The sequence below is a fragment of the Leptolyngbya sp. CALU 1928 genome, from assembly GCF_056784215.1.
Map to the genome: position 1 here is coordinate 749,729 of NZ_JBXBCE010000001.1, position 922,746 is coordinate 1,672,474.

The window sequence follows — 922,746 nt, forward strand, 5'->3', positions numbered from 1 at the left end:
TAATCCTTCTGGCATCCGCGCTTGAGTAGATTGGCGATCGCGCATTGCCGCCACAGGCAGAACTTTAACGGTTGACGGCAAGGGCGCACTGAGCGGAATCACCTGAGTAAACTCCAGAGTGGGCGTTCCATTTTGGGAATGCAACACCCACTCAAGCTCAATGGGCGACCGCACTTCTGCCAACACCTGCTGCCCTAATTTGGCGAGATCCATGATCTGTGCTTCCTCTAAAGCAAAGTTTTCCTGCTGAGCAGCATTCAGAATCTGGATTTGCAGGGGTTGGGAATTGGAAGTCGGCGCGATCGCTCGATAGGCAATCGTTCTAAACCCTAACTTTTTTCTAGTAATAATTTTCTCTAGGGCTTGAACTTGATAGGTGTCAGGAATCACTTCTCCACGGGCGATCGCCATTCCCAACCCCAGGGTTGCCTGAATTTCCACCTGGTCATTCACTAAACGCAACGTTCCAGCCGCGATCGCTGCTGGTAGTGGCTGGATCAAAGTAGACAATTTCACCTGGTGCAGCGGAATCCCCAAGCGCTGCCAATAAAATAGGCTTTTAGCCCCAAAGAAATCTGCCCACAGGTGTTGGATTGCCTGTTCCAGCGCTGCGTTTTCTAATCCACAGATCTGACTGGTCAACAACCCAGAGGTTCTTAACAATGGCTCTAGTTCTGCTTTAGCTAGATGGGAACGCTGGATGCCTGCCACCCCTAAGGAAGGACGCACAATCAACATTGCCGGGTGCCAATCAGCCGTGATTTCTGCCAATGACTGCTTTACCTCAGTCGGCACTGGAGTCGCCAAAATTGCGCGGCGCAAATGTTGAGCGATCGCCTGCAACTGCTGCCAATCCTCGATATTCAACCGCAGCGACGAGTTCGGGATATCTTCAAACAGCGGATCAGACCAGTCTACCTGTGCCAAAAACGCCTGGAAAACGGTTGCAGGAATCACGACTCCCGGCACAACAGGATGCCCTTTTTGCAGGAGTTGCCCTAAATAAAACGCTTTTTGCCCCACAAGCACCATCTGATCCGGTTGAATTTGATCAAGCCGATACAGCGTATTCACAAGATAAAAAAGTTACACATCCTTTGATGGTATAGCAGGTGTCAGGGGTCAGAGAGTAGGTTTCAGGGGTCAGGGGTCAGGGAACAGGGGTTTCCATACTCGACCACGACCTAATTCCTGGAACCCGAAACCTAATTCCTGGAACCCGAAACCTGTTCTTTTTGCGTCTCCCACGGGCACTCTGAAGGCGGATGGTTCATTCAACGGAACGACATGAATCCAGCTTGGAAGTTGAATAAGCTATTGGGGCTATTTCTAGAGTCGCCTTGTCCTCTTTGTCAGCGATCGCAGGCTCAAGCCTTATGTGTTTCTTGCCAGCGACAAGTTCAGCGGTGTCGGTGTGAATCGATGGATGCGGGTCAAGTGGAACCATTGCCAGTTTTTGCTTGGGGTCAATATAATGGCGCATTGAAGCGGGCGATCGCGGCGCTGAAATATGAAGGAAACCCTCATCTGGCAGAGATTTTGGGAGCCTGGATGGCGGAATCATGGAGATCGGCGAATCCATCGTCAAATGTAATCATTGTGCCGATTCCCATGCATCCCAGCAAGAAACGACAGCGGGGGTTTAATCAGGCAGAATTGCTGGCACACCACTTTTGCCATATTACCCAGCTACCGATCGCGGTTAATGGATTGAACCGCGATCGCGCTACAGAAGCCCAGTTCAAACTATCCAGTGCAGAACGGGAGCAAAACTTATCGGAAGCGTTCAGTGTCGGCAAACCCTTTTTGCAAAAGCCGCCTTCTCGCCCGGTGTGGCTGCTGGATGACATTTACACAACCGGAGCAACCGCTGTCTCCGCAGCACAAACCTTGAGACGACACGGAATCCGGGTTCAAGGAATCATTGTCTTAGCGCGAACAGAGGCAGGGGGAAAAAGTGCGAAGCGTGAAGGGAAGTTTTGAGTTTTAAGTCTTGAGTTTTGAATTCATGCTTCGCTACTCGCTATATTTCCTAGGTCAATGCTAGGCAAACGTCATTCCCCATTTCCCCTTGTCATGGAGGTATTCAACCCGTTTTCTAGGGCAAAACGGACGAGTTCGGTGCGGCTGTTGGTGCCTGTTTTGACGAAGAGGCGGCTGACGTATTTTTCGACATTGCGGACGCTGGTTTCCAGACGACGAGCAATTTCTTTATTCATTAAGCCATCCACTACTAAGTCTAAGACGCTTTGTTCGCGGGGGGTGAAATCAAGCTTGACGGGGCTGGACGACTGGACGATCGCGCCCCGTTGAGTCAACATACTTTTAATATCAGCAATTTGCCGCGCCAAGTCAGCAATATTGTGACCTTCATCATCACTGGTTGCAACCCGTGCGGCGGATTGTTTCAGCAAATTAGTGACGATCGCCACCAACTCATCAGGATCAAACGGCTTTGGCAGATAGGCATCACAGCCTGCGGTATATCCTTGAATGCGATCGCTGGTCATTCCCCGTGCCGTCAAAAAAACCACAGGCAACCCCTTAAACTGAGGCTCTTCTCGCAACTGCTTTAGAAACTGATAGCCGTCTACTTGGGGCATCATGATATCGGTAATGACCAAATCGGGCAGCTTTTGCCGTGCTAGCTCCAGCCCCTCCCGCGCATTACTGGCAACATCCACCGTAAACCCACTATCTTCCAAGTACGCTTGCACCGCTTCGCGCAACCCTGGTTCATCATCCACCAACAACAGTTGACCTGCCATTCAATTCTGTTTCTCCTACCCGCGTTTGCTCTATTGTATCGGATGTATCGAACCTGTCTAAGTTACAAGTTCTGAGTTCTGAGTTCTGAGTTGGAAATAACCCTTCGTCATTCGTCATTCGTCATTCGTAAGTTGTTTGCTATTGACCATTCCCGTTGCTTTGAGCAAACTGGTTCTACAGGTGATGCACTCCAGTTTTTTCAAGGTTCAACTATGCTCCAAGTTACCCAAGCTCCAACAGGTCCGGTTTTGGCTCAACAGCGATTCTCGATTTTGGGAGTCGCGTCGGTCACAGATGCAGGCAGAACGCTTTCATTAGTGGTGGATGACCAATTTCGCACGGATGGTCCTGTAATCAAGCCTAATGGAACTTGGCAGGTCGATTTTTTGTTTCAAGCGGCTGGTAATCGCCGCCTAAGAATTGAATTGGGGACTGACAACACGACAATAGTGGTGCAGGTTGTAGCCACACTGCCCCAAGCCCAACAGCTTCGTTTTACGCAAATTCCCGCTCGGCTACCTGCATTGCAGTCTGCCACAGTAGAGGGTACGGCTACTAATTTTGCAGAGGGTACTCAACTAATCCTGCGATCGGATCGTAGGTTTGAATTGGCGCGCCCAACGGTATTGGCAGGCAAGTGGCGATCGACCATTGGGTTTAATCAAGCGGGTCGGCGAGTGATTGAAATTTTAAGTACAGATGGAACGATTCGGGCAGAGACGGAAATTGATGTGGTGGAAGCGAAGCCCCGTCCACCCCGCCTTAGCTTTACCAATCCGCCGCAGCGCGTGCAGGTAGAAACTGTGGTTACCCTGACTGGAACCGCAGAAAATTATAATGACGACGATCAACTGGTATTACGAATAGATCAAAAGTCAGAATTGGCGCGCCCAGAAGTGATGAATGGCAAATGGCAGGCACGAACTTTGTTTCGTCAAGCCGGAAATCGCTTGATTGAAATTATTGGGTCTGAGCAAGATCGGGCACAAATCATTATTGAAGTTCAAGCTCCGCCAGCCCCGACCTTTCGGGTGTTGTCGCGTAACACCTGGACGAGTAACCCAACACCCGCAGACTTGCCCAACCTCACGCCTAAACGGATTACGATGCATCACACGGCGCTCAGCGGACAAGCGGCAATCAGCGGCACCCAAGCTCAGGAGGTTGCCCGAATGCGGGTCATTTACAATGGGCACATCAATGGCAACGGCTGGGCAGATATGGGCTATCACTTCATCATCATGCCGAGTGGACGGGTCTATGAAGGGCGATCGGAACGGAAACGCGGCGCTCACGATTTGGTGAATGATGGGTTGGGCATTGCCTTTGATGGCGTTTATAGTTCTAATACCATTAGTCAGCAGCAGTATCAGGCGGCGGTGGCGCTTTGTACGGTACTCTGTAAACGGTATGGGTTTAAGAATACGGTTACTCCAGTTTCCACCCCAACGGCGGATTTTGGCACACGCAACCTGCCGCTCATCTGCGGACACCGCGATCGCGTTGCCACTGCATGCCCCGGCACCGAAGGCGGCAGAACGATTCGCTTGGCAGAGATTCGCACCGCCGTAAATGCTCAATTGTAGGCAGCGATCGTTGGTAGTTTGCGATCTCCCCTCCTTTACCCTGTTCACAAACGAACCAAAAACCTATTTCTTTCGGTAGTAGACTAAGAAATCAAACCAAGATAAGTAGTAAAAGCTATGTTTTCTTAATTTAGAAAACGATAATTGACGGGTGCAGCTTTCGCGCCCAAACTATTCCTTAATAAAGCAGGTGTTTTGTCGTGGTTAACAGCAACGAAAAAGATAACGTAAAGGATAACTTCCTCTATCCCACTGGACGCTATCGGGGCGAGTTTACGCCAGAGCAACTGGCTTTCAATGCCAATTTACAAGAATTTGCTCAGCGCGTTTCTCTCATTTGTGGATTAGAAACCGGCGGCAAGATTACCTCAAAGGAGGCTTATCACCAAATCAAAAATTTATGGGCTACCGTGAAGCGCTCTAAAAAAGAATTGCTCGATCAAGCGAAACCTCCTAAACCCGATCTGCCAGAGGATGGCGGGAATGACCCGCAGTAGAAAATTTCAATAGAAAAGGTAGTCTTAATTATTTTCATGAAACCAAAGATCATGAAACCCAAGGTCTACAGCCAATACATCCGCTCTAAAGAGTGGCTTGGTAAACATCCCAAATGGCTGAAGTCGTTTAATGCGTGTGCCGCCCTTCCCTTTCTTCCTCTGGGTAAATCACGCCGGGGCTATCATCGCTACAACATGCACCACACTCACTACAAAACGTTGGGTCATGAGCGGCTGTGGTGGGATGTGGTGCCCCTGAGTCTTTTTGCCCACAAACACATTGTTCATGGAGTGCTTTCGTTCTATAAACGCCCCAGCCAGCAGAAGGTCTACCCTAACCTATGCCAACGGCTATTCCATGCTTGGTGTCGATTGATGATTTTGCTGGTCTGGTTCTGGTGGTTTTTACTGCCCGCTGCGTTGTTTTTGATATGGAAAGTTAATCAATCTGGAGTTCTAGAATTCCTCAAATAATTGGGTTTGTTTGATGATATCGGCGATTGCGACTGGGCTGGATTTTCACCAGTCAAGCATCTGCAAAATAGTCTTTGACAATGGAGAGGATGCGATCGCTGGCATGTCCATCTCCAAAGGGATTCACTGCTTTTGCCATCGCGTCATAGGCTTCAGGATTGCTGAGTAGCTCTGATGCCGTTTGGAAAATTTTGGTTGGGTTCGTGCCTACCAGCTTCGCTGTTCCTGCCATTACCGCTTCCGGGCGCTCTGTGGTTTCTCGCAGCACCAGCACTGGTTTGCCAAGGCTGGGGGCTTCTTCCTGCAATCCGCCAGAATCGGTTAACACTAATGTTGATCGCTGAATCGCGCCCACCAATTCGGCATAGTCCAGCGGTTCGGTTAAAAAGACCCTGGGATGATTGCCCAGCTTTGCTTGCAGCGGTTCGCGAACGGTCGGGTTGCGGTGGAGCGGCAACAGCAGCGCCGTATCAGGGAACTTTTCTAGCACTTGCAAAAAGCCTGCGGCAATATCGAGCAACGGTGCGCCCCAATTTTCTCGGCGATGAACAGTTGCCAAGATCATCCGATATTGATTCCAGTCTAAGCCAGGGATCTGACATTCCGGTTGACGGCTTGCCACAGATAGGAGCGCGTCAATTACAGTATTTCCGGTTTGGTGGATGGCTCCCGGCACCCGCGATTGATGCAAATGATCCATTGCCAGGGAAGTCGGCGCAAAATGCAGGGAGGCAAGCTGAGAAATCAGGCGGCGGTTGGCTTCTTCGGGATAGGGATTGTAGAGATTGTCGGTGCGTAGTCCAGCTTCCACATGCCCGACGGGGATTTTTTGGTAGAACGCAGCCAGAGCCGCCGCAAAAGCCGTGGTTGTGTCTCCTTGCACCAGCACTAACTGGGGTTGTAACTGCTGAAACAAGTCCTGCAATCCTTGCAAACTCCAACAGGTGATATCAGTTAGGGTTTGTTTCGGCTGCATAATTGCCAAATCGCGATCGGCAGTTAGGTCAAACAGTTGCATCACCTGGTCTACCATTTCTCGATGCTGCCCGGTCAAAACAACCTGAGCCTCAAAGTCTGGAGAGGCGCGAAATTTTTGGATGACCGGAGCCATTTTAATTGCTTCGGGACGGGTGCCAACAATTAGGCTGACAGGAATAGGATGGGGCATTGCGATCGCGGGTTTAAGAAAACCCCAACAGGTTTAGATCACTCCCATCATACGCTTGGTCAGGTGCAGCAATCAGACGATCGCGACTGAAGAGAGATTATCAGCCCATAAAAAACCCGGGCATGCCGGGTTTTCAAGAGGAAACGTCATGTTAGTTCGCAGAGTCAGTTCGCAGAGTCGGCAGGGAATCAAATGAAAAAAGATTTAACTACGAGTGGCACAGGTCAAAGGGCAAGCAGCATACACCGAGCTATTTTTAGGATTTTCCTCGCCTTGCAGCCAGCGCAACCAAGTCACTTGATCAGGATGAACGCCCCGCAGCGTCAGCATGGCAGCACCGAACATGACCCCCAAAATATTGAGACCAATAATGCCACCTGCCACCAGCAATACAGAACTCATCGGCATCACAGACTGCAAAATGACTGCGAGCAATGAGCCAGCGACAACCATCAAAATAACCAGGGGAAAGCCTGCAATTAGCAAACAAACGGCTAATGTAAACGTCCAAATTAGAAAACTTTTGATCATTAACAATGCATAAAAATTACCCAAGCTTGGGCTTTGAGAGAGAGCCATGTCTTCCTCCTAAAAAATAAAGGGACTTGAATTTTTGGAATATTAAATGTTTTCCCCACACCGGGGGTCTAATGAAACTGAGTATAGGGAATTACCAAATAAAAGATAAGGGTTCGTTGGATATATTTACAATGTCGGGGGTTTGTTTACACTTCCAAAGTAATTTTGCTAACACTTCATCGGTTAGGAGTCAATCCTATCATTCTTATATTTGAGGCTGCAAAGTCTCTGTAGAAGTGCATAGTAGCGATATTGAAAGATTGGCAAATAGGTGTTTTTTTGAGATCTGAAGCGTTCTCTAAACTTTCCTCAAAGTTTTACTTAACATTTCTTTTGCTTTTGCCTGCTTCTTTCTCAGAAATAGAGTTTGATGGAGGTATTTTCCAGAGTTTCTCTATGGTAAGTGCGCTAGATAACTTGCCGTAGGTTTGTTCTAGCGTTGCTTGAAGGTTTCTAGACGGGCGAAACGCGATCGCGTTGTTTCCTTGAAGTGCGGCTTGAAACTCAGGCGTGGTGACAATTTCCGGATTATTGACTAACAGAAAGCTGACGGGTTTATTCAATCGGTAGCTCAGAGAAATCAGATCCCCTGTGTTTGTAAAGTCGTCTCCAATATCGCTAATAATCAGTGGGTTAGGCGTTTGATTAATCACATCAGCAGTTTTGTCATTGGCATAGCTCAAGTCTTTGTTCCACCAACTGGTGGAAAGAGCGCTAACCGTCAGCGAAAGGAGACAGCCCGTTAGCAAAACAGCTAGGGTGCCGCGCCACAGAAATGGGACAAGCGGCGTGGTTGGGGAGGTAGACTGCTGAGATCGCCCACTATAAAGCGTTTTCATCGACAGCTTGGTTGCCAAAAAGTAGGCAACTGCAAGCTGCACTCCTGGAAAGCTGGAAATGAGATAGCGACTGACCGCCGAGCGTTTATTGCCTAGCACCAAATCTGGGACTGCCAGCAGCAAAAACGGCACCAAGATAGAGGTCAACACAAACAGCCATGTGCTGGGACGCGTATTCCGGCAGAGGCTATAGAGCGAGACCAGAATCAAGAGCAGCACGGGCACCCTGAGCCAGTAAGTCCAGGGGTTGTCGAAGCCAAAATCTAGGTCGAAAAACAGGGCAGTAAAACTGAGTGTCCAGAGTTTTAGCAGGTAGTCAATTCCTGGAGAGAACTGTGTCCAGTCGGTGGTGGCAAAAGCACGCTGGGCATTAACAATCATCACTCCAAGCCATGGCAGATAGAGAATGACTGCCCCGGAGATCGCGCCTGCAAATCCTGTCAAAGTGTTTTTGAGTGGTATGGTGCCCTGAGTAACCCACGCATCCAGCCCTAGATAAGCCATATGTGCGGCTAAGGTTAAGGCGAAAAAGGGATGGGTGTATAGCCCAATCGTGGCAGAGAAGCTATAGAGTGCCCAACAATGCCAGAGCGGTGGCGGCTTACGGTAGTGATGAGAACGTTGAGGCGGTGGGGCATTCGTCAAACGCAATGCTCGTAATAATACATAGCTGCTAACCACGACCATGACTGTAAGCAAGCTATACTGGCGAGCCGTTTGGGCGAACAATACATCAAAGGGAGACAACGCTAATAAGGTTGTTGCCAGCAATGCCAGGTTGTGAGAAGCGAACAGTTCCCAGGCAAGGGCATACATGGCAGGCAGTGCCAGTAAACTAATCAATGCTGACAGCGATCGCGTCACGGTTAGCGGGCTGTGAAACATCCACTCTAGGGGCGCTCCCAAGGCTTGCATCCAAAACCGCGTCATCAAAAAATACAGCGGTGGATGTTGAGGATCTTCCACTGCTAGCGATCGCAGCGTATCCATCGGCGTACTTCCTGGTTTGATTCGCTGAAACTTCTGCAACTCGCTAGTCGCAATCACCCGATTTTGAAATAACTCCTCATCGATTTCGCCCCGGGTATAGCCTGCTGCCCTTAGGGATGTGTAAGTTTCATCATGCCAATAGACTTTGTGGTTCAAATTAACGAACCGAAACACTACTCCAAGCACTAGCAAGCCTATCAGCAGCCATTTTAGCCAGAGGGGAAAGCGAATTCGTTCAGAGTGCGATCGCAAAGGGTGCAGCACAAATCAATCCTAAAATAACGGCTAAATTATCCAATGTTGTTAGTAGCAGGATAAAGGACAACGAAGGTTTTATTGATGTGACTCTAAAATTCCACTAAAAATCAGCAATATTTGGCAAAAGTATAGAGATAAAAGCAGTGAGATGAAAAGGCTAGATTAAACTTCTGACGAAGACTGAGCTTCTGCCTGGGTTGAATTAGATGACGCACCTAAACCAAAAAGCTTTGGCAGAATTAATCCAGACTGCGCCTGATAGCTACCAAACTCTGGATACCGCGCCAGGGATTGATCTTTCTTTCGCATATTGGGCACAAAAACAACGCAGCCAAACGCTGCCAAAATTAGCCATGGCACCCAATGGCAGGCTAGCAACGCAAAGGAACTGTAAATCAAAATTTCGCCCAGGTAGTTGGTATTGCGGCAATTTGCAAAAAAGCCTTCCGTAATTAGTCCGGGATTATATTTCAGGGTGTAGTGTTTTTGGGCATCGCTGGTGTAATGCAAAAAGACTCCTACGATATTACAGGCGATCGCAGCAGCAACCAACGGCAAGGGCGGCACCACCCCGGAGCGAATCAATAGAAACGGGGCAACCCAATACAGTCCCAGCCCCAAAAAGGTGATCATTCCCATTCCCAGAGTTGTTTCCTGTTCCCACTGTCTGTCGGGATAAATTCGATCCTTGACTAGCCAAAGAATGCCATAAGTGCCATGCAGCGCTAGATAGACCCACGCACCCAACGTGAAATTTTGATACGCCACCATTAGCCCAAATACGAATGGGGTAGTCAAACCCTTATGCAAATTGATTGCGTGTTTTAGCTGCATCTCGATCGCTCCTTTATCTCTAACGGCTTAGTTAGTCTAGGGTTTGATCAACCCAATTTCTATGACTGTCGCCAATTTTCGGTCTGTAGCCTAGGGACGCGATCAAATTCTCGCGGGTTTGCCGTCACCATCAGCAGATGATATTGCAGGGCAGTTGCAGCAATTAAAACATCATAAGCACCGATTGGCTGTCCCTGAGTTTTGAGAATGGCACGAATTTGAGCCGCTTGTTCAGCTTCTGCGGTGCTGAAAGCAAGGATTGTTACAGAAGCCAGAAAACTGGCGATCGCAGGTTCAACTTGTTGAGCGCGTTGAGGATTGAGTGCCAAGCCGTAGCGTAACTCCATGACCGTGATTACCGAAATTGCAATATCGACAGGCAGAGTTTGCTTCAGTCTGGCTTGAGTTCCAGGTTCACCTTTGATGAAATCGCTGATGACGCAGGTGTCGAGTAGATAGCGCATCAGAATAAATCCGGCTCACAGGGTGGCAGAAGTTCATTACGATAGGATTCGATCGCGGGAAAGTCAGGATTTCCTTCATAGGACAGGATGACATCTGACCATTGGGAAATTGGACTAGAGGTGGTTTGGGTTCGCTGACGTAGAGTTTCGAGAATCAGAGTTTGGAGCGGAACATTCGATTGAGCAGCTTGACGGATCAGGTCTTGTTCCAGATCGGTCGGTAAGTCGATCGTGATTTGCATAGTTATGTTCTCCTCACATTTAACTACTGGCTTTTTGGCGTAGGTTGCGGCTCAACTTTAGAAGGAAAAATGTGGTTGAACCATTGCTTAAACTCTTCGTTAAATGCGCCGCTTACACTCATCGAGAGTGGGATAGCAATGATTGCCACAAGAATCCCAATCACAGCAAGCGAGTTTCCCCAATTAATTCCTTTCTTGGCATCGGAACTAGGAACGGTCACTTGGCTATTAGTTACGCCACTTGTGCCAATAGGGGCATTAATAGGTGAATTTGGCGAATTTGAAATGGTGATTTTATTTTCGATTTTTGGTTCGTCTTCCATTTTCTTTGTTCTCTGGTCTATCATGCCAAGCTGATTGGACAAGTCTAAGTTTGAGGGTTCGCGGCTAATTACAAGCTGAAGAATATCTTCTGGCGTTGGAGGTTGCCAGTTTTGACGGCGAGTTAAAGCCTTAGCCTCCAACAATCTCCACTGCAATTTATCTTTTAATTGTGGAAGCTCGTGAATTATCTTTTGCAGTGCATCACAAGCCTCTTGTGTACCACGTTCTTGAAGACGTTGCGGAATGTAATTTTTCCAAATATTGATACTCTTTTCTTCAGTAGTTTCATAATTTTTCAAATTGATCTCATTTGCATCAAAATCTTTATTTTTACTGGAATCTGAATCCTCATCTACTCGCTTTTCCGCATCAGTTTCGGGAAACTCTTTTGCAAGGAAGATGTAAAGATCTGCGATGTAGCTTTCTTGAAGTTTTAGCTCAAGATTTCCATCCCATTTCACCAAATAAGATATTTTCTTGAATATTTCTCGACCGAAGCTAGGATCTTGTTGAACCGCTTGCCATATCACTGTCCATCCTGCATCTTTTGTATGAAGCACGAGAGCGATCGCTGCAAAAACTGCTCTTGAGCGTTCTTGCCGATCAGAAGATAATGGCAGCGGAATAAATGATTTCGCAATATCTAATGTCTTCTCAAAACTATGAATTAGAAGAACTTCAAGCAAGCGTCCTAATGATTGAGGAGAGAGAGCTTGATCCGTAAGCTTTTCCGATAAAGCTGACAATGATTTGTCGTCCCAACACTCCTGAAAAGCATCAATAGTGTGTATATCACCATGTTGGCTATTATCTCTTTCTATTAATGCAATAAAAGCTTTGATTGCTTCTTGAGGTGCGTGATGGTATGCAATTTTCATTAGCATACGGTGACGCTCAACGTATTTACTATCACTCGTATAAGAATAAACTAGCAGAATAATCCTTGCAAATTGCTTCCAAACATCAGGAGAAACAAGTAAGAGATAGTCGGAGTTTTCAATTAATAACAATCGAAGTGCTTTATATGCTGCAACATCAATTTTATGGAGATCTAATCCACTGCTTTCTGATTTCCAGTTTTGTATAAATATCTCTGCTGCTTTGATAATTCTTATCCTAGTCAAAGCATCTGCATCCTTCCATCCCGGAAGCTCTGTAATATCGGGTTGCCTACAAATATCGTCGTAATATTGGCTAGTAGGTAACAAAGTCATTTCCAAATTGAGACTCCACCATGACTGAAAATTACCAGCCTCAAAACTGTCTAAGCAGTTAATGACTCGCTGAACTGGAGGTGGCTCCACAGAAGGAGTATCTTGATGGTTTTGCCATGCTTGTTCTTGCAGATAAGCTGTCCAAATCTTGATAGCTTCTGCTGAATCTAAATCTATTGTTTTAAGCCAGAATGAGAATTCGTTATGTAGGATTAAATTTTCTTGACTAACATCAAGGATTGCTTTTGCCTCTTCGGGCATTTGCTCTGGGTATCGGAAAGCTCTACGAATTAAACTAGACCAGACAGACATCTCTTGCTCAGTTTCACACTGTTGAATACTCTCAAGCATCCATAAAATGTCCTTCTGAAGGACAATTCCTGTTCTAGAGCCAAAAAGCCACAATGGTTTTTGATCCAATGAAGGCAATATAGAAACTATTGTTTTCAACAGTTTGTGACGTTTCTCATCATTCTGAATTAGAACATTTTCAAAAGGCGGGTCGTGCCTATCACTAATCAATGCTTCATAATTGCGCCATCGTGCTATCGCTATTTTTGCAAAAGTCTGTAGAATTTCCGGGGCATCAAGGCATTCCCACGCTTTAAATAAAATTGCATCAACTAGTTGTTGAAACGGATACTGCCATCCTCGATCAGGTTCCTGTTCGACCCACTTCAAAGCTACTAGCAAATCGGTCGGCTGGAGGTATTCTACAATTTCGCTTGCTATAAACCGCTGATACGTTCCACCCAAAAATTTTGCTTTAGGAGGCGTTATTGCATTCAATAACTCATGGATAGTGATGTGATTTGGATATACTGCCTTGAGTGCATAGCCTTTAATTTCGTCATCTGGATCATCTCCTGAATCTATGAGAGCTAAAGGTCTCAATCTCTCCTTTTCAAAAGCATCCCCAATACGGCATATTGCGCTTACTGCATTTCTCCGAATCGCAACCGATTCCGAAAAATTTAAAGCTATTTCTGCTAGTTCATTCTGAAGCGATCTCTGTTCACAAGCTTTAGCAATATCAATTGCCACATATCTGGCATTTAAACTTTTAGAAGCATCACAAATATATAGTCGAAGCTGTTCTGATAGCCCTTGATGACTTAATTTTTTGTAGTTTCTATAGTTGTTGAAAATATCGTATGCCAATTTTCCTTTGTCATATAGTCGTAGTAGGTTTTCTACTAAAACTAAACGATCCGAATCAGTAGTAGTTTCTATATCGCTCCGGAGCAGCACATCCGGATCTGTTTCCATGACTTTCTGAAATACTTCAGAATTCATACTTGCTAACCAAGCTACAGTTTCGTGTAACTGAGGAGCAATTCTGTTATCTGGATCATCAGCATGAACTATTAGTTTTAGAATTTGGGGCAGTTTGAGTTGATGTTGTTTCAAATACCAGGCAGCTAAAAACTCAGCATAGGTTTGGTGTGCCCATCCCATTCGCTGCAAACCACGAGACGAAAACAAACCAGTATCTTCTAAAACTTCTTTAATGACTTCTTTGTTAATCTCAAATTCTCTTCCGTTGGCATTTTCATAACCGTGGCACAACGTTTGACGAAGGACATCTTCGGTGGGTACATTCCCCTGATCAACTCCAGTCCAGACAGCAAAGCGGTTAGCAAAGATTGTGATAGCTGCAATTCGGGCAGCAACTATTAGACGTTGATCAACATCAAGATTGCCTCTTCGGTTTGAACCTTGGCGGCTTTCATTAATTTCCTCACAGAGATGCTTGCACCCCTCAAGATAGAGTTCATGAAGTCTTTGATTAGGAGGGAATTGACCATCATGACGGCGGTAAGTATTCAGCAGAAATTCTAGAGTGACTGGTTTTATCGCCAGCGGTACAATATTTTTCTGTCCAACTTCCCTTAGAAAATCAGCAGAAGAAAATCCTTGAGTTTTGGCAGCTTCGATAACGTCAACACGACGAAGCGGAGCTAGTTCATATACTCCTACAGAATTTTCACCCCAAATTTCTTTTAACCCTTCTTCCAGAACGGATTGCCATATAGCCGTTCGACAAGCAATACGCAAACATAAACGATGGACTGCATTCTGATAGCATTTAAATTCATCAACTAAGAGTGCTGCCAACGTATCTACTCGTAGCAAGCATTCATCAAAACTATCTAGAAAAATATGTAGCTGATGCGTGCCAGTCTGCCATGCAGTGAATTGTGGACTTTCAAAGAGTTTACGAACTAACCTGCTTTCATCTCCGTAAGAACGCAGATCTAGGAAGAGTACTTGATCACCTTGTTCTTGAATTTTGTTAAAAATTTCAGTTCGCTCAGCCTCTAGAGCCTGAGTTTTACCAATTCCCGGTTCACCCAAGAGTGCTAAGCACGGGAAGTGAGCAATCGCCTCAAAAGTTACCAAATCCGGATTATCATCTGGATCGCAAAGGTAGCCACCATCAGCCAAATTAATACTGCCTGACCGAGAACACCAAAAACGCTTCCATTTGTAATCCTGTTTCGACATATTGGGATAGTTTCGAGGTCAAAAACTCTCGTTTAAGGATAACTTTATTCGGAAGTCTGGGTGGCAAGGGCTATCACAACTGACAATGCTTTCGCTGTCAGCCAGATGTATGTCCTACCAGACTAGTCATCACTGCATCGCATCCTGAACGTAGCAGGTGATGGATTAGAGAAGCTAGGGTGTAGATAAACCAGGAATTTTCCTGAAACAGGCTGAAGTTCCCTGATTAGCTTGAAGAAGGCACACTGTGGGAGATGATATGGGAATTGCGCCAGTGATCGCGCCGCAAGCATCTTGGTATAACCCATTAGGGCGACGGTTAGCCTTGGTGATTGGTGCGCCCAGCATGGCTCAGTTGTTGGGCAGTGCCTTTAATATTTGGTACAACTTCACCTACATTCGACCGTTGTTGAGCGCCGAGCAATTGTCAGTGTTTTTAGGCACCGTGGTGGTGTTTAATGCGGTGGTTTACCCCGTGGGCGCAGCCTTGTGGATTTGGACAGTCCTGGTTCTGCATCGCCCTTGTCAAAAGCTGCTGCACAATCAACCGATCTCAGCCGATCGCCTGCTCAAAGCACGGCAGCGCGTGATCAATTTGCCGTGGTGGGGCATGGCGATCTCAGGTATTCTTTGGCTGTTCTGCATTCCCGTTTTTTTATTGACGCTTTCCTTGGCTCCGGGTACGCTCAACCCCCGCATCTGGTCTGATTTGCCCATCTCGTTCATCGTGGCAACCCTGATTGCCACCACTCACGGCTTTTTCTCCATTGAACTGTTGACTCAGCCGTTGCTCTATCCAATTTTGTTTCAAGATGCTCGTCCTGCCCAGACCCCCGGCACTTTTCCCCTCAATTTGCGCTGGCGTTGGGTATTTTTAGCATTTTGCGGCAGCATTTGCCCGATCGCATCACTGCTGTTGCTGGTGGTTGCTCCCCATACCTGTGAACAAAAAGATGCCTGGTTTGCGATCGCCGTTGGCACCTTGGGCATCCTTTTCAGCCTAACGAGCGCCTGGATGGTCAGCCAATTGGTGATTGAACCCATTAAAAAACTCCAGCGCGTGGCAACTGAAGTGGCGAACGGCAACCTTGATGCCCGAATTACGTCCTTACGTGCGGATGAATTTGGTCCGTTGATTGATGAGGTCAACTATCTAATTGAAGAACTCCAAGAAAAGCAACACCTGCGAGAAACCTTTGGGCAGCATGTGGGGGAACAAGCCGCCAGTCAACTGTTGCGCCGTGACCCCAACTTGGGCGGCATTGAACAAGAACTGACCGTCGTGTTTGCCGATTTGCGAAACTTTACCCGTCGCTGCTCCACTGAATCGCCGCAAAACATTGTGACGCTGCTTAACTTATTTCTCACCGAGATGGTGGAAATTGTGGAGCAACGCCACGGCGGCATGGTGAACAAGTTTTTAGGCGATGGCTTTATGGCGCTGTTTGGGGTTGGCGAAAATCTGCCTGATCATGCGGCGCAAGCCGTGACTGCTGCTCAAGAGATGTTAGTAAGTTTGAAAGGCATTAATCGTCATCTAGAACAGCAAGGATTGGCTCCTTTAGCGATGGGGGTTGGCATTCATACTGGAATTGCGGTAGTGGGCAGCATTGGCTCCAGTCGGCGGTTGGAATATACGGCGATCGGCAACACGATCAACATTGCCTCACGGGTGGAATCCCTGACGAAGGAAGTGGGAGAGCCGATCTTGCTGACAGATGCCACCCAACAAGCACTACCAGCAGGCTTTTTAACGGAAGCTCTGCCGCCTCATCCAGTCAAAGGACAGCCCAAACCACTAAATATTTATCGGGTGAAAGGATAATTTGTCCTGGCATTTCCGCATTGCCCTGAGGGATTCGCAATAACGATTTGCCAAATGGTAGGGTTAGAAGACATTGAAGCTCGTTGGTTGAAATGGAGAAAGCATGGAGTGGAATGAATCAAGCCGCATCGCAGCAGCTGAGCCGATTGTGCAGTTTCAGCAGGTTGAGGTCGTGGCAAATGAGCGAACCCTCCTGTCCGATTTAAGCTTCACGATTCAAACAGGCGAATTTCTGGTGCTTTTGGGGCGCAGCGGTTCTGGCAAAACCACCACCATGAAGCTGATTAATCGCTTAATCACGCCCACGTCAGGGCAAGTGCTGGTTCAAGGAAAAGCAACCACTGATTGGGATGAAATTCAACTGCGGCGGCAAATCGGCTATGTGATTCAAGAAACCGGGCTGTTTCCCCATTTTACGATTGAGCAAAATGTGGGAGTGGTGCCCACATTGCAAGGCGAGAAACCGCAGCGGGTGAAAGCCCGTGCCCATGAATTGCTGCACAAGGTGGGGCTTGATCCGGCGCAGTTTGCCAGTCGCTATCCCCATCAACTGTCGGGTGGGCAACGGCAACGGGTAGGCGTGGCGCGATCGCTGGCTGCTGATCCGCCGATTTTGCTGATGGATGAACCGTTTGGCGCGCTCGATCCGATCACTCGTATGGACTTGCAGCAGGAGTTTCGTCGCTTGCAGCAGGATCTTAATAAAACTGTCGTGTTTGTCACCCACGACATTCAAGAAGCCTTCATTTTGGCATCCCGGATCGGCTTGCTGGAAAACGGACGGTTGGTGGAACTAGCCACCCCCGAAGCCTTTGCGCGATCGCCCCATCCCGAAGCCCAAACTTTTCTCAACACGCTGCGATCAGTTCCTGAATTTGTAGGGGGAGCTTAACCCATGCAAGATTTCTTTTTGATTCGCTATGGTTCCGAGATTGTGCAGCGCACAGGCGAACATCTTTTACTGGTGGGCATTGCCGTCGCGATCGCCATTCTGATCAGCATTCCCCTGGGTGTGTTGATCACCCGCAAAAAATCATTGCGTCAGCCGGTACTGGCGATCGCCAACATTCTGCAAACCATTCCGAGCTTGGCGCTGTTCGGCTTGTTGATTCCCTTGGTTGGCATTGGAGCCGTTCCCGCCATCATTGCGCTGACGGTTTATTCCTTCCTGCCCATCATCCGCAACACCTATACGGGCATCATGAACGTCGATCCGTCCGTGCGAGAAGCCGGACGAGGCATGGGCATGACCGATTGGCAATTGCTGTCTCGTGTGGAACTGCCGCTGGCGTTGGGCGTGATTTTGGCAGGAGTGCGGGTTGCCGTCGTGATTGCCGTGGGCATTGCCACCATTGCAGCCGCGATCGGGGCAGGTGGTTTGGGCGTGTTTATTTTTCGCGGGATCGCTGTAGTCAACAACCAACTGATTTTGGCGGGAGCCGTTCCAGCCGCCGCGATCGCCCTAACCGCCGACTACGGCATTGGCTTCTTGGAACGACGGCTAACGATGAAACGGTAATTCGTCAAATGGTGCTTAGCCAGGAGGCCACGTCATTTGACGTCCACCCAAAATGTGCAGATGCAAGTGGTGAACCGTTTGTCCGCCATCATCGCCATTGTTAATCACCACCCGATAGCCATTGGCTAGCCCTTCCTGTTCGGCAACGCGCTTGACGGTCAGCAGCAAATGCCCCATCAGGGCATGATCCTTAGATTCGGCATCGGAAAGCTGGGCGATCGCCTCCTTCGGAATCACCAAAATATGGACGGGCGCTTGCGGATTCACATCCCGAAAAGCGATCGCCAAGTTATCCTCATACACAATATCCGCCGGGATTTCCTTGCGAATAATCTTGCTAAAAATCGTCTCAGGCGTTTCGCTACTCATACAGTCTTCTTCCCAAAAAGCCTACTAGCAGAAAGTTTATCGGTTTTCAGGACAACCTATTCTAGGTTAGGTGACGTTGGGCAGTAAATGCCAGAGTATCAGTCCAGTGGAGAACCAGTTCTTCAGTAGCGGCTTCCACCATCACGCGAATTAACGGTTCGGTTCCAGAAGCCCGCACCAACACCCGCCCTTGATCGCCCATTGCCAGTTCCGCAGCGGCGATCGCCTGCATCAATGGGTCGCACTCCTGCCAATTTACCCGCCGCACCCGATCTTCAACCCGGACATTTTCTAGCTTCTGGGGAAATGTTTGAAAACTCTGATCAATCAAATCGGCAAATGATGTTCCTGAGCGCTTAATCAACTGTGCCAAATGGAGAGCCGTTAACAGCCCATCACCACTCACCCCGTAATGACGACATAAAACATGCCCAGACTGTTCGCCGCCCAACATGGCACCATGGCTGAGCATTTCTGCATGAACATATTGATCCCCGACTGCCGCCCTCACTAGCCTGCCGCCTTGTTTTTCCCAGGCACGTTCAAAGCCCAGATTCGACATCACGGTTGCCACAATGGTACTTCCGGGCAATTGATGGTTCTGGTTTAGCGCAGTGCCCCATAGATACAAGATGTAGTCGCCATCCACCGGGCGACCCAGATTATCGACCGCCAACACGCGATCGGCATCGCCATCAAAGCCAACCCCCAAGTCTGCCCGATGCGCTTTGACCGCCGCTTGAAGCGTGCCCAAATGAGTAGAACCACACTGAACGTTAATTCGATCGCCATCAGGTCGGTCGTGCAAACAAATCACTTCCGCACCTAGCGCTTGGAAGGCGATCGGGGCGAGTTCCACGGCGGCACCCCACGCTAAATCCAGCACAACTCGCATCCCGCTTAAAGGTAAACCCTTAACATCAGAGTCCAACGTTTTCTGAATGGCAGTGCAATAGTCTTTGGCTAGTTCTGGACGGTGATAATGAGTTCCCCAGCCGCTGATGGCAGGTTGAATAAATTCTTGCAAATCACCCCTTAAGGCAGCTTCGATTTGATTTTGAAGAGCGATCGCCAGTTTGCTGCCGTTTGCGCCAAAAAACTTGATGCCGTTATCCGGTGGCGGATTGTGGCTAGCAGAGATCATCACCCCACCGATCGCCGCACTGTCATAAGTCACATGAGCGACTGCTGGCGTGGGACACAATCCCAAATCCCATACTTCTAGCCCCGCCGCCGTTAACCCCGCAGACAATGCCATTGCCAACATGCTGCTGGAATTACGAGAATCTTGTCCAATCACCACGGGTCCGATCTCAGCGGCATTTGCCAACAAGATCCGCCCTGCCCAAAACCCAACCTGCAATGCCAATGGCGCACTCAGCAACTCGCCGGCCCGCCCCCGAATCCCATCAGTCCCAAATAGGCGACTTTCTGGCAAAGGCAGCGTTCCAGCGGCAAAACCTAGACTGACCGTTTCCGGCTGCACCTTGCTAGTGTCTTTAGGCAATGGATGGGTCAAAGACTCCGCAGGAATGGTGATACTGCCCATTTTCTGCAATCTGACAGGGGACGAAACCATAGATTAACTCCGCACACTACACACAGAGGAAGATAACACTTTCTTTAGAAAAAGCTGCTTAAAAGATGATAGAGATCCAAAAAAATGTGATCCCGGTCAGGGAGCATAGCTAAGGATCACCCATCACCCTTCTATCTTCTGTCTCCAGTATTGCGCTCCGGACTAAACTCCTATCTGGATCAACAACGGCTCGATCGCCGCCCAAGTCAGCCCTTGCTGGAGGTACTGCGGCGCATCAGGATTGTAGGGACTGCGGAGGCGATCAATCTCAATAATGACGGCGGCATCTGGCAACACCGGCACATCTGGATCAAAAGCAGTGGAACGAGTTAAAGAACTGGAAAAGCCTTTAAAAATAGCCACTTCATCTAGTTCATCGCCAATACTTGCCTTCACGAGCAGCAGTTCTTGAGGGCGTTTCAGGGTGTATTGCTCTAAGCGCAGGAGTTTATTCACGGTCATTCACTTATACGCCCGTGGCAGAACGTCCTTGCTTACCCAACCGCACAAACACGAAATAACCCAAATATAGAATGTAGATGACCAGTGCCAACGTGGAAAGCAGCCCGATGGTATAAGGCTTCATACCGCCAATAAAATATTGTTTGAATATCCACGGGGGCTGGAGCCAAATGCTACAAAATGGCTGATCGATCAGTTGCTTTGAGGGCAAAAAGGCACATTGAAGGATGGGAATTGCCGCGATCGCGCCCAGCAAACTATAAAGCGACACGCCCCACCGCCATGAGCTAAACGCCAGCTTCAGTTGACTCTTGGGTTGTTCATTAATCTCATAGTTCAAATCCACCCAAAACCACAAAGACAGTGGGATCAGAATTTTGGCAATCCAACCCGTCAAAAAACCTAAAGGAATTGCGGCAATAAATAACCCCACCGTAATTGCTAACAGGCTAGCAACCCGCCAATAAATAATCATTAGGTGCTGAATTGACTCTGATTTTTGGACAAACGCCCAAATAAGCAACGCCAACGGGAACAAAACGGTGAACAAAACGGCCAGTCGATAATCAGTCCAAACGAGAGAAGGGAGCCAAGATGGGCTTTGCATAACAGTGTTAGAAAAAACGAGAAAATGATCGCAAAAAATAAAGTAGCCTGAACGCAGACTCGCATTCAAGCTACTTCATAAATCTTGGAGGCTAGAAATCAGCCAAGCCCAAAAACTGGTGCTACTCTTAATCGTCATAAATGCGACATTCAGCCGCTTCAGGATTATCATCACAATACTTTTCAAGGGAGTTTTTAGGCTTCACTTGTTTCTGATGAGAAGCTTCCGCTTGCAGTTCTTCCACGGCATCCCAAGCAGCAGCACACTCTGGTGAGCCGCCCCCTTTGATATCGCACACTTCGCGAGCCTCTTGTAGCTCTTCTTGAATTTTTTGCTTAATGTCGCTCATGATGGATATTTTCTAGACAACTTTTTAAGGAGATTAGGAGTGTGGTGAGCTACCTCAACCGTTAAAAGTAGGACTGCCCAATAACGAGCATAAATGATAAACAGATAAATGTGTCATGTACCCACTAGGATACAGAAAGCGATCGCTTCAAATGCGAACTAACGTTCAGTGTAACGCGAAGTCACCCTTCCTTGAGTAAAGGCTTTGTCAGAATCAGCGATTTGGCGGCGGTTTTTTCACCCTATTTTTTGCAAGAATATCTTCTACAACGGCGTTTGCAAGAATACTTTATTAGTTCAGCAAAAAATTCCTTCAGTAGAGGCACTTTGGCAATCCATCCTAAATTTTATGAGGGCAGTCCAATGCAGGAAACCACAATGGCAGAGCCGCAAAGAAAACAAATGAAGTGGGCAAGTTTTTTATCGACTCGTCCTTCGTTGGAGGCGGCGATCGCTGAGGTGGTGCAACAGACCCAAGCAGCGCTGCAAACATCACCTGATCTAGCATTGATTTTCATTTCGTCTGCCTTTGCGAGTGAATATTCTCGGTTAATGCCTTTGCTGCATGAGCATCTGCCGGGGGTGCCCCTCATTGGCTGTGGTGGGGCTGGCATTACCGGAATAAATGATCAAGGCAACCCCTGTGAATTGGAAGGAGAACCTGCCTTAACGTTAATGCTGGCATCCCTCCCAGAGGTTCACGTTCATACCTTTCATCTCATGCCTGAAGAATTACCTGATTTAGATAGCCCTCCAAGTGCTTGGATAGATGCGATCGGGGTTGCTCCAGATGAGCAACCTCAGTTTGTGCTGCTGGGTGATCCATCGTTTGGGCGGCTGAATGACTTGTTGCAAGGGCTAGATTTTGCCTATGCGGGGTCTACCAAAATTGGCGGCTTGATCAGCGGGAGTATTACCCACTCTGGCGGGATTTTTTGTGATGATCGGTTGCATCAAGAGGGCATGGTTGGCGTGGCACTCAGCGGCAATATTGTGTTAGATGCGATCGTGGCACAAGGGTGTCGTCCCATTGGGCAGCCTTACCTGGTGACTGAGGGTGAGCGCAATATCATGCTGGCGATCGCGCAGGCAGATGTCAGTTTTGCGCCTACGGGGGGTGGGTCGCGGGTGTCTCAGAAGGGTACGCCGCTGGAGGTGCTGCAAGAGTTGATCCAAACGCTGGATGAAGATGATCGCGAGTTGGCGCAACACTCGTTGTTTATTGGCGTTGCCCAAAGTGAATTTAAGCAAACGCTGGAACAGGGCGATTTTTTAATTCGCCAGTTGATTGGGGTTGATCCCAGAGTGGGGGCGATCGCGATTGGCGATCGGATTCGCCCTGGTCAACGGGTTCAGTTTCATTTGCGCGATGCCAAAGCCGCAGAAGAAGATCTAGAAACGCTGTTGCTCCGCTATACCTCCAGTCAGCCTGATCATACGTTGGCTGGCAGTGGAGCCTTAATGTTTTCTTGCACTGGAAGGGGTGAAGGGCTTTACGGCTCGCCTAGCTTCGATTCTCTCTTATTCAATCGCTACTTGCCCACTCTTCCTCTGGGCGGCTTTTTCTGCAACGGCGAAATCGGTCCCGTTGGCGGCAGCACCTTTTTGCATGGGTTTACCTCAGTGTTTGGAATTTTTAGACAGCCTGATTGAGGCTATGGAGTAATAGCGAGCAAGTCGGACATTGTTAACAGCTTAAGATAGGTCTTGCCTTTGTCCATCCGCTCTTTTGCTACTCACTTTTAACCGATGATTTACGCTCATTTCCCGCTGCCTGCCTATAATGGTTGCCTCAGGTTTTTGTGCAAGGGCACGCTCTGGGTCGCTAAAATCACAGCACATTGCTGCCATAACACGCTTGATCTATGACTTCTGATACTTCAGTTCCCTCTTCTGCCCTACCGATTTCTGATGTCACGCCAGAGATAGCTGAAATCGTTCTCGACTTGGATGGCAATGCTTCAACAGAGGTCAACCCTGATACACCCGCAGAGGGCTTGCAGGAGCGAGATCTTCAGGTGCGGCTCAAAAGTGAGGGGGGCAAGCTCTTGCTCATGTTGCCGCCAGAAATTGAATCAGAAGCGGAAAATCCTGCCAGTTCGTTATCCTGGTCGGAGATATTGCAGCAGCTTAAGCAGCGGTTGAATGCAGGGGAACGGCTCTGGCAGTCAGACACCTCGGTGCATCTAATTGCCCGCGATCGCTTGCTAGATGGTCGCCAACTTCAGGCGATCGCCGATGCCCTCACCGAAGCCCAACTCCGCCTCACCCGTGTCTATACCAGCCGTCGCCAAACTGCTGTTGCCGCTGCCACCACTGGCTATTCGGTGGAGCAACAATCCTCCATCGCCCAACTAAACCCCACTGGCGCTGAATCTGCCCAGGCAATGGAAGAACCGCTGTATTTGCAAACCACGCTGCGATCGGGCGGCGATGTTCGTCACAATGGCACGGTGATTATTTTGGGCGATCTGAACCCCGGCAGTTCTGTGGTTGCCACGGGCGATATTCTCGTTTGGGGTCGCCTGCGCGGCACTGCCCATGCCGGTGCCAAAGGCAATGCTCAATGCCTGATCATGGCGCTGCAAATGGAACCCAACCAGATCCGCATTGCCGACTTTGTTGCCAGAGCGCCCGAAAATCCTCCCGCCCAGTACTATCCTGAAGTTGCTTATGTTGCCCCTCAAGGCACTATCCGCATTGCCAGAGCTTTGGAGTTTTCTCGCAACCAAGCGGGTGGCGATCGCAAGTAGGACTAAGGATAAGCGCGATCGCCTAAATTTGTCATATTTTATTGAGACTTTGACCTAACCAAAGCCTCAAAAACTTTCTACAAACCACATTTTTCAGCACGTAATAAAAGCTTTTCAGTGGAAAGAATCTCTAGAAAAGGTAAATGACCTCTTGGTGACTTCAAATCATACGTGACATCTTTACTAGATATTAGAGAACCACTTTGAGTGAGCCATCCTATTTGGCTGGCAGTCTCTTTCCAAACATTACGACTACCTCGCAAACCCTGCCAAATAGATTTTTGAGTGCTAATTCCGAAATATCCGTTACTATATCTTGCCCACAAACTATCAATTGTTTGGAGATCCTTACAAGGAAATCTAACAACTTGCTCTGCTCTCAGTTTTCCATTGATTAATCCAAATGCCTGTAGCATAACTTTAGTAGTTTCTTGCTCCGCACTTTTCCAATCTTTTGCTGCCAAAAAATCTCTTAACAGTGAATAGTCTACCTTTACATCTGAATGTAAAGGCTCGATTGTAGGAGAAGCAGATGGAACTAAGGGAATAGCACTATTACTAGGCGGTTGCGGTTGCGGAGGCTCATTTGAGGGTGGAGCTTCTTGACGCATATTGACGATCATTGACACTATAAGTACACACGGAATAACATACCTAAAAAGTGACGCTTTGACAGATTTTTTTTGGCTAAAACCGCTGGAGAGGATCTCTACTTTTTGAGTTTGAAGAGGTTGTAGCAAATTTTTGAGTGAAGCTAATGCCTGTTGAGCATCCGGGCGTTCGTAATGATTTTGCCGCACCATCTTATCTAAGATGTCTGCAAAAGCTGGACTGACACTAACCTTAACTTTATCTCGCCACACAAGTTCACCCGTTTTTGAATCAATCGGTATTAATGATGGATTCAATCCTGTTAAAAATTGAATTCCAACTATGCCTAGTGAATAAATATCACTTTTGAACTGTGGGTTTCCTTGACTATGTTCTGGAGCAACATAACCTACTGTAAAACAGACTGTACTTCTATTGTCAGAAGTGCTATTTCGCTTAACGGCTCCAAAATCAATTAAAACGTACTTCCTATCACGTCTTCGCAAAATTAAATTTTCGGGTTTAATATCGCAATGGATTGCTTTTTGCTGATGGACAAAAAAAAGAATGTTGAGGATCTGATCTAATAAGGTAATTACCTGTTGTTCAGTCCAAGAAAATTTAAGTTGAATATATCTAGCGAGATTGTCTCCTTCAACATACTCTTGAACTAAATAAAAGAAGCTTCCTTCTTGAAAACTTGCAAACAATTCAGGGATACATTCGTGGTGTTTCCCTAATCTATTGAGAACCTCTGCTTCTTTCGTAAAGATTTTTATAATACGTAGATTGCCTATATGTCCTCTAAATTGTTTTACAACACGTAATGGACGATCTGGCAAAAGTAAGTCTCTAGCCAGATAGGTTTCACCAAAGCCACCACTTCCTAGAGTCTGTATAATCTGATAGCGGTTCTTACCTACTAAACGAGCCATAGTTACCGCAATTATTAATTACTGTTAACTAATGATTAATTATTTTGTTTCGGCAAAAGTAAAGTAAGGAGTAAATTCTTATACTTAATACACAAAAGCGAGGATTTTATCTCTTTGGTATATATTAACTAACTTGCACAAAACCTACTCAATACTTGATTTGTGCTCGCGCAGACTGTGTTAAAGCATAAAACACAACATACTGCGATATTTTCCAGTTTTTTGTAAATAAATGACTTTCCACAAAGTCCAGTCTCTTTACTCAACAATCTTGCACAACTGTTTGCCAGAGACAGATTTCATACAGAAATTTCGACCACTTGATCGGTTAATCCCCCTAGATTACGGCTGTTGGCTACTTCAAGCCATCCCGCGATCGCATCCTTTAAATTAGCCGTTACCTCTTCCATTGAGTCGCCTTCAGTAATGCAACCCGGCAGCGCAGGCACCTCTGCCCAATAACCACCTTCTTCTGCGGGATGAATAATTGCTTTAATTCTCATAGGTATATGGCGAATTTCTGAGGTTATGCTAACAATCATCCCTGATTGCGCTCAACGGTAGTCACCTAAATCGGCAGCGATCTATTTTCTAATTTTCAATCCCTACTTTTCATCATCTTGGCGCTTTTCGAGTATAAGGAAGGCAAGTTTGATATGGTTGTATAACTCAGGGCGTGCCTGTGGGTTATGACCAGCGTTTAGTTGTTTAGTGATGAACCTCATTCCATGAGTCGCGTTATTGTAGTCACCTCTGGCAAGGGTGGTGTAGGCAAAACCACTACCACCGCCAACTTGGGTATGGCATTGGCAAAGCGAGGTCGCAAGGTGATTGTGATCGATGCGGATTTTGGTCTACGCAATCTTGATTTGCTGTTGGGTCTAGAAAATCGGGTTGTCTATACCGCCGTGGATGTGTTGGCGGGACATTGCCGCTTGGAGCAGGCATTGGTTAAAGATAAGCGCTTTCCCACATTGATGCTGCTGCCAGCGGCGCAAAATCGGACAAAGGATGCGGTCAAGCCCGATCAGATGAAGCAGTTGGTGAATGCGCTGACGAAAGCGTTTAACTATGTGCTGGTGGATTGTCCGGCGGGAATTGAAATGGGGTTTCAGAATGCGATCGTGGCAGCAAAAGAAGCCCTAATCGTGACTACACCTGAGATTGCAGCGGTGAGGGATGCCGATCGCGTGATTGGGTTACTCGAAGCCAATAATATTAAAAAGGTACACCTGATCATTAACCGTCTGCGACCCGCTATGGTGCAGGCAAATGACATGATGAGCGTGGCAGATGTGCAGGAAATTTTGGCAGTTCCCTTAATTGGCGTGGTTCCTGATGACGAGCGCGTGATTGTGTCCACTAATAAAGGCGAACCGCTTGTCTTGTCGGAAATTCCCTCCTTAGCGGGAACCGCCTTCGACAATATTGCCCGCAGACTAGAAGGTGAAACTGTTGACTTTTTGGATCTGACGGTGCCCAACGATGGATTGCTCTCTCGTCTTCGCAAAATGTTCTCGACCAAGCTTTTCTAAAAGTCGTTCTCCACACTACCCCCGTGCTTCATGTTATTTGAACTGATCGAACGTCTCTTTGCTCGCCCAACTAACAGTCGTCATGATGTGAAGAACCGATTGAGATTGGTTTTGGCGCACGATCGCGCTGATTTACCGCCTCACCTGATCGAATCCATGCGAAAAGAGATTCTAGAAGTAGTTGCCCGCTACGTTGAGCTAGACACGGAAAGTATGGAATTTTCCCTAGAAAGCAATCAGCGATCAACGGCGCTAATCGCCAATTTGCCCATTCGTCGAGTGATCTCTTCTACCGAACTCGATCGCCCCGCCACCGCAGAGATTGCCATTCCAGAAGTGACCTTAACTGAATCAGGCGACCCGATCGCGGCACCCCTTCCCGAAACTGCACAAACTGAAGCCACGCTTGATCCTGCCATCCCATCCGAAGTGGCTTTAGAGGGTTCTGTAGAAGTGGCAGATCTTGAATTTTCTCCTGCACCTACAGAACCCGCCAAACCAGAATCGGTAGCTTAATTCCATTTCCTTTTTATATTCTGTGATTACTGGTCAAACAAAGCTACTTGGCGTAATTGGGCATCCAGTGTCCCATTCTTTATCGCCCGTGATGCACAATGCCGCGATCGCTCATCTGGGCGTAGATTTTGTTTATCTGCCGTTGCCTGTCAAACCCGATAATTTAGCGGCCGCGATCGCAGGGTTTGCAGCGATCGGGCTACAGGGTTTTAACATTACCATTCCACACAAGCAGGCAATCATGCCGTTTCTGACGGAAATTAGTCCTATTGCTGAGGAGATCGGCGCAGTGAACACCGTTTGGCGAACTGAACAAGGCTGGAGCGGCACCAATACGGACGCGATCGGGTTTCTGGCTCCACTCCAGCAGCTTGATCAACTTTGGAGCGAAACCGATGTAGTGATTTTGGGCAATGGCGGCGCGGCGCGTGCTGTAGTTGCCGGGTGTGCCGAGTTGGGCTGTCGCTCAATTCACGTAGTTGGACGCGATCGCGCCAAACTCGCTGCCTTTCAGCAAAGTTGGGCAAATTCAGCCGCGGCAACTTTAATTCAAGTCCATGAGTGGCATGACTTAGTAACGCTTTTACCCACAGCAGGCTTAGTCGTGAACACGACTCCAATGGGAATGCATCCTCAGGTCGATCAATCCCCTATCGAACGTTCCCTGCTGGAAATGCTGCAACCGGGCGCGATCGCCTATGACCTAATCTATGTGCCAAAACCAACGCTATTTTTACAGCAAGCAGCCCAACAAGGTGCGATCGCGATCGATGGTCTAGAAATGCTGGTGCAGCAAGGAGCCGCCGCCCTAGAAATCTGGCTCCAGCAGCCTGCCCCTGTGGATGTGATGCGGCGATCGCTTCAGCAATACTTGAACCTCCCATAATGGATAAGAATGGCTTTCACTTTTTTGGGGTGATTTGCTACGCGATCGCCATTGTCATTCGCCATTCATCACTCGTAATTCGCTATTCGCCACTCGCCACTTATGGATCTTTCACAAGAAACTCAAGTCCGCAAAGCAGATCATCTCCGAATTTGTTTAGAGGAAGATGTGCAATTTCGTCAAACGAGCAGCGGCTTAGAGCGCTATCACTTTCTCCACTGTTGCCTGCCCGAACTGGATATTCAGGATATTGATCAAACGACTACTTTTTTGGGTAAATCGTTGTCTAGTCCGCTGCTGATTTCCTCTATGACGGGCGGCACAGATTTAGCAAAGACCATTAACTTTCGCCTAGCTGCGGTTGCCCAGCGCTATGGATTGGCAATGGGAGTGGGTTCTCAGCGGGTGGCTGTGGAAAATCCAGACGTGGCATCCACGTTTACGGTGCGATCGCTGGCTCCTGATATTTTGCTGTTTGCAAACTTGGGCGCGGTGCAGTTGAACTATCGCTATGGTCTGGAGGAATGCCGCAAGGTAGTAGATCTATTGGAAGCAGATGCGCTGATATTGCACCTCAACCCGATTCAGGAATGCGTTCAGACTAAGGGCGATACGAACTTTCGGGGATTGCTCGACAAGATTGCAACCCTGTGTAAAAAGTTGCCTGTGCCAGTGATTGCCAAAGAGGTGGGCAACGGCATTTCAGCGCTGATGGCGGAGAAATTAATCGCGGCAGGCGTGAGCGCGATCGACGTGGCAGGCGCAGGCGGCACCTCTTGGGCAAAGGTGGAAAGCGAACGGGCGCAAGATGCTCGACAGCAGCGTTTGGGGGCAACCTTTGCAGATTGGGGCATTCCCACAGCGGATTGCATTACCTCGATTCGGGCAGTTGCGCCAACCGTGCCGCTGATTGCCTCTGGTGGATTGCGAAATGGGCTGGATGCGGCAAAAGCGATCGCCCTAGGTGCCGATCTGGTGGGGCTGGCAATGCCGTTTTTGCAGGCGGCAAACGAGTCTGAAGAAGCGACCAATCAACTGGTGGAAATTTTGCAGGCAGAGATTGCCATCACGATGCTGTGTACTGGAAATGCAACCCTAGCAGAGTTGAAACAATCTGCCTCATTGCAGAGGTCAAAGTGATGCTATTACGACAAAACTAGAAGGTATCCACACCAGATCTTTCAAATCAACTCTGGCAGGATTAATAGTGTAGTCAAAGGTTAAGCAAATGAATTTTTCAATTGAGTCTTTGTATAAATGGTATCGCGATGTGATTCGCAACCCAAAATATCGCTGGTGGGTCATCGGTGGTTCGTTGTTGTATTTGGTCAGCCCACTGGATATCTCACCCGATGTCTTTCCAATTATTGGCTGGATTGACGATGGCGTGATTGCAACTTTATTAGTAACAGAACTCTCTCAAGTCTTACTAAGCCGATTGAAGGGCAAGAAAGAGAGCAACCCCGTTGATCCGGTTGATGCAGAAGTTGCGGCAAATGCTACGGCGGCTGAAGGTACGTTTGTCGATGTGAATGCTGTGGCGATGAAGTAAATGCTAAGCGATGCGATCGCGGCTCAGTCCTTTTTTAATACGCTTGAATAAATGCCCTAGATATTAAACCGTCTAAGGCATTTGCTTTAAAAGCCAGAACTGCTGTAAAGCTTGAGATGAGCGCGATCGCTATGGGCTTGTCTAGCTTGAAACTTGGCTCTTCGCTCTCGAATTGCCTGAGCTTGGCGCATCAGCGGGGGAACATAGCCCTCTAGAAGCAACTCTGGCTCTGGCTTAGCATGAAGCCCCGTTGAAACATCGGTCATACAGGTGCGTAGGTTATCCCAGTCTGCCTCTAACTGCAATGCTTTCATGACATCGGTTGCCGAGTGATACCGTTCATGGGCAGAAATTTTCAGCATTCTGCTCAGCACTCGCGCCAAATGATCGCTCACATCTGCATAGTCTCGCCAGCGCACTTCGCCCGTCAGAAACTCATAATCAAAATCTAACGGTGATTTGCCAGACAATAAATATAAACAGGTAATTCCCACGGCATAAAGATCACTGGAATAGACCGGGCGGGATGCTAACTGCTCAGGGGGCGCAAACCCAACCGTCCCAACAAACTGAGTTGTGGAATGCCGAAGACTGGATTCTTCCGCTTGAGCGATGTGTTCTTTGACAGCACCAAAATCAATCAGCACCAGCCGACCGTCATCTTTACATCGAATCAGGTTGGGCGGCTTAATATCTCGGTGAATCACATTATTGTCGTGAATGTATTGCAGCAGCGGTAAAATCTCACGCAAAAACTGTTTAACAGCAGTTTCAGTAAACGTTCCCGATCGCCGCACTTCTTTGGCTAACGTATTACCGCAAATAAATTCTTGGACTAAATAAAACTCGCCTTCAGCCTCAAAATAATTCAGCAACAGCGGAATCTGGGCATGACTGCCAAGGTTAGCTAGGGTTTTGGCTTCTTGCTGAAATCGCTGACGGGCGCGCTGCAAGGCTGTTGGATCGCTCACTTTAGGGCAAAGCTGTTTGATCACACAAAGCGGTTCCCCCGGCAGCGCGACATCTCGGACTAAGAACGTGACTCCAAAGCCGCCGCGTCCTAAAATTTTCAAAATTTCATAGCGATCGCGAAACCGTTGCTTCGTGCCACATAATCTACCCAAGGGAGTCTGACGCAGCACGTTTGCCCGAAAATTGGTTACATCAGCCAGCGAAAATTCCATTGGATAGCCAAAACCCGATTTTTAAGAATTCTCCTTTCCAGTCTATGAATAAAACGGGGAGCTTGGGGTAAATCTTTACCAATCAAAGTTCCGTTTAATCCAAAAGTCAGTTTTTGAATGTTAACTTCAGAGATAAACGTACTAAGCGATTCTTGAGCGATTCTTGCACGACTCAACTGTTTAATCTCTGTTTAAGCCCATGGTCAAGCAGCCACATTTTAAGACGGTGAATGTTTCAGGCAATGCCATTTCCCAGTCATTTGATCATTCTTGGAAAAGCCGTTTTCAGCCATTATTCAGCGTGAGCGATCGCTTGAAGCAGCATCCAATCATTTTTTGGAGCCTGATCTGGATGTCCATCGCATTGCCGTCTGGATTTGCCATTAGCAGTTTAATGAACCCAAACACTGAGAGTTTGCCACCCAACGCGATCGCCCAGAATTCCAAGATGAAAGCTGGTGAGCCAATGCCTAAACCGGTTCCCGATGCCGGACAACTGCCGCTGTGGGTGTTTGGCGCGATCGCACTGAGCTGTACGGCAAGCTGCTTTATTCTTGCCCAGTACATCAAGCCCATTGAGATGGAAACCGCTGATATTGGTGTTGAAGGTGAGTTTGAGGAAACCATTGCAACGATGCAGCCAACCTTAGAGGCGCGATCGCAGCGCCACTTGGGGTATTCCCCACAGACTGCAAAGCGGCTTAAACCCTACGAACCGATGGAAGCATTGCCCTTTATGCAACTAGAGCGATCGCCGCAAGTTCAAGCATTCCCTATTGAAACATTGGCTGTTGAAACATTCCCTGTAGAATGGGTTGCGGCAACGCAGTATATTGACGTTCCCTTGCCTCCCAACGATCTAGCGGAGCCAGTTCCAGTCACCCTGATGCCGCTTGAAGACACGCCGCCGCTCGATTGGGGTGAGGCACGACTCGCCGATGCCATGGATTTACGCCGGCGATATCCGCTTCACTTCATGCCTAACAATAATTCCCAGTCTTGAATCGTTTTTTCAGACCACATCCAGGTGAGTCGCAGTGCGGCGGGAGTAAAGTTTATAGGGTCAGCGGCGAGAACTTGTTGTCGTAGTTTCATCGCAACGTTACGGGCGGCGGCTTGCTTTTCTGGGGGTTGATTGTCTGCTAGTTTAAGCGATGCCAATGCCAGTCCTGCATAGGATTGTAAAGTTTCTCGATTGGGGGCAAGATTTTCACGGGTAGACTGGGGGTTTTCTCTAGATAAAATCAGGGCTTGTGACCAGGCTTGCTCGGCGAGATCAAACCTACCCTCGGCATAATAAGCAAACCCTAGGGCGTTTTGGTAGCGAGGATTGGGTTGCGCTTTTAACCCAGCATCCCAAAAATCACGCGCTGTTTGAATGCTAGCTTTTTGAGCGCTATAAGCGCGATCGCCCGACAGCCAAAGTTCCCATGCCAATCTGCCCCTCAGAAAATTGATGCTGGGATTGGCATCTTTACTCGAAACGGCATTGAGAATGGCTTCTGCTTCTTTGCGCGACCCTCGATCTAAGAGTAATTCGATCGCAGGTTGCGCCTGGTCGATATTGCCTTGGCTGATCTGCTCGGTGGCTAAAGCAACTAAGGCAGTAGAACTCGTCTGGCTCAACTCATTTCCGCTCGATGGATTTGGACTTGGAGCCATGCCTGGAGGTAAGGGAATGCTGGGAATCGCCTCTAAAATTTGGGCATGAAACGCCCACCCGCTCAGCAAGGCAGACAGCGCAAAAATACTCGAGCCTAGCCAAAAGAGCGATCGCTGGGGTTTGCTTGCCGTCGCGGAGGATTTTGCAGTCGTGTCTGAATTGGAGCCAATCGGGGCAACTGGAGACGATTTAGCAGGTACTGTTGCTGGAAATGTTGCAGGTGACGAGAAAGATAAGCTGGGGCGATACAACAACGCCTTTAGATTCCTGCTGGCATCGGTATAGTGTGGATCTAGCTCAACTGCCTGGGTGTAGGCTTGCACTGCTTCTTGGAGGTTGCCTTGCTGATAGAGCGCCAACCCTAGCCGATTGTAGGCAACTGGCGAACTGGCGTTGAGGTGCAGCGCTTGGTGATAAGCCGCGATCGCTTCGGCTAAATAGCCCTGCTGATAGAGCGCCCAACCTAGATTAATATAGGCATCAGCACTGGTTGGGTTGGACTGCACGGCTCGGTTTCCAGCCGCGATCGCATCGGTCAAAGTGCCCATTTCTGCTAGCACAGTTTCCAGTTCAGAGTAGACTTTCACATCCACAGGCTGAGCGATCGTAGCGGTAGCCGTGTAATTAGAGTAGGACAAAGACGCACGATTAGAATAGCCACCGGATTGATCAGAAGGCGGCGAATCGGGGCGATCGGGCAGCGTCCAATAGTCGTCTAACTTCGTGTCTGCATCACCATCCGCCAGCAAATCCTCGCCAGGAATCGCCGGCAATAAGGGTTCCTCTGGCTCCAACACCGTTGGGCTATCAGAAACCTCATCCATCCAACGAGCGGAAATATCTTGCTCTTTGGCAAGCTCCAAGTCTTTGGCTTTTTCTAACGCATTGACCAGTTTGATTACATCGTCTTCTTCGACCGAAAACTCTAGATCTTCAAACTCCAAATCCTCAAACTCTAGGAAGTAATCGGCTTCACTGAGTTCAATCTGAGGCTGGAAAGAAGGATTTTCTACTGGCTTTTCTACGGACTGCGATCGCCCTGAAAGAGTCTGAGGCAAGGGCAAGGGCGGCATGGCTACCTCACCGCCATCATACAGTCCACCAGGGGAGGGGGCATCGAGAGACATGCCATGATTCACCGCACTAGAGGGAATGGGTTGCAGATAGCCATCAAATTTAGGATGCAAGTAGAGGATCGGTAGCGCCCAATAAAGCTGATCCGAGCTATAGGTAGAAATTAAGCCCTGACGCGATCGACTCAAGCTAAGATCGACCGGATACCCTTGTTTTAAATTGCGATAAAACAACCGACTCAGATTCAGCGCCACCTCATCAGGAATGCGCTCTGCCATCACCAAAACTGCCGGAATTCCTCGTTTGACCAGCGCCTCAGCCAGATTTCCCTCGGCTTCACGGCTCGATTCTACCGTAGCTGAATACCCGCCCCGACAGGAGTTAAACACCGCCATCCGAATGCCATTGTTGACCAACAGCCCTGCCAAATCGTCGCCACTCAACACCTCACTTAATCCAGTACGGCGATTGACCAGGTAAAGGTTGCCGCCCGCCGCGCTGAGGTTGCTATGTCCGGCGTAGTGTAAAACTTGGTAATGGTTGTGTTCTAAAGCTTGAGTCAGTTGCTCTCGTCCGGGCTGCTCCAAAATGGTCAGTTCAATAGTGGGATGACCAGCCCCCCTGGAGGAGACTTGCAGTTCTTGTTTTAGCTGTTCGGCTTCTTGCTTGAGCGCCAAGGCATCTTGATCGGCGGGAACGGCTAACACCATCAAAATTTTGAGGGTATGGGGCGATTCGCTCGTAAAGGCTTTGGGGTCAGATCGGTGTGATTTAACAATGGAAAAGCTGGAGTGATAGCGAGAGAAAACGACATCGGTTCCCGTTGCGAGGGGGCGATCGCCGGCATATAGCACTTCCCACGGCAACCGATGCAGCCGAGTTCCTTTCAAACCCAGCCGAAAGCGCAGCCGTTCCCGCCGATGTTGGGCAATGCCTTGAGCCGTCATCCAGCTATCTCGAATGGTGCCTTGAAACACCGCGCTGTAGAGCCGTTGCCCAAAGGTCGCTAGGTTAGTGGATAGAGTGCCATCGGTGGGCGATCGCAGGGATGCAGAATTAAAACTACCGGGCATTGTTGGATGTTGCAGCAAGCCGATCAGCGGGTCACCCATTAATCGACTGGCTTCAGTCAACCAATCTTCGACCGACCAAATGACCTGTTCTTCTGCCAACGGCACACCGGGCGCAACGTCTTCAGTTCGCACCAAATATTCATTTTCTCGAATTGGCGTGACAGAAAGGTGAAATTCCTGGGTCACAACTATCCTCCCAGAAGACTATAGGCGTTGGTGCTGCAAGGTATCGCGGCAATTAGGGCGATCGCGTCCACCTTTAGTAAACAACGACTGACCGCCTTAATCAGACAGAAACGCAATTTGAACCAACTTTTCATAGATTTTTCACACAAGCTATTTAGGTTCTAGGATGCTCGTTTAACACCCCAAATGACCGTTGCTTGCTAGAAAGCTTTAAACAACACTCTCTTGATTCTTCTACTGTGGCGCATAAAGATAATAATCTGCAAATATCCACAACTTATATGAAGCCTGCGTAAACTTCAATCGGGGCTGTGTCAGTTCGCTAAGTGTAATTTCTTAGAGGGGATCTCATGACCCATAGCCAAGAACCACGGCGATCGCGTTCAAATTTTTACCCATTTCCCATACTCTAAAAACTTTTTGAGAAACCATCCGGACTGTTCCTTTGTGGCAAGAAGTATGGAGTGGTAGATGCACCCTAATTTAGTACCCTGATCCCCCAAAGGATTGGGGTCTTTTTTTGCCAGCGCGATCAAAAACTTTCAAAAAACTTGTTCAATAGGGGTCTATCTTAGTTAGTCGTCCCTGAAGAACCTGGATTGAGCGATCGCCCTTCGGTCATTTCATGCTCCTGACTGTAATCGCTTGTAATAAACCATTTCCTGGCACCCACACTAATTTTTTACCGGGCTGTTCTGGAATAATCTGGAATGGGGCTTTTAGCAACAATGGCATACAGCACATCTGGATCAAGGTCAGCTCCATTTTGCCAAACGAGGGTGCCTAGCTCTGGATGAATCTCGACTTGGGCAAATGTTGCTCGGTCTTGCAAGGGGGCGAAGATGCCGGAGAACTGAATCAACTGGCTGACATCAACAACTCCCTCAACGCCGTCTTCAAAGCGCAGCCAGAGTTGATAGCCTGCTAACGGTTTAACCGCCACGATGTCTTTAAGCATAAACCTTACTTCACAGGTTGAATCGGTTCTACATAAGGTCGTAAATTTGACTGCGATGCCCCACTCGATCAATTGTGACGGTCTTTTCTATAGGGCTGAATTCATAAATAACCCGATAATCGCCAATTCTCAATTTGAAAAAGCCGAATAATTTATTCGACAAGGGTTGAGGTGTGATTTGCTCAAAGTTCTCAGCCAACCAATTAATTTTGTTGATAATGCGTTGACGAACATCTTGCGAGAGCTTTTCTAAATCAGCAAAAGCATCCGGTTCATAGATAACGGTATAACCCACCAGCCTTTAAGACCCAATCGACGGGCAACCTCTGCTGCGGGAATACCAACAGTTTCCGTTTCTCGACGGCTGCGAATTGCCAACAGACTTTGCTCAATCTCTGGTTTAACAGTTAGCCCTACATCAGGATCGGGCAGGAGTTCTTCTATCGCTTCCAATACAGTTTCGCGAATCAGTACTTTGAGTTCGTCAGTAGTGAGGTCTTTGACTTGCATGGGAATTTAGCGGAATTAGCGGTGTGAATTCTAGTGTAGTAGATGAGCTACTATCACTGCTCCTGCATCTGACGCAACAGGTCTTGCGTCAGCGGATGCTGCGATAGTTGCGCCGTTTGCCCCGCCTGCATCACCTGCTGCAAGAAACGTCGGAAGTTTTGCCGCCCCGTTTGGGTATTGGGATGGTCGTCTCCCAGTTTCTCAACCAGGATTGCCAATGCTCTTAGGTACAGCGGTTCTGCCTCCCCGTAGCGTCCCTGAGCACGGTAAAGTTCTGCCAGATTGTTCAGCCTAGTTGCCACGTTCGGATGGTTTACGCCTAACTGCTGTTCACTAATTGCCAATGCTCTGAGGAACAGCGGTTCTGCCTCTCCGGTGCGTCCCTGAGCACGGTAGAGTGATGCCAGATTGTTCAGCCAGATTGCCAAGGTAGGATGGTCTGCGCCCAACTGCTGTTCACTGATTGTCAATGCTCTCAGGTACAGCGGTTCTGCCTCCCCATAGCGCCCCTGCGATTTGTAGAGTAATGCCAGATTGTTCAGACTGGTTGCCACATCAGGATAGTCTGCGCCTAATTGCTGTTCACTGATTGCTAAGTCTCTCAGGTACAGCGGTTCTGCCTCCCCGTAGCGTCCCTGATCACAATAGAGATTTGCCAGATTGTTCAGATTAGTTGCCACATCAGGATGGTCTGCGCCTAGTTGGTGTTCGCTGATTGTCAATGCTCTCAGGTACAGCGGTTCTGCCTCCCCGTAGCGTCCCTGCGATGTGTAGAGTAATGCCAGATAACCGAGGCTGGAGGCTAAGGATATTTGGTCAGTGAGGGATTCACGGCGCGAGATCGCGGCTTGAAAGGCAGCGATCACCTTTGCCTCTTCCTGGGGGCGATCTACTGCAATGCCCTGCTGTAAACGGTTGTAATAGGTTGCACCCAAACTTTGATACAAACTGCCTAGCAGGGGTGAATCAGGGTCTTCGGCTTGCAGGGCAGCAATTTGCTGCTCTAGCTCGGTGGGGTCTGCCAGAGTTTCGGGGAAATAAGTGGTTTCGGGTTCATTCCCTTGCGGTTGATCGGACACCTGCCACGCCATGGGCTGGGCAAATTCAAATACGCCGCCGCGCCAACTCCAAAAATCGGGAGCCTGCTGCGCTAAACCCTGTGCCACTGCCTCTGTTACCCACAGCACAATCGGAAACTGAAAATCTCGTAAACCCTCCCGCGTCCACTGCACCGAAAAGAAGAATTTCTCCTGGGCAGATTTGGGTTGCTGCAAGCGGACTGATAGCAGTTCATCGCCGCCGCGCACTGTCACCAGCGTTGAGGCTTCCTGCCAATCGGGAGTGTGGGTTTGCCAGTCCAGCAGGCTTTGCTTGAGACTGGGCTGCTGGCGATCCAACCGTGCCTGATAACAGGCAATGCCGATTGCGGTCAGTTCTGCCTCATAGGTGCGAATTAGTTCATCCCGATACAGGGGATTATCACAGACGGCAATCAGCAGATTGAGTTTATGCAAACTTGCCTGCACCGATAGCACCAGTCGCCGCAAACTGCGCTGGTTGGCAGTGGCGAGTTCCGAGGAGTCAGTGGTGGCAGGCTGGGGCATGGCTTTTACTGAATCAGCGCCTTCTGTCGCAGCAAATCCACCACAATCGGGTGTACGTCATACCACAGAGCATCATTCTGATACTCCAGCACCATCAGTCCATGCAGCAATTTCACAAAGGCATCGCTGTCTGTCTCTTCGTTATTCAGCGTCTCGTAAACCTGCACCAGGGCGGGAAACAGTTTTGTGCCGATTTGGCGAGCAAAGTCATTGCGAAGATTCCGCAGCGCCACCGTCAAAATCTGATCATCGATTTTCAGATCGGTGCGATCGGGTTCTAGCTCCAGTTGCACCATACATTCGGTGCAGCATTCTCGCCCAATGCGTACCAGTTCGCGCATCACGCCGCCACTCTTCAGCACCATTTTGCGGGCGGTTTCGGGTTCAATCTGGTCTGCGGGAATGCGTTTAGCTAAGACCGCTAGAAAGAGTTCCACAGTTTGGGCGATCGCCTCTGCCTGGGGATTCCGACAGTCTGGCTTGGCATAAAACTTGGATACCGGAAACAACGAGGGGCGAACAATGCCTTCTGAAGTCAGCGCTCCCATCACTTTTGGCTCTTGGGTTGCCGAGATCGGAATCGTAAACACAATTCGGAATCCAGGTGAAAACAACACTTTAATGTTGTTGAGATAGAGTGACTCGACGAGATCCAAATCCAGCTTGTCGAGGTCATCAATCACTACAAGTACAGGCTTTTGGGTCGTAGTTTGAATCGCCGCCGCAATCCGATCCGCTTTGCCGACTAAATCTGCGACCCTCTTTTCATACACCCGCTCAATTTCATCCCGAAATGCCTGCTCTTGCTGAAACTTAAGGGTTGCCATCGGAAGCAATTTATCAAGCCCGAACCCGATTTCAGACTTGGTAGTTTTCTCCGATTTTTGCTTGTGAGTCGTAGTTATCCAGCCCAACAAGCTTTCTTTAATGTCCTCTGCAATCGGGATGTTCTGTTGAGTGGCGGCGCTCAGAAGTTGTAGGGCGATCGCATACAAAATATTTCGATGGGTGACTGCCGACGGCTCAATCAAATCGGCAATGGAGAAAAACACGACAAAGTGGTGGGGCTGCATTTCTATCGCAAACCGCTTCAGCAAGGTCGATTTACCACAGCCGCGATGTCCGGCAAATACAAATTTTTGATCCTTGACGGAAGCATTCACTTCCTGCCTCAGTCGCACCAACACCTCGCGTCCATAGTCCACCCGAAAGCTTTCAATCTCCTTTGGCTCGATCAGGGGGAACAGATCCAGATCTCGATAAGCTTGCTGAAAAATGGCAAGGCGGGCTTCGTTCATTGCACCAGGAAGACTGTGTTTACCTTCCATCATACTGACATAGAGAGTAAGCGCTGCACGGTGGGATTACAAACCTATGCCTCCACTCCTGCAACCTTTCGCCTGGTCTACGTTTTGATCAAATGGCTTGCTTTGCGGGCGATCGCTCCGGCGATCGCGCCACTTGCGACTCCAAAATTGCGCCATACAATGGGCTGGTTTGCATCAATTCTTCGTGGGTGCCCTGTGCCATCAAGCGTCCTTTGTCCATTAGAAAAATGCGATCGGCGTTTTGCACGGTGCTGATGCGTTGAGCGACGACAAAGGTAACGCAGGCGCGGCGGCGCATCAGGTCATCTAAGGCTGCCTGAATTTGGGATGCGGTCTGGGCATCCACCGCCGAGGTGCTGTCATCCAAAATCAAAATGCTGTAGTCGGTCAGCAGAGTTCGGGCGATCGCCACTCGCTGCTTTTGTCCCCCCGACAAGCCCACGCCTCGCTCTCCCACAATCGTTTCATAGCCATCGGGCAAGGCGGCAATAAAGTCATGGATTTGCGCTGTGGTTGCCGCTTCAATCACTTGCTCCAGGGTGGCGTTGGGTTTGGCGTAGGCAATGTTTTCCCGTAGGGTGCCAGAGAATAGCGTTGTTTCTTGAAAGACAATGCCAATGTGCGACCGCAAGCTTGCCAACGTAAAATCTCGCACATCCCGCCCATCAATCCGCACGGCTCCGGTTGTCACATCATAAAAGCGCGGAATCAGGTTCATAATCGTGCTTTTGCCCGAAGCCGTCATGCCCAACACGGCGATTAGTTCCTTGGGTTTCGTCTCAAACGACATGCCCTTCAGCGCTTCAGTCGTTGCTCCCGGATAGCGAAACGAGACGTTTTCAAAGGTGATTCTGCCGCCACAGGTTTCAAACGGCACCGCACCGGGGCGATCGCGAATTTCCACCTTGGCATCCACCACTTCATAGACCCGTTCCGCAGAAGCCGCCGCCTGGGCGATCGCCGGTGCTGCAAAGCCAATCAGCAAGATCGGCTGCAAAATCACCAGCAAATAGGAGTTAAACGCTACCAGTTCGCCAATCGAAAAGTTGCCACCAATCACCTGCGCCCCGCCATAGCCAAACACCACCAGGGTGACCAAATTACTCAGCAAAAAAATCACTGGAAACGTATTATGAATCGCCCGAATGGTTTTCATATTCGCCGTCACCAGCGCCTCATTCAACGCCGTGTAGCGCTGCGCTTCAGCAGACTCTCGCACAAACGCTTTCACCACTCGCACCCCCAGCAAGTTCTCCTGCAAGATGGCATTCAGGTCGCTCAATTGTTCCTGCACTTGGCGAAACAGGTTGCCGTTGCGCGTCAGAAATCGGGCTAACAGCCAACCCGCCATAGGCACGACCGTCAGCGTAATCAAGGCTAACTGCCAGTTCATCACTAGCAAAATCACGGCGATTGTCACCAGCGTCACCACGGAGCTAAGCACCTGAATCAGGCTAGTGCCTAAGAACGTGCGAATTTGCTCAATGTCGCTGGTCACACGGGTTAGCAGTTGTGACGTTTGCGCCTGATCGTGATAGCTAAAACTGAGGGTTTGAATTTTGCTAAAAATCCGGTTTCGCAAATCATAGGCAACTCCTTGAGATGCAGCTTCCGCCCAAAAGCTCTGTCCAAAGTTGAACACGCCCCGGGCGATCGCGGTGATCACCATTGCCCCAGCGCTGTACAGCACAATTTGCAAATCTTGTTTTGCAATCCCCTGGTCGATTCCCCAGCGAAACAGTTGCGGAGTCACCGCATTTGCTGCCGTCAACAGCAGCAGGCTAGACAACGCCCCCAGCGACAGCCAGCGGTATGCATTCAGACTCTTCAGTACTCGCTGAAGCGATTGCATTGAGGAATTTTGAGTATCTGCTTGACTATCTGACTGCTGCATGACGATCGCTGAGCCTCACATTTTATAAAGAGAATGCGGTGTACAACTAAAATTAGCCCTTATCCCCAATCCCTTCTCCCAAAGCGATAGCGGGGGGCAAGAATTAGTCAAAGTCCCTATCCCTCTCCCAGAGCGGGATTTAGGGTGAGGCAAATCGGGAAAGTTACACATGGGCTAAAGAGAAGCTCCTTTAATGTGCGAACGTACAACAACAAGAAATGGAGAGTAACGGAGTCGAACCGATGACCTCTGCGGTGCGATCGCAGCGCTCTACCAACTGAGCTAACTCCCCAAGCCTAAGCCCTAAGCTTAGCCATTTTATCACTGACTTGCAGGGAAGGGATTTAAGCCGCAACGCGATCGTAGGTTTGGCGAACTCGCTCTAATTCTAAATCAGAGAGGTAATCCACCGTCCAATTGGCGCAGCGTTGCAGCATATGAAACGGGTAAGTATTGGCAACGCCGACGACCGGAATGCCTGCTTTTTTGGCAGCTGTGATCCCAGCAAAAGTATCCTCGATCGCCAAGCAATTCGCAGGCAGTAGATTTAACTCTGGATAAAATTCATTCAGGCGCTTCACCGCCAATAAGTAACTATCGGGTTCTGGCTTGCTTGGAAACGGCTCATCACCGGAGACAATCACCGGAAACTCGTCTGTTAATTCAGCCCGTGCTAATACGGTGGTCACTTCCGATCGCAGCGCGCCAGTAACGATGGCAAGTTTGAGTTGGGCGGCATGGATATTAAACAAAATATCAGACAAGCCTGCATAGATCGGCAGTTTTTCTAAATTGGCAAGTTCTTGTTGATAGGCTGCGGATTTACGGCTGATGAGTCTATCTAGGTTTGCATCAGACAAAATTCTGCTGCGATTGGCAAATAAATCGCTAAGGCAAGCGCGATCGCTGCGCCCCAAGCAAATCTGGCGCAGTTCGCCGCGTTTGGGTCGCAGATTTTCTTCAATCAACAACTGATCGATTAGCTTGTCGTGAATCGCTTCATCGTTGATGATCACCCCATTGAAGTCAAACAGAACGGCTTTCAGCATCTTTAGCAACAGTACGACCCTTCCATGATGCAACCTATCACATTGCAGAGACGCAAATCTTTCATCCCCACTTCCTCGCACGCAGCACTTATCTACCGCTGCGTTTTGGTTTTAGCACTCTAGACTCGATCTCAAATGGTGGAATATCCTCCAGTTCTGTATCCACCAGGTTGTATTGCTCACAGACTAAGCTGAGCCGACTTCCAGGCGTTTTCACCGCATTCACCGAATGAGTCAAATCGCCTTGAAACCATAGTAATTTACCGACTTGCGGCTTAATCTGCCCCACTTGCTGCCGATGGTTTCGCAAAACCAATTCGCCGCCCTGAAGCGGGTCCGGCACCTGCACATACAACACACTGACGATCGCAGGGGGATCAATGGTTTTGCAATAGGAACGCAAGGAGCGATCGATGTGCGGATCAACGCGAGAACCTTCCTTTAACAAAAGCGGATTCAGGTAAAACGCATTACAGCTTGGTTCAAGGGCTAAATTTAGGTAGGCGCTAAAAAACGGAAATTGGCGTTCCACTTCGGCAAGCTGCGATCGCTGAAACGCGATCGAAAATCCTTTAGTGCCCACAAAATCGCGGTTGAGATTATTGACTGTAAAGTAAGGACACGCCAAAATTTTGCCATTCAAATCGTTCAGGTCATCGGCAGAAAACACATTCGACTGTTGACGGTAATAGCTCACGGGCGGCAGGGGTCAGGGGTCGGGTTTCAGGGGGCAGAGCAGGCTCATGCAAGCGCGCGAGGATACATCTTACAGCGATTTTAGGCGAGTAGACGACTGTGGGCGGTTGAGGGGGCGATTGAGGATTAGCGATTGACAACTGGCGATTAACGAAAGGGATTAAAACTCAAAATTCAAAACTTAAAACCCAAAACTCAAAAGGCTGGTTTTCCGGGTCATTTCGGGTAATCATTGATCCAGCATAGCCATTGACTCAGGAGCTTAGTGTCATGAACCTCTGGGATATTGGGGTTGGGGCGATTTCGTTGAATCCAGCAGCGTATCGGCACCTGGTGCAATCGCCTTCTGGTGGACTCATATCTTTCGGAGTGCTGCTGTTAGCTGGCTTGTCTGAGGCGATCGCCCAAGGGATTGTGCTGTTTGTCAATCGGGTCAAGCCACTGCGATTTGTGTTGAGCTTGGCGATCGCGGCGATTTTGTTCATCTTCGGTTTTTTGTTTTGGGCAGGTAGCACCTGGATTGTGCTCAGACTCTTTTTTGAAATCTCTACACCCTTCGCCCAACTCCTGATCACCCTAGCAATCTCTTTTGCGCCCAAAATTTTTGGCATCTTCATTGCCTTGCCCTATCTCGGTGTTCCCATTTCTATCCTCCTTTCCATTTGGAGCTTTCTCGCCTTTTTAGTTGGCATCCAAGCTACCCTCGGTTTAGATTTGTGGCAAGCATTTTGGTGCGGCGTGTTGGGCTGGGCAGTGCTGCAAGTGCTAGAACGAACCGTAGGGCGACCCGTAACCACCATTGGACGGTGGATTCGCAATTCTGCCGCCGGGGTGCCACTGGTGACTGATTTAAAAGATTTAGAACGCATCATTGAACAGGGGCGGCGATCGTGAGCAACCGTAGAATCTCTCGCTGGATTGGGCTAGGTTTATTTGCCCTAATCCTTACTTTAGTGATTGGATTCAGCACTGTGATTCAGGGCATTTGGCTGGCGATCGCCTTGGCAATCACGGGCTTAGTGGCAACCTGGAACTTTTCCCTCCAAGTGATTTTCATTCTGATCATCACCCTGATGTTTGCCGGATTGCTGGTGCCGTTGGAAGCATTGGGTTGGTGGGCAGGCTGGTACGACGATGACCTAGATACAACCAGCTATCCCGGCACGCTAGAAGAGCCGATTCCTGACTATACGGACATTCGTAAATATGTGATTTATCTAGATGGGATCTGCCAATCCCATTCCCAATATCTACCCGAAGTAGAGATTTTTTTGAATGAGTTAGCCACCGCTCTACCCGCTGACATTGCCCTGATTCGCGGTCTGATGCCCTACAGCGTCCTCAATAAGCCGTTGACTGAGGATCGCTGGCTATCGTTTCTTTGGCGCAAAGCGGATCATTATCAAATGACCGCTTCCGGGGGTATTTTGGGTCTCTTAATTGGAGTTACCATCAACATTCGCAACACGTTGATTGTGGGCGTAGCAGCCGATCAACGCTATGGACCGATCTACAACCAGGCAACGGCTCAAATGATGTACGACAGCCTGATTCATCATGGCTATCAGCGAGGGTGTGGCATCCCCATCGCGATCTTGGGCTATAGCGGTGGCGGACAAATGGCGGCGGGTGCGGCTCCCTATCTAAAGCGGGCACTAGAAGCCCCGATCGAGTTGGTGTCTTTGGCGGGGGTGATCAGCGGCAATCATAATCTGCTAGCAGTGGAGCATCTTTATCACCTTGTTGGCGACAAAGATTTAGTTGAGAAACAAGGTCCGGTTATCTTTCCACGCCGTTGGAAGCTGCTGTTTTTGTCGTACTGGAATCGGGCAAAGGCACGGGGCAAAATTAGTTTCATTTCACTGGGTCCCGTAGGACATAATGCCGCCGAGGGTCCCTATGGGGCAGAAGCGCGCTTACCCGATGGACGAACTCACTTGCAGCAAACGGTTGAAGTGATTTCTGGCATTCTTCAGGAAACTTCAGCGGTGGTGTCTGCGGCTCAGGCAATTACGCCTAGTCACTATGATTTGTATCAGCAAGCCGCCTTTAATCGACCAGAGTTTTATCCGCTGGATCAGACGGTTGACCCCAATTTATATCAGGCGATCGCGCCTTGGATCGGACGGCTGATTCTCCCTAGCCCACAAGAGCGCTACAGCCTACGAGGAGTTTGGTTTGAAGTGCATCACGCGCCAGCAGAATATCAGCACCTAGTCGGACAAGTCATTCCCCTAGGCTGGAGCAATGATCCAATCACTCAGCGCTTTGTGAAAACGACCACCAAAGCCGTGCATTTTAGCCAAGAAGCGGAAGACAGTCAGCGTCAAGGCGTAATTCATCCCAATCGCCTCAACCATTGGCAGCAGGTTAATCCCCTAGAATCTTTGGCAGGTGCAAGACCCAATGATGATGTGATCGTAGCGTTGCCTGACTTCGTAGAAGTCCAAGAAGTAGAAGTTTTCACTCCAGAGGAACGTCCTGTCTATCGGCTTTGCATTCGCCAGGAACCCGTGCAAATTACGGGACGCTACTATGCCTTAGTTAAAATTCTTCAGGTTGCCGAACTTCAAGCTCAGACAGCCGTAGAAACCTTAACGGTCACAAACGCCCCTGAAACACCGATCCTAGCGGCTCCGGCAATCCAAACCGCTCGACTATTTCGGGTGGCTCACTACGATCGCGCCACTCACCAATTTGACGGCGTTGAAGAAATCGTTGCCTTTCCCCAAGTCGTTTTGTCCAAATATGGCAGCTATCCTTCCACCACTCACGACATTGAAAAAATGCCGTTGAATCAGACAGGATGGTACATCTACGGCGCGAAAGATGCCAGCGGAATGTTTGTCGTGCAGGCGATCGCGCCCCGCGCCCTGTTCCGTCTTTCCCCAGATAAAATCATCATTGGCAAACAATCATCTTGGCGCTATCTCAAAAAACAAGCATGGCAAGTCAAAGGAAAAAAAGGACAGATTAAGTCGGTGATGTTGGTAGGAGAAGAGCAGGGAACAGGGAACAGGGAACAAGGAACAGGGAGCAGGAAACGGGGGGCAGAGGATTCCATACCTGACCATGACCTGAAACCTGTTCGCATAGCGTCTCCGCAGGAGTTAACCCGAAACCTGGAACCTGTGTCCCCTCTGAAACCTGAAACCCGAAACCTGAAACCTGAAACCCAAAACCTAGAATCTGATTTTTGGAAAGAAGGCGATCGCGCCCTTGTTTTGCACGTTTACGGGGGCATTGGCGGCAAAAAACGAGAACCTGCCGCCAGAACACCCATCTTCTTTGGACATTCTTCCTATGGGATGGCGACGGTGATCCGGGAGCCGCTAGCGAATGAACTCAAGTTTGACATTCAATACCATCAGGTTTACACCCATAACATTGATGGCATTGTCGCCGGACGATTTGCGTGGAATCGATTTATGGGCGATCGCCAGGTGGGTTGGTTAGGAAATCGTCCCGTTTGCGATGTGCTGATCAAACTAGAAGCCTTCACAGGTGCATTCGATGTGTATGGCAAGAAATATTCTGTGCTAAACGTGCTGCTTTATGAGCTTGAAGTGATGATCGCGCGATACCGAATTGGCGACGGCACGGGCGGCACCTATGTGGGACCCGCGCACAATTGCTGTCAGGATTCTAACCAGGCTTTGTATGCAGCGCTCAAGCGAGTTCGGAATGCGATCGCATCTGACCCTAAATTTGTGGAAGAACTGCAAGATGACCCTGGCGAAGCGGAGCGGTTTAAGCAACTGGTAAAACTGACGGAAGGAATTCGGCGAAAACTACTGCCATTTGGTGCTGCGCGGGCGGATTGGTCTAACAACGAATTCAATCTGGGGATTAGCCCAGAGGAAGACTTTTTTCAAGGCGTATCGATCGGGTTGCGAAGCTGGAGAACTCTATTACCCCGCGTTGCCAGTGAAGCGATCGCAAAACAGTTTCTCGACCAGGGTGCCACCCTCTGGGTATTGCGAACCAACCAAATCGGCGGCAATGATCCCGACATTGAACCGATCGCCCCAACCCCCTTTGGCTGGTAAAACATTTGGTAGTGCGACACAAGATAGAAAACAAATCGTGAGGAATGGGCAATTCGACTTGCTCACTACCTTATATTTCATACCAAGTCGTTTTCTAAAGCGTAATTATCAGAATTTATGAAAGTACCTAGCACTCAGCACTCAGCGCTTATCTCAAAGTTACGTATTTAGCTGCAACTTGGTATCAGCAATCCATATCTAGGGTTGCATCTTGCCAAGAACGCTATTTGGAGCGGCGCACCTATGCGAATCTGTTTCCTATAGATATGCATTGGAGGCAGTAAGCAAGTGGCAAAGCAAGAACGATATATTTTCAAAAGCCAAGAACTTTATAAAAGCGCTGAATCTGAGTATCAACGAACTTATTTCGATGAGCAAACAGGTGGGTTTGTTCTGACTCATGAGCAGCATGGCAAGCAGGATATTCAGTCTGAGCAATTTGTCGCCCAAGCGTTTGCTAAACAGGGAAAGCGAGTTCGGCTGCTGAAAGAAATTGGCTTACCTGAAGGAGTGAAGACTCCTGATGCTGAAATCGAGCGTGTGCTGTGGGATTTTAAGCGGTTAACTGAGGACGCAACAGCCCTAGCAAATCGAGTTCAGGCGGGAATTAAACAAGCGATGAAGCAAAGCGCTATGAATGTCGGATACCATAGTGACAGATCAGAATATGACCTTAGTGAAATTGAACGAGGAATTAAGAGAGACTTGGATTTAGATACGGCTGAGCAGATCGATAAGGTAGTTCTGATCTTTAGAGACGGTAGCATGGACGTTTACGATCGCACCCGCTTTGAATCATGAGCAAGCAACGATTTGAAGACTTTAAAGAAATTGTCGAACTAGCGCTGAAAAATGAAGCTCCTCGTGATGCCAGATTGATTTTGGTGGGGCGGATTTCCTATGCGCTAGAAGTAGGTGAACTCACCTTTACAGAAGCCCATATGCTAGAAGATTTGCTGGGCGGACGGACGGAGTGGCAAGATGCCTATGAAATTGCATTGTCGGGTGCAACCGATCACAGTTTGTATCATCTCCCTGCATAGCGCTCTTTATCATCGTTCCTGTTTGACAACGAGCAATGGGCTGAAATGATGAAGCAATTTCGGCAGGTGGTGAATCTTGACGCGCACCGCGATCGCAGTTGACCATTGCCCCTATTTATCCATGCCCTGACTGCCAAGGGGAGTTAGCAAGCCATCTAGGCTGACGATTGAGCAGACGCGCAAATCCCGATCTCATCACCCACCGTCTAATCTTTCATTCCGCTCCTACGACTTGTTAGCCAGGATCATTTTTATTTGGGTAATAAATCTGAACGCTCTCTTGCTCATTTGGGTCATTGCGAGACACGATTGCTATGGCAGATTCACTATCACTCAGGTTTCGGGGTTGATGAGGAACCCCTGCCGGGATAAAGATAAAATCGCCCTCCTCATTCACAGTTGACTTTGTTAGGTTTTCACCATACAAAGTCTCCACCTTGCCTTTCAACAGATATATTGCGGTCTCAAAACCTTTGTGGAAATGTGGTTCTGCTTTAGCACCGGGCGGGATGACTACCATGTTCATAGATATCCCTTTAGCACCCGCCGTCAATGCGGATATACCAACATAATTTGGTAGTTTCTGAAGCGTGTCTATTGTCATTTCCGGTCTTACGGTAACGATATCGCTGTCTGAATTCATGCTTCACTCCAATTTGACTTCGTAAGTAACTAGATTTCTGCTACGCACATATACTCGTAGAACACGATCGCGGTTACCCAGTCTTCTAACAGCGATCGCTTCATCTGAACTCCTTGCCACAAAAGATATAGCTTCCAGTCCTTGCCAAATTGACTTGAAAAGTTCAATTTCTGGTTGCCCATCGGAAGCGCAATGTTGGCATAGGATTCAGTTTAATTTATTCTAAATTAGCGTGGGTATGGCTATGCCTTTAGCCCAAGCTCTGTGTATTTCATCATCAGTTTTGCCAGAGCCTCTAGATCAAGCGGCTTAGAAATATAGTCATCGGCTCCAGATTCTAGGCAAACAGCGCGATCGCCCTTCATTGCCATTGCCGTTTGCACAATCACCGGAATCGTTTGATAGCGAGAATGTTGCTTTAATTGCCGCGTCAAAGCCAGCCCATCAGCATCCGGTAAATTCACATCCATCAAAATTACCGCAGGCAGCGATCGCTCCAGCGCCGCCCACATTTCCGTGCCATCTTTTGCCCAAGTGACCTCATAGCCCAACCGACTTAAATAGGTCAGCATCAATTTCGCGTTGGGAAAATTGTCTTCTACCACCACCACCCGATTAAATGCAATATCTTGTATGTCCCTCATCTCACTTGCAAACAATGCGGCTGGCATGGGGTCAGGATCATCTATCGCGATCGCTCTATCCTGTGCTTTTACGGTTTCTGACACTCCTTGTTTCGCTACAATTCCCTGATGAATGGGGTGCGGCTGGGCGATCGCGGGAGCAAATTGAGGCACATTATTTTGCGCCTCATCACCCTCAAAATCTTTGGTTAACTCAATCGGCTGGAACGGCAGCACCACTGTAAACCGAGATCCTTGATTTAGTTCCGAGCGAACCTCAACCCACCCACCGTGAAGCTCTGCAAGCTTTTGAGTCAGTAACAATCCTAGCCCGGTTCCTTCACTGCGCTCTACGGCAGCGTTAGCAATCTGGGAGTAAGGTTTGAACAGAAACGCCTGCTGTTCGGGTGAAATTCCAGTACCGCTATCCCACACCGTAAAGTGAACGTGCCCCTCCGTAGACCGCACTTGTAGCCCCACCGTGCCCCGCACCGTAAACTTAACCGCATTCGACAACAAGTTAAACAGCATTTGCTTCAGTCGTAAACCATCGGCTCCAACTGTTTTCAGGCTAGGCTGCAACTCTAACTGCACACTCAGTCCTTTGTCGCTGGCTTTTTCGCGGACTAAGGTCAAGCACACGTTACAGAGTTCCGCAATATCAACTGTTTCCCATTGCAAGGTCATCTGATTGGCTTCGATCTTAGACAAATCCAAAATGTCGTTAATCAACGCTAATAGGTGCCGACCACTACTCAAAATAATTCTGAGATATTCTTGGTGGCGCAGATTCAATGGATCAAAGCCCTGTTGCTGCAAGAGATGAGTAAACCCCAAAATAGAGCTTAAGGGCGTGCGAATTTCGTGGCTGGTGTTGGCAAGAAACTCATTTTTTAGCTGATTGGTCTGCTCCAATTCTTGATTCTTTGCCTGTAGCGCTTGGTAGCTCTGACGCTGGCTGGCAATCAGCCGAATCTGATGGAGTGCCGCCCCGCACTGTTGAGCAACTCGCTCCAAGGTCTGATAGTCACAGGGCAACGGAAGCGAATCATCCGAGGAATTACTGAGATCATCGATCGCATGCCCCATCAGCAGCCATGCTTCGCACTGCTCTCCACGAATTTCACAAACGCGATATGGGGGTTGCCCTGATGAATCAACCTGCTGCTGCAACTTGGCGATGTTTGCGCGGCTGATCGGTTGTCCTTGCTTTAGAGAAATCGGTTTGCCTTTAGGTAATTTCCACAGTAAGGACGATCGCTCACACCCGGCAACACAGGACACCACAAATTCGGTTTTAGAATATTGGGTCGCTGGCAGGGCGATCGCAACGGGTGTATCGTCTAACAAACGGCTCAACTCCGAGGTAATCCGTTGGAAAAGCGACAGTTCAGCTTGCTCAACACTATCGGGTGTGATTGCCTGTTCATCTTGCAAATAAGCAGTTACAGAGTCAGCGATCTGCTGCCCTAACAACGCCACACAGCGTTCATTCCAAAGCTGACGCTCCAATGACTGCGTAGAGTCGTTTAATTGCATAGAGACTTTGGTTTGAGAAAATTTAGACGAAGCACGAGCCATAAAAGAAGGGTGTTCTAATCGATTCGATCGCCACCAGCGTAAATCAACAGGCATCTTAAGCTTAAGGGTTTTATGAGTTCAAAAATAGAGACCCTGTGACACTTCAGGCACCGCAGCATCTAGCTCCCCACCCTATTTAGTCACCTCATAGTGCAGGGTGCAATGCAGAGCGAGGGAAAAACTGATGCGATCGCCTTATTATCTTACGTAAACTCCGTATATTTTCGTATACCAAACGCTTTGACCTTATTGAGGCTTCACATAAAGGATCAAGATATGAATGAAGTTTGAGACGGCAGGTTGCAGAGTCAGGTTCCAGGTTCCAGGGATTCGCTATATCATTAGCAATGCTTCACCCTCTGCCAGATTTGGCTTTTTTTGATGTCTCATCCTACTTCTGTTGCGATCGCGGTTCCTGCCACTACCGCCAATATTGGATCTGGTTTTGACTGTTTGGGGGCAGCGTTGTCTCTCTACAATTCCTTCACATTTTCGCGGTTGGACTCTAGCCCTACAACCGTTGTGATCACGGCAACCGGGGCAGAAGCGGCGCGGGTTTCAACCAATGCATCCAATTTGGCATATCAAGCCTTTGCCAAGCTCTATCACCAGATTGGTCAGCCAGTGCCCTCCGTCAACATTGACATTCAACTAGGAGTGCCCTTGGCGCGGGGGCTAGGCAGTTCGGCAACGGCGATCGCGGCGGGAGTCATGGGCGCAAATAGTTTGGCTGGTTCACCGCTGAGTTTAGAAGCTGTGGTGAAACTCGCGGTAGACATTGAAGGACATCCCGATAATGTGGTGCCGGCGCTGATGGGCGGCTGTCGGTTGGCGGCTACGGGCGTGAATGGGGAGTGGCAAATTTGCGAGATTCCCTGGCATTCCAGCATTGCCGCGATCGCTGCCATTCCCAACTTTGAGCTATCCACCGCCGAAGCGCGCCGTGTGCTTCCTGACAGCTACAGTCGAGCGGATGCCATCTTCAACGCTGCCCATTTAGGCTTATTGCTGCGCGGCTTAGAAACTGGTAACGCTGACTGGCTGCAAGCGGCTTTGCACGATCGCATCCATCAACCCTATCGGCAAGCGCTAATTCCGGGGTATGCAGCCGTGCATCAAGCGGCGATCGCCGCTGGTGCCTATGGATTAGTGATTAGCGGCGCAGGACCAACTCTATTGGCACTGGTAGAAGTAACCCAAGCTGAACCAGTCCGAGCCGCGATCGCCACTGCCTGGAAAAATCACAATATCGACGCGATCGTCCAGGTGCTGCAAATTGATCATCAAGGCGCGATCGCCCAGTCTTGAGGACGTATAGAGTATCCCAACAAAAAGCCCCCAGCTTGAGGCTGAGGGCGACAATCAGGGTGCATCTACCACTCCACTATTCCAAGTTCTTCTCTTCTATCCGGAAAACTCCGACAAGTTTCTAAAAACTCGTTGCCGTGAATGGATAGTGGCATTGCTGGTATGATGTGCGCGGTGTGATAGTGGGGAGATTTTAGCCGTGATTTCTTTGCAGACACTTCAGGCTCAAGTTCAAACGAACAGAAGTCAGACAGAATACGTTTGTAGCCAAGCTTTAGACTTATTCGATTCGCCAGCGTTGGAGCGGTTGGCAACTCAAGCAGCAATAGGCAGACATCTACGAACTTCCAGAGTGCTGGAACAATTGGAGGGTGACCGAAGTTCAGATGAGATTGCTGTTTGCCTCTGTGAAGATGACTATCCCGGATGGATTTCAGTCACCGATCTTGCCTATTTAGAAGCAGTAACTCAGCCCTATCAGCCGATCGCGCTGACTGCAACCGAGATTCAAGCAAAAATTCCAGACGCGATCGCCTTCACTCAGGCAGCCAAAAATCAGCCCAACTATTATCTTTGGGGCGGCACTGTGGCACCCAACTACGACTGCTCAGGTTTGGTGCAAGCCGCTTTTGCCTCCGTTGGCGTATGGTTGCCACGGGATGCCTATCAGCAAGAAGCCTTTACTCAGGCGATCGCAATTTCCGACTTGCAACTCGGCGATCTAATCTTTTTTGGCACCCCCCAAAAAGCCACCCACGTTGGACTTTACCTAGGCAACAACCACTACATTCACAGTTCCGGTAAAGATCAGGGGCACAATGGCATCGCGATCGATGTCTTATCGGATCAAGCAAGCCGCGTCAGTCAAACCTACTACGCTCAGTTGCGCGGAGCCGGACGAATTGTTGCCCCCTATCAACCTAGCCAACCCCTGTAAAATCAGATCGCATCCCTCGCCCTCCTTGCACATTCTTCCTATCGCCTCTTGCGTCTAGTAAGATTGCCTCTAGCTAAGATCAGATCGCAACCTTTTACCCTCATTGCACCCTACCTTCTCACTTTTGCATGACATCCTTCACTGTTGAAAGCAGCAAACTGTGGGCACCAGCCCTACCGCCACACGTTTCCGTCGTGGTTCCGATTCATAACGAATACGAAAATTTGCCTCGTTTATTAGACGCAATTTCTGCCGCGCTGATCACTGCCAACATCCGCTACGAAATTTTGTGTATCGATGATGGCTCTACCGATGGTTCTGGTGATCTGCTCAAACAAATTGCCAGCGATCGCACCGATCTTCGCAGTGTGATCTTGCGGCGCAACTATGGGCAAACCGCCGCCATGGCGGCAGGATTTAGCTATGCCAAAGGGCAAATCATCGTGACGATGGACGGCGATATGCAAAACGATCCGGCAGATATTCCCGTTCTGATTGATAAGCTAAATGAAGGCTATGACCTCGTGAGCGGCTGGCGGAAAAATCGGCAGGATGCCACAATTACTCGCCTAATCCCCTCCCAAATCGCCAATTGGCTAATCGCTCAAGTCACCGGAGTGAAGGTTCACGACTACGGCTGCTCGCTCAAAGCCTATCGCGCCGAACTGATCGCCGACATGAATCTCTATGGAGAGTTGCACCGCTTTTTGCCGGCATTGGCGTTTATTGAAGGGGCGCGGATTGCCGAAATCCCGGTACGCCATCATCCCCGGCAGTTTGGCAAAAGCAAATATGGACTCGATCGCACCATTCGCGTCGTCATGGATCTGATCACCGTCTTCTTTATGCGTAAATTTTTGACACGCCCGATGCACGTATTCGGCTCCATGGGCGTGTTATCCATCTTTTTAGGAACGGTAATTGGGTTATACCTCACAACCCTCAAGCTCAGCTTTGGGGAAAGCATTAACCGTCCCCTGCTGATTTTAGTTGTCGTCTTGATTTTGACCGGAGTGCAGTTGTTTTGCTTTGGGCTATTGGCAGAACTTCTAATGCGAACCTATCACGAATCCCAGGGACGACCAATTTATCGGGTACGCGAAGTGATTGAACCAAAACAAGTGAGTGGCGAATGACTAGTGTCGAGTGAGGGTTGAGGGTTGCCCTTCGCAAGTCGCAATTCTCTTAGTCTTCTGGCAAAATCCACTTGGGCGGCTCCGTCATTTTCTTCATGCGAGCGGACTCGGCAATTTCAAGCATTTTATCAAGTGATGTTTCGTTTACAAAACTCACGGCTTTCGCTTTGTACTCTAGGTTGGGGCACTTGTCGCCTAAGACACAACCATTGATACAAGCTTCAGCGCAGTTAATCGCAGCGTTCTCCATCTTAAATTCGGCTTGTTAAAAATTAGTGTCCAGATGCCATTTTACCGCTCTCGTTTCCAAATTTTGCCTAAGGTTGAAAAGATGGGCGATCGCGAAACGCCAACCAATACCAAATTAATCGCTCGTTAGATTCACTCAATACTTGTCGATACTCTTTACAGTGTCTTTATAAATAGCGAAAAATTAGAGAGAACTTGCCATGAATAGGTTGCTTATTTGCGTCGCTGGCATTGGGCTATCGGGAATGCTGACCTCAAAGGGAAATGCTCAGCCTTGCCTGCCTTTTAGCGATCGCATTCAGCCGAGCGTAACGGGCAAGGTAATCATTGTCGGACGAACGAAGGAAAACCCTCATGTCGTGGTGGTGCCTTCTACTAGCCCCATAACCTTGGATGCTGTGCGTCAATGCGTTCCAAATGCCTTTCTAACCAACTCTCGCTTAGGCAACTATGTTCATGCAGGCGCATTTGCTGACTATAACTGGGCTGCAAGCTTATCTGCAATGCTGCGATCGCGCGGCTTAGATGCTAGGGTCGTCTACTTTCCATAGGGATTCATATGCCAGTTCGCCAATGGGTCAAGCGCCTGAGCAGCTTAAAACCCAAAATTCGTCGCTACTTTTCGGTCATTCACCCTGTTTTTCCAGGGCTAGCAGCAGCAACTATCGTCCTAGCAATCTTTTTATTCAGTGGGTGGCAATCCTTTGAACGGTTTGCCTATACATTGCTGTTCAGAGCGCGTGAAGCACTGCCCCATGTCCCTTGGGATTCTAGGATTGCGGTGATTGCGATTGATGAAGCGAGCCTTAAACAATATGGTCGGTTTCCGTGGTCGCGTCGCTACTATACCCAACTACTGGAGACGCTTCAGCCTGCTCAACCCGCCGTCATCGGCTTCGATATTCTCTTTGCGGAAACCACCCAGCAGGATCAAGGATTGGCAGAGGCAATGGCAATGAGCGGCAACGTTGTGCTGGCGATCGCCGCAGATGACCAAGGGCGGCAAATTAGCTTGGTGCCTGCTTTTGCCCAAGTTGCCCAGCAGGGGCATGTTTACCATCGCCCCGATGCAGACGGCATTACACGCCAGAGCCAGCTTTATCTCAACCAATTTCCATCCTTGGGGTTGGTGATGCTCCAGGTTTATAACGACAGCATTCAAAATACCGTTGGCAGCGATCGCCCAAAGCCACCCAAAGCGATCTCATTGCCGCCTATGCTCGATTTGGCAGAACAGTCGATCTGGCTCAACTGGATAGAACCCGTTCAAAACATTCCCACCTATTCCTTTGCTGATGTGGTTCAGGGCAAGGTAAATGTCGCCCAGTTTACCAACAAGCTCGTGCTAGTGGGCACATCCGCCACTGGCATCGATCCACTGCGAACCCCGCTCAACTACAACCCGCCCACCGTCGGCATTTACAAACATGCGACCGTGATTGATAACCTGCTCAATCACCGCACCCTTCAGCCCTTACCCAAACCCATCATTATCGTCGTGCTGTTCGGCTTGGGCATCTTGACCAGTGGGCTACTCTTCAAGCGGGAACCGATTGGGCGAGTCGGCGTGGTGATGGGACTATCGACGGGTTGGGCGATCGCCGCTTTAACCCTATTCTGCCTTTATTATCAATGGCTCCCGATCGCTGCGCCCCTAGCCACCATTATGCTAACGGGGGTGGGCATGGAACTCCGAGAACAGCGCGAAAAACTGCGACTGATGGATTTATTTTCTAAATACGTTGCGCCCGAAACTGCCAAATTGCTGTGGAAACAGAAAGACGACATTTTAGAAGACGGTCAATTAAACGCCCACGAGCAGATTGCGACGGTTCTGTTCATGGATATTCGCGGGTTCACCTCGATTTCAGAAACGCTCACGCCCCGCGACTTGCTGAACTGGCTCAACCGTTATCTGGAAACGATGACTGATTGCATCATGAATCATGGCGGCGTGATTGATAAATACATCGGCGACGCAATCATGGCGGTGTTTGGGGTGCCCATTCCGCACACAACCCAGGCTGAAATTCAGCAGGATGCGGCTAACGCGATCGCGGCAAGTCTTGCCATGCATCATCAGTTACAACGCCTCAATCGCCAATTGACACTGGAAGGAAAACCGCTGATCCAATTTGGCATTGGCATTCACACGGGCATGGTGATTGCTGGCAGTGTGGGCGGCTCTCGCCGGATGAATTACTCCGTTTTGGGAGATGTGGTCAACATTGCTGCCCGGTTGGAAGCCTTGAATAAAAACGTGGTAGCAGACAATCCTTACTGCTTGTTGATCACGGAGGAAACCCTGTCTTGCTTGGGCGATCGCTATGCCGTCAACCCCGCAGGCACCATTCAATTAAGAGGGCGACAACAGCCCACCACTTTTTTTGCAATTGTGGGAGAGAAAACTAAGGCGCGATCGCCCGAAAAACTCTCTCATAATTAAGGTTTAGACATGCATTGGGGAACACTGGATATATTCACAGAAACATTGAAACCACTTCACACATCTTATGAAGATTCGATTAAAACTTCCTTATTTATTGCTAGGCGCTGGCTTGGGGATTAGTCTTTTCAGCCTGCTCAATCGCCCTGATGCCAGCGCTTTACAAGTTGGGGTCAACCGCTGGTTAGCAATCCGCCAAACTTCAGGCAAGGTGGTTTATCAGCCCAACCAGCAGGCTGCCCTGCCAGCAAAAGCTGGAATGCGCCTGCAAGCCATTGGAGATCGCGTTAAAACGGGCGATCGCTCCAGCATGGTGCTAGAAGTAAACACTGGGGCAGGCTTCGTTCATGTTGCCGAAAAAACTAATCTCGTCATCCAAAAAATGCAGAGAACTGACAACGGCGGGCAAATTACCCAATTGCAGGTAACTAGCGGACAGGTGCGCCTGCAAGTCCGCCCCTTCACCCATCAATCCTCTCGTTTGGAGATTCAAACCCCGGCAGGCATCAGCGGCGTTCGCGGCACCGAGTTTGGCATCAGCGTACAGCCCAACGGCAAAACAGGAGTCGCCACCCTAAAAGGAGGAGTTGCCACCGCAGCCCAAGGAAAAAGTGTTTTAGTCAAAGCTGGCTTTCAAAGTCTCGTTATTCCTGGAGAAGCGCCATCGCCTGCTGTGCCGCTCAAAGACGACCCTCGGTTAGATATTCGCCAGTTAAGCTCTGGAGGAAACCAGCAGGTACGAATTGTGGGGCAGGTTGACCCAGTTAATCTGCTAGCGATCTCCAACCTTCCCCAAACCACCGACCGACAGGGAAATTTCGATATTACAATTCCCGCATCTGCCCAAAATCGACGCATTACCGCCGTGGTGACGACACCCCTAGGAAAGCAGCAAACCTATGAACTCTCGCCCCCATAATTTAGCCGCACTATCACCAGACTTCATCGCAGATGACATAGTTTGCTCCCAGATTTCCTGAAATGCGGCAGGATCGAGTGTGAATAGTAGGCAGAGTTTGCTGTCAATTCACCATGCTTGATTCGCTCATACTTGCCTCCACTCAAATTCCTCCCGCTCAGGCGATCGCTTCAAAAGACGAACCCCGTACCCTTCATAGTCAAGCAGTGCAAGCGGAAAAGCAGCGGTTAAATCAACTCTTGCTCAAGCTAAGATCTCACCGTCCAGAGGCGATCGCAACTACAGAATTTTCTCCAGCGCCAACCGTACCCAGGTCGGGAAGCCAGCTATATTCACAGCGAGTCGCCGCCTTACGCACAGGGCATCTTCAGACCCGGTTGCCCAGTAATAGCTTTCAATCGACTTGGAGTCATGTTACCCAACAGCCCACCTACGAGCAATGGCGGACGTTGATGGCACGAGAAGCCGCGATCGCCGCCAAAGAACCAACTCAGCCGCTTGATGTGTTGCTGGGAGACTCATTGAGCCTGTGGTTTCCCAGCGATCGCCTGCCACAACCGCAAACCTGGCTGAACCAATCCATTTCCGGCGACACCACAGGTGGCATTCTGCGGCGCTTGTCTGATTTTGCGGCAACTCGTCCCCGCGTGATTTATCTGATGGCAGGCATCAACGACCTAAAACAGGGAGCCACCGACAACGAAATTTTGTGGAACATGCGCCAGATTATTACCCAACTGCACCAAACCCAGCCGCAAGCAACTGTGATTGTGCAATCGGTGTTGCCGACTCGCTCTGTCGTTGCCTCTCGCGATCGCATTACCCAACTGAATCGCCAACTCAGGGCACTTTCCACCCGCAATGGTGCCTATTTTCTCGATCTTTCCACTCAAATGGCAGATGCCACTGGCAGCTTGCGGCAGGATTTCACGACCGACGGTTTACACCTTAGTGCTAAAGGATACGCTGCTTGGCAATCGATATTGATGAAAGCCAATGGAGCGATCGCAACTCGATAAGGACGCGCTAAGATCCCTGCAATGCGTTTCTCTGCAACAGTTATGAATACGCTCCCCATCAAAGCGAGTTGGGCGATCGCCCTCGTCTATCTCCTCACTCCTAACATTGCAATCGCACAGCCAACAGTCAACACTTCCAGCACTTTGGCACAACAGGCAGAAGCAGTTGCGGTGATGCTGACAGGCAAAATGGACACCTCCGCCCAAGCGATCGCCAACCCCAAAGCGCCTAATGTGCAAATGACGACCTGCCGGATTGAGTTGCTTAATCCAGCCGATCCGCAGTCCATTTTTTTATATCAAGAACAGGCAATGTCCACGTCTCTTGATAAACCATACCGTCAGCGATTTTTGCAAATTTCGCCCAGTCCTCTCAGCCAAAGCGTGCGATCGCGCTCCTTTAAACCAGCCGACCCCACCCGCTGGTCTGGATTATGCGATTCCCCTAGGGATTCTCCTACCCTGCGGGAAGCAAGAGCTACGGAGACGCTGCGCGAACGTTCCACGAATCGCGCAGCCAGTTCACAGCAATCTGTTACTCTCAACGATTTAGGCACTCCGGTTTGTAACGTCTTTCTTAAACAGGTTGGCACTAGCTACATGGGTAACACTCCCGTCGATGGCTGCCCTGCTAACGTGCGCGGAGCCGTTCGCATCACCAACCACATTGAACTTACCCCTGCCAGCATGAACACCTGGGATCGGGGCTTCGATGCTCAAGGCAAACAAGTCTGGGGGGCAAAAACCGAATCCTACCAATTCCGTCGCCAACAGGTGAAAGGCGAGAGATAAAAGAATAGGGCAAGTTTTAAGCCTTATGTTTTGATTTCTGAATTCGCCATATCTCCTGCGGAGACGCTACGCGAACGTCATTCGCCATTCATCCCTAACTTGCCTGTTAGCTTGACTGTTATCTAGGGTATTTTGAGGTAGACGCGCAAGGGGCATAATGGCGGATGAGACTGCAATTTGCCATGGTGTACAAGGTTGGGGTATCGCATGGCTGAGGAAATCGATCGCAAGCTGAAATTAATGGTCGTGGATGACGAGCCAGATAACTTGGCGCTGTTGTATCGGACTTTTCGGCGCGATTTTGAAGTGGTTAAAGCAGAAAGCGCGATCGCCGCACTGAAAATTCTGGATGAACAGGGCGAGATGGCAATCATCATCTCCGACCAACGAATGCCAGAAATGCTAGGGACGGAGTTTCTGAGCAAAACCGTCGATCGCTATCCCGATACCATTCGGATTGTGTTAACTGGCTACACCGATGTGGAAGACTTGGTGGAAGCGATTAATGCGGGGAAGGTATTTAAGTACATCACTAAGCCGTGGATACCCGACCAGCTTAAGGTCGTGATTCAGCAGGCGGGCGAAACCTACCGCATCGTCAAACAGCGGACTAACGAACTGAGGCGCGCCCTCCGTCGTGAATCGTTGTTTAATGCGGTGACTACTGCCATTCGAGAATCGCTGAATTACGATAGTATGCTGCAAACGATCGCAGCCACCTTAGGGCAAACCTTCAACGCCAGTGAATGTATTTTGCAGCCCATCGAGGGCGATCGCCTAACGGCTGAGGTTTTTTATCACTCCGCGATCGCCGCCGACAGCAGTTCCGCAAAATCCCTGTCTACCGCTGATCCCCTGATTCAAAATGTCCTGAATACCCGCCAAATTCAAACCGACCCAACCCCCAACCCCCACCGATTAATTGTTCCGATTACCTATCAGCAGGATTTTCTCGCCATTTTTGCCATACACCGGGCAGTGGATGGCACACCTTGGTCTAGGGAAGACATTACCCTGATTCAAGAAGTTGCCGAACAAGCCGCCCTTGCCATTTCTCAAGCCAAGCTTTATCTGCAAACGCAAACGCAAGCCGAGCAAATGCGGGCAGAATTGGAAGTTGCTCGTCAAATTCAGGGCAACCTGCTCAGGCAAACGTTACCCGAATTAGAAGGGATGAAAGTCCAAGCGTGTTGCTATCCGGCGCGGGAGGTTGGCGGCGACTTTTTTGAAGTCTATGCCCATCCTCAAGGCAATGTCTGGCTAGCCGTAGGGGATGTGTCTGGAAAAGGTGTTCCGGCTGCCCTGTTTATGGCAAGCGCAATTTCCGTTTTGCGGCGAGAGCTTTCTCAAGAAATGCCGCCAGAACCCCATATTGTGATGCAGAACTTAAATCGCAGTCTGTCTGAAGATTTAGTCAGCACCAACTGTTTTATCACGATGGTTTTAGCTTGCTACACTCCCTCCACCCACACGCTGATTTATGCCAATGCCGGACACATTTACCCCATGGTCTGGTCTAGAGAAACCGTTTCAGCCCATCTCGCTCAAGGACAGCCCGTGACGATTGAACCCAATTATCTGAAAGTGCGGGGGGTGCCTCTTGGCATCTTGCCCCATTGGAAGGCTGCGTCTGGCAGGACGGATCTCAATTCTGGCGAAATCCTGTTGCTGACCAGTGACGGGATTACTGAGGCAACGATCCACAATGCGGAACCTGCTAACGGCAGCAATCAAGCCAACGCCATGCTGCAACAAACCGGGCTATGGCAATTATTGATTCAAGAGCAATCCTCTTTGGATCTAAACAACTTGCTTGCCCAGATTCGATCGCACAATGATATACAAGAAGACGACCAAACTATTCTCTCTTTGGAGGTTCTGTAACGAATGAGAACTGAACTTCACATTCCCAGCGATCTACAGTTTTTGAGCATTGTCGAAAACTGGCTGTTAGGCAGTTTAGAGGTTGAGCTAGGCGACCATGTAGATTGGCCCCGACAATCGAATCGACTTCGTTTAGTGCTAGTAGAAGCCTATTCCAACGTAGTCCGTCATGCTCATAAAGATCAGCCAAACCTCCCCGTTCTAATTCGTTTGGAGCTAAAAGATCGTGATATTGCTCTAGAAATTTGGGATCACGGACAAGGATTTGATCTATCCACCTATCTCCCGCCCACACCAGAAGCGAAACAGGAGAGCGGCTATGGTTGGCTAATTTTGAATCGACTAATGGACCGGGTGGAATATCGGTTACAGGTGAATGGGAAGAATTGTTTGAAGTTGGAAGCAAGCATTCCCGAAGCAAACCCCTCTCCCGTGGAAAAGGTTGAAGCAGCACCGACTTTTACAGGCAAGGAAGGGTGAATAAAGATTTAGCTTGGCGATCGCGGCGGCACAAGTAGTCTTAGTTCGTCAATCTTTAAATATCTTTGGAGTTCCCTACTTTTCACGAGGTGAGTGCTGTATGCTGCTTTAGCTGTAGTCCAGTTAAAGGAATTTTTTTGAGTTTTGTATCCGCCTCCACTCTGCCCTAGTTTGATGCTTGCTACTCTAGCAGTAGAGTCTTCAAGACATCTGAATGCTGTCTCTAGCGTTTTGTCCTATGGTAAGGTAGCTGACCACAAGCGGATGACTCGCAACGTTGGGAACCAACAAAAAGGATTTAAGCACCTTTTACCCATTCTTTTGAGACGCAGCTTTTCTATTTTCCCTACCGTCCGCTAAAACATGAGGTCAGTTGTGGAAGCCACGGCAATTGAAACTTTTTGGACAGAAGCCCTAGACCGTCTCCAGCTTTTGCTGAGCCGCCCAACCTTTGAGGCATGGATTAAAACGGCGATCGTAGAAGAGTTGACCGAGGAGAGACTTGTTCTGCGAACCCCTAATCCTTTTGCCCGAAAGTGGTTGCAGAAGTATTACATCAAAACCCTGACCGAGGTGGTTCAAGAAATTTTGCAGCGCCCGATCGAAATTCAAATGACGGTTGCCTGTGATGATGAGGGCAATCCAGTCGATTCTGATTTTTTCTGGGCGCTGCCGATGGAACCCAACCTTGCCGATTTGACTAGCCCGATGGAGGCTCCTGCTGTGCCTATTTCACCTGAGCCAACCGATCGCCCGCGATCGAGCGATCTCAATTCAAAGTATGTCTTCTCTCGCTTAGTCGTTGGCTCCAACAATCGCATGGCTCATGCCGCATCGCTGGCAGTGGCAGAATCGCCCGGTCGCGAGTTTAACCCTTTGTTTTTGTGTGGCGGCGTTGGATTGGGCAAAACCCATTTAATGCAGGCGATCGGGCATTGTCGCTTAGAAATTTGCCGCAACTCACGGGTTTTTTACGTGTCTACGGAGCAATTTACCAACGATTTGATCACTGCGATCCGGCGCGACAGCATGCAGAGCTTTCGGGAACACTATCGCGCGGCAGACGTGCTGCTCGTGGATGACATCCAGTTCATTGAAGGGAAAGAATATACTCAAGAAGAATTTTTTCACACGTTTAATACGTTGCATGAGGCAGGAAAACAGGTTGTGATAGCGTCCGATCGCCCCCCCAACCAGATTCCTCGACTGCAAGAGCGGCTTTGCTCCCGGTTTTCCATGGGTTTAATTGCCGACATTCAATCGCCCGACCTAGAAACCCGAATGGCGATTCTACAAAAGAAAGCTGAGTATGAAAACATGCGTCTGCCCCGCGATGTAATTGAATATATCGCTTCTAGCTACACTTCCAACATTCGAGAGTTGGAAGGCGCGTTGATTCGGGCAGTTGCCTATATTTCTATCTCCGGTCTTCCCATGACGGTCGCCAATATTTCGCCTGTGCTGAACCCACCGGTGGAACAAGTAGAAGCGTCCCCTGCGGAAGTCATGACCATCATTGCAGAGAACTTTAATGTACCCATTGAAGAGTTGAAGGGTCATTCTCGCCGCCGGGAGGTCAGTACAGCCCGACAGATTGGCATGTACCTGATGCGCCACCACACGGGGCTAAGTCTGCCCAAAATTGGCGAAGTGTTTGGCGGCAAAGACCATACGACCGTGATGTATAGCTGCGATAAGATTGCCCAACTCAAAGAAAATGATACTTCAATGGCGCAAACCCTGCGTCAGTTAAGCGATCGCATTAACCAAGCGAGTCAATCCCGCAACAAACCCTAAAAAATTGCTGCTTATTAAAACAGTCTGAGTCAAGCAGATTTCAGACTGTTTTATGCTGTGGATTATTCTGATTGATCAGGTTGACTTATCAACAAAGAATTGGAGTTTTCCCCAGAAAATTGGACTGATGGTGTTTAAATTATGTTTGGCTAATTTAGCTTTTCCCCACTTTAGGCAAATCAAGGTAGTAAATTTTTGCGTTTAAAGAATGTAAACTTCTGTAAAGTGAGCGATCGCCTGTGGAAAAGCCCCCTGATTTCTGTGGATAAACCTGTGGAAAATCGGTTGATAACGATCTAGCGATCGTGGAAAGACTTGCTAAGTATAAATACTCTGTGGAAATACCCCGTTTTTTTCCACAAGTTATCCACAGGTGAAAATGGATGTGATCCCTAGCACACTTTGATCTGACGATCTTTTCCACAGTTTCCACAGCCTCTACTACTACTGTTTAAATAAGTTTTTCTTAAGTCCGGATTAATCTTAGCAACGCCCAAAAATCGGGAAATAGGCTCAGGTGGATCGTTTCGAGCAACAGTGGTAGGATCTCCAGACAACGACTTCAGAGCGCCTTCAAATGAAACTGGTCTGCACCCAAAACAGCCTTAGCACAAGCCTTTCTCTGGTTAGCCGCGCTGTTTCTACCCGCCCCACGCATCCAGTTTTAGCCAACGTGCTGCTTGTTGCCAACGCCGAAACCCAGCAAGTCAGCCTCAGCGCCTTCGATTTGAGCTTGGGCATTCAAACCAGTTTTGCTGCAACTGTGGAAACCGAAGGAACCCTGACCCTACCTGCCAAACTGCTGACCGACATCGTGTCCCGCTTGCCCGAAGGAGACATCACCCTAGAAAATGACTCTGAGGACGACGCTAGCTTTCTGACGACCCTTACCTGTTCCTCCGGTCGCTATCAGGTGCGCGGCATGAGTGCCGAAGAGTTTCCTGAACTGCCTACCGTCACCGATGGCGAGAGCTTGCATCTTCCTTCTGAGGCAATGCTAGATGGGTTGAGAGGTGCCCTGTTTGCTGCCAGTGCCGATGAAACAAAGCAGGTTCTCACGGGGGTTCACCTGACTTTGGCAGCGGAAGAGTTGGAGTTTGCCGCCACGGATGGACATCGCTTGTCGGTCGTGCAAACGACAAATGTGGACGATGAAGGCAACCGAGCCAAAAATAGCACGGCTGACGATGCTGAAGCCTTGGATGTAACGATTCCGGCAAAGGCGCTACAAGAGCTTGCCAAGATGCTGGAGCGGCAAACGGGTAGTTCGGTTGCAGTGAAGCTCGATCGCAACCAGGTGATTTTTGAATGGGTGGATCAACGACTCACCAGTCGCTTACTGGAAGGGCAATATCCCAACTATCGCCAACTGATTCCCCGCCAGTTTACTCACCAAACCACCGTCGATCGCCGCCTATTTCTCAGTTCCCTAGAGCGCATTGCAGTCTTGGCAGACCAAAAAAACAACATCGTTAAACTGACCGTAGACACGGCTAATCAGGCAATGTCGCTGTCGGTAGATGCACCCGACGTAGGCAGCGGTAAAGAAACCATTCCGGCTCAGATTACCGGCGAAGATATGGCGATCGCCTTCAACGTCAAATACCTGCTCGACGGCTTAAAAGCCCTCAACACGAGCGAAATCCAGCTTCAGTTCAACACCCCCACCAGTCCCGCTATCCTGACTCCCCTGGGCGGCTTAAAGATGACCTACCTTGTCATGCCTGTCCAAGTAAGATCATAAGTTTGAATGGCTACAACCCCGTCGAAATTGAAACTAAGATCTATTCAAAGTTAAGTCACAAAATGCTCCTTCATAAGATTCAGCTTCATGCAGTTGTTTGTCTGTAAGTCCTTTTGTATTTGTTAAATTGACATTTCGTAAGGAAGCTTGGTAAAAGCTAGTTCCGTAGACTTTAGCGTCTGAAAGCACTGCTCCATTCAAGTTTGCACCTCCAAACTTAGCATTTTGTAAATTTGCTTTCATAAAGTCTGCTTCTTGTAAATCTGCTCCTCCTAAATCAGCCTCTTTCAAATTTGCTTCTATAAAGATCACCTTTTTTAAATTGGCATGGGAAAACCTCGCCTCTATCAAGTTTGCTCCGCCCAAATTTGCTTCTTGCAATTTAGCTTTAACAAAATTGGCATTACGTAAGTTAGCTCCAACAAAATTAGCTTGACGTAAATCGGCATCGCAAAAACGAGACTCTCTCATGTCTACAAATGCTAGATCAGCCCATTGGAGGTTAGAACTCAATAAATCAATTCCTGTTAATTGAGAATTAGCAGGAACTTCTAAACCTGGTAGGTCTATTCCGTTCAAGTTAAGGCGGAATGGTTCTAATGAATGTCCATAAAAATGCCTTCGTCTAGATAAAACAACCAATACGGTTTGAATATCTGTTTCTGGTGTACCAGAAATTTTCCAGACTCTCTGCCACTTGTCCGCATATTTTTCCAGAGTTGAACTTTTTGAAATTGCTCTTATTGCAGTAGGCGATTGCTCTCTTACATAGGCTGTCAAAGTTTCCATCACTTGCCAGTAGTATTTTTCTTCTGCATCCTTCGCAATTTGTTCCAATGCATAAATGCCGCCTAAGCGAGTGTGAATATTGTTATTACCCAATTGTTCAACGGCTTTGCTGAAGCGTTCAGCAACTTGTTTTTCTTGAGTCGCTTTCAGATTCCGCCATGCAATGTAAGCGGCAGCAGCGGCAAAAAGTCCTCCTGCCCCTTGAACTAAAACTGTTCGAGCAGCATTTTCTGCATCCAGCTTAGATTTTTCCAGGGCTGCAATTTCTTTTGGATCAACTGCTTGCTTGGATTTTTTGAGGACATCAATTTGCTTCTGAATGGGCTGTACCTGTAATTGTGGGATCTTCCAAATGCTAAGTACAACAAGAATTATCAAAAATCCAGCGGAGGTGATCAGGAACTTTTGAACTGTGAAGGATTTCAGCATTTAACAAAATAAGGTTTGGTTCAAACTGATAACCTTAAATACATCTGTATTATTCAATTTCCTAGAAGATAACAGACTCTTTGTGAGAGTTGCCCCTTTACCTAAAATTGAGGCAAGATAAAGCCGCGATCGCTCAACCCATGAAAGCACTCAAAGGTTCTCAAAGCTTCGAGTCGATGGAGGACGAACCATTTTCTGCTAATTCATCCTCGCCCCATTCCTCCAACCAATTACCGTCAATATCCTCGACATACAGATCCACGAAATTCACACCATGTTCCAGCCAGTCTTGCTGCATTTGCCTAGAAGCGGCGAGAGCTTCGGCAAAACTGGGAAGGTTCGATGATGATTGAGGTTTGTTGTTGGATGGCATGGATCTAGCCTTGAGAACGGCAGTAGATTTGAGTTCCTTTTCTTATGAAACTTTTTGGTAAGTGCCTGGTTCTAGAATATCGCTGTTTTCCAGCGCCAGAGTCGCCAGTTGCTGAATGTAATCTGGAACTCCAGGGTTATAGCTAACGAACAGCCCTCTCTCTATTCTCCAAGTTTGCAGCGTGGTTTTCCAGTCTTCATACTTTTGTTGAGAATATTCATCCGATAACATAGTGATTTGGGTGCAAAGCGATCGCTGCTGCCGATGACTCACAATCAAATCGGTTGCCATTGATAGATCGGCAATGTAACGGTGCAAGAATTCCCCCTCCTGTTGTTTTACGGCTTTGGCAATGGATTTAATGGTCGAATCATCTGCCTGACTAAATACTCCAGTCATCAGTTTTTGCCGCCAAACATAAAACTTGGGATCATTTTCTTCCAGCCATCGGGGAAATAATTCACCGAACCAATACTGCTCAGGAGAAGTCAGTTGAAGTAATGCAACCCGTTGATCGTCCCCTGAATGTTCAGTTTTGAGAGCTAACCAAAGCTTGGCATCCATAATCACTTCCAGCAAAAAAGCCATCACAACTCGTTTTGCTGTTAATGCTCCAGGTTTCAAATCTTTGATCCAGCGATCTATTTCTTCCAACCGTTTTGCCAATGCAGGATCGATATTTGTGGCTTCCTGAATTAACCGTTTGAGTTCTTCTTGAACATCCTTGCCTTGCAACGTGGACTCCTCAAAAGACAATAGACTCACACGCTATTTTGACAGGAAGAAGGGATGAACGCTTACTGTTGCTCTAAACCTTTTTGAACACTTTGTACTCCTTGCGGTAGAGATACGATCGCGTAGAGATGGGCACAGCAGTAAATAATCCTCCTGCCCCTTCACTTGAAATTGAAGTAAGCCAAAGTGGCGATCGGGAAAGGGCATAAACGAGAAAAAGGAACCATCTATTACGGTTACCGCAATATTTTCCAGTTCTGGCAGTCTAGAAATCACCTTGGGGATTGTAAAGTGGCTTAAAAGAAGAATATAGTGTGTTGAGAAATTGGCAATGGAAACCGAGCCACCTGCATATGAAGCCTGGAGGTCCTGTGAAATTTAAACTGCCCTCCAAGGGAATGCTATCGCCGAATAGATCAAACGATCCACTTAAGTACTACTATGCACTCCTAGTATCCGAGCTTTTTATCAGCAGAATTAACACTACTTGAAGCGAGCAAGTGAAAGGCAGATTTCCATAGACACACAGTTGAGTAAGACAAGTATCCAACTGTGGATGTATGATCATGACCAGAAAATGATTTGCTATCTGGCTGAGGCAAATTGTTAAGGCAAATTAGTGGTGGAGTGTTAGGAGTGATGAAGTTATCAGTTGTGATTCCTGCTCATAATGAAGAGGATTGTATATACGACACCGTATATAATATTGTAAGTAAACTTCAGACTGAAAGAATTCTCCATGAAGTTGTCATTGTTAACGACAACAGTACGGATAATACGAAGAAAATTTGTCAGCAATTAGCGCTAGAGTTTCCAACCGTTCGACATGTTGATAATCATCCTCCCAACGGTTTTGGATTTGCAGTACGGCGTGGGTTGGCAGAGTTTGAAGGGGATGCCGTTGCCATTGTCATGGCAGATGCTTCGGATGACCCGGAAGATCTTCTTGCAGGATATTACAAGCTAATCGAAGGATACGACTGTGTATTTGGCTCCCGCTTTATTAAAGGTGGAAAAGTAGTCGATTATCCTTTTCACAAGCTTTTCATTAATCGATTAGCCAACTTGTTTATTAAAGTGTTGTTTGGTTTGCGTTACAACGACACGACTAACGCTTTTAAGCTGTACCGACGGGAAGTGATTGAAGGGGTGCAGCCCATCTTAAGTCATCATTTTAACCTCACAGTAGAATTACCTTTAAAGGCATTAGTTCGAGGCTATTCCTACGCTGTAATTCCGATCCGTTGGTACAACCGACAAACGGGAATTTCTAAGTTGAAGATTAAGGAGATGGGTAGCCGTTATCTATTCATCGTCCTTTACGTTTGGCTAGAAAGACATTTATCCCGTGGAGATTATTACTGTAGTAAAAACTATGACAAGGCTCAAGTGAATGTCTGAGACTGTTCTGATACCGGGCGGAGCGGGATTTGTGGGTAGCTCTCTTGCTCTGGGTCTGAAGCGAATGTATCCTGACTGGAAAATTATTTGTCTAGACAATTTGCGAAGACGTGGCTCTGAGTTGAATTTATCTAGATTCAAGCAAGCGGATGTGCAGTTTGTCCATGGAGATGTGCGATCGCCCTCTGATCTTGATCCATCCACCTTTCCGGTCAGTACTATCATCGACTGTTCAGCGGAGCCGTCTGTTCTGGCAGGATTTAGTTCGCCTCAATATGTATTGCAAACGAACCTGCTGGGCACTATTAATCTGCTGGAACTGGCTCGGCAAACCCAAAGCCGTCTGCTGTTTCTGTCTACTAGTCGGGTTTACCCCATTCATGCTCTCAAGTCTCTAACGCTTAAGGAACTGCCCACCCGCTTTGAACTAGCGGACGATCAGGCACTACCAGGGGCTTCAGCTTTGGGAATCTCGGAGGAGTTTGGCTTGCAGGGAGCGCGATCGCTCTATGGCACTACCAAACTTGCATCTGAACTGCTGATTGAAGAATACCGGGACGCTTACCGCATTCAGGCAATCATCAATCGATGTGGTGTGCTGACGGGTCCTTGGCAAATGGGCAAAGTCGATCAGGGTGTATTTGTGCTTTGGGTTGCGGCTCACTATTTTCAAAAATCCCTCAGCTACATTGGCTTTAACGGCACGGGAAAGCAGGTTAGAGATTTACTCCATATCAGTGACTTGCTGGCGCTGGTTGATTATCAGCTAACTCACTTTGCTGATCTAGACGGCGAAATCTTTAACGTCGGCGGTGGCATCCACAACAGCCTATCCCTGCTAGAAACCACTCAACTGTGTCAAGAAATTACTGGGCAAACGATTCCTGTAGATCCTTTGCTAGAAGAGCGCCTCGGCGATGTGCCCGTTTTTGTGACCGATTCTTCCAAGGTCATTGCAAAGACCGGGTGGAAGCCTGCAATCGATCCAAAAGCGACGTTGCAAGATATTTATCGATGGATAGTTGATAATGAATCGCTTTTGAAGTCTGTGCTTTTCTGAAGACATTGGAACCTGCCATGCTGGCTCACAAGTTTTTGCATCGACCGCTAACATTACTTATTTCTTCGATTCTGCTAGTGGGTCTGCTAGTGGGCATCGTACTGACCCTTATTTGTGGATCAGACCAGGTTTTAGTTCCCGGCAGCACTGGTTATACCATCACCGGAGAGTTTGCTGTTCAGAGAACGCCCGCGATGAAACGAAGTTCTGTAAAAGCAGTTGAAGCAGAGAGCAAAGACATTATTTTGTGGGGGTCAGGAATTAATAATGAAGATAAAAGTACTGGAACACTCACTTCTCCCTCATTTCAAGCGCCAGCTATTCTGAGTCTTTTTGTTGCTGGTTGGACAAATGGTAATGGCAACAAGCTAGCTGCAAAACGGATTGATACGGGGGAGCAGTTTCAACTGAAAGCAGCAGATACGGGCGATCGCTGGGAAAAATTGCACTGGTTTTTGCCCGTATCCTGGTACGGACATCCGATGCAAATCATTGCTGTGGATGGCAATCAAAAATCTTATGGATGGATAGGAATTAGCTCACCATCGCAGGTAAGTTTTTTGAGTTTGTTAAAGAGCCAAATTTCAGCCATTTCCTTTGCACCCTTCTATATCTTTTATTTTGCTCTTTTCCTAACTCCAGGGTTACTCATAGGCGCATCTATCATTCAACGACAGAGCCTTCACCCTGCATTTACAGTTATTTTGGCAGTAGCTATCAGTTCATTGATCGGTTACGTAACTTTTTGGGTTTATTTCTTCAACTACATCGCAGGGTTTATTTTTAGTGTTCTTGTTCTTTTATTCACTGTGGCGGGGTTAGTGCGGCTGTTCACAAAAAAGCCTTTTGCTAAATCAATTGCCCAGCCGCTTGCGTCTGTAGATACAATCTTCCCGATTTTGATAATGCTGGCGGTTGGTTTAGCATACCTATCAGTGCTGTACCTGATTGACGCAGGAGATTCACCAATATCTAGTGCCCAGGTGCGTTTCTTCGCAGTATTTCCCCCCGACAATGGGCTGCCTAAAATGTTTGCCGATAGGCTTTATAGAGGGCAAGATCCGCGCTCTTTGTTTGGAGAATGGTTAAGCAGCGATCGCCCGCCGCTACAAACAGGCATTACCCTTGTTCAACGACCCATCGCTTTTCTCAGCGGCTCGGATGTCGGGCTGCACTATCAAATAATCGGCACAATTGCTCAATCTGCCTGGATAGCGGCTTTGTGGGCGGTGTGCCGCAACATCCGCCTTTCAGGATGGCAAATTGCGATCGCCCTTGCGTTTTCGACCTTTTCTGGATTCTTCTTATTCAACAGTGTGTACGTTTGGCCCAAGCTACTCGCCGGAGCCTTGATGGTGTTTGCCTTTGCTCTCCTGATGCCAGCGGTGTATGAGTCCCGCCGCCCAACTACGGTTGAGGCAGGCTTAGCGGCAGGATCGGCGGCATTAGGGCTGCTTGCTCACGGTGGAGTGATTTTCACCCTACCTGCGATCGCCTTGATGCTAGTTCGCCCCCGGTGCTTTCCGGGAGTCCGTCAAATTCTCATCGGTTGTCTCATATTTGGGTTAACGTTAGCTCCTTGGGTTGCCTATCAGAAATTTTATGAACCCCCAGGCGATCGCTTAATGAAATGGCATCTTGCTGGAGTGATTGATGTTGATTCTCGCTCCTTTTCTCAAGCCTTCAAAGACGGTTATCAGCAGTTAAGTTTTGCTCAAATGGCTAATAACAAATGGGAAAACTTCAAGATGCTTATAGGGAGTCCCATATCAGATGGCAAAAATGAATACGCAGCCAGAGAGAAAGATTTTTTTCACCTCTTCAGGGCGTTGGGTGTGCTTAACATCGGTTGGCTAATCTGGTTAGCATCCCCCTTTTTGAAACGGCTTAATTCCCAGGTAGATGTTAAACGGGTTCATTTAGTTTTGAGCGTTGGAGTATGGAGTGTAGTCGTTTGGATTTTGGCGATGTTTGGTCCTGGAACAACCAGCATTCACCAAGGTTCCTATGCGACAATGATTCTGCTATTTGTAGGATTAGCAACACTATTAACTAAACTTCCTCGTTGGGTATGCTACTTGCTGTTGGCGTTTCAAAGTGTTGTGTTCGTGACGAATTGGGTAATAACCAGTTCAGTTAGTACGAGCGATCGCCTGATTGTAGCGCCTAATATTTTTATGCTGGGTTTAATGGTTATTTCCACAGGAGGAATAATCTGGATATTCTATCAGTTGGCTAAACAACGGTTTGAAATTGAAATTGAAAACACCCCCATTATTCATCCCCTATTAACGGAATAATCATCCTATGCCCACAGTTTTAATTACTGGTTCTGCTGGACTGATTGGCTCTGAATCAGTTCGTTTTTTTGCTCAACTTGGCTTTAGTATCATTGGCATTGACAATGACTTGCGATCTTACTTTTTTGGTGAGTCTGCTTCAACTCAATGGAATCGAGATCTGCTCAAAGATAAATATGGAGAGCAATATCGCCACTATGATTTGGATATTCGCGATCGCGATGCCATTGAACGCATCTTTAACGATCATTCCACCGACATCAACTTGATCATTCACACCGCTGCCCAACCCTCTCATGACTGGGCAGCCAATGACCCACACACCGACTTCACCGTCAACGCCAACGGAACGCTCGTATTGCTAGAGGCAACCCGTAAACACTGCCCCGATGCAGTGTTTATTTTCACATCTACGAATAAGGTGTATGGCGATCTACCCAACTTCTTGCCCTTACAAGAACTGGAAACTCGCTGGGAAATTGCCCCCGATCACCCCTACTGGCTGGGAATTGACGAGTCCATGAGCATTGACCAGTCGAAACATTCTCTGTTTGGTGCTTCTAAAGTGGCTGCGGATGTATTGGTGCAGGAGTATGGCAGATATTTCAATATGAAAACCGCCAGCTTTCGGGGAGGCTGTTTGACCGGACCGGCTCACTCAGGCGCGAAACTCCATGGCTTTTTAGCCTATCTAATGAAATGCACAGTCACGGATGAGCCGTACACCATTTTTGGCTACAAGGGCAAGCAAGTGCGGGACAATATTCACAGCTATGACTTGGTGAATGCGTTCTATCACTTTTATCAAAAACCACGTTGCGGTGAGGTGTATAACATCGGTGGTTCTCGCCATAGCAACTGTTCCATGCTAGAAGCGATCGCCCAATGTGAAGCACTAACGGGCAAAGTATTGCAGCATACCTATGCCGAAGATAACCGCTCAGGCGATCACATCTGGTACATCTCTGATGTGAGAAAGTTTCAGTCCCATTACCCAACTTGGCAGTATCAATACGGCTTACAAGACATCCTGAAAGACATTTACACGGCACAGATCACCAGAGCCATTTGAAGCCCAATCAGGATGGAACTTAAGGAATCAGACAGATAGCTATTCCACTTTTAGCGTTGGTTCACCATTTAACTTGATGAACTGCTGGCTATTCGGTTCGTATGTCCAAGCTGTCAACACTCGCTCACCTGGAGGTAATAATTCTGGTGAAAACGACACTTCCCACCGCGATCGAGCGTAGCGATTTGTTCGCAGCGCTTTCGCTACATCAGGGCTGGGTAACCGGACATGAGCATTGGCAAAGAAAGCATCTGGCTCGTGTTCAGGATTTCTATGGTGGCTGAGTAACACTAATTGGGACGGCTGCACTTGCTTTGGTAAAACTGCCCAACCATTCACGGTCACTGCTTCACAATTAATACATTTTCTTTTCACAACGGCTGGAGTTTGGCTGGTCGGTGGATTATCAATATAGCCATGAACCTGATCAGGGATTTCCACAAACTCAATTGGCTTTTGGGGAAAATGTCTAAAACCAATTTGATTCAGTACTTTTGCCCGATCGCTGACGGTATTGGCATCTGGATACATTAATTGAAGACAGTTATCCGGCGATCGATCAATGTAATCTGCAACCTCTAAACACGCTTGACCATGGAGCAATCGCGATCGAAGTTTTGTTGCAGACGGAATTGAATTAATTGAAGTAATCAAGACCAAAAGCGTCAAAATACTTCCAATCAATGGCTTGATTGAAGCAAACCGTAACTTTAATATACTGCTCAATTGGATTGGCGAATCCAGCCAATTTTCAACCCCATCTTTAGTATTTATTAAAGCTAAGCGCCATAACTGCACCAAGGCAATGACTAACAAAATTCCCACTGTAAAATACCGACTTGCACTGGCTTGGTCAACCCCAAAACCCGATCTGCCAACCGTTGTCATTAAAGAAAACAAAACTGTGAAACATCCTAGTGAAAGCCAGGGTGCAGCATCTTTAGAAAACTGTGAGCCAAATCGTTTGAGATAGAAAATTACAAAAAAAATGAAATTAAGTAAAATCGCCAACCCTCCTTCAGCCGCAAAGCTGGAGCGATGAAGGAGAGGCGAACCCAGCAATGTAAGAAAATACTCTAACGATAGAAAAGGTTTTTCTAAAAAAGACAATACACTAGGATGACCAGAAGGCTTGTGATAATCAATCAGGTAAAGATAACAAGCCGTTATAAATAGGAGTGTCCATATTGAGCCAACTTTTCTTAGTTGGCGGTCGTCTTTACAGCAAATGATCAGTGATGGAATAACAGCCAGCCAGACTAATAACCCATGGGCAGATGAAAAAGTTGCAACCGTACACGCCAGAGCCGCTACAGTTAATCGAACCCATAGCGCCAAATTGAGACTCACGGAAAGGACTAAAATTGCGATCGCCAGACAAACATTCATGAAAAACCAGGCGATCTGAAAGCCCCACATCCAGTTTTCCCACTGACCCACTGAAAATACAATTAAGCAAGTTGAAATGTTGGCTAGATGAAAAGAGCGATTGTGCTGCACTGTTTGATCAAAGGAAATTTTGTAGAGTAATAAAAACGCGATCGCGGCAAGCACTACATTCAGATAGAGTTCCCATTGAATATTCCAGCTTGATATAAACGCGAGAACACTAATAATTAACTTTGGGAACAGAATTCGATGCTCATTATGTTGAGCAAAAAAATCTTGAAATGTTGCTTCTCCAGCAGCAATGCGTTGAAATAAACCGACTAATTCCCATTGATCCCAGTAGGGAACATTCACGCCAAAGGTTGCAACAAACCACAACAAAAAGGCAAATGGAAGCAGATAAATAACCAGTAAAAATGCAGAAGATCGAGCTGAAAAATTTACCTTGGAAAGAATCTGCATGCTGTGGGACGACGAAGTTTCAATGTAACTGCTCCAACCAATCTTTACCTGACAGGATAAGTAGCGATGTTGCCGATATTATAGCCGTACTGATCTAAAACCATGAGAGGATGTCTTAAAAGGTAGCCGAGAAGGCTGAAACCCGCATTCTTTCGTTAAGACACAACGCCTGAAATGCCGATTCTTTCATGAATGAAGCATCCTCCAGGGGACTTCTCAGACATCTGCCCAAGGGCGACGACAAGGAGAATTCCACCCGCGATCGTGATCCCTAACAGCGGAAGATCAAAAGACTGTGGCAAAATAAACGGGATGTATTCTGCTTCCTACCTAAGTGCCCCTCTAAAATTTTATGACTAAGTTTGTATTTGTTACCGGTGGTGTTGTCTCTAGTATCGGTAAAGGCATTGTGGCTGCAAGTTTGGGGCGGTTGCTCAAGTCACGCAACTACTCGGTTTCAATTCTCAAGCTAGACCCTTATATCAATGTCGATCCGGGCACAATGAGTCCGTTTCAGCATGGTGAAGTGTTTGTTACGGAGGATGGCGCAGAAACCGATTTAGATTTGGGGCACTATGAGCGCTTTACTGACACGTCGATGTCGCGCTTAAACAGCGTCACTACCGGGTCTATTTATCAGGCAGTGCTAAATCGGGAGCGGCGAGGAGATTACCAAGGCGGCACGGTGCAGGTGATTCCGCACATCACGAATGAGATTAAGGATCGAGTGCTGCGGGTGGCAAAAAATACGAATCCTGACGTGGTGATTACCGAGATTGGCGGCACGGTGGGCGATATTGAATCGTTGCCATTTTTGGAGGCGATTCGCCAGTTTCGTAAGGATGTGGGGCGGCAACATGCATTGTATATGCATGTAACGTTGGTGCCGTGGATTCCCGCAGCAGGCGAGATGAAAACCAAGCCGACTCAGCATTCGGTGAAGGAACTGCGATCGATTGGGATTCAGCCAGATATGCTGGTTTGTCGCAGCGATCGCCCGTTGCCAGAAGGCTTTAAGGAAAAAGTGTCGGGCTTTTGCGATGTGGCAGCGGAATGTGTGATTTCTTGCCCTGATGCCAACAGTATTTATGAAGTACCTTTGTTGCTGGAACGGGAAGGCTTAGCCCATCAAGCCCTAGAGCTATTGCAACTCGAACAACGGGAGCCTGATTTAACCCAGTGGGCACGATTGGTCGATCGCCTGTATCATCCAACCAAGCGCGTCGAAATTGCGATTGTGGGTAAATATGTGCGTTTGGGCGATGCCTACTTATCCGTGATGGAAGCATTGCGCCATGCGGCGATTGAGCTAGATAGCGACCTCAGTATTCGATGGGTCAATTCTGAAGATATTGAGGCTCAGGGTGCCGAACAATTTTTGCAAGGTGTGGACGGCATTATCGTTCCCGGCGGTTTTGGTGCCCGTGGGATTGATGGCAAAGTTGCGGCAGTCCACTATGCGCGATCGCACCAAATTCCCTTTTTAGGGTTGTGCCTAGGGATGCAATGTTCTGTGATTGAATGGGCACGCCACCTTGCTCACTTAGAGGATGCCAATAGTTCAGAATTTAACGCTGATGCTCAGAACCCAGTGATCAATTTATTGCCAGAACAGCAAGATGTTGTAGATTTGGGTGGCACTATGCGGCTAGGGCTATATCCCTGCCGGCTTGCACCCAATACCCTTGCGTTCAGTTTGTATCAAGAAGAAGTGATTTACGAGCGTCATCGTCATCGCTATGAGTTTAATAACGCCTATCGCAATCTACTCATAGAGTCGGGGTATGTGATCAGCGGCACCTCACCCGATGGGCGTTTAGTCGAAATTGTTGAGCTTTCCAATCATCCCTTCTTTATTGCTAGCCAATTTCATCCAGAGTTTCAGTCTCGCCCCAGCCTGCCCCATCCGTTGTTCAAGGGACTTATCCGAGCATCCCTTGCCCAACGAGAGCTAGCGTCAACTAAAAACTACGTTTCTGAGGCACCTAACATCGCCGTAAACCGACAAGATTCCTCTGCCTTTATTGCTCCGGCTGAAGTCTCTTAATCAATAGTCAATTGCCACGCCAGTTTTGCTGCACCTACCATGCCTGCTTGATTGCCCAATTCTGCCTTTAAGAGTTGCAATCCAGCGCGGGAGCAAGGAAGAACCCGTCGTTCTAGCTCAGCCTGAATTGACGGAAAAAATAGGTCGGCGCTGGCGCTAACCCCACCGCCAATGATGACGGCTTCGGGTGACAGGACGTAGAGCAAACTGGCTATTCCAGCGCCCAAATCATGCCCATAATGCTGCCAAAATTCCAAGGCTTTAGCATCCCCCGCGATCGCCATTGCGCCCAGGGTATCGGGTTCTAATCCAGTGCGGCGGCGAATTGCCTGCACCGAGGCGTATTGTTCCAAAGATCCTTGATTGCCGCTGTTGCAGGCAGGTCCATCAGGGTTGAGGGTGATCAGTCCTAGTTCGCCTGCGGTGCCGTGGTGCCCGACAAATAGTCTACCGTCTAGAATAATGGCTCCGCCTACGCCCGTGCCTAAAGTCAACAAAATCAGGTTGCGAAACCAGCGCCCTGCACCCAGCCAAGCTTCGCCCATTCCAGCACAGTTCGCATCGTTGGCGACGGTGGTGGGTAGCCCAGTCTTTGCTTCAATCCAATCCGCTAGCGGTATATCATGCCAGTCCTTTAAGTTAATGGCAACTCTGGCAATTCGCCCTGTAGCATCAGCGGGACCCGGAGTTCCAATCCCGATCGCCTGTGCTTGGTGCGTTGGGTCGAGTTGGGCGATCGCCGCCAGCATTGCTGTGACCACGGCTTCTGGGGTAGACGGTTGGGGCGTGGGCACCGTTAACGACTGCAAGCACGCTCCATCGTGACTAAATCGCCCTAGCTTAATCGCCGTTCCCCCTAAATCAATCCCCAAAACCTGCGGACACGGCTTCAGCGTTGCCTGCGACTCCTTTAACTCACTCTTCATCAATGGCACTCCATCATGCGCGGCTAGCTTGCCATTTTAAGCGAATGTATGACCGCTTTAAGAGGAGCAACCGCGATCGCGAATCTAAAGGTTGCTTGCATCCGTTGCCTGAGGAGCCAGCAAATCCCGAACATTCGGTTGAGTCGTTAGGCTTACGGGTCTCAAACTGCGAGACAACAGCCTAGGTTTACTTTTGAGCAGCATTGTCGTAATTTTGGCGGCATGAGCTATTTCAGGTTTCCATAGCTGCTGGGTCGTATGGTGAACCAATCCGGTAGAGATCCCGGCAAATGATGTCAAACTGGCTGCAAAGAATCCGGCAATCTGAAATTTCACTGAATACCTCTTTGCCCAAATGGATAAATAATGGCTAGGAAAAACTGCATTTATTCCTAACTATTGGTTGACGGGTGAATGTTCCTGTCTTTGCTTCCCCCATAGTTTTTAGGATGCGATATTTGTTGCTCAAGAAGCATCAGGAGTTTTACAGGACTTTATGCCAAAGTTTCCAAAACAACCGCGTTTCTACTGGGCGCGATCGCCCTTAAAATCAGGACATGCAAAATCAACCCACTTCACCCAAAATTCCTAACTGCACCTGGCAGCGCCCTATCGGTTTGGGCTGGGAAACTCCCTACACCGTTCGCTATCCCAGCAACCTAGATGATGGCCCTTGGCATGGGATGCCCCTGGGCGGATTTGGAGCCGGCTGCATCGGGCGATCGCATCGGGGCGACTTTAGCCTGTGGCATATCGACAGCGGCGAACACGTCTTTCAAACCATGCCAGCCTGCCAGTTCAGCCTTTTTGAGCAAGTTGGCGATCAATCCCAATCCTACGGATTATCCACAGAACCGCCAGAAGACGGAAGTTTAAGCACCTGGCAATGGTATCCAGCCAGTCAAGGAACAGGCAATAGGGAACAGGACACGGACGATGGGTCATCAACACCTCACCTGAAACCTGAAACCGGTCACCCGGCACCTTCTACAGGCACCTATCACGCCCTCTATCCCCGCAGTTGGTTTGTTTACGAGAATGTGTTTCAGGCAAGCTTAACCTGCGAACAGTTTTCGCCAATCTTGCCCGATAACTATCAGGAAACCAGCTATCCCGTTGCGATCTTCGAGTGGACGGCGCACAACCCCACCGATCAGCCCATCACCCTTAGTATTATGCTGACTTGGCAAAATATGGTGGGCTGGTTCACCAATGCTTCTAAGTCTCCAGAAGTGAAGCTGCGCGATGATGGTAGCCCCGTATACGAGTATCAGCCCCGGCTAGGAGAAAGCACCGGGAATGTAAATCGCTGGGTGAAAGAGGGAACGCAAGTTGGGATCGTGATGGGACGAGGGAATAATGGAGCGGCTTCACAGCCTGCTGAAGGCGATGGACAGTGGGCGATTCTCGTGGGAGATCCGCAAAGCGGAATCGCGGTTGAACCGATCGCTAACACCGAAGTTTTTTATCAGACCCGCTGGAATCCAGTAGGCGATGGTGCTGAAGTATGGCGCTCTTTTTCTCAAAATGGCTCATTGCCCAATCGAGAGGATGCAACTACCGCAAAATCGGGGGAACAGATTGCCGCCGCGATCGCGGTGCGGTTCACCTTGCAACCGGGGGAAACTCAGCAGATTCCTTTCACCCTAAGCTGGGATTTTCCGGTGATGGAGTTTGCCCAAGGCGTGGAGTATTTTAAGCGCTACACCGATTTTTTTGATCGCAGCGGCAAGAATGCTTGGGCGATCGCTCACACTGCCCTAGAACACTACCAAACCTGGCAACAGCAGATTCAAACCTGGCAACAGCCTATTTTAGAAAAGCCATTGCCCGACTGGTTCAAAATGGCGCTGTTTAATGAACTGTATATCCTGACGGATGGCGGCACCCTATGGAGTGCGGCAACCGAGCAAGATCCGGTCGGGCAATTCGCGGTGTTGGAATGCATCGACTACCGCTGGTATGAAAGCTTAGATGTCAGACTTTACGGTTCCTTTGGTCTGCTAATGCTGTTCCCGGAACTGGAAAAAGCAGTGATTCGCGCCTTTGCCCGTGCCATTCCTGCCAGCGACGATCGCACCCGTGTAATCGGCTACTACATGACCATTGGCGCAGATAGCCCCATGGCGGTTCGCAAAACTGCTGGAGCCACTCCCCATGATCTCGGCGCACCCAACGAACATGTCTGGGAGAAAACCAACTACACCAGCTATCAAGATTGCAATCTGTGGAAAGATTTGTCCTGCGATTTTGTCCTGCAAGTCTATCGCGCCTTTTTGCTGACTGACCCAAGCGATATCAGCTTTTTGCAAGAGTGCTGGGGGGCAATTTCCCAAACGATGCATTACCTCAAACGCTTCGATCAAAACTTCGATGGCATTCCCGAAAACTCCGGTGCCCCCGATCAAACCTTTGATGATTGGAAACTTCAGGGAATCAGCGCCTATTGTGGCGGTTTGTGGTTAGCCGCCTTGGAAGCCGCGATCGCGATCGGTCGCATCCTTGCTGAAAACACCGCCGACATCCGCCTACTCACCAACCTATCCAACGACATTGGTAACTTCCAACTTTGGCTAGAACAATCTTCTCCTCTGTACCAAGAAAAGCTGTGGAACGGGCAATATTACCGGATTGACAGCGACAGCGGTTCCGATATTGTCATGACCGATCAACTCTGTGGACAGTTCTACGCCCGGTTGTTGCACCTCCCCGACATCGTGCCCTGCGATCGTGCCCAAACCACCCTCCGCACAATCTACGATGCCTGTTTCATAAAATTCAACGATTATCTAAAATCTGGCAACCTGCAAGCCCAACAATTCACCACTGTCCAAGAAGCTCGCCTAGCAGAACAGCAAACGCTGAAAACAGCCGCTCAATTCGACACCCGACATTCACCCTTCAACACTTCTTTACTTCCCATTGGAGCCGCCAACGGAGTTCGACCCGACGGCACCCCAGAAAACCCCAACTCTACCCATCCCCTTGAAGTATGGATCGGCATCAACTTTGGGCTTGCCGCATTCATGGCACAAATGGAGATGAAAGATGAAGCACTGGCGATCGCCCACGCAGTTATCCAGCAAATTTACGACAACGGTTTACAGTTCCGCACACCTGAAGCGATTACTCCATCTGGCACCTTTCGCGCTAGTCATTACCTGCGGGCAATGGCAATTTGGGCAGTTTATGGCGTACTCGCTGGAGAATTATAGTTTTACACTTTCTAATGATCTGTTTGTACGTCACTCAAGATAGCTGATATGACAGGGATTTAGTATCAACAGCTAACCCTCCTGAATCTAGATTCTCGCTAGCAATAGGCAAAGGAACCCTAAACTTGATATATTGATTGTCTGGTACGGCGGCATGGCCAAGTGGTAAGGCAGAGGATTGCAAATCCTTTACCCCCAGTTCGAATCTGGGTGCCGCCTTTGGGGAGAACGTCGGTAGTAGAGAGATCTCAGAGATTCTTAAACCATGCCAAACCCTGGCAGATCTGGTCGAAAGGTGACAGGGTTTGGCGTAAAAGCGGTCACGGATCTGGTTACACAGACTCTAAATCCTGCTACTGACAGAGATGACTGATCGTTTGAGTCGGTTCAAGTTCGCCCAAGCGTTTCTCATTGACTGCTTTGAGATAACGATCTTTTTTAGCGTTGTTTTCCCTTGGCAGTGTTTGATAATTCCCTGGAAGCGCGATCGCCCCTCTCTTCCAGACAACAAGAAATGACAATATTACGCGATCGCAGTCTTCAATATTTATCCTAAAACCATCCGGATAGCGCCCCTTTTAATGCGATACCTGGAAAAGAGACTCTTCGTGTCAAAAAGGTTCCTCGCGATCGCGATTTTTGACGAGTGCTTCATCAAAAGGATGATTTAACTGCATGGTGACAATTTTCAGGAACACCTCTGATTCTTTCACTTCTTAGTAATCAGTTGCGTTAAAAATATTCACCATGTCTCACCCTATGAAACTTCAATCTTCACCTGCTTTGTTGCTTGCTTTGTCAATGGTGACCAGTTCCTTAGCCCCCTTTATTGCGATCGCCCCTAGCGTGGCACAATCCACCTTTTCAGACGTGCAGGGAAGCTGGGCGCAAGCCTGCATTGTAGAATTAACCCAACGAAATATTATTAGCGGTTATCCCGACGGCACCTTTCGCCCCAATAATCCCGTCACCCGCGCTGAATATGCTTCCATGGTTGGCAAAGCGTTTCCCAATGCGCCTCGCAATCGCGGTGCCGTTCGGTTTGTCGATGTGCCCTCCAATTATTGGGCTTATAACGCCATTAGCAATGCCTCTCAAACCGGGTTTCTCTCTGGCTACCCCGGCAATGTGTTTAATCCTAGCCAAAGCATTCCTCGCGCTCAAGCCTTAGTTTCCCTGGCAAGTGGGCTAAACTTTGCCCCCACTCAACCTGTTGCGAACACGTTAAGTGTATTTGCGGATGCTCCGGCTATCCCAGCCTATGCTCAAACAGGCATTGCAGCGGCAACTGAAAAACGGCTGGTAGTGAACTATCCTGATGTGAATTTCCTAAATCCTAATCAGCTTGCGAATCGGGCAGAAGTCTCTACATTTCTGTGCCAGTCTCTTGCAGGCGCAGGACAAATTTCCTCCGTAGTTCCCAGTCAGTATGTGGTGGGGGCGACGGTGGCGGTGCAGCGATCGCAAATTGTGGCAGGAACTCAAATTCCAGTCAGCTATGGGGCGGCTCCACAAATTGTGGTGGCACCCAATGAAACCGTTGATTTGACGGTGACAGTTGCTTCCGATGTGCGAAATACGGCAGGCGAGATCGCGATTCCTCAAGGAAGCCAAGTGGTTGGGCAACTGGTGCCCGTCAATGGCGGCTCCCAGTTTGTCTCTCGTACTGTAATCATTAGCGGTCAGCAATATTCGATCAATGCATCCTCTAATGTGGTGCAAACCAAGAAAAATCTGCGGGATGTTAGCCTGATCAAAACCTTAGGTGGTGCAGCCTTAGGGGCCGGAGCAGCAGCGATTATTGGCGAAGTGACTGGCGATGGGATGCAAGGGGCTGGAAACCTGATCTTGGCAAGCAGCATTGGGGCAGCTGTTGGGTCAAATCAAGGTCGCAATTTGGGATCGGCGATTCGGGATGCGGCGATCGGGGCGGTGTTGGGCGCAGGAGCAGCGGGTGTGACGGGCGATCGCACGATTACCCCCAAAAAGGTATTGACAGGTGCCGCCGCAGGAGCAGCAGTCGGGGGCGCTATTGATCGCGGCACTGTGGGCGAGGTGATTGTATTCAACACCAGTTCAGATTTGACCCTGACGCTCAACAGCAACGTCACAATTCCATAACGCTTGAATGCAATCGGCGATCGCGGTTTCGCACTTGCCTCTAATTTAATTCATTTAAAAACCGGGATTGCAAAGCTTTGTAATCCCGGTTTTTTTGCTTTGCAGTAGGTTACTGGAGTTTAGACTAAACGAGAAAAGAGCGATCGCCAACAATGCAGGCAATCGCTCAATAGTCGATGCTGAGATTAACCACAATTTCAGCCTTGACCATGAATCTGGAGTTTAGACTAAGAGCAAGACTGCTCAGTCAAACAGTTTGACCGAGGGCACCTACAATTGCTTGTCAAAAAGAGGTTTAAGCTGACTTGGATTGCAGTTTTTTTGGTTTTTTGAAGCCTTTTTTGACGGTGGGATAGCGGATGCGCCGAGTACGGATGCGATCGGGCAACTACCCGGTCGACTTTCCGCGAGGTTCGGGGACAGGTGCAGGAGAGCCAATTCGGACTAAAAGTGCAGCAAAGCTATCCGCAACTCGACCGGGTGAGGAGACAGGCAAGTGCTTTTGCCAAAGCAAAGGAGTCTGAAGTGCTAGGGGACGGGCTAACCAGAGTTGCCAACTGAGGACTGGCATCAGGTCACTCCACTTCTGGGATTGCTCTGGGGTGGCGAAGCAGGGTAAGAACCAGTGCAAGCGTTGCTTGATCAAGCGATACCAATGGTCAACGGTAAAGCGACGCAGATAGCGTTGCCATAGGTGGCTTAAATCGGGCAAGCTTTGTCCTACCCAGATCAACCACAAAGGACGGCGAGGCAGCCCATCGCCAATTGATTCGACTCGAATCAGATGCATCGGATGAGTGGATGAGTGATAGAAATGCAAATCTTGCCACAGTTGCAATCGCACGAGTCCAAGCGAGTTGGACTGGACTTCTAGAGTTTGCTGAGGCTGCCACCAAGTTTGGGCATCGTTGAGCTTAAATTTCGCGCTGTGCTTACGAGAAGCTTTTGCGATCGCTGTAACCGAATGCGCCTGTCTGCTGATGGTTGGCTGCGCCCCTGCCTGCTAAATGAAACGGGGCAAATTGACTTGAAAGGAGGCTTGCGATCGGGCGTTCCTCTCTCAGACCTGCGCCGCCAAGTCCGCGAACTGGTGTTCCTCAAACCCGAAATCAACTACAAAGAACGCGACTCTGGCACCACTGGACGCTACGTCCGTACCATGTCCCAAATTGGCGGATAGGCATGGGGTTGAGGTGCGATCGACTCACAGATCAGCAGACGGAGGATGTAATCCAGTTTTAATCCAAAATCGTCTTGTTTCTCGAATGGAATCATTGTCTGGATAGCGTCGATCATTCAAATCAAGACGAATGCAAGTTGCCCGACCAGTTGGTGTAATTCCTTCAATTACAACACCCTGATCTACCCAAACAAAATGCTCCTCCCACTTCTGCCGACGGGGATTGAAAATAGGAACAATCTCTTGAGTCTCTGGATCGACACCTGCAACAAAGTTGTAACGTCTCTCATTGCAACGACGGCAGGCAAGTGCAAGATTGCCAATGTCATCAGAACCACCCAAGGACTTTGGAATGACATGATCAACGGTAAATCGATTGGCACTCAAACGTTCTGAAGAATGGCAATACTCACATACATATTTGGCTCGTTCCCGAATAGCCTGCTTGACTTCATCACTAATTGGCATTTTGAGCAGCAAGCATTGCATTGATATGAGTAAAAATACGGTCTAGCTCACCGATGGTATCCAGTTCAATGATTTCATCCGAGCTTAGCTGATCAGCCTTCCTTTTTTCCAGAAGGTTCTCCATCTGGAGTTGAAGAGACTCACTGAACTTGAATAAATTCCAGTCCCCAACTTTTTGAAGCTGAATTTCATGAATCAGCGAAGACGGCTTATTGAGAGTTGTAACCATTTCTACTCCTGCTACGCGCTATAGAGAGACAGTTATTTTACACATAGCAAGATTATAACTTTGCCTTCAGTAGCAAGATAGACATCCCAACTACCACCAACATTTTAGCTGAAGCGATCGCGTGTCCTAATCGACTAAATTGACAACTCGATAGGGCTAGTAAAGTGCGCGAATCAAATGAATCTCAGTCACTCATATTGAAGGGCATTGGTTACAACTAGTTATAGGCAGCGGTGGGATTGCTCACTCGTCCTACACATTAGCCGCCTCCGACCATCCTCTGCAATGAGCGTTAGCCTGCGTTATGGATCTCTTTGTCCAAAAATGATTGCAATAGAGTTTACAAGCGAACGAGTAGCTTCCACGCAGAGAGCAGCCTCTCGAAAAGCTGCATTTCGTTTATGTTGCAAGGTGACAGCTAATTGATAAGCATCCTTAACATATTTCCGCAACGCTTCATTTGAGCTACCAGCTAACTCAACAGCAATATAATTCTCAAGCATTCTTTTTGCATCAGTTTCACTTGGAACTGTTCCATCCAAGGAGAGATGCCTCTCTGGTTCGTAGACTGCTTGCGCTAGAGATATGATTGCCTCTCGACACAGCAGTCCTGTCGCTTGGTAATCTTCTTCGTTATGAGCATTAGTTAATGTCTCTACTATTTTGTCTATGTTGCGGTCAACTCTAGCCCAGCCAGTTGGTTCTACTATCTGTTGAGGTTCTGCCTGTTGTAATGACACTATTAAATTATCAACAAGCTGTTGATATAAATCAGTAATATAGCCTCGACGAGAGCTGTAATTTGGCAGGCTGCCATCACTCCATTTGTTATACCAACTCCATAAATCTGAAAATGGATTTGGGTCTTCAAGACCCATTACCTTTAGTTTTGAAATGATTGAAATTCTTCTTTCTTTGTATTCCTCATTTACCTCTTGAATACGTGACCCTCCAGTGGCAACATCAATCATCCCAGTTTTTTGCTTGTCAATATTCTGCAAAAGATCTTTAACATCGGAATAAGTAAATGCTATTTTGCTAATGTTATTTGTGAAGGCAATTCCGAGATGAGATGCCAAATCTAGCAGGTGTTCATCGTCGCTCTCCTGAATCATCTCAATAATGTAGTCAGTTTCGTTTCCAGACCATTGGTCTTTCCAGGGAAGCCCGTATTGTCGAAGTGTCAAGTCTATTAGCGACCATTCAGAACATTGAAGACTACTCGCAATTTCTGAAATTATTCTTATTCTGTCTGAGGGCTTCATTTTCGATTTAGCCTACGAATATGGTTCAACCTCTTAACTTCCAAGATCATAACTATCCACTGAAATACTTGCCAATCCTGGCATAAAGTCATAAGTCTTGTGTAGTAATATCACTCAGTAATAGTTTTGAGACTGCCTGAACATTTACTTTGTGACTATTTCAATGCTGAATAGCAGCCGACTCGCACCCACCACATCCCCAATCAATCAGCGCGAACTTTGGGCAGTAAATCGCGGACAATCGCGCACATCAGTATCGATTAAGTAGGCTGCGGCAGGATTTGTGGGAGCATAATTTGGGTGCCACGTCTTCTTGCCTTCATGACAACAAACGATTCTGAACTGCAAATCCAGGCTCGGAGAATTCTGGATGCGATCGCCTTTACTCCCTTTGAACAGTGCCTACTCTTAAACCGCGAGTTTGATAATATTCCCGCACGTCCCGGCATTTATGCAATCAGGCACAAAACCGATGGATTGCTCTACATCGGAAAAACCAAGAGTCTGCGAGGTCGTTTTAGTGGTGGGCACAAAGCTTTTTTGTGGGCATGGCTCGACAAATACAATGATGACGATGTGCGGATTGCAATCCAGTTCATTTTTTACTGGGGAAACCCTACGCTACTATTGGAGCTAGAAGCGATCATTTTAAGAGTCACTGAACCTCCTTATAACGTCCAGATTCCAGCCGATAGGTGAAGCGATGCAAGCCAAACTTCAAGAGCAACTTTCTTCCACTGATGCCGAAGTTATTTTAGGACGCTTACCTAAGCGAATTCAAGCGGCTCTCACTGCTCGTGCCACTGAAATTGAATATCCAGTCGAAGCCGTGATTGAGATGGCGATCGCCAGTTTTCTGGATACAGAAGCATTAGGTTTTGCAGATTGCAAACCAGGGCGCGGACAATAAAATTTCTGAATTATTCTCGGAGCATCGCACCCAACACATTCCCAATCAATCAGCGCGAAGTTTGGGTAGCAAATCTCGGACGATCGCGATCGCGTTGGAGAACTGCAACGGTGAGACGACGGCATCTTCTCGCAGCACGGTTTCGCTTTGATATCCGTCCTGGCTGGGTTCTCGAAAGACGTGTAGTTTGCGTTCGGTTACGTCAAGTACCCAGTAATCTAAGATGTGCGATCGCGCATATGCCTTTGCCTTCAAACCGCAGTCTTTCTGCAAGCTAGAATCGGCTACTTCAATGACCAAGTAAACTTCCGATGCGGTGGGATGGTGGTCTGCATAATCCAACGGATCAATCTGCACCACAGCAATATCGGGTTCTGGTTCTGAATAGTTGTTGAGCCGAATCGGTTCTTGCACCCGTATCCATACCTGACCTGACAAGAGTTGCTCCATTAGTCTTGCTGTGCGGGTGTTTGCTGACGAATGGGCAGTTCCTTTTGCAGCCATTTTTAGAATGTATCCATCAATTAACTCGACTCGCTCATCGGAGTCCAGAATGCCAGCTTCTGCCATTTGGTGGTATTCCTGCACGGTGATCAGGCGAAGGTTTGCCAGCATGGATACTCTCCTACAACGATCGCGGTTCGTCCTGAATTTAGTGTATCGTTACCGATTTGATCGCACCGAGGAACTCAAGAAAATCGGATCTTAGTAATACATCCGTGCTAGATCATAGATAGGATAATTTTCGATCTGCTTGATCGATTCAGAATCCATATTTAGGGTTGCATCTTATCAAGAACGCTAGTCATAGCGACTCACTTCGAGTATTCTAAACTCGACCCTGCGATCGCCTGAGCCATTATGTCCTTTGTTGGTCTTCATATTCACAGTGATTACAGCCTGCTTGACGGTGCCAGTCAGCTACCGGCTTTAATCGACCGCGCCCTAGAACTAGGGATGCCCGCGATCGCTCTAACGGATCACGGGGTGATGTATGGGGCGATCGAACTGCTGAAGGTGTGCAAAGGAAAAAACATAAAGCCGATCATTGGCAATGAGATGTATGTGATCAACGGCGACATTACTAAGCAAGAGCGTCGCCCCAAGTATCACCAGGTGGTGCTGGCAAAAAACACTCAAGGCTACAAAAATCTGGTCAAGCTGACCACTATTTCTAACCTGCAAGGCTACCAGGGCAAGGGGATTTTTGCGCGTCCCTGCATCAACAAAGATGTGCTGGAGCAATATAAAGAAGGGCTAATTGTCACTTCAGCCTGCTTGGGCGGAGAAGTGCCCCAAGCGATTTTGCAACACAAGCCCGAAATTGCGCGGCGGGTTGCTCAGTGGTACAAGGATTTATTTGGCGAGGATTATTATCTAGAGCTTCAGGATCACGGTTCCCCTGAAGACCGGATTGTGAATGTGGAAGTGGTGAATATTGCCCGTGAGCTAGACATCAAAATCCTGTGTACCAATGATTCTCACTATATTTCCTGCAATGACGTAGAGGCGCACGATGCCCTGTTGTGCATTCAAACGGGCAAGCTGATTTCGGAAGATAAACGCCTGCGCTATAGCGGCACGGAATATTTGAAGTCGGCGGATGAGATGCGGCAGCTATTTCGTGATCATCTGACTGACGACGTGATTGAAGAGGCGATCGCCACGACAATAGAAGTCGCAAACAAGGTAGAGTCTTACGAAATTATGGGAATCCCACGCATTCCCAACTATGCCATCCCGGATGGCTATACCCACGATGAATATCTGGTCGAAATTTCCTGGGAAGGCTTGCTGTGGCGGCGTGAATGTACCTCTCGTGAGCAAATTACGGATGAGTATCGCGATCGCCTGGTCTACGAACTCCAGATCATGCAGCAAATGGGGTTTGCCACCTACTTTCTTGTGGTTTGGGACTACATCAAATATGCCCGTGACAATGCCATTCCCGTTGGTCCAGGGCGCGGTTCGGCAGCGGGTTCGCTGGTTGCCTACGCCCTGGGCATCACCAACATTGATCCAGTACATCACGGCTTGCTGTTTGAGCGCTTCCTCAATCCCGAACGCAAATCCATGCCGGATATTGACACCGATTTTTGTATTGATCGCCGGGAAGAAGTGATCGAATACGTCACCGAAAAATATGGCACCGATCGCGTTGCCCAAATCATCACCTACAACCGCATGACTTCTAAAGCGGTGCTAAAGGACGTGGCGCGGGTGCTGAACATTCCCTATGGCGAAAGCGATCGCATGACCAAAATGATTCCGGTTGTGCGGGGCAAACCCGTCAAGCTGAAGGTGATGATTTCTGACGAAACCCCCGCCCCAGAATTCAAAGAAAAATATCACAAAAACCTAACTGTTCCCGGCACCGATCCCGCCATTACTTTTCGCCGCTGGATCGACATGGCAATCCGAATTGAAGGCACCAACAAAAGCGTTGGCATTCACGCCGCTGGAGTCGTGATTTCCTCCGACCCGCTAGATGAAATTGTGCCGCTTCAACGCAATGCCGATGGAGCCGTATTCACCCAATACTACATGGAAGATATTGAAGCCCTGGGTTTGCTGAAAATGGACTTTTTGGGGCTGCGAAACCTGACCATGATTCAAAAGGCGATCGAACTAATCGCGCTGACGGGCAAACCCGCGATCGATTTGGATCATTTGCCGCTTGACGATCCCAACACCTACAAGCTGCTTGCCAAGGGCGATCTGGAAGGCATCTTTCAATTGGAATCATCGGGAATGCGACAAATCGTGCGCGACCTCAAACCCTCCAGCCTAGAAGATATTTCCTCAGTCCTAGCGCTCTATCGTCCCGGTCCATTGGATGCTGGCTTGATTCCCAAGTTTATCAACCGCAAACATGGGCGCGAAAAAATCGACTATCCTCACCAAATCCTGGAGCCAATCCTCAACGAAACCTACGGCATCATGGTCTATCAAGAGCAGATCATGAAAATTGCCCAGGATATGGGTGGTTACTCGTTGGGTCAAGCCGACTTGCTGCGGCGCGCCATGGGTAAAAAGAAAAAATCCGAGATGGAGAAGCACCAGGAACTCTTTGTGCAGGGTGCAGAAAAAAAAGACGTGAAAGCCAAGGTTGCCACGGATTTGTGGGAAACCATGGTGCAGTTTGCGGAATATTGCCTCAGCGCCGATACGCTGATCTTAACGGTAGAATATGGCGCGATCGCCATTAGCGAAATCGTCGAAAAACAACTCGCCTGCACGGTTTACAGCGTGGATGAAAACGGATTTGTTTATACTCAGGCGATCTCTCAATGGCACGATCGCGGCACCCAAGCCCTATTTGAATATCAGCTTGACGACGGCACCACTCTCCGCGCCACCCCCGATCACCAATTCATGACCACCGACGGCACCATGCAAACCATTGATACCATATTTGAACAAGGTTTAGATCTGCTCAAAGTCAACGCTAAAATTCCTGTTTATTCATGAAAGAAACTTACGGCTGAAGATGTTTTGTCGATCGTCTTGTCCAAAACAAACTAAACACAATAAATTTTTAGCTTTCTAAAACTCGGTTAGCGTACTCCACAATATCTTTATAAAACAAGATAAAAAGTACAAAGTTGGCAATTCCAAGAATGGATGTGAATCCAGGAACAAGTCCAATTATGTTGTAGCAAACAAAAACGACTGCGAATGCTATTCCTAACCCTGTTTTATTCTCAATTTCTTTTATTCCATTCCGACGACCATATTCGTAGAAGCCCTTTGCAAGTTCAGGAATGCTAGTAAATGCCCAATAAAAATTATAGAAAGGTATAAACATGAAGCCAATGGCTTTTCCTGGAGTCGTCTCACGATACCTCTCTGGCAAAGCTTTCCAGCATTCGTAATGCATGATCGCCCAAAATACTACAGCTAAAGCAATAATGGGTAAACTAATTAAAGCGCTACCTTCAGCCGCTGGCTTTTCTCTTCGCAACACAAATAAACCAAGGACTATTCCCAAAGCCAAAGCGATTGATTGAAAAACTAACGCAGGTATCCAGTTAATGCGTTTTTTTGATATTTCTTGCACTTTTGATGCCCTAATTTCTTATTTCACTTATTGCTATCCCAAAAGTTCCCCAATTTTCAACTTTGCTAACGCTTTAGAAAGGCTTAGATCTGCTCAAAGTCAACGCCAAAATTCCTGTTCCTGTTTAACTGGAGGCTGTTATGGTCAGCACTGCACCGGATACCCAACCCAACGCGATTCGTGAAACGATCCCTCAGGGAATCGCCCTTCAAGGGGAGGTAGTGCTTTTTCGTAAAGGGTGAGGGAAAATAGAGCCAACGGCTTAAGTAAACCGAGATCAACCATGAAACCATACTTAATCTGTCCGAATTGTGGATCGGATGACATCATGAAAAACGGGACAACTCGCCGGGGCAAGCAAAACCATAAATGCCGAGACTGTGGTCGTCAGTTTGTCGAAGATCCCCAGTGGAAGCCCAAGGATCAAGATACCAAGGCTCTAATTGATCGGTTATTGCTAGAGCGGATTCCTTTAGCGGGGATTGCTAGAGTCCTGAAGCTGTCGGAAAGTTGGTTGCAACAGTACGTCAATCAGACCTATGAGCAGGTGCGCCAACAAGCTGAGGTGCTGCCCAAAACAACCGCAAGGTTGACGGTTCAGATGGATGAGTTGTGGTCTTTGGTGGATGACAAAGGCAATAAACAATGGGTTTGGTTAGCAATGGATGTAGCGACCCGCGAAATCATTGGGTGTCATGTCGGTGATCGTTCTGCCGAGTCAGCGCAAGCCCTATGGGATAGCCTGCCGCGCCGCTATCGACAATATGCCCGGATCTACACCGACCACTGGGAAGCCTATGCCTGTGTGCTACCGAGCAAACGACATTTTGCAGTAGACAAGGATTCTGGGTTAACCAGCTATATTGAGCGGTTGAATAACACGTTACGACAACGCATTTCACGCTTAGTGCGCCAAACTTTATCGTTCTCGAAGAAGTTAGAGAATCACATTGGAGCGATTTGGAATTTCATTCATCACTACAATCAAAAGATTCGAGAGCAATTGCGACGGGAGCAGATGGTTTCTTTTTCTCCATCCTTTACATAATGACACTACCCAAGGGGAACAGCGTGTTGTGATTCATGGGGTGACTTCTTGGGAAGGGTATCTGCAAATTTTGGATGCGCTGCCCCAATCTCGCAGCACCCGTCTGATTTATGACGAAGGAACCCTCGAATTCACTATGCCAACCGAAGATCACGATTTTTCTGGGCGAATGATTGGCTTATTTATTCGGGTTTTAGTTCGAGGGTTTGGCAAGAAAATTAAAACGATGGGGTCAACCACGCTCAATTTTTCAGAATTGAAAAAAGGCGCAGAACCCGATGAAGCCTTTTATATTCAAAACCAGCCGCTTGTATCGGGTCGAAACGTTGACATGGAAGCCGATCCAGTCCCTGATTTGATTGTGGAAGTGGATATTACTAACACCGATATTGATAAAAATCGGCTTTGTGCCAGTATGAACGTGCCTGAATTTTGGCGATTTGATGGTCGCATCCTTCGCATTTATCAACTACAAAACCAAGCCTATGTCGAAGTAGAATCTAGCCCCACATTTCCCACCGTTCCTAAAGAATGGCTCTACGATTTTTTGGAGGAATGCCGACAGGATGAACTTGCGGCTGAAGATAATTTACGCGATCGCCTCCACCAACAGGTAGCCTAGCTTGCCACGCGATCGCTTTACCAACTCTCAACCCAACAGTAAAGTTGAGCGGTGTGAAACCAGTTGATAACGTCGCTTATTCTCCAGAGCATCGCTTAAGAATAAAAAAGAATGGTTGGGGCAAGTCTTTAAAGTCCATAATTCCTAACACAGTATTGTCGTCTACTTTTCTAAAAGAGTCATTGATCGGTAAGTAGTCATAGATCATTGTGGCACTGACTTTTCCTCGATATTCCATCATCCGCAGTCGGGCTTGACTCCTTTCTGTTTTCAATAGGGAATTAGTCAGCCTTAGCAAAGGTTTCATCAAATCATTTTTGATAACCGGAAATTTCAAAGCCCAGTTCATCGCCATGGGATGGGGCGCAACCTTAATGATTTTCCCCTGATTATCTAAAAACAATAAGGGATGGACAGTCTCAGGATTTATAAATTCTTTCCCGTACCAATTAGAAGCTTCTAATAAGCCATCCATGGGGTGTGACGTATGAAGCCCAGAGCCTTGCCAACGACCGAGCATAAAGTCTAGGCTTACCGATTCTAGAGCGTCAAACAATTGTAAAGCTTGTTCGGTTGTCGCTTTAGCAGTTTTAAGAATCGACTGGGAGCTTTCTAGTGTTTCCATTTTTTCTACCATTGATAAACACTTCTCGGCTGGGGATAACTTATCGTACCAAGCCGATCTTCTTTTTAGGAGTCCAGTACAGCAACGTGTTAGCCTGCGTTTGCGGCTCCAAAACAATGGAGAAAATTCAATAGACCAGTCAAGACTATTTAATCCGCGTGAGAGTGAGTAGTTTTATTGATTCACCCCCTCCAATGACTGATCTTTATTGCAGGCGATCGATGGTGCGGTACTGAATCGCTTCTGCGATGTGATGCGTTTGCAGAGCCTCATCGCCAGCGAGGTCGGCAATGGTGCGACCCACTTTAAGAATGCGATCGCTGGCTCTGACAGATAGCCCCAACTTACGAATCGCGGATTCTAGCAGGGTTTTGGTGGCATCATCCAATACACACCACTCCCGCAAATTTGCGGATTGCATTTCCGCATTGCATCGCAAAGCAGTTCCTTGAAATCGTTGTTGTGCCTGCGATCGCGCCGTTTCTACCCGCGATCGCACCGTGGCGGAGTCTTCGCCTGTAGGTTGTTGAGTAATCTCCTCTGGCTTCAGCCGATTCACCCCAACTTGTAAATCAATGCGATCCATGAGCGGACCTGATAGCCGCGACCAATATTGCTCTCGCGATCGCGGTGTGCAGGTGCAAGGCTGAATTGTATCGCCGTAAAACCCACAGGGACAGGGATTTGTGCTGGCAACCAAGGTAAACTGGGCAGGAAAAGTAACAGACTGGCGAGTTCTAGAAATATTGACATGCCCATCTTCCAAGGGCTGTCGCAAAAACTCCAGCACATCGCGCTTAAACTCTGTCAACTCATCCAAAAAGAGGATGCCTCGGTGCGCCAGAGAAATTTCTCCCGGTCGTGGAAAGCTGCCGCCGCCCACCAGAGAGGGGCCCGATGCCGAATGATGGGGGCTGCGGAACGGGCGTGTGGTTACGAGAGAACCCTTATTTTTCAGCAGTCCGGCGACCGAGTGAATTTGGGTGACTTCCAAGGCTTCTTCAAAGCTCAAGGGTGGCAAAATGGACGGCAAACGGCGCGCTAACATGGTTTTGCCACTACCAGGAGGTCCTACAAAAACGAGGTTATGCCCTCCTGCTGCTGCAATTTCTAGGGCGCGACGGGCATGGGCTTGTCCTTTCACGTCATGCAAATCGGCACCACAAAAGCGATCGCGCTCCAGTTCTGCCAACCCATCCACTTCCGCCGCCTGATAGCGATCGGGGTTATTGAGAAAATCGCCAATTTCCGACAGATGCTTAAAGCCAAACACCGATATACCTTTGACAACGGCGGCTTCACGCACATTATCTGCCGGAATGACTAAGCCTTTGATCCCCATGCGTTTTGCAGCGGCGGCGATCGCCAAGACTCCGCTAACCGCACGAATGCTACCATCTAAAGATAATTCGCCAATGAATAAATAATCGTCTAACAAGGTCGTTTTCACCTGTTCTGCCGCTGCCAAAATGCCCACACTAATCGGCAAATCAAAGCTAGGCCCTTCTTTCCGCAGATCTGCCGGAGTTAAGTTCACCACAATCTTTCGCATTGGAAACGCAAAGCCCGCATTCTTAACGGCGGTTCGCACTCGCTCCTTCGACTCCTGCACAGCAGTATCGGGTAAGCCAACCACCACAATTCCAGGCAGACCTCCCGCAATATCCACCTCAACTCCCACTTTGACGGCATCAACGCCAATGAGTGACGCACTCCAAACCCTTGCAAGCATGACATTTCTGACTAGTGCCAATAACCAACAGAGTACCCACAATTAACAGTGAGCGAACGCACCCATTAAATTGACAGTCTGTAAAGGATGACTGGTTCAGCCAACTGCCGACCAGAATGTAGGCTGCTCAAAAACGAGGATGACTATAAGCATCGGTAGCGATCGCGATTCCCTGAGCTTCCATGATCGCCGCCCACGATCGCCGCCAAGAATACACTTTTGGGTTTCGCAGACAACAGCACTGCGGCTGACCCAAAGAATAGGCACGGCTCCACTATTTTGAGCGTCGGTCTGGGCGGGATGCCTCCTCGTCCAGTGCCCACAAAACTACTCTGACTTTCGGCAATAGTTCCCCCCACCCCGCAGCCTTAGGAGATTCGGTTAGCAGGATCAACCAAGTTGATATTTCAGTTCATCTAAGCTGGATGAGGGATCGATCTCCAAGGAACTAATGAAATCTACCCATCGCAACTAGCATCAGAACTAGCGCTGATCTCACAGTTTGCTGAGTGCAGAAGTAAAACGGGTGTTTGGCAAGTGGTTAGCCTAAAGATATTTGGTTATAGAAGGGGCTTAAAATGGTTTTTGCAACGCATGATAAACAGAGCAGGGCTAACTTGGAGATCAAAAGGCTGATATGCAACGACGCAATCTTCTATTTTTGGGTGGGGCAGCAGCGGCTGTTGGGCTAGGGAAAGCTGCTTTCAGTTCGATCAATACGGTGCCCTCACCCAAACTGAGTGACTCTAGCGGGGCGATCGCGCCCGCCAATCGCAACCAGCTATGGCTCCGGTTTGTTGCCACCGCAGACAGCGGCAGCAGCAACGAAAATCAAGCCGCAGTTGCCACCGCAATGACCCGTTATTACCAGAAAAATCCTTACAAGCTAGTAGTTTTGGCAGGTGACAATATCTATGACAATGGCGAAATCAGCAAAGTCAACGGTGCTTTTGAGCGACCCTATCAAGCCTTGCTCAAAAATGGCGTGATTTTTCGTGCTTGTCTCGGCAACCACGATATTCGGAGCGCCAATGGCGATCCCCAAGTGCAATATCCCGGCTTTAATATGCCGGGGCGGTACTATACATTTCGGGATAAAGCCGTCCAGTTTTTTGTGCTGGATACCAACGTGAATGCTGATTGGAGCGCCCAGCAGCCCTGGCTCGCAAAAGAACTGAGCCGCAGCAATGCTCCCTGGAAAATTGTCTATGGGCATCACCCGATTTATTCCTCTGGGGTTTATGGCAACACTCAAGCATTCATTGAAACGCTGACTCCACTGTTTAAAAAATATGGTGTGCAGCTTTATATCAACGGGCATGAACACAGCTATGAACGCACCCGCCCCATCAATGGCACGACTTATCTGATTACTGGAAACGGGGGTGCCTACTTGCGTCCCGTTGAGCGATCGCCTTGGACAGAGTATTCCGTTTCTCGCTATGGATTCACCGCCTTTGAGGTGTTTAGAGATCGCATCAACATTCAAGCGATCGCCACCAACCATCAAGTGTTTGACCAGGGCATCATCCCCTTAAAATCTGCCTAACAATTAGTACTAGAGATACTCCATTCGCCCTTCGTCATTCGCAATTCATCTATGATTCCAGTCATTTATTCCGACGAGTTTTTGCTGCATGAAACTGGCTATTTCCACCCCGAAAAGCCAGAGCGTCTGACTGCGATCAAAAAAGCGCTGTTGGCGGCACCCTGGGCACATCAGTTAAATTGGCAAACTCCCACCGCGATCGCCCTCCGTCCGGTCATGGTAGATCTTGAACGAGTGCATACGCCGCACTACATCAACACCGTGCAGCAACTCGCCGATCGCGGGGGGGGCTATTTAGATGGCGATACCCCTGTTTCGGCGCGTAGCTATGAGGTTGCCCTGTTAGCCGTCAGCGCGTGGCGAGATGGCATCGATCAAGTGATCAAAACTGAAAATCCAGCGTTCGTATTAGCCCGTCCGCCCGGTCATCATGCCCTGAGCGATCGCGGCATGGGGTTCTGCCTGTTTTCCAATGCGGCGATCGCGGCATTTTATGCCCTTCAGCAACCCGCTATCGATCGCGTGGCGATTTTGGATTGGGATGTGCATCACGGCAATGGTACCCAAGCGATCGTCGAAACCAATCCCAACATTGCCTACTGCTCTTTGCATGAATCGCCCCAATACCCCGGCACTGGAGCCACTGAGGAACGGGGAGTCTATCAAAATGTGTTGAATATTCCGATGCGATCGGGGAGCGCGATCGCTCAATATCAAACCGCATTTGAGCAGCAGGTAATGCCGTTTCTCACCCAATTTCAGCCCGATCTGCTGATCATTAGCGCGGGTTATGATGCCACTCAAGCTGACCCCTTGGCGGGAATATGCCTCAAACCTGAAGATTACAGCATTTTGACTCAGCACTGTTTACACCTGACCCGCAAAATTCTCTTTGGCTTAGAAGGGGGCTATGACCTAGAGGCGATCGCCCAGTCAGTGGTTGCCACCCTCCAACCCTGTTTGAGCAAATGACTTAGAGTACAAGTCGTTGCCAGTGTTCTAACAAAATGGAAGTATTTGACTCGCCGACTCCGATCGCTGCTGAATGGTTAAACCGAGACTCGACTTTAGTGGCACCCGACCTGATTGGCTGCACACTCGTTCGCCAGATGCCCGATGGAACGCTCTTACGCGGGTTAATCGTTGAGGCAGAAGCCTATGGCTTAAATGATCCGGCAATGCACGCCTATCGTCGCGCCACCGCTCGAAATCAAGTCATGTTCGGTGAGCCTGGAATCACTTATGTGTATCTCATCTATGGTATTTACCATTGCTTTAATGTGGTGACAGATCGGGTCAATATTCCCAGTGCTGTTTTAATTCGGGCACTTCAGTTAGAAACCATGCCTGCTTGGATTGATCCTCAACAGCAACTTAAGCCTGATAAAGTGGCAGCCGGTCCAGGAAAGCTATGCCGCGCTTTCAAAATTGACCTGACGTTGACCGGAATGCCCCTCCTGCCGGGTCAAGCTTTATGGTTAGAACATCGTCATATTAAGTTTCAGCAACAGTTAGATCAGGGCAAGCTGTCTTTGGTTCAAACGACTCGTATTGGGTTAACCCAAGGAATTGATCTGCCTTGGCGCTGGTATTTAGCTGGCTGTTCAGCCGTTTCTCGCAAAGGGTAAGAATTCACCACTAACCCAGTCTTTTGCCCCCCAAATCCGCTGGTAGAGAGAATGGAGAGGACGGGAATCGAACCCGCATCGATCGCCGGTAACTTTTAGGAAACGCGCTTTCTTACTACCCGTAGGCAAATGGGAACTTCCCCCACCTCGGACTACTAATTCCTTTCAGTGCCTCTGCAACCCGTCACCAGAGTTTTATCTCCCGATCGTCCTTGTGAGAACCGTTCCATTACGTTTCTACGGTTGCCATTCCATTTAGGCGACCTCCCCAAAATTCCACTTGCGTGGAAGTCCACCAGGCAGGTACTGCCCCTGCTACGACTGCGTTATCAGCACAGCGCGTCACTATGTCCGCCTCTGGTGGAAACTTGATTTGGAGTGACTGACGAGACTCAAACTCGCTAACACTGGTTTCACAGACCAGCACCTCGATCTCTTCGGTTTCAGCCACAGTGGATCCGGTGGGATTTGAACCCACAGCCTCCTGTTTGCAAGACAGGCGCTCTCCCAGTTAGAGCTACGAACCCAGGTAAGAAAGTTTTGAGTTTTGAGTTTTAAGTTTTGAATTGAGGAACTAACTCAACACTCAAAATTCAACCTTCAGAACTCTTGAAAGTGGATCTGGTCGGAGTTGAACCGACACCTTCCCTGTGAGAGTTACACTCACTCCTCGTGCAAGTTGAAAAAGCTGTGGTAACACACGCGGGATTTGAACCCGCATCAGTCGCTTTACAGGCGGTGCTCATCCATTGAGCTAGTATGTAAGCTTTTTCCGTTTGGGCACGAGTGACATCCGGGCGCTCTACCCCTAGAGCTACAGACCCATAGTTAAAAGAGAAAAGAGAAAAAGGTTTTTGGGCGATCGCCGCGATCGTGCAAGTTTCTAGAGCAATGCGTTTTCTCAGCTACTACAGGGACTCCGCCGATGAGTTGTTACACACTCTTTAAAGGATGGCTACTTTCAAGCCTACCTATCGGGTTCTTTGCACTCCTAGTTCGCAAACGCCCACTGCATGGCAGTGTTACTGTTCCTCTCGTACTTGTATGTAGGCTCTTAGAGTTGGGGCACGCCGAGCGATCGCACAGTTAAAAACATCAATTAAACTCATTTATTAAGCTAGAAAATAGCCTCCTTGAAGGACCATCAATTACAACACCTCCACCAGGACTCGAACCTGGAACGAACACTTTAGAAGAGTGTGGCTCTTTCCATTGAGCTATGGAGGTACGTCACCCGGTAGGAGTTGTAGCTCGCTTCTGCGAAGCAGTACCTACATCCCTCTGTTTGTAAGACAGATGCTCCACCAGATTGAGCAACAGGGCGACAAAAGCGAATGATGGGATTTGAACCCATGCGCTGAGTGTGGCGCACTCAGATGCTAGCCATTACATCACATCCGCCTAAGCGATCGACGAGACTCGTTCGCAAAGCGTCTCCCTTGGAGACACTCGTGCCGTGAGTTTGGAAAACTCTGATGCTGCCATTACACCACGATCGCATTTTTCCTTCTTTTTTATAGTGGGGCTGGAGACAGGAATTGAACCTGCAACCATCTGATTACAAGTCAGACGCTCTACCAAATTGAGCTACACCAGCACAAGCAGATGATTTCAAGATATAAGCTTGCTTTCCATAGGGTCAGGTTTAGGACATACCAAATCCTGATGCTGAACCTACGACACCACATCTGCATTTGGTCACGGAGGGGGGAGTTGCACCCACCTGATGTGCAGCTTATGAGACTGCCGAGCCACTCTTGCTCCATCTCCGCATACCCCTAACAGGACTCGAACCTGCACCATGCTTGGTTTAAGCAAGCCACGTCTGCCAATTGCGTCATAGGGGCGTGAGGGGGATGAGAGGTGGGCTGTGTAGGGCTTGAACCTACGCACTTCCGCTTAAGAGGCGGCTGCTCTGCCAACTGAGCTAACAACCCAAGGGTTCAAATTGGTGGGTCGCCAGGGGGTTGAACCCTGATCTTTCCGCTTAAAAGGCGGCTGCATAACCGTTCTGCCAACGACCCGAAAAGAGTTTTAAGTTTTGAGTTTTAAGTTTTGAATTGTGAGTGAAACACTCAAAACTCATCATTCAAAATTCAGAACTGCCTCTCAGTACCCTCGATGGGAGTCGAACCCACAAAATCTGGTTTCTAAGACCAGCACGTATACCAGTTCCGTCACAAGGGCAAATGGTCGGGATGGTAGGATTTGAACCCACGACTCCTTGGTCCCAAACCAAGGCTTCTAGACCGCTGAATTACATCCCGAAACTTGGTACTCCCGGTGAGAATCGAACTCACACATAGACTGTTTTTGAGACAGCCGCCTCTGCCAGTTGGGCTACAGGAGTATGAAACGGGAGGATAGAGATCTCGACCCAGAGATATCTCACGCCTCCCGACTGGAAAGGAAGGAATCGAACCTTCAAACACTTGATTCAAAGTCAAGTCGCTTTGCCTATTTGCGTACTTTCCATCAAATCTTTTGCTGCTCGCTAGCGAGCAAGATTGGATGCCGAGGTAGGGCTTGAACCTACAAAACTCCTGTTTCAGAGACAGGTGACTTTACCAATTCGTCTACTCGGCAATGAATGGCTGCCTCGGTGGGGATCGAACCCACGACCTCTCGCTTAACAGGCGATCGCTACTACCGCTGAGCTACAAGGCAATAAGTGGGAAGTGACGGGATTGAACCGTCGTCTCGCCGTCTTCAGCGGCACGTGAGCACCAGCTTCACCAACTTCCCAAAAGGCGGAGGCTAAGAGAATCGAACTCTTGACGGTTTAACCCGCAGGCGTTTTCAAGACGCTTTCCTCGTCCATGCCGGACAACCTCCATAAGTGGCGAAAATCGAGTGGCTACTGGATGAGCTATTTATCCAGGTACACCACGTTTTCAAAGGCGGAGAGCAGTGGACTCGAACCACAAGCGCAAAACTCCATCTGTTTAGCAAACAGCGCCGATCGCCTAATCGGGCTACTCTCCAGAATTTGGTAGGTCGGGCTGGAATTGAACCAGCAACGCGATCGCGGCGGTTTTACAGACCGTTGCCCACACCAGTAGGCGAGCCGACCCAAGAGATAGAGTTTTGAATGATAAGTTTTGAATTGCCTACTCAAAACTCAAAACTCAGAACTCAAAACTGATTAGTCAGGCAGTGCCGACGGGAGTTGAACCCGCAAACACAAGATTGAAAGTCCTGTGGCTTTACCAATTTGCCTACGGCACCAAGGTTTGAAAGTATCTACAATGTGCAAGTTTAAGAAGCTGCTTTTAACCTGCGAACAGGGTATAGGACTCGAACCTATAAGACTGATGGGAAAATCAGTTTTTACCAGTTTGTAAGCTTCTTGGATTAGGTCACACCGTAGAACGCAGAGATCAGGATTTGTAGCTTGCTTCCGCGAAGCGGTATCCGAACCAAAGGCTTTGGAGACCCCGATGCTGCCGTTACACCATCTCTGCTTGGTTGCAGTGGCGAGAGTTGAACTCGCATAGCCTCGGATATGAGCCGAGTACCTTAGCCGTTAGGTGACACTGCAATAATTGGAGTCCGAGGTGGCAATCGAACCCACGCTGGTTGGTTTTGCAGACCAACGCCTTCCCACTTGGCAACTCGGACAGAGTGAGTAGCCGTGACAAGGATTGCTCTCGCTTCTCCACAGGGCTACACGGGGATGATGGGATTTGAACCCACGATCTTTCGCTCGACAGGCGATCGCTTTGAACCAGCTAAGCTACACCCCCAAAAAGAGAGGAAGGAAAGAGCTAGAGAATAGGACATCGGTAAAATGCCTGCTTCCCTCCTCTAGTTCTTGCTTCCTAGAAATCAAATGGCAATTCAGTTTTCAAGGTTCAGGGTGGCTTGATGTCAGCCAAAGTTAAAGAAATCTGGTAGAGAAATCTGTTAAAGAAATCTGCTAGAGAAATGTGCGCCGTTCCAGGTGATAGGTTTGCCTGAGGTGGCGAAGTGCCTGATTGTGGTTAGTTGTGTTCAGAAATTGGGTTTTCTGATTGGATGGATCATTGTCAAGTCGGGCAAAAGCCTTTGGTTTGGGAGTTTTTGGGAACTCTAAAGACTTCGGTAGATGACTGACTCGCTCGATTGACCGAGTACCCATTGGATTGGCTCCTTTGTGTTTCATCTCATGCTACAAATGTAGTATATGTATTACGGGGTGTCAAGGGGGTACTACAACTTTTTTTGGAGATGGAGAACTGAAGCTGGATGCCTAGGGTTCAACGCTGCTTTGTTGCTCTTTCCAGAACTGGTCTGCGAAGGCAACAGCCGGATGGATGGGTGCTTTTGGCTTGCTTTGTAGCACCATGCCAATTTCATGCAGCAGGCGATCGCCTTTCTTTGAGTTGCATTTTTCGCAAGCCGTGACCACGTTATCCCAACTGTGTGATCCATTTTTTGAACGAGGGATGACATGATCCAGCGTTAGATGCTTGGTGCTGCCGCAGTATTGGCAGGTATGGTTATCGCGGCGGAAGACCTCCCGACGGTTGACAGGTGGCACTTTCCAATGCCGTCCTGGGTTGCCACTGGTGAGGCGAATATGCTCGGTAACTTGTAGTACGATGCTGGGCGATCGCACTTCCCACTGTTGTGTACTGCTAAATTCCAGGGATTCTGCCTGACCCGTGACCAACAGCGCGATCGCCCGCTTAATGTTGATTCGTGCCAAGGGCAGATAGTTCTTAGAAAACACCACCACCTGGTTTTGTAGTATTCGTGGCTGATGAGTTTGCATAAAATTCACTCCTCAAAAAAGAACCCCCACCTCTGGTCACAGAAGCGGGGGATTGGGAAAGGGGATGATGCTTTGCCCTAGGTTGGTGACAGGATTGCCCTGCACCTGCCGCTCTGAATTTGTTGAAACCGATTGAGCCACTGGACAAACGCTGTCCCATTGCTTCCACTGATATATTTGTCGCCACTATATTGGTCGCCACAATCCATCTCAAATCTTGACAATAGGATTGCCTTACCTAAACCCAGATGGGGTCGGCATGGCATGGCATGATGTAAGGCTAGAGAGGATTGACGTATCATGAGAAGCTTGTAGTTTCTTGTATTACAAAGACTATTCACAGACTACACTTGTAGTATGAAATTGTCCACTGTTTCGTTGAATTCAGTGGTTCGGGTGTGGATACACTCCAACAAAACGCCATTACGGACGGATCTTCTTGCTATACCTGAATTAGATCAATGAGAAAAATGGCAAACCAAGGAAAGCCTGTGACAGAAGCAGATTTAATCAAGGAAGTATGTCGGAGAATCCGCGTTGCTCGCAGCTATTGGGATGCTCACAATAATGCTGCCTGCCGTGCAGAACGCGATCGCGCGTTGGAACTATACAACACGCTGACTAAAGAACAAAAAGATCAAATTCCTCAAGTGCTGCGCGTTTGGTTACGGTATCGCAGTGAAAAATATTTTGGGGCGCATCAAACGCCACCGGGTAAAAAATCAAAGCGACGCTCTAAGCGGCAATCTATATGACTACAACCCTGTCACTGTGCGATCGCCTGCCTGCTCCCATCTGTTCAGGGCTTGCCTTAACTGCGCTTGCCCCGATGCAAGATGTGACCGATTTGTTTTTCATGAATGTGATTGCCAGTTACGGTAGTCCCGATTACTTTTTTACGGAGTATTTTCGGGTTCACCCGACTTCCACCCTAGACAAAAAAATTCTGCGATCAATTACTGAAAACACTAGCGATCGCCCCATTTTTGCCCAGATGATTGGCGAGAGCATCCCCGACTTGGTGCGAATTGCCCAAACCCTCAGTCATTACCCGATCGCAGGCATCGACTTGAATATGGGCTGCCCTGCCCCCAGAATTTATCGTAAAAATGTGGGCGGCGGATTGTTGCGCGATCCTGAACAGGTGAACCGAATTTTGGGTGAGTTGAGACAGTCCGTTGATGGACGCTTGAGCGTCAAAATGCGAATCGGCTTTGATAATACCGACCACTTCGATCGCATCCTTGACCTGATCAATCGGCACCAGATTGATCTCCTCAGCTTGCATGGTCGGACGGTCAAAGAAATGTATCGGGGTGCCGTGCATTACGACCTGATTGCCCACGCGGTTCAACGGGTCAATTGCCCAGTTTTAGCCAATGGCAATGTCACCTCTGCTCAATCTGCCGCCGCCATCCTCGCTCAGACTAGAGCCGCCGGGGTGATGGTAGGTCGCGCTGCCATCCGCAATCCCTGGATTTTCAAGCAGATTCGCCAAATCCTCACGGCGGAACCTGTATCTATCGTCACGCTGGCTGAAGTTCACGATTACATTGAGCGATTGCGCCAAACGACGACTGCGTCCACAATCCCAGAGCGATCGCGGGTAAGCTATCTCAAGATGTACCTCAACTACATTGCTCAAAGTGTGGATGCAGCAGGTGCTTTCCTCCGCGACATGCGCCGGACACAAACCGACTCTGACCTGCGATCGGTGTGCGATCGCTATTTACTCAGCAATCCCGATCACGAGTTTGCCTTAGAACCCTATCCTGGACTGGTTGCTCGTCCGGTGAGTGAGAGATGAGTTTGGAGTTCGGAGTTCGGAGTTTGGAGTTCGGAGTTCGGAGTTTGGGGTGCTGTAGCGGTTTTACTCAAATGCCTCTCGCCCCTCTCCTCCCTAGCAATTATTCTCTCCCAAGAAGAACTTGAGTATGGTTGAATATCACCATGAAAAGTTCTCGACACTACTGGTTACTGACTGGCATTTTGCTGCTGGGGGCGGTGCTGCGGTTTTGGAATCTAGATTTTAAGCCGCTGTGGATGGATGAAGTGATCACAGCAGTGTTTAGCCTAGGGCATACTTATCAGGATGTGCCAGTGGGAGAAGCGCTGCCAGTATCAGCGTTTGAGCAGGTTTTCACCCTAAATTCCCAGGCAACCTGCGCGCAGATTAGCGAAACGGTATCCGTGCAATCGGTGCATCCGCCGCTGTTTTTTTGTGGGATGCACCAATGGCTGAGGTGGGTCAATGAGATTTCCATAAACTGGGTATGGAAACTGCGATCGCTGCCGGCGTTGTTTGGGGTTGGGGCGATCGCGGCTCTTTATCTACTTAATCGCATCGCCTTTTCTGCCAAAGCGGGACTCGTGGGCGCGGCTCTGATGGCAGTGTCGCCGTTTGCCGTCTATCTATCCCAAGAAGCTCGTCACTATACCTTGCCCATGCTGCTAGTGATTTTGGCGTTAACGGGGTTGTATGCCATGCTCGTCGATCTGCAAAGACAGCAGATTAGGCTCCCCATTTGGTTGGGTTGGATTGCCACCAATAGCATTGGGTTCTATGTTCACTACTTCTTTTTACTCGCCTTTTTTGCTCAAAGTGTGACGCTAGTTTTAGGCGCTCACAAAATCGCTCAGTCCCACAAAGCGGCAAGCCAGTTGGCAATGAATTCCGAGTCTGCAACCGCTAACTGGCAACAACCCCAGAATGCTCTGTCGTTTACAAGCGGCGATCGCAGAAAGATTATTAAGGATAGAGATTTCAGAGAAACAGAGAAAGGCGTACCGGGCTATTCCATTTTCCCCGATGTCTTCCCTCTCACCACCGCTAAATTGTCTGCCCTTTGCTTAATTCCTATCTTCGTGGTTTGCCTGACCTACTTGCCTTGGCTACCCACGTTTTTGAGCCATATGCGTCGTCCAGAAATCGATTGGATGAAGCCTTATGCTCCTGGCTGGCAGCATGTGATTGCACCTTTATATCAGCTTCCGCTCGGCTGGATCTTGATGGTGGTGGCATTTCCGGTGGAGCAACAACCACTGTGGATCGTCGGTTTTTGGGGGTTGCTGACGCTAATTTTTGTGGGCTGGCTCATTTGGCAAATCAGAGTAGGGTTGCGGCAACTGTGGCGATCGCCGCCGTCTCATTTGGGAGCTTGGATGCTTGTCACATTCATACTGGTAGTGGTGCTGGAGTTTTTGGCGATCGCCTATTTGATGGGCACCGATCTCACCCAAGTGCCGCGCTACAATTTCATCTACTTTCCAGCGGTATGTGCATTAATTGGAGCCTGTTTAAGCCAGCGATCGCCCATCCGTAATCAATCAAAAAAATTGACTTTTCTAGGATCTAAAAGTCCCCAAGCAATCGCGATCGTCTTATTGGTATCACTCTTAAGCAGCATCTTTGTCGTACAGGATTTGGTCTTTCAAAAACCCTACAATCCTAATCTAGTGGCACAGAACTTATCTGTTGAGCCAACCAAAAATCGCTTAGTAGTGAATGCCTATCAAGACTTTCAAGATATTGCCTTGGGACTCAGTTTTGCCCTGAACCTGCAACACCAAGAGCATTCAACCGAAAGTTCCTCACGCACGCACTTTGCACTCCTTGCCCAAACCAATGGATACGATCAAGTTTGGTCTGATCTTGCCCAATTAAAACAGCCGTTGACATTACCGCTGAATTTGTGGGTGATCAGTCCAGGATTGAAACGCCGTGACTTTAAACCGCAGCTTTCAATCCGCGATCGCGCAGGCACTCCCCATGCTTGCACCCTCGATCCAGCCCACTATCACCGTCTTGGCGTACCCTATCAGCTTTATCAGTGCCAAAAATAAGCCAAGCCGGAGACAGTTCTCCACCCGGCTATTCTTCCATTTGCCAGGGATCTTTGGTGTACTCGTTGTCCAACACCTTTTTGGGACGCATAATCAACACGATTTGCCCTAAAATGGCGGCTTCTGGCGCTTCAGTAAACCAACGAATGTGGAGTTGATTGGCTTCTTCGATTAAAAAGTAGCTGTTGGCATTCCAAGTGCGCTGAGCGCGATCGACGATGATTAACACTTCTTCGGCTCTACCCGGAAGCGTGGTAGGAAGGCGATCGCTGACTTCCAAAACAGCAACCGGGTCTTCTGCTAGTCGAATCACCTGCCAACCGGGCACCGCAACCCAAGCCCCTGTTCCGGAAAACTGCACCATGCCGAAGGAGTCGTTTTCTTCGACTAGAGGAACCGCTTGAAGATCGGTTTTGGTGAGGGGAAACTTGCCCACAACTGGAATGATTCGGGGCAGGAATTCGTCCTCTTCCAACCGATAAAGCGGCAACATCGGCTCTGACTTGGCTGACACCACGGCGAAATCGGTGAGAAGTTTTTCGATTTGCTGGCGGGCAGGTTCGCTATGGGCAAAGCGCAACCCTTTTGCAATCAATCGCGATCGCTCTTGTAAATCAGCTTTTTGGCGTGCCTGCTTCCAAGATTGATAGGCGACCACATCCCCTGGATGCTGGCTAAATCCTTCAGGAATTGCACCCAACCGAGAAAAATCTTTGACCGCTTTGACCACATCCTTCGCTTCATCAATATCCAAGCCCTTTTCTTGAACTAAATCCGCAGTTGCGGCTCGTTCAGACTGGGTTAAGATTCGTAGCTCATATAAAATGTCGCTGCCCTTGCGATCGAACAGCGCCTTGGTTTCCTCAGACACGCCCACCGCCATAATCGTGGCATACACCTGAGCGCCCACAATCACCTGGTTTTGTTGAATCGGTTCAAATCCCGTCTCTTCAAAAATGGTTTGACCGTCATAACCCGCTTTTTGCAGCGCTTGGCAGGCTTGCCCCCATTCGACCCAACTTCCCTGCTTGCGACGAAGATTGAGAAATAGTTCTGAGGCGTTGATCTCAGCTTTATCGGGAGTGGATGAAGCATCCTCGTGGGAATTGTCAGTCATAAGTTAAGGTCGGTGAAAAGTTTAGTGAAAAGTAAATTTAACAGGTTGACGTTTCTTCCCGTCTCAAGGCATTATAATTGATGCACAAGGGGCTATAGCACAGTTGGTAGCGCGTCTCAATGGCATTGAGAAGGTCAGCGGTTCGAATCCGCTTAGCTCCATTTCTTTTCAGGCAAATTCTTCTTAACAGCGATCGCGTGGCGACTTCTACTTTGAAAAGAGTAAAGTTGCCAGTGTAACCCGTCGTCAGGAGTGCTTTCACCATGTCTGATCGTGCCTATGATGTTGTCCTTTATGGTGCCAGTGGTTTTGTCGGTAAACAAACCGTGCAGTACTTTGCTAACCATACTTCCCCGGGGCAGGTGCGATGGGCGATCGCGGGGCGCAACCGTCAGAAACTAGAAGCCATTCGGGATGAAATTGGGGTTGCCGTGGATGTGCTGGTTGCGGATAGTCAGGATCAGCAGGCGATCGACGCGATCGCCTCTCAAACCCAAGTATTACTCACTACCGCCGGACCCTTTGCCCTTTATGGCAATGCCCTAGTTGATGCCTGCGTTCGCTTCAAAACTCATTACGTAGACATTACTGGAGAAACGCCTTGGGTCAGAACTTTAATCGATCTCTATCACACTCAAGCAGCCAACGACGGCACCCGCATCATTCCCTGCTGTGGTTTCGATTCGGTGCCCTCCGATTTAGGGACTTACCTGGTCGTTCGTCACCTACAACGGGAACTGGGTGTGGCTTGCAAACAGGTAAATGCCTATTTTCAGGCTATTGGCGGCTTTAACGGTGGCACGCTGGCATCGGCATTTAATCTCTACGATACGCCGGGGGGAACCCAGATGAATCAACCCTTTCTGCTAAATCCCTCTACATCTCAGCCTCACGCCGAAGGCGATCGCACCCGTGATCCGCAAGCCCCATTGTTTGATGCCGACCTCAACACTTGGGTTGCGCCCTTTTTTATGGGAGTTGTGAATACCCGCATCGTCCGCCGCAGCAGTGCCCTGTATCAGGAGTGGCAGGAACCCTATGGATCGGACTTCACCTATCAGGAATATCTCAAGTTTGACGAACCACTGGCATGGTTGAAGGCAACAGGTGCCACCACAGGACTTGCGCTATTTATGGGGATTCTACAACAGCCTCAGGGACGCGGACTGCTGCAACCCTTGCTGCCCCAACCCGGTAGCGGACCTTCTGAGCAAACCATGAACGAAGGCTGGTTTTCCTGTGAACTGGTGGGCACCGCTATTGACGGACGCAAAGTGCGGGGGCTTATTCGCGACCAAGGAGATCCCGGCAATCGAGCGACAGTCAAATTCTTGTGCGAGTCTGCCTTGGGTCTGGCACTTCAACCCGACGAACTACCGGGAGGGCAAGCGAGGGGAGGCATCCTTACTCCAGCAACCGGATTAGGCGATGTTTTGCTAGAACGATTACGTCAGGCTGGAATGACTGTCTCTGCCTTCTCAAAAAACTTGTAGTATGCTCTTAACATTCTGTCATTAGTCCCTACCTCCGTAACCATCATGACCAACGCCAAGAACGTATTAGGGGAACCGCTAGAACTTTGCTGTACCTCGCCTATGACGGGCTATTACCGCGATGGATACTGCACCACCGGCGACGGCGATGTGGGGGTGCATGTAGTATGCGCCCAAGTCACGGCAGAGTTTCTGACCTACACCAAAGCCCAAGGGAATGACCTATCAACGCCCATGCCTGCCTATGGCTTTCCTGGCTTGAAACCGGGCGATCGCTGGTGTTTGTGCGCCTCCCGCTGGAAAGAAGCCCTAGACGATGGAGTTGCACCGCCCATAATTTTGGCATCAACCCACGCCGCTGCATTGAAACACGTCAGCCTAGAGGAACTGAAGCAACATGCCAGTGGCGAATGATCAGTTCTAGATTTTGTATTCTCATGCGCACATCGCCCCTCGGCATTCACACATTCTTTATGCTGCCACTAGGATCATGGCTACTATTGCCAGCGCGATGCCGATTCCTTGCTGGAGGGTGATAGTTTCATGGAGGAAGGCGATCGCGAGAAAAATACTCACCGTGGGATATAAGGCGGAAATGGTGGCAACCAGAGTGACGGGACCGGTCAGCACGGCGCTGAGAAAGCAAAATGCACCAGCAAACCCTAGCATTCCGGTGGTCATGGCTAAGCCAATGCCAATCGGGTGAACTTGGGGCTGGAAGTTGAGGGAAATCAGCATCGCGATCGCCAACACAATCGCGCCAAGAACCTCATAAACAATGGCACTTCGAGGATTAAGATAGGTTGTTGTGATTTTTGGTAAAAACCCCCAGAACCCCCAAAAAATCATCGCTCCCAGCGTTGGCAACATCCAATCTTTCATAGATACCCCACTCTTTTAATACACACCCCAATCATGAACTACTAGCTATCTACCTTAGTTCGAGCGCTTTGCCAAATCCACCAGGCTGCTAGCATAACGGTCACATTTCCTAAAACGGTCATTGCCGCTTGCAGGGTAACTAGCCAAGTGAGCGATGGCGAATTATCAAAAAAGTGCCAAGTGCAGGCACACATCGCACTTACCAAAGCAGGCAACATCCCAAACGAAAGCGCTTTCCAAGCCGGATTATTAGTCACTTCGCCATACGTCCAAATCAACCAAATGGCAACAATCCACTCAACAACACTTGAAATATGAATAATCCAGGTGGGAATTGATAATGCGTTCATAGAAATGGATTCAGGGCAATGCGATCGCTGGGGGCTATCTTCAGGATAGTTTAAGTAGGGGATCTATTCCCTTCCAGAGAAGAAGGGAAATCTCACTCAAAACTTAAAATATTGTCTGCGGAAACGCTACGCGACCCCAACTTATTACTTACTTTTATGGGAATACAAGCGGTTTTATGTGGCTACTATGGCAAAGGCAACGGCGGGGATGAGGCGCTTCTAGCATCCTTGTTACAACGATTGCCCAAGACGGTCACGCCGCTGGTGCTGTCGGGTAATCCTAGCCAAACGCGCGATCGCTTTGGGGTCGAGGCGATTGATCGAAACAACGCGATCGCGGTTTTCAACGCTCTCCGTCAGTCTCAGGTATTCGTTTGGGGTGGCGGCAGTCTGATCCAAGATGCCACCAGCGCTCTCAGCCCGCTTTACTACACGGGGCTGATGCAGTTAGCCCAGCGCATGGGCTTGATCACGATCGCGTGGGCACAGGGGATTGGACCGCTCCACCGCCCTAGGACCCAATGGCTGGCGCAACAAACTTTTTCCCGCTGTACGGCAGTCAGTGTGCGCGATAGTCAGTCTGCTAGCTGGGTTTCTAAGTGGGGCATTCCCTTTACGCTGGCACCCGATCCCGTTTGGGCGATGACCGGTAGCCCCGTTCAAGGATTGTGGGATTTGCCTGCTCCCAGAGTGGCGGTCAATCTGCGCGTTCATCCTCAACTCACTCCAGAGCGTCTGGCAGCCCTGACCCAAGCCCTAATCTTGTTTCAGAAAGCAACCCAAGCCTGTATTTTATTGGTGCCGTTTCAGCGATCGCAGGATTTAGCGATCGCTGAAACCCTTCAGCCTCAAATTCCGGGTTCAAAAGTGCTGATGTTAGAAGATCCCCAGCAGCTAAAAGGCTTATTTCGCGGCGTAGAAATGGCGATCGCCATGCGGTTTCATGGGCTGATTATGGCGGCGGCTTCTGAGTGTCGCTGCTTTGCCCTCAGCTATGATCCGAAAGTCAGCCAATTAATGAAGGATCTCGATCTACCCGGATGGGAACTCGCTAACATTCCCACCGACCCTAACGCCATCTGCCAAACCTGGCTAGAACACTACGTTAATGGTGAACCGCTGTCGCTTGACCAAATTCAATTTCTCGTCGATCGCGCCCTGATTCATGCAGAAGTGCTAGAAAAAGCAATACTACAAGCCGGGGACAGCAAAGTAAGCAGATAGGGCAATCGCGCCTGCTGATTTAACTGCCCAGAAATTGCAGAACCAGTGCTGGCACAGTCCAAGATTTGCCTCTGCGATCGCGACTGTAATTGAGAGTGTTGCTGTATTTAGCGATTTATCCCTACATTCAGCAACGCCACTTATGCTTCTTCAGCTTTTTCGGGCTTGAGCAGGGGAAACGCAATCGCGTCGCGGATACTGGCGCAGTCGGTGAGGAGCATGACCAGGCGATCGATGCCGATGCCTAAGCCTCCTGTGGGCGGCATTCCATATTCCAGGGCGGTCACAAAATCTTCATCGACGCTGTGGGCTTCTAAATCACCCGCCTCTTTGCGATCGGCTTGGGCTTGCAAACGCTGTAATTGATCTACCGGATCGGTCAACTCCGAGAAGCTATTTGCCGTTTCGCGCCCCACCATAAACAGTTCAAACCGTTCTACCAGACTGGGCTTAGAGCGATGCGGTTTTGCCAGAGGCGAAATTTCCACCGGATAATCTATCACAAAGGTCGGCTGAATCAGAGTTTCTTCCACCGTTTGTTCAAATGCCTGATTCAGCAAAGCGCCAATAGATTCTGCCTTGTCTACACTGTGCAATTTTGCTTGAGTTACCGCAGCTTTAGCCTCTTCCAGGCTAGTAAACGCTGCAAAGTCAATCCCGGTTTTTTCCTTCACCGCCTCATGCATGGTTACCCTGCGCCAAGGCGGAGTTAGATCCACGGGTTCATCTTGATAGGTGATTTTCAAAGTGCCCAAGACATCCTGAGCAGCAGTCGTGACGATCGCCTCGGTCAGCGTCATCATGTCGTTGTAATCGGCGTATGCCTGATAGACCTCCAGCGTCGTGAATTCGGGATTGTGGCGGGTAGAAATGCCTTCATTCCGAAACACGCGCCCCAGTTCAAACACCTTCTCAAAGCCACCCACAATCAGCCGCTTCAGGTGTAGCTCCGTGGCGATCCGGAGGTACAGGCTCATATCCAGCGTGTTGTGATAGGTGATGAATGGACGCGCTTCTGCTCCCCCGGCTTCAGTTTGCAGCACAGGCGTTTCGATCTCAATGAAGCCCTGCTGATCGAGATAACGGCGCATGGAGGCAGTGATCAACGCCCGTCGCCGAAAGGTTTCCCGCACTTCAGGATTGACGATCAAATCCACATAGCGCTGACGGTAACGCTTAGCAACATCGGTTAAGCCGTGCCACTTATCCGGCAAGGGCAACAGGGATTTGGTCAGCATGGCGTATTCCCGCACATAGACTGACAGTTCGCCTTTTTCGGTGCGCTTGATGCTGCCCGTCACACCAATAATGTCGCCTGCATCGGTCAACTGCTTCAGATGGTCAAAAGCGCTTTCGTCCTTCGCCGCCATCGTCTCTTGAATCCGACTTTTTTCTAGATAAAGCTGAATCGTGCCCGTTTCGTCTTGCAACGTGAAAAACGCCAGTTTGCCAAAAACGCGCTTTGCCATAATCCGCCCTGCGATCGCTACTTCCACCTCTGCCTCTTCGCCATTGGGCAGGTCGGCATAGTTCGCTTGCAACTCTGCGGCATGGTGGGTCGATTCCCAGCGGTAGGCATAGGGCGTTAACCCTGCTTGCTGCAACTGTTCCACCTTTGCAAGGCGAGTAGCACGAATCTCTTCTAAGGTGGTTTGCGGGTCAGATGGGGCTTGGGCGCGATCGCGGGACATGGCGGCTGATTGTGAAGATTACAAGTCTTAATTATGTCGTAGTCAACGAGTGATTAAACCTGAAGTTAGAAAGCAGTGTGATTCGCCGCTAGCTTCAATTTAATTCGTAGCAGATTCTGTCATTTGTTTTTTCAACTCTGTATCGGACTCAAACAATATCAATCGCTACTTCTCAAATGAAATTAAAAGCTTACTCAACAAGTGAGTAAGTGCTTCACGTTCTGCTTCGTCTAAACCGCTAAGGAGGTTATGTTCATTGGCAACATGAGCCTCGACCGCTTTTTCAATCAGATTAAAACCTTTATCCGTCAACTGAATTAGGGTTCCTCGGCGATCTCTGGGATCAGGAATGCGTTTCACCAGGTCAGCGTGTTCTAGGCGATCAATCCGATGCGTCATCGTACCGGATGAAACCATCATCGTGTTAAATAGCTCGGTCGGCGAAAGTTGGTACGGCTGACCCGAACGGCGCAATGTTGCCAACACATCAAATTCCCCAACATTCAAGCCAAAGTCTGAAAAGGTTTTTTGAATCGCTCGTTCCAAATGCTTAGCGAGTCGCGTCATCCTACCTATGATGCCCATGGGTGAGATATCTAAGTCAGGGCGCACGCTCTGCCATTGCGCCAAAATTGCATCGACCGGATCGGCTTTCATTCAAATGCCACTTATCTTAAAAATCTTTATGTCAACCATCTTAACATCAAGATAAATGCTAGAATCTCGACGACGAGTATCTTAACATCAAGATAAAAGCTGTGAAAACTACTTCTGTTCGCCTGTCGGATATTTTGCTGACGGCTCTAGCGCCGATGATTTGGGGCACGACGTATTTTGTGGCAACTGAACTCTTGCCGCCGAATCATCCCCTATTAGTGGCTTCTTTGCGATCGCTGCCGATTGGTATTTTGCTAACAGCCTGGTTAAGACAACTGCCAAAAGGAGTTTGGTGGTGGCGGATTTTGCTCTTAGGCAGTCTTAATATCGGTCTCTTTCAAGCACTATTATTTATCGCTGCTTATCGCCTTCCGGGAGGTGTTGCAGCAACCGCAGGCTCAATCCAACCTTTATTAGTCGTCTGGTTTTCTTGGATCATCTTGCACGAAAAACCGTCCAAGCTATCGATTGTGGCAGCGATCGCAGGCTTGATTGGGGTTGGATTGCTGGTTTTGAGTCCGGCGGCGCGCCTTGATAGTGTTGGCATTGCTGCTGCGATCTCTGGAGCCGCAACAATGGGTCTAGGAACCGTGCTAGGCAAGCGGTGGAAACGCCCAGTTCCTCTACTGGTCTTTACAGCATGGCAGTTAGCAGTCGGCGGCATCGTTCTGCTGCCTATCGCCCTAACGTTTGAAGAACCCATCACGCAAATCTCAACGACTAACTTGTTGGGCTTTGTTTATCTAGGGATAGTTGGCACTGGACTGGCTTACGCGCTTTGGTTTCGAGGGATTGATAAACTTAAAGCTTCGGCTGTTTCGTCTCTAGGATTGATGAGTCCTGTCATCGCAACCCTGATTGGATTTATTTTCCTCCATCAAACCTTGACCCCAATTCAACTGCTTGGAATGGCGATCGTGTTGATGAGTGTTTTATTCGGACAACAAATGAATCAATCATCTCCCCACTGAATCTAATACTTTTACTTTCAAATCACGGCTTGAACACCAACTACAGGTTTGTGCGTTCGGCTTCATCGTCTCGAAAAGAACCGCTGCATCATCTGGCTAACTTATTATGGTGGTGAGTGACGGGCGAGATCGCGAGACATGGCGGCTGATTGTGAAGATTACAAGTCTTAATTATGTCGCCGTCAACGAACGATTAAACCTGAAGTTAGCAAGCATTGTGGTTAGCAGCTAGCTTCAATTTAATTCGTAGCAGATTTTGTTACTTGTTTTTTCAACTCTGTATTTGGACTTGAACAATACTCAATCGCTACTTCTCAAATGAAATTAAAAGCTTACTCAGCAATTGAGTAAGAGTTTTACGGTCTGCCTCGTCTAAAACGCTAAGAAGGGTATGTTCATTGGCAACATGAGCCTCGACCGCTTTTTCAATCAGATTAAAACCTTTATCCGTCAACTGAATCAGGGTTCCTCGGCGATCGCTGGGATCAGGAGTGCGTTTCACGAGGTCAGCGTGTTCCAAGCGATCGCGCTAGACTGCCATCAAGCCTTTCAATGCTTGTTGTATTCCTACCGGGTATTCTGATGATTGACCTTTATACGTTCACTACACCCAACGGTCGCAAAGCCTCCATCATGCTAGTGGGTCATTTGGCATGAGTATTGCCATATTTAGAGGGACGATTTCTAGAAATTGGGGAAGCCGTACAAGCACCTGAACCACCCAACTGATGCTGCCGTCGGATTCGTGCTCTCTGTCGTCGCGCAGACCGTTTGCCACTCCACTCAAAGGGAGTTGGATGCTGATTCCAAGCTTGAGCAACTGCTTCAAACCAATCCATAATTTGCTGAGGGGTTTGGGGATGTTGCCCAGATAAGGCTCGTCGTTTCAAAATCCGTTGGATGGATTCTGCCATATTGAGCCAACTTCCGCCCAAAGGAGTGTAAAGGGGTAAGATGCCATGAGCGCATAGCCAGAGGACAAACTCAGGTGTTTTATGTCCTGCCAGATTGTCGCAAATTAACAGCATTCTTAAGGGCGGCAGTGGTTGGGGCAATGTAAATTTGATGCTCAGATTTTCGCGCCATCGTTGCCATAATAAACGCGTATCCGTTGCACTCGTTGCAGCAATCGGGGCAGGTAGAGATTGGACAATCTCTGCTAATTCTTGTTTCAACCAAGGATGTAATACCTGATTGGTACAGCTTTGTACCCCTTTGACTCGGACTTTCCCGTCCCTGGGATGAAAGAGTGTTAACAGCTTGGCAGTCCCATCTTTGACATACTCATGCGAATAAGTTGCTGGATGTTCCTGGGGTTGCCAACTCTCGCCTGGGTAAGGAACCGTGGTAAACGGACCTGCTTCATCTTCACACCAAACGGCTAATCCCATTGCCTCTGCGACGGTATAGGCTTGCTCAATTAATGCTTTTTTGCTTCACCATCCGGGTCTACCACTGTCACCACTCCCGATTTTCGTTTTCGCACCACTTTCCCGGTTTCACACCAACTCCGGTTCTTCTGCCAACTCCATCCTGACTCTTTCAACACCTTGTGTAAGGTGTAGGTACTCACCCGCGATAACTCTGGTTCCTGCTCTCGAATGCTCCGCTGTAGAGTACTCAAGCTCCAGGTTGCCGTTCCATCGGTTAGTCGTTCCGGTTTGCGTTGCACTGCCTGAAGGATTTTGGAGCGTTGTTCACTCCCATACACAACTTCAGGGCCTCCTCCATGTCGGAAGTTCAGTGCTGTAATCCCTTCTTGGTTGAACCGTGCCACTAATTGGGCAACTGCATCTCCAGAGCGTCGTCCGACTCTTCGAGCTGCATCCGTGTAATCGCAACCCTCTGCTACCGCCAGTAATAGTTTGGCGCGGGTAACTCGACTGGCGCTTTCACTTTGCGACCGACTCACTTTTTCTAAATATTGCTGCTCTTCTGGAGTGAGACTCCGAAGGGGATGTTTTTGATGACGAGTCATAGCCTCACCTCACGCTAGAATGTCATCATTTTCGAGCCTTTAGAGAATGGCAGCAACCGTAGCAAATGACCCACTAGAAGAGGTAGAACTGCCCTACACCGTTCACAAAATCGATATAACCAAAGGCGACCAATTCACGCCGGAGTTTATTGCGATCAATCCCAATAGCAAAATTCCAGCGATCGCCGATCTCGAAACGGGCATCACAATGTTTGAATCGGGCGCGATCTTGATTTACCTTGCCGAAAAAACCGGAAAGCTGATGCCAACGGAGCCTAAAAAGCGCTATCAAGTTCTGGAATGGCTGATGTTTCAGATGGCAGGCGTGGGACCGATGTTTGGACAGTTAAACCACTTTAAGAAGTTTGCGCCAGAAAAAATTTCCTACGCGATCGATCGCTATGAAAAAGAAACCCTGCGGCTTTATGGCGTGTTAGATAAACAATTATCCACCCAAGAATTTATCTGTGGAGACTACTCCATCGTAGACATTGCCACCTATCCTTGGGTTGCCACCTATGACTTTCAAGGATTGACCTTAGACACTCATCCCCACTTAAAGCGCTGGTTTGAAGTCGTTCAGGCGCGTCCTGCTGTTGCAAAAGGAATGGCGGTTCCTACCTAAAGGAGCGATCGCCCTTAACCCGCAAATTCAAGCGATCGCGAAGCGAAGGTAATAAAATAAATTGGAACAGTGTTTCGTGGATTAAGCCCTAGCGAATGTCAGCACCTCGGCTTCTCCTGCTAGAAAATGATCCAAGCGACGTAGAGGCAATTCAAGCCATGCTGATGGATCGCAACATGGATTATGAATTGCTGCGGGTAGAGACTCGCGCTGATTTTGTGACGGCACTGGAAACCGATGCTTTTGACTTGATTTTGGCAAATTGTGCCCTGCCCGATTTCGACGGCAGTGCTGTATTAGAAAGGGCCTATGCCCTTTGTCCCGAAATCCCCCTAATTATTCTCGCCCCTAGTTTGGATGAAGAACGGGCGATCGCCCTGCTAAACCAAGGCGCAACCGATTATATCCTCAAGCCCCAGCTAGGGCGATTGGTGCTAGCGGTGAAACAGGCATTGCGAGAAACCGCAGAACGCCGCAAACAGCAAACTATGCTGCGCGATCGCAACCGCTCAGTACGAATGCTACGCGAGCAGAATCAACTACTGCAATTGGTCGCCTTAGGGCACCCACTGGATGAATGCCTTGCCGCCGTTTGTGCATCAGTAGCTCAGCTCAGTCCTTGCACTCGTGCTTGCTTTCTGCTGACCGATCCCCAGCGGCAAACGTTTCCCCGTGCCATCACCCCAGACTTTCCGCCATCCTTTGGGCAAGGACTCAAGGATGCGCCGATCAATGAACGGGCGATCAGCACCTGTGGCACGGCGGTTGATTGTGGCGAACCCGTTACCTGCGCTAACATTGCCCACGATAAGCATTGGTCAAAAGGTTGGCGGGATTTATGTATCGCCCACGGAATTTTGGCGTGTTATTCCACACCTATGATAGGGCTAGACACCCTGCCTGTGGGATCGCTAATGCTGTGCTTCGATGAGGCACGACTGCCCACCGAGTGGGAATACCAACTGGCAGAGTTTGGCGCTCAAGTTGCCAGCATTGTGTTTGAGCGCGATCGCACAACCCATGCCCTACGAGAAAGCGAGGAGCAAAGCCGAAATATTCTAGAGAGCATTACAGATGCTTTCTTTGGATTAGACGAGAACTGGCAATTCATCTATGTCAATCAATCTGCCGAAATCCTGCTTAATCGCGCTCCTGTTGACTTAATCGGCAAAAAAATCTGGGAAGAATATCCAGGCTTGACTAGCAGCAAGTTTGAGACAATTTATAGAGGCGTAATGCGCGATCGCATCCCTGGAGCACTCACAGAATATTATCCTGACCACGATCGCTGGTATGAAGTTCATGTCTATCCTGCCAAAAACGGCATCAGCGTTTATTTCAGAAATGCCACCGATCTCATCCAAGCAGCAGAGACATTGCGCCAAACCTCTGCTGCCCTTGAACAGCAAGTGCAAAAATTTGAGGCAGTGAAATCTTCTGTCCCAGACTTTATTTATACGTTTGATTTGGCAGGGCGGTTTATTGATGTCAATCAGCCATTACTTGATCTTTGGCAAAAAACCTTAGCTGAAGCCATCGGCAAAAACTTTTTTGAATTAGAGTATCCAGTAGATTTGGCTGCAAAACTGCAAAATCAGATTCAGGAAGTGATTCAGACGCGCCAATCCATTCGAGATGAAACGCCTTATACTAGCGCGATCGGCACAAGAGACTACGAATATATTTTCGTACCCATTTTTAATGCAGAAAATGCTGTGGAAATGGTAGCCGGGGTGACTCGCGATATTACCGATCGCAAAGCGACTGAAGCAGAACTGCGGGAGAGTGAAGTCCGCTTCCGCACTCTGGCAGATAATATGTCTCAGTTTGCCTGGATGGCTGACCCAAATGGCTGGATATTTTGGTATAACCACCGTTGGTTTGAATACACAGGCACCACGTTAGAAGAAATGCAGGGTTGGGGTTGGCAGCAAGTCCATCACCCCGATCACGTTGATCGCGTGGTTGAATATTTCCGCCACTGTATTGAAACCGGAGAGCCCTGGGAAGATACGTTTCCCCTGCGGAGCAAAGATGGCTCCTATCGCTGGTTTCTGTCTCGTGCCATTCCCATCAAAGATGAAGCGGACAGGATTGCGCATTGGTTCGGCACCAATACTGATATCAGCGATCGCAAGCAAATTGAAGCAGAACTGCGGCAAAAAAATGCCATTTTGGATGTAGTGAATGAATCCGTACCCACGCCAATTTTTGTTAAAGATCGCCAAGGGCGGATTATTTATGCCAACCCAGCCACGCTCGAAGTGCTGGGCAAATCGGCTGAGGAAGTAATTGGTTGTTACGATAGCGATCTCTACCCATCCCCTGAAGATGCCGCCAGGGTGATGGAGAACGATCAGCGAATTATGGAAACCGGGCAAACAGAAGTCGTCGAAGAATCTCCTGATGGCATTCGCACCTTTTTGGGCATGAAAGCCCCCTACCGCAACGAGGCGGGCGAGGTGATTGGCTTGGTCGGCATCTCTAACGACATTAGCGATCGCAAGCGAATCGAAGCGGAACGCGAACAACTGCTGCAACAGGAGCAAGCAGCACGAGAAGCAGCCGAACAAGCCAACCGGATAAAAGATGAATTTTTAGCCGTTGTGTCCCATGAACTAAGAACTCCGCTTAACCCGATTTTAGGCTGGTCGAAACTGCTGCGTAGCGGCAAACTCTCTCCCGAAAAAGCAGCGGCAGCCTTAGGAACGATCGAACGAAATGCTCAGCAACAAGCTCAACTCATTGACGACTTGCTGGATATTTCTCGGATTTTGCAAAACAAACTCACGCTGGAGATCGCTCCTGTTGATCTCGTGGCAACGGTGACAGATGCCTTTGAGACCGTGCGGCTGACGGCAGAGGCAAAATCGATTCAACTGCGATCGTCCCTCGCCGCCGATGTAGACCCCATCATGGGCGATGCCAGTCGGTTGCAGCAAATCGTTTGGAACTTACTCTCCAATGCCATCAAATTCACCCCCGAAAATGGACAAGTGGAAGTAAGACTGGAAAGGGTGCAGGGGGCAATGAACGATGCTGAAACCCGTTCGCGTAGCGTCTCCGTAGCTTCTGCTTCCCGCAGGGTAGGAGTTAACCTGAAACCTGAAACCTATTATCCCTATGCTCAAATCACCGTTCGCGATACTGGAAAAGGAATTTTGCCTGAATTTTTGCCTCACCTATTTGAAGCGTTTCGACAAGAAGATGCTACTACCACCCGTAAATTTGGTGGACTGGGACTGGGCTTATCAATCGTGCAGCAACTCACCATACTCCACCGAGGCACCATCACGGCTGCCAGTGACGGTGAGGGAAAAGGGGCAACTTTCACCGTGCAATTCCCGATCGCACCCCGCCAACCAACCAGTCCCGCGCGTTCCTCCAGCGATCGCCCACCGATGGATTTAAGCGGCATTCAAATTCTTGTCGTCGATGACATTATTGATTCACAAGAGTTTGTAGTGTTTGCCCTAGAACAAGCAGGCGCGATCGTGACCCCGGCAAGTTCGGCACAAATGGCGCTGGAACTGTTAGCCCATGTGCAACCTGATATAGTTATTAGCGATCTTGGAATGCCAGACTGCAATGGCTATGAACTGTTACAGCAGATTCGCTCAGACTTTATTCGGCTACAATCAATTCCAGCGATCGCGCTTAGTGCTTATGCCAGCAAAACTGACCAGGAACAAGCCTTAACAGCAGGATTTCAATGTCATCTAGCAAAACCGATCGACCCAGAATCCCTCATCAAAACAGTAGCAATGCTGATTCAACCACCTAAATAATGTGAAATGCCGAACGCGAGTCTCTTTGGGCTGAATAGTGGCTGGATGGGTAGTAGCGATCGCACAATTGTTTGAAGCCCAAGTAAGGAAGATTGCTGATTTGACGTAGCAACTGTGAAAGGTTATGAAAGATGGGCAAACTAAGTGTGCGTTGCTCAGTCAATATACTCATACTGGAGTCTAAAGCTGCCTAATCGGTGACTGAACACCCTCTACCTGATTGCCGAAAAGCCTACTTTTTTGGCTAACGTTCCCCAGTTTTGTTTGCTCAACAGCACACCTGTTTGCGAAAACACTAAAAGCCCAGGATTTACGAATGTCTGAAAGTCCTCTTGATAAACAGCCAGATGAACCCGTGGTTAAGCAGTCCCCCTCCTTGATGCAACGAGTCTTTAAAGGCTCAGTTTGGACTTTGGGAGGATATGGGCTTAGTCAAGTTATTCGTTTAGGGAACAACTTTCTATTAGCGCGGTTACTCTTTCCTAAAGCTTTTGGGTTAATGGCGTTGGTTTATACCTTCATCAATTCGCTTGAAATGCTTTCAGATCTTGGAATCAATGTCAGCATCATCCAAAATAAGCGCGGAGATGATCCTAAATTTCTGAATACAGCCTGGACTGTTCAATTTATTCGTGGAGTGATCCTGTGGATTTGTGCCTGCTTAATTGCAATGCCAGCCGCCTCTTTTTATAAAGAACCGCTATTGCAATACTTGCTAATCGCCATTGGCTTTACAACAGTGATCAACGGGTTGGTTTCAACAAAAATGGCAACGGCAAACCGTCAGTTGGCATTAAAACAGTTGACCATTCTGGATTTTGGGACTCAACTGATAGCAATGATTATCACAGTGACGGGGGCATGGGTTGCTCACGTAGCGAATGCGCCTGAAGACACTGCTGTTTGGTCGCTGGTTGTGGGTGTATTTGCCGCTTCGATTGTTAGAACCATCTTGAGTCACACAGTTTTAGAAGGAATACCCAATCGCTTTGATTGGGATCAAGAGGCTTTCAAGGAAATTTATCACTTTGGTAAATGGATATTCTTTAGCACTGCGTTAACCTTGTTCACGATTCAAGGCAACAACTTCATCATTGCAGGCTTATTAGGCGTAAGCTTTTTTGGAATTTTTACTCAAGCCCAAACCCTATCACGAGCGGCTAATGAGTTGATCTTGATTTTCGGACATCGGGTTCTTCTGCCGTCCTATTCTGAGTTAGTGCGCGATCGCCCCGAACGATTGCGCCCCGTTTTACGGCGATCGCGCCTTGTGCTAAATGGTGTCAATCTGCTTGCTTGCTCATTTTTTATCTTTCTGGGAAAGCCGTTAATTCATTTTTTGTATGACAGTCGCTATGCAGATGCAGGGTGGATGCTGCAAATTTTAGCGGTGGGGGCAATGGTGAATGTTTTGGGGTACACCTACATGGATGTTCTCATGGCTCAGGGTAAAACGGCTCTCCTGCCTCTGATGCAAAGCATTCAAGTCGGTATTCAGCTAACGACTGTTTTTACTGGCTATCACTTTGGCGGTCAATTTGGCGCGATCGTGGGCACTGCCGCCGTGGGCTGGTTTCTGTACCCCGTTCAGGCGATCATCTTTGCCCGCTTACATCTCTGGCAGCCCGAAGTAGATCTGCCAATCCTCAGTATTGCTTCCGTTTTGGCAGCGTTGGTGCTGATGCAAGTCATTTAGTTCAAAGCACTTTCTCCAGCTTCTTCGGAAATCCCTAATCAAACCGCTACTTTGTAACAGTCACGCAGGAATTACACACCATGAGGTTTTTTGGTTTTTACGTTCTGAATCTTGAGCCAACTATTCTTGCCTTCATCACAGGGAGTGGTAACCCAATGTACACCCCACCGGAATGGCTACAACCCGTCGCTGTCATTGAGCATATTCCTTGGTGGCACGGAAAGGTAAGAACCATGCTAGGGCGTAAAGTCAAACAATTAGCATTTTCATTGAATGGCATCGAACATCATCTAATGGTTCATGCAAAAGACGAAGAAAAACTACGTCGGGCTTGTCGTGTTCGGGGGGCTTTCATTAGTCAAAACATCTATCTTTCTGATGGCATCTTTAAGCCTCTAAACCTAGAAAAAATTTATGATGCTATCTACGTCGCACAATTACAGCGATTTAAGCGGCACCAGCTAGCCAAGCAAGTTGAACGTCTCTATGTTGCTTGTAGTGGAGATTTGAAGTCATTTTGTCCTGAGATTTCCCATGCAGAATTCAATAAAAAATACCTCGAAAAAACAGAGCTAAGCGAAATCATAAATCAATCCTTTTGTAGTTTGGCATTGTCAAAAGAGGAAGGAGGAATGTTGGCTAGCTTTGAGAGTCTATTATGTGGAGTGCCTGTAGTGACAACCCCCTCTAGGGGCGGACGAGATGAATTTTTTGATACTGATAATGCGATCGTCGTTCAACCCAATGCTGACGCAGTTGCAGCAGCAGTAAATCATTGGAAGTCTCATCCGCCCAACCCAAAAGTCATTCAGGCTAAAGCCTTAGACCAGCTTAAGGGGCATCGTCATCAGTTTTGTGAGTATGTTGCACTCTTGATTAAGCATCATGGTGGGGGAACCGTTAAACCTGAACGCCTATACGATCGCTATTTCAGTCATCCCTTGGGCATCAATAGTCGCTTTATTTGGGCAGATAAATTTGATGATCAAAGCCAGTTAGCGAGAGTCCAAAACGATTAAGTCTCTTGCAAGCCCAAAAGCCATTTTCGACAAAATAACGCATCTTTAAGGCGTATCAAAGAGAGTACTTCCCGACTAGAGGCAAAGAGCAAGCAGCCCAGTAATCAGCTAAACAGGTAGTGTTTTTTCACATCGCTGAGAATGTTCCAGGTGCAAGTCATGCCTGCCGGAAAAATGACCAAATCACTCTTGCCCATGGCGATAGGCTGCCGACCCCTTGGGGTAACAATCACTTCCCCTTCCAAGAAATAACAGGTTTCCGAATTACCGTAGTACCAAGGAAATTCAGAGATTTCCTTCGTCCAAATATCCCAAGTGAAAACGCCAAGCAGGTCTAAACGTTTTTGGCTGGGGTTATGTTCTACTTTGATGTTCATAAAGATGATGAGAAGTCAGATTCTAAATTGTAGCGGTGAAGCAGGGTGGCGATAAAGGATGCGGCGATCGCGCGGGTCGGTTGCGCGTTAACTGGCTGCTGCCACCCTTGAACGAGGTGGGGCGATCGCCAGAGTTCCAAATGCTCCACGGCTGGATCGGCATAAAAGCTCGACTCTCCGGCACCTAACAGCGCTGAACTCCAATGGGTAAAGTGGTCGTGGCTGAGCCGATGAATCGGAAAATCTCCCCACAAAGGCACACCCCAGCCGTCGAGAGCGATGAATCCTTGAATAGTGCCGCCCATCGCCTGCCAACCGTGTGCTGCGGCGATCGCGCCCACTACTCCGGCACTGAAGGCAATGATCGCGATCGGGGAGTTCAAATCGGGTTGAGTCAACTGTTCACGCAGCCAGTGCAGAATCTCTAGCCCAGAGTAAGCCGGATAGCGATCAGTGGGAAAGACCAACCATGAAAACGTGTTGATAGCTGTAACAGATGCCAACCCTTGGATAAAACATTCTGTTAGGTGCGGTTCATGCACTCCCGGACAGACAACAACCTGCATTTTCTCACTTTCGCCCCATTGTTTTAGTCAATCTGCTATTTATTCCGTTTGATGCTCGTCCCCCCCATAGGGATGTTAGCCTAGGGAAATCATTAAATCTTACTGGTCATCTTTTTAGACTGGCTACACAAAGAGCCTTCTAAGCTAAAGCATTTTTGTCCGATTTACCGAGGGATTTTACGTGGTCGCTACTTCTGATAAACTCCAAACTTTGCCAACTGCCACTGCCCAAAGCCGCGTTGCCGTCTTGCTGATGGGCTATGGCGAAGTGGAAAGCTACGAAGACTTTGCCAATTATAATGAGCAGGCATTAAACCTACTCACCGCAAAGTTCGCTCCCGTGCCGACCTGGATTTATCCGCCGTTGGCAAAGCTGTTGGCGATGTTTGATTTGCATGAGTGGGGGCATCAGCATGGCAACTTTATTTCTCCTCATAATGCCATTTTCGAGCGGCAGCGTCTGGGCATTGAGCAGAATTTGCAGGAGCGTTGGGGCGATCGCGTCAAAGTGTTCAAAGCGTTTAACTTCTGTGCACCCTTTTTGCCAGAGCAAGTTTTAACCCAGGTTAAGGAAGAAGGCTTTGATAAACTGCTGATCTATCCCTTGTTAGTCGTCGATTCGATTTTCACCAGTGGTATTGCCGTCGAACAGGTGAACCAAGCATTGCAAAATCTGACGGACGAGGGCGAACATTGGGTCAAAGGCACTCGCTACATTCCATCGTTTTACAATCAGCCTGCCTACATTGACCTGATGGCGCAACTGGTCGAAGACAAGATCCAGGCAGAATTGGCTCAGTCATACTTGCCTTCCCAAATTGGGATTGTGCTGATGAACCATGGCTGTCCTCATAAGGCGAAAGGCTTTACATCGGGAATTGATGAAAGTCAGGCAATGTATGAACTGGTACGCGATCGCCTGATCTATCGCTATCCGTTGATTTCTGTGGGCTGGCTGAATCACCAAACCCCGCTGATTGAATGGACACAGCCTAACGCTGATTTGGCAGCGCGAAATTTGATGGCAGTAGGCGCTAAAGCGCTGGTCTTCATGCCGATTGGATTTGCCACGGAAAACCATGAAACCCTGCTCGATGTTGCCCACATCATTGAGGGGCTTAGTCGTAAATACCTGAATGCTACCTACGTGCAAATGGATTGCGTTAACGATAATCCCAAATTTCTCGACATGATTGCGGATTGGGCACATCCTCAAATTGAGGCACTGTTTGAAGAGGACGCGATCGCGGTCAACCCCAGCCTAGCGCCTGCTCATATCCCTCATGATCATGGACACCACGGGCACAGCCACGGACACAGCCACGATCACGGACATCAGCATTAGGTTGAGAGCTAGGGTTAGAATTAGAATCTATCCTGCCTCAAGCCAATTGAAACTATGTTGATTCGCTTTGAAACTGATCGCCTATTGATTCGCGATTGGCTTGCTCAGGAAGACGCTGAGCAAGCTTTTGAAATCTATGGCGATCCAATTGTCATGCAGTTTATCGGCAGCGGCAAAACAGAGGAAAGCGTCGAAACTCAGCGCCTATCGTTGCAGCGAATGGTTAACCGCTATGCAGAGTTGAATAATGGCACTGGAGCTTGGGCGATCGCCGAAAAAATTAGTGGGCTAATAGTGGGAACCGTCATCTTAAAGCAACTGCCCGACGGTGACGGGCAACTCACCCACGACTACGAAATCGGCTGGAATTTGAGACAATCATCTTGGGGCAAAGGATACGCCACGGAATCGGCTCGTCCCGCGATCGCCTACGGTTTCCAAAGCTTAAATCTGCCAGCCATTTATGCAGTGACTAATCCCGCTAATCTCGCTTCTATTCGGGTCACACAGCGCTTAGGCATGACTCCCCTAGGACGAACGCAAAAGTATTACGGGGTTGAAACAGAACTCTTTAAACTTGAGAACCCTAGTCAAAAGAAAGGCTGCTAAAAATTAGCGTCATTCTCTCAATCGCTGAATCTCAAACTCTGCTATCACTCACAACCTTAAATCGCTATGTCGGATCTTCCCATATTAACAACTGCCACTGTCTGGGCAATTCTTAAAGACGAACTTGATGATGCGACGGCGAATCGTTTGGTGTGGCAATGTTTGGGCTATCAGCAAAATGAAACGACGGGTGAATGGGATACGAGTTCAGTTGCATTAGATTGGCAAGAACTTTATCCGGAGCCGCCAGATTTTATCGAAAATCGTCCGCCTACGGTGAAGTTGACGCGATCGATTCCCGCAGAAAATAAACAGCTACTGAAAGAAAAGTTGGGGTTTCAAGGCTATACCGTCAGTGAACTGGTTCCTCGCAAAACTCGCCGTGCCACGATCGCCAACTGGCTGCTCAGCTATATGCAAATCCACGCGATCGCCGATTAATCGATCTAAAATAATGTAGTAACTCTGATGAAACTCTTCTCTACTCCCCTTTTGCAAGCTGTTGTCCCGTAGTGAGCCGAGCAACAAGTGATTCATTGGCACTTATTGGAACTGGTTCGCGATCGCCGTTTGAGTCAACTCACCTTTGAAGACCACCTACTCTGTCTATGGCTTGTCCATGGCTTGTTTATGGCTGTTGCCTGGGCTTGCTTTTAACAACTACGATCGGCATTAGTTACCACCGTCTTTTGATAATCCTGGTTTTCCTTCGCGAAATTCACCCGTGTAGCGCTTGCCATTTGCATACACCAGAGTTCCACGTCCATTCGGGCGACCGTTAAACAGTTCACCTGTATAAGACTGGAACGTGCTTTCCCGTGGGAAGGTGCAGGTGCCTTTTCCGCTCAAGGTATTGTTGAAAAAAGTACCATTACAAACCGTGCCATCGGCATTGGTAACGACCCCTTTACCATTGATCACACCAAGATAAAATTGTCCATTGTAAGAGTAAGCAGCTTTGCCATCTTTAAAGAAGGAAAATTTGCCAATTCCATGAGGTTGTCCGCCGGCAAATTGACCAACATAGCGATCGCCATTGGCAAAACTATAAGTGCCGCGCCCATGAAATTCTCCATTCCTAAAAGTTCCTTCATAACGGCGATTGTCAGCGACGGCTAAAAACATCCCCTTCCCATTAGGTCGCCCATTTTTCATTTGCCCTTGATAGCGATCGTCATTGTCATAGACAAGCGTGCCATTCCCATCAAAGGTTCTATTCCGAATTTGCCCGCGATAGTATTTATATGGTGTACCAACCGCTTTTTCAGCTTGATTTACACAAATTCCTTGACCACTATTTCCCTGAAATTGTCCTTCACATCGCCAAATGTTTTCATCTGCATCTTTCAGTTCAAGATAGCCATACTTTGCGTAAACGGGCGAAATGCTACTCAATCCAATCAACGTACTGACTATTGCTAAAGCCATTCCCTGAGGAACAGAGTGAATATAGGGTTTCGAGCAATTTCTCATTTTGCCTCCTCAAAATTCTGTCAAGAACGATTTGCCCAAATCAACACAACTTTGCTGTTAAGCCGATGATGTTTCAACCATAAAGTGTCTATCTAATAAGAATACGAAACTGTCTTCTTAACTGCAATCATTCTTCCCAAGATGGCAAAATTTACCCACTTTAAAAGAGAAATTCGACTCTTATGAGCATTTATCCAAACCTCATGCAAGAAGACTACAATACTAGCAATCATTCTTTATATCAAAGATGTCTATCTTAGTTGATCACCTGTTTATGGGAGAGTCAACTTAAGCGGTGCTAAGAATGGAGAGTAACCTATTTGTGATTTATCTATCCATTCACTTATTGAGGTTTTCTATTTTATGAGGTAATTTTTTTAAATAAATGGTGGCTTGGTTTCTCAATAAACGATTCATAAAATATTAATCATGCGCTGATTGTTATTTCAAAAGCAAAAAATCTTACTCACAAAATTTACGATTTTCGACAGATGAATCTGATTAGAGTTATCTTGGAACTAAAGCAGTTGGAGGATTGAAATCATGGGTTCGCAAAGACTAGTTGCATTGATTGGGGCTGTCACTGTTGCGATCGCTGGTTGTAGCTCTGAAGACACCACCACCCCTACGGCTAGCGCTCCATCTCCCGATCCTGCGGCTACTACTCCCGTTCCAGCAGTTTCACCTGTCCCTGCTGCTAAACCCTTAGTTGTTCAAACAAAACAACCCACTCGCGTAGTTGCAGGACTCATTCAACCCACCAACGCTACGGAACGTGCAAAGCAGGTTGAATCCGAAATTAGAAATAGCGAAAATAGAAACCCATTTGTTGGGCTTCCCCCTGCCTTACCTAGACCCACCACTAACCCAGCAAAACCAGTGCCTACGGTTGCAGGGTTGCCCCAAGCAGGCGCAGGGACAGGCGGCGCACAGCCATCTAGAACAGGCGCACAGCCAACCAGCAATAAGACAAACAGCCCGATCGCCACTGGTCCACTAATCCCTCCCATTTCACTAGAAGCGGGTCCCACGCTGCCAACTGCTACAGGTGCGCCACTAGGGGTTAATGTTCCACCCGTTCTTCCTGCGGCTCCGGTGCCACCTTCAACCACCACCGCTACTGCGGTCGAAATTACTGGAGTGGTGTTTGTCGGCAATACTCCCCAAGCCATTGTGATCGCGCCGGGTGATCCAGGTAGCCGCTATGTGGGCGTTGGGCAGCGAGTTTCTGGTGGCAGAGTGTTGATCAAACGAATTGAAATGGGAGCAGGGTCTGTTCCAGTTGTTATTTTGGAAGAGAACGGGGTAGAAGTTGCTAGAAGCGTCGGTGAAGGAGCCGCACCTGCGAAGCAAGCAAGTCTTTAAACTCGCTAAATACAGAGATTTTACCCCATCCATTTCCCCATATCCAGGAATCACATTAGCATTGCTGAATGCCAATTTCTTCATGCCGTGCAACCCTATCAAAATCTGAGGCTACGAGCGGTCAATAGCCGATAGCCAACGGTGAGAGCGGTAAACGCCAGCACAAAATTCCATAGGCTCGTGGGCTTGAGGGATACACCACTTCTAAGAAACACCATCACAATTCCTGCAATCAGAAAAATCCAGCCAAAACTTCTAGTTTGTCGTGGAAACACAACTAGACAGATGATCCCAATCATTAAGGACAAAACAGAGCCAACTGCGGGTAGATTTCCCCAGAAAAATGGCGAGAAATAAGTCGAGAAAATCACGTTTTGACCCAAGACGTAAGTGCCTGCCAGTAGAAACAGAATGCCAATTAGCTTTTGCATAATGATTGATGCTTTGGATTGTGTTTAGTGTTCCCGGATCGGGCTAAACATTTCTGATTGGGGAATCTTTTAGGATTCGGTTGGCAGAGACAGGGCTAGCTGATAGATTTGGCGGCGGGGCAGGGCGGTTTGTTGAGCAAGCTGGCGGCTGGCTTCAGAACGAGAGAGTCCTTGATTGATGAGGGCTTGCAGTTCGGTTTTAAGGGCTTCGTCTGATAGGAGCAATGGGTTGAGTTCGGCTCCTGCGAGAACTAGGGTGAATTCTCCCATCGGCTCACGATCGCGGTAGTGATCAATCGCTTCAGCAATCGTGCCGCGCCAAAATTCTTCGTGCAGCTTGGTGAGTTCTCGTGCCAACACGATCGCGCGATCGCTACCCAATATCAGCAGATCTTGCAAAGTTTGCCGTAACCGATGGGGCGCTTCATAAAACACCAAGGTGCGGGATTCAGATTTAAGTCGTTCCAAATGGACGCGGCGATCTTTGGGCTTGGCGGGCAGAAAGCCTTCAAACACAAAGCGATCGCTGGGTAAGCCAGACGCAATTAAGGCTGCCACCACTGCACTACAACCGGGAATCGGCACAACGGTTAGCCCAACTTCTACACAGGCTTTGACCAACTCATAGCCCGGATCAGAAATTCCCGGCATTCCGGCATCGCTAACCAGGGCGATCGCTTGCCCTTGTTGCAGCCGCTCTACCAGTTCCCCGGTGCGAGTCATGCGATTGTGTTCGTGATAGCTGACTTGAGGCGTAGTGATTTGAAAGTGGTGCAGTAGTTTTCCCGTGTGGCGCGTATCTTCAGCCGCGATCGCGTCCACGGCTTGCAGAATTCGGACGGCTCGGAAAGTCATGTCTTCCAGATTCCCGATCGGCGTTCCCACAATATAAAGCGTTCCTGGTTTAGGATCAGATGGCACGATTTTCTTTCAATATAAATTGTTTGATTGGTGCGTTAGGCTGTCGCTAACGGCACCCTACGGTTAACCGCGTGATGCATGGACTGTTTGTCGGACTGACGACGCTGGATTTAATTTATCAGGTGATAGAACCACCGCAGCCAAATCAAAAGCTAGTGGCGTTGGATTATACTGTGACGGCTGGCGGTCCGGCGACGAATGCAGCAGTGGCGTTTGGGGCTTTAGGGGGGCGGGTAAGTCTGCTAAGCGTGGTGGGCTGTCATCCGATGACGCAGTTGATTAAGGCAGATTTGCAGCAGTGCGGTGTGTTGCTGTTGGATTTTGATTCAGCATGGTCTGAGTTCCCACCGGTCTCTTCTATTATCGTCACGAAAGCAACGGGCGATCGCGCGGTTATTTCAATCAATGCTGCCAAACTTCAGGCAACCCCGGCTCAAATTCCTGCCGATATTTTGTACGGTGTAAATATTGTGCTGTTGGATGGACATCAACTGGCAGTAGGAACAGCGATCGCCCAACAAGCCAAGGCGCTCAATATTCCCATTGTGCTAGACGGCGGCAGTTGGAAACCGGGTTTAGAAAGTCTGCTGCCACTGGTAAATTATGCCATTTGCTCGGCTAACTTTTATCCGCCCCACTGCAACACTCAAGCGGATGTAGTGGCATATCTAAAAAACCTAAGCGTTTCTCATATCGCTATCACGGGCGGAGAGCAACCCATTTGGTATGACGATCGCGCTCAGACAGGCACCATTGCCGTTCCTAAAATTCAACCTGTTGATACCCTGGGCGCAGGCGACATTTTTCACGGTGCGTTTTGCTATTTCATCCTGCAAACCCCCTTTGTAGACGCATTGGCACAATCAGCAGAAGTTGCCGCGCGATCGTGTTTATCTTTCGGCACCCGCCAGTGGATGAAAGAATGACATCTGACACCTGACACCTGATCCCCGACACCTCAGAGTGATAGGGTGATTGCAGCGATCAAGGAGAAGTTTAATGACAGACAAGAATTTGCAGGAGTTACTCGCGATCGCCCGTGCTGTTGGCTGGGGCGCGGGAGATATTTTGCTGGCGGCTCAGAAGACGGATCTTGAAGTACAAGATTTGGCAGATGGACCTGTCACCATTGCCGATGATGCTGCAAATGACTACATCTTGAACACGCTTCACGCTAATTTAGGCACCGAGGATTTTGGTTACTTAACGGAAGAAACCTATAAGCTGCAACCTGACAGCGATCGCTTAGCAAAATCGTTTGTCTGGATCATTGACCCGCTCGATGGCACTAACGAATATATTCAAAAAACCGGAGAGTTTGCGGTACATATTGCCCTAGTGCAGGATCATCGTCCGGTGGTGGCGGTGGTGGCTTGTCCCGCAGTCGGTCGGCTCTACTTTGCCGCGCTCGGCAGCGGCACGTTTGTAGAACAAAAGGATGGCACGATCGCCCCAGTGCAAGTATCTCAGCGTGACCAATTCGAGCAGATGATCGTAGTTACGAGCCGCAGCCATCGCAGCGATCGCTTTAACCAACTCATGCAGCAGTTCCCCTGCCAAACGCAAAAATCCATAGGCAGCTTAGGCGGTAAAATCGCCGCGATCGCCGATCAACACGCTGATATTTACCTTTCTCTCTCTGGCTCCTCGGCTCCCAAAGACTGGGATCTCGCCGCCCCAGAACTGATATTGACCGAAGCAGGCGGTAAATTCACCCATTTTGACGGCACCCCCCTGCTGTATAACCGCGAGGATGTCGCTCAATGGGGCGGTTTACTCGCCAGCAATGGCACCCGTCATGAAGCCCTTTGCCTTGAAGCAACGCGCATTTTGACGGCGATCGAGGGTTAAGCGATCGTGACCAACACGCTAATCGTCCTTTACGTTGCAACCTTTAAAGCTTGAGAAGCGTGAACAAGGGGCTTAGGCTCCTTGTCTAGGCAACTTAGACGCATATCAGCTTAGTATCGGAAATCAGAATAATCCTTGCCCTTGCCAAACATAATTCATGGGACTTTGTGGGTTAAAAATCCATCTTGAAGCATAATCCTTAAGTCCCTTTTTTCTCTACGACAGAGTGAGGTTGAAAAGATGCAGGTGTAAATGATTTTAAACAACCTGGATTAAGACCCTCGTGAGGAAGATATTTTCATCTTTCCAGCCTGTTTGCTCAAAAGCGCTTGTAGTTTATCGAACAGTTGCTTCCTTTGATTCCGCTGGTCGCAATCCCAAAGCAGACTTAGCTATGGAGTCCTCAATCTCGGATTGCTTTGTATTTGAGATGGCGCGAATTACCACCGTTCTCAAGCCGTCAAGGACTGTTTAGTGTCAGTTAACCACGGGCTAGAAGAGTCAAAGTGGGCGATCGCTTGCATTCGGCTTGCTCCCAACGACCCCAGTCAGAACCCGGTTGAGGATGTTTGGTTGCAGGCAAAGCAGCTTATTCGAGAGTTCTATGACTTGTGCAAGTCATCCACATCGGTGAAGGGTGCATGGCACGTTTTCATGAATCATCTACGATCGCCGCATAGAGTTCCCAAATCCGGAAGAGACTCACCATCCTAGATAAAAGATTCATCTAAATCCAGTGTTATGTTGCACTCTAGTAAGTATCGGTTGATACGATAGACACTTCTCAGTGGACAAAGCTAGGATGCCAATCATGAATGCATCACTGCAATAAAGTGCTTCTTAAGCTCGATTGGCACCCTTTCCCTTCATCCATTAGCGAGAATTCACCATGAACATCCAAAAACTTTCTATCGTTATCGCTCTAACAGTTTCTGCGATCGCTGGCATGAGCATGACTCAATCTGCCGCTGCGGGTGAACTAGTCAAAAACGGCAGCTTTGAAAGCACTCCTACCCCACTTAGCAATGGCGGTTGGTCTACCTATAGCGCGATCGAAGGCTGGAAAGCAACTGATGGCGGCAAAATCGAAATTCAACGGGGTGCTGCTGGTAAAGCCTTTGATGGCAGCAACCTGCTTGAGCTAGACAGCCACCACTACAACCAAAATGCATCCGTTTTAGGGGTATTCCAAGATTTGGCAACCGAAATCGGTAAAACCTACACCCTGTCCTTTGCTTACTCTGCTCGTCCTGGCACCGCTGCTGCTCAAAATAACTTCAGCGTTCTGTTTGGCGATAGCTTTAAGCAAACCATTCAAGGAAGCCAAGGTGGAAGCCAAACTCTCTGGAACATGTTCACCACCAATGTGACAGCGACCAGTTCTTTGACCCGCTTGCAGTTTAACTATGAAGGAACCCGTGACACGTTAGGTGCTTACATTGACAATGTTGGTGTTTCTTCTTCTTCCGCAGAAGCTGCTCCTGAACCAACCACCATGGTAGGGATGGCGCTAGCGGGGATGGCTGTGGCATGTCGTAAGAAGTTGGCTATGCGTAAACGCGAAGCATGATTGCTGGAAGACCTTTGCTAGTGCCATTGACAACTTCAGCTTAAAACATGTTTTTTGTGGGCAGTCTCAGGGCTGCCCACAAGCCTTTTTAAAGGTTTTATGACCACGGTGAAGTGTTAGAAGTGCTTTCTAAATCCTCAACAATTTTAGGCTTGAGCTTCTCAAATTCTTCTTGCAGCAAGTTTTTGGTCATGCTGGGCTGTCCAACGGATGGGGAAGATTGGCTGACGATCGCCCACTGCTTCAGCAAAGAACATTGAGCAGGATGAATGGTAATCGTAATTGCATGGGCAGATTGAGATGGATCTTCTAAGGCAAACAACAATATCTGGTATTGGCATCTTTCACCCATCAAACGGAGCATTTCTCGCCCAAACGGGGTCTTTATATCCAGGTAACAGCGGAGCCATCGAGGTCCTTGTTCTTGGCTATGAAATCGGTTATAAATTGCCGTTAGCCACAACACCATCGGATGAGGCGACATGGAACACAGAAAATTTTTGTAGATGCGGTTATAGATTCGATTCACTTGTAGGCTGTGAATTTCCTTTTGGGGCAACATCACCCAAATCGTGGGCAAAGTTTCCCTGCCAGTCGAAAAAATTTGTGGAAATACAATTTGAGCAACAGGCTTATCTTTAGGCCACGTTGCCTGAGAAACAATATCGCCGGATGGAGAGGGCGTAACGGATCGCGATCGCCCTTCAGTCAAAGTTTTCTTCGCTAGTGCCTCGCTAATCCGAGTTCCAATATGCTGATTTGCACTATAGCGTTGCTCCAGTGGTTCCAGCGCTTTCAAAACTTCAGCGATCGATTGAGGACGATTCGCTGACTTTTTCTCCAAACATCCCATCACCAAGTTTTCTAGGGCATTGGGCACCTTCAAGCTGGGATTCACTGATTTAAAGGTGCGAGGTGATTTGGAGTGATGCGCTTTGTACCAAGCACCAAACGTATGAGTTTCTGCTTGCAGTGGCATTTTGCCCGTCAGCATCTCAAACATCATGATACCAAGACTATAGACATCGGAGCGAGAATCTAGATCTTGCCCTTCCATTTGCTCTGGAGAAGAGTAAGGCAGAGTTCCCATAAACGAACTGGTTTGCCCACTATCTTCTTGAAGCAATTTGGCAATGCCAAAATCCAAAATTTTAACCAATTCGCCTAACAGGGCATTTTGGCTCACTAAGATATTACTGGGTTTAATATCCCGGTGAATGATCGGGCATAGTTGACCATCCATCAAAATACCTTGATGGGCACATTGCAACCCTAAGCAAATTTGACGAGCAAGGCTTAGAAACCGAGGCAGCAACAGGGTTTCTGTGCTGATGATTTCGCTCAGGCTTGACCCTTGAAGATACTCCATGACGTAAAACGGTACGTCGTCTTCGTTAATGCCGTAGTCGGTTACACGAACGATATGAATACTTTTTTGACCGAGTTGGGCGCAGGTACGAGCTTCAAATTTGAAGCGATCGCGCAACTTATCGTTGACTATCAATGCTTGAGATAAAAACTTAACGGCAATAACTCCGCCTAGCAAAACATCTTCAGCACGATATACCCTTCCCATAGCTCCTTTGCCTACCAGTTCAACCAGTTGGTAGCGGTTGGAAAGTAAGTGTCCGATGTGTGGGTCTGTTGTCATACGAGCAGCCAACGATGAAAGCCTCGCCCTATAAAAATGATCGATGTGAGCAAAGTAGCTTCAGTGTAGCCAAATTAGAAAAGTATCCTCTATCTATGATGGTGACTTAGCAACGACCTAGCTAAAAAAATAAAGCAATTAAGAATTGAAATGCGCTCTGTTTGCTAGTAATCCCGTAAAGCAATCTCAATGCTTCATTTTGACAGTTTTTTTAGCGATCGCCCGTTTTCTAAATGACTCCAAGTCTTTTACTCTAGCTGTTGTTCTAAGGTTACTTCCATCGTACTGGTTAAGTAATGCCCTGCCATGATGCCACTAGAGAGATAATATTTATTTTCTTCAACCCGATACATTGTTTCAAACCCGCTTCGTCGCTGGCGATCGCCCAATACCCAATAGCGCTGTACAATTGATTCTTGAGCAACCCATCCTTCTCCTTCCACCCGCCCCAACAAGCTATGTTGCAAAACAAAGGTGTACTGCCGCTCTCCTGCATCGAGTCGCCCTCGATATTGAAGTGAAATTTCTTCGCGTTCACTATTGGGAAAAGTCAGCTTGGTCACCATTGTGAACCAGTAGTCATCTCGACTCCAGCCCACTAAGGTCTTGCCAAGGACTGGAATTGGCATACCATTTCGCTCTAGCCAGTGCCCCCGCATTGTCCAGCGTCCTGGCTGTATTAAAAAGGTATGAGCCACAACGTTATCCTTCGACTCGACAGCAGATGCAGTACTGATCCAACAGGTACCCAATGCTATCACGCATCTACAACACTAACAGGTAGGGAAGGGGAAAGGGGAGAGAAGACTCAGAACTTGAAACTCTGATGAATTTCGCCCAGGAGGACGGGGCGGGTGGCTCCGGTGACGGCAGGGAGGTTGCCGGGGATTTGATGGAGTCGCCAGTATGCCAGAACTGCAAACGCGATCGCTTCTTTGAAATCAGCATTGACACCCACATCATCGGTGGTTAATACGGGAATGGGATTGAGTCGGGATCGGATTCGTTGTTTGAGGTATTGATTTTTGCTGCCGCCGCCACAGAGCAACACGCGATCGGGTAAGTGAGGTAAAAAAGTTTGGTAGCTGTGGGTAATGGAGGCAGCGGTTAATTCGGTTAAAGTTGCCAAAATATTTGCCGCTTCAGTCATGCTGTTCATGTCGCAGTCCGCTAAACATTGATGCAGATATTCCACTCCAAACAGTTCTCGCCCGGTTGATTTGGGCGGTTGCTGGTGGAAATAAGGATGCTGAAGCCAGCGATCGACTAAGGAGTAGCTGATTTGCCCAGTTGCTGCCCAGTTGCCATGATGGTCGTAGGTTTTGGCTCCCTGGCTGAGATGCTGCACTGCTAGGTCTAACAAGCTATTACCCGGTCCCGTATCCCAGCCCAAAATGCCTGCTTGCCAATCTTTTTGAGCGTCTATCGCAGGAAGATAAGCAAGGTTGCCAATGCCACCAATATTTTGCACACAGTTAGATTGGTGGGGCTGCCCAAACAGGCAAACATCAATTTTGGGAACCATGGGCGCACCGTGCCCGCCTACTGCAATATCGGCTGCCCGAAAGTTGCTGATGGTAGTGATGCCTGTGTGATGGGCGATCTCGTCTCCGCGTCCCAATTGTAAACTGTAGCCGAGGCGAGGCGAGGGGGTCTCTAACTCCGCACTCTGCACTTCGCCATTCGTAACCCGCCATTCGCCATTTTTTGCGGGTCGATGAAAGACGGTTTGCCCGTGGGAGCCAATCAGTTCGGCGGTGGGATGCCCGGTTTGAATCGTGAGGGCGGCTTGGGCAAACTGGTGAGCGATCGCGTCATCTAAGGCTGCAAGGTCGGCGATCGGTAAGGCTGCACCGGCACAGACCGCCAAAATTTGTTCACGCAAAGTCGGGGGATAGGCAAGCGTTTCTCCTGCTATCAACGTGACTTGTAAGTCTGTGGTGGAGCCAGAAATATCCACCAGTGCTGCGTCTATTCCATCGACTGAGGTGCCGCTGATTAAACCAATTACGAGCATATTAAAGACTAGAGATTAAGAGCTAGAGATTAAGAGCTAGGAATTAGACTACTGGGTGGAAATGTGACTGTAAAGGTTATTTGGTCTGAGTGGCTAGCTACTTTAAGATCAGCGCCAATATGAGCAACTAGTTTTTTGACTAATGCCAATCCCAAACCCACTCCACCATAGCGCCAGGGATCGCTGCTGGGAATGCGATAAAACTTGTCAAAAATCCGGGGTAATTCCTCAGCAGAAATGAGTCCAGTATTTCCAACTTCAATACACAGCCCCGCGATCGCCCGATAGACAGACACTTGGATGACCTCGCCGCTAGGAGTGTATTTACAAGCATTGTCGAGCAATTCGGACAGGATGCGTCCTAAGTGAGATAAATCGGTGACGAGGGCGGGTAAGTTTTCGGAGGTTTCTAGCTGTAGGATTTGCCCTTGAGCTTCTATTCTTTGGTGGAACGGCTCTAGGGCGTGATGAATCCAGATTTGCGGGGTAATGGTTGATAAAATCAACGGCTCTGTCTCCGCATCGAGGCGAGAGAGATTAAGCAGGTCGTCGATTAGAGTGATTTCTCGCTGACATTCAGTTTGCAAAATTTGAAAATAGCGGCTGGCGTTGTTGGTTTCATCATCCAGGATGCCCAATGGTTTAAGCGCAATTTTCATCATTTGAATCGCCATTTTGATGCTTGCCATGGGGGTTCGCAATTCATGGGAGATGGTGCTGAGAAAATCATCTTTCAGATAGTTGAGACGTTCTAGCTCATTCACCTGAGCTTGGGCAGCTTGATATAACCGAGATTGACGCAGGGCGATCGCGCAGTGATTTGCCACAAGCTGCACTAAGCGAATTTCTGCCTCATTGAACACTTTTTGGCTCGGTCGAAATAACCATAGATCTCCTAGCACGCCTTGATCATCAAACATCGGGCACGCCAAAATGCTCTGCTGCCCTGCATCGGGTCTTGATAAATTTCTAGTGCTAAAGCAAAACTGAACGCACTGGTGTTCAAAAAGCTGCTGGTAAAAACAGTGATCGTCCTGATCGTCTTTGTTTTTAACTACAAACGTTTGTCCTTTTGCTGGAGCTAGAGAAGCCAGATATTCATGAGTGATAGAGACGGTGGTGAGGGTTGAGTTATAGAGTCCAGCGCTACAGCATTCAACCCCTAATCCTTGACCCAATGCATCGACAGCCGTTTGCAAAATCTGGTTTTCATCCAAAGAGTCACGCACATGATCGGTGATGCGTTTGAGCAAGGCTTCAAAGCTTAAGGCGCGATGAAGGGCAGTAGTCCGCTCTGATACTTGACTCTCTAGCTCCGAGTTGAGCCGCTGCACTTCGGTATAGAGTTCTGATTGTTGAATGGCGATCGCCAGTTGGGCAGCAATGGTGCTAGTTAATTCAACCTGCCAATCTTGCCAAACGACTGTAGGGTCATGACTCACCAGCCCGATGTGCCCCCACAGGCGATCGCTAATTCGGATAGGGATGGCTAACCAGGCTCCTGAAAACGTTTCAGCGATCGTTTGGTTAAACGCAGTCTCCAATCGAGTGATGTTATCTAGCCGCACGATTTCAAACTGCTTTAGTGAAGCCATATGAAGATTGTCAATATCAGAAATTCTTGACCCAACATTAGGCTGCAAAAGATTGGGAACAAGACAGTAAGAGGCTAAATAGACCCAGCTATTTTGCAGAGGTAAATATTGCAGGATGTTTGCCTGATCGACCTGAATCAGTGTGCCGATTTCAGAGACTGCGGTATTGAAAGTGGTTTGGAGATCAAAAGAATCTCGAACGGCTTGAATTATTTTGCAAAACGCTTTTTCGCGTTGGGCTTGGAGTTGGGTTTGCTGATAAAGCTGACTTTGTTGAAGGGCGATCGACAAACTGGTGGCAAGGCGTTTGAGAAACTGCACCTCCCAATCTTGCCACTGCCGAGGGGCAGAACATTGCTGCGCTGAGAACAAGCCCCAAAGATCGTCTCCTTGAAGAATGGGAATCACTAAATTTGCTTGGATTTGAAATTGCTTCAGCAAGTCCATATAGCATGGCTCTAATCCAGCCGCATCAATATTTTCAATCACGCTGACCGAGCCACGAGTAAACGGCAGTAAACAGTTTTCGGAGGCAAGATGGGTATCTAAGATTTCAAGCCCTAGGAGGGAAACCCAGCCCGGTGTGAGGGCTTCAACGATGACAAAACCGCTCCTATTGGGTTCAAATCGATAAATGACTACTCGATCCGTTTGTAAAAGCTGATGAATTTCGTGGACGGCGGTATTGAGAATATCATCTAGGTTAAGGGATTGACGGATGCGTTCTGCGATCGCCCCTAACAACTGTTCTCGTTCTGCTTGCAGCCGCAGATTTTGTGATTCCTGGTGACGTTGGGTAATATCTTGAAACACCAACACTCCGCCCGTAATTTCGCCGTTGCTATTGCGAATGGGGGTTGCCGAATCTCCTACTCTGCGGTCTAATCCGTCTTTGGTTCGCAACAGGCATTGATCGGGTAAGTTTACCTGGGTTCCTGCTTGCATTGCTTGCATTACAGGATTTTCTATTTGCTCTTGAGTCTCTGCATGAACTAAGTCAAGAATTTGGTTGACTGATGTGCCCAAGGCATCCGCTATTTGCCAGCCTGTGAGATTTTCGGCAACCGGGTTCATGAAGGTGATTAAACCGTTCTGATCAATGGCGATCGCGCCATCTCCAAGGCTAGCAAGCGTCGTGGTTAGCCATTGTTTTGTTTGCTCCAGTCGATTTTCTAAGCTGTGTCGTTGTAACGCAACGTTAATCGCCGCCTGAAGCTGTAGCTGATTGAATGGCTTAACAAGATATCCAAAGGCAGCCGCCGCGATCGCGCGTTGTAAAATTTCAGGGTTAGTCGTTGCACTGATATAGATAATTGGAATTTGTAATTGCTGATAAATGCGATCGCCAGCAACAATTCCGTCTATGTCTCCGGATAGATGAATATCCATCACAATTAGGTCGGGGCGAATTCTAGAAGCGGCTTGGATCGATTGCAGCCCATCTTTCACCATCGCCGCGACTTCGTGGTTTAGCTGCACCAAAAAGTTGCAAATCATTTGAGCCGTAGCGGATTCATCTTCAACAACCAAGATTTTCGCCATAGGAAGTGCAGTGTCTCGCTGAACAAATTCAGCATTAAGAAGCTATCATTTTGTCAGAAATCTAAGGAATGACTAGAGAGAAAACTTGGATCTTTTGCGATTTTCTTGAGATTGGAAGGAATCGGCGATGGCGACAATAGTGTCGTGGATAACAGTTGCAATTAAGAATGGCTCATCGCAGCGGTCAGATGCGATCGTGGAATCAAAGCGCTATCATGAAAGCTGCTATTGATAAAACTTGTAACAAATTATCAATGATTGTTTCTTCCTCTGGTTTTGCCAAAATCAAAGCCTCAGTTACAGAGAAGGTCTTCTTTGGTCACGAGCCTACTCCCGAACTGATCGCGATCTTACTGGTCTACTTTGTGCAAGGCATTTTGGGCTTAGCGCGGTTGGCAGTCAGCTTTTTCCTTAAAGATGATTTGGGGTTGGGGCCAGTTGAAGTGTCTGCCTTGGTTGGGGTGGCTGCCCTACCCTGGATGATTAAACCGCTGTTTGGGTTTATCTCCGATGGACTGCCCATTTTTGGCTATCGTCGTCGCCCTTATCTAATCTTATCTGGGCTATTGGGAACCCTCGCCTGGGTGGCAATGGCAACGGTAGTAAATACGCCTCTGGCTGCAACACTGGCGATCGCGGCGAGTTCCCTTTCCGTCGCCTTTAGCGATGTGATTGTCGATTCTCTGGTGGTCGAACGGGCGCGCAAAGAATCCGTGGGCAAAGCTGGATCGTTGCAGTCCCTCTCTTGGGGTGCTTCTGCGGCTGGGGGCTTAATGACTGCCTACTTAAGCGGCTACCTGCTAGAGCATTTCACCACGCGCACCGTTTTTGCCATCACGGCAGTCTTTCCCTTAATCGTCTCCTGTGTCGCCTGGATCATCAGCGAAACTCCAGTCAGCGATCGCATGGATTGGGGAGCCGTCAAACATCAGCTTCAGCAATTGCGGCAAGCATTAAGCCAAAAATCGATTTGGATGCCCACGGCATTCCTGTTTGTGTGGCAAGCAATGCCCACCGCAGAATCGGCATTCTTTTTCTTTACGACCAACGAACTCAAATTCACACCAGAGTTTTTAGGGCGAGTCCGCTTGGTTACTAGCTTGGCATCACTGATTGGCGTGTGGGTCTTTCAGCGGTTCCTCAAAAATGTTCCCTTTCGGACTATTTTTGGCTGGTCAACCGTGATTTCAGCCGCATTGGGAATGACAACTCTCTTGCTCGTAACCCATACCAACCGCAGTTTGGGTATTAGTGACCAATGGTTTAGCTTGGGGGATAACTTGATTTTGACGGTCATGGGGCAAATTGCTTTCATGCCCGTTCTCGTTCTCGCCGCACGACTTTGTCCTCCGGGTGTGGAAGCAACCTTGTTTGCGTTGCTGATGTCGGTTGTGAATTTGGCAGGATTGGTGTCCTATGAATCGGGCGCATTTTTGATGCATCGGTTAGGGATTACGGAAAGCAACTTTACGAATTTGGCGCTCCTGATTGTGATCGCCAACCTCACGACTTTATTGCCATTGCCGCTTTTGGGATGGTTGCCATCTAGCGAAGATATGCCTGAAGACTCCTACGATCACCAACCTCCGGCAACCTTAGAGCTAGATTCAGGTGCCTCTAAGCATCTTGCTCAACCTTTTCTGCCTGACCTCGTGACGGAGTTAGTTGTACAGTCGCGCGAACCGGAACCTGTAGAGGAATAATATGACCAGCATTGAACTGAACCCGTCTGTTTTGGAAAAGTCTTATCAACGGGAAGATTGGCAGCGGGGCTACAATTCTCTGGCGCAAGAATTTGAGTATTGGATTGATGAGATTGAGGGGGAGATTCCCGCCGAACTTCAAGGAACGCTGTTTCGGAATGGACCTGGCTTGCTGGAGGTGAATGGGGAGCAAATTCATCATCCGTTTGATGGTGATGGCATGATTTGCGCGATCGCGTTTCAAAATGGACGCGCCCACTTCCGCAATCGCTTTGTCAAAACTGAAGGCTATCTGGCAGAACAAGCAGCCGGAAAAATCTTATATCGGGGTGTGTTTGGCACTGCTAAACCCGGTGGCTGGATGGCAAATTTGCTCGATTTTCGGCTAAAAAATATCGCGAATACCAACATTGTGTATTGGGGTGGCAAACTGCGGGCACTGTGGGAAGCGGCTGAACCCTATGGGCTTGATCCTCGCACGCTCAACACCGTAGGGTTAGATTATTTGGATGGCGTGTTGAAACCGGGTGACGCATTTGCTGCCCACCCTCGGATTGATCCGGCTGGCGGTAAAGAGGGCGATGCTTGCTTAGTCAACTTCTCGATCAAGCCCGGATTGTCTTCCACCATTACCCTGTATGAGTTTGCAACCGATGGCAAGCTGCTACAGAAGTATGCTCACTCCACTCCCGGTTTTGCATTTATTCATGATTTTGCAATTACGCCTCACTACTGCATCTTTTTCCAAAATCCTGTCACGTTCAATCCCCTAAATTTTTTGGCAGGAATCCGTTCTGCCGCTGAATGCATTCAGTTTCATCCTGATAAACCGACCAAGATTGTAGTAATTCCCCGGAAGGGGGCAGGAAACAGGGAATCCGCTCAACTGACCGCATCTCGCACGTTTGAAACGCTCTCTGGCTTTGTCTTCCATCATGCCAATGCCTTTGAAGAGGGCAACGACGTGGTGATTGATTCGGTCTGTTATGAAGATTTGCCTGCGGTGGAGCCAGGAGGTGATTTTCGTCAGACGGATTTTGACGCGATCGCACCGGGCCATTTGTGGCGTTTTCGAGTCAATTTGCAAACGGGAACGGTCGATCGCCAATTGCTAGAAGGGCGCTGCTGCGAGTTTCCAGTGGTGCATCCTGCCAAAGTTGGGCGATCGCACCGCTATGCCTATTTGGGTGCTGCCCATGCGTCAACCGGAAATGCACCGCTTCAAGCCATCATCAAAATAGACACGCACTCTGGCAATCGCGCTCTTTGGAGTGCGGCACCTTGGGGCTATGTGGGCGAACCGATCTTTGTTCCTCGCCCTGCATCTGACTCACACCTGAATGCTGAAGATGATGGCTGGGTGCTGGTGATGGCGTTTGATTCTACTCGCGATCGCTCTGATGTGGTGATTCTGGATGGTCATGACCTGAGCCAAATTGCCCGTCTACATTTGAAGCATCATGTTCCCTACGGACTCCACGGTAGTTTCACATCCGAGTGCTTTGCTTAAGAGCTTAGGGTGATTTTTTCTCAGTTGGGAACGCAACTGTTACCACGTTACCCGCCTTACCTAGTGCTTTTGCTTCACCCTGGTTGAAGGAAGCGACCACTGCCCCTGCGTTACCCGCCACAACTACAATCCTTTTCTTCGCCTTCCAGGTTCGCTGTTCACCTTTGTCCAAAGTCCCCTCATAGTCAACTTTGCCATCAACTGAAATTTCAACCCAAGAGCGATCGGTTAACTTTAGGTCTACTTGCACTGGTTCCCCTGCCGTTGGGCTTCCGTTTTTAGCACCCGGTACAGCAGATGCATTAGGAGCAGACGAGGAAGCCTTTTCAGGAGAAGATGACCCCGATACGCCTGTAGTAGGAGCGTTTGTTGCAGTTGGAGTCGTCACAGCGCTCTTTTGCGGCTGATTGAAAAAGCTAAACGCAAAGGCACCCAAGGCAAGGGCGGCAACCCCTCCGCCTAACCAAAGTAAAACGGATATACCGGATTGGGGCGATCTCTCTGGGCGAGGGGATCTGCGATCGCTAGGTCGTTCGGCTCGCGGTTCGGGCTGTGGCTCTACTGGCAGCGGCATAGGGCGTGGAGCCGATGCCACAAGCTCAGGTTGCATCTCAGGTGCAGTATGAGCCAATGAAGCAGGTTCAACATCAAAGGCATCAGCAATCATCATGCCATCCAAACTTAAGGCATCGGCATACCGACGAATGAAGCCTTTGATGTAAACCGGTTCTGGCAAAATGTCTAGCTGTGCGGATTCAATCGCCTGCAAAATACGTTGAGGAATGTAGGTTTGTTTAGCAATCTTTTCAAGAGAAATCTCTTGATATTGACGTTGCTGATACAAATACTCAGCAATCTCCTTCAACTGCTCTACCTGAGTGGAATCCAAACCCTTCATACTTCTGCGCTCCTGAGAAATCTGCAACAGCCTTGCTTGCGGCGTTAAAACTCTAAATGACTAGTAAACAGTAAGATAGCGCAATCTATGAAAGGAAATTTATGAAATCCTGCTTATCCACAATCAAGTAAAGAAATATATAGTAAATGGGTCAGAGGTAGAGAGGTAAAGAAGCATAAGTAACCGATAGAAATTTGGCATCCCTGTCCCCTGCTCTCTCACGCTAACTCTGCTGATTGCTCAGCGATGGTTTTCATCATAAAACCCACCAGCCATTCTTTAATGTGGTGGGTTGCAAGGCAGTCGTCTTCGTTATAGGTAAGGATGGCATTAAGGTGTGCGCGATCGCCCGTACTGAGCCACTGAGCATACCAACAGATGGACTGAGCGCCATTGGCAGCAGGATCGCGCCAATCAAACCCTAGCCACCGGGCAATTTGTTTTAGGGCGTAACTTTCTACGGGCAGCGTGACTAATCGAGTGATCCGTTCATGCACATCCACAAAGCGGGATAGAAGCGGTTTTATCTGAGAGTGGGGAGTGCCATACAGTTTGGCGAGGCGTTCTACAGTTTGTACTTCAAACGGACAAAAATGGAAAATGGGTGCTGTTGGGTAGCGCTTAAACAACTCCAACAACTGTTGCCAAACTACCACCTCGTCTTCAGGGCGCTCTGCTAACAGCGCATGAAAGGTTTGGGTATTGGCAGAGCGATCAACGACTAATACCCCATGCAAATAAATTAGATTTAAGGTTGGCTCGGCTTCTATATCAAAATAAAGTTCAATCGGAGCCGTCGGCAGCAACTCTGCTAAGACCGCGTAAGAGTTATGGATAGGCAGTTCTAAATACTGATTCGCTGAATCCTTGCCGCTGGGGTGAAGGATTCCCTCAATCAGCAGTGCGCGATCGTGCAGCACAGAAAACGCTTGACGCACTAATTTGTCAGCCGCTTCTTTACCAAATCCCGGCAGGGGTTCTAAATGGCTTGGGTTTGTTTCTGCTAGCGCTTTCACCGTCACCAGGTTTAAGGCTTGTAACTGCACATACCGAGTGGGGGTGACACCGGGCAACAGAGAGAGGTGATAATCGATTTTGGCGATCGCGTGGCAAGCACTTAACCAATGACACAAGCTACAGCGGCTCCGCGCAATGAACACTTCTGGCTCCTGCTGCATCATCATCATTTGCATATATTCAGCCAAAATTTCCTGCATTCGGGGCAGCACTTCCCATAGATCCACAGAGTAATTGCCGCGATCGCGCAGCATTAGCCATGCCGTCTCTGCCCACGCCCCCTGCACCTCTGCTAGCACCATGGTATGAAACGCCACTGCTACTTGATATTCCAGTTTAGGACGTTTACCTAATTTGATTTCCGTCGGCACATACAGCCAATCTCCAAAATCAGAAATACCCGGATGTTTCACCAATAGATCAGGATTGCTTTTTAGAGTAATTCCGTTCTCTTTTTTAGTGAGTAGAATGCCTTGATGAATGCGATCGACTCCCTGACGCATCAAATCTAAGGTTGCCGCCGCCGCCGCTTGCCAATCTCTAGGAGGGTGCTTCGGCTGCACAACTTCCTGATTGGATAATACTGTTTGCTGATTGACTTGGCTGTCTTGTACCAGTTTTAAGACGTATTCATTTGCAGAATCTCGTTGGTCAAGATCCCCATATACGTCCAAGTAAGCCCTTCGACGACAGCGTTGATAATTGATTAACTGCTCTGCGTCTATCAGCATGACTTCACGGTAACAGGAAACCGTGCGAATTGTTTGCACTACCGGAAACAGGATACGGATCAAATTAAAAAGCGCCTCCACTAGGGAAGCGCTTTTCCAGGATATTAAGCTAGCAGCTAACCGTTGATTGCAGGAGCCTGCATTGCAACAGGATCCGAATCGCCAGAAGCCAAGTCTAGAGGAAAGTTATGAGCGTTGCGCTCGTGCATCACTTCCATACCTAGGTTGGCGCGGTTCAGCACATCTGCCCAAGTGTTAATCACGCGACCTTGAGAATCTAATACAGACTGGTTAAAGTTAAAACCATTCAGATTAAACGCCATGGTGCTGATGCCCATCGCAGTAAGCCAGATTCCCACCACTGGCCACGCACCCAAGAAAAAGTGTAAAGCGCGTGAGTTATTAAAACTGGCATATTGGAAAATCAACCGACCGAAATAGCCGTGTGCCGCAACGATATTGTAGGTTTCTTCTTCTTGTCCAAATCTGTAGCCGTAGTTTTGCGACTCAGATTCAGTGGTTTCGCGAACCAAAGAAGACGTAACCAAGGAGCCGTGCATGGCAGAAAAGAGCGCACCACCAAAAACACCCGCCACACCGAGCATGTGGAAGGGATGCATCAAAATGTTGTGTTCAGCTTGGAATACAAACATGAAGTTGAAGGTGCCAGAGATGCCAAGAGGCATTCCATCCGAGAAAGAACCTTGTCCGATGGGATAGATCAACAACACAGAAGTTGCAGCCGCTAGAGGAGCGCTGTAAGCAACGCAAATCCAAGGGCGCATTCCTAAACGGTAAGAGAGTTCCCATTGGCGACCCATGTAGCACGCAATGCCAATCAAGAAGTGGCAAACAATTAGCTCGTAGGGACCGCCATTGTATAGCCATTCATCCAAGGAAGCAGCTTCCCAGATGGGGTAAAAGTGCAAACCGATCGCGTTACTAGAAGGAACAACGGCACCAGAAATGATGTTGTTGCCAAACATTAAAGAACCTGCAACAGGCTCACGGATGCCATCAATATCAACTGGAGGTGCAGCGATGAATGCAATGATGAAGCAAATAGTGGCAGTTAGCAGAGTTGGAATCATCAATACGCCAAACCAGCCCACATAAATCCGGTTGTTAACGCTAGTAACCCACTCGCAAAACTGATCCCACGCATTGCCGCTTTCGCGTCTTTGAAGGGTTGTTGTCATGATTTAATAATTGCTAAATGAACAAATTGACCTAAAAAGGTCGGAATAAATGTTGGATTTTGCTGACCCATGTTCATCATATTGAAAACTATTTTTAGTGTTTAACAATATCGGTAAACTTTTATAAATTAGCCATCGAGAATTACTTTACAAAGCAATGAAGCCAAAACCTTCTCACGGAGGAGTTTTTCCACAAAAGCGCCTTAATGAAGGATAGTTTTATTACAATTGTTAGAGCTTTATTACACCTACTTTTCTGCTGCTATAGGGCTTATTTCTAGACAAAAAGACGCGAACAAAAGGAGTTTCAGACTTGTTGTAGAGAAAAGCTATTTGTTACGGTGTGTTAAAAGTGATATGAATCTATACAACTAAAAACAAGTTGTTACTTTGAAATTTTTGGATGGTTTTTCAGATGAGTACGGGAAAACTTTCCAATCCTCAAATTCGCGTTGAACAGCAGTTTCGCCGTATTCAACAGCAGTTGATCGGAGGCGCACTGTCGCTTGTAGGCGTGTTTTTGTTGGGCAGCAGTTGGTATCACTTGGTGGAAGGGTGGCGCTGGCTAGATGCTGCTTATATGACGGTAATCACGCTGGCAACAGTGGGTTTTCTGGAGGTCAATCCTTTAGGCGATCGCGGTCGTATTTTCACCATCGTTTTGATTCTTCTAGGCGTAATCAGTATCGGTTACATCGTCAATCGATTTACCGATGCCTTAATCCAGGGTTATTTTCAAGAAGGATTGCGACTGCGGCGACTGCAAAAACAAATGGAAAAACTATCTGATCACTATATTATTTGCGGCTTTGGGCGTATGGGGCAGCAGATTGCCGCAGAGTTTCAAGCAGAGGGCATCAACTTTGTGATTGCTGATTTTGGGCATGATCCAGTGGTGATGGCAGAGCAGTTGGGCTATACCGCAATTCAAGGCGATGCCACCTTGGATGAAACCTTAATACGATTGCAAATTGAACAGGCGACTTGTTTGATCGCCGCGTTGCCATCCGATGCAGAAAATCTCTATACCGTTCTCTCTGCTAAAACGCTGAATCCCACGGTGCGAGCGATCGCCCGTGCCAGCACTGAAGAAGCCTTGGTTAAACTCCAACGCGCCGGAGCCGATTCGGTTGTCTCGCCCTACATCACCGGCGGTAAGCGGATGGCATCGGCAGCACTGCGCCCCCAAGTGATGGATTTTGTAGATGGCATTCTTTCCGGTGGCGATCGCACCTTTTATATGGAAGAGTTTGAGCTAACCACCCCGAACAATCCCTATGTGGGGCAAACTCTCAGGGAAGCTAAGTTGCGATCGCAATCTGGAGCATTAGTCCTTGCCATCCGTCGCTTAGATGGCACCCCCATCGTTGGACCCAACGCCGACACTATTCTCATGCAAGGAGATCACCTCATCTGCATGGGCACTGCCGACCAAATTCGCCTGCTCAACCAAATTCTATTCCCCATGAAAACCGCTTTTCCTCGCCCACCTAAACAGAGTTGACATTTGGTGATGACAATTCTGATTCTTTAGGGCTACAAACCTAAGCCGAAGGCAATTGGAACGCCAACTCGATTGAGCGATTATTATCAAAGCCTTTATCGCAACTTCACTGTTTTGGATTGCGTAGAGATGTTACGTTTAGTGGAGAGATCACTGATCGATCTAATCATCTAGATTGATTATTTTGCGGTTAAGAAAGGATTATCAGTCTGCAAAAATATTGCAGCACAAATGTTGTATTGCATAATTTTTTCTTAAACTTTAACCTTTAGCTAGCAGTTCCTATCTTTGACATGGGTATCCTTGAACTTCAAAAAAAATCAGATAGTTTAGTTGAAATTAATTTGGATATACAATCTCAAATTCAAGATCTCTATCTCCATGATTGTTCGATGGAAATTGAGCAACTAGGGATTGATATTTCAAATATTTTTAAGGAGAAATCAATTCTCCCTGGCGTTATTTTAGTGAATAGTGGTGTTTTTTTTGGGATGCTTTCTCGGCGGCATTTCTTAGAGCTATTGAGCCGACCCTACGGTCCTGAATTATTTTTAAAGCGCTCAATTAAAACGTTATATGAATCCGCTCAACATAATGTGCTAGTGCTACCGGGAAATACTCACATTGCTGAGGCTATCCGTCAGGCGTTGTTAAGATCACCTGCATTGTTATATGAGCCGCTTGTAGTTCAAATTTCTGCCGACTCCTATTTCTTATTAGAGATCCATCATCTTTTATGGGCACATTCTAAGATTCACGAACTAACGATTAAGCTGCTCAATGAACAAACTGAAGCTAAGTTGATTCAAACTGAGAAAATGGCAAGTTTAGGAGAGATGGTAGCAGGGATAGCTCATGAACTGCTAAATCCTGTAAACTTCGTATGGGGAAATATTTCATACTTGCAGAATTACATCAATGATATTTTACAGATCCTTTCAGCTTACGAGAAAGAGTCTCCTCAGTTGATCCCAGCGATCGCAGAATTAAAAGAAGAAGTTGAGTTTGATTTTTTGATTCAAGATCTGCCTCAAATTGTTGCCAGTATTAAAATTGGTGCAGGACGGCTGAAGAAGATTATTTCGGCTTTAAAAAACTTTTCTCATGTAGATGAAGCCATTCAGCGACCAGCCGATATTCATGAGTGTTTAGATAACACTTTGCTAATCTTAGGTAGCCGTATTAAAAATTTTGCTGAAGTTATTAAAAACTATGGAGATTTGCCCCTAATCAATTGCTATGCAGGTCAATTAAGTCAGGTTTTTACAAACTTAATTGGAAACGCTGTAGATGCTCTATCTGAGCAGGCTAATTTTCCACCTAAACCGAATTGGAAACCTTGTATTGAAATCTCGACTAGTCTTTTAGAACGAGAGATTCTAGGCGATCGCAGAACACAGTGGGTAGCCATCATTATTCACGACAATGGTTCTGGCATTTCAGTCGAACTACAATCTCGCATTTTTGAAACCTTTTTCACCACAAAGCCCATTGGGAAAGGAACAGGGCTAGGTTTAGCAATTAGCCGCGAAATTGTTGTAGAGAAACATGCTGGATACCTTAACCTTGCCTCCGATTCAAGCAGCGGCACAACTTTTGAGGTGTTGTTACCAATGACAAGTATCTAGTTAATTCCGCTGATTGCTCCACGATCGCAAGTAACTAAGATAGAATTATTAAGGCTTCTTTACCAAGATTCACTTGAATTTGTTAAAAATTTTCTTAAGAAGCCACTCTTTAGACTTCTCACTCTTAGTGGAACGGTTTTATGACTCTGCCAATTCGCAATGTTGCCATCATTGCTCACGTTGACCATGGCAAAACAACCCTCGTTGATGCCCTACTGAGACAGTCGGGCACATTCCGAGAAGGCGAAGATGTGCCAATTTGCGTTATGGATTCCAATGATTTGGAGCGTGAGCGCGGCATTACAATTTTGTCGAAAAATACGGCTGTTCGCTACAAGGATACTCTGGTCAACATTGTTGACACTCCTGGACACGCAGACTTCGGCGGTGAAGTCGAGCGGGTACTGGGTATGGTGGACGGCTGCATCCTGATTGTGGATGCCAACGAAGGTCCCATGCCTCAGACTCGTTTTGTGCTGAAGAAAGCGTTGGAGAAGGGATTGCGCCCCATTGTTCTCATCAATAAAATTGACCGTCCTCAGGCTGATCCCCATGGAGCCGTGGATAAAGTGTTGGATTTATTTTTAGAATTGGGTGCAGATGATGCCCAATGTGAATTTCCCTACTTGTTTGCATCAGGTATGTCGGGTTTTGCGATCGACCATCTAGATGATGAACCCGTTGATATGAAGCCTCTATTTGAAGCGTTCTTGCGGCATGTTCCCCCTCCAGTCGGCGATCCCACGGCTCCGCTTCAGCTTCAAGTAACCACGCTGGACTATTCCGAATATGTGGGTCGGATTATCATCGGCAAAATTCACAATGGTGTGATCCGAATGGGACAGCAGGCGGCATTGGTGACCGAAACAGGCGCGATCGTCAAGTCTAAAATCAGCAAGCTGATGGGGTTTGATGGCTTGAAGCGGATCGATATTGAGGAAGCGTCTGCTGGAAATATTGTGGCGATCGCTGGGTTCGCGGATGCCAACATTGGTGAAACGGTCACCTGCCCCAATGAACCACAAGCTTTACCACTGATTAAAGTGGATGAACCGACGCTACAAATGTCCTTCTCTGTAAATGATTCACCCTTTGCAGGGCAAGAGGGTCAGTTCGTTACCTCTCGCCAAGTGCGCGATCGGTTAATGCGTGAACTTGAAACCAACGTAGCCCTGCGGGTCGAAGAAACTGATTCCCCTGATAAACTCCTGGTTTCGGGTCGGGGTGAACTTCATCTCGGCATTTTGATTGAAACCATGCGGCGAGAAGGCTATGAATTTCAGGTTTCTCAGCCACAAGTCATCTATCGGGAAGTCAACGGTCGCCCTTGCGAACCCTTTGAAACCCTAGTCCTAGATGTGCCCGATAGCGCCTCAGGAAGTTGCATCGAACGGTTGGGGCAACGCAAAGCCGAGATGCAAGACATGCAAGTGGGCGGCAATGGACGCACCCAACTAGAGTTTATTGTGCCTGCCCGTGGACTCATCGGTTTTCGGGGAGAATTCATGCGGTTAACCCGTGGTGATGGCATCATGAACCATAGCTTTTTGGATTATCGCCCCTTGGGTGGAGATATTGAGTCTCGCCGCAATGGAGTTTTAATTTCCTTTGACGAAGGGGTTGCTACGTTCTACGCTATGAAGAACGCAGAAGATCGCGGCATCTTCTTTATTGCGCCCGGTGTCAAAGTCTACAAAGGCATGATTGTGGGTGAAAATAATCGCTCTCAAGATTTGGAAATCAACATTTGCAAGACTAAACAGTTGACTAACCACCGAGCCTCAGGCGGAGAGGAATTAGTACAACTACAAGCTCCTATGGACATGAGTCTAGAACGGGCTTTGGAGTACATTGGACCTGACGAACTGCTGGAAATTACTCCAGAATCAATTCGACTACGAAAAATGTCGAAAGAGAAGCGGTTAGCAAAGCGTTAATCTGCTTATATTCCAATCCTTATTAAACGGATCTGCACTTAAATGCAAAAATAAATGCAAAAAAAAGGGGCTTAAGCCCCTTTTTTATACAAAATTTCTGAATTTTGAGTGATCTATCAAAATATACAGTCGGAACAATCCTTCCTCTGTGACATGTCAAGTTGAAAGCACATCCGTTAGCGTGAGATAGAGTTGCTATCCTATTGCCGCCTATGTACCGCTTGTCATTTCTGCTCATTCTAGGGTGTATTCTTAATGCCTGTCGCACGGCTGATACCTCTCGTGCTACGCTACCCGCTACAAGTTCAGTTCAAGTTGAAGCAAGCAGCCCAACTAAAGTCGCGCAAGCGTCTGAAGCAAGCCTGATTAGAACCCAAACGCTGCTGCCCACCCCCATCAAAATCACCCCTGAGAGTTTGCCTCAGCCCAATGCCAGCAATAGCGCCTCTAAATCTCCCAACGTTCTACCAATTCCAGCAAATCCAACGTTGCAGGTGCCGGCGGGTTTTGTGGTCAACGTGTTTGCGGAAGGACTCGATCGCCCTCGTTGGTTAGCGCTCACACCATCGGGCGATGTGTTGGTCACTGAAACTCGCCAAAACCAAATTCAATTGCTGCGGGATGCGAATCAAGACGGAGTTGCAGAGGTCAAAAAAACATTTGCCACCTCCCAGAATGGTCTAAATATTCCTTTTGGCATGGCATTCAGCAACGATGCTTTCTTTTTAGGCAACAGTGCTGAAGTTTTGCGATTTCCTTATACAAAAGGACAAGAGCAGTTGACAGGACGCGGCACGAAAATTACAGACTTGCCGGGAGGTGGTTACAACCAGCACTGGACGCGCAATGTGATCGTTTCGCCAGATCAAACGAAGCTGTATGTGTCGATCGGGTCGCAGTCCAACTTGAGCGAAGAACCCTTACCGCGTGCATCAGTGCAGGTGATGGGGCTAGATGGCTCAGATCGCAAAACGTTTGCATCGGGTTTGCGAAACCCTGTGGGCATGGCGTTTCATCCGACAACAGGCGCGTTGTATACCACCGTGAATGAGCGCGATACCTTGGGCGATGACTTGGTGCCCGATTACTTCACCCAAATTCAGGCAGGGCAGTTTTATGGGTGGCCCTATGCCTATTTAACTCGCGATCGCCTTGATCCGAATCACGTTCAAAATGGAAAAAGCGTTCGTCCCGATCTGGTTGCTAAAACACAAACACCCGACGTACTGTTTCAAGCACACTCGGCTGCTCTAGGGCTTCAGTTTTATAACGGTTCAACCTTCCCCACAAAATATCGCAATGGCGCTTTCGTTGCCTTTCGGGGTTCCTGGAACCGAGATCAGGGCACTGGCTACAAAGTTGTGTTCATTCCATTTAACAGCGCTGGCAGCCCTCAAGGTTACTATGAAGACTTTCTCACAGGGTTTCTAACCAATCCCTCCGGTCCCGATGTGTGGGGCAGACCCATGGGTTTGCTGACTCTCCCCGATGGCAGCTTGCTGCTCACTGAAGAAGCAAACGGACGAATTTATCGAATTCAGTATCAGGGATAGAATCAGGGGTCAGGGGTCAGGCAAATCCTAGCTCAAAAAAACCAAAATCTGAAACCCGAAACCCGAAACCTGAAACCCGAAACCTCTCTAGTCTCCTCGCTATCGAGCACTACAACAGTTAATAAGAGGCTGGGCTGAGAGTTTTTCTAAGCCGCCATTTTGTAATAAAGTCTGCCAATCAGTTTTGATTGCCGCGTTGTTGGGTTGGGTGAGTTGAGTTTCTGCCAGGATGTTTACTGCGTCATACCAAAACCCATTTTCTCCGTAGAGGGCAGCTTTTTGTTGCGGGGTTGCTTGTTTGAGGCGATCGCTCAGGGTTGGGGGTAAAACAGCGCGTTCTATCCAACCATCCACATAAACCGAGGCAGTCATAGAGTCGGTTTTACCGAGAGAAGTACTGGTTGAAGTGCAAGCAGAGTCTTTTCCTTTGGCATTTAAATACCAGTGATAGAGTTTGCCCGGTTGCAGAGAGACGTTTGTGGGTACCTGCACGCCAATCATTCCAACGGCTTGCGGTAAGGAGATAGCACTTCGATAGATATCAGTGTCCTGGTCATCTTGCAGAACAAACTCAATAGACTCAATGGAATCTGGTTTGTAGGGATTGTAAAACCAAATTTTGGGATGTTCGGCGGTGGTACGTGCCCAAACGTGGGTAGTCGCTTTTTCTTGATAAGCCGGAACTAGCGCACCCAGGGTATCTAACGCGGCATCTTTAGTAATCTTTGCCAGCATCAGGCAGCTATGGGAACGGGAAGCGGCTCCTCGGTTAGTGCCGGGTGCGCCTTTACTAGGAGGGCGAGGGGGCATATAACGTGCCATCATAAGGGGCTGATTCAAACTAGAAGGTTGGCTGGCATGGCTGAGGGGAACGCCAAGGGCGATCGCGCTTGAGACAGAGATCAATAAGTAAATCAGGAATTTCATGGGGGCTGCTCCTAAAGTTCAGTAGTGATTGGGGCTTATCGGATAATCCAACGGCGGCTGATGAATACAATACTGGTGCTGCTAACGGTAGCGATAGCCGTGGGCACCAGCGGCAGCCACCAGCCAAACTGAACCAATAAAGCGAGGCAGAGACCAAACAGGGTGGCGATCGCTAAACCACTCGCCAAACTGAGAACCGAAAATTGCCGCAGATACAGTGCCAGCAATCCACCTATCAGCGACCAGGCTCCAATCCACAAAGTTTCTGCCCAAAGTTCGCTAGTCCATAGCAACGAGCGACCCTCTAGCGCAGCACTCAGCAATTGGCTGACCATCTGAGCGTGAAGCATGACTCCCGGAATATCTTGTCTACCCTGCTCATGGCGGTAGGGCGTGGTGAAGTAATCCTGAAAAGTGGCTGTGCGGGCAGTCGTGCCAATTAATACAATCCGATCTTTAAAGCTTTCCGGTGGCAGAGTTCCTGATAACGCGGCTCCTAAACTGATGCGATCCGCCACATCTGCCAAGGAGCTAAACGAACTGCCATTTTCGGGTGAGCGATAGTTCAGCAAAATTTGGTGTCCGCGCCCATCGAGATTGAAATAGCCGCCCGTGGGAAATCCAATCGGGCGAATTAAAGCTTTCCCCAGTTTCCAGGTGCCGTCTGGCTGAAACTCTAGGTTGATATTCTGCTGTGCCAGATAATGCAGTGCCAGTTGAGTACTGAAGGCGTAAGGAGCAGGACAGCCCTGGGTGCCATCCATGGAGAGTAGGTGACGACGGACAATGCCATCTTGATCGGTGAGTACATTGCTGAAGCCTAATCGAGCGATCGCCTGCTCAGTGGGGATTTCGGGCGGCGGAGCAACATCGGGTCTGTTGGAGTTGGGATCGGCGGCAAAGCATACGGCAACCAGGCGATCGCTGTTTTTCATCCGCTCTGCCAGTTGCGGAAACTCCTTGCCCACAGGATCACGATAGAGGTCTAACCCAATCACCCTAGGCTGAAGTGGCTCCAGCTTGGCTAACAATTGCTCCAGCGATCGCGAGGACAGCGACACCTCAGCAGGCTTACTGGGATCTTGCTTTGCCTGCGCTTGGATGTCTTTTTCCGTCACCTCCACCACCAAAATCCGCGCATCCCGTGGCTCCTTGGGGCGCATCTGCAATCCTTTATCCAACGCTTTTAGCTCCAATGGCTGCAATAAACCTGCCAGTCGTGCCCCTGTGACTAAGCCGGTGATCAAGAAGCTGCTGACCAATAGCCAAGGGAGCGATCGCCAGGAAAGGGGAAAGTTTTGAGTTTTGAGTTTTGCAGGTTCCCTATTCCCTCCTGCCGCTCGCCGCTCGCCGTTCGCCGCTCGCCCTCCCTTCAACTGTTGCCAGGTAGGCGGAATTTCGGCGGGATGCTGGCAAATCACTGGAAGCCAAGTAGCGCAGGGAAATTCTCCTTCTAAGCCTTGGAGCCGCGATCTCGCAGATCGGACTGCCAGATACAGCGGTTCTCCTTGGGCGTAAGCAGCGAGAAAGTACTTTAAAAACTCCTGGGCAACGCGATCGGGTACGGGTTCACGCATGACAATCAGTTGCGGAATTTGCAGATAGGCGAGTTCTCGCGCTAGACCCAGCCCATCGCAGGAGTTGAAAATTGCTAGCTTTAAGCCCCGCTCCATCGCTTTTCTCAGACCATGTTTTAGTTGGCTAATGGTCAAAGTTTCAGTTTGATTCAGATGAATCAGTCCTGAGTTGTCTTCACTCTGGCTAGTGCTATGTCCAGCAAAAAACAAAATTTCCCAAGATTGCTCCCACAGGCGATCGCTCAAATCCTGTCGGGCTGGCTCCACCAAAAACGTCACCTTGGCATCGGTTAGCTGCTCCAAAATGGCGCGATCTTTTTGAATGTCGATGTTTTGGCTGTTTCCCAAAATCGCCAAAATGCGAACGTGTGGACTCAAGGTCGGCGGTCGAGTCGAACGTTTACTAAACTCCAGCGGGCTAAGGGCAATTTCAGTCTGGGGATAGCGTTCCATCAAATCCCACAGGTGCCAAGGCAAGCGGCGCAGTTGGGCATCATCAGTTTGCACCACCAGCCGAATGATTTCGCTTGGATCAAGTTGTTCCAGCCACTTTTCGCGAACCTGTCGAAACGATCGCGCCTCTAGCCAGCCATTCAGGCGATCGCGTAATTGATCAGCCGCCGTTTCACAATCCGCGATCGTGGCAATGGGCGCGGCAATTTTCGGCAAACCAATCGGACGACCCGACAGATCTAATCGACGATAAATTTGCTGCCATTGGGCATAACAAACTGGAATTTCTGGGGCTGGAGGAAATTCACCAGTAATTTCGATCGCAGGCGGGCTACCTTCCTCCCCAATCTGAAGCGTCACAGGAAACCCCCGATCAAAGTCACCTTTTCCCAACTTCAAAACGACCAGCTTGCCCACTGCAACCGCTCCTACAACCGATCTGCGAAACTCTGTTTCTAAGCATCCGCTACTTGGCTATTACGACAAAATGCTTCTGTTTATGCAAGTCTATCCATGTATTGCAAGTATGCCAGTCATCCCTTTCATTTCCTACCTGCCCTTTTCCTACCTGCCCTTTTCCTACCTGCCCTTTTCCTACCTGCCCTACTTAGTTACATTGGATCTCTTGCATGAATCCAAAAATATCCCACCCTGCGGGAAGCAAGCTTGTATCTTGAAGCTAATCGAGTAAAACGGGACAAGCACTTATGTAAACAACCACAGTCTCACAAGTATTCACATCAAGCGCCAACCAGACCCACGGCTTGTTCCGCTTTTATAAATGACTTAAGACTGCTATAGCTGTTTGTGGTTGGTTATCACTATTGCTGATCCCTCAGGATGCCGATTTCCAGGTGCCGTGGAAGCCAATCGGCACGATCGCAGGCAGTGCTAATCGACACACGGGTTGATCATCTAGACGGGCTGCATCAAAAATCCATACTTCACTGGTGTTCATAGCACCGTCATACACAACCGTTAAAATCCAGCCCTGCCCAGAATTTTGAGCATCCGGCGCATAAATGGGTTCCATGGGATATCGCTGATTGCCTAAGTTTGCCTCAGTTAAGGTGCCCGTTTGGTGATCAAAGCAGGCGATCGCGTCATAGACTTCACTTCGCACCTCGGTTGTTTGACGATGAATCGAGAAATAGGTGTAGCGCGATGGCTGTCCCACCTCTTGGGGTTGACTCACCGGAAATTCACAGCTTCGGTCTAACACTTGCTGGTTTTCAAGCACCTTGCCTGTTGCAGGATCAAGTCGTAAGTGCCAGAAGGTTGCTACGGCAGCAGTTTGAACCGAACCCGTGGAGATTTCCTTTAAGCGCTGATTGGTTTGGAAATCTTTGTAGCGACAAATTTCAATGGTGATGGAACCATCAGGAAGTTCGTAACCATTGCCAAAGTGCCACTGATACCAGGGTTCTGTAGTCGTTCTGCTGACGACTTCTAGCGTTTCTTGATCCACCACCAGGATTTCGGTGCCTTTATCAGGCTGCCACAGAAGCGCATCGCTATAGCTTTTGATCCGGGCAATCAGTGGCAAAACATTGAGGCGGACGGGAGGAATGCAGAAGACCAGATATTTTCCAGCGATCGCGAAATCATGAATCATCGGTAGCCCACTCAGCGGAATCGCATTTTGTCGCTGAATCTTGCCGCTGGCATCACTGCGATAAACATTTAAGAAACTTTTTGCGCCCGTGCTGACCCCAAAGTTGAAAATCGCTCCTGTTTTTGGATCACGTTTGGGATGAGCCGAGTAAGGGTGCTGTTCTAAGCCGCCCAAATCATCCAGACCAATGGTTTCCAGAGTATCCAACGTCAGCGCATGGGGTTCTCCGCCTTCCCACAGTGCCAGCAGTTTATCGGGCAGTGCCAGCACAGAAGTATTTGCTGCATTTTTCACCTCTTTATTAAACCGCTGCCAGAGTGGACCCGATGGCACTGTGCCATAGCTAGCCAGGATGAGTCGTCCCGCCTTTTCTTCGAGTTGATACCCAGCGGTTTGCACATAGCGATACACTCCAGTTGCTCCGGCATCAGTAAAGTGAACGCCCAAAATGCCGCCATCTCCATCAAACCAGTGCCCCATGCGTTGACCGCCGCGTTCTAGTGTGGCGGGACCATTGCGGTACAGGGACCCCCGTAGCCCAATGGGAATGGCACCGGATAGAACGGTCAGAGACGTGGGAGCAAATTCTTGAGCAGGTTGAAGAACAACAGGTGCCCAAGCGGGAGTTTGAACGGGTCGAAGGGTGGTTGTCATGGTGAAGGCTCCTAAGTTAAGGGAAGAAAGAGTTTAAAGAGCAGGGCAGCTATCAGTGAGTATGGGCGATCGCGCTTGATAGATTGATTCAAGTCAGCGTAACCAATGGCGTTACAGCCCGTACAATATGCAATTAGTTGCTTTACCTGATCTGATAATATGCGATAACTTGCATATGTCAATAGTTGCATATCATTTTGTGATTGGCTAAAAACGATGGCACTGCCTCATGCAATTCTCGCGCTTTTACTGGACTGTCCCTTCACCGGGTATGACCTGACTAAAACCTTCGCTGGCTCCATTGGCAGCTTTTGGAAGGCGACGCACCAACAAATTTATCGAGAACTTGCCAAGCTAGAAGAACAAGCCTGGGTTACGGTTGAAACCATTCCCCAAGCAGGTCGTCCGGATAGAAAGCTGTATAGCATTACCGATTTGGGGCGGCAGGCGTTTGTGGCATGGGCAAACCAACCCTGTGATGTGAGCGCTGTGAAAGAAGAGATTTTGGTGAAAGTGTTTGCTGGAGCGATCGTGGGTGTGGAACCCATTTGTCAGGAAATTCAGCGCCATCGTCAACTTCATGCCGAAACCTTGGCAAATTACCGCCAAATTGAACAGCAGTTTTTTGCCGAACGCGATCGCCCGTCTAAAGACCAAATCTTTCCCTATCTCACCCTGCGGCGTGGCATCCGCTATGAAATTGACTGGATTGAATGGTGTGACGAAGCGCTGGGGTGTTTGAGGAAAGGCGAGGGGTAAGGGGCAAGAGGTGAGGGGCGAACTCCAAACTCCGAACTCAAAACTCAAAACTTAAAATTCAAAACTCAAAATTCAAAACTTAAAATTCAAAACTCAAAACTTAAAATTATGCCCAACCAGCCTTTTTACAGTGTGGATGTGTTTGCAGAAACGAAGTATGCCGGGAATCAATTGGCGGTTTTTCTGCCTGCGGGCGATCGCTCCACGGCAGAAATGCAACAGATCGCGCAGGAGATTAACTTTTCGGAAACGACGTTTATCATGTCGTTGCAGCCAGAAGCGGGGGGCTATCCGGTGCGAATTTTTACGCCTGTGCAGGAGTTGCCGTTTGCGGGGCATCCAACTCTGGGAACCGCGTTTGTTTTGCAGCAAAAAGTGATTCAACAAGCGATGGACACGGTGATTTTGAATCTAGCAGTGGGGCAAATTCCGGTGCGGATTCTCTATGAAAATGGCTTGCCGGATGTGCTGTGGATGAAACAAAATCCGCCTATTTTTGGTGAAAAGATTGCGCCGGACGCGATCGCGCCAGTTCTCGGTCTAGACATCAGCGACATCGATCTCCGCTTCCCGATTCAAGAAGTGTCAACGGGCGTTCCATTCATTATCGTGCCGCTCAAAACGTTGGAGGCATTGCAGCGGATTCAGGTTAACCGCGATCGCCTGCTTGCCTTGCTTGATCCACTCGAAGCCAAGATGATTTTTTGCTTTTGTCCAGAGGTTCGTGATCCGGCTAATCACTTCAGCGCCCGGATGTTTGCCCACGCTCTCGGCATTCCCGAAGATCCGGCAACAGGCAGCGCCAATGGCTGTTTTGCCGGATATCTCGCGCAGTATGAATATTTAGGAACGCCAATCGTTACGGCACGAGTGGAGCAAGGCTACGAAATGGGCAGACCCTCCTTAATTTTGCTCCAGGCAGCAAAAATAGAGGCTAGGATTGAGGTATCCGTAGGCGGCAGAGTGATTTTGGTTGCCCAGGGTGAATTTGTTTAAGGGCGAGTGTATGGTGGACAGGAATGATTTGCAAGATCGGCTGCGATCGCACTTGCTAGAAATTGTGCGAGAGCGTGATCCATACCTGGCAACGGCTGGGCATTTTTATGTACAGCAGTATATTCACGACCAGCTTCAGCAATGGGGCACCGTGGAAAACCACACCTTCAGCCATCGCGGACTGACCCACACCAATCTCGTTTTGAATCTGCCAGCGCAGCCAAAATTCGCCCATCAGCCGCCGATGATCCTGGGTGCCCACTACGACGCAGTGCCCGGAACCGTCGGGGCAGATGATAACGCCACGGGAGTTGCTGCTCTACTAGAACTGGCGCGCTTATTTTCTGCCAAGCCTGCTCGCTATCCGGTGCGCCTGATTGCCTTTGATTTGGAAGAATATGGCATGGTCGGCAGCAGTCAATATGCGGCAGAGATGCATCAGCAAGACCAACCCTTGCGGCTGATGTTGTCTCTAGAGATGCTAGGGTATTGCAGCAACGAACCTAATTCTCAAACCTATCCGCCCGGTTTGAAGCAGTTTTATCCCGATCGCGGCGATTTTATCGCGCTGATTGGCAACGCATCTACTATTCCCGATTTGATCCATCTACACCGCGCCATCTGTACTGTGGGAACTCCGGCTCAATGGCTTCCCGCAGGCGTGGCAGGGCAATTCATTCCCTCGACACGACTCAGTGATCATTCTCCCTTCTGGGATTGTGGCTACCGAGCGATTATGGTCACGGATACGGCATTTATGCGAAATCCTCACTATCATCAGCCCAGCGATCGCCTGGAAACATTGGATTTCGAGTTTCTTACAGGCGTTTGCTGGGGACTATTTCAAGGACTACAAATCCTGTAAGGCACAATTGAGAAACGGATAAATCGTTTTTTTAGCTCTAACCTCACCTATTCAAGGCAACCGCATGACAGAAATCAATGGTGTGATAATGCAGTACTTCCAGGCGCATAGTTCCAACGATGGAACCCACTGGGATACCCTGAAAAATCAGGTCAAAGATCTGGCAGATGCGGGGTTTACGGCACTTTGGCTGCCGCCCGCCCATAAGGGCAGCGAGGGGATTCAGGATATGGGCTACACTGCCTATGATTTGTTTGACTTGGGTGAGTTTGATCAAAAAGGCACTGTTCGCACTAAGTACGGCACTCGTGAGCAATACTTAGAAGCAATCCAATCAGCCCAACAGTATGGACTACAGGTATATGCGGATGCCGTTCTGAGTCATAAAACGGGGGGAGATGGAGCAGAAGTGGCAGAAGCGATCGCTGGGCGAGTGGACGATCAATGGGCTTTGCGCGAAGCAATTCCTGTCGGAATGACACCTAGCCAAACGATTCAAATTCTTAGCCAGTTTAACTTTCCAGGTCGGAACGGCAAATATTCCGACATGACCTGGCACAAACGACATTTTGATTGTGTGCATCACAATCTAGACAAACTGGGCGATTCCCAGAGGGATTCTCCTACCCTGCGGGAAACAAGAGCTACGGAGACGCTTCACGAACGTTTCACGAATCGCACCTTTTATCGGCTCAAAGATAAGGAATTTGAAACAGAGGTTGATCCGCGTTATCAATTGGAAGTTTTTTCAACATCCTGCGCGATCGACACCACCCATCCTAAAGTGCAAGTAGCCTTGAAGCACTGGGGCGAATGGGTTTTAGACACTACAGGCGTGAATGGATTTCGGCTAGACGCGATCGCTCACATTCGGGCTGCGTTCTGTTTGGAATGGCTCGCCCATATCCGCCGCTTTGCCAACCGTGAAGTGTTTGCCGTGGGAGACTACTGGGCGGATGATGTGGAATCGCTCCATGAATTTATTCATCAAACTGACGGGCAGCTTTCCCTATTTGATGTACCGCTACACTACAACTTTCACCGCGCCAGCCGTGCAAGCGGCAATTTTGATATGCGTCGCATTTTGAACGGTAGCTTAATGCGAGAGCAGCCCAGTTTGGCAGTCACCTTTGTAGAAAGCCACACCTCCCAACCCTTGCAACTACAGGAATCAGTGGTGGAACCCTGGTTTAAGCCTCTCGCCTATGCGTTGATCTTGCTACGCCGAGAAGGCTATCCCTGCGTGTTTTATGCCGATTACTACGGAGCGCACTATCACGACAAAGGGCAAGACGGCAAAGAACACGAGGTTTGGCTCAATTCCCATCGCTGGCTGATTGACAAGTTTCTCTACGCCCGTCACCATTTTGCTTACGGTGCCCAATATGACTATTTTGATCATCCCGATTGCATTGGCTGGACGCGCTTATGCAACCACGACTCTAAAGCAATGGCAGTGATCATGAGCGATGGTGCGGGGGGCAGCAAGTGGATGGAAGTGTGTCGATCCAATGCAGTTTTTCATGACATTACGGAGCATGTGGCTGAACCCGTCCGCACCAATGAACATGGCTGGGGCGATTTTTGCTGTAATGGCGGCTCAGTATCCGTTTGGGTGGAAAGAACATGATAGGATGCGGGGCAATAGTGGCGTGGTGGCTAAAATATTTGGCTAAATATTTTTGAAATCTAGAGTAGTTCAATAGCTACCTAATCTCCAGTCATGGCGATCGCGGACAGTGCCGCTTACCAAGAATGGGCAGGGTTAAAAGATATTCTTCAATCGATGGTGGACTTACTCTAAATCGCTCTGTCTGAAACTGTTAATATATAGTACGGACATCTGCAAGAACACAACAGCTTGCATATGCCTCTAAAGCGTCAAGAATCAGCCCATAAAGAGTTTGAGATCTAAGATCGCACCTATTTTTTCTAGCTAATCCTGTTGGATTGAAATTTATTGTCAAACATATGATGAAATACCTATCTGTTTTATTTGGTTTTACAGGGGCGATCGCAATGGCTGTTACGGCTACCGCTCAGGAAACCTATCCCACAACCCCATCTCAGGGACGCTCCATTGATTTTTTAACCCCTGAACCAATTTCTATCAAGCAGCCAAGTTCTGCTACCCCAAGTAAACCCTTGACTCAAACTAATAAGCTGAATGATGTAGTGAATTCAATTCAACCTAGGGTGAGGAAATCACCCCTAACTGGAATTGGGCTACCTGACAATCTGATTCGTACTCCGACTCAGCATTCTAGAGACGAAGATCCGCTTGGCTTTTTTCAGGTTTCTCCACCGGCTCCCAGTTTGGGCGTTAACTTGAGAGCAAATTAACAAAATATGGTTTTATCCGAGCGATTTAAGACTTGGGTAGTGCTAGACAAGTCAGGATTCATTGTGGTGGTGAACAAAGTACCAGATTGCCCCAATATGATTCTCTAAACTTCTGGGAAAGCGATCGCGTTTTCCTGAGCAAATGACACACCCGTTGGCGTAAGGTGCAACTAAATCGCTCAACATAACTGGTTTTGCCACTATCCTTGCCCACACTTTGATGCCGCTTGCTGGGGAACACCTCGGTGTAAGCTGACCCGAATCGGCGTAGGAGACTTGCAAAACTGGGATGCACCCTACATCCACGATCCGCATCACGGTTGATTGACTTCGGAGGTTTCTTTAAGACCGAATCAATTCGGTACGCGCTCATCTCCCCCCGGTTGAAACGCGGGATCTTTATGCATTGAGCTGGTAAAGAGATTTTGGCGATCGCGGTTGAGCCAAAGCATAACTCGTTACTCTATAGAAAGAGGCATCCGCAGCACCTACTTTTCATATATAAAAAAATTGTTTAGCCATGGTTTCTACTCCGTTAACTCCGCTCTCCATCAATACGTCCCGCATTCGTGTCGCCATTCAAACACTCCAACCCCAAATTGTAGAGTGGCGACGACGACTGCATCAAAAGCCAGAGTTGGGTTTCCAGGAATTTTTGACAGCGGAGTTCGTCGCACAAAAGCTGCAAGAATGGGGCATTGAACACGAAACCGGGATTGCCAAAACGGGAATTGTCGCAACGATTCACGGCACCCGTCCGGGAAAAGTGTTTGCCATTCGAGCCGATATGGATGCATTGCCGATTCAGGAACTCAATGCGGTGCCTTATAAATCGCAGCATGACGGCGTAATGCACGCCTGCGGTCATGATGGGCACACGGCGATCGCCTTAGGCACCGCCTATTACCTGTCGCACCATCGAGACGACTTTGCAGGCACGGTAAAAATTATCTTTCAACCCGCCGAAGAAGGCTTAGGTGGTGCGGAACCGATGGTGGAAGCAGGAGTGCTGAAAAATCCGGATGTGGATGCCATTATCGGATTGCATCTGTGGAACCAATTGCCCTTGGGTACGGTCGGGGTTCGCACTGGAGCGCTAATGGCGGCGGTGGAATGCTTTGACTGTGTAATTCAGGGCAAGGGCGGACATGGTGCCATTCCACAACAGACGATTGATTCTGTGGTGGTCGGGTCGCAGGTCGTGAATGCCCTGCAAGCGATCGTGGCACGTAATGTCAACCCGATCGATTCAGCCGTGGTGACCGTGGGCGAATTTCATGCAGGCACGGCGCATAACGTGATTGCCGACAGTGCCAAAATGGGCGGGACTGTGCGCTATTTTAATCCGCTCTACAAAGGCTATTTTAGTAAGCGAATGGAGCAGGTCATTAAGGGCGTGTGTGAGAGTCAGGGTGCTACTTACGACCTACATTACTGGGAACTATATCCCCCGGTGATCAATGATGGCGCGATCGCGGATCTCGTGCGCTCTGTTGCCGAGGATGTAGTGGAATCGGCGATCGGCGTGGTGCCCGAATGTCAAACCATGGGCGGCGAAGATATGTCTTTCTTCTTACAAGAAGTTCCTGGCTGTTACTTCTTCTTGGGTTCCGCCAACGCCGCCAAAGGACTCGCCTATCCCCACCATCACCCCCGCTTCGACTTTGACGAAACTGCTCTCAGCATGGGCGTAGAAATCTTCGTTCGCTGCGTCGAAAAGTTTTGCTCAGTCTAAATGGATCAAAACTCAGAACTCAGAACTCAAAACTTTGCGATCGCTGCTCCACTGGCTGCAATCAACGCCTGAAAAAGCCGCTGATGGGCTAAGTCTTCGGGCGAGAGTTCTGGATGCCACTGCACCCCGATCGCCCAAGGATGATGTAGACAGGCGATCGCTTCCGGTAATCCGTCAGCAGCGTTTGCCATACAGCACCACCCGTCGGGCACGGTTTTGATGGCTTGATGATGCCAGGACATGACATCGATCTGAGTTTCTTGCATGATTGTAGCTAGGCGACTGTTGATATCAATCTGCACGGGATGATGAATCGGGCGACGGGGATTATCGAGGCGATGGGCGATCGCGTCTCCGTATACCTCTGGCACATGGGGAACCAGCATCGCCCCACTTGCCACACTCAACATCTGCATTCCTCGACAAATTCCCAGGATGGGCACCTGACTCGCTAAAGCAGCTTGGGCTAAGGCGAATTCAAACCCATCCCGTTCGGCATCGACTAGATAAATTGTTGGATGATCGACTCCGCCATACAGCGCCGGATCGATATCGCCACCACCCGTGAGAATTAGCCCATCAATTTTTTCTAGAATTCGATCTACCGATGCTCGATGAGGCGGCAGCAAAATGGGAATGCCACCCGCAAGCTGCACGGCATCCAGATAAGCGCCAGGGAGAGACACTTCACCCGCTTCATTGCGGCTATAGGTGGTGATGCCGATGATGGGGGCGATCGCACTATTCTGGGGTAACATAGGCAGCCGTAATCCCTCCATCGACTAAGAATGTAGAGCCATTCACAAAAGCAGATTCATCGCTGGCAAGAAAAAGTGCCGCTTGAGCGATCTCGTGGGCTTGAGCAAACCGTCCAGGCGGAATATGAACCAATCGTCGCTGCCGTCGCGCTGGGTCTGCTAGTAACTCGTCGAGCAACGGCGTTTGCACCGGACCAGGACAGAGGGCATTGGCACGGATGTTTTGACGGGCAAATTCCACAGCAATTTCGCGGGTGAGGGATAATACGCCGCCTTTGCTAGCGGTGTAGGCAATTTGGGGCGTGGCTGCACCCATAACCGCGACAAAGGATGCCGTGTTGATAACGGAGCCACCCCCCGATCGCAGCAGGGCGGGAATGCCATACTTACAGCCCAAAAACACCCCTTTAAGGTTGACATTCATCGTCAAATCCCAAATGTCTTCATCGGTGTCCAAGACCGAGCCATCCCTGGCATGAAAGATTCCGGCGTTGTTGAACAACACATTGAGTTGTCCATAAGTGGTTTCTGCCGCCTCGATCATAGCCTTCACGTCGGCAGTTTTAGACACATCGGCTTTGACAAAAATTGCCTCGCCTCCCTGCGCCTGAATTTGCTGCACGGTGTCGGTTCCAGCAGTTTCATTCAGGTCGCAAACCACGACTTTTGCCCCTTCTTTGGCATAGAGTAGCGCCGATTCGCGCCCAATGCCACTGGCGGCTCCGGTAATTAGGGCGACTTTATTCTGTAAACGCATGATCATTGTCTCTTCAATAGTTGATATCTCGAAATAGGTGCGTTGAGCGAAGTCGAAACGCCTTTCTAAGCTCGCTCAAAGTAGCGCGATCGCTCCCAACTCGTCACCACTTCATCAAACTTGCGCTGCTCCGTCCGAAAAAAGTGCAAAAAGTGATTTACCACGTCGTCACCCAACACCTCTCTCGCCCAAGTGCTTTTCTCCAATTCAGCGATTGATTCATTCAGGCTAGAAGGAGCCTGGGGCAGATTCTGCGCCGCATAGACATCCCCTTCAAACATCGCGGGCGGTTCAATTTGGTTGCGAATGCCATCTAGCCCCGCTGCCAGAGCAACCGCAAACGCCAAGTAGGGATTGGCATCCGCACCAGGAGCACGACATTCTAGCCGCAGAGCGTCACCATGCCCCAGCACCCGGAAGCCAGCAGTACGGTTGTCATAAGACCAGGCAATGCTCGTGGGGGCAAAGGAACCCGCCACATAGCGCTTATAGGAACTGGGATAGGGTGCGAAAAAAGCAAAGATTTCGCGGATATGTGCCATCCAGCCGCCCAAAAACCAGCGGAACTGCGGCGAACTATGAACGGCTCCAAACGGTTCTTCGCCCGGAAAAATGGCTTTCCCAACGCTATCCCACAAGCTGGCGTGGATATGCATACTGGAGCCAGCATAGCGTTCATCCCATTTCGCCATGAAAGTGACTGCAACATTGTTTTGCCATGCAATTTCTTTTGCCAAATGTTTGTACAACACATGGCGATCGCACATTTCCAAAAAATTGGTGTAGCGCAGGTTAATTTCCTGCTGCCCTGGTCCCCATTCGCCCTTAGAAAACTCAACTGGAATGCCGGAGCGATCGAGATGTTTACGAATCGCCCCAATCACAAATTCTTCTTTTGTACCCTGAAAGATGTGGTAATCCTCGATGTAGTGACCAATGGGCTGTAAGTCGTGATAGTTTTTACGACGCGCCTCTTCATAGGAATCAGAGAAAACATAGAGTTCCAATTCGGAGGCACCCATGGCGGTATAGCCCAATGCTTGCGCCGCTTCCACTTGTTTTCGCAAAATATTGCGCGGAGCCATGCTCACGGGAATATCTTCCTCTTCATTCAGCACATCGCAGAGGACGATCGCGGTCTTCTCTAGCCAGGAAGCGCGTCGCAGTGTGGTCAAGTCAGGAATCAACCGAAAATCGCCGTAGCCGCTTGCCCAACTGGTGAACTGATAGCCCGGTACAGGGTCCATTTCCATGTCACACGCCAGTAGATAATCGCAGGCATGAACCCCAGCAGATAGGACATCGTGGATGAAATAATCGCCCGTAATCCGCTTACCGATCAGCCGTCCATACAGATCGGGAAACACCGTCAGCACGGTTTCAATTTCTTCCGTTTCGACCAGTTGCTTAAGGGTTTCGACAGTCAGCATCCCGCGAACCTTGGGTTGTGTCATAGGGGTTAGTTTGTGGTAGTTGGGTTTGTGGTGATGAAAGTCCCTCTCCCGCTCTAGGAGAGGGATTTAGGGTGAGGGCGATCAGGAAAGTTGTACATCGCGTGAAGAACTATTCCGCAATAAAAATGCTTTTGAATTCGCTGTAGTGGTCTAACACTGCCATGCCTAGCTCTCGTCCTAAGCCGCTGCGTTTGACTCCGCCAAAGGGGGCTTCCAAGTGGACGCTGTGCCCCGTGTTGATGGATAAAACGCCTGTTTCGATCGCCCGTGCCACTCGCAATGCCCGACCAATATCCCGCGTCCAGATGGAACCGGATAAGCCATAGAGACTATCGTTGGCGATCGCGATCGCCTCTGCTTCCGTATCAAAGGGCATGACACAGACTACCGGACCAAAAATCTCTTCTTGGGCAATCCGCATAGTGGGCTGAACATCCGCAAAAATAGCCGGGACTAAATAGGCTCCTTGGGCGAGATGAGGAGCCGTAGGAATTGTGCCGCCCCAGACCAATGTGGCACCCTCCGCTTTGCCAATAGAGATATAGTCAGCGACGCGATCGCGATGGGCAGCGGAAATCAGGCAACCAATTTCCGTCGATTCTTCCAGAGGCAAGCCAATTTTGAGGGATTGGAACTGTTGGGTGAGTTGGGTCAAAAACTGGTCATAGATCGGACGCTCCACTAAAATCCGCGATCGGGCGCAGCAATCTTGTCCCGCATTGCCGAGGACGCTCCACATGGATTTCGGCACTGCCAAGTCTAAATCGGCATCGGCGAAAATCAGGTTGGCAGACTTGCCGCCCAACTCCAGCGTCACACGCTTGATATCTTCCGCTGCCAGTTTCATCACCTGAACGCCCACCTCCGTGGAACCCGTGAAAGAAATTTTTCGCACTAAAGGATGACGCACTAAGGCATCGCCAGCGATCGCACCGCTACCCGTCACCACATTCAACACGCCCGGCGGAATTCCCGCTTCCAACGCCAGTTCACCCAACCGCAACGCCGTTAACGGAGTTTGAGAGGCAGGCTTGAGGACGATCGTGTTGCCCATTGCCAAGGCTGGAGCCAGTTTCCACGCCGCGATCGCGATCGGAAAGTTCCAGGGTGCAATTAGCCCGCACACCCCAATCGGTTCACGAAACGTCAGGCTGGTGCCCGCTGCCGCCACCGGAATTGTCTGTCCGCCGACTTTATTGATCGCGCCCGCGTAGTATTCAAAGCAATCCGCCGCCAAATTCACTTCATCGCGGGCATCTCGAATTGGTTTACCTGCATTGCGGCTTTCCAGTCGTGCCAGGGGTTCCAAGTTGACCCGAATTAAATCGGCGAGACGCAACAATAGACGAGTGCGATCGCGGGAGTTGACCTTGCGCCAGGGAGTCCGCGCCCGATCAGCAGACTGCACCGCCATATCCACATCAGCGGCATCCCCCGCCGAGATCGCTGCCCACACCTCCCCCGTTGCCGGATCAGTCAGATCAAACTGCTTGCCGGACACAGACGGACAGCGATCGCCCCCAATCAGTAAATGCTCCGTGATTGGCACCATTAAGCCCATAAAAACCAACCCTGTAACATCACGCTAAACTACTTGGACAGAACATCAGGCTGCTCAATTTCTTGCAGGGCGCGGGTTAACAACGCATTTTCTTCCTCCGGCGCTCTGGCAACCAGCTTATGCCGCGAATATAAGAAGAAATACACCACCATCACACCGACAAAGAGTGCCACCCCCCAGACTCCCGGACGGTATCCTGGATCAGCAAAACATGCCAGCAGCGCAATCAACGACAACACTGCACCCACTATCGCCCCTGTAATGCCTAGGGGACTTTGATAGGGGCGCGGCAAATCGGGACGGTTCAGCTTTAACTGGATGTAGCTCAACATATTCAAAAAGTAGGAAATCACCGCCGCAAACACCGCCATATTCAGCAATGCTGCCCCCACTTCTTTACCTGCAAACTGAATGGTTGCCGCGCAAGCAAGCCCAATCACTCCACCCGCAATTAACGCAAGGGCAGGTGTATTGAATCGCCCGGTAAGCGAGAGCCAACGGGGAATATAACCAGCGCGGGATAGGGAAAACAACACCCGTCCATAGCCATAAATAATGGTGTGAAAACTGGCAATCAAACCGCTAATCGCAATCAAAATCAGTGCATCGGTGAAAATGCCTGCACCAAACACCGTCCGCAAGCCATCTGCCAAGGGTGCGCCCGATTTGCCAATGCCCTCGGCTCCAGGGGCAACGCCAGAGTTGAGAAACAACACCAAAAACGCCAAAATCAACAACGTGAAAATCCCCCAGATCAAGGCTTTTGGCACATCGCGACCGGAATCATGGGCTTCTTCCGCCGCGAGGGGCAGTTGCTCAATGCCCAGAAAAAACCAAATGGCATAGGGCAAGGCGGCAAAAATCCCAGCAGTCCCTTTGGGCAACGTGGCAGTTTGTCCCGGATCGGGAGGAATGTTGGTGAGTAGGGCTGGATCAAACTTGCCGATCGCACCTGCATAAAAAATCACTAAAACACTGGCTGCCATCACCGTAATAAACAGTCCTAACTTTAAGGTGAGTTCAACACCAATAATGTTAATCCCCACAAAAAACACATAAAATAACACCCACCACACGGGGATTGGCACTCCTTTGAGTGGCTCCAATGTATTCAAGTAAGCACCAATGAAATATACGATTACAGCAGGTGTTAGCACAAACTCAATCGCATCAGTAATACCATTCACAAACCCGCCAAAGGGTCCAAACGCATTGCGAGTAAAGGAATACGATCCCCCCGCATGGGGCAATGCCGAAGACATTTCAGCGATGCTAAAGACCATGCAGACATACATGATTGCCATGAACACGGTGGCGATCGCCAACCCCCAAAAACCACCCGCCGCCAATCCCAAATTCCAGCCCGAAAACTCTCCCGAAATAACCGCACCGACTCCCAACGCCCATAACAAAATCCAACCCGCACTCCGCCGCAGTTGCCGCCGCTCCAGGTAAGCGTCATCAACATCCTCATAAGCAACGCCACGCGGCTTTTGATCCTTTGCCATCTGCTACCCTCCATGATGCGTGTATATCAATAACGTGGGACGCGATCGCCCCTACACTGCTAAAGTTTGAATCTTAAAGATTTAAGGTCTAATATTAAACCTTAAATCCTAGAATAATGTGGCTCACTATACTTTTTAAAGATTTAGGTCAACGTTCCACTAGAAAATCAGTTGAGCTTGTTTGACTCCAAACTATTTTTTCTCCAAACCATCCCCATGCCCCCCCCAAAAGCCCCCGATTCCTATTCTTTAGAGATCTTGAATGCAGCAGAAACGATCATTCAACGGGCTAAGACCAGTGTGAACGCCTATGAAGTGACCGTTGAGCGACTGAGTGCGGCGATAAAAATGGGGCTGTATCGCCCCGGTGAGCAACTGCCCACGGAAAGAGAACTCGCAGAAATTATGGGAGTCAGCCGAACGACTGTGCGAGAGGCGATTCGGGTCTTGGCAGCCCAAGGATTTTTGAGCGTCAAACGAGGACGCACGGGCGGCACATTTGTCTCTGACACCCTAACGCTGCCGAGCGTGGGTGAACTGAAGCAAAAGCTATTGCAGGTGGGGTTTACCCTAGGCGAGATTCTAGATTATCGATTAGTGGTAGAGCCAGGAGTTGCAGAACTCGCCGCCCAACGGGCAAATAGCCAGCAAATCACTGAGCTTCAAGCGTTAGTCAATCAGATGCGGCAAGCCGCAGGACAGTTTGGAGAACATCGACACCTAGATGCTAAATTTCATCTGTTGATTGCCAGGGCAACCCAATCGCAGCGGTTGACTGCCACGGTTGCAGGCATTCACGCCGAACTCTCTGATCTGCTGGCAATTATTCCCCATAGTCCCGCTGCCTGCCGCAGTTCTACTGCCCAACATCAACAGATTCTAGAGGCGATCCGTGATCAACAAGGCGACTTAGCCAGACGACTAATGACCGATCACATTGATCGCACCAAACGATTGCTAAACGGATTGCTAGGCTAAGGCTATTAGGCTAAGGGGCTTTCATAGCGTTGTTGTCGTAAATAGAGCAAGGCGATCAGGGCAATTCCAATTAGACCCAGTCCGGTGTAATTGACGATCGCCCAGCCCCACTCATTCAGCAGCCGACCCGACAAAAACGTGGTGAAGGCAACAAAGCTAGACATAAGAAAATCGTGAGTTGCCTGAGTCTTCGCCCGTTCAGCCGGGGTATAGGCTTCGGTGAGCAACGTGGTGGAGCCGATAAATATCAAGTTCCAACCAATGCCTAGCAGTAATAAGGCTGCAAAAAAGTGAGGTGCAGTGGTGCCCATGAGATTGATGGCAACACATAACCCGTTTAACCCAATGCCCGTCAAAATAATTGTCAACACACCGAACCGAGCAATCAAATATCCGGTGAACAGCGAGGGCGTAAACATGCCCAACACATGCCACTGAAGTACCGAAGCAGCCGTGGAAAAGGAATGGTGGCTGGCAACCATGGTCAACGGGGTTGCGGTCATCAGCAGGGTCATCACACCATAGCCGATCATGCTGCCCAACACTGCCACGATAAACACGGGCTGTTGGGCGATCGCGCCTAAACTGCGCCCCACGTCCTGCTGTTTTCGTTGCGATACGGGCGGCAGATCAATCTGGCTTAAGATCAACAGGGTCAACACTTGCAGTAGGGCGATCGCCACAAATCCGCCTGCAAACGTGACGGGCAACCAGTCTTTTGTCCAGATTGCCAAGGGAGAGCCGATCAGCGCCGCAATGATGCCCCCGGCGATTACCCAGGAAATGGCTCGACTGCGAAAGTCCTCCGTTGCCACATCTGCTGCCGTGAAACGGTAATAGCCGACAAAGCCATTGAAGATGCCATAGAGCAACGTTGCCCCACAAAACAAAACGAAACTGCCAGCAAAAATCGCGTAGATTGCCACACTTGCGCCCACTAGCCCAACCAATACCCCAACCATAAAGCCGAGCTTGCGTCCCCATTTCTGCAAGATGAATGCCGCTGGAATCGTGGTGAGCATGGTTGCCAATTGCAAAATCGCCAGGGGTAAAGTCGCGAGAGATTTATCGGTGGCGAGGGTTGCACCAATTAATGCCGCAGTGGTAAACAAGACGATGCTGCCCGTCATGGCGATCGCCTGACACAGGGCAAGGAGCAGAACAGTTTTTTTGGCTTGGTTCACAGATGACGCGATCGCGAGTTAGCACGATGGATAAGTAGATTGTCATCCTGCCGAATTTCATGCCATTTGTCCAGGTACAGTTGACGCTGATTTTGCTGAACGCAGCCGTCTTTACGGCAAACCGGGGAATATATTGATCGACCATCATACGACTACTACTGATTGAAGGCTTGAGACTCACCTTATAAGATGGATGAATTACACTCAGCAAATAGTCCTATGCAAGTCCAAGAATTAACGCTAGACGAACTTAAGCTACTGATTCAGGAGACTGTTGCCGAAACGATTCAATCGTTACTGATCGATTCTGATGACGATCAACCCATCAAGCTAGAGGTAAAGCAGCAACTCCTAAACTCTCTAGGAAAGACTCAATCGGGAGAGCGGGGTATTCCTGCTGAGGAGGTTGCAAGAAAGCTGGGATTGTCCTGGCAATGAGCTACGCTGTTGAGTTTAAAACAGAAGCAGCGATCGAGCTTCAGGCGTTTACTTCGATGATCCAAGAGCGCATTTTGCGTAAGATCTATTGGTTGTCTGAAAACTTTGAGAATGTGGCTCCTCAAGCCTTAAGTGCAGATTTGAGCGGGCTGTTCAAGCTTAGAATTGGGGACTATCGAGTGATTTATTCATTTGATACTGAAGCGCACCTAATCACAATTCACAAAGTTGGACATCGCCGAGATATCTACAATTAACGATTGCCCTTTCTCAGTCGATCTATACAATAGGCGATCGCGGTTTTTAACGGAGGGGCGATCGTTTCTACACTCTTCAATACCATTACCCGATACAAAGATTGAGCCAGATCTGGCAAATGAAGTTGTGGCTTGGGAAGCTGCCAGTGATGAGGATTGGCTAAAGATGGAAGCTTTACTCACTTGTCACGAAGCTTAAAATGGCGCAGGGCGAAAACCGGTTATCGGCGGCTAAAGCGGGTGTCTTGCAGGGCGTTGCCGATGCCTTTGATGATGCCGCGTCCAATTAAACCGATGCCGCGCCCGATGACTTCCGTGAGGACATAGACTACGCCACTGCCGACAAAGGAGACTGCCGATTGCAAACGAGGGGCGATCGCGTCTCGTGTTTCCAATGCCAGGGTCACCGCAAGCCGGACTCCAGTTAAATCTGCAAGCTCTTGATTTCGGGGCGCATAGATAGAGGTTTGAGTAATCCCCTGATCCTGTAATACCAACAGGATGTGGCGACTTTCAAAAATAGCGGTGGGTTCACCCACTAAGCGTTCTACACGATATTTCCAGGACAGGTTATTTCTAAATCGCTCAATTTCACGGAGGGAGAGCAGGCGGCGATCGTAAAAATTTTGCTTGATGGCGATCGCGTCTCCAAATCGATTGAGCAACGGCTGCATCACTGCATTCGCAACCTGAATCATGATATTTTGCAGCAAAGTTTCCAGCCGTGCCATCGCTTCCACAGAACCCACTACATAGGTCGTATTGTCAATCAGCAAGGGGGTTTGAAACAGCAGATGGGCTAAAAAATCATTGACGGCGGGAATCTTATCTAGCATATCAACCTGAACGATATCAACATCCAGCAGCAATACTTCTACTACATCGACAGTCGGCGATTGTAGTGGTTCAGTTGGGAAATTGCTCAAGGTTAATGTGGTGTATCGTCCAAAAAAATCACTCGTTACCGCTTGCCAAAGATTGCGGAGTATGGCGCTGCGCTTCTCTAACAGTTGTGCTAGCTCAAGATTAGAAAATCGCAGGTCGTTTAATATTTCTTCTAGCTGCCGCAGGACGATCGCCAGCAGTTCATGCTTTTTGTCATCGTTGAGAATATCAATCTCTAATGGATAAGCCGTCAGATTGTGTAAATTACCTTGCAATTTGGCAAACGTGTTGTCAAATAGGGATGCCTGAATGCTGCGTAGGTCATTGGCTGAAGCAGTGTCTACGCTGATTTTGGTGTAGGGTGTGAGCGTGATGGCTGGGGTTGCCAAAGTGGATTGTGGGGTCGGCTGCGATTCCCCTAGGGAGGGTTTCACAAATCGCGCACCTGCTGGCTGATTCAGTTGTGGCACTGATCCAGACAATGCTGTTAATCGGTCTACAAATCGCTCTGATTCTGAAGTGAGCAGCCGATTAACCACCCAACGAGCAGTTTGCAATTCCCGTCTGCGTCCGGTTAGAAATAGCTGATCTAGTACCGAAAGATTGGCACGGCTCAGTTGAGCGTTGAGTTGGGCGATCGCGGCATCAATTTGCTGAAGCCCAGACAGCCGCATCGTTCGTCGCATCACCTCTAGCGCGGTCAAGGGCGGCGGCACAAGAGGTGATGGGTTAGGATGCGGGACGGTAGACTGAGTCAGCGCTTGGGCAATGCTCCGCATTCCTTGAGTCCAGTTGGGATACCCGGCGGCGATTTGACGGATGATTAGAACAATTTCTCTCGTTGCGGTGTTTTTTTGACAGTAGCCCATTGCGGTTGTCTGCAATGCCGCCGCCAGCATTGCCGGATCAGGAAGGGTGCTGAGCAGCAGGATCGAAATCTGGGGATATCGTGCATTAAGTTGCTGACACAGCAGCAGCCCATTGTTTGCGCCATTTGCACCCCTGAGATCTAGGCTGAGCAAGATTATATCCAGCGCTCGCCCCTCCTCAAACCACTGAACAAGCCGTGCGATCGCCGCCTCACCTGAATCTGCCTCTAACGCAATCTGTAGATCCGGATAAGAATTGAGGCTAGTGGTTAGACCCTGGCGAAATATCGGGTCGTCTTCCACTAGCATTAAATTCAGCGTCGCGGTGGGCTGAGAAGTCATCAGGCAATAAATTGAAGAATTGAATCTACTCTCTAGCCTCTTTTACCACAAGTTGCAGGCTTCACATATTCATTTAACTCTCATGCAGTTTTTCTAACACGCTCCGATCTTCTAGGGTGGAGGTGTCGCCAGAAATCGCTGCCCTCAAGGATTAGCAAACTGCTTAAGGTTTTAGAGCAGAGGGGTTTTACTGCAATTGACTTATTGCCATCATTATTGCCTATGGAAGCATTCTAGAATAGGGGCAATCGTCTAAAGCATCCAGGTTCTTCAGAATGATTGCAATTCAAAATCTTCCCTACCTTCTTCCAGAAGAATACTTAGCCAAGGAAGAAAATAGCCCCATCAAGCATGAATATCAAGATGGGCAAACCTACGCAATGGCGGGAGGGACGGATACTCATAATGCGATCGCGGGAAACCTGTTTGCAGTCCTGAAAAATCACCTGCGCGGCAGCGGTTGCCGGATATTTATCTCATACATCAAAGCTCGAATTGAGACACTCAACTGTTTTTACTCCCCTGATGTGATGGTGACGTGCGATCAACGAGATCAGGTGACTTCCTTATATAAATGCCACCCCTGTTTAATTGTTGAAGTGTTATCCGATTCAACGGAAGGATTTGACCGGGGCGATAAGTTTGCCGATTATCAACAGTTAGACAGCTTACAAGAATATGTCCTCATCAGCCAAAAGCGTCAGCGAGTAGATTGCTTTCGTCGTAACGAAGCAGGGCATTGGGTTCTATTTTCTTTCAATTTGGGCGACATCCTTAATCTTGCCAGTGTAAATCTGCAAGTGAGTATGGATGTGCTGTATGAAGATGCTAATTTGACGAGTAAGAATTTAGGAACAAGCCGCGAACCTGAGTCAGCCAGTGAATAGAACTGACCGACTCTAAATTCTCACCCTTCGCGCAGCTTTTCTAACACGCTCCGATCTTCTAGGGTGGAGGTGTCGCCAGAAATCTCTTCGCCAGCCGCCAGCGATCGCAGTAACCGACGCATGATTTTCCCTGAGCGCGTTTTGGGCAGAGCATCGGCAAATTTGATTTCACCGGGGCGGGCGATCGCGCCAATCTCTTGAACGACGTGTTTTTTCAGTTCGTTTTTCAACTCATTACTGGCAATAACATTGTTTTCCAGAGTCACAAACGCCACAATTTCTTCCCCCTTCAGATCATCGGGTTTGCCAACTACAGCGGCTTCTGCTACTGACGGATGGGATACCAGCGCCGACTCAATCTCCATGGTGCCAAGGCGATGACCTGCCACGTTGATCACATCATCCACGCGCCCCATCACCCAAAAGTAGCCGTCCTCGTCCCGACGGGCACCGTCTCCCGCAAAGTAGAGATACGCACCATCTTTAGGCGGAATGTGTTCCCAGTAAGTGCGACGGAAGCGATCGGGGTCACCATACACCGTTCGCATCATCCCTGGCCACGGGTGACGCACGGCTAAATAACCGCCTTCGTTGGCAGGCACCGGATCGCCATCCAAATCCACAATATCCGCCAAAATGCCAGGGAATGGCAGCGTTGCCGAACCGGGTTTCGTGGGCACTGCGCCAGGAAGCGGCGTAATCATAATGCCGCCCGTTTCCGTTTGCCACCAGGTATCCACAATTGGGCAGCGCTCTTTGCCAATGATGCGGTGATACCACATCCAGGCTTCGGGGTTAATCGGTTCACCAACGGTGCCCAAAAGTCGCAAAGAGTCAAGATTACGAGCATTTGGCAAATGTTCACCCATTTTGATAAAGGCACGAATAGCGGTGGGCGCGGTGTAAAAAATATTCACGCCATACTTTTCAATCACATCCCACATGCAGCCCGGATTGGAGGCGCGGGGTGCCCCTTCATACATGACGCTGGTGGCACCATTGGAAAGGGGACCATAGACGATGTAGCTGTGTCCGGTAATCCAGCCAACATCGGCAGTACACCAGTAAACATCGGTGTCTTTCAGGTCAAAAATCCACTGAGTCGTCATGTGGGTATAGAGGTTGTAGCCGCCTGTGGTGTGGACGACTCCTTTGGGTTTGCCTGTGCTGCCAGAGGTATACAAGACAAACAGCATATCTTCGCTGTCCATCGGTTCGGCGGGGCAGTCGGCAGAGGCTCCGGCTTGCAAGTCATGCCACCAGTGGTCGCGACCGGGTTCCATGGCAATTGTTTGCTGAGTCCGCTGCACTACCAGCACGTTCTCAACATTGGGCGCACTGTTGTTTGCTAGGGCTTTGTCTACTTGTTCTTTGAGCGGGACGATCGCATCTTTTCGCCAGCCCCCATCTGCGGTCACCACCAGTTTTGCCTGCACATCCACCAAGCGATCGCGCAATGCCTCTGCGCTAAAGCCGCCAAATACAACGGAATGCACCGCCCCAATTCGGGCACAGGCAAGCATGGCGATCGCGGCTTCGGGGATCATCGGCATATAAATCCCCACGCGATCGCCCTTTTCCACACCCAATTGTTTCAACACATTGGCAAACTGACAAACTTCATGGTGCAGTTGCGCGTAAGTCAGTGTCCGCGAATCGCCCGGTTCCCCTTCCCAAATCAACGCGGCTTTATTGCGTCGCCAAGTCGTCAGGTGTCGATCTAAGCAATTATAGGAAATGTTGATCGTGCCATTCACAAACCACTTGGCAAACGGCGGCTGCCAATCCAACACGGTGTCCCACTTTTGAAACCAGTGCAGTTCGGTGGCTGCCAGTTCTGCCCAAAACGCTTGCGGGTCAGCTTTTGCCTTGTCATAAAGCTGTTGGTACTGTTCCAAGCTTTTGATCTGAGCTTGCTGGGAAAAGTCCGCAGTCGGGTGAAACAGGCGCTCTTCGTGCAGAATGGATTCGATCGTAGGCTGGGACATGGGGGTGATTGTAGAATGGCGATTCTAGATTCTAGATCGCAATGAGTGAGATTGTAGAAGGACAATTTTAGATTTTAGACTTGTCATCCAAAATCACCCAATTGGCTTTCAGTTGTTCTACAAGTAAAATTGCCTCTCGCTTTTGGCTTGAGAGAGAGATTTAGAGTGAGGGCAAAAGATTCGTGCAGGAGGTCTAGTTTGCAGGTGTTGTCCACTTCCTCACCCCAATGGGTATACTAAGCCCGACCCATTTGCTGGGACTAACATATTGTGCAGCGCAGACAGCAATCAACCCACTGCCCAATCAGAAAAACTCATTATGTCTAATTCTTCCCACTCGTCTATTAACCGTCGCAACCTAATTCGAGGCTTGCTAGCAACCGGAGCTTTTGCTGCATCATCCCGTTTTTGGACAGGCTGCACTGCTCCGTCACCACCGTCCTCTAGCCCCAGCCCCACTGAAAAAATCATCACTTTGGGCTTTGTTTATGTAGGACCTAAAGATGACTATGGCTACAACCAGGCTCATGCAGAAGGGGCGGCTACGCTGGCAAAGTTGCCCTGGATCAAGATTGTGGAAGAGGCTAGCATTCCTGAAACAACTGCCGCCGCTGAAACGATGCGGAAGATGATCGATGAGGATGGCGCGATCGCCCTGTTTCCCACGTCTTACGGCTACTTCAATCCCCACAGCCTCAAAATTGCCGCCGAATTCCCTCAAGTGCAACTGTTCCATGCCAATCAGCCCTACAAAGCAACCTATCCCAAAAATGTCGGTTCCTATTTCAGTGACTTAGCAGAACCCGCCTATCTTGCCGGAATTGTCGCAGCTTATGCCTCCAAAACTGGCAAAATTGGCTATGTTGTGCCCAAAGCGATTCCCGTAGTGCTGCGAGAACTCAACAGTTTTACCTTAGGTGCCCGCAGCGTCAACCCCAAGATTGTGGTTCAAACCGTGTTCACAGGTGACTGGTCGTTGCCTGTGAAAGAAGCAGAGGCAACCAACACGCTGATCGATCAAAATGCTGACGTAATGATCAGTCGGGTGGATAATTTGAAAGCGGTGATCACTACGGCAGAGAGTCGAGGGGTGTTTTCCATTGGTTATCACATTAATCAGGCAAGTTTGGCTCCCAAAGGCTACTTAACTGGGGTGGAATGGAACTGGGGCAAAATTTACACCACTTACGCTGAGATGCTCCGGGCTGGCAAAACCTTGATGGATAAGGGCATTCCCCCAGTTATCGCAGGCGGTTTAAAAGATGACTTCTGTAAACTATCGCCCTACGGCACGGCGGTTAGTCAGGAGGCAAAAACAGCGGTGGAAACGGCTAGAGCGAAGCTTTTGGATGGCAGCTTGATTATTTTCAAAGGGGAACTGAAAGATAACAAAGGTAAGGTAGTGATTCCGGCTGGCAAGCAATACACGCTGCAAGATCCCCAGCTACAGAGTCTGAATTGGCTGGTGGAAGGCGTGTTGGGCAATGCGGGAACGCAGTAGGGAAAATGGCGGGTGGCGGAGTTGTCGGTGAGTGGCGAGTGGATAGAGGAATGAGTATGTATGTGCGGCGGGTGGCGGAGTTGTCGGTGAGTGGGGCGCGGGTGGTGGTGCAGGGGGCGATCGCAAAAGCGGAGGCAATGGGGATTCCGCAATGCGTGGCAGTGGTGGATCGGGGCGGGAATTTGATGGTGTTTGAGCGGATGGATGGGGCAAAATTGCATAGCCAATTCACTGCGATTCAAAAGGCGTATACGGCAGTATCTACAAGTTTTCCTACTGGACACTTGCCCTTTGAGTTGGCAGTCGGGATTGCGCTGGCATCGGGCGATCGCTTTGCCACGATTGCCGGAGGCTTGCCAATTGTGGTGGATGGCGAAATCGTTGGCGCGATCGGGGTTGGCTCTGGCACCGATGAGGAAGATATTGAAGTGGCAGAAGCGGGAATTGCGGCATTGAAAGGGGCGATCGCAAAAATCTAGGACAGGTTTTGTGATTGCCCCTCCTGTAGACCTTTTATGCGAATCAGGTCTTCTAGACCTTTTATGCGAATCAGGTCTTCCTGATCTCTCAGTAAACCAGTGGGAAGTGTCTAAACTCTCTGCTTTAAAGGCATTGGGGGGATGCCCCCAAACCCCCATTGAGGGATTTTGCATGTCAGAGCAGACAAAGCTCGTCTCGTGTTCTGACATGCAAAAAAGGTTGCTTCCCTCAAACTCCCTCCAAACTGGAGTTCTACCGATTGAGCATAGAGCAGTTGCACTGGTCTGGGGTTATATCCCAGAACTCTTATGCGGGCAGGGTTGATCTATCGGTTGGAGAAAATAGAGAATAGAGAAGTCGTTGCCCTTGGGTCAAATGAGCTTGATTGAACATCTTCAACAGATTCGCGACTTCCGCACGCAACCTAACTATCCGTTGTGGGTGGTGTTGCTGCTAGTCCTGATGGGGACGATGAGTGGCTGCACAGGATACCGCCCACTCGCCGACTTTGTTTCCCGCCATCAATCGGAGTTGTTAACCGTGTTGGACTTGCCGAGGCAGCGACTACCGAGTTTATCGACTCTGCGTCGGATCATGGTGCGGGTGGACTTTGTGTCGTTTACTCAAGCCTTCAATGCTTGGGCACAAGAGCACTTTGCCCCTGCACCCCATGAACAACTAGCGACCGATGGCAAAAGCATCAAAGCCAGTGTGAGCGACTACGACCAGTCTTATCAGGATTTTGTCAGTGTCGTGTCGGCATTCAGTGTGGTTCAAGGAGTCGTAGTGGGCTTAGAGACGATGCGGAACCGTCAAACCAGTGAGATTAAGACGGTTGAGGTGTTGTTGGAGACGCTGCAACTCAAGGGAGTCTGCTTTAGCCTTGATGCCTTACACACCCAAAAAAACAGTCGAGCAAATTATCCACAGTGGCAATGACTATCTCCTTGCGGTCAAAGGCAATCAACCCAAGTTATTTGAGCAGGTGAAGACCCAGGTTGAGCAAGCTCTAACCCCTAACGTCAATATCCAAACCGAACAGACGCGTGACCGCCAGACGAAACGAACCGTGACGGTGGTGGATATGGTTACAGGGATTGACCCACAGTGGGTGGGCATACAGCGCTTAATTCGAGTCGAACGAGTGGGGACAAGAGCCAACAGACCCTTTAGCGAAACGCTGTTCTATATCAGTTCTCTAACCTCAGATGCCGCTGGATTTGCTCAACGCATTGGCCAACATTGGCACATTGAAAACCGCCTCCATTGGGTTAAAGATGTCGTCCTCCAAGAAGACTGCTCTCCCTTGTGCGATGGCAATGCCCCCCTCAACTTCGCCATCGTTCGCACAATGGCGCTCAATCTTTTTCGGCAGCATGGCTTTGACTCCATCACTCAAGGGTTACGTCGTCTCGCGCATGATATCCCTGCTCTCTTTTCCTTTCTTCAATAGATCAGCCCTGTCTTATGCGGGGGGGGTGGGGGAGTGAGTCCCCCAAGCAGCGGGGGCGCGGGGGGAAGTCCCCCGGCATTGGCTCTCAACGCAGCCGAAATCTGCGTATACAGGAGCTTGCCAAGGAAGATATCCGATTGTGTACAACTTCATACACCCGTTCCCGGTTCCCTATCCTCAACCGTCAACATCTGCTGCTCAATGGCTGCCCAAGTCTCCCGCGACACCCGCACGGCAGCTTCTTTGCACTGAAGCATCAGCAGATTGGCATAGAGATACTTTTCCAAAGACTTTGCTTCCTGCTGAGATAACTCCAGCCATTCGGGTTGCAAATGCAGCGCCCCGCACCAGATTTGAACCAGTTGGTTTACAAATTTTTGATAGATTTCCCCAGATAGCTTGCCTTCTGGAACTCGTGCTTGCAGCCCCTTCAAGCGAGCTATTAAGCCTGTAAAGTCTACCTGGTTAAAGATTTTTATTTTTTCAAATTTGAGGGCGCGGTTGAGGTAGTGGGGGTGGTCGAGGTCGAGGTCGAGGTCGAGGAAGCGGGAGAGTTCGAGGGATAGGAAGCGGTCGGGAGAGAGGGCGGGGGAGAGGAAGTGGGCAGGAGAGACGAAGAGGGAGAGGGAGAAGGCTGCGGCTCGTTTCGCAGCGGGTTTGTAGCCTTTTGGAGAGCCTGCGGTGGCAGTGTCTGCCCAATTGACTAAGGCTCTCAGCCTCTCTGTGGCAAGCAGAGTAGGGATGGTTGCCGCCATCAATTCCAGCAGATTATTGGCATTACTGAGAGAACCTGCCACCAGCAAAAACACTTCCCGCCAGCGGTCATCCGTCAGGTGTAGCTCCACCAACGATTGCATCAAGTCTGGCTCTTGAGCCACATGCTGGGCAGTCAAATATTCTTGAAAGGTGAGGTGGGAAAAGGAGTAGGTGTCTCTGGCACGTTCCACGAAAAGCCCCTGCTGCACCTCGATCGCATTCAAGACCGCTTCCCCATCCAGATGTTGGGGCGCATTCAGGTTATTGACTAGAAATTCTTTGATTTGGCGAGTGACTTCTCGTTTTGAGAAAAACAATTGATCGGCAACAAAGCTGGTGTAGGCAATTTCAGCCAGCAAAATTTGTTCCAACTCTGGGCTGAGTTCTCGATAAATCGGGTCGCGCTTCAGTCGCTTCTCGGCTGCCCACTTTTTCAGCAACACATCCAACGCTTCACCATAGACCGCTGCCCGATTCTTCGGAAAGTTCTGAGATTCGTCATACACCACGCACAGCAGCGTCAGCAACAGCGGCGTTTGCGCCAGTTCCTTCGTGGCGGCGTACTCAGGGTGTTTCAGCAAGTCCCAACATTGGCTGGCAATGTCTGGTTCTAAACGAAACCAATGGCGAATAAATTCCTCAATCTGACCGTCATCAAACGCCGCTATCACGATATCTTTGAAGCGCTGAAACCCACCTTTGTAGGCAGCAATCCGGCAGGAGGCAATAAATCGGTTGTTGCGGTGGCGATCGCCAAAGTTTTGAATCTGCGTGATGGCATGATCTAACTGGTCTGTGGCAACTTCATCTAATCCATCCAGCAAAATCAAGAGTTTGCCTTTCTGCAAAAAGCTTTGAGCCGTTTTTTCGGGTTCTGGAAAGCCGCAGGTGGCAAATTCATTGATGATCAATTGATCGAGCGTGATCTCGGTTGCATTGAAATCTTGAAGTTTGAGAAATACAGGCAGACACTCATGCTGGAAAGCTCCCTTTTTCTGTTTCAGTGCTTCCAGTCCCACTTTTCGCAGAAACGTCGATTTGCCCACCCCAGGACCACCCAACACCATCAGATATTGCTGCTGATTGGCAACCATAATTCCATCTTGGCGGGGGATTTTTTGAAACTCAAAGCCGCGCCCTTTTTCACGGAACAAGTCTTGCAGCGTTTCGGCAGACTCAAAATAGCCCACCTGCGATCGCTCCAGTACCTGAACTGCCGTATAAACTTCATCCAGTCTGATGGGCGCATCCATCCGCACACAGACTACTTTCAAATTGCCATGCCGCTCTTCGTAATTTTGAACGTACTGCCCTGATGCATTGAAAATAATTCGCTTGATTGGTTCATCAATGGGTTTATTGCCCACCTCCCAAGCCGTCTTCAGCACCAATCCGGCTAAACTTTTCGCCGCTTCGCCAAAAAACACGGATTCAAAACCAGTCATATTCCAAGGCTCATCAAACGGAGTTACAGTCTGGGTTAGCGCTAGCCTAACTCACTCATCCTGAAAGTGTTGAGTCAGGTGATTTGTTGTTTGATAGTTTTGATGACTCGAAACGCCTGCTCGATCTCCTGGCTATTCAATGGGAAAAACAGGGAATATAGCTTGGAAGCGCCATATTGAGGATTGGGGGTTTGTTTGACTTTGAGAAAAATGAACTCATCGCCGTTGCTGACCATGCCATACACGGGGCGATCGCGGTTGGGGTTAGCCATCATGTAGGCAAGCGCTTGAGGAACCGCGAGAGATGACATAATCGTGCGTTTGGCTTCAATCACTAATACCCACAGTTGGTTTCGCATAATCAACGTATCAATTCGCCCCCGCAGCAGTTCGTCTTCAGCTTCCAGCAGAAACTCCACCGATTCCTCCGTGCGAATGCTAAATTCGGGTTCATAAAAACCTGCAAGATCAAGCAGTGGAGAGATGATTAGCTTATCCACGGCTCCTTCGGCAACGATTCCTTGACGACGGTGAGCCGCAAATCGGGTTCGCAGACGTTCTAGGGTTATTTGCTCATTGCCCGTCAGGGCTGGTAAGTCGTGCAGCCATTCAGGGAAAAATTGCGGATCGAAATTGGGCGTGAGGTGAAAGCGATCTTCTACGTCCGCGATCGTCAGAATGGTTTTAGAAATCGGTCGGGTTGTAGTCACGATTCACCCTGCTCAAATGGGTTTGGAGGTTAATACTCACTGTAGCTTGGCATGAATCAGTTCGATGTTAGCGAGTCTTGTTCTACATCAGCGATCGCTTTATGGGTGATCTTCCGCCAGCGAGAGACAACGCGAGTCACCAAGGAATCTAGTTTGCGCCGGAGGTATTGGGGTAAGCCTTTCGAGACTTTTTCAAAACGGTAGAAAAACAGAATATCCACCACATCTTCCAAGCTAAGCGGACGCAGATAGGTGACGACTTTATCAACAATTTCGTCGCAGTCTTGCAGATATTTCTTCATGCCAAACTTTTCAGATAGGTTCCAGGTTTTGAGAAACACGTGATGCATTTCGGTTTGATAGTCCTGAAAACTATTCGTTTGGCGATCGAGGTAGGTTTGAATATGCTTACTGGCAATTTCTGCGCCCTGCATCCCGTGACGGATGCCCTCGCCCCCCAAAAAATTGACGGTAGAAACCGCATCACCGATCGCGATCGCGTTTTCCCGATAATAGACATCCTGCAAGCCCCGGCTATATTTCAGCGTCGAGCCATGCACCTCAATCAGTGTGTAATCAGAGACTTGCATATAGTCTTGCAAGATCAAGTGAATGTAGTGCTTCAGTGGCTCTGTTTGCTTCACAAATTCATGATCGGCGTTGATGATGCCTGCCCCTACCTTTAGCCGATTGGGTGCCATGGGAAAAATCCACGAATAGCCTTTGGGCATCCATTTGTAGCCCAAAAAGAAGGTGAGCGCGTCGCTATACCGCTGATAGACTTCATCTGAAACCTCAATCAAATATTCGATGCCCGTCCCGGAGAGGAATTCAGGTTTTGGCTGGTCTTTGCCATACATCACCGCTCGAAACGGACCCGTGGCATCCACCACCACACGAGCGCCAACGGTCACGGGTTCTCCGTCTCGCACCAATGACACTACGGTTTGCCCATTGTGTTTACTGCTTTGACTATGACTCACGTAGCGACAATTCATCCAGACCTCGCCGCCATTCGCCTTTACATCGCTTGCCAAAAATTCTCGCAGTTTGCCAAAATCCAACACCGCCCCAATCGCCCCAGGGGTTTTCCATTCGCCTTGCTGGTTGGAAGTGACCACCACAAACCGATTCCAATAGGTGCCCACCACGCTCTCCGGCAAGTCGTATTGACTTAACGTTTCCAGCGGTGTGCCTGCACTAGAAAAGCTGTTGATGGCAAAATCCTTGTGCCGTTCCACTAACAAAACGCTGCGTCCGGCTTTTGCCAGCGATCTCGCACATTGCCCCCCGGCTGGACCACCGCCCACCACTACTACATCAAATTCCTGCATTCCAAGCACTCGCCACAACACTCACCCTCTATTTTCCCCTATATTAAGACTGCCTTGCTCTTTACACTGCTAAACTCAGTAGCTTGGCGATCGCGGGTAAAATGCTGCTTTCTTTGTTGGGACGCTGGGGGTTGTGCCTAGTTCCGCGATCGCCTGCACCTGCTCCAGCCGATCTTGCTTGTCTTCCGTGGAAAGCTTCTGGGCATCGGCGATCGTCGTTTGCAGTTGGGTCAGCAGTTCCTTGATGCCGAGACGATCGAGTCGGGAGGAAGTAGGCAACTGATCGATTCTATGATGAGAGGCAAATCTGATAGTATTTGGAACTTCTCCTAATACTGCTTTAGCGAGAAAAATAGATTTTAGTGATTCTTGCCGCTTTTGTTCTTGCTGCTTTTGTGGGTAACTAGTAGCTTAAGTTAGTAGCTGAAAGTTAAAAGTAAGCAGTTTTGGATGATTTAATCTCTTTTTTATTGCTGCAAAAAAAGAGACTTTAGGGCGCAAAATGATACAGTCACAAAGTTTGATTCTATTGATGGTGGGTGCCACAAGTCAGGAAGTTTTTAGAACCTGTATTGCAGGTCTATTGCTAGTATTGAGCCTATCCGCGATCGCCTATTACGGATATGCGATTTACGCCGCTAGCCAGTTTTTCGCTCGTTCAGCCGCTGATGATCAGGGTTTTCATCCGCCTGTTAGCCTCTTGCGTCCCATTTGCGGCATCGACAGCAAAACCTACGAAAACTTAGCGTCTTTCTGCCAGCAAGAGTATCCAGAGTATCAAATTATTTTTGGCGTGCAAGATCCTCAAGATCCCAGCATGGAAGTGGTCAGGCAACTGATTAAAGACTTTCCCCATTTAGATATTCAAGTGACTGCAAGCCTTCATAGTTTGGGCGCGAATCGCAAAGTCAGCAATCTGGCTCATGCTGTAACGAAAGCAAAACATGACATTCTGCTGTTAGCGGATAGCGATGTTTATGTTCAGCCAGATTACTTATGCCGTGTGATTCAACCGTTGCGTGATCCGGCGGTGGGTGTGGTGACTTGTTTGTATCGCTCAATGACCCAAGGATGGGTCACAACCTTGGAAGCGCTGAGTACGCCCACAGAGTTTTTGCCAGGAGTCTTAGTCAGTACAGCGCTGGAGGGGATCAAGTTTGCCATGGGGCAAACGATTGTGATTCGGAGATCGGTGCTGGAAGAAATTGGCGGCTTTGCGGCGATCGCGGATTATTTAGCGGATGACTTTCAGCTAGGCTTTTTGCCATCTCAGGCAGGTTACACCGTGGTGCTGTCTGATTATTTAATTGACCATGTGATGCCACCCAGCACGATCGCAGAATCCATCCATCGCCAAACTCGTTGGCTGGTGGGCATTCGGGCTTCGCGTCCTTGGGGGTATGCTGGCTTGATCTTCACCCATGGAACGGTCACCAGTCTATTATTTTTGCTGGCGACAGGCGGCTCGGCGGTGGGTTGGAGTATTTTAAGCCTTACTTGGATCATGCGCCTGACCATGGCTTGGTTTGTGGGAATTCGCTGCCTGGGTGACCCGGTTGCTCAAAAGCTGTTTTGGCTGGTGCCCCTGCGCGATGTGGCAAGTTTCATGCTGTGGGGCTATAGCTTTTTTGGCAACACGGTAGAATGGCGCGATCGCCAGTTCCACTTGACTCGCGGCGGCAAACTGATTGCCTTGAATCCAAATCTGCCAGAGCGGGTGAAGACAATTGCTGGCTAGAGCGATACACTCAGTTGCATAGTTTTGGAATGAGAAATTTCTTCGTAAGATTATTTCTCAAAAGTAGTCCACTGATACGGGAATTTGCTAGTCAATAAACTCCCGTATCGCGAAATTGCACTGGTGGCGATCGTTAAAGTTAAAAATATGGAGTGACGCATGAAAGTTGGGTCTCAAGCTCACAAAGAGCTATTTTGTCAAAGCTTTATCGACAGCTATCAAGACTATGAGCCGGAAATTCTGCCTTGGCCTGAGCTTGATGACGCTGCTCTAGCGCGTCTGCGGGGGATTCCCTTTTGGCAAGAAGCCTTGCGAACGGAGCGGCAAGCAGGCGTGATGGTGAGTGCTTTTGCTGAAACAATTACCGATCCGATGATTCGTGAAGCGATCGCCCTGCAAGCCAAAGAGGAAGCCCGTCATGGTCGCTTGCTAGAGTTTTTGATTAAGCATTACGATGTGCCGATCAATGAGCCGCCTGCGCCCACAGTTCCCCCCAAGATTGAGCAAGAATTTATCGATTTTGGCTTTGGCGAATGTCTAGACTCCTACTTTGCTTTTGGCATGTTTGAATTAGCGCGCCAAACGAACTACTTCCCTGAAGCGCTGTTCACCATCTTCGACCCGATTTTGTATGAAGAAGCCCGCCATATCGTCTTTTTTGTCAACTGGGTTAGCTACATGCAAGTTCATCACGGGCGCGGATTTGCGCCACTACGAGGTGCCCATGCTGGGGTTCACTATGGTCGCGCGTTGCTGCATTTAGCCAAAGCATTTAGCAATGCAGGGGATGGCACAGGCGAAGGGTTCACGGCGACGGGGGCAGGCACCTTTGCCGACAACTTAACGCCAGCGCGAGTGTTTTCAGTTTGTTTGCAAGAAAACGAGAAGCGGATGAGTAGCTTTGACGATCGCCTCCTGCAACCCAACTTACTGCCAAAACTTTCTGCGATCGCCCTGAGCGTTCTCAATCTGCTACCCAAAAAACAACCCGCGAATCGTCCTGAAGTCAGCGTTTCAGAATCATAGGGAAGAGAGGGAATAGGGAATAGGGAATAGGGGACAGGGAACAGAGGAAATTCTTGTCTGGTTTTAGCATCACTCTGGTTTTGGCATCATTATTGATTGTGAGGAGTTTTTGATGAAGAAAACATTATTTTTGGGACCTCCATCCTTTGATGGGTTTGATGGGGGTGCGGGGGCGCGATACCAGGCAAAGCGGGAGATTACGTCTTTTTGGTATCCCACTTGGCTGGCGCAACCTGCGGCGATGGTGCCGGGAAGCAAGTTGGTGGATGCGCCGCCCCATGGACAGACGATCGCCGATGTATTGGCGATCGCCAAAGACTACGAACTGGTGATTATGCATACCAGTACGCCGTCTCTTGCCAATGATGTCAAATGTGCCGAGGCAATTAAGGCGCAAAATCCAGAGACCCAAATTGGCTTAATTGGTGCCCATGTAGCAGTGCTGCCAGAGCCAACCCTGCGCGAAAATCCAGTGATTGATTTCGTTTGCCGCCACGAGTTTGACTACACCTGTAAAGATCTAGCAGCAGGCATCCCCTGGGATCAAATTCGGGGATTGAGCTACCGCGACAAGTATGGAACTTTGCACCACACCGAAGATCGGGAATTGATTCATGATTGGGATGCGATGCCCAGCGTGTTGCCTGTCTACGCCCGTGATCTGGACATCACCAAGTATTTCATTGGCTATTTGCGCCATCCCTATGTCTCGTTTTACACGGGGCGGGGCTGTCCAGCAAAGTGTAGCTTTTGCCTGTGGCCTCAAACCATTGGCGGACATCAATATCGCACCAAAAGCCCGGATGTGGTGGGGCGCGAGATGGAGGAGGCGAAAGCGCTGTTCGGCGATCGCGTCCAGGAATATATGTTTGATGACGACACATTCACGATCGACAAGCCACGGGCGATCGCCATCAGCGAACATATGAAGCGCTTGAATATTACCTGGAGTTGCAACGCTCGTGCCAACCTAGATTACGACACCCTCAAACAACTGCGTGACAACGGCTTGCGCCTATTGCTGGTTGGTTTCGAGTCGGGCAACCAGGAAATTCTCAACAACATCAACAAAGGGGTGCGGCTAGAAGCAGCCCGACAGTTTATGAAGCACTGCCATGATTTAGGCATTACCGTCCACGGCACCTTCATTATTGGGTTGCCAATCGAAACCCGCGAAACCGTCGAAGAAACCATTCGCTTTGCCTGCGAAATCAGTCCTCACACCATTCAGGTTTCCATCGCTGCGCCCTATCCCGGCACCCAACTTTACCAAGAGGCGAAAGACAACGGCTGGTTTGCCGATCATGCCCTGGTTGCCAACTCTGGCATCCAAACTTCTACGCTGCACTATCCCACGTTGTCGAGCGAACAAATAGAAGAATCCGTCGAGCAAATGTATCGCCGTTTCTACTTCCGCCCCAAAGCGATTTTTCCCATCGTGCGGGAAATGCTCAGCGATCGCCAAATGCTGGTTCGTCGGTTACGAGAAGGCAAAGAGTTTTTTGCCTATCTGGGCGATCGCCGCACCCAGCAAGCCGCCCAAACCACCCCGCCTCGTCAACCCGTAGAAGTTTAGAACGGGTTCACCGAAATGCCGATTCGCTGATCCCTCAGCCAAAGATTTAACCCTATGCAAAAGCCAATACAGTACAACATCCTCTGGGGTTTGGCGTTCGTTAAATTAATGCTGCATTTTCTGACCAACGGGCAATATGGCTACGATGGCGATGAACTGTATTACATGGCTGCTGGTGACCGTCTAGCTTGGGGCTACACTGAATTTCCCCCATTGGTCGCGGTCGTGGCGCACGTGAGTCGATCGCTGACAGGGGATTCGTTGTTTTCAATTCGGTTTTTCCCCGCGATCTCCGGGGCACTACTGGTATTTCTAACCGGGTTAATGGCGCGTGAGTTAGGTGGTGGGCGATTTGCTCAATATCTAGCGGCGTTATTAGTGGTAATCGCGCCTTACTTTTTGGTGATCCATACCATTCTGACCGTGAATACGTTTGAGGCACTGATCTGGACTGTATGTGCTTATCTGATTCTGCTGTCGTTGAAATACCACAGACCCAAATTATGGCTACTGATTGGCGTTTTCATGGGCATTGGACTACTCAATAAGTTTTCCATGGTTTTCTTTGGCTTCAGTCTTGTAGTGGGACTCTGGGTGACCCAGCGCCAAGTGTTCTCAAAAAAATGGATCTGGTTAGGGGGAATGATTGCGATCGCCCTCGTGATGCCGACGCTGATCTGGCAGGCTCAGCATGGCTTGCCTTTTCTAGAGCAGCAACAAGCCGCCAATCTCTACAGCAAAAAGCCATTTCCTGAAGCAATCATTGCGCTACTGGTGCAATCCACCCTGATGATGCATCCACTAGCCGCCCCGATCTGGTTGGCTGGGCTTTTCTTTTATCTCAAGGCTAAAGATGGCAAGCCCTATCGTCTGTTTGGCTGGGTTTTTGTCATTACCTATGGGCTATTTCTCTTACTGCAAGGCAAGTCCTATTACGTGGGACCGCTGTACCCCATGCTGTTTGCCGGGGGTGCGGTCATGGTTGAACAGTGGGTCAGCGATCGGCGGCCACTCAAAACCGCGATTTCAGGAGTGTTACTAGTCACTGCGGTGGCAGTACTGATTCCCATGACGCTGCCCGTGTTGCCGATGGAGACCTTACTCCGCTTTGCAAGTTTCTACTCACAAGATTCTTTCCTGCCCCAGCGCGCCAATACCGTAGTAGCCACTCAAGAAGCCCCCTGGCAATTCAGAGCGATGCTGGGATGGGAAGAAACTGTGGCACAGGTCAGCCAGGTTTACTATCAGTTACCCGCCAGCCAACAAGCTCAAACGGCGATCCTTTCTTGGGATTATGCGGATGCTGCGGCGCTCGATTTCTATGGTTCCCGCTATGGGTTGCCCAAAGGAATCAGTGGTGCCCATACCTTCTATTTTTGGGGCTATCAGAATTATTCGGGTGACCAGGTCATTAGTCTGGGAGGCGATCGCACTTACCTCAAGCAACTGTTTAATCAGGTTGAACAAGTGGATACCGTGACCCATGCGGATGTGATTGGGATTAAAAGTAACATTCCCGTCTACCTTTGCAACGGTATAAAAGTTCCCTTCAGTCAGAGTTGGTCTGACTTTAAAGCCTACTTTGGTCATCCGTTTGAAAGAGACTTGTTGAGGAATCGCGTGGGCTAAAGGCTAGGATTCAAGGGGGTTAGAAATCGGGCGATCTTCAGGAGAAATCTCCTCTTGCACCTTCTTGTCAGGCAGCAATAATCGCACTGCTAAAATCGCAAAGCCTGCCGCCGCAACGATTTTGACCAGTCGAGCAGGCAAAAAGTGGGAAGTCCCTTCCCCAATAATCACCCCCAGAAAGCTTGCCAATAGCAACGCCGCCGCCGCGCCAAAAAACACTGGACGAGGAGATTTGGAGCCACTGCTGAGGGCGATCGCTGCCAATTGGCTTTTATCACCCAGTTCCGAGATAAACACCGTAATAAACGTCAATCCTAAAAGATGCCAGTCCATAAATTAATCAGTGTCGATTTACGATTGTCTACTCTTCCCTCTGCCCTCTTCCTTCTTCACTGCCTACATCTGCACCACATCCCACACCAGCCACGCTGAGATCAGCGCTAGCAGAATACCAGCCGCAACATCCAAGGTGCGGGGAGAAAGGCGGCTGGAGAGCCATTGCCCCACCCAAACCCCGATTAGGGTTGTCAGAACTAGAGCCGTTCCTGCCCCAGCAAAAATCACCCAGGGCTTGTGAAACTCAGCGCTCATCAGCAGCGTAGACATTTGAGTTTTGTCGCCCAGTTCTGCCAAAAAGATGGTGACAAAAGTGGAGGTGAAGATTTTCCAGGCAGAAACGGGAGGTTTAGCAGGGGGATTTTCTGTTGAATCAGCGATCGCGCTTGGCTGCTCTGCCTCCACCACAATTCCAACATCAGACCCAATGTCAGCTACAGCAACATCAGACAGAACGGGTTCACGGTCTAGAACCTGTATCTCTGGCGGCAATGCGTTTGAAATCGGCAGATTACTTTTCACAGAACTCTTCAATCAAAGTGCTTTCATTTTCTTTTCATGATCCAGTATGGTTCAACTCCGCCAAAAAGTGCAACGGGTTCGTGTGTAATCGAACGTTTCTATCAAGATTTTAAGGTAGTTTGTCTAGACCCATGACGGTGCGGTAGTGGGGTTCTATGGTGTGGATGGTGCGGAAATTGGTAGGAGATTGCCGATCTCGAGTATGGCGCAATGTTTGTCGCAGTTCCTCAATATCCAGGGTCAGTAATTTGCCATTAGCCACGATCGCCCGTCCCTTGACCCAAACGCTATCCACTACCTGATTGGGTCTGCCATAAATCAACAGTTGCACTGGATCAGTGCGGGGCAGCATAGAAAGGTTTTCCAGATCGTAGAGTACAAAATCGGCATCTTTTCCGACCGTTAGTGATCCGGTTTGGGCTGCGAGGTTTACGCCTGTCGCGCCGCCCATTGCCGCCATGGCGATCGCCTGTCGCGGGGTAATCCAGTGGGTATAGTCGCGATCGGTGACATTGTGCAACATCGTGCCCAGTTTGATCGCTTCCAGCAGATCTTGTCCATCGTTGCTAGCGGCTCCATCACAGCCAAACGCCACATTCACGCCTGCTGCGATGCATTTGAGAATGGGCGCAATGCCGCTGCCCAAACGCAAATTGCTGAGGGGATTATGCACCACGGTAGATTTCGTGGCTGCCAAAATTTCTAGGTCGGCATCTTCCAGCCAAACGCTATGAGCTAAGGTAGTGCGATGATCGAGAAAGCCCAGGTTTTGCAAGTGTTTGACCGCGCTGATGCCATAGCGTTCCTGTGCCAACATGAACTGGGCTTTGGTTTCCAATAAATGGGTGTGGCGACAGAGATCATGGCGAGCGCTTAACTCCGCACACCCCACCAGCAATTCATCGGAGCAACGATGAAACCCCGTGGGTCCCACGCCAATGTAAATGCCTGCCTCTGGTTCGTGAAACTGGGTCACGAGTTCCGCCATCCATGCCAAAATCTCTGGGGCAGTTTGGGGATAGGGTTTGTGGGTGAGCGATCGCGTCCCCTGGGGCAATCCTGCTACAAACGGTAGATCCATAATCAGTGGGGCAATCACCGCCCGAATGCCCACGGTTTTGTAGGCTCGAACTGCCGCCGCCATCGCCTCCATTTCGTGACCCATGGGCAGAAACAGATGATCCAAGACGCAGGTGCCCCCCGACAGCACCGTATCCACCGCCGTACTGACTGCGCCCCAATAAATCTGCTCGATTTCCGCTACGCCTGTGTCAAATCCATCGGCTAGCCACAATTCCAACGGCAAGGGGGGAATTAAGCCTCGCTGCCATGCTTGGGAAGAATGGGTGTGCCCATTCAAAAAACCGGGTAAAAGCAGCTTGTTGGCAGCGTTTACCTCAATGCCTGCTGCCGGCAAATTGGGGGCGGTCGCTGCAATTTTTCCAGCCGAAATCTGAATATCTGTCGTGGCATATCCATCCTCACTGGGAATTATCGCCCCTCGAATCAGAGTATCGGTCACAACGCTACTTCCACTCTACGCTGCTCCACTTCGCCATGCTCCTTGAGCAACGCGGCAAACCGATGGCGCATCAAAATTCCAGGTTTATCGGTCGCCATATGCTGTTCTTCTTGCAGACTCAGCGGCGCGTCATAATCGGTGGTTTCCAACACATCCCGGTCTTCCTGGGTCACTTGGCGATCGAAGCCAATCACATCTGCGGCTTTTGCGTCTGCCTCGGTATCGTTGCGAAAGCAGAACTGCACCAACTGAGAGGTGAGATCGTCAATCGGCGTTGCTGCCGAAAAAATCAGGTGAATCAAACCATTGGGATAGGTGATTTTGAGCGTCCGTGCAAAGGGCAGATACCAGCGGCGTTCATTGCTGCGAATGGTCTTGTCGTCTTCAATGCCCAGGTTTTTCTTTTGCAATTCAGGATTCAATACCCTCACCCAATTCTTCATCACGAAGCCATCATCGGTTTCAGTGATTTCGTCAATCGGCGGCGGCACGGGATTTTTAATATCTCCCCAGGATGACGCATGAACAAAATTGCCATGGGCACTGTCAAACGAGTTTTCCATTATCCGCAACCCGCTGACGTTCCAGGTTTCGTAAAATTCTTGAATCTGGCGAAAGCCAGAATCTGCCGCTTCAGGAATGGCAGGAATATCTTTCAGCGGATCGGCAAGACAGACCCATAGATAGCCGTAGCGTTCTTGGCAGCGATAGGCAGGAATTTGGTAGGTGCGGGGAATTGCTTGGTCTTCAGTCAATTGGGGCACGTTGACGCAGGTGCCGCAGGCATCATAAGACCAGCCGTGGTAGGGACAGCGAATGTTGCCATCGATCACCACGCCTTTGGAGAGTCGGGCAGAACGATGACAGCAGCGATCGCTGGCTGCCGCTGGGTTTCCATTGCCATCTCGCCATAAAACGATCGGTTGCCCCAACAAGGTAAAGGCGTGAGGACTATCGGTAAGAGCCGCGATCGGCAAAACGGGATACCAAAAGCGCTTCAAGATAGGCTGTTGAGTAATCAGCATGACAAGATTGATTCTGAATTATTTTTGAAATGTTGTCATCATCGGCGGTTTGAGAAAAGCTTTTTGTATCGATGTTTAGATTTTTGAAAAATAGAGCAAAGCTAACTAAATACTGATCGCTCGATCAAACCGCAGCATTTCCAGGCTGCGATCGCCATATACGCCCTCAATTTGCTGACGGCAGCAATCGATCGCAAAGTCATTCAACTCTTCCGGCTCAATTCCATATAAATCCTGAAACACCGTTGATTCCACCCGGCAAAAGCGGGGGCGATCGCTGTAAACCCGGCATTCCCGATTTTCCTGATCAAAGTTGATGCACCAGCCATCTTCTCCGACCAGATTAAAGTACACAGTCAATTCCTCGGTCGTCAGGTAGTCAGCGAGTTCCGGGCGATCGCTGGGATCGAGATTGCAACACGCCCCACACTGTTTCACACATTGCCAAGTCGCCATCATTCAGCCTTTTTATACTTTTGTTAACTTTCTGAGGGGTGCCGCAATCGCCAGAATAAGATAAATAACTGTTACAGCAACTTATACGATAACTTGGTGAGTCGGTAGTGGCTCAGCTTGGGAGGAATCATGGGGTTTGTTACTGATATTGTAGGCGGCGTTAATTGGGAAGCAATCATTCAGTTGGTGATGATTGCTGCAATTATGCTTTCTGGACCAATCGTTATTTTTCTGCTAGCCGCCCAGGGTGGCGACCTGTAACGAGCAAAGAGTTTTTACGAGTATGAGAGAGTAGCAAGGGGTTCGACTTACGTCGAACTCTTTTTTTTAAGCCCAGAGTCAGCGTGAAAAGCGTGAAAATTGTTTTCTTTGGAACGCCAGAATTTGCAGCGCCGAGTCTAGAACGCTTATTGGCGCATCCCGATTTCGATGTGATTGCGGTGGTGACGCAGCCGGATAAGCGGCGAGGTCGTGGTAATCAGCTAATCCCATCGCCTGTAAAAGCTGTGGCAGAGCAGCATAGTTTGTCAGTTTGGCAGCCGCGCAGCATTAAAAAAGATCCTGAAATCTTGGAAAAATTACGAGAATCACAGGCAGATGCGTTTGTGGTGGTTGCCTACGGGCAAATTTTGTCTCAAGCCATTTTGGATATGCCGCGTTTGGGCTGTGTGAATGCTCACGGCTCAATTTTGCCCCAGTATCGTGGGGCTGCGCCGATTCAGTGGAGCCTGTACCACGGAGAACCGGAAACGGGCATTACCACGATGCTGATGGATGCGGGGATGGATACGGGCGCGATGCTGAATATTGGTCGGATTGCGATCGCGCCCCTCGCCAATGCCCAAGATCTCGCCACCGAGCTATCGCTGATGTCTGCTGATTTGCTGATTGAAACTTTGTTGCAACTCAACCAAGGCACTGCTCAGCCGATTCCTCAAGATCCCGCCCAAGCAACCTATGCGCCCTTGATCAAAAAGGAAGATTATGAACTGGATTGGTCAAAATCCGCGATCGCCCTCCACAACCAAGTACGAGGCTTCTTCCCAAATTGCAGCACCCTCTTTCGCAATGAACCCCTCAAGGTGATCACTACTATTCCCTTGGATTCTGCTTACTGGAATGGATTGCCATTGGAGATGCAAGTAGGATTGAGCAAAGGGGTTTCTGACTTGCTGAGCGCAACCAGTGAACCTGGAACCATTGTGGCGATCGCCAAAGGACTCGGCGCGATCGTCCAAACGGGCAATGGATATCTTCTACTAAAAGAGATTCAGCTTCCTGGCAAGCGTCCCCAGTCGGGCGTAGATTTTGCCAACGGCACCCGATTGGCGAGCGGCGAAAAGTTGGGAAAGAGCGACATGGGGGGCTTTGAGTGTTGAGTTTCTTCTATCTTCTCACCCCGACACCCGATCTCTGATCCCCATCTTTTGAGAAACGATCCCCTGGATTGTGCTATACATATTAAAGTTTTGTTGCGCTTTTTTAAGCAAAACCTTGTGTTGGCTATTCTTTCTCAAGGGCGTGTTTGTGAGTATGGGCGATCGCTGCTTTAAGATGTCCATTGCTCGTTTTATCTAGGTCAAGTCCTGTATTGTTGCTGGCTATGATTTCGTAGCTAGTTTTTTTTGTCCAAATTGATATGTCACATTTTTTCGGGGTCTGTTCATGCTGCGGTTTGCATGGCAACCTATGTTTCATAGCTTCTTTGTCCAGGTTTCACTCGTGAGGAGACAGTATTCATTCATGATTGCTTCACCCGTTATCCAAACTTCCCAAAAAACGATTCAAGCTCCCCCTGATTTACGCTTGAAAGATATTTTGAAAACCTTGCCCAAGGAATGCTTTCAAAAAGATAAGCGAAAAGCCTGGATGTCTCTCTTCGTCAACGTTGCTATGGTGGCTTTGGGCTATGTCAGCATCGCGATCGCGCCCTGGTTTCTTCTGCCCATCGCCTGGATTTTTACAGGAACAGCGCTGACTGGCTTTTTTGTATTAGGTCATGATGGCGGACATCGCTCTTTTGCCAAACGACGCTGGGTCAACGATTTGGTCGGACATATTATGTTCTTACCATTGCTTTATCCCTTTCACTGCTGGCGGATTTTGCACAACAAACACCACGCCCATACCAACAAAATGGATGTGGATAACGCATGGCAGCCTGCCCGACCCGCAGATTACGACAACTATCCTTCTGTCTGGCTACGAGGCTATCAGGTGATGCGGGGTCGGATGTGGTGGCTAGCATCCATTATTCACTGGGGAGGCTTGCACTTCGATCGCTCCCAGTTTGCTCCCAAAGATCGCCAAAAAGCAACCTTTTCTATGCTGGTTGTGATTGGGTTTGCCGCGATCGCGTTTCCGCTGTTAATCGCAACTACTGGACTCTGGGGCTTGGTCAAGTTCTGGCTAGTTCCCTGGTTGGTCTACCATTTTTGGATGAGTACCTTCACCCTCGTTCACCACACAGCACCCAACATCGCCTTCCAAGAGCCAGCCGAATGGAACGCTGCCCAAGCTCAATTGGCTGGCACTGTGCATTGTGAATACCCCGCCTGGGTTGAGTTTTTGTGTCACCACATCAACGTCCATATCCCCCATCACCTTTCTACTGCTATTCCTTCCTACAACTTACGAATGGCACACGAGAGTCTTAAACAAAACTGGAGCAGCTATTTGCACGAAAGCAATTTTTCTTGGGAGTTGATGAAAGAAATTACCGATCGCTGCCATATCTACGACGAGAAAGATGGGTACATCTCCTTTCGGGACTATCATCGATAGAGTAGGTGGGCTTACAGAGTACAGGGTCCGAAGTTTAAGTTTTGAGTTTCTTCGTACCCCCAACTCCGTACTCCCAACTCCATACTCAAAACATTAATGCGCCACAATCAAAAAACGCGGCTATCCTTGGTTTAGTTTGAACTGAACGAAGGGAGTTGCCAGCGATGAAACGGCAATTGTGGCTTGGCATTATCGGAATCATTACTTTATCAACGGGTTGCTCTGGTCAGTCCAGCGATAACCAGGCTCAACCTGGAGTTATTCAAGCGCCTGCACCGACCACACAAACTTTTTCAACGCCGCTGGTTAACTCAGCAGCCAAGCCGATCTCGCGTTCTGTGCCAGGATTGTTGCAGCCTACTAATGCCGCAACGCGCATTCCCAGCCTTGTGACCGGTCGCCGCGATCCATTTGCGGTTGTGCCCGGTCTACAGCCGATAGTCATCTCTTCTCGTTCTGCTCCAGCTAGGCTGGCAGTCTCGCCTTTACCCCGTAGTGTCAACAAGATGCCACCTCAGCAAAGCTCCTCAGCAGGGCTTGTGCCATCGCTTCCATTGCCTGCGATCGCCGGGGGGTCATCTCCAAATTCCTTGCCCAATTTGTCACCCATGCCACCCGGCAGCTTCCCACCTGTTGCACCTCCGTCGCGGACTTCCATTGCCGATGCGATCGCGGTGAACGGTGTGGTTCAAGTCGGAGGTAAATGGACTGTGATTGTCAAAGAACCCAGTGCTATCTCTAGCCGCTATGTGGCGGTGGGCGAGTATTTAGAGAATGGCAGAGTACTGGTAAAGCGAATTGTGGCAGCAGAAAGCGCTGATCCAGTGGTGGTTCTACAACAGAATGGAGTTGAGATTCGGAAGTCCTTAGGGTAGGTTGTAGGGGTGTGCAACACAGCGTTTAGTGAAGTCACTAGCGTAATGAACCCACGAGGCATAGTTCAATGCAATCTGAAAGCACATCCAAAGACTTAAGAGCGCACCTAAGCAGAAGTGCTGATCGTCGTATCTTAGAAATGAGTGGCAGCTATATCTGTCCAGTCTGTCGCCATGGCACCCTTGAGGCGATCGTGTTGATGGATGCTTATTCTTGCCATTTTTGTCGTCACATTTTTACGGCAAATCTGCCAGAACAAACTGTGCGGGTTGAAGATAGCTCTCAACCTACAACGTGGCGCTGGATGGGCACAAAATGGCAAGCAACCAATAAGGTCGATGTAGATTTGACGATCGCCGTCTGGGTGCTAGGGGTTGTGATTAGCATCTTGCCACCTACGCTGATTTGGCTATCTTCCCACACATTTCCACCCCTAGAAGACAGTGGTTGGTCGTGGTTTCCCACCGTTTGGATTGCGCTTTCATTTTCCATTCACTTTTTGATGGTGGCATGGCTTTTAGTGGAACATTATCAACTACCCGCTTATGTTGCCCTTAAAGTACGGTTAGGAAACCTCTTCGGGATGAGATGATTTTTCCATAGAGGAGTTCTGCAAGGCTAATGTTTCCATCGCAGCCTGAAGATCGGCGGTAAGGCGCTTCGCATTTTGTTTATGAGAACCCTGGCAATAGTCGGGAACGTGGAGCGGGGTGCCAATGACTACACGAACATAACTGCGCCAAGGAACTAAGGGGCTACTGTAGTAAATGCTGATGGGAACCACTTGAATGCCAAGCTCCGTGCGGCTGGCTTCTGCTTGAACTGCCAGCCTTGCCAATCCTGGTTTGAGGGCTTGGACGTGAGTGTCGCGATAAATATTTCCTTCGGGAAAAATAACTAGGGTTTCGCCCGATTCTAGTAAATCTACGCCATGACGCAAACTTGCGATCGCCGGACGATCTGTGTTCACAGGGAACCCGCCCATACGCCGGATAAACCAGCCTTGTAACCCAGTCACTTCATTTGCCGAAACCATAAAGCGGAGATGCCGCCCCGTAATATCATGTCCTGCGGCATAGGGGAGCGTCATGGCATCCCATCTAGAGCGATGGGTTGGAGCCAAAATCACTGGGCCACTAGGGGGTAAATGCTCTCTGCCAATTACGTCAAGCCGTCTGAAGTAAATCGGTAGCACAACGTAGCGCCCTAATGGATAAAACAACGCCATCAGCCAATGTAAAACTCGTGAAGGAGCAGGATCAGCAGCTTTTTTGCTAGGCGGCAAATCAATTGGCTCTATAGGTTGAGATCCTGAACAGGTGCGCTCAAATAACTCAGATTTTTTTTCGTCATCAACAGAGAAAGTAGACTTAAAAAGCGAGTCAACCGAGAACAGGGAATTAAGCGATCGCATGATGCTAATTAAAAGCGGTTAGATAGATGCAGGAATAAAAGTAGATATTTATACCGTAGATGCCCTTAAATACCCTGTCTTCATCCTTGGGACAGTTTTAGGGATGTCATGTGACAGTTTTGCTTTACTGAGGACGACGATTCGCAAACCATGATTGCAACTGCTGACGACAGCAATCTTCCAAAATACCACCAATCACCGGAAGTCGATGATTGGAACCTGCGCTGTCTGGCAGATTCAACACGCTGCGAATGGCTCCCGCTTTAGGATCGTCTGCGCCGTAGACAAGCATCCCCAGTCGCGCACATATCAACGCACCTGCACACATCGGGCAAGGCTCCAACGTGACATATAGCGTGCAGCCATTCAAACGCCAAGTATTTAAAGCAGTACCAGCAGCCCGTAGGGCAAGCACTTCCGCATGGGCAGTCGGATCACGATCGCGCTCTCGACGATTTTCCGCCTCAGCGATCGCGTTTCCTTGGGAATCAACAATCACCGCCCCCACCGGAACATCGCCCGCTTTTCCGGCGGCATCAGCCAAGGCGATCGCCCGTTCCATCCAGTGGCAATGCCTTTGATACTCCGGGTCATCCAGCAAATATTTCACGCTAGTTATGCAGCTTGAAGCAACGGATCAAGCTGCCCTTGACTATCTAGCGCATAAATATCATCACAGCCGCCGATATGCTGACTGTTGATAAAAATCTGGGGCACACTGCGCCGACCTTGCGATCGCTCTGCCATCGCTGTCCGGGCGGTTTCATCACCGTCGATTTTGTACTCGGTGTAATTCACGCCCTTCCACCACAACAGCAGCTTGGCGCGAATGCAAAACGGGCAGGTTTGCCAAGTGTAGATCTCTACGTTGGCAAGGATCTTTTCTGGATGGCGACCCAGCAGAGAGTTAAGGAGTTTCATAGGGAATTACGAATGACGAGCTACGAATGACGAGTTTGCACTCTACATTCATTGTCTTACTGTTCTATCGCTATTTTGGCAGTGCTTTCAAGAAGTGCTGTAATTGGTAAAGGTTTGATTGCATACAGATCAACTGCACTTTTGTCTAACTTTTAGCAATTTACGATAGGTCTTTCTCAACAGAAAATTGAAACGCAATTTCATAGAGTTCTATCATGATTTAACTTGGCTTTCATTGCCGCTAAACTAATAGGCTGCTGCGATCGCCGCTTTGCAACAACTGCCAGATCATGGAGGTCTTTGAGCAGTTGCTCATAGTGTTGCTGTGCAGCTACGCGAGCAGTGGGCGACCTTTGGATGCTGGCATCGGTCGCTCTAGTTCTTTCGCAGTTTCAATCCACTCCTAGATGACGATTTCGGCATTTTGCACGGCTTCTTGATAGGTTGCACCAATGGGAGTGCTTAAAGATGTATGTCAATGGCATGGGATTTCGCGCCATTGAGCGGGTCAAAGGAGTCCATCACACGACTCTCATTACCTGGGTTAGGCAGGTGGGAAAACTCCTACCTAATGCCCACGCCCCGCAGACAACTCCAGAGGTAGGAGAACTTGATTAGCTTCAAGATACAAGCTTGCTTCCCGTAGGGCCTAGAAACCTTTGTTGGCTCCAAAAAAACAAAATCTGGCTCTGGACAGCCGTTGACCACTCAACCCAGGGATTTTAGACTGAGATGGTAGGTGACCATAGTGGCAAGACTTTTGCTTCATTATGGGCGTTCACAGAGACTTGGCAGTGTTATTTCTACGTCACTAATGGTTGGCTAGTCTATCGCTGCTTTATTTTCGATGGCTATCCCATTGTTAGCAAGACCTATATGACATGAGTGGAAGGTGAAAACACCCGACTACGCAATTATTTAGCGCGACTGGATCGGAAGACTCTGTGCTATTCCAAGTCAGTGGAGATGCTCAAACATTCAATTCGACTACTACTTCACTACCTAAAATTTGAAGATGTCCCCATCCCTGCTTAATTCATCCCTCGGTTCAGCAACGCCTCAAACTTTTTGTCCCGTACTGAGGAAAAGAACATAAAAGAATTGCAGCGATCGCCTGCTGTTAGACCGCGATCGCTGCAATTCGATTGAATAGATTATGTGTAAGCAATAGCTGGCTATTCGGGATTGGTATCTGGAAAGCGATTATTAGGAATTTGTTCCGCTTCAGGGCAATCCTCAGAAACCAAGGGTTCCACATCTCCCTTTGGCACCGATGCCAACTTTTGGGTAACAGCCCCAATGCTTTCTAGCCGTACCATTTCTTCCCATGAACAATTTTCATCTTCTTCATCAGTTTCATAGCGCAGAGTCACCAAATCCCCTTCAATATCTAGGATGCGGGCTCGTTCTATCCAGCGCTGCTGATCCCGCAAGAAAATCCAGACTTCTCGACCATCACAACAAAGCTGATAGATCTTGCGGTGTAGCATGATTGCTTCTCCTGAACACTTAGTTATCAATATTTCACAGACGAGCAGAAACTTTTTTAGCTGAAACCAACTTTTCCGACTGGCTGGTAGGGCGCAATAGGCGGCGATCGCGACCCGTATACATATTTAAGCAGTGATCATAGGCAACTCCTGCTTAAAATACGAGTATTAGAAAAACGCGTTTGATCCCAAAAAAACTGTCCAAAGTCTGAACACCAATCTGTAGCGTTCCTAGAGGCGTTGAGAATTGCCAGTCGCCTGCGAGAGAGCAGCAACATTGCAACTATTACTCGTGACAAAATGAATAAATCCGTGAAGCTGTTTTGTTTGGGAGTCAAGAGCAAACCTTTATCGAGAGGTAGTACGGCATTAAAGCCTTGGCTAAATATGCATTAGATAGATGAAGGATAAACGACCCAACACTTGATAGGTGCTGTTCCGATGATCCACTATCCAATCATTAAACCAACCTTGACAGCGTTTATAAATTTAATAGTCTTAAGCATCAGATCGTACTAACCATTCTAGCCTGTGTTAAGTGAACTCGTACGTCTCTAATTCGTTAGAAAAATCTGAGCTTGTTAAGTGGTTTAGCTTTACCTAACTCTTGGCAGCTAAGTTTAATCGGCAATTTCCGACTTCACTCATGCTATAAAAAGCAACATATAAGAATTAATAATCTGAGGATTGAAAAGTCATGTTGCTACATCTCAGTACATGGACAGAAGTTGAAGCTTATCTCAGTCAATCGGTAGGAATTATTATTCCAATTGGCTCAACCGAACAGCATGGACCCACTGGATTAATTGGGACTGATGCGATTTGTGCGGAAGCGATCGCCCGTGGTGTGGGAGATGCAACCCAGGCGATCGTAGCTCCGACTATGAATGTGGGCATGGCGCTCCATCACACGGCATTTCCAGGAAGTATCAGCCTCCGTCCAAGTACCCTAATCTTGGTTATTCGAGATACCATTACCAGCCTAGCGAAGGCAGGGTTTACTAAGTTTTTCTTTATTAATGGGCATGGTGGTAATATGGCAACCTTAAAGGCTGCTTTTGCGGAAGTGTATGCGACGTTGGCTGACGTAAATCTGTCAAACGCCGATCAAGTGCGCTGCCACGTTAGCAATTGGTATATGTGCGGTTCTGTGTATGGATTAGCAAAACGACTCTATGGCGACCAGGAAGGCTCCCATGCAACTCCTAGCGAAGTCGCTTTGACGCAATATATCTATCCTGAAGCAATTAAGCAGGCTGTGTTAAACCCAGAGGTATCTAAAGATTACCGGATTTATGGAGCCGCAGATTTTCGCCGCCGCTATCCTGATGGTCGTATGGGTTCCAATCCAGATTTGGCAACTCCCGACCATGGCAAACAATTTTATGATTTAGCAGTCAAAGAATTAAGTAACGGCTATCTAGAGTTCTTGGGGGCGGAATAAGGCGTAGGCGTTGTTGAGATTGGTTCAAGATCTCAGTTAACCTATTGAAGTTTGCTGCTTCAAACCGAAGCGATCGCGATATTAGTACCCTATGAAAGCAGAATTTTGTGATGACCAATATCAGCGTTCTTATCCAGATGGAGTGGAAAATCATTGGTGGCATTTAGCCCGAAACAGGTTGCTTGAGCAGCAAATTAGGCAGTTATCAAAGCAAGATGCCTCTGTGCTAGATGTGGGATGCGGTCGTGGCGTTACCGTGAAATATCTCAGAAATAAAGCGATCGATTGTATTGGAGTTGAGCCTGCGGAAGCTAAGCCTCTTAAAGGGATAGAACAATATATTTTTGCTGGGAAAAGAGCAGAAGATTTATCTGAAGCTGAACGCGATCGCTATAGTCTGATGCTCCTGTTAGATGTCGTGGAACATATTGCCAATCCTGATATTTTCTTAAAAGATTTAGCTGCACTGTTTCCAAATTTGACCCATGTCATTATTACGGTGCCTGCTTGTCCTGAGCTTTGGTCTAACTATGATGAGTTTTATGGGCACTACCGACGATACAGCCTCAAAATGACTGAGGATTTGTCTCACCAACTCAATTGGCGGCTGATGTGGAATTTTTACTTTTTTCAACTTCCCTATTTGCCCGCAAGGATTATCACAGAACTGGGTCAGAAAAGAGTCGTTGAAATGAAGGCTCCAACAGGAATCGGCAAAAAGATTCATCAATTCATTTCGTATGTGGCAATGATGGGAAATTATGGTCGCTTTCTAGGCTTACCTGGCACGTCAATCAGTCTGTGCTTTTGTATCCATAAAATTTAGTTAGTAAAAATACGATCGCGGCTTATTCATCATCCAACGAGATATCAAGAGCGTTCAACTGTTCAGGGGTGAGCGATCGCAGCTTTTCGAGGAGTTGCGATCGCTTCTGGCGCTTTTCCTCAAGCTGCTGTTGCGCTTGCTCTGCCCGTTGCGCTGCGTCGCTTTCGGGCAAAGGCACTAGCCGACCGTCTGGGGTAAAGAATCGTAGTATCCGATTATCTACCCCTAAATATAAGTCTAGCTGGGCACTCCACAGCCAACCTTGAGGAGTCAGTTCTAAGGGTTGATATTCACCTTCTACCAAGTGAAAGCCTTGAAACTCAAGGGTATCTGGATGAAACCAGAAATAGTCTGGGACGCGCCAAGTATCTTGATAAATGGATTTTTTTTCACCCCGATCTACTGAAGCAATAGAGTCTGAAAGGAGTTCGATGATAACGTTTGGATACTTGCCGTTTTCTTCCCACACTGCCCAACTTCTGCGATCTTTCTTCTCGGCTCCTAGCGCAACAAAGAAATCTGGACCACGGAAATCTTCTGATTTCTTTTGATTGGGGCTATAGTAGACAGTTAAATTTCCGGTGGCGTAGAAATCGTTTCGCTCCCGCCAGTACCATTTAATTAAGCGGATTAGCAGATCAATTTGGTCACGATGCAGATCACTTTCCAAGTTAGGTTCGTTGCTCCACAAATTACCAGGCGGGAAGACAATATCTGTAGTGGTAGGTGTGACTTCCGAGCGGGGGGGAGATGTGGGAGTGATGACAGGTTGAGCCATAGTGTTCTCCGTCCAATATAGTCACTTTAACAGACTGAATTAGCTCAGTTGGACGACAGGTTGATTGTCTACCAAAGTGCGAAGCGCCAGCAAATCTTCGACGGTGATTCGGAGGAAGCGCTGGTCATCAATGCGAAACTGAACTTTGATGCGATCGCGCCCTGGGTTTCCAGGTGGATCAAGTTGGGCAATACTACGGGCACTATCGCGATCGTTCAACGGCTGCACTTGGGTTTGGCTGCTATTAAGACGGCGGGTAATTAGGCGATCGCCATCAAAATAAATTTCCGTTTGAGCCGCGTCTGATCCTAGTTCTCCCACGACTAGCTCAATGCTGGGCTGGCTGTTGACCGATGCGCCTAAGATAATTTCCGCTGGGGTTTCCATGGGATAAGCTTGTCCGGCTTTGATAATCGGATGCCAGCTATGACAGTTGTTGCGCCGATCCCAAAAGCGAATGCCATAGCTGTGGTAGAGAAAATCCTTGATCTCCACGCCTTGGCTCAGTTGCAGTGCCCCTTGCGCGATCGCTTCAAACGGTTTTTCACACCGAATCTTACTGACATCAAAGTATTGCTGCACCCAGGTTTGCACTGCTGGAATTTGTGCTGTTCCGCCCACCAATAACACGGCATCAATATCCTTTCCCTCCAAGCCCTGCCGCCGTGCCTGCTGTAAAACCTGGGTCATGCAGTCATTTAAGCGATCGAAAAATTGATGCTGCGCCAAAATCTGTTCAAACTGCGATCGAGTTAGTTGCAGATCATAGCTATCAAAGGTTTCATCGTTAAAATGAACCTCTTGGGCTTGAGGCTGTAGAGAAAGCTGGATTTTCAAACGTTCTGCTAAGCGAGTAGTTAATGGACTAATTGCTAATCCTTGAGATTCTGCAAAATAATCGGCTACCCAATTGTCGATGTCGGAACCGCCTAAATTTTGTCCTGCTTTTGCCAACACTCTGGCAATTTTGGGTCGTTGCCCTGATTGTTCGGCAAACGATTTTTGTCCCCATTTCAAAATAAAGCCCAAAGGCTTTGCACTAGCCTGAGTACCGTCTAATTGGACAAGCGATAGATCCAGAGTGCCGCCGCCAAAATCGACCACTAGCAAGGTTTCGCGATCGCCCAACCCATAGCCTAGTGCTGCCGCCGTTGGTTCATCTATCATCCGCACCTGGTCAAGCTGCAATACTTCACCCACTTGACCTAACCACAGGCGATAGGCTTCAAAGCTATCCACTGGTACGGTAAAAACCACAGACTCAGCCACTTCAGGATCGCTGGCTTTAAGTTGTCGAATCACATCCACCAAAAACCATTGTCCTAATTGCTCAAACCGAATCGCTTGCCCATCCAGTTCTGGCAAGAAACCCTGAATTGGTGAGCCAATGCCGCGTTTAAAGTTGCGAAAAAAACGGCGATCGCTCACTAAGTCTAAGGCGCGATCGCGCACGGCCTGCCCAATCACCACCTTGCCCTGAATCGCATCTTCCACATAGACCAAGCTAGGAATTAAGGATGGGTTTTGCGCCGTTTTCCAAGAAATTCCTGGAAGAGTAATAGTTTCAGGCTGCTGAGTAGCTCGGTTCCACCTAGCAATCACTGTGTTGCTGGTCCCAAAGTCGATCGCGATTCCCATGAGTGTTCTAAAGCATTTAATTAGAGACTTCTGCCATTTCGATCACGTTGCCTTCGTAGTCTTTAATCAAAAAATTTAGGGGCTTCTCGTGCCGAATCTTATATTTCAAACCGCGCATTTGCACTCGCAGCAACACCTGCTCCAAACAATCGCGATCAAACGATACATGGCGCTGGCGATTTTTGTCTCCTAAACTCGCCCCAGAAACAATATGTAATTGAGTATTTTTTTTCAACTGATACCACAACCCATCCGTTAACCCTGTTGTTCCAACCGCCGATCGCCCCATTCCCGGCGCAGCATAAATAGGATCAATCATAGCGGTGCCTAAGGATTGCTCATAGTTGTAATAATAGTGTAATGGAACATCTGCCGCAGGCAACTCCAGCATTCCTTCATACAGTCGCCGAGCTAGCTCCAAGTCCGACACCATCACCGTATGAACCTTAGGGGCGCTCGTCAAAAACATCCACATTGCACCTGCATAGGCTGCAAGCAGACCGACCATAATGCCTTGAGTAGACAGCAGTGTATCTAAACCCGGTAAGACACTCATCAAAAAAGGATAGTGAGGAAAAAATAAGCCGCTGATCGCAAACGTCATAGGTTAATCAAAATAATCCAGCCTTAATTCTATCAATCTAGGTACTAGCATGACGCAACCCCTAGAGTTCTGCACTTGTCTTTTCTAGTTGCCAACATGCAACCAAGCAACGACTTGTAGAGTTGCTTGTGGTTTGCCAACAGGGTTCTAAGCAAGAGTCACATTTAGAATGTTTGCGATCTGGCTGAGATAAAGAATCTTGATCGGTAGGTATGAACGATCGGCTAGATTCATGATCTGCTTGCCCTTCCTCTGTCAACTGTTTGTGGTTGCTGTTGCTGAAGTAACAGCCATCTGATAGAGATAGCTGAGGAGTTTCGGAAAGATACATAATTTACTTAACAGATTTAACCTAACTTCAGATTAAAGCCGTATATATACGCACACTTCCATCTACTCGATAACCCGATTAGGTCACTAAAAACCATCCACTTAGAGGAATAATATCATCCATTACAAAGGTAACAAGCGCATAAAAGAAAAGCCCTGCTACTAAGCAGGGCTTGTTATTGTTAGGAATTCTGATTGCAGAATTCGCTAAACATAAGACGTGAGGAAAATGAAAGTAGCTTAGAACGTGAAGGTTGTTCTCACGGTTCCAATCAAGGTATCAGTGCCAGATCGGTTTTGACCTGGGTCAATCACCCAAATGACACCCGGTGTAACTGAGATATTGTCGGTCAAGCGAACGCGGTAAAACCCTTCAACGTGAATGGGGATATTGCCAATCCCACCTGCGTAAGGAGGCGTACCTGCCAACACGCCCAACAGGTTACCAGGCTTACCAAAGTCAGGGAACGAAAGACCCAAAGCATAGCTCCAAACCTCGCGCCCACTGCGACCATCACGCAATGCGTCAATGTCGAAGTAAGAACCCCAAGCGTTGATGGCAATCTTGTTGCTCAGCTTAAAGACTCCAGAAATACCGCCACCATTCACGACCCTGCCAGCTTCTCTACCCAAAATACCAGCATCCTGGAAGTTTGCAAGGCTCGTACCGTTCGCCGCCAAACCACCGCCACCATCAAACACATCCCCTTTGCGGAAAGCGTTGACATACGCTAAACCGATTGATAGTTTTTCATTGGGTGTGAAGTTAAGTTGCGCCATGGCACTATAACTACCATTAAACAAGCCATTACCAGCGGCTGGATTATTAGCACCAAGAGTACTACCACCGATTCCATTATCAGCCAAGTAGCCAGCACTGAGAGAGATTACTTTGCCAGCGCCAAGGGTAACACCAGCACCAGAACCGCCACCAACGCCATAGATAGGGTTGCGGGAAGCGAAGTAGGAAAGACCGCCGTTACCGCCGTCGTAGTCCTCAAAGTAGCCCGCATGGGTGGGCATGTAGTCATAGTGAAGACCGGCATACGCAGGTAAGTAAACCTGAATGTTTTCACCGATGGGGAAGTAATAAGCAATCCAATCAGCAACAACACGGTTGCCGCCAGTGCTGGCGAAGTTAAACTGCTGAAATCCTTCTAGAATGTTCCCTGTTGCATTGCCAGCTAGATCAAACGTTCTGAAAGGATCAGCGTTTCCGGCAGCCAGCCGAACCACTAACTTGTCTTTACCCGAAAAGCTGCTGGAAAGGAGTAAGCGAACCCGATTTTGGAAGACAGTTTCGTTTCTGCCGGGTTGAGCAAACTCATCACTGACTGCGAAAATGGCTTCGCCGGATAGTTTCGTGGTTGTGGAGAACTGCTGTTTCTCTAAAGTTGCGGTGCGAACCTCCAACGATTCAACGCGACCGCGTAGAGCAGCAAGCTCAACTGCAAATTCTTCTTGGAGACGCTTAACGACTTCCAAGTCTTCTTTTTTAACAAAGTCTGCTGTCGCAGCGGCAATCAACTCTTGAATTTTGTCTAGGCAGGCGTTCAAGCCAGCAGCAAATTCAAACCGAGTCGTTGCACGGTTACCTCGGAAGGTTTTGTCGGGATAGCCTACGATGCAGCCGTAGCGCTCAACAAGAGACTGTAAGGCTTGAAACGCCCAATCCGTAGGGCGAACATCAGTTAGTTGAGAAACTGAGGTGACCTGACCCAGTTGATTGGAACGACCTTCGCGCACGTAGCGATTGATTTGTTCAAGAGACGCTGTATCAGAAGCACTGGCGCTATTTGCAGCAGGCAGAGCTTGGGCGACCGTTGCAGTAGGCAATGCTTGAGCAATAGGTGCAGCAGGCAGAGCTTGAGCAATGTTTTGTTCCGTTAAACCCAATGCTGAGCTAGGTACTGTAGCTTCTTCGGAAGGAGCAACCTTTTCGGTGGCAACGGCGGGGGCTGCAACTGCGATGAAAGCACCTAGAAGTGCTGGAAAAACTAACAAGGTTTTCGACAAATTTTTTGACATTTTTTCTCCTCACACCAACATAGGGTGGCTAATGACTGACCTATGACTAATTAGATTAGCAGATGGAAACTCAAATTGCATTCCGTATTCGTTAGCCTAGTCTAGATTATGCTCTGATTTTTAGAGTTTTTGTAATCTACAGTACATTTTACTGAAAGTCTCATAATTAAAAATTTCTCTGGCAAGATGAGCAATGAGCTTATCAGAGGGGTTAAGGAGTTAAGTGGTGTCCTAGGACGGAAAATACACGGCGATGCTCGAATAATAAAACTAGCTCGGTATTGAGTTTGTGATGTTCGGCTTCTTGTTTCAAAATTTGGATGGCAGATGGAATGGCTAGGCTGCGTTTATAGGGACGATCGCCCGCCGTGAGTGCATCGTAAATGTCAGCGATCGCCATAATTTGAGACTGAACCGGAATTTTATCTTCATCTAAACCTCTGGGATAGCCTGATCCATCCAGTTTTTCGTGATGTCCGTATGCGATTAGAGGCACTCCTTGCAGTTCTTTAGTCCACGGAATGCGCCTGAGGAATTCGTAGGTATGGGTGACGTGAGATTCAATTGCCTCGCGCTCCAGTTCTGTGAGATTACCTCGACGCACCAAGAGTTGTTCCAGTTCTTCTGGAGTGACCAGTGGCTTTGCCAGTCCATCCACGTCTCGGTAGGTGTACTGAGCTAATTCCTTTAGTTGTAGCAGCGGTTCTTCTGCCAAAATGCGGGGTTCATTAGCTTCTAGAAGGATGTCCCAATAATGGTTTAGTCGAGCGATCTCATCCACCGATTGAGCATCTAGCCGCTCCAACTCCTGACAATGCACGCAATCAGAATCGGTCGGGTCGGAATGTCGGCTGAGATGACTAGGGTGTTCAATCAAATGGCGATATTTGGCTTGGGCACAATCCATTTCCAAGGTTCGTTGAGCCAACGCAAACCGATGTTTGACCACTTCTAGCTGCAAGGGGTAGAGCTTTTTTGCTTTGACCAAAATGGCTTCTGGCACGCCCACTTTGCCAAAATCATGCAGCAGGGCAGCATAGCGAACTTCTTGAATTTGGTGGCGATCGAACGCAATCGGTGCCAGCAGTCCAGACGATACCGCGCTCACTTCCTGACTAAGGCGAACAGTTAGATCTGCGACTCGTTCAGAGTGACCAGAGGTGCAGGGATCACGAGCTTCAATAACCTGAACGGACGCTTTGACAAACCCTTCAAATAAATTTTCGATGCTTTGATGTAGCTGATTGCGTTCCAGCGAAATAGCCGCTTGACTCGCCAAGGATTTTAAAACGCGCTCTTCCCACTTTGAGTAGGGCTGCGTCACGGTGAGCGCATTCTCAGGGGTTACTACTACATCTGCAGAGGTTTTGCGATTAATCAGTTGCAACACTCCAATAGTGTCGCCGCGCTGATTTTGCATGGGTAGAACCAATACCGATCGCGTTCGATAGTGAATGCTTTGGTCAAAACTGCGATCGAGTTGGTAAGGCGCGTCGAGTGGCGTTTCGTAAGCATCGAACAAATTTAAGGTATTTCCAGTGATAGCAACATAGCCAGCCAAACTCTTTTGAGTCATTGGCATAGCAAATTCTTGAAAAGAGGTATTGGGGCTAGAAAAGTTTTGAGCAACCTTAAAGAGTAAACTTGGAATACCAGCCGAATGATCGATTAGGTACACACTGCCTGCATCACTACAAGTAATTTCCCGACATTTCGTCAAGATTAAGCTGAGTACTTCGCCCAAATCGTCGGTACTGGAGAGCGCTGTTCCGATCTCAAGCAGCTTCTCAATCAACTCAGCGCGATCGCTTGCTTCTTGAAAGAAATCTTGACTATCCGACATCCTCAACCTCAAATTGGCGAGTGGTAGTTTCCCTGACATGGTGTGAGACGTAAAAATTCAAATAATAAAAAACTGATAAAAACGCTCCGACGCTGCTTGAACCACAGTCCTGCCAATATCAATAACCTAGTTAGTTTCTATTTCATTTCTTTTTCATCTCAAGCATATCTGAGCAATTTGGCATTCGGATCGTTTGGCTGGGTCAAAGCGATGTAGATATGAATAAGATTAGCGGGAGAGACGTTTTGGCTAGAGCGATCGCATTCCAGCCTAATCACAGAATTGAACAAACTATGACCATCCAGCCAGTAACCACTGTATCGGCATTCATCGCTAGTCTTTTCTTGCTATGGATTCCGGGCGATCGCGCGGATGCATTCCACTTAGAAGCCAGTTTGAAACCTGTAATTTATCGTTCCAATCAACAGGTTGAATCGGCGGCGAACGTTTTGCAAGATTTGGCTAAAGCCGAAGTCGTGTATTTGGCAGAAACCCACGATCGCCCAGAGGATCATCAAGCACAGCTTTACATTCTTCAGGAGTTGCATCGATTACGCCCCAATTTGGCGATCGCGTTGGAGATGTTTCAACGTCCTTATCAATCAGCTATCGATCGCTACTTAGCCGGAGATTTATCCGAAGCAGACCTGCAAATCCAAACCCAATATCAAAAACGTTGGGGCTACCCCTGGGAGTTTTATGCGCCGATTTTGAGATTTGCCAAGGAGAAAAACCTGCCCGTGGTGGCACTCAACACGCCCACGGAAATCACTCGAAAAGTGTCCCGCACTGGGCTAGATAGCTTAACCCTGGCAGAGAAACAGTGGATTCCACCGAAATCTGCCATTCGATTAGAACCCGCAGCCTACCGCGATCGTATTCGCCAAATCTATGACGAGATTCATGCAGGCAGCGGCAACAGCGCCAGCTTTGAGAAATTTTTCTTGGCGCAAGTGTTGTGGGATGAAACCATGGCAGATCGGATTGCCTCCACCCTACAAAAACGCCCAGACACGCTGATAGTGGTATTGGTAGGACAGGGACATGTGCTATATGGAGACGGCATTCCTAATCGAGTCGCCCGCCGCGCTGGCACTGAGGGCTTTTTGCGTCGCCCTTTGCAACAGCGCTCAGTCTTATTAAATCCAGCCCAAGAGATGCAGAAAGAAAAAAACAGCGCGGTCGCGGATTACTTTTGGAATACATTGATCAAGTGATCAGGAAAAGGGATCGCATCATCTTGTTTCCCCTCGCCATTCGCCATTTGCCACTCGCTCAATGAACTTGCCAACCTGGATTACTGTCTCTCGCCTCTTCGCCGTGCCCCCCATTTTGTATGGACTGGCGCAACCGACGAACACTTCACGCTGGATTGTGTTGGGCATTTTTTTGTTGGGGGCTGGCACCGATTGGGTCGATGGTTACGTGGCGCGCAAACTGAATCAGGTGACAGAGCTTGGAAAATTTCTTGATCCATTAGTAGACAAGCTCTTGGTTTTAGCGCCCCTGCTAGCTTTGGTAGAACTAGGACAAGTGCCTGCTTGGGGAGTGTTTTTGATTTTGGCACGGGAGTTGACGATCGCCGGATGGCGGGTCACGCCTGCTTTACAAAGGAGTACAGAAATTTCGGGTGCCAATAGTTGGGGCAAGCTGAAAACCGTCAGCCAAATTGGCGCGATCGCCCTACTGATTGCACCGCTTCCTTCAGAGTGGCAGACTTGGGCGCAGATTGCCTTTTGGCTCTCGGTAGCCCTGACGCTAATCTCCGGGTTGATTTATTTGGTGCCTTCAAAAGCAGCCCCAGATCTCTAAATCCTGATAGCGATGGGCGATCGCCTGGTTATTTTTGTCTGACCAATCGCCAGTGCTCATTCAAGGCAGCGATCGCGTGACCGTATTGCCCACCATTCCCCTAGACCTGACCGCCTCAGATATCTTTAGCTGGCTCAAAATGACGGTCTAACGTCTCGTGCCTCACTCCTCAACCAACGCCTGAAATCGAGCATCCTGGCGAATGCCATCAAAATCAGCATCCATCTTTGCCATCTCTCTATATTCTGGATTCAATTTAATCGCTCTTTGCAAAGTTTCAATAGCTTCCTCCAGCTTGCCCCAACCTGCGTAACAGCACGCCTTGTGGTAGAAGCCTTCGGGGTCGTCCGATTTAATCACGATCTCCTGGTCAAAGGCGCTGATTGCTTCCTCATAGCGCCCTAAAATCCTCAGGGTAGTGCCTTTGATAGCGAAGACTTTGGGGTCGTCCGGTTGAAGCGCTATCGCATGGTCGTAGGTGCTGATTGCCTCCTTATAGCGCCCTAAAGCTAACAGCGCCAAGCCTTTGTCGTAGAAGGCTTTGGGGTTGTCTGGTTGAAGCGAGATCGCGTGGTCGTAGGTGCTGATTGCCTCCTTATAGCGCCCTAAAGCTAACAGCGCCAAGCCTTTGTTGTAGAAGGCTTGGGGGTAGTCCGGTTGAAGCGCGATCGCGTGGTCATAGGCGATAATTGCCTCTTCATAGCGCCCTAAATACGACAACGCAATGCCTTTGAAAGCGAAGGGATCAGGGTCATTCGGTTGAAGCGCGATCGCGTGGTCGTAGGCGATGATTGCCTCCTGATAGCGCCCTAAATCCCGCAGCGTAATGCCTTTGATGGTGAAGACTTCGGGGTCGTCCGGTTGAAGCGCAATCTCGTGGTCAAAGGCGCTGATTGCCTCCTCATAGCGCCCTAAAGCTAACAGCGCCAAGCCCTTAAAGGCGAAGACATAGTAGAAGTCCAATTTAATCGCGATCACGTGGTCGTAGGCGATGATTGCCTCCTCATAGCGCCCTAAGGCATACAGCGCATTGCCGCACCTCAAAAACTCTTGGGCAAGTTGCTGAGTGGTGTAAACCCTGCCAAGCTTGCCTAAAAGGATTAATACTGAATCAGCATAGTGGTGGACATCAACAGGCTTTTGCCGTGTCTCAATTTGCCCATCTCTAGGGGATAGAATCTGCTCTGCATGAATCAAATAGTGGAGAGCTTGCCGCGTTTGCCATGCTTGCCAGAACCAGCCCAGCCTTTTTTGAGAAATGAACAGTCGAGCGGTTGCCTCAACCAAAGCAGGATGGAGTGAAAGATTGAGGGTGCGTAACAGGGCAATGGCATCATAAACATGAACCGCTGTGGGATAGCGTTTGATGGCATCCTTGTAGCGTTTGCGCCAGGTGCGATCCAAGGTTTCAGGTAAGGTTTCAGCACTCAGCACAATTCCTCGATTTCGAGCCGTCCGCAGGTTTTCGATGATATTGCGAAAGGTGCCGTCATTGCGCTGCGCTATCTTGTCAAAATCTGCTGTTTTTGCCTGCACTTGGGCAACGGGCACCCGGTCGGTCAGCAATCGAGTGATGGTGTCATCTTCTGGGGGTGTCAACTCGTAGCGATAGAACCGCTGCCAAAATTTTGGGTAGCGCTCAAACTGGAGCTTGGCAAGTTCGCTAGTCTGCGTCGGATCATTTTCGGCAATGACGGTTTCATTTCGCGCGGTGGCAATCACGCGCACTTCTGCCCGACATTCCCGTTCAAAAAATTCCAGGGTACGTGACAGGCGTTCTTGCACCGGAACGCGCAAAGGCTGGCTGGTGTCTTCTGCTTCTTTATGAATTTCTCTAAAATTGCCTCGGCAAAACCAAGGGTTAAGATCATCCAGGAAAAACAGCAGCTTATCATTCGGGCTAATTTTATCGGTGGGAAATTGCCGCAGTTCATCTAGCCATTCTCCAGCCTGTTCCTTTAGCTTCAGCACAGTCCAGCCTGCGCTATTCAGCAACTCTGCCAGGTGAGCCGCCTCCCGTGTTTTGCCTAGCCCGGTGCGCCCCAAAATAATTACCCAGGGCTGCTCATCAAACGCCAACTCCAGTTCTCGACGAACGCTTTTACCGGGCTGGCGATCAAGATAAGGAATGTTGTAATCTGCCAGCGGATCAGTGTCATTTACGCCTTGAGCAGGCATCAGGTGTTTCACGACTGCTGGACTGTGAGGCAAAATCACTTCAAAGGGAAAATCCCCGGAAGGGATTTGGCGCTGGCGCTGCTGCTGTTGCCGGGTTTTATGCCATTTCCACAAACTTCCCAAAATCCCAGTTGCCCCAACAACGAGGGCGATCGCGACTAAAAAGTCCCATCTTTCTATAAAGAATTTTTGAATATCTGCCAATGACACTATGGTTTCAACCGAGGAAAGAGCGACGAGCCAGTATTTTCCAGATTCTAATCTTCATAAACTACAAAATGGGAAAAGTTATTCCTGATCGACTTCCACGAGCTTGCTTTTGGAGGATGCCCCGGTTTTAATCCGAATTGCCGACTTGGGCACCCCAAAGGTTTTTGCCAATAGCTGAATCAGTTCCGCGTTGGCTTTACCATCCACGGGCGGCGATTTCAGATGCACCGTGAAACTGCCGTCTTCTGCCTGCATCACGCGCTGCTGCTTGGCATTGGGCTTGACTTTGACGCTGATAATTTTCACGGCTGCATGACTCTCGCTGGATTTGCTATAACCCTATCAAACCTGTTACTGCGATCGCCCCTATGTTAGCTACTCCATCATCCACTTGTGTTTTAGCCCAGGGAACCCTGCAACGAGTCCATCACATTGCGCTGAATGTCCGCGATATGCTTGCATCTCGACAATTTTATGGGACGTTGCTGGGACTGCACGAGTTGACGGGGGCAGAAGTGCCTGCGACGTTGAAAGAGTTGGTAGACCAGGGAAAAGTGGCAAACTTCATCACCCCCGATGGCACGGTGTTGGATTTGTTTTGGGAACCGGAGTTGCTGCCGCCCAACCCCGATCCTGAGCAGCAGTTTACCCGTGCCAATCATTTGGCGTTTGAGATTGAGCCGTCGTTGTTTGACCAGGCTGTGAACGTGCTGCGGCAAAATCAAGTGGCGATCGCCCATGGCCCCGTTAGCCGCCCTACAGGTCAAGGGGTGTACTTCTACGACCCCGATGGCTTTTTGGTCGAGATTCGCTGCGATCCGGCTTAGGTGAAGGGAGGGAGGCTTAGAGGGGCGGAGGAGTGGAGGAGTGGAGGGAAGAGTACACTGGAAGACAGTTGTCTTTCTAGAGATTGAGCATGACTGGGAATTCTTCTAACTCTGTACCCGATGCCTCGCCATCTGCTGCCAGTCAAGCTTCTGAAGTGACTTCAGCAATTCGGCTGCGAAATTTTGTGATCGCGTTGGTGGCGATCGCCCTGAGCGTGTCTATTTTTCTAGGCTTCAAAACCGAAACGGCACCGGGAATGCTAAGCGCCATGGCAGAAGAGGCGATTCCTTTAGAGGTTGCGTTAAGTAACGGCAAGCCCACGCTAATGGAGTTTTATGCGAATTGGTGTACCAGTTGTCAAGCCATGGCAGCGGATCTGCAAGCCCTCAAGCAAGAATATGGCGATCGCCTCAACTTTGTCATGCTCAATGTAGACAATACCAAATGGTTGCCAGAGGTGTTGCAATATCGCGTCGATGGCATTCCTCATTTTGTGTTTTTGAATGACGCAGGTGCAAAGATTGCAGAGGCGATCGGCGAACAGCCGCGCTCGGTAATGACCGCAAATTTGATTGCCCTCACCGAAAATAATCCGCTACCCTACGCTCAAGCTTCAGGACAAACCTCCGCCTATTCTGTGCCCGTTTCTCCTGCTCAGGCAAGCAAAACTGATCCTCGCAGCCACAGTAGCCAAGGGGTCAATTAAACTTCACCCGGCACTTTCTCTTTCTTTGCGTCAATCAACTCATCGGATGAAATGCGCGATTCTATGGTCGTGGATCGGTGGGTTATCTCACTGCTGAGCAGTGGGTCGCCCTTACGAGTTGCGCGAATCGATGCCAACGCCTCTTTAATCAAAACTGCCATCGGCACTGCCACCACGACCCCCAAAAATCCGCCGACCCGCGCACCCGTCAAAATCGAGACAAACACCCAAAAGGGATTTAGCCCGGTGACGCTCCCTAAGACCCTGGGTGCGATCCCATTTTCCACAATTTGCTGCACGATCAACGCCACTGACAGCACCTGAAACGCCATCCCGATATCTCGCAATCCCACCAGCAAGGTGACCAAAGCAATGCCAGCGGAACCCCCAAAGGGCACCAGCGCCATTAACCCAATCGTTAAGCCAAACAGCAGCCCAAAGGGCACTTTTAGCACCAGGAAACTGGAAATTAAGCCCACCGCCATGCAAGTCGAGGAAATGATTTGCCCCAAAAAATAGTTTTGAAAACTGAGCCGCAGGGTTTTAGAAAACGGCTGCTGAATACGGGCTGGCAGCCACCCAATAATGTTTTCCCAAACTTCATCACCATGCTGCAACAGATAAAACGTAGAGATAACGGTTAGCAAGACATCGATCAGCTTGGCAACGGTAAATACTGCCAGATCGAGGGTCAAGTTCAATGCACTGCCAGCGATGCCTTGAAGTTGACTTTTGAGGCGATCGTTCAACTGCAAAATTACCCCATCCAGGCTAACGGGCAAGCCCATGGTGCCTAGCTGATCATCCAGCATGACGAGTTGGCGCTGTCCTGAGTCAAACCATTCCGGTAAACGAGTGACCAGTTGTTGAGCTTGGGCGATCGCCAACGGTAATAGCGTTACACCCAACACAACCAACACGACGAGCGCCCCTAAAAACACCACGATCGCCGCTTGAGTTCGCTGCACGCCCTTTTCTTGCAGCCAATAAACGGGATAGTTCAAAATAAACGCTACCAGGGATGCCACAATCAGCACCACCATCAACGATTGAAAGTAGCTAAAAATAGACGAAAATGCCCAGGCATTTAACACAGCAAGCGGTGCAGCAAGGGTGATCGCCAACATTCGCGACATCGGTGTCAGCGAATCCCACCAGTTTAGTAGGCGACTTTTTGACTTCGGTAAACCAGAACTAACCATTCATTGGCTCTCAGAATTATCGAGTAGTGCTAATGGTTATTATGCGGAACTGTGCCCCCCAATTGCATCTAACTGAATAGTGTTTTAAGAAAAAGGGCAAGAAGTGAGTGCGGAGTGTAGAGAAGAGTTTGTGGAGAACTCAATCAGGTAAAAGACGCTTCTAATCAGATACTTTACCTCACATTTGTGAAGCTGAGGTCAAGAGCGCGGGCAATAGGGAACCTTATCAGTATGGAAAAAGTGTAAAGACTAGACGATTCGATCCATAACTTACAAGGAGACTGAAATTTGATGCTCTATTCACCTGCGTATTTGAGTAAGCGACTGCTGGCTGTATCCAGTCTCATTCTGCTTACAGGGATGCCCATAGCTGCAAATGCACTCACCCTAACGTCTCTAACCAGTAAATCGGACGGCTCTACCAGCAAGATCACCAGCACTCAGCGATCGCTGTTGGCAAAAAAAGAGGACAAGGATGATAAGAAAGGGCAGAAGTATGATCGCGATGACGATAGGCGGGAAGTTCGGATTGACTTGAGCCGAGCTAAAAATCTTGCTCGTCAAGCGGCAGAATCAGCCAATGGTGGTATCCGAGTTTATCGTGCCGAGGACTCAATGCATGGACCTGCCAACCGATCCCCCTATGTGGAGAATAATGATTCCTGGACGTTTACCTTCCTCGGTGGTCGCCCTGGATTAACGACCAAGACAATTGAAAGTGTGGTGACGGTTTACAAGATTAACCCCAGAGTTGTGGTTGCTTATAACGGTGCCATTCGCCGTGTTCGGCAAACGCAGGTACAAAGCTTTACCACCAGTCAGCGCACAGTGCTGGTTGATTTGATGCGGGGAAACTGTAGTAGCTGCAACTATTTGGTGAGCAATTCGCTGCGGACTCAAATTGTCAATCAAGGGCGATCGCTGCCCCCTGGAATTCAAAAGCAACTGCTGCGCGGGAAGGGTTTACCTCCCGGCATTGCTAAAAAACTGGTGCCCCTGCCTAAGCAAGTCAACACCTACATTAATCTACCGACCTATTACGACCTAGTGGTCGTCGGCTCTAATGTCGTGCTGATTGATCAAGTAAACACGGTCGTCGTAGATTACATCTCTTACGTTCTCTAAGGCAATAAGACTCCCTAGAAATTTGCAACTCTGGGGAGTGTGAAAACTAATGGGGTGCATCAGCTTGCCATCAGCTTTGCGATCGCCGGACGTTCGCTACAGCGCTGTAACCACCCCATAACATTGGGAAACGGGATCAGATCGACTTCCATTGAGCTAATCCAGCCAACAAAGCCTTGTAGATGTGTGTCTGCGAGGCTGTAGTCGCCGAGCAAGAACGATTTTCCCTCCAGTCCGCCGTCAAGAATTTTGAGGCATAGGGCGAGGTCTGCCTTTGCCTTTTCCGCTGCGATCGTGCTGCGCTGATCGGGGGGCACCCAGTCCAGCGAGTTGGCTTGAACTGCTCCTTCACTATTAGACGGCAGCGATGCAGACAATCGTCCACCTGCTTCGGCAAGCGAGACGTTGCTCCAGGTGATCCACTTCATCGCTTCGCCGCGTTTTGGTCCCGATTCGGGGTAAAGCTGGGCATCCACGCCGAAGATCTCGCCGAGATACATCGTGATGGCGGACGACTCCCAGATCGGGATTCCTTCATGGACGATCGCGGGAACCCTTCCATTCGGGTTGATCTTGAGGAACTCCGGCTTTTTAGTGTCGCCTGCGCTGATGTCTAGCTTCACGCGATCGCAGGGTGTACCAAGCTCTGCAAGAACGGCTTCAGTGACGCTCGATGTGGACATGGGGACGTAATAAAACGTTAGGCTCATCAATTTTCCTCCTAATGTTTGATCGCTAATATACTTGCCTCATAAAGACATAACCCCCACTCTCTGGGAAACACGCTATGTCCTGTCCCTTAGGGGAGAATAAAGTTCGATTCATCCTCTCCGAGCAGGAGAGAGTTTGGGGTGAGAGCAGCAGGTTTGGCAAGCCGGATTTAGTATATAAGTACTATCGTCTGACTGTCAACTGCGGCTTGAAAGCAGATGTTGATCTATTCACCTGTGCCGCATAGCCACTAACTTACCTCTCGAATTAAAGCTGCCATCCGATCAGCGCTATCGGGAACGGCAAGGCTGGCGGTTTGAGTCGCCATTTGGTTCAAGGCTTGGACACTGCTAGGAGTGGTATCTAGCAGATTCAGCACTTCGGCGGTCAGAGCCTGAGCAGTCAGGGCTTTTTGCTGAAATAATTTGGCGGCTCCAGCATTGGCGAACACGGTGGCATTGTAGGTTTGATGAGCGTCTGCGGCAAAGGGATAGGGAATTAGCAGAGAAGGGGTGTGGGCGATCGCCAGTTCTGTTAAGGTGCCAGCCCCAGACCGACTAATCACCAGGTTTGCCCGATGAAACAGCCCTGCCATGTTGCTATAAAACGGCAACGGGAAATAGTGGGGATGCTGCAAGCTTTGGGCATTGGGGTCATTGTCGCCCGTTTGATGCACAATCCAAATCCCGACTTCTAGCCAAGTAGGGGCGCAGTCTCGAATCAAGTTATTGACCGCAACGGCTCCCTGACTGCCGCCCACAATGACCAACAGCGGGGCTTCTGGCGGAATGATTAAGTCGGTTAAGAGAGGCGGTGGATTTTGCAAAAACTGAGCGCGGACGGGTGTACCGACATAAACACAGTGCTGAGCGCGGGGTAAATGGGTCTTAGCTGCCTCAAATCCGATCGCCACCACACTGCACCAAGGGCTAAGAAATCGGGTAACTTTTCCAGGCAGCGCATTCGACTCATGCAGCACCACGGGAATCCCCAAAGAACGGGCAGCAATCACGGCGGGAGCAGCAATGTATCCCCCGGTAGTAAACACGCCATCAAAGCGACCTTGTTGCAGCAGTTGGCGCACTTGCCACAGAGATCGCGCAAATTTCACCAATACCTTGACTGTTGCCAATCCTTTTGTTTGAAATCCTTCCACATCGACTAAATGCAACGGATATTTAGCCGGAACCAACTGCTTTTCCAGGCGATCGGGCACCCCCAACCATTCAATCTCATAGTCGGAAAGCTTCTCGGCAACGGCGATCGCGGGAAACACATGTCCACCTGTGCCGCTTGCCGCAATCAGCAGGCGTTGGGTTGATGGTTGAGGTAAAGGATGGGGCACAGCGTTCTTTAATAAAGCATTTAGAGTACAGGATTTCCGGTAAATCCATTTATTACAATAGCCCTAAGGTTAACTTAAGATAATGTTTGACCCTAATCTGCTGACTCTCAGTAGGCTAGTCCCTAAGATTTGTCACATTTAAAATTTTATGTACCCTCGTTTTCGCGATCGCCCCGCTTCTACTGTTGCCTTATCTGGATCTGATGTCGTGTCCTCTCAAGTTAAAAAGCGTGGGCGGGGTTTGATGATTACGGTTGGCTTAGCTACCTCATTGTTGAGTACGGTGCTGCCCTTAACTGCCCAAGCACAAAATCCTCCTAGCAGTGCGCCCGCTCAATTGACCACGCTCTTAACTCAAATGGATGCGGCGACTAACGCTCGTAATCTCAATACAGTGCTTGATTTGCATGGATCAAACTTTTCTAGCACTGATGGATTAAATCGCCAAACCTTACAGCAGTCGCTCAGTTCGCTCTGGAAGCGGTATCCAAAGCTGAGCTATCAGACTGAGTTGAAATCTTGGAAAAACGAGGGCAATGGCATTGTGGCGGATACGATCACCCGGATCACTGGCACTTTTCAAGAAGGCGATCGCGACTATACGCTTGACTCCACACTAGAGTCACGTCAACGGATTGAGAACCAGAAGGTAGTTCGTCAAGAAATTACCAATGAACGCAGCCAAATTACCAGCGGCAGCAATCCGCCCACGATCAAGATCAACTTGCCAAGCCAGGTCAAGCGTGGTCAAGAGTTTAGCTTCGACGCGATCGTTCAAGAGCCTTTGGGCGATGATTTGCTGCTCGGAAGCGCATTAGAAGAAACCATCAAGCCCGAAGGCTACCTGAATGCCACTACTATTAATCTAGAACCGCTGAACTCAGGCGGCATTTTCAAAGTGGGTAAAGCGCCCACTAACTCAGAGCAACACTGGCTATCGGCTGTGGTGGTTCGCCATGATGGCATTACCATGGTGACCCAACGCCTGCGGATTGTAGGCAATTAGCAATGATTGGGCGATCGCGGCATCCAAAAGCTTCAACGACATTTTGCGATCGCACCCATCACTGGATTTTTCTGATGTATCAACTTGCTTGACTATGTGCCAACTGCTGGGGATGAACTGCAATGTACCGACCGACATCTGCTTTTCATTTGAAGGATTTGCAGCACGGGGCGGCAAAACGGATGAACACCGCGATGGCTGGGGCATTGCCTTTTTTGAAGGGTTGGGCTGTCGGATCTTTTTGGATGAAAAACCTTCGATCGCATCGCCTGTTGCCGAGTTAGTCCAACACTACCCAATCAAATCCAAGCATGTGATCGCCCACATTCGCAAAGCAACCCACGGCGGCATTGCCCTAGAAAACTGCCATCCCTTTCAGCGAGAACTATGGGGTCGCTATTGGGCATTTGCTCACAACGGCAATTTGGATGATTTGGTATATCAGCCGGGAACTTACTACCGTCCTGTGGGGCAAACTGACAGTGAGCAGGCATTTTGCATGATCCTGGAGTCTTTGCGGCAACACTTCCCTATGGAAAAACCGCCCCTCGATCAGCTTTATCCCGTATTGAACAGCATCACTCAAGTTCTTGCCACCGCCGGAATTTTCAACTATTTGCTGTCGGATGGAGAACACTTTTTTGCCCATTGCACCACCAAGCTTTGCTACATTGTCCGGCGATCGCCCTTTGCCGCTGCCCACTTAATTGATGAAGATGTCACCGTAGATTTTCAAGAACTCACCCGTCCTAGCGATCGCGTTGCCATTATCGCCACCACCCCGCTGACCGACAATGAAATTTGGACGACTATTCCGCCGGGCGAATTGCTAGTCTTTCAAGATGGCATCCCCGTGATTCAGCACCTAAGATAAGTGAACGCGATCGTTGAAGAGGTTTCTGTTAAAAGCCTTCACCCTGCTAAAGTTAGTCTATGTATGACGAAGACGATGAATTGACTCTCCTAGCAGAGGATGAGCTAGAAAGCCCACTGGATAAGCTAGAGCCGCTGGATGCATCAGCGCCAGAGCTTGATCCAGAAGAAATGTTGCGCTTATTGGAATCGGCAGAACCCAATCAACGAATGCTAGCAGCCCGCGCATTTTGTGATCTTCAAGATGAACGAGCAGTTCCCCATCTCATTCGACTGCTCCAAGATAGCTGTCCGTTGGTGCGGGTGAGTGCTGCCTATGGGTTAGGACGCAATCCGAGTCACGATGCAGTGGAGCCGCTGCTGGCACAGTGCAATAGTGATTGGAATGGCTATGTGCGAAAGGGTGCAGTGTGGGCGTTAGGCAACTGTCGCGATCGCCGCGCTTTGCCAACTCTAATTGATGCCTTAAAGACCGATATTTCGGCAGTGCGGCTGTGGGCAGCGAGTTCGCTGGCACAAATGGCATCTGTGGATTATGAATCGGTGATTTCTGCTATTCCACCCTTGATTGAGGCGATGCGCCTTGATCCCGTTGCTGCGGTGCGAAGTAACTGCGCTTGGTCGGTGGGGTTACTGTGCCGCGAGTTGCCATCGAATGTGGTGTACGCAACGGCGATCGATGCCTTGCTCGAGACCATTGTGGAAGATGAAGATCTAGGCGTAAGGGAAGATGCCAGAGCCTCTTTGCTACGAGTTGGCGATCCGCGTGGGTTGCAGCTAATTGAAGATTTGGAACAGGAAGGGGTTTTGTAAGAGTTTGATGTTCGGAGTTGAAACCTGAAACCCGAAACCTGAAACCCGAAACCTGAAACTTGAAACCAGCTACTCGGTTAAATCGTCGTGGGCTGCAATCATCTTTTTGATCGTTTTTTGGTGTTCGCGGGCGATCGCAGGCGGCGCAAAGCCAGAGCGGGTGTTGACTACCGATTTACCAATAATGTCCTGAGATTGACGGTTGATCGACTCTAGCAGTTCATCCAGGCTGGTGAAGTTTTCCTCAGCGATCGCGTTGAGGGTTCGCAGTGGGTTACTTTCTTGGGCGATCGCTCTCAACGCCTCAAACTCATAGTTTAAAAGCTGCGCCCTGAAGTTCGTCCACGGGGCAGAGAGATCAGCCGCGTCGCTTTCTGGCGTTTGCAATGGATCTTTAGGCTGAGGAAGCGCAGCCGCTTTCCCAGGAATGGGACTATCAAGCTGCGGCGTTATCTTAGATCGATTTTTATTTTTGGCGGAGAGGGATTTGGGGGACTCAGCGACTTTTTGGGTATCAGGCGTTTGAATCATATCGGTGGTCGTATGGTCTTGCAGCCTGTCCTGAGCCTGTTGTTGCTGTTGCTGCTGCTGCTGTTGTCTAAGTGAAGCGATGGTCTGATCAAGCGTCTCTTTCTCATGCAGGCGATCGCTGACTTGAGTGTCTAGCTGCTGCAATTCAGTTTGTAGAGCAGTCACTTGAGTTTGTAGCTGCTTCAACGCTTTTTGCAGCGGATTCGCACCAGCCTCTAGCTCTTGTTTTTTCGTTTCCACATAGGAAATATAGTGATCTAGTTCAGTTCGGCACTGTTCTAAGTCGGTGATATCTGCCTGTAGTCGTTGAGTGTCGGCAACTAGGGTTTGTTTTTGCTGCGACAGGTGATTAATTTCTTGCACCAACTGATCACGAAATTGGCGATTCTCCGCTGTTTGGGCGTTTAGCTGGTTCAGTTCGGTCTGTAAATTATTCAAACTGGCAGTAATTTTTTGCTTGGTTGCAGTTGCTTCGGCTAAAAACTGCTGCAACTCGGTTTCTGCGGCTTTTATAGAACTGGAAACTGCCATTTCTTCCGGCGGATACAAGGGCGATTCAACCGCATTGGTTGGCATCAAATTCCAGCTAACCTCTCTGGCAAATGGCATTTCGGTTTGACGCGCTTCTAAGTTACCCTGCATGACGGCAAGCGATCGCGCCACCCGATCTTGTTCCGCTTCTAGTTCCAACAGAACTTGCTGTTCGGCGGCTCGATGGTGCTGTAATCCGCGGATTTGCTGTTTAAGCGCGGCAATGCGGCTGTCGATCGCATGATTACGATACCAATTGACGGTGGCGGCAGTTCCCCAGGAGATCGCTAGCCCCGTTGAACCTGCCACAATCGCACTGCTCCAATCGCGGCTCATCAGCAGGTTGATGCTAAAGCTTGCCGCAAAAGCGATCGATCCCAGCACTAACCAAGGATTCCACATAGGCGAAAGATCTGCCGTTATTTGCTCGGCAGCAAGAATAGTTTTATGGTAAGCCTCTTTTCGTAAAAGGCGATCGGATTAAGGGCAAATAGTGGGTCATCCTTTGCCGTTCCCACAACGATGCTAGGGTAGCGATAGCATCTGAGTATCGACATGAACTGTAAAGATATTTTACGCAAAGGACTCGTTTATTTGGGAGCGGGTGCTTTGGCGGGCAGCTTCGCCTTGGCGATCGCAGTCCTAACCCCGCGCAAATGGAGTTTTAACCAGCGGGAACCTTGCGAATTCACCGTTTACCTCTCTAGCGATGGATTTCACACCAACTTGTTTGTTCCCACTCAAACAGCGATATATGACTGGACAGGGCGCAATTCGGGCTTAGCGGGTGAATTCTCGATGGGCGATCGCTATGTACAATTCGGCTGGGGCGATCGCCGTTTTTATATGGAAACGCCCAATTGGGATCAAGTTAACCCGTTAGAAGCGTTGCGCGCCCTGTTTTTTTGGCAAAACTCCACGGCACTGTTTGTTAAAGGTCATGCCACCATTCCCCATCCGCCTAACGAAGAGTTGAAATGTGTACGCTTGAGCAGAACAGATTATTTAGCGATGATGTCCTTCATCGATCGCTCTTTTCAAAGCGATCGACACGGGCAAAAACAACGCCTGGGCAGTGGTCAAGATCAGCAAAGCAGTTTCTACGCTGCCACTGGCTATTACTCCATGCTCAACACCTGCAACTCTTGGACAGCAAACGCGCTTCGGACTGCTAACGTTAACACGCCGCTTTGGGGCGGACTTGCTCAACCCATCCTGATGCATCTTCAGAATGGATGTAGCTGCGATGGTCAGAAGCGATCGAGAGATGAAAAGATGAAGGAGTGAGAATCGTTCAACGTCAACTCTGAATGCTATTCCCTTTTCGACAAACGGCGTTGCTGAATCAGTCTATGAATTCTTAAATTGCCCACTCTCCGAGAAGCAAGCCATACCCTAGCCCTCTCTCAACGGGCGAGGTGACAAGAATTCTAGCTTCCTTCTGCCCAAGGAGAAGGGTTGGAAAGAAGGGCAAATCATATTTACATTCAGCAATGCCCGACAAACTTGATTGCCTACATCCTTTCAGCCTGTCTCCAGAACCGTCTATTCTACTGATTACGGAATCAACGACTATAAAAGATGCAATTTTCAAAAATTTTAATCGCGAATCGAGGTGAGATCGCTCTGCGAATTCTCCGCACCTGTGAGGAACTAGGGATTGCCACGGTTGCGGTTCATTCTACGATCGATCGCCATTCGCTGCATGTCCAATTGGCAGATGAGGCGGTTTGCATTGGCGAACCTGCCAGCATTAAAAGCTACTTGAATATTCCCAACATCATCGCCGCCGCGCTCACCCGCAACGCCACGGCAATTCATCCCGGTTATGGTTTTCTGGCAGAAAACGCCCGCTTTGCCGAAATCTGCGCCGATCATCAAATCGCCTTTATTGGTCCGTCTCCTGAGTCGATACGATCAATGGGCGATAAATCAACCGCCAAGAAAACAATGCAAGCGGTGGGAGTGCCCACGGTTCCGGGCAGCGAAGGGCTGGTGCTAGATGAAGCGGAAGCACGAGCGATCGCCCGCACAATGGGATACCCCGTGTTGATCAAAGCGACCGCCGGGGGCGGTGGACGCGGAATGCGGCTCGTGAAGGAAGATAGTGAACTGAGTGCCTTATTTGCGGCGGCTCAAGGGGAAGCAGAAGCCGCCTTTGGCAACTCTGGGGTTTATGTCGAAAAATTTGTCCAAAAGCCCCGCCATATTGAGTTTCAAATTTTGGCAGACACCTATGGCAACGTGATCCATCTGGGCGAACGGGAATGCTCCATTCAGCGCCGACACCAAAAGCTATTGGAAGAAGCGCCTAGCACGGCTCTAACCCCAGAACTGCGGCAAAAGATGGGCGATGCGGCTATTTTAGCGGCTAAGTCGATTAATTATGTGGGTGCGGGAACGGTGGAGTTTTTGCTCGATCAATCGGGTAACTTCTACTTTATGGAAATGAATACTCGCATTCAGGTAGAGCATCCGGTAACTGAGATGATCACTGGGTTAGATTTAATTGCGGAACAAATTCGCATTGCCCAAGGGGAACGCCTCAGTTTGACTCAAGATCAAGTCAGATTACACGGACACGCGATCGAATGTCGGATTAATGCGGAAGATCCCGATCAAAATTTTCGCCCTCATCCCGGACGAATCAGTGGCTACCTACCGCCGAGCGGTCCTGGCGTGCGAATGGATTCCCACGTTTACACCGATTATGAAATTCCGCCCTATTACGATTCACTGATTGGCAAAATCATTGTCTGGGGCAGCGATCGCCCGGCTGCTATTCGCCGGATGCGTCGTGCCCTACGAGAATGCGCCATCACTGGGCTGCCCACTACGATTAACTTCCATCAGCGCATTCTTGAAACCCCCGAATTTCAACAGGGTGATGTCTATACCAATTTTGTGGAGCAGGTGATGATGAGTAAACAATGACTAGCCAATCTGATTCATCATCGTCAATAGCCCTTGTTGTCCTAACAAGATTTCTCGAATTAGGCTAAAAATTCCCACCCAAAGGATGGGCGTAATATCTACGCCACCAATGGGAGAGACGATTTTGCGAGATGGTGCCAGTAGCGGTTCCGTTAGCGCATTAACCGCATTGAGTGGAAATCGATTTAAGTTTACTTGAGGATACCAAGTCAACACGATCCGAAAGATGAATAAGAATATCATCAGTGCCAGAATGGGACCCAAAATTAAGGAAGTCAGAGCAGCAGCCGTCATGAGATCAAATAGTTATGGATGGGAGTGAGATTATCTGATCTTAACGGGATTCCCGAGTATTCTGGTGTTTGAGGGTGAAAAAACGGCGGCTTGCGATCGCTCTAGCAATAAACAATTGATAAACCGCTTCTCAAGCGTGTAGCAGACCATTAAAATAAGCAATAAAGCGTTGTAATAATAAATCGAGGCATCCCATGACTTCTTCACTAACAAATTTTCTGTTGAGCTTACTGGCTGGCGCAGTGGTTATTCTGATTCCTGCAACTGTGGCACTGCTGTTTATTAGCCAAAAAGATAAGGTTCAGCGCTTCTAAATGGCGATTTTAATAGATGCGATCGCTCATTTAACTCCCGATTAAGCCTTGACTGATTACCGGAAAACTGTTTGATTCAGAGCCTTTGGCAATCATTTGAGGCTTATTCTCCCAGATTTTTTAATCCATTGAAGCCTTGATTCAAGCTGTATGTCTGTCAAGCATTTTTAAACTGAAGTGCTAAATTGAACTATTGAACTGAGAGTATGACAGACCGCCCCAGTTTATTGAAAATTTTGGGCGTAGATAGCTAACATAGGATGTACTTAGGAGAGGTTTTCGATGGTAAACGTAGGGCTGAATTGGAGCAGTGTTTTGGGGGTGACGCTGGCTGCATCAGGCTTAGCTCTGTACTTTCTGCGCTCCATGCGTCCCAAACTGGCTCGTGACCACGATATCTTTTTTGCGGCGGTTGCTCTACTTTGTGGCGGCATTCTCTTCTTTCAAGGGTGGCGACAAGATCCTATTCTGCAATTTGGACAGTTCTTGCTCACTGGGTCTGCTGTCTTTTTTGCCGTCGAAAGTGTACGACTCCGGGGTGTAGCCACAGAGCAAGCCCGCCGAACTGCACCCATTGTGGATGAAGAACGTTCGGTTAGTCGAACCTATCGGGCAGAATTGGACGATTTGGATACCTTAGATGATCGCTCAAGCACTCGCCGCATTCGGGGCACACGCGATGCCCAACCTAGCCGCGATGAGTATGAGGAAGGCGCTCGCCGTCGTCCCAATAGTCGTCCTAGTTCAGACCGGTCTAGCCCTGCAAACAGCGATCGCTCCCGCCGTCGTCCTTCGCGCCCTCCTAGTGAGCCTGTTGATGCGCCTGACTCATTTTATGGCAATGCTTACGGCGACAATTATGGCGATGAACCCATACCCGACTCCAGACGGCGCACTCGTAATAATAGCCCTTCCCGCTCTACTAATCCCTCCACGGATGTAGCTAAACCTAAACGTTCTCGTTCACCTGGGCAAGAATCACCTCGCCGTCCTCGCAACGAAGAATCGGTTTCTTCTGCTGAATATGTGGATTATCGCCCGATTGAAAATGATAATGAATCAGATAACTGGAGCGATGAGTAGACTAGGAAATCTAGTTTCACTCTAAGCTTGCTATTTGAGACATTTTGCCATGGTTAGCCGGTGTGCAGCGATTGCCCGTGAACATCAATCAAACCAGAGGAAACAACATCAGTGGCTGACATGTTTCCTGTGGGGTTCCTTGAGCATGATGACTGCCTGTTCCGTTGAAACAGCGGCAACTAGCCCTGGCGAACTGAACAGCCAATTTAATGATGAGCAGCCCGCCTTAAGCGGAGATGGTCGTTTTTTAGCGCTTGTTTCTAATCGAGAGGGTACACGCTCTATTCTGTTATATGACCTCCGAAATAAGCAGTATTTGAATTTACCTCGCCTTAACCGACGCGACGCGATCGCGGAATCTCCCAGCCTCAGCGCAACCGGTCGCTACATTACTTACATTGCCAGTGATAGCGCCAGACCCGAAATTGAGTTGTATGATCGAGCTACTCAACAAGTTCAAATTTTAACAATGGGCTATCGGGGGTGGTTTCGCAATCCAAAGATCACCCCCGATGGTCGCTATATTGCATTTGAAACAGGCACTCGTGGGCAATGGGATATTGAAGTGCTAGATCGCGGTGCTGGTGTTGAACTTGATATTCCCGACTATCGCCGATAACCTGTGCCCATCTTGCTTCTTACTTCTTGCCTCTCACCTCTTGCCTTTCTTCGTGAAACGTTTTGTCTGGTCAATCGGAATTTTGGCACTGTCGCTCAGCGGTTGTGCAACTGCTCGATCGCTCAATTTTCCGTTTGATCCAGGCGGGCGCAGTTTGAATAGCCCCTTTGCAGAAATACAACCTGCGATCGCCGGACGCTATATTGTGTTTGCCTCTGATCGCCGGGGTAGTCAAGATATTTATCTGTATGACACTCTGGGACGAAACCTAGTAGAAATTCCGGGACTCAATACTCTGGATGTGATTGAATCTAGTCCAGCCATTTCTGAAAATGGTCGCTACATTGCTTATATAGGGTCGCGGGGTGGAACTACGGACGTTTATTTGTACGATCGCGACACTCGCCAAACGCGAAACTTGACCGAAAACTTAAAAGCAGAAGTTCGTAACCCCAGCATCAGCGCCGATGGCAACGCAATCGCGTTTCAATCGAGCGTCAACGGACAGTGGGATATCGTGATTTACAATCGCTTTGGGCAAGCGATCGCTCAGCCGACCTCACCGTAATCCTAGCCACGTTAAAAAATCTTGTTTCGTCACAAATTCCACCAGCAGCAACGCCATAAACCCCAGCATGGCAAATCCGCCCATGATTTGCTCTGCCTAAGCCGTTCAACCAAAGGCAGGCTCCGGCTGATTCAAGGGTTCAAGTATTTTGGCATCGATGTTCACATCGCTCATGTTAGCCTCCTGTGGGTTCGGGGGTATCAGCTAGCGTCGTCACTTGTTGAGATTTGTCCAAACTTTTGACGGACTCAATCAGCGATCGCACATTTGCCGCTCCTGCCGAGGGTTCAAATCCTAAGGGGAATTTGCGCTTTGCGATCATTCTCAACCCCAAAGGCGCTAAGCTGATTAATCCCTGCAAATCTCGAAACGAATTGCCCACGACTTTCAAACCAAACTCCTGTTCATTAATCCATCCCCCCTTTTTCACCAGATCAATCAACACTTTGCGATGCCGAATTGAGCGACTAGATTGGGCATTGAATTGGGGGTCAGTTCGCTCCAAAATCTCTGATTTGATTTTGCTAATTTGCTCCATCGGCGCAACTTCCATCGGGCAAACAGCATTGCAATGATAACAGCGGGTACAGCCCCATACGCCGTCCGTGCTGTGATTATATTTCTCCAGCCGTGCTTCTGTCGTTTGGTCACGGGAATCTGCCACCATGCGATAGGCTTTTGCCAGCGCATGAGGTCCAACAAAACCGGGATTAACTTCACGGGCGTTGCATTCCGAATAGCAAGCTCCACACAGGATGCAGTTGCCGGTCTGGTTGAGCCGCGATCGCTCCTCTGGGGTTTGCAAAAACTCCCGTTCGGGCACCTGCCGCGCAGCCGTGCTGACATAGGGATCAACCGCCTTTAGGTTATCCCAAAACCCTTTCATATCCACCACTAAGTCTTTGATCACTGGCATATTTCCCAATGGTGCCAAGGTGATTGTTGAAATTGAAGCTGCGCTAGTGTTGGCTTGTTCTCCAAAAGGAATCGCTTGCTCTAGCCGTGCTAACTCACTGCCCACATTTTCCTTGCAGGCGAGTGCCGATCGCCCATTAATCCGCATAGTACAGCTACCACAAATTGTGTTTCGGCAATTTTTCCGAAAAGCTAGTGTGCCGTCTTGCTCCCATTTAATCCGGTTAATGCATTCCAAGATTGTATGGCTCGGCTCGGCTTCTAGGTGATAATCCTGAATTCGGGGAGCAGCACCTGGTTGTTGCCGGATTACTTTAAAGATGACGTGCATTTTCAGTTAAAAAGAATTTTTTGATGGGTTAGGAAAAACCTTAATACCTTCTAGCGTAACGATAAATGCACCTTCTTTCATAAACCTTAAGCCGAGTTTCTGCCTTGGTTCAAGCTGGTAGAACGGAAATGTTCAACAGGTTTGGGTGAAATAACTGCTTGTGTTCTTATAGAAACGTGATTTGTCATGCGCGATCGCAAGGGTCAGATCTGAGTTTTTAGAGATATTGAGCATCGACTTTCCAATAGAAAATTTCTTTGGAAGCTAGCGATCAGAAAAATTATGGAGAATGACTTCAATCTACATTGACTTTAATATCTAAGGCAGTTCAACGGTCTTTTTGACATCTCAAAAATTTATCGGACGGGCAGAAAAGCATTAACTTACTTAGTTAATTTTCCTGATAGTTCGCTTTAAGTCTGGCGATTTTTGATAAGATGCAAAAGTAATTGAAAAATATTATTATCAAAAATATTATGCAATTCCTGTCCATATGGATAGGTCTAAGGATATATTTTTTATAGTGTTGAATGTAGACTTAATGGGTCTATCCTCGCCTTAAAGATTTCAGGATATTTGGGAACAAATGGCAGATACACAAACCGCTCCACTAACTGGAAAAGCTTTACTTCAAAAGGTAAAAGAACTCTCTCATCTGCCGCGCCGAGAAACAGCAAAGCGATGTGGATACTATACCGTTACCAAAAATGACCAAACGCGGGTCAAGTTAACAGATTTTTATCATGCGTTGATTGCCGCACAAGGTCTATCGCTCGATCCAGCGGGAACAAAAGATGGGCGCGGACGCGAGCCAACCTATCGAGTCAGCGTACATAAAAATGGTCAAATTGTGATTGGGGCTGCTTACACTCAATCCATGGGATTAAAAACTGGGGATGAGTTTAAGATCAAGCTTGGGTATAAGCATATTCACCTTGTTCAGCTAGATTCTAATGACCTTAGCAGCACTGATGCTGATGAAGAAAGTTAGCATTGTTAAGTAATGTCTGGATTTTCTATCCAGACATTAGTGATTTTTCCATCTTCTCATTCAAAGTTTCAAGTGATTTTTATAAACAGGATATTGCTGCTTTAAAATTAGGTTTGTGATATTTTCTTGTGAGCATAGACCAAGTTTTTCTAAACTCTAAGCTAACGATCGCTGCTTTTTTTGGACTGTGGGTGATGCTCTGGTTGCCGATCGCGATCCCTTTAGCAATCGCTTTAAAGTGGCACCCATCCCAACTGCCTACAATGAAGCAAAAATTGCCATTAGTTGCCTCACTGTATGCGATCGCGCCTCTCCTTTTATGGGGATTTTCCCATTTTCAGCAGCAGCCATTCTCTGTTTATGGATTCGCTTGGAACTTTCACCTTTTAAGCTCCGTTTTAGGTGGGTTCGGCATCGCAGTTTTGGGGTTGGTTATCCTTTATGGACTCCTGAAAGCCTTAGGGTGGCTAGAGTGGAATTCTGAGCAAGTGCCTGCTTTACTGGCAGCATTGTTGCCAACCTTAGGCATTGCCTTATGGATCAGCACCACAGAAGAACTCGTTTTTCGCGGTTTTTTGCTAAACCAACTTCAGGGCGATTATTCATTAGCGATCGCAGCGATCATTTCTAGCCTCATTTTTGCCCTATTGCATCTCGTGTGGGATGGCAAGGAGGCATTGCCACAGATCGTAGGATTGTGGCTGCTGGGTACGGTTTTGGTACTGGCACGTTGGCTAGATGACGGCAGTTTAGGGCTGGCGATCGGACTTCATGCAGGCTGGGTTTGGGGAATTGCCAGCTTGGATACTGCCCAAATTCTGGAGTATCCCAATCGAAATTTAGGCTGGGTGACAGGAAACGGCAAGCCATTAGCAGGACTATTTGGGATCTTGCTGTTGTTTATGACTGGAGGAACTATGTGGGCGATCGCTGCTCAGTAGCCGGTGATTACAGTCACCCCAAAAAGTCAGCTTAAAGCAGGGGGAATCGTCCCACAGCCGAGATGAACGTACGATCAGCGGTTCACTACTTTTAGACCAGCACTGATAGTCCAGCACTGATCTTTAAAATTTAAAAGTTGCCCAATCCGCTTCCCGATAGTAGTGACTCATATCATCAAACTTACATAACTCTGCTTGATGCACTTTAAATACTTGAGGAGTTTCCGCAACCCACGGCTGATTTAAGTGAACCAAGCGATCGCCCAGTTGAATACGCTTTTCTAAAGAGGGCACAGACCCAAAATACCCCAACGTAATATGGGGCGTGAAATAGTACTGCTGCTCAATTCCTAACCCCATCAAAGGGTGATTTTGGTAAATTGCTCTACGAAATTTCAAAATGCGCTCATAGGAGACTTCATCGATCGGAGCGAGGCAAACACCGATTGAGCGGGGCATTAGCATCAAGCCTAACACTTGAAATGGAATAGGCTTGCCTTCACTAATGGGCTGACACGCTTGAAAAATATGAGCAATTTGAGCTTGCAATTGAAGTTCAAATGCTGGATCTTGCTTCGCATGACGATAAGCACTATCCCACAGCAAATCTGCGAGGGTCAAATGAAAGCTAGTAGGCGGAACAGGTGCAAAAACAGCGGCTCCAAACTCGTCAACCAAATCGGCTTGAGACTTTTCTAACAAGTCATACAGCGCTTGATTCTCTGGAGATTCATTCTCTTTTGAGGGCGTAATGATACTGTAGCCAGGGAAACTGGTCGGCGCAAACCCTTGATCAGGATGCGGCTCAAACTTAGGAGATTCCTGGATATTCTGCAACTGAGTACGATATGCGTCTGGCAGAGTCATACGCATCGCCCGATTCAGGTAGGTCTGAAAATTTTCGTCCAATTCCTAAATACCTCATTAAGGTAACTTAATTGATTTTACGGTTATGCGAAGGATAATTGCTTAGTCATCCCCATTGGTTGTCCACATTATCGCTGTTCACATCATCGCTGAAATATAGCATCCTGAATCAATAATTGAAGAGCTTAGGGTGTCATAAGATAGGGTTTATCAACTTATAAAACCTTTGCATCGCTAAGATAGAGTCTCTGCAAATCAGTGCTTTTGCGTCAGAGCGCTAGAGATGTCCAGCAAAGTAGGTAGCTCTAAAAATAATAGAGCTTAGTTTGCCAGGGTTATCTCCACAATATCAACTATCCGATGAATAGAGTTATCCGACGAATAGAGCGTGTCAATGCCAATTTACTTGTATTGGGGAGCCGATGAGTTTTCGATCGCCCAAGCCGCCAAAGCCCTTCGGGAAAAAGTGCTTGATCCAGCATGGGAAAGCTTTAACTACAACAAAATCTCGCCAGAGCTATCCGATGCTATTACCCAAGGGCTAAATCAAGCGATGACTCCGCCGTTTGGGGCAGGCAATCGGTTAACTTGGCTGGTAGATACTACGATGTGCCAGCGATGCTCAGATGAGCTTTTGGGGGAGTTAGAACGCACTTTCGCTTCACTACCTGGCACCAGCGTGCTTTTGCTAACTAGCCCAACCAAACCTGACAGTCGCTTGAAGGTGACGAAACTGCTGCAAAAGCACGCTGAAATTCGAGAGTTTTCGCCCATTCCTCCCTGGAAAGGGGATCTGCTGCTGAAGCAGGTGAAGCAGGTGGCGCAGGAAATGAACGTCAAGTTAACCACTGACGGGATGGAACTATTGGCGGAATCTGTGGGCAACGATACGCGCCAACTGTATAGTGCGTTGGAAAAACTACGGCTCTATGCGGGAGAGGCTGGGCGATCGCTGACTGAATTGGATGTTGCCACCCTCGTCGCTGCAACTCAGCAAAACACTTTGAAGCTGGCGGCTGCCATTCGCCAAGGGCAAGTAGCTGAAGCCTTGGAAATGGTGGCAGAACTGTTGCGCCAGAATGAACCAGCCCTGCGGATTGTAAGTTCTCTGATTGGAGAATTTCGGCGCTGGCTATGGATTAAACTGTTGGTGGAATCGGGCGAACGGGATGATGTGGCGATCGCCAAAGCGGCTGAAATTGCAAATCCCAAACGACTTTATTTCTTAAAGCAAGAAGTGCAGTCTCTTTCTTCCCCAGCATTGCTGCAAACCTTACCTTTGTTGCTAGAGCTAGAGTTTAGCCTGAAGGATGGAGCGGATGACTTAGCGGCAATGCAAACAAAAATCGTTGAGCTATGTCAACTGTGTGGGGCGAGATGAGAGTGTTGGAGGAGAGATTTAAGCCAAGGAAGTCAGAAATCATTTTCTTCGAGGAACTTATCGCCCTTAAAATAATTCAAACCATTTGAAGACCTTTGATGTGCTAGTTTTTGGCATTGAACACGCAGCTATGAAAATGAATTCCTCTATCGACTTCCAACCACGCTTTAGACATTCTTCTACGCTGAAAGCGATGGTGTTTGGCGTTGTATCAACCGTCGGGCTGCTTTTTATGGGTGTTGCCCAAGCTCAGTCTCCAGCAGACATCGCACAATACACCGAGGTAGCTCGGAAAATTGAGCTACAGCGAATGCAGGACTTTGCTGAGGTCAAGCAGTTGATGGGCGGCAAGGTTCCTGAAAATGTTTGTCAGCAGGGTAATATCCCTAAGAAAGTGCAGGATATTTGCGATCGCTTTGATAGCAACTCCCGGACAATCCTCCAGAAAAGTAAGATGCCTGTTTCTAAATTTAATGAGGTAGTTCGCTTTTGCCAGAAAAATCCAAAACCCAAAGAATGCCCTGCGCGCCCTCGCTAAACCGACTGTTAAGCCAACGTTGTGAGTGAGTCAAGACGTAATTTGATCTAGCTTACTCACAGCATATTTATCAAAGCCGGATATCTTTGAGGCGCGATCGCGGATCATACGTGCGATTGTCTCGAATTTTTTCGTAGTATTCTCGTTCAATCTCACTTAACTCTTTAGGCGGAGTAATCACTACGCGCACCATTTGGTCGCCCCGATCTCCTTTGGATTTTGTCCACCCTTTGCCCCGCAGCCGTAAAGATTGACCGGAGCGAATTCCAGCCGGAATGTTCATTGTCACTAAGCCATCAGGGGTTGGTATTGCGATCGCGGCACCCAAAACCGCTTCATCAGGAGTAATGGGCAATTCGCACACCAAATTATCCCCGTCAAACTGGAAAAATGGATGAGGCGCAATGTCAATCGTTAGATAGAGATCGCCGCGTTGAGTGGTGTAGTGAGGGCTATAGCTGCCTTTTCCTCGAACCCGAACGCGACTTCCAGGCTTTGCACCGGCTGGGATGCGAACATCAATCGCTTCTTTTCCCAAAGACAAACGTTTTTGCACCCCATTAAATGCCTCTGCCAGCGTGAGGGTTAGAATCGCTTCATTGTCTAGTCCCGCTGTGCTGCCCGGTGGGGCACCTGTCGTTCCGGATGAAGGACGATAGCGGTTAGAACTGCTAAAACCAGGATCAGATCCCATGCGTCCCAACAGTTCGTTGATAAATTCGTCAAAGCTGCCATAGCGACCAAATTCAACGCCATCGAAGTCTACATTGCTGCTGTTGCCTCCGTAGGGCGATCGCGGCTGTTCTCCCTGTTTCCAATACTGCCCAAACTGGTCATATTTTCGGCGCTTATCTGGATCGGACAGCACCTCATAGGCTTCGCTGACTTGTTTAAACTGGTTTTCTGCTTGGCGATCGCCAGGATTCATATCAGGATGATATTTACGTGCCAGCTTGCGGTATGCCTTTTTAATTTCATCCGCATCGACTGACTTACTCAGCCCCAATGCCGCATAGTAGTCTTTGTAATCGGCCGCTGCCATCAACCCCTACCTCTATTACGCACTTCTATTAGCGCCTAGTCACTCAATGGTAATCCCAGATTAACAAAAACTGGTAGCTCCCATCTCTGGCTTCCTAGCCTCACAAAGCTATCAAACCCTTCTAGCCTTGATGGTGGTGCGCTCCGCAAACGGCGACTCATGTGCTGAATAACGTCAGGCGGGACTTGGCGATCGCGCTGCTGATTCTGCTGCAAACAAAGCCATAGGGGTGTATTGAGCCAAATCCCGGTTACATGGGTAAAGCCAGATTGGCGGGCAAGGGCGATCGCCTCTCGTCGCTGCCTTCGCACTACGTTTGTTGCATCATAGATCGCCGCTGATCTCTGACCCTGATGAATTTGACTCGCCGCACCTGCCAGTCTTTGCCCTACCATTTGCCAAATTTGCAGCCAGTCTCCTTGGATTGATTCATCTCCATATAGATCTAGTCGAATCCTATCCGTTGAAATCAAGGCACAATTGGGACATTCATTCAGCAAGGCGGCTACCAGCGTGGATTTTCCACTGCCGGGAAGACCAATCAAAAAAAATAGGTGCGCCATCCTAAACTGCGATCGATATAAAATCGAAAAACACTCAATTCATGTTCAATTATTTGTTTTCCGCGAAGCAATAAGGTCATAACTAGTCCAAAAAAACTCCAAAAAAACGGGCTTCTCGCCGGAGAAACCCATTTTTCTAACCTATTGCTTTGTCAAATCCCTGTGTCTTGAGCAAACTACATCAAGCCCAAAAAGTGAAGAACACCTTGACTGGTCACCAATTCAGTGATTAAAGCAGATACGAATCCAATCATTGCAAAGCGACCGTTCCACAGCTCAGCTTGGGGGGTGAAACCGAATTTCCAACTGTTGCGATCTTCAGCAATGATGATTTTTTCAGTGGTCATGATTCAATACTCCAATTTCATTCCTACCTATGTGCCTATTGTAAACAGATGTTAACGAAAGTGTCAAATCGTAAACAAACAGAAGTGAGCAAATTTAGATTTTTCCTTGGATAGAATTCTGAATTAGGCTAAAAGTCGCCCATAATATGCACCACTAATTCGCGGCTGGAACCCTGCTGGCGATGCTCCCACAAGTAAATGCCCTGCCAAACCCCTAGTAATAGCCGATGATTGGCAACGGGAATTTGCTCAGATGTGTGGGTTAACACGGTGCGGATATGGGCAGGCATATCGTCAGCGCCTTCCGTGCTGTGAATATAGTTCTCCCACTCTGGCACCAGCTTGGCAAAAAAGTTTTCTAAATCTTTCAGCACATCCGGGTCGGCATTTTCTTGAATCACCAAACTGGCGGAGGTATGACGCAAAAACAAACTGCATAAGCCCACCCGCACACCGGACTGTGCCACCACAGCCTGCACCTGCGACGTGATTTTGCAAAAGGACTTACCTGTGGTAGAAATCCGCAGTGTTTGTTGGAACTGAGTCATAGGGGTTGTAAATGACGATGATTTATCCTATTCCTTTTCAAAAAAGTTGAGGATGGCTTGGGCAATTTCGTGATTGCCGTCAGTGATGATCTCATGGGATTGGAGGGGTGGTTGCAGCGGTTCTTGGAGAAACTTCCAGGTGCCTGTAAAAAACTCGGCGGGTTGCAGAATCCGGTGAGAGACGTAGTTTTGGGTGGCGCGGAGTAAAACAGGGGCTTCAGCAAAATCGTCGCGGGTGATGGAAATGATGGGTAGGTGTTGGCGGCACGCTTCGGAAAAGGTGCTGTAGCCCGGTTTGGAAATCATGCAGTAACAGAGGGGCATGACATCCACGGGGCGATATTCAGGGCTGCTGAGTTTGATTAGGTTGGGGAGATTTGGAGCGTTGCGATCGAAGGTGATGAACTGCCAATCGGCAAAGTATTCCAGGTTTTGGTAAGGGATTTGCTCTAAGCCCAAGCCGCCAAAGGTGAGCAGCACCGTGCGCTCTTTCGGGGCAGTCAGATTGAGATCGCGTTTTAGCTGCTCTGGACTATAGCGGGGGGTTCCGCCTGTAAATCCCACATCGGTAATGTGAGGGAAAGCCGTCATGGGTTCATGAAGGGGCAAACGAAACAGACGATCGCACTGACTAAAACAGCCCCGAATCCACTCTATAGTTTCGCCAAACTCCGGCAATTCATCTTGCCATGCCTGATAAATAAAATCCCAGCCAAAGTTGCTCATCATATAGCAGGGAATATTGGCGGCTTTAGCGATCGCGGCAGCCAAGGGCGGCAAATCTGCCAGAATCAGTCCCACCCGATTTTGTTTGATAAAGTTGACTTCGGACGCAACGATAGAAGCCTGACGCGCTTTCAACTCTTGGAGCTTTTTCAGCGTGGCAGCTTTATTCATCGTGATGCTGTCAGTTTGAAGCACGCCAATATCATAGGCACGGGGACGCAAAATGAAGTCGCCTGAAATATAGCCTTCCAATAACCATCGCGGAGCCGTGGTCACTAAAATGAGCAATATTTCAGGACACAAGCGCTGAATTTCAGCGGCAACGGAAGCCGCACGAGTGGCGTGTCCAAAGCCATGGTTGGTGATGGCGAGGTAGAGAATGGGGCGCATGAAACGGCGAATAATGAGAGGCTGTGTAGGAATCGTTTGGCGGGTTAATACTCCAAAGTCACGGTTTTGAAATTGTTTGATTGATATAGTGTGAAGCTTTTTCAGCAAGTGGATCGGTTATGGAGATAAAAGCGTTCGCAATTGATGGGCACTGTTTTCAAGCGTTTCCACTTGAGTATCTAAAATTTCGAGGCGTTGAACAATGCGATCGCGCTTCTGTTCTAGGGTTTCTAGCTCACGCTTTAGGAGAGTTTTTTCAGTGATCAACTCATAAATATCTAAGTAGGCAGCCGATTTTATCGGTGGGCAAAGCCTCGTACTGATTTTAAGAGAGTTGAGATCTTGAGAAAGTGGGGAACGCATAGATGATCCTGATAGAAGACGCACCCTAGTCTTCCCCTTTTGATTGAGGAACCCTACAGCCGACCTGAAGGACTTGTCTTAATATTTTGAATTACGTTTTCATTAAGCTGCATTACGGCAATTGTTAAACTCTATTTCAAATGGTGCGATATAACGTCGTCAGCGCCCTTTGGATGAAAAGTCCGTGATAGTATGCTTCTTAGCTTTTACAACGATTTAGGAGAAAAGCTTTGGCACTACGCGTTGCAGTTATCGGTGGTGGACCTGCTGGTTCATCCGCTGCGGAAGTTTTAACAAAAGCTGGAATCGAAACCTATTTAATTGAACGCAAATTAAACAATGTTAAGCCCTGCGGTGGTGCCATTCCCCTGTGTATGGTCAGCGAGTTTGATTTACCTCCAGAAATTATCGATCGCCGCGTGCGAAAGATGAAGATGATCTCGCCTTCCAATGTGGAAGTCAACATTGGCAGCACCTTGAAGGATGACGAGTATATTGGCATGTGCCGCCGTGAGGTGCTGGATGGATTTTTGCGCGATCGCGCTGAGAAGTTGGGTGCAAAAGTCATTAATGGTACTTTACACAAGCTAGAAATTCCCAGCAATGACACCGATCCCTACGTGTTGCACTACGCCGACCACTCCAACGGCACCTTGGAAGGGGAACACAAAAAACTGAAAGTGGATTTGGTGGTGGGCGCAGATGGGGCAAATTCCCGCGTTGCCAAAGCGATTGATGCAGGCGACTACAACTACGCGATCGCCTTCCAAGAGCGCATCCGCATCCCCGACGACAAAATGGCATATTACGAAGACCTGGCAGAAATGTATGTGGGTGATGATGTTTCCCCCGACTTCTACGCTTGGGTCTTCCCCAAGTATGACCACGTTGCGGTGGGCACCGGCACCATGAAGCCGAATCAATCCCGGATTAAAGAACTGCAAAAGGGCATTCGCAACCGGGCAGCAGCCAAATTGCGCGGTGGCAAAATCATTCGGGTGGAAGCACATCCTATTCCTGAACATCCCAGACCCCGGCGCGTCGTCGGTAGAGTCGCGCTGGTAGGCGATGCGGCTGGCACTGTGACCAAATCGTCCGGCGAAGGCATTTATTTCGCGGCAAAATCAGGGCGGATGTGCGCTGAGGCGATCGTCGAGTTCTCGGAACAGGGCACTCGTACCCCTACCGAGAAAGATCTCAAGGTCTATATTCAGCGGTGGGATAAGCAATATGGCATCACTTACCTAGTGCTAGATCTTCTACAGCGTGTCTTCTATCGCACCGATGCGACCCGTGAGGCATTTGTGGAAATGTGTGCCGATATGGATGTGCAAAAGCTCACCTTTGATAGCTACCTTTACAAAACCGTCGTTCCAGCGAATCCTTTGGTGCAGTTGAAAATTACGGCAAAAACCATTGGTAGCCTGATTCGCGGCAATGCCCTCGCGCCTTAAACGGGTTGGTTAGTTTCACGCGATCGCAAGGGCGTATTTCACAGCGCCCTTGCTGCCTTTTAAAGGTTGATTGAATTATCACAATGACCACTTCTCAAACCGATGTCCTGCCCCTAAGTACTTTAGAATTCGTCACCTACTTAGGTGTTAGTGGCTTAGTGCCCGACCAGTTTCAGGGCAAAGTTGGTGTTTATGCCATTTTTGATGCTGATAAAATCTTGCAATATATCGGCTATTCGCGAGACATTTACTTAAGCCTGAAGCAGCATCTCGTGCGACAACCGCAGTCTTGCTATTGGCTGAAAGTGCAGACCATCGATCGCCCCAGCCGCACCGTCCTAGAAGGCATTCGAGATGCGTGGATTGCTGAGAATAAGGTATTACCCATAGGCAATGGGGCGGATGTTGATGCGTGGAATCAGCCAATTGACGTGAAGCAAACCATGACGGCTGAGGAACAAGCAAGTTTTGCAAATGCCATCAATGAAGCGGCTCAAGTCAAAGTTTTGAAGCAGGTAGCGCGACGAGTAGAATCAGCGGTGCTGGAAACTTTGAAGACTCGCGGCGTGCAAGAGGACATTCGGTTTAACCCTAAGCTCAAAGAAGCAGGGCTGTTGGATCTCAAGTAACATCAATGTTCATGCCACGCTCAGACAAGATTCCCCCTGGAAAGACATTTTACGCGAATACTTTCAGGACGCAATTACCTTCTTCTTTCCCCTGACCGCAGCACGGATTGAGTGGAACTGCCCCCATGAGTTTCTGGATAAGGAGTTCCAGAAAATTGCCCCAGAAGCGGAAATTGGCAAACGATACGCGGCTCAACTGGTCAAAGTGTGGGTTAAACAGGGGCAGGAATTGTGGCTACTAATTCATAATGAGATTGTGCGACGTGAAAGTCGTGCATTGAGCGCAATCGGGCTACTAGGACTGAGGCTACGGAGCCTCCTGGGACTCCTTGCTCCCAGTTTCCACGTAACGGAGTCACTGACTCTGCCTACATCAGCAGTAAGTAAGAATGAGTGGAGATGACCAAGCGCAACTCTCGCTTACCCTCGGCTCGTTTGAGCCAAAACCAAGAAACGGTGAGCGGGTAGGAGATGCCTTTACCGATTTGCCCTCCCCGCTTGCTGTGGCGATCGCGCACCCAAGCGGTCTATCTCCAGTAAAGTTGTGCGACGATTCGACACGATCCAAAATTTTTTCTGTAACATAGGATACGAAACTGAATTCTTGCATCTGATTTTACTCACTTGTGTTTTGAGACTTGCAAATAATAGTCACAGTCAAAGTCGGCAAAACAAAGCAAGATACAGCGTGTTTTTGGAGATTAGTGATGGAACTTGAAAAGGAATTTCAAACTCATATCCATCGGCAGAAGATGAGTACTGCCCATCGAGTTTCGGCAGCCTTGCCCACTCAGCGATCGCTCTCTTCTATATCCAGTTCTTCCACTTGGGTAAAGCTACATAATTCCCCCGCAGAGATTTGTCAGGATGAGGCGCTATTGCTGTGTCAAGCCGCTAATCATCAATGGGTTGCTTGGATTCCTGACTATGGCAAAATCTTGCTGACAGCCGAAGATTTTTCTGTGGAATAAAATAGGTGCGGTGCGTAGGACTCAACACACCCTACGCGATCGCCTATTGTCCTTTTTGATATTTCTGAAAGTGCTGCCATGCTTGAATGATATTTCCCTGCATGAGAGAGGCAATGCTGCTGAGAGCGTGTATTTCTGGACTAGCGGGATCGAGCTTGAGCGCACTTTGCAAGGCGGTTTGAGCCGCACCGGGGCGGAAGTCGTATAGGTTGACAAAAGCAAGAAAGGCGTAGGAATAGGGATTTTGCGAATCTAGCTGAGTTGCTTTTTGCAGGGCTGCGATCGCAGGGTTTACTTGTCTCATCAAGGCATTTGCAAGAGCTAGGGTGTAGGCATATTGAACATTTTTTGAGTCTTGAAGCAAGCGGTAGTCTGTCGCCTGTTGCACCTGAATCAGGTAATCCTGCACTGGATCGTATTGATTAATCCGAGAAACTTCATTGGAAATTTTTTCTAGAGATTTAACCCCTTGCGGAAGAGTTGCCGCCAAGTTTCGCAGTTGGGTGAGCAAATCTAACTCTGGTGCAGGAGTGGCGGGAGCCGTCGGCTCGATTTTTAGGGTGAGGGGGGGCAGGGCGATCGCTTCGGTTTTTCCCGTTTGGCGATTTAGATACGTGGCTTCTAGAGTGTAAACGCCGGGTGCCGTATTTGCCGGGGGCAGCATTGCCATCCGCTCAGTCACTTGCCAGCGACTTGCTTGCTTCTCTAGTTTCAATATTGCGGGAAATAGTTCGCCCTTCCCAATGCCGTGGTCATGCAGCCAGCGAGTGTTGTCCTTTACTTTCAGCTCACCTTGTTTATGCCAGTTTAAAATCATCAATCCCGGCTGCAATTTGTCCCAGGTGCCCGACCATTGATAGGTTACTGGAATTGGCTTACCCGCAGGTGCAGTTTTTGGGATAGTGATCTGATCTAACCGCACTGCTGCCTTGTTCTTTGTTTGAGGATTGACGATTGTTTGCAGGGTGTCTGATTTTTCGACTTCTTGGCTGACCTTAGGAGTGATGACATCCGGCGTTTCGCTTTCGACTTCAGGCTTCTGCACTTCGGACTTTTGCACTTCGGACTTTTGCACTTCGGACTTTGAACTTTGGGCGATCGCGCTTCGCGCAACGAGGTCGTTCGCTTGTTTCACTTCCACCGCTGCCACTTTTCGGCGGTAGAGCTTTAAGCTACTTTGGTCTGGCAATGCCCAAGTTTGATGCAGTTGAAAATCTTTGCCTTGCTCCACTGCCTGCACTAAGGCAGTTTGGGCATCTTGTTTGCGAATGGCTCCTTGATCATCGGTTTTGCTCAGAAACCAGCTCAGCGATCGCTGATCTTTTTCGATGTTTTTTTGGCGATCGCCCACCTGCCGCCCAAACACTTGAGCGTTTTGCAATAGACCAAAGTAGTTGATATTGTGTTGATTCACCTCCGGCGTAGAAGGCAATACCCCAACCGTAGCGATTAAATGAGGATCAGCTTTCACAATTGCCGCAATCACTTGGGCATGGGGAAAGGGTTTGCCTTGGTATGGAAAGAAGCGCGAAGCGGGCGATCGCCCGGTAGATTGCCCCGCAAAAATCGGAAACAAACTACTCAGCATCATCACGATCGCCAGTGAAATCGTTGCCCAAGGTAAGACTCGCCACGATCGCGGAAACAGCGTCATGCCATAGGCAAGCACCACCGACATCGCCGGCAAGTAAGGCGCAATATATCGTGCGTCCTTATTGGGGTTTAGGGTAGACATCAGATATGCCCCTAAGATGAAAACCAGCAACCAGCCGAGCGATCGCTGCGTGGCTGCATAACATGTCTGGCGGCGATCTCGTAGGGCTGCCACGGTATTCAATGAAGTTCCGTCTTTGCCCATGCGCGATCGCCGCCAAAACAAGGCAATTCCCACCAGCGGCACTAGCAGCAACGGCAACGACACCATGCCGGGAAGCTCTGCCAGATAAAGCGTCAAGCCTGGGAAGGACCAGACTGGTGCTTGCCCCTCTGCGATCGCAGAATCAATCGTCGCCCGTTTGCTAGAAGTCAAAATTAGTAGCCAGTTTGTGCGATACCACGGAAACCATATTGGCAGCGATACCAGCAATCCCAAAGCAAATTGTCCTAACCGGTGCCACTCACGCCGCCGCAAAATCTCCCCCAACACCCACAGCATCGGCACCAGCATAAACAGAAGCGATGGTTGTTTAGTCATCAACGCTAGACCTAGCGTGATGCCAAACAGCACGGCAAGCAGCCAGGGAACGTAAGGGGCGAGGGGCGAGGGGGGCGGAGTTAGAGATTCGCGGATAGTGTCTGAGAGGGGTTGACTAGACGCAGCCACGGACGCAGCAGGGCTAGAGGGTGGGATTTCATCAAGGGCGACGAGGGTTACTTCGCCCTCTTTTTTTAGGTTTAACGGTTCGGCTAAGGGTTCTCTGGTTTTCTCTGTTTGATGCCGACTCACTCCTCTCCATAGAGTGAGGCAGGTAAAACACAGGGTCACCATGGCGGTAAGCGGATAGTCAAGCAGAAACTCTAGCCGCAATTGATAGAGAATCGGCATGAGGGTGCTAAGTGTTGCCGCCCATAGTCCTACTTTCCAGTCAAAGAGAAAGGTGCCTAGACTATAGACTGCTGCTAATAAAATAGCGCTGTAGAGCAGCATCACCAAAAAACTCTGATCGATGCCTGTGCCAAACACATTCAGAAACGGCGCGGTGGAAATGTAGACAAGGGGAGGAATCTTGCTGGATAGCAGCCATAAATCAGTCCACCAACTGCCAGAAAACCATTGCGGCGTGGCAAGAGCATTCCAGTAGATTAAAGCGCCTGTAAGGTAGTCTGCTTGATCCCAGGACGGAACGGAGTGGTCGAGTGCTAGCCAAGTGCGATCGACGATTGCCCCTGCTAGCCAAATGACAGCCAAAAAGGGTAGCCCTTTCAGCCAAGCAGGACGCGTTTTATCTGGAAGCTGCTCTGCGGAATCGTGACCCAACACCCGTTCTATCCGACTACCGCAACGACTTTTTCATCTTAATATGAGGAATTCCGGCTTCCTCAAATGGGGTTCCTTCTATTTGAAACCCTAGCCGTTCGTAAAATAATTGCACTGATTGTTGGGCATTCATGCAGACTTCTGTTGCCTGTTTTGCGATCGCGAAGCTAAAAGTATACTCCATCAACCGTTGACCAATGCCTTTTCCTCTGGCTTCAAGCAAGACGGCAACCCGTTCCACCTTGATGATCTGCGGCGTGAGCCAGCGAAGGCGGGTTGTGCCGACTGGTTTTTTATCTAAAAATGCTAACAAGTGAGTTGATCGCTCATCTTCGCCATCGAACTCCAGTGCCGCATCAACTCCCTGCTCAACCTGAAACACTAGGTATCGGATTTGAAACACTTGAGGTAACTCATCGGGCAGGGTTGCTACTCGAATAATCAAGTCATTCATGCAAATACTCCTTGCTCCATTGCGAATTTTCTATGTCCCAAGGGCACTCTAGCCTTAATTCCTCGATTGAGGAAATGCGATTTATTTAAGGCAGCGTTAGGCTGTAATTTCTGGGTGCCCATGATAGAAGAACGCGCTTTTTGGCTGGCAATGTCGGGGATCGATGGCATTGGTCCCATTTCACTCCGACGCTTACATAAACATTTTGGCTCCTTAGCCGCCGCATGGGAGGCGTATCCGGCTGATTTACTGGAAGTGGAGGGCGTTGGGCTGCAAACCGCAGATGCGATCGCCCAGGCGCGACGACAAATTCAACCCGCAGAATTATTGCAGCAGCATGAACAGGCAAACCCAACATTTTGGACTCCCGGCGATCGCGACTATCCCCGGCTGCTATTGGAAGTGCCCGATCCGCCCCCGATGCTTTACTATCGCGGCATTATGGAGCCACTGGAACTTGTCGGCGTGACCCCGATGATCGCGATCGTCGGCACCCGCAACCCCTCGGATTATGGTAGACGTTGGACGCGACGGATTACAAAAATGCTAGTCAATCATGGCTTTACGATTGTCTCAGGATTAGCAGAAGGGATTGATACCGAAGTGCATCAGAGTTGTGTTGAAGCAGGTGGGCGAACGATCGCCGTTTTAGGCTGTGGCTCCGATGTCGTCTATCCCTGGAGCAACCGAGGACTTTATCAACAAGTCATGCAGCAGGGATTGATCATCAGCGAACACGCTGCTGGCACTCAGCCTGATCGGATGTTTTTTCCGCGCCGAAATCGTGTGATTGCTGGATTATGTCGCGCCACTTTGGTCATGGAAGCACCTGAAAGATCTGGTGGTTTAATCACCGCGCGCTATGCCAATGAATACGGGCGTGATGTGTATGTGCTACCCGGCAGCTTGGATAATCCCAAGGCGATCGGCTGCCTCAATTTAGTTGAGCAAGGAGCGCAATTAATATTAGGCGAAGACAAACTAATTGAAAAACTAGGAATGCTGCCCCAACTCGATCGCCCTACTCCCACCGCCCAATCGAGCATTCCTCTTAACCTGCCGCCAGAACTACAGCAAATTCTGCTAGCCCTTGCGGAAACCCAACTCTCTAACCCAGAAGGTGTTCCTCTCGATCTGCTTGTCCAAAAGACTGGACTCGCCGCTGGCGCTGTTTTAAGCTCCCTGACCACTCTGGAAATGCAAGATCTAATTACAACCCAGCCCGGAATGCGCTACCAATCGAGATAAAAGGCAAGGAAAAACTTTAGAACTCACAACTCAAAGCATTTTCTGCGGCTAACGTTTAAGTTAAGCCGTACCTTCTTCTAACCATATAAAAACTTATAAGTAGCTATTTTCCATACTGAGAATTGCTGCTTCGGACATATAAATATGGCAGTTCAAAATCAATCATGAACATATCAATGATTTTCAAGTAATCGCAATTCTACTGCGACATAAGTTGTAGGTTAAGCACTCAACTTGAGAGATAAACATTGATCTTGCTTAGGGAGGATGAAACGCCATAAGCAGCTTGTTAGTCTTGTTTATGTTAAGAGTTCAAGTAAAACCTCACAACCAGGGATATAAAACAATGCCACTTCATAAAATTAAAGATTTTGATCCCGATTATCGTAAGCACTTCGATGACCAAGATATTGTTGGTTATGGTCTTTATGCAGGAAATGATAAGGTCGGTTCAGTTGATGATTTGTTAGTAGATGATACGGGTAAGATTCGGTATTTGATTATCAACACCGGCACTTGGATTTTGGGCAAGAAAGTATTGCTACCCATTGGGCGATCGCGCATTGATTACAAAGGTCATCGAATTACTGCTGAAGGGTTAACTCGTGCCCAAGCAGAATCATTACCTCAATATGACGGTTCTATGCCTGTGGATTATGATTATGAAGAGCAAGTCCGCAATGTCTATCGTCCAACTACTGCCTTAGAAAATTCTGCTCCTTTGGATCAGAACATGGCTACTGTTGGCTACGATCGCGACACTTATAACTACGATCATGATGCTTCTTTGTATAACTTAGATGACACCCATCATCAAAGCCTAAAGCTCTATGAAGAGCGATTAATTGCAAACAAAACCCGTGCAAAAACAGGTGAGGTTGCAGTTGGTAAGCGAGTAGAAACTGAAACTGCCAAGGTGTCTGTGCCAATTGAGAAAGAACGTGTAGTCATTGAGCGTACTTCAGGGGCTGGCACAGCCGTTACTTCTGGAGACATGGCGTTTCAAGACGGTGAAGTGGCACGGGTAGAGGTTTACGAAGAAACTCCTGATATTCGGAAGGAAGCCTTTGTTCGCGAAGAAGTCAGTGTTAGAAAAGAAGTTGATCGCGATGTAGTGAATGCTGAAGAAACACTACGCCGGGAAGAACTCAATGTGGATACCCAAGGGACTCCAATTGTGGATCAAGGAGTAGACTCTCGCCGTAACTCTGAACGCGTTTAAGTGTTGCTATCACTAGCACCTTAAAAACTCAGACTTAACTTAGTCCAGGCAGAGCGATAGACCGTTTTGCCTGGATATTATTGATGAATAATCATGCGTTGCCAACTGAAAATAAATTCCGTTTATATACTCATAAGTGCTAAAAGTTAGGAGAAATATAAAGTGTCAAAACAAGAGACTTCTGATTTTAAAAAACTACAAAATCAAGATAAAAAAATAAGAGTTAACCAAAATTTGCAGTCACAAGATTTAGCCTGTTATCAACCTGGAGGTAGTAAGTTTTTTGGAGCTTTAGAAAATTCAGCTTCTCTAGAAGAGCCTAAGTTTATTTACAAGCCAGTTCCAAATTTGTCTACTGTTTCAACAGGCTATTCTTCTCAATCGTCACCTCGGACTGATGATTCAGAACTTTTAGTTGCCGGATCAAGTCAATTGAATTCTCAACCCAATTCAGATATAGCTCCTCCTCACCTGGTGCCAGACGAAGTTGTTCAGGCTGTTTCTACGATTGCTCCACCGCGATTTGAAGAGACGATTTCTTTATTGGAAGAGCGTCTAGTCGTTGATATGCAGAAGCGCAAAGTTGGCGAAGTGATTGTTCGCAAGGAAATTGAGACGCGGATTGTTGAGGTGCCGATTCGCCGCGAGAAATTGATAGTCGAACAAATTAGCCCAACCTTTAAACAGTTAGCAGTGGTTGATTTAGGTCAGATTCATGAAACTGAATTTGATCGGGCTGCTTCCACTCAAACTTCAGCTTTTGATACGTCTGCATATAAGTTTGATGATACTAATGCTGCAATTCAATTTTTAGAAGCGATCGCGTCTGAATCATCTAGTTCGCGACAGACAGTACACATTAGCATTGCGCTGAAAGATAAAATCGACCAGTCTTTCAACTCATAGATCCCATTGCCTAACCTGCTAACCAGTCCGTTGTCCAAGCACTTTGGAAGTTGAAGCCCCCGTCACGCCGTCAATATCTAAGACTTCGCCTGCAAGGTAAAGTCCGGGACATTGGCGACTTTCCATGGTTCTGAAATCTACTTGATTCAGCTTAATGCCGCCACAGGTGACAAATTCTTCTTTGAATATGCCTTTACCGCTGATGATGTACTGTCCTTGAGTCAGTTCTTGGATCAGTTGATTTAGGGTTTTGTTTGATACATCTGCCCAGCGAGTTTCATCTTGATCAATGCCAACAGTCGCGATTAATCGTTCCCATAGACGACGTGGAATAGGCACTGGACAACTGGTGGCAACGAGTCGGCGGGCAAGTTGCGATCGCACTGCCATCATTTGTTCGCGGATGACCTCTGGGTTCATTTGAGGCAGTAAGTTAATCCGCAGGGTGGCGTGATATTGCTGCTCGTGTAGCGCTCTTGCTCCCCAATGAGACAGTTTTAGCACAGCAGGACCGCTCAAACCCCAATGGGTGATTAACAGCGCGCCTGTTTGCTTGAGTAATGACTACACCCGCCTTCTTTGCCGCCCACATCAAGCAGTCTACAATCGTCTCAGAATCGTCCGTGGTTGGAAACATGCGCCCATCAGCATAATCCTCAGTAAACTGCTAGTTTCAAGAGGTTAGCAGCGATCGCTCCAGAAGCTCGTTGAAGACTGCGATCGCGGGTTAGAGAAACGCTCACTCTAGATTATTGATAAGGGCGATCGCCGAAAATCCCATGGCTTCTGATGCTCTCCAGTGTAAAGTCTGTGCGTTCTATTTATTGGGGCGATCGCGAATGGCATCATAGCGAGTCAGCAATTCCTTGATCGCAATCACGCTGGTGGCAAGTCCAGTATTATCTTCCAAAACCCCTTTGTTAATCCCTATGACTTCACCAGCAGTATTAAGCAAGGGTCCCCCAGAGTTGCCAGGGCTAAGCAGACCTGAACTGAGTTGCAAACTGCCTTGCTCAGTGGTGCGAAGAAAGCTGCCAGTGGTCATCGTTCCTGCTTTGCCGCGAGGACTGCCAATCGCATAAACACGATCGCCCGGTTGCAATCGCAAGATGCTTGACAGGCTAACAGTTGGCAAAATGATGGGTGCAGTAGATTTTGTTTTCAATCGCACGATCGCCAAATCATAACGCAGATCAAAATCCACAGTTTCAGCATCATAAACTTCTCCCATAGCAGTTTTCACCGCTAGAGACATGGAATTTTCAACCACATGTTTATTTGTCAAAATTAGTCCATCTGTTCGGATAATCATTCCAGATCCCAACTCTTTCGCCCCATATACTGTCACGACTGCCTTATTTGCTTTTTGAAAAATGGCACTCTCTGCGCTTTTTTGGGATTCTAGAGGAACTAATGGTTTATGCGTTTCGGCCTGAATTGCACGAGCCTGATTCAAATAATTTTTTTCGGCATCTGCTGGAACCAAACTTTTTAGAAAGATGGCAGTGATAGACGTTAAACCTAACAATACGAAGCCACTCCCCAGCATCAAATAGCTCGTTTTCATGCCTCAATATCCATCAAAACTTATCCCTTCGCGATCGCTGTAATTAAGCAAAATTACTCAAATAGGTGATAAAAAATATCGGGTACTGCTTTAAGGAGGATGCAACGACTGATCCAAACGAACCAAGCTAATTAGTACTTGAGTAAAGTATTCTCCATCTGAGCGCATTCAATTAAAACCTTGCTGCTACCATTATTCTGCTCAGTTTCTAAAAATTAGAACAAGAACGTCAGTATTACGCATTGGTAATCTTCTTCAAAACAGTGATCCAGAAAATGATTGTGAATCTTAAAGATAGCTTTATGCCGCTTGTTAGTGGGCTGGCGATTATCCTCAGCCTGACAGGATGCAATACCGTCAAAACTCAAGATCAATCTGCCGCCAGTAGTGATTCATCGCCTAATTCTTCTGCCAAAATCAGTCAGATTTCTGAAGCGAACCCTAGCCCTGGGGCTTCAGCAGCCCCCACTAAAACGACACCCAAGCCTGTTCAACCGTCGGCTTCATTGAAGCTACCTCTAACAGTAGAAAAACTAAAAAATGCAGAATATTTCTTCTTAGCAAAAGGACCTATCAAGCTAGTTAATGGCAAATATGTAGATAAAAGCACGCAACGAACCATCACTCTAGATGACGTTGTAGCCTATGGCGATTTAAACAGAGATGGCATAAAAGATGCAGTTGCATCTCTCAGGGTTGCAATTCCTAACTCTGGCGATGTCACTTATTTAGTCACAGTGATCAATGAGCAGGGAAACCCTAAGAATATTTCTGCGGAATTTGTGGGATCTCAAGTCAGAATAAAAGCGATCGCAGTCAAACCGAACGCCACAATTGAAGCAAAAATTCAACAATTTCGACCTGGTGACCCAGCGTGTTGTCCTAGTTTAGAATTGCTCCGAACCTACAAAATTCGTGATTCAAAAGCAGCCGTTGAACCGAAGGCTGCACCTAAAAAATAGAAGTCAGTCGGCGCTGATTGAACGTAATAAAAAATTAACAATCAACTTTACCAATAAGCGTATGGTAGACTGAGTTATCATTTTCCACTAGGTAGAGTTTATCACTCCCAATGTTTTGATAAGTTTTGCGGATATGGATGAATGCGACTTTTGTACACTCAACACTGCAAAGTTTCAAAAGTATGTTGCATCACTTTATGGGTAGTGCGATCGCGATTTGAAAATCTGGGCAGGTGAAGATTAAGCGATCAAGGAGCTTATGGAATTACTAGCTTTTGTTTATACGGCTGCCAATCACGAAGATTCCACACCTGATCCAGAGGTGACATTGTTGAATCAATCCCATCTCAAGGCTTCGGGTTCTACCTTAATGACGTTGGCAGGTGCGGCTGTGGTAGCAGCATCCGTCAGCAGTGGAAATGCAATGGCAGCAACCGCGTCTTATAGTGCGGGTGCATCTGGCGATGAAGTCGCTCACATTCAAAAAGCCCTAGGCATTCAAGCCGATGGCGCATATGGTGCCAAAACCGAAGCCTCGGTCACGGATTTTCAAGTGCGTCAAGGCTTAAAGCAAGTCGATGGGATTGTGGGGAAAGAAACTGCAACAGCTTTAGGATTAGACGAAAAATATAAGCCTGTAGATTGGGGCAAGGTTAACACCAACAGCGGCATTGGCTTAAATGTCCGCAGTGGTCCAGGGCTGGACTACCGACGGATTGGAGGGTTGGAAGAAGGCGAATCCCTCTATACCTACGGTGAGGTCGTTTCCTATGATCACTATGATTACAGTTGGCAGCGCGAGGCTGAAGGCGGATGGGTCGCTACAGAGTATGTAGACAACTACTATGAACCCACCAGCTACGAAGAAGTAAGTTATCACGAAGAAGATTGTTACGATGACTACTACTACAGCCCGTCTTCTTACAGCCATGGCGGTGGTCATGTTTCAACCAATACCGGAATTGGCTTAAACATTCGCTCTGGTCCAGGGTTACATTACAGCATCGAAGATGGCGCTTACGAAGGTGAGCATTTAGAAACAGTCAATGGAACTGTTTATCAAGATGGGTATGCTTGGGAAGAGCTTTCTGATGGTAGCTGGGTTGCTGCGGAGTATTTAGAGTAAGTTTCAAACCTGTTTAGGTTCTAAATAGGCTGAATTAATTAACAGGGATGTAGGATTTACTTCTATGTCCCTTAATTTTTAGGCTCCCCTGAGGAACGATTTTGCTGGAGAAATTCTTGAACCGCGTTCATGCTGGTGGCAAAACTGTTGCGATCGCCACCACCCCTCTCAGACTGCTTGGCAACTCCTTTGTTCACACCAATCATCTCACCTTGAGTGTTGAGCAACGGTCCACCAGAACTGCCCGGTTTCAGCAAGACATTGGACTCCAAATCCCCATTGGAGCGAATTTTGAGTAACTGCCCTTCAGTGAGAACTCCCGCCTGACCCAAAGGGCTACCGATCGCGCACACAGACTGACCCACTTTAGCAATTCGATTAGAAGTCAGCCGCACAATGGGTAGCAGTGTCTGAGTTTCAAGTTGAACCAGCGCTAAATCATTGCGGCGATCGGTGGCAAGCACTCGTCCATCGTAGCGATTACCCTCTAAGGTTTCGACATAGAGCGATCGCTGTCGTAAGCGACTCACCACATGATGATTAGTCAACACCAACCCATCAGAGCTAATAATGCTACCAGAACCAATCTCTCGCCCTGCATAAACCGTGACCACTGCGACCCCTGCCGACTTGCAGCCGATAGCGACTGAGGACTCAGCCGACAGAGAAGCTAGCACCCTATTGGATTCAGCCTGAACTGGATTATGAATATCCGCATCCGGTGAAACCGGGAAAATAGCAGACGGCAAGGAACGATAGGGCTGATCCAATCCCGACTCAGCCCACAACATTTTGCCAAAATCAGACGCGTCCTGAGTTGGCACAAAGACTGTAAACATACGGGCTGCCGACATCAGAGCCGCCGCCCAAAGTAAGCCTTTAAACTCCATTCAGCCTCAACCCGCAAAGAATAGTGCCATTGTATTAGAACAGCAGCTTCAATCTAACAATTTTTCATCGATCGCCAGCGACTTAGCCACCTTATTCTTTTGTAGACTTGCGATCTGAATTCATCTCCGACTTATGAAAAAGCCAGCGACTGGAGCGCTTTGGAATGGCAAGCCCATGGGTTTGGTGAAAATCTTCTAACACTTTGCGAGTTAGCCGCGTGGAAACTTGATGAACAATTTGGCTCAACAGGCGATCGCCTGTATTTTGAATCAGCGCTTTTGGTAACGCATGAATAAATCGAGGAAACTGAATCATTACCGTCAAATCTAACTGCCATTGAACACAGGTAATCACCGGAGCGACTCCGCGATCGCAGCGAGCCTCACCCTCAAACGGCACTTCCACAAGCTCCATCGCTGCCTGAAAATCAACCTCGTATCCCTCCGCACTGTATCCGGGCACAGGCACGGTCACAATCCGATAAATGCCTGCTTGCGGAGGCAGCAAATCTAGCCCAATCTTGGGTTCTACCTCATAGCCAAACGAACCAAAGCGACCAATTAATAAGGCGTAGCTGTTAGTGCCGATTGGCTCAACTTTCATAGGATCGGCGCATCGACGAAACCATTCATGATGCTGATCCAAGTAGTGGGCAACCGTGGGCGCATCAGCGCACAGTTCCATCCGATCTTTAAACTGGCTATTAAAACGAATTGGCTCATTCACAAGCTGAGCAGCATCCTTTGTAACTGAAACTGAATAGTCCGTGTTTGGTTGAACTGACGCAGTGTGGATTACGCCATTGGGCACTTCAGCAGGTTGTTCGGTATAAGGATATGACTGCATTCGCTTTGAATTCCTAAGTACTGATGAACAACTTTTCTTAGAGTTCCCTCATAAGCAGGATTTCTATCGAGTCAATGAAACACTATCTTAAACATAGCTAGCAGAAATTGGTGAGGCGATTTAAACTTTCTTTGTGCCAGCAGATTCTTTTGGGGCACTTAGCTATAAACCCGATTACCAGTAGCATCAATACTTAAAAAGTAGTGTAAAAAGTAAAGCCAATCATTGCTGCAATAAATCAGTAACATATCACTTTAGTTGAGGGTCTATTTATGAAAGCGTTTGTGGCGGGGGCAACAGGTGAGACTGGGCGCAGAATTGTGTTAGAGCTTCTTGAGCGGCAAATTCCAGTCCGAGCGTTGGTGCGCGAATTAGAATCCGCCCGCTCAATTTTGCCTGCGGAAGTAGAACTAGTCGTGGGAGACGTGCTAAAGCCAGAAACACTCAGTAACGCGATCGCTGATTGTACCGTGGTGCTATCTGCAACAGGCGCTCGTCCTGGGTTCGATCCAACAGGTCCCTATCGCGTTGATTATGAAGGCACCAAAAACTTAGTGAATGCGGCTAAAGCCAAGGGCATTGACCAATTCGTCATGGTGTCTTCCCTCTGCACCTCTCAGTTTTTTCATCCTTTGAATTTATTTTTTCTGATTTTAGTTTGGAAAAAACAGGGAGAAGAGTACTTGCAAGCCAGTGGAATCCCTTACACAATCGTGCGACCGGGCGGCTTAAAAAATGAGGATAACGCAGATGGCGTAGTCATGTCTGGCGCAGATACTTTATTTGAAGGCAGTATCCCTCGAACAAAAGTTGCTCAGACCTGTGTAGAAGCCCTATTTTCCCCGTCATCTCGCAATAAAGTTGTTGAAATTGTGGCAAAACCTGAGGTTTCATCACAACCCTATGACCAACTATTTGCGGGGGTTAAATGAGCAATTTTTTCTGTAAGGGTTTTATTACAGCAAGAAGCGATCGAGGGCTGACTTTAACTCCTGAATTTCCGTTTCAATACTGCCGTCACGAGCGGCACGGGCGATACATTCGGTCAAATGATCGTCCAAAATAATCCGTGCTACTCGGTCTAAGGCTCCGCGAACCGCTGCCACCTGCACCAGCACATCAGGGCAGGGACGATTTTCTTGTACCATGGCTTTAATGCCGCGAATATGACCCTCAATTCGAGACAATCGATTGACCACTTTCCGCAGTGACTCTTCGGTATGAAAATGGGGATGGCTTTTAGATGGATGCCCTTGATGACCACTCTCTTCAATTTCTACGTCATGGGTGTGAGGAAGGTTGGAAGTGGTCATGTAGATTGGAAAAAATGAACGTTATCTGTCGATTTTAGCCTAGGTATTCGTGGAAATCGCGCAGAAAACCTCTATCAAACGCATAGACAACCTCCCTAGGTCGGTAACCCCTACTTAGCCGTATCTCCTTGAAATGGATAGAACCATTCTAAGCCTGTCAAAATGATGAAAAGGTTTGGCAGTATTTGCTTGCGCTCAATAGTGGGCTGCCGATTCTTAATTTGAGCAATGTCGAAGGTATGGGATATGCATGTTGTCAACCTTTTTGAGTTTCTGCGTCGTTTTGCCTATCCGGCGATCGCCTTTGGAATGTCGGTTCTACTAATTTTCCAAACCTTGCCTAGTGCCTCTGCGGCAAGCTTGGAACCCGCACCCCTTAAACCAGTACGGGCGGTTGTGTTACCCAAAGCAGAAGTCAGTCAGGGCAGCTTTGTGGCGGCGGCAGTTAAAGCGGTCGGTGACTCTGTGGTGCGAATTGATACGGAACGCACGGTAACGCGGCAACGCTCCACTGACCCGATGATGGATGATCCTCTGTTTCGCCAGTTTTTTGGAGGCGATTACTATTCACAAATTCCTCGCGAAGAGCGGATGAGAGGGCAAGGATCGGGGTTTATTGTGGATCAAACTGGGGTGATTTTGACCAATGCCCATGTGGTGGACAAAGCCGATCGCGTTACCGTGACCCTGAAGGATGGGCGGGTTTTTGATGGCACAGTCAAAGGGGTTGATGAGGTGACTGACTTAGCCGTCGTTAAAATTGACGGTAAAGCATTGCCAGTTGCGCCTTTAGGCAATTCGGATAGTATTCAGGTAGGCGATTGGGCGATCGCAGTTGGCAATCCTTTAGGGTTAGACAACACGGTTACGTTAGGAATTGTTAGCACCCTGAAGCGTTCTAGCGCTCAAGTAGGGATTCCTGATAAACGCTTAGATTTTATTCAAACGGATGCTGCCATCAACCCAGGCAACTCTGGTGGTCCGTTGCTGAATGATCAAGGCGAGGTAATTGGCATTAATACCGCAATTCGAGCGGATGCGATGGGGATTGGCTTTGCGATTCCAATCAACAAGGCGAAGGATATTGAAATCCGTTTGGCGAAGGGAGAACGGATTACCCATCCTTATTTAGGTGTGCAAATGACGACTCTCACGCCGGAATTGGCGAAGCAGAATAATACTGATCCCAATTCAGCCTTTTTGGTGCCCGAAGTCAAGGGCGTTGTTGTGGTGCGCGTGTTGCCAAATACTCCAGCCGAAAAAGCAGGATTGCGTCGAGGCGATGTGGTGACGAATATTGATGGAAACGCGATCGCAACGGCTGAACAGCTACAGCAACTAGTGGAAAATAGTCAAATTGGGCAAACACTTAAACTCCAGGTGCAACGCGGCAACTTGAGTAAACAGCTATCCGTGAAGACGGCTGAATTAGATAACGCTGCTTAGTTAAAATACTGTCAACTTACAGAAAGCACTTGATAAGCGGAACCTCAGTCACTTTAGTGATAAGAGGAGAGTGATTTCTCTTTTTTTTACTGCTGCGGAAGAGAAATAGTCAAAATCGAGATGCCGCCGATTGCGCCGACGGTGACCAGAGTAGAGCGCTATGGTGGTAGTCACCCTAAATGTGGAGCACACCAGATTTCAGCAGTTGCCCTAGGCATGGAACCAGGCGGCTCGTTTGGGCATCGCATCGCTGCGTTAGTGACGTTTGATTGGGGCAGAGATCTCTTTGCGGCGGTGCGTTCTGTGGTCAATCCGGGAAAACGACAGGGTTTATCTGCTTTTGAATCTATCCTGGCTGCCCTGAATCCCCTGGAATCTCTATTCCCTTTGAGTTGAGCGATTACCAATATTCTTCACGCACTACTCCTATGACTCCTATCGAATTAATGCCACCGCCACTGCAAACGACTGACACTGCGGCAAAATTAGCGGTACTGCGATCGCACTGTGCCGATCATGCGTTAGATGCCTACCTAATTCCTTCAGCAGACGAGCATTTGAACGAATACTTGCCAGAGATTAAGCAGCGGCGCAAGTGGGCAAGCGGCTTTACGGGATCATCCGGCGATTTTTTGGTAGGGCAAACTCAGGCGTGGGTGTTTGTCGATTCTCGCTACTATGAGCAAGCCGGGTTAGAAGTGGATACTGATCTAATTCAGGTGTCTAAAGTGGGATTGGATGACCACAAAACCTTAGAAGAAGTGGTGGAAGAGTGGGGGCGAGAGGCGACCAAAGCAGGGAAGGCACTGCGACTGGGTTATGACCCGTTTACGCTGTCTATCAGTCAGTTTCGCGAGTTTCACAAAAAGGTGGAATCTTGGGGTGTGGTGCTGGTGCCGATCGCCACGAATCTCGTGGATCAAGTGCGATCTCAAACTCCCTGGGCAAACGAAAGCCTTCCTGTCTACGCCGATTCGCCGCTATTTGCCTTGTCAGATGAGCAAACCGGGGAAGCGATCGCCCCAAAGCTGGCGCGCACCCGCGAAAAGATGGAAAAGGCAAACGCCCAGATTTTACCCCTGACGAAACTGGATCAAATTGCGTGGTTGTTTAACTTACGCGGTTGGGATGTGTCTTATAATCCGGTGTTCATTGCCTACGCGATCATTACGAGGGAGCAAGCGTTTCTGTTCACGAACGAACACCGGATTGAACCCGCTTTGCAGCAGCAGCTTACGCAATATCTGACGCTGCTGCCCTACGCCGACTATGTGCCCACTCTGCGATCGCTGCTCACACTCAATAGTCGTGTGTTAATTGCTCCCCAACACACCACCATGGGCACCTACCAAATTTTGAAACCCGCACCGGGACAACCCCGCTGCAAAATTGTGGAGATGGCAAACCCGATTGAGGAAATGAAGGCGCGTAAGAATGCGATCGAAATCGCCCAGATGCAGCAGGCAAACCTGAAAGCCAGTCGTGCCAAAACCCGGACGATGAAATGGTTGGTCGATCAGCTTGAAACCGGAAATCCCCTGACTGAGGCTGATGTTGCTGCCACGATTGAGGGCTTTTACAAGGAAGAAGCAGATTTTCAAGGGTTGAGCTTCAACACGATCGCCGGCAGTGGCAGCAATAGTTCCATCGTTCACTACGGCACTCCCAATCCCCAAAAGGTGTTGCAGTCAGGAGAACTGCTACTCCTAGACTCTGGCGCTCAATATGCCGCTGGCACCACAGATGATACTCGCACTTTCGCTATTGGCACTCCTACCCCAGAGCAAATCGAACGCTATACCGAAGTGCTGAAGGCACACATTAATTGCGCCATGCAGCAGTTTCCGAAAGGCACCACAGGCGCACAACTAGACGGGATTACGCGATCAACTTTGTGGCATGCTGGACTGGATTATGGACATGGCACCGGACACGGCGTTGGCGCATTCCTCAATGTGCATGAGGGCCCCAACGGCATCAGCAAGCGTGTTAGCCAAACTCTGGAACCGGGCATGATCACTAGCATTGAACCGGGCTTCTATCAACCCGGCTGGGGCGGCATTCGGATTGAAAATCTGTATGCGATCGTGGAAATCCCCCAGGAAAAGAAAGATGACTCCGATAAAGCTACAACGCCTTGGTATGGCTTCGAGTCCCTCACCTACATTCCCTTCGACAATCGCCTGATCGACTTGACCCGCCTCGATTCCCGCCAACGCGCTTGGCTAGATCGCTACTATCACGCCATTCTCGCCAAACTCGCCCCTACCCTTCGTCCCACTGATGCCGACTGGCTCAAGCAAACTTGCACCTTATAAAAAAGAAGCATTAGGCATTTTTCCTATCCTACAGATAAACTTCTGTGAATTTTGGTTTTGTTTATTTTTCTTTTGTGTGAATCATTCTAGATGGGGAATCCTATTTGTTAAGAGGCATAGCCCAAACCTAAAAAGATACTTTGATAACGAGATATTTTGATTAACTCAGCGTGCTTAGATTTCTTAGCGACCATTACTCCTGAAAGTAGCGAATCGGACATAGAACATAAGATTATTGTCCCTTTGCTGCATCTACTTGGATATTCCAATGAAGATTGGCAAACTCAAGTAGGAGTTGATAATTCAAAAATCGATTTTTTGATTAGCTTCAAGGCGGCTAAAGACTACAGTGCAGCCTATCTTGTGATTGAAACAAAATCACCCAAAAAAAATCTGGAGAATTCTGTTTGGCAAATTAACGAGTATATGCGTAAAACTGAAGCAGTTTTAGGACTTCTAACAAACGGATATACCTTCTACTTGCTATGTAATCACCAAGGCAAAATATCAAAGCTTGCTGAATATTCAAAGGTGGATTTATCTCTTAATCTAACTGTAGAAGACCATTTGTTTTACAAAATTTTGGGTAAAAAAACTCTTTTGATTTTCTCCAAAGAGATGAGAAGAAATCAACTGAGTATAAAAACAAAATTCCTATCAATTATTTCTAAAGCTTTGTTAGGAACAGATCAAGCTAAACTGCTCATAGGTAAAGAAAATTTTGATCCTGAAATAGGGCGAGATATAAGCAGGAGTCCTGTTCAATCTAAAGCGATCGCTAAGACAAAGATTATCACTGTCTTTAACAACAAGGGCGGAGTGGGTAAAACTACTACTACCATTAATGTTGCTGCTGCACTGAGCAAGTTAGGGAAAAAGGTTTTATTAATTGATGTTGATCCACAGGCAAACCTAACACTAGGGCTAGGAATTGATCCGCTTGACGATGTAGAGAAACGAGGAAGAAAAGATGTTTCCCATCTGTTGGTTGAGCCACGAGTCACTCTGGAACAGGTCATTATTAAAAAATATTGGGATGATATTAGTTTAGATATTGTTCCCTCTCATATTCGATTAAGTGATATGGAGGCAACTTTGATAATGACTCCAGATATTGATCAAGTTCTAGCTAAAAAAATAAACAGGTATGTTGACGAGTATGACTATATTCTGATTGATCCACCGCCCTCTTTTGGCAAGGCGAATAGTATTGCATTGATGGCATCTTCAGGCATTTTGATTCCAACTCAACTATCCTCATATCCCATTCGAGCTTTAGAATATGTTGTCGGTAGAGCGATCGCAATTAATCATTTGAGAGAAGAAGCACTTCCAATTTTGGGGATTACTGTCAGTATGTATAACAGGGCTTCTACTAAACTTTCCTTAGCAATGACCGCAGAAATTAAAAAGGTTTTACAGAAAATTCCGGGTGGTTCTAACGTTGAAGTTTTTCCAGAAAGTAGCTGGATTCCTAATCTTTCTATTATTTCTACCACTCCTAATAAAGGCTACCCAATCTGTTTTGCTGAATTTGATCACGAATTAGGGCATCGAGAGAAAGAAGCGGCGCAGGATGCTTTTAACTGCTACACAAATTTGGCAAACCATTTGATCAAAACAACAAATAGAGATGGCTGAGAATGGATGAGCTAGAACGGCAAAAGAAGATTGTTGAGTATCTACAGATTAAATCGACGAGTCATGGTCAGGTTTATACTTTTCAAATGGCAGTGCCGCCTTCTACATCCACAAAAATTGATCCTGAAAGGTTTGAGGCAATTAGCCACAGCTTAGCTCAGCAAGGAACAAACTTAGTTTCGCTGATTGTTCGCCGCACGAAAGCGTACAGCGAAGAAGAAGAATATGAGGTAGTTTATGGAGTAGATTGGTACTTAGTTGCCAAAGAAATTGGAATCGAAAAATTGTGGGTTTGGGTCTTTGATATGACCGATGAAGAAGCTCAAATTGCTCAACAAGAAATGGAGCTACTTGCAGGGAAAAGTGAGGCTTTTGTTCTTGTTTCAGTCAAACAAATTGAGCGATCGCTAAAACAATTTGAGGCATCCATTGAGAGTAAGTTAGAAAATAAACTAGACGAACTTTTTGCCAAAATTGACCAACTTCAATCAGCCATTACAAACCAACTTCAAGAAAAAACAGACTTGGCTATATCTGAACAGACAACATTAGTAGAACCGTCTTCCTACTCAAGAGAAGAGCTTAATCTAATGCCCATAAGTAAGCTCAAGCCTATTGCTAAACGAAAGGGTTTGAAGCGTTACTCAAACTGGAGAAAAGATAAGCTCATTGATGCAATTATCAATGCTGGCTAATAGGGCGATCGCCAATGCATTGGCTAGACCGCTACTATCACGCCATTCTCACCAAACTCAGCCCCACCGATGCGGAATGGTTAAGAGCATTTGTACGCTTTAACTCAAATTTTCTTACAAAAACCGCTAACTTACTTTACTAAACGGAAGATACAGAACATGAGGTTTGCGTTTGCTAACAGGCTCTTGCTTGCCGAGTTTCTCCTTCTGGTATTCCAGCCAATTTAGCGTGTCTATTTGATCAGAATAGTATTTTTGAACGAAATCAATAAAGTCATCAATCGTACAAGGCTTTTGGCATCCACCCATGTAATTGATGTGAAATTGATCATGGACTTCACACGCTAACGTAATTAGGTTGTCTTCCATATCCGCAAGGAGTGGATACTCATTTTGAGAATATAAATGATGAGCCGATAGCTTTAGCTGATTAACTCTATTATTTTTCTGTCTAGTTAGACGGCAAGTGCTTCTATCGCGTTTCTTTGCTCTTGTCATTGCAGAGGAAATTCTTTTTTCTCGGTTTTTAATCTGCTCAACAATATCCTCAATCTGAGGTTTGATTACTTCACCAACCTCTTTGCATTCTTCCTTACGATTTTTCTTTGTTTGGCATTCATGAAAAGCTTGAGCAAGCTTAGCAATTCCTTCTAGTGAGAAATAGAGTCCATCATCAATAAAGTTCTCAGAGTCTTGACCTTCGATAAGCGGAAACTTTGTCTTCTGAGTATGTTCAGCCATTTTTGTAAGGTAGTCAGACCGAGTTCCAAAAATTGCCACCGCGTCAGAGCGCGAAATCCAAAATCTATTGTTTCGCTTCACTAAAGACGATGAATTTTCTAGAATTTTACGTCTAATAAAGCTTTGACGGATCTTTGCTTTAGTGTGAAAAATCCACTCGCTGAGAAGATCCCAAAATCCTGGCTTTTTAGTTGCTTCTAGATAACGGGCAATGGCATAGGCTCCCGATTCCGTATATTCCCGCAGACCCGTGGATGCAATAACGACCTTATAGTCTTTTCCTTCAAGCAATTCCCACTCATCATCGGCATCGGCATCAAAGAATGTTTCAAGATCAATCAAATCTTGATCTGTGATGTTGAGTGTCTTAATTAGGTCTTTACTAGTGATATAAACTTTTGCCATGGCTAAAACTTTTGGGTGAGACTTTTATAAAAAACAGTCAAGCGATTGAATATTTCTGCATCCCCTGTAGATGAGTTATCTGGGTGATAAATCTTACTCAGTTGGTGATAGGCAGATTTGATATCTTCAGTGGTAGAAGTTTTTGGATCTAATCCAAAGGCTCGCCAAGGCATATCGTATTTAAAGATGTTGATTCCATTGATGCAGCCATGCCCTTCTTCATTAGCTTCATTGGGTAGAACATCAATAAACTTGCGGTACAGCATCTCCCAACCTGCATTCTTTCTTAAGTCAAGGTTTTCTATACTGGATGTAGCCAGTTGAAAGCCACTCGATTTTTTGAGTTCTTTTGCGTCTTTTACATCAAAGTGGTTAAAGACCGATTCTTTAAGTTGCTTGCCAGTGAGCGGCTTTATGGGCTTTAGCTTGGGGTCTTTCTTTTTGAAATTTTCAATAGTAAAACCTGCAAACTTCTCAAGTACATCCGCACTTATTCCATGCGTCTCTGCAAGTAAAGCAATTTCATCCTGTATTAATTTGTTCAGGATTGTCTGAGGCATACGCACTCCTATGTCGCTAATATTTTTCGCTGCCATCTAGGGTTATAAACGAAGTTAAGTGCTTAATCTTTTCAATCTCTACGTTAGAGTTCCCAAGTTTTCCGGCAATCAACAGAATCAAAGAACGTTTTTATAACTTAGGTTTAAACCTTAAAGAGGATGCATCCTCAAATTGGGTTGCATCCTCAAATTCAAAATATGTTTTTTGAGAAACAGAGCTAAGCCGAATTAACAGCCGCCTTCATCCATGCGGCTAATTAGGTCGCTGCGTACCCAGCCTTGAGCGCCAGAGGGAAACTGGACAAAGTGCCAAACGTAGCCGTCATTGGTATTTTTTTGGTTTAGCAGTTGCACCACATCGCCTTGCACTCCGTAGTGAGGAGAGGTAGCTGAAGTGGATGGATTAGCTCGAACATTGATGCGATCTCCCACGTTTCCTGCCAACACACCATACTCCGCCATGCCTTCGCTATATCGAACAAAATCGCCGCGCACCCAACCCTTAGCACCCGAAGAAAATTGCACATAGTTCCACATTGCGCGATCGCTTCCCAGCATGGAGCGTGTCACCTCGACGCGATCGCCTGCCAAACCATAATGAGCACGAGCAGACGCGATCGTAGGTGAAGAGCGTACATTAATCTGACTGCCAGACTCTTGAGCAACCAGCGTGGCAGGGCGCGCAAACGAAGGTGAAGCAATGCTAGTGGTTGCAATTGCAGCAAAGGCAGAAAACAGAAGGTGAAGTGCTTTCATAACGATTTTTTGGGATTGGTAATTGGGCTACTTTTTACTTCAACCACCCTCTAGATTTTTCCCAAAAAAATAGCCGCGGTTCTGAGAATTTCTAGATTCTCAGAACTTCTCAACCCTTGAATGAAGAAGCATCTGGCATACTGAAGGCATAAGCCTTTTGTTAAAATTTCTTATGTTTGGCACTTTTCAACACAGCAGCCTCCGCATCGAAATTCCTGCCAGCGAACAGGCGTTACGGCAAGGATTGTTGCACACGGCAAATCTGCAAAAATGGCTTTTTCCACAGCGGCTCTCTGTGGGTTTGCCAGAAGAACTCATTGAAGGATTAACGTTTACAAGTTGGTTGGGTCCCGTGGCAGTGCAGCATCAGGTTGCTCAATTGGAATCTAACAGCCTACGACTGCTGTTAAGCCAAGGCATTGATGGCTTTCATGAATGGCACTGGGGCGAAGGTTGGGTGCAGTCTCGGATTGAGGGAGTTTCTCTGCTGCCGCTCAACTTAGGACAAACCATTAGCCTGGTACGTCTAGGGCAATTCCTGGTTGCCACGCATCCGCAAGCGAACTGATTCAGCATGGGAATGTAGCCCTTCTGCCGTTGCCAACGCGTCGATCGCCCCGGCAACTTTTTCCAGCGCTGTTTGTGAATATTGCACTAGGCTGGAATGTTTCAGGAACGTTTCCACGCTCAAAGCAGAGGCATACCGAGCCGCCCCAGAAGTGGGCAGGGTATGATTCGGACCTGCTAGGTAATCCCCAACGGCTTCTGGAGTAGAAGATCCTAAGAAAATTGCGCCAGCGTGACGAATTTTATCAAGCAAGCCCCAGGGATCAACCACTTCCAGTTCTAAATGTTCTGGGGCAAACTCATTAGACAGTTCTGCCGCTACATCTAAGGATTCCACCACTACGACCAAGCCATAATGGGCGATCGCTTTTTCTGTCAAAAGACGACGCGGATGATCGACTAACTGCCGTTCCACTTCATCCACAACTTTTCGCGCCAGCACCGAATCATCAGTTAATAGAATAGAAGCTGCCATTTGGTCATGCTCAGCTTGCGCCAGCATATCTGCCGCCACATAGACCGGATTGGCGCTCTTATCGGCGATGATCAATACTTCGGATGGACCGGCGAGAGAATCGATCCCCACGGTGCCATAAACCAGTTTTTTCGCCAAGGTGACGTAAATATTACCGGGTCCAGTGATCACATCCACTTTTGGAATCGTTTCGGTTCCATAGGCAAGCGCCGCGATCGCCTGTGCCCCGCCTACACGATAAATTTCCTCAACTCCTGCTTCTTGGGCTGCAACTAAAACGGCTGGACTAATGCCAGTCTCTCCACCAGGAGGAGTCACCATGACAATACGAGGAACCTTCGCCACTTTTGCCGGAATCGCATTCATAATCACCGTGCTGGGGTAGGAAGCCTGCCCACCCGGAACATAAATACCTGCGAGATCGACCGGGGTGTACCGCTTTCCTAGCACCACTTCATTCTCACCAAAATGAACCCAGCTTTTTGGAATCCGCTGGCGATGAAATGCTTCAACTTGCCGACACGCAAGCTGAATGGCATCTAGCAATTCTTTAGAAACCTGTTGATAAGCAGCATCTAGTTCTGAGCCGCTAACCCGCAAGTCGTCAGATTTTAGATCCCGACGATCGAACTCTAAGGTGTAATGTAACAGGGCGCGATCGCCCTGACGTTTCACTGCTTGAAGCACTTCCCGCACCGTTGACTCTTTATGAGTAACTTGGTCATCGTGGGTGCGGTCACAGATACGCCGTAGTTCAGATCGTGCCTCGGTTCGCTGAGTAATAATTCGCAGCATGGAAGTCGGAATGCCATCTTAAAAAGTTGTCTGACGAGAACAGATTTCTGAAAGTTCTTACTCATTCAGTCAGAAAGTGGATGCGCCCATCCTCGTTACTCTAGCTTAACCTGGATTTTTAGGAGATTGGGCGGTTGAACACAGGAGATGTTATAGTTATTCTTCGAGTATTTGTCAGATTCTTCTGATAATGTTTCGATAGGTAGTAGAGTTTTTAGGATTTACTGTGGCTAACATCAAGTCTGCCATTAAGCGCGTAGAAATCGCTGAGCGCAATCGGCTTCGGAACAAAAGCTATAAGTCTTCTGTTAAGACATTCGTGAAAAAATGCTTTGCTGCTGTGAGTAGTCATGCTGCCAGCCCAACGCCTGCATCTGAGCAAGAAGTTCAGGCAAGTTTAGCCTCTGCCTACAGTCATATTGACAAGGCTGTCAAAAGAGGCGCATTGCACTCGAATACGGCAGCCCGTAAAAAATCTAGCTTGATGCGGGCAGTTAAAGGTCTTGAACCCAAGCAATCAACAGAGTCTTGAAATCAATAAAGTCTGGAAGTTTTACTTACTTGTAGCCAAAGCGAACTTGCAGGTTAACGCTACTTGAATTTCTGAACTATTTAATTGGTTCTCTCAGCTTAAACCTACATCGAAACTAGCGTCGATCCATTTGATTGTCTTCTAAATGCAACTTGTTGACACTCATGTTCATATTAATTTTGAGGCGTTTCAGCAAGATTTGGACGAGGTAGCCAAGCGTTGGCGAGAAGCCAACATTGTTCATCTTATCCACTCTTGCGTGGAACCGTCAGAGTTTAAGGGGATTCAAGCAATCGCAGATCGCTTTCCTGAAGTGTTTTTTGCAGTTGGCTTGCATCCTTTAGATGTAGAAGATAAGTGGACTGACCAGATAGCTAGCGAAATTTTTCAGTTAGCAAGCTCTGATAGACGAGTGGTGGCAATTGGCGAGACGGGTCTAGATTTTTTCAAGGCGCAGAATTCAGAGCGGCAACTCCAAGCGTTAGACCAACAGTTGGCGATCGCTCAGCGGCTAGATTTACCAGTTATCATTCACTGCCGCGATGCAGCAGTAGTGATGGCTGACCATCTCCGCAACTTTTGGGAGCAGCACGGTTCCGTTCGGGGCGTAATGCATTGCTGGGGAGGAACGCCAGAAGAAACTCAACGGTTTTTAGACTTAGGTTTCTTTATTAGCTTTAGCGGCACGGTCACCTTTAAAAAAGCGACTCAAATTCATGAGTCTGCTCAAATGGTGCCCAGCGATCGCTTACTCATTGAAACTGATTGTCCTTTCTTAGCACCTGTCCCTCACCGGGGCAAGCGGAATGAACCTGCAAACGTTCGGCATGTTGCTGAGAGAGTTGCTCTGTTACGCAATATTTCAGTTGATCAGCTTGCAACCCAAACAACTCACAACGCTCATCAACTATTTCGTCTACCCCCTTTAGTCGATTTGGCAAGCTAAATTCAAGCTTTTTACCGAATCCTGGCAATCTTCGCTTTACTCGGTTGACGACATTACATATTTTTGCTACTCAACTCCCATTTTTTGCAAAATCGAGGCATAATGAAAGGAAATATTAATATATCAACAGTGGGAAACCCTTGAAACAACCTCGACATTGGGTGGTCACGACCCATCGTCTCTTAAATATTCCCGTATTTGCATCACCTAGTTTTTAGATGAGCTTAGCCCTACAGCCGTATTCAGCTTCACAGACAGACAGTTTCTACAAGTCAGCGGTCTAATCACTATGAACTTTGTGGCAGCTTCAGAATTCCTTAGGCATTTGAGTATCTACATCTTTGGTTTTCCTAGCTCTGGTCGTTAAAGAGCTACTCGTTATGAGTAGCTCAATTCATATTGTTTATTGACTTTTTGGTGAGCAATCATCTATAATCCATCACTCGCGCTGGGCATACCCCTTCTGAAGACAACGCATGACTGAATACACCACACCCGCTTTCACCCTGCCTGATTTGGTTGAAATTCAGCGGGAAAGCTTCCGCTGGTTTCTTGAAGAAGGTTTAATTGAAGAATTAGACAGCTTCTCCCCCATTACAGATTACACCGGAAAGTTAGAGCTTCACTTTGTTGGTAAGGACTATAAGCTAAAACGACCCAAGTATGATGTTGATGAGGCGAAAAGACGGGACAGCACCTACGCCGTTCAAATGTATGTTCCTACTCGGTTAATCAATAAAGAAACTGGGGAAATTAAGGAACAAGAAGTATTTATTGGCGATTTGCCATTGATGACAGATCGCGGCACCTTCATCATCAACGGGGCAGAACGAGTTATTGTCAACCAGATTGTGCGTAGCCCTGGGGTTTACTATAAATCTGAAACAGACAAAAACGGACGACGCACCTACAACGCCAGTCTGATTCCTAACCGAGGTGCTTGGCTAAAGTTTGAAACAGACAAAAATGATTTGGTCTGGGTTCGCATCGATAAAACCCGTAAACTCTCTGCACAGGTACTTCTGAAAGCCCTGGGTTTGAGCGATGGTGAAATTTTTGATTCCTTACGCCATCCTGAATATTTTCAAAAAACGATCGACAAAGAAGGGCAATACGGCGAAGAAGAAGCCCTCATGGAATTGTATCGGAAGTTGCGTCCCGGTGAGCCTCCCACGGTTTCCGGCGGTCAGCAATTACTTGACTCTCGATTCTTCGATCCGAAGCGTTATGACTTGGGCAAAGTAGGGCGCTATAAGCTGAATCGCAAGCTGCGTTTGAATGTGCCTGAAGTGATGCGGGTATTAACACCACAGGATATTTTGTCGGCGATCGACTATCTGATCAATCTAGAATTTGACATCGGCAGTATTGACGATATTGATCACCTTGGCAATCGACGAGTTCGGTCAGTGGGCGAACTCCTACAGAACCAAGTGCGGGTTGGATTAAACCGCTTAGAGCGGATTATTCGGGAACGTATGACGGTTTCCGACGCAGATTCACTTACCCCGGCATCCCTAGTCAATCCGAAACCATTAGTGGCAGCAATTAAGGAATTTTTTGGTTCCTCTCAACTCTCACAGTTTATGGATCAAACCAACCCCTTAGCGGAATTGACTCATAAACGTCGTTTGAGTGCCCTTGGTCCAGGCGGCTTAACCCGTGAGCGTGCTGGATTTGCAGTTCGAGATATTCATCCGTCTCACTATGGGCGTATTTGCCCGATTGAAACGCCTGAAGGTCCCAATGCTGGCTTGATTGGTTCTTTGGCAACCCATGCGCGGGTCAATGCTTACGGGTTTATCGAAACGCCCTTTTGCAAAGTTGAGAACGGGCGAGTTTGCCAAGACATCGCAGCCGCATATATGACAGCGGACGAGGAAGATGATCTGCGCGTTGCAGCGGGCGATGTGCCAATGGATGAGACGGGTCTAATTCTAGGCGACGAAGTTCCGATTCGGTATCGTCAAGAGTTCACGACAGCCACGCCTGACGAAATTGATTATGTTGCGGTCTCTCCAGTACAAATCATCTCAGTTGCCACCTCATTAATTCCCTTTTTGGAACATGATGATGCTAACCGAGCGCTGATGGGATCAAACATGCAGCGGCAAGCAGTCCCCTTATTGCGTCCTGAGCGTCCGTTAGTCGGAACGGGTTTAGAAGCTCAAGCCGCTAGAGACTCTGGCATGGTGATTGTCAGTCGAACGGATGGAGAAGTGATCTTTGTCTCAGCCGATCGCATTCGGGTTCGCGATCCCCACGGTCGAGAGATTGAGTACCAAGTGCAGAAATATCAGCGGTCTAACCAAGATACTTGCTTGAACCAGCGACCCATCGTGTTTCTGGGCGATCGCGTGATTGCCGGACAAATTTTGGCAGACGGTTCCGCAACCGAATCAGGTGAATTGGCGCTGGGACAAAACATCCTCGTTGCCTATATGCCTTGGGAAGGCTACAACTACGAAGATGCGATCCTGATCAGTGAGCGCTTAGTCTTCAACGACATCTACACCTCGATCCATATTGAAAAGTATGAGATTGAAGCGCGTCAAACGAAGCTAGGACCCGAAGAAATCACCCGTGAAATTCCTAACGTGGGCGAAGACGCTCTGCGTCAATTAGATGAAACTGGCATTATTCGCATCGGTGCTTGGGTTCAGCAAAGCGACATTCTGGTGGGCAAAGTGACCCCTAAAGGGGAATCGGATCAGCCGCCGGAAGAAAAACTACTGCGGGCAATTTTCGGCGAAAAAGCCAGAGATGTGCGGGATAACTCTCTGCGGGTTCCTAACGGTGAAAAAGGTCGCGTTGTGGATGTACGGGTGTTTACACGGGAGCAAGGAGACGAACTGCCTCCGGGTGCAAACATGGTCGTTCGCGTCTATGTGGCTCAAAAACGTAAGATCCAAGTGGGCGATAAGATGGCGGGTCGGCATGGCAATAAAGGGATCATTTCCCGGATTCTGCCGATCGAAGATATGCCTTACCTCCCCGATGGCACGCCGATTGACATTGTGCTAAATCCTCTAGGTGTACCTTCGCGGATGAACGTTGGTCAAGTTTACGAATGCCTGCTCGGTTGGGCAGCAGAAAACTTGGGTGTCCGCTTCAAAGTGATTCCCTTCGATGAAATGCACGGGGAAGAAAAATCGCGTGAAACCGTACATTCCAAACTCCAAGAAGGGTCGGATTACAGAGGGGAAGACTGGGTATTTAATCCTGAAGATCCCGGTAAAATCCAAACCTATGATGGTCGCACTGGAGAACCCTTTGATCGGGCAGTCACAGTCGGCGTAGCGTATATGTTGAAACTGGTTCACCTAGTGGATGACAAGATTCACGCTCGTTCCACTGGACCTTACTCTCTGGTGACGCAGCAGCCTCTGGGGGGCAAAGCGCAACAGGGCGGTCAAAGGTTTGGAGAGATGGAAGTGTGGGCGTTGGAAGCGTTTGGAGCCGCTTACATTCTGCAAGAGTTGCTCACTGTCAAGTCCGACGATATGCAGGGACGCAATGAAGCGCTAAATGCGATCGTCAAAGGCAAAGCGATTCCTCGACCGGGTACTCCAGAGTCTTTCAAAGTACTGATGCGTGAACTTCAATCCCTTTGTTTAGATGTGGCGGTGCATAAGCTAGATACTCGCGAAGACGGCACCAGTCGTGATTCTGAGGTAGATCTGATGGCAGATGTAAGTACTCGACGAGCGCCCTCTCGACCCACTTATGAATCCATTTCTAGAGATGAAATGGACGAAAACGACTAATAGCATCAAGGGATGAGGGAAAAGCGCGATCGCATCTTCTTCTCATCCCACTCTCAATTTTTCTTGCCACAACCCGATCTTGATGAGGAATAACGCACGATGCCGAAGCTAGAGCAGCGGTTTGACTACGTAAAAATTGGTCTGGCATCTCCAGAACGAATTCGCCAATGGGGCGAACGAACTCTACCCAACGGTCAAGCCGTAGGTGAAGTCACGAAGCCAGAAACGATTAACTATCGAACACTCAAGCCAGAAATGGATGGGCTGTTTTGCGAACGGATTTTTGGACCCGCGAAAGACTGGGAATGTCATTGTGGCAAATACAAGCGTGTGCGGCATCGCGGCATTGTTTGTGAGCGCTGCGGTGTAGAAGTCACCGAGTCTCGCGTTCGCCGCCATCGCATGGGCTATATCAAACTAGCAGCTCCCGTTGCCCATGTTTGGTACTTGAAAGGGATTCCGAGCTACATGGCAATTTTGCTGGACATGCCCCTGCGCGATGTGGAGCAAATCGTTTATTTCAACGCCTATGTGGTGCTAGATGCTGGCAACGCAGAAAACCTGTCCTACAAGCAACTCCTGACGGAAGACCAATGGATCGAAATTGAGGATCAGCTTTACAGCGAAGACTCTCAGTTGACAGGAGTTGAGGTTGGCATTGGGGCAGAAGCTTTACAACGATTGTTGCAAGACATCAACTTAGAAGAAGAAGCTGAAAAGCTGCGGGAAGAAATTGCCGCTTCTAAAGGACAAAAGCGAGCAAAGCTAATCAAACGCCTACGGGTGATTGATAACTTTATCGCGACTGGTTCTCAAACTGATTGGATGGTCTTGACGGTGATTCCCGTGATTCCACCCGATTTACGTCCCATGGTGCAGCTAGATGGTGGGCGGTTTGCGACCTCTGACTTGAATGACCTCTATCGGCGGGTGATCAACCGTAACAATCGATTGGCGCGTCTGCAAGAGATTTTGGCACCTGAAATCATCGTCCGTAATGAAAAACGGATGTTGCAGGAAGCGGTAGACGCTTTGATCGATAACGGACGGCGCGGTCGTACAGTGGTGGGTGCAAATAATCGTCCCCTTAAATCTCTTTCAGACATTATTGAAGGGAAGCAGGGTCGTTTCCGGCAAAACCTCCTGGGCAAACGGGTAGACTACTCCGGTCGTTCGGTGATTGTAGTCGGTCCCAAGCTGAAGATTCATCAGTGCGGCTTGCCTAGAGAAATGGCGATCGAGTTGTTTCAGCCCTTCGTCATCCATCGGTTGATCCGGCAGGGGTTAGTCAATAACATCAAAGCTGCCAAAAAACTGATCCAGCGCAACGATCCGACGGTATGGGATGTTTTAGAAGATGTGATTGAAGGGCACCCCGTCATGTTGAACCGGGCACCCACGCTTCACCGCTTGGGGATTCAAGCCTTTGAACCCGTTTTGGTCGAGGGACGAGCGATCCAACTGCATCCATTGGTGTGTCCAGCATTTAACGCTGACTTTGATGGGGATCAAATGGCGGTTCATGTGCCTTTATCAATTGAGGCTCAAGCTGAAGCTCGATTATTGATGCTGGCATCCAATAACATCTTGTCGCCTGCAACAGGTCGCCCCATTATCACTCCTAGCCAAGATATGGTGTTGGGCTGCTATTACCTGACTGCGGAAAATCCCGATACTCAAGGGAACGGCGATCGCTACTTCTACAACTTGGAAGACGCGATCGTGGCGTATGACCAGAAACAAGTCGCGATTCACGCCTATGTTTGGGTTCGCTTTGATGGAGAAGTTGACAGTGATGAACCTGACAACGAGGTTTTGGAGGAAAGCACGTCTCCAGATGGTGTGGTAACTAAGCTCTACAAACACCGCCGTGTGCGAATTGATGCAGAAGGTAACTTACTTTCCCAATATGTTCGCACCACTCCGGGGCGCATTATCTTCAACAAGACTATTCATGATGCCTTAGCAGTCTAAACAGACTTTAGGGGTTGGCGATCGCGTCCAGCCCCACCCGTAATTTCCAAATTCAATATTTTGTTCATGGCACAGGCGGACTTAAACATGGCAGAGCGCAACGAACAACCCCTCTTTCGGAATTACGTCGTTAATAAGAAAGAGCTAACGAAGCTAATTTCTTGGGCATTTACGAATTACGGTACTGCACGCACCGCTCAAATGGCAGACATGGTCAAGGATATGGGCTTTAAGTTTGCCACTCGTGCAGGGGTGTCGATCAGTGTGGATGATTTGCAGGTTCCTCCCACTAAACGTAAACTGCTAGATGCAGCGCAAGAAACCATTCGGGCAACTGAAGAGAAATACACTCGCGGCGAAATCACCGAAGTGGAACGATTCCAAAAGGTGATTGATACTTGGAACGGCACCAACGAAGAATTGAAAGATGAAGTCGTTAAAAACTTTAAATCTAACAACCCTCTAAACTCCGTCTATATGATGGCGTTTTCCGGGGCACGGGGCAACATTTCCCAAGTTCGTCAGTTGGTGGGAATGCGGGGTCTCATGTCAAACCCGCAAGGTGAAATCATTGACTTGCCGATTAAAACCAACTTCCGGGAAGGGCTAACCGTAACAGAGTATATCATCTCATCCTACGGTGCCCGAAAAGGGCTAGTAGACACCGCTTTGCGAACCGCAGACTCTGGCTACCTGACTCGCCGTCTAGTCGATGTTTCTCAAGACGTAATCATTCGGGAATTGGACTGCGGTACTGAGCGCGGAATTCCGTTGACCAGTATGACGGATGGCGATCGCATCTTGATTCCCCTTAAAAATCGCCTTCTGGGTCGCGTTGCGGCTCGTGATATTGTTCATCCAGAAACAGGCGAAGTCATCATTGCTCGCAACCAAGCGATCTCAGATGAAGACGCGGAGAAGATTGCCCAAGCAGGCGTAGAAGAAGTCCTACTGCGATCGCCACTCACCTGCGACGCTACCCGGTCTGTTTGCCAGCTTTGCTATGGGTGGAGCCTCGCCCATGCCCACATGGTAGACATTGGCGAAGCTGTTGGCATTATCGCCGCCCAATCGATCGGAGAACCCGGAACTCAACTGACCATGAGAACCTTCCACACGGGCGGGGTGTTTACCGGTGAAATGGCACGCCAAGAACGGGCAAGCTTTGACGGTACGATCAAATTTCCCAAACGTTTTAGGACTCGCGCCTTCCGCACCCGTCATGGTGAAGATGCCCTCGTCGTAGAATCCGTCGATTCAAACACAAAAGTAGTCCTAGATGGCGGATCTGCCGGACAGCAAGCCTTCTCTATCTTGCAAGGCGCAACTTTACTCGTGAAAGACGGTCAAAAGGTAAAAGCTGGGCACATCCTGGCTGAAGTTCCATTGACTGGGCGATCGCGCAAAACGACTGAAAAAGCCGCAAAAGACGTAGCGTCTGACATGGCTGGAGAAGTTCAATTTGCAGATCTCGTTCCAGAAGAGAAAAAAGATCGCCAAGGTAACACCACGCGCATTGCTCAACGGGGCGGTTTGCTGTGGATTTTGTCAGGCGAAGTTTACAACCTGCCACCCGGCGCAGAACCCATCGTTAAAAATGGTGATGCTATCGAAGCAGCCGGAGTCATTGCCGAAACAAAACTCGTGACCGAACACGGTGGAATTGTTCGACTTCCGCAAGAGCCAGAAGGCAACAAAGGCGGACGAGAAGTTGAAATCATCACTGCCTCCGTACTGCTCGACCAAGCTCAAATTCGAGCAGAGAGTTTCCAAGGTCGCGATCACTACCTGATTGAAACCAACCACAATCAAACCTTCTCTCTCAAAGCTACTCCCGGAACCAAAGTCTTGAATGGTCAAGTGGTTGCCGAGTTGATCGACGATCGCTACCGCACCCAAACCGGTGGCATCATCAAATACTCTGGCGTAGAAGTGGGCAAGCGTGGTAAAGCCAAGCAAGGCTACGAAGTGATCAAAGGTGGCACCCTAATCTGGATTCCCGAAGAAGCCCACGAAGTCAACAAAGATATTTCCTTGTTGATGGTAGAAGATGGGCAATACGTTGAAGCGGGTACAGAGGTTGTTAAAGACATCTTCTGCCAAAGCAATGGCGTAATTGAAGTCACCCAAAAGAACGACATCCTCCGGGAAATTGTCGTCAAACCAGGTGACTTACATATGGTCGATAATCCTGACGACATCATCACCCGTGAAGCCGTTCTAGCAAATCCTGGTCAAGAAATTATGCCAGGGTTAACCATCGACGAACTTAAATATGTCGAGTATGTGGAGACTCCTGAAGGTCCCGCCATGCTGGTACGCCCCATTATGGAATTTACGGTTCCAGACGAACCCTCGGTTCCCAGTCAAGAATCTTCTAACGACGATTCGGGACGTTCTATTCGCTTGAGAGCCGTTCAACGGATGCCCTACAAGGATGGAGAGCGAGTCAAATCTGTGGAAGGACTGGAACTGCTCAAAATCCAACTGGTGTTAGAAATTGACCAAGATGCTCCACAACTCGCAGCCGATATAGAATTAGTTCCTGATGAAACCGATCCCGATCGGTTGCGCTTGCAGCTTGTGATTTTGGAATCCTTGGTGATTCGGCGCGATATTTCTGCCGATCCGACCCAAGGCAGCACTCAAACGCGAGTACTGGTGCAAGATGGCGATCAGATCGCACCGGGAGCCGTGGTTGCTCGGACTGAAATCCTATGCAAGGAAGCCGGAGAGGTTCGTGGTATTCGCGAAGGTGCAGAAGCCATTCGCCGAATTTTAGTGGTTCGAGATGCTGACTTGGTTACGATTAATACTAAAGGTCAGCCTACGGTCAGCCCCGGCGATTTAGTTGTCGCAGGAACCAAAGTGGCACCCGGTTTTTCCCTAGAGGAATCTGGCTTAGTGGTGCAGGTGAATGAATCCCAAATTACGATGCGGTTAGCCCGTCCCTATCGGGTCTCCCCCGGAGCCGTGCTGCACATTGACCACGGTGATCTGGTGCAGCGGGGTGACCATTTAGTTCTACTGGTCTTTGAGCGCTCTAAAACTGGAGATATCATTCAAGGTCTTCCCAGAATTGAAGAACTCCTAGAAGCGCGGAAGCCCAGAGAAGCCTGCATTCTGGCTGAACGAGATGGCACGGCTCAGGTTGTTTATGAAGACAACGAAACTACTGAAGTCAAAGTTATTGAATCGGATGGTAATTTGCGTGAGTACCCCATAGGCTCTGGGCAAAACGTGATTGTTTCCGATGGTCAACAGGTCACCGCAGGAGAGCGGTTGACCGATGGTCCTTCCAATCCCCATGAACTGCTGGAGGTGATGTATCGGGCGAGCCGTGAAACCATGGGAGTTCACGATTCGGCGCTGCGTAGCTTACGAGAAGTTCAAACTTTCTTGGTGAGCGAAGTTCAGTCTGTATATCAATCTCAAGGTGTTGATATTTCAGACAAACACATTGAAGTGGTAGTTCGCCAGATGACCTCTAAGGCGCGGGTGGATGATGGCGGAGATACCACAATGCTGCCGGGTGAGCTAGTGGAGCTTTACCAAGTAGAGCAGGTGAATGAGGCAATGTCGATTACGGGGGGTGCGCCAGCAGAATATACTCCTGTACTGTTGGGAATCACCAAAGCATCGCTGAATACCGACAGCTTTATCTCGGCGGCTAGTTTCCAAGAAACCACGCGGGTTTTGACAGAAGCTGCGATCGAGGGCAAATCTGACTGGCTACGCGGCTTGAAAGAAAACGTCATTATTGGGCGACTGATTCCTGCTGGAACTGGCTTTAATGCTTATGAGGAAGTGGGGAGTATTGATCCTGACTTGTCCTATGAAGGCATTGCTATGTTCGATGATGCTGCTGATCTGAAAGATGTCGTTCTCGACGATCGCACTGCTCGTACCTATGGTTTAGATATTGAAGATCGGGCACTCTTCGGTGGGCAAGAGTTTGGGATTACTGACCCCAAACTTGATTATGTTTCACCTATTCTGGATGACGGTGACGATGAATTCATTGGGGGTGGTAGCATCAGCAGCAAAGCTGTGGATGTCGTCGCAGATGATGATGACTTTGAAGATGTGGTGGATGACGATGATATGGAAGATTAATCCTTCTAGTTTCAAGTCGTCTCATTCTTGTCAATTATTATTTTGAACTTAAGTCATCTGCTGACAGATCAACTCAGCAGATGACTTTTTCAGTTGTAACCGAGTTGTGAACGATGGAGGGGATTTATGGCTGTTCCCAATGAACTTTGTTTGACGAATGCTTTTGCAAGCTGTACTGAGACCTTGAGCTTGAATCATATTCAACGGCACCTTTTCATTTGTGCTGATCAAACAAAACCAAAATGTTGCCCCAAAGATCTCAGTTTGGTCGCGTGGGATTATTTGAAAAATCGATTAAAAGAACTCCAGCTTGATCAGACTACAGAGACTCGCTCAAGCTGCATATTTCGCACAAAAGCCAATTGCCTGCGAGTTTGTATGCAGGGACCTATTCTAGTCATATATCCCGATGGAGTCTGGTATCACAGTGCCACACCGCCAGTGATTGAGCGAATTATTCAAGAACATCTGATTGGCAATCAAATTGTTCAGGACTATGCATTTTTGGTGCATCCGCTGCCGTGTGAAGACTTGAGTTAGGGAGTAACTTCACCCATGCGATTGAGTGGCCAAAACCGTACGATCGCCTGACCAATAATATTTTCACGGGGCACAAATCCCCAATAGTGACTATCGCAGCTATTGTTACGGTTATCGCCCAAAACCAAATATGAATTTTGAGGAACGACCCTAGGACCATATTGATATTCAGGGACGCTATCTAGATAGGTTTCTTTTATCGGACTATCGTTGATAAAGACTAGCCCTTGCTTCACTTCTATCTTTTCCCCAGGTAGACCGATGACTCGCTTGATGTAAGCATCTTTAGACCGTTGAGTCCGCGGTCCAGTACACACAACGGAGGCTTCATCGGGTGGCATAAAAACTACAATATCTCCCCGCTGAGGCTGCTTAAAGTGGTAGCTCACCTTATCTATAATCAGGCGATCGTCTACTTGAAGCGTTGGCACCATTGATTTAGAAGGGATATAGCGAGCTTCAGCCACAAACGTGCGAATGCCAAATGCCAGAATGGCGCTAAGCCCTAGGGTCTTAAGAATTTCGACCCAAATAATCTCCTTAGGAGGTTGGGGACTATTATTATTGTCACTGGATTCTTTACTGTTCACTTGAGCCATCGCAGAGATAAGGGTTATGCAGAGTTCAATACTAGTCTAAATCGGCTTATATCATGTCATCAGATTTACCGTTACTGATTCACAATGCCTTTATTGCCCAGCCGGATAGCCGCTTGGTTTTGGGAGATGTCTACGTTCAAAGTGGCATTATCCAAGCGATCGCCGCTGAACTGAATGCTGCTGAACTGAGTGCATCTGGGCAACCTATTAAGGAGATAGACGCAACTGGGCTAACTTTGTTGCCGGGAGTGATTGATCCACAGGTGCATTTCCGCGAACCGGGCTTGGAACATAAGGAAGATTTATTTACCGCCAGTTGTGCCTGTGCCAAAGGTGGCGTGACCTCGTTTCTGGAAATGCCAAACACCCGCCCACTCACAATCACTCAAGCCGCGCTGGATGACAAGCTGAAACGAGCCGCAGAAAAGTGTTTGGTCAACTATGGCTTTTTCATTGGCGCAACTGCCGAGATGCTCCCCGATTTGCTAGAGGCAACCCCGGTTTGTGGCATTAAGATTTTTATGGGTTCAATGCATGGAGATTTGCTAATCGATGAAGAGTCCCTGCTGGATCAAATTTTTTCTAAGGGCGATCGCTTGATTGCCGTTCATGCTGAAAACCAGGCTCGGATTCAAGCCCGCCGTCAACTGTTTGCAGGCAGCACCGATCCTGCCGTCCACTCTCAAATTCAGGACAATCAAGCTGCCCTAGAAGCGACGCAGCTTGCGCTTAAGCTTTCCAAAAAATATCAACGACGCTTACATATTTTGCACATGTCTACGGCGGAAGAGGCGGAACTATTGCGTCAGGAAAAACCCGCTTGGGTGACGGCAGAAGTTACTCCCCAGCATTTGCTGCTGAATACCAGCGCCTATGAAACGATCGGCAATCTAGCTCAGATGAATCCACCGCTGCGATCGCCCCATGATAATGAAGTCCTGTGGCAGGCGTTGAAAGATGGCGTAATTGACTTTATCGCGACGGATCATGCGCCCCATACCCTGGAAGAGAAAATGAAAGGCATTCCTAAATCTGTGCCTGCGTCAACCACAGAGGAACCATCCGCTGGTTCCCCAGTGATTTTGCTAGAGCCTGCCACCATTCCATCAGGGATGCCGGGAGTAGAAACCTCCCTAGCGCTAATGCTGACCCAGGCAATGGAAGGACGCTGCACCGTGGCACAGGTGGCAAACTGGATGTCTACCGCTGTGGCAAAGGCATACCGCATTCCCAACAAGGGGGCGATCGCACCGGGCTATGATGCCGATTTAGTACTGGTGGATTTGAACACCTATCGCACCGTGCGGCGCGAAGATCAGTTGACCAAGTGCGGCTGGAGTTCTTTTGAAGGGTGGAACCTGACGGGCTGGGCAGTGACGACGATCGTCGGTGGGCAGATTGTGTTTGACCACGGTAAGGTGAATACTTCTGTGCGCGGTCAAGCGTTGCGGTTTAGTTAAAACAGGGTTCGGGGTTCAGAGTTCAGGGTTCGGGGTTAAATAAATTCATACTCTGCATTTCGTATCGCGTACTCCGAACCTCGTAGTTTAGGCTTGCTAAGCGATCATGGGCATCCTAAAATTCCCCACTGATATTAAGGTAACTTGGCGTTGATCGTCGTTGCCATCCAATCGAATCAGCAAATAATCCGCAGATCTATAGGGAAGGCGTTCTGCCCATTCGATCGCCACGATGCCCGGTTCTACTTCCAGCCCATCCCAATATCTATCGGGGTAGAGTTGGGCAACTGCATCCGGTTGTAATCGGTATAAATCCATATGATAAAGCGGCAATCGCCCCCCAAAATACTCATTCACCAAGGTAAACGTGGGGCTATCGATTGGGTCTGGAATTTTTAGCCCTGACCCAATGGCTTGAACTAACGTGGTTTTGCCGCTACCTAGATCTCCTTCAAGCAGCAATATGCTCCCCGCTGCCAAGGTCTGCCCTAGCTGCTGACCTATCTCACGAGTTTCATGAATGTCTAAACAATTGAAAGTCATCGAATTGGGGTTGACCGGATCGATTGAGGGAAGCATGGTGATACCAATTTGAAATTGAAATGTGACAGAGGACTTTCTGAAAACAGCAATGCCTCCGTGTTTTAGAACTCAAAACTCAAAACGGTATGACGTACCCATAAATTAAAAATGGCAGTAATGCTTGATTTATTGCAACGGATAGATAGACTTTTTGCCATAAATGGATACACTTTGGAAGCTGTCTAACCAGAGCGATCGCAATTTTAATGAGCAACTGCGATCGTTGCTAGTGTATGAACTGTTTCTTCAGATTAAACGCATCAGTTCCAAGGTTGACAGTTCTGTGATTAATTTCCCAGCGGTGCGCTACTAGCAATTTTGATAACTAGGGAAAAACAGATGCAAAAAATCTATCAAAAAACCGCTGCGATCGCATTTAGTGCAATTGTTGGCGTTGGCACCATCACAACACCCGCTCAAGCAGCCATTCTCACCTGGGACATGAGCTTTTTCGATAATGCTGGCAACTCCGTTGGCATGGGTGAGTTTAGCTATGATGACGAAATTTCAACCTTTGTGCAAACGATCCCAATTGCGGCTCCGGTTGGCTTTGAGGTAAACAATGCCCTGATTGATTTTTCAGCAACAGTGTTAGGAAGCGAGTGGAGTCTAGGCGATCGCCCTGGTGTTACGTGGTGGCAGCCTGCAGACTCTAACAATCTTAGGCAACAGGTCATCAGCCGCTATGGTATTTCTATTGCTGATACCTGGTTTTTTGGGGATGGAGCCTTTGGCACTCGGCAGTTTTTGTTACAGAGCAACCAAAATTCGACTGGCTGGGGTGGTTCTTGGTTTCAGTCGATTGCAGGACTTGCACCCTCTTTCGGCTCGGGCTCTTGGAGCGCATCTTCCAGCAGTGCCGCTGTTCCTGAACCCAGTACCATTTTGGGTGTAACCCTAATTGGAGCGGGCGTTTGGCTCCGCCAAAGGATTAAAAAAGAATAGGTTACAAGCCTTGAACTTTGGTAAACCAACGAAATAGGACGCGAGCCAACGCTTCGGGATCATGGCGAACGACTCCGGTATGTTCCTCTTCGTCGATCACGTTTGCCAAAATAATTCGTCGCCCCAATCGAGCGACCACATCGCGATCGAGGGGCACCGGATTAGAATTTTCTTGGGCATAGCGAATCAGCGCTCTTGCGGTTGGCATCTGTTTGTGAACTAAGACGGCTTCAAACAATGGCTTGCCGCAGGCTCGATCAATCGCTTGAATATGATCCCCCACACTGTAGCCTTGGGTTTCACCTTCTTGGGTCATGATATTACAGACGTAAATACGCGGCGCTTTGGATCGGGCGATCGCGTCGGCAATGTCAGGCACCAGCAGATTTGGAATAATGCTGGTATACAAGCTGCCGGGACCGATAATAATAAAATCTGCGTCTTGAATGGCAACTAGCGCCCTAGGGAGCGCGGGTGGATTTTCAGGCGTGCAACCCACGCGCACGATCGCACCACCCGCTTCAGTAATACTCGATTCTCCCTCGATCCGCCGTCCATCGGTTAGGTCTGCCCACAGTCGCACATCGCTCAGAGTGGCGGGCAACACTTCTCCCCGCACGGCAAGCACGCGAGAACTCGCCGCGATCGCCTGCTCCAGATCCCCTGTAATTTCGTTCATCGCCGTCAAAAACAAGTTGCCAAAACTGTGCCCCGTCAGCCCATCTCCGGCTCGAAACCGATACTGAAATAGCTCGGTCATCAGTTTTTCTTCGTCTGCCAATGCCGCTAGACAGTTGCGAATATCACCGGGAGGCAGTACGCCAATTTCGCGCCGCAACCGTCCAGATGAGCCACCATCATCCGCTACCGTCACGATCGCAGTGATATTGGCACTGTATTGTTTTAGCCCTCGAAGCAAGGTCGAAAGCCCGGTGCCACCGCCCACCACTACAATTTTGGGTCCCCGATTTAAGCGGCGATGCGCCAGCAGCACATCAATCAAATCTTCATTACCATTGGGCATCAATACTTCTGTAATGGCACCCAAAGTCCGTGACTGCCCCCACCACACGAGCAACAATCCAGACCCCACGACCAAAGGACCACTCACGTAATTGGGAATCACTTCGGTAGTCTGCTGCAAAATCCAACCAAAGAACTGGGTCGTGCGAAAAACAGGAGTCCACTTCATCGAAATGGCAATTCCTAGCGTTGCCAGCGACACTCCGGCAGCACTCAGCAGTAGCCAGCGTTTGACGAACAGCCCCGGTGCCATCCACTTGAACCAGCGATTTACACGAACAGGAGTCCGGCTGATGGATTCGTGCCGCAGTGCATGAATTGCCTGTTTCAGAAAGCCAATGGTCATCGTGGGTTAGAAAAAATGGGGTGAAAAACAGATGTCGAGAATACTTTAATCGGTTTCGACTTTAACAGCACAGCGCCTTGAATACCTACACTATTTTTGACAAAAGCCAGATTATGAGGGCTATAAGTTGGGCGATCGCCTGTTTCGTATTGTGAATCACGCTTCCAGCTTTGTGTGTGAATTCTAGAAAAAGTTGAGAAAGGCGATTCATCCTAAAGAAGTCAAAAAAATGGGGAACAGGACTCAGCCCATTCCCCATCACTCATAACCAATCAACGAAACTCATCAACCTTTGAGCTTGCTCAAAGTCACTTGCTGTTTACAAAGTCGGCATCAATCACATCGTCAGTGTTCGCAGTTGAATCATTCGCTACGGTTTCACTGGTTGCATTTTCACTAGCCGCATTAGCATTGGCGTAGATCGCCTGACCCACCTGCATCAAAGCTTGCTGCAACTCATTGGTGAGCGCTTTCATTTGGTCGTAGTCTTCGCGAGTAACAGAGTCACGCAGATTGCTAATCAACTCTTCCACTCGGCTCTTGTCTGCCGCAGGTACTTGACCATTCAAGTCTTGCAGTTGCTTTTCAGCCTGGTAGACCAATGTTTCAGCGTTGTTTTTGGTGTCTACTTGTTCACGACGTTGGCGATCGCTGTCTGCGTTCCGCTTCGCGTCTTCCACCATGCGTTCCACTTCAGATTTATCCAAGGTAGACGCACCGCTGATTTGAATCGACTGCACCTTGCCCGTGCCTTTGTCTTTGGCAGAAACCGACAAAATACCGTTGGCATCCAAGTCAAACACGACTTCAATTTGAGGAACCCCACGAGGAGCAGAAGGAATGCCATCCAGTCGGAAGGTTCCTAGGCTCTTGTTATCGCTCGACATTTCTCGTTCGCCTTGCAGCACATGGATTTCCACATTAGACTGTCCATCCACGGCGGTGGAGAAGACCTCCGACTTTTTGGTAGGCACGGTCGTGTTGCGAGGAATAATGCGAGTCATCACGCCGCCCATGGTTTCCACGCCAAGGGATAGGGGCGTGACATCGAGCAGCAGCATGTCGGTGACCTCACCGGACAGTACGCCTGCTTGAACCGCGGCACCCACAGCCACCACTTCATCGGGGTTAACCGTCATGTTAGGGTCTTTGCCTGTGATTTTTTGCACCAAGGCTTGCACCGATGGAATCCGAGTCGAGCCGCCGACTAGCACTACTTCGTCGATGTCAGCCGCCGTCAGCTTGGCATCGCGAATTGCCTGTTCGACGGGCACTCGGCAGCGATCGAGTAGATCAGCAGCTAGTTTCTCAAACTCGGCGCGAGTCAGGGTCAAATCGATGTGCTTCGGTCCATCTTGCGTTGCTGTGATAAAAGGAAGATTAATCCCTGCTTGGGTGGCATTAGAAAGCTCAATCTTGGCTTTTTCTGCTGCTTCAGTCAGACGTTGCAATGCTTGCTTATCTTTCCGCAAGTCCACTCCTTCCAACGCTTGAAACTGGGTTGCGATCCAATCAACGATTTTTTTATCAAAGTCATCGCCGCCCAAGTGAGTATCGCCGCTGGTGGATTTTACTTCAACCACGCCGTCACCCACTTCCAGCAAAGACACGTCAAACGTACCGCCGCCTAAGTCAAACACGAGAATGGTTTCGTTTTCTTTCTTGTCTAAGCCATACGCCAATGCTGCTGCCGTGGGTTCGTTGACGATCCGCAGGACTTCAATTCCGGCGATTTTGCCAGCGTCTTTAGTCGCCTGCCGCTGAGAGTCATTAAAGTAAGCAGGGACGGTGATGACCGCTTGGGTGACTTTATCCCCTAAATATTTGCTGGCATCATCTACCAATTTCCGCAGGACTTGTGCTGAGATTTCTTCAGGCGCAAATTTCTTGTTTACAGCAGGAGACACAATCTTAACGCTACTGCCGTCTTGCTCTACTTTATAAGAAACCTGTTTAGATTCTTGGCTGACTTCATCATATTGCCGTCCGATAAACCGCTTAACAGAGTAAATCGTGTTTTCTGGATTCATCACCGCTTGACGTTTAGCGATTTGCCCGACTAAGCGATCGCCGTTTTTTGCATATGCCACCACCGATGGCGTGGTGCGTCCACCTTCTGCGTTTGCAATGACCACGGGCTGCCCACCCTCCATCACTGCCACACAGGAATTTGTCGTTCCTAAATCAATTCCAACTACCTTAGCCATGAGCGCTTAACCTCTTTTCCAATTTCCGCATGTATCCACAATATCGGGGAAGCACTGGACTAGGGGATCGGCAAGCCCTTCCATTCCTACGGGTGATTGCCGTACAAGCCAATCCCCTATCGGCTTCATAACCCAAGTCATCTAAGATGAAAGCAAGCTAAACTAAACATCTAAGGGGCGCGACCTAGCTGCTAGAGAAAGCTATTTAAAAGAAGACAGCTAACCTTAGACGAAGAACTCGGAGAACAGAAAGGCGATCTGTATGAAAGGATTCTGGACTAAAGCATTGGTAAAACCACTTCCGTTAGGGAATTCGGCTGCAAAAGGGTTGATTACTGCCCTCTGGGTTGTTGCCCAAGGATTGACATTAATCGTCCCGGCGATCGCCAGTGGTGGTTCAAACCGTGAACCCATGAGCTACAGCGACCTATTGGTGAACATCGATAACGGCAAAGTAACCAAGATTGAGATTGATCCAGTTCAGCAGGTTGCCAAAGTTAAGTTAGAAGGTCAAGACAAAAAGGATGAGACCCAAGAAGTCGCCCTGTTTGATAAATATCCTGAGCTAATTACACGGGCGCGAGACAATAAAGTGAATCTGGCGATCCAGCCCTCCGCCGATAATAGTGCCGTCATGGGCTTGCTTACCCACTTGCTGTTGTTTTTACTCCTTTTGGGAGGTTTGCTGTTAATCATTCGCCGGTCTGCCAATTCGCCCGGTGGTCCAGGGCAGGCACTCAACTTCGGCAAATCTCGCGCCCGATTCCAGATGGAAGCCAAAACGGGAGTCATGTTTGATGATGTGGCAGGGATCGAGGAAGCGAAGGAAGAACTGCAAGAAGTCGTCACGTTTTTGAAAAAGCCAGAAAAGTTTACGGCGGTTGGCGCAAAAATTCCCAAGGGTGTGCTGTTGATTGGTCCACCGGGAACAGGGAAAACCTTACTTGCCAAAGCGATCGCGGGAGAAGCGGGAGTTCCATTCTTCAGCATCTCCGGTTCTGAGTTTGTCGAAATGTTTGTGGGCGTAGGTGCTTCTCGTGTTCGAGATTTGTTTAAAAAAGCAAAAGAGAACGCGCCCTGCATTATTTTTATTGATGAAATTGATGCCGTTGGACGACAACGCGGAACGGGTATTGGTGGCGGCAATGACGAGCGAGAACAAACCCTGAACCAATTGCTCACTGAAATGGATGGCTTTGAAGGCAACACCGGCATTATTATTATTGCGGCAACCAACCGACCCGATGTACTTGATACCGCATTGCTGCGACCCGGACGTTTTGACCGCCAAATTTCCGTCGATTTGCCCACCTATGCCGGTCGGCTGGGTATTTTAGAAGTTCACGCCAGAGATAAAAAGCTAGAGCCGGATATCTCTTTGGAAGCGATCGCCCGTCGGACTCCCGGTTTTTCCGGCGCAGACCTTGCCAATTTGCTCAACGAAGCGGCAATTCTCACCGCCCGTCGCCACAAAGAAGCCGTTTCCATGCTGGAAGTGGACGACGCGATCGATCGGGTGACGATTGGGCTAACGCTGACTCCTTTACTGGACAGCAAGAAAAAACGCTTGATTGCCTATCACGAAGTCGGTCATGCTCTGCTGATGACGCTGCTCAAAAATTCTGATCCATTGAATAAAGTGACGATTATTCCGCGATCAGGTGGCGTGGGTGGTTTTGCTCAACAGTCGTTTAACGAAGAAATGATTGACAGTGGATTGTATACGCGATCCTGGTTGACCGATCGCATCACCATTGCCCTGGGTGGACGTGCCTCGGAAGAAGAGGTCTTTGGTTCATCAGAAGTAACGGCTGGAGCCAGCGGCGACATTAAAGCCGTGGCTGAGCTAGCCAGAGAAATGGTCACCCGCTACGGCATGTCTGATATGGGCTTGGTTGCGTTAGAAAGTCCTGGCGGCGAAGTCTTTCTAGGACGAAGCATGATGCCACGCCAAGAATATTCTGAGGAAGTTTCTACTCAAATCGATCGCCAAGTGCGCGCGATCGCCTTGGATTGCTATGAAGAAGCCCGTCGGATTATTCGAGACAATCGTTCCCTAGTGGATCGGTTAGTGGAGGTATTACTCGATAAAGAAACGATAGAAGGCGACGAGTTTCGGCAGATTGTCGCAGACTATCGAGAACTACCTGTTGCTACGCCAGCCCTTTAAGCTAAGCCTCGGTTTAGCTGAGATAGCGATCGCCCTTTGCCTCCATTTTTAAAATGCGAAGGGCGATCGCTTTTAGTTTTTAGCAAACACTCCGCAACACTCAAACTTAGAAATTTGGTAGTCTAGCTTAAATAGGTTTGGGCAAAAGAGCGTGGATATTCAAATTGGTAGGGGCAAGACTGCCCGCAGAGCATACGGTATTGATGAAATTGCCCTCGTTCCAGGATTGCGAACCCTCGATCCGGTTCTAGCAGACACCCACTGGACAATCGGCGGCATTGATCGAGAAATTCCCATTATTGCCAGCGCCATGGATGGGGTTGTAGACGTGGGTATGGCAGTGCATTTATCTCAGCTAGGTGCTTTAGGAGTACTAAATCTGGAAGGCATTCAAACTCGGTATGCTGATCCAAATCCTATTCTCGATCGCATTGCATCCGTCGGCAAGGACGGCTTTGTCACTCTGATGCAGGAGTTGTATGCAGAACCAGTCAAAGCGGAATTAATTACCCAACGGATTCAGGAGATTAAGCAGCAGGGTGGCATTGCGGCGGTGAGTGCGACTCCGATCGGAGCAACAAAATATGGCGAAACCGTTGCCAAAGCGGGAGCGGATCTGTTTTTTATTCAGGCGACTGTAGTTTCGACGGCCCATCTCTCGCCAGAGGCAGTGACACCCTTAGATCTGGCAAACTTCTGCCTAGAAATGCCAATTCCGGTAATTTTAGGCAACTGTGTGACCTACGAAGTGGCTCTAAATCTGATGAAAGCTGGAGCCGCCGCAGTATTGGTGGGAATTGGACCGGGTGCCGCCTGCACCTCGCGGGGAGTGCTAGGGGTGGGTGTGCCTCAAGCTACGGCGATCGCGGACTGTGCTGCGGCTCGTGATGATTATCACCGTGACACCGGCAACTATGTGCCAATTATTGCCGATGGTGGTTTGATTACCGGCGGAGACATTTGTAAGTGTATTGCCTGCGGTGCCGATGGTGTCATGATTGGGTCACCCTTTGCCAGAGCCAAAGAAGCACCGGGGCGCGGCTATCACTGGGGCATGGCAACTCCCAGCCCGATTCTGCCACGCGGCACCCGGATCAAAGTGGGCAGCACGGGCACTTTAGAACAGATCTTGCGGGGTCCTGCTCAGCTAGATGATGGCACTCATAATCTTCTCGGCGCACTGAAAACCAGCATGGGCACCCTAGGTGCAAAAAACGTAAAGGAAATGCAGCAAGTGGAAGTAGTGATTGCGCCTTCCCTGCTGACTGAAGGCAAGGTTTATCAAAAAGCACAGCAGTTAGGGATGGGAAAATAGAGCGCCAGAAAGGGGTTAAGTTAGGCTCTAGAATTTAATTCTTAAAACTTCATTCGGTCTTTTTCAGAACCTCTGGAAAAACGATTTAGGTCGCTTACAATAAAGAGAGCGGAGACGAAAGTTTCCGTTCACTCCTCACACCACACTCCGCCTGGACATTGTTCGGGCGGTTCCTTCTTTTAAAGAGCATAGAAAGAGCTAGCAGTCAAATATAGAGAGGGTTAGCAGTGAAGAGGTTTCCCTTAGTAATTAGTCGATATATTTAGAGAGCTTGCTTAACGGGGTGATCTTCCGGCTATGATAGGATGTTTGAAACATGTTTAGGCAAGGATTTTTGAGCATGTCATCCGCCGCACAAGTTACGGATTCTACGTTTAAACAAGAAGTTCTTGAAAGCGAAGTTCCAGTTTTGGTTGATTTTTGGGCTCCCTGGTGTGGTCCGTGCCGAATGGTGGCACCGATCGTAGATGAAATTTCTGTTCAATACGAGGGACAGGTGAAAGTTGTTAAGTTGAATACTGATGAGAACCCAACTGTCGCAAGCCAGTACGGTATTCGTAGCATTCCTACTCTAATGATTTTTAAGGGTGGACAGCGGGTAGATATGGTTGTGGGAGCAGTTCCTAAAACGACTCTTGCAACTACCTTAGAAAAATACCTGTAATGGTCTGCTACCTACTTTTCTCCTAAGGACAAGAGTAGATAACAGGTTAATAAAGGATTCAAGCAACGTATTTTCTATCCTCTAGAGCCTCCAGCGATCGCTGGAGGCTTTTTCATTGTTCAATTCATTCGTTCGGTATGCCCCGATTTAATCCAGCCTTCTACACTGCTGGTTTTCACTCGAACTCGCTGCCATTCTTGATCAGGAGTTTCTTCTATAACCGTTATTTCTTCATCAAAGTCAACGCCACCGATCCGTTCCGCATTCTTATCAGGGTTTGACCGCACATTTAAGCCTTCAGATAGGGTGATTCTCGCTTGATAACCTGCTTCGCTGGGCTTTGGTGAAGGCGTTGCACTTGGAGTCGGTAGGGGAGACGGTGGCTTAGGTTTAGGGGCGATCGCCGCTGGAGGCTTGGGCGACGTGTCATTAGCAAACATTGGCTTAGGGGGTGGAGTCGTAAATTGAGTAATCAAATATTGAGCAGCAAGAAGTCCACCACCCACAATAAGCGCGATCGCCACCAAACAACCACTGAATACTTTAAGCAGCCCTGACCCATTCATGCGGATGGACTCATCAACAACTTGGCAATTCTAAGCGATCGCTGCTGATAATGACCGAACTTTGCAGATTCCCGTTCGTCCCCAATCCTCAGGCATCATGTCAATACACCACACTGCCCCTGCTGGCGCAGCAAATGGTCACAGAGGACCAATGCCACCATCGCTTCCACCATGGGCACCGCACGGGGGAGAACACAGGGATCATGTCGCCCTTTGGCTGCCAGCGTCACCGCTTCTCCGGCTTTCGTCACAGTTTTTTGTTCTTTACGAATGGTGGCAGTGGGTTTAAAGGCAACCCGAACCAGGATAGTTTCACCATTGGAAATGCCGCCCTGCACCCCGCCAGATCGGTTTGTCACCGTGCGGATATTGCCGCGATCGTCGGTATAAAATTCGTCGTTGTGTTCGCTGCCAGCCATCAGCGTTCCGTCAAAACCCGAACCAATCTCAAAGCCTTTGGTTGCGGGTAAGGACATGACTGCCTTCGCTAAGTCAGCTTCCAACTTGTCAAACACGGGCATTCCCAGACCTTTGGGCACATGGCGCGCCACGCATTCAACGACACCGCCCAAAGAATCGCCCTGATCACGGAAATACTCAACCAGGGTAATCATGCGCTCTGCTGCTTCACCATCGGGACAGCGAACAATGTTGCTTTCTACTTGCTCTAAGGTGACGGCTTCTGGATCAATCGCCCCTTCTAAATCTTTAATCCGCTTCACGTAGCCAATAATCTCAACTCCGGCAGCTTGGCGCAGAATGGCTTTCGCGATCGCCCCAGCCGCCACGCGTCCAATTGTTTCCCGTGCAGAAGAGCGCCCGCCGCCTTCATAGTTGCGAATGCCATACTTGGCATCATAGGTAGCATCGGCATGGGAAGGACGATATTTCACCGCCATTTCGTCATAATCTTGCGATCGCTGGTCTTGATTTCGCACCAGAATCGAAATGGGGGTGCCCGTGGTTTTCCCTTCAAACATGCCAGACAAAATCTCGCAGCGATCGGCTTCTTTGCGGGGCGTGGTGATCTTGCTTTGACCCGGACGGCGGCGATCTAATTCAAACTGAATCTCTTCTATAGAAATCTCCAACCGTGGCGGACATCCATCAATTACAACGCCCACACCGCCGCCATGGGACTCGCCAAAGGTTGTAACTCGAAATAAATGACCGAAAGTGTTGCCCATGCTGACGATTTAATCACGCTTTAAAGGTCTTATCGTAGCGGAAAGGATGATCCATTTCTATGCTATTGATATTGATCTATCCCATGGAAAAGAGAGCATTGAGGGCGATCGCTTGAGCTTGGGGCATTTGCCCATGGCTAAACACATAAGGCACATTGGGCGGCAATGTGGGCACATATTGATCAAGAATATACGGGCTGCCATAGATGACTAAGGCTTGCAGTTGCTCGGAATCAATGAGAAATTGCAGCCACTCTTGGGCGATTTGGTTGAGTCCAGCGCTGCCGCGAAACGGATTGCCGCGAATAAACAGTTGCAGCAAGGTTGGCTGTTGGTGAGTGCTGGAGTGGTTCAGTGCATCCTTGGGAGTGTGGGAGTCGATTAGTTCTAGCCGATAACCTTGGTTGGCAGGAATGACCACTGCTGGCGTGTAGTTTCCGATAAAATCGCGCTCCAAAGCATCATCTAAAATGACTAAATTTCGATTGCCTTGTAAGGGGCGATTAGCCAAGCGCGATAAAACAGGCGCATACACTTGCTGAGAGTCTTGCAAAATTGAGTCAACCAAGGCGATCGCGCTGGGTTGTGCCAACTGCATCGCCAACTCTTTGGCATGTACACTGGGCTGAATCGACTCCCACGCATGGGACGTAGTTTCTTTTAAGGGAGGCGCACACGCCTTTTGTTTTGCCGTCCAAATTCGCTCTACAGACTCTCGAATTCGCTCAGGGGTAATTCGTCCCGACTCTACAGCGCTGCATACTGCCTGAATTGCGCCCACTGGATCAATAGGCATCAGCAAAATATCGGCTCCCGCTTCGACGGCAAGCACAGCGGCTTCGTTAGCACCATAGCCATTGGCGATCGCCCCCATCACTAAGGCATCCGTGACAATCAGTCCCTCAAATCCCAGTTTTTGACGTAACTCCTGAGTCAAAATTCGGTGAGAGAGCGTTGCAGGATAGGTGGAATCAAGCGCTGGAATTTTCAGATGAGCGCTCATCACCGAATCGACACCCGCCGCGATCGCGGCTTCAAAGGGTGGCAGTTCAATCTGCTGCAAGCGCTCTAAATCGTGGGAAATCACGGGAAGCTCTAAGTGAGAATCGACCGTCGTATCGCCGTGACCCGGAAAATGTTTAGCAGCCGTCAGCACTGGATAAGGGTTTGCGCCTTGAATAAATGCCGTTGCCAGTTGACTTACTGTTTCCACAGTTTCGCCAAATGCCCGCACGTTGATTACGGGATTATCAGGATTATTGTTGACATCCACCACAGGAGCCAGCACCCAATTTAACCCGATCGCCTGGGCTTCTTGAGCGGTAATAGCTGCCATTTGCTGAGCATATTGAATTGCCAGAGCCAGATTGTGCTGATAGATTGCCGCGATCGCCATCGGCGGCGGAAACCAAGTTGCTCCAGTAAACCGTTGTCCGACCCCTTCTTCCACATCTGCCGCAATCAACAAAGGCACGTGCGCCCAATCCTGCAACTGCTGAGTTCGCAGCGCCACTTCTGCGGCACTTCCGCCCAGCAAAATCACGCCGCCTACGCCGAGATCAGTAATCCAAGATTCCAGCGTTGTTGCAGGGGGTTCCCATGCGGGATAGCGAATTTGATGATCGAATAAGTATCCAGAAGCCCGCACCACAACCATTTGAGCAACTTGAGCAGCCAAGGAAAACGAGTCGAGATGAGGGAGAAAAGACTGCATACGAATAGAGGTGTCGGGTGCCGGGTGTCGGGTGTCAGATATTGGGGGTAAACGGGGCTGTTTCTAGGATTTTATCGGCGGTTGGCTGTCCTCAGTTTTGTCCTCGTCGAAATCGTCTTCAAAGTAATCATCTGAGTCACTTTGGGTCTGAGGGTCAGTCTCGACGGTGATATTCGTTGGAGGGCTTCCATCGCCTTCAATATCGTCGGGGAGCCGCTCTTGGCTAAGTTGGTTGAGCAAGGTGAGGACGCGATTGCCCCGTTCTATGCCATCATCTTCCAGAAAAGTGACTTCTGGAGTCCGACGGAGGCGGATACGCTGCCCTAATTCACTGCGAACGAAGCCTGTAGCCGCCCTTAGCCCTTCCATGGTTTCAGCTTTTGCGGCGGAATCCCCGTAAACGCTGATATAAATTTTCGCGTGTTGCAGATCTCCTGCAACGACGACATCGGTGACGCTAACCATGCCAGCACCCACGCGATCGTCTTTAATATCCGTCAGCAACATTTGGCTGACTTCCCGCCGAATCAGTTCTGAAACACGAGCAACGCGCCGATCTGTAGCCATAACTTAATTCTTCCTTCCAATGAACGCCAATGTGCCGAGATGCTGCCTTCTGAAGCTGCGTTCTCGCTGTTTATTCGTTAATCTAAAACTGTTGCAATCCCAGCATGGCGCGTAGGGTAAAGGTAATAAAAGCAAAACCACCCACGGCTACTCCTCCCAGCGCGATCGCGGTTACAGGATTTTTGAGGAAGGGTGCCAGTGGCTTCACAGCATTCAAAAATACACCCAGAATGGTTCCAGCCACAAAAACTGGGTATTTGGAAACGGTATTCCAGAAGTTTTCCATGATTCTGCTTTACAAAGTTCTCAATAAACAGTCAATGCAATTTATGCTCATTCTCTCTTAGATTTTAGGGCAATCAACCTGACAATCAACGGTTGTTATTGGAATCAATCCGAAACACCTGAGGATTGTCTTAAATTTGTACTGACTAAACTCTGTGGAATGGGACTGCGATTTCGATTGAATGTTATAAATGAGATTAAGCAATGTAAATCTGTATAAATGAGTTCTAATTCTCTTTTTGCAAAGTAATTTAAAATCTAAGGATTTCAACTGAATAAATTTTGGTTAGTCTAGATAGTTATCACAAAGGATTAAAGTCGTGGCGGTCGAAACTATTGCAAAGCCCTCAACAGTCCGTAAGATTGCCCCTCGTTACCGGGTCTTGCTTCATAACGATGATTTCAATTCTATGGAGCATGTTGTGAAAGTTTTAATCACTACCATTCCAAACCTGACGCAACCCCAAGCTGTTGATATTATGATGGAAGCTCATACCAATGGATTGGCGTTGGTCATTACTTGTGAGCAGGAACACGCTGAGTTTTACTGTGAAACCTTAAAAATGCATGGTTTAATCAGCACTATTGAGCCAGACGAATAAATTAGGATGTTGGATTGAAGGTTTCCCTATCTCAAATCAGCCGCTATCCTGCACCTGCAAGGGTGGGTATTTTCGTAGGAGTTTTATTACTTCTATGGGCACCTTTTGCGATCGCAGGGCGTTTGCTAATTGCGGATCAAAATTTGGCTAACATCCTGACGCTCATTGTTCTATACCTAGTGTTTATTGGGTTGGTCAGAATGTGGGGGCAGCGAGTTCATCGAGAACCGCGCATTTTTTGGCAATATGGGCTGGAGTTTAGCCGACGCATTGGCTTAGAGCTTGTGAGCGGTTTGGGCGTTGGCTTCTTCAGCTTGTGGCTATTGTTTGGGGTGGAAACACTGTTTGGTTTTGTCGAGTGGCAGTCGCCTACGGCTCTGTTTCCAAGGATTTTGCTGGAAGGGTTATTAATATCGCTGGCGATCGCGTTTGCCGAAGAACTGCTGTTTCGCGGCTGGCTATTTGACGAACTTCAACGCGACTATACGCCTTTGGGATGCCTTTGGTTTAACGCGATCGCGTTTGCAGCGATTCACTTCAACCTATTTGCCTTTCCATCGTTGGTGTGTTTGGGCATCGCTCTTGTTTGGGCAAAACGAGCAACCTATGAACCATCAGGAAAAGACTATCGGGGATTCAAAAGGCTGCGGGGCAGGCTCGGATTACCAATTGGGCTTCATGCAGGACTGGTCTGGGGCAACTATTTAATTGAAGTAGGTCAGCTTGCCAGATACACCGATCGCGTACCTGCTTGGGTTACAGGCATAAATCGCAATCCGTTAATCGGACTCATGGGGTTTCTGTTTTTGGTAGGATTGGCGATCGCGGCATGCTACTATGCCCAACGCCGACTGGCAGATTCAAAGTGGTAGTTAACCTGATGTGCAACTAATATGCCTTTATCCCAACCCTTCTCCTTGGGAAGAATAGCTTTCAGATGCTTTCAGTTCTCTCTCTTGTGGAAGCTAGGGTATAGATTGCTTCCCGCAGGGTGGGCAGGATTTGCGGTTACTTCAGGAACTCCGCACATTGCATATCCAAGGTGCGGAGTTCGAGGTTTAGAGTCACTGCCCGAATTTTTAACTCCGCACCCTGTACTCAATGCTTTGCACTTAAATATTTTCAAGCCAGTCATAAATACGGTCTAGCTGCTCTAAAGTAACTAAACCGTATTGCCACAAAATCATGGGTAACGGACCTGGATCTTGCTCTACGTGGCGAAGCGCGATCGAGATAGAGGAAGCAGAAACGGCTAGCTCTTCCTGCAAAAAGTGAATTAAACGTGCATAGGTAGCAGATACCATACAATTCTGTCTCCTAAAAAAGTCATTTGTTAAATGAGTGATTTGACAAACTTTTTAGTGATGTGTTTCACCTTAAAAATTACGATTTCAAATAATCCAATCTAGTTGCGTAGTTTATGGGGTCTAAGACAATTAGATCCACACCGCTTACTTAAGCAGTCAAATCGGGCAGTAGCATCTGCAAATATGCAGAGATTGAAAAATTCAAATTCAAAAAAAGCTATGTCCGCTTTTTCACGGAAGCTTTCTTTCATAAGAGAAAACCAGCTTTCTTCAAAAGCGTAGGATTATAACGCATCGCTACGATCGAATTATCACAATGAGCGACTGGTAGAACTCTTTGGATTGAACTGCACGAGCAGGCGATCACCCGGTTTAATGCCCAGTTCTGCTGCACGCCCTCCCCGCAATTCAATCACCTGATCAATCGTGTCTTTAGGGCCATAAGTAGGACAAGGTTCAGCCTTGCAGGGTGGCACATTGCTAGAAACTGACACAACCTGCCCGTCTCGCAAGAACACCATATCCAAATCAATCACCACATTTTTCATCCAGAAGCTAACTGGGCGCGGTGGCGAAAAGGGAAACAGCATTCCGTGATTCGCATCTAGTGCAGAGCGATACATCAAGCCCATAGACTGTTGCTCAGGCGTGCGGGCAACTTCTAGTTGAATCAATTGGTTGCCCACTTGAACTTGAGCAGAAACAGGTAACATTTGCCCTACCTTGGCTAGCTCTAGAGGAAACTCTGATGGCTGAGGACTCTTGGTTTCCGGCGGAACCGATGCCACTGGGGCAGAACAGCCGCTGATCAACAATCCCAAAACTAAAGCACTTCCTGAAATGATGCGTGTGTAGTGCCGCTGAGTGCGATCGCTCATTCTATTCCACTGCCTCATTTGTCTCTGAAAAATTAGCTTCCATACCTTACGCCTCACGTAAAACGTACCCTACACCGCGCACGGTTTGAATCAGCCGCTTTTCACCCTCATCTTCAATTTTCAGGCGTAGATAGCGGACATACACCTCAATCACATTGGATTCGCCTACAAAGTCATATCCCCAAACATTTTCCAAGATTTGTTCGCGGGTTAGCACTTCGCGGGGGTGTTCCATAAGGTATTTGAGCAGTTCAAATTCCTTCATGGTGAGATCAATCGTGCGGTTATTCCGAATAGCTCGACGAGTGGACAGATCCAAGCCCAAATCGCCAAACCGCAATTTTTCTGTAGTTTCTTCATCCGATTTCAAATAAAACCGCACCAGCTTTAAAAAATCATCTGAGCGATAAGGTTTGAGAAAATAATCATCGGCTCCGGCTTCTAAACACGCAACCCGATCCTCAACTGTATCTCTCGCCATCAACATTAAGATGGGCACGCGCACTCCTGTTGCCCGGAGACGATTGCAAAACCAGAGTCCTGATTCTCCTGCTAACATGCGATCGACTACAACTAGTAAAGGCTGGGCTTCTGAAATCTTTCGCAGTCCGCTGACGGCATCTAGTGCGATCGCAGTTTCATAACCCGATTCTTGCAAATCTACTCTGACACTTTGAGCCAGGGTTTCATCCGTTTCGATTAACAGAATTTGAGTACTATCGACAGTTGCAGGATTCATAAGCAGAGGATACGGATTCACAAAGGACAGTCAAAATAAATCGTTAGGTAGCTAAGTATTAATTCCTATTGTCACTCTGTTTTAACATAATCTTCTGACTAAGTTAGTTTTCTCGAACTAATTTTCTCCTTCAAGGTAGATTTCAATTCAAGAAATCCGACGCTGGAAATCCGACGCTGGTATTCTGGTGCTTGTTCCCTGGTTAGGGTAGTTCTACAGAAGTTGGCTTCGCAATGTGAGGCAATCCCCAGCCTAGCTTTTCGCGCAAAACATGAAAAAACTCTGGGGGTTGCAAGCGAATAAAGCGGGCATTATGGGGCGATCGCTCAATTCGGACGCGATCGTCTGGCAATACATAGCAGCCGCCATTGCCATCAACCACCATGACTAACCGAGTTGTGTTTACCGGAAAAATAGTTACGGGTTCACTATTCGCAAACACCAATGCCCGCGAGGCAAGAGAATGGGGGCAAATCGGCACCAATTGAAGAACCGGGACACCGGGCGTGATCACCGGTCCACCGGCGGAAAGAGAATAAGCGGTTGATCCAGTCGGGGTAGAAATAATTAGCCCATCTGCTGCAATATCTACGGGGGCATGATGACCAATTTGTACCTCAAAATGGCACATGCTCGTCAGAGGCTCTCGATGGATCACCATTTCGTTGAGCGAAAGCGCTTCCCACAAAAGATGTTTATCTCGAAAAAGTTGCACCCGCAGCGTTGAGCGCTCTTCAACATGGTACAGGTCGGATAGAACAGCGTCCAAAGCCTCTGGCAACTGGTTGACGTAGGTTTCAGTTAAAAACCCCATATGCCCAGTATTTACAGTCAGTAGCGGAATCCCATAGGGAGCCAATTGTCGGCAGGCAGATAGCACTGTGCCATCTCCGCCTAACACAACCGAGAAGGTCATATCGCGATCGAAGCCAGGAGGATTCAAGCTGTCGATCGGAGTGTTGCAAACGGGACCACTTGGGTTTGAGTAGCCCAAAATTCCACCGATGCCTGTCGCTAGGTGAACTTCCCAACCACGAGAAAATAGCTTGTCTTTGATTTCTTCGGCAATGCGACAAGCAGCGGGTTTGATATCGTTGTAAATGATGCCAGCTTTAGGCACGTCAAAGTTTGGCTAAGGACTATAAATCGGTATAAGGGACTATACCATTCTTGGTAATCGACGCGATCGCTTCTCAGCGAATCATCCACCAAAGAAAAGCGCGATCGCTAGAAACGGGGATAGTTCCGCTGCTTATCCACCTTGCCTACTTTTTTGCTTTGCTTTTTCTGTTTGTCATAATCCAACTCGCGCAGCTTCTTCATAATCCGTTCAAAATATTCTTGCAAATAGCTTTCTACCGTAGTCGTATCACTTGGATTAAGCCCAAAAACAGCATAAGTTTCCTCCATCGGTGCCGCTAAAGGCTTGCCCGTTGCAATCACTTCAGCAAAAGCCAACCGATCCGCAATATTCCAAGTCCATTGGAAAAACTGAGTCACTCGGCGCGTAAAGCGGACGACCCCAATAGGAACACGCGTAATTTTTGCCTCTCGTCCTGATAGCTTTTCGCAAAGCTGAATCAGTTCATCCGCACTCCACGCTCGCGACCCCACTACTGGAAAAGACTTATTCTCAGTTTCAGGCACCTTCAACGCTTGAATCACAAATTTTGCAATATCTTGAGTATCCATATATGCCGTTGGTGAAGCGGTTCCCATCACCCAGATAGATTGCCCTTCCAGCATCGGAATCGCATACTGCCCAATCAATCCCTGCAAAAAACCACAAGGGCGAAGAATCGTGTAATTCAAGCCTGACTCAGCCAGATATAGCTCGACGCATCGCTTAATTTCTAATAGTGGCACCTTAGGATATTTTTCCGCATCCAGAATCGATAGGTAAATGAACCGCTCCACATTTGCAGCTTTCGCCGCTTGAATGAGATTGACGCTGCCTTGCCAATCTACTTGTCGAATGCTCAAGGAATCGGTTGCTCTAGCCGTTGCCGCATCAATCACCGCTGAAATCCCCTCCAATGCTGGCGGCAATGTTTCAGGGTTACACAAATCTCCCCGCACAAGTTCAGCACCCCACTCCCTTAAAAATGCTGCTTTCTTCTGACTTCGCACTAAGCAGCGAACTTCATATCCCTCATCCAAAGCTCGTCGGGCAATCTGTCTTCCTAAAGTACCTGTAGCACCAACAATTAAGAGTTTCATGAGGGATTAAGTAACGAAATTTTAACTTTTAATAAGATACTATCAGAATTGATGGATACCCTAACGGAATTTGCTGAATAGCACTGAGTATTTAATTTTTTAAGCAGGTAAGAAAAGCCAGCACAATTGTTGTAGGGATGTAGGGATTCTTATGGAAAGGGTTGCTGACGCTTCACGGATTGCGATTTCCTCAGTAAACGTATTGATGAAGAAAATAAAAAGCCTATAAGGCTTTGTGGCAGTTGGATTGATAACACACAGCGGTCTTACGCTAGTGTAAGGATAAGTTGAGGCGCATTTTATATTAATATTTCACCAACAATGCCAAAGCTTAAGCCAGCAACGATGAATATTTCTTCAGAAGAACCCAAACAAAGCCTAATGAGTGTTCTGAATTGCACTGTCCAGCATCCCGTTGATCTCAATCAGGTTCGCCAAATTCATCAAGAGATTCTGAGTTTGGAGAAATCTCAGCGGATGGCAGAATTCTTTAGCTTATTGGGCGATGGAAATCGGTTGAGAATTCTATCTGCTTTGGCGCTTCAGGAATTATGTGTATGCGACCTTGCAGCAGCCGTAAAAATGACCGAGTCTGCTGTTTCTCATCAACTGCGAACCCTTCGGACTATGCGACTGGTTAGATATCGTCGTCAGGGGCGGAATGTGTTCTATTCTCTAAAAGATAGTCACGTTCTAAACCTATATCGTGAAGTGGCTGAGCATCTAGATGAACCTGAAGATTTGTAGAAGCTAGGTGTCGAAGGATGAAGCAATAGATTTAGAAAAGATTATTCATCCTTCAACTAAGCCGCTTACTCTTCGCCGCCTTGTACTTTTAGCATGACAAATCCTAGTCCTAACCCTACCAAAATTAGGCTAGATGCCAAAATAGCAGTGGTAAAAATTTCTCCCATGAACTGGTTGCTCCTTATGCGATCGCGTCAATTAAGTCGTGAAATATAAATATCACTCTTATCAAGAATTCTAAACCAGATTGCTCACACTTCCAGTAACAATGGATAAACCCCACGATTCTCCGTTTCGTCCTCGCTTAGCAATTCCTGTGGGTGACCCGGCAGGAATTGGTAGTGAAGTGGTGTTAAAAGCCCTAGCAGATCCGCAGATTCGACAAAGCTGTGAGATCACGGTAATTGGCAGTCGATCGCTGTTAGAAAAAACCTATTCCCAATTGCTAGCCTTGGGTACAGAAGAGCCATTGGCAAATCCAGATAACTTGGCTTTATTGGATGTGAGACTCGACCCAGAACTTGAGCAGCAGATTCATTTAGGGAGAGAGAACGCTGCCGCTGGTGCCGCTAGTTTTCAGTTCTTGGATCAAGCGATCGCCCAGACGCTCTTAGGTGATTTTCATGCCATTGTCACGGCACCAATCGCAAAATCTGCCTGGAAAGCGGCTGGGCACCACTATCCAGGACAAACTGAACTGCTGGCTAAGCGCGCTGGAGTCAACCGCTTTGGCATGTTGTTTGTAGCGCGATCGCCCTACACTGGCTGGACACTACGAACCCTGCTGGCAACCACCCACATTCCCTTACAGCAGGTTTCTGAAACCCTCACAGCGGATTTAATGACGCAGAAACTAGAGTTGTTGCTTAACTGCTTACAACAAGATTTCGGCTTAGAAACTCCTCGAATTGCGATCGCAGGACTCAATCCTCACAGTGGCGAACAAGGGCAACTGGGGCGGGAAGAACAGGATTGGTTGATCCCGTGGTTGAATCAAATGCGCGATCGCTTTCCCAAGATCGCTTTAGAAGGACCTGTACCACCTGACACCCTTTGGGTCAAACCTGGACAAGCTTGGTTTGGCACAGAGATATCACGCAGGAAAAGCATTGGGAAGGACATTCAAAACTCAAGACCCAAAACTCAAAACTATTCTGATGCCTATCTCGCTTTGTATCATGATCAAGGACTCATTCCAGTCAAACTGATGGCATTTGATCGCGCTGTCAATACCACGATTGGGCTACCGTTCGTCCGCACTTCCCCCGACCATGGAACCGCATTTGATATCGCCGGACAGGGGGTTGCAGATGCTACCAGCATGAGAGCAGCGATCGACTTGGCGGTGGAATTGAGCGATCGTCGTCAACAGTTGCTCACTTAAAAGCCTCCCCTGCGTGAAATTCAAGCCTGAGCGACGGAAACCACACAAACTATTCACTGATGATCGTGATCGCTCAGGCTCAACTCGACCCAGCTATTTGCCTAAATTCAAGTAGATCTTCGCCAGATATTAGTCAGGGTTTAGTGACTTTCGCAAGTTTTCTTAATATACTCAGAAGAGTATTGGCGTAAAAATACAAGTTATATGGTATATCAGGCTACAGATAGAGATTTTACCTGTTCCCGAATAATTTTCCTGCACTGTTAAAAACTTAAATTTTTATCTGCCCGCTTGATTCATTCAATAGCGCTACTTGTTGTTTTGATGTGCTAAGAAGCTTAGAAGGGTGATTATGCTTCAATCAATTCAGTATTCCTTACCTTTAATTCAAGATGAGGCTCGTCAACTCGTTCAAGAAGGTCTGGTGAGCCGCCATCAACCTATCTACATTTTGTGCCAGTACATCCCTGCTCGTGAATGGGCATGGATTGAATGTGAATTAGAACGCTGTAATTTCTTGCTGAGAGATCGCATTGGCGATCTGATGGGTTACGAAAAGTGGGAGAACGACTAAGTAAATAGCCTGTCTTCGGTTTACACATGGCTCTCAGCGCTTTGAGCCTCATCGAAAAATGTCGTCAACACATCCAAGATGTGGCAAGTACTATGCTTGCCACATCCTGAGTTAGAAGCAACTGTCTTTCTACTCTTGATTCCTTAGCTTTTCGAGTTCTGCCCGAATGGTGGCAATTTGAACAGTCAGTTCTTGCAGTTCAGTTTGGACACTAGGCGCGGTTGGAACAGACGTAGTAGGCGTTGATGGATAAGGGTTTTGGGCGCGGCGTTGACTCAGAACAGTGTCTACAAAGTTACGAGCATCTTGCTCAGTCGATTCTCCTTTAACTGCCCATTCTTCGGCAAGCTGACTCCACTCTTGGCGAAGTTTTGATAGGTTTTCACTCCGCTTTTGTGGATCTTGAACAACCTCAATCAGGGATGCCGTTGCACCTAATGTGACACGAAAACCATTTTGCAGTAGCTGAATCAGCGTCTCAGAATTCATCAGGTGTGTTTCCTTAAGGATCAAGGGAATGGTTTCTAAATGTTTATGGGATATATGCTGCGAGAAATCGCACTTTCAGCAGGAGCATAAAGGGTCTGAAAGAAAAACTGCAACGATTCTACTGTAATCTTGCCGATTCTTGCTTGAGAGATCGCGATTTTAACCAGTCGGCTCTAGATATTGGTTCACGTCATCTACCAGTCGGCTCAACTCGGCTTCAGTAGTCAGGCGAATGCGATCGTCTCTGAGGGTGATCAGCACTTTTGCCGCAAAGGGCGAAGACCAAATATTAGGGTTACAAAAAATTTCTAGAAAAACATCTCCCGTGTAGCGATACTCCATGGATTGCTGAGGCTTTGGTTTGGTAGCAGGCACACCTTTTGTCGCAACTGCTTTGAGGCTAGTCATGAGCGCAGCAATTTGGATTTTCAGAGTTTGGGCGGCTTCAGGCGTGAACTGAAAAGAAACCGACCCTTCAACTAAATTAAGCGTTAACGGGGGCGTAGGCATATACCGAAAAACCGAATGATTGGCACCCTCATGGTATTCGGGAAAGGGGACAGCCGCGATTGCTCTTATCATTAAGATTGACACTTCCAAAAACTGGTGTAGCAATTAAAGCGTAGGCAAAGTTAGGGCGATCTCGATCGCTATCAACCATAAACATCCTGAAGATAAGCGAAAAAATTCCTAATTGGAGACCCAAAGCAATTTTCAGTAGAATAAGTTGCTAGGCGGCTGTACCCGCAGATTGTTCTAGAAAAGAAGTATCCATCAGAAATTGATATCTATTTTAGGGACGCTTTTCGTCAAGCAAGAGCCGTTGCTCAGCAGGATTCCGAAGGCTTTCACGAACTTCTATTCGCCTTAGAAAGATTCGGTTCTCATCTCGCAAAGGCTACTCAGGATCTAAGAAAATATGAGGAAAAAGTCAAGCCTCTCGCAGAGAGATCATCTTTAGCAGTAGAAATTCCTGATAAGTGGCGCGAGTATCACCTGCCATTTTCAGTTCTATATGAACTGGTGCGCGAGGCAAGAAATGATGCTCGTCATCAAGGGGCATTTGCGCGACATCTAACAGATCACGCTGTACAACTTTCTCTTATTATCGAGGATGCTCTTATGGCGGACGGTAATCTTGTAAGCGACTACATGGTTCGTGGGGTAGCATGTGCCTCACTGTGGCAACCGGTGAGCTTTGCTCGTCAGCAGATGTTGGCTAATTCCTTTTCGTACTTGCCCCTATTGACTCAAAGCAACGGACAAGACGCTTGGTATATGCTCTCAGACATCAGTGTTGCGAGATATCTTCAAAGCGTCGACACAAAGATAAGGAAACAGCGTCTTGCCAGCACCATAGAAGAAGCCATCCAGGAAAAGCTACTCAACGTTGAACTTGCCCAAGAGTGCTCTGTAGATTGCACGATAGCTGATGCCTTGAATAAATTTGATGGACATCCTTTGCTAATCGTAGACAAGGATAAACCAAATGTATTGATCGGAATTGTTACGCCGTTTGACCTTCTGTAGCAAAAATAGGGTCGCCTTAGCAGTATTCGTGTCAGCCTGCAAATTGAGAGGTTGGTTAAGGCGTAAGCACGGTCAATAAAAGTTTTAAGGCAAGCCGTCAAACGGCTACCGTCCAATGGCGCTTCAACAACACTGACCTCCAAGCCATAATTGGCGATATTGTAGAAATGTTCTTGAGAGGTGAAATGTCGTATGACTACTCGGCTAGAAGTGGAATCGGCTATCAAGCAGTTACCAGAAGGTGAAGTTCGTAATCTGGCAAAGTGGCTTCAAGAATATCTCGCTGAAATGTGGGATGGGCAAATTGAAGCAGACTTAGCATCAGGAAAATTAGATCGCCTGATTGCTCAAGCAGAAGCAGATATTGCCACAAACAACGTGAGGGATCTTGATGAAGTCCTTTGCGACGGCTGATTTTTGGAAAGCGTATGCGGAATTGTCGCCTGAGATGAAAGAACAAGCGCAGAAAGCTTATCAACTCTGGCAGGAAAACTCACTTCATCCATCTTTGCATTTCAAAAAAGTTGGTAAGAACCTTTGGTCTGCGCGTGTCAGTGGTGGGTATCGAGCATTAGCTTTGAAAAAGGGCACCAATTACTATTGGATTTGGATCGGTGATCATGATGAATATGAGAGGTTTTTAAATTAGCTGGCTGTTATTTTGAGTCAAACAGTACGGCAACCCAGCACAGTAAAGAGGGGTTTTCTCAGACGAAAACCGAGTGATTGGTATTCTTATGGTATGGGGCAAGGGGAGAGACGCGGTCGCGCTAGGTAGAATTAGGGCGATGCTCTTGTTATCAAGATTGACACTTCCAAAAACTGGTGTATTAAATCTAATTTGCTTTGAAGATGGGAAAGAAAAAATCGCTTAATGCAAAACGGCTAACACAGAAGCAGGTTCAAGAACTCATAGAATCTGAGGGCAGGCTGCATCAAGAATTTACGGATTTTTTTGAGGAAACTTACAGCACTGGATATAAGAATCAACCTCAAGTCTATGAATTATCTGGTGATAGATTTCTGCTTGTTTTTGACCCCAAAGGAATTTCACTCCCCGGCAACGGCGATATTTACTCCAAAGAACATTTTTTACGATGGGTTCGCTGGCATCAGAGGGTTAGAGAAGACTATGTGAATGAGCGCGGCAATTCTGTAGGTCATTGGATATTTTATTCAAAGCATAAAGCACGGCTTGTTAACAAAATCGCTGAATTAATCGATGAGCTAATCGGCTGTCTAAACATTTCACGCGATCGGCTAGATTTTTCTTATAAAAGCTTAGATATTTTGTCGAATAAAGCTGAAGACTATGGGCTGGAAAAAGTTCAGGTGGAATTGTATGACAATCTAGTCGCCTATGTGGGCGAAGTTATCCGGCGTAGAGTAGAAGGGGATTGGGCTATTAGGAAAGACTATCCCGGCTGTGAATATCCTATTATTGGCGTGAATCAGGGTGTGCTAATGCCGATTAATGTAGTGTGGCAAGAGTTGTATGGGTCGGAGCCAATGAATCTACGCAAAGAAACTGCAAATGAAGTACGACGATTTTCACTCAGGTATCGGTAGAAGACATACCTCATTGGGCAACCCATTGCTTCGGAGAATCGTGGATAGTGGTCATTAAGTAGAGCGGGTGTAGGAATGACTTTTATCATTGATCCAGATGACGCGACGAAAATCGCCAAAATGCAGCAGCGGGTGCGCTGGCGCGATCGCCTAATAGCTGAGAAAAACATCGACCAAACATCACTAGTGCTAGATGACGGCGTGGCTGATAATCCTGATTTTTCCTTTATGGTGATTGGTGATACCGGTTCTGGCTATCATCGGGGACACAATCCCCAACGAAAAGTTGCCGAACAAATGCTATCTCATCGTCAAGACTGCCGTTTTGTGTTGCACACGGGCGATGTGATCTATCTGGTTGGGTCGAGCGAATACTATCCGAAGAATTTTATTCACCCTTATCGTGAGTTTTTAGTCGGCGGCGATCGCCCTAGCCGCATTGCTTACGACCAAATAACTTTCAATCAACCGTTTTTGCCGATTCCAGGAAACCACGATTATTATGATATGCCTTGGTGGTCAGGGGCGATCGCTCAAGCCGCATCCCCCTTTCGATATCTGGTTCGCAATCGCCTAGATTTGGATATCGGCTGGCATGGTTCTGGGCAGGGAAATGCCTATGCCCAAGCATTTTTAGATTATTTAAAGCGATTTGGCACCGATGCAGAGCTAGAACATCATCTTGATCAGCACTATACGGCTAAAACGAATGCGGGGCGTTGCTTACGCTATCAACCGGGAGAGTTCACTCGCCTACCTAACCGCTACTACACCTTTCAGGCTGGAGGAATTGATTTCTTTGCGTTAGATTCCAATACGTTTAATACGCCTCTACCTTTGCCAGGTGGATCGGATGGAAAAGAGGCACGGCAGACATTGCATCGAAAACAGGATGAACTGGAGCAAGAACAGCGATCTCTATTGGAAGAAGCCGATCGCTTAGACTGCACTCAGCCAGAACAGGAAGAGCAGTGGAATGACATTCAAGCAAAAGTGGAGCAACTGGCGGAAATTATTCGTGATATTGATCAACAACTCACCGTAGATGAAGCCAGCTTTAGCGATCGCGAACAGTTGGAATGGCTAGAACAACGCTTAATTGAATCCTGGAATACTGACTCAGTGCGGGGGCGCATTCTCTATTTTCATCATCCGCCCTATGTGACGGAGGCGACCAAGTGGCATCAAGCGCAAACCTTAGCGGTTCGGCATCGGTTGCGGCAAGTGTTAGATGCAGTTGCAAAAGCCATAGGCAAAGGAAGGGGCGATTCGTTTCACGCTGGCGAAGCCATCCGAAGGACTGCCAAAGGGAATCGCCCAATCGTTGATTTAGTAATTAATGGTCATGCTCATTGCCTAGAATATCTCCAGACAGCCAATACTGGACATGCAGATTCTGACACGAACTGGATTGTCTGCGGAGGAAGTGGTTTTAGCCTACGGCGGCAGCGACTTGAAGGTTCAAAGCTATTAGAAAATCTCGGAAATCAGCCTCATTCGGTTGCCCACTCACAATTATTTATTGGTCGTAGTGGACAAGGTTCTCAAAAGCGCCGCCCCTACTCTTTCATTCGGATTGACGTAAAAGACGGCTCCCCTCCTCAATTGACTGTTCGCCCTTATGTTTCCGAGTGGTATCAACGCCAGTGGAAAGAATACGCACTTGAGCCTTTCACCATTTGAAAACCCCTTGTAAAAAACGAGTATCAGGCTGTAGAAAATCAAGATACAATAAATGCTAAGCCCAGGGTTGGCCGAGCGGTTTAGGCAGCGAACTCATAATTCGCCCCAGGCAGGTTCAACTCCTGCACCCTGGATTGGTTTAACACTATCGATCTTCCTGTAGACAGACTGCCTGTAGACGAACTATTTGGTTACCTGATCAAAGCGGGTTCTAAACTCTGCTCAGTCTCCCTAGAACAGTTGCCCAGTGCCTAAAATTAGCTGCTGTGGCGGTTTTACCAAAGCCCTGGAACTGGACTTTGGGGAACCGGTCTCACTTCAGGTTGTGGCATTTGGGGAAAGAGCATTACTGGAGGGGGCGCGGTGTCATTGGGTAGAATGACAACTGAAGGGGGCAGATTACGCACAGAGTATTGGAAAGGGGTGGGTAAATCCACTGTGCGAATGATCGGACCTGCGTTGATTTGTTTATATAAGACTTCTTGATATAGTTTGTTGATTGCTTTCCCATCACGAGCGATATTGTTTTCGGAGAAGGGTCCAAAGAGAAATTTCAGTTGCCCGCCCAGAGCCTGGTTGCCATAAAAATTGCGACCGCTGCTGAAAAAAGCATCATCAAACTTTTGGGGGAGTTCTCCAAAGGGGACTCCTGAAACCAAGGGGAAATCTTGGGCGATCGCTGCTGCGGAAAACCCAACTCCAACGGTAGCAACTGCCAATGCTGCGATCGCAGAGCGACAGCCAATCGCTATAAAACGACTCTCAAAATTCATGCGATAACTCCTCAAGTTTCTCGATAGTTGCCTACGTTAGATGGGTAGACTTAAGACTGGCACTTTTGCACAAACAATCCCGACTCCTGGCTGCTTTTTTAAGCAAACCGACTAATATCTACTCACTAGCCTTTCAATTGTACTCATGAGTTTCTAAATTAATGACATCAATTTGGATCAATTTTGTAAGCTTATTTTGACGATTGTTCTAAACTATTGGGTCATCCGATGGACGGGATAGGAGACTGTTTTGCTTGTAAAAGCTTTTTCGCAATTTCAGTTGAATACCTTCGTTCCATATCGATTTATCTCCATCATTATTTTCAACTGTTTATGCCACTACCCTTATCATTTTCAACCCTCGAACTGCCTGCGCTTCGCCAGCAACTCCTAGATTTGTTTTGTCAAGTTGCCTATCAAGAAGGAAGTTTTGTTTTGTCGTCAGGTCAACCTAGTTCTTACTACATCAATGGCAAACAGGTGACGCTTCATCCTCAAGGGGGCGTAGCGGTTGGCAGGTTAATGCTGGCAATGGTGCCGCCGGAATCCATCGCGGTTGCCGGCCTGACGTTGGGAGCCGACCCGTTGGTGACAGCAACCAGTGTGGTAGCTGCTTATGAGGGGCGATCGCTGGCGGCTTTGATTGTTAGAAAAGAAGCCAAAGGGCACGGCACAATGGCTTATATTGAGGGACCTAATTTGCCAGAAAAAAGCTCAGTGACTGTTTTAGAAGACGTGGTCACGACGGGGCAGTCTGCATTGAAAGCCGTCGATCGCTTGCGTTCTGCGGGTTACCAGGTAAACGGCGTACTAGCTTTAGTCGATCGGCTTCAAGGGGGTGCGGAATGCTATCGGCAAGCAGGAATTCCCTTTAAAGCAATCTTTACAATTTCAGATTTGCAACAACGTTGGAGTAAATTACATTCGGCATAGAGTGACCTGCGGGATTGTACGGTCGCAAGAGCCTAAATAGTTGTTTAAACTACAGACTATTAGTTGTTTGAGTGGCGTTGAGAGTTTTAAGCAAGTCAGTAGGTTAAACCCTAAACCCACTAGGATTGTTTTAAGCGCTGAATTATACCAGTGCTGGAATCACCACAATCCAATTTCTTCAGCGATCGCCCTCACCAGTTGAAAGATAAACCGATGCCTCTTTCGTCAATGAATGCTGAGTTAACATCTTCCACACTATTAGCAAGCCCAGCCCTATCCTATCTTGATGACATTATTGGTGCAGCTATTTTTGATGTAAATGGACTGCCAAAGGAGTATTTCACTACTCTTGAAAGCACCAACATGAGCTGGGTTCAAACCATTTTCCAAGCGCTTGGCTTGCGATCGCTGCTGATGTCTTCTTTGCAGCTTGAAAATTTTCACCATGCCACCATTGAAGGGCAAGAATATCTCGCAGTCATCGTTAAACAGCGCACTCAATATACTGCACTGTTGCTCCGTCCTAGTGAAAACGAATGTTCAGATCAATTGCTAAAGTGGATTCAAAACTTTCAAACTGACACGCTCAAGCAACATTCCCGATTTCGAGCCGCTTAATTTAGAAAAGTAAAAAAGATACGGTTTTCCATTTGAAGTATTTAAACCTGATGTGCCACTAAAGCCAGCCCAGCCTGTGGGGAGCAAGCTACAGCACCCCGCTCCTGCTACGCACGACCTGCGGTCTACTCCCAAGTCGGGAGAAGGACAGAAATTCTCAAAATCCCTCTCCCAGGGCGGAAAAAGAATTGAGGGTGAGGGCAATTGGGAAAGTCGCCCATCGCGTGATTTAAACTATTTAATATTTCCTTGAGAACAGCATCGATCTTAGCGGTTTGCTACGCTAGGCTTGCGTGCTTTCTTGGTTTTTCCCGACATAGCAATGCTTCATCCTTCAATAACAGTTCTTTCCAACCTATGGATGGTATGACTTTGGAAACCATTGAAATCAGCGGACGACAGTTTGTTCGAGCCGACCAGCTTCCCCAACCTGAGTGGGCGTGTGTTTTGAGCGAACGGCCTCAAGCGCACTTGACTCTAAAAGATGATGATCTGTTTTTGTTGACTGATATTTTAGGTAATATTGGCGGCTGCACAAACGACGATCGCAGCAGCAGTATGGGTTTATATTGCGCTGACACTCGTTTTCTCAGCCGTTTAGAACTGCAAATTGAGGGGCGATCGCCTACGCTGCTGAGCAGTACTGCTGATAAGGGATTTGTGCTGTCGGTGCTGTGTACTAATCCGACCTTAGGCGATCGCATCAAAGCCGAATCTATTGGGATTAAGCGAGAGCTTGTGATTAATGGCGGACTCTTTGAGGAAATTGAAGTTTCTAACTACAGCACCAACCCGATTAGCTTTGAACTAAGCCTCAGCTTCGATGCAGATTTTGTAGACCTATTTGAAATTCGTGGCTTCAATCGAGAGCATCGAGGGCATCGACTGCGGCTTATGCCTCCCTTCCCTAAAAAACAACCCGATAACGAGTTGGAAACCGAGAGCCAAACCGAGGCAAACACGGAGCTAGAAAGCACCGCTTCATTTCCGACCTCTCTTCCTCTTCATTCTCATGACTCTGATAACTCTGAACTCATCCTTGCTTATCAGGGGCTTGATGGTGCCCTAGTAGAATCGCGGATTTCCTTTGTCGATCGCCAACCCGACCAACTCAAGGGTAATACTGCCATTTGGCAATTAGAACTCCAGTCTCACGAAACCCAACGTCTCGGCTATCGTCTGCAAGCTCTGGTTAATGGACGCTCTGCTTCTACCGTCAGCGCTCCAGTCACATTGATGCAGGCAAAAGCAGCAGAATTGATGGAAGAACAAACTTGGCACCAGCAAGTCACCTGCATCCGTTCCGACAAGAACACTTTTAATCAAATCATTGAGCAATCCGAACAGGATATTTACCTGCTGCGACAGTCTTTTAATAAGGGAAAAGCACTGTCTGCGGGAGTTCCCTGGTTCTCAACTCTGTTTGGGCGTGACTCCATTATCGCCGCCTCTCAAATCTTGATGCTAGATCCACAAGTTGCCCGTGAAACCTTGAAAATTCTGGCTTACTATCAAGGCAAGCAGGAAGACGAATGGCGAGATGAGCAGCCGGGCAAAATTTTGCATGAGATTCGTTTTGGTGAGATGGCACGTTGCCAGGAAATCCCCCATACGCCTTACTATGGCACCGTGGATGCGACTCCGCTGTGGCTGATGCTTTATTCTGAATATTTTGCTTGGACGGCAGACCACGAAACCCTCGATCAGTTGTGGGGGAATGCACTGGCGGCAATGGATTGGATTGATCGGGGACGCAAGCAGACTGGCTATCTTGTGTACGATCGCAAATCGAGTCGCGGGTTAGATAATCAAGGTTGGAAAGATTCTGATGACTGCATTGTCAACAAACAGGGGCAACTCGCTCAAGGGGCGATCGCCTTATGCGAAGTTCAAGGCTATGTGTATGCTGCCAAAATTCGGCTTGCCCAAATTGCTCGAATGAAAAAGCGCATCGATTTGGCAGATCAGTGGGAAGAGGAAGCTCGCGATCTGAAATTTCGATTTAACCGCGACTTTTGGATGGAAGACCAAGACTACTGCGCGATCGCCCTAGATGGAGATGGAAACCCCGTAGATAGCATTTCATCCAACCCTGGGCATTGCCTTAACTTAGGCATCTTCACCCCCGAAAAAGCCTACAGTGTTGCCGAACGGCTCCGCGCTCCGGATATGTTTAACGGCTGGGGCATTCGCACTCTCAGCAGCCTTTCCCCGGCATACAATCCCATGGGTTATCACATTGGTTCGGTGTGGCCCCATGACAACGCCCTGACTGCGATCGGGTTGCGTTCTTTAGGCTTGATCGATCAAGCGCTGGAATTGGCTCAAGGAATTTTGGATATGACCCACCGCCAACCTTACCAGCGTCCGCCAGAACTGTTTTGCGGCTTTGAACGCAATGACGGTAATGATCCGGTGCAGTACCCGGTTGCCTGTTCGCCCCAGGCTTGGGCAACGGGTAGTGTCTTTCAATTGCTGCAAATGATGGTTAACTTGGTGCCCGATGCGCCTAATAACACCCTGCGAATTATTGACCCGGCGTTGCCGCCTTCAATTAATCAACTATCGCTGCACAATCTGCGGGTGGGTTCGACCTTGTTGGATCTAGAATTCGAGCGCTCTAATGGCACCACCGCCTGCCGAGTCTCCAAAAAACGCGGCAATTTGCGTGTGGTGATTGAAGCGTAGGGCTTTTTGGATTGTAAGGCGTTTTTTGTAGGGTCAACGCTGAGGGCAACCCTCAGCGTTGCTTGGATTTAGCGTCGTCTACAATCCTACTACTTGAGCAAATCCTACTGCTTGAGCAGGAGATAATAAAGCTGCCCGCTGGAGTTAATCAATCCTGCGCGATCGCCTGCCAAAAGTCCCGTCCCCATAAACACATCCACCCGTCCTGCACCTTTAATTGCACTGCCTGTGTCTTGATCTAGCACATAGCGAGTCACCGGTTGCTGAGCTAGCTTGCCGCCCGTGGTTAGCTGCGGAATTCGCGTTTGGATCACTGCCAGAGCGCCGGGGGGGAACAAGGTTTTATCGGTGGCGATCGATCGATCGGGTAAGACAGGCACGCCAATACTGCCTATGGCAGGTGACCCTTGAGTTTCTTTAAAGAACACAAACCGCTGATTGCGCGGCAGATAAGTGTTCATCTCAGCCGGGTTATCTCGAAAATATTGAGTCAGGGCAGGCAGGGTTAGTTCCTCTAGTTTGAATTTGCCTGCTTTCACCAGTTCTCGCCCAACGCCGGTGTAAGGGTAATCCGTACTGCCGGCATAGCCCACCGTCATGGTGCTGCCATCGGTGAGGTTGAGTCGGGCAGAACCCTGCACCTGAATCAGAAAAGCTTCCAGGCGATCGCGCAACCAGGCAATTTCCGCTCCTTTCAGCGACCCTTTGGCAAACTGTAACCCGTTGGCTCCTTCTAAAGCAGCACGGGTTGGATGAGGCTTTGACCAGCTAGAAAAAGTGGAAGGCAGGCGAAAAATGGGATAGCGAAACTCGTTTGTAGGGGTGCGACTCGCCCTATGAACGGGTTCAAAATAGCCCGTAAAGCCAACGGTGCCTTTGCCATCTTTGCCCGTTGCTTGATAAAGGGCAAACTCGCGCTGAATTGCCGCTTGCAGTTCTGCCGTCGATCGGCTGGTGGTTAGTAGGGATCGAAATCGCTGCAAGCTTCGCCGCACTCGGTCGGGCGTGATGGTAGTAGACAGCTTGCCATAATCTGCGATCGCCTTCTGAGTTCCTAAGTAGCGCAAACTATGATCAATCGCTGCCACGAGAGTTTTGCGATCGCCCAGTTTACGCCCAGTGCCAAACAATTGCAGATCTAAACCCAAAGTCTTGGGAAAAGCAACTGGAATCAATGGTTTAGGCTTGACAACAGTTTTTGTATTAGGCGCAACGATGGGAGTTACCGCCACAAGCCTATGATCCATCCCCGACAGCCCTAAAACGCTGAAGGCACAGATCGCGATCGCCCAAGGTCGCATGATCAATTCCCTAAAACCGCTCCACACTAGAACTAAACACAGGCTCTACTCGAATTGCCAGCACCTTAGAAGGGCGCAACACCATATATTCACCTTGAATATTTTTGATGGGCACCGTAATAAAATCATTGGAAGCCGCCTTGGGCACCAATTCACCGCTATACCATTTTTGAAACTCTTGGATTGTCTGAAAGCGGACTTCTTCCCGATGTCCTCCATCAATCAAAAGATGCACCGCATACTCCGTCGGTGTGCGGGCATATTTGCTTTTCCGCTGTTCTCCAGCCGCTCCATCCGTTGCTTGCGTCATATCGCCTACTGTGTTTCGTGTATTGCCATTATCTAACAGGAATGCCAGATACAATCAATTTGCCCAGACTGAAGCAAAAAGTATCAAACAACAATCTGCCACCAAAAAAATTCTCAGGCAACAACTTCAATTACTTTTAGGAAAATAAGTTGAATCGCTGCAATTGAGTTTCCACCAGAGCGGGTAAGGTTTTGTGAAGTTGAGATTTATCTTTAAATGGCAATCGTTGCTGGCTAGGCAAATCAAGCGGAAACTGCCCTGGCAAGTCAGTTCGTTCCATTTGGGCAACTAAAATTTGCTCAGACCGTTTGCTGTGTAAGGCATATCCTACCTCCACGCACACAGTTGGACTGAGCAACACTTGATTGGGGATCGCTGGGTTAGCCGCGATCGCCGTGGTGTCAGCAACAAACAGCAAACTCTGGCGCAGCGATCGCATCAGAGTGCTATCCAACCGCACAGGACCATCCGTCAGCCGATGCGATTCCTTGAGTGCGATCGGCAAGCGAGATTTTCGATTTAGAGTCTCGATAACAGACTGCAACTCATCGCGCAGTAACTCGCTAGAGTCGGGAAACTCGGTTTGATAGCAAAAATAAATGATTGGCTCCAAATGAGCCATGACTTCCTGCTTATTAAAATAAATTTCGTGGCTACGAAGATCAATATTTGCGATCGTGTAGCCGCCGCTGCCTTCAATGTAAAACTCAATCGAGTCGCCTTGCAAATAGCGCTGAAACCATTCCGACTGGCTGACTTCTTCAATATCATCCAAAAAATCTGCCCTTAAGCCCGATTTCAACAAACTATTTCGGCTCAAGCGCAGGTCATGAGGGCGTTTTTCTAGCTCTTTAATTGGCTCATACTCCCGGAGATACCACGCTTTCAGAGCAATAATCGCCATGGTGCGCCCTTTCCTTTCGGTTTAAAACTACAGCAGCACCCAAATTTTACTCTTTGAGTGATTTTCTCTCGCTCATTTATTGTATCTAGCGCTCTAGACTTTATGCTGCGTTTGCCATTTCAAATTAGGCTTACTTGCCTAGATTTAAAGATAAAGCTGATTAAAACCAAGGCGTTTTGCTCTGATTGAAACACCCTGCTGGCTCACCAAAACGAGCCTGAGAAAACACCCTAGCAGATGAGTCGATGCCCTTAAACCCATAGCAGCCAATGCTAATTTTCAGCAGTAGGGAGAAATATCTTCGCCGCACTCATCAGCCAGGTAGCAAAGGGAGCGGAAACGCAGCCCAACTACTTGGTCATAAAACGGGTTGAGCTTACACAGGGGCGGAATGTGCAGAATCGTGCGATCAAATAATTTAATGGTGCGCTCAAATGGGCATTGCGCAGGAATCACTGAGCAAAGGATATGGGCAGTATCGCGATCGCAAATTTCGATGCCATCTAGCCACTGACGAATAGGCTTTAGTGGTGCAAATGCTGTCTTCAATGGGGGTTGAATTGCTTGAGGCTTCGCTGAAATTTCAGACGCAATCCAAATAAGACGCGGGGCTTGAAGCGATTCAGGTTCGTAGTGAGAGCGTTCCATTTGTATTTTCCTCACTTTTAGTGGGTTATTTTCCCGATGGTAGCTACACAGATTCAGCTAAAGATTACTGGACACGCTGAATTTAATTGTGAGCTTCTACAGTCTAGTAACAACAGCCGGCGATCGTGTTCAGGATATTTGCAACCAAAAAGTCGGGTTTCTTTACCTGACAATGTCATATTGCCCAGAACACTCAAGCTTTTGATGAGCAAAAATACTGAAATTTTGATAACCCTCCAGTTGCCCCCTTGAACCATACTGAATAAATGATGGAAGAGTATGTTCTTTGCAATACAGAAGTTCTGTAAATTAAAACGCTCTGCGCCCTTCAGCTTGACCTGATTCTGTAATGATCTGTGGCACTGCGATCGCCATCAGACGGTTATATTACAAGATAGCGCTACAGCACCTTGTTTACAGGCAATACCTAAAAGACGTATGCAATCCTATCAAGCACCCGCTTTAGAATCTGAAGCCCGCACTCGTATTCTCAAGTCCGCCTTAAAACTCTTTGCTCGAAATGGCTATGACGGCACGACCACAAAAGATTTGGCAGAAGCGGCGGGTGTGGCGGAAGGCACGTTGTTTCGCCACTTTAGCAACAAAAAAGCGATTTTGATTGAAGTAGCCACCCAGGGCTGGATCGATATTTTGACCGATTTATTGACGGAACTCAGCGGTATGGGCAGTTATAAAGCCGTGGCGCAGGTGATGCGGCGGCGAATGCTGCACTTGCATGAGAATGCCGATATGCTCAAAGTCTGCTTCATGGAAGCCCAGTTCCACCCCGATTTACGCGATCGCATTCAAACCGAAGTGATCGAAAAAATGACTGACGTGGCTGAAGCCTTTTTTCAGACGGCAATGGATCAAGGGGTGTATCGCCCAATGAATCCCAAAATGGTAGCGCGGGTGTTTTTAGGGATGTTCGCGGTGGCTGGATTTAGCCAAAGCACCGTCATGTCTCCCGGAGCCGCAGCCGCTGAAATGCAAGAACTGGCAGAAGCCTTGGCAGAAATCTTTTTGAATGGTGTGCTGGTCAAAAGTGGAGACTAGAGAGGTTTGGTCAAATGGCAACAGCACAAACTCCCTCAACCATGTCAACGCTTGCAGGCTCTTCTACTCTTGCCGCGGCGCTCAAAACCAGACGGGAAAAGCTGTCTCAATTGGTAGATTCTCCAGTTGTTTTATGGTCAGGGCGTAGCAGGGCGCGCAACTTTCCCGCGAATATCTATCCATTTCGGGCAAGCAGCCATTTTCTCTACTTTGCTGGGTTGCCCTTGGAGAATGCCGTAATTCGGTTGGAGCGAGGCAAGCTAACGCTGTTTATAGATGATGCCAGTCCAGCAAGTGTGCTGTGGCATGGAGAGTCACCTTCACGAACCGCGATCGCCCAACACATTGGGGCCGATGCCGCCTATCCATTGGCAGAGTTGGCAGCGAGGGTAAGTGATTGCGCTACTGTGCTGGTGCAAGATTCAGCGACTCGGCTAGAACAAGCTCAAGTGTTGAACCGGGAGATCGCTTCCCCTACTGAATCTGAAGGGATTGATTTAGCGCTGGTTAAGGCGATCGCAACTTTGCGAATGACTCACGACGCGGCGGCGATCGCAGAACTTCGGCAAGCGGCGGCTGTGAGTATTCAGGCGCACCAAGCGGGCATGGCAGCCACCCGCACCGCCAAAACCGAAGCTGAAGTGAGAGCAGCGATCGAGCAGGTGATCATGGCAAACAATATGACCCCTGCCTACAGCAGCATTGTTACGGTGCAGGGTGAAGTATTGCACAACAATCACTATCACCATGGATTGGAATCAGGGGATCTGTTGCTAGTAGATGCCGGAGCGGAAACTGCTACGGGTTGGGCGGCAGATATTACTCGTACGTGGGCAGTGTCGGGCAAGTTTTCGCCAACGCAACGCGCCATTTATGACATCGTGCTATTGGCGCATGATCGTTGCCTTGCCACGATGAAACCGGGTATTGAGTATCAAGAGATTCATCTAACGGCTGCCAGAGTCATTGCGGAAGGCTTGGTGGATCTGAGCATTTTGCGCGGCAACCCTACAGATTTGGTGGAAATGGATGCTCACGCACTATTTTTTCCTCACGGAGTCGGGCATCTGTTGGGGCTGGATGTGCATGATATGGAAGACTGTGGCGACTTGGCAGGGTATGCCGAGGGACGAACGAGAAGCGATCGCTTTGGTTTGGGCTATCTGCGCCTCAACCGCCCCTTGCAGGCGGGAATGCTGGTGACAATTGAACCGGGTTTCTATCAAGTGCCTGCGATTTTGAACGATCGCGATCGCCGAGAAAAGTACGGTGATGTCGTCAACTGGGATCGCTTGGCAGAATTCTCTGACGTGCGCGGCATTCGGATTGAAGATGATGTGTCGATCACAGCCACTGGAACGGAGGTGCTGACAGCGGCATTGCCAACGAGTATTGGGGCGATCGAGCAATTGATTAGCGGCAATTAATCAGGATCAATCCCCAGCGAACTCAAATCGATTCTGCTTTTTCAGTCAAACGCTCTAGGCTCAATCGCAGAATCGATAAACTCAAAATAATCAAAAACATGACTAGCCCGATCGTACAGGCATAGCTCATTTCCAGGTTTTGGAAGGCTTGCTCATAGAGATAGTAGACCAGGGTTTTAGAGCTATTGCGTGGTCCGCCCTGAGTCATGATGTAGAGTTCTTCAAAGGTTTTGGTGGCGGATATGGCAGAAATCACCGCTACTAACAGTAGATAAGGACGCATCAATGGCACGGTGATATCCCAATGTTTCTTGATGCCATCGGAGCCATCGATCGCCGCTGCCTCATACAAATCTTGGGGAATCGCCTGTAAGCCTGCCAGGTAAATCACCATGTAGTAGCCCAACCCTTTCCACACGGTCACCGCCATAACGCTAAAAATTGCCAAAGCCGGACTGGTGAGCCAGGGCACGGCTGGAATGGCAACCATTTTCAAAAACTGATTCAGCAAGCCATTGTCGGCATACAGCCACTTCCAAGCGATCCCTGCAACAACCATGGAAATGACCACAGGCACATAGAAGGCGGCTCGAAACCACTGAATGCCACGCAGCTTTTGATTCACCAAAATTGCCAGTGCTAGCGGGACTGTAACCAAGATTGGCACCACGCAGATCAGGTACAGAAAGGTATTACGGAAGGTTTGCCAAAAAACCGGATCAACCCAAAGTCGCTGAAAGTTCTTGAAGCCAATCCACACAGGTGGCTGGGTCAGGTCATATTCATAGCGGGTAAAGCTGAGGAAAAAGGCTTGCAGGGCAGGATAGAACACCGTCAAGCTGAGCACAACCAGGGCAGGCAGCAAAAACAGGTAGGGCGTGAGTTTAGGCTGAATCCGGTTCCAATTGTTTCGCTTCCAGGTGGGCATATCAAGTGCTTAAACGGTGTAGCTGAATTATACGGGGCGATCGCGCTCCACAACCACAGCTACTGTCTTTATGTCTGCTTCAAGCAGAAACGATTTTTGTGAACTAGAGAAAGGGTGATCGCCTTCTCCGGAGAGATATTAACAGGCGATCGCGTCTTGTTGGCAAGGGCGATCGCGTTTGGTGAGGATAGTGCGATCGTCTCTGTTCACTCATCAAGGCGATCACGTTTCTTGAGCAAAGGGCGATCGCGTTTTGTTTGGAGGAGCGATCGCGTTTGGGAGTCAAGAGACGATCGCGGATCAAGGTAGTAAGCACACTCAGGAATCACAATCGCTCTTGCTCACTGGAGCCGAACTTTCCACGCTTTCCCGGTTTGCTGAACCACCAGTTTTGTGCAGGTTTGAAGAAAAGTCGGATATTTTTTGTTGATATTTAACTGCTTTAAGACTGCTGTAATCGGTTGTTGATATTGTTGACGAAATTGGCTACCGATCGCCGATATATCTACAAAGCCGTCTGGATCTTTTTGGGGCAAAGCTTTGATGATTTTCGCGATCGCCATTTCCAAATCTTTTGCCGTCTTTAAAGGAAATTCAGCAGGTGGTCGATTGGGCTGAACCGATTTACCGTTGTTTGGGGACAGAGGGGCGGCTGATCCACCCTTTTTCTCTAACTCCACTGAATCCGGTGCCACTGCTTCGCCTGAAGGGGTTACAGTCGCAGCATCAAACAACGCGATATAGAGTGCCGCTTGTTCCGAAGCCTGATGCATGACAAATTCTTCGGGTCGATCAAGAAATAAATCTCTGGCTCGTTTTCCTGGCTGGTGAGCGGTTACCAGTTGATTAATTGAAAATCGATATTTTTCCCAAAATAATTGAGAAACTTTAGACAACTTGATCCAGGAGATTCCGCTTTTTTGTTGTTCAGCGCGAAGGATTTCTTTCAGATGGATGATACAGGTTTCCAGGGGTGGAATAGTGGGAACCACCACTTTCGGACAGGTAAACGTTTGTCCAGTATGGCTATTGACCACTGCGATCGCCCCATCCTGCTGTTTTCGCACCTGATATACCGTTAACCCTTGCTGGCTCAATTTCGTATGTAGGTTGGTCATGACCTTATCTGAGGAGCAAACCAACACTTCCTGAACCATCGGATAGTGGTCGTGGATGGAGGAACCCATGACAATCATCTTGCCGTCTGCCATATCATTTCCGGCAGGCACATGCATCAGATCGTATCCCCGTTGATGCAGTTCTTCATCATATTTGCCACAGGCTTTCCAATTGGCAAACGCAATTTTGACTTGCAATGGCAATGTACAGATATTTCTTAGAAAGCTTTCCTGGGGGATATCCAGTTTCAAGTTTTCAGCGTCCAATAACAGCAGAGCGATCGCCCGGTTCGATTCCACCGATTTCCCGTTCAAATTAGGTGGGTGATTTAGGATAGCCGCTGGCTCCGTCGAATCACTTTCCAGCAAATTTAGTTGCGCCTGCAATTCTTGAAAGGCGGAGGATTCAAAAAAGTCAGGCAAAAAGAATTGCTGGAGCAGTTGGCGAATTCTCTGAGTCTGCGCTTCGGCGGAGCCTTGATCCAGCAACCCCACTAATTTAGCGACGAATGCCTCTTGAACCCGTGGCTTTTGCCAATCATGATGACGAATTTTTTCGATTAACCAGTCTGGATGATGCTGGTGAATCGTCGCGATCGCCTGACAAACTACCTGAGCAGCTTGAAGTGGAATCACTGGACTATTCTCGCTGATCATCACCATGACAACCTTACCCGTTCAATGGACACTATTATTGCAGCTAGGATTCCCAAATGATTTTCCCAAGCTTGCACAGAAGAAACACAGGGAGTATAAGAGATTACGCAAGAAATAGTCTTAAAGTCGGGATAGCAAGCGTGGAAGTGAGGACGATGATACACCCAACCGCAGTGATTGAATCGGGGGTAGAGTTGGGGGAAGGGGTAACGGTGGGGGCGTTTGCCTACATTGGTCATAGCGTCAAATTGGGCGATCGCTGCACGATCAATCCTCACGTCACAATTTTGCCCTACACGACCTTAGGCGCAGGCTGTCAGGTGCATTCTGGCGCAGTGTTGGGCGATGTGCCGCAGGATTTGGCATTCAAAGATGAAGCATCCTATGTGCAAATTGGCGAAGACTGCGTGATTCGGGAAGGGGTGACGATCCATCGCGGCACCAAAGCAGGCACGGTCACGGAAATCGGCGATCGCTGCTTGTTTATGGCGCAAAGCCACGCGGCGCACAACGTTCAGGTGGGCAATGATGTGATTGTGGCAAATGGGGCACTGCTAGCAGGCTATGTGGAAGTGGGCGATCGCGCCTTCATTAGCGGCAACTGTTTGGTGCATCAGTTTACCCGTGTGGGCAGGTTGGCAATGATGGCAGGGGGTTCTGCGGTTCAAAAAGATGTGTTGCCCTTTTGCATTACCCGCAGCGTCAGCCCCAACACAATTATGGGACTGAACGTAGTCGGCTTGCGCCGCGCTGGGTTCACCGCCAGCGATCGCCACGACCTGAAACAAGCCCTCAAAGTGCTGTATGGCTCTGGACTCAATATTTCTCAAGCCACTGATGAACTAGAGCAGTTCGAGTCTGCTTTGGTGCAGGAATGGTGCCAATTCATTCGCGGCTCTAAACGGGGGATTTGCAAGTTTTTTAAGCGATCGGGTCAGAGTGAAGATGAGGCGATCGAGTAAAAGAGGGTACGGAGTACAGAGTTGGGAGTGCGGAGTTGGGAAATCAAGCCGCGATCGCAGTTCAAAAAATAGGCGTGTCCTACATCTTTGTGACAATTGCTTTATGCGACATCATCTTTGAAACCGCGCCATTTCCATAAGCAGCCAGAAATAAAGTTGGTGGTGATATGCGCCAAAATCGGCACCAGCAAATTATTAGTCATTAGGGCACTGACTCCCAGCACGCCCCCGATCGCCGTTGCCCACACGACATACGACCATTGCTTGAAACTGCTAAGGTGCAAAACTCCAAAACAGAGGCTTGAAAACAGAATGCCTGCGGCATCTAACCCAAAGGTGGGCAGCATCACCCCGCGAAACAGCAGTTCTTCACTCAGTCCCGGCAGCAAGCCCAACCAGAGGATGTCAGGAAACACCAGCGGCTTTAAGACCAGTTGCAGGTAGTAGTCGGCGCTCTGGCGATACTCTGCCCACAGCGCATAGACGACTGAACTAGCTAGCGTGATGCCAACGCCTAACCCGACTCCCAGCAGAGCGTGTTCGCTAGACCAGGCGATCGGCAGCATTAGCCCCGATCCAAACTTGACCCACAGCTTACTCACTACCAACAGCACGACCGCGGTTATTCCCATGGCAACCAGCACTTGGATGCGCGTCAATGGTACAAATTCAGGATCGTCAGAAAAGGGATCTGCCACAGGAAAAATCGGTAAAAAAAAGGCAACGGCTAAATACTAGCAAGCTTTGCTGATGAATTTAGACATTTCACTCATGCGATTCCCTCATGGAAGCTCGTCAGGTAATTGGATTTATTGTTCGTATTGAGCTATCGCGGCTTCGATTACTTCAGCGTCAACATCAGCGAGATCGGATTTGGCGTAGATCGTTGCCAGGATGATTCGATCAGCAGTTTTGACGTAATAGATGACTCGATAACCGCCACTTTTGCCTTTTTGGATATTGCTTTTTTGAGGCGAACTTTGAAAACGGTATAGTTTACTCCCGCCATGCGATCGCCCGGAAGTTCACCCGCTTGGAGTTGCTCAATTAGGGATTGGAGATCTGCACGAACCTGGCGATAGCGTTTAGCGAGATCGCGCAGGTCACGCTGGAAGCGGGGGGTGAGATCAATTTGGATCGGGGGTGGGTCAGTCGGCATCAACCCCGTCCCACAGTTGAGCTAGAGGAATGGTTTGTCCGGTGAAGGCTTCGTATAAGCCCTGGCGAATCCCTTCGAGAATAATTTCGTTGGGGGTTTCATCAGGGTCCGGTTCGTCGTCGGAATCGTTTGAGATCGCTGGGGGAATCGCAATATCGCGGCTGGTCAGGAGGTGCTGAAACTCAGGATGGGGCATTCCAGTAAGTTGGGCACCCTGGTCAAGCGTGATGTGATGCTGTTGGAACAGGGCGATCGCGATTTCCTGGATGATGGCAGCTTGGTCGAATTGGGCGAGGTCGTCGGGCAGGTCGAGGGTAATTTGCATAAGGCTACCTCCTAAACTTGTAAGCGCGCTATTTCACATCTTCGCTAACACCTTCTAGAAAAGCCATCAAGCCTTTACCCCAAGGATTTTGATCAGTAAAGTGTTCGCCTACTTTCACTGCCGCTTTTTTACCGCCATTCCAGAGCCGCTTAACATTCATCAAGTCTTGCCACTGGGGAAGCTGCTTAGCTTTGATTTCTTTGAATTCTGCATCAATGATGCTGAGTGCCTGTTGCTCGTCCTGTACAAAAGAATATTTCTGCTCCAATGCCCGAATAATCTCCACCACGGCATTAAGAGCAGTTTCAGGGGAAGCTTGTTGGGTATTTCGGACGTTTTGAATCACCTTTGAATTACTCCCTTCTGCGGCATAGCCGATACCAAATGTTCCTTGTTGATTGATGATGGGTTGTTTATTCGACATGAGTGTAAGTTCCTTGATAGATTCTATGTATACGGTACTAAAGCTATCAAACAAATGCCCACGGTCTTCTGGCACTGGGTCAGAGCCGAAAATCTCGTAGTTGTAGAACTGGCAGTTGGCTTGGATAGCGGCGATCGAGGAGGAAAAATGATCATTCAAAAGCTTGATCTTCCAATCAGAACTTAAAACTTGAGAGACTTGCGTTTGCATTGGTGAATTACTGAGTTTAATCAATGCTTCAATAGCACTAAAGCGAACCACAAATTCTGGGTCGGTCAAAAATTCCGTTAATACTTCAACTGATGATTGGTTAACCAGGTAACCAAATACTCGAATAGCAGCTTCTCGGATATCTGGATTTTGGATACTTGGGTTATTATTGGGCTTCAAAAATTCAACCAGCTTGAGCAACACTAAACGGCTTTCAAACTTACCCAATGCTTCTGCGGACATCATTCTGACAGTGGAGTTTTTATCCAATAAGGTAGTAAGCAAGCCATCAATAGCATCATCATCCGCTAAGTGACCTAATGCTTTAGCCGATTCCCAACGAACATTGGTATAAGTTGACTTAAGAGCTTGGATTAATCCAGAGACAACGGTCTTTCCACCGATTGCCTCTAATGCTTTGAGAGGTTTCCACCAATCATAAGGACCGATACCAAGAGTAAAGGCAACGTTTGGGTCTTCCAGAATTCTGAGCAATTCTGGAAGTACTTGCCCATCCCCTAGTGTTCCTAGCGCAATAACTAGCTTTCCACGAATTTCTTTACTCGGATTGGCTTGCAAGAGTTTACGTAACTCTGGAACTGCTGTCTGATCTCCCAGTTTTCCTAAAGCTTCAGCAGCTTTTGCAGTCAATCCGGGATACCAATTGAAGAGAACGCTGATCAGCCTTTCAGTTGCTCTATAGTTTCCTAATTCACCCAATGTCCATGCTGCACACTCGGCAACGCAAGGATGGTCATGCTTTAAGGCTTTGATCAGTTCTGGAATTGCCTGTTGAGCATTCAATTCTTTGATCGTGCGGGCAGCTTTCCAACGAATGTGTCCATCTTCAAAGCTTGCGACTAATGGCAGGATGGCTTTTTCACTGCCGACTTTACCCAGCGCTTCGGCTGCATTTTGGCGGGTTTCACGATTTGGATCTTTTAATGATTTGATAAGCTCGTTAGCAGCTTTATCACCATTGATTTGGGATAAGGCTCTGCCTGCAACCCAGCGTAGAGAGATTGATGATTCTTCTACCGCTATTTTTACTAGGGCTGAAATCGCTGAGTCACAAGCCAAATCACCCAAAGCCTCAGCCGCTTTAGTGCGAACTCGCTCACTCTCGTCTTTCAATGCTTCAAGCAAATCTGGGGCAACCGCTTGATTACCCAATTCACCTAATGCATCAGCGGCTTGCGCTCGGATACCATCATCCTCATGGCGGCTGAGAGTCTGTTGCAGCTTGGGGATGGCTTTATCATCTCCAATTCCACCCAATGAAAAAAGGGCAGCACAAACAGTCAGTTGGCTGTTATGAGTTAAGGCTTCGAGTAGCATCGGAACTGCTGACTTGCTACCAATCCGTCTCAGGGCAAAAGCAGATTGGAGAACTAAATCCCGATCCTCTTCATTACAAATGATTTTCGTTAGGTATGATATTGAAACCTCCGATCGCGTCTCCCCTAAAAGCTCCACCTTCAACCATTCCGGCAGTCTCTTCTCATCAATAAGTTTGTTGACTAATCCTACAGTTTGCTCCTGAAACTTCGGCTTCACCTCTCCTGCCAGTCGCGCTCCCAGCTTCCAATCCACCTCCAGTGCCAGCTTGACCACCTGCACTGCCTGTGTCTCATCGGGTATCAGTGCCGCCATCATTGCCAGGGGTTCAGTCCACTTCAACAAATTGAGATAATCCCGCTTCAGCTTGGCATCGCTGAGGGTTGATAATTGCAGCAGCAGGTATTCGGCGGCGTAGTATTCCTGAAACAACTGGTGGCGAAACTCAATTTGGTTCGGGTTGGCGGCAACTTGTAGCAAATGGTGATCGAGTAAATCCTGGAGCCAGTCTTTGGCTTGCTCGCCCGGTGCTGTGACTCGCCCTTGCAAAAATTGCTCCAGCAGTCGCTCTGCTTGGGCGCGATCGCACTGCAACCATTTCCCCGTTGGGCTGCCGTCTGCCTGCAACATGTCAAACGCCAACCGCCTTAGCAATTCCCCGTTCCACTGCCAAAACTTGGCGGAGGTTCTCACCCCTTCGCCGTTTTTCCAGGTGTTGTACTTGCGATCGACTGCCCGAAACAATTCCCCTTTGCTCTTGAGATCTCCGACTTTTTCAAAAAATTGGAGATCTGGATCGGCATACACCTCGCACAGCAACTTCAGCAGTAAGGGCGTTTCGGCAATTTCGCGCAGGCGGTCTTTCAGGCTCCGCAGCAACTCGTCCCCCCGCTCCCAGGGCTAGTTCATCAGTGGTAGAAAAATGATAATGGGTGATGCTCTTTCACCCCTAGCTAGCCATGAGCCTGATTGATGCTCTCAAACAAGTACGAGACTATCGAACCCAACCCCAGTATCCATTGTGGGTGATTTTGTTGCTGGTACTGATGGCAACGATGAGCGGGTGTGTGGGGTATCGAGCGATCGCGTGCTTTGTGGAGCGCCATCAAACCCAATTGTTAGGGGTACTCGAAGTGCCCTATGAGCGGTTACCCTGCTACTCGACGATTCGCCGCGCTTTGGTGCGAGTGGACTTTGAGGCGTTAACCGAGGTTTTCAATCAATGGGCACAGGAAACGGTTGAGCTGGAAGAGCAAGCCGCTTGTGCCGTTGACGGCAAGAGCATCCGAGTCAGTCTGAGAGATTACGACCAGGCGTATCAAGATTTTGTCAGTGTGGTGTCGGTGGTCAGCACTCGACTGGGACTGGTCGTTGGGGTGCAATCCATGCACAACAAAACGAGTAGTGAAATTGTAACGGTACAAACCTTGTTGGAGCACCTTCAGTTGCAAGGGGTGTGTTTTAGTTTTGATGCCCTGCACGCCAAAAAAAAAACAGTTCAGCAAATTATAGCCAGTCAGAACCACTACTTAATTGCCATCAAAGGGAATCAACCCAAATTATTAGCCCAAATCCAGCAGCAGTTTGAACACTCGTCTCCCCTCAGTTGTCACGTGGACTCAGAGCGGACGCGCAATCGCTCAACCCAACGCCGTGTGTGTGTATTGGAGCCAAGTGCCACCATTGACCCAAGTTGGGTCGCTCTTAAACGAGTGATTCGGGTCGAACGCACCGGACTAAGAGCAGGCATACCCGTTTCACAGACGGTGTTTTATATCAGTTCGCTGGCAACCGATGCCGCCGAGTTTGCCCGTCGTATCCGGCAGCATTGGCACATTGAGAATCGCCTCCACTGGTGTAAAGATGTGGTCTTTCAAGAAGATACGACTCCACTGTGTGAGGGTCACGCTTTGATTAATATGGCAATTGTGCGAACCTTTGCCCTTAATCTCTTCCGGCAGCATGGGTTTGACTCTTTGACTCAGGCGATTCGACAGGTTGCTCATGATATCCCTCGCCTATTTTCCTTCTGCCAATGAATCAGCCCTGCCCCGCTCCGGCAGATAGCGGGTTACAAAGTCGCGCATCTGCGGTTCTGTTAGCGGACACATTTCCAGCCTTTGCTCAATCCCTAGCCCCGTGCCTAACTGCCGCGAGGTAAAAATCATTGGCGTATCTTGGCGGTTATCCTCCCAGAACTGCCGTACCTGATGCTCTCGATTTTCTGAGGGAATTTCGTTCAGTCCATCCAGCAGTAAAAACAGTCGCCCATGCAGTAGCCACTCATCAATCTGCTCCAGACTCACCCGCAACTTCGCCTGCCGAAACTCCGCACCAATCGCCTCTATAATCGAGCGATCGCCCCGCAATGCCACCAGCACCGGAACCGGCTGCGCTTCATCTGCTAATGCCGACTGTGCCAACTCCCACCGCAACCGCTGCAATGCTGTCGATTTTCCCGATCCGGGCTTGCCCACCAATACTACCTGTCCCGCCTGTCCATTGTTGGGCATCCCATACTTTCGCAGCCCCGCCAGCACTTCCAGCCGCTCGATTTTCTTTTCTGGATTTCTGCCTGCTGCTGGCTCATTGGGCGATCGCTGCTCCTCTTCGCGATATTCCACCCGCAAATCCGTCAGCGTGTAGCGATCGGGCTGCTTTGTATAGTTGGCAATCAGAAAATTGAGATAGGAAGAGAAATCCACGGTATTTCTCAGCGTGCAACGGGTTTGTTCTAATCTACGCGATCGCTAGAGGAAATTCGGGAAGGGCTGCGGGAATGGGCGATCGCTCCACCTTCACTTCTTTCCTGGCTGGCGATTGTTCTGGTGGCGCTGGTTCGCTGTTCAGCCGGGTTTCATACCAGACATTTCAAGGACGTAATTGCTGGATTGAATAACTCTAGACTGATCCCTGCGCGCTCTGCCACCAGCACGCCCAACGCTTCCAGATATGAATTGACCTGGATTGCCGCAATGCCCAAGGCTTCCGGTGGCACTTGCATTCTGGTTTGATTCTCGCGCACTGCTACAATCTTCGTGTGGGGCTGCTGGCAGAGACTCAGCACCGCACTTCCCCCACAGGCGGTTGCAGGAATGACGATCGCATCCACTTGATTTGCCCACAGATCACCCGAAGCCGCATTACCAGACAAGACAAACTGCGGTGCCCGACTCAACCCCACCAAGACGCAAGGCAGGAAGGTATGTCCTAACTCCTCGGCAGCAGAACGGGGGGAAATAGTGGCATCAAGCGGTAACGGCAGTAGGGCAGGCGCATGGGCACAGGGAATCTGAAAAGTGCGGACGATCAGATGGCTAATCACGGCTTCGGCTCCCGCCAGCGGGTCTACGCCTTGACCGTGGCGATAATTGTGCAGAGCATCGCTATCCACGTCATCGGGAAACCGAGCGACGATCGCGATCGCCTCGGCTCCCGCTTTCGTAATCAACTGCTCTGCGGCTCTCAGCAGGCTATCGGGCTGGTCAATCGTGCCCCAAGTCGCCCCAGAATCTGCGGTCTTCAAATTCACACCCAAGGGCATATCGGTGATGACATAATCTGTCAAACTTAGTCCCAGCGTGGCGCGGGTAGCATCCGCAGCTTGCAAATGGCGAATTCGCAAATCGGGTTCAATGGCGCGATCGAGAATCAGCCCCACTCGATTGTGATGGACTGGACGCAAGCCCCAAGCCCCCGCTGCAAACTGATCCAATCCGTAGCCTTCCACATACAAAGCGTTGGGCAAATTCCAGTAAAGCTGCGCACCGTTCAATACATTGGGATGGGTGATCAGACAATCTGCCACTTCAGCGATCGCCCGTGCTACTGGCAATGCATCTCCCGCATAGCCGCCAATGGATGCCCCAATTCCAGTGGGCACAATCAGCACAACAGTGTAAGGGCGTTTCATGGGTCAGAGTGCGGAGTTGAGATAGAAGTTTTAAGTTTTAAGTTTTTAATTTCCTTCTCGTTTTCTGACTCTCGACTCTCACCTTTCATCAGAGTGCTGAGACCCGAAACCCGAAACCCGAAACCTAAAAGTTGCTAGTGAGTTGGTGCTTCAGTTTGAGTAGCTTGAGTCACGATCGCCTCGACCACAGCCTTTTGTCGCTCTAAATCAACTGCTGTCACTGCCCATCGCAGAGGTTCTCCCCGCTTTTGCAACTCTGCTTCTACTTCCCGTTGAAGTGCCAGGGGCGACTCCTGCAAATCAATTTCGGCAGTAATAAAATGAGTGGTCATGACGCAATCCAATAAAGATCTGAGACTAATAACACAAGCAAACTTATTTTTGAGGTTGCCCGAACTGAAGGTTATAAACCGTGTCTTCCTTTTCAGTTTCAACCTTTAGATTGGAACGAGGATGAGAGACACAGAGCAACGCATACCCTTGTTCCTGTAGCTCTGGGCTGATTCCCATGCCGTCTGCTTGGTCAACGGTTCCTTCTAAAAGCTGAGCCGCGCAAGTTGTGCAAACTCCCGCATGGCAAGAACTGGGCAAATCTAGCTGAAGCGCATCGGCAACTTCCAAAACGGTTTTGTCTTCGGGAACTTGAATGGTGTGAGTCGTACCCTGATGATGGATTTCAACAGTATAAGTATTGGACATTGCTGATAGCAGGTAGTAAGCGGCGGATGTGGATTGGCGTGGTAAAGGGTTTACTGCCTAGATTTCTACAGTACTCGATTTGGGAATCTAAATGAAGATTGCCACCTGAGTCAATTCAATGTTTTTGCAGCTTCCCAGGCTTTTTAGCACTGCTGAAACTCTGTTATTTTGGCTGGGAACAGTAAAGGTGACCGTTGCGAATTTGAACCACCGGATGGTTTGAGAGGCGAATCAGGCTTTCGTCGTGAGTGGTGACAATGATCGTAATGCCGATCGCGTGTAGCTTTTTGAGAATTTTGATCACCTGCCAGGAATTGTCGGCATCCAAGTTGCCAGTCGGTTCATCCGCAAGCACAAGCGGTGGTGTGTTGACGATCGCACGGGCAATGCTGGCGCGCTGCTGCTCCCCACCCGATAGCTCATCAGGAAAACTATCTGCTTTGTGCTGAAGTCCAACCATTTTTAGGGCAGGCGGCAGGCGGCGCTGAATCTCCTGACGACCATAACCCTGTGCCCACAGCACAAACGCCACATTTTCCGCGACTGTGCGCCGGGGAATCAGCTTGTAATCTTGAAAGACGATGCCAATCCGTCGCCGCAGTGCCGCCAAGCGATCGCCCTTCAACCCACCCACATTCAACCCATCCACCATCACCTCACCCGCTGTTGCCCGTTCCTCGCCATACAGCAGCTTGAGAAAAGTGGATTTGCCAGACCCAGAAGGACCCGTGACAAACAAAAAGTCGCCGCTTTGAATCTCCAGATTGATATCCGTGAGCGCCTTAAAGCCGTTGTCATACGCTTTGTGAACCTGCCGCAAACAGACGATCGCCTTCCGAGTCGCATCTAATGAGGGCGACACCGAGGGTTTTTCCTTAGAGGGCAGGCGGGTTGAACCTTGGGGCATAGGAATAAAAATGGAGCGATCGCAAATTTCCGTTCATTAGAACACAGAAGCCCCAAAATAGCTTCCTATTTTTTGGTTCCGATGCCCACTCGCCAGAGCAGCGATCGCCATGCAAAATGCGGCAACGCCAGCATTCGCTTCCAGCGCCACGGTTCTTGATAGAGACGATAGAACCACTCCAAATGGTTTTTGCGAAAGAACTCTGGAGCGCGGGTTTTCGTACCTGCCCAAATATCAAAACTGCCGCCTACGCCAATCCAGATTGAATTAGGACAGAGATAGCGATGTTCCGCGATCCAAAATTCCTGCCGAGGCACACCCAAACCCACCAGAATCAATCCAGGTTGTAAGTCCTTTAATCGCTGCTCAAACCCAAGCTGCTCCTCTGGTTTGAGATAGCCGTGTTGGGTGTCAATCACCAGCCCCGGACACTGCTGTTGCCACGAGATCGCAGCCTGATCCGTGACTCCCGGCTGTCCACCATAGAAAAACACCGTGCCCAAATCTCTCGATTTGCCAAAGGCTTGCAGCATTCCTTCTGCCAGTTCGATACCGGGGCGACGTTCGACCTGCTTGCCGTATAGCTTCAGGTACAGCACAATGCCAGAACCATCGGGAATCACCAGTTCTGCCTGCTGGATAATCTCGGCAAGCGGTGGATTTTGCCCTGCCTGCATCGTCATTTCTGCGTTCAACGTCACCACATGACAACCCCGCTGTTGGACTGCTTGAGACACCAGCCAGCCCAAATAGTCGCTCGTCAAATGAACGGGCACACCCAACACAGAAAACGGCTGTAATTCTTGAGGTAAAGCGGATTGAGGCACTATCTTTTCACCCTCGCGATCGCGGGGTATTTCATCGTTAAGCATCTCGATAAATCCGAATCAATTGGCTATCTAAACGGTCGAGTTGAGTCACTGCTTGGTGAATTTTCTCTGCTAGTCGTTCAAAATTCGGGTTTTCAGTACAAGCAATAATACCGGAATGATTGGGTGAAACTTTATGGAGCCGAATGAAATCGTGGCGGTTGAGCGTTAAAACAGCTCGACAATCCTTTGTGGCAAAGGCTAAAACATCAGGGTCAGGAATGCGCTGATTGGCATTGCCAGCTTCCTGGACAGTTAATACATTGTGTCCGAGCGATCGCGGGACGAGCGTGGCTTCTCCAGGAAATTGTTCATCAGCATAGAATCGCGCCATCAGCTATGCTTCATCCTGCTTGCGGATGGCAATCTCAATTTCGCTAGGATATATTGCAGCATACGCCCAAGCGTTTGCCAGATCAGTGGCTGACAGGTCAGGGTAGTTCTCTAGAAGTTTGGCTTCACTAAGTCCCAGCCGTCGATAGCTAATGAGCAGCCAAACTGGAATACGGGTGTCACGGATGCAGGCATCACCGCCCATCACATTGGGTGTTTTGCCAATTCCCTCCCAAGTGTTGGCTAAGTTGTTTGAGAGCAGTTGAATGATGGCAGCCTGCTCTGAGGGTTTGAGCAAGAGTAGCTGGGCTTCTAGCTGTTTAAGTGTCGTCATCATGACTCCTATAGGAGTGGAGAATAACCGGGAAACTTCTCAATACTGTAGATCACAACGACGATATCGATGTAGACCAAGCTTGATTCTGGTAGATTTAGTCGTCCCATGAAGCTCTCTCTTGCTGTAAATATTGGTCAACCTCTTCAGGGGTTTGAAAGAGCTGTTGACCGGGGGCTTCATTGAGAATATCGATGATGGATTGTTTGGATAACTCAGTGGCTAGATGGGGTAGGAGGTGCGATCGCACGAGGTTCTGCTCAGCGGGTGAGAGTGCATGAATGGCTTGGATCAGCGATTCAACCAGTTGAAAGTTAATAGTTGTACTGCTCATATTTCTTCTGGATATATTTTTATTTTTTATTTTTTAGTTCTTAGTTCTCTCCCACCCTAATGCTTTCAATGTTAATTTCTCGGCTTCAAAGCCTTTGGCTTCGGTGAATGTTGCTGTCGAGTGTTTGAACGCGATCGCTGCAATATCAACCCTACTTAACCATTACAGCGGTTTAGGCACCATGCCGAGGCGTTGCAGCAATGCTTCATCTTCAGATCCGATAGGATTGGGGGTAGTCAGCAGTTTGGGTCCGGTAAAGATAGAGTTGGCTCCTGCCAAAAAGCACAAAGCTTGCAGTTCATCGCTCATGGTCAGCCGTCCGGCAGAGAGGCGCACCATTGCAGTAGGAAACAGAATGCGAGTGGTGGCAATCATCCGCACAAGGTCGATTGGGTCAATCGGCGGTACGTCTTGCAGTGGGGTTCCAGCAACGGGCACAAGGCAGTTGATTGGGATGGATTCGGGAGCGGGAGACAGATTAGCAAGGGATTCCAGCAGATCGAGCCGATCGCCGACTGATTCGCCCATGCCCACAATGCCGCCACAGCACACTGAAATTCCGGCTTCGCTAACGACGCGGATGGTTTCCAGGCGATCGCGGTAGGTGCGGGTCGTGATGATCTGCTGGTAGTAATCGGGCGAGGTATCCAGGTTGTGGTTATAGGCAGTCAATCCGGCTGCTTTCAACTGCTGTGCCTGATGGGGTTTCAGCATTCCCAGGGTGCAGCAAACTTCCAGATCCAGCGCCGCTACCTGCCGCACCATGTCCAGGACGCGCTCAAACTGAGCACCGTCTTTCACTTCGCGCCATGCGGCTCCCATACAAAATCGGGTGGAACCACTAGCTTTGGCGATCGCTGCTTCTGATAGCACCGCAGCCACATCCATCAATGGTTCTGGCTGGAGATCGGTTGAATTATGCACACTTTGAGAGCAGTAGCCGCAGTCTTCCGGGCAGGCTCCAGTTTTGATGCTGCATAAGGTACACAACTGCACTGCATGGGGATCATGGTGTTGCCGATGGGTCGTCTGTGCGGCAAACAGCAGATCGGGCAGTGGTTGATGATAGACCTGAGCAATGTGGTCTTTGGTGGTCAACGGTGGGAAGGCAGCAGGGCTTAGTGAAACAGTATGCATGGGAAACAATCGCTTGATTTCTAGAAGCCTAGATTACAGCGTTTCTTGGATCTCTGGGTAGATAAACTTATATCCGGCATCCCGCAGCTTTTGGTTTGACACACGAGCGTTGTAAGAGCGGGTGCTGGATTGTGAACCGTCCCAAGTCGCTAAAGGCAGATTGTGCGCGGTGAAAACGCGATCGAGCAATTCCTGGGTGGTGAGTGGAACAGTGCCGACCAGATTGTAGATTCCGCTGAGGTGGTGCTGTTGGGCAAAAGCGATCGCGCCCACAATATCGTCGATGTGAATCCAGTTGGAGGCTTCTTCACCCGTTCCAGGACGAACGCTGCCTGCCGCCCTTCCAAAAATTTTTACCAATTCGCGTCCAGCACCATAAATGCCACCGAGCCTCAAAACACAGACTTTCAGCGAGTCATGAGCCGCACTCAGCAACACTTGCTCGGTTGCTGCCAAAATTTCAGCTTTTTGATTCAGTGGGACAACGGGTGTAGTCTCATAGACCCACTCGCCACCGCGATCGCCATACACTGCATAGCTGCTGGTATAAATCACCTGCTGCACTGAGGACTTTTTCAAAGCGGCGACCACTGTTTTTGCCGTGTTGAGGTAGGTTTCTTCGTAGGCGTTGGCATTAGGCGCACCGACGGATACCAGCAGCACTTGCTGATTGTGTAACAGCGATCGCACGGCTGCCTCATCATTTCCTTTTATAACCACAGCGCAATCTGCCAGAGTTTCTAATTCTGCAAGCCGTTCTGCCGTTGTCGTGGTGGCAGTCACCGCCATCGTTTGCCGCCAGAGAGGAGCCAGCGATCGCCCCACATAGCCACAGCCCAGAATCACGGCATTCGTCAACGCTTTTATCCTCCAACCGATTTACTATCTCGCGATAGGATCTTAGCCGACACGACCCCGCCTAAAAAGCCGAACAGGTGCCCTTCCCAAGAAATCCCATACTGCAACGGCAGCAATCCCCAAAGCAAGCTGCCGTACAGCACTAACACAAATAAGGACATCGCAATGGAAAGCGGTTTGCGTTCAAAATAGCCCCGCGACAGGAGATAGCCCAAATAGCCAAAGATTACGCCGCTGGCTCCAATGTGAACGCCTGGAGAGCCAAATAACCAGGTGCCCAAACCACCCACTAGGGCAGAAATAATGCTGACCACAAAAAAGTCACTAATTTCGCCCAACATAATCAGCCAGCCCAAAGTGATAAAGGGAATGGTGTTGCCGATTAAGTGTGCCAAGTTGGCGTGTAAAAAAGGTGCGAACAAGATGCCCCGCAGCCCGATCAAATTTCGAGGAATGATGCCAAATTGGTTTAACCCGCATTGTGCCAAGCCACCGCGCAAATCCGTTTGGCATTGACTAAACCCGCCATAGAGGGAACCGCCGCCCCGCAGGACAAATAGATCAAATAACTCCAAACCCCATGCCAACAGCACCAATCCACCCAAGATCACTACCTGGGTTTTGATTTCGTTAAAGACGCTTTGTTTATCTCCGTCTCTTGTCATGGGTTTTCCTTTCTCGTGAAGTCGGCTGGATGAATTCCTTTAATTGAGTTGTAGCGTTAAATTCGCCTCATTGACTACCCGATTCGTTCAACAAGTAGGTTTTGATGAATTGCACCGTGGAATAAAACTGAAAATCGGCGTTGGGTTTCTTGGCGAACCCGTGTCCTTCATCCTTTGCCATTAGATACCAGACGGGAGTGTTGTTTTTCCGAACCGTTGCCACAATTTGTTCGGCTTCGTTAAGCGGCACACGGGGATCATTTTTACCGTGGATCACAAATAAAGGCTTTTTGATTTTTTCAGCGTTGTTGAGCGGTGAAATGTTCAACAAGAATTCTCGCATTTTAGGATCGCGTTCGTCACCATATTCCACCCGACGCAAATCGCGCCGATAGCTTTCGGTGCGCTCTAGAAATGAGACAAAGTTGGAGATGCCCACAATGTCAATCGCTCCTTGGATACGATCACTGTAGGTCGTCGCCACTGCCAAGGACATATAGCCGCCATAGCTGCCACCTGTGACCATCACCCGGCTGGCATCCAAGTCCGGTTGCGTTGCAATCCAATCGAGCAGTGCCCCGATATCTTTCACGGAATCTTCTCGCAAAAAGCCATTATCTAGCTTCAAAAACGATTTTCCATAGCCTGTGGAGCCACGCACATTGGGAAACAGAACCGCTGCGCCCAGTTCGTTCAAGTAATAGTTCTGCCGTCCCAAAAATACCGGACGGAATTGGGCTTCTGGTCCCCCGTGAATATCAATGATGACGGGACGCTTGCCCGTAAATTTTTGAGCAGGACGGTATAGAAAGCCAGAGATTGTTTTGCCATCAAAGCTTTTCCAGCGAACCAGATCTGCTTCCGAAAAGGTGCGGGTGTTAATGCCGCCCGTTTCACTTTCTGTCCAGCGCTCTAGCTTATTTTTGGTGACATCAATGGAATAAATATCCGCAGTAGACCGAGCCGACACGAAAGTAAAGCCGAGATCGCGGTTATTGCGGTGCCACTGCAAGCCCACCATGACTCCATTCGGTAACTTAGGCAAAGCAGACTCTCGGCGAGTTTTGGTATCCAGCAGATGCAAGACGCTAACTCCATCTTCGTTGGTGACAAAGGCGAGGCGCTTGCCGTCTTCCGATAAGTCAAAGTCTTCCACATCCCACTTAATTTTGCTGGTGAGCGGTGTATAGCGCTGGTTGGCGAGATTGTAGTAGGCAAGCTGCTGAAATTCGGAGCCGCGATCGCTGACTACATATAAACCCTTACCATCTTTGCTAAACACTGCCGATTCATACAGCACCGTTTCTTTACCCTTGGGCGTGAGCAGAGTGCGATTCCCGGTCTGCGCATCAAATAACCACAAATAGCTTTCGTTGGCAGACAAATATTGCGATACCAACAACTGGCGATCGTTGGGTGACCAATCCAACGGACCCCAACCGCCGCCTTCCACGGTTGCCAACAGGCGATCGCTGCTGGGCTTCGTTGGGTCAATCACATATAAATCCGCATCTTTACCCGTGCGACGAGTCGAGGTATACGCCATGCGATCGCCCTTGGCAGACCACACACCCCGACTATTTTTTGACTTGCCATCCGTCAGCAGGGTCACGTCTCCGGTTGCCATATCGAAGCGATAGTTTTGGCTAAACTCATTGCCGCCAGTATCACGGCTAAAGACAAAATAGTTACCCTGAGTTGGCTGATAGGTCGCTCCAGAAGGAGTTTCCGTAAAAAACGTGAGTTGAGTCCGAGCCGCAAGCGGCGATCGCACCTGATGCACCTGAGCATTATTCGCAAATCGGGTGGAGATTAAAATATCGCGCCGCTGTGGATGCCAACTCGCTAAACTGGCTGAGCGAAACTCCGTGTAGCGTTTGACCCTTTCTACCAGCGTTAGCGGAATCTCTGGAATTCCTTCCACTACTAGATTTTCGTTGGGCGCAAAACTGGCTGCCAGTGCTGGAGAGATAGGAGTTAAACTAAACGCGATCGCAAACAACAGGGCAACAACCACTCGAATAGGCTGCATGGGCAAGATCCATCAAGAACTTAATTGCCCTCGACTTTAACGTGCAGACCCTACTGACAGCAACTAGTTTAATCCTGACGGACTCGGTTGAATTGCAAATAACTCGCCTTAGACTTAGCAAGAAGCTTAAGCCCTTTGATCATCGATGAAGTGTATGAGCTGATTGCCTGACAAAACTCCCAAACTCTTTTTGCCACGTTGCGATTATGTCGGCAATTAATTGCGGGCTAACAGCAGAAGTCTATGATGGAAAAAATCTAGAAAAGTAGTGTTACTAGTAAATACTGCAATTATTTTGTTACTCGTCATCCCAAGATTGAGACATCCAGTTAATATGGAGCTGGCGTTTGCGGGTGTTGTAAATGCTGTTATACCATGTGCAGCGTTTGCAAACTTCGGGAAAGTCTCCCCGCTCATGTCGTTCAATAATGTTGTTAATCTCTTTGCCTGCCCACAGTTCCGCGAGAGGGGTTTCGTTAACGTTACCAATAATCAGTTCGGCTTCCACATCTCGACAGGCACAGGCGTTTACCTTTCCGTTTGCTAGCACAATCGGCTTGGCAAACAGCAGTTCGCACGCTCCACGTTTGTAGGGGTGCAAGACTGGCTCCAACCCAACTTTCTCTAGTGCTTCCGGTTTTACTTTACCTGCCCAAGAGTCAAAGGTTTTTGCAAAATGTATGGACATCAGTCCTTCTTGCTCGTAACCTTTGCATTTTGCCCAAAAGTCTCCGTTCCAGTTGGCGGGTGGACACCGAAGAGCAAGGGTGAACATGGTGGATGATCCGGTGCGGCGTTTGGACTCGACGAAATTTTCGATGTTGCTACAGACTAGATCGAAGTAGTCTACTCCCATGATGATTTTATAGGTCTCCCGATCGAAACCACCAAAGGACACATAAACATGGAGTTTGTTGCCATACCCCAACAGCCGTTCGCTGACTTGGGGCTTCATAAGAATGCCGTTGGTATAGAAGTAAAAGCCTTTAATATCAGAGATTTGGTTGAGGATGTCGAGGCGCTCAAAAATGTGGCGATCGACGAAAGGATCGCCGACGATAGGGGTCAGAGAAACGCCCTTGCCGCCCATCGCAACGTATTCATCCACAACCCGATGAAAGGTTTCCATCGGCATTGTTTCTTTTGCCCGCTCCATTTGAGGATAGGCGCAAAACGTGCATTTAGCGTTGCAAACGTTGGTGCCTTCGACATGGAGATTCCTAGGAAACTTGCGGATTTGCTCCATCTCGGCGCGAATTGCAGAGCGGCGAAACCGAAATTCAAATTCGGTTTGCAAAGCATTGTAGAGACGCGCCAGATGCCGCTTCATCAGTTTTAGGCTGAGTATTTTTTGAGTGGGCGGGTAAGAAGGGGTAGGGCTATCTGGGAGAGTAACCATAGTATAAATGCCGTAAGTTGAAGCCGCATCCTATGCAAAAATTTTCTAAGCACTATAAAGGAACATATTGATACTTTTGCATACTCTTCCTTAAGTCTACGGATTGTCTTCTTCTATCTTTACCGTATCTTTACGATCGCTCCCCTCATCAAACACCCTTGCATCAGTCCTAACAAGTTAAGCAAAAGCCGTTTCGGTCAAGATGGATAGGAGGGTCGCCAAATCAGGGATGGAAGTTTTTTATGCATCGCTTTAATTAGGGGAAGATCGCCAATAATACAACCTCAACGCCAGTTGGCAATCACCCATGTTGCTTGTTGCTATAGCACCCGTTGAATTGCCCACCCTCAGACCCAGTTAATGCTGCGTAACCACTTCCACACGCCCGTATGCCTTCGCACAGTGATTCCTTCGCTTTGCTCCCGTGCTAGGGTCAGCAATTCATCCGTGGTAAAGCTGTACCCTAATTGCTCAGTAATTTTCAGAAACTCTTCTGGTCCCTGCATGTGATGAAACTGCTCTCGCAACGTTTCATCATAGGCAACGGCTTCCAGAAACCGACTTGCACTTTCTAAGGACATCGCCAAAATCTCCATAATCCTGCTGACAGATAAGCAGATTGCTATCTGCCTTATACCCCTAAAATCCGGTGCTGCTTAAACTAAAAACAGTCCAACACTATCTAGTGAGCAAAATCTCCTCCTTATGGAATGGTTGTTCTAAAATTCTAATTTTTTTGGCATTATAAAATAACGGCAGGGTTAGCAATCCCGCGTTCTCAGTCTGGGGTGGAAAATCCAGCTAGCGATTTTAACCGCCTAACTCTTATTTCGGCTCCCACATTGCTTCTTCAAAGAGGCTATTTTTAAGGTCCCGCAAAGATAGCAGCTTCGATATCGTGGCGGCTAAGAGAATATTTAAACGATCGCTGCACGGCGCGATCGCCATCGCCAAACTCAAAGTATCGTACACTCAACTGATCCACATCCAGCCACAGTTCTGCTTTCCAGCCTGCGCGCTCGATGTGCCAACAGTGCAAATCCTCACGGTCTTGCTGACAATCATGGGTTTTTAACCACTGCTCAATATCCGGCAGAGGATGGTTGTAAAGCGGCGTATCGGCGGAGGGAAGTGACATGGAAGAACTGTTTCTCACTGATCTTTGTTAGTAAAGGTTAAGGCTTTTTGAGGTGGGACGTAATCCGTCTCCCCTTTGACGGGGATAGCTTTGACGGGGATAGATAGCTGAGTGATGGTTTGCTGGGCAGGCGGCACAGGCTGGGCAGTCATCGGTTGCATGAGCGTGTCTCCACGGGTTAGCCCGATCGCGATCGCCAGACAAAGACACCCCACAAACGTCAACCCTAAGATAAACAGGGCAAACAGTTCACCCGGCGAAAGGGGGCGATCGGTGGCATCAATATAGGCAGAGGACGACACAGGCTGGTTTTGAGACGATGACTGGTGCAGGCTGGGCAAAGGGCGCACAACGGGGACAGAAGAATACCGAATCTTAAGATTGTAAGCAGTGCGTTGTTCTTCACTCGTTAGCGTGGCATAGGCTTCATTCAACTGTTGAAATTTAGCCGTGGCGATCGCGGTTGGCAATGTAGTCGTATCAGGATGATAGAGCTTACTTAACTCACGGTAAGCCTGCCGAATTTCCTTGACGGATGCTGATGGATGGATCTTTAGGAGGTCGTAATGAGTGGTAGCAACCCCCTTGCGGTATGAACTGCCAGTGCCATCTCTTGGATTTGCTCGATCCTGCGCCACAAACGCCCTACTCTCTAAAGGTTTAAGTGTGAAAAATAACCTCTGATCATTGTAACGGGCAAATAGGACTCTAAGCGAATGGCGAAGGACGAGTGGCAAACTCAAAACTCACCTCTTCTCACTCGACACTCGACATGCGGCACTCGACACTCCGATCTGCTCTCCCCCAAATGCCGATGAGTAACATCCAGCCCAAAATATTAACGCGGGCATCAAACAGGGTGACATCGAATAGGCTGAAGATGGCAATACTGCCAAAGGCGATCAAGAAGCTGAAGTAAATCAGGCGATCGCCCGTCTCCTGCCCAGATCCCTGCAATCTGCCTAAACTTCGCCAATATTGAATGCCTTCAGCTAAAATCCAACCGACTAAGCCTAAAAACAGCACAGTTGCCGGAATACCCACTTCCGCCAGCAGCATCAGCGGCAGGTTATGGGGATGACCTAAGACAAAGCCTGTTTGAGCTTGATAAAGTGGAGTGAAGTTGCGTAAGCCCCAGCCGAATACGGGTCGCTGCTGCATCAGTGACCAGGCAAACTCCCACTGAGTCGCGCGAAGGGTGGAAACGGGGCGATTGGGATAGAGATCATCAGTGACCCGTGCCCAGAAAAAAGCAGGAACGAGGGTTCGGAGCGGCTGCTGGATAGAAAGGGGTGCAAAAGCGGCGGCTAAGATTGCGCCAACGGCAAACCCGACGGCTGCAATCAGCCAGCGCCAACCGACATACACTGCAAACACAAAGCAGGCACCCGCCGCGATCGCCCAAGCATTGCGGGAATTTGTCAAAATCAGCGCCCCTCCACTCAGCAGCAATAGTCCAATCCATGCCACCGTTTCCCGGTTCCACACGCCGGAGCCAGTTTGCCGACTGCGCCCGATCGCCTCAATCCAAAAGCCCAAGCCTAAACTAAACGTGATTACCAAGTAGCTTGCCAGCACATTGGCATAGGTCAGCACCGCAGACATCCGACCGGGCGGAGTGCCTTTCAAGTCATACTGCCAGTCAATCACAATCCACAGGACTTGAATATGCAGGAATTGCTGATAGCCCAACCAACAGAACACCATTTGCAAATAGCCAATCAAGCACACCAGCACCGATGGCGCTACCATCACCCAGCCTAGGCGGCGGAGTTGAGCGGGCGTTTGGATTAGCGGACTCAGGCTCGCAAAGCAAAAGAAGTAGGGCAAAAAATTAAACAAACCCAAAAATGCAGCGCCACGGTGTTCGGCAACGGCTGCACTGCCAACCATTAATCCCGCAAGTAAGGCAAACCCTTGATTGATGCGGGATGCCATGATTTGACTGGATAGCTGCCGCCAAACCGCGATCGCCGCTACCATCATGCCCACGCAGCCAAACAGCGCACTGAACGGCAGCACCAGTAGCCCAGCTTGCACCAGTGTCCAGGCAAATTGCAGGGATGGATCGGGATGAATCTGAAAGAGAGGATTTTTTGGGAACCAGCGCCTAAGCAAACTCAAAACACTCTGCACGGGTTAAGCGAATTTGGGCGAGGGCATAAATCATCGGAATAATTCGCCCATAGTTTGTGGAGACCGATCGCCAGCCCAGATCGGCAAAAAAGTACATCCATAAAGCCGGACCTAAACAGGCAAATACACCGCGCACTGTGGCATATCGAGCAGCACTCAGCGCCATTCCTTGCCGTGCCGTTTGCACAGCCAAGGCATTATGCAGTTGAGTCGCGATCGCCCCACTTAAGGCAGCAGCTTGCGCCACCTGATATCGGGCGACATAGACCGCAAACTGTTTCGCGATCAACTGCATCAACATCGGGCGAACTACAGAGGTAACCGCGATCGCCGTACTGCCTTTAACCACCAAACTCATCGGATCTTGCTGGACAGCCAGTGGTAACTGGGGCAACAGTTGCGACTTTGTCAGCGAGTGTTTAAGCTGAATAGTAAACTCCCCTTTTTCTGCCGCTGGTAACTGCTTCCATGCCCGTTCTAACAATCCTAGAAACACTTCTGCTTCCAAATCCACCGTAGACATCGACATTTTGTAGGGCAACCGCAGATGGCGACAGACCTGAATTAAGATTTGGCGATAGCTCAATTGACTGGTTTTTTGACTAATCACCGTCAGCCCATCCGCCGCCAAATAGCGAAACCGATCCTCCAGCGCATCGAGCCAACCAGCGCGATCGCGGCTTTGAATATCTATCGGGTCTGCCTTCCTGAGATAATCCAAGGGGTTGAACTTGGGGCGAAAGAGAATTTCCGTTAAATCCTGCAATTCTTCATCCGTTGCCAACTCCAACGCCGTCCTAAGCTCATCCACTTCAATACCTCACCTTTGGCGGGAACAACCGTGCTTAAAATATTCTACTCAATGCCGCTTCAGTCTGTTTTGATAGTTTCCGCCAAACTTCCGCAAAAATAAACCTTTCCCGATAAAAATAAACTCCATGGCACGCGAACTCATTACCCTTTTATCTAGCCGAGAAATTGACAAAATGCGCCGAGCAGGGCATTTGGCAGGTCAACTCTTGCATCACCTCAGCGCCTTCGTTAAACCGGGCATTAGCACCCTAGAACTCAACGACGAAGCCGAACGCTGGACTCAGGCACATGGAGCTAAAAGCGCTCCCCTGGGCTATGGCGGCGACAAAGATCGCCCTGCTTTTCCAAAGTCGATCTGTACCAGCGTCAACGAAGTGGTCTGTCACGGGATTCCCAACGCCAAGCAGATTCTTAAAGACGGCGACATTATAAATATTGATGTGACGCTGATCGTGGATGGGTATCATGGCGACACCTCAAAAATGTTTTTGGTTGGCGAACCTTCTCCTGTTGCCAAAAAGCTGGTTGAAGTGACCAATGAATGCCGACGGCTGGGGATTGCAGCGGTGAAACCCAATGCCAGAGTGGGCGATATTGGTGCGGTGATTCAGGAATATGCCGAGGCACAGGGCTTTTCGGTGGTGCAAGATTTTGTGGGGCATGGAATTAGCAATGTGTTTCATACCGCTCCGCAAATTCCGCACTATGGCGATCGCGGGAAAGGTTTGCGGCTGCGTCCCGGTATGGTATTCACCATTGAACCGATGATCAATGAAGGGACGTGGGAAGTTGATCTCGACGAGGAAGACGGCTGGACTGCCTATACCCTCGATCGCAAGCTTTCTGCCCAAGCGGAACACACGATCGCAGTGGTAGAAGGCGGCGTAGAAATTCTTACGCCTTACCCTGGCGAAGATGAATGAACACCTTGCCTAGAACTAACACAGCGCGACTCGCCCAACAAATTCAGTTTGTGATCGAGCTAGACAAACTCAAAACCGTGTTGCGGCAAACCTGGCTCACTGATGCCTCTCGCCGCGAAAACAGCGCGGAACATTCCTGGCACATTGCCCTGATGGCGATCGTCTTGGCGGAATATTCCCCCGTGCCCGTGAATGTGCTGCGGGTGATCAAAATGCTGTTGGTGCATGATTTAGTAGAAATCGATGCAGGCGATACCTTTTGTTATGACATTCAGCACAACGCCAGCAAGAGCGATCGCGAAACTGAAGCCGCCGATCGCCTATTTGGGTTATTGCCAGCGGATCAAGCCGCAGATCTGCGATCGCTGTGGGAAGAATTTGAAGCTCAGCAAACCCCCGATGCGTTGTTCGCTTGCTCTCTCGATCGCCTGCAACCCTTGCTGAATAACCAGCAAACCCAAGGCGGCACTTGGAAGGCTAATGGCATTACCCGCGATCGCGTCCTCCAGCGGATGGCTCCGATCGCGGCAGGTGCGCCGGAATTATGGGAGTTTGTCCAGCAGCTTTTGGATGATTGCGTCACCGCAGGTCACTTGCAGCCCTAGCTAGCAGCCTTAGCTAGAGGTGACTAGATACGGCGGAACGCACACGGGCTTCTAGAAAATCGACTCTGCCCGTGGACAGGTTGTAATAGGCTGGCAAAATCAAAACATTGTCACTCTTGCTTTCATGGGAGAGAATCGGTTCCGCTTGCTGAATGGTTTGGACTGTTCGCTTCACATGCGCTTGAATGGCGTTGGTCAACAGATCGCCTGAGTGATACAGAACCGCGTTGATAGAGGGTTCAATGTAGCTCAGCAGCGAATTGATTTTGCCCTCTGATGCTTCATGGGCGATCGCCGCCGTAACGGCTCCACATTTTTCATGCCCCATCACCACCACTAATCGAGTTCCCAAATGCTCGATCGCATACTCAATGCTGGCAATCACCGCATCATCGGCAACGGCTCCAGCAATCCTCAGCACAAACAAATCTCCTACACCCTGATCAAAAATCAATTCGGGCACCACGCGAGAATCTCCACAGCCCAAAATCACTGCGAAGGGATGTTGCGCCGTAGACAAGTCCAGTCTGCGCTGTGCGCCTTCGTGGGGATGCTCCATGTGATCAAACATATAGCGCTCGTTGCCCTGTTGAAGCCGCTCCAGTGACTCCTCAGCCGTCAAATTTCCAGCCGCACAATAGGTATTATTTAGTTTCATCAGTTTGCTAGAGAATAATCAGCATTGTGCGATCGCATTGTGCCCTATCTCCGTCCTCAAGATCATCATCTAGGGCACAAAATAGTCATCTCCTACAAAGCCAGACCGAACCCCAAAGACTCGCTGATGGGGTGGATATACGTAGAATTTTTGGGGTGCCGTAATCATGGGCGATCGCCGTAAGGGAATGTTGTCGCGATCGCGCTTTATCGCTGGCAGCTTGATTTCTCTGCCTGAGATATAAAGCTGAGATAAAGTCAATGCGGCGAAAATCTGATTTTATCTTCAGATAAATAGCCTTCAATCAGTAAATCTGAACCGATTGCGCGCCAGCTTACTTGCTCTAAGGTGAGGGCTTCTGTCATTTTTTTAAGCCCCAAATCCCCTACAGGAGAGGGGGCTGTCACCCCACCGATGATTTTGGGGGCAATAAAGGCAAGGACTTTTTGCACAGCCCCTTCCGCGATCGCACGGGCGGCTAAAGTGCCACCACATTCCCATAGCACCGTTAAAAAGCCGCGATCGTAGAGGTGAGCCATGACTGTGCTAGGGGTGAGGGGTTCTAGTTCTACCACTTCTACACCCCGTTGTTTCAAGTGAGCTTGGAATGCTGGCTGAACGCCTACCTGGGTCAAGACTAGCGTAGCGGCAACGCCAGTATTCCACACATTGGCAGAGTCTGGGAGATCCAACGTGCGGCTCATAATCACTCGTAGCGGGGTTTGACCCGGTTGGCGACTGGTGAGCAAGGGGTCATCGGCGCGAACGGTATTGCCCCCGACAATTACAGCATCGCAAGTTGCCCGCAGTTGATGAACCTCGCCGCGCGCCGCTTCACTGGTCACCCAAGCGCTATGTCGAGTGACAGCGGCAATTTTGCCATCTAGGGTCATGGCATATTTCAAAATGCCAAAGGGTCGATGGTGCAAAATTCGATGCACAAAGGCTTCGTTTAAGATTTGACAAGCCGATTCTTCAATACCAATGGATACTTCGATACCAGCCTGTTTGAGGCGATCGCGCCCTGTTCCCGCCACCTGAGGATTGGGATCGATCATGCCAATCACAACCCGCCCAATTCCAGCCGCAATCACCGCCTCTGAGCAGGGAGGAGTGCGTCCATGGTGATTGCAGGGTTCTAGATTGACATAGAGCGTTGCGCCCTGGGCGCGATCGCCCGCCTGTTGTAACGCAAACACTTCTGCATGGGGTTCACCTGCTTTGGGATGAAAGCCCTCACCCACAATCTCACCCTCTTTCACAATCACGCAGCCCACCAGCGGATTGGGAGCGGTTTTTCCTGCGGCTTGCCGTGCCAACGCTAAGCAACGCTGCATCATGGCACGATCAATAGTTTCAGCCATTTACAAACCTAAGGGAACTGTTTTCAGATCCTAGACCGAATCTAGAGATCACTACATTCATCCAGCCAAGCTTGATAGGATTCGGTGAGGCTACTGTCATCCAATTCAATCTCAATGCGGATGCTTTTACACCGATGGCGTAGGGTTTGGGCGATCGCGTCTATCACCGCATTCGCGACTTTAGGAGACTTAAACGTACCGCTCACTATTGGTTTTTCTGAGACTGTGAGATCTGCTGCGGGATTATTCAAATTCAGTGATTCCTGAGCAGGAACATTGCTCATGTCTGAAATATCGGCATTGATATCTGTGCTATCTAAAGGAGCTATTTCCTCCGTCGGAAAGGGTGAGCGATCGTGTGATCCCGCGTCTGTCAATCCTGCTAATCCCGCTAAAATGCCGGATGCGGCTGCCATACCTGCTGCCGGATCGACAAAGCCCATTGTGGATGTGGAAAAATTGAACTCATCTGAGCCACTTTCTGGATTATCAACCGGATTATCAAACAAACTATCTAGGGCAAAATTCCCCGCTTCAAGCTCAGCGCCCAAATTCGTTAGACCCTCTAGTTCTCCTGCTTCCGCAAAAGATAAATCAGCAACACTACCAAAGGTGTCAGCGAGATCGCCTGTGGACAGGTCATCCGTAGGCAGATCGTTTGCAAACTCGATCGCGGTCAGGCTGTCAGAGGGTTCTGGTTCTGGTTCAACGCGGTCATCTTGAAGCGTGAATTCACTCAAGTCATTGGTTTCGGCGATCGCAAAGTCTGCCCCAAACTCATCTTCCAAAGATAAATCCACATCAAAGGCAGTATCAAGCTCTAAGTCCCCTAAGTTATCTGCACTCAGCGTATTTTCTGGCGATCCCCAGCCCAAGTCAGATAGGGGTTCTGGCTCTGACGTAATTTCTTCAGAGAAGCTAGGCGCGATCTCATCTACAGACACCTCCACAAACGAGGTCGGCATCTCACTCCCACTCAAATCCATGTCTGATAATGCCGGATCAACGATTGGCTGATCGACTATTGGCTGATCGACAAAACCGTCTGAAAAATTATCGTCCAGGGAAAAGTCTAGATTAGACAAGGACGCGATCGCGTTAGTTTCAAATCCTAAATCTGTAGAATCTGTATCAAACCCTGGATCTGTAGAGTCTAGGGACAAATCCAGATCGGCTAATTCATCTGCCAATCCCAACTCAAGGTCGCCCCCTGTTTCTGGTTGAAGCGGATCGAAAGAGTCATTAGGGTTGAGTTCAAATAACTCGTCTGATTCTGTTTCATCGACCCATGATAAGCCAGGGTCAGCGTTAATCAAGCTCTCACCAAGATTCAAATCCAAATCGGGTAACTCACTCACTGAATTATCAGCAGCAGTTGAGCTATCTGGAAACCCGAAATCATCTAAAGAGATCTCTTCTAAAGGTGCTTCAGCGTCAAATAGGCTTTCATCAAGATTCAGATCTAAACTAGGTAGCTCACTCGCTAAATCATCATCAGTTGAGCGATTTGGGAACCCAAAATCATCTAAAGAACCCTCTTCTAAAGGTTCTAAAGGGGTTAGTGCCGTATCTGGGAACCCAAAATCATCTAAAGATGCATCCTCAGAAGCAGCGTCTAGATCTGACAAGCGCTCAAGCGTAAGATCAGTGGTAGACCCAGCTTCGCCGAAATCTGCGGATAGTAGAAACTCGTCAGCATTTTCAGGAATAGTGTTCACTGAAAAGCTATCTGTAAAGGAACTACTAGCAGGCAAGTCCTCAAGCTCATTCTCAAGTCCCACATCAATTAATGAATCATCCGTGAATGAATCTTGAGATGCTTGTTCCCATAAAGCAAATGTGGGTTCTGGTGTTTCGTCTGTTTCTAGCGAGAATGCTGGAGTTTCTAACTCGTTGTTAGAAAAATCAGGCAGAGAGATGTCTTCGGAGGGAGTGCCATAGTCTAAACCAGGCTGATCTACGGGGCTGACTAACTCCGACCAATCATCATCTAGAGAATTATTGGTGATGAATCCGGCAGGAGATTCACCTTCTAAGGAAAAGTTTTCTAGCGGCGAAAGCTCTATTTCTGATAGTTCAGGAAGTTCTAGAGAAGCGGCTAGATCGTTTTGCTCGGTTGATAGATCGGTTGAAAGCCAATCATCATCAAGCGAGTCTAATGATTCCATTGATGATCCTTCGACTGAGGTAGCAAAATCATCAGCGGGTTCGGGCAGCAATGGATCGGATGCAAATAAGTCATCTTCTAGGGCAGCGAAATCATCCGTGGTTTCAGCGAACAGTGAATCGGATGTGAAGGAGTCATCTAGTGCAGCGAAATCATCCGTGGGTTCGGCGAACAGCGAATCGGATGTGAAGGAGTCGTCTAGTGCAGCGAAATCGTCAGCGGGTTCGGCGAACAGCGAATCGGATGTGAAGGAGTCGTCTTCTAGTGATAGGGTATCTTCTGGCGCAGGATGGGCGATCGCGCTTCCTCCCATTAACGCTGCCGCCGCCGCTGCACCATAGTCTACGGGCGCTTGAGTAGAGGTTGAAGCCGATGACTGGAATTCAGGGCGATCGCTCGATTCTGAGGGTATGCCGCTGGATTCTAAAGGCGTGTATTGAGGCAGAAAATCAACATCAGCTTTGACGATATCCACAAAGACGGCATGGGTCTGAACGCTCACCTTCTTGATCCGACGACCATTGAGTAAAACGGATGAATTGTTTTCGGTTGCGACCTTGGGCGCAATGACTAAATTAAGCTGATGCGTGTCATCCAAGATTAAGTCTTGAATTTCACCAATGGGTTGACCTAGCTCATCCATCACCGTGAAATGGTTTAGCTTACTTTTCAAATTATTGAGATTTTCCATCAAGGCGGTGATGCGAACGGCTTCGTCACGCTGATTGCGATCGCTTTCCAACATGTCTGAAGATTCCGATGAGTTGGGGAAAGATGGATGAGTCATTGTTCGGCTTTATTAAAGAGGGTAACGGTCAGTCCACCAGCGGCTGAAATTAAGATTATTTATTTGGATTATTTTAGGTATTTGTATCGGTAAGTTAGTGAGATCTCCAGGTTTCATTTGTGTAGCACCTGAGGGAACGACTCCTAAAGGTAGTTACTATGATATTAAAGATTTGCGATTCGGGCGTTTTCTTGCAGTAAGTCGGTCAAAAGGTTCGATTTCATTAAGTTTTATTGACTACTCCTTAAAAGTTGTTGAAGCAAGTTTTAGAAATCCTCTCGTTCTACTTTATTGACGATTTAGACAAGATTCCCCAAAAAATGGGAGATTTGTCATTTGAGAGAGGGTAAGTATGAATAGTCAACTTTGGTTGTCGTTGCTGCCGCAGCAACGGGTAATTGCAGTAGTCCGTAGCGGGCAATTTGAACAGGGCATTCAAATGGCAAAAGCAGTGGCGGCTGGCGGCATTCAGTTGATAGAAGTGACCTGGAACAGCGATCGCGCCCCAGAGTTAATTGCCCAATTGCGTGCCCAGTTGCCTCATTGCTGGATCGGCGCAGGCACGTTGCTCACGTTAGCTCAGCAACAGGCGGCGATCGCGGCAGGCGCACAGTTCCTTTTTACTCCACACGTCGATATCAGCATGATCAAAACTGCCGCTAAGCAAGAGATCCCGTTGGTTGCAGGTGCCCTTTCTCCTACCGAAATTGTGCAAGCATGGCAAGCGGGGGCGGCAAGTGTCAAAGTTTTTCCCGTAGAAGTCATGGGTGGAGTTGCCTATATTCAAGCATTACAAGCCCCTTTGAGCAATATTCCGCTGATTCCCACAGGAGGGATCACCCTCGAAAATACATCTGCGTTTTTACAGGCTGGCGCGATCGCGGTGGGGCTATCCAGCGATTTATTTCCCAAAGCCGCTCTATCGCAGGGAAACTGGGAGGCGATCGCGGTGAGAGCGCACACTCTAGTTCAAAAAATCCAGCAGAATAAGCAACATTTTCTCAAGCACTAACCTAAGAGCCTCGCTCAAAACGGCATTTGCAGTCCCTTGTTTAACAATCTTTAAGCTGGGCGATCGCCCCCTTTCATCTGCCTATTTTCTCAGCTTAGGATAGGGATGAAACTATGAATAAGCCTGTGAATAGTCAGTTTTTTCGTCGCGGCTGTGGAGTGTGGATTAGTGGACTGATTGCGATCGGCATAGCGCCTTTATCATCCAAACTCGTTTGGGCACAAGAGCCTTCTTTCCTACTTGCTCAGCAATCCTCACTCCCAGACCTTAAAAAGTTAAAGCAGTCTGGAGAACGCTGGATTGAGATTGATTTATCCAAGCAGCGCCTGATTGCTTGGGAAGGAAAACGCCCCGTTTATGCCGTGATCATCTCCACAGGTAAATCTTCTACCCCAACCCCAACCGGCATATTTTCAATCCAGACCCGCTATCGTACCACTCGAATGAGTGGCGCGGATTATGATGTTCCTAACGTGCCCTATGCTATGTTCTACCATCGCGGCTATGCCATCCATGGAGCAGATTGGCATAACAACTTTGGGACTCCCGTTAGCCATGGCTGCACGAACGTAGCAGTTAACCATGCCCGCTGGATTTACAATTGGGTAAGCGTAGGAACTCCAGTTGTAGTACGGGATTAATAAGTTAATAAGTTTCAACGGATCCTACAGGATTCGAACCTGTGACCGATCGCTTAGAAGGCGATTGCTCTATCCACTGAGCTAAGGATCCATAACGCATCGGTTGCTCTTAAAAGCTCCATCTCCATCCCTGAGATTATCAGCTTACAATATTGCTGTTTCGTTTGTATCTTTAGAGAGTACTCTACGCAACAATCAGCGGGATTTTGGGGAGATTAATCTAACGCATCCAACCTCAAGCCTGTTGTAAGTTTAGTATCTAAAAATGTGAAAGTCTTAAGGTAAGGTTTGGGATAAGCCTTAACCCAACCGATGTCTTTAAATAGTTACCTATCAATATGATAAGATTGCCCATCCCTCAAAACAAGCACATGAAGCCCTGACAGGAGTAATTGCTAGCGTCATGTTTATTCTGAAGCGGCAGGATGTTGAGATTTCTAGCGTTCAGCACCCCAAACGGGATCAGCAAGTTCCCATCCTGACCTATCAGGGGCAAACTTTCCGATTGATTAGCGTTTTTAATGCTGCTCAAGAAGAAGATGCAAAGGCTTTTTGGCGAGATCTAACGGATAACCAGGGCAAAGCCTGTGTTTTGCTGGAAGAACCCGATCGCTACAGCGTGTGGGGCAAAATTCGGCTAGAGCAGTTTGCCAATGAAGCAGACCAGGAAACATCTCTCAATCCTGCTTATGTCAAAGGTGCCCTGCTGATGCTGCAAGCGGTATTTATTGATATTGAAGACCTGTTAGGCAATCGACAAGCGGGTCTATTTCAAAAAGATATTACGGAAGTGTTTAAGCAGTGGCGCTTTCCCCAAGCAGTTACCCCCGAGGCCGTCAAGTATTTGCTCACGGTAGATCCCCTCAATGCGGCGAGCCTGCCAGCATGGCAAGAGCATCATCTTAATACTTTGTTGCAGGAACTCCATCGGGTTGGGAAGTCATATTTTGGAAACACTAGTTTCGCGCAGCGCTCAATTGATGCCTTGCAAGATTTACCCTCTAATGAGCAAAGTCAAGTTTCCACTTGGTTAAATCAATCGCCACTGGGCAAACTGTGGCGATAGAGTGGGGCAGTAGAGGGGAGGCAGTAGATTAAAGAATCTTTGATTAATGTGCTACAAACCTCTGACTTTATGCCACTCTTGCTGGATATGTTTTTATTTTTGCAAGCCGTCCTGTTTCTGACGCAGCTACCCCCAGGAATTAATCTATGAGCAGTGCAGATAAGTCTTCTGACAAACCATTTCTATCGGTTCAAACCATTGTCTTAGCTGAGATTGGCTGGGCAGTCTTAGCCTTATTATTTTTTCTATTATTTGGGGTAAAAGCTCCACAGGAAGAGCGATCGCTGTGGTATTCACTGGGAACTTCCATTTTTGAAGTAGGTGCTTTTCTAGCTGCCGCGTTGCTGTGTTTTCGGAACTGGCAAAGTTCGCAAATTGTTAGTGGGCGGGGGGTTTGGCTGGGTATTGGGCTAGGTACATTTTTTTACTTCCTAGGCAGTCTATTGTTTACCTATTGGGAGTTAGTTTTAGGGCTAGAGGCGGCGGTTTCTCCGGGAGACTTTTTCTTTGTCTTGGCTTATGTCTTTCTGGTGTGGGGGATGTTTCAGGCAGTATTTTCTAGGCGATTAAATTTGGAGCTTTGGCAGAAAGGGGTCATTGGTGCGATCGCCGTGGTTGGGATCGCGATCGCGATTGTGCTATCCACCGCAAAACCTGCGGAGCCGCCAGCCGCACGGCTAGAGTTTGGCTATATGGCTGAAGCCCCAAGACTCGAAGCCATTCCAGGCTTTCCGCTGGAAGGATCGGTTTTAACGTTTGTTTCAACCGCTCAACCTTTCGATTTTCCTGATTTCAATCTTTCTGCTGTGAGTGAAAACCTTTTAGCAGTAGTAGCGCAGGCTGCACCAGTGGTTCCGGCTGCACCAGCGGCTCCGGCTCAATCCCAGGCACCAGCGTGGGCAATCAGTTTAGAACAACAGCTTACACCTTTAGCACTGCCGCTTAACTGGTTGTATCTGCTTTGTGATGTGCTGCTGCTGGTTTTGGCGACCACCTTGCTATTAGCGTTTTGGGGTGGGCGATTTTCTCAATCCTGGCGGATGATTGCTGCTGCTGCTTTTTGTTTATACATTGCAGACATTTGGTTTAAATATGCCACAACTATCTTGACGGACTACAAAAGCGGGGGATTGCCAGAAGTCTTCTGGGTGTTTAGTGGCGTGCTGTTTGGGATTGGGGCTGCGCTAGAATATGACCTGTCCATTCGCTCTCGTCGTACTGGTTCTCGCCGCCGCGCCTAAATTTGATAGGATTCGCTTGTTCACCTCCTGCTAGATTGTAAATCCGGAATACAATAAAGCAGGCGATCGCCGCTTCTTCATAGCTTGCTTGAAATGATTGCTAAAAAACTTTCCGACTCTGAAAAAAACGAAGTCATTGAACTTTATCGGCAGTTGGGTGAAACGACCTCAACCTTAGCGGGTCGATATAGCGTCAGCACTTCTACCATTAGCCGTATTCTAAAAAGCACCTTACCAGCAGACGAGTATGAAGCGCTAATTCAACAAAAGCGCCAAGCTCTGCGCTCCAATGAATATCTGCCGTTACTGCAAGCACCCGTAGCAGAGCAACAGGAGCTTAGTGTTCAACCGTCTAATGTTGTAGAACCTGTAACTGTAGTGGCGACTGAGCCGCCAATGGAGCCATCAGCACCGCCTGTTTTGCCTGAAGTGGGGCAGAGGCAGTCTACCGATGTGCCGTCTACAGCAGACTCAGCCCTAGCAGACTCTGTAGACTCTATTGAACCGCCTAGAATCGAGTCTGTTGAGCCGTCTTTAGCGATTAAGCCAGCCGATTTAAGAAGTGGTCCTATTTTGAAGCGGCGATCGCAAGCCCCATTGCCTGACGAGGACGAAAGCGAACTTGATTCACCTGTCGCCAAAGTTTCTTTGCCCGATCTCACTCCTAAAGCCAGTGCAGGGAAACTATTTGAGTCTGAGTCTGAAGTGCTGAAAGAAATTTTGGCAGAAGAAATTCTAGGTTTAGACGAGGACGACGACCTTGATGATGATCTTGAGGACGAGGACGAGGACGACGAGGATGATTTTGAAGATGATTTGCCCAAGCCTTTGTTTGCAACGAGCAAGTTAGCCGATGGAGCCATCATCCAAATTTTGCCCTTAGCAGAGGCTTTGATTCCGCGCACGTGCTATCTGGTCATCGATCGCGCATCGGAACTGATTGCGCCGCTCCTGAAGGATTTCGGCGATTTGGGTCAAATTCCTGAAGAAGAAACCCAGAACAAAATCCTGCCAGTATTTGATAATCACCGAATTGCCAAACGGTATTCCAATCCTCGAACGCAGCGAGTGATCAAACTTCCAGATGGCAAAATCTTACAGAAAACCTATTCTCATCTCAAAGCCAAAGGCATTTCACGGTTATTGATTGATGGACGTGTTTATGACTTGACCGGGAGTGCAGACTAACCTTTAATCCTCTTCGTAAGGACGCTGGGGGGAAGACGTTAGCATCAGTTGGACGATCGCCATACCCACTAGACCAATGCCTACGCTAAACGCCAGCACCAGCCCCAGTGGAATCTCGACGGACTGAAACGCTAACAAGCTCAGGGTCACTGGAGTAAAATTTTGCACAGAAAGAATGGCGATCGCGCCTACCCACATAGCCGCAATCAGTGAAATCAATAAAATTGGCAGTGTTTTCATTAGTTTTCAATCTAAAAGCCTCGCGTTTCTAAGCTAGCGTGTTTCTAGTCGTTCAATCGGTAATAAGGCTGTTACGGTTCCTTAATTGAGCCACCACAAGAACTTCCTGCGCCAGCCGTGCAGCCGAAACAATGCCGTCCAGTCACGATCGATCGCTGCGTTAGCCACGCCAAATGAAAATCGCGAATGTGCATTCTTTTCCCAGTGGTTGGCTGACAGTCTAACTCCAGCATTTGATTGAAGTCACAGTCAAACAACCGACCATCCCAGGAAACAGAAAGCGTGTTGCGACACATGAGTCCGGCGATCGTGGTTGGATTAAAAGAGTTGACCAACAGTTCCATGTAGCGCTGTAGATTTCCCGATGACTCTAGCCATTCTAGATAGCGTGAAATCGGCATGTTGTTTAAGCTAATCAGGCGATCGAAGGTAATGCCGTGGTGCTTCAATAGTCCTGTTTTCCACTCCTGCTCCAAGCTTACCTGCGAACTAGAGAGAAATGCGCCCACTGGGTTACTCATCAGGGTCAAGCACCGGGTTGGGTCGCCTTGCCCATAGCCAGCCGCATTCAAAAGCTTTAAGGCTGCGATCGATTTTTCAAACGTGCCATCGCCTCTTTGAGCATCGGTGTTGCGCTGACGATAGTGGGGCAACGAGCAAACGATTTCAACCTGGCGCTCTGCCAACCACTGGGGCAAATCTGGCATCGTGGGTAGTAGCAGCACGGTAAGGTTACAGCGATCGATTACCTTTTTGCCCCGTCGAGCGCATTCATCGACCAAATACCGAAAATGAGGATTGAGTTCGGGGGCACCGCCGGTTAGGTCAATCGTGTGAACATTGGTTTGATCGATCGCAGCTAGGCAAGCGTTGACAGTTTCTCGATCCATCACCTCATGGCGATCAGGGGCGGCATCTACATGGCAATGGCGACAAGTCATATTGCAGAGTTTGCCAAGATTAATTTGAAAAATCTCTAGATCTGCGGGTTGTAAGGCTTGCCAATGGTGGGCAGCAAGGGCTGTGTCAAAGTTACCCTGATGGGGTGAGGTAGACAAAGGCAAATCATTTAAAAGGGTTTGTTGATAGGTAGCCGATGCCAGGGGCGATCGCCGTTGTTGGAGGGAAGTAGTCACCAAAATTCTTCTTAACAGTGCTGGAAATACTACGATAAACGATTGCTCAAAAAAGAATTTCTTTGATTAATCGAGTCATTGCCGGAGCATTCCTTGAGTTCCATCGCTTCACCCGTGGAAAAGATATTGATTTCCTAAAGTCTCGGTATTTCACGATGCCACTTTAGAAAAAAACTGTTAAAACATTGGGCAACTCCTCAACTTAGCTTTTTGTTGACTGACGACTGGGGCGGCATCCCCCCTAGTCTTGAGAAACGCTCAATGATAAATCGGTTCACTTCCTATCGATCTTGCGATGAATATTGCCTACCTTGTTAATCAATATCCCAAAACCAGCCACAGCTTCATTCGCCGAGAAATTGTGTCACTAGAAGCGGCTGGAGTGCCAATTAGCCGGTTTTCAATTCGATCGCTAGCGGCTGAAATCATTGACGAAGCCGACAAGCAAGAAGCTATCAAAACCCGATATGTGCTACGGGAAGGCTTTGCTGGCTTGCTTAGCAGCACAATTAATGTGGCGTTAACCCATCCGTTACGTTTTCTAAACGCTGTTAAATTAGCTTACGCAGTGGGGCATTCATCCGATCGCGGCTTAGTTTATCACCTCGCTTATCTAGCAGAAGCTTGTGTTCTACTCCGTTGGTTCACTAAAGCGAAAATTTCCCATGTTCATACCCACTTTGGCACCAACTCCGCTACCGTTGCCATGCTGTGCCACGAGTTGGGCGGTCCGACCTATAGCGTGACGGTGCATGGTCCCGAAGAATTTGATAAGCCCCAAGCTATTTCCTTAACAAAAAAGATTGAACGTGCTGCCTTTGTAGTCTCTGTCTGCTCCTTTGGTCGGAGTCAACTGTATCGCTGGTGCGGCTATCAACAATGGGCAAAAATTCAGGTTGTTCGTTGTGGAGTCGATGAAATGTTTTTAAAATACCCCTATACGCCGCTCCCCACACAGCCACGATTTGTTTGTGTGGGGCGATTGAGTGAGCAAAAAGGACATTTACTGTTGGTTGAAGCCGCTGGACAACTGGCAGCCGAAGGGCATGATTTCAAGCTGGTGTTGGTGGGTGATGGTTCTTTAAGACCGCAAATTGAATCAATGATTCACCAGTTTCACTTAGAGAATCATGTTGAAATTACAGGCTGGGCAACGAATGAACAAGTGCAGCAGCAAATTTTGGCAGCCCAAGTGATGCTCGTGCCTAGTTTTGCGGAAGGATTACCCGTTGTGATTATGGAATCGTTGGCGCTAGGTCGTCCGGTGATTAGCACTTACATTGCCGGGATTCCTGAACTGGTGCAACCGGGTAAATCTGGTTGGCTAGTGCCCTCTGGCTCAGTAAGCGCCTTAAAAGAGGCAATGCAAGTTGCTATTCATACTCCGCTCGATCAGCTAGAGCAAATGGGCAAAACGGGGGCGAAACTGGTCGCTCAAAACCACAATGTGGCGATCGAAGCCAAAAAACTCATAGCCCTATTTGGACATTAATGTATCCCACCTAGGCTGCCCTTGCTCTAAGGCTTAGCATCGCATCGCAGCCCCTTTGTGCTTGATGAATCAAACTGTGGGCGACGATGGGGCGATCTCTGACAACCATCCCCGTCCAATGAGCGGGAACGTTATCTCATCAACCTGAATCTAAGGGCGATCGCTAATCTCGTAGGTCGAGTAGAGTCTTGCGAAATCCAACACAAGCTCCGAAGCAAGCGATCGCTTGGTATCCTAAACACAATGGAATGGCTATTGCCCCAGAATTCCCATAGGTGCCAATATGACTGTTATCACACCTGATCGTCTCGTCGTGGAAGAAAGCCCTTCTCACACCGCGCAGGAACCAGATCGTACACTCTGGATTAGCGAAGCCGGGGGACTTACCCAGTTCGGCGCGTTTATCGAAGTCCTTCAACCAGGCTCTCGTTCATCGATTAAACATTGGCATAGTGCTGAAGATGAAATGGTCTACATCCTCGAAGGTGAGATCACGCTCATCGAAGGAGCTGAAGAGACTGTACTACGTCCTGGCGATGCTGCAACGTTTCAAGCAGGAATGCCCGTAGGTCACTGTCTTGAGAATCATAGCTCCCAGGCAACGCGATGTCTGATAGTCGGTACGCGAGCGGCAGTAGACACAATCACGTATCCTGATCTTGATCGGGTTTGTCACCGTGACCGATCGCTGCCAGACGACATCTGGACTAACGGCGCAGGAGAACCTGCCTTAAGTCCCTACTAGGAATGATTGCAGGATGCTTTTTGTAGAGATAACAGGTGGCTACGAGTAACACCTGACACGAGTAACACCCGACAATAGTTCTCCCTAGGTGCGCTACCAAAGCATCGCCTAGCATCGCGCTGCACCGCAACGTACCAAGCCTGTTGCTTGAGTTGCAAAGTTTATCTGCGCCCGGTGAGTGGGAAGTATATCGCATCAACCTAAATTTAGAGGCGATCGCCCCTACTGCGGATTAATTTCAAAAATCAGTTGCACAATTCTAGAATCTCACGCTATACTCAATAGGCTGACGCGGGGTAGAGCAGTCTGGTAGCTCGTCGGGCTCATAACCCGAAGGTCCATGGTTCAAATCCATGCCCCGCCACCAAGTAAAAGTAAAGCTCTAGCAAACACGTTTGCTAGAGCTTTACTTTTTGTATCTGTGGGCATAGATAGAGTTGCGCTGAAGCACCCCCCGGCTCGATAGAATGGGAGTGCTTTGACTAATGTGCTGCACTCCTGCTATGGCTGAGAAACTGCAACGTCCGCTTGTCATGGGTGGCATGACCCTAGCGATCGCTCTTTGGGTATTGGAATCCCTTCATCAAACTGTAGGCGAGTGGGGTGCTTATACCGTTGTAGCGCTGGGGATCAGTGGTGCGGTTTGGTGGGTGCAGCAGCGATCACAGCCCTTGGAGATCGAGCCAATTGCCCTCCGCACCGTCGATTCTACGGCTGTGAAACAGGCGCTCAGTGAAGCCAGTCAGGTGATCACTCGATTGCAAGTAGAGCTTAGCGATGCGGAAGCTGGATTGCAAACCGTCACGCCGCATCTTGGTTTTTTGCAAGCCCAAGCCACTCAGATTTCGACTGAAATGGAGCGTGAAGCTTTGCGCCTAATGGTGATGGGCAATAAAGGTAGTGGCAAAACGACCTTGATTCAGCAATTGCAACCTTGGGCGGCTCAATCTAGCCTGGTGACTTTATTTGAAGCACCGAGTTTTGCAGTGAGCGATGCTGGGGGACATGGGGAAGCGGTGGCGCTAAAGCAGGCGACAACCGCAGATTTGATTTTGTTTTTGGTGACGGGTGATCTCACTGAGTCAGAATTTCAGTTGCTGAAACAGCTAGCAGTTCGTAAACGTACAATATTGATCTTCAACAAGCAGGACTTGTATTTGCCGCAGGATAGTCAAGCGATTTTGGCGCGAATGCAAGATTGGGCGCGAAGTATTGCCTTGCCGGATGTGATGGCGATCTCGACCAATCCCAAACCCCTGAAAGTGCGGCAACATCAGCCCGACGGCACGATACGGGAATGGCTAGAGGATCAGGTGCCGAATCTGGATGGACTCACCCAGCAATTGACCAGCATTGTCCAGGCAGAAAGCCGTCAACTGGTGATGAGCAGTTCCTTAAGCGACGCGATCGCCCTTAAAGCCCAAGCGGTGAACACCTTAAATAGCGTTCGCAAAACTCGCGCCCTGCCGATTATTGAACAGTTTCAGTGGATTGCGGCAGCAACCGCCTTTGCCAGCCCGGTTCCAACCCTAGATGTGTTAGCCACGGCTGCCATTAACACCCAAATGATTTTAGATTTGGGCAAGTTGTATCAACAAAAATTTTCTTTGGATCAAGCACAGAAAAGCGTCACGGCATTGGGTGGGTTGATTCTCAAGTTGGGCTTAGTGGAACTTTCAACTCGCACCGTTTCTGGTCTGCTGAAAACCAATGCGGTCACTTATGTCGCTGGTGGTTGCATTCAGGCAGTCAGTGCTGCCTATCTGACTCGCATGGTGGGGTTGGCGTTGGTTGAATATTTCCACACTCAAGATCCTGCCTTGACCATGACTGAGGCAAAACCTCTGGAGATCGAGCAGTTTAGCCAAGCGCTGCAAACTGTTTTTCAGCAGAATCAGCAGTCTAAGTTTTTGCAAGCTTTGACAACTCAGGTCATGGATCGGCTAGTGCCGAAACCTGTTTCACCTAAAATACCGACCCCTATCACGACTATTCCGGCTCCAAGCACGACTCCAACGGCAACCCCAGTATTGCTACAGCCCCTTCCTCTCGCTCGGATGAAATTACCTCAGCCAGAAGCCCAACTTCTAGATCACAATGGATCTAGTGTTCCTGTTGCCCTTGCCAACCTTGACTCAATTCCCTCCGATCGCTAATTCTATTGCGTCACCCGCCGATCCTCAAGGCGTATATTTGCAGCGTGCCCGTGTCAGCCTGCGTCAAGCGCTGAATCGGTATACTGCCTATTTTCGCGCTGCCAAAACTCGTCCGGTTGAGGCATCTACTCAAGCGCGGATCAAAGAGGACATGGATCATCTGGCGATCGCCCTCAACAAGCTAGAAAATTGCATTGCCCGCGTTGCTGTCTTTGGCTTGGTCAGTAGGGGAAAGTCTGCGGTTCTGAATGCGCTCCTCGGCAAAAAAGTGTTGCCAACCGGACCACTTAACGGCGTGACTCAAGCCCCCCACGCAATCATCTGGTCACCCAGTCCTAAAGATTTAGCTTTCCTCGGTGCATCCCCTTATCCTTTAGACAATTTTCAGATCGAACTCATCGACACGCCTGGACTCGATGAAATTGATGGGCAAGGGCGGGCAGACATGGCACAAGCGATCGCCCGTCAAGCAGACTTGATTTTGTTCGTAGTTTCAGGCGACATTACCCGCACGGAATACGAGGCGTTATGTGACCTGCGCCAAGCCCAAAAGCCGATTCTGCTGGTGTTCAACAAAATTGATCTCTATCCCGATCAAAGTCGGCAAGCAATCTATCACAGCTTGCAGCAGTTTGCGGCAAAAAGTGCGACTAGGCATGGCAAAACTGAATCCTTGCATCAGCTTCTATCGGCAAATGAAATTGTTTTAGTGGCAGCGGAACCTGCCCCCCTACAAGTGCGAGTCGAGCAGCCGAATGGACGCATGACCTATGAATGGGAATCGCCCCCGGTGCAGATTGCCGCATTAAAGCAGAAGATTTTGTCAATCTTAAGCCAAGAAGGGCGATCGCTGATGGCACTGAATGCGTTATTGCAGGTGCGGCAAGCAGAATCTCGTTTGGCAGGTAATCTGATGGAACTGCACAACGCCGAAGCCGAAGCCTTGATCTGGAAATTTGTCCGATATAAAGCGATCGCTGTTGCCCTCAACCCGATCGCCGTATTGGATCTCGTGGGCGGTGCCATCTCTGATCTTGCCATGATTCGCGCCTTATCGGAACTCTACGGATTACCCATCACGCGGCATGAAGCAGGCAAACTCTGGAAGACAATCATCCTCAGTTCTGGGAGTGTGATGCTCACCGAAATTGGCAGTGGATTGGTGCTAGGAATCGGCAAAAGTGCTGCGGCTGTTGGTTCCGGCGTGGATAGTTCTAGTGGTGTTGCAGTGTATGCCGGAGCCGCGATCGCTCAAGCCAGCCTCGCCGGAGTGGGTGCCTATTCCGTGGGTCGTGCCGTCCAAGTTTACTTAGAACAGGGTTGTAGTTGGGGACCCCAAGGAGCCAATATTGTCATCCAAGATATTTTGAAGCAACTCGACACCCGCACCATCACCTACCGTATCCGCCAAGAATTGACAGATCAGCTTGGATTTCCGCCCCTCTAAACACTAATTTGTATTTTTCGCACTTGCTTTGGCAGATTTGCTCTCTGGCTCCGCCGGATTCAATGCCTGATCTAAAACAATTCGGGCTTGTTCTGCCTGAGTCCGAGCTTCCTTATAGCGCAAATTCGACTGAGCATAAGTCTTCAGCACTTTAAACCCTTCTTTCAGAGTGGCGATTTCCTCCTCGCTAACTGGCTCATCGCTAAATAGGACATCCAGTTGAGCGCGAATTTGTAATGCCTCCGATCGCGAATCTTGCAGTTTCAGCTTGAGAGTTGCTAGATTGCTCAAAATTTGCACGGCATGAGTCACCGTGTCTTCGTCGGATGTGGGGGAAAGCGGTGTTTCTTTCACTTCAATAAATTGTTGAGGACTAAAGCCCTCGGTTAGCTCAGTTGGCAATGTTCCCGCATCCATCAGTTCGATTAACTGATCCATCGCTTTTTCGCGGGCTTTGATGGAATCTTTGCCAGCCACAGTGAAAACGGTTTCTGGACTTTGCGCCAACGTGTATTGAACCATCGTTTTTACTATGATATTTTTGTACTATTTTACTATCTTTCATGACTGGATAGAAGTTTGCAATCAATTCATCTATCCAGCACATTCATCATAGGCAAACTGCGATCGCTGGCACCATTTTTTGCGGGGCTAAACCCTGATACTTGTATTGCACTAAAATATTGGCTACGCTACTTGATTCTCTAAAATGACTGTTGAAGAGCTAACTGCCATCGCCACTGCTCACCAAAGCGCCATCTCCCGCCACGAGCAAGAGATGGCAGAATTTCGAGCCGCCCTCAGGCAATCCAGTGACCAGCACAATCGAGAAATGGCACAGTTTCGGGAAAACCAGGAACAAGCCAGCGATCGCCATAATCGAGAAATGGCACAGTTTCGGGAAAACCAGGAACAAGCTAGTGATCGACATAATCGAGAAGTTGAAAATATTCGTAGACTTGCTGAACTGAATCAGGAGCAGTTAAATCTGCTGACGGCTGGGTTACTGGAACTGAGAACCCTGGTTTCTGACTATCTTCAAGGGCGATCGCAAATCTAATCCGAAATCTAATCCGATTGGTAGGATGAAAGCACCCTAGAACGCAATTGATCTATGCCTGACGCTGAGTCCTCCCATCCATTTACTTTGAACCCGCTGCTGACGCTCCACTACGACCCAGCCTTAGAGCGTTTGGGCGATGACTATTATGATATTGTCGCGGCTGCCGAGTTTCCTAAGCACGTCCTCCGGTTTCGCAACGACGATCTGCTAGGGATTCTAGGACTCGACCCGCAAGCCGTTAGCGACGAAGACTTCATTAATGCCTTTGGGAAATTTCAAACTCCACCCCGCCCCTTGCTGGCACTGCGCTATCACGGCTATCAGTTTGGTAGCTATAACCCTGGTTTAGGGGACGGCAGAGGGTTTCTGTATGGGCAGGTGCGAACTGTCGATCGCGAACTCTACGACTTCGGCACCAAAGGATCGGGCCCCACACCCTACTCTCGCGGGGGCGATGGGCGGCTCACCCTCAAAGGGGGCGTGCGGGAAGTGCTTGCCGCTGAGTCATTGCATCGCATGGGGGTCAGAACGTCCCGCTGTTTAAGCTTGATTGAAACCGGAGATCAACTATGGCGGGGAGATGAGCCATCGCCCACCAGAGCATCAGTCATGATCCGAATGCAGCGATCGCACATTCGGTTCGGCACCTTTGAGCGATTGCATCACTATAATCGCAAAGACCTGATTGCCATTTTGCTGGATCATGCGATCGAGCAATACTATCCCCACTTGGCAAACAACCCCGATTGCTACTCCTTGTTTTATGCCGAATTGGTGCTGCGCGTCGCCGAACTCGCCGCTCAATGGATGGCTGCGGGCTTTTGCCATGCTGTGCTTAATACTGACAATATGTCGATCACGGGCGAAAGCTTTGATTATGGACCCTTTGCTTTTATTCCTACCTTTGATCCCACGTTTACCGCCGCCTACTTTGACTACTACGGGCGCTACAGCTATGCCAATCAGCCCGAAATCTGTCGCTGGAATTTAGAAATGCTACAGGCTCCCTTGGGGCGCGTGATTTCTCAGACGGATTTAGACGCAGGACTTTCTCAATATGGTGACCATTATCGTCAAGCCTATCAACAGCGAATGCTGAATAAACTGGGCTTGCCCGGTGACATCACGCCAGCAACCACAGAACTATTAAAAACAACTCTGCAATTCCTCAAAGACTCTCAAATTAGCTATCCTGGCTTTTTTGCAGAAATAACTCAAGATTTTTCCTCGGCTTGGCGAGACGATGCAGCGGCAATCTTATCATCGGTACAAATAGAAGATGATGCATTCAAGACGCTATTCAGCCAGTGGAAGATGCAATATTTCAATGAGTTGTTAAGCTTGCCAGAGTCAGAGATGCCAACAATCAAAGCCCGACTTCAGCAAAGTAATCCTGCCACTGTCCCCATTCGTCCAGAAATTGAAGCAGTGTGGGAAAAAATCACGGAGGAAGATGATTGGAGCCATTTTTACAATCTGTGCGATCGCATCCGAGCCTAATGGGGGTATCTATGCTGTCTGAATGGCAAGCGATCGGCTATCTCAAATTGCCAATCCTTGAAACTGAGCGCCTAATTTTGCGGCTGGCAACCAACGAAGATATTTCTGCCATCCTCAAGTTTTACCTGGAAAATCGAGACTTTCTCACACCCTATGAACCAACCCGCTCTGAGGGCTTTTATACCTTTAGCTTTTGGCGCGATCAAGTAGAAAAAGCCCTCATCGAATTTAATTGCGATCAGGCAATCAAATTTTGCCTATTCAAAAAAACTGAGCCGACCATCTTAATTGGAAAAATCAACTTCCACCAGATCTTGCGGGGAGTATGCCAGTCTTGTGTTTTAGGCTATAGCTTGGCAGAAACAGAACAAGGCAACGGCTACATGACCGAAGCCCTAGAAACTGCCATCCACTTTATCTTTACCGAGATGAATTTTCATCGCATCACCGCCAATTATATGCCCCGCAACCAGCGAAGCGCCAATGTGCTGAAGCGATTAGGTTTCACGGTAGAAGGCTACGCCAGAGACTACCTACTGATCAACGGGCAGTGGGAAGATCACATTTTGACCAGTTTGACCCATCCAAGTTGAAGTCTTCAGGAATCTAAGCGAAAAAAGAGAAGTGTCTGCATTTTTGTTGATTTGCCGATGTGCTGCTTCAGCAAAAATTGATTAGGTAAGTTTTCTAAAGCCTAAGATTATGAATAGATGGTTTTATTCAAGGCTGAAAGAATGACGTTTCAGGAAAGCACGATCGCGGCGATCGCCACTGCGATCGTGCCAGAGCAGGGCAGTGTTGGGATTGTGCGGCTATCCGGCGATCAGGCAATGGAGATCGCTCGTGCTTTGTTCCATGCCCCCGGTCAGCAATCTTGGTCAAGCCATCACATTCTCTACGGCTATGTTCGCAATCCTGAAACCCAGCAAGTGGTGGATGAAGCGCTGTTGCTAATCATGCTGGCTCCCCGCTCTTATACCCGCGAAGATGTGGTCGAGTTTCACTGCCACGGCGGCATCATTGCGGTGCAGCAGGTGTTGCAGTTAGCGATCGCTCAAGGCGCACGATTGGCGCAACCCGGAGAATTTACTCTAAAGGCTTTTTTAAACGGCAGGCTAGATTTAACCCAGGCAGAAAGTATTTCTGATTTGGTGGGTGCGCGATCGCCTCAAGCCGCTCAGTTTGCTCTAGCTGGACTGCAAGGAAAACTTGCCGACCCGATCCGCCAACTTCGCACTACCTGCATTGATATTTTGGCAGACATTGAAGCGCGAGTGGATTTTGAAGAAGACTTGCCGCCGCTGAATGAAGTTGAAATTCAAACTCGCCTCCAGCAAGTGCAAGACGACGTGGATCAGATTTTGGCAACCGCTGATCGTGGAGAACTCATCCGCAGTGGTTTAAAAGTGGCGATCGTCGGTCGCCCAAACGTGGGCAAATCCAGTTTGCTGAATGCTTGGAGCCGCAGCGATCGTGCCATTGTCACCGATCTTCCCGGCACGACTCGCGATGTGGTGGAATCCAATCTCGTCGTGGGCGGCATTCCAATTCAAGTATTGGATACCGCAGGCATTCGCGACACCGATGATAAGGTAGAAAAAATTGGCGTAGAGCGATCGCGCATCGCTGCCCAATCTGCTGATTTAGTATTACTCACGATTGATGCAAAAGACGGCTGGACCGATGCCGACCAAGAAATTTATACCCAAGTCTGCGATCGTCCATTAATCCTAGTCATCAACAAGATTGATCTAGTAGAAAGAGATCCACAAGAACATTCCCAACTCAAAACTCAAAATATCTCCTACGGAGACGCTACGCGAACAAAACTCCTCACCGTCTCCACCGCCGCCGCCTTAAACCAGGGAATCGATGCCCTCGAAGCCGCAATTTTAACAATCGTTCAAACCGATACCCTACAAGCTGCCAACCTAGATCTAGCCATTAACCAACGCCAAGCAGCCACTCTGACGCAAACAAAGCAGTCATTGCAACAAGTGCAAAACACGATCGCTAATCAACTTCCCCTAGATTTTTGGACGATTGATCTCCGAAGCGCAATTTATACGCTGGGGCAAGTGTTGGGGGAAGAGGTCACAGAATCCGTACTCGACCAAGTGTTTAGCCGCTTTTGCATTGGCAAGTAGCGCTGATCTCAACACTCTCAGTGATTCTAAATTAGCTTGCAGTTTTATCAAGTAGTGGCTCTAACCAAGACTGAAACTGGTCGCGGCGAAAGATTTGAGCTTTCTGGCGATAATCAAACCGAATCAAACTAGGAATACCATGCTTGCGAATGCATTCTCGCAGCCACGACGCAACACCTTGACTATTCGCCACCATTTCTGCTTGGAACGGGTCATACATTAGCACCAGCGTATTGTTGCTTCTCAGGGGTGCATCTTGCTCAATTAAGCTGGCTAAAGGGCTATAAGTATAATCTGGACTCCGCCGTTCACCCCATTCACGGTTGCGCCGTTCTCGTGGTGGAGCCTCTTGTGTGGGTCTCGAAGTGGGGTGCTCTGTGGGTTGATTCAATCGTGAACTGGACTGCGATCGCCGACGAACGCGTTTCTGGGTCATACAACTCCTATGCTTAACAAATTTAACAAGCCGCACAATCTCCCTCTTGGCACACTCCCGACACGGGAGAGCGATCGCTGGCTTAACAATTTTGATAACTGATTGACAATTGAAACTTTTTCGACAAGTGAAGTTTCTAGCTAAATACTAACCATATTTCCTACTGCGAGACAAACTATTTACAAATAATGGTGTGCAAAACCAACATTTATGGAGTCAGACGTTTATGATGAAATCCTGTATGAGACAGTCAGTCTTAACAGAAAATATCTGAAACAAAAATCAAAGATAACTGGATTTCAAAGATACAGATTTCTTGATTGCGATCGGGTATTGTAATTGACATTCTTCAAGAGCAATTCTAGAACCATGACAGCGTGCGAATACCGGGCAGGGTTAGAAGGCATTCCCGTAACACAATCCAGTATTAGTTTTGTGGATGGGCAGCGAGGAATCCTGGAATATCGAGGGATTTCAATTGAAGAGTTAGCCCAAAAAAGCAATTTTGTAGAAACAGCTTACCTCTTAATTTGGGGCAAGCTGCCGACCAAAGCAGAGCTTGAAAATTTTGAACACGAAATTCGTCATCATCGTCGTTTGAAATATCGCATTCGAGACATGATGAAATGCTTCCCTGAAGGGGGGCATCCCATGGATGCACTGCAAGCTTGTGCAGCAGCGCTGGGGCTGTTCTATTCTCGTCGCGCTCTAGACGATCCTGCCTACATTCATGCAGCGGTGATTCGTTTGGTGGCAAAAATTCCAACCATGGTTGCAGCTTTTCAACTGATGCGAAAGGGCAACGATCCCGTCCAACCCCGCGATGATTTGGGCTATGCTGCAAACTTTCTCTACATGCTAAATGAGAAAGAACCCGATCCCCTCGCCGCTCAAATTCTGGATATCTGCCTCATTCTCCACGCTGAGCATACGATTAACGCGTCTACCTTTTCCGCAATGGTGACGGCTTCTACTCTGACTGATCCCTACGCAGTCGTGGCATCGGCTGTGGGCACCTTGGCGGGACCTCTCCATGGGGGGGCAAACGAGGAAGTCATTTTTATGCTAGAAGAAATCGGCTCTGTGGAAAATGTTCGCCCTTATGTCGAACATTGCATCGAAACGAAATCTAAAATTATGGGTTTTGGGCACCGAGTTTATAAGGTGAAAGATCCGCGTGCCACTATTCTGCAAGATTTAGCCGAACAACTATTTGAAAAATACGGGGTAGATCAGTTTTATGACGTGGCAGTGGAGCTTGAGCGGGTGGTCAATGAAAAAATGGGGCACAAAGGTATTCATGCCAATGTGGACTATTACTCTGGTTTGGTTTACCGCAAATTAGGAATCCCCACAGATTTGTTTACCCCAGTGTTTGCAATTTCGCGGATTGCAGGATGGCTCGCCCATTGGAAAGAGCAGCTTAACGAAAATCGGATCTTTCGTCCTACCCAGATTTATACAGGCACTCACGCTGTTCCCTATATTCCTATTAGTGAACGGTAGTAGAGAGATGGAGTCCGCGATCGCCTAGTGTTGGAGCCTCTCCATCAAGTCAATGATGGGTCACAGCCCTCTTCCCTTTCCTTGCTTCCCTTGCCAAACTATGCGAAGTGACGATTTTCAGGAACTCCAACCCCCCAGGTGCATCGCCTTGGGGGGTTTCTCTATGGGGCAAGGGGCGGGGGTTCTTACCCAAACACTTTCTGCAACCCGAAACCCGAAACCTTTCTCTCTCTCTCTCTCCAGCATTGAATTATTCCTATACTTTTCCGTTCTGATTCTAATCCTGTACGCTTTTACGAGAGTGTATACTAATAGCGCAAGAGTCCTGGTGAAGACATGGATCAAGGGATTGATTTACAGCAAACATTCATTCAGTCCTTGATGGACTTAGGACTGCCCGCTGGTGTGGCAAAAGCCGTTTGGATGCCATTGCCAATGTTGCTCATGATTATTGGGGCAACAGTCGGCGTTTTAGTATCGGTTTGGTTAGAGCGAAAAATTTCCGCTGCGGTTCAACAACGAGTGGGTCCAGAATTTATTGGTCCATTGGGTGTTCTTGCCCCGGTAGCAGACGGGCTTAAGCTGATTTTCAAAGAAGACACGGTGCCCGCCAAAGCAGATCCGCTGCTGTTTACTCTGGGTCCGGTTATTGTCGTGATTCCAGTATTCCTTTCCTATCTAATTGTCCCGTTTGGACAAAATCTGATTGTTACAAACGTCGGCATGGGCGTATTTGTTTGGATTGCACTCTCTAGTGTCGTGCCAATTGGATTGCTGATGTCGGGGTATGCTTCAAACAACAAATACTCTTTGTTAGGCGGACTGCGGGCGGCGGCTCAATCGATTAGCTATGAAATTCCGTTAGCGTTGGCGGTGATGGCGATCGTACTCATGTCCAACTCCCTCAGCACGATTGACATTGTGAATCAACAATCAGGCTACGGCATTTTAGGTTGGAACATTTGGCGACAGCCCATTGGGTTTGTCATCTTTTGGATTGCTGCCTTGGCAGAATGCGAACGGATTCCATTCGATTTACCAGAAGCAGAAGAAGAATTGGTTGCGGGATACCAAACTGAGTATTCAGGCATGAAATTTGCTTTATTCTATCTAGGTTCCTACGTGAACTTAGTACTTTCTGCCCTAATGGTTGCAATTCTCTATCTTGGCGGTTGGGAACTCCCCATTCCTACTTCCTTAATTGCAAACTGGCTTGGAATCAGCGAAACCAATGCTTGGCTAGAAATCATTGGCGCGTCCCTTGGCATCACAATGACGCTCCTAAAAGCTTACTTTTTAGTTTTTACAGCCATTTTGCTGCGTTGGACGGTGCCCCGTGTCCGGATTGATCAATTACTCGACTTAGGTTGGAAGTTTCTTCTACCCATTTCGTTGGTGAATCTATTGATTACTGCGGCGCTCAAAATCGCTTTTCCTGGGGCGTTTGGTGGCTAACAATGAGATTTGAGAGATTGCTAAGACCCTCTTGAAACTCACTGTTCAGCGTTCAATATCAACATTTGCAACTCCCTACTGGCAACGACCATGCTGAAATTTTTAAAGCAAGTTGGCGATTACGCAAAAGAGACTGTGCAAGCAGCGAAATATATTGGTCAGGGTTTAGCCGTTACGTTTGACCATATGCAGCGTCGCCCTGTCACTGTTCAATATCCCTATGAAAAGTTGATTCCCTCTGAGCGTTTTCGAGGGCGAATTCACTTTGAGTTTGATAAATGTATTTCTTGTGAGGTTTGCGTGCGAGTTTGCCCAATTAACCTCCCTGTGGTGGATTGGGAATTTAATTCGACTACCAAGAAAAAGCAACTCCGTCATTACAGTATTGATTTTGGGGTGTGCATTTTTTGCGGAAATTGCGTGGAGTATTGCCCCACTAATTGCCTTTCCATGACTGAAGAGTATGAGTTATCGACCTACGATCGCCATGAGCTAAATTACGACAACGTAGCACTGGGTCGCCTGCCTTATAAGGTGACGGACGATCCAATGGTGACCGCTCTACGGGAGTTTGCTTACTTACCTAAAGGCGTGATGAGTCCTCATGATTTGCCTGCAAATGCTCGTCGTGCGGGGCAGCGCCCAGAGGAGATTCTTGCACAAGACATAGCGCAAGAAGACACAGGGAACAAGGAATAGCTAAAAGCGAAATCTGAAGGAGATAGGGGCTGTGAATTTAGCGGAAGGGGTTCAGATTGTATCGTTTGGCTTGCTATCGGCAATGATGCTGGGGGCAGCTTTAGGTGTAGTTTTGCTGTCTAATGTAGTCTACTCAGCTTTTTTGCTGGCAGGAACTTTTATTAGTGCCGCAGGGCTTTACCTGTTGTTGAATGCAGACTTTGTGGCAATGGCGCAGGTCTTGGTTTATGTGGGCGCGGTGAATGTGTTAATTATTTTCGCCATTATGTTGGTGAATAAACGGGAAGACTTTACACCGATTCCTCAAGCTTGGATTCGCAAAGCCGCGACGGCGGTTGTCTGCATCGGGTTATTTGCGTTGTTAAGCACCATGGTGTTAGCAACTCCCTGGTCAATTTCTACGGCAGAGACGGTGCCGTCGGGTTCTATTGTGGTTATTGGCAAGCATTTCTTTACCGATTTCTTGCTGCCGTTTGAGTTGGCATCTGTGCTGCTGTTGATGGCGTTGATTGGCGCGATCGTTTTAGCACGCCGCGAGTTTCTCCCTGATCTTGAGGAGGCAGATTTGCAGCAAACGATGTTGACTTTGCCGGAACGTCCGCGCGAACTCACTCCTGCTGGCTCTAATCCTGGAAGTCAGTCCAAATAAGTAGACAAGGGATGAAAGGGACAGTGAGGAATTGTCCCAAAATTGTTTTTTGATTAACGAGGACTCATGCAACTTCAGTACTTTCTAATTGTTGCTGCTGCATTATTTTGCATTGGTATTTATGGGCTGATCAATAGCCGCAATGCAGTCCGGGTGTTGATGTCGGTTGAGCTAATGCTGAATGCAGTCAACCTTAATTTCATGGCATTCTCTGATTTCTTAGATCCGTTAGATGTCAAGGGACAGGTGTTTACGATATTTGTGATTGCGATCGCGGCGGCTGAGGCAGCTATTGGTTTGGCGATTGTGCTGGCAATTTATCGCAACCGCGACACCGTAGACATGGAACAGTTCAATCTGTTGAAGTGGTAGCGTTTTAATTTTTCAGGACAAGCAGTGTGGTGTGGTTCAATGTTGATTAGTCCTTGCCTGTAGACTGTCAACTAACCACTCACTGCTCTTAATTTTTGGAAACGTGCAACTCAAGCAGGTCATTATTGCCCATAAGTCTGGTGACCCAGTTAGTAAACGCTGGGCTGAAAAGTGCGCCCGTCAACTCGAAAACCGGGGTTGTCATGTGATGTTGGGTCCCACTGGGGCAAAAGATAACCCCTATCCCGTTTTTTTGGCATCTGCAACTCAGCCGATTGATTTAGCTGTGGTGTTGGGAGGCGATGGCGCTGCTCTAACGGCTGCACGCCATTTAGCAGCCGATCGCCTCCCAATTTTGGCAATTAATGCTGGCGGAAATTTAGGCTTTCTGACGGAGCCATTAGAAGACTTTGTAGAGTCTGAAGATGTATGGGATCGTTTATTGGGCGATCGCTATGCCGTTCAACAGCGCATGATGTTGCAAGCATCGGTGTTTGAAGGAAATCGCGTCGATCAAGAGGCAGTCAGCGATCGCTACCTCGCCCTCAACGAAATGTGCGTTAAACCTGCTTCCGCCGACCGAATGATTACCTCCATTTTGGAAATGGAAATCGATGGAGAAGTGGTGGATCAATATCAAGGGGATGGGCTGCTAATCGCCACCCCAACAGGTTCCACCTGCTACACTGTCGCTGCTAATGGACCAATTATTCATCCAGGTCTAGATTCCATTACGATCACGCCGATTTGTCCCCTGAGCCTTTCCAGTCGCCCCATCGTGATTCCGGCTGGCTGTGTTGTCAGCATTTGGCCCCTAGCCGACCTAGAGCTTTCCAACAAGCTTTGGATGGATGGTGTGTTAGCTACGTCTATTTGGCCGGGTCAGCGAGTTGATATTCGGATGGCAGACTTTCAAGCACGATTTATCGTCCTGCGCGAAAACTACTCCTATTACCAAACCCTGCAAGAAAAATTGCAATGGGCAGGGGCGCGAATTCGCTATAGCAACAATCACCGCAACTAATGGAAAGTAGTTCTAATGCAAATACGACAGGGTTTAACGGAAGCGCAAAAAGTAACTTTAAAAGCACTGGGTGCGATCAACGAAACGCAAACAATCCAATACTTTTCAAATACCACTGTATACAATTTTATTGTTTAAATTCTCTCAATTAAATAATCTAAATAGATGGTTCCGTGTAACAACCGTCGCCTACTTCTTGATGAAACAATCCATAAACTTCTTCAGCACAAGAGATTGGATCTTTGTAAATATCTGAACCTGTGAAACGAAAAACTCGATAGCCAACGGATTGTAAAACACGATCACGCTTTTTGTCTTTGGAAGCTTGTGCCTTTGTTTTCTCGTGAAAATCATGTCCATCACACTCAACTATAATGCTTGAGCGAAACTGAACACCTTTGTCGTTTCCTTGATCATCAGTCTCTATAATATCTTGTTCATATTCAATCAAGAAATCAACTCGATACTCTCCTATTTGCGATTGGGGCATAATCGTAACGGTTGGAGTATCTTCAATGTCAGGGTAATTCGCATCAGCACGGTAGAAATAATAGTGCGGGCGCTTGTTTTTATAGCCTGTCTTAATGTTAATTCCTTGCTCAACAGCAGATAAGACCAAGCCGTAATAGAACAAGGCTTCTATAGGACTCTCAGTCCATTCCGTTAGCGTGTAGACACTACATATTAAATCAGGATGGAGAAAAAGAAACCATCTGCTCCCGTCGCAATTGCTCTCGAATCTTTTGATTGTAGTGATGAATGAAATTCCAAATCGTTCCAATGTGATTCTCTAACTTCTTCGAGAACGATAAAGTTTGGCGCACTAAGCGTGAAATGCGTTGTCGTAACGTGTTATTCAACCGCTCAATATAGCTGGTTAACCCAGAATCCTTGTCTACTGCAAAATGTCGTTTGCTCGGTAGCACACAGGCATAGGCTTCCCAGTGGTCGGTGTAGATCCGGGCATATTGTCGATAGCGGCGCGGCAGGCTATCCCATAGGGCTTGCGCTGACTCGGCAGAACGATCACCGACATGACACCCAATGATTTCGCGGGTCGCTACATCCATTGCTAACCAAACCCATTGTTTATTGCCTTTGTCATCCACCAAAGACCACAACTCATCCATCTGAACCGTCAACCTTGCGGTTGTTTTGGGCAGCACCTCAGCTTGTTGGCGCACCTGCTCATAGGTCTGATTGACGTACTGTTGCAACCAACTTTCCGACAGCTTCAGGACTCTAGCAATCCCCGCTAAAGGAATCCGCTCTAGCAATAACCGATCAATTAGAGCCTTGGTATCTTGATCCTTGGGCTTCCACTGGGGATCTTCGACAAACTGACGACCACAGTCTCGGCATTTATGGTTTTGCTTGCCCCGGCGAGTTGTCCCGTTTTTCATGATGTCATCCGATCCACAATTCGGACAGATTAAGTATGGTTTCATGGTTGATCTCGGTTTACTTAAGCCGTTGGCTCTATTTTCCCTCACCCTTTACGAAAAAGCACTATCGCGGATAGGGCAAACAAGCCAAGAATGCCGTTATCCGCAAACTCTGCCAGAAAGCCCCCCACTGAAGTACCTAAGGCACCACTTATTCCGGCGATCGCTGCTACCACTGCAAAATAAAGTGGTTAATGACGTAGGGGCGCAACTCCCAACTGCAAATTATTGCACAGAGCGATCGCTGCCCAACTGCCGCCTGCCAGCAAGTGCAACAGTGGAAACCAGAGCCATAGCGAACCATCATTTGCGCCCGTGATCAGCCATGAAAACGGAAATAACGCGACCAGAATGCCATCGATCAGCAAAATTGGACGATCGCCAATCCGATCTGCCAATTTTCCCCATGCAATCAACATGATTACACGAGCGCCTGATTGCAAACTCGTGTAATTAGTCACCCAATGTAAGTCAAGTGCCAAAGTATCCAAGAGATCTGGGTACAGGACAAAAAAGTTAGGAGATGCAAAAGCTCATCTCCCAAGTTCTTGTAGGCAACCGCCGACGGTAATGTTTCAAACTTGTTGTTTTCGATAATAAAGATTACCTTGATAAAAGACTCAAAGATTGCGGAGACTCAAGCATGGTTTTAGAGCCGATTGACTGCCCTCAATGTGATGGAGTCGAAGTGATCAAACACGGCACCACTCCAGACGGCAAACAGCGCTATTTTTGTCAAAACACCCAGTGCCATCGGCGCCCCTTTATTTTGCGGTATGAGTATCAAGGATATGTGCCGGAAGTCAAGCAACAAATTAGCGATATGGCGATCAATGGTAGCGGCATCCGAGATACTGCCCGTGTGCTTCATATTAGTCCGACTACCGTGATTAAGGAGTTAAAAAAAGAGTGTCAACTCAAAGCGGTGAATGAAGCTAAACTCGCCCAACTAGAACCTACTCAAAGCATCGTCAAGCTCTGCTAGTGGGAGGATACAGAAGCAGAAGCCGATGAAATGTGGAGTTTTGTTGAGTCTAAAGCACAACAACGATGGCTGTGGCACGCCATTGACCATGCTAGTGGCACAGTATTGGCTTATGTCTTAGCATCGCATCAAGATGAGGCGTTTATCCAACTGAAAATCTTGTTAGAACCATTCGGGATTATGCAGTTTTACACCGATGGTTGGGGAGCTTATGAAAGACACCTCGATCCAAGTCTTCACACCGTTGGTAAACGTAATACTCAGAAGATTGAGCGCAAGCCTTTAACCTGACGGACTCGAATTAAAAGATTGGCTCGCAAAACCATTTGCTTTTCCAAGTCCGTTGTGATGCATGACATTGTGATTGGACTGTTCCTTAACCGTTATGAGTTTGGCTTCGACCGCTGCCACCTTAAATAGGGAAGGAAGGCACACCGATCCCCCATCGACGGGCTTACCATCCTTCAGCAGGCTAGACCCATGGCGATCGCCATCATTGACGAACACACCACCCCATCCCGCTGCCTAGTCACGGGCAACACTGGTGAGATGAGTCAGGGATAGCCACCGAAGCAATTGGATCATAAGCCCGATCGCCTTTGACTTGCCCGTACCCTTCCCACCATGTAGGGCAATAATCCCAGTCTTTGGAAGTTCCGCAGCCACTTCAACAAATTCGCGATCGCCAATATTCAGATCAGGTTTACGCCGTACCTCGGTCGCAAGTTGCCTAGCAACTGACCACTGAGCAAACGAAACGGCTTCAGAAAGAGCTTTCTCCCCTGCTTCAACGCCCTGATTGACGATCAAATCGTCTATACCTTTGCCTTGGGAAGAATCCCATTCTGCTACCGCAACTTGACAGCCCGCAGTCTGCAAAATCCAACCTAGGCGAGACAAAGCACGATTGACCTCAAGCACAGTCTTGGGCTTTAAGTCTTGGTCGAACGCTAATGTGATTTTTCGACCGGGAACGGCAAACCTTTTTAAGTCAGGGATTAATTCAGGTTTGAGCCTGCGAACTTTTTCGCCGCCGATTGTCTCGTTTTCTAATACCCCGCCACGAACACCGTAGAGCGCGATCGCAACGTAACCATGACTCAGCAAACACAGCGATTTTTGGCGTTGCTGATTTAAGAGATGAATTTCGTAGGGACGTTTTGCGAAGCGCCCCTACAGTAAGGGGCAACATTTTCAAATCATCCCCAGATTCAGCAACACCGGAAAAAGCAGCTAGCAAGGGCAAGTAAGGAGCGATCGCGATGGCAAACGAGATAAACCGGGCTATTCAAGCGCTGGCAGACATAACCTCGATGCAGGGAACGCAGATAAGTCAATTGCGGGAATCCATGCAGCAATCCAATCAGCAGTTGAGCGATCGCATTGACCAGATGGGAGAGCGCATCGAAAGGACAGTAGACAGGCTAGGCAACAAAATTGATGATTTAGCTGTACAGGTTGGAGCGCTAACCAGTGCGGTTGTTGATCAAAAGCGGTCTGTTGATGGCTTGATTGAAGAGAGCCGAAGTCATAATGAAGCGGCAAAAATTCAAGCTGAAAATGTCGCAAACCTGATTAAAGTTGTAGATCGACTGGCAATTAGAAACTAATAGAAATGCCCACTAGCAAAAGCACGTAAGGAGAAAGATCGCAATGGTACAAACAAAGCCACGATTCAGGAGTCTTGATGAGGCTTTTGAGAAGGTCAATGATCGAAGCAATGGCATTCCTGTGAATATCGCATTTGCATTGATTAAAATCCCTCATTGTGAAATGGCTGGGTGCGACGAAATCAAATTGGTGTTCGATCATCCAGAAACCCCGTATCACATCTATGTCGAAGATGGATACCCGGTTTTCCTGGAGGATGAGGATGAGGAAGATCGACCAAAATATCTTTCCTTTAATTTTTACTCTTGTGACTGGGAAGACCAAATTCTTACCTCAAGTTTTGAAGGGGAATATTTTTTTGCTACTGAAGAAGGGACGAGAAACTCTGAAGCGGAAATGGCTTTTTTGCTTCAGTTTTTGAATAAAGTCAGACGAACTCTTGGTTTCACCCCGATTCTTGAGATGAAGGAGCGATCTCGATGACAGATTTACTGTAAAAACTACAGCGACTCGCTAAGTAAAAACGTCCCAGAACTAAAACAAAAGTACTCTATTCCAACCCGCTAAGTGAAAACGTCCCCGAACTTTTTATCTACCGCAACGCACACCTACTGCCAGCTTCGAGAATCTATATATTTTACATTTTTCGAGCTATCCGATAAGATTTCGCTATCGTTGTTAGTAGCTTTTAAAAGCTAAAGGGCGACACCCCGCAAAAGGATCGCCCATCAGAAGACAAATTAATTTAATAACCACCTGACCTAATTACCTGATCAAGCTTTGGCGAGCCATCAAAAGTTAGGCAGATTTTGCAATGCAAGGACGAAGCCAGTGCACATTAAGATCTTAGCCCACAACAACGGCGATGACAACTTTTTTTCCGCCAAACCCTTACCTAGCCTAACTGATCTAGCAGATTGGATCTTCCTTTTTTTGAAGGTACAAGATTCTAAGGAGCAGGCAAAGCTACTAATCAGCCTGTGGCTTTCTACGAGGCTAAGCTGGCAAAATTTCCTAACTCTAATTACCCTCTCGCCCCAATCAGAGAGGGGAGGTAAAGCATGAGCTTGCCTCCCTTCTCACAACGATTTGAGCATGAATGCGTCTACGGCAGCGCGATCGCCCCTGAGTTGTTTAAAAGTGCGATCGCATTCATCCTTGATGAAGGGCGGTATGAGCCAAACTATTTTCTAGGGCAAACGGTATCTCACCAATGGCAAACCCAAAAAACCCATAGCTACGGCGCTCTAGCGGTTTTTATTCAAGAATTAGGTGAACCGTGGCAGGCGAAACCAGAGCTACCACGGTTCGATCAGGCAAAAAATAAACCCATTAAATACGAAGCGATCAAAGGAAATGGGTCGCGAGCTTTTCTTCCAGCAATCCCCCTTAAGACTTGGAAACGAATTTCACAGAAACATCAAATTCCACTGGAGGCACCGTGGCAAGAGGTTTTGGCAAGCCAAAAAACAGCGACCCGGCAAGCATCCGAAGAAAATTTGTCCATCGATGGCAGCGACTTCAACAGTACTTTGGAGAGCAGCGACCTTATAAGATCGAACTCTCAGGATGCCCTACCAGCAACCTTTAAGGGATTTGCACCCAACTCAAAGATAAATATCCGCTTTTCTGCTTTGAGGTCTTTGAGCGAATTGAAGGGGTTAAGCTCCGAGGAATTGAAGTCAGCACTCGAATCGGCTCCAGACTGGCTGAAAGTTCCTGATTTCTGGAAATTTATAGAAGCCCATCCAGAAATCCCAATTATCCCTACTGAGGGCGGTAAAAAATCGGGTGTTGCTGAATCTGGGGATGATTTGAAAATGTTGCCCCTTACTGTAGGGGCGCTTCGCAAAACGTCCCTACGAAATTCATCTCTTAAATCAGCAACGCCCTTTTTCCACCTTATCTAAATATTCATTCAGAGCCTTTTCAACTACCTCAGACATAGTTATCCCGTCGCGAACCGATTGAAGTTTCAGCCGTGTTTTTAGATCGTCGGGGATGTCTACTTGCAGTCTCATTGCTTCGTTTTTCGATTCTTCCATAAATACTATCTCACGTTCTAAGAATAGTGATCATTATCGTAGTAATACTAGCATTACTATTAAAAGTCATGTTAGTATCCATTGCAATGCATGACGGGGTAGTTTTATGAATGGAACAAAAAACAACGCAAAGGCTATAACCCTTGCAGCGCAAGGGTTATAGCCTTTGATTTTGACCATTTTACAAAGGTCTTAATGGTCGTAACCCTTGCCTACTCTGGTTTTCAGCAAGATTAAAGCGATATTTTCCATAGGGGTTGATATGCTCAAACCGAGCTGGAGACAAATGAGCAATATCTTCTTCATTGATCTCATAGCCCGCCTGCTTGAGATAATCCAATGCCGCAGCGATATAGATCGTATTCCAGATAATCACCGCATTAGTCATTAAGGTTAAACAGTCCGATTGATGATCGAGGTCTTCTGGTTGCCGCTTTCGCAGTTCACCCTGACGAGCAAACAGCAGAAAGCGTCGGAGTGCATGGATCGATTCGCCTCGATTCAACTGCCGGTTAATGCGCCTTCGATAATCTTCCTGGTTGAGATAGCGCAGAATGAAAAGCGTTTTGACTAACCGACCATATTCTTGCAGAGCTTGCAGTAACTGATTAGATTCTGGGAAAGATCGTAACTTGCCGATAAACAAGGAAGCTGTCACCCAACCCCGTTTGAGAGACCCTGCCACTCGCAGCATTTCATCCCAATAGTCAATGATAAGTTGACGATTAATCCGTCCCTTGAACAAGGGTTTGAGGGCAGCGTCAGGTAATTGTCGTTTGATGCGGTAGAGTTGCTGGGTGCCGACATCGCGAATGCGAGGAGAAAAGGATAACCCTAATAGATCAAACAAGGCAAAGATGAGTTCGGTGGGTAGTGGACTAGACCTGTGGAAATGAGAGAAACTAAAAAGGTCGTTTGCCTAAAGTTTCTGCCATGGGACTTGAACCCGTTGTTTGTCCAAGTTGTGGAAGTAGTGATGTCGTCAAGCATGGTCAATCGGGTGAAGGCAAGCAACGCTACAAATGTCGCAACTCCCAATGTTCTCGCTCTACTTTTATTCGCGACTATCGGTATCGTGGATACCTACCAGAGGTGAAACGGCAAATTGCAGATATGGCAGTCAACGGGAGTGGGATACGAGATACTGCGCGTGTTCTCAAGATTAGCCGCACGACGGTGATTATCAGACGACAATAAGCATGGCGGGTAAATGACAGGTACTTGGCGGGTGAGAACAGCATTTCAAACTGCCAATTGTTAGTCAAATTGATGCGTCAAATCAAGCAATGAAAAAGACACTGGAGGATCACCCATGCGGGAGCCTCTCCAATGCCTGTAATGAATTGAAATAAATCAAGTCAGAGTGTACATGAAATCACGAGCAGTTTGGCTTAACCCAAGCCGAGTCTGCTGCTGTGGCTGGCTTTTCAGAACGCAGTGGACAACGAATTGAAGGGGGCGACTACCAGCCGAATCGGGGCAAAGCGCGGGGATGGCGAACCTGTGCTGACCCATTAGCCGAAGTGTGGAGAGCGAACTGGAACCGATGCTCAGAGGAGCGCCCGCACTCAAGCCGATGACGTTGTATGAGTACTTGCAAGCGAAGTACCCTGGCAAATATGGGCAAGTCTTGCGACGCTCCAACGGCGAGTGGCAACCTGGAAAGCGTTGTACGGACCCGCGCCAGAGGTGATGTTCGAGTTACGGCATGAACCCGGAATGATGGGTTTTTCTGACTTCACCGAGTTAAAAGGAGTCGAGATCACCCTGAACGGAAAAGTGTTTGAACACTTGATCTATCACTATCGCTTAGGGTACAGCGGCTGGCAGTACGCCCAAATCATCCAGGGTGGCGAGAGCTTTATTGCCCTGTCCGAAGGGTTGCAAAATGCCCTGTTTGCTTGTGGGGGTACGCCGAAACAGCATCGGACTGATAGTTTGAGTGCGGCGTACCGGAACTTGGGCGGCGTTCGCAACAAGCCCTTAACCCGATTATATGACGACCTCTGCCATCACCACCGGATGCAACCGACCCGCAACAACACCAGCATTGCCCACGAAAACGGTTCGTACGCCTTCGGCGGAGCGAAGCTCTATGAGTCTCCACACGGACACTTGAAAAACCGGATTAAGCAAGCCCTGCTGCTGCGTGGCAGTTGTGAGTTCAGCAGCATTGCCGAATATCAAGGGTTGATCAATCAAGCGGTGGATGGACTCAATGCCCAGCACAGCGAGAAGATTACAGCGGAGAAACTCGATCCGCAACCACTCCCCAAAGGACGCGTCGCAGACTATGAAGTCCTGACGGCAAAGGTGAGTTGTCACAGCACGATTGATGTGCGCTGCGTGTTGTACACGGTGCCTGCCCGCTTGATCGGACGGCAACTGGAACTGCATCTGTATCACGACCGGATTGTGGGGTATCTGCACCAACAGCAGGCGGTTGAGCTACCCCGCCTCCGACCCGATGGCAAGGGCAAACGTCGTGCCCGCTGTATCAACTACCGCCATGTCGTTGAAGGACTGCGGCGCAAACCCCGCGCCTTCTTGTATTGCACCTGGCAGCAGGACTTACTCCCCGATGAGCAATGGCAAGGATTGTGGCACCAGATAAAAGCACAATTTGAGCTGAACCCGGCGGCACTTTTGATAGTTGAAAGCTTATACATTGCGGCGACCCAAAACCTGCAATCGCAGGTTGCAGACTATCTCCACACTCAATTGGCGCAAAAGACCCTGACCCTTGCTAGTCTCCAACAGCACTTTGGCTTACTCCCCCCGATGCAGGTGCCAGCGCTTGCTCCACCCCAACAGGATTCTTCTCCTATGACCAACTCTTGCCCCCCCCCCGCACCAGACCAGCCCTTACCAGAGCTTGAGCCTGCACCTCAAACGGTTACACCTCTCCCACATGCTGACCCATTGGGAAACCCTCGAAGCCAAAGCGATGCAGGAGGGCTGGTCTTACGCGCAGTTCTTGCTAGCTCTGTGCGAATTAGAGGCACAACGGCGTTGGAGTGCCAGACTTCAACGGGCATTGAGCGTTCGCGTAGCGTGTGCGTAGCGTGTGCGTAGCACTCAGCCCAATTGCCCAACGCCAAAACCCTTGCCAATTTTGACTTTGCTCATTGCCCCAAACTCAATGCTGCACCCTTAATGCAACTGGCAGACGATGCAACCTGGCTGGAACGGGCGGAAAACGTGTTGCTCTTCGGTGCCAGTGGTGTCGGCAAAACTCATCTAGCAGCAGCGGTTGCCCGACGCATTGTCGAGTGGGGTAAACGGTCTAAGTTCTACTCTGCCATTGCCCTGGTGCAGCAGTTACAGCAGGCAAAGTTGCAGTTGCAATTGCAGAGTGCGCTCAAAAAGCTTGACCGCTTTGATCTACTGATACTCGATGACTTGGGCTATGTCAAAAAGTCAGAAGCCGAAACGAGTGTGCTGTTTGAGTTAATCGCTCATCGTTACGAGCGCAGGAGTCTGCTGATTACTGCCAATCAGCCCTTTAGCCAATGGGATGCGATTTTTAGTGACTCGATGATGACCGTCGCAGCGGTTGACCGTTTAGTGCATCATGCTTTGATTGTGGACATTCAAGCCGACAGTTACCGCAAACAATCGGCAACCGCAAAGTCGGCAAAAGCTGCAACCGCAGCACTCCAGCCTCAGCCCGTCTCCTGATCCTAGTTGTCATTCTGATCTCAATTGTCACTTTGATCCTGATCGTCATTTCGATCCTGGTTATCACCCTACAGCGATTGTTTCTTTCTACGGGTCTCTGCATTGCTAACTTGATGCAGCTTTAGTCGAATGTTGGTTTTTATCTTTGCTTATTTGTAGTGCTCGATGAAGTTCTTGCGATCCTATGCACCCGTCAAGTAGTTGTCATTTCCTGGCAAGATGCTTGACATTTGATAGCAAAGCAACTAGGTATCGGACGATCAACGGTGTACCTGATTCTCAAAGAGTTTTAGCATACGTTTTCTCTCTCCCAAATATGTTGATCTAAATGTATGCCTGAAAAGCTTGTAGGGAAAGGCTTTCAAGCGAAACCGTAACTTTTGCTGTATTTTCAGGTTCCACTGAATTTCTACTAACTTCGGCACCCTATTCTCACCCAACTTCGGCAGGGTAATTTCATCAACTTCGGCAGGTGTGAATTTATCACCTTAATCGTGTGTGAGATCGCATCCAAGTAACCGTCAATGACACAAATCGAAATAAGATTTTTGCGTGAGATCGCATCAAGCACTCTCCAACTGAGGTGCAATTTTGCTGGTAAGCTTTCGCATTGATTCCCCCTTGAGCACCAGTCGCAGAGAGTCATGGACAATGCGGTCGAGAATCGCGTCCGCTAAGGTTGGGTCTTGAATCTGCTGATGCCATTGATTGACCGGAATCTGAGTGGCAAATAGAGATGATGCTTTGCGATACCGTAGATCGAGCAGGTCCAGCAAGTCACGGGCATCTTGAGGCAGGAGTGGGTCGCGCAGCCAATCATCAAAAATCAGCACACCCAAACTGGCGAGTTGACGTTGGAGTTTCGGGAATGAGCCATCGGCTTTAGCAAGTTTGAATTCCAGTAGCAGATCGGCACTCCGCAAATAGCGCACGGTATGCCCCAAGGTGCAACAACCGTTTGCTAAGACGCAAGAGAGGAAGGTTTTGCCCATGCCTGTCTTGCAGCCGACCACGACTAGGTTCAGATGCTCTTGCACCCATTGTCCCTGTGCAAGTTCGAGGAACTTGGATTTAACCAGACCACGCGGAACTGAAAAATCAATATCAGCAACTGAGGCGGTAGTGGAGAGTTGGGCTTGCTTGAGGCGGCGTTGGAGACGTTGTTGAAAGCGCCGATAATGTTCTCGCTCAACCAGCAATGAGAAGCGTTCATCAAAGCTCAGTTCGTGATACGTGGCGCTGGTGTGTTGTTCGCTCCAGGCCTCGAGCATCCCGCTCAGGCGGAGCGCTGTGAGTTGTTCAACGGTCGATGGATTCATGTGGGCGACCTTAGCAATAGTATTGGGAACCTCGGACATTGGCGTGTTGATTGACTTCAGACAGGGGTGCCGATTCTGGCAACGGGGCCGTTTCGAGTTGAGTTTCGAGGATGTTGCGAATCCGGCGCAACCCCACGAGTCCCAGAGTATTGGCTCGTCGGCACGCGGCTTCGAGTCGGGTTGAGTCAAAGCGTCCAACTAATCGTTGAATGCCTTTGAGGGCGCGAAAGGCTTGTTCAGGGTGAGCTTTGGACTCGAAGATGGCTTGCACTTGAACGAGCGTGGCAGGACCGATGCCCTCTGCCCAGGCGAGAAATCGCTCCTTTGACTGCCCTTTGTAAGCTAAATGCTCCGGTGGCATGTGCTCAGGCACCGTCGTATGCCGATAACGCACCCGAGAGCGCTCATGAGCGGCAACCCGTTGGTGTTGGTGAAAAACCTCAACCAACTGCTCACTCGTTTTGACTTGAACTGCCTGACCCACCAGCGTGTAGGGGACGGAGTAATAATGTCCCTCCACTTCAATGTGGTAATCCAGATCGACCTTGGCGCTTTTCCACTGTCCAAATACAAACGGTTGAGTCGGTAGGGGCTTGAGGGCGCTTTGGTCCACTTGCTCAAATAGTCCTCGCCGGGATACTCCATAGCCATGCATCACGCGCTCATTGAGTCGCTCCAATCGCTCTCGAATCGCCGCATTGAGCGCACTGAAACTGGTGAATTGTTCATGCCGCAGCGGGGCGAGGATTTGCCGTTCCACTTCCTGCACCGCCTTTTCCACCTTGCTTTTATCGCGTGGTTTCTTGGGATGCGCAGGCAGGATCGCCACGTCATAATGTTCGGCAAACTCTTGGTAACTGCGGCTCACTCTGGCTCGTAGCGACATGGGTCGGTGACTCCTGACTTGAGATTGTCCGGCACGATGCACTCTGGCACTCCGCCAAAGAAGGATAGGGCACGCTCATGCGCCCCTATCCAGTGCGTCAATTCCTGCGTTGGAGTCGCTTCCGCATACGTATAGTTGCTCGCTCCCAGACACCCCACAAAAATCTGAGCCTCAACCACTTCCCGGGTCTGGGGATGAGTCACCCGCACGCTCAACCCACAATAGTCCACAAATAGCTTCTCGCCCCCCTTGTACACCTGGCGCAAACTCAACTTCTGACGCAGCCGCCACTGGTTATAACGCCGACAAAAGGTGCCATAGCTCATTTGCCACTGTCCTTTGTCTAACCCTTCCTGCCACAGCAGGGCGAGCGTCACCCCTTTGCGTCCTAGTTCCACCGCAAGGGGGGCAAAGTCAATCGCCTCTCCCTCCCGACTCGCTTTACGTTTGCCTTTACCCAGCAGGTCTTTGACTTCGCTGTCACCCAAGTGTCTGAGTTGCTCGTAGCTCAGGTTTTTTGCCGTCGCTCGTCGAATGTAGTCTTGCACCGTAGAGCGAGCAACTGCACAGCTTTGGGCAATTGCACATTGGCTGTGACCCAACTCATGCAACCGCAAGATTTCTCGAAATTTTGCCATTCGCAGTAATCCTCCTTGTCCGTTTGTCTTGCCCATCTTCCACACTCCTGATTGACTGAACCAGTGCAGTGTAGTCATGGGTGCCGAAGTTGAGTGAGAATTACCTGCCGAAGTTAACTGAATTTTGGGTGCCGAAATTTGTGAGATTTGAGTGCCGAAGTTAACTGAGAATCACCTGCCGAAGTTTGTGAAAATTTGCAACTTTCTGTTCAAATGCGCACGCGGGTCCAAGGTGAACTCCACAGCGACGTTTGAACGCTCCCGGTTTAAGTTGGCTAAGTTGCTCGTAGGTCATAATTCCTCCTCTTTGACCTTGTTCTAGCTGCTTACCTACATTTACGCAAGAGGTCTAGTCTGCCATCAGTCCTTGGCGACTGGCCCTGATTTGTGTGCTGCAATTTCTAGAAGATTTAACGGATCGTCAGGCGGCAGAAGCGGTTCGCAGTCGGATTGATTGGAAGTATTTGTCTAGTCTGGATTTGGGTGATCGAGGGTTTGACTTTTCGGTATCCCTCATTAGTCACTTTAAGCAGAGGAAAAGATAAGTTGTAAATTTAGCCGATGCACCAGTGGACAGATAAACTCATTCATCTTCTGCGTGAGTTGTTCAAACCCTAACTGGAGTGATGCAATGGGAAAAACCGTCAACCACTGTTTAAGCCAGTTAAAACAAACTAAAGGTTGAATGACTAAACGTAGGTTGTTTAATAAATTCTTCCAACCGCTTTGGTTATCCCACCAAGGATGCCCTGTAAATCGTTGATGGGCGAGGGGGCATGAGTCATTGAACGGGTCGGCAAACAAACTGACCATGAGGAATGCACTCATCACTATCTCCCACCACTTCTCAATTTGCTCATAGCTTGTCATGCGAAAGTCTGCCCAACCGAGTGCGTCTTTGGCTTGTTTGAGTCCATACTCAATCCAGGTTCTAAAGCCGTAGTGGTCTCCAATTTCTTTGAGTTTGATGTCTGGGGCACAGACCATCACAAAGGAAGTGGAATTGTCTGGCAAGGTGTCACGGTCAGTGGTCAAAAGCCAATACTGCTTGCGGTGCCGTTTGCCGTAAATCACCTCTGCCATGTAGCGCACTTCGGTGGTGCCATTGCTAAAGGTGCGTTCAAACGGTTGCCACGGCTCCTGATACACCTCCTGCTCTTGCGGTAACCACAGAGCGTGGTTGCTACGAATCGCCAGAATGTAGGGCAGTTTCAACTCATCAAGCACATGGACAAAGTTCACCTTGCTTTCTCCGTACAAGCTATCGGCAAGCACCAACTCAAAGTGAAATCCCAGGGCTTGCAGGTCTCGAATCATCCTTGCGGCAATTTGCGGTTTACTGGAGTACTCCTCTCCTTCTTTTTGAGTCGTTCTCGGGGTTTATACACCTCAAAGCTTAACGGCAAAATCATGCCATCCACTAATCCATAAGCCGTGACAGCCACGATGCCATTTTCCTTTTTACCGACGTTGCCAATGTATTGCCGTTTGACGTAATCAGTGCTTTTTCCCTTCTTGCAATCTCCGGTTTCATCAATCAGTAATATCAATGAGCGACCACCCAGCACCTTGAGGGTTAACTCCAGTCGTTTCTGGCGTAGCTGCTGCACCTGCCAGGATAATTCCGTCAGCAAGTGATGCATGTTTTGTTGATTGTCTAAGCCCACTGCTTTGGCAATGGCGGGTAAGGATTTGCGTTTAATCTCGCTAACCATCCCCAAGTGCAACAGTTTGAAGGCTTCAGCTTTGCACTTCTGGGAATAATCCCTCATACAGTTGGCAGTATTCATCTACAAAGCGAATCGTCGGTCGAGCGGTTCTAGAGGCAGGCATGGATCATTTAATCTGGATAACCTTAACCCTATTCTAGATAATTTCTACTCAGAGTGACGGTCAGGGGTATAGCCCTAAACATTTATATTAGGACTTATACTAGAGGAAAGAAACCCATCAAGCAATATCAATGCCTGCCCCCTATAGTGAAGACCTACGCCAAAAAGCAACTGCTGCGGTTGAGCGTGGAGTCCGCAAAAGCGAAGTGAGCCGAATGCTGAACATCAGCCGCAACACGCTCGACCTGTGGTGGAAGCGACAGGAACAAACTGGACCTGCCAAGCTATTACCCATTATCAGCGGGGAAATAGACATAAAATCACGGACTGGCAACGGTTTCTTGTGAGTTTGCCCAAGCCCATGGAGGCAAGACTCAAGGGGAGATGGCGAAGTTATGGGGCGAAGGGGTCACGCAGACAACATCAGTCACGCGCTGCGAAAACTGGGTTTGAGTCGAAAAAAAAGACGTACGGCTACCGAGAGCGCGATGAGCAGAAGCGTCAAGCCTTTCAAGAGCAGTTGAAGACAAGGTCTGTCACTGGGTTGGTGTATGTGGATGAAGCAGGCATTGATAACCGAGAGGAGTATCCCTATGGCTACTGCGAGGTGGGTCAACGCTTTTGTGCCCTCAAGGCGGGCAAACGTACCGAACCAGTCAGTTGGATTGCCGCTTTGTGCGAGGGAAACCTGATTGCGCCTTTGACCTTTGAAGGGTCTTGCAACCGAGACTTGTTCGAGATGTGGTTAGAGCACTGCCTCCTGCCTCAATTGCAACCCGGGAATGCGATTGTGATTGACAATGCCAGTTTTCACCGCTCTCAATACATCAATGAAATTGTGGCAAAGGCAGGATGTGAACTCTGGTATCTTCCCGCCATTCTCCTGACTTGAACAAGATTGAGCGATGGTGGTTTGTGCTCAAAAATTGGATGCGGCAACGATGGGATGAGTTTGACACCTTTCGTGAGTGTGTCGATGCCGCGTTTAAGTGTTGTCCTAACGTATATGCGTAGTGCTATACTCTCTTGCAATGAACGAAACCCAATTTGCCGACGCTCTAAATCCTCTACCAGCGCAATCAAATCTTTGAGCGATCGCCCCAATCGATCAAGTCGCCATAAGACCAGAGTGTCTCCCGGTCTCACATAATTGAGTGCTTGCCGCAAACCAGGGCGATCGGCTTTCACCCCACTCATTCTGTCGGAAAAGATTTTGTCACACCCCGCCCCTTGCAACGCATCATTTTGCAGTGCCAGATTTTGGTCATCTGTCGAAACTCTCTCATACCCGATCAGCATGGTCAGAAGTTCTAATGTGCTGCAACTGTATCAGAACTCGTTGAACCTGCCCTGTTTTGATACATAGATTCATTGACAAGTTGTTTTACAGGGTATGGAGGCTGAAACGCACCTTTGCCCTGACAAACCCCAACCGTCAAACAAACGGTCGTTTGATTGACATATAATTTGTGCCGATGTCTAGAAGACTTTAAAAAGAAAACACAGTTCTTATGGTTCCGGTGATGATCGGACCATTGCTCCCCTGATTACCGGCATCTGTAATCACTTGAACTAACGGTGTGATACGAATATTATCATTGAGAGGAAGGTTGTAGAATGCTTCAAAATTCGTCTGAGTTGCGTTCCCAACATTACTCTCAATCAGTGGTTGACCCGCCGCAATTCCAGCTAATGCACCCGGCATAAACAAATCTCGAAATGCAATTCCTGCCATCCAATATTGGGGGTTAAGGTTTCCGACGGTGGTGTTCAGGTAAGTCCCGTTGCCGTAACGACCAAACAAAGCAACCTGTTTTGATAGCGATACCTCAACGTTTGCCCCAAACACATCAAACCGACTTTCCAAAAATTTTCCACCACTATATTGAAGCCGGAGCGTGAACGCCGTAGAGGGAGCGTACTCCAACTCAACAATTCCCAGATAGGGATCGCCAAACAAGCCACCACTGCCACCACGATTAGGGAATAGCAAGGCAGGGGCTTGAGGACCTTCAATATACCGCTGACCATTTGTGTTGAAACTGGCAGCGTTACCCGCTACGTAAACCGCTCGTAGTTTGAAAGCACTTCTCTCTGGATGCCAATCGAGCACTGCGCCTGCTCCAACCGAGCGGGGAAACAGCGGAAAGTTGTTGATTAAAGCTTGAGTTGAAAAGTCGAGAAAGCTGGTGTTCGCATACCTATTGCGATCAACATAATCCGTGGCAACAATTTGAGGACCCAACGTCACACTGACATCCTTAGTGGGAGTAAAAGTGTAGAACAAGCGACCAAGGGCGAACTGAGGACGACCCGGAACCGAAAAATCGAGCACACTTCCAAAGTTCGGCTCCAAGAACCCGGCGGCATTGTCGTTGGCACCCTCGCTGCCAGCAACCAAGCGCACCTGCAATTGGTCGGTGCCCTGAAAACTGGTGTTGAAGAGTATAGATGTTCGGTAAATGACAGTAGTATTAGGATCTTTCTCTGTAACGATCGCACCCGTAGGCGCAAGAATCCGATCGCCACTAAAACTACCGCCAGTCACAGCAGCAATCACTTGTCCAGTTAACTTCGTTGTGGTGGAGAACTGACGGGCTTCTAGTCCTGCTGTCCGCGTTTCCAACGTTCCAACTCGCCCTCGCAGCGTTGCCAATTCCGCCGCAAATTCCTCCTGCAATCGCTGGAATACAGCCAGATCTTCGCGGGAGACCAGGCTTTGAGTATTAGTTGCCAGCAACTCGCTAACGCGCTCTAAGCAAGTATTCAACCCAGCCGCGAACTCGTAGCGAGTCAGGGTTTGACTGCCGCGAAAAGTTTGTTCGCGAAGCGTGCCTGAAAGGCTTTCGGGATAGCCTGCAATGCAGCCGTAGCGTTCAACCAGGGACTGGAGCGCCAAAAATGCCCAATCGGTCGGCTGCACATCGACGAGTTGTGAAACTGAGATGACTTGGCTCAAGGCATCTGTTGATGGAGCTTCTAGCTGATCCAGCGGTTCACTTGCCCTAGAGGGTAGTGCAGCCAGCATGATGCTGATTTGTGTGAAGACGCTAATGCCAAAACTGCTGGCGATCGACCAACAGATATTTGAAGACAACAAGCTTGACCAGAAGTAAGTCATACGGCTACACCACTTGCAAAACAAACTTGCCGCGCCGACGCTGGTTTTGCAATGCATCATGTACCTCTGCGGCTTTTGCCAGCGGCAAGAGTTCTACTGTAGGCGGCTGAATCTGTCCTTGGTCGATCAGTTGTCCAATCTGTTGCAGTTGAGCCAAATCTTTCGGTTCAGCAAAAATTGGAACACCGCGAATTTCCGGATTGGGCGATTCAACGGGTTCTGCCGCTCCTTCCGTTGAAACTAGAATTCCACCCGATTTCAGCACTTGCCAGGAGCGTGTTCGTGTCTCTTTGCCGATCGTATCCAGCACCACATCAACGTTAGAAACTTTGTCTTCAAAGCGTTCTGTTTTGTAGTTGATTGCTTGATCAACTCCCAATTGTTGAATCAATTCAATGTGATTGGTTGGTGCTGTGCCGATCGTAGTGGCACCTTTCCATTTGGCAAACTGGATGGCAAAACTGCCCACTCCGCCAGATGCGCCATGAATCAAAATGGTTTGTCCTGCTTGCAGTTGTGCTAAATCAAACAACGCTTGCCAAACTGTGAGAGCAATACTGGCAATGCCAGCCGCCGTGACGAAATCGAGCGCGGCAGGTTTTGGGGCGACGATCGCGGCTTGAGCAACCACGTATTCTGCATAAGCGCCCAACTGATTTAAGGGCAGCATGGCAAACACTGGCTCTCCAGGTTTCAGAGTAGTGACATTTGCTCCGATCGCTTCAATCACACCTGCCACGTCATAGCCTAAGATCAGCGGCATGGGAAAGGGAAACTTGTCTTGCAAAAAGCCCTGACGAATTTTCCAATCGGCAGGATTTACGCCTGCGGCATGAACTCGAATCAAGACTTCATCGGCTTTGGGTTCTGGTCGCGCTGCATCTTCATAGACCAGGACATTAGGGTTGCCATACGTATGAATTTGAACTGCTTTCATTTCATTCGTCATTTTTGTTAGTTGAATAAGTTAATCAAAGCGATCGCTACATTTCATCGGTATTGATTGGCTGATTCTGCCTGATTCGCGAACCAGTAACCTGCTAGCGCGATCGCAATGGTAACTACACCTGCTATCACGTTCGGATAAATCGAGATACCGCCAACTTGAGGTGCAGTCACGTTGCCCAAAACCGGATCATTAAGAAACCCATAAGAGGTTCCGGGCAGCAGACCAGAGGCGATTAGCCCGATCCAAAATGCAGAGCCAAGAAACGCGGCAAGTCCCATAGAAAAGCGATCGCTTACAGGACGAACTTTTAGAATGGCTAACGCGGCAAGTCCCAGAGAAGCAGCCGCAAAAAATGACATCGCGCAATGCAGTTTTGCGTGAGGCAACCAGGCAGGATTATTCATGTGTGCATTCGCCAGAAAAACGGCATCGGTGATGATCGGAATGATCAAGGTTGAAAGGGCAGCCACAGCCAGCAACCCTTTAGCAAGTCGTTTCTTAGACATAGCGGCATTCTTCATTTCAGTGCTTAGATTCTGACATGCTACTAACGCAATTTCTAAGGAAACAGTAGCACTGGCATCTGATTAACAACCGGGATGCCTGCGCTACGTTTACCTTTGATTGAACCCAGTTACTTAGTTGTGCCAGTGGGCTGACTCTGCATCGACTTCCAGGTGTTTTGGGTAATTTCTAGCATTCCCCACTGTGGTAGATGCTGCTGGTAAATTTCGAGCAAACCTTTAGCGGTGCGTTCGATCGCCCAATCCTGTTGTAGTTCACAGGCGACGCTGAGCCAATTGGAAACCTTAACTCCAGCCTGCGTTAAGTTGGCGATCGAGGCGTGCAACACCATTTCGGAATAATTGCCCGACGCATCCATTACCAAGCGCACGTCGTAACCTTCGTCTGCCATTGTTTTAGCCGGAATCCCGATGCAAAAATCAGCCGTGATTCCGGCGGCGATGACTTTCTTGCGACCCGTTGCCTCGATCGCGCCCCGGATGCGATCGTCGTGCCATGAGTTAATTTTGGTGCGATAAATCGGCTCAACATCAGGAAAGAGTTCTCGAATTTCTGGGATGATTGGACCGATAGGACCCATTGGACCCATTGCTGCTGCTGTCAAAACAACCGGAATGTTGTGTAGCTTCAAAACCTTTGCCAGGGCAATGGAATTGTTTCTCAAATGTACCGGATCGATATCTCCGGTGAACAGCATCAATCCTGCCTGATGATCAACTAATAAAGCACAAGCGTTATCTGCCGAAAGCATTTCATAGGTCATCATTTCATCTCCCTGGATTGCTTATACTGATTTCTCGAAGGAGGATACACTGCCTTGGCAGAGGAGGGATAGACGTTTCTTGCTGAGCTTGAAGCGCGTTTAGGTGATTCTTGCTATTGCAATTTGTGAGAGTTACTTGCTTAAAAACATTCCTGGCGTGACTCCAACATATTTCTTGAAGTGTTTTGCGAAACGGCTTTGATCAGCACAGCCAACTTGCAGAGCAATCTCTGCGATCGTGTATTTCCTTTGTCGCAACAGATCTTTCGCTTTTTCCATCCGTTGCTGGAGCACATATTGATACGGTGCAACACCCAACCATTGCTTAAATAAGCGACAAAAGTGATATTGACTCATCCCCGCAACGCCTGCTAACTCAGCTAGCTGAAGCGGTCGATCCAAATAGCTGTGAATGTAGTCCAATACTTGGTGAAGCCGATGAGTTGTTAATTCACCGTTGGGCTGCATCTTCGGCTCAAGCGCACAATACTGTCGAAGCAGATGCACCATCAATACTTGCATCAGTGATTCCGTGTAAAGTTGCCCACCGATACCAGACGTATCAAGGTCTGCCTGAAACAACTGGGCGATCGCAGACATTTGTGGATCATCAGCACTGATTGTACTGAGCAACTCAACCTTGTTCGCGTCTAGTTCACCCATTTCCGCCGCTGTCTGCTTTAAAAGGAGTGGATCAATCACAAACATCAGCGACCGATCAGTGCTGTTCCATGCCCAAAGCCCTGACATCCCAGCCGGACAAATCCAAAAACTCCCCTTGGCTTGAAGCTTTTCAGAGGCTTGTTCACCGATCCGAGTCACTCTTTGTTGATTGCCATCAGTCAACAAAAGACATAATAGATGATGGTCGCATCCAGGAAACTCAAGCTCATTTGGGGCTGAAGTATGGCGATCGACCGTTAATCCAGGCAGTTGAATTGTGCGGCGCTCAGAAATCCAGGTTTTCTTCATATCAGTGCAATGGCTTCTGCTACATCGTATGTGTTCCATCAATCAACTTTCAGATGATTGGATTTGAGAAGGACAGCGTTGGAGATTTGCTAGAACACGGGATAATCGATGTGGCATTGGGTGTTTTTTCCGCTCCACCCCGACAAACCCAATGGGAACCCATCTTTGAAGAACGCTTTGTGGGAATTGCCCGTCAAGGACACCCGGCTGTGAAGCAGGAAACCATGAGTTTAAAACTCTTTGCCCAGCTTTCCCATGCCCTTGCAACCCTACGTCGAGATACCATCGGCGAAATCGACAAAGCATTGAGTGAGCAAAACTTAGAGCGTCGTATTGCACTCACAACCCCGCATATGACGGTTTTGCCGTTTGAGATCGCGTCTAGTGATCTAGTCGCAGCGCTTCCCCGTCGCATTGCGCTCCGGTTGGCAATGGTCTGCAATTTGACAATTTTTGAACTTCCAGTCAAAACAAAAACATGGATGGTTTCGATGCTATGGAGTGCTTTGAGCAATCAAGATGAAGCAAATCGTTGGTTACGCTGTTCAATCAAAGCAATTTCTCAAAAAATTGAGATACATTAAGCCGGGAATAAGCAAGCGATGGCACTCCCGCTAATTTGATGCTCACTGAACCCTGGAGGTTAGCACCCAGGATTTCCACTATGTATCCAAAAACTGAGCCGCAATGTTCTATAACCTCAATGCTTTTCGTGCCTCGTTCAACTGTGATTGCACGAGATCCGCTGTCTTAGCAGTCGCAGTATAGTTACTCCAAGCACCGTGATAGCTGCCCGTGTGTTCAGCCAATAAATCAGCAATATGAAACCCATTCTTGACCGTGTTGTTGGCAAGTTCAGCCAGTACTGGAATCCAGGTTGTTACCACCACACCCGCAGCCGACATTCGCATCATCGCAGCCTGTTGATTCAACTCATCAAAGGTTGAAGAAGCATCCATCACCGCGTAAACATCATAGCCTCGCTGGACACCGTAAATTGCAGCAAAAGCTAGACAAGTAGTGGTGTCTAGCGCAGCAATGATCAACTTCTTCTTGCGATTCATCTTTTCGACTGCTTCCGCAGAAGGGGCATGATCCCAGAATTTTACGGTGTCGCGTTCAATAATTTTGTGCTCAGGAAACAGTTCAACCAACTCTGGCATGGTTGGTCCGTTGGGACCTTGAGACCAACTAGTAGTCAGCAGCGTTGGCAAGTTAAACCGCTTAGCAACTTTTGCGAGCGCAATGATGTTGTTCTTCAGTTTCAGTGGCTCAACTGAGGGAAGAAATTGGAAAAGACCCACTTGATGGTCAATCAAGAGCATTGCAGCATTATCGGGTGTCAATGGCTCTGCGAAGGGATTATGACTTGTCATACTAATTGTCCTCTGTTTTGTCTGTTGACGGTTTGCGGAACCGCAATGGTTTAATGGCTAACCAAAGTGTATTGTTCTCGAAATTGTTCTCGAAATTGACTGCATCAATGCCTGTAAGACTGAATGCCATAGTGCCAACTTGGTAATCAATCAGCAAAATGGGAGCATCGCTTGATCCACAAAGATGATCGCGATCGCGCAATGTGGGAGTAACACTACCGATTGCGTTTGGCTGCCTCATAGCAATCACAAGTGCGTTTTCGTTGCTCTCATCCTATGAGGTCTAACTTAAGTTGCAAACTGCCTTAAATCCAGGCTTTAAACTAACCAAAAGGCAGTCTCAAATTTTGACTTTTTACTGAGGAATTTGCTTAACTTTTGGCTAGGCATGATTGCTACTCTAAGCGAGCTAGCCTCCCTTAGTGGCCAGCAATTCCAAATTCAAAAATTTAAGAGGAATCAGTGATAGGAGAGGGGTCTGCATCGGAGAGCATAAAGTCAATTAGATGCTGCCAACTATTGAATAGCAAATACTTAGTCAGGCTGAGGATGTCTTGAAAGAAACCCTTGCGAGTGCCCCGTTGGTGGCGAATTTTCTGATAAGACGTGTCCACTAGATGAAGCACTGTATGGAACAGGAAAGCCAGGAGATTGAGCGTGAGCAAAAAGTTGGCTAAATGCTGTTGCCCATGCCCAAAGTTGTGTTCGAGATGGTACCCCTTGGTTTTGAGGACATTGTGATTTTCGTTTTCGGTCTTCCACCGACTTCTACCAGCAGCGACCACTGAGGCAACGGTGGTATGACCCAAGCGATGGTGGGTGATGAAGGCATTGTGGTAGAGCACCTGAGCGTCGTGTTCCCGGGTAACGACCAGTTCGCACCAATTGACCAGCAAGGCGGGTTGAGTGTCCCGAATCGGCACGAGATTGGCATAGCGGTAGTGATAAATCGCTGGAGTGCGCTGGTGGCATTGCCGGATTTCTAGGGTCTCGAGCGCCCCCAAAACCTCAAGCACGTGCAAGCGCTCGTACAGGGCAGGGTGAGAGTCGGGTAGAGCGGTAAAAATGAAGTTTATGCCAAGCTCTATACACTGCTGAACCATCGGTTGACGACTATAGAGGTCATCCCCAAGCAGCGTTATTGGGTGTTGGGCAAATTGCCCCGCATGGGTCTGCATCCAGCGTTTAGCCGCCACCACTTCGCAGTCTTGTTTCACAGACCCATCTTGCGGACTGATAAATTCGGGGGCTAAGGCAATCACCTGCGACTGACCAGGAGCGACAATCACGGGTAGAATCGCGCTATGAAAATAGGTCACACGCCCATTTTTATGCGTTCGAGTTGAACACTGCTGACACTGAATTTTCTGCGAACTGAAATATTGCGTCCCGTCTAAGGTGACTAACAAATGCCCTCCCAAGCAGTGGTATGCCTGCAAGTATCCCCCTTGCCTCAAACCTCGATACACCTGCTCAAACACACCCGTTAGGACAGGTGCAGCCAGGTGATCCAAAATATTGCGGATTTGCGGTGTACTCGGAATTTGAGCTAACCCAAACAATGTTTGAGCGTTATCCTTGCCCTGCCGACTCTGCATTTGCCGTTGGTGCTCCAGGAAAGACTCGCACTGCATGAAAAACACGCTAAACGCTGCCAAGATTGCGTCACTCACGCTGTAGCGGGTGCCGTTACTCGCTTGCCTTGGGTCTTCAATCCGACTGATGGCTTGATGCAGATAGCCTAACAACACCCCAAAACTTAAAGGCAATGATTCCATCACCGTGCTCCCACGAGGTGTTTCCTTATCCTCCAGTCTGATTCAGCGAGTTGTCAAAGTTTTGAATTTGGAATTGCTGTCAAGAAGCCGGATGTCAGCTTTACATCATGCACCAATCTCTGGATGATCAGGCGACAATTCTGCTCTATGTCGTTTGGGAAAATCAGGCAGCCCTAAATTTTCATCAGCAAACCGACTATTTCAAGCAGTTTATCGCGAAGTCTGATACCTTTTTGGCGGAACCGATCGACGTGTCATTGTGGAGTGAGGTGAGCCGATGAGCAAGGTTTGTGCTTTGGTGGGGGCAGGAGCAGGGTTAGGATTAGCGATCGCCCAGCGGTTTGGTCGAGAAGGCTATCAACTTGCACTCTTAGCCCGTCGCCCAGAAGCATTGGCTGAGTATACAAAAACCTTGAACGATGTAGGAATTCAGGCAACTGGGTTTAGCGTTGATGCGGCTGATCCCAACTCGATCGCCACAGCCTTTGCAGCGATCAATCAAACGCTCGGTCATCCTGATGTCTTGGTTTACAATGCTGCCCTGCTCAAGCAAGACTCTGTGATGAGTCTGACCACCGAGACTTTAGTGCAAGACTTCAAAGTCAATGCGGTAGGAGCCATCACTGCGATTCAACAGGTGTTGCCTGAGATGCAGCAGCAACAAAGTGGAACCATTTTACTAACGGGTGGTGGGCTAGCGCTCTATCCTAGTCCACAACTGATTTCATTAGGAATCGGCAAAGCGGCACTCCGTTACCTTGCCTTGGGCTTGGCAGACGAACTGAAAGCAGACGGCGTTCATATTGCGACTGTGACCATTTGCGGAGCTATCGCACCAGGAACAAAATTTGATCCCGATGCGATCGCGGCTGTCTACTGGCAACTACACACCCAAGATCCTGAAACTTGGCAGGTTGAATATGTCTATCAATGAGGTCGATTGAATGCAATTTCTAGTCATCGGACGCATCACTGCTGGAACTAATATCGAACAAGTCTTACCCTTCGTGAAGCCAGAAGCCGCTAAGGCGTGGGAGCTTTACGCCAGCAATCATCTTCGTTCCATCCATTACATTGCCGACAAAAGTGGAGCCGTGCTGCTCTGTGAGGCAAACAATTCAGAAGAAATCAACGCAATGATTGCTCAGTTGCCAATGGCACAAGCAGGAGTCCTGCAATTTGAAGTCATTCCCTTACTGCCGTATACAGGCACCGAAGCACTTTTCGTTAAGTAGTCATCAGTTAAAACAATTCTATGAGCCATCATTTTGATTCGCCAGAATCTCGACAAGATAGCCGCATCAACATCTGCGATATCTATTTGTTCAATAGTGACACTCCCAAAACAATTGTCGCTATTATGACGCTCAGACCTCTCGCCGGACTGCCTTCGCCTTTTACTGGACAACCGCAGTGGGATACCTTTAGACCCGAAACAGCCTACGAATTTCGCTTTGATACCAATGGGGATGCAAAAGCTGATGCTATTTTCAGATTCATTTTTCAGGGAGATGCCTCACCTCAAGCCTGGATGCTCACCTACCTGAGCGGCGAAGCAGCACGTGATCCTCAGGCTACAGGTGAGGCATTAGGACTGGGAATCGTGAATGAAATTGCGACTGTTGCCAAGGTAGGACGTATTTGGGTCGGACTGGCAGGCGATCCATTCTTCTTAGATGCGGTTGCTGCCCGTGCTTGTCTCGATCAGGCCATTCAAAATAACGAATGGAATGCGGAGAGTTTTAGCACAGGAGCTAGCACAACGGGGGCAACTAATGTGCTAGCGATCGTTGCTGAACTACCCCTTAATCTCATTTCAACCGAGCCGTTTGGCTTCTATGCAACGGTTTCAGCCAACGATCATGGGCATTGGACGCAGGTGAATCGCTGTGGCAAGCCCAATTTTGCTGCAACGTTTAATGACAACCCCGCAGGATCATTACTCTACAACTCTACCGATCCAGATACCGACTACGACAACTTCGCTCAACCAGTAATGGATTTGGTGACTCAAATTTGTCGGGTTTCAGGCAGCACCGATCAGCCTGCAAAATATGGACAGATGGTCGCAAACTGGCTCTTCCCAGATGTGCTTCCCTTTGATCCGAGCCTTCCAGCCAGTTTTGGATTCGCGGGCATCAATGGGCGAAGACTAAAAGATGATTTTGGTACAGTTGTTTACACCTTGTTCTTCAACACCTTACTTCAGAACAAAGTGCCGCCACCCAGTGATCTGAGAGCCGAATTTCCCTACGTTGCTCCAGCTAGACCGCTAACGGCTGGTTGTGTCGGTAGCGTTCCTAGCCGACAAGAAGGATAGATGAATTGCTGCAAGTCCACTGCAACAGAGCAAATTTAACGCATTGTTAGGAACAAAAGTTAGAGGATTGCATTAATCCCTTACACCAAAATTAACACTCTGTTGGCGAGGTAAGTAAAGCCCAAATCGTCGTCTCTAGAATTTTCAACAAATGGAGTTAATCAATGAAAATTAGTGTGATCGGTTCAGGTGGCATCGGTGGAACAGTGGGAACGCTGTGGGCAAAAGCGGGACACGAGATTCTATTCAGTTCTCGCAATCCTGAAAAGCTCTCTTCGTTAGTAGCAGCAGCAGGAGCCAGCGCCAGAGCAGGCACGATCGCGGAGGCTGCCAGCTTCGCCGATATAATTTTCTTGGCGGTTTCTTACTGGGCAACCGACGAGGCTCTGGCAGCGGCTGGCTTACTCAATGGCAAAATTATTATTGATTCTACTAATCCTTACAGCCGAACCGATGCAGGCCAAATTCAACGAGTTCCAAACGTGAGTTCGGCTCTGGAACTCGCTCAGAAAGTGCCACAAGCAAAGGTAGTGAAAGCTTACAACACTCTGCCGACTGCGACGCTTGCCAATGATCATCATCGCGCTGATCCCTATGTACTGTTTTATTGCGGAGATAATACTGATGCAAAAGCGATCGTGGCTCAACTGATTAGGGACAGTGGATTTGCAGGCATAGATATTGGTGAATTAACCCAGGTCATTCATCAAGAACCAGATGGAAAATTCTATAACAAACCGATGACTCAGGATGAAGCTCAATTGCAGTTTTGAGAGTTGCCATACTCGAACTGGAGAGGGTGCCCCCTTCGCTTGGGTTAATCCGTAATAATGAAAATACCCCGTTTGTCCGGGGGCAAACTTGCAGAGGGGTTGAGTGGTAAAGGTTAAAAGGTAATGTCTTGTGTATAGGCATTGGTTTCCGTCAGCATATAAAAGTCTCAGAGATTGACAATGCCCCGCTTGAGCGCCACCAGAACGGCTTGGGTGCGATCGCTAACATTCAGTTTCCTTAAAATGCCATTGACGTGAAACTTAATTGTCCCTTCGCTGATGTGGAGTGCGTCAGCAACCTCCTGGTTTGATTTGCCTTCTGTCAGCAGCAGCAGCACTTGCCGTTCACGCTCGGTTAACTGAGGACTGTTCATGCGTTCTGCCAGTCTGGCACCCACATCAGGCGGAATGTATTGCTGTCCGGCATGAACGCGCCTAATCCCATCAACTAAAGTTTGATGGGTCACGTTCTTGAGCAGGTAACCTCTGGCTCCAGCACTCAGTCCTCGATAGATATCTTCATCGCCGTCGTAGGTAGTCAAGACAATGATGTGGGCATCAGAAAACTCTTGGCGAATGGCAGCGATCGCCTCCACACCGCCCATCTCTGGCATTTTCAAATCCATCAACACGACATCGGGTTGGTGTTGGCGAAAAAGTTCGACTGCTTCGACTCCTGTGCTGGCTTCGGCAACCGTTTCGATGCCTTCGCTATAACTAATAATCATCGCTAAGCCCGATCGCACCACGGGGTGGTCATCGGCAATTAAGACTCGAATGTTGGTATCACTCATGGCTAACTGGGGGGCGCTAGCAGGATAGCGGGCTGATAGAGAAAACGGAGTTCGAGCTTTGCGGTGTTTTGTTTGTGGTTGATCATTGCTTTTTTTCTGCTGCATATTCATTGCTTTGCTCCCTTTTCCTTTTCCCTAACTGAGCGGTGCTTCGACAAGAATTTGAGTACCTTGCCCTGGTTGACTAGATAAACTCAGTTGGGCACCAATGCGGTCACAGCGCTCATACATGCTGATCAGTCCAAAGCCGCCGTTGATGTTGTCGGGCGTGGTGGGTGGGATGAAGCCTCGCCCATCGTCGTAGATGGTGAGGCTAATACGATCGCTGTCATAGGCAAGTTCGATGGCAAGTGTATCAGCCTGAGCGTGTTTCAGGGCGTTGGTAACTGCCTCTTGTCCAATTCGCAGCAGGTTCATGCCGATGAAGGGTGGCAGGCTACAAGGGCTTCCCTGCACATTAACTTCAACAACGATCGAGGTGTTACGAGTCATTTGTTCCACGCTTTCGTAGAGCAGTTGCGCTAAGTCTGCATACTCAGCAGCAAGTGGATAAAGTGCCCAGACCGATCGCCGCGCTTCAGTCAGTCCGGCTTCGGCCAGTTGACTCATGTGTTTGAGAATCTGCTGGACGGTTTGGGATTCTTCGTGCACCAGAGATTTGACCACTTCGATCTGAAGGGAAATGCCCGTAAAGGCTTGAGCAAGGGTATCGTGGATCTCGCTTGCCATGCGATTACGTTCGTTAAGAATTGCCGCTTGTCTCGCTTCTTCTGCAAGTTGCGTCATTTGCATGGCTAATGTCGCCTGCTGCCCTAATGCTTGAAAAAACTCAAACTCAGAAGCCGTAAACTCGATTCGACCTCGCAGTGCTAGACCTAACATGCCTAATGGTTGATCGCCCATCATCAAGGCAGTACAGACTGAGCCAGAATGTCCCATGTTACGGTGCCAATCGAGCGTTCCAGGCCAATAGTCAGATGCATCTCGGTCAAGGTCAAAGTAAATGGGGCTGCGTTGATTCAGCATTCGTTCCCAAGCCTTTGTAACCGTGGCAGGGAAAGGCTCACTAATGGGCAAGTTACTCATCAAACCTGTCACGGGTAAAGCTTCTCCTTGCAAATCAACAGCAACAGAAGACACCAACGTATCGGATTCTGGGTCATACGTAAAAATCTGCGCGATCGCTCCATCTAACATTTGAAGGGCTTCCTGCAAAACGTGTCCTAAAAAAGAATCCAGATTGCGTTCGTTGGCAAGTCGATTCAGGCTGCGTCCTAGAGCCTCATTTGCCTTTGCCAGTTCCGCCGCCCGTTCTTGAGCCGCGATTTCTTGTTCACGGGCAAGAACTTCGTTCAGCTTCGCTAACGCTGCTTGCTTGTCAGATTCTCCTAAGATTGTTAGTTGAAGCACTAAGGCAATTTGTTGAGCCAGTGCCAGAACCAATTCTTCCTCGACTGAACTAAAAGCGACTGGCTGTGGAAACGCCATTGCCAAGAGTCCTAAGGGGCGATCGCCAACCATCAACACACATGTACTGGTGCCCCGATAACCACAGCTTTGAAACCATTCTGGGACATCTTGCCACAACTGTCCTTCAAAGTCTTCTTGATTAAGGACAGCTAACCTGGGCTGGTCGCAAAGTTGGGAAAAAATCAGGGTACGCTCAACCGAAATGGGGGCTTGAAATAGGATCGGTTCATCGTCAGCAGGGGTAGGAAAATGCTGCTCATCCTGGCAGCGAATAGTCAGGTTGAGGGTGTTCTGGTCGGCATCATAGCTGAAGATGTGCCCCACGGTCGCCCCCGAATAGTGAACGACTTCCACTAGCAAGTGCCCCAAAACATCGTTGAGATTGGGATTGGTAGATAGGTCGCTTAAGCTATTGCGTAGCAGAGTGTTGGCTCTAGCCAGTTCTGCGGCCTGATGCTGAGCTGCTTGTTCTTGCTCACGAGCGATCGCCGTTTGTTTGGCTTCTTCTGCTAATCGTGTGAGTTGAACTGCCAGCGTTACCTGTTGTGCCAAGGCGTGAGTGAGTTCGATTTGTTGCTCAGTGAAAGGACGGCTCTCTGGAAAAAAGACAATCAGTGCCCCGATTGTCTTGTCACCTAAAAGCAACGGCACATTGATGGCACTGCTAACCCCACGCGAGCCGTACCAAGCGCCAGCATCTAAGCCAGATTCATGGGCAATCTGGCTTAGATGCGGACTGGTTACCATATCTTCGGTGATGAAGTGGCTCCGGCGATGATGCAAGCTTTCTTGCTGAATCATTTCCGCTGGCACAGGGTAGCCAAACGAGCCAACATGCCCTGGCTGTTCATCTGGTTTGAGGATCTGCCCCTGCCAGTATGTGAGCCCTACATAAGCAAGATTAGCGGGTTCGGGATGGTACCAATACTCTGCTAGCGGCGCTTCCAGTTGATCCGCGATCACTCGGAGCACCTGTCCTAAAAAGCGATCAAGGTCTGTTTCCATTGCCAGCACATCGACCGTTCGCTTAAGCGCCTTATTCACTTTCTCTAGTTCCGCCGATTGCGCTTGTTCCGCTGCAAAGATCGCTTGCTGATTACGTTCTTGCTGAATGGCACTGCCAATACAATCAGCAGCAATCTTCAATACCGACAGTTCTGCTGGACTGCGACGTTTTGCTTCACGGCAGTCATCAAATCCAATGACTCCCCAATACTTATCCTCGACAAAAATGGGAACAGCGTAGAGCGCTTTCAATCCTAGTTCTGCTTGCCCACTTCGGAACGGTTCAGGCATTTCTTCCAGCAGACAGCTAATGCTTTGATTTTGACTCAAACGCTCGTACCACTCCTCAATGCCCTCCCAGGTTCCTTGTGCTAAGTCAGGATGAGAAATCTGTGGCGTGGCATAAGGAGAAGTCCATTCATACAACACTTTCCACCCTGTAGATGCAGGGTTAAAGGAAGGGGCAGAATTCTCGATCACCGCTACGCGATCAGTCTCCAAACTCTCGCCAATGATTTGTAGAGCTGTGTTGACGGCTTGGTCAAAAGGCGAAATCGTCAGTAAAGCACTAGCAACTTGGGCCGTAGCTTCTAAAAGGCGATGTTCTGAAGCATTGCTAACGCTGAGTTGCAGTGATTCCGGTTCGCACGACTGGAGCCGCGATCGCAGCAGTACATTCTCTTGTTCCAGCGCAGCGAGGCGATCGTGGAGTTGAGCCAGTGCTGTGTCCATAGCAACCTCTAAAGCAAGAACAGAGTTTTCCTGAAAGTTCACGATTGGGCGCAGTCCTACTATACAAGCTTCAGCTTGAACTGAACTCAACGAAAGTTGAGACAAAAGCCAATGCAAGTTAGGGTTGTATCCTTAACTTTTGTTCACCCAAAACCCAACTTCTTGAATAAGTATTCCAATCTCAGGACTAGCGACAGCTAGAGGGTTGCCGATTAAGCTGTTGTTCAAATGCAATTCCACAACCACTCGACTGCAAATTGGCTGGGTGAAATCCCTCAACCCATTTCTTCAACCCATTTAAGGAGGTGATAAAACTGGTATCGGCTCAATGTCATCTTGACCTACAGGGTTCAATTCGATTGCTCACCAAACTGTTTCTGAAGGAAATCAACCAGTAACCGCACCTTGGTTGATAGATGACGATTGACCGGATAGATCACCGAAATCGAAAGTTCAGGTGGATGATAGTTGGGCAACACAATTTGCAGTTAATGTTCAAGAACGCTTTCAACTGTCTTCATCACACTGCCCATTCTTTTCGATGCCCGGACAGCTTGTAGATTATCTGGCTCAAATCTAAGAGTGGAGTTAGTGAGTTATGAAGATTGGAATTCTAGGTGCGGGTAATGTTGGCACAACTCTTGGCAAAGCCTGGGCAAAGCAAGGACATGACGTAATTTTTGGCGTTCGTGATCCTCAGACGGCTAGTGTTAAAACACTACTGAATGAGACAAACAATAAAGTGCAGGCGGCAACGATCGCCGATACCGCGATCGCATCCGAGATAGTCGCATTGACGGTTCCTTGGGAAGCAGTTCCAGAAATTCTTCAGCAAGTAGGCGATCTGAACCATAAAATCTGCCTGGATTGCACCAATCCTTTAGTGGCTAACAAACTTGAGCAAGCCATTGCCCTGAAAACCTCTGGAGGAGAACAGGTTGCGGCATGGCTACCAAAAGCGCGAGTTGTGAAAATCTTTAATACCGTTGGATGGGAGATCATGGCACAGCCACAGTACGATACTGAAACTGCCACCATGTTCTATGCCGGAGATGACACCGAAGCAAAGGCTGTTGCAGCTCAACTTGCTCGTGAAGTTGGGTTCGATCCGATCGATGCTGGCGGTCTGTCTGCGGCTGGTCATCTCGAAAATTTGGCAGGCTTCTGGGGACAACTGGTCTATGGTCAAAAAATGGGACGAGTGATCGGGTGGCGATTACTCAAGTAAGCAGTCTACTCAATATCAATCACAATTGGAACATCAAGGAAAGCGAGTTATGGAAATTAGCAATGCGATCGCACTCGTCACAGGTGCAAATGGTGGAATCGGTTCTCATTTTGTTGAGCAACTCCTCCAGTTAAATGCCGCAAAGATTTACGTCTGCGCTCGTAATACCAGTAAGCTAAGTGATCTCGTTGCACTTGATTCGCAGCGGATTATCCCGATCTCGCTTGATGTCACTGATTCCCAGTCTGTGGCAGCCGCCGCCACTCAATGTGCCGATCTCACACTGCTGATTAATAACGCTGGGACTTCTTTGAATCAGGGCATGATTTCTGCGCCAGATCTAGAAAGTGCCAGAGCCGAAATGGAGGTCAACTACTTTGGCATGGCATCGATGTGTCGAGCCTTCGCGCCGATTTTGAAACAGCAGGGCGGGGGCGCGATCGTCAACATTCTATCTTTACTTGGCAAAGTCAACTTGCCTTTCAGCGGCTCCTACAGTGCTTCAAAAGCCGCTGCTATTTCGATGACCCAGAGTGTACGCGCAGAACTTGCCGCTCAGAATACGCAAGTTATTGCGGTCATGCCGGGAACTGTGGATACCGAGTTAGCGAAATCTTGGCCCAATCCTAAAGTCGCGCCTGCTGAGGTGGTTAGAGCCACGCTGCAAGCGGTGATGACGAACGTGGAAGATGTTTATCCGGGTGAGCAGGCAACCCAGGTTTCTGCCCAACTGTTGATTGATCCAAAGGGAGTAGAGAAATACATGGCAAGTTTTCTACCGGGAATGGAACTGGCAGGAAGTAATGCCTAATTGAGAAACTTTGGGTAGACTGACATGTCTCTCTTCTTGTAGAAAGTCATTTGTGCCAGAATTTTTTTTCACTCAACTTGTAGAGGAGCGATCGCAATGTCTGCACCAGCCGGATTGCCTGCTATTTTTGCCAACACTCCCGTTGAGATAGTTTCGAGTCGGCTGATTGCTGAAAGTCACTACCCGCGTACTGCGATGCATCCCCCTCCTACCTACCCGTCAAGGTCAAGCGGTTCCTGCTGCTTTTTCACCTCCCACTTGTTGTGCTTCACACCGTCTGGCATCTGTGGTCCAAAACGCCTTGTGGAAACGTGAGCAAATCTTGAATATCGGTTGCATCTGCTGGGTGTTTTAGGGTCGCGTCAAAGCAAGTTTTAAATCAGTACAGGATGGTTAACTAATGGACGAACGGATTGATATTCTGACAACGCTTTATACCGCAGAGCAAACGTTTGATTCTGGAGACTTGGAACAAAACATCCAGACCTGGAGCGATGAGGTGCTAATTGAAACACCCTTTGGTTCTGCGGATAGCCTGGAGTCCTACAAAGCTTGGTTTAACGGGTTTTACGCGCAGACATCTGCTAACGGTGGAACGCGCCACTATGTTCACGATCCTATCGTTCATGTAAATGGCGATCGCGCCGAAATTATTGCCTATCTTCACATCATCAACGCTAGCACGGGTGGTTTTCTTGGCTCTGCGAGAATCCGCGAAAAGTTGAAGAAAACAAGTGCCGGGTGGAAGTTTACCTACCGTAGCGTAGAGTCAGATCAAGACTTATCCAAACCCAACTCTTGAGACAAAGTGTGTGACATTGGCACAAACCCTTTATGCCGCTTCGGACAAGCCTCCTGCACTTTGAGATCAGAGCATATGCGAATGGGTGCTCGACTTACTGTAGAAAGCTAGAAACCCCAGACAGTAGTAGTTTTCAAGCATGAAAAAACGCGCCACTCATTTACTAATTGCGCCATGTTTGCTGCTCATTTACAGCAGGGGATGTAGGCGTACAACGAGCCATGCAATCCCAAATTACGCTCTAAACAGATTTGTTTGTAGAACGTTAAATCGGAGGCTTAGCGAGTGAATCCTCTCTCACAAACATACAGTCTTTGTCTCCGCTGATATGACAAAGAGCATGGCAGGGAAGCTAGCCTCTTATCCCTCATTCCATGTTGCAACAGACCATGAACCACTTTAATGAGGAAACTTCTAGGAGAGTTCAATGAAGAACAAGTTTACTGTCGCGAATGCGGCGATGCTGCTGATTGACCATCAGCAAGGCACCATCAAACTTGCCCGCAATTTGCCACGCGAGGAAATTGTTAAAAACACTCGCGCCCTGGCTCGTACAGCAGTTGAAAGTGGAATGCCATTGGTGTTGACCACCAGCATGGAGGAGCACTTTCAAGGGTTATTGCTGGATGACTTGCAAACTATAGCGCCCGAAGCCTACAACAACCGGGTTAAACGTCCCGGTGTGGTGGACTGCTGGGAATATGACGAGTATAAAAGTGCAGTGGTTGCCACAGGCAAGAAAAAGCTGATTATGGCAGGATTGACGAATGATGTGTGTATCGTCTATCCAGCCATCAGCGCGACCGAAGAGGGTTTTGAAGTTCAGGTGGTGGTGGATGCAGGCGGCTCCCCTACAACGCTGGCGGACGAAACGGCTTTGAGACGGATGGAGAAGCATGGGGTCACCCTGACTTCCACTAATCAAGTGATGGCAGAACTGGCGAACTCCTGGTCAGAAGGGGTTGGACAGACCATCCAGACCATCATGTATCAAGAAATTCTTGCCAAGTTAGTTGAGGTGTAGAGATGACCCACACCACAAAAATCCTGGTCGTTCATACCCCAACGCTGGAGATCCCTCAAAAAATGGCTGAGGCAGTTGTCGATGGTGCCCGATCGCTCTGCGGATGCACGGGTGAAACAATCTTTGATGTTGATCTTTACTAAACCCTATTCTTTCTATGACTCATCTTCTTCATCTTGATTCAAGTCCTCGCGGCGATCGCTCGATCTCCCGCACCCTCTCAAAAGAATTCATCGCCAACTGGCAAGCGGCTTATCCCAGTGATACCGTGACCTACCGCGATTTAGGGCATCATCCCGTTCCCCTAATTGATGAGCCTTGGATCGCTGCCGCTTACTCTGCACCTGACCAACACACACCCGAACAAGCTGCCGCCATTCGCCCCTCGAATGAACTTGTGGATGAGTTTTTGGCAGCCGATCGCTATGTGTTTGCCGTTCCCATGTACAACTTCAGTATTCCTGCCAATTTCAAAGCCTACCTCGACCAAATTGTGCGTCCGGGTCGCACATTCTCAGTCGATGAAACTGGCTACAAAGGACTGGTTCATAACAAGAAAATGACCATCATTACGGCTCAGGGTGGAACCTATCCAGAAGGCAGTCCCACGCACGCTTACGACCTCCAAACGCCCTACCTAAAACTCATTTTTGGTTTTATTGGGATTACAGATATCGACTTCGTTCACGCCGATAGTCTGGCTTTGGGAGATGACGCACGAAATCTGGCGATCGCCAATGCTCAAGCTGCTTTAAAGACTGCGGTTGCCCAAGGATAACCTCCTGTTGCTCAATCAGCCAATCATGGAGACACAAATTCGATGCTGGAACCGCGAACTATCGGAACCGATAAAGAGGCTCAAGTGACCGCGATCATTTCTCATGTGGTGCGTCCAGAGCGTGAGCAAGGATATGAAGCATGGTTTCATGGCATCGCCGCCGATGCCCGAAAGTTCAAAGGACACTTGGGTGTCAGCACGATTCGACCACAGGATCATACTCATCCTGAATATGTGGTGATTCTCAAGTTCGATTGCTATGACAACCTCAAAACCTGGCTAGAGTCCGACGTGCGGCACGAATGGATTGAACGATTACAACCCCTGATTGAACAGCCAGAGTCCATTCAAACACTCACCGGATTAGAAACCTGGTTTAGTCTACGCAATCAGCCGCTCAAAGCTCCGCCCCCTCGCTACAAGATGGCGATCGTGACCTGGATGGGAGTCTTCGTGACCCTGACTGTCGTCAGTCGATTACTCGCTCCAATTTTGTCCAACCTACCAATCTTGCTCAATCAACTGATCACCACTGGTCTGGTCGTCGCCCTGCTCACCTACCTGATCATGCCCCGCCTGACCAGGCTATTCAAGCGGTGGCTCTACCCAAAACTCTAAGTCGAAATTTGTTGCAAGCTCATCAACGGATGAAAGCTGGACAGGCAGTTGGAAAAGTAGTGTTGACGCGATCGTAGTCTATCAGTATTGAAATTTAAGAGAATTCTATGAATGACAAAAGCATCTACCTCATTGCGACCCTAATGGGCGGTGCAGTGTTGCCCGTTCAGGTTGCTCTCAATGCTCTGCTGAGGCGATATGTGGGGCAGCCGATGCAGGTGACATTTATCTCTTACCTGGCTGGTACACTCGCCTCTCTTGCCATCTGCTGGTTGGCTCGTTATCCCTTACCTCCTACAGCCGCAATAGCCCAAACATCCTGGTGGATGTGGTTCGGTGGCTGTCTCGGAACGCTGTATGTCTGGTCAACCATCTTCGCGGCAGCGAAGATCGGTACGGCGCTCACGCTAGCACTGACGATCGCGGGTCAGATGATTTGTGCGCTTTTTCTCGATCACTACGGTGTGATTGGACTAACTAAAGTTTCAGCCACCCCTTTACGCATTGCTGGAGTTGTATTGGTGGTAATTGGAGTTTCTTTTGTTGCCTATGCTAAAAAATAAACCACGAGTCGGACAGAATTACTTTTTAACGCCAGTCTTGACGATGGCGCTGAGTCTGTAGTTTCTACAAAAGAGGATACTCTGATGTCAATTCCTAAACTTGAACTGGTGAGTCATCACCTCTGTCCCTACGTGCAGCGGGCAGTGATCACATTGGTCGAAAAAGACATTCCTCACGATCGCATCTATATTGACCTGGCAAACAAACCCGATTGGTTTCGGCAACTTTCGCCTTTAGGCAAGGTGCCTGTGCTGCGTGTTGGTGATGATGTGTTGTTTGAATCAGCGGTGATCTGCGAATATCTCGATGAAATCACACCTGGTTCACTGCATCCGGCTGATCCACTTGAAAAAGCTAAACATCGATCATGGATTGAGTTTGGCTCTAGTATCCTCAATACGATCGCTGGGTTCTATAGTGCGCCCAATCCAGATGCCTTTGAACAGAAACGGCAGGAGTTAGTTGATAAATTTGTCTGGTTAGAACAAAACCTCACAGCGCATCCTTATTTTGCTGGAGAGAGGTTTTCACTCGTGGATGCCGTCTATGGACCCATCTTTCGCTATTTCGATGTATTTGAAACTATTTCAAACCTCAGCTTTTTTACAGATACGCCCCAGGTCAGCCATTGGCGGCGATCGCTACAAGCCCGCACCTCGATTCAAACGGCTGTTGCCGCTGACTATCCAGAACGACTGCTAACGTTCCTCAAAAACCGCAATTCTCATCTCTCCGCGTTAGTCCCTGCCTAACAAGGCGTTTCTGTAGCATTGGGTTACAAACAACGTTAAGGACTTTGTAGACTTCAAGACTGCATTGATGAGTGGGACAAATCAGTCAAAAAACATACTACATATCACTGCTGCTGTGCCTCAACTTGGCGCAAAAGCGACAAGCTCACGGTCTAGAAGTGGGGCTGGGAAGAGCGCTCAGGCGATGTGGTACTCCATGGCCAGGAACAGTGTCGTACCCCAACTTGATACAATTGTTGCTGACAGGGGGTTTCAACCAGTCTTACCTTGAGAGCACTACCCATATTTGTTGTTTGAGGAGAAGGACTCTACGGCTCTAACGAATCCTCGTAGTAAAACTGAGTAAAGATAACAACTAAGATCATCAAGGTCTCTAAGAGGAACCCTGGCAATGGAAACCACCAATATTGATAGAACGACTGAGCCAGTTGATCCAAGCGATCCCTATGTTCGTAGCGCTCAAACGTTTCCGGTGCTGACAGAAGAGCAGATTGAGCGCGCCAGATTGCTCGGACAGGAAGAAGCGTTGCCCAAAGGCACAATCCTGTTTGAACGTGGGCAGCGCAGCGTCGATTTCTTTATTGTGTTGCAGGGCAGTATCGAAATTTATGAGCATCGCCAGAAGGGGATGAATGTCGTCACCGTCCATGGAGAGTATCAATTCACTGGAGAACTCGATTTATTCAACAGCCGCCAAATTCTCGTTGGCGGTCGCATGGGCGAGGATGGCAGCGTTCTGCGCTTTGATCGCCACCAGTTTCGTAAACTCATTGCGGCTGAACCAGACATCGGCGAAACTGTCATGCGAGCGTTTATTCTGCGACGCATGGGCTTAATCTCGCATCAGCAAGCTGCTGTGACGCTGATCGTCACCAAAGAGTCTGCGGATAAGCTGCGGATTGAGCGGTTTCTGCGACGCAACGGCTATCCTCTAGAAGTGCTCAGCTATGAAGCCGCCTGCCGGGAAACTGCTTTTTTGCGGGACGTTGACCTCAAAGAGGAACAACTCCCGCTCGTGTATATCCACCTGGGCGAACAACTGCTGTACAACCCGTCTAACCTGGAATTGGCTCAATGGCTGGGACTGGTGGAGGTTCTCCCCCCAGACCAGGTTTATGATGTGGCGATCGTGGGTGGTGGTCCGGCGGGACTTTCGGCGGCGGTCTATGCTGCTTCAGAAGCGTTAGATACGGTGTTGATCGAAGCTGAAGCACCCGGCGGACAGGCGGGCACTAGCTCAAAAATTGAGAACTATCTTGGGTTTCCGACTGGCATCTCGGGACAGGCGTTGGCAGGCAGGGCGCAGGTGCAGGCACAAAAATTTGGGGCAACGATCGCACTGCCCTTTTTCGTGAACAAGATTGATTGCGAGCGCTCTCCCTTCACCCTGACACTAGATAATCAAACTCAAATTCACACCAGAGCAGTCGTCATCGCTTCGGGTGCGCGCTACCGCAGACTCAATTTTGAGCATCCGTTTGACAACGCGGGCGTATACTATGCGGCAACCGCAATGGAGGGTGGATTCTGCCAGAACGAGTCGGTAATTGTGGTAGGCGGCGGCAACTCAGCCGGACAGGCAGCAGTGTTTCTGTCCCGTCATGCCAGTCACGTGCATCTGCTGGTACGGGGTGACAATTTAAAAGCAACGATGTCGGATTACCTGATCAGCCGCATCACTGCCTCAGACCGGATCACACTGCACACCCAGACCAATATCACTGATTTGCATGGCGATCGCCACCTGGAACAAGTAACCTGGCATGATCGCCTTACCGACACTAGTGAAACGCATCCGATTCGCCATGTGTTTCTGATGATTGGCGCTGTTCCCAACACCGGGTGGCTGAAAGATTGCCTGAAGCTGGACGAAAAGGGCTTTATTTATACAGGTATCCAACTGATTGATCGCCAAGACTGGACATTAGAGCGACACCCAATGGTCTTAGAAACTAGTGTTCCGGGAATTTTTGCAGCAGGCGATGTGCGTTCCGGGTCTGTGAAGCGGGTTGCTTCAGCGGTGGGGGAGGGAGCCATCATCATCAGCCAGGTACATCAGTTTTTGAGTGAGCAGACGACAGAGTCTTTACTTCCATCCTAAAAGGTCGGGAGTGCTTGAGCGTGCTTTGCTATGAACAGTGAATCTTGCTGCTCAAGTTGGCTGATCGAGAGTTGTGTAGGATGAAGCGAGCTTGCCATGTCGTGTAGGTGCTACGAAAGCAGCTGCTAGCCGAACTGAATCAGGTCAGAACACGCTGTTGCAGGAGTGTCGGCGAGAAAATATGGTCGCAGATATAGCTCAGGTTGCATTACAAGCAGCGATCAACGGCATTGAAGAAGTGTACCCAGATGAACTGGCAACTCAAACGGTTGCCCAGCCAGTGATCCGAAAGCAGTGGAAAAGCAGTTTGCTCAAATGTTGCCTTCAACCTAGTCACTTGCAACACAACTAACTAAAAAAACATCATGAGTCAACCAAACTCCCATTCATTTCCCACCAAAGCGACTCTGTTGCTGGTAAGTACACTAACTGTGATGGCGGGGGCAACGATCGCGCCTTCCCTGCCTGCCATGCAAGAGCACTTTAAAGAAGTCCCCAATGCGGCTCTTTGGGTTCGACTGGTACTCACATTGCCAGCCCTATTTATCGTCGTTGGCTCACTGATTGCGGGAGTGGTGGTCGATCGCTTTGGGCGTAAACCGCTTCTGCTAGCAGCGGCTTCTGTGTATGGGTTGGCTGGCGCGTCCGGCTACGTGCTCAACTCGTTGTTCCACATCTTGATTGGGCGAGCGTTTCTAGGGTTTGCCGTCGCAGGCATTATGGTCACTGCCACCACCTTGATCGCAGATTACTACACTGGATCAACCCGCGCTGCCTTTCTCGGCTTGCAGGCTGCCTTTATGGGTTTAGGAGGCGTGGTCTTTCTGTCACTCGGCGGATTTCTGGCGGATCAAAACTGGCGCTCTCCGTTTTTGATCTATCTGTTTGCCTGGGTGCTGTTGCCACTGATCATTTGGGCCATCTCCGAGCCACAACGAATGACACCTTCCACTCAAGGGAATATTCCCGGTTCTGGCTCCAGTTTTCCGGTCAAACTGCTGGCGTTTCTCTACGGCGTGGCGCTGCTGACTCAAATTATCTTCTACCTGATTCCAGTGCAGTTGCCGTTTTACCTGAAAGAATTAGCGAACGCAAACGCGAGTCAAAGTGGACTGGCGATCGCCTTAGCAACCCTATTCAGCGCCATGTCGTCCTTCTTCTACGGTAAAATCAAACAGCACTTTGGCTTCTTTAGCGTTCTGGTGCTGGCGTTTGGATTGATGGGCGCAGGCTACAGCATCATCGGTCTAGTGAATAACTATGCGTTAGTGCTGGTTGGATTGGCGATCGCGGGGTCAGGGTTAGGGTTGCTCATGCCTAATCTAAATCTGTGGATTGCCTCTGAAGTTTCCGATGCGGCTCGAGGACGGGCGCTGGGAGGCTCGACAATGTTCTTTTTCCTAGGGCAATTTCTTTCACCGTTGGTTAGTCAGCCCGTCAGTCAAGCGATTGGTTTAGGCACAACCTACGCTTTAGCGGGAGGGCTAATGCTAGTTTGCGGATTGGCTCTTATGGCTCTACAGCGCCCTATTTGTAGGCTGATTTCCACAAAATCAGCGTGAGCTGCGAGTTCATTTTGTACTTTCATGCAAGGAAATAATCCTATAAGGTTTGAGTATGACGGAGTTTGTCCGTGGGACTGCGGTTGTCTCCATCAACGATTTGCTGCTGCGTCCGCTAAAGTTGGGGTGAGTCAGTGCTTCCAGTACATTTATCCAATGATCAAAGGAACCTCTGAGGTATGTACGAACAAGAGTTAGTGGCTACCGCCAAGGCAATGGTTGCTCCAGGCAAGGGCATTTTGGCGGCTGATGAAAGCTATAGCACCGCGAATAAGCGGTTTGAGAAACTGGGCATTCCTACAACCGAAGAAATGCGTCGAGCATACCGCGAAATGCTCTTTACCGCTCCTAGGATTGGTGAGTTTTTTAGTGGCGTGATTTTGTTTGATGAGACGATTCACCAATCCACGAAAGATGGCACTCCGTTTATCAAAGTCTTGTCGAATGCTGGCATTATTCCCGGCATCAAGCTAGATGCGGGTGCAAAATCGTTAGCCAAAGCGCCGGGTGAAACGGTGACTGAGGGGTTAGATGGCTTACGTGATCGCATTGCTGAGTACTACCAAATGGGTGCCCGCTTTGCTAAGTGGCGGGCTGTGATTACAATCGATGACGGAATTCCGTCCAATCGCTGCCTCAAAATCAATGCCCATGCCCTTGCCCGTTATGCCGCACTGTGTCAGGAAGGCGGATTGACCCCGATCGTTGAACCAGAAGTATTAATGGATGGTGACCATACGTTGGAGCGCAGTTATGCAGTGCATCAAGAAGTACTCAAAACGGTGTTTGACGAACTCTACAGTCAGGGTGTCGAACTCGATCAGATGATTCTCAAGCCCAGTATGGTGATTCCGGGTGAAAAAAATCCTCATCAGGCAAGTGTTGAAGACGTAGCACGATGGACAGTGAAATGTTTGCGAGAGTGCGTTCCTGCTGCCGTTCCCGGTTGCGCCTTTCTTTCTGGCGGCCAAAGTGATGAACTGGCGACTGCCCATCTCAATGCAATGAACACTCTATTTAAAGACCAACTGCCCTGGCAACTGACGTTTTCCTATGGTCGTGCGCTCCAGCAAGCCGCGATGCAAACCTGGAATGGACAGGATGCGAATGTGGCTGCGGCTCAGGAGGAACTGTATCGTCGTGCCAAATTGAATAGTGCCGCTGCGTTGGGAGAGTATCAGCCTGAAATGGAGAAAATAGCGGTGTGAAAAACAGGGGCAATACGCGCAAGTTCTCCGTGCGGTACTGGATGAAGACGCGACCCTGAGACAGCGGTTCGGGAAGCGGTGGATCGACAATTAGCTTGGCGGGTGGTTCGTTAGCGATCACAATCAACGGGGATGCACCGCGAATGGCGTTGGCGCTGAGGGTGTAGTCTGTCATGGTCAAGTATCCAAACAAGTGGATTAAGGCGCTGTTTAGAGAAGGGATTGATGGCTTAGTTTTAGCAACGGATGCTGTTGGCGAACGTACTACAGTCAGTTTGGCATTGCACTCGAGCGTGAATCATCTGCTAAAGCAGCAAAGCGAGAAAGGCGTGTGTGAGCATGAGGTATGCCTCTCAACCAAGCCACAATGCGGGTGATGTTCATGGCAATGCTCGTGAGAATGTGTTGAAGGTGGGTTTTGGCTAACCCAATATAGCGAGTGCGGCGTAAGCCAAAGCAGTGAATGCCCTGAGAGAGCGTTCCTTCAATTCCAGCACGTTGATTGTAGCGTTGTTGCCGGCTGACGTTTGTTGTTGCCGCACCCTCTGTAACACCTCATGCTCTGCTTGGGGCGAAAGCCTAATGCCCGTGCTTCCGTGGCTGAGCGCGTACACAAGGTTCGTACGGGACAATCTCGACAATCACGGTGTAAGAAGCGCACATGGATAAAGCGATTGCCTCCGGTATCCGTGGCCTCGATCCACTTACGACTCTTTTTCCCTTGAGGACAGGTCACTTGTTTTGTATTCCAGTTGATGCGAAACTGGCTCAAGTCATAAGATCCCTCCACTTTAGTTTGCCAACTGCCATTGGGTCGCATCGGTCCAATTAACGCAATCCCATAGTCTTTACGACTGTCAATCAACAAGCCACTATCGACATAACCCGCGTCGGCAAAGTGTTCCTGGGGCAGCAATTTCTTGGTTTTAAGCCTCTGATGAATGGATTTGGTCTGCTCGATATCGGGAATATTGGCAGTAGACGTTATGACATTGGTGACCAAATGCATTGTCTCTGCATCACAGGTTTCGGTTAAATGCACTTTGTAACCCGTCCAAGTACTCGATCGCTTATTGCCATAACGCTCTTGTGGGTCATAAGGCGAATCAGACCGCTTTCCCACGGGTGGCAAATCTTTGGCATCGCGTAGGCATAGCTTCCCGTTATCGATCCAGAATTGCTGCCCAGTGACAGACCTTGTCTTCAACTGCTCTTGAAAGGCTTGACGCTTCTGCTCATCGCGCTCTCGGTAGCCGTACGTCTTTTTTTTCGACTCAAACCCAGTTTTCGCAGCGCGTGACTGATGTTCTGCTGCGTGACCCCTTCGCCCCATAACTTCGCCATCTCCCCTTGAGTCTTGCCTCCATGGGCTTGGGCAAACTCACGAAACCGTTGCCAGTCCGTGATTTTATGTCTATTTCCCCGCTGATAATGGGTGATCGCTTGGCAGGTGCCAGTTTGTTCCTGTCGCTTCAGCCACAGGTCGAGCGTGTTGCGGCTGATGTTCAGCATTCGGCTCACTTCGCTTTTGCGGACTCCACGCTCAACCGCAGCAGTTGCTTTTTGGCGTAGGTCTTCACTATAGGGGGCAGGCATTGATATTGCTTGATGGGTTTCTTTCCTCTAGTATAAGTCCTAATATAAATGTTTAGGGCTATATTGATAAGAGCACTGGTTGACTTGGAGATGCCCCTTACCTGTCCCTAAGATGGATGTTGACACTAAAGCAGCTTGCTACCATTAATGCTGTGTTTTGCAGGAAACAAGGATGTCAAACTCCTGGCTCATTATCAGTGGCATCACGACTCTGGTTGCCTTTGGCAGTTTCTTTTTTAGACCGCGTGATATTCCCTGGGCTGCCAGACTTGATCGCCCCAAGTGGTTATTCTTTGAGCCTGCCATTCCGATCATATGGATGGCTGCATTCTTCTGCGGTGCTTGGTCGGCGGGGCTAGTTTGGCAAAATGAACCAGGCAGTCTCAAAACCTGTATCTTTATGGGGCTTTACCTGTTGGTGGAAGTAGTGACAGTCGCCTATATTCCCGCCACGTTAAGATCGCGGAGTTTGGCGATCGGGACGTTTTTAGGTGGGTTGGGAGTTGTTTTAGGTGCTGTGTTGGCGGTGATGGTAGGGCAACAATCCCTTGAAGCTGCCCTGTTATTACTGCCCTATCTGCTCTGGAGTCCGGTTGGAACCTACACGACTCGCCGTATGATTGACCTGAAACCAGAAGCAGTGTGATGGATCCAGATGAATGGTAATTAGTCCAGCCAATGGGCATCAGAGGTGTGGGAAGCTTTTCGGGGTTAAGTTAAACTCAGCGGAGCAGTCACCCACTCCGCACACCAAAGAGCGAGAATAGGAGTTTCAAATATGGCTTTAGACCAACTCGAGGCATTTTTAAAGAAAATGCAGTCTGAACCTGCACTTAAAAATGAGGTGCTTGCTTCATCAACAGCAGATGAAGTTGCACAAATAGCACTAAAGCTTGGTTTTGAATTTTCAGGTGATGAATTATTGAGAATGTCAGGTAAGAAAGTTGGCAGGGTTACTGTTAAAAGAAAGGATCTTCCTGGAGAGTACTGGGGGAATTGAGAGATCGCTCTACCTACTGATTGGACTAAATCCACTGCCTAAAACGGCTGAAACGCAATAAACTCGTAGACTAATTGCCATCTTTGCAATTAATCAACTCTCTAACGCCTGGTGGGTAATGCTTTTTGCCAACCCCTATTCCTGATAATCAATGTTATCAGGAATAGAAGGGGCGGTGAGATCAGGATGTAGCACCACAAGGTCGTCAGAAGCTGCTCACCAATCCCAACCAACCCAAGACGATCGCGGTCTGAGTGAGAAACAGGGCGTTTTCTGAACCATCTCCTGATGAATTTGAGTTTAACTTGACCCCATTTATGTCCCATGTAAAACGAGTTACACTGTGCGATCGCTGTTACACAAACACCCCCTGTGTAACAGCGATCGCACAGTGTATCGAAACTACTTCAGTCTATGGCTTTCAAAATTCCCCTAGAATTTACACTATGTCCATTGGGAAGGGACTAGACCTGTGGAGGATCTAGTCAGACCTCTAGACCGAACTCATAGCGGTTGATGAACAAACCAATGACCACATCATGCAAACAAGCTGATTTAGCAAAACAAATCGTTTAAACAACCAACCGTTTAATCCTTGTACGCAACGTTCAATACTTGCGCTCATACGCCTTCGCGGAGCGAAGCTCTACGTTTCGAGTATGACGTTTATCAACCGTCTGAAAAGCCGGATCGACCTGTCGGGCAGACGCTTTCCCTTTCCCGATTATCTATGTTTGACTACATCACTACTGCCACCACTGGGGCAAAGAATCGGTTCAAGTACTCTCTCACAAAAGCTAGGCAGACGACTCTTGCAATTTCTCTCATTTCCCCAGGTCTAATCCACGACCCCTTATCTGCAACTTTGAAAGTTTTCTAGTCAGTCAAGAACTCGGATGGCTATTTGCTTTAAATAGAACGAGCATACATTCAAACAATTTACCCCTATAAATTCACGGGATTTTAATTTTCTTTTGCTCAGAGGTTCCGCGTAGATGCCGTAGTAGTTAGCACATCACTCCTCTGAAAATATCTAAGAGGGACGAAATGCAAATTTTCTAGGCGCTGTAAATGCTGTGTAAAGCGTCTCTTCCCTAAAGTATCTCTTTCATAAAGCATCCTAAGAGTTTCGGATATCACTGAAAACTTACAGTTAAGGTATTCGATGGCACACGCGATCGCCCAACCCGTAGTTATCCCTGCTCGTAGCACCTGAAACCCGGGTCAATTCACCAAGTTCCCTACCCTTAATCCCCGGAGCGTCTATTCATGCCCATCGTCAACCTAACCGCAGGCAACAACCCCAACGAGGTTGGCACTCAGGGCACCTACATCCTGACCCTCGATACCCCTGCCCCGATCGGTGGCTTAACCGTCAACTACACTCTTACGGGCAGCACCGCCACCAACCCCGCCGATTACACCCTGGTAGCCGGCACCAACATCACCGCTTTTACAGGCAGCAGCTTCACCATTGCCGCCGGACAAACCAGCGCCACCCTACTGGTCAACGCCGTTAACGATGGCATTGCTGACCCCAACGAAACTGTGCAGCTCACCATGGCAGCCGGTAGCGGCTACACCACGGGCTACAATTCCACGCCCTCGTTTACGGCTGCCACGCCCGTCGCGGTCGGGACACTTCCGCAGTCCGTGGCGATCGGTGACTTTAATGGCGATGGTAAGGCAGATATTGCCGTTGCAAACGCTAACAGCTCCGGCACAGTTTCCATCCGCTTAGGCGATGGACTGGGTGGCTTCACGGGGACGACCAACGTCGCGGTCGGGGCATATCCCTATTCCGTGGCGATCGGCGACTTTAATGGCGATGGTAAGGCGGATTTTGCCGCTGCAAATACTAGCGCTAACAGTGTTTCGATCCGCTTGGGCAATGGGCTGGGCGGCTTCACGGGGACAACCACCGTCGCGGTCGGGTCAATTCCCTATTCCGTGGCGATCGGCGACTTTAATGGCGATGGCAAGGCGGATTTTGCCGCTGCAAACACTTTCTCCGACACGGTTTCGATCCGCTTGAGCGATGGGCTGGGCGGCTTCACGGGGACGACCAACGTCGCGGTCGGCTCGGCTCCCCAGTCCGTGGCGATCGGCGACTTTAATGGCGATGGCAAGGCGGATTTTGCCACTGCAAACGTTAACTCCAACAGTGTTTCCATCCGCTTAGGCGATGGACTGGGCGGCTTCACGGTTGCTCCCGATGTCGCGGTCGGGTCAATTCCCTATTCCGTGGTGATCGGCGACTTTAATGGCGATGGCAAGGCGGATTTTGCCGCTGCAAATCGTAACTCCAACAGTGTTTCGATCCGCTTGGGCGATGGACAGGGTGGCTTCACGGGGACAACCAACGTTGCGGTCGGCTCGGCTCCTTGGTCCGTGGCGATCGGCGACTTTAATGGCGATGGCAAGGTGGATTTTGCCACTGCAAACGCTGGCTCCAACAGTGTTTCCATCCGCTTAGGCGATGGATTGGGTGGCTTCACGGGGACGACCAACGTCGCAGTTGGGTTAAATCCTTGGTCCGTGGCGATCGGCGATTTTAATGGCGATGGCAAGGCGGATTTTGCCGCTGCAAACGGTAACTCCGGCAACGTCTCGGTGCTGTTGAACGATTCCCCCAGTGCCACCCTCACCATTGCCGACCCGCCCACCGTCAACCTTTCAGTCAACAGCACCACTGGCACGGAAGCAGGCACCACCGTTGTCACAGTCACCGCGACCGCAGCAGCAGCCGTTTTTGGCAACCAAACCGTCAGCCTCGGTGTTTCTGGTACAGGCATCACTGCTGACGACTATAGCCTCAGCAGCCCCACTATTACCATCCCCAACGGACAAACTACCGGTGCCGTCACCTTTACGGTCAAAGATGACCTCTTGATCGAGGGCACCGAAACCGCTACTCTCACGATGAGTAATCTCTCCTCTGGCATCACCCTCGGCAGCACCGCCAGCCAAGCCATCACCATTACAGATAACGACTTTCCTTCCATCGTCAATATTGCCGCAGGCACCAATCCTACCGAGGGCAGTACCCAGGGCACCTACACCGTTACTCTGGATATCCCTGCTCCCGTCGGTGGCTTAACCATTAACTACACCCTCACAGGTAGCACCGCCACCACCCCCGACGACTACAGCTTGACAGCCGGTAGTAACATCACCGCTGTCACCAGCAGCAGCTTTACCATTGCCGCCGGGCAAACCAGCGCTACCCTCCTGGTGAACGCTGCCAGCGATGCTATTGCCGACCCCGACGAAACCGTGCAACTCAACCTAGCAGAAGGTAGTGGCTACATTACGGGCTACAATTCCCCCCCCCCCTTTACTGCCACCACCCCGGTCGCGGTCGGGTCATATCCCTATTCTGTGGCGATCGGGGACTTTAATGGCGATGGACTAGCAGACATTGCCGCCGCAAACTTTTACTCCAACAGTGTTTCGATCCGCTTAAACGATGGACAGGGCGGCTTCATGGGTGGAACCGACATCGCGGTTGCGTCAGGTCCCGCTTCCGTGGCGATCGGGGACTTCAATGGCGATGGACTGGCAGATATTGCCACTGCAAACCTTTACTCCGACAGTGTTTCGATCCGCTTAAACGATGGACAGGGCGGCTTCATGGGTGGGACCGACATCGCGGTCGCATATCCCCAGTTCGTGGCGATCGGGGACTTCAATGGCGATGGACTGGCAGATATTGCCGCCGCAAACCTTTACTCCGACAGTGTTTCGATCCGCTTAAACGATGGACAGGGCGGCTTCATGGGTGGGAGCGACATCGCGGTCGGGTCATATCCCCAGTCCGTGGCGATCGGGGACTTTAATAGCGATGGACTGGCAGACATTGCCGCCGCAAACTTTTACTCCAACAGTGTTTCGATCCGCTGGGGCGATGGACAGGGCGGCTTCATGGATGGGAGCGACATCGCGGTCGGGTCATATCCCCAGTCCGTGGCGATCGGGGACTTCAATGGCGATGGACTGGCAGATGTTGCCACTGCAAACCTTTACTCCGACAGTGTTTCGATCCGCTGGGGCGATGGACAGGGCGGCTTCACGGGTGGGAGCGACATCACGGTTGCGTCAGGTCCCTATTCCGTGGCGATCGGGGACTTCAATGGCGATGGACTGGCAGATATTGCCACTGCAAACCTTTACTCCGACAGTGTTTCAATCCGCTGGGGCGATGGACAGGGCGGCTCCACGGATGGGAGCGACATCGCGGTCGGGTCAGGTCCCGCTTCCGTGGCGATCGGGGACTTTAATGGCGATGGACTGGCAGACATTGCCGCTGCAAACGCTGGCTCCGGCACCGTCTCAGTGCTGTTGAACACCCCCAGTGTCCCTCTCACCAGTGCCACCCTCACCATTGTCGATGTGCCTACCGTCAACCTCTCCGTCAGCAGCACCGCAGGCAGTGAAGCAGGCACCACTGTCATTACCGTCACCGCCACCGCCGCCAGTGCGGTTGTGGATGACCAGACCCTCAACTTAGGAGTGTCAGGCACCGGCATCACCGCCGACGACTATACCTTGAGCAGTCCCACCATCACCATTCTCAATGGGCAAACCACAGGCACCGCGACTTTCACCGTGGTAAATGATGCCATAGCGGAAGGAACCGAAACCGCAACGTTGACCCTGAGCAATCCCTCTGCTGGTATTACCCTCGGTGGCACCACTCAACCCATCACCATCACCGACAACGACATAGCAGGGGTGACCATTACTCAAAGTGGCGGCACCACTACGATTACCGAAGGTGGCGCAACTGATACCTATACCGTCGTCCTCACCTCCCAACCCACCGCTGATGTCACCATTACCCTACTAAACTCCGGTAATCAAACCAGCACCAACCCCAACACCCTCACCTTCAACGCCAGCAACTGGAACACCGCTCAAACCGTCACCGTCACCGCCGTTAATGATGCAATCGCCGAAGGGACTCACAATGGCATCATCACCCAGACTGTCAACAGCAGCGACCCGAACTACAACAACTTCACGCTTGCTCCTGTCACCGCTGTCATCACCGACAACGACAACCCACCCACCGACTTAATCCTCACCGCCAACACTGTCAACGAAAACGTTGCGGTCAACACCCTAATTGGCAACTTCACCACCCTCGACCCCGATGGCGGCACCTTCACCTACAGCTTTGTTCCTGGCACCGGCAGCACCCACAACAGCGCCTTTACTATCACAAACGACGACGAACTGCGGCTGAATGCCTCCCCCGATTTTGAAACCCAACCCAGCTACAGCATCCGGGTTCGCACCACCGACTTTAGTGGACTGAGCTACGACAAACAGCTTTCGATTATCGTCAAAGACCTCAATGATGCCCCGATTCTGACTGATACTGTCGTCACCCTCAACGGTGTGCGGAGCAATGCCCCGGCTCCCCTCGGTGCAGTCGGCATCAGCATCACCCAACTCGCCAACCTCACAGGCGGCAGTGGACAAAACAACGTGATTGACCCCGATGCGGGCGCAGTCACTGGCATCGCCATCACCGACACCGACACCACCAACGGGTCTTGGTTCTATAGCACCAACAACGGCACCAACTGGACGCCCCTTGACCCAGTTTCCAATACCAATGCGCTCCTACTTGCCGACAACACCAGCACCCGCTTATACTTCCGTCCCAACACAGGCTACACGGGCACCCTTGCCAACGCCATTACCTATCGTGCCTGGGATCAAACCAGTGGCACCAATGGGGCAATAGCAGACACCACGACCAACGGCAACCCCACCGCCTTCAGTGTGCAATTTGATACCGCATCGCTGCAAGTCAACCGCAACGCAACGACCGACTTCACGAATGATGGCAAAACCGATATTCTCTGGCGCAATGGGCTGAATGGGCAAAACCTCGTCTGGCATATGGATGGCACCACTTACAAAGCTGCCACTTTTCTTAATACCGTGGCGATAAATTCAGGTTGGAATGCCGTTGCCACGAGCGACTTCACCAAAGATGGCAAAACCGATATTCTCTGGCGCAATAGTGGCAGTGGGCAAAACCTGGTCTGGGAAATGGATGGCACCACTCGCACAAAATCTACTTTTCTCAATAATGTGGCGGCAGGTTCTGGGTGGGAAGTTGTTGGCTCAGGCGACTTCACGAATGATGGCAAAACCGATATTCTCTGGCGCAATAGTGGCAGTGGGCAAAACCTGGTCTGGGAAATGGATGGCATCACTCGCACAAAATCTACTTTTCTCAATAATGTGGCGGCAGGTTCAGGATGGGAAGTGGTCGGAACGGGTGACTTTACCAAAGACGGCAAAACTGACATTCTTTGGCGCAATGGTAGCAGTGGGCAAAATCTTGTGTGGGAAATGGATGGTACCACTCGCACAAAATCTACTTTTATTGAGAGTGTGCCGAGTAGCTCAGGGTGGAAGATTGCTGGGGTGGGTGACTTCACCAATGATGGCAATGCGGATGTGCTTTGGTACAGTAGCTCGAATGGCAGTGTGGCGATATGGGGCATGAATGGCACCGCGCGCAGTAGCTTTGTCAATGTTGGCAGTGTCTCAACTTCAAGCGGTTGGAACGTCGTTTAAGCAACGTTACCGCTCCTAAGCTAATCGTCAAACTTGCAGGGTTTGAAAAGTTCGATGCCCTGTTCGGTGAAAATCCCTGCCTTGCTATCCATAACGCCCGTTGATGTATGGGGTAAACCTGGTCTTCAATTTGCTGTGCTGTTTCTGCTACCTTTGCCCCATATTCCAGCATCGCCCTTGCCGATTATGCCGAACGATCGCACCTTACCAGCATTGGCAAAGCTCTACAGCATCCCAGGCTCTAGCAAGTGGGGTAATAGCCGCAAGCTCAGGAAGGCTGAAAGACAAGCCATGTTGAGGGCGATTTGTGAATCGATTCCTACGGTGATCGCTGCCTGTAGTGTCTGCTACCCCTGGCTATTGCTGAGGGCTTCCTATTGCATCTAGAGCGGTCGTTGCTTACCAATATATTTGGTTTTCAGCTTGCCGTTCTCTTTTGAAGAGCTTTACCAGTATGGACTATGCAAACTGCCTTTTGCAGATTTGCACGTCTTCTTACCGCACTTGATTTTTTCATGCTGCCAAGTAACGCCTTTCACCTTGCTCCCTTGAATGCCGTTAGCACCCAACTAACCGCTTAAGCATTGACGCGATCGCAAAAAAGCTTACGGCAATTAATCAGCAAAGCTGATTGGACTAAATCCACTACTCAAAACCGCTGAAAGTACTGGAAACTCGTAGACTAATTGCTTGTTGCACAATTAATCGATGGGCTGTAACTGCTGATAGATAAAGTTTTTAAAATTAGTCCGAAGGATTGGACTAAACTTGGACTAATGCCCCTTTTTTGACCGTCTCAGAATTGAAGCGTTTGAGGGGAAAAGGTTCACAAGTTAACCTGATGAATCAAAATGAAATTGGTTCACATCGGCACCAAAATTTTACCCGATTGGTACAAGAGAATTGAAACAATCAAGGAAAGCACCGGGCAATTTGAAAGCGAGGTGCTCAGAGAAGCGGTCGCCTTTCATCTGAAAAAGTCGAAGGTGGTGATGGTGCGATCAGGATGTACTCGACCTGAAACAGCGCAAGACGCATAAGTATCGCCCGGTGACGCTAAATGCTACAGCCGTCACGTCCATTGTCATCTGATACCTATCTAGGACATCGTAATATCCAGCATTACAGTTCGCTACACAGAACTAGCCCCAGGGCGTTTTAAGGGCTTGTGGGATGATCAGTGACTATGTTGAAACAGCGTAAGCACCGCAGGTAATTAGGGAAAAAGCGGTCGATTGGGCTGTTGTCTCAATGCTGTGACAAGTGCTCGATTCAGTTGAGAAGCCTATCAATTCGATCAGCAGTACAGTATTCTTCTGTTATTACTGTCAAATGGCAATTCAATGGGACAGGTTATTGCCGTCTTCAATCAATCTGGAGGCGTTGGGAAAAGCACGTTAACCATGAATTTGGGCTATCACTTGGCGCAACGCAAAAAGAAAGTGCTGTTGATTGACATGGACCCACAAGCGAGCCTAACTGTTTTTATGGGGCTGGAACCCTCTGATCTGGACAAAACGATCTATGAATCTGTGATGGCATCGGAGCCTCTACCCATTCATACCGACCTTCATGGTGTCGATCTTGTGCCTGCCAACATCAATTTAAGTGGGGCAGAGTTAGAACTGGTAGTGGCAGATATGAGAGACTATCGGCTGAAAGAAGCGTTAAGTGCTGTTGTAGACAAATACAATTTTATTTTTATTGATTGCCCTCCTAGTCTTGGCATCTTGAGCTATATCAGTCTTGTCGCAGCAACTCATGTACTGATTCCCATTCAAACGCAGTATAAAGCTCTCAAAGGAACAGAGCTTCTTCTAAGTACGATCGCTCGTGTGCGATCGCGTGCCAACAAAACGTTAAGTGTTGCAGGTGTAGTGCCTACAATGCACGAAGGTAGAACTGTCCAAGGTGTGATGTCTTTGCAGTCCATTCAGGAACAGCTAGCTAAAATTGGGACTGTCTTTCCGACCATCCCCCGCTCTGTAAGCTTTGCTGATGCGTCCCAGGAACACGTACCGTTAGCACTTTACAGCCCTAAGCATCCAGCCGTGCCTTTGTTCAATCAGATTGCTCGTAGTCTAGAAAAAATGTCATGAGTGTAAGAAAGCGCACTAACCAGCCTTATCAAATCAAAGGGGTTGATGCTCTCTTTGGTGAAACAGCCCAGGCAGAAACAGAGGATCGCCATCTGGCAACGGCTGACATGGTTCCATCAGAGCAACAGCCACGCAGGTACTTCGATCCAGAGAAATTGAACCAGCTTGTTGAGTCAATCAAACAGCATGGCATTTTAGAACCGCTATTGGTGCGTCCTCTGAAATATGGCAAATATGAGATAGTTGCCGGAGAACGCCGTTATCGAGCGGCAACGATGCTCGGACTGACTGAAGTTCCTGTAGTCATTCGGAATTTTAACGATCAAGAAGCTCTACAAGTTGCCTTGATCGAAAACCTCCAACGGGAAGACCTGAATCCAATTGAGGAAACTGAGGGTATTTTAGAGTTGGTCGCACTCCGCTTGCAAAAGGATGTTGAGCACGTTATTACCTTGCTTAATCAAGCAGCCCATCCAGAACGCAATTCTGTGGATAACATTATCCACAAAGGAGAATGGCAAGTGCTCCAGAAGATTTTTGATACGGTTGGACGCTTTACCCCTGAAAGCTTCCGTACTAATCGTCTGCCTCTGTTAAATTTGCCAACTGACATTTTGAACACTTTAAGAGAAGGGAAGATTGCTTATACCAAAGCTAGGGCAATTGCACGGGTCAAAGATGAGGCTCAACGGCATGAGTTGCTTACAATGGCTATCCAGGAGGGCTTGTCGCTGGTTCAGATAAAAGAACGTATAGTAACCAGTGAGTAACCAGTGCCAAGATTGATAGTGCTGAAGCACCAATTGCATCTCTCAAAACTCGCTTTGAATCAGCATACAAGCGTGTCAAGAAGTCAAAGGTTTGGGATAGTCCCAAGAAGCAGAAAGCTTTGGAGAAGCTTCTGGAAACGTTAGAACAGCTTGTGGAACAAGATTAATTCAGCTTTTGAAAAGCGAGCAGAGAAGACTATCCAGAGAACAGCTTGTGGAACAAGATTAATTCAGCTTTTAAAGAGCCAGCAGAGAAGACTATCCAGAAGCAATAGACATAAATACTTCTACAATAAAAAACTTAATAAGTGCAAAATTTGACCGTACTTTGCTCAGTCAATGTATCCAGGTTCATAACCGGGTATGTTTAGCAATAGAACAATAAACATCCCCGAACTTGACCCATTGCAATGGATGGAACGGCAATGACTAAAAAGTCCTATTCAATTCGACCAATGAATCGTAAAGAGCTTCAGATTGCGATCGCGTGGGCAGCCGCAGAGGGATGGAATCCGGGGTTGCACGATGCTGAGTGTTTTTATACAGCCGATCCAAAGGGCTTTTGGATGGGTTTATTGGGGGATGAACCGATCGCTACCATCTCAGCCGTTAAATATGGCGACTCTTTTGGATTTGTCGGATTCTATATTGTCAAACCAGAGTATCGGGGGCAAGGCTATGGGATTCAACTCTGGAAGGCAGCACTAGATACATTATCAGGTCGAAATATTGGTCTAGACGGTGTGCTAGCTCAACAGGACAATTATCAGAAATCTGGATTTCAACTCGCCTATCGTAATATTCGCTACGAGGGTGTGAGTGGTAGTCAGTCAACGAATCATTTAGGAGTCGTTGAGTTATCCACCATTCCGTTTGAAATGATTGCAGTTTATGATCGATCATTTTTCCCAGGCGATCGCGTTCAGTTTCTGCGAGGTTGGCTTGATCAACCTGATAGTACTGCTTTGGGTATTGTGCAAAACAACACGCTGGTAGGGTACGGAGTGATAAGGCTCTGCCACACAGGTTACAAGATCGGTCCGTTGTTTGCGGATCAGCCATCTTTGGCAGAAGCGTTGTTTGTTGCCCTCCAGTCAACGGTAGCGGCAAGTACTCCCATTTACCTGGATGTTCCTGAAATCAATGTAGTGGCTGTCAACCTGGCTGAGAAGTATGAGATGAAGAGGGTGTTTGAGACCGCTCGGATGTATACTCAAGCCTGTCCTGAGTTACCCTACGATCGCCTGTTTGGTGTGACAACCTTTGAACTTGGATGATGAATCGCTGTCGCCTTAAAGGGTATATCTAGCTACCAACTTCTGAGCAGACTGGCAATGCTTTTCAACTAGCTTCGGTGGTGCTAGAACCTGAGCATTTTCCAGATGACGAGCAACCCAGAAACTAAACTCATTGAGCGATCACATAGAAATCGAACTCTTGGGAACAAAGCCACAGTTCTGCGGTCAGCATTACCAATGGATCAGTCGCTTTGCCATCGGAACCGAGTCATTCGGTTGCACGCAAGCCACGGTTGCATCACCAAGTTTTTACTTGAGCCTGTAGACAGCGCTCAAAAGAGCAAGGATTGCTTGCTGTTGCTAAATACGTGTAATTCATTAGTACTGCTCAATTTACGGGGTTTTATGTCTAACATTCATCTGTGGTCTTCAACAAATGCAGTACTGCTGGCATTGGGTATGACCTCAACTACTATTGCACCGCTCGTGGTTTCGGCTCCAGCTTTTGCTGCCAACTTTGCGGATACGCGCTCTCACTGGGCGCGACCCTTCATCGAAACGCTGGCCGAAAGACAAATTATTGCGGGCTTTCCCGATGGTACGTTCAAGCCCGATGCCCCAGTGACTCGCGCTCAGTTTGCGTCAATCGTCAAAAATGCGTTCAGTAACAGTTCAGTGCGCGTCTCGCGTGGCTTTGGCGACGTTCCCAGTTCATATTGGGCTGCAACGGCGATCGGCAAAGCGTATGAAACTGGCTTCATGAGCGGCTATCCGGATGGTGCTTTCAAACCAGAGCAGCAAATTCCCAAAGTGCAGGTATTGGTCGCCCTTTCCAGCGGCTTGAACTTCACGCCCACTCGCGCCGCTGATACAACTCTGGCTGCGTTTAGAGATAGCAGCGAAATCCCTGCCTATGGAAAAACTGGCGTTGCAGCAGCGGCAGAGCGAAATGTGGTAGTCAACTATCCTAACGTCAGCTTCCTCAACCCTAATGAAACGGCGACTCGTGCGGATGTTGCTGCATACATCTATCAGACCTTGGTAAATCAAGGCAAACTCGCACCGATCGCGACCAGTGAAGGGGCAAACAACTACATTGCCCGACTCGACGGCGCGGCACCTCTGCCAAACACGGGCAGCAACCCAACTCCAAACAACCCAAACGCGTTGAATCCACGTTACTTAGTACCACAAGGTACATCGGTTAACATCCGCTATCTCGGCTCGCAAAAAATTGTAGTGACTCCCGGTGAGACCATCAATAACCTGGCTCTACGAGTGGTCGATGACCTTAAAAATGCTCAGGGACAAGTTGTTATTCCCAAAGACAGCGACATTATGGGTCAACTGATCCCGGTTAGCAGCAATGGTCAAATTTTGGGCACGCAGTTTATTGCTCAACGGGTGATGATTGGCAATCAGTCGTATCCTTTTAGTGCGCGATCGCAGGTGGTCAGCGGACAACCCGTAAACCAAAACACACCCCCCGGCACGCTTAGAGATGTTGCCACTTCTGCCGCAACAAACGCCATCTTGGCAACTATCCTGGGTCAAAAAGTTAATCTGGGTACTATCTTGGCAGGGGTAACTGGCGCACAGCCCACCAACCAAACACAAACTCCCCCAAACCTGATCGTGATTGACCCATCCGCTGATCTCCGCTTGACAGTCAGCAACGATTTCTACACCAATCCATAATTGGCATCCGTGATCACGGCTTTTATCGGTTGAATTGAATACTTGAAACCCAACATTCATAGACGGTGTTGGGTTTTTCTTGTTTATTCAGCTTGCGAGGAGCAATCACGTATAGCAACTCAATAGTCCTCCTGCACGAATAGCAAAACGGTGTGTCAGCACACAAACCTTGTCGCCTTCGGTTAGGCAATCGTAAAGCTGGCTGATTTGGGAGATTGCTGGGGCGTTCAACTAGCGATCGCACGCTCCAAAACCACTATCGGGATAAAGCTTTTCAACTCCTCCACCAATTCAGGGGTATTTGCTTCGGACCACATCGCCCTAATGTCTGCGAAGGACTCTGGATTCATCCATTTTTGGAGTTCAGGGTCAGTGTTTTTAGGGATCTCACCCCTCTGATTTAATCCCTGATCTCCGGGGGGTGCGATCGCAGTTTTCCGCCGTTCAATGATTGCTAAAATCGCCTGTAGGTGGGGCTTATCAACCTCATACCTAAGGTTGTTCTTATTCCCGGCGCGCTTGGTTTTGATGCCGTGACGCGAGAGGATTTCCCCGATAATTTGCTGATCGCTCATTTTGTCGATGCAGCGAAATCTAAAGGCGATTCTAAATTCTTTTTGGTGGGCACGAATGAAGCTAGCGATCGCTTCAACGGTCTTGGGATCAATCGAGAGGATTTCTCCTGCTACAATGCGCCGAATTGCTACTGCTGCTACTGCTTGCTCCAGGAGCCACGTTTTAACCGCTATCGGGTTCCAATCTTGCGGGGTAGTCGCATTCTTGTTAATGGTTTTCGAGGTTACTTCTTCGGCTAAGCCAGGAACTAGCAACGCTTCAAGCGCTTTGATCTCAGCCTTGGTACGACCCTTGCGATCGAACTTCACATCCAATGCTTTTACGTTTTCCAGTCGATAGAACTCACCCATGTAGAACTTTTCAAGGCTAAGAATTTGTTCAGGGGTCAGGGATTCTGTTGCATCTGCAAGCTTGTCGGCTTCTTCTTTGGTGATGGTTTCAGCATTTTCTACAGCTAAACAATACCGAGCGCTGACCGCTTCACTGGCTTCTTTAACTATCCCCGAAACGTTGGGAAGATTCTCAGTTGGGGCAATGACGCGGATCTTTTTCCCTTCCTTCTTCAGTAAAGCGATTAGTGTTTCCCGCAGGTTCACCATGCCCCGGTTGCGACGAACTTCGATCGCCGCCAACATTTTCAGGTTTTGACTTTGCCAGTCCAGCCGATCCACATCGACCTGTGTTTCTGGAGTCAGGGAATTTTTGACCAGCCGCGCCGCCGTCGTGTTCAGTTGCTTGAGTTCTTTCAGAAATGTTGCAACGCCTTGAGCTTTGCTCAGTTTGCTATAGGCACTCCCTCGATTAGCAATCCAAAAGAAGCGGGGTATATCACTGTCTCGGATGCGATCAGGGGCTTGGGCGATGGCATGAGCAGAGATTGAGCAGCCCTGATAGAATCCCCAGAAGCTATCAATTAAATCAGTGTGATGCTCGAAACTGAAGCCCTGGACTACTGACGGCGACGAGATGATATAGCGAATCCCTTGAAGAATCAGACTGGGCAGATCCTTGCCTTTGCTGCTCAATAGACTGGCTTGGGCTTCTCCACCGATGGTATCGCCATTAATCACCAAGCACTTATTCCGCCCTAGAATCTCTGCAAATGTTTCAGTGAGCGCTTTTGAGTCAGCATTAATGTAAAGAACCTTGCCTTCAGACGTTTGCATATCGCGGTCTAGCAGCATCGCGATCGCTGCATTCTTGGTCCCATCAATAATGAAGGCATCGTATGTCAATGCTTTACGCTCAGACCGAACTAGATAAGCCCTTTCGCCGCGAATCGACTCGATATACTCCAGCGCTTCTTCTGATAGGTCAGCGTCCGCAATCAGCACCAAATCGGCTTCTTTGATGCGACGGCTAAACTCAGCCAAAAGCAAAGACCGGATGCTGTCTTTGTTGCAGAGTTTTGAACTCAACAAAAACTCTAGCAGCGCCGAGATTTCATCGGTAATGTTTCAAACTTGTTGTTTTCGATAATAAAGATTACCTTGATAAAAGACTCAAAGATTGCGGAGACTCAAGCATGGTTTTAGAGCCGATTGACTGCCCTCAATGTGATGGAGTCGAAGTGATCAAACACGGCACCACTCCAGACGGCAAACAGCGCTATTTTTGTCAAAACACCCAGTGCCATCGGCGCACCTTTATTTTGCGGTATGAGTATCAAGGATATGTGCCGGAAGTCAAGCAACAAATTAGCGATATGGCGATCAATGGTAGCGGCATCCGAGATACTGCCCGTGTGCTTCATATTAGTCCGACTACCGTGATTAAGGAGTTAAAAAAAAGAGTGTCAACTCAAAGCGGTGAATGAAGCTAAACTCGCCCAACTAGAACCTACTCAAAGCATCGTCAAGCTCTGCTAGTGGGAGGATACAGAAGCAGAAGCCGATGAAATGTGGAGTTTTGTTGAGTCTAAAGCACAACAACGATGGCTGTGGCACGCCATTGACCATGCTAGTGGCACAGTATTGGCTTATGTCTTAGCATCGCATCAAGATGAGGCGTTTATCCAACTGAAAATCTTGTTAGAACCATTCGGGATTATGCAGTTTTACACCGATGGTTGGGGAGCTTATGAAAGACACCTCGATCCAAGTCTTCACACCGTTGGTAAACGTAATACTCAGAAGATTGAGCGCAAGCCTTTAACCTGACGGACTCGAATTAAACGCTTAGCTCGCAAAACCATTTGCTTTTCCAAGTCCGTTGTGATGCATGACATTGTGATTGGACTGTTCCTTAACCGTTATGAGTTTGCAGCAATTCCAAATTCAAAACTTTGACAACTCGCTGAATCAGACTGGAGGATAAGGAAACACCTCGTGGGAGCACGGTGATGGAATCATTGCCTTTAAGTTTTGGGGTGTTGTTAGGCTATCTGCATCAAGCCATCAGTCGGATTGAAGACCCAAGGCAAGCGAGTAACGGCACCCGCTACAGCGTGAGTGACGCAATCTTGGCAGCGTTTAGCGTGTTTTTCATGCAGTGCGAGTCTTTCCTGGAGCACCAACGGCAAATGCAGAGTCGGCAGGGCAAGGATAACGCTCAAACATTGTTTGGGTTAGCTCAAATTCCGAGTACACCGCAAATCCGCAATATTTTGGATCACCTGGCTGCACCTGTCCTAACGGGTGTGTTTGAGCAGGTGTATCGAGGTTTGAGGCAAGGGGGATACTTGCAGGCATACCACTGCTTGGGAGGGCATTTGTTAGTCACCTTAGACGGGACGCAATATTTCAGTTCGCAGAAAATTCAGTGTCAGCAGTGTTCAACTCGAACGCATAAAAATGGGCGTGTGACCTATTTTCATAGCGCGATTCTACCCGTGATTGTCGCTCCTGGTCAGTCGCAGGTGATTGCCTTAGCCCCCGAATTTATCAGTCCGCAAGATGGGTCTGTGAAACAAGACTGCGAAGTGGTGGCGGCTAAACGCTGGATGCAGACCCATGCGGGGCAATTTGCCCAACACCCAATAACGCTGCTTGGGGATGACCTCTATAGTCGTCAACCGATGGTTCAGCAGTGTATAGAGCTTGGCATAAACTTCATTTTTACCGCTCTACCCGACTCTCACCCTGCCCTGTACGAGCGCTTGCACGTGCTTGAGGTTTTGGGGGCGCTCGAGACCCTAGAAATCCGGCAATGCCACCAGCGCACTCCAGCGATTTATCACTACCGCTATGCCAATCTCGTGCCGATTCGGGACACTCAACCCGCCTTGCTGGTCAATTGGTGCGAACTGGTCGTTACCCGGGAACACGACGCTCAGGTGCTCTACCACAATGCCTTCATCACCCACCATCGCTTGGGTCATACCACCGTTGCCTCAGTGGTCGCTGCTGGTAGAAGTCGGTGGAAGACCGAAAACGAAAATCACAATGTCCTCAAAACCAAGGGGTACCATCTCGAACACAACTTTGGGCATGGGCAACAGCATTTAGCCAACTTTTTGCTCACGCTCAATCTCCTGGCTTTCCTGTTCCATACAGTGCTTCATCTAGTGGACACGTCTTATCAGAAAATTCGCCACCAACGGGGCACTCGCAAGGGTTTCTTTCAAGACATCCTCAGCCTGACTAAGTATTTGCTATTCAATAGTTGGCAGCATCTAATTGACTTTATGCTCTCCGATGCAGACCCCTCTCCTATCACTGATTCCTCTTAAATTTTTGAATTTGGAATTGCTGATGAGTTTGGCTTACCTATCTAACCTGAAACAACAACTCTAGAACACGACCATATCGTGATCGCGGCAAACATCAATGTTTTATGAAACTGTTTTGTCATCATTAGTTTTCACTACATCAATGAATGTTGCTTTTTGCAAACCTGCGAGACAGGCGATCGCCCCTCATCTTTTTCTTGTGAAGGGCGATTGTGCTATCGGCACTGGTTGAACGATTAACTATTAACGACAGCTAGAGGCGGCTGTGCGACCATCCATAACCTGTACTTTAGCGACAGGTTGCTTGCCTCCCCAACCGTAGTAACTATTGCTAAGCCCAGCGGCGGTCATATCACTATCGGTTACGCCTTGAGGTTTGCTAAACCTATAGTCACCGTCCCTATCTGGACCAGACGTTGCTCGAATATCTCGATACATCAGGCGATCCATGCAGTCTCCCATGCCATTGTTACTGCTGCTGTTATTGCCAGGAAGCACAATGATAGGAGAGGTTTGCTGGGGTTTATTGCCATAGCCAGCAGGCGAAGGAGGACACCCAAACGGAGTGCATGGACTTGCACCAGGATTTGGGCACCCAAACGGATTACAAGAACCCGCACCCGGTTGAGAACAGCCAAACGGATTACAAGATTGTGCAACGCTTGGTTGAATGTCTGCACCAAACGACAAGCCAGTACCGAGAATTCCCACCGTAAGTATCATTGCCATCTTAGATAGAGTCTTCATCGCCATATCCTGTGTAAATTAGTTGTTAATGACTGACACTGAATACAGTGCTACAAGTACAATTTTTTGAATTCAGCTATCTGGATGGCTTTAAAGACCCGCAGGCTTGAGGACCGTTAAAGAACACGCAATCATCGTAGGTTTCTCTCTCAGAATGATCCCCCATCATTTTGCCCATCGTTTCTAGAAGGTTGGGAAGTGCTTGCAGTGTCTCCCGTTGCAATTGACCTTGAGTTGCAGTGTCACAGTTTTGACCCCGGACAATCGTTTCACCGCTCCTAATGTCAGAATTGCCTTCATTGATTTTGATCCCTCCCAAAGTATTGCTACCAAGGGAAACATCATTACACTGGAGCGGAGAAGCGGATGGGGTTGCATTTGACTGTGCTAGTGCAGACTCAATGTGCAGACTGGGAAATAGCAAAACAGATGCCAGCATTGTGCTGAGGACATTGAACACTTTGAAAGTTTTTGGGCGATCGCATAGAGTTCTCATAGAGATTGACCTTAATAGAGTGCGGTTGAAGATGAGCTAAGTTTGAAAACAATAGGGACAAGCCGCGAACTGATTCTCTAAAAATCCTTGAAGAAGTTATCCATACTGTCTTGCCGTTTCTTGTCCTCTTCAGCGCGTACTCTCCGCTCTTCCAGTCGCTGGCGATTATTGTTCGCGTTGTCACAGTTTTTACCTCGAACAACTCTGGTTGCAGCTTTCTTGTCAATCTCCTGAGTGCTTCTGTCTGTTAGATTTGTTTGGGTTCCTGCGTCAGTTTTTTCTACCGAATCTCCAGTACCCGTGGATAGAAAGGTCGTTTGACTCCCATTTCCCGATCGCGAGTCGATGTTATTTTGATTCCTTGTCTTTTGGGCTTCGTTGGTATCCACACCAAGTGAAGTATCGTTGCACTCGAAATCATCGGCAAAGGCAGGTCGAGTATTAGCCTCAAAGAGGATCAATGAACCAAGGAGTGAGCTACCAAAGAGTAAACAAGCACTGAACAGAAAAGTTGGTGAATTGACGCACTTAGATTTCATATAGTAAGTTTTAACCTCAAATACCTGAACGCAATTGACCCAAATGCCCCTCAGAGAGGGTTGCACTTAGCATTTACCTTTCAAACAACCTAACTTTCTGAGATGAGGTTTGGCGGTCGGTAAAAAGTCAGGAAAAAGTCAGATTTTTCCTGAGAGAGACTGGTAAATGAAGGGTATGTTTATAGGACAGAATAGCGAGGACAGTAGCGATGCAGGTTGAGGAGGCATTGACGGCGGTTGAGCAGATGAGCGATCGCGGCTGCCTCAGCAAAATTGAGCAGATCGTGTTCCGGCACTGTTGGGAAGGGCGATCGTACCTACAAATAGCTCAAACCTCCGGCTATGATCCAGGCTATATCAAAGACACGGGCTATCGCCTCTGGCAAAGGCTTTCAGAAGTCTGTGGCGAGAAAGTGACTAAGCAGAATTTTAAGGGGGTGCTGCGACGAGCGGCACAATTAGGGGATAGGGCAGCGGGGGCAGCGGATAGAAAAGACCAAACTCGAACCTCCACCATTCCTCGGCACGACTGGGGAGACGCGATCGATGTGTCCATTTTTTATGGACGAGATCAGGAACTTATGACCCTGCAAACCTGGATCGTTCAAGATCGCTGCCGTTTGGTAACGCTGCTGGGCATGGGCGGCATGGGCAAAACATCGCTCTCGGTGAAAGTGGCAGAGCAGGTTTCAGGGGTCAGGGGTCAGGGGTCAGGAGAAAACAATCTGGCACCCGACACTGTTCGGCTGAGCGCTCACGTCGAAGCCCGACACCTGACACCTTTTAACTTTGTCATCTGGCGATCGCTCAGAGATGCGCCGCCGATTGATGAACTGTTGATTACATTGATTCAGTTTCTGGCTGAACAGCAAGATAGTGATTTGCCAGATAGTATTGGCGGCAAGCTTTCTCGCTTGATTGAGTTGCTGAAGCGATCTCGCTGTTTGATCATTCTCGATAACTTTGAAACGGTGCTGCAAGGTGGCAAACGGGCTGGAACTTACCGGAAAGGCTACGAGATGTATGGCGAATTGCTGAAGCGGGTGGGAGAGATTGCCCATCAGAGTTGTCTGGTTTTGACTAGCCGCGAGAAGCCCCAAGAAGTGGGCACGATGGAAGGCGATCGCTTGCCCGTCAGGACTTTGCCCTTGAGTGGGTTGGATGTGGCGGCGGGGAACTATATTCTGGATGCCAAAGGCTTGTACGGTGCATTAGACGATCTGGAACAGTTGGTTACTCACTATCGCGGTAATCCATTAGCGCTGAAAATGGCAGCGACTTCAATTCAGGATTTGTTTGCAGGCGATATTGCCCAGTTTCTAGATCAAGGAACCGCCGCCTTTAATGGCATTGGCAACTTGCTTCAGCAGCAGTGCGATCGCCTATCACCGCTAGAGCAAGCGATTATGAACTGGCTGGCGATTAACCGCGAACCCATGAAGATCGCCGACCTTCAGGCAGATTTAGTGACTAAACTCCCCCAGCCTAAGCTGATGGAAGTGTTGGAATCCTTGCGCTGGCGGAGTTTGATTGAAAGCAGCGCGATCGGTTTCACTCAGCAACCAGTAGTGATGGAATCGGTGACGGAATCATTGATTGAGCAAATGGCAAATGAGATTGTGGCAGAACAACCACAAGTATTTCTCAGCCATGCCCTGATCAAAGCTCAGGTAAAAGACTACATCCGCGACAGTCAAACTCGGGTGATTTTGCAACCGCTGTGCGATCGCTTGCTAACTCAGCTCGGCTCACCCAAACAACTGGAACATAAACTGAACCGCCTGCTGATACACCTGCGAGCCAATTTCCACCAACCTGGTGTCTATCAATCCAATTATGGCGCGGGCAACTTGGTCAATCTGTTCCGCCACCTCGAAACCGATCTAACGGGCTACGACTTCTCTGGCTTGAGCATTCGTCAAGCCTATCTGCAAGATGTCAATCTGCATCAAGTCAATTTTACCGAAGCTGAATTTGTTAATTGTGCCTTCGCCTCGACGTTTGGCGGAGTCACGTCGGTTGCTTTCAGCCCCAATGGACAACAACTGGCAACCAGTGATACCAACGGCGTGATTCAGATTAGTCGCGTCATCGATGGCACGCAGTTGGCAGTTTGCACAGGACACAACAGTTGGGTTTGGAGTGTAACCTACAGTCCTTCGCAGCCGATTCTCGCCAGTGGTGGTCAAGATCATCAGGTGCGGCTGTGGGATAGCCACACGGGGCAATGCCTCAAGCTGCTGGAAGGGCACACGGGGATCGTCACTTCTGTTGCCTTTAGTTCCGATGGTCAGTGGCTTGCCAGCACTAGCGGCGATCAAACTATTCGGCTGTGGAACATTGCTACTGGACAGTGTGTGCAAACGCTCCAAGGGCACGCCGCCTGCGTTTGGAGCGCGGTGTTTCATCCCGATGGTAAAACCCTATTCAGTGCCGGGGAAGATAATGTTATCCGGGTTTGGAATCTAGAAAATGGACAGTGTATGAAAACGCTGACAGGTCATCAGCATTGGGTCAGGGCGATCGCGATCAGCCCCAATGGACACCAACTCGTCAGCGGCAGTTTTGATCAAACGGTGAAACTTTGGGATGTGGCGACAGGCATCTGTTTAGCCACCCTGACCGGACACCATAAACCTGTGACCTCTGTTGCCTTTAGCGCCGATGGCAAAACCTTAGCCAGCAGCAGCTATGACTACACCGTTAAACTGTGGAGCCTCGACGATCAGCAGTGCTTGCAGACCCTCCAAAAACATACAAACTTTGTTTGGGCTGTGGCATTTCATCCCACCCAACCGCTGCTTGCCAGTGGAGGGGAAGACTATACCACCCGCCTGTGGGATCTGCGAACCGGACAATGCACCAAAACGTTGCAAGGGCACAGCAACTCGATTTATACGATTTGCTTGGCACCGGGCGGGAATGCTCTCAGTCCTAGCTATCAACTGCTTGCCAGTGGGCATGAAGACCAAACTATTAAGCTCTGGGATTGTAATCAGCAAACCCTGAGTGCAGAGTCGAACCCTCAGCCATTTCGGGTATTGCGCGGACATGCCGGACGGATTTTCTCGATCGCCTTTGCGCCTCAACCCGATGGAAATCATTCCGCCGAGCGGATGCTTGCTAGTGGCAGCGGCGATCGTACGATCAAACTTTGGAATTCTAATACAGGGCAGTGCTTGCGAACGCTGCATGGTCATACCAGTTGGGTTTGGGCGATCGCCTTTCATCCCGATGGCAACCAGCTTGCCAGTGCCAGTTATGACCACACCATCAAACTCTGGGATGTGGATACGGGCGACTGCTTAAACACCCTCAAAGACCACACCAGTTCTGTCCTATCCGTTGCCTTCAGCCCCAATGGACACTGGCTGCTCAGCGGCGGCTATGATCAAACCATTAAACTGTGGCATCTTAAAACGGGGCAATGCCTGCACACGCTACAGGCTCATCTAAATCGGGTTTGGGTGGTGGCGTTTAGCCCTGATAGTCATTACTTCGCAACGGGCGGGGATGATTGCACCGTTAAACTTTGGAATGTTGATACAGTCAAGTGTGTTCAAACCTTTTCAGGGCACACTGGTCAAATCCTCTCACTTCTTTTCAGTGCCGATGGTAAAACCTTGACTAGCAGCAGCGCGGATAAAACAATTCGCATCTGGAATATCGAAATGGGGGATTGTACGGCATTGCTTCAAGCACACCAAAACTGGGTCTGGTCACTCGTTCAAACTTCAAATAATGCAGTGCTCTTGAGTGGCAGCCAGGATGAGACCATTCAGGCTTGGAGCCTTGATGGAACTCACCTCAAGACTCTGCGCTGCCCCCGTCCCTATGAAAATATGATGATTGCCAATACGATCGGGCTGACCGAAGCGCAAAAAGTAATGTTGAAAGCGTTGGGTGCGATCGATGAAACAAAATACTGCTAGGATTTAGATACTAGTCTGGGTGACTAGCGCAATGGTAGCGCATCGGACTCTTAATCCGTTGGTTCTGGGTTCGAGTCCCAGGTCACCCATTGTTTGCATGAAAACAAATTTTCTAAAACGCCTATTCTTAGGGTTTTCCAGAACTGTTAATATTTATCTACATACCCCTAATTAGGACTAATAGGGACTAATACACCCCTATTTTTTAGGCTCATTTTAGGAGCAGATTGAGAAGAATGCTACCCCATACTCAAAGGTGCTTTTAACCGTGAGTGTTGGACAAAATTGGGAATACGAAAAAAGCCATCTGCTCTAGTTGAGGGCTTGTGTGGCTCTGGATATGATATTCCCATGAATTTCTTTCTACTTTTCATGCTGTTGTTTTTTGCAGTGGCAGCAGTTATGGTTCATCTGCTGATTCACGAAGTTTATTAGCCCGGCAACCGGAGAGGCTACAGGATTAGAGGCAAAATCGGTAGAATCAGGCTATGAACAAACCAGATGCCCACTGACTCAATCTCAGCAACCAAGACTACCTCCGCCAACAATCGATAGGTCTATGAGCAAGACTCTATGCGAGTGAAAGCTTTGGCTCAAGATTTTAGGGTTATCTGCCGCTGCTCAACTTAGCCGTTAAAAGAAATAATCGATCCCAATTAGTCAAGGGCAAGTATACTGAACTCGTTCAAGACTCAGAAGGGTACAAATCGGTGGCATACTCACAAAAGCAAGCACCTGTCCAAACCGATGAAGCAGACTTCGACGTTCTGCTTGATCCCGGATTGATCCGCTCTGCCCGCAGTATTTATACAACCTATTACGAAGTGCATCCCGAACTGATTCAGCGTCCTTTAGGGGTGGCGATCGATCGCTTTACCTATCGCGGCAAGCTCATATTTTCTGGCAAGCCAATTCTGCTTCCCCAAGAATGCTTCGTTCCTTTCAGCCAAATTGAATCTGATTTGTATTCATGAAAAGTTTGTATTCATGAAAAGTGAGCAACGTGCCTAGAATTAGACCTAAATTGAGCGTGTTACGCTTGTAGAAATAGGTGCGGTATAAGGTGTTCATAGTTCCTACGTCAGAACAGAAAACACAGTGCTTCAATCTATGTGTCTGGTTTGGCAAGCACTACCTGTCTATAAGTGTAGAAGTGTGGATGAGCGAACAGGTAATGTTTTCTTTCTGGCAGGCGAGAAAAATATCACCAAGATTTATCCCAACGGTAAATGGAGGGATGTAGGATGAGTAAGCCTGACTTTAAAGTGATGAGCCACAAGGATCTCCACGGCTATGTTCTGACTCATCGAGACGATCAAGAAGCTTTTTATGCCTTTGTAGACAAGCTTCACTGTAGACAAGCTTCACACAGAGGCTACTTGGATCGAAATGCCGCCATTGCAATCTGTGAAAGATCTGGAGAATTATCCAAAATTTATTGAGCATCTCCGCAAAAGTTCTGAGCCACACGACAAAGCGAGCTAATAATTCAGTGCCATCCGAGTGATACCTTTCCTATGGATTTTTTGGCTAGTCTGCTGATGTATGGTCTGGTGTTTTTTTGGGGAGCGGCGATCGGTAGTTTTTTGAGCGTTGTGATTCATCGGGTGCCTGCGGAGCAATCAATTTGGCTGCCGCCCTCCCATTGTCCTCAGTGTGGACATCGGCTTAAGCCTTGGGAAAATCTACCGATCGCAGGCTGGCTCAGCCTAAAAGGACGTTGTTCTAACTGTAAAACACCGATTCCAATTCGCTATCCTTTGCTAGAAGCGGTGTGCGGCACGGTTTTCTTACTGGTTTTTCTCGCGTTTGGGGTGACCTGGCAAACCTTGGGCTACTGGCTGTTTTTTAGCTGGCTGCTGGCGTTAGCGCTGATTGACATCGACACGATGACGTTGCCTAATCCTCTGACTCAATCTGGACTGATTGCCGGACTGTCATTCCGCGCTGTGGTTGGGTTCTCCACCGCCGGAGCCTTTGCAGAAGCAGCGCAAGCCTTGATGGAAGGAGTTGTGGGCGCAGTGTTGGGACTGTGGCTGCTAGATTTGATTGCGATCGCGGGTTCCTATGCCCTCGGTCAAGCCGCAATGGGCAGCGGCGATTCTAAGTTGGCTGCTTTGATGGGCGCTTGGCTCGGATGGCAAAATTTGCTGCTAGGCGGATTCTTAGCGTGTTTGGTCGGCGCGATCGCAGGTGGAATCGGCATGGCGCTGGGCCTGCTCAACCGCCGACAGCCCTTCCCTTTCGGTCCCTTTCTAGCGCTAGGTGGCTTTATTGCGGCAATTTGGGGCAAGGAGATCGTTTCCCTCTACCTACAACTCTTTTTGCCAACGCCATAGAAACTGTGGTGCGTCCATTAAGCCGCTCGTCAATCAAGTTGCAATTTGAATAGCAAATGGCTCATCCAGTTCCCTAACGTCAGGGTCTAGATTAACTACGCTGGCGATCGCGTCCCATATCGCGAATTACCTTGCTACCCCTCAACCACCGAGCTAGTCCTCTATTTTCAAAGCAGGTCTAATGACTCGCCTAACTCATACTCATGCAACGGCTTATGGAAGAAAACATCAGTCTTTCTTATGATTTATTCGCTAAGGTATTAGTATTTATTTATTTTGATAATAGGCTCAACCAATCGGGTCTATCTCTAGGGCGTAGCCAGAGGTTTATATAAGTTTTAAGGTTATTGGCAAGGCGTGAGTAATCGATCAGCTTAAACGAGGTATGTGAATGTCTGGTCCTTCGTCGAAGTATTCGGAGACTGTTGAAGTGCGAGAACATGAAAGTCCGCCTCCAACCTATGGGGCGCGATCGCCCTCCAGTTCAAAATCATCGACTAATCGGTGGTTGGCGATCGGTGGGCTTTTACTCTTACTGCTGGGCTTAGGATTTGGCTGGCGCTGGTGGCAGGCGAGCCAAGCCGCAGGGCAGCAGGGGGCAGGAGCAGGAGGTCCTCAAGGCATTCCGGTGAAGCTAGACACGACTCAAACGACCACTGTGAAGGAATCTTCTGAGTATGTTGGCTCCTTAGAATCTTTGCAGTCGGTGATGATTAAGCCGGAAATTACCGGGCGGGTCAGCGGAATTTTGGTGAAACCGGGCGATCGCGTCCAGGCGGGAACGCCCCTGATCCAACTGAAGCCCGATAAGCGAGAAGCTGAGGTTGCGGGTGGGTTAGCAGCCGTCAATTCTGCCCGTGCCATTCGATCGAGCGCGGTTTCTGAACTTCAGGCGACCCAGGCAGACCGGATTGCCAAGCAAGCAGAAGTAGACTTGCAAAATCAGAACTATCGGCGCATTGCGGCGCTCGTCAGAGAAGGCGCATTGGCAAAACAGCAGTTGGATATTGTGGGACGCGATCGCGCCAGAGCAATTTCAGAACTGAGGGCGATCGACCAGCGCATTCAATCTGCTAAAGCCAGCATTGCCGAGTCGGAATCGGGGCTGCAACAGGCACAGGCAAATGCCAATCTCACCACCGCCCAACTACAAGATGCGACCATTAACGCCCCATTTGCTGGCGTAGTGGGCGATATTCCCGTGCGTTTGGGACAAATTGTTGAGGTTCAAGACACACTGACAACCGTGACCAAAAACGAATCCCTGGATCTGAACTTGTCTATTCCTCTGGAACAATCCTATGAACTACGAACGGGGCTGCCAGTGGAGCTAACCGACGGCAAAGGAACGGCTCTCAGCAGAGGAAAAATTAGTTTTGTTTCACCCCAGTCTGATAGCCGTTCTCAAAGCGTTTTAGTCAAGGCAACCTTTGATAATTCCGCAGGCAAATTACGAGATGGGCAGTTTGCGCGTGCCAGAGTGGTATGGCGATCGATCCCCGGAATTCTGGTTCCCGCCTCCGCTATTTCTCGTTTGGGAGGAGAAAACTTCGTCTTTATCGCCCAACCCCCCGATGACACCTGCAAAGAAACTCTCAGCAAAGCGGCTCAAGCCGGCCCACCCGGCGCGCCTAAAGGCAACCTACCTGCCCTTGTTGCCCGTCAGCGGCTCGTCAAACTAGGCAGTATCCAAGGCAATAGCTACAACGTCCTAACCGGACTCAAACCGGGCGAAAACATCGTCGTCTCTGGCATTTTAAACCTGTCAGAATGTAGCGCGATCGCGGAAGCGCCGAAATAGGTTTCAGGTGCCATGGGGCAGAGGGCAGAGAACAAACCGAAACCTGCTTCCTAAAACCCAAAAACCGAAACCTGCTTCCTAAAACCCGAAACCTTGCCCTTCCCCTCTTGCCTGAAACCCGAAACCTGAAACCTAGCACCTACACCCATGGCAGACTTTTTTATTAAGCGACCGGTTTTCAGCATTGTCTGTGCGGTAATTATCTTGATGATTGGGGCAATCTCCATACCAGGATTAGCCGTCGATCAGTTTCCCGATATCAGCCCGATTCAAGTGCAGGTAAGTGCCAACTATCCCGGAGCCAGTGCCGAAGTGGTTGAAAGTGCGGTGACCACCATTTTGGAACGGCAAATCAACGGGGTGGAAGGGCTGCGCTACATGAGTTCCACCAGCAGTAATGATGGTTCCAGCACCATCACTGCGACGTTTGAATCGACTCGCGACAAAGACATTGCAGCGGTGGATGTGCAAAATCGCATCTCCTCAGTCCAGTCTCAATTACCTGACACGGTTCAGCAAACCGGGGTGAGGGTGAGTAAGCAGTCGAATAACATTTTGCTGGCGATCGGGCTTTACACCGATAACAATGAATACACCAACCTCTTTTTAAGTAACTATGCCGATCTGTATATTGGGGATGCCCTAAAGCGGATTGAGGGAGTCAGCGAAGCCAGAATTTTTGGCGAACGGCGCTATTCCATGCGGCTATGGCTCGATCCAGAACGATTGGCATCCCGTGGTTTGGTGGTGCAGGATGTGGTTGCGGCTTTACGGGAACAGAATTTGCAAGTAGGGGCAGGACGAGTTGGACAATCTCCCTCATCCAAGGAGCAGTTGTATCAAATTGATCTCCAGGCAGTGGGACGGTTGAAAGATGCTTCTGAATTTGAAGATGTTGTGATCAAGGCGGACGCAGATAGCCGAACCCTGATCAAGCTACGCGATGTGGGACGAGCAGAACTGGGGGCTGAAAACTACAGCAGCTTTTTGAGGTTTCGCGGCAAAGATGCGGTGGGGTTAGGCGTATTTCCATCTCCTGGCAGCAACGCGCTTGAGGTAGCGGAAGGAGTCAAGCAGGAAATTGAGAAACTGTCGAGGTCGTTTCCTCCTGGCATGAAGTATCAAGTGGCGTTTGACACGACGCTCTATGTGGAGGAATCGTTGGCAGAAGTCCAGAAAACGCTGCTGGAGGCAATCGTTCTGGTCGTGCTGGTGATCTTTGTCTTTTTGCAAGATTGGCGCACTACGCTGATTCCAACGATTACGATTCCACTGTCACTGATTGGCACCTTTGGATTTGTTAAAGCGTTTGGCTTTTCGATCAATAGCCTGACTCTGTTTGGTTTAACCTTGGCAACCGGGCTGGTGGTGGATGATGCGATCGTCGTTGTAGAAAATATTAGTCGTCTGATTCAAACGAAGGGGATGCACCCTAAGGAGGCAGCTTCTGAATCGATGCGCGAACTGTCGGGGGCAGTTGTGGCTACGTCGCTGGTGTTGATGGCGGTATTTGTGCCGGTCGCATTTTTTCCAGGGACTACGGGCGCACTCTATAAGCAGTTTGCCTTGACGATCGCGTTCTCTATTTTCATTTCCACCTTTCTGGCGCTTACCCTCACGCCTGCACTGGGGGCAATCCTCCTCCGTCCGGGGCAACGTCCGCCCCGATTTCTTGCCTGGTTTTTTAACTGGTTTAATCGGATGTTCGATCGCGTCCGGGAAGGCTACAGAGGGGTTTTGGACTGGTTAGTTCACTTCAAAATGGTGGTAATTGGGCTGTTTGTGGTGCTGCTGGGTGCCACTGCCTGGTTATATACGCAGGTTCCCCAAGCCTTTTTACCCGAAGAAGATCAGGGCTATTTCATCACGATTATCCAAGCACCAGAGGGCGTTTCACTCAACTACACCGATAAAGTAATTGCTCAGGTCGAAAAGATTTTGCTGGATCAGAAAGAGTTCCCTGAAGTAGTGGGCACTTTTGCGATCGGCGGGTTTAGTTTTAGCGGCAACACCGCCAACACTGGCGCAATTTTCACCACACTCAAACCGTGGAAGGAGCGTAAAAAACCAGACCAGTCCGCCCAAGCCATTATTGGCAAAGTGTTTGGGAAGGTAAGTACGATTACAGAGGCGCGGGTGTTGCCCGTCAATCCACCTCCCATTCGAGGGGTAGGTAGTTTTGGTGGCTTTCAATTTCAAGTACAGGATCGGCGCGGCAGTGCAGAGATCCAAGATTTGCTCAAGTCAGCCCAGCAGTTAATTGGACAAGCAAACGCGCCTGGAACAGGTCTACAGCAAGTATTTACCCAGTTTGCTGCCAGTACACCTCAGTTTCAAGTGGATGTGAACCGAGATTTGGCAAAAACCCTGGGAATTCCAGTGGACAACATTTTTAATACTTTGCAGACGGCGCTGGGTTCTCAGTATATCAATGACTTTAATTTGGGGCAGCGCAGCTACCGAGTGTATGTGCAGGCAGACGAAGCGTTTCGAGCGAATCCAGGGAATATTGGCAGTTTGTATGTGCGATCGGGGGCAGGCGACATGGTGCCCTTAAGCAATTTGGTGACAGTGACCCCGACGACTGGCGCACAAACGATTACCCATTTCAACCTGTTTCGGGCGATCGAAATCTCCGGCGGTTCTGCACCCGGTGTCAGTTCAGGGGATGGCATTAAAGCCATGGAAACCTTAGCGCAGCAAACGCTGCCCCCTGGTTTTGGCTACGAGTGGGCAGGAACCGCACTAGAAGAAGTGCAATCGGGCAGCTTGGCTCCGATTATCTTTGGCTTGGGACTGGTGTTTGTGTTTTTGGTTCTAGCCGCCCAGTATGAAAACTTTATCGATCCAATGATCATTATGTTGGCGGTGCCGCTGGCAATTTTAGGAGCGCTGTCTGCCCAATCCTTGCGGGGCTTGTCGAATGATGTGTATTGTCAGATAGGGTTGGTAATGCTGATTGGGATGGCAAGTAAAAACTCGATCTTGATTGTGGAGTTCGCCAACCAACTGCGAGAACAGGGATTGTCGGTGACCAAAGCCGTGATCGAAGCGTCTCAAGATCGCTTACGCCCGATTTTGATGACTTCCTTTGCGTCGTTGTTGGGCTTTTATCCCTTGACGGTGGCAACCGGGGCAGGGGCACCTAGCCGAGTTTCTTTGGGAACGGCGGTCTTTGGCGGTTTGTTTGTAGCAACCTTCCTCAGCCTGTTTGTGGTGCCCGTTCTCTATATTGTGATCACTGGATTCAGCGATCGCGTTACCAAACGCCCTCACCCACCTGACTCTGGAACTTTGATGCCAACCGAAAAGGAACCCGATGTGGTGCTTCATTAAAAGTGAATGGATTTTTGATCGCGGCTTTGACTTGAAATCGCGCATGGAGTTATGAGGGTGCAGGAAATGGTAGAGTAATCCACTGAGGCAAGCAGCGATTGGAGCGCTCTGGCTCTGATTTTAAGGTTGTTTGTGTTGTCGTGGAGAAAAACCATGTCTCAGGAATCCATCCCTGAACCAACCGATTCTGACTCTCAGGCGTTACCTGGGGAAGAGACAGACGTTAGTGGTTCAGAAGATATTGCTGAATCGGCAACCCGTGCCAATGAAGATCTTCCCTTAACAGAAGATGTTTGGGAAGAAGCTATATCGGAATTGGTAGAGATAGAAAACAATACTCAGCCGATCGCAAGTGCAGACATGCCGATTGAAAAAGTTGCCGAGAGTCTTTCTCCCAGGCGCTCATCCCGCGTTGCTTCGAGCACTTCCGTTACTGCCGCCCAAACTACAAGCTGGCAGAAGTTGCAGCAGTATTGGCAGGCAGAAATTCGACCCGCGTTGAAAGAGCAAACCATCAAAACGCTGAAAGCAACCATTAGATCGCTCGAATTTCTAGTTACTCGTTTAGAAGCAAAGCCCGTTTCATCATCAGACTTGCCCCAATCCGGCACACCTCAACGACAGCGGGGAGTTTGGGGATCTATCTTGGCTATGACGCGATCGCTGTTGCCTCGTTCACTTAGGCGATTATCTGATGTAATGCTGAGTGGAGCGATCGCAGGGGTGTTGCTGCTCACCCTCTGGATCAGTTCTTCCTTGATTTTTAGCAAACCACCCACTCAAGTTGCGACTGCACCCTCTGTCAAATCTACTCAAGACAAATCAACCAACGCACCCAAAAAAATAGTTTCAAAGGACAAGCCATCTGAAGTGAAACCAGATACCAACGCGATCGCCGATCAACCCCGTCCCAAACCAAGCCTGCTACCTGTACCGTCTGCCAAGGCGACCGACGCGATCGCGGATAGTCCCAACCCATCTCCAACCCTAACGCCCACACCCGCAATCAGTCCTACTCCCAAGCCTGCTCCTGCCCTCAAACTCACCCCAGAGCAAACCCTGATTGCTCAAATTCAAGATCAGGTTGCCGAGGTCAGCAATCACTATGTAAATGGGCTGATCCAATCCGTGCAGGCAAACTTTCGCAGCAGCCTTTTGACCATCAAAATCGGCGACGGTTGGTATACTCTGGAGCAAGCTCAGCAAAACAAACTAGCGAACGAAATGCTAAACCGTGCTCAGCAGCTTAATTTCGTCAAATTGGAACTCACCGATCCAGAAGGCAGCTTGTTATCCCGTAGCCCTGTCGTCGGCTCCGAAATGGTAATTTTAAAACGCACTTCTTCCCTTCAACAAACCACGTAGTCCAAACACTGTTTCCATTGATTTCCTCACCTGACACCCGACACCCGGCACCTAACACCTCTCTTGCCCTCCACACGAGCACCCCCGAATTAGGACTGGCGATCGCCCATTTTCCTGGAGAATGCCGCCATCAAGTGTGGGATTTAGGACGGGATACCTCAACCCTGCTCCATGCCTACCTCGTGGATTTTATGCCGCCCCAAACCTGGCAAGATCTGGCGTTTATCGCTGTGGCAAAAGGTCCCGGCGGTTTTACTGGAACCCGGATTGGAGTCGTCACTGCCCGTACCCTAGCGCAACAACTTGACATTCCCCTTTTTGGCATCTCAACCTTGGCAGCCGTAGCCTGGGAAGCGGCGAAAACCTTAGATGACTCAATGAATATTGCTGTGCAAATGCCAGCCCAGCGCAGTGAAGTGTTTGGTGCAATTTACCAGAGCGATCGCCAGCAAAATCGACTGATTGAACTCTTGCCCGATGCCGTCATGAGCCTAGAAGCTTGGTACGCTTTACTCAAGCAGCAAGACTCGCCTTACCATCTTGTGACTGCTGATGGTGGCTTGGGTCGCACTGTCACCAGTGTTTTAGAACTAGCTCAGATTGCCTGGAATAACGGCGATCGTCCCCACTGGTCAGAAACCCTCCCCTTCTACGGACAGCACCCAGTCAAACAGTAGAAGTTAATTTGTTGTTCTACTGAGAATATTGGCGGGAACACTGAATTACAGAATTGCCCATGACTCACGTTTAAATATAGTGGAAAGCAAAAAGTGATGCCGTTAGACACTTGGACGAACCAAACCGCAACACCCAGAGCGACCCAAATCGCGTGAGCAATACTGGGCGCGCCTATCTGCTCCCCTCATGGATCGAATTGATTTACAGGTGGGGGGGAATCGCCTCAAGCCAGAGGAAATCACCCAACAGCCAACGGGGGAAAGACTCCGCATCGGTCGCTCGCGGGTGGAAGCGGCGCGATCGCAGGCACAACAGCGATTTCAAGGAACCTCTTTGCGATGCAACGCCGAAATGCAGGCGCAAAATTTGCGGGAGTGGTGAGTGGTGTGCGCTAGATGATGCCACCAAAACCTTGCTGGAAGCCGCAATTCGCAAGTTAGGTCTATCCGTCAGAGCCAGCGATCGCATCCTCAAAGTGGGTCGCACCATTGCTGATTTGGCTGGAGATGACGCTCTCCAAACTCACCACATTGCTGAAGCGATTCAATACCGCACCATCGATCGCTTGCAATAAACTGATAGGATTAGCGATCTCAATAGCAGCAAGCGCATGGACATCAATTGCAAAACAAACCAGAAATATCACTGGTTACATCTGTATCTTGTCATCTCACCGTCTGAATCGCTTGCATGATTCAGCAACACTCAATAGCCCCCACCTTATGAGCTACTGTCTAAACCCAATTTGCTCAACTCCAGAAAATCTCAGCCACTCGGATATTTGTCAAACCTGTGGTTTTGCTTTACGTCTGAAAAATCGCTATCGAGCCATCCAGGTGATTGGGCGAGGCGGTTTTGGTCGTACCCTCTTAGCCGTGGATGAAGCGCAACCGCTAAAGCCCCGCTGTGTGATCAAACAATTTCTACCGCAATCAGAAAATCTGACTAATACAGAAAAAGCTTCCAACTTGTTTAAGGAAGAAGTTTTGCGGTTGAGAGAAGTGGGTAAGCACCCCAACATTCCCGATTTGTTCGGCTATTGTAGCCAGGATGGCTACCAGTATCTGATTCAAGAATTTATTGATGGACGCGACTTGGCGCAGGAATTAACCGAGGACGGGGCTTTCAGTGAACTTAAAATTCGACAATTGCTTGAAGAACTCCTGCCTGTGCTTCAGTTCATTCACGACTGCCACATTATTCACCGCGATATTAAACCAGCTAATATCATTCGTCGTCAGAGCGACCAAAGCCTATTTCTTGTAGATCTGGGCGCTGCCAAACAAACGACCGGAACTGCACTCGCCCAAACTGGCACCGTGATTGGGAGCGCAGAATATGTATCGCCAGAACAGGCTCGCGGTAAGGCAGTATTTGCCAGTGATATTTATAGCTTGGGGGCAACTTGCACTCATTTGCTGACTGGCATGTCACCGTTTGATTTGTATAACAGCCACGAAGGGCAATGGGTTTGGCAAGATTATTTGCCTCAACTAGTCAGTGGATCGTTGGCATCGGTACTAAACAAAATGCTACGCGATGCCACAAGTAAACGCTACGCTTCTGCAACCCAAGTTTTGGCTGGTATCAGTTTTTGGGAAAGCTACGATGTAACTGCCTCGTGGCTCTAATCATTGCTACATCGCGTGATTCTACAACTTCTGACCTTGATGCACTACCCGTTGATCGCTCGAAGGCTTCAGGACTCGTGATCACCATGGATCCAAGCGATCCTGAGGGTGAGAAAAATTTAGAGCAGCGAATTGGTCAGACAAGTCAAGAATGACCCTATCAGTTTTCTTCCATTTAGTAACTTCCCCAAATCCGCTTGGATGAGTTAGTAAACCGCTTTTAAGTTGGCACCAATTCGCCGGGGCGCAGGCGTGACCATTTGCCCATATCGGCGGTAAAACTTTCACAGCCCACTACATCCCATTCCATTTCAATCATCTCGCCATCGTTACGGATGTTGACGTTAATCGTTGGTTGAGTCGGCTCAAACGTGGGATTTTCGGTGAGGTGCGGCTGTTGATGCTGCCCTTCAACCGCGTGGTAGGTCGTGCAGCGATCGACATACTGGCAATTGATACAAACACACATACTTGAAACCTCCGTGTCTGTGGTCAGCAACTCGCAGAATTGAGATGCTTTTCTGTTAATGTAGCTCAGGCGACGTGATTCTTCATCACCCTAGCCATAGTTTTTACGACCATTGCAGCCTACTAATTCCCAAATTTTGCCGGAATGGTCTGCAAATGCCGTGCATTTCACAAATAGCATCGTTAGGATCAGACTATTGTTGGATTTAGAACCTTTAACGCTGAGTCAGGGATTGGATCTTCAAGCAACTGCCTCAATTAAATTTTTAGCCCTTTCTCCCCAAAATTGGCCCTTTGGATTGGAGTGGTTGCCTGCGTCTGCTTGCTTGGTGGGGGGAAGTGTGCGAGATGCCCTGTTAGGCAGACACAGCGATTATTTAGACCTAGATTTTGTGCTGACCGATCGCGTTGTTGAAACTGCCCAAGCGATCGCCCGTCACTACAAAGCAGGATTTGTGTTGCTAGATGCCGAGCGGCAGATTGCGCGGGTTGTATTTCCTCAAGGCACCGCAGATTTTGCTCAGCAGGTGGGTGCAACGTTGGAAGAAGATCTAAGGCGACGAGATTTTACGGTGAACGCGATCGCCTACGATCCTCGCCTGGATCGGTTTGTCGATCCGTTGCAGGGATACGGCGATTTACAACGGCGGTTGTTGCGGATGGTGTCAGCAGAAAACCTAGAAGAAGATCCCCTGCGATTGTTGCGGGCTTATCGCCAAGCTGCCCAACTAGGGTTTAGCCTAGAAGCCGAAACTCGCCTTGCTGTGAAGCAGTTTGCTCCTTTACTGCGCCAGATTGCAGCGGAACGGGTACAGTCTGAATTTAATTATTTGCTCAGTACTGCAAAGGGCACGCCCTGGCTGACTCAAGCATGGCAAGACGGTTTGTTGCAAGATTGGCTTCCCAATGCGACTGCCCAAAGTTTGAAGTGTGTGGCTGAAATCGATCGCGTCACGGTTTTGCTACAAGAGACAATGCCGAAGTTTGCCACGAAGATCTATGGTCAAGTTCGCCTAGTATCCAGCGGGCAAGCGCCCGTAGAAAATCCAATTAAAGCATCCGGTTCAGCACGCAACTGGTTAATTACTGCCAAGTTAGCTTGTTTGATGAGGGCTAAAGCAAGCGAAGCTGAAACTCAGATGCGCCGATTGAAATATAGCCGCACGGAGATTCAGGCAGTGAGTACCGTACTCAAATTTTTGCCCCAGCTTTTTCCGGCAAACTCAGTTGAGCCAAAACAAGCGCTGAAGACACCCGCTTCGCAACTTAATCTGTCGCGACGAGAGCAATACTTCTTTTTCCAAGGAGTCGGAACTACGTTTCCCGCGATCGCAGTATTGGCGATCGCGCAAGGGCTGGCAGTAGACGCGATCGCGCCATTAATCGAGCGATTTCTCAACCCCAATGATCCTGTCGCCCACAGCACCCCCGTTTTGACGGGACAAGATCTGATGACGGCGCTCAAACTGCCACCCGGACCACGCATTGGTCAGTTACTCGCCGCTATTCAATTGGCAAAAGCGGAAGGACTGCTTTCTACCGCCGCCGATGCCATCCGTCTGGCGGCAGATCTGATCGCTCGCAGTGAAACGGATATTTCTCACAATCCAAAGTCATAGAGCATCCAGTAGGTATGTTAAAGTTATCTTCTGACTATTTTTCCAAAAGCTGCTCGATTAGCCTCGGTTTAAGCTAAACCGGAGGTATTTCGTTTGCGGCGATTATAGCTGTTTTATAAGGGGTAAACATGGCTAAACGCCGAAACCAAAAAAAAGAAAAAGCTCTCAGAAACCAAGCATATGCCCGTAAGTTTCGCAAGCGAACAAACACAGGGCGGATGAACCGTGGCAGACGCAGCTTTGGAGGTCGTCCTGATGACGAGCAAGATTCTGACACGATGGAACAGAATGAATCTGGGGCTGGAACAGGAGCCGTTGATTTGTAACTAGCGACAATCTGAGTAAGAAAGTTTTACGCTTTCTTCTTAAACCCTCTAAGTGCAGATACTTAGGGGGTTTAATTTGCTGGAATGATACACTATAAGGCGTTATGAACAGTTGCCAACTGCCACCTCCCTTGAAACCCAATGATTTACTGCGGGTGATTGCTCCCAGTGGCGCACTGCGCGAATTGGATGCCTTTCACAAAGGGGTAAATCTATGGCGATCGCGGGGGTATCGCATTGAGCTAAGTCCCGGCTTTGATCAGCAATGGGGCTATCTGGCAGGCAGCGATGACCATCGCCGACAGCAGTTACAGGATGCGCTGAATGATCCCGATTGTCGGGGAATTCTGTGTGCGAGGGGCGGCTATGGGGGCGCACGGTTGCTCGAAGATCGGTCGTGGAAATCGACGGCACCTAAGTGGCTGATTGGCTTTTCAGATATTACCGCTCTGCTGATGAGCTTGGGCAAACAGGGAGTTTCGGGCTTGCATGGTGCGTTACTCACCACGATCGCCGCCGAACCTGACTGGTCACTCGATCGATTATTTAATTGGGTAGAAGGTCGCCCCATTCAGCCATTAACGGGCACAGGGTGGGGAAACGGCAAGACCACGGGAGTTCTGTTACCCGTGAATCTGACCGTTGCCACCCATTTATTAGGAACACCCGTTCAGCCTGATTTATCCAATGTGATTTTGGCGATCGAAGATGTCGGCGAAGCGCCCTATCGCATTGATCGAATGCTGACTCAATGGCGGCTTTGTGGAGCATTGCAACAACTCAAAGGAATAGCGATCGGTCGGTTTAGCCACTGCGATCCCCCTGCTCACATTCCTAGCTTTACGGTGGCGGAGGTCTTGCGCGATCGCCTGGGCGATTTGAATCTGCCGATTGTGTCTGATCTCCCCTTTGGTCACGATGGCGCGAATGCTGCTCTCCCGGTGGGGATCGCCGCAGAACTGGACAGCGATCGTGGCATATTAACAATCTGCGATCGCTGACTGATTCTTTTTAAACAAACTTTAAGGTTGAACTTTTTTAGCCTTGAAATAGGCTCTGTAAATCTGATGGGCAATGGGAACGGCTGATTCAGCCCCAAAACCACCGTTTTCCACAACGACCGCCACCGCAATTCTAGGATTGTTAAAAGGGGCAAAGCCCGCAAACAAAGCGTTATCCTTCTGCCCCAAAACTTCTGCCGTTCCAGTCTTGCCCGCCGTTGGAGGAATGGAGCCATCACTAAGTTGACGAGCCGTACCCTCAGCCACAACCGCTTTTAAGCCTGCTCGAATCACTGCCAAAGTGCTTGGATTGATCCCTATTTTTTGAGGGCGCATTGATGCAGTTTGGCTTTGGTCTGCCAGTAGATGGGGCTTTACCCGCCACCCTCCATTAGCGATCGCCGCATAAGTTACCGCCAATTCTAAGGGCGTTGCCTGAACTAACCCCTGTCCAATCGACATACTGACCGTATCTCCCCCATACCAAGGTTCTTTAAACAGCTTTTCTTTTTGGGCTGGCGTGGGGATCATGCCATAACCGCCCCCACTCAGCCCGACATTTTTTACATCACCAATGCCAAATTTGTGTCCCCATTTGGCGATCGCTTCAGGACCAGCGGTTAATCCCACCTGGTAAAAAAAAGTATTGCTGCTAAATGCCAACGCATCCCGAAAGCCGATCACTCCTTGGCTTTGCCCATGCTCATGAAATAAATGCCCACCCAAATTAATGGATGGGTAGGTCATTAGCGTAGAATCTGATGAAAATTTACCCGATTGTATTCCTGCAATTGCCGTAACCACCTTGAAGGTACTCCCCGGCGGATATCCTTGAAGTGCCCGATTCAAAAATGGATTTTCCTGACTCTGCAAATGCTGCCAGTCCTGTTTAGAAATACGTCGAGTAAATAGGTTGGGATCAAACGTGGGTCCGCTTGCCAAGGCTAGGACAGCCCCCGTTTTAACATCCAGCACCACTACGGCTCCCCGTCGATTTGCCAACGCCTTTTCAGCCGTTCTCTGTAAGTTCGAGTCTAAAGTCAGCCGAATGGATTGTCCAGAAACAGGAGGTTTTAATCCAAGGCTATTAATTTGTCGTCCTGTGGCATCAACTTCAACCAGTTCTCCACCCCACACCCCTTGAAGCTTGGAGTTTTCTAACCGTTCAATGCCCATTTGCCCCACCAGCATTCCCATGGAATAGTCTGGATGCGCTTTGAGATCTTTTTCGGTCGCCTCGCTGATGTAACCCAGCACATGGGCAGCCAATTGACCACTGGGATAATATCGAGTAGATTCTCCTCGAATTTCTAATCCAGGAAAATAGGTAGATTGTTCTGCAAGGGTAATGAAGGCGCTGAGCGACAAATCACGACTGATTCGCACTGGTAGCGCTGACCGAAATCCAGTTTGCCGCATCTTGTCGAGGATTTCCTCAGATGGGATTTTGAGAATTGGCGCGAGGCGCTTTGCGGTTTCTGCCCAGGCTTCTTTAGACTGCTCGCGTGGTCGGAGATACACAGAGCGTGCTAAACGATTGGCAGCTAACAATACCCCGCTCCGATCCAAGATGTTGCCTCGATCCGCAGGGATGGGCATCAAAGTGATTCGGTTCTGCTCAGCCCGTTCTCGATGTTCTGCCCCCTCAACCAACTGCAATTGAGCTAATCTCACCCCGCAGCCACCCATCACTAAGAAAGCTAAACCCATTAACCCGATCGCCCGATGCGATCGCTGAGTTAATGGCACGTTGATGAAACGGCTTTTCGTAACAAAGGACAATCCAGTAGCCATTACTGCTCTTTACCAAAAATCGCGAATTTATCAGTAGAGACGAGATAGTTTAAACAGCGGCAGCATCAAGCAATATGAAATGCGCCGAAATAGCTAGGCACCGTCTGATTATTCAGTAATCAAGAAATCTGAAAACTACTCACGTCCAGTATGCCCTAAGTAGAAATAGACAAGAGTCTGTCTGAATACGTTTAAGCAATCCTTATTCAATTTCTCCAATTAAAACAAGAATCAGGATATTCAATCCTTTTAGCGTTGCATTAATACTCTCGTTCATCTAACTCGCCTAACTCCATCGCCGAATTATTGATTTGGGTCAGATAAAGATAGGTTTTTGCGATCGCTAGTTGCAAATGTCTTCTGATCTGTTAGCTTGGGCAAAGCTTAGAACAATCTAAGTATTTTACGGAGGAACAAGTCTCGTGCGATATTCCTCCCAACCTTGACCAATCTATAGAGCCTGGAACCTCGACAATGCTCATAAATTCAGAAGTAAAGGTTTTTCAACCCTCTAACATTTTGGATAGTGCTTCAACTGCTAGTCTAAGTCAGGATATTGACAACGCTTTACAGGCTGGAGTCAAGCAAATGCTTATAGACTTACAGGGCGTAACATTTATCGATAGCTCTGGACTCGGTGGATTAGTAAGTTCATTTAAATCAGTTCGCTCATCGGGCGGCTCTCTCTCTCTCTGTTCAATTAATGAACAGCCAAGAATGCTGTTGGAAATTACTGGAATTGATCAAGTATTTGATATTTATGCCAGTCAACAAGAGTTTGCTCAAAGTTTTGCCCCATTAACTTAAGGCTTCAGCGAGTGCAGCTACTACTAAAATCGAGTGCATCCCATGTTTGTAGCCCTCACCCTAAATCCCCCTCCCAGAGCGAGAGAGGGACTTTGAATCTAATTCCCCTTCTCCACGGGGAGAAGGGGGCTAGGGGGCTAGGGCAACCTTGCAAAACTGGGATGCACTCCTAAAATCCAAATCTTTGTTCAAACTTTATGCAGGCTGCTAACCATAGCAGCTTTTTTGCAGTTGCTTTTTTTGCTTTCTATAAAAACATGCCACAGAAAAAAGCTGAGAGAATGGCTGAGAAGCATTAAGTTTTCATGCTGAACCAAGGGCGCTAGCGAAATTAAGCCAAAAATATTCTCAAAATTGATGAGCCAACTTAACAAGGGTATGCGCTTAAAGAAACTCCCCTCTGGAATAAATAAGATTTATCACAAGGGGGAAGTTTCAACAGTTGAATTTAACCTTTGATGCAAACAACCTGTTTTAGAGTTGCCACTACTTCAACTAAATCAGCTTGATTTGCCATGACCTGCTCAATTGGCTTATAGGCTGCTGGAATTTCATCCAAAACCCCTGAGTCCTTGCGGCATTCTACCCCTTCAGTCTGTTGAATCAAGTCATCCAGAGAGTAAACTCCTTTTGCCTTGGTGCGAGACATCAGCCGTCCGGCACCATGTGAACAAGAGCAATAGCTTTCAGCATTCCCCTTTCCTTGGACAATATAGGATTTAGCACCCATGGAGCCAGGAATAATCCCATAGTCTCCTGATTGAGCGCGAACTGCGCCTTTACGGGTGACATAGACTGCTTCGCCATAGTGGGTTTCTTTTTCGGCATAGTTGTGGTGGCAGTTGACTGAGATCAACGGCTTGGTTAGCTTTCCACCTGCCAAATGTTGTTCCACAATGCGCTGAACCCGTGCCATCATCACCTCTCGATTCACACGCGCATAATTTTGTGCCCATTGCAAATCGTGCCAGTAAGCAGCGAATTCAGAAGTTCCTGCTACAAAGTAAGCAAGGTCGGGATCGGGCAGTTTATTGCTGGCTAATTTTGCTAGCTGTTTACCGGTGCTGATATGGCACTGAGCTAACTTGTTGCCAATGTTGCGGGAACCAGAATGCAGCATAATCCAGACTTGATTTTCGGTGTCGAGGCAAATCTCAATAAAGTGATTGCCGCCACCAAGTGATCCCATCTGGCGCATTGCTTTTACTTGCAAATCTTGGATGCCGGAATGCAGTTGTTTGAAGTCTGCCCAATGTTGCCAATTTGAAACGGTTTTTTCAACTTCTTTGTTTTCGTTAAAACCTACTGGAACTACGGCTTCAATGTCCTGACGGATTTTCTTCAGCTTGCCTTCTAGCTGGGTGGCAGTGAAGGGAGTTTTGATGGCGCACATGCCACAGCCAATATCCACCCCCACAGCAGCAGGAATGATGGCATCTTTGGTGGCGATGACGGAGCCAACTAGCGCTCCTTTGCCTAAATGCACGTCGGGCATGAGTGCCACATGCTTAAAGACGAAGGGTAAGGAGGCAACGTTTTTCGCCATTTTGATTTCTTGGGAACCCAGTTCATGGTTTGCCCAAGACAGCACAGGGGCGGATGTGGAGAGTTTTAGGGTTTCGTAGGGCATGGCGATCGCGCCTCCTTGAGGCAAATAATTCTTAACCAGCAGTTCTGGCTATATTACACATACTACATTAATACTACAGAGTCGTCAATCAAGTTTTTAACTGGTTTTAGGGAATATTCCAGCGCCGTCGCCAACGGGAGGTAGATTCTAACTGGGACTGCTGTTGTTCTTGGGTCTGGCGTTGCAAAATGGTCGCCGCTGAGTCGCTGAGGGTGCGATCGCGGTAGGGAATGGCAGCGCGAGTTTGCAAATGCTCCTGTTCTAGCTGAGATAGGGGATGAAGCGGAGTTTGAAAGCTACCTACTGTGCCGTGAGACCAGTCGTTCGGCTGATGATTGAGTCCTAAGGGTATGGTGCCAATGTTCAAGCCTGCTTCTATCATTGCCGATCGCACGGAGGCAGAGCGGGAATAGGTTGCCAGTTTTCCCGTGGGAGCCAAACAGTGGGCGACTAGGGTGAAAAATTCTACCGTCCACAGTTGCGGACAACGACGGGGCGAGAAGGGGTCAAAGAAGATGGCATCGGCTTGAAAATTAATCGGGTGAAGTTGCTGAATGGTTTGGCGGGCATCGCCGATCAGCAAGGTGGCATTCAGCGCCGCAGTGGTGCAGTGATGCTGTTGGGCGATCGCGGTCAAGATTTCCTGTACTGGGGTTGACCAAGTATCGATCAGAGGGGGGGCGATCGCGGCTTGGGGCACTGTGATATCTAGCTCTAGGGCATAGAGTGTCACATGACACCTAGGGTTCACCGTCCAAATCACTTCTAACGCCGCAGCCGTGTTATATCCCAGCCCATAGCACACATCCAACAGGCAAATGGAGGAGTGTTCCGCTCTAGTTGCCAAATCCGTGGCTTGGGCAAATTTGAGAAATGCCTCCTGCTTCGCACCTAAATGACTGTGAAACGCTTCATTAAACGTTTTAGAGAAGAAGGTAAAAGAGCCATCTTCCGTCAGTTGAGGAATCCATTCACTCAAGGTTGCCCACTTTAAAGTCGCTTACTTCTCGGTCAACGTCCAAGAGCCATCCCAATCGTCCGGCAACGGATCTTGCAGGCATTTTTGGCATCGTTCCAAGTGCAAGCTGGCAGCCTTATTCTGCTTATCTAGGCTGAGAACTTGACCAAACTCCGCCATTGCCAGCGGAAAATCTCGATTCTTAAAGTAATCTCGACCTTTGTGATAGTGGTCAATCAAGCGCCGATGCTCGTCGGTGATGGGGTCGTCTTGGTAGCCAATTAGTTCGTACACTTCAACGGGCTGATCTTTTCCCTTTACCCGGATGTAGTCTAGCTCCCGTGCCCGGATGCGGCTGGCGCAGGGTTTGTAGGTATTACCGCTGATAATAATATCGGTGCCGTAGATTTTGCTGGCGCTTTCCAGGCGAGAGCCGAGGTTTACGCCGTCGCCGATCGCCGTAAACTCCATGCGTTTGCTAGAGCCAATATTGCCGCTAATCACGGTATCTGAGTTGATCCCGATGCCAATCCGAATGATGTCTTGTTTTTTTTCAGTGCGGTTAATGTTAAAGGCAATCAACCGCTGGCGCATTTCTAAGGCAGATTGCACTGCCATCCACTCGTGATCATCTAAAGGCAACGGCGATCCAAATACCGCCATGATGCAATCACCAATGTATTTATCCAGGGTGCCTTTGAAGTTGAAAACAGCCTCTACCATGGACTCAAAGTACTCGTTGAGCATTTCCACCACCTGTTCGGCTTTTAGGTTTTCGGTGAGGTTGGTGTAGCTACGAATGTCGGAAAACAAGACGGAAACCGCTTTGCGATCGCCGCCCATTTTGGCAATATCAGGATTGGCTATTAGCTGCTCAGCTAACTCCTGAGTCATATAGCGATACATGGTGCTTTTCATCCGCATTTCATCGCTAATGTCTTCCATCACCACCAAGATGCCAGAGGCTTTGGTGCTATCTTTGGCATCGGTGATCGTGTTGATGGATAAATTGATGCTATGTTCCTCCTGAGAATCGCCCATCGACTCTAGGGTTTGATCCGGATAATATTGCTCACGACTTTTTTCGTCTTTCGGTTCTAGGGCGTTGCCAATCCACTTGTCAAAGTCGCCTTTTTTAAGACGAATCAGGGATTGAACATGGTTGCCTTCTAGTAAGGTGCCTTCGTTTAAGCCTAATAGTTCTCTGGCGCTTTCGTTGGCGGTGATGATATTGCCGTTTTTGTCGGTGGAAATGACTCCATTGGAGAGCGATCGCAAAATGTCTTTTTGCATTTGCTCTTGTTGCTTCACCGTTTCAAACAGCTTGGCATTTTGTAATGCTACCCCTGCTTGAATATTAAAGGCTTGCATGAACTCTTGATCACTCTGGTTAAAGCTAGCCTTCCAGCGATCGGGTGCTTCGGGGTAATTCACCGGATCATACTCAGGGTAGTCGCCCTGCTTCAGTTTGTTGAGCAGTTGGGTCACGCCAATCAACGCACCATCGGCGTTAAAAACGGGCATACACAGCAAACTGCATGTGCGATAGTCAATTTTAAAATCAGTGTCTTTCGAGGTTTGAGAGTTGGGATGGTTGTACAAATCAAACGGGATCAGCACCGGCTCGCCGGTGGTGGCGACCTGACCCGCAAAACCGGCATCTCTAGGAATTCGTAGTTCCTTCAGTTCGCCGCCAATGGGCACCTTCGTCCATAACTGCTGGCGTTCTTCGTCAATCAGCCACAGAGTGCTGCGATCGGCTTGCATCAGTTCTTTTGCCTGATACATCACGTTTTTCAAGGTTTCTTCTAGATCCAAGCTGCCCTTGCTGAGGGATTTAACAGCATTCATCAGGGCGGAGGCGGCTCGTTGCCGTTGAGTCGCCCGGTAGAAGGAACGAGAGGCTTCAATAATTAGCCGAATGGATGGGGCAAATTCCTCAAAAACTTGCTCATCGTCATCGATAAACCCTTGGCGATCAATTTTTTCTTCTAGGGTGCCGTGCAGATCGAAGTCTGGCTTAAGCTTGTTGAGCAGTTGCACCACCGCGACCAATTTGCCATCTTCATTTAAGAGCGGCAACGCCAGCATTGTGTAAGTGCGGTAGTGATTCTTTTGATCAAATTTTTTGGCAGCTTCAGAGCGGGGATCATCGTAAAAATCGTAGTCAATTTTGACTTTTTCTTTGCTGGTTGCCACTTCTCCAGCGATCCCGACATTGGCAGGAATCCGCAATTCTAAATTGTTGCCCAATTCATCTTTGGCAACGATCGCCCAAAGCTCATGTTTCTCTTCGTCTAGCAAAAAAATGGTAGTGCGATCTGCGTTTAGCAACTCTCCAGTTTTGAGAGTGATAGAGCGCAGCATATCGTCCAAAATGGCATCAAAGCCCTGGGCATCCATCAAATTGTCTAGCAGCGAGAGCGTATTGCTCATCACTTCTAGCTTTTGATGCACGCCAGCCACGGCTTCTTTAAAGCCGTCTTTGGTCAAGGGCGCAAGGTAGGCTTCAAAGCCGCCTTGACGAGTCGCCAAAGCTCCTGCTTGAGGCTGAGCGGTCTGCCCATTTTGAGGAGGTTCTGAGCTAGTTGATGATTCAGCGATCGCGGCAACTGCAATCGTCTCACTGGTAGGCTCGGCACCTATTTGTAGATTTTCCCCAACGATATTTTCCGCTTCAATGGTTACAACCGTCGCTTCAATAGCCAAATCTTGAGCGCTATCCTGCTGGGTTTTCTTCGATAGATGCTTTGGTGAAGTGGTCATATGTTCAGCCGAAGAGGTTGAATATTAAAACAGAGTGATGCGTAGCCTATCGGCTGCGATCGCCAACGATTGCTTATGCCGATCTCGCTAATTTACTGTACCTATGTTTGCAGAATATCAGCTAATTAGCTTTGCTTAAAAATTTTGACATGCTACATCAAAAACAATGATTTTACTCATCATTCATCCTGTCTACCATTATTAAGTCTGATCAAGGGTTTCTTTGTCAGCATTCCCAAATACCAACGAAGCAACTCAGGGAATAGCAACTTTTTGCTTATCTTGCCAGAAATTTTTCTAACTGGAATCACACGAACAGGTGCTAAGAGTCAGGTTTCAGGCGCAGGGTTCAGGTTGCAGAGGACATCCTAGGCAAGTGAGGGGCAATGATTCGGACAGACTGCAACCAATTTTTTAAGCTATTCGAGCGGGTCAATCGGTTCTGGCGGGTTGCTGGCATTCGCAAATAGGTTCAATGTGAGAGCCAGTTCTTGAGTCAAGCTTTGAATCTCCAGACTAATTTGATCCCGCTGTTGCTTCAACATCACAACACTTTTCTCTAAATTTTTCCGTTCATTTCGTTCATTTTCTAACTCTGTTTTTAGAGAAATTACGCTCTCAATCTGCTGATCACGGATAAAGGCGACGAGATAGTCGTGAACGATTTGGTAGCGATCGGCGGGAGAATCAGGAATCAAAAAAATTAGACCAGAACCCACTAGCACCTCTAATACTAAGTCGAGATCAGCCAGATGAGTAATCATGCCCAGATCAATCAGATCGGCTTCTAAGTCGTCGCGGTTTTTGAGTAGGCGAGTCTCTCTTTCGTTGGTCAGCAAAAATAGGATAATCCGGGCGAGTTCTTCGTTTTCAGCGCCGCAATCCTTTACCACATCTTCGAGCGATCGCTGCACTAGCTTTTCCTTGGGTCCCTTCTGTCGATACTTCTCCAGCGTATTAATGTATTCCATTTGCAGTTGGGCACCCACCACCTGAAGTTCGATTGGGCGCACCTCCCCCACCTCTCCCGCCAAATCTTCGACTAACGCATCAATCAGGTCATCGGGTAGATGAAACTGGGCATTGCGAGTCAGATTTTTGATCACCGTTTTAGCATCCTCTGGGGTGAAGTCGCCCAAGGGATAGAGAATTTCTTTGGAAAGGATATCGTTGTCAATCACTTCTAGATTCGTCAGACGTTGGAACTCTAGCAAGTAATGCAGGTAATCTTCCCGCAAAGACAGGATCACTTTAACAAAAGGTAGATTGAGGCAGTCCCGTAGAAATCGGTAAAAGGGGAGACGAGACTGAACGGTTTCATAGGCAAAAAAGAATTCTTCAAACTGATCAAAGATCAAAACGGGTAGACGAAGATTTTTGCCCGTTAGGAAAGAGAGCCGCGAGAGCAGGTCGGGGGAGGAAGATAGATCGGCGGCGGCTGCCTGACTATCTACTGCCTGCTGATAGACCAAAATTTTTTCTAACGTGACCTGCCAGTCGGTGTAGATATCTAAGAAGATCGGGATTGTCACCCGTCCTTCGATCGCGTAGTCCATCAGCACAGGGATCAACCCCGCTTGAACGATGGAGCTTTTGCCCACCCCTGAATTGCCATGAATCACCACCAGCTTATTTCTGGCATAGTTGAGCCGATTAATAATCTGTTTCACATCCTGCTGACGACCTGACGCAGAAATTTCTTGAGCTAACAGCAATTTCTGATCAATTTGCGGCGGCAACGGAAAAGGGGCGATCGCTTGATATTGTTGGGGCTGCAACCGCAACGCTCCCACAAAGGCACGATAGCCATACTGATGTTCCATCAGTTGTCGGGCTTGGCGAGTCCGAAACGCCAACAGATAGTCTCCTTTCGCAAAATAGTAATAGCGCAGTTTTCGCAGAATTTGGATATAAAGCGGCGGGTTACTTTCGGGATGACTGCGATCGCGAGCCGTTTCCAGGTAATAAATAGCCGCCTCTAAATTGCCTAGTTCTTTTTCGGCTCTGGCAAGCAAAAACCAATACCAGCCTGAATGATAACGATGCGCTAAGGTCAGGCTTTGTTCCGAGTGAGGATCAGCAGGATGCCCATCTAGATGAAGCTCCACTTCTGCGGTTTCCAAAATTTCTAAAGCAGCGACTACTTGATCTTTAGCCGATTGCCAATCAGCCCGTTCCAGCGATACCTCTGCCAAAAAACCGTAGTCTCGCGCTAACCGGACGGGATCTTTATAAAGCTTGTGCAGAATCAGTCCTTGTTTTGCCACTTCTTCCAGCGCATCCCATCGCTTCAGCTTTTGCAGCGTTTCTGCTTGAGCGATGATAAATCGGGCGACCAAATCTTGGCGGTTCTCTTCCGCAAACAATAGCAGGCTACGGCGAAAGTAATCGTGTGCTTGCTCACAGGCATTGTAATAAACCGATCGCTGGAGGACGGCATAATAGCGCCACCACCACCCCAAATAGAAGAGAAGGCAAGCAGCCCGTTCGGGGTAGGGAATGGGCAGGAGAGATTGAGGCGAGGAAAGAGGCGGATTATGGACAGGAATGCGGGAGAGCCAAAAGTTGAGGCTGCGTGTGTAGAGACTGTGGGCAGTTTCCATTTCGCTACGGGCGTGGGCATCTTGCCCCAACAGAAAATCTAGGCTGGCTTGCAGGTCTGGCGGGATGGGAAAGTTACTGGAATCAAGATCGGCGATCGCCCATTTTAATTCGGTTTGGCGTAGCAGGTTGTTCGGCGGATCGAGCTTCCAATTGGCTAAAAAAGATTCGTCGCCCAGATCCAAAATGGAACTAAACAGGCGATCGGCATGAATTTTGAGCGATCGCACCAGTTCGGAAATCGGCATTTCAAACCCAATTTCTGCCATTCCTGCCCAACTGTAGAGATCCAAAGCGAGGGACTTTAACTTACGCAATACCTCATCATTCACCCACAGCACAATCGGAAACGAAAACTGCTTACTCAGTTCATTTCGCACCAAGTTCGTTGCCGTCAGCACTTCGTCAAGCTCAACGAGAGATTCCAACCCAAACAGCATGAGGCATTGAGGAATTTTGATTGAGTTTTCGCCCTCACTTTGGGCGATCGCTGCCTGGATCGTGGTGTACAAAGTTTTGGCGGTTTCGGGTAAGTGGAGCGTAGCAATAGAGAGATCAGATTGTTGCTGTAATTGATAAGCAACGCGATCGCGCAGTTGCGTGTAGTTGCAGCGCACCACAATTAGGGCAAATTGGTCTTTTGATAAAGAAATTGCCCGATTCAGCGTCTTCAACGCCTGCTCATTGTGTATCTCAATCTCTTGATCGTGTATCGGGTCAGGTTTCATCAACATCCCTACCGTGTTATGAATTCGCCGCTAGCCAATCTTGATACCGCTTTGTCTCCGTCAAAATTGGGTTGATGCCAAACCAGCCGCCTTGAGCATCGTAATACTCAAACACAAACATGCTGCGAAGCAAAGTCTGATATTCCACTTCGCCTTTAACGCTTTGATTTTTAACCACTTGAAAAATCAAGTTCCATTCATCATCATCGATCGCCCGTGCCAATCCATCTCGTCGTTCTCGGATCACTTGCTCAATGGTGTTTTGTGAAAAGGGCGGATCGCCTTGCTGAATGCAGTTCCAGACTAAGCCGAGCAGATTTCGCACATGACCACCGCTCACCAAGCACAGGCGATCGATCAGGTCTAAACTCTCGAAGATCTGGGGCAAATAATCCAGCCGCTGGGCGATCGCCACCGTGGGAAAAGCCCGCGCCAAAATCATATGCCTCAACAAGTTAACGCCCTTCTCATCTTGACTGCCATTGCGATTTTTTACGGGCACCATGGGCAGCACTTTGGGCGAAATGCCACCACCCATTCGTTGCTTGAGGGTTTCGTTTTCATTAGAAAACACGAGTCCTAAGGGAATGGTATATACGACATGACAGTTGAGCCGGGAGAGTTGGTCGCCGCGATCGATGAATAAATATTCGGGTTGGGTGCGTCCGGTTTGCAGTTGCCGAGCATCTACGCGATCGAGGTTATCAATAATCACCACCAGTCCTTTTTTGCCGCGCCGCTTTAATTCTGCGATCGCGTTGCCAAACAGTTCTTCGTTGATAGATTTCAAAATGCCGTTGGTGCGTGGCTCCATATATTGCCGCAGTTGGCTCCGCAGTTTGGGGCTATCTTTGGTTTTAGCCGTGACTTTGCTGATGCCAACGGAAAATTCCACTCCTGTAATATCGATCGGGGTTTGCAAAATCTCACCCACTTCCGCAAATAGATTAATAAAATAATTAGGCTTGATGCGAATTTGGTTGGCTTCTAGCTTTTCGCTGACCTGATGGGCGATCGCCAGCAAAATATCCGTCACATCCACATCCGACATATCCAAGTCTTCACTAGACTCGAAGTAGACCACAAAAAAATCTTGCGCTTCCAACTCTGCTTTCAGCCGCAATAATTCAGTCGATTTGCCACAGCCCACATGCCCGGTAAATAGCTGACAGGTGCGTTCTTGAGGGAGCAGGTCAATCGTCCGGCGGAGTTCTTGAATTAAGTTCGTGCCCCGCACATCTGAAAAATCAATGTAATATTTGCGATCGCTGGGGTTGGAGTAAGCCAAGGTATGGCTAGGGTTACACGCTTTGAAAAATTGGGCAACATCTAAAGACATGAGGAAACGGGGAGTAGGGACAGTAAGAAGAGTTTTGTTCGCGTAGCGTTGACCTAGGCAATATTCTAAGTTTTGAAGTGAAGCGGTTCTCCCCAAAATTTAGCATTGAGGACTTAAATTTTCCTCCCTCGCTGTGGATCTTGCTTCTTCGCCCTCTCAGTGGACTAGCTTGCCTAAATTTGCCGTAAAGTCGATCGCGTTCTGATGGGCAATTAGCGCAAAAATTGATAGGGTTGTAGCCGACATCTTGAAGGAAACTGAGCTAATGTCTGACGCGATCGCACAGTGGGTAACTGAGACAATGAGTTCAATGGGCTATTTGGGTATTGGGCTACTGATGTTTCTAGAAAATCTGTTTCCGCCCATTCCATCTGAACTGATTATGCCCCTCGCAGGGTTTACAGTCTCTCAAGGCAAAATGGAATTTATTCCAGCCGTTGCTGCTGGAGTGATTGGGACTGTTTTAGGTGCTTATCCCTGGTATTACGCTGGGCGATCGATTAGTGAGGCACGGCTTAAAGTACTGGCTGATCGGCATGGCAAATGGCTGACGCTTTCAGGAAAAGATATTGATAAAGCCAATGAGTGGTTCAATCGACATGGCAACATGGCAGTCTTTCTATGCCGATTAGTGCCCGGAGTGCGAACGCTAATTTCCATCCCGGCTGGTTTGAATGCGATGCCGTTGATTCCCTTCACAATCTACTCCACAATTGGCACGACTCTGTGGGTAACGCTGCTGACCTTTTTAGGTTTTTATCTAGGCAAAAACTACGAAAATGTTGATCAATGGCTGGCACCTGTATCAAAGCTTGTGCTGTTTGGCTTATTGGGTCTATTCGCATTTTGGATTTGGAAACGAAAAAAATCTCAGTCCTCTCGTAACCATTAATCTGGTGGAGAGAGCCATAAGCCGCACAGGTCAAATGCCCATCCTGACTATTCTCCTAATTGCAAACACGGTTATCTGTGCCGTTCTAAGAGATAATGTTGGCTAGCGACTGGGAACAAGTTTGGTCGTCGTTTGTCGTTATACTACTGGGATATTTTTGTGGAACAACTGATTTTCCCGATGTAGACAAGTGGTTATTGCCGATTGTTCTGGCGATCATCTCGATCGCTCCCTCCATTTTCCATTCTTATCAAGAAAGTAAATCTAGCAAACGTTGAACGCTCGCGATCGCTACTGGCAACTTCTTACTTACATTCGCCCCCAGAAAACACTCATCCTCCAAGCTTTGCTTTGCACGATAATGTTCACGGCAATGTGGCCCGTTCTAGCGTGGCTAGCGGGTGAGATGGCAAAACCGATCGCGCTGGGGCAAGTGTCAGCAATTGCAAAACTTGCTGGAATTGCGGCTCTGGCATTTGTGGTACAAAAAATTGCCCAGTATGGGCAAGATACCCTCATGGCGAAAGCTGCTCTGGCAATTGTCTTTCAACTTCGCACTCAAGTTTATTCCCATCTTCAGCGGCTCAGCCTGAGCTACTTTGAAGCGACTCAAAGTGGCGATCTTGCCTACCGGATGACTGAAGATATCGATCGCATCGGCGAAGTAGTGAACAAAGCTTTTCATCAATTTCTGCCGAGCGTCTTACAGTTCATTGTGGTGTTGGGATACATGATTTATCTCAACTGGCAACTGACCATCACAATCCTAATCATTGCGCCAGTTATGGCAATTTTGATTACCTGGTTTGGGGAGCGCATCCGCAAGCTGTCTTACCGGAGTCAAGGGAACGTTTCCAATCTTTCGGCGCTATTGGTGGAGGTGTTTAGCGGAATGCGCTTAGTGCAAGCCTTTGCCGCCGAAGATTATATGTTGGGGCGTTTTAGTCGGGAGGCGGAGCAGAATCGCACTGCCCGCTACAAAACCGAAAAACTAAAAGCAATTCAAGCGCCTATCGTGGGTTCTTTAGAAGCCTTTGCCCTGCTGTTTTTGCTCCTGTTTGGCGGCTGGCAAGTTTCGACTCAAAACATTACTGGCAGCAATTTTGTCAGCTATCTGGCAGCCGTGATTATGCTGATCGATCCGATCGCGCTAGTCACGGGCAACTACAACGAGTTTAAACAAGGCGAAGCTTCCATAGATCGCGTGTTTGAACTGCTCTCCATGCAGCCCACGGTAATCGAAAAGCCTGGTGCCGTCCTGTTGCCGCCCGTGACAGGCAAAGTGGAATATCGCAATGTCAGGTTTGCCTATCAGACTGAGCAGCCTGTTCTGAAACAGCTTAACTTGTTAGCTCTGCCGGGAGAAGCGATCGCATTAGTCGGTCATTCCGGTGCGGGTAAAACCACTTTGGCAAACCTGCTAATGCGCTTCTATGATCCGCAGGATGGGCAAATTTTAGTGGATGGGATCGATATTTGCGATGTTACCTTACGGAGTCTGCGCCGCCAGATTGGTATCGTCCCGCAGGAAACCATTCTGTTCTCTGGCACAATCGCCCAAAACATTGCGTTTGGTCAAAATGACTTAGATCTGGATGCGATTAAAACGGCGGCTAAAATTGCCAATGCCGATCAATTTATTGTGGAATTTCCAGAAGGCTACCAAACCTGGGTGGGGGAACGAGGGGTGAATTTGTCGGGTGGTCAACGCCAACGATTGGCGATCGCCCGTGCTGTGTTGCTTAATCCCCGCATTTTGATTCTGGATGAAGCTACGTCTTCCCTCGACTCAGAATCTGAGGCGCTAGTACAACAGGCTTTGGAACGGTTAATGGATAATCGCACCGTGTTTATTATTGCCCATCGTTTAGCAACCGTCCGCCGTGCCGATCGCATTTTGGTATTGGAACAGGGATGTGTTATGGAATCCGGCACCCACGCGGAGTTGCTCAGCCAAGAAGGACGCTATGCCCGGTTCTACGCCCAACAGTTTCAGGACTAGGTTCGGGCGGCGGCTTCTATCGAGTCGCGGGAGCTAGCTGAGGCTGTTGGGGCGATTGTGTTCCAACTCTTTGCTCCGGCTCATTGGGCAGTAAAAATTCTCGAATCAAACGAGTTAGCGTCCGTTGGGTCAATCCTTCAGCAATCTTCTGCCCCATTTGGCGAGTCTCCGGCTTCACCAAAAGCCGAGGAATCACTGGCAGTAGCATCAGTGGATCAAATCCAGATGTTTCTTGCAAAATGCCCCAAATCCGCTGGATGTGTTCAAAGGTTTTCTGATCCGTGGCGGAAACGGGGGGCGGCGTAACCGCAAACCCTAAGCGTTCACTGACCGTATAAGTGAAGTTGCGAAAAGCGTTGTTGCCTAGAGTATCTAATCCCCGGACAATCACATCTACTAACTGCGATCGAATTAACTCGCCCCGTGGAGAAAAGAGGTATTCAATGCTTTGATCCAGCACCTTGCCCAAATCATAATCACTGCTGTCACGGGCGTTTCTCAGCAGATTTTCTAGGCGATTCCAGCGGAAGCTCTCATCTTTGAATAGTAAATCCCGCAGGGAAGCCCTTAGTTCCGGGGCAGGGTCAGTCAGCAGTCGCTTAGCGACATAAGGATAAGCTTTGCTCAACACCTTGAACTCTGGATCGACGTTAATGGCAATCCCTTCAAGCGTCACGAGCGATCGAATGATCAACGCAAAAAACGCAGGCACCTGAAACGGATAGTCATACATCAAACCCGATAATTTATCCGTAATGGTCTTGATGTTGATTTCCGCGACCGTGGCACCCAACGCATCATTAAACACAAACGCCAAGGCTGGAATAATCGGCGTGAGATCAGTGTCAGCATCTAAAAATCCGAGATTGACATAGTCATTTGCCAACCCTTCAAAGTCGCGATTGACTAAGTGAACGACCGCCTCAATCAACCCATACCGTTGAGTTGGCGTAACTTCGCTCATCATGCCAAAGTCAAGGTAAGCCAACTTGCCATCGGGGGTCGCCAGCAGGTTTCCAGGGTGAGGATCGGCATGGAAAAAGCCATTTTCCAAAAGCTGCCGCAGAGAACACTGAACCCCCACAGAAATCAGGTAGCTGGCATCAATTCCCTGTTCACGAATGGCATCTAGCTGGGTTAGTTTGGTGCCCGTGATCCATTCCATCGTCAAGACCCGCCGTCCGGTGTATTGCCAGTAAATTCGAGGGACGTAGATTTCAGGAATTTTGCCATACAGGTCGGCAAACCGCTCGGCGTTGCGTCCTTCTTGGCTATAGTCCAATTCTTCAAAAATACGGGCGGCAAATTCATCAATAATGGCAACCAGATCGCTGCGGATTTGCTTGACGTTTTTCATTAGAAAGGCAGCAATCCGACGCAGAATATACATATCTAGCGCGATGCTTTCAGACAAGCCAGGACGCTGCACTTTAACGGCAACCTCTTCACCTGTTTTTAACTTGCCTTTATACACTTGACCCAAAGAAGCTGCTGCGATCGGGCTTTCGGTCAGTTCGGCATAAATTTCATGGGGTTGAAAGCCAAGCTCTTCTTGGATGAATTGGTAAGCAAGAGCATTATCAAACGGTGGGAGTTGGTCTTGCAGTTGGGTTAACTCATCTAAATAAATGGGCGGCACCAAATCAGGACGGGTCGAAAGCGCCTGCCCCACTTTAATAAAGGCGGGTCCGAGCTTGGTCAAAATTTCCCTTAGCCGAATTGCCTGTTTGCGCTGCTGAGCTTCGGATGGTGCTTTACGGTTCCACCACCAGGCAACCCCGTAGGTCAGGAATGGTAGAAAAATCTGAATGATTCGGTTGAAAACCTGAAATGGACGCTGAGAGTAGACTGCCGCGATCGCGTCTGCATCATACCGAAGCGCTTTAGCATCCGGCAAGGGCGGCTCAGCCGGTTTAAGCAGCATCCCCTCTGGCAATGGCTCCCCAGTGAAAAACGACGGCTCGGTCAAATTTTCAGATATTTGCAGCGGAGGAGAATAAGTCACGGGTCGTTATGGCTCATGGTGAAGGGGCAGGCAGTATCGCAGAGTAGAAGTTCGTCAACCTTAGAGTCAGAACACCAACCCGCATGTAACGCATTGTAACAAGCAGCCGCCAATAATGTGGAGAGAGTTTACCGTCCCTCACAGAGGAGTTTTCCACAAAGCTAAGGGCAGAGCCGCAAAAGATTTCCTGGATCTTCTACCTTTAACCTAATCGCGATTCCCCCCGAACCTGACACCCGACACCTGACACCTAATACTTACCCCTGTTATTCCATCGCCTCACCGCCCACAACCACATTCCGAATGCGCAAGCTAGGACCTCCGCAGCCCACAGGCAATCCGCTTTGTCCGCCTTTGCCGCAGCCACCCGACTCATCCCAAAAAAAGTCATTGCCGATCGCTTCAATATTTGCCAGGGTTTTGAAAGCATTTCCCGAAAGAGTGACATCGCGTACTGGCTCAGCAATTTTGCCATCCCGAATCATCCACGCTTCGCCAGCCGCAAACGTAAACATTTCGCCGTTCGTCATGCCGCCCAACCAGTTGCAGGCATATACGCCCTCTTGGATGCCGTCAAACAATTCTGCTACGGGAGTTTTGCCCGGTTCAATCCAGGTATTGGTCATGCGAACAATCGGCGGATAGTGATAGTTTAAGCAGCGGGCATTTCCGGTGGGGGCTTCCCCTAGCTTGCCTGCGGTTTCGCGGGAATGTAGCCGTCCGACGAGAACGCCGTTTTCGATTAACTGCGTGGTGGTGGCGGGAGTCCCTTCGTCATCGTAGGCATAGCTGCCACGATGCCCTTCTGGAGCGGCTCCATCAAAAATTTGCAACTCTTTTGGTCCAAACTGCCGACCCAAGCTCATGGTTTCCAGCAGATCGGGATTTTCGTATGCCATGTCTGCTTCGGAGAGGTGACCAAAGGCTTCATGGACAAACAACCCTGTCAAAATTGGGTCGATGACCACCGTATAGGTATTGCCCTTGACGGCGGGTAATGCCAGAGAATCGACTGCTCGTTGAGCGGCGCTGCGGACTTGGACATCCAAGCCGCTGAGATCTTCATAGGCTTTTCGAGATCCGGTGGTTTCGCGCCCAGTTTGCACGCGATCGCCCTTCCGAGCCGTTGCCGCATAGCGCATTTCCATATCCACCCATGATTGTTCCAGCATGGTGCCGTCGGACGTTGCCAAAATAGTGCGTTGAGCGCTGTCACCGTAGCGCACTGAAATAGTAGCAATTTGAGGGCTAACGCTCCGCAAGATTTCGCCATAGTGTTGACACAAAACTTTTTTTTCTGCCAGGGGAACGTGCCGGGGATCGCTGCCCGTTAACGGAAAGAGGCAAATATCTTGAATGGGATTGACCGATGCTAGCAGAGTTTCTTCATCGCCCACTAATCGAGCGGCAGCGATCGCGGTTTCCACTTGTTCTTCAAGGGTCGCCAGCCGATTGAAACTGGCAAAACCCCAGCCTCCCTTGTGGCACGCTCTTACATGTCCCCCAATCGAAATCCCTTCACTCAAGGTTTCAATCTTATTGCCCCGCAGCAAAATATCGGTTCCTTCAGCGGCTTCCAGGCGAATCGCCAAATAATCCACATGGGAACGATACCGAGCAATCAAATCAGCTAATAAATCTTTTGCGTTGGCAGGTAAGGTAGCCATAACGAAATTTGTCCCAAGTGACAGGCTGCATTCATTCTCTAATCAATTGAGACCCGTAGCCCGTCAATTTTAATCTCTGGGTTGGAACGGCTTTTGGATTTCAAAAGAAATGGGGCTGGGTCGCACTGAGGGCTTTTGAGGATTCGCAGGCGAAACTGCTTGATTGGTTTGAGCCGCAGTGACTGGTTTAGCTTGAGAATCGAGTGCTTGATAGTTTAAATGAAGTGGCAGCTTTGAGAGCTTGTCGTAGTTGGAGGCGATCGCCAACAGTGCCCCGCCCAGCACGAAAATCGGCATTGGCAAGGATGCCTGCTGCACCCACTGCCAAAACTCCACTGCCCCAAACAGCAAGATAAAACTGGTTAGCCAAAGCTGCATCGATTAATCCAGTCTAAGTTGTACATATTAACTACCCAGCAGGATAGCGGATCTTGGATGATTTGGGGCGATCGCTCGGAACAATTTGATTGCCGCTTGCTTGCGCCTCGCTAAACTAAGTGGGAGCAGATTTGATTTTTTGTGGATAGGACTTTAGCGATAGATGGATTCCATAGAGCAACCAACCTTACTTGAACCCGCTCCGGCAATTGAGCAGCGCCTTCAAGAACTGCGGCAACTGCTGCAAAATGCCAGCTATGCTTACTACGTGCTGGATGCTCCTGTGCTTGAAGATGCGGTTTACGACACGCTGTATCACGAACTGATCGCCCTAGAAACTCAGTATCCCGCTTTGATCACATCCGACAGCCCGACTCAGCGCGTTGGAGAGCGCCCAGCCAGCCAGTTTACCTCTGTTCGCCACAACATTCCCCTCTACAGCCTGGAAAATGCTTTTGGTAACGAGGATCTGGCAAAGTGGCAAGATCGCTGGCGACGAGTTGCACCCGATATCCCAGATTTTGAGTATGTCTGCGAACTTAAAATTGACGGCTCTTCCCTGGCTCTCACCTATGAAAATGGTGTGTTAGTACGAGGAGCCACTCGCGGCGATGGCATCGCAGGGGAAGAGATTACTCAAAATGTGAAGGCGATTCGCTCGATTCCGCTGAGGCTCAACATGGAAAATCCGCTGCCTATCGTGGAAGTGCGCGGTGAAGCCTTTTTGCCCCTGGAATCCTTTGCCCAAATCAATCAAGAGCGATCGCAGGCAGGAGAAGCCTTGTTTGCCAATCCTCGAAATGCCGCCGCTGGCACGTTACGCCAATTAGATTCTAAGATTGTGGCAAAGCGGAAGCTAGACTTTTTTGCCTATACGTTGCACTTAGAAAAGGGGAACATCCCAACTCCCTCCAGTCAATGGGATGTTCTGCAAACGTTGAAGCAATTAGGTTTCAGGGTGAATCCGGAGGGGGCGCTTTGCTCCAGTCTATCGGAGGTAATTGCGTTTTGCGATCGCTGGTCAATTGAGCGGCGCAACCTGCCCTATATGACCGATGGCGTGGTGGTGAAGCTGAACTCTCTGGCGCTGCAAGCTCAGTTGGGGTTTACTCAAAAGTTTCCCCGCTGGGCGATCGCGCTCAAGTATCCAGCAGAGGAAGCGCCGACGGTGGTGGAAGCCATTAGTGTGAATGTGGGGCGGACTGGAGCCGTCACGCCCCTGGCAGAAATGCGCCCGGTTCTATTGGCGGGAACCACCGTGGCACGGGCAACGTTGCACAATCGCGATCGCGTTGCCGAACTGGATATTCGCGTGGGGGATACGGTGATCATTCGCAAAGCCGGGGAAATTATCCCGGAAGTGGTGCGGGTGCTATATGAACTGCGCCCTGCTGGCACCGAACCGTTTCAAATGCCGACTCACTGCCCGGAATGCAGCCAATCTCTGGTTAAGCCAGAAACCGAAGCCGTGACCCGCTGCATCAATGCTTCCTGTCCAGCGATCGTCCGGGGAGCCGTGGAGCATTGGGCAAGCCGCGATGCCATGGATATTAATGGACTTGGTGAAAAGTGGGTGCTGCAATTTGTGGAGACAGGGTTGGTACACTCCGTCGCAGACTTATATGACATCACCGTTGAACAACTGATGACGTTGGAGCGCATGGGGCAAAAGTCCGCTGAAAAATTGGTCAGCGCGATCGCCGCTTCCAAACAGCAGCCCTGGTCGCGAGTGCTTTATGGCTTAGGCATTCGCCATGTGGGCAGCGTTAACGCCCAAGTGCTAACGCTGCAGTTCACTAGCGTAGAAACTTTGTCTCAAGCCACCACAGACGCGATCGCCTCCGTCTATGGCATTGGCACCGAAATCGCCCAATCCGTTCATCAATGGTTTCAAAACCCCGCCAACCAAGAACAGATTCAACGCCTGCAAACCGCTGGCTTAGAATTTCACTCCCAACTCTTCACTCCCAACTCCTCACTCCCAACTCCCTTCTCTGGCAAAACCTTCGTAATCACCGGCACCCTACCCACTCTCAAACGGGATGAAGCAAAAGCCTTGATTCAAAGCGCAGGCGGGAAAGTCACGGAATCGGTCAGCAAAAAAACGAGTTATGTTGTGGTAGGTGAAGAGGCAGGCTCGAAGCTGAAGAAAGCACAAACCCTCGGCATTACAGTACTCTCAGAAGCAGATCTGCTAGCGCTGCTCAACTGATCCGGCAGATGATGGGGCTGAAGATGGCAACTGCTTTTTAGCGAATGGACTGCGCCCGGATAAGCTTTGAAAGTAGAATCCGCCCACCGCAAACAGGAACAGGACATAGGCGCTCGCCTGCACCAAATAGAGACGCTGAGTATAGCCAAACAACGCGCTGAGAATTGCCCCAGGGAAGCGATCGTCTGGCAACACCAGTCCCAAATCCCACACTTTGGCACCCAAAATGCAAGAATGCACCTTGGTAAAACGCTCATAGTAAAAACACATCGATTCTGAAGATCGACTTTGGCTGGCAAGGGTATTGATCACCGTATCAAAGTGACCCAGCGCTGTCACCACCAGACCCGCCACCACCAGCAACAGCAAAATGCCCATTGCTTTAAAGAACAATCGCAAGTTCAGCTTAATGCCCCATTTGAACAGCAACACTCCAATTGCAGCGGCAGTCCCCAAGCCAGCTAATGCTCCCAGTGCTGGCAAAAATCCTTGTTCAAACTTTGCCAGGACAAAAACCACGGTCTCAAAGCCTTCCCGCAAAACTGCAATGAAGATCAACCAGAAGACTCCTAAAGCCCCCCCCCGCTTCAAGGCACTGGAAACCGAGCCTTCAACTTGGCTTTTCATCGATCGCGCTTGCTGCGTCATCCACACCAGCATCCAACTTAAGAAAACGACTGCGATCAGGCTGAATATGCCTTCTAGAAAAGGTTCTGCGATCGGGCTAGCGGCTCCAAGCACTTTAATCATCCAGCCAAACAGGAACCCAATCAGGGCACTCACTGCGATCCCAGCAATTACGCCCAGATAAACCCAGCGGTTGAGCCGAGTTTGCTTGGCTTTTTTCAGACAGGCAAGCACAATCCCAACCACCAGTGCCGCTTCAACGCCTTCCCGTAAGGTAATCACAAAGGTGGGTAAAACAGAACTAAAATCCATGGCATCCTTTTTTGGCGATAGATGCTTACAGCATCATTTGGCGATCGAAGCTTGCATCACAGGGGCGCTGGTCAGTTCAATTTGCTTTACTTTGGCAGCAACCTGATCCGCCGTTAACACTGGAGTTGCAGGGGGAATCGCAGAGGGCCACGCTTTCCGTAAGCCCGTGAAGGACGTGACGATTTGATCGTTTGCTTTTGAGTCGGCTTTTTCAACTTGATCGGCAATGCTTTCATAGACCGTATCTTGAGCGTAGGCAACAAAGCCACGGGAGTCTTGATATTCAATCGGGGCGCTAATTTTACCGTTGGAGATCGCCGCTGTATATTCAGCCGTTGCCGTTTCTAACAGCCCATTCACCACTTGCAGCGAGAAGTTAGCAGATTGACGTTGAGTTTCGGGCAAAGCCGCGATCGCCTGATCGATCGCCTTCATTGCCTGGTCATACTGAGGTTTGAGTTGAGGATCGTTGGGCTTTGACTTGACCAGATCTTGTAGTTGAGTTAGCACCCCTTTAAAGTCTTCAACCTTTCGCTCTTGAAACTGTTCCTCTAAATCCACATAAATCTCTTCAACCGGATGCCCAATGTGGGGTTCTGCCTGATCGGGTTTTTTCAACGCCAGCAACTCACCCGCCACGATCATGTGTCCCTTCATCAAGGCTAGCTTCGTCATATAGTCCACGTCTTTTGCTTCACCCGTCAACACCACTTCTTCAATGGTGACTTGGTTTTTGATCTGGTCAAACTGCGCTTGACTAATCACTTTCTTGCTAACCAAATCTTCGACGCTGCCATAGGGGCGACTTGCTTGAATTTTGTTGGAGAGGGCAGGCACGCCCAACGCTGCTTCTAACTTGTCGAGTTCTGACAAAATGGCAGTATTGATGTTGATTTTTGGTTTTCCCATCGCCATTGAATCACTCGGCGACATGGCAACGGGGGAAGAGGGAGCCGTTGGTTGATTGGCGGCTGGGGGACTGCACGCTTTAATTCCAATCACGAGTGCGCCAATTGATAGCGCTAAAAAAGCATATCGAATCAAGCGATGAAAAATTCCCATTGCCACGGCTCCTGATAAATTCATGGATGCTCTCGATCAAGCTAGCTTGGTAAAGTCACACAGCAGGCGACGCTCTAAGACAACTTGTCAAAGTAAGTAAATTCAATCGTCATACTTTTGACTACTTATGTCAATAAATTTGCAAGTAATTTTCAACTATTTTGGGGAATCACCTCAAACATTCCCATGCAGCCTGCTTCGGCGATCGCGTCTTGGTGGGGGTGAAACATATATTTGCCAGGGTACGGATAGGCAAACTCTAAAATATGACGCTCCGCCGTGCCCATGGTAATCACATCGGCTTCGTGAGTCGGTTTCAGCACCATCCCGGTTGGATAAACCCGAAAGAAGTTGGCATGAATATGAAAAGTCAGCGCCGGATCGAATTCAACCATATTCAGCAAATACAGGCGCACCAGTTGATTTTGATAGATGGGGATAGGGTGATGCATGTAGTAATGAGGTAAGCCATTAAAGGCATACAAGTCATTGCGCTGCTTGTCGTTGATATCGTAAGCATTCATCACCAACACAATCTCGTCGGCGGGTGGGCGACCTTCCTTTGGGTCAATGATCAACATGCCATGCAGCCCTTTGCCGATGTGGCGGGTCACGGGCGCAATATGACAGTGATAAAGATGCACACCGTAAGGCACTGCATCAAATTCGTAGATAAAAGCTTTGCCGTTGCTGACGGGGCGCACCCCATCCATATTGCTGGGATGGATGCCGTGGAAGTGCATGGTATGGGCATGACCACCCTGGTTGAGAAACAAGACACGAATGCGATCGCCTTCCGTCGCCCTTAATGTTGGACCGGGCACCCGTCCGTTATAGTTCCAAGTGATGTAGGAAACCGCGCTATTTAGCTGTAACGGAGTAGTACCCGCAACAATCCGAAACTCGCGAATCGTGCGCCCATTTTCTTGCTTAACGGTGCCATAGTCAAAGTCCCGTAGCGCCTGCATTGGGTTCACGCCATTGCCATAGGTGGGCGTGTCAGTCGGTAATGGGGGCACTCGAACCTGGTTGCGCGATCGCTGATTAAGCCAGTGATAGCTGCCAGCGACTCCCGCTACAGCCACACCGCCTAATCCCGCCTGTAAGAGCCGCCGTCGCCCCCAAAGCTTACTCCCGCCAAAATCTTTGAATGCAGGCATGGTAGATATTAACCGTCATCCTTGCATTTAGAGTTATACCATTCTCTAAAATTTTATTGCAAACTGTTCTCATATATTTAAGCCAATCTAGTTAAGTGGCGGTAGAAATCTCAAGCAGTTTGCCGAATAGATTGAATACCCCTAAAAGCAAGCTGATGATCTACCTCAACTGAACTGGCTAAATCTGGATGGAGAACTCGTAAATAGGCATAGAGGCGATCGCCATCCCCTCCCGTCAACACAACCGCGCTAGTGGGATAGATCTGTCGCCAATCGTGAATGAAGGAGTGCAGTCCGGCAATCACCGTATGCAAGATGCCGCTGGAGATCGCGGTTTCAGTGGTCAATGCCCAACGGGGGGGAAGGGAAGAGGGAAAAGGGAAAAGGGGAGAGGGAAGGGCGGCAGTGCCTTGGGCAAGGGATTGGAACTGTAGCGTTAAGCCGGAGAGGATGGCTCCGCCCATTAGGCGATTGCGATCGGCTCCGGTGAAGGTGAGGGCGGTTCCGGCATCAATCACGAGAACCGGACTACCTATAGTTTGGATGGCACCCCACAAAGCCAAGGCGCGATCGATGCCAAAGGTCGAGTACATCTCTTGAAGTGGCACCTGTTCTAGACTGAGCCAGTGAGCGTGAGGATGAGCTTGCCAAAATTGATTTTGAGAGGGCACAACGGAGGCGATCCAAAGTTCCTGTTGCAACTGAGTTTGATCCTGATTGACATGGGGAGTGTCCCAGGTTTTTTGCAGGCGATCGCCGCTAAACTCTGCCCAGTGCAGCCGAGAATTGCCAATCACTAGCGCTGTCCAAGAATCAGCCATGCTAAAGCAGCCTTAAAAACGATAAGCTAGACTAATCAATCGCTTTATCTAACAAAACTTTACAAAACTCAGATCCCCGTTCAAGATAAGAAACAGACAACTTTTTATTTTAAGTACTTACTAAGAGAGGTTGATCATGGTAGCACTTCGAGAAAAAGCAGCCACCCGGCTGACCATGCAAACCGTTGAGATTGCGGCTGATACGACGGCACTGCGATCGCTCGATTGGGATCGCGATCGGTTTGATATTGAATTTGCCCTAGAAAACGGCACGACTTATAACTCTTTTCTGATTCGTGGCGAAAAGGTGGCGCTGGTAGACACCTCCCACGCAAAATTCCGCGAAATTTATTTAGATACTTTAACGGGATTGATTGATCCGGCTGAGATCGACTATCTCGTGATTAGCCACACCGAACCTGACCACAGCGGCTTGGTCAAAGATATCTTGCAGCTTAACCCCAACATTATCGTGGTGGGTGCAAAGGTTGCCATGCAGTTTTTGGATAATCTGGTGCATTTTCCTTTCCAGCGAAAATTGGTTAAGAGTGGCGAACGGCTTGATTTGGGCAATGGGCACGAACTGGAATTTGTGGCTGCACCCAATCTGCATTGGCCGGATACTATCCTGACCTATGACCACAAAACCCAAACTCTCTTTACCTGTGACGTGTTTGGAATGCATTACTGCGATGACCAAACCTACGATGAAGAGTTGGAGCTACTCAACGCCGACTACAAAACCTATTACGACTGCCTCATGGGTCCCAATGCCCGTTCAGTTTTAGCGGCGCTGAAGCGGATGGGAGATCTGCCACCCATTGCCCAAATTGCGACTGGGCATGGTCCGTTGTTGCAATATCACGTTGAAGAGTTGGTCGGGCGCTATCGCACTTGGAGCCAAGAACAGGCAAAGGCTGCTACTACTGTCGCATTTTTCTATGTGTCTGAATATGGCTGTAGCGATCGCCTGGTTCATGCCATTGCCCAAGGGGTTGCCAAAACCGGTGTGGTGGTTGAACTGATCGATTTGTTAGAAACCGATCCTCAGGAAGTGCGGGAATTGGTGGGGATTGCCGCCGGAATTGTGATTGGCATGCCGCCGCAAACGGGAACTTACGCCCCTCAAACTCAGGCGTTGCTTAGCACAATTTTAGCGGCGACCCATGCCAAACAAGCCTTTGGTTTATTTGAATCGGGTGGTGGTGATGATGAATCGGTGTATCCATTGCGAAACAAGCTGCAAGAAATTGGCGTGGTTGAAGCATTTCCGCCTATTTTAATCAAGGAAACGCCGACGGAAGCCACCTATCAACTGTGTGAGGAAGCCGGAACGGACTTGGGGCAATGGTTGACGCGCGATCGCAGCATTAAGCAAATGAAATCTCTAGATAATGATCTGGATAAGGCTCTAGGAAGGCTCAGCGGCGGACTGTATATCATCACCGCCAAAAAGGGTGAAGCCTCTAGCGCCATGCTAGCCTCCTGGGTTGCTCAAGCCAGTTTGGAACCGATTGGCATCACCATTGCCGTCGCCAAAGATCGGGCGATCGAATCTTTTATGCATGTGGGCGATCGCTTTGTCCTCAACATTCTCGAAGAAGGCAACTATCAGCCCTTGATGAAGCATTTTTTGAAGCGCTTTCCGCCTGGTGGCGATCGCTTTGCTGGCATCAAAATCTACTCCGCCTCCAATGGTTGCCCAATCCTGGCAGATTCCTTGGCATACCTGGAATGTGAGGTGATTAGCCGGATGGAAGGCAGCGATCATTGGATTGTTTACAGCAGCGTAGAGATGGGGCGAGTTTCTAAAGCTGATGGGCTAACTGCTGTTCATCATCGCAAAGTGGGCAATCACTATTAAGTTTGGCAGTAGAGCGATCGCTGATGCTTAAGGGCTTGGCGATCGCTCCACTTTTACATCACCCCAACAACGATCGCAGCAGTCAAAGTGATCGCTGCGATCGTTGTTGTAAAGTAGTGGTCAGGCATTGAACGATGTTTATCTTAAACATATCAGCAGTAACGAGCGGCGATGCTCTTCAAGACATTGGCAATTCTCCGTTAAAGACGCTGTGCAAACGCGGCAAATGAGGCGTGTGATGACCACTGCAACAGAACCCCAATTAACGACGGATCAGCGTGTTGTGCTGTCGGGACGTTCCTGGGAGCAGTTCAAGCTGATTCAGCAAGGGTTTGAGGACTCCCCTGGTATTCGCCTGTTTTATTTTGATGGAACCATTGAGATTCTCATGTCGGGACGTGAACATGAAGTGTTCAAAGCCATCATTGCCATACTGCTGATCATCTACTTTGAGGAGAATGGCATTGAGTTTGAGCCAACCGGATCAATGACCCAAGAGCATGAAGGGGTAGCATCGGCTGAAGCAGATGAATCCTACTGTATTGGTATATCTAAGCCAGTTCCAGACTTGGCAATTGAAGTCATTTTCACCAGTGGTGGACCGAGCAAATTGCAGCGCTATCAAGCATTAGGAGTACCAGAAGTATGGTTCTGGCAGGATGGAGTATTTACGCTGTATCGCTTGCGTGGGAATGGGTATGAGCGGCGTGACCAGAGTGAGATTCCTGAACTGGCGAAGCTCGATATTGAGTTGCTGACTCGGTGTGTATTGATGGGCGAGACTTCCCGGTTGAAGGCAATGCGAGAGTTCCGCAAGGGGATTCAGGGAAAATAAACCTTCACCAGGCAGATGGTAAGCCGGGAGACGAAAAGGCGCGATCGCCATAAAGTTGCATGAGTGAGATCGCACTCTTTAAATCATTTTCTTCTGCCAACGGTCTCCGTTCTATTCAGCTTTGTCCTACCGCCCAACATCTCTAACCTGCCACCTCTGATAGACTCGAAATAGAAAGGCTTCAGGCTTAGCTTATGTCTAGCATTACTCAAAAGATGACGTTTGAGGAGTACCTTGCCTATGACGATGGTACAGATAATCGTTATGAGCTAGTGGATGGGGAATTGGTTGACATGCCGCCAGAAGACCGGATTAACTCAAAAATCGCCCTGTTTCTGCTGGCAAAGCTATTAGAGGTTTTTTCAGAAGATCGCTTGTGCTACAAGGATACCGAGATTGAGGTCAGTGGCTCCCTATCAAAAACTCGGTTGCCAGATTTGATGGTGCTGTCTGAAGAGTTAGCGGTGATATTAGGGGATGGGCGCGGCACTATTACCCGCGAGATGCCACCCCCGGAACTGATTATTGAAGTGGCTTCACCGGGTAAGAGCAATGAAGAGCGAGATTATCGCTATAAGCGCTCGGAGTATGCGGCAAGAGGGGTGTTTGAATATTGGGTGATTAATCCCACTCAGAGTACTATCACCATTTTTAGCTTAGAAGCAGGTTTCTACGAAGCAGCGGTTTACACAGGGCAAATGGTACTGCAATCTCGGTTGGAAGCATTGCGGCTGACGGCTGACGAAGTGCTTAAACGGGGACGGCTTTGACCTCTCAGCCTAGGGAGTATCAAGGATGACAGGGGGGGGGGCAGTCAACTCGTGAGCCTCGCCCATTGAAAAGGCACCCAACCCACTCACTGATACCTAACCCCTGGCACCTGAAACCTAACCCCTGCCGCAACCAAGGTGTACTGCATTGTTGCAACCTATCAATCAAAACCATAGGTTTTTCCAATAAAAGAGCTGTTCATATATAAGTTATTCTAGGGGCAGCTTTACTTATGCCTGTACCTGATTGAGGATCTGCTCATGCAAATACCCGTAAGCCCGCCAAAATCTGAGCAACCAACCTGGATTAATCGGGTTGTACACGTTCTAGAAATCATTCAGGACTTGATTATTATTTCTCTTTGCATCGGGTTGTTCTGTGTCATGGTGCTGGAACTGCAAAGTATGTTTTTGTCACTTTTGCCACCCTTAGATTTTCAAGAAGTGACGGCTGATATTCTGTTTCTGCTGATTCTGGTGGAATTGTTTCGCTTGCTGATTATTTATTTGCAAGAACAACGGGTCTCGATTGGGGTTGCCGTGGAAGTGGCGATCGTGTCTGTCTTGCGGGAAGTGATTGTGCGAGGCGTGTTAGAAGTGCCCTGGAATCAGGTGCTTTCTGCCTGTGCATTTTTGCTGGTGCTTGGAGCATTGCTAATCATTCGCGTCTGGCTGCCCCCCACCTTTGAAGGCGTTGATCCAGAAAAACGACTCTCCAGAAGAAGAAGCCTTTCGCGAGAGGTGGGAACTGGGGAAAGTCATAGAGGTTCTGAGCAACCAGACATTGCTTTTATGATGAAAGAAACTGCTGAATCTGGTAGTTTGGCGAACAATAATAGCAATATATAGATAGGTAAAGGCATGGAAGAGTAAAGGGGTGAAGGATTGAAGGAGCATTTACTTCTATGTTCTGTGCCTTAACGTCTTTACCTCTTAACGTCTCTACTACTCTTTAGATTGAAATCGATAAACTTACTCTCTTTTCTATTCGTTCCTTTGCTTCTTTTCTTGACCTATGGCTGATTTCAAACCGCGTGATGTTCAAATTGCTGAGATGGGTGCTGGTACGACTGTGCTGCGATCGCGCACCTGGGAACGGCTCAAATTTGAAATTGAATATGCTCGTCAAAAAGGCACAACGGCAAACTCTTATCTGATTCAGGCAGAGCAAACGGCGCTGATTGACCCACCGGGCGAGTCGTTTACCGATCTATTTTTGGAAGAACTGGGGCATCATCTCTACTATCAGCGGTTGAACTACATCATTTTGAGCCATGTCAATCCGAATCGATTAGCCACGCTGAAACGCTTGTTAGAGTTGGCTCCTTACGCGACGGTGATTTGTTCCAAACCCGGTGCCAATACGCTGCGATCGGTTTTGGCGACTCAGACTTTGACCCTGCCATCGCCGCGAGAGGATGAAGCGCAAGACTTGGGAATTGAGTTTGGCAATCAAACGCTGAAGGTGCATGTGGTTCGAGATGAAGAAGTACTAGATTTAGGAAACGGGCACGAGCTTCAGTTTCGCTTTGTGCCCACGCCCCGACATCCAGATGCGCTTTGCATTTACGATCCAGCGACTCGTGTGCTGTATACCGACAAATTATTTGGCGCTCATGTCTGTGATGATGCGGTGTTTGATGAACACTGGAAGATCTTAGATGACGATCGCCGCTATTATTTTGACTGTCTCCATGCCGCGCAGGCACCCCAAGTGGAGGCAATTTTAGACAAGCTGAAAACGTTTCCCGCCAAGCTGTATGCGCCAGGGCATGGCTCGATCGTGCGCCATAGCTTTAGCGTTTTCACGCTGGATTATCGCCGCTGGTGTCAACAGCAGCAGACGAAGGATTTGACTGTGGCGCTGCTGTATACCTCTGCTTATGGGAATACCGCAACTTTGGCAAGCGCGATCGCCAAGGGCGTGAACCAGTCTGGAGTTGCCGTTCAAACGATCAACTGTGAGTTTGCCGATCCAGCAGAAATCACAGCAGCCGTTAAAGACTGTGATGGCTTTATCATCGGTTCTCCAACGTTAGCAGGTCATCCGCCCACACAGATTCAGACAGCACTAGGCATTGTGCTATCCACTGCCACGCAAACAAAAGTTGCGGGGGTCTTCGGTTCCTATGGCTGGAGCGGAGAAGCGGTCGATCTGATTGAAAGCAAACTCCAAGATGCGGGCTATCCCTTGGGGTTTGAAACGATTCGGGTCAAGTTTGCGCCGACTGAGGAGACTATAGAGCAGTGTGAAAAAGCTGGAGCAGAGTTTGCCCGCACCCTTAACCGCGCCCGCAAAATTCGGGCACCCCGACAAGCCAGTGCCGATGTGATGAGCGATCGCACGGGTCAGGCAGTCGGGCGAGTCACGGGGTCTTTGTGTGTGGTCACAGCCCAATCCAGTGGGATTCCCGTAGGATTTCTGACTTCATGGATCGCGCAAGCTGGATTCAGTCCTCCCGCAATCACGGTGGTGATCGCCAAAGATCGCGAATTAGACTGCCTTGCTTATGCCGGCGAACAGTTTGTTCTAAATATTTTGAAAGAAGGTAGAAATCTGCGCCGCTTCTTTGTCAAACCTGCCACACCGGGCGAAAATCCTTTTGTTCATTTAGCAACCGAACCCGCCGCTAACGGATGTCTGATTTTGACTGAGGCTTTGTCTTACCTTGAATGCACCGTACAAAACCGAATGGATTGTGGCGATCACTGGCTGCTTTATGCCTTGGTGGATTACGGCAAAATCTTGGAATCAACCGGAGTCACCGCCGTCAATCACCGCAAGTCTGCCAGTCAATACTAATCGGGGCACCGCATCTGGCAACGACCTTAGATGAAATCTCAAGCGTTTTAACCAGATGCTACGCCCTCTTTATTTACAGACGTTTTTCCAGGTATTGACCAATCATTTGCTGTTCACCCGCACGAGAAATAATTGTTTGGCGAGTGCGATACAGTTGTCCAATCAGTTTCAACTCTTCTTCAAAGGACGAGCCTTTATAGTCCGTTTTGAGGCAAAGGGTTTGGGGATTGGTGAAGTGATAGGCAGCCGTGACTGGCTTGGTCGTCGCAAAGCCGCGATCGCGCAATAAATTCGTGCCCAATGCTCCAAACAGGGTAGAACCATTGGATTGCTGCTTTCCGGTCAGCGATTCTTGGCTATCCCAAGTGACCTCTGCTCCACAGGTCAACGCTGTTTTGTCTGCTAGCTCATGCAACCCTGCCAGATGGATTAATTCTGGAGAACCTTGGGACAAAAAGCGAATTTGAATGATGCTAACGACTTCTTTGGTTGCGCCATCCGGAAGCGTGTAATACCGTCGCTCGGAGTGCCAGCCGCCTTCGGATTGCCGAAAGAAATCGGCAATTAAATGATCTTCGATCGTTTGAGAGAGTTGTAGCAGAGAAGTCACGGAATGTTTCCTCACTATTGAACGTTAGACCAGAAAAGCTTAAAAGTCAGCTTCAACCAGAATTGTTGTCAATCTTAACATTATCCATTTTGAAGGACTTTTTGCTCTGGCGACACCCAGCTTTGGACGGAGAAAGTTTGCAACAAAAAACGAGGACTCTAATGGAGAAATCCTCGTTGAGATTATGCGTGAGTAATTTAGCTGAAATTGTGAATTCTGAACGATATTGGCAAAAGGGCGTGGTCTGATAAATTGAGTGATCGCCCCCTTTTGCCCATTTTCCTAAGCTTGAGTTGCCGCCTCACGAGCCGCCGTCGCCTCATCAGGATGGATGCCCAAGCGAGTTAGGTTAATCCGCCCACGGCTATCAATTTCTCTCACTTTGACAATTACCTCATCCCCCAGATTCACCTCATCTTCCACCTTGCCCACGCGATAGTCGGCAAGCTGAGAAATGTGAACCATACCTTCTTTGCCGGGAAGAAACTCCACAAACGCCCCAATCGGGATAATCCGGGTCACTTTTCCCGCATAAACATCGCCTGCATTCAGCTTGCGGGTCATGCCTTGAATAATGGAACGGGCACGCTTGGCTTTCTCACCATCGATCGCCGAAATCGTCACAATGCCCGTATCTTCAATGTCGATCTTGGCACCGGTTTCTTCGGTAATGCCCTTGATGGTTTTACCGCCGGGACCAATGATCATGCCGATAAATTCAGGGTCGATCTTAATGGTGAGCAGACGCGGCGCAAAGGGCGACATCTCTGTGCGCGGCGTGTTGATGGTTTGCATCATCTTGTCGAGAATGTGCAACCGCGCCGGTTTTGCTTGATTAATCGCTTGGGCAATCACATCCATCGGCAAGCCATGAATTTTCATGTCAAGCTGCAACGCGGTGATGCCCGTATCGGTGCCCGCCACTTTGAAATCCATGTCGCCCAAGAAATCTTCAATGCCTTGAATATCGGTAAGGATGCGAATTTCTTCGCCTTCTTTAATCAAGCCCATGGCAGCACCACTGACGGGTTTGAGGATGGGAACCCCTGCATCCATCAGCGCTAAGGTCGAACCGCAGACGGAACCCATGGAGGTGGAGCCATTGGACGATAGCACTTCGGACACAACCCGCAGCACATAAGGGAAATCTTCTTTCTTAGGCAGGATGGGAACTAAAGCCCGTTCTGCTAAAGCACCGTGACCCACTTCGCGCCGTCCGGGCGATCGCATGGGTTTGGTTTCACCCACGGAATAGGGCGGCATATTGTAGTGATGCAGGTAGCGCTTTTTCTCATCGGGATGCAGATCATCCATTTCCTGAGCATCGCCGGGAGTGCCTAAGGTGACGACCGACATGACCTGAGTCAGCCCCCGGTTAAACAAAGCGCTGCCATGAACGCGAGAAGGCAACACCCCCACTTGGCAAGAAATCGGACGGATTTCATCCAGTTTGCGACCATCAATTCGCACGTTATCTTCCACGATTTGGCGACGCATCAAAACTTTAGTCACATCTTTAAACACATTGCCCACCGCTTTTGAATTGGCAGCGGCGGCTAGTTTCACCGGATCTTCTGCGGGAAGTTCGGCGATCGCAGCAGTCAAGGATTTCTTCACCTCATCCAAAGCAGCATCCCGGACTTTTTTATCTTTTTCAAACCGTCCGATCACTTCTTGTACTGAAGTAGTGACGCGATCGCGAATGAAATCTTCTAAGGTTTTATCCACTTCCGGCGCTTCTGCGGTAGCAATTTCAATGCCTAACTCCTTGAGGATATCCCGCTGCGCCTGAATCAAATCCCGCACCGCTTCATAGCCAAAGTCGATCGCCTCAATCATGTCTTGTTCGGGCAATTGATTTGCGCCTGCCTCCACCATGATGATGCCTTCAGGGGAGCCAGCCACAATCAGATCTAGATCGCCGCTCTCAATTTCCTTATAGGTCGGGTTGATGATAAAGTCATCGCCAACCAATCCAACCCGCACCGCTGCCATCGGTCCGTTAAACGGAATTTGGGCGAGCAAGACTGCCAACGATGCACCCGTGACCGCCAACACGTCCGGGGGCACCAATTCATCGAGTGAAAGTGTCGTGGCAACCACTTGAATATCATCCCGCATCCAGCCCGGAAACAAGGGGCGCAGGGGGCGATCAATCAAACGGCTGATCAGGGTTGCTTTTTCGGGGGGGCGACCTTCACGGCGCAAAAAGCCTCCGGGAATGCGTCCGGCGGCATATAACCGTTCTTCGTAATCTACTAACAGGGGCAGGAAATCAATTCCTTCGCGTCCCGATGCGCGGGTGGCAGCCACTAATACTGCGGTGTCTCCCGACTGAACTAAGACTGCGCCGCCTGCTTGTGGAGCCAGCAGACCGATCTTCAGCCTAATATCCCTACCATCAAAGGATATTGACTTTTCAATTTCTTCCATGTAACGTGGTATCCTTTTCCATCTTTTATTCTCTGTCGCAATCCTAGCATTGATGGACAAAGAGAGAATTGTTTGGGCGATCGCAATCTCTTAGGCGTGAGGGTGCAGCTTGTGTCGCAGGGGTCAGGTTCGAGAGGTCAGGTTTCAGAAGTGAAGAGGTTCGGGTGTTTGGGTTTGCTTCCTATTGCTGGTTTTAACCATTCTGGGTACTGCTATACAATGGCAGTGTTGAATGTTCACCGCCGTTAGAGTATTAAATTTGCCCGGTAATTGCCATCAGTCAGGGCATAAAATAGCCTCTATAGCGATGAATTCATGCGATTAGCGATCGAAGGCTTTAAACAAGAATGGCAATCTTACACGGTAGCTGGCTACGGCTGTCGGAACTCGACGCAACTCAAGAGATGGCTGGGCAGGCGAGTTGCCTGATCGTTTGGGGAGAAATTTGGCGCAAGGTTACTCCACATCCAGTGATGCCAATCGACTCTCCAGAAACGGCTGAGCTTGCGGCTGTTCAACCCAATCCTTATGGGATGACGCGGCTAGAGTTGCTAGATTTTCTCAAAAGCTTGCAGAAGAGTCATGGCATTTACCTGCCAGCTTTAAACCACTTGGCAGCACCATTGGAGCCAGCGCCTAAACGAACTCGTAAAACTACGAAATCCGCCCAAGCGACTACTCCAGCTACCATAGATGCGATCGCGCCTGAGCCACAAAGCGCAACCTGGCTGATTCAAACCGTTGGCTTACCCACTTCGGTCTTAGAGGGAGATTTGGCAGTTCCCAGTAGCGCAGTTCTGTTGCCGCAACTGTCCGCCACGCCCCCAGGCGATCGCCCGTTGGTATTGCATCCCTGGAGCGTTGAAGGATTGTGCTTATCGGCAACTGAGGCACTCTTATTTCTCAATTCCTTGCCCTTGGGGTATCAGCCAGTCGAAGAAGCGTTCGTTAGTGGAGATCTGCGCTTTTGGAGCCATGCTGCCCGTTGGAGCCTGGATTTATTGGCGCGAGCGAAATTTTTGCCCGGCTTAGAGAAGCGCAACGAAGGGCAAGACAATTTCGCAGTTTTCGCCCAATGGGAGCCATTGCTGGATAGCGCCGTTGATCAGGCGCGCTTGGTGCAGTTTGGCGATCGGATGCCTGCCGCTTGTCGGATGTATGAGCAGGGGTCAGGGGGCAGGGGTCAGGGGTCAGGGAATGGGAATGAACAAATCTCGAAATCCGAAACCCGAAATCCAAAATCCGAATTCTTCCTCCCCCTTCCTGCTGATTCTCAAGTCTTGCTGCTCGATTTTTTGCAATCCACGCTGGATGCTCAGATTCGGCAGGCGGCACCGCAGTTTGGGCTAGGGGGGACTGAAAAAGCAGGATCTGCTCAAAAAGAAATCATGCAAACTGGCGCGATCGCGCCAGTGTTACAGGAGTGGTTAACGGCCTTAAATAGTTCTGATTCCCAACTGAAAACAACGGCTGTGGAAGCGTTGGAAACCTCGCTGCAGACTTGGACGACTCCCCTGCAACATCGCCGCTCAGACAATTTCCGTATCTGCCTATCGCTTTATCCTCCCAGCTATGGACAAAGCAACTGGCAGTTAGAGTACGGCTTACAGGCGGCAGATACGCCCAACTTCATTGTGGATGCTCCCACTATTTGGAATAATCCGGTGGAGCGGTTGAATGTGCAGGGACGAACGATCGCCCAGCCACAAGAATTGTTCTTAATGGGCTTGGGATTAGCGTCTCGCCTCTATGCGCCGATTGAGCCGAGCTTGCAAGCACCACGTCCCCAATTCTGTGCCTTGAGTCCCATGCAGGCGTATGAGTTTCTTAAAAGTACCGCTTGGAGACTACAAGATAGTGGAGTAGGCGTGGTGGTGCCGCCCAGTCTCGCCAGCCAAGGCGGGTGGGCAAATCGGTTAGGGCTAAAAATTCAGGCACAAACCGCCAAGCTGAGACAAGGACAGCGGCTGGGTTTGCAAAGTTTGCTCAACTTTCGCTGGGAACTGACGATTGGCGGACAAAGTATTTCTAAGGAAGAGTTCGATCGCCTAGTAGCGCTCAATATGCCTCTCGTCGAAATCAACGACGAATGGGTGGAACTGCGACCCCAAGATATTCGCTCCGCCCAAGCCTTTTTCGCCAGTCGTAAAGATCAGCCTGCCCTGTCCCTAGAAGATGCCCTTCGCATCAGCACTGGCGATACGCAAATGATTGAAAAGCTGCCCGTAGTCAGCTTTGAAGCATCCGGTGCCTTGGAAGATTTGATCAATACGCTCAGCGGCAATCAGACGATCGCAGAGATTGCCACGCCAGCCAGCTTTCGGGGTGAGTTGCGTCCCTATCAATCTCGTGGTGTGGGCTGGCTCTCATTTTTGGAGCAGTGGAGCTTGGGAGCGTGCCTTGCAGACGATATGGGTTTGGGGAAAACCATTCAACTGATTGCCTTCTTGCTGCATTTGCAGGAACAAGACTCCTTAGACGCGCCCACCCTGCTGATTTGCCCCACATCAGTCCTCGGCAACTGGGAGCGAGAAGTCCAGAAATTTGCCCCCAGTTTGAAAGTTCTGGTACATCATGGCGATGGTCGCCCCAAGGGAAGAGATTTTGCCAGAGCGGTTCAAGGCATTGACCTGGTACTGTCTAGCTACGCGCTCGTTCATCGAGATATCAAAGACTTGCAAACTGTCTCCTGGCGCGGCGTGGTGCTGGACGAAGCCCAAAACATCAAAAATCCAGAGGCAAAGCAATCGCAGGCAGTCCGGCAACTGTCAGCCGAGTTTCGGATTGCCATGACAGGCACGCCAGTAGAAAATCGCCTATCTGAACTCTGGTCGATTTTAGATTTCCTCAATCCGGGCTATCTGGGACCCAAGAACTTCTTTCAGCGCCGGTTTGCGGCACCGATCGAACGGTATGGCGATACGGCATCCCTGCAAACCCTGAGATCGCTGGTGCAGCCCTTCATCTTGCGACGACTCAAAAGCGATCGCACGATCATTCAAGATTTGCCCGATAAGCAAGAGATGACCGTCTTTTGTGGCTTATCTTCTGAGCAGGCATCGCTCTATCAGCATTGGGTCGATAAATCCCTGGCAGATATCGAAGCCGCTGAAGGCATTCAGCGTAAGGGCATTATCTTGGCGTTAATTACCAAACTGAAACAAATCTGCAATCATCCCGATTTATTTCTCAAAGGAGCCACTGCTCAGGAAAGTGAAACTCTAGAGGATCAAGGCAATCAAAACTCTGATCTCGCTTCGTTTCAATCTCGTTCTGGTAAATTGCAACGCCTAGACGCAATGCTAGAAGAAGTAGTGGCAGAAGGCGATCGCGCCCTTATCTTCACCCAATTTGCCGAATGGGGAAAACTGCTGAAAGCTCATCTAGAAAAACAGCTTGGCAGTGAAACTCTATTTTTGTATGGCGGCACTTCCAAAAAGCAGCGCGAAGAAATGGTTGATCGCTTCCAGCACGATCCGCAAGCACCCCGAATTTTTATTCTGTCGTTGAAAGCGGGCGGTGTTGGCTTAAACTTGACCCGCGCCAACCATGTGTTTCACTTCGATCGCTGGTGGAACCCGGCTGTGGAAAATCAGGCAACCGATCGCGTCTTCCGCATTGGACAAACTCGCAAGGTGCAAGTTCACAAATTTGTCTGTAGCGGCACCCTGGAAGAAAAAATTCACGCCATCATCGAAAGCAAAAAAGCCTTGGCAGAACAAGTGGTTGGCGCAGGCGAAAGCTGGCTGACTGATCTTAATACAGATCAATTGCGTGATCTGCTGCTACTCGATCGCAGCGCCATTATTGATGAATAGCAGTCGAAGTCTAATTAAAGTCTAAAAATTATCTCGACCCACGCTTTTGAACCGATGCCAGCAATAAAGGGCGAACTTGCTTGACCCATTGCTCAAAATTTAACTCAGCTTCGCTGCTATCAGATTTAGCAGAAGACGATCCTGGCTTGTTTTCAATTTGCATTTTCATATCGGTTTAATAAATCCCTCTATTTAGTTGAAACATAAACGCTCATCTTTTGCTATCCTCCCTTAGATATTTGATGGACATCTAATGCGAAAACCGCAACGAATAGATGCCGTTAGAGAATTAGCAGCTTGATTGCAAAAAAAATTGCCTCCATTATTCACTCAGAGTTCCCAAAAACAATCGAATTGAACAAGTGAATGAATCACTTGACAAAGATCTTTCTGACTGTGTTGACACTTATTCCACAGGACGCACGATCGCCGGAGTTATAGGTTTCTGCGGCTGAAAAATGGCTTTCAAAGCTTCTGCAAAACTATCTGCGATCGCAATCCGGTTTCCGTAAGCCACAATCACACTGACCAAGGTTGGTAGACTATTTTTCTCAGCTTCTAAATAGAGCGGCTCCACATAAAGCAATGACTGCTCGATCGGCACCACCAGCAAATTGCCCTGTAATGCGCGTGATCCTTCCCGATTCCACAGCGTAATTTTTTGTGAAATGGCTGGATCTTGATTGATCCGCGCCTCGATTTGTTCAATCCCAAAAACCAATTCGCCCTTGGGAAATACATAGAGCAATTGCTTGCCATAGTTGGCTCCATCCGATCGCGCCGCTAGCCATGCCGTCAGGTTAGTGCGTTGGCGAGGCTTGTAAGGCAGCAACAAAACAAACTCTTCTGACTTGTCAGTGGTTGGCAAATTGGTAATCAAAAAATATGGATCGACCGGCTGGGTTTCATTGCGATAAATTTCGTCAGGAATCTGCCACTGATCTTCCTGGTTATAAAACACCTTCGGATCGGTCATGTGATAGGTCATCAGCCGTTCAGATTGCACACTAAACAAATCAGCCGGATAGCGGAGATGGCTTTGCAGAGCAGCAGGCATGGCGCTCAGGGGCTTAAATAAGCCTGGGAAAATCGCTGCCCAGCTTTGAATCATCGGATCAGACGGATCAGCAACATAGAAATTGACAGAGCCGTTATAGGCATCAATCACCACTTTGACCGCATTCCGAATGTAGTTAAATGGATAATTTCCGACGATATTAGCCGCTGGGTTCGCAAGCGGTTGACTGGGTTGGGAGTAGGGGTAGTGGTCGCTGGTGGTGTAGGCATCCAGCATCCAATATAAATAGTTAGGCGGGGCGGCTGGGTTCGATTTTGAAGTCGGGGATTGATTTTCACAGTTCAGGTTTAAGCCTTGGCAGCCAATATCGGCGGTGACAAGATAGGGATCATGGTCGTAGTGCAAGAAAGGGGCGATCGCCCGCACCCGCTCCAGAATATTGCGGCGAAACAGCAATTTTGTTTCTGGCGTGAAATATTGAGTCAACACCATTTGCCAATCGTGCAGATATCGAGCAAACAGCAGGCGTTTCCAAAAAGGCGCGATCGTCACACCGCCCTCGCCAGAGTACGTGTTGTAAACGTTCTCGCTACCGCTGGGATAGTCCAGTTCTTGCAGTGTTCCGCCAGTCATGACGTAAGTATTGGCAATCTCGCCATAATAAATACGCGGCTGACCGATGGGGATATTATCCCGAATCGCAGGATTCGCCGTGTTGAGGGTTCCTGCTGAGGCTTGGGTGTTGGTGCCAATATCTTTGACAAAATAGTCGGGCAACCCACCCGGCGCGACCTCGTTAACCGGACTCATGGTGAAGCCATAGCCGTGGGTGTAGACCAGATGTTCATTTACCCAAGTTTGCGCCTCGGTGGGCACGGCGTGATAATCCAGTTCTCGTGCGGCAATGAGTACCTGCTGTTTGGCGGCAGATTCGTTAGGGCGACGAGCTAGGGTATAGCGATCGATATCAGCGTCTGCAAACCGATAGTAAGGGCGAATTTGTTGAAGTTGGCGGTTTGTTGCCAACAGGGGTCGCGTATCCCAAAGGCGAATATTCCGAATGGTTGGCTCGTTTTTTTCAATATCAGCGTAGGTCAGTTTCCCAGATGGATTAAATGTTTCCACCTGGACATTTTCTAGACCAAATGCCGCGCGGGTTAAGGAAATATTGCGGCTAATATAGGGTTGTTCACGGGCAAGCTCATTAGGCTGAACAATGACATTTTGAACAATCACGGGTAAAAGTGTCGTCATCGGCACCAGCAGAAAATAGCCGGCGAGGAGGAAAAAGGGGATAGGGAATAGGGAATAGGGAACAAGGGAAAGGGAAGGAGGGGCGAAGAGGCGGTTTTTGGGTAGGGCGTACCAGAAAAGGATGAGGGCGATCGCGATCGCTAAAACCGCCATGCCCAAGCAAACGGGTAAATTCACCCAAACATCGGTGTAGCTGGCACCAAACACCCCGCCCTGGGTTGAATACAGCGATTCATAGCGACTCAGCCAGTAGCCTAACCCCACAACCAGCAGCAAACAGCCGCCTAAAGCATAGAGATGACGCTGTTGCGGCTCAGAAATCCCGATAAGCCGTCCTTGGCTTAAACTATTGCCAGACAACAGATAGATTAAACTGACGGCAAGCAGGCTGTAGGCAGTCAAGCCCACGAGCCAAAACTCTAAAAGTTGCCACAGGGGCAGCGAAAAAATGTATAAACCAATATCTTTGGCAAATAGCGGATCGACACGCTCAAAAGGGCTGGCATGGAAGAACAGCAGAATTCGGCTCCAGTTGGCAGCCAGCACCCACCCACACCCCACACTGAGGGCGATCGCAAAGGTGTTGAGCAGAAACCGGGGAAAAATCAGCAGGGCGATGACCAAGGCAATCCATAGCCCCATTACCCCATAGAGCAGGGGAGCCTCAGATTCTAAAAGCGTTTTGCCCAGATGCCAAATAGACTCTAGTTGAAAGCGATCGGGCACAGGCAGCAACGTTTCCGCTTGAGTTCCCCTAGCTTGCCAGAGCGTCACGACCGTTTGGGCATAATGAAACACCAGTAGGGCGATCGCGCTGCTTAGACTCACCGCCAACAGGAGTAACCATCGAAAGAACCGCGAAACTCGCTTTTTTTGAGGCTGTGCCAGGGGATTTGGAATCGTGGAGGGTTGCGCCCTTTCCCAATCCGCAGGTTTCCAATTTTTGGGATGTTTGAATCGCTGGGCTACCCACAGGTTGCCTAACAGCCAAACGAGGCTGATCCCGGTGACCACACTCCACAAAACTACTTTTGTGCCTAGCCGTACCCAGAAAGTTTGGGAATAGCCGACCTCGTTGAACCATAGGCTCTCAGCCACAATCTGACAGCCAATGCCCAGTAGGAACCAAACCGCCATCAGCAGCAATAGCAGCCAGACCAATCGGCGCAGCAGTCGAGGCGATCGCAGCCCCTCTGCAATCCAGTTAGTTAAAGTGCTGAAATCCTTGTTCAAAGCTCAACCGCTCATCAGGATAGGTGTGACTCGAATCGACTAACCACACATCCGGCTGTGCGGTCGTAATTCCAATCATCGCACTCTGGTCTAATTGGTCAACCAATTTCACTGCTAAATCAGTGGGTAAACACAGCACTAGCTCAAAATCTTCCCCGCCATACAGTGCCCATTTCATCGCTTGCTCACTCCCAACCCAGTTAGATAGGGCGGCTGGAATGGGAATCTGGCGGCGATCGATTCGGGCACCTACGCCACTGGCGCGGCAAATTTGCAATACGGCATCGGCGAGTCCATCGCTGCTGTCCATGCCAGTAAGAGGTGTCGGGTGTCGGGCTTCGACGTGAGCGCTCAGCCGAACGGTGTCGGGTGTTGGGAAGAGCAAGGGCAGGACATCTAGGCGGGGGCGGGGGCGTTGATGGGCACGGACTAGGGCGGCGCGATCGCGAGGAGTTAAATCATGTCCCTGATCAGGATGAAGTAATAGTTCTAAGCCAGCGCGGGAGGCTCCATGGGTGCCAGTCACAACGATCGCTTGTCCGGGTTGGGCGGTTGCTCGACGAATGAGTTGATTGGGGTCGGCTTGCCCAAAGGCGGTGATGGCAACGGTGGTCACGGGCGATCGCACTACATCGCCCCCCACAATCACGGTGTTGTAGTGTCCTAAACACTCGGTTAACCCTTGATAGAGTCGTTCTACCCAGGCGATCGCCAAATCTCCCGGCACTCCCAAGCCCACGGTAATGCCGATCGGAGTTGCCCCCATTGCTGCTAGATCGGATAAATTTGCGGCGGCGGCTCGCCACCCTGCATCCTCTGGGCTAGTGGTGAGATCGCTAAAATGAACCCCATCCACCAGCATATCCGCCGTCACCACCAAGGATTTTCCGGGTTGAGTCGTTAAGACCGCTGCATCATCCCCTACCAACTCAGCAGGACAAAATGCTTGCAGCCACTTTAATAAACCCTGCTCTCCCAATTGCTGAATGCTGAGTTCAGCGTCTAAATCCTTCATTTGGCTCCCGCTGTGGCTAGGTCTGTAACAATTCAAGACTATCCCATCCGCTCCCCATGAACTTTGCTACATTGAATCATTCCAAAGGGTAAATCGCTCCCGAACTGATTTCTTCATCTATAATTTTGTCGAGCATTCATTTTTTACGAGCAGCCTATGTTTCAGGATGCCAGCACGAATCCAGCTTTGCCAAATTCCCCCGATACACTTGCCGAAGCTAAGTCGGAGGGGGTTAAGTCGGCGGAAGCTAAGTCAGAGGCGAATAGTTTTTCTTCAAATTCCTACGCCGATAGTCTGATGGATGATCTGTTCCAAGATGTGGAGCAGCTTTTGAATGGAGAATCGCAACGGTCTGATTCATCAACGCTGACGCGATCGCAGCCTGTTGATTTGCTATCTGATCCAGAAGGATCACCTTCAGATATGCCTTCTTCTAGCTCTGTGAGTGCCCCCACAGAAGAATCATCGGCGAGTTCGGCTCTGGCAACGCTGCTTAAGTCACTGGCTGTTAATCAACCTAATGAGCAAATTGCCCAAGTGCCTGAAATGACTATGGCACCAAGCGATGCTATTGTAGCGCCCCAGAATCGCACCTCTGGCGGTGTTTATGATCGCCTATTGCTAGCAGTGGGCTGTGTGTCGATCGTTCTATCATTGGCGCTGTGGTTGTTCTATCAAGAATCGCGCCGTTCGCAGGTTATGTCCTCGGTGCCTGCCGCAGAAGTCGCCGCAAATCCGGTGTCTTCAACCCAAAATCAGTTTTCGGATTATGCCCAAAAAGCGCTGCAATCGATTGACCAGCGATCGCAGCAAGGCATTACCCCTTCTGCAACGACCTCAGGGGCAACCACTCCTGCAATGCCGACTGTGACGGTGCCAAAAGCTATTACTCCCAGCGCTCTGCCTCCCAGCCGAACTGCTACGGGACTTGAACGAGTGTATGTTCCGGTCTATCAGTTCCCCTCAAACTTTAAGCCTCCTAATTCAGTGACTCCTTTGCCAGCGGGTGCGGCACCTTCAGCCGTGCCGCAATATGGCGCGCCTGCACGTAAGCCAGCGGCGGCAGCAACTAGCCCCATTACTCCCGGTGCGCCCCGAAGGTTGGCTGGGGTGTTGGAGTTGGGCGATCGCTCGGTTGCCTTGTTTGAAATTAATGGTGTGACCCAGCGCTATGGCATTGGTGAAAGTATTGGCTCCTCTGGTTGGTCGTTGGTGGAAGTGTCTAAAGAGCAAGCAATGATCCGACGCAATGGTGAGGTGCGATCGGTGTTTGTGGGACAAAAGTTCTAGGCGGTTTTGGAGATCAGTTGTTAGTTTTTAGTGGGATGGATACAGTGTGATGGGGGTTGGGTGGTGCCTATCGGCGATCGCTCCTAACAACTTGATCGCCCTCTTAAACTATCGCTGGAGCCTTGATTATGGGTTTATTTGATGATTTCAGTCAGTTCTTAGAATTGCGCCTAGAAGAGTTTTTGCGCGACAATCCTCATCTAGAACTGATGGTGCTGGAAGAAAAGCTGCGGGATCAGGAAGAAGAAACCCTCAAGCTAATGACCGACTTGAAGGTAAAGGAAAAAGCCTTGCAGGATGAAATATTGGCGATCGCCCAAGAAATTCAGCTTTGGCACGCCCGCATCGAAAAAGCTAAAGCCAAAGGTCGGCTCGATCTGGCTGAACCTGCCGAAGTGCGGGAAGCTGACCTATTGCGTCAGGGAAACCAAAAATGGGGACAACTGGAAATGTTGAAAGAACGCTTTCAGCAAACCCAAGAGTTGCAGAAAAAAGTGGAGCAACGCCGCAAAGAAGTTCAAAAAAAAGTAACCGAGGCACAAGTCAACCGCACAACCACTCAGTCTGGAGCCGAAAGCACCTCAAACTGGAGCAAAAACCCGACCTATATGAACAGCAGTGGGGGTAAAGATCCCTTAGACCAGCAATTTAATCGCTGGGAAGCTGAGGAAGAACTTGAACAGTTGAAGCGCAACATGGGTAAGTAATATCTTTATGCATATCAGCTTTGAAATAGCTTGGAGCTATTGATTTCTAGCTCAAGATAACAAAGTTCGTATTGTTGCAGAATTACTGGGATTTGACTCCCGCGAATATAATTTTTGCCTCGACAATATAGTTGACGTGAGCATTTACGTTTAGCCTTAAGTTGAGAACGAGCAATGGTAATTCGTGTAGCTGATCTGGAGATTAGTCAACATCTATTAGCAGGCGATATCGTGATTTTACTGGACGGAAACCAAGCGGGTAGTGCCTTTTCGTAAAGGATAGATAAAATAGGGAATGACTGTTATCTTCAACGCCTATGTCAAGCCTTCCTCCCTTTCTGCGTTGTCCCAACTGTTTGTCTGAAGACATCATGAAAAATGGCACCACTCGACGGGGCAAACAAAACTACAAATGCCGTGATTGTGGTCGTCAATTTGTGGAAAATCCCCAGTGGAAACCTCGGAAAAAAGACAGCACTGCGATGATTGACCATCTGCTGTTAGAGAAGATCCCCCTGGCGGGTATCGCCCGTGTGCTGAAGTTGTCAGAGTCTTGGCTACAAGGCTATGTCAACCAATGCTCCAAGGAGGTGCCGCGTCAGGTGCAGGTCACCCCCAAGACCAAGGGAGCACTAAAGGTGCAAATGGATGAATTGTGGTCGTTTGTGGATGACAAAGGCAACAAGCAGTGGGTGTGGCTAGCACTGGATGTCGAGACACGTGAGATTGTGGGTTGCCACATCGGTGATCGTTCCAAAGACTCGGCTTTAGCCTTATGGCAATCGATGCCAGGGGTGTATCGGCAATGCGCCGTGATTTACACCGATTACTGGGATGCTTATCGGGCAGTCCTACCGAGCCAACGGCATTGTGCCGTTGGAAAAGAAACAGGGTTGACGAGCTACATCGAACGATTCAACAACACCTTAAGGCAACGGGTGTCTCGATTAGTGCGAAAGACACTGTCATTTTCTAAGAAATTGGATAATCATATCGCTGCGATTTGGAACTTCATCCATCACTACAACGAACGGATTCGCCTGCAACTATCAAACTGTTGAGAAGGCACCCCTTTTCCCTCATCCTTTACCAAAAAAGACTACCGCTCTCTCAACGGTAGAACCCGTCAATCCAGTGCAAGATACAGCAATTACAGTTGAAATCAATAAATAGCAACGCCTATTACCTCAGCGACTCTAATAATCCGGCACAATGGAAACATGAATGCAATTGATTATCTTCGGATTAGCTTGGTCGATCGCTGCAACTTTCGCTGTCAGTACTGTATGCCGGAGGGTTCTGACCTCAGCTATGTGTTGCAGCAAGATTTGATCACGCAGGATGAGCTATTGACGCTGCTTCAAGACGTTTTTATTCCCATCGGGTTTACTCGATTTCGGCTTACGGGTGGCGAACCGCTGATTCGTCCTGATGTGGTGGAAATTGTGAAGGCGATCTCCACCCTGCCCGAAACCCAAGATCTGTCCATGACCACAAACGCATTTTACTTAGAGAAATTGGCAGAACCCCTCTATGACGCAGGCTTACGACGGATCAACATTAGCTTAGATTCGCTGAAACCAGAGGTATTTGATCAAATTATTGGCAATCGGGGACGCACTCGCTGGCAGTCAGTTTGGGATGGGATTCAAGCCGCTCATAAAGTCGGATTTAACCCGTTAAAGCTAAACGTGGTAGTGATTCCCGGTGTGAATGACTCAGAAATTCTAGACTTGGCGGCACTGAGCCTTGATCGCGAGTGGCACATTCGCTTTATTGAATTCATGCCAATCGGCAATGGCGACTTGTTTAGCGATCGCGGGTGGGTTGCTTCCGAAGAACTGCGCCGCCAAATTCGCGATCGCTGGGGCTTAACCGAAGGGCAGGTACGCGGCAATGGACCCGCCGATATCTTCCACATTCCCGGCGCAAAGGGTACTTTGGGCTTTATCAGCCAGATGTCAGAATGCTTTTGCGATCGCTGTAACCGAATGCGCCTGTCTGCCGATGGCTGGCTGCGTCCCTGCCTGCTGAATGAAACTGGGCAGATTGACTTGAAGGGAGGATTGCGATCGGGCATTCCCACATCAGACCTCCGCCGCCAAGTCCGCGAACTGGTGTTCCTCAAACCCGAAATTAACTACAAAGAACGCGACTCTGGCACCACCGGACGCTATGCCCGTACCATGTCCCAAATTGGCGGATAGGCTGGGTTTGAGGTGCGATCGCACGCTAGTCCTATTAACGACTGCCACTTCTTGCCGCTTCTAGATGTCGGCGAGTTACGGTCTGTACTTTCTCATTAAAGTCAGGATCGTTAGGACTTGCAATAATCTTCAGCGTCCGCTGATTAATTCTGTCTAGGTGCATTTAGGGATTGTCTGTCCGATAAACAGAGAAGACTATGCTGCTAACAAGAGAATTGTTGAGGGCGGTGTTAAAGGTTTAAGTGAATTTTACAGAGTTGAAAAACAGTACAAGCTCAAATCCCAAAATTGTCGTTTTGTCCAGCAAAGATTCATACCCAGAGTTTGAGTCAGAAATGGAGCGTAGTAATCAAGTTTTTGCCCTCAACATACAGTTAACACACTAGGGCTAATAAAACTGTTTTGGAGCGGACGTTACCGAGATCTAGATGGTGCAAAGGTTGTTAGCCGTCAAACAGAAACGTTCAGCGTTTAGCCCATTGCCCATTGTTTTCCGTTGACTGGCTCAAAATTGGGGGTGGAAAACTCAACGGACTGGGACGCGATCGCTTTTACGCCGTGGGTGACTTGATGCAATAGCCAAAAGTCTTGGGTTTGCACCTTGCCAAATCCGGCTGCGCCCATCCAAGCATCGGTGCTGCCCTGAGCGTATTCACGAATATAGGGTTCTTCAAAAATGTCGGTTAGCCATTCGGTTTGTCTCAATGATTTTTGGTTGCCATCCAAAATCAGCACTTCGCCGCCAACGGTAAGTAATCGATGGCACTCGCGCAAAGTCTCCTTGGCGATCGCGGGGGGCGTTTCATGAAACAGCAGCGAGGCAGTGACCAGGTCAAACGATGCATCAGCAAATCCGGTTTGCTCAGCTAAACCATGTTTCCATTGGATTTCCAGCCCTGCTTGATTGGCTTTGTGTTCTGCCACAACCAGCATATAGGGCGAGAGATCTAGCCCGATCACTTCTGCATCGGGAAATGCTTTTTTTAACAAGAGCGTGGTCGATCCCGTGCCACAGCCTAGATCTAAAATGCGGCGCGGCTTGCTCTGCACACTATCAATCAGGGCTTGGCGCACCCACTGTTCATTGGGCGGCAGGGCATATTGCGTAATCGGATCATAGGAGACAGCGGCACCAACAGTGAGATAGCCACCTTCAATACCGTGAAAATTTTGGCTGCTATAGTAAGCAGGATAATGGACGGTTGGGTTTGTTAGGCGCTCGCTGGCAGACTTCCAATCAATGCTGTCATGAAACCGTTTCAACTCGTCCTGATTGATCACGAGTTTGGCGATGGGAGCCAGAAAGCGCTCAAAAATGGTGTCTGTGCGAGTTGCCATAACGATAATTTAAGGATCAGTGATCGCAGAAGTGGTGAATCATTGGGCTATTTCCTCACAGTTTAATGAATCTTGAAGGATTCAGGCAGCGTTTGCTAGAAAAAATCTGATTTGCAACCGAACCTATTCACCCGGCTTCATTTGGATGAGCCAAAAAAACTTGGGTGCTATAAACCAAACTGATGTGCCCTTGCTCATCTGCCCAGCGATCGCACAATGCTTTCAATTCACTCACTAGCCGTTGGGTCGTATCGTCATCTTTCGGCATATAAGAGGTACTTTGGGCACGACCGATTAGACTCTCTAAACTTAACGACTGCTGATAGGGAAACTCGTGCTGTGAGATATTGCCAAAATAGGGGCTGGCAAATAGAGGTTGCGCTGAAACCATGCGACTTTCAGCCGGATGATGGTTAGATAACTGTTGAACAAGCTGAGTGTATTCTTGAGTCAATGGGTCTTGGCGATCGCGAGTATTCCACACCAGCGCCAGCCGCCCCGATGGTTTGAGAATCCGATGAAATTCTGGCAGACAGATCGCCGGATCGAACCAGTGAAATGCTTGAAAACAGGTGACTAAATCCACGGAATCATTCGGTAATTGAGTCTGCTCTGCTGCAACCGCTTGGAAGGTGACATTGGCATGAAAAACCGCCGCTTCTCGCATGGCAGCATTGGGTTCTATTGCCCAAACTCGTAATCCTTGCTCTGCCAATAGCCGAGACGCAATGCCTGTTCCGGCTCCAATATCGGCTGCAACTAGCTGATGCGGATTCCCCAGTCCAGCTAAAATCGCAGCGATCGCGGCGGCTGGATAACTGGGGCGATGGTTTGCATAATCGGTTGCCCGGTCTGAAAACCTTTCGAGCGGCTGCATTGTGTGAAGTGGAGTGTCATCTGAATGATTCATCAATTGAGTCATTGTTGCTTTTGCCTAAGTTGTCATGAGCAATTCATCCGCTTGTAATCAAGGATACATATTGTTGTGGATGTTACATAATCACTCCTGTTTGCTCTGGTAATATCCTGTATCTAAAGGATGATGGACATCCAAGCGATTTAATGTGGTTGTTCTTGAGGTGTGAGATTCGATGGTGTTCATTCAACTGTTTTATAAAGCAAAAACAAAGTTACCAGCCCTAGTTTGGACAGCTTTATTCGCTTCTGGTGCGGCTGTGGGTTTGATCAGTTCTAGCGCGATCGCGTCAGAACCTCAAACGGCTCAACCAGGTGTCTCTCCAATCTTGGTGGCAGACACGCCAACGGTTTCTTCTAAAATCGATCAAGTCATCTCTACTTCCAATAGTCTAGAGGGTGGAGAGCCAACCAGCGAAACGGAGCAAGATCAAGTCACGTCCGTATCACAGCTAACGGATGTCAGACCCACCGATTGGGCATTCCAAGCCCTTCAATCTTTAGTCGAGCGTTACGGTTGCATTGTCGGCTACCCCGATAAAACCTTTCGGGGCAATCGGGCACTAACGCGTTTTGAATTTGCCGCTGGCTTAAATGCCTGCCTAGACAAGATCCAAGAATTGATTGCTGCTGCCACCGCCGATTTTGTCAAAAAAGAAGATCTGGAAGTTGTTAAAAAGCTTCAGGAAGAGTTTGCGGCTGAACTTGCGGCTCTGCGCGGTCGAGTGGAATCGCTGGAAGTGCGGACTGCAACCCTGGAAAAACAACAGTTTTCTACCACCACTAAACTCAGCGGCAATGTCTGGTTTAACTACAGTGGCGCAACCAGCTTTGACAAGAATATCCGCTATGAAGGTCGTCCTGGTGACCCAGCCGAGGGGCGGTTTGCAGGCGCTAGAGATGCCAATGGGTCTCCCATTGTTTTAACCACAGACGAAGCTCAACCTACCGCTAGTTTTCTGACGTGGCTCAACTTTAATACCTCATTCACTGGACGCGATAATTTGCTGATTCAGTTGGCAGCAGGGAACGGCATCTCTCCTGCTAACCAGTTTGCCTCGGCAGGCTTCTTCAACTCCTTTGGTACTCCCTTTACCGATCAAACGGGTGGACCGAACAATGGCAGTGCCGAGGTCGTGATTCACGATTTGTTCTATAGTTTTCCTCTGGGCAATAACATCAAAATCACAGTCGGTCCCCGCGTGAACTGGTATCGCCATTTTGACTTCAATCGCTATACCTTCTTTATTACAGGTGCCAGTAGCTTTGATTCAATCGGTAATACGCTTTCCAACGCGATCGATCGCGGGTCGGGTGCAGTCGTCGAGTGGAACATCAGTCCGAAACTACGGTTTGCGGCTGCCTATCTGGGTGAGAACACGGAGTTCCTGCCTGCCTCGATTTACAATACCTCCAGCAATCCACAATTCGGCTTGTTTGGTGGCACCAATACTTCCACTGCCGAGTTAACCTTTTCTCCGACTCGCAACATCAATGTCCGCACCTTGTATACCTACACGCGTCAACAAGCTAACTTTGGACAGGTTGGTGGTGCAACTGGTGAACCTATCCCCTATGGTTATCTGGATGCAGGTCCCGGATCTACGGTTGGTCTTAAGTCCGCTACAGCGCACCACTTGGGGGTTAGTGCAGACTGGGCAATTACGCCAAAATTTGGCATCTTTGGGCGCTATGGGTTGGGTTGGACAACACTTCAGCCGATCGATAAGCTAGTTCGCACACAAGCCTTTCAAGCGGGACTTGGCTTCCCTGATTTGATTAAAAAAGGTTCCTTGGCTGTGGTTACGTTCTTAATGCCCATGGATATCCAACAGGGACGGCGTTATTTTGCGGCAGGTGGCGGCGATGGCGGCACGATGTATGAGCTAGAGGCATCCTACTACTACCCAATTACGGATAATATCTCGGTGGTGCCGGCGTTCTACGCAATTTTCAATGCCAACAACTTTGATAGCAACCCCAATATCTATGTGTTCAACTTGAGAACGCAGTTCAGTTTCTAACAAGTTTCATCCTCAACATCCATCGGAGCTTTGCAGTAATGCAAGGCTCTTTTTTTGTTTGATTCACAGGCAGTGCTAGATGAACCGATTGGGGGAGAGTGGGGCAAGGAGTGGGTCTTTTGTGGTGGCGATCGCGGCTTGGGCAAAACGACGGGCAAGGGGCGGCACGATCGCCAATGGATTGCTAAAGCCAGAAAACAGATGCACGTTCTCTGCATCTGCAATGCTGCCCACTAGTGGCAAAGAGTCGCGGCTAAAGGCAATCAGACAATGGTGCCAAGTACCAGGTAAATCTTGCAGCGCTGGCAAGATTTTTCCCACTTGGGTTCGCATTGCTTGTTCGCTGGAGATCGCATCGATAGCGGCATTCGGATCAGTTAAAGTACGGCTCACCTGCCCGATCCGGAGCGTCCCATCCATCAGTTGAATCGCGCCTGCATCGAGAATTGGAGGAATCGGTTCATGTCCTGGTTCATCCCAGAGGCTGTCAAATTCCACAGTGCTGGAAGTTGCCTCTAACTTAAACCGTTGACCATTCGCAGGCATGACCAGCGATCGCAGATTGATATCCACAGGCGGCGTTTCAATTAGCTCAGCGTGGGTAAAGTATTGCTGCACTGAAATTCCAGCCGATTTCAGCAATCCTCGACTCATCGCTCCCGCGCAAACGACTACATTTGCTCCTAAAAAGGATTTATCCCCACAGGTTACGCCAATCACTTTTCCGGACTGTTGCAATAATCCAGTTACCTGACCAATGTGAACCTGACCACCTAACCGGGTAAATGCTTGGGTGTAGGCATCAATGGTTTTTCCAAGGTGGAGGTGCCCATGCTTGACGGTCAACGCGCCGGAAATTGCCGCAGGATTCAGCAAGGGTTCCAAATCGCAGGCTTCTTCTACACTCACTAAGCGGGGTGGAACGGCAACACTAGCATAGGATTGGGCGATCGCCTGTGGGTCATCATTTAATGCGATCGTTAGCACCAAATCCAATTCGCGAAATTGGGTGCTTTCCCCTAATTCCTCAGACAAAAGCGGATGCATGGCGCGTGCTTCGGCACAGAGTTGGCGAGTCAGGTCTGTGGTGCCTGCCCAATAAGCAATGCCACCGTAGCCATAGCGCGAGGAGCCTTGCAGGGCTGCATGTTGCTCTAGTCGCAATACTGAGAATCCTTGATGGGCAAGTTCATAGGCGATCGCTGCGCCTGTAATTCCAGCACCCACCACAATCCAATCAACCGATTTCGTCATGTTAAAGGCTTTCGAGATAGCGAAGTAGATCAGCCATTTCTTGAGGAGACGGCTGAAACTGCGGCATTGGCGGAGTGCGACCACTAGTAACCTGGTGAATCATGCCCACTTCAGATTTGCGGGAAGAAACATCGCGAAGGCTAGGTCCTACAAGCCCATTGGCAAAAGTGCCATGACAGCCAGCACAATTCATCTGAAAGATCGCGTTTCCCTGAGCAATATCGCCAGGAAGCACTAAAACGCTTTGAATATAAGGGTCGGATGTGCGGAACTGATGGAACCCTAGAAGCCCCAAAAAGGCGATCGCGATCGCTGCCAAGGTGCCCAGTGCAGCTTGGTAAGGAAACCTTACTCTTCCAAGAACTTGATTATCCAAAAGTTTTTTAAGAAAATATTTTTGAAACGGTCAGCGGTCGGCTGCCCATAACCTTCTTCAGTTTAAAGCCTCTTCAGATAACTTCGCAAAGATATAAGCTTAAATTGTGAAATTTAATCTATGTATAAAAATTAGCGTATTCATTCATGTAGCTCTATTCATAGGCTCTAGCGCGAAATCAGTACTACTGTCTTTCAATTTTTGAGGCTGAACCCAGTACCATAGGAGAGAGGCTACTTTGTTAGATTGAATAAGGACTAGAGGGAGTTTTACCGTGATTGAACCGATTCTTTTGGGTATTGTGCTTGGTTTAATTCCAATCACCTTGGCAGGCTTGTTTGTTGCGGCTTACCTGCAATATCGTCGTGGCAATGAACTAGGTTTGTAAGTCGGGTGTCTGACTTGAACGTATTTGTAAACAGAAAGCCCAGTCACTGACTGGGCTTTCTGTTTGAGATCCTATGCGGATGGCGAGACTCGAACTCGCAAGGCAAAGCCACACGCACCTCAAGCGTGCGCGTATACCAATTCCGCCACACCCGCACAAGGAACACTCAGTCTATCACGCTCTGCTGTGTTGATGAGAACGTTTAACCCCAAGCTTTGTCAGCATACCAAAAAGGTGCGTACTCTGGATGGGGAGCGATCGCAGTACAACGATTTTCTTCAGCAATTAAGGACGATAAAGCCATAGCGGCATCCCATTGGTCGCTAGCTCAAATTCTAGCCATTGTGCCCCAGCCGCCAGACCCGGTAGGTTGTTGATTGAGCTAAGCTGAATAGACTCCCGCGACAGTAGCCGCCCCACGAAAGGCTTGCGTTCTTCTAACGTAAAGCAGCGGGTTTTTTCAGGATCTAGCCCGACGAGTTCTGCTGTCCACCGACGCGCGTCTTCCTCAGAGCCTAAGCGATCAACTACGCCGAGTTCTAGCGCTTGCTGCCCCGTAAACACTCGCCCATCTGCAAAGGTTTTGACGGTATCCACCGCAAGGTGACGAGCATCCGCGATCGTTTGGACAAACTGCTGATAGCTGATATCAATCAGTTCTTGCAAAATATGACGTTCTGGCTCAGTCATTTCGCGATCGAACGCCAAAATATCTTTGTAAGGTCCCGACTTGATCACCTTAAAAGAAACCCCAACCCGTTCTAATAACCGCTCTAGGTTGTTCCCGCGCAAAATCACCCCAATACTGCCGGTAATCGTGCCGGGGTTTGCCATGATGTGTTGGGCACCCATGCCGATATACACGCCACCGGATGCCGAGATATTGCCAAAACTGGCGACGATTTTGATCTTTTCCTGGAGACGTTTGAGGGCAGCATAGATTTCTTGAGAATCACCTACAGTGCCGCCAGGACTGTCAATTCGCAGCAGCAGTGCCGGAAATTTGCGTTCCTCAACGGTCTTCAATGCTTCTAAAACATGCTTGCGAGTGGCTCCGGCGATCGCGCCATTGATTTCAATCCGAGCAATTTGTTTTTTAAATCGAGGCTTAAACGGCCAAACCATAAGGCGTATTATTCACAGAAAGGATTCAATAGTGAACGGTTTGCTAAACACGTTCAGCACTTAACATAAGTATAGAATTAGTTAAGGTTAGATGAAGTGGCGTTGAGACGCACTCAGTCAATCGCCTCACAAAAACCAGAATTCATTGAGCAATGTCCTCTGTTTCTCGCTATCCAGTACATAAAGCCCATGAACACTGAGTCCGTCAAGTCTAAGCTCTCATTTTATCCATTGCTGTTGATTTCTCCTTTTTTCTTTTGGGGAACGGCGATGGTTGCCATGAAAGGAGTGATGCCAAATACGACTCCGCTATTTATGGCGGGAGTACGGCTGGTTCCGGCGGGACTGTTGGTGTTGGCAACGGCATTCATTAGCGGCAAGCCCCAGCCCAAAGGATGGCAAGCTTGGCTATGGATTGCGCTCTTTGCCTTAGTGGATGGGGCAATGTTTCAAGGTTTTTTGGCGGAGGGCTTAGTCAGAACGGGGGCGGGCTTAGGCTCGGTGATGATTGATTCCCAACCGCTAGCCGTGGCGCTGATGGCGTGGCTATTATTTGGTGAAACAATTGGGCTGTGGGGCTTGCTAGGCTTAGGTTTTGGCATTGTCGGAATTACCCTCTTAGCGTTGCCCGATGAGTGGATTGTGAGTCTGCTTCAGGGGCAAGTGTCCTTAGACAGCTTTCAGTGGGGCGATTTAGTCCATAATTTATTTCAGAATGGACAGTGGTTGATGCTGTTGGCATCCCTGTCGATGGCGGTGGGAACGGTGCTGATGCGATATGTCAGCCGCCATGCTGACCCGATCGCGGCAACGGGCTGGCACATGATTTTGGGTGGATTGCCGCTGTTTGCCCTGTCGGCTCGATTTGAAACAGAGCAATTTGTTCATCTAGATGCAGCAAACTGGTTATCAATCGGCTATTCCACAGTGTTTGGCAGCGCGATCGCCTATGGCATATTTTTCTACTTTGCCGCTAGCGGTAGCCTCACCAGCCTTAGTTCCTTGACCTTCCTCACGCCCGTGTTTGCGCTTTTCTTTGGTAATCTATTTCTGGGTGAAACGCTGAGCCAAGTTCAGTGGTTTGGCGTAGGGCTAACCCTCGTCAGCATTTATTTGATTAACCAGCGTGATGTGTTAGCTGAGAAATTTCAAACCATGCGGCAAGTTCCTATTTCGGAAGTATTGCAACTCGATCAACCGGAAACTGCCCCAATTCAAGAAGTTAAGCCCCTACCTGCACCAGTGGCGGAGCCAGACTAGATGAATTCTACTTCGCCGCTTAATTTACTGTTTCTCTCAACTTCAGTAGGACCGTTGGGTTCAGGGATGGGCGGCGGCGTGGAACTGACGTTGAAGAATATTGCCCAAGCCTTACGCGATCGCAGCCACAGCATTACCATTGTTGCTCCGGCAGGTTCGGTTCTAGAAGGCTTTCCGGTGGTTGAAATTCCCGGTCGGTTGCAAAGCACGGCGCAGAGTGAAGGGCGAGAGGCTTGGGTGGCGATGCCGCCGGAATCGGTGTTGGCGAATATGTGGGAGTACGCCCGACAGGTGCAGGCAGACTATGACCTGATTCTTAACTTTGCCTATGACTGGCTGCCCTTGTATCTGACTCCGTTTTTTCACACTCCGATCGCGCATCTAGTCAGCATGGGTTCATTAACCGATGTGATCGATCAAATCATTGAGCAGGTTGTGACCGATTTCCCCAATACGATCGCCCTTCACAGTCGCGCCCAAGCTGAAACCTTTGAGTTTGGCGATCGCTGCCGCGTGGTGGGTAATGGCTTTGATCTGTCTCAGTATCAATTTTGCGCTGAGCCTGAGAATACGCTGGCGTGGGTCGGTCGGCTGGCTCCTGAAAAAGGCTTGGAAGATGCGGTAGCTGCCGCTCAAGCCACCGGAATCCCCCTCAAGGTTTGGGGTGTGTTGCAGGATGTGCCCTACTGGCATGACATTTGCGACCAATATCCCGATGCGCCAGTGACCTATGAAGGCTTTTTGCCGACGGCAGACTTACAGCAAGAATTGGGCAACTGTCGGGCGTTATTGATGACTCCGCACTGGGTGGAAGCCTTTGGCAATGTGGCGATCGAAGCGCTTGCCTGCGGCGTTCCGGTGATTGCCTACGATCGCGGCGGTCCCGCAGAAATTGTCCAAAATGGCAAAACTGGCTGGCTGGTGCCCCCCGATTGCGTTAAAGGATTGGTGGACGCGATCGCGAAAATTGACCAGATCGATCGTCGTGCCTGCCGAGAACAGGCAGAACGAGATTATTCGTTAGCGGCAATGGGCGATCGCATGGAGCAGTGGTTTGCCGCCATCCTTCCAAAAGCAGCGCCTGAAAAATCACCACTCTAGGATGCAAAGATTTTTCGCCTCACGCTAAGAACGACAGCATTCCCTTGGGCTTGACGGTCAGCAGAGTGCGACCCTGCAAGCCTTCTTGCTCCAAAATGGCATTGCTGGCAAGTAAGCCGCTGCTGATGGCGCGTTCCATCAATCCGCAGGGAAAGGGCATTTTCACCCAGTCTCCCGCAAACAGGAGGTTAGCGGTGTCAGTTTGGGTAGAGGGGCGATCGCGGTAGCTACCCGGTGGAAACCCAGCAAAATTCTTTTGATTCACCAGTTCTCGATGCAGCATCGTGGCGTGTTTTAGATCGGGCACAATTTCGTATAGCTCCTGCTCAAACGTGCTGAGCAAGTCTGCTTGCGTGGGAAATTCTTTTTCCTTATAGCAGTAAGCATGGAGTTCCACCACGCTGCCGCCGGTCTTTTCTGCCCAAGCGATGTAGTCATCCTGAATCCGATGGTAAAGCGTGATGCTGTCGGTGAGGCGATAGCCAGAAAGCGACGTGAACCAGCTTTGCTCCCAGACAAAATCGCGATCGAACCAGAGACGGCAGACGGCAAACGGATCGGCAACGGCAAGCTGTTTTACCTGCTGTTTGACTGGAGCAGGCACCTCGCCTGTCATCCCAGAAAAGAGATTTTGCACGCCTGGAATATCTGCGGCAATCACGTAATAGTCAGCCTGCAAAGTTTCTGGCAGATTCGATTGGGGTGCGGCGATCGCCGCAAGCTGAACCGTGTCTTCTGCTGTGCCCGTTACTTTAAACTGCGGCAAGTCCCGCTGGGCTGGACCACTCACGACCTTGCCATTTTGATCAAACACGGCACCATGGCAAGGGCAATGAAATTCGCCGTTGTCTTGGGGATGAACCGTGCAGCCTTGATGGGTGCAGGTGAGTGAAATCGCTGCCTGGGTCTTTGGATTCACCGCATAGACGCGATCGCCGGCTCCATAAAATGCCAGTTTGCTTGGAGTTACGGCATCTAAAGCGGGATTTGCTTTCACCCAAAAAGGAATAGTCGCGGCTTCGCTGCCCTTTTGATAGGTCAATGATTCAATCTTGCCGTTGTTCCAATGAATATTGCTGACAGAAACCTCGGTTAAAATCTTGCCGCCCTGGTTCACAATCGACTGCGCGATCGGGTCTACCAAACTGCGTCCCATATCTTGCCGAGTGCCATTAAACGCCAAGCCCTCTGGATTTCCAAAAAAGTAAAAGTGGAAGAATTGCATTAACTCCCCAGCGCTCAGCACATCCGGCGAGTTGAGGCTGGATTTGGCAAAGGGCAGAAAATACAGGTCATATAAGCCACGGGGAATGCCCTTATTGACCCATTCGGTAACCGACATATCATCCAAGCGCGCGTAGCTGTGAGCCGGATTGAACCCCGTAATCTCGCGAAAAACTTGCCAATGTTGGGGGCTAGTCAGGTTTAAACCCCAGCGCAGTCGATTGGTGGAAGACACTGCCAGATCCACAATGTTCCAGGGAAAGGCAGAGTGGCTGGGGCGAAACACTTCTGGCTGATAGCGATCGCCTTTGTAAACCACCGAGTAATAGTTAAGCGACTTAAAATTATCGCGAATTTTGATCTCTTCTATCACACTCCAGAGATTGTAATATTGCGGAAAAAAGCCATGGAACCCATGTTCCATCCTCATCGATTCACCGTTGACGTTAATGTGCCAACTGGCAACTTTGCCGCCTAATTGGGGCGATCGCTCCAGCAACGTCACCTGAAATCCTCGTTTGCCTAATTCATAAGCCGCCGCCAGACCCGCCAAACCGCCGCCCACCACAATCACGCTTTTGGGTTTGCTGGCGTGATACGGCAAAGACAGAATCGCGGGTTGAAAAACACTCGGCTGAGGTTTAGAAAAACGAGAATAGCCAACAAACCCTCCAAAGGTGCCAACGCTAGCCAGTTTTAGCAAGGTTCGTCGAGAAATCTGACGCTGGAAAGAAGAATCAAACAATAACTTCATGTGAAATGTACAAAACCTGTCGAGGCAAACATTAAGGTTGAGGCAATAGCGTAAGGCGAATGAAACAAGTCGTACCGCATCTTACAGCCCTTTAGCAGAAATTCTCGCAATAATTTTTCTGCCGATAATCACGAGCATAAATCCCGCCGAAAATGATACGGTTCGTACTGCCTAGAGGTCACTCAGTTGCATATCGGTATCCGCCATTTAGTCTAATCACGGTTTTAAAGAATAGCTACATCGGAGAAACAGCAGTCATCTCAAGTATTGATAGTCTAAATTTATCGGAAACCCGGCAAACTTTGTAATTTCTTCGGAAACGCCAAATTCTAGCCACCTAAAATTTTTTGCTAATGCACAGATTCCCTTACCCAAGATTCTGTAGCGACTGGATTTATAAACCCAGATCTGCCGAAGATTTATAGACTGGCAGCAGCACATTAAATGCAGTGCCTTCCCCGACTCTACTTTTAACCGAAATCGATCCGCCACAGTGCAACAGTAGTTGCTGGACAATGGTTAGCCCTAAGCCAGCGCCGCTAGAATCATCGGCAGATTGGCGCACCCGGTAGAAACGATCGAAAATCTTCGGAATTTCGTTAGGGGCAATCCCCACACCAGTATCCCGAATTTCTAGCTGAACATAGTCTCCTTGCTGTTTGGCACGAACCCAAACATTGCCGCCCGAAGATGTGAACTTAATCGCATTGTGCAAAAGATTAATCACAATTTGCTTCAGCCAGTTACTCATGCAAGCTACTGGCAGCAAGTCTTCTGGCACGGTGTAGGTAAGCAGAATGCCTTTTTCCTCGGCAACAGGCTGATAGGTGGTGGCTACCCCCGGAACCACATCGCTTAACCGCAAGGCTGGTAGCGCCGATTGATCGACCACTTGATCGAGATGAACCAGATCGAGCAGGCTGGTGATTAAAGAACTTTGGCGATCGCACTCCTTCGCAATCAGTTCCAGATACCGCTGGCGCTGAGGCAGCTTAATGGTGGGCGACCCTAACAGCGACAGCGCCGTTTTAATCGTCGTTAATGGGGTTCGCAGTTCCTGCCCCACCGTATTCAAAAATTCATCCTTTAACTGCAAGGTATTCAACAATTCCTCATTTTGCAACCGCAGAGAATCCGCGCCTTCTGCCTGTTTTCGATAGGCACTATTGCGTTGCCAAAGGTCTTCTTGTTGCTGTAAAGCGTGAGCGAATAATTGCTCTACTAACTTCACATTGAATCCCTCATCAGCCAAGGCTAGCCGTTGATTCGTCCAATGGGTTACTAAGTCAGCCGCAAACGTTGGTATGGTTGCCAGTTTACTAGAAGGCATGGTCAGGTCATCACCCTGCATTAGACTAGTAAGCGTCTGTTCAAGCCGATGTAACGCCCGTTCAATTAATGTGGCATCGAAGGAACAGCGCGCCAAGAGCACCTGTTTGCGATCGAGAGAGCTATCTAGTAATTGAGAGATTTGCCCGTAGCTACTCATCGAATCCAAAGCGGCAAGAGAATCAGTCATCTTAGGAGGCTGAACAGACTGGGGGCGGCGGGCAAATAGCGCAATGGGTAACTGCGCTGACCAAATCATTAGAAAATACTCCCGCTGCAAAGCATTTCCTGGGGCAAGCTGTACTCTAAATATGGGAGTAGCGCTCACCTGCTCAGCCACTGTGGTTATTTCTGAAATAGCAGGCGACAAATTTGACTGAGCCGCGATCGCAATATCTGAAGGGGCGGTGCTAATCGCGGGATGATCCTCTTGCTGATGAGCAAACAGATAGATTGTTTTAGAAATTCCTTCTATATGGGCATACTGCTCAAGTGTTGTGTGCCAAGTTTCTCCTTTTGGCAGCTTTGCCCAGACTATGGCTGGAATTTTTTGCTTAATTAATAAATTGATCAGAGCATCACTAATCGATTTAAACGAAGTAGGGCTAATCTGAAGTTCAGGCGGTGCCTCATGTTGCAACGCCAACTCGTATAAAGACATTTCTGAAGCTGAATTCATGGATTCTAGGAAGAACTGGGGCTAAGTTCAATTAGACGCAACAGAATCTAAGGCATTAGGTCAAGACAGCTTATCTAGAACTTGCAGAGAGCAATACAAAGAATGCACCTGATGATTGCCTAAGCTTCGGGAGCACTAACCCAATGCATTAGGGCTAATCTTAGCAAGAAGTCCTTATAAAAAGGATAAAGCAGGAACGCGAGATTATCATGCGAGCAAAAATTCGAGATACAGAGATTTATTTTGATGTGGAAGGGGCAGGACTGGTGCCCCACGGCGATCGCATGAGGGAAAAGCCGATCGCGTTTGTGATCCATGGAGGACCCGGAGCCGACCACACCTCATTTAAGCCTGCTTTCATGCCGCTCAGCCAAAAGATGCAACTGGTGTATTTTGACCATCGCGGACAGGGGCGATCGCAGCGAGGCAACCCAGCCACCTACACCCTCGATAACAACGTGGAAGATATGGAAGCGCTCCGCCAGCACTTGGGTCTGGATAAAATCGTGGTAATTGGCTCATCCTATGGCGGCATGGTGGGGCTGACCTATGCCAGTCGATATCCAGAAAACGTATCGCATTTGATCGTGATCGTGACCGTAGCAGATTCACGGTTTTTGCAGCGGGCGCAGCAGATTCTAGCGGAACGGGGGACGGCGGAACAACAGGCGATCGCCCAGCATCTTTGGAACGGCACCTTTCGGGATGAAGCCCATTTGCAAGACTATTTCCGCATCATGGCACCTTTGTATTCCATCACCCATAACCCCACTGTTCCCCAACCCACCCTACACCGTGCCATTCTGTCTGCTGATGCGATCAATGTGGCGTTTGGCGGCTGGCTGCGAACCTACGATATCCGCGATCAACTGCATCGGATTACTGCGCCAACGTTGGTGATTGCGGGACGACATGACTGGATCTGTCCTCCTGAATTTTCAGAGGAGATTGCCCAGAGCATTTCCAAAGCGGATCTGCGAATTTTTGAAAACAGTGGACACAGCATTCGAGCCGATGAACCAGAGGCATTGCTAGACGCGATCGCGGGCTTCATTGTCTATCATCGATAATCTTGCAAACCTGCCAATCACCTGGGTACAACTCATTTTGTCTCTAAATCATGAACTAAAAAATGTTGTAGGGAACAATAGAGTATTCTCATTTGACACGTTTAAGTGTTCCTACTGATGACTAACGGTTCTAAGTTCCTGGATTTATCGTCCCTGCCTCGCCTATCTCGCAGCCTCAGCGCCTTGGAAACTTGGGGTTTTGGGCTGAGTGGCTTGCTGCTCTGGTTGGGAACTGCCCCCGCGATGCATGTTGACCTCAAAACTCAGGCAATTTGGGTGTGGGTGCCCGGTGCCATTGTCGGGATTCTGCTCAATCTGCAAGTCCGGCATTTGGGAACGCAGTGGCAGGATATGTCCGGTGGAACGCCTAATTACACCACCCGGTTGCTGAAAAATCAGTCGAGCTTGGCAACCTATGTGGCGATCGGCTATTGGCTGGGCTGGGTGTCGGTTCCTGCAATTAATGCCATCATTTTGACGGATCTGATTAAAGCGAATTTGGAACCATTAGGAATTGTCTGCCCAGAGCTATTACTCAAAATTGGGTTTACTGTCCTTCCCTTTATTGTGGCGTTCAGCGGCACCCGTGCCCTTGGCATTTTGCATCTGTTTTTTATTGTGCCGGCGATCGGTTTGTTGCTGGCGTTCTGTTTGCAAGGGCTAGGCTGGCTGGCGCTCTCGCCTCAAAGCCCCGGCTTTTTTCCGCCCCAGTCGGTCACCCCTCAGCCCCTGATTACGCTCTCCTTTGCTGACTGGGCGAAGTGGTTTTTTTTGGCGGTGTATGCCGTGTATGGCTGTGAAACCGCTTCTTCGTTTGTGGCAGATAGCCGTAAGCCTGCCGTCACCTTAAAAAGTCTTTCGTTTGCAGCGCTCCTGCTACCAATTGTTTATGTGGGTGGCTCTTGGGTTGTAGCGCGGTTGGCAAATACGTCTGACACGAATGCTTTTACCGAAATGGTGATTGCGGCAACGCCTTTTTGGGGTGGCTTAGCGCCTGTGTTGATCACCTTTTTAATTGCCTCTGGCTGTTTGTTGAGTTCTGCCACTGCCGTATCCAATGCACCTAGAGTGCTTTATCAACTGGCACTGGATGGCTATTTGGCTCCGGTTTTTGGCGTAGTGTCGCGGCGGGGCGTGTTGGGTCCGAGCCTTGCGGTGACGGGTTTGTTAAGCCTGATATGTTTGGCGTGGGGCGATGTGGCGCGGGTAGTGATGATTACGGGCACCGGCTATCTTGCCTCCATGATTGGCATTCATTGGGGCATGTGGGTTCGTCGTAATCGCCCAGAAGCGTTGTGGTCGCGTTGGTCGCTGGGGTTTTGTCTGGTAGAAATTACGGTGCTGGTTGTGGGTGGGTTGGCGTGGGGTTGGCAGGATTGGCTGATCGGGCTGCTGTTACCGATCGCCGTACTGGTGGGCAATGCCGCGATCGCCCGTAGCCGCATAATTTTCTGTCAGGCGGGTTGGTGGCTCCATCGCTATCAAGCGCCTCCGGTCAAAATTTCTGACTTAATGTTCGTTCAGGTCTGTGTCCTGATTTTTCTAGTGTGTGGAGCAACAATGATTGGCTGGGCAACCCGCGCCCTGCTGGATGGATTTGCTCTGAATAACCATGCCAATTTGTTTGTGGTGCTGCTGCTGGCGATCGCCTTTGTGGGGGTGGCGATCGCCTGTTGGACAAGTTTGCCTCAAGTTGCCGCTGTGGTGGAAGCGCGGGAAGCCGCTGAGCATTTGTTCAATGTGGTGCAAGATGCGATCGTGGTAGTCGATGAATCTGGCATCATTCAGCGCACCAATCCTGCCGTCAGAACCGTGTTTGGTAAAGAGGAATCACTCAAAGGGCAACGCCTGAACCACTATCTTTCAGAACTACCCGATCAACCCCAAGAGTGGCAGAACCGCAGCGAACAACCCCTCCAGCAAGGCGACATTCTCAAAATTCTAGACGTATCCATTTCTGACCATCTGATTCACGACTTCCGAGAATATGTCGTTATTTTGCGAGACATCACCGATCGCAAACAAGCAGAAATTCAGATGAAAGAATCTCAGCAGAAATTGTCGTTGCTGGTTCAACAGAGTCCAGTTGGGGTCGTTGAACGCAATCTCGCGTTTGAAGTCACTGCCTGGAACCCCGCTGCTACCAAGATTTTTGGCTACGAAGCGGACGAAATCATGGGTCACTTAACCGACGGCTTCATCGTCCCAGAGTCTCTGCAAGCGCGGGTTCACCAGACCCTAAAAACGCTCGTGAGTCAAAAGCACACCATTTACAACACCAATAGCAATCTCACCAAAGATAGTCGAACTATCATTTGCGAATGGCACAATACGCCCTTGGTTGATCCCTCTGGAGACGTGATCGGGATTGCGTCCTTGGTGATGGAAGTGACCGAGCGCGAACAGGCAGAAGCCCAATTGCGCCAGCAAAAACAGGAGTTGGAGCAGACCTTACAAACCCTGCGATCAACTCAGGCAAAACTGGTGCAAAGCGAAAAGATGTCTAGCTTAGGGCAACTGGTGGCAGGGGTCGCCCACGAAATCAACAATCCAGTGAATTTCATCTACGGCAACCTGAGTCATGCCAACGAATATTCCCAAGATTTGCTTAGTTTGCTTCAGCTTTATCAGCAAAATTATCCGAACCCCAGTGATGAGATTCACGCTTTAACAGATGACATTGATTTGGACTTTTTAAGAGAAGATTTACCCAAGCTGCTCCAGTCCATGAAAGTTGGAGCCGATCGCATCCGGCAAATAGTCATTTCATTGCGAAACTTCTCCCGTATGGATGAAGCCGACATGAAGACCGTGGATATTCATGAGGGCATCGACAGCACCTTGATGATTTTGCAAAACCGGCTCAAAGTGCGGGGTGATCATCCCGGCATTCAGGTGATCAAACACTATGGCGATTTGCCCCGGGTGGAATGCTACGCCGGACAGTTAAACCAGGTTTTTATGAATATTTTGAGCAATGGGATTGATGCCCTAGATGACGCGATCGCAAAAGCTTATCACGCACCAACTCAAGGCTCAGAGTTTGTTCCAACCATTTGCATCACCACTGAAACGAATTCAGCCGGACTAATCGTGATTCGCATTGTCAACAATGGACCTGCTATCCCTGAAACGACCCAACAGCGACTCTTTGAACCCTTTTTTACCACAAAACCCGTTGGTCAAGGCACTGGTTTAGGCCTTTCTATTAGTTACGACATCATCACCGATAAACACGGTGGGCAGTTGTATTGTCAGTCTTCCTTAGAAACTGGAACCGAGTTTGTCATTGAAATTCCAAAGCAGCAGGCAGGCTATAACGTAGTGTGAGCCGCATAAAATGGACAAAAGATAGATCTGAAATCGTGTAGAGCGGTTGCTGGTTTGATGAAAAATAGGTTAAATTTAGTTAACAATTCGAGTTAAATGGTAACAGATTAGTCTGTTGTTTATTGATCACGCGATCCTAACAATAGAGAGTGCAAACACTTCATAGCGCAAGTTCAAAGCATTGGGTGCGGTTGTGTTGGTGGATACATAGACATGCTGTTATGGGTACTGGTAGTTATGGCTGTAGATAAAGGGCGCGACTTATGAAATTTTCTTGGAGAACGGCTCTACTTTGGACATTGCCAGCGTTGGTAGTTGGCTTCTTCTTGTGGCAGAGTTCGTTTGCTACTCCTCCTGCAAACATGGCTAACAAGAATGCGGCAAGCACCCGGATGACCTACGGGCGTTTCTTGGAATACCTGGATGCGTCACGGGTTGTCAGTGTTGATTTGTATGATGAGGGTCGAACGGCGATCGTGGAAGCGGTCGATTCAGAACTGGATAACCGGGTTCAACGGCTACGGGTTGATTTGCCTGGAAACTCGCCTGAATTAATTTCTCGTTTGAGAAAAGAAAATATTAATTTGGATGTTCACCCGACTCGCAACGATGGCACCGCTGTTTGGAGCTTGTTGGGTAATCTGATTTTTCCCGTGCTGCTGATTGGGGGCTTGTTTTTCCTATTTCGGCGCTCCGGCAATGTGCCCGGCGGTCCCGGGCAGGCAATGAGCTTTGGCAAGTCGAAGGCTCGTTTCCAAATGGACGCTAAAACTGGCGTGATGTTTGATGATGTGGCGGGGATTGAAGAAGCGAAAGAAGAACTGCAAGAGGTCGTGACATTCCTCAAAAAGCCAGAACGGTTCACCGCAGTAGGCGCGAAGATTCCTAAAGGTGTGCTGCTAGTAGGTCCTCCTGGAACGGGTAAAACACTCTTGGCAAAAGCGATCGCGGGAGAAGCGGGGGTTCCATTCTTCAGTATCTCTGGATCGGAGTTTGTGGAAATGTTTGTGGGCGTTGGAGCGTCTCGCGTCCGCGACCTATTTAAGAAAGCGAAAGAAAATGCTCCCTGCATCGTGTTTATTGATGAAATTGACGCAGTGGGTCGGCAGCGGGGCGCAGGCATTGGCGGCGGCAACGATGAACGGGAGCAAACCCTAAACCAGTTGCTCACCGAAATGGATGGGTTTGAAGGCAACACGGGTGTAATCATCATCGCGGCAACCAACCGCCCAGATGTATTAGATTCTGCCTTGCTGCGTCCGGGTCGATTTGACCGCCAAATTGAAGTGGATGTGCCGGATATCAAGGGACGTTTGGAAGTCCTGCAAGTTCACGCTCGTGACAAAAAAATCGCAGATGAGGTTTCTTTGGATGCGATCGCTCGTCGCACTCCGGGGTTCTCTGGGGCTGATTTGGCGAACCTGTTGAATGAAGCCGCTATCCTCACCGCCCGTCGTCGCAAAGATGCCGTCACCATGTCGGAAATTGATGCTGCGGTGGATCGGGTGATCGCAGGTATGGAAGGCACCCCTTTAACCGATGGCAAGAGCAAGCGCTTGATTGGCTACCACGAAATTGGTCATGCCATCATTGGCACGCTGGTCAAAGGACACGATCCCGTCCAAAAAGTTACCCTGATTCCTCGGGGTCAGGCGCGGGGTTTGACCTGGTTCTCTCCCAGTGATGAGCAAAGCTTGATTTCGCGATCGCAAATCTTGGCGCGTATTACCGGAGCTTTGGGCGGTCGGGCAGCGGAAGAAGTGGTTTTCGGCGATTCGGAAATTACTACAGGTGCAGGCAGCGACTTGCAGCAAGTCAGTTCCATGGCGCGTCAAATGGTGACCCGGTACGGGATGTCTGATTTGGGTCCTCTTTCCCTAGAAAGCCAGTCTGGTGAAGTATTTTTAGGGCGCGATTTGATGACGCGATCGGAATATTCTGAAGAAATTTCGTCGCGGATTGATGCTCAGGTGCGATCGATTGTGGAACATTGCTACAACGATGCACGCCGGATTGTGCGGGAAAATCGAGTGGTCGTGGATCGCTTGGTGGATCTGCTAATCGAAAAAGAAACGATTGATGGTGATGAGTTCCGTCAAATCGTTGCTGAGTATACAGATATACCTGAGAAAGAGCAGTACATTCCAGTCATGTAATCTCGAAACTCTCAGTAAGTAGACAAACGGGGATGACGGCACATCATCCCCGTTTTTATTTGACTTTTATTTGATTTATAGAATTCTCTCCCTGCCTAACTGGAGCATATTAATATTCTCTGAAGAACTGTTTGCTAATTCAGCAAGATTTCTTGGCATTAAATCGATAGAAATTGGCAGATAACTAAATTTAATAGTCATTTTTGCCTAATCAATCCATCAGATGGACTAGATGGGTCTTTCGATCGGGTGAAAAGTGTCTTAAGATTATCGTAATGTTTGAGCTTTTCTAAGAAGCTGACCCCAACTAACCAGGAGGACTTTCTATGGCGCTCGTACCAATGCGGCTATTGCTGGATCACGCGGCTGAAAATGGCTACGGCATTCCTGCCTTTAACGTTAATAATATGGAGCAGATCCAGGCAATTATGCAGGCTGCTGCCGAAACCGACAGTCCTGTGATTCTGCAAGCCTCTCGCGGCGCTCGGAAGTATGCTGGCGAAAACTTCCTGCGGCACCTGATTTTGGCTGCGGTGGAAACCTACCCCCACATTCCCATCGTGATGCACCAAGACCACGGAAATGAACCTGCAACGTGCTACACCGCGATCAAAAATGGCTTCACTAGCGTCATGATGGATGGCTCTTTGGAAGCAGATGCCAAAACCCCCGCTAGCTATGAATATAACGTTGCTGTCACCAGTGAAGTGGTGAAAGTGGCTCACGCGATCGGGGCTTCTGTAGAAGGTGAACTAGGCTGCTTAGGTTCTTTGGAAACTGGCAAGGGCGAAGCAGAAGATGGTCACGGGTTTGAAGGTGAATTAGACCATTCCCAACTGCTGACTGATCCGGATGAAGCGGTTGATTTCGTTGAGCGGAGTCAAGTGGATGCGTTGGCAGTGGCGATCGGCACCAGCCATGGCGCATACAAATTTACCCGCAAACCGACTGGCGAAATTTTGGCAATTAGCCGCATCGAAGAAATTCATAGCCGTTTGCCCAATACTCACTTGGTCATGCATGGCTCTTCTTCCGTTCCCGAAGATTTGCTGGCGTTAATTAACCAAAATGGTGGCGCAATTCCTGAAACCTATGGTGTGCCTGTGGAAGAAATCCAAAAGGGCATCAAGAGCGGTGTGCGTAAGGTGAACATTGACACTGACAACCGCTTGGCAATCACGGCGGCGGTGCGTGAAGCGCTGTTTGCAAATCCCAAGGAATTTGATCCCCGTCACTTCCTAAAGCCATCGATTCAGTACATGCAAAAAGTGTGCGCCGATCGCTACCGTGAGTTTTGGGCAGCAGGTAACGCTAGCAAGATCAAACAGGTTGGCGTTGAAATCTATGCGGTTAAGTATGCGAAAGGTGAGCTAATCGCCAAAGCAAAGACAGCGGTTGGCGTATAGTTTAGTGATTTAAGCGTGTGATTCAAACCGAATACTCGCCAAAGTGCCGGGTGGTGTTAGCTACCCGGTTTTTGCATTCAAAGATGTCTAAAACACCGCATGGCTTCAATCAAAGTAAAAACTGTTACTGACAAATGCCTAGAGCCTGTTTTTACCTGGTTTGCGAAACAGGGCTGGGAGCCTTTAGCATTTCAGCAAGAAACCTGGCAGGCTTATTTGGATGGGCGCAGCGGCTTGATTCAAGTGCCCACCGGGTCTGGGAAAACCTACGCAGCGGTCATGGGCGCGATCGCTGATATGCTGACAAACCCAGAACCAGGGCTGCGGTTGCTTTACCTAACCCCGCTACGAGCATTGTCGCGAGATATTGAACAATCGATCGCCCGACCGATCACCGAAATGGGGTGGAACCTGCGGGTAGAATCTCGCACAGGTGACACCAGTTCTGCCAAAAAGACTCGCCAGTTAAAAAACTTACCCGACATCCTGATTACTACGCCCGAATCCTTAGCGCTGATGCTGTCCTATGCGGGGTCAAAGGAGTTTTTCAAATCCCTGCGCTGCGTCATTTTGGATGAGTGGCATGAGTTGCTCAGTTCCAAGCGCGGCACCCAGACTGAGCTATGTCTTTCTTACCTGCGGGGAGTGCGTCCGAACTTACAAACCTGGGCAATTTCGGCGACTTTGGGCAACGTGGAAGAAGCGGCACAGGTGGCGGTGGGCGTGGATGCCAAACCCGTGATTATCCGCACGGATCTTCAGCGCCAAACCGTGATCAAAAGCATTTTGCCGGAGTCGGTCGATACGTTTCCCTGGGCGGGACATTTGGGCTTACACCTATTTGAAGAATTGGTGAATGCGCTGGATATTCAGCGATCGACGCTGATCTTTACTAACACGCGATCGCAGGCTGAGCGCTGGTATCAGGCGATGTTATATGCATTACCTGACCACACTCACGAGATTGCATTGCACCACGGTTCCATTGCGATCAAAGAACGAGAGGCGATCGAGGCTGGCGTAAAAGCCGGAACCATTAAATGGGTCATCTGTACGTCTTCCCTCGATTTGGGCGTGGATTTCCAGCCTGTGGAACGGGTGGTGCAAATTGGCAGTGCCAAAAACCTGGCGCGGTTGTTGCAACGGGCTGGGCGATCGCAGCACGTCCCCCAAGGCACCTCCGAGATTTTCTTTTTGCCCACCAATGCCCTAGAACTGCTGGAGATTTCTGCCTTTCGCAATGGTTTAGCGGCAGGGGCGATCGAGTCTCGTCGTCCCCTGTCTAAGCCCTATGATGTCCTGATTCAACATCTCGTCACTCTCGCCTGCGGAGCCGGATTCAAGCCAGAAGCGGTTTTTAACGCGGTCAGAAAAACAGTCTCCTACGCCATGCTGACCTCAGCAGAATTTGACTGGATGCTGGAATTTATCGAGCAGGGCGGCAAATCATTGAGCGCCTATCCCCGCTATAAAAAAGTGGTTCAAACAGACGGCATTTACAAAGTTGCGGATGCTCAAATTGCGCGGATACATCGCATGGGCATTGGTACGATTACCTCGAATCAGGCGATCGCCATTCGATACTTAAATCAAAGCAAAATTGGCACGGTGGAGGAAAGTTTCGTTTCTAAACTGCAACCAGGCGATGTCTTTTTCTTTGCGGGAAAGCAACTGGAATTTTTTCAGCTAAAAGACATGGTGATGTATGTTAAATCAGCCAAGAAAAAATCCACCATTACGCCCACGTGGTCGGGTGGAAATCTGGCAATTTCTGATTCGCTCAGCTATCACTTGCGGCATGAAATTGAGCAAAGCCGGATAAATCCTACCGTGAATGCTGAGCTAACCTGTTTGCAACCAATTCTCTCTGCCCAAGCATGCCTTTCCCACCTGCCTGACTCAAATGAGCTACTGATTGAATGTTGTAAAACCCGCGAAGGACAGCACCTCTACGTGTTTCCGTTTGAAGGGCGTTTTGTCCATGAAGGACTAGGATTTTTGTGGGGCTATCGCTTTGCCCATCAGCACCCGGCAACCTTTACCATTTCGGTGAATGATTACGGCTTTGAGATTTTGGCTCCTAAAGATTACCCATTTCAGTCGTTATTTTCTGAGAAATTCTTTAGTCTAGATTCCCTGTATGAAGATATTAAAGCAGGGCTAAATCTTTCAGAATTAACCGGGCGCAAGTTTCGCGGCATTGCTCAAGTGTCAGGCTTGGTGTTTAAGGGCTATCCCTCTGCCAAAAAAACCTCTAGCCAACTGCAAGTCAGTTCATCCTTGCTCTACGAAGTGTTTACCAAATATGAGCCAGATAATTTGCTACTCAAGCAAGCTGAAAATGAAGTGTTGGCAGACCAGTTGGAAGTCCATCGATTAGCCAAAACCCTCGATCGCCTGTCCCATCTCACTATCGCGTGGTACAACCCCAAACGTCCGTCCCCGTTTGCCTTTCCGCTACTCGTCGAACGGCTCAATTCCCGCATGTCCAACGAAAGCTTGCTCGATCGCATTGAACGGATGAAACAGCAGTGGAATAACAAATGACCTTCAAGTCATATCTAAGGCTTGGCTCTGTTGTACTGGCTATGCTAATTCTAGATGAGTCACGGGAATCTGTTCATGTACTTCAGGTGCTTTCGCTCTGATAGCAGCAGCATGAACCTCATGAAGAATATCGGCTGAGTAGTAACGATTTCCGCAGGTATCAGAGACACAGATCGTCATATCTTCAAGAATGTCAGCGCCAAGGCTATGCAGCCAGCGATCGCATTGCTTCGACAACTTGACTGGAAACAAACGGCAAGATAGCTTCATTACCGCTGTGTTCTTTGCCCTCTGTAAACACAACAAGCAGGTAAGGAGAGCAGTTGGGCAGTTCAATGTAAGCGGCATCGTGACGAACGCGGCTCATTAACCCTGCTTTGGAATAAACACCAGTATTGATAGGTAAGCCATCCCCCAAAAATCCTGTCACCTGATTCTCTGGGTCGGCTAATAGATCGGCTGGGTTCAGCGATCGCCGGAGTAATGCCAACATCGCCTGCGATCGCGCAGAAGACACGGTTACTCCACCGACAATGCTGTGGAGTAACCGTGCTGTGGCGATCGTACTCAGCCAATTCCGGTTTTCCATGATCTCGCCATAAAAAGCGCGTTCTCGTCCATAGGGTCCATCGCACCAGGTTTTTTGGCAGACGTTAATGGTGTTCAACTCTTCCCAACCAAAGGATTGAAAGTAGCGATTGATCAGATATCGCTGCTGTTTCCAGGTTTCAAACGGGGCGGCAGACAGTTCAGGACCACTCGTTGTACCTGTGAGAGTATCCACAATTAAGCCTGTGGCATCATTGCTGGAATCGACAATCATGTCGCGGATGGCGCGATCTAGTTCGGCTGAAGGCTGCGTCATTCCCCGTTCTAGCCATTCATGGATTGCCACCAGATAAAACAACTTGACTACACTGGCAGGATAAATCGACTCCACGCCGCGATAGCTGTAGCCACGAGGGGAATATTTCCAAAATTCTGCTGGGGTGAGTGCGCCGCCTGTATTGACTGGGGCAGGTAGGTCGTACACCAGCCAAGTTAGGGCAATCTGGTTGCGTGCCAAAGTGGGAAAGGCTTCCCAGGTTGCGGCTAAGATGCGATCGCCGATTGCTTCCAGTGATTCATCTTGATAAAAAAATACAGTCATTAAAATCCCATGGCGGTTGCAACAGCTTCAATTTCTGGCGCAATGCATTGTCTTAAGGGATTGTTGCTGTGAGCGATCGCGGCATCGGGATCTTTCAAGCCATTGCCCGTCAGCACACAGACGACCGTGGCTCCCGTGGGCACCTGATCTTTCACCTTTAGCAGCCCCGCAACAGAAGCGGCACTTGCAGGTTCACAAAAAATGCCTTCCTGAGATGCCAACAGGCGGTAGGCTGCCAGAATTTCCTCATCGGTGACGGCATTAAAGGCACCCTGGCTGGCATCACGAACCGCGATCGCCTTTTCCCAGTTTGCCGGGTTGCCAATCCGAATCGCCGTCGCCAAAGTATCGGGATGCTCCACAGCTTGCCCAGAAATCAGCGGGGCGGCTCCAGCAGCTTGAAAACCCATCATTCGGGGTAGTTGGGTGCAGCGATCGTGCTGATGATATTGGCAAAAGCCCATCCAATACGCCGAAATATTGCCAGCGTTGCCGACTGGAATGCAAAGCCAGTCGGGTGCATCACCCAGCACATCCACAATCTCAAAGGCAGCGGTCTTTTGTCCTTCTAGCCGATAGGGATTGACCGAGTTCACCAGCGTTACAGGATAATGTTCAGACATTTCTCGAACAATTTTTAATGCCTGGTCAAAGTTTCCTTTGATGGATAGGACTTCAGCCCCATAAATTAGCGCTTGACCAAGCTTGCCCAATGCCACATAGCCATCGGGGATCACCACGAAAGCCCGCATTCCCCCTCGTCGAGCATAGGCAGCGGCGGCAGCAGAGGTATTTCCCGTACTGGCGCAAATCACCGCTTTTGCCCCGGCTTCTTTCGCCTTCGAGATTGCCATGGTCATGCCCCGGTCTTTGAAGCTGCCTGTGGGGTTTAAGCCGTCATATTTTACCCACACCTGCACCTGCCGACCAATTTCAGCCGCGATCGCCGGAACCGGAATCAACGGGGTGTTGCCCTCTCGCAAGGTGATGACCGGGGTTTGCTCAGTCACGGGCAAGTAGGGGCGATACATTTCAATCAGTCCGCGCCATCCTCCGGTGTGAATAGCGGTGTCAGATTGGGCGAGAGGATGGGAACCAACAGAAAAACTCAAAGTCACTACAGTAATGCGGCGATCGCAATATAAGGAACGATAAACCAATCTTAAAATAAATGACGAATACTCGGAAAAGCCGGGTGGCTACCTGAATATATCCGTTCGCCTGAAGAGTTATACCTCCCAAGCCCAAGAAACTGTTAGTTTCCTACAGTTTGTTTGAACCTTAGTTTACATCGATTACATTGTCACTGTTAGACAGTCCCGACAATCTTCCCATCCCAATTCCTACTAAAACGAAATTATTGGGCTGCTATCTTTTTGTAAAGTTTAGGTTAAGATGGTTTATGCGGTGTTGATGAGTACAAATAACTAGAGTAGTTATGATGTTGATGACTAATAATTCCGTTAATGAAAGTAATTCAGCGATCGCGGTTTGTGAGCCGCCCATCAGTCGTGAAATCGCTGATGTAGAGCATCAAGTTCGGCTCCTAAAAGTGATGAAAAGCCTGTATCAAGTTGATCAACAAGCTAAGTTTCTCCATCTTCAAGCAGAAACTGATTCTCTTTTAGAACAACTGCAAGCCTTGAAGGGACGACGAGATTCTTCTCGTTAGGGTGGTTTTCTAAAGTAGTTTGTGGTTTTTGATTGCCATTTAATACATCTATTTAGGCAAGGGACAGGCAGGTTCTATACTTGGGCATAAATCGATCTGTCCCTTGATAGCTATGCGCTCTTTTTGGTCTGACCCTTACCTTTGGATTCACCTGGCTGGTTTAGCCGCCTTACCGATTTGGCTAGAGCTATGTTTTTTAGGGCTGGCAGTGGGAGATCCGATTTTCCCAGTATGGCTAGAGTTGGCATTTGTTGCGATCGCAGGCATTGCGCCGATCCTGTGGATGCAGTGGCAGCGCCCGTTCTACATTTTTAGCCTGTTGGTGATCGCTCTCAAGCCAGAGAAATTAACCCTGCCGCAGCGGCAACTGTTGACCCGGTTCAAATCAACCCAAAATCGTTTATTGGCGGTGATTGTCGCAGTTCTGTTGGCGATCGTATTACGGCAGCTTTACGTGTTAGCGCCCATTGGAGCCACCGCAGTCCCGTTTTCAATCGAGTCCCGTGGGCTGGGGTTGGTGATAGCCGCGATCGCGTTTTTAGGCAGCAATTTGTTTCTTCAGGTGCCGGTGAGTGTTGCCAGCGTTATGCTGACCAGCGATGCTGCTTTTGGTAACACTGAACCCTATCCCCTAGAGAAAATTTCTCAAGACTTTACCAAACTGGGGCTACCAGTCAGCCAACTTTTGCCCGAAACTTTAGAGGCTCCGGCGATCGCGTCACCCGCGCGCCCCAGTCCTCCTAAATCTGAGTCAGCAGTGGAAGCAGTCGATCTTTGGGCAGGCGATCGAGTGACCCCGCCCGCAGAAGTCACCCCATCTTCACCTTTAGAATCGGCTTCACCTTTAGAATCGGGAGTAGCCGAAAGCGTCTTAGAAGAATCAACCGAGCTAACCAGTGAAGCGGAGGGTGGCGCACTGGAAGAACTGATTGTTGACAAGCAAGAAGTTGAAATCGAAGCTGAAACAGTCGAAGCTGAAACAGTCAATAGTAGTACTGAAGTTGCCGATCTGCCAGCGGTGAATGTGCCCACAGAATCAGATAATTCAGAGTCAGGCGATGAAGTGGAACATGAGCCAGCGGACGATTTGGACGAGATCGCTAGAATAGATCAGCAGTCCGCCACCGAAATCTCCTCAGCCGAAATCTCTACAATCGAAGAATCTGATACAACCGAGTCAGATCCTCTCGAATAAGTTCGCCTCTAGAGGCATTGAGTCGGCTGCTGTCTGGCTGTTGCTTCCACTGTGCCATTTGCGATCTATGACGTTTTCCTGTAGCCAAAATCACCTTAACGCAGCGGATAGCCGATTCTGTCGCATTTGTGGTGAGCTATTGCCCGTACCAGCCTCCCTGAAACCCCTGGCAGGCGAACTTTTAAGCTGGCGTTACAAAGTGCTGAGCGAACTGGGGCAGGGTGGATTTGGGCGCACTTACCTCGCGCAAGATTCCAATCGATTTAATGAACCGTGTGTCTTAAAAGAGTTTGCGCCCCAAGTGGAAGGCGAAGCCGCGTTGCAGAAGGCAGAAGAACTCTTTGCGCGGGAAGCGGGAACGCTATATCAGCTTCAGCATCCTCAAATTCCGCGATTTCGGGAATTGTTTCGGGCTGAGTGGCAGGGACGCGATCGCCTATTTCTCGTACAAGATTATGTGGAAGGGCAAACCTATCAGGAGCTTTTGCAAACTCGCCAACAGCAAGGACAGAGCTTTTCAGAGTCAGAAATCACCGATCTTTTACGTCAGCTTTTGCCCGTGCTGGATTACATTCACACCGCTGGCGTGATTCACCGCGACATTTCCCCCGACAACTTAATTTTGCGCCAGACGGATAGCCTACCTGTTTTGATTGATTATGGTGGAGTCAAACAGGTTGCTGCTAGAGTGGCATCGATCAGCCAGCGTGTGGCGGCTCCGGCGGTGCAGCCTGGAGCCATTACTCGATTGGGCAAACTTGGCTATGCTCCGGCAGAACAGTTAGACCACGGCGAGGTACATCCCCACAGCGACCTGTATGCATTGGCGGTCACCAGTTTAGTGTTGCTGACCGGACAAGACCCTCAGGCATTATTCACCGCCAAAGGCGATCGCTCTCGCTGGCAGCGATCGCTCAAGCTCAGCCCCCAGTTGACCAACGTGCTGACCAAAATGCTTGACCCTTACCCCAGTCGGCGCTATCAGTCCGCTCCCGAAGTGATGCAGGCATTGGGGAACGCGATCGAATTTAAACCGAGCGGTCAGCCGCACAATCCATCCATTCCCGCTTTCACGCCCGATCCCGCAACGAAGGTCGTGTCTCCTGCCCGCGCCCAGACGATCCCGGTGTTGCAACCTCAGCCCAAGACTCCCAAACCTGCTGTCAGGCAGCAGACTGGCTCTATCGGGCGATCGCTCGCTGGGCTAGGACTGTTACTCGGCATGATTGGGGTCGGTTGGTGGGCTGGAGTCAAATGGCTTGCCCCGGCGCTGAGGTCGAAACTGCCAGAGATTATCCGTTCTACCGGAAATCAAGTAAAGCCGCCTGTTAAAACGATCGCCCAAACTCGACAAGAGCCAGCTTTCTCTCAATCAGAGCAGTCCCGCAAACAGCAGATGCAAGACCGTCGGGATCAGTTGGGCATTGATAGTCCCTTTTTGGTTAACTTGGTAAATCAAGCGTTTTATGCCAAACATCCCGAATTAAACGGTCAAAAGCTGGGCACAGGAGCCGCAGATAGCGGGTTGCGAACAGAATGGGATCAGTTGGCGCTTGCATGTTTGGAGCAGTTGCAAGGGTTGAGTTCAGAGGCGCGATCGCGGTTGGGGCAATACACCGACGGAGACGTGCGCGATCGCCAAGCAGCAGCAGCCCAGTTAAACCTCAGCAGTCGCGCCTTGAATGACTTAACGGATGCTCAGTTTTTTCATTGGTTTCCGACGATATCGCGCCAAGGAAATCTATTGAATCAACCGATGGGGCAAGTGTGGCAGGCGATCGCGGTAGATAAATTGAAAGAGCTGCGATCGGGCGCTGCCTTAGAGCAAATCGAGTTTCCCGCAGAACAGTCTAGCCATCAAGTCAACGGCTCGTTGAAACCAGGGCAAAGCAAAGCCTATCTCGCCAGCTTCACCCAAAATCAAGCGCTGCAATTAAAGCTTCAGGCGGCAGGCTCCACCCGACTTTCGGTGTATCCGCCCACCCGCAAAGCCGCTGCCCTGTTAGAAGACTCTGCCAACACCCATTGGTCAGGCAAATTAACAGAAACCGGACTCTATGAAATTACGATCGCTTCAGACAGCCAAAATCCAGTCAGCTACACGCTAGATCTATCCGCCGCTGATGAGATGACTGTAAACCCAGTCGCAGTCCCAGAGAATTGAAGCGATCGCTACAAGAATTCTTATGGAAGGCTACGCTAACGTTTCATGAATCGCGCTCTTTCAACCTAATTCATCAACGATTTGCTGAAATGTACTGACACTTTAGTACATAAGTCCTATAATCTTGCTATTCATGGACAGTTGACCATGACTGACTCGGTTACTTATGCACGATCCATTGCCCCCTGGAAGCCTTTTGTTTAACCGCTACTGCATTGCAGGCTTAGCGGGACAAGGGCAGTTTGGTTTAACCTATCTCGCGCAAGATCAAAAGCGTTTTGAAGAACAGTGCATTGTCAAAGAGTTTGCGCCACTCGATCGCAATGCCGACTTGATAGAAATGCGGCGACAGTCGTTTCACCAATCCGCCGCGATGTTGTATGAATTGCAGCATCCTCAAATTCCTCGGTTTAACATTCTATTTGCTCAAGAAAATCGGCTTTACTTGGTGCGGGATTATATCGTCGGCAAAAGCTATGGGGCACTATTGACCGAGCGCCAAGCGGAAGGGCAGAGCTTTTCTCAGGCGGAAGTGATGCATTTGATGCTGCGATCGCTGCCCGTGTTGACCTATCTCCATCGTTCTGGGCTGATTCATCAAAATATTTCGCCTCATAGTCTAATCTTGCGGCATCAAGATCAATTACCCGTTTTGATTGATTTTGGGCTGGTTAAGCAACTCGTCATTCAGTTACAACTCCATGCCTTGCCGCCCGATATCACCATTGGCAACGGCTATGAAGCACCGGAACTGATGAACGGCGGTAAACCGTCTCCTAGCGCTGATCTCTATTCTTTAGCCGCAACCGCGATCGCTCTACTGACGGGTAAAGAGCCACAGGAGCTATACAATCGCCGGAAACATACCTTGGATTGGGAGGCTGAGCTAGATTTGCAGCCCGATTTTGCGCGAATCTTTAAGCAAATGCTGCACCCCAATCCGCAAAGGCGCTTTGGGTCAGCCGCCCAAGTGACTAGAGCCTTGGAACCGATCGCCACTGCAATTCTGCACTCCAGCCAATCCTCATCTGCCCCCGTGACCACTCCTGCACCGTTACACGGGAAAATGCAGGCTTCTCTACCCTTGCAGCGCTGGGATACCGCATCTCCTCAACGTCCCGCCCCTGTTTTAGCCGACTTGCCATCCGAGGGCAGGTCAGTAGCACAGCACCTTCGCCCTTTTCCTGAGTCGTCTCATCCTCTGCGAGTCCACAAAGCAGACCCCTCGCGGGACTCGCCAAATCCCTATCGCAAAGTCAAAAAAAGACAGCGGCGATCGCCAGGAGACTTGCGGGCTTCTGTTTTACTCATTAGCGGTGTGGCGCTGTTGGCGATCGCGGTTTCCTTTCGCACGCTTAACTGGACGCAAACCCAGCCCTTACCGCCAAAAACTGCCACCACCAATGCCAGTACCGCTGTTCCACAAGATGCCTCCAGTTCAACTCAGTCCACTCGTGAAGCCGTTTCCCCTGAAAAAGCCAGCTTAGATTCCCTTAAAGAGCGCCAAAAGCAATTGGGCATTGACTTTCAGTTCGTTAGTGATCTCACAGATGAGGTTTTCTACACTAAGCATCCTGATTTAAAGGGCAAACCCATCAGTGCAGCCAGCCAGCCTGATCTACAAAATGAATGGGCAGGCATGGGAACGGATTTGCTCGGCAAGCTAGAGTCTCTCATCCCAGAAACACGCGGCAAACTGGGCACCTATCGGCGATCGGATTACGACCAGTGGTTATCGCCCGGAAATGGTGCCAGCCTGAATGCACGAGAGTTGAATGTGCTGGTGAACAAACGGTTTGGCGATCTGTTTCCCGATCAGAAAGGCAAAACCTTGAGTCCCAAAACCTTTGGGCAAGTATGGTATGCGATCGCCCAAGAAGAACTGAAGAAGCTGAAACCTTAGCAGCAATTAACTCTGCCTATCCAACCTTGACGCGTTGCCCCACTGCGCCCACTGATTTTTTGACCGGGCGACGAGAGTGGGTGCGAAGGCGCGGCTGTTTTCCCCAACGCCAGAGATTGCTGGCTTCATCAAGCAGGGGGCGGTTCCCGGAAGGGATCTGACTGGCAGAATCGCTGAGGTGAATTTCTATTAGCGTTAAGCCAACGGCAACCAGCAGGCTAGAAATCCCAAGCACAAAAACTCCGAGGGCAACGGAGATCAGCCAGCTCCAGTCCAAGATACCCCGCAGAGCCAGGGCAAAACAACTTAAGCCAGAAAACAGTAAGGCGTAGTAGGCCGTTAAAATACTATAGCGACTGATGCTATAGCGCTGTTGCAAGCGGCGTAGCTGCCGTCTGGACATGGAATGATTTCGAGAGAGATCCAGATGAGTGTTTAGCTGATCAGCTTGATGACTTTCTTCTAGACGATCGCTGATTGCGGCATGACGCACCGTTAAACTACTCAACACCAGAGCGCAGGCAACACTCATCAATACCGAATTGAGAATTAACTGGATCAGTTGAGTGGTTTGCTCGACGCTCATAGCGCTTCCTAAATGTCAGGTGAAATAAGTTGAATGGCGTTATCCTACGCGATCGCGCTCAGAAAACAAAGACCTTGAATTAAATAAAACGATTAAAGATACAATACTCTAATTTAGTACTAAAGTCCTACTTTAAGCCCTATTTCTCGCTGATCTGCAACTGTCCCTCAATTCACGCTTAAATAGAGGATGCTCTTTCCTGATGTACTGGTGTGACCGATTCTAAAAAGCCCACTCGCTCGCTCGCAGGCATTGCCGGAATTGTGGCGATCGCGACAATCATTAGTAAAGTGGTGGGTTTGTTACGGCAGCAGGCGATCGCCGCCGCCTTTGGTGCGGGAGTGGTGGCGGGTGCTTACAACTTCGCTTATATTATTCCTGGCTTTCTGCTGATTTTGTTGGGCGGCATTAATGGTCCATTTCACAGCGCGATCGTCAGTGCCGTCTCCAAACGCAAACGGGAAGAAATCGCGCCGATCGTCGAGTCAATTACCACCCTTGTGGTTGGGTTGCTGCTGCTCGTCACGGTGGGGCTGATCGTTTTTGCCGATCCGCTGATGCACCTCGTAGCCCCCGGATTATTTGCCACCGCCGAACAAGCCGCTGCGAGAGGAGTCACCCCCGAAAGCTATCAAAATTTAGTCCAAACTCGCGAACTTGCCATCCAACAGTTCAAAATCATGGCTCCCATGGCGATGCTGGCAGGGCTGATTGGCATTGGCTTTGGCACACTCAACGCCGCTGATGTCTACTGGCTGCCCTCCATTAGCCCTTTGTTGTCCAGCATAACGGTGTTGATTGGACTGGGTGGACTTGCCTGGACGCTGGGAGCGCAGATTACGTCGCCTGAGTATGCCGTGATAGGCGCAGCCGTTCTCGCTTGGTCAACCGTGGCGGGGGCGTTGTTGCAGTGGTTGGTGCAGTTGCCAGTGCAGTGGAAAGAGGGGCTAGGTGGGTTTCGTCCCCGGTTTGATTTTCGCCGACCTGAGGTGCAGGATGTCCTCAAAATTATGGGTCCCGCCACTTTCTCCTCTGGGATGCTGCAAATCAACGTGTGGACGGATATGTTCTTTGCATCCTTTCTGCCCAATGCAGAGGCGGCGGTTTCCGCCATGGGCTACGCAGGTTTGCTGGCAATGACTCCCCTGGGAATTTTATCCAATATGATTTTGGTGCCCCTGATGCCAGTGTTTTCTCGGCTGGCAGATCCCGAAAACTGGATTGAGCTAAAACAACGGATTCGGCAGGGTTTGATGATGACCGCGATCGCCATGTTGCCCCTGAGCGCATTGATGATGGCGTTGGCATTGCCCATTGTGCGGGTAGTCTACGAGCGATATGCCTTTGATCTAGAAGCTTCTTATCTGACAGCATCGATTCTCGTCGCCTACTCAGTCGGGATGTTCGTATATCTAGGGCGAGATGTGCTGGTGCGAGTGTTCTACGGGCTAGGTGATGCCGATACGCCGTTTCGGATCAGCATTGTGAATATTTTTCTGAATGGAGTCTTGGACTTTTTTCTGATTAAACCCTTTGGCGCACCGGGTTTGATCTTGGCAACCGTCGGAGTTAACGTCGTGTCGATGGGTGCGATGCTGTGGATTCTGAATCGACGGCTAAATGGGTTGCCCCTGAGAGAGTGGATTCCCCCGATCGCCGGATTAGCAACAGCTAGCGCGATCGCAGGTTTCACCGCTTGGGGCACTCTCCAAGGTCTAGAATCCCTCTGGGGCAACTCTGGACTATTGATTTTGCTTGCCCAACTTTGCATCGCCGGAGCAGCCGGACTGATCATCTACATCGGACTTGCCTTGCAACTGCGCCTACCTGAAGTGGATGATTTTGGCGATCGCATTCGACAAAAATTGGGTCGGGGCAACGGTGAATAAATTGTTAACTGCTTCATGTATTGGTGGTTACGCGATCGAAGACCTATCTTTTGGTATCCAGTGTTTGTTTACCTTGAGGTTGTCGGTCGAGTAAGGATATTGAGATTGGTGTTGATGCATTCAGTTAGGGAACACTGGGACTATGGGCGCAAGATTGTCAGCAATTGCACAAAGTCCGAATCCATCATCGTCTTTAGGTTTCCAGTACCATGCAAACGGTTCAAGTTGGATACTCAGGTCAGATTCAAGTCAACACAGGCGATAATCCTAGAGAACTCTACGCACACCAAAATGAGGCAATCAAGGCACTGAATCAACAAAATAAGTCTTCATTTGAGGGCTTGTTGGTGTTGCCTACGGGTGGCGGAAAAACTCTGACAGCGGTTCATTGGTTACTACGCAACTTTATTGATAAGCGCAAGAAAGTTTTATGGATCGCTCATCGGCATGAGTTGCTTGATCAAGCATTTGAGACTGTAAAATTTAGTGCATATCCATCATTGCTGAATGATGTCGAAAAATTTAGGTATCGGGTGATTTCTGGTCATCCCAAGCACGATCGCCCGGTTAATATTCAACCCACTGATGACATCATTATTGCCAGTAAAGATAGCCTCAACGGTGGACTAAACTATCTTCTAGACAATTGGGTCGAACATTCTGATGAAATTCTTTTGGTAGTTGATGAGGCGCACCACGCAACAGCTAAAACCTACCGCAAATTAATCGACAATATTAAAGAACACCTTACAAAGAGAGGAAAGGCAAACGGGTTTAAGATGTTGGGCTTAACAGCAACCCCATTTAGAACAGATGAAGGTGAGAAAGGATTACTTAAGAAGGTTTTTCGCGATGACATCATCTTCTCAGAACACCTGAGAACGTTAATCACCAGAGGAATTCTTGCCGAGCCAGTTTTTGAAAGCTTAGAAACACAACTAGATTTTTCTAGGGAGTTGACTAACAAAGACATCAAAGCGATCGAGGCTTTTGATAAGCTACCAGAAAAAATCGCTAAGAAAATTGCCTTGTCTGGTCTTCGTAATAAGCGAATCGTCGATCACTACGTTGAAAATCGAGAGAGGTATAAACCACTTTTAGTTTTTGCAATTGATGTTGATCATGCGATCGCGTTAAATGCCGTGTTCCAAAGTAGGGGGATTAATTCTGATTTTGTGGTGGGAAAGCTTGTAGATTTGAATACAGGAGCTACAATTTCAACCAAGGAAAACTCAGAGAAAATTAAGCGATTCAGAGAAGGTAAACTCGAAGTACTTATTAATGTTGAGATATTAACTGAGGGAGTCGATTTACCCAACGTCCAGACTGTTTTTCTGACTCGCCCAACGACTTCTACAATTTTAATGACCCAGATGATCGGTAGAGCTTTGCGTGGACAGAAGGCAGGAGGCACTGAAAAAGCTTATGTCGTCAGCTTTATTGACAATTGGGAAGACAAGATTAACTGGGTAAATCCTGAAAAACTAACTGGAGATGAAATAGATTTTCCTCCTGACACAGAGACTAAAACAATGCAGACGGTTGCTCGGCTGATCTCAATTGAGATCATTGAAGAGTTTGCCCGCATGATGGACAATTCCATCGATACTACTGTTCTGGAAAAATTAGACTTTCTAAAGCGAATTCCGGTTGGAATCTATCGCTTCTCTATTCTTGAACCGTCTGAATCTGGTGAATCTGCTGCCAAAAACTATGATGTGCTTGTATATAGTGATCCAGAAGAAGCCTATGATAGCTTCGTCAATGACTTAGAGTCTGTGTTCTACGATGTTGATATTGAGAATCGAGAAATCTTGACCACAGAAGAACTTGATTATCTAGTACAACAAACAAAAGAACTCTACTTTCCTGATCATCCATTCCTGCTTGGTTATAGAGATGCGGATATCAAAAATATTCTACGCTTTTATGCTCAAAAAGAGATAGAGCCAGAATTTATTGCCTTTAGCGAACGTAGAAAGTGCGATCTATCAATTGTGGCAAGATACATCTACGAAAAGGATTTGACGCTTAGACAAGTAACTGAATATCTCGCTTCTTTATGGAACGACAGCAAAACTTTTTGGCAAGTTTTATTTGGTTATAACTACTTGTATTTTAAGAAGCAGCTAGACGTTGAAATCAATAAATTACTCGGAGTTTATCCGGATCTGAAAATCACTTCACCGATCGTAATTGATGACACAGTACCGCTAGAAAGTCTTTCACTTTTTGAAATTAGGGAGAGAGACCCAGCCGTGTATAGAGATATTAAGGATGATGTGTTCGCTAGAGCAACCGACAAACCAACTGGAATGATTCGCTGTGCCATAAGTGGTTTTGAAAGCCAAAGGCGGCTATATTTTCAAATTGACCACATTAAGCCAATGTCAGAAGGTGGTTTAACCACACTAGAGAATCTCCAAGTGTTGTCGCGTGAAGCTCATACAGAAAAGACTCGGTTAGAAAATCAAAAAAGGAGTGAGTTGAATACTTGAGCAGTCTCGCCGTGTAGCAATTGCGGTCAGAGCGGACTGCTTAACTTCGAGTAATGGCAAGCGATTAAAAGTGACTCAATCAGACAGTCACAATTCTTGTCTGAGCTTGAATGTCTGATTAAGGCTTGGGAATGACATGAATTTCCACATCGCTGTTCAACGCATTTAAGAATTGGAAGAGGCGTTTAGCTGAGAACCTAGAGAGTTTGCCATGCAAGAGCGCAGAGCGATCGCGCTACAGATTCCGCTGAAATTCTTCTAGCAAATCCATCAGGTTAACTTGGCACTGCATCGGTAGTAAATCAGCGAGGGGAACTTCCCGCTTGCCGCCGCCTAACTTTACTGAAATTCCTTGCAGCAGCTTCAGCACCTTATCTTCTGAAAGCTCATTATTTGCCAACAGTGGATAAAGTTGCTCTGCTAGCACGGTATGTAGATTGGCATTGGACAGATAAAGGTGCCACTTTGCCACATCGATATAAACTTTATCGCCAATCTCGGAAGCAAGGGCATCGATCGCTTGACTAGCCATAAGCAACTCCTTAAAAAGTAAAATCAACTATCAGTCACGACTTAGAACCAAAACCAGTTCCCGATTTTTTGGGTGGATTTGGGTCGGGATACCGAGCGATCGCAAAGATAAACACGCCATGCGCCAGTAACGCCAGCGCCCAGCCAGCGGTAATCCACGGAGTCCCCGGTATGCCCCCCGGAATCGCCAGTTCAGAGGTTTTTTCGCCAAAAATTCGGAAAAACCAGAGTCCTGAATTGATTGCGCCAAACGTTGCGACATGGGTCGCAAAGGTCATCCGGTCATCTAAGCGGCGAAATTCAGGATCTTGGCGATCGGGTTTACGAGACCAACGAGGAGGCATAAAGCTTAGTGATAAAAATTTAATTGAGTGCTTCTTCTAAAGTACCGAATAACGGGCGGCAGAAATAACAATCAATGGGTGGAAATTTTGAAAATTGATGTGAAACCCCCAAAACAGCGTAAATTAGTCGCCTTTATGAGCGTTTGGCATCGAGATTGACGTGAGATGCTAAGAGATCTTTAAATGACACGCATAGATATCCCAGCAGAGGAATAAGTGAGGTTAGAATGCAAGCAGGTCGCTTTAATTCACCCTCACACCACCTTATTTTTTGTGTCCATTTTACGACGATTTTTTCGGAAATCTGCGTTGGGGCACCGCTCCTCTCACTTAGTCATTGTGGTTTTTCCCGATGAAGGAATGGTGTTTCAAGCTTATCGATTGCTGCATTGTCACGGCATCTCCCCAGAAAATTTAGCAATTGTCGGTCAAGGCTATAGCAGTCCTGATCGAGTTGGATTGATTAATCCCTGGCAAATTGTAATCCGTAAGGCGATGATGACTGCGATCGCAGCGGCAGGGGTTGGAGTGCTGATTGGCTTAGCGATCGCCCTATTTAAGGGTTTGCATCATGATCTGCCCTTGATGTTGCCAGCCTTTGGGTTGCTCAGCGGTATATGTGGCGGCATGATCGGCACAATCTTCGGCATCGTGGGTGAAGGATCAACCGCTAGTGTCTATCGCCATCACCTCCGGCAAGGACGCTATTTGCTGATGATGGAAGGGTCTGAAAAACTTGTGCGCTGGGGACAGGAAGTATTGAGCTACTATTCAGCCCTCAGCCCTCACTAAGCTGGCGATCGCAACTAGCCAATTCCTAACTTTTGGCGAATCACTTCATCTTTATCTCGAAAACCCACCAACACGGCTGCATCCTCTTTGACAAACAGCGGACGCTTGAGCAGCATGGCATCCTTGGCAAAGGCTGCTACCCATTGATCCTCTGTCCAGTCATCTTTTTCAGCCCCCAGCGATCGATAGGATTGCCCCGACGTATTCCGCATCGGTTTAGAACCCAGCACCTCAACCCAAGCTTGAATCATTTCTTGATCGGGCGGCTGTTCTTTAGTGTCAATAAATTCGTATTCCACGCCATTATTTTTCAGCCATGCGATCGCTTTTTTGCAGGTGCCGCAGTTGGGAATTCCATAGACCTGAGTAGACATAAAAAATTCCTTTGGTTAAAAATATTATTTGGTATTCCACTGCCGTTTCATACGTTCAATGCGATCGCGCAAGCTTTCGTTGGATATGCGGGAATTGAGCCGAACGCCTCATTTTCATCGGCTTCTGCTTCTGTATCCTGCTACTGGCAGAGCTTGACGATACTTTGAGCGGGTTCTAGTTCAGCAAGTTTAGCTTCATTCACTGCTTTGAGATGACGCTCCTTTTTTTAACTCCTCAATCACGGTGGTCGGGCTAATGTGAAGCACACGGGCAGTATCTCGGGTGCCGCCACCATTCATCGCCAGATCATTGAGGACAGTGAATCGCCTCTAAAACCATACTTGAGTCTCCGCTATGGTTGGTTCCTCTACCACAGTAATCTTTGCTATCGAAAACAATAAGTTTGAAACATTACCCCGCGAATTGTCACACATTCACGCTGGTGCAGAAGTTGGTTAGTCGCAGGACAGAATTAAAGTTGAATTGTAGTCTCGACTCAAATTGGCTACAGGGTTTTTTCGAGTTCTGCTTTCATGCGTTCTAAGGTCAGGTTCATTTGGTCAAACATTTGTTGAGGAGTCATCCCAAATTGACCCAATTGAGTCCGCAGTTGTTCAACGGTCATTTGCGCCATGAAGTCTTCCGATAGCTCGAAGCGTTTCATAAAAATCTTGTAGCGATCCATCATGGCTTCCATCTGGTCGATGAACATTTTTTTGCCTTCGCGATCGAACTTCCCGTAGCTACCACCAAGCTGCATGAGGGATTGGTAATCCTCAAACAACAGCTTTGCCTCTTGTTGAACAATTTCAGAATCAAAAAATCCCATTACTTTCAACCAATTTTTAATAAATTCAGAAAAGCAATGTCTCTGAATGTGGCTATGGTCATTATTTTAGAGCGATCGCCGACCATTGGTTAAGTAGGGGTTTCACCACTCTGCTGGTTATTTACCCGATCGCAGAAAGCCAAATAATCCGCCGCGCTTTGGGTCGGAAGCAGCTTGCTTCACCTCAGCTTTCTTACCATTGGTTGGGACTGTCGGAGAAGCCGGAATCACAATGCCTGCTTGAGGGGCGTATTTAATCACTAAAGGATCATTAGGATCTAGCGCCAATGCCCGCTTTAAGTGCGCTCTGGCGTAGCCGTGATTCTTCTGTCGGAGGTAAGCCACCCCTAAGAGGGAGTGATATTCACTCTTATCGCCCTTAAGCCTGATGGCATCCCGGAGTTCATTAACCACTTCTGTCCAATTGCTATTGCTGGCATATTGTTTCGCCCGCCGATAGTGGCGTTGGTCATAGCTTTCAGTTGCCACCTCAGGCGTAACCGGGGTCGGTGTAATGTTAAACGGTTTTGCCTCAGCAGCGGCAATGATGCCAGAACGCTTTTCTCGAACGCCCATGTTGCCCAACTTAAGCTGAAGATAAACCAGATTTAGCTCACTCAGTTGATCGGTTGTCGCTTCAAATTGGTCGATGTCTTGATATTGAGCTTCTGCCAGTTTGGCGATCGCTTGCTCATAAAAAACATCCACTCCACTGACAGGATGATCCAGTAGCTGACGAGCGATACTACTTTGAGGCGCGATCGCTCCATTTCGCTTATTCGATAGACGCACTTTAATCCGAAGATTGGCAACGCTTTCATTACGTCCCTTTTCTAGCTTCAACTCTTTATAAGCAGGGTTTACTAAGCTTGCCAGCAGTTGGGTCGCCAGTTCCTTTGCGTCTCCCTCTAGCCCGAAGCGATCGGGATGCAGCAGTTTAGCAATATCTCGGTAGCGTTTAAGCACACGATTGTTGTCTGCTGTCACCGCAACGCCTAGGACAGCATAAGGATCAGTAAACTTTTTCGTCCAGTCAAGAATAAGCGAACTTTGCGACATCGAAAGACAGCCCTAGCAAGATTAGGTCAATTTTGAAAGTAATAAACTCTCAAAACAAACAACTCATATTAGAATAACGATCCTTGAGCAAATGCGACATCTTCATAAATCAGACTTAGTGGATCGCAACTATCAGCCAAGCAATCCCTGATATAAAAATAGTTAAGTTGTTCACAACTACGAATTGGCAACGCACAGATTGAAAACGAAACGGATGTAGATTGTGGATTAGTACAGATTTGGAAGTGGGCTAAGTAGATTTACCCCTAATCTAATGTACTGGACAGAAATTGTCTTAACCGGATGGGTTTTATGAATCCTTAGTATAGTCTTTGTCTGACTTTAATAAAGTCAGCGATAAAATAAATGCAGTTGCCTAGGTTAAGCAATAGAAGGAGTGATGTACGTGTGGCGATCGCCCCGCTGGAATGGCATTTTGAGTCAGCCAAGAGATCGAAAAGTTGCTTCTTTGCTGGCGTTAGCTGGCATGATTGCCCCCATTTCAGGGTTTCACAAGTTTTACCTAAAACAACCCCTCTGGGGAACGTTGTATTTAATGCTATCGTGGACTCCTATTCCTCGGATCGCGTGCGGCATTGAAGCGGTTTGGTATTTATTTCAAGATGCAAATGAATTCGATGTGCGGTTTAATGCTGAAGTTCCGTCATTCAATGCGGCAACGCGCCCGTCTTCAACTGTTGACCCCACTAAAATTAGCGCGATCGCTGATGCCATTCGTCAGCTTGATCAACTCCGTGCCGACGGCTTAATTTCAGAGTATGAATTTGAGCAGAAGCGACGAAAACTGTTAGACCATATTGAATAGCTCATTTTAGATCTGAAATTAAGCCTAGGAAGTGCTGAAGACACAAAGGCATCTCCACTCCTTTACTTTTCTACCTTTCTTATCCTGCTTCCCATGGCTTTGCGTGACTGGCTTGTGAATGTAACTCAATCTCAATCGATTCGTGCCCGGATTTTAAGCGATCCCTATTATCGATTTCAAACGTTTGAAGAATTGCAATTGGCTGCAAGCTTAGGCATCCAAATTGATGTGAATCAAGCTGGAGTCGATGATTGGTTGCGGTTACCCGGTTTATCAATTCATCAGGCGCGATCGCTGGCGGAGCTTACTCAGTCTGGGGTTCATCTCCATGCCTTAGAAGACATTGCAGCGGCATTGGGGCAACCCGTTCAACGGCTCAACCCTCTAAAACCAGTGCTATTGTTTTGCTATTACGATGAAGATAGTCTGCATACGATTCGACCGATTAATGTCAACACGGCATCGGTGGAAGCGTTGATGCGAATTCCCGGTGTAGATACTTACTTAGCACGGATTATCGTCCAAAATCGTTCTCCTCATCCCTATCGCAACCTAACTCACCTAAGACAGCGGCTTTCTCTGTCGAGTGATACAGTTGCTAAGCTTCTGCACTACCTGAAATTTTAAAGGGTTCGGGTTTCAGGTTTCGGGTTTCAGAGTTCGGGTTTCAGATTCATATCTAGACCCCTGACCCCTGACCCCTGACCCCTGACCCCTGACCCCTGACCCCTGACCCCTGACCCCTGACCCCTGACCCCTAGCCCTTCTAACATTTGTGTCTACTCCCCCCTCGCCATCTACTCTGCCCGATTTTCCTGACCTATGGCAAGAAACCTTAGGCTGGCAGCCTAGTGTTGCCCAAAACAGTTTATTTCAACGGCTTTATGAAGGGATTCTGGAAGGCAACCAGCAGCTTAATTTAACTCGAATTACCGACCCTATAGAGTTTTGGGAAAAGCACCTGTGGGATTCACTGAGCGGGATTAAGTCGTATCTCCAGGCACCTAGCGAACTTCTGACACCCGACACCGGACACCCGACACCTTACCGCGTCATCGACATTGGCACAGGCGCAGGTTTTCCCGGATTACCGATCGCGATCGCCCAACCCAACTGGCAGGTCACCTTACTGGACTCTACCCGCAAAAAGCTTGATTTTGTCAACCAGTTGCTAGAGCGTTTAGATATTACGAATGCCACGACCTTAGTAGAACGAGTGGAGCAGATTGGACGCGATCTCGCTCATCGAGAACAGTATGATTTGGTGGTAGTTCGAGCCGTAGGCGCAGCAGCCATTTGTGTGGAGTACGCTTTGCCATTGGTGAAAGTGGGTGGATTAGCGGTGTTGTATCGAGGGCAGTGGCTTGAGGAAGAAGAAAAAGAGCTTATCCCAGTGGTAAAGCTGTTGCTGGGCGGTGAGTTAGAGCGAGTCGAGGCGTTAAAAACACCGATTACTCAGGGCGATCGCCACTGTGTACATATTCGTAAGGTTGCCCCAACTCAAGCTCTCTATCCTCGCGCTGTAGGCATTCCCGCCCAAAAGCCATTAGTACTCACTTCAGCAATTTCTTCACCACGTCGATCAAATCTGGCGGATGATACGGCTTCGTAACATAGGCATCTGCCCCTTGCTTCATACCCCAATACACATCAAACTCTTCACTTTTACTAGTACACATGATTACAGGAATGTGCTTAGTGTTCGGCTCGCTTTTCAGCCAGCGGCATAGCTCGTAGCCATTTTTGCGCGGCATCACAATGTCTGTAACAACTAAATCCGGGAGATTTGCCTGAATTTTGGTGATTGCCTCTTCGCCATCGATCGCCTCCACTACGTCGAAGCCACTTTTTCGGAGTTGCTCTGAAACCATTTGCCGCACAGTGAGGCTATCATCCACGATTAAAACTGTATGCATAACTCCCAACTGGCTAGTAATTCAGGGCAGAGACGGTTTAGTTCAGTTTAGAGGAGGAACAGAGGTTCGTCTATGACAGATTGTGCCACCCAACAAACCCCGCTGCATCAAAACTGTAGTTCTGAGTTTTGAGTTCCAAGGTGATAGTCTCTCGCCGCACTCCATACTTTTCCATCAGGTACGAGTCAACCGATCCAATTGCTCTACCTCTTCTGGGGTTACGCTCCACCCGATCGCGCCGGCATTTTGCACCGCTTGGTCGGCATTCTTAGCACCGGGGATTGGCACGACGTTGCCTTGAGCAATTAGCCAATTCAGCGCAACTTGGGCGGGGGTGCGTTGATGAGCATCAGCGATCGCCTGTAAAGCATTGACCAAAGGGGCGATTTTTTCCAATCCACTCTGGTTGAATCGGGGATCAATTCGCCGTGCCCCTCGCAGCGTTGGCGCTGAGTCGGGGGTATATTTGCCTGTGAGTAAGCCTTGCGCCAGGGGACTGTAGGCAAGAATGGCAATGTCTAATTCCCGCGCTGCATCCATCACGCCATTGGTTTCAATCTGGCGGCTCAGCAGGGAATAGAGCACTTGGTTTACGGCGAGGGGAATGCCTCGTGCCGCCAAGAAGCTGTGAGCCTGCCGCATTTGCTCAGCGGAATAGTTGCTGACCCCGATTGCCCCAATTCTGCCTTTGTCCACTTCATCCGCCAGGGCGTTCATTAAGGTGCGCTGACTCATCAAAAAGTCGAGGGGCCAATGCACTTGGTACAACGCCACGCGCTCAACTTGAAGCCGTTGTAGGCTAGCGGTGAGGGTGTCTGCGATCGCCTGAGCGTTGAGCCGCCAAGGGAGGGGAAAGTATTTAGTAGCAATTTGAACGGGTTGGTCGGTTTGCTTCAGGAACTGCCCAATCAGCCGCTCCGATTCGCCCAAGCCATAAATCTCTGCCGTGTCGAAAAAGGTAATCCCCGATGCCACAGCCGCATGAAACGCTTCGCGCACTTGCTCGGCTCCGTAGTCTTTGCCATAGCTCCAAAACAGGCTATCGCCCCAAGACCAGGTTCCAATGCCGATCGCGGGTACGACCAATCCATCTTTGCCCAAAGTAACGGTTTGCAGAGTGGTTTCCATGGCGATCGCCCTCCAATATGTAACTTTTTCTTTACACTTCTAGTGTATTCCGTGGCTTCCTGGTTCGACCCTTCCAATTCCTTTTAATCTAGAAACTGGTGGCAATATCAAACCTGGTTTAGAAGAAGTATGGCAAGCAGCAATCTATCTAGTTCACAGCCGGATTCACCACTGTCGTTTAACGAGTCGGCTCCTGTTTCCACCATCACCCTGCTGACGATGTTTCGGTTGGGACTTTACCAAATGGGGCTGGGCATGATGTCGGTGTTGGCGTTGGGCGTGATGAATCGGGTGATGATTGGTAACTTGGCGATTCCTGCCACGATCGCAGCGGGGGCGATCGCCATGCACCAGTTTGTGGCTCCGGCGCGGGTTTGGTTTGGGCAGCGATCGGACAGTAAACCAATATTGGGGCACCATCGCACGGGTTACGTTTGGATTGGCACAGCGATCTTTGCGGTGGTTTCATTTCTGGCAGTGCAGGTGATGTGGCAACTGGGCGGTGCGGTTCCTGGCTCTGGCGCATTCTATGGCTGGACAGGAATTTTGGGCTTGACTTTTGCTTTCTATGGCTTGGCACTCAGCGCTGGATCGACTCCGTTTGCGGCGTTGCTGGTGGATGTGTCGGATGAGGGCAACCGCTCCAAACTGGTGGGGGTGGTGTGGTCGATGCTGATGGTCGGGATTGTGATTGGAGCGATTTTGATTAGTGTGCTGCTGAAATCGGTGACCAACGATACGGCCATCGCAGTGATGCAATCGTCAATTAATCGGGTGTTTGTGATTGTGCCCGCGATCGTCGTGGGGTTGGCAGTGGTCGCAACCGCAGGCATGGAAAAGAAATATTCGCTCTATCGGTTGCGGTCTACCGTCAGCGATCGCGAAGACAAAATCACCTTTGGTCGAGCCTTGCGCGTATTGACCGCTAGTCGCCAAACCGGAATTTTCTTTACCTTTCTGCTGGTCATGACCATTAGCCTGTTCATGCAGGATGCCATTTTGGAACCCTACGGCGCGAAGGTGTTCAATATGGAGTTCTCTAAAACCACGCTGCTCAATGCCTTTTGGGGAACAGGCACCCTAATCGGTATCAGCACTACAGGGTTTTTGATTGCGCCCCGACTTGGCAAAAAGAATACCGCTAAGCTCGGCTGCCTCTTAGTCGCAGGTTGCTTTATTTTGCTGATCTTGGCAGGGTTTACCGCAAACGAAACCGTGCTGAAAACAGGCGTATTTCTGTTTGGCTTGTGTTCTGGCGTAGTCACGACGGGCGCGCTTAGCCTAATGCTGGATCTGACGGCGGCAGAAACCGCTGGCACCTTTATTGGCGCGTGGGGGTTGTCTCAGGCAATGGCGCGGGCTTTGGCAACAGTGGCAGGCGGCACGGTGCTGGATTTGGGCAACAGACTGTTTAACGTGCCCATGTTTGCCTATGCTTTGGTATTTGCAGTCCAAGCCTGCGGCATGATCTTGGCGGTCTATTTGCTCAGTCGCGTGAATGTGGCGGAGTTTCAGGCAAATGCAAAACAGGCGATCGCCACCGTCATGCACGGCGAGTTGGATTAAATCTGATCACACCTACTTCCCCCCATAATGGAAGCAGGGCTGATTCATTGGCAGAAGGAAAATAGGCGAGGGATATCATGAGCAACCTGTCGAATCGCCTGAGTCAAAGAGTCAAACCCATGCTGCCGGAAGAGATTAAGGGCAAAGGTTCGCACAATTGCCATATTAATCAAAGCGTGACCCTCACACAGTGGAGTCGTATCTTCTTGAAAGACCACATCTTTACACCAGTGGAGGCGATTCTCAATGTGCCAATGCTGCCGGATACGACGGGCAAACTCGGCGGCATCGGTTGCCAGCGAACTGATATAAAACACCGTCTGTGAAACGGGTATGCCTGCTCTTAGTCCGGTGCGTTCGACCCGAATCACTCGTTTAAGAGCGACCCAACTTGGGTCAATGGTGGCACTTGGCTCCAATACACACACACGGCGTTGGGTTGAGCGATTGCGCGTCCGCTCTGAGTCCACGTGACAACTGAGGGGAGACGAGTGTTCAAACTGCTGCTGGATTTGGGCTAATAATTTGGGTTGATTCCCTTTGATGGCAATTAAGTAGTGGTTCTGACTGGCTATAATTTGCTGAACTGTTTTTTTTTTGGCGTGCAGGGCATCAAAACTAAAACACACCCCTTGCAACTGAAGGTGCTCCAACAAGGTTTGTACCGTTACAATTTCACTACTCGTTTTGTTGTGCATGGATTGCACCCCAACGACCAGTCCCAGTCGAGTGCTGACCACCGACACCACACTGACAAAATCTTGATACGCCTGGTCGTAATCTCTCAGACTGACTCGGATGCTCTTGCCGTCAACGGCACAAGCGGCTTGCTCTTCCAGCTCAACCGTTTCCTGTGCCCATTGATTGAAAACCTCGGTTAACGCCTCAAAGTCCACTCGCACCAAAGCGCGGCGAATCGTCGAGTAGCAGGGTAACCGCTCATAGGGCACTTCGAGTACCCCTAACAATTGGGTTTGATGGCGCTCCACAAAGCACGCGATCGCTCGATACCCCACACACCCGCTCATCGTTGCCATCAGTACCAGCAACAAAATCACCCACAATGGATACTGGGGTTGGGTTCGATAGTCTCGTACTTGTTTGAGAGCATCAATCAGGCTCATGGCTAGCTAGGGGTGAAAGAGCATCACCCATTATCATTTTTCTACCACTGATGAACTAGCCCTGCCTTGGGAGGGGCAGGGCTGATTCATTGGCAGAAGGAAAATAGGCGAGGGATATCATGAGCAACCTGTCGAATCGCCTGAGTCAAAGAGTCAAACCCATGCTGCCGGAAGAGATTAAGGGCAAAGGTTCGCACAATTGCCATATTAATCAAAGCGTGACCCTCACACAGTGGAGTCGTATCTTCTTGAAAGACCACATCTTTACACCAGTGGAGGCGATTCTCAATGTGCCAATGCTGCCGGATACGACGGGCAAACTCGGCGGCATCGGTTGCCAGCGAACTGATATAAAACACCGTCTGTGAAACGGGTATGCCTGCTCTTAGTCCGGTGCGTTCGACCCGAATCACTCGTTTAAGAGCGACCCAACTTGGGTCAATGGTGGCACTTGGCTCCAATACACACACACGGCGTTGGGTTGAGCGATTGCGCGTCCGCTCTGAGTCCACGTGACAACTGAGGGGAGACGAGTGTTCAAACTGCTGCTGGATTTGGGCTAATAATTTGGGTTGATTCCCTTTGATGGCAATTAAGTAGTGGTTCTGACTGGCTATAATTTGCTGAACTGTTTTTTTTTTGGCGTGCAGGGCATCAAAACTAAAACACACCCCTTGCAACTGAAGGTGCTCCAACAAGGTTTGTACCGTTACAATTTCACTACTCGTTTTGTTGTGCATGGATTGCACCCCAACGACCAGTCCCAGTCGAGTGCTGACCACCGACACCACACTGACAAAATCTTGATACGCCTGGTCGTAATCTCTCAGACTGACTCGGATGCTCTTGCCGTCAACGGCACAAGCGGCTTGCTCTTCCAGCTCAACCGTTTCCTGTGCCCATTGATTGAAAACCTCGGTTAACGCCTCAAAGTCCACTCGCACCAAAGCGCGGCGAATCGTCGAGTAGCAGGGTAACCGCTCATAGGGCACTTCGAGTACCCCTAACAATTGGGTTTGATGGCGCTCCACAAAGCACGCGATCGCTCGATACCCCACACACCCGCTCATCGTTGCCATCAGTACCAGCAACAAAATCACCCACAATGGATACTGGGGTTGGGTTCGATAGTCTCGTACTTGTTTGAGAGCATCAATCAGGCTCATGGCTAGCTAGGGGTGAAAGAGCATCACCCATTATCATTTTTCTACCACTGATGAACTAGCCCTGCATAATGGAAGGTAGGAGATTTTATTGAAAAATAAGATGACTGAACCCGCGACTCTTAAAGCTCCAGAGGTCTTGCAAGACTCATCCCATCGGGTTGTCTTGCAAGGAGTCAGTTGGCAAACTTATCAAGCACTGCTGAATGAATTGGGAGATCGTCGAGCATCCCGATTAGCCTATGGAGATGGGGTGCTAGAGATTACAATGCCGAGCGATCGCCACGAAACCAATACCAAACTGCTGGAACGCATGATTGAAACTCTCACCGAAGAGCTAGACTTGCCAATTAAAGGGTTTCGTTCCACCACGTTAAATCGAGCAGACTTGCAACAAGGTGCAGAACCCGACTCTTGTTACTACATTCAAAACGTCGATCTAATTCAAGGTCGAACTGTTGATTTATCCCATGATCCGGCTCCAGATTTGGTGTTGGAAGTAGATATCACCAGCCCATCCACCCGCAAATTGGGCATTTATCAACAGCTTGGTGTGCCCGAAGTGTGGCGATATGTGGGACAACAAGTCAACATCTTGCAGCTTCAATCAGGCGACTATGTTTCCTGCGACTTTAGCCCAACGTTTTCCTTTGTTTCTGCGGCTATCTTGAATCAATTTTTGCAGCAAGCACAAACCCAGGACGATACGGCTTTGGTGAAATCGTGGCGAAAATGGGTCAGAGAACACATTAAATCGGCAGGAAAAGACTTGAGCCAGATATGAGCGACGATTCAACCGATTATTGGACTCACATTCTCGATTTTGCTCAAACGACAACCCATCGGGTGGGCGATCGCTTGCTGCACGATTTCGGTCAGGTGCAGGCGCAAGAAAAAGCCGATGGCAGTTTAGTGACGCAAGCGGATCAGTGGGCGGATGAGGAACTGAGGAACGCGATCGCCCAGACTTTTCCTACTCATGGCGTAGTCAGTGAAGAAGCCAAACATATTTTTCCCGAAACCGAGTGGTGCTGGATTATCGATCCGTTGGATGGCACTACCAATTTTGCCAGAGGCTTACCGCTGTGGGGGGTTTCCCTGGGATTGCTTTATCAGGGAACCCCAGTTTTTGGCTATGTTCACTTTCCATCTTTGCGACAATCGTTTCACGGGTACTGGCAGGGAAATTCTGGATTGGAAATTCCCACGGGCGCTTTTATAAACGATCGCCCGATTCACACTAGCCCCGACGCACCCAGCCCCAATCACTTCTTCACCCTCTGTGCCCGTAGCATCGCCATCCTGCAAAATCCCGTCCCCTGCAAAATTCGGATGTTGGGGGTGTCAACCTACAATTTTTTGACCATCGCAGCCGGCTGGACTCTTGCTGGAGTGGAAGCGACACCGAAAATTTGGGATATTGCCGCAGTCTGGGCGATCGTCCAAGCCGCTGGTGCTACCTGGACACCCTTAGAACCAGACCCGATCTTTCCCCTAAAACCGGGCGATAATTATAGTAAGCGGGCTTATCCAACCTTGGTTGTCAGCCAAGCCGACTTAGTGGAGATATTTTTACCGCTGACGGCATCCATTGGAGTGAAGCGGTAGGGAATGGGATAATACTAAACGTTACTTATGGAGACTGTTTGTGGATCTTTCGCGTATTCCAGCCCAACCCAAACCCGGTTTACTAAATATCCTGATCGAGATTCCTGCGGGTAGCAAGAATAAATATGAGTTTGATAAGGATATCAACGCGTTTGCCCTCGATCGCGTCCTTTTTGCCTCAGTCCACTATCCCCTAGATTATGGCTTCATTCCCAATACCTTGGGTGATGACGGTGATCCCCTAGATGGCATGGTGATGATGGATCAACCCACCTTCCCCGGCTGTGTGATTGCTGCCCGCCCGATTGGCATGTTGGAAATGATTGATGGGGGCGATCGCGATGAAAAAATCTTGTGTGTTCCCGACAAAGATCCGCGCTATGCCCAAGTTAAAACTCTTGCAGATGTAGCTTCTCACCGCCTAGACGAAATTGCCGAATTCTTTAGAACTTACAAAAATCTAGAGAAAAAAGTAACTGAAATTTTAGGCTGGAAAGATGTGGATCAAGTGCTGCCTTTAGTAGAGAAATGTATTAAGGCATACCATTAACTAAATCCTGATCCTAAGTCAAAGAGTTGAGGCTTGGTTGTTCTAAGCCTCATCCTTGTAAAGATTCGTTGCTGGCACAGGGGGCTATCGCTGCGGTCTTCACTATTTCATAGGCAAAATGGGAAATATCCAGTGTTTAATGAAGTCAAGGCAGTTGAATACATCCGCTTTTTCACTTCTTCAAAAAGAAGAAGATTAGATATGCAGCGCACGTTTTTGGTATCGAAAATTCATCAGTGTGTTTTAACGGCTGCCAACTTGAACTATGTCGGCAGTATCAGTGTTGATGAGATTTTATTGAGTGCAGCGGGTATTCTACCTTATGAGCAGGTGCAAGTCGTCAACGTTTCCAATGGGGAACGGTTAATTACTTATGCCATCTCAGCGCCTGCGGGTTCTGGTGAGATTCAGTTAAATGGTGCAGCTGCTCGTCTCGGGGTTCCGGGCGATCGCTTAATTATCATGACCTATGCCCAACTCACGGTTGAGGAGTTAAAAACTTTTTCCCCGACTGTCGTTTTAGTAGATGAGCACAATCATTTGCGGCAAGTGCATCGGTACAAAGACCTTCTTGAAACCTTACCCGTAATCGATAATGTCAGAGCTTGAATCAGCTTCCACCTTGGAGAACACCCCCAACAGCCTTGAGGAAACCCACCCTGTAACCGATTTTGAGGTGCAGTTTTGGGGCGTGCGGGGCAGCATTCCTGCCCCCGGAAGTGAAACCGTCCGCTATGGCGGCAACACGTCTTGTGTAGAGATGCGGATTGGTGGAAAGCGCCTAATTTTTGATGGTGGCACAGGGATACGAGTGCTAGGCAAATCGTTGATGTCTGAGATGCCGCTCGAAGCGTATATGTTTTTCACCCATTCTCATTGGGATCATATTCAAGGATTTCCGTTTTTTGTGCCCGCATTTGCAAAAGGTAACTGCTTTCATATCTATGGGGCGATCGCGCCCAATGGAGACAGCATGGAAGAACGGCTTCACAAGCAAATGCTGCATCCCAACTTTCCAGTGCCCATGCAGGTGATGCAATCTGACCTAAAGTTTTATGATCTTGTTCCGGGCGAGACTATGCAGTTGGGCGACATCACCATCGAAACGGGTTCGTTGAATCACCCCAATAGCGCTATGGGCTATCGCCTGACCTGGCAAGGGCGCACGGCTGTCTACGCCACGGATACGGAACACTACGCCGATCGCCTAGACGAAAACTTGCTGCATCTCGCTCGCAATGCCGACGTGCTGATCTATGATGCCTGCTATACCGATGAAGAATATCACGATCCCAAAACCCCTAAAATTGGCTGGGGTCACTCCACTTGGCAAGAAGGGGTGAAGATGGCAAAAGCGGCAGGCGTGAAAAAGTTAGTTATCTTCCATCATGACCCCAGCCACTCCGATGACTTTTTAGACCAGGTTGCCTCTCAAGTACAAGCTGTTTTTCCCAATAGCGTGCTGGCACAGGAAGGCATGATTCTTCCAGTAGTTTAGCCATGCATCTCCTTGGCATTCATCATATTGCGATCATTTGCTCAAACTACGATCGCTCCAAGCATTTTTACGTGGAGCTACTCGGTTTTGCGATCGTCCAAGAAACCTATCGGACTGTACGAGATTCTTACAAGCTAGATTTGCAGGCTGGCAATGCCCAAATCGAACTTTTTTCCTTTCCTGACCCACCTGATCGCATCAATAGCCCCGAAGCCTGCGGGTTGCGCCATCTTTCTTTTGCGGTGGCAAATTTAGATGAGTCGATAGCTGATTTGCTGGCAAAAGGGATTCCAGTGGAACCGATTCGCTTAGACGAGCTAACCGGAAAGCGTTTTACGTTTTTCAAAGATCCAGATGATTTACCGCTGGAGCTTTATGAAGCGTGAGGCTAAGGTTAAGCCCAAAAATCTTCCTCTGAGAGTTCAATATCTGGGAAGGCAATGGGGGCGATCGCACCGCACTGGAGTTCTTGTCGAGATTGCTAGGTGCCTTGGTGAGGCGATCGTGATGAGTTCTATAAGATAAATCGAGTACTGTAAACCAGATTTCAAGCTAGCCTATAATCTAGGCTAACAACCGATACAGAGCGCAAAAGTAAGCTTGAAAGGAAACCCGGCAAACCATGGCACAGTCCATCACGATTGGCGTTCTAGCAGATCGGGGCAAGCAACATGCTTTGCAAACCTGGGAACCGACCGCAGCCTATCTCACTACTGAAATTGCGGATTACAAGTTTGTCATCGTTCCCCTCAACTTCGAGCAATTTGCGACCGCAGTCCAGCAAGATAGGGTCGAATTCATTCTCACTAGCCCTGGAATGTATGTAGAGTATGAAGCCCTGCATGGAGCCAATTGTCTTGTCACTCTAAAGCACCTGCGATTGGGTGAGGCTTACACTCTATTTGGGGGAGTGATTTTTTGTCGATCTGACCACGCAGAGATTCAGGACTTGACAGACCTGCGGGACAAACACATTATGGCTGTGGCTGAGAACTCCTTTGGGGGGTGGCGGATAGCATGGCGCGAAATTGTGGAAGCGGGGATCAATCCTTACCGAGATTTCCGCAGCCTCAGGTTTGGCAATAGCCACGATGCTGTGGTGCGATCGGTGCAGCAAGGAGACGTGGAGGCGGGAACAGTTTCAACCGATGTGTTAGAGCGCTTGTCTTTGGAGGGAAAAATTGACCTAAATACCTTCAGAATCATCAACCAGCAAACCCAATACCGTCAGATTTTCCCGTTTGCTCTCAGCACTCGACTCTATCCAGAATGGCCGTTTGCCGTCGCTCGGCACACCCCCGCAAACCTAGCAGAGCGAGTGGCGATCGCCCTGCTCAAGTTGTCCGCCGACAGCCCTGCTGCTGAAGCCGCCAACTCCAAAGGCTGGACTATTCCGCTCAACTATCAACCCGTCCACGAGTGCTTTCAAGTGCTGCAAGTCACACCCTACAAAGACTTTGGTAAAGTTGCTTCCAGCTTTGAACTCGCAGTCAAAGGCTCAAACGATGGTTTGTGGGACTGGAACCTGGAAACCAACGAAGTTTTTTTTTCGGTTCGTTGGAAAGCAATGCTAGGGTATGCCGAGTCGGAAATTTCCAATCAGTTTGATGAGTGGAAAAATCGTTTACATCCAGACGATCGCGATCGCGTACTCACGACATTTCAGCAATATTTTGACGGGCAAATTACGGCTTGTGAACTAGAGTATCGCATCCAGCATCGGCGGGGAGATTACTGCTGGATACTTTGTCGCGGCACGCTGCTCCGAGATGTCACAGGCAAGCCTTATCGCATGGCAGGTTCTCACACGGATATCACTAACCGTAAGCAATCAGAAGATGAACTGCGACAATCCGAGTTGCGCTTTCGGGAACAAGCCTTACGCCTTCAGCAAACCCTGAAAGAACTCCAGCAGACCCAACTGCAACTGATTCACAGCGAAAGAATGTCGGGATTGGGGCAGCTAGTCGCCGGAGTGGCTCACGAAATTAATAATCCCATCAACTTCGTTCACGGCAACCTGAAATATCTGGAAGACTATGTTTCCACATTGCTCAATCTGGCTGAACAAATTCAGCAGCAATTTTCTCACGTTCCGCTCGAACTACAAGCAGCGATCGCGGATGCAGAACTAGATTTTCTCAAATCCGACCTGCCAAATCTGATGAACTCGATGCGACTGGGGAGCGATCGAATTCGCCAAATTGTCCTGTCTCTGCGAAATTTTTGCCGACTGGATGAAGCCGAAATGAAGGCTGTTGATATCCATGAGGGCATTGATAATACCCTGCTGATCTTGCAGCACCGCCTGAAGCCGCAACCGAATCACCCAACCATTATGATGGTCAAGGATTATGGCGATCTGCCGCTGGTCGAGTGCTACCCTGGGCAGTTGAATCAAGTATTCATGAATATTCTCAGTAACGCGATCGACTCTCTAGAGACGCTTTGCCTAAACCGAAGCAAGGAGCAGTCGTCCGTTAATTCGCCCTTGTCCTTGGTCCATAGCCAAAAACAAAAAACAAGCAACTCCCTTCCACTACCCACTCCAAGTATTTGTATCCGAACTGAGGTTCTCGACTCAAACCATATTGTGATTCAAATATCTGACAATGGAACCGGAATGGCAGAGGAGGTCAGAAAGCGAATTTTCGATCCTTTTTTCACCACAAAACCCGTTGGGGAGGGAACGGGTTTAGGGCTGTCTATCAGCTATCAAATCCTTGTAGAGCTACATCGTGGGCAAATAATCTGCGAGTCTACTCCGGGTCAAGGAACCACATTTCGGCTTGAGATTCCGATTGTTCAAAAATCTAGTCATCCTTAACCTGTAAGAAAATTTGAATCGTCAAGCAGTCACCACAATATCGGAAAGGCAACCCCTTCATGCACGATGCCCAACGTCAAAATGTTGTACTAGTGGTTGCCGAATTTCCAGGTTGTCCGGTCTAACCTCAACACCCAGCCAGAGGGAATCTGAATTCCACTCACCACCAGGTTGGCAAGTGGGGTGTAATCGAGGTCAAACCCTCGAAAAAACGCTGCAACCACTTTATAGTTCGATTGGGGTAACGCCCTGCCACCAAAGCCTAAACACAGGTCGCTCAAGTTCACGGTTTTAACTTTGAGCAAGGCTAACAAGAACAATGCCAGAAATGAAATCCTCGCTCCATGCCAGTTCAATTGGGCTTGGAGGACTTGCTTTAATTCGCTATATTGAACCACAGGGTTTCTCATGAGTGTGGTAATTCTGATGAAACCCTACCCTGCTCATCTCTTCAAGCGTTTTGGTCCCGTACTGAGGTTCTTTTCAGTTGTTGAGTTTACTAGAACGGTGAGTGGGGAGCAAAATCTGGGCAATTAATTGCCTCTTCTGTTAACGCTTTAGACGGATGTACTGTACATTTAAGCTGATAATTTTTTGTAAAAAACCGACAGTTTGAGCAAGGAATTTGGTGCATTCTTTGCGTCAGCATCGCTGCATCTCTCACTGCAATCCATAGATTCCAACCCATTAGCAAAACAATCAACCAAGCCACCACAAAGCAAAATGGAACCAAAAATGGCTGAATTGTTTCAATAATTGGTTTGAGACTCTGAAGCACTGTAATTACCAGTTAATAAGAAACCAATAAGTATATGGACTACCTGCATGAATCCAGTAGCTTCTCATAGCAGGCGAACTCTGACTTATATTTCGACTGAGCAATGTTTGCCTGCCATAAATGATCCTCCCTAATCAGCGTGGGAAAAATTTATTCAACGAAGCATTAAGCCTCTGTAATAATTAATGCCCAATTCAGCACAATTTGGGTATGTCTAAAGAAAGATTGGCTACCCTAGTAGAGATACATCTCTAATATATTGCCCTTATATTCTCCCATGAAAGTATCTATTAACCCTGCATCATCTAACCCTGCATCATCTAACCCTGCATCATCTAACCCTGCTCAATCTCGGCAAGTTCGGCAACAACTAGCAAACCCAGATGAGTCTTTAACTTACGAGTTGGGCAAAGCGGTTCAGGAATTACCGCCGCTCTACACTCGCTTGCTAGCAGGCACTATTAGCGTGATGGTTTTTGGAACGATCGCTTGGGCGTACTTTAGCAGAGTTGATGAAGTGGCTGTGGCACAAGGTGAATTAATTCCTTCTGCCCAAGTGCGACCAGTGCGATCGCTGGGGGGTGGCACGATTCAGCAGGTGTATGTCAAAGAAGGCAAGAATGTTAAAAAAGGCGATGTTTTGCTAGACGTTGAGCCGGAAAAAACGAAGGTTATCGACGCGGATATTGCCCGTCTCGAAAAATCTTCTAAGCTGATTCAAGAGGATCTCAATCGCTTGGAAGCAGAGCGATCAGGGAATGGGCGTGCTGGAACTGCCATTCAAGATGAATTTTTGAACGCTCGCCTCAAAGCATTTGATGAACAAAAAGCCGGCGCGGAAGCGGAAGCAAATCAACAAACTGCTGCGATCGGGGAAGCTAGAACACGCCTTTCTAGGCTGGAAGAAAATTTGGTCAATGCTCAAGAAAATCTGCGAAACGCCGGGAAGAATTTAGAAAATGCGAAAGAGCAAGAAAGAGGATTACGAACCTTGCTGACAGACAAAGCAGTTCCTCGGCTGGAATACATTCGGGCGAAAGACAACGTTACCAATGCCGAAGATAAGGTTGTTTCAGCCCAAGATAAAGTTGTTTCAACCCAAAAAGAACTTGCAGGACAGCTAGACCGCATTCGCCAGTCAGAGCAAGGCTATCAAGCAGCAAAAAGTAAAGCAGATGGGCTTGCCTCTCAGCGCCAAAGCGAAATTCTAACCACGTTGACCAAACGAAAAGAAGAAATTGCCTCGACGAAAGGGCAGCTAGAACAATCTAGAAAGCAGCGTGAATTGTCGAAAATTACTGCACCGGTTGACGGCACGGTTTATTCGGTCAAAGCAACCAGAGGACCGGTGCAACAAGGGGAAGAACTGCTCTCAATTTTGCCGAAAGGAGAAGAAGTTGTTTTAGAAGTCAAAGTCTTGAATCGTGACATTGGCTTTATTCAAGCGGGGCAAAAAGCAAAAGTGAAAATGGCGACATTTCCTTTCCAAGAATTTGGCATTGTTGAAGGCACTGTAGTCAAGGTTAGCCCCAATGCGATCGTGGAAAAGGATCAAAATGGGCAATCTCAGGGACCTGTTTTTCCGACTCGTATTCAGTTAAAAAAACAGGCGATCGACGTTAACGGCAAGAAAGTGGAACTAACCCCAGGGATGTCAGCAACTGGAGAAATTGTCACGCGCGAAAAATCAATCCTAACGTTTTTAGTAGAGCCTGTGACCCGCCGATTTAGCGAGGCATTCCAAGTGCGCTAGCTATCTATTTTCTATAGCAAAATCTCGACGGTGCCTTGCTGTCCATCAATGCGAATCATTTGTCCATCTTGTAATTGTTGGGTGGCGTTTTGCACATCCATCACGGCAGGAATGCGATATTCTCGTGCCACGATCGCCCCGTGAGAGAGCCGCCCCCCAACCTCAGCAATGAGGCCGCCTGCCCTGGCTAATAAAGGTGCCCATCCCGAATCGGTGTAAGGAACAACGAGAATGGTATCTTTCCCAATGTCAGGCAGTGCTACTAACGTCCTGACAATTTTAACTCGCCCTTCTACAATGCCAGCACTCGCACCAATTCCTTGAAAATGCTGAACAGTCGGTCTTTGGCTCAATACGGGTGTGGGTGGCGAATTGCCGTAAACCAAAAAAGGAATATAGGGTAGAGCGCGATCACGCTCCAATTGCGATCGGCGCTGAGCAATGACATCATTTGCACTCGTCTTAAACGCTAACTCTTTCTGTTCAATCAACTGCCGGATTTCTTGAATTTCTAGATAAAAAATGTCTCCTGACTGCAATAACTGTTCCCTGTCTAGCCACTGCTGCTCCACCGCCACAAAACTCCAGCGTAGTTCAGCTAACAACCGACTATAAACTTCCGTGACTCGACCTTTAATAGTCATCCGACTCTGAACCGTATGCGCCAGCCCTGAAAGTTGAGTAGGTGGCAACGGTGCAGAAGGTGGGGTACTACAAAATTGAGCAAACAATTCACGGATAGGAGCGGGTGCTTCCTTCCAAGTAGGGACTGCAATATCGGTGCCTACTTCACTGAGGTAGCCATATTGTTCTAGTAACTGGTCAAATTTCGCCAGAATGATTTGCCCGTTAGAGGTTAAATTCAGCGCATCAAACAACTCTACAGATGAGAGTGGCGTATCTTCGGCTAGGAGTGGCAAGATTGATCGAGCAGAATTAGCCAATGCTTGCAGCGATCGCAAGGCGGCAATTTCTGGAGTCGCACTATTGTCTAAACTGGCATCATCTACTTTGAACACTGCTTTTCGCAGCGCTGCGCTCAGTGGAGCCAAAATACTGTAATACGTCGCTTGTTTGAGGAGGTCTAAAATAAAATCAATTCGGTTTAGTAACTCAAACTCGGTTAAGTCCTCCACAGGGTGCTGTGCAAATTGGGTTAAGGCTGGAGTCATTTGCAGACGATCGCACTGGGTAAAATCTTTCACCAAGCTTAATTCACGCCCTAGCAATCGGATTAATCCAACCGAATTTCGGAGCGTTGACACCAGTGGCGGCTTGCTAAATTTTGCACCTTTCGTTAAAAACTCTAAACTTTCCGGTGGCAGACCCATTTGCCGAAAAGTTTGCCCCAATAGAGACGCATTGAAATAAGCGCGGGAATAATGCAGCGTTGCGGTCTCATCAAAGTTTAGTCCCTGCGATCGCTTGCCCAAAACTAGGGTAAACAGATTGCCCCACACGCCACAGGTCAACGGACGATTAATCGACCAAGTAAGCGGACGAATGAATCCTGGAATCACCTCTGCAGCTATTTTTCGCGTCCAAATCGGCAATAGCGTTGTAATTGGACGACTTTGCAATAGCCAAAGGGTTTGCCCATCATAGCTCCACTCTAAATCTTGAGGAACGCCTTGATAATGAGCTTCCAACTTTCTTGACCAATAAGCGACCTGCTGAATAATTCGAGGCGGCACTTCCCCAACTCCGTCCACCTCTAAAATCAAATCGTCTGGCATAATCCAGGGTTGCGGCGGGTTGGGCGATCTCGCGATTCGTGAAACGCCCTCTACGGAAATCGATGACTTGTCAGTTCGCGACAGCACCTCATCTTCCACAAATACACGATAGGTTTCTGGTGTTAACCTACCAGAAACTACCTGACTTGCATTTCCAGGTAATGCCTCCACTACAACCATCTCCCCACTTTGAAGAATGGGATCACGACTAAAAGCAACGCCTGAGAATACCCCGCGAATCTGCTGCTGAATCAGAACCGCTATTGAGCTTTCCGGTACTCCTAAATCTCGGCGATATTGGGTGGCAGCAGATTGGTCATAGGACTTGAAACAACGATTAATCGCGGGCTGCAATTCTTCACGTTGTTTAATGTCAGAAATACTCTCATATTGCCCCGCCGCTGATGCCGCCTCGGAATCTTCTCCGATCGCCGACGATCTCACAATCAAAGGAAACTGAGGCGATGGATTTAATGCTGCAATTAAAGACTGAGGATCATCCCCCGCCGCCAACACCCAACCCATCGGCACGGGATAGCCCAATTTTTTGAGATGGGCAAGTGTTGCTGCTTTTTGTCCGTAAATATGAACATCCAACAAATCATCCAAAGAGCGGATCGCTTGATGCCGAAATGAATCCTTCAAGGAATCCCCCTGAAAAAACTTAAATGCACTACGAGAACTAGCCTGAACGGACTGAGAGTTCAAATTCAGATCATCAGGAATTTTGGTATAAATCCAGCCTAACAGGAATGCCAAAAACGCTGTTGCAACAATCAAATCTGGCTGTTCTGGATGGAGTAAAACGGTCACTAGAATCAACAATCCTAAGACACCAAACTGAGCCTGTTTGCGATCGCGCAACACTGTAAAGCCAACGGCACCTATTAAACAGACAAGACCTGCAACTACCGGATCATGAACACAATAACCCCAAACTACATTCGTTGTTCCTGCACTGCCGCCCACCCAATAGCGACCCATCACCAGCGCAATCAGTGCCACGACTTCCCACACTGCATCAGCCGGAAAAAAGAATCTTGCCAGCAAAACAGCCGCAATCCCCTTCAACGCTTCTGCACAAACTGCTAATATTCCTGCAAAACGCCCACCATGATAAAAAGCCGCAGACACACTGACATTGCCAGTACCCAGCGTTCTCAAATCTTTCGCGAAAAAAACCTTCGTAATCCAAAGGATCAGCGGCAGCCCACCCAACACAGGGCAAACAACAAAGATCACTAGAGCGCCCCAAACTTGAATCAGCGTCATCAGCTTGCTTTTTAATCAAGGCTTTCAATCTATATGCTATGTGACGATGTAAACAAGTAATCCTGTCACTCGGATAACCAACCTGCTCTTCTACTTTAAGCCCCTTAAATCGGCTATTCTCGACTTGCCATCAACTCAGGTCTATTTTGAGTTCCAGGTAAGACCTTTGCGTCTCCCGTTTCGATATAGCCGACATAACATGCACCCGCTTCAATGTCGAGAGAGTTCGCCACTACGTCACCTTCTAAACGAGCAGCCCGACTAAGCGTGAGCCGTCCTTGTGCAACCACTCGCGCTTTAATCACACCATGCACAACCAGATTACGAGCGCGCACCTCGGCTCCCTCCACAAGACCTGTTGCAGAAATCTCCATATCACCACTCACATCCACCGTGCCATGAACAATTCCATCTACTCGAAGATCTCCATCGACATGAAGATTTCCTTGGAACTCGCTATTTGCAGCTAGATAGGTCAGCGAGGATGTAATTTTACTTTTACCCTTATTGAACATAATCTTCTCCAAATAAACGCGAAAGCGTTGGCTGAGATCGGCAATTAAATTATTGGGTAGTGCCATTCCCCTCGTCTCAATCTCATCTATCACTTAATGACATCCTACTGATACAAAGAGATTTTCGCAGGGTTTAAAGAGACTTGTGAAAATCATTAGGATTCCGATCCGTTAGATGAATGCTACAAGGTTACGAGTGAATCTGGTAGCAAATTATTTATTCATTAAAAAGCCCTCCCCAGAGAGGGGAGGGCTTAGGTTCATTCATTCAACAGAGCGAGTCAGAAGACTAACCGTTGATGGCAGGTGCCACCAGTGCAACAGGTGTCGCTTCACCCGCAGCCAAATCCAAGGGGAAGTTGTGCGCATTGCGCTCGTGCATCACTTCCATTCCCAAGTTGGCACGGTTCAATACATCTGCCCATGTGTTCACCACTCGTCCTTGCGAGTCAATGATCGACTGGTTGAAGTTGAATCCGTTCAGGTTGAATGCCATGGTGCTGATGCCCATCGAGGTCAACCAGATGCCGATTACAGGCCATGCCCCCAAGAAGAAGTGCAAGGAACGTGAGTTGTTGAACGACGCATACTGGAAGATCAACCGTCCGAAGTAGCCGTGCGCTGCAACGATGTTGTAGGTCTCTTCTTCTTGCCCAAATTTGTAGCCGTAGTTCTGGCTTTCGGTTTCGGTCGTTTCACGCACTAACGAGGAGGTCACCAATGAACCGTGCATTGCACTGAACAAGCTGCCACCGAATACCCCTGCTACGCCCAACATGTGGAACGGGTGCATCAAGATGTTGTGTTCCGCTTGGAAGACGAACATGAAGTTGAAGGTGCCGGAGATGCCAAGGGGCATGCCATCTGAGAAGCTGCCTTGTCCGATGGGGTAGATCAAGAAGACTGCGGTTGCTGCTGCAACGGGGGCGGAGTATGCAACGCAGATCCAAGGACGCATTCCTAAACGGTAGGAGAGTTCCCATTCCCGTCCCATGTAGCAGAAGATGCCGATCAAGAAGTGGAGGACAACGAGTTGGTAAGGTCCACCGTTATACAACCATTCGTCTAAGGATGCGGCTTCCCAAATCGGGTAGAAGTGCAAGCCAATTGCATTGGAGGAAGGGACGACTGCACCAGAAATGATGTTGTTGCCAAACATCAAGCTGCCTGCAACAGGCTCACGGATGCCGTCGATGTCTACGGGAGGTGCAGCGATGAAGGCGATGATGAAGCAGATGGTGGCAGAAAGCAGGGTGGGAATCATCAATACGCCGAACCAGCCTACATACAGGCGGTTATTCGTGGAGGTGACCCATTCGCAGAAGCTCTGCCATACGGACTGGCGCTCGACGCGCTGTAATGTCGTAGTCATGGTTTTATAATTGCGGTAGGAACTGGGATAAATAATTTCGCTAATTGCTTAGCTATGAACACAATGTAACTGCTTTGTTAAGCATTGTAAATAGTATTAAGAAAGGATTTTCTTATACCTAACATAAGACAGCTTTATCAGAGCTTTTAGTAAAATCAAACATTTCCATATCATTGATTCAGCCTATCTAACGCGCTTCTTCAGACTGGTCGATTCACCAAGAACTCCTGATACGTTTGGAAGCTCTGTCTCCTTAGAGCAGGGAGGAAAAATGAACGAGCGGCTTTAGCCGCCTTTATTCTATTCACTTGTAGTGGAATTGTGAGATGAAACGAGCTCTGACCATTGTTTGTAAGCTTCAACCTACTCCAGAGCAAGCCGTTAAAGTGGATGCTTTGTTGAAGGCGATCGCAGCTACAGCACCCGGATCGCGCTGAACAAATCTCCTAGCAGATGTAAAAATACGCCCTACACGTTCAAATCTGGGTGGCTGTGTCCATGCAGCAATCGCACGCTGATCAGATTGGCAATCAACGCTAGGCTATGGCTCCAAACTCCGATCGCCACATCGGCAGTGGCAGTCAAAATGACAAGACTCCAAGCAATCATCAGCGATCGCAATTTTGGCAGCGGTTTTTGAGAGACTGAATCGGATACCAAAGCTTTTCCTATCGCCTAGTAGGCTTCCATCATACATAGATACAAAAGCCGCCCAAATGCTTCTTATCATACTCAAGCAGGGCGATCGCCCCTGGTTGCTAAACAATTTCTGCAAAATTTAGTCGTTGTAGAATGAATCGTTTATCTTCGTAGAGATTCTATCGAGCTTGGATTATCTATGGAACAACTGAGAATAGAAAGACGGTGGATTGGGGCAGCATGGTTGGGCGCGATCGCGGCTTTGAGCAGCAATTTTGCAGCGATCGCGATTAGTCCCCCATCATCGCCGATTCGTGTGGATGATATCAGGACGGGGCAATTGGGGCGATCTCCGATCGAGGGCAAACTGGCTCGACGAAACCAAAACTGCCGCCGAATCGTTGCAGATCGCTCCATCCCGTTTAATGACGTGGCGGAACCTGGAAACAGGTTAGGTAGCCTAACCAGAGGAGATAAGGTTGAGCTATCGAATGGAACTAATACAATTCTGGGGGTTGATGGGCGATCCTATATTGGGATACGGATTCCTTTCATCGCATCTTCCTACAATCGTCCTGCCCAACGAAGTGGCTATATTCCAGCCCGCTATCAGGACTACGATGGGGTCATGCGGACTACACTAGGAGCGTGCCCAATTCGGGCATTATGGTAACAAAGAAGCTGATATGAAAAGTCAAACAAACTGGCAGACCACCGTGCTGCTCTTTCTGGCGGCGATCGCCTTGCTGATTGGGCTAAATGCTTATGTAGTCATTAACCCAGGCGAAGCGGGAGTGCTGAGCATTTTAGGAAAGGCAAGAGACGGAGTTTTGCTAGAAGGCATTCATCTAAAACCGCCGCTAGTTTCACGGGTGGATATGTATGACTTAACGGTGCAAAAGTTTGAAGTTCCGGCTCAAAGCTCTACCAAAGATTTGCAGCAGTTGACCGCCAGTTTTGCCATCAACTTCCGCCTTGATCCGGTGCAGGTTGTTAACATTCGCCGCACCCAAGGGTCGCTGCAAAATATCGTCTCCAAAATCATTGCTCCTCAAACGCAAGAATCCTTTAAAGTCGCTGCTGCCCGACGCACAGTGGAAGAGGCAATTACCAAGCGAGACGAATTGAAGCAGGATTTTGATATTGCCTTGGGGGAACGGCTGCAAAAATACGGCATTATTGTGCTGGATACCAGCGTGGTTGATCTGACTTTTTCGACTGAGTTTTCTAAAGCAGTAGAGGAAAAGCAAATTGCGGAACAGCGTGCTCAACGGGCAGTTTACATTGCTCAAGAAGCGGAGCAGGAAGCAGAAGCGAATGTGAATCGGGCAAAAGGACAGGCAGAAGCTCAGCGATTGCTGCGAGAAACACTGACCCCAGAACTGCTGCAAAAGCAGGCGATCGACAAGTGGGATGGCAAATTTCCGCAGGTAATGGGTGGCAATGGCGCACTGCCGTTTATTAACCTGGAACCCGGAAAATCGACTTGATTACCCAGCAAAAAATCGCGCTGTCTCAGACCTTTAAAAAATAAGCGGTGATAGGTAAACAGAAGTCCGATACTGAAGAGCGTAGAATGTAATCTTTAGGAGTAAAAATCTTTCCAGTATGTCTTCTGTTGTCACTGAGATTGCTCTCATTTTTGCGTTGATAATCGCCAACGGTGTTTTTTCAGGGTCGGAACTGGCAATTCTTTCTGCCCGCAAAATCCGGTTGGAGCAGATGGTCAAACAAGGCGACAAAAGGGCGCGTATGGCGCTGAAGCTGGCAGGCTCTCCTAATAATTTTCTGTCCACCGTTCAAATCGGCATCACTTTAATTGGCATCCTCAGCGGGACTGTGGCTGGAGCAACTCTGGCGCAGCGGTTGGAAGATATCTTTAAGACTATTCCTCTGCTGTTGCCCTACAGTAAACCGCTCAGCATTCTGGTGGTGGTGAGCGCGATTACCTATTTGTCGTTGGTTATTGGCGAACTGGTGCCTAAACGAATCGCGCTCAACAACCCCGAAAAAATTGCTTGTAGCGTTGCGGGTCCTATGCGATCGCTCTCTATCTTGATGGCTCCAGTGGTGCACTTACTGAGTGTGTCAACGGAGGGGCTGCTAAAACTGCTCAATATTCAGGCATCGAATGAACCTGCTGTGACGGAAGAAGAAATCAAGGTGCTGATTGAACAAGGCACTGAGGCGGGAATGTTTGAGGAAGCGGAACAGGAGATTGTGTCGCGGGTGTTTCGCTTGGGCGATCGCGCGATTAAAACCTTGATGACTCCGCGCACGGCAATTTCATGGCTCGATATTGCAGCACCCTGGGAAGAGAATCAACAAGAAATCTTAGACAATACCTATTCTCGGTTTCCAGTGGCGCAGGGAAGTCTGGATAACTGTTTGGGCGTTGTCAGAGCGAGGGATATTTTATCTCTGCAATTGGCGCAGGCACCGATTGATCTGAATAACCTGCTGAGATCGCCGCTTTACATTCCCGAAAACAGCCGCGCCCTCAAAGTGCTGGAAACCTTTCAAGAATCAGGCACTCACATTGCCCTGATCACCGATGAATATGGCGGCATCGAAGGATTAGTGACGCTGAATGACTTAGTGGAGGCGATCGTCGGTGAATTGCCTTCCGTAGAAGACGATGAAGAACCCCAAATCATTCGGCGGGAAGATGGCTCCTGGTTGTTAGATGGTTTGTTGGCGATCGAGCTGTTAAAAGAATTATTGGAACAGGAAACTCTGCCGAAGGAAGAAGAGGAGCATTACCATACGCTGGGTGGCTTTATTATGGCGGTTTTAGGACGAGTCCCCACATCGGGAAACTTCTTTGAGGCGATCGGCTTCCGGTTTGAAGTGATGGATATGGACGGAACGCGAGTGGATAAAGTGCTGGTAATACCATTATCGTCGGAAATGCCCCCAGAAGTAGAGGTTTGATTTGGGTTGTAGGGTGTGTTGAGTCTGGCGAAACGCATCCATAGAAAATGATTTTGGGTGAGAATAGTCTGCCGGAAGTTAAAGCCTCTACCAAACCTGCGATAGATATTGGGTCAACGTGTAAGCATCCACGCCCAATTCTGTTCGTTTTTGCGCTGCCAAAATTCCGGCTTGAGCGTGCCACCAGGTTGCGGCTTGGACGAGGGAGATATGAGGTGAGGAAGAGGGGTCGGGTGTCAGGGGTCGGGTGTCAGAGGCGGAGTGCTGAGCTAAAAGTCCGCCGAGTAAGCCTGTGAAGACATCGCCACTGCCGCCACGAGCGAGGGCGGGGGTGCTGTCGGGGTTGATCCAGGTGGTGAGAGAGTCAGAAATAATGGTACGGGCACCTTTGAGCAAGACGATCGCCCCGGTTTGGGTGGCGGCTTGTTGAGTGACTGTAATCCGACAGGTTGGGTTTTCAGCAAGATCAGGAAACAGGCGTTTGAATTCTCCCCAGTGCGGCGTGAGAATGGTTGCCGCCGATCGCGGTTGCAATGTAGCCACCGGATTGCCACTGGCGAGATAATTGAGTCCATCCGCATCCAGCAGTAAGGGGCGATCGCTGTCCAATACGCACTGCACTACGCTACCTGCATCGCTGGTTAAACCGGGACCACAGGCGATCGCGCTATAGGTTTCTAGATTGTCTATGGGCAGGTGAGCGATCGCGCCTGATTCTGTTTCAGGACAGCCTATAATCAGCGCTTCCGGTAGCTGGGCAGTCAAAATTGGCTTCAGCGATTCTGGCACCGCAATCGATAACATTCCGACTCCGCTGGCACGTGCCCCTAATCCTGCCAAAATCGCCGCTCCAGCATACTGCCGAGAGCCACCGATCAACAATAGGTGCCCCATCGTGTATTTGTGTGCTGTGGCAGGACGATGTAAAGGGAGATGGGCGATCGCGCTTTCCCTCGTAATCCGGTACACCTTGGGCGATTCACCCACTACTGCCCAGACATCCGCCAAGGGCACATCAAAATCGATTAGTTCTGCGCTGCCCACAAACTTGAGCGCCTGATCTTGCAGCAACCCCTGTTTCCACAAGCCTAAACAGAGCGTATGGGTCGCTTGAATGGCGCTTCCTAACGCTTGCCCTGTATCGGTATGCAATCCCGACGGCAGGTCAATGCTGACCACGGGTTTGCTCCAAGTATTCACCTGATTAATGACGGCGACTAGATTCGTGGATAGCGATCGGTCTAACCCAATGCCAAAGAGCGCATCAACCAGAAAATCGCAGTCTCGCAATGCGGCAACCTGATCCACAAAGGAAATTCCTAAGCTTTGGCAGTAGTTGGCATGGTATCCAGTAAGTTCCTTGAACCGGGTTGCGGGGCAGTAAACCGAAACTAAGTAGCCGCGAAAGTGTAACTCCCGTGCAACGACTAGCCCATCTCCGCCGTTGTGCCCCGATCCAACTAACACCCCAACTCGCGATTTTTGATCGGGATACAAATCTATAATCCGCCGGACGATCGCGATCGCCACTTTTTCCATCAGGGCTGCTACGGGCATTCCCGCTGCAAAAATACGCGCTTCCACTTGGCGCATTTCCGCAGCCGTCACCACGATCTGCTGAATCTGTTGCTGCCGATCAGAAAGAACCTGCATTATCTCGAATAAAACACGCGTGCATCCATGCCGCCGCTGCGGAGATAGCTACTGACGCTTGCCGCTTCTGCTTGCTGGGTGAAGGGACCCACCGCCACATGAGGACCATTCGGCGATCGCCGAGTTTGAATGGCTTCTGGACGGACTCCCATCGTCATCATTTTGTTCGTGATAATCCCATAGTTTTCGGGCGGCGTGGGAACGACCACTTGATAAAAAGGAACCCTAGGCAAATCGGCATTCAGAGCATTTGGATTAATGCCCATTGCTGGATTGCCCATAGCTGAATTGGGAACATCAGGATACGTTGGGGGCATGATCTGGCTTTGGTAACCCACCGTTGCCGTGACTACTTGGGCACCAATTCCCTGCTGATTCAAAACGGTCACTCGCTGTTGGGCTTCTGCTGCCGTACTAAATACACCTGCCTGAACCACCCGTTTGCCTTGATACTCCCGCACGAATGACGCAGCATCGACGCGCTGAATTTGTTGCAGTAGATAAGGACTATCTCCATTCACCAACACTTGATAGCTGGCAGTGTTTCCTGGAAGAGCGCTGCCTGGAAATTGGGCAGGAGCCTGAAAAGTGGCTTCCTGTGGCGCATTTAGCATTCCCGGTATAGGCTGCATTCCCGGCATAGGCTGCATTCCCGGCATGGAGTTGATAGGCTGCAAAGAAGGCAAAGGTGATAGATTGGGCACCGATGGCGGCGGCGGCAATGCCTGCTGAGCAAGACTGATGGGAGCCACGAGCAATGATCCCGCGATCGCGCCTGCAAAGATTAAGCCAATCGTATTTCTTGTTTGTTGCGTTGTCATAACCATTGCCCCACATCATCAGCCTTTATGGAATGCCATGTTACACGCAGAATTTAGAATTGAGGCAACAAAAAAGCGAAAAGCTACAAGCAGTGCGAAGTGTGCGGCAATACTTCTTCATCATCTTAAACAGACAAAAAATAGTCGAAAAAAGAAGCTTAACTCGCCAAAGAAAGCAGTTCTAGCTTCAAGCAATGTCCTATAGGAAAAACTATTTTCTTTAGGAAAATTTTCTTTTTAAGATTGTCTTAAGGAAAAAAACCGTGTTTTCCGAATGGCATCCCTCAGAAATTCACGCAAACTTAAAGACTTAAAGTCTTAATCACAACTTTTCTGTGGCAATCTCACAGATCACCTTGGTCTAAGAAGTCGGTCTTAATAAAATTAGTCTGATCTATTTCATTCTTATTAAGTTTTCTAAACGCTAGGAGGTTTAGAACAGCGTGTTAATAGGCATTTAGGCATCTTAATTAATACCCAGAAAGAAGCAGATTTGATTAAGAGTTATTAAATAAATTATTAAATAAATGGATAGTAAAAATGCAATGGAAGCTCATACAACTGTCAACTTTTCTCCACTAAATCGATCGCCCTTAGCTGAACCTGACCCAATCACTCAACAAACTGTAGCGCAACAAGCAGCAGAGCTTTCTTATATAATGCGACAGTTTCAAGCCGTGAATTCAAAGCAAGAACAATTAAGTGAACAATTAGACTGGGTTCAGGAACGCGATCGCGTTCTCCATGAAATTACACGCCTCATTCATCAATCCACTGATATTAAAAAAACCTTTCAATTAACCGTTCAAAGTATTCAAACTTTTTTAGAAAGCGATCGCGTCTGCGTTTATCAGTTGCATAAAGATTGGAGCAGTTCTGCCGTCACAGAAAGTGTGGTGCCGCCCTATCCGTCTCAGTTGGGATACGTAATCTGCGATCAACTCACCTCTGACCAAGCGGCAATTCAAGCCAATCTTCAAGGACAAGCATCGCTGATTAACGATGTTAGAGCGGCGGGTCAAGGCAAAGTTTGCACTGTTGGCAGCTACCAAACGATCGCGATCGACAGCAGCACTCTCAAGCTACTAGAGTTTTTTCAAATTCAAGCTCGGCTGGCAGTTCCTATTTTTCGAGGTCAGGAGATTTGGGGCGTGCTGGCAGTCCATCAATGCTCTATCCCTCGCCAATGGCAGGAACGCGAGGTGCAATTTTTACACCAACTAGCAACTCTGTTGGGTATGACGGTAGAACGGGCGCGTCTACGAAAACAAGTGCGCCAATTGCAGGCAAATATGGACTATCAAGCACAAGAACACTCTCTCCGGCTGCAACAAGCTCTAGAGTTTGAGGCAAAGCTCAAGCGCATTACTGATCACGTTCGAGACAGTTTGGATGAAAATCAGATTTTGCAAACTGCGGTACAAGAACTAGCATCCGTTGCAGAAATTCAGTTTTGTCAGGCGGTGTTATGCAATTTAGAGCAGCCCTTTCAAGCCAACCGAGATCGCGAATACATGGCAATTTCTTTATCAGAGATGCCACCAACCGAAGTGTTTCATGGGTTTCCGGCACTGTCTGAACAGGTGCAACAGGGACAATTTTGTCAGTTTTGCCCAACCGAACCGTTTCTAAACCCAGGACAAAGCGCCATCTTTGCTTGTCCGATTTTTGATGATCAAGGCTATTTAGGCAGCCTGCGGCTCTATGCACGGCGAAGCCACATTTTCGATGAGCAAGAAGAGCACTTAGTGCAGCAGGTTGCCAGTCATTGCGCGATCGCCATTCGTCAAGCTCGTCTTTATCAAGCGGCTCAAACCCAAGTCAAAGAACTAGAGCGCTTGAATCAGCTTAAGGATGATTTTTTAAGCACCGTCTCCCATGAATTGAGAACACCCCTCTCCAGTATCAAAATGGTGACTAATCTGCTCAAACTAATCCTTGGTGAAGCTCCAGAAGATGCACTGCCATCCTTTTCCGAAGAGCGGGCTAATAAAGTGAAGCAGTATCTCAAGGTGCTAGAAGACGAATGCGATCGCGAAATTGTTTTGATCAACGATCTTTTGGCAACCCAGCACCTCAATGCAGGCGTACACCCCCTCAGCCTTGGAACCATTCGTCTAGAAGACTGGACATCGCATATTGTTGAAACCTTTCAGCATCGCGCTCAGACGAATCAACAAACTCTCACAATCAACCTAGCTGGTAATTTGCCACCGCTTGTTTCAGATTCATTTATCCTGACCCGAATCTTAGTAGAACTATTGAACAACGCTTGCAAATATACGCCCGCGAACGGAAGCATTAGCCTAGCCGTTAAAGTCGAATCGTCTCAGTTTGAATTAGTAGTGCAAAACTCTGGCACAACCATTCCAGCTAGTGAACTCAACCACGTTTTTGACCCTTTCTATCGGATTCCTAACAATGATCCTTGGAAACAAGGCGGCACGGGCTTAGGACTTTCCTTAACCAAAAAGCTGGTCGAGTATCTTGGCGGCACCATCACCCCCAAGAGCGCTTCAGATCAAGTCTGCTTCATCGTTGCATTGCCTTTTGTGAGCGGTTAGCTTTTGCTTTTGCGTCTTGCCTCTAATCAATAGAAATCGAGGTCGGACGTGCTCCACTTGAGGGCATTTCAGTTAAGGGTTTGCGATAGTCAGCATAGAGCTTATCTCGCCAGTCAAAAAATGGCTTAAAGGTGCCAATGTCAGCAATGCCAGTCACGCCTTTACCCTTAAGCGACTCAGGAATATTGAGATAGTGACCCTCAGGAAACTTGACGTACATGGTTAACCCTGCGACCGCAAAATCTGCCAGGGTGGGATGGTCGGTGACTAAATAGGGTTGCTCTAGCAAAATGAAGCATAGTGCGGCAAGATCACGCTTCATGGCATCGTGAGCCGATTTAATCGCATCGGGACCCAAACCCACGCCCAACCCGAAAAAGCTAAACAAATCGCTAGGAACTGAGCCTACCAAGTTTTTGAGGAAATCAGGCGTATTGGATGGAAGGACGGCTGTACGAAAGCTTTGATCTTGCCCTAAGGAACCAATTAGGCATTTGCGAGCGTTCAAACCAATCGATTCATCTGCCCATTGTTCCATCATTAGGCATAAGCCACGCAGCTTAGGATCGTGAGGAATAATCGGTTTATCAGGATACTGTTTGTCTAAATATTCTGCGATCGCTGTGGAGTCTGCGATAACTTCACTGCCGTCTTTCAATACGGGCACTTGTCGTTGTCCCGACATTTGCATCAGATCCAACTGACCCATGCCAGGGGTGACGTTAATTTTGCGATACTCCAATCCTTTGTAGTCCAAAATTAGGCGAATCTTTTCGACATAATGGGACATCTCAAATTGGTATAGCTCTAGCATTCACCTTTTCTCCAACACAGATAGCACTGATACTCTAGCGTCAAACCTTCTCAAAGGGTGAGTCGTCATCGTCACTCTTTAGATAGATTCTCAGAAAATTAAGTGTCTGGTTTTAGACCTATGCTCTTAACAGGTTTGGAAGTAATGTGATCCGATGCATTATTCCATAGCGATTAAAAATGTGTTAATGAACACTCGTTTCTTTAAATCAAGGATTTGCAGAATCAAAACTAATCGGAAGAAATTGCTAAATCTTACACATTAAGTTAGGCAAACTTACTACAGTGATAACTATTGCGAAGAAGCGATGCCTCATCGAAAATAACCTTTGGGTGAAGGATGAGCGATGACTCAGGATTATTTTAAGAAGCGCGTGATTTTTGGAATGAGGTTAAACGCTCATGGTTGACATTACCTTCTACCAGCGAATGGATGATAAACCTTCTCGCCCTCGCGAATGGATTAGTCGATTTGTGCTGGGAATGGCAGGGGAAACGCTGTTTCTGATGGCGTTGGGAAGTGCGACCCGTGTGATGAATGCAGGGCTAGCGTGTCCTGATTGGCCGCTTTGCTATGGTGTGCTGGTGCCTCAAAAGCAGATGAATCTACAGGTCTTTTTGGAGTGGTTTCATCGGCTGACGGCTTCTTCGATGGGGCTGTTTGCGATCGCATTGGTCGGCTTTTGTTGGTGGTATCGCCGAGATATGCCTAAATGGGCACCCTGGATGTCATTGTTAGCCCTGTTTTTAGTTGTCTTTCAAGGCATTCTAGGGGCGTTTACCGTCACTGAACTGCTGCGATTTGATATTGTGACGGCGCACTTGGGCACTGCCCTGCTGTTTTTCATTACGCTGCTGTCGATGGGAGTTGCGCTTCAGCCCTATCAAGGAACTGGAACTGCGGGCAAGCTGCATTTAGTGGCTGAGATCGCCGCAACTTGCGTGTATATTCAAAGCATTTTGGGGGCACTCGTTGGCTCCCAATGGGCGCTGCACCAATGCTTGAGCGATTCGACGTTGTGTGGTGTGATGCATACTCACTTGGCTGGAGTGGTTCCTGCGACCCTAACTACGCTGACCTTGACTGTTTGGGCATGGCGCACTCCTGCCCTGCACCCTAGCCTGAGACGGTTAGCCAATGTTGCCGGAAGTTTGCTGGTGCTGCAAATTGCTTTAGGAGTTGCGACCTTCAAGTTACGGTTACAGGTAGAACCCTTGACTATTGCCCATCAGGCGATCGGGGCAGGGTTGCTAGGCGTGCTGGTGACCTTTGCCGTGTTGGCGTTTCGAGATGTTGCCACCCCTGCTACGGTGATCCTGCCTACCGCTGATTCGCCGATTGACTCTGTGTCCATGAGTCCGGCGATCGCTAGCCCAGTCGATGGACAGCTTGCTTAAGTCCTAGTACAGTCAACGGCAGCAGTTGTGTTTATCTCATGTGCTACTTGTTAACTCTCTGAATAATTGACTGAATTCACTGACTTAAATCAATCCCCTGCATCACCGATGCACTGAATCGAACCCATGGCATCGGTGAATCATTTTGTGAGGAACACTCGAAAATGCAAGAAACTCTCTCTACAACGACTCGGCACCACGACAATCTCATTCAAATTATTCAAAGTTACTATCAACTTACGAAGCCTCGGATTATCCTACTGCTGCTGATTACTACCGCAGGCGGTATGTGGATTGCCGCAGAGGGACAGGTTGATCCGGTGCTGCTCTTAATTACGCTCGTTAGTGGTGCGTTTGCTTCTGGGGCGGCGAATACCGTCAATTGCCTCTACGATCGCGACATTGATTACATCATGGAACGCACTCGGCATCGCCCTCTCCCCTCAGGTCGAGTGCAGCCGCTTCATGCGCTGATCTTTGCGATCGTCCTTGCCGTAACTTCCTTTACGCTGCTCACGGTTTTTGCTAATTTGCTAGCCGCTTGTCTCGCCATGTCGGGGATTGTCTTTTATGTGCTGGTCTACACCCACTGGCTAAAGCGTCATAGCACCTGGAATATTGTGATCGGGGGGGCGGCTGGAGCGATTCCGCCGCTGGTTGGATGGGCAGCCGTCACCGGGGATCTAAGCTGGGCAGCCTGGGTGCTGTTTGCCATTATCTTTTTCTGGACTCCACCCCACTTTTGGGCGTTGGCGGTGCTAATTCGCGATGATTATGCCAAGGTAGGTGTGCCCATGCTACCCGTCGTCGAAGGAAATGAACCCACTGCTCGCCAAATTTTTTACTATACGCTGGCACTGATTCCCGTGACCTTGCTGCTGGTTTATCCGCTGCATGTGATGGGTGCTGTGTATGCCGCGATCGCCCTGTTGCTGGGCGGTATCTTTGTGAAAAAGGCATGGCAACTGATGGAGACTCCATCTGATTTGCAAGTCGCGCGATCGGTGTTTAAGTACTCCATCTTTTACTTGATGCTGCTCTGTGCTGGCATGGCATTAGATAGCTTGCCCGTAACCCATCAATTCACGGCTCTATTAAGTGAAAACTTGCAAAGCCTAGTGAATGCATTATCTTGACCCAACACCGGCACTCAACTTCACAAAAAAGGATTACGCAGGACGAAAATTAGGATTGAGCGATCGCTCAAGGTCGTAAGGGCAAGCTTCGGGGGTAGTGCTTTTTCGTAAAGGGTGAGGGAAAATAGAGCCAACGGCTTAAGTAAACCGAGATCAACCATGAAACCATACTTAATCTGTCCGAATTGTGGATCGGATGACATCATGAAAAACGGGACAACTCGCCGGGGCAAGCAAAACCATAAATGCCGAGACTGTGGTCGTCAGTTTGTCGAAGATCCCCAGTGGAAGCCCAAGGATCAAGATACCAAGGCTCTAATTGATCGGTTATTGCTAGAGCGGATTCCTTTAGCGGGGATTGCTAGAGTCCTGAAGCTGTCGGAAAGTTGGTTGCAACAGTACGTCAATCAGACCTATGAGCAGGTGCGCCAACAAGCTGAGGTGCTGCCCAAAACAACCGCAAGGTTGACGGTTCAGATGGATGAGTTGTGGTCTTTGGTGGATGACAAAGGCAATAAACAATGGGTTTGGTTAGCAATGGATGTAGCGACCCGCGAAATCATTGGGTGTCATGTCGGTGATCGTTCTGCCGAGTCAGCGCAAGCCCTATGGGATAGCCTGCCGCGCCGCTATCGACAATATGCCCGGATCTACACCGACCACTGGGAAGCCTATGCCTGTGTGCTACCGAGCAAACGACATTTTGCAGTAGACAAGGATTCTGGGTTAACCAGCTATATTGAGCGGTTGAATAACACGTTACGACAACGCATTTCACGCTTAGTGCGCCAAACTTTATCGTTCTCGAAGAAGTTAGAGAATCACATTGGAGCGATTTGGAATTTCATTCATCACTACAATCAAAAGATTCGAGAGCAATTGCGACGGGAGCAGATGGTTTCTTTTTCTCCATCCTTTACATAATGACACTACCGCTTCGGGAAAGGTATTTAAGGGTAAACCTGTTTCGTCAGCAGCTTGCTCACAAGCATTGGTGTAGCACTCAGCAAAGACTTCTTGTAGGTAAGGAAACAGGCTGGGCGAGTCTTTCAGGTCGTCGTTGATGCTGAACAGTTGCTTCGATCCATTGCACAAAATCAGTTTTGTAAAGACTTGTTTGGCTAGTTGAAGTTTCGATCATCATTGATCAGCCTCCTAATGTGAAGGTTGGCTCTATTGTAAAAGAAACTGCTTAAGACCGGAAAACTACCCTATTCACAGGCTGACAACTTCAACGAATAGCCTTTCTTTGACGTGATGGTCTGCGTTGAGCAAGCGGTCAAGCCGAGAGAGATTAGGCTCTCTGGTAGACTCAAGAAATGATACTGGTGAGTGATGCACATTATTAGCCGTAAACAGTTACGGGAGTTCTGCCGCATACACGCTAACTCTTGTGAGGCGCTTGATGACTGGTTCAGGACAACTAGAAAAGCTGAGTGGAGAAATTTAGCTGAGGCTCAAACGGTCTACGGCAAAGCTGAGGCGGTCGGAAATTTTACAGTTTTTAACATCAAAGGGAATACCTATCGCTTGATCACCAGTATTAACTATGAAAAGCAAATTATCTATATCAAGTACGTTTTAACTCACGCCGAGTACGACAAGGACACCTGGAAAAATGATCCCTACTATTAATTCAGAACGGTATGGCGAGTTGTTGTATCAGTATCAGCCTCGAATTATTAGAACAGAGGCAGAGAATGATACCTTTTTGGCGGTAGTAGAAGAGTTGATGGCGCACTCTCAGTTAACGCCAGAGGAGGATGCATTGTTGGAACTTTTAGTGAAATTGATTGAGGAGTTTGAGGAAAGCCACTATGCAATTAATCTGTCCACTCCTAGGTCAAGACTGACGCATCTAATGGACGCATGGAACTTGGAGCATTCTGACTTGGTGGAAGTGTTGGGTTCAATAGAGGTTGTGGCGAATCTTGTAGAGGGTCGCTCAGACATTAATCCATCACAAGCTAAAGCATTAGGCAAATTTTTCCATGTTGATCCAGAATTACTACTGTCAAAGTAATGAATTCTTTTTGTCCATAAATGATCGTCCTGCTCAACCGAAAATGTCTAACTGTTCGTCTGACTGGACGGCATATTTGCTAGCTTTTTCTTTCACAGATTGTTCGGACTGATTGCTTTTGCGTAACCCGATCGCGATTTTGCTGTGCTTTTCAATCTGGGTCATCACCTGTTTGGCGCGATCAATAACGGAGGAGGGTAATCCTGCCAAGCGTCCGGCTTCAATGCCATAGGAGCGATCGGCTCCACCGGGCTGCACTTTGTGTAAAAACACGATCTGATCGGGTAGCTCCTTTACCGTCACCTGATAGTTTGCCACGTTGGGCAGAATTGAGGCTAACTCATTGAGTTCGTGATAGTGAGTGGCGAAGATAGTTCTTGCCTGAATTTCTGTGGCTAAATATTCTGCCACTGCCCAGGCGATCGACAAGCCATCAAAGGTTGCCGTGCCGCGCCCAATTTCATCTAGCAACACCAGCGATCGCGGGGTAGCGTGGTTCAAAATATTTGCTGTTTCATTCATTTCCACCATAAACGTAGATTGTCCGGTTGCCAGATCGTCTACTGCGCCCACACGAGTAAAAATGCGATCGCAAATTCCCAACGTTGCCGCCTGCGCTGGCACATAACTACCCATTTGCGCCAATAGCTGAATCAATCCGACCTGTCGCAGATAGCAACTTTTACCGCTAGCGTTCGGTCCAGTCAAAATGACTAAATCAGGCGCAAGTATCGAGTGTCGAGTGCCGAGTGCCGAGTGCCGAGTGTCGGAGGTCGAATTTTTTTCTTCGTCATGAGTCCTTCGTAATTCGTCCTTCGCAATTCGCCCTTCGCCATTCCCTAATTCTGTGGAGTTGGGCACAAAAAATCCGGCGGGCAAGGATTGCTCGACAACAGGATGACGACCTTCAAGGATTTGGATTTCTCGTCCTTGGGTCATTTGAGGGCAGCAGTAGCCCTGGATAACCGCGAGTTCTGCTAAGCCGCATAGACTATCAGCGGCGGCGACTGACTTGGCAACGGTGCGAATTAGCTCGACGTGGGTGCCGACCTCTAAACGCAATTCGGCGAAGATCTCATATTCCAGGCGATTCAGTTCATCCCGTGCGGCAAAAATTCGGCTTTCCCGGTCTTTGAGTTCCACGGTAATGTAGCGTTCTTCATTGGTTAGGGTTTGTTTGCGCTGATAGTCGTCTGGGGTTTGGGTGGCTTTGGCGCGAGAAATGCTGATGTAATAGCCAAAGGTTTTGCTATAGCCGACTTTGAGGGTGGAAATTCCGGTGCGATCGCGCTCGGTCGCCTCCAGATCCCGAATCCAGGTTTGGTCGTCGTCCACTTGTTGCCGCAGTTCATCCAGTTTAGTATTCACGCTAGGGCGGATTAGGTTGCCTTCGGTGAGGGTGAGGGGGGGATTTTCGGTGAGGTGAGATCGCAAGTGTCGCCCTAAAGCTTCTAATTGGGGCGGCACGGATTGCAAATCTTTCAAGTAAGGAGATTCTGCCTGGGCGACCACCATTGCCAAATCGGGTAGCCTGCCGAAGGAGTCTGCCAGGGCAGTTAAATCTCGTGCGTTGGCGGTGCCCGATCCGGCGCGACCGGCTAATCGTTCTAAGTCGTAAATTTGCTTCAGCACTTTCTGAACGGTTTGGCGCAAAGCACTTTTATTAACCAGTTCTGCGATCGACTCTTGCCGCGCCTGAATTTCTGACAGCTTAAGTAAGGGTTGTAGCAGCCAGCGTCGCAGGGATCGGCTGCCCATTGCGGTCACTGTGCGATCGAGTGCCCAGAGTAATGATCCGTGAAAGGTAGAATCTCGTGCAGTTTGCGTAATTTCTAAGTTGCGTCGTGTTTGATAGTCGATCGTTAAAAATTCGGTCAGCGTGTAAGTACACAACGGCTGGAGCGGAACTTGTTGACGGGCGAAGTGCGGGGTGCGGGGTGCAGAGCGTTTTTCCGGCTCACCCACGCCTCGTTCTGACGTGGATTCGAGGTATTCTAGCAAACCGCCTGCGGCTCGAACCGCCAAGGGCAGATGATCACAGCCCACGCCTTCGAGCGATCGCAGCTTAAATCGCTGTAATAATCGATAGCGCGCTTCGGATAGCACAAATGAGGATTGCGATCGCAGCGTATAGCAAAACTGGGTGGGCAGACAATCGGGCAATTGCTCAGAGCGTTCACCGGGACGCAGCAAACTGACTAAATCGGGGGCATTGGTAGGCACGAGGACTTCGGCAGGCTGGAGTCTCAGCAATTCTTGAGTCAGTTGATCTAGACCTTCCGATTGCGTAGTCAAAAACTCGCCCGTGGAGACATCCGCATAGGCTAAGCCCCAATGATTTCCGGCGATGACGATGGCGACCAAAAAATTGTTGCGCCGTGCATTCAGCATTCCCTCTTCCAGCACAGTGCCCGGAGTAATCACCCGTGTCACTTCCCGCTGCACCAACCGCCCCTGAGCTTCGGCAGCATCTTCGGTTTGGTCGCAGACTGCCACCGAAAAGCCCTTTTCCACCAGTTGGGCACAGTAGCGATCGAGAGCATGGTGGGGAATGCCAGCCAGTGGCACTTGCCCAATTTCCTCACCCGCGTGTTTAGCGGTTAATACCAGTTCTAAGGCACGGGCGATCGCGATCGCGTCTTGAAAAAAGGTCTCATAAAAATCGCCAATCCGATACAGCAGCAGTGCGTGGGGATATTGGTCTTTGATCTCCACATAATGCCGCATCATCGGCGTAAGCGCCTCGCGATTCACATCCCGATGGTTGGCATATCGCACCTGATATTTCACCAACCGTTCGGGTAGCCCTTCTGTAAGCTGAGTTAAATCAGCAGCCGAATCCGTCATGGGTTACCCATAATGCACCAGTATTAATGACTTTAACGCAAGCTCTATTTAAGCGGGAATCTAGGTCGCTGTCTCTGATGCCTCAGCCTTCGCCTGTAGTGCATACACTCGAAATCGCTCCATGTCAGCATGGAGCGTTGATTCCACAATCCGTCCGACAAACAGGTTATCCATGAGTTGCAGCAAAAAACCAGGCGCAGAATAAGCAACGGTTAATTTGACAATACTGCCTTGCTCACCGCGATCGTAAAAGCGAATCGCCCCCCGATTGGGCAAGCCATCCACCGATTCCCACTGAATGATTTGGTGGTACTCTAACTTCGTAATCCGAGACAGCCAGGTAAAATCGAACCCGCCTGTTGCCAATTTCCAGCGGGATAGATCTTTATCGTCTTCTAAAATTTTCACCGAGTCGATCCATTTCATCCACTGAGGCATCTGCTCCAAATCAGACCACAGACTCCACACAAGATCAATCGATGCATCAACTTCAATTTGAACCGAATGTTCCAGCCAGTTGGACATATCAATACCTAAACAGCCCCTCTCCCTTTACCTTATAACCTGTTGGCTCCAAAATGGCTTGGGCGGCTTGCATTCCAGAAATAGTCGCGCCTTCCATGCTATCAATGTAGTCTTGGGCGGTGTAGCTGCCAGCCAGGAAAAAATTGGCGATCGGGGTTTTTTGGGAAGGACGGTAGGGGTCCATACCGGGTTGTTCGCGGTAGAGAGATTGCGCCAATTTGACCACTCCATACCAGGTCATGGTCAGGTCGCGGGAGGACGGGAACAGGTCGTGCAGTTGTTTGAGGGCATGTTGGGCGATCGCCTCATTGCTCATTTTAATAAAGGGATCGCCGGGAGTTAATACCACCTGCATCAAGGAACCCTGCCCTTCGCGATAATAATCTTTAGGGCTGGTCAGCGCCAGATCCGCAAAGCAAGAAAAGTCGGCATCGGCACTATAAAGCAGGTTATCTAATCCAGCCGCATGGTTGACTTGGTGGCGCTGTTCATCATCTTGCATCTCGGTAACCCAACCATCAAACCGCAGTTGCACGGTGACTACAGGCACGGCTTCAAGCTGATAAATATTGTCAAACTCCTGCCATTTGCGCCATTCTGGGGGCAGCAAGCGCTGAATGCCAGGAATATCACAGGCAGCCAGGTAAGCATCAGCAGTAATGGTTTCCTCATCCTCTCCGTTCGCCGTGACAATTCCGGTTACTAGCGTTTCGCCGCCCCCTTCTTCAAACAAAATGCGGCGGGTTTGGCGGCGAGTATGGAGTTTCGTGCCCCGTGTTTCTAGGTAGTCAATGATGGGCTGATGTAAATATTCAGCGGGGGAGCCTGCTAGCAGGTTCAGGCGGGAGGCTTCGGTTTTGGTTGCAAACATCAGAAAGATGGTAAGCATACAGCGGGCAGAGATGTTTTCGGTATCAATGAAGCCCAAGGCAAGGGCGATCGGATTCCACAAACGCTTGAGGCTGTTCTGAGAACCCCCGTGGCTGCGAAACCAGTCGGCAAAGCTGATGCTATCTAATGCTCGAATCCATTTCATGGCGGCATCGTAGCTCACTAATCCGGGAACGACGGGGCTGGTGCCCAGGGCGATCGCGTTTTGCACTTTATCCCGCGCTGTCAATTGACCAGTCGTGAAAAAAGCTTTTAGACCATGGAAGGGTGCTCCTAGCAAAAACCGAAAATCTAAGGTGTCAATTTGTCCACCGCGATTAATGAAAGTATGAACATGCTCTTTCGGCAACAGGTTGTCAAATGCCCCGACCCGTTTCATCAAATTAAACAGATTGGCATAGTTGTTGAAAAATACATGCAGCCCCATCTCAACGTGATTGCCGTCTGCATCGATCCAACTGCCAACCTTGCCACCGATAAACGATCGCGCTTCAAAAAGCTCAACCTCATGTCCCGCATCAGTGAGTTCTACGGCTGCTGCCAATCCGGCTAGTCCTGCACCTACGATCGCAACGCGCATGTTGTTCTTCTCAAATATCTATCAAATAAGGAGGCGGTGAAGGCAAGGTGAGCCGTCAAGGACTCTTTTCTTACTCCAACACTTTACATATTTTAATGGAATAACAGCCTGTTAAATCAATTTGATTAACTTTCGAGCCAATCAAAAATTTGGTCTAGCTCTTCTAAAGAAACCAGCCCATACTGCCACAGAATCATGGGCAAAGGTCCTGGATCTTGTTCACAATGACGCATGGCGATCGCGATCGCGTTTGTGGAAAGCTTCAACTTTTCCTGCAAAAAATGGATGAGTTGGGAGTTACCGCACGGGGATGGAATAATTGAACCTTGCACTGTTTTCTTAGACGCACTGAATAAGGTGAGCAGAAGTATACAGAATTGAATCTATGCTCTGAACATCGTTCAACATTGAGAGATAGGTGAACCAAATCGCGCTTATGGTAAGCGATCGCGCAGTAGCATACTTCATCCGATCGATTCATTCAACTGGATGACTCAACCCCGAGCATGGTCAGTTTATTCGTATACGTCTACTGTTAAACCACATTTATTTCAATCTGACTTTAAAGTTTGATTGCAAAATGCGCTTTTCTCAAGTGTTTTTGCCCATACCGTCATAATTGGCTGCAAATCCAGATCGCACTATTGGTAGACAGCAGGCGTAAAAATATCCACTCGCGTTAGCGTCCCTTTTTTCGGGGAACGCCACTGAGTTTTAAGACATCGGCAAAACTAGAGCAGTAGGGCGGCAAGCCGAAGGTTGAAGGATTAACTGGATTCTGGTGGACAAAATGACGGTATTTCATCGCAAACCGATCCCAAGCTGCCACTTCAACCCGAAAAAGACCAAAAATAATATCCAACAGTCGTTGGGTTAAGGGAATACGGAAATATAGCCGCTTGTTGAGATATTCGCAGGCTTCCGCGATCGCCTGATCTGCGGCGATCGCCGGATTACCCAACACCAAACTGTGACACTCTGTTTCTTCTAAAGGATTATCAATCAGGTGTCGCACAACTTGAGCCACATCTTTCGAGTGGATATAGTGAAAACTACCATCAATGCTAAAAAAGCGAATCAGGTTAATCCATTTTGCTTCTTTAGAAATCCCACCTGAAATATGGGACCATGGCTTTTGGGCTTCTCCACCCAATAGCAGTGTGGGAAACAACGTGATCACATTCGGGGCAATGGCTAACTTGGATAACTGCTGAAAACAATTGTACTTAGAACGAATATAGTCTGTGCCAATTTCGCCCGCCTCTTTCAAGGGCTGATTGTTGCGATCAAGAATACTGGCGGTAGAAAAATAAAAAACCTGACGACAAATCTCTGGGTTTAGCAGATTGAGCAACCGAATGGTTTTCACTACGTTGATATCAAATACTTCTTCTGCACCACCCCAGGCTGTAGCAATTAAAATCGCGCAGTCGATCGTTTTGAGCAAGTCACTAAACTGCTCAATTTCTCGCATATTCCCTTGCAGAACCGTGATGCCTGGACGAACGGTGTAGTCAATCTTCAGCTTGTCTGGATTGCGGACGAGCAAAAATAGATCGTGATTGGTTTCTTGAATTAAGGTTTCGACTACGTAGTGACCGATACAGCCACTTGCACCAGTCACAAAAATCCGTTTGGATGTCATCAGGGCTTTAGAGAGATAGGAGATTTGAGGCTCAGTTGTTGGGTCTTATGATTCTAGTCTGGATTGAGATATTGGACTACAACCACTGGTAGTATCCCGGTGTCATACATCAGACTGTTTTTCCACAATCCATCGTAGAAAGCGTCAAAGCAGCAAGAGTATATACATGGGTAATGTTTTAATTCAGCCTACTCTGACGGTTTAGGCAGACATTAGGCGCGCTTAGCTAAGAGTTGATCGGCTTGTTTTGCAGTTTCAAAGAAGAACGCAGCATTTTCTTCAGGGGTGTTTGGCAGAATACCATGTCCCAAGTTGAGAATATGCTTTGAACGACCTGCTTTTTGAATCGTGTCTAAGATGCGATCGCGAATGAAATCTTTTGACCCAAACAGCGCGCAGGGATCGATATTTCCTTGCACCCCCATCGCGGCACCCAACCGTTGACGCGCTTCAGCCATGTCTACCGTCCAGTCAACGCTGACAATATCTACACCCGTTTGCCCCATGCGTTCCAGCACTCCAGCACTGCCACTGATGTACAAAATCAATGGGGTATCGGGATGGGTTGCCTTAACCTGCTGCACAATACGCTGCTGATAAGGTAAGGCAAAAACATCATAGTCTTGAGGCGTTAACTGCCCTGCCCAAGAGTCAAACAACTGCACGATTTGAGCGCCTGAATCAATTTGATAGCGCACATAGGTGGCGATCGCATCAGACAATTTGCCCAGCAACTCGTGCAAAATCGCTGGCTCAGTAAATGCCATCCGTTTGATCGTGGAATAATCCTTGGAGCTTTTGCCTTCAATCGCATAGGCAGCAAGCGTCCATGGAGAACCCACAAACCCCAACACTGTGGCGCGATTGCCCACTTCTTGCCGTAAGGCTTTGAGAGTCTGCCCCACAAAGGGCAAGGATTCTTCGGGATGCAAGGGATGCAGTTGACGAATTTGTTCGAGCGTCCGAATCGGTGGATCAATCACCGGACCGCGACTTTCGATAATATCAAACGGTATGCCAATCCCTGGTAAAGGAGTCAGAATATCGGAAAACATAATCACGCCATCGGGCTGAAACGCTCGAAAGGGCTGGAGTGAAATCTCGATCGCTAATTCTGGCTTTTCAGAGCGATCGCGAAATGCAGGATAGCGATCGCGTAGATCCCGATAAACTTTCATATACCGTCCTGCTTGGCGCATCATCCAAACAGGAGGACGCTCCAAGATCTCACCGCGAGCGGCTCTCAACAAATAAGGCACCTGAGCAGACCCGGTCATTTAACTATTGTCCTACTGGTTTTTAAGTGCATTCGATAGCTTACCACTCCAAGAACACCGTTTTACGGCACTTTTTAGGAATTTGTGCAGAGACCTTGCTTTCAAGAGCCTTACTTAACGATGCAAATGCCGCCGATTGTCACCGTGCAGTTCACTGGCTTCGTTGCTGCATCTAAATTGCCTGTAGTCGGATTGTAGGTATATTCTCCAGCAGTCAGAAAGCGCGTAGGAATCGCGCAGTATTGATAAATCTGATTAGCATCTGGAAAACTGACCACTACATAAGAACTACGAGCCGCAGGGCAATTATCTAACACGGTTAATCCGTAGTCTCTCTGCAACTGTTGCCGTCTCATGTCAGTGGGCAGGGGAGTCGTAGGAGGCTGGGAGATAGGCGGTTGGGTCGTAGGCGGCAGAGTTGTGCCCGTAGAAGCAGTACTCAGGGGAGTTAAAGTATCGGTGATTGGGTTATAGCGGTAGTTGCCTGCTTGGACAAAACGGCTGGGCGTAGCGCAGTAGGTGTAGTCTCTGCCATCTTGTGGTTCAGCAATCGTAATTTGAGCAACAGGTATCCCCGCCGTTGGACACCGATCCAACACTGTAACCTGAAGTTGCCTGGCGATTAAATCGCGCCGAGCATCCACAATTTTGATGCTTTTAGTTGCGTCTTCATACAGATAAACACCTGGCTCAATGTCACGAGTGCAGCGTTCTTCTGCTCCAATCTTAATTTTGGCAACGTTGGGGATGCCACAGCCGATCGCCCGTAAGCGCAGCGTGTTTTGCATGACCTGATCAGCAAGAGGAACCTCAGCCGCCGCTGCACTAAGCCCATCGATCGCCACAGTGTAGCGTCCTAAAGACTGATTGCGCGCCAACACCAAGAGTTTGTAGGTGCCTGCTCGAACGATTTGATATTTAAAGAAACTAGGATTTTCGCTATAGCTGACCTGCCGCCCCATGGGATCAATCAGGGCGATCGCCGGACGTAGGGTGCTGCCATCCTCAGCGGCTACAGCCACTTCAAGACTGTCGCCCCGTTGAGCCGTAAACGTATATTCATCCCCCCGTGCAGTTTGAGTTGCCGCAGCAGGTCTAGCAAAGTTTCTAAATTGATAGGAGCGAGAGTTAGAGCGAATAAACCCATTAACAGTTTGTCCGTCTGTAATTGGAACACTGTATGCAAGATTTGCTATCGCCCCGCTCATCACCATTGCAACAGCACTCGATACTGCAAACTTGCCAAGCACCTGACGAATTATCATAAACGTTCCCATAATTTAAGGTGAAATCAAAGAACCAATCTGTTATTCAGATGTATGCAGATCAGTCTCTAAAACTATAAGCGAACCTGGGAACTCAGTGCCTATGAGTTTGTTCCTCAATTTACAGTGTCACATCAAACCAAACCAACCCAGCAACGTTTTAGAGACAGATGTATAAATGCCAGTCAGTAAGCGCCGTTGTCTTTAAGAAAAATCACAACCCCCACTGTTTTCACAATGATCCAAAGATCCATCAAAAAATGACGAGAATTGGCATAGTACAAATCAATCTGCACCCGGCGAGGATAGGGAATATTATTGCGCCCAGAGACTTGCCATAGCCCTGTAGCACCGGGGCGAATCGTTAGCACCCGGTCAATATATTCACCATAGCTAGGTAGCTCTTCAACTACTAAAGGACGCGGACCTACCACGCTCATATCGCCCTTTAGAATATTCCAGAACTGAGGGAACTCATCTAAGCTGGTAACTCGTAGAAATTTTCCAACTCTAGTAATGCGAGGATCTCTCTTAAGTTTGAACGTGTCTTGAAATTCTTGGCGCATACCGGGTGAGGTTTGCATCATCTCATGCAGTGCCTCATCGGCATTCTCAATCATCGTTCTAAATTTGTAGCAATTAAAAGGCTTGTAATTCTTACCGACCCGCTCTTGAACATAAAAGACAGGACCGGGAGAACTGAGCGCTACCAACAAAATAAGCAGCAGATAGAGCGGGGAAAAAGCGATTAGAAACGTTAACGAAAAACAAATATCAAAGATCCGCTTAGCAGTATCGCCATTCAAGGAATCCCAGAAAAACGGTAGAACGCCGCGTTTTAGAATTGCTCGAAGGGATCTGCGAGAAACGAGTTGACTTTCAGCAGTCATTTTACTCCTTGCATATCCACACCACACACACACTCCTGATTGTAAAGCCAGTGAACCCTTATTACGCTTTGTTTTGATGCAATTCAGTAAAAATCTTGCTCAACTCAAAAAAAATCATTGCTGGGCGACTTGGCTTGGATTTGGAAATTTTGATGACATTGCTCTACGAATTGCAAGTAACGCTGCTGGAAGAGTTTTGTGCTGAAGGAGAGCGCATGAGCACGCAGCACGTCTGGATTAAAGCGATCGCGGTGTTGCTCAAACGTTTGAACGGCTGCCATTAGATCTGTCTCCGTTTGGGTGGGAAAAAGAACACCAGTCCCATTCTCAGGATGGTGACGGATATCCCGGACTGTTTCTAAGGTTCCCCCCAAACCCAGCGCGATCACAGGGGTGCCGCAGGCTTGGGCTTCAACGGGGGCAATGCCAAAATCTTCATGGGCGGCATAGACAAAGGCAGTCGCCTCTGCCATATAGCGATCTACGACCTCATTGGGCTGCCAGCCTAAAATTTTGACATTCGGTTTGGCTAGTTGACGCAGAGACTCTAGTTCGGTTCCATCCCCAATTACAACCAGAGATCGCCCCAGTTGGTTAAATGCTTTGACAATCAGCGAGATTTTTTTGTAGCCCACCAACCGCGACACGGTTAGGTAAAAGTCTTGCTTTTGGGATTGAAATTGGAAGCGATCGGTATTTACAGGCGGATAAATAACCTTCGCCGAACGCCGATAGCACCGCCAAATCCGCCGCGCCGTAGTTTGAGAATTGGCTATAAAATAATCGACTCGGTTTGCCGAAACTATATCCCACTGCCGCAGCCGATGCAGCAGATAGCGTGTCAATCCACCCGGTAAGCCGTGCCCTAACCGACTGCTTTGCAGGTAATCAAGCGTTAAATCCCAGGCGTAACGCATTGGCGCATGGCAATAGCACACATGCAGTTGATGGGCACCCGTCAATACGCCCTTGGCAACGGCATGAGAGGAAGACAAAATGATGTCGTACTGGCGGACATCTAGCTGTTCGATCGCCAAGGGCAGCAAGGGCAAATATTTTTGGACACCGTTTCGCGCTAGCGGAAAATTTTGTAAAAACGTTGTGCCAATCGATCGCCCAAATAGGTAACTATCGGGATTCGTCGATTCAAAATCAATCAGCGCATAAAGATCAGCATCCAGCGATCGCAAAATTTCCTGAACCACCAACTCGGAGCCACCCGTCGCTTTTGGGGTCAGCCATTCATGCACCAACGCCACCTTCAAGTTTGCTAGAGCCGCATGATTGCCCAAAATAGTACTCAAAACGCGAACCCTTCCTACACACCTAAATCCCTCGACAGCCAACTTTTCGGATTAGCAGTATTGGAAAAAAACGGCAAAAATCGACTACTGACTGCTGAAAAGCACCACCGCGATGTTGAGCATGATAACGCGTTGGTTGAGGGGCGATCGCCAATCAATAGGCAGCTTGTGGAGTGGCACTTAAAGAAAAAAGACCAAACTTCCGCTGGTCTTTCAATCCTATGTACGTTGTTCTTCTCATCAAAGGAAGAAACTGCTCCGCGTTCCCAAACTTGCAGCAGGCTTCCAAAGTTATTAATCCCTTATAAAGAGGATTGTAACAACAAACACAAACATTTTTTTAACAAAAGTTCATAAATCTGCCTCTCTCTATCCTTGCTTCAAGCTTTGCTCAACACCTGCTGATATCCGCTCGGAGACACGCTGCGGTTGTCCCCATAAAACGCGCTCGTGTTTATAAACTGTCATTCCTGGTTTTGCCCCCTTCGGCTTGTAAACATGCTTTGGTTCGGTGTAAATCACAGGCACCTGTTCGCTTTGGCGAGCTTGGCTATAGTAAGCTGCCAAGTCGGCGGCTAATTCTAAGTCTTTTGTTTCTGGAGTGTCGCCTGGATTCAGCCTCAGCAACACATGACTGCCAGGAATTTCTTGAGTGTGAAACCAAAGATCATAATCGCTGGCAGTGCGAAAGGTAAGGATGTCATTTTGGCGATTATTGCGTCCCACCAAAATCTCTGAGCCGCCGGGAGTGGTGTAGCGGCGGGGCTGGCTTGCGGATTCATCCTGCGTTGGAGTCGTTGGATGGGCTGAACTGGGCAGATATCCTTGTTGAATTAACTCGTCGCGGATTTCTTCTAAAGCGCTCAAATCTTCTTGAGATTCATAGTGAGATAGCTCAATCAACGCGGATTCTACTTGCTCTAAATAATGAAGTTCTGTGTTAACTACGGTGAGCAAAGGGTCGATCGCGTTTCGTGCCCGTTTCAATTTTTGATGTTGTTTATATAATACCTGAGCGTTTTGAACCGCATTCCGTTCAGGATTGAGTGCAATGGTTATCGGCTTCTCAGTCACAAAGTCGGGCAGAGTCATCGCTTTCATTCCTGGTTGCCAGTCGTGGGAATGTGCCATGAGTAAGTCTGCCTGTTCTCGTTGGCGATCAGCCCCGTCAGATTGATCGAGGCGGGTTTGGAACGTTGCCGCTTTTACCCGCAGTTTTGCTAACAACTGACCGAGTTTTTGGGTGAGTTGATGGCGCAACTGAACAAATTCTTGCTGATTGAGTTGGTCACTGTAGTAGCGATCGATGAGTTTTTGGATGCTGTTTGCCTCGCGGGTCACTCCCCATCCCAATACCGTATAGCCTGTCTCTGTCCAGCCCGGTTGAAACTGCTGTTTTTCCAGCATCGTCAGCCAGGTTTGCCACTGTTGAAACAGCCGTTGCCAATCCGCAGTCGTTAGTTCAGCCGTCGATTGATCTGGATTTAACTCGGCAGTTTGGACAAGGCTAATGACCAGGGCAGAACTAAGTCCCCGATAGTTTTTTAGCAAGGTGCGTTTTAGACCGCCAGGAACCAGGCTGAGGCGCTCTTGCCAGCGCTCAAACGATTCACTTAGGGTTGGCATCGCTTCCGTTAGTATGGGTGGAATTTCGTAGGGTTGTCCGGTTTGAATCGGGCGGACGCTGGATTGCTGATCGCTAACCTGGTGAGCCGCCGCCACAATTTGGTTCTCTCCGGTTGCCAAAATAACATTGCTATATCTGCCCATCACTTCTACATAGAGATGCCACAGAGCGGGATCACCGGGACGACGAGCAAATTGCAAATCGATCGCCCGTTCCCACGGGGCGATCGCGTCAATTTTTACCAGCGCTAAATTGCCGATTTGGTGGCGCAACTGTTGGCTAAAGGTAAACGTATCGGGAATGCGAGGCGGGGGATCGCTCAAACAAAGGCGAGCGGCTTGAGGATGCCAGGAAACCATTAGCCACCGACGAGCGTCTAAGGTACGAAGCCCTAAAAATAACGTGTGGCGATCGCGTTGATAAATTTGTTCAACGCGAGCCGGAATCCAGTCCGTCCGGAGTTCCGAACAAATCGCGGTTAGGGTAGTAAAGTCAACAGGTTGCACAGCTATTCATTGCCTTGTGGCGCAATTTTTCAGTTCGATCACCCATCTAGCCTACTCATCTCACCCCGGATTCAGCCAATATGGATATCAAATTAATCAACATTGGCTTTGGCAATATTGTGTCGGCAAATCGGGTCATTGCCATTGTTAGCCCAGAATCGGCACCCATTAAACGCATCATTACGGATGCCAGAGAAACTCAGCACCTAATTGATGCAACCTATGGTCGGCGAACTCGTGCCGTGATTATCACTGACTCTGGGCATGTAATTCTTTCTGCGATTCAGCCTGAAACAGTCGCCAACCGATTTGTGATCAGCAAAGAGGCTACAGGGGAAGACTGACCCAATCTAGTCACTGTTAAGCGATTAAAAAATGATTGAAAAAATGAAGCAGCCTAGAAAAAACTAAATTGCTAGACTTAAAGCCTTCTGCTTACTCTATTCTTAAATAACTTCAGTTCTATCCGCAAGTCTTGGCGCTTCTGGTGCCACGAAGTTGCTCTTCTCCTCTGTATGATGGAGTATTAAGAAATATCAAATAGATAAATTTAGGCAAAGGGGGAACGCGCATGGGCACGGGCAAATTAATCGTTTTAACAGGACCCAGTGGAGTCGGGAAGGGAACTTTGCTGCGATCGCTGATGGAGCGTCACCCTGAATTATGTTTGTCTATTTCGGCAACGACGCGATCGCCTAGGGTGGGTGAGGTGGAAGGCAAAGATTATTACTTCCTTAGCCGTAGCGCGTTTGAGCGGATGATTGCCAATGGCGAGTTTTTAGAATGGGCAGAATTTGCTGGAAATCTCTATGGCACGCCTCGCACTGCTGTGGAAGAGAAAATTCGTCAAGGACAGTGGGTGATTGTAGAAATTGAGTTGGAAGGGGCGCGACTAGTTCGTAAAGCCTTTCCTGACGCGCTGCGGATCTTTATTTTGCCGCCCTCTTTGGTTGAGTTGGAATATCGCATCCGCAGCCGAGGCACGGAAACGGAGGAGGCGATCGCGCGGCGTTTAAACCGGGCAGAGACAGAGATTAACGCCGCCAGCGAATTCGACATCCAGATCGTCAATGATGATTTTGACAAGGCATTGGATCGGATCGAAACCACTTTGTTTGCCCCTGCACTGTGCTAAGCGATCGCGGCTAAAATAAACAGTCTCTCAGATTTTTAATCATTACTAAGTAATCAAATACATCATGACCTTTGCCGTTATTGGATTGCTGCTTGCTGGTCTGGTGCTCTTAGTCATTGGTGCAGAAGCCTTAGTGCGGGGTTCTTCTAAACTTGCCACTATTCTAGGAATTTCACCCTTGATTATTGGGCTAACCATTGTGGCATTTGGCACGAGTTCCCCAGAAATGGCGGTTAGCATTCAATCTAGCTTTGCGGGACAAGCAGACATCGCGTTGGGAAATGTGGTAGGCAGCAATATTTTCAATGTGCTGTTTATTCTGGGAATATCTGCCCTTGCCTCACCGTTGATCGTGGCACATCAACTCATCCGGTTGGATGTGCCGATCATGATTGGGGTTTCGTTTTTGCTGCTGCTATTTGGGCTAGATGGCAAGATTAATCAGTCCGATGGGGTGATTTTATTTATCGGTATTCTGGCTTATACCGGGTTCTTGCTTTATCAAGGTCGCAAAGAGGATCAGCCAGTCTTGCTAGCAGATGACTCGACTGCTCATACGCCTGCACCGACCGCCATGACTTGGATAGTCAACCTGGGGCTAATTGCCGTGGGGCTGTTTCTATTGGTGCAGGGGTCGCAGTGGTTGGTGGAAAGCGCGATCGCGATCGCCCGGGCAATTGGCGTGAGCGAGTTGGTGATTGGCTTAACGATCGTGGCAGCGGGCACATCTCTTCCCGAACTGGCAACCTCTCTAATCGCCAGCATTAAAGGCGAACGCGACATTGCGGTTGGCAATGTGGTGGGTAGCAATATTTTTAATATTCTGGCGGTGCTGGGATTGTCGGCAGCAATCTCTCCAACCGGAGGAGTAGCAGTTTCTGACGCAGCGCTACGGTTTGATATTCCGGTGATGATCGCGGTGGCGATCGCCTGTTTGCCGATTTTCTTTACAGGAAACCTAATTACCCGCTGGGAAGGCTTTGTCTTCATGGCTTATTACGGAGTCTATGCGACCTATCTCATTTTGGACTCTACCAAACACGATAGTTTGCCTATCTTCAGTAACGTTCTGATGCTTTTCATCCTACCCATTACGATATTGACGCTTATCGTGATCACAAGCCGAGAAATACGGCATCGGCGATCGCAGAAAATTTAGGGTTGAAAACAAGAGAGGGGGCGATCGCACTACTGCGATCGCCCCCTCTAGCAACTGAATAACCAGTCCCAACCCTATGGCAAAGGATGGAACAGCAAATCAGGGAAAAAACGATTGAACTCAATCAAAATGCCAGCAGTGATGACCATCCAAACGGTAGCAATCACAGGGGCCGTAGACAGGTACTTCAAAAAATACTTCATGAAGGATTCTCCTAGGAATAGATCAGGGTAAGAGATTTAGCGGGGTGAAACAGTAATTTCATTATCCTTGGCGGTTAATTCCCCGGTGGTGAATTCCTTCAAAGCCATCAGGGGCCATGCAAAACCAGAAAGCGCGAACTTAATGGCAAGAGGAACATCAATAATGATTTCCTTCTCTTCTGGAGAACCGCTTTTCTTCGCTGCTTGGATGTATGCCCGTCCAACCCAACCAATCCAGCCTGCAATATACAGGAACAGGATGCTAGGGATCAGGAATTCACCGGCGTGATCCAGGCTGCCATCCACAATCAGGTGAGGCAGACCATCTTCACCACACATTACTCCAGACTTCGCATAGGCATCGAAGCGGCGAGCGGCAGTGGGGCTAATCGAGTCTTTAGCACGCTGGGCGAAGGCAGCGCTTTCGCTGCAAGGAGTCAGATTAAAAGCATAAGCGGGCTGAGACGGAGTGAATCCGAACCAGAGGGTAACCGCAATCATGAGAGCAAACAATCGACGCATGGAATTGTTTCCCTTCGTTACAAAAATGAACGTTGTGTTTACAAAATGAGAATGGACGCTTATCAGGCTATGTTCGCTAGACTGTTTAACATTGAGCCTGTTTGAACATTAAGCGCATGGACTTATTCGTCCAAATTTAAGCTCAATAAATAGCCTATTTCTTCAAGAAATTACCAGCAAATGGCGACCATTTTGGCAATTGAAACAAGTTGTGACGAAACTGCCGTCGCGATCGTCAACGATCGCACCATTTTGAGCAGTATTGTGTCGTCTCAGATTGCGACTCATCAACCCTATGGGGGTGTGGTGCCAGAGGTTGCCTCGCGTCAACATGTGGAGTTGCTGAATCTGGCGATCGCCCAAGCGTTAGATTCTGCCCAGCTTATCTGGTCTGATATTGATGGAGTTGCTGCCACCTGTACGCCTGGATTAGTGGGTGCGCTGTTGGTGGGAGTGACTGCCGCAAAAACCTTGGCGATCGTCCATCAAAAGCCTTTTCTAGGAGTCCATCATCTGGAAGGACACATTTACGCCTCCTATCTCAGCAGTCCCGATTTACAGCCGCCTTTCGTTTGTCTGCTGGTTTCGGGAGGACACACCAGCCTAATTTTAGTGAAAGCCTGTGGAGACTACGAAACCGTAGGGCAAACTCGCGACGATGCGGCTGGGGAAGCGTTTGATAAAGTGGCACGGCTGATGAATCTCGGCTATCCCGGCGGTCCGATCCTTGATCGCCTAGCCAAAAAGGGAAATCCCAAAGCGTTTCCATTGCCAGAAGGTCAAATTTCTCTGCCTGAAGGCGGCTTTCATCGCTATGACTCCAGCTTTAGCGGACTGAAAACCGCCGTTCTACGTCTGACTCAAAAACTCCAGCAAGACTCGCCCAGTTTACCTGTGGAGGACTTAGCAGCAAGCTTTCAGGCAACGGTGGCAAAAGCGTTGACCAAGCGGGCGATCGCCTGTGCGTTGGACTACGGATTAGACACGATCGCTGTTGGCGGGGGCGTGGCGGCAAATAGCGGGCTGCGCCACCATCTTCAAGCTGCTGCTGCTCAACACAATCTGCGCGTCCTGTTTCCGCCGCTGGAGTTTTGCACTGACAATGCCGCCATGATTGCCTGTGCCGCTGCTGAACACTTTAACCAGGGAGAGCGATCACCGCTGACTTTAGGGGTGCTTTCGCGAATGCCGATCGCTAATGTCAATCAGCTTTACAACTCATTCAATTGATCTACCTTCTAAAATCGCCTGCCCAAAAGCCTCTGCCGTACCCCTTCGGCGATTTTTTGCCCTAAGTATTCTGGAATAATGCTTTCGTTGGGACCCAGCAGATACAGAATCAAGCGAGTTCGCCCTCGCCACACGAGCAAATTGGCATTGACCACCATCAAGTCTTCCTGCCAAATGGCATACATCACCTTATAAAACAATCCAGGTTGGTTATCCGCTTCAATCAGCAGAGCGGGTAAGTGAAACACCGGATCAACGTAAAATTCCGTTTCTACCTGTTCCAAACCAGCATCCAGGTTAAATTCAACCGCCAGCATTTCTTCCACCTCAAACCGACCCGCTAAAGCCTCTCGGACGGCTCTACAAACGTTCTCAGCGGTTTTTTCGGTTAAGGCTTTGCCACTCCGGGACACAATCAGCTTCACAAATACCAGCATTGGCGGATAAATCTGCCCGTACAGACTCAAACTATGAATGGTTAAGCCATAGGCAGCCAACACGCCAAAAATATCGCTGAGCAAAAAAGATTGATTTCGGTAAGCAAAATGCAAAGCGCTTTTGCTGCCTTCGGGTTTAAGTTCAATGACAGCTTGTTTTGTCTTGTAAAGCTGATACGCCAGCCGCAAGTTTTGCAGTTGAATTTCACTGCTGACAAACTGCTCATAAAACTGCGGAAACGCCCGATTAAAGCGTTTTAAAAGTTCTACCGTGGATGACTTTAATCCTAAAGCCATAATTAAACATCTATCTCGCTTACTTAAGCTAGAACCCTAAAATTGGTGCAACTGCTGCAATAGAGAGTCTTTGGGGGAGAAGCTATCACTCTAAACTAATTTAGAACCATTGGCTACGCCTTCACTTTATCTGTTTTGTGAAGTTGATTGGCTGACGGGTGACTTAAAAGCTGAAGAATCCATGATCAAAGGGGATGAAGGCTATACTATTCTGTACTGAGATCAATCTTTTATTACTTTACCTACGCTTACATGGGTTTTTGGAAAAGCCTATTCAGTACCGCTGACGCTCCTTCTGCTACTAAATCTATGTCGATCGCACCGGAATCTGTTGAAGGGACGAGCGATCGCGGCTATCAAGTTTACTTTAGTACCGATCGAGAAATTGACCTCTATGAATTAGAGGAGCTTTGTAGCGCTGTAGGGTGGTCTCGTCGCCCTCTGCGGAAAGTGAAGAAAGCGATTCAGCACAGCTTTTTAGTCGTGACGATGTGGGAGCAGCGGGGCACTCAACGTCGTCTGATTGGATTCTCGCGGGCAACGTCTGACCATGCCTTCAATGCCACGATTTGGGATGTGGTGGTTCATCCCGATTTTCAAAGCCAAGGGTTTGGCAAAGCCTTAATGAAGCACATCATCAAAAAATTGCGTAGCGAAGATATTAGCAACATCACGCTGTTTGCCGATCCACAGGTCGTTGATTTTTATCGCAGACTTGGCTTTATGTCTGATCCTGAGGGCATTAAAGGAATGTTTTGGTATCCAGACTGATTTTTGTCAGCAATTCTCAGCATGAGAATGGTTCTCACCTAACGGGCTAACTTCAATCATCCTGAATCGCTGGAACCCTCATTCCGTCGTTCAGAAAGTTGAGCAAGCAATCCTTTGGAGACCCTTAGTTTAGTACAAATGTTTCAAAATGAGAATTGCTGGATTTTTGTGCTGCGATCGCTCAGAGGCATTATGGATTGTTGAATGCTTTCTGCATCACTGTTGGCAAGGCATTTTTCAGAAGCCCATCTTGGACAAACTTGGTATAAATTTGGGACTCGATCGCTAGAATCTTTTCTTGATGCTGTTGCAGGCTAAAGGCTTGGAGTTCGGGATGTTGGTCTTGCAGATAGACAATATCCACCTGTAACTGTTGAAGTTGTTGAGTAACAAAGTCTAGATGAGTTTGATGCTGGACGGCGTTAATCGCTGACTGGAATTGGGTTTCAGTTAAGTGATCCGACACCTGCTGCAACGCTTCTTGGCGAGCAATCAATTGCAGAAATTGTTGCTGTAAGGAGGTATCGTCTAGCAAATTTAGTTTTTCTAACAAAAGCTTTGCGGTTAATCCTTGCACCAAGAGGGTGAACCAGACGACTCCAAAGGAATTGGCAATAATTTCTTCTCGCCCAGCCACTACAACTGGAATGCTTAAGGCAAGGGCGATCGCCACTGAACCGCGTAACCCAGTCCACCAAAGCACAGTTTGTTCTTGCCAGGAGATTTTTACGGTTCCCAGCCATGTAAGCAAGCCTGTAAATCCATAAATCACAACGGCGCGTGATACGACAATGGCAACAATGGCGATCGTTGTCGTTTGAATATTTTGAATCAGTTTGGGCAGATGCATTTGATCGCCCAACAGCAGAAATAAAATAGAGTTGACAAAAAATATAATGAATTCCCAAAACTCAATCATGCTAGAGCTTTTGATCGGTTCCATGCCCGATTGAATGCTAAAGTTGCCAATCACTAACCCCGCCGTCACTACTCCAATTACGCCCGATCCACCCAGTTCTTCGACTAAAAGATAGGTGCCATAGGCAGTGACAAGAGTCAAGCTTTGTTCAACCCAATTCAATTCATATTTTTGGCTCAGGATGGCAACGCAAATCCCAATTAAGCCACCGACTCCAATCCCAATACCCGTCACAATGAAAAATCGGAGAACGGTAGTAGAAAGTTGAAACGGCTGGGGATCAACCGCGAGTTCCACTAGCACTCCAAAGGCGACTACGGCTGCGCCATCGTTAAATAAACTTTCTCCTTCCAGCAGCGTGGTCAGGCGTTTTCCGGCTCCAACTTCACGAAACAAACCCAGCACCGCCGCAGAATCGGTTGCCGCTAAGCAGGCTCCCACCAAGAAGGCGGTCATCCAGGGAACATTCATGAATTGATGGAGCGCCCACCCGACCCCCGCGATCGACAGTAAAACGCCACCCACTGCATAAAACGTGCTGGGCAAGATCAGTTGCCGTAGCTCATGCCATTTCATCGTCCACCCAGCTTCAAACAGCAGCGGTGGCAGAAACACCATGAGAATGAAACCCGGTGACAGATCCAGCAGACGAACATCCACGATCGCCAATCCTAAGCCCACCATCACTAACAGCAGGGTGTAGGGGATTTGGCGGAGTGCCACAAAGATTTTGGGAAGAATTGCAGCGCCTAGAGCAATCAGAAGGATGATTAAAAACTGCTTGAGATCTTGTTCGATCGCAACATCCGTGGCGTTCGTCAAGGAACTCATAAGTTCTTCACGAGATGGATCAGATCTTGAGGCAAATGACTAATCTCAAACCACAGGCTCTTTGGACTAATGCCAAAAACATATTGCAGCAGCAAAACGATGGCAACGATGGTCAAAATTAGCCCCAATCCACCGTTCAAGAATCTAAAGATCAATTGAATGAGTAATAGGGAGACTGCGATCGCAGCAATCAACAATACTGCTTGTGAATCTACAGCATTTATCAAAGAATCCATTCAACAACCTCATCACTCACTAAACGATGCCTAAAGCTTCAGCCGTTTTAGGAAAACTTCAAGGGGCGGAGTGCGAAGTTACAAGAACTCCACACTCTAGGTCTTTCAAGTTTCCGAAATGAAACAACTTGGGAAAGTTTAATCGTCTTACTATTCCATTTTTTCCTGCATCATTTTCATTCCAGCATTGATTTTTTCACCAATTTCCTCTGGAGTGGGTCTGAACTGCTCAGCATTCTTCATTTTTGCGGTAATTTTCTCGCTAACTCCCTCTGGCAAAGTGGTTCCCTTCATTTTCATGCTGGCGTTAATCTTCTCGTTAATGCTTTCAGCAGTAGGCATAAACGCCTCTTTCTTTTTCATGAAAAATTGCTTCTTTTCTTCTGGCGTAAGTGCTGCCAAGGTATCTCTTTTAGGCAATGATTTTAGAACTGTTGCCAATTTGAATTTCTGATCAGAAGAGAGAGTAATCGCTTTGAAGGCTTTGCGTAAACTGGTTTCACCCTTCAACATGGCAGCTTCTAACTGATCGGTTTGCTGAGGGGTGAGGATATTTTCAATTTTTGGAAAAACTTGAGTTTTTAGTTGCTCAATGAAGGATAGGGTTGGTTTAGTTTGCTCAGCAATGGTGGAACTCAGCATCGCTTCTGCGGTTCCCACTCCCTCAGCATTGGCGGGACTAGACAGCATCAAATTCAGTCCCATTATCAAACCAGCGAATAATACGATAAACAGCCGTTTCATAGTCTATGGTCTCCTAAGTAAGTATGAATTAGCTCAATCTTTTAGAATGCTAGGCAGCGTCTAGCGATCGCCCATGCTGCACATAAGCCGCGATCGCCAGTGTGGTAATTGCCATCAACGGCAAAATTAAGCTCCACCAAGTTTCGGACATCAGAATGAAAACTGCCGCCGCCGCACCCCCCAGCGCAAATCCGGCAAGCACAGGAATAAATCGTCCCATACGCTCTAAAGCTTCGGCTTCTTCTTGGCGCAATGCTTCGCTCGGCGATCGAGATACTTTAGATCTCAAAAACTTTACTAGGTCGATGGTTAGCTGTGTTGTGTTGCCCGTCATGACAGTCGTTGGGATGTAGCTCTTAAACACCCCATGAGATTCTTTCATCAGGGCATTTTGAATTGCCATGGCAACCACTCCCGCCATACCGATGGGCAAAATGTATTCCTCTTGCACATCCAGTAACAAGGCGGGTGAGAGTGTGGTGCCAATAATTAAAAAAACCACCAGAGCGATCGCTTCAGCTGTTAGCAGCACTGCAAATACAGACCATTGCTTCTGTCGGGCATAGTGAGCCAAAAGTGAAGTTAACGCAACCGTCACCATAAATACCGGCAGCATTAACAATCTCGTCACTGTTGACCCTTCGTCAGAACCGACAAAAGACGCTCCTGCTAAAGCGATATTGCCTGTTACATGAGCGGTAAATATGCCAAACAGAATGATGAATGCGGAGGTATCGACGAACCCTGCAACCCAACTAAGGATGAAACCAGCAGGTCCGTCGCTGATTAAGAATTCGCTAAGGTGAAAATTTCCATTTCCACCTTTGTCTGAAACTACAGTCATCGCTCCCCCTTTCTCAGGTGCAATATGGTTGGTCAAAGGCTGGCGCAATTCGTGAAACGATCCCTACGGGAATCGCGCTGCTACTTAGAAAATAGCTACTCAGAAACAGCCTCGGTTACTTTTTCTACAGCCTCAGTTACTTTTTCTGCGGCGGCTTTTTCTGCGGCGGCTTTTTCTGCGGCGGCTTTCTTCACTGCCACTTTTGCCGCTTTCTCTTCTGCCTTCTTCGCTTCCTTCAGTTTCTTTGCCTCAGCCTTGGCTGTTTCCTTGGCTTTTTTCGCTTCTGCCTTTGCCGCTTTCTCTTCTGCTTTTTTGGCTTCCTTCAGTTTTTTCGCTTCAGCTTTAGCTAAATCTTTAGTCGCTTCCTCTGCATCTTCAATCGTCTCTTTGGCTGCCTCTATTGGAGCTTCCACAACTGGAGTTTCAGCAACAGCGGCTAGCAAGGAAGCAGCGCCAAAATTACCTGCCGAACCTATCCAATTGATTGACTTGATTGACGGGTTAACTAAATCTAAATTCGCGGCGTTGGCACCCACTGGATTACCGATCAAAACGCTGAAGCAGAAAGTGGCTGCCAAAACTAGAGCGCTGAACTTTGATAAAAACTTGACCATATCTACAAATTCCTCTAAATGGAGTATTTTAACCAGCCGTTCCCAGGCTAGGTAAGAACTGACTAGTTCCCTGCTCAGTAGTTTACGTCTAGACCCCAACGCCTCTTCTGTCTTACAAGATACGGAACGGCTTGAAATCACGGTATACCGTATACATAATTTTGTGGCACAGATAATCTTCCTATCAAATCCTTAAGTATCCTTAAGTGAAGTTGAGGCAGCTATAGTCTGAGGATTTCTAATGGGACAGACTGAAACCTATGCAGCTAGACGGATTGAAAAGGTAAAGAGAGATCCCCTTTGCTATAGGGTTTCAATCGCAGATAGTAAGGGGCGATCGCCGCTAAACACAATGTACATAGGAATATCGGTTTCGTTCCATTCGTCGATCGCAGATTGGAAAATTTCAAGTAGGGTTTTCCAATCTTTGGGATGAGCTTGAGCAAAAGTTTTGGGGTGACTGTAAAGCACTAGGTAGCCATTCCCAAGCAGCCACTCTAAGTCGGTGAGGCACTCCTCTAACGCATCCCAATTGTGCCCAAAATGGCTAGGAAATTTTAGGGCAGTGGCGCAAGCGGTTAGCAACTCTGCTTTGTTAGTAATAATGGTGCCATCCAGATACCCCAGTTGAAAATCTTGTTCCTGACAACTGTCGGCGAGTTCCTCTAGATCCAAGTCTGCTGCACTTTGGTAAAGTCCGGGAGCGCGATCGCCTTGTAGTGCTGAAATCAGTTCATCCATGCTGTCTGCCTTTGCTGCTTCTACAGTTTGACTTTTGAGAAACTGCGGTAGTGATTTTGAGTGTAGTAATATTCTTGCGGTTGCCCCGTCACAATCCGTCGAGCGCCGCGATCGCGAGAACCGGGCGTAGGCACAATATATTCCCGGTAGTAACCGCTGGGTGCTAAGGGCAACCGTTTTTCTCGATTGCCAAAAATGGTGCCATCCTTGCGATAAGGAAAAGGACCACCCCGTTGAATCAGGTCAATCGTTTGACGGGCTTCTAGTGGAAGTCGCCCAATCGAAACAGTCGGCATCGCGGATTGAAGCGCCAATTCCACGGGGCGAGAGTGAGCCAAGGCGACGGGTAAGGACTCAGGAGAACTGGCTAGGAAAGGACTACCTAACAAGAGCAAAAGGGCAGTGGTGCAGCCCAGACCCAAGTGAATCATTTTCATATCTCAATCAGGATGCTAAGTTTTGACGCTGGCATTGAAGTTGCCGATCGCTGCGATCCGCCTTTCAAATACTTTCAAAACGGCTTGCACAATGGTGTTTACTACGGTGCGATCGCATCGGCTCAAAAACTCTTCTCCCGACAGGTTTTGCTTAAAATAATCTTTCGCTTGCATCAGTAATCGCTGGGATTCAGAAAAACCTAAAGACTTAATGATGTAAGTGGCAACAGGAGAATTCTTTACATCATAGCTAGACGATTTGCTGCGTCCTTTCTCTAACAGTTCCAAAACCTCTTGCTCTAACGGAGTTGTGGGCGAAACGGGACAAGAAACCGTGGGTAAAAAATTCTCCAATTGCGCAGTAGACAAGCCACGACCCGGCAATTCACCCATCATGGTTGCCAGAGGAATATCTTGCCCAAGCCGTTGAGAAAGCGCTTCGATGACGGCAATAGACAGCAATTTGCTACCCAAATAGAGCCGCGCAATTTCCAAGTTTTTTTGAGTGCGGCTGATAGCCGTGGTGTAGGTCGGCAAACTAGGCTCATCCAAGTAACGCTGAAAGACAACCTCTGGTTTAAGAAAATACATAAAGCCTTCCATTTTTTGGAGCGATAGGCGATAGCCAGAAACGGTGTAAGAATTGGCGCTGATTAGATCATGATTCGTCTCTGGCATTAGGTTCCAGGTATTGTCAAGGAACTCGGCTGAAGAGGGATAGGCAAAGTTTTCAACATCTCGGTTTGCCAGTCGCACGGCTCGCCGCACAATAGTCTGCAAATCTGCTTCACTCCAGCCAAAGCCAAACTGTTCATTGGTGACTATCAGGCGATCGCCTAAGCGTTCTCCAGCAGTCTGTCCATTCTCAGATTTAGCCCGAAACGGAATCGTGGCTTCAATACACGCTACAACTTCAGCAATCACGCTCATGGGTAAAGCATGTTCTAAGCATTTCGCCCCAATCAAAGCGCTGAGAAATTCGTTTTGTCCGGCGGCTGGCTGAAGAGTTTGCTCGGGAACAAAGCTAAAGATTTGGGCAACCATATCAAACACGTGATCGGGCACAAGCTGGGCATGGCTCAAAATTACCAACTCTCCATCAATTTCTTTGACGAAGGGCGAAATCCGGCGACTAATGTTAACGCTGACTCCTTGGTCTACCTGAACGTAGACAAGATCATGAAACAAAGCCGCTAAAATTTCGATCGCATCGCCCGATCCGCCCACCTCAAAAATGTGTTCTGAAGTGTGAAAATAGCGCCAAGGTCCTGACATTGTTTGAATGATCAGTTCAGCCGTAATGGCAAGCTGTTCTGGATCTGTGCTGCCACCTAGTTGAGCGATCGCCCAGTCTAAACTTTTTAGGCACCGCTCATAGTCTCGTCCAAATATCTGATCCTGTCCGTGCCGCATGGCGTTTTCCCCACTCTAGTTGAGTGCGATGCACTGAGTTTTTTGAATGGTATCAGGAATGCTGGGGCATTGTGACATACCTCGATACCATTCCCGATAACCATAACTGAAATTGCTTGAACAGGTTCAGAGTGCCCAAATCGATCGCAACTTAAGCAACCCAGTTAATAAAACGACAAAGCTGCAAGTGCGTCTTCCCAATTTGTCCCTAAACAGACCTAATTAATACCCAAAAGCAGAACAAATATTTTGAAACGCAGAAAATGAAAAAGCCCTAAATCGCATGAACTCAGGGTCTTTGCTTGATTTTATCAAATGCCAGGAACCGGACTTGAACCGGTGACACGAGGATTTTCAGTCCTCTCTCACAGTCTGTTGTACAAGGGTTTGAGGCTTGCTACTCAAAAATTCCCCCAAAATTCCCCCAATGGCAAAAGTTTAGGTATTTTTAGGTCATGTTGGTTAAGTTTGAGGTCGTAAGATCTCTGAATATACTCTGAAGGAACTTTGATGTGGAATACTATTCTTGGACTCCGAACCCTGGAAGGAGCAGAGGCGGAATTTTATTTAGAAGCGATGCAATTAGCGGTTGATTACCTTGAGCAGTATGCCGAGGCTGGCGAGGAGGTAGACATCTTTACCTACGAGCGAATCTTTGACAGTGCCAGCTTTGAACAGAAAGTGGTGCTGTTGCATTGTTGTCTGACTGCCCTACTTGATCCAACTGTAGAAGCACCCACGCTCACCAATACACTTGAAGCCGCTGTCTACTTCTCCTTTGCCTATATTTTGCCTATATACGGATGAGGATTGCGGAAGAGATTGAATGTGAGGAGTTTGAAGTCGATGATGAAGCCGATAGTTTCACGTATTCTTACCGGCAGATGGTTTGGCAACCTTTTTCAGCCTACCTTCTGCCAGGATGGCAGAAGGTAGGCTGAGGATGAAGAAGAAAATTGTGAACCCATTGTTTATGACGTTTGCTCGAAAGATTTGGAAATGTGGAAACAGATTATGGATGGTCTCGCTAACCGTATCTTTTGGGATCGGGATTGGCAAACCACGGTTATCAATCCTCAGATTCTGGACGGTATCGACCCCAATTTAGGTGTATCGGTAGGTTTGACTGATGACTACATTACAAATCACTTACCAAAAGTTGCTCCTCAGCAAGCCAGCCAACTACTCATCGCAATTAAACGTTGGAGCCAAGCGTGACAAACACATCGTTTGATGTGAAATACTTTGCAGTGAGGTGTTCTGGGTTTCTGTTCAGAGATAGGGTGACCGCTTCAGGAGGTTTGCGCTTAAATGCACGAAAACTTGTTGGGAAAGTACCTGACTTTGCAGGAATTTTGCGCGTGTACACAGACGTACCGCAAGTACGTCGATCGCATTGACCCGTACCCGAAAAACTTGGAGGAAACGATTCCAGCACTAGAAGCGCTATGTCAGCATATCCTCGATCCGGTGATTGATCATTTCGGCAGAGAGCGGTTTCAGTTGACCTACGGGTTTTGCTCAAAGGATTTGAAGCGGTTTTTGAGCCAGAAAGACCCGGTGACGGGGATTAAAAACGGGCGGATTGATCCGAGTCGGGATCAGCACATGGCTCATGAGAAGAATCGGAATGGGAACTATTACTGCGATCGCTTAGGTGCTGCCTGCGATTTTCGGATTTTGGGATTAGAGAGAGATCGCCTTACAGACATGTTCAAAGAGAGCGATTGAAGTGAATCCTTGCTACCTCCGAGAATCGCTAACTGTTGAAGAGAGCAGTGATAAACTCTTGTCCATTCCTCCACAAATCGCCGTGTAGTGCAAACGCGATAGCCTGAACTCGAATGTCTCCCATTCTATAAACTGCATTTCTGCCAAAATCTTGTGGGTATATCAAAAATGCCTTGCTCACTTCTTTGGTCACAGCATAGGTAGTGATTTGATATAAGTCAGAATCATCAATTCTTCGTTTATATTTAGTATCCAAAACACAATATACTGAATCATTTCTTGTGTTGTATATTACTAAATCAATCTTGAGAAAGCGATTTTCTTCAGTTTCAATCAACATTCTTTCTTGCTTCTTTAGAGCGTAGCCTGCTGGTAAGTTCTGAGTTAGCCACTCAGCAACAAATGCTTCAAAAAGCTGAGCCATGTTCACCAGAAAGGCAAGCATAGTGTAATCTCCTAGATGATGACTAGCTCCAGTGCTTTCTATAAAGAATCTGCATAGTGCATGTAATGGACGGTAATCTTCATTCAGGCGGTTATAACTTCTGTTGTTGCAGTCATATGAGCTATATGGGGATATTGTGGCTATACCTCGTAGAGCCTGGTACGATTGGCGAATTAGCGGTAAGCTGTGAGAACACAAACCGCTATTAACAATTAGAAACAGTGACCAAGCTAAAATTCGGTTTTCTGGAACATCACCAGTAAGCTCTTGATAGCAACATTTCAAGTTTACTTCCCAGGGATTGTAGACTGCGTGTTTAATATCTATGTGTCCTCGAACACGAGGAAGACGTTCGGTTGATGAAACATACGTTTGATAAAAACCTTTTTGTGCTTTTCTTAGTACTTTCGATGCTAAAAGCTGAGCTAAACGCTCGTAAAAGCCTTCAATAGTAGCGCAATTAACTAAATTGTCTTGAAAGCTAATATTTAAGCCATAGGCGTACTCTAACATCTGAAATAAATTGCTAATCTCGACCTTCGGCACCAATCTCAATGTGATTTGCGAAGTTATAGGAATAAAGCCAACCCAGCCTCTAGAAATCAATTTCCAGTGATGATCTGTTCCAGCAGAAGGAAACTCCACGGAAATCTTGTTTCCATACCGACTTCTAATAAATTTCCCAATATGAAGAGGTAACAATTCCTGGTGCAGTTGAAGCGGAATATATTCATCTAACTCAATTATTTGTTTTTTCATGTCTCACAACCCTATTTGAGACATAATAGCGCCCCATCCAAATTGCTCTAACCTATGGCGTTGTGTGAAGAAATACTCCTCTAAATATGGCTCAATCTCTGTTTTCCATATGACCTCAATGTTTTCAGATAGGTCATCGCATAGGAAGAAGGATGAGCCTATTTCGTAATTCGGATCATCAATTTCTCGATTGAGAGATCCTAAAGTTTCGATAAGCTTTTCTATTGAAAAAGGCAATTCTTTTCCTGCATAGAATCTTCTCAACACATCATAATCCGGTTGTAAAGCAATAAATGCAAATCTGCGGCGCAGCGCATAGTCTATCAGAGCAATAGATCGGTCAGCCGTGTTCATTGTGCCAACAACGATCACATTTTGAGGAATTTCAAAAAGCTTACCGCTTGCTAAAGGAATTTTTTTATCACGGTATTCTAACAAGTACATTAATTCACCGAAAACTTGAGCAAGATTTGCACGGTTCATCTCATCTAAAATGAGGACGCATATCCCCTGATATTTTTTTGCCTTTTCGCAGAAGTCCAGAAATCTACCGTTCTTGTATGGATAAGTCAAAGTGCCAGATTTTGTGGAGACTGGACGAATCCCTTGAATAAAATCTTCATAGCTGTAGGCTGGATGAAACTGCACTATGTCGTAGAAGCCGATTTCACCAATGATGTGACGAACTAAATGCTCTGCAATGAAAGTCTTACCTGTACCAGGCGGACCGTACAATATAGCTTGCTTCTTACGTTTGATTACTTTGATCCACTGACCTAGTTTCTCCTCTGTCAGATACGTCGCGTTCGCACAGTCTTCTAGTGAATATGCGGGTTGATGCAATATCTGACCAGAATTAACTTCTTGTTCAGCAAATGAGACTGAGACTGTATCTCCTAGAGAATTTATAGCGCCTTGCTCGGAAACATTCGGAGTCAGGTAAGCATCTTCTAGTGAATCAGAAACTTCTATTTCAGCAGAAGTGTCAGTGCCTTGAATATTCTCAATTTGATCAAATAGCGAACCTTGAGTGTCAGACGGAGATAATCTCTCATTTATTTCTTCGCGAATTGTGTCCCGAACCGATTGGGATTGAAAGGAAGACCAGACTTCATCATTGATTTTTATATAAGGTACACCTCGCCTAACCGATGCTGGGTTAGCAGGGTTAATTGTCTCAATGTCAACACTTTCTGAAGGTTGAGGTATCCAAACCTGTAAAGGTTCTTGATCACTTCGGAGTCTGATATATGGGTTGGAGAACTGCCGCTCAAGAACTTGGTTGCTCGCTCGCTCTGGAATCAAAGTTTTGAAGAAATTAAAAAGTTCAGTGTACTCGAATTTATTGGGATGATCAGGTTGATTGTTCAAGAGTTCAAGTACAGATAAAATCAGTAAAGACTTGTATTCTTCTTTCCACTCTGGATTGAGCCTTGTCCGAATTCTCTTAATCCATTGAATAACTTGAAAGTCTGGACTTGGCATAATCCCCCCGCTTTAGATCGAAATAAATTAATTGCTTCATTCCTAACTTTTGTGTTCTGCTTGTTTTGCCCGAATCATCGAGCGCACTAGCTTCACGCGATACGGATCAGCATTTTTTTGCCATACCACCCGATGCCCCTTCAACTCAGCACAGCGGTCTTCCAAGCACTTTAGCCAACCTCGACGATCGCCGATCTGCTTCCAATCTTCCAAAAGCCCCCAATACTCCTCCTGCCGACTCAGCTTGGCAAACTTTTCGTAGCCAGGGTAGTCAGGCGCAACCAGCAAATCCTTTTGATGCAGTAGGGGTGGGTTCTCGCTCAAGTCATAGTCGCGGTAGTGAACGTGCAAATCCCGCAGGTCAATCTGCATACTAGTGTGCAAAGCTGGATGCGGGTTGGCATCAAAGTCTGGATAGACCAAATACGTAATTTTAGGCTTGCGGCAGTGGAACTTGATCACATTCGCCTCTTCAGGACGACCGATCGTCCGCGAGGCACAGCCTTCATAAAGGCGTAGCAGCGGGTCAAGGGTTTCGATCGCCGACACATGCACCCACAGCGAACCCGGCAGCTTCTTCCCAATCGGGCTGTTCTGACAGCGTTCTGCCACCACTGCCAAATTGCCCAAACTCATCAACATCAAATCGGCTGCTGTGCAAGCCTGCTGATAGCCGCCAAACAGACTCTTGATGTCAGTCTGAATTACAGGAGCGAGATCGCGCAGCTTCGGGCGATGACCAAAGTGACTCAGCGCTAGGTAAACCAACAAATCCCCACGACGGCGATCGCTGATGGCATCCCACTCTTGCGGGTTCGTCGCCTGCAAGACAATCTGAAACGCTCGCCGCAGATTACCAAACTCTGCGCTGAGTGTCTCCGTTTCAGGCAGTTCCTCTAACGTCGGCAACCGTCCCCGCTCCGTGTAAAACATCATTAGCGGAGCCAGCCGTTCCTTATAATCCTCAAAGCGCTTATTGCTGAGTTGCACCTTGGGAACGGAGACGCGCGATCGAAACCGAGCGGCACGGAAATTCTCTGCCTGCGCCTCATTCCGGAACACAAAATAAATGCCCAACGCCACCGGGACCGCATCGACTCCCAACACCTGATCGATGTAAAGCTTCAGTTCTTCCTGGTCGTAATATTTCTGGAACGTATTGCGGCTCGTGATCACCCCGTCGCCATAGGCGATCTGGCTATTTCCCTGAGCAATCAACACCTGTGCCGCCACAATTAAAACTTGCTGGGTTAACTCCCATGCTTTGATCAGCGCCTCTCGCCGCTCTGTCTGGGACTCAATGACGTTGATGACATAGCCCAGATTTACAATATCTGCTGCTGTCAAATCTGTATCAGGACGATAGTAGGGGTCCCAACCAGAACTGGTGTAACCCAACTTGGCAACCCGTTCCAAATCACCGCCCTGCCCACAGCCGTAATCGAAGAAGATCGTTTGTTTGCTAAACAATCCTGCCTCTAGTGCCAACCGCATCGGTTTAGAAAAATCATTACGGTTGATCGCAGCTTTGTGGCGATCGATCTTAACTTGAGCAGATTGAGAATTAAGAAGAGAACGGTGAACCAGTGTATGTTCCTGAAACGACACTTTGAACTGAGCCAGCCGTTCTTCCCAAGCTGAACGAGTGCCGATAGATCGCGGATTACTGAGCAATCCCAACGCTTCTTCTTGGCGAGTTAGGGCAGCAAACTGCTGATAGAGCGGATAATCAGTTGTAACGAAGGTCTCTTTGCGATGAAGGATAAACGGGTTGCCAGTGTCGCTGTAGTTTCGATAGTTGACTTCGCGGCTCCGAAGATCAACCTGAATACTGGTTTGTAGGGCGGGATGAGGCTCAGCATCGAAGTCGGGGTAAATCAGATAAGAAACGCTCGGCTTCTCAGTATTGAACTTAACTAGTGTGACGACTTCTGGCGGGGCGGCGATTTGGCGAGCTTCCTTCTCGTAGTCCTGCAAAATCGGATCTAAGGCTGGCAAGGCTGAGACGTGAACATAGAGAGCATCCGGCAGAAGTTTGCCCACCTTGCTACGCTGGCAGGTAGAAGCGATCGCGTCGAAATCGTCAAGGCTACAAAACATCAAAAAAAGACTTTATTCGCCTGAGTTGCAACTTGAACTCATTATCCTACTGCATTGCCAAAGGCTGAACATTGTGACCGCTTTTGATGCTTAATAGCACCACTAATTCAGGTCAATTAAATTTTAACCCCTATATATGGGGTAGCATAATGGTCGCTCCCCACGGTTAGGGGTTTTCAGCACGCCCTAAATCGTAGAGAATAGGTACATTAGTTCTAATAAAATTATGACCGTCGAGCAAGTAAGCCGCAGTGCAGATACCAATGACACTTCTAAAGTCATTGTCTTCGCTCGTCATGAAACTTTTCACCCCCGGTTTGGTTGGCTGAAGAAGGGATTCGATCGCGCTTCTATCGATTCAGAAATTTTTTTGCGAGAGGATGCCCCAGTCCGGCTAGGTGTGGGGAAAAACATGGTGAGATCGATTCGCTACTGGTGCTCTGCTTTCAAACTGCTGAGAGATGACCAGCCGACAGAATTTGGTGAACAGCTTTTGGGGCAGGACGGTTGGGACTCTTATCTAGAAGATCCTGCCTCCCTTTGGCTGCTGCACTGGAAACTTTTGGAAGCACCTAACTTAGCGTCCGCCTGGGATGTTGCCTTCAACTATTTCCGCCAGGTCGAGTTTACAACTGAAAATTTGTTCTACCAGCTTTGTGAGTACCGCGATCGGGTCGCCCCCCGTATTTCTGAGTCTTCACTCAGAAAGGACGTGAGTTGCATTTTGCGGATGTATGTCGTGCAACCCAGTGGTAAGGCTCAAGTCAGCGAAGATTCCTTGGATTGCCCATTTACAGAACTGGGGTTAATTCACACCGCAGGGGATTCTCGGCACTATATGTTTCGGGTTGGGCAGAAACCAAGCTTGCCGCCAGAAATCGTGGTCTACGCTTGCCTACAGCAACACGCTCGAAGAGGTAGCCCCGCCAAAACGATTCCGATTGCCAATTTGCTGTATGACCTTGGTAGCCCAGGACTCGTATTTAAGCTAACCGAGAGTGCCATCTGCGACGCGATCGAAGTCGTAGCCCGACGACGGGATCAGATTCAGCTCTCGGATGCAGCCGGAAAGCTTCAATTTTCCTTTGAAGGGGAGCCACTGAGCCTAGCAGCGGCTATCTTAGACGGGTACTATCGGTCGGGAAGGTGAGCAAGATGACCAATAAGGGCTTCGACGTGAGCGCTCAGCCGAACCTTCTATCAACCTATTTTGAGCTACACCGCCGCTACTACCGATCCGTCAATTTAGAGAGAGATTTAGATAAGCCTGATGCGGTTCAGGGCTATGTTCCGACTGAGCGATCCGCTGAAGCTTTGCGGCGCATTTTGTCTGCCATTGGAGATCCGAATGCCCACCGCGCCTGGACATTAACTGGTGTCTATGGAACAGGGAAGTCAGCATTTGCCCACTATTTAGCGGCTTTGTGTGCACCGGAAGGGCATCCGGTTGCCGAAGAAGCTTGGGCGATCGCTGAATATGCTTTTCCGGCTGAAAGCCCCGAAATGGCAGCCATCACAAATGTTCCTGAGCCTGGATTATTGAGAGCCGTAGCAACGGCTCAACGGGAGCCTTTAAGCTGGACGATCGTTCGTGCCTTATCGCGTGGGTTTGAGCTTTTTTGGAAGAAGAAGCGGAAGCCAAATTTCTGGATGGATCTTAATGAGTGGCGTTTCCAGGCAGAGGAAGGCAACTGCCAAGTCACGGACCAACAAGTGCTGAAATTGCTCCGAGAGGTCGTCCAAACAGTTGAAACGGATGTGCTGCTTATTATCGATGAGTTGGGCAAGAATCTGGAGTATGCGGCTCATCATCAGGGCATTCAAGATCTTTACCTGCTTCAGCAGATTGCTGAGCTAGAGCTTAAGGGAGACTATCAGGTTCACCTGTTGGGCATTCTCCATCAGTCGTTTGCAGGATACAGCGATCGCCTCTCGACAGTAGAACAAAGCGAATGGACAAAGATTCACGGACGATTTACAGACATCGTTCTTACTGAATCGCCGAGTCAGATGACTCGCTTGATTGGGCAAGCGATCGATCACTCTAAAGCTGATCCAGTCCGACCCAGTATTCACCTTCAAGCAGAAAGCTGGTCCGATGCATTGAAGGATGTACTCTCGGAGTACGAAATTTCAGCGAAGGTGTTAGCAGATGCTTACCCCCTGCACCCCCTGACGGCTTTGGTGCTGCCGATGCTCTGTGTGCGTTACGCCCAGAACGATCGCTCTCTGTTTACCTTTCTCACTAGCGACGAGCCTTACGCTTTCAGTCAGTTTCTTAAATCCACTGCAATTCAAAGTGATCAAATCCCGACATTGAAGCTGTACCAGCTTTATGACTACTTTGTTGAGGCAGTAACCGGGCTTGCGTCGCGGCTCAACTTACAACGCTGGGTTGAAGTGCAAGGCTTAATCCAGGATGCCAAAGACCAAAGCCAGGATGTTCTTAAGGTGTTGAAAACCATCGGAGTCCTCAATCTAGTCACCTCAAATGGAAAGTTTCGCGCAACCCCTGAATTAGTGGCGTTGGCATTGTGTGACTCCCCCACCGATGAGAAAGGACGTAGGCATTGGCAGAAGACGATCCAATATCTGAAGCAGAAAAAATTAATTACTCACCGCAGTCGAACCCAAGATGAATTGCGGATCTGGCAAGGCTCAGATTTCGATGTTGAAGCCGCAATTCAAGCGCAAATCGAGCAAGCCTACAATCCTTTAGCCGATTTGTTGACCACAACCTATCCCTTAAAACCGCTGGTCGCTCAACGCCATTACACCACAACGGGCAACCTTCGCTATTTTGAGCAACGGTACGTTGATAGCCGGGTTGACCTACAGGCTTTGACTTGTACTACGGCCGGGAGTGACGGCTTAATTGCTTACTGGTTAGATAACGCATCTTTTAAATCAGTTCCACCACGCACGGCAGATGGCAAGCCTCTGATTGTAATTAAGGTTGCCAATCTTGAACTACTACGAATGCGTAGTGAAGATTTTTTGGCATTGAAGAAGATTTGGAAAGATGCCCCCGAATTGCAAACGGATAGTGTGGCAAAGCGTGAGGTTAGACAACGCCTTGTAGAAGCAGAGCAACTACTGAATGAAACAGTCGCTCTAGCATTCAACTGGTCAGCACAGAAAAACATCTGCTGGATTGATGGGCAGCTTGCTGCCATTGAGTCTGGCCGGGGCTTCCAATCTGCGCTTTCAGACTTGTGCGATCTCATCTATGACAAAGGTGCAGTGCTAGATAATGAATTGATCAACCGCCGTGAACTAACATCCCAAGGAGCAAAAGCACGACGTGAACTGATCGAGGCAATGCTCAAAGATGCTGACAAGCAACGCTTAGGATTAGAAGGTTATGGTCCTGAAGTAGCCATGTATGGGTCAGTGCTGGAAGCTACAGGTATTCATCGTCAAGAGGCTGATGAATGGGGTTTCCATCCACCATTACCCTATATTCCTGGGACTTCCTTGAAAGGACGATTGCGGAGTGATCAGAGTAGCGAAACCTCTCTAGAGTCAGCAACCGTTGACGTGTCCTTCGTTTGGGATGCAATCGAACGGTTTTGCACAGAAGCAAAAGATAGCCAGAGATCACTCAATTTACTTTACCAACGGCTAGAGCAGCCTCCCTATGGTATTAAGTCTGGAGTAATTCCCGTCTTGCTAGCAGCTTTTCTGCTGGTTCATGTCGATGATGTTGGTATCTATAGGGATGGAGCCTTTGTTCCCATCTTAGGACCGGAACATTTTGAGCTATTGGTAAAAGACCCTTCGCGCTTCTCAGTGAAATATTTCGAGATGGTGGGGCTGCGATCGCAGGTTTTCAAGGAACTTGAAACTGCGCTGAAGTCTCCAAACGCGAAGGCTCCTACAGGAGTACGTAACGCATCATTGCTAGCGGTCGCTAAGCCATTGTTCGGTTTTGTCCGACAACTACCAGAATTTACACGATCGACAAAACGGTTGAGTCTAGAAGCCCTGAAAGTTTTACAGGCATTACAAAAGGCTCAGGAGCCAGATGAACTATTGTTTATTTCGCTTCCAGAGGCTTGCGGTTTTAGTCCGATGACAGCAGGTGGAGAAGAAAATGAACAGGCAGCAAAAGCGTTTCGGAAAAAGTTGGTGCAATGCATCCATGAGATTCAGACCGCTTATGACAATTTGCTGAGCGACTGTCAAAAGCATCTATATGAAGTGTTTGGTGTTCGTAGTAAAGAATCTAACTTAAGGGAGGATTTGCGGGTTCGTGCCAGTTACCTAGTAGGGCAGTGCATCGATCCTGTCCTACGGCATTTCGTCGCTAAAGCTGTGGAAGAGGATTCGTCTGACAGAGATTGGCTAGAGGCACTAGTCAGGATTGTGGCAGATAAACATCCAAAGGGTTGGGTTGATGAGGACTTTAGTCGATTTGAAATTGCTTTGAGTGATTTGGTTCGTCGGTTTCAAAATCTGGAAGCCCTGCGGACTGAAATTAGGCGGCAAGGTAAAGGATTTGATGCTCTCAGAATTACAGTGACCGAACCAAATGGTCAGGAAGTTCATGAAGTTGTTTGGATTGATGAAGAATATGCGGAGTTATTCGATCGCCTCACCGAAGAGGTGTTGAATACGCCAGCATTAAAAGACAATCCTCGGCTTCAGAAGGGCTTTTTAGCAAAGCTGAATGAAAAACTCTTAAGTCGCAAAGATGTTGATTCTCAAGGTGAATTGGGGAAACCTAAACGGAAGCGGGGTCAGTCAGCATGAGCAAAAAGAAGGTTCGGCACATATTAGGTCTCTCAGGTGGCAAGGACAGTACAGCCCTTGCTATCTTTATGCGTCAAAAATATCCCCATCTAGAGATTGAGTACTTCTTCTGCGATACCCATAAGGAACTCAAGGAAACTTACGAGTATCTAGGGCGAATTGAAGATTGGCTTGGCATTAAAATTCACTATCTCGAAGCCGAGCGAGGCTTTGACCACTGGCTGGATGTATACGGTGGAGTATTACCGTCTCCCAAAATGCGATGGTGTACCAAGCAGATGAAAATCATTCCCCTAGAGAAATGGGTAGGGGAAGACGAGGTGATTACCTACGTTGGCATTCGTGCCGATGAGAACCGTGATGGTTATATCTCGACCAAACCCACTATTACAGCTAAATTTCCCTTCAAAGAACACGGACTCGTTAAAGCTGACATCATCCGGTTACTTGAAGAAAGCGGAATTGGAATGCCTGATTATTACCGCTGGCGATCGCGATCGGGCTGCTATTTTTGCTTCTTTCAGCGCAAATATGAATGGGTCATGCTGGCACAAGAGCATCCTGACTTATTTCAGAAAGCGCTCGACTATGAACAGAATCACCGGGACGGCAGAACCTACACCTGGACGCAGGGCGAAACGTTGTTGGAGCTACTCGACCGCAAGGAAAAGATTATTGCGGATCACGAGAAATCTGTGGCACAGCAGGTAAAAGAAAAGCCTAATCAATCTTTAGCGAATGTGTTAGAAACAGTGCTAGATGAGGAAGATACTGAACTACCTTGTTTAATCTGCCACTTGTAGTCCATTAGATATCTGATAATAAATGAAGAAGCTTATGGACAGCAGTGCAGAACTTGAACAGGAAGCAAAATTCGATTTCTCTGATGAAGCTCTTAATGAAGATGCTGTTGTCTCCGACGAGATTCCTAAAGAGGAGCGTAATCTTCGTACTCAAGCTTACGACAAAAGCATAAGTGATGTTGTAGCGATGATGCGAGCAGAGGATATTGTTCTTAATCCTGATTATCAGCGTAATTACATTTGGGATAACAAGAAAGCTTCTCTATTGATTGAATCAATACTTCTAAATGTGCCAATTCCTATTATTTATGTATCTGAAGAAGAGGATAGTACATGGAGTGCCATTGATGGTTTGCAAAGATTGAACTCATTGCTTCGCTTCTTTAATGGGGAGTTTAAGCTGACTGGGCTAGAGGTATTACAAGAACTAAATGGCTGCGTTTACTCTAAGTTGAATCCAAAGGCATCTCGAATATTAAGAAATGGAATTCTCCGAATTATTTTAATATTCAAAGAATCCCATCCAGAGATTAAATATGAGATTTTCATGCGCCTTAATCGTGGTGCTATTCAACTAAATGAGCAGGAATTACGCAACTGCTTGTATAGAGGTGAGGTTAATAATCTGTTGAAGGAACTACGAGAGAACCCAAAATTTCTTCAGATGGTTGGCTTAAGCGAGCCGCATAAACGAATGATTGACGCGGAGATAATTCTCCGATATTTTACTATTTCAGAGAGCTATGACGCTCATGCTGGCGAACTTAAGAACTATACGGGTCAGGTCAAGAGATCGCTGAATAAGTATTTAGAATCGAAGAGGCATATATTGCCAAGTGAAGTCAATCACCTTAGGCAAAAATTTAGTGCGACGGTTGAAAAGGTCTATGAGGTTTTTGGGGCTGAAGCTTTTCAAAAAATCAATATAGATAACAGTATTGATCCTCGGTTAAACCGAGCCATCATGGATTTCGTAATGGTCAGTTTTGAGCACATTGATAGGCACATTCTAGTTCAACACAAAGACGAGATTAAAAATCTTCTTCGCGAACTTCCTGTGCGAGATGCCGCGTTCAACGATGCAATTTCAGTAGGAACTTCGGACAGGAAGAAACTAGAGTATCGGCTTAACAAGTGGAACGAGGAACTTACTCGCTTAATACGTCAATGACCCTAGAGGAGATTAAGCTTACTAATGCAGCAGAGTTCATTGGTACTCTGGAAGAAGTAGTGGTTCTTCTTGATGCTGCAGATTCCCATGAAGAAAATGAAATTGAATATGCAGCTTTTAATAAATCTGCTCTTTTACTACTGACTGGTAAATTTGAGAATTTTGCTGAATCGATTGCTGAAGACTACATTGCTTGCATTAACAATTTGCAGCCCTGCTGTACTTTAATTCCCCACAATCTTAGATTGCAACACACTTTTAAGATGCTAGCTAACCTTGAAACTTATAAGCAAAAAAATAAACAAGTGGAAGCCATAGATGCATTCCTTGAACTAGGAAGTCTTTGGATGTCAGATAGAAATTTTACCAATTTGAATGTTGATTGTAAGTTCTCATATGGGAAGCATGGTGAAAGCGAATTAAAAAAGCTTTTTTCAAGGATTGGGATTGATAATCTTTTTGAAGAAGTGCAAGTGTTCAAGTGCCAGGAAACTTTCTTTGGGAATGATAACAGTAAAGTCAGAGTTGATTTCAAAGGCACTTTTAACTCCATAACAGGCATGAGAAACAACATCCTCCATCAAAACGCTTCACCAAGCTTAACTACACCAATGGTTCGCAACTTTAAAGAAGAGTTTCAACTGTTTGCTCAAGAGCTAGAAACCCATCTAAACAACGAGCTATTACGTATCTCAAAAATTTGTTTGCCAGAAGAAAAGATTACTCACAATATTCCTGTTGAGGAGTAATCACGGCAGCAGAAAGCAAAATCTGCCTTTTGCTCTATTTAACCTGAACTAGGTTTGAGAAATAATCTGATAACCTTTATGACATCACCAGTAGCTACTCAGATTTTTTGCGGAACCTCAAAGTGGATCGACTTTCTTCGCCAGTACGGACCGATTCCTCGCAATGACAATATGTATGACGAGGTGATTCAGCGGACACTGCGGCGGAAGAAGCTCCAACCGATCTCTTTTGAAACCGAGTTTTTGAGCGAACTGCTTGACAACTTTCGGTCACCTTTGCCCAAGTCTATTATCTTGACTGGAACCGCAGGCGATGGCAAAACCTACTACTGTCGGCAAATTTGGGAAGCATTTGGCGGTTCTGTAGATGACTGGCAGCAAGATAATAAGATTCATCAGTTGACATTGGAAGGTCGCCAACTAATCGTCATTAAAGATCTGAGTGAACTAACTTTAGAAGAGAAGCGATCTCTCTTACCTCAAATTGCAGATGCCATTACAGGAGAAGACACTTCCACAGTCTATCTGATTGCTGCCAACGACGGTCAATTGGTCGAGGCATTGGCGGAAGCGGCTCAAACGAAGGTTGAACTTGAACCAGTGCGGCAAGCCATTGAAGATCTTCTTGTTGGGGATTTGCGCGAATTGGATGGCTTCCAGGTAAAACTCTACAACCTTAGCCGCCAGAGTGCTGCTGTCCTATTTCCCCGCATTCTGGATGCGATCTTAAATCATCCCGGCTGGGGAGACTGCAACCAGTGTGCTTATCAGAATCAGGGTTGCCCAATTTGGCAAAACAAACAGCGGCTAGAAGGGACAGAAGCTAACCGAACCACGCGAGAACGGCTAACTGATCTTCTCGAACTTTGTGAGTTAAACCAGATGCACCTCCCGGTTCGCCAGTTGCTTTTGTTGGTTACCAACACTCTTCTGGGTCATCCAGAGGCAAAAGATCGGCTATTGAACTGTCGGCAAATTCCAACCATTATTTCTGCTGGAACCACTTCGCTTGCTAGCCTCTATCGTAATATTTTTGGTGAAAACTTACCTGAGCGTCGCCGTGAATCGACTGAGGTTTTCAAAGTATTGCGAGGCTTCGGCATTGGTGCAGAAACGAGCAATCAGATTGATAACATCCTAATTTTTGGAGCAGATGATCCAGAGCTTCAGCCACTTTACACAGATTTAGTGCTAGCTGACTCTTTCTATGGAGCCGACCTTAAGTATCAAGCCCAGCAGCGCTCTTATTTGGAGGGCGATGCAGCCAAAGGACGGGAAGAATTCTTAGGCGTTCTGCAAGCTCAACGGCAGCGATTGTTTTTTACCATTCCCAACGATCGCACAGCAGACATGAAGCTTTGGGATCTTACTGTCTTTCACTACGCTGGAGAATACCTGAACGACCTTCATAGAGTTCTACAAGAGGGCAGGAAGATTCCTAAGCTAATTGCCTCACGTTTGGTAAGAGGACTGAATCGTATATTCACAGGTTTGTTGGTTAGCAATCAGGATGAACTGATCTTGGCAACTTCAGGAAGCCACTCTCAGGCAAGAATTAGCCGTGTTTATGAAGAGGCTATATCGGTTGCCCGAAAGCGTGGTGAGAGCGTTTCCCTGGAGATCAATGAGAGCAGCAAGAAACCGAGCTTAGTCGTTCATCTTGCTTCAGAAGTTGAACCAATCCGTTTTAACTTGACGCTGACCCGGTATGAATACTTGAGCAGAGTCGCCGAAGGTGTCCTTCCAAGTAGCTTTTCACAAGAGTGCTACGAGGATGTTCTTGCGCTTAAAACCCAAGTATTCAAGCAGCTTGCGATTCGCCAATCGTTAGAGGGCGAAAACGAGGATGCAGAAGCAGTCATGAATATTCGGCTTCTAGAAGTTAATAGTGCTGGCATTGCGAGTGAACGTACTCTTGAGGTCTACTTCTGATGATTGAAATTCTCCCACGCCCTCCACAGGTCGAACAATCTCAACTCAACATGTGGGTTGACGAATCCATTTGGGGACATCGCCTATATGATGAGCAAACTCCGTGGCTTTGTATTTTGGAGATGCTCTGCATCACCCAGTCAGAAGCAGGCAACGGTCGAGCGTTTGTAGAAAGTCAGATGAACGCTCTTAAGTATGAAATCTATCCGCGCCTCTACCTTCGTAACATTCTGTTTAATAACCCTCACATTGAAGCGGTTGCGACAGAGTATCTGGATGATAACGAGCGGTGGCAGATGTGGATGGATGCGATCGCCAGTAATGTGGGTGGTTTAACCTCACCAGACTTCAGCTATCTCAAATCTAGATTTGAATGCTTCAAAGATTTCGCGGAGATTGTCAAATTCTTACAATCTAGCGCTATTGAAGGCGACAGTAACAAGCGTTGGAGTTCAAAGTTTGTTTTTCCCTACGGTCCCGATTGCCTTTACGAAGACTTACGGGTGACTGGTGATAAAGTCACCAACGATCGTCGCTTCTTCGGAAGAACGGGTGAACTTCTCTATCTCATGCTTTGCCGCAGTGGTAGAGGTGAAGCCATCCTTTCTTGCCTGGAAAGTACAGGGATTGTTAGCCGCACCCAGTCCAGCAATCATCGAGGCTCAAAGTGGAATCAGTTAGTTCTTGCTCTTCAGCCTCCAAGCGAACGGGATGTACCTAGAACAAGCGGTAGCCCGCCGTATCTCCCTTATGAACACCTGCCTGACTACGAAAGTTTAGCCGATGACTGGCTTAGTATTTTAGACTGTGACTTGCCTGACTACGATGCCCTGCCTCATGTCGTCACCATCACCGGACTGCATCTGCTTATTTATCTACTGAATCGCGCGAAGGCAGCCTTGGGAGAAGCTACATCGCCAAGTTTTGTGTTGGAAATCGTCGCGCCCAAGAAGACTACAGTGCGTGAGTTGGCTTGTGACAAGTATCAGCAGAACAATAATCTCCCTCAGCGGGCGATCGAGCATTACATTCGCAGTACCGTTGATTTACCAGCATGGCAAGCTTGTCTCAACTCTTACAATCCCGTGGAGGATGCTATTGATTTGCTGCAAGAACGTTTCGCCTGGTCTGCCAAAGATGGAGAATCGGACGGCTCAGGTTCCCCAGAAGCACTCCTAGATTCTCTGCACAAAGAGGCGGTAAAGAGACACCAGCAGCACCTTGGTAAGTTTCACGGAAGCTGGTCACGCGAAATTGGCTTATCTTCTAGTCGAGGCAGTCGTCGCACTCGCTATGCACCTACTGATTCACTGCTTAAAACGCTAGTGCTTGCCTCTGTGTCAACACGGATGGAGTTTCAAGAGTTTTTGGCAAAACTGCACCAAAAATATGGCTTTATCATTGGCGATCGTCAGGCTGAAGACTTGATCAATTCCGGTGATGCTGATCGCGAAGACTTTGTAGCGAATGCGGAGCGGCTTGAACGTCGCCTTGCCAGTATTGGACTGCTCAAACGCCTCTCTGATGCTTGTGCTTACGTCCAAAATCCCTTTGCGGCAGAGGTGAAATAATGAAGACCATCGAACTGATTGGTCAGGTTGCGGCTGACTTCCTGAAGCGCTCAATTCAAACTGATGAAGCCAGTGAGGGTGTCGCCCGCTTTCTGCTCAATCGCCTTACAGCTCAACAGGTTGCAGCCATCTGCCAGACTATTCTCCAAGACTCCGAACTTTCCCCTCTAATCAAAATTCAAGTGCCCCGCGCTTTGGTGGGCAGCTATAACCTGCCCGACGAAATTCTTACGGATGAACGTACCGTTCACTTACGACACTCAGCTTGCGATCGCCCTGCACTTCTGCTTGCTAACATCAGCGATGACCAAGCTCAGTCTCTTAATGACATTACCTCGGTTGGTGCTCAGGAACTGAAGGGGCAGATTGAGTGCTGGATTAACCTGGCTGCAAAAGACCTGGCAATTCCGACTGAGCAGATTGACTACTGGCGCAAAGCCCTGAATGGTTTGCAGAAAGTTGGGACACCCAGCTTAGAAAACTTTGCTGAATACATTGTCCAAACGCGATCACGTATTCGTGAAGAAAGCCTTCCGGTCGTCGATGCTCTCGGATGGGCACTGCCTGCTTTGAGGCTTCCCCGTGACTCTGGCTACTTTCGCGCCATCCCTGAAACCCAATGGGGGCAGACTCAACGCTGGGAAAAGCTCTTTCAGCAAGCCTTTACTAAGCGTGCTTGCCTCCTGCTAAAGCAAACACCTAGCCGTAAACCAATCGATGAGCAGGATTTACAGACTGCTTTCGATAAGGTGAAAGAAGGTATCCCTGCTGTCGCCCATCCCACCATTCATTCTTTTATTGCTAGTGCCGCAGGCTGGACTCCTCAAACTGAAGTGCTTGCTCAGTTTGAATGGGAGTCCGATAACATCAATACCCTGTTTTCTGGTTTGCAGGCACAAAAAACAGATATTGCTTCCCTTACCCTGGATTTTTTTAATGATGAGTACCCAGATACTCTAACCGAATCGGAGTCTCAGTACATTAATGCCTTGAAAAAACGCAAAAAGAGCGAGGCGCTAGACGAAGACCGAGAATTTTACGATACCCACCGCCACGAACTTGAAGTTGATCGTAAACTCAAAGCCAAGTGGGATAAATTCGTCTATGGGCAGCCCGTTGAATGCACAGATTTTCTGATTGGCTTGCTGCAAGCCTTCGAGCGGCTTTTCGATCAGGCGGAGACTGTCGCTAGTGTTAAGTCGCTCAAAATTTCGACGCAGAAGGGTCCCGCCAAAAGCAAATGGCTAGAGATAAATGCTGATGTCGGTCGATATTTCTGTACTCGCTACCGAGGCATTGAACAACTGACAGCTCCTCACATTGAATGGGAAACGCATTGGCTGTTTAAGTACGAAACGTTACTGGAAGAGGCTCAGAAAAAGCAGAAAGCAAAATATCGCGAGAATACTTCTACAGCAAAAGCTGCGACCGAAATCAGATTCTACGTGGAGATGCGGGATAACGCTCAGGCTTTGATCGCAAAGACTCAACTGGTTTGGCGCTGTAATGCGAATGCCATTGGTATGGAGTTGGGTAGCGACTTTGCACGTCTGCTTAAAGATTCCCCCTTCCAACTTTCTCAAGTGTCGCGGGAGTTAGTCAGTAAAAAAGGGCGATTACAGGGCATTGCCCTATCTGATGTTGGCACTTTGATGGCAGCATACCGCCAAGATCGGGGTTCCCTTGTGAGTAAGTACGATCGCAAAAGCGACCTCGATAAAACTTTCCCCACAGAACTCAAACAAGCTGTTACAGAGGGTCGCCTCTCAAAAGAAGCGGCTGAAGCGATCACGACTGCTTGGAAAACTTTCACAGAGCGCTACAAAGCCGCAATCACTAGCTTTACCAGTGTGGCAGAACAGGGCATCGCTGATCCGGAACTTTTGTATCAGTGCGAAGCCTACGAGACCTTACTCAAGACCGTCTTAACTCACGTCAAAGGCGACCTTAATCGCATCAAGTTCTATCAGCCCCTCTTGCGCCTGGGATGTATCCGAGTTGAGCGTGGCAATCCGGCTGCGATCATTGCTCCTTGGCATCCACTCCGGTTAGCATCTCTGGCAGTCAAAGCCCGTCAATTGGCAGGCTTGCTGCGGTACATCATTGCCACTCCAGAAGTAAATTTCGGGGATTCTCGCTTATTCTTTGCAGATTTACGCAACGAACTCGACCATCCTTACTATCCCGAAGTTTGCGTTGGCTATCAGGGACAGCAACCCGAACTTTTATCCGTATCGGATACTGTCAACGACTACAGTCTGATGGAACGTCCAGTGCGGGATGAAAGCGATCGCACAACTAACGAAAACCCTGCCGAAGCGGCTGATCGTCTGCTGGGGATCATTCGCCGCTATGTGGAATTGTTGCCACACGAAAAGACCAATCTGAGCGTGGTGCTCTATCAAACCGACTCGATCACACTTCCCCAGGCGATCGTTACCAAGTTGAGCGAAGAACTGCAAGATGATCGGGAAGAAGTGCGCTGTCAGGTTATTTTGCGCCACAGAAATGGGCAAAAACTCGCCCAACTGTATGAGCAGATGTTGGAAAGTTCCGATGCTGATCCAGATGCCTTTATTGCCAGTGAAGTCTCTCAAGACTTTATGGCGAGACTGCGGCTTTCAGTGATGTCCAACGATATCCCTGCCACAAACCCCAGAGAAGGAAAATTTGCCGATATTGTCTTTTTGCAAGATGCCATCTCGCGGCAAGCAAAAGTGGTCTGGCAACCATCTCCTTTCGGCAACGCCACGCCTGACATTTTGACCCATTCACCTGCGCGTTGGGCACGTAAACGCCCGTCTGCGAAAGATGAACTTAAATCTACGGTTTACCTCACCTGCCCAATGCAGCCTACAGTCGGACAAGCCCACCTTGACATGGTTTACAGCCTTGCTACAGGCGAAGATTGCGCTTCCGACCAACACTTCCTACCTGCTCGTCAAATCTCCTTTCAAGACGAAACCACGAGAACGACGTTTGATGAGAGCCATCGACTAGGAGAGTGGGTGGTTAATTACGATGATTTGCTGGAGCGGCGGCAACTTGTTAACCAGGGTGTGAAAGTCATTCGCTACCAGCAGAACCGTACTGACGAACGTAATTTCTTAGTGTCTTCTGATGCGTCGTTGAATGTGCTTAAAGTCCTGGTGAGAAAGCGCTTAGAAGCTCTTAATCTGGGACTGGAGGATCAGAACGAGCGCATCAACAAACTTGTAGAACGCTTAATCAACGACGCTAATGCGGTTTCTGGGGATATCGTCCTGCGAGCCGCTAAATGCGGCAGATTTGCCAGCGAACTGATGGGCGTTGTCCTCAGCAAGGCGCTGATTACGTCAGAAATGGGGGCAAAAAAACCTATTGGCTGGTACTTTCTTGATGACTATGCTTCGTGGCTAGGACAGAAGGAAGGTCAGATTGCCGACATCATGGCAATTTCACCGCAATATGTTAACGATGAACCTATCCTCAAGGTCATCGTTTCAGAGGCGAAGTACGTTGATCTCGCTGGATTAGCTGATGCGCGCAAGACCTCTCAAAATCAACTCCGGCAAACAGTTGACCGTATTGCCGATGCCCTCTTTATTAGTCCGGGTCGTCTTGACCGTGACCTCTGGCTTTCTCGTCTTAGCGATCTTTTACTCGATGGCATTGAATTCAGTGCTGACAACAAGCTGAATATCGAGCAATGGCGGGAGCAAATTCGCTCAGGCAAACTTCGCATTGATTTGTCTGGCTATTCCCATGTCTTTGTGACGGGCAGTAATGACAGCGAGATGGAAGGGGAGCGATCGCCCATTCCTAAAGTTGAGCGCTGCTTCCAAGAAGTTTTTGATCGAGAATCGGTACGTAACCTTGTCAAGGCTTATGAATCGGGACAATCGCTGCTTCCAATGCGTGAGCAAATCGGCGATGACAAGCCTTGGCTTGAAACTCAAGCCTTGCAGCCTGCGGATCGAGTCACATGGGTGCTAGAGATCGGGAAAGTAGAGGCAAAAACTGTCCTTCCAGCAACCCCGATGCCAGAAGATCAGCTAGAACGCCCCGATCGCCCATTACAACTAACCATTCCTGATCAGCTAGCTGAGCCAATTGCACCTGAAAGTGTTGTGTCTTCGGTTGCACCAACCGTCGAGGATCTTGATACTTGGGCAAGTCCAGCGCTTGTCTCATGGTGGCAGCAAGGGCAAGCGCAGAACAGTCAGGGTGATGCAGCGGCAGAAAAATGGTTAGAAGAAGCGGCTGGAAAACTGCGGACAGCATTACTGGGATACAACCTTCAAGCTAAGGTTGAGGGTATGCGCTTAACTCCGAACGCGGCAATTGTCCGATTCAAAGGCTCTGATAAACTGAAGCTAGACGATATTGAGAAAAAACGATCGCAACTCCTGACTACTCATTCCTTAAACGTAATCAGCCTTTATGGGCAGCCTGGTGAAATCGTTGTCTCAGTTGCCCGCCCTCAGCGCCAAACGATTTCCCTACGTGAAGTATGGGCAAAACGTAAAATCAATCGATCGCCTTCTGGCGTTAACCTTAGTTTCGTTGTCGGGGTCAAAGAAATCGATGGTGAACTGCTTTATCTCAATCTAGGCAGCAGTTTCGAGAATTTAGAACAGCATGCTCCTCACACGCTGATTGCTGGAGCGACAGGTAGCGGTAAGTCCGTTCTACTGCAAAACCTCCTTCTCGATATTTGTGCTACTAACTCTCCCAAGCTGGCAAGCATCTATTTAATCGATCCCAAAATGGGCGTTGATTACGCCAACATCAGTGACCTACCCCATCTCAAAGAAGGCATCATTATTGATCAAGATCGCGCGATCGAGGTTTTGGAGTTTCTCGTTGAGGAGATGGACAACCGATACCGGAAGTTTCTGCCTCAGAAAGCCAAGTCTTTGCAGGACTACAACTGTAAGGTGCCTGAGCAGGACAGGCTTCCAGTACTATGGCTAGTGCACGATGAGTTTGCTGAATGGATGCTAATCGATGAATACAAAGCGGCTGTCTCCTCTGCCGTGCAGCGCTTAGGTGTGAAGGCAAGAGCAGCGGGTATTTACCTTATCTTTGCAGCACAGCGTCCTGATGCCAACGTCCTTCCAGTACAGCTTAGGGATAATTTAGGCAATCGCCTGATCCTCAGAGTCGAAAGCGTTGGCACCTCAGAAATCTCTCTTGGTCAGAAAGGGGCTGAGAACTTATTGGGAAAGGGACATCTAGCAGCAAGGCTAACTAATGAGTCAGGCATCATATACACGCAAGTTCCATTTTTGCAGGATGAGGATTTTCCTTTACTAGTAGAGTCAATTAAAGCTAATTTCAAATAAAAACTACTAAATCAATTCTGATTACTACTGCTTATGTGAGGGCAAATACCATGGTTCTTTGGACTAGCACACAACTGTCTATTGGTGATATTCGTGATTTCACCAATTCTCATCGCCTTGAGTTACGACCCGATTTTCAACGGCAGGAAGTATGGGCTGAAGCAGCAAAAATAATGCTTATCGATTCAATTCTCAAAAATATACCAATGCCGAAATTCTATTTGCTTAGGGATATTCGAGGAGAAGCTACGTTCCGCGCAGTAATTGACGGTCAGCAAAGGCTTAGAGCAATTCTTGGTTTTATGAACAATGAGTTTGCACTCAAAGCACCTCCGTGCGAAGAACACCTCTATAACAAGTATTTTAGAGATCTGGAACAGGCAGATCGAGATAGATTTATCAATTATCAAATTGATACGTATGAAGTTACAAATGTCACAGATGCTGAAGTGCGGCAGATGTACTCTCGCGTCAATAAATATGTGAAGGCACTTAATAAACAAGAATTAAGGCGGGCTGATTTTCCTGGAGACTTTCTTAATAGGGCAGAAGAGTTAGCCCTTCTAGATACTTTTGATGATTTCAAAATATTTACTCCTGCAAATCGCCGTCGAATGGCTGATGTTGAGTTTGTATCTGAACTTCTTGCACTAATAATTCGAGAAACTCCATTGGATAAGAAGGAGCAATTAGATTCAGTTTATGAAGATCATATGGAATGGGCAGAGCCTCAACGTGATGAAACTATAAATTGCTTCAAAGAGATACTTAATGATTGTCAACTTATATTTAGTGCCGACGCGTTAGAGACTCTTAGTGCCACTAGATTCCGTCAAAAAGCTGATTTTTATTCACTATTTGGAGCTATTCGCAATCTTCGTCACAGAGGTGGAAATTTAGTCGATCGTGACTTACAACATCTTCGTAGTGATCTATCTCTTCTGAACTATCATATTGAACCTTCATCTTATATAAATGTTTTAAAGGAGTACGCAATTCGTTGCGTATCAGATGCTAATTCTGCATCAAGTCGCCGTTGGAGAATCAATTTGCTAGAAAGCATTCTTCAAGGTACTTACTTAAGGGAAACATCAGGAGACACTGCGTATTTTTTCTCTGAAATTCTCTACGAAGCTATTAATGGTAGTGGTTTCTGTCCTTCAGGAACTGAGACTTGCTTACTATCTGATATAGAGTTTCAACCAACAAGAGAAAACTCTGTTTTAGCATGGCATAGGGAAAGTAACGTTTTTCAAATGAACAATGCTGGGTTTATCAAAAGGGAGGCTTTAGAAGAATTGGATTACAGCAGTTGGCTGATCATAGATCCATTATCTCAACAGTCAAATATTGGAGTAGCTCAGTTGGAGATCAATCTATGACTAGCATTCCGTTTAATAGACAGACGTATATCTTGCCTGACGAAGTTATAGGTATTGACAATTCTAGATATAGAATTTTGGAGATGTTAGGTAGAGGGGGAAATGGCTCTGTATTTGAGTGTGAGAATGCTGCTACTGGCGAAACATTTGCACTAAAAGTTCTTCTTAACTTAAAGACTCCTAGAGCTGAGAGATTTGAAAGAGAGATCCAAATAATTGGTCGTTTGAGCCATGAGCATATTGTTACTTACATAACTCATGGTAAAATGTCAATCACTTATAACTCGAGTCGTGAAGCACGCTCTAGAAATACAAATTGTTCAAGACAATTTGATGCTTCTTTCATAATTATGCGTAAAGCTGACTCAAACTTAAGAGAGTTTCTTACGAAGAGTTCTTCCTCCTTACGATTTGAGGATTATTACGGACAGTTTATTGGTCTTACTAAAGCACTTGAAAAGCTTCATGCTGTTGCTATGCATCGTGACATTAAGCCAGACAATATACTAATCAGTGCCGATGTATGGCAGATTTCTGACTTTGGATTGTGTGCACTAATAGAGAACACTGAAGAACAACAACTTACTAGAGCCGAAGAAGCTGTAGGACCAAGATATTGGATGTCGCCCGAAGCTGTTTCAAAAGCAATGGGACTTGGAGATGTGATTAATTGTTGTTCTGATCTCTTTCAACTTGCTTCAGTATTCTGGTTCGTTGTAACACGACGACCACCAATCGGTGTCCTAACAATGAACGATTGGTTAGATCTAGAGGGCAAGTCGTTAAGCCCACCATCTCTAGGTCAGCTTCTCTTAGACACTCTTCAACATAATCCATCGCGTAGACCTAAATCTACTACTGAATTTCTTCAAAAGTTAGAAGAAGTAAAGTTCAGTTAATGTATTAGCTTGTAGACGAATTTACAGTGTTTAAGCGATGGCTGGCTCCTTCAATTCAAAATCTATGTACTTGGATTATCACGCGACTACGCCCACAGATCCACGAGTCGCTAACCTGATGTTGCATTACATGACAGAGGAGTTTGGGAATGCCAGCAGCACAGATCACGAGTGGGGCGATCGCGCTGAAGATGCGGTCAAACAGGCTGCTAAACACTTCGCTGCTTTGATTGGAGCCTCATCGAGAGAAATCATTTGGACTTCTGGCGCGACTGAAAGCATCAATCTGGCAATTCAAGGCAGTCTTCCCTCCAACCCTGAAAAGCCGCGCAGAATCGCGCTGTTACCGCTTGAACACAAAGCTGTTCTTGACACCTGCCAAGCACTTGAAAAGCGAGGTTGGGCAGAACTGATCTACCTTCAAGTCGATTCCAAAGGCAGACTCGACCTTGAGCATTTAGAGCAGGTCTGTATGGAGGGGCTGTCCCTTCTCTGCGTCATGGCTGCCAACAATGAGATTGGCAATATCTACCCGATCCAAAAGATCGGGCAGATTGCTCAGCGATATGGCATTCCTTTCCTCTGTGATGGCTCTCAGGCAGTGGGCAAAATTCCAGTCCAGTTTGAGGAGTGGGGCATTACTTATCTAGCTATTTCCGCCCATAAGCTCTACGGACCTAAAGGGGTTGGAGCCTTAGTCGTTCGTAGGGGCTATCATCTCGAACCTTTGCTGTTTGGAGGCGGACATCAGAAAGGAATGCGATCAGGCACCCTCAACGTTCCAGGCATTGTGGGATTAGGAGAGGCTTGTCGGTTGCGATCGCTTGAGATGGAGGAGGATGAGCGGGCGATCGCTGCCAAACGTGACAAGCTTCAAAATTTACTTCTGGAAAAAATTCCTGGCTTGGTAATCAATGGAGATGTAGAGTATCGTCTAGCAGGCAATTTACACATTTCAGTTCCTGGTATTCCTAATAGTGCCATTATTGCTAGGGTTCGCCATCAACTGGCTATCTCAACTGGTTCAGCCTGTTCATCTGGGGTTGAGGCTCCATCCCATGTCTTGCAAGCTCTCAATTTATCTAAAGACATAATTGATGGGGCAGTGCGTATTGGTATTGGAAAATTTACAACTTATGAAGAGATAGAGCGTGCTGCGGTTATTATTTCTGATATTATGCAACAAGTTTGTCAACTTCTTTTTGCTACCTCCTAGATTGGTTTTGAAAGGTAAAATCATAATTACATATTTAATTCGAGTGTTTTGCTTAAACATAATAAACTGATCGCCACTAAGCTCAATGAAGTTAAACTAACTTAAAGCAATTTAACCTTTATGAATAAAGAGATCGAAGCTAAATTCAAGATTGATGATGTCGATAACATTAGAAGTCGTATTTTAGACTTGGGTGCTAAATTTATCAGCACCAAAGAACAGAAGGACATTTATTTTATTAACTGTGAAAACCAAAATCTGAGACAGGACTTTTATTTAAGAGTTCGACAAATGGATGGTAAATTTTATACTGCTTTACATCGTAAGTTAGATAGCTACGAATGGATAGAAATTGAGGTTGAAGTCAGCGATGGTGAAGACATGAAGAACGTTTATTTCAATTTGGGTTTTGAAATAGATGTGGAAGTTAAAAAAACTCGAGAAGTATACAAGCTATTAAATGCTGAAATAGTGCTTGATTGTGTAGTGGGACTAGGTTTCTTTCTCGAAGTGGAAGCTGCTTCTAAAGAAGCGCTGTTGAAGTATTGCAATGACTTAGGATTTTCATGTGGAGAAACTGATCAGTTAGAAGGAAAATCTTATGCCGATTTAGTCAAAGAAGCTAAAGATAATAATAAATTAACTGGAAATCGTTAGAACATCAGCTTTACAGATAGGCATTTGTAATTCAATAATCTTTTTTCAAATTGCAAGCTTTTCACCACTAAAAACTTTTTTAATCATTACAGCATTTATAGGAAATACTAAATTTTGCTGAATTAATTCTATAGCCTCTCTCTCATTTACCCAACGATGATCAGCAGCTTCTGCTGTATCGCATAGGCTTCCTGAAGCTATAACATTTAAAGCAATTCCAACAAGTCCATGTTCTATGTCAACAACACATATTATTGGTATTAAAGATTCAACATTTGACTTTACGAGAAAATCAATATGATAGTTATGGTTTTGCTTGACCTCTAGCAAACTAAGACCTGTCTCCTCTTTCAACTCTCGACTAGCAGCGTCTAAAATAGATTCTCCCTGTTGGATGGCACCCTGCGGAAGCTCCCAGAAACCAAAGTAATTTCTTTTTTTAAGCCTTTTTTGCAGTAATATCACTCTCATACCTTCACTGTTTGTAGACTCAACGAGAAGGCAAACTGCTAATCTAGGGTACTTGATATCCATATGCTTACCTCACTGAATGCATGTAGTAACACGAAAGGTTCATCTATCTTTAAGAGATCTTTTGTCAACAATTTATACTATATCTATTTAGGAAGCCGCGTCATAAGCCGATTTGCTAGATCTTGTAATCCAAAAGATACTTCTTCTAAAAATGGATAAATCATCCAATCGTCTTCTAATGACTGCTTCTCTACGAGGAAAAAAGGAAAAATTGGTTTTTGCTTTGCAATTGCATAACCTAGTTCAGCAGCACAATCTTTTCCAAAGTAATCTGCATATAAGATGATTGCCGAACTACAATCAATCATGCTGTAGCAAAGAGAAGCTACTGTTCTTGGAATATTTTCTTTTGGACAATCAGGAATTATTTCACATGGATTAAGAACATTAAAATTATAAATTTGCAATTCTTTAGCTATTGAGAAAGAATTTTGACAATGGCGAATTGCTGTACTTAAGTAAACCTTAGTCACAATGTCTCCCATTTCCTCTTAAGTAGATCTTTTCAGTTAAATAATTCTTAATTACGATAGAACAATCGATAATTGCATGACCGGATTTGAGGTTAGGAGTAATTTGCAAGAAGATATTCAGCCACTTTTCGTAAGGCTTTAATCCTGTAGGAATGTATTTGTCGATGATCTAATGCCATCTCTGCCAAAGTTAATTCTTCACCATCTGGGATAAAGAGCGATTCAAACAAGAAACCTTTTTTTATTTCTCCACGTATGGATGAAGAAATAGCGCCAGTTGATAAACCTTCTACTACAAACCTTCTGTCTTGATATGATAAGCAAACTAAAGCTTTGAAATAAGCACTTCTATCAAATTCACAAGGTAAAAGACGTAAAACTCCTTCATTGCTTATAGTTTCATAAATGAATTTAGTCATTACCCCTGGGAAATTGCTATAGCTTTTGAGATAAAGCCCACTATCATCAACGATAAATGGTTGGGAAATTGAATCTTTGATTTGATCAACCTTACTCTGTAGTATCGCTTCTTGAGATGTTGATTGTATTTCAATAAAGTCGTAATAATGAGAAGTAACATTAATTCCTAGAGGATTAAACACTAGCTCTGCTTCTTTTATCTTTGCTGGATTAGTTGTAAAAAATACAATCTCGTTAATCGACATGATTTTTCTCGGTTATTTTTACAAAAAAGTGGTCAATGCTTGAAGGGAAAACACCTCTAAAGGTTTTCTAATCGCAAAAAGTGCAGATTACGTAATCCATCTCCAACCAAAACTCGAGATTGCTTTCGATCAAAAGCACAACACATAAGCGCTCCATCGCTATACCATGCTGTGATAGGCTTTCCATGCTCTAGATCCCACACCCAAAGTGTACAGTCGTCTCCTACACTTACTCCTAATTTTCCTGTTTCGTTCAAGGTGCAATGACGTACATAAGCAGTATGCTTCTTTAAGACATGCTGGATTTCTCTTGCTTCTATGTCCCATAAGAGAACTGTGCCATCAATAGATGCACTCAATGCAATTTTGCCATTAGCGCTCAATGCACAGCTTCGAACATAGTCTGAATGACCAACTAGCTCACATAGCGTCTCTCCACTGCTTGTATGCCACAAACGTAAAGTTTTGTCATCAGAAGCACTCAAGACAAACTCACCATTTTCTGTAATAGCTAAGCCGCTAACACGATTAGTATGCCCCTTAAATACACGGATAGTCTTCCCATCATGAATACTCCAAAGCCTTAAAGTACTATCCCAAGATGCACTGAGTGCAAACTGACCATCAGGTGTAAAAGCACAATCTCGTACTGGACCTGTATGACCCTCTAAAATTCTCAACGTCTTTCCTGTATTGACATCCCATAAGCGTAAAGAGTGATCTTCAGATGTACTAAGAATTTGTTGTCCATCCGGGCTAAATGAACATCCTCGTACATAATCAGTATGTCCGTTTAAAGTATGTAGAACTTTTCTTTGTCCCACACTCCAAACATTGATTGTGTGATCCTCGTAAGCACTTAGAGCTAAATGACCGTTCGAATTAAATGCACAAGCACTTACTCGACCGCTATAGCCTTCAAATTTCTGTAAAATTTCGCCAGTGCTAATTCTCCATAATCGTAATGTACTATCCCAAGATGCGCTGAGAGCTAATTCTCCATCAAAGCTAGTTACGCAGTGGTTAATTCCAGCTTTATGGTCTAAAAATGTACGTAACAGCTTCTTAGCTTCAATATCCCATAACTTGAGTGTACGATCCCAAGAGGCACATACTATGGTTCTTCCATCCTGATTAAATGCTACGCTTAGGACTCCACTTGTATGAGTCTGAAAACATCTAATCTCCTCTCCAGTACTTATATCCCAGACTCTAACGCTTCCACAGTACCCCCCAGACACTAGAAGCGATCTACTAGGATTGAAAGACACGCTAGTCACTTCTCCTATATGCCCCTTCAGTACATGAATGGCACTTCCATTAGTGACTTCCCAAACTCTAACAGTCTTATCTGCAGAAGCACTAAATGCAAATCTACAATCTGGGTCTAGAGTACACCCTCTAACTACATCTTCATGGCCCTTGAAAATTACTAAAGTTTTACCAGTTTTTATATCCCAAAGTCTTAAAGTACAGTCACTAGATGCACTTAAAGCAAATAGTCCATCTGAACTAAATGTACAGCTATTGACTGCATCACCATGTCCTTCTAAAACTTGTACTGTCTGACCGGTATCCATTCTCCACACACGCAAAGTACCATCAGAAGATGCACTGAGTATATATTTACCATCAGAACTAAAAGAACAACAGTTAACTACTGCTTTATGTCCAATAAGAGACCTTATAGTTTTTCCTGTATTTACATCCCATACTCGCAATGTGCTATCAATAGAAGCACTAAGAACGTATCGCTTATCTAAGCTAAGAGCGCAACCTTTTATTCCTCCAACATGCCCAGATAATTTTTCTAAAGATGTGCCTCCTGGAGGGGTGAGAGTCTGTGATTCCATTCTCAAAAAGGCACTAGAATTTATTGGAATACTATGGAGGCAACCTATATCTCCCAATCTTCCATATAGTTGATTATATAGTTGACTCGGATCACGATCTAGAACATGCGCTCCCATCCTTAATGCATCCGCAATACTATTTAGAGGGTTCAAATCTCCTAGTTCAAAATCTACTAATAAGGTTGCCGTTCCTAATAATTTTATTTTTGTTTCTAAATAATTAAAATTAGTTAGTAGCGAAAATAATTGATCAGGTTTATCTGATAACGCTAAGTGATATGCTAAACGCCTCCAGCCATACGGTTCTTTGGATGTAAACAAATTTGTCCAGCTAGGAGAGTGCCCATATGTTTTTATTAGAACAGAATGAATTTGGCGCTTCTTCTCCAAACTTACTGCTGATTGCAAATAGTCAAACTGAAGATCATGTAAAACATTGCCTACTTGTAGTAAGCCTTTATCACGGAATTCAGCTAATAATTTTCGAGTATGACGAGGTTGAAGACTACCAGTTTGTTGCCACAACCTTCCTACTGAGACTTCATCCAGTACTTCATCTTCTGGAAATACTACTAGTTCAAAATAGCGTTCTTGTTGATCTAAGGGTAAATAGTTGACGCTAGCTGAGATAACCGACATGAGGCTGGTTTGCCCATAAGACACATAGTTCATGTCACCTTGATCTAAAGCTGAGACAATGTCGAGCCAAGAAATACCACTTGCTAACATAGAGCCTACAATCTTTAATGCTAGTGGTAAGTAACCTAGTCTTTCAGCTATTACGTCTAGCAAATCTTGGTCAAACACTTTGTAATTACTAGCCAAGGTTAATAAATGACGACTCTCTATAATACTCATTGGCGTTAATGGGACTAAAACTGCCCCATCCACTTGTGTTGCATCCCTTGTTGTAATGAGAGTTTTACATCTAGAACCTTCTACTTGAAAAAGCTTTAAATCCCTAAAATCCCAAACGTCATCCAATACTAAAAGCATTGCTTTATCATTCAATAATCGTCTTAGTTCAACTTTGCTGCTTTCAAGACTTGAAGCAGCAGAAATATCTCCACCAAGTTTTTTTATCCAAGCACGTTGGTGGATAATAGGTTCGGATTCTTGTCCAAGTGTTGCCCAAAGAATACCATCAGGAAAAGCTTGAATAATGTCAGTATCTTCACATATCGCACGAGCTAATACTGTTTTTCCAATTCCTCCTTGACCATGCAGAGCCATAGAACCAATAAGTCCTATTAATTTATTTTTACTAAGTAGTTCTTGCTTTAAAAGAGCCATTGCCTCTATGCGTTCCACATACTTGTTAGGTAGGTTATCAGGTAGAAAAAAAGTAGGATTTTCCTCTAGCAAACCTTCAGTTACCATTCCTACTTCGCTCGCATTTTGGGCAGATTGTAGCGAAACTTGATAGTTTGTTTGCTTAGAGGTGGTGTGGATAAGCCCTCTATCAGATGGCTTAAGCTTTGCTAATACCTCAAAAGCGAAAGCACTAGCATGACGTGCAGCAATCTCCTGATAGCCTTGGTTGTCTGCCTCAGTTTTGTTATAAATCAAGTCTGAAATGCCTCGAACGACCAGTGCAGACACCTGCTGATTGGCACGAGCCGCATCAAGGAACCCAAATCCTTCCATCTCAACCGCGATCGCATCTCCATAGTTTGATCGCAAAAACTTAAAAACCTCCGATTCGGTTGAAGCAACTACCTTTTCACCAGCTGCGATCGGGGCAACATAAACCTTGGGAGGAGAGGAAGGTAGTGCTGATAATCTCTGTAACCAATCCGTTTTTTTAGCTTCGGCTCTGGCTCGTTGTTCTAAGCCGTAGGCACTTAACCCCACTTCCGGTCTGGGTCTGAATGTTTCCCCTGCCTTGCCAGACTCGTATCCGTAAACTTTTGTTGAGGCGACGACATCACCCAGTGCCACATCTTTGATCCCTCCAGCTACCCCAACGAAGAGGATAACATCGGGATCGAAGTAGGCGATCGCCCTCTCCGCCTCTAACGCCGCGCTAGGATTACCTGCGCCAATCTCAACAAGTCCAACTTCCCAAGTTTGTGATCCAGCAGCAAACTGCCCCCGCTCGTAGACTGTCCCCTGAGGATGCGTTTCATCCTGGGGATTTGTAAGATGGGTGTGGACAGCGAGATATTCAACGGGCAGAGCAGTCAGTATCACTGCACGAGGCATGTGCTAATCCTTCAAGTAACCTAAATATCCACTATTTTGGCTAGTCCAACTCAAATTGCCTATAGTTTAGAGAATTTCTTTGGTTTGCTGAGGGATGGCTCCCCATCAGCCACAATAGAGGCAGCATTTGAGGAGCTGGGGATTGCCATGAGTGACAAGGATCAAATTCTTGAAATTTTCTTTAAGGAATATGACAAGCTGAAGTCTGAGCAGGCTCAGCGGATTGGTTTCCGGGATAATCTGCTGTACGTGACACTGGGCTTATTTGCCACCATCATCTCGTTTGCGGTTTCCAATGCATCCAATTACTATGCCTTGCTGGTGGTTCCCTGGGTTTGCCTAATTCTGGGTTGGACTTATGTGGTCAACGATGAGAAGATTTCGGCGATCGGCAAGTACATTCGCTACAAACTGGTTGACAAGGTAAAGGAGCATACGGGCTACGACGATCTAGAAACCCTGTTTGGCTGGGAGATTGCCCATCGGGACGACAAGCACCGCAAGCGCCGTAAGATTCAGCAGTTGATTGTGGATGAAATCACGTTTGTTGTTTCGGGGTTGATTGCTCTGGGGGCATTTTGGTTCCTAGTTCCCAAGCCGCCGATTGGAGTGACGATTCTATCCTGGATAGAGCTTGTGCTGCTGATTGCGCTGGGAGTTGAGACGTTTATTTATGCGGATCTGGGAAAAGGGCGTTGATGTTTATCAGGTGTACTATTTAGCAACGTATGGAAGCTCTTTAATGGCAGAGGTAGAATGAGATTCAGAGCTTGGAGAGTGCATCAAAATGGAGATTACGGAGATATATTTGCACCAGAAGAGTAGGCAATTAGCTTCTACTACTACTTGTAGAGCATTTCTATTTTCCCATCTGGCTCTGTGACTTATTTTGAACTTGCGTCCAAAATACCTGAATTGATGATATGGCTGAGGTCTTTTGATTCAAGTTTGCCTGCTTATCTGATGCAGATTGCTTTTGTGATCGCTCCATCATCCGTTCCAACTCCCTTGCCTGTTCTGCTTTCAATGGCATGGCAATTTCTCCTGTTTGCAAGTTGAAGCGGCAGATGGTTTGTTTACTCGTCTCCCACCTGTGCCCGAATCAGGCAGTCGCCATTGTCACGCACAAAAGCATCCCATTCACCAACACTGATTTTCCAGGGTTTGCCAGAGTTCAACTCATTTGGGAAACTAATTTTGTCAGCTTCATAGGCAGCATGAACCCCTTGAACCAGCTTGTCGATTAGCGGCACTGTTGGCGGTGCAATGGGATGGTCTGATGCTGGAATATTTATGGCAAGTGGGGAAACGATGCGATCGCCGTTGTGCCACAAACTAGCAACCTTTTCGACGCTGCCCTTGACCTTTACAGCCAACAACCCGATCAAGCTTGGAGCCATACCGATTATGCTTCCTTCTGTATCATGCACCAACAAAGCATTCAGGAGGCGCTTGCCTATGATATGAAATCGGGTTGATAACTTACTGCAAAGATGGGTTAAAACCCTTGCAGAGAAGTGATAAATCGATAACTAGTTAGCCGGATTTCATATGACCACCATTTTGAACAAGCCGGGTTTGTTGCTCTACTCCGTTAGCGCCCCAGCATCCAACAAAAAAGATAGAGGTTGGCTCATACTGGGAGCAAAGCCGAGAATTCCTCGATCTCGATGTTCATAAAGCAAATCACCGTCGCCATCAAACAGAAACGTTGCACCCCGCTGAGTCAAATGAGTTGCATCCGGCACGTAGGTTTTCCCATGTCCCAACACCTCTGCCATGTTCCGCAAACGCAGGGTTGCCAGTTCAAACGGACGCTGAAATCCCTTACCCCCAGCCAGGTTAAAGAATGAACCTTTGAAGGCAGGTAAAGGAGTTGCTTTCACCACCTCATCCTCAGCAATGAGTTGGGGAGCCTGGCGATCGCCCTTATAGCCGCGAAACACTTCTGCCAGGGTGCCCGGACTGCCGATCCCAGCACACATCAACATCAGATTCAACCAGGCGTTTTGCCCTGGAGATAGCAGAGGCACTTTAAGCGATAGACCTGGATAAAGACCCAGTTGCCGATGGAGTTCTGCGGTTGGATCGACGAATAACCAGCCAGAAATTCCTTCCGCCATGGCGATCGCCCGAGAAATCAAAGGGACCATTCAACAAGAAACCGGACTGACCGCCTCCGCCGGAGTGTCTATCAATAAGTTTCTGGCAAAGGTTGCCTCTGGGCTAGATAAACCGGATGGGCTATACCTGATTGCCCCCGAAACGGCAGCAGCCTTTGTGGCTAACCTGCCCATTGAAAAGTTCTACGGAGTGGGTGCCGCTACGGCACAAAAGATGCAAAACCTGGGAATTCAGACGGGAGCAGACTTGAAGCAATGGGCAGAGGCAGATTTGGTGACTCACTTTGGCAAAGCAGGTCGGTATTACTATCGAGTCGCGAGAGGCGTAGATGATCGCCCAGTCAACCCTAACCGAGTTCGCAAGTCGATTGGGGCAGAGCAGTCGTTTGCCACCGACTTGGAGACCATTGAACCGATGGTCGCTGCTTTGGAAAAGCTGGCAGCAGAAGTGGTAACTCGCATGGAAAAACACCAGCGGTATGGCTACACGTTGACTTTGAAGATTAAATACGCTGACTATCAGCAGATTACTCGTGCTCAAACCATGGATGTGCTGTTCAAGGATCAGCAGATGATTTGCAATTGGGCGATCGCGCTGTTGGAGGAACACTTGGATCGATCTCGTAGAGTTCGATTACTAGGACTCACTATTTCCAACCTGGCAGAGCCAATCCTTGCTCCACCACTTCAGCAACTCTGTTTAGAGCTACCCCCTTTTTTTCGGTGATGTTGAGTTGTTAGACTATGGAATGCGGCTGAATCCATTCATCCCAGAAGCCAGAGGTGGACATCGCAGAGACACGCCTGATGTGCTATTCCAATCGGATCGCACCGTTCAAAAACTGACTTGATTGCATCTCGGCTTACTATCACGTTTAACCGGGTTGATCGTCAGTATGTGCATTGGTCACGACTTCAGCAATTTGCTGCCGGATGGCTTCGCATTGGGCTGCAAAGTGTTCGTCGGTGTACCGCGCAATCGCAGTTTGAGAGGAGCATAACGCCGCTTCTAATTGTCCTAAATGACGCAGCGCCTCAATTTGGTAGTAGTGAAATCGAGTCAGACTAGAGCGATCGCGTCGTTCGGTCTTGCGAACCTGATTCAGGCATTGCAGCGCCGCTTCAAACCGTCCCAGATGACATAAGGCATAACCGCGATCAGTTAACACATGGGAACTGTCCGGGTTGTATCGCAAGTAGATGCCGAATGAAGCAATCGCGTTCTCATACCGCTCTAGTTGCAACAGGGTATCTCCCCTTTCGTGGGCAAGATCACCGTTGTTAGGGCACAAGCATAAGCCCGATTAAAGCTGTCCAATGCTGACTCAAATTGTTCATGACCAATCGATTCAAAGACGATCACTACAGCAAACCTGGAGGCGTTTCCCTGCCTTTTGCAACCAACCACAAAGGTAGACTTCTCCACTACACCTTACTTTGTGCTCAGGCATTGCACTAACCCGATTATGAATTCAAGAGTGCAGGGCGACTGATGCTTAACCTGTTTCTTGCTAAACCAAACCCAAACCCATCTGTTCCATCCATAAATTGCGAACGAGCAAGCTGATGAGCGCGATCGATGGATTGAATCATCAGTTTAGAGCTGGAACCCTACACTTTGGAGTCACTGTCATTGGGCAACCGTGGAAACTTAAAGCAACCCGTCTTTCAAGTCGTTACACTACCTAGTGGCAGGATATTCTTACGTAAAAAATTAGGGCATAGTGGCTCAATCGTCATACAGGTCAATCAAGCGGTTAGCGATTTGGAGAATAGCATTAATGATATGGGGTGATACTTCTCCCCGTTCCCTTGCTGCAAAAAACTGGTTGAGATAATTCTGAAGACTCTCCAGATCAACCGTCATTTCATCAAGCTCCTGTTGGGAAAAACTAACTGTCCAGTTTGTAGACATAATTCCAATCCTCAAAATTTTGTTAGGGGAAACTCAACGTGTCTCCCAAATGCACAGCCCCTATTTGGAAAAGAAATGAGTATTTTAGCCTTCTTGCATTTGCTACTCAAACTCAACCAGGTATTTCAGGTTGACCTGGGACGTTTGGTAAACCACACACTCATGATTGAGTACCCTGCAAGTTCCAGCATCTACCCAAGTCGAGTCGTGCCCTACTTTTGGAAAAGTTTGGCTGTTCGTTATTGGCTTGAAGATTTTGCCCAACGCCACCTCGCATAGAAACATAAACGTGCGCTGACCGGATGCACCACTCCCATTCCAAAAGTTCGTCGCATAGTTGAGTGATTTGGTGGACTGAAGCGAGAAATATAGCCCATCTCCAAACATGCGCCCTGTCACCTGCGGCGCAGAAGATTTAGGAATCATCAACCCAGACTTGAGAATGCTCAGAAGATTACTGGCACGAGTGCCATGCCATAGGTCAGTCCTGACATTTTGCATTTGAGCCGAAGTCCTTTCAAACGCCGAGCGCATGGAGGGAATCTCAACCTCATACACCCACTTTGGCTTTAATCCTGCCGTACTGTGGTGAACATTCAAAGTAGACTCGTACAACTGCTTGATATAGCGGAAGGTTGCTCGTCCCGCTTCCGTGTTGGCTGGCACTTTGGTTAACTGGCATTCAAACACCTTGCCCACTTCTACTGAACTGGACTGAAGAACCGCTTCCAGCGCATCTAAGATAGCCCATTCCTGCCCCATATCTCGACCCGTTGCTAATAGGGTATGTACTGGTGGAATCTTCATACCAAAGTCACGGGGAACTAATTGGAAATAAGCGCCCACCAAGCTGCCGTGATCGCCCCCACCCTTTGCGATCGCCGTCAGCAATGATCGAGCTTGAGCGATCGCACCCGGAGTCAGCACACCTAAAGGAGTGCGAAACGTTCCACTGCTAGCGCTGTAAGTAATGCTGGTTGCACTACAAATATTGTGAATGTTCACCTGCGCCAGATACTCAATCAAAGCGCGAGTCGTAGGGTCTTCACTTCCTCCAATTTGAGCCGTGGCAACCTCCTTCAAATTTACAGGAGCAGCCGTTACCACTGCACCATCATCCATCGTGGCAGTGTCCCGGTATCCCTTGCGGAGTTTTTCAACCCGTTTCTTTTCCAACTCGCTCAGGGCAGCAGAGGTCGATTTGAACTGCTTGTTGGATTGAGCAAGTTTCGTGCCCTCTCGCACCCGTCCATACTGAGCCTGATAGGTGCCATCATCAAACGCGCGTCCCATCCAGACCTTGTTTGAATTCTCAAGGGCATCAAAATAGTTGAGCTTGTATTCCTTCAATATCGTCGGCATCGTTTTCATTCCATTGCGAAGCGAACCCAACAGCGATGCGGTGAAGCTGCGGGTTGCAGATGACAAAACTGTTTGGAAAAGAAGGGAAGAACTAGGCAATCAATCATAGGATTGCCTAGTGAGAACGAGTTAGAACTCGTCAAGCCAAGCCGTTTCTTGTTGGAACTCTGCCAATTGCTGCTGTAGTTCCTCAAGCTTGCGACGGCAACCAGCAATGTAGGCTTGCAGGTAAGTGGTATAGAGGTGCTTAGGCTTCACTCCGTCATAGCCATCCATTTCACCATCAATGTAAATATCGCGTTCTAGGGAATACTCAGAATTTTGTGTGAGTGTCATCATGAAAGTGTCCTTTTTAAGTTTTTGGCATGGGGCTGAGGTGGTACTCAGTCCCTTTACTTTTTGAGCGAGGTCTTCGAGGTTAGTACAACCCCTTGAGGCAGTTCCAGGTTTTGAGCAAGTCAGCGATCGCGGCTTGTTCTTCTGCGGGTTCCTGTTTACGTCGTGCCTTGTAAAGCCTCTCTAGCTTTTCGTTTATCGTTTCAATGTCATCAAGAAACATCTCCATATCGTCGGGCGCGATCAAAGTTTGCAGCATGGTTGGCTGAGTCATGGGAAATCCTTTTAAGTTTTTGGTGGGTCAATCAAGAGGAGCCATTTTTCCGAGGCATCACACGCTTTGGAGTGGCAGCGTTACTCATTCCTCACCCTATCAATATACCCCGGATATAACTATAAGTCAATCCATCCAGGATAAAAAGAAATAAAAAAGTCCAGCTTTTGATCAGGCTGGACTTTAGGAAATATTGAAAGAGGAATTAACGGAAGTTAGCTGTCAGGTAGTTGTACCTGTAATTCTCCTCTGCCCAGCTTTTCCAATAAATCAGAGACACTTCTACACCCTGCTGCTTTGACTACAGGCTTAAGGGCTGTCCAAGCTTCTTCGGTCACAGTCACCTCATGCACCTTCTTGGTTTCACCATACATCGGAGTTCTAGGAGATAGATTCTGCCGGGAGTTGGGGTTGTTTCCCCGTCCAATTTTTTTTTCAGTCACAATGATCGCCACCATACTTTCTCCCTCTCAATTTACCCCGGACGAAACTTATTGAGAACGACTGTAGCACGAGAAATCCGGGATTGATTGAGAAAAAGACCATAATCCCTTGCCTTATCGTTATATCCAGGGTATATTGATAAGAGGGCTAGTGAATTTAATTGAACAAGCGAGTGGTTAGCTATTCAGAAGAGAAACATTTAGCCCAAAAGCTTAGAGGGTTAGAAAATTTAGCCTAAACGACCTGGGTAAGTCGTAAAACTGCTCTCTACTTTCTCCTGCAAGGGCGATCGCATGTCCAAATCGCCCTTCTTTCTCACACCAAAACCTTAAAAAACTTAAAAAGGACGCAACAGATATGGCATTGCAAGTATTTGGCACTCGTCCCAAAGAAGGGATTTTTCTGCCGCAAATTCCCTATGCGATTCGCAACGACTGTCAAAAAGGGGAATGGAAAATTGGCGACGACGATTACCGGGGCAACAGTCTCGAACTGTCCATCATCAAAGTCTCCCAACTGTTCGGCACCCTCGGCAAGACCAAAAACGCTCTCTGGATGCAAATCTGGTTTGTTCCCGCGCCTGTCAGTGCTGACATTCTGCCAGCCAATACGGTCTGCTGCACTCACATCAAAACTCGCTCGATCAGCCAGTTCAGCAGCAAAGTGACGGAGTTGATGGCGCATGGTGAACCGGCTGAAGGGATCTTTGTTGGCACGTTTGAAAAGCATTCTGGCGATATGGGCGTGTACTACTCGCTCAAGTGGGACTGGCGGAAGCGAGAAACACCGGAAGAATTGGGACAGCTTGCCCAGATTGTCGAGTTCATGGCGAATCATCCGCCTTTGGTGGATATGACGACCGGATTACTCTGCATAGACGGCATGAGTACAGAGGAAATTGAACTCTTGATGCGGACAGTGAAGGCGGAGGAGTTGGAAGCAGAAGACCCGCAACCGAAAACACTCGCCAGAAGCCGGAGACGCTGAGTCTGACATTGAAAGTGGGGGTGAGAGTCGCCTTTATCACCCCTTTTCTAGCTGGAGCGATCGCAATGTTAAAAACCAATTTGACTCAGGTGTGCAGTCGCGTTTCTCACACCTATCAGGTGTTGCAACGGGTTGATCAGGAGTTGCGACTAGAGATTTGGATACGCCGGGAACGCACGAAACACGCCTGTAAGAACTGCACCTTTTTCGACGACAACGACTACTTACCCTGTGCCCTACATCCTGACCTTGCTGCCCAAAACGTAGGAGGAATCAATGAGTGTCGGGATTGGGAATTGATTGAACTAAAGGATTAATTCATGACTTCATCTTTGCAATCTGCTATCCGTGCGATTGATACCGACAACGGCAGAATTTACGAAACTCCAATTGGCAACTTGCCAGGAGTCAACACAATTTTAGATGCGACTGAATCAGAAACAGACCGAGAAAAGCTCAGGCAGTGGCAACAGCGCCAAGTGAAGCAACTGGGTGAAACTGAGGCAGAACAAAGCGCGATCTCAAGTCGGGCACGAGGAACAGCGATTCACGCTTTCATTGCTGACTTTCTGACGAATGGGACTGAGCCGGACGAATTACCGCTAGAGCTACTGCCCTACTGGAAGTCGATTCGCTGCTGGCTGAGGAATGTGGGTAAAAGCGCCATCGTCAGTCATGAAGCCTACGGTGGTGATCGATTGGCAGTTGAGCTTCCCGTTTTTCATCTCCAGCTTGGCTATGCCGGGACGATCGATTGGGTAGGTGAGTGGGAAGCCGGAAACTGGTGGCTTGCCGATTTCAAGACGAGTAAACGAATCAAGCGGATGAGCTGGATGAGTCGGGCACGATTGCAGATTGCGGCTTACCGATTGGCGTTCACGGCAATGTTTGACCTGCCCATTCCCAAAGCAGTGATTCCAATCATCTTGCCAGATCGTCCGGCTCAAATCTTTGAACTGACACCTGAGCAGTTAGCCGCAGACGAAGCGGGATGGTTACAGCGGTTGGAACAGTACAAAGCACAACAGCCTAATTTTTTGAGTCGATGAAAGGGTCTCAACTCTGAACCTAAAAAAGACTTCTTGTTCGCGTCATCACAATGAACAAACTAACCCTCGGAGACCACACCTTTCCTACAACAGGTCTTCATCCTGAAGCCCTGCGACTGATGGAGTTCATCATCGAACATCTCACTGACCTATCGTCGAATCCCCGCACGGCTGGCTTTGACGATAAACATCTGGGCATTATGGCGGACATTTTGGGGCAATATGCCGCCATGCAAACCTTCATAAAAGATCAGAAATCCTCTATCTACATCGTTGAACCTGTGACTGATCAGTCACAGCTTTGAGAAGAACGGCGGTGATTACGCAAATCGAGAGTGATTAGCTTCTTGTTCCATCCTGATTAACTTCTTGCGGTTCAGAATTGGCTGTGGGCTGTTCCTTGGGCGCATATTTTTCAGCTAACGCATTATTCAGAGCAGTATCAGAGGCAGCCCTATATTTTTGCCCTACATTGTTCAGGGCTTCATTGTGTTTAGCCGTTAGATTAGACATTTTTTCTGCATCGATCGTAGTTCCTGGTTCCATCTTGCCATTTACTTCAGACACATAAGGATTTAGGTTTGGATTGCCACGATACCCGAAGGACGGTGAAGCTTGGTCTGATCTGTCAGTAGGCTGATCACTGTTTTCAGTATTGTCTAATGGCATTTGAGCCGCTTTTGAATCTGGGAGTCCATACCTAGCTCGTAGCTCTTCCAGTTTATTGCGGGATTCGGAAGGATCGGTTGATTCCTGCGGTTGTGACTGAGGCTGCTCTGAGGGATTAGCCAGCTTCCCATATTTACTTTCTAGATCTTCTCGACGTTCTGGTTTAAGGTTTCCCTTGCTCAACAGATCTCGCGCTCTTTCCTCTTGGGTTTTTGGTGCAGTGGAGGTATCGGACTGAGAAAACGGTTTGATAGTTATCCCTTCAGCATCAATAGCTTCTTCGGGTGTTTGAGGAATTTGTTCAGAGGAAAATGGCTTTTTGAATGTTTCCATTGACTTTATCTCTCCTGAAGGTAAGTTTTCTTTATTCAGAACATCTTGTTCTTGTGGATCTGGAGAGCCTGATGCTGTGCGCGATTTTTCTTGATCTGCTTGTAAAGCTGTTTCTAAGTCACGATCGCCCTGCTCTTTTTTCTTTATAGGATCTTCAGCCTCTTCTAGTTGATCAAACAAGCTCCGTCCATGAGTGAGTTTTGGGTAAAAAGATAGCTCCTTTACTGTTTGACTGTTGCTGACAATAGGCTCAACATCATGGCTATACTCCTCAATTGGCGATGCTTGTAATAGTCCTATGATGCCGTTGAAAGCACACAGACCCATAAAAATTTTTGCATTGATGTTGTTCTGCATTACTCATAGATTTTCATAGTAAATGATGTTTAAAAACTGATTGGACATCAGCGCACTCATTGAATAAAATGCTTCAAATCATCGGGGATGTTCTCTGTCATTTGGATCGCAAGGCAAGTGATTAAAGAATGCTTTAGAGGATCACTTAAAACGCCCATGACTACCGTAGTTGCTGCCCATTGCTGGAGAGCAGAGGCAGCGGTGTTATTCTGATCATGCAATAGCTGGCTAAAGACAGTGCGATCGCCCTCTAGCAAGATCCGATTTTCATACCGAAAGACTCCAGGCGCTTCACAGGCAGCATATTGAGGATGGGGTAAACCAAGCGCTAATAGGTGATCTGGTATCTGACAGAGATTGATCCATTGAGATAAAATGCTGGGATCGCTCTGGTGCAGGGCATTAACCAGTACTGTATGTGCCTGGTGTATCTGCTGCCCCAGCCAGCCATGCGTTTTGCCTTTTGCTTGCACTGCTTCCAATGCCAGTAAGGAAAGGGCGCTCTGGAAAATCCCCTGTACCTGTTCTGCGCTCAAATGGTTTGCGCCCCGCTCTAGCAACAGTCGCCCCAGGATTGGGTGTACAAAATCGATCGCTAGAGCGCCAAAGGGAGCCGCTAAGAGGTGCAGCAACACGGTTTGTTTCTGGAGTTTATAGTGGGGATGAGTGGCTAACATTTCTACCAGATCGGCTCCTTGTTCCAAGCAAGCAGACAGGTGAGGAGCCGTCGGACAGCCAGTGGGTAAGGCATACAGGTCAGGATGCTGAGCTTGAAAAGACCTCTGAAAGGCGTGTTGAAACTGCGTTTGAATAGCAGCATCGGTCAGTCGGGGGTTGAAGCCATTGTCTGCATCTTTGAAGTTTGGCACAGTGGTCAGGCTTGGTTCTGGGCTACCGCCAATGTAGTACAGCAGTTGTCCGGTGCTGAGGGAGGCGAGGCTTTTTTCTTGCTGGGGGGTGAGCAACATCGATCGCCCCAGGGCTTCCCGGTTTCGCGCTTCAACCAGACGATGCGCCAATTTGATATTGGTGTTGACCATGACATCGGGAACCAGCCCTTCAGGGTTTTGCTCGGCGATCGCAATGCCCTGCCCAAAGCCACGGACTTCTGCCAGCATATTGGCAAAATTGCGAACGGCTTTTCCTTTCGGGTTTGCCTGCTCTTGATTGGCGGATTCAGAGCCGTTTGCCAGCAGATTGTGGGCTTCTTCCACTAGGAGTAAATGCTTCAGTTCTCCAGTAGCCTCATGGCGACGTGCCATCCAGTATTGATAACAGCGGTTGAGCAATAAGCCCATCACAAACGCGCGATCGTCGGTGTTGGTCATCTGGCTCATTTCCAAAATCACCGGGCGCTGCATGAGTGCGTCAAAGGGAAAGGACTGGCGCGTGTTGAGCATTCGTCCCAGGGCACCCCGACAGAATTTATGGAGACGTACCGCGATCGCGGCTGTAATTTCATCCGTCGTTTCTTTTTTGTAGCCCAACTTGGGCACAATTTCGGGAATCAACGCCGCCAGATCAGCAAACGTTGGGGGTTGGAGTGAGGTGTTGTCGCCCAACAGGGTGAAGCCTTTCCGTTTATACGCCTCTGAAAGCAACTGTTCCACCACGTTGGGCAAGGGTCCCCACATACTCATCGAAACGGACAGTAAATCCAGCAATGCCCCCATGTGGCTATCTAAGCTGATGTCAGGTGGCAACTCAAACGGGTTGAACCGGAAGGGTGCAATCCGTTCATCACCGAGGGTGAAAATCAACAGATCGTCAGCAAGCGAAGCCACCGTCTGTAACCCACGATATTCCGTTTTAGCGGGTTCTAACACCATCCAGGGAATGTGATGCTCTCGCCAGAGTGTTTCCAACAGATAAAGGCTAGTGTTCGTTTTACCACTACCAGGAACGCCACTAATCAGGAGGTGTTGGGTAAGTTGTCGAGTCGTCAACCGCAACCCGCCCAGGCGCAGATCCGCCGTGCCCTCAACCATGCTTGGAGGACGACGGGCATCATTTGCGCCAATGGCTGAGGGCAAGCCCCACACCCCATTGCGATCGGCGATCGGTAACCGCCAAAGACTGTGGATTTCTGCGGCGCTAAAGAGCCAGGGCAAGCGATCGAGACTATGGGTATTTGCCCAACGGTGCAGAGTGAGATCGACCCAATTCTGGCGACTTGCCATCTTTTGGGCTTCGCTGCGGGCAGCAATGATCTCACCTCTACCCGGTGCCTGAGCATCGGTAGATGGTTTACCACTGACTGCCGCTTGCATGGCTGCGACAATCGATTGGGGCAGATCACTGTCTGCCATCAGGCTAATGGTCACTTCAAAGGGCGATCGCCAACTTGCCTGGAGTTGCGTCCACAGTTGGGAGGCTTGCTCTGCCTCTCCTCGTTTGTCTTGCACCGTGATGTTTGTGTTGAGGCTGCCGACCTGGGTGCTGTCGCTGCGGCTAATACTGGCAATATTGGCATAAAGCCGTGCCCATTCTGCCAGGGTGGTGGATTCCTGGGGGGTGAGTTGGGTGGGGCGCAAGGTGATGGAAAGGGCAGCAGGCGTGGAATGACAGGTAAACGCCCGAAAGAGTTCTTGGAAGGTGCCAGCCTGGGCATTCCAGGGATAAATCAACGTTGCCGCGCGATCGGGTAAGTCCGTGTGGCTGATGGTTTGCAGCGGGGTGAGGCTACGGCGAAATTCTGCCAGAGAACCTGCCGTCTGGGGTAGAAAGGGCAACCGCAAAAGCGCCAACGCTGCTTGATCGTGGCAGGGTTCTAATGGATAGCCATTGGGAACGGTATCGCGAATTTTATTGAAAAAGTTGCGTGCCGCGTTGATGGTTTCCGTTTCATCCTGCCCCTCGGTTTTGCCAACCAGTCCCAAAATTAGATTTTGCGCCGGATTGCCCGTTGTGATGAGCCGCAAGGATAGGGTAAAGCGACTCTCGCCATGCAACTGCTGCACCCACTGCTGTTGCGCCTGGAGCAACTGATGCAGCGCCGTCTCATAGCTCATGCCCGTGCGCGATTGTTCCAGCGAAACCAGGTCAGGAATGGCGGGAATGATTGCACCCCAATAGACCGCGATCGACTGAGCTTCGGTCGGTTCAATAGCGATTATGGGTGCGATCGACGTTTCCCAACGGGTGAGTGTTGCCTGCATAGATGTCAAATCTCAAAATAGGTTGATGTTGTATTGATAACATCCAGCTTGGTCAAGCTTCTAGAGACGTTCTTAGGGGCGAGAATCTGGAGAAAAGCAGAGCTTCTCGGCTAACTTCTAATTCCAGATTTCCCGCATCAATTGTCAAGGTGAAGCCGTAAGTTCTGCCTTATATGGCTATGACTATTAACGTAAAGATGAACTAGCCATCTCGATAAAATTTAGCCTGTTTCTAGAAAAATCCTTATTACCTATGCCCAAAATTCCATACAAACTATTGTGGTAAATCCATCGAATACTGTAAGTACAGCGCTGTTGGGAACAATCCTCAACTCTAAACCAGGCTTTCATTCCTTTCTTGAGAGAGACAGTTTCAAGTTGTTGGGGCTGAGCATTCCTCATTAGAGGGGCATTTAGATAGTTATCTAATGAACTTGGAGCAGTCTCTCCCCACCATTTAAGACCAATCTTTACGCTGCCCTGTTTACAAGCATTGTTGTTCTCTCCATACAACATTACATACTGTTCGGCGGAAGCAGAGAACGCCATGCAATTTGGCGTTTTTACGTAAGTATTGTCTACCGCTCCAACTGGTTCTAGAACTGAAATGCGTGTTCTTGAACGAAGCTCATCCCAAGGACGTACCCCTTGTCCAAAAACGTTATTACCAGCAAGCAGCAGAATACTGGCAACAGATAGACTTGAAAGCGAAGCAAGTAGAAGTGACTTTTTCATATTTTATTGCTCAGAAAGTACTCTTATCATTGGTTCCAAAAGAATTATTCTATAAACACATATTCCAAAATAGGAAAACAACCAAAATAGGGATTATTTTCAAGTAAATAATGCATCATGTTTTGACTGGTTGACTCAAGTTCATGCAGACCACTTACTCCTGCCTCAGCTAATAGCTGAATTAGTTTAAGGGCGAATAACCAGCAGGACAGGTGACTTCCCCATTTACTAGCCGTGGCTCAGAGGGCAGTTCAAGCGTTGGTCCATCGCTGACACAGAGCAATGCAAGTGTTGTAGTTTCACCCGTCGTTTGCATCTTCACTTTACTGACAATTCCTGTAACGGTTCTGAGTCCTGCTAACTTTGACAGTGCAATGTTTTGCACGGCATTTATGCCGGATAAAAGTCGGATCTGGTAAGAATAAGAGGCTGTTTCTGAACGAATTCCCAGCCCTAACGACGACAAATCCAAAGAAAATTGCTCCTTTTCCAGAAGAAATGCCTGTTGCGCTCTGTTCATTGAACCAATATAAGTTTTTGCTTCACGTTCTTTAGCTTGAATCTGCTCGGTAGACAGAGTGCTTTGAATCATATTTGAAATAATTTGCTGTTGAGGGGCAGCATTGGTAGTCGGTAGGGGAGTAACCTGTTGCAGTTTTGTTGGGGAATCTAAAGCTGTAACTTTGGCATCGGGTGTCACTAATTTAAACAGCCCAAAGCCTGCTAGAGACAAAATTAATGTTGTACCAGAGCCGATCAAAGCCCACTGCCAAGGCAGTATCCCTAAGCCTATTGAATCTTTCACAATTGACTCCTAAAAGACATCTACTCGAATTGTGTAACTAGAACCATTGATGGAAGAGATTTCTAGGGCATAATCGCCTGTGTTCGGCAACTGCTCTTGCCAAGAGGTTGTTGCCATGCCAAGCTCCTGTCCGTTTGGTGACACAATCCGTACCCTGACATCCCCTTGCTGCACCTGTACTGCCATCTTTTGACCGCTGCCACAATCCAACAAGTAGCGTCGCAGTTGCGTTGGGCTAATCTGATCGATCAACGTCGTGCCTGTAGAACCCGCCAAGAAATCAACTCGTTCAGTATTGATTGATTTAGGTTCTGTGGAAAGCTGCGGCATGGCAGGTGGAGGCGATACATTATTAGAGCGTTCCTGAGTGGGTGGTTTTGCCTGTGATGCAACTGAATCTGGTGATTTTTTCACTGCATCAGATGGATTAGCAGCGGATGAACTTCCTACAATCGATGCACTTGTTTCAGTGGATGAATTCCTTGTGGATAGATTTCCTGTAGAAGGTTGAGAGGCTACTGAAGGATCAACTTCTGAGCGAACCACAATCGGAGCAGTTGCGTCTGGTTTGGCGCTAACTAACTTCAAGACACCAAAGCTTGCCAATCCCATCAATATCACTGTGCCTGCCCCGATCGCGCCATACTTCCAGGGTAGGGAGGACTGGGTTGGTATCACAGAGTCTTGCACGGGCGGTGGCGCTACAAATTGAGTGCTATCTGAGGGGATAACGTTCAAGGCTTGCTGCATCTGGATGGCATTGGCAAACCGATCGGGCAAAGGCGAGGTCGCCCGTTCTAACACTGCTGCCAACTGATCGCTGACCAAACAATGTTCCTGCCAATTCCAGGAGCCATTGGGCTGATGCAATTCTGCTGGAGTGCGATTGGTTAGTAAAACCAATATCGTTACCCCCAGCGCATACACATCGCTGGTAGGAGTTGCTGGAGCATGGGGCAACTGTTCTGGGGGAGCGTAGCCAGGAACCACAAAGCCAGGGTGAGCCAAAAGTTTGGGAATCCCTGTGGCATCTTGAAGCAGCGTAGCGGGAGTGATCGCGCCGTGGCTAAGTCCCTGTTGATGGAAAGCGGCAAGTTGGGGCAACACCAAGCGCAACAATTCTGTCACGTCGGGTTCGGAAAACCCGCGTCCGGGGCGCTCTTGCAGCAACACCTGATAGGTCTTACCGGGCAAGGGGTTAATGGCAGCCGAGTTGGTATTACTTAACATAGGACGATGGATTCAAGCATAGTCAAAGTTTGCTGGAGTTAGTGGCGCACTGAAACTGACCCTTTTTAAGCTGAGGGGCGTTAGGTGGCTGTTGCGAGGGTTGATTGGATTGGCAAATCACCGTTGCTGAAGTGGCAGAGTTCGCCTGCGTGACGATCGCCACACTCCCGATATAGCTTTTCAACCCTTTCCGATTAGGGATTGCCGTCACTCTGGCGCGATCTTGCCCAATTAAGGTGAGGTCATAGGTGTATTCTTTGCCAGTCGGTGTGCCAATGCTCAAATCTGCCAGATTTGCCGTGAATTGGCTGCGAGCTTGGTAAAAGGCTTGCTGGGCGCGATTAATGCTGCCCAGAGTTGTTTTCGCAGTACTTTGAGCGGTCAACTGTTGGGGCGACAGGTCCTTTGCGTTTTGGGTCTGCCAGACCAATTTACCCGTACGATCAATGTAGCCGCTCTGAGCCTGCGAGACAAACGCCAAGCCATTGGTAAAATCTGAGGCACTGTCATATTGGGGATTGATCATAATTTTGCCTGCTTTATCGATATAGCCCCAGCGATTCCCAAACTGGCTGGCAGCCAGCCCCTCTGAGAATCCGCGCACCGCCTCAAATTGTGGCGCGATCGCAAGTTTGCCAGAGGTATCAATAAAGCCCCAATGTTTGCCCACTCGTACCGCTGTTAACCCCTCCGCAAAGCCCACCCAGCCATACGCTTCGGGCGTGATTTGGAGTTCATCAAACTGGGGAGAAATCACAGTCTTACCCGTCTTGTCAATAAAGCCCCACTTCTCATTGACACGAATTGGCGCGATGCCTTGAGAAAACTTCGATGCATCTTCAAATTGTGGTGTGATGATGATTTTTCCAGAGGAATCAATATAACCAACCTTGCCATTTAAAATAATCATTGCCAGCCCATCCGAAAAGACTCCAACGGCATCAAATTGAGGGTTAATCGCAAACTTGCCTGCCCGATCGATGTAGCCCCAGCGATCGCCCAATTTGACGGGGGCAACCCCTTCAGAAAAACGGCTGAAGCTACTGCCCTGTTCCGCAGGCAAGGTAAAAACGACGCGCCCTGTTGCGTCGATATAGCTAACTGTTTCCTTACTCACAACTGCCGCAATACCATCGGAAAATGGCGTGGCTAAATCGTACTGTGGCTGGATCACAAACTTTCCTGTTGCGTCGATATAGCCCCAGTGGTTTTTCACCTTCACGGCTGCTAAACCATCCGCAAAAGCGTGGGATTGCTCAGTGGTGTCAAATTGTGGTGAAATCACCATTTGCCCAGACTGATCCATATAACCCATCTTTTGCCCGCTATAAACCACAAAGCGGGATGGTTTGTTCAGTATCAATCCCGTCAATGAGGGCAGTTTCCCTGTTGCTGCAACCAATCCTAACCCCGCCAGAGCACAGACGCTCACAGCCCCGATCGCGATCGCAATGGCTTGATAGCGAGGCACCTTGAATTGAGGTAATGACATTTTCATAGCGGTGATTTGATGGATGTTTGATGGTTATTCGATGGTTGGATAATCATGAGATGAATGTGCTGAACTTGGAGGCAAACGCAAGCTTCAAGTTAAGGCGATTGTATGAGTTGTTGGATCGTGGCAAGGTGCGATCGTGCCCTGTCATGACCTGGTTTCAGCCGCAGCACCTCTCGCAACGCAATTGCCGCGCCGCGATAATCACTCACGTTGGCTTTGGCAATGCCCAAACCATACAACGCATCCACATTGTGGGGTTGCTGCTGCACCCATTGCTCCCAGTAGTAGGCGGATCTGGGATAATCACCGATTTCTTCAGCGAATTCTGCCCCCAACCGCACCACGTCAGCCTGCAACTGGAGATAGCGTGATTGGTAGCTGGGATCAGTCTGCACAACCGCATAGGCAAGTTGCAGCGACTGATTAAAGTGCCCCAATTGAAGCTGTAGTGCTGCCGCTTGCCATAGATCCTGATGGGTCAACGGCTGATCGATCGAATGCTGAAACGAGAGGATAGGAGACTTCATCACTCATCCCCTAACGCCGAAACACCTGTGTACCTGCCGAAGTTCGCGTCAAAATCTGCTGGATCTGGTCTTCTGTATAACTATCCGCCTGCAACAACGGTTTCAACGCCGCCTCTACCTGCTTAGATACCATCTCATCCAGTTTTTTCGCATCTGCTAAATCCAGTGGTGGAACGGTTCCAGCTCTCCCATCTCGCCGTGTCCAAAGAAAAAGCAACATCAACGGGATAAATATTGAACTCAAGGAACCGATCATTCCAGTTAAAAAATTCATCTGTTGTTATTCCTTACAATGTTTGTGTGAACTGGTCATCGATAGCTACTTACTGCCGCCGTAACTGCTAGCGCATATAGCGATTCACTGTCGCTGCTGCTGCAAACATACTTAACACCCAAAGCGTTGGTAGAACCATCAAACTCATAACCAGCAGAGCATTGGCTTTTTTCGGCAAAATGCCCAGTGCGCCTATAATTGTCGGAGTTGCCAGATAGACTTCTGCCCAAAGCAATAGTGGCATAATTACAAGAGCAAGATTGTTCGCCATCACATTAGTAAGGGCGAGTAGCAGCGAAACACTCAGCCAAAATACTAGCCCCACTTTTGGAGATGGCTCGAAGCGAGTGATCCAACCGATAAACAAATCAGTACCGTATTGCTCAATCAGCAAATAGGTTCTGACACGATGGTAGGAAGTCACGCAGAAATTTCGATAGTCGGCACTAGGGTTGTTGTTAGCCCGCTGTACAGCAAATAGTTCTACATCCCACAGCTTCTGATTGGTTGAATCATCAATGTGTGCATCGGTTAATTCTGCAATAAAACAATCAGTATCGTCATAGCGCTGCAATTGTCCAACTTTGTCTTGAATGGTTGCTGTTACGGTTTCAACTGATCCTTGAAAGTCAGGAATGATATATCCATCAAAGGAACTGAGTCCTCCTTCTATTGAGTTACGACGAATCCACGGCGTTTCACGGAAGCCAGTCAGCAAGCCAAAACGGGTTGCCAAGCCAGCCTGGGTTGAGGGCAATTTACTCAGCTGTTGATCCACAAATTCTTTCCAAGTCAAAACCGCCAGTCTACCTTGTCTAGAATTGCTGAGGCGTACTGTGGAAACTCGTGCTTGGGTAGGAAGTTCCTGGGTACTGTAATTATAGGTGCTACCGTTAGACAGTGGAGTGTAGAGCGGTGGACTGGCAGGCATTCCAGCCGCGACCGCTGCAAATTCTGGTGTGGCAACCAACACAAGATTGCTGGCAATGCTAATGCGAGTCTGTGCCGTAATCGCAGCCTGGATGATCGGCTGTCCATTAATCACGGTGCCGCTGCTGCCCAGGTCTTCTACAGACCACTGATTGGCTACCGGATTAAAGCTGAGTTTGAAGTGCTGAGGCGCAACGCCGATGGTTTGCGCCAGGGAGATATCGCAGCCTTCGCCACTGCCAATGATGTAAGCACGACTGGGCTTGAGCGTCCAGGTTTGCCCAGTTTGTTCTAAAAAGAGTTTTAGCTGCATGGCGATTGTAGTTCTCTAGAGAAGCTTAATGAGCAATTAACAAACTCTCGACCCATTGCCCGGGAGCCTACGGAAACTGCTCTCCCGTCATAGCATTTACTTAAAATGGCTTTGCACCGGGGGAGTACGGAAAAGCTTAGGAAAAATAAAAAGCAAAGCCCGTGAATTTAGGCAAGTGGGTTAAGGGATCAGGAGGCTAGGATGACAGCGTTTAGGAAATTGTTCTCATCCATTGTTCTGATTACAACTGAGCCATGCAATTTGCTTTTGACCCGACCGTGAAAGCCACAGCAACGATCCGCGATCGCTACGAGATTCAGCAAGTTATCTACGAAGATGCCTTCCGTGCCACCTACTTAGTCGAGGATGTCACGTCTAGCGAAGCTTGCCTAGTGCAAAAGCTGACAGCAGATTCTGTTGTACGGGCAGCATCCTGCTACCAGGATGCACAGCCTAAATTGCAGCGTTGGCAAGCTCTACGGCATCCGCAAGTGCAGCAAGTGAAAGAAATCTTCTGTGACGGAGCTTCCATCTTTGTTGTGCAGAGCTATGTGGATGGTCAATCGATCGGCGAGTGGCTGCGATCGCGATCTCCCTTGACGGAAGCAGAATTGCTGCAATGGCTCTCAGAAGTGCTGCCAATTGTGGCAGATCTGCACCAGCAAGGCATCACTCACGGCAATCTTTCCCCCCGTAGCATTTTCGTGCGCCAGGTGGATCAACGTCCTGTGTTCACTCAATGCAAACAATTGCGCGATCTAATGATACAGATGGGCATCACTCCCATCGAACCAGAGTTTCTCGATCGAGTCAAACCCTTGTTTATAGGTTCTTTGCCTAATGGCACTCAAGAGGATTTGTATGCGATCGCCCTTACTGCCATCCTGCTGCTTACCGGGAAAGAGTTGCCTGATTTATGGAATACCCAAACTCAAACCTGGGATTGGGAAACCTACAAACTGGTCAGCGATGGCTTGAATCAAGTCCTCGCTCGAATGCTCTCCCCCCGTCCTGAAGAACGGTTCCCCACCGCAGACGCAGCCTTGCAAGCCCTCAATCAGCCCACTTCGGCTCCATCGATCGCGCCGCCACCCCTCTATCCTGGCGCTACAAGCGTTGCGACCGCGCCAGCCACACAGCAACCCGTCTACACAGCATCCCAGCCTGTTTCCTCCCCATCGACCCCGGTGGTTAGACCGCAGACGACACCATTCCAGTCATCAGAATCGCCAGATCAAAATAAAGGTTGGATGATTGGCTTGGGTGTGGGAATTTTTCTCACGCTCCTCGGCATTTTGGGAGTCGTGCTGTCACGGGGCAATGGACAGCCTCAACCTGTCGTTAGCTTTCCTAGCAGTAATGATTCTCCCACTGGATCAACCAACTCCAGCAATTCTGTCATCAATCCACCCAATTCCGCCAGCACGATTCAATCAGCTTTACCCAGTCAATCAGCCTTGCCAAATCCAGGGCGGTCAATTGCACCTTCAACCCTTCAACCCAACCAGTCACCCTCCAGCACACTACCAAACGCAAGCACACCACCGTCTGGTCAAGCGCCCAATCAGATTCCTGCTGCCAAATTAACTGAAGATGAAGCACTGAGCTTGGTGAGAAACTGGCTACAAGCAAAACGCGCTGTGTTTGCATCGCCCTTTGATCGGCAAGTCGCCGAGAAATTGACCACTGGGGTGCTGTATTACGACATTACCAAGCCAGGTGGCTCGATCGATTGGCTACAGGAAAATAATGCTTACTATCAATTTGGGACTCAAACTGTTAGCTCGACTGGAAAGTTCTCAGCAACGGGCGATCGCGCATCCATTGAAGTCAATGTAGCGGAAGATCGCACATTCTATGTCAATGGAAAAGTCGATCAATCGCAATCTAATTTTAAGACCAGCAAAAAGGTCTATATGCTTCAACTTGAGAATGGCACTTGGAAAATCTCAAACTACAAATAGTCCCCATTCTTATGTTGCATAAGTTCTTTAAATCGCAGCGCTGGGATTGGTCTACAGCGTTGATACCGACGGTGTTGGTGATGGCAGGCGGCATTATCACGCTTACCTATTGGCAACATTTACCTGCACCATTGCCAGGAGCTTATTTACAGCCGAGGATTGCACCCAAACCCGCTTCCTCACCGCAACTAAGCACTCAATCAGGGCGATCAGATCAGGCTGGAAATGCTCAATCCACTTCGATTTCACCAACACTTCAGCAACCCATACAGCCAGTGGGCGATCGCAACTATCCGCCCCTGACCCTATCCTATAACGTCACCAGTCTGCCACCATTTCAGCCCAGCCCAAGCCTGCAACGAGTGCTTGATAAAGTAGTCACTAAAATTAGTGCAAAGGGTTTACCGACCAAGTCTTTATCAATTAGCCTCATCGATTTAAAGCACCGTTCCTGTTGTGAGTACGCAGCATATCAAGACCAGCAGCCCAGGTTTCCAGCGAGTGTCTCTAAACTATTTTGGCTCGTTGGTTACTATGCTCAAATGGAAGCTGGAATTCTCACAAAGCATCCGCTTCCCGATCAAGAACTCTACAAGATGGCACATAAGTCTGACAATGAATCCGCCAGTCGTGTCATTGATTTAACTTCGGGTGCCGCATCTGGTTCCGAGATGAATGAAGAGGAATTGGGGATTTGGGCAGCCAAACGCAAATGGTTCAATCGTTACTTTGAGGCAGCAGGCTATCATTCTGTCAACGTGAGCCAAAAAAACTTTCCCATTCCATTTCTTCAACTCCAGCGTCCAACAGGGCGAGAGTTGCAAATGCGAGGGGATGGTAATGCGCCGATCCGCAACGCAATCACAACCTATGACACAGCTCGGCTGCTCTATGAAATCACTACAGAACAAGCTGTTTCGGCATCAGCCAGTCGCAAGATGAAAGAATTACTGCGACAAGATTTAGCTTCCGGCGATTGGAGACATGAAGAGTACAACAGTATTGAAGGCTTTTTAGGAGAATCCTTACCTCCAGAGACTGAGTTTATCTCTAAGGTGGGTTGGACAGGAACATCTCGTCAGGAAGCCGCCCTAATCACAAGTTTTGATGGCAACGCAAAGTATATCTTGGTAATTTTTGGCAATGATAAAGGCTATGGAGATGATTGGAAAATTTTCCCAAGTATCTCCCGGTTGGTTTTTGATGAACTGCGATCGAGATAAAGCCTAGAGCATCTCATCAAATAGGTGTCAAATCAGTCTAGGATGAATAACTCAAGTGAGTTGAATTAATCAAGGAAGGCTTGATTATAGTAACGGAAAAACTCGGGGCGTTAAGGCTGACAAGATTAGAGGGTAGGGATCGTAGAAACCATCTCGATTTTTATTTTCCGATCACGGAAGAGGTCATGTTCTAGACTTGTGGATCGACCGTGAGTGAGCCTGAAAAACGGGTTGTTCTTTCTGGGACTATTGGATTTTATCAGGGTGCTGCAACCAGATTTCTAAGTCAATAAAAGTTGAAAAATCTAGTAAGGCTTCGCCCAGGTTCTCTAGTTGAGTAATGGATAGCTTATCAATCTGCAACCTTACCACATCGGGCAATTCTCCCACGCGCCGCGCAAGCAAACGCAGAATTAGAGCTTTTTCGCGCTGCAATCCCTGCTCAATGCCCTGCTCCATCCAACTGGTGACAATCTGCATAACGACCTCCTGTTCTCGTCCTTCTAATTTACCAATTTCTGCTTGAAACACCTGCTCTTCTTGAGCATTTAGTCGCAGATAACTGTCTACAAAGCCTGAAATCAATTCAGTTCGAGCCGGATCTAGCCGCAAAGTTGCTAATAACCGCAGGCATTCTGCTTTGACCTTGGGGCGATCTCCTTGAGCAATTCGCATCTTTGCCATGAGTGCCGCAGCGACCGGATTTGGCTGGGTCAAATAATCGCGCCAGTTGAGCCGATTCAATTGGATGGGGAGGAAGTTAAACTCTAATACTTTCAAGTCATCAAACCCTACGCTGTAGCGATGGGACTCCTCCCGATAGGGTTCATCGAAGGAAAAGACGACAATCGGATAGATGCGCTGAAGGTATTTCTGGTGGAGTCGGGCGAAGTAGAAAAAGATGCGGCGGGTGAAATTAGCCTCAGTAGATGCTTGGTTTTCCACATGTATCAAGAAACTAGCATCTTCGCCTGCCAGACGCACTTCTGCCAACAGGTCAATCACCTGCTTTTCGCCAACGGTCAGGTCAGCAAAATATTCTTGGGGCAAGAATGCCACGGAATTTCGGTCAATTGAGTCGGCAACGTGGGGCAGAAACAGTTCTAAGAACTCAATGAAGAACGTCGATAAAAGTTGTTTGAAAAGTTCATCGTGATTCATGCGATCTGTCCGTGCCACTGCTACTCATCGGATGCTCTAACGTATCATCAAGAGGATCTGATTGCTCAGTTTTTGAGTAGCGATCGCTAACAGAGCTTCATTAAACCAAATCGCCGAGCAAATCTTCATCGTCTGCAAAAATCATCTCATCGCTTGCTTCTGCTGAAGGGATAGACTCAAATGACGTAGGAGATGTAGAAGTAGGCGCAGGTGCTGTGGCTCCAACCGTGTGACCCAGACCAGTAAATTGTTGAATTCGACTGAGAAGTACAGTGATCAACGTTTCTACATCGATCATAGGTCGAGTCATGGGCGATGGAATGTTGAAGTCATCACAAATTGTTTGGATCTGACGCTGCAATGACCCAACTGACATTTGAGCCGCTTCCTGGACTGTTTGCGAATCTGCCTTTTGCGCTCTCAACGCATAGGGCTTCCAGAATGCCAACAGTGCGTCGGTTGCTCGTTGTTTTCCTTCCCGTTGTGAAAAGGTTTTGGACAAATTTCCGTTCAGGTAGGCAAAGATGGTCGCTAGAATCGTTCCAGACTCAACCTGGCAGATGAACTTGGAGCGTAATCGTCCAGTTTTGCTAGCTGCAGGCATAATTTTTGCTCCTTCCTAACCTCGACGAACTTTACCTGCAAGTGCTTGAGCCAAACCATAGGCATCAGCAAACCGCATTGGACGCGCCAGATCGCCGTGAGCGTTGCGGGTTTCTTCCGCTAACGTCAATAATCGTCCACCGTTCGCATCCGCAAAGTACAGGTTCTCCGCCAGTCCCAAATCTGCAAAGTAGTCGCGCAGTTCCGATCGCAGCACATGAGCAACCCCGCCTCCGATCACAATATCGGTTTGGTTCGTTCCAACCAGCAGATCGATCAGATTATCCCGACAAAATGCTTCTAATCGCTTCATCTCGCCCTGCCTGATTGCTGCAACGGCTACGCCAAAATCCTTCAATCCACCTTCCACTTTTGAAAGCTGTTGAGCATTATCAGTCGTCAGTGCTGCCAGCAGGGAGTTGTAATCGGTTTCTCGAATTCCTGTTGCCGATGCATCTGCCTTGAAGCAATTCCAGAAGCCGAGAGTATCACTGGTTTGCGACAGATTGGCGTTGAGCTTACCGCCCTCGTAGACCAATACCGACAGATTCCGGTGTCCCATCATTAGGACGACGACTCGCCGGGTGTAAGACATTGCGATCGCCCCTTCCCTTTCCTTCCGATGCAGCAGATAAAGTCCCGTTCCTTCCGGGTAAAACGAAGGAGCGATCGCAAACTGCTGTTGCCGACCACAGAACACAAACTCCTGACCGATTTCCCCAAGCTTGGTAGCTACGTCATTGCGATAGCGAAACTCGTTCAGTGGCAATGCCAGGGAGACGACTGCTTTGTAGTTCTTGACTCCCGCTTGAACCGCTGCTAAACCTAAAGCCGCCGCAACTTGATACGCCGCGATCCGCACTTTGTCTGCGGCAAAGCTGGAGCCATACCCGATCGCCGAGTTGCCGACTAAAACAGTGCAATCTCCTACCCTTAGCCAAGCAGCTTCTGCCAAGTCACCTGCCGCATCGAACTTACGCAGGGTTGTATCGCTGACTCCTTCCACCACATCGGAGCCGAGCCAGAGGGGTTGAAACTCTCGATCCTGCCACCAATAAAGAAACTTGCAGGCAGACTTGCCAAGGTCGCCTGCTAAATACAGAGTTGGTTTGCGATGCTCCAGAGATGGAGCCGAAGAAACGGTTGAAAAGCTGACCATTGCTTAATCCTGCGCTTGATGGAACTCGAATGGAACCCGAATGGAACTTGCTTGCAGGCAAAGGATAGACATGGGTAATCAATGGAACTCAATTGGAACCCAACAGGAGAATGAAACACCAGAAATATCTATGCCGTAGACCTTTGCCCAATCAACACTACCTACCTTAAAGAATTGACCTGACCAGGATATGACTGCGATCGCACCGTTACCTGACTACTAACAAGGGCAAATTGTGAGTCTTCAGTCAGATCATCGTCAGATGCGAGTCAGATCAGGTGTATATCGTGTGGGGCTACAAGATAACAGTTGCCCCTGGATGCAGTTGCACCTAGATGCAGTTGCTCGTCCTTTGCCCTCCACACCTAACGCCCTCAATTTTGAGATGCGGATGCTCCCAGGTGCTGCATCTCTGAGTAACTCGCAGCATCTCTCAATTGCTCATGGATGCTCGTAGCTACTTTCCTCAGATGCTCTCAGCTATTTTCAGATGCTCAGTTCTCAAACTCTATGTCCAATCAAGATTCCAAGAGATATTACATCACCCTTTCCAAGGAGGAGGTTGCTGAGGTGGAAGGGCAAGCAGAGCAACAACAAATCCCAGTTGCTCATGTTGTCAGAAATCGTTATCGGCAACAGGTGCAGTCGCAGAAGCATTCTGGTGCTGAGGCGAATTCTCATTCTGCTCAAAGCATCTCTGAGCAACCCTCTAGATCACCAGATAGCTCTCAAAAGCTACCCATAATGCCCGAAGCAACAATTGATCCTCTAATAATGGAGCAATTTTCCAACCAGATGACGCGGGTGGAAGCCCAATTGGATGAACTGAGACTGGAAGTGCGTCAACTGGTTGAAGAGGGCATTCCGACTCAACCCACGATCGAGCCTCAACTCCGCGCATCCCTCCAACCGCTCTATGCTCGACTCCAGCAAACAGAAACGCAAATGTCTGAAGTAGGCAAGCTACTCGTTCAAGTTGTCGAACGATTGGCAGAGATTAGCCAGGTAATGGGCAGCGATCGCGCTCAATCAGCGCTGCAATTTCAACGCCTGGAAGCCTTTCTGGAGGTTGTCCATCTCCTAAATGAACGCCAGCTTATTGCCCTGACTCCCGCAGAAATGAGAGTACAAGAGCAAGACTTTATGAACGAAGTTCACACTCAATTGCAACAATATCTGGAAGGTGATGGTCGTCTCAATCGTTAATGTCACCCCAAATCATGGGAGTCGCTACTACACCCAGGAAGGAAACCGCACCGACAAAGAGCAACAGCAAGCCTCCAATTGGTATGGCAAGTTGACAAAAGTGTTGGAAGTAGAGGGGCAGGTGAATTCTAATGCCCTGATTCACTTGCTACACGGGCGTACTCCAACAGGTGAACTACTGTTGAATAAAACTCGATTGCACAGTTGGCAGCAAAACGCTCGATCAAAAGGTGAAGAAATCCCTTTAGAACGGGCTGGGATTGATCTGACGACCAGTGCGCCTAAGTCAATCAGCATTCAAGCTTTGGTTTTCGGTGACAGTCGATTAGAGGAAGCCCACCGACAGGCAACCGAGCAAATGCTGTCGGTTTTGGAGGATCGCTATGCACTCACGCGATTAACGAAAGACAAGCAACGGCAGAAAATTCTCACCGGACAACTGGCGATCGCTCAGTTTCATCACGAAAGCAGGAGGGCACTTGACCCCCAACTCCATACCCACAACCTGATCCTCAACCTCCAGCAACGACCCGATGGCAGGTGGCAGAGCCTTGATAACGAGGCAATCTATCGAGCAAAAATGCTGTTGGGGAAAATTTACCGCAATGAATTGGCGCTCCAGATTCAAGCATTGGGGTATGGCATTCAAGTAACAAATTCCCGACATGGGCTGTGGGAGTTGGATGGGTTTTCTTCCAGTCAGATGGGTCAGTTCAGCAAACGTGCCCAGCAGATTGAGACGGTCGCCGGAGCGGATGCCAGTAGCCGCAAAAAAGCCTGGATCACCTTCACATCGGGTAGGCAGGAGAAGCAATCTGTTCCCTGGTCAACGCTAGTAAAACGATGGCAGCAGGAAGCTTTGCAATCAGAAATTGAACCAATTCAAACAGCACAGGCAATCCAACCAACCAGTCTCATGCCTCAAACTGCGGTACAAGCCGCGATCGACCAAATCACTGAGCCTGTTTTTCGACGAGAGGAGATCGAACATCTTGCCCTGCTGCCGCCGGGACAAACCAGCATCACCGCGATCGACGCTGCGATCGACCATCACCCCAGCCTAATTCTTTGCTCCAACACTCAGGGGCAACGTCGTTATACCAAAGGAGTTCACGATGTACTTCCAGAAATGCGGGAGAGAGCCAAGTACCAACCCCCAACCTTGCTGAAACAGCCCTCAGCTACAGCAGCACCCAATTCAGCCAATCCACCGACTCAACCTACAACCCCAACACCCTTATTCGTTTCCGCGACAAACTCCGGGCAACTGTCGCCGACTTCCAGCACCGAACCGCTGGAGGACATCTGGCAGGAATGGAAATCGGAGCAACTCAACTTAGCGACAGCATCTCAGATCGAGGAGTTGAACCGCTGGGTCAAGCCGATACCCAGAGCGATGTTTTTGCTTCGACGGAAACTGGAAGACCAGAGCCGGAGACTGGAAGCGATGGACGTTCACTTAATGACGGTGTTGCAGGAGATCGAAGCATCCACGGAAATTGTGCAACCGAACAGATCGAACCTTTTACAACAGAATCAAGCGCGATCGCAGCCGATGACGACTGGGAACTGGAACGCTCTCGGCATTAAGGCACTAGAAGTCTTTCTAACCGTTGGAGTCACGGTACTGCTCCTACAGATTAGTTTGCCGCTTTGGTTCAGAGTATCTAGCCCTCAACAGTTTCCAGTTGAGCAACAGAAAGGAGGTAAATAATGTCCAACTTGCAAGAACAAGGAGAAAGAGCCGCTCAAATTCGCCCGATTCTAGAGCGTACCTTTGCCCTAGCACAATCTTGGGGAATGGTGGAGCAGTCAGGTGATGAGTTGCACTACCAGGGGCAAGAACACACGCTGATTTACAACCCACAATCCGATCGATTTTTGATGGTCAATCAGGATGGCTCCTGGCAGCTATCTTGGCATGAGCAATTATTTCTCGCTAAAAGTAGCGAGGAGATCACAGACCAACAGTTTGAGGAATTTCAGGAATTGGGGCAGTGGCTCGATACGCAGGATGCTCCTCAGGCTGCCGCTTCTGGAGTTGAGGTTCCTGATAGCACCGCTCGACTGTTTGAACAATATGCCAGTCAGGGTGAAGCCACTTTCAAACTTGCCGTCGAGAGTACTGAAGATTTCTACCGGGTGCAGGTGGACAACATTGTTTACCTATTCAGCCAAGATTCTGCGACGGGAGACTACGACCTGAAACGCGAGGATGGGATGGGATTAACTACGGCTGATCTGAATGCTTGGGCATCGGTTGATCTGTGGCTGGACGAACTTGAAGCGCGATCGCCCATTCCTAACTCCTCAAAAACACCAGACTGGGAACTGCAAACGCAATTAGCAAGCCAATTACTTTCCAATGCGGAATTCATTCTGGCGTTTCGGCACGACTTTGAAGCGATCGAGTACGACCAGGCACAGCAAAGCTACATCATCGGTTTGGATGACTACAGTATTGGCTACAATCCGACAGAAGATACGCTTTGGGTGCAGCGAGGCACGGAGCAGTTAGCATCTACCAGTCCGCAGCACTTGGACGAAGATTCACAGACATTGACCCACTTATACGGTGTCGGAAGCATCACTCCAACAGACATTTATCGCTTTCAGGAGTGGACAACCTGGTTGCGGCTTAAACAGGATGAGTTGCTGCGACAGCAGGGTATGGAAGAATCTGACCCGCCAGAGCAAAATCGGTCGGATCACGATTTCGAGCGGTAGTCAGATCACCGTGCGATCTCTGCCATACGAGAGTCAGATTGATTGCATAAGGTGAAGCCGTTAACCACCATTTGCATTTGTTATCGCTATGACCCAACAACTTCCAATTGATAACTTACTCAACACCTTGCTGAGTGAAACTGTTTTTGGCAAAGACCTGAGTGAAAACGATAAAACGACGGTTAAAGAAATGGTGCAAGCTCTGACTAGAGAGATAAATGACGAATTGATCCAGCAGCCTGATATAGATAATTCCGAGTTTGTTACCAACGATGATGCGATTGCTCAACTTGACGCGATGTTAAGCGAGTTGGGTGTTGACCCCAAAGTACTTTCTCCAGATGTAACTTTGGATGACTTGTTTGACCAGCAGAGTGATTCCACACTGATTGACGCTCTCAGTGATCATGTAGATTCTGCTTATAGCCTGATTGAGGTATTGTCCACTCGTCCAAGTACACGGCAATCGCTAGATGAACTGCGACGGGTGGAGTTACATCTGACTGCGGCAGAAATCGGAGTTTCAGATTTGCAGCAAATTCTGGAAGGAAGCAGGCAAAGTCAGCCCACTCAGCATTCCTTGCGTCAGCGTGTAAAAGCGGTGTTGCTCAAAGAGTTCAACTTCATAAATAGACTGGTTCAATGGGTATGAAGTTACACTATGCGGTTTTATTTGGAACCATGTTGCTATTGCCGTTGGGAATAAAGTTGGGAGTTCCGGCTCTGCTAATGAAAGGAGAGCAAATGGGATTGCTGCAAGTGTTCACCAAGACCCAGGCTTCTTCTCCCTACACAGTGGAGGAGATCGCCTTCAAGTCCAACCTGACGCTTACGGTTCGCACTCCAGAAAAGTCTGTTATTAAAGTTCGACTGATCGGGCTTCAGGCAGCCAATCAGCGATGGCAGAGTCAGTCAGCGGGAGCGATCGCACTGCTGCTGAAAGCATCAAATGCACAAGTCGCTTTTCTCAACACTCAGCCGATTAAACCAGGAGAAATCGCGGCGATCGTCGCGTTACCAAACGGCACTTTGCTGCAAGAGATTCTACTGGCGGATGGGCTAGCAAAGCTAGATCCTACTCAACTCCCACACCTGCCTCAACAAACTACCCAAGGGCTACAACAAGCGCAAGCCAAAGCCAAAGCCCAACGCAAAAACGCTTGGGGAGAAAACCATACTCGTCTCGTCACTCAACCATGACTATCCTTCAACCTGCTCCTATCAACCGTCGTTCTAATCGTAATGAATGGTGGGAAGCGACCAAAACTGCTGTTTGTGGATTGTTGCTTGCTGCTGGAGTTCACACTTTTGTTGCTGAAGTCCGTTACATTCCCTCTGAGTCGATGGTTCCGACTTTGCAGGTGGGCGATCGCCTGATTGTGGAGAAGCTGAGCTACCGCCTGCATCCACCGAAACGGGGAGACATCGTGGTGTTCAAGGCTCCACCGGAATTGAAGGCAAGAAACCTCAATGATGACATGATCAAACGAGTAATTGGAGTTCCCGGTGATGTCGTTGCAATCAGTAGAGGAACGGTTTTCATCAACGGACAGGAAGTCACTCAACCATACGTGCAAAATTCTGCCGATTACAGCTATGGACCTGTTAAAGTTCCAGCAGACTCCTATTTCGTTTTAGGCGATAACCGCAATCACAGCTACGATTCGCACATATGGGGTTTTGTACCCCAACAAAATATTGTGGGACATGCTTTATTTCGGTTTTACCCTTTACGCAAGAGCGGAGTGGAATGATGGTTGGGGTATCGGTTCAAAGTTCTCAAGTATCAGATCGTCTCACTCCTCAAGAACAAAGTATGAGTTTTTAACCATATAGCAATTAAGGGCTGCCGTTAATGAGGGTTAGATTTGGAAGCGCCTACTTTGGCGGGTCATGCATCATTGAGTTGTTGAATACCCCAGAAATTGTAAAGAACGACTATGACAGAATACGTATGACAAATTGCAAGATGAGATTCAGTCTTCCTCACAAGAAGCGCTAAACCTCTAGCCTTGTCGCTATTTGGTTGTATCTTTTTTGTCTGTGTGATAGACAAAAGACAAGGTTATTGGAATACGTCCTATGTCAGATCATTGGTTGCAGTTTGTTCGCCGTGGTTTTCCCCCTACTGCAATGTTACTGATATTGATTGGACAAGCACTTCCAACTTGTGGGCAAGAGACAAAACCAATACCTGCCAATGAACCCCAAGCTAAGCCAAGCCCGGTGCCCAGCAACTCTCTATCGCCTAAGAAAGACGACGAGAAAGAAGAGGGAAAAGACGCGCGGGTACTCGTTGGTGAGGTGTTGATTAAGGGAGCCGATCAAGCCCTGCAAGACGAGGTGTATGGAGTCATTAAAACTCAACCTGGGCGTACCACAACCCGCTCCCAACTTCAAGAAGATATTAATGCCATCTTTGCAACTGGCTTTTTCTCAAACGTTAAGGCGGTGCCTGAAGACACGCCTTTAGGAGTGCGTGTTACGTTTGAAGTGCAGGTTAATCCAGTTTTGCAAGCCATTAAAGTTGAAGGCAACCGGGTTTTGCCAGAGAAAATTCTGACAGAAACCTTCAGTGACCAATATGGTCAAGTGTTGAACTTGAATCGCCTTCAAGACGGTATCAAAAAAGTCAACGAATGGTATCAAAAGAACGGTTATGTTCTGGCACAGGTTTTAGATTCTCCAGCAGTTTCCCCCGAAGGGATTGTTACCTTACAGGTAGCTGAGGGTGAAGTTGAAGGAATTAGAGTTCGCTTCATTAACAAAGACGGGGATGATAAAGATGCCAAAGGTAATCCGATTCGGGGACGCACTCGCGATTTTATTGTTACCCGCGAATTTCAAACAAAACCTGGAGACATACTCAACAGAGCAATTGTCGAGCAAGATTTGCAGCGTGCCTTTGGGCTAGGCTTTTTTGAAGACGTGCGCCTATCACTCCAGCCCAGCGAAACTGACCCTAGAAAAGTGGTGGTGGTTGCGAATGTGGCGGAGGCTGAAGATGAGGCAGAATGGCTGTTTAATACAGCGAACCGATTAAGTCAGAAAAATACAAATGATTCAAAACAGCAAGCGATCGCAAACTATCAAAAGCTATTGCAATTGCATCGAACGCGGAAAGACAAAAAGAATGAAGCGATTCTACTACACCGAATTGCGGCAGTTTACGCTGACTTAGGAAAGTATGACCAGGCACTCGATTTTTACAATCAATCTCTGAGTCTGGCTAGAGCCATCCCTCTACCTGGGCTAGAGGTCATGACATTGAGTGATATTGGCAACACCTATTACGAACAAGAAAATTACTCCCGGTCTTTTGATTGGTACGGTGAGGCACTTCAACTGGCGCAATCCTTAGAAAACATCTCTATAGAAGAGATAGATGGCAGTTTTGTATTTTCAAGCGGACAATCTTTGAGACGGGGTAGGTTTCTCAATATGTATTTTTCACCTGCAAGCGTTAAGAGGACGGCTAGTTCATTTGCTATTAGAGATACTTTAAAACCCTCGATCCAGTTTAAGTTAGGTGAGTTATATCAACGCCTGGGAGACTATCCCCAATCTCTGATTTTGTTTCAATCTGCGTTACCGAAATGGGAAATGCTGGCAGCAAAGGACAAGGAAAACGCCTTGGTTTATAAGTTGCCGGAAGTCTTTAACTTGGCTTATCTTGCCAGTGTGTATGGGGATCTTGGGGACGAAGGTCAAGCCTTGATTTACCGGAACGAAGCCACACAACGCTTTCTGAAATACTCGGACACATTGAAACAGCAGGGCGGTGGCGATCAGCTACTCGCTTTTTTTGGCACGATGTTAGACACTGCTTCTAGCATTGACGGGGTAGAGGAGAAAAAATTCGACAATTCAATGCAGAAATTCTTTAAATCTTTCTCTACGGTAGAAACATCAGCATTAATTTCAGTTGGCATTGGCGATCGCTATGCTGAGCGAGGTGAGGATGCCCAGGCGTTCAAGGTCTATGAGCAGGCGTTGGCTGAACTGAAAAACCTAAAGAATCCAACCGATAAGCCAATCGCATTGCAAGCTCAAGTTAAGGTGCTGAATGGAATGGGAAAGGTTTATGGCAAGAGTGCATCGCAGCAAACCGCGATCGAGTTTCATCAACAGGCGTTGAAGGTGTTGCAAACTTCAGATTCATCCGCTCAGATTCCTGTTCTGCAAGCAGAAACGCTCAATTTATTAGGAAAAGCTTATTTCAGAGCCAAACAATTTCCACAAGCGCGCAACGCTTACACACAGGCGATCGCAGTAAGCACTACAGCAAAAGACTTAGCCAAAATTGCAGAGTCGCTGTTGGGCATGGCAGAAATTGAACGGGCATTGAAAAACTTCGCCAAAGCGCAGACGCACATTGAAGCAGCCTTGACACAACTTGAAGTGGCAGCCCTAACACGCCTTAAACCTCAACCTCTGCAACCCGCAACACAACCTGGTTCTTCCGTTGATACGTCTACTGATCCAAAGGGACAACCGACGTTCAGCATCAGCGCAAAATCTCAGCCCAATACCCGCGTTACTGTGAGCGATGCTACAGGCAACTTCAACTCCTACAAAGACTCGACCGCCTTGCTGGCTGCTAATCGAAACTACTACGAGGTTTATATTGACCTATTGATGGAACGCTATCGCCAAACCGGAGTCAAGCAGTACGAAACTCAGGCATTTCTGGTAAGTGAACGTGCCAAAGCTCAAAGCCTGCGGGTAATGCTGGGACAGCGAGATCGCTCCAATGATTCAAGTTCTCGCGTCCTAGCAGCACCTGCTTCACTGCAAGAGATTCAGGCGACTTTAGATAATGATACGATTTTGCTGGAATTTTTCCTGGGTAAGCAGCGCAGCTATCTGTGGGCAGTTACGAAAAATGGCATTTCGAGCTATGTTCTGCCATCGCAAGCCCAGATTGATCTAGTATCTCGACAGTTCTATGAGTATCTGACCAATCCGAGCTTGCGGGTCAGACCGAACAGTACTGCCCAAACGGGGATGGAGCTTAGTCAATTAATTTTAGGCGGCGCGGCGGCACCGAAGCTAGCGGGTAAAAAGCGGATTTTAGTGGTAAGCGATGGGGGCTTGCAATACATTCCCTTTAGTGCGCTGCCGATGCGCCTGGCTGAAGTTGATAGCAATACGCCAAACTTGGCAAGCTTGGTAGACCCGCTATTGATTCGGCACGAAGTTGTGAATCTTCCCTCTGCTTCTACCTTGATTGCCATTCGCCAAAACCGAGCAAAGCGGACTGCACCCACTAAAACTCTGACAGTATTGGCAGACCCAATTTTTGGTCGAGAGGATGAGCGCATAGGGGTAGTCCCAACGAAACAACTGTTCATGGGGGCTGCTGATGTGGAGCAGTTTTATCCACGCTTGCCCGGAACCCAATTACAAGCCGAGCAAATTTTGGCATTGGTGCCTGAAGCGCAGCGATCGCAAAAATTCGGGTTTGATGCTAGTCGTCAGACTGCCCTCAGTCCAGACTTAGGACAGTATAAGATTATTCATTTTGCTACCCACGGCATTTTAGACAGCCAGCGCCCTGAGCGATCGGGAATGATTTTATCGATGGTGAATCAACAGGGTGAACTTCAACGCAGTTTGCTTTCCCCTCCCGATATATTCAACACGCTGAAGCTTTCAGCGGATTTGGTGGTTCTTAGCGGTTGTCGTACAGGTCTGGGAACAGGAACAAACAATGAATATCTTGACAGACAAAATACCTATGAAGTGGGCATTGGATTTACTATACCTATTTCAACAAATGTCAAAAAGAATCTGACATTTAACGGTGAAGGAGTGGTTGGACTGACAGGTAGTTTTCTCTATGCTGGAGCCGATCGCGTTGTAGCAAGCTTATGGAGCGTCGAAGAAAAGGCAACCAGTGATTTAATGGTGCGGTTTTACACCAACATGCTGAATGGACGCGATGGCAAAAACCTGACTCCTGCGGCAGCGCTGCGGGAAGCCCAACTATCGATGTGGAAAGCCCGTAGATGGGAGTCTCCCTATGACTGGGCTGGTTTTGTTTTACAAGGCGAATGGCGCTAGCAGAAAAAATAGATTTAGATCGGTCTTTAAATTGGTCTAATCGGTCCAAGACGAATGGGAGGTTGTTCATCTTGTGGGAGCAATAAAACATTAGGTTTTGTAATCGGTTCATCCCTTAATTCATTTAACCCAGCCGAGTTTAAAACGCTCAGCCAATCCTGAATGATCCGATCACTGGGATTGGTGAGACGTGCATTGGCTAAAGTTGTGAGTGCCTCATACCACACGCCACTTTGGGCATACAGGATAAACCGTTCACTAGGAAGCGTGGTTTGCTGCAACTGGTTTTGCATAGTAGCGCTCAAGGTAACCCGCTGAATCCAACCATTCACTGTGACATCGCCCGATCGATTACTGGGATCGCAGATTATAGAGAAGACCCAGCGATATTGTTTACCGACTTGCAGCGGAGGAATCTTTTCTGGAGCTTGAAAACCAATAATTCCCGGTGCTGCCGTGAGAGTAACCGTGGTTGAAAACATATTCGCTTCGTTCTGATCAATCAACACAAATTCTGCCAACCGTCGTGATTTAGCTGCATAGGGCACGTAGAACCAAAATGTAGGATGGTCACTCACTGTTACTCCCATGGGAATTTCCTCCACCGTTGAGCCATTCCGGTTGGCAGGCACTAAAGCGGTCAAAGGCTGCTTATCCACTGGAACTGGGGGACAAATTCCTTGAGTCGCACCCCCTTGCCTCCGTCCAGACGGTGCCCCACGATTGGCAGTCTTGGGTGGGAAGAACAACCACTTCAATCGATCCATCACGCTTTGCGCCATTAGGGTGTGATTACTCGCTGGTTGAGGTTGTGCTTGCAGCGGCGCAGCATTTCCTGGACCGTTAATCAGGAAGAAAAAGGTAGCGATAACGGTGATCCGTTGCTGGAGAGATTGCTTACGATGAGTCATGACAGCGGCGGTTCCATATCTCACACCTGAATACTTGCACAGAAAAGGCACTAGGATTTTTCTCCAGTGTATGTGATAATTCTAACCGCGATCGCACTCACTCCCAACGCCAGAACTGGGGGAACAAACGGCAACCACCCACTCAAAGACGTTAAGCTTACGAAGCAGACCAGACATAGGATGCTCAGTGCACCTCCTACCGCAAGACTCAAGGATTTAATGGTACGAAATCGCCAGACTAAGATGCCACCCACCATCGACCAACCCACAATCCAAGTTACCTCCATTAGTTGAGACCAGACCCAGAGCAACGGTCTTTCTCCTGACACCGCACTTAAAAGCTGACTGATCATTTGTGCGTGGACGAATACACCTGGGATTTCTTCCTGATAAGGAGTGAGCCAATCATCTCTCTGTTCTGGAGCTACCCCACCGATCAAGACGATCCGATTTTTGAGGGTCTGAAACGGCACATCGCGCTTGAGAAAGTTTTGCAGAGTAACTGTTTCGGCAATATTGCGGGGTGATCCTTGAACACTACGATAATTCAATAAAATCTGATGTCCCAGTGCATCGACTCCTTGGTATCCGCCGGTATAAGCTTCTACCGGGGTTAGCATAGTGCCTTTAAGCGAGGCGGTGGAGGCAATATCGGGTTCGGTCTCTAAATAGCTGGCGGCGAGTCGAAAGCTAAAAGCATAAGGTGTTAAACAGGTCGGTTGCCGTCCTTCTAAGTTCATTTCTAGGAGATGCCGACGAACCACTTTGTCAGGATCTGGCACAAAGTCGCTAAAGCCAACCCGCTGTTGCAGTTGCTTTTTGGGAATTTCTGGAGGTGCAGCCACTCCAGCGGGGTCGCCAGCTTTCGGATCAGGAACTTTGCAAACGGTTATTAGGCGTTGATCCGTTTGCAACCGTTTGCCTAACGTTTGTTGGTAAGGTGCTGAGACTGAACGTTTACGGTAAATATCTGTCCCGATGACTTTGGGTTGATAGACATCTAATGTCTCTAGCAATTTCAACCATGCTCCGTCTGATAAAGACACTTGGGCATCCAGATCTGTTTGATCCACTGCAATGATCAACAGGCGTTTATCCCGTTCTGGGCTATCTGGGCGCGATCGCATCAGTTGATCAAATGCCCATAATTCAATAGGCTGCAACCATCCCATGAAGCGAACGCCGATGACTAAAAAGACAATAATGCCGCTGGTGCGAAGGGCGGTGTGGAGGTTGCGATTCGCGAAATGATCTCTACGGGAATCGCCCAGTAGCAACCGATGCATTCGTTCCAACCACGGTTGCTTTGGCAGCAGTATTGGCACTCCCTGAAGGCTTTCCCTCAAGGCGATCGGCATATCTGTCCAAATGCGCTCTAATTCACGAATCGAAATCGCCTGCCCACGTTTCCCAGTTTCCATACTATGGGTTGCCACACCCAGAACAACCCCATTTTTGTCGATCACGGGAGAACCACTGCACCCTGGTTCGAGTTTGTCAGGTGCACCGACCTCGGTAATCTCCAGATCCCAGGTTTGGGCAAAATTGGCAGCTTTTCCCGCAATGCCTGTTTCTTTGCCTAAGCATCCCTGCAAAACACGATATTGCTTACTCTCCTGCTTCGTCGTACCAAAAGTCCGAAACCCTGCCGTTGTAAAGGGGCTACCTTCTTGCCCGATTGCACCCAGTTTGAGCGGTTGGGCGTTTAGCAAGCCATCCACCCGCAAAACGGCTAAATCAATATCGGAACGGTTACCCACCGCAACCACATTGGCATCCACGCCGCTTGCTTTAACGGCATCCACACCGCCCACATCTTCAACCACATGGGCACAAGTCAACAGATAGGTTGTCTGTTCCTCGCGATAAATCACAAAGCCAGTGCCAAATCCAGTTTCCTCGGGCTTTTTGCTGGAAATGACAACAATGGCATCACTTAACCTAGCATTCATTGAATTTGACTCTTGGGTTTCAGGACTAGCTTTACGGTTAAATTAGCACCTGCTTTTGATTTGGTGATGTAGAGATTCCCTTCGCCTTCAAAGCTCAGCCCAATCTGCACTTCCGCCTGTTCAATGTCCATCTCCTGATTAATTTCAGCCCAGGCGGCTGCGATCGGGCGGCAAGTTCTCACCAAAATTGGGTGGATCTTGTCAAAGGTTTCGTTCACCTTTTCAGCCAATCCGCCTGAAATCGGCTGCGCTTGTTCAGGTGACACTTCCACCTCAACCAAGGTGCCATCATCTAGCTGAATTAATTTCGTTGCCATTTTCTTTTTTTAGGAAAACATTGTTTTAAGGATATACCGAATAATTAACACATCTGGTAGTAGCAAAATTTCAATGCGTGGATTTAATGTGAAACGATTATTTGTGTACTTGATGCGAGATCTTTAAAAGTCAAAATGTAGTTTTTGTTCAATGCTGTTATTTCGTTCTAACTTCTCACTTCCTATCTGTCGAAATAAGAATAGAGAAAATTATGGAGTAAGAAGTTTGATAAAAAGAGCTTTAGAAACTGAGGAAAGCTAGAGATTTCAGGGATCGTAGCAATTACATACATAGTTGACTAGGGGATGGAGCTATTAAAGCTCCATCCCTTAAAGCAAGTCTCCTTGTTAAGGCTATTGATCAACTCTTGTTAGTTGTTTTATCTCGGTCTTACCACTCGTCACCGTACATTTCTCAGCTAGTGGTAATGAGAAGCGGAACGTGCTGCCCTGCCCTACTTGGCTCTCCACTTCGATCGCGCCTCCCATCACCTCCACCAATCGTTTTGTAATCGCCAGCCCAATGCCACTACCGTCGTGACGAAGATGGCGAGAGTCTTTGGAGCGCCAAAATCGTTCAAATACATGCGGAAGATCCGCTTTAGAGATACCGATTCCCGTATCTTTAACTGCAATCCATAGGTCATCGTCAACTACCTCCACCTGTACTGTCACCGCTCCTTCTGGTGTGTAGGTCAAAGCGTTATTGATCAAGTTATTCAAAATTCGCCTGAAGCGATCGGGGTCAGCAAAAACTTGAGGCAGTTCGGCAGGATAGTCTAGCTCTAAAGTGCAGTTGTTCTGCCACTTTCTTGCTTTAAAGATGCGAACCACCCGTCGAATCAGCGGGTAAGGGGAAACCGCCTGCAATCGCAGAGGCATTCCTCCCGATTCTATTTTGGACAAGGTTACCAGGTCTTCCAGTAGCCGACTCATCCTCGCAGTTTCCTCAAGCAACTCTTTCCAGATGTCTGAAGAAATCGGAATGACACCGGACTCCAGCATCTCAACATAGGCTTGGATGATGGTTAGCGGAGTGCCCAATTCGTGAGCCAGATCGCCAACAAGCTGTTGCCGCCGTTCTTCCAATCCTTGCAAGTGATTCGCTACACTGTTCAGGGTCAAACCCAATTGGTGAATCTCAGGAATGTTGCTGGGTGGAACACGGGCAGCCATATCGCCGGAATTAAACCGTTTGGCTGCCTGGTCAATCTGACGGAGAGGACGCAAGATGGAATGAGTCAGACCCAGACTTAACCCGCTGACTCCAATGAGAGTTGCACCGAGGGCAAATGCCGTCCCCTGATCGTTGATCCGATCAAACAGAGCGATCGCATCTAGGGAAAAGGTTTGAATATCGGGGTTGGGAACCTTTCCTTCACTACTCTCCTTGCTTTGGTAACGCGACTCTAGGCGAGAAACCTGCTTAGGAAACTGTTTTGATTTATAACCATGTCCGATCGTTGCTGCACCGACTAATCCAACTACTAGAACCAGCAGATTGGTCAGCCATAGTCGTAGATGTAGATTCATTTGTCCTCAAATTTGTAGCCTACGCTCGTTACTGTTTTGATGAAGCGATCGCGCTGCTGGTTAGGGCTGATTTTCATACGCAACCGCCCAATGTAAGTGTCGATCGCTCGATCTTCACCCGCGTAATCTATGCCCGATATCGTCTCTAGAAGCTCCGCCCGCTCCCAAACTCTTCCAGGACGGCTTGCCATCAAGAAAAGCAGTTCAAATTCGAGCGTGGTTAAATGCACCTCTTCAAGTTCCCCATCCTCCATTCTCTCCACCAAAACTTCCCGCTTTTCACGGTCAATCAAAAAGTGGGGAGTTTCGATATGACTTTGCTGAGGCTGCTGCCGCCGTGAAGCGCGTCGTGTCACCGCCCGGACTCGGACGGTTAATTCTTTAGTATTAAACGGCTTGGGAATATAGTCATCCGCCCCCGTAGAATAGCCAATGATGCGGTCAACCTCCGTTCCCCTCGCCGTCAGCATCACAATAAAGGGGTCTTTTTGAGTTTTAGACTGCCGAATTTGAGAGCAAACCTCCAATCCATCAATATTAGGCAACTCCAGATCCAGCACGACTACCTCAGGCTGATGCTGTTTGAACTGGCGCAACCCATCCTCACCGTCATAGGCAACAGTACAGTTAAATCCTTCAGCTTCTAAACTAGAGCGCACTGCAAAAGCGATTTTGCGCTCATCTTCAATCACTAGAACGTTCATGAATCAAACAAATGTGTCGAGAACTACAGTGGTAAATTGTGAAACGTATGTACCAGGTGAATTCAGATATCTATTCTGCTTACTCTTTTGAAGAATTGCCAAAAGAAAAAAGAGCTTATTGACATTAAGGCAACTTTTTTCCACAGTCAGATTTCTGTTCGATCGCAGTCATACGAGCGTCAGATCTGCTCTTTACTCTCTATTTCAGTTGAGTAGTTCAATTCCTACCTCAACTTTCACCAAACCACTTGAGAGTAATCCATGACGATTCATATAACTGAGCTTCTTGCTAACCCTGAGACCACATCCCAAATCGCCTTTGAGCAGGAATTTGCACGACGCGCTTTGGAGTTATCGCCGACCATTGCCGCTCCTCTAACGATCTCCCAACCTCAACGCCAAAAAGCGTCCAGTGTTCGTTCCTTGCTATCACGCTGGTTCTCCACAGAGTTCCGTACAAAGCTCCGCAAGCTTGCTCCCTGGCTGGTTTCTGGCGGTATTCTGGGACTGAACTTGGTACTCCATGCACCCACCTTTGTAGTCGGTTCTCTGATTGCAGGTTTAACTGTTCAGGTGGTTAAAACCATCATTCGCAGTAACGAACAGTGCCAACGCCTATGGAAGTGGCTGCTGAAGAAAGCAAATCTGAGCGAGAAAAAGATGCCCTGGCTAACGGCTGGGTTTGCTGGGGGAGCGTGGATGAGCGCCGCCCTGCCCTCTCAAGCGGCATTCTTCGTTCAGGCTGAACAATACCTCCAGCAAATTCTGGCTGTTGGAGCGGCTTCTGGTGCAACAGCCCTGGTTCCGTTGCTGTTTGGCGTTCTGCGCGTCATTTTTGTCATCTACATCGGGGTTGCCTTGGTGCGCGTTGTTAACGGCTTTCGCAACGATGAAGATTGGTCTACCGCTGCCCGTATTCCTCTCATCGTCGTGCTCTGCGTTGTGATTGGCGATGCGCTCAGCACACTGATTGTGCAAGGTGCAAACGGCGGCGGTGGCGCTGTCGCTCCCTAACCCTGATTGACAAAACTGTTTTGGGAAAGAGGGAGTTCCTCTTTCCCTTTCTCCCTCTTAATTTAGCTAACTTAAACGATGTCTACTGAACGCGATCAAACATCTGATGAATTTATTCCAGTCAACCAGATCCTTAATGCCAAACCGCAGTTAGGACCGATTCCAGGAGAGCAGGTTATTCCCTGGCTCATCATTGCCATTGTTGCGTATCTAGTTTGTCAGGGTGTTTTGGGACTGGACTGGTGGGCAACTGGACTAATAGCCGTCTGGGGTGCAGCAACGTGGTGGGTGCTGACGGGTAATGAAAGCTGGCGGTTCCTGACCAAGTTTCACGGCACACCTAACTGGACGCGCGGACACTTGCCCTACACCATGATGACCCAGGTACAGAAATTTGTAGACCAGGTTCCCAGACGTAAAAGACGCACCAAAAAATCTAGAAGGACAAAAGTAAGGCAATGAAATCAAAAGTTGGCAAGCAGCGCGTGACTGTGATTGACAAGGAGCGAAAGCAATCTGTCACCCTGAGTGCCTTTGAAGACTACAACTCCTTGGCAGGATTCGCTCAGATTGAGCTAAAGGGTAGAAGTGTCGGAGCAGCCTTACTTCAGAAAGGCAAAAACCGCTTTTGCTTCGTCTTTGGATTTGCCTGCAATGGCGTTCACGATACCCTCAGACCCGATCAAATTCCCCCAACCCTTCGTAGCTTTGAAGCCGCACTGAAAGAGCTACCAAGCGGAGAGCGCCTGACAGTTCACCTATCTAGCTTCACTACCGATCACGATCGCCAACAACAACTCGATCAATTACTGGAGCAAACCCCCTCTTCTGAACTGCGCCTGCTGCTCATGAGCGAGAAAGCCAGAGGTCAGGAGCTAAAGGAATCTGGCACCCGCAAACCAAAGACTCTGCATCTGTATTGCACCTACACGATTGAGCCAAACCAGAAGGTCAAAGGTGATGCGGACTGGATCGAGAAGGTATTGGCGAAGGGTGTAGAAGTCTGGGAAACCTTTAAAGGTAAGGGCGATCACGTTATCCAGCAACGTTATGAGGAGATGCTACAACGAGCTTTTTCTGAAGGCTACTTGCGCTGGGAGCAGTTGCTCAATATCAAGATGGGGCTAGATGTAAAGCCCATGAGTGTAGGTCAACTGTGGGAGCAAATCTGGTGTCGCCTCAACACGACATCACCTCCTCTAGTGCCCCAACATCTGATTCTGAATGACAAGGGATTGAGTGAAGTGGTGCAGAATGATGTTCACTCAACAACTGTTTTGATTCAAGGTGAACATGGGCAGGAATCGGTTCCCATTGCCGATCGCCAATGGGTGAAAGTGAAGGGCAAGTATGTAGGAGTGCTGGCGTTTAGCGCTAAACCGGGGGGATTTCTGAATCAGAAAGCTCAACTGCGATATTTATGGGAAGCGCTCTGTCGTCCTCACATTATTGATACGGAAGTCATCTGTCAAATCACGCCTCGCAACACTACCCTGCTGAGAACCAATATGCAGCGGATTCTCAAACAATCGAATGTGTCAGCGCACCTGGCAGAGCAGTCCCGATCAATTGATGTAGCCGCCCAAATTAAGGTGAGGCGTTCCGTCGATGCTCAGGCAAAACTGTACGAAGGGTACATTCCCGTCAACATTGCGACCGTGTTGCTGGTTCATCGGGACACGCGATCGCAACTGGAAGAAGCCTGCGATGCGATGTCTGAGTGTTTCCAACTGCCTGCTAAAGTTGTGCGAGAGACCGAAATCGCTTGGCGTATCTGGCTCCAGACCTTACCAACTTCTTGGGAAAAATTGCTTGGTGCGCCGTTCAAGCGTCAACTCACCTATCTGACCAACGAAGCGCCTGGACTTATCCCACTTACCCTGACCAATCCTGGCAACCGAACCGGGTTTGAACTGATTGCGGATGAAGGAGGGAGTCCAGTCAAGATTGACTTCACCAACGAGCATCGCAATATCGCGGTATTTGGCACTACTCGTTCTGGGAAGTCGGTGCTGGTGTCTGGCATGATGACTCAATTCCTCTCCGAAGGCTACCCAATCGTCTGTTTGGACTACCCCAAACCAGATGGCACCTCAACCTTCTCTGACTATGCTGAATTTCTCAATCCCCGTGCAGCTTACTTTGATATTGGGCGACAGAGCAACAACCTGATGGAAATGCCCGACTTACGACATTTGCCAGGTGAACAGCAGCGGGAGCGATTTGAGGATTACAAAGGCTTTCTCGAAGGAGCATTAGTAACGATGGTGCTGCCCACTGCTCAACAGGATGCGATGTTGGAGCAGACAGTGAGATCGCTCATCGGTCGAGCCTTGAACAACTTCTTTAAAGACCCTGGTATTCGTCATCGTTACGATCAAGCGTTAGAGGATGGATTTGGAAGTTCTGCATGGGCTAAAACTCCAACATTACAGGACTTTTTAGGATTCTGTACCACAGAGAGCTTAAACGTGGATGCTGACACCGGACAGATCCGCAATGCTCAATCCCAAATTCTGCTGCAACTGGAATACTGGCTCAACTCACGGGTGGGGCGGGCGATCGGTCGTCCGTCTTCATTCCCAACGGATGCTCAGTTAATCGTGTTCGCTTTGCGGAACCTGTCCAATGAAAATGAAGCCGCCATTCTCTCGCTCAGTGCCTACTCTGCGGCATTGCGTCGTGCGTTGGAATCGCCCAAATCGATTTTCTTTATCGATGAGTCTCCCATTCTGTTTGCTTACAACACGATCGCCCGGTTGATTGGTCGCTTGTGTGCCAACGGTGCAAAGGCGGGAATTCGCGTCTTCCTGTCTGCTCAAGACCCAGATACCATCATGAACTCAGTCGCAGGACAACAGATCATGCAAAACATAAACACGCGCTTGATTGGACGGATTCAACCGTTGGCGATCGAGGCGTTTATCAAATGGCTGTCCTACGAGCGCACCATTATCGCTCGAAATGCCAGCGAATTTTTCTTCCCAAAGCGGTCAGAACTTTACTCCAACTGGCTCCTGGATATTGACGGCACCTACACCTACTGTCGCTACTATCCTGGCGCAATTCAAATTGCCAGCGTTGCCAATAACCCGGATGAGCAATCAGCCCGTGCCCGTGTGCTGGCGCAATATCCAGACAACAAGCTGCTGGGCATGGCAAAGTTTTCTGAGCAGTATGTGGCAGCAATTCGCAACGGCTCCAGCCTCGACCAAATTGGTTATCAGGAAACTGTTTCAGACACCCTTTCTCCCGCGATGGTACTAGCCCATGTCAACTAAGCCTTTACAACCCAAACAACTCAAACCCGTCAACCAGGCAAAGTTGCGGGTGCTGATCTACACGCTTACTTTGGCAGCATTTGTAGGAACGCTGTTCCCCCAATATGCCAAAGCCGGGGTGTTAGACGGACTCTCAAATACGATTCAACAGACCGTGAATCAGGTGACAGGTCAAATCACAAATCCGATTCAACAGGTCGGAACCGTGATTGATGACGTGCAAGACAGCATCCTGGAGCCAATTAACGATGTCGTGGGCGGAATCAATCGTACTTTAGGCTCCTTCCTGGCTCCGTTCCAGCAACAGCTTCAGCAGTATCTTCAGGTGTTTACTCAAACCTTTCAAAAGATTATGGGAGACATTTTTGGCTCCGTTTTTGGTGGTGAACGGCAACCTTGGGATGAGCAGTGGGGCGGTGGAACGCCTGACGCTGGCTCTACAGACAATGCAGGCAATGGTGATGAATTGCCTACCGCTGATGCGCCCGGTGTCATTTATGGTCCGTTGCAAATTCCTGATTTCATCAAAAGTCACGAGGCGATCGATCAAAGCGTCACGGGTAGCGCAACGGCTGGAACTCCATCGGCTGATTCCCGGATGGTCGATCGCTTTAACATCAACCCCGTGCCTTTAGCTCAGTCCATGAAGTTCCAACAGGATAGGCTCCAGAATTACGGTATGGCAGCGACTGTTCTCAGCACCGAAGGACAGGCAGCGATGAAACAAGAAATGGAAGCCGCAGGCATGACGCTTCAATCCATTCAGACAAAGGCACAGGAAGCTCAAGGCTTTGATGTCACTCAAGACGTGATGAAGAATTTGACAGGGATTCAGGCAAATCAGTCTTCGTTGCAAGCAGGTAGTTACGCCCAACTGATGGCGCTTCGTGCTCAGGAAGCAGCAAATTCAGTTGTGACATCCAATATTTCTGAAGCCCTGGATGAAGCAAACCGTGCTAGCCACGCCGAGTCGATGGCAACCGCAGATCACGCTCTCAGAGCCTCCGCTGGCTTCTATTTGCCGGGTTTGGTTAAGTAGTCAGATGATTGCGCGATCGCAGTCATACATCAGTCAGATCGACTGTTTAGGGTAAGGCAATCCTAATCGAAACACATCATCATGTTCACTCCATCTTTGTTGGCAGTCGAGGGAGCCAGTCGGATTCTAGATGAAGGACTGCAAACCAGCACCAAGGTCGCAGAAGCCTGGAATCGGCACTGGCTCACCGCCTTTGATAGTCCACTATTCACCACGATCGTCTATTACTCTGGTTTGTTTGCAGCAGGTGCTTTAGTCTTATTCATGCTCCAATTCATCAAACGTATGGTGGATGAAGAGGACTATGCCGCAGCGCTCAAAAGTTTGGTACTGGCATTCATTCTGTGCGGATTGCTGGCAAATAACGGCTTCGTTCTAGCCGGAAGTGTCCGAACTTTACGCGGAGTTGTTCATAACCTTTCCAATCGAGTTTTGGAAGTGACACTACTAGACACTCGCATTCGCGATGCCATCACTGCATCTGCTACTCAAGGAGCAATTATCAGCGAGATTCGCGCTCAACTGAGCCAGTGCTACGGCATGGTGGGACAAAAACAAATTACCTGCCTGGAGGAAGCCAACAAACAGGTTGAGCAAACAATTGGGGCAGTTCAAACTGAGCTTCCAATCATTGCCAACCTGTTAGGTCCGATTCGAGCCGTACAACGCGGGATTCAAGGCGCGATCGAGGTGGGTGGTGCTCAGGTGCAGGGCGGCGATGTTGGGAGTGTAGTTACGGCTCCGGGCTTCGCAGTCGCAGGTTTTTTAGGCGGATTTGTTGGGTCAGCCGCGCAAGAGACGGTGCGAATTGTGCTGTGGGGATTTCAGTGGGGGTTCACCAACCTCCTGGAAATCTCAATGTTACTGACTGGACTAATTTCTCCTTTTGCGGTGGCAGGTGCATTTATGTTCGATGGCAAATCACTCTGGACATGGCTAACTGGCTTTTTTGCGATGGGATTAGCAAAGGTGTCCTACAACATCATCGTTGGATTAGCAGCCGTTGTCGTAGTCAACGCTGAAGCCACTGACACGATGGGTTTTCTAGTCATTATGGCAATTCTCGCTCCAGCTTTGGCATTAGCGCTGGCAGCCGGAGGCGGCATGGCAATCTTCCACGTAATCAACACAGGCATGGCACGAGCGATCGGAACTCTCAGCAACTTCTCTCCCGCGATCGGTGGTGCGAAAGCTGTCCGAGGACGGTAACTCCTCTCTCTTCTCATTTGGTAAACGACCATGCAAATTTTCAACCGCAACAAGAAGCCTTTCATTGATTCTTCCGATCTGATTCCGTTGTTTGTTCTTGGCACTCTAGGGCTACAACTCCTCAACCTACTAATCAACAGTGGTGGCGCAGTTAGCCTGTGGTCAATGGTTCGTAAACCAGCCCCAGCGATGGTGCAACTGCTGGACGGGCGATCAGTCGCAATGGAAGCTGTAGATACTGATCAACGTACTTCAACGGTCATTCGTCAGTTTGTCAAAAATTCACTTGGACTGATGTTTACCTGGAATGCCAGAATCCCTGTGAACAAAGATATGGCTACCGCCTCCACGGGCACTTCAGACACCGTAAAAGATCCAGGCGTTTCAATCGGCACAGGCGGACGAATTACTACGGCAAGCTGGCAAGCCGCCTTTGCCTTAAAAGAAGATTTTCGCAACCCATTTTTAGAGCAGGTTGCCAGGATGACTCCTTCAGAAGTGTTCACAGGCGGAGCGCAGAGTGTTCTCAGTTTTGAGTCAGTCTCTGTGCCCAAACCTGTGAAAGCAGGGCAGTGGCAGGTTGATATTGTCGCTAGCCTGCTGATTTTTGACTCCACTCATCCACAAGGGCTGGCAGTTCCCTTCAACAAAAGCATCTTCGTTGCCGCGATCGAACCCACCATTGATCCGCTTGCAGACAATTCCAGCCCTATCCAAAAAGCGGTTTACCGCATTCAGGAAAGCGGCTTACAGATTCGTGAAATTCGTGACCTCGATATTCAACAACTCAATCAATAGAGCTTCATCGATATGAGTAAGCATTCAACCTCAGAAATAACTCCTGATTCCCCTGAATTTAAGGAGAAATTCCCCAAGGAAGACGAGTGGGATGAACTGGCAGAACTTGCTGCCATGACCGGATACAAGCCTGATTTCAACAAGGCGGCTCGGACTGCAACAAAACCAGAGCCAACACAGCAGGACGGTGAAGAACCGCCCCTACTGGATGACGAAGACTTGGAAGAAGAACGGGAGACGAAGACGAAAACTCCGCTGTGGAGTAACCCGATGGCGAAGGGTGGAGTTGTATCTGTGTTGATGGCAGTCGCGATTGGGTCGGTCGGACTGTTTGTCTGGAGTCTAAACGGTAATTGGAACAGGAACTTGAATAACCCCAAACCCCTGTCTAATGTGCCAGAAACAACCTTAAAGGTTGACCCAGAACAGGCTGAGATTGGTCGTCTCAAAACTGTTACAGCATTGGGTAGTCAAGCACAAGTGCTTAAACAGGCTCCACGCATGGGAACCCGGCAGATGATTCCGGTGAAATCAGGCGAAAAGCCAAAGACGACCCCAATTAGATCTACTCCTGTTCGTCAGTTCACTTCTGTTTCACCTGCACCTGTCTACTCTGCTCCTTTTCGGACATTTTCGCCTCCGGCTCCAGTTTCGGTGCGAAGCAGCAATATTGGCGCGATCGCAGCCATCCCGACTCCACAAGTCAATCCACAAGAAGCATGGAATAAGGCATTGGCACTTGGTAGCTTTGGAATGGAGACGGGCACAACCTCAGCGTTTAATGAGATTCCTGAACCACCAATTGAAAAGCCTACAACTCAACTAGCAACTGATACTCGCTACGAGGCAGATGCAGCGGCTCTACTCTCAGGTGAACCTCGACGAGTTGTTGCGATCGTTCCCGGCACAACAGCGACAGGCACTTTAGTTACGCCGATCGTTTGGGCACAGGATTTGAAATCTGAACAGCAACCGCAACGGTTTGGCTTACAACTGACTCAGCCTATTTATGCAGCCGATGGCTCAGTTGCTCTACCTGCTGGCACACAGATGGTAGCAAAGGTGGACGCAGTTTCGGAAAGCGGCATGGTGCAATTATCGGTAATCGCTGTTGTTGCCCCTAGTGCTAAGGGAAATCAGGTTGTTGAACTTCCATTTGGGGCGATCCAGATTGTAGGCGAGGCAGGCAAACCATTGGTAGCAGAACGTCAGAATCCAGAACGAGGACGCTTGGCTGGAAAAGACATCACTGTTGCCCTATTAGGTGCATTGGGTCAGGTTGGCGGATTACTTAATCGTCCTGGCAATCAAACGACAACCACCAGTCCTTACCTATCCACAACATCCATTTCCAATGGTCAAACAAATATCTTGGGTGGATTGTTAGAAGGGGGCTTTGGCAAACTGGCAGATCGGGTTGCTCAAAGGCAGCAGCAGGAAATTGATCAAATCCTTAAACGCCCTAACTTGTGGTACGTCCCAGCTAACAGAGAGTTAACGATTTTTGTCAGTGCGCCAATGGAGGTTGCCCTATGAACTGCATCCTTCGTAATCTCATTGTTTTACCTCTGGCGATCTCGGTGGTGACTGAAATTACTCCAGTGGTTGCTGCTCCCATCGTGCGATCGCTCTCTCAATCTATTGCCCAAGGGTTAAGTGGAAATGGAGCCAGCGTCACGGTTTGGGCGGGTGCTGGTACGAATATTGACTTTACCCGCACTGGGGAAACTATCTCCCGCACTTGGTTAGACGATCCTCATGCTGTTGTTGTAGACTTCGATGCTCCACCTGGAAAAGGAGCCAGTATCGTCCATCTGAAACGAGTAAAGGGTATTCACTTTCCAAATCTACCTGAAACAAAAGCTACCCTGCTAACCGTTATCACTCGTTCCCGCTATGGGAAGAAGACCTACCTGTTTGAAGTTAGATATGGCTCTGGGTCTCCCCAGTACGCCACGCTTGCGATCGCTCCAGACTCCCAAGCATCGGGTGGATTGACTATTGGTGACGATCAAACTGCTAACTGGAGTGACGTGGATCGGGGATTACAAAGAGCGATCGCTAAACAACTAATCAGTGCCACAAGCCCAGTGGTTTTGCGAGTACAGAATTTTCTGGCATTGGCACGCAATGGAATGCCATTACAGCCAGCAGCAGAGCAGGCGCAGGTGTCTCTGGCAGTAGTATCCAAATTGGCAGAGATGGGAATGTCTGCTCCAACTGCACCCCCTCGATCACAATCCTTTCTACAGCAACCTTCTTTGAAATAACTATGTTGCCTTTCGTTTTATCAGCCGCACTACTGGAGATAGTTCCCTCCAGTAAAGTCCCCTCTTCAATCCCTACAGCCAGTTCAACTGCAACCATTCCAACTGTGATGATCACGCGAGGTCAAGAACAAACGGTTACTCCAGATTGGTCACGCTTATCATTCGCTAATCTACCTGCGATCGCGCAGTCCGGTTCCCTCAACGGGCAGAAATGGTCAGCAGGGCAACCCGTTGAGAAATTGCTGACTTTGGGTGATTTTCAGGATAGTTTCAAACTACAAGACCTCAATCTATACGCGATCGCGGTTGCTACTCAAACACCGATCAAGTTGGTGAAACTGAGTCAGTTCAAACTACTGGCAGGGCAGACTCTCGCGGATCTAGCGCTTGCTGTGCCTGAATTGGAACAGTTGCCAGTTAGCACAATCAAGCCCCTTTCGGATCTGCTTAAATCAGCCAAACCCAGTTACCGACTGACGGAAAAAACTCTGCCTCAGTTATTGGAGCAAGACCCAACGCTAGGCGCATTGAGTTTTCAGAACTTTGACTTGACAGTCTACACTCTAGATGACTTTCCTGGTCTCATTCACGCTCCTTTGCAAGCATTCAGGCGTTGGCAGGAAGCCAAGCTGACGGATATTCCTGGCTTACGAGAAATGCCCTGGCAACAATTTCCTAATCCGCCAAGCGATAGCAGCAGGAGTGGTGTGATCCAACTGCCTACTGCTCATATCAAAAAGCCGGGTAAAGATACCAGTCGCAGCATTTCTGGCAGCAGTGCGATCGGCTATCAAATACCTTGCACTGGTTGTACAAGCATCACTTTTTCTGACCCACCTGCATTACAAGAGAAACGCTGGATTTCTGGTTTAGCTCAATGGGTACAAGGAGGAACAAGTGATGTTGCTCAGTCTCCTACCCATTCAGAACCAACCGGACGCAATGTATTCGGTAAAGCGTTCAAAGTGGTTGTGACAGAGGTTTCGCCCAAACAGGCACAGACTGCCTTATACTTCCGCTTCTGCCAGTTTCAGCAGCAAACTTCCTGTAGTCCCTACGCGATTGGTCCCGTACCATTCCTGAGCTACCGCAATGGTGAGTTGATGCCTATTGGCAATCTGGAGTCAGGAACAGAACAATCCATAACTCCTCAAATGCTGCCATCCGTGGAGCAAATTCTCCCCACTATACCCGCTGAAATTCCCAGTACTGTAAGTCATTGGTCTGAGCTTATCAGTCAGATCCTTGAACAGATTAAAGCCCTCCTTCATCCTCCCGCAACTCCAACTGCCTAGCCATGCCTCCTGCTAATACCCAACAAACCGTTTCAACGCCCACTCAGATACCTGGCGGCATTAGCGATCAGTTTGGTGCTCTTGCCACAGCAATGAAAGGGGAGAACGGCGTAATGCTACTGATTACCTTAACTGGATGGTTGGTGCTTGCCTGGTTAGGGCGTGGCACTAACAGAAAGAATAGACTTGCTACTGCCCGGTTTGCCGGAACGAGAGAAAGGGCAGTAGCTAAACGCAAGGCGCTCAAGCAAATTGCCGCTCGGAAACACAATGTCGTCGCCTTTAAAATTTACAACTCGCTCTATTTGCCAGATGCTCAACGAGGAATAGCCGTTTCAGGTGGGGCAGGGTCTGGTAAGACTGCCAGTTTGATACTTCCGATTGCTCAATCTGCGATCGAGCAAAATATGCCAATTTACTGCTTTGACTTTAAATACACCGAACCAAACGACAGCTTGGTATCGGTGATTCTGCCAACGGCAGTCAAAGCAGGATACAAGATTCATGTTTTTGCTCCTGGAATGGACGAGTCTGAAATTTGCAATCCCCTGGACTTTTTAATTGACGACATGGACGGCATGGCAGCGCGGCAGCTTGCTTCGATTATGCACAAATGCATGAGATCGGAACATAGAGATGCATCTGACGATCCATTCTTTTCGATCGCGGGAGACTTGCTGATTCAGGCTGTCCTGCTACTAGCAAAGCAAACGAAATTCCCTGACATGATGATGTGCCAGGTTATTTTGACCATGACTGATCTGCCCAAACGCATTCAGGCATCAAAGTTGAGCAAACTAACCAAAAACACCTTTTCTCAGTACCTTTCTGTATCAGGTAGCGAGAAAACAGCAGACAGCATCCGAGGTACAGCCCAAAACCTGTTCGTCCCATTCACCACCCCAGGATTGGCAAATGCGTTTTGTGGTAAAACTACACTGCCATTGACCTTGGAGGGAAAAACGTTAGTGGTCGTTGGGATGGATAAATCGGTTAAAACGGCGCTGGCACCATTCTTGAGCGGAATTATGCAGATGGTGTTGGATCGGAATGTGGCGATCGCCCGCAAAGATCCGTTTGTGTTTCTGCTGGATGAAGCCCCTACCGTCGGAATTGACCTGGCAACAGCGTTTGCGACTCAGCGATCAGCAGGTGCAACTACAGTGATGGGCTATCAGGATTTTGGTCAACTGGAGCAACGCTACGGCGAATCACTCTCGCGTACCATCCTTTCCAACTGTGCTACGAAAGCTTGGTTTAACCCGCAGGAATTGAAATCGGCTCAGTGGTCAAGCGACTATATTGGCGAGGAGCAGCTAAGTCTCAAGCAAAAATCAAAGGGTCACAGTGGCGGCAAAGCCAGTACCAATGTTTCCGACAACGATCGAACTCGTAAACTCTACAGTCCCGATCAATTTCTCCGATTACCGCCCGGTAAGTGCATCTTGATTAATCCGGCAATTGCTGGACAAGACGAAGTAGGAATTCCGATGGCACAAAAGATCAAAATTCCCAAAGCAGTTGAGCAACAACAGGAGTGGGCAAAACGAATGTGGAACGAAAAAATTAAGCAACGGTTGAGCGATCGTAGTCCCCAACCCAAACTGACCCGCGAGGAGTTGCGGGTCTACACTGAGCGGATGATTGAGGAACGAGGAGCTGAAGCAGAGCGAATTTTGCCGTTACCAGGTAATGCACCGTCCTCTGGTTCTAGCAGCAAGAAACTCAAGGACACCCAAATGAAACAAACCTTACAAGCAGCATTTTGAGGTGAACTATGTTAGATATGACCTCGCACAACGCTGAAAAAGTTCAAGGCGACATTAATACGTTCCTGGAAGCTCTGACTCAGTTTCTCTCTAAAATCCAGTATCCAATTAATATTCCTACGCAAGAGGAAGCGCCACCTGTTCTGGAAATGGATGCATGGCTGGCGGAAGAAGAACCGTTCACCGACATTGAGATTATTCCGGAACGGAATATGCTTTCTGGAAGCAACCCACCCTTATTAGAAGGACGAGAGCCGCTACTGGTGTCTGGTAGTCCAACGCCTCCGCAACTTGAGGCGGGGGCAGAAGTACACTTGCAAATCGAGGGCACCTACATCATTGCCCTATTGCCTGACCTGAAATCACAATTGGAGCAATTATCACCAGAACAATTGGCTATGCTGACCCAAGCGATCGAACGTCCCGCTTTACCCTCTACCGAGCTAATTGAAGTGGTGGATGGTGAGTTGATTGATATTGAAATTAATGGCGTACAGTGCTTCCATCAAGAACAGGGACAAGTGACAGTCAACGCTATACTGCCTAATGCAAGTCAAGTGCAGAGTCTAGAAAGAATTGAGTCAGAAAACACTGATGTTCGACGAGTGCATGACATAACGTTGGTGACTCAGATTGGGGAAAAGGTGGAAGAGCCAGCGACCGTTGAGCTTCGTCCAGCCCATGAAGTTGAATCGTTGATCGGGCAGGCAATGGGCGACTCATCAACCTTGCATAAACAGGTACTTCAAGATGCTGCACCTGTGCAAGTCATGCGCGACCAGTATGGACACATTAAAGGCGGAGCAGCCGTGAGAGCCTCTGTAGAGGTGACTGAAGATACCGTTGAGGCGGAGGCTGAATATCAGGCAGAGCATCAACCGTTGACTTTTCAAGCAAAAGAAGTGGTTGAGGAAATTCATGGCTATTTTGATCGCACTGGAGAGCAAAAGTTACCTGGAAACAATGATTACCTCATTGAAAAGTTAGATAACGATCGCCTGCGATTCATTCCCTATAACTCTTCTGATGATGCAATTATAATCAACCGTGAACAAGTGGAATCAATGGTAGACATTACCCAATATCAACACTTGATGATTCGATTTACAGCAGCCTACGAAAGTATTCGGACTGCCGAACGGAGTCGCGATCGGGAACTAGAATTGACTTAAGAAAAAAGATTATGAACCAGAATCAGAATTCTAATCAAGTTTCTAAGGAACTGCGATCAAAACATTCGGAAAGTTCAACTGAAACTAATTATGACAATGCAGATACACCTCCCATAATGCGTGAGGAAGACCCGGATTTAGAAGCGAAGCTAGATGTGATATTTAAGCCTTCTCCTTGCTCCCCCGATGCCAAAGCAATGGATGATTTTTAGCCCTCACTATTTGACCCAGTAATAACCGTTCACGATGTTCAACGATCGCAAGGAAGCTCTGATCAGAGCCTTCCACAGTTCCCTATTGGAAGGAGAAAATTACGCCCGAATTAATCAGGCGCGAAAGCAAGCTGAGAATTTTTTGAATGTACCCATTCCTCCCGGCAGTCCGTTAACCAAGCTGGTAGATGAAGCAATGGAAGCTGCGATTGTCCGAGTTGCGCCACACCTGATCGCTCAGTCTTCATCAACTCACCAAGCGTATGACCAACTCGTAGACCTACTCAACCGTCAGCCAACATTGGGAGTTCGTTCCTCTACTTCCGTTCTCCAACAGGCTTACAGTACGCCAATCTCGATCGCTTACCTTGCCTCCACACTGGCAGGAATTACACCAGAAACTACCGTCTACGAACCGACTGCTGGAAATGGAGCCTTACTGATCGGAGCGAATCCAGCCAATGTGATTGCCAATGAATTAAACAGCGATCGCTTTGCCGAACTAAAACAGCGAGGCTACCAGCAACTAACTCAGCACGATGCCAGCACCTACCGACCAGACGGGAAAGTCGATGTAATCATCACCAATCCACCATTTGGCGTTGTGCATGGTGACGACGGAAAAGTAAAACGGTTTGAGATGCTTGGTAATCGTCGGGGGACACGCCAGATTGACCATGCGATCGCCCTTCATGCATTGGAAGCAATGAAGGATGATGGTCGAGCCGTCCTGATTCTGGGAGGCAAGTTGGGCAGCGACGAGAATCTGCGCTCTGACCGCTATAACTCAATCGAAAGTCGGGGATTTTTCTATGCTCTCTATCAGCATTACAACGTTACTCAGCACGCCTCGATTTGGGGTGATCTCTACCGCAAACAGGGAGCAGGCTTTCCCATTGATTTAATCGTCATTGAGGGACGAGGAAAATCCCAGCGAGGCTTACCTGCCGCTGATGTACCCATCATCTACAAATCATTCGATGCACTCAAGGAGTTACTGCCCAATGAGCCAGTTCATCAAGACGACCTATCAAAACTACAGCAACTTTCCGGCGATTTGGATACCCGACTCAGGCAATCAGTCATTGCTGATGGTCAAGCTATCAGGTGGGATAGCAGAGATACCAGAGCGGGACTATACCCAACTGATGAGCCTGCGAATTCAATGGATGATTCATCACTGGATGGAGCAGAGCGGCGAAGACCAGATGCAGACTCATTACCGACTCAGCCAAGCCCTCAAACTGTTGTACCTTCAGGAACCGCCGAACCTCTACGAGGATTATCAGACGAAGGAACTCGAACCCCTTTGGTGGTGGACTCTAGAGTGGGCGGAGACATTTCTGGAGCGCAACGAGACATTCATGGTTCGCTTTCGAGAAACGGGACTGGACTTTCCCCTCCCAATCCAATCGAACGAACTAGAGACCCCGCAGGCGTGGATAGCGAACCACGACAACTTCACGTTGGAGAACTGGCTTTCAGACCTGACCTACGGCATGGACAGGTAGCTTCCAACCAGACGGCACAAGCAAGGATTCAAACAATGGCAAACCCAGATATTGAGCGTCCAGAGACGGATGCGATCTTGAACGTTGCATATATTCCCCGTAGTCAGGGCAGATCACCCGGTACGCTTATCCCGGCGAACATGGCAACAGCGGCTCAGACTGCCCTCGATAAGCTGGAACAGGCAGTTGGCGATGTGGATGAGTTTGTGCAACAGCGCATGGGTTATCCGTCGAAAGCCGAACTGTGGAAGCACCTATACGCCGAGCAAATTGATGCAAATGCTCTGGCATTTTGGCAACGGGACAAAAGCAAAGTGTTTCTCAATGGCGACCAAACTGGGAACGGAAAGGGACGATTCTGTGCGAGTCAAATCATCGATGCGATCAATCAGGGGCACGTTCCGGTTTTTGTCACGCAAAAATCAACTCTGTATGTTTCGATGCTGGCTGACCTGCAAGACATTGGCAAGTCTGGAGTGAGAGTTTTTGCAACTGATAGCAACCTAAAGCTGGAATTACCGGATGGCAGCAAACTTAGAACAGGCAATCCTGTCGAGCAACAGGAAGAAATGCAGAGCTTAATGCAGCAGGGGATGGGCGGCTATCAAGCTATTTTTACTACCTACAGCCAGCTTCAAACAATCGACAATGGCAAAGAACCATTCCGACGGGACTTTTTGCGCGACCTTGCACCACGAGCAATTTTCATTTTTGATGAGGCACATGAAGCAGGCGGCAGCACTGGAGAGAAAGGCTGGGTCAGTAATAGTGCGGCTCCGAACCGGGCAGAATTCGCACGAGAACTGATTGATCGCAGTGCGGGAGCCGTGTTTGCCAGTGCGACTGCGATTAAAGATCCGGCAGTGATGGATCTCTACGCCCGTCGCTCCGATGCCTCTGATGCTGTAACTGATATTTCCTTCTTGCAGCGAACCCTGAAAGAGGGTGGTGTTCCCTTGCAACAGATGATGGCAGCCAAATTTGTTGCGTCTGGTCAGATGCTAAGGCGAGAGCGATCGTTTGAAGGCGTGTCATTCCAGTCAAAAGTGGTTCCAGCAGATCGGCAAGTTGCCGATGACATCTCCTCGATCATGCGATCGATTAGCCAATTTGACCTGACTAAAGAAAAAGCAGTTGCCAAACTTAGCAAGGAGATGAAAAAGGAGGCAAAAGCTGCTAGCGAAGACAACTCCATCGGTCAGTCAGGAGCGAAGTCTACCAACTTCACCTCGTTGATGAACAATGCGATCGATCAGGGGTTACTGTGCCAGAAAGCAGAAGCAACGGTACAAGAAGCGATCGCGGCAATCGGGCGGGGTCAGAAGCCTGTGATTGCTGTTGCTAACACGATGGATGCTTTCATCAAGCAGTACGCCGAAGACAACGGGATGCAACCGGGCGACGCGATCACCATTTCGTTTGGCGATGTTTTGAGCCGTTACCTGGAGCGATCGCGGGATGTCACGATCAAGGATCATGAAGGCAACGGCATTCGACGACGGATGACCGATGACGAGTTAGGGGATGATGCTTTAGCTGCTTATGACAACGCTAGAGAAATTATTGATGGCACTGATCTGTCTGCAATCCCGCTCAGTTCAATCGACTACATTAAATGGCGACTAACGCAGGCAGGTTTTCGCGTTGATGAGGTCACCGGACGGCAAAACATCATCGACTACAGTCCTAACGGGGAACAGGGCTATGCGCGTCGTTCTGCGAAAGAAACAACTCCTCAGGCAAAGGTAGAAATTGTCAACCGCTTTAATGCTGGAGAACTGGATATCCTGATTCTCAACCGTTCTGGCTCTACTGGCATTAACCTTCATGCCTCCGAAAAGTTCGCCGATCAGCAGCAGCGACACCTGATCATGGCGCAGGCAGAGCGAGACATAAACCAGGTGATGCAGATGTTGGGGCGGGTAAATCGGTTTGGGCAAGTGTCTGAACCCGAAATCACCTACTTGATGAGCGATATTCCAGCAGAGAAGCGTTTGGGTGCCCTTCTCTCTCACAAGATGGCAACCCTCAACGCCAACACAACCGCCGATCGCGATTCTGCTCTATCAGTTGCTAACGTGGTTGATTTCCTCACACCCTATGGGGAAGAGGTAATCAACGAGATTCTGGATGATCACCCGGAACTGGAAGCAAAGCTAGCCTTTCCTAGGGAAAGGCTACAGGGAGAGTCTGAGATTGAAGTTATCAGCCGCACCACTGGTCGAATTCCCTTGCTTTCAGTGAAGGAGCAGGAGGATCTGTATGCCTTGATCGAGTCTGAAACTTTGGATTTGGTTGCTCAAAAACAGGCAATGGGTGAAAGCGTTTTGGAGGCGCAGCAACTTGATCTGGATGCCCGGACAATTGGACGGATGGAAATTATTCCTGATAACTCTACTGTTCGTAACGAGTTCACTGGATCGGTCTACCTGGATGTGGTGGATGCCAAAGTTCCAGTCAAACCGTTCAGTCAGTTAGAAGTCATCAACCTGGTGCGCGAAAATCTAGATTTGGAGCCAATCAGAGAGGTCAATCAGCACGACTTTTATCAGGTAGAAAAACAGGCAAAGGAGCAAGCACAGCACACGGTTCACGAACTACGACGGGAGACGATGAAATATCGGGCTGAAATTTTATCTGCCAAACACGACAATTATGGCAAAGACAAAGCGGGAGAGCGAATTAAGAACCAATTTACCCACGTAGGTGGAATTATCCGTAACTTTCCATCGGGTCAGACAGTACGGGTTGTGTCGCCAGAAGGCAATATTACCTACGGAGTAGTGGCGAAGGTCTGGCAGAAAGGACAAAATGGTAGCCCAACTGCACCGACTAATTGGCGAGTTCAAATTCTCACAGACAATCATGCCCGGATGCTAAACATTCCGCTGACTCGCTTCAACCGAGGTAAGGAAGGCATGATGACGACTATCACTAAGCAGGACACCAATTGGGAAGGGCAAGACATCTACGAAGCCTTTGACCTAAAGCAACGAGCAGAGCGCACAGAGCGGCAGATTTTTCAGGGCAACCTACTGAAAGCCTACGAGAAGTACCCAACCGGGAAGTTTCTCAACTACACAGATCATCAGGGAAATGTGCGGCAGGGGTTGATTATGCCTGCCAGTTTCGATATTCAAGAATCTCTGCGGGAGCAACCTGTAGCCTTCAAAGAGCCTCGTCAGGTCAAAGTATTTTTAACAGAACTCACAAATTATCAGGGAGCAGTCAAAACCCTGGATGAAGTACTGACGATCAAAAGTCAGGCAGCAGCCCAATTTGCTAGTAATGCGGCTGGCTTTGTGCTGCAAACACCGCAGTCTGCAATCGGCGATCGCTTCTCGCTAGATCCAAACATTATTGCGGCAGCAGGCAGTGATTTCTACTCGGTGAGCGATCGCATGGAACTGATAGTTTCAGTAGACCGAATTGACGGGGTGTTGAACGTTTTGATGAAAGAACAGGGCATTTCTCTCGCTGCATTTGACTTCAAAGACAAAGCGCGGGAGTACCTGGGAGTCAAACTGCCTGAGTTAGAACCAATTACAGACTCTTTTGGATCAAAAGGGAAAAACCCTGGATTTAAGGTAGCTAAGAATGAGCAGGTTGAGCAAAGTTCGGAAGCTAATGTCCCGCTCATTCTGGTTGACCCGATTAAAGATGACTTTTCCAAGCAGCCGCAACTAATGCCAGAGCAACCAGTCGCAGCCAAAGTTCAACTGGATGGCAATCAGTCTGTTGTCTCAGATCTGACAAATACAACTCTTCAAATCTCATCAATTGCTGTCAAGCAAATAGCAGGGACAGCAGAGAAAAATATCGGTAGGTTTCTGAGTGAAGCCCAATTGTCCGAAGCCATTGTTCAGGCTGATGACTTTTATCTGCGAATTGAGAATGAGCCATATCTGCCTCTGGTGGTCGAACGTCATAATAACCAGCTTTATATGACTCACTACCGAAATTTAGACACCTTTGAATGTGTTCATGATGGCGAAATGGTGTTCAAAATTCTTCCTGGGGAAACAGACTCCCAACTACGGCTAACTGAGACAGCCGTACAAAACCCGTTTACTGGAGGAGAAAGCCGTAACTGCGATCGCGGATTTGCAGCAACCTTTTCACGCAATGTGTTGGATCAAGGGTTTGCCGTAACCGCACGGGAAGCCTGGGAAAAGCAACAGGCATTGAAGGAGACTTCAATTGGTACTTTGACAGTAGTTGAGCTTTCACCAAACGGCAGTGAAATGGAGACATCGCTTCAGACATCAACAGAGCAATTGCAATCCGTCCAACAAAATATTTCTGAAATACTGCATCTAGATAACAAACTGGATACTGCAACAGCAGTTCTAGAAGCAGGCATTCAACAAGAGCCTCTAGAAAAATTTGACTCGACGATCGCACTGCTTGATCAGGCAAATACTGAAGTCCATGTGGTTGAGCAAGAAAAGAATCAGGCAGTTGAAGAGAAACCAGAACCAGCAATCAGCGAAGTCCTTACCTCTCAGACACCAGCTTCTCAGGATGAACTGGGGATTGATCTGGTTAATACTCTTGACGCTTTGCAGCAGGTGGTTGACCGTTACCAAAGCACACCAGTATTGGCGATCGATACCAAAAAAACGGGACTTGATCCTCATTCCGATCAGGTGAGATTAATTCAACTGGCAGCAGCAGATTGTCCGGTAACCGTGATTGATTGTGCAGCATTTTCTCAAGCAGATTTGCAGCCTTTAAGCCATCTATTTCAGAGCGAGTCAGAAAAAGTCTTTCAAAATGCCAGCTTTGATCTTCAGATGCTCAAAGCAACAGGTTTAGAGGTCAAAGGGAACATCTTTGACACGATGATTGCGTCGCAATTGATTGATGCTGGGCTGAGTACATCTCACAAGTTGGAGGCGATCGCTCATCGTTACCTGGGAATTGAACTGGACAAATCTGAGCAGAAAAGTAACTGGAAGGGAGGACTTACCCAGAGCCAAATTGATTGTGCTGCCAGAGATACGGCTGTGCTGCTGCCGTTACGGGAATCGCTGACAGCCAAATTAGAGGAAAAAGGGCTAACTGATACAGCCTCGCTCGAATTTCGTACCATCCCTGCCGTTGCTGAGATGGAGTGGAACGGTATGAGCATCAACCGGGTGAAACTACAAGCGTTTGCAGGTGAACTGGGGCAGCAAAAAGTTGCCTTAGAGCAAGAGCTATGGGAGAGGTTGCCTAAGCCCGAAGCGGTTCAGAAATCGCTACTAAATCCAACCTCTTTCAAAGTTGACTTGGAGAGTCCCAAGCAATTACTTACTGCACTTCAAGAGATAGGGATTTCAGTCAAAAATACCCGGAAAGAAACTCTGATACCGCTTCAGGAACGGCACCCCGTTCTGAGCAAACTGCTGGAGTATCGCAGGGTAACAAAAGCTCTTTCCACCTACGCGGAGGGGTACGCAGCTCTAGTTCACCCCAAGACGGAACGACTACACCCAAATCTTAATCAGTGTGGAGCCGTCACCGGGCGCTTTAGCTGTGACAAACCCAACCTGCAAAACGTGCCTCGTGACCAACGGATCAAGGGCTGTTTTGAACCTGCTCCGGGCAATGTGCTGGTGAAAGCGGATTACAGCCAGATTGAACTTAGGATTGCCGCAAAGGTGAGTGGCGAACCTCGGATGAACGAGGCGTATCAAAACGGACAAGACTTACACGCCTTGACTGCCAGTTTCTTGCTGCACAAACCGATCTCCCAAATTACAGGTGATGAGCGACGGTTAGCTAAAGCGGTCAACTTCGGGCTGATTTACGGAATGCAAGCGCATGGTTTTCAAACCTATGCGCGCACCAATTATGGAGTGTCCTTATCCCTCCCAGAAGCCGAGAAGTATCGAGAGCAATTCTTCAAGACCTATCCCGGACTTCTAGATTGGCACGATCGCGTCAAGCAGGAACATGCTGACTCTTGCCAAACTCTCGGTGGGCGTTTGCGACACTGGAAAGGCGAAGCTCCCTTTACGGAAATTATCAATGCCCCGGTGCAGGGAACTTCTGCTGACATTACCAAACTGGCGATCGCAGCCTTTCGCGAAGCCAGAGATTCCTTACCCCAGAAGTTAGATGCCAGATTATTGATGCAGGTGCATGACGAAATTGTGATCGAAGTACCCCAAGCGCAAGCAGAACGAGCAGGGCAACTGTTAGTTCAATCCATGCTGGAGGCAGGGCAACACTTCTTAACCGATATACCTGTTGAAGTTGAAGCAGTCATTTGTGAGGACTGGTCGGGTAAAAACGCTCGTCCCATTCCTCTTTTGGAGACACCGATTGAACTTGTAGAAGTTTCTCCTCCAGAACAAACTACTGAACCTATCCCACAAAATCGTGTTGACGCAGAACTGACGAAGCTGGCGGATTCCGTCAGAAATTTAGACTTGCAAGTCGTTGCTGCGACTTTAGGATTAGAGCGCGATCGCACCGACAGATCCAAATGGAATGCTTGGGCTGAGGTCGATGGACATCGGGAAAAACAGCACGTTGTTAGCATTACCAACAACAAGTTCATGGATTGGAAGACCGAGCAGGGCGGAGTCGGAGCCATCAGCCTGACGATGGCAGTGCGAGGAGGGGATTTCAAAACGGCTATAGAGTGGCTGACTCAGCAGCAGGAACAGCAATCCATCCCCGCCCAGGCATTCCAAGAGTCTCAAGAGCCAAAATCCTTGAAGCTACCGTTTCCCAATGAGCCAAATTGGGATCAGGTTAGAAAATATCTCACCCAAACCCGTGGGCTACCGACGAATTGGGTAGACAAATTGCATCATCAAGGACTGGTGTACGCCGAAGATCGCTGTAATGCCGTATTCCTACGTCAAACCTTTGACCCTCGAACCTGGGAGCGATTAGAGACAACCGGAGCAACGTTGCGAGGCACAATCGGAGACTTCAAAGGACTGGCTCCTGGCTCTAGTAAAGACAACGGCTGGTTCTGGATGGGAGTGGGTAGAGGCGAAGTGCAGCGAGTGGTTGTGACGGAATCAGCGATCGACGCAGTTTCTCTGGCAGTTTTAGAGAAAGGGCAGCACAATCAAGGACGGACAATTTACCTCTCCAGTGATGGCAAAGGTTCCATGCCAACCGAGGCTTTACAGGCTGTTGTGGGTCGAGGCGGTAGCGTTATTGCCGCATTCGACAACGATGCTGATGGTCGGAGACTATCTGAAAAACTGAATACATCCGTTGCAAACGTGATTCACATGACTCCAACTCAGGGCAAAGATTGGAATGAGCAACTGCTGCGATTTCGTCAAGAATTGCGCGACTGGTACAAACAGGCACGAGACGTGGGACGTTCAGAAACCCATCTCAAAAGGATTGAAGGGATCGGCAAAGCGTTCACCCAAGATGGCACTCCTCCAAATGAGCAAGATCTGCGCGTCATGGCTCAAGATAAAACCAACTGGCAAGGGCAAACGCAAACGATAGCCGATTGCGCTCAACAGATTCTTGACACAGCAGGAGAGCCGCAGGCAGGAGGAACCTTGTTTGTGGGAAAGACCTATACCCTCTTCGCTCAGAATGATTCGCTTTATGCGCTGGCTTCAGAAAGAGGGAGCAAGCCTACCGAGTCAGACTGTCACATTCTGCCCGACTCAACCTTGGAACAGGATCGGGGGATTATTCTGAAGGTGCAAGAGGGAGTCATTTCAATTCGGGCAACAAGCGTTACCAATCTGGACGCTGAACGATTCGAATATCAGGCAAACCGGGTAATGCAACAAATGAAAGCACAAGAACAGGAGCATAGTCAGATCACTGCTTGATGGCAGTCATATCTCAGTCAGACGGAGTTCGTAGCCTTACAGCATCAGATTGTGTTCAACTCCCATGCGCTGGCTTTGTATTCTGACGCTATTGATTTTAATCGCTTTGCTGCTATGCCTTGCGCCACCACAGGTTAAGGCGGATGAGGCATGGCTGCCAACAGTAACTTATAACCGTGCGACTGTTCCAGACTTTGGTAGTGTGTCGTTTTCCAATTTGCCTGTTCTTCAGGAAGCAGGAGCAATTTCAATTCCAGAAGATATCACAAGTGAATTGGGTTGGAATCCATCTCGTGTATGGGAGGCAGGAACCCCACTGGCAAACGTGATGCAACTGGGCGATGTCTCTGAAACATTTGGACTGGAAGCTTTCAACCTGAACGCGATCGCTCAGTCTGCTGGGCTGGACTTGAGCAAACTGAGCCTAAGCAACCTACAACTGATGAAACAGCAGACGATCTCCAGTTTGGTCAAAGCTATTCCCGGTTTAGGAGAGTTGCCGCTAGGTCAGGTCAAACCACTGCTCGATCTAGTGAACCTAAAACTTCCAACAAGTATGAATCTGGGTTTAGCGAGTCAACCTTTATCGGCGATCGCTGCCGATGACTTGCTAGGGTCGCTGTCGCTGAACAATCTCAACCTTGACCAGTTCAGCTTCACCAGCATTCCTGGACTCGATCAAACAGCATTGGTCAATCTCAAGGACTGGCAAGGTTCTGCGATCGCTGGCATTCCCGGTCTAGACAAAATCCCGTTCGCTCAATTCCCGATCAACCCATTTCAATTTTTTGGAATGGTTGCCATTCACGATGTCACCTATGGCGGCAACCAAACGCATAAAGAATCACGCCAGAAACCAACTAAGTTCAGCATCACAGGCAGTGACAAAGTAGGCTTCAATTACAACTGCACTCAAGCCAAAGGCTGTGACTATATCGAACTCAATGCCCCTGGCTATTCTGGCTTTGGCGGCATGAGTGACCCCGGTGGGTTGCATGGAGCTAGATGGATTCGGGGTGGCAAAGATGATGGTGAGCAAATGGTGCCCGGTGGCAAAGGTATCCTGGGACAACTCAATAACGGCATGGAACCAACCGGACGACTATCCTTTGGCAAAGCTTTTAAGGTAGTTCTGATTGATACCGATGAATCTACTGGGACAGGCAGGTTTGGACTATACTTCCGTATCTGTATCAAGAAAGCCTTCGTTGACCTGGGTTGCACTCCCTACTTTATTGGTCCGGTTCCCTGGCTTTCCACAAAAGAAAAAGGACTGGTGTTTGTTGGTTTAGCAGATGGTGCTGGTGGGATGAATGACCTGCCCCCGGTCACTGAACTACCCTCTGAGATTCAAGACCAAATCGACCAAATTAACGGAACCTACAATCCAGATCAAACAGACGGCGAAATTGGCGGTGGAACCCTTTGTGGTAATGGTCCGGGTGGAGTTGATTGGAGGTCACTATCAGACGCGATTACCAGTATTGAGAGTGCCAGTTCTGGAACTTACAGCGCCGTCGGGCAGGTGAACTGCGATCGCCAGGGTTGCATGGTTCCCCTTGGACGCTATCAGTTCATGAGCTTTCGAGAAGACGTGCGTCCCGTTATTGCCCGAAAACCCGGAGGCAGGGAGTTCCTTCAAAAAATGGACGGAGGCTATAGACCCAGTTCCTCAGAACTGCTCCGTTATTTTCCACCTGCTGAGCAAGACGTACTATTCAAGCAAGCAATGACCAAAGACATCCAATACTATCAGCGCCTTGGAAAGAGTGGGGATGGTCTCTTAGTCTGTCTTGGCGAGAATTGGTACTCCGGTGGGTGCAGTCATAGTAATGAGCGCGATTACATTGGCGGTCCCACCGTTGCTCAATACGGACAGCGCACGGTTGAAGGCTATCAGCGCTCACTCAAGGGACGCGGCAAATCTACTTGTTCAACGGCTATTCCGCAGGGTAACGGGAAACCGACTGGAGCCTACACAAGACCCGTTGGAGGAACGGTGACAAGCTCCTATGGATGGCGCACTCATCCAGTGACCGGACAGGCAAGCCTCCACACTGGCGTTGACTACGGTGCCGCAAGAGGCACTCAGATTATTGCTGCCGATGGCGGAGTTGTCAAAGACATCATCAACACCTGTACTGAAGGCAACTTTAGCTGTGGGGGGGGCTACGGCAACCTGATCGAAATTGATCACGGGAACGGTCGCACGACCCTTTATGCCCACTTGCAGACTAACAGTGTGCCTTGGAAGAAAGGGCAAAAGGTAACGAAGGGGCAAGCCATTGGCAGGGTTGGCTCTACAGGACGCTCTACCGGGGCACACCTACATTTTGAAACATCTGTGAATGGGACAACCGTTGACCCTCGCAACTTTGGTTTGTATTAAAGGAAGTAAAAGCATGAAAGGGTTCAGAGGACGAAAGCGCCGTTGGGTTTGGGTACTGGGCAGTAGTTTAGCTGCGATCGTGTTACCTACCCTGCTTAATCTATTGCCAGTTGTGAGTCCAAGGGCGATCGCAACACCGCCTCAAATTCCAATAGAGTGCATTCCAATAGACTTTCCTAAAGTGAATAATCTCAGGCAGGAATTCGCTTTCAAGCTAGCCGCCAGAACACTCTATCAAGGTAGCGAGTACCGTCTGTATGAAGTTACTCACGCTCAGGGAATTATGCCCTTTCCGTATGTTGTGAAATTGCACGGCAAGACTTGCGAGGGTATTTACAGTAACCCAATGGGTGATCCTAACGATTATTTCCATCTAGCAATGCCACTATCTGTCGCGCGTCAGCTTACGTTGGGACGATTACAAAGAGCTATCCAAAAAGCTGGCGGACTGCAAGCATTTCGTTATGAGCTTAGGCGGACTCAGAAACAGTATGGGCAGATCATCGAGATGGCAGAGGAGGAGGTATGGGCTTACCAGCAAGTTGGGCTGCCACTTCCTCTCAATGTGAAAGTTATTCGAGCAAATTCCAGGTTATGAGCAAATTACTTAAGTTCTTCATTTTTGCGATCGTTCTGCTGGTGTGCAGTGGATTCTGGTTCATAAGCAATGGTGAAAATGCCAGTGGCAATGACTGGCGACCGATTAGTGAAGCTCCCGCAGCATTAATACAGCAATTTCAAAAGGATGTGCAACAAGGTGAACAAGTTCCAGACATTACTAAAAGCCAGTTTCTCAAAGTGCAGCAGAAAGGACAAATGGCTCCCTTCTACTTGATTGATACCAGTCTAACTATTCGCTCTGGGGAACATCTATCACTTTGTGGCAGAATAGGCTGTTTTTTTGCTGGATACATTCAACAGAAGCAGAGGCAAAACCACTATCGGCAGGTTACAAGTGGCTATTTGAGCCAATTTTTACCACTTGGAACGATCAAAATTGAGGTCATGACGGAGCTACAAAATGGCTTGCCTTGCCTCAAGTTTAATCAATTGAGTCAGAGCCGTTTTGACCCCCAATTAGTATCTACGACGTATTGTTTCGACGGCAACACGTATTACCCAAAGAATTAGGGTTCAGAACCTCCCATTTATCCAATAAAAATACATCAAATATTTGAGATAAGGAATTGGCTATGAACGCTACTACACAACAAAATACTAAGAAAATCAAAGCACAATCTGATTCCGTTAAAGAGCTTACAAAAGCCTTGGAGGAAATCATTCAAAAACTGGGGTTAGAAGTTCCGCAAAATATCTCAATTTTGTTTGATGGTGCCGAGGTCTATCGGTATCAAATAGAAGACAGAAATGTGTATTGGTGGGGTTCAGAGTCCAAAGAGATTAGCTAAGCCATTGAATTTGTTTACTTGGTTTCCTCATATTTGAGAATAAAAAATGGTTCAATTTGTTGACAAACAGCAAGCTAAAAAATCTCTCAGTCTTAGTGGCGAGACCTTAAAAAGGTATCGACTGCAAGGTGAGTGGATTGAGGGAATTCACTGGGTACGCATTAACAGTCGTTGTGTTCGCTACAATCTGGAGTTGATTCAAGACTGGTTTCACAATCGCCATGACCCGTCTGCTCACATGAGAGCGATCGAGTTTTACCAGGACAGCCTGCTCAGTAATCAGAAGAAATCCACACGCAAGAAAAGCTAATTGGACTACTTCTTGTTCGCTACTCGAAATCAATAGAAATAATGGTCCTAATTTCATAGGGATAAAAAATATGCAAGAAGAGATGAATAAATTCATTCGAGTAGAAGAGGGTTCGTACACCCTGCTACTTCAGCAAGAGATGTCAGAAACTTCGGGAGAAACAATTTATTTCAGCTTGCCTGATCAAGAGGGTTTTCTATATGAATATGAGGGAGAGCTTGATCAGGCATTGAGCGATTTGCCAGAAATTTATAATTCAGTTGAAACTGAAGCGATACAGGGGGAGCAAAACCCAGGCTTGAGTTCTCAAGCTGCTGTCGTGATTGAACAGCTATGGAATTACTTCGATCGCACTGGAGAACAAGAACTTGAGGGTGAACACGATTATGATTTCCAGGTTGAAGGCGATCAACTCCTAGTTCTACCAAAAGATACTTCTGGGGAAGTGGTTGCCATTAACCGAGAAGGAGTGGTTGAGTCTACGTTTGAATCAGAACGGTATGAGCATTTGATGGAGCGGTTTGCGATCGCTTACAGCCAAATGCAGGTGACGGAGTATCAACGGAATGAAGACCAAGATCGGGAACTGTGACAGTTGAGCCGTTGCTTATTAGGTGGAGAAGAACTAGAGAAGGTGATGCTGTCAAGCGATCGCCTGACGATGGGAATAAATCTCCTCAATCAGAAGGTCGCGTAGTTCGTTAGCAATGTCATCCGGTGGATTGCCAGCAAGTGCCCGTCCAATCAGACGTTCTGCTTCTCGTAGTTCGGTGCACTCTAATGCCAGGACAGCAGCACTGCGATGCAAAACAGAACGAGTTGGCTCCAGGTCAAGGTGGTTAGCCACCGCATCGGCTGCCTCACGTTCTTTCTGAAAAGCGGCTCTAGCAAACTTGGCAACTTGAGCAGCATTACCCTGTTGCCGAGCTAAAACAGCCCGGTCTACTAATTCCATTGCTTCTTGATGAAGGGTTTCTACGTTCTGCATGTTTGAACAACGCGAGATCTGGGAGTACCAAACTCGACAACGGCGACATAGCCGGGGGCTACAGTATCCGAGGGAGCAATTTGCTTTAGCTTCATCTTAACTCTTGATTGAATCGTACTTTCAGTTCCTTTACGAATGCCTGAAACTTCAAGTCGGGCTTTGCGTTGAAACAGAGCATTAGCGTCATTCGCGGAACCAAGCCAAAAATCAAAGCCGAACCCTTTACCTCTCACGGAACGCTCCATTACAGTAAGTCCAGTCAGGTATGGCATGAGTAGTGCGGCGATGGCATAAGCTCCGTACTCGGTTGCCACTTCTTCGTCAGCATTGAATCGACGAATGGTTTCATCTGTCGCGTCCCACAAAACTTCAATCTCCCCCTGCTGGATTCCGTCAACTTGAAGACTAACGCGATCGCGATGTCCCTGTTCTTCAAGACAAACAGCGGCAGCTTCAGCACAGGTTGCCCCAAACGTAGTTGACCAGCTTGAACGCTCAGGTTTGTTTTGGTACAGGTCACGAAGAAAAAGAGGGTCAAGTTGAAAGCTGTCAGGCATACACAAATTAAGATTAGCTCTACAGAACTGGTAGTACTTATGGCTCTCCTGCCTTACGTAAGGTCGGGCGGTCTTAGATTCGTGAAATTTGTCGCTCCATAATGTTTATCAATCATCTTGGCACTGGTGCCAGTCCACCGACCGATCGCCGTGCTATTAATGTGCGCCTCAACACAGAGGCTGATGAAGGTGTGTCTACACTGGTAGCTCTTGCGATAAGGAACGTTACATTTATCTAAAATCGATTGCCATGCCCGACTGGAGAAATTGTGTTGATCAATAAATTTTCCTCTAGGGCTACGAAATAAAAATCCTTCCAAGTCAGAAGACTCAGGGTTCAGATCCTTCAGGATTGCTTGAACTTCAGCCGTGATGGGGAAATCTCGCTTTCTCTGGGTTTTCAAGCCTTCCTTTAAGACTAATCCTCGCTCAGACACAACAACTGACTGTCTAAATTTGATCACACCGTCCCCAGCGTGCTTCCATCGCAATGCAATTACCTCCGACGGTCTAGCGCCCGTAAAAAAGAGAAACCTGACGTAATTTGTGTAGTGCTTGTAGTAGCGATCGCTGGCGAAGGTGCTAATAATCAGGTCTCGCTCTTCCTTTGTAAATGGATTGACATCTTCATCCTCAGATAATCCTTTTGGAACTCTAACCTTCATGGTCAGGAAAGGATTAGATTCAATCAGTCCATCTTCCAATGCCCAGCTACAGCAAGCTTTCAGTTGAGTTAAGCACCGTTTGGCAGCATCAGGAGTCAGATTTGCTAGCAAGTGATCCCGGATCAGGGCAGCATCTTCAAGTTCCCTACTCGGAAGTCTGCTGATATGGTTGCGGTGTTTTGTAAAGTCTTTGACGTAGGTGCTTGGGCTGACTTGAGGCTTTTTGAACTGTGAATACTTCTCCCACAACTCAGCCAGAGAAGGTTGCACTTTAGTGATTGAATTTGGGGAAATTGGGGGAATTGATGAAACAGTTGTCAGGGAAGCAGTGGGCTTGTACTTTCTCAGACTCAGGTCAAGTTCTCCGTAGTCAATATCCCGCTGAATCACTCTTACGGTGTCGCCTACCCGTTGCCGATTCAGGGGCGAGTCATCGTAGCCTGTGGAGATATAGAAACGTTTCCGCTTAATCTCGCCATTTTCCTCAACTGGGTAGGAAAAAACGATTTGTAGGCGACCTTTTGTGGTTTTGAACTGAACAGCTCCTTTGCTACTCTTGGTTTGCTTATCTTTGGAATACATCAGGAAAACACTCAGCAGTACAAACGCATCAACTTAAGTATAAATGTACTGCAAGCAATTTTCCCCCAATTTTCCCCCAATTCGTCCCCCAAACTGACCTAACAATACCCAAAAACAGAACGGATGTTTTGAAGCTCAGAAAATTAAAAAGCCCCGAATCGTTTGGACTCAGGGCTTTTTGCTTGATTTTATTGAATGCCAGGAACCGGACTTGAACCGGTGACACGAGGATTTTCAGTCCTCTGCTCTACCAACTGAGCTATCCCGGCGAGGGCGCACAATTTAACGCTTGATTAACTTAACAAATAACGGTCGCCAAGTGCAAGGAAATTAAATTGAAATCAGCAGATCTCATTTTACCGCAGCGCTATCTTGGGTGCGATTTCTCGTAAATAGGTGCCGGGATTCAAATCTTGGATGGCTCTAGTAGGCACTACAGGCTTGAAGTTGGGCGGTGCGGATGCTGGGGCTGAAGCGATCGCGGCGAGTTGTTCACGGGCTGAAGCGTAGGCAGGAGTGCCAATCGGGACTTTTTGCAGAAGCGCGATCGCGCTTGCTTTCCGTCCACTCGCCACTTCAGCATTGGCTTGTTGCACCCATTTGGCGGCTTGTTGATTGAGCTTTGCCGTATATTCAGTTAGTTTTTGCTCAATCACTTCGTCTACTAGTGAACTGCTGGGGATTTTGTCGAGCGTGGTCAGTGCGGCGATAAAGTTTTGCTGTTGAGCATAATCAGCCGCCGCTTTGAGCATTAACCGAGCGCGAATTTGGGCTTTACGAGAATATTCCACGACTTTTTTCTGGGCGATCGCATGAACAGGAGTGCCTTGAGGAATTTGCCCCAAATAAATCAATGCTTGGGTGAAATCTCGCAGAATGGCGCGATCGTAGGCTTTTTGCAGGTCTGCTTGGGCTTTGATGGCTTGTTTCGCCGTATATTCATCAACTTTGGTTTGGGCGAACGCCCCCGCAGTGGTTTCGGGCACAATTTGCTTCAGCGTGGTTAATGCCATCGTAAAGTCGTGGTCTTGAGCGCGATCGTAGGCAGTTTGCAGCAGATTTTTAGACTCAACTTCTGCTTTGGCGATCGCTTGCTTTTCTAGTGCAGTCCCTCGATTTTTCCAGTACGGGATATGGGTAGACATCGATTGCGTGATTTGCCGTGCTTCCGACCAATTTCCCCGATTCAAAGCTTGTTCAGCTTGCTGAAGGGTTTTGTTTGCTTGCGTCCAATCTTGCAGCCAAGCTCCGGCACCAGTTTGCACGCGCTCAGGCGTTGCTAGCCCCGCTTGCACCGAACGGGGAGATTTTTGCAGTTTTTTGCTGAACTTTCCCCAAATTGGGTTGGGCTGCGACCAATCCACTGAGTTTAATAAACTCCAGCTAATGGCAGCCGCGATCGCGGTTAGGGCAGTTCCCCCCACTCCAATTCGCACCGAAGGATGGGCGATCGCGCGAATCAACCATCGCGTTAGAACGAAGGGCTGATTCATCTGGGTATTGGCGACAGATTCACTGTTTGTTCCAGTTCCCGTTGAGTCGTTGATTTCTATAGCTGAGACGGTCACCACAATTGGAGTGCCAACTAGATGGCTTTCTGTAAGCGATTCGTAAAACGATTCCTTCGCGAATCGCGGTTCATTTTCAGGACATATCCTTTGCAACGCCTGAAGTGCTTCCCCAGCCGAGCCAAACCGTCGCGATAGATCCCACCGCACCATATGGTTGACAACGCCAATCAGTCCGCGATTGCGACCCTCAATCGCCTCTTCATAGTGAGGCAGCCACAGCACTTCCCCAGACTCCGGATCGATTTGAAACTGAGTAGGATGTTTGCCCGTTAGCGCTTGAGCCGCAATCATTCCGATCGCATACATATCGCTGGCTGCACAAGGCAATCCTTGAAGTTGTTCTAAAGGTCGATACCCTTGCTCCGAACCCTGTGTTGGCTTCTCCTCTAGACCATATGCCATCAGGCACTCTTGCTGAATCTGCGGCATACTGCCAAAGTCAATCAGAACTAACTGACCTGCTTGACCGCGCAGCAGGTTGTCTGGTTTGATGTTTCCGTGCAAACTACCGCGCTCATGAATAAATGCCAAGGGTTCTAGCACCTCTCGCAGTAAGGTTAAGACTTGGGCATCACTCCAAGGCTCAGCGGGGATCAATTCTTGACTCAGCGATCGCCCCTCTACAAACTCCTGCACCATGTAAAACCCTTCATCATCTTCAAAACAATCAAGCAACTGAGGAATTTGTGGATGGGTGCCAAACTCTTGCAACAGTGCCACCTCTTGAGCAAATAGGCTGCGGACTAACTCAGCATAATTCGGGATTTCTGGGATTGGTTTGAAGCGGTGAATGATGCATTCTGAGTAGCTTGGACGGCGTAAATCTTGGGCAAGGTAGGTGCGTGCCCAAAGACGAGCCGCTAAGATTTCATTGATTTGGTAGCGTCCATTGAGAGGCTGATTGAGTTCAGGATAGGGACTTGCTGCCGGGGAAACCACATTTGACATAGGAACACATCCACAGGTTTAGAGAGGGATCAGACCTCCTGCGCGAATCATTTGCCCTCACCCTAAATCCTTCTCCCAAGCTGGGGGAGGGACTTTGAAATCGGCTCCCTTTCTCCCAAATTTGAGAGGAGAGGTTGGGGGACATAGCTTGCTTCTCGCAGAATGGACTGACTTTAGTTGCACATCGGGCTTGCTAAGTTTTTCTGCTATTTCGATTGTTTTCCGGAACAACTTGATGAAGCTCAACGACTAAGGATGGGAAGTAAGGGTAGATCTCTCCCTTGCTCTCCAAAACATCGGCTCGAAACCTTCTCGGTGCAAACGGAGAGGGTTTCGGACTTTTTTGGATAGGGTGGCGGAATCGGAAGGATGGAGCGCATCTACACAGCGATCGCTAAATAGCTTGAGTATTGGGCGTAGGAGCAGGAGCAGGCGTAGGAGCAGGGCTTTTTTGCAATTGTTCAATTCGGCGGTTGACGGTATCAGTCATCCCAGTGTTACCCGCAGCTTTATACAGGTTGGCAGCCGCTCTCAGGTCATCGATCGCCGCTTGCCGATTTCCCTTCTGCTCAAAAGCGAATGCCCGATTAAACAAAGCATCCGCATAAGTGGCATCTAGTTGAATCGCTTGGCTATAAGCCGCGATCGCTTCATCCAATTTTTTCTGACCCGCGAAAACGTTGCCCTGGTTGTTGTGTGCCCTGGCTGCGATCAGATTGGATGGATTGAGTTGAAGCGTCTGACTAAACTTTTGGAAGGCACCATCCAAATTTCCCTGAGCAAATAAGGCATTGCCCAAATTCAAATGGGCAACCGCTAGTTTGGGTTGAAGCGCGATCGCCTGAGCCGCATCCTTCAGCGCCGCGTCCTGTTGTCTTTGGTCAAATCGGGCATGACTGCGGTTACTGAACGCTTCCGCCAATTGGTTATTGATAGCCAGCGCTTTAGTATAGTCATCCACTGCCGCATTCAGATTACCCACTCGATGCTGAGCAAAACCGCGATTGAGGAAGGCAGTTGCATCTTGCGCGTTAAACTGAATTGCTTGATCAAAATCCTTAATCGCGGCGGCATACTGTCCCTGCTGATTTTTTTGGGTGCCCGACTCAACAAACTGCCGAGCTAGTTGTGGATTAGCCGAAGTCGTACCGCCGCCTGAGTTGGAACGAAGTGCTAGCCAAATGCCGCCGATAAGCCCCAACAAAGACAAAAGAAATCCTAATGTAATAAACAGCGGACGGCGATCGCTCTTTGGAGCAATCTTTTCTGCATTCGCATCTTGGGCAGAGTTGACGGAAGATTTGGCAGGGGAAGCTGTGGTCTGATCAGCCGCGATCGCAGCCCTAGGAGACATCTCAGTTACTGGCTGGCTAACACTTTTTGGCGATGCCGATGGGTCAGCCGGAGTAGAATTGGCTGCTCCGCTGAAGCCTTCTATATCTGCCTTGCGCTTGACTACTTGCCCTTTCACCCCTGTTAAATTGGCTGAAGGGTTAACCTCGCCCGGAGATGGAACCGTAGTTTCCGCAGCAGGAATCTCTGCCGAGGGGATTTGGACAGAGGAAATTTGGGCAGCAGGGATTTCTGTAGACGGGATTTGTGCGGAGGGAATTTGGGCAGCAGGGATTTCTGTAGATGGAATTTCTGTAGATGGGATGGCAGTAGAAGGATGGAAGCTTGACGGTGAACTGGTTGGAGCGGCACTACTCTTTGACAAATCGCTGGGCAAAACGGTTGCAGCGGATTGATTCGTCAAGCGGTGTTCAATTTCCGCCACATCCTCGTTGGGCAGATTCAGCACTTGCTTGAGGGCTTGAAGTTCATGGCGATCGCTCTCTCGCAACCCAGACTGACGGGCGATCGCGTCTGCCATCATGCGCTCTAGCAACTGTTCATAGAATTTTAGGTCATTTTGGCGAGGCTTGGGTTGCAGGCGAGTTGCAGATGGCTCTGCGCTGATTAACCCCGTATTACTATCGGTTAAGCTCAGCGCTTTTTGCCACTGCCTGAGTTTTTGATAAACCTCTTCTCTTTCTTTAGGAGTCATTCTGCCCTCTCTGTCAGCTTAGAAAGAAGTTCTTGATACAACTGTACCCGCTGTTGCCGCTCTTGAAAGGGACGCAACACATCCTCTTCAATCTTGGCTCCATCCTGAGGCGACAATCCCAAATGTTGGCGGAACGTGTTAAGGGTATTACGCCCCGATAAAATCCGAAACTCGGTGGTGTCGATTTCGCTCGTTTGAGCCATTTTTTCTAAAAACTGGCGGTATTTTACGGTGGGAATTTGGCTGGGAACCTGTAAGACCAGTTGATTTGCGGTGTCTTCTGAGCCATAAAACTGGGGATGCTGATCGGGGGCGGCAATCTGAAGTTTGCGCTGAGCATAGTAATGGAGTTCTTTAACCGTGAGGCTACCGTCGCAGTCGGTGTCTGCCGCTCCTGTGACGGCTCCTTCTGCCCAATAGCGCGTGTAGCTCCAAGCATCTAGGCTATCGGGTTCGGGTAAATGCTGAGTGGCGGTGGTGGCAGACAAAATCACGCGGCGATCGCCAATCAAGTGGTTATAGGTATCTTCCATCAGAGTTTCGCCTTCTGTGGGAGAGCCACCCGTTTGTCTAAAGCAGCAGTCAAACATGACCACTTGTCGCCGAGCGGGGCTGGTATCCATAACATTATGCAAAAACCGGATGGGCATGGTGCGGGCGCGAATCAGATTGCCGCGATCGTCTAGCGCCGTATGCGGAGCCGCAAAGTAAAGTTGCCCGTCTACATCTTTGATGCCATAGCCAGAGAAAAAGAATAAAACTTGATCGGCTTCCTCGCAATGACGAAACAATTGCTCGATCGCTTCCATCATGTCGAGCAAACTGGGATCATTCAGTGTTTGCACCACAAACCCAGAGGCTGTGCTTTGCAACGCTCGTTTCAGCACTTCCACGTTGGTACGGGCTTTTCGTAAGGGAGGCAACCCCAGGTCACACACACTCACCCCCACTAGCAGCGCAATCTTTCCCACAACTTTCCCCTACGCGTCCTTAACTTTCGCCTGCTCAGATCTTGCGCCGTTAGCAGTGTAGGCTAGTCTTGCTAGGTTGACTCATTCTACAAAATTAAATTTTGCAGGGATAGGAAACGATCCCAAACAAAAGCTTTCTGCCGATCGCAGCATTAACAGTTTCCAGGGATCACTTCTGATTGATCCACACAACATCTATAGCGTTTCTTGCTCTGGTGAGTTACAGACAAGGGGTTTAAGCCCTTTGTTCGCAAGGACAAACCGTACCTCAGTTATTTGAGCATTGCCATATTACATAGAACGCCCTTGAGTCCTTTTGAAGTGCCAATCAAAATCATTGCTCTCTAAGGTCTACAAAAAAATATTGAGATTAATGCTGTGTGCAACGGCAAATGATTAGGAGAGTGTGTTAAATTTTCTCCAACAACTGAAGCCAGCTTAATTTGCTTTTGTCGATTGGTGTGATTGCCAAAGCAAAGCGGAGGAACCACTTTTTGGGGCGAACTGATAAAAGGTTTTGAGTTTTGAATGATGAGTTTTGAATTGAGATGGATAGGAATGTCTATCCAGTTCATCACTCAAGCTTAGAACTTTTCTAAGGGGGCATCTCTCAGCCCTAGCCCGTCAGCTAACTCCGTCAGCATTGAGAGAGGACTGAAGAGTCAGCATTTTTACAAAATGGTTTGGCTTGCCGGTGTCTCTTGCCCGTACTGCTCAGTTTTTGTACCCGCTCGTGATACTGAGGTGCCTAAATGTTGCTAATTATTTGGCGGCGATTTGTTGCGATCGCTCAGGGAAGTGAGCGGGGTTGATTCATCGTTTAACTATTTGCTGTAAACAGGGGAAGCGTTATGGAAAGCTGGCAAGCGATCGCAGCCTTAATGATTTTTGGCTGTGTGATTGGACTCGTGATGACCGAGTGGCTGCATCTCACTATCGCGGCGATGTTGGGGGCATTGCTGCTGGTATTTTTAAATATTTTGACGTTGGATGAGGCGATCGCGTATATCGCCAAAAGCCACTCCACGATCGTGCTCTTTTTTGGGGTGATGGTCATGGTTCGCGCTTTTCAGCCCACCAAAGTGTTTGAGTATCTAGCCACCCAAATGGTGCTGCTGGCAAAAGGAAAAGGCAGTCGATTGCTGTTGGGTATTGTGGCAATTACTACGCCCATTTGCGCGGTGCTGCCGAATGCCACGACGGTCATGTTGCTGGCACCCTTAATCCCGCCCCTTGCCGCAGAAATTGGGGTTGATTTTGTGCCGCTGCTGATTTTGATGGTGTTTGTGGCAAATAGTGCAGGACTGCTGACCCTAGTGGGCGATCCGGCAACCTTCATTGTTGGCACGTCTATCAATATGAGCTTTATGGATTATTTGCAAAAGCTGAGTTTGGGGGGCGCGATCGCAGTGTTAGTTGTCATCGCAACCCTGCCGTTTTTGTTCAAAAAAATCTGGCGTACCGAACTTGACAGCTTGGATAACCTGCCTCGTCCCGAAATCAACCACCCCCGAATGCTGCTAGTCGGGTCGTTTATCGTACTGCTGGTGCTGATTTTCTTTGTAGTGGGAGAAACGCTGCCTGTGCCCGTCTCTCCAGCAACGGTAGCGCTGTTGGGTGCGGTGCTGTGTCTCATGCTTGCCCACCAGAGCAAAATTGACTCCATCAATAATATTTTGCGGGATGTGGATTGGAGTACGCTGCTGTTTTTTATGAGTATTTTTGTTTTGATTGGCGGCTTACAGAAAACAGGCGTGGTTAGCAGCGCCTCAAGCACCCTAGCCTTTCTGCTCGGCAAAAACGTGGCGCTGGGGTCTATTGTCCTCCTGTTTACCGTCGGCTTGCTGTCTAGTGTGGTGCCCAATATTCCTCTAGTGGTGGCGATGGTGCCTCTGCTCAAGGAGTATATTGTCAACGCCGGATTTGTGGGCAAGGAAATTTTGGCTCCTGGTTTCGAGGGTCAGTTGCCAGCCGAAGTCTTGCCCCTGTTCTACGCCATGATGTTTGGGGCAACCCTGGGCGGCAACGGTACCCTAGTTGGTGCCTCTTCTAACATTGTCGCCGCCGGAATCTCCGAGCAGCACGGCAAGCCGATTTCGTTTCAGCGGTTTTTGTATTACGGACTGCCAACAATGGCGTTGCAACTGGTGGTGTTGGCGGGGTATGTCAGCGTTGCCTTTTTGCGGGGATAACGGTTGCAGATTTGAAGAACCTTAATAAACCGCGATCGCCCTAACCAACAATTGAAACTCACCGGGCTGAAAATTTGGGTTCAGCGCCCCGTTATATTCAAACTTGCTCAGCATTAACTGGAGCGATCGAATGCGTGCGGTGTTCAACGCTTTCGCATTGGCAACCGTTTTCGCCCGAAACACGGGAGTCATTAGGTTAAATGGAATCCGCACCTCGATCCATTGATTCGGCACCGTGTCAAAGGAGTAGGTGTAGGCGAGGCTGTCCCAAGAATCTTCATCCCGCACCAAAAACTTATAGCGTTGCCCGTCGCCCTTCAGCCGTAGCTCAATGCCAGAGTGTCCGGTTAAGTTCAGCGGCGGGTCAAAATTGCGGGTGCGAACGGAGGCAAATCCGCCGGAATTTTCCGTGGAAACGTTCCCTGTAAATAGGGCTGCGTCGGATTGCATCTGAAACGAACTGGCGCTAACCCCGCCCATAACCACATCATCCAGTGCTCCCCAAACTTGGTTTAGCGTAGATGACGGCTGGCTGAAATCAAAAATCAGCCCTGCTTGAGGTTGGGGTGGCGGCGGTGGAGTAGAGCCAAAAACCATATGCTGAAACCAACTAACGACAGGAATGGACTCGAAAAAAGAGAGGGTTTGCAGGAATCGCCCCGCATCCCAAGATTGGCGTTCGGGTTGAGCCATAAAGCAGATTCGAGTGAGGAAGTGAACAGAGCGATCGCCCTTTCCTGAAAATAACACTTCTGATTTTTAGCGATCGCGATCGGGTTCTGCAATGTGAATCTCCGTCAGTTTAAGACGCAACTTGCTCAAAACCCACAGCTTGAGCAGGTTGCAAATGATACCAACGCTCCTACGGATTGTGATTTGATCAAAATATAGTACATTTATACTTAATTGATGTCTAACTAAATCGAGTGTGCCCAATAGATGGAGACAAAAACGATGGATCGCCGTGATCGTAGTGGGGTGAAATATATGCTGGCTGGCGGTTCTATTCTCGCGGCGTTGGGGGTGTGGATAGACCCACAAGGACTTTTACCCAAAATGGCTGCTGCCAAAGATGTTTGTCAGCAAGTGATTCGCGAAACGGCGGTGCTGTCTCGCGAACAGCTAACTCAGGTGTTGAGTGTTCCAGAACGCGCTAATAAACAGGCGATTCGTCAAGTAATGCAGTTGCCCTATTGCCGTCTTTCAACGATTCAACCCCGCGCAGGCATCACGGCAGAGCGAGAAGCGTATCCCTTGGCTTTTGATCCTAAAACATGGTTGATTGTCTTGTATGAGGGAGATGAATATGCCGGATATTCCTTCAGTTTTCGTCACTAATTTTGTCATTGCGCGATCGCACATTGGGTTCGTACTCCAGGCAGGATTACTGCTAGCGCTTTTGATGTTAGGTGCCTGCGATCGCCCATCTGATCCAACCGAAACGATTAACTTGAAGCTCTATCAACAGTGGCAGTTACAACCAGGCGACAAAATCGCCGGATATCTGGTTATGGCTGGACTCGGCGATATTTCCATTGAGCTAAACGGTAAATCTGTTTATGCGCCATTTGATGGGCAAACTCAACAGGATCAGCGCCAATGCCTGATTTTTTCTAGCTCCAGTGTGCCTGCTTATTTGTTTCGACTGTGCGGCATTTCTAACCCAAGACTTGGTAGCTGCAATCAGGGCGATGCGCTAGGAACCGGAAACGTTCTGCATTTTGCGACCCTGCGAAAACAGCCCGATGGCACTTGGGCGATCGTTGAATCCAGCAAACCGATGATCGAGCGAATCTTAACGAAATGATGAAAAACAAATCCCTGGAAAAGAACCTATTCTCTCTTGCTCTGTCGTGGGTGGCGGCGATCGCAGGGTCGCAGGGCGCGATCGCCGCTGAAACGCAATCTCAAGAGCTATCCCTTGACCAAAATCCGGTTATCGTCGCGCAAGTGCCGAGAGATGCCATTACAGCCGAGGCAAGCACCCCGCCCATAGAAGTTTCCAGCACAATGCCTGTAGCAGAGTTACCAGCAGAATCGCAAACTGTGGCAGTGACAGAAGTGGCAGTCACCGGGGCTGAATCCTCTGGGGCGCTCAATTTTAATCCCCCCGCTGCAAACCCAGTCGCCGCCGGGAAAAAGTCGCCCGAAACTCTTCAAATAGAAAACTCTTCGCCCACAGAAATTGTCGAAACGGCTCCCTCTGAAACGACTCCACCCAATTCTCAAGGGGCTGCTAAAACCGCTGCGAGTCCCAGCGCAGACAAACTATTTCAGGGTGGGTCAGAATCGCTGGTTGCCCGAACGGTGGGAGCCGCAGAGGGAACCCGCACTGCCGATGGGGGAGAAACGAGCTTATATGAAGGGCACCGCGATCCGGGGAATGGCGTTTGGAACCGGGGCACTTTTTCCTATCAGTTTGGCAACGAAGAAAACTTGACGGCGGATGAAGCCGATCGCCGCCAACTGGCAAAAATTCAGCGAATTCATGACTCAGTACTGCTGCCCAAAGCCGCCGAAAAAGGCATCACTCCCCTCACCCTGGCTGAGGAAATCAACGGCATTGATTTAATCAATCAAGCTCCCCTCGCGGTGACGGAAGACGGGGGCTATGTGGAGCGATTAGCCGAAGCCAAAAAGAAAGGTTTGTCTGGAGATGAGGCAATTTTGGATGCGCGAGTTTGGGCATTTTGGGATGCGGGTAAAGGAGATTGGGATGCGCCCGGTCTTAGGGCTTACGACGACCTAGGAAAAGAAGCCAGCATTCGACATGATCAAAATCGGCGCATGGGCATGATCAACCAAGCATTGGAGGCTTATCAACAGCAGCAGGGCGCGATCGCCCAGACGATCCCCAGTGCCAAGCCGACCGATTTGAGCCATACCGCGATCGCTGAGGTAACGCCATCCTCTTAAATGCTTAGTCGGTTTTTTTGCTGACTTTCGCGTAAAACTACAGCTTTATTTACCGAGCAGTGAATAGGGGGTAGTGTTGTAGACCTGTGGATCGAAAGCTAGATAGGTAATCCAAACTCATACCGGTTGATAAAGAGTCCGATGACCACATCATGCAACCAGGTTGATTTGGAAAAGCAAATGGTTTTGTGAGCCAGTCGCTTCATTCTGGCGCGTAAGGTCAGATGTTTGCGCTCAATGGTTTGAGTATTGGCTTTACCAACGCTATGAAACACGGGTTCAAGATGGCGTAATGCCTCCGGCAGGCTACGCCAACATATTCTCTCTTACCTCCACCCGTCTAGAACATTACCAAGTTCTGGAGCGAGGACGGTTGAGACAGCAGAGAACATTGCAACGGATCTAGTGCGTGCAGGGATTCCCAAAGAAGACAGTGTGTTGGCATTTCACGAGCCTAAAATGAGGCAGTATGCAGACTTTGCAATAACCTCCTAGCGCGATCGCCCTATGAACATTCTTGAAGCCCTAAAAGCAGACTATCAACAGTTTCCCCACAACCAAACCTATAGCCTCTACGCCGAAGATGTTTTTTTTAAAGACCCCATGACCGAATTTCGCGGAGTCAAACGCTACCAGGCAATGATTCACTTCATCGAAACCTGGTTTCGCAACTGCGCCATGCGTGTCCATGATATTCAGCAAAACGGCGATCGCATCCGCACCGACTGGACCCTCACTTGGAACACCCCCCTGCCCTGGAACCCCGACATTTCCATCAGCGGCTGGAGCGACCTAACTGTGAACCAGCAAGGACTCATCATCTCCCACATCGACCATTGGCACTGCTCAAAACTCAACGTCATCAAACAACACCTCCCCTAGTCCCGAACTCCGAACCCCGAACTCCGAACTCCGCCCTACCATCCATCCGTTTCCGCTTCATCCCAAATCTCCAAATCCAGTTCCCGCAGATACGTCAGTGCACCTTGAATATTGACATGAGTTCCCCGTAACTCCAACGCAAACCAGCCATCCCCCCTTGCATTACCGCCCAATACCGCCGCCGTGATGTTAACCGTTAAGTGAAACTGCGACACCAAGCGAGAGATCACCGGATCTTGGTGATGATCTTTCGGGATTCGGACTCGAATTAACTGCTGAGTCAAGCGTTGATCTTCCACAATACCCATTGACATAAGACAACCTGCTTTTGATGACCGAGTAGCCTCTATCAAAACAACGGTTTGTCGATAGAGATTTTGTATTTAATCAGTTTAATCGCTGGAGTCTTGGTTTTGCAACCCCCTAGAAATCCTCAATTTGGCTGGAATTGACCTGCTCAAACCGTTTACCCTCAAGCTGCGGTGCTAAAGTAAAAGAATGTAAACAAATTCTCAGGAAAGGTCTGGCAGTCATGCGCGTAATTCTAATGACAGGCAAAGGTGGCGTTGGCAAAACCTCCGTTGCGGCTGCGACCGGGTTACGGTGTGCCGAAATGGGTCATAGAACCCTTGTTCTCAGTACTGATCCGGCGCATTCCCTGGCGGACAGTTTCGACTTGGAACTGGGACACGATCCCCGCTTGGTGCGTCCCAATCTATGGGGCGCGGAACTAGATGCCCTAAAAGAGCTAGAAGGCAACTGGGGGGCGGTGAAACGCTACATTACCCAGGTTTTGCAGGCACAGGGTTTAGACGGTGTGCAGGCTGAAGAGTTGGCGATTCTTCCCGGCATGGATGAAATTTTTGGCTTGGTGCGAATGAAGCGCCACTATGACGAAGGCGAATATGACGTGCTGATTATTGACTCGGCACCTACGGGAACTGCATTACGTCTGTTGAGTTTGCCGGAAGTGGGCGGTTGGTATATGCGCCGCTTCTACAAACCGTTTCAGGGAATTTCTGTGGCATTGCGACCCTTGGTAGAGCCGTTTTTTCGCCCGATCGCTGGCTTTTCCCTACCCAACAAAGAAGTGATGGATGCGCCCTACGAATTTTATGAACAAATCGAATCACTCGAAAAAATCCTCACCGATCCGACGCAAACATCAGTGCGGCTAATCATGAATCCAGAAAAAATGGTGATTAAGGAATCGTTGCGCGCCCATGCCTACTTAAGTTTGTATAACGTGGCAACCGATATGGTCGTGGCAAACCGAATCATTCCCGAGGAAGTCAGTGATCCGTTCTTTGCTCATTGGAAGGAAAATCAACAACAGTATCGCCAAGAAATCCACGATAATTTTGCACCCCTACCGATTAAAGAAGTGCCGCTTTATTCTGAGGAAATGTGTGGGTTAGAAGCCCTCGATCGCCTCAAGGAAACGCTCTATCCCGATGGCGAAGATCCGGCGCAGATCTACTACAAAGAAACCACCATGCGGATTGTGCAAGAGCAGCAGGAATATAGTCTGGAGGTTTATCTACCCGGCATTGAAAAGCGCCAAGTTGAACTAAGCAAAACGGGCGATGAACTGAATATTCGCATTGGCAACCATCGCCGCAACCTGGTTCTGCCTCAAGCCTTGGCAGCGCTTCAGCCCTCTGGTGCCAAAATGGAAGAAGACTACCTCAAAATTCGCTTTGCTGCGGTTTAAGGACTGGAAATCATCCCAACAACCAAGCAAATAAATCCTTTGAAGTAAGCTGGAACTCTGCAAAGGTTGGTGTAGGCAGAACCTCATCTGGCTGATCAAACACTTCCGTTTCTTGTTTTGGACGATAGACAAACACGGTTTTCTCGTCTGGATCGATCAGCCAACCTATTTGAGTGCCGTGCTTCAGGCAATGAAGAATGTTTTTCGTGACTTTTGTTTGACTTTGAGCCGGAGACAAAATTTCAATCGTCCAATCTGGCGCAACAGAAAAGGTATTGGCAACTTCTCCATTTTCATCGCAAGGAATCCGGCTCCACGCAAATACTGCGATGTCAGGAACAATGGAGCGATCGCCATAGACGCTACTGCGGCTTCCCGCAGGGTATGTGCAGCGCAACTCAGGAAACGCACGAGCAATACGCTGAGGCTTAACGACACCATTGATCGCGGGTACAAGTTCTGCTTGAATAGCACTATGTTTCCCTTGAGGCATCGGTTTCTGGATAATTTGACCATCCATATATTCACTGGCGGGTTTTGTTTCGGGTAACTGAAGAAAATCCACCAATGTCACTGCTTTCAATGGTGCTTGTACCATTTTGGGCTTACCTCACAATCTGCAGATTAGATACTGATTTCATTTTACGTAGAACCTGAATAAGCAGGGTACGATTGTCTCCGTTTCGGCTCGCAGTAGACTTCTTCAAGAATAAGGAGGATATGGCATATTAAACCCGAATGGCGACTTTCCCCACCACTTGCCTCTGTTCAAGGTGACGGATTGCTTCAGGGACTTCACTCAACGTGTAGTGCTGGTCAATCAAGGGGGCAATCTTACCTGCTACCATTAGCTTGCTCAAGGTCACGAGATCTTTTTGATTGGGTTTTACAACTAGGCATTTCACTCGGCGGCGACTGATTCTCGAAATCCACGAGCCGAAAATCATGACTTGGAATAATCGGGGGATCGATCCGCCCACCATGACGTAGGTTCCCTGGGTGGTCAAGGATGGCAAATAGTCGAACACGGAACGGTAGGCTGCCGCATCCAGCATCAGGTCATAACGCTGCCCATTTTGGGTAATGTCTGCTTGAGTATAGTCAAACACATGATCTGCACCGAGCGATCGCACCTTGTCCATTTTTTTCGTGCTGCATACAGCGATTACCTCAGCGCCAAATGCCTTGGCAATTTGTACGGCAAACGACCCCACGCCGCCAGACGCACCGTTGATCAACACCCGCTGCCCTGACTGAATTTGACCCACATCCCGGAGTGCCTGCAAAGCGGTAAGGGCGGCTCCAGGAACCGTTGCGGCATCTTCAAAGGTTGTGGCGATCGGTTTCAGCACCAATGCCGTTTCGGCTGCACAAACGTATTCAGCAAACGCCCCAAAACCACACTCCGACAAATCTCCAAAGACCTCATCACCGGGCTTAAACTGCGTGACATTTTTACCAATGGCTTCAACCCGTCCTGCGACATCAAAGCCGAGGGTCTTGATTTTTGGCTTAAGTAGCCCCCCAAACATGAGGCGGCTGAGGAATGGAGATCCTCGCATGAGATGCCAGTCACCCGCATTGACCGACGTGGCATAAACCCGAACCAGTACGCCATTGTCTGATACAACGGGCTTGTCAATTTCCTCCAGCCTTAGCACATCGGGCGAACCGTATTCGGTCTGGACAATCGCTCTCATTTTGTCGCTCTTGTTGCTATCTCCTTGAATAGCAGCGGGGATATTCGATGTTTTCATACCCTTCTCTCCAATTGGAACATTGACTCAAAAGTAGACAGTTTTCAGCCTATGGACTTACACTGTAAGTCTAACTTACGGCGTAAGTTTGTCAAGATGAAAAGCAACTTAATCCCCATGAATGACTTTCTTTGTACTTTAAGGATCAATAGCGAGATCGGTTAAATGGCTAAAACGAGCACCCCTGATATACCTCCTCCTGTCCCGTTGAGTCGGGAACGATTGCTGCGCGCGGCTCTCCGCATAGCTGACGAGGGTGGTATTGAGTCATTGTCCATGCGGAAGCTGGCTGAAGATCTGGGAGTCAAAGCAATGTCGCTTTATCACCACGTAGTCAATAAAGATGATGTGCTATGTGGCATTGTCGATCTAGTGATTAGCGAGATTGAGTTGCCTAGCCTTGAAACTGATTGGAAGACCGCAATGCGGCGGCGGGCGATCGCGGCTCATGAAGTGTTATTGCGTCATCCGTGGGCGACGATGGCGCTGATGTCACAGCTTAACATCGGCTCAGCAATGTTGCGCTATATCAATGCAACCCTAGGCTGTTTGCGCGAAGCAGGCTTTTCGGTGGAGATGGCAGATCATGCGTGGAATGCTATCGATAGCCACATCTATGGATTTACACTTCAAGAGATCAACTTTCCGATTGAGGCTACGGAATATTCCGTAGCAGCGGAGAACTACCTTTCACAGATCCCCGCTGACCAATACCCCTACTTCAATCAACTTGCCCATCATGTGATAGAGGGTGGCTATGACGGTATGCATGACTTTGAGTTTGGTCTCGAATTGATTCTCGATGGTCTTGATAAGTTTCGACACAGCGCTACCTAACCCTGTATTCACTAGCACTGTATTCACTAGCAAGTTCTGTTTATGGTAACTAGACGAACTCCGCCAATGCCAAGCGGGTGTCAGTACTGTATTCAATCTCCTACCGTTTTACGGGCTATTGGATTAATGTAGCTTTAAGTGCATTTATTTAATAAGCTTTAGGGTTTGATACCGCATGGAATCAGTTTTGCATTGTGAAAAGCTGTGAAAATATAGAAAACTTCTCTGACAATGATTTGGGGCTGAGCCACATCCCTAACCTGCGCCAATATTGTCGCGATGAGGCTGCATTTGATGAATTGCAGCGGATACTTTTGTCTGCGGAGACTGAACACTGTCATCTTCAAGCCCACTTAAAAAAAATTCAGCAGCAACAGCAAGCACAGTTTGATCAGCTTCGCTTTCAAGCCTCTCTGCTCAATCAAGTTTGCCATGCCATTATTGCGACCGATTTACACGGGTGCATTACCCATTGGAATTTTTATGCTGAAAAGCTTTACCAATGGCAGGCGGAGGAGGTTTTAGGCAAAGAGATTCTGGAAGTCCTCAAGCCCATGCAGAATCAGGCGAAGGGACAAGCGATCGCCCGCCAAGTGGTCAGTCAGGTGTTTAAGTCAGAGTTGTGGGAGGGGGAGCTAATTCTGTGTCGCAAAGATGGTTCTCAGTTTTGGGCTGAGGGAAAAAATACAGTGTTACGAGACGATCGCGATCGCCCGATTGGGTTTGTTGGCATTTCTGTCGATATTACTGAGCGTAAGCAAATTCAAGCAGCCCTTGCCCATCAAGCGGCTATTTTGGAATCTCAAGCAAAGTATCGCAGCATTTTTGAAAATGCCACGGAAGGAATTTTCCAAACTTCACCGGAAGGGCAGTACCTCAGCGCGAATCATTCCCTTGCTAATCTTTATGGATATGCATCACCAGAGGAATTGATTGCCGATCTAAAAACAATTGAGCATCAACTCTATGTCGATCCGGATCGGCGGGCTACCTTTCTAGAAATTATGCAGCAGCACGGATCGGTTTCTGGGTTTGAGTCCCAGGTCTATCGCCGTGAGTTCCATCAGAATCAGTTGACGAGTCGCAGCATTATTTGGATTTCAGAAAATGCCCACTGTGTCTATGGGGCAACCGGAGAAATTCTTTATTACGAAGGAACCGCTTCTGATATTACCCACCGCAAACACGCCGAGCAACAATTGCGGCAGCAAGCCGATCGCGATCGTTTGTTAGGGGCGATCGCCCTGCGAATTCGCCAATCCTTAGATCTAGAAGAAATTTTGCATCGCACTGTGGATGAAATTCGACAGTTTTTGCACACCGATCGCGTGTTAGTCTATCGCTTCGATGCCCATCATGGCGTTTTAGTTGCAGCTTCCGTAGATGACGAATGGATGCTGAGCAGTCAGCACCTCGCCCACCAAATCTGGTATCGAGATACCAATGCTGTGCATGAACAGGGGCAAACCTGTGTGGTTAACGACATCACTCAGCACAATTGCCCCCCAGAGTATCTAGCGTTTATGCAGCAGATTCAGGTAAAAGCCAAGCTGGTTGTTCCGCTTTGCCAGGGTGAAAAACTGTGGGGGGTTTTAGCAGTGCATCACTGTCGGGCAACCCGCCAGTGGCAATCGTTTGAAATCGATTTGGTGCAAAAACTAGCGGTGCAAGTGGCGATCGCCATTCAGCAGGCACAACTTTTTAGCCAGTTGCAGCACCAAGCCCAACGAGAACAAGTGCTTAACCAATTGGGGCAAGCGGTCAACTCTAGCCTAGACCCCGATCACATTTTGCAAGAAATTGTTAATCGCACAGGCGAAAGCTTCAAGGTCGATCGGGTGTTGATGTTCACCATTAACGACCTAATTCGAGTTCGCAATGAATGGCTTGCCAATCCAGCCATTTCTTCCCTGCTTCAGCACACCTCGGCTGTTTCAGATTGGACTGATTTAGCAGATCCCAACTCAGAGTTTAATCAAGGTCGCGCTTTCTATGTCTTCGACATGGCTCAATTGCCGGCAACGCCGGGGCGGCAAGTTGAGATCGACGACGGTCACACCCTATCGGTATTATGCGCGCCAATTTTCATTCGCGATAAACTTTTTGGGGCGCTTAGTTTAAACACTACAACCTGCTATCGCACCTTTACCCTAGAGGAAGTACAGTTTTTGCAACGCATTGCCGACCAAACCGCGATCGCTCTCTACAATGCCCAAAGCTACGAGTATCTGGAGCAACTCGTTCAGCAACGTACTCAAGAATTAGAACAAGAAAAACGAGTGTCCGAAGCGGCAAATCGCGCTAAAACTGATTTTTTGGCAACCATGAGCCACGAACTCCGCACTCCGCTTAATGCCATTTTAGGTTTATCTCAAGTGTTGCAGCGAGAAATTTTTGGCAGCCTCAGCGCCAAGCAGCTTGAATATATCAATCACATTCACAGTAGCGGCGAACATTTACTGACCTTAATCAACGACATTTTGGATTTGGCAAAAGTTGAAGCGGGGCGAGAAAGTCTCACACTAAAGGTTTTATCGGCGCATGATCTTTGTCACTATTGCCTAACCATGGTGCAAGAACAAGCAAGCCTACAAGGATTGCAATTAATCAGCCAGTTAGATGCTGACGCTCAATTTTGCACTGCTGATGAGCGACGACTCAAGCAAATGTTGCTCAATCTGCTGTCTAACGCGGTTAAGTTTACTCCGGCTGGCACGGTTTCTCTAAGGGTGCATAAAGAGCCGCAGGGAATTTCATTTACTGTTGCTGATACCGGAATTGGCATTCCTGCCGACAAAATCAATCTTTTATTCCAGCCTTTTAGCCAACTCGACAGCCAATTCACCCGACAATATGCTGGAACTGGTTTAGGACTCGCACTCACGCGCAAATTAGCACGGCTACACGGGGGCGACATCACTGTTTCATCGGTGGTAGGAGAGGGGAGTGAATTTACGTTATGGTTGCCCGATGGGGCGATCGCGTCTCCTGTGCGATCGCAACCTCTTATCCTCAATTCACCTCCTGCTCAGTTTCAACAGCCAACTGGACGGATTTTGCTCGTTGAAGATGACGGAGTGAGTGCAACCTTGCTGCAAGATTACCTGAAAGCGATCGGCTATCAGGTAGACGCGATATGCAATGGTGAAGACTTTCTGGCGCAAGTACGATGCCTTAGCCCAGACTTGATATTGATGGATGTGCAGCTATCGCGAACCCTTTCTGGACTTGATTTACTGAAACAACTTCGGAATGAATCAGATCTACACAATCTTCCCGTGATTGTTGTGACGGCTATGGCAATGGCGGGCGATCGCGAAAACTTTTTGGCTCAGGGTGCCACCGACTATCTCAGTAAACCGCTCGATATTGTTCAGCTTGAATTGATGCTGATCAAGTATCTATAGTTCTACTCAAACTCAAACCTCAACTTTTGATTTTAGGCAAAGACAAACTACTCGAAAAACTAGCTCGAAAAATTAGGAATGTTGCCCCAACGCGATCGCTCTACTTCCGGTTCTCAATCCACCATTCCCCTCAACCTACTGCCCGACACGCAGCAAATTCTGCTAGCGATCGCCGAGTCCCAATCCTCTAACCCAGAAGGCGTTCCCCTCGATTTACTCGTCACCCTTCTTGTTACGAATCTTTGGGCACCTGCTCAGAAGATTTCCGGGTGAGCAGATACAACAGCGGCGAGAACGAACCGACCAGGATAGTTGCCACGATCCACGGCACAGCGTTGCGTCCGGTGGCTTTGGCATCCTGCCACATCCAAACACTGACCAATACAAGGGCAATAACTAAGTCCACAAAAATCTGGGCAGACCCAAAACTACTCACAATCGATGAGAAGATTCCCAAAATTCCGTCCGTCCAAACCGCAACGGCAGTCAGTCCTCCAAACAGAATTAGCGTAATCACAATAAGAACACGATTCATCAAAAGACCCTCTAGCTACTGGAATGATTGGCGAACAAGATAAGCAGCGGTAGATGAACTGGGGCATCACTAAATTTCTCCTCTGTCCGCTTCATCGATTATGCGATCGCGCTACTCGGAAAGTAAGCCATCGATCCTTATGGTTACAGCGTATTGTTTTGATTTTGCAACCACAGACGTAGCTCATGGATTAGGCTGTTGTGATTCGTGGATTGTTTGCCGCGCTCCAGAAATTTTTCAAGGATCTCCACTGAAAGTAGTGGGAAGGTTGAGCTATATTCACACTCAACATATGTCCCCTGGCGCAACTGCAAAATTGCCAAACCCTGACGGTTATAGCGCCAGATTTCTGGTGCACCCATGACTTTGTAGATGTTTAAGCGCGATCGCGATGAACTGGTGATATCTACTTCAACAACTAAGTCAGGTGGAAAATCTTGTGGAGGAGCGTCATCTTCAGGATTCACTCGATCAGCATTCTGGATATAGAAGCAAGAATCTGGCTCAACTCCTTGTTCCATGGCTTCATAGTCAAACGTTGTTGATCCGAGAGACAGGACACTCATCCCTAGTTCTTCTGTCAATGTTGTGATAATGCGTTCTAATAGTCGATTAATCAGTTCATGTAATTTTGATGGCATCTTAATCTCTAGGGAGCCGCGATCGTAGGAGAGTCGAGCAGAGCGGTGTTCTCCCATATCGGACAGGAGAGCCTGATAGGTTTGCCAAGTAACATTTTGAAGAACCACAAAGGGAAGTTGTAGAACTCCTCCATCATCCGAAGGAAGACGATTAATAGTTTGTGCAGCTTTACTCATCAGGGATTACCTCGTAAGGCGATTGCTCGACTGCGCTCCGACTTTTTATTCACCTAGATAGTAAGTCTTTATCTCTTCCTCTGTAGTCCATCTATTTACTTTATCTTTCTTTGCAAATTTAGCGGCATCCTTGGGCTTGCATCGGGTAGGTTTAAGCAGAGCTAATTTTCCAATTTATGACTGACTCATCTACTGCTATTCGGTTAATCAATTCGTCTGCTACTAAGGTGCCTGACCAGCGCTGGCAAATTGCGGTGGCTGATGCTGACTTGGCGACGCAAATTGCCCAAGAAACTGATCTGTCGCCCTTGATGGCGCAAGTGCTGATTAACCGTCACCTGACCACGTTGGAGCAGGTGCAGGCTTTTCTGAGTCCCGAATCGCAATATCTGTCTTCGCCCCTTGCCGATTTTCCCGATTTGCCCCTCAGCCTGGAACTGCTGATTAACGCGATCAATACTCGCCAGCGGATTGCGATTTGTGGGGATTATGATGCCGATGGGATGACGAGTACGGCGCTGTTGCTGCGGGCACTGCGATCGCTCGGTGCCCAGGTAGACTACGCCATTCCGAGCCGCATGGCAGAAGGGTATGGCATTAATAAGCGGATTATTGACGAGTTCTATGAAGAAGGGGTGAGATTGCTGATCACGGTGGATAACGGCATTGCCGCCTATGACCCGATCGCCCACGCGCGGGAACTAGGCATTACCGTGATCATCACCGATCATCACGATTTGCCGCCGCTGTTGCCGCCTGCCCATGCCATTCTCAACCCTAAAATGATCGCCGAAACTTCGCCCTATCGCGGCGTGGCGGGGGTTGGGGTTGCCTATATTTTGGCAAAGGCTTTGGCGCAAAGCATGGGCAGTTCTAGCGATCTGATCGATTCATTGCTGGAGTTGTTTACTCTGGGCACGATCGCCGATCTGGCACCGCTGACGGGCGTGAATCGTCGCTGGGTGAAGCAGGGCTTGCAGGGATTGGCAAAATCACGGTTAGCGGGAGTGCAAGCGCTGATTCAGGTATCCGGGCTAAGCAACGAAAAGAACCTGAAACCAGAGGCGATCGGCTTTCGGTTGGGTCCCCGGATCAATGCCGTGGGGCGGATTGCCGATCCGCAGATGGTGATTGAACTGCTGATTACCGATGATGAGGGCGTGGCGCTGGAGCGGGCGATGCAGTGTGAGCAGATCAACCAACAGCGGCAGAAGCTCTGTGAGGAAATTGAGCAGGAGGCGATCGCCCTGTGTGAAAGCGGCAAGGGCGCGAATCAACCCTTTAATATTCAGGAAAACTGGGTATTTTTGGTGGTGCATCCCGATTGGCATCATGGGGTGATTGGCATTGTGGCTTCGCGTTTGGTGGAACGGTACGGCGTGCCTGTGTTCATCGGCACCTATGAAGACGAGACGCGGCAGCACATTCGCGGTTCAGCCCGCAGCATTCCAGAATTTAACGTGTTTGAAGCGCTGGAATTTTGTAAAGACCTGCTGGATAAACACGGCGGACATCGAGCAGCAGGCGGCTTTTCCTTTAAGGCGGAAAATCTGGAAGCCTTGCGATCGCGCCTGCGAACCTTTGCCCACCAAACCCTTGCACCAGAATATCTCAAGCCACTGGTGATTGTAGACGTGGAAGCGACCCTAGCACAGGTTGATTTTAGTCTGCACTCCCAGCTAGAGGCGCTCCATCCCTGCGGCATCGAGAATCCGGATCCGGTGTTTTGGTCGGCGAATGTGCGAATTCACGAGCAAAAAAAGATTGGCAAAGGACATCTCAAAGTTACCCTCAGCCAGGATGAAGGCTTGGGACAATCCGCCAAAAAAATCACCGCGATCGCATGGCGTTGGGGCAATTTTTATCCGCTGCCACCTCGGATGGATATCGCCTATCGCCTTCGTACCAATGAATGGAATGGCGAAGTGTCCCTAGAACTCGAATTGGTGGGAGGGCGTGCTGCCACTGCCGCTGGCGAACGAGCAGAGTTTGTCCAGGGCGATCGCTGCTATGCCTGCCGTTTGGTGGCGATCGATCAAGGCAAAGAACTCCGTATTCGCAATCCCGAAGGCAAGGTGCTAATTGTGCAGCAAGGGCAACGCATCGGGCACCTGACCCATCCCGCGACCGAACCCCTGGAAGTTGATGTCTGCCAGCCCCCCTACTTTGCCCTGATCAAAGCCGCCTTGGATGCATTAGGCATCGAAAAAGCACAGAATGAAAAGATGACAGGATAAGGAGCGCACTTTTGCCGATTCATAATCTTAAAGGAAGAGTTTGAATGGGCTGGAGCAGAATCAGATCGTTACGGATAAGAAAACCCATTAGGCGTATGCTGCAACTCTTCTTGCTGGTCTATCTGGCGCTGAATATCCTTGCCTTTTTCTATGCCGAGCGACTGATTTTCCTGCCGCGCCCTAGAAGCTATCAAGATAGTCCAGAAATTTTGAAGCTCACAACTCCCAGCGGCGAACAAATTTCGGCGCTGTATTTGTCCAATCCGATCGCCACTTACACCGTGCTTTACAGCCATGGGAATGCCGAAGATTTGGGACGGATTCGCCAACGATTGGAACATCTGAAAAACCTAGGCGTTTCCGTATTTGCCTACGACTATCGCGGCTATGGCACCAGTCAAGGCAAACCCTCGGAACAGAATGCCTATGAAGATATTGAAGCGGCGTATCGCTACCTGACCGACACGCTCGGCATTGCCCCGAATCAAATCATTCTCTACGGGCGATCGCTGGGCAGTGGCACCAGTGTAGAAATTGCCAGCCGCAAACCGATCGCGGGATTAATCCTGGAAAGCCCATTTACTAGCACCTTTCGCGTCGTCACCCGAATTGCGATCGTCCCCTTCGATCGCTTCGACAATCTTCGCAAAATCGACAAAGTGCGCTGTCCAGTGTTGTTTCTGCACGGCACCCAAGATGGTCTGATTCCCTTGCGCCACAGTGAAATCTTGTTCAGCCAGGTGCGATCGCCCAAGCAGCTAGTCCCTATTCCAGGAGCCGACCACAATGATTTACTCCAAGTCGCAGGCACTCAATATGATCAGGCGATTCAAACCTTCCTCCAGCAGTTAAACCAAACTTTAATCCCTCAGCCCTAGCTCCCGCTCCTTCATCTTGGAAGCCGCGATCGCACGGTGTTCATGCTTTCTAGCCACTGACTCAGTTCTGGTTCACTGACGCGACGATGACGGGCAGCCGTGCGGAGCAGAGCTTGCAATGGATCGGCGGGTTGCCCAGTTTGGTGTGTCCAAGCAGCGACCAGATCCTCAATGGATAAGGGAATGGTTCCTAAACCCAGGGCTTTTTGAATGTCTAATTGTTCCGCTTTACCTAGGGTTTCTAGGACAAATTCGCTGCCGCCTGCTTTGTGTAAAACGCTCGCAAGTGCCTGAATATATGCCTCGCTGTTGTCTAGGGTTGGAGCTTCCACCCGTTCTGGCAACCCTAATCGGCGATTTTGTCCCCAAATTAGCATGAGCAGAAACGCGATCGCTTGAATGGTCAGCAAGGAGAGCGGCGTTTTCATTAAATAACTCAACAGATTTTCTTCACCCGTCGCATTATCCTTTTGAGCGTCGGTATCTTTGTAGCCATGCAGATATTCATCGACCCAAATGGGATAGCCCGGTTCGGTCACCAGCTTGGCGAGAAGCTCGTAGTTCGCCGGAAAATCTTGATAGGCGTTGGCGGCAAGGTGAGTGGTGATGACTGAAATGAGGCGACCTTTGCCCAGGGTTTTCTGCCAAACGACGGTGCCAAAGGAATCTTTCAGAATGGGGGTGCTGCCGGATGATGGGCGGTAGCGGCGACTGGTGGCAATTCGCACCATTCCCGATGGGCTAGCCACGTCGGAAGTAAAGGGTGCCTGGGTCACGGAGGCATTGGCGATCTCTCCCACTAACACCAACACATTGCCCTGTTCAACCCACGTTTCACTGGCGGCGGATAGTTCTATATCTTTGTCAATCCGCAGTAAGGTGATTGGCGTTTTAGGGAGCGCAATTTTACGGTTCGGTGTGCGGTCAGCTTTATCGACTTCACGGTTAGGTTGAAATAAATCGTCTGTGGGCTGTTGCCACCGTTTCACAGGTCTACCTTGCTCTTGCATATAGGCATACCAAGCACCGTAGCCATCGGGGGATCGACCATAAGTAGAAGCACTCTGGCGATCGGTGCCCATAGGCGCAATCAGCACCGTCAATACAATGATTGCTCCAAGGGCGATCGACAAGATGGCAATTTGGCGGCGAGAGAGGCGCATCATGGCGTTTCTGTCTCCCGATAGGCTTGCTCACAGTTGATAAACTGCGCTTCGGAAATGTCTACCTCACCGAAGCACAACTGCTCATGGGTGCGAAACAGCACCTGGTAAGGGCGTGGATTCGGCTGAGTTTGCAAAAAACGTAGATATTCTCCATCCGTGCGGCTGCGATCGCTGGGTAAGATTTTGCGATCGTCTAGCTGCTGTAACACCGCCATATACAACGCTTGACAGGCGGCACGATAATTCTCCTGTTGGGCATAGGTACGCGATCGCACTACCCATCGGGCTTCAGGTACTAATTCCGTAGAATCTTTTCCAGTAGCATTTTTTGAGCGCTCTCGACCTGGAAATAGATTGGTCAATAAATAAGGACTGAGCAACCGATAGAGTCGCCAACCCACCCACACCGTAAACGCGATCGCGATCGTCCAAAATAACAGCCGAAACACCCAATCGGGCACCGACCAATCCGGCAACTTTCCAGATGGAGGCTGAGCAGAAGTCAACAGCCGTTCAAACCACTCACCCACCTGCTTCTGGAGAAGTTGAACTTGCCAACCAACGCTATTTTTTTCAAAAGTACCGGACATAAGCAAGCTGAAGAAGGTTTAGACGGTGGCAAAAGCACAAATCACTGTGTCCATCATTATGTGCGATTCGCTTACCATTCGTCTTGTTTACCGCAAACCCGCGAGCAGGCGTTGGGCTTCGGGGTTGGTGGGTTGCAGTTGCAGTGCGCGTTGCAGAGACGAGATCGCCTCTGTCCGTCTGCCCAAGGCATTCAAGCTTTTGCTTTGCAAGATCAGGGCAACCGTTAAGTTGGGGTTGAGTTGCAACGATTGGGCAAAGGCGGTAAGAGCTTCCGTGTGTTGACCCAGTTCAGCGAGGGCACGACCCTTACCCATCCAGGCATCGGCAAAGCTGGGATTGATCAACAAGGCGCGATCATAGGACGCGATCGCCTGGGGGTAATCTCGCAAATCTTTGTTGAGCAAATTGCCGCGCATATACCACAGCACATAATCATCGGGCTTGAGTTCCGTTGCCTTATCAAACGAGCCAAGGGCTGCGAGATACTGCTGCGTCGCCCCTAACAACACCGCGCGATCGCGCCATACGCCATACAAATCAGGCTTTAGCTGAATGGTGCGATCATAGGACTCCAGTGCCGCTGTTGCCCGATTCATCGCAAACAGCACATTGCCCCGTTCATACCAAGCAGCGTAAAAATCAGGCTGAAGCTGCACCGCCCGATCCAATGCTGTCAGTGCGGCTGCTAACTGACCCGTGCGATAAAGCTGATTGCCGCGATTCGTCCACTCGATCGCGCTACCACTATTCTCAAACGGGGTCGGTGTTGTAAACGGACGAATGGTTTGCCCTTGGTTTGCAGTGACGCGACTGGGGGGCGATGGATCAATTCGCAAGCCTAAATTCAGTCCCGATTGAGGCAATAGGCGCAAAAAAGTGGCGATCGGAATGCCGGAACTAAAGCCCCGCTTGACTCGTGCTATGCCGCGCTGTCCATCATTTACCGTTTCCCCTTCCGCCAGCCCATGAATGCCAATCACGCGCCCATCCGTATCCAATACAGCGCTGCCACTCATGCCCATTTGCGTAATGTTGCTATAAAACAAGTCATAGCCATCTGGGCGAATGCCTTGGGTTTGAGCAAGGGAAAAGGTGCGATCGCTCAAAAAACCTGCCGTAAACTGCCGCAATCTCGCCGCCGTGAACCCCGCGATAAACACCGTATTAAACCTATCCTCGGACCCATAGGTGGCTAGGGTTGCTGTGCGATAAGTCCGCCGACTGACAAACGGTACGATCGCCAGATCTGCCCCTGCCAACCGAATAATCCGCGAGTAATCAACAGGATGGCGATCGCCCGCCGGAGTCACAATCGTATATTCATCTGGTGTCGCCACCACATGCCGCGCCGTCAGCACATAATACGTCTCCCCCACGCGATCGATGATCACGCCCGAACCCGGATTCACCCCATCAAGCAGCACCGTAATGCCCTCTGCAATCTGCTGTACCTGATTGGCAGAAAGTGCTTGAGCAGGCTGAAGTTGAACTAGGGCGATCGCGCCCGTCAAAAAGACCGTTGAAAGTGAAGTAAAGCGGTTCATAGAGAGTACGAAGTAGTATATTTTGTCACCTGAAACCCGAAACCTGAAACCTGTCACCTTTTCCCATCAAGCCGACACGCCAAAACATTGGTTTTTACGATCGCCGGAGCAAGACAGAGAAACCTATCAATCGGCACCGCCCAGCTAGAACGCACAATCAGCGATCGCTCTGGGTTGGCAGGCTTGGAGCCATCTACAAACACATAGGGATCGCCCCACAACGGATAAGCGTGCAAGCTATTAATGCCGACCACTTCGCCTTTTACATTCAGCACAGGACCGCCGCTCATGCCTTGAAAAACGAGGTTGGTATAGCCCAGTTGGTAGCCGCCCACCAAGGGCTGCTTGGGAATCAGAGAAACCTTGCCCATGGATTGAAAAAATCTATTTTGGCTAGAAGACTCATCCAGCGGATATCCGGCTGAAAAAACTAGGTCGTTGGGAGAAAGGGCATCTGAACGCCCCAGGGTCGCGATCGCATAGTGATTGCCGCTGCGAAATTGCAGAAGCGCCAAATCATTTCCCTGAAAATTTACTTTTTTTTGCAAACTTGCCGGATGAGATCGCTGATCCGGTGTTTGAATCACATAGGGTGTCCCCGGCGTGACCACATGCCGATTTGTCAGCACTGTATATAACTGTCCCTGCTGTCGGATCAAGATTCCCGATCCCCCATTCCGTCCTGCCTTTACCTTCACCGTAATGGCGCGACTGATCGCCTCCAGCGCCTTAGCATCCTGATTAGGCACGAATGGGCTGGGAGCAACAGACCAAGGCAAAAATTGTCCAATGTTTAAGTTAGGACGGAACATTGCCAAAGCGACAAAGGGCGAAGTGGCAAAAGATAAGACAGAAAATTCCTGTCCTAAAACAAGCGCCAGCACGAGAACAGTTTTGATCACGGGGGGTCTCCTAACCTACCGAGCGATCTCTAAAGAGGAGTGAATCAGGGTTGAAGCATCACCATTTGCTGAATCAGATATCCACAGCAAAAAGCCAATTGAGAATTTTGCAAATCATTCAGAGTGTTACACCCTCATGGTTTGAAGCAGGTTTCCGCACTGGTATCACACCCCTAGTGCGGAAGGGCACGGGCAACTCAAAACAGTCTAACGGGGCTGGAACTGTTGCCCCGTGCTTCCTTTTCATTAGCGCAACGCTTGAGTGTAGGGTCTCATGTCAATATATTCACGAGATCCACTCTCAAACAGAGGTCCCGAAGCCCCCACTCGCACATCAAACAGTTGTTGAATAGTACGAGGCACATTTTGACCTGGTTTCAGTGTGAACAGAACCCCTTGGCACGGTCCCCCCATTTGGCTGGCAACACAGACAACGGGCTGATTGTTGACAACGCCAGTGGTGACAAAGTTCAAAATCCCCTGGTTGTAAAAGCGATTAAACCGTTGAGAAACTTCTTGGCAGCGAACCGTAGGATTATACCCAGAGTGGTTAAAGGTATGGGAAACCCACCGGATCAGAGGAATATTCCCAGTGGGAGTATTCACGAAAGTTGTGGGCGCTCCCTGGGAACTTTGTCCACAGAAAAAGTAGTCTCTATTAGAAATCTGGATCGCTGGCTGTGAAGAACCTTCACAAGGGAAGCCACCGGGCGTTGGAACCGCACCGCACTGTGCATTAGAAGCACCCGGAAAAGTCGTAGTAGTAGTAGTGGTGGTGGGAGCAATGGGAACAACGGTTGTCCCCGATGAGCTAGGAGAAGTGGTGACGGTAACCCTAGGGCGTTTGGCAAAGCTGGGTTGGCTGAGGGTTAGCGTCGTGCTAAACGCGATCGCCCCAATACCCATCAATTTCAGATACGAAGTTGACTTCATGGTGATTCTCCGCAAGTTAAACGTGTGATCAAAACCAGGTTCGAGGGGTCGCTAAGTAGGAAAATAAGCAATCACACCATGGCGCGGTGTGTGTTGCCCTATCTCCGACTGGCTAACCCTCGTTCCATTTATCTGAAAACCAAAACCATTTCCGGATAACTTGTGAAGGAAAAATAGAATTTCCGTTACTCAAACGCCTGAAAAAGCCAGAATACGCCGAGTATGGAGAAAAATTGGCTCCTGAAAATTACTGCGTTATGTAAAGAAGTAAAAACGCAAAAGATAAAAATACTTACCCCTCGACGACTGCGATCTCGCCTATCGGTGTCCGGTGACGATATAAGCCACGCGCTTCCCTATATTTGTGGCATGGTCTGCCATTCGTTCTAAATGCCGAATGGTTAGCACTAACAGAACAATCGGTTCGACAACGCCTTGAACATTTTTCTGCTGCGCTAAGGAGTGATAAAGAGTTTCGTAGTCTAGATCTACTGCATCGTCGCGCACTTTTACGGCTAATCCTGATTCTGCATCTAGGTCAGATAGGGCGGCTAAGCTGAGCGCTAACATTGCTCGACAGCGATCGCACATGTGCTTCACCTGCTCCATATCCTTGGGGACGGGATAGGGGAACAGTAAAATTGAAATCTCGCCCAAATCTTCTGCATAGTCGCCAATCCGTTCCAAATCGCGAACCAACTGCATCATGGCACTCAGCAAGCGCAGGTCTTGGGCAACGGGGGATTGCAATGCAATTAGCGTCACACAGTCTTGCTCAATCTGACGATAGAACTGGTCAATTTGCTCATCTTGAAGCGAAATTTGATTAGGAGCCTCTAAGCACCGCTCAAACAGCGCTTGCCGTGCTAGCCAAAATGAGTTTTCAACTAGCGCCCCCATCCGTAAAACATCCCGCTGAATGCGCTTAAGTTGCCGCTCAAACTGCACGCGGGTTGAGCTTGAAGTATCCAATAGTTTGTTTACCCCATGCACTTCAAAGGTCTTTACTGTAGCTCTTTTAAGCCTTTTTTGTAACTAACCGAAGATTTTTTAATAGCTACTCTGTCACTATATAGACCTGCTGTATCAATAGCCATATCGTAGATCACATTTGGGTTTTACCTCGCAGCTCAAACCATTACAAGAAAATTTATTAAGAAAACCAAAACCTGATTGCGTTGCTAATGTCAGGGTTAAATGTCAGGTTTTTATGACAAAAAGCTTGTTAGAGTCGCGGGATGATTGATGCATTGAAAGTGAGCTAGTACGCTACTCTATCTAGCAGCGGTTTTAGAATTTCAGTTATTGTTTGGGTTTTCGTTATGTCTCAGATTGGTGGCTCTCATGGATGGTTTACTCAGTTGCAAAAGCACTATCCTATGGGTGCCTTATTGACTGAGCTAGTGCAAATTCATCAAGAGCGGTTTGTTGTAAAGGCGATTGTGCAGATTGGTGGTGTGGCGATCGCGACTAGCATGGCAGAATCAGCCACTTTAGAAACGGCAGAAGATCAAGCAAGATTCAGGGTTCTAAATTTATTGGGCATTTTAGCGATCGCTCAACTGTCTGATCTTTCGCCAATTGCCTCTGATCCTGTGCCAGCACCGACCAATAGCGATCTATTACCAAAAATTCCATTACCAGAAATTCCATTACCAGAAATTTCGTCTACCTCGATTAGTCAGCCCATAGAGAACGGCTTGCCGATTAACGCGCACCCTAGCCTTGACTCAGAGGCAATTGGACTCCCGGCTCCACTCCCATTACCACAGATGCCATCTCAGATGGCATCTGTGGTGCCTCTGCCAATGCCATCTGTAGTACTGCCTACGGTGCCTATGCCTACACCAGCGGATTCAGATTTATCGATGCCATTTTCAACGTCGCTATTTTCAGAAGAGGCAATGCCGACAGAAGAAGACACTACGGATGATTTTGTGGAAGAGTACTTACCTATCGTGGAAGACGATGGGACTGGGTATGAAGAAGAACCCGAAGATATATTTTCTGAAGATCCCTTAATCCAGATTGAAACAGTTGCCGCGATCGCCCCTACTAATCCAATCAAAGAAAATGATCCCCTAGTTTCGCTGAATTCAAGTAAACCCACAACAGCGATCGCGCCAGAAAATTCAGTCGCCCCTAGTCCGGCTGAGGTGATTGAACCTGATGATCTCTCGACCCTAATTGCCCACACCGATGTCGAAATGGATCGGATTGGGTGGACAAAGCAAGAAGGTCGCGATTATTTGAAGCGCACCTATAAAAAATCAACCCGCCAACGCTTAGACGTGGACGAGTTGATGGATTTTTTGAATTATTTGAGAGCCTTGCCCTCAGTCAATGGAATTTGAGTCACCTAACAGCGATCGCTTAGTTATTAGCGATCGGATGAACCGCAGAAGGACGGCGATCAATCACTTGATCAATCAAGCCATAGTCTTTTGCTTCCTCCGCAGACATAAAAAAGTCGCGCTCGGTATCATCCTGAATTCGCTCTAAAGATTGCCCCGTATGGTCTGCCAGCAATTCATTCAAGCGCTGTTTGTGATACAGAATTTCCTTCGCTTGAATCTCAATATCGGTCGCTTGCCCCTGAGCGCCACCCAACGGTTGGTGAATCATAATCCGAGAGTTGGGTAAGCTCATGCGTTTGCCTTTTTCCCCAGCACTGAGCAAAAATGCGCCCATACTGGCGGCTAGCCCCATACATACCGTGGAAACAGCCGGACGAATTTGCTTAATCGTGTCATAAATGCCCATGCCAGCGGTGACCGACCCACCTGGAGAATTGATGTATAAGTAAATATCTTTTTCTGAATCCTCCGCTTCCAAAAACAGCAGTTGGGCAACAATCAGGTTTGCCAAGTCGGAGTCAACCTGTTGCCCCAAAAACACAATCCGCTCTCTTAGAAGGCGAGAGTAAATATCAAAGGCGCGTTCACCGCGACCAGACTGTTCAATAACGGTAGGAATCATAGCGCCTGCATATAGTGAGTTTCTCCCATTCTACCGATTTGCCGAAAGATGTGAGGCGGAAGGGCAGGTTTCAGGTTCCAGGTTCCGGGTTTCGGATCTGACCCCCGATTCCTGCCCCCTGACACCTGCTCTAACAAGATGCGGCATAGTGAACGAGTTGCCCTAAGCGGTGACGGAGGGTTTCTAAGCCGAGCCGTTCGCCAGCCGAAATAAAGAGTGCTTGGGGATGTTCTTCTTTTGCCAGCATCAGGGTATCGCCATCGATTTGGTCGATTTTGTTGAAGACTAGCAAACTGGGACCAGGAGCGATCGCCATGTCTGACAGAATTGTCATGACTGAGCGAATTTGGCTCTGCCATGCAGGATGGGATAAATCCACCAGATGGATCAGTGCTGTGGCTTCTGTGACTTCTTCGAGCGTGGCGCGAAAGGCATCGACTAGGGAAGGCGGCAACTCGTGAATAAAGCCTACGGTATCGGTGAGTAAAACCGACAATGGCTCTTGAGTGATCGCATCCGGCACAACCATCCGGCGCGTGGTGGGATCAAGGGTGGCAAAGAGTTGGTCAGCCGTATAAACCTCTGCATTGGTCAGCACGTTTAGCAGGGTGGATTTCCCGGCATTGGTGTAGCCCACGACGGCGATCGAGGGCACCTCTTCATGTTGCCGGCGTTGCCGCATTCGGGAGCGGTGGGCTTGCAGTTGGGTGACTTCTCGCTGTAGACGAGTGATCCGCTGTTGAATCGATCGCCGTTCTGTCTCTAGCTTGGTTTCACCGGGTCCGCGTGTGCCGATGCCGCCGCCTAAGCGTGACATTGCCTGTCCACGTCCGGTTAAGCGGGGCAGGCGATATTCTAATTGCGCCAGTTCAACTTGCAGTTTCCCGGCTCCCGATTGGGCACGTTGGGCAAAAATATCTAAAATTACTTCCGTGCGATCAACTACTCGCAGCCCAATTTCAGTTTCTAAATTTCGCACTTGGGCGGGTGACAAATCGCGATCGAAAACAACCAGATTTGCGCCCACGCTTTGCACCGATCGCGCAATTTCCTGGACTTTTCCTTCTCCTACCACCGTGCGAGGATGGGGACGAGGGCGTTTTTGGGTGAGGGTACGTAACACTTCTCCCCCGGCTGTTTCAATCAGTCGCTCCAGTTCTTTTAAGCCATCTTGAAATTGCTGAGCGTGAGTTTTTTCAGTATGCAGCCCCACAATCAACACGCGATCGTGGTCTGAATCAACCTGTTGGGAAACAAATTCACGGCGAAATTCTTCTTCCAGTCCTTCCACCAACTCAGAAAAGTCTTGGTCTGCAATAACCTCTACGCTCAAGGCGGGAGTTACCGTCCAATTGGCTTCTGGATGAGGCACCAAATGGGCAAGATAGGCTGCCGAAATGTAGCCTGTGGCACCGCCTCCACGCCGCTCAAAACCGCTGCCAGTCAAATTTAACACCACCAGCGCATCTAAACGCTGCATTGCCATGATGGTTAAAGTTGTTTCACTAGGAGGCTCTTCTTTTAATTGAGTGGCGATACAGCGAATCCCACACAGCCGCTCTGCACCATAGCGAGGGAGTTCTAAGGGTGGAATACGAGTCTGGCGTGGACTGCCAACCCCAACCCGAATCACCTGCCCACGACGATTGATATAGGCACAAACAGGCTGACCTAACTCGGTACTGACCGCAGCAAGCCGCTGAGCAAATTCAGCAGTAGTAATGCGATCGCTCGGTAATCGCTGCTGATAAAGCTGCTGCAACTGTTTCAGCAGACTGGTTTTGATGCCTTGAAGATTGCCGTGAATTACATCGATAAACTATCTAGCCAAATGCGTCTAGCTCTTATTCTATCGATAGGAGGTGAGCTAACGCGATCGTTACAGGATGTATCCATAAGTATTTCTGTGATTATTCATACAAAATTCAGATCAGTGCAAGTTAGAAGTGTTTCTTTCCCAAATCTTGCAGACCTAGAGCAGCCTGTAGAAGCTTTTACAGCATTTATACAAATCGCGATCGCTTGAGGAATACTTTAAACTGAGTAAGTAATTCTGCTTATCGACTCGTCATAGGTTTGCAAATATGGTTAGAATCAGTCTATAAAACAGAACACGTTTGAAGTTGCACGCCAAAGGGGTCAATCGCTTAGAAGGCGATGATTAGGGCTGACTGTCTTTGTAGATACTTTGTTTAGCAGTAAGCTCAGTTATCCTGATCTCTAATCGGTTTATCTAGAGTCGTAATTTGAACCGACGGCAAAGTATTAATTAGTTAAAGATCCGATAGTGTGCATTATCGTCTACAGTAAGTGTTCAATTCTTAAAAAAGTCTAAAGTATTCAGAAACTGGATGTGGTGATTGGAGGGCAGCCGTGTTTATAAGACTTGCAGAACAACATCGTCAATTCGTCCAAGATTTGGTCATGAATCTTCAAGCTTTGGCGATCGTGCTGGAGCGAAAGGGGTATCTAGCTTCTTGCTATACCTGCGGCGGACAGATGAATAGTGCTTCATTTATGGTGAGTTTGGCAGACAGCCATCTGATTCGCTTTTTGGTGTCTGATTATGGAATTACTTGGACAGAGATGCGCGACGATCGCGAATTAATGAAATTAGAAGGCGCAGAAGCCATTAGCCAACTTCAAGAACTGGCGAATTTGGTCAAGTATCAGATTAAACCTTCCCAATCTCGTTCAGCCATGCTGACTGAGACTGTAGGCTAGCGGGTTTGCCTGAATACTTGAGATCCTTTCCTAAAGCAGATTCTGAACTGGAAGTATTCTATTGAGCATTTGTGTGACAAAGCCATCGTTTTAACCGACTGTTTTTCTGCTTGCAACCTTCCGGCTATAAGATAAAGGATCGTTGCAGTGGATAGGGTGAAGCAATGCGGATTTTGATCATGGGTGGAACCCGCTTTGTCGGGGTTTATCTGGCGCGGTTGTTGTGTGAGCAGCATGAGGTCGTTTTATTCAACCGAGGCAATCAACCTGCCCCTGTGAAGGGTATACAGCAGATTCATGGCGATCGCACCGATGCTGCTCAACTCAAACGATTGCTTCAGGATCAAGAATTTGATGCCATTTTTGATAACAATGGGCGAGAGCTAACCGATACTCAGCCGCTAGCAGAAATCTTCAGAGATCGGGTTAAGCATTTTGTCTATCTGAGTTCAGCCGGGGTCTATCTTAAATCTGACCAAATGCCCCATGTGGAAGGCGATGCGGTTGATCCCCGCAGTCGGCATAAGGGCAAACAGGACACCGAAGCCTATTTGGCAGATCAGGGCTTACCCTTCACGTCTATTCGCCCTACTTATATCTATGGTCCTCAGAACTACAATGATCTGGAAGCCTGGTTTTTTGATCGCATTGTTCGCGATCGCCCGATTTTGATCCCCGGTCATGGAATGCATATGACTCAGCTTGGGCATGTAAAAGATCTGGCTCAAGCCATGGCAAACGTGTTGGATAATCCCCAAGCTATTGGGCAAATTTATAATGTATCGGGCGATCGCTTCACTACTTTTGATGGGCTGGCGCGGTCATGTGCGATCGCTGCCGGAAAATCACCCGCTGATCTTCAGATTATTCATTACGATCCTAAAAAGTTTGATTTCGGCAAACAAAAAGCGTTTCCGCTGCGAACTCAACATTTCTTTGCATCGATTCAAAAAGCCACTCGCGAGTTGCAGTGGATTCCTGAATTTGATCTCGTTTCTGGGCTGCAAGATTCTTTTCAACAGGACTATCTTCTATCCGGACGCGCCCAAGCTACGGTAAACTTTTCAGTCGATGACGAAATTTTGCAGGCTGTTAAACGCCTGCCCTAAACCTCTCCCAATGGAGAGGAAACCGGAAATATCCGATAGCCCTTTCACGCCGAGGTTTTTGTGCTTCTCCAAGTTCTTGGACTCATTCTAGTCACGAGTATCCTACTCATTGGGCTGTATCTGCTGGCATTAGAAATTCAGTATCGCGATCGCCCTGGCAATAAATTGGTGGCGACCGTTGGACAGTGGCACATTCAGGAGCAAGCACCGAACCATTATCAGCTTGTGGGCGAGATGGAACTAATTAATCGCACTGCCAAGCTCGAAATTATGGTGCCGCAAATATGGGCAGAGGTGAAACTCCTATCGGGAGGTAGTTTGCGGGATGTCACCACTCAAACCCATGTGGTTTTCCGTCACCCTGACGAAACGGCTCGTCCTGATGATTACTGTTTTGCTTACATTGTTAAGGTGGGTAAACGAACAACGATAGAGGTGCAAATTGATATTCACGGGACTGATTTGAGTCAACTGAAAACGGCGTGGGTGCAGGTGCATTACTTGACCTATGGTCCTCAAGGGCGAATTCCCAAAACGCGCCATGTGGTTGTGCCATTCCAGTTTCCCGATCCGGCTGAGTCTACAAATTGGCGATCGACCCCAACGGCTGACGTGTTGCCCATTCGGACTCATTTATTAACAGAACTAGATAGTCCGGTGGAAGTAGTCGGGCGCTATGTGAGTCCTCATGCTAAATCCGGCGATGTGGTGACGATCGGGGAAAGCCCGATCGCCATTATGCAAGGGCGCTTTCGTGATCCCCAAGAGATTAAGCCGGGATGGGCTGCCAAACGACTGTGCTACTTGTTTTTACCCACTTCCAGCTTGGCGACCGCCTGTGGATTGCAAGCCCTGATTGATCAATCGGGGGCGGTACGGGTGCTGGCGGCATTTTTGGTGGGCGCGATCGCCAAAGTCTTTGGCAAGCCGGGAGTATTTTACCAACTAGCGGGGGAACAAGCGCGCCTCATTGATGATGTAACGGGCACTCTGCCCCCCTATGACCAGTTCATTGTGTTGGGACCAGAGAATCCGCAGCAGGTTGTGGATTTGATTCAACAGGAAACAGGGTTGGCGGCGGCGATCGTGGATGTGAACGATTTGGGCGCAGTGAAAGTGCTGGCTGCAACTTCAGGTGTAGCAATTCCGATGTTGCAGCAAGCGCTGAAGAAAAATCCGGCAGGAAACGCTGACGAACAAACGCCTGTTGTGTTGATTCGTCCTCTCTAATCGAGGCTGCATCCACCACGATCTAGCTGTAATGAACAGCTAATAAACATCTGTCACAATGGCTAATCCGTTAAACTGGTTAGAATGCTAGTGTGTTCCTCAATTCCTTTTTGGCTGATTCAGCATTTTAATCAATGACTCAATCACTTCCTCAACCTACCGAAGTCTTAATTCGCCCTGTTCAGTATGGTGATATAGAAACTGCTGATCGGCTGTGTGATGAAGTCGAAGGAGAAGAACTACAGTTTTCTATCAATCCCGATCAGCCGCTGAAGCCGTTGCGCTGGTACGCTCCTTGGCGGTTTCTTAGTTTCTTGATCAACCGCACCCATTTGTTTGGTGCCTATGTGTTTGGGCAAGACAATAAGCTGAGAGGAATTGTAAAAATTTCTCCGTTTAATCGGACTCGCACGACTTGGCGAGTCGATCGGGTTGCGGTCGTAGATGAAGCGATGAGCTTGGACGATCGCCCCGTTGAAGATAAAGCAGTAGACGATAAGGCAGTGGGCGATAGCGCGATCGCAGGTGATGCGCCCCTGTTACCTCTCAGCGACATCGGCTCTCACTTATTGCGCCACTGCTTTGAAACGGTTTGGGAAGCGCGGACATGGCTGCTGGAAGTGAACATCAATGATAATCCGCTGCTGGCGCTCTATCGACAAAACGGCTTTCAACCCCTCGCCCACATTACCTATTGGGAAATTGATTCAGCGTTACTCCAAAGTCTTGCAGAACGAGAGCCAGACCTCCCCAATTTGTTGCCTGTGAGCAATGCAGATGCTCAGCTACTTTATCAACTGGACACGATGTTTATGCCGCCGTTGGTGCGGCAAGTGTTTGACCGCCACCTGTCTGACTTCAAAACTAGCTTGATCGACTCGGTGCTGAATGGGGTCAAAAACTGGATAAATCAGTTAGAGGTGGTAAGCGGCTATATTTTTGAACCACAGCGGAAAGCCGCGATCGGCTACTTTCAGATTCAGCTTTGTCGAGATGGTTCTCGTCCTCATCAAGCACAATTGACCGTCAACCCGTCTTACACTTGGCTTTATCCAGAGCTAATGTCTCAAATAGCGCGGATTACCCAAGAGTTACCCGACCAATCGCTTCAGCTTGCTTCCTATGATTATCAACCGGAACGAGAAGAGTATTTGAAACAACTGGGAGCTGATCGCATTGCTCATACGCTAATGATGTCGCGATCGGTGTGGCACAAAGTTCGAGAGTCTAGGCTGAGTGGCTTTGAAAATCTCCAGTTTCCAGAAGTGTTACAGGGGCTTCAACCTTCCCGTAAAATGCCAATTCCTAGCCGCATTACCCTGCCATCGATGAGCCAATCTCTTCAATCGTCTGAAGCGACTCCAAAGGCTCGTTCTAAAGGGGCTGCTAAATCGGTTCAACCTAGAAACGCCGTCCTAAATTTATCGCCTAAGCCCGATTTTTCAGATACTCCTCCCCAAGATCCATGTTGTTAGATTTATGTTGTTAAGCGGTGCTAGTGGATGCCAATCTCAGCTTTAGGATTGGATGTTGGCAGAAAACGAATCGGTGTTGCGGGCTGTGATGGCACTGGGTTAATTGCTTTTGGCATTGAAACCATTGAGCATCGTTCTTTTAAGGCTACTCTAGAGCAGTTGCAGTATTTAGTCGCCGATCGCCAGGTGAATGTTTTAGTGGTGGGGTTGCCCTATTCCATGGACGGCAGCTTAGGATCTCAGGCTCGTCAGGTGCAAAGATTTACAACCGCGATCGCATCTGAGCTAAACTTGCCAGTGGAATATGTGGATGAACGGCTGACTTCTTTTGAGGCAAAAGAGATGCTGAAAGCGGAAGGAATTCCAGCCACTAGACAAAAAGGATTGATTGATCGCAAAGCAGCGGCAATTATTCTGCAACAATGGCTAGATGAACGGCGATCGTCCAAGCATTCTGCCCCTGATTGTCATGAGAATTGAGAATTCTTTTGAAAAATCCAACCAAAATCGATCAAGGTGAAACAGACTTTGGCAGAATGCTTTTTGGGCGCTATGCATGAGGAGGAGTTTTTCAATGGATGAAAATGAGACTGAAATGGATGCAGAGACAGTAATTTTGACCGATGATGCTGGGCGAAAAATTGCCTGCACAGTTGAACGATTTATTGAAGTCGAAGAACAGGACTATGCCTTGCTAGTTCCGGTGGATGCACCTGTCGAAATTTTTGCTTGGCAGGGTGAAACGGATGATGACGAAGAGGCGATTCCGGTTGAGAGTGATGAAGAGATTGATGTTCTGTTTCCAATCGCAAAAGCCGTTTTAGAGGAGCAGAATTTAACCCTAAAGAGAACAGCGGTTGTATTAACGGTAGAAGGAGACTTGCCTGACCTAGAAGACGAAGACGAATTTATTGAAATTACTTCCGAAGCCGATGAAGCAGATGTTGAAGAATTGCAACTCTTAGCTCGGTTTTATCGAGATGAAAAAGAATTTGCGGTTTATGCGCCGCTTGATCCATTTTTCATCTTGGCGCGGATGGATGCCAACAATCAACCTCGCCTGCTTTTGCCAGAAGAACTGGAAAAGCTCCAACCTCTACTAGCTGATATCGAAGATCAACTTTTTGATGATTTCGACGCGAATTAGGAAAATTGCGATCGCGGCGACTTTTAGCTCAGACGCGATCGCTTTTTCTATCTCAAACTGCTGTAATGCAGCCCCGATGCCCCCCCTTTTATGGCTAAACGATTTCCCAAAGGCTTATTTTTCTGCGCGATCGCCCTAGTTTTGTTAGGAACAGCCACTTGGCAAACCTGGAACTGGTGGATAACAACAACCGCCCCCATTGCCTCTAGTTCGACCCAAGCGGATGCTAAGCCAATAAATCTGCGCGTTCCCCCTGGCACATCTGCCCAAGAAATTGGACAAGATTTAGCCGCTCTAGGACTCATTCGGTCAGACCTAGCTTGGAGCCTATGGACTCGGTGGACCACTTTTCAAGATGCCCAGGGAGGGTTTCAAGCAGGCACTTATCAACTTTCCAAAGCTCAATCTTTGCCAGAAATTGCCAGCACCATTTGGGCAGGAAAGGTAACGCAACGTAGCTTCACAATCCCAGAAGGGTGGTCTATTCGGGAGATGGCTCAATACTTTGAGCAACAAGGCTTTTTTCCCGCGAAAGATTTTTTGGCAGCAGCAGATCAGATTTCCTTAGCGCAGTATCCTTGGTTGCCAGCCACTAGCCCCACATCGGAGTTTCCCCGCTTGGAAGGCTACCTTTTTCCAGATACTTACCAAATTGCGTCGCCCGTTCAACCGGATGCCGTGATTAAACAAATGCTCGATCGCTTTGAACAAGTAGCGTTGCCTATTTATCAACAGCAACCCGAAAAAACTCTCACTTTGGCGCAATGGGTCAACTTGGCAAGCATTGTCGAAAAAGAAGCCGTGGTGCCAGAAGAGCGCAATCGAATTGCAGGCGTATTCACCAATCGATTACAGAAAGGAATGCCGCTTGCTTCTGATCCAACGGTGGAATATGCCTTTGGGATCAAACAAACCCCTGATCGTCCCTTGCTCTATCGAGAGGTGGAAACCCCACATCCGTATAACACTTACATCAATCCCGGCTTGCCCCCTGCTGCGATCGCTAGCCCCGGCAAAGCCAGCCTAGAGGCAACCCTCAACCCAGAAACCACCGATTATCTCTACTTTGTGGCACGTTACGATGGCACCCATGTCTTCAGTCGAACCTTAGCCGATCATCAAGCTGCCCAAACTGCCATTCACGATCAGCGAGATGCTACAAAATCTTCCAGCCCATAGGCTTTAGAGCAAGTTCTGTAATACTGGGCATATTAGGAGTACCTCTTAGAATGAATTTGGCAACCTAAGAGTCAATTATTGAGTGACCCTAATTTTTTAAAATAAACTCTATGTTTCGCAGCAACCTTTTACAACCCGATCTCGTGCTTCCGGGCACCATTCTTAAGATTACGCCTGAACTGCTGAATACCCATAAACTTAAGGGTTTGGTGCTAGATGTGGATGAAACCCTTGTGCCATTTCGAGCGGCTCAAGTGTCTGAGGAACTTTTACCTTGGGTGAAAGAGGTGAAGCAGGTGGCAACACTATGGCTAGTTAGTAATAACGTGAGTGAAGCAAGGATTCGACGAATTGGTGAATCCTTGGGCTTGCCCTATATTTCGAGCGCCGCTAAACCTTCTCGCCGTAAAGTGCGGAGAGCCGTTGAGTCGATGGGTTTGCCCTCAGAGCAAGTGGGCATGGTGGGCGATCGCCTGTTTACCGATGTTTTAGCCGGGAACCGCCTAGGCATGTTTACCATTCTGGTAGAGCCAATGATTCATCCCGACTTTGACCCTCGAAAATCGTCTTTTCACGCCTTTGAAGTGTGGATTTCTCAGGCGTTAGGTGCTTCATTAACTACTGAATCACTCCTTGAGAAGAAGCAATAGGGATTGGTTGTGAAAAATATAAAGAAAACATTAGAAAATCTTTCAATGTCAGGTTTTGCTGGCATCTTTATAAGAGATTAAATGAGGTCAGCTAAATAAAGACCTTAAACATATATTCTTATGAATACTTTACAGAGCGCTAGCGCCCATTTGATAGGGAGTTGGCGCTCTGTATTATGAAATCTTATTGCAAGCCATAATGATGTCAAGTAAAGCTAAGCAAAGATAAGCAAAGAGGCGATCGCTGTTTTTTGCTAGCGGCTGTCACTCTAAAATTAGCTTTTACACTGAGCAACATTTTTGAATTAGCTATTTTGACTTCAGAATTTTTAATAAAAAGACGGATCAAATCGTTCTACCGTACAAGTTAGGTGGCTTTTTAGTATTTTATAAAAATCTACACCTGAAAACTAACGATAGGCTTGACGATTTAACATGAGTAGTAATTTAGCAACTAAGCTGCGTGAAGGCACTAAAAAGTCGCATTCTATGGCAGAAAATACCGGATTTGTTGCCTGCTTTTTAAAAGGAACCGTCGAAAAAACGTCTTACCGTAAACTCGCTGCTAATCTCTACTTCGTTTACTCTGCCATGGAAGAAGAGCTTGAGCGCCATCAGCGTCACCCTGTCCTTTCTCAGATTTACTTTCCAGAGCTAAACCGCAAAGCACCCTTAGAAGAAGACCTCAACTTTTACTACGGAATGAACTGGCGCGAACAAGTAGCCCCTTCTGCGGCGGCTCAAGCTTATGTAGCTCGGATTCGGGAGATTTCTAATACCCAACCTGAGTTACTGGTTGCTCATTCCTACACCCGCTACTTGGGTGATTTGTCGGGTGGGCAAATTCTGAAAGGAGTTGCCCAACGGGGGATGAATCTAGTGGATGGGGAAGGCACTCACTTCTATGAATTTCCAACGATTTCGGATGAAAAAGCTTTTAAGACCCAGTATCGTCAGGCGATGAATGATTTGCCCGTAGATGATGCGACGGCAGATCAAATTGTGGATGAAGCGAATCATGCTTTCGGTCTGAACATGACGATGTTTAAAGAGTTGGAAGGTAGCTTAATTAAGGCGATCGGCATTATGCTGTTTAACTCTTTAACTCGCCGCCGAAATCGGGCTAGCACTGAACTCGCAACGGCTGAGTAAATTCAACCTACTTTTAATGAGTTAGTTTCCTGAATCCTGGGGAGTTGGTTTTGCGATCGCCGCTTTATCAACTCTTCAGGATTCATAGTATTGACCTAATTTATCAGCGCAGTCGTTGAAGTTTATGGGGAATTTATGAGTTTGTGGGCGATCGCCAAGCTTGCAGTTAGTAGTTTATCAAGTTAGTAGTTTATCAATGTAATTTAACTTTAGATTCAATGATTCTGTTGAGCATTAGTCATCCAGAAACTGCTCCGCACCGGGCGACTTCGGATTGTTGATTGAGCATTTCACGATCCAACTATTTCCCTGAGCCTATAAACCCAGGTCAACCCCGACTCGATGGGCACAAGCAAACCCAGAAAAAGCAACCGCGTTGAGTCCTTGCCCTGGGAAGGTGCTGTCTCCCACACAGTACAGCCCTGGAATTGCCGTGCGGTTAAATGGCATCCCTAATAATCCTGCTAGCTTGCGAACTGGAATTGGACCATAAGTGCCATCGTCTCGTCCTAAAAAGCGGCGGTGAGTCCGGGGTGTTCCCACTTCTTGATAGTCCAAATAGGCAGAAAGATTAGGGAAGATCGCTTCGAGCCGATCAATAATCCGAGCCGCCACTGCTTCCTTCTGCGCTTCATACTCAGTGGGTGAAAGTCCCTGCCATGTTTCTAGCCAACTGGGGGTAAACGCATGAATAATATGGCAGCCACTGGGAGCAAGGCTAGGATCGAGCAAGCTTGGCAGCGATACAAAAATAGTGCCTTCCTCTGACTCTATTTGATTCCAGTCTTCCAACAAAATATGGTGGCATTCTGTACCCACAGGTAGGGCTTCCGCTTTCACGCCTAGATGCAGGCTGAGAAAGCTAGGAGATTTGCGATAGCGCTGCTGCCATTTTTTCTCAGCCCTAGGCATATTTTCGGATGGCAGTAATTTTTCAAAGGTATCCCAGCGAGTGGCGTTAGAAACAATCCGCTTTGCTCGAACTGTTTCACCAGTCGCAAGTTTTACGCCGATCGCCCGACCGTTTTCTTCAATAATTTGGGTCACTCTAGCTTTATATTGAATCTGCCCACCGTATTTTTCTAAACCTTGTACGAGCGCTTGGGCAATTTTGCCAACGCCCCCTTTGGGATAGTTGATGCCGCCATAGTGGCGATCGCTAAACACCATGCCTGCATTAATCATCGGCGTGAGATCGGCTGGCACCACTGACCAGCAAAAGCACTCCATATCAATAAATTTCAGCAGTTCAGGATCTTGAATAAACCGTCGAGCATAGTCTCCGGCATTTTTTGGCAGATACTTGACCAATCCTAAACAAGCAAACGGATGCTGAAAAAACACTCGCATTAAATAGCGGGGTTCTTCTAAAGACAATAGCTCGATCGCATTTAAGCAATTAAAGACTTTCCAACACTCATCATAAAACTGTCGAATTCCCTTTTCTTCATGGGGAAAGCGGGCGATTAATTCTTGCAAAAATTTCTCATAGTCCCGATGGACTTTTATCTCTAATTCATTCGGCAAGTGGTAATGAATTTGTACGGGATCAGCAATTGTTTCAAGCCGCATATCCACGGCTGCCAAAGCGCGAGTTAAAAGATTAGTAGTGCCGCGATCGCCAAATCCAAACATCATAGAAGCGCCCACATCAAAGCGATAGCCCGATCGCTCAAAATATCCAGCACTGCCACCAGGGATCACATACCGTTCTAAAACCAACACCTTAGCGCCCTTGGCAGCCAACTGAGTCGCAGTGACCAATCCTCCAATGCCAGAACCAACGACAATCACATCGAATTCTGTCAGGGTCTTATTTTCAAAACGAGCGGAATTGGAAAACAACTCAGAGCTAGAAGACACAGGCAAATGAGGAGACACAATAATACGCTATGAAACATTGAGTCAGGCAAGGGATGCAATGACTATTTTTTAGTGTATCTGGAAGTGCCTCTTGACGGGTTAACTTTGAATCAACCTTGGGCTATTTCGCAAAAAAAATGGGATTAGCCGCAAACGCTGACCAATCCCACCTGCCGATCCTTCAGAGAGGAGAACACTTGAGAACCAATATAAACTTATTGATATTAAGTGTCAACTATATTGAGATACTTTCTCAATAAAATTAGACTAAGTTCGCGGTAGGAGATCGTCCCTTCCAATCTGCTGCTGCAAAAATCACCCCAGTGGAAGTATTATGGGCAATATCCACAGCCCAAATGCCAATCAGCGGTTATGACTCTTCAGTTACGGGTTTACGTTCCTCCTCATCCCTTGATTAAGCACTGGCTAGCGATCGCTCGAAATGCAGCGACTCCCTCCTCCCTGTTTCGCACCTCCATGACTGAACTGGGGCGTTGGCTCACCTATGAGGCAATTCGCGACTGGCTACCCACTAAAGATGTCACCCTAGAAACCCCGTTAGCCGATTGTCCTGGCACCTTTGTAGACCCAGAGGTGCCAATGGCAATGGTGCCTGTTCTTCGGGCAGGGTTGGCGTTGCTAGATGGCGCTCAAACCTTGCTGCCCCTCGCCGCGATTTATCACTTAGGCTTTGTTCGCAATGAAGCAACCTTAGAAGCCAGTTGCTATCTCAATAAGCTGCCCGATTCTTTCGATCCTCAAACCCGTATTCTGATTCCAGAGCCAATGTTGGCAACTGGGGGAACGATGATTTCAGTCATGGCAGAGCTTACGCAACGGGGAGTTGATCCGGCAATGGTGCGGATTATTTCGGTCGTGACGGCTCCCCCTGCCCTGCAAAAACTGAGTGCTGCCTATCCAACATTGCAGATTTACACTGCTGCTATCGATGAAAAGGTGAATGAACAGGGTTTTATCGTTCCGGGGCTTGGGGATGCAGGCGATCGCACCTTTGGTACGTGAAATGATACGCTAAGCACGGGATATTGTATATCAGCCTGACGCTACAGCCGCTAAGCTGAGAGAACAATGGTTGGTTGAAGTCCTCTAGAGCAAGTGGTTTGGTTTGTAATGAGTCAACAAGACGGATTTGCAGGTGGTTTTTTACTAGGTTCCTTAGTTGGTGGAGTTTTGGGCGGGGTTGTGGGTGCGCTTATTGCCACAAAGCAGTTGGAAAATGCATCAGAAACGGAAGATCCCATACTAGGCACAACTCCTTTAGAAGGAAAAACAACTCAGCGCAGAGGCTTGTTTAAGTCAGCGAGTGCCCAAACAGATATGGAAACAGCCCGTCGCAGTTTGGAAGATAAAATTGCCCAGCTAAATGACGCGATCGACGATGTGCGCCAACAATTAGGGGGTGTGAATGGCGAGTTAGTCAGTGATGCTAGTGAACAAGCAGGTTCTCAAAAAACTCATGGACAAGGCTAGTTCCATGAAAAAGTTCAGACAAAAAGTAGAATGTTAGACTATCTATAAAGACCATTGAGCTTAGGCTGTTTTGCACGCTAGCCAAAATGCTCTAGCACCCTACAAATCGCTACTACGAGTACTACTGCTTATGACTACTGCCTCTCCTGTTGCTCTGTTATTGTCTACCCTAGCGACCTTCGTTAGCATTTATCTGGCTTTGCTGCTCATCCGAATCTTGTTGAGTTGGTTTCCCAACGTAAATTGGTTCGATCCGCCATTCTCTATTTTGAGTCAGTTGACTGATCCTTACCTCAACATCTTCCGAAATATTATTCCGCCACTGGGGGGGCTAGACTTTTCTCCAATGCTGGCTTTTCTGCTGCTTAGCTTTATTCAGCAAGCTTTGAGTTCTTTCCGCCTTTCTTAAGAAGAGCTTGATTGTAGGTGTAGCCAAGCTGCTTGCTAAAAGTGTTTTGAATCGAGTTTGGTGTTTTTAGCCCCACGATGATCGTAAAAGCCTCGCTCATCCACTATGAAGTGAGGCTTTGTTATGCAGAACGGCAGACGAGAATTCATTAGCGTCTGACTTTGCCAGTAAATCCAGCCGCTTTGAACTGCTCTAGTTTCAAAGGCGGCGGCTGATTGGCAGCAACGGTAATTCTTAGCTCGAAATCGCTGATGCCAGGGGGTACTGTTTCGATGGAGCCGAGTCGAGTGCGGTTTTCCATGACGGAATTATCGTTTGCATCGTAAATTCGTCCAAATATATCGGCGTTAATCACGGGTTTGCCGGATGTGTTTTCTGCTTTGCCTGTGACAATGTAGCAGCTAGCAGCCGTTGCATTGCCGCTGGTTACAGTACCTTCTGCTACTTCAGCCGAACAGGGATGATAGGAAATCTCTGAGAGCTTGATTTGAACTAAGGCATGGGCTGGAGCCGTAAACCAAGGGCTGAAAACTAGGCTCAAGCTAGTAAATAGGACAATCGCCAGCGATCGCAGAGAGATAGGATGCATACGCTCAGAAAAAGTGTGGGAAGGCTAAGCAGCGAAATGGTGCTTCCTCAGCTTAGCCTGAATCTAGAACAAAACATGGCGTTGGCTTTATTAAACTGCTGTGCGATCAGTGAGGATTTCATACCCAGTTTCAGTCACTAAAACGGTGTGTTCAAATTGGGCAGAGAGTTTTTTATCCACGGTCACCGCAGTCCAGCGATCGCCTAAAATGCGGACATACTTGGAGCCTTGATTAACAATTGGCTCGATCGCTAGCGTCATTCCTGCCCGCAGCTTTTCATTGGGCATTTCTTTAGTCCGAAAGTTAAACACTGAAGGCTCTTCATGCAGGTTGCGACCTACCCCGTGCCCAGTAAAATCCTCTACAACCGTAAACCCATTTGCCTTCACACAATCTTCGATCGCCCCTGCCAAATCGAGCAAATAGGCTCCGGCTTTCACCTGCTCAATGCCTTGATAAAGTGCTTCTTCGGCAACCCGAATTAACCGTTGAGCTTCGGGGGTGACTGTGCCCACTGCGATCGTGATACAAGAATCTCCATGAAACCCTTCAAAATAGGCTCCTGTATCCACTTTTAGAACATCGCCAATCCGAATCACCTTACGCCGATTCGGAATTCCATGCACGACTTCATTGTTAATAGACGAACAAATTGATGCGGGAAAGCCGTGATAGCCCTTAAAACTAGGAGTTGCACCCATTTCACGAATCCGCTTCTCTGCATAGACATCCAGATCCAAGGTCGTCATCCCCGGTTCAACTCGCTCTGAAATTTCCTTCAGAACGGTTGCCACAATTTTTGCAGCCTGCCGCATGGTTTCAATTTCACGAGAAGACTTAATTTCAATCCCCCGACGCTGTCGTTTAGGAGAGGGAAGAGCAGGTTTATTTAACAACTGGCTGAAAATATTCATGAAAAATCGCGTGCTACAGAAAGGAGAAAATCAGGTCAAATCTTCTTTAAGGTAACTTAAAACTCCTGTCTGCCATCAGTCTAGTTCAATGCAAACTTACACCAGCTTAAACCATACCGTTTTGAGTTTTGAGTTCTAAAACATAGAGACATGGCTATTTTCAGAAAGCCACGTATCACATTTCAATTTCAAATTGGCCTCACTCTGCATCAAAATATCAGAAGAAAAGAAAAAATAAAGAAATCCTGAGTACCTCCGCTTCATCAAACTATCAAACGTTGCGCTATTGATGCGACCTGCTCTATCAGGGCATGACTCAATATTTAAAGGGGCGGGTTTGCTTGAGAAGAATTAGTGGAATTAGCCGTTTACTTCTCTTCAAAACCCGCCCCTTGTACTAGAAAAGCGATTTGTTATTTCACAAACAGCATTTCTTGATAGGTGGGTAGGGGCCAGAAATCATCTGCGACTTCCGCTTCTAGGGCATCAGCATACTCTCGCACCTTATCCATTAAAGGACGGAGGGTTTGGGCGGAATACTGCATATGCTCTTCTGGAGTGGCGAAATCATGCTTGTCCAGAGCGTCGGCGAGTTTGCTCACCATATCGGTCATGGATTTGATCAGGACAGCGACTTTTTCAGCGGTTTCCTGTTCCAAGGCAATGCCGATCGCCTTGGCGTTGGTAATCGTGGTAGACATTTCAGATAAATACCGCATTGCGGCAGGATAAATCATGGTTTTTGCCATGCTTATCACCAGTTTAGCTTCCACGTCGATCGCCAAAATGTACTGCTCAGCATAGACATCAAAGCGACTTTCTAGTTCAACCGGAGTCAGCACACCCACCCGATCAAACAACTCTTCAATGTAATCCGCTTTCAGCACGGGCAAAGCATCTGCTGTAGTCCGCAAGTTTGCCAAGCCCCGTTCTTCGGCGATTTTGTGCCATTCTTCCGAGTAGCCATTGCCGCCAAACACTACATTACTGTGCTTGTCCATCACCTCTTTTAGCACCGCATGAGCCGCAGTATTCAAGTCTGCGCCTGCCGCCATTTTGCTATCTAGCTCATCGGCAACCCAAGTGAGGGAATCTGCCAATACTGTGTTCATTGCCACCAAGGGTCCCGACACGGATTGGTTAGACCCGACTGCGCGGAACTCAAAGCGGTTGCCGGTGAATGCGAAGGGAGAAGTGCGGTTGCGATCGCCGGGATCTTTCGGAAAAATGGGCAACGTTGCCACACCCAAATCCATCACGCCAGCATTATCAGAGCTTTCGGGCTGACCCGCGCTAATTTGCTTAAATACGTTCTCAAGCTGCGATCCTAGGTAGACCGAGATGATGGCTGGAGGAGCCTCATTCGCGCCCAAACGATGGTCATTGCTGGCAGTGGCGACCACTGCACGGAGCAAGGGACCATATTTGTGAACGCCTCGGATCACCGCGCCACAGAACAGCAAAAATTGCATATTCGAGTGAGGAGTATCGCCCGGATCTAGCAAGTTGCCTTGAGTTGCATTGCCCACTGACCAATTAACGTGCTTCCCAGAACCATTAATGCCAGCAAAGGGTTTCTCATGTAGCAAGCAAACAAACCCATGTTTCTTTGCGGTCATTTTGAGAATCGTCATGATCAACTGCTGATGGTCACTCGCAACGTTTGCCGCCTCAAAAAAGGGCGCGAGTTCAAACTGACCAGGAGCCACTTCGTTGTGTCGGGTTTTTGCTGGAATGCCCAGTTTGTACATGCGCTCTTCCACATCTTGCATGAAGACTTGAACGCGCTCTGGAATAGCACCAAAGTAGTGATCATCAAATTGTTGACCTTTGGCAGCAGGTTTACCAAACAAGGTTCTGCCCGTCAACAGCAAATCGGGGCGGCTATGGGCAAAATGAGCATCTACCAAAAAGTATTCTTGCTCTGCACCGCAGCTAGAATTCACGGGAGCCACATCTGTGTATCCCAAAAGCTTTAGCACGCGGACTGCGGCTTTGCTCATGGCGGCAATAGAGCGAAGAAGTGGGGTTTTTTTATCGAGGGCTTCTCCAGTCCAGGAGATAAATACGGTAGGAATACAAAGCGTCACGCCATTGTCAGTTTCCATCACATAGGCAGGACTGGTCACATCCCATGCTGTGTAGCCCCGTGCCTCAAAGGTGGAGCGTAAGCCACCGTTGGGGAATGATGAGCCATCGGGTTCACCCTGGACTAAAACTTTTCCGGTGAATTCGGTAATGACGGAGCCATCACTCTGAACGGAGATAAATCCGTCGTGCTTTTCAGCGGTAGCATTGGTCATGGGGTAAAAGACGTGGGCATAGTAGAGCGCTCCTTTGGAGGTTGCCCAGTCTTTCATGGCGGCGGCAACGGCACCCGCGACCGAAACATCTAGTTTTCCACCGGTTTGTACGGTTTGTTTGACTGACTTAAATACGTCTTTCGGCAAGCTTGCCTGCATCTTACTGAGGGTGAAGACATCGGTTGCCCACAGCGCTTCTAACCGTTGAGGCATTTTAGGAGGCAGGGGCTTGCGATCAGTCACTTGAGAAACGGCTTGAACGCGCAATTCATGGGTCATCGTTAGTTTTCTCCGAGAGTGTTGTGCTTAGAGAGCATACTGGGTTAAATCTTTCTAAACTGTGTTGTAAGAACAGTTATGGTGACAAAATATGCCTTCAGGGAGATGGCGCACTAATAGATTGATGGAACAAAAAATTGTTCGTTACGCGGTGGACGCACATAGTCTTGCGGCGCAGCTTTGCGAGGGGGTAATTCCATCGGGTCAGGAGTCATGTCCACATAGGGGATTTTGCTGAGGAAATGGCTGATGCAGTTCAACCGCGCCCGCTTTTTGTCGTCTGCTTCCACGGTAAACCAAGGTGCTTCGGGAATATTGGTATGGGCAAGCATTGCGTCTTTGGCTTGGGAATATTCCACCCAGCGATCGCGAGATTCTAGATCCATGGGACTCAGTTTCCAACGCCGTGCTGGATCGGTCGTGCGAGATTGAAACCGACGTTCCTGTTCCTCATCGCTCACCGAAAACCAATATTTCAGCAGGATGATTCCAGATCGCACTAACATCTGCTCAAACTCTGGACAAGTTTGCATGAATTCTTGATATTGCGCGTCGGTGCAAAACCCCATTACATGCTCTACGCCAGCGCGGTTATACCAGCTGCGATCGAAACAGACAATTTCGCCTGCTGCCGGAAGATGGGGCACATAGCGCTGAAAATACCACTCGGTTTTTTCGCGATCGCTCGGCGTACCCAATGCCACCACCCGACAGCCGCGAGGGTTCAACTGTTCAGTAATTCGCTTAATCGTACCGCCCTTACCTGCCGCATCCCGTCCCTCAAACAAAAGGACAATGCGAGTGCCCGTATATTTTGCCCAATACTGCATTTTCACCAGTTCGATTTGCAGGCGTGCAAGTTCTTTCTCATAAAACTTGCTATCCAGCTTAGAACTTCCTTCTCCTTCCGAAGGATAGGAGAGTGCTTTCAGCTTTGGGTGCTTAAGGTCGAGTTTCTTTTTCTGATCTTTTTTCTTCTTTTTACCCTTCGGAACCTTTGATTCCACAACGGGCGGCTCTACCATCACTGTGTCTGAAGGAGTGCCATTTGAAGTTTCAGTTTCCATGATTATCCAGTGAAAAAATATTAGCCAATTGCCAGAGGCTGAGCATTAAAAAGCAGAGGCACAAGATTGAACGATGTCTGACAGGTGTATGATGAGTGCAATATTAAGCCAGATCAAGGCTTGGCGTATACCTGTTTGAGCTTTGCCGAATTTTTTGTTTGCAACCAATAGTACGAACAGGAAATTAGAATGTTTGTATCGCAAAACACGAAGCGCAGCAAACCTGAAGCTAAATCTAAGGATTTGCACACACTTTTTCTTTTATTACCTCTTCCTTAGACACTGCCCCCCTTTGCTACTGGGGCTGCATTTGAGGTCCCGTCCAGACGCTAGTGCTGACTTGCCCATAGGTAACTGGGCGATCGCCCTTTGCCAATAGGGTTTGCCCCGTGGTATCTACCGTCCACTGCGGCCAGTTTTGATCGCCCATCATGCCGGCTCTAAACAAAACTAGTTCAGGCTGATGATGGCTCCAGCCTAGCAAGATGGCGTTGGTGTACTCAATCTTAGTGGGAGCCACTGTATTCACCCGATTGCGAGTCTGATTCACAATTACCGCATAGTCGGATGCAATATCTGACCCAAAAAAGGATTCAAATTCTCGTGCCAATAGGCGATCGCCCGACTCCGACCAAGACACCGGAATCACCATCGAGATCCGCCCTTCCAATGCCGTCCCCGTGTTTAAAAACGGGTTGTCTGCTAGTGGCGATGCCGGGGTGATTGCTTGCAAATCGCCCGTCCGCAAGTTTTCCAGAAATAACACACTGGTAACATGACTGCGAAAATACTCTGGCTCGACCTGCATTTGAATCCGGCTATACGCCGCAAAATCTTGACCGGGCGAAATCAGCGATTGGCTGCGATAGCAATAAGTTCCCGATAAATTGCTTGAGCTACTGGCGTTCAGCGTTGCTAGCACCCATCCCCAAGGAACTGGATGTGGGCTATCCAAGGGATCAATTTGTATGGATTGCTGGGACATAGCTAACCAGGAAAAGATGAAGTTGAATAATGCCAAACGTTACCTCTGGTTTGACAACATCAACCAAAAGCTTTGTAAAACAAAACGAAGCGTTAATAATCCGATAAACTTCTGACGAATAATGCTATTCGGCTAAAATTCTTACCCTACATATAACAAGCATTTCTGATAACGATCTCTACTTTTTGTGAACCTTTCGACAAATTTAAGGTTTGCGAATAAAAAGTGGGCAAGTCCAAGTTAAAAAGTACGAGTAGAAAGTGTGAGGTGTGGCGTGGGCAATGTTGGATAATCATTAGCATCTGCCAGTTTTCTTAGTTTCGTCACTCGCCGTTTCGCATTCGCCTTTTTTATGCTCGACCTAAATGCCGCTTTCGATCGCCTCTCTGAAGCCCTCAGCCAAATTGTGGTGGGACAGCCTTCGTTGATTCAACAGCTAATGGTGGCGTTGCTGGCAGGAGGTCATGTGATTTTGGAAGGGGTGCCAGGAACTGGAAAAACGCTGACAGTGAAGGCGATTGCCCAATTAATTCAAGCAGAGTTTCGCCGGATTCAGCTTACTCCCGATGTTTTGCCCTCGGATATTTTGGGCACTAATATTTTTGACTTGAATACTCGTAGTTTCACCCTGCAAAAAGGTCCAGTGTTTACTCAAGTACTGTTGGCAGACGAAATTAATCGTACACCGCCAAAAACTCAGTCTGCTTTACTGGAGGCAATGGAAGAACAGCAGGTTACTTTAGATGGACAAAGCCTGTTGCTGCCAGACCTGTTCTGGGTGATTGCCACCCAAAACTCCCTGGAATTTGAAGGCACCTATCCTCTGCCCGAAGCCCAACTCGATCGCTTCCTGTTTAAGCTGGTGGTGGACTATCCCGAAACCAAGGCAGAACGGCAAATGCTGCTCAACAGTCAGACGGGACTGCAAACGAAGCGCCAAGATCTGGCAGCACTAAAGCCCATCCTGTCTGCCAACCACATTTTGGCAGCCCGTAGATCTCTGCGAGACGTAAAACTAACAGATGCCCTGGTGGATTATTTGCTGGCATTGGTGCAGCGATCGCGCCAACACCCTGATTTGTCATTAGGGGCTTCTCCTCGTGCAGCAGTGGCATGGTTACAGGCAAGCAAAGCGCAAGCATGGCTGAATCATCGTGATTATGTGACTCCTGATGACATGAAAGCGATCGCGGCTCCCATTCTGCGCCACCGCTTAATTTTGCGCCCCGAAGCTCAGTTAGATGGAATACAAGTCGATAGCGCGATCGCCTCTCTCCTCAGTCAAGTTCCCGTTCCAAGATAAACTTAGTCAGCAAGATGATAACTAAGAGGATGTCTAATTGCTAAGTTCCTACGGTTGACTAGCGACGCTTTTCAGAGATTCTAGGGTTTCTTGTAATTCTCTCGCGTGTCCCCAACCGACGAAGCCGCTATAGAGACAGGAGCCTTCTGGGCAGGCGACAAATACGTGGTCAATGCCCCAGGGATTGACCCAGGTGCGGAGAGTGGTGCCGTCTTCTAAAGTCAAAAAGAGAGACGATTGGTTAAAGCCTCGCTGGTGTCCGTCGGTCATGCCGTCGATCGCTTGCAGCCTGCGAATTAACAGGATGGCAAGATCAGGTTCCATCGGCTCACAGTCGCGATCTTTGGGCACATCCCAAAATTGGCGAATCGCTTCGGCAACAGCGGGATGGGCTTTCAGCGAGGCATGATCAACGTTGGGAATGCTGATAAATTCTGCACCAAACACTCTGGTTGCGGAGATCGGCACGGTGCCATCACTGCCATCATCAATATCGCCGGCAATCACCAGCATGGGAATTTGGGAAGCGATCGCTTCTGCCATCGGTCTGCGACTCGCGCCGAGATCACGGGCAATGCCCAGCCCCCACTTCATTGGGTCAAGCGCCCTCGCCAAATCAGCGCCGCCCACGGGTGAGCCAATCAACACAATCGATTCTACTTTTGACCACCATTCGGGATGGCGATCGAGGACTTCCAGCCAGATCAAGCCCCCCATGGAGTGACCCATAACCCGTATCGGCAGTTCGGGATACTGCAAGGTGGTGGTAATGACCAACTGTTCTATTGCCTGAATCAATGGCTCAATTCGCAGCCAGGTTTTCATATATCCTAGGCTAGGTGCAACGATCAGCGCTTCTGAGGTGGCTAGGGTTTGAGCCAGCGATCGCATTGCTCGACCACCATCTGCCCAACCATGCTGGGCGTAAAGTACAAATTCTGGAGCAGTTGCAGATACGGTTGCAGACATTGGTTTGTTGAAGTATCACAAGTTTGATTGTGTCGGCGATCTCGACCCATTATCAATTTACTGTGACACTCGCTTAAATGGATCTAAATGGCAAGTGACGATCACGTTTAGGGTGCGGGATTTAGGATGATCGCACATCGCGTAATAAACTTTTTAACAAGATGGAAGCACCAAGGCAAGTGAAGCGAGTGAAGTTAGCATTTGAAAATCTAGAATAATTTACATTGGACTTTCTAATTGCGGCTTCAGCATTCAGTCACCATTTCAGAATTCTTAGGTAGGAACACAAAAAGATGAACAAAATTCAGGAAACAGTTTTGTCAAGAATGCAAGCCCTACCCACCTCCGCGCAGGAAGCTGTGCTGTGGTTTGTTGAGCAGTTGCAGCAGAGCCATGTTCCTTCATCTAAAGAGCTATTGGATGCCATGCTGATTGCTGGGTTGGAGAGTGGAGACGCGATTGAGGTAACCGATGAGTGGTGGGCAGAACAGCGACTTGCCTTCGCTCAGAGAAATCAGCCACAATGAGCCGCACTATTTCGATTCGTCCTCAAGCGATCGCGGATCTCAACACCCATGCAGACTATCTATCCCAGCAGGATACATCCGTAGGATTTCGCTAGGATTTCGCTTTTTTGATGCCGCTCGACAAAGTTTTGCGGATTTAGCTCGGATGCGAGGAATCGGAAGCGCTTATGAGACAAATAACCCAAGTCTCCAGACCCTTCGCAAATGGCGCGTTAAAGGATTCGAGAAATTCCTTATCTTCTATCTAATGGAAGAAAATAGTATTGAAATTGTGAGAGTTCTGTATGCGGCTCAAGATATTCAAGGCATTTTGCAGCAAGAGGAATAGTTTTGAGAAAATTCCACCCGTAATTTCACCAACTGTATCTACCACGGGTTAATAACTCAATTTAGGCGCTGGACTTCTTGATGGACACTGATGCCAATTTGTAGGGCTTCGTTCAAAAATTGTCCATATTCATCCGCTTGATGCTTCACTTCCAGGCTTTTCACCAGGGATAGATTGGTTTCAATGCTGGCAAGTAAATCTTGCTGACGGGCAAGCAAGCCTCGATTTTCTCGCAGAATTTTTTCGGTTGTCAACCCGGCAATTAGGTTATCGCGGGTGAGGTGAATCGCTTCCAAGATCTCGGCTCGATTTTGCAAAGCGGAGTTCAAATTTCTGGCAATGTTGACTGTTTCTAGTCGATCTAATACCGCGATCGCGTTCAACATGTCCTCATATCGATCCACTTCGTCGAGCAAACGCATCAGACTTCGCAGATGTTTTCCTCGCCACTTCATATACAGATTCCAGGCAAGTAGAAGGGCGATCGCAATACCAAATGCTACGAACAAAAATCGTAAAATGCTGGAAGCATCAGCAATGCCATGTGCGCCACTGGTTAAAAACAAACTCAGCGGCAACGTGAATACAACAATCAGCAAAAATACAACTGCTTCCGTCAGGCAAAGTGCAATCAGTTTTTTGGGCTTTTGCAGCGCAGAAATGCGATAGGTGCCGCCAAATACGCCACCGATAAAAATATCGCCGACATCGCACCCGGTTAACCGCTCTAATTCGCGATCGCTAATCTTCAAGTCTGCTAAATCTGATCTCATACCCTTTCCCTAGTTCCTACTATTTAGCTCCTTCTCACTGCATTAAATCAACAGCATTAAGTCAATAGATTGATCAGTGCAGTCCACACGCCGCTGAAGAAGCTGCCTTCCCGTGGACGAAATAGCTCAAACTCACCAGGAGAGCCGAAGAAGGGGCGGAGAGTCCAACCAAGCTGAGTGCCCACAAACCCATATAAACATAGCCAAAATCGCAGGATACTGGTTCGCACTTTTGCCCCATCTCCATCGGCGATCGGTTTCATCACTTGGTATAAGAATGAAATTCCTAAAATTCCAGTTAAGGAAAAGATGATTACATTCATCAGCAGGAAGAAACTGTAGTCATTCACTGTGATTAAGAAGAATAATGTGACGGGTGCAAAGGCACACAGCAGCACTGCAATCACACAGACAGCCGTCAACAGATAAGTGAAGTGTTGGGCAATCGTTTTCTTAGAACCAAACAATGCGTTAAAGATATACAGTGTGGGCAAACAGACTAGCAGTGTAATTAAGTAAAGAGCCGGAAGCTTAATCGCCGAAGCTAATGCCTGAAGTGGGCTATGAAACATGCCAATGATGGCACCATAAATCGCAAAAAAACAAAAACTGGAAATCATTAAGGCGGAGATTTTGCTCTTAAGTTTGACTCCTTCATGAACTTCTTCTAAAAAAACTTGGCGATCGCGCAGTAGTGTAACAACCGTTGAGAAGTAATTCATTTGGACTCTCCTTCACAAAAATTAGTCAGTCAAGATAATTTGTAGAAACTGGCTTACAGGTGTCAGAAAATACAGCCCGACGTTGAATCATTTCGGAAGTTTACCCAAGCTTTATGACGGCGATTTTTATTCGGGAAACAGGCGATCGCGCTTCTCTTTCATAAGAAAATAACTCAAGCGTTTTTCCTATTCATTTCGACTCATGAACAAAAAATTAGTTTGGTATCTTAAAGCTCAAGCAGGCGTGTTGCTATTTCCCATGGGGCTTTGCTTATTGGGAGAAGCGGTGATTCACAAAGGCTCCGGTCAGCCCTGGTTTTGGCTGGGCACCCTTAGCTTGGTCGTTGTCAATACGGGCGTTGGTTTGATGATTGAAAGTGGCTTGATTAGCGGCTTTCCGAGAGATGTAGTTGATTCAAGTGCGACAAAACCCGATTTGAAGCCAGAGTAGCCATTTAATTGTCTTTTTCTGAATCGGGCGATCGCGTTCTGGCTGCCCACTGCATCTGGCTCAAAATCCCCCGCAGCATGGTCACCTCGTCACTGGATGGCATTGCCCGATTCAATAACCGCCGAAACTTTTTCATTCGACTGCTGGCAGTGTGGGTTTGCAGGTAGCCAATGTTGAGGAGAAGCGATTGGAGATGCTGGTAAAAGCCTTCCAGTTCGTTAATCGGAGCAGGCGATGGAAAGTTTTGTTCGCCCAGTGTTGACCCAGGAGATATTCTAAGTTCCGAGTTCGGGAGGTTTAACGCTGCTGACTGCGGATTGCGGACGGCTTCGTGTAGCTCATAGCAGCAAATTCCGACTGCCTGCGCCAAGTTGAGGGAGGGATAAACAGGATTGGCGGGAATGGTGATGAATCGGTGAGCATGGCTCAATTCGTCGTTGCTGAGTCCTCGGTCTTCGGGGCCAAAAATGAGAGCGGTGCTGTTGGGTTGTAGGTCAGTCTCCACAAGCCAAGGAAGAGCTTCGCGGGGATGTTCGGGGATGGTGGCGGCGTAGGGTCTACCTAGGGTGGCGATCGCTCGTTGGCAGCCCACTAATCCTTCTGGAATCGTTTGCACCACCTGCGCCGATTCCAATAATACTTTTGCGTGAACTGCCATATGTTGCGCTTCTTCCTCCAAGTGATCACATTGCGGATTCACCAACGTCAGATGGTGCAACCTCATATTCTTCATCACTCGCGCCACAGAGCCAATATTTCGTGCCCCAGCAGGCTCAACAAGAATAATCCGAACAGAGGCTAGAGAAGGAAGCATGAAAAAATGGCGAGTGGCGAATGGCAAATGACGAATGGGGAAACAACTTAATCAAATGAAATTGACAAACCTCTTAAAGAAGCAAAGTTGTTGAGAGGCAAAGTCGTTGAGGCAAGAGTATTACTTCAGTTTTACTGTACTAAACTGACGGTGAGCCTATTCATTCTCAATTTTAAGCATTTTCCTCAACTCAAAACTCACCATTCAAAGCTCTATATTTCCTTAACCATGCCACGCGGTGTTTCTAAATCAAATTTGCCCACAAAAATCTGTCCGGTATGCCAGCGTCCTTTTACTTGGCGTAAAAAATGGGAAGATTGCTGGGATGAAGTAAAGTATTGTTCCGATCGCTGTCGTAAGCGGCGATCGGAAGCAAGCACGAGTGACGACTAGGAGATTAAGGCATGTTGGCTGAGCGGGTGCAACCGAAAATTATTATTCATGGCGGCGCGGGCAGTTCCCTCAAAGGCAAAGGTGGAGTGGAGTCAGTCCGGCGATCGCTTCATGCCGTGCTGGAAGAGGTGTATCCAATGTTGGTGGCAGGGGCTTCTGCGGTGGATGCGGTGGTGCGGGGCTGCCAGCTATTGGAAGATGATGCTCGATTTAATGCGGGCACGGGATCGGTGCTGCAATCGGATGGGCAAATTCGCATGAGTGCAGCGCTAATGGATGGCACAGCACAGCGATTTAGTGGCGTGATCAATGTGTCGCGGGTGCAGCATCCGATTGATCTCGCGTTGAAATTGCAAGAATCGAGCGATCGCGTCCTGTCCGACTATGGCGCACTGGAGTTTCTGCGCGAACTGGGCTTGCCATCCTATGATCCGACGACCGAAATCCGCCTCCAGGAATGGATACAGGAACGGGCAGGCAACTTTTCGCGCGAGATGGCAGGGGTCGTTGCCGAAAAAGAATTGGTGGATAGCGAAGCCGGACGCGGCACGATTGGCGTAGTCATATTGGATGGAGAAGGGCGTGTGGTGGCAGGTACTTCCACAGGTGGCAAAGGGTTTGAACGGATTGGGCGGGTCAGCGATTCTGCCATGCCTGCGGGTAACTATGCCACGGCTCAAGCAGGAATTAGCTGCACGGGCATTGGCGAAGACATTATCAACCAGTGCTTGGCAGCCCGGATTGCGGTGCGGGTGGCAGATGGCATGACCCTACACCAAGCCTTCGATCGCTCCTTCACTGAAGCCCACAAAAATCAGTGCGATTTGGGTGCAATCGGTCTGGATGCAACGGGCGCGATCGCCTGGGGTAAAACCAGTGAAGTCCTACTGGCGGCATATCACACCGGGGACGCGATCGGCGATACCCTAGAATGGACGGGTGCTGATTTGGTTGGCAGCATTGGGATGGAATAGTTCTGGGCGATCGCTCTTCACTACGATCAGTCCAAGCAGTTAAAGCACTTGACCAAGGCAGTGAGTGAGTTCTAGTAATTTTATTTCTAGCTGACTAATTCGCTGCTCTTGTTGCGAGAAGAGTTGTTCAAGACTGGCTAACCGCTGCTCCGGCGATCGAGCATCTAAGTTGCCATTAAATATATCAACTAGTTTTTTCCAACTTCGATGCTTAACTTGAATATTGTGAACGTCGCGTAGATATTGATACGTAGCGTTAAAGCTGCCAAATCGAGCTTCGAGAAGTTTTTGCGTCCAACAGGTCGTTTGATTAAGTTGGTCAGCATCCAACATCTTTGGGTTTAGACCAAGCAACCGCTCTGTTTTTTCACCTGTCTTACCAGTTTCAGCCTTAGCGTAAGCATAGCCAGTACGCAAAGCAGCATCGGCAACTTCGAGCGTATTATCGGCTAAATCACGTCCCAACTGCTGCATTTCATGAATGCCGTGCTTAAGGTCACTCATCTTCTGAGTTGCGTCCTTAAGAGAATCTGTTAATTTACCCATGCCTACTGGTTATCTAATAAAGATCGATTGATATTCGCGGGTGTTTCATCAGTCCACTCTTCAGGTTTCGCAGAGCCTATCGGGTGAGCTTTTGGGACTATTGTACTGATATCGGTGTTGAGCAAGCGGTTTGCGGCAGTTAATAAACGTGTGAATCGCTGCCAAATCGTGAAAATGCCTCCTTCAGCCTTGACTTCCTCATAAGCAGACTCAAATGTTTCTAGGAGTTTTGTAGTTGCTTGCATCTGGTCAGTCAGGGCATCTACTTGACCTGCCAAATCGTTACCCCAATTTTCTACCTGACTTCGCATCTCTGAACTGTGAACTAAGGCGTTTTGGAGCCTTTGCTTTTCTTGTTGAACTACTTCAAGAGTACTGCCTAACATTTGCAGTTTTTGATTCATGCTGACCAGATTTTGCTTGGCTTCTGTTTGGCGACGAACAAGCTGACCACGGCTAATCGTTAAACTCTTATAGGAATCACGCAATTCTTTATAGGATGTTTCTAACTCTTCGCGCTGCAAATCGTCAGTATTCAATGGAAATTCAGTGACACTTTTGTAGTCCTTGTATCCTGCCATTATCTGCTTGCTCTACACATTATTTAGTTCCAAATTGGCACAGTTCCTTGTTTTGTAGCAACCTAAATTAAATCTCTTTACGAATGCTAAGCACGATAATGGTGAAAAAAGAACTGCCGGTAGTGCTTTTTCGTAAAGGGTGAGGGAAAATAGAGCCAACGGCTTAAGTAAACCGAGATCAACCATGAAACCATACTTAATCTGTCCGAATTGTGGATCGGATGACATCATGAAAAACGGGACAACTCGCCGGGGCAAGCAAAACCATAAATGCCGAGACTGTGGTCGTCAGTTTGTCGAAGATCCCCAGTGGAAGCCCAAGGATCAAGATACCAAGGCTCTAATTGATCGGTTATTGCTAGAGCGGATTCCTTTAGCGGGGATTGCTAGAGTCCTGAAGCTGTCGGAAAGTTGGTTGCAACAGTACGTCAATCAGACCTATGAGCAGGTGCGCCAACAAGCTGAGGTGCTGCCCAAAACAACCGCAAGGTTGACGGTTCAGATGGATGAGTTGTGGTCTTTGGTGGATGACAAAGGCAATAAACAATGGGTTTGGTTAGCAATGGATGTAGCGACCCGCGAAATCATTGGGTGTCATGTCGGTGATCGTTCTGCCGAGTCAGCGCAAGCCCTATGGGATAGCCTGCCGCGCCGCTATCGACAATATGCCCGGATCTACACCGACCACTGGGAAGCCTATGCCTGTGTGCTACCGAGCAAACGACATTTTGCAGTAGACAAGGATTCTGGGTTAACCAGCTACAGCGGTTTGCGTTCAGATAGGGGACACTAAAGTGGTGCAAAAGAAGGTAACGAATGAAGCCGTATTCCATCGACTTGCGAGAACGAGTTGTCAGTGCGATTGAACAAGGAGATAGCTCTTTCAGAAAAGTAGCGCAGCGCTTCTGTGTCAGCAAAAACTGTGTCGAGCGGTGGGTCACTCAGAAGCGGACAGAAGGTCATGTGGTGCCACGCAAGCAGGGTGGGTCGGTGAGTGCGGTGATGGAGCATCAAGATCAGTTGATGGCGATCTTCGAGCAACAGACCGATGCGACCTTGGCAGAATACTGTGAGTTATTGTTTGATGCGACTGGACTATGGGTAAGCCAAAGCACCATGTGTCGGACATTCCAGCGACTAGATTTACCACGCCAAAAAAAACACTCCGCGCCCACCAAGCGACGAGCGAACGCGTACAACGCTTAAGAGCGGAGTATTGGACCCAAGTCAAGGGGGTAGACCTCAAGGACTTAGTGTTTCTTGATGAGATGGGAGTTTTGCTGGGACTGATGCGAACGCATGCCCGTGCAAGGTCTGGAGCACGAGCTTACGACTTCAAACCCTTTTATCGCGGTAGTAAGGTGAGTGTCATTGGTGCGATCTCGGTCTCAAAAGTCCTGGCTGTAATGACAATGGATGCTTCGATGGACGCGGCTGCCTTTGAAGTCTATGTCTCCCAGTGTCTTGTGCCCCAACTCTGGCAAGGGGCTGTTGTGGTCATGGACAATCTGCCGACCCACAAAGTAGACGCGATAGCACCTCTAATTGAAGCGGTTGGCGCAAGGGTGCTGTACCTGTCTCCTTACTCCCCGGAATTTAACCCCATAGAACACTGGTGGTCGCAGTTAAAAGCCTTCTTAAGGCAGTTCTCGCCGACGACCTCGAAACGGGTCGATACGCTGATTGCAACGGCGATGGATTTAATGAATCCGAAGCATTTGCGAAACTGGTTTGCCCACTGCTGCTACTGTCCCTCATGAGTCTGCAAACCGCTGTATATTGAGCGGTTGAATAACACGTTACGACAACGCATTTCACGCTTAGTGCGCCAAACTTTATCGTTCTCGAAGAAGTTAGAGAATCACATTGGAGCGATTTGGAATTTCATTCATCACTACAATCAAAAGATTCGAGAGCAATTGCGACGGGAGCAGATGGTTTCTTTTTCTCCATCCTTTACATAATGACACTACCGAACTGCCCATAAAGCCTTGGGAATGAAAATGCCATGATTACTCAAATTGAGAAAAGAATCTATACCGCTGAAGAGTATCTGGAACTGGAACTTGCGGCTGAAACACGCAGCGAATATCGCGATGGAGACATCATTCCCATGACTGGCGGCACCCCTAACCACAACGATATTTCTGGAAATCTCTATATCCTGCTTAAATCTGCTCTTAAGGGAAAAGACTATCGGATTTTCTACGCAGACCAGCGGCTACGGATTCCAGCAGTCAATCTCTATACTTACCCGGATGTGATGGTGGTGCCCAAGCCGCTGGAGCTGCAAACGGGACGCAAAGATACGATCCTAAATCCTTGCTTCATGGCTGAAGTGCTATCCAAATCGACTCAAAACTATGACCGCAGCGAAAAATTTGCCGCCTATCGTACTATTCCAACTTTTCAGGAATATCTGTTGGTCGATCAACATCGTATTCACGTTGAACATCATGTGAAAACTGCCGTCAATCAATGGCTGTTCTCGGAATACGATGATCCAATGATTACGCTATCTTTTAGCGCTTTTGAGTGTTAGATTCAAGTCGCAGACCTGTACGAAGCGATCGACTTCACCAGCATTTAGGGTTCCATGGATAGCAGCGTCTAGTAGCAGGAAGGTATGCAGCGGTTTACGCAGTTGTTTCAGCAAGTGGATGCCACCACCTCAACGAACGAAAAAGTTCGGGCGTTGCAAGCCTACTTTCAAGCAGAAGAAGCTCAGAATGCAGTGTGGGCGCTGTATTTACTGTTGGGGAAAACTCGCAAGCGACTGATCACCTCTCGGATGCTGCGCGATATCTTTCTACAAATCTCCGACATTCCCGAATGGTTGTTTGAAGACTGCTACGCCCAAGTGGGCGACACTGCCGAAGTCATTGCCCTGTTGTTACCTTCTACGCTTCCTTCCCATTCCACGTCGCATTTTCCTTTGCACCAGTGGATGGAAGAAATTATTCCCCAGATCAAAACAGTGGAATCAGATCTAGCTCTCAAAGAACTCGTGATTTCCTGGTGGTTTTCGCTCAATTCTGTGGAAGTGTTTGTGTTGAATAAGGTGCTATCGGGAGCCTTTCGGGTGGGAGTTTCCACCAAGCTGGTGATTAAAGGATTGGCGGCAGCATCGGGTGTATCAGAAGCGGTGTTGGCGCATCGGTTGATGGGCGATTTTGTACCCTCGATCGCCGCTTACACCCAACTGATCCAACAGGAAGAATCGGCGCGTGCCCCCAGTCAGCCCTACCCATTTTTTCTAGCATCGTCGCTAGAAGAAGATAAGTTTGCATTAGAGTCTTTTGAGCGGTGGCAGGCTGAGTGGAAATGGGATGGTATTCGGGCGCAAATCATTCGCCGCAATGGAGAAGTTTTCATTTGGTCGCGGGGCGAAGATTTGATTACCGAGCAATTTCCCGAACTTGCCCAAGGCTTTTTAGCCTTACCTGATGGATTGGTGTTTGATGGCGAGATTGTCTGCTGGCAGGGCGATCGCCCCCTCAGTTTCAACCATCTGCAAAAGCGGTTAGGCAGAAAGCGGGTGACCCAAAAAATGATGCAGGAGAATCCAGCGCACTTGATTGCCTACGATTTGTTGGAATATGAAGGGCTGGATATTCGAGAAATGCCCTTGCGCGATCGCCGCTCCCGACTCGTAGAATCTCTGCAAACTGCCAATCAAGCCCTAGTGACTCTATCCGAAACAATGCCGATTGAATCGCTGAAAAACCTGCGATCGCTGAGAGAGCAAGCCCGTGATCAAGCAGCCGAAGGCTTGATGATCAAAGATCTGGATAGCCCCTATTTGGTGGGCAGAAAACGCGGTTACTGGTGGAAATATAAAGTTGAACCGATGTCATTGGATGCGGTGTTGATCTATGCCCAAGCAGGCAGCGGCAAACGGGCAAACCTGTTTACCGACTACACGTTTGCCCTGTGGCAAGGAGATGAACTGGTGCCCTTCGCCAAAGCCTACTCCGGTTTAGACAACAAAGAAATTGACGAGCTAGATAAGTGGATTCGCAACCATACGATTGAGAAATTTGGACCCGTGCGATCAGTGGAACCCATCCATGTGTTTGAAATTGGTTTTGAAGGAATTTCTCAATCTAAGCGCCATAAATCTAGCATTTCAGTCCGCTTTCCCCGCATCTTGCGTTGGCGAAAAGACAAACCCGCGCCAGAAGCCGACGCGATCGCCGCAGCCCTCCAGCTATTAGGGATGACGGAATGACTATTACGCCAACAGGTCCCCCGTTTCTTGTAGCGAGTGCAGCCGTTGATACATGCCGCCGTGATTGAGCAGTTCCTCATGGCTACCCACTTCCACAATCCGCCCCTGTTCCAACACCACAATTTTGTCTGCTTCCCGCACTGTGCTGAGGCGATGAGCAATGATAATTAGGGTTCGCGTGCCAAGGAGCGATCGCATTGCCAATTGAATCGATCGCTCCGACTCATAATCCAAACTAGAAGTCGCTTCATCAAACACCAGCACATCTGGATTCATAATTAAGGCACGGGCAATGCCCACTCGCTGCCGTTGCCCACCCGATAGGCGCACCCCTCGCTCCCCAACGGTGGTCGCGTAACCTTTGGGCATTTGACGAATAAAATCATCTGCCTGGGCAATTTGGCACGCATCCTGAACTTCCGCCAACGTCGCCTGGGGATTGCCATAGGTGAGGTTCTCCAGCAGCGTCCCGTTGAAAATATCAACTTCCTGATGGACGATCGCTAACCGCTTGCGATAAGCCGTAATATCCAACCGCTGCACCTCTTCGCCGTCGATCAAAATAGCACCGATCTCTGGTTCAAAATAGCGAAATAGCAGCTTCACTAGCGTGGATTTGCCAGACCCCGATCGCCCCACCAGCGCCACCGTTTGATATGGCTCCACCAGCAGATTGATATCTTGCAGCACTGGACGACCCGGATTATAGCTGAAGGTAAGATGGGAAAATTCCACCTTGCCCGTAAAGTCATACGTTGGAGCCGATGCTGGATCAATCACCAAATTGCCAGCATCCCTCCCTGCCGGAAGCTGCATAAATTCATGAAACCGAATCATCGAAGCATAGCGACGGGCAAATATTTCTGCCAGTTGGCTAATGGGTTCCACTTCTGCATATGCCATGCTGGAAACCGTCAAAACCGTAATGAAATGCCCGATCGAAATCTGATTTTGCACGGCTGCCCACAGCGTACACGCCAGCACCAAAAAGACACAGGTTTGAACGATGGTTCGTTCATAGGTGCCCAAAATCACGTAGCCTTTGTGAATCCGATAATTCAACACCTTAAATTCGCGATCGATTCTTTGCTGCTGTCGTTTTAGCTCTTCCGACTCAGTGGCAAACGCTTTCACGGTTTTGATGTTGGTAATAATTTCTGACGTGCGGCTTTCCGTATCCTCCATGTATTTATCTAGCTTCTCTTCTTGATCTGCCAGATTTTTTAAGCCAAACGCACTGAAACTAATAATTCCTACAAAAGAAACCAGTAGCAGCAACGAAATTTTCCAGTCGATCAGCCAAATCACGACAAAAATACCCGCCACGCGAAATAACTTAGGGATTAATTGCCCCGTGATCTCTGGATAAGTCCAAGTGTGATTTGCTAATCCCTTTGCTACCCGCGAAGCCACGCGCCCTGGGTTGTTTTCGTCATAAAATTCCAGGGGTAGCGTCAAGACTTTTTCCAAAGATTTTCGGGCATAATCTCGCCGCGCCCGAAACGCGGTATCCCAGTTAAACCAAGCACCTAGCCACGGCTGAATGGGTGCGCGACCCACCGACACAACCCCAATCAGCCCCACCAAAATAATTAACGACAACGCCTGATTCTGAGGTTGACCCGTCACATTTGCCGCGATCTCCACAATCCCTTGCACCGGGCGATCGACCGGCTGATTGGACAACACATTCAAAATTTGCCCGATCGCATAGGGCACAAACAAATCAATAATCTCAAAAATACTAATTGCCACAACACTAAAAAGCGAAATCAGCCAGTAGTTGCGGTAATAAAGAATGACATCTTTAAACTTCGCCATAACGCCTCTCTAACAAACCCTGACCCCATTTAGTCAGTTTTCCCCCATAGAATTGCCACTTCACACTGTTCAAGGGCGATCGCACCTCTGCCCCAAGCATCAGCACAGCAATGGCTCAACCAGCATCGTAAAATTGCTCGTTGAGTTGCCCGATTGACAGGCAAAACTACTTTTCAAAATACTGGGCAACCTTATGGTCAAGTTGCCAAACAAGTCGCACTACAGAAGTAGTATTGTAATACAAATAGATCGAGAAAAGGAAAGTTTCGGAAATGCATCCCTTAAATTTTAGAAAAGATAAAAACTCCTAAATTTTCTATGAACAAAGAGAAAATTCTTATGAAGTCTTAATAAAGTCCCAGTAGGATTACTGGTCACTCATCTTGTAGCTTAGCTAGGCTGCATGAGGAATTGCGTAGAAAAACAAATCATCACTAGAAACAAACTTGATGGGATGTACGTCTACTGCGTCTACTTTGGTAAGTTCAGCCTTTGTAACTTTGGTAAGTTCAGCCTTTAAAGCTTTGGGCGATTTGAAAGCTGCTTAAGGTTCTTACAAAGCTTTCAACTTTTCTCTCAACGTTAATCTCCCCCAAGGCGTTTATGTTAGAACCCGTAGCTATAGTTTTGAAAACCGTGCCCGCGATCACGGCAGGAGCCATTTCCCTTGGGTATTTGACCTCTAAACCCGTTCAAGCAGCCACATTAACCTATGAGATGACTGTCGATGTAACTCAAGGAAATTATCAGGGAACCTATCAAGGCAGCTTTAGCTACGATGCCTCGCAACCCCTACAACCTTGTCAAAATAGTTTCGTCTTCACTTGTGCGACTGTGGAGCAAAATAAATTATCGGTTCTATTCAATTTTCTGGGCAAGGTCTACTCAGAGAAGGACGATGTAGATTATGGGTTTGGTTTTCCGTCGGTTTACTTTCAAAACAACGCTCTTGTAGGTTTAAGTTTGGTTGTCATTCCCCCCACTTCAGATACCAGCTTCTCGGTTCTTGGCAAGAGCTTTTATGTAGGGTTTGAGACTTATCCAGATACTGTGACGAAGCAAGGATTGGTTGGCACAATATCCTACAAATTGAAGCAGTTGCCACCTGTCCCCGGTCCTGCCCCCGCTCCTGCTCCTCCAACTGATTCTGTCCCTCCACTTTGTCCTGGAAATTGCGAGAGCATACCAGAACCGTCCGAAATGGCGGGGAGTGCTTTAGCGATCGCGTTTCTAGGATTAGGGCTAAAACTACGACGAAAGGAGTAAAGCTATGACCGTTTGAAATAACTCGAATATGATGAAAATAGGTTGTTTAAGATTCATGGCTTCTGACGATGTACCGTCTGTCTAAACTTATTGGCGATATCGTAACAATCGGCATTGTGGGTCTAGTGCCGCTGCCTCAAGTCGCTTTTGCAGCCCTTGCCCCTGTTCAAACTGGTGAAGCCGCGATCGCCCTTCCCAGTGCTCCCCCTGATCCGCTGGCGGCACCTTTACAAAGTCCACTGCAAGATTTAGAGCTTGAGTTGCCACCTGCGAACCTAGAACTGAAGCCGCTATACAGTCCAGAGCCGTTTCAACCCCCCAAGCAAGAGCAACCCTTGCGCCTAGAGATCAAACTAAGTCGCCGACAGGTAACTTTATATCGAGGTAGCATCGCAGTCAAAAGCTACGCGATCGCGGTGGGGCGTGCTGGCTGGGAGACTCCTAGAGGCACCTTTCAAGTAAAACAAATGTTTCGCAATCCTACGTGGATTCATCCCCTCAAAAAAGGAATTGTTATACCGGGTGGCGATCCAGAAAATCCCTTAGGACGTTACTGGATAGGGTTTTGGAGCGATGGGAAAAACTGGATTGGCTTTCATGGCACAGACAATCCCAAGTCTGTCGGCAAAGCCGTATCCCATGGCTGCATCCGCATGTATAACGCAGACATCGAACAGCTTTTCAAGAAGGTCAGCTTGGGAACTGAGGTGAAAGTTGTGAAATGAGCGTTAGGCTGCATAGCCTCCAGGAAAAGTTCTGATTCTGCTATGCTTCCAGAAGCTTTTGATTAGAAGAAACATGGATATGTCGCGGACTCGTCCATACCAGCCTATTTTACTACGAATATTGCATGGTGGTGCTGCCGTATTGCTCGTTTTAGCCTTGATTTCAGGCTTTTTGATCTACAACACTTATGACAAGCGTTGGGGTAGTTTTACCTTACCCACGATAGGAGATATTCAAGGTATTCATGGCACGATTGCCCTAACGTTCCTATTATTTCTACCAGTTTTTGCTCTGTACAGCTTTCATATTGGCTATCGTCGTCTAGTCGAAGAGCAATCTTTCAGTCAGTTAAAACAGTTTGGCAAGCCGGTTTGGTGGATATCAGTACACCGATTTGCAAATACGTTGATGTTGCTTGCGGCAACATTTGCTGTGGTAACTGGTCGAATGATGAAAGAAGAATGGCTTCCTGCTGGAGAAATTTATCGTCAATGGTATCTAGCCCATTTGGCGGCGTGGGTATGTGTGCTCATTAGTCTTGCATTACATCTACTGATGGGCGCTAAGGTCGGCGGAGTGCCCTTACTACTATCAATGTTTAATTGGAAAACGCGAGGCGAGAATACTCCACGTTCCTGGTTTCAAGGGGTCAAAATAAAGCACTCTAGTTTGGTCTTGAAGGTTCTTGAGGGCATTGTAATTGGAGGTATTGTTATGGCATTTCTTCTGCCAGTCTTTAACTCCTGAAACGCAACGGTATAACAATGCCGTTGTACACCGACTCTCTAAAGTTGCTTGGTTGAGTCCGAGAAATAATATGCGACGGGTGAATCGGGTTCATAGATAGGTTTCGGGTTTCAGATAGCGGGTGTCGAAAACTCAAAACTCAAAACTCAGAACTAATTTCCCTTTTCCCCTGTCCAATCATTGATCCAGTTCAAGATTTCTTGATTAACGAGATCTGGGCATTCATCATGGGGGCAATGTCCCGCGTTTTCAATTTCTACCAGCTTTAAATTTGGGTTGTATTTCACAAACAGTTTTGCCAGTTGAGGCGGCACCATCACGTCTTTCAGTCCCCAAAACAACAACATGGGGATCGTTAAAGTCGGAAGTACTGCTTTTGCCGTATAGTCTCGCGTGGGTTTGGCGGTCGATCGCACCATTGCTCTTAAGGCTTTTACCGCATTGCGATCGTAGGCAGGAGTCGAAAACATATCCACCAATTCATCCGTCACGGCAGACTTTCCGGCATAAGCTTGGCGTGCCCAAAACAGGCGAATAGCCTGCGGATGACGTGCCAGCCAAAATACTCCGTCAAAGATGAGTGGAAAAGTCACAATCCACTTGGTTAAGGCAACGGCAGGACGGGAAAGCGGTTTGAGTGAGGCGATCGCCCGACTCACTGGCGCAGGCAGTTCCAACACCGATGCATCTGGCAAGTTCAACATCACGATTCCACTCACCATTTCTGGATGGGCGGCGGCGGCGGCTAACGCCACTAAAGAGCCAATTGAATTTCCGACTAAAATCACAGGCTGCTTCACAAACATGCGCCAGAAATCATACACTTGCTCCACCCATAGCTCAATGCCAAAGGAAGCAGTCACCTTTTCAGATGCACCAAACCCTAATAAATCTACGGCATAAACAGTATGCTGCTGTCCTAGTTCCGGTAAGTTATGCCGCCAGTGACCAATGGAACCACCAAACCCATGCAGTAAGAGCATCGGCGTTGAGCTAGAACCAGCAGAGCGCACACAGGTGTAGCGCGTTTGCCACCCTCGCCACATCCAATCTCGCTGATTCCCCAATTGCTGCTGCCAAAGCGGAGTTATCGCCATTACTTTTTACTGACTGTGTACATAAATCATAACAATCAGTGAATTTGTCTGCACCACAAAACCGTCTCTAGAGTGCAGAAAAACGCGCAAATGATGTTTCAGATAATCATCTGATTGAAAATTTTATAAACAATCCCCAGAAAACAAAGCGGAGTGGGTAGAATGTCAGATACAATCATGTGTTCAAGGATCTAAGGAATCACCTTGATTCTCTAATGAATCATTGTTGTCTTCGATCCCTGCTAAAAGCCAGGTTGCAACCATAATACGAATTCGTTTGTTGTTGCGATCGCCTATCCATTATCCTCTTTAAAACTGCCTGTGACTGGAAATAGACCGACACGCGACTTACCCACTATCAATGAACGAATTCGATTCCCTCAAATTCGAGTCATTGGTGCTGACAACTCTCAATTAGGGATTATGACCCCTCGTGAAGCCTTAGAGCTTGCCGAGGAAAAGGAAATGGATTTGGTTTTGGTGACTGATAAGGCAGAGCCTCCCGTTTGCCGAATCATTGACTATGGCAAATTTAAGTTTGAACAAGAGAAGAAAGCGAAAGAAGCGAAGAAGAAGCAGCACAACGTTGAAGTCAAAGAAGTGAAGATGCGTTACAAGATTGAGAAGCATGATTATGATGTGCGAATCAATCAGGCAAAGCGCTTTTTGCAAGATGGCGACAAGGTTAAGGCAACGGTGATGTTTCGGGGGCGTGAAATTCAGCACAGCGACATGGCAAGAGATTTGCTTTCTCGACTAGCCAACGATCTGCAAGAATTTGCTGAAGTTCAACAATTTCCGAAGCAGGAAGGGCGCAACATGATGATGCTATTGGCTCCTAAAAAGTAGCCAATGAATCCGGCGATCGCAGTTTAGCAACTAAAATTTCTGCAACGAAATAGGTTTGCATCTCTACAATGAAACCCATTCAGGGCACCCTAGTTAAAGTGATGCTCGACGGCTGGCAGAGTGAATGGGACTAATTGATCAATGGTTTTCTAAAGACGGCTGGAGGCAAACTCTGCTACAGGGGTTTAACCTTCGGGCGGAAGAGGCAGAGCGAACGTTTTTAATGTTTGCCTTTTATGCTACAACGTCAATCGGCTTAGTCTGGTTAGAGGCAATCACAGCCGATCTGTTTCTGAGCGAATATAAAGCAGAGGGGCTGCCTTGGATTTACATTGCCAGCGCAGGCATTGGCTCAGGGCTTAGTTTTGTCTATTCCCAGCTTCAAAAGACTTTGCCGCTGCGCCGAGTCATTGTAATTATCGCGCTGCTGATGGCGGCTCCGCTGCTGCTTTTTTGGGTGGGATTGAGTGCCCAAGCAATTTACCCCTTTGAGTTTTGGAAGGTGAGTACAGTCGGAATCACCATTTTTCTGATGCGGCTGTGGGTAGAGGCGCTGAATGTTCTCAATGATTTAAACACAGCAATTACAGCCAATCAGTTATTTAATATTCGGGAAATTAAGCGCACTTATCCCTTAATTAGCAGTGGGATCTTAGTGGCAGATGTCATTAGTGGCTTTTCCCTGGGTTTCATGATCAAGCTGGTGGGCAACCTGGAAAATATGGTGCTGCTGTCTTGCGGCATGATGGCGATCGGGGCAGGCATCCTTTTTTACCTGAGTAATGCCTATCAACAAGCATTTCCAGATTTTTTGCGCAGGCGATCGGGATCAGAGGAGCAAGCCTCGGAATTCTCAACGAATCGCTCTATGCAGGGTTCTTTGCGTCGCTACGTAATTTTGTTGTTTTTGTTTTTCATCTTGTCCCAAGTGCTGTTCTTGCTGATTGATTTCCGCTTCTTGGGAGCGTTGCAGGAGTTTTCGACCTCAGAAGGGCAAATCGCTGCATTCCTAGGTGTTTTTAACGGCATCTTGGGCATTTTTGAAGTGAGTATGCAGTGGTTGGCTTCCAGCCGCCTGATCGAACGGGTCGGCGTGTTTTTTGCTTCGCTGTTATTGCCCGGTGGAATCGGCATCTTAAGTGCTTTGGCGATTTCTAGTTTGGCATGGCAAACTCCATTGGTCAGCCAGTGGGAATGGACAGTACCGCTGTTTCTGATTCTGCTTGCTCTGAAATTTTATGATGAACTGCTGCACTATACGCTATTCGCCAGTGTGGGTCCGGTATTGTTTCAACCGGTTCCTGAAGGGGTTCGGAGCCATGTTCAGGCAATGGTGCGAGGGGTGGCGGAGCCGTGGTCTACAGGTGTGACGGGGATCGCGTTGCTGGCATTGGGTTGGTTCGGGGGCGATCGCCAGCTCGATATTTTGTTTCCAGTCATGCTGGTTCTGTCATTGGTTTGGGTTCTAGTGATTTTGTTGCTGCGGGCAAAGTATGTCAACCTTCTGGTGATTAGTGCAGACCGTGGACAACTGACGCGGGATGTGGATGAACTTGAACTGCGGCGAAAACTGCTGGAAACCCTTGAAAAGCCAGGACCCGAAAAACGGAAGGAATCCTGTATTGATTTTTTGAGTAAGGTATATCCTAAAAGTGCCTGCGAACTACTAGCCCCGCGCTTGATAAATTTTTCACCGACTCTCCAGCGAAAAAGTTTGGAGGCAATGCTGCTTTACCCCAGTGCGGCGGCTCTCAGCGAGGTAAAAGACCTGATCGATCAAACTCCTTCTGCTGATGTACTGGCTTTGGCGCTACGATTTGCTTGGATTACAGAAGAAGACCCAGACATTCGCCGCCTACGCGTTTATTTGAAGTCGGAAGTCGATCCGGTGGTACGAGGCACCGCTTCTTCACTTATGATGCGTCAGGGTGATTCCACTCAAAAGGCGGAGGCGACTAATACTTTGCGGCGAATGCTCACTCACAAATCTGAGAAAGAGCGGGTGATGGGCTGTCGGGCATTGGGGGAGGCGGTCTATTTGCAAGCACTCCGAATTTATATTCCTAATTTATTGCAGGATGAATCTCTGCGGGTCAGGTGGGCAATTCTGGATGCGATCGCGGCAACTCACTTAGAAGAATTTTATCCATCATTACTGCGGGGCTTGCAGTATAAATCTACGCGGGAGGCTGCGCTCAAGGCATTGGTACGATTGCATAACGAAGCATTGCCGATGTTAATTGATCTGGCAGAAGATGTGCAAAAGCCTGATATTGTGCGGCTTCATGCATGGCAAGCGATCGGGTTAATTGGCACCTCAGAGGCTCTCGATGCACTGATTTCTCACCTAGTAGTGGCATGGGGAAATAATCGCCGTAACATCCTCAGAATTTTGTTAGAAATACCGGGCGAAGCTGGCATTGAAAGTACCTTAAAGCAAATGGGGCGAAGTGGCGTGGAACAACTGATTGACCAAGAACTAATGTTTATGGGTCAGATATATGCAGCGTTGCTAGATTTATCGCCTCAAGCAATGTGGATGCGGGAGGCAGATTTACTAAAACGGGCACTGGAAGGGTTGCTGACAGATGCTCAGGAAAGACTATTTTTATTGATGCAATTTTTGTATCCCATTGGGGCAATTAAGGCAGCGGCGTTTAATCTCCAGTCTGCTTCTCGCAGCAATATGGCGCGCGGCTTAGAAATTTTGGATAACACCTTAGATATTCCAAATAAACGAGCGTTGTTGAGTCTTTTGGATCGCAATTCTGAGGAAGAAAAGCTGAGGAATTTATCAGAAATTTTTGAGGATCAGCGATCGCTACCCAGCGATCGCTTGCGCCAATTGCTAGACCTGCGGCATTTTTTATCAGATTGGGCGATCGCCTGTTGTTTTCATCTGGCAAAACAAGCTCACTGGAGCCTAACCAGCGAGCAAGCAGTCGCCTGTTTGCGTCATCCTAAAGGGTTTGTGCGAGAAGCGGTGATATCCTATCTATGGATGGCATCTCCAAGGGCAATGCAAACGTTGCTACCGCTCTTACAAAAAGACCCTGATCGCCTAGTGATCGCTCAAGTTAAGAAGATGCTGAGAGAGCTTGAGCTAAAGAAAGGAAATTCCGTTGAAGCTACTGGAACGGCTTCGATGAATTTATTAAATATTCCAAATCAGCCTGGATTTGAAACAATTTAGTAATGCACAGTCTGTGTTTTGGGAATTCTGTTAATAATGGCTCTATTGCATCGGTTATTTCTATTAAAACCAAGCAATTGCTCGCCTCATTTGCACTGCCGCTATGCTGTCTAGTTTTGAAAGAGTTTTATTTATTCGAGAAGTCCCAATCTTCAAAGAACTGCGGGAAGAGTTTTTAGTACGCTTAGCCTCGGTGATGGACGAGCTTGCCTTTCCGAGTAACCATACTATTTTTACCCAAGGGCAGGAAGGGCGATCGCTCTACATTGTGGTGTCGGGCAAAGTGCGCGTTCACATTGAAAGCCAAGAACTCGTGCTGCTTGAGCAAGGAGCGTGTTTTGGAGAAATGTCTTTATTTGATGCCGAACCTCGCTCCGCATCGGTTACAACGTTAGCTCCCTCGGAATGCCTCGTCCTCACGCAGCAGCAGTTATATGAGGCGATTGAAGAAACTCCAGGTATTGCGGTGAATATTATTCGCTTACTGTCTCGGCGGATTCGCGAACTCAATCAAAAAATGAATGCGATGCAAAGTTCGATTGGTGCCCCACCGCCCCCAACGCGACTATATAAGCCTGCTCAACTGCGTTAAGGCTCAACTACGTTAAGCCGTTTCCATCCAATCAAAAATTCGGTCTAAATCTTCCAGAGTAACCAAGCCGTATTGCCACAAAATCATGGGCAACAGGCTTGGGGTAAATTCTTGATGACGTTGCGCGATCGCAATCTCACTATCAGAAATTGCCAATTCTTCTTTCAAAAATTGGATCAATCGTGTATTCACAACGCCTCCCTTCTTTAGTTCCATTTTAATTAAAACACCGACTTTATAAAGTTATGTAACAGACTCTCAGATTTCTTTTTAGTTTAACTAGATTACTCGAAGGTTCCCCTTAAGAAAAGCAGAATTTTATGAAATTATTTGCAAACTTTAGAAACTACATCAATTCTTCTTTTTACTTTTACGCAATTCATTGATTATGCAGCCGGGGGATTGCCGTACTAGGATAGACGCAAACAACTAAAACGCCCCAAATTTTCATTGAGATGAGAATCGGGGGCGCAGTAGATGAGAATCTAGAGCATGAATTTAAAGGAAATCTGCTATCCGTTTGTCCGTCGAGCATGATCCATAATTTTTTGCTTACGCTCAGAGGTGTTGCCCGTGGATCTCTTGCTAAAGTCTCCCGTACTGCGAGATAGATGTTCCAAGATACGCCTTTTGCGATCGCTGTCACTTGCCATAAAAAAGAACTCTACCGATTGCTTAGGTGGTCTTCTTTATTTTAGAAATCTTTACATTGATCTACCAACGGCATCTAAAAAAGTTTTAACGCTCTGATTCCGCTTTGGGAGAAGAGACAGTCATCGCCGTCAAAATTGCCTGCTGGCTGACGCTTTGATAGATTTCCTTTAAGTGTTGCATTGCACTTTGAGCCGCCTTTGTAGCCACCGTCGCATCGCCATCGCTTATCTTCAACGGAATTGTGCCTAACACATCTAAAACCGTTTCACTACTGGGCGGCGGCGCAATCACCACTAAAGAGGGTTCTAATTCATCGGTATAATACCAAAATTTCTCTAGATTGAAAGCAGGGGAGGAGATGGGGGAAGGTAGAAATGAACTAGTTTCTTGAATGGTTGAATGTCCATCTCCACCTTGGCTACGAGTTTGGCGCAAGGCTTCGATAATTTGCTCCTTGCTGCGCCCCCGTAATTGAAAAAGAACGAAGGGATCTTCACCAAAGCGATCGCCCAACAGATAATAGACCGCGCCAATATGCTTACAAGGATTAGCGGGATCAGGGCAAGAACACCGACTGTGAATATCAAACTTAGTAAATGGAAACAGGCTCAAACCATTCCCTGTAAAGACTTCCTCAATCGTTTGCGGCATTTCTCCAGCGAGCAACTTAGCAGAAAAAATCGCCCGCTGCGACATGGACTCAATCACATAATTCCATTGCTCTTCAGTGAATGGGTCAAGCGATAATGTCACCTTATAGGGTTCTGGAGCCGTTCCCTGAACCAGGGCAGCCACTTTTTCGCCATTAAACTCAATGCTCAACACATTTCCTTCGCGTGCATAAATTCGCGCTCGGGCTAATCGTCGCGTCCAGCCGAACGATTCCAACACATCGATCCAGCGCTGTGCCCACCATTCGCGAATAGGCTGAGAATAGGCATCAGTCATAGCAAAAGTAGGAAAAGAGTAGGGCGAAACACCAAAGGAAAAGTACGAAGGGAATACTCAGAACGTCTCATTAAAATCTACCGTTTTTTGGCAGACATTTTCCGGCGAATGCTTATTTGACCGGAAAAATGGGATTCAAGCCCCGCTCTTTGAGAACGGTTTTTTCTTCGAGGGTTTTAGCTTGCGGACTACTTCTCTTACATACATCCGATTTTGTTCTATTTGCAGCAGAGCAGTATGCTTCAAGCCATGCAAACTCCTCATCACTTAGCCGAAAAAAACACGCAACCCTAAACAGGTTGAATCGCTATCCAAGTTATTTGGCTGCACTCGTGTAGTCTGGAATTCGGCGCTAGCGTTTTGCTAATCTAATTGGCGGGACGGGTTTAAATATGCGGGTTCTGGAGAGTGGAGGAAGACGTAAATCCAAGCCTAGTTTGGTTGCAACCTATGAAGCGTCAACTCATCTATTAGGAGAACAGCAATGTCTGAATTTCTAGATAGGGAATCCCCACGCCTTCAGGCTGGGGAGGATATCAATCTTCCAAATTTTAATGGGCTAACCTTTAGGGCATGGCAACCAGAACTATTGCTAGGTCAGCGATGGATTGTGCTGGGACTCTTGATCGCCTTAGCTAGTTGTGGGGGAAAAGCCGCTTCTGAAAGCAGTGGAGGTACTGGCACGGGTGAAATAGTCAGTCCAAAAACAATCCCAATCCAAGAGGTGCAAAAAACGATGGATCGGAATTCGGTGGTGACCGTGAAAGGCGTAGTGGGCGATCGCGTACCCATTTTGAATGGCACCGTGTATGAGCTTCAGGACTCTACGGGCAAGCTTTGGGTGCTCACCCAAAAACAGCCCCCTGAATCAGGTCAAGAAGTCGTGATTACAGGCAGTCTCCGCTTCAAAAGCATTCCCCTGAATGGGCAAGAGCAGGGATCGGTCTATGTGGAGCAATCGGGGGAATGACGAATGAGCAGCCTTCGCGCCATTACAGCCCATTGCCGATCAAGATAAAGGGTGCCCAATACAGTGGATGGCGATAATTGCCATCATTGATCAATTCGATTTGCGCCTGCCGCAGTGCTTCTGCCTTAGAATTTCCCTTTTGCAGCGCCGCATAAAATTTACTCATCAATACGGAGGTGCCGTCATCTTGGACTGCCCAAAGAGACGCGATCGCCGCCCGTGATCCAGTCCGCTGCATCTGGTAGCCAAACCCCAAAATCTCCAGCCCATTGCCCAACTTGCCGCCTACCCCGGTTTTACAGGCACTCAACACAAACAACGACACATTCGGCAGTTTCCAGGCTTCAATTTCCCGCAAGGTGACCGCATCGCCATCGCCCAACGACAGCTAACCCCACTTCCTCTGATTGCCCCAAGCTCAAAAGCCATATGACCACAACCGCAGACACGCTTGAGTCGTTTATTGATCGCTGGCAGCACTCTAGCGGAAATGAACGCGCGAACTATCAGATGTTCTTTTCGGAACTGTGTGATGCGTTGGGAGTTGCCCGCCCCGATGCGAAAGGTAGTGTGACGGATGATCCCTATTGCTTTGACAAAAACATCACCATCTATCATCCCAGTGGCAAGAAAACACCGGGCTATATTGACTTCTACAAAGCCGATCACTTTTTAATTGAGGCAAAGCAGGGCGGCGATCGCTCAGGCAAGGGTACGGCAAAACGGGGCACGAATACTTACCTGAAGGCAATGGAGGCGGCATTTGTGCAAGCGATCGCCTATACCCGCAACTTGAGTAGCAAACCGCCGTTTCTGTTGACCTGTGATATTGGCGATCACTTTGAGCTTTGGCTAGGCTTTAACGGGGATTATGGCGGCTATGGGGCACGGCGGGATATTGCGCTCACCGATCTGCGCCAGCCAGAGATTTTTGATCTATTTGTGGATATATTTACCGATCCGCAGAAGCGCAACCCCGAAAAAATTGCCGCGAAGGTGACGCGAGAAGTGGCGGCAGATTTAGCGGAGTTATCGAAGCGGTTGGAAGGTCTGCATGAACCGCAAGAAGTTGCCCACTTTTTGATGCGCTGCATTTTTACGATGTTTGCCGAGGATGTGGGATTGCTGAAGGAGCATTTGTTTACAGAGGCGTTGGAGACGCGCTGGTTGCTCAATCCCAAAAGTTTTAAGCCGGAGGTGGAAAGCCTTTGGCAAGCGATGAATGATGGCACCCCGTTTGGCTTTTATGGCAGGTTGTTGCAGTTTAATGGGGGCTTGTTTGCTGAATCGATCGCGTTTGATTTGACCACTGAGCAGCTTGAGGTTTTGCTACGGGCAGCCAAGCGGGAATGGAAGGATGTGGAGCCTGCGATTTTTGGCACGTTGCTGGAGCGGGCGCTGGATACTAAGGAGCGCAGCAAGCTGGGGGCACACTATACCCCTCGATCCTATGTGGAGCGGTTGGTGCGTCCGGTGGTGATGGAGCCGTTGCGAGAACAGTGGGATCTGGTGCAGGGCGAAGTGAAGCAGATCTTGGGGGATGTGGATATCGAGCCGACTGCTGCCCAAAAGAAGAAGGCTGTTGCAGGGCTGGAAGCTTTTATTACCCAACTGAGCGAGGTGAAAATTCTTGATCCGGCGTGTGGCACGGGCAACTTCTTGTATGTGACGCTGGACTTGATGCAGCAGCTAGAAACTGAAGTGTTGAAACGGCTGGAAGACATCACCGGACAAGCACAAATGCGACTTGCACTAAACCGTATTCAAATTACTCCCAAACAGTTTTTGGGGATTGAGCTAAACCCGCGTGCGGCAGCGATCGCGGATCTGGTGATCTGGATTGGCTATTTGCAGTGGCACTTCCGACGGTTTGGTAACCTTCCCCCGGTGGAACCTGTGCTGCGTGAGTACAACAACATCGAATGTCGAGATGCGGTGCTGGCATATGACGGCAAGGTGGAAGACGTTGACCCGAAGACGGGCAAGGTGAGAACGCGATGGGGCGGACGAACGATGAAACATCCGGTGACAGGCGAAAACGTGCCCGATCCGAGTGATCAGATTCCGATTTATCGATATATTAATGCGCGATCGGCGGAGTGGCAGGAAGCAGATTATGTAATCAGCAATCCGCCGTTTATTGGCAATGCCAGAATGCGCGATCGCTTGGGTGATGGATATGCAGAAACGCTGCGCCAAGTCTATCCAGATGTGCCGGAAACCGTTGATTTTGTCATGTATTGGTGGCACAAAGCCGCCGAACTCACCAGAGCAAACATCATTACTCGATTTGGCTTCATCACAACAAATAGCATTCATCAAGTTCGACAAAGAAAAGTGATTGAGTTTCACCAAAACCAAAAAGACCCGATTCGCTTGATCTTTGCGATCGCGGATCATCCTTGGGTAGAAGAGGAAGGCGCAGCCGTCAGAATTGCCATGACCAGCGGACAAGCTGATTCATCAAATATCGTTCGAGTCGCCCAGCTTGGAACCGTTGTTCAAGAAATTGATGCAGGAACACCGGAAGATTCAGCAGAAAAAGTTGAAGTTAAGTTTCAGCAAGTCACGAAAATATTTAGTGATCTTCACGCTGGGGCTGATGTTAGCAGCACAGTCAAGCTAAAAGCGAATCTAAGCCTATCTTGTCCTGGAATGAAGATGACAGGAGCAGGTTTTCTAGTTACTCCACAAGAAGCAACTCTCTTAGGATACGAGACTGATGACCAAATACGCTTTGTGGTTAAACCATATCTTCATGGAAGAGATATAACAGATCGACCAAGAGGACTATACACGATTGATTTATTTGGATTATCAATTTCGCAGGTACAGACGTTATACCCAACTGTGTATCAGTGGATCTATGAACGAGTTAAACCTGAACGTGATACTAACAACCGTAAAGCACTGCGAGACAATTGGTGGATATATGGTGAAGCAAGGGCTACTTTAAGACCAGCTTTGAAGGAGCTTGAAAGATACATTGTTACAGTAGAAACAGCAAAACATCGTGTATTTGTATTTCTGGATAAAGATGTAGTTCCTGATAATAGGCTAATTGCAATCGCCTTTGAAAATGCTTACTTCTTAGGAATTCTCTCTAGTAAAATTCATGTCACTTGGGCACTTGCAGCAGGCGGAACTTTAGAAGATAGACCTGTCTATACAAAAACCCGATGCTTCGATCCCTTCCCCTTCCCAGAACCCACACCAGAACAAAAACAAAAAATCCGTGAACTGGGCGAACGACTCGATTCCCACCGCAAGCGCGTTCAGGCACAGCATCCCGAAGTCACCATCACCGCCATGTATAACCTGCTGGAAAAGATCCGCGCAGGGCAACCACTCACCGAGAGCGATCGGGCATTCAACAACAAAGCCTTAGTTTCCACACTCAAACAAATCCACGACGAGCTAGATGCAGCCGTGTTTGAGGCTTATGGATGGGAGGATTTAAAAGCAGAAGGCAGAACCAAGAGTGAAGTCGATGAAACCATCCTAGAAAGGCTGGTAGCGTTGAATGCTGAACGAGCCGAGGAAGAACGCAATGGTTTGATTCGCTGGTTGCGTCCAGAGTATCAGGCACCGGGCGAAACTCAGACTCAGCGAGTAATTGAAGGCATTACCGAAATCGAAGTTGAAAGCGCGATCGCCCCTGTCGAACAACAGAAATTTCCCAAAGCTTTCAAAGACCAACTAGCAGCCGTTCGCGACTTGCTCCGCACCCAAAGCGGCGAATGGACAATCGACCAAATTGCTGCACAGTTCAAAGGTGCAACTCGCCAAAAAAATGTTATTCTCACCTGCCTCGAAAGCCTAGAAGCCTTGGGCATCGTGGCTCGATATTCAGAAGCAGATGACCGACTCCACTGGTACTTGCAAAACGTTTAGGAACTGCAAAACGCCTGTTCGTCTTTGGAGTAGTGGATGAAGATTTGTTGTTGCATTTGAGTTCACCTGCGATCGCTTAACTGGGTCGTTACGATGACTTCAGTGTACTAAAGAAGCACGAATCGCCCCGGCTAAAATGAAACCAAGATTTGCGATCACGCCCCATCACCATGAATGTTACTCTCAGTCCTATCCTTGCCCGTCTCAAACAGGAACTCACTGAGTTGTGTGGCGATCGCCTGCTTCACCTCACCTCACCCTCTTCGGCTCCCAAGCCTGTAGCGACGCTGAACCGGGGGAATCGCCCAATCCATCGCATGATCAGAAATTGTTTATAGTGAGGATTAGTGGTATTCAGGACAGGTACTTCTATGTCAGTCCAAGACATCCAGCAGTTGGTTCAGTATGTGACCGATAGCCAAGGAACACAGACCGGTGTAGTGGTACCGATCGCGCTTTGGGCGGAGATTTTAGAGGCGTTGGATAGTGGGGAAAGGGGACTTTCTGCGATCGATGAAGATGAACCGAAGGGGCTTATCCTATCAGATTTAGAGGATGCCGTGCGATCCGCCCGATCGGGCATGATGTTTCCGATCGAGCAGCTTTGGGATCAGGTCTATGAGTGAGTCGGACAAGGTTGAGATTTTATTTTCTGCACCGTTCCTCCGACGCTTAAAGGGATTAGCCAAGCGATATCGTCAGATTCAGACCGATCTTCAGCCTTTCCTGGTACGACTGGAATTGGGTGATTTTCAGGGCGATCGCATTGTGGGACTGGATATTGTTGTGCTGAAGGAACGAGTGCGAAATAGTGATATTCCTACGGGTAAAAGTGGTGGGTATCGGGTGATCTATCAAATCCTGTCTGAGCAATCGATCTTGTTGCTACTCATTTATGCGAAGTCGGATCAAGCGGATGTTTCCCTAGAGAAGATTCGTGAGTCAGTTCAGCGGGGAGTGGGCTGAAGCCTCCTGTCAATCTCGGTGAAGAAATCAAACGCACTGGCGAAGCGATCGCCGATTTTTCCCTACACTATGATGTGGTGATTAGCCTTCCCTATTTCCTCTTCCCTCCTTTTATGCTCGACCAAGTTGCTGCCGCCTTTGAGCGCCAAGATTATCAGACAGCGGCGCAGTTATTAAAGGAATTGCTCAAGCGATCGCCCCAAGATCCTTGGGTACAGCTATATGTGGCACGCTTGCAAGAAGTGTCTGGTAAAACCAAAGCAGCAGAAGGGATTTATCGGCAATTGTTGAAAAGCCAAACGAATGCCAAGCTGATTGCTCAAGCGCGTCAAGGGTTGCAGCGATTAGGCGGAGTGGGGGAACAGCCACAACCACAGGCGATCGCCCACACGACTCGACAAGCTGCCAGCGCCAATCCTGGATTTATGATTTTGGAGGCAGTTCCTAATGAAGTTCGGAACCAGCTTGGGAAGCGTTTCGCTACGGTGATGAATTTAGATGTCTATACTGCAAAGACATTGCTGCCCAGTCGCGGCTGGAAACTTTATCGAGCGGGCGCGTTTGCTGAATTGCAGTCAGTAGGAGAAGCTTTAAAAGCAGCCGGAATTCCGGTTTTTTGGGCAGCAGTTTTAGAGTTAGAGGCAATCCAAGTTTTTCACGTTAGTCACTTTTCCACGCTAGAGCCAAATCCTACCGTGGTTTGTAAAAACGATAGTGGGCAATTGGGTTCGTTGTCGTTCCCATGGTCGGAGGTGACGCAACGGGTAGAAGGGATTTTGCCACTCTTTTCCCAAGTGGTTGAGTTAGGCTATCGCGATCGCCCTGAATGGAAAGATAAGGTGGAAGACTACGCTCACTTTTGCGACTTGCATTTGCGATCGCGCCGCTGCATTTTGCGGATACACGATAGTCGTTATAACTTCAACCAGGGCGCGCTTGCATCTTTTGAAGCAGATACTATTCGCCAACGCTGGAATCACCTGCTCACCTGTTTAACGCAACAGATTCCCCAAGTTCCCATTTGGTCAGACTTCACAGCATTTTCTGAAACCGTCGATGACTTCACCGTTCCCTTAAGCCGTTTGAAGCCTCAGCTTTTTCTATCCCGTGCCCAAGATTGCTACTTAGATTCTGCTTTTCACCTCTACAGCACGCTGGCATTTCTCAAAAATTCAGCTTCATAAAACAACGATCTCTGGTAGTGTTCTAGACCTGTGGAAATGCGAGAATACAGGCAGATATTTACCCCTGAACTTACAGTATGGTTTTGGAACCTATTCTTTGTCCTGATTGTGGAAGCAATAACGTGGTTAAGCACGGTCGCTCTGAGGAGAGCAAACAACGCTACAAGTGTCGCAATTCGGAATGCGCTCGCAGCACCTTCATTCAAGACTATGCTTACCGAGGCTATTTGCCCGAGGTCAAACAGCAGATTGTAGCCATGGCAGTCAATGGTAGTGGCATCCGAGATACCGCACGAGTGTTGAAGATGAGTCCGAACTACCCAGCCTGATGCAACTCGGAAAATTACTGCCGGATTGATGCCCTGGCGCGCCTCCTCAACTCGACGATGAATAAGAGTAGGCATTCCAAATCCTAATTGCTTTAAACATTAATCTCAAAGCAAAGCCTCACTGACCACCACACTCCACTTAACCTTGAATATCAATTAGGTGTCGTAATAACGTGATCTGAGCGGCTTGGTAAATTTAGGAAGTCTTTTGTTGCTGTTTGCCTTTCAAATACTCCGCGATCGCTTCAGCCACATCCTCTTCAGGCTGATATATTCGTGAGGCTGGGTTCTCAGAATGCAATTTGTCAAGGTAGCCTTGTAAAGCAGCTTCATCGTCTCGATGGGTCAAGACATAAGCTCGAAGTTCAAGTGTCGTCATTGCAGCAAAGTTTGGTTTTACGCTCATACGAACCTCCATTTCCCACTCGGTTCAATTTCAATATTAATTTCTTCTTTCGCCAAAATAATCACATCTCCAGTTCGTTGCTCCAGCGTCACCAAGTCGATGGAGCAATATTTGCTGGTGAGATCGCAACAAAGCTGAAAGCATTTTAGCGCTTGTGCTGTAGAGTGCATTCTGCTCCAGTAGTACGCAGAGAATTACCAGACCACAGCATAGCTATAAAGCTGGTATTGAAGAACGCTTTCTATCCACACTTCTTCCTCTTTCTCACAAATTTTTAGCCTCTGTTCCCCTCTGCACAGAAAACTCGGTATGCTGTGTTTAGAAACGTTAACTTTTCTTTCTATTAGTCTCAGAATCCGTGCAAGAAGACCCTAGATTAATTATCGATTTAGTCACTGTGCTGGCGGCAGCGGCGGCAGGTGGACTTTTAGCAGCGTTGTTGCGACAGCCCATTTTGCTGGGTTATCTCATCGCTGGAATTGCGATCGGTCCCGCTGGATTAGGGTTAATCAAAGAATTGGTGCAGGTGGAAACGCTGGCGCAGTTTGGGGTTGCCTTTTTGCTGTTTGCCTTGGGCGTTGAGTTTTCATTTTCCGAACTGAATAAGGTGAAAGGCATCAGTTTGGGCGGCGGTGGTTTGCAACTCGTCTTGACGATCGCGGTCACAGCAGTCGTATCTTTAGCAACGGGTTGGGTCACTTCTCCTCCCCAAGGGGTGTTTTTGGGGGCAATTTTGTCGCTCTCCTCCACGGCAGTAGTGTTGAAATGCCTGATGGAGCGGAATGAGACTGGCACACCGCACGGACAGGTGATGCTGGGGATTTTAGTGGTACAAGACTTGGCACTGGGCTTGATGCTGGCGGTGTTGCCTGCCTTAGACAAGCCACCGGAAGAACTGGGAGTGGCGATCGGTTGGGCACTCTTGCAGACTGGTTTATTTGGCTTAGGCGCGATCGCCGCTGGCATTTGGGTAATTCCGCGATTGCTGCGAGTCATCGCCCGCACCGAAAGCAAGGAACTGTTTTTGCTTTGCATTGTGGTGCTGTGCCTGGGTATTGCCCTGCTGACAGAATATTTGGGACTGTCGATTGAGATGGGCGCGTTTGTGGCAGGGCTGATGATCTCTGAGGTGGAATACTCCGATCAAACCCTGACCTATGTGGAGCCGCTGCGAGATATTTTTGCATCTCTGTTTTTTGCGGCGATCGGGATGTTGATTGATCCCGTGTTTTTATGGAACAACCTGGAACTCATTCTCGGCTTGGTGGCGCTAGTTTTTGTCGGCAAGTTTTTGATGATCGCGCCGATCGTGCGGCTCTTTGGCTATCCGCTCAAAACTGCGCTGATTGCCGGATTAGGGCTAGCGCAAATTGGCGAATTTTCCTTTGTGCTGGCAAGCGAAGGGCAAACCTTGGGATTGATTACGCGGGAGGTTTACCTGCTGATCTTAGGAACCACTGCCGTCACACTGGTGCTGACTCCATTTGTGCTGCGCTTAGTGCCGCAGTTGTTCGTCTGGGCAGAAGCCGTCCCCTGGTTGAAGGCGTGGTTAGACGGCAGCGACTTGCCCCTAGAAGTGTCTGAAAATATTCCCATGCAGCCCCATGTGGTGGTCTGCGGCTACGGACGAATTGGTCGCAACATTGTGCGGTTGCTGCGGGATCACAGCTATCCGGTGGTGGTGATTGATCAGTCAGAACGGTGCGTGCAGGAGCTACGCGAGTTAAACATCCCCTACATCTACGGCAATGCTGCTAGTTTGCATGTGCTTGAAAAGGCTGGAGTGACGACGGCGACAGGCATGGCGATCGCCCTTCCTGATCCGATGAGTACTCGCCTTTGCCTCAAACGCGCCTTAGAACTCACTCCCGATCTGGATGTGGTGGTGCGCGCCAATCAAACCAAGGATATTGAATTGCTTTATCAGCTTGGGGCAAAGGAAGTGGTGCAGCCTGAATTTGAAACCAGTCTAGAGCTTTCTGCCCACTTGCTAACCGAGTTGGGTTTGCCGCTGCCCGTAATCCAGCGAGAAATGCAACTGATTCGGACGGCGCATTACCAAGGGTTGCGAACTGATCGCCCTGCCTATCAAGTGTCACGAGAGTTGATAGAAGCGACTCAAGACATGGGCAACCAGTGGTATCCTTTACCAACCGATTCGCCCTTGATTGGCATGACCCTTGAGGAAACAAACCTGCGGCGCTTAATCGGAATCAGCCTGATGGCAATTCAGCGCGAAAGTGGCGAAGAAGTCGATTATCCCGATGCGAAAACAATGCTGCAATCGGGCGATCGCCTGCTGGTGGTGGGCGAACCAGAAGAAATGGCTGCTTTCAATGAATTGGCACACGGGAAGGTGATGGTGCCAACCGAAAATGCTGCCTGTCAATGGCTGCTACTGCCTGATATCAGCCCTGTGGTCGGCAAAACTCTTGCAGACGTTCACATTCGCCGCCAGTTTGGTGTGTTGGTGCAGGCAATTCGCCGGGAAGGAAGATTCATCGGTTTTCCCGACGGCAACAGCGATTTGCAAGCGGGCGATCGCCTGTTGCTATGCGGCAGCTTATATTCACTCAACCAAGCAAGCCGCTGGATCGTTCCGCCCCAATCTGCTCAAGTTGTGCCCTTTCCATTGCCCATGGTCAGCGTTAATGATGCGATCGCTACCGTCCAAGATGAACTCGGCAGGTGATGATCTAGACCTGTGGATACCTCTAAATCAGCCAGCCAAATTCATAGCGATTGATGAACAGTTCAATGACTATATCGTGTAACCAGATGGACTTAGAAAAGCAAATCGTCTTGCGAGCGAGTCGCTTAATTCTGGTGCGTCAGGTGAGATGCTGCGCTCAATGGTTTAAGTGTTCAACGGTATGAACAGTATGAAACGCAGGAGCAAGATGGTCATCCGTGTAGAACTGCATAATCCCAAACGGCTCTAACAATGACTTGAGTTCGAGGAAAGCTGTGTCTTGATGGTTCGATAAGACATATGTCAATACTTCGCCCGTGGCATGATCAATTGCGTGCCATAACCAACGTTGCTGTTGCTTAGAGTGAATAAAACGACCCATCTCATCCGCTTTCGCCTCTACATCCTGCCATTGGCAAAGTTTGACACTGGTTTGAGTGGGTTCAAGCTGGGCTAGACGAGCTTCATTGACTGCTTTGAGATGGCGTTCTTTTTTTTAACTCCTCAATCACTGTAGTCGGACTCATCTTCAACAGCCGTGCAGTATCTCGGATGCTACTCCTGTTGACTGCCATATCAACAATCTGCTGTTTGACCTCGGGCAAATAGCCTGGGTAAGCATAGTCTCGAATGAAGGTGCTGCGAGCGCATTCCGAATTGCGACACTTGTAGCGTTATTGCGATACTTGTAGCGTTGTTTGCTCTCCTCAGAGCGACCGTGCTTAACCACGTTATTGCTTCCACAATTAGGACAAAGAACAGGTTCCAAAACCATACTGTAAGTTCAGGGGTAAATATCTGCCTGTATTCTCGCATTTCCACAGGTCTAGAACATTACCGATTCCGTATTAAACGCGATCGCTTAGGTGTGGCTCGACTTTATTGAGTAGTAATTTCAGAATTCTTGACGATCCGCCCTATAGCCCTGTATCACTTGCAAAACTCATGAGAATGAGATCGCCCCGTCACTCACATCGCGATGTGAGTGAAGTAAAGGAATATAAAAGCTTTAGCAAAATTTATAGTTTAAACCTAGTCGAATCAGACGATTTCAGTTAGATTGACGCAAAGACTATAATTAGTTTTTAAGCTTCACCTGATCTGCTAGCTGGACTTAATCGGATAAGACAATTGAAGAACTGTCATCTTTTGGATCAACTGCCAGCCCTTGACTTCGCTATTGTTGTACTGGGATTCAGTCGGTGCATAAGTTCCGGCAGATTTTCCGGTTAAAGTCAGTTTGCACCTGTAGAAGGTTTCATGTGTTTTAAGGCTGCTGGCTTTTCATAAACGCATGTAACCCGCCCGTACCCTAGACAATAAATCCATTAGCTCTCTGAGTTATCTCTAATGAACCGAACCTTGAAGCACGTTTCACTCTCAAAGTTGGCGCTTTGCGGAGGAGCAGTTGTGGCTACTGCCGCAGTATCCTTGTTTGGTCCTGGTCGTGTACGAGCAGCTTTACAGGACAGTCCTAAAGCCGTTCTGGACGAAGCATGGCAAATCGTCAATCGTGAATATGTAGACGATACGTTCAACCGAGTGGATTGGCAACAAGCTCGACAGCGCCTCTTGGATAAAAGCTATAGCTCTCGTGAGCAAGCCTATACAGCGCTTCGCAAGGAGTTAGAAAAACTGGATGATCCCTATACTCGCTTTATGAATCCAAAGCAGTATGAGGCACTCACGAACCAAACATCTGGAGAGCTTTCGGGGATTGGGATTCGCTTAGAGGTGGGTGAGAAAACAAAAGCATTGACCGTTGTAGAACCGATTGAAAATTCGCCTGCCCTCAAAGCGGGTATTCAGTCGGGCGATCGCATCGTGTCGATCAACGGCAAACAAACCCAGGGCATGACGGTAGAAAATGCTTCCAACCTAATTCGGGGTGATGTTGGTACAAAAGTTAGCCTAGAAATTCGCCGAGATCAAGGGCAGCCGTTTGTAGTGTCTATTACTCGCGCCCGGATTGAGTTGGCAACGGTACGATATTCTCTGAAACAAGAGGGTAAAAGTAAAATTGGGTATATTCGTTTGAACGAATTTAGTTCCCATGCTGCTGAGCAAATGGCGCGGGCGATTAAGAACTTACAGGGGCAAAAAGCAGATGGATTTGTGCTAGATCTGCGCGGTAATCCAGGCGGGCTATTGCAGTCAAGTATTGAAATTAGCCGGATGTGGATGGGAGACGGAGCGATTGTTCGCACGGTTGATCGCCGGGGCAAAAATGAAGAAGTTTCTGCCAATCAAACCGCGTTAACTAGTTTGCCCTTGGTGGTGTTAGTAGACGGTAATTCTGCAAGCTCTAGCGAAATTTTGACCGGGGCGTTGAAAGATAACGGTCGGGCAACCGTAGTGGGTAGCCAGACTTTTGGTAAGGCGTTGGTACAATCGGTGCATAACTTAGCGGATGGGTCAGGGTTAGCGGTAACGATTGCCCATTACTACACTCCCAAAGGTACCGACATTAGCCATAAAGGAATTGCCCCCGATGTCAAGATTGACTTGACAGAAGCCGATAAACAAACGCTTTCATCCAATCCAAAGCTGTTAGCAACCTTGCAAGACCCTCAATATTCAGGTGCTGTTTCGGTGCTAGAGAAGATTCTCTTGGCGCAACCCAATCGACCTACGACGGGTAAGCAAGCGAGTGTCCAGCAACCACGATAGTTGCACTCATCAAGTGATTTAACCTCAATACCTAAAAAGCCAAGCCTGTATATAGTGGGCTTGGCTTTTCTAAGTTGGCTGAAGCGATTCAGTATTTAGAGCGTTCCCGTTTTCAGTTGACTGATTAGATGTCGGATTTCGGGCAGAATCAGCTTTTGCATGGCTAACACAACAGCGTTGCTTGAACCTGGTAAAGAGAAAACTAATGTATCGTGAAAAACACCTGCGATCGCCCGTGATGCGATCGCCCGTGACCCAATCTCTGCATAGCTGAGCCAGCGGAATATCTCTCCAAATCCAGGCAGGCTTTTTTCTAGCAAACGCTCAACCACATCATAGGTAGTGTCTCGTGGGGCGATCCCCGTGCCTCCACTTAAAATGATCACATCTACATCAGATCGGTTTTCTAATCGGTGTAGTTGCGACTCAATTTGATCAGGCTCGTCTGGCAGAATCAAGTAAGCCGTCACCTGATGAGCGGACTCAACTAATAACTGCTGGATCAACTGACCACTGCGATCGGTTTCGGGGGTGCGTGTATCGCTTACAGTAATGACTGCGCAGTTGAGCGGAACCAGAGCACTATCAGGATGAGGAGTAAAACCCATAAAATCGCACAGCCAAGATCGCACAGATAGGGGAGGGGTGAGGCAATAGCAAAAGCGTTCATAGCTGATGCGATCGCCTCTGCTAGTTATTCAGATTCAGGTTTAGATTCAGATTGTGTCAAGCCCAATCCATTTTTCTCAGCAAATCGATCCATAAATCGCAGAAAGCGCTCCCATTCTTGCTCCGATTTGATCACATAAAGCGCTTCAATTGCGGCGGGTTGACCATTAATAAACTTCGCTTTGACTTCTCTGGTTGTGAGTTCGCCTTCTTCATCAATCAGATACATTCCTGTCACTGCTTCCGTATTTTGAGGGCTAAGAGCCTTAGGATTCTCAAAATAAAACGTTGCAGTCCCGTTGCTGCCATCGCGAGAGCGTGTCAAACGAACGTCAGGGATCACATCTTCGTCCATACCCTTAGCGAATTGAATTCGAGCCATAATCTTTAATCTTTTGAGTAATTTATTACTGAACGAAAAGCATATTTACATCATCTCACATGGACTTGACCGTCTTAGAAAACCAAGGCTTTAACGGGGATCATTTTGCCAATCTTGCTCTTTAAAGGCACCAGATGCAAAAAGTATCGGCTAAACTAATGGCGAGGTAAAACCACGAGTTTCAGGGCTTTTAAAGGTTGTGAAATACTTTTTTTTATCAGATGGTTGGACAATCGGTCGAGTTTGGGAACTAAGCGGGTTATGGAGCGAAAGCGCGTGGCGACGAAAACCCTACATTGAGCAATTGGAGCTTTTTATTTGGGAGAATGACGAGAAACTGTGTCTTTATCGGGTTGAAGAAGCAGTGTTGATGTTAGAGGTGAAGCCGGGTGAACGAATTCAACTGGAATCCGCAGGTAAAAATATTGGACAGGTGGTTCTTAAGCGCCTGATTACCGCAGATCAGGCGATCGAGCGACTTTGCGTGCAGGAAGAACCAGCGCTACAGATTCGCGGTTAAACTATCAAAGAATTTTCTCAAACCCATGCGGAGCGGCGATTAATGGAACATTTTCTCTGGCGATCGCACCTTGAAAACTTATCGACTTGTGGCAGCCGTAGACGGGAGTGAAACGCTGCGGCGCAGCAAAATCACGCGACGACTATCGACGAGAGTTGCCCAAAAACCGCGATCGCTCAACTGTTGCAGCGCTGTATTTGCAGCGTTTGAGTCAGCCGTGTAAACCGCTAATAGGTAGGGGCGTTGTCCATAGGAAACTAGTCCTACCTCTTTTCCAAGAGTTTGCCGAACTTTAATCGCCATTTCAGGTTGGTTTTGATAGTCAACTAGCACTGCATAGCCCGCACCTAGTGGCTTAGGGCTGTAGCTGGCTAAATCATTCGGCTTGGGTGTTGTAGCAGGGGGCGTAGCGGGCTTGTTAGGAGCGATCGCGGCTGGTGCCGCTGGTGCCGCAGATGAGCTTTGAGGACTTTCCGCAGGACGAGCCACAAACGCCGCTAAACCAGTCGTCTCCGTCATATATTTCGCCCAAGCATTGGCTCTATCAACAGTTCTAAACCCACCCACGCGAGTTACCGTGTCATCCAAGTAGTTGCAAGTATTGACAGAAGTATTGGGGGGCAAAAGCTGTTGTACTTGCGTTTGGCTATCGGGGGTACGAGTCACCACCAACAATAGATATTCACTCGGTGCAGGCGGTTGGCAGGTTGCATAACTAGCCGTCTGAGGGGCAGGAATTTCGGCAGGAGGCAACGCTTGAGCGTCAGCTTTTGTGCCGACTGTTAGCAGGATAGAGCCGGTCAATAGTGCAAAACTGCATCGATGGTGAAGCGTCGAAATCATGGGGTGCATAACCATTGAACGATGAGAGGTTAAAACGGAACGATACTCTCGTTACTAAAAACCTGCTGCGGATATAGAAAATCAGCGGATTGCCCTAGGATGCAGGGGTGAGAGAGGCGATCGCGTGGGGGATCGTTTCTGAAGGAGCTTGAAACTCTCCAGTAATGACAAATTCTAGTCGCAGTTTTAGCCAGTTAATAAATTGAGGATTCGTTGAAATGACTGCCGTGGAAGGCTGAGGACACTGACTTTTGAGAGCCGCCATCTCTGGAGCTTCCAAAAAGGCAGGTTGATGAACTAGCCAAAAATCTATTTCTTTTTCTTGCTCTTGATAATATCGATGACGTTCTTTTAACACTTCATCAAGGGCTTCTCCCTCAAGAAAGTTTTGACTCGCCAGTATGAAGTAATAAGTTTGCATAGTGAACCGTTTTGACCTAATAAGTTTTGAGTTTTGAACTGTAGGATTTGATCTTACCTAGGAGCCTGATGAATTTGATCGCTGAATGCCAAACCTACAGTAAAAAATCCATAATTTTTATGAATTGCCCTGAATCACATGCTTCATGTCACGCACGGCGCGCTCCATGCCAACCAGCGCTGCTCGACTGATGATCGTGTGCCCAATATTCAATTCTTCCATCCCAGGCAGGCAGGCAATCGGGTAGGCATTCCAATAGGTCAATCCGTGCCCAGCGTTGACTCTCAGCCCCGCAGCGATCGCCCGTTTGCAACCATCTTCTAGTATTTTGAGTTCTTTTTGCTGCGCGGCTTCTCCTTTCGCGTCGGCATAGCGCCCGGTATGCAGTTCAATAAATTTGGCTCCCGTTACGTTAGAAGCCTCAATTTGAGCGATATCTGCGTCAATGAATAAGCTAACCGGAATTCCGGCTGCTTGTAGTTCATTCACCACTTGAGCCATGCGTTCGGCTTGTCCGGCGATATCTAACCCGCCTTCGGTGGTCACCTCTTCCCGGCGTTCGGGAACCAAGGTCACATAATCGGGTTTGACTTCAAGGGCGATCGCTGCCATTTCATCGGTTGCTGCCATTTCTAGGTTCAAATGGGTTCGCACGGTTTGACGCAATAATTGCACATCCCGATCCTGAATGTGCCGCCGATCCTCCCGTAAATGTACCGTGATGCCATCTGCTCCGCCCAGTTCTGCCAATATCGCGGCGGCGATCGGGTCTGGTTCTACGGTTCGTCGCGCTTGCCGAATGGTGGCGATGTGGTCAATATTGACACCGAGAGTAACCACTCCAAAATTCCTTTGCTGTAAGCCTATGACCTCGATTGTACCGAATCATCACAAACTCTCATCAACGATTTTCTAGATCCAACCGCAGACAAGGTATTCCAGTTGTAGAATCTATAAACAAATGCTGGATTTTGTCTTGCAATACTCTTTGAACGGATTGGCACAGTGACAAAGGCTTCATCTCATGCAGCAAAGGATGTGTTTCGCTGGCAGTTTCTAGTCAGCGCGATTCAAGATTTACCGTTGGAAAAACTTAAGACTCAAACGTTTAAACGGTATTCCTCGCGCCATGGATTTGGTTCGGGAGGTTGGCTAGTGGTGACTACTGGCGCGATCGCCCTGCTGTATTGGAACAGTCGGCTAGTGTTTGCCACTGGAACTGGAGTGGTAGTGATGCTGCTGGTGTATCTGATGCATGATTGGAAGCCATCCATCAATGTTGTGGCAGTTCGTAAACTACTGCAAGGTTGGAACCAACCCTTTGTAGTCGCGGTGGGTGCTGGCGCGATTGCCACCTTTAGTACTTATCTCGCGGCGGCAATTTGGGCGGAGTCTGATAGCGCTTGGATCGCATCCGGGGCTATTTTACAGGGAATGGGGACGCTCACTGGGTTAGGGCTGCTGGTGTGGCAACTCTGCAACTGTCAAGAGCCTCATATTCCCTTACAAATTAATCAACTGCTGTTTGATTTGGCGCATGAAGATCCGTTGAAACGCTTATTGGCAGTCCGGCAACTAACTGATTCGATTTCTGTATTGGATGATGAGCATCGTTTGGAGCGGCGATCGCCCTCGATAAATCGTCACCAAACGCTCACTAAAACCCCTTCTCGCCGCCAAATTGCCGACTACTTTCGGGTGATGCTACAGCGTGAGAACGATCCGATTATTCGAGCAGCCGTTTTAGATGGGTTGCAAACGTTAGAAATTGTTCATCAATTAAAGCAAGCCACTGAGCCACTGGTTCGAGTGAGTCACTTGCGAGGAAGTCAACCGCGATCGCGCGTCAAGGAGCGCCGTTTAGCATCTGATCACTCAAGACGATAGTCTAATCAGCACCCTCTCCTAAGGTGAGATTGATTGAACACCAAGAAGCCAGGAAAAAATTCTTGGCTTCTTGGTTTATCGGCATTTATCGACTTAGAGATAGTTACAAAACGCCTACATTAGACAGTCCTAAGATCGCGCCTGCTCCCAAAATATGCCCCAGAGAAGCTGATCCGATTAAGGCAGCTAAACTCATGCCACCAAAGGTAGTTGGTGCAGGACCAACGTTTTTTCGACTGATGGTCGCTCGACCGATCGCGATCGCGAGGATATTGCAGACAATCATCACCACTGCCACGTTAGGACTCCAATTAACTGCTCTTTCAGCCACAGCAAACAACGGCATATTTAACATTAGGTCATCTCCAAAAAAATCTAAGTTGGCGATATTGTCTAATTGCCCCTTCCACTTTGATAGGAATTGCAGCAATAGTTTACATTCTGGGGCAATAGATTGGAGGAGTGAGTCCTTCTAAGGAGCGAACCGAATAGCGCAAGCAATCGTTTGATTTAGGGCAAAGTAACCATCCCAACGAAGGGTCAAAGCCCTCTGTTCAATCTAGCCAAGTATGGATATATTTAGACGCGATCGCTATAAAGCTACTGCCATAAAAACCATTGCTCACCCGTATTGGTGACCTGTGTCAAAAGTTGAGCGTAATGGCGGATAAGAAAGATGGTGAATCAAAGCCAGAATGTATATGCCAAACGATGCGTATCAGAGTGTGAAAGCGACATTGACCAATTTTAAGTCTTCGATCTTGTCAAGAAATCCCATGGGTCTATCTACTGTCTCATCCTCAACTTCTTGTCTTTTGTCCAAGCGCTATACTCAACAATCATCGCTTAAACCAAACACCTTCCTCACAACCAAAACGCTTCATCGTTTGTGGTGCAGCCGGGGTGCCGTTTTGACCAAGCAGGGTTATTACGAAGCAGCTCTTGCCAGTTTTGAAGCCGCCCTCCGCATTCAACCCAATCGGTCTAAAACCTGGGTGTTTCACGGAGTCGTATTAGTTCACTTGCATCACTACCAAGCGGCTCTTGCCAGTTTTAATCGAGCTATCGATTTGTCTGATACGAATCGTGAGGCGTGGCTGTTTCGGGGGGCAGTCTTAAAAGAGTTAAAGCAATATCAAGAGGCGCTGTTTAGCTACAGCCAAGCACTAACCCTACAAAAGCAAAACTCTGAGATTTGTCGAGACTATCCTATCTGGAACTCATCCAAAATCGATTGGACATTGGTAGAGTAGCGGAACGTGTCGCTTAATCTGCCCCCATGACTGACCCACGAATTTTAATTTGGTTTCGTAGCGATTTGCGATCGCACGACCACGAACCGCTGCATCGCGCCATTCAAGCAAACCCTGAATCCCTCCTGCCGCTTTATTGTTTCGAGCCGCGACAGTTTGGACAGACCTCCTTTGGCTTTCCTAAAACGGGTGCATTTCGGGCGCAGTTTTTGCTAGAAAGTGTGGCAGATTTGCGGCGATCGCTTCAAGCTTTGGGCAGTGACTTGATCATTCGCCAGGGCGCTCCAGAAACGGTGATTCCCGATTTGGCAAAACAGTTAGGCATTACAGCGGTTTACTACCATCAAGAGGTCACCTCAGAAGAAATCGCAGTTGAAGAGGCGATGACGCAGGCATTAGAGGCGATCGGGGTCAAGTGTCAGCGCTTTTGGGGGCACACGTTGTATCATCCCGATGATTTGCCGTTTGAAGTCAGCCCACTGCCAGAAGTGTTCACTAGCTTTCGCAAACAGGTTGAAAAAGAAAGCACGATCAATCCGACCTTTCCTACCCCGACAAAACTGCCGCCGTTACCCACGGTAGAACCGGGCGAGTTGCCCTCATTATCGACCTTTGGGCTAAACGCGCCTACGTTTGACGATCGCGCCGTGCTGAAATTTGAGGGTGGCGAAACCGCAGGTAAAGCTCGGCTGAATCACTATTTTTGGCAACAAGATTGCCTCAAGACTTATAAAGAAACTCGAAACGGGATGGTGGGTGCCGACTATTCCTCAAAATTCTCTGCGTGGCTGGCGTTGGGCTGTCTTTCGCCCCGCTATATTTTTGAGCAGGTTCAGGACTATGAAACGAAGCGTGTGCAGAACGATTCGACCTACTGGCTGATTTTTGAACTACTGTGGCGAGATTATTTCCGGTTTATCTGCGCCAAACACGGCGATCGCATTTTCCGATTGTCTGGGCTGCAAGGAATGTCTATTCCCTGGAAAGAAGATTGGCAACGATTTGACCTATGGCGCGACGGGCAAACGGGCTTTCCTCTAATAGATGCCAACATGCACGAAATTGCCGCCACTGGCTTCATGTCCAACCGTGGGCGACAAAATGTTGCGAGTTTTCTCACCAAAAATTTAGGCATTAACTGGCAGATGGGCGCAGAGTGGTTTGAGTCGCTGCTGGTCGATTACGACGTGTGCAGCAATTGGGGAAATTGGAACTATACGGCGGGTGTGGGGAATGATGCCCGTGGTTTCCGCTTTTTCAACATTCTCAAGCAATCTAAAGACTATGATCCCAATGGCAACTATGTAAAACACTGGTTGCCCGAATTGGCACAGGTTCCCGCAGGCAAAGTGCATGAACCGTGGCAGTTGCTTCCCGTGGAACAACAGCGCTTTAATGTGAAACTGGGCGTAGACTATCCCAACCCAGTGGTGGATTTGTTTCAATCGGCGGCGGCAAATGAAGCGATTTATAATGCGGCGATGCAAAAAGCTGGGGTAGGTGGCAAAAGGGACTCTGGAAACGGCGCGGCTTGGGAACGGGGCAAGAAGGGAAATAGACCGGGAACCCACGGAGTAAAAGAGAAGCCAATCAAACGGAAAGGGTGAATTGGGCGATCGCTTTCAGCCGCTACAATGGCGATCAATAGGGTGCTACTGATTTGTTTTAGGTCTGTGCTGCGAAGCTGTAAACTGCTCTGTTTTGCAAAGCTTCAAGTTGCCAAGAAGCCAACTATCCCAATACTTGGTTTGGTTTAATCCGGGCTTTTGAGTGGGTTCAGTGTAGAGTCAACCATACGGTGATGCCAGCCCCACAATGACACAGATTTTCTATTTGCCCGACCAGCAGCTAATCGAAACAGAAGACGCTAACACGTTGCTCACAGCGGCTTTGGAAGCGGGAATTCCCCATACTCATGTCTGTGGCGGCAATGCTCGGTGTTCTACTTGTCGCGTGTTGATTTTGGACGGGCAGGAATTTTGTGCGCCGCGTACCCCAGAAGAACAGATTTTAGCGGATCAGTTGGGCTTTGAACCCTGTGTGCGCTTGGCATGTCAAACGATGATTGCTCGTGAAGGCAAAATCACTCTGCGGCGGTTGTCTTTGGATGCAGAAGACGTAACGGTATTTTTTGATCAGGTATCCAAAAAAGTTGCGCCTTCCATGTTGGGGCAAGAAAAGCATGTGGCTATTCTATTTGCAGATATTCGAGGATTTACGTCCTTTTCCGAAGCGGTGCTGCCCTACGATGTGATTTATGTTCTGAACCGTTACTTTCAGCGGATGGCAGAGGTGATCAATCGATATGGTGGCACGATCAACGTTTACATGGGCGATGGGTTTATGGCGCTGTTTGGCGTAGATCATCCCGATCGCGCTGCTGAACGAGCCATTCGGGCAGGGGTGGGAATGCTGGCAGCGTTGGAAGAGTTAAACCCGTCGCTAGAAGGCTTATATCAACAGCGATTGCGCATTGGGATTGGAGTTCACTATGGCTGGGCAGTGATTGGCACCATTGGCGATCCGAAGAATCCTAAAATGACGGCGATCGGGGATGCGGTCAATTTGGCAAGTCGGATCGAAGCGGCTAACAAGCCTTTGGGAACCACCTTTCTGATTTCCAAAGAAGCCTATACCGAAGCGAAAGATCAGGTTTTAGTGGGGCGATCGTTTCAGGTAGAACTTCCGGGCAAAAGCGGAGAATATAGCCTTTACGAAGTAGGAGACGTTATTCCTACTACAATCAGCGATGAGTTTGGCGTGATGGCTGCTGCCAAACCAAAACGTCCTTGGTTCAGCCCGCTTAAACGCTTGATGATGGCTTTGGGATGTTGGGTGAAGCGGTTTATTAGGGGATGAGTTTTGGGTTCCGCTCCTTCACTTCTTCACTCCTTTCTGATTTTCTTTGGGGCAGGACTATTATAAATGTAGTCCCTTGTCCCAGCGTGCTATTAACGCTGATGCTGCCGCCTTGGAGTTCTACACATTGCTTGGCGATCGCCAACCCTAGTCCTGTTCCAGGAATTTGCCCCACATTACCCGCTCGATAGAAGGGTTCAAATAAGTGAGGCAGTGTTTGGGGAGGAATGCCAATGCCGTGATCAGAGATACACAAGCTAAAGCGATCGGGTTCGCCGAGCAACTGTAGGGCTATAGTTCCGCCTTCAGGAGAGTACTTAATGGCATTATTCAGTAAGTTGTTTAACAGATGCCATAGAAGCTTTTCATCTAAAAACGCATGATATTGCTCAACGTTGGTAGAAAAAGTCAGGGTGTGATGGTCGTCGCAGTTCACCTGTAGCACTTCTATTAGCTCTTCGCAAAAGCCGACTACATCTACCTCTAAGGGAGACCATTCCAAAGGATTTGTGTTTGAATGCTCTAGGGTAAGCACATCTTCTAAAAGCTTATTTAGGCTATTTGCTGCGGTTTGAATCCGCTGAATGTAGCGCATTTTTTTCTCATCGGGCAATTGCTCACTGTGGCTTTGTAACACTTCAGCGGAAAATTTGATGGCGGTCAATGGATTGCGAAGTTCATGGGCAAGCAGACAAAGATACTCAGATTTTTCATGCGCTAGTTCTTCGGCGGCATTTTTTCCAGCTTGAACGGTTTGCAAGGTGCGATACACTTCTAGCTCTGCCTGATGGCGAGCGATCGCAATTTCAATCGTCGTGGCAAGCGATCGCTCACTAAATGGCTTCATCACATAGCCAAAGGGTTGAGATTGCTTCACTCGCTCTAGGGTGGCGCGATCGGCGTTGGCAGTCAGATAAACCACCGGTAGCTGAAAATCTGTTTGGATAATGTGAGACGCTTCAATGCCATCCATTGCGCCTTCCAGCCGAATATCCATTAGCACCAGATGAGGCTGAGTAGTGACTACTTTGGCGATCGCTTCTTCGCCAGAAATTGCCAAACCAGCCACTTCATATCCTAATATTTCGAGAGTTTCTCTCAGATCATCCGCAACGAGTTGTTCGTCTTCCACAACCAAAATTCTGGTACGCGCCATGCCGAATTCCCCAGTAGTGCAATGATCCTGTTAATTGACATTGAGTTTAGTGTTAAAAATTAGTGTTAAGGAATTTTCGTTGTTAAAAAATATACTAGCAGCAGAAAGAACGTTCTGAAGAGCGATCGCCACAAATCTAAGAATACGCGATGTGCGACTTTCACGATTGCCCTCACCCTAAATTCTCTTCCCGTGACGGAAAAGGAACTTAGAGAAATCCTTGCTTCCCTTCTCCTGCCCTGGGAGTAGACCGTAGGGGCATGTGCTGGCGAAGCTGCTCGCTCAGAGCTAGCAGGGGCTGGGGGATGCAGCCTGCTGACTCCAAGGTGGGCTGACTTTAGTTTCACCTCAGGTAAGAACGCAACTATAGAACTTTTCAGACTGAGACGATAGCCTTGTTAATAAATGTAAATGCTGGTGATTGTACTGGATCTGTCATCAAAAAGGAACTCAACAAAAAACGGGGCTGACTTAGTTTTAAAGTATCTAAGTCAGCCCCATAACTAACAATCTACGGTCAAATTTCAGTAGCTAAATTTCAGCAACAGCACGCTCAATCAAGCGTCTTACTAAAGTTTGAATCCCTGTATGACGGTAGTACTTCACATTCATATCCAGCAACGCACCGACATAATCCGCTTTGTCATCAGTAAAGTCGATAAAGCCCTTGAGATTATGCATTAATCCGCTTTGAGTTGCCCCGGTGGAAGAGACGAAGTTTTTCATCCAGCCTGTTGTCGAATCAAAGCTTTTGGTAATGAAGCCCAGCTTATCGTTGGAGTTATCGCCAGGAATCAGATCTTTGACGCTCTTATAAGTTTGATTTCCTTCCAAGTCTGAAGCATTACTGCCTTGAACATTGCCCAGCGCTTTTTCAGCAAACTCAGGACCTAACGGAATCAGCCCATCAAAGCAAACCAATGCCGCCATTCTCATCAACGATTCACCGCTGTAATCGCCTAATGCTCCCAGAAAATCGCCAATGCTGTCGCCAGGGATGCCGTTAATTTGGCAAAAGGCAACTAGCTCGGTCACCAGTTTGACAGAGAGATCAATGCTTTGAGCTTTTTCGGGTTTGGGGCTAACGTGTTTGAGAAAGCCTAAAAACGTATCTTGCCCAATCCGATTTGCCAGGGCAGCCGCTCCGAGCAAGCCAGAACCGCTTTGCACGGTGTCATAGAGCCAGTAGGCGCGTTGATAGCCTTGGGATTTATCGTTATAAAGCGTTACTGCACGCTCACCAATTTGCTGAATGAGGGCTTCATCGGTTTCGCCCGTGACGGCGCGAATGGTGTTATCAAACCCAGTCAAATTTTGCCATTGCCCGGGAATGAGCGTATCTAGAGACTTCATCGCCATGACGGTGATGCCGCCAGTGGGGAGTTCGTCAACGAGTTCAAAAATCGATTTGCTCATAGGTAGGACTCCTTATTTCTTTTGAGATAGACCGTTTAGATTGAATTTTTGAATCCAATTGACGCGGTCTTGTTTGGTAAAGGATGGATCACGAGATTGGGCTTTAACTTGAAAGCGATCGCCCACCAGAACGCCCGTTCCGTTTTGCCCTTGGTCAACGGCAGGAAAACCCGCAATTTTGGTGGTACTTTGCTGGTATTTACTAGCAGACGCTGGCGTACTAATGGTGTCGCTAATAGACAACATCGCTACGTTTTTGCCGCCTTTATTGACCTTATGTTCTGCAAAACCTTTCTTTTCCTGAGCGGGAACGACCGAAAAGCCATTGGCGGATTTAGGAAAATATCGGTTAAGTTGACTGCCGTTGATCGCTTCTTTGGAAACCGCTGATTGACCTTGGGTTTCTGTTTGAACTTGGTCATAGCGGGAGGGTGGCTTTTCACCTCCACACGCCGCTACAACCAGTGACAGGCTGAATAAGGCAGGAACGAGAAATGTGCGGGGAGTAGCAATCATGGGAATCTTATAACGATGAAAAATGGGAAATTAACCGGCGGGTTGAGGCACCAAGGAGGGATTGGGCGCTCTTTGAGGCAGAGGCGGTAGTTTGGTTACTTGATTGACAGGTTTTTGAGTTGCGACTGGCGCGATAGCGGGTTTCATTTTTGCCAATGCTTTCAGATCAAACTTTTGGAGCCACTGAACGCGATCTGCTTTCGTAAACGAGGGATCGCGGGAAAGGATTTTTACCTGATAGCGATCGTTCACCAAAATTCCGGTTGAGTTTGCGCCTTGATCTACTGCTGGATAGCCCGCCACTTTCTCGGTTGCAGCTTGATACTTTGCGGCGGCAGAAGGAACGCTGGTCGTATCACTAATCGACAGCATTGCTACATTTTTGCCGTCTTTATTCACTTTATATTCAGCGAATCCTTTCTTTTCTTGGGCAGCGACTACTTCATAGCCCCGAATACCATCAGGAAAAATCTTGTTAAATTTCGCGCCTTGTTCAGCTTTTTTGGCAACGGCTGTAGGTGCGCCCCGTTGTGTTGTATCTTTTTGAACCTGAGAATAGCGAGATTCTTGAGTAGGAGAGCAGGCTGAAATAAACAGCACTAGGCTAATCAACAATGGGGCAAGAATTTTGCGCCAGCGAACAGAGTTCATAACGGTCTCCTTAAAAAATGGGACTACTGAAAATTTTGTCGTCATTTGGCTTCACCCGTAGCAAAATACTCAAAAATCTTAAGACAAACATTTAAGAAACACGGGTAGAGATCTACCGTAAAAAGTTTTGCGTATTGGGGTTACTAACCTCTAATTCAAACCTGATATCCATCATTGAAAATTTTTGCCCTGTTTGTCTTCATCCATAATGCATAAGTTAGCCAGTGCATACGTTCGTGGTGCTTGCATTTCTTAAAATTCCCATCAAAATCAACCTTGTTTCACAGGTAAGGGCTGCAAGGTTAGGATGCATTTTAAGATTTGGTTTTAAGCTAGACCTCGGAAAATTGTGTAAAGATTTGGGAAATATACTTTTTATTTGTAATTCATGTGCCGCTTACTCGGCTATTTTGGCGCTTCCGTGCCGCTCGATCGCTTGCTTTATAAACCTGAGCATTCCCTCATTGTGCAAAGTTATCAGCCCCGCGAGATGACGGCGGGGTTGATGAATGCCGATGGATTTGGAGTGGGCTGGTATCATCCGCAGCGTAGCGTTGAGCCGTTTTTCTACAAAAATACGCTGCCCATTTGGAATGATATTAATCTGCCCAGCCTGAGTCGCTATGTGGAATCGGGCTGTGTGCTGGCAAATATTCGGAGTGCCACGGCAGGTCTATCCATTGATTTGATCAACTGTCAGCCCTTTCAATCACAGCAAATTTTAGGGATTCATAATGGCTTTATTGATAATTTTCGCCAAACGCTTTATCGCCCGATTCGAGAGCGGTTGAGCGATCAGGTTTATCAATCAATCCAAGGCACCACTGATTCTGAACATATCTTTGCGCTCATCGTGAATGAATTGGTTGAAGATCCGCAGGCTTCATTAACCGATGCTCTGACGCGATCGCTGGATCTACTGTCTAACCTTGGCGAAAAATACCGGGCTGATTTCTCTGCCAATCTGATCATTAGTGATGGCCAACAGATGGTTGCCGCTCGGTATGCTAGCCGTGATCCGCTGCCTAGTCTCTATTGGCTGAGTGATGATCTACTGTTTCCCGATGCCGTTCTGATTGCTTCTGAGCCACTTTTTGACGGTAACTGGATATCCTTTCGCGATCGCAGCATTCTCACCATTAACCATGATCTCACCCTCAAAATCCACAATCTCTAGCAGATCCTTCCTAGATTCCGGTTGCCCCTCTGCTCGTTTGCTACGCCAAAGCATGATTGAATGCCGCGAATCTACGCTGTCGTTGTTTAACGAGATGGATGATGACACTCTCTGCCATCAAGCTCATCCCGATTTTAGTCCTGTAGGCTGGCATTTGGGGCATATTGCCTATACTGAATCTCTTTGGTTGCTAGAACGCTCTGCTGGATATTCCCCTCAGTTTCCTGAATATCATCGCCTGTTTGCGGCGGATGTTTTGCCCAAAGTCGATCGCGTCAAACTTCCTACCCTGGCAGAAATCAAAGACTATTTAAGCACTATTCGAGAGCAGGTTTTTGACTATCTGGCGATCGCGCCAATTGAGCAGCAAGAACGGCTATGGCAATGGTTATTGCAACACGAAAGTCAGCATTGTGAAACGATCGCGATCGTCTTGGCAATCAAAGCACGACAAGAAACACTCCCATTCTTACCTCTCGCCCCTTGCCCCTCATCCCTCACCGCTGATCCAATGATTCAAATTCCTGCGGGTGAGTTTGAGATGGGCAATGGGGCGATCGCGGCACTGGATAATGAACGCCCTAGTCATCAGGTCGATCTGGAAACATTCTGGATTGATCCGTATCCGGTTACCTGCGAGCAATATCGTTTGTTTATGCAGGCAGACGGCTATCAAACTGCCGCCTACTGGTCGGTTGAGGGTTGGCAATGGCTGCAACAGAATCCCGTGACTCAACCGTTTTATTGGTCAGATGACGCGGCTTGCGATCTCCATCCTGTTTGCGGCGTGAGTTGGTATGAAGCGGAAGCCTACGCCAACTTTGTTGGTAAACGATTGCCCACTGAAGCCGAATGGGAGAAAGCGGCCGGGTGGAAAAGTGATGCCCGACTGCCATTAATTTTTCCGTGGGGCGACAACGATCCATCCCCACGGCTTTGCAACTATGGGCACCTTGTTGGACAGACTACGCCAGTGAATGCTTACCCGTCAGGAGTTAGTCCCTATGGCTGCTACGACATGATAGGAAATGTGTGGGAATGGACTAGCTCTTGGTTTCAGGGCTATCCAGGCTTTGCTAGCTATCCTTACAAGGGGTACTCCCAAACCTATTTTGATGATCAGCATCGAGTATTGCGGGGAGGCAGTTGGGCAACGCGATCGTGGGCGTTACGCAACCCCTTTCGCAACTGGTACTATCCCCATGTGCGCGAGATTTTTGCTGGGTTTCGCTGTGCCCAAGATCTGCATTAAGAACCCAGAACTCAGAACTCAAAATTATTGTCCTACTGCATGAAACGACTGGCTAATCGCATGGCATCCCCTAAATCAACGTTGCCGTCGTTGTTGGAATCCAAAAAATTATTGAGGAGTGGATTCGAGTTGCCGTCATTGTTTCTGCCAGAACCGAGCAAATTGAGCAGGACTGGAATTAGCGAAGCTAGTAATCCTTGAATGGTGCCAGCCGGTAATCCTGTGCGCTGAGAGATTTCTGCGGCAATCTGAGCTTGTTGTTCTGGGGAGAACAGAGCAGACACCGCCGCAGGATTGGAGCCAATGCCACCAAATTGATTGACGATCGCCGCAACTTGAGAATCTCCCCCTTCAGTTTGTTGTTGCTGCAACGCCGATCGCACATATCCGCCTACCATGGACACCATCGTTTCGCCAGTTCCAGCATCTATATTATTGTTTCCAGCGATTTGCTGCACTGTCCCTAAAATATCGCTCATCTGGTCAGGATTCGCCTGCTGATTAGGGTTGGCGATCGCGCCCATAATTTGGTCAAAAAGTCCCATCGTTTCACACTGATAAACTGCCATCATCATACGCAAAAGGCTCAGCCATTTTGCGCTGAGCCTTCTTTTTTTTATCTTTTGAAAACCGGAGCAGCGAGTTTGTCTCGCTGTTAGCCAACTTCTACGCCGCTCGTGTCAACCGACGTTGCACCACTCACGCTAGAGGCTACAGATGTTGCCTTCGTTAAAAAGTCTTGACTAGGCACTTTACCTTTCAATACCACTGTGCCACCTGTTTGAGCAACCCAAAGTGTCTCAACGTCATCAATTTGTCCATCGTCATCAAAGGCTTTAGCAACCCGCTTTGCCAACCCACTCTGATCGTATTCTCCATTTAAACCTACACGCTCAGCCGGAATAGCGCTACCCGTAGGCGCATTTGCAGGAGCTGCCTCAACAGCAGGAGCCGCCTCAGCCTTCTTTCCGCCAAAAATTCTGTCTAAGAAACCCATAGGTTCAACAATCTCCCGATAATTCAATTCACAATGCAGCTTAGCTTAAACAAGCTCTTTAGCACATTACCAAAAGATAGAGAAAAACGACGTTATACCAATGACAGCATCCGATATCTTAAGGAAAATTTCCAATAGAGAAAATAGTCGTCGCAGACCTAACTAAGCTCTTGAGCTAACGGTTTTTCAGGCATCGCTTTTTTGGGCTGCGATGCTTTGGACTGCGATGCTTTGGACTGCGATGCTTTGGACAGCAACTTTCCTGCCTGTTTTAAATCCACATTGCCGCCACTAATAATCACTCCAACTCGCGCATTGGGAAACTGAAGCACTCCCTCTAGTAAAGCAGCGGCGGCAAGCGCGCCAGTTGGCTCCACCACAATTTTTAAGCGCTCCCACAAAAAGAACATGCTGCGAAGAATGGCGGCTTCGGAAACCGTGACCATATCGGCAACATAATGCAGCACTAAGGGAAAAGTGTAAGTGCCCAAGGAAGGAGTTCGTGCGCCATCGGCGATCGTGTCAGGATTATGCACCGTTTGCAGGGTTTTACTGTAGAACGATCGCGTGGCATCATCGGCTCGTTTTGGCTCCACTCCCACTACTTGACATCGGGGCGATAGGGTGTGAGCCGCGATCGCGCAGCCAGAGAGCAGACCGCCGCCCCCACAGCACACCAGCAGCATATCCAATTCGCCTACTTCGTCGATTAGTTCTTTGGCAGCAGTGCCTTGCCCAGCAATCACAGACGGATAATCATAAGGCGGAATTAAGGTTAAGCCGCGCTCCTCTGCTAGGGTTTTTCCTAGTTCTTCCCGGTTCGTTGTTTCGCGATCGTAGAGTAAGACTTCTGCGCCATATTCGCGGGTGGCAGCTTGTTTCACGGCTGGAGCATCGGCAGGCATGATAATGGTGGCAGGAATATTGAGTAAGCGACCTGCCAACGCGATCGCCTGCGCGTGATTACCCGATGAATAGGCAATGACTCCCCGCTGCCGTTGATCTGACGACAATTGTGCCAACGTATTATAGGCACCTCGAAATTTGAAGGAACCTGTTCGCTGAAAGTTTTCACACTTAAAAAAGACCTGACTGCCCACTCGGCGATCGACGATCGTTGAAGTGAGAACAGGAGTCCGGTGAGCATATCCCTGAAGTCGAATGGCTGCTGCTTCAATATCTGAATAAGCCACTGCCAGTAAAGAGGATGCTGTTGGTTGAGATACTTCAGAATCAGGCATTATGACGCGCAATCAAAGAAATTGACTTCATGATATCGCGTTACCAATCCTGATTTGGCGATCGCACAAAGAGTGGCGAAGTGTGGAGAGAGTGATAGGGAAGCAGGCTAGAATTGATCAGCAAGCCTGATTGATTGCATCAGGCGCGATCGCTGTTTTCATTTGTGATTAGGAGTCTTTTCTGCTGTGGTTATGCAAGCCCCTGTTAACGCTTACGAAGCAAAAACTCAAGATATTGCCCGTCAGCTTATCTCCGCCACCCGCGAAAATCGCTCTGTGTTTGCCCAAATGCGCGACCAAATGCGGTGGGATGATAAATTGCTGGGCTGGACAATGAGCAATCCGGGCTTGCGAGTGCAATTGTTTCGGTTTATCGACTGCTTGCCATCGCTTCGGAGCAAAACCGAGATTGCGCGTCACCTGCAAGAATATTTGGGCGAAGCATCGGTTGAGCTTCCAGGTACGCTGAAAGGAATGCTCAATTTTGCCAATCCTGACTCTATGCCGGGACAAATTGCTGCGACGACGGTTTCCACAGCCGTTGAAACCCTGGCACAAAAATATATTGCGGGTGAAACCATTCAGCAAGTACTGAAAAGCATTGAAAGACTCCGAAAAGAGCGGACAGCTTTCACAGTGGATTTACTCGGTGAGGCAGTGATCACTGAGCCAGAAGCGAAATCCTATCTCGATCGCTACCTCGAATTGATGAACCAGCTAACGGATGCGGCGACACGCTGGTCGAAGGTGGATCAAATCGATCGCGCGGATGGGGCAGAGTTACCCAAAGTTCAGGTATCGATCAAGCTAACGGCGCTTTATTCCCAGTTCGATCCCTTGGATGAAAAAGGTAGCCAGGAAAAGGTGAGCGATCGCGCCCGGACTTTACTACGCCACGCAAAAGAATTGGGGGCTGCCGTTCACTTTGATATGGAGCAATATCAGTACAAATCCAGCACCTTAGCCACGCTGAAACAACTGCTGTTGGAGCCTGAATTTCGCGATCGCGCTGATATTGGCATTACGTTACAAGCCTATCTGCGCGACAGTTTGGGCGACCTGAAAGACCTGGTTGAGTGGGCAAAAGAACGAGGAACACCCGTGACGGTGCGCTTGGTCAAAGGTGCCTATTGGGATCAGGAAACGATCAAAGCGGTGCAAAAAGACTGGGCGCAGCCGGTTTTTAATGATAAAGAATCAACGGATGCCAACTTTGAGGCAATGACGCGGTTACTGCTGGAAAATCACGAGTATCTGTATGCCGCGATCGGCAGTCACAATGTTCGCTCTCAGGCACACGCGATCGCGATCGCCGAAACCTTGCAAATTCCGCCCCGTCGCGTCGAGTTTCAAATGCTCTACGGCATGGCAGATAAATTGGCAAAAGCGATCGCCGACAAAGGCTATCGCGTCCGGGTTTACTGTCCCTACGGCGAACTGATTCCTGGCATGTCCTATCTTATTCGTCGCCTGCTCGAAAACACCGCCAACAGTTCCTTCCTGCGCCAAAATCTGGAAGAACGCCCCGTCGAAGAATTGCTGAAAGCCCCTGTGAGAAAAGAAGAAACTGATACTACCCAACACCCGACATCCGACACCGTTCGGCTGAGCGCTCCCGTCGAAGCCCAACCCCTTTTCCCTAACGCTCCCGATACGGATTATGCCGATATGACCCATCGACAAGAGATTCAGCAGGCATTGAAGCGAGTACGCCAACAGTTGGGTAAAACCTATTTGCCCGTGATCAACGGCGAGTCTGTCAACACTGAAACAACAGTAAAGTCATTGAACCCATCACAGTTTAATGAAGTGGTGGGCGAAATTGGGTTGATCAATATTGAGCAGGCAGATCAGGCGATCGCGGCGGCAAAAGCGGCGTTTCCTGCCTGGAAAAAAACTCCGGCACGCGATCGGGCAAATATTCTGCGTCGGGCTGGCGATTTGATGGCAGAACGGCGCGAAGACTTGATTGCCTGGATGGTGCTGGAAACCGGAAAAACCGTGCGAGAGGCTGATCCGGAAGTGTCGGAGGCGATCGACTTTTGCCACTACTATGCCAATGAAATGGAGCGCTTAGACAGCGGCGTTGCCTATGATTTTCCCGGTGAAACCAACCGCTATCATTACCAGCCACGGGGTATTTCTTTAATCATCTCGCCCTGGAATTTCCCCTTAGCGATTCCCGTGGGCATGACCGTCGCGTCTCTGGTGGCTGGCAACTGCACTCTGCTGAAACCCGCTGAGGTGTCCTCGATCATTGGTGCAAAGATTGCCGAGATTTTGCTGGAAGCAGGCTTTCCCTCAGGCGTATTTCAGTTCGTTCCCGGCAAAGGTTCCACCGTGGGCGCTCACATGGTCAAACACCCCGACGTTCACATGATTACCTTCACGGGATCGCAAGAAGTGGGCTGTCGGATTTATCGAGAAGCGGCAGAACTGCAACCGGGACAAAAGCACCTGAAGCGGGTGATCGCGGAGATGGGCGGCAAAAACGCCGTGATTGTCGATGAAAGTGCAGATCTAGATCAAGCGGTGCAGGGCGTGGTGCAGTCGGCGTTTGGCTACAGTGGTCAGAAGTGTTCTGCCTGCTCCCGTGTGATTGTGCTGGAGTCGATTTATGAGTTGTTTTTGGCGCGATTGGTGGAAGCGACGCGATCGCTCAACTTGGGTAATACCGAACTGCCGGGTACAAAAGTCGGTCCCGTAATTGATGCCAATGCTCAAACTCGCATCAAAGAATACATCGAAAAAGGGCGGTTACAATCTCCAGTTGCCCTAGAAATGGCTGCTCCAGAGGGCGGCTACTTCGTGGGTCCAGTCATCTTTCAAGACGTGTTACCTGACCACACGATCGCCCAAGAAGAAATTTTTGGTCCCGTGCTGGCAGTGATGCAAGCAAGCACCTTTGATCAAGCGATCGCGATCGCCAACGGCACCAACTACGCCCTGACGGGTGGCTTATATTCCCGCACGCCATCCCACATTCAGCAAGCAGAGCAAGAGTTTGAGGTGGGCAATCTGTATATTAATCGGGGGATTACCGGGGCGATCGTGGCGCGGCAACCCTTCGGCGGCTTCAAACTTTCTGGCGTTGGCTCCAAGGCAGGCGGCCCCGATTACCTGCTGCAATTCCTAGAGCCGAGAGTGATTACGGAAAACATTCAGCGTCAAGGCTTTGCCCCGATCGAAGGGGCGGATTAAAGGCTGGAAGGTCTACTGAGTTTAGAGACAAAGGTTTAGTCACTCATCTAGCCTAAACAGTTGCTCAACTCAAGGCGATTTCTAGCAAGCAAACTACCTGCCGCGCCCTAAGCTTGCCAAAGGAAAAAATTTCTTCTGGAAATCGCCCAAGTACAGGTTGCTGCATGATTACCTTTTCGCAGCAACTTAAACATCCATCTCAAAATCGCTTTTGCACAAGTTTTATAAAGATTCGATAAAGTTGTAAAATTCTCTGTTCACTTAAGAAAAGTTTAAGAGATTCTTAAATAGTTCATTAAGGCAGAAGAGTAACTTTAGGCATTCCAACAAGATTCACTCATACTTTCTAATTGAAGTGATTGCTAGAAACGTAAAAAGTTGGCGTTAAAATCCTTGACTCACCCGACCCAACGCCCTCTCCCGTGGGAAAGAGGACAAAATCAAGATTCGCTCTTCTCCATTATCCAGAAAGCTTGGGAGTACGGGCAGTAACGTTAGTGCATTAAATATGAGAGTACCAAAAGCTTCTCATCTTTCATAAAGAATACAGGGCAAAGTGTCTGAACGAACTGCCTCTCAGACAGTCTCTCAAAGTTTTTTCCAGCCTTTTCCATTATTCAAAACGCCTAGAAAAAGGTTAAAGATTAATTAACAGATGGTTATGAGGTACGCAAACCTATGACTCTAAACGCTAGCCGTAAGAAACCATAGATTTTCTACTTCAAAATTACAAAGCACTCTACCCTCTAAACAAATTTCTATGATCTCAATCTACTCACGAAAGATTCTCCGATTTCTGACCTTTTTGTTAGTGGGTCTTACTCTCGCCAATCTTATGGTTCAGATTGCTAGATTTAGCTTAGGGCGTAATAACCTTTTAGGGTTAACGAGATTATTTGATGTCAACAATGAGAACAACATCCCGACATGGTATGCATCCATTACCTTACTGCTATGCTCACTGCTTCTTTGGATAATCTCTAGTATTAAAAGCGATCGCAAAGATCAGTATGTCCGTTATTGGAAAGGTTTATCGCTCATTTTTCTGTTACTGTCGCTAGACGAAGCTGCTAGCTTTCACGAATTGTTGATTCCATTTGGTTCTGCGGTTAAAGCCAGTGGTTTTCTGTTTTTTATCTGGGTGATTCCTGGAATTATATTCGCTTTGAGTATCGCGCTGATTTACTTCAAGTTTTTGATGGCACTACCCGCTAAAACTCGGTATTTATTTGTTGCTGCTGGAGTTATATACATTTCTGGTTCTGTTGGTTTCGAGATGATTGGCGGGTATTATTTCGATGAGCATATTCTAAAAGATCCAGATTCATCTGCCTCTCAACTACCTGCCTTTTCCCTAACAATGATTCTAGCTATAGAAGAATTCCTTGAAATGCTAGGTATCCTTGTCTTTATCTATGCTCTGATGTCATATATCAATCTGAACTTAAAAGAGATTCAAGTTTCTTTTTCTAAAAGTAAAGTTGAGCAATTATTTGAAGAAGAGGCTGGTGTGACCAGCAGCAAATCATAAGCTTGATTGAGAATTAATCGCTGGTTGAATTACAGCCGCTCACGCAATTTCTAGAAGATTCTATTGCAAATGGTGAATTCAAGCGATGTTTCCCGTAAATTGGGCTGGAGCGCCTATTTTAATCACGCCACCCCATATACGGTTACAAATGGCAGTGTTGGGTAGGGTGGGAAAAATACCAATTTTCACCTTCATCGCTCCCGGTGACCAAGCAGGGCTGATTCATTGGCAGAAGGAAAATAGGCGAGGGATATCATGAGCAACCTGTCGAATCGCCTGAGTCAAAGAGTCAAACCCATGCTGCCGGAAGAGATTAAGGGCAAAGGTTCGCACAATTGCCATATTAATCAAAGCGTGACCCTCACACAGTGGAGTCGTATCTTCTTGAAAGACCACATCTTTACACCAGTGGAGGCGATTCTCAATGTGCCAATGCTGCCGGATACGACGGGCAAACTCGGCGGCATCGGTTGCCAGCGAACTGATATAAAACACCGTCTGTGAAACGGGTATGCCTGCTCTTAGTCCGGTGCGTTCGACCCGAATCACTCGTTTAAGAGCGACCCAACTTGGGTCAATGGTGGCACTTGGCTCCAATACACACACACGGCGTTGGGTTGAGCGATTGCGCGTCCGCTCTGAGTCCACGTGACAACTGAGGGGAGACGAGTGTTCAAACTGCTGCTGGATTTGGGCTAATAATTTGGGTTGATTCCCTTTGATGGCAATTAAGTAGTGGTTCTGACTGGCTATAATTTGCTGAACTGTTTTTTTTTTGGCGTGCAGGGCATCAAAACTAAAACACACCCCTTGCAACTGAAGGTGCTCCAACAAGGTTTGTACCGTTACAATTTCACTACTCGTTTTGTTGTGCATGGATTGCACCCCAACGACCAGTCCCAGTCGAGTGCTGACCACCGACACCACACTGACAAAATCTTGATACGCCTGGTCGTAATCTCTCAGACTGACTCGGATGCTCTTGCCGTCAACGGCACAAGCGGCTTGCTCTTCCAGCTCAACCGTTTCCTGTGCCCATTGATTGAAAACCTCGGTTAACGCCTCAAAGTCCACTCGCACCAAAGCGCGGCGAATCGTCGAGTAGCAGGGTAACCGCTCATAGGGCACTTCGAGTACCCCTAACAATTGGGTTTGATGGCGCTCCACAAAGCACGCGATCGCTCGATACCCCACACACCCGCTCATCGTTGCCATCAGTACCAGCAACAAAATCACCCACAATGGATACTGGGGTTGGGTTCGATAGTCTCGTACTTGTTTGAGAGCATCAATCAGGCTCATGGCTAGCTAGGGGTGAAAGAGCATCACCCATTATCATTTTTCTACCACTGATGAACTAGCCCTGCGGTGACCAAGGCTCAACAGTTACGGGAATGCAGGGCATGGGCGTTAGCACCCCCAGAGCGGCGGTTTCGGCAGCGGCAACCATAGGATTGGCGATCGAGAGGATGGTCGTCAAAGTCTTAAAGCCAAGGTTCTATTTGCTCGTTTGCAGCCTCATCAGCATCAGGTTTTGCGCCATCGCCGAAAACTATGAGGGCACTGGGTCTGTGTCGCAGCATTGCGCCTGGAAGACCAGTCTTTTTTGATTGTCGTAACTGCTCAATGTCCCCCCAGGGCGATCGCCGATTACGCCAAAAGATGGTCTATTGAAACCTTGTTTGGATGCCTGAAAACTCGCGGCTTCTGCTTGGAGTCAACCCATTTGAAAGACCCAGAACGCCTCAGTCGTCTGATCGCTCTGCTGACGATTGCTTTATGCTGGGCGTTGCGAACGGGTGAATGGTTAGCCGCTCACAAACCAATTACCATCAAAAAGCATGGACGCAAAGCCAAGAGCATTTTTCGGTATGGCGTTGATCATCTTCGTAGAACTCTGTTGAATCTGGAACAGCCTGTAGATGAGTTTTTGCATCTCCTAACTTTTTTGTCCTGTCCCTAGGTTGCCCGGTAGCCTACTCGAATACCTACTTCAAAGCCTTGCCCAGCAAAGTTAATGCAGCTTTTAAAAAAATATTTCCTGATTTGCAGTACTCAAAAACCAACTCGCAGGACGATCGCAATCGCGATCGCGGCAATGGCTCCAATCAAAGTATTCACCACATTTACTAACTCATTACTGAGCCACTTAACCTGAGTTTGCAAGGTTGCACCAATCACACTTTCCACGTTGGTAGCAATGAAGGCAGCAATAATGCAAATCACAACTCCACCCAGCGTAATCAAACCCACAGACCAACCCACTAGGGCGATCGCTACAGAAGCGATGATGCCTGCCACCGTTCCTTCTAAACTGATTGCGCCTTCAGTCCCACGAGGAACCGGCTGCAAAGTGGTAATTAAAAAGGTGCGTTGACCGTATGCCTTCCCAATTTCACTCGCGCACGTATCAGCAAGCTTGGTGCTAAAACTTGCTACATAGCCCAACGCTAGCAGTCCTATGAGCAGATCGGTAGAGGGGGGTGCAAAAACACTGCAAAACCAAATACCTAACGTACATACAGCCGCTGTAAAAGCTGAACCCCAGACGTTTTCGGGTCCGCGTGCGCCCGATCGTTTTTCGGCAATGCCTTCTGCCTCTTTTTGGGCAATGCCAACTTTTGTCACGGCTGATCCCATCAAAAAATAGAACATGACGACTGTGTAGCCTTGCCAACCCAAACAGCCCCAGACCACAATGCCCAATGCCCATGCATGAATTAAGCCTGAAGTTGTCAGTAGTTTTTTAGGCACAAACCACGCGATCGCTGCCAAAACCGTATTTAATGCAACTGCAATCATCCAGCCATTGAGGGACGGTGTAGCGTAGAGAAAATTAGGATTCGCATCAACCATGGCTTTGCATTTGCGAATAACAACATCCCTATCTTAAAGTGCAGGGTGTGGAGTACGGAGTTTAAAATTCAAGCAATACTAATCTTTCGACTATTGCATCTATCCTAGCCTTGGCATCAGTATTTCCTCCTCCGCCCTTCCACTCCACCCCTCCTCCTATGGCTCAATCCCTTTTCCATCTTGCCTTTCCAGTTGGCAATATCCCTGATACTAAGCGGTTTTATGCCGAAGGGTTGGGGTGTCAAGTTGGGCGAGAAAATGCAGCATCAATTATTTTGAATCTTCGTGGACATCAACTGGTTGCTCATGTGACGAAGGAACCGCTCATGCCACAAACGGGAATCTACCCCCGGCACTTTGGGCTAATTTTTACCGATGAAGCAGACTGGCGATCGCTCCTAGAACGCGCCGAGCAACAGAACCTCCAGTTCTACCAATCCGCTAAATGTCGTTTTACGGGAACCTCTCTAGAACACTCCACCTTTTTTCTAGAAGATCCATTTTCTAATTTGCTGGAGTTTAAGCATTATCGGAATTTTGAGGCGATTTTTGGAGAGACTGCATGGGTGCAAATTGGAGATGGAGCGTCATAAAATGCTATGGCAAACATCAGCGGCAGTTGGCTTGGAACCTATTGGCAAAATGCTAATCCTACTCGATTTGAGGTCACGTTTGTGCAGGCAGGAAATACGATTAGTGGCAGTATTTTGGATGACAGCCCACTTTTAGGAGAAGCAAAGGCGGTGGGTGAGGTGATTGGGCGAACTATTCACTTTACAAAGCAATATTTGACCACATCCCTCTATCCCATCACCTATTCGGGAATGATTGCTGAAGATGAAAATTCGATGCAGGGTAGTTGGACTATTCAAGGACTTGAATCGGGAACGTGGGAAGCTCACCGCAGTGGCGATGATTTAGTAGCTGAGCTATTAAATCGACGATTAGAAGCTATACCCTTGGGGAGATGGTGAATACGCCGCAGAGTTGCTTACTGTAATAGCAATAGCCTATTAAAACACTCTGGCAAATCGTTGAACGATGGCGCAGTGCGCTTTTGAGTCGTTGAAATTTGATAGTTCAAATGAATTTTGGTGAAGAAATGTAGATAAATCTTGCTTGTGGTTCTAATAAACTCTCATAATCGATCGCATAGTCATCTTGGCAGCGATCGCAACATTTACATTTAGGCAATCAACGGCTTTAAACAATCAGGGACAGTGCGGCTTTTACCCTACCCCAGTGGCATCTTAGACAAACAACTTCTAGACTCTGAGGGGTATGGATGAGTTTTTAGCTGAAATTACTAAGCAGACTTAACAGAAACTTTTGGCTAAGCTGGCGATCGCAACCAATCCCACAAGCTTTGTAATATCTTTACACGTTGCCTTAGAGCATTTAAGAACGTCAGGAGCAATTTTCATGAGCGGCATTATCAATTTCCTTAAAAACATAGTTGGCGGCATTTTTGGTTTTCTTAGCGGTATTTTCAGTAAGAAAACACCCGCTATGGAAGGGGCATCTAATCCACCTTCTAAGAAGAGTAAGTCAGGATACTTTTTAGAGTTTGATGACTCTAATTCGGCTGCGTCCGCAGTCGCAAGCGCAGTGATGGCACCCGTCACTCAAGTGGTTGACGCGATCGCATCGGGAGACGGAGCCGCACCGACCCAAGCCAAAAAATCGACCCGTAAGGAACAGCTAGCAGCAGCAAAAGCAGCTTCTAATGGCAATCCTGCTACGGTTACAAAAGCAGCTTCTGAACCAAAATCAGTTCCGGTAGAAACTGTGGTAACGGTTCCATCTGAAGTTGGGTTTGCATCAAAATACCCCATTCAAATTAGCGGCGGTCGCCGTCGTCCTGGCGCTAACATGAACTCCTATCTTGATATGGCACGTCAGATGAAATAAGTTTTTCCATGTGAACACACCCTTAAAAAGGCTTGGCAATGCCAAGCCTTTTTTGTGGAGAATGAAAGTAGTAACAAGGCTGGTAGTTTGACGGCTATCTCTCACAACCCGTCTGAAAAAAGATACTCGAAGGGCGATCGCTTCAATCTACACAATGTCCTGATACTGCTTAATCGCCGCTGCAATCTTATCCATCAAAGGTTGATCCCACTTTGGATCGAACGGAGATGCACTTTTCCAATCATAAAACCACACTGGCTTCTGTCTCTTCTCTTCTGGCTCGTTTGCATACCTCGGAAACACATGAGCATGGAGTGCCGCTTCACTGTTGCCCAAGATTTCGTAATTGATACGAGCCGCACCAGTCACCTCAAGCAAAGCATCACCCAAAACTGTCATGTCTTGTAAAAAGGTGATGCGCTGCTCGATTGTCAAGGCATTGAGATCGGGCACAACTGGATCGGGCAGCAAAAGGGAGTAACCCTGCAAAAACTGAACATCACCCAGCACTACCCAGCCTGATACAACCCGGCAAATTACGGTCGGATTGATGCCCTGACGCGCTTGCTCAACTCGACGATGAATGAGAGTAGGCATTCCAAATTCTAATGGCTCTAAACACTAATCTCAAAGTAACGCCCCACCGATGGTATAAAGCGGCATAACGTTCCGCTTCACCAGCCACAAATAGCCTCGAATGCTAACAACTAATCTTTCAATGGTCGGGTGCAAGCGGGTTGTTAGGGTGTTGGCTAGGATGACTACCCTTCCATCTCATCTTATAGTTGAGTGTTCTTGCCAGAATAAAGGGGACTGCGATTATCGTTGTGTTGCAACCACTTGTAATAGCCATCTATTTCCCGTCCACCCAGGTTTAACGCATACTCCACTCCAAACAAGGCAATAACAATATAAAACTCAGAAGAATCAGTAACTAAAATATCGTACTCATGCAGTACTTCAAATGTTTCATCTTTTTTTACAAAGAGAAAATCAGGTGGATAGATTGAACGGCAAGAATATGGCCAAACACGTCCAGGCGTACCGATTCTTACATATGAACGTAGTTCATCCAATTCTGGTTTATCTACAATTTCATCTAAACCACCCTCAATATCAATAAGACGAGATGCTAACGATTCCAGTCCAACTTTAGCTAGGAACCGTGAAGTAGCATAATCATCGGGTGGAGAAGCAGCAGGAATTATAAGCGTTCCATGTTCCTGTTCTGTTACAGATTTAATCCATTGCGATTCGTCTTGACCTAAAGCAGCACCTACACTAGTTCCATCTTCATCCGGTCGCTTCATTAATTCAATCAGTGTACGAGATTGAAGATGGATGCCACTAATTGTTGGAATTTTATTTCTTTTGCTTGGAACAGACATCTTGAAACGCTGTTCTTTGAAGTAAGGTGAGTCTAGCAAAGGCTTTTCTACTTTACGAGCGATGTAATTATTACACCTATCACACACAACGCCAGGTGGTAACGTGTGCTCCTTATTGCCAAATGATTCAGGAATGATATGTTCTCTTGAAGTAGATGAGGAGGACTGACACTTGCAGAAAATACAACGCATAACGCTATCTAGCAAAAAGCTCAATCTCAGGTACGTCTTAGCTCGATGCTATCTCAACAAATAATCTCACGGTTACAGTCCTACCGATAACTTAAGCACCCTCCTAAGAAATTAGATTTTCAACAAGTATCAGTACTCATCAAGCAAATCTAGTTTCTTTCACCCTGAAGGTGCGAAGCGCGTGGAATGCTAACTATTGAATATACGGAAAGTTTCTGTATATCTCCCTTATTTGGGCAGATACCCCGAAAGTTTTCGTATAAATCACCTTTTGGAATTATTACCCCGAAAGTTTCTGAGTATTTGCTTTCAGGGTGCTATCCCAAAAAATTTAGGGTAATTTCAACACGATCGCCCCCGGTATTACCTGCACCTTGATCGCTATCTCAATGTCTGAGGCGATGGGCGATCGCATCAATCTAACGTCCAAATATCTGCTGAAACCAGTTGGAACGACGCTTTTGTACTTTCTTAGGTTGAGGTTGTGTCACAGGGCGAGGCGCTTGCACAGACGGGACAGAGATGGGGGCAGTAGAAATAGGCGCAATCACTACATTATTGGAAGGAGGATTGGTGAAAACTGGACTACTAGGATAGCTGGGAGGCGTAGGCTTAGCGGCAACTGGGCGATTAACCACCGGACGAGCCGCGATCGCCGTTGCATTCAAACTGGCGATCGATTGATTATTCGTCAGATAGACATGCCCAACAGATGTCCCTTGATAGGAGCGTTCGGTCACTCGCCAGCCTGGTTCAAAGTAAAATTTGGCAAACCCAGCGGTATAGCCTCGCGTTCTGGCAATCAGCAGTTCTGGCGCGGTGCGATCAATGTTGGGTGCCGCGATCAGGTGCAAATCGCCTTCCCGCTTCACGACTCGAAAACTGTAGCGCCAGTTTTGATCCTCACCACCAACCCGCATTGAGTAGCCATTGCTATCGGTGCTGCGTCCACAAATATCCGTAAAATCAAACTCCACTAGCAGCGGGTTGATTACAGTCGGACTGGTGCCGCTTTCGCTCCAACATGAGCGAACATTGCTAAGCTGCTTTATGATCAGAAGCTGATGGGCATTTCCGCCATAGGGAGAGGCAACCGCAACAAAACGGCTTGGGTCAATTTCTTGTTGACCAAACATAGATTGGGCGATCGCGGGAGTCGCCTGACTAAAAGCAGCCATCGCAAGCGTCACCAACGTCGCTAAACGTAGGTTCAATGAAGTATGCATAGTATTCAAGTCAGAGTTAAAGAGTGGTTAATTGATTCGACGTATCCAAACTATTGCCCAACGCGCAACCCCAGATCCGGATAACATTTCCTTTCTGAGATATTCTTTTGTTTGGTGTCTGTTGCCCTTTTTGACGCAGTGACCCTGTAAATGTTTCCCGATCGCACCGACCTGTAGGAGTCAGCACTATGAATGTTTTTGGAATTGGCTTGCCAGAAATGGCACTCATTTTCACCTTAGCGCTGCTTGTTTTTGGACCTAAGAAGCTACCCGAAATTGGTCGCAGTATGGGTAAAGCCATTCGCGGCTTTCAAGATGCCTCAAAAGAGTTTGAAAGCGAGTTCAAGCGTGAAGCTGAGCAAATTGAGCGGATTGTTAAAGAACCCATGCAGGCAACTTTGGAAGAACCTGATCCGCCAGCCCTGTCTGCCGCGATCGACCCCCCTGAGCCAGCGATGCCCACCGCAAACGTTGAGTCTATAGAATCTGAGCATATAGAATCTGAGCCTGTCACGGCTAGCCCAGAACACCAACCAGAAGAGTCGTTGGGCTGACTAGCAATGACTGATATACCTCCGTCGCCCCTAGTGGTTCCCCAGGTGATTGTGGGATTGGGCAACCCCGGTGCCAAGTACGATCGCACTCGCCATAACATCGGGTTTGAAGTGGTGGATTTGCTAGCGAAGTGGTGGCAAATCAGCCTGTCTGAGCAAAAGAAATATCAAGGCTTCTTTGGGGAAGGGCTAGGGGCAGCCAATACTAAAGTGCGGCTGCTCAAGCCTCAAACCTACATGAACAACTCCGGGCAATCAGTTCGCGCGGTACTGGATTGGTACAAACTGCCACCCGAATCCGTGCTGATTATCTACGACGATATGGATTTGCCCGTGGGGAAACTGCGGATGCGCTTATCTGGGTCGGCGGGTGGACATAACGGCATGAAATCCGCGATCGCCCACCTAGGCACCCAAGCCTTTCCCCGATTGCGTCTTGGCATCGGCAGCGCCAAAAATGCAGACGTTGACAAAGATACTATTTCTCATGTGTTAGGTAAATTTGCTCCGAGTGAAGCCGCGATCGTTGCAGAAGTGATTAAACTCTCCGCCGAGATGGTGGAATATAGCCTCAAGCACGGCGTGGAAAAAGCAATGAGTCTGTACAACAATCGAACAGTAGGCGAATAGGAAAACGGGATAAGTAGGCAAATGCATCTATGCCCCCTGCATTGTTGTTCTAGCGTGGGTAATTTGGGGCAGTTGAATCTGTTCGGCAACGGGGGTATAGCCGAGCCAGTGAGTGGCTAACTGATTGAAGGTGTTGGGGCAACCGCTGACGCAGAAACGCGTGGGTTGGGGCGATCGCACATTTCGCAACCCCAACAGATCCAACTCATGGGCAGCGGCGGTGATCACATGCACTGCCGGATCAACCAGTTGTACCGAAGGCGGCAAAATCCGTTGCAGCACCGGAGCTAAGTAAGGGTAGTGAGTGCAGCCATAAATCAGCGTATCAATTTTTTCGGCAAGTAGTGGCTCTAGATAAGTTCGAGCAATTTTATAGGTGTAAGGGTCTTCAACCCGGTTTTGCTCCACCAAAGGCACAAACTCAGGGCAACTCACTTGCCAAACGTTTACAGTGGCATCCACTTCCAAAATGGCACGACGATAGGCATCACTGGCAGCCGTGGCAGGTGTGGCAATCACCCCAATCCGGCGACCACATTGAACGGCAGCACGGGCACCCGGCAAAATTAGCCCCAAAATGGGCACGGTAAACTCATCTCGCACGGCTTCCAATGCCAAGGCGGAACTGGTGTTACACGCCATCACCACCATTTTGACCCCGCACTGCTCCATCCAGGTGAGAATCTCGCGGAAATACTGCTGGATTTGAGCCTGAGATTTTGTGCCATAGGGCAATCGGGCAGTGTCGCCAAAATATAGCACCGACTCTTGCGGAATCTGACGATAGAGTTCTCGTAAAACAGTTAAGCCGCCTAACCCGCTGTCGAACAATCCAATTGGAGCCGCATTGAGTAATCTATTTCCTGGCAACCTGCTAATCGAATCTTGACTTCCTAACACTCCACACACCTCGTAACGGATAAAACACCACACCCAAAACGCCGCGATTCCTCTCTACAAGATTACAGCCGCGCCGTTCGTTGCAGGTATTGTAAAATACCACGGGCGATCGCGTCTGCCATCTGAGTTCGGTACGCCGCATTGGATAATCTTGCTGCATCATCCCGCCCGGTGACAAACCCCACTTCGACGAGAACGGACGGCATGGAGGTTTTTCGTATCACATAAAAGCGGGCTTTGCGAACGCCGCGATCTTTGGCTCCTGTGAATTGCAAAACATTCTGGTGAATGATTTGCGCCAGCCCTAACCCGGATTCGTAATAGTAGGTTTCGAGTCCATTGATATCTGGGCGACTGAGGCTAATCGCATTGGCATGAATGCTGACAAAAACGGTTGCGTTACTTTGTTCTGCCATCTGCACACGAGGTTCTAAGTCAAGATCGCGATCGTCTGCACGGGTGAGCAAGGCTTGAACCCCCTGCCGTTGCAACAAAGCGGCGACCTGATTACCAATATCTAACACAATTTTTTTCTCTTGAATCCCATTAATGCCGACTGCGCCCGGATCAGGTCCGCCATGCCCTGGATCAATCATTACCACCACCCGTCCATTGGGCGATCGCGGCATCGGTATATTCGCCACGGCTGGATTAAAAACAGGCATCACACGCGGCGCGATCGCGCTGGTAGATGGAACTAACCGAGGGCGTTGGACTTGCAAAGTGACCAATCGTTGACTGGGCTGATTCATTTGTCCCAGTTGAACTCCGCTTGCTGGTTGCACCAGAATCGCCACCGTTTGGGCGTTCTCTTGCCGCAGCTTAATCCGCGAAATGGGGCTGCCCGCTCCAAGTTCCGGTTCTTTCACCGAGTTTCCCAGTTGCGCCGGACTGATTTCAATCCGATATGCCGCTAATGAGCGATCCCATCGGGATGTATACCGGATAGGTTTATTTGCCTGGATCATCAGTTGATCGCTGCTGCCGTTTAGCTTCACCGACTCGATCGCGGCAAGCCCAGACTCATTAGCGCTCATGGGTGCCGACAAGCGGGGAACAGCCGCGATCGCAGGTCTGGAAGAGGTCGCGAGTTGGGGAGTCGGCAGTTTGATCAACCAACGGCGATCGCTGATGCCGCGAAACTTGATTTGGCTCGGTTCTAGCGTATAGCCCGGTGCCAATTCGATGACGATGCGAGTAGTGTCGCGATCAAATTGTCCAATCCGCATTGATCGCACTGTTCCATTCATAGATTCATTGATCACCGGGCGACCTAAGACAATGCCAGGAAGATCAATCACTAGCCGAGTCGGGTCAGAAACCAGTTGAGCTTTGGGCTGCACTCCCTCATCTGTAGTAATTTCAAGCTGGTTTTGGCTGGCATTAAATCGCCAAGATTCTAGCCGCGCCGCTTTTGCTGGAGCCGCTATCAATCCAGCCAGAAAGGTAAACAATAAGGGATAAACAACCCGATTTAACCGATGGGTAGATGGCTGAGAGGTAGACCAATGAATCAGCGAAGCGAAAAATTTCACAACCATGGGTTAAAAAACCTGTCACGTTGCCAGGGTGCAGGATTGAAAGAACGTTGGCAAACTGCGGTCAAATATACTCGATGTTTGCCAGAGCGATCGCCGTTTTTTATAAGTGGTAACTAACAGGAGTCAGGAGTCAGGGAAAGTCTGAAACCTGACTCCTGCAACCCGAAACCCGAAACCTTCCTACCTATTCGCCCTCCTCTATTCCCTCACCCATCTCAATCGGTTTGGCAAAAGAAAGTCTCAAAAGGGGAGGAGCGACAAAGGTTGTGAGAATCACCATAGCGATAATGGCAGCGTTGAGCGATTTGGAAAGCACACCGCTGGCTGACCCGACTGCTGCAAAAACCAAGCCCACCTCGCCACGAGGAACCATGCCAATCCCGATCGCCAATCGATTGATGCCGGGTTGTCCAAATACCGTCAGTCCAGTAATGACTTTGCCCAAAATGGCAACCACGACCAGAAAGCTAGCCACAATCAACCCTTCCCGATTCTCTGGCACAAATGGATTGAGGACACTCACATCAGTTCGGGCACCCACCACAATAAAAAAGATTGGCACAAACATATCCGCGATCGGAATAATTTGTTCCTCTAGTTCTCGTCGTTTTTGGCTCTCCGCCAAAATTAGCCCTGCGGCAAACGATCCTAAAATGGCTTCAAGCTGAATCACATTGGCGACATATGCCAGGGTAAACGCAAAGATTAACGCCGAAATTAGCAACTGTCCGCGTGTTTTCAGCCCGTCTACTACGGTTTCAAATACCGGAATCAGCAAGCGTCCCAACCAGATTGCACCTATCAAAAAAGTCGCGGCACTCACAATCAAATAAATGACATTGCCCACTTGAACCGTGCCCTCCCGCGCCAAACTCGCCACTACTGCCAGCACAATAATGCCCAAAACATCATCCAGCACGGCTGCCCCAATAATGATCTGCCCTTCTCTAGACGTTAGCTGCTGAATTTCTGCCAGCACTTTTGCCGTAATGCCAATACTGGTTGCTGTGAGAGCGGCTCCGGCAAAAATGGCAGGCACAACAGGGGTGTGAAATAGCAAAATCAAGCCAGCGGTGCCCAACGCAAAGGGAACCGTGACTCCCACTACAGCAACAACGGTGGCTTGAGGTCCCACCCGCAGCAGTTCCTTCAGATCTGACTCTAAGCCAATTTCAAACAGCAGGATAACTACGCCCAGTTCTGCCAAAACGGAGATCACCTCGCTCTGGGCTTCAAAGACTGAGGTGATGGACTCTGGACTGATGCTGGAAGTAAGTTTGAGCAGGGTCATAATCATTGAACCACTGCCATCTTCTCCGCCTCCTGGAAAGACGAGAATATCAAAGGCAGAAACGCCGACCACGACTCCTGCCACCAGTTCTCCTAAAACCGATGGCAGGTCAAGGCGCGCACACAGTTCGCCGCCTATTTTGCTACTCACGTAAATCACAACTAGGCTTAAAAGCACTCCTGCAAGCACAAGGGGCGTATCAGTTGCCGCCACGGTAGCCAATAACGGCTGTGTCAAACGGAAAGAGAACAGGTTAGAAGGGATAGAGACCCCTGAAGCAAGAGAGTTGACTAATAGTTCTGCGTGCATATCGTCTGTGGGTTGGGTTGCATAAACTTTGTTACATAGTAAGACCAGTTTGGGCGATCGCAATCAATCTGCTGCTCTAGAATGGCTAGCAACTGATCAGGGTTTAGGGGGCAAGAATTTAGGGTTTGGGGTCAGGGCAACCGTTTCGACCTATCTGAAACCCGAAACCTGAAACCTGAAACCGCTTCCCATCTCTAACATTTCACTCTTCAGCAGCACTGATCATGGTTTTACTTCTCACTGATGTTTTTTTGCTGCTCACCCAAGTTTTCCTGTGGATTTTTGTAGGGTTCATCATCTGGTATTTCCTTCAAAACATCCTCAAGAAAGAGTTTTTGGGGCTGTTGGTGCTGCTGCTGTTTTTAGCAGTGATTGCCCTGTCCTTCTTTCAGGGAGGAATTAGCGAACCCACTAGCATTTTGGCGATTGTGTGGCGGTTGCTCTCTTTTCCGCTGACTCCCTTTGGCTTGGGGATGATTCTGTTAACGGTCATTCTGCTGGGAGGCGTGAAAACAGTTTGGGCAAAACGACTGATTATGGCGGGTCTGATTTTGCTGGCGATCGGCAGCGTTCCACTCGTGTCTTATTGGCTTGCCCAAGAATTGGAAATGGAGGCAATTGAGTTCATTGCACCCCTGCGAACGTTAGATCCAGGAGCGCGTCCGGTGATTGTGCTATTGGGGCAAAATACAACCCGACTCCAGTTAAAGCCCCGCAGAGAAGCACTGCCTGTTGAGCCGCCGAAGGTCGAACGACCGATTACGCCGTTTCAGTTTGACCTGCTCAGTCAATTACCGATTCAACTGACTGAAGCAGGCGATCGCATTGTTTATGCTGCTCAGATTTATCGAGAAGAATCAGGTCGAGGAACACCACCGCTGATTGTGGTCAGTGCTGGCAGTAGACCCGATCGCACAAGGAAGGAAGGTGAAAATCGAGAAGAGGTTACTGAAGCGCAAGATATTCAAACCATGCTGACGCGCACCTTTAATATTCCAGAAAATGACATTCTGCTGGATCATAACAACGGCAACATTCACAGCAGCGCTGAAGAGGTGAAAAAACTACTGGAAACCCGACAAATTAACTATGGGCAGCAAGTTATTTTGGTGGGCAGTGCGTTGAATATGAACCGTGCTGTGCTCACCTTTCAGCGAGTGTTTGATGAAAGCTGTGTTGCGGCACGCCCCACCGACTTTTTTACAGTGCCCACACCCGATTCATTGCGGCAGGTTGCCACAGGACGCGATTTAGTTGAACGAGAGGTTCTAATCACCGATGTTCTGCCCACTGTGGATGCTTTTTGGCTGAGTTCTAAAGCATTTCAGGAATATCTCAATGCCCTGTATTACTTTTTGCGCGGCTGGATCAAACCTCTAACCAGCGTGAATCCGAACTGCCCCATTCCTCAAAGAGTTCCAATTAGTAGCTTTAGAACTCCTAGTGCACCTGGAACTTCTGGCGGCAATGGGACTTCTAGCGGCAATGGAACTTCTGACGTACCTGGGACTCCCGGCGGCAATGGAACTTCTAGCGTACCTGGAACTCCCGGCGGCAATGGAACTTCTGGTGGCAATGGTAAAGAGGGCATGTGGTAGCGCTTGAGTGCCTGAAGTTACGGGTGCTGTCCAGCGATTGCCTGATTCGTTTAGGATAGGAAAGCCTGTTTAGTGAATAGTGGCTGGAATCCTCATGGCTCAATCCCGATTGCAAAAGCTAGGGCAATATATGCGCCCTCATTGGCGGGGTGCGGCTCTAGGCGTGGGTTCGCTGTTCGTCGTGAATTTGTTGGGCACGTATATTCCCCTGTTGATTCGCGATACGATCGACAAGGTGCAGGTTGCTTTTAATATTAACCAGGTGATTCAATTTGTGGTGCTGGCGTTTGTGCTGGCATCGGTGATGTGGGTGTCGCGAATGGTGTCGCGGGTGGCGCTGTTTGGGGTGGGGCGACAGGTTGAGTTTGATTTAAAGCAAAAGCTATTTACTCATTTTCTGACGTTGGAACCTGCCTATTTTGCCGCCAATACGGTGGGAGATCTAATCAATCGGGCAACCAGTGATGTGGATAACATCCGACGATTGCTAGGGTTTGCGGTGCTGAGTTTGGCAAACCTGATTTTTGCCTACGCGTTAACCCTGCCAGTGATGCTAGCGATCGATTGGAAGCTGAGTTTGCTGGCGTTGGCGGTCTATCCGGTGATGTTTGTGGTGGTGATGATATCGGGCGATCGCCTGCGAACAGAGCAGCAGATCGTGCAAGAAGAACTCTCCAACATCAGCGAACTGATTCAGGAAGACATGAGCGGCATGGCGTTGGTCAAAATCTATGCCCAAGAAGAGAACGAACGCCAAGCGTTTGACGTTCTCAATCAAGACCTGCTGGAAGCAAACCTGACGCTGGCAAAAACGCGCACTGTCTTATTTTCAGCGCTCCGAGGTCTGGCGAGTGTGAGTTTGCTGGTGGTGCTGTGGTTTGGCGTGGGAGCTATTAGCAACGGCTCCATTTCGGTGGGCGATTTTGTGGCGCTGCTGCTGTTTGTGGAGCGGCTGGTGTTTCCAACGGCGTTGTTGGGCTTCACGATTACGGCGTATCAACGCGGCGAAGTCAGCATCGACCGGATTGAATCGATTTTGACTGTGGAGGCCAAAATTCAAGATGCTGTGGGTGCTTTGTCTCTAGAGCGATCGCAGGTGAAAGGAGAACTGATTGCCCGCCATCTCACGTTTACCTATCCTTCCTTGGGTGGCTCCTCCCAACCGACACTGGATAACGTCAGCTTTCGGGTGTCTCCCCAAGAAACCGTGGCGATCGTGGGTCCCATTGGGTCTGGCAAATCTACCCTGGCAAATACCTTACCTCGCCTGTTGGAAATTGCCCCCAATCAGCTATTTCTGGATGGCTATGACATTACCAAGTTGCGGATTCACGATTTGCGCGGCGCGATCGCCTACGTTCCCCAAGAAAGCTTTTTGTTTAGTACAAGCATCCGCAACAACATTCGCTATGGCGTTCCCTACGCGGAAGAATCAGCAGTGTTAGCGGCAGCGAAGCAAGCCCAAATTCATGATGAAGTCCTTAACTTTCCCCAGCAATATGACACAGTCGTGGGAGAGCGAGGAATCACCCTATCCGGTGGACAACGCCAGCGAACGGCTTTAGCCCGTGCCCTGGTTGTGGATGCGCCAATTTTGATTTTGGATGACTCGCTTTCCAGTGTGGATAATCAGACGGCAACCCAAATTCTAAAGAATCTTTCTGAAGGCAGCGATCGCAAAACTGTCATCTTCATTTCTCATCAACTGTCTGCGGCGGCGATGGCAGACCGGATCTTCGTGATGAATCAGGGTAAAATCGTGCAGTCGGGAACTCACGAAACTCTGATCGCTCAAACTGGACTGTACCAATCTTTATGGGATCAACAAAAGTTTGAAGAAGCGTTGCAATAAAAGACGCTCTTTGTGTGCTATTCCTCAGCCCGTTTCGGCAGTTTGCCACTTTCCCGCAAGATTTCAGGTAAGCGGTCTATATCTGCGATCGTGTAGCTTTTTGAAGGTCTACTCCGAATTCGATCCGCCAGTGCGTAAAATGCTTCTTGATCCTCATGGTGCTTCAAAACATACGCTCTCAGTTCCTTAAAATCCATTCCAAAGTAATCAGGCTTTTCCATTACGGATACCTCCATTGTCCATTGGGCGGAATCAAAATTTCGATCTCTTCGCCTGCAAGGATAAACACTTCGCCAAGCCGCTCATCGATTCGCACCACATAAATTGGTGCGTACATATTAGTCAAGTTAGCGCATAGCCTCAAACAGGCAGACTCTTGTTCACGAGTTGGGATTATCGGTGTACTCATTCTAAGGTAACTAACAAATCTTTTTTAGTACTTGGAGCGGACAAAAACGTCGTCGCTGAGGTGAGTTGAAGTATGGCTGAGATACTGTCGAGTGTGTCGTTTGGATTGCGATCGCAACAGCAATAACTCGCTATACAGTTTCTCAACTTGAGCGATATTGTCGCTTAAGGTATAGCGTTCTTCGGCGCGACGACGGGCATTGATGCCGAGGGTGTTTGTCCAAGCGGTATGATCCCGCAATTGCGGCAGTAAGATTTTAAGCTGGGTCGCTACGCCTTGGGTTTTAAGGATAACTCCCGCTTCTTTTTCTAATACTTCACCATCGGCACCAGCATCAGTCGCCACACAAGCAAGTCCACACGCCATGGCTTCTAGTAGGGAAAGCGACAGCCCTTCCACCAAAGACGGTAAGACAAAGACATCCGTGCCCCGCAAAATTTCGATGCGGCGCTGCTCATTCGCAATAAATCCCATCCAAACAATGCCGTGTTCCGCGCCATAAAACGGAGTCAGGGAGGCGGCAAGAGGGCCATGATTTCCCACAATCACCAGTTTGGCTCCCACGCCCATGTTGGACTGTTTCCAGGCTTTTAACAACGATTCCACATTCTTCTCGGGAGAAATGCGCCCTTGATAGAGAAACACGCGATTTGCCCCAACTTCTGCTTTGAAGTTGGAAGCACCAGGGCAATATTTTTGGGTATCTACGCCGTTGGGAATCACTGCAATCCGATGGGGTGCAACTCCTAGCTTGATCAAAATTGCCCGTTGAATGTTGGAGAAGACAATCACGCGATCGTATTTTGCCAAACAGGGCGCATAAAGCTGATAGGCAAGATGCTGAGTGCCAGAGGAGAAGTTCCGCAGTTTGCGATCAAAGGCAGGATGAAACGTTGCCACTAAGGGAATATCCAGGTCTTCACAAATTTCTGGAAGCAAAAAATCCAGCGGCGACAGGGTTAAAGAAGCATGGACGACATCGGGCTTCAGATCTTCCAGAGAATCGGTCAACACTTTTTTAGAGCGGAAATTGGGAATGGTATAAAGCTGGGATTTGTGAAGAAATGGGATTGAAACTTCTTCTAAGAAATCTGGCCAATTATCGGGGGGCGGTCCTTCTTGGGCGAAGTGAAAGAAGCTGACCTGATGTCCTAAATCTTGTAAGGCATTTGTCACCTCTCGGCTGTAAGTGACATTGCCACAGAAAGGAGCCTTTTTTCCAAGCCATGCAATATGCATTCGATTTTGTTGCTCTATGGGAAGGTTAGCGGGATCGTCAGCAGTATGAAACTGCCAAGCAGTCTAACCAATCATCAAGAACAATTTACGATTCTAACGGTTGGCTAGGCTGGTCGGAGCTAATATACCAGGTTAAGACCCCACCTGTGACCATTAAAGCCGCTAGAACTAAGAAAACAACTCGCAGCCCAAAGAATGTCTCAGCAATTCCGGCGAGGGCAAGCGGTAAGCTTAACGCAATATTGATGGCATTATTTTGTAGACCAAACACTTTGCCTCTCATCTCTTCGGGGGTTTGCTCTTGAATGGTGGTTTGCATGGGCACTCCAACGATCGCCGAACACAGCCCCAAAAATCCTAACAACAACAGCACAGGAATCAAATGATGGGAGAAAAACGCCAAACCTACTAGCGCGGCTGCCATGCCAAGAGAACCCCAGAGACTAAGGCGGTCATGGGGAAAACGTTGCCCAAAATAGCCAATAAAAGCGGCTCCGATCGCCATCCCCACTCCACCTGCGGCCAACAAAAAGCCAAACTGGGAAGATTTGATTTCAGGAATCACCTCAGCCAAACGCACTGCCAATACTGCCAATGCTGCAAATACGGAAAACAAAATCACCAGTTGAATTAATGCGCCCCGCACCTGTTTCTGCTGACCTAAATAGCGAATTCCATCTCGGATGTCTGCAAATACGTGAGGGGGTTCTTCCGGCTCCTCGGCTGGCTGCGTACCGGCTCCACTCGCTTTGCCGTTTGATGAAAACTGAAACAAGGGATAGCGATTTTTTTCTTTAATCTTGAGCAACATCAAAATTAGTCCGGCGATTACATAGCTGCCGCCAACGACTAACTCTTTGCCTAGCCCCACCGCAGTCCAGCCCAGATGAGTTGCAATGCCATCTGCGATCGCCAGCAGCGGTTCGCCCACTGCAAACCCAACAATCACCGATGCCATCATTGTGGTGGTGTAAAGCGAATTGGCAGAAAGGAGATGCTTCCGCTCTACAATCAACGGAATGGCAGACTGTTCAGCGGGGGCGAAAAATTGGGTGAGGGTCGAAACGAGAAAGGTGATGCCCAGCATCACATAGAAACCCACGGGCAAGCTATTCCAAGGTGCCCAGCTTTTGGTAAGCCACAGTAAAAACGGCAAGAAAATCACTAAACCGCCGCGAAGCAGGTTAGTGATCACTAAGACGGCTTTTTTAGACCAGCGATCGACATAAACACCGGCGATCGACCCAAACAACACCGCAGGTATGGTAGAGGCAATCATAATCGACGACACCCAACCGCTGATGGTCTGATCTTCTGCTTGAAAGCGACTGGCAATTAAGGCAATCATCAGCACCAGATAAACCTTATCTGCCAGTTGCGAAAAAACCTGTCCGCCCCACAGTGTCAAAAAACTACGATTTTTCAAGACTGGCAGGAACCCACGCTCAGACTCGCCTCTTTGTAGGGATTGAGGGCGGCTCACTGGGTCTGGTGGTGTTGACTTAATGATAGACTCAGCAGCGCGATCGCCCTCCGACTCGACGGACAGAGGATGCCTTAAAACCCGATCTTCTGATTCAAGTAATTCATCTTCTTCAGAACGAAACATTGCCGAAGCCCGCTTTTTGCTTTCATCGTGTAGAGCATTCGCCGACAGACTTCCATCATTCGCTAAAGAAGAATCTGTCTGTGAACCTGTATCGAATTGTAACAAAGTTTGATCATGCTTGGACTCTACCCAAGAAGTATCTTGATGCCGCTCTTGCTCCTGCTCATCATTCACGGATTCTACAGAGTGCATCATCATGGCTTCTAGATTGGGTTTGGGCAATTGCATCATGATTAGGACAGTTGGGGCAGAGGTGAGCTTGAAAAGCAGGTATCCATCAAGGTTGCAGAGCGAATAGAGCGATCGAAATGATACTGAGCATACTGACGTAAAAGTTGCTCTACCGCAATGCAAGCCGACATTGAAGCTGCAAGCTGGACAAAATCGGCAGGCGGCTGCCTGGAAAATGTCTCCGTTTGTATAGGATTGGGCTGAGCGATCGCCTGAAGGATTGTCAACTCTTGTATTCCAATTAGACTATGAAGCTGAGCATTTCGCTTAAACGAACTTTGAATCGGTTTAACCACACGGGCAACTTGCGGATTATGGGGCTGTTGCAGTTGCTCTAATGATTCTAAAGTAACGGTGCCACCCGCAGGAATACTAAAGCCAACGGGTTGGTCAGGAATCAGAGGTCTTTGAGTGACGCAACAGCGATGCACTTCAGGAGCCACTCCTGCCACTGTTAAGAGTTGATAGATCCCAGCGATCAGCGTTAGCAGAATGAGTGAGGAGGGCGATCGCTCTAATCGCTGCAATTGTTCGTTCAAAATGCAAAATAGCTCGTCTTGGGGCTGATCGCTCAACGCCTGATAGAGACACAACTCGGCTAAATATTGGCTAGCCGTTAATCGCTGCAAATCTTTCCCTAAGCCAGGATAAGAGACGACTGTTTCCGCTTGGGTAATTTTATCTAGCGATTTGCCCTTGGCAATGAGTAAATCGTTTACCACAAACATGCCGCTGCGACCGCCCATTTTAGAGTTGTGTTTTCGGGCACTCATTGCGATCGCCTTAATCAAACCATGCTCCCGCGTCAAAATTGTGAGTAATCGATCCGCTTCCCCTAGCGGCATACTCTTAAGATTAATTCCGATCGCTTTATAGGTACGAGACATAAGAAATGGCGAATGACGAAGGACGAGTGACGAATAATAAACTGATTACCATTGTCTGTTTTCTTCCATCCTCTCAAGAGCTTACAAATTTTTTTATCATCTCCCGCACTCAACACTCGGCATTCGCAATTCGACACTCTTCCTAAACTCTTTACTCCTTTTGCATATTCCGTTGACGGACTAGATCCACACCGCGCGAAGTGCCCAAGCGCGTCGCACCCGCGTTGATTAACTCTAACGCCTGTTCCACTGTTCGGATTCCTCCGGAAGCTTTAATCTCTAGTCGATCTTGAGTCAGTTCTTTTAATATCCTCACGTCCTCCAACGTTGCGCCCCCATTCAGCCCCGTGCTGGTTTTCAAAAAAGCGGCTCCAGCATCCATGCAAATCTCCGCCGCCAGTTTTTTCTCGGCTGGAGTTAATAGTGCCATTTCCAAAATTGCTTTGATAGTTTGTCCCGTTTGGTCGCAAATATCTGCAATTTCACGATGCACTTCATCCACTTTCCCTGCTTTAAGCCAGCCAATATTAATCACCACATCCAGTTCTGTAGCTCCATTTTCCGCCGCTTCACCCGCTTCATAAAGCTTGACCGTAGACGTATTTGCGCCATAAGGAAAGCCAATTACGGTACAAACCTTGGGTTTTTTACCATGTAGTAAACGAGTTGCCTGCTGCACATGAACCGGATGCAAACACACGGCAGCAAACCCAAAGCGATCGCATTCCTCACACCACTGCTCTACCTGCTCTGAAGTGGCGGTTGGAGTAAGCAAAGCATGATCAATAAATGCGGCTAGGTCAATATCTAGATTGGAGTTGCTGTTCATTGTACGGTTAGCCCCTAAATTCTTAAATGACTAGCAAAGCAAAGCCCCGGCAAGGCAATGGTTCCAAGGAACACAAGGCTAAATTAGCCCTAGATTTGGAATAAGAGCTTTAGTCAAGACCTATCGTCTCACCTATTTTTCAGTCTTTGAGTGATTTCCAAGAAATTTTAACCTTGCCTCTGCGGGGTCTGGGGTGATTGAATGCAAGCCAAGCACCCCAATAATCGACCAGATAAGGATGTCTTCATAGTTCATGTTTTTTCATTCGACTTTTTTCATTCGACTAACTTAACCCAAGTTGCGGGTTATCTAGAGATGGGAGATGACTGTGAAGCGCCCTCAGGTCAACGAGTCGAACTCGCAAAAGCAGTTCGTACCCGATTGTGCGATAAGTGAAGCACTAATCGATAAAAGCGGCTTTAAGGGTGAAAGCAACGATAAAAGTAGAAATTTTCAGCAAAAAGCCATCCATCGTCACCGCATGAACTGATTTAGGAAATTGAGCAGCTTTTGGAAAATATAATCGAGGTATCCATCCGATCAATACCGATCAATACCGCTATCGGGTTCTAGCGTTTTGCCCAAGCGCTCCTGCTGCCAAATCGGAGCGTTAGTTTAGCTGGATTGATCTCATTCGGGATGATGTACGCTTTGCGAATTAGCAACGAGGGGCGCATGATAGTAGAGCAGTTTGGCGGCGTAATACCAAACCTATATGCAACAAACAAAGCGGATAAACACCCTCATGTCTTGGCTCGCTGCTGGAGCGATCGCTCTTTCAGGTTTTGGGTCGGCAGATTTCGGGTTAGCGGCGACTCCTGCCCAACCGTCATCCACGCTCAACTACAAAAGGTTTGCAGAGTGGTGTACGAATCAATCATCTCTGCCAGCCGCCAGCCAGCAGACCGTTCGCGTATTGATGAGCATTGCAAACACAGCCGATTGTCAGATAGCCGATCAGCAGTTGTCTAATCAGACAGCGCTTTTTTTGGGAGGCAGCGAGCTTACTGACCTCAGCCCACTTGCCTCATTGGTTAATCTCAAAACGCTCATTCTCAGTAACAATAAAATTGCTGATCTCAAACCTTTGAGTCAGTTAACGAATCTCACTTGGCTTTCTTTAGATGCAAACCAAGTTTCTGATTTACGCCCCCTAGCACCGCTGATTAATTTAAAAACGCTGCTTTTAGATACTAACAAGATTGAAGATTTGCGTCCGCTTGACTCTTTAAAGGAGTTAACTAGCCTGTTAGCCTATGGCAATCAGATTACTGATATTAGCCCATTAACCTCTCTCTCTAAACTAGAGGCACTTGCACTATACAACAATCAAATCTCTGATTTGAGTCCTCTCGCTTCGCTGCAAAACTTACGGATTTTATCGCTGCATGATAATCAAATTGAGGATTTAAGTCCGCTCAAGCTACTCACTAATTTGAAAGCATTAGTTTTATTTGAAAATAAAATTTCTAATTTAAAGCCATTAGAAAACTTGACGAATCTTGAATCTTTGACGTTATTTGAAAATCGAATATCTGATATTAGTCCGCTTAGTTCATTAACTAATTTGCGTGATTTATTACTAGGAAATAATCCAATTTCGGATATTAGTTCTTTGAGTAAGTTAACAAAGTTAAAGTCTTTATCGTTATTCAATACGCGAGTTGCGGAGATGCAATCACTCAGGGCGATCGCAACCTTAACTCAGCTTGATCTTTACAACACACGAGTCACCGATGTCAGCGTTCTGAAGACATTGCCCAATTTGAAAGAATTGGATCTCCGCAAAACCCCATTGGTTAAGCGAGTTTGCCCTATCAAGCCAATATCTGGATGCCGCTTGTAGTGCGCGATCGCTGATAATCAGAAGGGTGAAGCAGACCCATTGGGAGAAATCTTGTGAGCGATCGTCGATTTAACTTCACTACGTTTCTATTTGCCTGTGTCATTTTACTGTCCACTCTGCTCACGGGATGCGACCTGCCCCAAGTAAGCGCAGAGCAACGGATATTTCTCGATTTATCGCTCGATTTTTTGAGCAGCTACCCGTTGCCCAAGCAGACATTTCAGGATACCCCCGTGGGCGGCTTATCGGCTCTCACCTACGATCGCCAGCGAAACTTGATATATGCCATTTCGGACGATCGCAGCGAATTTGCTCCGGCGCGGTTCTACACGCTGAAACTGAACTTGGATACTGCTGACCCTAAAACACCCAAAATTAAACAAGTTGATGTCACGGGTGTCACTTTTATTACGAATGAAGCGGGTCAGCCCTATGCCAAGGGAGAGGTTGATCCTGAAGGGATTGTGTTGTCTTCGTTGGGGACTCTGTTTATTTCGAGTGAAGGAGTTGCTAACAAGAGAATTGCTCCGTTTGTGCGGGAGTTTGACCTGAAAACTGGGCAATGGAAACGGAGTTTGCTGATTCCCGATCGCTACCTTCCTAAAACTGAAGACGGCAAGCAAATCCAAGGCATAGGCGACAACCTAGGGTTTGAATCTTTGACGTTAAATATGAGCGGCGGCGGCACCGTTGCGATCGAACCTTTTCGCCTATTTACTGCCACCGAGTCGGCGCTGATGCAAGATGCCAGTCCAGAGCATCCTCAACAAGGGGCAAGCCGCAACCGCATTTTGCATTATTCCCTTGACCCTACCTACTCTCTCTTGCTATCGGAACACCTCTATGAAATGGAGCCGCCGCCAGAGGGTGCCTCATTTCATGGGTTGACGGAGATGCTAGCGATCGACCAAGGGGGGCATTTTATCAGCATGGAGCGATCGTTTGGCACCAATGGATTTGGCGTGAAACTGTTTCAACTGGCAATGGGCAGCGCCAGTGATACTACGACTATTGAAAGCTTTCAAGGAGCGATTCCGGGAGTGCAGCCCATTCGTAAAAAGCTGCTGCTTGACCTCAACCAATTGGGCGTTCCCCTCGACAATTTAGAAGGGATTGCGTTTGGACCTCAACTGCCCGATGGCAGCCAAAGCCTACTACTCGTGAGCGACAACAACTTTAGTGATCAGCAAGCAACCTTATTTTTCTTATTTAGGATTAGGGGACTTCGCTGAAGAAAAAATAAAACAGCTTCATCATAAAATGTAAAGACAGAATACGGGCTGTTAAGGTTTAGAAACTTATATTGAGCAGTATGCACCGTACTAGCGTAATGTTTTCTTTATATTTGATAGGCTGTACTTTGAGGGATAACCCAGTCTGGTGAACGATTTAAAGCTGTTGAGGCGAGGCATCGAATGCAGGCAAATCCTGATCAGCACAATATTGCCGATTGTCCGCTACAACTCTTGCTGTTTATTGATAAACGACCGAGTTCTAGAGAGCAAGTTCAGCAGGTGCGTACTGCTCTGAAAGAGTTACGGAGAGAGTGCGAGTTTGAGCTTCAAATTATTGATGTGAGTGAACAGCCTTATTTGGCTGAGTATTTTCGCTTGATTGCCACCCCTGCCTTGATAAAAATCCATCCAGAACCTCGTCAAACTTTGGCAGGCAGCACTTTGGTGCAGCAGTTGCAGCATTGCTGGGGGCATTGGCAGCGCTCTGCGGCAGAGCATCTAGCAACTACTGCGGATTCTGGCGCAATGGAGGTGCGATCGCTCAAACAAACTCTAGCGCTTGAAATTGCCGCTGTTACGCCGCAAACCGGAGATGGTATCGCAGCAGCATCCCAAAATTTAGAATCGTACAGTCTATCGGCTGATGGTGAGCAGGCTTCTACTTTACGCAGTCTCAAGGATGCCTTTGACAGTTCAGCGTCGTTTAATTTGGTGACGCGATCAACGGAGTTCATTCGGCTATCAGATGAAGTCTTTCGGCTGAAGCGCGAAAAAGAGGATCTAGAACATCAGCTTCAGTTTAAAGATCAAATTCTGGCAATGTTGGCGCATGATTTACGTAACCCGCTGACGGCGACTTCGATCGCGTTAGAAACGTTAGAAAGGGACTGTAATCCTAAAGATGGTGCAGGGTCAAGCCTGACGCTTCAATTTAAAGCCCGGTTGCTCGATCATGCTCGAACTCAAACACGGATCATTGATCGGATGATTACTGATGTTTTGCAGGCGGCACGGGGCATCGGTTCGGATGCACGCATTCATCCCCATAAGCTTGATTTAGGCGCTTTGTGCGTGGATGTGCTGGATGATTTGCGCGATCGCTTTCAAGAAAAATCTCAGCAGGTTGAAAAAGACATCCCTTCAGATTTGCCAATGATCTGGGCAGATGAAGAACGGATTCGCCAGGTTTTGACCAATCTGCTCGACAATGCTGTGAAATATACCCCACCCGGCGGCATTATTCAGCTTGCCGCTCTGCATCGCACGACGCAAACAGTACAGGTTAGCGTGGGAGATAATGGACCAGGCATTCCTCCTGAAAATCAAGCGCGAATTTTTGAGGAGCGCTTTCGTCTGAAGCGAGATGAAGACAAAGCAGGGTATGGAATTGGGCTATCTCTATGCCAGCGGATTATTCGCGCTCACTATGGGCAAATTTGGGTAGACTCTACCTCCAATCAGGGCAGTTGCTTTCACTTCACGCTGCCCGTATTTCGCAAGTAGATCAAGTTAGGACGCGAGTACTTGATTGACAATCCCAATTTGCACCTGACCGTCCACTACTTGAACGGGATAGGTGACAACGCTGACGGTTCCGTCATCCAAACATTGCCCGGTGAGCAGGTTGAAGTTTTGCTTGTAAATGGGAGAAGCAACTTTAGGAATGCCGTTGCGATCGCCTAGGATTCCTCGTGACAAAACTTGTGCTTTGCTAAAGGGATCATAGTTGCTGAGGGCGTAGACTGTTTCGCTTTGCTCGATGCGAAATATGGCGATTTGCTCACCGTTAATCAGGGCGCAGATGCCAGTGTTGGGTAGGATGCGATCGAGGGAACATACAGAAACCCATTGTGCAATCTGCTGGTTAGAAAGAGATTGAGTCATCAGTTTTTACAGTTTTGAATTGTTTAGAATTTCAGCGTGAATGACGCTCACCTTGCCAGCCCAGCAGAAACAAAGGTGAGGCGATTGTACTATTTAGCCTTTAGCTCCTAACTCCATCAACTGGCGTTCGTGTTCGTAAGCTGGACGTTTTTGATCGCGTTCTTCGACGAAGAGTAGGGATGGATCGGGCTGATCGGAATTGACAAAGTGGGTGAAGCGCTGGCGTTTAGCAGGATCTTCGATGGTTTTCTTCCATTCACAGGCGTAGGTGGCAATCTGATAAGACATTTCGGCTTCTAGTTGGGCACAGATGCCGAGGGAATCCTCGATCACGACTTGCTTGAGGTATTCGATGCCGCCCTCTAGCTTGTTGAGCCAGGTAGCAGTGCGCTCTAAGCGATTGGCGGTACGGATGTAGAACATGAGAAAGCGATCGCAGTATTTAATCAGCGTTTCTTGATCAATGTCAGCGGCGAGTAATACCGCGTGTTGGGGTTTGATGCCGCCATTGCCGCACACATACAGATTCCAGCCTTTTTCCGTGGCAATCACGCCAAAGTCTTTGCCCTGAGCCTCAGCACATTCGCGGGTGCAACCCGACACCGCACCCTTGATTTTGTGGGGTGCCCGGAGTCCGCGATAGCGCAGCTCTAGGGCGATCGCCAAGCTAGTGGAATCCTGCACTCCAAACCGACACCAAGTGCTGCCCACACAGGATTTCACGGTTCTCAGTGCCTTACCGTAAGCATGACCCGACTCAAAGCCTGCTGCAATCAAACGCTCCCAGATTAGTGGCAGTTGATCCACCCGTGCGCCCAATAAATCGATCCGCTGTGCGCCTGTAATTTTGGTATACAGATTAAAGTCTCGTGCCACTTCGCCTAGCACAATCAGCTTTTCTGGCGTGATTTCGCCACCGGGAATGCGTGGAATGACGGAGTAGGTGCCGTCTCGCTGAATGTTTGCCAAAAACGCATCGTTAGTATCTTGCAAGCTTGCATGAGCCTCGTTCAGAATATGCTCGTTCCAAGTGGAGGCAAGGATAGACGCGATCGCGGGTTTACAAATCTCGCAGCCTTTGCCCTCGCCATAGAGTATCAGCAATTCTTCAAAGGTTTGAATGCCCTGAGTGCGAACCAGATGATAAAGCTCCTGACGCGAGTAGGCGAAGTGTTCACACAGGTGGTTTTTTACTTCTAGTCCGGCTTTTTTCATCTCCATTTTCAGCAGGTCTGTCACCAAGGGAACACAGCCACCACAACCCGTTCCCGCCGTGGTGCATTTTTTAACCGCGCCAATCTCTGTCAGGTTACCCGCTTGAATTGCCGCGCAAATGTCGCCCTTCGTGACGTTATTGCAGGAACAAATTTGAGCGCTGTCGGGCAGGCTGTCTACGCCCATGCTGACGATCGCCGCCCCTTCGCGGGGGGGAACCAGTAAATCTTCAGCGTAGGGCGGCACTGCCATATCGTTTTGCATCATTTGCAGCAGGGTGCCATAGGCAGACGCATCGCCAATCAGAATGCCACCTAAGACGCGATCGCCCGCTTCATTCAACACCAGTTTTTTGTAAGTGCCTTGGTGCGTGTCGATCAAGGTCAGGTCTTTTGCGCCGGGAGTTTTGCTAAAGCCATCGCCAAAGCTGGCAACATCCACTCCCAATAACTTCAGCTTGGTAGACATATCCGCTCCGGTGAAGCTGCTGCTGCCAAACTCACATAGGTTATCTGCCGCCACGCTTGCCATCGCGTAGCCGGGAGCGACTAAGCCATAAATCCGCTGGTTATAAAGGGCGCACTCGCCGATCGCGTAGACTGCCGGATCAGAGGTTTGGCAATAGTCATTAATTACAATACCGCCGCGATCGCCCACTTCCAGCCCCGATTCTCGCGCCAATTCATCGCGGGGGCGAATCCCTGCCGAAAACACAATCATGTCGGTTTGCAGTTCCGAGCCATCTGCAAACAGCATTTTGCAGACTCTGCCCTGCTCATCCATCACAATTTCGCTGGTGGATTTGTTGACATGAACGCCCACGCCCAGCGCCTCAATCTTATCCCGCAGCACTGCCCCGCCCAGTTCATCAATTTGCACGGGCATCAATCGCGGCGCAAACTCCACCACATGGGTCGCTAAACCCATACTCTTTAACGCATTGGCACATTCCAGCCCCAACAAGCCGCCGCCAATCACCACCCCTGTCTTGCACTGTTTGGCATAGGCAGCCATTCCTTCTAAATCTTCGATCGTGCGATAGACAAACGTGCCCTGCGCCTCCTTGCCTTGGATGGGTGGCACAAAGGGATAGGAGCCTGTTGCCAACACAAGACGGTCATAGGGGAGAACCATGCCGTTAGCTGAGGTAACGGTTTTGTGGGTTCGATCAATGCAGACAGCTTTATCACCGAGGTGTACCTGAATGGTGTTTTCTGGGTAGAAATCGGGCGCAACTAGAGACAAATCGTCTGCCGTTTTTCCGGTAAAAAACTCGCTGAGATGGACGCGATCGTAGGCAACGCGAGGCTCTTCGCAAAAGGTAATCAGGTTCCAAGTTTCCGTTGCTCCTTTCGCAACCATTCGCTCTAAAAACTTGTGACCCACCATTCCGTTGCCAATCACAATCAAGTTTTTCTCAGGCAAATTTTTCTCAGGCATGGCAGATTCTTAAGTGCGCGTATAAAGATCTCTGCCTAAGACTTTCTTCGAGTTATTCAGTTTCTTTTGTGAGTTTTGCTACAGATATTTTAAGTCGATGTAAAAAAAGCATCATAGCTATCAAGATATTGCATAGCCATTCTTTGCCAACGAGCATATTCACTCATGCAGTCTCTCTCCCGCCATCGATACCGCAAAACTACAGCTTTGCTCGTTTGGATGAGAGTCAGCCTGAAACCTGAACCCAACACCTGACACCCGAATAAACAGTGCAGGGTTACATTTAGAAATTAGGATTGAATATAATTTATGAGTGCAAAAAATAAAGCTAAATTGGGGAAGCTATCGCGAGAAGAGGAAAACCAATCTTGCCGATTATTTCCTTTTTGACGAATAAAGAAACAGACGGATTTATATCCACGCTGAACATTAGCCAATTCAAACTCTGACCAAGGCAACATTCGCTTACCATCTGATAATCCTTCCTGTGTGAGCGTGAGGCGTCCAAATTCAATGGCATTGCCCTGCTGATAGTTAGCGATCGCCGCTGGCAACTGGAGTTGTAAAAGTTGCTCTTCTAGCACGGTTCTCAGATGATCCACGTTGGCAACATGCTCATCGATTTTGATCTTCCGTCCATTCTTCGTTTCTAGAGTGATGACATAATTCGTTATTCTGCTCGTTGTGACAACAGATAGAAACAACGCCTTGATGTCTTCATAACGAATCACATCTGGTGTCCCTTTGTGATAGTCAATCAGCCCTCGTTGATAAAGCAAGATGGCTGGCTGAGTTCCTCTTAGCCGCTTGAGCGATCTATAAATGAAGTAGCTTGATAAGATCAGCCCAGGCAACCCAATCAAGATGAATGAAAGGGGCAGAGAAAACAAGAATATAATAATCCAGGCTCCCAGTAGAAATTTAGCCCTGCCTTTATTCCAGCCAAATTCTCCCACTATGGAGCCTAATGTTTCAGAAGCGTTGAAGGGATGAGTAGGATTCATAAATGGCTCTCTTTACTCAATTCAAAGAGTAGAGGGTGAGTTACCGGATGTCAACTGGCTCTGCCACTCTGCTCCAATCGGCAGAACCGCTGAGATGCATTCCAAGTCTCTGACTTGAAACGAGATTTGGCATTTGAAACCTGGAACCTGAATGAACTAGGACAATGAGCAAAACTCCTGAATGCCTTGCCAAACAATGTCATTGGAATCAGTTAAGCCGTGATCGCTGTCGAGTTCAACTAGGGTTACCCAAGGGCGCGTTTCGGCAAATTCTATGCTGGTTTGCAGCGGAATCACTTCGTCGTTTTTGCCATGAAACAATAAGGTTGGCACCGATCGCAGCAATTCTGTCTCGCGATATTGAGCAGCATCTTCGGCAAACTGATAGCTAATCGGCAGCATTTTCTCTTCGCCATAGTGATAGACGGGCAAAAAGCCTTCAGTTTTCCACTGTTGCAGTTGTTCAAAGCCCAAGCGGGGCAGCCAATGGGACAGGAACCCAAAAGCGGGTGCGAGTAGAACTAATCGTTCCACTTGAAGTTGGCGCTGCCCTAACCAGGCGGCAGTTAATCCGCCAAAGCTAGAGCCGATCAGCGTCACCGGGGCTGGTGGGGCAGGTAGTTCGGCTTCCACTTGTTGCAGTTGACGAGTTAGGGTGAGGTAGGTGAAATCACCTTGGTTGAGATCGGGAACAGTCAAAGGAATGTTGAGTTGGCTGAAGCGATCGCTGAGGTTTTTCGCTTTAACCGACTGGGGGCTGGAGGCAAACCCGTGGAGGTAAAAATATTGGTGCATTTGTTTTTTGTTTAAGGTTGTTCAAACCATAGCCAGTCGATTCACCGCTTGACTCTAGCAATCCTGACGGCGATTTTCAAACCAATTGGCGACAGTCAGCAAATCGAGCGATCGCGGCATCAGAGGAAATAAACAAGGGAACCTTTCTAGTTATCGATCTGGACAGTTTTCAAGGCTGCGTAACGAAATATTTTGATGTTAGCCAGATCGAGATCGCTAGACTACACTGATTGAGCTAAATACGTCATTTGTAAACTTTTGTAAAAAATATCTGCTTTTCGACTGCATCTAGTATGCTAAGCGTTCAATAGCGGTATTTTTTATTCGTAGAACACTAGGTGTAGTTTTTAGAGTCGCCAATCCAGCGGAGTAGTCCGTAAAAGGTAGATATGGAAGAGTGGAAGTTTCTCGTACAAAAAGATGGCGATCGCTCGTGGCTGCCGTTGGACTCTCCCGATGTTGAAATTTTAGAAGGGCGTTATCGCATCGTTGCGCGATTTGCCCAGGCAAACACAGACGTGCAAATTCGCATCTGCCATTTGGCGATCGCAGAAAATCCGCCTAAGCGACGGTTTCAAAAGCGCTCTAGTCGTACTAATGCCAATGGGCTAACGGTTGTGGTTCCCTACACCTACTTCAACCCTGGCATTTGGGAACTTTCCTGCTTCTCTCCCGACCCCTTATCCGATTTGATGGGTGACACCATACATCATTCGATTCGGTTACAGGTGTTTGCGTCCGTTGCTGAGGCAGACGAAGATTGGGATAGCGATGATTCAGACGATTTAACCCATGAACAGATTGAATTGGCTTCAGTGCCCGAACTGCGATCGCCCATAGTTGAAGACGAAACTGAGCAGCGCCACACTGAGAATAGCGAGATTGCAGACAGCAAGTTACTCGCTTCAGCAGTTCCCACCACGCCAGAGATTGCAGCCCTAAACGTGGAAATTGCTCAGGCATTGGGGCTATCTATGGATCGGTTAGTGAGCATGACCGAGCAACTTTCCCATCAATTGATTGAAGAAGTATTTTGCGAGTTTGGCGCAGTCTCAAGTGCTGACTATTTTGAACCATCGGTAGCGACCAGTGAACCTGTGCCGGAGTTGATGGAAAATTTAGAGCCATCAACGATTCTACTTAAAGTGGATGCGAGAGCCATACAGATTATTTTGGAGCAGGAAGTATTTCAAGCCAGCGCGGTGCAGACTGTGACTGTGGCGGGGCGCTTGATAGTACAGGATAACTGGAAAGCGCCCATGATTCCGGTGCAAATAGACGATAGTCTAAACCAATCTAATGAGCCGATTGATGAATCTGCTGATGTGGATGGAAATGTAGATGTACAGATCGCAGCATCAACAGGCTGGATTGCTCAAGAATTGCGGATTTCTCTTCGTAATCCGCAAACATCAGAAGTCGTTATTTGCGATCGCCAGTCTCTTTCTACTGAGCCGTTGCCCTACTCCTTTAATTTCACTGTAGAGTTACCTTCCAATTCAACAACCCATCTCTTAATTGGGGAAGTCGAAGTATGGGGAGCCGTATCCGACCAAGCTGAGCCTGTTTCACTGCAAGCTGCTACTGTCACGGTTACGGTCAACCCTGAAGAACTCATGGCAGAATTTCAGCGAGTCAGAACAGCGCTGGAGCAAGAGCCAGAGGGCAGTGATTTGTCTGATTTGGCAGTTGAGTTTAACGAACGGCTACATCGCTCCAAAACCAAGCCTGTTCTAGATCTCTCCTTTTTAGACTTAACTGCAAACAGCTTGGTTGTCGATCAAGATCTTGATTCTCTCAAAGGCAGCATCCCAGTTGTATCTGCTAACGCTGCAAAATCTAAAGGCTCAGAGATGCCTCCCCAGTTAAGTGATCCTCAAACTGATCCTGCTGGCACAAAGCGCCCACTCGATTTGCCTGCCTTTATTGTCACAAATCGAACAACTGCTAGTGCTACAGCGGTTCAGGAGGCGATAGCCCAAGAAGCAGTCGTCGAGAAGCTGAGCGACTCAGAGAACAGTGCGGAGTGTGGAGTGGAGAGCGCGGAAGAGGCTGAAGTTCTAGTCACGGACGCGATCGCGGCTGGCGAACTGAGCGGAAAACAGCAAGATGAAGATGTTGATTCCGAAATTTTGGCATTAATAGAGCAAGTGTCTACCGATGCTGCTTCAGCAGCCCCAATCGTTGCAGAGCAACCATCGCCTATTAAAACTGCGTTTCAAGCCTTGCGATTACAAGATCGCTTTCTAGACCGACTCACCGTTTTGGCAGCCGATGAAGAACTGTTAGTTGCTTTAAAGGAAAGTGTTCCACAAGAAGCTGTCGCTGAAACGCAAGCAGAAACTAAAGAAACACTGACCCAATCCCCCATAGAAGATTGGGTTACCCATGAAGTAGTTGTGGATGATGACCCCCTGTGGCAAGAGTGGATGCGGCGATCGCTCTCTCGTGCTAAGCGGGGCGAATCGTTGGAATTGCCCGTTGTCAATCCGTTAGTCATGCCGGAAGATGAAGCGATTCCAGTGCCAATGGTTGAGATTTTGACCGATGAAATTGTGGCAGGCAGACCCATGAATATACGGCTGAAACTGCCTAATTTGTTGCCCAAAATCTATATCAAACTGTGGGTAAATGATTGCCAAACGCGATCGCTGCTCGATGGTCCTCGTTGGATGGTAGATTTCTTCCCCAACGGACATGATGAACTAGAAGCCGTGACTCAACTCACCGTACCTTTTGGCACGCTGGCAATTCGCCTGGAAGCGATTGCGGTGGAAGTGCAAACTCAACGAGAAAGCCAAAAGATCAGCCTCGATTGCGAAGTTATCCCCCCCGACTTTCCAGAACTCGCGATCGAAGACTTTAACTTTTAAGCAAGAAATAAAGCTCAAACAAAATTGCATTTCCTAGGATGTGTGGAAACAAACAAGAGTGAAGCACTATCGTTTATTTTTTGTTTCAGTAAACTTGCCATTTTTCCAAACGCCCTCAAGCCGTGTGCCCGTTGCCAGCGTATAAACCCCTTTGCCACTTTGCTGCCCAGTGCGAAATTCCCCTTCATAGCGCGTTCCACTCGGAAAGCTACACACTGCGAAACTGTTCAGTAGATCATTTTGAAACTCTCCTTCGCAGCGGGTGCCATCTGCCAGCACTAACACGCCTCTTCCTTGTTTTTTGCTACTTTGAAAATTACCTTCATACCGATTGCCACTGGAATACGTACAAACTCCTAACCCGTTTAACAGATCTTCTCGAAAGATTCCTTGGCAGCGTGTCCCGTTTGCAAAAAAGAATTTGCCTGCTCCGGCTCGAATGCCCTTTTGAAACTCGCCTTCATAGCGATTTCCTCCTGGAAAGACGCATATGCCCTTGCCGTGCAGCAAATTATTCCGAAATTCTCCCTCACAGCGAGTGCCATTCACAAATGTGAAAACCCCCTTTCCATGGCGCTGACTATTTTTCAGTTCGCCTTGGTAGCGATTGCCACTTGGAAACGTGCAGGTTGCTTTCCCTTGTATCAACTCATCCCGCAGTTTTCCGTCACAGTAACTCAATGCCAGCAGGAGAGGCGTATCGGCTAAAACGGATGATGTAGTCCCCAAATGTGAAACACTGACAAAGGCGATCGCGCCTGTCAGCTTCATTGCCCAATGGGAGGGTAAACGCTTGTTTGATGCGATCGCTGCAAAAATGGGCACCCTAACAAGGGCTTTTATGCCGAACGTTACGCCGGAAGTAGATGAATGAAGAAATTGATGCATAAATCTGTAACGAGGGGAGGACTCTTAGTCTAAATAGTGCTTTCGCCAAACCGCATTGACAACTATCTAAAGTTTGAAGCAAAACCGACCAGCAAGGTTAAAAACGAAAAGCTGGCAGCCAACGAGCCAACGAGCCAACGAGCCAAGAGGAGAAAGTTTCAAGAATTGCACCATAGTAAGGTCAAAGCTTTATAGATTCGACAACTTAAAGAAAGTACAGTAAAACTAGCAAGGGGAATTTTACTAAACGGCACGGTTTTCATTGCCATAAAAAACAAAACCATAGATGATGATTGATCTGAAAGGACATCCTCGATTTATGATTTCAACCGGAGCATTTTTACTCACTGTTTTTTCAGATGGACTGATCTTTCTTTAAAAATTTGTTTTTCTCATGATTGGAAATTTATCAAACACCTAGAGTAACTAGGTATGACGGCTATTTAACCAATCTACTGTCGCTCTTAACCAAAGAAATTGCTAAATTCGCTCATGCCTTTTTTCCCTTTCGTCACTCTCGCTCAAATCACCCCCTCGCCATTTTTTATCCCAATTCAGCCGTCTAGGGCTGCGCCACAAGAATTAGTTTTACCCAGAGAATCTCTTCCTGCTCAGCCTACTCTTCAGACGCAGGAAGTTTTTCAACCCCAGGAAATTCGCCCTCTGCCCGGACAGTTAGACACTGTACCTGTTCTTAATAGCAACAGTCCAGAGGTCGTGCAAACCAGTGGCATCCTCACCTCAACGTTTCCCCCAGCGGGCAAAGATTTTCCTAACGCTCATTTGAACTATGCCTTTCAAGGGCGGTTTGATATTTTTGCTCACCATATTGCTAGAACTCGTAGCGGTACACCACGGACGTTATTTCAAGCAATCCTGTTAAACAATCCAACTTCTAAGCCGGTTGCGATCGACATTTTGCAGGGAGCGAGCTATCTCACGCGTCCAGATGCTTCTTTCATTCAGTTACCTGCCTATGTGGAAGATCCCTTAGGGACGGTTTATGCTGGACCGGGTAGCCGAGTGACGAATGACCTATTGCGAGGTCGCCGTCAAGGAGCCTTTCCACGCAGGTTTGTGATTCAACCCGGTGAAAACCATTTATTAATGAACTTACCGATTCCAGTGGGTGGCTCTCCGGGGTCGAATGGACGAACAACCCTGATGCGATTGCAAAGTAGTGGTTCTGTGTATGGGGCAAGTTTAGCGATGTTTGCCCCTTTAACGGAGGACGGACGAGAACGCAGTCCAACCTTAGAAGAATGGCAAACGTTGGTCGTCAAAGGGGGGCTGGCAGGACCGCGTGATGTGCCGCCTACACCCCTCAATGTGAATGTTGCTAAGGTTTTTTATGGGCGCGTGTCTGGGGTCGCGATCGGCTCTCAATGGCAGTCAATGGTGACGGATACACCAAAGAGCGATCGCTTAACGATTCCCAACAAAGGACGGGCATTTTCCTACGGCTTAAGTACGCTCTATCGAGGCACGCTGGGCACAGGGCAAATTCAGAGCGCCAAACTATTAGCGCGCTATCCTGATACGGCGTATCAAGCGCATGGCAACTACGGAATTCAATATAGTTTGACGATGCCACTCTATAATCCAACGAGGCAAAAGCAAGCGGTGACGTTGGCGATTCAAACACCTTTAAAGAATGACAAAAGTAAGGGAGGACTGTTGTTTTATCAGCCCCCTGAAAACCGTGTCTTTTTTCGGGGTACAGTACGGTTACGCTACAACGATGATGCGGGGGTAACCCAAACTCGCTTTATTCACATCACTCAACAGCGAGGAGAGGCAGGAGAACCCTTGCTGACGCTCAATTTACCAAGTGGTGATCGCCGCTTGGTTCAGGTTGATCTTCTCTACCCGCCCGACTCAACGCCCCCCCAAGTTCTCACCGTCAAAACCCTAGATGATGTTAGGGATGCTTTTCGGTAGCAGATCATTTGAGTCGCTCAATCGATTGGTTCGGCGGGGTTCTTTTTTGTTCTGCTGCTTAACTGTGGCGTAAAGGCTTGATCATCCCCAAAGATTGAACTTCGTATCCTAAGCGGTTATAGAGGAGGATGGCAGGCTGATTGGCTTGGAACACCTGAAGCCCAATTTTGCGATCGCCCCGTGCAATTGCCCACTGTTCAGCCTGATGCATCAACGCCGCACCAATGCCTTGACGACGATGGGCAGGCGCGACGTACAGTAAAAAGATATGGGCATGGCGATCGCCACTCACTTGATCGATCGCGGTACCAACCCAAAGGCAAGCAATGGGGTGATTCAAAAGGCTTTGCAACTCATCGTTGTGATTATGAGCGCGATCGCGGTTTGACTTCACCCACCAAAGCGGCGTTTCCTGAGAAAAATACTGGTCTACCGTACTCGCAAGATGAGAGTAAGTCCCAGTAGGCTCAATCTCAGCGTAGGTACACTGCATGAACTTTACTAGCAATGCTCGATCTAAACCGGAGCCTTGAAAAAGCTGGTAGCCGGCGGGGAAAGGAGCGATCGGCGAGGGGGCGCTCAATCCGTAAACCTACAAGGCAATAGACCAATCAAGTAGATTCGTCCGTCAGTCCTGTAATCAATGCAGACAATGATGGAGGAAGATTCGTAGGCTTATAAGAACTGCTAGGTTTATAGACTGCTGAGTTTTGAGCTTGAGGATCAGGGATTTCAATCGGGGCTGGAGCCGCCATATCCATCGGCATGAAAATGCGGGAACTGACCGCTACTAATGCAAACAGAAAGACAAAGACAATCAACAAGGGAGCCACATACTGCCGGAAAATCGCCATGGGAATTACAATATAAAATTTTGTTAAACAGCAAGAGCTTGTCTGAGACTTCACTCAAGATTTGTAAAGCTTACTCATCTCATCCTATCGCAATACACTTCTTCCCTACGAACAAATTTGCAGTTTTTCCAGCACTTTTCTTAAGCTTTCCTGTCAAAGACGATAAATTATTCTCAAGACGGATTTTCATCATCCATTGAAATTTGAGTGGGCACGACCGCCTTCCAAGGAGCCACAAAAGGGAGTAGAAATAATCCTGGAAGTGAGGCTAGTAGGGTGAGTACAAAGAAGACCGACCAGCCGGTTGCTTTTGCTAAATCACCTGCTGGAGCCGCTAGAATAATGCTGCTAGATGCCATCAGGCTAGAGAGCAGGGCATATTGAGTGGCGGTGAAGGCATGGTTGCATTGGCTCATCAGATAGGCAACAAAAGCCGCTGTTACGAGTCCTGCACAAAAGTTTTCCAAAACAATGGCAACTAATAGCCACTGGGTCGCTTGAGGCAAAAGGGTAAGGGAAAAATATCCCAGGTTGCTAAGGGCTTGAAAGCCGCCAAAGACCCATAGTGCCCGGTTGATGCCGAGGCGAGTGAGCAGAATCCCTCCGCCAACAACTCCAAGGGTGGTCGCTAGAAAGCCGAACGTTCCTTGAATTGCGCCAATCTCGGTTTTGCTGTAGCCAATATCCAGGAGAAACGGAATTGCCATGTTGCCCACCAAGGCATCGCCCAACTTGTAAAACAAGACGAATAAAAGGACTAAGGTGGCGGCGATTACACCGGATCGACTAAAAAATTCCTTAAAGGGAAGATAAATCGCATCTTGAAGCGTTTGGGGAGCAGAAACGCGATCGCTGGGTTCTGGTGCCCATAACGTTGCTAGGATACCGATCATCATCATCCCGGCAAGGAGCAAATAAATGAGTTGCCAGGAAATATAATCTGCCAAAATCAGCGCTAGGGAGCCAGATATTAAAATGGCGACTCGATAGCCTAAGACCCAAGTAGAGGCTCCAAGTCCAAGCTCGGCAGGTTTTAATACATCCGTTCGGTAAGCATCGCTGGCGATATCTTGAGTGGCACTTAAAAACGCAATAACTAGAGCATTGATTGCCAGCAGTTGCAGGGCTTCTTTGGGTTGCTGGAGCGACATGGCAGCGATCGCCCCTAGTAGCCCAACCTGAGTAATTAACAGCCAACCTCTTCGTCGCCCCAAAAAAGGCGGAACGAAGCGATCTAAAAAAGGTGCCCAGAGAAACTTGAGGGTATAAGGTAGCCCGATCAAGCTAAACCAGCCAATTACCCCTAAATCAACCTGGGAATCTTTCATCCAGGCTTGCAAGGTTCGACTGGTTAAGAACAAGGGCAACCCAGAGGAAAATCCTAGCAGCAAGAGTGCCGCCATTTTACGGCTGCGTAAAACTTTCAGAAGCGGTTGGACGGCATTCATGAATACAAGCTACTCACTAAGCTAAACAATCCGATGACGGATTTGATTCAGCCATCATGCCATAGTTAGCGCGATCGCCCTGCTTTTGCGCATAACCACAACTCGTACTACTGAAAGAAACCTTGCTTTTCGGCAACGTCCAGTGAAATATCTGGCAAATTGCAAAGCATCTCATTCCACGTAGTATGGCTTTGTAAAGCCTCTACAACCTCTGAAAGGGGTTTAGGAAAAATGGTTGGAAAGTCTGCCTCTTCAGAAAACTGGATAGTGAAAGCAAGCTGTTCAATGGGAGGCATAAACTGAGCATTAACGCCTGGGCGGTTGCCTCTCGGATCAACACGATACCAACCAATCTCTTCTAGATAAATGGCGTTGAATCCATGCAAACTATAGGGTGCGCCTTTATTATCAATGCTCAAACGCTGATAGCAAAATCCTGCTGGAACGCCGTTTGCACGCAGCAAAGCTGCTAATAAATGGCTTTTTGAAAAACAGTAGCCTGTTTCATAGCGCAGCACCTCTGAGGCTTTGCAAGTCACAGGATTCATCTGATAGTCGAAACTGTGGAAAATGCGATCGCGCACCCATTCAAAGCAACTCTGAGCGATCGCGGTTGAAGTCGTCTGCTCAAATGCAAGTTGCTTCGCCAGTTCCAAAACATTAGGATGATGCCAATCAATCACCTCATCCGATTCAAGATAATCTTGCAAGTTTCCGTTTCTAGTTATAATCACGCCAGACATGTGCTAGAGCGCCCTGAACATCCACTTGAGACGCAGGCACCTCAATCGACTCATAGTTTTTATTGGCAGGTAGCAAGGTCACCTTGCTACCTCGACGGTGAAAATACTTTAGAGTGGTTTGATCCTGAACTCTAGCGGCTACAATCGTGCCATTTTTAAGCGCTTTTGGATCAGTAACAGGCTTAAGAATGACAATATCTCCATTGTCAATCATGGCATCTACCATGCTGTCTCCCCGTACTCTCAGCGCAAAGTAGGTCGGCTTCAGCGAAATACCCGTCAAATCTAGATACTCAACCTCAGCGTCAGGAAATGCGTCAACGAGGCTACCCGCCGCGATCATGCCGCGAATTGGCACTCCTCGTAACACTTCATGCGTGGCTCGAATAGTCCGCGCTTTGCCTTCTGTCCATTCAATGTAGCCTTTTGTTCTCAAATGCTCTAAACGACTTTGAACGGGGGCTGGAGACTTCAAATCCATTGCCTTCATCATTTGACGAATTGAGGGCGGGTATTGGTTTTCGCGAATGTATTCTATTAGCCAATCGTATAGCTCTTGCTGGGCTGTGGTAAGGGCTTCCATGGTTTAAGACAGAATTGTAGTAGTTTGATACACTTGTACCATGCTTTTTGGGGTTCTGTCTAGCATTTTTAGAAAACTGGCAATAAAGCTACAGAAAAGCGGCAACCTAGATAAAAGCTATGTCATTCACCATCCTGAAACTGAGAGTTGGACGGCGCAGGAGGTGTTTTTAGTTTTTTGATAGGTGACTTGTCTACTGCAATGACCTCTGCATCTTTAATTTCAAGATTGGTAACTTCTGATGGGGCAGTTCGGTTGATGCTAATTTTCCGTTGGTTGGGTTTTCTAATATCTAATATTTCTGGCTGTAAAATTTCTGGCTCTGGGGCTTTGGGTGGTGGTGAGTCGGGAAATGTCTCTATATTGCTTGATTGTGGCAGTTCTGCACTATTAGACGCGATCGCCTCTGTAAAAATTGGCTCCTGCCAATCCGTTTCTGGGTGGCTATCCGAAGTTTGAACGATTGGGAGGGTGGGCAGTTCGGGTTGTGCTGCTTCTGATGCAAACTCTTTGGGTTGAATCTCTTCAGGCTGGATATCTTGGGGTTGAATCTCTTCGGGCTGGGTATCTTCGGGATTTTGAGACTGAAGCGGTTCTGGTTCCATACTCTCTACTGCTTCAGAAATCGGAACGGACTCGGATTCTGTCATCGCCTCAGGTTGTTGAAGTTCAGACTCCGAGGTGGGGGTTGCGATCGCAAGTTCTTCCACCTTCGGCGTTGCCCATTGAACAATCGCCGCTGTTAGCCCATCCAAGGTAAACTCGGCAGCTTCCACATCTACCCGCCCCAGCAAGCTCTGGCAACTTTCGCTAGTTTGAGGACCAATGGATGCAATGCAAACGTTTTCTAGATAGCTTTGCCAGTTGTCATCCGCTTGTTGGAACAGTTGGCAAAAATGCTGCACGGTTTTGGAACTGGCAAAAGTGATGATATCGACGGAGCGAGATCGCAACGCTTGCAAGGCTTCAGGCGCGATCGCGGCTGGACAGCGTGATTCATAGGCGGCAACTTCTCTCACCTTGGCACCCTGGTTGGCAAATTCCTTGACTAGCGCTTCTCGACCGCCGCTTTCCACACGGGGAAACAAAATCCGAAGTCCGCTTAATGGCTCAGGAAAGTTAGCAGCTAGGGAATCGGCAACAAACTTGGGTGGAACGAAATCGGCGGGAATTCCTAATTGCTGCAACCGTTGTGCTGTTTTTTCGCCGACCACCGCAATTTTGATGTTGCAGGAGAGCGAGTCGTCGCCGGTTTGAGTTTTAAGGCGTTTGAAAAAGGCATCTACGCCATTGGTTGAGGTGAGGATCAGCCAGTCAAATTCATCCAGACGGGCGATCGCGGTATCCAAATCTCGCCAGCTAGAGGGCGCGCCAATCTCCAGGGTTGGCATCTCAATCACCGCCGCTCCCTGATCCTCCAACAGTTGCGTAAACTGGCTAGACTGGCTGACAGCACGCGTCACTAAAATGGTTTTGTTCGTCAAGGGCAGCGGTTCTGTGGGAAGCGGCGGCAGGATTAAAAAATCGTCTTCTACAGGCGGCACTGCATCGAAAAATGGCTGTCGCTCATCGGGGATTTCTAATCTTGGGGTGGGACGGCGATCGCGCTCTGGTTGCCGAACGCTCAAATCAGCCGACATCTGAGATTCCCGCGTCCGTCGAGTTTGCGGTTGATCTCGCGGTGACTCTGAAGCGATATTGCGAACCACTTTCGGCTGAAGCAGCGATCGCAGTTTCACGACTTCACCAATTACAATCACGCAGGGAGCCAAAGACTGGTTGGCGGTTTCCACCAAAATATTGCCCAGGGTGCCTTCCCAAATCTGCTGTTCCGCCCGACCCGCCCACCGAATCACCGCGATCGGGGTTTTTGGCGATTTTCCATGTCCCCGCAGTCGCCGGACAATTTCGGGCAAGGTGCGTCCGCCCATCAAAATCACCAGGGTTTCTAGTTTTGTTAGGGAAACCCAGTTCAACGTATCGGGATTGTGGGCAGTGCAAACCGTAAACGAACTGCTCAGTTGCGGATCAGTGAGGGGAATGCCAGCCAGTAGGGGAGCGACCAGCGCCGAGGATAAGCCCGGTATCACTTCATACTCACATCGCGCCGCCACCAACGCTTCGATTTCTGCCTGCGCTCGACCAAACACAAACGGGTCACCACTTTTAAGCCGCACGACTTGCCTGCCGCGATCGCAATGCTGCACCAACAGGCGATTAATTTCAGGCTGCGCCATGCTGGGCTGTCCGCCGCGCTTACCCACATTCAGCTTTATGCAAGCTTCGGGCACAAGATCCAGCAGTTCGCTGTCCACCAATGCGTCATAAACCAGCACCTCAGCCGTGGCGAGTAAGGTTTGCGCTTGCGTGGTCAAGTAGTCGGCATCGCCTGGCCCCGATCCGACTAAATACACTTTGCCTGCTTGTTCAGCCATAACCCACATTGCCCATACTCTGCTGGATCTAGTTTAGGCGGTTGGCAGAATATTCAACCTAATCACGGGTCAGGATTTAATTTCCCATCCCAAAAAAACTGGCTACTGCCACTCCATCGTATGGATTGGTTATGTACAAAAACCCTCAATCAATGGCGACAATGGCGACAGATATCCTTTGCAGTAGCACCCAGATCTCCCGACCAGCCGCTGCATTTTGAATTGTTATGTATCATTATCGCTGTCCGCAACAGCAATATCGAAATGAAGTACATCTTCGCGTGCCCCAAGCTTTGTGTAAAGGGCGATCGCAGGGTCATCTCCAATGTCCGCCTGCACGAAAATCACATAGGCTGCTCGTGCTATAGCGATCTTCTTTAATTCTTGGATTAATGCGGTGGCAATCCCTTCGCGTCGATGGGCGGCGGCGACAGCCAAATCGTAAATATAAATTTCACTACGCTCTTGCTCGAACTTCTGGAGTTCGTAAGCGGTGAGACCTCCGACTACTGACCCATTTTTTAACGCTACAAGTGCGATGAAATACTCGCTGCTTAACAACCGCTTGAGATAGGCGTTGCTTGGGCGAGATGAGCAATAAGTATCCACTTCGTCGAAAGCCTCACCAAAAATATCCAATAAGCCGCCCATCAGCCCTAATTCGTTGGCGGAAAGCTGACGAATGCTAATTAGCTCAGAAGATGACATTTTCTACCTGTTAATTGGAGCAACACAGAAAGTTGCCGGGTAAGATACATCACTATAGTAGTGTGCAGAGTTTTGGCATGACGCTCTAAAACGGGTGAATAGGCACAATGGATATGGGAGTAAGAACGCGCCCGTCCGCCGCCTCACTGCACTGCGATCGATAATTTTTGGATCTAACTCTGGTTCAGCCAACCTTCACCCTAGTAGATCTAGGATTGAAATCTAGGCGATCGCCTACGCCAAAACGCGCCTATGCTAGCGTTGAAAGAACCAAACTTGGGAAAACCCCAATGACTGAAACCACCCAACTCAAATCTCCTTCTGGATATCACCAAGATTTTGTTGCCTGGTGCGAGGATACGGTTGCCAAGCTAAAAGATCGGGACATTGAGGGGCTAGATTTTGAGGCGCTGATTGAGGAGATTGAAAGCTTGGGACTGAGAGACAAAAGAGAATTGAAGAGTCGATTAGGAGTTTTGCTAGCTCACCTGCTGAAGCGTCTATACGTTCAAAGCCCTAATGATTATCGAGGCTGGCAAAATACGATCGCAGATCAGCGGCGAGAGATGGAGCTTTTGATAGAGCAATCTCCTAGTTTAAAGAACTACTTTGTAGAAGTATTTGAGGACTCATGGCGACACGCTCTCAAGCGAGTTAGGCAAGATTATTCAACAGTGCAATTTCCCAATGAGTGGGAGTTTAGCCAAGATTTAGAGGCGACTCTGACGGAAGATTTTTGGTTGACCGATGAAGATCATGAGGAACGTTGAATGCAAGTTGGTTTTATTGGTATTGGGTTAATGGGTCAGCCAATGGCACAGCGCCTTTTAGATGCGGGAGTATCACTGACAGTTTACAACCGGACACCTGGCAAACTGGAAGGGTTGAAAGAATTGGGAGCCGCGATCGCCCCAACTCCTAGCGCTTTGATCCACGATTGCGACTGCATTATTTTGATGTTGACCCATGCCGCTGCTGTCAAGGAAGTGCTTTTGTCGGATACGAAACGTGCCTATTTAATCGGCAAAACGGTGATCCAAATGAGTACGATCGCCCCTAGTGAAAGTCGGGCGATCTGTGACGAAGTGATTGCAGCAGGCGGCGAGTATCTGGAAGCCCCCGTTTTAGGCAGCATCCCCGAAGCGATCGCAGGTAAGCTAATGGTCATGGTCGGAGGCACCCCAGAACAATTTGAAACCTACCAGCCAATCCTCAGCCACTTTGGATCAACGGTGCGGTTAATCGGGGCTGTGGAAACTGCCTCTGCCCTCAAACTCGCGTTGAATCAACTGATTGGTTCCCTTACTGCCGCCTTTGCCACCAGCCTCAGTTTTGTTCAACAGGAAGGCGTAGACGTAGAGCAATTCATGGAAATTTTGCGGGGCAGTGCCCTGTATGCACCCACCTTCGACAAAAAATTGCAGCGAATGCTAGATCAAAACTACGCCGATCCCAACTTTCCTACCAAGCATTTGGCAAAAGATATGAAGCTGTTTCAGGCAGAAGCAGAGCCGCTGGGCTTAGATACTCACCTGCCAGCCGCAGTCAACCAAATTTTGTTAGAAGCCATCAATCGAGGGTTTGCCGAAGCAGATTACTGTGCGCTGTTTGCAGTGATGAATCAAATGCCTAAACAGGCAAGCGATTGATATCTTGGTTCGAGCCAATCACTACCATGGCGCTGCCTTTTTGCAGCCGCACGCCCGGATCGGGATTGATTTCAAACTTACCATCACGACTAACCGCCAACAGATTTAAGCCGTAGGAATTTCGCAGTTGTAAATCCGCAATGCTTTTGCCATTAAACTGATCGGGGATTAGCACTTCTACGATGCTGTTGTCGGGGTCAAGCTCAAACCGATCTAAAATGCCAGGGCGGGTCAGAGATTGTGCCAAGGCGCAGCCACACTCATGCTCTGGAAACACCACATGGTCTGCACCCACTTTTTTCAAGAGCTTCACATGCACTTCTGAAGAGGCTTTGGCGACCACATGGGGCACGCCGCCTTCTTTGACATTGAGGGTGGTGATGATGCTTTCCTGCACATAGTTCCCGATCGCCACAATCACCGTATCTTGCTCAAACACTCCCGCCTCTCTCAAGGCTGCGGGTTGAGTTGAATCAAGCTGTCGGGCATGGGTGGCAATATTGTCAGACAATACTTGGGCAACCCGGTTTTCATCGAAATCGACGCACAGCACATCGTAGCCTTGTCTGCTCAGGGTAGAAGCAACCGCTCGCCCGAATCGCCCCAATCCGATCACGGCAAATTGCTTGTTCCGACCCGAATCACGGCGCAGACTATGAAAAAAACTTAAGGATGATAGGTTGACCACTGCTTATATCGGTATGAGACTTTTCAGAGGTTGAAAGTCGCACCGTCTCCTTAATATGTGAGGGTTTGATGGTTGATTAAAGATCGAATGTCGCTGACTGTGAAACGAAATCACCGCTATCTAACTTAACAGAATGCTGAGCAAAAAATTTGTGAGAAGCAGAGTCAAGAGAGAGGGAACTGCTAAGAACTCCGCGCCCCGCACTCTACACCCCGCACTCTAAATAAACGTTTTCATCCAACCAATAGCGTTTCTTCTGGATAGCGGACAAAGCTCGGTTTTGGATCTCCCAACAGCGCCGCCATCAACAGCAGCACCCCAACCCGTCCGATGTACATCATCACGACCAGCATCAGCTTGGCAAACACCGAAAAGCCAGGATCTACAGTGATGCCAGTGGATAAGCCCACCGTGCCAAAGGCAGACACCACTTCAAACAAAATCTGGATGAAGTTATATTCTGGGTCTGAGAGGGAAATCAAAATGGTGATCACAATTACCGCTGCCATAGAGCCGACGGTCACCCCAACCGCTTTTAATACCAGCGTCATTGGAATTTGACGATCATACAACTGCGCCTCTTCTTTGCCTTGCAGTACTGCTTTCGTGCAACTGGTGAGGATTCGTAGGGTGGTGGTTTTGATGCCTCCTGCGGTGCCGCCAGGACTACCGCCAATAAACATCAGGGCAGTGGTAATAAATAGCCCTGCGGTGGTCATTTTACCCACATCGATTGTGTTGAAGCCTGCGGTTCTGGAGGTGGCTGATTGAAACCATGCCGCCATTAAACGGGTGGGCAGATCCACCACTCCCAAGGTTTTGGGATTTTGACTTTCTACTAAGAAGAAAGCGATCGCTCCTAGGGTCAGCAAAATCACCGTAGTACTCACCGCAACTTTAAAATTGAGCGAAAAGATCGTGCGTTTCCGCTGGTGGGTCAAGCGCCCCCGCAACCAAAGATACATCTCAAAAATTGCTTCGTAGCCAATCCCACCAAAAATAATTAGCCCTGGAATTACCAGATTAATCAACGGAGAAGCTTGATAGCCCGTAAGATTATCTGAAAAAACACTAAACCCCGCATTATTCCAAGCGCTAATGCTATGAAAGATAGCCAGCCACAAGCCCTTATCCAAGCCGTATTTAGGCACAAACACGAACAGCATCAGAAAGGCACCTGTTAGTTCAAACAACAGTGTGGTGGCGATGATCGAACGAATGAGTTGACTGGCTCCGTGAATTTCGGTGCGATCAAGGGCTTGCTGAACGGCAACTTTATTCCGTAGTCCAATGCGTCGCCCTATGAGCAACAGCAGAAAGGTGGTGGCGGTCATATAGCCCAAGCCGCCGATCTGAATCAGAGCCAAGATAAAGAAGTGCCCTACGGTGGAAAAATAGGTGCCCGTATCAACAATGATGTGCCCGGTGACGCACACTGCTGAGGTTGCTGTAAACAACCCTACGAGGACGTTGTTCCCATTCCAAACGCCACTAGTCGTAGAAACGGGCAAACTCAGAAGCAGCGTTCCTGCGCCAATCACCGCAAGAAAGCCTAAACAAATGGTGCGAGAAACCGTCATGAATTGATTACGCAATTATTCAAGGTATTTTATCTTCGCACCTTTAATTTTCCATTTTCCATTTTTTCCAGCATTTAGAAAAATGTTGATAGGGCACGGCGTAGGTTAGGGTGGTTTTGTGATTTTAGTCATAAAAATTTGTTTCAGACGATAGGTTTGAGGTTGACCGAGTTGCCTATGAATTTTTGGATTGCTCAATTTAGCGCTGTTGGACTGGTGCTGGTGGGGTTGGCGGGATGCACTGAGCCGCGATCGCCCATCAGTGCTGCGCCACCCGTACCCGCTTCATCGCCCGTGGCAGCGAGTCCCTTGGTTATGCCCACGGCAGCGGCGATCGCCCAAAAATCGACTGCCACCAAAGCCCTGGAGTATCGGCTGAAAGCAGAAGTGACCAAAAAATCGGGGATTCCGGTGCAATCTGTCGCCTGCCCTACGACTGCCAACCCGGAAGATGGAAAACCGTTCGACTGTCAGGCAACGGCAGCGAATCAAACGTTTTTGGTTGCCCTGCGCCCCAAAGCAACCGCGATTGTTTTACCTCCTCAGGGTGGCGCAAAACCAAAGATCGCGATCGCGCCAACGCCCCAACTTAGCCCTGCTCAAAAAAGCGAACTGCAATGGAGCACCAAAGGCTTACTGGTGCTGCCCAAACTGGAGCAAACGATTCAAAAAGGGATTAAAGCCCAGTTTCAGATTGAGGTGAAAACCAACTGTGGCGGCAAACTTCGAGTCGTGAAGCCGGGGGATACCTTCAAATGTCAAGTGACGGATCAAAAAGGCACGACTAAGCCGATTACAGTGCGGGTGGATGATGAAAAAGGAAATGTCACCTGGAAGTTGTAGAGTGTGCAGGGGATAGGGTGTAGGGTGTAGGGTATTGTTTGAAATCCACCATCGCCTTAGGTGGGCGATCGCCCTTTTTCTATGACTTCAACTCTATGACTTCGACGCTCAACCAACGCATTCAAGAGTTTTACGATGCCTCCTCCGGGCTGTGGGAACAGACCTGGGGAGAGCATATGCACCACGGATACTACGGGGCAGACGGCACTCAAAAGAAAGAGCGTCGCCAAGCTCAAATTGATTTAATTGAAGAATTGCTGCATTGGGCAGGAATTGAACAGGCAGACAATATTCTAGATGTGGGCTGCGGTATTGGTGGCAGTACGCTTTACCTCGCTGACAAATTTCAGGCAACCGCCACCGGCATTACCCTGAGTCCTGTGCAGGCAAACCGCGCAACCCAACGGGCAAAAGCCGCAGGACTTGCCCCGACTGCTGAAACTTCCCCATCGGCTCAATTTCTAGTGGCTGATGCATTAAATATGCCTTTTGCCGATAACTCGTTCGACTTCATTTGGTCGCTGGAAAGTGGGGAACATATGCCCACCAAGGAAAAGTTTTTGCAGGAATGCTACCGAGTGCTGAAGCCAGGAGGCACTTTTTTATTCGTCACTTGGTGTCACCGTCCCATCGATCAGCAACCGCTGACTACCGATGAGCAAAAGCACTTAGAAGATATTTATCGGGTTTACTGCTTGCCCTACGTGGTTTCGCTGCCAGAGTATGAGGCAATGGCGCGATCGCTCTCCTTCCAAAACATTCGCACCGCAGACTGGTCTACCGCCGTCGCCCCCTTTTGGGATGTGGTGATCGATTCTGCCATCACGCCCGCCTCTATTTTTGGGCTGCTGTTTTCTGGTTGGGGCACCATTCAAGCGGCTCTCTCCCTCGGACTAATGCAGCGTGGCTATCAACGCGGGCTAATTCGGTTTGGGCTATTGTGTGGCGAGAAATGAGGGAATAGGGAATAGTCCTGAAACCTGTCACCCGAAACCCGAAACCTCTAATGCAAAGAGTTAAGAGTAAGGAAGAGTATGAAACTAGAGATAGAATCCGGTGTGCCGCTCCAGTTCGCCAAAGAGCCGATCACCTGGTTAAAAGCGTTTTGGAAATTTTCGCGCCCCCACACCATCATCGGCACCAGCTTAAGTGTGTTGGCACTGTATCTGATCGCGATCGCCGAAAGCAGTCGTGCCCTCTTCCCTTTTCCTGCTTTCCTCTTCCCTGCCCTCCTCGCCTGCCTCTGCGGCAACGTCTACATTGTTGGGCTAAACCAGCTTGAAGATGTAGAGATTGATCGGATCAATAAACCGAGTTTACCGTTAGCATCGGGTGAATTTTCTCGGCAGCAGGGCGTTGCGATCGTGCTGACAATGGGGATTTTGGCGATCGCGATCGCTGCCCTGCAAAGCCCCTACCTCCTGGCGATGGTCGGCATTAGCCTCCTAATTGGCACCGCCTATTCCCTCCCCCCCATTCGGCTAAAGCGCTTTCCATTCTGGGCATCCCTCTGCATTTTTACCGTGCGCGGCATCATCGTAAACCTAGGGTTATTTCTTCACTTCAACTCTTTACTTTCCTCTTCTTTCTCCCCCGTTCTAAATTCGCCATTCGCTATTCCCCCCTCGGTTTGGGCGCTGACTGCTTTTGTTGTCGTGTTTACCTTCGCGATCGCCATTTTCAAAGATGTACCCGACATGGAGGGCGATCGCCAATACAACATCAGCACCTTCACCCTTAAATTGGGGCAGAAAAAGGTTTTTAACCTGGCGCGTTGGGTGATTACTGCCAGCTATGTCGGCATGATTCTGGCAGGATTGGCTCGTCTTCCAGGGGTCAACGGGTTCTTTTTAATTGCGACTCATTTGGTACTGCTAGGAGTTTTGTGGTTCCGTAGTGTTCAAGTCGATTTAAGCGACAAACTTTCCGTCAGTCGCTTTTACCAGTTCATCTGGAAGCTATTTTTTTTAGAATATCTGCTATTCCCGATCGCCTGTCTCATTGCGCCGACTGCCCTGTAGACGTTTGACTAACCGCGAGATCGCCTGCACCAGTTGATTAGCATCGACAGGTTTGGTTAGATATGCCTCAAATCCAACGGCGAGGGCTTGCTGCTGATCAATTTCTCCCGCATAGGCAGTCAGAGCGATCGCCGGAATTTGCCCCCCTTGAGCCGCTGGTAGGGTGCGAATCTCTTGAATCAAGCCATTGCCATCTCTTCTAGGCATTCCAATATCGCTAATCAGCAGATCTGGGTTTACGTGAGAGAAACACTCTAGAGCCGCGATCGCAGAATCTACGATAATCGCGATCGCCCCTGCGTCTTCTAGGATGAAAGCCACTAGATCGCGGGCATCAGCGTCGTCGTCCACGACCAAAACTCGGACTCCCTCTAGTGGAAGCCGAGCCGAGGCTGGAGCAGGACGTTTGTCTGCCTGCCTTATCAAGATTTCACTTTCCGAGAGCGGCAGATTGACGGTAAATGTTGCACCCTTACCTTCTCCTAAACTGTCTGCCTGCACGGTGCCGCCTTGTTGCTCCACAAGATGACGGACGATCGCCAACCCCAATCCTAACCCGCCAAATTTCCGAGTCGTCGTTGAATCGGCTTGACGAAAATATTCAAACACATGGGGCAAAAAATCTGGATGAATGCCTTTGCCCGTATCGATCACTTGGATCTGAGCCTGGAGATCGCTGGAGCTTAGCCGAATAGTGACCTGATCACCAGCTTCGGTAAACTTAATGGCATTGGTCAACAGATTCCAAATTATTTGCTGTAACCGCACTGAATCGCCTAAAACTATCAGTTGTGAAGGGTGAGCCGTCAAAGCTAAAGAGTGTTCTATAGGATCTCTGCTGATTTCTTCGATCTCGGTTCTGAGTTCGATTCCCTTTTCTTCTGCGGCTAATTGCACGGTTTCAAGCGCCGATCGCAGACTAAACACCAGATTCACAGGCGCAATGTTTAACTTGAGCTTGCCTTGCAAAATCCGAGAAACATCTAACAAATCTTCAATCAGCTGAGTTTGCAGTTTGGCATTACGCTCGATTGTTTCTAAGGCATGGGTTGTTTTTGCCGCATCTAATTTACCTGTGCGAAGCAGACCTGCCCAACCCAAGATCGGATTTAGGGGCGTTCGCAATTCATGGGACAACACCGCCAAGAACTCATCTTTGACTCGGTTGGCTTTGGCACTACGGGCGGCTTCACGAACGGCATCATTCCGGGCGATTCGTTCAGATTCATAGAGATGGGCACGGGCGATCGCTTGGGCACACTGTTGGGCAAGCGACAAAATAAAGGATTGCTGCTCTTCATCCAACAACTGCGGATTGTTGAATCCTAAGGATATACCGCCAACCGCCCGACCTTCGACCATGAGCGGGATAGAAATCCAGGCACCAAAATTTTGTTGGGCATACATTTCAGCTAGGTGGGGATAATGGACGGCTCGAACCTCTGCGGGTTCTGCCCAAATGGGCTGCCCCGTTCGTACTGCTTTTGCGAGCGGCACAGGAGCTTGGAGCGAAAACCGCTGCCACTTCTCATCTAGGGCACCACCACCCACTACCCGCACGACTTCTAGTTCGCTAGTGCTTTCATCAAGCAACGCAACCAGGGCAAAATTAGCGTTCAAAGCCGCAATTCCCTGATCGACGATTACCTCAGACACTTGGGCAGGAGTCACCGACTCAGAAAATGCCGCCGTGACAGATTGAAGCCGAGCAATGCGCTCTGTGGTTCTCTCGGCGGCTTGTTGAGCCTGCTGAGCGTCTCGATAAAGTCGGGCATTATCGATCGAAATGGCAGCGCGATGGGCAATATCGTCTGCCAACGCTAAATCCGCTTGACTATACCGACGATCAGATTCAGCCGTCACAAACGAAATGGTGCCCAAAATCTTTCCGCGAACAATTAACGGTGAGACAATACAAGACTTTAAGCCGAGTTCACGCAGAATGTGTAGATGCTCCACATCTTGGGCAATGACCGCGATCGCGCGATCTGGAATCTCAGCCGCGATTTTAGCCTGCCCTGTTCGCAGCACCTTGGAGATTCCTTGAGCATCATTCAACTGTTTGGGATATTTTCGATGGAGTTCCCAGCCTAACTTCACCTTCTCTGGATCACGGTGGGCAACTGCAACTCGCTCAATTGATTGATTTTGCAACAAATCGATCGCGCACCAATCTGCAAAATAGGGCACAACCACATCAGCCACGCTTGCCAAGGTCGATTCGTAGTCTAATGAAGCTGCCAGCACCGTACTGATAGCAACGAGAAACGCCGATCGCTGCTGATCGGCTTCCGCTTCCAAACGAGCAGCCTGTTCTTGAATCTGCTGCTGAATCAGTTGAGTCCGTTCTTCCGCCAGCCGCAAGCGTATCGCTTCTGCCAGTTTGCGCTCGGTAATGTCATGCATCACCACTACCGCGCCTTGTTTCGTGCCTTGGGCATCAGCAATCATCTGTCCACTAGCCAGCAGCGATCGCGCCCGACCCTGTTTTGGTGCAATCACCATTTCAACCTGGTTAACGACCTCCCCCTGCAATGCCCGAAACAGAGGAATGTCCTCTTTAGCCATCCGAGTTTTGCCATCTGGTAGGTATAAGTCATAATACTTTGCCCACTGTTCCGGCGGTAATGGCTGCTCTGGCAAGCCATGAAAATCTCGTGCTGCTTGGTTAAACAAGGTTAAAACACCCTCAGCATTACACGCGACAATCCCTGCCTGTACCCGATCTAGCAACACCTTCAGCACTTCCTGTTCTTGTTGCAGGTCGGCTTCTGCTTGCTGTCGATCAATCACTTCTAACGACAATAATTGATTCGCCTTGGATAGGGCAGCAGTTCGCTGAATTACCTGATGTTCTAAATTTCGCTGGGCTTGCTGCCGTGCTGTCTCTGTATGCTGGCGCTCTAGCTCAGTGACAACCCGCAGCGCAAAAATCGGCAACAGGGATTCTACAAGCTGCACATTTTCTAATGGTTTGCCATGCATGATGCCTAAGACTCCCAAGGGTAGACCAGCCGAGTCAAAGATCGGCATGGCTGCATAGCTCTCTACGCCGAGGGGAGTCAGCAGTAGCGCGTTGGGAAACAACGTTTGAACGCAACTGGGATAACAACATAATTTTTGGGACTGGATGACCGTTTCACAGGGGGTATCCCGCAGCAAATATTCAAAGTTGTCAATGATTTCTCCTTGGGCACAGACCGCGATCGTCCGAATGGTTTCCGGGTCGTCGTCTTTGACTAAACCAATATAGGCATAATCGACTCCCAGCACTTTGGTGAAGCGCTGCACCAAGGCATCGAAAAACGCTTCGCCCGTCACCACTGCAACGCTTTTAGTCACCTCCACTAATGCCGCATCAATCTGAGCCATTTTGTGGGTGGCTAAGCGTAGTTCTAGCTCATCCATCACTATCGCAGCAAGATCAGCCAAGGTTGACTGCTGCTCAGGGGTAAAGGCTGGGTGCGGTTTTGTATCCAATAAACAGAGAGTGCCTAGGTTGAAACCGTCGTGGGTAATCAAGGGCGCACCCGCATAAAAATGCAGACCCGGCTCGCTTTGCACAAATGGATTGCAGGTTAAGCGATCGTCCTGACGCGTATCGGGAATCACCAACACTTCATTAGATAGGAGCGCAAGGCTGCAAATGGTCGCATCTCGCTGTACTTCTTGTAGGTCAAAGCCATAGCCAGATTTAAACCATCCCCTCGATGAATCGATCAAGGAAACCAACGCGATCGGCACATCAAATAAACGCGCTGCCAAGGAAGTAATGCGATCAAATGCAGCTTCAGGCGGCGTATCTAGAATGTTGTATCGTTTGAGCGCTTCTAACCGGGCAGCTTCGTTGCTTGGAAGCGATGCCACCTCTAGGTTGTCTATTGCAGTGTCGCCTATCGAATTGGATGCATCATTCATCACAGTTGGTTTTGGCAAAGCTTCAGTCATGAAATTTGGAATAGGCAGCCTGCTGTAGAATCTCCTTAGAATCAATGCTCATTCAGGTCTGTAATATTCGGTTGCACCCTATCTTGCGAGTTCAACCAGCACTCTTCCCATCCGATTTTCTATCAAATATTCAGATATTGTGATCTATCTCTAGAGATATAATTTTTGGCATTGCTGAATGTAAGTAAGAACAGCCCACCCTTCGAGAAGCAAGCTTCTATCCTGTGCCCCTTGCTTGCCCTAGTTCAAAACTGGTAGTTGACGCTGAAGTAAAAGCCAGAATCTTGGGCATCATTGCCGCGATCGCGGAGCCGCAGAAACGATGCTGCATAATCTAAGCGGAGATTCAAACCAGGATAGGGTTGCCACAGAAAGCCCAGCCCAGCCCCTGCCAAAAATCGTTGATCGGCTTCGGGGTTAGGATTAGCGCTGTTGTTCCAGACTTTGCCTAGGTCGAGAAAAGGTGCAAACTGGGCGATCGGGCTACCCGCTTCATCGCGCAAAAAGGTGATCCGATCTTCAACCGAGAGCCGGAAGCCGTTGTCTCCCGACCGGGCATTTTGCCGAAAGCCGCGCACCGATTGCCCGCCGCCAATTACAAACTGCTGAGACGGCAATAAAGAATCGGGCGTAAGCTGCAAATCACCTTGAAAAATCACCAAGTGGTTGCTGCCGAAGCGCTGTACCCGCTGCACCTGTCCTAGCCAGCTAAAAAATCGCCCATCGGGAATTGGCGACTCATTGAGGGTGGCATTGAAGATATCTAAGCCGATGCTGAACTGCGATCGCAATGCCCACGCCCCCAACGGATCACGCTTCACATAATCTTGCCCCAGTTTCAGAACTCTCGTGCGGCTGTTGCCCTCCTGATCAGGACCAATCCCAAAGGGAAACGGAATGTCACTAAACAGAAAGGTTTGCCCATTTTGCGACGTAAACCCGATCGACAAGCCTAACTCTTGGCGCGGGTTGCGAATAATTGGATGCCGAAAACTGACTTCATACAACTGAGAACTGCCTTGAATATCCAAAGCTTTGAACGCCGGATCAATCACGCGGTTCCAGTTGGGCGCAAATCGAAACTGCACGGTGCTGTTTTGAGGGCTAACAGGAACGCGATAGGTCAAATCGAGCGTGTCGGCACCCCCCGCCGTTGTGCGATAGTACGTCAGCCCAATATCATCGCCGTAGCCCGTAATGTTGCGGTAGTTAAGAGAGCCGCCCAACCGCACCGAACCCACGCTGGGCGGTGAGTAGTTATCTACGCCAATCAAACCGCTGAGGGATTTTGCCTCCGTCACACGCACCAGCAACACACTTTGTCCCAAGTTGGTGTCGGGTCGCAAACTGGCTTCCACATTGGTAAACAAAGGATCGGCTTTGAGCAGGCGCAGTTGATCTTCCAGGCGCTCGCGATTCAAAGGCGTTTGTGCGCCTAAGCCAATGCGACTCCGAATATAGGCGGACTTGACCCGCTGATTGCCCTCCACGGTGATGGTTGCCACCGACCCTTCAATCACGCGAATTTGCACCCTGCCATCGGTCACCGCCTGCTCAACTAATATTGCTCTAGAGGTGATGTAGCCGCGATCGAGGTAAAGCTGCGTGATGGCATCCGCTGCCTGTTGCAACTCACTTAAGCTCACCGATCGCCCTTCCAAGGGCTGAATGATGGGATTCCAATCCTTAGGCTTTAAGACAGTGCTGCCGACCACCTCAATCGTTTTCACTGGAATTTGCACCGTTGGCTGAGCCGGGTCAGGCGGTGCAGTTGGCACAGAAGGTGTTGGAAGAGTGGGCTGAGTTTGAGGTGGGGGAAGCGGAGTGGGGGCGGGAAGCGGCTGGATCAGGCGATCGCGGTTCGGATCGGGAGTTGTGCGGCTGGGGTCAGGCAACTGAGTGACCACGAACGGTACAGCACTGTTAAAGTCAGCCTTTTGCTCTGCCAAGGCAATTTTTGGCAGCATTCCAACTGCAAAACCCGCTTGAGCTAGACAGCTAACCGCGATCGCACCAGCGCAACAAAAATCAGTTGCTCCAAGAAGTCGTTCCCACCCACATTGAAGATAGTTCATTAGAAACAGCCATGCCGCGCCAGTTTACTCCGAGAGAATTTTACTCTCCTTTTCAAATCCTCACGAGAATTGCAACAAACCCGGACAAATCAAGAGTGTGGAGTTCGGTGTGCAGAGTGCGGTGTGCAGAGTGCGGTGTCTCAGCAGATTATGATGATTAGGAATCCCGAAAACTAGCAATCAATTTCCTTTCTACTCGCCCTTCGTTCCCTTCGCCCCCTCGCCCCTCGCCAGTCCCTCTTCCCCATGTCTCTCCAAAAATATTCCTCGCCTAAATCGTTAAAACGTCGCAAAAATCTTTGGTTTGAGCGATTCATGGCGATCGCAACAGTCACTAATTTGGCACTTATCACCTTTGATATTACCTATGTGCCCTGGCGAAACTTTTGGCTGCAAGGGGCGATCGGCATACCCTTAACGGATTTCAAGCTCTATTTTCCTGTGCCTACCATGGAGTGCCGCGATCGCTCCGTCGAAACGGGGCAACCCGCGCGCACCATCCAGCAGCCGGTGATTACCTGCCTATATGACCCCCTCAAAGGAATTGAACCGCACCGAGACACCCAAGCGTATCTAGACACGGTTGCCCAGCTTGAAAGCCAGATTGCCCAAAAAGGAGTAACAGCCGGCTTGCAAGATGCCGCCGTTCAAGCCAATTTGGCGAAACTGCGAAAACTCAGCACCGAGATGATTGAGACCAACCCTTTTGGGGCATCGGGTAAAAGTGGTGCCCTCGAAAGAATCAAAAATAGAACCCGCAGCCGTGTGACGACTCGAACGACCACTAGGGTATCCGCAAGGGAATCCTTCGATATTTTTTGGAGTACCAATAATTCCAGCTATCCCAACTACCTCTCACCGACCACGTGGAACGCCGAGATCGATTGGTTTAATCAAACTATTCGACCCTTAATTCAGACAAATTACTATCGCAGCGTGGATGAAAACGGCAATCCGACAAACAATTTTTGGCTACTGGATGCCCCATTTATCGGATTGTTTTTGTTAGAGTTTCTAGCGCGAACTTACCATATCAGCCGCCGCTATTCCAGCTTGACTTGGCTAGATGCGATGATTTGGCGCTGGTATGACATTCCGCTCTTTATCCCGTTTAGCCTATTTGCGCCTACCTGGGCACTGTTACGAGCATTGCCAACTACTCTACGACTCCATCAAGCAGAGATGATTAACCTGGAAACCGTTCAGTCGCGGGCACGGCAAGGATTTGTAGCCGCGATCGCGGGTGAAATGGTGGAGGTGATCATCGTCCAAGTAATCAACCAGATCCAGGGTGCTATACAACGCGGAGAAGTGAGCAACCTACTACAGCGCACCACGTCTCGCCGCTATGTGGATGTGAACAACATTAACGAGATTGAGGCGATCGCAACCCACATGACGCACATGATGGTAAACGAAATTTTTCCAAAAATTCAGCCCGATCTCGAAGCGTTAGTGCGTCACAGCATTGAAACAGTGATGAACCAATCTCCGGCTTATCGAGGATTGCAAGCACTCCCCGGCATTGGCGCTGTGCCTGCTCAAATCACCGAAAGCCTAGTTCATGAGGTCACCCAACTAATCCACAACAGCTTAAAAACTGCCTTAGACGATCCCAAAACCACCGAATTAGTCGTTCGCTTCGTGCGAAATTTCAGCAGTACATTCATCCAACAAGCTCAAGAAAGTAACCTACAAGAGATGCAATCTCTACTCACTGATTTGCTTGAAGAAATCAAAATTAACTACGTTCAAAATTTATCTGAGGAAGATGTGACCTTGATTTTGGATGAAACCCGCCAGCTACATCGACAAACAACCCGAAATTAACGTTAGCCGTGCTTCGAGATGCCGCCGTTTGAGAGGATCTGTCGCTTACGGTTACAGCGCGGCAAAAGAGCAGAAAAGCTGTTCTAAAGGAACGTAGCTCTGTGACCTATTTTTCGGTCAAGTAGTAGAACATTTCTCGATTAGGTCTTGAGTTTATCTTCTTTGCTTAGCCCCTAAAATCCGAAACCCGAAAACTAGTACCTGAAACCTGTATTTCTCTAGAAACCGCTAGGATAATTGATGGGAAAGCATTTTTAGGAATTGACATGAGCAACGCGATCGCAGATATTTCGGTTAAGACCATCACCGGCACCGAGCAATCGTTGGGAGACTATGCCGGTAAGGTACTGTTGATTGTCAACTTAGCGTCATATTGCGGCTACACACCTCAATACACAGGGTTGGAAGCGCTATACCAAAAGTATCGCGCTCAAGGATTTGAGGTTTTGGGGTTTCCATGTAACGACTATGGCGCACAAGAACCAGACAGCACCGATAAAATCGCCCAATTTTGTGAAACCCGCTATGGCGTGACTTTTCCCCTGTTTGATAAGGTTCATGCCAAAGGTGCTGAACAGCATCCGCTGTATGCGCGTCTAACCCAAACCGCTCCGGCTGGAGAGGTCGCTTGGAACTTTGAAAAGTTTTTGGTGAATAAAAAAGGTGAAGTAGTGGGTCGCTATAAAAGCGCAGTGGCTCCTGGTTCCGCAGAACTAATGGGCGCGATCGAAAAAGAACTCGCTGCCTAGAAATATAAGAGCTATGGTAGGGATTCGGTGGTGGGTATCAGGCTTCGATAGGAGCGCTCAGCCGAACGGTTTTAGGGATGAATAAGGGTTGTGTCCTAGGCTTACAACCCTGTTTTGGGTGCAGGCATCTCTCTACTAATCTATCTGGCTAACCATGTATGATGAACCCATAACTTTTGATCAACGTGATGTGCAACTTTCCAGATTCTCCTCACCCTAAATCCCTCTCCCAGAGCGGGAGAGGGACTGTGAGAAACTCTTGTTCCCCTTCTCCTGGCTTGGGAGAGAGGGTTGATATGAGTGGCACATCAGGTTTTGATAAAGAATTGACATCAAAAATAATGCCAAATTTTTGATTTTATAATTGGCTAAAATTCATCGGCAGATTAGCATAGTGTCATTAAGATTCATCCGCTGATTGATTTCCTATGGTGTCTTCAAATGGCGATTCATTAGACCCTCACAATTCCCCAACTGATAAGCAAAGCGATACTGCTAGGCTCAAAGCAGATTGGATGTCTCAAGTGGATACTGAGCAAGCCTTTCGATTGGTTGATAGCATTTTGCCCTTTGAAGCTTGCCTATACCATCAAATTTTGCCGCTTTCTCTCGAAGGCAGTCGGCTAACGCTAGGCATGGTGGATACAGACGATACGACTGCGCTTGATTATGTGCGGCGGATCTTGGCGTACATGAACTGCTCCTTAGTGCCTCAATCGATCGCGTCCGACATTCACTACGCGGCGCTATCTGCCTATCTTCACTATGCAGATACTCAGAAAAAGGCAAGTGCAGCACCTCCGCCTGTGGCTAGACGAATTGCCAAAAAACTAGCAGAACAATCGGTTAAGCGCTTTGTAGAAGGAAAAACGGAGACTGAAGAGCCTTCTAGCTCTCAGGAACCCGCTTCTAAAGCTGCTTATGAATACCCTACTTTGGTGGTAGATAGCCCGACCACCTTACCGCCCTTTGCGATCGCACCTGATTTAGCAACTCAAACAGTCGCCATTACACAAATAGGGGTTCAACCTACGGAAACGTCAGTTCAAAAGAATTTTACGCCCTTATCCACCCAAACCCTGCCTCGATTGGAAATACATCCGGCTCATTTGTCTGATCCACCGGACGTGTTGGCGGCGCTTGCTCCAAAGGACTTGCTCCAAGAATTGCTGGCTCGAATCTTAGATTGGGGAATTGGACGGCTATATTTAGAGCGGCAATCTCAGCAGGGCAGAATTTTGTGGAGCCAGAATGGGGCTGTGCAAGCAGTTCTGGATGGTTTAGAGGTGAGTAAATTTGATGGGGTAATTCGCGAGTTAAAGGGGTTAACTGAGTCCTCAATGGATGTGGTTCACAAAACTAGACAGGTCGAAGTTGAACGACTCTATCAAAACCAGCGGCTGTTGTTACGCCTGCGACTGATTCCTGGCAAATATGGTGAAGAGGCAACGCTACAAGTTTTACGAGGAGCCGCACTCAAGTTTTATAAACAGCAACAGTTGGTCAGCATGGAGCAGGAAGCCATGAGTCTTTCTCATCAATTGCAGTGCAAAATTAATGAACTATATGTTCATAGCCATACGCAGGCAATCTTACTACCTGAAAACTTAAATACGCTACCAGACTTGATGCGATCGCTGAAGCGCATGGAATATCAACTGCACGAGTTGCAATCGCTCAAGTTTGATGAGTCGGCAGAAGAATAAGGCAAACGTTAGAAAAAGTCCCAGCAGAAGGGGGGCTTTGCCTGCCAAGCAGCATCAAGTTTTGATAGCAACGTAGCGTCGCCTTCGATTTCTATTGAACCTAACCAGTTCAATTCTGTGACCGATCGCATTCCACAAAATAGCTGAGTTAAATGTTCTATGGAAAGCGTGATGCTAGTAGTAGCAGGCTGTTGGATGCAATACATTCTCTGCTCAACAAATTCTACAGAAATCTGCTGATTGCCCAACACTGGATCGGTAATCTGAAAGGCGATCGCAAAGGGATCTCCAGGATGAATCGGGCGCAGTTCCAAGGCTTTCACCACATCTACCAAGCGCCACATAAACCCGCCCCCGATGGCTCCAAATCGATGGGTAAAACCAAATTCAAACGGTTGTGGAGGTAATGCTGGATCGCACCGTTGTTCGCTCAGGAGATGGGGGAACGGGTCTTGGGGATCAGTATTCCAAATAATTGTAGTGACTTGATCTCGTAAAGATGCCAAAAATCCAATTAGCCCCCGATAGGCAGCAGAAGTCAGCGCCACCCATTCTTGCACCGCGATTGTCCATTGAGTTTTCGTTGGCTCTAAATGGATAAACTCAATCACCACATAGCCAAACAGCACGCCCGCTTCAACGTAACCATAGATTTCTCGTCCACCTTCAGGCTTAAAGTAGCCTTTCCAACGATTTGGCACTCGCTGCAACCAGCCATTATGTTGCTGTGCGGCTTTTTTATAAACCGATTTAATGGATGCTTCCAAGTCATCTCGATAGGGCACTACATTCACCCGCTCAGCATAAAGCGGCAGGTGACGAGCAGCAACTCGATACTGGCGCGTTTCTCCGACCCAAGCCCAACCCAACTTGCGATAAAAGCCGTGCTGAAACGGGTAGAGCATCGATAAAGGGACTTGCTGCTGGTGAAAAAGCTGCAAGGCATGTTCGATCAGCCCCTGAGCAATTTTTTGCCCTCGCCGCTCTGGAGCAACCGCAACTCCCGCGACTCCTGCCATGGGAAACTCTACCCCTTGAAAAAATAAGGCTAGCTCTAAATGGCGATAGCGTCCTGCTAGATTACCAGCCTGATCTGCTAATACCCATCCTTGTCCGCTGGGTGGGTTGAGCGGCTCGTCTTGCATTTCTGTTTCTACATCAGCCTGCGATCGCGCTGGATCAAACGCCAGCCGCCCTAGGTTGATAAATTGGGTGCGATCGCGCTCTTCTGCGGCACGAATTGTGAACCCTGGCAGATTAGTCATGCTAAATCTCGCGTTGAGTGTCAGTTAGAGATATCTACAAAAATAGGGGCATTTCGCAAACGCCCCCATCCCAAATATCATCAAATTTTGGTCAGCGTCTAGACTGTCGCTAATGCAGGCTGTGCAATCCAGCGTCCCATCGCTTTACCAACAACCGAGAGATCTTGCATCAATTGGTCAAACCGTTCTGGGGTCAAAGATTGAGGGCCGTCAGACATGGCTTTTTGAGGATTGGGGTGAACTTCAATCATCAAAGAATCTGTGCCAGCAGCAATGGAAGCCGCTGCCATAGAAGGCACATATTCCCATTTGCCTGTGCCATGACTGGGATCAATCATGATCGGTAAATGGGTCAGCGATCGCAAGACTGGAATACAAGACAAATCTAAAGTATTGCGGGTGTACTGACTATCAAAAGTGCGAATCCCCCGCTCACAAAGAATCACATTAGGATTGCCTGCTGCCAAAATATATTCTGCCGCCATCAACCAATCTTCAATCGTCGCCGCCATGCCGCGCTTCAGTAAAATGGGTTTTTCCTGCGCGCCCACCTTTTTCAATAAAGAAAAGTTTTGCATATTGCGGGCACCAATCTGGATAATGTCCGCTACTTCTGCCAAAGGCTCTAAGTCTGCCGCATCCATCAGTTCAGTGATAATACCTAGTCCAGTCGCTTCTCTTGCCTGTGCCAACAGCCCCAGAGCGCTTTCTCCATGTCCTTGAAACGCATAAGGAGAGGTTCTTGGTTTGTAGGCTCCACCTCGGAGAAACTGAGCACCCGCCGCTTTTACACGTCGAGCCGTTTCCACAATCATTTCTTCATTCTCAACCGAACAAGGACCCGCTACCACAACCAGTGGATGCTGTTCCCCAAACGTCACGGCTCCATTGGGCGTAGAAACAACAACCTCGCTAGGATCTCCTTGGCGATACTCCCGGCTAGCGCGTTTGTAGGGTTTCTCAACGCGCAAGACTTCCTCGATCCAAGGGCTTGCTTCCTGAATTTGCCGAGGGTCTAAATCCACCGTTTCACCCACTAGCCCAATGACAACCTTGTGACTGCCAACAATTTTTTCTGGGCTAAGTCCCCAACTTGAAAATTCTTCAGTCAAGCGGTTAACTTCGATTTCTGGAGAACCAGTTTTCATGACCACAATCATGGTTTTTTATCCTTAGGTACGGTGTGAATGGTGTGCAAAGCAAAATCTTTAAAGTGGGGCGTGTGGAGGATTAGGATGTCTTCTGCCGTGCTTCCCGCCAAGATGCGATCGTACGTCCAAAATTGGTTCTAAATTCGCTCCAGCCAAACCAAGTTCCAACTCGATCTTCATCCCAAGAAGCAGAAAGGGCACCATAGCTAAGACCTAAAACGCCCAATCCAAAGAAGCCTAGACTCACCAGCAAAACCACCACAGATGGAAGTTTAAAGTAGTGCTGGCTCACCACAACGTAGCTAATTACAAACGTCAGCATTCCAAGGCTAGATGGAATGCCTGAAAAAAGCGCAATTCGTCTAACCATCCGCATGCTCACGACTTCAGGAATAGTAGACGAATTGCTGCGGGAAGAAGCTAGACTTTGCTTCGCCTGTTTTGTCGTTGACTTCGTCTCCTCTAGAGAATCTCTTTCGGAGTTTGCGCCAGACTTAGACTTTGAATCTTGTGAACCGTTTTGACGAGCTTTCTTACGGTTCGGAACAGGCTCAAACGGTAGTCGCGAAGTACTCACAAAATCGCTTTTCTGGAGCGATTCTGCAAGGTCTTCGCTTTTGTCTTTATTTTTCGACATACTCGCTTTCCTAGCTTAGCCACGAATGCCTAATTTAGTGATTAGTGCGCGGTATCGAGCATTATCTTCGGCTTGGATGTAAGCAAGCAAGCTCTTTCGTTGACCAATCATTTTTAACAGACCTCTACGAGAAGAGTGGTCTTTTTTGTTGGTTTTTAGGTGCCCACTAAGGCGGTTAATCCGTACAGTTAGCATTGCCACCTGTACATCAGCAGAGCCTGTATCAGTTTCGTGAACTTGATAGGAGGAAATGATTTCTTGTTTTTGCTGTTGCAGCAGAGCCATGGGTCATCCGAGTTTTGAGTTTACACAAGTCAGCAGTCTTCAATAATAGCATGGGGGTTTAATGATCATTCAAGAGTCAAAAAGCAGCACCCATAAAACTGTTGTTTTTCTGACTTACTAAGACGCTGTAAGATTTTTAGGGAAAAATGGAAGATGTAATCACAGGGCAGGCTGTGCCTACGTCGCCTGAAGGCGGAATTAAACCGACGACGTGAGGTACGGCACGGGGTTCATAGGCTACTAGGGACTTGCCTTTGAATGCTAAAGAGGTGCTGGCACCGGAATCTAACATGACCGCATCTCGAAAACCTGCTTTGGCAAGGGCAATACCTAAATCTACAGAGCCGATGGGTTCGGTGGAAACGCCGATTTGGGGTTGCCCTTGTTGATTGATGCCCCAAAAGGCGCGATGCCTTAATTCATTGACGCTGTATAACCGACCAAATCGTTCTATGGGCTGAGGTTTTCCCCTTTCAACTAGCCAGCCAGCGGCAACAAATGCATCGGTCAGGGTGGGCATCTCTGCCTGCATGGACTTTAGAGTGTTGTGTTTTTTGTGGTTGAAAGGAATAAATTGGACTGCTTCTGTTCCGATTAAAACGAGGGGTCGATTTTCTAAAAATGGAATTTCGCCTCGTTTGCCGGGGATAAATTGACCATGGCTTTGGCTATAGATTGGACCTAGCATCTCGTTTGATTCGAGCATTTCTAAGGAGAAGAATGTGCCATCTACAGCGGCGATGACGGGGGTGTTTGCAATGATCTGAGGGATTTGCCCACGGGTGTTGTAGTGAATGGTGACTGGCTTGCCGCCAGCAATAAAAATAAACGGATTTTGATTGATTGTCATATCAAGCCGACGGACAGGGGCTGTGAAGTTGAACCCCATACTGACGGATGGCGCTGGGGAACCGCCCCAAGCAATATCAACCATTTCTTGAATACGGGATTGCCCGATGCGCCCGATCGCCAATAAACTTTGTGACTGACCTGCTAGCTGCTCCTCAGCATCGTTCATGGTTAGGGCTGCTGCATAACCTGCTGCTTGCACAGACTCCATGGCGGCTTTGTCAAATTTGCCCTCTGGATAGGTGAAGTAGCGAATGGGTCTACTTAACTCTGCTTCTAGAATGCGTTTGGAATCTTGAGTTTCCAGCAGCAGTTGTGCCGGAGTCAAGCCTTCCATTACCTTGTGGTTGACGCTATGGGAGGCGATGGTCACAAGCGGATCTTTCGCCATTTCCCGCAGTTGCTCCCAGTTCAGGCTGGAGCGTCCCATTTGTTTGCCAACTTTCGCGGTATAAATCGAGAAGAGTGCGGGGTAATTATATTTTTTTAACAGGGGATATACATAGTCGTAATGCCCTTTGTAGCCATCATCAAAGGTGAGCAAGATTGGTTTGGCTGGTAATGGGCTGCCTGTGCGGAGATGGACGACCAGTTGATCCATGCTGATGGGAGTTAACCCTTTTTGTTTGATTAGCTGGAGGTGCTGCTCAAATTCTTGGGGTGTGACATCAAAAAATACGAGTTTTTCCGGCAAGATGTCGTGATACATCATGACGGGTACTTTGGCTTTCCGTGCGAGAGAGTTGATTTCGGGAAAAGGGCTAGGACTGAGATACGCCATGACCTGAGGCGCTATCTGACCGACGATCGCGTCCATCCCAAAGGCAGGTTGTTCGACCCAATTGGCGGTTTGAGAAATGTTTTTAACCAGTTGGAGCAGTCCATTGGTGGTTTGAGTCGCTTGGTTTGGCTGACAAGCGAGACTTTTGGCAGGGGGCAGCGGTTGCGCGATGGCGGGTTGTTCAGAGCTTGGTTGCTCTAAGGTGCTGTTGGAATCTAACGATCGCTCAATCGTTAGGGTTGCTGAAACAGGGTGCGATCGCTCAATTGCACAAAATAGAAGTGGAGTAAGCACGGCGATCGCCAGTCGCGATCTCTGATTCAAAGGACTCATCGGATTGAATTTGATAAAAAACCTACCCACGCTGCCCATAGTTCACCAAGCTTCATAAGTTCCCTAGACATATCTACCCCATAACGGTGGCTTTGTCAGTTTTTTTGACGTTTTCTCGCGGATATATTATGCCTTCTCTGCCTAAACCTATGCTTAGCAACCCCTGTGTTGAATCAAATCAGCATAGAAATCACCGGGGCGGATTTTACGGATTGTCACTATGGAAATTTTTCCTATGGTAGAGAAAAACTTTGGTTCATAGTATGCTCGATGGTCATCGACTTAACAACTTTTTATCATTCTCCACAGAGAGTATTTTTTGTATAAAAGATTACAGAATAACCGAGTCGAAAAAGATGCAATTCATTAAGGGTTATTTTTGTTATTTTCTTAGACATCCTCAAAAAGATGAGATAGCACCCAGAAAATTCATGCGTTAAGCGTTTGATTGTTTCGCTTCAAGATTTTTGAAGCAGTGAGATCGCTCAGGGTTCCGCTAATTTCAGTTTTCTCATCTTCCTACTAGTCATGTAGGATGCTACTCGTCAAAGTGCCGCTCATTAACTCAAACTCATTAACTTAAACTCAGTGAGGAATTCCTACTAATGACCATGAGACTTCCGGTTAAGCCGCCTTCAGCCCGAAGGAAGCAGCGTTTAATGCCAGCCCAAAAGAACCAGTGGCGATCGCTCGATTGGTACTCTAGAAAGCTATCCCCCAGCGCTCAAGCCTGCATTCCCCTTGCTCTGATCATTGTATTAATTTGGGGGTATGAAGCATTTGCTCAAGGCGCACCGACCCTCGCAGATGTAGCAAAAACCACTGAAACCCTCAAAGTGGGTCTCGATACCATGTGGGTATTGGTGGCTGGCATGTTGGTGTTTTTCATGAATGCTGGTTTTTGCATGTTGGAAACTGGTTTCTGCCGCCAGAAGAATGCTGTGAATGTTCTCGCTAAAAACCTGATTGTGTTTGCCCTTGCCACGATCGCATTCTGGGCGATCGGATTTGGGTTAATGTTCAGCAGCACAGGTGGCTTCATCGGCACCGGCGGTGGCTTCTTTTTAGCTGGTGCAGACAACAGCCCCGCCACAGGAGACGCTTATAAAGGCATCTTTAGTGCGCTCAGTTGGACAGGCGTCCCCCTGCTTGCAAAATTTTTCTTTCAGCTTGTCTTTGCTGGAACAGCCGCCACGATTGTATCTGGAGCCGTAGCAGAACGCATCAAGTTTGTTAGCTTTTTAATCTTCAGTGTCTTACTGGTTGGTATCGCTTATCCCATTACTGGACACTGGATCTGGGGTGGAGGCTGGCTAGCCACATTGGGCTTCTGGGATTTTGCAGGTTCAACCGTGGTTCACTCAGTGGGAGGTTGGGCTGCCTTGATGGCTGCCGCAATTCTGGGTCCTCGGCTAGGTAAATATAGTGCCAATGGGCATTCCAACGCCCTACCTGCCCATAACATGAGCATTGCAACTCTAGGTGCTCTGATCCTATGGTTAGGATGGTTCGGGTTCAACCCCGGCTCAACGATGGCAGTGGGGGATGGTTCGCTAATTTCTCATATTGCGATCACGACCAACACCGCAGGTGCATTTGGCGGACTTGCTGCAACTATTACGGCATGGCTCTATCTAGGCAAGCCGGATCTGTCCATGATCATCAACGGCATTCTGGCAGGATTAGTTGCCGTTACCGCAGGGTGCGCCTTTGTTACGATTCCAGCCGCCGCTGTGATTGGTACGATCGGTGGGATTTTAGTCGTGTTTGCAGTAGGGTTCTTTGACAAGCTTAAGATTGATGACCCGGTTGGGGCAACTTCAGTTCACCTAGTGTGTGGAGTCTGGGGAACTTTAGCTATCGGTCTATTTGCAGTGGGTCCAAGCGATGCGCCTGGTGCTCTGTATACAGCCGGTCCAGCCGCTGGACTGCTTTTGGGTGGTGGAATTGGGCAACTTTGGAATCAATTTGTCGGGGTGATGGCAGTGGGTGGTTTCACTGTCTTGGTTTCCACTATCTTCTGGTATGTCCTGAAGGCGACTTTAGGCATCCGCGTGACTGAAGAGGAAGAGCTTATTGGGCTAGATATTAGCGAGCATGGCATGGAAGCCTATGCAGGGTTCGTTAAAGACAGCACAGGTTTACCAACCGATTTATCCGGTAGTATTGATAGCTCTGGAGTGGCAAGCAAAAATTATTGAGCTAGCGATAAAGAACGGTTACACGCTTGAAAAAGCAGAAACATAGACCAAACTTTGAATGAAGACTACCTAAAATAGTGGAATCTTAATTTATTAAAAATTTAAGGTTCCACTTTTTTGTTGAACAGGATAAAGACAGGAAATATTTTCTGAGTACCGTCATAGGTAGGTGGTTCGATAGACTTTGCAGAATACCACCTCACGTATTTTGTCACTTGTAATACAACTTGCATTAACCGATAGGCTCACAATCAACTTCATCAGATTCTGCCTATAGGAAGATTTCAGTCTTCGTATACTGTGCTATCTAGGTGCAGTTTTCCTTTTATATATCTACTTTGGATTGATCCTATGGCTAGCAGGCAAGCAGTGGTGATAAACATCAAGCGATTGGGTGTTTTCTGCCTCTGTTGATGTACTGCTTTTTACATTGCTTCTGTGTTAGTTGCGAGGATTTTCGGGTAATAATGGCTAAACTCAAGCACCACAGAAAGATGATGGGCGATCGCCCATCATCTTCTAGATTTTCTAATTTGGTTTCTTCATTCAATCAGTTCTATCTACACTTCGCTGGCAGGAGCAGTAGAAGGGCTGGTCAAAAGTTATGGTTGAAATGGGCAGTCGCATTTTGTGTTCCATTAGCGTTTTTAGCTGGTTTAAGCTTACTGGGCGGTCCACTGGCTGATATGGCGATCGCCCAAGCTCCCGCAGCAGCGGCTGGAACGAATCCCTATGAAGCGATTGACACAGGCGATACCGCTTGGATGTTGACTTGCACAGCGCTCGTCCTGTTTATGACCCCCGGATTGGCATTTTTCTATGGTGGTTTGGTGCGATCGCGCAACGTCCTCAACACCATGATGATGAGCCTTGTTTCGATGGGAATTGTGGCAGTCACTTGGGTGTTTTGGGGATACAGCCTCAGCTTTGCCCATGTTGCCCTTGATAAAGACAATTGGGAAACCGGGATTGGTCAATTTATTGGGAGCTTGCAGTGGTTTGGCTTGAATGGAGTTGCGTTGACTCCAGAACCAATTTATGGGGCAACCATTCCCCATCAACTGTTCATGGCATACCAAATGATGTTTGCCATTATCACGGTAGCGCTGGTATCTGGTGCAGTTGCCGAGCGGATGAGCTTTAAAGCCTATGTATGGTTTTTGGTTCTGTGGTCTACGTTTATCTACTGCCCTCTTGCCCACATGGTTTGGGGACGAGGGTATCTGGGGCATCTAGGCGCTTTGGACTTTGCCGGAGGAACGGTGGTTCATATTAGCTCTGGAATTTCGGCAGTCGTTGCGGTTCACATGATTGGTAAACGCAAGGATTACACGATTAAACCGATCATTCCTCACAATGTGCCCTATGTGCTGTTAGGTGTGGGAATCCTCTGGTTTGGCTGGTTTGGCTTTAATGGCGGGAGTGCGATCGGCATTGGTAGAGACATCGGGGTCGGGCCTTCTGCCACAGTTTCATTTGTAGCAACCACCGTTGCAGCATCAGCTGCTGGGTTAACTTGGGCACTGGCAGAATGGTTTGGCAAAGGTAAGCCAACCGCTGTGGGAATTGGCACTGGCTTTGTGGCTGGGTTAGTGGGTATCACGCCGGCAGCCGGCTTTGTCACTCCGGTTTCGGCAATTCTCATTGGTGCCATCACTTCTATTGTCTGCTTTTTTGCAGTCAACTTTAAAGCAAAAATTCAGTTTGATGATGCCCTCGACACCTATCCCGTTCATGGCGTGGGTGGAACCGTTGGCGCACTCTTGACCGGGATTTTTGCAACCAAATCAGTCAATGGCTTGGGGGCAGATGGGTTGTTGTTTGGCAACTTTAATCAATTGTTGATTCAGATTTGGGCAGTCCTAATCGCCTATGTGATTGCCGGGGTTGGCACCTTTATCATTCTTAAGGTGATTGGGCAATTTATGCCTCTGCGGGTTAAGGACAATGTGGAAGACGAAGGCTTGGATGTACATGAGCATGGGGAAGAAGCTTACGGTGAGAGCATTGCAACCGAAATGAGTTTTGCTACTAAGGCTGCTGAATTATAACTTTGGCTTGACTAATTTCTTACTGCACTAAAATCTAGTCACGAATAAAGGCTATCTTGGTGGCTGCAAACAGTTTTTGAACTGATTTGTAACCGTTGCCAAGATAGCCTTTACAATCTGATTCAACGTGTTTTGATCTGAGCAAGTGTTTAGACGTTTTATCGCTGTGCCAACCTGGTTTATTTCTTTAAGCGTAGGGAGTGGGTTGCTACTCTCGATCGCGCTGCTTGGCGTTCATCGTGATAGTTTACGGAGTGCTTCTCAGGTGCGTGCGTCTACGGTTGACCAGCCCTCCCCCTATCCATCGCCTTACAATACACCCGCTAGTTCCAATGCTCCAAATGCCCAGGTTGGAGTGCGATGGCAGTTGAGTTATGACCAATGGGTGCAGTTGCTAAAACAAGAAGCAGCAGCGATCGCAGAGCGATCGCCTAGCCAACTCAAAGTCTTAGCGGGAGATTCATTAAGTCTTTGGTTTCCGAGCAATTTGCTGCCCACAGGAGCCACTTGGCTGAATCAAGGCATTTCTGGCGAAACATCCTATGGGCTGTTGAAACGGGTTAAATTTTTGGATCAAACCAAGCCTGAGACTATTTTTGTCATGATTGGCATCAATGACTTAATTAGAGGGGTGAGAGGCGAAACCTTGGTTGCCAATCAGCGAGAGATTGTGCGGCATCTTAAAGTCGCCCATCCGCAAGCGACGATTGTACTTCAATCGATTTTGCCTCATGGTGGCGATCGCGCGAGTCAGCGATATCTTGCCTCAGTTAAAGGAGATCCGGATGCAAAGGAGCGTCCTCTCTGGGTTGATCGATTGCCCACCATTTCAAGCCGCTGGATTCGCACGATTAACGAGAAATTAGAGCGGATCGCCCAAGATGAAGGCGTAGAGTATCTGGATTTACATAGCGCTTTTGCGGATGCAGACGGTTATATCAAAGAAGAATTGACCACCGATGGCTTACATTTAAGCGTGGCTGGGTATGCCCTGTGGCGATCGAAGCTAGATCAAGTGGGCAAATCCGCTTCAAAGCCTCCTATTTCCCGTTCCGCGACTTCTCCCTAAAGGAGTGGCACTTTTTCAGAAGAGAGTGTCAATATTGGGTTAGGAGATGAGCCAACGCTAAATTCCTCTATGCCTGAACCGACTATCTCGATCGCCCAGCATTATCACGAACGCACCAAATACGATCCCAGAACGATCAATGCCAAAAGTAAACCACCGGATTGGAACCAGCAACCGCTCCCATTCAAAGAATACAAAATTGGCAGTTCGTTTGACCTGAAGTCTTTCCTTACAGAGAATCCTGAAAAGTTTGCCAACGATCCTATCGGCAAGTGGTGGCAGCGGATTTCTCAGCTTTTGTTTTGCAGCTATGGCTTAACGGGCATGGTTCCCACGGTTGGCGACCCCCACTATTTAAGGGCGGCTCCCTCTGCGGGTGGGCTTTATCCTGCGGAACTCTATCTGATTTCGCGCGGCACTCCGTTATTACCTGCCGGATTGTTTAACTATCAAGCGCGTACCCACTCCCTCATGCATTTCTGGGAGAATGACCTGTGGACAAAACTTCAAGCTGCGTGCTTTTGGCATCCTGTTTTAGAAAATACTCAGTTGGCATTCATTGTCACTACGGTATTTTTGCGATCGCAATGGCGGTATCAAGATCGGGCTTATCGCCGTGTGTGCTTGGATAGTGGGCATTTGTTAGGCAACCTCGATTTGACCTGTGCCATGAACGACTATCGCCCTCATCTCATTGGTAGTTTTATGGATGAAGCCGTCAATCAGTTGTTGTATTTAGATTCTGCTCAAGAAGGGGCGATCGCAGTGCTTCCCCTTGCTGATTTACTGGAAGTTCGCCAAAATCTTCCCCTTGCCAAAACCATCACTCCAACTCGGACGCACACTGAGTATCCCGCCCTTGCCGACGGTGAATTACTAGCGTACCTTCATCAAGCAACCCAAATTGACCTGAATGAAACCACGAAGGTGAACTGGAAACTGTCACCCACAGAAGGGCAGCGCACGGATAAATATAATTTTCCATTTTGTACTAAGGTGTCTACTGCAACCGACGCGATCGCCTGGGGAGATCATCTGGAAGGTCTAGAAAACACGCTACTCAGACGGCGTTCCACTCGTGCCTATACTGGAGAGCCGCTCACCTTCAATGAACTGAAGCAGCTACTAGACTTCACCTACCATCCCCAGCACTACATGGAGCAAGGACTAGATGGAACTCCCGACTGTTTTGATCTCAGTTTGGTTGAAACCTTCATGGTCGTCTCTTCCGTTGATGGCTTAGAAGAAGGCTGCTACTATTACGCACCCAACTCTCAGGAGCTTCGCCAAATCCGCTTCAAAAACTTTCGCCAAGAGCTTCATTTTCTGTGTTTAGGGCAAGATCTAGGGCGAGATGCGGCAGTGGTTCTATTTCACACTGCGGATCTCAAAGCTGCCGTTGCCACCTACGGCGATCGCGTCTATCGCTATTTACACTTGGATGCTGGACGGCTAGGACAGCGCCTCAACTTGGCAGCCATTCATCTGGGTTTAGGCGTAAGCGGCATTGCTGGCTTTTTTGATGATCAGGTTAACGAAGTCTTGGGCATTCCAATTGACGAAGCGGTTTTATATATCACCACCCTCGGTCGCCCTCAAATTCTCTAACAATAACCTTACTGGTATTCGCCGTGTTGTTCTGCACAAAAGGCTCCAATCCGTTGCCAGACTTGCGCTTCTAAATCAGGGGCATCGGCATCGAACCATTCGATTTCAGGATAGGCGTGAAACCAAGTACGCTGACGTTTAGCAAATTGGCGTGTGTGGAGAATAGTGGCGGCGATCGCCGCTGTTTGAGACATTTCGCCTGTCAGAAATTGCTTGAACTCGGCATAGCCCAAGGTATTCAGTAATGGCAGATCAGCCCCGTATTTTTGACATAGAAACTCTACTTCTGCCACAAAGCCCTGATCAATCATCTGGTGGGTGCGCTGAGTAATCCGATTTTCTAATTGAACCCGATCGCCGCACTCTAGCCCAATCTGCAAAATCGGGTAAGCAGGCGGTTGCTCTCCCTGCTGGGCTGACATCGGTTGCCCGGTCACATAAAATACTTCCAGCGATCGCAGCGTTCGTATTTGATCATTCCCATGAATTTTGGTAGCCGCTTCTGGATCAACCTGTTGCAGCATGGCGTAACACTGGTGTTGTCCCAAAGTTTGGAGTTGAGATCGTAGGTCTAACTGGGGCGCTACCCTGGGAATTTTGAGTCCTCTGGTAATGGAGCGGATGTAAAGCCCTGTTCCACCCACCAGCAACGGCGCGATCGGTGTCTGAGCCTGTCCCCTGTTCTCTGTTCCCTGTTCCCTGTTCCCGTTCCCCTGATGAATAGTTTCAATTAACTGCTGCGCCTGCATTTGATACTCTGCTAAAGTCAACGTTTCCGTGGGTTCGCAAATATCAATCAGATAGTGAGGGATAGCTTGCTGCTCAGCGATCGCGGGTTTTGCTGTACCAATGTTAAATTCTCGATACACTTGGCGCGAATCCGCACTAAGAATGACACAATTCAAACGCTTTGCCAGCGCGATCGCCAAGCGCGATTTACCAGTCGCCGTCGCCCCACAAATCACAATCAGCGCTGGTACTAAGGTATTATTTTCTGTTAGATTTTCCATGAAAACGACTGGTGCATCCTCGAAAGCAGTTTAAATGATAGTTAAACCCCACCGTAAACGGTTCAGGATACCTATCTAAAAGCGCTTATAAGCCTTTTGTGTTATAATTTTAGATAGTTTTGGTCTTCTAAAGCTTAAATGCAGTTTTAGACCACGTTATTTCGGCTGGAGCGCTAATTGCATGTCAGATAACTACGGTGCGGAGCAAATTCAAGTCCTTGAAGGGATTGAACACGTTCGTAAACGTCCGGGGATGTATATCGGTAGTACGGGTCCTCGTGGGCTGCACCATATAGTGTATGAGGTTGTTGATAACTCTGTAGATGAAGCGCTGGCTGGACATTGCAAGAATATTGAAGTAACGCTCAACGCAGATGGCTCTGCCACTGTAACCGATGATGGGCGTGGTATTCCCACGGGTATTCATCCCCGGACGGGAAAATCTGCTGTAGAAACCGTGTTGACTGTTCTGGGGGCAGGTGGCAAGTTTGGAGGCGGCAGCTATAAGGTGAGTGGCGGGCTGCATGGAGTGGGTGTTTCAGTGGTCAACGCTCTATCCGAGTGGTTAGAGGTCACTGTTTGGCGGGATCAAGGCATCTATACCCAGCGGTTTGAGAAAGGCATTCCCATTGGTATCTTGGAATTTGAACCGGGAGCCGGCGATCGCACAGGCACCTCCATCACCTTTCTGCCCGACAACACTATTTTCACCACGGAGACAGCGTTTGACTATACAACCGTGGCGGGTCGCCTGCGGGAATTAGCGTTTCTGAATGGCGGAGTTCGGATCACCTTCACCGATAATCGCTTAGACCTACTGAAAGCCGACGAGCCGCACATCGAAGTCTATTTCTATGAGGGCGGCATTCGAGAATATGTCACCTACATGAATCGTGAGAAGCAGCCGCTTCATGATGAGGTGGTGTATGTGCAGGGTGAGCGCAACAATGTGCAGGTGGAAGTGGCGCTCCAGTGGTGTGCGGACGCTTACAACGACAACCTCCTGGGCTTTGCCAATAACATCCGTACCGTGGATGGCGGCACCCACTTAGAAGGACTGAAAACGGTTTTAACCCGCACGTTGAATTCGCTTGCCCGTAAACGCAACAAGATTAAAGAAAACGAGCCGAATCTAGCGGGGGAAAACATCCGTGAGGGCTTAACGGGCGTGATTTCGGTGAAGGTGCCCGATCCAGAGTTTGAGGGTCAAACCAAAACGAAACTGGGGAATACCGAAGTGCGCGGCATTGTGGATTCTTTGGTCGGCGAAGTGCTGATCGAATATCTAGAGTTTCGTCCTGGGGTGGCAGATGCCATTATTGAAAAGGCAGTGGAAGCCTTTAAAGCGGCGGAAGCGGCTCGGAAAGCCCGTGAACTGGTGCGGCGTAAGTCAGTTTTAGAATCCTCAACCTTACCCGGTAAACTCGCGGATTGCAGCAGCCGTGATCCTGCGGAATCAGAAATTTTTATTGTAGAAGGGGATTCTGCGGGCGGTAGCGCGAAGCAAGGACGCAATCGCCGCTTTCAGGCAATCTTGCCGCTCAGGGGCAAAATCCTCAATATTGAGAAGACGGACGACGCAAAGATCTACAAAAATACCGAAATTCAAGCGCTGATCACGGCTCTTGGCTTGGGTATTAAGGGTGAAGACTTTGATGTGTCGCAGTTGCGCTATCACCGCATCGTGATCATGACCGATGCCGATGTGGATGGTGCCCATATTCGTACCTTGATTCTCACCTTTTTCTACCGCTATCAAAGAGCGATGGTCGAGCAGGGGTACATTTATATTGCCTGTCCACCGCTTTACAAGGTGGAACGAGGACGCAGCCATAACTATTGCTATAGCGAACGCGATCGCGACCAAGTGATTGCCACCTTTCCCGCCAACGCAAAGTATGACATTCAGCGCTTTAAAGGGTTAGGTGAAATGATGCCGACTCAACTGTGGGATACAACGATGAACCCAGAGACGCGCACCCTCAAACGAATTGAGATTGAAGATGCCGTTGAAGCCGATCGCGTGTTTACCGTACTGATGGGCGATCGCGTTGCCCCCCGCCGCGAGTTTATTGAAACCTACGGCTCTAAGCTGAATCTGGCTGATCTAGACATTTAGGATGGGGCTGATTCGTTGCGGATCGCGTCATCTAAATCAGTTCTTCTAAGTTGGGCTGCAAGAGTTTCTTAATTTCAGTAGGGGTGCAGCAGATGCACGCAGGGGTAGCTGTTGGATGTAAATCGGAGATTGCCTCTCCTGCCCTTAGCAAGTGCAGACTGCGACGAATTAAAGGAAAGGCACTGCCACCAACGATGATGGCAACGACTAGGCTAGCGGCGGAGTCTGCCCAAGTCCAGTGCCAAAGCCAAACGGCGATCGCGGCTAGCAGCACCCCAATCGCGCTGAACAAATCCCCTAGCAGATGTAAAAATACGCCCTGCACGTTCAAATCTTGGTGGCTGTGTCCATGGAGTAAGCGCACGTTGATCAGATTGGCAATCAGGCTAATTCCTGCCATCAACACCATTGGCACACTCAAAATCTCTGGAGCCGATCCACCTAACCGATGCAGACCAGACCAGAGTAGCTCTGCTGAAATGCTCAGCAATCCCAAGCCATTAATTAAAGCCGCGATCGCTTCTAGGCGAGAGGTGCCTGTAGAGGGCTGTTTGCGACTCATCCACCATGCCGCAATTACCGACAGCCCAAAGGTAGCAGCATCGGCAAACAGATGACCAGAGTCAGCAATCAGGGCTAGGCTATGGCTCCAAGCCCCGATCGCGATATCGGCAGTGGCCGTCAAAACCACCAGGCTCCAAGCAATCATCAGCGATCGCAATTTTGGCAGCGGTTCTTGAGACGTTGAATCGGATACCAAAGCTTTTCCCATTCATTACAGACTTCAATCATAGATAGAAAAACCGCTCAAATGTTCCTACGGCTAGCGTGATTGGATTTTATGCGAATTCTACTTCTATGCAGATTGCTTAAACAACTTAGATACTGCGCCTCTTAAAAGGTGTGGCAATAACCTTGGACCTGGTAGGAATACAACTCCCAATTGCTGCATTAGCCCAAGTGCGTCGCCCTGCCCCCAATGCTCTATGATTTTTCCGTCCTCGACTCGATCAATGTGCATGATCGATAAACTGATTGGCTTGCCTGTAGGCGGAAGACCCTGAAATTCTCCCAGATGGGTTGCTGTGAAAGTTCCGCAGGTCACTACGCGATCGCCTGCAACGATGATCTCATCAAAAATGTGTTGTCCTTGGCTGAAGGCTGAATAAAAGGACATCCCAAACTGCTTAAACTCTTCCTCATTCAAGGGCTGTGGCATCCCTGCCTGATGAGCGACAAAGTTGGGAGCCAGAAGATCCAAGGCTTGTTCCATTTTGCGATCGTCAAAGGCTTGGTAGAACTGGAGAACGATCGCTTTGTTTTGTTCAGTCATCATACAGAATTTTGTTTTGAACTAAATTTTAACGTGGCAGTTGTGAGCACTTCCCAGCTAACTTCAATACAATGCCTCAGCGATCGCCCCTCGTTGTTAAACTATTTCTGCAATTTTTTAGTCACTGTAGGATCAATCGTTTATGTTCGCAAAGATTCTATCTAGCTTGGATTATCTATGGAAAGACTGAGAATAGAAAGACGGTGGATTGGGGCGGCATGGTTACCCTGCAATCCCCGTGTACAATAACCAGGAATCCTTTTACGCGATCGCGAGTGCCCTATGAACTCCGCTTGGCAAACCCTAACGCTTTCCACATTGCCACTCCAGCAATGGCTCAATGCTAGTTATGTCCACTATCTGGTTGGTCCGCTGAGGCAGTGGCGACGGGGAAGCCGGCTGATGCAGTGGGCAGACGCGATCGGTGGCGGGCTGGTGATGCTAGTGTTTGCACTCGCCCCATTTGTCAACAATGAGCTAGTGGCTGTGCTTTTAGCTGCCTGTGGAGCCTACTGGATTCTGTTGACGCTCTCAGAAGATGGACAAGAAAGTAGGCAATTGGGGGATGATTCATCTCTCGTCCCTCGTCGCCCTCCCCTTGCCACCCCGATTCACTTCCTCGTATTGCTTTACTGGTCAGCCGTATCGATCGCAACGGCAATGTCTCCCGTGAAAAAAGCGGCGTTTGTGGGTTGGCAAAAACTCACGCTTTACCTCCTGTTTTTTGCGCTGGCGGCACGAGTGTTGCGATCGCCCAAAATCCGTTCTTGGGTAATCACCGTTTATTTGTTAGCCGCCTTAGCCGTCAGTGTTTACGGGTTGCAGCAGTGGTTTTCGGGCACGGAAGCCTTAGCCACCTGGGTTGATCCTACTTCGCCGCTTTCCAAAACGACGCGAGTGTATAGCTATCTGGGCAACCCTAATTTGCTGGCAGGCTATTTAATTCCAGCGATTGTGTTTAGCATTGCAGCGATGTTTGTTTGGCAAAGCTGGATGCAAAAGGCACTCGCGGTAGTCATGGTAGTGGTTAATAGCCTGTGTTTAGCCCTGACTTTTAGTCGCGGCGGCTGGATTGGGATTGTGGCGGCTATTAGCGTATTGCTGCTGCTGCTGGCGCACTGGTGGAGTATTTATCTCCCTCGTTTTTGGCAGAAATGGGCGCTGCCCATTGTGCTGGGCACTGCCGCTGGAGTCGTAGTTTTGGCGATGATTGTGGTGGAACCGTTGCGCGATCGCGTGGGCAGCATGTTTGCCGGACGCGGGGATAGTAGTAATAACTTTCGGATCAATGTGTGGATGGCAGTGATTGAGATGATTAAAGACCATCCCATTTGGGGTATTGGTCCCGGCAATGTCGCTTTCAACAAAGTCTATCCACTCTACATGAAGGCTCGTTATTCCGCCCTGAGCGCATACTCGATTCTGCTAGAAGTGGTTTTAGAATCTGGAATTATTGGATTTATTTGCTTTGCTTGGCTGCTGTTGGTCACGGTGACTCAAGGTTGGAATGCCATCCAACGGCTGCGTCAGGTGGGGAATCGCGATGGGTTGTGGCTGATTGCCGCGATCGCGTCCCTCTTTGGCATGATCGCCCACGGCTTAGTCGATACGGTGCTGTATCGCCCTGAAGTCAATACCCTGTGGTGGCTGATGTTTGGCATGATCGCTAGCTACTATATGCCGAAACAGGTAGAAGCGAAAGTGGAGAGTTAAGATATCATAAATGTGATGAGTTTCATCTTTGACTACGGTCAAAAGTTCATCGGTAAATGTAGTGGTATGGATAAGAGCTTAGTTCCATTATGAATACCCTCGATCAAGTGATAGAAAAGGCTTTGCAACTATCTTACGAACAGCAAGAAATGCTGATCAAGATTTTGCAAAATCGTCACTCTGAAAGTCGTCGTGCAGAAATGGCATCAGATGCCCAACAGAGCTTAGCTGATTTTCGTGATGGCAAATTTCGACCTCAATCAGCGGAGAATGTGATTATAGAATTGCGTCGGTGCTTGGATGCGCCAGAAGTATGAGACTGCTGGTTCTAACACCAAAATTCAAACGGGCGTTCCGCAAGCTTGTAAAAGAAATCCTGACCTTCAACAACGGATTGAAGACACCCTACTGCAAATGGAAGCAGATGTCTTCGCCTCAAGTTTGGGAACCCATAAATTGAGCGGTAAGCTTGACGGTTTTCAGTCTTGTTCTTGTGGCTATGACTGCCGTATTGTCTTCTCTATTGAGCAGGATAAAGAAACAGCCAGCGAGGTCATTATGTTGCTCGATGTTGGAACACACGACGAAGTTTATTGACTGCGGTAATTCTGGGTTAGAAGTCCATAGCATTAAATGCTGTCTCTACTCAGGTGTTTGCAATCTCTTCGCAGAGTTTTTGCGGGAGTTGGTGGAGTATCCGCTGAAAGGGTTCTGGGTGGTTTTAGCCGTTGCGTCAAAATCAGTGCTTCTGAATTGTGATTACGCCACCTTCTTTTCAGTGAAGCGCGATCGCATTCTCCATTCCCACTTTTACACTCATTTTGAGCTAGACCTATTAGACTAATTAAGCTGGGCTATGAACTACAGTTGTGTTCATGAAAGATTTTAGTAAGCTGCTGACTGAGAAATCAAAAACGATTGAAGCGCAATGGATCGGGGCGGTTATGCGCGATCGCCAAATTGTCAGCACCGACAATCTTTCTCACAATGCCATTCGCGATCACATTCCCCATGTGCTGGAAGCCTTAGTAACGGTGCTAGCGCAAGACCAAATCAACGATGTTGCAACGATCTCCAAGGCGAGTTTTATCCATGGAGCCTTGAGAGCAGAGCAAGGGTTTGACCCGACAGAGATTGTGCGTGAATATCACTTACTGCGAACCACTATCTTGGCGAATTTACAAGATGAGTTGATCCAGGCAACCACCCCAGAAGTATTTCTGGCAATGTCGATGGTGTCTGCCGTGATTGATGCCGCGATCGCCCAGTGCTTCAAAAGCTATGTGCAAGAGCGATTACATGAATTGGAGCAGCTTCAAAGTCAACTAACATTAACGGTGCAAGAACTGAATCGGTTAGTTCGAGCCAATCAAGAACATCTGTCTGTCCTGGCTCATGAGTTGAAAACGCCGCTAAACTCTATTATTGGATACGCTGAATTATTTATACGGCAGCAGCGAGAAACCGAGGTAAGGGATACAGCGCCAAACATTAACCATATTGAGCGAGTGTTGCGAAACGGTCGTCAACTGCTGCGGCTGATTAATGATACACTTGAACTAGCAAGAGCGGATGCTAACAAAATTCAAGCTCACCCGGTCATGGTCTTTGTGGAAGAAATCATTCAAGCTGTGGTGGAAGTGGTTCATCCTTTGATTGAGGCTCGTGGCTTGAAGTTTATCCAGGACTGCGATCGCGCTCCTCAGCAGATTCTAACCGATGCATTTCGGCTAAAGCAGGTTCTAATTAACCTGCTCAGCAACGCGATTCGTTACACCGAAGCGGGTAGCATTACCTTAGCTGCTCGATTGATCGATAGTGACACTTGGGAAGTTGCCGTTACTGATACAGGCATCGGGATTCCTCTAGAAGAACACGCTCAAATCTTTGAGCCTTTCTATCGAGTAACGTCACTTGATCAATCCCCTTCACCGGATAGCACGGGGTTGGGACTAGCAATTGTGGCTCAGCTTGTGGAGCTATTGCAGGGAAAAATTCATCTCACGTCCCAAGTTGGCATTGGGTCTACTTTTGCAGTAGTTTTGCCACAAAAAATGGTTTTGATGGACACTGTAGATTCTCAAACTGCGTCTTTAAAGTAATAGGAAAGTAATAGGAGTTTCTCACTAATTCGATCGCGATCTAATCGCAAAATCATCAATTGAGTAATATCTGAATCCGATTTAATAGGCGATCAAAATCAATTGGTTTCTGAATAAAATTCTCAGGTTCTATACTGATTCCCCCTACAAGAGCAGGCTGATCATTCCCTGTAACCAGCACGATTGGCATAGATAATTTTAGATGATGGCGAATTTGCTGAACTACTTCATAGCCGTTCATCCCAGGCATCATCACATCCAATAACACGAGGTCTGGAGGATTTGCTGAAATTTTTTCTAGGGCGATCGCACCAGAGTTCGCTACATCAATTTGATAATTCTCTATCTCTAAAAATGCCTTCAGCAGATCAGAGTTATCAACAATATCATCAACAATTAAAATGGATTTCACAGGGATGTTATCCTACTTGGGCGATCGCGGGTAAAGAAATAGTAAATGCACTGCCTTTTCCTAGTTCAGAGTCAAGCTTGATGGTGCCGTGATGGGACTCGATAATCCGATGCGATAAATACAGCCCTAAACCACTGCCTGACCGTTTATGTTTTCCCTGACGAAAACGCTCAAATAATGTCTTCTGCTCTTCCACCGCAATTCCAGTGCCGCTATCACTCACCTCAATCACGACTGAGGCGGTATCCATTGCCAATGGCTCAACTAAACGAATCTTGACCCAGCCTGCATCAGTAAACTTAATGGCATTGCCAACCAGATTAGTTAACACTCGACGCAACTCCATGCGATCGCCCATCACGGTTGCCGCGTTCTGTTGCTGATGACTCTTTTCAAGCTCAGACCCTTTTTCCATTTCAGTAATCAGCGCTAAGCCGCGTTCTGTTGCTAGGGGCGACAACTCATGAATCACCTCATCCACAATTTCCTGCAAATTACACGGCACAAAAATAAGCGTTTTAGAACCCGCATCATGCCGATATACTTCTAGCAAGGTGTTAACCATTTGCAACAAGTTGTTGTTGCTTTTTATCATGCTGCCAACCGCTTCACCCATATCTTCTGACAACTTGCCGAGTGCCTCTTGTTTGAATAACCCCAGCATTCTATCTGCGGCAACGAGAGGAGTTCGCAAGTCATGGGTCAATCGCATGACAAAATCTTCTTGCTGACGCACCATCTGTTCTTGCTCATCAAGGCTGCGTTTCAATCGCAACAGCGATCGCACTCGTGCTAAAAGTTCATCGACATCCACAGGTTTACGGATAAAGTCATCTGCTCCTATATCCAACCCTTGCACCACGCTAGAGCGTTCATCCGCCGTAATTAGCAAAATTGGAATGTAAGGAAGAGCCTCATTTTGGCGAATCCGTTGGGTCACTTCATACCCATCCATTCCCGGCATCATTACGTCTAGCAAAATTAAATCTGGCAAAAGCTGATCGATCTTCTCCAAAGCTACTTTGCCGTTTTCTGCTAATTCAACTCCATACCCGCCATATTCCAATGTTGTTTGCACTAAAAATCGGTTATCAGCAGAATCGTCAACTACTAAGATAGTCCCTGTACAAACCTGATTTACAAACATATTTTCTCGAAAAGCTCGTTAAAAACCTTATAAACCCTATAAACCTTATTTTGCTAAAAATTTTCCTAGGCAAAAGCTAGCTTAGTCAGCTTAAATCGTTAATCTTATTAGTAAAATATTGTAAGCCCCATGAGGGTAACAATCTATAGCCACCCATAAACTTACTAACCAAGCCCCAATATTGACCGTTTCATAAAGAGCTTTGATAATCTGGGTCTGTCCAGCATTGGGGCAGACTTTCATTCGATGGAAACATCAAGCTATTTTTGTCAAATTCTTCTGGATCTTGCTCTTCTTCTCCATTTTGGATTCTCCCCGAAATAGTTGGCTGCATCGGATTAATTACAGCTTCATCATCCAAAACTTTGATCAGGGTGCCATCTTTTTTATTCTTTAAGAACATTTTTTTAGCCAATAGTAGTAAATTTAATAATTAATTCAGTGGTGAATAAATCATCACTGAGCAATTCACCACTGAGCATAGACGATTTGAGCGATTTATTTTTCTATCTTAAGTAGCAGTTATTCGACCCATCCCTCACTTTTGTTCTGTTTGAGGAAGCCCTACCCCGCTCAAGCCTTCTATTCTCAATAGATAGGTTGCTCCGGCTGCCAGCAAGCAGACTAGCATGAGGATGAATAGCAAGGTTGTCTCGCTTCCACTGTCTCTAATGAACGGCAGTGTAAAGGTGCCTAGAATGGCTCCAGATTTGGCGATCGCGCCTGCAAACCCCGCTCCACTAGCGCGAATAGAGGGAGGGAAGACTTCACCCGATAATAGAAAGGTTGTGGAATTGGGACCCATGTTCATCATTAGGTTGTAGATGAAAAATCCTAGGAAGATCATGGCTACATTCCATTCGGGCGGCAAAGAGAGTAGAGGTGCGATCGCTAAAATGGTTAACCCGATCGCCATTCCCAAAAAGCCGAGAATTTGTAGCTGAATGCGACCCAGGCGATCTATCAGCAGCACGGCTAGCAAGAACCCTGCAACTAAAAATAAATCCACGATCGCAGACCCTTGAGCAGCGGCGAATTCTTTCGCTAAAAGGGTGTCTTCGGTTGAATATGCCAAGGCTGCCAAAATGACGGGGGTGAAGATGCCAATGCCATAGGTGGCGATGTCTTGCAAAAACCATGGAACGGATGCCAGTAGGGTATTACGGCGATAAATAGATGAAAACAAATCACTAAAAGCAAGATTGGGGTTTTGATCGGGGGGATCGGTTTCTGGTGTGAGGGCGATCGCCTCTTCTAGCAAAATCGATGCGGCTTTGGATGCGGCATCATACTCACCTCGCGCCAAATGATAACTAGGACTTTCGAGCAAAAAACTAAACCGCAGAATGCCAACCGCGATCGCCAACACCAAACCGACTCCCAACATCCAGCGCCATGCATATTGAACGGCAGGCTGAACTGGAGCGGGATACACCGCTTGAAACCCGTAGATCACGACTAGTCCTGTTAATGCGCCCAATAGCGCCCCCACCGCCTGAAAGGTAAATGCACCAATCACCATGCGACCGCGCAATCGAGTCGGCACATTTTCAGTAATGTAGGCGACGCTAATGGGATAATCGGCACCGATCGCCATGCCCACCAAAAAACGGAAGATCACCAGAGATGTGACATTCCAGGCGATCACGGTTCCCAGAGTTGCCACCAAAAACAGGATCACATCCACAATCAGCATCCGCTGCCGTCCGACGCGATCGGTGATCGATCCTAAAATGAGTGATCCCACCAATGATCCCGCCAAAGCTGCCACAGCGATCGCGCCAATTTCGGCGGTTCCCAAGCCAAAATCTTGCTGCAAAAAGGGCAAGGCAACGCCAATGATAAAAAAATCGAAGCCATCTAGGAGAATTAAACCGGCGGATAATGCCCACAGCCACTTCATCGGACGGGTCAGATCGGAGGTATTCAGCCGTTGCTCAAAAGATGGGTTAGGCGCGATCGGGTCAAAATTTGGAACCATGAAACGTTTCTAAACAAGGTACAGACTTATAAAAGAACCAATTTTCGTTACAATCCTTTTCAAATGTCAGCGAAAGCTGATGTAAAATCAAGGTCTATGTGATTAAGATGCTTGTCAAATAGACGTTGCGGAGGCTTATCCATTTGATTTCGACTGAGATTTTCTCGACAGGGAATCAAAATCCGCTCTAGACTGAGTTTTAAGCATTAATGCAGCATTCGATACAAAAATCATCTGAAGACTGACGAGGACTCTCCTGTGCAACTTCAACGTGTCGCGGTTCAACGGGTAACAGGCGCTTACGCCTTAATGGATAGCTTAAAGCGCCATGGTGTAACTGACCTTTTTGGCTATCCTGGTGGTGCTATTCTGCCAATTTATGATGAACTCTATCGCTTTGAAGCCCGTGGAGAACTCCGGCACATTCTAGCGCGACACGAGCAGGGTGCTGCTCATGCTGCGGATGGATATGCCCGTGCCACAGGCAGAGTGGGCGTATGTTTCGCGACGTCCGGTCCGGGTGCCACGAATTTGGTCACTGGCATTGCCACGGCTCACATGGATTCGATTCCCATGGTGTTCATTACGGGGCAGGTTCCTCGCCACGCGATCGGCACGGATGCCTTTCAAGAAACCGACATCTACGGCATCACGCTGCCGATTGTGAAACACTCTTACGTGGTGCGCGATCCACGAGAAATGGCGCAGACGATCGCTGAAGCGTTTTATGTGGCTAGCACCGGTCGCCCAGGTCCCGTGTTGGTAGACATTCCCAAGGATGTGGGTGCCGAAGAATTTGACTATGTGCCAGTGGAGGCGGGTTCCGTTAAAATGCCGGGGTATCGCCCAACGGTGAAGGGGCACCCCAATCAGATTGCCAATGCGCTACGCCTGATTCGTCAGTCCAAGCAGCCTTTGCTGTATGTGGGTGGAGGCGCGATCGCTGCCAATGCCTATGCGGAAATACAGCAGTTAGCCGAATTGTTTAACTTGCCTGTAACAACCACGTTGATGGGCTTGGGTGCCTTTGATGAACATCACCCTCTGTCGGTGGGCATGTTGGGGATGCATGGCACCGCTTATGCCAACTTTGCTGTGATGGAATGTGATTTGCTGATTGCGGTGGGTGCCCGGTTTGATGACCGAGTAACGGGCAAGCTGGATGAATTTGCCGCGCGCGCCAAGGTGATTCACATTGACATTGACCCGGCAGAAGTGGGCAAAAATCGCGCGCCGGATGTGCCGATTGTGGGAGATGTCCGCAATGTCGTGATGGATATGCTGCGTCGGAGCAAAGAAGACGGCGATCAGTGCGAGAGCGATCGCAATCGAGCCTGGTTGAACCGCATTGATCGCTGGCGTGAAGATTATCCCCTGGTGGTGCCCCACTATGCCGACAGCCTCTCGCCTCAAGAAGTGATTGTGGAAGTGGCAACCCAGGCACCCCACGCCTACTACACCACCGATGTGGGGCAGCATCAAATGTGGGCGGCCCAGTTTCTTAAAAACGGTCCACGTCGCTGGATTTCTAGCGCCGGATTGGGCACCATGGGCTTTGGAATGCCTGCGGCGATGGGCGCTAAGGTGGCATTGCCTGATGAAGAAGTCATCTGTATCAGCGGCGATGCCAGCTTTCAGATGAACCTACAAGAACTGGGAACTCTGGCGCAGTATGGCATTGCCGCCAAAACGATCATCATTAACAACGGCTGGCAGGGCATGGTGCGCCAGTGGCAAGAGGCATTCTACGATGAGCGCTATTCTCAATCCAATATGCAGCCGAGTATGCCTGATTTTGTCAAACTGGCAGAAGCTTTTGGCATCAAGGGCATGATTGTGCGATCGCGAGATGAGTTGAAAGGCGCGATCGCGGAACTGTTGGCACACAAAGGTCCCGTGCTGATGGATGTGCGGGTGAAGCGAGATGAAAACTGCTATCCCATGGTGCCATCGGGGAAAAACAATGCCCAGATGGTCGGTTTGCCAGATCACAAACATCTCGAAAAAACTCCACAATTGGTTCATTGCGGCAGTTGCGGTACAAAGATCCTTTCCACGAACCGCTTCTGCCCCGAATGCGGCACTAAAGCATAAGAAAATAGATTGAGCGATTAAACAGGGGTGGGCACTGCTCACCCTTTTTGCTGAGCTTTAACCAGATTTCGCAAAAGGCAATGATTGAGGGCGATCGCCCCCATAGTCCATCAGTCAAGTTCTGACAGTGCTTACCGTTTTAGCCACCAGATGAGGAGCGCGATCGCCAACCCCACCCCAAACCACAGCCACCCGTTCTGCGTTTGGCGAGAAGAACTTGAAGCAGAGGGTTTTCTTTGGGTAGGCAAGCTCTTGGCATACCAATCATCATCGTTGTGTTTCTCTATGCCAATGTTAGGTGCCATGCGTAGCTGAGTCGTAGGAACCTGGTTAATTTGGGCAATAGCTTTCTTGCATTCTTCAACCACGTGATCGAGCTTTAACTCCTCATAAATGGCTAACGATTGCTGATAGCTCTGCAACGCCTCATAGCCCCGATTGAGTCGAGCTAGCGCACTGCCCATGTTAAATAGTGAGGACCCTTCACCCCAGCGGTTGCCAATCTCACAGGCGATTTCATAGTATTTCTGGTAAAAGTTGATTGCCTGCTGGTATTCCTCTAAAGAAGCGTGAGTATTTCCCAGACCGTTTAACGAATTGGCTTCGCTAAGTTGATCGCCGATTTCACGGGCAATCTTCAAGGATTGCTGCTGAAAGTCGATTGCCCGCTGGTGTTGCCTTAACGATTGATACGCATTCCCCAGACCGCTTAGTGACTTTGCTTCGCCACTCCGATCGCCAATTTCACGAGCAATCTCCAAGGATTGCTGGTAAAAATCGACTGCTTGTTGATGTTGCCCTGACGATTGGTACGCATTCCCCAGACCAATTAAAGAGTTTGCCTCGCTACTTCGATCGCCGATCTCGTGGGAAATTTTCAAGGATTGCTGTTGGAAGTTGATCGCCCGCTGGTACTGACCCAGAGCATCGTAGGTATTCCCCAGACCAGCTAATGATTTTGCCTCGCCATCCCGATCGCCGATCTCTCGCTTGATCTCTAAGGATTGCTGGTAAAAGTTGATCGCCCGCTGGTATTGCCCTAACGATTGGTACGCATTCCCTAAATTGCCTAATGACTTTGCTTCACCGCTACGATCACCTATCTCGTGGGCAATCTCCAAGGACTGCTGTTGGAAGTCAATCGCCTGCTGGTATTGCCCCATAGAGTCATAGGTAGCCCCTAGGTTACCTAACCACGTTGCTTCGCTACTCAGATCGCCGATCTCACGATTAATCTCCAAGGACTGCTGGTAGAAGTTGATCGCTTGCTGATATTGCCCTAAAGAATAGTAGACATTCCCTAAATTGCCTAACGAGGCTGCTTCGCCAACCCGATTTCCGATCTCGCGCTCGATCTCTAAAGACTGCTGGAGAAAGTCGATCGCCTACTGATATTGCCCTAACGACTGGTGTGCACTCCCCAAATTGCCTAATGACTTTGCTTCACCACTCTGATCGCTGATCTCATGCTTGATCTCCAAGGACTGCTGGTAAAAGTTGATCGCCCGCTGGTATTGCCCTAACGATTGGTGCGCATTCCCTAAATCGTTACAAACAGCCGCATAGGTTTGTCTCTGGTCTGGGATAGGTTGCCAATCGGTATGCAATTGGCTGTAAAGGTTAACCAGGAGTTGGTAATAGCCGCGCCGCCATAAAAATGCGCTGCAAGCCCATCCAGTTACAGATGCTTGTGGATATTGCCCCAATTTGCACTGATGATAAAAAGTTTCTTCGTAGTGGCTGACGGCATCCTGTGTATCATCTCTGGCAAATTCAGTCTGACGATGGTGCCAGAAATAATCGATCGCTCGTTCATGGGCTGTGGTCAGATCATGCGGCTGTTTTTGGACAAACTCGCGGATGCGGGGCTGAAGTTGAAACAATCTGGGGGCATCTTGACTGAGCTTGGGGAGTTCTTGCAGGAGCGATCGCCGCTCTAAATCATGCAAATCCGCATCACTGATGGGTGGCTCTAGCACCAAAGCCGTTGCCAGTTCTGCATCAAACGCCCCTCGCAAAACGCTTACCTGGGTTAGGAGATCCTGTTGTGCGGATGTCAGGCGGTCAAAGCTCCACTGCAAAACCCTGTCCACACTGATGTTTGCCTCCCCCCGATGTTTTCCTTCCAGTTGAAACAGATCGGTGTGCTGGCTCAGGTGGCAAACCAATCGTTCTTCGGGTTGGCGATATTCATCCCGCAGCCAACCGGCAATCAGCGATAGGGCGAGTGGGTTCCCCTGGACTTGCTCGGATACCGTGGCTCGGTTTGCGATCGTGTCTGCCACCTCTAAGCTTTCCAGCAGTGCGGCTCCTTCACTGGGCGTTAAGCCCTTATCTACCGTCAGCCAGCGAGAGTATCGCCAACCATGATACTTCTGAGGATATTCTCGTCCTGCCAGCAGCAGCACACTCTCGCTACCCAAGCTCTGAAAACCATCCAGAAAGGCTTCATAGCCCCCTTGCAACACTCCCTCTGCCGTCAGCACCGATTCCAGGTTATCGATCGCCAACAAATAGCGCCCCTGTTGCAACTGCCGTAATAGTCGGGGAATCAGATCCTTTTCTTCCAGCGATCGCATCTGTTCCGGCAATGCCCCAAACTCTTGCAGCGATCGTTCTGCCAACGCAGAGATCGACGTGCCCGTTCGCACATCAGCCCAAAACTTACCTGCAAATCCCAGGCTCTCAGCAAACACCTTTGCCATCAACGTCGATTTGCCGATGCCACCTTCGCCCCGAATGCCAATCATCGAGACATCTGGATCACCTAACCAAGTATTGAGTTTTGAGCGTTCATCGTCCCGTCCTTGAAACACCCGTAGATCAGGCACCGGGTCGCTGTAAATCAGCGCTACCTTTTGAGCTTCATTGATGGTGACGTTATTGGTCTGACCGTAGACCGTTCCCAGATTCGCCACCGCAATTTTATTCGCCAACGGTTCTGTCATGGTTCTATTTCTGTTCTACGGATATTGTTCGATCGCGATGAGTCGTTCACGCTCTTGCAGGCGATCGGGATGATTGAACTGAAAAATAAACGCTGTGACCCTGCCTTCTGCGGTTAGCGGCGCGATCGTGGCACCGTTCAGAGCAAAGTGTTCTTGCCAATTTTGGATTCTGGGGTTGAAGAAAGGTGTCAATTTATTGGTTTCTGGATCAATAGAGCCAAGATCCGTTCCTTTGGCGCGGTTGCAGTAGGGACAGGCTAAGGCAAGATTTTCTAGAGCGGTCATCCCTCCGTGCTTTTCAGAAATAATATGCTCCATTTCAAACGCGAGTAGAGTCACCCGTTGCGGAAAGCGACAATATTCACAGCGATCGCCCGCTCGTTCAATCACCTGTCGGCGCAGAGAAGCTGGCACATAGGTACTCATGGCTGCTACTGAAGTTGCGCTAGAGCGTGGGTTTTGGCTAGACGAACCAAATGTTCCAGGGTGAGATATCGCTCTAGCTCAGCTTCTTCCTTGACGGAAAGTATTCCGCTTTTACTTTGGGCTAATAGATCACTGACTCGTACCTGAAACTCCGGGGTAGGACGAATTGCTAGAATTTGCTCTGGGGTGGGCTGACTAGCGAGTAGGCTGATAATGTCTTGCTCATCCAGAAAATTGGAGTGCCGTTGCTGAGATTGAAACTCCTGCAAACCCAGTTCTAGCACTTGGGGCAGTTGGGTTTGAAACTGCTGAAGGCGTTGGGCAAGGTCATCAGGGATGTCGATCGTGATTTGTACCATATTGTTCTGTGAGGAGCGCGGTGTTATCTGGATGTTAAAACGAAAGGTTGTTGGTTTGATTCACAATCGTTCCCTGATTTACCACCCCGATCTTTTCTGCCAGTTTTGTTAAATTAACGATCGCACCGGGCTGCACTTGCACGGCGGTCTGAATCTCCTGCGCCACCATCCGAATCTCCGCATCTTCTTGAGCAACTGCCTCAACTTTGGCAACAAGAGCCGATGTGCTGTAGATTTCTGGTTGTTGTTCTGCTAGTTCTGGCTGCTGGGCTACAGTAGCAATGGCATCAGCCGTCTTGGGATCTTTACGCCGTAAAGCACCGAGGAACTTGGGGATCAAGCCTACAACCGCTTCACCAATTTTCTCGCCCGTCTTTTCAAAGGCTTTTGTTGCGATCATTGTGGCGATCGCTGCTGCCGTCAGGGTTGCTATAGGTTCTACCATCCGCCGCTCCAGAGTTTAATTACTTCAGCTACCTAATTATGGCAGCATTACGATGAGGCTGATTTGGAGCGAGATCGCCTCCAATAGCTACGGACGAAGTCCACTAATAGGGCTTCATGATCGCTCTACTAGGTTCTGTTGACATTTGAATTAATAGCAGCAGAACCTCCTCATGATATCAATGCTTGTGGCTTGGGATGATCGCAAGAAGATTGCTTCTTCTTTCAAATGGGAGAGGACAATTCACTAAAAATCGTTTAATTTAGTATTGTACGGCACAGAAAAAGATTCGGACACGCCCTGCGTCTTTGAGGATGCAATCGTGTGGTGACAGGTTTAGACGTGCCTCCTACGCTAGCAAATCTAGGAGGTTTTTATGAATTCTTTAAGCCACGGTTTAACCAACGATCTACAATGGCAGGCTTATCAGCAGTTAGAGCTAATTCCCGACTCTATCGTGAATCCCTCTACCACCAATCCTAAGTTTGTGTTTGGGCTGAATTCAGCCTGGAGAACCCTAATTTCCCTCCTGATTGATGAGTTAGTCGCAGAACAACGAGTTGAGTATCTGGAGCGATGCTGGCAATCAAGTCAATTTGAAGACACAGATAAACCTACGAGCGCCTGCTTACAGAAACTTTGGGTTCTGATGAATTAGATTTCTTTGATAAGTTGCTCGACACCGCAGATTTTAAAAGGCAACTCCTACAATCTATTCAGAATGTTTATTCAGTTTATCAGTTGACTTCGTTTGTCTAGTTAATTAATAATCTGCAACTGCGATCGCGATCGTCAACACAGCCCAAATAAATCAGCAAGTAAACTACAGTCCTCGAACAACAAGACTCGACGTTAAACTTAATCGGAAAGGAAAAGCCAGCGAGCAGGTCATTGTAATTGATCATCGAGTGCTTATCTATGAGAATCAGGGGTTATCTGTGACGGCTCAACTTAGTCGATAATAAGGTCTAGTTGATGGGTGTGCAGTGAGGAGATGCAACCGTTTATCACTGGCATCAAGGAAAAAGATTATGTTCGGGTGGCAAAACTGCAAACGGTTTCCGGCGCTCAGCGTTACGCACTTCCTCAATCGGTGAAACCAGGAAACTTCTCCAATGGGGCAGGGTGAGCTTACGCGAATTGATTCACCGCGCTCAGCCCAAATCCACGGCGCGCTATGCCTACTTTGAATCGGCAGATGGCTACTACGAAAGTTGGGATCTTGCGTCTACGCTGCATCCTCAGACGATCTTGGCATATCAAAAAAATGGTCAGCCGCTACCCATTGAAAACGGCGCACCGCTGCGACTGGCAGCCCCGATTAAGCTGGGTTATAAGCAATCTAAGTGGGTCACCCGGGTGACCCACATGAGCCAGTTACCACCGAAACTGGGCTACTGGGAAGATTTTGGCTATGAGTGGTTTGCAGGACTGTAGACCTGTAAGATTATCGGGTGGTTGATTGGAGCGATCGCCCTGTGCTGGCTGCATTACTGTATGGTAAAGAAGATTTGAGACTGGAGCAGGTTGTAGACCCCACCCCTGCTGCTGGAGAAGTTGTGATTCGGGTCAAAACAGCGACTACCTGTGGCACTGATTTGAAAGTCTGGCGTAGGGGTGGTCATGCCAAGATGCTGAAACCGCCGACCCCGTTTGGGCATGAGGCAGCGGGAGAAATTGTAGCGTTGGGTGCAGGCGTAGAAGGCTGGAAAATCGGAACTCGCGTGGCTGCCAATAACTCCGCTCCTTGTATGACCTGCTTTTTCTGTCAAAAGCGCGAATATTCCCTTTGCCAAAATCTACTCTTTAATAACGGCACCTTTGCGGAATATCTCAAAATTCCCGCGCCGATCGTGCAGCACAACCTGCTGCCCATTCCAGATGATTTGCCCTATGACTTGGCATCCATGACTGAGCCACTCGCCTGTGTGTTGCATGGAGCCGCCCGATCGCGGGTGAAACCCGGCGATCGCGTCGTAATTTTGGGGGATGGCGCGATCGGTCTGATGTTCGTCGCGGCGCTGGCATCCGGTAAAGGCGACTGGATTTTCCCCTCGCCCCTTGCCTCTTTCCCCTCGCCCTTCACCGAAGTTTTCCTATTTGGCGGCAGCGACTCCCGCTTGCAAGTTGGGGAAAAGCTGGGTGCAGCCAAAACCTTCAACTACAAACAGGTCGAAGATGTGCCGGCATTGGTCAAAGACCTGACCGATGGCTGGGGAGCCGATGTGGTGATTGAGGCAACGGGGGTGCCTGCGGTGTGGGAAAGGGCGATTGCCTGTGCCCGTCCGGGTGCCACCGTTAACCTATTTGGCGGTTGCCCCCGCGATACGACGATCACGGTGAATACAGACCAACTTCACTACAGCGAACTCACTCTCAAAGGTGTTTTTCACAACACACCTGAATATGTTCGCGCTGCCCTCAATCTCTTAGCCAGCCGTGCTGTCCCCTTTGAACTATTGCTCAGCGGTGAACAGCCCCTCAGTCACTTGGGGCAAGTGTTTGAAGATATGCGCGATCGCAAGGTGATTAAAGTCGCGATCGTGCCGGAATAAACACCACTCAACGCCTGTTTTCGGTCAGGCTTTATTTTTATTCGGGCAGAGTGATGATCTGCACTATTGGCTCGGTTGCTAAATCACTCATTCCCACTAGATTTAAAATCGCTGCCAGTCTTGTTCTGCGGTTGAGTTCTTGCTTAACCGACGAGTCGCCGTCATACTCAAAGCGTCATACCAAACTTCAGGAGACGCAAGCTGCACCTTGGCTGCCAATGCTTGAGTTGGGCTGAGTTTTAAAGTATTACCCTCTACCGTTTCATGGGCGGCTGCACCCGACTTTCGATTGGAATTCAGCCGGAGATACCAGTAATAAAGTTGATCAGTTTCTAGCTTAATTGAGGCTGGCAATCGCAGCCCGATAATGCCAGGGTGATGTTCTAGACATATTGTTCTCATGCCGTAGAAAGTCTACATATCAAGTTCCTATAAAATATCACCCACACATTTGGAGCAAAATCAACGACAGCGTATGCCAGCGAAGGGATAATTTTTAAGAGGCTGAGGCGCGGAGTTGTCCACAGGCGGCATCGGCTTCGAGTCCACGGGAATAGCGGACGCTGACGGCTATGTGACGTTTTTTCAGTTCCTCGACAAACGCCTGCACTCGCTGCGGGGTGGGCCGTTTGTAATCCACTTCTTGAATGGGATTGTAGGGAATCAAATTCACATGACTTTGGAATCCGCGTAAATGCGAGGCTAATTCTTGGGCATGTTCTGGGCGATCGTTCAGGTCTGCCAGCAAGATATATTCAAAACTAATCCGCCGACCCGTCAGCCGCACATAGTCCCGACATTCTGCCAGCAAGTCTTTGAGGGCATAGTGATGGGCGCTAGGAATTAGGGTTTCCCGTTGTCTTTGGTTAGAGGCGTGCAGGCTGACGGCTAAGGTGACTTGCAGTTGATGTTCAGCAAATCGCCGGACGTGACCGGGAATGCCCACGGTGGAAACGGTCATCAGCCGTTGCCCAATGCCGACATCTTGATTGAGGCTATGAATCGCGGCGACCACATTATCTGTGTTGAGCATCGGTTCGCCCATGCCCATAAACACAATATTGCTAACCCGCTGCCCAAAATCTTCTTGAACGGTCAACACTTGATCGACAATTTCGTGGGTTGCCAGGTTGCGAATAAAGCCCCCTTTTCCCGTGGCGCAAAAGTCGCATCCCATGGGGCAGCCCACTTGAGAGGAGACGCAAACGGTGAGGCGATCGAGATCTGGACTGTCCCCGTCTGTCTGCTTGCCTTTCCAGTCGAAGGTAGGAATGCCAAC

At 48.5% G+C, this 922,746-nt stretch carries 838 protein-coding genes, 31 tRNA genes, 29 pseudogenes and 1 riboswitch (2 of these 899 only partly in view); of the genes and pseudogenes, 450 read left to right on the forward strand and 448 right to left on the reverse strand.

The features are described 5' to 3' along the window. Positions 1-1,074, reverse strand: the beginning of a protein-coding gene (locus AC1S5B_RS03300; protein WP_482034299.1) for a putative PEP-binding protein. 1,311 nt of this gene lie to the left of the window's left edge; only the first 1,074 of its 2,385 coding nucleotides appear in the window; its start codon is at positions 1,072-1,074; the stop codon falls past the left edge of the window. Positions 1,075-1,287: 213 nt separating this feature from the next. Between AC1S5B_RS03300 and AC1S5B_RS03305 the strand changes: the two genes are divergently transcribed. Next, positions 1,288-1,983 (forward strand): ComF family protein, encoded by a 696-nt coding sequence (locus tag AC1S5B_RS03305; protein WP_482034300.1) that lies wholly within the window; start codon positions 1,288-1,290, stop codon positions 1,981-1,983. Positions 1,984-2,054: 71 nt separating this feature from the next. Here AC1S5B_RS03305 and AC1S5B_RS03310 read toward each other — a convergent pair whose 3' ends face one another. Next, entirely contained in the window at positions 2,055-2,768 is a 714-nt protein-coding gene (locus AC1S5B_RS03310; RefSeq protein WP_482034301.1) for a response regulator, read from the reverse strand. Positions 2,769-2,981: 213 nt separating this feature from the next. Here AC1S5B_RS03310 and AC1S5B_RS03315 point away from each other — a divergent pair, with 213 nt between their 5' ends. The 3 genes from AC1S5B_RS03315 to AC1S5B_RS03325 all read left to right on the forward strand — a co-directional run bounded on the left by AC1S5B_RS03315 (position 2,982) and on the right by AC1S5B_RS03325 (position 5,326). Next, entirely contained in the window at positions 2,982-4,355 is a 1,374-nt protein-coding gene (locus AC1S5B_RS03315; protein WP_482034302.1) for a peptidoglycan recognition protein family protein, read from the forward strand. A 200-nt stretch (positions 4,356-4,555) separates the two neighbouring features. Then, the gene (locus AC1S5B_RS03320; protein ID WP_482034303.1) at positions 4,556-4,852 is read left to right on the forward strand and encodes a DUF7219 family protein; all 297 of its coding nucleotides are present in this window, start codon (positions 4,556-4,558) and stop codon (positions 4,850-4,852) included. A gap of 36 nt (positions 4,853-4,888) precedes the next feature. Continuing rightward, positions 4,889-5,326: a hypothetical protein gene (locus tag AC1S5B_RS03325; RefSeq protein ID WP_482034304.1), complete on the forward strand. Its 438-nt coding sequence runs from the start codon at positions 4,889-4,891 to the stop codon at positions 5,324-5,326. A gap of 52 nt (positions 5,327-5,378) precedes the next feature. On the opposite strand, the gene wecB is transcribed toward AC1S5B_RS03325, so the two are convergent. From wecB to AC1S5B_RS03360, 7 genes are all read right to left on the reverse strand, one after another. After that, positions 5,379-6,494 (reverse strand): non-hydrolyzing UDP-N-acetylglucosamine 2-epimerase, encoded by a 1,116-nt coding sequence (gene wecB, locus AC1S5B_RS03330; RefSeq protein WP_482034305.1) that lies wholly within the window; start codon positions 6,492-6,494, stop codon positions 5,379-5,381. Positions 6,495-6,698: 204 nt separating this feature from the next. Beyond that, complete coding sequence (locus tag AC1S5B_RS03335; RefSeq protein WP_482034306.1) at positions 6,699-7,073, reverse strand: hypothetical protein; 375 nt, start codon at positions 7,071-7,073, stop codon at positions 6,699-6,701. 317 nt (positions 7,074-7,390) lie between these two features. After that, complete coding sequence (locus tag AC1S5B_RS03340) at positions 7,391-9,166, reverse strand: glycosyltransferase family 39 protein (protein WP_482034307.1); 1,776 nt, start codon at positions 9,164-9,166, stop codon at positions 7,391-7,393. 156 nt (positions 9,167-9,322) lie between these two features. Further along, positions 9,323-9,994 carry a DUF1295 domain-containing protein gene (locus AC1S5B_RS03345; protein WP_482034308.1) on the reverse strand — a complete coding sequence of 224 codons (672 nt, stop codon included), beginning with the start codon at positions 9,992-9,994 and terminating at the stop codon, positions 9,323-9,325. A 59-nt stretch (positions 9,995-10,053) separates the two neighbouring features. Next, positions 10,054-10,458 carry a PIN domain-containing protein gene (locus tag AC1S5B_RS03350; protein WP_482034309.1) on the reverse strand — a complete coding sequence of 135 codons (405 nt, stop codon included), beginning with the start codon at positions 10,456-10,458 and terminating at the stop codon, positions 10,054-10,056. After that, positions 10,458-10,700, reverse strand: coding sequence for a hypothetical protein (locus AC1S5B_RS03355; RefSeq protein ID WP_482034310.1), 243 nt, complete (start codon positions 10,698-10,700; stop codon positions 10,458-10,460). Before AC1S5B_RS03355 ends, AC1S5B_RS03350 begins: the two co-directional genes overlap by 1 nt. A gap of 23 nt (positions 10,701-10,723) precedes the next feature. After that, the gene (locus AC1S5B_RS03360; protein ID WP_482034311.1) at positions 10,724-14,746 is read right to left on the reverse strand and encodes an NACHT domain-containing protein; all 4,023 of its coding nucleotides are present in this window, start codon (positions 14,744-14,746) and stop codon (positions 10,724-10,726) included. A 259-nt stretch (positions 14,747-15,005) separates the two neighbouring features. On the opposite strand from AC1S5B_RS03360, the gene AC1S5B_RS03365 reads away from it, so the two are divergent. From AC1S5B_RS03365 to AC1S5B_RS03375, 3 genes are all read left to right on the forward strand, one after another. Further along, on the forward strand, positions 15,006-16,571 hold the full coding sequence (locus AC1S5B_RS03365; RefSeq protein WP_482034312.1) for an adenylate/guanylate cyclase domain-containing protein: 1,566 nt from the start codon (positions 15,006-15,008) through the stop codon (positions 16,569-16,571). A 103-nt stretch (positions 16,572-16,674) separates the two neighbouring features. Continuing rightward, the gene (locus AC1S5B_RS03370) at positions 16,675-17,463 is read left to right on the forward strand and encodes an ATP-binding cassette domain-containing protein (protein ID WP_482034313.1); all 789 of its coding nucleotides are present in this window, start codon (positions 16,675-16,677) and stop codon (positions 17,461-17,463) included. Positions 17,464-17,466: 3 nt separating this feature from the next. After that, entirely contained in the window at positions 17,467-18,090 is a 624-nt protein-coding gene (locus tag AC1S5B_RS03375; protein WP_482034314.1) for an ABC transporter permease, read from the forward strand. Positions 18,091-18,105: 15 nt separating this feature from the next. On the opposite strand, the gene AC1S5B_RS03380 is transcribed toward AC1S5B_RS03375, so the two are convergent. The 5 genes from AC1S5B_RS03380 to AC1S5B_RS03400 all read right to left on the reverse strand — a co-directional run bounded on the left by AC1S5B_RS03380 (position 18,106) and on the right by AC1S5B_RS03400 (position 21,456). Continuing rightward, positions 18,106-18,459 (reverse strand): histidine triad nucleotide-binding protein, encoded by a 354-nt coding sequence (locus AC1S5B_RS03380; RefSeq protein ID WP_482034315.1) that lies wholly within the window; start codon positions 18,457-18,459, stop codon positions 18,106-18,108. A 61-nt stretch (positions 18,460-18,520) separates the two neighbouring features. Next, complete coding sequence (gene glmM / locus AC1S5B_RS03385; protein WP_482034316.1) at positions 18,521-20,038, reverse strand: phosphoglucosamine mutase; 1,518 nt, start codon at positions 20,036-20,038, stop codon at positions 18,521-18,523. A gap of 162 nt (positions 20,039-20,200) precedes the next feature. Continuing rightward, the gene (locus AC1S5B_RS03390) at positions 20,201-20,500 is read right to left on the reverse strand and encodes a DUF7734 family protein (RefSeq protein ID WP_482034317.1); all 300 of its coding nucleotides are present in this window, start codon (positions 20,498-20,500) and stop codon (positions 20,201-20,203) included. A 4-nt stretch (positions 20,501-20,504) separates the two neighbouring features. After that, positions 20,505-21,107 carry a DUF3177 family protein gene (locus tag AC1S5B_RS03395; RefSeq protein ID WP_482034318.1) on the reverse strand — a complete coding sequence of 201 codons (603 nt, stop codon included), beginning with the start codon at positions 21,105-21,107 and terminating at the stop codon, positions 20,505-20,507. A 127-nt stretch (positions 21,108-21,234) separates the two neighbouring features. Beyond that, positions 21,235-21,456 (reverse strand): CP12 domain-containing protein, encoded by a 222-nt coding sequence (locus AC1S5B_RS03400; RefSeq protein WP_482034319.1) that lies wholly within the window; start codon positions 21,454-21,456, stop codon positions 21,235-21,237. A gap of 191 nt (positions 21,457-21,647) precedes the next feature. On the opposite strand from AC1S5B_RS03400, the gene AC1S5B_RS03405 reads away from it, so the two are divergent. Both AC1S5B_RS03405 and minC read left to right on the forward strand, forming a co-directional pair. Next, positions 21,648-23,108, forward strand: a complete 1,461-nt coding sequence (locus AC1S5B_RS03405; RefSeq protein ID WP_482034320.1) for an FIST signal transduction protein — start codon at positions 21,648-21,650, stop codon at positions 23,106-23,108. A 212-nt stretch (positions 23,109-23,320) separates the two neighbouring features. Then, entirely contained in the window at positions 23,321-24,208 is an 888-nt protein-coding gene (minC, locus tag AC1S5B_RS03410; RefSeq protein ID WP_482034321.1) for a septum site-determining protein MinC, read from the forward strand. A 77-nt stretch (positions 24,209-24,285) separates the two neighbouring features. Here minC and AC1S5B_RS03415 read toward each other — a convergent pair whose 3' ends face one another. Both AC1S5B_RS03415 and AC1S5B_RS03420 read right to left on the reverse strand, forming a co-directional pair. Next, positions 24,286-25,734 carry a protein kinase domain-containing protein gene (locus AC1S5B_RS03415; protein ID WP_482034322.1) on the reverse strand — a complete coding sequence of 483 codons (1,449 nt, stop codon included), beginning with the start codon at positions 25,732-25,734 and terminating at the stop codon, positions 24,286-24,288. A 299-nt stretch (positions 25,735-26,033) separates the two neighbouring features. Next, on the reverse strand, positions 26,034-26,237 hold the full coding sequence (locus AC1S5B_RS03420; RefSeq protein WP_482034323.1) for a type II toxin-antitoxin system HicB family antitoxin: 204 nt from the start codon (positions 26,235-26,237) through the stop codon (positions 26,034-26,036). Between the two features lie 225 nt (positions 26,238-26,462). Between AC1S5B_RS03420 and minD the strand changes: the two genes are divergently transcribed. From minD to AC1S5B_RS03445, 5 genes are all read left to right on the forward strand, one after another. Next, on the forward strand, positions 26,463-27,269 hold the full coding sequence (gene minD, locus AC1S5B_RS03425) for a septum site-determining protein MinD (protein ID WP_482034324.1): 807 nt from the start codon (positions 26,463-26,465) through the stop codon (positions 27,267-27,269). A 30-nt stretch (positions 27,270-27,299) separates the two neighbouring features. Beyond that, positions 27,300-27,785 carry a cell division topological specificity factor MinE gene (gene minE, locus AC1S5B_RS03430; protein WP_482034325.1) on the forward strand — a complete coding sequence of 162 codons (486 nt, stop codon included), beginning with the start codon at positions 27,300-27,302 and terminating at the stop codon, positions 27,783-27,785. A 22-nt stretch (positions 27,786-27,807) separates the two neighbouring features. Beyond that, positions 27,808-28,671 carry a shikimate dehydrogenase gene (locus AC1S5B_RS03435; protein WP_482034326.1) on the forward strand — a complete coding sequence of 288 codons (864 nt, stop codon included), beginning with the start codon at positions 27,808-27,810 and terminating at the stop codon, positions 28,669-28,671. Positions 28,672-28,773: 102 nt separating this feature from the next. Continuing rightward, positions 28,774-29,811 (forward strand): type 2 isopentenyl-diphosphate Delta-isomerase, encoded by a 1,038-nt coding sequence (gene fni, locus AC1S5B_RS03440; protein WP_482034327.1) that lies wholly within the window; start codon positions 28,774-28,776, stop codon positions 29,809-29,811. 88 nt (positions 29,812-29,899) lie between these two features. Beyond that, positions 29,900-30,223, forward strand: coding sequence for a YkvA family protein (locus tag AC1S5B_RS03445; RefSeq protein WP_482034328.1), 324 nt, complete (start codon positions 29,900-29,902; stop codon positions 30,221-30,223). 86 nt (positions 30,224-30,309) lie between these two features. On the opposite strand, the gene AC1S5B_RS03450 is transcribed toward AC1S5B_RS03445, so the two are convergent. Further along, the gene (locus tag AC1S5B_RS03450; RefSeq protein ID WP_482034329.1) at positions 30,310-31,407 is read right to left on the reverse strand and encodes a protein kinase domain-containing protein; all 1,098 of its coding nucleotides are present in this window, start codon (positions 31,405-31,407) and stop codon (positions 30,310-30,312) included. A 199-nt stretch (positions 31,408-31,606) separates the two neighbouring features. Here AC1S5B_RS03450 and AC1S5B_RS03455 point away from each other — a divergent pair, with 199 nt between their 5' ends. Beyond that, the gene (locus tag AC1S5B_RS03455; protein WP_482034330.1) at positions 31,607-32,410 is read left to right on the forward strand and encodes a hypothetical protein; all 804 of its coding nucleotides are present in this window, start codon (positions 31,607-31,609) and stop codon (positions 32,408-32,410) included. On the opposite strand, the gene AC1S5B_RS03460 is transcribed toward AC1S5B_RS03455, so the two are convergent. From AC1S5B_RS03460 to AC1S5B_RS03505, 10 genes are all read right to left on the reverse strand, one after another. Then, positions 32,377-35,403: a CHAT domain-containing protein gene (locus AC1S5B_RS03460; protein WP_482034331.1), complete on the reverse strand. Its 3,027-nt coding sequence runs from the start codon at positions 35,401-35,403 to the stop codon at positions 32,377-32,379. The genes AC1S5B_RS03455 and AC1S5B_RS03460 overlap by 34 nt on opposite strands. A 682-nt stretch (positions 35,404-36,085) precedes the next feature. After that, complete coding sequence (locus tag AC1S5B_RS03465; protein WP_482034332.1) at positions 36,086-36,361, reverse strand: DUF2442 domain-containing protein; 276 nt, start codon at positions 36,359-36,361, stop codon at positions 36,086-36,088. 28 nt (positions 36,362-36,389) lie between these two features. Next, entirely contained in the window at positions 36,390-36,656 is a 267-nt protein-coding gene (locus tag AC1S5B_RS03470) for a type II toxin-antitoxin system RelE family toxin (RefSeq protein ID WP_482034333.1), read from the reverse strand. Next, positions 36,611-36,871: a hypothetical protein gene (locus AC1S5B_RS03475; RefSeq protein WP_482034334.1), complete on the reverse strand. Its 261-nt coding sequence runs from the start codon at positions 36,869-36,871 to the stop codon at positions 36,611-36,613. The genes AC1S5B_RS03470 and AC1S5B_RS03475 overlap by 46 nt, the downstream gene beginning before the upstream one ends. Positions 36,872-36,924: 53 nt before the next feature. After that, complete coding sequence (locus tag AC1S5B_RS03480) at positions 36,925-38,475, reverse strand: tetratricopeptide repeat protein (RefSeq protein WP_482034335.1); 1,551 nt, start codon at positions 38,473-38,475, stop codon at positions 36,925-36,927. A 5-nt stretch (positions 38,476-38,480) separates the two neighbouring features. Continuing rightward, positions 38,481-39,773, reverse strand: coding sequence for a P-loop NTPase fold protein (locus tag AC1S5B_RS03485; protein ID WP_482034336.1), 1,293 nt, complete (start codon positions 39,771-39,773; stop codon positions 38,481-38,483). A 118-nt stretch (positions 39,774-39,891) separates the two neighbouring features. Beyond that, entirely contained in the window at positions 39,892-41,697 is a 1,806-nt protein-coding gene (locus tag AC1S5B_RS03490) for an ABC transporter ATP-binding protein (protein WP_482034337.1), read from the reverse strand. 219 nt (positions 41,698-41,916) lie between these two features. Continuing rightward, a tRNA-Ala gene (locus AC1S5B_RS03495) sits at positions 41,917-41,989 on the reverse strand. A 52-nt stretch (positions 41,990-42,041) separates the two neighbouring features. Beyond that, positions 42,042-42,746 (reverse strand): HAD family hydrolase, encoded by a 705-nt coding sequence (locus AC1S5B_RS03500; RefSeq protein ID WP_482034338.1) that lies wholly within the window; start codon positions 42,744-42,746, stop codon positions 42,042-42,044. An 88-nt stretch (positions 42,747-42,834) separates the two neighbouring features. Continuing rightward, positions 42,835-43,443: a 2OG-Fe(II) oxygenase gene (locus AC1S5B_RS03505; RefSeq protein WP_482034339.1), complete on the reverse strand. Its 609-nt coding sequence runs from the start codon at positions 43,441-43,443 to the stop codon at positions 42,835-42,837. A 269-nt stretch (positions 43,444-43,712) separates the two neighbouring features. Here AC1S5B_RS03505 and AC1S5B_RS03510 point away from each other — a divergent pair, with 269 nt between their 5' ends. From AC1S5B_RS03510 to AC1S5B_RS03525, 4 genes are all read left to right on the forward strand, one after another. Further along, positions 43,713-44,336 carry a hypothetical protein gene (locus AC1S5B_RS03510; RefSeq protein WP_482034340.1) on the forward strand — a complete coding sequence of 208 codons (624 nt, stop codon included), beginning with the start codon at positions 43,713-43,715 and terminating at the stop codon, positions 44,334-44,336. Then, a complete protein-coding gene (locus AC1S5B_RS03515) occupies positions 44,333-47,491 on the forward strand; it encodes a CAAX protease (protein WP_482034341.1) in 3,159 nt (1,052 codons plus the stop codon). Before AC1S5B_RS03510 ends, AC1S5B_RS03515 begins: the two co-directional genes overlap by 4 nt. 288 nt (positions 47,492-47,779) lie before the next feature. Beyond that, positions 47,780-48,292 carry a CdiA C-terminal domain-containing protein gene (locus AC1S5B_RS03520; protein ID WP_482034342.1) on the forward strand — a complete coding sequence of 171 codons (513 nt, stop codon included), beginning with the start codon at positions 47,780-47,782 and terminating at the stop codon, positions 48,290-48,292. Beyond that, complete coding sequence (locus tag AC1S5B_RS03525) at positions 48,289-48,534, forward strand: hypothetical protein (protein WP_482034343.1); 246 nt, start codon at positions 48,289-48,291, stop codon at positions 48,532-48,534. The genes AC1S5B_RS03520 and AC1S5B_RS03525 overlap by 4 nt, the downstream gene beginning before the upstream one ends. 235 nt (positions 48,535-48,769) lie before the next feature. Here AC1S5B_RS03525 and AC1S5B_RS03530 read toward each other — a convergent pair whose 3' ends face one another. Genes AC1S5B_RS03530 through AC1S5B_RS03540 form a run of 3 tightly spaced genes read right to left on the reverse strand, consistent with a single transcriptional unit; the run spans position 48,770 to position 51,435 of the window. Then, positions 48,770-49,177, reverse strand: a complete 408-nt coding sequence (locus tag AC1S5B_RS03530) for a cupin domain-containing protein (protein WP_482034344.1) — start codon at positions 49,175-49,177, stop codon at positions 48,770-48,772. Between the two features lie 29 nt (positions 49,178-49,206). Beyond that, positions 49,207-49,359 carry a hypothetical protein gene (locus AC1S5B_RS03535; protein ID WP_482034345.1) on the reverse strand — a complete coding sequence of 51 codons (153 nt, stop codon included), beginning with the start codon at positions 49,357-49,359 and terminating at the stop codon, positions 49,207-49,209. Between the two features lie 60 nt (positions 49,360-49,419). Next, complete coding sequence (locus AC1S5B_RS03540) at positions 49,420-51,435, reverse strand: ATP-binding protein (protein ID WP_482034346.1); 2,016 nt, start codon at positions 51,433-51,435, stop codon at positions 49,420-49,422. Positions 51,436-51,762: 327 nt separating this feature from the next. Here AC1S5B_RS03540 and thrB point away from each other — a divergent pair, with 327 nt between their 5' ends. The 12 genes from thrB to dnaN all read left to right on the forward strand — a co-directional run bounded on the left by thrB (position 51,763) and on the right by dnaN (position 66,092). Beyond that, complete coding sequence (gene thrB / locus AC1S5B_RS03545; RefSeq protein ID WP_482034347.1) at positions 51,763-52,689, forward strand: homoserine kinase; 927 nt, start codon at positions 51,763-51,765, stop codon at positions 52,687-52,689. 199 nt (positions 52,690-52,888) lie between these two features. After that, positions 52,889-53,626: a C40 family peptidase gene (locus AC1S5B_RS03550; RefSeq protein WP_482034348.1), complete on the forward strand. Its 738-nt coding sequence runs from the start codon at positions 52,889-52,891 to the stop codon at positions 53,624-53,626. Positions 53,627-53,754: 128 nt separating this feature from the next. Continuing rightward, positions 53,755-54,762, forward strand: a complete 1,008-nt coding sequence (locus AC1S5B_RS03555) for a glycosyltransferase family 2 protein (RefSeq protein ID WP_482034349.1) — start codon at positions 53,755-53,757, stop codon at positions 54,760-54,762. A 449-nt stretch (positions 54,763-55,211) separates the two neighbouring features. Next, positions 55,212-55,562: a hypothetical protein gene (locus tag AC1S5B_RS03560; RefSeq protein WP_482034350.1), complete on the forward strand. Its 351-nt coding sequence runs from the start codon at positions 55,212-55,214 to the stop codon at positions 55,560-55,562. Between the two features lie 8 nt (positions 55,563-55,570). Further along, complete coding sequence (locus AC1S5B_RS03565; RefSeq protein ID WP_482034351.1) at positions 55,571-57,457, forward strand: CHASE2 domain-containing protein; 1,887 nt, start codon at positions 55,571-55,573, stop codon at positions 57,455-57,457. A gap of 67 nt (positions 57,458-57,524) precedes the next feature. After that, a complete protein-coding gene (locus AC1S5B_RS03570; RefSeq protein ID WP_482034352.1) occupies positions 57,525-58,376 on the forward strand; it encodes a FecR family protein in 852 nt (283 codons plus the stop codon). A 113-nt stretch (positions 58,377-58,489) separates the two neighbouring features. Then, positions 58,490-59,395: a GDSL-type esterase/lipase family protein gene (locus tag AC1S5B_RS03575; protein WP_482034353.1), complete on the forward strand. Its 906-nt coding sequence runs from the start codon at positions 58,490-58,492 to the stop codon at positions 59,393-59,395. A 42-nt stretch (positions 59,396-59,437) separates the two neighbouring features. Then, positions 59,438-60,187: a chromophore lyase CpcT/CpeT gene (locus tag AC1S5B_RS03580; RefSeq protein WP_482034354.1), complete on the forward strand. Its 750-nt coding sequence runs from the start codon at positions 59,438-59,440 to the stop codon at positions 60,185-60,187. Positions 60,188-60,394: 207 nt separating this feature from the next. Further along, positions 60,395-62,071 carry a SpoIIE family protein phosphatase gene (locus AC1S5B_RS03585; RefSeq protein WP_482034355.1) on the forward strand — a complete coding sequence of 559 codons (1,677 nt, stop codon included), beginning with the start codon at positions 60,395-60,397 and terminating at the stop codon, positions 62,069-62,071. 3 nt (positions 62,072-62,074) lie between these two features. Further along, on the forward strand, positions 62,075-62,551 hold the full coding sequence (locus tag AC1S5B_RS03590; RefSeq protein WP_482034356.1) for an ATP-binding protein: 477 nt from the start codon (positions 62,075-62,077) through the stop codon (positions 62,549-62,551). 375 nt (positions 62,552-62,926) lie between these two features. After that, on the forward strand, positions 62,927-64,348 hold the full coding sequence (dnaA, locus tag AC1S5B_RS03595) for a chromosomal replication initiator protein DnaA (protein WP_482034357.1): 1,422 nt from the start codon (positions 62,927-62,929) through the stop codon (positions 64,346-64,348). Positions 64,349-64,925: 577 nt separating this feature from the next. Further along, on the forward strand, positions 64,926-66,092 hold the full coding sequence (gene dnaN, locus AC1S5B_RS03600; RefSeq protein WP_482034358.1) for a DNA polymerase III subunit beta: 1,167 nt from the start codon (positions 64,926-64,928) through the stop codon (positions 66,090-66,092). A gap of 33 nt (positions 66,093-66,125) precedes the next feature. On the opposite strand, the gene AC1S5B_RS03605 is transcribed toward dnaN, so the two are convergent. The 3 genes from AC1S5B_RS03605 to AC1S5B_RS03615 all read right to left on the reverse strand — a co-directional run bounded on the left by AC1S5B_RS03605 (position 66,126) and on the right by AC1S5B_RS03615 (position 68,448). Further along, positions 66,126-67,310: a pentapeptide repeat-containing protein gene (locus AC1S5B_RS03605; RefSeq protein WP_482034359.1), complete on the reverse strand. Its 1,185-nt coding sequence runs from the start codon at positions 67,308-67,310 to the stop codon at positions 66,126-66,128. A gap of 160 nt (positions 67,311-67,470) precedes the next feature. Beyond that, complete coding sequence (locus tag AC1S5B_RS03610; protein WP_482034360.1) at positions 67,471-67,683, reverse strand: hypothetical protein; 213 nt, start codon at positions 67,681-67,683, stop codon at positions 67,471-67,473. A 42-nt stretch (positions 67,684-67,725) separates the two neighbouring features. After that, a complete protein-coding gene (locus AC1S5B_RS03615) occupies positions 67,726-68,448 on the reverse strand; it encodes a hypothetical protein (RefSeq protein ID WP_482034361.1) in 723 nt (240 codons plus the stop codon). Between the two features lie 609 nt (positions 68,449-69,057). On the opposite strand from AC1S5B_RS03615, the gene AC1S5B_RS03620 reads away from it, so the two are divergent. From AC1S5B_RS03620 to AC1S5B_RS03635, 4 genes are read left to right on the forward strand one after another with little or no spacing between them, the layout of a single operon-like run. Beyond that, positions 69,058-69,819 carry a glycosyltransferase family 2 protein gene (locus AC1S5B_RS03620; protein WP_482034362.1) on the forward strand — a complete coding sequence of 254 codons (762 nt, stop codon included), beginning with the start codon at positions 69,058-69,060 and terminating at the stop codon, positions 69,817-69,819. Further along, positions 69,812-70,879, forward strand: coding sequence for an NAD-dependent epimerase/dehydratase family protein (locus AC1S5B_RS03625; protein ID WP_482034363.1), 1,068 nt, complete (start codon positions 69,812-69,814; stop codon positions 70,877-70,879). The genes AC1S5B_RS03620 and AC1S5B_RS03625 overlap by 8 nt, the downstream gene beginning before the upstream one ends. A 17-nt stretch (positions 70,880-70,896) precedes the next feature. After that, positions 70,897-73,179, forward strand: a complete 2,283-nt coding sequence (locus AC1S5B_RS03630; protein WP_482034364.1) for a hypothetical protein — start codon at positions 70,897-70,899, stop codon at positions 73,177-73,179. Positions 73,180-73,186: 7 nt separating this feature from the next. Beyond that, positions 73,187-74,251, forward strand: coding sequence for an NAD-dependent epimerase/dehydratase family protein (locus tag AC1S5B_RS03635; protein WP_482034365.1), 1,065 nt, complete (start codon positions 73,187-73,189; stop codon positions 74,249-74,251). Between the two features lie 39 nt (positions 74,252-74,290). On the opposite strand, the gene AC1S5B_RS03640 is transcribed toward AC1S5B_RS03635, so the two are convergent. Next, positions 74,291-76,102 carry a hypothetical protein gene (locus AC1S5B_RS03640; protein WP_482034366.1) on the reverse strand — a complete coding sequence of 604 codons (1,812 nt, stop codon included), beginning with the start codon at positions 76,100-76,102 and terminating at the stop codon, positions 74,291-74,293. A 352-nt stretch (positions 76,103-76,454) separates the two neighbouring features. On the opposite strand from AC1S5B_RS03640, the gene AC1S5B_RS03645 reads away from it, so the two are divergent. Beyond that, positions 76,455-78,149, forward strand: a complete 1,695-nt coding sequence (locus AC1S5B_RS03645) for a CTP synthase (protein WP_482034367.1) — start codon at positions 76,455-76,457, stop codon at positions 78,147-78,149. On the opposite strand, the gene AC1S5B_RS03650 is transcribed toward AC1S5B_RS03645, so the two are convergent. After that, positions 78,146-79,075 carry an ROK family protein gene (locus tag AC1S5B_RS03650; protein ID WP_482034368.1) on the reverse strand — a complete coding sequence of 310 codons (930 nt, stop codon included), beginning with the start codon at positions 79,073-79,075 and terminating at the stop codon, positions 78,146-78,148. The genes AC1S5B_RS03645 and AC1S5B_RS03650 overlap by 4 nt on opposite strands. An 84-nt stretch (positions 79,076-79,159) precedes the next feature. Beyond that, a complete protein-coding gene (locus AC1S5B_RS03655; RefSeq protein ID WP_482034369.1) occupies positions 79,160-79,411 on the reverse strand; it encodes a hypothetical protein in 252 nt (83 codons plus the stop codon). Between the two features lie 221 nt (positions 79,412-79,632). Here AC1S5B_RS03655 and AC1S5B_RS03660 point away from each other — a divergent pair, with 221 nt between their 5' ends. The 3 genes from AC1S5B_RS03660 to AC1S5B_RS03670 all read left to right on the forward strand — a co-directional run bounded on the left by AC1S5B_RS03660 (position 79,633) and on the right by AC1S5B_RS03670 (position 84,411). Next, positions 79,633-82,290, forward strand: coding sequence for a GH116 family glycosyl hydrolase (locus AC1S5B_RS03660; RefSeq protein ID WP_482034370.1), 2,658 nt, complete (start codon positions 79,633-79,635; stop codon positions 82,288-82,290). Between the two features lie 148 nt (positions 82,291-82,438). Beyond that, a tRNA-Cys gene (locus AC1S5B_RS03665) sits at positions 82,439-82,509 on the forward strand. A 540-nt stretch (positions 82,510-83,049) separates the two neighbouring features. After that, positions 83,050-84,411: an S-layer homology domain-containing protein gene (locus tag AC1S5B_RS03670; RefSeq protein ID WP_482034371.1), complete on the forward strand. Its 1,362-nt coding sequence runs from the start codon at positions 83,050-83,052 to the stop codon at positions 84,409-84,411. A 388-nt stretch (positions 84,412-84,799) separates the two neighbouring features. Here the strand turns inward: AC1S5B_RS03670 and AC1S5B_RS03675 are convergent, their stop codons facing one another. Further along, the gene (locus tag AC1S5B_RS03675) at positions 84,800-85,201 is read right to left on the reverse strand and encodes a hypothetical protein (protein ID WP_482034372.1); all 402 of its coding nucleotides are present in this window, start codon (positions 85,199-85,201) and stop codon (positions 84,800-84,802) included. Between the two features lie 138 nt (positions 85,202-85,339). Between AC1S5B_RS03675 and AC1S5B_RS03680 the strand changes: the two genes are divergently transcribed. After that, the gene (locus AC1S5B_RS03680) at positions 85,340-85,591 is read left to right on the forward strand and encodes a hypothetical protein (protein ID WP_482034373.1); all 252 of its coding nucleotides are present in this window, start codon (positions 85,340-85,342) and stop codon (positions 85,589-85,591) included. 24 nt (positions 85,592-85,615) lie between these two features. Here the strand turns inward: AC1S5B_RS03680 and AC1S5B_RS03685 are convergent, their stop codons facing one another. The 3 genes from AC1S5B_RS03685 to AC1S5B_RS03695 form a co-directional block, all read right to left on the reverse strand. Next, positions 85,616-86,059: an HNH endonuclease gene (locus AC1S5B_RS03685; protein ID WP_482034374.1), complete on the reverse strand. Its 444-nt coding sequence runs from the start codon at positions 86,057-86,059 to the stop codon at positions 85,616-85,618. Then, positions 86,049-86,288, reverse strand: coding sequence for a hypothetical protein (locus AC1S5B_RS03690; protein WP_482034375.1), 240 nt, complete (start codon positions 86,286-86,288; stop codon positions 86,049-86,051). Before AC1S5B_RS03690 ends, AC1S5B_RS03685 begins: the two co-directional genes overlap by 11 nt. 302 nt (positions 86,289-86,590) lie before the next feature. Beyond that, entirely contained in the window at positions 86,591-87,553 is a 963-nt protein-coding gene (locus AC1S5B_RS03695; RefSeq protein WP_482034376.1) for a hypothetical protein, read from the reverse strand. A gap of 300 nt (positions 87,554-87,853) precedes the next feature. Between AC1S5B_RS03695 and AC1S5B_RS03700 the strand changes: the two genes are divergently transcribed. Together AC1S5B_RS03700 and AC1S5B_RS03705 are read left to right on the forward strand one after the other, a co-directional pair. Further along, positions 87,854-88,252 carry a GIY-YIG nuclease family protein gene (locus AC1S5B_RS03700; protein ID WP_482034377.1) on the forward strand — a complete coding sequence of 133 codons (399 nt, stop codon included), beginning with the start codon at positions 87,854-87,856 and terminating at the stop codon, positions 88,250-88,252. Positions 88,253-88,256: 4 nt separating this feature from the next. Then, a complete protein-coding gene (locus AC1S5B_RS03705) occupies positions 88,257-88,463 on the forward strand; it encodes a hypothetical protein (RefSeq protein WP_482034378.1) in 207 nt (68 codons plus the stop codon). A 45-nt stretch (positions 88,464-88,508) separates the two neighbouring features. Here AC1S5B_RS03705 and AC1S5B_RS03710 read toward each other — a convergent pair whose 3' ends face one another. Next, a complete protein-coding gene (locus AC1S5B_RS03710) occupies positions 88,509-89,078 on the reverse strand; it encodes a Uma2 family endonuclease (RefSeq protein WP_482034379.1) in 570 nt (189 codons plus the stop codon). 246 nt (positions 89,079-89,324) lie between these two features. Between AC1S5B_RS03710 and AC1S5B_RS03715 the strand changes: the two genes are divergently transcribed. Next, positions 89,325-91,934 carry a DNA polymerase III subunit alpha gene (locus AC1S5B_RS03715; protein WP_482034380.1) on the forward strand — a complete coding sequence of 870 codons (2,610 nt, stop codon included), beginning with the start codon at positions 89,325-89,327 and terminating at the stop codon, positions 91,932-91,934. A gap of 67 nt (positions 91,935-92,001) precedes the next feature. Here AC1S5B_RS03715 and AC1S5B_RS03720 read toward each other — a convergent pair whose 3' ends face one another. Then, positions 92,002-92,523 carry a hypothetical protein gene (locus AC1S5B_RS03720; protein WP_482034381.1) on the reverse strand — a complete coding sequence of 174 codons (522 nt, stop codon included), beginning with the start codon at positions 92,521-92,523 and terminating at the stop codon, positions 92,002-92,004. Between the two features lie 283 nt (positions 92,524-92,806). Here AC1S5B_RS03720 and AC1S5B_RS03725 point away from each other — a divergent pair, with 283 nt between their 5' ends. Both AC1S5B_RS03725 and AC1S5B_RS03730 read left to right on the forward strand, forming a co-directional pair. Beyond that, positions 92,807-93,571 (forward strand): IS1 family transposase, encoded by a 765-nt coding sequence (locus AC1S5B_RS03725; protein ID WP_482034382.1) that lies wholly within the window; start codon positions 92,807-92,809, stop codon positions 93,569-93,571. A 28-nt stretch (positions 93,572-93,599) separates the two neighbouring features. Continuing rightward, complete coding sequence (locus tag AC1S5B_RS03730) at positions 93,600-94,193, forward strand: Uma2 family endonuclease (RefSeq protein ID WP_482034383.1); 594 nt, start codon at positions 93,600-93,602, stop codon at positions 94,191-94,193. 76 nt (positions 94,194-94,269) lie between these two features. Here AC1S5B_RS03730 and AC1S5B_RS03735 read toward each other — a convergent pair whose 3' ends face one another. The 3 genes from AC1S5B_RS03735 to AC1S5B_RS03745 form a co-directional block, all read right to left on the reverse strand. Continuing rightward, complete coding sequence (locus AC1S5B_RS03735; RefSeq protein WP_482034384.1) at positions 94,270-94,830, reverse strand: DUF4334 domain-containing protein; 561 nt, start codon at positions 94,828-94,830, stop codon at positions 94,270-94,272. A gap of 193 nt (positions 94,831-95,023) precedes the next feature. After that, positions 95,024-96,550 (reverse strand): YifB family Mg chelatase-like AAA ATPase, encoded by a 1,527-nt coding sequence (locus tag AC1S5B_RS03740; protein ID WP_482034385.1) that lies wholly within the window; start codon positions 96,548-96,550, stop codon positions 95,024-95,026. A 143-nt stretch (positions 96,551-96,693) separates the two neighbouring features. Then, positions 96,694-96,909 (reverse strand): hypothetical protein, encoded by a 216-nt coding sequence (locus AC1S5B_RS03745; protein WP_482034386.1) that lies wholly within the window; start codon positions 96,907-96,909, stop codon positions 96,694-96,696. A gap of 278 nt (positions 96,910-97,187) precedes the next feature. Between AC1S5B_RS03745 and AC1S5B_RS03750 the strand changes: the two genes are divergently transcribed. Genes AC1S5B_RS03750 through AC1S5B_RS03760 form a run of 3 tightly spaced genes read left to right on the forward strand, consistent with a single transcriptional unit; the run spans position 97,188 to position 99,727 of the window. Continuing rightward, positions 97,188-98,099, forward strand: a complete 912-nt coding sequence (locus AC1S5B_RS03750; RefSeq protein ID WP_482034387.1) for a metallophosphoesterase — start codon at positions 97,188-97,190, stop codon at positions 98,097-98,099. A gap of 51 nt (positions 98,100-98,150) precedes the next feature. Beyond that, entirely contained in the window at positions 98,151-99,071 is a 921-nt protein-coding gene (locus AC1S5B_RS03755; protein ID WP_482034388.1) for a histone deacetylase family protein, read from the forward strand. Between the two features lie 35 nt (positions 99,072-99,106). Further along, a complete protein-coding gene (locus tag AC1S5B_RS03760; protein WP_482034389.1) occupies positions 99,107-99,727 on the forward strand; it encodes a DNA-3-methyladenine glycosylase in 621 nt (206 codons plus the stop codon). Positions 99,728-100,101: 374 nt separating this feature from the next. Here AC1S5B_RS03760 and AC1S5B_RS03765 read toward each other — a convergent pair. The 24 genes from AC1S5B_RS03765 to AC1S5B_RS03880 form a co-directional block, all read right to left on the reverse strand. Then, positions 100,102-100,178, reverse strand: a tRNA-His gene (locus tag AC1S5B_RS03765). Between the two features lie 2 nt (positions 100,179-100,180). Further along, positions 100,181-100,254 (reverse strand) — tRNA-Ala (locus AC1S5B_RS03770). Between the two features lie 627 nt (positions 100,255-100,881). After that, a tRNA-Arg gene (locus AC1S5B_RS03775) sits at positions 100,882-100,954 on the reverse strand. 2 nt (positions 100,955-100,956) lie between these two features. After that, positions 100,957-101,052, reverse strand: a tRNA-Val gene (locus AC1S5B_RS03780). Positions 101,053-101,247: 195 nt separating this feature from the next. After that, positions 101,248-101,324, reverse strand: a tRNA-Thr gene (locus tag AC1S5B_RS03785). Between the two features lie 176 nt (positions 101,325-101,500). Next, positions 101,501-101,574 (reverse strand) — tRNA-Leu (locus AC1S5B_RS03790). 17 nt (positions 101,575-101,591) lie between these two features. Next, positions 101,592-101,664 (reverse strand) — tRNA-Lys (locus AC1S5B_RS03795). Between the two features lie 12 nt (positions 101,665-101,676). Next, positions 101,677-101,751 (reverse strand) — tRNA-Lys (locus AC1S5B_RS03800). Between the two features lie 89 nt (positions 101,752-101,840). Beyond that, positions 101,841-101,914, reverse strand: a tRNA-Leu gene (locus AC1S5B_RS03805). A gap of 3 nt (positions 101,915-101,917) precedes the next feature. Next, positions 101,918-101,994, reverse strand: a tRNA-Pro gene (locus AC1S5B_RS03810). Positions 101,995-101,999: 5 nt separating this feature from the next. Next, positions 102,000-102,077: transfer RNA gene (locus AC1S5B_RS03815), tRNA-Leu, on the reverse strand. A 51-nt stretch (positions 102,078-102,128) separates the two neighbouring features. Further along, positions 102,129-102,202: transfer RNA gene (locus tag AC1S5B_RS03820), tRNA-Gln, on the reverse strand. Between the two features lie 33 nt (positions 102,203-102,235). After that, a tRNA-Gln gene (locus AC1S5B_RS03825) sits at positions 102,236-102,313 on the reverse strand. Between the two features lie 5 nt (positions 102,314-102,318). Then, positions 102,319-102,394, reverse strand: a tRNA-Asn gene (locus tag AC1S5B_RS03830). A 5-nt stretch (positions 102,395-102,399) separates the two neighbouring features. Beyond that, a tRNA-Phe gene (locus tag AC1S5B_RS03835) sits at positions 102,400-102,472 on the reverse strand. 6 nt (positions 102,473-102,478) lie between these two features. Next, positions 102,479-102,562 (reverse strand) — tRNA-Ser (locus AC1S5B_RS03840). A gap of 66 nt (positions 102,563-102,628) precedes the next feature. After that, a tRNA-Ser gene (locus AC1S5B_RS03845) sits at positions 102,629-102,711 on the reverse strand. Positions 102,712-102,717: 6 nt separating this feature from the next. Next, a tRNA-Tyr gene (locus AC1S5B_RS03850) sits at positions 102,718-102,801 on the reverse strand. A gap of 80 nt (positions 102,802-102,881) precedes the next feature. After that, positions 102,882-102,955: transfer RNA gene (locus AC1S5B_RS03855), tRNA-Glu, on the reverse strand. Positions 102,956-103,192: 237 nt separating this feature from the next. Next, a tRNA-Met gene (locus tag AC1S5B_RS03860) sits at positions 103,193-103,268 on the reverse strand. A gap of 5 nt (positions 103,269-103,273) precedes the next feature. After that, a tRNA-Cys gene (locus AC1S5B_RS03865) sits at positions 103,274-103,348 on the reverse strand. Between the two features lie 50 nt (positions 103,349-103,398). Continuing rightward, positions 103,399-103,473, reverse strand: a tRNA-Asp gene (locus AC1S5B_RS03870). Positions 103,474-103,646: 173 nt separating this feature from the next. Then, positions 103,647-103,847, reverse strand: a complete 201-nt coding sequence (locus AC1S5B_RS03875; protein ID WP_482034390.1) for a hypothetical protein — start codon at positions 103,845-103,847, stop codon at positions 103,647-103,649. Positions 103,848-103,958: 111 nt separating this feature from the next. Further along, on the reverse strand, positions 103,959-104,483 hold the full coding sequence (locus AC1S5B_RS03880; protein ID WP_482034391.1) for an HNH endonuclease: 525 nt from the start codon (positions 104,481-104,483) through the stop codon (positions 103,959-103,961). 470 nt (positions 104,484-104,953) lie between these two features. On the opposite strand from AC1S5B_RS03880, the gene AC1S5B_RS03885 reads away from it, so the two are divergent. The 3 genes from AC1S5B_RS03885 (at position 104,954) to AC1S5B_RS03895 (ending at position 108,326) form a co-directional block, all read left to right on the forward strand. After that, the gene (locus tag AC1S5B_RS03885; RefSeq protein WP_482034392.1) at positions 104,954-105,238 is read left to right on the forward strand and encodes a Precorrin-3B methylase; all 285 of its coding nucleotides are present in this window, start codon (positions 104,954-104,956) and stop codon (positions 105,236-105,238) included. After that, complete coding sequence (locus AC1S5B_RS03890; protein WP_482034393.1) at positions 105,235-106,290, forward strand: tRNA dihydrouridine synthase; 1,056 nt, start codon at positions 105,235-105,237, stop codon at positions 106,288-106,290. Before AC1S5B_RS03885 ends, AC1S5B_RS03890 begins: the two co-directional genes overlap by 4 nt. Positions 106,291-106,433: 143 nt before the next feature. Further along, complete coding sequence (locus AC1S5B_RS03895) at positions 106,434-108,326, forward strand: glycosyltransferase family 39 protein (protein WP_482034394.1); 1,893 nt, start codon at positions 106,434-106,436, stop codon at positions 108,324-108,326. A 28-nt stretch (positions 108,327-108,354) separates the two neighbouring features. Here AC1S5B_RS03895 and AC1S5B_RS03900 read toward each other — a convergent pair whose 3' ends face one another. Continuing rightward, entirely contained in the window at positions 108,355-109,443 is a 1,089-nt protein-coding gene (locus AC1S5B_RS03900) for a RuBisCO accumulation factor 1 (protein ID WP_482034395.1), read from the reverse strand. A gap of 88 nt (positions 109,444-109,531) precedes the next feature. Here AC1S5B_RS03900 and AC1S5B_RS03905 point away from each other — a divergent pair. From AC1S5B_RS03905 to AC1S5B_RS03915, 3 genes are all read left to right on the forward strand, one after another. After that, positions 109,532-109,604: transfer RNA gene (locus AC1S5B_RS03905), tRNA-Ala, on the forward strand. Positions 109,605-109,706: 102 nt separating this feature from the next. Continuing rightward, positions 109,707-110,936, forward strand: coding sequence for a saccharopine dehydrogenase family protein (locus AC1S5B_RS03910; protein WP_482034396.1), 1,230 nt, complete (start codon positions 109,707-109,709; stop codon positions 110,934-110,936). A 45-nt stretch (positions 110,937-110,981) separates the two neighbouring features. Further along, the gene (locus AC1S5B_RS03915) at positions 110,982-111,350 is read left to right on the forward strand and encodes a DUF2237 family protein (RefSeq protein ID WP_482034397.1); all 369 of its coding nucleotides are present in this window, start codon (positions 110,982-110,984) and stop codon (positions 111,348-111,350) included. Positions 111,351-111,407: 57 nt separating this feature from the next. Here AC1S5B_RS03915 and AC1S5B_RS03920 read toward each other — a convergent pair whose 3' ends face one another. Both AC1S5B_RS03920 and AC1S5B_RS03925 read right to left on the reverse strand, forming a co-directional pair. After that, positions 111,408-111,818: an EamA family transporter gene (locus AC1S5B_RS03920; RefSeq protein ID WP_482034398.1), complete on the reverse strand. Its 411-nt coding sequence runs from the start codon at positions 111,816-111,818 to the stop codon at positions 111,408-111,410. Between the two features lie 41 nt (positions 111,819-111,859). Continuing rightward, positions 111,860-112,168: a DUF2499 domain-containing protein gene (locus tag AC1S5B_RS03925; protein ID WP_482034399.1), complete on the reverse strand. Its 309-nt coding sequence runs from the start codon at positions 112,166-112,168 to the stop codon at positions 111,860-111,862. 111 nt (positions 112,169-112,279) lie between these two features. On the opposite strand from AC1S5B_RS03925, the gene csaB reads away from it, so the two are divergent. Next, a complete protein-coding gene (gene csaB, locus AC1S5B_RS03930) occupies positions 112,280-113,392 on the forward strand; it encodes a polysaccharide pyruvyl transferase CsaB (protein WP_482034400.1) in 1,113 nt (370 codons plus the stop codon). A 140-nt stretch (positions 113,393-113,532) separates the two neighbouring features. Here the strand turns inward: csaB and lysS are convergent, their stop codons facing one another. Both lysS and AC1S5B_RS03940 read right to left on the reverse strand, forming a co-directional pair. Next, on the reverse strand, positions 113,533-115,083 hold the full coding sequence (lysS, locus tag AC1S5B_RS03935) for a lysine--tRNA ligase (RefSeq protein WP_482034401.1): 1,551 nt from the start codon (positions 115,081-115,083) through the stop codon (positions 113,533-113,535). Positions 115,084-115,248: 165 nt separating this feature from the next. Continuing rightward, entirely contained in the window at positions 115,249-115,740 is a 492-nt protein-coding gene (locus AC1S5B_RS03940) for a MarR family winged helix-turn-helix transcriptional regulator (RefSeq protein ID WP_482034402.1), read from the reverse strand. Positions 115,741-115,841: 101 nt separating this feature from the next. On the opposite strand from AC1S5B_RS03940, the gene AC1S5B_RS03945 reads away from it, so the two are divergent. Both AC1S5B_RS03945 and AC1S5B_RS03950 read left to right on the forward strand, forming a co-directional pair. Then, positions 115,842-116,711 (forward strand): EamA family transporter, encoded by an 870-nt coding sequence (locus tag AC1S5B_RS03945; protein WP_482034403.1) that lies wholly within the window; start codon positions 115,842-115,844, stop codon positions 116,709-116,711. A gap of 106 nt (positions 116,712-116,817) precedes the next feature. After that, the gene (locus AC1S5B_RS03950) at positions 116,818-116,943 is read left to right on the forward strand and encodes a hypothetical protein (protein WP_482034404.1); all 126 of its coding nucleotides are present in this window, start codon (positions 116,818-116,820) and stop codon (positions 116,941-116,943) included. 75 nt (positions 116,944-117,018) lie between these two features. Here the strand turns inward: AC1S5B_RS03950 and AC1S5B_RS03955 are convergent, their stop codons facing one another. The 3 genes from AC1S5B_RS03955 to AC1S5B_RS03965 all read right to left on the reverse strand — a co-directional run bounded on the left by AC1S5B_RS03955 (position 117,019) and on the right by AC1S5B_RS03965 (position 118,689). After that, the gene (locus AC1S5B_RS03955; protein WP_482034405.1) at positions 117,019-117,231 is read right to left on the reverse strand and encodes a MarR family winged helix-turn-helix transcriptional regulator; all 213 of its coding nucleotides are present in this window, start codon (positions 117,229-117,231) and stop codon (positions 117,019-117,021) included. A gap of 124 nt (positions 117,232-117,355) precedes the next feature. Then, positions 117,356-118,102: a transposase gene (locus AC1S5B_RS03960; protein ID WP_482033698.1), complete on the reverse strand. Its 747-nt coding sequence runs from the start codon at positions 118,100-118,102 to the stop codon at positions 117,356-117,358. A gap of 29 nt (positions 118,103-118,131) precedes the next feature. After that, a complete protein-coding gene (locus AC1S5B_RS03965) occupies positions 118,132-118,689 on the reverse strand; it encodes a helix-turn-helix domain-containing protein (RefSeq protein WP_482033699.1) in 558 nt (185 codons plus the stop codon). Between the two features lie 46 nt (positions 118,690-118,735). Here AC1S5B_RS03965 and AC1S5B_RS03970 point away from each other — a divergent pair, with 46 nt between their 5' ends. From AC1S5B_RS03970 to AC1S5B_RS03985, 4 genes are all read left to right on the forward strand, one after another. Next, positions 118,736-119,314 carry a glutathione S-transferase family protein gene (locus AC1S5B_RS03970; protein WP_482034406.1) on the forward strand — a complete coding sequence of 193 codons (579 nt, stop codon included), beginning with the start codon at positions 118,736-118,738 and terminating at the stop codon, positions 119,312-119,314. A gap of 95 nt (positions 119,315-119,409) precedes the next feature. Continuing rightward, the gene (locus tag AC1S5B_RS03975) at positions 119,410-123,102 is read left to right on the forward strand and encodes a PAS domain-containing protein (protein WP_482034407.1); all 3,693 of its coding nucleotides are present in this window, start codon (positions 119,410-119,412) and stop codon (positions 123,100-123,102) included. A 316-nt stretch (positions 123,103-123,418) separates the two neighbouring features. Continuing rightward, on the forward strand, positions 123,419-124,798 hold the full coding sequence (locus tag AC1S5B_RS03980) for an oligosaccharide flippase family protein (RefSeq protein ID WP_482034408.1): 1,380 nt from the start codon (positions 123,419-123,421) through the stop codon (positions 124,796-124,798). A gap of 155 nt (positions 124,799-124,953) precedes the next feature. After that, positions 124,954-125,817 (forward strand): glycosyltransferase, encoded by an 864-nt coding sequence (locus AC1S5B_RS03985; protein WP_482034409.1) that lies wholly within the window; start codon positions 124,954-124,956, stop codon positions 125,815-125,817. A gap of 104 nt (positions 125,818-125,921) precedes the next feature. Here the strand turns inward: AC1S5B_RS03985 and AC1S5B_RS03990 are convergent, their stop codons facing one another. Further along, on the reverse strand, positions 125,922-126,194 hold the full coding sequence (locus tag AC1S5B_RS03990) for a cupin domain-containing protein (RefSeq protein WP_482034410.1): 273 nt from the start codon (positions 126,192-126,194) through the stop codon (positions 125,922-125,924). Further along, a complete protein-coding gene (locus tag AC1S5B_RS03995; RefSeq protein WP_482034411.1) occupies positions 126,191-126,760 on the reverse strand; it encodes a hypothetical protein in 570 nt (189 codons plus the stop codon). The genes AC1S5B_RS03990 and AC1S5B_RS03995 overlap by 4 nt, the downstream gene beginning before the upstream one ends. A 181-nt stretch (positions 126,761-126,941) precedes the next feature. On the opposite strand from AC1S5B_RS03995, the gene AC1S5B_RS04000 reads away from it, so the two are divergent. The 4 genes from AC1S5B_RS04000 (at position 126,942) to AC1S5B_RS04015 (ending at position 129,371) form a co-directional block, all read left to right on the forward strand. Next, the gene (locus AC1S5B_RS04000) at positions 126,942-128,105 is read left to right on the forward strand and encodes a ferrochelatase (protein WP_482034412.1); all 1,164 of its coding nucleotides are present in this window, start codon (positions 126,942-126,944) and stop codon (positions 128,103-128,105) included. A 54-nt stretch (positions 128,106-128,159) separates the two neighbouring features. Further along, entirely contained in the window at positions 128,160-128,714 is a 555-nt protein-coding gene (locus tag AC1S5B_RS04005; protein WP_482034413.1) for a GNAT family N-acetyltransferase, read from the forward strand. 66 nt (positions 128,715-128,780) lie between these two features. Then, positions 128,781-129,155: a DUF1823 family protein gene (locus AC1S5B_RS04010; RefSeq protein WP_482034414.1), complete on the forward strand. Its 375-nt coding sequence runs from the start codon at positions 128,781-128,783 to the stop codon at positions 129,153-129,155. An 87-nt stretch (positions 129,156-129,242) separates the two neighbouring features. After that, positions 129,243-129,371 (forward strand): hypothetical protein, encoded by a 129-nt coding sequence (locus AC1S5B_RS04015; RefSeq protein WP_482034415.1) that lies wholly within the window; start codon positions 129,243-129,245, stop codon positions 129,369-129,371. Between the two features lie 15 nt (positions 129,372-129,386). Here AC1S5B_RS04015 and AC1S5B_RS04020 read toward each other — a convergent pair whose 3' ends face one another. After that, complete coding sequence (locus AC1S5B_RS04020; RefSeq protein WP_482034416.1) at positions 129,387-130,142, reverse strand: MORN repeat-containing protein; 756 nt, start codon at positions 130,140-130,142, stop codon at positions 129,387-129,389. A 588-nt stretch (positions 130,143-130,730) separates the two neighbouring features. Between AC1S5B_RS04020 and AC1S5B_RS04025 the strand changes: the two genes are divergently transcribed. Further along, positions 130,731-131,552 carry a hypothetical protein gene (locus tag AC1S5B_RS04025; RefSeq protein ID WP_482034417.1) on the forward strand — a complete coding sequence of 274 codons (822 nt, stop codon included), beginning with the start codon at positions 130,731-130,733 and terminating at the stop codon, positions 131,550-131,552. Positions 131,553-131,650: 98 nt separating this feature from the next. On the opposite strand, the gene AC1S5B_RS04030 is transcribed toward AC1S5B_RS04025, so the two are convergent. Both AC1S5B_RS04030 and rsmI read right to left on the reverse strand, forming a co-directional pair. Beyond that, positions 131,651-131,983, reverse strand: coding sequence for a hypothetical protein (locus AC1S5B_RS04030; RefSeq protein ID WP_482034418.1), 333 nt, complete (start codon positions 131,981-131,983; stop codon positions 131,651-131,653). Positions 131,984-132,052: 69 nt separating this feature from the next. Further along, positions 132,053-132,904 (reverse strand): 16S rRNA (cytidine(1402)-2'-O)-methyltransferase, encoded by an 852-nt coding sequence (rsmI, locus tag AC1S5B_RS04035; protein WP_482034419.1) that lies wholly within the window; start codon positions 132,902-132,904, stop codon positions 132,053-132,055. A gap of 74 nt (positions 132,905-132,978) precedes the next feature. On the opposite strand from rsmI, the gene AC1S5B_RS04040 reads away from it, so the two are divergent. The 4 genes from AC1S5B_RS04040 (at position 132,979) to AC1S5B_RS04055 (ending at position 136,325) form a co-directional block, all read left to right on the forward strand. Beyond that, a complete protein-coding gene (locus tag AC1S5B_RS04040) occupies positions 132,979-133,830 on the forward strand; it encodes a sugar kinase (RefSeq protein ID WP_482034420.1) in 852 nt (283 codons plus the stop codon). Positions 133,831-133,903: 73 nt separating this feature from the next. Next, on the forward strand, positions 133,904-134,755 hold the full coding sequence (locus tag AC1S5B_RS04045) for a 3'(2'),5'-bisphosphate nucleotidase CysQ family protein (protein WP_482034421.1): 852 nt from the start codon (positions 133,904-133,906) through the stop codon (positions 134,753-134,755). Between the two features lie 474 nt (positions 134,756-135,229). Further along, a complete protein-coding gene (locus AC1S5B_RS04050; protein ID WP_482034422.1) occupies positions 135,230-135,469 on the forward strand; it encodes a hypothetical protein in 240 nt (79 codons plus the stop codon). A gap of 175 nt (positions 135,470-135,644) precedes the next feature. Beyond that, entirely contained in the window at positions 135,645-136,325 is a 681-nt protein-coding gene (locus AC1S5B_RS04055) for a DUF642 domain-containing protein (protein WP_482034423.1), read from the forward strand. Between the two features lie 97 nt (positions 136,326-136,422). Here AC1S5B_RS04055 and AC1S5B_RS04060 read toward each other — a convergent pair whose 3' ends face one another. The 4 genes from AC1S5B_RS04060 to AC1S5B_RS04075 form a co-directional block, all read right to left on the reverse strand. Then, positions 136,423-137,976: a serine/threonine protein kinase gene (locus tag AC1S5B_RS04060; protein ID WP_482034424.1), complete on the reverse strand. Its 1,554-nt coding sequence runs from the start codon at positions 137,974-137,976 to the stop codon at positions 136,423-136,425. Between the two features lie 248 nt (positions 137,977-138,224). Beyond that, positions 138,225-138,674 (reverse strand): hypothetical protein, encoded by a 450-nt coding sequence (locus AC1S5B_RS04065; protein ID WP_482034425.1) that lies wholly within the window; start codon positions 138,672-138,674, stop codon positions 138,225-138,227. 110 nt (positions 138,675-138,784) lie between these two features. After that, entirely contained in the window at positions 138,785-139,993 is a 1,209-nt protein-coding gene (locus AC1S5B_RS04070) for an anhydro-N-acetylmuramic acid kinase (RefSeq protein ID WP_482034426.1), read from the reverse strand. A gap of 29 nt (positions 139,994-140,022) precedes the next feature. Continuing rightward, the gene (locus AC1S5B_RS04075) at positions 140,023-143,130 is read right to left on the reverse strand and encodes a GAF domain-containing protein (protein ID WP_482034427.1); all 3,108 of its coding nucleotides are present in this window, start codon (positions 143,128-143,130) and stop codon (positions 140,023-140,025) included. 254 nt (positions 143,131-143,384) lie between these two features. Here AC1S5B_RS04075 and AC1S5B_RS04080 point away from each other — a divergent pair, with 254 nt between their 5' ends. Continuing rightward, a complete protein-coding gene (locus AC1S5B_RS04080; protein ID WP_482034428.1) occupies positions 143,385-144,833 on the forward strand; it encodes a folate/biopterin family MFS transporter in 1,449 nt (482 codons plus the stop codon). A gap of 1 nt (position 144,834) precedes the next feature. Beyond that, entirely contained in the window at positions 144,835-146,343 is a 1,509-nt protein-coding gene (locus AC1S5B_RS04085) for a carotenoid oxygenase family protein (protein WP_482034429.1), read from the forward strand. Positions 146,344-146,347: 4 nt separating this feature from the next. Here AC1S5B_RS04085 and AC1S5B_RS04090 read toward each other — a convergent pair whose 3' ends face one another. From AC1S5B_RS04090 to psbA (AC1S5B_RS04100), 3 genes are all read right to left on the reverse strand, one after another. After that, positions 146,348-147,241, reverse strand: coding sequence for a helix-turn-helix domain-containing protein (locus AC1S5B_RS04090; protein ID WP_482034430.1), 894 nt, complete (start codon positions 147,239-147,241; stop codon positions 146,348-146,350). Positions 147,242-147,459: 218 nt separating this feature from the next. Next, a complete protein-coding gene (locus tag AC1S5B_RS04095) occupies positions 147,460-149,070 on the reverse strand; it encodes a TM0106 family RecB-like putative nuclease (RefSeq protein WP_482034431.1) in 1,611 nt (536 codons plus the stop codon). 35 nt (positions 149,071-149,105) lie between these two features. Next, entirely contained in the window at positions 149,106-150,188 is a 1,083-nt protein-coding gene (psbA, locus tag AC1S5B_RS04100) for a photosystem II q(b) protein (protein WP_482034432.1), read from the reverse strand. A 415-nt stretch (positions 150,189-150,603) separates the two neighbouring features. Here psbA (AC1S5B_RS04100) and AC1S5B_RS04105 point away from each other — a divergent pair, with 415 nt between their 5' ends. The 4 genes from AC1S5B_RS04105 to AC1S5B_RS04120 all read left to right on the forward strand — a co-directional run bounded on the left by AC1S5B_RS04105 (position 150,604) and on the right by AC1S5B_RS04120 (position 156,810). Further along, a complete protein-coding gene (locus AC1S5B_RS04105) occupies positions 150,604-151,692 on the forward strand; it encodes a potassium channel family protein (RefSeq protein WP_482034433.1) in 1,089 nt (362 codons plus the stop codon). A 293-nt stretch (positions 151,693-151,985) separates the two neighbouring features. Further along, positions 151,986-153,320, forward strand: a complete 1,335-nt coding sequence (locus AC1S5B_RS04110) for a sensor histidine kinase (protein WP_482034434.1) — start codon at positions 151,986-151,988, stop codon at positions 153,318-153,320. 140 nt (positions 153,321-153,460) lie between these two features. Next, a complete protein-coding gene (gene typA / locus AC1S5B_RS04115; RefSeq protein ID WP_482034435.1) occupies positions 153,461-155,257 on the forward strand; it encodes a translational GTPase TypA in 1,797 nt (598 codons plus the stop codon). Between the two features lie 212 nt (positions 155,258-155,469). Beyond that, positions 155,470-156,810, forward strand: a complete 1,341-nt coding sequence (locus AC1S5B_RS04120; protein ID WP_482036594.1) for a PQQ-dependent sugar dehydrogenase — start codon at positions 155,470-155,472, stop codon at positions 156,808-156,810. A 99-nt stretch (positions 156,811-156,909) separates the two neighbouring features. Here AC1S5B_RS04120 and AC1S5B_RS04125 read toward each other — a convergent pair whose 3' ends face one another. The 3 genes from AC1S5B_RS04125 to AC1S5B_RS04135 form a co-directional block, all read right to left on the reverse strand. Then, positions 156,910-157,737 carry a DUF928 domain-containing protein gene (locus tag AC1S5B_RS04125; RefSeq protein ID WP_482034436.1) on the reverse strand — a complete coding sequence of 276 codons (828 nt, stop codon included), beginning with the start codon at positions 157,735-157,737 and terminating at the stop codon, positions 156,910-156,912. 35 nt (positions 157,738-157,772) lie between these two features. Further along, positions 157,773-160,184, reverse strand: coding sequence for a CHASE2 domain-containing protein (locus tag AC1S5B_RS04130; RefSeq protein ID WP_482034437.1), 2,412 nt, complete (start codon positions 160,182-160,184; stop codon positions 157,773-157,775). Positions 160,185-160,602: 418 nt separating this feature from the next. Next, complete coding sequence (locus AC1S5B_RS04135) at positions 160,603-162,036, reverse strand: carotenoid oxygenase family protein (RefSeq protein WP_482034438.1); 1,434 nt, start codon at positions 162,034-162,036, stop codon at positions 160,603-160,605. A gap of 216 nt (positions 162,037-162,252) precedes the next feature. Here AC1S5B_RS04135 and AC1S5B_RS04140 point away from each other — a divergent pair, with 216 nt between their 5' ends. The 5 genes from AC1S5B_RS04140 to AC1S5B_RS04160 all read left to right on the forward strand — a co-directional run bounded on the left by AC1S5B_RS04140 (position 162,253) and on the right by AC1S5B_RS04160 (position 166,999). After that, on the forward strand, positions 162,253-162,795 hold the full coding sequence (locus tag AC1S5B_RS04140; RefSeq protein ID WP_482034439.1) for a PadR family transcriptional regulator: 543 nt from the start codon (positions 162,253-162,255) through the stop codon (positions 162,793-162,795). Between the two features lie 108 nt (positions 162,796-162,903). Beyond that, on the forward strand, positions 162,904-163,791 hold the full coding sequence (locus AC1S5B_RS04145; protein ID WP_482034440.1) for a PhzF family phenazine biosynthesis protein: 888 nt from the start codon (positions 162,904-162,906) through the stop codon (positions 163,789-163,791). 10 nt (positions 163,792-163,801) lie between these two features. Continuing rightward, positions 163,802-164,656, forward strand: a complete 855-nt coding sequence (locus tag AC1S5B_RS04150) for a M28 family peptidase (RefSeq protein ID WP_482034441.1) — start codon at positions 163,802-163,804, stop codon at positions 164,654-164,656. Positions 164,657-164,720: 64 nt separating this feature from the next. Continuing rightward, positions 164,721-166,286 carry an alpha-amylase gene (locus AC1S5B_RS04155; RefSeq protein WP_482034442.1) on the forward strand — a complete coding sequence of 522 codons (1,566 nt, stop codon included), beginning with the start codon at positions 164,721-164,723 and terminating at the stop codon, positions 166,284-166,286. Positions 166,287-166,627: 341 nt separating this feature from the next. Further along, entirely contained in the window at positions 166,628-166,999 is a 372-nt protein-coding gene (locus tag AC1S5B_RS04160; protein ID WP_482034443.1) for a hypothetical protein, read from the forward strand. 51 nt (positions 167,000-167,050) lie between these two features. Here AC1S5B_RS04160 and AC1S5B_RS04165 read toward each other — a convergent pair. Continuing rightward, a pseudogene (locus AC1S5B_RS04165) lies at positions 167,051-167,261 on the reverse strand (IS1 family transposase); the annotation flags it as partial. Positions 167,262-167,519: 258 nt separating this feature from the next. On the opposite strand from AC1S5B_RS04165, the gene AC1S5B_RS04170 reads away from it, so the two are divergent. Beyond that, on the forward strand, positions 167,520-168,734 hold the full coding sequence (locus tag AC1S5B_RS04170; RefSeq protein ID WP_482034444.1) for a M20 family metallopeptidase: 1,215 nt from the start codon (positions 167,520-167,522) through the stop codon (positions 168,732-168,734). A 26-nt stretch (positions 168,735-168,760) separates the two neighbouring features. Here the strand turns inward: AC1S5B_RS04170 and AC1S5B_RS04175 are convergent, their stop codons facing one another. The 5 genes from AC1S5B_RS04175 to eat all read right to left on the reverse strand — a co-directional run bounded on the left by AC1S5B_RS04175 (position 168,761) and on the right by eat (position 174,772). Beyond that, entirely contained in the window at positions 168,761-169,492 is a 732-nt protein-coding gene (locus AC1S5B_RS04175; protein WP_482034445.1) for a gamma-glutamyl-gamma-aminobutyrate hydrolase family protein, read from the reverse strand. Further along, positions 169,476-170,249 carry a glucose 1-dehydrogenase gene (locus tag AC1S5B_RS04180; protein WP_482034446.1) on the reverse strand — a complete coding sequence of 258 codons (774 nt, stop codon included), beginning with the start codon at positions 170,247-170,249 and terminating at the stop codon, positions 169,476-169,478. Before AC1S5B_RS04180 ends, AC1S5B_RS04175 begins: the two co-directional genes overlap by 17 nt. Before the next feature lie 65 nt (positions 170,250-170,314). Beyond that, positions 170,315-171,703, reverse strand: a complete 1,389-nt coding sequence (locus AC1S5B_RS04185; RefSeq protein WP_482034447.1) for a glutamine synthetase family protein — start codon at positions 171,701-171,703, stop codon at positions 170,315-170,317. Positions 171,704-171,812: 109 nt separating this feature from the next. Continuing rightward, positions 171,813-173,264, reverse strand: a complete 1,452-nt coding sequence (locus tag AC1S5B_RS04190) for an aldehyde dehydrogenase family protein (RefSeq protein WP_482034448.1) — start codon at positions 173,262-173,264, stop codon at positions 171,813-171,815. A 29-nt stretch (positions 173,265-173,293) separates the two neighbouring features. Then, entirely contained in the window at positions 173,294-174,772 is a 1,479-nt protein-coding gene (gene eat, locus AC1S5B_RS04195; RefSeq protein WP_482034449.1) for an ethanolamine permease, read from the reverse strand. A 216-nt stretch (positions 174,773-174,988) separates the two neighbouring features. Between eat and AC1S5B_RS04200 the strand changes: the two genes are divergently transcribed. After that, entirely contained in the window at positions 174,989-175,750 is a 762-nt protein-coding gene (locus AC1S5B_RS04200; protein ID WP_482034450.1) for a FadR/GntR family transcriptional regulator, read from the forward strand. Between the two features lie 5 nt (positions 175,751-175,755). On the opposite strand, the gene AC1S5B_RS04205 is transcribed toward AC1S5B_RS04200, so the two are convergent. After that, positions 175,756-176,934, reverse strand: a complete 1,179-nt coding sequence (locus AC1S5B_RS04205) for an MFS transporter (protein ID WP_482034451.1) — start codon at positions 176,932-176,934, stop codon at positions 175,756-175,758. A 219-nt stretch (positions 176,935-177,153) separates the two neighbouring features. Between AC1S5B_RS04205 and AC1S5B_RS04210 the strand changes: the two genes are divergently transcribed. After that, positions 177,154-177,372 carry a hypothetical protein gene (locus tag AC1S5B_RS04210; protein WP_482034452.1) on the forward strand — a complete coding sequence of 73 codons (219 nt, stop codon included), beginning with the start codon at positions 177,154-177,156 and terminating at the stop codon, positions 177,370-177,372. After that, complete coding sequence (locus AC1S5B_RS04215) at positions 177,369-177,629, forward strand: type II toxin-antitoxin system RelE family toxin (RefSeq protein ID WP_482034453.1); 261 nt, start codon at positions 177,369-177,371, stop codon at positions 177,627-177,629. Before AC1S5B_RS04210 ends, AC1S5B_RS04215 begins: the two co-directional genes overlap by 4 nt. 221 nt (positions 177,630-177,850) lie before the next feature. On the opposite strand, the gene AC1S5B_RS04220 is transcribed toward AC1S5B_RS04215, so the two are convergent. Continuing rightward, complete coding sequence (locus AC1S5B_RS04220) at positions 177,851-179,725, reverse strand: DUF3685 domain-containing protein (protein WP_482034454.1); 1,875 nt, start codon at positions 179,723-179,725, stop codon at positions 177,851-177,853. 275 nt (positions 179,726-180,000) lie between these two features. On the opposite strand from AC1S5B_RS04220, the gene AC1S5B_RS04225 reads away from it, so the two are divergent. Then, complete coding sequence (locus AC1S5B_RS04225; protein ID WP_482034455.1) at positions 180,001-180,612, forward strand: Uma2 family endonuclease; 612 nt, start codon at positions 180,001-180,003, stop codon at positions 180,610-180,612. Between the two features lie 20 nt (positions 180,613-180,632). Here the strand turns inward: AC1S5B_RS04225 and acs are convergent, their stop codons facing one another. Next, positions 180,633-182,600, reverse strand: a complete 1,968-nt coding sequence (acs, locus tag AC1S5B_RS04230; RefSeq protein WP_482034456.1) for an acetate--CoA ligase — start codon at positions 182,598-182,600, stop codon at positions 180,633-180,635. 319 nt (positions 182,601-182,919) lie between these two features. Between acs and AC1S5B_RS04235 the strand changes: the two genes are divergently transcribed. From AC1S5B_RS04235 to AC1S5B_RS04245, 3 genes and pseudogenes are all read left to right on the forward strand, one after another. Next, a complete protein-coding gene (locus AC1S5B_RS04235; RefSeq protein WP_482034457.1) occupies positions 182,920-184,101 on the forward strand; it encodes a BMP family ABC transporter substrate-binding protein in 1,182 nt (393 codons plus the stop codon). Between the two features lie 5 nt (positions 184,102-184,106). After that, positions 184,107-184,580, forward strand: coding sequence for a GlcG/HbpS family heme-binding protein (locus tag AC1S5B_RS04240; RefSeq protein ID WP_482034458.1), 474 nt, complete (start codon positions 184,107-184,109; stop codon positions 184,578-184,580). Between the two features lie 376 nt (positions 184,581-184,956). Next, positions 184,957-186,034: pseudogene (locus tag AC1S5B_RS04245) on the forward strand (ISAs1 family transposase). A 149-nt stretch (positions 186,035-186,183) separates the two neighbouring features. Here AC1S5B_RS04245 and AC1S5B_RS04250 read toward each other — a convergent pair. The 4 genes from AC1S5B_RS04250 to AC1S5B_RS04265 all read right to left on the reverse strand — a co-directional run bounded on the left by AC1S5B_RS04250 (position 186,184) and on the right by AC1S5B_RS04265 (position 190,558). Continuing rightward, positions 186,184-188,235: an NACHT domain-containing protein gene (locus tag AC1S5B_RS04250; protein WP_482034459.1), complete on the reverse strand. Its 2,052-nt coding sequence runs from the start codon at positions 188,233-188,235 to the stop codon at positions 186,184-186,186. Positions 188,236-188,309: 74 nt separating this feature from the next. Continuing rightward, positions 188,310-188,945 (reverse strand): type I restriction endonuclease, encoded by a 636-nt coding sequence (locus tag AC1S5B_RS04255; protein ID WP_482034460.1) that lies wholly within the window; start codon positions 188,943-188,945, stop codon positions 188,310-188,312. 56 nt (positions 188,946-189,001) lie between these two features. After that, complete coding sequence (locus tag AC1S5B_RS04260) at positions 189,002-190,288, reverse strand: NAD(P)/FAD-dependent oxidoreductase (protein ID WP_482036595.1); 1,287 nt, start codon at positions 190,286-190,288, stop codon at positions 189,002-189,004. A 66-nt stretch (positions 190,289-190,354) separates the two neighbouring features. Beyond that, positions 190,355-190,558 (reverse strand): hypothetical protein, encoded by a 204-nt coding sequence (locus AC1S5B_RS04265; RefSeq protein WP_482034461.1) that lies wholly within the window; start codon positions 190,556-190,558, stop codon positions 190,355-190,357. 223 nt (positions 190,559-190,781) lie between these two features. Here AC1S5B_RS04265 and hpnI point away from each other — a divergent pair, with 223 nt between their 5' ends. The 4 genes from hpnI (at position 190,782) to AC1S5B_RS04285 (ending at position 196,248) form a co-directional block, all read left to right on the forward strand. Continuing rightward, positions 190,782-192,017 carry a bacteriohopanetetrol glucosamine biosynthesis glycosyltransferase HpnI gene (gene hpnI / locus AC1S5B_RS04270; protein ID WP_482034462.1) on the forward strand — a complete coding sequence of 412 codons (1,236 nt, stop codon included), beginning with the start codon at positions 190,782-190,784 and terminating at the stop codon, positions 192,015-192,017. Positions 192,018-192,176: 159 nt separating this feature from the next. Then, positions 192,177-193,043: a ferritin-like domain-containing protein gene (locus AC1S5B_RS04275; protein ID WP_482034463.1), complete on the forward strand. Its 867-nt coding sequence runs from the start codon at positions 192,177-192,179 to the stop codon at positions 193,041-193,043. Between the two features lie 112 nt (positions 193,044-193,155). Further along, entirely contained in the window at positions 193,156-194,619 is a 1,464-nt protein-coding gene (gene hpnJ / locus AC1S5B_RS04280; protein ID WP_482034464.1) for a hopanoid biosynthesis associated radical SAM protein HpnJ, read from the forward strand. A 54-nt stretch (positions 194,620-194,673) separates the two neighbouring features. Beyond that, on the forward strand, positions 194,674-196,248 hold the full coding sequence (locus AC1S5B_RS04285; RefSeq protein WP_482034465.1) for an ArnT family glycosyltransferase: 1,575 nt from the start codon (positions 194,674-194,676) through the stop codon (positions 196,246-196,248). A gap of 3 nt (positions 196,249-196,251) precedes the next feature. Here AC1S5B_RS04285 and AC1S5B_RS04290 read toward each other — a convergent pair whose 3' ends face one another. The 5 genes from AC1S5B_RS04290 to AC1S5B_RS04310 form a co-directional block, all read right to left on the reverse strand. After that, a complete protein-coding gene (locus tag AC1S5B_RS04290) occupies positions 196,252-196,581 on the reverse strand; it encodes a TMEM165/GDT1 family protein (RefSeq protein ID WP_482034466.1) in 330 nt (109 codons plus the stop codon). A gap of 63 nt (positions 196,582-196,644) precedes the next feature. After that, complete coding sequence (locus AC1S5B_RS04295; protein WP_482034467.1) at positions 196,645-197,106, reverse strand: TMEM165/GDT1 family protein; 462 nt, start codon at positions 197,104-197,106, stop codon at positions 196,645-196,647. A 109-nt stretch (positions 197,107-197,215) separates the two neighbouring features. Continuing rightward, positions 197,216-198,628: an amidohydrolase family protein gene (locus AC1S5B_RS04300; RefSeq protein ID WP_482034468.1), complete on the reverse strand. Its 1,413-nt coding sequence runs from the start codon at positions 198,626-198,628 to the stop codon at positions 197,216-197,218. After that, on the reverse strand, positions 198,625-199,653 hold the full coding sequence (locus AC1S5B_RS04305) for an aromatic ring-hydroxylating dioxygenase subunit alpha (RefSeq protein ID WP_482034469.1): 1,029 nt from the start codon (positions 199,651-199,653) through the stop codon (positions 198,625-198,627). Before AC1S5B_RS04305 ends, AC1S5B_RS04300 begins: the two co-directional genes overlap by 4 nt. A gap of 105 nt (positions 199,654-199,758) precedes the next feature. Further along, the gene (locus AC1S5B_RS04310) at positions 199,759-200,112 is read right to left on the reverse strand and encodes a YkgJ family cysteine cluster protein (protein WP_482034470.1); all 354 of its coding nucleotides are present in this window, start codon (positions 200,110-200,112) and stop codon (positions 199,759-199,761) included. Between the two features lie 126 nt (positions 200,113-200,238). On the opposite strand from AC1S5B_RS04310, the gene psb30 reads away from it, so the two are divergent. The 5 genes from psb30 to AC1S5B_RS04335 all read left to right on the forward strand — a co-directional run bounded on the left by psb30 (position 200,239) and on the right by AC1S5B_RS04335 (position 204,361). Continuing rightward, on the forward strand, positions 200,239-200,370 hold the full coding sequence (gene psb30 / locus AC1S5B_RS04315) for a photosystem II reaction center protein Ycf12/Psb30 (protein WP_482034471.1): 132 nt from the start codon (positions 200,239-200,241) through the stop codon (positions 200,368-200,370). Positions 200,371-200,453: 83 nt separating this feature from the next. Then, positions 200,454-201,488 carry a methionyl-tRNA formyltransferase gene (fmt, locus tag AC1S5B_RS04320; RefSeq protein WP_482034472.1) on the forward strand — a complete coding sequence of 345 codons (1,035 nt, stop codon included), beginning with the start codon at positions 200,454-200,456 and terminating at the stop codon, positions 201,486-201,488. Positions 201,489-201,852: 364 nt separating this feature from the next. Beyond that, entirely contained in the window at positions 201,853-202,893 is a 1,041-nt protein-coding gene (locus AC1S5B_RS04325; protein WP_482034473.1) for a fatty acid desaturase, read from the forward strand. Positions 202,894-203,057: 164 nt separating this feature from the next. Continuing rightward, positions 203,058-203,768: a hypothetical protein gene (locus tag AC1S5B_RS04330; protein WP_482034474.1), complete on the forward strand. Its 711-nt coding sequence runs from the start codon at positions 203,058-203,060 to the stop codon at positions 203,766-203,768. A gap of 68 nt (positions 203,769-203,836) precedes the next feature. Continuing rightward, positions 203,837-204,361, forward strand: coding sequence for a hypothetical protein (locus AC1S5B_RS04335; protein ID WP_482034475.1), 525 nt, complete (start codon positions 203,837-203,839; stop codon positions 204,359-204,361). Here AC1S5B_RS04335 and AC1S5B_RS04340 read toward each other — a convergent pair. The 3 genes from AC1S5B_RS04340 to grxC form a co-directional block, all read right to left on the reverse strand. Continuing rightward, on the reverse strand, positions 204,335-205,183 hold the full coding sequence (locus AC1S5B_RS04340; protein WP_482034476.1) for a lysophospholipid acyltransferase family protein: 849 nt from the start codon (positions 205,181-205,183) through the stop codon (positions 204,335-204,337). The genes AC1S5B_RS04335 and AC1S5B_RS04340 overlap by 27 nt on opposite strands. A 124-nt stretch (positions 205,184-205,307) precedes the next feature. Beyond that, positions 205,308-205,793 (reverse strand): tRNA adenosine(34) deaminase TadA, encoded by a 486-nt coding sequence (tadA, locus tag AC1S5B_RS04345; RefSeq protein ID WP_482034477.1) that lies wholly within the window; start codon positions 205,791-205,793, stop codon positions 205,308-205,310. 5 nt (positions 205,794-205,798) lie between these two features. Beyond that, a complete protein-coding gene (grxC, locus tag AC1S5B_RS04350; RefSeq protein WP_482034478.1) occupies positions 205,799-206,104 on the reverse strand; it encodes a glutaredoxin 3 in 306 nt (101 codons plus the stop codon). 468 nt (positions 206,105-206,572) lie between these two features. On the opposite strand from grxC, the gene AC1S5B_RS04355 reads away from it, so the two are divergent. Both AC1S5B_RS04355 and AC1S5B_RS04360 read left to right on the forward strand, forming a co-directional pair. Then, positions 206,573-206,722 (forward strand): hypothetical protein, encoded by a 150-nt coding sequence (locus tag AC1S5B_RS04355; protein WP_482034479.1) that lies wholly within the window; start codon positions 206,573-206,575, stop codon positions 206,720-206,722. 207 nt (positions 206,723-206,929) lie between these two features. Continuing rightward, a pseudogene (locus tag AC1S5B_RS04360) lies at positions 206,930-207,139 on the forward strand (IS1 family transposase); the annotation flags it as partial. 140 nt (positions 207,140-207,279) lie between these two features. Here AC1S5B_RS04360 and AC1S5B_RS04365 read toward each other — a convergent pair. After that, on the reverse strand, positions 207,280-207,594 hold the full coding sequence (locus AC1S5B_RS04365) for a DUF6679 family protein (protein ID WP_482034480.1): 315 nt from the start codon (positions 207,592-207,594) through the stop codon (positions 207,280-207,282). Positions 207,595-208,291: 697 nt separating this feature from the next. Between AC1S5B_RS04365 and AC1S5B_RS04370 the strand changes: the two genes are divergently transcribed. Continuing rightward, positions 208,292-209,038, forward strand: coding sequence for a creatininase family protein (locus AC1S5B_RS04370; RefSeq protein ID WP_482034481.1), 747 nt, complete (start codon positions 208,292-208,294; stop codon positions 209,036-209,038). 91 nt (positions 209,039-209,129) lie between these two features. After that, positions 209,130-209,864, forward strand: coding sequence for a class I SAM-dependent methyltransferase (locus AC1S5B_RS04375; protein WP_482034482.1), 735 nt, complete (start codon positions 209,130-209,132; stop codon positions 209,862-209,864). A 22-nt stretch (positions 209,865-209,886) separates the two neighbouring features. Here the strand turns inward: AC1S5B_RS04375 and AC1S5B_RS04380 are convergent, their stop codons facing one another. The 5 genes from AC1S5B_RS04380 to AC1S5B_RS04400 form a co-directional block, all read right to left on the reverse strand. After that, on the reverse strand, positions 209,887-210,642 hold the full coding sequence (locus AC1S5B_RS04380) for a Uma2 family endonuclease (protein WP_482034483.1): 756 nt from the start codon (positions 210,640-210,642) through the stop codon (positions 209,887-209,889). Positions 210,643-210,681: 39 nt separating this feature from the next. After that, positions 210,682-212,244, reverse strand: coding sequence for an Hsp70 family protein (locus AC1S5B_RS04385; RefSeq protein WP_482034484.1), 1,563 nt, complete (start codon positions 212,242-212,244; stop codon positions 210,682-210,684). A gap of 52 nt (positions 212,245-212,296) precedes the next feature. Further along, a complete protein-coding gene (locus AC1S5B_RS04390; protein ID WP_482034485.1) occupies positions 212,297-212,884 on the reverse strand; it encodes a VOC family protein in 588 nt (195 codons plus the stop codon). A gap of 570 nt (positions 212,885-213,454) precedes the next feature. After that, positions 213,455-215,242: an iron uptake porin gene (locus tag AC1S5B_RS04395; protein WP_482034486.1), complete on the reverse strand. Its 1,788-nt coding sequence runs from the start codon at positions 215,240-215,242 to the stop codon at positions 213,455-213,457. Positions 215,243-215,453: 211 nt separating this feature from the next. Further along, positions 215,454-217,085, reverse strand: coding sequence for an HD-GYP domain-containing protein (locus AC1S5B_RS04400; protein ID WP_482034487.1), 1,632 nt, complete (start codon positions 217,083-217,085; stop codon positions 215,454-215,456). A 218-nt stretch (positions 217,086-217,303) separates the two neighbouring features. Between AC1S5B_RS04400 and AC1S5B_RS04405 the strand changes: the two genes are divergently transcribed. Beyond that, entirely contained in the window at positions 217,304-218,302 is a 999-nt protein-coding gene (locus AC1S5B_RS04405) for a ChaN family lipoprotein (RefSeq protein WP_482034488.1), read from the forward strand. A gap of 61 nt (positions 218,303-218,363) precedes the next feature. Further along, entirely contained in the window at positions 218,364-218,897 is a 534-nt protein-coding gene (gene pgsA / locus AC1S5B_RS04410; RefSeq protein WP_482034489.1) for a CDP-diacylglycerol--glycerol-3-phosphate 3-phosphatidyltransferase, read from the forward strand. A 162-nt stretch (positions 218,898-219,059) separates the two neighbouring features. Here pgsA and AC1S5B_RS04415 read toward each other — a convergent pair whose 3' ends face one another. Beyond that, positions 219,060-221,285 carry a tetratricopeptide repeat protein gene (locus AC1S5B_RS04415; protein WP_482034490.1) on the reverse strand — a complete coding sequence of 742 codons (2,226 nt, stop codon included), beginning with the start codon at positions 221,283-221,285 and terminating at the stop codon, positions 219,060-219,062. Positions 221,286-221,363: 78 nt separating this feature from the next. Further along, a complete protein-coding gene (locus AC1S5B_RS04420) occupies positions 221,364-221,591 on the reverse strand; it encodes a DUF167 domain-containing protein (RefSeq protein ID WP_482034491.1) in 228 nt (75 codons plus the stop codon). Positions 221,592-221,653: 62 nt separating this feature from the next. On the opposite strand from AC1S5B_RS04420, the gene AC1S5B_RS04425 reads away from it, so the two are divergent. After that, positions 221,654-222,112 (forward strand): VOC family protein, encoded by a 459-nt coding sequence (locus tag AC1S5B_RS04425; RefSeq protein WP_482034492.1) that lies wholly within the window; start codon positions 221,654-221,656, stop codon positions 222,110-222,112. A gap of 89 nt (positions 222,113-222,201) precedes the next feature. Beyond that, positions 222,202-222,819 (forward strand): thioredoxin family protein, encoded by a 618-nt coding sequence (locus AC1S5B_RS04430; protein ID WP_482034493.1) that lies wholly within the window; start codon positions 222,202-222,204, stop codon positions 222,817-222,819. On the opposite strand, the gene AC1S5B_RS04435 is transcribed toward AC1S5B_RS04430, so the two are convergent. After that, positions 222,816-224,021: an AI-2E family transporter gene (locus AC1S5B_RS04435; RefSeq protein ID WP_482034494.1), complete on the reverse strand. Its 1,206-nt coding sequence runs from the start codon at positions 224,019-224,021 to the stop codon at positions 222,816-222,818. The genes AC1S5B_RS04430 and AC1S5B_RS04435 overlap by 4 nt on opposite strands. A 291-nt stretch (positions 224,022-224,312) precedes the next feature. Between AC1S5B_RS04435 and AC1S5B_RS04440 the strand changes: the two genes are divergently transcribed. Continuing rightward, entirely contained in the window at positions 224,313-225,146 is an 834-nt protein-coding gene (locus AC1S5B_RS04440) for a hypothetical protein (RefSeq protein ID WP_482034495.1), read from the forward strand. Positions 225,147-225,205: 59 nt separating this feature from the next. Here the strand turns inward: AC1S5B_RS04440 and AC1S5B_RS04445 are convergent, their stop codons facing one another. Then, positions 225,206-225,856: a glutathione S-transferase family protein gene (locus AC1S5B_RS04445; protein WP_482034496.1), complete on the reverse strand. Its 651-nt coding sequence runs from the start codon at positions 225,854-225,856 to the stop codon at positions 225,206-225,208. A 77-nt stretch (positions 225,857-225,933) separates the two neighbouring features. Between AC1S5B_RS04445 and AC1S5B_RS04450 the strand changes: the two genes are divergently transcribed. Beyond that, entirely contained in the window at positions 225,934-226,104 is a 171-nt protein-coding gene (locus AC1S5B_RS04450) for a hypothetical protein (RefSeq protein WP_482034497.1), read from the forward strand. 3 nt (positions 226,105-226,107) lie between these two features. Here the strand turns inward: AC1S5B_RS04450 and murG are convergent, their stop codons facing one another. Then, on the reverse strand, positions 226,108-227,202 hold the full coding sequence (gene murG, locus AC1S5B_RS04455) for an undecaprenyldiphospho-muramoylpentapeptide beta-N-acetylglucosaminyltransferase (RefSeq protein ID WP_482034498.1): 1,095 nt from the start codon (positions 227,200-227,202) through the stop codon (positions 226,108-226,110). Positions 227,203-227,350: 148 nt separating this feature from the next. Here murG and AC1S5B_RS04460 point away from each other — a divergent pair, with 148 nt between their 5' ends. The 3 genes from AC1S5B_RS04460 to AC1S5B_RS04470 all read left to right on the forward strand — a co-directional run bounded on the left by AC1S5B_RS04460 (position 227,351) and on the right by AC1S5B_RS04470 (position 229,894). Next, entirely contained in the window at positions 227,351-228,208 is an 858-nt protein-coding gene (locus AC1S5B_RS04460) for a nuclear transport factor 2 family protein (RefSeq protein ID WP_482034499.1), read from the forward strand. 94 nt (positions 228,209-228,302) lie between these two features. Continuing rightward, positions 228,303-229,082: a class II glutamine amidotransferase gene (locus tag AC1S5B_RS04465; protein WP_482034500.1), complete on the forward strand. Its 780-nt coding sequence runs from the start codon at positions 228,303-228,305 to the stop codon at positions 229,080-229,082. 59 nt (positions 229,083-229,141) lie between these two features. Beyond that, positions 229,142-229,894 (forward strand): HEAT repeat domain-containing protein, encoded by a 753-nt coding sequence (locus AC1S5B_RS04470; RefSeq protein ID WP_482034501.1) that lies wholly within the window; start codon positions 229,142-229,144, stop codon positions 229,892-229,894. Between the two features lie 69 nt (positions 229,895-229,963). On the opposite strand, the gene AC1S5B_RS04475 is transcribed toward AC1S5B_RS04470, so the two are convergent. Continuing rightward, positions 229,964-231,358, reverse strand: coding sequence for a hypothetical protein (locus AC1S5B_RS04475; protein ID WP_482034502.1), 1,395 nt, complete (start codon positions 231,356-231,358; stop codon positions 229,964-229,966). Between the two features lie 153 nt (positions 231,359-231,511). On the opposite strand from AC1S5B_RS04475, the gene AC1S5B_RS04480 reads away from it, so the two are divergent. Together AC1S5B_RS04480 and accC are read left to right on the forward strand one after the other, a co-directional pair. Next, positions 231,512-232,243, forward strand: coding sequence for a DUF2459 domain-containing protein (locus AC1S5B_RS04480; RefSeq protein WP_482034503.1), 732 nt, complete (start codon positions 231,512-231,514; stop codon positions 232,241-232,243). 294 nt (positions 232,244-232,537) lie between these two features. Then, entirely contained in the window at positions 232,538-233,890 is a 1,353-nt protein-coding gene (gene accC, locus AC1S5B_RS04485) for an acetyl-CoA carboxylase biotin carboxylase subunit (RefSeq protein ID WP_482034504.1), read from the forward strand. Here the strand turns inward: accC and AC1S5B_RS04490 are convergent, their stop codons facing one another. Beyond that, the gene (locus AC1S5B_RS04490; RefSeq protein WP_482034505.1) at positions 233,891-234,184 is read right to left on the reverse strand and encodes a YggT family protein; all 294 of its coding nucleotides are present in this window, start codon (positions 234,182-234,184) and stop codon (positions 233,891-233,893) included. It lies immediately after the preceding gene. A 194-nt stretch (positions 234,185-234,378) separates the two neighbouring features. On the opposite strand from AC1S5B_RS04490, the gene psbX reads away from it, so the two are divergent. The 4 genes from psbX to AC1S5B_RS04510 all read left to right on the forward strand — a co-directional run bounded on the left by psbX (position 234,379) and on the right by AC1S5B_RS04510 (position 236,768). Beyond that, entirely contained in the window at positions 234,379-234,498 is a 120-nt protein-coding gene (gene psbX, locus AC1S5B_RS04495; protein ID WP_458650824.1) for a photosystem II reaction center protein PsbX, read from the forward strand. A gap of 282 nt (positions 234,499-234,780) precedes the next feature. After that, the gene (locus tag AC1S5B_RS04500; RefSeq protein WP_482034506.1) at positions 234,781-235,581 is read left to right on the forward strand and encodes a Ycf66 family protein; all 801 of its coding nucleotides are present in this window, start codon (positions 234,781-234,783) and stop codon (positions 235,579-235,581) included. Between the two features lie 145 nt (positions 235,582-235,726). Beyond that, positions 235,727-236,200, forward strand: coding sequence for a TolB family protein (locus AC1S5B_RS04505; protein WP_482034507.1), 474 nt, complete (start codon positions 235,727-235,729; stop codon positions 236,198-236,200). A 52-nt stretch (positions 236,201-236,252) separates the two neighbouring features. Continuing rightward, entirely contained in the window at positions 236,253-236,768 is a 516-nt protein-coding gene (locus AC1S5B_RS04510; protein ID WP_482034508.1) for a TolB family protein, read from the forward strand. Between the two features lie 175 nt (positions 236,769-236,943). Here the strand turns inward: AC1S5B_RS04510 and AC1S5B_RS04515 are convergent, their stop codons facing one another. Continuing rightward, positions 236,944-238,014 (reverse strand): succinate dehydrogenase/fumarate reductase iron-sulfur subunit, encoded by a 1,071-nt coding sequence (locus tag AC1S5B_RS04515; RefSeq protein ID WP_482034509.1) that lies wholly within the window; start codon positions 238,012-238,014, stop codon positions 236,944-236,946. A gap of 586 nt (positions 238,015-238,600) precedes the next feature. On the opposite strand from AC1S5B_RS04515, the gene AC1S5B_RS04520 reads away from it, so the two are divergent. Together AC1S5B_RS04520 and AC1S5B_RS04525 are read left to right on the forward strand one after the other, a co-directional pair. After that, positions 238,601-239,005, forward strand: a complete 405-nt coding sequence (locus AC1S5B_RS04520) for an AbrB family transcriptional regulator (protein WP_482034510.1) — start codon at positions 238,601-238,603, stop codon at positions 239,003-239,005. Positions 239,006-239,133: 128 nt separating this feature from the next. Continuing rightward, positions 239,134-239,946, forward strand: coding sequence for a CPBP family intramembrane glutamic endopeptidase (locus tag AC1S5B_RS04525; protein WP_482034511.1), 813 nt, complete (start codon positions 239,134-239,136; stop codon positions 239,944-239,946). Between the two features lie 123 nt (positions 239,947-240,069). Here AC1S5B_RS04525 and AC1S5B_RS04530 read toward each other — a convergent pair whose 3' ends face one another. Beyond that, positions 240,070-240,813 carry a DUF1868 domain-containing protein gene (locus AC1S5B_RS04530; RefSeq protein WP_482034512.1) on the reverse strand — a complete coding sequence of 248 codons (744 nt, stop codon included), beginning with the start codon at positions 240,811-240,813 and terminating at the stop codon, positions 240,070-240,072. A gap of 394 nt (positions 240,814-241,207) precedes the next feature. Here AC1S5B_RS04530 and holA point away from each other — a divergent pair, with 394 nt between their 5' ends. Next, positions 241,208-242,194, forward strand: coding sequence for a DNA polymerase III subunit delta (gene holA / locus AC1S5B_RS04535; protein WP_482034513.1), 987 nt, complete (start codon positions 241,208-241,210; stop codon positions 242,192-242,194). A gap of 130 nt (positions 242,195-242,324) precedes the next feature. Then, entirely contained in the window at positions 242,325-242,732 is a 408-nt protein-coding gene (locus tag AC1S5B_RS04540; protein WP_482034514.1) for a DUF4168 domain-containing protein, read from the forward strand. 70 nt (positions 242,733-242,802) lie between these two features. On the opposite strand, the gene AC1S5B_RS04545 is transcribed toward AC1S5B_RS04540, so the two are convergent. The 6 genes from AC1S5B_RS04545 to AC1S5B_RS04570 all read right to left on the reverse strand — a co-directional run bounded on the left by AC1S5B_RS04545 (position 242,803) and on the right by AC1S5B_RS04570 (position 246,711). Then, positions 242,803-243,774, reverse strand: coding sequence for a DnaJ C-terminal domain-containing protein (locus AC1S5B_RS04545; protein ID WP_482034515.1), 972 nt, complete (start codon positions 243,772-243,774; stop codon positions 242,803-242,805). Between the two features lie 35 nt (positions 243,775-243,809). Then, entirely contained in the window at positions 243,810-244,337 is a 528-nt protein-coding gene (locus tag AC1S5B_RS04550; RefSeq protein WP_482034516.1) for an AAA family ATPase, read from the reverse strand. A 176-nt stretch (positions 244,338-244,513) separates the two neighbouring features. Further along, positions 244,514-244,684, reverse strand: a complete 171-nt coding sequence (locus AC1S5B_RS04555; RefSeq protein ID WP_458649531.1) for a chlorophyll a/b-binding protein — start codon at positions 244,682-244,684, stop codon at positions 244,514-244,516. Positions 244,685-244,812: 128 nt separating this feature from the next. Then, entirely contained in the window at positions 244,813-245,232 is a 420-nt protein-coding gene (locus tag AC1S5B_RS04560) for a secondary thiamine-phosphate synthase enzyme YjbQ (RefSeq protein WP_482034517.1), read from the reverse strand. 27 nt (positions 245,233-245,259) lie between these two features. Continuing rightward, positions 245,260-246,348, reverse strand: coding sequence for a glycosyl transferase (locus AC1S5B_RS04565; RefSeq protein ID WP_482034518.1), 1,089 nt, complete (start codon positions 246,346-246,348; stop codon positions 245,260-245,262). A gap of 117 nt (positions 246,349-246,465) precedes the next feature. Further along, positions 246,466-246,711 (reverse strand): hypothetical protein, encoded by a 246-nt coding sequence (locus AC1S5B_RS04570; protein ID WP_482034519.1) that lies wholly within the window; start codon positions 246,709-246,711, stop codon positions 246,466-246,468. A 230-nt stretch (positions 246,712-246,941) separates the two neighbouring features. Between AC1S5B_RS04570 and chlP the strand changes: the two genes are divergently transcribed. Both chlP and AC1S5B_RS04580 read left to right on the forward strand, forming a co-directional pair. Next, positions 246,942-248,165 carry a geranylgeranyl reductase gene (gene chlP / locus AC1S5B_RS04575; RefSeq protein WP_482034520.1) on the forward strand — a complete coding sequence of 408 codons (1,224 nt, stop codon included), beginning with the start codon at positions 246,942-246,944 and terminating at the stop codon, positions 248,163-248,165. Positions 248,166-248,248: 83 nt separating this feature from the next. Next, positions 248,249-248,794, forward strand: coding sequence for a GIY-YIG nuclease family protein (locus tag AC1S5B_RS04580; RefSeq protein WP_482034521.1), 546 nt, complete (start codon positions 248,249-248,251; stop codon positions 248,792-248,794). A 368-nt stretch (positions 248,795-249,162) separates the two neighbouring features. Here the strand turns inward: AC1S5B_RS04580 and AC1S5B_RS04585 are convergent, their stop codons facing one another. Continuing rightward, entirely contained in the window at positions 249,163-249,312 is a 150-nt protein-coding gene (locus AC1S5B_RS04585; protein WP_482034522.1) for a hypothetical protein, read from the reverse strand. A 189-nt stretch (positions 249,313-249,501) separates the two neighbouring features. Between AC1S5B_RS04585 and AC1S5B_RS04590 the strand changes: the two genes are divergently transcribed. Then, a complete protein-coding gene (locus AC1S5B_RS04590) occupies positions 249,502-249,765 on the forward strand; it encodes a hypothetical protein (RefSeq protein WP_482034523.1) in 264 nt (87 codons plus the stop codon). A gap of 43 nt (positions 249,766-249,808) precedes the next feature. On the opposite strand, the gene AC1S5B_RS04595 is transcribed toward AC1S5B_RS04590, so the two are convergent. Then, positions 249,809-252,745: a glycosyltransferase family 39 protein gene (locus AC1S5B_RS04595; protein WP_482034524.1), complete on the reverse strand. Its 2,937-nt coding sequence runs from the start codon at positions 252,743-252,745 to the stop codon at positions 249,809-249,811. A 13-nt stretch (positions 252,746-252,758) separates the two neighbouring features. Beyond that, positions 252,759-253,196: a GNAT family N-acetyltransferase gene (locus tag AC1S5B_RS04600; protein ID WP_482034525.1), complete on the reverse strand. Its 438-nt coding sequence runs from the start codon at positions 253,194-253,196 to the stop codon at positions 252,759-252,761. A gap of 120 nt (positions 253,197-253,316) precedes the next feature. Here AC1S5B_RS04600 and dprA point away from each other — a divergent pair, with 120 nt between their 5' ends. From dprA to AC1S5B_RS04615, 3 genes are all read left to right on the forward strand, one after another. After that, on the forward strand, positions 253,317-254,444 hold the full coding sequence (gene dprA / locus AC1S5B_RS04605; RefSeq protein WP_482034526.1) for a DNA-processing protein DprA: 1,128 nt from the start codon (positions 253,317-253,319) through the stop codon (positions 254,442-254,444). A gap of 346 nt (positions 254,445-254,790) precedes the next feature. After that, positions 254,791-255,666, forward strand: coding sequence for a DUF2382 domain-containing protein (locus AC1S5B_RS04610; RefSeq protein ID WP_482034527.1), 876 nt, complete (start codon positions 254,791-254,793; stop codon positions 255,664-255,666). A 432-nt stretch (positions 255,667-256,098) separates the two neighbouring features. Continuing rightward, complete coding sequence (locus AC1S5B_RS04615; RefSeq protein ID WP_482034528.1) at positions 256,099-256,572, forward strand: DUF2382 domain-containing protein; 474 nt, start codon at positions 256,099-256,101, stop codon at positions 256,570-256,572. Positions 256,573-256,590: 18 nt separating this feature from the next. Here AC1S5B_RS04615 and AC1S5B_RS04620 read toward each other — a convergent pair whose 3' ends face one another. Together AC1S5B_RS04620 and AC1S5B_RS04625 are read right to left on the reverse strand one after the other, a co-directional pair. Next, positions 256,591-257,076, reverse strand: a complete 486-nt coding sequence (locus AC1S5B_RS04620) for an NAD(P)/FAD-dependent oxidoreductase (protein ID WP_482034529.1) — start codon at positions 257,074-257,076, stop codon at positions 256,591-256,593. Between the two features lie 313 nt (positions 257,077-257,389). Then, complete coding sequence (locus AC1S5B_RS04625; protein WP_482034530.1) at positions 257,390-258,139, reverse strand: S1C family serine protease; 750 nt, start codon at positions 258,137-258,139, stop codon at positions 257,390-257,392. A 302-nt stretch (positions 258,140-258,441) separates the two neighbouring features. On the opposite strand from AC1S5B_RS04625, the gene AC1S5B_RS04630 reads away from it, so the two are divergent. Then, the gene (locus AC1S5B_RS04630; RefSeq protein WP_482034531.1) at positions 258,442-259,101 is read left to right on the forward strand and encodes a hypothetical protein; all 660 of its coding nucleotides are present in this window, start codon (positions 258,442-258,444) and stop codon (positions 259,099-259,101) included. Between the two features lie 259 nt (positions 259,102-259,360). Continuing rightward, complete coding sequence (locus AC1S5B_RS04635; protein WP_482034532.1) at positions 259,361-260,227, forward strand: peptidoglycan-binding protein; 867 nt, start codon at positions 259,361-259,363, stop codon at positions 260,225-260,227. A gap of 71 nt (positions 260,228-260,298) precedes the next feature. Here the strand turns inward: AC1S5B_RS04635 and AC1S5B_RS04640 are convergent, their stop codons facing one another. Both AC1S5B_RS04640 and AC1S5B_RS04645 read right to left on the reverse strand, forming a co-directional pair. After that, positions 260,299-261,117, reverse strand: a complete 819-nt coding sequence (locus AC1S5B_RS04640) for a S1C family serine protease (RefSeq protein WP_482034533.1) — start codon at positions 261,115-261,117, stop codon at positions 260,299-260,301. A gap of 91 nt (positions 261,118-261,208) precedes the next feature. Then, positions 261,209-261,964: a DUF1997 domain-containing protein gene (locus tag AC1S5B_RS04645; protein ID WP_482034534.1), complete on the reverse strand. Its 756-nt coding sequence runs from the start codon at positions 261,962-261,964 to the stop codon at positions 261,209-261,211. 272 nt (positions 261,965-262,236) lie between these two features. Between AC1S5B_RS04645 and AC1S5B_RS04650 the strand changes: the two genes are divergently transcribed. Beyond that, on the forward strand, positions 262,237-262,896 hold the full coding sequence (locus AC1S5B_RS04650; RefSeq protein ID WP_482034535.1) for an SDR family oxidoreductase: 660 nt from the start codon (positions 262,237-262,239) through the stop codon (positions 262,894-262,896). A gap of 24 nt (positions 262,897-262,920) precedes the next feature. On the opposite strand, the gene AC1S5B_RS04655 is transcribed toward AC1S5B_RS04650, so the two are convergent. After that, a complete protein-coding gene (locus AC1S5B_RS04655) occupies positions 262,921-263,277 on the reverse strand; it encodes a metal-sensing transcriptional repressor (RefSeq protein WP_482034536.1) in 357 nt (118 codons plus the stop codon). Positions 263,278-263,505: 228 nt separating this feature from the next. On the opposite strand from AC1S5B_RS04655, the gene AC1S5B_RS04660 reads away from it, so the two are divergent. The 5 genes from AC1S5B_RS04660 to AC1S5B_RS04680 all read left to right on the forward strand — a co-directional run bounded on the left by AC1S5B_RS04660 (position 263,506) and on the right by AC1S5B_RS04680 (position 269,377). Further along, complete coding sequence (locus tag AC1S5B_RS04660; protein ID WP_482034537.1) at positions 263,506-264,723, forward strand: HhoA/HhoB/HtrA family serine endopeptidase; 1,218 nt, start codon at positions 263,506-263,508, stop codon at positions 264,721-264,723. Positions 264,724-264,843: 120 nt separating this feature from the next. Further along, positions 264,844-265,119, forward strand: a complete 276-nt coding sequence (locus AC1S5B_RS04665) for a hypothetical protein (RefSeq protein WP_482034538.1) — start codon at positions 264,844-264,846, stop codon at positions 265,117-265,119. 32 nt (positions 265,120-265,151) lie between these two features. Beyond that, positions 265,152-267,041 (forward strand): M24 family metallopeptidase, encoded by a 1,890-nt coding sequence (locus tag AC1S5B_RS04670; protein ID WP_482034539.1) that lies wholly within the window; start codon positions 265,152-265,154, stop codon positions 267,039-267,041. Positions 267,042-267,197: 156 nt separating this feature from the next. Then, complete coding sequence (locus tag AC1S5B_RS04675; protein ID WP_482034540.1) at positions 267,198-268,682, forward strand: AAA family ATPase; 1,485 nt, start codon at positions 267,198-267,200, stop codon at positions 268,680-268,682. A 2-nt stretch (positions 268,683-268,684) separates the two neighbouring features. Continuing rightward, a complete protein-coding gene (locus tag AC1S5B_RS04680) occupies positions 268,685-269,377 on the forward strand; it encodes a Rho termination factor N-terminal domain-containing protein (protein WP_482034541.1) in 693 nt (230 codons plus the stop codon). A 126-nt stretch (positions 269,378-269,503) separates the two neighbouring features. Here the strand turns inward: AC1S5B_RS04680 and AC1S5B_RS04685 are convergent, their stop codons facing one another. From AC1S5B_RS04685 to AC1S5B_RS04695, 3 genes are all read right to left on the reverse strand, one after another. Then, positions 269,504-270,523 carry a Cas5 family CRISPR-associated protein gene (locus AC1S5B_RS04685; RefSeq protein WP_482034542.1) on the reverse strand — a complete coding sequence of 340 codons (1,020 nt, stop codon included), beginning with the start codon at positions 270,521-270,523 and terminating at the stop codon, positions 269,504-269,506. 2 nt (positions 270,524-270,525) lie between these two features. Continuing rightward, positions 270,526-271,119, reverse strand: a complete 594-nt coding sequence (locus AC1S5B_RS04690; RefSeq protein WP_482034543.1) for a DnaJ domain-containing protein — start codon at positions 271,117-271,119, stop codon at positions 270,526-270,528. A gap of 192 nt (positions 271,120-271,311) precedes the next feature. Beyond that, positions 271,312-271,839, reverse strand: a complete 528-nt coding sequence (locus AC1S5B_RS04695; RefSeq protein ID WP_482034544.1) for an SH3 domain-containing protein — start codon at positions 271,837-271,839, stop codon at positions 271,312-271,314. A 172-nt stretch (positions 271,840-272,011) separates the two neighbouring features. Between AC1S5B_RS04695 and AC1S5B_RS04700 the strand changes: the two genes are divergently transcribed. Further along, positions 272,012-272,407: a hypothetical protein gene (locus AC1S5B_RS04700; RefSeq protein ID WP_482034545.1), complete on the forward strand. Its 396-nt coding sequence runs from the start codon at positions 272,012-272,014 to the stop codon at positions 272,405-272,407. Here AC1S5B_RS04700 and hisD read toward each other — a convergent pair. After that, positions 272,366-273,676, reverse strand: a complete 1,311-nt coding sequence (gene hisD, locus AC1S5B_RS04705) for a histidinol dehydrogenase (protein ID WP_482034546.1) — start codon at positions 273,674-273,676, stop codon at positions 272,366-272,368. The genes AC1S5B_RS04700 and hisD overlap by 42 nt on opposite strands. Positions 273,677-273,902: 226 nt before the next feature. Here hisD and rpsT point away from each other — a divergent pair, with 226 nt between their 5' ends. From rpsT to AC1S5B_RS04730, 5 genes and pseudogenes are all read left to right on the forward strand, one after another. After that, positions 273,903-274,208, forward strand: a complete 306-nt coding sequence (rpsT, locus tag AC1S5B_RS04710) for a 30S ribosomal protein S20 (protein WP_482034547.1) — start codon at positions 273,903-273,905, stop codon at positions 274,206-274,208. A gap of 145 nt (positions 274,209-274,353) precedes the next feature. Beyond that, positions 274,354-275,154 carry a TatD family hydrolase gene (locus AC1S5B_RS04715; protein WP_482034548.1) on the forward strand — a complete coding sequence of 267 codons (801 nt, stop codon included), beginning with the start codon at positions 274,354-274,356 and terminating at the stop codon, positions 275,152-275,154. Positions 275,155-275,630: 476 nt separating this feature from the next. Next, positions 275,631-278,921, forward strand: coding sequence for a DNA-directed RNA polymerase subunit beta (gene rpoB / locus AC1S5B_RS04720; protein ID WP_482034549.1), 3,291 nt, complete (start codon positions 275,631-275,633; stop codon positions 278,919-278,921). A gap of 99 nt (positions 278,922-279,020) precedes the next feature. Then, positions 279,021-285,011, forward strand: a pseudogene (locus AC1S5B_RS04725) (DNA-directed RNA polymerase subunit beta'). 126 nt (positions 285,012-285,137) lie between these two features. Next, positions 285,138-285,551 (forward strand): (2Fe-2S) ferredoxin domain-containing protein, encoded by a 414-nt coding sequence (locus AC1S5B_RS04730; protein ID WP_482034550.1) that lies wholly within the window; start codon positions 285,138-285,140, stop codon positions 285,549-285,551. Here the strand turns inward: AC1S5B_RS04730 and lepB (AC1S5B_RS04735) are convergent. Next, entirely contained in the window at positions 285,548-286,150 is a 603-nt protein-coding gene (gene lepB / locus AC1S5B_RS04735) for a signal peptidase I (RefSeq protein ID WP_482034551.1), read from the reverse strand. The genes AC1S5B_RS04730 and lepB (AC1S5B_RS04735) overlap by 4 nt on opposite strands. A 53-nt stretch (positions 286,151-286,203) precedes the next feature. Between lepB (AC1S5B_RS04735) and AC1S5B_RS04740 the strand changes: the two genes are divergently transcribed. After that, the gene (locus AC1S5B_RS04740) at positions 286,204-287,610 is read left to right on the forward strand and encodes a dihydroorotase (protein ID WP_482034552.1); all 1,407 of its coding nucleotides are present in this window, start codon (positions 286,204-286,206) and stop codon (positions 287,608-287,610) included. 96 nt (positions 287,611-287,706) lie between these two features. Here the strand turns inward: AC1S5B_RS04740 and tsaE are convergent, their stop codons facing one another. Continuing rightward, entirely contained in the window at positions 287,707-288,189 is a 483-nt protein-coding gene (tsaE, locus tag AC1S5B_RS04745) for a tRNA (adenosine(37)-N6)-threonylcarbamoyltransferase complex ATPase subunit type 1 TsaE (protein ID WP_482034553.1), read from the reverse strand. Between the two features lie 163 nt (positions 288,190-288,352). Here tsaE and AC1S5B_RS04750 point away from each other — a divergent pair, with 163 nt between their 5' ends. Together AC1S5B_RS04750 and AC1S5B_RS04755 are read left to right on the forward strand one after the other, a co-directional pair. Beyond that, positions 288,353-288,505: a hypothetical protein gene (locus AC1S5B_RS04750; RefSeq protein ID WP_482034554.1), complete on the forward strand. Its 153-nt coding sequence runs from the start codon at positions 288,353-288,355 to the stop codon at positions 288,503-288,505. 26 nt (positions 288,506-288,531) lie between these two features. After that, positions 288,532-289,137 carry a PEP-CTERM sorting domain-containing protein gene (locus tag AC1S5B_RS04755; protein ID WP_482034555.1) on the forward strand — a complete coding sequence of 202 codons (606 nt, stop codon included), beginning with the start codon at positions 288,532-288,534 and terminating at the stop codon, positions 289,135-289,137. A gap of 1 nt (position 289,138) precedes the next feature. Here AC1S5B_RS04755 and AC1S5B_RS04760 read toward each other — a convergent pair whose 3' ends face one another. Beyond that, positions 289,139-290,506 (reverse strand): gluconeogenesis factor YvcK family protein, encoded by a 1,368-nt coding sequence (locus AC1S5B_RS04760; RefSeq protein ID WP_482034556.1) that lies wholly within the window; start codon positions 290,504-290,506, stop codon positions 289,139-289,141. Between the two features lie 308 nt (positions 290,507-290,814). Then, positions 290,815-292,713, reverse strand: coding sequence for a molecular chaperone DnaK (dnaK, locus tag AC1S5B_RS04765; RefSeq protein ID WP_482034557.1), 1,899 nt, complete (start codon positions 292,711-292,713; stop codon positions 290,815-290,817). 262 nt (positions 292,714-292,975) lie between these two features. Between dnaK and ftsH the strand changes: the two genes are divergently transcribed. The 3 genes from ftsH (at position 292,976) to trxA (ending at position 296,862) form a co-directional block, all read left to right on the forward strand. Beyond that, the gene (gene ftsH, locus AC1S5B_RS04770; protein ID WP_482034558.1) at positions 292,976-294,883 is read left to right on the forward strand and encodes an ATP-dependent zinc metalloprotease FtsH; all 1,908 of its coding nucleotides are present in this window, start codon (positions 292,976-292,978) and stop codon (positions 294,881-294,883) included. Between the two features lie 151 nt (positions 294,884-295,034). Next, a complete protein-coding gene (locus AC1S5B_RS04775) occupies positions 295,035-296,198 on the forward strand; it encodes a GuaB3 family IMP dehydrogenase-related protein (RefSeq protein ID WP_482034559.1) in 1,164 nt (387 codons plus the stop codon). A gap of 340 nt (positions 296,199-296,538) precedes the next feature. After that, entirely contained in the window at positions 296,539-296,862 is a 324-nt protein-coding gene (trxA, locus tag AC1S5B_RS04780) for a thioredoxin (protein ID WP_482034560.1), read from the forward strand. A 119-nt stretch (positions 296,863-296,981) separates the two neighbouring features. Here the strand turns inward: trxA and AC1S5B_RS04785 are convergent, their stop codons facing one another. The 5 genes from AC1S5B_RS04785 to AC1S5B_RS04805 all read right to left on the reverse strand — a co-directional run bounded on the left by AC1S5B_RS04785 (position 296,982) and on the right by AC1S5B_RS04805 (position 301,182). Beyond that, positions 296,982-297,428, reverse strand: coding sequence for an SH3 domain-containing protein (locus AC1S5B_RS04785; protein WP_482034561.1), 447 nt, complete (start codon positions 297,426-297,428; stop codon positions 296,982-296,984). Positions 297,429-297,523: 95 nt separating this feature from the next. Beyond that, complete coding sequence (gene aroC, locus AC1S5B_RS04790; protein ID WP_482034562.1) at positions 297,524-298,615, reverse strand: chorismate synthase; 1,092 nt, start codon at positions 298,613-298,615, stop codon at positions 297,524-297,526. A 76-nt stretch (positions 298,616-298,691) separates the two neighbouring features. Further along, positions 298,692-300,329, reverse strand: coding sequence for a glycoside hydrolase family 3 N-terminal domain-containing protein (locus AC1S5B_RS04795; RefSeq protein ID WP_482034563.1), 1,638 nt, complete (start codon positions 300,327-300,329; stop codon positions 298,692-298,694). 63 nt (positions 300,330-300,392) lie between these two features. Further along, complete coding sequence (gene rbfA / locus AC1S5B_RS04800; protein WP_482034564.1) at positions 300,393-300,896, reverse strand: 30S ribosome-binding factor RbfA; 504 nt, start codon at positions 300,894-300,896, stop codon at positions 300,393-300,395. Positions 300,897-300,978: 82 nt separating this feature from the next. Further along, entirely contained in the window at positions 300,979-301,182 is a 204-nt protein-coding gene (locus tag AC1S5B_RS04805) for a DUF751 domain-containing protein (protein ID WP_482034565.1), read from the reverse strand. 319 nt (positions 301,183-301,501) lie between these two features. On the opposite strand from AC1S5B_RS04805, the gene clpS reads away from it, so the two are divergent. Next, positions 301,502-301,783, forward strand: coding sequence for an ATP-dependent Clp protease adapter ClpS (clpS, locus tag AC1S5B_RS04810; RefSeq protein ID WP_482034566.1), 282 nt, complete (start codon positions 301,502-301,504; stop codon positions 301,781-301,783). Between the two features lie 14 nt (positions 301,784-301,797). Further along, positions 301,798-302,655 carry a CPBP family intramembrane glutamic endopeptidase gene (locus AC1S5B_RS04815; RefSeq protein ID WP_482034567.1) on the forward strand — a complete coding sequence of 286 codons (858 nt, stop codon included), beginning with the start codon at positions 301,798-301,800 and terminating at the stop codon, positions 302,653-302,655. A 240-nt stretch (positions 302,656-302,895) separates the two neighbouring features. Here AC1S5B_RS04815 and AC1S5B_RS04820 read toward each other — a convergent pair whose 3' ends face one another. The 5 genes from AC1S5B_RS04820 to AC1S5B_RS04840 form a co-directional block, all read right to left on the reverse strand. Beyond that, entirely contained in the window at positions 302,896-303,087 is a 192-nt protein-coding gene (locus AC1S5B_RS04820; protein ID WP_482034568.1) for a DUF2949 domain-containing protein, read from the reverse strand. A gap of 314 nt (positions 303,088-303,401) precedes the next feature. Continuing rightward, positions 303,402-303,986 (reverse strand): DUF192 domain-containing protein, encoded by a 585-nt coding sequence (locus AC1S5B_RS04825; protein ID WP_482034569.1) that lies wholly within the window; start codon positions 303,984-303,986, stop codon positions 303,402-303,404. 28 nt (positions 303,987-304,014) lie between these two features. After that, positions 304,015-304,707, reverse strand: coding sequence for a response regulator transcription factor NblR (nblR, locus tag AC1S5B_RS04830; RefSeq protein ID WP_482034570.1), 693 nt, complete (start codon positions 304,705-304,707; stop codon positions 304,015-304,017). A gap of 202 nt (positions 304,708-304,909) precedes the next feature. Next, positions 304,910-305,827 (reverse strand): NAD(+) kinase, encoded by a 918-nt coding sequence (locus AC1S5B_RS04835; protein ID WP_482034571.1) that lies wholly within the window; start codon positions 305,825-305,827, stop codon positions 304,910-304,912. Between the two features lie 107 nt (positions 305,828-305,934). Continuing rightward, the gene (locus AC1S5B_RS04840; protein WP_482034572.1) at positions 305,935-306,927 is read right to left on the reverse strand and encodes an SDR family oxidoreductase; all 993 of its coding nucleotides are present in this window, start codon (positions 306,925-306,927) and stop codon (positions 305,935-305,937) included. 345 nt (positions 306,928-307,272) lie between these two features. Here AC1S5B_RS04840 and AC1S5B_RS04845 point away from each other — a divergent pair, with 345 nt between their 5' ends. Next, on the forward strand, positions 307,273-307,674 hold the full coding sequence (locus tag AC1S5B_RS04845) for an ArsR/SmtB family transcription factor (RefSeq protein WP_482034573.1): 402 nt from the start codon (positions 307,273-307,275) through the stop codon (positions 307,672-307,674). Positions 307,675-307,739: 65 nt separating this feature from the next. Here AC1S5B_RS04845 and petM read toward each other — a convergent pair whose 3' ends face one another. Beyond that, positions 307,740-307,841 carry a cytochrome b6-f complex subunit PetM gene (petM, locus tag AC1S5B_RS04850; RefSeq protein WP_482034574.1) on the reverse strand — a complete coding sequence of 34 codons (102 nt, stop codon included), beginning with the start codon at positions 307,839-307,841 and terminating at the stop codon, positions 307,740-307,742. A 101-nt stretch (positions 307,842-307,942) separates the two neighbouring features. Here petM and pdxA point away from each other — a divergent pair, with 101 nt between their 5' ends. Continuing rightward, complete coding sequence (gene pdxA, locus AC1S5B_RS04855) at positions 307,943-309,058, forward strand: 4-hydroxythreonine-4-phosphate dehydrogenase PdxA (RefSeq protein WP_482034575.1); 1,116 nt, start codon at positions 307,943-307,945, stop codon at positions 309,056-309,058. Between the two features lie 352 nt (positions 309,059-309,410). After that, complete coding sequence (locus AC1S5B_RS04860; protein ID WP_482034576.1) at positions 309,411-309,632, forward strand: DUF4327 family protein; 222 nt, start codon at positions 309,411-309,413, stop codon at positions 309,630-309,632. A gap of 129 nt (positions 309,633-309,761) precedes the next feature. On the opposite strand, the gene AC1S5B_RS04865 is transcribed toward AC1S5B_RS04860, so the two are convergent. Continuing rightward, positions 309,762-310,121 carry a hypothetical protein gene (locus AC1S5B_RS04865; protein WP_482034577.1) on the reverse strand — a complete coding sequence of 120 codons (360 nt, stop codon included), beginning with the start codon at positions 310,119-310,121 and terminating at the stop codon, positions 309,762-309,764. Positions 310,122-310,280: 159 nt separating this feature from the next. Continuing rightward, the gene (locus AC1S5B_RS04870; protein WP_482034578.1) at positions 310,281-310,703 is read right to left on the reverse strand and encodes a hypothetical protein; all 423 of its coding nucleotides are present in this window, start codon (positions 310,701-310,703) and stop codon (positions 310,281-310,283) included. Between the two features lie 540 nt (positions 310,704-311,243). Between AC1S5B_RS04870 and AC1S5B_RS04875 the strand changes: the two genes are divergently transcribed. The 6 genes from AC1S5B_RS04875 (at position 311,244) to AC1S5B_RS04900 (ending at position 315,037) form a co-directional block, all read left to right on the forward strand. After that, positions 311,244-311,651 (forward strand): CBS domain-containing protein, encoded by a 408-nt coding sequence (locus AC1S5B_RS04875; RefSeq protein WP_482034579.1) that lies wholly within the window; start codon positions 311,244-311,246, stop codon positions 311,649-311,651. 192 nt (positions 311,652-311,843) lie between these two features. Further along, the gene (locus AC1S5B_RS04880; RefSeq protein WP_482034580.1) at positions 311,844-312,065 is read left to right on the forward strand and encodes a hypothetical protein; all 222 of its coding nucleotides are present in this window, start codon (positions 311,844-311,846) and stop codon (positions 312,063-312,065) included. Next, a complete protein-coding gene (locus AC1S5B_RS04885; protein WP_482034581.1) occupies positions 312,043-312,300 on the forward strand; it encodes a ParE family toxin-like protein in 258 nt (85 codons plus the stop codon). The genes AC1S5B_RS04880 and AC1S5B_RS04885 overlap by 23 nt, the downstream gene beginning before the upstream one ends. A gap of 203 nt (positions 312,301-312,503) precedes the next feature. Next, positions 312,504-313,220, forward strand: coding sequence for a hypothetical protein (locus AC1S5B_RS04890; protein ID WP_482034582.1), 717 nt, complete (start codon positions 312,504-312,506; stop codon positions 313,218-313,220). A gap of 75 nt (positions 313,221-313,295) precedes the next feature. After that, positions 313,296-314,903, forward strand: coding sequence for a metallophosphoesterase family protein (locus AC1S5B_RS04895; protein WP_482034583.1), 1,608 nt, complete (start codon positions 313,296-313,298; stop codon positions 314,901-314,903). A gap of 61 nt (positions 314,904-314,964) precedes the next feature. Beyond that, positions 314,965-315,037 (forward strand) — tRNA-Ile (locus AC1S5B_RS04900). 141 nt (positions 315,038-315,178) lie between these two features. Here AC1S5B_RS04900 and AC1S5B_RS04905 read toward each other — a convergent pair. Further along, positions 315,179-315,676: a hypothetical protein gene (locus tag AC1S5B_RS04905; protein ID WP_482034584.1), complete on the reverse strand. Its 498-nt coding sequence runs from the start codon at positions 315,674-315,676 to the stop codon at positions 315,179-315,181. A gap of 333 nt (positions 315,677-316,009) precedes the next feature. On the opposite strand from AC1S5B_RS04905, the gene pyrE reads away from it, so the two are divergent. From pyrE to AC1S5B_RS04920, 3 genes are all read left to right on the forward strand, one after another. Then, complete coding sequence (gene pyrE / locus AC1S5B_RS04910) at positions 316,010-316,609, forward strand: orotate phosphoribosyltransferase (RefSeq protein ID WP_482034585.1); 600 nt, start codon at positions 316,010-316,012, stop codon at positions 316,607-316,609. 150 nt (positions 316,610-316,759) lie between these two features. Beyond that, a complete protein-coding gene (locus AC1S5B_RS04915; RefSeq protein WP_482034586.1) occupies positions 316,760-317,227 on the forward strand; it encodes a hypothetical protein in 468 nt (155 codons plus the stop codon). Between the two features lie 366 nt (positions 317,228-317,593). Further along, complete coding sequence (locus tag AC1S5B_RS04920) at positions 317,594-319,915, forward strand: amylo-alpha-1,6-glucosidase (RefSeq protein ID WP_482034587.1); 2,322 nt, start codon at positions 317,594-317,596, stop codon at positions 319,913-319,915. 104 nt (positions 319,916-320,019) lie between these two features. Here AC1S5B_RS04920 and mltA read toward each other — a convergent pair whose 3' ends face one another. The 4 genes from mltA to AC1S5B_RS04940 form a co-directional block, all read right to left on the reverse strand. Then, positions 320,020-321,216 carry a murein transglycosylase A gene (gene mltA, locus AC1S5B_RS04925; RefSeq protein ID WP_482034588.1) on the reverse strand — a complete coding sequence of 399 codons (1,197 nt, stop codon included), beginning with the start codon at positions 321,214-321,216 and terminating at the stop codon, positions 320,020-320,022. A 10-nt stretch (positions 321,217-321,226) separates the two neighbouring features. Beyond that, the gene (locus AC1S5B_RS04930; RefSeq protein WP_482034589.1) at positions 321,227-321,526 is read right to left on the reverse strand and encodes a hypothetical protein; all 300 of its coding nucleotides are present in this window, start codon (positions 321,524-321,526) and stop codon (positions 321,227-321,229) included. A 136-nt stretch (positions 321,527-321,662) separates the two neighbouring features. Continuing rightward, positions 321,663-322,430, reverse strand: a complete 768-nt coding sequence (locus tag AC1S5B_RS04935) for a hypothetical protein (RefSeq protein WP_482034590.1) — start codon at positions 322,428-322,430, stop codon at positions 321,663-321,665. Between the two features lie 279 nt (positions 322,431-322,709). Then, positions 322,710-323,078: a Mo-dependent nitrogenase C-terminal domain-containing protein gene (locus tag AC1S5B_RS04940; protein WP_482034591.1), complete on the reverse strand. Its 369-nt coding sequence runs from the start codon at positions 323,076-323,078 to the stop codon at positions 322,710-322,712. 438 nt (positions 323,079-323,516) lie between these two features. Here AC1S5B_RS04940 and AC1S5B_RS04945 point away from each other — a divergent pair, with 438 nt between their 5' ends. Beyond that, positions 323,517-324,134 carry a TetR/AcrR family transcriptional regulator gene (locus AC1S5B_RS04945; RefSeq protein ID WP_482034592.1) on the forward strand — a complete coding sequence of 206 codons (618 nt, stop codon included), beginning with the start codon at positions 323,517-323,519 and terminating at the stop codon, positions 324,132-324,134. 14 nt (positions 324,135-324,148) lie between these two features. After that, on the forward strand, positions 324,149-325,561 hold the full coding sequence (locus AC1S5B_RS04950) for an aminopeptidase P family protein (RefSeq protein ID WP_482034593.1): 1,413 nt from the start codon (positions 324,149-324,151) through the stop codon (positions 325,559-325,561). Between the two features lie 22 nt (positions 325,562-325,583). On the opposite strand, the gene AC1S5B_RS04955 is transcribed toward AC1S5B_RS04950, so the two are convergent. From AC1S5B_RS04955 to AC1S5B_RS04965, 3 genes are all read right to left on the reverse strand, one after another. Next, complete coding sequence (locus AC1S5B_RS04955) at positions 325,584-326,489, reverse strand: carbohydrate ABC transporter permease (RefSeq protein ID WP_482034594.1); 906 nt, start codon at positions 326,487-326,489, stop codon at positions 325,584-325,586. A gap of 103 nt (positions 326,490-326,592) precedes the next feature. Continuing rightward, entirely contained in the window at positions 326,593-326,805 is a 213-nt protein-coding gene (locus AC1S5B_RS04960) for a hypothetical protein (protein ID WP_482034595.1), read from the reverse strand. Between the two features lie 25 nt (positions 326,806-326,830). Then, the gene (locus tag AC1S5B_RS04965) at positions 326,831-328,270 is read right to left on the reverse strand and encodes an NYN domain-containing protein (RefSeq protein ID WP_482034596.1); all 1,440 of its coding nucleotides are present in this window, start codon (positions 328,268-328,270) and stop codon (positions 326,831-326,833) included. A 149-nt stretch (positions 328,271-328,419) separates the two neighbouring features. On the opposite strand from AC1S5B_RS04965, the gene lpxA reads away from it, so the two are divergent. After that, entirely contained in the window at positions 328,420-329,226 is an 807-nt protein-coding gene (gene lpxA, locus AC1S5B_RS04970) for an acyl-ACP--UDP-N-acetylglucosamine O-acyltransferase (protein ID WP_482034597.1), read from the forward strand. A gap of 101 nt (positions 329,227-329,327) precedes the next feature. On the opposite strand, the gene AC1S5B_RS04975 is transcribed toward lpxA, so the two are convergent. The 4 genes from AC1S5B_RS04975 to AC1S5B_RS04990 all read right to left on the reverse strand — a co-directional run bounded on the left by AC1S5B_RS04975 (position 329,328) and on the right by AC1S5B_RS04990 (position 333,561). Beyond that, positions 329,328-329,924: a CPBP family intramembrane glutamic endopeptidase gene (locus AC1S5B_RS04975; RefSeq protein ID WP_482034598.1), complete on the reverse strand. Its 597-nt coding sequence runs from the start codon at positions 329,922-329,924 to the stop codon at positions 329,328-329,330. Positions 329,925-330,067: 143 nt separating this feature from the next. Beyond that, complete coding sequence (locus AC1S5B_RS04980) at positions 330,068-330,385, reverse strand: type II toxin-antitoxin system RelE/ParE family toxin (RefSeq protein WP_482034599.1); 318 nt, start codon at positions 330,383-330,385, stop codon at positions 330,068-330,070. Continuing rightward, entirely contained in the window at positions 330,375-330,710 is a 336-nt protein-coding gene (locus tag AC1S5B_RS04985) for a UPF0175 family protein (RefSeq protein ID WP_482034600.1), read from the reverse strand. Before AC1S5B_RS04985 ends, AC1S5B_RS04980 begins: the two co-directional genes overlap by 11 nt. A gap of 28 nt (positions 330,711-330,738) precedes the next feature. Continuing rightward, on the reverse strand, positions 330,739-333,561 hold the full coding sequence (locus tag AC1S5B_RS04990) for a HEAT repeat domain-containing protein (RefSeq protein ID WP_482034601.1): 2,823 nt from the start codon (positions 333,559-333,561) through the stop codon (positions 330,739-330,741). A gap of 80 nt (positions 333,562-333,641) precedes the next feature. Between AC1S5B_RS04990 and AC1S5B_RS04995 the strand changes: the two genes are divergently transcribed. After that, complete coding sequence (locus AC1S5B_RS04995) at positions 333,642-334,721, forward strand: ISAs1 family transposase (protein ID WP_482033858.1); 1,080 nt, start codon at positions 333,642-333,644, stop codon at positions 334,719-334,721. Here the strand turns inward: AC1S5B_RS04995 and AC1S5B_RS05000 are convergent. The 19 genes from AC1S5B_RS05000 to AC1S5B_RS05090 all read right to left on the reverse strand — a co-directional run bounded on the left by AC1S5B_RS05000 (position 334,701) and on the right by AC1S5B_RS05090 (position 350,247). Continuing rightward, the gene (locus AC1S5B_RS05000) at positions 334,701-335,387 is read right to left on the reverse strand and encodes an NACHT domain-containing protein (protein WP_482034602.1); all 687 of its coding nucleotides are present in this window, start codon (positions 335,385-335,387) and stop codon (positions 334,701-334,703) included. The genes AC1S5B_RS04995 and AC1S5B_RS05000 overlap by 21 nt on opposite strands. A 152-nt stretch (positions 335,388-335,539) precedes the next feature. Continuing rightward, entirely contained in the window at positions 335,540-336,595 is a 1,056-nt protein-coding gene (locus tag AC1S5B_RS05005) for a DUF3326 domain-containing protein (protein WP_482034603.1), read from the reverse strand. A gap of 134 nt (positions 336,596-336,729) precedes the next feature. Further along, a complete protein-coding gene (locus AC1S5B_RS05010) occupies positions 336,730-336,927 on the reverse strand; it encodes a hypothetical protein (RefSeq protein ID WP_482034604.1) in 198 nt (65 codons plus the stop codon). A gap of 43 nt (positions 336,928-336,970) precedes the next feature. After that, positions 336,971-337,294, reverse strand: a complete 324-nt coding sequence (locus AC1S5B_RS05015; RefSeq protein ID WP_482034605.1) for a 2Fe-2S iron-sulfur cluster-binding protein — start codon at positions 337,292-337,294, stop codon at positions 336,971-336,973. 163 nt (positions 337,295-337,457) lie between these two features. Beyond that, positions 337,458-338,201, reverse strand: a complete 744-nt coding sequence (gene ftsE / locus AC1S5B_RS05020) for a cell division ATP-binding protein FtsE (protein WP_482034606.1) — start codon at positions 338,199-338,201, stop codon at positions 337,458-337,460. A gap of 65 nt (positions 338,202-338,266) precedes the next feature. Continuing rightward, positions 338,267-339,073: a WecB/TagA/CpsF family glycosyltransferase gene (locus tag AC1S5B_RS05025; protein WP_482034607.1), complete on the reverse strand. Its 807-nt coding sequence runs from the start codon at positions 339,071-339,073 to the stop codon at positions 338,267-338,269. Beyond that, positions 339,066-339,404, reverse strand: a complete 339-nt coding sequence (locus AC1S5B_RS05030) for a DUF5615 family PIN-like protein (RefSeq protein WP_482034608.1) — start codon at positions 339,402-339,404, stop codon at positions 339,066-339,068. The genes AC1S5B_RS05025 and AC1S5B_RS05030 overlap by 8 nt, the downstream gene beginning before the upstream one ends. Positions 339,405-339,407: 3 nt before the next feature. Continuing rightward, the gene (locus AC1S5B_RS05035) at positions 339,408-339,740 is read right to left on the reverse strand and encodes a DUF433 domain-containing protein (protein ID WP_482034609.1); all 333 of its coding nucleotides are present in this window, start codon (positions 339,738-339,740) and stop codon (positions 339,408-339,410) included. 94 nt (positions 339,741-339,834) lie between these two features. After that, a complete protein-coding gene (locus AC1S5B_RS05040) occupies positions 339,835-340,071 on the reverse strand; it encodes a hypothetical protein (protein WP_482034610.1) in 237 nt (78 codons plus the stop codon). A 162-nt stretch (positions 340,072-340,233) separates the two neighbouring features. Further along, positions 340,234-341,208: a biotin synthase BioB gene (gene bioB / locus AC1S5B_RS05045; RefSeq protein WP_482034611.1), complete on the reverse strand. Its 975-nt coding sequence runs from the start codon at positions 341,206-341,208 to the stop codon at positions 340,234-340,236. 33 nt (positions 341,209-341,241) lie between these two features. Beyond that, a complete protein-coding gene (locus AC1S5B_RS05050; RefSeq protein ID WP_482034612.1) occupies positions 341,242-342,066 on the reverse strand; it encodes an NAD-dependent epimerase/dehydratase family protein in 825 nt (274 codons plus the stop codon). 5 nt (positions 342,067-342,071) lie between these two features. Further along, positions 342,072-342,731 carry a rhomboid family intramembrane serine protease gene (locus AC1S5B_RS05055; RefSeq protein ID WP_482034613.1) on the reverse strand — a complete coding sequence of 220 codons (660 nt, stop codon included), beginning with the start codon at positions 342,729-342,731 and terminating at the stop codon, positions 342,072-342,074. Between the two features lie 67 nt (positions 342,732-342,798). Continuing rightward, on the reverse strand, positions 342,799-344,763 hold the full coding sequence (locus AC1S5B_RS05060) for a S9 family peptidase (protein WP_482034614.1): 1,965 nt from the start codon (positions 344,761-344,763) through the stop codon (positions 342,799-342,801). Positions 344,764-345,061: 298 nt separating this feature from the next. Further along, complete coding sequence (locus AC1S5B_RS05065) at positions 345,062-346,162, reverse strand: radical SAM/SPASM domain-containing protein (RefSeq protein ID WP_482034615.1); 1,101 nt, start codon at positions 346,160-346,162, stop codon at positions 345,062-345,064. A gap of 347 nt (positions 346,163-346,509) precedes the next feature. Continuing rightward, complete coding sequence (locus AC1S5B_RS05070; RefSeq protein ID WP_482034616.1) at positions 346,510-346,743, reverse strand: Nif11-like leader peptide family natural product precursor; 234 nt, start codon at positions 346,741-346,743, stop codon at positions 346,510-346,512. Between the two features lie 284 nt (positions 346,744-347,027). Next, the gene (locus AC1S5B_RS05075) at positions 347,028-347,300 is read right to left on the reverse strand and encodes a DUF3143 domain-containing protein (RefSeq protein ID WP_482034617.1); all 273 of its coding nucleotides are present in this window, start codon (positions 347,298-347,300) and stop codon (positions 347,028-347,030) included. A gap of 14 nt (positions 347,301-347,314) precedes the next feature. Continuing rightward, complete coding sequence (locus AC1S5B_RS05080) at positions 347,315-347,938, reverse strand: J domain-containing protein (RefSeq protein ID WP_482034618.1); 624 nt, start codon at positions 347,936-347,938, stop codon at positions 347,315-347,317. Positions 347,939-348,056: 118 nt separating this feature from the next. Then, positions 348,057-349,424, reverse strand: a complete 1,368-nt coding sequence (locus AC1S5B_RS05085; RefSeq protein ID WP_482034619.1) for an O-antigen ligase family protein — start codon at positions 349,422-349,424, stop codon at positions 348,057-348,059. Continuing rightward, on the reverse strand, positions 349,411-350,247 hold the full coding sequence (locus AC1S5B_RS05090) for a YaaW family protein (RefSeq protein WP_482034620.1): 837 nt from the start codon (positions 350,245-350,247) through the stop codon (positions 349,411-349,413). The genes AC1S5B_RS05085 and AC1S5B_RS05090 overlap by 14 nt, the downstream gene beginning before the upstream one ends. A gap of 127 nt (positions 350,248-350,374) precedes the next feature. On the opposite strand from AC1S5B_RS05090, the gene map (AC1S5B_RS05095) reads away from it, so the two are divergent. Together map (AC1S5B_RS05095) and AC1S5B_RS05100 are read left to right on the forward strand one after the other, a co-directional pair. Then, positions 350,375-351,172: a type I methionyl aminopeptidase gene (gene map / locus AC1S5B_RS05095; protein WP_482034621.1), complete on the forward strand. Its 798-nt coding sequence runs from the start codon at positions 350,375-350,377 to the stop codon at positions 351,170-351,172. Further along, positions 351,169-351,777 (forward strand): HD domain-containing protein, encoded by a 609-nt coding sequence (locus tag AC1S5B_RS05100; protein ID WP_482034622.1) that lies wholly within the window; start codon positions 351,169-351,171, stop codon positions 351,775-351,777. The genes map (AC1S5B_RS05095) and AC1S5B_RS05100 overlap by 4 nt, the downstream gene beginning before the upstream one ends. A gap of 13 nt (positions 351,778-351,790) precedes the next feature. Here AC1S5B_RS05100 and AC1S5B_RS05105 read toward each other — a convergent pair whose 3' ends face one another. The 4 genes from AC1S5B_RS05105 to AC1S5B_RS05120 all read right to left on the reverse strand — a co-directional run bounded on the left by AC1S5B_RS05105 (position 351,791) and on the right by AC1S5B_RS05120 (position 356,753). Further along, positions 351,791-352,435: a carbonic anhydrase gene (locus tag AC1S5B_RS05105; protein WP_482034623.1), complete on the reverse strand. Its 645-nt coding sequence runs from the start codon at positions 352,433-352,435 to the stop codon at positions 351,791-351,793. Between the two features lie 69 nt (positions 352,436-352,504). Then, a complete protein-coding gene (locus tag AC1S5B_RS05110) occupies positions 352,505-352,696 on the reverse strand; it encodes a hypothetical protein (protein WP_482034624.1) in 192 nt (63 codons plus the stop codon). Next, positions 352,693-353,799, reverse strand: coding sequence for a bifunctional diaminohydroxyphosphoribosylaminopyrimidine deaminase/5-amino-6-(5-phosphoribosylamino)uracil reductase RibD (gene ribD / locus AC1S5B_RS05115; RefSeq protein WP_482034625.1), 1,107 nt, complete (start codon positions 353,797-353,799; stop codon positions 352,693-352,695). Before ribD ends, AC1S5B_RS05110 begins: the two co-directional genes overlap by 4 nt. Positions 353,800-353,840: 41 nt before the next feature. Beyond that, entirely contained in the window at positions 353,841-356,753 is a 2,913-nt protein-coding gene (locus AC1S5B_RS05120; protein WP_482034626.1) for a hypothetical protein, read from the reverse strand. 352 nt (positions 356,754-357,105) lie between these two features. Here AC1S5B_RS05120 and AC1S5B_RS05125 point away from each other — a divergent pair, with 352 nt between their 5' ends. Continuing rightward, positions 357,106-357,765: a bifunctional 4-hydroxy-2-oxoglutarate aldolase/2-dehydro-3-deoxy-phosphogluconate aldolase gene (locus AC1S5B_RS05125; protein ID WP_482034627.1), complete on the forward strand. Its 660-nt coding sequence runs from the start codon at positions 357,106-357,108 to the stop codon at positions 357,763-357,765. 113 nt (positions 357,766-357,878) lie between these two features. After that, positions 357,879-358,406, forward strand: a complete 528-nt coding sequence (locus AC1S5B_RS05130) for a L,D-transpeptidase (RefSeq protein WP_482034628.1) — start codon at positions 357,879-357,881, stop codon at positions 358,404-358,406. Between the two features lie 18 nt (positions 358,407-358,424). Here AC1S5B_RS05130 and AC1S5B_RS05135 read toward each other — a convergent pair. After that, a tRNA-Arg gene (locus AC1S5B_RS05135) sits at positions 358,425-358,497 on the reverse strand. A 312-nt stretch (positions 358,498-358,809) separates the two neighbouring features. Here AC1S5B_RS05135 and AC1S5B_RS05140 point away from each other — a divergent pair. From AC1S5B_RS05140 to AC1S5B_RS05150, 3 genes are all read left to right on the forward strand, one after another. Next, the gene (locus AC1S5B_RS05140; protein ID WP_482034629.1) at positions 358,810-359,472 is read left to right on the forward strand and encodes an Npun_F0813 family protein; all 663 of its coding nucleotides are present in this window, start codon (positions 358,810-358,812) and stop codon (positions 359,470-359,472) included. A 146-nt stretch (positions 359,473-359,618) separates the two neighbouring features. Continuing rightward, positions 359,619-360,713: a hypothetical protein gene (locus tag AC1S5B_RS05145; protein WP_482034630.1), complete on the forward strand. Its 1,095-nt coding sequence runs from the start codon at positions 359,619-359,621 to the stop codon at positions 360,711-360,713. Positions 360,714-360,806: 93 nt separating this feature from the next. Beyond that, positions 360,807-361,901 (forward strand): hypothetical protein, encoded by a 1,095-nt coding sequence (locus AC1S5B_RS05150; protein ID WP_482034631.1) that lies wholly within the window; start codon positions 360,807-360,809, stop codon positions 361,899-361,901. A gap of 3 nt (positions 361,902-361,904) precedes the next feature. On the opposite strand, the gene AC1S5B_RS05155 is transcribed toward AC1S5B_RS05150, so the two are convergent. After that, positions 361,905-362,141 carry a LapA family protein gene (locus AC1S5B_RS05155; RefSeq protein WP_482034632.1) on the reverse strand — a complete coding sequence of 79 codons (237 nt, stop codon included), beginning with the start codon at positions 362,139-362,141 and terminating at the stop codon, positions 361,905-361,907. 71 nt (positions 362,142-362,212) lie between these two features. Then, entirely contained in the window at positions 362,213-363,277 is a 1,065-nt protein-coding gene (arsS, locus tag AC1S5B_RS05160; protein ID WP_482034633.1) for an arsenosugar biosynthesis radical SAM (seleno)protein ArsS, read from the reverse strand. A gap of 295 nt (positions 363,278-363,572) precedes the next feature. Between arsS and AC1S5B_RS05165 the strand changes: the two genes are divergently transcribed. The 5 genes from AC1S5B_RS05165 (at position 363,573) to AC1S5B_RS05185 (ending at position 369,117) form a co-directional block, all read left to right on the forward strand. After that, positions 363,573-364,769 (forward strand): glycosyltransferase, encoded by a 1,197-nt coding sequence (locus AC1S5B_RS05165; RefSeq protein WP_482034634.1) that lies wholly within the window; start codon positions 363,573-363,575, stop codon positions 364,767-364,769. Between the two features lie 313 nt (positions 364,770-365,082). Then, entirely contained in the window at positions 365,083-365,514 is a 432-nt protein-coding gene (locus tag AC1S5B_RS05170; RefSeq protein ID WP_482034635.1) for a cupin domain-containing protein, read from the forward strand. Between the two features lie 290 nt (positions 365,515-365,804). Further along, positions 365,805-365,881: transfer RNA gene (locus AC1S5B_RS05175), tRNA-Met, on the forward strand. Between the two features lie 136 nt (positions 365,882-366,017). Continuing rightward, positions 366,018-367,670 (forward strand): slr1306 family protein, encoded by a 1,653-nt coding sequence (locus AC1S5B_RS05180; protein ID WP_482034636.1) that lies wholly within the window; start codon positions 366,018-366,020, stop codon positions 367,668-367,670. Next, the gene (locus tag AC1S5B_RS05185; RefSeq protein ID WP_482034637.1) at positions 367,645-369,117 is read left to right on the forward strand and encodes a GTP-binding protein; all 1,473 of its coding nucleotides are present in this window, start codon (positions 367,645-367,647) and stop codon (positions 369,115-369,117) included. Before AC1S5B_RS05180 ends, AC1S5B_RS05185 begins: the two co-directional genes overlap by 26 nt. Positions 369,118-369,120: 3 nt before the next feature. On the opposite strand, the gene AC1S5B_RS05190 is transcribed toward AC1S5B_RS05185, so the two are convergent. Beyond that, positions 369,121-369,639, reverse strand: coding sequence for a hypothetical protein (locus AC1S5B_RS05190; RefSeq protein ID WP_482034638.1), 519 nt, complete (start codon positions 369,637-369,639; stop codon positions 369,121-369,123). Between the two features lie 187 nt (positions 369,640-369,826). On the opposite strand from AC1S5B_RS05190, the gene AC1S5B_RS05195 reads away from it, so the two are divergent. From AC1S5B_RS05195 to mnmE, 4 genes are all read left to right on the forward strand, one after another. Then, positions 369,827-370,177, forward strand: coding sequence for a hypothetical protein (locus tag AC1S5B_RS05195; protein WP_482034639.1), 351 nt, complete (start codon positions 369,827-369,829; stop codon positions 370,175-370,177). 54 nt (positions 370,178-370,231) lie between these two features. Next, the gene (locus AC1S5B_RS05200) at positions 370,232-371,680 is read left to right on the forward strand and encodes a protein adenylyltransferase SelO (protein ID WP_482034640.1); all 1,449 of its coding nucleotides are present in this window, start codon (positions 370,232-370,234) and stop codon (positions 371,678-371,680) included. Between the two features lie 11 nt (positions 371,681-371,691). After that, positions 371,692-372,273, forward strand: a complete 582-nt coding sequence (locus AC1S5B_RS05205; RefSeq protein WP_482034641.1) for a GNAT family N-acetyltransferase — start codon at positions 371,692-371,694, stop codon at positions 372,271-372,273. Between the two features lie 141 nt (positions 372,274-372,414). Beyond that, positions 372,415-373,827: a tRNA uridine-5-carboxymethylaminomethyl(34) synthesis GTPase MnmE gene (gene mnmE, locus AC1S5B_RS05210; RefSeq protein WP_482034642.1), complete on the forward strand. Its 1,413-nt coding sequence runs from the start codon at positions 372,415-372,417 to the stop codon at positions 373,825-373,827. A 31-nt stretch (positions 373,828-373,858) separates the two neighbouring features. Here the strand turns inward: mnmE and AC1S5B_RS05215 are convergent, their stop codons facing one another. Continuing rightward, positions 373,859-374,263, reverse strand: a complete 405-nt coding sequence (locus AC1S5B_RS05215) for a hypothetical protein (RefSeq protein WP_482034643.1) — start codon at positions 374,261-374,263, stop codon at positions 373,859-373,861. Between the two features lie 369 nt (positions 374,264-374,632). On the opposite strand from AC1S5B_RS05215, the gene AC1S5B_RS05220 reads away from it, so the two are divergent. From AC1S5B_RS05220 to AC1S5B_RS05245, 6 genes are all read left to right on the forward strand, one after another. Beyond that, complete coding sequence (locus AC1S5B_RS05220) at positions 374,633-375,769, forward strand: citrate synthase (protein WP_482034644.1); 1,137 nt, start codon at positions 374,633-374,635, stop codon at positions 375,767-375,769. A 336-nt stretch (positions 375,770-376,105) separates the two neighbouring features. After that, positions 376,106-377,224, forward strand: a complete 1,119-nt coding sequence (gene nuoH, locus AC1S5B_RS05225) for an NADH-quinone oxidoreductase subunit NuoH (RefSeq protein WP_482034645.1) — start codon at positions 376,106-376,108, stop codon at positions 377,222-377,224. A gap of 93 nt (positions 377,225-377,317) precedes the next feature. Then, entirely contained in the window at positions 377,318-377,923 is a 606-nt protein-coding gene (gene ndhI / locus AC1S5B_RS05230; protein ID WP_482036596.1) for an NAD(P)H-quinone oxidoreductase subunit I, read from the forward strand. 31 nt (positions 377,924-377,954) lie between these two features. Then, positions 377,955-378,572, forward strand: a complete 618-nt coding sequence (locus AC1S5B_RS05235) for an NADH-quinone oxidoreductase subunit J (RefSeq protein WP_482034646.1) — start codon at positions 377,955-377,957, stop codon at positions 378,570-378,572. A gap of 66 nt (positions 378,573-378,638) precedes the next feature. Beyond that, positions 378,639-378,944, forward strand: coding sequence for an NADH-quinone oxidoreductase subunit NuoK (gene nuoK / locus AC1S5B_RS05240; protein ID WP_482034647.1), 306 nt, complete (start codon positions 378,639-378,641; stop codon positions 378,942-378,944). 103 nt (positions 378,945-379,047) lie between these two features. Next, positions 379,048-379,968, forward strand: coding sequence for an NAD(+) kinase (locus tag AC1S5B_RS05245; RefSeq protein WP_482034648.1), 921 nt, complete (start codon positions 379,048-379,050; stop codon positions 379,966-379,968). Between the two features lie 157 nt (positions 379,969-380,125). Here AC1S5B_RS05245 and AC1S5B_RS05250 read toward each other — a convergent pair whose 3' ends face one another. The 4 genes from AC1S5B_RS05250 to AC1S5B_RS05265 are packed head-to-tail and all read right to left on the reverse strand — an operon-like array spanning position 380,126 to position 381,832. Beyond that, positions 380,126-380,602 carry an endonuclease domain-containing protein gene (locus AC1S5B_RS05250; protein WP_482034649.1) on the reverse strand — a complete coding sequence of 159 codons (477 nt, stop codon included), beginning with the start codon at positions 380,600-380,602 and terminating at the stop codon, positions 380,126-380,128. 55 nt (positions 380,603-380,657) lie between these two features. Continuing rightward, positions 380,658-381,416: an IS1 family transposase gene (locus AC1S5B_RS05255; RefSeq protein ID WP_482034650.1), complete on the reverse strand. Its 759-nt coding sequence runs from the start codon at positions 381,414-381,416 to the stop codon at positions 380,658-380,660. A gap of 41 nt (positions 381,417-381,457) precedes the next feature. Next, positions 381,458-381,589, reverse strand: coding sequence for a hypothetical protein (locus AC1S5B_RS05260; protein WP_482034651.1), 132 nt, complete (start codon positions 381,587-381,589; stop codon positions 381,458-381,460). A 15-nt stretch (positions 381,590-381,604) separates the two neighbouring features. Beyond that, a complete protein-coding gene (locus AC1S5B_RS05265; RefSeq protein ID WP_482034652.1) occupies positions 381,605-381,832 on the reverse strand; it encodes a hypothetical protein in 228 nt (75 codons plus the stop codon). Between the two features lie 224 nt (positions 381,833-382,056). Here AC1S5B_RS05265 and AC1S5B_RS05270 point away from each other — a divergent pair. Both AC1S5B_RS05270 and AC1S5B_RS05275 read left to right on the forward strand, forming a co-directional pair. Further along, positions 382,057-382,818 (forward strand): annotated as a pseudogene (locus AC1S5B_RS05270) (IS1 family transposase). Beyond that, positions 382,784-382,927 (forward strand): hypothetical protein, encoded by a 144-nt coding sequence (locus AC1S5B_RS05275; protein WP_482034653.1) that lies wholly within the window; start codon positions 382,784-382,786, stop codon positions 382,925-382,927. Before AC1S5B_RS05270 ends, AC1S5B_RS05275 begins: the two are co-directional and overlap by 35 nt. On the opposite strand, the gene AC1S5B_RS05280 is transcribed toward AC1S5B_RS05275, so the two are convergent. Then, positions 382,924-383,544, reverse strand: a complete 621-nt coding sequence (locus tag AC1S5B_RS05280) for a DUF3854 domain-containing protein (RefSeq protein ID WP_482036597.1) — start codon at positions 383,542-383,544, stop codon at positions 382,924-382,926. The two genes, AC1S5B_RS05275 and AC1S5B_RS05280, sit on opposite strands and share 4 nt — an antisense overlap. A gap of 116 nt (positions 383,545-383,660) precedes the next feature. Here AC1S5B_RS05280 and AC1S5B_RS05285 point away from each other — a divergent pair, with 116 nt between their 5' ends. From AC1S5B_RS05285 to AC1S5B_RS05295, 3 genes are all read left to right on the forward strand, one after another. Then, positions 383,661-384,008: an Mce/MlaD family protein gene (locus AC1S5B_RS05285; protein WP_482034654.1), complete on the forward strand. Its 348-nt coding sequence runs from the start codon at positions 383,661-383,663 to the stop codon at positions 384,006-384,008. A gap of 43 nt (positions 384,009-384,051) precedes the next feature. Next, positions 384,052-384,492 carry a hypothetical protein gene (locus tag AC1S5B_RS05290; protein WP_482034655.1) on the forward strand — a complete coding sequence of 147 codons (441 nt, stop codon included), beginning with the start codon at positions 384,052-384,054 and terminating at the stop codon, positions 384,490-384,492. Between the two features lie 578 nt (positions 384,493-385,070). Next, positions 385,071-385,919 (forward strand): hypothetical protein, encoded by an 849-nt coding sequence (locus AC1S5B_RS05295; protein ID WP_482034656.1) that lies wholly within the window; start codon positions 385,071-385,073, stop codon positions 385,917-385,919. Positions 385,920-386,235: 316 nt separating this feature from the next. Here AC1S5B_RS05295 and AC1S5B_RS05300 read toward each other — a convergent pair whose 3' ends face one another. Continuing rightward, entirely contained in the window at positions 386,236-386,913 is a 678-nt protein-coding gene (locus AC1S5B_RS05300) for a Tn3 family transposase (RefSeq protein WP_482036598.1), read from the reverse strand. Between the two features lie 74 nt (positions 386,914-386,987). On the opposite strand from AC1S5B_RS05300, the pseudogene AC1S5B_RS05305 reads away from it, so the two are divergent. From AC1S5B_RS05305 to istB (AC1S5B_RS05315), 3 genes and pseudogenes are all read left to right on the forward strand, one after another. Next, a pseudogene (locus tag AC1S5B_RS05305) lies at positions 386,988-387,236 on the forward strand (IS1/IS1595 family N-terminal zinc-binding domain-containing protein); the annotation flags it as partial. A gap of 187 nt (positions 387,237-387,423) precedes the next feature. Next, a pseudogene (locus AC1S5B_RS05310) lies at positions 387,424-389,129 on the forward strand (IS21 family transposase). 12 nt (positions 389,130-389,141) lie between these two features. Further along, positions 389,142-389,735: an IS21-like element helper ATPase IstB gene (gene istB / locus AC1S5B_RS05315; protein WP_482034657.1), complete on the forward strand. Its 594-nt coding sequence runs from the start codon at positions 389,142-389,144 to the stop codon at positions 389,733-389,735. A gap of 563 nt (positions 389,736-390,298) precedes the next feature. Here istB (AC1S5B_RS05315) and istB (AC1S5B_RS05320) read toward each other — a convergent pair. From istB (AC1S5B_RS05320) to AC1S5B_RS05330, 3 genes are read right to left on the reverse strand one after another with little or no spacing between them, the layout of a single operon-like run. Beyond that, positions 390,299-391,093, reverse strand: coding sequence for an IS21-like element helper ATPase IstB (istB, locus tag AC1S5B_RS05320; RefSeq protein ID WP_482034658.1), 795 nt, complete (start codon positions 391,091-391,093; stop codon positions 390,299-390,301). Further along, a complete protein-coding gene (locus AC1S5B_RS05325; protein ID WP_482034659.1) occupies positions 391,065-391,940 on the reverse strand; it encodes a Mu transposase domain-containing protein in 876 nt (291 codons plus the stop codon). Before AC1S5B_RS05325 ends, istB (AC1S5B_RS05320) begins: the two co-directional genes overlap by 29 nt. Then, the gene (locus AC1S5B_RS05330; RefSeq protein WP_482034660.1) at positions 391,919-392,656 is read right to left on the reverse strand and encodes a transposase; all 738 of its coding nucleotides are present in this window, start codon (positions 392,654-392,656) and stop codon (positions 391,919-391,921) included. The genes AC1S5B_RS05325 and AC1S5B_RS05330 overlap by 22 nt, the downstream gene beginning before the upstream one ends. A gap of 278 nt (positions 392,657-392,934) precedes the next feature. On the opposite strand from AC1S5B_RS05330, the pseudogene AC1S5B_RS05335 reads away from it, so the two are divergent. Further along, positions 392,935-393,114: pseudogene (locus AC1S5B_RS05335) on the forward strand (transposase); the annotation flags it as partial. Here the strand turns inward: AC1S5B_RS05335 and AC1S5B_RS05340 are convergent. After that, a pseudogene (locus AC1S5B_RS05340) lies at positions 393,104-394,350 on the reverse strand (IS701 family transposase). The pseudogenes AC1S5B_RS05335 and AC1S5B_RS05340 sit on opposite strands and share 11 nt — an antisense overlap. Before the next feature lie 191 nt (positions 394,351-394,541). Between AC1S5B_RS05340 and AC1S5B_RS05345 the strand changes: the two are divergent. After that, positions 394,542-395,424 (forward strand): annotated as a pseudogene (locus tag AC1S5B_RS05345) (IS630 family transposase). Positions 395,425-395,439: 15 nt separating this feature from the next. On the opposite strand, the pseudogene AC1S5B_RS05350 reads toward AC1S5B_RS05345, so the two are convergent. The 6 genes and pseudogenes from AC1S5B_RS05350 to AC1S5B_RS05375 form a co-directional block, all read right to left on the reverse strand. Next, positions 395,440-395,709: pseudogene (locus AC1S5B_RS05350) on the reverse strand (recombinase family protein); the annotation flags it as partial. A gap of 190 nt (positions 395,710-395,899) precedes the next feature. Continuing rightward, positions 395,900-397,531 (reverse strand): iron uptake porin, encoded by a 1,632-nt coding sequence (locus AC1S5B_RS05355; RefSeq protein WP_482034661.1) that lies wholly within the window; start codon positions 397,529-397,531, stop codon positions 395,900-395,902. Positions 397,532-397,535: 4 nt separating this feature from the next. Further along, positions 397,536-398,480: an NADP-dependent oxidoreductase gene (locus AC1S5B_RS05360; protein ID WP_482034662.1), complete on the reverse strand. Its 945-nt coding sequence runs from the start codon at positions 398,478-398,480 to the stop codon at positions 397,536-397,538. 41 nt (positions 398,481-398,521) lie between these two features. Continuing rightward, positions 398,522-398,986 carry a hypothetical protein gene (locus AC1S5B_RS05365; RefSeq protein ID WP_482034663.1) on the reverse strand — a complete coding sequence of 155 codons (465 nt, stop codon included), beginning with the start codon at positions 398,984-398,986 and terminating at the stop codon, positions 398,522-398,524. Positions 398,987-399,114: 128 nt separating this feature from the next. Then, a complete protein-coding gene (locus AC1S5B_RS05370) occupies positions 399,115-399,771 on the reverse strand; it encodes an isochorismatase family protein (RefSeq protein ID WP_482034664.1) in 657 nt (218 codons plus the stop codon). Positions 399,772-399,900: 129 nt separating this feature from the next. Continuing rightward, complete coding sequence (locus tag AC1S5B_RS05375; protein WP_482034665.1) at positions 399,901-400,740, reverse strand: helix-turn-helix transcriptional regulator; 840 nt, start codon at positions 400,738-400,740, stop codon at positions 399,901-399,903. On the opposite strand from AC1S5B_RS05375, the gene AC1S5B_RS05380 reads away from it, so the two are divergent. Further along, positions 400,707-401,324: a LysR substrate-binding domain-containing protein gene (locus AC1S5B_RS05380; protein ID WP_482034666.1), complete on the forward strand. Its 618-nt coding sequence runs from the start codon at positions 400,707-400,709 to the stop codon at positions 401,322-401,324. The two genes, AC1S5B_RS05375 and AC1S5B_RS05380, sit on opposite strands and share 34 nt — an antisense overlap. A gap of 108 nt (positions 401,325-401,432) precedes the next feature. Here the strand turns inward: AC1S5B_RS05380 and AC1S5B_RS05385 are convergent, their stop codons facing one another. The 3 genes and pseudogenes from AC1S5B_RS05385 to AC1S5B_RS05395 all read right to left on the reverse strand — a co-directional run. Beyond that, the gene (locus AC1S5B_RS05385; protein WP_482034667.1) at positions 401,433-402,116 is read right to left on the reverse strand and encodes an isochorismatase family protein; all 684 of its coding nucleotides are present in this window, start codon (positions 402,114-402,116) and stop codon (positions 401,433-401,435) included. Between the two features lies 1 nt (position 402,117). Then, positions 402,118-402,357 (reverse strand): hypothetical protein, encoded by a 240-nt coding sequence (locus AC1S5B_RS05390; protein WP_482034668.1) that lies wholly within the window; start codon positions 402,355-402,357, stop codon positions 402,118-402,120. A gap of 292 nt (positions 402,358-402,649) precedes the next feature. Beyond that, positions 402,650-403,864, reverse strand: a pseudogene (locus AC1S5B_RS05395) (ISNCY family transposase); the annotation flags it as partial. 95 nt (positions 403,865-403,959) lie between these two features. Between AC1S5B_RS05395 and AC1S5B_RS05400 the strand changes: the two are divergent. The 5 genes from AC1S5B_RS05400 to AC1S5B_RS05420 all read left to right on the forward strand — a co-directional run bounded on the left by AC1S5B_RS05400 (position 403,960) and on the right by AC1S5B_RS05420 (position 406,987). Then, complete coding sequence (locus AC1S5B_RS05400; protein ID WP_482036599.1) at positions 403,960-404,175, forward strand: putative quinol monooxygenase; 216 nt, start codon at positions 403,960-403,962, stop codon at positions 404,173-404,175. Continuing rightward, on the forward strand, positions 404,172-404,828 hold the full coding sequence (locus AC1S5B_RS05405; protein ID WP_482034669.1) for an SDR family NAD(P)-dependent oxidoreductase: 657 nt from the start codon (positions 404,172-404,174) through the stop codon (positions 404,826-404,828). The genes AC1S5B_RS05400 and AC1S5B_RS05405 overlap by 4 nt, the downstream gene beginning before the upstream one ends. A gap of 10 nt (positions 404,829-404,838) precedes the next feature. Further along, the gene (locus AC1S5B_RS05410) at positions 404,839-405,129 is read left to right on the forward strand and encodes a muconolactone Delta-isomerase family protein (protein WP_482034670.1); all 291 of its coding nucleotides are present in this window, start codon (positions 404,839-404,841) and stop codon (positions 405,127-405,129) included. A 20-nt stretch (positions 405,130-405,149) separates the two neighbouring features. Then, entirely contained in the window at positions 405,150-406,214 is a 1,065-nt protein-coding gene (locus AC1S5B_RS05415; RefSeq protein WP_482034671.1) for a DUF4331 family protein, read from the forward strand. A gap of 164 nt (positions 406,215-406,378) precedes the next feature. Then, entirely contained in the window at positions 406,379-406,987 is a 609-nt protein-coding gene (locus AC1S5B_RS05420) for an NADPH-dependent F420 reductase (RefSeq protein ID WP_482034672.1), read from the forward strand. Between the two features lie 167 nt (positions 406,988-407,154). Here AC1S5B_RS05420 and AC1S5B_RS05425 read toward each other — a convergent pair whose 3' ends face one another. Both AC1S5B_RS05425 and AC1S5B_RS05430 read right to left on the reverse strand, forming a co-directional pair. Beyond that, positions 407,155-407,892, reverse strand: a complete 738-nt coding sequence (locus AC1S5B_RS05425; RefSeq protein WP_482034673.1) for a response regulator — start codon at positions 407,890-407,892, stop codon at positions 407,155-407,157. Between the two features lie 24 nt (positions 407,893-407,916). Continuing rightward, positions 407,917-410,988 (reverse strand): GAF domain-containing protein, encoded by a 3,072-nt coding sequence (locus AC1S5B_RS05430; protein ID WP_482034674.1) that lies wholly within the window; start codon positions 410,986-410,988, stop codon positions 407,917-407,919. A 598-nt stretch (positions 410,989-411,586) separates the two neighbouring features. Between AC1S5B_RS05430 and AC1S5B_RS05435 the strand changes: the two genes are divergently transcribed. The 14 genes from AC1S5B_RS05435 (at position 411,587) to AC1S5B_RS05500 (ending at position 422,436) form a co-directional block, all read left to right on the forward strand. Next, positions 411,587-412,216: an NADPH-dependent F420 reductase gene (locus tag AC1S5B_RS05435; RefSeq protein WP_482034675.1), complete on the forward strand. Its 630-nt coding sequence runs from the start codon at positions 411,587-411,589 to the stop codon at positions 412,214-412,216. A 49-nt stretch (positions 412,217-412,265) separates the two neighbouring features. Continuing rightward, positions 412,266-413,027 carry an SDR family oxidoreductase gene (locus AC1S5B_RS05440; protein WP_482034676.1) on the forward strand — a complete coding sequence of 254 codons (762 nt, stop codon included), beginning with the start codon at positions 412,266-412,268 and terminating at the stop codon, positions 413,025-413,027. A 96-nt stretch (positions 413,028-413,123) separates the two neighbouring features. Further along, on the forward strand, positions 413,124-413,342 hold the full coding sequence (locus AC1S5B_RS05445) for a hypothetical protein (protein ID WP_482034677.1): 219 nt from the start codon (positions 413,124-413,126) through the stop codon (positions 413,340-413,342). A gap of 85 nt (positions 413,343-413,427) precedes the next feature. Further along, positions 413,428-413,829: a nuclear transport factor 2 family protein gene (locus AC1S5B_RS05450; RefSeq protein ID WP_482034678.1), complete on the forward strand. Its 402-nt coding sequence runs from the start codon at positions 413,428-413,430 to the stop codon at positions 413,827-413,829. 427 nt (positions 413,830-414,256) lie between these two features. Further along, positions 414,257-414,853 carry an isochorismatase family protein gene (locus AC1S5B_RS05455; RefSeq protein ID WP_482034679.1) on the forward strand — a complete coding sequence of 199 codons (597 nt, stop codon included), beginning with the start codon at positions 414,257-414,259 and terminating at the stop codon, positions 414,851-414,853. 2 nt (positions 414,854-414,855) lie between these two features. Next, positions 414,856-414,996, forward strand: a complete 141-nt coding sequence (locus AC1S5B_RS05460) for a hypothetical protein (RefSeq protein ID WP_482034680.1) — start codon at positions 414,856-414,858, stop codon at positions 414,994-414,996. Between the two features lie 14 nt (positions 414,997-415,010). Continuing rightward, positions 415,011-415,631, forward strand: a complete 621-nt coding sequence (locus tag AC1S5B_RS05465) for an FMN-dependent NADH-azoreductase (protein ID WP_482034681.1) — start codon at positions 415,011-415,013, stop codon at positions 415,629-415,631. A gap of 42 nt (positions 415,632-415,673) precedes the next feature. Next, positions 415,674-416,249, forward strand: coding sequence for an antibiotic biosynthesis monooxygenase (locus AC1S5B_RS05470; protein WP_482034682.1), 576 nt, complete (start codon positions 415,674-415,676; stop codon positions 416,247-416,249). A gap of 107 nt (positions 416,250-416,356) precedes the next feature. Further along, entirely contained in the window at positions 416,357-416,812 is a 456-nt protein-coding gene (locus tag AC1S5B_RS05475) for a DMT family transporter (protein ID WP_482034683.1), read from the forward strand. 84 nt (positions 416,813-416,896) lie between these two features. Next, positions 416,897-417,565 (forward strand): glutathione S-transferase family protein, encoded by a 669-nt coding sequence (locus AC1S5B_RS05480; RefSeq protein ID WP_482034684.1) that lies wholly within the window; start codon positions 416,897-416,899, stop codon positions 417,563-417,565. Positions 417,566-417,956: 391 nt separating this feature from the next. Further along, positions 417,957-419,666, forward strand: coding sequence for an FAD-dependent oxidoreductase (locus tag AC1S5B_RS05485; RefSeq protein ID WP_482034685.1), 1,710 nt, complete (start codon positions 417,957-417,959; stop codon positions 419,664-419,666). Positions 419,667-419,757: 91 nt separating this feature from the next. After that, positions 419,758-420,018, forward strand: coding sequence for a hypothetical protein (locus AC1S5B_RS05490; protein ID WP_482034686.1), 261 nt, complete (start codon positions 419,758-419,760; stop codon positions 420,016-420,018). A gap of 13 nt (positions 420,019-420,031) precedes the next feature. After that, the gene (locus tag AC1S5B_RS05495; protein ID WP_482034687.1) at positions 420,032-421,228 is read left to right on the forward strand and encodes an MFS transporter; all 1,197 of its coding nucleotides are present in this window, start codon (positions 420,032-420,034) and stop codon (positions 421,226-421,228) included. Between the two features lie 179 nt (positions 421,229-421,407). Then, positions 421,408-422,436 carry a class I fructose-bisphosphate aldolase gene (locus AC1S5B_RS05500; protein ID WP_482034688.1) on the forward strand — a complete coding sequence of 343 codons (1,029 nt, stop codon included), beginning with the start codon at positions 421,408-421,410 and terminating at the stop codon, positions 422,434-422,436. A 13-nt stretch (positions 422,437-422,449) separates the two neighbouring features. Here AC1S5B_RS05500 and AC1S5B_RS05505 read toward each other — a convergent pair. Next, a pseudogene (locus AC1S5B_RS05505) lies at positions 422,450-422,611 on the reverse strand (DUF6130 family protein); the annotation flags it as partial. Here AC1S5B_RS05505 and AC1S5B_RS05510 point away from each other — a divergent pair. Continuing rightward, complete coding sequence (locus tag AC1S5B_RS05510; protein WP_482034689.1) at positions 422,610-422,813, forward strand: hypothetical protein; 204 nt, start codon at positions 422,610-422,612, stop codon at positions 422,811-422,813. The pseudogene AC1S5B_RS05505 and the gene AC1S5B_RS05510 overlap by 2 nt on opposite strands. A gap of 49 nt (positions 422,814-422,862) precedes the next feature. Here the strand turns inward: AC1S5B_RS05510 and AC1S5B_RS05515 are convergent. The 3 genes and pseudogenes from AC1S5B_RS05515 to AC1S5B_RS05525 form a co-directional block, all read right to left on the reverse strand. After that, a pseudogene (locus AC1S5B_RS05515) lies at positions 422,863-422,925 on the reverse strand (hypothetical protein); the annotation flags it as partial. Then, on the reverse strand, positions 422,921-423,643 hold the full coding sequence (locus tag AC1S5B_RS05520; protein ID WP_482034690.1) for a transposase: 723 nt from the start codon (positions 423,641-423,643) through the stop codon (positions 422,921-422,923). The pseudogene AC1S5B_RS05515 and the gene AC1S5B_RS05520, both read right to left, overlap by 5 nt. Then, complete coding sequence (locus AC1S5B_RS05525) at positions 423,640-424,032, reverse strand: IS630 transposase-related protein (protein ID WP_482034691.1); 393 nt, start codon at positions 424,030-424,032, stop codon at positions 423,640-423,642. Before AC1S5B_RS05525 ends, AC1S5B_RS05520 begins: the two co-directional genes overlap by 4 nt. Positions 424,033-424,204: 172 nt before the next feature. On the opposite strand from AC1S5B_RS05525, the gene AC1S5B_RS05530 reads away from it, so the two are divergent. After that, positions 424,205-424,678, forward strand: coding sequence for a TspO/MBR family protein (locus AC1S5B_RS05530; RefSeq protein ID WP_482034692.1), 474 nt, complete (start codon positions 424,205-424,207; stop codon positions 424,676-424,678). Between the two features lie 132 nt (positions 424,679-424,810). Continuing rightward, positions 424,811-425,032 (forward strand): Nif11-like leader peptide family natural product precursor, encoded by a 222-nt coding sequence (locus AC1S5B_RS05535; RefSeq protein ID WP_171575679.1) that lies wholly within the window; start codon positions 424,811-424,813, stop codon positions 425,030-425,032. A gap of 485 nt (positions 425,033-425,517) precedes the next feature. Here AC1S5B_RS05535 and AC1S5B_RS05540 read toward each other — a convergent pair. Further along, a pseudogene (locus AC1S5B_RS05540) lies at positions 425,518-425,742 on the reverse strand (IS1 family transposase); the annotation flags it as partial. Between the two features lie 559 nt (positions 425,743-426,301). On the opposite strand from AC1S5B_RS05540, the gene AC1S5B_RS05545 reads away from it, so the two are divergent. Further along, positions 426,302-431,632, forward strand: a complete 5,331-nt coding sequence (locus tag AC1S5B_RS05545; RefSeq protein WP_482034693.1) for an FG-GAP-like repeat-containing protein — start codon at positions 426,302-426,304, stop codon at positions 431,630-431,632. Positions 431,633-431,686: 54 nt separating this feature from the next. Beyond that, entirely contained in the window at positions 431,687-432,019 is a 333-nt protein-coding gene (locus AC1S5B_RS05550; RefSeq protein WP_482034694.1) for a hypothetical protein, read from the forward strand. A gap of 59 nt (positions 432,020-432,078) precedes the next feature. On the opposite strand, the gene AC1S5B_RS05555 is transcribed toward AC1S5B_RS05550, so the two are convergent. Beyond that, a complete protein-coding gene (locus tag AC1S5B_RS05555; protein ID WP_482034695.1) occupies positions 432,079-432,171 on the reverse strand; it encodes a DUF6788 family protein in 93 nt (30 codons plus the stop codon). 312 nt (positions 432,172-432,483) lie between these two features. On the opposite strand from AC1S5B_RS05555, the gene AC1S5B_RS05560 reads away from it, so the two are divergent. The 5 genes from AC1S5B_RS05560 (at position 432,484) to AC1S5B_RS05580 (ending at position 437,437) form a co-directional block, all read left to right on the forward strand. Then, positions 432,484-432,672, forward strand: a complete 189-nt coding sequence (locus AC1S5B_RS05560) for a hypothetical protein (protein WP_482034696.1) — start codon at positions 432,484-432,486, stop codon at positions 432,670-432,672. Between the two features lie 303 nt (positions 432,673-432,975). Next, a complete protein-coding gene (locus AC1S5B_RS05565) occupies positions 432,976-433,731 on the forward strand; it encodes a ParA family protein (RefSeq protein WP_482034697.1) in 756 nt (251 codons plus the stop codon). Next, on the forward strand, positions 433,728-434,501 hold the full coding sequence (locus AC1S5B_RS05570) for a ParB/RepB/Spo0J family partition protein (RefSeq protein ID WP_482034698.1): 774 nt from the start codon (positions 433,728-433,730) through the stop codon (positions 434,499-434,501). Before AC1S5B_RS05565 ends, AC1S5B_RS05570 begins: the two co-directional genes overlap by 4 nt. A 425-nt stretch (positions 434,502-434,926) precedes the next feature. Then, a complete protein-coding gene (locus tag AC1S5B_RS05575) occupies positions 434,927-435,778 on the forward strand; it encodes a GNAT family N-acetyltransferase (RefSeq protein WP_482034699.1) in 852 nt (283 codons plus the stop codon). A 366-nt stretch (positions 435,779-436,144) separates the two neighbouring features. Next, on the forward strand, positions 436,145-437,437 hold the full coding sequence (locus tag AC1S5B_RS05580) for an S-layer homology domain-containing protein (RefSeq protein ID WP_482034700.1): 1,293 nt from the start codon (positions 436,145-436,147) through the stop codon (positions 437,435-437,437). A gap of 227 nt (positions 437,438-437,664) precedes the next feature. Here the strand turns inward: AC1S5B_RS05580 and AC1S5B_RS05585 are convergent, their stop codons facing one another. After that, complete coding sequence (locus AC1S5B_RS05585) at positions 437,665-439,431, reverse strand: hypothetical protein (protein ID WP_482034701.1); 1,767 nt, start codon at positions 439,429-439,431, stop codon at positions 437,665-437,667. A gap of 107 nt (positions 439,432-439,538) precedes the next feature. Here AC1S5B_RS05585 and AC1S5B_RS05590 point away from each other — a divergent pair. Continuing rightward, positions 439,539-440,301 (forward strand): annotated as a pseudogene (locus AC1S5B_RS05590) (IS1 family transposase). Positions 440,302-440,384: 83 nt separating this feature from the next. Beyond that, positions 440,385-441,599: pseudogene (locus AC1S5B_RS05595) on the forward strand (ISNCY family transposase); the annotation flags it as partial. Positions 441,600-441,926: 327 nt separating this feature from the next. Here AC1S5B_RS05595 and AC1S5B_RS05600 read toward each other — a convergent pair. From AC1S5B_RS05600 to AC1S5B_RS05610, 3 genes are all read right to left on the reverse strand, one after another. Continuing rightward, positions 441,927-442,430, reverse strand: coding sequence for a hypothetical protein (locus tag AC1S5B_RS05600; RefSeq protein WP_482034702.1), 504 nt, complete (start codon positions 442,428-442,430; stop codon positions 441,927-441,929). A 76-nt stretch (positions 442,431-442,506) separates the two neighbouring features. Further along, a complete protein-coding gene (locus tag AC1S5B_RS05605; protein WP_482034703.1) occupies positions 442,507-442,926 on the reverse strand; it encodes a hypothetical protein in 420 nt (139 codons plus the stop codon). A 77-nt stretch (positions 442,927-443,003) separates the two neighbouring features. Then, positions 443,004-443,315, reverse strand: coding sequence for a hypothetical protein (locus AC1S5B_RS05610; RefSeq protein WP_482034704.1), 312 nt, complete (start codon positions 443,313-443,315; stop codon positions 443,004-443,006). A 359-nt stretch (positions 443,316-443,674) separates the two neighbouring features. On the opposite strand from AC1S5B_RS05610, the gene AC1S5B_RS05615 reads away from it, so the two are divergent. The 13 genes and pseudogenes from AC1S5B_RS05615 (at position 443,675) to AC1S5B_RS05675 (ending at position 458,547) form a co-directional block, all read left to right on the forward strand. Beyond that, entirely contained in the window at positions 443,675-447,397 is a 3,723-nt protein-coding gene (locus tag AC1S5B_RS05615; RefSeq protein WP_482034705.1) for a WD40 repeat domain-containing protein, read from the forward strand. A 17-nt stretch (positions 447,398-447,414) separates the two neighbouring features. Then, a tRNA-Lys gene (locus tag AC1S5B_RS05620) sits at positions 447,415-447,486 on the forward strand. Between the two features lie 621 nt (positions 447,487-448,107). After that, on the forward strand, positions 448,108-448,371 hold the full coding sequence (locus tag AC1S5B_RS05625; protein ID WP_482034706.1) for a hypothetical protein: 264 nt from the start codon (positions 448,108-448,110) through the stop codon (positions 448,369-448,371). Positions 448,372-448,507: 136 nt separating this feature from the next. Further along, positions 448,508-448,645 (forward strand): DUF6888 family protein, encoded by a 138-nt coding sequence (locus AC1S5B_RS05630; RefSeq protein ID WP_482036600.1) that lies wholly within the window; start codon positions 448,508-448,510, stop codon positions 448,643-448,645. Continuing rightward, a complete protein-coding gene (locus AC1S5B_RS05635) occupies positions 448,642-448,839 on the forward strand; it encodes a DUF6887 family protein (protein WP_482034707.1) in 198 nt (65 codons plus the stop codon). The genes AC1S5B_RS05630 and AC1S5B_RS05635 overlap by 4 nt, the downstream gene beginning before the upstream one ends. A gap of 75 nt (positions 448,840-448,914) precedes the next feature. Then, positions 448,915-449,736 carry a prepilin peptidase gene (locus AC1S5B_RS05640; protein ID WP_482034708.1) on the forward strand — a complete coding sequence of 274 codons (822 nt, stop codon included), beginning with the start codon at positions 448,915-448,917 and terminating at the stop codon, positions 449,734-449,736. 391 nt (positions 449,737-450,127) lie between these two features. After that, positions 450,128-451,537 carry an efflux RND transporter periplasmic adaptor subunit gene (locus tag AC1S5B_RS05645; RefSeq protein ID WP_482034709.1) on the forward strand — a complete coding sequence of 470 codons (1,410 nt, stop codon included), beginning with the start codon at positions 450,128-450,130 and terminating at the stop codon, positions 451,535-451,537. 147 nt (positions 451,538-451,684) lie between these two features. Next, positions 451,685-454,873 (forward strand): efflux RND transporter permease subunit, encoded by a 3,189-nt coding sequence (locus AC1S5B_RS05650; RefSeq protein WP_482034710.1) that lies wholly within the window; start codon positions 451,685-451,687, stop codon positions 454,871-454,873. A 153-nt stretch (positions 454,874-455,026) separates the two neighbouring features. Continuing rightward, complete coding sequence (locus AC1S5B_RS05655) at positions 455,027-456,238, forward strand: hypothetical protein (protein WP_482034711.1); 1,212 nt, start codon at positions 455,027-455,029, stop codon at positions 456,236-456,238. Between the two features lie 17 nt (positions 456,239-456,255). Continuing rightward, positions 456,256-456,915, forward strand: coding sequence for a tRNA (adenosine(37)-N6)-threonylcarbamoyltransferase complex dimerization subunit type 1 TsaB (gene tsaB / locus AC1S5B_RS05660; protein WP_482034712.1), 660 nt, complete (start codon positions 456,256-456,258; stop codon positions 456,913-456,915). A 184-nt stretch (positions 456,916-457,099) separates the two neighbouring features. After that, positions 457,100-457,297 (forward strand): annotated as a pseudogene (locus tag AC1S5B_RS05665) (YifB family Mg chelatase-like AAA ATPase); the annotation flags it as partial. Positions 457,298-457,328: 31 nt separating this feature from the next. After that, a complete protein-coding gene (locus AC1S5B_RS05670) occupies positions 457,329-457,490 on the forward strand; it encodes a magnesium chelatase subunit ChlI family protein (protein WP_482034713.1) in 162 nt (53 codons plus the stop codon). A 148-nt stretch (positions 457,491-457,638) separates the two neighbouring features. Further along, positions 457,639-458,547, forward strand: coding sequence for a protein kinase domain-containing protein (locus tag AC1S5B_RS05675; RefSeq protein WP_482034714.1), 909 nt, complete (start codon positions 457,639-457,641; stop codon positions 458,545-458,547). A gap of 220 nt (positions 458,548-458,767) precedes the next feature. Here the strand turns inward: AC1S5B_RS05675 and AC1S5B_RS05680 are convergent, their stop codons facing one another. After that, a complete protein-coding gene (locus tag AC1S5B_RS05680) occupies positions 458,768-459,016 on the reverse strand; it encodes a Ycf34 family protein (RefSeq protein WP_482034715.1) in 249 nt (82 codons plus the stop codon). Positions 459,017-459,215: 199 nt separating this feature from the next. Between AC1S5B_RS05680 and AC1S5B_RS05685 the strand changes: the two genes are divergently transcribed. The 3 genes from AC1S5B_RS05685 to AC1S5B_RS05695 all read left to right on the forward strand — a co-directional run bounded on the left by AC1S5B_RS05685 (position 459,216) and on the right by AC1S5B_RS05695 (position 461,961). Further along, positions 459,216-460,634 carry a tRNA nucleotidyltransferase/poly(A) polymerase-related protein gene (locus AC1S5B_RS05685; RefSeq protein ID WP_482034716.1) on the forward strand — a complete coding sequence of 473 codons (1,419 nt, stop codon included), beginning with the start codon at positions 459,216-459,218 and terminating at the stop codon, positions 460,632-460,634. Between the two features lie 128 nt (positions 460,635-460,762). After that, positions 460,763-460,960 (forward strand): hypothetical protein, encoded by a 198-nt coding sequence (locus AC1S5B_RS05690; RefSeq protein WP_171573961.1) that lies wholly within the window; start codon positions 460,763-460,765, stop codon positions 460,958-460,960. Positions 460,961-461,064: 104 nt separating this feature from the next. Continuing rightward, a complete protein-coding gene (locus tag AC1S5B_RS05695) occupies positions 461,065-461,961 on the forward strand; it encodes a S66 peptidase family protein (protein WP_482034717.1) in 897 nt (298 codons plus the stop codon). 21 nt (positions 461,962-461,982) lie between these two features. Here the strand turns inward: AC1S5B_RS05695 and mrdA are convergent, their stop codons facing one another. Beyond that, the gene (gene mrdA, locus AC1S5B_RS05700) at positions 461,983-463,755 is read right to left on the reverse strand and encodes a penicillin-binding protein 2 (protein WP_482034718.1); all 1,773 of its coding nucleotides are present in this window, start codon (positions 463,753-463,755) and stop codon (positions 461,983-461,985) included. A 474-nt stretch (positions 463,756-464,229) separates the two neighbouring features. Here mrdA and AC1S5B_RS05705 point away from each other — a divergent pair, with 474 nt between their 5' ends. Further along, positions 464,230-464,562, forward strand: a complete 333-nt coding sequence (locus AC1S5B_RS05705; protein ID WP_482034719.1) for an STAS domain-containing protein — start codon at positions 464,230-464,232, stop codon at positions 464,560-464,562. A gap of 448 nt (positions 464,563-465,010) precedes the next feature. On the opposite strand, the gene AC1S5B_RS05710 is transcribed toward AC1S5B_RS05705, so the two are convergent. The 5 genes from AC1S5B_RS05710 to AC1S5B_RS05730 form a co-directional block, all read right to left on the reverse strand. Further along, complete coding sequence (locus AC1S5B_RS05710) at positions 465,011-466,216, reverse strand: RtcB family protein (RefSeq protein WP_482034720.1); 1,206 nt, start codon at positions 466,214-466,216, stop codon at positions 465,011-465,013. 82 nt (positions 466,217-466,298) lie between these two features. After that, the gene (locus tag AC1S5B_RS05715; protein WP_482034721.1) at positions 466,299-467,171 is read right to left on the reverse strand and encodes a tRNA (5-methylaminomethyl-2-thiouridine)(34)-methyltransferase MnmD; all 873 of its coding nucleotides are present in this window, start codon (positions 467,169-467,171) and stop codon (positions 466,299-466,301) included. 21 nt (positions 467,172-467,192) lie between these two features. Beyond that, on the reverse strand, positions 467,193-469,916 hold the full coding sequence (locus AC1S5B_RS05720; protein ID WP_482034722.1) for a GAF domain-containing protein: 2,724 nt from the start codon (positions 469,914-469,916) through the stop codon (positions 467,193-467,195). Between the two features lie 419 nt (positions 469,917-470,335). Next, positions 470,336-473,251 (reverse strand): nSTAND1 domain-containing NTPase, encoded by a 2,916-nt coding sequence (locus AC1S5B_RS05725; RefSeq protein ID WP_482034723.1) that lies wholly within the window; start codon positions 473,249-473,251, stop codon positions 470,336-470,338. 10 nt (positions 473,252-473,261) lie between these two features. Beyond that, positions 473,262-474,584, reverse strand: a complete 1,323-nt coding sequence (locus AC1S5B_RS05730) for a P-loop NTPase fold protein (protein WP_482034724.1) — start codon at positions 474,582-474,584, stop codon at positions 473,262-473,264. 265 nt (positions 474,585-474,849) lie between these two features. Between AC1S5B_RS05730 and AC1S5B_RS05735 the strand changes: the two genes are divergently transcribed. Beyond that, positions 474,850-475,476: a DedA family protein gene (locus tag AC1S5B_RS05735; protein ID WP_482034725.1), complete on the forward strand. Its 627-nt coding sequence runs from the start codon at positions 474,850-474,852 to the stop codon at positions 475,474-475,476. Positions 475,477-475,849: 373 nt separating this feature from the next. Continuing rightward, positions 475,850-477,478, forward strand: a complete 1,629-nt coding sequence (locus AC1S5B_RS05740; RefSeq protein ID WP_482034726.1) for an ABC transporter ATP-binding protein — start codon at positions 475,850-475,852, stop codon at positions 477,476-477,478. A gap of 16 nt (positions 477,479-477,494) precedes the next feature. Here the strand turns inward: AC1S5B_RS05740 and AC1S5B_RS05745 are convergent, their stop codons facing one another. The 3 genes from AC1S5B_RS05745 to AC1S5B_RS05755 form a co-directional block, all read right to left on the reverse strand. Further along, positions 477,495-479,483, reverse strand: a complete 1,989-nt coding sequence (locus AC1S5B_RS05745; RefSeq protein WP_482034727.1) for an ABC1 kinase family protein — start codon at positions 479,481-479,483, stop codon at positions 477,495-477,497. 266 nt (positions 479,484-479,749) lie between these two features. Next, positions 479,750-481,150: a TldD/PmbA family protein gene (locus AC1S5B_RS05750; protein WP_482034728.1), complete on the reverse strand. Its 1,401-nt coding sequence runs from the start codon at positions 481,148-481,150 to the stop codon at positions 479,750-479,752. A 69-nt stretch (positions 481,151-481,219) separates the two neighbouring features. Then, entirely contained in the window at positions 481,220-481,528 is a 309-nt protein-coding gene (locus tag AC1S5B_RS05755) for a hypothetical protein (protein WP_482034729.1), read from the reverse strand. Between the two features lie 163 nt (positions 481,529-481,691). Here AC1S5B_RS05755 and ligA point away from each other — a divergent pair, with 163 nt between their 5' ends. Beyond that, complete coding sequence (gene ligA, locus AC1S5B_RS05760; RefSeq protein ID WP_482034730.1) at positions 481,692-483,740, forward strand: NAD-dependent DNA ligase LigA; 2,049 nt, start codon at positions 481,692-481,694, stop codon at positions 483,738-483,740. Here ligA and AC1S5B_RS05765 read toward each other — a convergent pair. From AC1S5B_RS05765 to AC1S5B_RS05780, 4 genes are all read right to left on the reverse strand, one after another. Beyond that, positions 483,723-484,679 carry an FTR1 family iron permease gene (locus AC1S5B_RS05765; protein ID WP_482034731.1) on the reverse strand — a complete coding sequence of 319 codons (957 nt, stop codon included), beginning with the start codon at positions 484,677-484,679 and terminating at the stop codon, positions 483,723-483,725. The genes ligA and AC1S5B_RS05765 overlap by 18 nt on opposite strands. Before the next feature lie 33 nt (positions 484,680-484,712). Then, the gene (locus AC1S5B_RS05770; RefSeq protein WP_482034732.1) at positions 484,713-485,765 is read right to left on the reverse strand and encodes a ComEA family DNA-binding protein; all 1,053 of its coding nucleotides are present in this window, start codon (positions 485,763-485,765) and stop codon (positions 484,713-484,715) included. Between the two features lie 128 nt (positions 485,766-485,893). Next, positions 485,894-486,901: a multicopper oxidase domain-containing protein gene (locus AC1S5B_RS05775; protein WP_482034733.1), complete on the reverse strand. Its 1,008-nt coding sequence runs from the start codon at positions 486,899-486,901 to the stop codon at positions 485,894-485,896. Positions 486,902-487,011: 110 nt separating this feature from the next. Then, the gene (locus AC1S5B_RS05780) at positions 487,012-487,722 is read right to left on the reverse strand and encodes a pantothenate kinase (protein ID WP_482034734.1); all 711 of its coding nucleotides are present in this window, start codon (positions 487,720-487,722) and stop codon (positions 487,012-487,014) included. 136 nt (positions 487,723-487,858) lie between these two features. Between AC1S5B_RS05780 and AC1S5B_RS05785 the strand changes: the two genes are divergently transcribed. From AC1S5B_RS05785 to AC1S5B_RS05805, 5 genes are all read left to right on the forward strand, one after another. Further along, entirely contained in the window at positions 487,859-489,586 is a 1,728-nt protein-coding gene (locus tag AC1S5B_RS05785; RefSeq protein ID WP_482034735.1) for a diflavin flavoprotein, read from the forward strand. A 238-nt stretch (positions 489,587-489,824) separates the two neighbouring features. Then, positions 489,825-490,421 carry a Uma2 family endonuclease gene (locus AC1S5B_RS05790; protein ID WP_482034736.1) on the forward strand — a complete coding sequence of 199 codons (597 nt, stop codon included), beginning with the start codon at positions 489,825-489,827 and terminating at the stop codon, positions 490,419-490,421. Positions 490,422-490,615: 194 nt separating this feature from the next. Further along, a complete protein-coding gene (locus AC1S5B_RS05795) occupies positions 490,616-491,191 on the forward strand; it encodes a Uma2 family endonuclease (protein WP_482034737.1) in 576 nt (191 codons plus the stop codon). Positions 491,192-491,452: 261 nt separating this feature from the next. After that, positions 491,453-492,040 (forward strand): phosphate-starvation-inducible PsiE family protein, encoded by a 588-nt coding sequence (locus AC1S5B_RS05800; RefSeq protein WP_482034738.1) that lies wholly within the window; start codon positions 491,453-491,455, stop codon positions 492,038-492,040. Between the two features lie 166 nt (positions 492,041-492,206). Then, complete coding sequence (locus tag AC1S5B_RS05805; protein ID WP_482034739.1) at positions 492,207-493,994, forward strand: diflavin flavoprotein; 1,788 nt, start codon at positions 492,207-492,209, stop codon at positions 493,992-493,994. A 73-nt stretch (positions 493,995-494,067) separates the two neighbouring features. On the opposite strand, the gene AC1S5B_RS05810 is transcribed toward AC1S5B_RS05805, so the two are convergent. Together AC1S5B_RS05810 and AC1S5B_RS05815 are read right to left on the reverse strand one after the other, a co-directional pair. After that, positions 494,068-494,604 carry a phycobiliprotein lyase gene (locus AC1S5B_RS05810; protein ID WP_482034740.1) on the reverse strand — a complete coding sequence of 179 codons (537 nt, stop codon included), beginning with the start codon at positions 494,602-494,604 and terminating at the stop codon, positions 494,068-494,070. Between the two features lie 282 nt (positions 494,605-494,886). Further along, positions 494,887-497,037, reverse strand: coding sequence for a polyribonucleotide nucleotidyltransferase (locus AC1S5B_RS05815; RefSeq protein WP_482034741.1), 2,151 nt, complete (start codon positions 497,035-497,037; stop codon positions 494,887-494,889). 347 nt (positions 497,038-497,384) lie between these two features. Between AC1S5B_RS05815 and AC1S5B_RS05820 the strand changes: the two genes are divergently transcribed. Next, positions 497,385-500,855: a DEAD/DEAH box helicase gene (locus tag AC1S5B_RS05820; RefSeq protein WP_482034742.1), complete on the forward strand. Its 3,471-nt coding sequence runs from the start codon at positions 497,385-497,387 to the stop codon at positions 500,853-500,855. Positions 500,856-500,883: 28 nt separating this feature from the next. Here AC1S5B_RS05820 and AC1S5B_RS05825 read toward each other — a convergent pair whose 3' ends face one another. The 3 genes from AC1S5B_RS05825 to thiL all read right to left on the reverse strand — a co-directional run bounded on the left by AC1S5B_RS05825 (position 500,884) and on the right by thiL (position 505,375). After that, entirely contained in the window at positions 500,884-501,024 is a 141-nt protein-coding gene (locus AC1S5B_RS05825) for a hypothetical protein (RefSeq protein ID WP_482034743.1), read from the reverse strand. A gap of 237 nt (positions 501,025-501,261) precedes the next feature. Further along, a complete protein-coding gene (locus AC1S5B_RS05830) occupies positions 501,262-504,360 on the reverse strand; it encodes a UPF0182 family protein (protein WP_482034744.1) in 3,099 nt (1,032 codons plus the stop codon). Next, entirely contained in the window at positions 504,332-505,375 is a 1,044-nt protein-coding gene (thiL, locus tag AC1S5B_RS05835) for a thiamine-phosphate kinase (RefSeq protein WP_482034745.1), read from the reverse strand. Before thiL ends, AC1S5B_RS05830 begins: the two co-directional genes overlap by 29 nt. A 156-nt stretch (positions 505,376-505,531) precedes the next feature. Here thiL and AC1S5B_RS05840 point away from each other — a divergent pair, with 156 nt between their 5' ends. The 4 genes from AC1S5B_RS05840 (at position 505,532) to moaA (ending at position 509,579) form a co-directional block, all read left to right on the forward strand. Further along, complete coding sequence (locus AC1S5B_RS05840; protein ID WP_482034746.1) at positions 505,532-506,665, forward strand: hypothetical protein; 1,134 nt, start codon at positions 505,532-505,534, stop codon at positions 506,663-506,665. A 128-nt stretch (positions 506,666-506,793) separates the two neighbouring features. Beyond that, complete coding sequence (locus tag AC1S5B_RS05845; protein ID WP_482034747.1) at positions 506,794-507,372, forward strand: TIGR04376 family protein; 579 nt, start codon at positions 506,794-506,796, stop codon at positions 507,370-507,372. 338 nt (positions 507,373-507,710) lie between these two features. Beyond that, a complete protein-coding gene (locus tag AC1S5B_RS05850; RefSeq protein WP_482036601.1) occupies positions 507,711-508,433 on the forward strand; it encodes an IS1 family transposase in 723 nt (240 codons plus the stop codon). 159 nt (positions 508,434-508,592) lie between these two features. Then, positions 508,593-509,579, forward strand: a complete 987-nt coding sequence (gene moaA / locus AC1S5B_RS05855; RefSeq protein ID WP_482034748.1) for a GTP 3',8-cyclase MoaA — start codon at positions 508,593-508,595, stop codon at positions 509,577-509,579. 471 nt (positions 509,580-510,050) lie between these two features. Here the strand turns inward: moaA and AC1S5B_RS05860 are convergent, their stop codons facing one another. Both AC1S5B_RS05860 and AC1S5B_RS05865 read right to left on the reverse strand, forming a co-directional pair. Then, positions 510,051-510,917 (reverse strand): class I SAM-dependent methyltransferase, encoded by an 867-nt coding sequence (locus tag AC1S5B_RS05860; RefSeq protein ID WP_482034749.1) that lies wholly within the window; start codon positions 510,915-510,917, stop codon positions 510,051-510,053. 127 nt (positions 510,918-511,044) lie between these two features. Then, positions 511,045-511,839 carry a class I SAM-dependent methyltransferase gene (locus tag AC1S5B_RS05865; protein ID WP_482034750.1) on the reverse strand — a complete coding sequence of 265 codons (795 nt, stop codon included), beginning with the start codon at positions 511,837-511,839 and terminating at the stop codon, positions 511,045-511,047. 169 nt (positions 511,840-512,008) lie between these two features. Between AC1S5B_RS05865 and AC1S5B_RS05870 the strand changes: the two genes are divergently transcribed. Continuing rightward, positions 512,009-513,856: an iron uptake porin gene (locus tag AC1S5B_RS05870; protein ID WP_482034751.1), complete on the forward strand. Its 1,848-nt coding sequence runs from the start codon at positions 512,009-512,011 to the stop codon at positions 513,854-513,856. Between the two features lie 75 nt (positions 513,857-513,931). Here AC1S5B_RS05870 and AC1S5B_RS05875 read toward each other — a convergent pair whose 3' ends face one another. Continuing rightward, positions 513,932-515,110 carry an NAD(P)/FAD-dependent oxidoreductase gene (locus tag AC1S5B_RS05875; RefSeq protein ID WP_482034752.1) on the reverse strand — a complete coding sequence of 393 codons (1,179 nt, stop codon included), beginning with the start codon at positions 515,108-515,110 and terminating at the stop codon, positions 513,932-513,934. A gap of 1 nt (position 515,111) precedes the next feature. Continuing rightward, the gene (locus AC1S5B_RS05880) at positions 515,112-515,486 is read right to left on the reverse strand and encodes a c-type cytochrome (protein ID WP_482034753.1); all 375 of its coding nucleotides are present in this window, start codon (positions 515,484-515,486) and stop codon (positions 515,112-515,114) included. Between the two features lie 274 nt (positions 515,487-515,760). Here AC1S5B_RS05880 and petG point away from each other — a divergent pair, with 274 nt between their 5' ends. Next, positions 515,761-515,874: a cytochrome b6-f complex subunit V gene (gene petG, locus AC1S5B_RS05885; RefSeq protein WP_171572052.1), complete on the forward strand. Its 114-nt coding sequence runs from the start codon at positions 515,761-515,763 to the stop codon at positions 515,872-515,874. Between the two features lie 74 nt (positions 515,875-515,948). Here petG and AC1S5B_RS05890 read toward each other — a convergent pair. Further along, positions 515,949-516,029, reverse strand: a tRNA-Leu gene (locus tag AC1S5B_RS05890). Between the two features lie 130 nt (positions 516,030-516,159). Continuing rightward, a complete protein-coding gene (gene sppA, locus AC1S5B_RS05895) occupies positions 516,160-516,999 on the reverse strand; it encodes a signal peptide peptidase SppA (protein ID WP_482034754.1) in 840 nt (279 codons plus the stop codon). A 189-nt stretch (positions 517,000-517,188) separates the two neighbouring features. Between sppA and AC1S5B_RS05900 the strand changes: the two genes are divergently transcribed. After that, a complete protein-coding gene (locus AC1S5B_RS05900; RefSeq protein ID WP_482034755.1) occupies positions 517,189-518,259 on the forward strand; it encodes a DMT family transporter in 1,071 nt (356 codons plus the stop codon). Next, a complete protein-coding gene (locus AC1S5B_RS05905) occupies positions 518,260-519,360 on the forward strand; it encodes a glycosyltransferase family 4 protein (RefSeq protein ID WP_482034756.1) in 1,101 nt (366 codons plus the stop codon). It begins immediately after the preceding gene. Between the two features lie 19 nt (positions 519,361-519,379). Here AC1S5B_RS05905 and AC1S5B_RS05910 read toward each other — a convergent pair whose 3' ends face one another. Together AC1S5B_RS05910 and AC1S5B_RS05915 are read right to left on the reverse strand one after the other, a co-directional pair. Continuing rightward, positions 519,380-521,338, reverse strand: a complete 1,959-nt coding sequence (locus AC1S5B_RS05910) for an FAD-dependent oxidoreductase (protein WP_482034757.1) — start codon at positions 521,336-521,338, stop codon at positions 519,380-519,382. A 394-nt stretch (positions 521,339-521,732) separates the two neighbouring features. Beyond that, on the reverse strand, positions 521,733-523,346 hold the full coding sequence (locus AC1S5B_RS05915) for an ATP-binding protein (protein WP_482034758.1): 1,614 nt from the start codon (positions 523,344-523,346) through the stop codon (positions 521,733-521,735). A gap of 209 nt (positions 523,347-523,555) precedes the next feature. Here AC1S5B_RS05915 and AC1S5B_RS05920 point away from each other — a divergent pair, with 209 nt between their 5' ends. The 5 genes from AC1S5B_RS05920 (at position 523,556) to AC1S5B_RS05940 (ending at position 533,855) form a co-directional block, all read left to right on the forward strand. Beyond that, positions 523,556-524,416 (forward strand): alpha/beta fold hydrolase, encoded by an 861-nt coding sequence (locus tag AC1S5B_RS05920; RefSeq protein ID WP_482034759.1) that lies wholly within the window; start codon positions 523,556-523,558, stop codon positions 524,414-524,416. Between the two features lie 117 nt (positions 524,417-524,533). Next, positions 524,534-527,746, forward strand: a complete 3,213-nt coding sequence (locus tag AC1S5B_RS05925) for a PAS domain S-box protein (protein ID WP_482034760.1) — start codon at positions 524,534-524,536, stop codon at positions 527,744-527,746. Between the two features lie 263 nt (positions 527,747-528,009). After that, positions 528,010-529,902 (forward strand): ATP-dependent zinc metalloprotease FtsH2, encoded by a 1,893-nt coding sequence (gene ftsH2 / locus AC1S5B_RS05930; RefSeq protein ID WP_482034761.1) that lies wholly within the window; start codon positions 528,010-528,012, stop codon positions 529,900-529,902. Between the two features lie 326 nt (positions 529,903-530,228). Further along, positions 530,229-531,308: a class II fructose-bisphosphate aldolase gene (gene fba / locus AC1S5B_RS05935; protein WP_482034762.1), complete on the forward strand. Its 1,080-nt coding sequence runs from the start codon at positions 530,229-530,231 to the stop codon at positions 531,306-531,308. A 99-nt stretch (positions 531,309-531,407) separates the two neighbouring features. After that, positions 531,408-533,855 (forward strand): ligase-associated DNA damage response DEXH box helicase, encoded by a 2,448-nt coding sequence (locus AC1S5B_RS05940; protein WP_482034763.1) that lies wholly within the window; start codon positions 531,408-531,410, stop codon positions 533,853-533,855. 205 nt (positions 533,856-534,060) lie between these two features. On the opposite strand, the gene AC1S5B_RS05945 is transcribed toward AC1S5B_RS05940, so the two are convergent. Beyond that, a complete protein-coding gene (locus AC1S5B_RS05945; protein ID WP_482034764.1) occupies positions 534,061-535,005 on the reverse strand; it encodes a serine hydrolase in 945 nt (314 codons plus the stop codon). Continuing rightward, positions 535,005-536,165 carry a threonine synthase gene (thrC, locus tag AC1S5B_RS05950; protein WP_482034765.1) on the reverse strand — a complete coding sequence of 387 codons (1,161 nt, stop codon included), beginning with the start codon at positions 536,163-536,165 and terminating at the stop codon, positions 535,005-535,007. Before thrC ends, AC1S5B_RS05945 begins: the two co-directional genes overlap by 1 nt. Positions 536,166-536,443: 278 nt before the next feature. On the opposite strand from thrC, the gene AC1S5B_RS05955 reads away from it, so the two are divergent. The 4 genes from AC1S5B_RS05955 to AC1S5B_RS05970 all read left to right on the forward strand — a co-directional run bounded on the left by AC1S5B_RS05955 (position 536,444) and on the right by AC1S5B_RS05970 (position 541,939). Further along, positions 536,444-536,677: a hypothetical protein gene (locus tag AC1S5B_RS05955; RefSeq protein ID WP_482034766.1), complete on the forward strand. Its 234-nt coding sequence runs from the start codon at positions 536,444-536,446 to the stop codon at positions 536,675-536,677. A 112-nt stretch (positions 536,678-536,789) separates the two neighbouring features. After that, a complete protein-coding gene (locus AC1S5B_RS05960) occupies positions 536,790-537,872 on the forward strand; it encodes a low-complexity tail membrane protein (protein WP_482034767.1) in 1,083 nt (360 codons plus the stop codon). 67 nt (positions 537,873-537,939) lie between these two features. Next, positions 537,940-540,036 carry a protein kinase domain-containing protein gene (locus AC1S5B_RS05965; RefSeq protein ID WP_482034768.1) on the forward strand — a complete coding sequence of 699 codons (2,097 nt, stop codon included), beginning with the start codon at positions 537,940-537,942 and terminating at the stop codon, positions 540,034-540,036. A 166-nt stretch (positions 540,037-540,202) separates the two neighbouring features. Next, complete coding sequence (locus AC1S5B_RS05970; protein WP_482034769.1) at positions 540,203-541,939, forward strand: serine/threonine protein kinase; 1,737 nt, start codon at positions 540,203-540,205, stop codon at positions 541,937-541,939. Positions 541,940-541,955: 16 nt separating this feature from the next. Here the strand turns inward: AC1S5B_RS05970 and AC1S5B_RS05975 are convergent, their stop codons facing one another. Next, positions 541,956-542,525, reverse strand: a complete 570-nt coding sequence (locus tag AC1S5B_RS05975; RefSeq protein ID WP_482034770.1) for a DUF2721 domain-containing protein — start codon at positions 542,523-542,525, stop codon at positions 541,956-541,958. Between the two features lie 212 nt (positions 542,526-542,737). Here AC1S5B_RS05975 and murJ point away from each other — a divergent pair, with 212 nt between their 5' ends. After that, positions 542,738-544,414, forward strand: coding sequence for a murein biosynthesis integral membrane protein MurJ (gene murJ, locus AC1S5B_RS05980; RefSeq protein WP_482034771.1), 1,677 nt, complete (start codon positions 542,738-542,740; stop codon positions 544,412-544,414). Positions 544,415-544,623: 209 nt separating this feature from the next. Further along, entirely contained in the window at positions 544,624-546,912 is a 2,289-nt protein-coding gene (locus AC1S5B_RS05985) for a DEAD/DEAH box helicase family protein (protein WP_482034772.1), read from the forward strand. A gap of 118 nt (positions 546,913-547,030) precedes the next feature. On the opposite strand, the pseudogene AC1S5B_RS05990 reads toward AC1S5B_RS05985, so the two are convergent. The 3 genes and pseudogenes from AC1S5B_RS05990 to AC1S5B_RS06000 form a co-directional block, all read right to left on the reverse strand. Next, positions 547,031-547,132 (reverse strand): annotated as a pseudogene (locus tag AC1S5B_RS05990) (XRE family transcriptional regulator); the annotation flags it as partial. Between the two features lie 15 nt (positions 547,133-547,147). After that, positions 547,148-547,444 carry a DUF3181 family protein gene (locus tag AC1S5B_RS05995; protein ID WP_482034773.1) on the reverse strand — a complete coding sequence of 99 codons (297 nt, stop codon included), beginning with the start codon at positions 547,442-547,444 and terminating at the stop codon, positions 547,148-547,150. Between the two features lie 34 nt (positions 547,445-547,478). After that, complete coding sequence (locus tag AC1S5B_RS06000; protein WP_482034774.1) at positions 547,479-547,787, reverse strand: 2TM domain-containing protein; 309 nt, start codon at positions 547,785-547,787, stop codon at positions 547,479-547,481. Positions 547,788-548,060: 273 nt separating this feature from the next. Between AC1S5B_RS06000 and AC1S5B_RS06005 the strand changes: the two genes are divergently transcribed. After that, positions 548,061-548,579 (forward strand): hypothetical protein, encoded by a 519-nt coding sequence (locus tag AC1S5B_RS06005; protein WP_482034775.1) that lies wholly within the window; start codon positions 548,061-548,063, stop codon positions 548,577-548,579. A 14-nt stretch (positions 548,580-548,593) separates the two neighbouring features. Here the strand turns inward: AC1S5B_RS06005 and AC1S5B_RS06010 are convergent, their stop codons facing one another. From AC1S5B_RS06010 to AC1S5B_RS06025, 4 genes are all read right to left on the reverse strand, one after another. Beyond that, positions 548,594-548,953, reverse strand: coding sequence for a Spx/MgsR family RNA polymerase-binding regulatory protein (locus AC1S5B_RS06010; RefSeq protein WP_482034776.1), 360 nt, complete (start codon positions 548,951-548,953; stop codon positions 548,594-548,596). Between the two features lie 195 nt (positions 548,954-549,148). After that, the gene (locus AC1S5B_RS06015) at positions 549,149-549,253 is read right to left on the reverse strand and encodes an IS1-like element transposase (RefSeq protein WP_482034777.1); all 105 of its coding nucleotides are present in this window, start codon (positions 549,251-549,253) and stop codon (positions 549,149-549,151) included. 206 nt (positions 549,254-549,459) lie between these two features. Beyond that, positions 549,460-549,783 (reverse strand): DUF1825 family protein, encoded by a 324-nt coding sequence (locus AC1S5B_RS06020; RefSeq protein ID WP_482034778.1) that lies wholly within the window; start codon positions 549,781-549,783, stop codon positions 549,460-549,462. Between the two features lie 117 nt (positions 549,784-549,900). Continuing rightward, on the reverse strand, positions 549,901-550,842 hold the full coding sequence (locus AC1S5B_RS06025) for a J domain-containing protein (protein ID WP_482034779.1): 942 nt from the start codon (positions 550,840-550,842) through the stop codon (positions 549,901-549,903). Positions 550,843-551,242: 400 nt separating this feature from the next. Between AC1S5B_RS06025 and AC1S5B_RS06030 the strand changes: the two genes are divergently transcribed. The 3 genes from AC1S5B_RS06030 to rsmG all read left to right on the forward strand — a co-directional run bounded on the left by AC1S5B_RS06030 (position 551,243) and on the right by rsmG (position 553,280). Further along, on the forward strand, positions 551,243-551,668 hold the full coding sequence (locus tag AC1S5B_RS06030) for an SHOCT domain-containing protein (RefSeq protein ID WP_482036602.1): 426 nt from the start codon (positions 551,243-551,245) through the stop codon (positions 551,666-551,668). A gap of 93 nt (positions 551,669-551,761) precedes the next feature. Further along, entirely contained in the window at positions 551,762-552,295 is a 534-nt protein-coding gene (locus AC1S5B_RS06035) for a ComEA family DNA-binding protein (protein ID WP_482034780.1), read from the forward strand. Positions 552,296-552,443: 148 nt separating this feature from the next. After that, a complete protein-coding gene (gene rsmG / locus AC1S5B_RS06040) occupies positions 552,444-553,280 on the forward strand; it encodes a 16S rRNA (guanine(527)-N(7))-methyltransferase RsmG (protein ID WP_482034781.1) in 837 nt (278 codons plus the stop codon). On the opposite strand, the gene AC1S5B_RS06045 is transcribed toward rsmG, so the two are convergent. Together AC1S5B_RS06045 and AC1S5B_RS06050 are read right to left on the reverse strand one after the other, a co-directional pair. After that, positions 553,222-553,584: a response regulator gene (locus AC1S5B_RS06045; RefSeq protein WP_482034782.1), complete on the reverse strand. Its 363-nt coding sequence runs from the start codon at positions 553,582-553,584 to the stop codon at positions 553,222-553,224. The genes rsmG and AC1S5B_RS06045 overlap by 59 nt on opposite strands. A gap of 174 nt (positions 553,585-553,758) precedes the next feature. Beyond that, positions 553,759-554,712: an aldo/keto reductase gene (locus tag AC1S5B_RS06050; RefSeq protein ID WP_482034783.1), complete on the reverse strand. Its 954-nt coding sequence runs from the start codon at positions 554,710-554,712 to the stop codon at positions 553,759-553,761. Between the two features lie 129 nt (positions 554,713-554,841). Between AC1S5B_RS06050 and AC1S5B_RS06055 the strand changes: the two genes are divergently transcribed. After that, complete coding sequence (locus AC1S5B_RS06055; protein ID WP_482034784.1) at positions 554,842-556,278, forward strand: BCD family MFS transporter; 1,437 nt, start codon at positions 554,842-554,844, stop codon at positions 556,276-556,278. Between the two features lie 44 nt (positions 556,279-556,322). Here AC1S5B_RS06055 and AC1S5B_RS06060 read toward each other — a convergent pair whose 3' ends face one another. Together AC1S5B_RS06060 and AC1S5B_RS06065 are read right to left on the reverse strand one after the other, a co-directional pair. Beyond that, positions 556,323-557,402 carry an ISAs1 family transposase gene (locus AC1S5B_RS06060; RefSeq protein WP_482033858.1) on the reverse strand — a complete coding sequence of 360 codons (1,080 nt, stop codon included), beginning with the start codon at positions 557,400-557,402 and terminating at the stop codon, positions 556,323-556,325. Between the two features lie 86 nt (positions 557,403-557,488). Continuing rightward, complete coding sequence (locus AC1S5B_RS06065; RefSeq protein ID WP_482033858.1) at positions 557,489-558,568, reverse strand: ISAs1 family transposase; 1,080 nt, start codon at positions 558,566-558,568, stop codon at positions 557,489-557,491. A 100-nt stretch (positions 558,569-558,668) separates the two neighbouring features. On the opposite strand from AC1S5B_RS06065, the gene AC1S5B_RS06070 reads away from it, so the two are divergent. The 7 genes from AC1S5B_RS06070 (at position 558,669) to AC1S5B_RS06100 (ending at position 565,048) form a co-directional block, all read left to right on the forward strand. Continuing rightward, positions 558,669-559,349 carry a Uma2 family endonuclease gene (locus AC1S5B_RS06070; protein ID WP_482034785.1) on the forward strand — a complete coding sequence of 227 codons (681 nt, stop codon included), beginning with the start codon at positions 558,669-558,671 and terminating at the stop codon, positions 559,347-559,349. Further along, positions 559,346-560,173 carry an inositol monophosphatase family protein gene (locus tag AC1S5B_RS06075; protein WP_482034786.1) on the forward strand — a complete coding sequence of 276 codons (828 nt, stop codon included), beginning with the start codon at positions 559,346-559,348 and terminating at the stop codon, positions 560,171-560,173. The genes AC1S5B_RS06070 and AC1S5B_RS06075 overlap by 4 nt, the downstream gene beginning before the upstream one ends. Before the next feature lie 40 nt (positions 560,174-560,213). Continuing rightward, positions 560,214-560,723, forward strand: coding sequence for an inorganic diphosphatase (locus AC1S5B_RS06080; RefSeq protein WP_482034787.1), 510 nt, complete (start codon positions 560,214-560,216; stop codon positions 560,721-560,723). Between the two features lie 201 nt (positions 560,724-560,924). Continuing rightward, the gene (panD, locus tag AC1S5B_RS06085) at positions 560,925-561,332 is read left to right on the forward strand and encodes an aspartate 1-decarboxylase (RefSeq protein WP_482034788.1); all 408 of its coding nucleotides are present in this window, start codon (positions 560,925-560,927) and stop codon (positions 561,330-561,332) included. After that, a complete protein-coding gene (locus AC1S5B_RS06090) occupies positions 561,319-562,221 on the forward strand; it encodes an MBL fold metallo-hydrolase (RefSeq protein ID WP_482034789.1) in 903 nt (300 codons plus the stop codon). Before panD ends, AC1S5B_RS06090 begins: the two co-directional genes overlap by 14 nt. Before the next feature lie 2 nt (positions 562,222-562,223). Then, positions 562,224-562,607 (forward strand): SMU1112c/YaeR family gloxylase I-like metalloprotein, encoded by a 384-nt coding sequence (gene gloA2, locus AC1S5B_RS06095; protein WP_482034790.1) that lies wholly within the window; start codon positions 562,224-562,226, stop codon positions 562,605-562,607. 236 nt (positions 562,608-562,843) lie between these two features. Next, complete coding sequence (locus AC1S5B_RS06100) at positions 562,844-565,048, forward strand: PhnD/SsuA/transferrin family substrate-binding protein (protein ID WP_482034791.1); 2,205 nt, start codon at positions 562,844-562,846, stop codon at positions 565,046-565,048. 92 nt (positions 565,049-565,140) lie between these two features. On the opposite strand, the pseudogene AC1S5B_RS06105 reads toward AC1S5B_RS06100, so the two are convergent. Beyond that, positions 565,141-565,446: pseudogene (locus AC1S5B_RS06105) on the reverse strand (IS4 family transposase); the annotation flags it as partial. A gap of 657 nt (positions 565,447-566,103) precedes the next feature. On the opposite strand from AC1S5B_RS06105, the gene AC1S5B_RS06110 reads away from it, so the two are divergent. Next, positions 566,104-567,579, forward strand: coding sequence for an HlyD family type I secretion periplasmic adaptor subunit (locus AC1S5B_RS06110; protein WP_482034792.1), 1,476 nt, complete (start codon positions 566,104-566,106; stop codon positions 567,577-567,579). An 11-nt stretch (positions 567,580-567,590) separates the two neighbouring features. On the opposite strand, the gene AC1S5B_RS06115 is transcribed toward AC1S5B_RS06110, so the two are convergent. The 4 genes from AC1S5B_RS06115 to AC1S5B_RS06130 form a co-directional block, all read right to left on the reverse strand. Next, the gene (locus tag AC1S5B_RS06115; protein WP_482034793.1) at positions 567,591-570,587 is read right to left on the reverse strand and encodes a glycerol-3-phosphate acyltransferase; all 2,997 of its coding nucleotides are present in this window, start codon (positions 570,585-570,587) and stop codon (positions 567,591-567,593) included. Between the two features lie 113 nt (positions 570,588-570,700). After that, positions 570,701-571,168 carry a bactofilin family protein gene (locus AC1S5B_RS06120; protein WP_482034794.1) on the reverse strand — a complete coding sequence of 156 codons (468 nt, stop codon included), beginning with the start codon at positions 571,166-571,168 and terminating at the stop codon, positions 570,701-570,703. Between the two features lie 223 nt (positions 571,169-571,391). Next, positions 571,392-572,474 (reverse strand): photosystem II q(b) protein, encoded by a 1,083-nt coding sequence (gene psbA, locus AC1S5B_RS06125; protein ID WP_482034795.1) that lies wholly within the window; start codon positions 572,472-572,474, stop codon positions 571,392-571,394. 468 nt (positions 572,475-572,942) lie between these two features. Continuing rightward, positions 572,943-573,134 carry a hypothetical protein gene (locus AC1S5B_RS06130; protein WP_482034796.1) on the reverse strand — a complete coding sequence of 64 codons (192 nt, stop codon included), beginning with the start codon at positions 573,132-573,134 and terminating at the stop codon, positions 572,943-572,945. Positions 573,135-573,312: 178 nt separating this feature from the next. On the opposite strand from AC1S5B_RS06130, the gene AC1S5B_RS06135 reads away from it, so the two are divergent. The 3 genes from AC1S5B_RS06135 to AC1S5B_RS06145 all read left to right on the forward strand — a co-directional run bounded on the left by AC1S5B_RS06135 (position 573,313) and on the right by AC1S5B_RS06145 (position 576,047). After that, positions 573,313-573,786: a hypothetical protein gene (locus AC1S5B_RS06135; RefSeq protein ID WP_482034797.1), complete on the forward strand. Its 474-nt coding sequence runs from the start codon at positions 573,313-573,315 to the stop codon at positions 573,784-573,786. A gap of 13 nt (positions 573,787-573,799) precedes the next feature. Next, positions 573,800-574,603, forward strand: coding sequence for a prohibitin family protein (locus tag AC1S5B_RS06140; protein ID WP_482034798.1), 804 nt, complete (start codon positions 573,800-573,802; stop codon positions 574,601-574,603). Between the two features lie 118 nt (positions 574,604-574,721). Beyond that, complete coding sequence (locus tag AC1S5B_RS06145) at positions 574,722-576,047, forward strand: hemolysin family protein (RefSeq protein ID WP_482034799.1); 1,326 nt, start codon at positions 574,722-574,724, stop codon at positions 576,045-576,047. A gap of 87 nt (positions 576,048-576,134) precedes the next feature. Here AC1S5B_RS06145 and AC1S5B_RS06150 read toward each other — a convergent pair whose 3' ends face one another. Continuing rightward, on the reverse strand, positions 576,135-577,700 hold the full coding sequence (locus tag AC1S5B_RS06150; protein ID WP_482034800.1) for an NAD(P)H-hydrate dehydratase: 1,566 nt from the start codon (positions 577,698-577,700) through the stop codon (positions 576,135-576,137). Beyond that, positions 577,700-578,521, reverse strand: a complete 822-nt coding sequence (locus AC1S5B_RS06155) for an SPOR domain-containing protein (protein ID WP_482034801.1) — start codon at positions 578,519-578,521, stop codon at positions 577,700-577,702. The genes AC1S5B_RS06150 and AC1S5B_RS06155 overlap by 1 nt, the downstream gene beginning before the upstream one ends. A gap of 527 nt (positions 578,522-579,048) precedes the next feature. On the opposite strand from AC1S5B_RS06155, the gene AC1S5B_RS06160 reads away from it, so the two are divergent. Next, entirely contained in the window at positions 579,049-581,085 is a 2,037-nt protein-coding gene (locus tag AC1S5B_RS06160; protein ID WP_482034802.1) for a GAF domain-containing sensor histidine kinase, read from the forward strand. A gap of 22 nt (positions 581,086-581,107) precedes the next feature. On the opposite strand, the gene AC1S5B_RS06165 is transcribed toward AC1S5B_RS06160, so the two are convergent. Next, entirely contained in the window at positions 581,108-581,899 is a 792-nt protein-coding gene (locus AC1S5B_RS06165) for a glutathione S-transferase family protein (RefSeq protein WP_482034803.1), read from the reverse strand. A 401-nt stretch (positions 581,900-582,300) separates the two neighbouring features. Here AC1S5B_RS06165 and AC1S5B_RS06170 point away from each other — a divergent pair, with 401 nt between their 5' ends. Both AC1S5B_RS06170 and AC1S5B_RS06175 read left to right on the forward strand, forming a co-directional pair. Further along, positions 582,301-583,296 carry a COX15/CtaA family protein gene (locus AC1S5B_RS06170; protein WP_482034804.1) on the forward strand — a complete coding sequence of 332 codons (996 nt, stop codon included), beginning with the start codon at positions 582,301-582,303 and terminating at the stop codon, positions 583,294-583,296. Positions 583,297-583,460: 164 nt separating this feature from the next. Continuing rightward, positions 583,461-584,432 carry a heme o synthase gene (locus AC1S5B_RS06175; protein WP_482034805.1) on the forward strand — a complete coding sequence of 324 codons (972 nt, stop codon included), beginning with the start codon at positions 583,461-583,463 and terminating at the stop codon, positions 584,430-584,432. Positions 584,433-584,452: 20 nt separating this feature from the next. Here AC1S5B_RS06175 and AC1S5B_RS06180 read toward each other — a convergent pair whose 3' ends face one another. Beyond that, positions 584,453-584,638, reverse strand: coding sequence for a hypothetical protein (locus tag AC1S5B_RS06180; RefSeq protein ID WP_482036623.1), 186 nt, complete (start codon positions 584,636-584,638; stop codon positions 584,453-584,455). On the opposite strand from AC1S5B_RS06180, the gene AC1S5B_RS06185 reads away from it, so the two are divergent. Beyond that, a complete protein-coding gene (locus tag AC1S5B_RS06185; protein ID WP_482034382.1) occupies positions 584,592-585,356 on the forward strand; it encodes an IS1 family transposase in 765 nt (254 codons plus the stop codon). The genes AC1S5B_RS06180 and AC1S5B_RS06185 overlap by 47 nt on opposite strands. On the opposite strand, the gene AC1S5B_RS06190 is transcribed toward AC1S5B_RS06185, so the two are convergent. Beyond that, positions 585,246-585,527 (reverse strand): DUF29 family protein, encoded by a 282-nt coding sequence (locus AC1S5B_RS06190; RefSeq protein ID WP_482034806.1) that lies wholly within the window; start codon positions 585,525-585,527, stop codon positions 585,246-585,248. The genes AC1S5B_RS06185 and AC1S5B_RS06190 overlap by 111 nt on opposite strands. A gap of 240 nt (positions 585,528-585,767) precedes the next feature. Here AC1S5B_RS06190 and AC1S5B_RS06195 point away from each other — a divergent pair, with 240 nt between their 5' ends. After that, complete coding sequence (locus AC1S5B_RS06195; RefSeq protein ID WP_482034807.1) at positions 585,768-586,067, forward strand: type II toxin-antitoxin system HigB family toxin; 300 nt, start codon at positions 585,768-585,770, stop codon at positions 586,065-586,067. Beyond that, positions 586,051-586,455, forward strand: a complete 405-nt coding sequence (locus AC1S5B_RS06200; protein WP_482034808.1) for a helix-turn-helix domain-containing protein — start codon at positions 586,051-586,053, stop codon at positions 586,453-586,455. The genes AC1S5B_RS06195 and AC1S5B_RS06200 overlap by 17 nt, the downstream gene beginning before the upstream one ends. A 33-nt stretch (positions 586,456-586,488) precedes the next feature. On the opposite strand, the gene mutS is transcribed toward AC1S5B_RS06200, so the two are convergent. The 9 genes from mutS to AC1S5B_RS06245 form a co-directional block, all read right to left on the reverse strand. Next, on the reverse strand, positions 586,489-589,302 hold the full coding sequence (gene mutS / locus AC1S5B_RS06205) for a DNA mismatch repair protein MutS (protein WP_482034809.1): 2,814 nt from the start codon (positions 589,300-589,302) through the stop codon (positions 586,489-586,491). Between the two features lie 60 nt (positions 589,303-589,362). Further along, on the reverse strand, positions 589,363-589,827 hold the full coding sequence (locus AC1S5B_RS06210; RefSeq protein WP_482034810.1) for an SRPBCC family protein: 465 nt from the start codon (positions 589,825-589,827) through the stop codon (positions 589,363-589,365). Position 589,828: 1 nt separating this feature from the next. Next, positions 589,829-591,298: a 9,9'-di-cis-zeta-carotene desaturase gene (gene zds, locus AC1S5B_RS06215; RefSeq protein ID WP_482034811.1), complete on the reverse strand. Its 1,470-nt coding sequence runs from the start codon at positions 591,296-591,298 to the stop codon at positions 589,829-589,831. 125 nt (positions 591,299-591,423) lie between these two features. Beyond that, the gene (locus AC1S5B_RS06220) at positions 591,424-591,630 is read right to left on the reverse strand and encodes a DUF2949 domain-containing protein (RefSeq protein WP_482034812.1); all 207 of its coding nucleotides are present in this window, start codon (positions 591,628-591,630) and stop codon (positions 591,424-591,426) included. 347 nt (positions 591,631-591,977) lie between these two features. Further along, a complete protein-coding gene (locus tag AC1S5B_RS06225; protein ID WP_482034813.1) occupies positions 591,978-592,943 on the reverse strand; it encodes an NAD-dependent epimerase/dehydratase family protein in 966 nt (321 codons plus the stop codon). 212 nt (positions 592,944-593,155) lie between these two features. Next, positions 593,156-594,220, reverse strand: coding sequence for a uroporphyrinogen decarboxylase (gene hemE / locus AC1S5B_RS06230; protein ID WP_482034814.1), 1,065 nt, complete (start codon positions 594,218-594,220; stop codon positions 593,156-593,158). 110 nt (positions 594,221-594,330) lie between these two features. Next, the gene (locus AC1S5B_RS06235; protein WP_482034815.1) at positions 594,331-595,485 is read right to left on the reverse strand and encodes a hypothetical protein; all 1,155 of its coding nucleotides are present in this window, start codon (positions 595,483-595,485) and stop codon (positions 594,331-594,333) included. A 185-nt stretch (positions 595,486-595,670) separates the two neighbouring features. Continuing rightward, on the reverse strand, positions 595,671-596,375 hold the full coding sequence (locus AC1S5B_RS06240; protein WP_482034816.1) for an undecaprenyl-phosphate galactose phosphotransferase family protein: 705 nt from the start codon (positions 596,373-596,375) through the stop codon (positions 595,671-595,673). 104 nt (positions 596,376-596,479) lie between these two features. Continuing rightward, complete coding sequence (locus AC1S5B_RS06245; RefSeq protein ID WP_482034817.1) at positions 596,480-597,679, reverse strand: glycosyltransferase; 1,200 nt, start codon at positions 597,677-597,679, stop codon at positions 596,480-596,482. On the opposite strand from AC1S5B_RS06245, the gene AC1S5B_RS06250 reads away from it, so the two are divergent. Next, positions 597,656-598,036: a hypothetical protein gene (locus tag AC1S5B_RS06250; RefSeq protein WP_482034818.1), complete on the forward strand. Its 381-nt coding sequence runs from the start codon at positions 597,656-597,658 to the stop codon at positions 598,034-598,036. The two genes, AC1S5B_RS06245 and AC1S5B_RS06250, sit on opposite strands and share 24 nt — an antisense overlap. 12 nt (positions 598,037-598,048) lie before the next feature. On the opposite strand, the gene AC1S5B_RS06255 is transcribed toward AC1S5B_RS06250, so the two are convergent. After that, positions 598,049-599,812 (reverse strand): Rqc2 family fibronectin-binding protein, encoded by a 1,764-nt coding sequence (locus tag AC1S5B_RS06255; RefSeq protein ID WP_482034819.1) that lies wholly within the window; start codon positions 599,810-599,812, stop codon positions 598,049-598,051. Positions 599,813-599,892: 80 nt separating this feature from the next. On the opposite strand from AC1S5B_RS06255, the gene remA reads away from it, so the two are divergent. From remA to AC1S5B_RS06270, 3 genes are all read left to right on the forward strand, one after another. Continuing rightward, entirely contained in the window at positions 599,893-600,156 is a 264-nt protein-coding gene (gene remA, locus AC1S5B_RS06260; RefSeq protein ID WP_482034820.1) for an extracellular matrix/biofilm regulator RemA, read from the forward strand. 227 nt (positions 600,157-600,383) lie between these two features. After that, a complete protein-coding gene (gene gmk / locus AC1S5B_RS06265) occupies positions 600,384-600,947 on the forward strand; it encodes a guanylate kinase (protein ID WP_482034821.1) in 564 nt (187 codons plus the stop codon). Between the two features lie 64 nt (positions 600,948-601,011). Then, positions 601,012-602,106, forward strand: coding sequence for a calcium/sodium antiporter (locus AC1S5B_RS06270; protein ID WP_482034822.1), 1,095 nt, complete (start codon positions 601,012-601,014; stop codon positions 602,104-602,106). Between the two features lie 74 nt (positions 602,107-602,180). Here AC1S5B_RS06270 and psaJ read toward each other — a convergent pair whose 3' ends face one another. Further along, positions 602,181-602,309, reverse strand: a complete 129-nt coding sequence (psaJ, locus tag AC1S5B_RS06275) for a photosystem I reaction center subunit IX (RefSeq protein ID WP_458648598.1) — start codon at positions 602,307-602,309, stop codon at positions 602,181-602,183. Between the two features lie 36 nt (positions 602,310-602,345). Continuing rightward, the gene (locus tag AC1S5B_RS06280) at positions 602,346-602,831 is read right to left on the reverse strand and encodes a Photosystem I reaction center subunit III (RefSeq protein ID WP_482034823.1); all 486 of its coding nucleotides are present in this window, start codon (positions 602,829-602,831) and stop codon (positions 602,346-602,348) included. Between the two features lie 180 nt (positions 602,832-603,011). On the opposite strand from AC1S5B_RS06280, the gene tsaD reads away from it, so the two are divergent. Continuing rightward, the gene (gene tsaD, locus AC1S5B_RS06285; protein WP_482034824.1) at positions 603,012-604,061 is read left to right on the forward strand and encodes a tRNA (adenosine(37)-N6)-threonylcarbamoyltransferase complex transferase subunit TsaD; all 1,050 of its coding nucleotides are present in this window, start codon (positions 603,012-603,014) and stop codon (positions 604,059-604,061) included. 8 nt (positions 604,062-604,069) lie between these two features. On the opposite strand, the gene AC1S5B_RS06290 is transcribed toward tsaD, so the two are convergent. Then, positions 604,070-604,795 (reverse strand): ACT domain-containing protein, encoded by a 726-nt coding sequence (locus tag AC1S5B_RS06290; RefSeq protein WP_458648595.1) that lies wholly within the window; start codon positions 604,793-604,795, stop codon positions 604,070-604,072. Positions 604,796-605,104: 309 nt separating this feature from the next. On the opposite strand from AC1S5B_RS06290, the gene AC1S5B_RS06295 reads away from it, so the two are divergent. Further along, positions 605,105-605,566 carry a GNAT family N-acetyltransferase gene (locus AC1S5B_RS06295; RefSeq protein ID WP_482034825.1) on the forward strand — a complete coding sequence of 154 codons (462 nt, stop codon included), beginning with the start codon at positions 605,105-605,107 and terminating at the stop codon, positions 605,564-605,566. A gap of 190 nt (positions 605,567-605,756) precedes the next feature. Here the strand turns inward: AC1S5B_RS06295 and AC1S5B_RS06300 are convergent, their stop codons facing one another. The 8 genes from AC1S5B_RS06300 to AC1S5B_RS06335 form a co-directional block, all read right to left on the reverse strand. Further along, positions 605,757-607,316, reverse strand: coding sequence for a cation:proton antiporter (locus AC1S5B_RS06300; RefSeq protein WP_482034826.1), 1,560 nt, complete (start codon positions 607,314-607,316; stop codon positions 605,757-605,759). Further along, on the reverse strand, positions 607,313-607,552 hold the full coding sequence (locus AC1S5B_RS06305; protein ID WP_482034827.1) for a hypothetical protein: 240 nt from the start codon (positions 607,550-607,552) through the stop codon (positions 607,313-607,315). Before AC1S5B_RS06305 ends, AC1S5B_RS06300 begins: the two co-directional genes overlap by 4 nt. A gap of 150 nt (positions 607,553-607,702) precedes the next feature. Further along, complete coding sequence (locus AC1S5B_RS06310; RefSeq protein ID WP_482034828.1) at positions 607,703-608,257, reverse strand: hypothetical protein; 555 nt, start codon at positions 608,255-608,257, stop codon at positions 607,703-607,705. Positions 608,258-608,345: 88 nt separating this feature from the next. Further along, the gene (locus tag AC1S5B_RS06315; RefSeq protein WP_482034829.1) at positions 608,346-609,140 is read right to left on the reverse strand and encodes a YoaK family protein; all 795 of its coding nucleotides are present in this window, start codon (positions 609,138-609,140) and stop codon (positions 608,346-608,348) included. A gap of 95 nt (positions 609,141-609,235) precedes the next feature. Beyond that, positions 609,236-609,754 (reverse strand): hypothetical protein, encoded by a 519-nt coding sequence (locus AC1S5B_RS06320; protein WP_482034830.1) that lies wholly within the window; start codon positions 609,752-609,754, stop codon positions 609,236-609,238. A gap of 303 nt (positions 609,755-610,057) precedes the next feature. Next, positions 610,058-610,495 carry a barstar family protein gene (locus AC1S5B_RS06325; RefSeq protein ID WP_482034831.1) on the reverse strand — a complete coding sequence of 146 codons (438 nt, stop codon included), beginning with the start codon at positions 610,493-610,495 and terminating at the stop codon, positions 610,058-610,060. 20 nt (positions 610,496-610,515) lie between these two features. Continuing rightward, positions 610,516-610,932: a guanyl-specific ribonuclease gene (locus AC1S5B_RS06330; RefSeq protein ID WP_482034832.1), complete on the reverse strand. Its 417-nt coding sequence runs from the start codon at positions 610,930-610,932 to the stop codon at positions 610,516-610,518. A 15-nt stretch (positions 610,933-610,947) separates the two neighbouring features. Further along, on the reverse strand, positions 610,948-612,345 hold the full coding sequence (locus tag AC1S5B_RS06335) for a hypothetical protein (protein WP_482034833.1): 1,398 nt from the start codon (positions 612,343-612,345) through the stop codon (positions 610,948-610,950). A gap of 510 nt (positions 612,346-612,855) precedes the next feature. On the opposite strand from AC1S5B_RS06335, the gene AC1S5B_RS06340 reads away from it, so the two are divergent. The 3 genes from AC1S5B_RS06340 (at position 612,856) to AC1S5B_RS06350 (ending at position 614,076) form a co-directional block, all read left to right on the forward strand. Then, positions 612,856-613,152: a hypothetical protein gene (locus AC1S5B_RS06340; protein ID WP_482034834.1), complete on the forward strand. Its 297-nt coding sequence runs from the start codon at positions 612,856-612,858 to the stop codon at positions 613,150-613,152. Positions 613,153-613,359: 207 nt separating this feature from the next. Then, complete coding sequence (locus AC1S5B_RS06345) at positions 613,360-613,563, forward strand: hypothetical protein (protein ID WP_482034835.1); 204 nt, start codon at positions 613,360-613,362, stop codon at positions 613,561-613,563. A 93-nt stretch (positions 613,564-613,656) separates the two neighbouring features. Further along, positions 613,657-614,076: a hypothetical protein gene (locus tag AC1S5B_RS06350; RefSeq protein WP_482034836.1), complete on the forward strand. Its 420-nt coding sequence runs from the start codon at positions 613,657-613,659 to the stop codon at positions 614,074-614,076. Positions 614,077-614,104: 28 nt separating this feature from the next. Here AC1S5B_RS06350 and AC1S5B_RS06355 read toward each other — a convergent pair whose 3' ends face one another. The 3 genes from AC1S5B_RS06355 to AC1S5B_RS06365 are packed head-to-tail and all read right to left on the reverse strand — an operon-like array spanning position 614,105 to position 618,865. Further along, positions 614,105-615,280 carry an McrC family protein gene (locus AC1S5B_RS06355; RefSeq protein WP_482034837.1) on the reverse strand — a complete coding sequence of 392 codons (1,176 nt, stop codon included), beginning with the start codon at positions 615,278-615,280 and terminating at the stop codon, positions 614,105-614,107. Positions 615,281-615,283: 3 nt separating this feature from the next. Continuing rightward, entirely contained in the window at positions 615,284-616,765 is a 1,482-nt protein-coding gene (locus AC1S5B_RS06360; RefSeq protein ID WP_482034838.1) for an McrB family protein, read from the reverse strand. A 42-nt stretch (positions 616,766-616,807) separates the two neighbouring features. Then, entirely contained in the window at positions 616,808-618,865 is a 2,058-nt protein-coding gene (locus tag AC1S5B_RS06365) for a DNA phosphorothioation-associated putative methyltransferase (protein ID WP_482034839.1), read from the reverse strand. A gap of 226 nt (positions 618,866-619,091) precedes the next feature. Between AC1S5B_RS06365 and AC1S5B_RS06370 the strand changes: the two genes are divergently transcribed. The 12 genes from AC1S5B_RS06370 to cyaB all read left to right on the forward strand — a co-directional run bounded on the left by AC1S5B_RS06370 (position 619,092) and on the right by cyaB (position 639,327). Continuing rightward, positions 619,092-620,015: a DUF4007 family protein gene (locus AC1S5B_RS06370; RefSeq protein ID WP_482034840.1), complete on the forward strand. Its 924-nt coding sequence runs from the start codon at positions 619,092-619,094 to the stop codon at positions 620,013-620,015. A 5-nt stretch (positions 620,016-620,020) separates the two neighbouring features. Next, positions 620,021-623,620, forward strand: a complete 3,600-nt coding sequence (locus AC1S5B_RS06375) for a hypothetical protein (protein ID WP_482034841.1) — start codon at positions 620,021-620,023, stop codon at positions 623,618-623,620. After that, positions 623,617-624,423 (forward strand): phosphoadenosine phosphosulfate reductase family protein, encoded by an 807-nt coding sequence (locus AC1S5B_RS06380; protein WP_482034842.1) that lies wholly within the window; start codon positions 623,617-623,619, stop codon positions 624,421-624,423. The genes AC1S5B_RS06375 and AC1S5B_RS06380 overlap by 4 nt, the downstream gene beginning before the upstream one ends. 34 nt (positions 624,424-624,457) lie before the next feature. Further along, the gene (locus tag AC1S5B_RS06385) at positions 624,458-625,594 is read left to right on the forward strand and encodes a DUF262 domain-containing protein (RefSeq protein WP_482034843.1); all 1,137 of its coding nucleotides are present in this window, start codon (positions 624,458-624,460) and stop codon (positions 625,592-625,594) included. Further along, the gene (locus AC1S5B_RS06390; protein ID WP_482034844.1) at positions 625,591-626,343 is read left to right on the forward strand and encodes a HEPN domain-containing protein; all 753 of its coding nucleotides are present in this window, start codon (positions 625,591-625,593) and stop codon (positions 626,341-626,343) included. The genes AC1S5B_RS06385 and AC1S5B_RS06390 overlap by 4 nt, the downstream gene beginning before the upstream one ends. A 78-nt stretch (positions 626,344-626,421) precedes the next feature. Beyond that, positions 626,422-628,275, forward strand: coding sequence for a hypothetical protein (locus AC1S5B_RS06395; protein WP_482034845.1), 1,854 nt, complete (start codon positions 626,422-626,424; stop codon positions 628,273-628,275). Continuing rightward, positions 628,275-629,846, forward strand: a complete 1,572-nt coding sequence (locus AC1S5B_RS06400) for a methylation-associated defense system protein MAD7 family protein (RefSeq protein WP_482034846.1) — start codon at positions 628,275-628,277, stop codon at positions 629,844-629,846. Before AC1S5B_RS06395 ends, AC1S5B_RS06400 begins: the two co-directional genes overlap by 1 nt. After that, the gene (locus AC1S5B_RS06405) at positions 629,846-635,173 is read left to right on the forward strand and encodes an FtsK/SpoIIIE domain-containing protein (protein WP_482034847.1); all 5,328 of its coding nucleotides are present in this window, start codon (positions 629,846-629,848) and stop codon (positions 635,171-635,173) included. Before AC1S5B_RS06400 ends, AC1S5B_RS06405 begins: the two co-directional genes overlap by 1 nt. 50 nt (positions 635,174-635,223) lie before the next feature. Continuing rightward, on the forward strand, positions 635,224-636,555 hold the full coding sequence (locus AC1S5B_RS06410; RefSeq protein ID WP_482034848.1) for a GmrSD restriction endonuclease domain-containing protein: 1,332 nt from the start codon (positions 635,224-635,226) through the stop codon (positions 636,553-636,555). Continuing rightward, positions 636,552-637,454, forward strand: coding sequence for a serine/threonine protein kinase (locus AC1S5B_RS06415; protein WP_482034849.1), 903 nt, complete (start codon positions 636,552-636,554; stop codon positions 637,452-637,454). The genes AC1S5B_RS06410 and AC1S5B_RS06415 overlap by 4 nt, the downstream gene beginning before the upstream one ends. Before the next feature lie 64 nt (positions 637,455-637,518). Continuing rightward, positions 637,519-638,670 carry a cysteine desulfurase family protein gene (locus AC1S5B_RS06420; RefSeq protein WP_482034850.1) on the forward strand — a complete coding sequence of 384 codons (1,152 nt, stop codon included), beginning with the start codon at positions 637,519-637,521 and terminating at the stop codon, positions 638,668-638,670. Positions 638,671-638,790: 120 nt separating this feature from the next. Continuing rightward, complete coding sequence (gene cyaB / locus AC1S5B_RS06425; RefSeq protein ID WP_482034851.1) at positions 638,791-639,327, forward strand: class IV adenylate cyclase; 537 nt, start codon at positions 638,791-638,793, stop codon at positions 639,325-639,327. 45 nt (positions 639,328-639,372) lie between these two features. On the opposite strand, the gene AC1S5B_RS06430 is transcribed toward cyaB, so the two are convergent. The 4 genes from AC1S5B_RS06430 to AC1S5B_RS06445 all read right to left on the reverse strand — a co-directional run bounded on the left by AC1S5B_RS06430 (position 639,373) and on the right by AC1S5B_RS06445 (position 645,057). Continuing rightward, the gene (locus AC1S5B_RS06430; RefSeq protein ID WP_482034852.1) at positions 639,373-639,861 is read right to left on the reverse strand and encodes an NUDIX domain-containing protein; all 489 of its coding nucleotides are present in this window, start codon (positions 639,859-639,861) and stop codon (positions 639,373-639,375) included. Positions 639,862-639,944: 83 nt separating this feature from the next. Beyond that, positions 639,945-640,346 carry a hypothetical protein gene (locus AC1S5B_RS06435; protein ID WP_482034853.1) on the reverse strand — a complete coding sequence of 134 codons (402 nt, stop codon included), beginning with the start codon at positions 640,344-640,346 and terminating at the stop codon, positions 639,945-639,947. 80 nt (positions 640,347-640,426) lie between these two features. Next, the gene (locus tag AC1S5B_RS06440; RefSeq protein WP_482034854.1) at positions 640,427-640,999 is read right to left on the reverse strand and encodes a non-canonical purine NTP pyrophosphatase; all 573 of its coding nucleotides are present in this window, start codon (positions 640,997-640,999) and stop codon (positions 640,427-640,429) included. 56 nt (positions 641,000-641,055) lie between these two features. Then, positions 641,056-645,057, reverse strand: a complete 4,002-nt coding sequence (locus tag AC1S5B_RS06445; protein WP_482034855.1) for a phosphorylase family protein — start codon at positions 645,055-645,057, stop codon at positions 641,056-641,058. Positions 645,058-645,204: 147 nt separating this feature from the next. Between AC1S5B_RS06445 and AC1S5B_RS06450 the strand changes: the two genes are divergently transcribed. Beyond that, a complete protein-coding gene (locus AC1S5B_RS06450) occupies positions 645,205-645,756 on the forward strand; it encodes a hypothetical protein (RefSeq protein WP_482034856.1) in 552 nt (183 codons plus the stop codon). Between the two features lie 160 nt (positions 645,757-645,916). On the opposite strand, the gene AC1S5B_RS06455 is transcribed toward AC1S5B_RS06450, so the two are convergent. The 3 genes from AC1S5B_RS06455 to AC1S5B_RS06465 form a co-directional block, all read right to left on the reverse strand. After that, on the reverse strand, positions 645,917-646,090 hold the full coding sequence (locus tag AC1S5B_RS06455; RefSeq protein ID WP_482034857.1) for a hypothetical protein: 174 nt from the start codon (positions 646,088-646,090) through the stop codon (positions 645,917-645,919). Positions 646,091-646,133: 43 nt separating this feature from the next. Then, a complete protein-coding gene (locus AC1S5B_RS06460) occupies positions 646,134-646,457 on the reverse strand; it encodes a hypothetical protein (protein WP_482034858.1) in 324 nt (107 codons plus the stop codon). A 186-nt stretch (positions 646,458-646,643) separates the two neighbouring features. Next, on the reverse strand, positions 646,644-647,180 hold the full coding sequence (locus tag AC1S5B_RS06465) for an AhpC/TSA family protein (protein WP_482034859.1): 537 nt from the start codon (positions 647,178-647,180) through the stop codon (positions 646,644-646,646). On the opposite strand from AC1S5B_RS06465, the gene AC1S5B_RS06470 reads away from it, so the two are divergent. Next, positions 647,179-647,907 carry a DinB/UmuC family translesion DNA polymerase gene (locus AC1S5B_RS06470; protein ID WP_482034860.1) on the forward strand — a complete coding sequence of 243 codons (729 nt, stop codon included), beginning with the start codon at positions 647,179-647,181 and terminating at the stop codon, positions 647,905-647,907. The two genes, AC1S5B_RS06465 and AC1S5B_RS06470, sit on opposite strands and share 2 nt — an antisense overlap. Positions 647,908-648,055: 148 nt before the next feature. Here AC1S5B_RS06470 and AC1S5B_RS06475 read toward each other — a convergent pair whose 3' ends face one another. Then, entirely contained in the window at positions 648,056-648,472 is a 417-nt protein-coding gene (locus tag AC1S5B_RS06475) for a tetratricopeptide repeat protein (protein ID WP_482034861.1), read from the reverse strand. A gap of 274 nt (positions 648,473-648,746) precedes the next feature. Between AC1S5B_RS06475 and AC1S5B_RS06480 the strand changes: the two genes are divergently transcribed. Beyond that, the gene (locus AC1S5B_RS06480) at positions 648,747-648,869 is read left to right on the forward strand and encodes a DUF4113 domain-containing protein (RefSeq protein WP_482034862.1); all 123 of its coding nucleotides are present in this window, start codon (positions 648,747-648,749) and stop codon (positions 648,867-648,869) included. Between the two features lie 40 nt (positions 648,870-648,909). On the opposite strand, the gene AC1S5B_RS06485 is transcribed toward AC1S5B_RS06480, so the two are convergent. From AC1S5B_RS06485 to AC1S5B_RS06505, 5 genes are all read right to left on the reverse strand, one after another. After that, positions 648,910-649,095 (reverse strand): hypothetical protein, encoded by a 186-nt coding sequence (locus AC1S5B_RS06485; protein WP_482034863.1) that lies wholly within the window; start codon positions 649,093-649,095, stop codon positions 648,910-648,912. Positions 649,096-649,197: 102 nt separating this feature from the next. Next, positions 649,198-650,457, reverse strand: coding sequence for a WGR domain-containing protein (locus tag AC1S5B_RS06490; protein ID WP_482034864.1), 1,260 nt, complete (start codon positions 650,455-650,457; stop codon positions 649,198-649,200). A 129-nt stretch (positions 650,458-650,586) separates the two neighbouring features. Continuing rightward, positions 650,587-650,796 (reverse strand): hypothetical protein, encoded by a 210-nt coding sequence (locus AC1S5B_RS06495; RefSeq protein ID WP_482034865.1) that lies wholly within the window; start codon positions 650,794-650,796, stop codon positions 650,587-650,589. Positions 650,797-650,875: 79 nt separating this feature from the next. After that, positions 650,876-651,067 (reverse strand): hypothetical protein, encoded by a 192-nt coding sequence (locus AC1S5B_RS06500; RefSeq protein ID WP_482034866.1) that lies wholly within the window; start codon positions 651,065-651,067, stop codon positions 650,876-650,878. A gap of 215 nt (positions 651,068-651,282) precedes the next feature. Further along, complete coding sequence (locus AC1S5B_RS06505) at positions 651,283-651,525, reverse strand: hypothetical protein (RefSeq protein WP_482034867.1); 243 nt, start codon at positions 651,523-651,525, stop codon at positions 651,283-651,285. A gap of 343 nt (positions 651,526-651,868) precedes the next feature. Here AC1S5B_RS06505 and AC1S5B_RS06510 point away from each other — a divergent pair, with 343 nt between their 5' ends. From AC1S5B_RS06510 to AC1S5B_RS06525, 4 genes are all read left to right on the forward strand, one after another. Further along, positions 651,869-652,498 (forward strand): hypothetical protein, encoded by a 630-nt coding sequence (locus AC1S5B_RS06510; RefSeq protein ID WP_482034868.1) that lies wholly within the window; start codon positions 651,869-651,871, stop codon positions 652,496-652,498. A gap of 65 nt (positions 652,499-652,563) precedes the next feature. Next, positions 652,564-652,815, forward strand: a complete 252-nt coding sequence (locus tag AC1S5B_RS06515; protein WP_482034869.1) for a hypothetical protein — start codon at positions 652,564-652,566, stop codon at positions 652,813-652,815. Between the two features lie 3 nt (positions 652,816-652,818). Next, positions 652,819-653,547: a PD-(D/E)XK nuclease family protein gene (locus AC1S5B_RS06520; RefSeq protein WP_482034870.1), complete on the forward strand. Its 729-nt coding sequence runs from the start codon at positions 652,819-652,821 to the stop codon at positions 653,545-653,547. A gap of 50 nt (positions 653,548-653,597) precedes the next feature. After that, complete coding sequence (locus AC1S5B_RS06525) at positions 653,598-653,852, forward strand: hypothetical protein (RefSeq protein ID WP_482034871.1); 255 nt, start codon at positions 653,598-653,600, stop codon at positions 653,850-653,852. Positions 653,853-653,886: 34 nt separating this feature from the next. Here the strand turns inward: AC1S5B_RS06525 and AC1S5B_RS06530 are convergent, their stop codons facing one another. The 9 genes from AC1S5B_RS06530 to AC1S5B_RS06570 form a co-directional block, all read right to left on the reverse strand. Beyond that, positions 653,887-654,906: a hypothetical protein gene (locus tag AC1S5B_RS06530; RefSeq protein WP_482034872.1), complete on the reverse strand. Its 1,020-nt coding sequence runs from the start codon at positions 654,904-654,906 to the stop codon at positions 653,887-653,889. 56 nt (positions 654,907-654,962) lie between these two features. After that, complete coding sequence (locus AC1S5B_RS06535; RefSeq protein WP_482034873.1) at positions 654,963-658,064, reverse strand: ATP-binding protein; 3,102 nt, start codon at positions 658,062-658,064, stop codon at positions 654,963-654,965. Between the two features lie 186 nt (positions 658,065-658,250). Continuing rightward, positions 658,251-658,799: a hypothetical protein gene (locus AC1S5B_RS06540; protein WP_482034874.1), complete on the reverse strand. Its 549-nt coding sequence runs from the start codon at positions 658,797-658,799 to the stop codon at positions 658,251-658,253. 181 nt (positions 658,800-658,980) lie between these two features. After that, on the reverse strand, positions 658,981-659,604 hold the full coding sequence (locus AC1S5B_RS06545; protein ID WP_482034875.1) for a type IV pilin-like G/H family protein: 624 nt from the start codon (positions 659,602-659,604) through the stop codon (positions 658,981-658,983). 9 nt (positions 659,605-659,613) lie between these two features. Next, positions 659,614-660,834, reverse strand: coding sequence for a serine/threonine protein kinase (locus AC1S5B_RS06550; protein ID WP_482034876.1), 1,221 nt, complete (start codon positions 660,832-660,834; stop codon positions 659,614-659,616). Between the two features lie 22 nt (positions 660,835-660,856). After that, positions 660,857-662,326, reverse strand: coding sequence for a WG repeat-containing protein (locus tag AC1S5B_RS06555; RefSeq protein WP_482034877.1), 1,470 nt, complete (start codon positions 662,324-662,326; stop codon positions 660,857-660,859). 98 nt (positions 662,327-662,424) lie between these two features. Then, positions 662,425-662,859: a hypothetical protein gene (locus AC1S5B_RS06560; RefSeq protein WP_482034878.1), complete on the reverse strand. Its 435-nt coding sequence runs from the start codon at positions 662,857-662,859 to the stop codon at positions 662,425-662,427. Between the two features lie 10 nt (positions 662,860-662,869). Then, the gene (locus tag AC1S5B_RS06565) at positions 662,870-663,133 is read right to left on the reverse strand and encodes a hypothetical protein (RefSeq protein ID WP_482034879.1); all 264 of its coding nucleotides are present in this window, start codon (positions 663,131-663,133) and stop codon (positions 662,870-662,872) included. Positions 663,134-663,200: 67 nt separating this feature from the next. Beyond that, positions 663,201-664,376: an FHA domain-containing protein gene (locus AC1S5B_RS06570; protein WP_482034880.1), complete on the reverse strand. Its 1,176-nt coding sequence runs from the start codon at positions 664,374-664,376 to the stop codon at positions 663,201-663,203. A 254-nt stretch (positions 664,377-664,630) separates the two neighbouring features. Between AC1S5B_RS06570 and AC1S5B_RS06575 the strand changes: the two genes are divergently transcribed. Together AC1S5B_RS06575 and AC1S5B_RS06580 are read left to right on the forward strand one after the other, a co-directional pair. Beyond that, a complete protein-coding gene (locus AC1S5B_RS06575) occupies positions 664,631-666,340 on the forward strand; it encodes an IMS domain-containing protein (RefSeq protein WP_482034881.1) in 1,710 nt (569 codons plus the stop codon). Positions 666,341-666,351: 11 nt separating this feature from the next. Next, positions 666,352-667,563, forward strand: coding sequence for a serine hydrolase (locus AC1S5B_RS06580; protein WP_482034882.1), 1,212 nt, complete (start codon positions 666,352-666,354; stop codon positions 667,561-667,563). Between the two features lie 246 nt (positions 667,564-667,809). On the opposite strand, the gene AC1S5B_RS06585 is transcribed toward AC1S5B_RS06580, so the two are convergent. The 3 genes from AC1S5B_RS06585 to AC1S5B_RS06595 all read right to left on the reverse strand — a co-directional run bounded on the left by AC1S5B_RS06585 (position 667,810) and on the right by AC1S5B_RS06595 (position 670,486). Further along, positions 667,810-668,742, reverse strand: coding sequence for an Rpn family recombination-promoting nuclease/putative transposase (locus AC1S5B_RS06585; RefSeq protein WP_482034883.1), 933 nt, complete (start codon positions 668,740-668,742; stop codon positions 667,810-667,812). Between the two features lie 82 nt (positions 668,743-668,824). Then, positions 668,825-669,328, reverse strand: a complete 504-nt coding sequence (locus tag AC1S5B_RS06590) for a hypothetical protein (RefSeq protein ID WP_482034884.1) — start codon at positions 669,326-669,328, stop codon at positions 668,825-668,827. A 15-nt stretch (positions 669,329-669,343) separates the two neighbouring features. Next, positions 669,344-670,486 carry a hypothetical protein gene (locus tag AC1S5B_RS06595; protein WP_482034885.1) on the reverse strand — a complete coding sequence of 381 codons (1,143 nt, stop codon included), beginning with the start codon at positions 670,484-670,486 and terminating at the stop codon, positions 669,344-669,346. A 510-nt stretch (positions 670,487-670,996) separates the two neighbouring features. Here AC1S5B_RS06595 and AC1S5B_RS06600 point away from each other — a divergent pair. From AC1S5B_RS06600 to AC1S5B_RS06630, 7 genes are all read left to right on the forward strand, one after another. Next, positions 670,997-671,692, forward strand: coding sequence for a hypothetical protein (locus AC1S5B_RS06600; protein ID WP_482034886.1), 696 nt, complete (start codon positions 670,997-670,999; stop codon positions 671,690-671,692). Continuing rightward, positions 671,673-673,406, forward strand: coding sequence for a MobF family relaxase (gene mobF / locus AC1S5B_RS06605; protein ID WP_482034887.1), 1,734 nt, complete (start codon positions 671,673-671,675; stop codon positions 673,404-673,406). The genes AC1S5B_RS06600 and mobF overlap by 20 nt, the downstream gene beginning before the upstream one ends. Next, positions 673,406-674,419, forward strand: a complete 1,014-nt coding sequence (locus AC1S5B_RS06610; RefSeq protein WP_482034888.1) for a hypothetical protein — start codon at positions 673,406-673,408, stop codon at positions 674,417-674,419. Before mobF ends, AC1S5B_RS06610 begins: the two co-directional genes overlap by 1 nt. Before the next feature lie 88 nt (positions 674,420-674,507). Continuing rightward, positions 674,508-675,071: a hypothetical protein gene (locus tag AC1S5B_RS06615; protein WP_482034889.1), complete on the forward strand. Its 564-nt coding sequence runs from the start codon at positions 674,508-674,510 to the stop codon at positions 675,069-675,071. Then, positions 675,068-675,619: a thermonuclease family protein gene (locus tag AC1S5B_RS06620; RefSeq protein WP_482034890.1), complete on the forward strand. Its 552-nt coding sequence runs from the start codon at positions 675,068-675,070 to the stop codon at positions 675,617-675,619. Before AC1S5B_RS06615 ends, AC1S5B_RS06620 begins: the two co-directional genes overlap by 4 nt. Next, entirely contained in the window at positions 675,616-676,173 is a 558-nt protein-coding gene (gene lepB, locus AC1S5B_RS06625; RefSeq protein WP_482034891.1) for a signal peptidase I, read from the forward strand. The genes AC1S5B_RS06620 and lepB (AC1S5B_RS06625) overlap by 4 nt, the downstream gene beginning before the upstream one ends. Positions 676,174-676,501: 328 nt before the next feature. Further along, positions 676,502-680,485: a CHAT domain-containing protein gene (locus AC1S5B_RS06630; RefSeq protein ID WP_482034892.1), complete on the forward strand. Its 3,984-nt coding sequence runs from the start codon at positions 676,502-676,504 to the stop codon at positions 680,483-680,485. 26 nt (positions 680,486-680,511) lie between these two features. Here the strand turns inward: AC1S5B_RS06630 and AC1S5B_RS06635 are convergent, their stop codons facing one another. The 5 genes from AC1S5B_RS06635 to AC1S5B_RS06655 all read right to left on the reverse strand — a co-directional run bounded on the left by AC1S5B_RS06635 (position 680,512) and on the right by AC1S5B_RS06655 (position 685,902). After that, a complete protein-coding gene (locus AC1S5B_RS06635; protein ID WP_482034893.1) occupies positions 680,512-681,396 on the reverse strand; it encodes a DUF928 domain-containing protein in 885 nt (294 codons plus the stop codon). 50 nt (positions 681,397-681,446) lie between these two features. Continuing rightward, positions 681,447-683,348 (reverse strand): CHASE2 domain-containing protein, encoded by a 1,902-nt coding sequence (locus tag AC1S5B_RS06640; RefSeq protein WP_482034894.1) that lies wholly within the window; start codon positions 683,346-683,348, stop codon positions 681,447-681,449. Beyond that, on the reverse strand, positions 683,345-683,665 hold the full coding sequence (locus AC1S5B_RS06645; RefSeq protein WP_482034895.1) for a CU044_2847 family protein: 321 nt from the start codon (positions 683,663-683,665) through the stop codon (positions 683,345-683,347). Before AC1S5B_RS06645 ends, AC1S5B_RS06640 begins: the two co-directional genes overlap by 4 nt. Before the next feature lie 354 nt (positions 683,666-684,019). Next, positions 684,020-685,198 (reverse strand): sensor histidine kinase, encoded by a 1,179-nt coding sequence (locus tag AC1S5B_RS06650; protein ID WP_482034896.1) that lies wholly within the window; start codon positions 685,196-685,198, stop codon positions 684,020-684,022. Further along, positions 685,195-685,902, reverse strand: a complete 708-nt coding sequence (locus AC1S5B_RS06655) for a response regulator transcription factor (protein WP_482034897.1) — start codon at positions 685,900-685,902, stop codon at positions 685,195-685,197. Before AC1S5B_RS06655 ends, AC1S5B_RS06650 begins: the two co-directional genes overlap by 4 nt. Positions 685,903-686,163: 261 nt before the next feature. Between AC1S5B_RS06655 and AC1S5B_RS06660 the strand changes: the two genes are divergently transcribed. The 19 genes from AC1S5B_RS06660 (at position 686,164) to AC1S5B_RS06750 (ending at position 713,980) form a co-directional block, all read left to right on the forward strand. After that, positions 686,164-686,916 (forward strand): hypothetical protein, encoded by a 753-nt coding sequence (locus AC1S5B_RS06660; RefSeq protein ID WP_482034898.1) that lies wholly within the window; start codon positions 686,164-686,166, stop codon positions 686,914-686,916. A 78-nt stretch (positions 686,917-686,994) separates the two neighbouring features. Further along, on the forward strand, positions 686,995-687,378 hold the full coding sequence (locus tag AC1S5B_RS06665) for a hypothetical protein (protein WP_482034899.1): 384 nt from the start codon (positions 686,995-686,997) through the stop codon (positions 687,376-687,378). Further along, entirely contained in the window at positions 687,375-690,197 is a 2,823-nt protein-coding gene (locus AC1S5B_RS06670; protein ID WP_482034900.1) for a hypothetical protein, read from the forward strand. The genes AC1S5B_RS06665 and AC1S5B_RS06670 overlap by 4 nt, the downstream gene beginning before the upstream one ends. After that, positions 690,187-691,236, forward strand: coding sequence for a hypothetical protein (locus tag AC1S5B_RS06675; RefSeq protein WP_482034901.1), 1,050 nt, complete (start codon positions 690,187-690,189; stop codon positions 691,234-691,236). Before AC1S5B_RS06670 ends, AC1S5B_RS06675 begins: the two co-directional genes overlap by 11 nt. Positions 691,237-691,317: 81 nt before the next feature. Then, positions 691,318-692,445, forward strand: a complete 1,128-nt coding sequence (locus AC1S5B_RS06680) for a hypothetical protein (RefSeq protein WP_482034902.1) — start codon at positions 691,318-691,320, stop codon at positions 692,443-692,445. A 30-nt stretch (positions 692,446-692,475) separates the two neighbouring features. Then, a complete protein-coding gene (locus AC1S5B_RS06685) occupies positions 692,476-693,243 on the forward strand; it encodes a hypothetical protein (RefSeq protein ID WP_482034903.1) in 768 nt (255 codons plus the stop codon). Between the two features lie 12 nt (positions 693,244-693,255). Then, a complete protein-coding gene (locus tag AC1S5B_RS06690) occupies positions 693,256-694,779 on the forward strand; it encodes a TrbI/VirB10 family protein (protein WP_482034904.1) in 1,524 nt (507 codons plus the stop codon). After that, the gene (locus AC1S5B_RS06695) at positions 694,776-695,513 is read left to right on the forward strand and encodes a hypothetical protein (RefSeq protein ID WP_482034905.1); all 738 of its coding nucleotides are present in this window, start codon (positions 694,776-694,778) and stop codon (positions 695,511-695,513) included. The genes AC1S5B_RS06690 and AC1S5B_RS06695 overlap by 4 nt, the downstream gene beginning before the upstream one ends. Before the next feature lie 2 nt (positions 695,514-695,515). After that, on the forward strand, positions 695,516-696,808 hold the full coding sequence (locus tag AC1S5B_RS06700) for a hypothetical protein (RefSeq protein WP_482034906.1): 1,293 nt from the start codon (positions 695,516-695,518) through the stop codon (positions 696,806-696,808). A 2-nt stretch (positions 696,809-696,810) separates the two neighbouring features. Continuing rightward, complete coding sequence (locus AC1S5B_RS06705) at positions 696,811-698,577, forward strand: type IV secretory system conjugative DNA transfer family protein (protein WP_482034907.1); 1,767 nt, start codon at positions 696,811-696,813, stop codon at positions 698,575-698,577. An 8-nt stretch (positions 698,578-698,585) separates the two neighbouring features. After that, a complete protein-coding gene (locus tag AC1S5B_RS06710; RefSeq protein WP_482034908.1) occupies positions 698,586-699,749 on the forward strand; it encodes a hypothetical protein in 1,164 nt (387 codons plus the stop codon). 11 nt (positions 699,750-699,760) lie between these two features. After that, positions 699,761-699,961 carry a hypothetical protein gene (locus AC1S5B_RS06715; RefSeq protein ID WP_482034909.1) on the forward strand — a complete coding sequence of 67 codons (201 nt, stop codon included), beginning with the start codon at positions 699,761-699,763 and terminating at the stop codon, positions 699,959-699,961. Between the two features lie 34 nt (positions 699,962-699,995). Further along, on the forward strand, positions 699,996-709,280 hold the full coding sequence (locus AC1S5B_RS06720) for a bifunctional 3'-5' exonuclease/DNA polymerase (RefSeq protein WP_482034910.1): 9,285 nt from the start codon (positions 699,996-699,998) through the stop codon (positions 709,278-709,280). Positions 709,281-709,344: 64 nt separating this feature from the next. Beyond that, positions 709,345-711,669, forward strand: coding sequence for a M23 family metallopeptidase (locus tag AC1S5B_RS06725; protein WP_482034911.1), 2,325 nt, complete (start codon positions 709,345-709,347; stop codon positions 711,667-711,669). A gap of 13 nt (positions 711,670-711,682) precedes the next feature. Next, a complete protein-coding gene (locus tag AC1S5B_RS06730) occupies positions 711,683-712,267 on the forward strand; it encodes a hypothetical protein (RefSeq protein ID WP_482034912.1) in 585 nt (194 codons plus the stop codon). Continuing rightward, positions 712,264-712,800, forward strand: coding sequence for a hypothetical protein (locus tag AC1S5B_RS06735; RefSeq protein ID WP_482034913.1), 537 nt, complete (start codon positions 712,264-712,266; stop codon positions 712,798-712,800). The genes AC1S5B_RS06730 and AC1S5B_RS06735 overlap by 4 nt, the downstream gene beginning before the upstream one ends. A gap of 62 nt (positions 712,801-712,862) precedes the next feature. Further along, positions 712,863-713,078 (forward strand): hypothetical protein, encoded by a 216-nt coding sequence (locus tag AC1S5B_RS06740; protein WP_482034914.1) that lies wholly within the window; start codon positions 712,863-712,865, stop codon positions 713,076-713,078. Between the two features lie 46 nt (positions 713,079-713,124). Continuing rightward, positions 713,125-713,388 (forward strand): hypothetical protein, encoded by a 264-nt coding sequence (locus AC1S5B_RS06745; RefSeq protein ID WP_482034915.1) that lies wholly within the window; start codon positions 713,125-713,127, stop codon positions 713,386-713,388. Between the two features lie 82 nt (positions 713,389-713,470). Next, positions 713,471-713,980: a hypothetical protein gene (locus AC1S5B_RS06750; RefSeq protein ID WP_482034916.1), complete on the forward strand. Its 510-nt coding sequence runs from the start codon at positions 713,471-713,473 to the stop codon at positions 713,978-713,980. 51 nt (positions 713,981-714,031) lie between these two features. On the opposite strand, the gene AC1S5B_RS06755 is transcribed toward AC1S5B_RS06750, so the two are convergent. The 7 genes from AC1S5B_RS06755 to AC1S5B_RS06785 all read right to left on the reverse strand — a co-directional run bounded on the left by AC1S5B_RS06755 (position 714,032) and on the right by AC1S5B_RS06785 (position 721,717). Beyond that, entirely contained in the window at positions 714,032-714,376 is a 345-nt protein-coding gene (locus AC1S5B_RS06755; protein ID WP_482034917.1) for a hypothetical protein, read from the reverse strand. Next, positions 714,364-714,933, reverse strand: coding sequence for a hypothetical protein (locus AC1S5B_RS06760; protein ID WP_482034918.1), 570 nt, complete (start codon positions 714,931-714,933; stop codon positions 714,364-714,366). Before AC1S5B_RS06760 ends, AC1S5B_RS06755 begins: the two co-directional genes overlap by 13 nt. 53 nt (positions 714,934-714,986) lie before the next feature. Next, the gene (locus tag AC1S5B_RS06765; protein ID WP_482034919.1) at positions 714,987-716,180 is read right to left on the reverse strand and encodes a site-specific integrase; all 1,194 of its coding nucleotides are present in this window, start codon (positions 716,178-716,180) and stop codon (positions 714,987-714,989) included. Positions 716,181-716,376: 196 nt separating this feature from the next. After that, positions 716,377-716,449: transfer RNA gene (locus AC1S5B_RS06770), tRNA-Phe, on the reverse strand. Between the two features lie 87 nt (positions 716,450-716,536). After that, on the reverse strand, positions 716,537-718,699 hold the full coding sequence (locus AC1S5B_RS06775; RefSeq protein WP_482034920.1) for a protein kinase domain-containing protein: 2,163 nt from the start codon (positions 718,697-718,699) through the stop codon (positions 716,537-716,539). 394 nt (positions 718,700-719,093) lie between these two features. Then, positions 719,094-720,746, reverse strand: coding sequence for a tetratricopeptide repeat protein (locus AC1S5B_RS06780; protein WP_482034921.1), 1,653 nt, complete (start codon positions 720,744-720,746; stop codon positions 719,094-719,096). Beyond that, complete coding sequence (locus tag AC1S5B_RS06785; RefSeq protein ID WP_482034922.1) at positions 720,743-721,717, reverse strand: caspase family protein; 975 nt, start codon at positions 721,715-721,717, stop codon at positions 720,743-720,745. The genes AC1S5B_RS06780 and AC1S5B_RS06785 overlap by 4 nt, the downstream gene beginning before the upstream one ends. Positions 721,718-722,142: 425 nt before the next feature. Then, positions 722,143-722,374: riboswitch (cyclic di-AMP (ydaO/yuaA leader) on the forward strand. Between the two features lie 194 nt (positions 722,375-722,568). On the opposite strand from AC1S5B_RS06785, the gene AC1S5B_RS06790 reads away from it, so the two are divergent. Continuing rightward, complete coding sequence (locus tag AC1S5B_RS06790; protein WP_482034923.1) at positions 722,569-723,909, forward strand: ArsB/NhaD family transporter; 1,341 nt, start codon at positions 722,569-722,571, stop codon at positions 723,907-723,909. Between the two features lie 21 nt (positions 723,910-723,930). Here AC1S5B_RS06790 and AC1S5B_RS06795 read toward each other — a convergent pair whose 3' ends face one another. Further along, positions 723,931-724,602, reverse strand: a complete 672-nt coding sequence (locus tag AC1S5B_RS06795) for a CIA30 family protein (protein WP_482034924.1) — start codon at positions 724,600-724,602, stop codon at positions 723,931-723,933. Between the two features lie 261 nt (positions 724,603-724,863). On the opposite strand from AC1S5B_RS06795, the gene AC1S5B_RS06800 reads away from it, so the two are divergent. The 3 genes from AC1S5B_RS06800 to AC1S5B_RS06810 are packed head-to-tail and all read left to right on the forward strand — an operon-like array spanning position 724,864 to position 726,825. After that, positions 724,864-725,247, forward strand: a complete 384-nt coding sequence (locus AC1S5B_RS06800) for a hypothetical protein (RefSeq protein WP_482034925.1) — start codon at positions 724,864-724,866, stop codon at positions 725,245-725,247. Beyond that, a complete protein-coding gene (locus AC1S5B_RS06805; RefSeq protein WP_482034926.1) occupies positions 725,216-725,716 on the forward strand; it encodes a hypothetical protein in 501 nt (166 codons plus the stop codon). Before AC1S5B_RS06800 ends, AC1S5B_RS06805 begins: the two co-directional genes overlap by 32 nt. After that, a complete protein-coding gene (locus AC1S5B_RS06810; RefSeq protein ID WP_482034927.1) occupies positions 725,713-726,825 on the forward strand; it encodes a hypothetical protein in 1,113 nt (370 codons plus the stop codon). The genes AC1S5B_RS06805 and AC1S5B_RS06810 overlap by 4 nt, the downstream gene beginning before the upstream one ends. 98 nt (positions 726,826-726,923) lie before the next feature. Here the strand turns inward: AC1S5B_RS06810 and AC1S5B_RS06815 are convergent. Continuing rightward, positions 726,924-727,115 (reverse strand): annotated as a pseudogene (locus AC1S5B_RS06815) (IS1 family transposase); the annotation flags it as partial. A gap of 28 nt (positions 727,116-727,143) precedes the next feature. On the opposite strand from AC1S5B_RS06815, the gene AC1S5B_RS06820 reads away from it, so the two are divergent. After that, positions 727,144-727,320, forward strand: coding sequence for an element excision factor XisI family protein (locus tag AC1S5B_RS06820; protein WP_482036603.1), 177 nt, complete (start codon positions 727,144-727,146; stop codon positions 727,318-727,320). Between the two features lie 12 nt (positions 727,321-727,332). After that, positions 727,333-727,707 (forward strand): C6orf136 family protein, encoded by a 375-nt coding sequence (locus tag AC1S5B_RS06825; RefSeq protein ID WP_482034928.1) that lies wholly within the window; start codon positions 727,333-727,335, stop codon positions 727,705-727,707. Between the two features lie 35 nt (positions 727,708-727,742). Here the strand turns inward: AC1S5B_RS06825 and AC1S5B_RS06830 are convergent, their stop codons facing one another. Continuing rightward, positions 727,743-728,021: an NIL domain-containing protein gene (locus AC1S5B_RS06830; RefSeq protein WP_482034929.1), complete on the reverse strand. Its 279-nt coding sequence runs from the start codon at positions 728,019-728,021 to the stop codon at positions 727,743-727,745. A gap of 218 nt (positions 728,022-728,239) precedes the next feature. Between AC1S5B_RS06830 and AC1S5B_RS06835 the strand changes: the two genes are divergently transcribed. Continuing rightward, positions 728,240-729,421, forward strand: a complete 1,182-nt coding sequence (locus AC1S5B_RS06835; RefSeq protein ID WP_482034930.1) for a TRC40/GET3/ArsA family transport-energizing ATPase — start codon at positions 728,240-728,242, stop codon at positions 729,419-729,421. Positions 729,422-729,431: 10 nt separating this feature from the next. Here the strand turns inward: AC1S5B_RS06835 and AC1S5B_RS06840 are convergent, their stop codons facing one another. After that, a complete protein-coding gene (locus tag AC1S5B_RS06840) occupies positions 729,432-730,019 on the reverse strand; it encodes a Uma2 family endonuclease (protein ID WP_482034931.1) in 588 nt (195 codons plus the stop codon). A 130-nt stretch (positions 730,020-730,149) separates the two neighbouring features. Next, a complete protein-coding gene (locus tag AC1S5B_RS06845; RefSeq protein ID WP_482034932.1) occupies positions 730,150-731,178 on the reverse strand; it encodes an NAD(P)-dependent alcohol dehydrogenase in 1,029 nt (342 codons plus the stop codon). Between the two features lie 165 nt (positions 731,179-731,343). Between AC1S5B_RS06845 and AC1S5B_RS06850 the strand changes: the two genes are divergently transcribed. The 3 genes from AC1S5B_RS06850 to AC1S5B_RS06860 all read left to right on the forward strand — a co-directional run bounded on the left by AC1S5B_RS06850 (position 731,344) and on the right by AC1S5B_RS06860 (position 735,695). Beyond that, positions 731,344-732,015, forward strand: coding sequence for a TetR/AcrR family transcriptional regulator (locus AC1S5B_RS06850; RefSeq protein WP_482034933.1), 672 nt, complete (start codon positions 731,344-731,346; stop codon positions 732,013-732,015). A gap of 194 nt (positions 732,016-732,209) precedes the next feature. After that, positions 732,210-735,422 carry a GAF domain-containing protein gene (locus AC1S5B_RS06855; protein ID WP_482034934.1) on the forward strand — a complete coding sequence of 1,071 codons (3,213 nt, stop codon included), beginning with the start codon at positions 732,210-732,212 and terminating at the stop codon, positions 735,420-735,422. Between the two features lie 78 nt (positions 735,423-735,500). Continuing rightward, the gene (locus AC1S5B_RS06860; RefSeq protein WP_482034935.1) at positions 735,501-735,695 is read left to right on the forward strand and encodes a hypothetical protein; all 195 of its coding nucleotides are present in this window, start codon (positions 735,501-735,503) and stop codon (positions 735,693-735,695) included. On the opposite strand, the gene AC1S5B_RS06865 is transcribed toward AC1S5B_RS06860, so the two are convergent. Beyond that, positions 735,655-735,957 (reverse strand): hypothetical protein, encoded by a 303-nt coding sequence (locus AC1S5B_RS06865; RefSeq protein ID WP_482034936.1) that lies wholly within the window; start codon positions 735,955-735,957, stop codon positions 735,655-735,657. The genes AC1S5B_RS06860 and AC1S5B_RS06865 overlap by 41 nt on opposite strands. Before the next feature lie 143 nt (positions 735,958-736,100). After that, positions 736,101-736,775 (reverse strand): Uma2 family endonuclease, encoded by a 675-nt coding sequence (locus AC1S5B_RS06870; protein WP_482034937.1) that lies wholly within the window; start codon positions 736,773-736,775, stop codon positions 736,101-736,103. A gap of 176 nt (positions 736,776-736,951) precedes the next feature. Between AC1S5B_RS06870 and recJ the strand changes: the two genes are divergently transcribed. Then, positions 736,952-739,012, forward strand: coding sequence for a single-stranded-DNA-specific exonuclease RecJ (gene recJ, locus AC1S5B_RS06875; protein ID WP_482034938.1), 2,061 nt, complete (start codon positions 736,952-736,954; stop codon positions 739,010-739,012). A 95-nt stretch (positions 739,013-739,107) separates the two neighbouring features. Next, positions 739,108-739,890: an alpha/beta hydrolase gene (locus AC1S5B_RS06880; protein WP_482034939.1), complete on the forward strand. Its 783-nt coding sequence runs from the start codon at positions 739,108-739,110 to the stop codon at positions 739,888-739,890. 11 nt (positions 739,891-739,901) lie between these two features. Here AC1S5B_RS06880 and AC1S5B_RS06885 read toward each other — a convergent pair whose 3' ends face one another. From AC1S5B_RS06885 to phoU, 6 genes are all read right to left on the reverse strand, one after another. Then, on the reverse strand, positions 739,902-741,056 hold the full coding sequence (locus tag AC1S5B_RS06885; RefSeq protein ID WP_482034940.1) for a DUF4350 domain-containing protein: 1,155 nt from the start codon (positions 741,054-741,056) through the stop codon (positions 739,902-739,904). Further along, on the reverse strand, positions 741,053-741,646 hold the full coding sequence (locus AC1S5B_RS06890) for a DUF4129 domain-containing protein (protein ID WP_482034941.1): 594 nt from the start codon (positions 741,644-741,646) through the stop codon (positions 741,053-741,055). The genes AC1S5B_RS06885 and AC1S5B_RS06890 overlap by 4 nt, the downstream gene beginning before the upstream one ends. Positions 741,647-741,733: 87 nt before the next feature. Next, positions 741,734-743,191 carry a tetratricopeptide repeat-containing S1 family peptidase gene (locus AC1S5B_RS06895; protein WP_482034942.1) on the reverse strand — a complete coding sequence of 486 codons (1,458 nt, stop codon included), beginning with the start codon at positions 743,189-743,191 and terminating at the stop codon, positions 741,734-741,736. A gap of 53 nt (positions 743,192-743,244) precedes the next feature. Next, positions 743,245-744,093 (reverse strand): S1 family peptidase, encoded by an 849-nt coding sequence (locus tag AC1S5B_RS06900; protein WP_482034943.1) that lies wholly within the window; start codon positions 744,091-744,093, stop codon positions 743,245-743,247. A 246-nt stretch (positions 744,094-744,339) separates the two neighbouring features. Then, complete coding sequence (locus AC1S5B_RS06905; RefSeq protein ID WP_482034944.1) at positions 744,340-745,026, reverse strand: COP23 domain-containing protein; 687 nt, start codon at positions 745,024-745,026, stop codon at positions 744,340-744,342. Between the two features lie 318 nt (positions 745,027-745,344). Further along, positions 745,345-745,998, reverse strand: coding sequence for a phosphate signaling complex protein PhoU (gene phoU, locus AC1S5B_RS06910; protein WP_482034945.1), 654 nt, complete (start codon positions 745,996-745,998; stop codon positions 745,345-745,347). Between the two features lie 350 nt (positions 745,999-746,348). On the opposite strand from phoU, the gene AC1S5B_RS06915 reads away from it, so the two are divergent. After that, positions 746,349-747,380, forward strand: a complete 1,032-nt coding sequence (locus tag AC1S5B_RS06915; RefSeq protein ID WP_482034946.1) for a hypothetical protein — start codon at positions 746,349-746,351, stop codon at positions 747,378-747,380. A 19-nt stretch (positions 747,381-747,399) separates the two neighbouring features. Here the strand turns inward: AC1S5B_RS06915 and clpP are convergent, their stop codons facing one another. Both clpP and hflX read right to left on the reverse strand, forming a co-directional pair. Continuing rightward, complete coding sequence (gene clpP, locus AC1S5B_RS06920) at positions 747,400-748,005, reverse strand: ATP-dependent Clp endopeptidase proteolytic subunit ClpP (RefSeq protein ID WP_482034947.1); 606 nt, start codon at positions 748,003-748,005, stop codon at positions 747,400-747,402. A 130-nt stretch (positions 748,006-748,135) separates the two neighbouring features. Next, positions 748,136-749,767, reverse strand: coding sequence for a GTPase HflX (hflX, locus tag AC1S5B_RS06925; RefSeq protein ID WP_482034948.1), 1,632 nt, complete (start codon positions 749,765-749,767; stop codon positions 748,136-748,138). A gap of 611 nt (positions 749,768-750,378) precedes the next feature. On the opposite strand from hflX, the gene AC1S5B_RS06930 reads away from it, so the two are divergent. From AC1S5B_RS06930 to AC1S5B_RS06970, 9 genes are all read left to right on the forward strand, one after another. Continuing rightward, positions 750,379-750,729, forward strand: coding sequence for a DUF1815 family protein (locus AC1S5B_RS06930; protein ID WP_482034949.1), 351 nt, complete (start codon positions 750,379-750,381; stop codon positions 750,727-750,729). 164 nt (positions 750,730-750,893) lie between these two features. Next, complete coding sequence (locus AC1S5B_RS06935; RefSeq protein ID WP_482034950.1) at positions 750,894-751,838, forward strand: NAD-dependent epimerase/dehydratase family protein; 945 nt, start codon at positions 750,894-750,896, stop codon at positions 751,836-751,838. Between the two features lie 60 nt (positions 751,839-751,898). Further along, positions 751,899-753,068 carry a F420-0:Gamma-glutamyl ligase gene (locus AC1S5B_RS06940; protein WP_482034951.1) on the forward strand — a complete coding sequence of 390 codons (1,170 nt, stop codon included), beginning with the start codon at positions 751,899-751,901 and terminating at the stop codon, positions 753,066-753,068. A 134-nt stretch (positions 753,069-753,202) separates the two neighbouring features. After that, the gene (locus AC1S5B_RS06945) at positions 753,203-754,543 is read left to right on the forward strand and encodes an N-acetyltransferase (protein ID WP_482034952.1); all 1,341 of its coding nucleotides are present in this window, start codon (positions 753,203-753,205) and stop codon (positions 754,541-754,543) included. A gap of 27 nt (positions 754,544-754,570) precedes the next feature. After that, positions 754,571-755,023 carry a Holliday junction resolvase RuvX gene (gene ruvX / locus AC1S5B_RS06950; protein ID WP_482034953.1) on the forward strand — a complete coding sequence of 151 codons (453 nt, stop codon included), beginning with the start codon at positions 754,571-754,573 and terminating at the stop codon, positions 755,021-755,023. 94 nt (positions 755,024-755,117) lie between these two features. Further along, positions 755,118-755,690, forward strand: a complete 573-nt coding sequence (locus tag AC1S5B_RS06955; protein WP_482034954.1) for a DUF3727 domain-containing protein — start codon at positions 755,118-755,120, stop codon at positions 755,688-755,690. 90 nt (positions 755,691-755,780) lie between these two features. Beyond that, positions 755,781-756,869 carry an endolytic transglycosylase MltG gene (gene mltG, locus AC1S5B_RS06960; protein WP_482034955.1) on the forward strand — a complete coding sequence of 363 codons (1,089 nt, stop codon included), beginning with the start codon at positions 755,781-755,783 and terminating at the stop codon, positions 756,867-756,869. A 110-nt stretch (positions 756,870-756,979) separates the two neighbouring features. Beyond that, positions 756,980-757,519 (forward strand): YqeG family HAD IIIA-type phosphatase, encoded by a 540-nt coding sequence (locus AC1S5B_RS06965; protein ID WP_482034956.1) that lies wholly within the window; start codon positions 756,980-756,982, stop codon positions 757,517-757,519. A gap of 435 nt (positions 757,520-757,954) precedes the next feature. After that, complete coding sequence (locus tag AC1S5B_RS06970; RefSeq protein WP_482034957.1) at positions 757,955-758,671, forward strand: biliverdin-producing heme oxygenase; 717 nt, start codon at positions 757,955-757,957, stop codon at positions 758,669-758,671. Positions 758,672-758,986: 315 nt separating this feature from the next. Here the strand turns inward: AC1S5B_RS06970 and crtH are convergent, their stop codons facing one another. After that, positions 758,987-760,534 carry a carotenoid isomerase gene (crtH, locus tag AC1S5B_RS06975; RefSeq protein ID WP_482034958.1) on the reverse strand — a complete coding sequence of 516 codons (1,548 nt, stop codon included), beginning with the start codon at positions 760,532-760,534 and terminating at the stop codon, positions 758,987-758,989. Between the two features lie 372 nt (positions 760,535-760,906). Here crtH and upp point away from each other — a divergent pair, with 372 nt between their 5' ends. From upp to AC1S5B_RS06990, 3 genes are all read left to right on the forward strand, one after another. After that, complete coding sequence (gene upp, locus AC1S5B_RS06980) at positions 760,907-761,557, forward strand: uracil phosphoribosyltransferase (protein ID WP_482034959.1); 651 nt, start codon at positions 760,907-760,909, stop codon at positions 761,555-761,557. A 108-nt stretch (positions 761,558-761,665) separates the two neighbouring features. Next, positions 761,666-762,025, forward strand: a complete 360-nt coding sequence (locus AC1S5B_RS06985) for a ssl2009 family thylakoid membrane protein (protein ID WP_482034960.1) — start codon at positions 761,666-761,668, stop codon at positions 762,023-762,025. Between the two features lie 130 nt (positions 762,026-762,155). After that, positions 762,156-762,434 (forward strand): YggT family protein, encoded by a 279-nt coding sequence (locus AC1S5B_RS06990; protein ID WP_458648714.1) that lies wholly within the window; start codon positions 762,156-762,158, stop codon positions 762,432-762,434. Between the two features lie 148 nt (positions 762,435-762,582). Here AC1S5B_RS06990 and AC1S5B_RS06995 read toward each other — a convergent pair whose 3' ends face one another. The 5 genes from AC1S5B_RS06995 to AC1S5B_RS07015 form a co-directional block, all read right to left on the reverse strand. Continuing rightward, positions 762,583-763,023 (reverse strand): FxLYD domain-containing protein, encoded by a 441-nt coding sequence (locus AC1S5B_RS06995; protein ID WP_482034961.1) that lies wholly within the window; start codon positions 763,021-763,023, stop codon positions 762,583-762,585. 90 nt (positions 763,024-763,113) lie between these two features. After that, entirely contained in the window at positions 763,114-763,938 is an 825-nt protein-coding gene (gene map, locus AC1S5B_RS07000; RefSeq protein WP_482034962.1) for a type I methionyl aminopeptidase, read from the reverse strand. Positions 763,939-764,351: 413 nt separating this feature from the next. Next, complete coding sequence (locus tag AC1S5B_RS07005; protein WP_482034963.1) at positions 764,352-766,520, reverse strand: glutamine synthetase III family protein; 2,169 nt, start codon at positions 766,518-766,520, stop codon at positions 764,352-764,354. Positions 766,521-766,633: 113 nt separating this feature from the next. Next, positions 766,634-767,587, reverse strand: a complete 954-nt coding sequence (gene ppk2 / locus AC1S5B_RS07010; protein WP_482034964.1) for a polyphosphate kinase 2 — start codon at positions 767,585-767,587, stop codon at positions 766,634-766,636. 295 nt (positions 767,588-767,882) lie between these two features. After that, entirely contained in the window at positions 767,883-768,572 is a 690-nt protein-coding gene (locus tag AC1S5B_RS07015) for a hypothetical protein (protein ID WP_482034965.1), read from the reverse strand. Positions 768,573-768,924: 352 nt separating this feature from the next. Here AC1S5B_RS07015 and AC1S5B_RS07020 point away from each other — a divergent pair, with 352 nt between their 5' ends. Next, positions 768,925-769,875 carry an AAA family ATPase gene (locus AC1S5B_RS07020; RefSeq protein WP_482034966.1) on the forward strand — a complete coding sequence of 317 codons (951 nt, stop codon included), beginning with the start codon at positions 768,925-768,927 and terminating at the stop codon, positions 769,873-769,875. A 48-nt stretch (positions 769,876-769,923) separates the two neighbouring features. Here the strand turns inward: AC1S5B_RS07020 and AC1S5B_RS07025 are convergent, their stop codons facing one another. Next, positions 769,924-770,844: an alpha/beta fold hydrolase gene (locus tag AC1S5B_RS07025; RefSeq protein ID WP_482034967.1), complete on the reverse strand. Its 921-nt coding sequence runs from the start codon at positions 770,842-770,844 to the stop codon at positions 769,924-769,926. A gap of 293 nt (positions 770,845-771,137) precedes the next feature. Here AC1S5B_RS07025 and AC1S5B_RS07030 point away from each other — a divergent pair, with 293 nt between their 5' ends. Beyond that, positions 771,138-771,371: a hypothetical protein gene (locus AC1S5B_RS07030; RefSeq protein ID WP_482034968.1), complete on the forward strand. Its 234-nt coding sequence runs from the start codon at positions 771,138-771,140 to the stop codon at positions 771,369-771,371. An 85-nt stretch (positions 771,372-771,456) separates the two neighbouring features. Then, on the forward strand, positions 771,457-771,699 hold the full coding sequence (locus AC1S5B_RS07035; RefSeq protein ID WP_482036604.1) for a type II toxin-antitoxin system RelE/ParE family toxin: 243 nt from the start codon (positions 771,457-771,459) through the stop codon (positions 771,697-771,699). A gap of 56 nt (positions 771,700-771,755) precedes the next feature. Here the strand turns inward: AC1S5B_RS07035 and AC1S5B_RS07040 are convergent, their stop codons facing one another. Next, complete coding sequence (locus AC1S5B_RS07040; protein ID WP_482034969.1) at positions 771,756-772,472, reverse strand: hypothetical protein; 717 nt, start codon at positions 772,470-772,472, stop codon at positions 771,756-771,758. A gap of 56 nt (positions 772,473-772,528) precedes the next feature. After that, the gene (locus AC1S5B_RS07045) at positions 772,529-773,194 is read right to left on the reverse strand and encodes a hypothetical protein (protein ID WP_482034970.1); all 666 of its coding nucleotides are present in this window, start codon (positions 773,192-773,194) and stop codon (positions 772,529-772,531) included. A 202-nt stretch (positions 773,195-773,396) separates the two neighbouring features. On the opposite strand from AC1S5B_RS07045, the gene AC1S5B_RS07050 reads away from it, so the two are divergent. Further along, complete coding sequence (locus AC1S5B_RS07050; protein ID WP_482034971.1) at positions 773,397-773,645, forward strand: hypothetical protein; 249 nt, start codon at positions 773,397-773,399, stop codon at positions 773,643-773,645. 4 nt (positions 773,646-773,649) lie between these two features. Here AC1S5B_RS07050 and AC1S5B_RS07055 read toward each other — a convergent pair whose 3' ends face one another. After that, entirely contained in the window at positions 773,650-774,459 is an 810-nt protein-coding gene (locus tag AC1S5B_RS07055) for an RNA methyltransferase (RefSeq protein WP_482034972.1), read from the reverse strand. A gap of 228 nt (positions 774,460-774,687) precedes the next feature. Between AC1S5B_RS07055 and AC1S5B_RS07060 the strand changes: the two genes are divergently transcribed. Both AC1S5B_RS07060 and AC1S5B_RS07065 read left to right on the forward strand, forming a co-directional pair. Next, complete coding sequence (locus tag AC1S5B_RS07060) at positions 774,688-774,852, forward strand: DUF2256 domain-containing protein (RefSeq protein WP_482036605.1); 165 nt, start codon at positions 774,688-774,690, stop codon at positions 774,850-774,852. Between the two features lie 11 nt (positions 774,853-774,863). Beyond that, entirely contained in the window at positions 774,864-775,826 is a 963-nt protein-coding gene (locus AC1S5B_RS07065; protein WP_482034973.1) for an isoaspartyl peptidase/L-asparaginase, read from the forward strand. Between the two features lie 39 nt (positions 775,827-775,865). Here the strand turns inward: AC1S5B_RS07065 and AC1S5B_RS07070 are convergent, their stop codons facing one another. Further along, on the reverse strand, positions 775,866-776,372 hold the full coding sequence (locus AC1S5B_RS07070) for a hypothetical protein (RefSeq protein WP_482034974.1): 507 nt from the start codon (positions 776,370-776,372) through the stop codon (positions 775,866-775,868). 2 nt (positions 776,373-776,374) lie between these two features. Continuing rightward, positions 776,375-776,953: a hypothetical protein gene (locus AC1S5B_RS07075; RefSeq protein WP_482034975.1), complete on the reverse strand. Its 579-nt coding sequence runs from the start codon at positions 776,951-776,953 to the stop codon at positions 776,375-776,377. A gap of 184 nt (positions 776,954-777,137) precedes the next feature. Here AC1S5B_RS07075 and AC1S5B_RS07080 point away from each other — a divergent pair. The 6 genes and pseudogenes from AC1S5B_RS07080 to AC1S5B_RS07105 form a co-directional block, all read left to right on the forward strand. Further along, positions 777,138-777,716: pseudogene (locus AC1S5B_RS07080) on the forward strand (IS1 family transposase); the annotation flags it as partial. Between the two features lie 53 nt (positions 777,717-777,769). Next, positions 777,770-778,159, forward strand: coding sequence for a helix-turn-helix domain-containing protein (locus AC1S5B_RS07085; RefSeq protein WP_482034976.1), 390 nt, complete (start codon positions 777,770-777,772; stop codon positions 778,157-778,159). Then, entirely contained in the window at positions 778,051-778,713 is a 663-nt protein-coding gene (locus AC1S5B_RS07090; protein ID WP_482034977.1) for an IS630 family transposase, read from the forward strand. The genes AC1S5B_RS07085 and AC1S5B_RS07090 overlap by 109 nt, the downstream gene beginning before the upstream one ends. Positions 778,714-778,728: 15 nt before the next feature. Beyond that, positions 778,729-778,917, forward strand: a pseudogene (locus tag AC1S5B_RS07095) (IS1 family transposase); the annotation flags it as partial. A gap of 44 nt (positions 778,918-778,961) precedes the next feature. Continuing rightward, positions 778,962-779,495 (forward strand): Uma2 family endonuclease, encoded by a 534-nt coding sequence (locus tag AC1S5B_RS07100; RefSeq protein WP_482034978.1) that lies wholly within the window; start codon positions 778,962-778,964, stop codon positions 779,493-779,495. 84 nt (positions 779,496-779,579) lie between these two features. Then, positions 779,580-781,184 carry an ATP-dependent DNA ligase gene (locus AC1S5B_RS07105; protein ID WP_482034979.1) on the forward strand — a complete coding sequence of 535 codons (1,605 nt, stop codon included), beginning with the start codon at positions 779,580-779,582 and terminating at the stop codon, positions 781,182-781,184. 3 nt (positions 781,185-781,187) lie between these two features. On the opposite strand, the gene AC1S5B_RS07110 is transcribed toward AC1S5B_RS07105, so the two are convergent. Continuing rightward, a complete protein-coding gene (locus AC1S5B_RS07110) occupies positions 781,188-783,005 on the reverse strand; it encodes an ABC transporter ATP-binding protein (protein WP_482034980.1) in 1,818 nt (605 codons plus the stop codon). 29 nt (positions 783,006-783,034) lie between these two features. Beyond that, the gene (locus AC1S5B_RS07115; protein WP_482034981.1) at positions 783,035-783,169 is read right to left on the reverse strand and encodes a hypothetical protein; all 135 of its coding nucleotides are present in this window, start codon (positions 783,167-783,169) and stop codon (positions 783,035-783,037) included. A 439-nt stretch (positions 783,170-783,608) separates the two neighbouring features. On the opposite strand from AC1S5B_RS07115, the gene AC1S5B_RS07120 reads away from it, so the two are divergent. The 3 genes from AC1S5B_RS07120 (at position 783,609) to AC1S5B_RS07130 (ending at position 785,744) form a co-directional block, all read left to right on the forward strand. Further along, positions 783,609-784,271: a hypothetical protein gene (locus tag AC1S5B_RS07120; protein ID WP_482034982.1), complete on the forward strand. Its 663-nt coding sequence runs from the start codon at positions 783,609-783,611 to the stop codon at positions 784,269-784,271. Positions 784,272-784,339: 68 nt separating this feature from the next. Continuing rightward, positions 784,340-784,996: a L,D-transpeptidase gene (locus AC1S5B_RS07125; protein ID WP_482034983.1), complete on the forward strand. Its 657-nt coding sequence runs from the start codon at positions 784,340-784,342 to the stop codon at positions 784,994-784,996. 79 nt (positions 784,997-785,075) lie between these two features. Then, positions 785,076-785,744, forward strand: a complete 669-nt coding sequence (locus AC1S5B_RS07130) for a cytochrome b/b6 domain-containing protein (protein ID WP_482034984.1) — start codon at positions 785,076-785,078, stop codon at positions 785,742-785,744. A gap of 152 nt (positions 785,745-785,896) precedes the next feature. Here AC1S5B_RS07130 and AC1S5B_RS07135 read toward each other — a convergent pair whose 3' ends face one another. Continuing rightward, on the reverse strand, positions 785,897-786,841 hold the full coding sequence (locus AC1S5B_RS07135) for an alpha/beta fold hydrolase (RefSeq protein ID WP_482034985.1): 945 nt from the start codon (positions 786,839-786,841) through the stop codon (positions 785,897-785,899). 321 nt (positions 786,842-787,162) lie between these two features. Here AC1S5B_RS07135 and infC point away from each other — a divergent pair, with 321 nt between their 5' ends. From infC to AC1S5B_RS07150, 3 genes are all read left to right on the forward strand, one after another. Then, the gene (gene infC / locus AC1S5B_RS07140; RefSeq protein WP_482034986.1) at positions 787,163-787,690 is read left to right on the forward strand and encodes a translation initiation factor IF-3; all 528 of its coding nucleotides are present in this window, start codon (positions 787,163-787,165) and stop codon (positions 787,688-787,690) included. A 124-nt stretch (positions 787,691-787,814) separates the two neighbouring features. Beyond that, positions 787,815-790,883, forward strand: a complete 3,069-nt coding sequence (locus AC1S5B_RS07145; RefSeq protein WP_482034987.1) for a HEAT repeat domain-containing protein — start codon at positions 787,815-787,817, stop codon at positions 790,881-790,883. Positions 790,884-790,986: 103 nt separating this feature from the next. Beyond that, positions 790,987-791,475, forward strand: coding sequence for a Crp/Fnr family transcriptional regulator (locus tag AC1S5B_RS07150; protein ID WP_482034988.1), 489 nt, complete (start codon positions 790,987-790,989; stop codon positions 791,473-791,475). 12 nt (positions 791,476-791,487) lie between these two features. Here AC1S5B_RS07150 and AC1S5B_RS07155 read toward each other — a convergent pair whose 3' ends face one another. The 3 genes from AC1S5B_RS07155 to AC1S5B_RS07165 form a co-directional block, all read right to left on the reverse strand. Next, positions 791,488-791,667 carry a DUF2949 domain-containing protein gene (locus AC1S5B_RS07155; protein ID WP_482034989.1) on the reverse strand — a complete coding sequence of 60 codons (180 nt, stop codon included), beginning with the start codon at positions 791,665-791,667 and terminating at the stop codon, positions 791,488-791,490. A gap of 320 nt (positions 791,668-791,987) precedes the next feature. Beyond that, on the reverse strand, positions 791,988-792,128 hold the full coding sequence (locus AC1S5B_RS07160) for a hypothetical protein (protein ID WP_482034990.1): 141 nt from the start codon (positions 792,126-792,128) through the stop codon (positions 791,988-791,990). A gap of 85 nt (positions 792,129-792,213) precedes the next feature. Beyond that, entirely contained in the window at positions 792,214-793,077 is an 864-nt protein-coding gene (locus AC1S5B_RS07165) for an SWIM zinc finger family protein (RefSeq protein WP_482034991.1), read from the reverse strand. Positions 793,078-793,375: 298 nt separating this feature from the next. Here AC1S5B_RS07165 and AC1S5B_RS07170 point away from each other — a divergent pair. Continuing rightward, a pseudogene (locus tag AC1S5B_RS07170) lies at positions 793,376-793,444 on the forward strand (helix-turn-helix domain-containing protein); the annotation flags it as partial. 117 nt (positions 793,445-793,561) lie between these two features. Beyond that, positions 793,562-794,047: a hypothetical protein gene (locus tag AC1S5B_RS07175; RefSeq protein ID WP_482034992.1), complete on the forward strand. Its 486-nt coding sequence runs from the start codon at positions 793,562-793,564 to the stop codon at positions 794,045-794,047. A gap of 22 nt (positions 794,048-794,069) precedes the next feature. On the opposite strand, the gene AC1S5B_RS07180 is transcribed toward AC1S5B_RS07175, so the two are convergent. Beyond that, a complete protein-coding gene (locus AC1S5B_RS07180; RefSeq protein ID WP_482034993.1) occupies positions 794,070-794,429 on the reverse strand; it encodes a CHAT domain-containing protein in 360 nt (119 codons plus the stop codon). A gap of 47 nt (positions 794,430-794,476) precedes the next feature. Here AC1S5B_RS07180 and AC1S5B_RS07185 point away from each other — a divergent pair, with 47 nt between their 5' ends. From AC1S5B_RS07185 to AC1S5B_RS07210, 6 genes and pseudogenes are all read left to right on the forward strand, one after another. Then, a complete protein-coding gene (locus tag AC1S5B_RS07185; protein WP_482034994.1) occupies positions 794,477-797,941 on the forward strand; it encodes a class I SAM-dependent DNA methyltransferase in 3,465 nt (1,154 codons plus the stop codon). 170 nt (positions 797,942-798,111) lie between these two features. After that, a complete protein-coding gene (locus tag AC1S5B_RS07190; RefSeq protein ID WP_482034995.1) occupies positions 798,112-798,279 on the forward strand; it encodes a hypothetical protein in 168 nt (55 codons plus the stop codon). 33 nt (positions 798,280-798,312) lie between these two features. After that, on the forward strand, positions 798,313-798,567 hold the full coding sequence (locus AC1S5B_RS07195; protein WP_482034996.1) for a hypothetical protein: 255 nt from the start codon (positions 798,313-798,315) through the stop codon (positions 798,565-798,567). Further along, a complete protein-coding gene (locus AC1S5B_RS07200) occupies positions 798,560-798,907 on the forward strand; it encodes a type II toxin-antitoxin system RelE/ParE family toxin (protein ID WP_482034997.1) in 348 nt (115 codons plus the stop codon). The genes AC1S5B_RS07195 and AC1S5B_RS07200 overlap by 8 nt, the downstream gene beginning before the upstream one ends. A gap of 113 nt (positions 798,908-799,020) precedes the next feature. After that, complete coding sequence (locus tag AC1S5B_RS07205; protein WP_482034998.1) at positions 799,021-800,091, forward strand: tetratricopeptide repeat protein; 1,071 nt, start codon at positions 799,021-799,023, stop codon at positions 800,089-800,091. 77 nt (positions 800,092-800,168) lie between these two features. Then, a pseudogene (locus tag AC1S5B_RS07210) lies at positions 800,169-800,405 on the forward strand (IS1/IS1595 family N-terminal zinc-binding domain-containing protein); the annotation flags it as partial. A 211-nt stretch (positions 800,406-800,616) separates the two neighbouring features. On the opposite strand, the gene AC1S5B_RS07215 reads toward AC1S5B_RS07210, so the two are convergent. Then, on the reverse strand, positions 800,617-800,826 hold the full coding sequence (locus AC1S5B_RS07215; RefSeq protein WP_482034999.1) for a DUF6887 family protein: 210 nt from the start codon (positions 800,824-800,826) through the stop codon (positions 800,617-800,619). Continuing rightward, entirely contained in the window at positions 800,823-800,996 is a 174-nt protein-coding gene (locus tag AC1S5B_RS07220; RefSeq protein WP_482035000.1) for a DUF6888 family protein, read from the reverse strand. Before AC1S5B_RS07220 ends, AC1S5B_RS07215 begins: the two co-directional genes overlap by 4 nt. Before the next feature lie 188 nt (positions 800,997-801,184). On the opposite strand from AC1S5B_RS07220, the gene AC1S5B_RS07225 reads away from it, so the two are divergent. Further along, entirely contained in the window at positions 801,185-803,518 is a 2,334-nt protein-coding gene (locus tag AC1S5B_RS07225; protein ID WP_482035001.1) for a monovalent cation:proton antiporter family protein, read from the forward strand. Positions 803,519-803,540: 22 nt separating this feature from the next. Here AC1S5B_RS07225 and AC1S5B_RS07230 read toward each other — a convergent pair. Further along, positions 803,541-804,293: pseudogene (locus tag AC1S5B_RS07230) on the reverse strand (IS1 family transposase). A 575-nt stretch (positions 804,294-804,868) separates the two neighbouring features. On the opposite strand from AC1S5B_RS07230, the gene ctpB reads away from it, so the two are divergent. Next, positions 804,869-806,188 (forward strand): carboxyl-terminal processing protease CtpB, encoded by a 1,320-nt coding sequence (gene ctpB / locus AC1S5B_RS07235; protein ID WP_482035002.1) that lies wholly within the window; start codon positions 804,869-804,871, stop codon positions 806,186-806,188. A 95-nt stretch (positions 806,189-806,283) separates the two neighbouring features. Here ctpB and AC1S5B_RS07240 read toward each other — a convergent pair whose 3' ends face one another. Together AC1S5B_RS07240 and psb28 are read right to left on the reverse strand one after the other, a co-directional pair. Beyond that, positions 806,284-806,796, reverse strand: a complete 513-nt coding sequence (locus AC1S5B_RS07240) for a MogA/MoaB family molybdenum cofactor biosynthesis protein (RefSeq protein ID WP_482035003.1) — start codon at positions 806,794-806,796, stop codon at positions 806,284-806,286. Positions 806,797-806,882: 86 nt separating this feature from the next. Further along, on the reverse strand, positions 806,883-807,239 hold the full coding sequence (gene psb28, locus AC1S5B_RS07245) for a photosystem II reaction center protein Psb28 (RefSeq protein ID WP_482035004.1): 357 nt from the start codon (positions 807,237-807,239) through the stop codon (positions 806,883-806,885). Between the two features lie 199 nt (positions 807,240-807,438). Here psb28 and AC1S5B_RS07250 point away from each other — a divergent pair, with 199 nt between their 5' ends. Further along, positions 807,439-807,759, forward strand: a complete 321-nt coding sequence (locus AC1S5B_RS07250) for a hypothetical protein (protein ID WP_482035005.1) — start codon at positions 807,439-807,441, stop codon at positions 807,757-807,759. A 78-nt stretch (positions 807,760-807,837) separates the two neighbouring features. Here AC1S5B_RS07250 and AC1S5B_RS07255 read toward each other — a convergent pair whose 3' ends face one another. The 3 genes from AC1S5B_RS07255 to AC1S5B_RS07265 all read right to left on the reverse strand — a co-directional run bounded on the left by AC1S5B_RS07255 (position 807,838) and on the right by AC1S5B_RS07265 (position 809,863). Continuing rightward, complete coding sequence (locus AC1S5B_RS07255) at positions 807,838-808,602, reverse strand: hypothetical protein (RefSeq protein WP_482035006.1); 765 nt, start codon at positions 808,600-808,602, stop codon at positions 807,838-807,840. A 94-nt stretch (positions 808,603-808,696) separates the two neighbouring features. Further along, positions 808,697-809,023: an MgPME-cyclase complex family protein gene (locus AC1S5B_RS07260; protein WP_482035007.1), complete on the reverse strand. Its 327-nt coding sequence runs from the start codon at positions 809,021-809,023 to the stop codon at positions 808,697-808,699. A gap of 117 nt (positions 809,024-809,140) precedes the next feature. Continuing rightward, positions 809,141-809,863, reverse strand: coding sequence for a pyridoxine 5'-phosphate synthase (locus AC1S5B_RS07265; protein WP_482035008.1), 723 nt, complete (start codon positions 809,861-809,863; stop codon positions 809,141-809,143). A gap of 165 nt (positions 809,864-810,028) precedes the next feature. Between AC1S5B_RS07265 and AC1S5B_RS07270 the strand changes: the two genes are divergently transcribed. Next, positions 810,029-810,910, forward strand: a complete 882-nt coding sequence (locus AC1S5B_RS07270; protein ID WP_482035009.1) for a hypothetical protein — start codon at positions 810,029-810,031, stop codon at positions 810,908-810,910. A gap of 103 nt (positions 810,911-811,013) precedes the next feature. On the opposite strand, the gene psaK is transcribed toward AC1S5B_RS07270, so the two are convergent. Beyond that, the gene (psaK, locus tag AC1S5B_RS07275) at positions 811,014-811,265 is read right to left on the reverse strand and encodes a photosystem I reaction center subunit PsaK (protein WP_482035010.1); all 252 of its coding nucleotides are present in this window, start codon (positions 811,263-811,265) and stop codon (positions 811,014-811,016) included. A 460-nt stretch (positions 811,266-811,725) separates the two neighbouring features. Here psaK and AC1S5B_RS07280 point away from each other — a divergent pair, with 460 nt between their 5' ends. The 3 genes from AC1S5B_RS07280 (at position 811,726) to AC1S5B_RS07290 (ending at position 815,022) form a co-directional block, all read left to right on the forward strand. Then, positions 811,726-812,163, forward strand: a complete 438-nt coding sequence (locus AC1S5B_RS07280) for a tetratricopeptide repeat protein (RefSeq protein WP_482035011.1) — start codon at positions 811,726-811,728, stop codon at positions 812,161-812,163. 26 nt (positions 812,164-812,189) lie between these two features. Then, on the forward strand, positions 812,190-813,770 hold the full coding sequence (locus tag AC1S5B_RS07285) for a DASH family cryptochrome (RefSeq protein WP_482035012.1): 1,581 nt from the start codon (positions 812,190-812,192) through the stop codon (positions 813,768-813,770). A gap of 208 nt (positions 813,771-813,978) precedes the next feature. Then, a complete protein-coding gene (locus AC1S5B_RS07290) occupies positions 813,979-815,022 on the forward strand; it encodes an adenylate/guanylate cyclase domain-containing protein (protein WP_482035013.1) in 1,044 nt (347 codons plus the stop codon). On the opposite strand, the gene AC1S5B_RS07295 is transcribed toward AC1S5B_RS07290, so the two are convergent. The 4 genes from AC1S5B_RS07295 to AC1S5B_RS07310 form a co-directional block, all read right to left on the reverse strand. After that, positions 815,012-816,178, reverse strand: a complete 1,167-nt coding sequence (locus tag AC1S5B_RS07295) for a hybrid sensor histidine kinase/response regulator (RefSeq protein WP_482035014.1) — start codon at positions 816,176-816,178, stop codon at positions 815,012-815,014. The genes AC1S5B_RS07290 and AC1S5B_RS07295 overlap by 11 nt on opposite strands. Before the next feature lie 531 nt (positions 816,179-816,709). Further along, positions 816,710-817,594 carry a hypothetical protein gene (locus AC1S5B_RS07300; protein WP_482035015.1) on the reverse strand — a complete coding sequence of 295 codons (885 nt, stop codon included), beginning with the start codon at positions 817,592-817,594 and terminating at the stop codon, positions 816,710-816,712. 12 nt (positions 817,595-817,606) lie between these two features. Further along, a complete protein-coding gene (locus AC1S5B_RS07305; RefSeq protein WP_482035016.1) occupies positions 817,607-818,110 on the reverse strand; it encodes a hypothetical protein in 504 nt (167 codons plus the stop codon). Positions 818,111-818,140: 30 nt separating this feature from the next. Next, positions 818,141-818,761 carry a hypothetical protein gene (locus AC1S5B_RS07310; protein ID WP_482035017.1) on the reverse strand — a complete coding sequence of 207 codons (621 nt, stop codon included), beginning with the start codon at positions 818,759-818,761 and terminating at the stop codon, positions 818,141-818,143. Positions 818,762-819,149: 388 nt separating this feature from the next. On the opposite strand from AC1S5B_RS07310, the gene egtC reads away from it, so the two are divergent. Together egtC and egtB are read left to right on the forward strand one after the other, a co-directional pair. After that, the gene (gene egtC, locus AC1S5B_RS07315; protein ID WP_482035018.1) at positions 819,150-819,938 is read left to right on the forward strand and encodes an ergothioneine biosynthesis protein EgtC; all 789 of its coding nucleotides are present in this window, start codon (positions 819,150-819,152) and stop codon (positions 819,936-819,938) included. Positions 819,939-819,990: 52 nt separating this feature from the next. Beyond that, positions 819,991-821,190: an ergothioneine biosynthesis protein EgtB gene (egtB, locus tag AC1S5B_RS07320; RefSeq protein WP_482035019.1), complete on the forward strand. Its 1,200-nt coding sequence runs from the start codon at positions 819,991-819,993 to the stop codon at positions 821,188-821,190. 32 nt (positions 821,191-821,222) lie between these two features. Here egtB and AC1S5B_RS07325 read toward each other — a convergent pair whose 3' ends face one another. The 3 genes from AC1S5B_RS07325 to AC1S5B_RS07335 all read right to left on the reverse strand — a co-directional run bounded on the left by AC1S5B_RS07325 (position 821,223) and on the right by AC1S5B_RS07335 (position 823,428). Beyond that, positions 821,223-821,735, reverse strand: a complete 513-nt coding sequence (locus AC1S5B_RS07325; protein ID WP_482035020.1) for a hypothetical protein — start codon at positions 821,733-821,735, stop codon at positions 821,223-821,225. A 110-nt stretch (positions 821,736-821,845) separates the two neighbouring features. After that, positions 821,846-822,187, reverse strand: a complete 342-nt coding sequence (locus tag AC1S5B_RS07330; protein ID WP_482035021.1) for a BON domain-containing protein — start codon at positions 822,185-822,187, stop codon at positions 821,846-821,848. Positions 822,188-822,345: 158 nt separating this feature from the next. Beyond that, positions 822,346-823,428, reverse strand: a complete 1,083-nt coding sequence (locus AC1S5B_RS07335) for a threo-3-hydroxy-L-aspartate ammonia-lyase (RefSeq protein WP_482035022.1) — start codon at positions 823,426-823,428, stop codon at positions 822,346-822,348. Positions 823,429-823,620: 192 nt separating this feature from the next. Between AC1S5B_RS07335 and pruA the strand changes: the two genes are divergently transcribed. Both pruA and AC1S5B_RS07345 read left to right on the forward strand, forming a co-directional pair. After that, positions 823,621-826,629 (forward strand): L-glutamate gamma-semialdehyde dehydrogenase, encoded by a 3,009-nt coding sequence (pruA, locus tag AC1S5B_RS07340; protein WP_482035023.1) that lies wholly within the window; start codon positions 823,621-823,623, stop codon positions 826,627-826,629. Between the two features lie 835 nt (positions 826,630-827,464). Then, positions 827,465-828,160: a hypothetical protein gene (locus tag AC1S5B_RS07345; RefSeq protein ID WP_482035024.1), complete on the forward strand. Its 696-nt coding sequence runs from the start codon at positions 827,465-827,467 to the stop codon at positions 828,158-828,160. 222 nt (positions 828,161-828,382) lie between these two features. Here AC1S5B_RS07345 and AC1S5B_RS07350 read toward each other — a convergent pair whose 3' ends face one another. Both AC1S5B_RS07350 and AC1S5B_RS07355 read right to left on the reverse strand, forming a co-directional pair. Further along, positions 828,383-829,462, reverse strand: coding sequence for an ISAs1 family transposase (locus AC1S5B_RS07350; RefSeq protein ID WP_482033858.1), 1,080 nt, complete (start codon positions 829,460-829,462; stop codon positions 828,383-828,385). A gap of 55 nt (positions 829,463-829,517) precedes the next feature. Continuing rightward, positions 829,518-829,640 (reverse strand): hypothetical protein, encoded by a 123-nt coding sequence (locus tag AC1S5B_RS07355; protein WP_482035025.1) that lies wholly within the window; start codon positions 829,638-829,640, stop codon positions 829,518-829,520. Here AC1S5B_RS07355 and AC1S5B_RS07360 point away from each other — a divergent pair. After that, positions 829,626-830,123 (forward strand): annotated as a pseudogene (locus AC1S5B_RS07360) (transposase); the annotation flags it as partial. The gene AC1S5B_RS07355 and the pseudogene AC1S5B_RS07360 overlap by 15 nt on opposite strands. Positions 830,124-830,215: 92 nt before the next feature. Here AC1S5B_RS07360 and AC1S5B_RS07365 read toward each other — a convergent pair. Continuing rightward, complete coding sequence (locus AC1S5B_RS07365; protein ID WP_482035026.1) at positions 830,216-831,016, reverse strand: TIGR00297 family protein; 801 nt, start codon at positions 831,014-831,016, stop codon at positions 830,216-830,218. Between the two features lie 158 nt (positions 831,017-831,174). Between AC1S5B_RS07365 and AC1S5B_RS07370 the strand changes: the two genes are divergently transcribed. The 3 genes from AC1S5B_RS07370 (at position 831,175) to AC1S5B_RS07380 (ending at position 832,927) form a co-directional block, all read left to right on the forward strand. After that, a complete protein-coding gene (locus tag AC1S5B_RS07370; RefSeq protein ID WP_482035027.1) occupies positions 831,175-831,609 on the forward strand; it encodes a VOC family protein in 435 nt (144 codons plus the stop codon). Positions 831,610-831,615: 6 nt separating this feature from the next. After that, positions 831,616-831,990 carry a hypothetical protein gene (locus tag AC1S5B_RS07375; RefSeq protein ID WP_482035028.1) on the forward strand — a complete coding sequence of 125 codons (375 nt, stop codon included), beginning with the start codon at positions 831,616-831,618 and terminating at the stop codon, positions 831,988-831,990. Between the two features lie 448 nt (positions 831,991-832,438). Continuing rightward, complete coding sequence (locus tag AC1S5B_RS07380; protein ID WP_482035029.1) at positions 832,439-832,927, forward strand: hypothetical protein; 489 nt, start codon at positions 832,439-832,441, stop codon at positions 832,925-832,927. Between the two features lie 147 nt (positions 832,928-833,074). Here the strand turns inward: AC1S5B_RS07380 and AC1S5B_RS07385 are convergent, their stop codons facing one another. The 4 genes and pseudogenes from AC1S5B_RS07385 to AC1S5B_RS07400 all read right to left on the reverse strand — a co-directional run bounded on the left by AC1S5B_RS07385 (position 833,075) and on the right by AC1S5B_RS07400 (position 835,733). Beyond that, positions 833,075-833,524: an HIT family protein gene (locus AC1S5B_RS07385; protein ID WP_482035030.1), complete on the reverse strand. Its 450-nt coding sequence runs from the start codon at positions 833,522-833,524 to the stop codon at positions 833,075-833,077. Positions 833,525-833,706: 182 nt separating this feature from the next. Continuing rightward, positions 833,707-834,354 carry a hypothetical protein gene (locus AC1S5B_RS07390; protein WP_482036624.1) on the reverse strand — a complete coding sequence of 216 codons (648 nt, stop codon included), beginning with the start codon at positions 834,352-834,354 and terminating at the stop codon, positions 833,707-833,709. 6 nt (positions 834,355-834,360) lie between these two features. Continuing rightward, positions 834,361-834,507 (reverse strand): annotated as a pseudogene (locus AC1S5B_RS07395) (HNH endonuclease); the annotation flags it as partial. Between the two features lie 419 nt (positions 834,508-834,926). Next, positions 834,927-835,733 (reverse strand): DUF3747 domain-containing protein, encoded by an 807-nt coding sequence (locus tag AC1S5B_RS07400; RefSeq protein ID WP_482035031.1) that lies wholly within the window; start codon positions 835,731-835,733, stop codon positions 834,927-834,929. 188 nt (positions 835,734-835,921) lie between these two features. On the opposite strand from AC1S5B_RS07400, the gene AC1S5B_RS07405 reads away from it, so the two are divergent. Together AC1S5B_RS07405 and pth are read left to right on the forward strand one after the other, a co-directional pair. Further along, positions 835,922-836,287, forward strand: coding sequence for a TatA/E family twin arginine-targeting protein translocase (locus tag AC1S5B_RS07405; RefSeq protein ID WP_482035032.1), 366 nt, complete (start codon positions 835,922-835,924; stop codon positions 836,285-836,287). 6 nt (positions 836,288-836,293) lie between these two features. Continuing rightward, the gene (gene pth, locus AC1S5B_RS07410) at positions 836,294-836,917 is read left to right on the forward strand and encodes an aminoacyl-tRNA hydrolase (protein ID WP_482035033.1); all 624 of its coding nucleotides are present in this window, start codon (positions 836,294-836,296) and stop codon (positions 836,915-836,917) included. Positions 836,918-836,944: 27 nt separating this feature from the next. Here the strand turns inward: pth and murI are convergent, their stop codons facing one another. The 3 genes from murI to AC1S5B_RS07425 all read right to left on the reverse strand — a co-directional run bounded on the left by murI (position 836,945) and on the right by AC1S5B_RS07425 (position 840,886). Beyond that, entirely contained in the window at positions 836,945-837,817 is an 873-nt protein-coding gene (murI, locus tag AC1S5B_RS07415; RefSeq protein ID WP_482035034.1) for a glutamate racemase, read from the reverse strand. Between the two features lie 62 nt (positions 837,818-837,879). Then, on the reverse strand, positions 837,880-839,358 hold the full coding sequence (locus tag AC1S5B_RS07420) for an N-acetylmuramoyl-L-alanine amidase (RefSeq protein WP_482035035.1): 1,479 nt from the start codon (positions 839,356-839,358) through the stop codon (positions 837,880-837,882). Between the two features lie 184 nt (positions 839,359-839,542). Next, positions 839,543-840,886, reverse strand: coding sequence for a cation:proton antiporter (locus tag AC1S5B_RS07425; protein ID WP_482035036.1), 1,344 nt, complete (start codon positions 840,884-840,886; stop codon positions 839,543-839,545). 100 nt (positions 840,887-840,986) lie between these two features. Here AC1S5B_RS07425 and AC1S5B_RS07430 point away from each other — a divergent pair, with 100 nt between their 5' ends. From AC1S5B_RS07430 to AC1S5B_RS07440, 3 genes are all read left to right on the forward strand, one after another. Beyond that, entirely contained in the window at positions 840,987-841,130 is a 144-nt protein-coding gene (locus AC1S5B_RS07430; RefSeq protein WP_482035037.1) for a hypothetical protein, read from the forward strand. Positions 841,131-841,182: 52 nt separating this feature from the next. Continuing rightward, complete coding sequence (locus AC1S5B_RS07435; RefSeq protein ID WP_482035038.1) at positions 841,183-842,556, forward strand: YdcF family protein; 1,374 nt, start codon at positions 841,183-841,185, stop codon at positions 842,554-842,556. Between the two features lie 94 nt (positions 842,557-842,650). After that, positions 842,651-844,408 (forward strand): ABC transporter ATP-binding protein, encoded by a 1,758-nt coding sequence (locus tag AC1S5B_RS07440; RefSeq protein ID WP_482035039.1) that lies wholly within the window; start codon positions 842,651-842,653, stop codon positions 844,406-844,408. Positions 844,409-844,425: 17 nt separating this feature from the next. Here AC1S5B_RS07440 and AC1S5B_RS07445 read toward each other — a convergent pair whose 3' ends face one another. The 7 genes and pseudogenes from AC1S5B_RS07445 to AC1S5B_RS07475 form a co-directional block, all read right to left on the reverse strand. Beyond that, a complete protein-coding gene (locus AC1S5B_RS07445) occupies positions 844,426-844,629 on the reverse strand; it encodes a DUF6887 family protein (RefSeq protein WP_482035040.1) in 204 nt (67 codons plus the stop codon). Continuing rightward, the gene (locus AC1S5B_RS07450; RefSeq protein WP_482035041.1) at positions 844,629-844,817 is read right to left on the reverse strand and encodes a DUF6888 family protein; all 189 of its coding nucleotides are present in this window, start codon (positions 844,815-844,817) and stop codon (positions 844,629-844,631) included. The genes AC1S5B_RS07445 and AC1S5B_RS07450 overlap by 1 nt, the downstream gene beginning before the upstream one ends. Before the next feature lie 24 nt (positions 844,818-844,841). Continuing rightward, positions 844,842-846,056: a glycosyltransferase family 4 protein gene (locus AC1S5B_RS07455; RefSeq protein WP_482035042.1), complete on the reverse strand. Its 1,215-nt coding sequence runs from the start codon at positions 846,054-846,056 to the stop codon at positions 844,842-844,844. 85 nt (positions 846,057-846,141) lie between these two features. Beyond that, a complete protein-coding gene (locus AC1S5B_RS07460) occupies positions 846,142-847,896 on the reverse strand; it encodes an MFS transporter (RefSeq protein ID WP_482035043.1) in 1,755 nt (584 codons plus the stop codon). Positions 847,897-847,898: 2 nt separating this feature from the next. Then, positions 847,899-848,783: a DNA repair protein RecO gene (gene recO, locus AC1S5B_RS07465; protein ID WP_482035044.1), complete on the reverse strand. Its 885-nt coding sequence runs from the start codon at positions 848,781-848,783 to the stop codon at positions 847,899-847,901. Between the two features lie 151 nt (positions 848,784-848,934). Beyond that, positions 848,935-849,612: a deoxyribose-phosphate aldolase gene (gene deoC, locus AC1S5B_RS07470; protein WP_482035045.1), complete on the reverse strand. Its 678-nt coding sequence runs from the start codon at positions 849,610-849,612 to the stop codon at positions 848,935-848,937. A gap of 400 nt (positions 849,613-850,012) precedes the next feature. Beyond that, positions 850,013-850,114: pseudogene (locus AC1S5B_RS07475) on the reverse strand (IS982 family transposase); the annotation flags it as partial. A 243-nt stretch (positions 850,115-850,357) separates the two neighbouring features. Here AC1S5B_RS07475 and AC1S5B_RS07480 point away from each other — a divergent pair. From AC1S5B_RS07480 to AC1S5B_RS07490, 3 genes are all read left to right on the forward strand, one after another. Next, positions 850,358-851,458 carry a leucine-rich repeat domain-containing protein gene (locus AC1S5B_RS07480; RefSeq protein WP_482035046.1) on the forward strand — a complete coding sequence of 367 codons (1,101 nt, stop codon included), beginning with the start codon at positions 850,358-850,360 and terminating at the stop codon, positions 851,456-851,458. Between the two features lie 53 nt (positions 851,459-851,511). Continuing rightward, a complete protein-coding gene (locus AC1S5B_RS07485) occupies positions 851,512-852,690 on the forward strand; it encodes an esterase-like activity of phytase family protein (protein WP_482035047.1) in 1,179 nt (392 codons plus the stop codon). 183 nt (positions 852,691-852,873) lie between these two features. Continuing rightward, complete coding sequence (locus AC1S5B_RS07490; protein WP_482035048.1) at positions 852,874-854,196, forward strand: histidine kinase; 1,323 nt, start codon at positions 852,874-852,876, stop codon at positions 854,194-854,196. 6 nt (positions 854,197-854,202) lie between these two features. Here AC1S5B_RS07490 and nirD read toward each other — a convergent pair whose 3' ends face one another. The 4 genes from nirD to AC1S5B_RS07510 all read right to left on the reverse strand — a co-directional run bounded on the left by nirD (position 854,203) and on the right by AC1S5B_RS07510 (position 859,031). Continuing rightward, the gene (nirD, locus tag AC1S5B_RS07495; RefSeq protein WP_482035049.1) at positions 854,203-854,577 is read right to left on the reverse strand and encodes a nitrite reductase small subunit NirD; all 375 of its coding nucleotides are present in this window, start codon (positions 854,575-854,577) and stop codon (positions 854,203-854,205) included. A 93-nt stretch (positions 854,578-854,670) separates the two neighbouring features. Further along, positions 854,671-857,232: a nitrite reductase large subunit NirB gene (nirB, locus tag AC1S5B_RS07500; protein ID WP_482035050.1), complete on the reverse strand. Its 2,562-nt coding sequence runs from the start codon at positions 857,230-857,232 to the stop codon at positions 854,671-854,673. A gap of 290 nt (positions 857,233-857,522) precedes the next feature. After that, complete coding sequence (locus tag AC1S5B_RS07505; protein WP_482035051.1) at positions 857,523-858,236, reverse strand: DUF6585 family protein; 714 nt, start codon at positions 858,234-858,236, stop codon at positions 857,523-857,525. Between the two features lie 156 nt (positions 858,237-858,392). Further along, complete coding sequence (locus AC1S5B_RS07510; RefSeq protein ID WP_482035052.1) at positions 858,393-859,031, reverse strand: YqiA/YcfP family alpha/beta fold hydrolase; 639 nt, start codon at positions 859,029-859,031, stop codon at positions 858,393-858,395. 389 nt (positions 859,032-859,420) lie between these two features. Between AC1S5B_RS07510 and AC1S5B_RS07515 the strand changes: the two genes are divergently transcribed. Beyond that, positions 859,421-861,904: a hypothetical protein gene (locus AC1S5B_RS07515; protein ID WP_482035053.1), complete on the forward strand. Its 2,484-nt coding sequence runs from the start codon at positions 859,421-859,423 to the stop codon at positions 861,902-861,904. Positions 861,905-861,970: 66 nt separating this feature from the next. Here AC1S5B_RS07515 and AC1S5B_RS07520 read toward each other — a convergent pair whose 3' ends face one another. Continuing rightward, the gene (locus AC1S5B_RS07520) at positions 861,971-862,792 is read right to left on the reverse strand and encodes an MORN repeat-containing protein (RefSeq protein ID WP_482035054.1); all 822 of its coding nucleotides are present in this window, start codon (positions 862,790-862,792) and stop codon (positions 861,971-861,973) included. A 492-nt stretch (positions 862,793-863,284) separates the two neighbouring features. On the opposite strand from AC1S5B_RS07520, the gene AC1S5B_RS07525 reads away from it, so the two are divergent. After that, positions 863,285-864,733, forward strand: a complete 1,449-nt coding sequence (locus AC1S5B_RS07525) for a DUF3370 domain-containing protein (RefSeq protein ID WP_482035055.1) — start codon at positions 863,285-863,287, stop codon at positions 864,731-864,733. Positions 864,734-864,791: 58 nt separating this feature from the next. Here AC1S5B_RS07525 and AC1S5B_RS07530 read toward each other — a convergent pair whose 3' ends face one another. The 7 genes from AC1S5B_RS07530 to AC1S5B_RS07560 all read right to left on the reverse strand — a co-directional run bounded on the left by AC1S5B_RS07530 (position 864,792) and on the right by AC1S5B_RS07560 (position 871,504). After that, a complete protein-coding gene (locus AC1S5B_RS07530; RefSeq protein WP_482035056.1) occupies positions 864,792-865,316 on the reverse strand; it encodes a GNAT family N-acetyltransferase in 525 nt (174 codons plus the stop codon). Between the two features lie 28 nt (positions 865,317-865,344). Beyond that, entirely contained in the window at positions 865,345-865,587 is a 243-nt protein-coding gene (locus tag AC1S5B_RS07535) for a hypothetical protein (RefSeq protein WP_482035057.1), read from the reverse strand. Between the two features lie 173 nt (positions 865,588-865,760). Continuing rightward, the gene (locus tag AC1S5B_RS07540; protein WP_482035058.1) at positions 865,761-867,035 is read right to left on the reverse strand and encodes an AmpG family muropeptide MFS transporter; all 1,275 of its coding nucleotides are present in this window, start codon (positions 867,033-867,035) and stop codon (positions 865,761-865,763) included. Between the two features lie 107 nt (positions 867,036-867,142). Further along, a complete protein-coding gene (locus AC1S5B_RS07545) occupies positions 867,143-867,745 on the reverse strand; it encodes a transglutaminase-like domain-containing protein (protein WP_482035059.1) in 603 nt (200 codons plus the stop codon). 10 nt (positions 867,746-867,755) lie between these two features. After that, complete coding sequence (gene lexA / locus AC1S5B_RS07550; RefSeq protein ID WP_482035060.1) at positions 867,756-868,361, reverse strand: transcriptional repressor LexA; 606 nt, start codon at positions 868,359-868,361, stop codon at positions 867,756-867,758. Between the two features lie 122 nt (positions 868,362-868,483). Further along, on the reverse strand, positions 868,484-870,796 hold the full coding sequence (gene cobA / locus AC1S5B_RS07555; RefSeq protein ID WP_482035061.1) for a uroporphyrinogen-III C-methyltransferase: 2,313 nt from the start codon (positions 870,794-870,796) through the stop codon (positions 868,484-868,486). A gap of 225 nt (positions 870,797-871,021) precedes the next feature. Further along, entirely contained in the window at positions 871,022-871,504 is a 483-nt protein-coding gene (locus AC1S5B_RS07560) for an AAC(3)-I family aminoglycoside N-acetyltransferase (protein ID WP_482035062.1), read from the reverse strand. Positions 871,505-871,794: 290 nt separating this feature from the next. On the opposite strand from AC1S5B_RS07560, the gene AC1S5B_RS07565 reads away from it, so the two are divergent. Continuing rightward, complete coding sequence (locus AC1S5B_RS07565; protein ID WP_482035063.1) at positions 871,795-872,274, forward strand: DUF29 domain-containing protein; 480 nt, start codon at positions 871,795-871,797, stop codon at positions 872,272-872,274. Further along, positions 872,275-873,153 (forward strand): NAD(P)-dependent oxidoreductase, encoded by an 879-nt coding sequence (locus AC1S5B_RS07570; protein ID WP_482035064.1) that lies wholly within the window; start codon positions 872,275-872,277, stop codon positions 873,151-873,153. On the opposite strand, the gene AC1S5B_RS07575 is transcribed toward AC1S5B_RS07570, so the two are convergent. After that, positions 873,134-873,841 carry a potassium channel family protein gene (locus AC1S5B_RS07575; RefSeq protein ID WP_482035065.1) on the reverse strand — a complete coding sequence of 236 codons (708 nt, stop codon included), beginning with the start codon at positions 873,839-873,841 and terminating at the stop codon, positions 873,134-873,136. The two genes, AC1S5B_RS07570 and AC1S5B_RS07575, sit on opposite strands and share 20 nt — an antisense overlap. 233 nt (positions 873,842-874,074) lie before the next feature. After that, positions 874,075-875,421 carry a TrkH family potassium uptake protein gene (locus AC1S5B_RS07580; protein WP_482035066.1) on the reverse strand — a complete coding sequence of 449 codons (1,347 nt, stop codon included), beginning with the start codon at positions 875,419-875,421 and terminating at the stop codon, positions 874,075-874,077. Between the two features lie 177 nt (positions 875,422-875,598). On the opposite strand from AC1S5B_RS07580, the gene AC1S5B_RS07585 reads away from it, so the two are divergent. The 3 genes from AC1S5B_RS07585 (at position 875,599) to AC1S5B_RS07595 (ending at position 878,285) form a co-directional block, all read left to right on the forward strand. Further along, the gene (locus AC1S5B_RS07585; RefSeq protein ID WP_482035067.1) at positions 875,599-876,264 is read left to right on the forward strand and encodes a DUF4333 domain-containing protein; all 666 of its coding nucleotides are present in this window, start codon (positions 875,599-875,601) and stop codon (positions 876,262-876,264) included. A gap of 38 nt (positions 876,265-876,302) precedes the next feature. Then, positions 876,303-877,220 (forward strand): methyltransferase domain-containing protein, encoded by a 918-nt coding sequence (locus tag AC1S5B_RS07590; protein ID WP_482035068.1) that lies wholly within the window; start codon positions 876,303-876,305, stop codon positions 877,218-877,220. 78 nt (positions 877,221-877,298) lie between these two features. Then, a complete protein-coding gene (locus AC1S5B_RS07595; protein ID WP_482035069.1) occupies positions 877,299-878,285 on the forward strand; it encodes a homogentisate phytyltransferase in 987 nt (328 codons plus the stop codon). Here AC1S5B_RS07595 and AC1S5B_RS07600 read toward each other — a convergent pair. Further along, a complete protein-coding gene (locus AC1S5B_RS07600; protein ID WP_482035070.1) occupies positions 878,244-882,233 on the reverse strand; it encodes a GAF domain-containing protein in 3,990 nt (1,329 codons plus the stop codon). The two genes, AC1S5B_RS07595 and AC1S5B_RS07600, sit on opposite strands and share 42 nt — an antisense overlap. A 245-nt stretch (positions 882,234-882,478) precedes the next feature. After that, a complete protein-coding gene (locus tag AC1S5B_RS07605) occupies positions 882,479-884,308 on the reverse strand; it encodes a ShlB/FhaC/HecB family hemolysin secretion/activation protein (protein ID WP_482035071.1) in 1,830 nt (609 codons plus the stop codon). Between the two features lie 246 nt (positions 884,309-884,554). On the opposite strand from AC1S5B_RS07605, the gene AC1S5B_RS07610 reads away from it, so the two are divergent. The 3 genes from AC1S5B_RS07610 to AC1S5B_RS07620 all read left to right on the forward strand — a co-directional run bounded on the left by AC1S5B_RS07610 (position 884,555) and on the right by AC1S5B_RS07620 (position 888,593). Continuing rightward, complete coding sequence (locus tag AC1S5B_RS07610; protein WP_482035072.1) at positions 884,555-886,138, forward strand: hypothetical protein; 1,584 nt, start codon at positions 884,555-884,557, stop codon at positions 886,136-886,138. A gap of 266 nt (positions 886,139-886,404) precedes the next feature. Continuing rightward, entirely contained in the window at positions 886,405-886,887 is a 483-nt protein-coding gene (locus AC1S5B_RS07615) for a glutathione peroxidase (protein ID WP_482035073.1), read from the forward strand. 428 nt (positions 886,888-887,315) lie between these two features. After that, complete coding sequence (locus AC1S5B_RS07620) at positions 887,316-888,593, forward strand: GspE/PulE/PilB domain-containing protein (protein ID WP_482035074.1); 1,278 nt, start codon at positions 887,316-887,318, stop codon at positions 888,591-888,593. 8 nt (positions 888,594-888,601) lie between these two features. Here AC1S5B_RS07620 and AC1S5B_RS07625 read toward each other — a convergent pair whose 3' ends face one another. From AC1S5B_RS07625 to AC1S5B_RS07645, 5 genes are all read right to left on the reverse strand, one after another. After that, complete coding sequence (locus AC1S5B_RS07625; protein ID WP_482035075.1) at positions 888,602-889,858, reverse strand: GNAT family N-acetyltransferase; 1,257 nt, start codon at positions 889,856-889,858, stop codon at positions 888,602-888,604. 98 nt (positions 889,859-889,956) lie between these two features. After that, complete coding sequence (aroF, locus tag AC1S5B_RS07630) at positions 889,957-891,018, reverse strand: 3-deoxy-7-phosphoheptulonate synthase (RefSeq protein ID WP_482035076.1); 1,062 nt, start codon at positions 891,016-891,018, stop codon at positions 889,957-889,959. A gap of 70 nt (positions 891,019-891,088) precedes the next feature. Continuing rightward, positions 891,089-891,646 carry a photosystem II biosynthesis protein gene (locus AC1S5B_RS07635; RefSeq protein WP_482035077.1) on the reverse strand — a complete coding sequence of 186 codons (558 nt, stop codon included), beginning with the start codon at positions 891,644-891,646 and terminating at the stop codon, positions 891,089-891,091. A 15-nt stretch (positions 891,647-891,661) separates the two neighbouring features. Beyond that, positions 891,662-891,931 carry a 30S ribosomal protein S15 gene (rpsO, locus tag AC1S5B_RS07640; protein WP_482035078.1) on the reverse strand — a complete coding sequence of 90 codons (270 nt, stop codon included), beginning with the start codon at positions 891,929-891,931 and terminating at the stop codon, positions 891,662-891,664. A 136-nt stretch (positions 891,932-892,067) separates the two neighbouring features. Further along, the gene (locus AC1S5B_RS07645; RefSeq protein ID WP_482035079.1) at positions 892,068-893,894 is read right to left on the reverse strand and encodes a polysaccharide deacetylase family protein; all 1,827 of its coding nucleotides are present in this window, start codon (positions 893,892-893,894) and stop codon (positions 892,068-892,070) included. Between the two features lie 611 nt (positions 893,895-894,505). Between AC1S5B_RS07645 and AC1S5B_RS07650 the strand changes: the two genes are divergently transcribed. From AC1S5B_RS07650 to AC1S5B_RS07665, 4 genes are all read left to right on the forward strand, one after another. Further along, positions 894,506-896,095 carry an ammonium transporter gene (locus tag AC1S5B_RS07650; RefSeq protein WP_482035080.1) on the forward strand — a complete coding sequence of 530 codons (1,590 nt, stop codon included), beginning with the start codon at positions 894,506-894,508 and terminating at the stop codon, positions 896,093-896,095. Positions 896,096-896,562: 467 nt separating this feature from the next. Next, on the forward strand, positions 896,563-898,146 hold the full coding sequence (locus AC1S5B_RS07655; RefSeq protein ID WP_482035081.1) for an ammonium transporter: 1,584 nt from the start codon (positions 896,563-896,565) through the stop codon (positions 898,144-898,146). Between the two features lie 166 nt (positions 898,147-898,312). After that, the gene (locus AC1S5B_RS07660; RefSeq protein ID WP_482035082.1) at positions 898,313-899,215 is read left to right on the forward strand and encodes a GDSL-type esterase/lipase family protein; all 903 of its coding nucleotides are present in this window, start codon (positions 898,313-898,315) and stop codon (positions 899,213-899,215) included. Positions 899,216-899,284: 69 nt separating this feature from the next. Next, positions 899,285-900,823 carry a SagB/ThcOx family dehydrogenase gene (locus AC1S5B_RS07665; protein ID WP_482035083.1) on the forward strand — a complete coding sequence of 513 codons (1,539 nt, stop codon included), beginning with the start codon at positions 899,285-899,287 and terminating at the stop codon, positions 900,821-900,823. An 8-nt stretch (positions 900,824-900,831) separates the two neighbouring features. On the opposite strand, the gene miaA is transcribed toward AC1S5B_RS07665, so the two are convergent. After that, positions 900,832-901,833, reverse strand: coding sequence for a tRNA (adenosine(37)-N6)-dimethylallyltransferase MiaA (gene miaA / locus AC1S5B_RS07670; protein WP_482035084.1), 1,002 nt, complete (start codon positions 901,831-901,833; stop codon positions 900,832-900,834). A gap of 181 nt (positions 901,834-902,014) precedes the next feature. Here miaA and gyrB point away from each other — a divergent pair, with 181 nt between their 5' ends. Then, a complete protein-coding gene (gene gyrB / locus AC1S5B_RS07675; RefSeq protein ID WP_482035085.1) occupies positions 902,015-903,952 on the forward strand; it encodes a DNA topoisomerase (ATP-hydrolyzing) subunit B in 1,938 nt (645 codons plus the stop codon). A gap of 31 nt (positions 903,953-903,983) precedes the next feature. Here the strand turns inward: gyrB and AC1S5B_RS07680 are convergent, their stop codons facing one another. Together AC1S5B_RS07680 and AC1S5B_RS07685 are read right to left on the reverse strand one after the other, a co-directional pair. Then, positions 903,984-904,724, reverse strand: a complete 741-nt coding sequence (locus AC1S5B_RS07680) for a cation diffusion facilitator family transporter (protein ID WP_482035086.1) — start codon at positions 904,722-904,724, stop codon at positions 903,984-903,986. Positions 904,725-904,808: 84 nt separating this feature from the next. Continuing rightward, a complete protein-coding gene (locus tag AC1S5B_RS07685) occupies positions 904,809-905,288 on the reverse strand; it encodes an ester cyclase (RefSeq protein ID WP_482035087.1) in 480 nt (159 codons plus the stop codon). Positions 905,289-905,567: 279 nt separating this feature from the next. On the opposite strand from AC1S5B_RS07685, the gene AC1S5B_RS07690 reads away from it, so the two are divergent. The 4 genes from AC1S5B_RS07690 (at position 905,568) to AC1S5B_RS07705 (ending at position 909,100) form a co-directional block, all read left to right on the forward strand. Next, positions 905,568-906,998 (forward strand): IctB family putative bicarbonate transporter, encoded by a 1,431-nt coding sequence (locus AC1S5B_RS07690; RefSeq protein ID WP_482035088.1) that lies wholly within the window; start codon positions 905,568-905,570, stop codon positions 906,996-906,998. Positions 906,999-907,087: 89 nt separating this feature from the next. Beyond that, positions 907,088-907,315, forward strand: a complete 228-nt coding sequence (locus AC1S5B_RS07695) for a hypothetical protein (protein ID WP_482035089.1) — start codon at positions 907,088-907,090, stop codon at positions 907,313-907,315. Then, on the forward strand, positions 907,299-907,595 hold the full coding sequence (locus tag AC1S5B_RS07700; protein ID WP_482035090.1) for a type II toxin-antitoxin system RelE/ParE family toxin: 297 nt from the start codon (positions 907,299-907,301) through the stop codon (positions 907,593-907,595). Before AC1S5B_RS07695 ends, AC1S5B_RS07700 begins: the two co-directional genes overlap by 17 nt. Positions 907,596-907,873: 278 nt before the next feature. Continuing rightward, positions 907,874-909,100: an ATP-binding protein gene (locus tag AC1S5B_RS07705; RefSeq protein WP_482035091.1), complete on the forward strand. Its 1,227-nt coding sequence runs from the start codon at positions 907,874-907,876 to the stop codon at positions 909,098-909,100. Positions 909,101-909,155: 55 nt separating this feature from the next. Here AC1S5B_RS07705 and AC1S5B_RS07710 read toward each other — a convergent pair whose 3' ends face one another. The 4 genes from AC1S5B_RS07710 to AC1S5B_RS07725 all read right to left on the reverse strand — a co-directional run bounded on the left by AC1S5B_RS07710 (position 909,156) and on the right by AC1S5B_RS07725 (position 912,640). Continuing rightward, the gene (locus AC1S5B_RS07710) at positions 909,156-909,512 is read right to left on the reverse strand and encodes a response regulator (protein ID WP_482035092.1); all 357 of its coding nucleotides are present in this window, start codon (positions 909,510-909,512) and stop codon (positions 909,156-909,158) included. A 7-nt stretch (positions 909,513-909,519) separates the two neighbouring features. Further along, entirely contained in the window at positions 909,520-910,659 is a 1,140-nt protein-coding gene (locus tag AC1S5B_RS07715) for an ATP-binding response regulator (protein WP_482035093.1), read from the reverse strand. Positions 910,660-910,849: 190 nt separating this feature from the next. After that, positions 910,850-911,074 (reverse strand): acetyltransferase, encoded by a 225-nt coding sequence (locus tag AC1S5B_RS07720; RefSeq protein ID WP_482035094.1) that lies wholly within the window; start codon positions 911,072-911,074, stop codon positions 910,850-910,852. Between the two features lie 123 nt (positions 911,075-911,197). Then, complete coding sequence (locus tag AC1S5B_RS07725) at positions 911,198-912,640, reverse strand: MFS transporter (RefSeq protein ID WP_482035095.1); 1,443 nt, start codon at positions 912,638-912,640, stop codon at positions 911,198-911,200. A gap of 258 nt (positions 912,641-912,898) precedes the next feature. Between AC1S5B_RS07725 and ilvB the strand changes: the two genes are divergently transcribed. Further along, complete coding sequence (gene ilvB / locus AC1S5B_RS07730) at positions 912,899-914,734, forward strand: biosynthetic-type acetolactate synthase large subunit (protein WP_482035096.1); 1,836 nt, start codon at positions 912,899-912,901, stop codon at positions 914,732-914,734. A 131-nt stretch (positions 914,735-914,865) separates the two neighbouring features. On the opposite strand, the gene AC1S5B_RS07735 is transcribed toward ilvB, so the two are convergent. The 5 genes from AC1S5B_RS07735 to AC1S5B_RS07755 are packed head-to-tail and all read right to left on the reverse strand — an operon-like array spanning position 914,866 to position 918,912. Beyond that, positions 914,866-916,116, reverse strand: coding sequence for a tetratricopeptide repeat protein (locus AC1S5B_RS07735; protein ID WP_482036606.1), 1,251 nt, complete (start codon positions 916,114-916,116; stop codon positions 914,866-914,868). Positions 916,117-916,119: 3 nt separating this feature from the next. Further along, a complete protein-coding gene (locus AC1S5B_RS07740) occupies positions 916,120-917,682 on the reverse strand; it encodes a tetratricopeptide repeat protein (protein WP_482035097.1) in 1,563 nt (520 codons plus the stop codon). A 15-nt stretch (positions 917,683-917,697) separates the two neighbouring features. Next, a complete protein-coding gene (locus tag AC1S5B_RS07745) occupies positions 917,698-918,108 on the reverse strand; it encodes an HNH endonuclease (RefSeq protein ID WP_482035098.1) in 411 nt (136 codons plus the stop codon). A gap of 5 nt (positions 918,109-918,113) precedes the next feature. Next, a complete protein-coding gene (locus tag AC1S5B_RS07750) occupies positions 918,114-918,467 on the reverse strand; it encodes a hypothetical protein (protein ID WP_482035099.1) in 354 nt (117 codons plus the stop codon). 34 nt (positions 918,468-918,501) lie between these two features. After that, positions 918,502-918,912 carry a hypothetical protein gene (locus AC1S5B_RS07755; protein ID WP_482035100.1) on the reverse strand — a complete coding sequence of 137 codons (411 nt, stop codon included), beginning with the start codon at positions 918,910-918,912 and terminating at the stop codon, positions 918,502-918,504. Positions 918,913-919,288: 376 nt separating this feature from the next. On the opposite strand from AC1S5B_RS07755, the gene AC1S5B_RS07760 reads away from it, so the two are divergent. From AC1S5B_RS07760 to AC1S5B_RS07775, 4 genes are all read left to right on the forward strand, one after another. Continuing rightward, the gene (locus AC1S5B_RS07760) at positions 919,289-919,570 is read left to right on the forward strand and encodes a hypothetical protein (RefSeq protein ID WP_482035101.1); all 282 of its coding nucleotides are present in this window, start codon (positions 919,289-919,291) and stop codon (positions 919,568-919,570) included. 336 nt (positions 919,571-919,906) lie between these two features. Continuing rightward, complete coding sequence (locus AC1S5B_RS07765) at positions 919,907-920,041, forward strand: hypothetical protein (protein ID WP_482035102.1); 135 nt, start codon at positions 919,907-919,909, stop codon at positions 920,039-920,041. After that, the gene (locus tag AC1S5B_RS07770) at positions 920,038-920,349 is read left to right on the forward strand and encodes a molybdopterin-dependent oxidoreductase (RefSeq protein ID WP_482035103.1); all 312 of its coding nucleotides are present in this window, start codon (positions 920,038-920,040) and stop codon (positions 920,347-920,349) included. Before AC1S5B_RS07765 ends, AC1S5B_RS07770 begins: the two co-directional genes overlap by 4 nt. Positions 920,350-920,366: 17 nt before the next feature. Then, entirely contained in the window at positions 920,367-921,467 is a 1,101-nt protein-coding gene (locus tag AC1S5B_RS07775; RefSeq protein ID WP_482035104.1) for a zinc-dependent alcohol dehydrogenase, read from the forward strand. Between the two features lie 102 nt (positions 921,468-921,569). Here AC1S5B_RS07775 and AC1S5B_RS07780 read toward each other — a convergent pair whose 3' ends face one another. Continuing rightward, a complete protein-coding gene (locus AC1S5B_RS07780) occupies positions 921,570-921,869 on the reverse strand; it encodes a DUF928 domain-containing protein (RefSeq protein WP_482035105.1) in 300 nt (99 codons plus the stop codon). Positions 921,870-921,963: 94 nt separating this feature from the next. Next, on the reverse strand, positions 921,964-922,746 hold the 3' portion of the coding sequence (gene rlmN, locus AC1S5B_RS07785) for a dual-specificity RNA methyltransferase RlmN (RefSeq protein ID WP_482035106.1). 342 nt of this gene lie beyond the right edge of the window; the window shows 783 of its 1,125 coding nt (coding positions 343-1,125); its start codon lies beyond the right edge, outside the window — the gene reads right to left on this strand; the stop codon is at positions 921,964-921,966.

Bases quoted from the DNA above. Each gene is read 5' to 3' on its own strand.
- AC1S5B_RS03305 (WP_482034300.1), top strand. From the start codon at position 1,288: ATGAATCCAGCTTGGAAGTTGAATAAGCTATTGGGGCTATTTCTAGAG.
- AC1S5B_RS03310 (WP_482034301.1), bottom strand. From the start codon at position 2,768: ATGGCAGGTCAACTGTTGTTGGTGGATGATGAACCAGGGTTGCGCGAA.
- AC1S5B_RS03315 (WP_482034302.1), top strand. From the start codon at position 2,982: ATGCTCCAAGTTACCCAAGCTCCAACAGGTCCGGTTTTGGCTCAACAG.
- AC1S5B_RS03325 (WP_482034304.1), top strand. From the start codon at position 4,889: ATGAAACCAAAGATCATGAAACCCAAGGTCTACAGCCAATACATCCGC.
- wecB (WP_482034305.1), bottom strand. From the start codon at position 6,494: ATGCCCCATCCTATTCCTGTCAGCCTAATTGTTGGCACCCGTCCCGAA.
- AC1S5B_RS03335 (WP_482034306.1), bottom strand. From the start codon at position 7,073: ATGGCTCTCTCTCAAAGCCCAAGCTTGGGTAATTTTTATGCATTGTTA.
- AC1S5B_RS03345 (WP_482034308.1), bottom strand. From the start codon at position 9,994: ATGCAGCTAAAACACGCAATCAATTTGCATAAGGGTTTGACTACCCCA.
- AC1S5B_RS03350 (WP_482034309.1), bottom strand. From the start codon at position 10,458: ATGCGCTATCTACTCGACACCTGCGTCATCAGCGATTTCATCAAAGGT.
- AC1S5B_RS03355 (WP_482034310.1), bottom strand. From the start codon at position 10,700: ATGCAAATCACGATCGACTTACCGACCGATCTGGAACAAGACCTGATC.
- AC1S5B_RS03360 (WP_482034311.1), bottom strand. From the start codon at position 14,746: ATGTCGAAACAGGATTACAAATGGAAGCGTTTTTGGTGTTCTCGGTCA.
- AC1S5B_RS03365 (WP_482034312.1), top strand. From the start codon at position 15,006: ATGGGAATTGCGCCAGTGATCGCGCCGCAAGCATCTTGGTATAACCCA.
- AC1S5B_RS03370 (WP_482034313.1), top strand. From the start codon at position 16,675: ATGGAGTGGAATGAATCAAGCCGCATCGCAGCAGCTGAGCCGATTGTG.
- AC1S5B_RS03375 (WP_482034314.1), top strand. From the start codon at position 17,467: ATGCAAGATTTCTTTTTGATTCGCTATGGTTCCGAGATTGTGCAGCGC.
- AC1S5B_RS03380 (WP_482034315.1), bottom strand. From the start codon at position 18,459: ATGAGTAGCGAAACGCCTGAGACGATTTTTAGCAAGATTATTCGCAAG.
- glmM (WP_482034316.1), bottom strand. From the start codon at position 20,038: ATGGTTTCGTCCCCTGTCAGATTGCAGAAAATGGGCAGTATCACCATT.
- AC1S5B_RS03390 (WP_482034317.1), bottom strand. From the start codon at position 20,500: ATGACCGTGAATAAACTCCTGCGCTTAGAGCAATACACCCTGAAACGC.
- AC1S5B_RS03395 (WP_482034318.1), bottom strand. From the start codon at position 21,107: ATGCAAAGCCCATCTTGGCTCCCTTCTCTCGTTTGGACTGATTATCGA.
- AC1S5B_RS03400 (WP_482034319.1), bottom strand. From the start codon at position 21,456: ATGAGCGACATTAAGCAAAAAATTCAAGAAGAGCTACAAGAGGCTCGC.
- minC (WP_482034321.1), top strand. From the start codon at position 23,321: ATGACTTCTGATACTTCAGTTCCCTCTTCTGCCCTACCGATTTCTGAT.
- AC1S5B_RS03415 (WP_482034322.1), bottom strand. From the start codon at position 25,734: ATGGCTCGTTTAGTAGGTAAGAACCGCTATCAGATTATACAGACTCTA.
- AC1S5B_RS03420 (WP_482034323.1), bottom strand. From the start codon at position 26,237: ATGAGAATTAAAGCAATTATTCATCCCGCAGAAGAAGGTGGTTATTGG.
- minD (WP_482034324.1), top strand. From the start codon at position 26,463: ATGAGTCGCGTTATTGTAGTCACCTCTGGCAAGGGTGGTGTAGGCAAA.
- minE (WP_482034325.1), top strand. From the start codon at position 27,300: ATGTTATTTGAACTGATCGAACGTCTCTTTGCTCGCCCAACTAACAGT.
- fni (WP_482034327.1), top strand. From the start codon at position 28,774: ATGGATCTTTCACAAGAAACTCAAGTCCGCAAAGCAGATCATCTCCGA.
- AC1S5B_RS03445 (WP_482034328.1), top strand. From the start codon at position 29,900: ATGAATTTTTCAATTGAGTCTTTGTATAAATGGTATCGCGATGTGATT.
- AC1S5B_RS03450 (WP_482034329.1), bottom strand. From the start codon at position 31,407: ATGGAATTTTCGCTGGCTGATGTAACCAATTTTCGGGCAAACGTGCTG.
- AC1S5B_RS03455 (WP_482034330.1), top strand. From the start codon at position 31,607: ATGGTCAAGCAGCCACATTTTAAGACGGTGAATGTTTCAGGCAATGCC.
- AC1S5B_RS03465 (WP_482034332.1), bottom strand. From the start codon at position 36,361: ATGCTTAAAGACATCGTGGCGGTTAAACCGTTAGCAGGCTATCAACTC.
- AC1S5B_RS03475 (WP_482034334.1), bottom strand. From the start codon at position 36,871: ATGCAAGTCAAAGACCTCACTACTGACGAACTCAAAGTACTGATTCGC.
- AC1S5B_RS03480 (WP_482034335.1), bottom strand. From the start codon at position 38,475: ATGCCCCAGCCTGCCACCACTGACTCCTCGGAACTCGCCACTGCCAAC.
- AC1S5B_RS03485 (WP_482034336.1), bottom strand. From the start codon at position 39,773: ATGAACGAAGCCCGCCTTGCCATTTTTCAGCAAGCTTATCGAGATCTG.
- AC1S5B_RS03490 (WP_482034337.1), bottom strand. From the start codon at position 41,697: ATGCAGCAGTCAGATAGTCAAGCAGATACTCAAAATTCCTCAATGCAA.
- AC1S5B_RS03500 (WP_482034338.1), bottom strand. From the start codon at position 42,746: ATGCTGAAAGCCGTTCTGTTTGACTTCAATGGGGTGATCATCAACGAT.
- AC1S5B_RS03510 (WP_482034340.1), top strand. From the start codon at position 43,713: ATGAACCTCTGGGATATTGGGGTTGGGGCGATTTCGTTGAATCCAGCA.
- AC1S5B_RS03525 (WP_482034343.1), top strand. From the start codon at position 48,289: ATGAGCAAGCAACGATTTGAAGACTTTAAAGAAATTGTCGAACTAGCG.
- AC1S5B_RS03530 (WP_482034344.1), bottom strand. From the start codon at position 49,177: ATGAATTCAGACAGCGATATCGTTACCGTAAGACCGGAAATGACAATA.
- AC1S5B_RS03535 (WP_482034345.1), bottom strand. From the start codon at position 49,359: ATGGGCAACCAGAAATTGAACTTTTCAAGTCAATTTGGCAAGGACTGG.
- AC1S5B_RS03540 (WP_482034346.1), bottom strand. From the start codon at position 51,435: ATGCCTGTTGATTTACGCTGGTGGCGATCGAATCGATTAGAACACCCT.
- thrB (WP_482034347.1), top strand. From the start codon at position 51,763: ATGTCTCATCCTACTTCTGTTGCGATCGCGGTTCCTGCCACTACCGCC.
- AC1S5B_RS03555 (WP_482034349.1), top strand. From the start codon at position 53,755: ATGACATCCTTCACTGTTGAAAGCAGCAAACTGTGGGCACCAGCCCTA.
- AC1S5B_RS03560 (WP_482034350.1), top strand. From the start codon at position 55,212: ATGAATAGGTTGCTTATTTGCGTCGCTGGCATTGGGCTATCGGGAATG.
- AC1S5B_RS03565 (WP_482034351.1), top strand. From the start codon at position 55,571: ATGCCAGTTCGCCAATGGGTCAAGCGCCTGAGCAGCTTAAAACCCAAA.
- AC1S5B_RS03570 (WP_482034352.1), top strand. From the start codon at position 57,525: ATGAAGATTCGATTAAAACTTCCTTATTTATTGCTAGGCGCTGGCTTG.
- AC1S5B_RS03575 (WP_482034353.1), top strand. From the start codon at position 58,490: ATGCTTGATTCGCTCATACTTGCCTCCACTCAAATTCCTCCCGCTCAG.
- AC1S5B_RS03580 (WP_482034354.1), top strand. From the start codon at position 59,438: ATGAATACGCTCCCCATCAAAGCGAGTTGGGCGATCGCCCTCGTCTAT.
- AC1S5B_RS03585 (WP_482034355.1), top strand. From the start codon at position 60,395: ATGGCTGAGGAAATCGATCGCAAGCTGAAATTAATGGTCGTGGATGAC.
- AC1S5B_RS03590 (WP_482034356.1), top strand. From the start codon at position 62,075: ATGAGAACTGAACTTCACATTCCCAGCGATCTACAGTTTTTGAGCATT.
- dnaN (WP_482034358.1), top strand. From the start codon at position 64,926: ATGAAACTGGTCTGCACCCAAAACAGCCTTAGCACAAGCCTTTCTCTG.
- AC1S5B_RS03605 (WP_482034359.1), bottom strand. From the start codon at position 67,310: ATGCTGAAATCCTTCACAGTTCAAAAGTTCCTGATCACCTCCGCTGGA.
- AC1S5B_RS03610 (WP_482034360.1), bottom strand. From the start codon at position 67,683: ATGCCATCCAACAACAAACCTCAATCATCATCGAACCTTCCCAGTTTT.
- AC1S5B_RS03620 (WP_482034362.1), top strand. From the start codon at position 69,058: ATGAAGTTATCAGTTGTGATTCCTGCTCATAATGAAGAGGATTGTATA.
- AC1S5B_RS03625 (WP_482034363.1), top strand. From the start codon at position 69,812: ATGTCTGAGACTGTTCTGATACCGGGCGGAGCGGGATTTGTGGGTAGC.
- AC1S5B_RS03630 (WP_482034364.1), top strand. From the start codon at position 70,897: ATGCTGGCTCACAAGTTTTTGCATCGACCGCTAACATTACTTATTTCT.
- AC1S5B_RS03635 (WP_482034365.1), top strand. From the start codon at position 73,187: ATGCCCACAGTTTTAATTACTGGTTCTGCTGGACTGATTGGCTCTGAA.
- AC1S5B_RS03640 (WP_482034366.1), bottom strand. From the start codon at position 76,102: ATGCAGATTCTTTCCAAGGTAAATTTTTCAGCTCGATCTTCTGCATTT.
- AC1S5B_RS03645 (WP_482034367.1), top strand. From the start codon at position 76,455: ATGACTAAGTTTGTATTTGTTACCGGTGGTGTTGTCTCTAGTATCGGT.
- AC1S5B_RS03650 (WP_482034368.1), bottom strand. From the start codon at position 79,075: ATGAAGAGTGAGTTAAAGGAGTCGCAGGCAACGCTGAAGCCGTGTCCG.
- AC1S5B_RS03660 (WP_482034370.1), top strand. From the start codon at position 79,633: ATGCAAAATCAACCCACTTCACCCAAAATTCCTAACTGCACCTGGCAG.
- AC1S5B_RS03670 (WP_482034371.1), top strand. From the start codon at position 83,050: ATGAAACTTCAATCTTCACCTGCTTTGTTGCTTGCTTTGTCAATGGTG.
- AC1S5B_RS03675 (WP_482034372.1), bottom strand. From the start codon at position 85,201: ATGCATCTGATTCGAGTCGAATCAATTGGCGATGGGCTGCCTCGCCGT.
- AC1S5B_RS03685 (WP_482034374.1), bottom strand. From the start codon at position 86,059: ATGCCAATTAGTGATGAAGTCAAGCAGGCTATTCGGGAACGAGCCAAA.
- AC1S5B_RS03690 (WP_482034375.1), bottom strand. From the start codon at position 86,288: ATGGTTACAACTCTCAATAAGCCGTCTTCGCTGATTCATGAAATTCAG.
- AC1S5B_RS03695 (WP_482034376.1), bottom strand. From the start codon at position 87,553: ATGAAGCCCTCAGACAGAATAAGAATAATTTCAGAAATTGCGAGTAGT.
- AC1S5B_RS03705 (WP_482034378.1), top strand. From the start codon at position 88,257: ATGCAAGCCAAACTTCAAGAGCAACTTTCTTCCACTGATGCCGAAGTT.
- AC1S5B_RS03710 (WP_482034379.1), bottom strand. From the start codon at position 89,078: ATGCTGGCAAACCTTCGCCTGATCACCGTGCAGGAATACCACCAAATG.
- AC1S5B_RS03715 (WP_482034380.1), top strand. From the start codon at position 89,325: ATGTCCTTTGTTGGTCTTCATATTCACAGTGATTACAGCCTGCTTGAC.
- AC1S5B_RS03725 (WP_482034382.1), top strand. From the start codon at position 92,807: ATGAAACCATACTTAATCTGTCCGAATTGTGGATCGGATGACATCATG.
- AC1S5B_RS03735 (WP_482034384.1), bottom strand. From the start codon at position 94,830: ATGGTAGAAAAAATGGAAACACTAGAAAGCTCCCAGTCGATTCTTAAA.
- AC1S5B_RS03740 (WP_482034385.1), bottom strand. From the start codon at position 96,550: ATGCTTGCAAGGGTTTGGAGTGCGTCACTCATTGGCGTTGATGCCGTC.
- AC1S5B_RS03750 (WP_482034387.1), top strand. From the start codon at position 97,188: ATGCAACGACGCAATCTTCTATTTTTGGGTGGGGCAGCAGCGGCTGTT.
- AC1S5B_RS03755 (WP_482034388.1), top strand. From the start codon at position 98,151: ATGATTCCAGTCATTTATTCCGACGAGTTTTTGCTGCATGAAACTGGC.
- AC1S5B_RS03760 (WP_482034389.1), top strand. From the start codon at position 99,107: ATGGAAGTATTTGACTCGCCGACTCCGATCGCTGCTGAATGGTTAAAC.
- AC1S5B_RS03875 (WP_482034390.1), bottom strand. From the start codon at position 103,847: ATGGGTACTCGGTCAATCGAGCGAGTCAGTCATCTACCGAAGTCTTTA.
- AC1S5B_RS03880 (WP_482034391.1), bottom strand. From the start codon at position 104,483: ATGCAAACTCATCAGCCACGAATACTACAAAACCAGGTGGTGGTGTTT.
- AC1S5B_RS03885 (WP_482034392.1), top strand. From the start codon at position 104,954: ATGGCAAACCAAGGAAAGCCTGTGACAGAAGCAGATTTAATCAAGGAA.
- AC1S5B_RS03890 (WP_482034393.1), top strand. From the start codon at position 105,235: ATGACTACAACCCTGTCACTGTGCGATCGCCTGCCTGCTCCCATCTGT.
- AC1S5B_RS03895 (WP_482034394.1), top strand. From the start codon at position 106,434: ATGAAAAGTTCTCGACACTACTGGTTACTGACTGGCATTTTGCTGCTG.
- AC1S5B_RS03900 (WP_482034395.1), bottom strand. From the start codon at position 109,443: ATGACTGACAATTCCCACGAGGATGCTTCATCCACTCCCGATAAAGCT.
- AC1S5B_RS03910 (WP_482034396.1), top strand. From the start codon at position 109,707: ATGTCTGATCGTGCCTATGATGTTGTCCTTTATGGTGCCAGTGGTTTT.
- AC1S5B_RS03915 (WP_482034397.1), top strand. From the start codon at position 110,982: ATGACCAACGCCAAGAACGTATTAGGGGAACCGCTAGAACTTTGCTGT.
- AC1S5B_RS03920 (WP_482034398.1), bottom strand. From the start codon at position 111,818: ATGAAAGATTGGATGTTGCCAACGCTGGGAGCGATGATTTTTTGGGGG.
- AC1S5B_RS03925 (WP_482034399.1), bottom strand. From the start codon at position 112,168: ATGAACGCATTATCAATTCCCACCTGGATTATTCATATTTCAAGTGTT.
- lysS (WP_482034401.1), bottom strand. From the start codon at position 115,083: ATGTCCCGCGATCGCGCCCAAGCCCCATCTGACCCGCAAACCACCTTA.
- AC1S5B_RS03940 (WP_482034402.1), bottom strand. From the start codon at position 115,740: ATGAAAGCCGATCCGGTCGATGCAATTTTGGCGCAATGGCAGAGCGTG.
- AC1S5B_RS03950 (WP_482034404.1), top strand. From the start codon at position 116,818: ATGGTGGTGAGTGACGGGCGAGATCGCGAGACATGGCGGCTGATTGTG.
- AC1S5B_RS03960 (WP_482033698.1), bottom strand. From the start codon at position 118,102: ATGGGATTAGCCGTTTGGTGTGAAGATGAAGCAGGTCCGTTTACCACG.
- AC1S5B_RS03965 (WP_482033699.1), bottom strand. From the start codon at position 118,689: ATGACTCGTCATCAAAAACATCCCCTTCGGAGTCTCACTCCAGAAGAG.
- AC1S5B_RS03970 (WP_482034406.1), top strand. From the start codon at position 118,736: ATGGCAGCAACCGTAGCAAATGACCCACTAGAAGAGGTAGAACTGCCC.
- AC1S5B_RS03975 (WP_482034407.1), top strand. From the start codon at position 119,410: ATGTCAGCACCTCGGCTTCTCCTGCTAGAAAATGATCCAAGCGACGTA.
- AC1S5B_RS03980 (WP_482034408.1), top strand. From the start codon at position 123,419: ATGTCTGAAAGTCCTCTTGATAAACAGCCAGATGAACCCGTGGTTAAG.
- AC1S5B_RS03985 (WP_482034409.1), top strand. From the start codon at position 124,954: ATGTACACCCCACCGGAATGGCTACAACCCGTCGCTGTCATTGAGCAT.
- AC1S5B_RS03990 (WP_482034410.1), bottom strand. From the start codon at position 126,194: ATGAACATCAAAGTAGAACATAACCCCAGCCAAAAACGTTTAGACCTG.
- AC1S5B_RS03995 (WP_482034411.1), bottom strand. From the start codon at position 126,760: ATGCAGGTTGTTGTCTGTCCGGGAGTGCATGAACCGCACCTAACAGAA.
- AC1S5B_RS04005 (WP_482034413.1), top strand. From the start codon at position 128,160: ATGTTGATTCGCTTTGAAACTGATCGCCTATTGATTCGCGATTGGCTT.
- AC1S5B_RS04010 (WP_482034414.1), top strand. From the start codon at position 128,781: ATGTCGGATCTTCCCATATTAACAACTGCCACTGTCTGGGCAATTCTT.
- AC1S5B_RS04020 (WP_482034416.1), bottom strand. From the start codon at position 130,142: ATGGCTTTAGCAATAGTCAGTACGTTGATTGGATTGAGTAGCATTTCG.
- AC1S5B_RS04025 (WP_482034417.1), top strand. From the start codon at position 130,731: ATGGGTTCGCAAAGACTAGTTGCATTGATTGGGGCTGTCACTGTTGCG.
- AC1S5B_RS04030 (WP_482034418.1), bottom strand. From the start codon at position 131,983: ATGCAAAAGCTAATTGGCATTCTGTTTCTACTGGCAGGCACTTACGTC.
- AC1S5B_RS04040 (WP_482034420.1), top strand. From the start codon at position 132,979: ATGCATGGACTGTTTGTCGGACTGACGACGCTGGATTTAATTTATCAG.
- AC1S5B_RS04045 (WP_482034421.1), top strand. From the start codon at position 133,904: ATGACAGACAAGAATTTGCAGGAGTTACTCGCGATCGCCCGTGCTGTT.
- AC1S5B_RS04055 (WP_482034423.1), top strand. From the start codon at position 135,645: ATGAACATCCAAAAACTTTCTATCGTTATCGCTCTAACAGTTTCTGCG.
- AC1S5B_RS04060 (WP_482034424.1), bottom strand. From the start codon at position 137,976: ATGACAACAGACCCACACATCGGACACTTACTTTCCAACCGCTACCAA.
- AC1S5B_RS04070 (WP_482034426.1), bottom strand. From the start codon at position 139,993: ATGCTCGTAATTGGTTTAATCAGCGGCACCTCAGTCGATGGAATAGAC.
- AC1S5B_RS04075 (WP_482034427.1), bottom strand. From the start codon at position 143,130: ATGGCGAAAATCTTGGTTGTTGAAGATGAATCCGCTACGGCTCAAATG.
- AC1S5B_RS04080 (WP_482034428.1), top strand. From the start codon at position 143,385: ATGATTGTTTCTTCCTCTGGTTTTGCCAAAATCAAAGCCTCAGTTACA.
- AC1S5B_RS04085 (WP_482034429.1), top strand. From the start codon at position 144,835: ATGACCAGCATTGAACTGAACCCGTCTGTTTTGGAAAAGTCTTATCAA.
- AC1S5B_RS04090 (WP_482034430.1), bottom strand. From the start codon at position 147,241: ATGAAGGGTTTGGATTCCACTCAGGTAGAGCAGTTGAAGGAGATTGCT.
- psbA (WP_482034432.1), bottom strand. From the start codon at position 150,188: ATGACAACAACCCTTCAAAGACGCGAAAGCGGCAATGCGTGGGATCAG.
- AC1S5B_RS04105 (WP_482034433.1), top strand. From the start codon at position 150,604: ATGAGTACGGGAAAACTTTCCAATCCTCAAATTCGCGTTGAACAGCAG.
- AC1S5B_RS04110 (WP_482034434.1), top strand. From the start codon at position 151,986: ATGGGTATCCTTGAACTTCAAAAAAAATCAGATAGTTTAGTTGAAATT.
- typA (WP_482034435.1), top strand. From the start codon at position 153,461: ATGACTCTGCCAATTCGCAATGTTGCCATCATTGCTCACGTTGACCAT.
- AC1S5B_RS04120 (WP_482036594.1), top strand. From the start codon at position 155,470: ATGTACCGCTTGTCATTTCTGCTCATTCTAGGGTGTATTCTTAATGCC.
- AC1S5B_RS04125 (WP_482034436.1), bottom strand. From the start codon at position 157,737: ATGAAATTCCTGATTTACTTATTGATCTCTGTCTCAAGCGCGATCGCC.
- AC1S5B_RS04135 (WP_482034438.1), bottom strand. From the start codon at position 162,036: ATGACAACCACCCTTCGACCCGTTCAAACTCCCGCTTGGGCACCTGTT.
- AC1S5B_RS04140 (WP_482034439.1), top strand. From the start codon at position 162,253: ATGGCACTGCCTCATGCAATTCTCGCGCTTTTACTGGACTGTCCCTTC.
- AC1S5B_RS04145 (WP_482034440.1), top strand. From the start codon at position 162,904: ATGCCCAACCAGCCTTTTTACAGTGTGGATGTGTTTGCAGAAACGAAG.
- AC1S5B_RS04150 (WP_482034441.1), top strand. From the start codon at position 163,802: ATGGTGGACAGGAATGATTTGCAAGATCGGCTGCGATCGCACTTGCTA.
- AC1S5B_RS04155 (WP_482034442.1), top strand. From the start codon at position 164,721: ATGACAGAAATCAATGGTGTGATAATGCAGTACTTCCAGGCGCATAGT.
- AC1S5B_RS04160 (WP_482034443.1), top strand. From the start codon at position 166,628: ATGATGAAATACCTATCTGTTTTATTTGGTTTTACAGGGGCGATCGCA.
- AC1S5B_RS04170 (WP_482034444.1), top strand. From the start codon at position 167,520: ATGGTTTCTACTCCGTTAACTCCGCTCTCCATCAATACGTCCCGCATT.
- AC1S5B_RS04175 (WP_482034445.1), bottom strand. From the start codon at position 169,492: ATGTTACCCCAGAATAGTGCGATCGCCCCCATCATCGGCATCACCACC.
- AC1S5B_RS04180 (WP_482034446.1), bottom strand. From the start codon at position 170,249: ATGCGTTTACAGAATAAAGTCGCCCTAATTACCGGAGCCGCCAGTGGC.
- AC1S5B_RS04185 (WP_482034447.1), bottom strand. From the start codon at position 171,703: ATGACACAACCCAAGGTTCGCGGGATGCTGACTGTCGAAACCCTTAAG.
- AC1S5B_RS04190 (WP_482034448.1), bottom strand. From the start codon at position 173,264: ATGGGCTTAATGGTGCCAATCACGGAGCATTTACTGATTGGGGGCGAT.
- eat (WP_482034449.1), bottom strand. From the start codon at position 174,772: ATGGCAAAGGATCAAAAGCCGCGTGGCGTTGCTTATGAGGATGTTGAT.
- AC1S5B_RS04200 (WP_482034450.1), top strand. From the start codon at position 174,989: ATGCCCCCCCCAAAAGCCCCCGATTCCTATTCTTTAGAGATCTTGAAT.
- AC1S5B_RS04210 (WP_482034452.1), top strand. From the start codon at position 177,154: ATGCAAGTCCAAGAATTAACGCTAGACGAACTTAAGCTACTGATTCAG.
- AC1S5B_RS04215 (WP_482034453.1), top strand. From the start codon at position 177,369: ATGAGCTACGCTGTTGAGTTTAAAACAGAAGCAGCGATCGAGCTTCAG.
- AC1S5B_RS04220 (WP_482034454.1), bottom strand. From the start codon at position 179,725: ATGACTTCTCAGCCCACCGCGACGCTGAATTTAATGCTAGTGGAAGAC.
- AC1S5B_RS04225 (WP_482034455.1), top strand. From the start codon at position 180,001: ATGATTGCAATTCAAAATCTTCCCTACCTTCTTCCAGAAGAATACTTA.
- acs (WP_482034456.1), bottom strand. From the start codon at position 182,600: ATGTCCCAGCCTACGATCGAATCCATTCTGCACGAAGAGCGCCTGTTT.
- AC1S5B_RS04235 (WP_482034457.1), top strand. From the start codon at position 182,920: ATGTCTAATTCTTCCCACTCGTCTATTAACCGTCGCAACCTAATTCGA.
- AC1S5B_RS04240 (WP_482034458.1), top strand. From the start codon at position 184,107: ATGGCGGGTGGCGGAGTTGTCGGTGAGTGGCGAGTGGATAGAGGAATG.
- AC1S5B_RS04250 (WP_482034459.1), bottom strand. From the start codon at position 188,235: ATGACTGGTTTTGAATCCGTGTTTTTTGGCGAAGCGGCGAAAAGTTTA.
- hpnI (WP_482034462.1), top strand. From the start codon at position 190,782: ATGATACAGTCACAAAGTTTGATTCTATTGATGGTGGGTGCCACAAGT.
- AC1S5B_RS04275 (WP_482034463.1), top strand. From the start codon at position 192,177: ATGAAAGTTGGGTCTCAAGCTCACAAAGAGCTATTTTGTCAAAGCTTT.
- hpnJ (WP_482034464.1), top strand. From the start codon at position 193,156: ATGAAGAAAACATTATTTTTGGGACCTCCATCCTTTGATGGGTTTGAT.
- AC1S5B_RS04285 (WP_482034465.1), top strand. From the start codon at position 194,674: ATGCAAAAGCCAATACAGTACAACATCCTCTGGGGTTTGGCGTTCGTT.
- AC1S5B_RS04290 (WP_482034466.1), bottom strand. From the start codon at position 196,581: ATGGACTGGCATCTTTTAGGATTGACGTTTATTACGGTGTTTATCTCG.
- AC1S5B_RS04305 (WP_482034469.1), bottom strand. From the start codon at position 199,653: ATGCTGATTACTCAACAGCCTATCTTGAAGCGCTTTTGGTATCCCGTT.
- AC1S5B_RS04310 (WP_482034470.1), bottom strand. From the start codon at position 200,112: ATGATGGCGACTTGGCAATGTGTGAAACAGTGTGGGGCGTGTTGCAAT.
- psb30 (WP_482034471.1), top strand. From the start codon at position 200,239: ATGGGGTTTGTTACTGATATTGTAGGCGGCGTTAATTGGGAAGCAATC.
- AC1S5B_RS04325 (WP_482034473.1), top strand. From the start codon at position 201,853: ATGATTGCTTCACCCGTTATCCAAACTTCCCAAAAAACGATTCAAGCT.
- AC1S5B_RS04330 (WP_482034474.1), top strand. From the start codon at position 203,058: ATGAAACGGCAATTGTGGCTTGGCATTATCGGAATCATTACTTTATCA.
- AC1S5B_RS04335 (WP_482034475.1), top strand. From the start codon at position 203,837: ATGCAATCTGAAAGCACATCCAAAGACTTAAGAGCGCACCTAAGCAGA.
- AC1S5B_RS04340 (WP_482034476.1), bottom strand. From the start codon at position 205,183: ATGCGATCGCTTAATTCCCTGTTCTCGGTTGACTCGCTTTTTAAGTCT.
- grxC (WP_482034478.1), bottom strand. From the start codon at position 206,104: ATGAAACTCCTTAACTCTCTGCTGGGTCGCCATCCAGAAAAGATCCTT.
- AC1S5B_RS04355 (WP_482034479.1), top strand. From the start codon at position 206,573: ATGTATGTCAATGGCATGGGATTTCGCGCCATTGAGCGGGTCAAAGGA.
- AC1S5B_RS04365 (WP_482034480.1), bottom strand. From the start codon at position 207,594: ATGCTACACCGCAAGATCTATCAGCTTTGTTGTGATGGTCGAGAAGTC.
- AC1S5B_RS04370 (WP_482034481.1), top strand. From the start codon at position 208,292: ATGTTGCTACATCTCAGTACATGGACAGAAGTTGAAGCTTATCTCAGT.
- AC1S5B_RS04375 (WP_482034482.1), top strand. From the start codon at position 209,130: ATGAAAGCAGAATTTTGTGATGACCAATATCAGCGTTCTTATCCAGAT.
- AC1S5B_RS04380 (WP_482034483.1), bottom strand. From the start codon at position 210,642: ATGGCTCAACCTGTCATCACTCCCACATCTCCCCCCCGCTCGGAAGTC.
- AC1S5B_RS04390 (WP_482034485.1), bottom strand. From the start codon at position 212,884: ATGACGTTTGCGATCAGCGGCTTATTTTTTCCTCACTATCCTTTTTTG.
- AC1S5B_RS04395 (WP_482034486.1), bottom strand. From the start codon at position 215,242: ATGTCAAAAAATTTGTCGAAAACCTTGTTAGTTTTTCCAGCACTTCTA.
- AC1S5B_RS04400 (WP_482034487.1), bottom strand. From the start codon at position 217,085: ATGTCGGATAGTCAAGATTTCTTTCAAGAAGCAAGCGATCGCGCTGAG.
- AC1S5B_RS04405 (WP_482034488.1), top strand. From the start codon at position 217,304: ATGAATAAGATTAGCGGGAGAGACGTTTTGGCTAGAGCGATCGCATTC.
- pgsA (WP_482034489.1), top strand. From the start codon at position 218,364: ATGAACTTGCCAACCTGGATTACTGTCTCTCGCCTCTTCGCCGTGCCC.
- AC1S5B_RS04425 (WP_482034492.1), top strand. From the start codon at position 221,654: ATGTTAGCTACTCCATCATCCACTTGTGTTTTAGCCCAGGGAACCCTG.
- AC1S5B_RS04430 (WP_482034493.1), top strand. From the start codon at position 222,202: ATGACTGGGAATTCTTCTAACTCTGTACCCGATGCCTCGCCATCTGCT.
- AC1S5B_RS04435 (WP_482034494.1), bottom strand. From the start codon at position 224,021: ATGGTTAGTTCTGGTTTACCGAAGTCAAAAAGTCGCCTACTAAACTGG.
- AC1S5B_RS04440 (WP_482034495.1), top strand. From the start codon at position 224,313: ATGCTCTATTCACCTGCGTATTTGAGTAAGCGACTGCTGGCTGTATCC.
- AC1S5B_RS04445 (WP_482034496.1), bottom strand. From the start codon at position 225,856: ATGAGCCTAACGTTTTATTACGTCCCCATGTCCACATCGAGCGTCACT.
- AC1S5B_RS04450 (WP_482034497.1), top strand. From the start codon at position 225,934: ATGTCCTGTCCCTTAGGGGAGAATAAAGTTCGATTCATCCTCTCCGAG.
- AC1S5B_RS04460 (WP_482034499.1), top strand. From the start codon at position 227,351: ATGTACCCTCGTTTTCGCGATCGCCCCGCTTCTACTGTTGCCTTATCT.
- AC1S5B_RS04465 (WP_482034500.1), top strand. From the start codon at position 228,303: ATGTGCCAACTGCTGGGGATGAACTGCAATGTACCGACCGACATCTGC.
- AC1S5B_RS04470 (WP_482034501.1), top strand. From the start codon at position 229,142: ATGTATGACGAAGACGATGAATTGACTCTCCTAGCAGAGGATGAGCTA.
- AC1S5B_RS04475 (WP_482034502.1), bottom strand. From the start codon at position 231,358: ATGTGGAATCCTTGGTTAGTGCTGGGATCGATCGCTTTTGCGGCAAGC.
- AC1S5B_RS04480 (WP_482034503.1), top strand. From the start codon at position 231,512: ATGAACTGTAAAGATATTTTACGCAAAGGACTCGTTTATTTGGGAGCG.
- accC (WP_482034504.1), top strand. From the start codon at position 232,538: ATGCAATTTTCAAAAATTTTAATCGCGAATCGAGGTGAGATCGCTCTG.
- AC1S5B_RS04490 (WP_482034505.1), bottom strand. From the start codon at position 234,184: ATGACGGCTGCTGCTCTGACTTCCTTAATTTTGGGTCCCATTCTGGCA.
- psbX (WP_458650824.1), top strand. From the start codon at position 234,379: ATGACTTCTTCACTAACAAATTTTCTGTTGAGCTTACTGGCTGGCGCA.
- AC1S5B_RS04500 (WP_482034506.1), top strand. From the start codon at position 234,781: ATGGTAAACGTAGGGCTGAATTGGAGCAGTGTTTTGGGGGTGACGCTG.
- AC1S5B_RS04505 (WP_482034507.1), top strand. From the start codon at position 235,727: ATGATGACTGCCTGTTCCGTTGAAACAGCGGCAACTAGCCCTGGCGAA.
- AC1S5B_RS04515 (WP_482034509.1), bottom strand. From the start codon at position 238,014: ATGCACGTCATCTTTAAAGTAATCCGGCAACAACCAGGTGCTGCTCCC.
- AC1S5B_RS04520 (WP_482034510.1), top strand. From the start codon at position 238,601: ATGGCAGATACACAAACCGCTCCACTAACTGGAAAAGCTTTACTTCAA.
- AC1S5B_RS04530 (WP_482034512.1), bottom strand. From the start codon at position 240,813: ATGACTCTGCCAGACGCATATCGTACTCAGTTGCAGAATATCCAGGAA.
- holA (WP_482034513.1), top strand. From the start codon at position 241,208: ATGCCAATTTACTTGTATTGGGGAGCCGATGAGTTTTCGATCGCCCAA.
- AC1S5B_RS04540 (WP_482034514.1), top strand. From the start codon at position 242,325: ATGAAAATGAATTCCTCTATCGACTTCCAACCACGCTTTAGACATTCT.
- AC1S5B_RS04545 (WP_482034515.1), bottom strand. From the start codon at position 243,774: ATGGCAGCGGCCGATTACAAAGACTACTATGCGGCATTGGGGCTGAGT.
- AC1S5B_RS04550 (WP_482034516.1), bottom strand. From the start codon at position 244,337: ATGGCGCACCTATTTTTTTTGATTGGTCTTCCCGGCAGTGGAAAATCC.
- AC1S5B_RS04555 (WP_458649531.1), bottom strand. From the start codon at position 244,684: ATGACCACTGAAAAAATCATCATTGCTGAAGATCGCAACAGTTGGAAA.
- AC1S5B_RS04560 (WP_482034517.1), bottom strand. From the start codon at position 245,232: ATGACTCAGTTCCAACAAACACTGCGGATTTCTACCACAGGTAAGTCC.
- AC1S5B_RS04565 (WP_482034518.1), bottom strand. From the start codon at position 246,348: ATGCGCCCCATTCTCTACCTCGCCATCACCAACCATGGCTTTGGACAC.
- AC1S5B_RS04570 (WP_482034519.1), bottom strand. From the start codon at position 246,711: ATGCGTTCCCCACTTTCTCAAGATCTCAACTCTCTTAAAATCAGTACG.
- AC1S5B_RS04580 (WP_482034521.1), top strand. From the start codon at position 248,249: ATGACCACTTCTCAAACCGATGTCCTGCCCCTAAGTACTTTAGAATTC.
- AC1S5B_RS04590 (WP_482034523.1), top strand. From the start codon at position 249,502: ATGGAACTTGAAAAGGAATTTCAAACTCATATCCATCGGCAGAAGATG.
- AC1S5B_RS04600 (WP_482034525.1), bottom strand. From the start codon at position 253,196: ATGAATGACTTGATTATTCGAGTAGCAACCCTGCCCGATGAGTTACCT.
- dprA (WP_482034526.1), top strand. From the start codon at position 253,317: ATGATAGAAGAACGCGCTTTTTGGCTGGCAATGTCGGGGATCGATGGC.
- AC1S5B_RS04610 (WP_482034527.1), top strand. From the start codon at position 254,791: ATGCCACTTCATAAAATTAAAGATTTTGATCCCGATTATCGTAAGCAC.
- AC1S5B_RS04625 (WP_482034530.1), bottom strand. From the start codon at position 258,139: ATGAAAACGAGCTATTTGATGCTGGGGAGTGGCTTCGTATTGTTAGGT.
- AC1S5B_RS04630 (WP_482034531.1), top strand. From the start codon at position 258,442: ATGCCGCTTGTTAGTGGGCTGGCGATTATCCTCAGCCTGACAGGATGC.
- AC1S5B_RS04635 (WP_482034532.1), top strand. From the start codon at position 259,361: ATGGAATTACTAGCTTTTGTTTATACGGCTGCCAATCACGAAGATTCC.
- AC1S5B_RS04640 (WP_482034533.1), bottom strand. From the start codon at position 261,117: ATGGAGTTTAAAGGCTTACTTTGGGCGGCGGCTCTGATGTCGGCAGCC.
- AC1S5B_RS04645 (WP_482034534.1), bottom strand. From the start codon at position 261,964: ATGCAGTCATATCCTTATACCGAACAACCTGCTGAAGTGCCCAATGGC.
- AC1S5B_RS04650 (WP_482034535.1), top strand. From the start codon at position 262,237: ATGAAAGCGTTTGTGGCGGGGGCAACAGGTGAGACTGGGCGCAGAATT.
- AC1S5B_RS04655 (WP_482034536.1), bottom strand. From the start codon at position 263,277: ATGACCACTTCCAACCTTCCTCACACCCATGACGTAGAAATTGAAGAG.
- AC1S5B_RS04660 (WP_482034537.1), top strand. From the start codon at position 263,506: ATGTCGAAGGTATGGGATATGCATGTTGTCAACCTTTTTGAGTTTCTG.
- AC1S5B_RS04665 (WP_482034538.1), top strand. From the start codon at position 264,844: ATGCCGCCGATTGCGCCGACGGTGACCAGAGTAGAGCGCTATGGTGGT.
- AC1S5B_RS04670 (WP_482034539.1), top strand. From the start codon at position 265,152: ATGACTCCTATCGAATTAATGCCACCGCCACTGCAAACGACTGACACT.
- AC1S5B_RS04680 (WP_482034541.1), top strand. From the start codon at position 268,685: ATGGATGAGCTAGAACGGCAAAAGAAGATTGTTGAGTATCTACAGATT.
- AC1S5B_RS04685 (WP_482034542.1), bottom strand. From the start codon at position 270,523: ATGGCAAAAGTTTATATCACTAGTAAAGACCTAATTAAGACACTCAAC.
- AC1S5B_RS04690 (WP_482034543.1), bottom strand. From the start codon at position 271,119: ATGGCAGCGAAAAATATTAGCGACATAGGAGTGCGTATGCCTCAGACA.
- AC1S5B_RS04695 (WP_482034544.1), bottom strand. From the start codon at position 271,839: ATGAAAGCACTTCACCTTCTGTTTTCTGCCTTTGCTGCAATTGCAACC.
- AC1S5B_RS04700 (WP_482034545.1), top strand. From the start codon at position 272,012: ATGTTTGGCACTTTTCAACACAGCAGCCTCCGCATCGAAATTCCTGCC.
- hisD (WP_482034546.1), bottom strand. From the start codon at position 273,676: ATGCTGCGAATTATTACTCAGCGAACCGAGGCACGATCTGAACTACGG.
- AC1S5B_RS04715 (WP_482034548.1), top strand. From the start codon at position 274,354: ATGCAACTTGTTGACACTCATGTTCATATTAATTTTGAGGCGTTTCAG.
- rpoB (WP_482034549.1), top strand. From the start codon at position 275,631: ATGACTGAATACACCACACCCGCTTTCACCCTGCCTGATTTGGTTGAA.
- AC1S5B_RS04730 (WP_482034550.1), top strand. From the start codon at position 285,138: ATGGCTGTTCCCAATGAACTTTGTTTGACGAATGCTTTTGCAAGCTGT.
- lepB (WP_482034551.1), bottom strand. From the start codon at position 286,150: ATGGCTCAAGTGAACAGTAAAGAATCCAGTGACAATAATAATAGTCCC.
- AC1S5B_RS04740 (WP_482034552.1), top strand. From the start codon at position 286,204: ATGTCATCAGATTTACCGTTACTGATTCACAATGCCTTTATTGCCCAG.
- tsaE (WP_482034553.1), bottom strand. From the start codon at position 288,189: ATGCTTCCCTCAATCGATCCGGTCAACCCCAATTCGATGACTTTCAAT.
- AC1S5B_RS04750 (WP_482034554.1), top strand. From the start codon at position 288,353: ATGGATACACTTTGGAAGCTGTCTAACCAGAGCGATCGCAATTTTAAT.
- AC1S5B_RS04755 (WP_482034555.1), top strand. From the start codon at position 288,532: ATGCAAAAAATCTATCAAAAAACCGCTGCGATCGCATTTAGTGCAATT.
- AC1S5B_RS04760 (WP_482034556.1), bottom strand. From the start codon at position 290,506: ATGACCATTGGCTTTCTGAAACAGGCAATTCATGCACTGCGGCACGAA.
- dnaK (WP_482034557.1), bottom strand. From the start codon at position 292,713: ATGGCTAAGGTAGTTGGAATTGATTTAGGAACGACAAATTCCTGTGTG.
- ftsH (WP_482034558.1), top strand. From the start codon at position 292,976: ATGAAAGGATTCTGGACTAAAGCATTGGTAAAACCACTTCCGTTAGGG.
- trxA (WP_482034560.1), top strand. From the start codon at position 296,539: ATGTCATCCGCCGCACAAGTTACGGATTCTACGTTTAAACAAGAAGTT.
- AC1S5B_RS04785 (WP_482034561.1), bottom strand. From the start codon at position 297,428: ATGAATGGGTCAGGGCTGCTTAAAGTATTCAGTGGTTGTTTGGTGGCG.
- aroC (WP_482034562.1), bottom strand. From the start codon at position 298,615: ATGGGCAACACTTTCGGTCATTTATTTCGAGTTACAACCTTTGGCGAG.
- AC1S5B_RS04795 (WP_482034563.1), bottom strand. From the start codon at position 300,329: ATGCAGTCTTTTCTCCCTCATCTCGACTCGTTTTCCTTGGCTGCTCAA.
- rbfA (WP_482034564.1), bottom strand. From the start codon at position 300,896: ATGGCTACAGATCGGCGCGTTGCTCGTGTTTCAGAACTGATTCGGCGG.
- AC1S5B_RS04805 (WP_482034565.1), bottom strand. From the start codon at position 301,182: ATGGAAAACTTCTGGAATACCGTTTCCAAATACCCAGTTTTTGTGGCT.
- AC1S5B_RS04820 (WP_482034568.1), bottom strand. From the start codon at position 303,087: ATGGTATCTGCTACCTATGCACGTTTAATTCACTTTTTGCAGGAAGAG.
- AC1S5B_RS04825 (WP_482034569.1), bottom strand. From the start codon at position 303,986: ATGAGGCAGTGGAATAGAATGAGCGATCGCACTCAGCGGCACTACACA.
- nblR (WP_482034570.1), bottom strand. From the start codon at position 304,707: ATGAATCCTGCAACTGTCGATAGTACTCAAATTCTGTTAATCGAAACG.
- AC1S5B_RS04840 (WP_482034572.1), bottom strand. From the start codon at position 306,927: ATGAAACTCTTAATTGTTGGTGCTACAGGTACTTTAGGAAGACAGATT.
- AC1S5B_RS04845 (WP_482034573.1), top strand. From the start codon at position 307,273: ATGAATATTTCTTCAGAAGAACCCAAACAAAGCCTAATGAGTGTTCTG.
- petM (WP_482034574.1), bottom strand. From the start codon at position 307,841: ATGGGAGAAATTTTTACCACTGCTATTTTGGCATCTAGCCTAATTTTG.
- pdxA (WP_482034575.1), top strand. From the start codon at position 307,943: ATGGATAAACCCCACGATTCTCCGTTTCGTCCTCGCTTAGCAATTCCT.
- AC1S5B_RS04860 (WP_482034576.1), top strand. From the start codon at position 309,411: ATGCTTCAATCAATTCAGTATTCCTTACCTTTAATTCAAGATGAGGCT.
- AC1S5B_RS04865 (WP_482034577.1), bottom strand. From the start codon at position 310,121: ATGAATTCTGAGACGCTGATTCAGCTACTGCAAAATGGTTTTCGTGTC.
- AC1S5B_RS04870 (WP_482034578.1), bottom strand. From the start codon at position 310,703: ATGATAAGAGCAATCGCGGCTGTCCCCTTTCCCGAATACCATGAGGGT.
- AC1S5B_RS04875 (WP_482034579.1), top strand. From the start codon at position 311,244: ATGGCGGACGGTAATCTTGTAAGCGACTACATGGTTCGTGGGGTAGCA.
- AC1S5B_RS04880 (WP_482034580.1), top strand. From the start codon at position 311,844: ATGACTACTCGGCTAGAAGTGGAATCGGCTATCAAGCAGTTACCAGAA.
- AC1S5B_RS04885 (WP_482034581.1), top strand. From the start codon at position 312,043: ATGAAGTCCTTTGCGACGGCTGATTTTTGGAAAGCGTATGCGGAATTG.
- AC1S5B_RS04890 (WP_482034582.1), top strand. From the start codon at position 312,504: ATGGGAAAGAAAAAATCGCTTAATGCAAAACGGCTAACACAGAAGCAG.
- AC1S5B_RS04895 (WP_482034583.1), top strand. From the start codon at position 313,296: ATGACTTTTATCATTGATCCAGATGACGCGACGAAAATCGCCAAAATG.
- AC1S5B_RS04905 (WP_482034584.1), bottom strand. From the start codon at position 315,676: ATGAATTTTGAGAGTCGTTTTATAGCGATTGGCTGTCGCTCTGCGATC.
- pyrE (WP_482034585.1), top strand. From the start codon at position 316,010: ATGCCACTACCCTTATCATTTTCAACCCTCGAACTGCCTGCGCTTCGC.
- AC1S5B_RS04920 (WP_482034587.1), top strand. From the start codon at position 317,594: ATGACTTTGGAAACCATTGAAATCAGCGGACGACAGTTTGTTCGAGCC.
- mltA (WP_482034588.1), bottom strand. From the start codon at position 321,216: ATGCGACCTTGGGCGATCGCGATCTGTGCCTTCAGCGTTTTAGGGCTG.
- AC1S5B_RS04930 (WP_482034589.1), bottom strand. From the start codon at position 321,526: ATGACGCAAGCAACGGATGGAGCGGCTGGAGAACAGCGGAAAAGCAAA.
- AC1S5B_RS04935 (WP_482034590.1), bottom strand. From the start codon at position 322,430: ATGGCGATTATTGCTCTGAAAGCGTGGTATCTCCGGGAGTATGAGCCA.
- AC1S5B_RS04940 (WP_482034591.1), bottom strand. From the start codon at position 323,078: ATGGAACGCTCTCACTACGAACCTGAATCGCTTCAAGCCCCGCGTCTT.
- AC1S5B_RS04945 (WP_482034592.1), top strand. From the start codon at position 323,517: ATGCAATCCTATCAAGCACCCGCTTTAGAATCTGAAGCCCGCACTCGT.
- AC1S5B_RS04950 (WP_482034593.1), top strand. From the start codon at position 324,149: ATGGCAACAGCACAAACTCCCTCAACCATGTCAACGCTTGCAGGCTCT.
- AC1S5B_RS04955 (WP_482034594.1), bottom strand. From the start codon at position 326,489: ATGCCCACCTGGAAGCGAAACAATTGGAACCGGATTCAGCCTAAACTC.
- AC1S5B_RS04965 (WP_482034596.1), bottom strand. From the start codon at position 328,270: ATGGTGATGATCAGCGAGAATAGTCCAGTGATTCCACTTCAAGCTGCT.
- lpxA (WP_482034597.1), top strand. From the start codon at position 328,420: ATGATACACCCAACCGCAGTGATTGAATCGGGGGTAGAGTTGGGGGAA.
- AC1S5B_RS04980 (WP_482034599.1), bottom strand. From the start codon at position 330,385: ATGCCGACTGACCCACCCCCGATCCAAATTGATCTCACCCCCCGCTTC.
- AC1S5B_RS04985 (WP_482034600.1), bottom strand. From the start codon at position 330,710: ATGCAAATTACCCTCGACCTGCCCGACGACCTCGCCCAATTCGACCAA.
- AC1S5B_RS04995 (WP_482033858.1), top strand. From the start codon at position 333,642: ATGAGCCTGATTGATGCTCTCAAACAAGTACGAGACTATCGAACCCAA.
- AC1S5B_RS05005 (WP_482034603.1), bottom strand. From the start codon at position 336,595: ATGAAACGCCCTTACACTGTTGTGCTGATTGTGCCCACTGGAATTGGG.
- AC1S5B_RS05010 (WP_482034604.1), bottom strand. From the start codon at position 336,927: ATGACCACTCATTTTATTACTGCCGAAATTGATTTGCAGGAGTCGCCC.
- AC1S5B_RS05015 (WP_482034605.1), bottom strand. From the start codon at position 337,294: ATGTCCAATACTTATACTGTTGAAATCCATCATCAGGGTACGACTCAC.
- ftsE (WP_482034606.1), bottom strand. From the start codon at position 338,201: ATGCCCCAAGGTTCAACCCGCCTGCCCTCTAAGGAAAAACCCTCGGTG.
- AC1S5B_RS05025 (WP_482034607.1), bottom strand. From the start codon at position 339,073: ATGCTTAACGATGAAATACCCCGCGATCGCGAGGGTGAAAAGATAGTG.
- AC1S5B_RS05030 (WP_482034608.1), bottom strand. From the start codon at position 339,404: ATGGCGCGATTCTATGCTGATGAACAATTTCCTGGAGAAGCCACGCTC.
- AC1S5B_RS05035 (WP_482034609.1), bottom strand. From the start codon at position 339,740: ATGATGACGACACTTAAACAGCTAGAAGCCCAGCTACTCTTGCTCAAA.
- AC1S5B_RS05040 (WP_482034610.1), bottom strand. From the start codon at position 340,071: ATGAGCAGTACAACTATTAACTTTCAACTGGTTGAATCGCTGATCCAA.
- bioB (WP_482034611.1), bottom strand. From the start codon at position 341,208: ATGCATACTGTTTCACTAAGCCCTGCTGCCTTCCCACCGTTGACCACC.
- AC1S5B_RS05055 (WP_482034613.1), bottom strand. From the start codon at position 342,731: ATGACAAGAGACGGAGATAAACAAAGCGTCTTTAACGAAATCAAAACC.
- AC1S5B_RS05060 (WP_482034614.1), bottom strand. From the start codon at position 344,763: ATGCAGCCTATTCGAGTGGTTGTTGCCCTGTTGTTTGCGATCGCGTTT.
- AC1S5B_RS05065 (WP_482034615.1), bottom strand. From the start codon at position 346,162: ATGGTTACTCTCCCAGATAGCCCTACCCCTTCTTACCCGCCCACTCAA.
- AC1S5B_RS05070 (WP_482034616.1), bottom strand. From the start codon at position 346,743: ATGTCCTTAGAAAGTGCAAGTCGGTTTCTGGAAGCCGTTGCCTATGAT.
- AC1S5B_RS05075 (WP_482034617.1), bottom strand. From the start codon at position 347,300: ATGTCACTTCCCTCCGCCGATACGCCGCTTTACAACCATCCTCTGCCG.
- map (WP_482034621.1), top strand. From the start codon at position 350,375: ATGGCACGCGAACTCATTACCCTTTTATCTAGCCGAGAAATTGACAAA.
- AC1S5B_RS05100 (WP_482034622.1), top strand. From the start codon at position 351,169: ATGAACACCTTGCCTAGAACTAACACAGCGCGACTCGCCCAACAAATT.
- AC1S5B_RS05105 (WP_482034623.1), bottom strand. From the start codon at position 352,435: ATGAAACTAAATAATACCTATTGTGCGGCTGGAAATTTGACGGCTGAG.
- ribD (WP_482034625.1), bottom strand. From the start codon at position 353,799: ATGGCTGAAACTATTGATCGTGCCATGATGCAGCGTTGCTTAGCGTTG.
- AC1S5B_RS05120 (WP_482034626.1), bottom strand. From the start codon at position 356,753: ATGACTCATCCATCTTTCCCCAACTCATCGGAATCTTCAGACATGTTG.
- AC1S5B_RS05125 (WP_482034627.1), top strand. From the start codon at position 357,106: ATGAATAGTCAACTTTGGTTGTCGTTGCTGCCGCAGCAACGGGTAATT.
- AC1S5B_RS05130 (WP_482034628.1), top strand. From the start codon at position 357,879: ATGAATAAGCCTGTGAATAGTCAGTTTTTTCGTCGCGGCTGTGGAGTG.
- AC1S5B_RS05140 (WP_482034629.1), top strand. From the start codon at position 358,810: ATGTTTATTCTGAAGCGGCAGGATGTTGAGATTTCTAGCGTTCAGCAC.
- AC1S5B_RS05145 (WP_482034630.1), top strand. From the start codon at position 359,619: ATGAGCAGTGCAGATAAGTCTTCTGACAAACCATTTCTATCGGTTCAA.
- AC1S5B_RS05150 (WP_482034631.1), top strand. From the start codon at position 360,807: ATGATTGCTAAAAAACTTTCCGACTCTGAAAAAAACGAAGTCATTGAA.
- AC1S5B_RS05155 (WP_482034632.1), bottom strand. From the start codon at position 362,141: ATGAAAACACTGCCAATTTTATTGATTTCACTGATTGCGGCTATGTGG.
- AC1S5B_RS05165 (WP_482034634.1), top strand. From the start codon at position 363,573: ATGAATATTGCCTACCTTGTTAATCAATATCCCAAAACCAGCCACAGC.
- AC1S5B_RS05180 (WP_482034636.1), top strand. From the start codon at position 366,018: ATGGCTGAGAAACTGCAACGTCCGCTTGTCATGGGTGGCATGACCCTA.
- AC1S5B_RS05190 (WP_482034638.1), bottom strand. From the start codon at position 369,639: ATGGTTCAATACACGTTGGCGCAAAGTCCAGAAACCGTTTTCACTGTG.
- AC1S5B_RS05195 (WP_482034639.1), top strand. From the start codon at position 369,827: ATGACTGTTGAAGAGCTAACTGCCATCGCCACTGCTCACCAAAGCGCC.
- AC1S5B_RS05200 (WP_482034640.1), top strand. From the start codon at position 370,232: ATGCCTGACGCTGAGTCCTCCCATCCATTTACTTTGAACCCGCTGCTG.
- AC1S5B_RS05205 (WP_482034641.1), top strand. From the start codon at position 371,692: ATGCTGTCTGAATGGCAAGCGATCGGCTATCTCAAATTGCCAATCCTT.
- mnmE (WP_482034642.1), top strand. From the start codon at position 372,415: ATGACGTTTCAGGAAAGCACGATCGCGGCGATCGCCACTGCGATCGTG.
- AC1S5B_RS05215 (WP_482034643.1), bottom strand. From the start codon at position 374,263: ATGACCCAGAAACGCGTTCGTCGGCGATCGCAGTCCAGTTCACGATTG.
- AC1S5B_RS05220 (WP_482034644.1), top strand. From the start codon at position 374,633: ATGACAGCGTGCGAATACCGGGCAGGGTTAGAAGGCATTCCCGTAACA.
- nuoH (WP_482034645.1), top strand. From the start codon at position 376,106: ATGGATCAAGGGATTGATTTACAGCAAACATTCATTCAGTCCTTGATG.
- nuoK (WP_482034647.1), top strand. From the start codon at position 378,639: ATGCAACTTCAGTACTTTCTAATTGTTGCTGCTGCATTATTTTGCATT.
- AC1S5B_RS05255 (WP_482034650.1), bottom strand. From the start codon at position 381,416: ATGAAACCATACTTAATCTGTCCGAATTGTGGATCGGATGACATCATG.
- AC1S5B_RS05265 (WP_482034652.1), bottom strand. From the start codon at position 381,832: ATGTTGATTGCATGGGGAAAATTGGCAGATCGGATTGGCGATCGTCCA.
- AC1S5B_RS05275 (WP_482034653.1), top strand. From the start codon at position 382,784: ATGAGTTTGGCTTCGACCGCTGCCACCTTAAATAGGGAAGGAAGGCAC.
- AC1S5B_RS05285 (WP_482034654.1), top strand. From the start codon at position 383,661: ATGGCAAACGAGATAAACCGGGCTATTCAAGCGCTGGCAGACATAACC.
- AC1S5B_RS05290 (WP_482034655.1), top strand. From the start codon at position 384,052: ATGGTACAAACAAAGCCACGATTCAGGAGTCTTGATGAGGCTTTTGAG.
- AC1S5B_RS05295 (WP_482034656.1), top strand. From the start codon at position 385,071: ATGAGCTTGCCTCCCTTCTCACAACGATTTGAGCATGAATGCGTCTAC.
- istB (WP_482034658.1), bottom strand. From the start codon at position 391,093: ATGTCCGAGGTTCCCAATACTATTGCTAAGGTCGCCCACATGAATCCA.
- AC1S5B_RS05325 (WP_482034659.1), bottom strand. From the start codon at position 391,940: ATGTCGCTACGAGCCAGAGTGAGCCGCAGTTACCAAGAGTTTGCCGAA.
- AC1S5B_RS05330 (WP_482034660.1), bottom strand. From the start codon at position 392,656: ATGACTACACTGCACTGGTTCAGTCAATCAGGAGTGTGGAAGATGGGC.
- AC1S5B_RS05355 (WP_482034661.1), bottom strand. From the start codon at position 397,531: ATGACTTACTTCTGGTCAAGCTTGTTGTCTTCAAATATCTGTTGGTCG.
- AC1S5B_RS05360 (WP_482034662.1), bottom strand. From the start codon at position 398,480: ATGACGAATGAAATGAAAGCAGTTCAAATTCATACGTATGGCAACCCT.
- AC1S5B_RS05365 (WP_482034663.1), bottom strand. From the start codon at position 398,986: ATGTCTAAGAAACGACTTGCTAAAGGGTTGCTGGCTGTGGCTGCCCTT.
- AC1S5B_RS05370 (WP_482034664.1), bottom strand. From the start codon at position 399,771: ATGATGACCTATGAAATGCTTTCGGCAGATAACGCTTGTGCTTTATTA.
- AC1S5B_RS05375 (WP_482034665.1), bottom strand. From the start codon at position 400,740: ATGAAGAAAACCTGGATTTCTGAGCGCCGCACAATTCAACTGCCTGGA.
- AC1S5B_RS05385 (WP_482034667.1), bottom strand. From the start codon at position 402,116: ATGACAAGTCATAATCCCTTCGCAGAGCCATTGACACCCGATAATGCT.
- AC1S5B_RS05390 (WP_482034668.1), bottom strand. From the start codon at position 402,357: ATGAGGCAGCCAAACGCAATCGGTAGTGTTACTCCCACATTGCGCGAT.
- AC1S5B_RS05405 (WP_482034669.1), top strand. From the start codon at position 404,172: ATGAGCAAGGTTTGTGCTTTGGTGGGGGCAGGAGCAGGGTTAGGATTA.
- AC1S5B_RS05410 (WP_482034670.1), top strand. From the start codon at position 404,839: ATGCAATTTCTAGTCATCGGACGCATCACTGCTGGAACTAATATCGAA.
- AC1S5B_RS05415 (WP_482034671.1), top strand. From the start codon at position 405,150: ATGAGCCATCATTTTGATTCGCCAGAATCTCGACAAGATAGCCGCATC.
- AC1S5B_RS05420 (WP_482034672.1), top strand. From the start codon at position 406,379: ATGAAAATTAGTGTGATCGGTTCAGGTGGCATCGGTGGAACAGTGGGA.
- AC1S5B_RS05425 (WP_482034673.1), bottom strand. From the start codon at position 407,892: ATGAATATGCAGCAGAAAAAAAGCAATGATCAACCACAAACAAAACAC.
- AC1S5B_RS05430 (WP_482034674.1), bottom strand. From the start codon at position 410,988: ATGGACACAGCACTGGCTCAACTCCACGATCGCCTCGCTGCGCTGGAA.
- AC1S5B_RS05435 (WP_482034675.1), top strand. From the start codon at position 411,587: ATGAAGATTGGAATTCTAGGTGCGGGTAATGTTGGCACAACTCTTGGC.
- AC1S5B_RS05440 (WP_482034676.1), top strand. From the start codon at position 412,266: ATGGAAATTAGCAATGCGATCGCACTCGTCACAGGTGCAAATGGTGGA.
- AC1S5B_RS05445 (WP_482034677.1), top strand. From the start codon at position 413,124: ATGTCTGCACCAGCCGGATTGCCTGCTATTTTTGCCAACACTCCCGTT.
- AC1S5B_RS05450 (WP_482034678.1), top strand. From the start codon at position 413,428: ATGGACGAACGGATTGATATTCTGACAACGCTTTATACCGCAGAGCAA.
- AC1S5B_RS05455 (WP_482034679.1), top strand. From the start codon at position 414,257: ATGAAGAACAAGTTTACTGTCGCGAATGCGGCGATGCTGCTGATTGAC.
- AC1S5B_RS05460 (WP_482034680.1), top strand. From the start codon at position 414,856: ATGACCCACACCACAAAAATCCTGGTCGTTCATACCCCAACGCTGGAG.
- AC1S5B_RS05465 (WP_482034681.1), top strand. From the start codon at position 415,011: ATGACTCATCTTCTTCATCTTGATTCAAGTCCTCGCGGCGATCGCTCG.
- AC1S5B_RS05470 (WP_482034682.1), top strand. From the start codon at position 415,674: ATGCTGGAACCGCGAACTATCGGAACCGATAAAGAGGCTCAAGTGACC.
- AC1S5B_RS05475 (WP_482034683.1), top strand. From the start codon at position 416,357: ATGAATGACAAAAGCATCTACCTCATTGCGACCCTAATGGGCGGTGCA.
- AC1S5B_RS05480 (WP_482034684.1), top strand. From the start codon at position 416,897: ATGTCAATTCCTAAACTTGAACTGGTGAGTCATCACCTCTGTCCCTAC.
- AC1S5B_RS05485 (WP_482034685.1), top strand. From the start codon at position 417,957: ATGGAAACCACCAATATTGATAGAACGACTGAGCCAGTTGATCCAAGC.
- AC1S5B_RS05495 (WP_482034687.1), top strand. From the start codon at position 420,032: ATGAGTCAACCAAACTCCCATTCATTTCCCACCAAAGCGACTCTGTTG.
- AC1S5B_RS05500 (WP_482034688.1), top strand. From the start codon at position 421,408: ATGTACGAACAAGAGTTAGTGGCTACCGCCAAGGCAATGGTTGCTCCA.
- AC1S5B_RS05510 (WP_482034689.1), top strand. From the start codon at position 422,610: ATGGTCAAGTATCCAAACAAGTGGATTAAGGCGCTGTTTAGAGAAGGG.
- AC1S5B_RS05525 (WP_482034691.1), bottom strand. From the start codon at position 424,032: ATGCCTGCCCCCTATAGTGAAGACCTACGCCAAAAAGCAACTGCTGCG.
- AC1S5B_RS05530 (WP_482034692.1), top strand. From the start codon at position 424,205: ATGTCAAACTCCTGGCTCATTATCAGTGGCATCACGACTCTGGTTGCC.
- AC1S5B_RS05535 (WP_171575679.1), top strand. From the start codon at position 424,811: ATGGCTTTAGACCAACTCGAGGCATTTTTAAAGAAAATGCAGTCTGAA.
- AC1S5B_RS05545 (WP_482034693.1), top strand. From the start codon at position 426,302: ATGCCCATCGTCAACCTAACCGCAGGCAACAACCCCAACGAGGTTGGC.
- AC1S5B_RS05550 (WP_482034694.1), top strand. From the start codon at position 431,687: ATGCCCTGTTCGGTGAAAATCCCTGCCTTGCTATCCATAACGCCCGTT.
- AC1S5B_RS05560 (WP_482034696.1), top strand. From the start codon at position 432,484: ATGAAATTGGTTCACATCGGCACCAAAATTTTACCCGATTGGTACAAG.
- AC1S5B_RS05565 (WP_482034697.1), top strand. From the start codon at position 432,976: ATGGGACAGGTTATTGCCGTCTTCAATCAATCTGGAGGCGTTGGGAAA.
- AC1S5B_RS05570 (WP_482034698.1), top strand. From the start codon at position 433,728: ATGAGTGTAAGAAAGCGCACTAACCAGCCTTATCAAATCAAAGGGGTT.
- AC1S5B_RS05575 (WP_482034699.1), top strand. From the start codon at position 434,927: ATGACTAAAAAGTCCTATTCAATTCGACCAATGAATCGTAAAGAGCTT.
- AC1S5B_RS05580 (WP_482034700.1), top strand. From the start codon at position 436,145: ATGTCTAACATTCATCTGTGGTCTTCAACAAATGCAGTACTGCTGGCA.
- AC1S5B_RS05600 (WP_482034702.1), bottom strand. From the start codon at position 442,430: ATGAAGACTCTATCTAAGATGGCAATGATACTTACGGTGGGAATTCTC.
- AC1S5B_RS05605 (WP_482034703.1), bottom strand. From the start codon at position 442,926: ATGAGAACTCTATGCGATCGCCCAAAAACTTTCAAAGTGTTCAATGTC.
- AC1S5B_RS05615 (WP_482034705.1), top strand. From the start codon at position 443,675: ATGCAGGTTGAGGAGGCATTGACGGCGGTTGAGCAGATGAGCGATCGC.
- AC1S5B_RS05630 (WP_482036600.1), top strand. From the start codon at position 448,508: ATGTGTCTGGTTTGGCAAGCACTACCTGTCTATAAGTGTAGAAGTGTG.
- AC1S5B_RS05635 (WP_482034707.1), top strand. From the start codon at position 448,642: ATGAGTAAGCCTGACTTTAAAGTGATGAGCCACAAGGATCTCCACGGC.
- AC1S5B_RS05640 (WP_482034708.1), top strand. From the start codon at position 448,915: ATGGATTTTTTGGCTAGTCTGCTGATGTATGGTCTGGTGTTTTTTTGG.
- AC1S5B_RS05645 (WP_482034709.1), top strand. From the start codon at position 450,128: ATGTCTGGTCCTTCGTCGAAGTATTCGGAGACTGTTGAAGTGCGAGAA.
- AC1S5B_RS05650 (WP_482034710.1), top strand. From the start codon at position 451,685: ATGGCAGACTTTTTTATTAAGCGACCGGTTTTCAGCATTGTCTGTGCG.
- AC1S5B_RS05655 (WP_482034711.1), top strand. From the start codon at position 455,027: ATGTCTCAGGAATCCATCCCTGAACCAACCGATTCTGACTCTCAGGCG.
- AC1S5B_RS05675 (WP_482034714.1), top strand. From the start codon at position 457,639: ATGAGCTACTGTCTAAACCCAATTTGCTCAACTCCAGAAAATCTCAGC.
- AC1S5B_RS05680 (WP_482034715.1), bottom strand. From the start codon at position 459,016: ATGTGTGTTTGTATCAATTGCCAGTATGTCGATCGCTGCACGACCTAC.
- AC1S5B_RS05690 (WP_171573961.1), top strand. From the start codon at position 460,763: ATGGCTAAACGCCGAAACCAAAAAAAAGAAAAAGCTCTCAGAAACCAA.
- AC1S5B_RS05695 (WP_482034717.1), top strand. From the start codon at position 461,065: ATGAACAGTTGCCAACTGCCACCTCCCTTGAAACCCAATGATTTACTG.
- mrdA (WP_482034718.1), bottom strand. From the start codon at position 463,755: ATGGCTACTGGATTGTCCTTTGTTACGAAAAGCCGTTTCATCAACGTG.
- AC1S5B_RS05705 (WP_482034719.1), top strand. From the start codon at position 464,230: ATGCTCATAAATTCAGAAGTAAAGGTTTTTCAACCCTCTAACATTTTG.
- AC1S5B_RS05720 (WP_482034722.1), bottom strand. From the start codon at position 469,916: ATGACCACTTCACCAAAGCATCTATCGAAGAAAACCCAGCAGGATAGC.
- AC1S5B_RS05725 (WP_482034723.1), bottom strand. From the start codon at position 473,251: ATGTTGATGAAACCTGACCCGATACACGATCAAGAGATTGAGATACAC.
- AC1S5B_RS05730 (WP_482034724.1), bottom strand. From the start codon at position 474,584: ATGTCTTTAGATGTTGCCCAATTTTTCAAAGCGTGTAACCCTAGCCAT.
- AC1S5B_RS05735 (WP_482034725.1), top strand. From the start codon at position 474,850: ATGTCTGACGCGATCGCACAGTGGGTAACTGAGACAATGAGTTCAATG.
- AC1S5B_RS05740 (WP_482034726.1), top strand. From the start codon at position 475,850: ATGTGGCCCGTTCTAGCGTGGCTAGCGGGTGAGATGGCAAAACCGATC.
- AC1S5B_RS05750 (WP_482034728.1), bottom strand. From the start codon at position 481,150: ATGGCTACCTTACCTGCCAACGCAAAAGATTTATTAGCTGATTTGATT.
- AC1S5B_RS05755 (WP_482034729.1), bottom strand. From the start codon at position 481,528: ATGCAGCTTTGGCTAACCAGTTTTATCTTGCTGTTTGGGGCAGTGGAG.
- ligA (WP_482034730.1), top strand. From the start codon at position 481,692: ATGGATTCCATAGAGCAACCAACCTTACTTGAACCCGCTCCGGCAATT.
- AC1S5B_RS05765 (WP_482034731.1), bottom strand. From the start codon at position 484,679: ATGGATTTTAGTTCTGTTTTACCCACCTTTGTGATTACCTTACGGGAA.
- AC1S5B_RS05770 (WP_482034732.1), bottom strand. From the start codon at position 485,765: ATGAATTTATCAGGAGCCGTGGCAATGGGAATTTTTCATCGCTTGATT.
- AC1S5B_RS05775 (WP_482034733.1), bottom strand. From the start codon at position 486,901: ATGCCTGCATTCAAAGATTTTGGCGGGAGTAAGCTTTGGGGGCGACGG.
- AC1S5B_RS05780 (WP_482034734.1), bottom strand. From the start codon at position 487,722: ATGGCTGATTCTTGGACAGCGCTAGTGATTGGCAATTCTCGGCTGCAC.
- AC1S5B_RS05785 (WP_482034735.1), top strand. From the start codon at position 487,859: ATGGTAGCACTTCGAGAAAAAGCAGCCACCCGGCTGACCATGCAAACC.
- AC1S5B_RS05790 (WP_482034736.1), top strand. From the start codon at position 489,825: ATGACCACTGCAACAGAACCCCAATTAACGACGGATCAGCGTGTTGTG.
- AC1S5B_RS05795 (WP_482034737.1), top strand. From the start codon at position 490,616: ATGTCTAGCATTACTCAAAAGATGACGTTTGAGGAGTACCTTGCCTAT.
- AC1S5B_RS05800 (WP_482034738.1), top strand. From the start codon at position 491,453: ATGCAAATACCCGTAAGCCCGCCAAAATCTGAGCAACCAACCTGGATT.
- AC1S5B_RS05805 (WP_482034739.1), top strand. From the start codon at position 492,207: ATGGCTGATTTCAAACCGCGTGATGTTCAAATTGCTGAGATGGGTGCT.
- AC1S5B_RS05815 (WP_482034741.1), bottom strand. From the start codon at position 497,037: ATGGAAGAAATTGAAAAGTCAATATCCTTTGATGGTAGGGATATTAGG.
- AC1S5B_RS05820 (WP_482034742.1), top strand. From the start codon at position 497,385: ATGGCAATCTTACACGGTAGCTGGCTACGGCTGTCGGAACTCGACGCA.
- AC1S5B_RS05825 (WP_482034743.1), bottom strand. From the start codon at position 501,024: ATGAAAATGCAAATTGAAAACAAGCCAGGATCGTCTTCTGCTAAATCT.
- thiL (WP_482034745.1), bottom strand. From the start codon at position 505,375: ATGAAGGATTTAGACGCTGAACTCAGCATTCAGCAATTGGGAGAGCAG.
- AC1S5B_RS05840 (WP_482034746.1), top strand. From the start codon at position 505,532: ATGTTTCAGGATGCCAGCACGAATCCAGCTTTGCCAAATTCCCCCGAT.
- AC1S5B_RS05845 (WP_482034747.1), top strand. From the start codon at position 506,794: ATGGGTTTATTTGATGATTTCAGTCAGTTCTTAGAATTGCGCCTAGAA.
- moaA (WP_482034748.1), top strand. From the start codon at position 508,593: ATGAATGCAATTGATTATCTTCGGATTAGCTTGGTCGATCGCTGCAAC.
- AC1S5B_RS05860 (WP_482034749.1), bottom strand. From the start codon at position 510,917: ATGGCAACTCGCACAGACACCATTTTTGAGCGCTTTCTGGCTCCCATC.
- AC1S5B_RS05865 (WP_482034750.1), bottom strand. From the start codon at position 511,839: ATGACTCAATTGATGAATCATTCAGATGACACTCCACTTCACACAATG.
- AC1S5B_RS05870 (WP_482034751.1), top strand. From the start codon at position 512,009: ATGGTGTTCATTCAACTGTTTTATAAAGCAAAAACAAAGTTACCAGCC.
- AC1S5B_RS05875 (WP_482034752.1), bottom strand. From the start codon at position 515,110: ATGACGAAATCGGTTGATTGGATTGTGGTGGGTGCTGGAATTACAGGC.
- sppA (WP_482034754.1), bottom strand. From the start codon at position 516,999: ATGGTTTGGCCGTTTAAGCCTCGATTTAAAAAACAAATTGCTCGGATT.
- AC1S5B_RS05900 (WP_482034755.1), top strand. From the start codon at position 517,189: ATGAACACTGAGTCCGTCAAGTCTAAGCTCTCATTTTATCCATTGCTG.
- AC1S5B_RS05905 (WP_482034756.1), top strand. From the start codon at position 518,260: ATGAATTCTACTTCGCCGCTTAATTTACTGTTTCTCTCAACTTCAGTA.
- AC1S5B_RS05910 (WP_482034757.1), bottom strand. From the start codon at position 521,338: ATGAAGTTATTGTTTGATTCTTCTTTCCAGCGTCAGATTTCTCGACGA.
- AC1S5B_RS05915 (WP_482034758.1), bottom strand. From the start codon at position 523,346: ATGAATTCAGCTTCAGAAATGTCTTTATACGAGTTGGCGTTGCAACAT.
- AC1S5B_RS05920 (WP_482034759.1), top strand. From the start codon at position 523,556: ATGCGAGCAAAAATTCGAGATACAGAGATTTATTTTGATGTGGAAGGG.
- AC1S5B_RS05925 (WP_482034760.1), top strand. From the start codon at position 524,534: ATGACTAACGGTTCTAAGTTCCTGGATTTATCGTCCCTGCCTCGCCTA.
- ftsH2 (WP_482034761.1), top strand. From the start codon at position 528,010: ATGAAATTTTCTTGGAGAACGGCTCTACTTTGGACATTGCCAGCGTTG.
- fba (WP_482034762.1), top strand. From the start codon at position 530,229: ATGGCGCTCGTACCAATGCGGCTATTGCTGGATCACGCGGCTGAAAAT.
- AC1S5B_RS05940 (WP_482034763.1), top strand. From the start codon at position 531,408: ATGGCTTCAATCAAAGTAAAAACTGTTACTGACAAATGCCTAGAGCCT.
- AC1S5B_RS05945 (WP_482034764.1), bottom strand. From the start codon at position 535,005: ATGACTGTATTTTTTTATCAAGATGAATCACTGGAAGCAATCGGCGAT.
- AC1S5B_RS05955 (WP_482034766.1), top strand. From the start codon at position 536,444: ATGATGTTGATGACTAATAATTCCGTTAATGAAAGTAATTCAGCGATC.
- AC1S5B_RS05960 (WP_482034767.1), top strand. From the start codon at position 536,790: ATGCGCTCTTTTTGGTCTGACCCTTACCTTTGGATTCACCTGGCTGGT.
- AC1S5B_RS05965 (WP_482034768.1), top strand. From the start codon at position 537,940: ATGACGTTTTCCTGTAGCCAAAATCACCTTAACGCAGCGGATAGCCGA.
- AC1S5B_RS05970 (WP_482034769.1), top strand. From the start codon at position 540,203: ATGCACGATCCATTGCCCCCTGGAAGCCTTTTGTTTAACCGCTACTGC.
- AC1S5B_RS05975 (WP_482034770.1), bottom strand. From the start codon at position 542,525: ATGAGCGTCGAGCAAACCACTCAACTGATCCAGTTAATTCTCAATTCG.
- AC1S5B_RS05985 (WP_482034772.1), top strand. From the start codon at position 544,624: ATGCAAACGGTTCAAGTTGGATACTCAGGTCAGATTCAAGTCAACACA.
- AC1S5B_RS05995 (WP_482034773.1), bottom strand. From the start codon at position 547,444: ATGGCTAGTCAAGCGATCGATGCCCTTGCTTCCGAGATTGGCGATAAA.
- AC1S5B_RS06000 (WP_482034774.1), bottom strand. From the start codon at position 547,787: ATGCCTCCTCGTTGGTCTCGTAAACCCGATCGCCAAGATCCTGAATTT.
- AC1S5B_RS06010 (WP_482034776.1), bottom strand. From the start codon at position 548,953: ATGTCTACTCAGGTCTATGGAATTCCCAACTGCGGCACCTGCAAAAAA.
- AC1S5B_RS06015 (WP_482034777.1), bottom strand. From the start codon at position 549,253: ATGAATGGTGGCGGCACCCGAGATACTGCCCGTGTGCTTCACATTAGC.
- AC1S5B_RS06020 (WP_482034778.1), bottom strand. From the start codon at position 549,783: ATGGGATTTTTTGATTCTGAAATTGTTCAACAAGAGGCAAAGCTGTTG.
- AC1S5B_RS06025 (WP_482034779.1), bottom strand. From the start codon at position 550,842: ATGTCGCAAAGTTCGCTTATTCTTGACTGGACGAAAAAGTTTACTGAT.
- AC1S5B_RS06030 (WP_482036602.1), top strand. From the start codon at position 551,243: ATGTACGTGTGGCGATCGCCCCGCTGGAATGGCATTTTGAGTCAGCCA.
- AC1S5B_RS06035 (WP_482034780.1), top strand. From the start codon at position 551,762: ATGGCTTTGCGTGACTGGCTTGTGAATGTAACTCAATCTCAATCGATT.
- AC1S5B_RS06045 (WP_482034782.1), bottom strand. From the start codon at position 553,584: ATGCATACAGTTTTAATCGTGGATGATAGCCTCACTGTGCGGCAAATG.
- AC1S5B_RS06050 (WP_482034783.1), bottom strand. From the start codon at position 554,712: ATGGAAACCACTCTGCAAACCGTTACTTTGGGCAAAGATGGATTGGTC.
- AC1S5B_RS06055 (WP_482034784.1), top strand. From the start codon at position 554,842: ATGGCAAGCAGCAATCTATCTAGTTCACAGCCGGATTCACCACTGTCG.
- AC1S5B_RS06060 (WP_482033858.1), bottom strand. From the start codon at position 557,402: ATGAGCCTGATTGATGCTCTCAAACAAGTACGAGACTATCGAACCCAA.
- AC1S5B_RS06065 (WP_482033858.1), bottom strand. From the start codon at position 558,568: ATGAGCCTGATTGATGCTCTCAAACAAGTACGAGACTATCGAACCCAA.
- AC1S5B_RS06070 (WP_482034785.1), top strand. From the start codon at position 558,669: ATGACTGAACCCGCGACTCTTAAAGCTCCAGAGGTCTTGCAAGACTCA.
- AC1S5B_RS06075 (WP_482034786.1), top strand. From the start codon at position 559,346: ATGAGCGACGATTCAACCGATTATTGGACTCACATTCTCGATTTTGCT.
- panD (WP_482034788.1), top strand. From the start codon at position 560,925: ATGCAGCGCACGTTTTTGGTATCGAAAATTCATCAGTGTGTTTTAACG.
- AC1S5B_RS06090 (WP_482034789.1), top strand. From the start codon at position 561,319: ATGTCAGAGCTTGAATCAGCTTCCACCTTGGAGAACACCCCCAACAGC.
- gloA2 (WP_482034790.1), top strand. From the start codon at position 562,224: ATGCATCTCCTTGGCATTCATCATATTGCGATCATTTGCTCAAACTAC.
- AC1S5B_RS06100 (WP_482034791.1), top strand. From the start codon at position 562,844: ATGGCACAGTCCATCACGATTGGCGTTCTAGCAGATCGGGGCAAGCAA.
- AC1S5B_RS06110 (WP_482034792.1), top strand. From the start codon at position 566,104: ATGAAAGTATCTATTAACCCTGCATCATCTAACCCTGCATCATCTAAC.
- AC1S5B_RS06115 (WP_482034793.1), bottom strand. From the start codon at position 570,587: ATGACGCTGATTCAAGTTTGGGGCGCTCTAGTGATCTTTGTTGTTTGC.
- AC1S5B_RS06120 (WP_482034794.1), bottom strand. From the start codon at position 571,168: ATGGCACTACCCAATAATTTAATTGCCGATCTCAGCCAACGCTTTCGC.
- psbA (WP_482034795.1), bottom strand. From the start codon at position 572,474: ATGACTACGACATTACAGCGCGTCGAGCGCCAGTCCGTATGGCAGAGC.
- AC1S5B_RS06135 (WP_482034797.1), top strand. From the start codon at position 573,313: ATGGAACAACTGAGAATAGAAAGACGGTGGATTGGGGCAGCATGGTTG.
- AC1S5B_RS06140 (WP_482034798.1), top strand. From the start codon at position 573,800: ATGAAAAGTCAAACAAACTGGCAGACCACCGTGCTGCTCTTTCTGGCG.
- AC1S5B_RS06145 (WP_482034799.1), top strand. From the start codon at position 574,722: ATGTCTTCTGTTGTCACTGAGATTGCTCTCATTTTTGCGTTGATAATC.
- AC1S5B_RS06150 (WP_482034800.1), bottom strand. From the start codon at position 577,700: ATGCAGGTTCTTTCTGATCGGCAGCAACAGATTCAGCAGATCGTGGTG.
- AC1S5B_RS06155 (WP_482034801.1), bottom strand. From the start codon at position 578,521: ATGACAACGCAACAAACAAGAAATACGATTGGCTTAATCTTTGCAGGC.
- AC1S5B_RS06160 (WP_482034802.1), top strand. From the start codon at position 579,049: ATGGATAGTAAAAATGCAATGGAAGCTCATACAACTGTCAACTTTTCT.
- AC1S5B_RS06165 (WP_482034803.1), bottom strand. From the start codon at position 581,899: ATGCTAGAGCTATACCAATTTGAGATGTCCCATTATGTCGAAAAGATT.
- AC1S5B_RS06170 (WP_482034804.1), top strand. From the start codon at position 582,301: ATGGTTGACATTACCTTCTACCAGCGAATGGATGATAAACCTTCTCGC.
- AC1S5B_RS06175 (WP_482034805.1), top strand. From the start codon at position 583,461: ATGCAAGAAACTCTCTCTACAACGACTCGGCACCACGACAATCTCATT.
- AC1S5B_RS06185 (WP_482034382.1), top strand. From the start codon at position 584,592: ATGAAACCATACTTAATCTGTCCGAATTGTGGATCGGATGACATCATG.
- AC1S5B_RS06180 (WP_482036623.1), bottom strand. From the start codon at position 584,638: ATGATGTCATCCGATCCACAATTCGGACAGATTAAGTATGGTTTCATG.
- AC1S5B_RS06195 (WP_482034807.1), top strand. From the start codon at position 585,768: ATGCACATTATTAGCCGTAAACAGTTACGGGAGTTCTGCCGCATACAC.
- AC1S5B_RS06200 (WP_482034808.1), top strand. From the start codon at position 586,051: ATGATCCCTACTATTAATTCAGAACGGTATGGCGAGTTGTTGTATCAG.
- mutS (WP_482034809.1), bottom strand. From the start codon at position 589,302: ATGACGGATTCGGCTGCTGATTTAACTCAGCTTACAGAAGGGCTACCC.
- AC1S5B_RS06210 (WP_482034810.1), bottom strand. From the start codon at position 589,827: ATGTCCAACTGGCTGGAACATTCGGTTCAAATTGAAGTTGATGCATCG.
- zds (WP_482034811.1), bottom strand. From the start codon at position 591,298: ATGCGCGTTGCGATCGTAGGTGCAGGACTAGCCGGATTGGCAGCAGCC.
- AC1S5B_RS06225 (WP_482034813.1), bottom strand. From the start codon at position 592,943: ATGACATCCAAACGGATTTTTGTGACTGGTGCAAGTGGCTGTATCGGT.
- hemE (WP_482034814.1), bottom strand. From the start codon at position 594,220: ATGACCGGGTCTGCTCAGGTGCCTTATTTGTTGAGAGCCGCTCGCGGT.
- AC1S5B_RS06235 (WP_482034815.1), bottom strand. From the start codon at position 595,485: ATGATAATTCGTCAGGTGCTTGGCAAGTTTGCAGTATCGAGTGCTGTT.
- AC1S5B_RS06240 (WP_482034816.1), bottom strand. From the start codon at position 596,375: ATGACTGCTGAAAGTCAACTCGTTTCTCGCAGATCCCTTCGAGCAATT.
- AC1S5B_RS06250 (WP_482034818.1), top strand. From the start codon at position 597,656: ATGATTGCCCAAAATAGTACTCAAAACGCGAACCCTTCCTACACACCT.
- remA (WP_482034820.1), top strand. From the start codon at position 599,893: ATGGATATCAAATTAATCAACATTGGCTTTGGCAATATTGTGTCGGCA.
- gmk (WP_482034821.1), top strand. From the start codon at position 600,384: ATGGGCACGGGCAAATTAATCGTTTTAACAGGACCCAGTGGAGTCGGG.
- AC1S5B_RS06270 (WP_482034822.1), top strand. From the start codon at position 601,012: ATGACCTTTGCCGTTATTGGATTGCTGCTTGCTGGTCTGGTGCTCTTA.
- psaJ (WP_458648598.1), bottom strand. From the start codon at position 602,309: ATGAAGTATTTTTTGAAGTACCTGTCTACGGCCCCTGTGATTGCTACC.
- AC1S5B_RS06280 (WP_482034823.1), bottom strand. From the start codon at position 602,831: ATGCGTCGATTGTTTGCTCTCATGATTGCGGTTACCCTCTGGTTCGGA.
- tsaD (WP_482034824.1), top strand. From the start codon at position 603,012: ATGGCGACCATTTTGGCAATTGAAACAAGTTGTGACGAAACTGCCGTC.
- AC1S5B_RS06290 (WP_458648595.1), bottom strand. From the start codon at position 604,795: ATGGCTTTAGGATTAAAGTCATCCACGGTAGAACTTTTAAAACGCTTT.
- AC1S5B_RS06295 (WP_482034825.1), top strand. From the start codon at position 605,105: ATGTCGATCGCACCGGAATCTGTTGAAGGGACGAGCGATCGCGGCTAT.
- AC1S5B_RS06300 (WP_482034826.1), bottom strand. From the start codon at position 607,316: ATGAGTTCCTTGACGAACGCCACGGATGTTGCGATCGAACAAGATCTC.
- AC1S5B_RS06305 (WP_482034827.1), bottom strand. From the start codon at position 607,552: ATGGATTCTTTGATAAATGCTGTAGATTCACAAGCAGTATTGTTGATT.
- AC1S5B_RS06310 (WP_482034828.1), bottom strand. From the start codon at position 608,257: ATGGGACTGAATTTGATGCTGTCTAGTCCCGCCAATGCTGAGGGAGTG.
- AC1S5B_RS06315 (WP_482034829.1), bottom strand. From the start codon at position 609,140: ATGACTGTAGTTTCAGACAAAGGTGGAAATGGAAATTTTCACCTTAGC.
- AC1S5B_RS06320 (WP_482034830.1), bottom strand. From the start codon at position 609,754: ATGGTCAAGTTTTTATCAAAGTTCAGCGCTCTAGTTTTGGCAGCCACT.
- AC1S5B_RS06325 (WP_482034831.1), bottom strand. From the start codon at position 610,495: ATGGATGAACTGATTTCAGCACTACAAGGCGATCGCGCTCCCGGACTT.
- AC1S5B_RS06330 (WP_482034832.1), bottom strand. From the start codon at position 610,932: ATGAAAATGATTCACTTGGGTCTGGGCTGCACCACTGCCCTTTTGCTC.
- AC1S5B_RS06335 (WP_482034833.1), bottom strand. From the start codon at position 612,345: ATGCGGCACGGACAGGATCAGATATTTGGACGAGACTATGAGCGGTGC.
- AC1S5B_RS06340 (WP_482034834.1), top strand. From the start codon at position 612,856: ATGTGGAATACTATTCTTGGACTCCGAACCCTGGAAGGAGCAGAGGCG.
- AC1S5B_RS06345 (WP_482034835.1), top strand. From the start codon at position 613,360: ATGGATGGTCTCGCTAACCGTATCTTTTGGGATCGGGATTGGCAAACC.
- AC1S5B_RS06350 (WP_482034836.1), top strand. From the start codon at position 613,657: ATGCACGAAAACTTGTTGGGAAAGTACCTGACTTTGCAGGAATTTTGC.
- AC1S5B_RS06355 (WP_482034837.1), bottom strand. From the start codon at position 615,280: ATGAAAAAACAAATAATTGAGTTAGATGAATATATTCCGCTTCAACTG.
- AC1S5B_RS06360 (WP_482034838.1), bottom strand. From the start codon at position 616,765: ATGCCAAGTCCAGACTTTCAAGTTATTCAATGGATTAAGAGAATTCGG.
- AC1S5B_RS06365 (WP_482034839.1), bottom strand. From the start codon at position 618,865: ATGTTTTGTAGCCTTGACGATTTCGACGCGATCGCTTCTACCTGCCAG.
- AC1S5B_RS06370 (WP_482034840.1), top strand. From the start codon at position 619,092: ATGACCGTCGAGCAAGTAAGCCGCAGTGCAGATACCAATGACACTTCT.
- AC1S5B_RS06375 (WP_482034841.1), top strand. From the start codon at position 620,021: ATGACCAATAAGGGCTTCGACGTGAGCGCTCAGCCGAACCTTCTATCA.
- AC1S5B_RS06380 (WP_482034842.1), top strand. From the start codon at position 623,617: ATGAGCAAAAAGAAGGTTCGGCACATATTAGGTCTCTCAGGTGGCAAG.
- AC1S5B_RS06385 (WP_482034843.1), top strand. From the start codon at position 624,458: ATGGACAGCAGTGCAGAACTTGAACAGGAAGCAAAATTCGATTTCTCT.
- AC1S5B_RS06390 (WP_482034844.1), top strand. From the start codon at position 625,591: ATGACCCTAGAGGAGATTAAGCTTACTAATGCAGCAGAGTTCATTGGT.
- AC1S5B_RS06395 (WP_482034845.1), top strand. From the start codon at position 626,422: ATGACATCACCAGTAGCTACTCAGATTTTTTGCGGAACCTCAAAGTGG.
- AC1S5B_RS06400 (WP_482034846.1), top strand. From the start codon at position 628,275: ATGATTGAAATTCTCCCACGCCCTCCACAGGTCGAACAATCTCAACTC.
- AC1S5B_RS06405 (WP_482034847.1), top strand. From the start codon at position 629,846: ATGAAGACCATCGAACTGATTGGTCAGGTTGCGGCTGACTTCCTGAAG.
- AC1S5B_RS06410 (WP_482034848.1), top strand. From the start codon at position 635,224: ATGGTTCTTTGGACTAGCACACAACTGTCTATTGGTGATATTCGTGAT.
- AC1S5B_RS06415 (WP_482034849.1), top strand. From the start codon at position 636,552: ATGACTAGCATTCCGTTTAATAGACAGACGTATATCTTGCCTGACGAA.
- AC1S5B_RS06420 (WP_482034850.1), top strand. From the start codon at position 637,519: ATGTACTTGGATTATCACGCGACTACGCCCACAGATCCACGAGTCGCT.
- cyaB (WP_482034851.1), top strand. From the start codon at position 638,791: ATGAATAAAGAGATCGAAGCTAAATTCAAGATTGATGATGTCGATAAC.
- AC1S5B_RS06430 (WP_482034852.1), bottom strand. From the start codon at position 639,861: ATGGATATCAAGTACCCTAGATTAGCAGTTTGCCTTCTCGTTGAGTCT.
- AC1S5B_RS06435 (WP_482034853.1), bottom strand. From the start codon at position 640,346: ATGGGAGACATTGTGACTAAGGTTTACTTAAGTACAGCAATTCGCCAT.
- AC1S5B_RS06440 (WP_482034854.1), bottom strand. From the start codon at position 640,999: ATGTCGATTAACGAGATTGTATTTTTTACAACTAATCCAGCAAAGATA.
- AC1S5B_RS06445 (WP_482034855.1), bottom strand. From the start codon at position 645,057: ATGCCTCGTGCAGTGATACTGACTGCTCTGCCCGTTGAATATCTCGCT.
- AC1S5B_RS06450 (WP_482034856.1), top strand. From the start codon at position 645,205: ATGAGTGACAAGGATCAAATTCTTGAAATTTTCTTTAAGGAATATGAC.
- AC1S5B_RS06455 (WP_482034857.1), bottom strand. From the start codon at position 646,090: ATGCCATTGAAAGCAGAACAGGCAAGGGAGTTGGAACGGATGATGGAG.
- AC1S5B_RS06460 (WP_482034858.1), bottom strand. From the start codon at position 646,457: ATGGCTCCAAGCTTGATCGGGTTGTTGGCTGTAAAGGTCAAGGGCAGC.
- AC1S5B_RS06470 (WP_482034860.1), top strand. From the start codon at position 647,179: ATGGCGATCGCCCGAGAAATCAAAGGGACCATTCAACAAGAAACCGGA.
- AC1S5B_RS06465 (WP_482034859.1), bottom strand. From the start codon at position 647,180: ATGGCGGAAGGAATTTCTGGCTGGTTATTCGTCGATCCAACCGCAGAA.
- AC1S5B_RS06480 (WP_482034862.1), top strand. From the start codon at position 648,747: ATGAGCGCGATCGATGGATTGAATCATCAGTTTAGAGCTGGAACCCTA.
- AC1S5B_RS06485 (WP_482034863.1), bottom strand. From the start codon at position 649,095: ATGTCTACAAACTGGACAGTTAGTTTTTCCCAACAGGAGCTTGATGAA.
- AC1S5B_RS06490 (WP_482034864.1), bottom strand. From the start codon at position 650,457: ATGCCGACGATATTGAAGGAATACAAGCTCAACTATTTTGATGCCCTT.
- AC1S5B_RS06495 (WP_482034865.1), bottom strand. From the start codon at position 650,796: ATGATGACACTCACACAAAATTCTGAGTATTCCCTAGAACGCGATATT.
- AC1S5B_RS06500 (WP_482034866.1), bottom strand. From the start codon at position 651,067: ATGACTCAGCCAACCATGCTGCAAACTTTGATCGCGCCCGACGATATG.
- AC1S5B_RS06505 (WP_482034867.1), bottom strand. From the start codon at position 651,525: ATGGTGGCGATCATTGTGACTGAAAAAAAAATTGGACGGGGAAACAAC.
- AC1S5B_RS06510 (WP_482034868.1), top strand. From the start codon at position 651,869: ATGGCATTGCAAGTATTTGGCACTCGTCCCAAAGAAGGGATTTTTCTG.
- AC1S5B_RS06515 (WP_482034869.1), top strand. From the start codon at position 652,564: ATGTTAAAAACCAATTTGACTCAGGTGTGCAGTCGCGTTTCTCACACC.
- AC1S5B_RS06520 (WP_482034870.1), top strand. From the start codon at position 652,819: ATGACTTCATCTTTGCAATCTGCTATCCGTGCGATTGATACCGACAAC.
- AC1S5B_RS06525 (WP_482034871.1), top strand. From the start codon at position 653,598: ATGAACAAACTAACCCTCGGAGACCACACCTTTCCTACAACAGGTCTT.
- AC1S5B_RS06530 (WP_482034872.1), bottom strand. From the start codon at position 654,906: ATGCAGAACAACATCAATGCAAAAATTTTTATGGGTCTGTGTGCTTTC.
- AC1S5B_RS06535 (WP_482034873.1), bottom strand. From the start codon at position 658,064: ATGCAGGCAACACTCACCCGTTGGGAAACGTCGATCGCACCCATAATC.
- AC1S5B_RS06540 (WP_482034874.1), bottom strand. From the start codon at position 658,799: ATGAAAAAGTCACTTCTACTTGCTTCGCTTTCAAGTCTATCTGTTGCC.
- AC1S5B_RS06550 (WP_482034876.1), bottom strand. From the start codon at position 660,834: ATGTTAAGTAATACCAACTCGGCTGCCATTAACCCCTTGCCCGGTAAG.
- AC1S5B_RS06555 (WP_482034877.1), bottom strand. From the start codon at position 662,326: ATGTCATTACCTCAATTCAAGGTGCCTCGCTATCAAGCCATTGCGATC.
- AC1S5B_RS06560 (WP_482034878.1), bottom strand. From the start codon at position 662,859: ATGAAGTCTCCTATCCTCTCGTTTCAGCATTCGATCGATCAGCCGTTG.
- AC1S5B_RS06565 (WP_482034879.1), bottom strand. From the start codon at position 663,133: ATGAATTTTTTAACTGGAATGATCGGTTCCTTGAGTTCAATATTTATC.
- AC1S5B_RS06570 (WP_482034880.1), bottom strand. From the start codon at position 664,376: ATGCAGCTAAAACTCTTTTTAGAACAAACTGGGCAAACCTGGACGCTC.
- AC1S5B_RS06575 (WP_482034881.1), top strand. From the start codon at position 664,631: ATGCAATTTGCTTTTGACCCGACCGTGAAAGCCACAGCAACGATCCGC.
- AC1S5B_RS06580 (WP_482034882.1), top strand. From the start codon at position 666,352: ATGTTGCATAAGTTCTTTAAATCGCAGCGCTGGGATTGGTCTACAGCG.
- AC1S5B_RS06590 (WP_482034884.1), bottom strand. From the start codon at position 669,328: ATGCCTGCAGCTAGCAAAACTGGACGATTACGCTCCAAGTTCATCTGC.
- AC1S5B_RS06595 (WP_482034885.1), bottom strand. From the start codon at position 670,486: ATGGTCAGCTTTTCAACCGTTTCTTCGGCTCCATCTCTGGAGCATCGC.
- AC1S5B_RS06600 (WP_482034886.1), top strand. From the start codon at position 670,997: ATGTCCAATCAAGATTCCAAGAGATATTACATCACCCTTTCCAAGGAG.
- mobF (WP_482034887.1), top strand. From the start codon at position 671,673: ATGGTCGTCTCAATCGTTAATGTCACCCCAAATCATGGGAGTCGCTAC.
- AC1S5B_RS06610 (WP_482034888.1), top strand. From the start codon at position 673,406: ATGTCCAACTTGCAAGAACAAGGAGAAAGAGCCGCTCAAATTCGCCCG.
- AC1S5B_RS06615 (WP_482034889.1), top strand. From the start codon at position 674,508: ATGACCCAACAACTTCCAATTGATAACTTACTCAACACCTTGCTGAGT.
- AC1S5B_RS06620 (WP_482034890.1), top strand. From the start codon at position 675,068: ATGAAGTTACACTATGCGGTTTTATTTGGAACCATGTTGCTATTGCCG.
- lepB (WP_482034891.1), top strand. From the start codon at position 675,616: ATGACTATCCTTCAACCTGCTCCTATCAACCGTCGTTCTAATCGTAAT.
- AC1S5B_RS06630 (WP_482034892.1), top strand. From the start codon at position 676,502: ATGTCAGATCATTGGTTGCAGTTTGTTCGCCGTGGTTTTCCCCCTACT.
- AC1S5B_RS06635 (WP_482034893.1), bottom strand. From the start codon at position 681,396: ATGACTCATCGTAAGCAATCTCTCCAGCAACGGATCACCGTTATCGCT.
- AC1S5B_RS06640 (WP_482034894.1), bottom strand. From the start codon at position 683,348: ATGAATGCTAGGTTAAGTGATGCCATTGTTGTCATTTCCAGCAAAAAG.
- AC1S5B_RS06645 (WP_482034895.1), bottom strand. From the start codon at position 683,665: ATGGCAACGAAATTAATTCAGCTAGATGATGGCACCTTGGTTGAGGTG.
- AC1S5B_RS06650 (WP_482034896.1), bottom strand. From the start codon at position 685,198: ATGAATCTACATCTACGACTATGGCTGACCAATCTGCTGGTTCTAGTA.
- AC1S5B_RS06655 (WP_482034897.1), bottom strand. From the start codon at position 685,902: ATGAACGTTCTAGTGATTGAAGATGAGCGCAAAATCGCTTTTGCAGTG.
- AC1S5B_RS06660 (WP_482034898.1), top strand. From the start codon at position 686,164: ATGACGATTCATATAACTGAGCTTCTTGCTAACCCTGAGACCACATCC.
- AC1S5B_RS06665 (WP_482034899.1), top strand. From the start codon at position 686,995: ATGTCTACTGAACGCGATCAAACATCTGATGAATTTATTCCAGTCAAC.
- AC1S5B_RS06670 (WP_482034900.1), top strand. From the start codon at position 687,375: ATGAAATCAAAAGTTGGCAAGCAGCGCGTGACTGTGATTGACAAGGAG.
- AC1S5B_RS06675 (WP_482034901.1), top strand. From the start codon at position 690,187: ATGTCAACTAAGCCTTTACAACCCAAACAACTCAAACCCGTCAACCAG.
- AC1S5B_RS06680 (WP_482034902.1), top strand. From the start codon at position 691,318: ATGTTCACTCCATCTTTGTTGGCAGTCGAGGGAGCCAGTCGGATTCTA.
- AC1S5B_RS06685 (WP_482034903.1), top strand. From the start codon at position 692,476: ATGCAAATTTTCAACCGCAACAAGAAGCCTTTCATTGATTCTTCCGAT.
- AC1S5B_RS06690 (WP_482034904.1), top strand. From the start codon at position 693,256: ATGAGTAAGCATTCAACCTCAGAAATAACTCCTGATTCCCCTGAATTT.
- AC1S5B_RS06695 (WP_482034905.1), top strand. From the start codon at position 694,776: ATGAACTGCATCCTTCGTAATCTCATTGTTTTACCTCTGGCGATCTCG.
- AC1S5B_RS06700 (WP_482034906.1), top strand. From the start codon at position 695,516: ATGTTGCCTTTCGTTTTATCAGCCGCACTACTGGAGATAGTTCCCTCC.
- AC1S5B_RS06705 (WP_482034907.1), top strand. From the start codon at position 696,811: ATGCCTCCTGCTAATACCCAACAAACCGTTTCAACGCCCACTCAGATA.
- AC1S5B_RS06710 (WP_482034908.1), top strand. From the start codon at position 698,586: ATGTTAGATATGACCTCGCACAACGCTGAAAAAGTTCAAGGCGACATT.
- AC1S5B_RS06715 (WP_482034909.1), top strand. From the start codon at position 699,761: ATGAACCAGAATCAGAATTCTAATCAAGTTTCTAAGGAACTGCGATCA.
- AC1S5B_RS06720 (WP_482034910.1), top strand. From the start codon at position 699,996: ATGTTCAACGATCGCAAGGAAGCTCTGATCAGAGCCTTCCACAGTTCC.
- AC1S5B_RS06725 (WP_482034911.1), top strand. From the start codon at position 709,345: ATGCGCTGGCTTTGTATTCTGACGCTATTGATTTTAATCGCTTTGCTG.
- AC1S5B_RS06730 (WP_482034912.1), top strand. From the start codon at position 711,683: ATGAAAGGGTTCAGAGGACGAAAGCGCCGTTGGGTTTGGGTACTGGGC.
- AC1S5B_RS06735 (WP_482034913.1), top strand. From the start codon at position 712,264: ATGAGCAAATTACTTAAGTTCTTCATTTTTGCGATCGTTCTGCTGGTG.
- AC1S5B_RS06740 (WP_482034914.1), top strand. From the start codon at position 712,863: ATGAACGCTACTACACAACAAAATACTAAGAAAATCAAAGCACAATCT.
- AC1S5B_RS06745 (WP_482034915.1), top strand. From the start codon at position 713,125: ATGGTTCAATTTGTTGACAAACAGCAAGCTAAAAAATCTCTCAGTCTT.
- AC1S5B_RS06750 (WP_482034916.1), top strand. From the start codon at position 713,471: ATGAATAAATTCATTCGAGTAGAAGAGGGTTCGTACACCCTGCTACTT.
- AC1S5B_RS06755 (WP_482034917.1), bottom strand. From the start codon at position 714,376: ATGCAGAACGTAGAAACCCTTCATCAAGAAGCAATGGAATTAGTAGAC.
- AC1S5B_RS06760 (WP_482034918.1), bottom strand. From the start codon at position 714,933: ATGCCTGACAGCTTTCAACTTGACCCTCTTTTTCTTCGTGACCTGTAC.
- AC1S5B_RS06765 (WP_482034919.1), bottom strand. From the start codon at position 716,180: ATGTATTCCAAAGATAAGCAAACCAAGAGTAGCAAAGGAGCTGTTCAG.
- AC1S5B_RS06775 (WP_482034920.1), bottom strand. From the start codon at position 718,699: ATGTCAAATGTGGTTTCCCCGGCAGCAAGTCCCTATCCTGAACTCAAT.
- AC1S5B_RS06780 (WP_482034921.1), bottom strand. From the start codon at position 720,746: ATGACTCCTAAAGAAAGAGAAGAGGTTTATCAAAAACTCAGGCAGTGG.
- AC1S5B_RS06790 (WP_482034923.1), top strand. From the start codon at position 722,569: ATGGAAAGCTGGCAAGCGATCGCAGCCTTAATGATTTTTGGCTGTGTG.
- AC1S5B_RS06795 (WP_482034924.1), bottom strand. From the start codon at position 724,602: ATGGCTCAACCCGAACGCCAATCTTGGGATGCGGGGCGATTCCTGCAA.
- AC1S5B_RS06800 (WP_482034925.1), top strand. From the start codon at position 724,864: ATGGATCGCCGTGATCGTAGTGGGGTGAAATATATGCTGGCTGGCGGT.
- AC1S5B_RS06805 (WP_482034926.1), top strand. From the start codon at position 725,216: ATGCCGGATATTCCTTCAGTTTTCGTCACTAATTTTGTCATTGCGCGA.
- AC1S5B_RS06810 (WP_482034927.1), top strand. From the start codon at position 725,713: ATGATGAAAAACAAATCCCTGGAAAAGAACCTATTCTCTCTTGCTCTG.
- AC1S5B_RS06825 (WP_482034928.1), top strand. From the start codon at position 727,333: ATGAACATTCTTGAAGCCCTAAAAGCAGACTATCAACAGTTTCCCCAC.
- AC1S5B_RS06830 (WP_482034929.1), bottom strand. From the start codon at position 728,021: ATGTCAATGGGTATTGTGGAAGATCAACGCTTGACTCAGCAGTTAATT.
- AC1S5B_RS06835 (WP_482034930.1), top strand. From the start codon at position 728,240: ATGCGCGTAATTCTAATGACAGGCAAAGGTGGCGTTGGCAAAACCTCC.
- AC1S5B_RS06840 (WP_482034931.1), bottom strand. From the start codon at position 730,019: ATGGTACAAGCACCATTGAAAGCAGTGACATTGGTGGATTTTCTTCAG.
- AC1S5B_RS06845 (WP_482034932.1), bottom strand. From the start codon at position 731,178: ATGAAAACATCGAATATCCCCGCTGCTATTCAAGGAGATAGCAACAAG.
- AC1S5B_RS06850 (WP_482034933.1), top strand. From the start codon at position 731,344: ATGGCTAAAACGAGCACCCCTGATATACCTCCTCCTGTCCCGTTGAGT.
- AC1S5B_RS06860 (WP_482034935.1), top strand. From the start codon at position 735,501: ATGTTGCCCCAACGCGATCGCTCTACTTCCGGTTCTCAATCCACCATT.
- AC1S5B_RS06865 (WP_482034936.1), bottom strand. From the start codon at position 735,957: ATGAATCGTGTTCTTATTGTGATTACGCTAATTCTGTTTGGAGGACTG.
- AC1S5B_RS06870 (WP_482034937.1), bottom strand. From the start codon at position 736,775: ATGAGTAAAGCTGCACAAACTATTAATCGTCTTCCTTCGGATGATGGA.
- recJ (WP_482034938.1), top strand. From the start codon at position 736,952: ATGACTGACTCATCTACTGCTATTCGGTTAATCAATTCGTCTGCTACT.
- AC1S5B_RS06880 (WP_482034939.1), top strand. From the start codon at position 739,108: ATGCTGCAACTCTTCTTGCTGGTCTATCTGGCGCTGAATATCCTTGCC.
- AC1S5B_RS06885 (WP_482034940.1), bottom strand. From the start codon at position 741,056: ATGATGCGCCTCTCTCGCCGCCAAATTGCCATCTTGTCGATCGCCCTT.
- AC1S5B_RS06890 (WP_482034941.1), bottom strand. From the start codon at position 741,646: ATGTCCGGTACTTTTGAAAAAAATAGCGTTGGTTGGCAAGTTCAACTT.
- AC1S5B_RS06895 (WP_482034942.1), bottom strand. From the start codon at position 743,191: ATGAACCGCTTTACTTCACTTTCAACGGTCTTTTTGACGGGCGCGATC.
- AC1S5B_RS06905 (WP_482034944.1), bottom strand. From the start codon at position 745,026: ATGAAGTCAACTTCGTATCTGAAATTGATGGGTATTGGGGCGATCGCG.
- AC1S5B_RS06915 (WP_482034946.1), top strand. From the start codon at position 746,349: ATGTCTCAGATTGGTGGCTCTCATGGATGGTTTACTCAGTTGCAAAAG.
- clpP (WP_482034947.1), bottom strand. From the start codon at position 748,005: ATGATTCCTACCGTTATTGAACAGTCTGGTCGCGGTGAACGCGCCTTT.
- AC1S5B_RS06935 (WP_482034950.1), top strand. From the start codon at position 750,894: ATGCGGATTTTGATCATGGGTGGAACCCGCTTTGTCGGGGTTTATCTG.
- AC1S5B_RS06945 (WP_482034952.1), top strand. From the start codon at position 753,203: ATGACTCAATCACTTCCTCAACCTACCGAAGTCTTAATTCGCCCTGTT.
- ruvX (WP_482034953.1), top strand. From the start codon at position 754,571: ATGCCAATCTCAGCTTTAGGATTGGATGTTGGCAGAAAACGAATCGGT.
- AC1S5B_RS06955 (WP_482034954.1), top strand. From the start codon at position 755,118: ATGGATGAAAATGAGACTGAAATGGATGCAGAGACAGTAATTTTGACC.
- mltG (WP_482034955.1), top strand. From the start codon at position 755,781: ATGGCTAAACGATTTCCCAAAGGCTTATTTTTCTGCGCGATCGCCCTA.
- AC1S5B_RS06965 (WP_482034956.1), top strand. From the start codon at position 756,980: ATGTTTCGCAGCAACCTTTTACAACCCGATCTCGTGCTTCCGGGCACC.
- AC1S5B_RS06970 (WP_482034957.1), top strand. From the start codon at position 757,955: ATGAGTAGTAATTTAGCAACTAAGCTGCGTGAAGGCACTAAAAAGTCG.
- upp (WP_482034959.1), top strand. From the start codon at position 760,907: ATGACTCTTCAGTTACGGGTTTACGTTCCTCCTCATCCCTTGATTAAG.
- AC1S5B_RS06985 (WP_482034960.1), top strand. From the start codon at position 761,666: ATGAGTCAACAAGACGGATTTGCAGGTGGTTTTTTACTAGGTTCCTTA.
- AC1S5B_RS06990 (WP_458648714.1), top strand. From the start codon at position 762,156: ATGACTACTGCCTCTCCTGTTGCTCTGTTATTGTCTACCCTAGCGACC.
- AC1S5B_RS06995 (WP_482034961.1), bottom strand. From the start codon at position 763,023: ATGCATCCTATCTCTCTGCGATCGCTGGCGATTGTCCTATTTACTAGC.
- map (WP_482034962.1), bottom strand. From the start codon at position 763,938: ATGAATATTTTCAGCCAGTTGTTAAATAAACCTGCTCTTCCCTCTCCT.
- AC1S5B_RS07005 (WP_482034963.1), bottom strand. From the start codon at position 766,520: ATGACCCATGAATTGCGCGTTCAAGCCGTTTCTCAAGTGACTGATCGC.
- ppk2 (WP_482034964.1), bottom strand. From the start codon at position 767,587: ATGGAAACTGAAACTTCAAATGGCACTCCTTCAGACACAGTGATGGTA.
- AC1S5B_RS07015 (WP_482034965.1), bottom strand. From the start codon at position 768,572: ATGTCCCAGCAATCCATACAAATTGATCCCTTGGATAGCCCACATCCA.
- AC1S5B_RS07020 (WP_482034966.1), top strand. From the start codon at position 768,925: ATGCTCGACCTAAATGCCGCTTTCGATCGCCTCTCTGAAGCCCTCAGC.
- AC1S5B_RS07025 (WP_482034967.1), bottom strand. From the start codon at position 770,844: ATGTCTGCAACCGTATCTGCAACTGCTCCAGAATTTGTACTTTACGCC.
- AC1S5B_RS07030 (WP_482034968.1), top strand. From the start codon at position 771,138: ATGAACAAAATTCAGGAAACAGTTTTGTCAAGAATGCAAGCCCTACCC.
- AC1S5B_RS07040 (WP_482034969.1), bottom strand. From the start codon at position 772,472: ATGAGATCAGATTTAGCAGACTTGAAGATTAGCGATCGCGAATTAGAG.
- AC1S5B_RS07045 (WP_482034970.1), bottom strand. From the start codon at position 773,194: ATGAATTACTTCTCAACGGTTGTTACACTACTGCGCGATCGCCAAGTT.
- AC1S5B_RS07050 (WP_482034971.1), top strand. From the start codon at position 773,397: ATGAACAAAAAATTAGTTTGGTATCTTAAAGCTCAAGCAGGCGTGTTG.
- AC1S5B_RS07055 (WP_482034972.1), bottom strand. From the start codon at position 774,459: ATGCTTCCTTCTCTAGCCTCTGTTCGGATTATTCTTGTTGAGCCTGCT.
- AC1S5B_RS07060 (WP_482036605.1), top strand. From the start codon at position 774,688: ATGCCACGCGGTGTTTCTAAATCAAATTTGCCCACAAAAATCTGTCCG.
- AC1S5B_RS07065 (WP_482034973.1), top strand. From the start codon at position 774,864: ATGTTGGCTGAGCGGGTGCAACCGAAAATTATTATTCATGGCGGCGCG.
- AC1S5B_RS07070 (WP_482034974.1), bottom strand. From the start codon at position 776,372: ATGGGTAAATTAACAGATTCTCTTAAGGACGCAACTCAGAAGATGAGT.
- AC1S5B_RS07075 (WP_482034975.1), bottom strand. From the start codon at position 776,953: ATGGCAGGATACAAGGACTACAAAAGTGTCACTGAATTTCCATTGAAT.
- AC1S5B_RS07085 (WP_482034976.1), top strand. From the start codon at position 777,770: ATGAAGCCGTATTCCATCGACTTGCGAGAACGAGTTGTCAGTGCGATT.
- AC1S5B_RS07090 (WP_482034977.1), top strand. From the start codon at position 778,051: ATGGGTAAGCCAAAGCACCATGTGTCGGACATTCCAGCGACTAGATTT.
- AC1S5B_RS07100 (WP_482034978.1), top strand. From the start codon at position 778,962: ATGATTACTCAAATTGAGAAAAGAATCTATACCGCTGAAGAGTATCTG.
- AC1S5B_RS07105 (WP_482034979.1), top strand. From the start codon at position 779,580: ATGCAGCGGTTTACGCAGTTGTTTCAGCAAGTGGATGCCACCACCTCA.
- AC1S5B_RS07110 (WP_482034980.1), bottom strand. From the start codon at position 783,005: ATGGCGAAGTTTAAAGATGTCATTCTTTATTACCGCAACTACTGGCTG.
- AC1S5B_RS07120 (WP_482034982.1), top strand. From the start codon at position 783,609: ATGTTAGAACCCGTAGCTATAGTTTTGAAAACCGTGCCCGCGATCACG.
- AC1S5B_RS07125 (WP_482034983.1), top strand. From the start codon at position 784,340: ATGTACCGTCTGTCTAAACTTATTGGCGATATCGTAACAATCGGCATT.
- AC1S5B_RS07130 (WP_482034984.1), top strand. From the start codon at position 785,076: ATGTCGCGGACTCGTCCATACCAGCCTATTTTACTACGAATATTGCAT.
- AC1S5B_RS07135 (WP_482034985.1), bottom strand. From the start codon at position 786,841: ATGGCGATAACTCCGCTTTGGCAGCAGCAATTGGGGAATCAGCGAGAT.
- AC1S5B_RS07145 (WP_482034987.1), top strand. From the start codon at position 787,815: ATGGGACTAATTGATCAATGGTTTTCTAAAGACGGCTGGAGGCAAACT.
- AC1S5B_RS07150 (WP_482034988.1), top strand. From the start codon at position 790,987: ATGCTGTCTAGTTTTGAAAGAGTTTTATTTATTCGAGAAGTCCCAATC.
- AC1S5B_RS07160 (WP_482034990.1), bottom strand. From the start codon at position 792,128: ATGGCAAGTGACAGCGATCGCAAAAGGCGTATCTTGGAACATCTATCT.
- AC1S5B_RS07165 (WP_482034991.1), bottom strand. From the start codon at position 793,077: ATGACTGATGCCTATTCTCAGCCTATTCGCGAATGGTGGGCACAGCGC.
- AC1S5B_RS07175 (WP_482034992.1), top strand. From the start codon at position 793,562: ATGTCTGAATTTCTAGATAGGGAATCCCCACGCCTTCAGGCTGGGGAG.
- AC1S5B_RS07185 (WP_482034994.1), top strand. From the start codon at position 794,477: ATGACCACAACCGCAGACACGCTTGAGTCGTTTATTGATCGCTGGCAG.
- AC1S5B_RS07190 (WP_482034995.1), top strand. From the start codon at position 798,112: ATGAATGTTACTCTCAGTCCTATCCTTGCCCGTCTCAAACAGGAACTC.
- AC1S5B_RS07195 (WP_482034996.1), top strand. From the start codon at position 798,313: ATGTCAGTCCAAGACATCCAGCAGTTGGTTCAGTATGTGACCGATAGC.
- AC1S5B_RS07200 (WP_482034997.1), top strand. From the start codon at position 798,560: ATGAGTGAGTCGGACAAGGTTGAGATTTTATTTTCTGCACCGTTCCTC.
- AC1S5B_RS07205 (WP_482034998.1), top strand. From the start codon at position 799,021: ATGCTCGACCAAGTTGCTGCCGCCTTTGAGCGCCAAGATTATCAGACA.
- AC1S5B_RS07215 (WP_482034999.1), bottom strand. From the start codon at position 800,826: ATGAGCGTAAAACCAAACTTTGCTGCAATGACGACACTTGAACTTCGA.
- AC1S5B_RS07220 (WP_482035000.1), bottom strand. From the start codon at position 800,996: ATGCACTCTACAGCACAAGCGCTAAAATGCTTTCAGCTTTGTTGCGAT.
- ctpB (WP_482035002.1), top strand. From the start codon at position 804,869: ATGAACCGAACCTTGAAGCACGTTTCACTCTCAAAGTTGGCGCTTTGC.
- AC1S5B_RS07240 (WP_482035003.1), bottom strand. From the start codon at position 806,796: ATGGGTTTTACTCCTCATCCTGATAGTGCTCTGGTTCCGCTCAACTGC.
- psb28 (WP_482035004.1), bottom strand. From the start codon at position 807,239: ATGGCTCGAATTCAATTCGCTAAGGGTATGGACGAAGATGTGATCCCT.
- AC1S5B_RS07255 (WP_482035006.1), bottom strand. From the start codon at position 808,602: ATGATTTCGACGCTTCACCATCGATGCAGTTTTGCACTATTGACCGGC.
- AC1S5B_RS07260 (WP_482035007.1), bottom strand. From the start codon at position 809,023: ATGCAAACTTATTACTTCATACTGGCGAGTCAAAACTTTCTTGAGGGA.
- psaK (WP_482035010.1), bottom strand. From the start codon at position 811,265: ATGTTAAATATGCCGTTGTTTGCTGTGGCTGAAAGAGCAGTTAATTGG.
- AC1S5B_RS07285 (WP_482035012.1), top strand. From the start codon at position 812,190: ATGACTGACCCACGAATTTTAATTTGGTTTCGTAGCGATTTGCGATCG.
- AC1S5B_RS07290 (WP_482035013.1), top strand. From the start codon at position 813,979: ATGACACAGATTTTCTATTTGCCCGACCAGCAGCTAATCGAAACAGAA.
- AC1S5B_RS07295 (WP_482035014.1), bottom strand. From the start codon at position 816,178: ATGGCGCGTACCAGAATTTTGGTTGTGGAAGACGAACAACTCGTTGCG.
- AC1S5B_RS07300 (WP_482035015.1), bottom strand. From the start codon at position 817,594: ATGAGCAAATCGATTTTTGAACTCGTTGACGAACTCCCCACTGGCGGC.
- AC1S5B_RS07305 (WP_482035016.1), bottom strand. From the start codon at position 818,110: ATGATTGCTACTCCCCGCACATTTCTCGTTCCTGCCTTATTCAGCCTG.
- AC1S5B_RS07310 (WP_482035017.1), bottom strand. From the start codon at position 818,761: ATGAACTCTGTTCGCTGGCGCAAAATTCTTGCCCCATTGTTGATTAGC.
- egtC (WP_482035018.1), top strand. From the start codon at position 819,150: ATGTGCCGCTTACTCGGCTATTTTGGCGCTTCCGTGCCGCTCGATCGC.
- egtB (WP_482035019.1), top strand. From the start codon at position 819,991: ATGATTGAATGCCGCGAATCTACGCTGTCGTTGTTTAACGAGATGGAT.
- AC1S5B_RS07325 (WP_482035020.1), bottom strand. From the start codon at position 821,735: ATGGGACTTTTTGACCAAATTATGGGCGCGATCGCCAACCCTAATCAG.
- AC1S5B_RS07330 (WP_482035021.1), bottom strand. From the start codon at position 822,187: ATGGGTTTCTTAGACAGAATTTTTGGCGGAAAGAAGGCTGAGGCGGCT.
- AC1S5B_RS07335 (WP_482035022.1), bottom strand. From the start codon at position 823,428: ATGCCTGATTCTGAAGTATCTCAACCAACAGCATCCTCTTTACTGGCA.
- pruA (WP_482035023.1), top strand. From the start codon at position 823,621: ATGCAAGCCCCTGTTAACGCTTACGAAGCAAAAACTCAAGATATTGCC.
- AC1S5B_RS07345 (WP_482035024.1), top strand. From the start codon at position 827,465: ATGGTTCAGATTGCTAGATTTAGCTTAGGGCGTAATAACCTTTTAGGG.
- AC1S5B_RS07350 (WP_482033858.1), bottom strand. From the start codon at position 829,462: ATGAGCCTGATTGATGCTCTCAAACAAGTACGAGACTATCGAACCCAA.
- AC1S5B_RS07365 (WP_482035026.1), bottom strand. From the start codon at position 831,016: ATGGTTGATGCGAATCCTAATTTTCTCTACGCTACACCGTCCCTCAAT.
- AC1S5B_RS07370 (WP_482035027.1), top strand. From the start codon at position 831,175: ATGGCTCAATCCCTTTTCCATCTTGCCTTTCCAGTTGGCAATATCCCT.
- AC1S5B_RS07375 (WP_482035028.1), top strand. From the start codon at position 831,616: ATGGCAAACATCAGCGGCAGTTGGCTTGGAACCTATTGGCAAAATGCT.
- AC1S5B_RS07380 (WP_482035029.1), top strand. From the start codon at position 832,439: ATGAGCGGCATTATCAATTTCCTTAAAAACATAGTTGGCGGCATTTTT.
- AC1S5B_RS07385 (WP_482035030.1), bottom strand. From the start codon at position 833,524: ATGCCTACTCTCATTCATCGTCGAGTTGAGCAAGCGCGTCAGGGCATC.
- AC1S5B_RS07400 (WP_482035031.1), bottom strand. From the start codon at position 835,733: ATGCATACTTCATTGAACCTACGTTTAGCGACGTTGGTGACGCTTGCG.
- AC1S5B_RS07405 (WP_482035032.1), top strand. From the start codon at position 835,922: ATGAATGTTTTTGGAATTGGCTTGCCAGAAATGGCACTCATTTTCACC.
- pth (WP_482035033.1), top strand. From the start codon at position 836,294: ATGACTGATATACCTCCGTCGCCCCTAGTGGTTCCCCAGGTGATTGTG.
- AC1S5B_RS07420 (WP_482035035.1), bottom strand. From the start codon at position 839,358: ATGGTTGTGAAATTTTTCGCTTCGCTGATTCATTGGTCTACCTCTCAG.
- AC1S5B_RS07435 (WP_482035038.1), top strand. From the start codon at position 841,183: ATGGTTTTACTTCTCACTGATGTTTTTTTGCTGCTCACCCAAGTTTTC.
- AC1S5B_RS07440 (WP_482035039.1), top strand. From the start codon at position 842,651: ATGGCTCAATCCCGATTGCAAAAGCTAGGGCAATATATGCGCCCTCAT.
- AC1S5B_RS07445 (WP_482035040.1), bottom strand. From the start codon at position 844,629: ATGGAAAAGCCTGATTACTTTGGAATGGATTTTAAGGAACTGAGAGCG.
- AC1S5B_RS07450 (WP_482035041.1), bottom strand. From the start codon at position 844,817: ATGAGTACACCGATAATCCCAACTCGTGAACAAGAGTCTGCCTGTTTG.
- AC1S5B_RS07455 (WP_482035042.1), bottom strand. From the start codon at position 846,056: ATGCATATTGCATGGCTTGGAAAAAAGGCTCCTTTCTGTGGCAATGTC.
- AC1S5B_RS07460 (WP_482035043.1), bottom strand. From the start codon at position 847,896: ATGATGCAATTGCCCAAACCCAATCTAGAAGCCATGATGATGCACTCT.
- recO (WP_482035044.1), bottom strand. From the start codon at position 848,783: ATGTCTCGTACCTATAAAGCGATCGGAATTAATCTTAAGAGTATGCCG.
- deoC (WP_482035045.1), bottom strand. From the start codon at position 849,612: ATGAACAGCAACTCCAATCTAGATATTGACCTAGCCGCATTTATTGAT.
- AC1S5B_RS07480 (WP_482035046.1), top strand. From the start codon at position 850,358: ATGTCTTGGCTCGCTGCTGGAGCGATCGCTCTTTCAGGTTTTGGGTCG.
- AC1S5B_RS07490 (WP_482035048.1), top strand. From the start codon at position 852,874: ATGCAGGCAAATCCTGATCAGCACAATATTGCCGATTGTCCGCTACAA.
- nirD (WP_482035049.1), bottom strand. From the start codon at position 854,577: ATGACTCAATCTCTTTCTAACCAGCAGATTGCACAATGGGTTTCTGTA.
- nirB (WP_482035050.1), bottom strand. From the start codon at position 857,232: ATGCCTGAGAAAAATTTGCCTGAGAAAAACTTGATTGTGATTGGCAAC.
- AC1S5B_RS07505 (WP_482035051.1), bottom strand. From the start codon at position 858,236: ATGAATCCTACTCATCCCTTCAACGCTTCTGAAACATTAGGCTCCATA.
- AC1S5B_RS07510 (WP_482035052.1), bottom strand. From the start codon at position 859,031: ATGCACCAATATTTTTACCTCCACGGGTTTGCCTCCAGCCCCCAGTCG.
- AC1S5B_RS07515 (WP_482035053.1), top strand. From the start codon at position 859,421: ATGGAAGAGTGGAAGTTTCTCGTACAAAAAGATGGCGATCGCTCGTGG.
- AC1S5B_RS07520 (WP_482035054.1), bottom strand. From the start codon at position 862,792: ATGCATCAATTTCTTCATTCATCTACTTCCGGCGTAACGTTCGGCATA.
- AC1S5B_RS07525 (WP_482035055.1), top strand. From the start codon at position 863,285: ATGCCTTTTTTCCCTTTCGTCACTCTCGCTCAAATCACCCCCTCGCCA.
- AC1S5B_RS07535 (WP_482035057.1), bottom strand. From the start codon at position 865,587: ATGGCGATTTTCCGGCAGTATGTGGCTCCCTTGTTGATTGTCTTTGTC.
- AC1S5B_RS07540 (WP_482035058.1), bottom strand. From the start codon at position 867,035: ATGAATGCCGTCCAACCGCTTCTGAAAGTTTTACGCAGCCGTAAAATG.
- lexA (WP_482035060.1), bottom strand. From the start codon at position 868,361: ATGGAAGCCCTTACCACAGCCCAGCAAGAGCTATACGATTGGCTAATA.
- cobA (WP_482035061.1), bottom strand. From the start codon at position 870,796: ATGGCTGAACAAGCAGGCAAAGTGTATTTAGTCGGATCGGGGCCAGGC.
- AC1S5B_RS07560 (WP_482035062.1), bottom strand. From the start codon at position 871,504: ATGTCATCTTCTGAGCTAATTAGCATTCGTCAGCTTTCCGCCAACGAA.
- AC1S5B_RS07565 (WP_482035063.1), top strand. From the start codon at position 871,795: ATGACTGAAACCACCCAACTCAAATCTCCTTCTGGATATCACCAAGAT.
- AC1S5B_RS07570 (WP_482035064.1), top strand. From the start codon at position 872,275: ATGCAAGTTGGTTTTATTGGTATTGGGTTAATGGGTCAGCCAATGGCA.
- AC1S5B_RS07580 (WP_482035066.1), bottom strand. From the start codon at position 875,421: ATGACGGTTTCTCGCACCATTTGTTTAGGCTTTCTTGCGGTGATTGGC.
- AC1S5B_RS07585 (WP_482035067.1), top strand. From the start codon at position 875,599: ATGAATTTTTGGATTGCTCAATTTAGCGCTGTTGGACTGGTGCTGGTG.
- AC1S5B_RS07595 (WP_482035069.1), top strand. From the start codon at position 877,299: ATGAAACTAGAGATAGAATCCGGTGTGCCGCTCCAGTTCGCCAAAGAG.
- AC1S5B_RS07600 (WP_482035070.1), bottom strand. From the start codon at position 882,233: ATGACTGAAGCTTTGCCAAAACCAACTGTGATGAATGATGCATCCAAT.
- AC1S5B_RS07605 (WP_482035071.1), bottom strand. From the start codon at position 884,308: ATGAACTATCTTCAATGTGGGTGGGAACGACTTCTTGGAGCAACTGAT.
- AC1S5B_RS07610 (WP_482035072.1), top strand. From the start codon at position 884,555: ATGTCTCTCCAAAAATATTCCTCGCCTAAATCGTTAAAACGTCGCAAA.
- AC1S5B_RS07615 (WP_482035073.1), top strand. From the start codon at position 886,405: ATGAGCAACGCGATCGCAGATATTTCGGTTAAGACCATCACCGGCACC.
- AC1S5B_RS07620 (WP_482035074.1), top strand. From the start codon at position 887,316: ATGGTGTCTTCAAATGGCGATTCATTAGACCCTCACAATTCCCCAACT.
- AC1S5B_RS07625 (WP_482035075.1), bottom strand. From the start codon at position 889,858: ATGACTAATCTGCCAGGGTTCACAATTCGTGCCGCAGAAGAGCGCGAT.
- aroF (WP_482035076.1), bottom strand. From the start codon at position 891,018: ATGATTGTGGTCATGAAAACTGGTTCTCCAGAAATCGAAGTTAACCGC.
- AC1S5B_RS07635 (WP_482035077.1), bottom strand. From the start codon at position 891,646: ATGTCGAAAAATAAAGACAAAAGCGAAGACCTTGCAGAATCGCTCCAG.
- rpsO (WP_482035078.1), bottom strand. From the start codon at position 891,931: ATGGCTCTGCTGCAACAGCAAAAACAAGAAATCATTTCCTCCTATCAA.
- AC1S5B_RS07645 (WP_482035079.1), bottom strand. From the start codon at position 893,894: ATGAGTCCTTTGAATCAGAGATCGCGACTGGCGATCGCCGTGCTTACT.
- AC1S5B_RS07650 (WP_482035080.1), top strand. From the start codon at position 894,506: ATGAGACTTCCGGTTAAGCCGCCTTCAGCCCGAAGGAAGCAGCGTTTA.
- AC1S5B_RS07655 (WP_482035081.1), top strand. From the start codon at position 896,563: ATGGCTAAACTCAAGCACCACAGAAAGATGATGGGCGATCGCCCATCA.
- AC1S5B_RS07665 (WP_482035083.1), top strand. From the start codon at position 899,285: ATGCCTGAACCGACTATCTCGATCGCCCAGCATTATCACGAACGCACC.
- miaA (WP_482035084.1), bottom strand. From the start codon at position 901,833: ATGGAAAATCTAACAGAAAATAATACCTTAGTACCAGCGCTGATTGTG.
- gyrB (WP_482035085.1), top strand. From the start codon at position 902,015: ATGTCAGATAACTACGGTGCGGAGCAAATTCAAGTCCTTGAAGGGATT.
- AC1S5B_RS07680 (WP_482035086.1), bottom strand. From the start codon at position 904,724: ATGGGAAAAGCTTTGGTATCCGATTCAACGTCTCAAGAACCGCTGCCA.
- AC1S5B_RS07685 (WP_482035087.1), bottom strand. From the start codon at position 905,288: ATGATGACTGAACAAAACAAAGCGATCGTTCTCCAGTTCTACCAAGCC.
- AC1S5B_RS07690 (WP_482035088.1), top strand. From the start codon at position 905,568: ATGAACTCCGCTTGGCAAACCCTAACGCTTTCCACATTGCCACTCCAG.
- AC1S5B_RS07695 (WP_482035089.1), top strand. From the start codon at position 907,088: ATGAATACCCTCGATCAAGTGATAGAAAAGGCTTTGCAACTATCTTAC.
- AC1S5B_RS07700 (WP_482035090.1), top strand. From the start codon at position 907,299: ATGCGCCAGAAGTATGAGACTGCTGGTTCTAACACCAAAATTCAAACG.
- AC1S5B_RS07705 (WP_482035091.1), top strand. From the start codon at position 907,874: ATGAAAGATTTTAGTAAGCTGCTGACTGAGAAATCAAAAACGATTGAA.
- AC1S5B_RS07715 (WP_482035093.1), bottom strand. From the start codon at position 910,659: ATGTTTGTAAATCAGGTTTGTACAGGGACTATCTTAGTAGTTGACGAT.
- AC1S5B_RS07725 (WP_482035095.1), bottom strand. From the start codon at position 912,640: ATGGTTCCAAATTTTGACCCGATCGCGCCTAACCCATCTTTTGAGCAA.
- AC1S5B_RS07740 (WP_482035097.1), bottom strand. From the start codon at position 917,682: ATGACAGAACCGTTGGCGAATAAAATTGCGGTGGCGAATCTGGGAACG.
- AC1S5B_RS07745 (WP_482035098.1), bottom strand. From the start codon at position 918,108: ATGAGTACCTATGTGCCAGCTTCTCTGCGCCGACAGGTGATTGAACGA.
- AC1S5B_RS07750 (WP_482035099.1), bottom strand. From the start codon at position 918,467: ATGGTACAAATCACGATCGACATCCCTGATGACCTTGCCCAACGCCTT.
- AC1S5B_RS07755 (WP_482035100.1), bottom strand. From the start codon at position 918,912: ATGGTAGAACCTATAGCAACCCTGACGGCAGCAGCGATCGCCACAATG.
- AC1S5B_RS07760 (WP_482035101.1), top strand. From the start codon at position 919,289: ATGAATTCTTTAAGCCACGGTTTAACCAACGATCTACAATGGCAGGCT.
- AC1S5B_RS07765 (WP_482035102.1), top strand. From the start codon at position 919,907: ATGCAACCGTTTATCACTGGCATCAAGGAAAAAGATTATGTTCGGGTG.
- AC1S5B_RS07780 (WP_482035105.1), bottom strand. From the start codon at position 921,869: ATGAGAACAATATGTCTAGAACATCACCCTGGCATTATCGGGCTGCGA.